Origin of the sequence: Streptomyces sp. NPDC001381, from assembly GCF_042895685.1 — a bacterium.
Classification (GTDB): Bacteria; Actinomycetota; Actinomycetes; order Streptomycetales; family Streptomycetaceae; genus Streptomyces.
This window is the reverse complement of sequence record NZ_JBIAWO010000003.1, coordinates 370,740-1,074,089: the sequence shown is the minus strand read 5'-3', so window position 1 is coordinate 1,074,089 and position 703,350 is coordinate 370,740. Positions and strand designations below refer to the sequence as shown.

The 703,350-nt window shown below is 71.7% G+C and carries 642 protein-coding genes, 5 tRNA genes, 10 pseudogenes and 3 riboswitches (1 of these 660 cut by a window edge); of the genes and pseudogenes, 418 read left to right on the top strand and 239 right to left on the bottom strand.

Features of this window, described 5'->3' with window-relative positions; all coding sequences use genetic code 11:
- The first annotated feature begins 108 nt into the window (after positions 1–108).
- The 9 genes from ACFY2L_RS18565 to ACFY2L_RS18525 all read left to right on the top strand — a co-directional run bounded on the left by ACFY2L_RS18565 (position 109) and on the right by ACFY2L_RS18525 (position 8,418).
- Positions 109–753: an HAD family hydrolase gene (locus ACFY2L_RS18565; protein WP_390822808.1), complete on the top strand. Its 645-nt coding sequence runs from the start codon at positions 109–111 to the stop codon at positions 751–753.
- Between the two features lie 78 nt (positions 754–831).
- Positions 832–1,605, top strand: a complete 774-nt coding sequence (locus ACFY2L_RS18560; protein ID WP_390822807.1) for a VC0807 family protein — start codon at positions 832–834, stop codon at positions 1,603–1,605.
- A gap of 60 nt (positions 1,606–1,665) precedes the next feature.
- A complete protein-coding gene (locus ACFY2L_RS18555) occupies positions 1,666–2,907 on the top strand; it encodes an MFS transporter (RefSeq protein WP_390657912.1) in 1,242 nt (413 codons plus the stop codon).
- The gene (locus ACFY2L_RS18550) at positions 2,858–4,030 is read left to right on the top strand and encodes an acetoin utilization protein AcuC (RefSeq protein WP_390822806.1); all 1,173 of its coding nucleotides are present in this window, start codon (positions 2,858–2,860) and stop codon (positions 4,028–4,030) included. The genes ACFY2L_RS18555 and ACFY2L_RS18550 overlap by 50 nt, the downstream gene beginning before the upstream one ends.
- 482 nt (positions 4,031–4,512) lie before the next feature.
- Entirely contained in the window at positions 4,513–5,346 is an 834-nt protein-coding gene (locus ACFY2L_RS18545) for a phosphatase (protein ID WP_390822805.1), read from the top strand.
- Between the two features lie 129 nt (positions 5,347–5,475).
- A complete protein-coding gene (locus ACFY2L_RS18540; protein WP_004984898.1) occupies positions 5,476–5,688 on the top strand; it encodes a helix-turn-helix domain-containing protein in 213 nt (70 codons plus the stop codon).
- Between the two features lie 167 nt (positions 5,689–5,855).
- Positions 5,856–5,954 (top strand): 30S ribosomal protein bS22, encoded by a 99-nt coding sequence (locus tag ACFY2L_RS18535; RefSeq protein ID WP_003948845.1) that lies wholly within the window; start codon positions 5,856–5,858, stop codon positions 5,952–5,954.
- A gap of 314 nt (positions 5,955–6,268) precedes the next feature.
- On the top strand, positions 6,269–7,342 hold the full coding sequence (locus ACFY2L_RS18530) for an NAD-dependent epimerase/dehydratase family protein (RefSeq protein WP_390657914.1): 1,074 nt from the start codon (positions 6,269–6,271) through the stop codon (positions 7,340–7,342).
- Between the two features lie 14 nt (positions 7,343–7,356).
- Entirely contained in the window at positions 7,357–8,418 is a 1,062-nt protein-coding gene (locus ACFY2L_RS18525; RefSeq protein ID WP_390822804.1) for a lysophospholipid acyltransferase family protein, read from the top strand.
- Between the two features lie 77 nt (positions 8,419–8,495).
- On the opposite strand, the gene ACFY2L_RS18520 is transcribed toward ACFY2L_RS18525, so the two are convergent.
- The 3 genes from ACFY2L_RS18520 to ACFY2L_RS18510 form a co-directional block, all read right to left on the bottom strand.
- The gene (locus tag ACFY2L_RS18520; RefSeq protein ID WP_390822803.1) at positions 8,496–9,722 is read right to left on the bottom strand and encodes a DUF5667 domain-containing protein; all 1,227 of its coding nucleotides are present in this window, start codon (positions 9,720–9,722) and stop codon (positions 8,496–8,498) included.
- 246 nt (positions 9,723–9,968) lie between these two features.
- On the bottom strand, positions 9,969–10,754 hold the full coding sequence (locus ACFY2L_RS18515) for an ECF subfamily RNA polymerase sigma factor, BldN family (protein WP_390657917.1): 786 nt from the start codon (positions 10,752–10,754) through the stop codon (positions 9,969–9,971).
- Between the two features lie 317 nt (positions 10,755–11,071).
- Positions 11,072–12,001, bottom strand: coding sequence for an HAD family hydrolase (locus ACFY2L_RS18510; protein ID WP_390657918.1), 930 nt, complete (start codon positions 11,999–12,001; stop codon positions 11,072–11,074).
- A gap of 103 nt (positions 12,002–12,104) precedes the next feature.
- Here ACFY2L_RS18510 and ACFY2L_RS18505 point away from each other — a divergent pair, with 103 nt between their 5' ends.
- From ACFY2L_RS18505 to ACFY2L_RS18485, 5 genes are all read left to right on the top strand, one after another.
- Positions 12,105–12,380 carry a glutaredoxin family protein gene (locus ACFY2L_RS18505; protein ID WP_390657919.1) on the top strand — a complete coding sequence of 92 codons (276 nt, stop codon included), beginning with the start codon at positions 12,105–12,107 and terminating at the stop codon, positions 12,378–12,380.
- Between the two features lie 246 nt (positions 12,381–12,626).
- The gene (locus ACFY2L_RS18500) at positions 12,627–13,397 is read left to right on the top strand and encodes a redox-sensing transcriptional repressor Rex (RefSeq protein ID WP_390657920.1); all 771 of its coding nucleotides are present in this window, start codon (positions 12,627–12,629) and stop codon (positions 13,395–13,397) included.
- Positions 13,394–15,091 carry a glutamyl-tRNA reductase gene (locus tag ACFY2L_RS18495; protein WP_390657921.1) on the top strand — a complete coding sequence of 566 codons (1,698 nt, stop codon included), beginning with the start codon at positions 13,394–13,396 and terminating at the stop codon, positions 15,089–15,091. The genes ACFY2L_RS18500 and ACFY2L_RS18495 overlap by 4 nt, the downstream gene beginning before the upstream one ends.
- 5 nt (positions 15,092–15,096) lie before the next feature.
- The gene (hemC, locus tag ACFY2L_RS18490; protein ID WP_390657922.1) at positions 15,097–16,068 is read left to right on the top strand and encodes a hydroxymethylbilane synthase; all 972 of its coding nucleotides are present in this window, start codon (positions 15,097–15,099) and stop codon (positions 16,066–16,068) included.
- Positions 16,065–17,771 (top strand): uroporphyrinogen-III synthase, encoded by a 1,707-nt coding sequence (locus tag ACFY2L_RS18485; RefSeq protein WP_390657923.1) that lies wholly within the window; start codon positions 16,065–16,067, stop codon positions 17,769–17,771. The genes hemC and ACFY2L_RS18485 overlap by 4 nt, the downstream gene beginning before the upstream one ends.
- Positions 17,772–17,853: 82 nt before the next feature.
- On the opposite strand, the gene ACFY2L_RS18480 is transcribed toward ACFY2L_RS18485, so the two are convergent.
- Positions 17,854–19,740, bottom strand: coding sequence for a DUF4157 domain-containing protein (locus tag ACFY2L_RS18480; RefSeq protein WP_390822802.1), 1,887 nt, complete (start codon positions 19,738–19,740; stop codon positions 17,854–17,856).
- 251 nt (positions 19,741–19,991) lie between these two features.
- Between ACFY2L_RS18480 and hemB the strand changes: the two genes are divergently transcribed.
- Positions 19,992–20,984 (top strand): porphobilinogen synthase, encoded by a 993-nt coding sequence (hemB, locus tag ACFY2L_RS18475; RefSeq protein ID WP_390657925.1) that lies wholly within the window; start codon positions 19,992–19,994, stop codon positions 20,982–20,984.
- Positions 20,985–21,359: 375 nt separating this feature from the next.
- A complete protein-coding gene (locus ACFY2L_RS18470; protein WP_390657926.1) occupies positions 21,360–22,592 on the top strand; it encodes a PLP-dependent aminotransferase family protein in 1,233 nt (410 codons plus the stop codon).
- 46 nt (positions 22,593–22,638) lie between these two features.
- On the opposite strand, the gene ACFY2L_RS18465 is transcribed toward ACFY2L_RS18470, so the two are convergent.
- On the bottom strand, positions 22,639–23,424 hold the full coding sequence (locus ACFY2L_RS18465) for a DUF4253 domain-containing protein (RefSeq protein WP_390822801.1): 786 nt from the start codon (positions 23,422–23,424) through the stop codon (positions 22,639–22,641).
- A 109-nt stretch (positions 23,425–23,533) separates the two neighbouring features.
- A complete protein-coding gene (gene argS, locus ACFY2L_RS18460) occupies positions 23,534–25,288 on the bottom strand; it encodes an arginine--tRNA ligase (RefSeq protein WP_390822800.1) in 1,755 nt (584 codons plus the stop codon).
- A 167-nt stretch (positions 25,289–25,455) separates the two neighbouring features.
- Here argS and lysS point away from each other — a divergent pair, with 167 nt between their 5' ends.
- Positions 25,456–27,204: a lysine--tRNA ligase gene (gene lysS / locus ACFY2L_RS18455; protein WP_390822799.1), complete on the top strand. Its 1,749-nt coding sequence runs from the start codon at positions 25,456–25,458 to the stop codon at positions 27,202–27,204.
- A gap of 76 nt (positions 27,205–27,280) precedes the next feature.
- Here the strand turns inward: lysS and ACFY2L_RS18450 are convergent, their stop codons facing one another.
- The 3 genes from ACFY2L_RS18450 to ACFY2L_RS18440 all read right to left on the bottom strand — a co-directional run bounded on the left by ACFY2L_RS18450 (position 27,281) and on the right by ACFY2L_RS18440 (position 30,598).
- Positions 27,281–28,618, bottom strand: coding sequence for a DUF2637 domain-containing protein (locus tag ACFY2L_RS18450; protein ID WP_390657930.1), 1,338 nt, complete (start codon positions 28,616–28,618; stop codon positions 27,281–27,283).
- Between the two features lie 74 nt (positions 28,619–28,692).
- Positions 28,693–29,637, bottom strand: coding sequence for a DUF3558 domain-containing protein (locus tag ACFY2L_RS18445; RefSeq protein WP_390657931.1), 945 nt, complete (start codon positions 29,635–29,637; stop codon positions 28,693–28,695).
- A gap of 121 nt (positions 29,638–29,758) precedes the next feature.
- Positions 29,759–30,598, bottom strand: a complete 840-nt coding sequence (locus tag ACFY2L_RS18440; RefSeq protein WP_390822798.1) for a DUF3558 domain-containing protein — start codon at positions 30,596–30,598, stop codon at positions 29,759–29,761.
- A 202-nt stretch (positions 30,599–30,800) separates the two neighbouring features.
- Here ACFY2L_RS18440 and ACFY2L_RS18435 point away from each other — a divergent pair, with 202 nt between their 5' ends.
- Positions 30,801–31,994 carry an RtcB family protein gene (locus ACFY2L_RS18435; RefSeq protein ID WP_390657933.1) on the top strand — a complete coding sequence of 398 codons (1,194 nt, stop codon included), beginning with the start codon at positions 30,801–30,803 and terminating at the stop codon, positions 31,992–31,994.
- A gap of 40 nt (positions 31,995–32,034) precedes the next feature.
- Here ACFY2L_RS18435 and ACFY2L_RS18430 read toward each other — a convergent pair whose 3' ends face one another.
- A complete protein-coding gene (locus tag ACFY2L_RS18430; RefSeq protein ID WP_390822797.1) occupies positions 32,035–33,291 on the bottom strand; it encodes a GNAT family N-acetyltransferase in 1,257 nt (418 codons plus the stop codon).
- Between the two features lie 92 nt (positions 33,292–33,383).
- Between ACFY2L_RS18430 and ACFY2L_RS18425 the strand changes: the two genes are divergently transcribed.
- Entirely contained in the window at positions 33,384–33,668 is a 285-nt protein-coding gene (locus tag ACFY2L_RS18425; RefSeq protein ID WP_390822796.1) for a hypothetical protein, read from the top strand.
- Positions 33,665–33,961: a hypothetical protein gene (locus ACFY2L_RS18420; protein ID WP_390822795.1), complete on the top strand. Its 297-nt coding sequence runs from the start codon at positions 33,665–33,667 to the stop codon at positions 33,959–33,961. Before ACFY2L_RS18425 ends, ACFY2L_RS18420 begins: the two co-directional genes overlap by 4 nt.
- A gap of 120 nt (positions 33,962–34,081) precedes the next feature.
- On the opposite strand, the gene ACFY2L_RS18415 is transcribed toward ACFY2L_RS18420, so the two are convergent.
- Positions 34,082–34,858 (bottom strand): SDR family NAD(P)-dependent oxidoreductase, encoded by a 777-nt coding sequence (locus ACFY2L_RS18415; RefSeq protein ID WP_390657937.1) that lies wholly within the window; start codon positions 34,856–34,858, stop codon positions 34,082–34,084.
- Positions 34,859–34,956: 98 nt separating this feature from the next.
- Between ACFY2L_RS18415 and ACFY2L_RS18410 the strand changes: the two genes are divergently transcribed.
- The gene (locus ACFY2L_RS18410; RefSeq protein ID WP_390657938.1) at positions 34,957–35,406 is read left to right on the top strand and encodes an ester cyclase; all 450 of its coding nucleotides are present in this window, start codon (positions 34,957–34,959) and stop codon (positions 35,404–35,406) included.
- 28 nt (positions 35,407–35,434) lie between these two features.
- Here ACFY2L_RS18410 and ACFY2L_RS18405 read toward each other — a convergent pair whose 3' ends face one another.
- Complete coding sequence (locus tag ACFY2L_RS18405; protein ID WP_390657939.1) at positions 35,435–35,770, bottom strand: YnfA family protein; 336 nt, start codon at positions 35,768–35,770, stop codon at positions 35,435–35,437.
- A 155-nt stretch (positions 35,771–35,925) separates the two neighbouring features.
- On the opposite strand from ACFY2L_RS18405, the gene ACFY2L_RS18400 reads away from it, so the two are divergent.
- From ACFY2L_RS18400 to argG, 13 genes are all read left to right on the top strand, one after another.
- Positions 35,926–36,396 carry a hypothetical protein gene (locus tag ACFY2L_RS18400; protein WP_390822794.1) on the top strand — a complete coding sequence of 157 codons (471 nt, stop codon included), beginning with the start codon at positions 35,926–35,928 and terminating at the stop codon, positions 36,394–36,396.
- 114 nt (positions 36,397–36,510) lie between these two features.
- Complete coding sequence (locus tag ACFY2L_RS18395; protein ID WP_390657941.1) at positions 36,511–36,984, top strand: MarR family winged helix-turn-helix transcriptional regulator; 474 nt, start codon at positions 36,511–36,513, stop codon at positions 36,982–36,984.
- A 7-nt stretch (positions 36,985–36,991) separates the two neighbouring features.
- Positions 36,992–37,999, top strand: a complete 1,008-nt coding sequence (locus tag ACFY2L_RS18390) for a permease (protein ID WP_390657942.1) — start codon at positions 36,992–36,994, stop codon at positions 37,997–37,999.
- Positions 37,996–38,793, top strand: a complete 798-nt coding sequence (locus tag ACFY2L_RS18385; RefSeq protein ID WP_390822793.1) for a TIGR03943 family putative permease subunit — start codon at positions 37,996–37,998, stop codon at positions 38,791–38,793. Before ACFY2L_RS18390 ends, ACFY2L_RS18385 begins: the two co-directional genes overlap by 4 nt.
- Before the next feature lie 102 nt (positions 38,794–38,895).
- The gene (locus tag ACFY2L_RS18380) at positions 38,896–39,984 is read left to right on the top strand and encodes an LLM class flavin-dependent oxidoreductase (RefSeq protein WP_390822792.1); all 1,089 of its coding nucleotides are present in this window, start codon (positions 38,896–38,898) and stop codon (positions 39,982–39,984) included.
- Complete coding sequence (locus tag ACFY2L_RS18375; RefSeq protein ID WP_390822791.1) at positions 39,981–40,577, top strand: FMN reductase; 597 nt, start codon at positions 39,981–39,983, stop codon at positions 40,575–40,577. Before ACFY2L_RS18380 ends, ACFY2L_RS18375 begins: the two co-directional genes overlap by 4 nt.
- 95 nt (positions 40,578–40,672) lie before the next feature.
- Positions 40,673–41,395: a response regulator transcription factor gene (locus tag ACFY2L_RS18370; RefSeq protein ID WP_390657946.1), complete on the top strand. Its 723-nt coding sequence runs from the start codon at positions 40,673–40,675 to the stop codon at positions 41,393–41,395.
- A complete protein-coding gene (locus ACFY2L_RS18365; protein WP_390822790.1) occupies positions 41,396–42,817 on the top strand; it encodes an ATP-binding protein in 1,422 nt (473 codons plus the stop codon). It begins immediately after the preceding gene.
- A gap of 225 nt (positions 42,818–43,042) precedes the next feature.
- Positions 43,043–43,762: a hypothetical protein gene (locus tag ACFY2L_RS18360; RefSeq protein WP_390657948.1), complete on the top strand. Its 720-nt coding sequence runs from the start codon at positions 43,043–43,045 to the stop codon at positions 43,760–43,762.
- A 122-nt stretch (positions 43,763–43,884) separates the two neighbouring features.
- The gene (locus tag ACFY2L_RS18355) at positions 43,885–44,529 is read left to right on the top strand and encodes a sigma-70 family RNA polymerase sigma factor (RefSeq protein WP_390822789.1); all 645 of its coding nucleotides are present in this window, start codon (positions 43,885–43,887) and stop codon (positions 44,527–44,529) included.
- Positions 44,530–44,606: 77 nt separating this feature from the next.
- The gene (locus ACFY2L_RS18350) at positions 44,607–46,988 is read left to right on the top strand and encodes a SpoIIE family protein phosphatase (RefSeq protein WP_390657950.1); all 2,382 of its coding nucleotides are present in this window, start codon (positions 44,607–44,609) and stop codon (positions 46,986–46,988) included.
- A 69-nt stretch (positions 46,989–47,057) separates the two neighbouring features.
- Positions 47,058–47,288 (top strand): hypothetical protein, encoded by a 231-nt coding sequence (locus ACFY2L_RS18345; RefSeq protein WP_390657951.1) that lies wholly within the window; start codon positions 47,058–47,060, stop codon positions 47,286–47,288.
- A 109-nt stretch (positions 47,289–47,397) separates the two neighbouring features.
- Positions 47,398–48,846 carry an argininosuccinate synthase gene (argG, locus tag ACFY2L_RS18340; RefSeq protein ID WP_390822788.1) on the top strand — a complete coding sequence of 483 codons (1,449 nt, stop codon included), beginning with the start codon at positions 47,398–47,400 and terminating at the stop codon, positions 48,844–48,846.
- A gap of 86 nt (positions 48,847–48,932) precedes the next feature.
- On the opposite strand, the gene ACFY2L_RS18335 is transcribed toward argG, so the two are convergent.
- Positions 48,933–49,754, bottom strand: a complete 822-nt coding sequence (locus ACFY2L_RS18335) for an SAM-dependent methyltransferase (RefSeq protein ID WP_390657953.1) — start codon at positions 49,752–49,754, stop codon at positions 48,933–48,935.
- A 324-nt stretch (positions 49,755–50,078) separates the two neighbouring features.
- On the opposite strand from ACFY2L_RS18335, the gene ACFY2L_RS18330 reads away from it, so the two are divergent.
- The gene (locus tag ACFY2L_RS18330) at positions 50,079–50,309 is read left to right on the top strand and encodes a hypothetical protein (protein WP_390657954.1); all 231 of its coding nucleotides are present in this window, start codon (positions 50,079–50,081) and stop codon (positions 50,307–50,309) included.
- A gap of 55 nt (positions 50,310–50,364) precedes the next feature.
- Here ACFY2L_RS18330 and ACFY2L_RS18325 read toward each other — a convergent pair whose 3' ends face one another.
- From ACFY2L_RS18325 to ACFY2L_RS18305, 5 genes are all read right to left on the bottom strand, one after another.
- Positions 50,365–50,760, bottom strand: a complete 396-nt coding sequence (locus tag ACFY2L_RS18325; protein WP_390822787.1) for a hypothetical protein — start codon at positions 50,758–50,760, stop codon at positions 50,365–50,367.
- Positions 50,761–51,021: 261 nt separating this feature from the next.
- Positions 51,022–51,975, bottom strand: a complete 954-nt coding sequence (locus tag ACFY2L_RS18320) for a DMT family transporter (RefSeq protein WP_390822786.1) — start codon at positions 51,973–51,975, stop codon at positions 51,022–51,024.
- 167 nt (positions 51,976–52,142) lie between these two features.
- On the bottom strand, positions 52,143–52,646 hold the full coding sequence (locus ACFY2L_RS18315) for a zinc-binding dehydrogenase (protein ID WP_390822785.1): 504 nt from the start codon (positions 52,644–52,646) through the stop codon (positions 52,143–52,145).
- A 54-nt stretch (positions 52,647–52,700) separates the two neighbouring features.
- Positions 52,701–54,293 (bottom strand): MFS transporter, encoded by a 1,593-nt coding sequence (locus ACFY2L_RS18310; RefSeq protein WP_390822784.1) that lies wholly within the window; start codon positions 54,291–54,293, stop codon positions 52,701–52,703.
- 72 nt (positions 54,294–54,365) lie between these two features.
- Positions 54,366–55,001, bottom strand: coding sequence for a class I SAM-dependent methyltransferase (locus tag ACFY2L_RS18305; protein WP_390822783.1), 636 nt, complete (start codon positions 54,999–55,001; stop codon positions 54,366–54,368).
- Between the two features lie 199 nt (positions 55,002–55,200).
- Here ACFY2L_RS18305 and ACFY2L_RS18300 point away from each other — a divergent pair, with 199 nt between their 5' ends.
- Positions 55,201–55,797, top strand: a complete 597-nt coding sequence (locus ACFY2L_RS18300) for a helix-turn-helix domain-containing protein (RefSeq protein WP_390822782.1) — start codon at positions 55,201–55,203, stop codon at positions 55,795–55,797.
- Positions 55,798–56,012: 215 nt separating this feature from the next.
- Here ACFY2L_RS18300 and ACFY2L_RS18295 read toward each other — a convergent pair whose 3' ends face one another.
- Positions 56,013–56,885, bottom strand: a complete 873-nt coding sequence (locus ACFY2L_RS18295) for an aldo/keto reductase family oxidoreductase (protein ID WP_390822781.1) — start codon at positions 56,883–56,885, stop codon at positions 56,013–56,015.
- A 132-nt stretch (positions 56,886–57,017) separates the two neighbouring features.
- On the opposite strand from ACFY2L_RS18295, the gene ACFY2L_RS18290 reads away from it, so the two are divergent.
- On the top strand, positions 57,018–57,464 hold the full coding sequence (locus ACFY2L_RS18290; RefSeq protein WP_390822780.1) for a winged helix-turn-helix transcriptional regulator: 447 nt from the start codon (positions 57,018–57,020) through the stop codon (positions 57,462–57,464).
- 4 nt (positions 57,465–57,468) lie between these two features.
- Here ACFY2L_RS18290 and ACFY2L_RS18285 read toward each other — a convergent pair whose 3' ends face one another.
- The gene (locus ACFY2L_RS18285; protein ID WP_390822779.1) at positions 57,469–57,663 is read right to left on the bottom strand and encodes a DUF5131 family protein; all 195 of its coding nucleotides are present in this window, start codon (positions 57,661–57,663) and stop codon (positions 57,469–57,471) included.
- A 411-nt stretch (positions 57,664–58,074) separates the two neighbouring features.
- Here ACFY2L_RS18285 and ACFY2L_RS18280 point away from each other — a divergent pair, with 411 nt between their 5' ends.
- Together ACFY2L_RS18280 and ACFY2L_RS18275 are read left to right on the top strand one after the other, a co-directional pair.
- Positions 58,075–58,770, top strand: a complete 696-nt coding sequence (locus ACFY2L_RS18280; RefSeq protein WP_390822778.1) for a response regulator — start codon at positions 58,075–58,077, stop codon at positions 58,768–58,770.
- A complete protein-coding gene (locus tag ACFY2L_RS18275) occupies positions 58,767–59,876 on the top strand; it encodes a sensor histidine kinase (protein ID WP_390657969.1) in 1,110 nt (369 codons plus the stop codon). Before ACFY2L_RS18280 ends, ACFY2L_RS18275 begins: the two co-directional genes overlap by 4 nt.
- Positions 59,877–59,906: 30 nt before the next feature.
- Here ACFY2L_RS18275 and ACFY2L_RS18270 read toward each other — a convergent pair whose 3' ends face one another.
- Entirely contained in the window at positions 59,907–61,706 is a 1,800-nt protein-coding gene (locus ACFY2L_RS18270) for an ABC transporter ATP-binding protein (protein ID WP_390822777.1), read from the bottom strand.
- Positions 61,707–62,163: 457 nt separating this feature from the next.
- Between ACFY2L_RS18270 and ACFY2L_RS18265 the strand changes: the two genes are divergently transcribed.
- Positions 62,164–63,429 (top strand): DUF418 domain-containing protein, encoded by a 1,266-nt coding sequence (locus ACFY2L_RS18265; RefSeq protein ID WP_390822776.1) that lies wholly within the window; start codon positions 62,164–62,166, stop codon positions 63,427–63,429.
- A gap of 82 nt (positions 63,430–63,511) precedes the next feature.
- Here the strand turns inward: ACFY2L_RS18265 and ACFY2L_RS18260 are convergent, their stop codons facing one another.
- Complete coding sequence (locus tag ACFY2L_RS18260) at positions 63,512–64,162, bottom strand: hypothetical protein (protein ID WP_390657971.1); 651 nt, start codon at positions 64,160–64,162, stop codon at positions 63,512–63,514.
- A 327-nt stretch (positions 64,163–64,489) separates the two neighbouring features.
- On the opposite strand from ACFY2L_RS18260, the gene hemL reads away from it, so the two are divergent.
- The 12 genes from hemL to ACFY2L_RS18200 all read left to right on the top strand — a co-directional run bounded on the left by hemL (position 64,490) and on the right by ACFY2L_RS18200 (position 75,413).
- A complete protein-coding gene (hemL, locus tag ACFY2L_RS18255; protein ID WP_390657972.1) occupies positions 64,490–65,809 on the top strand; it encodes a glutamate-1-semialdehyde 2,1-aminomutase in 1,320 nt (439 codons plus the stop codon).
- Entirely contained in the window at positions 65,806–66,516 is a 711-nt protein-coding gene (locus ACFY2L_RS18250) for a histidine phosphatase family protein (RefSeq protein WP_390822775.1), read from the top strand. The genes hemL and ACFY2L_RS18250 overlap by 4 nt, the downstream gene beginning before the upstream one ends.
- Positions 66,517–66,669: 153 nt before the next feature.
- On the top strand, positions 66,670–67,956 hold the full coding sequence (locus tag ACFY2L_RS18245; RefSeq protein ID WP_390822774.1) for a hypothetical protein: 1,287 nt from the start codon (positions 66,670–66,672) through the stop codon (positions 67,954–67,956).
- Positions 67,957–68,022: 66 nt separating this feature from the next.
- Positions 68,023–68,613, top strand: a complete 591-nt coding sequence (locus ACFY2L_RS18240) for a TlpA family protein disulfide reductase (protein ID WP_390657975.1) — start codon at positions 68,023–68,025, stop codon at positions 68,611–68,613.
- Position 68,614: 1 nt separating this feature from the next.
- The gene (locus tag ACFY2L_RS18235; RefSeq protein ID WP_390657976.1) at positions 68,615–69,388 is read left to right on the top strand and encodes a cytochrome c biogenesis CcdA family protein; all 774 of its coding nucleotides are present in this window, start codon (positions 68,615–68,617) and stop codon (positions 69,386–69,388) included.
- Between the two features lie 3 nt (positions 69,389–69,391).
- The gene (locus ACFY2L_RS18230; protein ID WP_390822773.1) at positions 69,392–71,101 is read left to right on the top strand and encodes a cytochrome c biogenesis protein ResB; all 1,710 of its coding nucleotides are present in this window, start codon (positions 69,392–69,394) and stop codon (positions 71,099–71,101) included.
- A complete protein-coding gene (ccsB, locus tag ACFY2L_RS18225) occupies positions 71,098–72,180 on the top strand; it encodes a c-type cytochrome biogenesis protein CcsB (RefSeq protein WP_390657978.1) in 1,083 nt (360 codons plus the stop codon). Before ACFY2L_RS18230 ends, ccsB begins: the two co-directional genes overlap by 4 nt.
- Before the next feature lie 78 nt (positions 72,181–72,258).
- Positions 72,259–72,864: an RNA polymerase sigma factor gene (locus tag ACFY2L_RS18220; RefSeq protein ID WP_390822772.1), complete on the top strand. Its 606-nt coding sequence runs from the start codon at positions 72,259–72,261 to the stop codon at positions 72,862–72,864.
- A complete protein-coding gene (locus tag ACFY2L_RS18215; protein ID WP_390822771.1) occupies positions 72,861–73,769 on the top strand; it encodes a CU044_5270 family protein in 909 nt (302 codons plus the stop codon). The genes ACFY2L_RS18220 and ACFY2L_RS18215 overlap by 4 nt, the downstream gene beginning before the upstream one ends.
- Before the next feature lie 37 nt (positions 73,770–73,806).
- Positions 73,807–74,187 (top strand): SRPBCC domain-containing protein, encoded by a 381-nt coding sequence (locus ACFY2L_RS18210; protein ID WP_390657981.1) that lies wholly within the window; start codon positions 73,807–73,809, stop codon positions 74,185–74,187.
- A 276-nt stretch (positions 74,188–74,463) separates the two neighbouring features.
- The gene (locus ACFY2L_RS18205; RefSeq protein ID WP_390657982.1) at positions 74,464–75,069 is read left to right on the top strand and encodes a DUF6232 family protein; all 606 of its coding nucleotides are present in this window, start codon (positions 74,464–74,466) and stop codon (positions 75,067–75,069) included.
- A complete protein-coding gene (locus ACFY2L_RS18200; RefSeq protein WP_390657983.1) occupies positions 75,066–75,413 on the top strand; it encodes a hypothetical protein in 348 nt (115 codons plus the stop codon). The genes ACFY2L_RS18205 and ACFY2L_RS18200 overlap by 4 nt, the downstream gene beginning before the upstream one ends.
- Before the next feature lie 19 nt (positions 75,414–75,432).
- On the opposite strand, the gene ACFY2L_RS18195 is transcribed toward ACFY2L_RS18200, so the two are convergent.
- Both ACFY2L_RS18195 and ACFY2L_RS18190 read right to left on the bottom strand, forming a co-directional pair.
- Entirely contained in the window at positions 75,433–76,218 is a 786-nt protein-coding gene (locus ACFY2L_RS18195) for a CDP-alcohol phosphatidyltransferase family protein (protein ID WP_390657984.1), read from the bottom strand.
- Positions 76,219–76,256: 38 nt separating this feature from the next.
- The gene (locus ACFY2L_RS18190; RefSeq protein ID WP_390657985.1) at positions 76,257–77,540 is read right to left on the bottom strand and encodes a PucR family transcriptional regulator; all 1,284 of its coding nucleotides are present in this window, start codon (positions 77,538–77,540) and stop codon (positions 76,257–76,259) included.
- Between the two features lie 123 nt (positions 77,541–77,663).
- Between ACFY2L_RS18190 and ACFY2L_RS18185 the strand changes: the two genes are divergently transcribed.
- Both ACFY2L_RS18185 and ACFY2L_RS18180 read left to right on the top strand, forming a co-directional pair.
- Complete coding sequence (locus ACFY2L_RS18185; RefSeq protein ID WP_390657986.1) at positions 77,664–78,122, top strand: nucleoside deaminase; 459 nt, start codon at positions 77,664–77,666, stop codon at positions 78,120–78,122.
- On the top strand, positions 78,115–79,080 hold the full coding sequence (locus ACFY2L_RS18180; protein WP_390822770.1) for an isopenicillin N synthase family dioxygenase: 966 nt from the start codon (positions 78,115–78,117) through the stop codon (positions 79,078–79,080). The genes ACFY2L_RS18185 and ACFY2L_RS18180 overlap by 8 nt, the downstream gene beginning before the upstream one ends.
- Here ACFY2L_RS18180 and ACFY2L_RS18175 read toward each other — a convergent pair.
- Positions 79,067–79,648, bottom strand: a complete 582-nt coding sequence (locus ACFY2L_RS18175) for a hypothetical protein (RefSeq protein WP_390822769.1) — start codon at positions 79,646–79,648, stop codon at positions 79,067–79,069. The genes ACFY2L_RS18180 and ACFY2L_RS18175 overlap by 14 nt on opposite strands.
- A 125-nt stretch (positions 79,649–79,773) precedes the next feature.
- Here ACFY2L_RS18175 and ACFY2L_RS18170 point away from each other — a divergent pair, with 125 nt between their 5' ends.
- Together ACFY2L_RS18170 and ACFY2L_RS18165 are read left to right on the top strand one after the other, a co-directional pair.
- Complete coding sequence (locus ACFY2L_RS18170) at positions 79,774–80,667, top strand: Scr1 family TA system antitoxin-like transcriptional regulator (protein ID WP_390657989.1); 894 nt, start codon at positions 79,774–79,776, stop codon at positions 80,665–80,667.
- Entirely contained in the window at positions 80,624–80,752 is a 129-nt protein-coding gene (locus ACFY2L_RS18165; protein ID WP_390822831.1) for a DUF397 domain-containing protein, read from the top strand. The genes ACFY2L_RS18170 and ACFY2L_RS18165 overlap by 44 nt, the downstream gene beginning before the upstream one ends.
- 4 nt (positions 80,753–80,756) lie before the next feature.
- Here ACFY2L_RS18165 and ACFY2L_RS18160 read toward each other — a convergent pair.
- Positions 80,757–80,924 (bottom strand): annotated as a pseudogene (locus ACFY2L_RS18160) (TetR/AcrR family transcriptional regulator); the annotation flags it as partial.
- On the opposite strand from ACFY2L_RS18160, the gene ACFY2L_RS18155 reads away from it, so the two are divergent.
- Positions 80,857–81,639: a ricin-type beta-trefoil lectin domain protein gene (locus ACFY2L_RS18155; protein WP_390822768.1), complete on the top strand. Its 783-nt coding sequence runs from the start codon at positions 80,857–80,859 to the stop codon at positions 81,637–81,639. The pseudogene ACFY2L_RS18160 and the gene ACFY2L_RS18155 overlap by 68 nt on opposite strands.
- 4 nt (positions 81,640–81,643) lie before the next feature.
- Here ACFY2L_RS18155 and ACFY2L_RS18150 read toward each other — a convergent pair whose 3' ends face one another.
- Positions 81,644–83,044: an MFS transporter gene (locus ACFY2L_RS18150; RefSeq protein WP_390822767.1), complete on the bottom strand. Its 1,401-nt coding sequence runs from the start codon at positions 83,042–83,044 to the stop codon at positions 81,644–81,646.
- 95 nt (positions 83,045–83,139) lie between these two features.
- Here ACFY2L_RS18150 and ACFY2L_RS18145 point away from each other — a divergent pair, with 95 nt between their 5' ends.
- Positions 83,140–83,712 carry a helix-turn-helix domain-containing protein gene (locus ACFY2L_RS18145; protein ID WP_390657992.1) on the top strand — a complete coding sequence of 191 codons (573 nt, stop codon included), beginning with the start codon at positions 83,140–83,142 and terminating at the stop codon, positions 83,710–83,712.
- A gap of 31 nt (positions 83,713–83,743) precedes the next feature.
- On the opposite strand, the gene ACFY2L_RS18140 is transcribed toward ACFY2L_RS18145, so the two are convergent.
- On the bottom strand, positions 83,744–84,712 hold the full coding sequence (locus tag ACFY2L_RS18140; protein ID WP_390822766.1) for a zinc-binding alcohol dehydrogenase family protein: 969 nt from the start codon (positions 84,710–84,712) through the stop codon (positions 83,744–83,746).
- 58 nt (positions 84,713–84,770) lie between these two features.
- Between ACFY2L_RS18140 and ACFY2L_RS18135 the strand changes: the two genes are divergently transcribed.
- A complete protein-coding gene (locus ACFY2L_RS18135) occupies positions 84,771–85,139 on the top strand; it encodes an ArsR/SmtB family transcription factor (protein ID WP_390822765.1) in 369 nt (122 codons plus the stop codon).
- On the opposite strand, the gene ACFY2L_RS18130 is transcribed toward ACFY2L_RS18135, so the two are convergent.
- Positions 85,129–86,532, bottom strand: a complete 1,404-nt coding sequence (locus tag ACFY2L_RS18130; protein WP_390822764.1) for a purine-cytosine permease family protein — start codon at positions 86,530–86,532, stop codon at positions 85,129–85,131. The two genes, ACFY2L_RS18135 and ACFY2L_RS18130, sit on opposite strands and share 11 nt — an antisense overlap.
- 120 nt (positions 86,533–86,652) lie before the next feature.
- The gene (locus ACFY2L_RS18125) at positions 86,653–87,066 is read right to left on the bottom strand and encodes a PLD nuclease N-terminal domain-containing protein (RefSeq protein ID WP_390657996.1); all 414 of its coding nucleotides are present in this window, start codon (positions 87,064–87,066) and stop codon (positions 86,653–86,655) included.
- An 88-nt stretch (positions 87,067–87,154) separates the two neighbouring features.
- Here ACFY2L_RS18125 and ACFY2L_RS18120 point away from each other — a divergent pair, with 88 nt between their 5' ends.
- From ACFY2L_RS18120 to ACFY2L_RS18075, 10 genes are all read left to right on the top strand, one after another.
- Positions 87,155–88,606, top strand: coding sequence for a menaquinone biosynthesis decarboxylase (locus tag ACFY2L_RS18120; RefSeq protein ID WP_390822763.1), 1,452 nt, complete (start codon positions 87,155–87,157; stop codon positions 88,604–88,606).
- Complete coding sequence (gene mqnP / locus ACFY2L_RS18115; RefSeq protein WP_390657998.1) at positions 88,603–89,505, top strand: menaquinone biosynthesis prenyltransferase MqnP; 903 nt, start codon at positions 88,603–88,605, stop codon at positions 89,503–89,505. The genes ACFY2L_RS18120 and mqnP overlap by 4 nt, the downstream gene beginning before the upstream one ends.
- 46 nt (positions 89,506–89,551) lie before the next feature.
- Entirely contained in the window at positions 89,552–90,124 is a 573-nt protein-coding gene (locus ACFY2L_RS18110; protein WP_390657999.1) for a Uma2 family endonuclease, read from the top strand.
- A 55-nt stretch (positions 90,125–90,179) separates the two neighbouring features.
- Positions 90,180–90,842 (top strand): UbiX family flavin prenyltransferase, encoded by a 663-nt coding sequence (locus ACFY2L_RS18105; protein WP_390658484.1) that lies wholly within the window; start codon positions 90,180–90,182, stop codon positions 90,840–90,842.
- Between the two features lie 68 nt (positions 90,843–90,910).
- On the top strand, positions 90,911–91,366 hold the full coding sequence (locus ACFY2L_RS18100; RefSeq protein WP_390658000.1) for an Lrp/AsnC family transcriptional regulator: 456 nt from the start codon (positions 90,911–90,913) through the stop codon (positions 91,364–91,366).
- A 104-nt stretch (positions 91,367–91,470) separates the two neighbouring features.
- Complete coding sequence (gene mqnE, locus ACFY2L_RS18095) at positions 91,471–92,634, top strand: aminofutalosine synthase MqnE (RefSeq protein WP_390822762.1); 1,164 nt, start codon at positions 91,471–91,473, stop codon at positions 92,632–92,634.
- A gap of 389 nt (positions 92,635–93,023) precedes the next feature.
- Positions 93,024–93,674, top strand: coding sequence for a UdgX family uracil-DNA binding protein (locus tag ACFY2L_RS18090; protein WP_390822761.1), 651 nt, complete (start codon positions 93,024–93,026; stop codon positions 93,672–93,674).
- Between the two features lie 53 nt (positions 93,675–93,727).
- On the top strand, positions 93,728–94,252 hold the full coding sequence (locus ACFY2L_RS18085; RefSeq protein ID WP_390822760.1) for a GNAT family N-acetyltransferase: 525 nt from the start codon (positions 93,728–93,730) through the stop codon (positions 94,250–94,252).
- Positions 94,253–94,340: 88 nt separating this feature from the next.
- Entirely contained in the window at positions 94,341–94,667 is a 327-nt protein-coding gene (locus tag ACFY2L_RS18080; RefSeq protein ID WP_390658004.1) for a DUF4229 domain-containing protein, read from the top strand.
- A gap of 38 nt (positions 94,668–94,705) precedes the next feature.
- Complete coding sequence (locus ACFY2L_RS18075) at positions 94,706–95,386, top strand: TetR/AcrR family transcriptional regulator (protein WP_390658005.1); 681 nt, start codon at positions 94,706–94,708, stop codon at positions 95,384–95,386.
- Between the two features lie 277 nt (positions 95,387–95,663).
- Here the strand turns inward: ACFY2L_RS18075 and ACFY2L_RS18070 are convergent, their stop codons facing one another.
- Together ACFY2L_RS18070 and ACFY2L_RS18065 are read right to left on the bottom strand one after the other, a co-directional pair.
- Positions 95,664–96,515, bottom strand: a complete 852-nt coding sequence (locus ACFY2L_RS18070; protein WP_390822759.1) for a MaoC family dehydratase — start codon at positions 96,513–96,515, stop codon at positions 95,664–95,666.
- The gene (locus ACFY2L_RS18065; protein WP_390822830.1) at positions 96,515–97,819 is read right to left on the bottom strand and encodes a 3-oxoacyl-ACP reductase; all 1,305 of its coding nucleotides are present in this window, start codon (positions 97,817–97,819) and stop codon (positions 96,515–96,517) included. Before ACFY2L_RS18065 ends, ACFY2L_RS18070 begins: the two co-directional genes overlap by 1 nt.
- 102 nt (positions 97,820–97,921) lie before the next feature.
- On the opposite strand from ACFY2L_RS18065, the gene ACFY2L_RS18060 reads away from it, so the two are divergent.
- Both ACFY2L_RS18060 and ACFY2L_RS18055 read left to right on the top strand, forming a co-directional pair.
- Positions 97,922–99,256: an acetyl-CoA C-acetyltransferase gene (locus ACFY2L_RS18060; RefSeq protein WP_390658007.1), complete on the top strand. Its 1,335-nt coding sequence runs from the start codon at positions 97,922–97,924 to the stop codon at positions 99,254–99,256.
- Between the two features lie 271 nt (positions 99,257–99,527).
- On the top strand, positions 99,528–101,441 hold the full coding sequence (locus tag ACFY2L_RS18055; protein ID WP_390822758.1) for an AMP-dependent synthetase/ligase: 1,914 nt from the start codon (positions 99,528–99,530) through the stop codon (positions 101,439–101,441).
- Positions 101,442–101,470: 29 nt separating this feature from the next.
- Here the strand turns inward: ACFY2L_RS18055 and ACFY2L_RS18050 are convergent, their stop codons facing one another.
- A complete protein-coding gene (locus ACFY2L_RS18050; RefSeq protein WP_390822757.1) occupies positions 101,471–103,150 on the bottom strand; it encodes a PE-PGRS family protein in 1,680 nt (559 codons plus the stop codon).
- Positions 103,151–103,441: 291 nt separating this feature from the next.
- Here ACFY2L_RS18050 and ACFY2L_RS18045 point away from each other — a divergent pair, with 291 nt between their 5' ends.
- Entirely contained in the window at positions 103,442–103,933 is a 492-nt protein-coding gene (locus tag ACFY2L_RS18045; RefSeq protein ID WP_390658010.1) for a peptidylprolyl isomerase, read from the top strand.
- 130 nt (positions 103,934–104,063) lie between these two features.
- Here the strand turns inward: ACFY2L_RS18045 and ACFY2L_RS18040 are convergent, their stop codons facing one another.
- Genes ACFY2L_RS18040 through ACFY2L_RS18030 form a run of 3 tightly spaced genes read right to left on the bottom strand, consistent with a single transcriptional unit; the run spans position 104,064 to position 105,770 of the window.
- On the bottom strand, positions 104,064–104,708 hold the full coding sequence (locus ACFY2L_RS18040) for a class I SAM-dependent DNA methyltransferase (RefSeq protein WP_390658011.1): 645 nt from the start codon (positions 104,706–104,708) through the stop codon (positions 104,064–104,066).
- A gap of 43 nt (positions 104,709–104,751) precedes the next feature.
- Complete coding sequence (locus ACFY2L_RS18035; RefSeq protein WP_390658012.1) at positions 104,752–105,066, bottom strand: AzlD domain-containing protein; 315 nt, start codon at positions 105,064–105,066, stop codon at positions 104,752–104,754.
- Positions 105,063–105,770, bottom strand: coding sequence for an AzlC family ABC transporter permease (locus tag ACFY2L_RS18030; protein WP_390658013.1), 708 nt, complete (start codon positions 105,768–105,770; stop codon positions 105,063–105,065). Before ACFY2L_RS18030 ends, ACFY2L_RS18035 begins: the two co-directional genes overlap by 4 nt.
- Positions 105,771–105,838: 68 nt before the next feature.
- Here ACFY2L_RS18030 and ACFY2L_RS18025 point away from each other — a divergent pair, with 68 nt between their 5' ends.
- The gene (locus ACFY2L_RS18025) at positions 105,839–106,411 is read left to right on the top strand and encodes a helix-turn-helix domain-containing protein (protein WP_390822756.1); all 573 of its coding nucleotides are present in this window, start codon (positions 105,839–105,841) and stop codon (positions 106,409–106,411) included.
- Positions 106,412–106,543: 132 nt separating this feature from the next.
- Here the strand turns inward: ACFY2L_RS18025 and ACFY2L_RS18020 are convergent, their stop codons facing one another.
- Complete coding sequence (locus ACFY2L_RS18020) at positions 106,544–106,747, bottom strand: cold-shock protein (protein ID WP_004984723.1); 204 nt, start codon at positions 106,745–106,747, stop codon at positions 106,544–106,546.
- Between the two features lie 285 nt (positions 106,748–107,032).
- On the opposite strand from ACFY2L_RS18020, the gene ACFY2L_RS18015 reads away from it, so the two are divergent.
- From ACFY2L_RS18015 to ACFY2L_RS17990, 6 genes are all read left to right on the top strand, one after another.
- The gene (locus ACFY2L_RS18015) at positions 107,033–107,881 is read left to right on the top strand and encodes a menaquinone biosynthetic enzyme MqnA/MqnD family protein (RefSeq protein ID WP_390658015.1); all 849 of its coding nucleotides are present in this window, start codon (positions 107,033–107,035) and stop codon (positions 107,879–107,881) included.
- Between the two features lie 428 nt (positions 107,882–108,309).
- A complete protein-coding gene (locus tag ACFY2L_RS18010; RefSeq protein ID WP_390822755.1) occupies positions 108,310–109,989 on the top strand; it encodes a serine/threonine-protein kinase in 1,680 nt (559 codons plus the stop codon).
- Positions 109,990–110,000: 11 nt separating this feature from the next.
- The gene (locus ACFY2L_RS18005) at positions 110,001–110,546 is read left to right on the top strand and encodes a hypothetical protein (protein ID WP_390658017.1); all 546 of its coding nucleotides are present in this window, start codon (positions 110,001–110,003) and stop codon (positions 110,544–110,546) included.
- A gap of 78 nt (positions 110,547–110,624) precedes the next feature.
- Complete coding sequence (locus ACFY2L_RS18000) at positions 110,625–111,485, top strand: prepilin peptidase (protein ID WP_390822754.1); 861 nt, start codon at positions 110,625–110,627, stop codon at positions 111,483–111,485.
- Between the two features lie 73 nt (positions 111,486–111,558).
- Complete coding sequence (gene mqnC / locus ACFY2L_RS17995) at positions 111,559–112,758, top strand: cyclic dehypoxanthinyl futalosine synthase (RefSeq protein ID WP_390658019.1); 1,200 nt, start codon at positions 111,559–111,561, stop codon at positions 112,756–112,758.
- Positions 112,759–112,765: 7 nt separating this feature from the next.
- Entirely contained in the window at positions 112,766–113,371 is a 606-nt protein-coding gene (locus ACFY2L_RS17990; RefSeq protein ID WP_390658021.1) for a hypothetical protein, read from the top strand.
- 28 nt (positions 113,372–113,399) lie between these two features.
- On the opposite strand, the gene ACFY2L_RS17985 is transcribed toward ACFY2L_RS17990, so the two are convergent.
- Positions 113,400–114,437 (bottom strand): chitinase, encoded by a 1,038-nt coding sequence (locus ACFY2L_RS17985; protein WP_390658022.1) that lies wholly within the window; start codon positions 114,435–114,437, stop codon positions 113,400–113,402.
- A 405-nt stretch (positions 114,438–114,842) separates the two neighbouring features.
- On the opposite strand from ACFY2L_RS17985, the gene ACFY2L_RS17980 reads away from it, so the two are divergent.
- Genes ACFY2L_RS17980 through ACFY2L_RS17965 form a run of 4 tightly spaced genes read left to right on the top strand, consistent with a single transcriptional unit; the run spans position 114,843 to position 119,596 of the window.
- On the top strand, positions 114,843–115,136 hold the full coding sequence (locus ACFY2L_RS17980; RefSeq protein ID WP_390658023.1) for a hypothetical protein: 294 nt from the start codon (positions 114,843–114,845) through the stop codon (positions 115,134–115,136).
- A 19-nt stretch (positions 115,137–115,155) separates the two neighbouring features.
- Positions 115,156–117,537, top strand: a complete 2,382-nt coding sequence (locus ACFY2L_RS17975) for a bifunctional polysaccharide deacetylase/glycosyltransferase family 2 protein (protein WP_390658024.1) — start codon at positions 115,156–115,158, stop codon at positions 117,535–117,537.
- Positions 117,534–118,856, top strand: a complete 1,323-nt coding sequence (locus ACFY2L_RS17970) for an acyltransferase (RefSeq protein WP_390822753.1) — start codon at positions 117,534–117,536, stop codon at positions 118,854–118,856. Before ACFY2L_RS17975 ends, ACFY2L_RS17970 begins: the two co-directional genes overlap by 4 nt.
- A gap of 44 nt (positions 118,857–118,900) precedes the next feature.
- Positions 118,901–119,596 (top strand): demethylmenaquinone methyltransferase, encoded by a 696-nt coding sequence (locus ACFY2L_RS17965; protein ID WP_390658026.1) that lies wholly within the window; start codon positions 118,901–118,903, stop codon positions 119,594–119,596.
- A gap of 84 nt (positions 119,597–119,680) precedes the next feature.
- Here the strand turns inward: ACFY2L_RS17965 and ACFY2L_RS17960 are convergent, their stop codons facing one another.
- The gene (locus tag ACFY2L_RS17960; protein WP_390658027.1) at positions 119,681–119,995 is read right to left on the bottom strand and encodes a PASTA domain-containing protein; all 315 of its coding nucleotides are present in this window, start codon (positions 119,993–119,995) and stop codon (positions 119,681–119,683) included.
- A 145-nt stretch (positions 119,996–120,140) separates the two neighbouring features.
- Entirely contained in the window at positions 120,141–120,656 is a 516-nt protein-coding gene (locus ACFY2L_RS17955; RefSeq protein WP_390658028.1) for a GNAT family N-acetyltransferase, read from the bottom strand.
- A 97-nt stretch (positions 120,657–120,753) separates the two neighbouring features.
- Here ACFY2L_RS17955 and ACFY2L_RS17950 point away from each other — a divergent pair, with 97 nt between their 5' ends.
- Positions 120,754–122,073 (top strand): geranylgeranyl reductase family protein, encoded by a 1,320-nt coding sequence (locus ACFY2L_RS17950; RefSeq protein ID WP_390658029.1) that lies wholly within the window; start codon positions 120,754–120,756, stop codon positions 122,071–122,073.
- A gap of 110 nt (positions 122,074–122,183) precedes the next feature.
- On the opposite strand, the gene ACFY2L_RS17945 is transcribed toward ACFY2L_RS17950, so the two are convergent.
- Positions 122,184–123,002, bottom strand: a complete 819-nt coding sequence (locus tag ACFY2L_RS17945; RefSeq protein ID WP_390658030.1) for a C40 family peptidase — start codon at positions 123,000–123,002, stop codon at positions 122,184–122,186.
- Between the two features lie 712 nt (positions 123,003–123,714).
- Here ACFY2L_RS17945 and ACFY2L_RS17940 point away from each other — a divergent pair.
- The 15 genes from ACFY2L_RS17940 (at position 123,715) to recQ (ending at position 141,943) form a co-directional block, all read left to right on the top strand.
- Positions 123,715–124,074, top strand: coding sequence for an NADH-quinone oxidoreductase subunit A (locus ACFY2L_RS17940; RefSeq protein WP_007383963.1), 360 nt, complete (start codon positions 123,715–123,717; stop codon positions 124,072–124,074).
- A 14-nt stretch (positions 124,075–124,088) separates the two neighbouring features.
- Positions 124,089–124,643 carry an NADH-quinone oxidoreductase subunit B family protein gene (locus ACFY2L_RS17935; protein WP_055635348.1) on the top strand — a complete coding sequence of 185 codons (555 nt, stop codon included), beginning with the start codon at positions 124,089–124,091 and terminating at the stop codon, positions 124,641–124,643.
- The gene (locus ACFY2L_RS17930) at positions 124,640–125,401 is read left to right on the top strand and encodes an NADH-quinone oxidoreductase subunit C (RefSeq protein ID WP_390658031.1); all 762 of its coding nucleotides are present in this window, start codon (positions 124,640–124,642) and stop codon (positions 125,399–125,401) included. The genes ACFY2L_RS17935 and ACFY2L_RS17930 overlap by 4 nt, the downstream gene beginning before the upstream one ends.
- Positions 125,398–126,720 carry an NADH-quinone oxidoreductase subunit D gene (locus ACFY2L_RS17925; protein WP_390822752.1) on the top strand — a complete coding sequence of 441 codons (1,323 nt, stop codon included), beginning with the start codon at positions 125,398–125,400 and terminating at the stop codon, positions 126,718–126,720. Before ACFY2L_RS17930 ends, ACFY2L_RS17925 begins: the two co-directional genes overlap by 4 nt.
- Positions 126,717–127,604 (top strand): NADH-quinone oxidoreductase subunit NuoE, encoded by an 888-nt coding sequence (gene nuoE, locus ACFY2L_RS17920; protein WP_390658033.1) that lies wholly within the window; start codon positions 126,717–126,719, stop codon positions 127,602–127,604. The genes ACFY2L_RS17925 and nuoE overlap by 4 nt, the downstream gene beginning before the upstream one ends.
- A complete protein-coding gene (gene nuoF, locus ACFY2L_RS17915; RefSeq protein ID WP_390658034.1) occupies positions 127,601–128,950 on the top strand; it encodes an NADH-quinone oxidoreductase subunit NuoF in 1,350 nt (449 codons plus the stop codon). The genes nuoE and nuoF overlap by 4 nt, the downstream gene beginning before the upstream one ends.
- Complete coding sequence (locus ACFY2L_RS17910) at positions 128,947–131,451, top strand: NADH-quinone oxidoreductase subunit G (RefSeq protein ID WP_390822751.1); 2,505 nt, start codon at positions 128,947–128,949, stop codon at positions 131,449–131,451. The genes nuoF and ACFY2L_RS17910 overlap by 4 nt, the downstream gene beginning before the upstream one ends.
- Positions 131,448–132,809 (top strand): NADH-quinone oxidoreductase subunit NuoH, encoded by a 1,362-nt coding sequence (gene nuoH / locus ACFY2L_RS17905; RefSeq protein WP_390658036.1) that lies wholly within the window; start codon positions 131,448–131,450, stop codon positions 132,807–132,809. The genes ACFY2L_RS17910 and nuoH overlap by 4 nt, the downstream gene beginning before the upstream one ends.
- The gene (gene nuoI / locus ACFY2L_RS17900) at positions 132,802–133,443 is read left to right on the top strand and encodes an NADH-quinone oxidoreductase subunit NuoI (RefSeq protein WP_390658037.1); all 642 of its coding nucleotides are present in this window, start codon (positions 132,802–132,804) and stop codon (positions 133,441–133,443) included. The genes nuoH and nuoI overlap by 8 nt, the downstream gene beginning before the upstream one ends.
- Positions 133,440–134,294, top strand: a complete 855-nt coding sequence (locus tag ACFY2L_RS17895; protein ID WP_390658038.1) for an NADH-quinone oxidoreductase subunit J — start codon at positions 133,440–133,442, stop codon at positions 134,292–134,294. Before nuoI ends, ACFY2L_RS17895 begins: the two co-directional genes overlap by 4 nt.
- On the top strand, positions 134,291–134,590 hold the full coding sequence (gene nuoK, locus ACFY2L_RS17890) for an NADH-quinone oxidoreductase subunit NuoK (RefSeq protein WP_003974374.1): 300 nt from the start codon (positions 134,291–134,293) through the stop codon (positions 134,588–134,590). Before ACFY2L_RS17895 ends, nuoK (ACFY2L_RS17890) begins: the two co-directional genes overlap by 4 nt.
- A 15-nt stretch (positions 134,591–134,605) precedes the next feature.
- Complete coding sequence (gene nuoL, locus ACFY2L_RS17885) at positions 134,606–136,519, top strand: NADH-quinone oxidoreductase subunit L (protein WP_390658039.1); 1,914 nt, start codon at positions 134,606–134,608, stop codon at positions 136,517–136,519.
- 5 nt (positions 136,520–136,524) lie between these two features.
- A complete protein-coding gene (locus ACFY2L_RS17880) occupies positions 136,525–138,096 on the top strand; it encodes an NADH-quinone oxidoreductase subunit M (RefSeq protein ID WP_390658040.1) in 1,572 nt (523 codons plus the stop codon).
- Positions 138,093–139,751 carry an NADH-quinone oxidoreductase subunit NuoN gene (nuoN, locus tag ACFY2L_RS17875; protein ID WP_390658041.1) on the top strand — a complete coding sequence of 553 codons (1,659 nt, stop codon included), beginning with the start codon at positions 138,093–138,095 and terminating at the stop codon, positions 139,749–139,751. Before ACFY2L_RS17880 ends, nuoN begins: the two co-directional genes overlap by 4 nt.
- Positions 139,752–139,933: 182 nt before the next feature.
- Entirely contained in the window at positions 139,934–141,943 is a 2,010-nt protein-coding gene (gene recQ, locus ACFY2L_RS17870; protein ID WP_390822829.1) for a DNA helicase RecQ, read from the top strand.
- Between the two features lie 39 nt (positions 141,944–141,982).
- On the opposite strand, the pseudogene ACFY2L_RS17865 reads toward recQ, so the two are convergent.
- The 3 genes and pseudogenes from ACFY2L_RS17865 to fahA form a co-directional block, all read right to left on the bottom strand.
- Positions 141,983–142,654: pseudogene (locus ACFY2L_RS17865) on the bottom strand (HEAT repeat domain-containing protein); the annotation flags it as partial.
- 21 nt (positions 142,655–142,675) lie between these two features.
- Entirely contained in the window at positions 142,676–143,614 is a 939-nt protein-coding gene (locus ACFY2L_RS17860) for a M56 family metallopeptidase (RefSeq protein ID WP_390822828.1), read from the bottom strand.
- 199 nt (positions 143,615–143,813) lie between these two features.
- On the bottom strand, positions 143,814–145,025 hold the full coding sequence (gene fahA / locus ACFY2L_RS17855; protein WP_390658488.1) for a fumarylacetoacetase: 1,212 nt from the start codon (positions 145,023–145,025) through the stop codon (positions 143,814–143,816).
- 274 nt (positions 145,026–145,299) lie between these two features.
- On the opposite strand from fahA, the gene ACFY2L_RS17850 reads away from it, so the two are divergent.
- Both ACFY2L_RS17850 and ACFY2L_RS17845 read left to right on the top strand, forming a co-directional pair.
- Complete coding sequence (locus tag ACFY2L_RS17850; RefSeq protein WP_390822750.1) at positions 145,300–146,538, top strand: DegT/DnrJ/EryC1/StrS family aminotransferase; 1,239 nt, start codon at positions 145,300–145,302, stop codon at positions 146,536–146,538.
- The gene (locus ACFY2L_RS17845; protein WP_390822749.1) at positions 146,531–148,789 is read left to right on the top strand and encodes a lipopolysaccharide biosynthesis protein; all 2,259 of its coding nucleotides are present in this window, start codon (positions 146,531–146,533) and stop codon (positions 148,787–148,789) included. Before ACFY2L_RS17850 ends, ACFY2L_RS17845 begins: the two co-directional genes overlap by 8 nt.
- A gap of 4 nt (positions 148,790–148,793) precedes the next feature.
- On the opposite strand, the gene ACFY2L_RS17840 is transcribed toward ACFY2L_RS17845, so the two are convergent.
- The 4 genes from ACFY2L_RS17840 to ACFY2L_RS17825 all read right to left on the bottom strand — a co-directional run bounded on the left by ACFY2L_RS17840 (position 148,794) and on the right by ACFY2L_RS17825 (position 153,273).
- Complete coding sequence (locus tag ACFY2L_RS17840) at positions 148,794–149,891, bottom strand: glycoside hydrolase family 26 protein (RefSeq protein ID WP_390658045.1); 1,098 nt, start codon at positions 149,889–149,891, stop codon at positions 148,794–148,796.
- A gap of 65 nt (positions 149,892–149,956) precedes the next feature.
- On the bottom strand, positions 149,957–150,502 hold the full coding sequence (locus ACFY2L_RS17835) for a hypothetical protein (protein ID WP_390822748.1): 546 nt from the start codon (positions 150,500–150,502) through the stop codon (positions 149,957–149,959).
- A 32-nt stretch (positions 150,503–150,534) separates the two neighbouring features.
- A complete protein-coding gene (locus ACFY2L_RS17830) occupies positions 150,535–152,421 on the bottom strand; it encodes a hypothetical protein (protein ID WP_390822747.1) in 1,887 nt (628 codons plus the stop codon).
- 96 nt (positions 152,422–152,517) lie between these two features.
- Positions 152,518–153,273 (bottom strand): polysaccharide deacetylase family protein, encoded by a 756-nt coding sequence (locus tag ACFY2L_RS17825; protein WP_390822746.1) that lies wholly within the window; start codon positions 153,271–153,273, stop codon positions 152,518–152,520.
- Between the two features lie 6 nt (positions 153,274–153,279).
- On the opposite strand from ACFY2L_RS17825, the gene ACFY2L_RS17820 reads away from it, so the two are divergent.
- Positions 153,280–153,708, top strand: coding sequence for a hypothetical protein (locus tag ACFY2L_RS17820; RefSeq protein ID WP_390822745.1), 429 nt, complete (start codon positions 153,280–153,282; stop codon positions 153,706–153,708).
- Here the strand turns inward: ACFY2L_RS17820 and ACFY2L_RS17815 are convergent.
- A complete protein-coding gene (locus ACFY2L_RS17815) occupies positions 153,666–154,940 on the bottom strand; it encodes a glycosyltransferase (protein ID WP_390822744.1) in 1,275 nt (424 codons plus the stop codon). The genes ACFY2L_RS17820 and ACFY2L_RS17815 overlap by 43 nt on opposite strands.
- A gap of 98 nt (positions 154,941–155,038) precedes the next feature.
- On the bottom strand, positions 155,039–156,103 hold the full coding sequence (locus ACFY2L_RS17810; protein WP_390658053.1) for a GNAT family N-acetyltransferase: 1,065 nt from the start codon (positions 156,101–156,103) through the stop codon (positions 155,039–155,041).
- A 357-nt stretch (positions 156,104–156,460) separates the two neighbouring features.
- Here ACFY2L_RS17810 and ACFY2L_RS17805 point away from each other — a divergent pair, with 357 nt between their 5' ends.
- Positions 156,461–157,285 carry an HAD family hydrolase gene (locus tag ACFY2L_RS17805; protein ID WP_390658054.1) on the top strand — a complete coding sequence of 275 codons (825 nt, stop codon included), beginning with the start codon at positions 156,461–156,463 and terminating at the stop codon, positions 157,283–157,285.
- Positions 157,286–157,301: 16 nt separating this feature from the next.
- Here the strand turns inward: ACFY2L_RS17805 and ACFY2L_RS17800 are convergent, their stop codons facing one another.
- Complete coding sequence (locus ACFY2L_RS17800) at positions 157,302–157,763, bottom strand: transglycosylase SLT domain-containing protein (RefSeq protein WP_390658055.1); 462 nt, start codon at positions 157,761–157,763, stop codon at positions 157,302–157,304.
- A 3-nt stretch (positions 157,764–157,766) separates the two neighbouring features.
- A riboswitch (cyclic di-AMP (ydaO/yuaA leader) is annotated at positions 157,767–157,993 on the bottom strand.
- A gap of 400 nt (positions 157,994–158,393) precedes the next feature.
- Between ACFY2L_RS17800 and ACFY2L_RS17795 the strand changes: the two genes are divergently transcribed.
- The 4 genes from ACFY2L_RS17795 (at position 158,394) to ACFY2L_RS17780 (ending at position 162,746) form a co-directional block, all read left to right on the top strand.
- Positions 158,394–159,404 (top strand): polyprenyl synthetase family protein, encoded by a 1,011-nt coding sequence (locus ACFY2L_RS17795; RefSeq protein ID WP_390658056.1) that lies wholly within the window; start codon positions 158,394–158,396, stop codon positions 159,402–159,404.
- A gap of 222 nt (positions 159,405–159,626) precedes the next feature.
- Positions 159,627–160,883, top strand: coding sequence for an outer membrane lipoprotein carrier protein LolA (locus tag ACFY2L_RS17790; RefSeq protein ID WP_390822743.1), 1,257 nt, complete (start codon positions 159,627–159,629; stop codon positions 160,881–160,883).
- A 50-nt stretch (positions 160,884–160,933) separates the two neighbouring features.
- Positions 160,934–161,872 carry an ABC transporter ATP-binding protein gene (locus ACFY2L_RS17785; protein WP_390822742.1) on the top strand — a complete coding sequence of 313 codons (939 nt, stop codon included), beginning with the start codon at positions 160,934–160,936 and terminating at the stop codon, positions 161,870–161,872.
- The gene (locus tag ACFY2L_RS17780) at positions 161,859–162,746 is read left to right on the top strand and encodes an ABC transporter permease (RefSeq protein ID WP_390658059.1); all 888 of its coding nucleotides are present in this window, start codon (positions 161,859–161,861) and stop codon (positions 162,744–162,746) included. Before ACFY2L_RS17785 ends, ACFY2L_RS17780 begins: the two co-directional genes overlap by 14 nt.
- A gap of 31 nt (positions 162,747–162,777) precedes the next feature.
- Here the strand turns inward: ACFY2L_RS17780 and ACFY2L_RS17775 are convergent, their stop codons facing one another.
- The 3 genes from ACFY2L_RS17775 to ACFY2L_RS17765 are packed head-to-tail and all read right to left on the bottom strand — an operon-like array spanning position 162,778 to position 165,149.
- Positions 162,778–163,362, bottom strand: coding sequence for a flavodoxin family protein (locus tag ACFY2L_RS17775; protein WP_390822741.1), 585 nt, complete (start codon positions 163,360–163,362; stop codon positions 162,778–162,780).
- A gap of 48 nt (positions 163,363–163,410) precedes the next feature.
- Positions 163,411–164,574: an amidase gene (locus tag ACFY2L_RS17770; RefSeq protein ID WP_390658061.1), complete on the bottom strand. Its 1,164-nt coding sequence runs from the start codon at positions 164,572–164,574 to the stop codon at positions 163,411–163,413.
- Between the two features lie 29 nt (positions 164,575–164,603).
- A complete protein-coding gene (locus tag ACFY2L_RS17765; RefSeq protein WP_390658062.1) occupies positions 164,604–165,149 on the bottom strand; it encodes a DUF6668 family protein in 546 nt (181 codons plus the stop codon).
- Positions 165,150–165,339: 190 nt separating this feature from the next.
- Between ACFY2L_RS17765 and ACFY2L_RS17760 the strand changes: the two genes are divergently transcribed.
- Positions 165,340–166,803 (top strand): tetratricopeptide repeat protein, encoded by a 1,464-nt coding sequence (locus tag ACFY2L_RS17760; protein WP_390822740.1) that lies wholly within the window; start codon positions 165,340–165,342, stop codon positions 166,801–166,803.
- 59 nt (positions 166,804–166,862) lie between these two features.
- Here ACFY2L_RS17760 and ACFY2L_RS17755 read toward each other — a convergent pair whose 3' ends face one another.
- Positions 166,863–167,822 (bottom strand): M28 family metallopeptidase, encoded by a 960-nt coding sequence (locus ACFY2L_RS17755; protein WP_390822739.1) that lies wholly within the window; start codon positions 167,820–167,822, stop codon positions 166,863–166,865.
- A 184-nt stretch (positions 167,823–168,006) separates the two neighbouring features.
- Between ACFY2L_RS17755 and ACFY2L_RS17750 the strand changes: the two genes are divergently transcribed.
- Positions 168,007–168,507 (top strand): GNAT family N-acetyltransferase, encoded by a 501-nt coding sequence (locus ACFY2L_RS17750; RefSeq protein ID WP_390822738.1) that lies wholly within the window; start codon positions 168,007–168,009, stop codon positions 168,505–168,507.
- A gap of 352 nt (positions 168,508–168,859) precedes the next feature.
- Here the strand turns inward: ACFY2L_RS17750 and ACFY2L_RS17745 are convergent, their stop codons facing one another.
- From ACFY2L_RS17745 to ACFY2L_RS17710, 8 genes are all read right to left on the bottom strand, one after another.
- The gene (locus ACFY2L_RS17745) at positions 168,860–169,324 is read right to left on the bottom strand and encodes a VOC family protein (RefSeq protein WP_390658066.1); all 465 of its coding nucleotides are present in this window, start codon (positions 169,322–169,324) and stop codon (positions 168,860–168,862) included.
- A gap of 142 nt (positions 169,325–169,466) precedes the next feature.
- Positions 169,467–170,417 (bottom strand): EamA family transporter RarD, encoded by a 951-nt coding sequence (gene rarD / locus ACFY2L_RS17740; protein ID WP_390822737.1) that lies wholly within the window; start codon positions 170,415–170,417, stop codon positions 169,467–169,469.
- 123 nt (positions 170,418–170,540) lie between these two features.
- Positions 170,541–171,395, bottom strand: a complete 855-nt coding sequence (locus ACFY2L_RS17735) for an SDR family oxidoreductase (protein ID WP_390822736.1) — start codon at positions 171,393–171,395, stop codon at positions 170,541–170,543.
- Between the two features lie 174 nt (positions 171,396–171,569).
- Positions 171,570–172,652: a 2-oxoacid:ferredoxin oxidoreductase subunit beta gene (locus ACFY2L_RS17730; RefSeq protein ID WP_390658069.1), complete on the bottom strand. Its 1,083-nt coding sequence runs from the start codon at positions 172,650–172,652 to the stop codon at positions 171,570–171,572.
- Positions 172,645–174,594: a 2-oxoacid:acceptor oxidoreductase subunit alpha gene (locus ACFY2L_RS17725; protein ID WP_390658070.1), complete on the bottom strand. Its 1,950-nt coding sequence runs from the start codon at positions 174,592–174,594 to the stop codon at positions 172,645–172,647. Before ACFY2L_RS17725 ends, ACFY2L_RS17730 begins: the two co-directional genes overlap by 8 nt.
- 356 nt (positions 174,595–174,950) lie before the next feature.
- The gene (locus ACFY2L_RS17720) at positions 174,951–175,610 is read right to left on the bottom strand and encodes a LuxR C-terminal-related transcriptional regulator (RefSeq protein WP_390658489.1); all 660 of its coding nucleotides are present in this window, start codon (positions 175,608–175,610) and stop codon (positions 174,951–174,953) included.
- A gap of 278 nt (positions 175,611–175,888) precedes the next feature.
- Positions 175,889–177,280, bottom strand: coding sequence for a sensor histidine kinase (locus tag ACFY2L_RS17715; protein WP_390822735.1), 1,392 nt, complete (start codon positions 177,278–177,280; stop codon positions 175,889–175,891).
- 135 nt (positions 177,281–177,415) lie between these two features.
- The gene (locus ACFY2L_RS17710) at positions 177,416–178,642 is read right to left on the bottom strand and encodes a sensor histidine kinase (protein WP_390822734.1); all 1,227 of its coding nucleotides are present in this window, start codon (positions 178,640–178,642) and stop codon (positions 177,416–177,418) included.
- Positions 178,643–178,852: 210 nt separating this feature from the next.
- Between ACFY2L_RS17710 and ACFY2L_RS17705 the strand changes: the two genes are divergently transcribed.
- The 12 genes from ACFY2L_RS17705 to ACFY2L_RS17650 all read left to right on the top strand — a co-directional run bounded on the left by ACFY2L_RS17705 (position 178,853) and on the right by ACFY2L_RS17650 (position 190,258).
- Positions 178,853–179,248 carry an NADH-quinone oxidoreductase subunit A gene (locus ACFY2L_RS17705; protein WP_133914811.1) on the top strand — a complete coding sequence of 132 codons (396 nt, stop codon included), beginning with the start codon at positions 178,853–178,855 and terminating at the stop codon, positions 179,246–179,248.
- Entirely contained in the window at positions 179,239–179,862 is a 624-nt protein-coding gene (locus ACFY2L_RS17700) for an NADH-quinone oxidoreductase subunit B (protein WP_390658073.1), read from the top strand. The genes ACFY2L_RS17705 and ACFY2L_RS17700 overlap by 10 nt, the downstream gene beginning before the upstream one ends.
- Positions 179,859–181,163, top strand: coding sequence for an NADH-quinone oxidoreductase subunit C (locus ACFY2L_RS17695; RefSeq protein WP_390822733.1), 1,305 nt, complete (start codon positions 179,859–179,861; stop codon positions 181,161–181,163). The genes ACFY2L_RS17700 and ACFY2L_RS17695 overlap by 4 nt, the downstream gene beginning before the upstream one ends.
- A complete protein-coding gene (locus ACFY2L_RS17690; RefSeq protein WP_390822732.1) occupies positions 181,160–182,128 on the top strand; it encodes an NADH-quinone oxidoreductase subunit H in 969 nt (322 codons plus the stop codon). The genes ACFY2L_RS17695 and ACFY2L_RS17690 overlap by 4 nt, the downstream gene beginning before the upstream one ends.
- Before the next feature lie 2 nt (positions 182,129–182,130).
- Positions 182,131–182,688 (top strand): NuoI/complex I 23 kDa subunit family protein, encoded by a 558-nt coding sequence (locus ACFY2L_RS17685; protein WP_390658076.1) that lies wholly within the window; start codon positions 182,131–182,133, stop codon positions 182,686–182,688.
- Positions 182,685–183,311, top strand: a complete 627-nt coding sequence (locus ACFY2L_RS17680) for an NADH-quinone oxidoreductase subunit J (protein WP_390658077.1) — start codon at positions 182,685–182,687, stop codon at positions 183,309–183,311. Before ACFY2L_RS17685 ends, ACFY2L_RS17680 begins: the two co-directional genes overlap by 4 nt.
- Complete coding sequence (gene nuoK, locus ACFY2L_RS17675; protein WP_390658078.1) at positions 183,311–183,688, top strand: NADH-quinone oxidoreductase subunit NuoK; 378 nt, start codon at positions 183,311–183,313, stop codon at positions 183,686–183,688. The genes ACFY2L_RS17680 and nuoK (ACFY2L_RS17675) overlap by 1 nt, the downstream gene beginning before the upstream one ends.
- Positions 183,685–185,679 carry an NADH-quinone oxidoreductase subunit L gene (locus tag ACFY2L_RS17670; RefSeq protein WP_390822731.1) on the top strand — a complete coding sequence of 665 codons (1,995 nt, stop codon included), beginning with the start codon at positions 183,685–183,687 and terminating at the stop codon, positions 185,677–185,679. Before nuoK (ACFY2L_RS17675) ends, ACFY2L_RS17670 begins: the two co-directional genes overlap by 4 nt.
- A gap of 6 nt (positions 185,680–185,685) precedes the next feature.
- Complete coding sequence (locus tag ACFY2L_RS17665) at positions 185,686–187,260, top strand: NuoM family protein (RefSeq protein WP_390822730.1); 1,575 nt, start codon at positions 185,686–185,688, stop codon at positions 187,258–187,260.
- Positions 187,257–188,780 carry an NADH-quinone oxidoreductase subunit N gene (locus ACFY2L_RS17660; RefSeq protein ID WP_390822729.1) on the top strand — a complete coding sequence of 508 codons (1,524 nt, stop codon included), beginning with the start codon at positions 187,257–187,259 and terminating at the stop codon, positions 188,778–188,780. The genes ACFY2L_RS17665 and ACFY2L_RS17660 overlap by 4 nt, the downstream gene beginning before the upstream one ends.
- 225 nt (positions 188,781–189,005) lie before the next feature.
- Positions 189,006–189,869 (top strand): zinc metalloprotease HtpX, encoded by an 864-nt coding sequence (htpX, locus tag ACFY2L_RS17655; protein ID WP_390658082.1) that lies wholly within the window; start codon positions 189,006–189,008, stop codon positions 189,867–189,869.
- Positions 189,866–190,258, top strand: coding sequence for a YccF domain-containing protein (locus ACFY2L_RS17650; protein WP_390822728.1), 393 nt, complete (start codon positions 189,866–189,868; stop codon positions 190,256–190,258). The genes htpX and ACFY2L_RS17650 overlap by 4 nt, the downstream gene beginning before the upstream one ends.
- A 187-nt stretch (positions 190,259–190,445) precedes the next feature.
- Here the strand turns inward: ACFY2L_RS17650 and ACFY2L_RS17645 are convergent, their stop codons facing one another.
- Positions 190,446–191,696 carry an APC family permease gene (locus tag ACFY2L_RS17645; RefSeq protein WP_390822727.1) on the bottom strand — a complete coding sequence of 417 codons (1,251 nt, stop codon included), beginning with the start codon at positions 191,694–191,696 and terminating at the stop codon, positions 190,446–190,448.
- A gap of 191 nt (positions 191,697–191,887) precedes the next feature.
- On the opposite strand from ACFY2L_RS17645, the gene ACFY2L_RS17640 reads away from it, so the two are divergent.
- Complete coding sequence (locus ACFY2L_RS17640; protein ID WP_390658086.1) at positions 191,888–192,154, top strand: GlsB/YeaQ/YmgE family stress response membrane protein; 267 nt, start codon at positions 191,888–191,890, stop codon at positions 192,152–192,154.
- 92 nt (positions 192,155–192,246) lie between these two features.
- On the opposite strand, the gene ACFY2L_RS17635 is transcribed toward ACFY2L_RS17640, so the two are convergent.
- A complete protein-coding gene (locus ACFY2L_RS17635; RefSeq protein ID WP_390658087.1) occupies positions 192,247–192,735 on the bottom strand; it encodes a YajQ family cyclic di-GMP-binding protein in 489 nt (162 codons plus the stop codon).
- 225 nt (positions 192,736–192,960) lie between these two features.
- Here ACFY2L_RS17635 and ACFY2L_RS17630 point away from each other — a divergent pair.
- Together ACFY2L_RS17630 and ACFY2L_RS17625 are read left to right on the top strand one after the other, a co-directional pair.
- Positions 192,961–193,042: transfer RNA gene (locus tag ACFY2L_RS17630), tRNA-Tyr, on the top strand.
- Positions 193,043–193,174: 132 nt separating this feature from the next.
- On the top strand, positions 193,175–193,558 hold the full coding sequence (locus ACFY2L_RS17625; RefSeq protein ID WP_390822726.1) for a peptidoglycan-binding protein: 384 nt from the start codon (positions 193,175–193,177) through the stop codon (positions 193,556–193,558).
- Positions 193,559–193,565: 7 nt separating this feature from the next.
- On the opposite strand, the gene ACFY2L_RS17620 is transcribed toward ACFY2L_RS17625, so the two are convergent.
- The gene (locus ACFY2L_RS17620) at positions 193,566–193,838 is read right to left on the bottom strand and encodes a hypothetical protein (RefSeq protein ID WP_390658089.1); all 273 of its coding nucleotides are present in this window, start codon (positions 193,836–193,838) and stop codon (positions 193,566–193,568) included.
- A gap of 97 nt (positions 193,839–193,935) precedes the next feature.
- Here ACFY2L_RS17620 and ACFY2L_RS17615 point away from each other — a divergent pair, with 97 nt between their 5' ends.
- Entirely contained in the window at positions 193,936–194,157 is a 222-nt protein-coding gene (locus ACFY2L_RS17615) for a hypothetical protein (RefSeq protein WP_390822725.1), read from the top strand.
- A 46-nt stretch (positions 194,158–194,203) separates the two neighbouring features.
- On the opposite strand, the gene ACFY2L_RS17610 is transcribed toward ACFY2L_RS17615, so the two are convergent.
- Both ACFY2L_RS17610 and ACFY2L_RS17605 read right to left on the bottom strand, forming a co-directional pair.
- Positions 194,204–194,860, bottom strand: a complete 657-nt coding sequence (locus ACFY2L_RS17610; RefSeq protein WP_390658091.1) for an SDR family oxidoreductase — start codon at positions 194,858–194,860, stop codon at positions 194,204–194,206.
- A 448-nt stretch (positions 194,861–195,308) separates the two neighbouring features.
- Positions 195,309–196,577, bottom strand: coding sequence for an amidohydrolase family protein (locus tag ACFY2L_RS17605; RefSeq protein WP_390822724.1), 1,269 nt, complete (start codon positions 196,575–196,577; stop codon positions 195,309–195,311).
- A gap of 344 nt (positions 196,578–196,921) precedes the next feature.
- Between ACFY2L_RS17605 and ACFY2L_RS17600 the strand changes: the two genes are divergently transcribed.
- The 9 genes from ACFY2L_RS17600 to ACFY2L_RS17560 all read left to right on the top strand — a co-directional run bounded on the left by ACFY2L_RS17600 (position 196,922) and on the right by ACFY2L_RS17560 (position 205,044).
- Positions 196,922–196,994: transfer RNA gene (locus tag ACFY2L_RS17600), tRNA-Thr, on the top strand.
- Between the two features lie 46 nt (positions 196,995–197,040).
- Positions 197,041–197,113 (top strand) — tRNA-Met (locus ACFY2L_RS17595).
- Between the two features lie 90 nt (positions 197,114–197,203).
- Positions 197,204–197,368, top strand: a complete 165-nt coding sequence (rpmG, locus tag ACFY2L_RS17590) for a 50S ribosomal protein L33 (RefSeq protein ID WP_003948671.1) — start codon at positions 197,204–197,206, stop codon at positions 197,366–197,368.
- 113 nt (positions 197,369–197,481) lie between these two features.
- The gene (locus ACFY2L_RS17585; protein WP_390658093.1) at positions 197,482–197,937 is read left to right on the top strand and encodes a MaoC family dehydratase N-terminal domain-containing protein; all 456 of its coding nucleotides are present in this window, start codon (positions 197,482–197,484) and stop codon (positions 197,935–197,937) included.
- A gap of 7 nt (positions 197,938–197,944) precedes the next feature.
- Positions 197,945–198,373 carry a MaoC family dehydratase gene (locus tag ACFY2L_RS17580; protein ID WP_390658094.1) on the top strand — a complete coding sequence of 143 codons (429 nt, stop codon included), beginning with the start codon at positions 197,945–197,947 and terminating at the stop codon, positions 198,371–198,373.
- 198 nt (positions 198,374–198,571) lie between these two features.
- On the top strand, positions 198,572–199,627 hold the full coding sequence (locus ACFY2L_RS17575) for a UDP-N-acetylmuramate dehydrogenase (protein ID WP_390822723.1): 1,056 nt from the start codon (positions 198,572–198,574) through the stop codon (positions 199,625–199,627).
- Positions 199,628–200,049: 422 nt separating this feature from the next.
- Positions 200,050–203,664 (top strand): CHAT domain-containing protein, encoded by a 3,615-nt coding sequence (locus ACFY2L_RS17570; RefSeq protein ID WP_390822722.1) that lies wholly within the window; start codon positions 200,050–200,052, stop codon positions 203,662–203,664.
- Positions 203,651–204,391: a hypothetical protein gene (locus tag ACFY2L_RS17565; RefSeq protein WP_390822721.1), complete on the top strand. Its 741-nt coding sequence runs from the start codon at positions 203,651–203,653 to the stop codon at positions 204,389–204,391. Before ACFY2L_RS17570 ends, ACFY2L_RS17565 begins: the two co-directional genes overlap by 14 nt.
- Positions 204,388–205,044 (top strand): RES family NAD+ phosphorylase, encoded by a 657-nt coding sequence (locus ACFY2L_RS17560; RefSeq protein WP_390658098.1) that lies wholly within the window; start codon positions 204,388–204,390, stop codon positions 205,042–205,044. Before ACFY2L_RS17565 ends, ACFY2L_RS17560 begins: the two co-directional genes overlap by 4 nt.
- Positions 205,045–205,056: 12 nt before the next feature.
- Here ACFY2L_RS17560 and ACFY2L_RS17555 read toward each other — a convergent pair whose 3' ends face one another.
- The 4 genes from ACFY2L_RS17555 to ACFY2L_RS17540 form a co-directional block, all read right to left on the bottom strand.
- Positions 205,057–205,728 (bottom strand): FHA domain-containing protein, encoded by a 672-nt coding sequence (locus ACFY2L_RS17555; RefSeq protein WP_390822720.1) that lies wholly within the window; start codon positions 205,726–205,728, stop codon positions 205,057–205,059.
- Complete coding sequence (locus ACFY2L_RS17550) at positions 205,725–207,800, bottom strand: AAA family ATPase (protein ID WP_390658100.1); 2,076 nt, start codon at positions 207,798–207,800, stop codon at positions 205,725–205,727. Before ACFY2L_RS17550 ends, ACFY2L_RS17555 begins: the two co-directional genes overlap by 4 nt.
- A 199-nt stretch (positions 207,801–207,999) precedes the next feature.
- On the bottom strand, positions 208,000–209,604 hold the full coding sequence (locus ACFY2L_RS17545) for a hypothetical protein (protein WP_390822719.1): 1,605 nt from the start codon (positions 209,602–209,604) through the stop codon (positions 208,000–208,002).
- On the bottom strand, positions 209,601–212,213 hold the full coding sequence (locus tag ACFY2L_RS17540; RefSeq protein ID WP_390822718.1) for a protein kinase: 2,613 nt from the start codon (positions 212,211–212,213) through the stop codon (positions 209,601–209,603). The genes ACFY2L_RS17545 and ACFY2L_RS17540 overlap by 4 nt, the downstream gene beginning before the upstream one ends.
- Before the next feature lie 362 nt (positions 212,214–212,575).
- Here ACFY2L_RS17540 and ACFY2L_RS17535 point away from each other — a divergent pair, with 362 nt between their 5' ends.
- Complete coding sequence (locus ACFY2L_RS17535; protein ID WP_390658103.1) at positions 212,576–213,688, top strand: macro domain-containing protein; 1,113 nt, start codon at positions 212,576–212,578, stop codon at positions 213,686–213,688.
- 137 nt (positions 213,689–213,825) lie between these two features.
- Here ACFY2L_RS17535 and ACFY2L_RS17530 read toward each other — a convergent pair whose 3' ends face one another.
- Positions 213,826–214,527: a 4Fe-4S cluster-binding domain-containing protein gene (locus ACFY2L_RS17530; protein ID WP_390658104.1), complete on the bottom strand. Its 702-nt coding sequence runs from the start codon at positions 214,525–214,527 to the stop codon at positions 213,826–213,828.
- A 339-nt stretch (positions 214,528–214,866) separates the two neighbouring features.
- Between ACFY2L_RS17530 and ACFY2L_RS17525 the strand changes: the two genes are divergently transcribed.
- The 3 genes from ACFY2L_RS17525 to ACFY2L_RS17515 are packed head-to-tail and all read left to right on the top strand — an operon-like array spanning position 214,867 to position 217,689.
- The gene (locus ACFY2L_RS17525; RefSeq protein ID WP_390658105.1) at positions 214,867–215,472 is read left to right on the top strand and encodes a hypothetical protein; all 606 of its coding nucleotides are present in this window, start codon (positions 214,867–214,869) and stop codon (positions 215,470–215,472) included.
- A complete protein-coding gene (locus tag ACFY2L_RS17520; RefSeq protein ID WP_390658106.1) occupies positions 215,469–216,224 on the top strand; it encodes a hypothetical protein in 756 nt (251 codons plus the stop codon). The genes ACFY2L_RS17525 and ACFY2L_RS17520 overlap by 4 nt, the downstream gene beginning before the upstream one ends.
- Positions 216,199–217,689, top strand: coding sequence for a hypothetical protein (locus tag ACFY2L_RS17515; RefSeq protein WP_390822717.1), 1,491 nt, complete (start codon positions 216,199–216,201; stop codon positions 217,687–217,689). The genes ACFY2L_RS17520 and ACFY2L_RS17515 overlap by 26 nt, the downstream gene beginning before the upstream one ends.
- Positions 217,690–217,996: 307 nt before the next feature.
- Here ACFY2L_RS17515 and ACFY2L_RS17510 read toward each other — a convergent pair whose 3' ends face one another.
- Entirely contained in the window at positions 217,997–219,028 is a 1,032-nt protein-coding gene (locus ACFY2L_RS17510) for an adenosine deaminase (RefSeq protein ID WP_390658108.1), read from the bottom strand.
- A gap of 131 nt (positions 219,029–219,159) precedes the next feature.
- The gene (locus tag ACFY2L_RS17505; RefSeq protein WP_390658109.1) at positions 219,160–220,386 is read right to left on the bottom strand and encodes a pyridoxal phosphate-dependent aminotransferase; all 1,227 of its coding nucleotides are present in this window, start codon (positions 220,384–220,386) and stop codon (positions 219,160–219,162) included.
- Between the two features lie 229 nt (positions 220,387–220,615).
- Between ACFY2L_RS17505 and ACFY2L_RS17500 the strand changes: the two genes are divergently transcribed.
- The 12 genes from ACFY2L_RS17500 to ACFY2L_RS17445 all read left to right on the top strand — a co-directional run bounded on the left by ACFY2L_RS17500 (position 220,616) and on the right by ACFY2L_RS17445 (position 235,603).
- A tRNA-Trp gene (locus ACFY2L_RS17500) sits at positions 220,616–220,688 on the top strand.
- Positions 220,689–220,796: 108 nt separating this feature from the next.
- Positions 220,797–221,084 carry a preprotein translocase subunit SecE gene (gene secE, locus ACFY2L_RS17495; protein ID WP_390658110.1) on the top strand — a complete coding sequence of 96 codons (288 nt, stop codon included), beginning with the start codon at positions 220,797–220,799 and terminating at the stop codon, positions 221,082–221,084.
- 80 nt (positions 221,085–221,164) lie between these two features.
- Positions 221,165–222,004, top strand: coding sequence for a transcription termination/antitermination protein NusG (gene nusG / locus ACFY2L_RS17490; protein ID WP_390822716.1), 840 nt, complete (start codon positions 221,165–221,167; stop codon positions 222,002–222,004).
- Between the two features lie 162 nt (positions 222,005–222,166).
- Positions 222,167–222,601, top strand: coding sequence for a 50S ribosomal protein L11 (gene rplK, locus ACFY2L_RS17485; protein ID WP_037858373.1), 435 nt, complete (start codon positions 222,167–222,169; stop codon positions 222,599–222,601).
- 83 nt (positions 222,602–222,684) lie between these two features.
- The gene (gene rplA / locus ACFY2L_RS17480; RefSeq protein ID WP_390658112.1) at positions 222,685–223,410 is read left to right on the top strand and encodes a 50S ribosomal protein L1; all 726 of its coding nucleotides are present in this window, start codon (positions 222,685–222,687) and stop codon (positions 223,408–223,410) included.
- A 148-nt stretch (positions 223,411–223,558) separates the two neighbouring features.
- Entirely contained in the window at positions 223,559–224,464 is a 906-nt protein-coding gene (locus ACFY2L_RS17475; protein ID WP_390822715.1) for a hypothetical protein, read from the top strand.
- Between the two features lie 49 nt (positions 224,465–224,513).
- Positions 224,514–225,491 (top strand): hypothetical protein, encoded by a 978-nt coding sequence (locus tag ACFY2L_RS17470; RefSeq protein ID WP_390822714.1) that lies wholly within the window; start codon positions 224,514–224,516, stop codon positions 225,489–225,491.
- A gap of 295 nt (positions 225,492–225,786) precedes the next feature.
- Complete coding sequence (rplJ, locus tag ACFY2L_RS17465) at positions 225,787–226,317, top strand: 50S ribosomal protein L10 (protein ID WP_390658115.1); 531 nt, start codon at positions 225,787–225,789, stop codon at positions 226,315–226,317.
- Between the two features lie 124 nt (positions 226,318–226,441).
- A complete protein-coding gene (gene rplL, locus ACFY2L_RS17460) occupies positions 226,442–226,825 on the top strand; it encodes a 50S ribosomal protein L7/L12 (protein WP_390658116.1) in 384 nt (127 codons plus the stop codon).
- A 557-nt stretch (positions 226,826–227,382) separates the two neighbouring features.
- Complete coding sequence (rpoB, locus tag ACFY2L_RS17455) at positions 227,383–230,868, top strand: DNA-directed RNA polymerase subunit beta (RefSeq protein ID WP_390658117.1); 3,486 nt, start codon at positions 227,383–227,385, stop codon at positions 230,866–230,868.
- 97 nt (positions 230,869–230,965) lie between these two features.
- Positions 230,966–234,865, top strand: a complete 3,900-nt coding sequence (locus tag ACFY2L_RS17450; protein ID WP_390822713.1) for a DNA-directed RNA polymerase subunit beta' — start codon at positions 230,966–230,968, stop codon at positions 234,863–234,865.
- A 249-nt stretch (positions 234,866–235,114) separates the two neighbouring features.
- Entirely contained in the window at positions 235,115–235,603 is a 489-nt protein-coding gene (locus tag ACFY2L_RS17445) for a DUF1707 and DUF4190 domain-containing protein (RefSeq protein WP_390658491.1), read from the top strand.
- Between the two features lie 41 nt (positions 235,604–235,644).
- Here the strand turns inward: ACFY2L_RS17445 and ACFY2L_RS17440 are convergent, their stop codons facing one another.
- Positions 235,645–236,919 (bottom strand): hypothetical protein, encoded by a 1,275-nt coding sequence (locus ACFY2L_RS17440; RefSeq protein WP_390658119.1) that lies wholly within the window; start codon positions 236,917–236,919, stop codon positions 235,645–235,647.
- A 181-nt stretch (positions 236,920–237,100) separates the two neighbouring features.
- Here ACFY2L_RS17440 and ACFY2L_RS17435 point away from each other — a divergent pair, with 181 nt between their 5' ends.
- The 37 genes from ACFY2L_RS17435 to truA all read left to right on the top strand — a co-directional run bounded on the left by ACFY2L_RS17435 (position 237,101) and on the right by truA (position 261,261).
- Entirely contained in the window at positions 237,101–238,090 is a 990-nt protein-coding gene (locus tag ACFY2L_RS17435; RefSeq protein WP_390822827.1) for a glycosyltransferase family 2 protein, read from the top strand.
- A gap of 254 nt (positions 238,091–238,344) precedes the next feature.
- Positions 238,345–238,716, top strand: a complete 372-nt coding sequence (rpsL, locus tag ACFY2L_RS17430) for a 30S ribosomal protein S12 (RefSeq protein ID WP_003948652.1) — start codon at positions 238,345–238,347, stop codon at positions 238,714–238,716.
- Positions 238,717–238,718: 2 nt separating this feature from the next.
- Positions 238,719–239,189: a 30S ribosomal protein S7 gene (gene rpsG / locus ACFY2L_RS17425; protein ID WP_168371942.1), complete on the top strand. Its 471-nt coding sequence runs from the start codon at positions 238,719–238,721 to the stop codon at positions 239,187–239,189.
- A 39-nt stretch (positions 239,190–239,228) separates the two neighbouring features.
- On the top strand, positions 239,229–241,355 hold the full coding sequence (fusA, locus tag ACFY2L_RS17420; RefSeq protein WP_390658121.1) for an elongation factor G: 2,127 nt from the start codon (positions 239,229–239,231) through the stop codon (positions 241,353–241,355).
- A gap of 165 nt (positions 241,356–241,520) precedes the next feature.
- Entirely contained in the window at positions 241,521–242,714 is a 1,194-nt protein-coding gene (gene tuf, locus ACFY2L_RS17415) for an elongation factor Tu (protein WP_390658122.1), read from the top strand.
- A gap of 549 nt (positions 242,715–243,263) precedes the next feature.
- Positions 243,264–243,452 (top strand): hypothetical protein, encoded by a 189-nt coding sequence (locus ACFY2L_RS17410; protein ID WP_390822712.1) that lies wholly within the window; start codon positions 243,264–243,266, stop codon positions 243,450–243,452.
- Positions 243,453–243,927: 475 nt separating this feature from the next.
- Complete coding sequence (gene rpsJ, locus ACFY2L_RS17405; RefSeq protein ID WP_003948644.1) at positions 243,928–244,236, top strand: 30S ribosomal protein S10; 309 nt, start codon at positions 243,928–243,930, stop codon at positions 244,234–244,236.
- A gap of 17 nt (positions 244,237–244,253) precedes the next feature.
- Positions 244,254–244,898, top strand: coding sequence for a 50S ribosomal protein L3 (gene rplC / locus ACFY2L_RS17400; protein ID WP_020135811.1), 645 nt, complete (start codon positions 244,254–244,256; stop codon positions 244,896–244,898).
- An 8-nt stretch (positions 244,899–244,906) separates the two neighbouring features.
- Positions 244,907–245,563, top strand: coding sequence for a 50S ribosomal protein L4 (gene rplD, locus ACFY2L_RS17395; protein ID WP_390658125.1), 657 nt, complete (start codon positions 244,907–244,909; stop codon positions 245,561–245,563).
- Positions 245,563–245,982, top strand: coding sequence for a 50S ribosomal protein L23 (rplW, locus tag ACFY2L_RS17390; RefSeq protein ID WP_390658127.1), 420 nt, complete (start codon positions 245,563–245,565; stop codon positions 245,980–245,982). Before rplD ends, rplW begins: the two co-directional genes overlap by 1 nt.
- Positions 245,983–246,020: 38 nt before the next feature.
- A complete protein-coding gene (rplB, locus tag ACFY2L_RS17385) occupies positions 246,021–246,857 on the top strand; it encodes a 50S ribosomal protein L2 (protein ID WP_030788280.1) in 837 nt (278 codons plus the stop codon).
- 12 nt (positions 246,858–246,869) lie between these two features.
- On the top strand, positions 246,870–247,151 hold the full coding sequence (gene rpsS / locus ACFY2L_RS17380; RefSeq protein WP_023547380.1) for a 30S ribosomal protein S19: 282 nt from the start codon (positions 246,870–246,872) through the stop codon (positions 247,149–247,151).
- 45 nt (positions 247,152–247,196) lie between these two features.
- Positions 247,197–247,544: a 50S ribosomal protein L22 gene (rplV, locus tag ACFY2L_RS17375; protein ID WP_003998827.1), complete on the top strand. Its 348-nt coding sequence runs from the start codon at positions 247,197–247,199 to the stop codon at positions 247,542–247,544.
- A complete protein-coding gene (rpsC, locus tag ACFY2L_RS17370; RefSeq protein ID WP_390658130.1) occupies positions 247,544–248,365 on the top strand; it encodes a 30S ribosomal protein S3 in 822 nt (273 codons plus the stop codon). Before rplV ends, rpsC begins: the two co-directional genes overlap by 1 nt.
- A 5-nt stretch (positions 248,366–248,370) precedes the next feature.
- Positions 248,371–248,790 carry a 50S ribosomal protein L16 gene (rplP, locus tag ACFY2L_RS17365; RefSeq protein WP_030788270.1) on the top strand — a complete coding sequence of 140 codons (420 nt, stop codon included), beginning with the start codon at positions 248,371–248,373 and terminating at the stop codon, positions 248,788–248,790.
- On the top strand, positions 248,790–249,014 hold the full coding sequence (gene rpmC, locus ACFY2L_RS17360; RefSeq protein ID WP_007494763.1) for a 50S ribosomal protein L29: 225 nt from the start codon (positions 248,790–248,792) through the stop codon (positions 249,012–249,014). The genes rplP and rpmC overlap by 1 nt, the downstream gene beginning before the upstream one ends.
- Complete coding sequence (gene rpsQ / locus ACFY2L_RS17355; RefSeq protein ID WP_067249205.1) at positions 249,014–249,298, top strand: 30S ribosomal protein S17; 285 nt, start codon at positions 249,014–249,016, stop codon at positions 249,296–249,298. Before rpmC ends, rpsQ begins: the two co-directional genes overlap by 1 nt.
- Positions 249,299–249,428: 130 nt before the next feature.
- On the top strand, positions 249,429–249,797 hold the full coding sequence (gene rplN, locus ACFY2L_RS17350; protein WP_003998823.1) for a 50S ribosomal protein L14: 369 nt from the start codon (positions 249,429–249,431) through the stop codon (positions 249,795–249,797).
- A 2-nt stretch (positions 249,798–249,799) separates the two neighbouring features.
- Complete coding sequence (gene rplX / locus ACFY2L_RS17345) at positions 249,800–250,123, top strand: 50S ribosomal protein L24 (RefSeq protein WP_133919849.1); 324 nt, start codon at positions 249,800–249,802, stop codon at positions 250,121–250,123.
- Positions 250,123–250,680: a 50S ribosomal protein L5 gene (gene rplE, locus ACFY2L_RS17340; RefSeq protein ID WP_360741260.1), complete on the top strand. Its 558-nt coding sequence runs from the start codon at positions 250,123–250,125 to the stop codon at positions 250,678–250,680. Before rplX ends, rplE begins: the two co-directional genes overlap by 1 nt.
- Before the next feature lie 5 nt (positions 250,681–250,685).
- Entirely contained in the window at positions 250,686–250,871 is a 186-nt protein-coding gene (locus tag ACFY2L_RS17335) for a type Z 30S ribosomal protein S14 (RefSeq protein ID WP_003956452.1), read from the top strand.
- Positions 250,872–251,082: 211 nt separating this feature from the next.
- Entirely contained in the window at positions 251,083–251,481 is a 399-nt protein-coding gene (rpsH, locus tag ACFY2L_RS17330; protein ID WP_116148541.1) for a 30S ribosomal protein S8, read from the top strand.
- Between the two features lie 24 nt (positions 251,482–251,505).
- The gene (gene rplF, locus ACFY2L_RS17325) at positions 251,506–252,045 is read left to right on the top strand and encodes a 50S ribosomal protein L6 (RefSeq protein ID WP_390658132.1); all 540 of its coding nucleotides are present in this window, start codon (positions 251,506–251,508) and stop codon (positions 252,043–252,045) included.
- Between the two features lie 3 nt (positions 252,046–252,048).
- Entirely contained in the window at positions 252,049–252,432 is a 384-nt protein-coding gene (rplR, locus tag ACFY2L_RS17320) for a 50S ribosomal protein L18 (RefSeq protein ID WP_019980869.1), read from the top strand.
- Positions 252,433–252,468: 36 nt separating this feature from the next.
- A complete protein-coding gene (rpsE, locus tag ACFY2L_RS17315; protein ID WP_058923758.1) occupies positions 252,469–253,074 on the top strand; it encodes a 30S ribosomal protein S5 in 606 nt (201 codons plus the stop codon).
- 2 nt (positions 253,075–253,076) lie between these two features.
- Positions 253,077–253,259 carry a 50S ribosomal protein L30 gene (gene rpmD / locus ACFY2L_RS17310; protein WP_009190145.1) on the top strand — a complete coding sequence of 61 codons (183 nt, stop codon included), beginning with the start codon at positions 253,077–253,079 and terminating at the stop codon, positions 253,257–253,259.
- Positions 253,260–253,261: 2 nt separating this feature from the next.
- Positions 253,262–253,717 (top strand): 50S ribosomal protein L15, encoded by a 456-nt coding sequence (rplO, locus tag ACFY2L_RS17305; protein WP_067018996.1) that lies wholly within the window; start codon positions 253,262–253,264, stop codon positions 253,715–253,717.
- A gap of 246 nt (positions 253,718–253,963) precedes the next feature.
- Positions 253,964–255,277, top strand: coding sequence for a preprotein translocase subunit SecY (gene secY, locus ACFY2L_RS17300; RefSeq protein WP_390658133.1), 1,314 nt, complete (start codon positions 253,964–253,966; stop codon positions 255,275–255,277).
- Positions 255,277–255,939, top strand: coding sequence for an adenylate kinase (locus tag ACFY2L_RS17295; protein ID WP_390658134.1), 663 nt, complete (start codon positions 255,277–255,279; stop codon positions 255,937–255,939). Before secY ends, ACFY2L_RS17295 begins: the two co-directional genes overlap by 1 nt.
- Before the next feature lie 98 nt (positions 255,940–256,037).
- Positions 256,038–256,874, top strand: a complete 837-nt coding sequence (gene map / locus ACFY2L_RS17290; protein ID WP_390658135.1) for a type I methionyl aminopeptidase — start codon at positions 256,038–256,040, stop codon at positions 256,872–256,874.
- A gap of 139 nt (positions 256,875–257,013) precedes the next feature.
- The gene (gene infA / locus ACFY2L_RS17285; protein ID WP_003948620.1) at positions 257,014–257,235 is read left to right on the top strand and encodes a translation initiation factor IF-1; all 222 of its coding nucleotides are present in this window, start codon (positions 257,014–257,016) and stop codon (positions 257,233–257,235) included.
- 72 nt (positions 257,236–257,307) lie between these two features.
- Complete coding sequence (rpmJ, locus tag ACFY2L_RS17280) at positions 257,308–257,421, top strand: 50S ribosomal protein L36 (RefSeq protein WP_004984509.1); 114 nt, start codon at positions 257,308–257,310, stop codon at positions 257,419–257,421.
- 203 nt (positions 257,422–257,624) lie between these two features.
- On the top strand, positions 257,625–258,005 hold the full coding sequence (gene rpsM, locus ACFY2L_RS17275) for a 30S ribosomal protein S13 (protein ID WP_030788235.1): 381 nt from the start codon (positions 257,625–257,627) through the stop codon (positions 258,003–258,005).
- A gap of 66 nt (positions 258,006–258,071) precedes the next feature.
- Complete coding sequence (gene rpsK / locus ACFY2L_RS17270; protein WP_010354218.1) at positions 258,072–258,476, top strand: 30S ribosomal protein S11; 405 nt, start codon at positions 258,072–258,074, stop codon at positions 258,474–258,476.
- A 153-nt stretch (positions 258,477–258,629) separates the two neighbouring features.
- On the top strand, positions 258,630–259,652 hold the full coding sequence (locus tag ACFY2L_RS17265) for a DNA-directed RNA polymerase subunit alpha (RefSeq protein WP_003966937.1): 1,023 nt from the start codon (positions 258,630–258,632) through the stop codon (positions 259,650–259,652).
- Positions 259,653–259,737: 85 nt separating this feature from the next.
- Positions 259,738–260,253 carry a 50S ribosomal protein L17 gene (rplQ, locus tag ACFY2L_RS17260; RefSeq protein ID WP_390822711.1) on the top strand — a complete coding sequence of 172 codons (516 nt, stop codon included), beginning with the start codon at positions 259,738–259,740 and terminating at the stop codon, positions 260,251–260,253.
- A 141-nt stretch (positions 260,254–260,394) separates the two neighbouring features.
- The gene (gene truA / locus ACFY2L_RS17255) at positions 260,395–261,261 is read left to right on the top strand and encodes a tRNA pseudouridine(38-40) synthase TruA (protein ID WP_390658137.1); all 867 of its coding nucleotides are present in this window, start codon (positions 260,395–260,397) and stop codon (positions 261,259–261,261) included.
- Positions 261,262–261,283: 22 nt separating this feature from the next.
- Here truA and ACFY2L_RS17250 read toward each other — a convergent pair whose 3' ends face one another.
- Positions 261,284–262,156 (bottom strand): hypothetical protein, encoded by an 873-nt coding sequence (locus tag ACFY2L_RS17250; RefSeq protein ID WP_390822710.1) that lies wholly within the window; start codon positions 262,154–262,156, stop codon positions 261,284–261,286.
- Between the two features lie 322 nt (positions 262,157–262,478).
- Here ACFY2L_RS17250 and rplM point away from each other — a divergent pair, with 322 nt between their 5' ends.
- The 3 genes from rplM (at position 262,479) to glmM (ending at position 265,092) form a co-directional block, all read left to right on the top strand.
- Positions 262,479–262,922: a 50S ribosomal protein L13 gene (rplM, locus tag ACFY2L_RS17245; RefSeq protein ID WP_137303147.1), complete on the top strand. Its 444-nt coding sequence runs from the start codon at positions 262,479–262,481 to the stop codon at positions 262,920–262,922.
- A gap of 44 nt (positions 262,923–262,966) precedes the next feature.
- Positions 262,967–263,479 (top strand): 30S ribosomal protein S9, encoded by a 513-nt coding sequence (gene rpsI, locus ACFY2L_RS17240; RefSeq protein ID WP_390658139.1) that lies wholly within the window; start codon positions 262,967–262,969, stop codon positions 263,477–263,479.
- A 254-nt stretch (positions 263,480–263,733) separates the two neighbouring features.
- Complete coding sequence (gene glmM, locus ACFY2L_RS17235) at positions 263,734–265,092, top strand: phosphoglucosamine mutase (protein ID WP_390658140.1); 1,359 nt, start codon at positions 263,734–263,736, stop codon at positions 265,090–265,092.
- 621 nt (positions 265,093–265,713) lie between these two features.
- On the opposite strand, the gene ACFY2L_RS17230 is transcribed toward glmM, so the two are convergent.
- Complete coding sequence (locus ACFY2L_RS17230; protein ID WP_390822709.1) at positions 265,714–267,093, bottom strand: MFS transporter; 1,380 nt, start codon at positions 267,091–267,093, stop codon at positions 265,714–265,716.
- Between the two features lie 360 nt (positions 267,094–267,453).
- Between ACFY2L_RS17230 and ACFY2L_RS17225 the strand changes: the two genes are divergently transcribed.
- Positions 267,454–269,235 carry a fatty acyl-AMP ligase gene (locus tag ACFY2L_RS17225; RefSeq protein ID WP_390822708.1) on the top strand — a complete coding sequence of 594 codons (1,782 nt, stop codon included), beginning with the start codon at positions 267,454–267,456 and terminating at the stop codon, positions 269,233–269,235.
- Positions 269,232–275,909 carry an SDR family NAD(P)-dependent oxidoreductase gene (locus ACFY2L_RS17220; RefSeq protein WP_390822707.1) on the top strand — a complete coding sequence of 2,226 codons (6,678 nt, stop codon included), beginning with the start codon at positions 269,232–269,234 and terminating at the stop codon, positions 275,907–275,909. The genes ACFY2L_RS17225 and ACFY2L_RS17220 overlap by 4 nt, the downstream gene beginning before the upstream one ends.
- Positions 275,910–275,937: 28 nt before the next feature.
- Here the strand turns inward: ACFY2L_RS17220 and ccrA are convergent, their stop codons facing one another.
- A complete protein-coding gene (gene ccrA / locus ACFY2L_RS17215; RefSeq protein WP_390658144.1) occupies positions 275,938–277,260 on the bottom strand; it encodes a crotonyl-CoA carboxylase/reductase in 1,323 nt (440 codons plus the stop codon).
- A 315-nt stretch (positions 277,261–277,575) separates the two neighbouring features.
- Between ccrA and ACFY2L_RS17210 the strand changes: the two genes are divergently transcribed.
- Both ACFY2L_RS17210 and ACFY2L_RS17205 read left to right on the top strand, forming a co-directional pair.
- Entirely contained in the window at positions 277,576–278,457 is an 882-nt protein-coding gene (locus ACFY2L_RS17210) for an alpha/beta hydrolase (protein WP_390658145.1), read from the top strand.
- A gap of 33 nt (positions 278,458–278,490) precedes the next feature.
- Positions 278,491–279,741 carry a glycosyltransferase gene (locus tag ACFY2L_RS17205; protein WP_390822706.1) on the top strand — a complete coding sequence of 417 codons (1,251 nt, stop codon included), beginning with the start codon at positions 278,491–278,493 and terminating at the stop codon, positions 279,739–279,741.
- Here the strand turns inward: ACFY2L_RS17205 and ACFY2L_RS17200 are convergent, their stop codons facing one another.
- The 7 genes from ACFY2L_RS17200 to ACFY2L_RS17170 form a co-directional block, all read right to left on the bottom strand.
- Positions 279,742–280,680, bottom strand: a complete 939-nt coding sequence (locus ACFY2L_RS17200) for a DUF389 domain-containing protein (protein WP_390822704.1) — start codon at positions 280,678–280,680, stop codon at positions 279,742–279,744.
- Positions 280,681–280,696: 16 nt separating this feature from the next.
- Positions 280,697–281,665: a type I pantothenate kinase gene (coaA, locus tag ACFY2L_RS17195; protein WP_390658492.1), complete on the bottom strand. Its 969-nt coding sequence runs from the start codon at positions 281,663–281,665 to the stop codon at positions 280,697–280,699.
- Positions 281,666–281,880: 215 nt separating this feature from the next.
- Complete coding sequence (locus ACFY2L_RS17190; RefSeq protein ID WP_390822703.1) at positions 281,881–282,288, bottom strand: hypothetical protein; 408 nt, start codon at positions 282,286–282,288, stop codon at positions 281,881–281,883.
- A 724-nt stretch (positions 282,289–283,012) separates the two neighbouring features.
- On the bottom strand, positions 283,013–283,723 hold the full coding sequence (locus ACFY2L_RS17185; protein WP_390822702.1) for a DUF6193 family natural product biosynthesis protein: 711 nt from the start codon (positions 283,721–283,723) through the stop codon (positions 283,013–283,015).
- A gap of 492 nt (positions 283,724–284,215) precedes the next feature.
- Positions 284,216–284,962, bottom strand: coding sequence for a class I SAM-dependent methyltransferase (locus ACFY2L_RS17180; protein ID WP_390822701.1), 747 nt, complete (start codon positions 284,960–284,962; stop codon positions 284,216–284,218).
- A complete protein-coding gene (locus tag ACFY2L_RS17175) occupies positions 284,959–286,431 on the bottom strand; it encodes an asparagine synthase-related protein (protein WP_390822700.1) in 1,473 nt (490 codons plus the stop codon). The genes ACFY2L_RS17180 and ACFY2L_RS17175 overlap by 4 nt, the downstream gene beginning before the upstream one ends.
- 473 nt (positions 286,432–286,904) lie before the next feature.
- A complete protein-coding gene (locus ACFY2L_RS17170) occupies positions 286,905–287,132 on the bottom strand; it encodes a hypothetical protein (protein WP_390658154.1) in 228 nt (75 codons plus the stop codon).
- Between the two features lie 149 nt (positions 287,133–287,281).
- Here ACFY2L_RS17170 and ACFY2L_RS17165 point away from each other — a divergent pair, with 149 nt between their 5' ends.
- Positions 287,282–288,622: a tetratricopeptide repeat protein gene (locus tag ACFY2L_RS17165; RefSeq protein WP_390822699.1), complete on the top strand. Its 1,341-nt coding sequence runs from the start codon at positions 287,282–287,284 to the stop codon at positions 288,620–288,622.
- Positions 288,623–289,032: 410 nt separating this feature from the next.
- Here ACFY2L_RS17165 and ACFY2L_RS17160 read toward each other — a convergent pair.
- Positions 289,033–289,113 (bottom strand): annotated as a pseudogene (locus tag ACFY2L_RS17160) (hypothetical protein); the annotation flags it as partial.
- 246 nt (positions 289,114–289,359) lie between these two features.
- On the opposite strand from ACFY2L_RS17160, the gene ACFY2L_RS17155 reads away from it, so the two are divergent.
- The 4 genes from ACFY2L_RS17155 (at position 289,360) to ACFY2L_RS17140 (ending at position 293,493) form a co-directional block, all read left to right on the top strand.
- Positions 289,360–290,163, top strand: a complete 804-nt coding sequence (locus ACFY2L_RS17155) for a polymorphic toxin-type HINT domain-containing protein (protein ID WP_390822826.1) — start codon at positions 289,360–289,362, stop codon at positions 290,161–290,163.
- A 2-nt stretch (positions 290,164–290,165) separates the two neighbouring features.
- Positions 290,166–290,804 (top strand): hypothetical protein, encoded by a 639-nt coding sequence (locus tag ACFY2L_RS17150; RefSeq protein WP_390822698.1) that lies wholly within the window; start codon positions 290,166–290,168, stop codon positions 290,802–290,804.
- A gap of 174 nt (positions 290,805–290,978) precedes the next feature.
- Positions 290,979–292,826, top strand: coding sequence for a glutamine--fructose-6-phosphate transaminase (isomerizing) (glmS, locus tag ACFY2L_RS17145; RefSeq protein ID WP_390658159.1), 1,848 nt, complete (start codon positions 290,979–290,981; stop codon positions 292,824–292,826).
- A gap of 103 nt (positions 292,827–292,929) precedes the next feature.
- Entirely contained in the window at positions 292,930–293,493 is a 564-nt protein-coding gene (locus ACFY2L_RS17140) for a MarR family winged helix-turn-helix transcriptional regulator (RefSeq protein ID WP_390822697.1), read from the top strand.
- On the opposite strand, the gene ACFY2L_RS17135 is transcribed toward ACFY2L_RS17140, so the two are convergent.
- Positions 293,477–293,986, bottom strand: a complete 510-nt coding sequence (locus ACFY2L_RS17135; protein ID WP_390658161.1) for a lamin tail domain-containing protein — start codon at positions 293,984–293,986, stop codon at positions 293,477–293,479. The genes ACFY2L_RS17140 and ACFY2L_RS17135 overlap by 17 nt on opposite strands.
- Before the next feature lie 93 nt (positions 293,987–294,079).
- Positions 294,080–294,796 (bottom strand): TioE family transcriptional regulator, encoded by a 717-nt coding sequence (locus ACFY2L_RS17130; RefSeq protein WP_390822696.1) that lies wholly within the window; start codon positions 294,794–294,796, stop codon positions 294,080–294,082.
- Positions 294,797–294,887: 91 nt separating this feature from the next.
- Between ACFY2L_RS17130 and ACFY2L_RS17125 the strand changes: the two genes are divergently transcribed.
- Positions 294,888–296,093: an erythromycin esterase family protein gene (locus ACFY2L_RS17125; protein ID WP_390822695.1), complete on the top strand. Its 1,206-nt coding sequence runs from the start codon at positions 294,888–294,890 to the stop codon at positions 296,091–296,093.
- Between the two features lie 106 nt (positions 296,094–296,199).
- Here ACFY2L_RS17125 and ACFY2L_RS17120 read toward each other — a convergent pair whose 3' ends face one another.
- Together ACFY2L_RS17120 and ACFY2L_RS17115 are read right to left on the bottom strand one after the other, a co-directional pair.
- Positions 296,200–297,930 (bottom strand): M16 family metallopeptidase, encoded by a 1,731-nt coding sequence (locus tag ACFY2L_RS17120; protein WP_390658164.1) that lies wholly within the window; start codon positions 297,928–297,930, stop codon positions 296,200–296,202.
- Between the two features lie 6 nt (positions 297,931–297,936).
- Positions 297,937–298,893 carry a hypothetical protein gene (locus tag ACFY2L_RS17115; RefSeq protein WP_390658165.1) on the bottom strand — a complete coding sequence of 319 codons (957 nt, stop codon included), beginning with the start codon at positions 298,891–298,893 and terminating at the stop codon, positions 297,937–297,939.
- A 93-nt stretch (positions 298,894–298,986) separates the two neighbouring features.
- On the opposite strand from ACFY2L_RS17115, the gene ACFY2L_RS17110 reads away from it, so the two are divergent.
- The 6 genes from ACFY2L_RS17110 to ACFY2L_RS17085 all read left to right on the top strand — a co-directional run bounded on the left by ACFY2L_RS17110 (position 298,987) and on the right by ACFY2L_RS17085 (position 304,533).
- On the top strand, positions 298,987–299,358 hold the full coding sequence (locus ACFY2L_RS17110; protein ID WP_390658166.1) for a holo-ACP synthase: 372 nt from the start codon (positions 298,987–298,989) through the stop codon (positions 299,356–299,358).
- Positions 299,359–299,382: 24 nt separating this feature from the next.
- On the top strand, positions 299,383–300,819 hold the full coding sequence (locus ACFY2L_RS17105; RefSeq protein ID WP_390658167.1) for an NAD(P)H-hydrate dehydratase: 1,437 nt from the start codon (positions 299,383–299,385) through the stop codon (positions 300,817–300,819).
- Positions 300,820–301,216: 397 nt separating this feature from the next.
- Positions 301,217–302,383, top strand: coding sequence for an alanine racemase (alr, locus tag ACFY2L_RS17100; RefSeq protein ID WP_390822694.1), 1,167 nt, complete (start codon positions 301,217–301,219; stop codon positions 302,381–302,383).
- Positions 302,384–302,476: 93 nt separating this feature from the next.
- Complete coding sequence (locus tag ACFY2L_RS17095) at positions 302,477–303,733, top strand: alpha/beta fold hydrolase (RefSeq protein WP_390658169.1); 1,257 nt, start codon at positions 302,477–302,479, stop codon at positions 303,731–303,733.
- Positions 303,699–304,211 (top strand): tRNA (adenosine(37)-N6)-threonylcarbamoyltransferase complex ATPase subunit type 1 TsaE, encoded by a 513-nt coding sequence (gene tsaE / locus ACFY2L_RS17090; protein WP_390658170.1) that lies wholly within the window; start codon positions 303,699–303,701, stop codon positions 304,209–304,211. The genes ACFY2L_RS17095 and tsaE overlap by 35 nt, the downstream gene beginning before the upstream one ends.
- Positions 304,212–304,353: 142 nt before the next feature.
- On the top strand, positions 304,354–304,533 hold the full coding sequence (locus tag ACFY2L_RS17085) for a hypothetical protein (protein ID WP_390658171.1): 180 nt from the start codon (positions 304,354–304,356) through the stop codon (positions 304,531–304,533).
- 83 nt (positions 304,534–304,616) lie between these two features.
- Here ACFY2L_RS17085 and ACFY2L_RS17080 read toward each other — a convergent pair whose 3' ends face one another.
- Positions 304,617–305,165, bottom strand: coding sequence for a hypothetical protein (locus ACFY2L_RS17080; protein WP_390658172.1), 549 nt, complete (start codon positions 305,163–305,165; stop codon positions 304,617–304,619).
- 165 nt (positions 305,166–305,330) lie between these two features.
- Here ACFY2L_RS17080 and tsaB point away from each other — a divergent pair, with 165 nt between their 5' ends.
- From tsaB to ACFY2L_RS17060, 4 genes and pseudogenes are all read left to right on the top strand, one after another.
- On the top strand, positions 305,331–305,984 hold the full coding sequence (tsaB, locus tag ACFY2L_RS17075; protein WP_390658173.1) for a tRNA (adenosine(37)-N6)-threonylcarbamoyltransferase complex dimerization subunit type 1 TsaB: 654 nt from the start codon (positions 305,331–305,333) through the stop codon (positions 305,982–305,984).
- Entirely contained in the window at positions 305,981–306,520 is a 540-nt protein-coding gene (rimI, locus tag ACFY2L_RS17070) for a ribosomal protein S18-alanine N-acetyltransferase (protein WP_390658174.1), read from the top strand. Before tsaB ends, rimI begins: the two co-directional genes overlap by 4 nt.
- Entirely contained in the window at positions 306,513–307,604 is a 1,092-nt protein-coding gene (gene tsaD / locus ACFY2L_RS17065; protein ID WP_390658175.1) for a tRNA (adenosine(37)-N6)-threonylcarbamoyltransferase complex transferase subunit TsaD, read from the top strand. Before rimI ends, tsaD begins: the two co-directional genes overlap by 8 nt.
- Positions 307,601–307,852 (top strand): annotated as a pseudogene (locus ACFY2L_RS17060) (hypothetical protein); the annotation flags it as partial. The gene tsaD and the pseudogene ACFY2L_RS17060, both read left to right, overlap by 4 nt.
- Positions 307,853–308,203: 351 nt before the next feature.
- Here the strand turns inward: ACFY2L_RS17060 and ACFY2L_RS17055 are convergent.
- The 3 genes from ACFY2L_RS17055 to ACFY2L_RS17045 all read right to left on the bottom strand — a co-directional run bounded on the left by ACFY2L_RS17055 (position 308,204) and on the right by ACFY2L_RS17045 (position 313,100).
- The gene (locus ACFY2L_RS17055; protein ID WP_390822693.1) at positions 308,204–309,163 is read right to left on the bottom strand and encodes a hypothetical protein; all 960 of its coding nucleotides are present in this window, start codon (positions 309,161–309,163) and stop codon (positions 308,204–308,206) included.
- A 100-nt stretch (positions 309,164–309,263) separates the two neighbouring features.
- Positions 309,264–310,718 carry a hypothetical protein gene (locus ACFY2L_RS17050; RefSeq protein WP_390822692.1) on the bottom strand — a complete coding sequence of 485 codons (1,455 nt, stop codon included), beginning with the start codon at positions 310,716–310,718 and terminating at the stop codon, positions 309,264–309,266.
- Between the two features lie 69 nt (positions 310,719–310,787).
- Positions 310,788–313,100, bottom strand: coding sequence for a glycoside hydrolase family 3 N-terminal domain-containing protein (locus ACFY2L_RS17045; protein ID WP_390658179.1), 2,313 nt, complete (start codon positions 313,098–313,100; stop codon positions 310,788–310,790).
- 161 nt (positions 313,101–313,261) lie between these two features.
- On the opposite strand from ACFY2L_RS17045, the gene ACFY2L_RS17040 reads away from it, so the two are divergent.
- From ACFY2L_RS17040 to ACFY2L_RS17015, 6 genes are all read left to right on the top strand, one after another.
- A complete protein-coding gene (locus ACFY2L_RS17040) occupies positions 313,262–314,320 on the top strand; it encodes a LacI family DNA-binding transcriptional regulator (RefSeq protein ID WP_390658180.1) in 1,059 nt (352 codons plus the stop codon).
- A 113-nt stretch (positions 314,321–314,433) separates the two neighbouring features.
- A complete protein-coding gene (locus ACFY2L_RS17035) occupies positions 314,434–315,807 on the top strand; it encodes an endo-1,4-beta-xylanase (RefSeq protein WP_390822691.1) in 1,374 nt (457 codons plus the stop codon).
- Positions 315,808–315,922: 115 nt separating this feature from the next.
- Positions 315,923–316,984, top strand: coding sequence for an LCP family protein (locus ACFY2L_RS17030; protein WP_390822690.1), 1,062 nt, complete (start codon positions 315,923–315,925; stop codon positions 316,982–316,984).
- A 216-nt stretch (positions 316,985–317,200) separates the two neighbouring features.
- Positions 317,201–317,557 (top strand): YciI family protein, encoded by a 357-nt coding sequence (locus ACFY2L_RS17025; RefSeq protein WP_390658184.1) that lies wholly within the window; start codon positions 317,201–317,203, stop codon positions 317,555–317,557.
- 46 nt (positions 317,558–317,603) lie between these two features.
- Positions 317,604–318,872 (top strand): RNA polymerase sigma factor, encoded by a 1,269-nt coding sequence (locus tag ACFY2L_RS17020; protein WP_390822689.1) that lies wholly within the window; start codon positions 317,604–317,606, stop codon positions 318,870–318,872.
- A 163-nt stretch (positions 318,873–319,035) separates the two neighbouring features.
- Positions 319,036–321,081, top strand: a complete 2,046-nt coding sequence (locus ACFY2L_RS17015; RefSeq protein WP_390822688.1) for a cell wall-binding repeat-containing protein — start codon at positions 319,036–319,038, stop codon at positions 321,079–321,081.
- On the opposite strand, the gene ACFY2L_RS17010 is transcribed toward ACFY2L_RS17015, so the two are convergent.
- Positions 321,059–322,255, bottom strand: a complete 1,197-nt coding sequence (locus ACFY2L_RS17010) for a methyltransferase domain-containing protein (protein WP_390822687.1) — start codon at positions 322,253–322,255, stop codon at positions 321,059–321,061. The genes ACFY2L_RS17015 and ACFY2L_RS17010 overlap by 23 nt on opposite strands.
- Before the next feature lie 395 nt (positions 322,256–322,650).
- Between ACFY2L_RS17010 and ACFY2L_RS17005 the strand changes: the two genes are divergently transcribed.
- From ACFY2L_RS17005 to groL, 4 genes are all read left to right on the top strand, one after another.
- Positions 322,651–323,619: a polysaccharide deacetylase family protein gene (locus ACFY2L_RS17005; RefSeq protein ID WP_390822686.1), complete on the top strand. Its 969-nt coding sequence runs from the start codon at positions 322,651–322,653 to the stop codon at positions 323,617–323,619.
- A complete protein-coding gene (locus ACFY2L_RS17000) occupies positions 323,616–324,527 on the top strand; it encodes a polysaccharide deacetylase family protein (protein WP_390658191.1) in 912 nt (303 codons plus the stop codon). Before ACFY2L_RS17005 ends, ACFY2L_RS17000 begins: the two co-directional genes overlap by 4 nt.
- Before the next feature lie 169 nt (positions 324,528–324,696).
- On the top strand, positions 324,697–325,005 hold the full coding sequence (groES, locus tag ACFY2L_RS16995; RefSeq protein ID WP_039652762.1) for a co-chaperone GroES: 309 nt from the start codon (positions 324,697–324,699) through the stop codon (positions 325,003–325,005).
- Between the two features lie 122 nt (positions 325,006–325,127).
- Positions 325,128–326,753, top strand: a complete 1,626-nt coding sequence (gene groL, locus ACFY2L_RS16990; RefSeq protein WP_390658192.1) for a chaperonin GroEL — start codon at positions 325,128–325,130, stop codon at positions 326,751–326,753.
- A 133-nt stretch (positions 326,754–326,886) separates the two neighbouring features.
- Here groL and ACFY2L_RS16985 read toward each other — a convergent pair whose 3' ends face one another.
- From ACFY2L_RS16985 to ACFY2L_RS16975, 3 genes are all read right to left on the bottom strand, one after another.
- Entirely contained in the window at positions 326,887–327,594 is a 708-nt protein-coding gene (locus ACFY2L_RS16985; protein WP_390658193.1) for an ester cyclase, read from the bottom strand.
- 196 nt (positions 327,595–327,790) lie between these two features.
- The gene (locus ACFY2L_RS16980; RefSeq protein WP_390658194.1) at positions 327,791–328,564 is read right to left on the bottom strand and encodes an SDR family NAD(P)-dependent oxidoreductase; all 774 of its coding nucleotides are present in this window, start codon (positions 328,562–328,564) and stop codon (positions 327,791–327,793) included.
- A 96-nt stretch (positions 328,565–328,660) separates the two neighbouring features.
- Positions 328,661–329,329, bottom strand: coding sequence for an MOSC domain-containing protein (locus ACFY2L_RS16975; RefSeq protein WP_390822685.1), 669 nt, complete (start codon positions 329,327–329,329; stop codon positions 328,661–328,663).
- Positions 329,330–329,409: 80 nt separating this feature from the next.
- On the opposite strand from ACFY2L_RS16975, the gene ACFY2L_RS16970 reads away from it, so the two are divergent.
- Positions 329,410–330,318, top strand: a complete 909-nt coding sequence (locus ACFY2L_RS16970; protein ID WP_390658196.1) for a LysR family transcriptional regulator — start codon at positions 329,410–329,412, stop codon at positions 330,316–330,318.
- A 66-nt stretch (positions 330,319–330,384) separates the two neighbouring features.
- Here ACFY2L_RS16970 and ACFY2L_RS16965 read toward each other — a convergent pair whose 3' ends face one another.
- Positions 330,385–330,714 (bottom strand): WhiB family transcriptional regulator, encoded by a 330-nt coding sequence (locus tag ACFY2L_RS16965; protein ID WP_355705315.1) that lies wholly within the window; start codon positions 330,712–330,714, stop codon positions 330,385–330,387.
- Positions 330,715–331,094: 380 nt separating this feature from the next.
- On the opposite strand from ACFY2L_RS16965, the gene ACFY2L_RS16960 reads away from it, so the two are divergent.
- The 4 genes from ACFY2L_RS16960 (at position 331,095) to ACFY2L_RS16945 (ending at position 336,051) form a co-directional block, all read left to right on the top strand.
- Positions 331,095–331,706: a response regulator transcription factor gene (locus ACFY2L_RS16960; RefSeq protein WP_003948568.1), complete on the top strand. Its 612-nt coding sequence runs from the start codon at positions 331,095–331,097 to the stop codon at positions 331,704–331,706.
- Positions 331,707–332,564: 858 nt separating this feature from the next.
- Positions 332,565–333,152, top strand: a complete 588-nt coding sequence (locus ACFY2L_RS16955; protein ID WP_390658197.1) for a sigma-70 family RNA polymerase sigma factor — start codon at positions 332,565–332,567, stop codon at positions 333,150–333,152.
- Between the two features lie 165 nt (positions 333,153–333,317).
- Positions 333,318–334,820: an IMP dehydrogenase gene (gene guaB, locus ACFY2L_RS16950; protein WP_390658198.1), complete on the top strand. Its 1,503-nt coding sequence runs from the start codon at positions 333,318–333,320 to the stop codon at positions 334,818–334,820.
- A 106-nt stretch (positions 334,821–334,926) separates the two neighbouring features.
- The gene (locus ACFY2L_RS16945) at positions 334,927–336,051 is read left to right on the top strand and encodes a GuaB3 family IMP dehydrogenase-related protein (RefSeq protein WP_390658199.1); all 1,125 of its coding nucleotides are present in this window, start codon (positions 334,927–334,929) and stop codon (positions 336,049–336,051) included.
- A gap of 382 nt (positions 336,052–336,433) precedes the next feature.
- Here ACFY2L_RS16945 and ACFY2L_RS16940 read toward each other — a convergent pair whose 3' ends face one another.
- Positions 336,434–337,642, bottom strand: a complete 1,209-nt coding sequence (locus tag ACFY2L_RS16940) for a nucleotide sugar dehydrogenase (protein ID WP_390658200.1) — start codon at positions 337,640–337,642, stop codon at positions 336,434–336,436.
- 350 nt (positions 337,643–337,992) lie between these two features.
- Between ACFY2L_RS16940 and ACFY2L_RS16935 the strand changes: the two genes are divergently transcribed.
- The 9 genes from ACFY2L_RS16935 (at position 337,993) to ACFY2L_RS16895 (ending at position 355,746) form a co-directional block, all read left to right on the top strand.
- The gene (locus ACFY2L_RS16935; RefSeq protein WP_390658201.1) at positions 337,993–339,699 is read left to right on the top strand and encodes a glycerol-3-phosphate dehydrogenase/oxidase; all 1,707 of its coding nucleotides are present in this window, start codon (positions 337,993–337,995) and stop codon (positions 339,697–339,699) included.
- Between the two features lie 336 nt (positions 339,700–340,035).
- Complete coding sequence (locus ACFY2L_RS16930) at positions 340,036–342,165, top strand: serine/threonine-protein kinase (RefSeq protein ID WP_390822825.1); 2,130 nt, start codon at positions 340,036–340,038, stop codon at positions 342,163–342,165.
- A 201-nt stretch (positions 342,166–342,366) separates the two neighbouring features.
- Positions 342,367–345,090, top strand: a complete 2,724-nt coding sequence (locus tag ACFY2L_RS16925; protein ID WP_390822684.1) for a protein kinase — start codon at positions 342,367–342,369, stop codon at positions 345,088–345,090.
- 168 nt (positions 345,091–345,258) lie between these two features.
- On the top strand, positions 345,259–346,977 hold the full coding sequence (locus ACFY2L_RS16920) for a protein kinase (protein WP_390822683.1): 1,719 nt from the start codon (positions 345,259–345,261) through the stop codon (positions 346,975–346,977).
- A gap of 59 nt (positions 346,978–347,036) precedes the next feature.
- The gene (locus tag ACFY2L_RS16915; protein ID WP_390658204.1) at positions 347,037–348,689 is read left to right on the top strand and encodes a protein kinase; all 1,653 of its coding nucleotides are present in this window, start codon (positions 347,037–347,039) and stop codon (positions 348,687–348,689) included.
- A 51-nt stretch (positions 348,690–348,740) separates the two neighbouring features.
- Positions 348,741–350,375 carry a serine/threonine-protein kinase gene (locus ACFY2L_RS16910; RefSeq protein WP_390822682.1) on the top strand — a complete coding sequence of 545 codons (1,635 nt, stop codon included), beginning with the start codon at positions 348,741–348,743 and terminating at the stop codon, positions 350,373–350,375.
- A gap of 19 nt (positions 350,376–350,394) precedes the next feature.
- The gene (locus tag ACFY2L_RS16905; RefSeq protein ID WP_390822681.1) at positions 350,395–352,128 is read left to right on the top strand and encodes a serine/threonine-protein kinase; all 1,734 of its coding nucleotides are present in this window, start codon (positions 350,395–350,397) and stop codon (positions 352,126–352,128) included.
- A gap of 142 nt (positions 352,129–352,270) precedes the next feature.
- Positions 352,271–353,902: a succinic semialdehyde dehydrogenase gene (locus tag ACFY2L_RS16900; protein WP_390822680.1), complete on the top strand. Its 1,632-nt coding sequence runs from the start codon at positions 352,271–352,273 to the stop codon at positions 353,900–353,902.
- Between the two features lie 65 nt (positions 353,903–353,967).
- Positions 353,968–355,746 carry a GMC family oxidoreductase N-terminal domain-containing protein gene (locus ACFY2L_RS16895; protein WP_390658208.1) on the top strand — a complete coding sequence of 593 codons (1,779 nt, stop codon included), beginning with the start codon at positions 353,968–353,970 and terminating at the stop codon, positions 355,744–355,746.
- An 81-nt stretch (positions 355,747–355,827) separates the two neighbouring features.
- Here the strand turns inward: ACFY2L_RS16895 and ACFY2L_RS16890 are convergent, their stop codons facing one another.
- Together ACFY2L_RS16890 and ACFY2L_RS16885 are read right to left on the bottom strand one after the other, a co-directional pair.
- Positions 355,828–356,889 carry an LPXTG cell wall anchor domain-containing protein gene (locus ACFY2L_RS16890; protein WP_390822679.1) on the bottom strand — a complete coding sequence of 354 codons (1,062 nt, stop codon included), beginning with the start codon at positions 356,887–356,889 and terminating at the stop codon, positions 355,828–355,830.
- Positions 356,890–357,600: 711 nt separating this feature from the next.
- Positions 357,601–357,882 (bottom strand): chorismate mutase, encoded by a 282-nt coding sequence (locus ACFY2L_RS16885; protein WP_390658210.1) that lies wholly within the window; start codon positions 357,880–357,882, stop codon positions 357,601–357,603.
- A 283-nt stretch (positions 357,883–358,165) separates the two neighbouring features.
- On the opposite strand from ACFY2L_RS16885, the gene guaA reads away from it, so the two are divergent.
- Complete coding sequence (guaA, locus tag ACFY2L_RS16880) at positions 358,166–359,740, top strand: glutamine-hydrolyzing GMP synthase (protein WP_390658211.1); 1,575 nt, start codon at positions 358,166–358,168, stop codon at positions 359,738–359,740.
- A gap of 3 nt (positions 359,741–359,743) precedes the next feature.
- Here the strand turns inward: guaA and ACFY2L_RS16875 are convergent, their stop codons facing one another.
- Entirely contained in the window at positions 359,744–360,217 is a 474-nt protein-coding gene (locus tag ACFY2L_RS16875; RefSeq protein ID WP_390658212.1) for a pyridoxamine 5'-phosphate oxidase family protein, read from the bottom strand.
- Between the two features lie 148 nt (positions 360,218–360,365).
- Here ACFY2L_RS16875 and ACFY2L_RS16870 point away from each other — a divergent pair, with 148 nt between their 5' ends.
- Complete coding sequence (locus tag ACFY2L_RS16870; RefSeq protein WP_390658213.1) at positions 360,366–361,160, top strand: class II aldolase/adducin family protein; 795 nt, start codon at positions 360,366–360,368, stop codon at positions 361,158–361,160.
- A gap of 24 nt (positions 361,161–361,184) precedes the next feature.
- Here ACFY2L_RS16870 and ACFY2L_RS16865 read toward each other — a convergent pair whose 3' ends face one another.
- Complete coding sequence (locus tag ACFY2L_RS16865; protein ID WP_390822678.1) at positions 361,185–362,066, bottom strand: DUF4429 domain-containing protein; 882 nt, start codon at positions 362,064–362,066, stop codon at positions 361,185–361,187.
- Between the two features lie 202 nt (positions 362,067–362,268).
- Here ACFY2L_RS16865 and ACFY2L_RS16860 point away from each other — a divergent pair, with 202 nt between their 5' ends.
- Together ACFY2L_RS16860 and ACFY2L_RS16855 are read left to right on the top strand one after the other, a co-directional pair.
- The gene (locus ACFY2L_RS16860) at positions 362,269–363,558 is read left to right on the top strand and encodes a hypothetical protein (RefSeq protein ID WP_390822677.1); all 1,290 of its coding nucleotides are present in this window, start codon (positions 362,269–362,271) and stop codon (positions 363,556–363,558) included.
- 123 nt (positions 363,559–363,681) lie between these two features.
- A complete protein-coding gene (locus tag ACFY2L_RS16855; protein WP_390822676.1) occupies positions 363,682–364,212 on the top strand; it encodes a DoxX family protein in 531 nt (176 codons plus the stop codon).
- A gap of 6 nt (positions 364,213–364,218) precedes the next feature.
- On the opposite strand, the gene ACFY2L_RS16850 is transcribed toward ACFY2L_RS16855, so the two are convergent.
- Both ACFY2L_RS16850 and ACFY2L_RS16845 read right to left on the bottom strand, forming a co-directional pair.
- Complete coding sequence (locus tag ACFY2L_RS16850; RefSeq protein ID WP_390822675.1) at positions 364,219–364,464, bottom strand: hypothetical protein; 246 nt, start codon at positions 364,462–364,464, stop codon at positions 364,219–364,221.
- Positions 364,451–366,070, bottom strand: a complete 1,620-nt coding sequence (locus tag ACFY2L_RS16845; RefSeq protein WP_390822674.1) for a PspC domain-containing protein — start codon at positions 366,068–366,070, stop codon at positions 364,451–364,453. The genes ACFY2L_RS16850 and ACFY2L_RS16845 overlap by 14 nt, the downstream gene beginning before the upstream one ends.
- Positions 366,071–366,213: 143 nt before the next feature.
- Between ACFY2L_RS16845 and ACFY2L_RS16840 the strand changes: the two genes are divergently transcribed.
- Positions 366,214–367,539 (top strand): PspC domain-containing protein, encoded by a 1,326-nt coding sequence (locus ACFY2L_RS16840; protein ID WP_390658219.1) that lies wholly within the window; start codon positions 366,214–366,216, stop codon positions 367,537–367,539.
- Positions 367,539–368,285, top strand: a complete 747-nt coding sequence (locus ACFY2L_RS16835) for a LuxR C-terminal-related transcriptional regulator (protein WP_390658220.1) — start codon at positions 367,539–367,541, stop codon at positions 368,283–368,285. Before ACFY2L_RS16840 ends, ACFY2L_RS16835 begins: the two co-directional genes overlap by 1 nt.
- Positions 368,286–368,310: 25 nt before the next feature.
- On the opposite strand, the gene ACFY2L_RS16830 is transcribed toward ACFY2L_RS16835, so the two are convergent.
- On the bottom strand, positions 368,311–369,384 hold the full coding sequence (locus ACFY2L_RS16830) for an NlpC/P60 family protein (RefSeq protein ID WP_390658221.1): 1,074 nt from the start codon (positions 369,382–369,384) through the stop codon (positions 368,311–368,313).
- A gap of 499 nt (positions 369,385–369,883) precedes the next feature.
- Here ACFY2L_RS16830 and ACFY2L_RS16825 point away from each other — a divergent pair, with 499 nt between their 5' ends.
- A complete protein-coding gene (locus ACFY2L_RS16825) occupies positions 369,884–370,237 on the top strand; it encodes a hypothetical protein (RefSeq protein WP_390658222.1) in 354 nt (117 codons plus the stop codon).
- Positions 370,238–370,265: 28 nt separating this feature from the next.
- Here ACFY2L_RS16825 and ACFY2L_RS16820 read toward each other — a convergent pair whose 3' ends face one another.
- Entirely contained in the window at positions 370,266–371,294 is a 1,029-nt protein-coding gene (locus tag ACFY2L_RS16820) for a tellurite resistance/C4-dicarboxylate transporter family protein (protein WP_390822673.1), read from the bottom strand.
- Between the two features lie 195 nt (positions 371,295–371,489).
- Positions 371,490–372,638, bottom strand: a complete 1,149-nt coding sequence (locus ACFY2L_RS16815) for an NlpC/P60 family protein (protein ID WP_390658224.1) — start codon at positions 372,636–372,638, stop codon at positions 371,490–371,492.
- Positions 372,639–372,645: 7 nt separating this feature from the next.
- A riboswitch (cyclic di-AMP (ydaO/yuaA leader) is annotated at positions 372,646–372,806 on the bottom strand.
- A 278-nt stretch (positions 372,807–373,084) separates the two neighbouring features.
- Here ACFY2L_RS16815 and pcrA point away from each other — a divergent pair.
- Positions 373,085–375,577 carry a DNA helicase PcrA gene (pcrA, locus tag ACFY2L_RS16810; protein ID WP_390658225.1) on the top strand — a complete coding sequence of 831 codons (2,493 nt, stop codon included), beginning with the start codon at positions 373,085–373,087 and terminating at the stop codon, positions 375,575–375,577.
- Between the two features lie 57 nt (positions 375,578–375,634).
- Here the strand turns inward: pcrA and ACFY2L_RS16805 are convergent, their stop codons facing one another.
- Entirely contained in the window at positions 375,635–377,170 is a 1,536-nt protein-coding gene (locus ACFY2L_RS16805; RefSeq protein ID WP_390822672.1) for a M23 family metallopeptidase, read from the bottom strand.
- A 255-nt stretch (positions 377,171–377,425) separates the two neighbouring features.
- Complete coding sequence (locus ACFY2L_RS16800; protein WP_390822671.1) at positions 377,426–378,334, bottom strand: lipase family alpha/beta hydrolase; 909 nt, start codon at positions 378,332–378,334, stop codon at positions 377,426–377,428.
- A gap of 345 nt (positions 378,335–378,679) precedes the next feature.
- Here ACFY2L_RS16800 and ACFY2L_RS16795 point away from each other — a divergent pair, with 345 nt between their 5' ends.
- Positions 378,680–379,096, top strand: a complete 417-nt coding sequence (locus tag ACFY2L_RS16795) for a cobalamin B12-binding domain-containing protein (RefSeq protein WP_390658228.1) — start codon at positions 378,680–378,682, stop codon at positions 379,094–379,096.
- Here the strand turns inward: ACFY2L_RS16795 and ACFY2L_RS16790 are convergent.
- Entirely contained in the window at positions 379,093–380,769 is a 1,677-nt protein-coding gene (locus tag ACFY2L_RS16790) for a DUF5691 domain-containing protein (protein ID WP_390822670.1), read from the bottom strand. The genes ACFY2L_RS16795 and ACFY2L_RS16790 overlap by 4 nt on opposite strands.
- A gap of 20 nt (positions 380,770–380,789) precedes the next feature.
- A complete protein-coding gene (locus ACFY2L_RS16785; protein ID WP_390822669.1) occupies positions 380,790–382,151 on the bottom strand; it encodes an SWIM zinc finger family protein in 1,362 nt (453 codons plus the stop codon).
- A 156-nt stretch (positions 382,152–382,307) separates the two neighbouring features.
- On the opposite strand from ACFY2L_RS16785, the gene ACFY2L_RS16780 reads away from it, so the two are divergent.
- The 3 genes from ACFY2L_RS16780 (at position 382,308) to ACFY2L_RS16770 (ending at position 387,286) form a co-directional block, all read left to right on the top strand.
- Positions 382,308–383,438 (top strand): AAA family ATPase, encoded by a 1,131-nt coding sequence (locus ACFY2L_RS16780; RefSeq protein WP_390658231.1) that lies wholly within the window; start codon positions 382,308–382,310, stop codon positions 383,436–383,438.
- 135 nt (positions 383,439–383,573) lie between these two features.
- On the top strand, positions 383,574–386,123 hold the full coding sequence (locus ACFY2L_RS16775; RefSeq protein WP_390822668.1) for a DUF5682 family protein: 2,550 nt from the start codon (positions 383,574–383,576) through the stop codon (positions 386,121–386,123).
- The gene (locus tag ACFY2L_RS16770) at positions 386,120–387,286 is read left to right on the top strand and encodes a VWA domain-containing protein (RefSeq protein WP_390822667.1); all 1,167 of its coding nucleotides are present in this window, start codon (positions 386,120–386,122) and stop codon (positions 387,284–387,286) included. Before ACFY2L_RS16775 ends, ACFY2L_RS16770 begins: the two co-directional genes overlap by 4 nt.
- A gap of 69 nt (positions 387,287–387,355) precedes the next feature.
- Here ACFY2L_RS16770 and ACFY2L_RS16765 read toward each other — a convergent pair whose 3' ends face one another.
- Positions 387,356–387,718 carry a hypothetical protein gene (locus tag ACFY2L_RS16765; protein ID WP_390822666.1) on the bottom strand — a complete coding sequence of 121 codons (363 nt, stop codon included), beginning with the start codon at positions 387,716–387,718 and terminating at the stop codon, positions 387,356–387,358.
- Positions 387,719–387,776: 58 nt separating this feature from the next.
- Between ACFY2L_RS16765 and ACFY2L_RS16760 the strand changes: the two genes are divergently transcribed.
- The 4 genes from ACFY2L_RS16760 to sucD all read left to right on the top strand — a co-directional run bounded on the left by ACFY2L_RS16760 (position 387,777) and on the right by sucD (position 393,223).
- Entirely contained in the window at positions 387,777–388,355 is a 579-nt protein-coding gene (locus ACFY2L_RS16760) for a hypothetical protein (RefSeq protein WP_390822665.1), read from the top strand.
- A gap of 145 nt (positions 388,356–388,500) precedes the next feature.
- Positions 388,501–390,621 carry a hypothetical protein gene (locus ACFY2L_RS16755; RefSeq protein ID WP_390822664.1) on the top strand — a complete coding sequence of 707 codons (2,121 nt, stop codon included), beginning with the start codon at positions 388,501–388,503 and terminating at the stop codon, positions 390,619–390,621.
- 517 nt (positions 390,622–391,138) lie between these two features.
- A complete protein-coding gene (sucC, locus tag ACFY2L_RS16750) occupies positions 391,139–392,317 on the top strand; it encodes an ADP-forming succinate--CoA ligase subunit beta (RefSeq protein WP_390658237.1) in 1,179 nt (392 codons plus the stop codon).
- A gap of 21 nt (positions 392,318–392,338) precedes the next feature.
- On the top strand, positions 392,339–393,223 hold the full coding sequence (sucD, locus tag ACFY2L_RS16745; protein ID WP_390658238.1) for a succinate--CoA ligase subunit alpha: 885 nt from the start codon (positions 392,339–392,341) through the stop codon (positions 393,221–393,223).
- 81 nt (positions 393,224–393,304) lie between these two features.
- Here the strand turns inward: sucD and ACFY2L_RS16740 are convergent, their stop codons facing one another.
- A complete protein-coding gene (locus ACFY2L_RS16740; RefSeq protein ID WP_390658239.1) occupies positions 393,305–394,108 on the bottom strand; it encodes an RNA polymerase sigma factor in 804 nt (267 codons plus the stop codon).
- A gap of 123 nt (positions 394,109–394,231) precedes the next feature.
- Here ACFY2L_RS16740 and ACFY2L_RS16735 point away from each other — a divergent pair, with 123 nt between their 5' ends.
- The gene (locus ACFY2L_RS16735) at positions 394,232–395,971 is read left to right on the top strand and encodes a DUF6350 family protein (protein ID WP_390822663.1); all 1,740 of its coding nucleotides are present in this window, start codon (positions 394,232–394,234) and stop codon (positions 395,969–395,971) included.
- A 129-nt stretch (positions 395,972–396,100) separates the two neighbouring features.
- Here the strand turns inward: ACFY2L_RS16735 and ACFY2L_RS16730 are convergent, their stop codons facing one another.
- A complete protein-coding gene (locus ACFY2L_RS16730; RefSeq protein ID WP_390658241.1) occupies positions 396,101–396,871 on the bottom strand; it encodes a hypothetical protein in 771 nt (256 codons plus the stop codon).
- Between the two features lie 293 nt (positions 396,872–397,164).
- On the opposite strand from ACFY2L_RS16730, the gene purN reads away from it, so the two are divergent.
- The gene (gene purN, locus ACFY2L_RS16725) at positions 397,165–397,797 is read left to right on the top strand and encodes a phosphoribosylglycinamide formyltransferase (protein WP_390822662.1); all 633 of its coding nucleotides are present in this window, start codon (positions 397,165–397,167) and stop codon (positions 397,795–397,797) included.
- Complete coding sequence (gene purH, locus ACFY2L_RS16720) at positions 397,794–399,362, top strand: bifunctional phosphoribosylaminoimidazolecarboxamide formyltransferase/IMP cyclohydrolase (protein ID WP_390658243.1); 1,569 nt, start codon at positions 397,794–397,796, stop codon at positions 399,360–399,362. The genes purN and purH overlap by 4 nt, the downstream gene beginning before the upstream one ends.
- A 60-nt stretch (positions 399,363–399,422) precedes the next feature.
- Here the strand turns inward: purH and ACFY2L_RS16715 are convergent, their stop codons facing one another.
- The 5 genes from ACFY2L_RS16715 to ACFY2L_RS16695 all read right to left on the bottom strand — a co-directional run bounded on the left by ACFY2L_RS16715 (position 399,423) and on the right by ACFY2L_RS16695 (position 403,995).
- Positions 399,423–399,893 carry a hypothetical protein gene (locus ACFY2L_RS16715; RefSeq protein WP_390658244.1) on the bottom strand — a complete coding sequence of 157 codons (471 nt, stop codon included), beginning with the start codon at positions 399,891–399,893 and terminating at the stop codon, positions 399,423–399,425.
- Positions 399,894–399,932: 39 nt separating this feature from the next.
- Positions 399,933–400,844: a hypothetical protein gene (locus ACFY2L_RS16710; protein ID WP_390822661.1), complete on the bottom strand. Its 912-nt coding sequence runs from the start codon at positions 400,842–400,844 to the stop codon at positions 399,933–399,935.
- A 108-nt stretch (positions 400,845–400,952) separates the two neighbouring features.
- Positions 400,953–402,512 carry a protein kinase gene (locus ACFY2L_RS16705; RefSeq protein ID WP_390822660.1) on the bottom strand — a complete coding sequence of 520 codons (1,560 nt, stop codon included), beginning with the start codon at positions 402,510–402,512 and terminating at the stop codon, positions 400,953–400,955.
- A complete protein-coding gene (locus tag ACFY2L_RS16700) occupies positions 402,509–403,276 on the bottom strand; it encodes an FHA domain-containing protein (RefSeq protein WP_390658247.1) in 768 nt (255 codons plus the stop codon). The genes ACFY2L_RS16705 and ACFY2L_RS16700 overlap by 4 nt, the downstream gene beginning before the upstream one ends.
- A gap of 125 nt (positions 403,277–403,401) precedes the next feature.
- Positions 403,402–403,995 carry a hypothetical protein gene (locus ACFY2L_RS16695; RefSeq protein WP_390658248.1) on the bottom strand — a complete coding sequence of 198 codons (594 nt, stop codon included), beginning with the start codon at positions 403,993–403,995 and terminating at the stop codon, positions 403,402–403,404.
- Positions 403,996–404,194: 199 nt separating this feature from the next.
- Here ACFY2L_RS16695 and ACFY2L_RS16690 point away from each other — a divergent pair, with 199 nt between their 5' ends.
- The 10 genes from ACFY2L_RS16690 (at position 404,195) to ACFY2L_RS16645 (ending at position 416,270) form a co-directional block, all read left to right on the top strand.
- Positions 404,195–405,049 carry a bifunctional methylenetetrahydrofolate dehydrogenase/methenyltetrahydrofolate cyclohydrolase gene (locus ACFY2L_RS16690; protein WP_390658249.1) on the top strand — a complete coding sequence of 285 codons (855 nt, stop codon included), beginning with the start codon at positions 404,195–404,197 and terminating at the stop codon, positions 405,047–405,049.
- A complete protein-coding gene (locus ACFY2L_RS16685) occupies positions 405,039–405,515 on the top strand; it encodes a DUF3017 domain-containing protein (RefSeq protein WP_390658251.1) in 477 nt (158 codons plus the stop codon). The genes ACFY2L_RS16690 and ACFY2L_RS16685 overlap by 11 nt, the downstream gene beginning before the upstream one ends.
- 223 nt (positions 405,516–405,738) lie before the next feature.
- Positions 405,739–406,188 carry a helix-turn-helix domain-containing protein gene (locus tag ACFY2L_RS16680; RefSeq protein ID WP_390658252.1) on the top strand — a complete coding sequence of 150 codons (450 nt, stop codon included), beginning with the start codon at positions 405,739–405,741 and terminating at the stop codon, positions 406,186–406,188.
- Between the two features lie 132 nt (positions 406,189–406,320).
- On the top strand, positions 406,321–407,214 hold the full coding sequence (locus ACFY2L_RS16675) for a helix-turn-helix domain-containing protein (protein WP_390822659.1): 894 nt from the start codon (positions 406,321–406,323) through the stop codon (positions 407,212–407,214).
- Between the two features lie 516 nt (positions 407,215–407,730).
- A complete protein-coding gene (locus ACFY2L_RS16670) occupies positions 407,731–408,720 on the top strand; it encodes a malate dehydrogenase (RefSeq protein ID WP_390658254.1) in 990 nt (329 codons plus the stop codon).
- Positions 408,721–409,152: 432 nt separating this feature from the next.
- Positions 409,153–410,673 (top strand): aldehyde dehydrogenase family protein, encoded by a 1,521-nt coding sequence (locus tag ACFY2L_RS16665; protein WP_390658255.1) that lies wholly within the window; start codon positions 409,153–409,155, stop codon positions 410,671–410,673.
- A 39-nt stretch (positions 410,674–410,712) separates the two neighbouring features.
- Positions 410,713–412,242 carry a GMC family oxidoreductase gene (locus ACFY2L_RS16660; RefSeq protein WP_390822658.1) on the top strand — a complete coding sequence of 510 codons (1,530 nt, stop codon included), beginning with the start codon at positions 410,713–410,715 and terminating at the stop codon, positions 412,240–412,242.
- A complete protein-coding gene (locus ACFY2L_RS16655) occupies positions 412,242–413,384 on the top strand; it encodes a glycine betaine/L-proline ABC transporter ATP-binding protein (protein ID WP_390658257.1) in 1,143 nt (380 codons plus the stop codon). The genes ACFY2L_RS16660 and ACFY2L_RS16655 overlap by 1 nt, the downstream gene beginning before the upstream one ends.
- Complete coding sequence (locus tag ACFY2L_RS16650) at positions 413,384–415,321, top strand: ABC transporter permease (protein WP_390822657.1); 1,938 nt, start codon at positions 413,384–413,386, stop codon at positions 415,319–415,321. Before ACFY2L_RS16655 ends, ACFY2L_RS16650 begins: the two co-directional genes overlap by 1 nt.
- A gap of 1 nt (position 415,322) precedes the next feature.
- Complete coding sequence (locus ACFY2L_RS16645; RefSeq protein ID WP_390822656.1) at positions 415,323–416,270, top strand: ABC transporter substrate-binding protein; 948 nt, start codon at positions 415,323–415,325, stop codon at positions 416,268–416,270.
- 171 nt (positions 416,271–416,441) lie between these two features.
- On the opposite strand, the gene ACFY2L_RS16640 is transcribed toward ACFY2L_RS16645, so the two are convergent.
- Entirely contained in the window at positions 416,442–416,951 is a 510-nt protein-coding gene (locus tag ACFY2L_RS16640) for a carboxymuconolactone decarboxylase family protein (protein WP_390658260.1), read from the bottom strand.
- Positions 416,952–416,998: 47 nt separating this feature from the next.
- On the opposite strand from ACFY2L_RS16640, the gene ACFY2L_RS16635 reads away from it, so the two are divergent.
- The 4 genes from ACFY2L_RS16635 to ACFY2L_RS16620 all read left to right on the top strand — a co-directional run bounded on the left by ACFY2L_RS16635 (position 416,999) and on the right by ACFY2L_RS16620 (position 421,457).
- Positions 416,999–418,408, top strand: coding sequence for a PLP-dependent aminotransferase family protein (locus ACFY2L_RS16635; RefSeq protein WP_390658261.1), 1,410 nt, complete (start codon positions 416,999–417,001; stop codon positions 418,406–418,408).
- 532 nt (positions 418,409–418,940) lie between these two features.
- A complete protein-coding gene (locus ACFY2L_RS16630) occupies positions 418,941–419,747 on the top strand; it encodes a DUF3050 domain-containing protein (RefSeq protein WP_390822655.1) in 807 nt (268 codons plus the stop codon).
- A gap of 143 nt (positions 419,748–419,890) precedes the next feature.
- Positions 419,891–420,250 (top strand): hypothetical protein, encoded by a 360-nt coding sequence (locus ACFY2L_RS16625; RefSeq protein ID WP_390822654.1) that lies wholly within the window; start codon positions 419,891–419,893, stop codon positions 420,248–420,250.
- A gap of 13 nt (positions 420,251–420,263) precedes the next feature.
- Positions 420,264–421,457 (top strand): glutathionylspermidine synthase family protein, encoded by a 1,194-nt coding sequence (locus tag ACFY2L_RS16620; protein ID WP_390658264.1) that lies wholly within the window; start codon positions 420,264–420,266, stop codon positions 421,455–421,457.
- 6 nt (positions 421,458–421,463) lie between these two features.
- Here ACFY2L_RS16620 and rocD read toward each other — a convergent pair whose 3' ends face one another.
- The gene (gene rocD, locus ACFY2L_RS16615; RefSeq protein ID WP_390658265.1) at positions 421,464–422,684 is read right to left on the bottom strand and encodes an ornithine--oxo-acid transaminase; all 1,221 of its coding nucleotides are present in this window, start codon (positions 422,682–422,684) and stop codon (positions 421,464–421,466) included.
- A gap of 90 nt (positions 422,685–422,774) precedes the next feature.
- Positions 422,775–422,864, top strand: a riboswitch (ZMP/ZTP riboswitch).
- A 49-nt stretch (positions 422,865–422,913) separates the two neighbouring features.
- Between rocD and ACFY2L_RS16610 the strand changes: the two genes are divergently transcribed.
- From ACFY2L_RS16610 to ACFY2L_RS16600, 3 genes are all read left to right on the top strand, one after another.
- On the top strand, positions 422,914–424,365 hold the full coding sequence (locus ACFY2L_RS16610) for a glycine hydroxymethyltransferase (protein WP_390658495.1): 1,452 nt from the start codon (positions 422,914–422,916) through the stop codon (positions 424,363–424,365).
- 99 nt (positions 424,366–424,464) lie between these two features.
- Positions 424,465–425,478 (top strand): tryptophan--tRNA ligase, encoded by a 1,014-nt coding sequence (gene trpS, locus ACFY2L_RS16605; RefSeq protein WP_390658266.1) that lies wholly within the window; start codon positions 424,465–424,467, stop codon positions 425,476–425,478.
- A gap of 188 nt (positions 425,479–425,666) precedes the next feature.
- On the top strand, positions 425,667–426,245 hold the full coding sequence (locus tag ACFY2L_RS16600) for a 2'-5' RNA ligase family protein (protein WP_390658267.1): 579 nt from the start codon (positions 425,667–425,669) through the stop codon (positions 426,243–426,245).
- Positions 426,246–426,285: 40 nt separating this feature from the next.
- On the opposite strand, the gene ACFY2L_RS16595 is transcribed toward ACFY2L_RS16600, so the two are convergent.
- Both ACFY2L_RS16595 and ACFY2L_RS16590 read right to left on the bottom strand, forming a co-directional pair.
- Positions 426,286–427,041, bottom strand: a complete 756-nt coding sequence (locus ACFY2L_RS16595) for a decaprenylphospho-beta-D-erythro-pentofuranosid-2-ulose 2-reductase (RefSeq protein ID WP_390822653.1) — start codon at positions 427,039–427,041, stop codon at positions 426,286–426,288.
- An 8-nt stretch (positions 427,042–427,049) separates the two neighbouring features.
- A complete protein-coding gene (locus ACFY2L_RS16590; protein ID WP_390822652.1) occupies positions 427,050–428,399 on the bottom strand; it encodes an FAD-binding protein in 1,350 nt (449 codons plus the stop codon).
- A 132-nt stretch (positions 428,400–428,531) separates the two neighbouring features.
- On the opposite strand from ACFY2L_RS16590, the gene ACFY2L_RS16585 reads away from it, so the two are divergent.
- From ACFY2L_RS16585 to ACFY2L_RS16570, 4 genes are read left to right on the top strand one after another with little or no spacing between them, the layout of a single operon-like run.
- Complete coding sequence (locus ACFY2L_RS16585) at positions 428,532–429,050, top strand: phosphatase PAP2 family protein (protein WP_390822651.1); 519 nt, start codon at positions 428,532–428,534, stop codon at positions 429,048–429,050.
- On the top strand, positions 429,043–429,996 hold the full coding sequence (locus ACFY2L_RS16580; protein ID WP_390822650.1) for a decaprenyl-phosphate phosphoribosyltransferase: 954 nt from the start codon (positions 429,043–429,045) through the stop codon (positions 429,994–429,996). The genes ACFY2L_RS16585 and ACFY2L_RS16580 overlap by 8 nt, the downstream gene beginning before the upstream one ends.
- Entirely contained in the window at positions 429,990–430,400 is a 411-nt protein-coding gene (locus tag ACFY2L_RS16575) for a GtrA family protein (protein ID WP_390658274.1), read from the top strand. Before ACFY2L_RS16580 ends, ACFY2L_RS16575 begins: the two co-directional genes overlap by 7 nt.
- 15 nt (positions 430,401–430,415) lie before the next feature.
- On the top strand, positions 430,416–431,333 hold the full coding sequence (locus ACFY2L_RS16570) for a YihY/virulence factor BrkB family protein (protein ID WP_390658275.1): 918 nt from the start codon (positions 430,416–430,418) through the stop codon (positions 431,331–431,333).
- Here the strand turns inward: ACFY2L_RS16570 and ACFY2L_RS16565 are convergent.
- Positions 431,287–432,600 carry a D-alanyl-D-alanine carboxypeptidase family protein gene (locus ACFY2L_RS16565; protein WP_390822649.1) on the bottom strand — a complete coding sequence of 438 codons (1,314 nt, stop codon included), beginning with the start codon at positions 432,598–432,600 and terminating at the stop codon, positions 431,287–431,289. The two genes, ACFY2L_RS16570 and ACFY2L_RS16565, sit on opposite strands and share 47 nt — an antisense overlap.
- Before the next feature lie 91 nt (positions 432,601–432,691).
- Between ACFY2L_RS16565 and ACFY2L_RS16560 the strand changes: the two genes are divergently transcribed.
- The 4 genes from ACFY2L_RS16560 to ACFY2L_RS16545 all read left to right on the top strand — a co-directional run bounded on the left by ACFY2L_RS16560 (position 432,692) and on the right by ACFY2L_RS16545 (position 436,481).
- Positions 432,692–432,931 carry an SCO4848 family membrane protein gene (locus tag ACFY2L_RS16560; protein ID WP_390658277.1) on the top strand — a complete coding sequence of 80 codons (240 nt, stop codon included), beginning with the start codon at positions 432,692–432,694 and terminating at the stop codon, positions 432,929–432,931.
- 3 nt (positions 432,932–432,934) lie between these two features.
- Entirely contained in the window at positions 432,935–434,188 is a 1,254-nt protein-coding gene (locus ACFY2L_RS16555) for a metallophosphoesterase (protein ID WP_390822648.1), read from the top strand.
- A gap of 189 nt (positions 434,189–434,377) precedes the next feature.
- The gene (locus tag ACFY2L_RS16550; RefSeq protein WP_390658279.1) at positions 434,378–435,931 is read left to right on the top strand and encodes an ABC transporter substrate-binding protein; all 1,554 of its coding nucleotides are present in this window, start codon (positions 434,378–434,380) and stop codon (positions 435,929–435,931) included.
- Between the two features lie 148 nt (positions 435,932–436,079).
- Positions 436,080–436,481: an ATP-binding protein gene (locus tag ACFY2L_RS16545; protein WP_390658280.1), complete on the top strand. Its 402-nt coding sequence runs from the start codon at positions 436,080–436,082 to the stop codon at positions 436,479–436,481.
- 10 nt (positions 436,482–436,491) lie between these two features.
- Here ACFY2L_RS16545 and ACFY2L_RS16540 read toward each other — a convergent pair whose 3' ends face one another.
- Both ACFY2L_RS16540 and ACFY2L_RS16535 read right to left on the bottom strand, forming a co-directional pair.
- On the bottom strand, positions 436,492–437,940 hold the full coding sequence (locus tag ACFY2L_RS16540; RefSeq protein WP_390658281.1) for a sensor histidine kinase: 1,449 nt from the start codon (positions 437,938–437,940) through the stop codon (positions 436,492–436,494).
- The gene (locus tag ACFY2L_RS16535) at positions 437,937–438,626 is read right to left on the bottom strand and encodes a response regulator transcription factor (RefSeq protein ID WP_390658282.1); all 690 of its coding nucleotides are present in this window, start codon (positions 438,624–438,626) and stop codon (positions 437,937–437,939) included. The genes ACFY2L_RS16540 and ACFY2L_RS16535 overlap by 4 nt, the downstream gene beginning before the upstream one ends.
- A gap of 165 nt (positions 438,627–438,791) precedes the next feature.
- On the opposite strand from ACFY2L_RS16535, the gene ACFY2L_RS16530 reads away from it, so the two are divergent.
- Positions 438,792–441,200 carry an MMPL family transporter gene (locus ACFY2L_RS16530; RefSeq protein WP_390658496.1) on the top strand — a complete coding sequence of 803 codons (2,409 nt, stop codon included), beginning with the start codon at positions 438,792–438,794 and terminating at the stop codon, positions 441,198–441,200.
- A 9-nt stretch (positions 441,201–441,209) separates the two neighbouring features.
- Here the strand turns inward: ACFY2L_RS16530 and ACFY2L_RS16525 are convergent, their stop codons facing one another.
- The 4 genes from ACFY2L_RS16525 to ACFY2L_RS16510 all read right to left on the bottom strand — a co-directional run bounded on the left by ACFY2L_RS16525 (position 441,210) and on the right by ACFY2L_RS16510 (position 443,427).
- Complete coding sequence (locus tag ACFY2L_RS16525; RefSeq protein ID WP_390658497.1) at positions 441,210–441,983, bottom strand: TetR family transcriptional regulator; 774 nt, start codon at positions 441,981–441,983, stop codon at positions 441,210–441,212.
- A gap of 20 nt (positions 441,984–442,003) precedes the next feature.
- Positions 442,004–442,513 (bottom strand): thiol-disulfide oxidoreductase DCC family protein, encoded by a 510-nt coding sequence (locus tag ACFY2L_RS16520; RefSeq protein ID WP_390658283.1) that lies wholly within the window; start codon positions 442,511–442,513, stop codon positions 442,004–442,006.
- A 5-nt stretch (positions 442,514–442,518) separates the two neighbouring features.
- A complete protein-coding gene (locus tag ACFY2L_RS16515) occupies positions 442,519–442,923 on the bottom strand; it encodes a hypothetical protein (protein WP_390658284.1) in 405 nt (134 codons plus the stop codon).
- A 93-nt stretch (positions 442,924–443,016) separates the two neighbouring features.
- Positions 443,017–443,427: a VOC family protein gene (locus ACFY2L_RS16510; protein ID WP_390822647.1), complete on the bottom strand. Its 411-nt coding sequence runs from the start codon at positions 443,425–443,427 to the stop codon at positions 443,017–443,019.
- Between the two features lie 177 nt (positions 443,428–443,604).
- On the opposite strand from ACFY2L_RS16510, the gene ACFY2L_RS16505 reads away from it, so the two are divergent.
- The 5 genes from ACFY2L_RS16505 (at position 443,605) to ACFY2L_RS16485 (ending at position 447,219) form a co-directional block, all read left to right on the top strand.
- Positions 443,605–444,081 (top strand): TM2 domain-containing protein, encoded by a 477-nt coding sequence (locus tag ACFY2L_RS16505; RefSeq protein WP_390822646.1) that lies wholly within the window; start codon positions 443,605–443,607, stop codon positions 444,079–444,081.
- Complete coding sequence (locus ACFY2L_RS16500) at positions 444,074–444,475, top strand: DUF2752 domain-containing protein (protein ID WP_390658287.1); 402 nt, start codon at positions 444,074–444,076, stop codon at positions 444,473–444,475. The genes ACFY2L_RS16505 and ACFY2L_RS16500 overlap by 8 nt, the downstream gene beginning before the upstream one ends.
- Before the next feature lie 284 nt (positions 444,476–444,759).
- The gene (locus ACFY2L_RS16495; protein ID WP_055632039.1) at positions 444,760–445,023 is read left to right on the top strand and encodes a TM2 domain-containing protein; all 264 of its coding nucleotides are present in this window, start codon (positions 444,760–444,762) and stop codon (positions 445,021–445,023) included.
- 162 nt (positions 445,024–445,185) lie between these two features.
- Entirely contained in the window at positions 445,186–446,670 is a 1,485-nt protein-coding gene (locus ACFY2L_RS16490; protein WP_390822645.1) for an FAD-binding protein, read from the top strand.
- A gap of 105 nt (positions 446,671–446,775) precedes the next feature.
- Positions 446,776–447,219 carry an SMI1/KNR4 family protein gene (locus ACFY2L_RS16485; protein ID WP_390822644.1) on the top strand — a complete coding sequence of 148 codons (444 nt, stop codon included), beginning with the start codon at positions 446,776–446,778 and terminating at the stop codon, positions 447,217–447,219.
- A 215-nt stretch (positions 447,220–447,434) separates the two neighbouring features.
- On the opposite strand, the gene ACFY2L_RS16480 is transcribed toward ACFY2L_RS16485, so the two are convergent.
- From ACFY2L_RS16480 to ACFY2L_RS16460, 5 genes are all read right to left on the bottom strand, one after another.
- A complete protein-coding gene (locus tag ACFY2L_RS16480; RefSeq protein WP_390658290.1) occupies positions 447,435–448,214 on the bottom strand; it encodes a succinate dehydrogenase iron-sulfur subunit in 780 nt (259 codons plus the stop codon).
- Positions 448,214–449,968 carry a succinate dehydrogenase flavoprotein subunit gene (gene sdhA / locus ACFY2L_RS16475; RefSeq protein WP_390658291.1) on the bottom strand — a complete coding sequence of 585 codons (1,755 nt, stop codon included), beginning with the start codon at positions 449,966–449,968 and terminating at the stop codon, positions 448,214–448,216. Before sdhA ends, ACFY2L_RS16480 begins: the two co-directional genes overlap by 1 nt.
- 19 nt (positions 449,969–449,987) lie before the next feature.
- Entirely contained in the window at positions 449,988–450,470 is a 483-nt protein-coding gene (locus tag ACFY2L_RS16470) for a succinate dehydrogenase hydrophobic membrane anchor subunit (RefSeq protein WP_390658292.1), read from the bottom strand.
- 5 nt (positions 450,471–450,475) lie between these two features.
- A complete protein-coding gene (gene sdhC / locus ACFY2L_RS16465) occupies positions 450,476–450,856 on the bottom strand; it encodes a succinate dehydrogenase, cytochrome b556 subunit (protein WP_310765524.1) in 381 nt (126 codons plus the stop codon).
- A 248-nt stretch (positions 450,857–451,104) separates the two neighbouring features.
- A complete protein-coding gene (locus ACFY2L_RS16460) occupies positions 451,105–451,671 on the bottom strand; it encodes a 2-oxo-4-hydroxy-4-carboxy-5-ureidoimidazoline decarboxylase (RefSeq protein WP_390822643.1) in 567 nt (188 codons plus the stop codon).
- A gap of 250 nt (positions 451,672–451,921) precedes the next feature.
- On the opposite strand from ACFY2L_RS16460, the gene ACFY2L_RS16455 reads away from it, so the two are divergent.
- The 3 genes from ACFY2L_RS16455 (at position 451,922) to ACFY2L_RS16445 (ending at position 455,050) form a co-directional block, all read left to right on the top strand.
- Entirely contained in the window at positions 451,922–453,526 is a 1,605-nt protein-coding gene (locus tag ACFY2L_RS16455; protein WP_390822824.1) for a glycoside hydrolase family 20 protein, read from the top strand.
- Positions 453,527–453,615: 89 nt separating this feature from the next.
- Complete coding sequence (locus ACFY2L_RS16450) at positions 453,616–454,416, top strand: DUF4328 domain-containing protein (protein WP_390822642.1); 801 nt, start codon at positions 453,616–453,618, stop codon at positions 454,414–454,416.
- A 91-nt stretch (positions 454,417–454,507) separates the two neighbouring features.
- Complete coding sequence (locus tag ACFY2L_RS16445) at positions 454,508–455,050, top strand: hypothetical protein (RefSeq protein ID WP_390658295.1); 543 nt, start codon at positions 454,508–454,510, stop codon at positions 455,048–455,050.
- A 24-nt stretch (positions 455,051–455,074) separates the two neighbouring features.
- Here ACFY2L_RS16445 and ACFY2L_RS16440 read toward each other — a convergent pair whose 3' ends face one another.
- Positions 455,075–455,545: a DUF1877 family protein gene (locus ACFY2L_RS16440; protein WP_390658296.1), complete on the bottom strand. Its 471-nt coding sequence runs from the start codon at positions 455,543–455,545 to the stop codon at positions 455,075–455,077.
- 116 nt (positions 455,546–455,661) lie between these two features.
- Between ACFY2L_RS16440 and ACFY2L_RS16435 the strand changes: the two genes are divergently transcribed.
- From ACFY2L_RS16435 to ACFY2L_RS16410, 6 genes are all read left to right on the top strand, one after another.
- A complete protein-coding gene (locus tag ACFY2L_RS16435) occupies positions 455,662–456,063 on the top strand; it encodes a hypothetical protein (RefSeq protein WP_390822641.1) in 402 nt (133 codons plus the stop codon).
- Between the two features lie 149 nt (positions 456,064–456,212).
- Positions 456,213–456,662, top strand: a complete 450-nt coding sequence (locus tag ACFY2L_RS16430) for a hypothetical protein (RefSeq protein WP_390658298.1) — start codon at positions 456,213–456,215, stop codon at positions 456,660–456,662.
- Positions 456,663–456,835: 173 nt separating this feature from the next.
- Entirely contained in the window at positions 456,836–457,471 is a 636-nt protein-coding gene (locus ACFY2L_RS16425; protein ID WP_390658300.1) for an RNA polymerase sigma factor, read from the top strand.
- 67 nt (positions 457,472–457,538) lie between these two features.
- On the top strand, positions 457,539–458,345 hold the full coding sequence (locus ACFY2L_RS16420; RefSeq protein WP_390658301.1) for a hypothetical protein: 807 nt from the start codon (positions 457,539–457,541) through the stop codon (positions 458,343–458,345).
- A 443-nt stretch (positions 458,346–458,788) separates the two neighbouring features.
- Positions 458,789–459,448, top strand: a complete 660-nt coding sequence (locus tag ACFY2L_RS16415) for an RNA polymerase sigma factor (RefSeq protein WP_390658302.1) — start codon at positions 458,789–458,791, stop codon at positions 459,446–459,448.
- Positions 459,448–460,485, top strand: coding sequence for a hypothetical protein (locus ACFY2L_RS16410; protein WP_390822640.1), 1,038 nt, complete (start codon positions 459,448–459,450; stop codon positions 460,483–460,485). Before ACFY2L_RS16415 ends, ACFY2L_RS16410 begins: the two co-directional genes overlap by 1 nt.
- Positions 460,486–460,834: 349 nt before the next feature.
- Here the strand turns inward: ACFY2L_RS16410 and ACFY2L_RS16405 are convergent, their stop codons facing one another.
- Complete coding sequence (locus tag ACFY2L_RS16405; protein WP_390822823.1) at positions 460,835–461,671, bottom strand: L,D-transpeptidase family protein; 837 nt, start codon at positions 461,669–461,671, stop codon at positions 460,835–460,837.
- A 125-nt stretch (positions 461,672–461,796) separates the two neighbouring features.
- On the opposite strand from ACFY2L_RS16405, the gene ACFY2L_RS16400 reads away from it, so the two are divergent.
- Complete coding sequence (locus tag ACFY2L_RS16400) at positions 461,797–463,377, top strand: methylmalonyl-CoA mutase (RefSeq protein ID WP_390822639.1); 1,581 nt, start codon at positions 461,797–461,799, stop codon at positions 463,375–463,377.
- Positions 463,378–463,485: 108 nt separating this feature from the next.
- Here the strand turns inward: ACFY2L_RS16400 and ACFY2L_RS16395 are convergent, their stop codons facing one another.
- Positions 463,486–464,595, bottom strand: a complete 1,110-nt coding sequence (locus tag ACFY2L_RS16395; RefSeq protein ID WP_390822822.1) for an acyltransferase family protein — start codon at positions 464,593–464,595, stop codon at positions 463,486–463,488.
- Positions 464,596–464,880: 285 nt separating this feature from the next.
- Here ACFY2L_RS16395 and ACFY2L_RS16390 point away from each other — a divergent pair, with 285 nt between their 5' ends.
- The 3 genes from ACFY2L_RS16390 to ACFY2L_RS16380 are packed head-to-tail and all read left to right on the top strand — an operon-like array spanning position 464,881 to position 470,301.
- Positions 464,881–466,290, top strand: coding sequence for a glycosyltransferase family 29 protein (locus tag ACFY2L_RS16390; protein WP_390822638.1), 1,410 nt, complete (start codon positions 464,881–464,883; stop codon positions 466,288–466,290).
- Positions 466,287–468,620 (top strand): glycosyltransferase, encoded by a 2,334-nt coding sequence (locus tag ACFY2L_RS16385; protein ID WP_390658306.1) that lies wholly within the window; start codon positions 466,287–466,289, stop codon positions 468,618–468,620. The genes ACFY2L_RS16390 and ACFY2L_RS16385 overlap by 4 nt, the downstream gene beginning before the upstream one ends.
- A 4-nt stretch (positions 468,621–468,624) precedes the next feature.
- The gene (locus ACFY2L_RS16380; RefSeq protein ID WP_390822637.1) at positions 468,625–470,301 is read left to right on the top strand and encodes a hypothetical protein; all 1,677 of its coding nucleotides are present in this window, start codon (positions 468,625–468,627) and stop codon (positions 470,299–470,301) included.
- Positions 470,302–470,354: 53 nt separating this feature from the next.
- Here ACFY2L_RS16380 and ACFY2L_RS16375 read toward each other — a convergent pair whose 3' ends face one another.
- The 5 genes from ACFY2L_RS16375 to ACFY2L_RS16355 all read right to left on the bottom strand — a co-directional run bounded on the left by ACFY2L_RS16375 (position 470,355) and on the right by ACFY2L_RS16355 (position 475,533).
- Positions 470,355–471,617, bottom strand: coding sequence for an NAD(P)/FAD-dependent oxidoreductase (locus ACFY2L_RS16375; RefSeq protein WP_390822636.1), 1,263 nt, complete (start codon positions 471,615–471,617; stop codon positions 470,355–470,357).
- Positions 471,614–472,030 (bottom strand): GtrA family protein, encoded by a 417-nt coding sequence (locus tag ACFY2L_RS16370; protein ID WP_390658309.1) that lies wholly within the window; start codon positions 472,028–472,030, stop codon positions 471,614–471,616. Before ACFY2L_RS16370 ends, ACFY2L_RS16375 begins: the two co-directional genes overlap by 4 nt.
- A complete protein-coding gene (locus ACFY2L_RS16365; RefSeq protein WP_390658310.1) occupies positions 472,023–473,054 on the bottom strand; it encodes a glycosyltransferase family 2 protein in 1,032 nt (343 codons plus the stop codon). The genes ACFY2L_RS16370 and ACFY2L_RS16365 overlap by 8 nt, the downstream gene beginning before the upstream one ends.
- A 164-nt stretch (positions 473,055–473,218) precedes the next feature.
- Positions 473,219–474,547, bottom strand: a complete 1,329-nt coding sequence (locus tag ACFY2L_RS16360; protein ID WP_390822635.1) for a polysialyltransferase family glycosyltransferase — start codon at positions 474,545–474,547, stop codon at positions 473,219–473,221.
- Positions 474,547–475,533 carry a glycosyltransferase family 2 protein gene (locus tag ACFY2L_RS16355; protein WP_390822634.1) on the bottom strand — a complete coding sequence of 329 codons (987 nt, stop codon included), beginning with the start codon at positions 475,531–475,533 and terminating at the stop codon, positions 474,547–474,549. The genes ACFY2L_RS16360 and ACFY2L_RS16355 overlap by 1 nt, the downstream gene beginning before the upstream one ends.
- Positions 475,534–475,730: 197 nt before the next feature.
- Between ACFY2L_RS16355 and ACFY2L_RS16350 the strand changes: the two genes are divergently transcribed.
- From ACFY2L_RS16350 to ACFY2L_RS16335, 4 genes are read left to right on the top strand one after another with little or no spacing between them, the layout of a single operon-like run.
- Positions 475,731–477,092, top strand: a complete 1,362-nt coding sequence (locus ACFY2L_RS16350; protein ID WP_390658313.1) for a DUF6716 putative glycosyltransferase — start codon at positions 475,731–475,733, stop codon at positions 477,090–477,092.
- Positions 477,093–477,112: 20 nt separating this feature from the next.
- Positions 477,113–478,330, top strand: coding sequence for a cytidylyltransferase domain-containing protein (locus ACFY2L_RS16345; RefSeq protein WP_390658314.1), 1,218 nt, complete (start codon positions 477,113–477,115; stop codon positions 478,328–478,330).
- Between the two features lie 13 nt (positions 478,331–478,343).
- Positions 478,344–479,282, top strand: a complete 939-nt coding sequence (locus ACFY2L_RS16340; protein ID WP_390658315.1) for an N-acetylneuraminate synthase family protein — start codon at positions 478,344–478,346, stop codon at positions 479,280–479,282.
- Between the two features lie 32 nt (positions 479,283–479,314).
- Positions 479,315–480,409 (top strand): hypothetical protein, encoded by a 1,095-nt coding sequence (locus tag ACFY2L_RS16335; RefSeq protein WP_390658316.1) that lies wholly within the window; start codon positions 479,315–479,317, stop codon positions 480,407–480,409.
- A 521-nt stretch (positions 480,410–480,930) separates the two neighbouring features.
- Here the strand turns inward: ACFY2L_RS16335 and ACFY2L_RS16330 are convergent.
- Entirely contained in the window at positions 480,931–481,647 is a 717-nt protein-coding gene (locus ACFY2L_RS16330) for a class I SAM-dependent DNA methyltransferase (RefSeq protein ID WP_390658317.1), read from the bottom strand.
- 356 nt (positions 481,648–482,003) lie between these two features.
- On the opposite strand from ACFY2L_RS16330, the gene ACFY2L_RS16325 reads away from it, so the two are divergent.
- From ACFY2L_RS16325 to ACFY2L_RS16280, 10 genes are all read left to right on the top strand, one after another.
- Positions 482,004–483,242 carry an amidohydrolase gene (locus ACFY2L_RS16325; RefSeq protein ID WP_390658318.1) on the top strand — a complete coding sequence of 413 codons (1,239 nt, stop codon included), beginning with the start codon at positions 482,004–482,006 and terminating at the stop codon, positions 483,240–483,242.
- Between the two features lie 318 nt (positions 483,243–483,560).
- The gene (locus ACFY2L_RS16320; protein WP_390658319.1) at positions 483,561–484,592 is read left to right on the top strand and encodes a BMP family protein; all 1,032 of its coding nucleotides are present in this window, start codon (positions 483,561–483,563) and stop codon (positions 484,590–484,592) included.
- A 243-nt stretch (positions 484,593–484,835) separates the two neighbouring features.
- Positions 484,836–485,888: a BMP family protein gene (locus ACFY2L_RS16315; RefSeq protein WP_390658320.1), complete on the top strand. Its 1,053-nt coding sequence runs from the start codon at positions 484,836–484,838 to the stop codon at positions 485,886–485,888.
- A gap of 417 nt (positions 485,889–486,305) precedes the next feature.
- A complete protein-coding gene (locus ACFY2L_RS16310; RefSeq protein WP_390658501.1) occupies positions 486,306–487,976 on the top strand; it encodes an ABC transporter ATP-binding protein in 1,671 nt (556 codons plus the stop codon).
- Positions 487,973–489,088, top strand: a complete 1,116-nt coding sequence (locus ACFY2L_RS16305) for an ABC transporter permease (protein WP_390658321.1) — start codon at positions 487,973–487,975, stop codon at positions 489,086–489,088. Before ACFY2L_RS16310 ends, ACFY2L_RS16305 begins: the two co-directional genes overlap by 4 nt.
- Positions 489,088–490,350: an ABC transporter permease gene (locus ACFY2L_RS16300; RefSeq protein WP_390822633.1), complete on the top strand. Its 1,263-nt coding sequence runs from the start codon at positions 489,088–489,090 to the stop codon at positions 490,348–490,350. The genes ACFY2L_RS16305 and ACFY2L_RS16300 overlap by 1 nt, the downstream gene beginning before the upstream one ends.
- Positions 490,347–490,760 (top strand): cytidine deaminase, encoded by a 414-nt coding sequence (locus ACFY2L_RS16295; RefSeq protein WP_390822632.1) that lies wholly within the window; start codon positions 490,347–490,349, stop codon positions 490,758–490,760. Before ACFY2L_RS16300 ends, ACFY2L_RS16295 begins: the two co-directional genes overlap by 4 nt.
- Before the next feature lie 89 nt (positions 490,761–490,849).
- The gene (locus ACFY2L_RS16290; RefSeq protein ID WP_390658324.1) at positions 490,850–492,133 is read left to right on the top strand and encodes a thymidine phosphorylase; all 1,284 of its coding nucleotides are present in this window, start codon (positions 490,850–490,852) and stop codon (positions 492,131–492,133) included.
- A 95-nt stretch (positions 492,134–492,228) separates the two neighbouring features.
- Entirely contained in the window at positions 492,229–492,813 is a 585-nt protein-coding gene (locus ACFY2L_RS16285) for a Uma2 family endonuclease (protein WP_390822631.1), read from the top strand.
- Positions 492,814–492,857: 44 nt separating this feature from the next.
- Positions 492,858–493,211 (top strand): STAS domain-containing protein, encoded by a 354-nt coding sequence (locus tag ACFY2L_RS16280; RefSeq protein ID WP_390822630.1) that lies wholly within the window; start codon positions 492,858–492,860, stop codon positions 493,209–493,211.
- Here the strand turns inward: ACFY2L_RS16280 and ACFY2L_RS16275 are convergent.
- Both ACFY2L_RS16275 and ACFY2L_RS16270 read right to left on the bottom strand, forming a co-directional pair.
- A complete protein-coding gene (locus ACFY2L_RS16275) occupies positions 493,095–494,120 on the bottom strand; it encodes a sigma-70 family RNA polymerase sigma factor (RefSeq protein ID WP_390658327.1) in 1,026 nt (341 codons plus the stop codon). The genes ACFY2L_RS16280 and ACFY2L_RS16275 overlap by 117 nt on opposite strands.
- Before the next feature lie 124 nt (positions 494,121–494,244).
- Positions 494,245–495,513, bottom strand: a complete 1,269-nt coding sequence (locus ACFY2L_RS16270) for an MFS transporter (RefSeq protein ID WP_390822629.1) — start codon at positions 495,511–495,513, stop codon at positions 494,245–494,247.
- Positions 495,514–495,576: 63 nt separating this feature from the next.
- On the opposite strand from ACFY2L_RS16270, the gene ACFY2L_RS16265 reads away from it, so the two are divergent.
- Positions 495,577–496,539, top strand: a complete 963-nt coding sequence (locus ACFY2L_RS16265; protein ID WP_390822628.1) for a LysR family transcriptional regulator — start codon at positions 495,577–495,579, stop codon at positions 496,537–496,539.
- Positions 496,540–496,649: 110 nt separating this feature from the next.
- On the opposite strand, the gene ACFY2L_RS16260 is transcribed toward ACFY2L_RS16265, so the two are convergent.
- Positions 496,650–497,411: an alpha/beta hydrolase gene (locus ACFY2L_RS16260; protein ID WP_390658330.1), complete on the bottom strand. Its 762-nt coding sequence runs from the start codon at positions 497,409–497,411 to the stop codon at positions 496,650–496,652.
- A gap of 113 nt (positions 497,412–497,524) precedes the next feature.
- Between ACFY2L_RS16260 and ACFY2L_RS16255 the strand changes: the two genes are divergently transcribed.
- Both ACFY2L_RS16255 and ACFY2L_RS16250 read left to right on the top strand, forming a co-directional pair.
- Positions 497,525–498,688 carry an adenosine deaminase gene (locus ACFY2L_RS16255; protein ID WP_390658331.1) on the top strand — a complete coding sequence of 388 codons (1,164 nt, stop codon included), beginning with the start codon at positions 497,525–497,527 and terminating at the stop codon, positions 498,686–498,688.
- 139 nt (positions 498,689–498,827) lie between these two features.
- Positions 498,828–499,199, top strand: a complete 372-nt coding sequence (locus ACFY2L_RS16250) for an ATP-binding protein (RefSeq protein ID WP_390658332.1) — start codon at positions 498,828–498,830, stop codon at positions 499,197–499,199.
- Between the two features lie 71 nt (positions 499,200–499,270).
- Here the strand turns inward: ACFY2L_RS16250 and ACFY2L_RS16245 are convergent, their stop codons facing one another.
- The 7 genes from ACFY2L_RS16245 to ACFY2L_RS16215 all read right to left on the bottom strand — a co-directional run bounded on the left by ACFY2L_RS16245 (position 499,271) and on the right by ACFY2L_RS16215 (position 505,393).
- Positions 499,271–499,471, bottom strand: a complete 201-nt coding sequence (locus tag ACFY2L_RS16245) for a PspC domain-containing protein (protein WP_390658333.1) — start codon at positions 499,469–499,471, stop codon at positions 499,271–499,273.
- Positions 499,472–499,598: 127 nt separating this feature from the next.
- The gene (locus tag ACFY2L_RS16240) at positions 499,599–500,150 is read right to left on the bottom strand and encodes a VanZ family protein (protein ID WP_390822627.1); all 552 of its coding nucleotides are present in this window, start codon (positions 500,148–500,150) and stop codon (positions 499,599–499,601) included.
- Between the two features lie 164 nt (positions 500,151–500,314).
- Positions 500,315–500,920, bottom strand: coding sequence for a hypothetical protein (locus ACFY2L_RS16235; protein ID WP_390658335.1), 606 nt, complete (start codon positions 500,918–500,920; stop codon positions 500,315–500,317).
- Positions 500,920–502,491: an ATP-binding protein gene (locus tag ACFY2L_RS16230; RefSeq protein WP_390658336.1), complete on the bottom strand. Its 1,572-nt coding sequence runs from the start codon at positions 502,489–502,491 to the stop codon at positions 500,920–500,922. The genes ACFY2L_RS16235 and ACFY2L_RS16230 overlap by 1 nt, the downstream gene beginning before the upstream one ends.
- Positions 502,488–503,165, bottom strand: a complete 678-nt coding sequence (gene afsQ1, locus ACFY2L_RS16225) for a two-component system response regulator AfsQ1 (protein ID WP_390658337.1) — start codon at positions 503,163–503,165, stop codon at positions 502,488–502,490. Before afsQ1 ends, ACFY2L_RS16230 begins: the two co-directional genes overlap by 4 nt.
- 372 nt (positions 503,166–503,537) lie before the next feature.
- Positions 503,538–504,176, bottom strand: coding sequence for a response regulator (locus tag ACFY2L_RS16220; protein ID WP_390658338.1), 639 nt, complete (start codon positions 504,174–504,176; stop codon positions 503,538–503,540).
- Positions 504,173–505,393 (bottom strand): sensor histidine kinase, encoded by a 1,221-nt coding sequence (locus tag ACFY2L_RS16215; protein ID WP_390822626.1) that lies wholly within the window; start codon positions 505,391–505,393, stop codon positions 504,173–504,175. Before ACFY2L_RS16215 ends, ACFY2L_RS16220 begins: the two co-directional genes overlap by 4 nt.
- A gap of 168 nt (positions 505,394–505,561) precedes the next feature.
- Between ACFY2L_RS16215 and ACFY2L_RS16210 the strand changes: the two genes are divergently transcribed.
- The 3 genes from ACFY2L_RS16210 (at position 505,562) to ACFY2L_RS16200 (ending at position 508,461) form a co-directional block, all read left to right on the top strand.
- A complete protein-coding gene (locus ACFY2L_RS16210; protein WP_390822821.1) occupies positions 505,562–506,650 on the top strand; it encodes an ABC transporter permease in 1,089 nt (362 codons plus the stop codon).
- Positions 506,647–507,330, top strand: a complete 684-nt coding sequence (locus ACFY2L_RS16205; protein WP_390822625.1) for an ABC transporter ATP-binding protein — start codon at positions 506,647–506,649, stop codon at positions 507,328–507,330. The genes ACFY2L_RS16210 and ACFY2L_RS16205 overlap by 4 nt, the downstream gene beginning before the upstream one ends.
- A 348-nt stretch (positions 507,331–507,678) precedes the next feature.
- Entirely contained in the window at positions 507,679–508,461 is a 783-nt protein-coding gene (locus ACFY2L_RS16200; protein WP_390822624.1) for a SigE family RNA polymerase sigma factor, read from the top strand.
- Positions 508,462–508,723: 262 nt separating this feature from the next.
- On the opposite strand, the gene ACFY2L_RS16195 is transcribed toward ACFY2L_RS16200, so the two are convergent.
- On the bottom strand, positions 508,724–509,431 hold the full coding sequence (locus tag ACFY2L_RS16195; protein ID WP_390658342.1) for a uridine kinase: 708 nt from the start codon (positions 509,429–509,431) through the stop codon (positions 508,724–508,726).
- 59 nt (positions 509,432–509,490) lie between these two features.
- Between ACFY2L_RS16195 and ACFY2L_RS16190 the strand changes: the two genes are divergently transcribed.
- Complete coding sequence (locus ACFY2L_RS16190; RefSeq protein WP_390822623.1) at positions 509,491–509,898, top strand: hypothetical protein; 408 nt, start codon at positions 509,491–509,493, stop codon at positions 509,896–509,898.
- 130 nt (positions 509,899–510,028) lie between these two features.
- Here ACFY2L_RS16190 and ACFY2L_RS16185 read toward each other — a convergent pair whose 3' ends face one another.
- The 3 genes from ACFY2L_RS16185 to deoC are packed head-to-tail and all read right to left on the bottom strand — an operon-like array spanning position 510,029 to position 513,331.
- Complete coding sequence (locus ACFY2L_RS16185) at positions 510,029–510,937, bottom strand: aldehyde dehydrogenase family protein (protein WP_390658344.1); 909 nt, start codon at positions 510,935–510,937, stop codon at positions 510,029–510,031.
- A complete protein-coding gene (locus tag ACFY2L_RS16180) occupies positions 510,930–512,366 on the bottom strand; it encodes an aldehyde dehydrogenase family protein (RefSeq protein WP_390658345.1) in 1,437 nt (478 codons plus the stop codon). Before ACFY2L_RS16180 ends, ACFY2L_RS16185 begins: the two co-directional genes overlap by 8 nt.
- Before the next feature lie 5 nt (positions 512,367–512,371).
- Complete coding sequence (gene deoC / locus ACFY2L_RS16175) at positions 512,372–513,331, bottom strand: deoxyribose-phosphate aldolase (RefSeq protein ID WP_390822820.1); 960 nt, start codon at positions 513,329–513,331, stop codon at positions 512,372–512,374.
- A gap of 134 nt (positions 513,332–513,465) precedes the next feature.
- Between deoC and ACFY2L_RS16170 the strand changes: the two genes are divergently transcribed.
- A complete protein-coding gene (locus ACFY2L_RS16170; protein WP_390658346.1) occupies positions 513,466–514,161 on the top strand; it encodes a PH domain-containing protein in 696 nt (231 codons plus the stop codon).
- 138 nt (positions 514,162–514,299) lie between these two features.
- Here the strand turns inward: ACFY2L_RS16170 and ACFY2L_RS16165 are convergent, their stop codons facing one another.
- From ACFY2L_RS16165 to ACFY2L_RS16150, 4 genes are all read right to left on the bottom strand, one after another.
- A complete protein-coding gene (locus ACFY2L_RS16165; RefSeq protein WP_390658347.1) occupies positions 514,300–515,931 on the bottom strand; it encodes a phospho-sugar mutase in 1,632 nt (543 codons plus the stop codon).
- 135 nt (positions 515,932–516,066) lie between these two features.
- Positions 516,067–516,891: a purine-nucleoside phosphorylase gene (locus tag ACFY2L_RS16160; protein ID WP_390658348.1), complete on the bottom strand. Its 825-nt coding sequence runs from the start codon at positions 516,889–516,891 to the stop codon at positions 516,067–516,069.
- Between the two features lie 132 nt (positions 516,892–517,023).
- On the bottom strand, positions 517,024–517,320 hold the full coding sequence (locus ACFY2L_RS16155) for a type II toxin-antitoxin system RelE/ParE family toxin (RefSeq protein WP_390658349.1): 297 nt from the start codon (positions 517,318–517,320) through the stop codon (positions 517,024–517,026).
- Between the two features lie 15 nt (positions 517,321–517,335).
- Entirely contained in the window at positions 517,336–517,782 is a 447-nt protein-coding gene (locus ACFY2L_RS16150) for a gamma-glutamylcyclotransferase (RefSeq protein WP_390658350.1), read from the bottom strand.
- 94 nt (positions 517,783–517,876) lie between these two features.
- Here ACFY2L_RS16150 and ACFY2L_RS16145 point away from each other — a divergent pair, with 94 nt between their 5' ends.
- Both ACFY2L_RS16145 and ACFY2L_RS16140 read left to right on the top strand, forming a co-directional pair.
- Positions 517,877–519,325 (top strand): NAD(P)H-quinone dehydrogenase, encoded by a 1,449-nt coding sequence (locus tag ACFY2L_RS16145; RefSeq protein WP_390658351.1) that lies wholly within the window; start codon positions 517,877–517,879, stop codon positions 519,323–519,325.
- Positions 519,326–519,503: 178 nt separating this feature from the next.
- Positions 519,504–520,469: a DeoR/GlpR family DNA-binding transcription regulator gene (locus ACFY2L_RS16140; RefSeq protein ID WP_390658352.1), complete on the top strand. Its 966-nt coding sequence runs from the start codon at positions 519,504–519,506 to the stop codon at positions 520,467–520,469.
- Positions 520,470–521,194: 725 nt separating this feature from the next.
- On the opposite strand, the gene ACFY2L_RS16135 is transcribed toward ACFY2L_RS16140, so the two are convergent.
- Positions 521,195–522,967, bottom strand: a complete 1,773-nt coding sequence (locus tag ACFY2L_RS16135; RefSeq protein WP_390658353.1) for an acetyl/propionyl/methylcrotonyl-CoA carboxylase subunit alpha — start codon at positions 522,965–522,967, stop codon at positions 521,195–521,197.
- Between the two features lie 384 nt (positions 522,968–523,351).
- On the opposite strand from ACFY2L_RS16135, the gene ACFY2L_RS16130 reads away from it, so the two are divergent.
- Positions 523,352–523,912 carry a hypothetical protein gene (locus ACFY2L_RS16130; protein ID WP_390822622.1) on the top strand — a complete coding sequence of 187 codons (561 nt, stop codon included), beginning with the start codon at positions 523,352–523,354 and terminating at the stop codon, positions 523,910–523,912.
- Here ACFY2L_RS16130 and ACFY2L_RS16125 read toward each other — a convergent pair.
- From ACFY2L_RS16125 to ACFY2L_RS16110, 4 genes are all read right to left on the bottom strand, one after another.
- On the bottom strand, positions 523,881–524,498 hold the full coding sequence (locus ACFY2L_RS16125) for a Maf family protein (protein WP_390658355.1): 618 nt from the start codon (positions 524,496–524,498) through the stop codon (positions 523,881–523,883). The two genes, ACFY2L_RS16130 and ACFY2L_RS16125, sit on opposite strands and share 32 nt — an antisense overlap.
- 4 nt (positions 524,499–524,502) lie before the next feature.
- Positions 524,503–524,646 (bottom strand): morphogenic membrane protein MmpB, encoded by a 144-nt coding sequence (gene mmpB / locus ACFY2L_RS16120; protein WP_390658356.1) that lies wholly within the window; start codon positions 524,644–524,646, stop codon positions 524,503–524,505.
- Positions 524,647–524,868: 222 nt separating this feature from the next.
- Positions 524,869–525,078: an acyl-CoA carboxylase epsilon subunit gene (locus tag ACFY2L_RS16115; RefSeq protein WP_390658357.1), complete on the bottom strand. Its 210-nt coding sequence runs from the start codon at positions 525,076–525,078 to the stop codon at positions 524,869–524,871.
- 17 nt (positions 525,079–525,095) lie between these two features.
- Positions 525,096–526,700, bottom strand: a complete 1,605-nt coding sequence (locus ACFY2L_RS16110; protein ID WP_390822621.1) for an acyl-CoA carboxylase subunit beta — start codon at positions 526,698–526,700, stop codon at positions 525,096–525,098.
- A gap of 110 nt (positions 526,701–526,810) precedes the next feature.
- Between ACFY2L_RS16110 and ACFY2L_RS16105 the strand changes: the two genes are divergently transcribed.
- Positions 526,811–527,677, top strand: coding sequence for a biotin--[acetyl-CoA-carboxylase] ligase (locus ACFY2L_RS16105; protein ID WP_390658359.1), 867 nt, complete (start codon positions 526,811–526,813; stop codon positions 527,675–527,677).
- Between the two features lie 167 nt (positions 527,678–527,844).
- The gene (locus ACFY2L_RS16100; RefSeq protein ID WP_390658360.1) at positions 527,845–528,975 is read left to right on the top strand and encodes an adenylate/guanylate cyclase domain-containing protein; all 1,131 of its coding nucleotides are present in this window, start codon (positions 527,845–527,847) and stop codon (positions 528,973–528,975) included.
- 312 nt (positions 528,976–529,287) lie between these two features.
- Here the strand turns inward: ACFY2L_RS16100 and ACFY2L_RS16095 are convergent, their stop codons facing one another.
- Entirely contained in the window at positions 529,288–529,863 is a 576-nt protein-coding gene (locus ACFY2L_RS16095) for a hypothetical protein (protein ID WP_390658361.1), read from the bottom strand.
- 239 nt (positions 529,864–530,102) lie between these two features.
- Between ACFY2L_RS16095 and ACFY2L_RS16090 the strand changes: the two genes are divergently transcribed.
- From ACFY2L_RS16090 to hutH, 3 genes are all read left to right on the top strand, one after another.
- Positions 530,103–530,906, top strand: coding sequence for an enoyl-CoA hydratase/isomerase family protein (locus ACFY2L_RS16090; RefSeq protein ID WP_390658504.1), 804 nt, complete (start codon positions 530,103–530,105; stop codon positions 530,904–530,906).
- A gap of 98 nt (positions 530,907–531,004) precedes the next feature.
- Positions 531,005–532,147 (top strand): diguanylate cyclase domain-containing protein, encoded by a 1,143-nt coding sequence (locus ACFY2L_RS16085; protein ID WP_390658362.1) that lies wholly within the window; start codon positions 531,005–531,007, stop codon positions 532,145–532,147.
- A gap of 101 nt (positions 532,148–532,248) precedes the next feature.
- Complete coding sequence (gene hutH, locus ACFY2L_RS16080) at positions 532,249–533,787, top strand: histidine ammonia-lyase (protein WP_390822818.1); 1,539 nt, start codon at positions 532,249–532,251, stop codon at positions 533,785–533,787.
- An 87-nt stretch (positions 533,788–533,874) separates the two neighbouring features.
- Here the strand turns inward: hutH and ACFY2L_RS16075 are convergent, their stop codons facing one another.
- Positions 533,875–534,663: a hypothetical protein gene (locus ACFY2L_RS16075; protein ID WP_390658363.1), complete on the bottom strand. Its 789-nt coding sequence runs from the start codon at positions 534,661–534,663 to the stop codon at positions 533,875–533,877.
- A 42-nt stretch (positions 534,664–534,705) separates the two neighbouring features.
- Positions 534,706–535,029 (bottom strand): LPXTG cell wall anchor domain-containing protein, encoded by a 324-nt coding sequence (locus ACFY2L_RS16070; protein WP_390658364.1) that lies wholly within the window; start codon positions 535,027–535,029, stop codon positions 534,706–534,708.
- Positions 535,030–535,138: 109 nt separating this feature from the next.
- On the opposite strand from ACFY2L_RS16070, the gene ACFY2L_RS16065 reads away from it, so the two are divergent.
- The 5 genes and pseudogenes from ACFY2L_RS16065 to ACFY2L_RS16045 all read left to right on the top strand — a co-directional run.
- Positions 535,139–535,483, top strand: a complete 345-nt coding sequence (locus tag ACFY2L_RS16065) for a hypothetical protein (protein ID WP_390658365.1) — start codon at positions 535,139–535,141, stop codon at positions 535,481–535,483.
- A gap of 234 nt (positions 535,484–535,717) precedes the next feature.
- Positions 535,718–536,968 carry an Ig-like domain-containing protein gene (locus tag ACFY2L_RS16060; protein WP_390658366.1) on the top strand — a complete coding sequence of 417 codons (1,251 nt, stop codon included), beginning with the start codon at positions 535,718–535,720 and terminating at the stop codon, positions 536,966–536,968.
- Positions 536,969–537,104: 136 nt separating this feature from the next.
- Positions 537,105–538,574, top strand: coding sequence for an ABC transporter permease (locus ACFY2L_RS16055; protein WP_390658367.1), 1,470 nt, complete (start codon positions 537,105–537,107; stop codon positions 538,572–538,574).
- Between the two features lie 38 nt (positions 538,575–538,612).
- A complete protein-coding gene (locus tag ACFY2L_RS16050; RefSeq protein ID WP_390658368.1) occupies positions 538,613–539,299 on the top strand; it encodes an ABC transporter ATP-binding protein in 687 nt (228 codons plus the stop codon).
- 183 nt (positions 539,300–539,482) lie between these two features.
- Positions 539,483–539,830: pseudogene (locus tag ACFY2L_RS16045) on the top strand (putative quinol monooxygenase); the annotation flags it as partial.
- A gap of 26 nt (positions 539,831–539,856) precedes the next feature.
- Here ACFY2L_RS16045 and ACFY2L_RS16040 read toward each other — a convergent pair.
- Complete coding sequence (locus ACFY2L_RS16040; protein WP_390658369.1) at positions 539,857–540,771, bottom strand: helix-turn-helix domain-containing protein; 915 nt, start codon at positions 540,769–540,771, stop codon at positions 539,857–539,859.
- Positions 540,772–540,942: 171 nt separating this feature from the next.
- Between ACFY2L_RS16040 and ACFY2L_RS16035 the strand changes: the two genes are divergently transcribed.
- From ACFY2L_RS16035 to ACFY2L_RS16025, 3 genes are all read left to right on the top strand, one after another.
- The gene (locus ACFY2L_RS16035) at positions 540,943–541,983 is read left to right on the top strand and encodes an NAD(P)-dependent alcohol dehydrogenase (protein WP_390658370.1); all 1,041 of its coding nucleotides are present in this window, start codon (positions 540,943–540,945) and stop codon (positions 541,981–541,983) included.
- A gap of 155 nt (positions 541,984–542,138) precedes the next feature.
- Positions 542,139–542,525 (top strand): VOC family protein, encoded by a 387-nt coding sequence (locus ACFY2L_RS16030; protein WP_390658371.1) that lies wholly within the window; start codon positions 542,139–542,141, stop codon positions 542,523–542,525.
- Positions 542,526–542,527: 2 nt separating this feature from the next.
- The gene (locus tag ACFY2L_RS16025; protein WP_390658372.1) at positions 542,528–543,376 is read left to right on the top strand and encodes an MBL fold metallo-hydrolase; all 849 of its coding nucleotides are present in this window, start codon (positions 542,528–542,530) and stop codon (positions 543,374–543,376) included.
- A gap of 50 nt (positions 543,377–543,426) precedes the next feature.
- Here ACFY2L_RS16025 and ACFY2L_RS16020 read toward each other — a convergent pair whose 3' ends face one another.
- Positions 543,427–544,539 (bottom strand): serine hydrolase domain-containing protein, encoded by a 1,113-nt coding sequence (locus tag ACFY2L_RS16020; RefSeq protein WP_390658373.1) that lies wholly within the window; start codon positions 544,537–544,539, stop codon positions 543,427–543,429.
- Positions 544,540–544,724: 185 nt separating this feature from the next.
- On the opposite strand from ACFY2L_RS16020, the gene ACFY2L_RS16015 reads away from it, so the two are divergent.
- Positions 544,725–545,501 (top strand): hypothetical protein, encoded by a 777-nt coding sequence (locus ACFY2L_RS16015; protein ID WP_390822620.1) that lies wholly within the window; start codon positions 544,725–544,727, stop codon positions 545,499–545,501.
- Positions 545,502–545,578: 77 nt separating this feature from the next.
- Here ACFY2L_RS16015 and ACFY2L_RS16010 read toward each other — a convergent pair whose 3' ends face one another.
- A complete protein-coding gene (locus tag ACFY2L_RS16010; protein WP_390822619.1) occupies positions 545,579–546,013 on the bottom strand; it encodes a hypothetical protein in 435 nt (144 codons plus the stop codon).
- 154 nt (positions 546,014–546,167) lie between these two features.
- Here ACFY2L_RS16010 and ACFY2L_RS16005 point away from each other — a divergent pair, with 154 nt between their 5' ends.
- A complete protein-coding gene (locus ACFY2L_RS16005) occupies positions 546,168–547,784 on the top strand; it encodes a phospholipase D family protein (protein ID WP_390822618.1) in 1,617 nt (538 codons plus the stop codon).
- A gap of 113 nt (positions 547,785–547,897) precedes the next feature.
- On the opposite strand, the gene ACFY2L_RS16000 is transcribed toward ACFY2L_RS16005, so the two are convergent.
- A complete protein-coding gene (locus ACFY2L_RS16000; RefSeq protein WP_390658377.1) occupies positions 547,898–548,506 on the bottom strand; it encodes a DUF4291 domain-containing protein in 609 nt (202 codons plus the stop codon).
- A 205-nt stretch (positions 548,507–548,711) separates the two neighbouring features.
- On the opposite strand from ACFY2L_RS16000, the gene msrA reads away from it, so the two are divergent.
- On the top strand, positions 548,712–549,224 hold the full coding sequence (gene msrA / locus ACFY2L_RS15995; RefSeq protein ID WP_390658378.1) for a peptide-methionine (S)-S-oxide reductase MsrA: 513 nt from the start codon (positions 548,712–548,714) through the stop codon (positions 549,222–549,224).
- A 161-nt stretch (positions 549,225–549,385) separates the two neighbouring features.
- On the opposite strand, the gene ACFY2L_RS15990 is transcribed toward msrA, so the two are convergent.
- Positions 549,386–550,504, bottom strand: coding sequence for a hypothetical protein (locus ACFY2L_RS15990; protein ID WP_390658379.1), 1,119 nt, complete (start codon positions 550,502–550,504; stop codon positions 549,386–549,388).
- A gap of 178 nt (positions 550,505–550,682) precedes the next feature.
- On the opposite strand from ACFY2L_RS15990, the gene ACFY2L_RS15985 reads away from it, so the two are divergent.
- Positions 550,683–551,837 (top strand): cystathionine gamma-synthase, encoded by a 1,155-nt coding sequence (locus ACFY2L_RS15985; RefSeq protein ID WP_390658380.1) that lies wholly within the window; start codon positions 550,683–550,685, stop codon positions 551,835–551,837.
- A 37-nt stretch (positions 551,838–551,874) separates the two neighbouring features.
- Here the strand turns inward: ACFY2L_RS15985 and ACFY2L_RS15980 are convergent, their stop codons facing one another.
- From ACFY2L_RS15980 to ACFY2L_RS15970, 3 genes are all read right to left on the bottom strand, one after another.
- Complete coding sequence (locus tag ACFY2L_RS15980; RefSeq protein ID WP_390658381.1) at positions 551,875–552,123, bottom strand: hypothetical protein; 249 nt, start codon at positions 552,121–552,123, stop codon at positions 551,875–551,877.
- The gene (locus ACFY2L_RS15975) at positions 552,120–552,623 is read right to left on the bottom strand and encodes a sigma factor-like helix-turn-helix DNA-binding protein (RefSeq protein ID WP_390822617.1); all 504 of its coding nucleotides are present in this window, start codon (positions 552,621–552,623) and stop codon (positions 552,120–552,122) included. Before ACFY2L_RS15975 ends, ACFY2L_RS15980 begins: the two co-directional genes overlap by 4 nt.
- 148 nt (positions 552,624–552,771) lie before the next feature.
- Complete coding sequence (locus ACFY2L_RS15970) at positions 552,772–553,281, bottom strand: MarR family winged helix-turn-helix transcriptional regulator (protein ID WP_390658383.1); 510 nt, start codon at positions 553,279–553,281, stop codon at positions 552,772–552,774.
- A gap of 166 nt (positions 553,282–553,447) precedes the next feature.
- On the opposite strand from ACFY2L_RS15970, the gene ilvA reads away from it, so the two are divergent.
- The 3 genes from ilvA (at position 553,448) to ACFY2L_RS15955 (ending at position 556,839) form a co-directional block, all read left to right on the top strand.
- Positions 553,448–554,677 (top strand): threonine ammonia-lyase, encoded by a 1,230-nt coding sequence (gene ilvA, locus ACFY2L_RS15965; protein ID WP_390822616.1) that lies wholly within the window; start codon positions 553,448–553,450, stop codon positions 554,675–554,677.
- 184 nt (positions 554,678–554,861) lie between these two features.
- Entirely contained in the window at positions 554,862–555,866 is a 1,005-nt protein-coding gene (locus ACFY2L_RS15960; protein WP_390822615.1) for an ATP-binding cassette domain-containing protein, read from the top strand.
- A 175-nt stretch (positions 555,867–556,041) separates the two neighbouring features.
- Positions 556,042–556,839: an ABC transporter permease gene (locus tag ACFY2L_RS15955; RefSeq protein WP_390658506.1), complete on the top strand. Its 798-nt coding sequence runs from the start codon at positions 556,042–556,044 to the stop codon at positions 556,837–556,839.
- A 106-nt stretch (positions 556,840–556,945) separates the two neighbouring features.
- Here ACFY2L_RS15955 and greA read toward each other — a convergent pair whose 3' ends face one another.
- Entirely contained in the window at positions 556,946–557,446 is a 501-nt protein-coding gene (gene greA, locus ACFY2L_RS15950) for a transcription elongation factor GreA (RefSeq protein WP_390658386.1), read from the bottom strand.
- A 212-nt stretch (positions 557,447–557,658) separates the two neighbouring features.
- Entirely contained in the window at positions 557,659–558,060 is a 402-nt protein-coding gene (locus ACFY2L_RS15945; RefSeq protein WP_390658387.1) for a DUF4307 domain-containing protein, read from the bottom strand.
- Between the two features lie 135 nt (positions 558,061–558,195).
- Between ACFY2L_RS15945 and mca the strand changes: the two genes are divergently transcribed.
- Both mca and ACFY2L_RS15935 read left to right on the top strand, forming a co-directional pair.
- Positions 558,196–559,056: a mycothiol conjugate amidase Mca gene (mca, locus tag ACFY2L_RS15940; RefSeq protein ID WP_390658507.1), complete on the top strand. Its 861-nt coding sequence runs from the start codon at positions 558,196–558,198 to the stop codon at positions 559,054–559,056.
- Positions 559,049–559,312, top strand: coding sequence for a hypothetical protein (locus ACFY2L_RS15935; protein ID WP_390658388.1), 264 nt, complete (start codon positions 559,049–559,051; stop codon positions 559,310–559,312). Before mca ends, ACFY2L_RS15935 begins: the two co-directional genes overlap by 8 nt.
- A gap of 258 nt (positions 559,313–559,570) precedes the next feature.
- Here the strand turns inward: ACFY2L_RS15935 and ACFY2L_RS15930 are convergent, their stop codons facing one another.
- On the bottom strand, positions 559,571–562,780 hold the full coding sequence (locus ACFY2L_RS15930; protein ID WP_390822614.1) for a tetratricopeptide repeat protein: 3,210 nt from the start codon (positions 562,778–562,780) through the stop codon (positions 559,571–559,573).
- Between the two features lie 243 nt (positions 562,781–563,023).
- Here ACFY2L_RS15930 and ACFY2L_RS15925 point away from each other — a divergent pair.
- Positions 563,024–563,182: pseudogene (locus ACFY2L_RS15925) on the top strand (DUF255 domain-containing protein); the annotation flags it as partial.
- Positions 563,183–563,559: 377 nt separating this feature from the next.
- On the opposite strand, the gene ACFY2L_RS15920 reads toward ACFY2L_RS15925, so the two are convergent.
- Complete coding sequence (locus tag ACFY2L_RS15920; protein WP_018847249.1) at positions 563,560–564,195, bottom strand: DUF4276 family protein; 636 nt, start codon at positions 564,193–564,195, stop codon at positions 563,560–563,562.
- A complete protein-coding gene (locus ACFY2L_RS15915; RefSeq protein ID WP_390822613.1) occupies positions 564,192–565,604 on the bottom strand; it encodes an AAA family ATPase in 1,413 nt (470 codons plus the stop codon). Before ACFY2L_RS15915 ends, ACFY2L_RS15920 begins: the two co-directional genes overlap by 4 nt.
- A gap of 292 nt (positions 565,605–565,896) precedes the next feature.
- Between ACFY2L_RS15915 and pglX the strand changes: the two genes are divergently transcribed.
- On the top strand, positions 565,897–569,463 hold the full coding sequence (gene pglX, locus ACFY2L_RS15910; RefSeq protein ID WP_390822612.1) for a BREX-2 system adenine-specific DNA-methyltransferase PglX: 3,567 nt from the start codon (positions 565,897–565,899) through the stop codon (positions 569,461–569,463).
- 97 nt (positions 569,464–569,560) lie between these two features.
- Here the strand turns inward: pglX and ACFY2L_RS15905 are convergent, their stop codons facing one another.
- The 5 genes from ACFY2L_RS15905 to ACFY2L_RS15885 form a co-directional block, all read right to left on the bottom strand.
- On the bottom strand, positions 569,561–569,983 hold the full coding sequence (locus ACFY2L_RS15905) for a hypothetical protein (RefSeq protein ID WP_390822611.1): 423 nt from the start codon (positions 569,981–569,983) through the stop codon (positions 569,561–569,563).
- 167 nt (positions 569,984–570,150) lie between these two features.
- Complete coding sequence (locus tag ACFY2L_RS15900; protein ID WP_390822610.1) at positions 570,151–570,684, bottom strand: hypothetical protein; 534 nt, start codon at positions 570,682–570,684, stop codon at positions 570,151–570,153.
- 26 nt (positions 570,685–570,710) lie between these two features.
- Complete coding sequence (locus tag ACFY2L_RS15895; RefSeq protein WP_390822609.1) at positions 570,711–572,753, bottom strand: hypothetical protein; 2,043 nt, start codon at positions 572,751–572,753, stop codon at positions 570,711–570,713.
- Complete coding sequence (locus ACFY2L_RS15890) at positions 572,750–573,925, bottom strand: purine phosphorylase (RefSeq protein WP_390822608.1); 1,176 nt, start codon at positions 573,923–573,925, stop codon at positions 572,750–572,752. Before ACFY2L_RS15890 ends, ACFY2L_RS15895 begins: the two co-directional genes overlap by 4 nt.
- Complete coding sequence (locus ACFY2L_RS15885) at positions 573,926–574,648, bottom strand: NUDIX domain-containing protein (protein ID WP_390822607.1); 723 nt, start codon at positions 574,646–574,648, stop codon at positions 573,926–573,928.
- 208 nt (positions 574,649–574,856) lie between these two features.
- Between ACFY2L_RS15885 and ACFY2L_RS15880 the strand changes: the two are divergent.
- From ACFY2L_RS15880 to ACFY2L_RS15860, 5 genes and pseudogenes are all read left to right on the top strand, one after another.
- A pseudogene (locus ACFY2L_RS15880) lies at positions 574,857–575,006 on the top strand (DUF255 domain-containing protein); the annotation flags it as partial.
- Between the two features lie 64 nt (positions 575,007–575,070).
- Complete coding sequence (locus tag ACFY2L_RS15875) at positions 575,071–575,220, top strand: hypothetical protein (protein ID WP_193554964.1); 150 nt, start codon at positions 575,071–575,073, stop codon at positions 575,218–575,220.
- Positions 575,221–575,419: 199 nt separating this feature from the next.
- Positions 575,420–575,680, top strand: coding sequence for a hypothetical protein (locus ACFY2L_RS15870; protein ID WP_390822606.1), 261 nt, complete (start codon positions 575,420–575,422; stop codon positions 575,678–575,680).
- A gap of 255 nt (positions 575,681–575,935) precedes the next feature.
- A complete protein-coding gene (locus ACFY2L_RS15865; RefSeq protein ID WP_390822605.1) occupies positions 575,936–577,138 on the top strand; it encodes an SAVED domain-containing protein in 1,203 nt (400 codons plus the stop codon).
- Positions 577,135–578,481 carry a cyclic GMP-AMP synthase DncV-like nucleotidyltransferase gene (locus ACFY2L_RS15860; RefSeq protein WP_390822604.1) on the top strand — a complete coding sequence of 449 codons (1,347 nt, stop codon included), beginning with the start codon at positions 577,135–577,137 and terminating at the stop codon, positions 578,479–578,481. Before ACFY2L_RS15865 ends, ACFY2L_RS15860 begins: the two co-directional genes overlap by 4 nt.
- A 233-nt stretch (positions 578,482–578,714) precedes the next feature.
- On the opposite strand, the gene ACFY2L_RS15855 is transcribed toward ACFY2L_RS15860, so the two are convergent.
- Positions 578,715–579,281, bottom strand: a complete 567-nt coding sequence (locus tag ACFY2L_RS15855) for a Uma2 family endonuclease (protein WP_390822603.1) — start codon at positions 579,279–579,281, stop codon at positions 578,715–578,717.
- Between the two features lie 197 nt (positions 579,282–579,478).
- Here ACFY2L_RS15855 and ACFY2L_RS15850 point away from each other — a divergent pair, with 197 nt between their 5' ends.
- Positions 579,479–581,509 (top strand): thioredoxin domain-containing protein, encoded by a 2,031-nt coding sequence (locus tag ACFY2L_RS15850; RefSeq protein ID WP_390822602.1) that lies wholly within the window; start codon positions 579,479–579,481, stop codon positions 581,507–581,509.
- A gap of 1 nt (position 581,510) precedes the next feature.
- On the opposite strand, the gene ACFY2L_RS15845 is transcribed toward ACFY2L_RS15850, so the two are convergent.
- From ACFY2L_RS15845 to ACFY2L_RS15825, 5 genes and pseudogenes are all read right to left on the bottom strand, one after another.
- A complete protein-coding gene (locus ACFY2L_RS15845) occupies positions 581,511–581,855 on the bottom strand; it encodes a hypothetical protein (RefSeq protein WP_390658391.1) in 345 nt (114 codons plus the stop codon).
- 47 nt (positions 581,856–581,902) lie between these two features.
- Positions 581,903–582,634 (bottom strand): Mut7-C RNAse domain-containing protein, encoded by a 732-nt coding sequence (locus ACFY2L_RS15840; protein WP_390822601.1) that lies wholly within the window; start codon positions 582,632–582,634, stop codon positions 581,903–581,905.
- 33 nt (positions 582,635–582,667) lie between these two features.
- On the bottom strand, positions 582,668–583,306 hold the full coding sequence (locus tag ACFY2L_RS15835; protein ID WP_390658393.1) for a TetR/AcrR family transcriptional regulator: 639 nt from the start codon (positions 583,304–583,306) through the stop codon (positions 582,668–582,670).
- Positions 583,303–584,899 (bottom strand): annotated as a pseudogene (locus ACFY2L_RS15830) (DHA2 family efflux MFS transporter permease subunit). The gene ACFY2L_RS15835 and the pseudogene ACFY2L_RS15830 overlap by 4 nt, the downstream one beginning before the upstream one ends.
- A gap of 114 nt (positions 584,900–585,013) precedes the next feature.
- On the bottom strand, positions 585,014–585,727 hold the full coding sequence (locus tag ACFY2L_RS15825) for a hemolysin III family protein (protein WP_390658394.1): 714 nt from the start codon (positions 585,725–585,727) through the stop codon (positions 585,014–585,016).
- A 340-nt stretch (positions 585,728–586,067) separates the two neighbouring features.
- Between ACFY2L_RS15825 and ACFY2L_RS15820 the strand changes: the two genes are divergently transcribed.
- A complete protein-coding gene (locus ACFY2L_RS15820; RefSeq protein WP_390658395.1) occupies positions 586,068–587,888 on the top strand; it encodes a phosphoenolpyruvate carboxykinase (GTP) in 1,821 nt (606 codons plus the stop codon).
- A 152-nt stretch (positions 587,889–588,040) separates the two neighbouring features.
- On the opposite strand, the gene ACFY2L_RS15815 is transcribed toward ACFY2L_RS15820, so the two are convergent.
- Positions 588,041–588,520: a GtrA family protein gene (locus ACFY2L_RS15815; protein WP_390822600.1), complete on the bottom strand. Its 480-nt coding sequence runs from the start codon at positions 588,518–588,520 to the stop codon at positions 588,041–588,043.
- Positions 588,521–588,616: 96 nt separating this feature from the next.
- Here ACFY2L_RS15815 and ACFY2L_RS15810 point away from each other — a divergent pair, with 96 nt between their 5' ends.
- Positions 588,617–589,609 carry a glycosyltransferase family 2 protein gene (locus tag ACFY2L_RS15810; protein WP_390658397.1) on the top strand — a complete coding sequence of 331 codons (993 nt, stop codon included), beginning with the start codon at positions 588,617–588,619 and terminating at the stop codon, positions 589,607–589,609.
- Here ACFY2L_RS15810 and ACFY2L_RS15805 read toward each other — a convergent pair.
- From ACFY2L_RS15805 to ACFY2L_RS15790, 4 genes are all read right to left on the bottom strand, one after another.
- Positions 589,575–590,825, bottom strand: coding sequence for a glycosyltransferase 87 family protein (locus ACFY2L_RS15805; protein WP_390658398.1), 1,251 nt, complete (start codon positions 590,823–590,825; stop codon positions 589,575–589,577). The genes ACFY2L_RS15810 and ACFY2L_RS15805 overlap by 35 nt on opposite strands.
- Positions 590,822–591,442 (bottom strand): tetratricopeptide repeat protein, encoded by a 621-nt coding sequence (locus ACFY2L_RS15800; protein WP_390658399.1) that lies wholly within the window; start codon positions 591,440–591,442, stop codon positions 590,822–590,824. Before ACFY2L_RS15800 ends, ACFY2L_RS15805 begins: the two co-directional genes overlap by 4 nt.
- A gap of 175 nt (positions 591,443–591,617) precedes the next feature.
- Positions 591,618–592,055 (bottom strand): hypothetical protein, encoded by a 438-nt coding sequence (locus ACFY2L_RS15795; protein ID WP_390658400.1) that lies wholly within the window; start codon positions 592,053–592,055, stop codon positions 591,618–591,620.
- Between the two features lie 109 nt (positions 592,056–592,164).
- Positions 592,165–593,376 carry a pyridoxal phosphate-dependent aminotransferase gene (locus ACFY2L_RS15790; RefSeq protein ID WP_390658401.1) on the bottom strand — a complete coding sequence of 404 codons (1,212 nt, stop codon included), beginning with the start codon at positions 593,374–593,376 and terminating at the stop codon, positions 592,165–592,167.
- A 173-nt stretch (positions 593,377–593,549) separates the two neighbouring features.
- On the opposite strand from ACFY2L_RS15790, the gene ACFY2L_RS15785 reads away from it, so the two are divergent.
- Together ACFY2L_RS15785 and ACFY2L_RS15780 are read left to right on the top strand one after the other, a co-directional pair.
- Positions 593,550–594,182: a hypothetical protein gene (locus ACFY2L_RS15785; protein ID WP_390658402.1), complete on the top strand. Its 633-nt coding sequence runs from the start codon at positions 593,550–593,552 to the stop codon at positions 594,180–594,182.
- A 211-nt stretch (positions 594,183–594,393) separates the two neighbouring features.
- Complete coding sequence (locus ACFY2L_RS15780) at positions 594,394–595,236, top strand: serine protease (RefSeq protein ID WP_390822599.1); 843 nt, start codon at positions 594,394–594,396, stop codon at positions 595,234–595,236.
- A 31-nt stretch (positions 595,237–595,267) separates the two neighbouring features.
- Here the strand turns inward: ACFY2L_RS15780 and ACFY2L_RS15775 are convergent, their stop codons facing one another.
- Complete coding sequence (locus ACFY2L_RS15775) at positions 595,268–596,878, bottom strand: amidohydrolase family protein (protein ID WP_390822598.1); 1,611 nt, start codon at positions 596,876–596,878, stop codon at positions 595,268–595,270.
- 13 nt (positions 596,879–596,891) lie between these two features.
- Positions 596,892–598,157, bottom strand: coding sequence for an amino acid deaminase (locus ACFY2L_RS15770; RefSeq protein WP_390822597.1), 1,266 nt, complete (start codon positions 598,155–598,157; stop codon positions 596,892–596,894).
- Positions 598,158–598,293: 136 nt separating this feature from the next.
- Between ACFY2L_RS15770 and ACFY2L_RS15765 the strand changes: the two genes are divergently transcribed.
- From ACFY2L_RS15765 to ACFY2L_RS15750, 4 genes are all read left to right on the top strand, one after another.
- Positions 598,294–599,334 (top strand): sugar kinase, encoded by a 1,041-nt coding sequence (locus ACFY2L_RS15765; protein ID WP_390822596.1) that lies wholly within the window; start codon positions 598,294–598,296, stop codon positions 599,332–599,334.
- The gene (locus tag ACFY2L_RS15760; RefSeq protein ID WP_390658407.1) at positions 599,331–600,095 is read left to right on the top strand and encodes an IclR family transcriptional regulator; all 765 of its coding nucleotides are present in this window, start codon (positions 599,331–599,333) and stop codon (positions 600,093–600,095) included. The genes ACFY2L_RS15765 and ACFY2L_RS15760 overlap by 4 nt, the downstream gene beginning before the upstream one ends.
- Positions 600,092–600,502: a RidA family protein gene (locus ACFY2L_RS15755; protein ID WP_390658408.1), complete on the top strand. Its 411-nt coding sequence runs from the start codon at positions 600,092–600,094 to the stop codon at positions 600,500–600,502. The genes ACFY2L_RS15760 and ACFY2L_RS15755 overlap by 4 nt, the downstream gene beginning before the upstream one ends.
- A 109-nt stretch (positions 600,503–600,611) precedes the next feature.
- Complete coding sequence (locus tag ACFY2L_RS15750; RefSeq protein WP_390822595.1) at positions 600,612–601,175, top strand: hypothetical protein; 564 nt, start codon at positions 600,612–600,614, stop codon at positions 601,173–601,175.
- 214 nt (positions 601,176–601,389) lie between these two features.
- Here the strand turns inward: ACFY2L_RS15750 and ACFY2L_RS15745 are convergent, their stop codons facing one another.
- A complete protein-coding gene (locus ACFY2L_RS15745; RefSeq protein ID WP_390822594.1) occupies positions 601,390–602,757 on the bottom strand; it encodes a M14 family metallopeptidase in 1,368 nt (455 codons plus the stop codon).
- A gap of 306 nt (positions 602,758–603,063) precedes the next feature.
- On the opposite strand from ACFY2L_RS15745, the gene ACFY2L_RS15740 reads away from it, so the two are divergent.
- Positions 603,064–604,389, top strand: a complete 1,326-nt coding sequence (locus tag ACFY2L_RS15740) for an Nramp family divalent metal transporter (RefSeq protein WP_390658411.1) — start codon at positions 603,064–603,066, stop codon at positions 604,387–604,389.
- 248 nt (positions 604,390–604,637) lie between these two features.
- Here the strand turns inward: ACFY2L_RS15740 and ACFY2L_RS15735 are convergent, their stop codons facing one another.
- Both ACFY2L_RS15735 and ACFY2L_RS15730 read right to left on the bottom strand, forming a co-directional pair.
- The gene (locus ACFY2L_RS15735; RefSeq protein WP_390822593.1) at positions 604,638–605,906 is read right to left on the bottom strand and encodes a hypothetical protein; all 1,269 of its coding nucleotides are present in this window, start codon (positions 605,904–605,906) and stop codon (positions 604,638–604,640) included.
- 55 nt (positions 605,907–605,961) lie between these two features.
- Positions 605,962–606,471 (bottom strand): SigE family RNA polymerase sigma factor, encoded by a 510-nt coding sequence (locus ACFY2L_RS15730; RefSeq protein WP_390658413.1) that lies wholly within the window; start codon positions 606,469–606,471, stop codon positions 605,962–605,964.
- 127 nt (positions 606,472–606,598) lie between these two features.
- Between ACFY2L_RS15730 and ACFY2L_RS15725 the strand changes: the two genes are divergently transcribed.
- Positions 606,599–607,075 (top strand): hypothetical protein, encoded by a 477-nt coding sequence (locus ACFY2L_RS15725; protein ID WP_390822592.1) that lies wholly within the window; start codon positions 606,599–606,601, stop codon positions 607,073–607,075.
- A 55-nt stretch (positions 607,076–607,130) separates the two neighbouring features.
- Here the strand turns inward: ACFY2L_RS15725 and ACFY2L_RS15720 are convergent, their stop codons facing one another.
- On the bottom strand, positions 607,131–607,583 hold the full coding sequence (locus ACFY2L_RS15720; RefSeq protein WP_390658415.1) for a DUF5707 domain-containing protein: 453 nt from the start codon (positions 607,581–607,583) through the stop codon (positions 607,131–607,133).
- A 216-nt stretch (positions 607,584–607,799) separates the two neighbouring features.
- Between ACFY2L_RS15720 and ACFY2L_RS15715 the strand changes: the two genes are divergently transcribed.
- From ACFY2L_RS15715 to ACFY2L_RS15705, 3 genes are read left to right on the top strand one after another with little or no spacing between them, the layout of a single operon-like run.
- A complete protein-coding gene (locus ACFY2L_RS15715) occupies positions 607,800–610,169 on the top strand; it encodes a histidine kinase (RefSeq protein WP_390822591.1) in 2,370 nt (789 codons plus the stop codon).
- Positions 610,166–610,849, top strand: a complete 684-nt coding sequence (locus ACFY2L_RS15710) for a response regulator (protein ID WP_390658417.1) — start codon at positions 610,166–610,168, stop codon at positions 610,847–610,849. Before ACFY2L_RS15715 ends, ACFY2L_RS15710 begins: the two co-directional genes overlap by 4 nt.
- A gap of 23 nt (positions 610,850–610,872) precedes the next feature.
- Complete coding sequence (locus ACFY2L_RS15705) at positions 610,873–611,169, top strand: SCO4225 family membrane protein (protein ID WP_390822590.1); 297 nt, start codon at positions 610,873–610,875, stop codon at positions 611,167–611,169.
- Positions 611,170–611,263: 94 nt separating this feature from the next.
- On the opposite strand, the gene ACFY2L_RS15700 is transcribed toward ACFY2L_RS15705, so the two are convergent.
- Both ACFY2L_RS15700 and ACFY2L_RS15695 read right to left on the bottom strand, forming a co-directional pair.
- Positions 611,264–611,578, bottom strand: coding sequence for a hypothetical protein (locus ACFY2L_RS15700; RefSeq protein WP_390822589.1), 315 nt, complete (start codon positions 611,576–611,578; stop codon positions 611,264–611,266).
- 95 nt (positions 611,579–611,673) lie between these two features.
- Positions 611,674–613,395 (bottom strand): chitinase, encoded by a 1,722-nt coding sequence (locus ACFY2L_RS15695; RefSeq protein ID WP_390658427.1) that lies wholly within the window; start codon positions 613,393–613,395, stop codon positions 611,674–611,676.
- Between the two features lie 261 nt (positions 613,396–613,656).
- Between ACFY2L_RS15695 and ACFY2L_RS15690 the strand changes: the two genes are divergently transcribed.
- The 13 genes and pseudogenes from ACFY2L_RS15690 (at position 613,657) to ACFY2L_RS15630 (ending at position 624,614) form a co-directional block, all read left to right on the top strand.
- Positions 613,657–614,526, top strand: coding sequence for a hypothetical protein (locus ACFY2L_RS15690; RefSeq protein ID WP_390822588.1), 870 nt, complete (start codon positions 613,657–613,659; stop codon positions 614,524–614,526).
- 56 nt (positions 614,527–614,582) lie between these two features.
- Positions 614,583–615,290 carry a Flp pilus assembly protein CpaB gene (gene cpaB / locus ACFY2L_RS15685; RefSeq protein ID WP_390658429.1) on the top strand — a complete coding sequence of 236 codons (708 nt, stop codon included), beginning with the start codon at positions 614,583–614,585 and terminating at the stop codon, positions 615,288–615,290.
- A gap of 13 nt (positions 615,291–615,303) precedes the next feature.
- Positions 615,304–616,557 carry a CpaE family protein gene (locus ACFY2L_RS15680; RefSeq protein WP_390822587.1) on the top strand — a complete coding sequence of 418 codons (1,254 nt, stop codon included), beginning with the start codon at positions 615,304–615,306 and terminating at the stop codon, positions 616,555–616,557.
- 5 nt (positions 616,558–616,562) lie between these two features.
- On the top strand, positions 616,563–616,946 hold the full coding sequence (locus tag ACFY2L_RS15675; RefSeq protein WP_390822586.1) for a TadE family protein: 384 nt from the start codon (positions 616,563–616,565) through the stop codon (positions 616,944–616,946).
- A 1-nt stretch (position 616,947) separates the two neighbouring features.
- Positions 616,948–617,313: a TadE/TadG family type IV pilus assembly protein gene (locus ACFY2L_RS15670; RefSeq protein WP_390822585.1), complete on the top strand. Its 366-nt coding sequence runs from the start codon at positions 616,948–616,950 to the stop codon at positions 617,311–617,313.
- Positions 617,314–617,329: 16 nt separating this feature from the next.
- The gene (locus tag ACFY2L_RS15665) at positions 617,330–618,667 is read left to right on the top strand and encodes a CpaF family protein (protein WP_390658433.1); all 1,338 of its coding nucleotides are present in this window, start codon (positions 617,330–617,332) and stop codon (positions 618,665–618,667) included.
- Between the two features lie 5 nt (positions 618,668–618,672).
- Entirely contained in the window at positions 618,673–619,617 is a 945-nt protein-coding gene (locus ACFY2L_RS15660; protein ID WP_390658434.1) for a type II secretion system F family protein, read from the top strand.
- A 16-nt stretch (positions 619,618–619,633) separates the two neighbouring features.
- Positions 619,634–620,521 carry a DUF5936 domain-containing protein gene (locus ACFY2L_RS15655; RefSeq protein ID WP_390658435.1) on the top strand — a complete coding sequence of 296 codons (888 nt, stop codon included), beginning with the start codon at positions 619,634–619,636 and terminating at the stop codon, positions 620,519–620,521.
- 9 nt (positions 620,522–620,530) lie between these two features.
- Positions 620,531–621,802: a sensor histidine kinase gene (locus tag ACFY2L_RS15650; RefSeq protein ID WP_390658436.1), complete on the top strand. Its 1,272-nt coding sequence runs from the start codon at positions 620,531–620,533 to the stop codon at positions 621,800–621,802.
- Positions 621,783–622,481: pseudogene (locus ACFY2L_RS15645) on the top strand (response regulator); the annotation flags it as partial. The gene ACFY2L_RS15650 and the pseudogene ACFY2L_RS15645, both read left to right, overlap by 20 nt.
- A gap of 294 nt (positions 622,482–622,775) precedes the next feature.
- A complete protein-coding gene (locus ACFY2L_RS15640) occupies positions 622,776–623,384 on the top strand; it encodes a pilus assembly protein TadG-related protein (RefSeq protein ID WP_390822817.1) in 609 nt (202 codons plus the stop codon).
- A 16-nt stretch (positions 623,385–623,400) separates the two neighbouring features.
- On the top strand, positions 623,401–623,982 hold the full coding sequence (locus ACFY2L_RS15635; protein WP_390822584.1) for a hypothetical protein: 582 nt from the start codon (positions 623,401–623,403) through the stop codon (positions 623,980–623,982).
- An 8-nt stretch (positions 623,983–623,990) separates the two neighbouring features.
- On the top strand, positions 623,991–624,614 hold the full coding sequence (locus ACFY2L_RS15630) for an OmpA family protein (RefSeq protein ID WP_390658438.1): 624 nt from the start codon (positions 623,991–623,993) through the stop codon (positions 624,612–624,614).
- Here ACFY2L_RS15630 and ACFY2L_RS15625 read toward each other — a convergent pair.
- A complete protein-coding gene (locus ACFY2L_RS15625) occupies positions 624,589–624,987 on the bottom strand; it encodes a DUF192 domain-containing protein (RefSeq protein WP_390658439.1) in 399 nt (132 codons plus the stop codon). The genes ACFY2L_RS15630 and ACFY2L_RS15625 overlap by 26 nt on opposite strands.
- Before the next feature lie 72 nt (positions 624,988–625,059).
- Between ACFY2L_RS15625 and ACFY2L_RS15620 the strand changes: the two genes are divergently transcribed.
- From ACFY2L_RS15620 to ACFY2L_RS15595, 6 genes are all read left to right on the top strand, one after another.
- The gene (locus ACFY2L_RS15620) at positions 625,060–625,629 is read left to right on the top strand and encodes a dihydrofolate reductase family protein (protein ID WP_390822583.1); all 570 of its coding nucleotides are present in this window, start codon (positions 625,060–625,062) and stop codon (positions 625,627–625,629) included.
- A gap of 660 nt (positions 625,630–626,289) precedes the next feature.
- Complete coding sequence (locus ACFY2L_RS15615; RefSeq protein ID WP_390658441.1) at positions 626,290–627,063, top strand: isoprenyl transferase; 774 nt, start codon at positions 626,290–626,292, stop codon at positions 627,061–627,063.
- Positions 627,064–627,415: 352 nt separating this feature from the next.
- Complete coding sequence (locus ACFY2L_RS15610) at positions 627,416–628,741, top strand: PhoH family protein (protein ID WP_390658442.1); 1,326 nt, start codon at positions 627,416–627,418, stop codon at positions 628,739–628,741.
- A gap of 419 nt (positions 628,742–629,160) precedes the next feature.
- Complete coding sequence (locus ACFY2L_RS15605) at positions 629,161–629,835, top strand: transglycosylase SLT domain-containing protein (RefSeq protein ID WP_390658443.1); 675 nt, start codon at positions 629,161–629,163, stop codon at positions 629,833–629,835.
- Between the two features lie 79 nt (positions 629,836–629,914).
- The gene (locus ACFY2L_RS15600) at positions 629,915–630,640 is read left to right on the top strand and encodes a transglycosylase SLT domain-containing protein (protein WP_390822582.1); all 726 of its coding nucleotides are present in this window, start codon (positions 629,915–629,917) and stop codon (positions 630,638–630,640) included.
- A 127-nt stretch (positions 630,641–630,767) separates the two neighbouring features.
- Positions 630,768–632,108, top strand: coding sequence for an AI-2E family transporter (locus tag ACFY2L_RS15595; protein WP_390822581.1), 1,341 nt, complete (start codon positions 630,768–630,770; stop codon positions 632,106–632,108).
- A 226-nt stretch (positions 632,109–632,334) separates the two neighbouring features.
- Here ACFY2L_RS15595 and ACFY2L_RS15590 read toward each other — a convergent pair whose 3' ends face one another.
- Together ACFY2L_RS15590 and ACFY2L_RS15585 are read right to left on the bottom strand one after the other, a co-directional pair.
- Entirely contained in the window at positions 632,335–632,868 is a 534-nt protein-coding gene (locus tag ACFY2L_RS15590) for an alkyl hydroperoxide reductase (RefSeq protein WP_390658446.1), read from the bottom strand.
- Between the two features lie 6 nt (positions 632,869–632,874).
- The gene (locus ACFY2L_RS15585) at positions 632,875–633,429 is read right to left on the bottom strand and encodes a peroxiredoxin (RefSeq protein WP_189934001.1); all 555 of its coding nucleotides are present in this window, start codon (positions 633,427–633,429) and stop codon (positions 632,875–632,877) included.
- Positions 633,430–633,562: 133 nt separating this feature from the next.
- Between ACFY2L_RS15585 and ACFY2L_RS15580 the strand changes: the two genes are divergently transcribed.
- The 4 genes from ACFY2L_RS15580 to ACFY2L_RS15565 all read left to right on the top strand — a co-directional run bounded on the left by ACFY2L_RS15580 (position 633,563) and on the right by ACFY2L_RS15565 (position 636,521).
- Positions 633,563–634,522 (top strand): LysR substrate-binding domain-containing protein, encoded by a 960-nt coding sequence (locus tag ACFY2L_RS15580; RefSeq protein WP_390658447.1) that lies wholly within the window; start codon positions 633,563–633,565, stop codon positions 634,520–634,522.
- Positions 634,523–634,697: 175 nt separating this feature from the next.
- Positions 634,698–635,609 carry a MarR family transcriptional regulator gene (locus tag ACFY2L_RS15575; RefSeq protein ID WP_390822580.1) on the top strand — a complete coding sequence of 304 codons (912 nt, stop codon included), beginning with the start codon at positions 634,698–634,700 and terminating at the stop codon, positions 635,607–635,609.
- 92 nt (positions 635,610–635,701) lie between these two features.
- Entirely contained in the window at positions 635,702–636,088 is a 387-nt protein-coding gene (locus tag ACFY2L_RS15570) for a roadblock/LC7 domain-containing protein (protein ID WP_055633839.1), read from the top strand.
- A gap of 4 nt (positions 636,089–636,092) precedes the next feature.
- A complete protein-coding gene (locus ACFY2L_RS15565) occupies positions 636,093–636,521 on the top strand; it encodes a hypothetical protein (RefSeq protein ID WP_390658449.1) in 429 nt (142 codons plus the stop codon).
- A 42-nt stretch (positions 636,522–636,563) separates the two neighbouring features.
- Here the strand turns inward: ACFY2L_RS15565 and ACFY2L_RS15560 are convergent, their stop codons facing one another.
- From ACFY2L_RS15560 to ACFY2L_RS15540, 5 genes are all read right to left on the bottom strand, one after another.
- Positions 636,564–638,942 (bottom strand): ABC transporter permease, encoded by a 2,379-nt coding sequence (locus tag ACFY2L_RS15560; protein ID WP_390658450.1) that lies wholly within the window; start codon positions 638,940–638,942, stop codon positions 636,564–636,566.
- Entirely contained in the window at positions 638,939–639,628 is a 690-nt protein-coding gene (locus ACFY2L_RS15555) for an ABC transporter ATP-binding protein (RefSeq protein ID WP_390658451.1), read from the bottom strand. The genes ACFY2L_RS15560 and ACFY2L_RS15555 overlap by 4 nt, the downstream gene beginning before the upstream one ends.
- Entirely contained in the window at positions 639,625–640,149 is a 525-nt protein-coding gene (locus tag ACFY2L_RS15550) for a PadR family transcriptional regulator (RefSeq protein ID WP_390658452.1), read from the bottom strand. The genes ACFY2L_RS15555 and ACFY2L_RS15550 overlap by 4 nt, the downstream gene beginning before the upstream one ends.
- 105 nt (positions 640,150–640,254) lie before the next feature.
- Complete coding sequence (locus tag ACFY2L_RS15545) at positions 640,255–640,500, bottom strand: hypothetical protein (protein ID WP_390658453.1); 246 nt, start codon at positions 640,498–640,500, stop codon at positions 640,255–640,257.
- On the bottom strand, positions 640,497–641,438 hold the full coding sequence (locus tag ACFY2L_RS15540) for an SPFH domain-containing protein (protein ID WP_390658454.1): 942 nt from the start codon (positions 641,436–641,438) through the stop codon (positions 640,497–640,499). The genes ACFY2L_RS15545 and ACFY2L_RS15540 overlap by 4 nt, the downstream gene beginning before the upstream one ends.
- A 290-nt stretch (positions 641,439–641,728) precedes the next feature.
- Between ACFY2L_RS15540 and ACFY2L_RS15535 the strand changes: the two genes are divergently transcribed.
- The gene (locus ACFY2L_RS15535; protein WP_390822579.1) at positions 641,729–644,209 is read left to right on the top strand and encodes a transglycosylase domain-containing protein; all 2,481 of its coding nucleotides are present in this window, start codon (positions 641,729–641,731) and stop codon (positions 644,207–644,209) included.
- Between the two features lie 128 nt (positions 644,210–644,337).
- Here the strand turns inward: ACFY2L_RS15535 and ACFY2L_RS15530 are convergent, their stop codons facing one another.
- The 4 genes from ACFY2L_RS15530 to ACFY2L_RS15515 all read right to left on the bottom strand — a co-directional run bounded on the left by ACFY2L_RS15530 (position 644,338) and on the right by ACFY2L_RS15515 (position 650,944).
- Positions 644,338–646,440: a SpoIIE family protein phosphatase gene (locus ACFY2L_RS15530; protein WP_390658456.1), complete on the bottom strand. Its 2,103-nt coding sequence runs from the start codon at positions 646,438–646,440 to the stop codon at positions 644,338–644,340.
- Between the two features lie 325 nt (positions 646,441–646,765).
- Entirely contained in the window at positions 646,766–647,458 is a 693-nt protein-coding gene (locus ACFY2L_RS15525) for a DUF402 domain-containing protein (RefSeq protein ID WP_390658457.1), read from the bottom strand.
- Between the two features lie 72 nt (positions 647,459–647,530).
- Positions 647,531–648,934 carry a class II fumarate hydratase gene (locus ACFY2L_RS15520; protein ID WP_390822578.1) on the bottom strand — a complete coding sequence of 468 codons (1,404 nt, stop codon included), beginning with the start codon at positions 648,932–648,934 and terminating at the stop codon, positions 647,531–647,533.
- A 342-nt stretch (positions 648,935–649,276) separates the two neighbouring features.
- Positions 649,277–650,944 (bottom strand): fumarate hydratase, encoded by a 1,668-nt coding sequence (locus ACFY2L_RS15515; protein WP_390658459.1) that lies wholly within the window; start codon positions 650,942–650,944, stop codon positions 649,277–649,279.
- Positions 650,945–651,113: 169 nt separating this feature from the next.
- Here ACFY2L_RS15515 and ACFY2L_RS15510 point away from each other — a divergent pair, with 169 nt between their 5' ends.
- Entirely contained in the window at positions 651,114–651,803 is a 690-nt protein-coding gene (locus ACFY2L_RS15510; protein ID WP_390822577.1) for a DUF1707 domain-containing protein, read from the top strand.
- Positions 651,804–651,967: 164 nt separating this feature from the next.
- Entirely contained in the window at positions 651,968–652,345 is a 378-nt protein-coding gene (locus ACFY2L_RS15505) for a WhiB family transcriptional regulator (RefSeq protein WP_390658461.1), read from the top strand.
- A gap of 120 nt (positions 652,346–652,465) precedes the next feature.
- Here the strand turns inward: ACFY2L_RS15505 and glpX are convergent, their stop codons facing one another.
- Positions 652,466–653,500 (bottom strand): class II fructose-bisphosphatase, encoded by a 1,035-nt coding sequence (glpX, locus tag ACFY2L_RS15500; protein WP_390658462.1) that lies wholly within the window; start codon positions 653,498–653,500, stop codon positions 652,466–652,468.
- 127 nt (positions 653,501–653,627) lie between these two features.
- On the opposite strand from glpX, the gene ACFY2L_RS15495 reads away from it, so the two are divergent.
- On the top strand, positions 653,628–654,152 hold the full coding sequence (locus ACFY2L_RS15495) for a DUF4245 domain-containing protein (protein ID WP_390658463.1): 525 nt from the start codon (positions 653,628–653,630) through the stop codon (positions 654,150–654,152).
- A gap of 67 nt (positions 654,153–654,219) precedes the next feature.
- On the opposite strand, the gene ACFY2L_RS15490 is transcribed toward ACFY2L_RS15495, so the two are convergent.
- The 3 genes from ACFY2L_RS15490 to xseA form a co-directional block, all read right to left on the bottom strand.
- Positions 654,220–654,810: a malonic semialdehyde reductase gene (locus ACFY2L_RS15490; RefSeq protein ID WP_390658464.1), complete on the bottom strand. Its 591-nt coding sequence runs from the start codon at positions 654,808–654,810 to the stop codon at positions 654,220–654,222.
- A 138-nt stretch (positions 654,811–654,948) separates the two neighbouring features.
- The gene (locus tag ACFY2L_RS15485) at positions 654,949–655,176 is read right to left on the bottom strand and encodes an exodeoxyribonuclease VII small subunit (protein WP_390822576.1); all 228 of its coding nucleotides are present in this window, start codon (positions 655,174–655,176) and stop codon (positions 654,949–654,951) included.
- Positions 655,160–656,395, bottom strand: coding sequence for an exodeoxyribonuclease VII large subunit (xseA, locus tag ACFY2L_RS15480; RefSeq protein ID WP_390658466.1), 1,236 nt, complete (start codon positions 656,393–656,395; stop codon positions 655,160–655,162). The genes ACFY2L_RS15485 and xseA overlap by 17 nt, the downstream gene beginning before the upstream one ends.
- A 150-nt stretch (positions 656,396–656,545) precedes the next feature.
- Here xseA and ACFY2L_RS15475 point away from each other — a divergent pair, with 150 nt between their 5' ends.
- Positions 656,546–657,592 (top strand): 4-hydroxy-3-methylbut-2-enyl diphosphate reductase, encoded by a 1,047-nt coding sequence (locus ACFY2L_RS15475; protein ID WP_390822575.1) that lies wholly within the window; start codon positions 656,546–656,548, stop codon positions 657,590–657,592.
- Between the two features lie 72 nt (positions 657,593–657,664).
- On the top strand, positions 657,665–658,420 hold the full coding sequence (gene ppgK, locus ACFY2L_RS15470; RefSeq protein ID WP_390658468.1) for a polyphosphate--glucose phosphotransferase: 756 nt from the start codon (positions 657,665–657,667) through the stop codon (positions 658,418–658,420).
- A 549-nt stretch (positions 658,421–658,969) separates the two neighbouring features.
- Here ppgK and ACFY2L_RS15465 read toward each other — a convergent pair.
- A complete protein-coding gene (locus ACFY2L_RS15465) occupies positions 658,970–659,377 on the bottom strand; it encodes a DUF6542 domain-containing protein (RefSeq protein ID WP_390658469.1) in 408 nt (135 codons plus the stop codon).
- A gap of 651 nt (positions 659,378–660,028) precedes the next feature.
- On the opposite strand from ACFY2L_RS15465, the gene ychF reads away from it, so the two are divergent.
- Positions 660,029–661,117, top strand: a complete 1,089-nt coding sequence (ychF, locus tag ACFY2L_RS15460) for a redox-regulated ATPase YchF (protein ID WP_390822574.1) — start codon at positions 660,029–660,031, stop codon at positions 661,115–661,117.
- Between the two features lie 1,237 nt (positions 661,118–662,354).
- On the opposite strand, the gene ACFY2L_RS15455 is transcribed toward ychF, so the two are convergent.
- A complete protein-coding gene (locus ACFY2L_RS15455; protein WP_390822573.1) occupies positions 662,355–662,789 on the bottom strand; it encodes a hypothetical protein in 435 nt (144 codons plus the stop codon).
- 142 nt (positions 662,790–662,931) lie between these two features.
- On the opposite strand from ACFY2L_RS15455, the pseudogene ACFY2L_RS15450 reads away from it, so the two are divergent.
- The 4 genes and pseudogenes from ACFY2L_RS15450 (at position 662,932) to ACFY2L_RS15435 (ending at position 666,341) form a co-directional block, all read left to right on the top strand.
- Positions 662,932–663,523: pseudogene (locus ACFY2L_RS15450) on the top strand (transposase).
- A 243-nt stretch (positions 663,524–663,766) separates the two neighbouring features.
- The gene (locus tag ACFY2L_RS15445; protein WP_390822572.1) at positions 663,767–664,516 is read left to right on the top strand and encodes a hypothetical protein; all 750 of its coding nucleotides are present in this window, start codon (positions 663,767–663,769) and stop codon (positions 664,514–664,516) included.
- Between the two features lie 404 nt (positions 664,517–664,920).
- Complete coding sequence (locus ACFY2L_RS15440) at positions 664,921–666,027, top strand: hypothetical protein (RefSeq protein ID WP_390822571.1); 1,107 nt, start codon at positions 664,921–664,923, stop codon at positions 666,025–666,027.
- A gap of 194 nt (positions 666,028–666,221) precedes the next feature.
- Positions 666,222–666,341 (top strand) — tRNA-Gly (locus tag ACFY2L_RS15435).
- Between the two features lie 139 nt (positions 666,342–666,480).
- Here ACFY2L_RS15435 and ACFY2L_RS15430 read toward each other — a convergent pair.
- Both ACFY2L_RS15430 and ACFY2L_RS15425 read right to left on the bottom strand, forming a co-directional pair.
- Positions 666,481–666,903: a hypothetical protein gene (locus ACFY2L_RS15430; protein WP_390822570.1), complete on the bottom strand. Its 423-nt coding sequence runs from the start codon at positions 666,901–666,903 to the stop codon at positions 666,481–666,483.
- Positions 666,904–667,106: 203 nt separating this feature from the next.
- Positions 667,107–668,033, bottom strand: coding sequence for a kinase (locus ACFY2L_RS15425; protein WP_390822569.1), 927 nt, complete (start codon positions 668,031–668,033; stop codon positions 667,107–667,109).
- Between the two features lie 113 nt (positions 668,034–668,146).
- On the opposite strand from ACFY2L_RS15425, the gene ACFY2L_RS15420 reads away from it, so the two are divergent.
- The 7 genes from ACFY2L_RS15420 to ACFY2L_RS15390 all read left to right on the top strand — a co-directional run bounded on the left by ACFY2L_RS15420 (position 668,147) and on the right by ACFY2L_RS15390 (position 677,486).
- Positions 668,147–670,474 carry a DEAD/DEAH box helicase gene (locus ACFY2L_RS15420; RefSeq protein ID WP_390822568.1) on the top strand — a complete coding sequence of 776 codons (2,328 nt, stop codon included), beginning with the start codon at positions 668,147–668,149 and terminating at the stop codon, positions 670,472–670,474.
- A 264-nt stretch (positions 670,475–670,738) separates the two neighbouring features.
- On the top strand, positions 670,739–671,956 hold the full coding sequence (locus tag ACFY2L_RS15415; protein WP_390822567.1) for a DUF4190 domain-containing protein: 1,218 nt from the start codon (positions 670,739–670,741) through the stop codon (positions 671,954–671,956).
- Positions 671,957–672,103: 147 nt separating this feature from the next.
- Positions 672,104–672,856: a GntR family transcriptional regulator gene (locus tag ACFY2L_RS15410; RefSeq protein ID WP_390658474.1), complete on the top strand. Its 753-nt coding sequence runs from the start codon at positions 672,104–672,106 to the stop codon at positions 672,854–672,856.
- A gap of 411 nt (positions 672,857–673,267) precedes the next feature.
- On the top strand, positions 673,268–673,471 hold the full coding sequence (locus tag ACFY2L_RS15405) for an SPOR domain-containing protein (protein ID WP_390658475.1): 204 nt from the start codon (positions 673,268–673,270) through the stop codon (positions 673,469–673,471).
- 30 nt (positions 673,472–673,501) lie between these two features.
- The gene (locus ACFY2L_RS15400; protein ID WP_390822566.1) at positions 673,502–673,912 is read left to right on the top strand and encodes a (deoxy)nucleoside triphosphate pyrophosphohydrolase; all 411 of its coding nucleotides are present in this window, start codon (positions 673,502–673,504) and stop codon (positions 673,910–673,912) included.
- A gap of 236 nt (positions 673,913–674,148) precedes the next feature.
- Positions 674,149–674,577 (top strand): ATP-binding protein, encoded by a 429-nt coding sequence (locus tag ACFY2L_RS15395; RefSeq protein ID WP_390822565.1) that lies wholly within the window; start codon positions 674,149–674,151, stop codon positions 674,575–674,577.
- Between the two features lie 248 nt (positions 674,578–674,825).
- The gene (locus ACFY2L_RS15390) at positions 674,826–677,486 is read left to right on the top strand and encodes a SpoIIE family protein phosphatase (protein ID WP_390658478.1); all 2,661 of its coding nucleotides are present in this window, start codon (positions 674,826–674,828) and stop codon (positions 677,484–677,486) included.
- Between the two features lie 174 nt (positions 677,487–677,660).
- Here the strand turns inward: ACFY2L_RS15390 and ACFY2L_RS15385 are convergent, their stop codons facing one another.
- From ACFY2L_RS15385 to ACFY2L_RS15365, 5 genes are all read right to left on the bottom strand, one after another.
- Positions 677,661–678,305 carry a dihydrofolate reductase family protein gene (locus ACFY2L_RS15385; RefSeq protein ID WP_390658479.1) on the bottom strand — a complete coding sequence of 215 codons (645 nt, stop codon included), beginning with the start codon at positions 678,303–678,305 and terminating at the stop codon, positions 677,661–677,663.
- 173 nt (positions 678,306–678,478) lie between these two features.
- A complete protein-coding gene (locus ACFY2L_RS15380; RefSeq protein ID WP_390822564.1) occupies positions 678,479–679,228 on the bottom strand; it encodes an immunity 49 family protein in 750 nt (249 codons plus the stop codon).
- A gap of 197 nt (positions 679,229–679,425) precedes the next feature.
- Positions 679,426–680,277: an immunity 49 family protein gene (locus tag ACFY2L_RS15375; protein WP_390658481.1), complete on the bottom strand. Its 852-nt coding sequence runs from the start codon at positions 680,275–680,277 to the stop codon at positions 679,426–679,428.
- Between the two features lie 11 nt (positions 680,278–680,288).
- Positions 680,289–683,243 carry a hypothetical protein gene (locus tag ACFY2L_RS15370; protein WP_390822563.1) on the bottom strand — a complete coding sequence of 985 codons (2,955 nt, stop codon included), beginning with the start codon at positions 683,241–683,243 and terminating at the stop codon, positions 680,289–680,291.
- Between the two features lie 144 nt (positions 683,244–683,387).
- Complete coding sequence (locus ACFY2L_RS15365) at positions 683,388–684,824, bottom strand: hypothetical protein (protein ID WP_390822816.1); 1,437 nt, start codon at positions 684,822–684,824, stop codon at positions 683,388–683,390.
- A 211-nt stretch (positions 684,825–685,035) separates the two neighbouring features.
- Between ACFY2L_RS15365 and ACFY2L_RS15360 the strand changes: the two genes are divergently transcribed.
- The 3 genes from ACFY2L_RS15360 to ACFY2L_RS15350 are packed head-to-tail and all read left to right on the top strand — an operon-like array spanning position 685,036 to position 687,662.
- Entirely contained in the window at positions 685,036–686,319 is a 1,284-nt protein-coding gene (locus tag ACFY2L_RS15360) for a hypothetical protein (RefSeq protein WP_390822562.1), read from the top strand.
- A gap of 25 nt (positions 686,320–686,344) precedes the next feature.
- Positions 686,345–687,331, top strand: coding sequence for a phosphotransferase family protein (locus tag ACFY2L_RS15355; protein WP_390822561.1), 987 nt, complete (start codon positions 686,345–686,347; stop codon positions 687,329–687,331).
- A 4-nt stretch (positions 687,332–687,335) separates the two neighbouring features.
- Complete coding sequence (locus ACFY2L_RS15350) at positions 687,336–687,662, top strand: hypothetical protein (RefSeq protein WP_390822560.1); 327 nt, start codon at positions 687,336–687,338, stop codon at positions 687,660–687,662.
- Here ACFY2L_RS15350 and ACFY2L_RS15345 read toward each other — a convergent pair.
- Genes ACFY2L_RS15345 through ACFY2L_RS15330 form a run of 4 tightly spaced genes read right to left on the bottom strand, consistent with a single transcriptional unit; the run spans position 687,643 to position 691,554 of the window.
- Positions 687,643–688,413: a succinate dehydrogenase/fumarate reductase iron-sulfur subunit gene (locus ACFY2L_RS15345; RefSeq protein ID WP_390662621.1), complete on the bottom strand. Its 771-nt coding sequence runs from the start codon at positions 688,411–688,413 to the stop codon at positions 687,643–687,645. The genes ACFY2L_RS15350 and ACFY2L_RS15345 overlap by 20 nt on opposite strands.
- Positions 688,410–690,377, bottom strand: coding sequence for a fumarate reductase/succinate dehydrogenase flavoprotein subunit (locus ACFY2L_RS15340; protein ID WP_390822559.1), 1,968 nt, complete (start codon positions 690,375–690,377; stop codon positions 688,410–688,412). The genes ACFY2L_RS15345 and ACFY2L_RS15340 overlap by 4 nt, the downstream gene beginning before the upstream one ends.
- Before the next feature lie 17 nt (positions 690,378–690,394).
- Positions 690,395–691,228, bottom strand: coding sequence for a hypothetical protein (locus ACFY2L_RS15335; RefSeq protein WP_390822558.1), 834 nt, complete (start codon positions 691,226–691,228; stop codon positions 690,395–690,397).
- Positions 691,229–691,263: 35 nt separating this feature from the next.
- Positions 691,264–691,554, bottom strand: coding sequence for a hypothetical protein (locus tag ACFY2L_RS15330; RefSeq protein ID WP_390662618.1), 291 nt, complete (start codon positions 691,552–691,554; stop codon positions 691,264–691,266).
- A gap of 253 nt (positions 691,555–691,807) precedes the next feature.
- On the opposite strand from ACFY2L_RS15330, the gene ACFY2L_RS15325 reads away from it, so the two are divergent.
- From ACFY2L_RS15325 to ACFY2L_RS15285, 9 genes are all read left to right on the top strand, one after another.
- On the top strand, positions 691,808–693,997 hold the full coding sequence (locus ACFY2L_RS15325; RefSeq protein ID WP_390822815.1) for an ABC transporter family substrate-binding protein: 2,190 nt from the start codon (positions 691,808–691,810) through the stop codon (positions 693,995–693,997).
- A 121-nt stretch (positions 693,998–694,118) separates the two neighbouring features.
- A complete protein-coding gene (locus tag ACFY2L_RS15320; protein WP_390822557.1) occupies positions 694,119–694,469 on the top strand; it encodes a type II toxin-antitoxin system RelE/ParE family toxin in 351 nt (116 codons plus the stop codon).
- A complete protein-coding gene (locus ACFY2L_RS15315) occupies positions 694,466–694,771 on the top strand; it encodes a helix-turn-helix domain-containing protein (RefSeq protein WP_390662616.1) in 306 nt (101 codons plus the stop codon). The genes ACFY2L_RS15320 and ACFY2L_RS15315 overlap by 4 nt, the downstream gene beginning before the upstream one ends.
- A 180-nt stretch (positions 694,772–694,951) precedes the next feature.
- The gene (gene typA, locus ACFY2L_RS15310; protein WP_390662615.1) at positions 694,952–696,859 is read left to right on the top strand and encodes a translational GTPase TypA; all 1,908 of its coding nucleotides are present in this window, start codon (positions 694,952–694,954) and stop codon (positions 696,857–696,859) included.
- A 647-nt stretch (positions 696,860–697,506) separates the two neighbouring features.
- Positions 697,507–699,132 carry an ABC transporter substrate-binding protein gene (locus tag ACFY2L_RS15305; protein WP_390662614.1) on the top strand — a complete coding sequence of 542 codons (1,626 nt, stop codon included), beginning with the start codon at positions 697,507–697,509 and terminating at the stop codon, positions 699,130–699,132.
- Between the two features lie 139 nt (positions 699,133–699,271).
- A complete protein-coding gene (locus tag ACFY2L_RS15300) occupies positions 699,272–700,204 on the top strand; it encodes an ABC transporter permease (protein ID WP_390662613.1) in 933 nt (310 codons plus the stop codon).
- Positions 700,197–701,150, top strand: a complete 954-nt coding sequence (locus ACFY2L_RS15295) for an ABC transporter permease (RefSeq protein ID WP_390662612.1) — start codon at positions 700,197–700,199, stop codon at positions 701,148–701,150. The genes ACFY2L_RS15300 and ACFY2L_RS15295 overlap by 8 nt, the downstream gene beginning before the upstream one ends.
- A gap of 11 nt (positions 701,151–701,161) precedes the next feature.
- Entirely contained in the window at positions 701,162–702,214 is a 1,053-nt protein-coding gene (locus tag ACFY2L_RS15290) for an ABC transporter ATP-binding protein (protein ID WP_390662611.1), read from the top strand.
- Positions 702,207–703,350, top strand: the 5' portion of a protein-coding gene (locus ACFY2L_RS15285; RefSeq protein WP_390662610.1) for an ABC transporter ATP-binding protein. Its footprint extends 5 nt past the window's final position; 1,144 of the gene's 1,149 nt are visible here — the first part of the coding sequence; its start codon is at positions 702,207–702,209; its stop codon lies off the right edge, out of view. Before ACFY2L_RS15290 ends, ACFY2L_RS15285 begins: the two co-directional genes overlap by 8 nt.

Below are 703,350 nucleotides of genomic sequence, written 5' to 3'. Positions count from 1 at the left end.
GGTACTGCAGGGGGGACCCTGTGGGAGAGTAGGACACCGCCGAACAATCATTCCGGGGAACCCCCGCACCGTATGGTGCGGGGGTTTTCTGCGTTTAGGGTTTATCGCATGCGCTACGACCTGGTGATCTTCGACAACGATGGAGTGCTCGTGGACAGCGAGCCCATCTCCAACCGGCTGCTGGCCGCCTATCTCACCGAGCTGGGTCATCCCACCTCCTACGAGGACTCCATACGGGACTACATGGGGTCGGCCATGCACCGCGTTCATGACCTGGTCGAGGCGAGGACGGGGAAGCGGCTGCCGGCCGAGTTCGACGACGTCTTTCACCGGCGGGTGTTCGCGGCCTTCGAGCAGGACCTGGAGGCCGTGGCCGGCGTCGTGGGCGTACTCGGGAAGCTGGCCGCGGACGACGTGCCGTACTGCGTGGCGTCCTCGGGAAGTCATGAGCGGATCCGGGTGGGGCATCGCACGACGGGGCTGGACCGGTGGTTCGACGAGGAGCGGATCTTCAGTTCGCAGGACGTGGGGAGGGGGAAGCCGGCGCCGGATCTGTTCCTGTACGCCGCCGAGCGGATGGGGGTCGCGCCGGGGCGGTGCGTGGTCGTGGAGGACTCCCCGCTGGGTGTGCGGGCCGCCGTCGCGGCCGGGATGGACGTGCTGGGGTTCACGGCCATGACGCCGGCGGACAGGCTCGGCGGTGCCACTCAACTGTTCTCCGACATGGGTGAGTTGGTGGACCTGCTGGCCTGACGGGCCTGACATTTGTCATGCGAGGCTGCTGACGATCGTTTCTACTGGCGGACCCTCCCCGGCGGCGAAGCTTGGGACATGACGACGAACCAGCACGAGACGCAGCAGAACAAGAAGAACGCCTTCGCCCCGCTCGTCGTGGACGTGGCGGTGCCGCTCGGGTCGTACTACGTCTTCAAGGACGCCTTCGGGATGAGCACCTTCGCGGCGCTCGCCTGGAGCAGCGTGGTGCCGGCCGCGCGGACCCTGTGGAGCCTGGTCAAGGAGCGCAGGACCAACGGGCTCGCCGGGCTCATCCTCGTGGTGAACGTCGTCGGACTGCTGCTGAGCTTCGTGTCCGGTGACCCGCGGCTGATGCTCGCCAAGGACGGCGGGGTCAGCAGCGCGGTCGCGATCGGGATCCTGGTCTCCGTGGCGCTGGGGAGGCCGATGATGACCGCGGGGCTCAAGCCGTTCCTCGTGAAGGGCGACGCGGCCAGGGAGGCCGCCTGGGAGCGGCTGATGTCCGGCCGGGCGAAGGATTCCACGGCCTTTCTGCGGGCCGAGCGGGCCTTCTCGGTCGTGTGGGGTGTGACGCTGCTCGCGGAGTGCGTCCTGCGGGTCGTGGGGGCGTACACGGTGCCGGTGGACACGATGGTGTGGCTGGGGTCCGTGGTGATGGTGGTGTCGATCGGGGCCGGGTTCGTCGTCAGCGGCGGGCTCGCCGCCGAGCCGATGGGGCGGATGATCTCGGCCGAGGTCGAGGCCGTGACTGTGGCCGAAGTTGCCCGGGGTGGGGCGCTGGACGGCGCGCGGGTGGGGGGCGAGGGGCGTCGCGCGGTCGCCCTGGCCGCCGCCGGACGACAAAGCTGAGGGAAATTCATCTTTGGCTGGATCTACCCACGAGTACGCCGGGGCCCTACGCTCGCCGCCATGACAGAAGTGCTGCGGCGCGGTAGGGCCTCGTTGGCGTTCAGCTTCTTCGCGCAGGGCGCCGCGTTCGCCCTGCTCGTGACCCGGATTCCGGCGATCCAGGACCGGTACGGCGTCTCGGACGCGCTGCTGCCCGCCTTCCTCGCCGCCGTGCCCGTCCTCGCCGGGCTCGGGAGCGTGACGACCGAGCAGCTGGTGAAGCGGATACCCGCCAGCGGGCTGCTGCGCTGGTCCCAGCCGGTGGTGCTGCTGGCGCTGCTCGGGGTGGGGGCGGGGGACTCGATGGCCCTGCTGGGACTCGCCCTGGCCGTCTTCGGGCTCGCCGTGGGGGCGCTGGACGCCTCGATGAACATGCTCGGGGTGAGTCTGCAGCGGACGTACGGGCGCAGCATCATGCTGAGCTTCCATGCCGCGTACAGCCTGGGTGGGATCGTGGGCGCCTCGCTGGCGTGGGCGGGGGCGCACTGGCATCTCGCGCTGTGGGTGTCGTATCTGCCCGTGGTGGCGGTGCTGCTGCCGGCGGCGCTCGTGGGGAGCCGGTGGTACGTCGACGGGCAGGGTGCGGGAGGCCGGGAGCGGGACGGCGGCGGACCCGAGGTGGCGCAGAAGCGAGGGGACGGCGGCGGGCTCGTCTTCAGGATGCTCCTGCCGCTGTGTCTCGTGATGTGCTTCGCCTACATCGGGGACTCGACCGTCTCCAACTGGAGCGCGAAGTATCTGCAGGACGTGCTGGGGAGTTCGGAGCAGCTGGCGACGGTGCCGTACAACGTGTACATGGTCACCACGCTGGTCGGGCGGACCATCGGGGACCACGGGGTGCGGCGGTTCGGTGCGGCGGCGGTGGTGCGGCTGGGGGCGCTGGTGGCCGCGGTGGGGTTCGCGGTGGTGGCGGCGGCGCCGGGCGCCTGGGCGGGGATGGGTGGGTTCACTCTGGTGGGGCTGGGGCTGTGCGTGCTGGTGCCGCAGACCTTCGCCGCGGCGGGGCGGTTGTTTCCGGGGGACTCGGACGCGGCCATCGCTCGGCTCAACGTCTTCAACTACGTCGGGTTCCTGGTGGGGTCGCCGTTGGTGGGGGCGTTGGGGGACGCGTGGAGCTATCGGGGGGCGATGGTGGTGCCGATGGTGTTGGTGCTGGTGACGTTGGTGTACGCCAGGTCGTTCGCCGCTCAACCGGACCGATACGGTGGCGGGCATGAGCGGCCGCGCACAGCTGATGTGGGACGAGGCAGTAACGGGCTATGACTTCGGTCCGGAGCATCCGATGGATCCGGTCCGGCTGGAGCTGACCCGGAGGTTGGTGGGTGCCCTGGGGCTCGACCGGGAGGTGGAGGTCGTAGGGGCCAAGCCGGCCGGGGAGTCGACGCTGCGGCTCGTGCACCGGGAGGACTACGTCGAGGCCGTGAAGGCGGCCTCGGCCGATCCGGCGGCGGCGGACGCGGGGTACGGGCTGGGGACCATGGACGATCCCGCGTTCGTGGGGATGCACGAGGTGTCGTCGGTCATCGCCGGGTTGTCCGTGGGGGCCGCGGAGGCGGTGTGGCGGGGGGACGCGCTGCACGCGGTGAACTTCGCGGGTGGGCTGCATCATGCGATGCCCGGGGGTGCGTCGGGGTTCTGCATCTACAACGACGCGTCGTTGGCGATCGCCCGGCTGCTGGAGCTGGGGGCCGAGCGGGTCGCCTATGTGGATGTGGACGTGCATCACGGGGACGGGGTGCAGGCCGCGTTCTGGGAGGACCCGCGGGTGCTGACGATCTCGTTGCACGAGCATCCTCGTACGTTGTTCCCGCAGACGGGGTGGCCGGAGGAGACCGGGGCGGGGGCGGGGGAGGGGGCGTCGGTGAACGTGGCGCTGCCGGCGGGGACCGGGGACGCGGGGTGGCTGCGGGCGTTCCACGCCGTGGTGCCGGAGCTGATCGCTGATTTCCGGCCGGATGTGCTGGTGACCCAGCACGGGGCCGATACGCATTTCGAGGATCCGCTGGCTCATCTCGCGGTGTCGCTGGATGCGCAGCGGGCGGTGCAGGTGGCGTGTCACGACCTGGCGCACGAGTACGCCGGGGGGAAGTGGGTCGCGTTGGGCGGGGGTGGTTACGCGGTGGTGGATGTGGTGCCGCGGTCCTGGGCGCATCTGGTGGGGATCGTGGCGGGGAAGGCGGTGGCGCCGGAGACGGTGATCCCGGAGAGCTGGCGGCAGGATGTGTTCGCTCGTACGCGGCAGTTGGCGCCGGTGCGGATGACGGATGGGCGGTGGCCGGTGGAGTGGGCCGGGTGGGAGGCGGGGTACGACCCCGCGGATCGGCTGGATCAGGCTGTGCTGGCTGCTCGGCGGGCGGTGTTTCCGTTGCGGGGGTTGTTGGCGTAGGTGGGGGTTTCGCCCACCCGCCCGCCCGACTCGGTGGGTTGAGGAGCAACCCTCGTCCGGGGCTCCGCCCCGGGCCCCGGCGGGGCTCCGCCCCTGCACCCCGGCGGGGACTGCGTCCCCTGCCGGGGTTTGCCCACCCGCCCGCCCGACTCGGTGGGTTGGGGAGTGGCCCTCGTTCGGGGCTTCGCCCCGGGCCCCAGCGGGGACTGCGTCCCCTGCACCCCGGCGCTCGGGGCTCCGCCCCGGGCCCCAGCGCGGCTCCGCCCCCGCCCCCCCGGCGGGGACTGCGTCCCCTGCACCCCTCGCGGGGCTCCGCCCCCGCACCCACCCCTGCCAGGCTGCCCGCCCCACCCCGCCCCTCACCCCGGCCGCGCCCCTCCCCCGTCCCTCCCTCACCCCGGCCAGGCCGCGCCCCTCCCCCCACCCGCCCCCTACGCCAACCGTGCGGACTTCCGTCGTTCCCGTGGCAGGGGGGTTCGGGGGTGGGTCAGCATCTGGGGGTGGTGAGTGATGGTGGGATCGGGGCCTATCTCGTGGGGGCGGGGTTGGCGGGGGTGGTGGGGACTTCTCGGGAGGTGAGTCTGCGGAGGTATCGGGCGTTCGCTGCTCGGGATCCTCGGGTTCTGATCGGGATTGATCCCGAAGGGGTCTGGGGGGAGCGGGAGTTGGTGGCGTTGATGGCCGATAGATGTGGGGTTTCGGCCGATCCTCGGTGTGTTTCCGGGCAGGATGTGATTGATCCCGGGCGGACCGTCGCCGCGCTCGATGCCTTCGCCGAGCGGGTGGGTGCGGTCGCCCAGCGTGGTGGGGCGGTGTTGTTCGGGACCGGCCATCCGCAGCGGCTCCTCGGGTTCTACGCCGGGCTTGCGGACGCTTTGTCGGCGGTGGGATGTACTGTCCTCACCCTTGCGCAGGGTCGCTGTGTCGACATAACGACCCGGTTCGGTCTACGTACGGCCCGCCTCGACTACGTACGGGGGGTCGGGGTCGTCCGGGAGGGGGCCGGTGAGCGCGCCGGTTGTGCGACCCCCCTGCACAGTCACTCGCCGCTGCCGGTTCGGGTGGCGCTGGGTGCGGCCGCCGAGGAGGGCCGGCCGCTGCCGGATCTTGTGATCGGCGATCATGGCTGGGTCTGCGGGGCAGGTCAGCTGGGGTTCGAGGCCATCGGGCTGGCCGACACCGACGACCCCGCGGTGTTCGTGGGCGAGGCCGAGGGGGCCGTGTCCGTCGCTGTTCCACTTGATGACGGCGTGCGGTCCGATTACTACCTGCCGCTGACCCGCTACGTACTCAATCGAGCGTGTCTGTCACAGTAGGCCTGCGATGGGTGCACCTCTTCCCCACTCGCATCACCCGCCCCTACATTGGGGAGTGAGCACGCAACGACGAAGAGTCACCGGAAGGGGAAGCCGGTGGCCGTCGAGTGCGGAAGGTTCAGGTGTGTCATGGCTGCAGCTGGCGAAAGGCCTCTGAACGAGGTTCAGTTCCTTACCGTGGCGGAAGTCGCCTCGGTGATGCGAGTGTCCAAGATGACCGTGTACCGCCTGGTGCACAGCGGTCATCTGCCCGCGATCCGGGTGGGGCGGTCCTTCCGCGTCCCCGAGCAAGCGGTGCACGAGTACCTCCGCGAGAGTTATGTGGGGGTGGAAACCGCCTGACACGGCGATGACGGAGGGGTTCGGCAACAGCGTCACAGGGCACCTCGGACCCCTCCGGAGCCCTCGATTACGACCTCGGCGCTCGGGGCGGGTAGGCTGGCCCCTCGTAGGTCGTATGGGCCCATGGCGCCCAAACACCGAGTGATGAGAAGTGAGCGAGGGTAGTCGTGGGCTCTGTTATCAAGAAGCGGCGCAAGCGGATGGCCAAGAAGAAGCACCGCAAGCTGCTCAAGCGCACGCGCGTTCAGCGTCGTAACAAGAAGTAAGGCCAGTCCTTACGGGAAGCGGGGACGCGTCCCCGCTTCGCTCGACGTGAGCCGCGGAAGCGTGGTGTGGCCCCCCAGCCGGTTCTGCCGGCGGGGGGCCACACGCATGTCCGGGCGGTGTGCGGTGGGCTGAATTCCGCGCGTATGTCTGGACGAGCACGCCGCTGATCTGGTCGTATGACCGATCTCCGTCGTCACGTCGGGCATCGGGTGGTCATCACGGCGCAACATCGACCCGATAGGTTGGCCCGCAGACGGGGAACGCGGCAGGGTACGAGCAGTGCATCAGTGCGGACGAGAGGAAGGCGCTGGTCTTGGGGAAGGTCGTGCTCGTGACCGGAGTGGCCCGTCAGCTGGGGGGCCGGTTCGTCCGACGGATTCTGCGTGACCCGGACGTCGAGCGCGTCGTCGGGGTGGACGCCGTACGGCCCGAGCACCATCTGGGCGGTGCCGAGTTCGTCCAGGCCGACATCCGCCAGCCCACCATCGCGCGCGTGCTGGCGGAGACCGGCGCCGACACGGTCGTACACCTGGACGTGACGGGTACCGCGCTGGCCAGCGGCAGCCGGACCATGGTCAAGGAGACCAACGTCATCGGGACCATGCAGCTGCTCGGCGCCTGCCAGAAGTCGCCCAGTGTGAAGCGGCTGGTCGTCAAGTCCTCCACCAACGTGTACGGGTCCGCGCCCCGGGATCCCGCCGTCTTCACCGAGACCACCGCCGCCAAGTCGCTGCCGAGCGGCGGCTTCGCCAAGGACACCGTCGAGGTCGAGGGATACGTGCGGGGGTTCGCCCGGCGGCGGCCCGACGTCGCCGTGTGCGTGCTGCGGTTCGCGAACATCCTCGGGCCCACCGCGGAGACCCCGCTCGCCTCGTACTTCGCGCTGCCCGTGCTGCCCACCGTGCTCGGGTACGACCCCCGGCTGCAGTTCGTGCACGAGGACGACGTGATCGAGGTGCTGCGGATCGCCTCGCACGAGCCGGAGCGGGGCACGCTCAACAGCGGCACCTTCAACATCGCCGGGGACGGTGTCCTGCTGCTGTCGCAGTGCTCGCGGCGGCTCGGACGGCCCACCGTGCCGCTGCTGCTGCCGGCCGTCACCTGGGCGGGGTCGCTGGTGCGGACGCTGGGGATGACGGACTTCTCGCCCGAGCAGATCCGGCTGCTGACCCATGGGCGGGTCGTGTCGACGACGCAGATGCGTGAGACGCTCGGGTTCACCCCGAAGTACACGACCGCCGAGGCGTTCGCGGACTTCGCGCGCAGCCAGCGGCCCGGGCTGCTGCCGCCCGAGGCCGTCGCGGGGGCCGTCGACCGGATCGCCGCGCTGCCCCTCGCCCGGAGCGGCCACTCCGCGGCCCACCCCCCGACGCCGAGCGCCAACTGAGGAGCGCATCAACGATGGCGGACGCCAAGGTCATTCCGTTCGACGACGACCGGACCCGCGGGAGCGCCGCAGCGCGGTCGCCGCGGCGACGGAGCGGGGGGAGCCGGCGCAACAACGGCGAGCCCGCGCCGGTCCGTGAGATCGGCGAGGCGGGTGAGATCGGCGAGGTCCAGCCCCTGCCCACCAGGGCGATCGGGCAGGATGATGTTCCTGTGACCACGGATGCGCGGGACGAGGGGGGCCTGGAGCGGCGTATCGCGGGCGGGCTGTCCTTCCTGCGCCGCCGGCTCACGGGTGACTACGAGGTCGACGACTTCGGCTACGACGAGGAGCTCACCGACCAGGTCCTGATGTCGCTGCTGCGGCCGGTGTACGAGAAGTACTTCCGGGTCGAGGTGAAGGGCGTCGAGAACATTCCGGCCGAGGGCGGGGCGCTGATCGTCGCGAACCACTCCGGGACGCTGCCGCTGGACGGCCTGATGATGCAGGTCGCCGTGCACGACCACCATCCCGCGGGCCGTCATCTGCGGTTGCTCGCCGCCGACCTGGTCTTCGTGCTGCCGGTCGTGAACGAGCTGGCGCGCAAGCTCGGGCACACCCTCGCCTGCGCGGAGGACGCCGAACGGCTGCTCGGGGCGGGGGAACTGGTCGGGGTGATGCCGGAGGGCTTCAAGGGCATCGGGAAGCCCTTCAGCGAGCGCTACAAGCTCCAGCGGTTCGGCCGGGGTGGCTTCGTCTCCACGGCGCTGCGCCGGGGCGCCCCGATCGTTCCCTGCTCGATCGTCGGGGCGGAGGAGATCTATCCGATGATCGGCAACGCGAAGACGCTCGCCCGGGTGCTCGGCTTCCCGTACTTCCCGTTGACGCCGACCTTTCCCTGGCTGGGGCCGCTGGGGGCGATCCCGCTGCCGACCAAGTGGACGATCCAGTTCGGTGAGCCGATCCCGACGGACAGCTATCCGCCGGAGGCGGCGGAGGACCCGATGCTGATGTTCAACCTCACGGACCAGGTCCGCGAGCAGATCCAGCACACCCTCTACAAGCTGCTGGTGCAGCGGCGCTCGGTGTTCTTCTGATCCGGAGGGCAGGGGTTCGGGTACGGCGATGGGGGCGCCCCTCCTGAGAGGGACGCCCCCATCGCCGTACCGCTGTGTCAGCCCGCTTCCTCGCTGTCGATGCCCAGGCCGGGCAGGAGGCCGGGGAGGAGGGGCGGGATGGTGACGTCGGGGTCGGTGGGCGGGGAGCTGGTGGAGGGGGACGTGGTGCCGGTGCCCTCCGGCTGGTCCAGGAGACCACCCGTGCTGCCGCCCAGGAGGCCGTCGTCCGTGCTGCCGGAGCCGGACGACCTGCTGGGGCTGCTGCCCGTGCCGCCGCTCTGGGAGGGGTCGCCGGCGCTGGGGGGCGTCGAGCGGCCCGGGCCCGTCGAGGCGTCCGGGGAGGACGGGCCGGAGCCCTGTCTGCCGCTGCCGCCCTGGGCGGGGGGCCGGGGGAGCAGGGACTGCAGCGGGGCGACCTCTTCGTCTATGGCGTCGAAGACCGAGGAGACCTGCCGGCTCACGTCGCCCAGCTGGACGGGGAGCTTCTCGCGCAGGGCGCCCCAGGCGTCGCGGTGCGAGCGGGAGAAGGCCTCCAGGGCCTGGATGGGGCCCAGCGAGTCCGGGTCGCGCTCGTACGCCTCGTGCAGCAGGCGGTGGCCCTCGGAGGCGTCGTGCTGCATGCCGCTCAGCGCGCGGCGGACCTCGCCCAGGGACTCGTGGTCGAGGTGGCCGCCGCGGCCGCGCTCCATGAGGCGGCGGGCCTCGCTGAGGCGGGTGGACGCCTGGTCGAGGTACGTCCGCCCGCGGTCGTCGTCGCCGTCGGCCAGGTAGTTGAGCTTGAAGTCCTCGATGCCGCGCTTGAGCCCGTAGAGCCCGTCACCGGGGAGGGCGTCGGAACTCGCGGCCGCTACTCCGCCGAAGGCTCCCGCTGCGACGCTCACGCTCAGGCCGCCCGCGGTGAGGCCCTTGGCGAGCCGGCCGCGGGGCCGGAGCTTTCCCAGGGGACCTGCCCGGTGTGCTCCTCTGGCCCGGTGGGATCGCTGCTCCGGTACCGGAGTGTCCGCTGCCTCGCCTCCCACGGTGCCCGCCTGCAGCATGGCCTCCATCGCGGCCACCAACTGGGCCCGCTGGACGACCTTGACCTCGGGATCGAGCTCCGGTCTGGGCAGCTCGGCGAGACTCGTCGCGAGGGCCAGGAGATGGCCCTGCTCGGTCTGGTCCGCAGCGGCCGGTGCCGGCGGCGATCCTTCGGTCTGCTCGGCCGCCGTGTCCTGGTCGGACTGCTCCTCCAGGGCCTGGGCGAAGGCGTTCGCCCGCCGGTGCGCCGATACGTTCGCGATCACTGGCGGCACCTCCTCTCGTCATGACGGTCGACTCCCCGGGGGTCTCGAGGGTTGCACGTCCCGTTCCGCTTTCCCCCGATCGAGTGATCGGGGTGAGCCGGGACGTGACCACAGGGAGCCTGTATCCCGCTCAACGACGGGCGCGGCACTTGGGTTACGGACGGAGGATGATCGGATCGGGAAGGCAACGGACTTTCACTGACCGTGAGTTGGGGATTGCCGACAGTCGTGCGGGGACCGGGTGGGTCAGCGGGCGTCGTCCGGGAGGAGGCGGGCCAGGGTGCGGACGGCGCGGTACTGGAGGGTCTTGATGGCACCCTCGTTCTTGCCCATCACCCGTGCGGTCTCGGCGACGGACAGGCCCTGGAGGAAGCGGAGGGTCACGCACTCCTGCTGCTGGGGGTTGAGCCGGCGTACGGCGTCCAGCAGCGCGGCGTTGGAGAGGGACTCCAGGACGGAGTCCTCGGGGGAGCGCTCGACCTCGTTGGCGTCGAGCATCTCGCCGGTGGTGACCTCAAGGCGGAAGCGGCTCGACTTGAAGTGGTCGGCGACCAGGTTGCGGGCGATGGTGACGAGCCAGGCGCCGAAGTCGCGGCCCTGCCAGGTGAAGGTGCCGATGCGCCGCAGGGCGCGCAGGAACGTCTCACTGGTGAGGTCCTCGGCGGTCGCCTTGCCGCCCACGCGGTAGTAGATGTAGCGGTAGACGGTGTCGCTGTACTGGTCGTACAGCCGCCCGAACGCGTCGGCCTCGCCGGCCTGGGCCCGCTCGACGAGGTCCATCATCCGGGCGCTGTCGCTGTCGGCGGCCGGCCGGCGGGCCGCGGTGGTGGCGCCGCCGGACGAGCGTCCTCTTCTGCCGACCGCGGCGCTGCCTTCCGCCAGTGCGTAGCACGGGCCCGCCGGAGCGGGGGTGGCGAAGGCGGGGACGGCGTACGCGGTGGGGACGAAGCCGCGCAACAGGTACTGGACCGTAGCGACCGTTGCGCGCAGCGTAGCCAGGCCCGAGGTGTCAACCCCGACGTGTGGGTACACGGGACTCCCAGAGGCAGAGCTTCCATCACGTGCAGTGCGGGACCTTTCACCCGTCGTAGCGACAGGGGGGGTACCGGATTGCGTCTGAGGAGAATAACGCTTCGTACAGGCGCTGCTACACCGAGTTGCTCAAAACTTCGATTACGTCGCGTCTGTGCCCGATTGACGCCCGATCAAGTGGCGCAGAGTGAGCGAGTGTTGATCGGAAAGGTTCGAGTTTCGGGTCGGTCCGGGGCGTGTTGTGGCTGTGCGCGGACAACGACGAATAAAGGACGGCCGTAAGGGGTACGACCGTCCTTTGTGCGTGGGTTGACAGGTCACCTGCGCCGGCGATGCAGGGCGATGGCCGCGGCCGTGCCGCCCGCCACCGCGCCGACCCCCGCCGCCGCCGGGATGCCTACCTTCGCCGCCTTGCGGCCCGTGCGGTAGTCGCGCAGACGCCAGTCGAGGCTCGCGGCGTGCTTGCGCAGCTTGCTGTCGGGGTTGATGGCGTAGGGGTGGCCGACGAGGGAGAGCATCGGGATGTCGTTGTGGGAGTCGCTGTAGGCGGCGCAGCGGGAGAGGTCCAGGCCCTCCGCGGCGGCCAGGGCGCGTACCGCCTCCGCCTTGGCGGGCCCGTGCAGCGGCTCGCCGACGAGCTTGCCCGTGTAGACGCCGTCGACGGACTCCGCGACCGTGCCGAGCGCGCCGGTCAGTCCGAGGCGGCGGGCGATCACCTGGGCGATCTCCACCGGGGCGGCTGTGACCAACCACACCTTCTGGCCCGCGTCCAGGTGGGCCTGGGCGAGGGCCCGGGTGCCCGGCCAGATGCGCTCGGCCATGTACTCGTCGTAGATCTCCTCGCCGATCGACTGCAGCTCGGCGACGCGATGGCCCTTCACGATGGACAGCGCCGAGTCGCGGGCGTCCTGCATGTGTTCGGGGTCCTCGAGGCCGGCCATCCGGAACCACGCCTGCTGCCAGGCGAACCGGACCAGGTCGCGGGTCTCGAAGAACTTGCGTTTGTACAGGCCACGGCCGAAGTGGAACAGGGAGGCGCCCTGCATCACGGTGTTGTCCAGGTCGAAGAAGGCGGCGGCCAGCGCGTCGCCGTGCACCGGGAACTGCGGTTCGGCTCCTATGTCCGCAGCCGTGTGCTGATCTTCCTGCGTGGACTTGCGGGCGGCCTCAGCCGAGGCTTCGCCAGCCAACACGCTCCGCGCCGTGGCGGAGCGCCTACGGGGGGTGAGCCATCCGAGAGCGGCCATGGCGTGAGCATAGCCATTTTGTTCGGTGGTTCCGGAGCTGTGAGGTTCGGACGGTGTGAACTCTCCACGACCTCACCGTTAAAGAGGCGCGAGAATGGCCCGTATGAGTCCCCTCTTTCGACGGAAGGGGCCGGCCCCGCAGGACCGGCTCGTCACGCTCATCGGGAAACCCGACTGCCATCTGTGCGAGGACGCCGAGGCGGTCGTCGCGAAGGTCTGCGGCGAACTCGGCGTGCCCTGGGAGCAGAAGGACATCACCCGGGACCGCGCGCTCCACGACGCGTACTGGGAGCAGATCCCCGTCGTCCTGGTGGACGGCAGGCAGCACACCTTCTGGCGGGTGGACGAGGAGCGCCTCCGCAAGGAACTGACCGGCTAGTACAAGACACGCCGGGTGTCGCTTAGGATCGATGGCGGTTTGGTCTCGGGGGCGGGATTCACGAGGAGTGTGTCGGTTTTGCCCCCAGGGACGACCCCCGGAACGACGCGCGTGACCCCGGTCACGTTGGCCGGGCAAATCGGACACCATCTTTGTGCACGCGTTCACAAAGACATAGCCTGCTGTCGACGGGGCGGTCCGGTTACGTGTGGCCGCCTTCAGCCCCGCTCTACCCGCAGGAGCACCGTGGCAACTGGCCGAACTCACCGACCGGCGACCCGTAGCCGAGGGATTCCCGAGGCCACCGTCGCCAGGCTTCCGCTGTACCTCCGCGCGCTGACCGCACTGTCGGAGCGCTCGGTACCCACGGTCTCCTCCGAGGAACTGGCCGCGGCGGCGGGGGTCAACTCCGCCAAGCTGCGCAAGGACTTCTCCTACCTGGGTTCCTACGGAACGCGCGGTGTCGGCTACGACGTCGAGTATCTCGTCTACCAGATCTCCCGTGAGCTGGGGCTCACCCAGGACTGGCCGGTCGTGATCGTCGGTATCGGAAACCTCGGCGCCGCCCTGGCCAACTACGGCGGGTTCGCCTCCCGTGGCTTCCGGGTCGCCGCGCTCATCGACGCCGATCCCGCGATGGCCGGAAAGCCCGTCGCCGGCATCCCCGTCCAGCACACCGACGACCTCGAGAAGATCATCACGGACAACGGCGTGTCGATCGGTGTCATCGCCACTCCCGCCGGTGCCGCCCAGCAGGTCTGCGACCGGCTCGTGGCCGCCGGGGTCACCTCCATCCTGAACTTCGCGCCGACCGTGCTGTCCGTCCCGGACGGCGTCGACGTGCGCAAGGTCGACCTCTCCATCGAGCTGCAGATCCTCGCCTTCCACGAGCAGCGCAAGGCCGGCGAGGAGGCCGCGCTGCCCGACGGCGCCGGGCCCGCCCCCGCGAGCCGCGAGGCCTCCCAGGAAACCGACCAGGGACCCGACGGGGACGTACCCGCCGTGATGCCGGCATGAGTCTCCTCGTCGTCGGGCTGAGCCACCGCAGCGCACCGGTCAGTGTCCTGGAGCGGGCCTCCCTCTCCGCGGACGCCCAGCTCAAGCTGCTCCAGGACACGGTCGCCGCCGAACCGGCCGCCGAGGCCGCCGTCCTCGCCACCTGCAACCGCATCGAGCTCTACGCCGACGTGGACAAGTTCCACGCGGGCGTCGCCGAGCTGTCCACGCTGCTGGCCCAGCACAGCGGCGTCGGCCTGGAGGAGCTCACCCCCTACCTCTACGTGCACTACGAGGACCGTGCCGTCCACCACCTGTTCTCGGTGGCCTGCGGCCTGGACTCGATGGTCGTCGGCGAGGGCCAGATCCTCGGCCAGCTCAAGGACTCCCTCGCCAGGGCGCAGGAGCTGCACACCGCCGGCCGGCTGATGAACGACCTGTTCCAGCAGGGCCTGCGGGTCGGCAAGCGCGCCCACTCCGAGACCGGCATCGACCGCGCCGGGCAGTCCCTGGTCACCTTCGGCCTGGAGCAGCTCGCCGCGGGCGGGGACGTGCAGGACTGGGCGCGGGGCAGGAAGGCGCTGGTCATCGGGGCGGGTTCGATGTCCTCGCTGGCCGCCGCGACCCTCGCGCGCGCCGGTGTCGCCGAGGTCGTCGTCGCCAACCGCACCTTCGACCGCGCCGAGCGGCTCGCCCGGATACTGACCGAGGACGAGGGCACGGACGTGGTGGCCCGCGCGGTCCCGATCGAATCGGTGCCGGCCGAGCTGACACGTGCCGACGTCGCCGTCTCCTGTACGGGGGCGACGGGACTCGTCCTCACCGCGGAGGCCGTCGCCGCGGCGGTCGAGGACCGCACGGGCGCGCCCGCCGCCGTCACCGGGTCCGGGGACGCCGTACGACCGCTGCCGCCGACCTCCGTCGGGACCGAGGACGGATGTCCGCTGGACCTGGCCGCCGTGCAGCAGCCCGGCTTCTCCGTCATGGGGGAGGCCGCCGTGGCCGGCATGGACGCGGCCACGCTGGAACAGCACGCCGCCTGGGTCGACAACGCCACGGTGGACCGCCGTACGGCCGGCCGGCGCAGCCCCGAGGCCGACGCCGAGCTGATCACCGCGCTCGCCGCGACCGCCGCCGCCGTCGGCCGCATCCCCGAGCGCCGCAGGCCCGAGCCGGTCGCCCCGCCCGTGCGCCCCGAGCCGGTGCTGTTCCTGCTGGACCTCGCGATGCCCCGGGACATCGACGCGGCCGCGCACCGGCTGGCCGGCGTGCGGCTGGTGGACATCGAGTCGCTGGCGGAGGCCTCGGCCGAGGCGCCCATGGCCGCCGACGTGGACCAGGTGCGGCGGATCGTCTCCGACGAGGTCGCCGCGTTCGGTGCCGCCCAGCGGGCCGCGCACATCACGCCGACCGTGGTCGCGCTGCGCACGATGGCCGCCGACGTGGTCGCCGGTGAGATCGCGCGCCTCGAAGGGCGGCTGCCCGGACTCGACGACAAGCACCGCGCCGAGATCACGCAGACCGTCAAGCGCGTCGTCGACAAGCTGCTGCACGCGCCGACCGTCAGGGTCAAGCAGCTCGCGGCCGAGCCCGGCGGCGCCGGATACGCGGACGCGTTGCGCACCCTGTTCGACCTCGACCAGGACGCGGTGGCCGCCGTGTCCCGGGCCGAGGACAGCACCGAGAAGAACGCAGAGAACCGAGGGCCGGCATGAGCGGCATGAGTACAAGGGCACTGAGACTGGGGACACGGCGGAGCAAGCTCGCCATGGCCCAGTCCGGGCAGGTCGCGGAAGCCGTCACCCGGGTGACCGGACGGCCCGTCGAACTCGTCGAGATCACCACCTACGGCGATGTCTCCCGCGAGCACCTCGCGCAGATCGGCGGCACCGGTGTGTTCGTCACGGCCCTGCGGGACGCGCTGCTCCGGGGTGAGGTCGACTTCGCGGTTCACTCGCTGAAGGACCTGCCGACCACGCAGCCCGAGGACCTGGTCCTGGCCGCCATACCGGTGCGCGAGGACCCGCGCGACGTGATCGTCGCCAGGGACGCGCTGAAGTTCACCGACCTCCCGCGCGGGGCGCGCATCGGCACCGGTTCGCCGCGCCGCATGGCCCAGCTCAACGCGTACGCGCGCAGCCACGGACTCGACATCGAGACGGTCCCGATACGGGGCAACGTCGACACCCGGATCGGGTTCGTGCGCGGCGGCGAGCTGGACGCGGTGGTGCTGGCCGCGGCCGGACTGAACCGCATCGGCCGCATCGACGAGGTCACCGACTTCCTGTCGGTGGACACGGTTTTGCCCGCTCCCGGCCAGGGAGCACTGGCGATCGAGTGCAGGGCGGGGCACACCGCCGAGGACGCAGCGCTCGTCGCCGGGCTCGGCGCGCTCGACGACCCGTTCACGCGGGTCGCCGTGACCGCCGAAAGGTCCCTGCTCGCCGCCCTGGAGGCCGGTTGCAGTGCCCCTGTGGGCGCGCTGGCCGACCTTCTGGCCGACGGGCAGATTGTCAAGGAAATGCGCCTGCGGGGCGTCGTCGGCACCACCGACGGCACCCGCATGGTGCAGCTGTCCACCACCGGTCCCGTGCCCGAGACGCACGACCGGGCAATGGCGCTCGGTCGCGAACTCGCCGCCGAGATGCTCGCCCAGGGCGCGGCCGGTCTGATGGGGGAGCGAGCACTGTGAGCCCCACCGCCCTTCCTGCCGTCGGTCCTGAGCACGGGCACGTCACCTTCCTGGGTGCCGGACCCGGGGATCCGGGACTGCTGACTCTGCGCGCCGTGGAGGCGCTGGCGAACGCGGACGTCCTCGTCGCCGAGCACGAGGTGCTCGACGTCGTACGGACGCACGCGCGGCCCGGCGTGTCCGTCGTGACCGCGGAAACAGGTCCTTCGTCGGACCCGCTTCCGGGCACGGGCACACCTCACCCGACGCTTGTCGACGGCACGTCAACAACCGTTGAGGTACCCGTTGTGCGGGATGCCTCACATCTTGTCATGGAGGCCGCGCGGGGCGGCAGGCGGGTCGTCCGTGCGGTGTCCGGGGACCCGGGACTTGATACGTACGCGGCGGAGGAAATGCTCGCGTGCGCTGCCGCCGGGGTGCCGTTCGAGGTGGTGCCGGGTGTCGCGGCCGCCGTCGGCGTCCCCGCGTACGCCGGTGTGCCGCTGCGGGACGCGCAGGGCGCGGACGTCCGGTTCGTGGACGCGCGCACGGCCTCGGACCGCTGCTGGACCGAGGTGGGCGCCTCCGACGGGACCGTGGTCGTGTCGACGACGCTCGACTCGGTCGCGGCGGCCGCCGGTGAGCTGGTGTCGGCGGGCCGCAAGCCCGATACGCCGATGACCGTCACGGTGGCCGGTACGACGACCCGTCAGCGGACCTGGACGGCGACGCTCGGCACGATCGCGCAGACGCTGAAGCAGGCGAAGGTGCTGCCCTCGCCGGAGGGCGGCCGCCCGGTGATAGCCGTGGTCGGCGAGCGCTCCGCACCGGCCCAGCGCGACCAGCTCGCGTGGTTCGAGTCCAAGCCGCTGTTCGGCTGGAAGGTCCTCGTACCGCGCACGAAGGAGCAGGCGGCGTCGCTCTCCGACCAGCTGCGGTCGTACGGGGCCGTGCCGCACGAGGTGCCGACGATCGCCGTGGAACCGCCGCGCACGCCCCAGCAGATGGAGCGGGCCGTCAAGGGGCTCGTGACGGGCCGTTACGAGTGGATCGCCTTCACCTCCGTCAACGCCGTCAAGGCCGTGCGGGAGAAGTTCGAGGAGTACGGGCTCGACGCCCGTGCCTTCGCGGGCATCAAGGTCGCCGCGGTGGGCGAGCAGACCGCCAAGGCGCTGATCGCGTTCGGTGTGAAGCCGGACCTGGTGCCGAGCGGTGAGCAGTCCGCGGCGGGTCTGCTGGAGGACTGGCCTCCCTACGACCCGGTGTTCGACCCGATCGACCGCGTCTTCCTGCCGCGCGCCGACATCGCCACGGAGACCCTGGTCGCCGGGCTGATCGAGCTGGGCTGGGAGGTCGACGACGTCACGGCCTACCGGACCGTGCGGGCCTCGCCGCCGCCGGCGGAGACCCGGGAGGCGATCAAGGGCGGTGGCTTCGACGCCGTGCTCTTCACGTCGTCCTCGACCGTGCGGAACCTGGTGGGCATCGCGGGCAAGCCGCACAACGTGACGGTCATCGCCTGCATCGGTCCGGCGACCGCCAAGACCGCCGAGGAGCACGGGCTCCGGGTGGACGTCATGGCGCCCGAGCCGTCCGTGCACAAGCTGGCGGAGGCGCTGGCCGACTTCGGGCTGCGGCGGCGCGCCTCGGCGCTGGAGGCCGGGGACCCGGTGACGCGGCCGAGCGAGCGGCGGCCCGGGTCGCGGCGGCGGCGCGCGACGTAGTCGCCGCTCCCGCGGGCCGTTCCGCGGACATCCTGTGCGTCCTGCCGTCTCCGTGCCGGAGACGGCAGGGCGTTTCCGTGGGTCAGACGCCCAGCGCCGTTCTGATCGCGGTCTTCACGGTCGCCCGCAGGACCACGAACTCGGACTCGGTGATCGTGCCGCGCGTGGCGTCCATGATCTGGCGGTGGACGGGGGTCTGCGGGCCGTTGATGTTCCCGACCGGGACCAGGGAGATCGCGTAACTGATCCAGTCGGCCTGGAGCCGGTCGGGGAGGCCGCGGGTGGCGGGCGGATGGACCTGTTCCATCGGGGCCTGCACCACGGAGGCGACGACGTCCAGCCTGATGTCGTAGCCCCGGGCCCTGACCTGGGGAATGAGTTCCCTGAGGCCGGTTTCCATGGCCAGCTGTTCGGTGTTCACGGCGTTGGTGCCGATGACGAGGTTGCGGAAGTCGCTCGGACCGCCGTCCCCGTCGCCGATCAGATGGCACCACTCGTACTTGGCGAGTTGCCCCACGCCTCCTCCGTTGCCCGGGCCCATCCACTCGTGGGCCTGGGTGTTGCCCATGGCGGCGGCGGTGCCGCGCTGGCCGTCACGGCGGTCCACCTGCGGCCGCGTGGACACCCCGGAGGCGGTCCTCGTGTCCTGGCCGAGCGCGTCGAAGCCCGGCCCGGACAGGAAGCGGCGGTTGTTGTTGAGGAACTTCGGGTCGTGCCGTCCGGCGGGGACGTAGTGCACCACGGGCTGGGTGGCCTCGAACGGCAGCAGAGTGAGGTTCTGGGCCCCGGCCTGCGCCGCGTCCACGAAACTGTCCGCGTCGAGCCCGAAGCGCTGCACCGCCTCGTCCGGGGTGAGCCCGGCGTGCGGATTGACGCCCCACCGGTCGCCGAAGGCGTAGGTGCGGCCACCGGACCGGCCGCCCGACCCGCGCAGCGTTCTGCGGGTGATGCGGAACGGGGCGTCGGTGTCGATCAGGATCTGGCTGGCGTGGCCGTCCGGATCGTTGATCAGTTCGATCGTGTAGAGGAAGAACGACGACTGGTACTGGGCGGTCCACTGGGTGTGCAGCGCCCCGCCCCGGCGTCCCGCGGCTCGCCGCGGAAGCGTGAACGCGCTCTGCACCCGCAGCAGGTCCACGTCGTCGGCGTTGGTCTGCTGCAGCCGGGCGTGCGTCGGCTCGGGCGGCAGTTCCCCGTTCTCGCCGAACGTCTCCGCGGGAACCCAGAACCCCGTCAGAAACTCGAGCTGGTCCACCTGGTCGTTCTGGGTCTGCGCGTCCGCCGGTCTGGTCAGCGTCCGCTGGATCACCCCGCCCCGGGATACCCGCGGAGGTTCCGGCGCCCCGTCGGACGACCGCTGCACGGGGGCGGCGCTCATCACGCGCGTGGCGTTGGCCTCCGCCTCGCGCTCGTACCGGTCGGAGGGGTCGGAGACCTTCAGGCCCGAGCCGTTGTCCGTGCCGGCGACGGGACCCTGGCGTTGCTGGATGACGTGGGTGAGTTCGTGGGCGAGGGTGTGCTTGTCGGCACCGCCGTCGCCGATGACGACGTGGCTGCCGCTGGTGTAGGCGCGGGCGCCGACCTCGGCGGCGGACGCCCTGGCGGCCGCGTCGGTGTGGAGGCGGACGTCGGAGAAGTCGGCGCCGAGCCGGGCCTCCATGTCGGTGCGGGTGGCGTCGTCCATGGGCCGTCCCGGCGAGCGCAGGACGTCGTGGACGGCGGACCGCTGCACGGAGGGGGCCGCCTGTCCGGTCTCCTCGTGACCGCAGCCCGCGCCGTGCTGGTGCTCCTCGGGCTGCGCCCTGGGCCGGGCGGCCTGGCGGAGCATCTGGACGACGGCGGCGTTCCCGGCCGTGGACTGCAGGGCGGTCAGGCCGTGCAACGGTGAGGCCGGGGCCGGCGCGGGCTTGCCGGCAGGACCGCGGTCGCTGCCGGATCCGTGGCTTCTGGCGTTCTCGCGATCGCGCAAGGGGATCTCTCTCGTGGTGGCGGGAGTCGTCGACGTCTTCTGCATACGCAGTGACCACCGCCGGTGCCAGGTACGGAGGGGCAGCATGGGCGGGCCGAACGGGCAGCCCGCGATGCGCTCCCCTGACAGCGGTTCGGGCGGGGCGCCTGCCCTGCCCGGGTGCCGACGGCCCGGACCGTCCGCCGTCGCGGGGCCGGCGGGCCGACTCGGCGTCGGCAAAGGCAGGTCCGGGACGGGCGTAGCGTGGACGCATGACGAAGTACGGATCCTTCCCCGGTACGCGTCCGCGGCGGCTGCGCACCACCCCCGTCATGCGGCGCATGGTCGCCGAGACCCGGTTGCATCCGGCCGACTTCATCCTGCCCGCCTTCGTGCGGGAGGGCGTGAGCGAGCCGGTGCCGATCCAGGCGATGCCCGGGGTCGTGCAGCACACCCGGGACAGTCTGAAGAAGGCCGCGCTGGAGGCCGTGGAGGCCGGGGTCTCCGGGATCATGCTCTTCGGGGTGCCGGAGGAGTCGAAGAAGGACGCGCTCGGGACGCCGGGCACGGACCCGGACGGGATTCTCCAGGTCGCCATCCGGGACGTGCGCGCCGAGGTCGGGGACGACCTGCTCGTCATGTCCGACCTGTGCCTGGACGAGACGACCGATCACGGGCACTGCGGGGTGCTGGACGAGCAGGGGCGCGTCGACAACGACGCGACCCTGGAGCGGTACGCCGAGATGGCCCAGGTGCAGGCCGACGCCGGGGCGCACGTGGTGGGGCCCAGCGGGATGATGGACGGTCAGATCGGGGTCGTCCGGGACGCCCTCGACCAGATCGGGCGGGAGGACGTCGCGATCCTCGCCTACACCGCCAAGTACTCGTCGGCGTTCTACGGGCCGTTCCGGGAGGCCGTCGGGTCCTCGCTGCAGGGCGACCGCAAGACGTACCAGCAGGACCCGGCCAACGTCCGTGAGTCGCTGCGTGAGTTGGCGCTCGACCTGGAGGAGGGCGCTGACATGGTGATGGTCAAGCCGGCCGGTCCCTACCTCGACATCCTGGCGCGGGTCGCGGACGCGGTGGACGTGCCGGTCGCCGCCTACCAGATCTCCGGTGAGTACTCGATGGTCGAGGCCGCCGCCGAGAAGGGCTGGGTGGACCGCGACCGGGCGATCTTCGAGACGCTGACGGGCATCAAGCGGGCCGGGGCGCGGAACATCCTCACCTACTGGGCGACCGAGGCGGCGCGGAAGCTCCGGTAGTTCCCGCGGCTCCGGCGGTCCCTGCGGTCCCGGTGGTCCTGGTGGTCCCCGACGGGCCCTCGTCGCGCAGGCCCTGGCCGTCCCGGCAGGCGGTGAGGGCGAGGGCGGCGGCGGCCGTGAGCGCGGTGGCCAGGAGACGGACGCGGGTGGAGCGGGCGGGAGTGGGGCGTGTGGACATGCGGCAAGCCTGGGCCGAACGGTCTCCGGGCTTCCACGCCCGCCGCCCAACTCGGGACGCCGGTCCGGTCCCATCCCGTCCGACCTGCGGAAAAGCCGCTTCCTTGGGACGGGATCCGGGACGCCGGCGCCCGGCCTCGGCGGTCCATATGCCGAAAAGGCGAGTGTAGGCGCCATCTAAATCCCTAGGGTGCGGTCATGACTCTCGCATCCGACACCGTTCCCGCGTCCGCGTCCGCGTCCGTGTCCGCTGCCGCGCCGCCCCCGCTCGCCGCCCGGGCCCGGGTGACCGGGGGCTCTCCCGTGCGGGACATCCTCGCCGTCACCGCCCGCCCGGAGATGATCAACTTCGCGGGCGGGCTGCCCGCGCCGGAACTGTTCGACCGGGAGGGCGTGGCGGAGGCCTTCCGGCACGTCCTGGAGGAGAACCCGGCACAGGCCCTGCAGTACGCCACGACGGAGGGCGAGCCGGCGCTGCGGGAGCGGCTCGCGGCGCGGACGTCGGTGCGCGGCCTGGCGACCACCGCCGACGACCTCCTCGTCACCACCGGCTCCCAGCAGGCCCTGTCCCTGCTGGCGACGGCCCTCCTCGACCCCGGCGACACCGTGCTCGTCGAGGCGCCCTGCTATCTCGCGGCCCTCCAGGTCTTCGGCCTGGCGGGAGCGCGGATCGTGGCCGTCCCGGGAGACGCCGACGGGCCCGACCCGGACGCCCTGGCGGAGCTGGTGGCGCGGGAGCGGCCCAAGCTGCTCTACACCGTCCCCACCTTCCAGAACCCCACCGGCCGCACCCTGCCCGCGAGCCGCCGCGCCGCGATCGCCTCCGTCGCCGCCCGCCACGGCCTGTGGATCGTCGAGGACGACCCCTACGGCGAACTCCGCTACGACGGTGAGCGCGTCCCCTGGATCGCCGCCCTCCCCGACGCCCTCGACCGTACGGTCCTGCTCGGCTCCTTCTCCAAGGTGATGGCCCCCGGCCTGCGGCTGGGCTGGCTGCGGGCTCCCGCCGAGCTGCTCCGCGCCTGTGTCGTCGCCAAGCAGGCGGCCGACCTGCACACCCCGACGGTCAACCAGCTCGCCGCGGCACGGTATCTGGCCGTGAACGACCTCGACGCGCATGTGGCGGGGGTGGCGGCCGTGTACCGCGAGCGGCGGGACGCCATGGTGGCGGGGCTGGGGGACGTCCTGCCGGACGGGTCGGTGTGGAACCGGCCGGAGGGCGGCATGTTCCTCTGGGTCCGGCTGCCGGAGTCGTACGACACCACGGCCCTGCTGCCCCAGGTGGTGCGGCAGGACGTGGCGTACGTCCCCGGCGCGCCCTTCTACGCCGGTGAGGCCGACCGCTCGACGCTGCGGCTGTGCTTCGTGACGCAGACGCCGGAGGAGATCGCGGAGGGGCTGCGGAGGCTGGGCCGGGGGCTGAGGGGCTAGCAGGGTCAGGCGGGGGCGGCTGGAGTCGGCCGGTGGCGGCGGGGGTTCAGTCCCACCAGAAGGACCAGAGGTGCTCCCCGAGGAGCTGCCGGGCGTAGGCCTCCGGTGAACCCGGCCCCTGCGTGATGTTGTCCGGGCAGAACGCGAAGTGTTCGGCGGCCACCGCCCCTGCCTCCTCCGCGGTGGCGGGCGGGGCCGCGACGGAGAGCACGAGGACGTCGAAGCCGAGTCCGACGACGCGTATGCCGAAGCGGTCCTCCCAGGAGCGGAGGACGGCGCACAGCCGGGCGGTGTCGCTCTCGTAGCCGGCGGGGCCCGTCCAGCCGATGGCGGCGGGCACGTCCGCGCTCCGCCGGGCCGGCACCAGGGCGAGATGGGGCGTCCGGAACCAGGAACGGCCCTCGGCCGCGAGGGAGTCGGCCACCTGGGCGGCGCGCGTGTCCGGATCGGACACCAGGGTGAGGCCCCGGGCCGGACCCGGCCACTCCTCGCCCTCCGCCGCGACCTCCTCCCAGTACTCCGCGAGGACCTCCTCGGGATCGTGGTCGCCAGGGTAGGAGGGCTCCCCGGGCAGCAGCTCCCACTCCTGCGGGCCGCCCTCGGCCCCGCCCAGGTCGACGAGCACCGGCAGAAGGCCCGCACGCGCCGAACGGGCGCCGAGCGCGGACCAGTTGCCCGGGGCCGCCGGCCGTTCGGCATGCCACAGCAACGGCTCGTGCCAGGGACCCTCTGCCGTCGCGTCGATCAGTCTCCCCGGCGGGAGTTGAAGCCCGAGGGAACGGCCGCTCGGGTCGGACGCCAGCTTGGGCAGCGGGTTGGGAAGAGTCGCCATGCCGGTGACTGTAAGGGCAGGCACTGACAGCGGGGCCGCGCTGAAGCGACGAAGAGAGGGGGGAGGAAGCCTGATGGCTTCCTCCCCCCTGTCGTCCGTCGTCCGCCGGTCAGAGCTTCTCGGGCGTCCTGATGCCCAGCAGGGCCATGCCCCGGTGCAGGGTGCGGGCCGTGACGTCGCACAGGAAGAGACGGTTCTCCACCTGCTCGGGCGTCTCGGCCTTCAGCACCGGGCACTTGTCGTAGAAGGCCGTGTAGAGGGAGGCCAACTGGTACAGGTACGCCGCCAGCTTGTGCGGGGCGTACTCCGCGGCCGCCTCGAAGACCGTGTCGCCGAAGGCGTCCAGGTGCAGGCCCAGCGCCCGCTCCGCCGCGTGCAGTTCCAGCTCCGGGTGCGCGGCCGGCCGTACGTCACCCGCCTTGCGCAGGATCGACTGGATACGGGCGTACGCGTACTGGAGGTAGACGGACGTGTCGCCGTTCAGCGAGACCATCTGGTCCAGGTCGAACTTGTAGTCCCGGTTCGGGGACGTCGACAGGTCCGCGTACTTCACGGCGCCGATGCCGACCTGGGCGGCCCGCTGCAGGATCTCGTCCTCCGTGAGGTCCTGCGCCTTCTCCCGGACGACCTCCGCGGCCCGCTGCACCGCCTCGTCCAGCAGGTCCTCCAGCCGTACGGTCTCGCCCTCACGCGTCTTGAACGGCTTGCCGTCCGCGCCCAGCACCGTGCCGTAGCCCATGTTGTGCGCGGTGACGTCGTCGGTGAGCCAGCCCGCCCGCCGTGCCGTCTCGAAGACCATCTTGAAGTGCAGCGACTGCCGCACGTCCACCACGTAGATCAGCGAGGTGGCGTGCAGGTCGGCGACCCGGTTGCGGATCGCGGTGAGGTCGGAGGCCGCGTAGCCGAAGCCGCCGTCGGCCTTCTGCACGATCAGCGGGACCGGCTGGTCGTCCTTGCCCCGGATGTCGTCGAAGAAGACGACGAGCGCGCCCTCCGAGCGGACCGCGACCCCCATCTCCTCCAGCAGGCGGGCCGTCTCGGGCATGCCGTCGTTGTACGCCGACTCGCCGACGATCTCCTCGTCGCGGATCTCCATGTCGAGCTTCTCGAAGACCGAGTAGAAGTAGACCTTCGACTCGTCCACGAACCGCTGCCAGAAGTCGAGGGTCTCCTTGTCGCCGGACTGGAGGGCCACGACCCTCTTGCGCGCCCGCTCCTTGAAGTCCGCGTCCGCGTCGAAGACCGCACGCGAGGCCTTGTAGACCCGGTTCAGGTTCGACATGGCCTGCTCGCCGTCGGTGTCGGTCTCCGCGGACAGCGCGTCCGGGTTCTCGATCAGGTACTGGATGAGCATGCCGAACTGGGTGCCCCAGTCGCCGATGTGGTGCCGGCCGATCGTCTTCTCGCCGGTGAAGTCGAGCATGCCGCGCAGCGCGTCGCCGATCACCGCCGAGCGCAGGTGGCCGACGTGCATCTCCTTGGCCACGTTCGGCTGGGCGTAGTCGATGACCGTGATGCCCGGGTCCGCCTTGGCCGGGACACCCAGGCGGTCCGGGTCCGCGTACCGCGCGGCCAGGTTCCGGGTGATCGCCGCGTCGGTGATCGTGATGTTCAGGAAGCCGGGACCCGAGACCTCGATCTCCTTGACCACGTCACCGGCCACCACGTTCGCCACGACCTGCGTCGCCAGCTCCCGCGGGTTCGACTTCGCCTTCTTGGCCAGGGCCAGGATGCCGTTGGCCTGGAAGTCGGCCCGGTCGCTTCGTCGCAGCAGCGGGTCCGCGGCGGTCTCCGGCAGGGTGGCCGAGATGGCGGACGTGAGGTGCTGTTCGACGGAGTGGCTGAGGGACGTGACCGGGGCCATAGGAGTGGGTGCCGTTCTCCTCGTGGGATGGATAGACAGGCCCAGTATCCCATGGGGGGTAAAGCCGTTTTCTCGCGCGCGTACCCGTCTGGGAGTATGGAGGGGCCCTTCCAGGGCTTCCAGCACCGACATCAACACATCGACAGCAACATCGAGATCAAGAGGACGTGCCGATCGTGGCTCAGAGCACCGAGACCACCGACTGGGTCTCCCGTTTCGCGGATGAGGTCATCGAGGAGTCGGAGCGTCGGGCCCCCGGCAAACCTGTCGTCGTCGCGTCCGGGCTCTCGCCCTCCGGCCCCATCCACCTGGGCAACCTGCGCGAGGTCATGACCCCCCACCTCGTCGCCGACGAGATCCGCCGCCGCGGGCACCAGGTCCGCCACCTGATCTCCTGGGACGACTACGACCGCTACCGCAAGGTCCCGGCCGGCATCACCGGGGTCGACGAGACCTGGGCCGAGCACATCGGCAAGCCGCTGACCTCCGTCCCGGCGCCCAAGGGCTCGGCGTACCCGAGCTGGGCCGAGCACTTCAAGGCCGCGATGACCGAGTCGCTGGCCGAGCTGGGCGTGGAGTTCGACGGCATCAGCCAGACCGCGCAGTACACCTCCGGCGTGTACCGCGACCAGATCCTGCACGCCGTGGCGCACCGCGCCGAGATCGACGCGATCCTCGACCAGTACCGGACCAAGAAGGCCCCGGCCAAGCCCAAGCAGCAGAAGCCCGTCGACGAGGCCGAGCTGGAGGCCGCCGAGGGCTCCGGGGCCGCGAGCGAGGACGACGGCAGCTCCGGCGCCGGGTCCGTCGGCTACTTCCCGTACAAGCCCTACTGCGGCAACTGCGAGAAGGACCTCACCACCGTCACCTCCTACGACGACGACACCACCGAGCTGACCTACGCCTGCACCGCGTGCGGCTTCTCGGAGACCGTCCGGCTGAACGAGTTCAACCGCGGCAAGCTCGTCTGGAAGGTCGACTGGCCGATGCGGTGGGCCTACGAGGGCGTCGTGTTCGAGCCCAGCGGCGTCGACCACTCGTCGCCGGGTTCCTCGTTCCAGGTCGGCGGGCAGATCGTCGGGATCTTCGGCGGGAAGCAGCCCATCGGGCCGATGTACGCGTTCGTGGGCATCAGCGGCATGGCCAAGATGTCCTCGTCGCGGGGCGGCGTGCCCACGCCGGCCGACGCGCTGAAGATCATGGAGCCGCAGCTGCTGCGCTGGCTCTACGCCCGCCGCCGGCCCAACCAGTCCTTCAAGATCGCCTTCGACCAGGAGATCCAGCGGCTCTACGACGAGTGGGACAAGCTGGACGCCAAGGTCGCCGACGGCTCGGCGCTGCCGGCCGACGCCGCGGCGCACTCGCGTGCGGTGCGCACGGCCACCGGTGAGCTGCCGCGGACCGGGCGCCCGCTGCCGTACCGGACGCTGGCCTCCGTCGCCGACATCACCGCCGGCCACCAGGACCAGGCACTGCGCATCCTGAGCGAGCTCGACCCCGAGAACCCGCTCGGCTCGCTGGACGAGGCCCGGCCGCGCTACGACAAGGCCGAAGCCTGGATCAACACGCACGTCCCCGCCGACCAGCGGACCATCGTGCGCCAGGAGCCGGACGCCGAGCTGCTGAAGTCCCTCGACGAGGCCTCCCGGCAGTCGCTGCGGCTGCTCCTCGACGGTCTCGCCGACCACTGGTCGCTGGACGGCCTGACCCACCTCGTGTACGGCGTCCCGAAGGTGCAGGCCGGGTTCTCCGCCGACGCCACGCCCAAGGAGCTGCCGCCGGAGATCAAGACCGCCCAGCGGACGTTCTTCGCGCTGCTCTACCACCTGCTCGTCGGGCGCGACACCGGTCCGCGTCTGCCCACGCTGCTGCTGGCGGTGGGGCAGGAGCGGGTCCGGGCCCTGCTCGGGGAGTAGGGCGCACCGGCGACACCGGCGCTCACCGCACAGGACAGGCCCCCTCGGAGACGAGGGGGCCTGTTCGTTTCCCGCGCTACGCGATGTGGTCCTCCTCCAGTTCCGCCGAGTGGCGGAGCTGGAAGCGTTCCGCGAGGGTCTTCAGCACGCTGGGGGTCAGCGTGGTGCCGAAGGTCGCCTCGATGTTGTCGCCCAGGACCCGGGGCGTCGGGTAGCTGCCGTCTATCGACCTGACGAAGACCTGGTAGTAGGCGTCCTCGTCCGGCTCGGGGGTGCCGCCGCCCTCACCGAGCTCGCGGGTGCGGTTCGGGCCCACCGGGATGGGGAAGGTGCCGGTCTCCTCCGGGGCGGGTTCCAGACCGGGGGGCGGGGGCTCCTCCTCGTACTGCTCCCGGTACGCGTCGGCCTGCTGCTGCTCCTCGTACCACTGGGCGTACTGCTCCGAGGGGTCGTAGGTGGGGTCGTAGCCGCCCTGGTACGCGATGTTGTTCGGGTCCGCCGCGTGGAACCAGGGGCTCTCGTCGGTGACCGGTTGGTCGGCCGGGTACCCGGGGTGCTGGGGGTCGCCGGGGTGCCGGCGCTGCTCGCCGCGGGGTGCCGCTGGGCCGGCGGCACGACTTCCCGCGGCCGCGGCGTCGAGCTCGGCTGCTGCCGCGGCCGTGTCGGCGGGAAGGGGTGCCGCGGTCAGTTCCTGGTGGTGGGGGGCCGGGGGGAGCAGGGCCGGCTCTATGCCCGCCGCCGCCAGGCCCGCGGGGGCCGTCTCCGCCAGGGGGACGCCGTAGCGGGCCAGGCGCAGGGGCATCAGGGACTCCACCGGGGCCTTGCGGCGCCAGGCGCGGCCGAAGCGGGAGCGGAGCCTCGCCTGGTAGACGAGACGTTCCTGCTCCAGCTTGATCACCTGGTCGTAGGAGCGGAGCTCCCAGAGCTTCATACGGCGCCAGAGGAGGAAGGTGGGGACGGGGGAGAGCAGCCAGCGGGTGATCCGGACGCCCTCCATGTGCTTGTCGGCCGTGATGTCCGCGATGCGGCCGATCGCGTGGCGGGCCGCTTCGACGGAGACGACGAACAGGACCGGGATCACCGCGTGCATGCCCGTGCCCAGCGGGTCCGGCCAGGCGGCCGCGCCGTTGAAGGCGATCGTGGCCGCCGTGAGCAGCCAGGCCGTCTGGCGGAGCAGCGGGAACGGGATCCGGATCCAGGTCAGGAGCAGATCCAGGGCGAGCAGGACGCAGATGCCCGCGTCGATGCCGATCGGGAACACGTAGGAGAAGTTCCCGAATCCTTTCTTCAGTGCCAACTCGCGCACGGCCGCGTACGAGCCGGCGAAGCCGATGCCGGCGATGATCACGGCGCCGGTCACGACCACGCCGATGAGAACGCGGTGCATCCGAGTCAGCTGGATTGGCGCGGCCACCTACTTCCCTCCCCTTGCGTGTTGTTGCGCGAGACAGGGTGGCACATGTGTGCGGCGCACGTGTGGCCGGATCGTCAGCGCTTCGAGGAGGAGGCCTTGGACGCGGGCGTGGTCGTCGTCTTCGAGGGGGTCTTGGAGGCGGTCGCCCGGGGGGATGCCGAAGCGGACTTCGACGCCGACCCGGTGGGGGACGGGCTGCTCGACGTCGTCCCCGAACTGCCGTTGCCGCCTTCGCCGTTGGCGGACTTCACCGCGGCCACGACCTCCTTGGCGGCCTTCTTCGCGGCCTCCGTCAGGGTGTCGGCGCTCGGGGTCTTCTCGCCGGCCAGACCGGCGCCGTTGTAGTCGAGGGTGACGACCACGTTCTCGACGCGGGCCACGACCGTCTGCTGCTTGAAGGCGCCTTCCTTCTTCTTCAGGTCGTAACGGACCACCGTCGCCTGGTCGCCGGTCCCGGTGACCGTCTCCGTGCTGGCGTTCTTCGCACCCGTCACGGCCTGGGCGGCTTTGACCTGCTTCGCGTAGTACGTCTCCGCCTGGGTCTCGGCGTCACCGCTCGCGGCGTCCGACTCGAAGCGCAGCAGGGAGACGTTGAGCCAGCGGAACTGGGAGCCCTTCACGCCGTTGTTGTCCAGGCTGGACCAGGAGCAGCTGGTGCGGGCGGCGACGTCGCTGGAGGCGCCCTCCTTGCCGGAGGACGTGCCCTTGGGGACCAGCTCGGTCAGCGTCTTCTTCGACAGCACCTTGCAGGCGCCGGGCAGCGTCGCGTAGGCGGCCGCCTGGACGGTGGGCGTGGAGCTCGCGGCGACCTCGCCGGTGCCACCGGCGGTGCCCTGCGCGTTGTCGGCGGAGCCGGCGCCCGAGTCCGAGCCGGAGTCCGAGGAGCAGGCCGCGGCGAACAGCATCACCGGCACCGCGAGCGCGGCGGCCAGGACGCGGTTGAGGCCTCCCACCCGGGTGGCGCGCTGGTCAAACTGGTCGTCTCGCTGGGCTCGTCGCTGCATGGTTCCTTCACTCATGACGCTCGTGGTTCCTGCGGTCGGATCGGGTCCGAGGGGCCACGGTACGCGGTGAGACAGCTGTGCGGTTCCGCTTCACCGGCTTTGCGCGCCTGCCGCACACGGACGCCGAAGGCCGCTGTCAGGCCAGGGAGTCGGCCAGCCGGGAGGCCAGTTTCCGGGCCTTGTCCTGCATTTCCTCGCTGTCCGGGACCGTTCCGACGGTGGTCGGCTGCTCTTCGTACTCGATGGTCACGATGACGTTGGACGTGCGGAACGCCACAGTCACCGTGCGCTGTTTCGCCGTCGAACCCGAGCTGCTGAGGGCGTCGTCGACGAACGCCTCGTCGCCGAGGTCGTCCAGGAGACGGGGCTGGAGGTCGGTCGGCGTGGCGGAGGGCGAGGAGGTGGCCGGGGCGGAGCCGGACGCGGTCGCGGAGGCCGTGGGGCTCGCGCCGGCGGAACCGGACGCGCTCGCGGATGCCGAGGCGCCCGAAGAGGCGGTCTCCGAGGCGGTGTCGGAGGGCGTGGGCTCCGGGAGGCCGGCCGCGGTGACCTTCCTGGCGAACAGCTCCTCCGCCTGGTTGTCGTCGCTGACGGCGTTGTCGTAGGAGACGACGCGTTCGAAGTCGACGAAGAGATGGTCGGTGGCGTCCGCCGACTGCACCTTCCAACGGCAGCCCACCTTGCGGTCGGTGTCGTACGTCAGGGTCGCCTCGCCCTCGTAGGCGGTCGCGCGCTGCTGCTCGTCGGCGATCTCCTTGACGCCGGGCAGGAGGGATTCGAGGGTGGACTCGCCGACGGCGCTGCAGGCCTCGGGCAGGGTCGTGTACTTGCCGGGCTGCGCGGTGGCCGTCACCGTGCCGGCCTCGCCGGGGTTGGAGTTGTCCGTCGAACCGCCGTCGTCCGAGCCGCCGGTGCAGCCGGCCAGCAGCGCCGCGAGAAGCGCGGCGACGCCGGTTACGTAGGCCTTCCGCTGCACGGTCGGCTCCTCTCGACGGTCGCGTGGTGATCGTGGTCCAGTGTCCCCGCTGGTTATTCGCTTGCCGGGCGGGGGCGGCACCGGCAGACAATGTGTATCGCACGCAACACCGTGAACGCCGGTCCGTCGTCCCATTCGTTGACCTTGGCGCCGGTTTTGCGACTTGAGACTTCTGTTGTGATACCGGGGGAATGAGAGCGATATGTCGTACGTGGAAATGCCGGGTGCGAAGGTGCCGATCCGGATGTGGACCGACCCGGCGACGGTGGAGGACGTGGCGCTGCAGCAGCTGCGCAACGTCGCCACCCTGCCGTGGATCAAGGGCCTGGCCGTGATGCCGGACGTCCACTACGGCAAGGGTGCGACGGTCGGTTCGGTCATCGCGATGCGGGGGGCCGTGTGTCCCGCGGCGGTCGGGGTCGACATCGGCTGCGGAATGTCCGCCGTCAAGACCTCTCTGACGGCCAACGACCTGCCGGGGGACCTGTCGCGGCTGCGCTCGAAGATCGAGCAGGCGATTCCGGTGGGGCGGGGGATGCATGAGGACCCCGTCGATCCTGGGCGGTTCCACGGATTCGCGGCGGGGGGCTGGGACGACTTCTGGGGACGGTTCGACGGGATCGCCGACGCGGTCAAGTTCCGTCAGGAGCGGGCGACCAAGCAGATGGGAACGCTGGGTTCCGGCAACCACTTCGTCGAGGTGTGCACGGATACGGCCGGTTCTGTCTGGCTGATGCTGCACTCCGGTTCCCGGAACATCGGCAAGGAACTCGCCGAGTTCCACATCGGCGTGGCGCAGAAGCTCCCGCACAACCAGGGCCTGGTCGACCGCGACCTCGCCGTCTTCATCGCGGACACCCCGCAGATGGCGGCGTACCGGAACGACCTGTTCTGGGCGCAGGAGTACGCGAAGTACAACCGCACGCTCATGATGGCGCTCCTGAAGGACGTCGTCGCCAAGGAGTTCCGGAAGGCGAAGCCGGCCTTCGAACCGGAGATCAGCGCGCACCACAACTACGTCGCGGAGGAGCGCTACGACGGGATGGACCTGCTGGTCACCCGCAAGGGCGCGATCCGCGCGGGATCCGGCGAGTACGGGATCATCCCCGGTTCCATGGGCACGGGTTCGTACATCGTGAAGGGACTCGGGAACGAGAAGGCCTTCAACTCGGCGTCCCACGGCGCCGGTCGGCGCATGAGCCGCAACGCGGCCAAGCGGCGCTTCTCGACGAAGGACCTGGAGGAGCAGACCCGGGGCGTGGAGTGCCGCAAGGACTCCGGCGTCGTGGACGAGATCCCGGGCGCCTACAAGCCGATCGAGCAGGTCATCGACCAGCAGCGGGACCTGGTGGAGGTCGTGGCGAAGCTGAAGCAGGTCGTGTGCGTGAAGGGCTGAGCCGGCGGGGGGGGAGGGCACGGGTCCTCCCCCCCCGCGCTCACCCCAGCCGTTTCTCCAGCAGGGTCACCGCGTACGGGCTGCCCGAGCCGCCGTCCTTCGCCCGCTGTTCGCCGGTGACCCGGTAGCCCGCGGACTCGTAGTACGCGCGCAGGCGGGGGTTGCTGGACAGGCAGTCGAGGCGGGCGTAGCGGCGGCCCTCGGCGGCGATGCGGGATTCGGCCCGGGCCAGCATCTCGCGGCCCGTGCCCGGGGGCGCCGTGTGCGGGGTCGTCATCAGACGGTGGACGTAGCCGGCGTCCGGCGGGCGGGGGCCCCACGCGGCCGGGTCGTCCCACCACAGTTCCCAGGCGCCGACCGGGGTGCCGTTCGCGTACGCGAGCCAGACCTCGCCGTCTCTCATGCGGTCGCGGAAGTGGGTCTCGTCCTTCTCGCCCGGCTGCCACTGCCTGATGCCCCGGGCCAGTTGCCAGAGCGCCGCCGAGTCGCGCAGACGGACCAGGAGGGGGGCGTCCCGGGCGGTCGCCCTGCGGTGGGTGAGCGGGGGCCAGGTGCCGGGGACCGGTTCCAGCAGGCGGTCGCGCAGGGCGTCGGACAGCGCGGTCGCGTTCAGGCCCAGGGCGTCCGTGACGTATCCCTCCACCGAGCCGTGGCGGTCGCGCAGGGCCCGCAGGAACAGGCGCATCACCGACTCGGGGGCGCGGGCGAAGGCCGGCCAGGCGGGGGAGCGGCCCTCGTGCCGCGCGCGCCACTCCGCGAGCAGGGCCGGGGCCGCCAGCTCCGTCAGGCTGAAGTCCTCGATGACCGTCTCGTCCGGGACGCCGAGGAGAGCCAGGATCAGGGCGGCCAGTTCACCGGTGCGGTCCTTGCCGGAGGCGCAGTGGAAGACCAGCGGCGCGTCCGCGTCCGCCACCAGCCGCAGTGCCGCCGCGATCTCCTTCGTACCGTCCTGCGCCACCTCCATGAAGCGGTCCGCGAGGTAGGGGCCCGGGTCGACGTCCGGGGTCAGCGCCGCCTGGTCGTAGGGGCGGTGTTCGATGCTCAGGTTGTGGTAGGCGAAGGACTCGTCCGCCGGGACGCGGCCTCTCCCCTCGATCTCCCAGGGGTGGCGGAGGTCGATCACCGTGCCCACGCCCAGGGACAGGAAGCGGGCCCAGTCGTCCGTGCCCTCGGTCAGCTTGCCCAGGGAGTCCGCGCGGAACAGCCGGCCGGGACGCACGCGGTGGCCGTCCCGGGTGCGGTAGCCGCCCAGATCGCGGAAGTTGTGCAGCCTGTCGAAAGGTATGTGTCTGTCCACGTCGTGACCTTACGCACCCGGACCGGAACCGCGGCGGGGCGGCGCGCTGTCTTCAGGTGAGCCGGATCGGCTCGTCGACACGGGGGTGTCTCATGAAGCGGATACGCAGGTCGGTGTGGGCGGCGGGGGTCGTGCTCCTCGTGGGTGGTCTGCTCGCCGGGTGTTCACAGGAGTACGACGACGAGCGGGGGAAGGGGGACGCCCCGGTGCAGGGGAAGGCGGGGGACGACACCCCGGCCGAGGTGTTCAACATGCCCGACGGGTTCGGCAATCTGGCCACGAAGTGTGTCGGGCACGGGTTCCGGGCGTATGTGACGACCAACGCGACCGGGCCGTCCAATGTGCAGATCGTCGAGGACAAGACGTGCGGCGGGTGAGCGCCGCCGGCCTGGTGGCCGTGCTCGTGCTGGCGCTCGGCGGGTGTGCGCAGCGGTACTACGAGGAGCGGGGCAAGGCCGACGCCCCGGTGGCGGGGCGGGCCGGGGAGGACTCGGCCGCCGAGGTGTACAACTTCCCGGACGGGTTCGGGAACCTCGCCACCAAGTGTGTGGGCAAGGGCGAGCGGGCGTACGCGACGACGAAGTTCGTGCGGCAGGAGGACGAGGACGACGTGATCGTCATTCCGGCCAACGCGGTGATCGTCGGCGACCCGGAGTGCCGGGCGCCCTGACCGGTCACTTCGCGTGTCGCACCGCGTAGATCATCACGAACGCCACGATGTGGATGCCGAACAGGAAGTAGCCGAGCCACCACCACATCTGGCGTTCGTCGTGCGGTTCTCTGGGTGTCATCACAGCTCCCGGTGGACCTTGGTGTTCGACGCCTGGGCACGGGGGCGCAGCACCAGGAGGTCGACGTTGACGTGGCTGGGGCGGGTCACCGCCCAGGTGATCGTGTCGGCCACGTCGTCGGCGGTGAGGGGTTCGGCGACGCCCTCGTAGACCTTGGCGGCCCTGTCCTGGTCGCCGCCGAAGCGGGTCAGCGCGAACTCGTCGGTCCTGACCATGCCGGGCGCGATCTCGATGACGCGGACCGGCTGCCCGACGATCTCCAGGCGGAGGGTCTCGGCGAGGACGTGGGCGCCGTGCTTGGCGGCGACATAGCCCGCGCCGCCCTCGTACGTGCCGTGGCCGGCCGTGGAGGAGACGACCACGATCGTGCCGTCGCCGCTCGCCACCAGCTTGGGCAGCAGGGCCTGGGTGACGTGCAGGGTGCCGAGGACGTTCGTCTCGTACATCGTGCGCCAGTCGTCCGGGTCGCCGGTGGCCACCGGGTCGGCACCGAGGGCGCCGCCCGCGTTGTTCACGAGCACGCCGATCGTCCGGAAGGCCGTGGCGAACTCGTCGACCGCGGCGCGGTCCGTGACGTCCAGCTGGTACGCCGTCGCCGAGCCGCCGGCCGCCGCGATCTCCTCGGCCAGGGCCTCGATGCGGTCCTTGCGGCGCGCGGTGAGGACGACGCGGTAGCCGGCCGCGGCGAGCTGCCGGGCCGTGGCGGCGCCGATTCCGCTGCTCGCACCGGTCACGACGGCGATGCGGGAGGCGGCGGACGGTGCGGCGGTGGCCATGGACTGCTCCTCGGGCGGGATGGAAGGCGTCGAGAGGTCGTCCGGCCAGGATAAGTGGGAAAATCCAAGTGGGTGATCCTCTGTCCGGGAGGTAGGTCATGGGACAGGCACGAGAGGTCATGGACCGGCTCACCGAGGCGCTGACCGGGAAGCCGGATCTGGAGGTCATCGGCGAGCTCTTCGCGGAGGACGCCGTCGCCGTCACTCCCGACGGCGGTGAGCTGCACGGCCGGGACAGCATCGTCGAGTACTGGCGTCATATGACGGACGCGGTGCCCGAGGGCTCGTTCGAGTCGCTGCACGCGTACGAGATCGGCAACACGGCCATCGACGAGGGTTTCTTCGGCGGCCGCAACTCGGGGCCGATCCACATGCCCGACGGGGAGTCGCTGCCCGCGACGCAGAAGGACGTCAGGATCCGCGGTGTGGACCTCGCCACCGTGGGCGAGGACGGCCGGATCGTCGACTACCGGCTCTACTTCGACGAGCTGGACTTCCTGGGGCAGCTGGGGCTGCTGCCCGAGGAGGAGTCCGGGGAACCGTCCTGAGGAACCGTTCGGGGAGCCGGACACACGGTCATTCGCCTCGCGGGGCCCACATGATCACCGCCATGCCCGCGAGGCAGATCAGCACGCCCGCGATGTCCCAGCGGTCGGGCCGGTAGCCGTCGGCGACCACGCCCCACAGGATCGAACCGGCGACGAAGATCCCGCCGTACGCGGCGAGGACGCGGCCGAAGTGGGCGTCGGGCTGGAAGGTGGCGACGAAGCCGTACGCGCCGAGGGCCAGGACTCCGCCGGTGGCCCAGAGCCAGCCGCGGTGTTCCCGCACGCCCTGCCAGACCAGCCAGGCGCCGCCGATCTCGAACAGGGCGGCGAGGACGAACAGGGCGGCGGAGCGCAGGACCGGCATGCCGACAGCTTCACACGCGGCCGCCCTGTCACCTGCCGGACGGTGCCTGTCACCTGTTGGACGGCGCCTCGCCGTCCGTTCCACGGGGGAGGCATCGACTGTGTGCGCGGGCGGCCGACGGTCCGCGCCCGGGACGCCGAGGAGCGGGTGGTGGCATGCGCAGGATGCGGGGGCTCGCCGTGTGGGGGGCCGTGGCGGTGCTGGGTGCGGCCTGGCCGGCCCGGGCGGCGGGGGGCGCGCCCGAGGCCGATCTCTCGTACCACGGCGTCGCGGTGCTGCACGACGGGCGGCTCGACGTACGGCTGGTCCCGCGCAACCACGGTCCGGCGGACGTCGCCGACGCGACCGTGGGGCTGCGCTGGTCGGCGCCGCCGGCGGCGCGGGCGCCGCGGCTGCCCGGCGGGTGTGCGCGGACGGGGGAGCGGTCGGTGGTGTGCCGTACGGGCGCGCTGCCGGCCGACGGGCCGGGGGAGCGGATGGAGGTGGGGGTGCGGCTGCGGGGGCGGCCGGCGGAGGTGACGCTGGAGATCGACACGGTGTGGGCGGACGGGGCGGTGGACCGCAACCGGGCCAACGACCGGCAGCAGGTGCTGGTCCTGGACACCGGGGACGCCTACTCCTTCTGAGGTGTGACGTCCGGAGGCGGCCGTCCGACGTGTGGCTTCCGAAGTGCGACTTCGGAGGTCCGTGACGTCCGTGAGTACGATCTCGGCACACGGCGCTGACGAAGGGGTTGGGCGATGTCCGGGAACGTGCGGTCGAGGCTGCTGGACGAACTGTCCGCCGTCTCCCGCCGGTACGTGGCCTCGTACGCCCTGTTCAACCAGGCGCTCGCCGACCGGCTCGGGCTGCATCCGACCGATCTGCAGTGTCTGAACCTGCTCGCGCTGGAGCGGGAGCCGGTGACGGCGGGCCGGGTGGCCGAGCTGACGGGGCTGACCACCGGGTCGGCGACGCGGCTGGTGGACCGGCTGGAGAAGGCGGGGTACGTCGTGCGGGAGCGGGACACGGGAGACCGGCGGCGGGTGCTGGTGGCGACGGTGCCGGAGCGGATCGCCGAGTTCGGACGGATGTGGGAGCGGCTGGGCGGGGACCGCTCGCCCCTGTTCGAGGACCTGGCGGACGCCGAGCTCGCCGTGATCGTGCGGCACATGCGGCGGACGGTGGAGTTCCACGGGGAGCGGATCGCGCGGCTGCGGGAAGGCCGGGTCTAGGGGGGACATGCAGGACGTCGACATACGGGTGGACACGGCGGAGCCGGCCGCGCCGCGCGGGCTGCCGAGCCGGTGGCCGCTGGTGCTGCTGGGCGCCGCCGTGCTGCCGGGGGCGCTGCTGGTGGTCGTCGGGCGGTCGCTGGACGAGCCGGCCGTGCAGGCCTGGCGGACGGTGTGGCTGGCGGTGACCGTGCAGGCGCTGCCGTTCCTGTTGCTGGGTACGGCGTTGTCGGGCGCGATCAACGCCTTCGTGCCGGCGCGGGTGTTCGAGCGGCTGCTGCCGAAGCGGGCGGCGCTCGCGGTGCCGGTCGCGGGGATGGCGGGGGTGGTGCTGCCGGGGTGCGAGTGCGCGTCGGTGCCGGTGGCGAACAGTCTGATCGGGCGGGGTGTCACTCCGGCCGCCGCGTTCGCCTTCCTGCTGTCCGCGCCCGCCGTGAACCCGGTCGTGCTGACGGCGACGGCCGTGGCGTTCCCGGGCAGCCCCGAGATGGTGCTGGCCCGGTTGCTGGCGTCGCTGGTGACGGCCGCGGTGATGGGCTGGCTGTGGCTCTGGCTGGGGCGCGAGGAGTGGCTGCGGCCGGTCGTACGGCACACCGGGCACCGGCCGGGGACCGCCCGCTGGACGGAGTTCCGGCGCGGCTTCCAGCACGACTTCCTGCACGCCGGGGGGTTCCTGGTGGTGGGGGCGATGGCGGCGGCGACGTTCAATGTGGCGGTGCCGCGGTCGGTGCTGGAGGCGTTCTCCGGTTCGCCGTGGCTGTCGGTGCTGTTCCTGGCGGCACTGGCGATCCTGCTGGCGGTGTGCAGCGAGGCGGACGCGTTCGTGGCGGCCTCGCTCAGCGGGTTCTCGCCGGTGGCGCGGCTGGCGTTCATGGTGGTGGGGCCGATGGTCGACCTGAAGCTGATCGCGTTGCAGGCGGGGACGTTCGGGCGGGCCTTCGCGGTCCGGTTCTCCTCGGCGACGGTCGTCGTCGCGGTGGTGTGCAGCGCGGTCGTGGGAGGGGTGCTGCTGTGAAGCGGTTCGCGCAGGTGGGGCTGCTCGTGCTCGCCGGGCTGGGGTTGTTGCACACCTCGCTGTTCACGGAGGAGTACCTGCGGTTCGTGAAGGAGGGGATGCGGCCGCTGCTGATCGCCTCCGGGGTGCTGCTGCTGGGGATGGGTCTGGCGGAGGCGTGGGCCGCACGGCGGCCGGACCTCGACGGGGAGCGGGAGCACGGAGACGGGGAGGGGCACGCGGACGGTGACGGGCACGAGCCTGCCGAAGGGCACGGGCACGCGGACGGGCACGGGCACGACCACTCCCGTGTGCCGCGCGTCGCCTGGCTGCTCTTCCTGCCCGTGCTGAGCCTGCTGTTCTACGCTCCGCCGGCCCTCGGTTCGTACACCGCCTCCCGTGAGCCCGTGAAGGCCGTCGCCGTGGAGGACGACGGCTTCGACCCGCTGCCCGCGACCTCGCCGCTGCCGATCACGCTCACCGAGTTCACCCAGCGGGTGCAGCAGGACCGCAGCCGGGCCATCGGGGAACGCCCGGTGCGGATGACCGGGTTCGTCACGCCCGCCGACGGGCACAGCTGGTACCTCACGCGGATCCTGGTCAGCTGCTGCGCCGCGGACGCCACGACGCTGAAGGTGCGGGTGTACGGGGCGGCCGCGCCGAAGGCCGACACCTGGGTGACGGTCACCGGCGTCTGGCACGCGGGCGGGACGCTGGGCACCTCGTCGGCGGCGGTGGCGCTGGACGTGCGGGGCGTCGAGAAGGTCGGCAAGCCGAGCAACAGCTACATGGACGCGCTGCCTCTCACCTCCTGACCTCACCTTCTGACCTCACCTTCTGACCACGGGAATAGCCACGGGCGGGCCACCGTTCTGCGGGTATAGTTGAACCGTAAACAACTTGGAGGGTGAGCGACCATGCAGTTCGGGATCTTCAGCGTCGGCGACGTCACACCGGACCCGACGACGGGCCGGACGCCGACCGAGCGCGAGCGCATCAAGGCCATGGTCGCCATCGCGCTGAAGGCCGAGGAGGTCGGCCTCGACGTCTTCGCGACCGGCGAGCACCACAACCCGCCGTTCGTGCCGTCGTCCCCGACCACCATGCTCGGCTACGTCGCCGCGCGGACGGAGAGGCTGATCCTCTCCACCTCCACCACGCTGATCACCACGAACGACCCGGTGAAGATCGCCGAGGACTTCGCGATGCTCCAGCACCTGGCCGACGGCCGCGTGGACCTGATGATGGGGCGCGGCAACACCGGTCCCGTCTATCCCTGGTTCGGGCAGGACATCCGGCAGGGCATCAACCTCGCCATCGAGAACTACGCCCTGCTGCGCCGGCTGTGGCGGGAGGACGTCGTCGACTGGGAGGGGAAGTTCCGGACCGCGCTCCAGGGCTTCACGTCCACGCCGAGGCCGCTGGACGGCGTCCCGCCGTTCGTGTGGCACGGCTCCATCCGGTCCCCGGAGATCGCCGAGCAGGCCGCCTTCTACGGCGACGGCTTCTTCCACAACAACATCTTCTGGCCGGCCGACCACACCAAGCGGATGGTCGAGCTGTACCGGGCGCGGTACGCGCACTACGGGCACGGCACCCCGGAGCAGGCGATCGTCGGACTCGGCGGCCAGGTGTTCATGCGGCGGAACTCGCAGGACGCGGTGCGTGAGTTCCGGCCGTACTTCGACAACGCGCCGGTCTACGGGCACGGGCCGTCGCTGGAGGACTTCACCGACCAGACCCCGCTGACCGTGGGCACGCCCGAGCAGGTCATCGAGAAGACGCTGTCCTTCCGCGAGTACGCCGGCGACTACCAGCGCCAGCTGTTCCTCGTGGACCACGCGGGGCTGCCGCTGAAGACCGTGCTGGAGCAGATCGACATGCTCGGCGAGGAGGTCGTGCCGGTGCTGCGCGAGGAGTTCGCGAAGGGCCGTCCGGCGGACGTGCCGGAGGCGCCTACCCACGCCTCCCTGCTCGCCGACGCGCAGAAGGAGGTCGTGGCATGAGGCTCGTCGTCGTCTCGGCGGGGCTGAGCGTTCCGTCGTCCACCCGGCTGCTGGCCGACCGGCTGGCCGGAGCGGTGGAGCGGCAGGCGTCCGTCGACGTCCAGGTCGTGGAGCTGCGCGACCTCGCCGTCGAGATCGCGCACCACTTCACCAACGGGTTCCCGGGGCGGAAGCTGGCGGAGGCCCTCGACGCGGTGAGCGCCGCCGACGGACTGATCGTCGTCACGCCGGTGTTCTCGGCGTCGTACAGCGGGCTGTTCAAGTCGTTCTTCGACGTGCTGGACCAGGAGGCGCTGGCGGGCAAGCCGGTGCTGGTCGCGGCGACCGGCGGCTCCGCCCGGCACTCGCTGGTGCTCGAACACGCGCTGCGGCCGCTCTTCGCGTACCTGCGGGCCGTCGTCGTCCCGACCGCCGTCTACGCCGCCTCGGAGGACTGGGGCGCCGAGGGCCTGCCCGAGCGGATCGAACGGGCGGCGGGGGAGCTGGCGGCCCTGATGACGGGACTGCCGGCGGCCCGTCCGGCGAAGCCGGTGAAGGACGCCTTCGAGGTCGTGCCGTTCGCCGAGCGGCTGGCGGCGATCTCCAGCCGGTGACCTCCTGAGCGCCGGACGGTGAGAGCCCAGTAAGAACGGTGATCGTAGGACCTTCCTCACGGCCGAACCGCCGGAGGCCTTGGCAGACTGGACCGGTGCCTCCCACCCTGCTGCTCGCCGAAGACGACCGCGCCATCCGCCACGCCCTGGAACGCGCCCTGGCCCTGGAGGGCTACCAGGTCACCGCGGTCGCCGACGGGGTGGAGGCGCTGGCGCACGCCCACAAGTCGCCGCCGGACGTGCTCGTCCTCGACGTGATGATGCCCGGGATCGACGGTCTGCAGGTCTGCCGGGTGCTGCGCGCCGAGGGCGACCGCACGCCGATCCTGATGCTGACCGCACTGGTGGAGACCGCCGACCGGATCGCCGGCCTCGACGCGGGCGCGGACGACTACGTCGTCAAGCCGTTCGACGTCGAGGAGGTCTTCGCCCGGCTGCGGGCGCTGCTGCGCCGGACCAACCCGGGCGTCGTCCCCGCCGTGGCGGAGGCGGCCGCCCCGAAGCAGGCGGGGTCCGAGCGGTACCTGGAGGCCGCCGGACTGCGGATGGACCCGCAGGCGCGGCGGGCCTGGCGCGGCGAGCGGGAGCTGGAACTGACCCGCACCGAGTTCGAGCTGCTGGAACTGCTGGTGCGCAACGCCGGGATCGTCCTCGACCACTCGACGATCTACGACCGCATCTGGGGCTACGACTTCGGGCCGGGCTCCAAGAACCTCGCCGTCTACGTCGGCTATCTGCGCCGCAAGCTCGACCAGCCCGGCGCCTCGCCGCTGATCCACACCGTGCGCGGCGTCGGTTACGTGCTCCGGGAGGACTGAGTGCCGTCCGGCCGGCTGCGGCGGCTGCTGGTCCGGCCGCGGCCCAAGCTGGTGTCGCTGCGGACCACGTTCGCGGTGTCCTTCGCCGCCGTCACCGCCGCCGTCACGGTGCTCGTGGGCGTGCTGTCGTACTCGGCGGCCGCGCGGCTGGTGCGGGTCGACCAGGAGTCGGTGTTCGACGAGGTCGTACAGGATCTGCGGGACGAGGTGCGCGGGCACGCGATGGCGCCGGAGGACTTCTTCTCGGCGGCGCCGGGCCATGACATCGTGCGGCCCGCGCGCACGAACGTGCAGGTGCTGGGCGCGGACGGCACGGTCGTGGACAGCGGGAGCCCCCGGCTGCCGGTGGTGACCGCGGACCGGACGGTCGCGGCGGCCGCGGCGGCCGGCGGGATGGCCGAGCACAAGGACGTGGACGTCGGCAGCGACGTCTACCGGGTGGCGACCGTCGCGCTCGGCGGCGGGCGGGGCGCGGTGCAGGTGGCGCAGGAGTTCAGCGACACCGAGGACCTGCTGCGGGCGCTCCAGCAGCGCACGCTGCTCCTGATGACCGCGGTCGTGCTGGCCGCGGGCCTGTTCGGCTGGTGGCTGGCCCGGCGCATCACCCACCGCCTGGTCATCCTCACCACGGCCGCCGAGGACGTCGCCCGCACCCGTCGCCTCGGGGTCCAGGTGCCGGTCACCGGGCACGACGAGGTGGGCCGGCTCGGCCGCGCCTTCGACCGCATGCTGGGCCGGCTCGCCCAGTCGGAGGAGGACCAGCGCCGCCTGGTGCAGGACGCCGGGCACGAGCTGCGGACGCCGCTGACGTCGTTGCGCACGAACATCTCCCTGCTGCGCCGCATCGACGAGCTGCCCCCGGCCATGCGGGACGAGCTGGTGGCGGACCTGACCCAGGAGGCCCGCGAGCTGACCGACCTGGTCAACGAGCTCGTCGACCTCGCGGCCGGCCAGTCCGACACCGAGCCCCCGCGGAGACTGGACCTCGCCGACCTCGCCGAGGAGGTCGCGGGCCTCGCCCGGCGCCGCACCGGACGACAGGTCCTGGTCCGGGCCAGCGGCGACACCACGACGCACGGGCGGCCGGGCATGCTGCAGCGGGCGGTGTCCAACCTCGTCGAGAACGCGACCAAGTTCGACCGCGAGGGCGCGGCGCCCGTCGAGATCGCCGTCACCGGACCCGCCCGGCCGGGCACGGTCCGCGTGGAGGTCCTCGACCGCGGGCCCGGTATCGCCGAGGCGGACCTGACGCGTGTCTTCGACCGCTTCTACCGCGCCGCCGACGCCCGCTCCCTGCCGGGCTCCGGCCTCGGCCTGTCGATCGTGCGGGAGGTGGCCCTCGCCCACGGCGGCGCGCCGTTCGCCCACCGGCGGGCGGGCGGCGGCTCGGTGATCGGGTTCACGGTCGGCGGGGTCTTGTGACGGAGGAGGCCGGCGTACGACGCTCCCCTCGTCGGGGACGGTGACCGAGGGGAGACCACGGGGTGCCGAGTGATCAGGAGGCGGCCGCGCTGGCGGCGGTGCCGGACCGGGAACCCTGGGGCCTGCGTTTCCCTCCTCTCGGGTGCCGGCGGGGGCTGAGCGCGCGTGCTCGGGTTTGCGTACCTCCCGGTGACGGTCCCTGTACGGATGCGAGGATGAGGCGCCATGACGGCCGGGTGGTGTTCTCGTACGCTGCGTGCCGCGATGTTCGCGGCCGTCTGCGTGCTGCTCGCCGCCCTGGGGCACGTCCTGATGTCCGGCGTGCACGTGCCCGCGTGGGCCCTGGCCGCCGGGACGGCCGCGACCGGCGCGGCGGGCTGGTGCCTGACGGGCCGTGAGCGGGGGCCGGTGACGGTCGTGACGCTCGTGGTGGCCGCGCAGACGGCACTGCACACGGCGTTCGAGTTCGCCCAGTCGGCGGCCCCGGGCGGGGGCCCGTCGGGCCGGGGGTCCGGCGACCCCATGGCTGCCATGAGCGGCATGCACGGCATGAGCGGCGGGGCCGGCATGGATGGCATGGGCGGCATGGGCGGCATGGACATGAGCCGGATGAGCCACCTCGGGCACGCGGGCCTTCCGGGCCCCACCGCTCCGGTGGACTTCCTGGGCGCCGGCTCCTCGTCGTCCGGGATGCTCGCCGCCCACCTGCTGGCCGCCCTGCTGTGCGGGCTGTGGCTGGCCCACGGCGAGAAGGCCGTGTTCCGCGTCCTGCGGGCGGCGGCCGGCCGGCTGGTGGCGCCGTTGCGGCTGCTGCTCGCCCTGCCCGCCCCGCCGCCTCGCCCGCGCGTGCGCCCCCGCCGCCGTCGTTCGGAACGGGTGCCGCGGCTTCTTCTCGTCCACGCGATCACTTCTCGGGGTCCGCCCCTGGGGACCGCTGCCGTCTGACGGCAGCCGGTGACCCGGGCCGCCCCTGTGCGCCCCGGGCCTCGGCCGTACGTGCGCGCAGGCGCCGTAGGGCCGTCTCCCCGTTCCCGGACCAGCCCGGGCCGCGAGCCCGCGCGAACCGGATGACCGAGAAGGACACCCAGGTGATCACCTCTGTTCCGAAGCCGTGCCCCGACGAGTCGATCACGGCGTGGGCGCTGGCCGCCCGCACCGGCGACGCGGCCGCCGTCGAGCGGTTCGTCCGCGCGCTGCACCGGGACGTGCGGCGGTACGTCGCCCACCTCTGCGCCGATCCCCAGGCCGTGGACGACCTCGCCCAGGACACGTTCCTGCGGGCGCTCGGCAGCCTGCACCGTTTCGAGGGCCGCTCCTCGGCACGCTCCTGGCTGCTGTCCATCGCCCGCCGGGCGGTGACCGACAGCTACCGGTACGCCTCCGCCCGGCCCCGCGTGGCCGACGTACCGGACTGGCAGCTCGCCGTCGAGTCGGCCCAGCCGCGCGGGCTGCCCGGCTTCGACGACGGGATCGTGCTGCTCGACCTGCTGGCCGCGCTGCCGGACGAGCGGCGGGAGGCGTTCGTCCTCACCCAGCTGCTGGGGCTGCCCTACGCGCAGGCTGCGGAGGTCGGCGACTGCCCCGTCGGCACGGTCCGCTCCCGGGTGTCCAGGGCCCGCGCGGCGCTGCTGGACCTGCTGGACGAGACGGAGGGGACCGACGAGACGAAGGAGACACGGGAGGCCGGACGGCTCGCACACGCCGCCGCCTGAACGGTGAACGGTGAACGGTGATACGAATGGGTAGGAGTGCGACATATCCGTCACGCAGGAGAGCGAGATGAGCGGCCATGGAGGCACTCACCGCGCGTGTCACCGTCGACGAGCACGGCACCGTGACCGGGTGGAACGACGGTGCCGAGCGGCTGCTCGGGTTCCCGCCGGAGCAGGTCGTGGGCAGGCCGGCGGCCGTACTGCTGGCCGGGGAACCGCCCGCCCACGACGTTCCGGCGCTCCCCGGACTGCCCCGATGGCACGGCACGCTCGCGCTCCGGCACCGGGCAGGACACCGCCTGGAGGCCCGGGTCCTGGCCCATCACCGCACGGCGGACGACGGTTCCCGGGACTGGCTCCTGGTCTCCGCCGTGCCCGGGACACGGCCGCGTCCCGAGGACGACGCGCTGATGCGGCGGGGCCTGGTGCAGTCCCCGTCCTGCGCGACCTCGGTGTACGACACGGACCTGCGCTGCCGCCGGTCCAGCCGGTCCGCGCAGCGCGCGCTGGGCCTGAGCGAGGAGGAACTGCGCGGGCTGCGGATGACGGACGTCCTTCCGATGCCGTTGTCGGAGGAGGTGGAACGGCGGATGCGGCTGGCCCTGGAGACCGGTGAGCCGCAGTACGTGGAGAACCATTCCAGGGCACCCGGCGAGGCCCGGGAGCACGCCTGGTCCGTCCACCTCTACCGGGTGGAGGACCCGGACGGCCGGGTGCTGGGCGTGGCCGCCACCGGGCACGACATGACGGAGCAGTACTGGGCCCGCAAGCGTCTCCAGCTGATCGCCGCGGCCAGCACCCGGATCGGCAGCACGCTCGACGTGACCCGGACGGCGCAGGAGCTGGCGGACGTGGCGGTGCCGGACCTGGCCGACTTCCTCAGCGTCGACCTGCTGACGTCCTTCGAGGAGGGCCACGAGGAACCCGCGGCCGGTGACCCGCTCATGCTGCGGCGCGTCGCCCACCAGTCCGTGCTGCCGGGTGTGCCCGAGGCGGTCCTCGCGCTGGGCGAGGTGGACCGGTATCCGGAGGGCTCCCCGCCGTACGAGAGCCTCCGCTCGGGACGGGCCGTGCGGCGGCAGGTGACCGAGTCCGCGATCGCCGACTGGGTCGCCGGCGACGAGCTGCGGACCGCGCGCATCAGGGACTTCGGCTTCCACTCCGTGATGGCCGTGCCGCTGTCGGCCCGGGGCACCACGCTCGGGGTCGTCGTCTTCGCCCGGCACCGGCATCCCGATCCGTTCCGGCAGGACGACCTGGTCCTCGCCGAGGAGCTGGCGGCCCGGGCCGCGGTCTGCATCGACAACGCCCGGCGCTACACCCGCGCCCGCGGCACGGCGGTCACCCTCCAGCGCAGCCTGCTGCCGCAGCGGCTGCCCGAGCACTCCGCGGTGGAGTTCGCCTCCCGCTATCTGCCGGCCGGCGCCCGGGCCGGGGTGGGCGGCGACTGGTTCGACGTGATCCCGCTGTCCGGGGCGCGGGTGGCGCTGGTCGTGGGGGACGTGGTGGGCCACGGCATCCACGCCTCGGCGACGATGGGACGGCTGCGGACGGCCGTACGGACCCTCGCCGACATCGATCTGCCGCCCGACGAACTCCTCACCCACCTCGACGACCTGGTGGCCCGGCCGGCCGACGACGCGGCGGCCCCCGGCGACGGGGAGACCGTCGGGGACGTGGGCGCGACCTGCCTCTACGCGGTGTACGACCCCGTCTCCCGCCGCTGCACGCTGGCCCGGGCCGGGCATCCGCTGCCCGTCCTGGTGAGTCCGCAGGGCGCGGTGGAGCTGCTGGACCTGCCGGCCGGACCCCCGCTGGGCCTGGGCGGACTCCCCTTCGAGGCGGTCGAGTTCGACCTGCCCGAGGGCAGCGTGCTCGCCCTCTACACGGACGGCCTGATCGACTCCCGCACCCCCGCCGACGACGCCGAGGACCGCGTCTCGCGCCTGTGCCGGAGCCTGGCCCGGCCCGCGGACTCGCTGGACGCCCTGTGCGACACGGTCCTCGCCGGGATGCTGCCGCAGCGGCCCGCCGACGACGTGGCGCTGCTCGTCGCCCGCACCCGGGCGCTCGACGCCTCCCAGGTCGCCGTCTGGGACGTGGAGCCCACTCCCGCCGCCGTCGCCGAGACCCGTAAGAACGTCCTCGCCCGCCTGGAGGCCTGGGGGCTGACCGGAGCGGCCTTCGTCACCGAGCTGGTCGTCAGCGAGCTGGTCACCAACGCCATCCGGCACGCCGCACCGCCCGTCCAGCTGCGCCTCATCCACGACCGTGTCCTCATCTGCGAGGTCTCCGACGCCGGCAGCACCGCCCCGCACATGCGCCGTGCCCGCACCTACGACGAGGGCGGCCGGGGCCTGCTCCTGGTGGCCCAGCTCACCCGGCGCTGGGGCACCCGCCCCGGTTCCGGGGGCGGGAAGACGATCTGGGCAGAGCAGAGCGTCGAGCCGGGCCGGTGAGTGAGGAAGGCGTGGAGGAGCCGGGGAAATCCCGTGGCGATCCTGGCATGAACCTGATCAACTGACCGCATGCTCGGACTTCTTCTCCGCCTCCTTCCGTTCTGGGTGCGCGAACCCCTGCTCATCGTCTTCGGCGCCGTCTTCGCCGGGTTCCTCTTCTGGGCCGCCGTCGTCCGGGACGGCGGGTGGGCCGCGGCCGGTATCGGTGCCGCGGCCCTGCTGTTCACCGCCGTCCGCGTCCATGCCGTGCGCGTGGCGTGGAGGGACCGCCGGCCCCTCGACGGGACGGGCGAGGCCTGATCGCGGCGCGCGCCGCGACCGGGGAGGGCTGTCGGCCCCCGGTGTGACCCGTACCACAGGGGTGAGGGTCGACTTTGCATGGTCATGCGTGGTCATGCATAATCTTCCTATGTCCAAGGTCCTCACCTCTCTTCCGGTCGGCGAGCGCGTCGGCATCGCCTTCTCGGGCGGACTCGACACCTCGGTCGCCGTCGCGTGGATGCGCGACAAGGGCGCCGTCCCGTGCACCTACACCGCTGACATCGGCCAGTACGACGAGCCCGACATCGCCTCGGTGCCCGGCCGCGCGAAGACCTACGGTGCCGAGGTCGCGCGCCTGGTCGACTGCCGCGCGGCGCTGGTCGAGGAGGGCCTGGCCGCACTCGCCTGCGGCGCGTTCCACATCCGCTCGGGCGGCCGGGCGTACTTCAACACCACCCCGCTGGGCCGTGCCGTCACCGGCACCCTGCTGGTGCGGGCGATGCTCGAGGACGACGTCCAGATCTGGGGCGACGGCTCGACCTTCAAGGGCAACGACATCGAGCGGTTCTACCGCTACGGTCTGCTCGCCAACCCGCACCTGCGGATCTACAAGCCCTGGCTGGACGCGGACTTCGTGACCGAGCTCGGCGGCCGCAAGGAGATGTCCGAGTGGCTCGTCGCCCACGGACTGCCCTACCGGGACAGCACCGAGAAGGCGTACTCCACGGACGCCAACATCTGGGGCGCCACGCACGAGGCGAAGACGCTGGAGCACCTGGACACCGGCGTCGAGACCGTCGAGCCCATCATGGGCGTGCGGTTCTGGGACCCCTCGGTCGAGATCGCCGCCGAGGACGTGACGATCGGCTTCGACCAGGGCCGCCCGGTCACCCTCAACGGCAAGGAGTTCGGCTCCGCCGTCGAGCTGGTGATGGAGGCCAACGCCATCGGCGGCCGCCACGGGCTCGGCATGTCCGACCAGATCGAGAACCGGATCATCGAGGCCAAGAGCCGCGGCATCTACGAGGCCCCCGGCATGGCCCTGCTGCACGCCGCCTACGAGCGCCTGGTCAACGCGATCCACAACGAGGACACCGTCGCCCAGTACCACAACGAGGGCCGTCGCCTCGGCCGGCTGATGTACGAGGGCCGCTGGCTGGACCCGCAGGCGCTGATGGTGCGCGAGTCCCTGCAGCGCTGGGTCGGCGCCGCCGTCACCGGTGAGGTCACCCTCCGCCTGCGGCGCGGCGAGGACTACTCGATCCTCGACACCACGGGCCCGGCCTTCAGCTACCACCCGGACAAGCTGTCCATGGAGCGCACCGAGGACTCGGCGTTCGGCCCGGTGGACCGGATCGGCCAGCTCACCATGCGCAACCTCGACATCGCCGACTCGCGCTCCAAGCTGGAGCAGTACGTCGGGCTCGGCCTGATCGGCAGCACGGCGGCCCCCGCCCTCGGTGCCGCCCAGGCGGTCGCCACCGGCCTGATCGGGGCCCTTCCGGAGGGCGGCGCCGAGGCCATCGCCTCCCGTGGTGAGGTCTCGGAGGAGGACGCGCTGCTGGACCGCGCGGCGATGGAGTCCGGCACGGACTGACGTCCCGGCTCCGGCACGACAGAGCACGAGAAGAGGCTGGTCCGGCGCCCAGGGCGCCGGACCGGCCTCTTCCGTCGTCCGGGGGGTCAGCCGTTCTTGCGGGCCACACCGCCGTAGATGCCGATCGGCGTCGCGCCGGGCTCGGGGGCCTCGTCGGGGCGCCAGTCCGGGACCAGGACCAGGCCCGGGTCGACCAGTTCGAGGTCGCCGAAGAAGTCCAGGACCCGGCCGCGGCCGCGGGGGTTCATGGTGGCGGTGGCGTTGTTGTAGACCTTCACGGCGTCCTCGCGCTCGGTGTCGTGGATGTCGACGGTCGCGTGGGACAGCACGAGGTAGGAGCCGGCCGGCAGCGCGTCGAGGAGGGTGGCGACGATGCCGTCCGGGTCCTCGGCCTCGGTGACGAAGTGCAGGATGGCCACCAGCAGCAGCGCCACCGGCTGGTCGAAGTCGATGACCTTGCGCACGTCGGGGTGGGCGAGGATGGCCCGCGGGTCGCGCAGGTCGGCCAGGACGACGGAGGTGTTGGTGTCGTCGTCGTCCAGCAGGGTCCGTGAATGGGCGCTGACGATCGGGTCGTTGTCGACGTAGGCGACCCGGGTCTCGGGGGCGACGGCCCGCGCTATCTGGTGCACGTTGGGCTCGGTCGGCAGACCCGTGCCGATGTCCAGGATCTGCCGGACCCCGCCCTCCGCGACGACGTGCCGGACGGCGCGGTGCATGAAGCGCCGGTTGGCCCGGACGGCCTCCCGCACCTCCGGCGCGGCCTTGATGAACTGCTCGGCGGCTTCCTGGTCGACCTCGTAGTTGTCCTTCCCGCCGAGGAAGTAGTCGTACATCCGGGCCGGGTGGGGCCTGCTCGTGTCGATCTTCAACACTGGGCCGCCGTCGCCGCCGTGGGGAGAGGTCATGCTGCCTGGCTCCGTCCTGGACTCGAGTCCCGCCCCCGAACGAACCATGGGGCGAACCATGGTGAGTGACTGTCAGATCGTCGCCATTTTGCCGGACGGCTGCTCTTGTGGGGAAACCACCCCGGGCCGTCCGACCAGGCGCGCGTACGTCTCGCCGCACCCCCTACCGACCTCGGCCACGCTGCTCAGGCCGAGCGGCAACAGGTACGCGGCCCCGGAGCGGCCGCGGAACGGGCCGGCACCGTACGGCGGGCGCCCGTCGGGCCGGGATGTCGCTCGCCCCGCGTCCCGACGGCCGGCGGGGGCCGGATACCGTCCCCCGACATGAAGATCGTGATGTGGTCCTTCCTCGCCCTGTCCCTCATCGTCTGCGCCATCGGCGGTCTGCTCAGTGCCGCGCATCGACACGACGCGCCGGACATCATCCGTGGCCTGGTCGCCAGTGCCCTGTTCTCGTGGGGCGCCTGGGGCAGCTGGAAGAGAGCATCTCGCCCCCGGACCCCGGGAATCCCCCGTATCGAAGGACCGCACCAGAGACCTTGGCGGCGACGATGACACCGCTACCCGCACCGCCCTGCGGCTTTGTTCATGACAGGCGGCCTGGACGTGCTCAGTGGTCGCCCGTGTGCGGGCGCACGGGGCGTGGCAGCGGCTGACGCCAGTCGCCCAGCCTCGTGCGGAGAAACCGGCGGGCGAGGGAACGTATCTCGTCCCACGCCGGATCCGTGGCCAGGGCGTTGCCCCAGAGGCCGACGCGGCACGCGGCATCGATCTCGCCGAGGCGACGGCCGACGGCCCGAAGACCGCGCAGATCCTCGGGCTCGAAGGCTCCGCGCTCCGCCAGTCCTTCGGAGACGCGGCAGAGGAGCTCCACCTCCTCGACGACGTCCTTCGTCCCCAGCTCGCGCTCGCCCAGCCAGGCAAGCTGATCCTGGGTGTCGGCTGCCAGGAGGGCCATGAAGCGCAGTGTCCAGGTGTGCACGTGCGCGTCGCCGAGATGGTTCATCCATGCAGGATCGCGCCCAGCTTCCGCGACCGCACGTGTGCCCTGGTCGGCAGGTGCCGGTGCGCTGCGCAGTCCCGGCGACGCCGCGTACGTCCCCCCAGAGGGCAAGCCCGTCGCCGCCGCCGGAATCGCCCCGTTGCGGACCTGCCGTCGAGGACCCGGCGGTCGCCGTCCTCGGCGAACTGGAAACCCCGGGCCCCGACCGCCACATCACCCTCGTCCACGACGACGCACGACCGCCGCCGGTCTGAGAACCGGCGGCTACCGCCCCCGCCGGCCGGGGACGGTCAGCAGGACCAGACCCAGCGCGAGGACGGCCAGCCCGCACCAGGAGACGGACGGCAGGCGTTCCCCTAGGACGGTCACGCCCAGGACCGCCGCCACGGCGGGCTCGGCCAGGGTGAGCGACGTGGCCACCGACGCAGGCGTACGGCGCAGTCCGTGTCCGAAGAGCCGGTAGGCCAGGTAGACGGTGAACAGGGCGAGGTACACCGTCACCGCGGCGCCGTCGGCGGTGGCGAGCCAGCGCATGTCGACGAACAGGAAGAGCGGCAGCACGAGCAGCCCCGCCGCACCGAACAGCACGCCCATCACCGCGTCGGAGGGGTGTTCCCGCAGGATGAGCCTGCCGCCGATCAACGAGTACACGGCGTACGACAGTCCGCCGCAGGCGGCGAGGACGACACCCGTCAGGTCCATGGGCGTGGCGGATCCGGTGAGTTCGGGACCGAGCACCAGGAGGGCACACCCCAGCACGGCGGCCGCGGTGGCAGCGGTCCAGCGTGCCGTCGGCCGGGTCCGGCCGGTGAGCCAGGCCAGCAGTCCGGCGAAGACCGGCGCGCTGCCCAGCGCGATCACGGTGGCCACCGCCACCCCGGTGCGGGCCACCGCCGGATAGAAGGTGACCGGATACCCGGCCACCGCCGGCGCGCCGAGGACGAGCAGCCACCGCTCGGCACGCGTGCAGGCCGCGGGCAGCGAGCGGGCGCCGCGGGAGGTGAGGAACAGCAGGAGGCCGCCGAGGGTGAGACCGGCACAGCCGATCGCCGCCGCCGGCGCGCCGGCCGGTGCCAGGCTGCCGGCGGTGCCGGTCGTGCCCCACAGGACGGCCGAGGCGAGGATCGGCGCGGGGCCGCCGAGGAGACCGGTACGGGAAGGGCGCGGGCCGGCGGCGGCCGGGCGCGCGGAGGTCACAGGAGTCGTGCGGTTCGGCACAGTCGGGTTTCTTTCGTGGTCGCTGACGTCCGGGACGGGATCCGGAACGGGCGCACGACAGACACCCCTGACCACCCCGCGGGGTCGGCCGGGGCCGGAGATCAGACCGTCGGTGTCAGCGCCCGTTCAGACGCAGAGCGGCGGCAGCACGACGTGCCAGTACGTACTCACCGGGCGATGGTAACCGGGCCGGCCAGCGGCGCACGCAGGGCTCGGGACACGGGCGTCACAGAAGGCACGGTGAGCGAACGCACCAGCCCGGTGGCAGGCTCCGTTGTCTTCCGGGTCCGTGGACGGCGGGCGGTGATCTTCCGCGGATTCCGGTTCGTTTCGCCGCTGGGTTCGATGAACCGTGCCCGGTGTTGTACGAGGGCGCGACCGCCCCTCGGATGACTGCGGCCTGGGCGATGAGGTGTGCGGTCACAGTGGCGTTGCCGGAAGGCCTGTTCCACCGATTCCAGGACCAGGTCGACACCGCCGGTCAGGCGGGTGATCTCCTCGGCCAGATCGGGGCGTGCGCTGTCCAGGACCGCGTCGGCGCCGAGCGCTCTGACGGTGTCGTGCTCGGCCGGTGACGCCGTGGCGATCACGCGTGCACCGTAGTGGATGTGCTGCGCGAAGGCGCCCGGGCCGACGCCCACGATCTCGCCGGCGGCTTCGAAGCCCGCCACGTAGGGCGCCTGCGGGCCTCGTCCCGACGGCTGGCGTTCGCTTCTCCGGGTGAGTCAGCGCAGGTCGGCCACTACATCGTTGGATTCATGGCTGTCACTACCGGAATCCTGGGCCCGTTGCCGCGGACCTCGCGCGAGAACGTAGACGAACAGGATCGCCATGATCACTGCGCCTGCCCACATGGCCTGCTGCCAGCCGTCGACGAAGGACTCTTGGGCGGCTTGAGTCATCGCCTGCGCCTGGGGGCCGACCCCGTCGGCAGCCGCGAGGGCGTTGGCGACGCCCTCGCGGGCGGTTTCGGCGGCGTCGTCCGGCACTCCGCCGAGCCGGGAGTCGATGGCCCCGCGATAGCCGGCGGTCAGGACCGCTCCGAGCAGCGCGACACCGAGCGCGGTGCCGAACTCCCGGGTGACGTCGTTGAGCGCGGACGCGACACCTTGACGCTCACGCGGCAAGGCGGTGGTGATGGCCTCGGTGGAGGGGGTCATCGTCAACCCCATCCCGATTCCCACGGCGAGCATGCCGGGGAGGATCGAGAGGTACCCGCCGTCGACGGAGACGAAGGTGGCCATGAGGACCAGTCCCGCGCCGCCCAGGAAGATCCCTGCGGCCATCGTCGCGCGGCTGCCGATGCGCGCGGCTGCCTGCGGGGCGAGGCCGGAGGCCAACATCATCAGCAGCGCCATCGGCATGAGCGCCAGAGTGGAGCGAAGGCCGGACCAGCCGAGCACTGCCTGGAAGTACGGGAAGAGGACCACGAAGATCCCTGCCTGCACGCCGAAGACCGTCAAGAGCGACACGGAACCGCTCGCGAGACCTCGTTCGCGGAACAGGCGGACGTCGAGGAGCGGAGCGTTCCGGCGCAGCTCCCAGGCCACGAATCCGACAGCGGCGGTGATGCCGACGAGGAGGCTCAGCAGCGTCGCGGGCGTGGTCCAGCCTCGCTCGGGACCCTCGTGGAGGAAGAAGACGAGCCCGACCACTGCGACCACGGACGACAGCGAACCGACTGCGTCGAACCCGTATCTTGACGCCTCGCGCGAGTTCGGGATGGATCGCAGCGCCATGACGATGGCGACGACGACGAGCACGACCGGCAGGACGAACAGCCACCGCCAGCTCGCCAGGTCGACCAGGACGGCCGACAGGTACATCCCCAAGATGCCTCCACCGCCGGCGACGCCGGTCCACACGCCGATCGCCTTGGAGCGCTCCTCGTCCGGGAAGGTCGAGGTGATGACGGCGAGGGTGACGGGCATGATCATCGCTGCGCCCACGCCGCTCAGGAAACGCGCAGCGAGCATGATCTCGGACGACGTGGCGAGGCCGGCCGCCGCACTCGCTGTTCCGAAGACGAGCAGGCCCGCGAGCAGCACCGGCCTGCGACCCCACCGGTCGCCCATCGCACCGAGCGGCAGAAGCAACGCGGCCAGAGTGATGGTGTAGACGTTGATGAACCACAGGACCTCGGTCTGCGAGGCGTCGAACGCGACGGTGAGCTCCGGCTGGGCGACGTTCAGCCCGGACACCGAAGCGATGACCGCCATGAGTGCGATGCAGACCCCGGCCAGGATCGTGCGTCGTCGTCGCGGGTCTTGGATGGTCGGGGCGGCGGCTTCCGCGTCCGGGGACCGGTTCGTACTCATGGGCTTCCTTATCGAGAAGGCAAGGGGAATCGGCGCCGGAACAGCAAGCCCTGGCGCTGTCGGATGGTGTGATCACCGGCGTCGGGTGGCGCGTACGACGACATCGTGGAGGGGGACCGCTCGGCCACCGGGGCCGGTGAGCGTGCGGAGGCACTCTTCAGCGGTGACGATCTCCCACTCCGTGCCGTCCATGCGCGCGGTGATGACCGCGGGGGTGGCCGACGCTTCGGCAGGAGGGTGGTGCCCGTGGCCGGTGGAGCCCGTGGTGTGCAGGTGCCCCACGACAAGCAGCGTGCCGCCGGGAGCCACCCATCCGGCGATGCGGTCGTAGAACTCCAGCTGGGGCATCGCCGGGTGGGCGTAGTGGGTCATGACCAGGTCGAACTGCGCGTCCGGGCTCCAGTGGCTCAGATCCGCCTCGACCCACTGCAAGCGCTCGGGGGCCCCGATCGTCGCCGCGCGCTCGGCCGCGCGGGCAAGGGCCTCGGACGAGATGTCGGCTGCGGTGACGTGCCAGCCGCGGGAGGCGAGCCAGATTGCCTCGGCACCGCTGCCGCACCCCGCATCCAGTGCCGTGCCCGGTGTCAGGCCGCCGGCCTCACGAGCGAGGTACGGGTTCGGCGGGTTGCCGCCCATGGAACCGGGGCGCCCAGCTCGCCCCTGTTGCCAGTGCCGCTCCCAGAAGTCCTTGTCGAATCCGTGCGTCACAGGTCGCCCTCCTCGTCCGCGACGATCTCTCCGCCATAGCCGGTGATGTCGTCGCGGCCACGTCCAACAGGTCCGCCGGGCTCACCCGCGTCGGCGGATCGCGCACCCCCTCTGCGGGTGCGTTCCTCGGTTCGTTCTTCACGGTGCCGAGAGAGAAGGAGGATGCGCAAACGTTGTTGCCGAATGGCAAAATGGGAGGGTGGATGAAGCCATCGACCGCACTCTTGACGCCGTCGGACCGAGGTTGAAACGCCTTCGGCTGCATCGAGACGTCACGCTCGCCGACCTCGCGGAGGAGACAGGCATCTCCACCAGCACCTTGTCCCGGCTCGAGGCGGGCCTGCGACGTCCCACGCTCGAGCAGCTGCTTCCGCTTGCTCGCGCCTACGGGGTCACACTCGACGAGCTCGTCGATGCGCCGCCGACCGGCGACCCCCGCATCAGTCTGCGTCCCATCACCTGCAGCGACGGCTCGGTCATCCTGCCGCTGACCCGTAGGCCCGGAGGAATCCAGGCCTACAAGTTCGTCCTCCCGACCGGAAGTGACGACGCCGAACCCGACCTGCGCACCCACGAGGGTTACGACTGGGTCTATGTCCTCAACGGAACGCTCCGCCTTGTACTCGCGGAACACGACCTCATCCTCAAGGCCGGGGAGGCCGCAGAGTTCGACACGCGCACTCCGCACTGGTTCGGGGCCACCAGCGCTGGTCCCGTCGAGTTCCTGAGTCTCATCGGCAGACAAGGCGAACGCGCGCACGTCCGGGCGGCACCGGGACATCGCCCGGCCGAGTAGGAAAGCTCAGGGTCTGCACGAGAGCGATCCTGGAAACTGTTCGAGCCGTCCGTTGACGGCCTCGGTCGGTCCGTTGGACGTGCCCGGGCGTTCGAAGTGGGCCAGCCAGCACGTCGGTGGCTCCTGCTTCGGCCCCGGTCGCGCGAAGGTGACCGGGGCCGAAACTCGAATGCCGGCTTCGGTCGCGGCTTGTGGGCCGTTCAGCTACGGGGGATTCAGCGGCCGATGTCGTCCAGCTCGGTCAAGTCCTCATGAGAGAGGGAGAGTCCCGCGCCGGCGATGTTCTCGCGCAGGTGCGCTGTCGATGAGGTGCCGGGGATGAGCAGGATGTTCGGTGATCGCTGCAGCAGCCAGGCCAGTGCGACGGACATCTGTGTCGCCTTCAATCGAGCGGCGACCGCCGAGAGCGCCGATGACTGAAGCGGGGTGAAGCCCCCGAGGGGGAAGAAGGGCACGTACGCGACGCCGTCGGCGGCGAGCCGGTCGATGAGCTTGTCGTCGTGGCGGTGGGCGAGGTTGTACATGTTCTGCACGCACACGATCGGCGCGATGCTCTGTGCCTCGGTGACCTGCTCCTCGGTGGCGTTGCTGACCCCGAGGTGGCGGATCAGGCCCTGCTGCTGGAGTTCCACGAGCGCCTCGAACGCCTCAGCGAGCGAGCCGGGCTGGGGACCTTCGGCGTTGCCGAGCCGGAGGTTGACCAGGTCGAGTTCGTCGAGCCGGAGGGACTTGAGGTTGTCGTGGACCTGGCGGCGCAGATCTTCGGGTCGCCGGGCCGTGGGCCAGCCACCCTGTTCGTCGCGGGTCGCGCCCACCTTGGTCACGATGTGCAGCGACTCGGGATAGGGGTGCAGTGCCTCGCGGATCAACTCATTGGTGACGCGCGGCCCGTAGGCGTCGCTGGTGTCGATGTGGGTGATACCGAGGCCGACCGCTTCACGCAGAACGGCCAGGGCACCCTCGCGATCGGTGGGCGGCCCCATGACCCACGGGCCGGCCAGTTGCATGGCGCCGTAGCCGAACCGGGTGACGGTCAGGTCACCCAGAGTCCAGGTGCCGCCGGGAAGAGAGAGGGAAGGTGTGCTCATCCTGTTGCCTTTCGTCGTGCACTTGGGGGGTGGCGCCTGCTGCCTCCCTGCACCAGCATTGGAGAGAAACTTCCTGTCGGGAAGTAGGCACTTCGGAGTGCGTAACCCACCCATCGGTGAGAGGTGCGATCAGTGACGACGACGAAGGCGGCCCAGAAGAGGGCTCAGGCCAAGGCGGAATACAACGCGTTCCTGGCAGGGTGCCCCAGCCGGCAGCTGCTGGACCGAATCTCGGACAAGTGGGTCGTCCTGATCCTGTGTGCGCTGGGCGGCGACAACAGCCCTGGCCAGCCCGGTGCAGCACCCGCAGACACTCCGAAAGCGATGCGTTACTCCGAGATCTCTCGTCTTCTGGCCGGGGTCAGCCAGAAGATGCTGACCCAGACGCTACGGTCGCTGGAGCACGATGGTCTGCTCACCCGTACCGTGAAGCCAACCGTCCCTGTCACCGTCTCCTACGAGCTGACCGACCTCGGCCTCTCGCTCCACCACGTGACGCGCGGGCTCAGAAACTGGGCGCAGACACACATGGCCGAGGTCCTCGCAAACCGCGAGAACTCCGACGCTCGCACCTCCTGACGACTCACATCCCACCGCCCGACAGCTCCGTCAGCCCACCGACCTGCTTGAAGAACGGAGCGGCCCGAAGGCCGACGCACCGGTCTCGAACGTCACGGACCCAGGCCAGGTCCAGCGGCCGGCGATCCGGGCCGCTCTCGCCGCCGACGATCACCCAGTCGATCCCCGACAGCTCCAGGGACGGCACCGGCCCCAGCAACGGCTCCGTGACAAGAACCGGACGGCAGCCGGGATTTCCCGCAGCCCACGAACACTTTGCGCGGCCGACGCCACCGCAGCGGCTCGAGCGAGGCGCCCTCAAAGTGCCCTGGCCGCCTGACGGCCCCTCTCCGGCGCGGAAATGGGCGAGGCCCGAAGACCCCGCTCGCGACCAATGAGGCCCTAGGTCAGGGCCCCACAAGGCAATGAGGCTGACGCCCCGCCTCATGCGGCCGATGGCTGAAGTCCTGCCATTCGTGCAGCGATGGGGAGGGGTGGGGCGCTGACCTGGGGTCTGTGATGTCCCTGCCGATCGGTGGGAGCTGCCCCGCCGTGTGGCTGGAGCCGGCGTCTGTCTGGCCGCCGGGCCTGTGCAGGGGCTTTAGGGTCGAGTCGGCATGGGCCGGACGGCATGGACGAAGGTGAGGCGGAGCGCGTGATCCGGGTAGTGGTGGTGGACGACGAGGCCCTGGTCCGTTCCGGCTTCGAACTCATCCTGGGTGCGGCCGAGGACATCGAGGTCGTTGCGACCGCCGGCGGGGGCGGTGCCGTGGAGACCATGCGCCGGGAGCGGCCCGACGTGGTCCTGCTGGACATCCGGATGCCGGACGTCGACGGGCTCACCGTCCTGCGCGAGCTGCGCGCGATACCGGATCCGCCGGTGGTGGCGATGCTGACGACGTTCGACGCCGACGAGTACATCCTGACCGCGCTGCTCTCCGGCGCTGCCGGTTTCCTCCTGAAGGACACCGAGCCGGAGCAGCTCGCCCACCTGGTGCGCACGCTTGCCGCGGGCGGCATCGTGCTGTCCCCCAAGGCGTCGCGGACACTGCTGCGCAACCACCCCGGCAGCGGGGCGGCCGTCGACGAGGAGGCGGCCCGCGTCCGGCTGCTCACCGCCCGGGAGCGCGATGTCCTCGTCCTGGTGGCGGACGGCCTGTCGAACGCGGACATCGGGGCGCGCATCCACTTGAGCGCCGGCACGGTCAAGGACCACGTCAGCGCGATCCTCACGAAGCTGCGGGTGACGAGCCGGGTGCAGGCCGCGCTGCTGGCGCAGCGGGCCGGGCTGCTCGACGAGCGCCCGCAGTCGCAGGCCGGACGATGAGCCGCGCCCCAGCTGCCTGGAAGCGGGTTCCCACTCCGGTCGTCGACGTCCTTCTGGTGGCGGTGGCGGCCGTGGACGTATGGCTGAACATGTGGGAGCACACGGGCCTCGGGGTCTCGCTGGCCGCGGTCGGTTGCGCCGCGTTGGCGTTCCGGCGCCGGTTCCCGCTCGCCGTGTTCCTGCTCACCCTGCCCATCGCGCTGATGCAGGATGTCGCCGTCGCTGTGCTCGTGGCGCTGTTCACCCTGGCCGAGTGCTCCCGCAACCGCCGTCTCCTCGCGGTGTGCGTCGCCCTGGCCGCCGTCGCGGGCAGTACCCCGTGGCCCTTGGCCGAGGCCGACCGGACCATGACGCTGGTCTTCTTCGTGTACGGCCTGGCGACCTCTGCCGCCCCGGTCCTCTTCGGCCAGCTTCTCCAGGCACAACGGGACCTGGCGCGGCGGCTGGACGAGATCGAGGAGGCCAGGGAACACGAGCGGGCCCTGCACGCCCAGGCCGTGCTCGCCCGTGAACGCGCCCAGCTGGCACGGGAGATGCACGACGTGGTCTCCCACCAGGTCAGCCTGATCGCCGTACGGGCCGGAGCCCTCCAGGTCGCCACCAAGGACGCGGACGCCAAGGAGGCCGCCCGCACGATCCGTTCGCTGAGCGTCACCACGCTCGACGAACTGCGCACCATGGTCACGCTGTTGCGCGCCTCCGGCGGTCGCGCCACCGACCTGACGCCTCAGCCCACTCTCGCCGACCTGCACAAACTGGTGGAATCAAGCGGCACTCACGCGGAGCTGACCGGTGAGCTCCCGCCCGCCGTGGGCACCCCCGCCCAACGAGCCGTCTACCGCACGGTCCAGGAGGCGCTGACCAACGTACGCAAGCACGCCCCGGGCGCCGCGGCCCGCGTCGAACTGTGGCAGGACGGCGACGACGTCGGAGTGACTGTCACCAACACCGCGCCCACCCGTCCCTCCCTGGCCCTGCCCGGTTCGCAGCAGGGCCTGATCGGTCTGCGGGAACGGGCCGACATCCTGCACGGGACCCTGGAGTCGGGCCCGACGGCCGAAGGCGGCTACCGGGTGCGGCTGCGGATCCCGCTCGGGGCGGACTGACCGACCGGAACGTCCTGCTGTTCTGGTGGGTCATCGCGCGGTGGCCAGGAGTTGGGTGGCTGCCAGCCGCGCGTACAGCGGGTCCTGGGTCGCCAGTTCCTCATGGGTGCCCACCGAGCGGACCCGTCCGGATTCCATGACGACGATCCGGTCGGCGCCGGTCACCGTCGACAGGCGGTGGGCCACCACCAGCACGGTGGTCTCACGGGCCACCTCCGTGACGACGTCCCGCAGCGCGAGCTCGTTGACGGCGTCGAGCTGCGAGGTCGCCTCGTCCAGGAGCAGCAGCCGGGGGCCCCGCAGCAGGGCGCGGGCGATGGCGATGCGCTGCCGCTCGCCGCCCGACAGCTTCGAGCCGCGGTGTCCGACCGGGGTGTCCAGGCCGTGGGGCAGGCGCCCGACGAGGGTGTCGAGCTTCGTCCGGGCCAGGACGTCGCGGATGTCGTCGTCCGTCGCGCCGGGCGCGGCGAAGACAAGGTTCTCCCTGAGTGTGCCGGCCAGCACCGGGGCGTCCTGTTCCACGTACCCGATGGCGGACCGCAGCTCGGCCAGGGACCAGTCCCGCACGTCTTTTCCGTCGACCAGGATTCGGCCGCCGGTGGCCTCGTAGAACCGCTCGATGAGCGCGAACACCGTCGACTTGCCCGCGCCCGAGGGGCCGACGAAGGCCGTCATCCCGGTGCGCGGCACCTCGAAGCTCACCTGCCGATGGGTGTACGGCAGGTCCGGACGGTAGCGGAAGGACACGTCCTCGAAGCGGACCGACACCGTTGCCACCTGCCTGGGCAGGGTGCCCGTCCGGCGGCCGGCCGGCTCTGCCGACAGGTGTTCCACCTGCGCGATCCGGGAGATCGCGGCGGCTCCCTCCTGATAGTGGGACACGGCGTCGACCAGCTTGGACACCGGCTCGATCAGGTAGAAGAGGTACAGCAGGAAGGCGATGAGGGTGGACACGGGGATCTCCCCGGACGCAACCCGCGCCCCGCCGACCCCGAGCACCGCCAGGAACGCCAGCTGGACGGCGAGTTCGTCCGCCGAGCCCGCCACGGCTTCCCACTTCGCGCTCTTCACGCCGTGCCGCCACGCCCGCCGCGCCGCCGCCTCCACCCGGGCGGTCTCCCGCTCCTCGGCACCGGACGCCTTCACAGTGCGGAACGCCCCGAGGGACCGCTCCAGCGCGACGGAGATCTCCCCGACCGCCTCCTGCGCCCGCTCGGTGGCGCGGGCGATGTGCGGCATCACCAGCGCGGCGGCCCCGCCGACCAGCACGACCACACCGAGCGTCACACCCAGCAGTACGACGTCCAGGAACGCCATCATCACGATCGCCGCCACGAAGGCCACCGCGCCGGTGGCCGCGGAGACGACCGCCTGGGTGCTGACCGCCCGCAGCAACGTCGTGTCCGAGGTGACCCGGGACATCAGATCACCCGGCGGGACCCGCTCCCACTCCGCGATCCGCAACCGCAGCAACCGCCCCACCAGGGTGCGCCGCGCGGCCAGGACCACCGACTCCGCCGTCCGCTCCAGCACGTACGCGCCGAACGCCTCGACCGCCGTGCCCAGGAGGACCAGGACGGTGAGTGCGATCAGTATTCCGGTGATGGTCTCACCGGAGGCGAGCCGGTCCACCAGTGTCTTCGTGGCCAGCGGCTGCAGCAGCCCCCCGGCGGCCCCGACGAGGGCGCACAGCAGGCCGAGGGCGACGGCCCACCGGTGCGGCCGGATGTACGCGTACAGCGCCTTGATCGTTTCTCGCGTGGACAGGCGCGTGGACAGGCGCGTGGACAGGGGAGTTCCATCCGTCGTCGGGGCGGATGCGGTGTTCACGACATTCCTTTCTTCTGAAGCGTGCCGGGCACCGCATCAGCGGTCCGGCGCACCAGGGCGTGAGCATGTGCCGGGTCAGTGGACGAGCCCGGCTGTGCTCCCGGCGAGGGTGTGCACCAAAGCTTCGGCTGCCTCGGGGCGGACGAGAACTCGCCTCTGCCAGGGGCGGCGTCACGGTCCGTCACGTCGGCCGGTGGTCCGAGGACGTCCTCGCGCTCGGTTGCGTCGCGCACGGTGTGCCATGCCTCCAGCCTGGAAGCCCGTCCGCCCCGCGCCCATCCGGCAACCGTCGGGTCCACCCCCGCCGAGTGGCGGAAGAAGACAGCCGTCCGGTCGCACCGGACCGGCCGGGGACCGGGACTCCGCCGGTCGGCAGGGCGGTACCCGCCGATCGGCGGGGGACTCACCGAAGACCGCCGGATGGTCCGCCCCCTGACGTCCACGCGAAGTTCTCCGTATGACACAGACACAGCCGCCGCAGGAGACATCAGCTCCGCAGGAGAACTCGCCTCCGCCGCCCCGAACCTCCCCCGAGTCCGCCGCGCCGGCCTCGCCCGGTGCCTCGATGGGGCGCCTCGTCGGGGTGGACCTGGCCCGCGCGCTGGCGGTGTTCGGCATGTACGTCGTGCACATCGGCCCCCCGCTGTCGGCCACGGACGGCGTCGCCGGCTGGATCCGGTACCTGGCGGACGGGCACTCGTCGGTCCTGTTCGCCACCCTCGCCGGGTTCTCACTGATGCTGCTCGCCGGCCGCCGCGAGCCCAAGACCGGCCTGGCCGGTCGGCAGGCGAAGGCCCGGATCGCGATCCGCGCCGTCGTCCTGCTGGCGCTGGGCACCGTGATGGCGACGGAATACGGGGGAGTGATCATCCTCGGCTTCTACGGGGTCTACTTCCTGCTGGCCCTGCCCCTGGTGCGACTGCGCGCCATGACCCTCGCGATCATCGCGGCCGCGTTCGCCCTCGTCGCACCGCAGCTGGCTTTCGCCCTGACCTCGCTGCTGAGCGAGTCGGTCCAGCAGAGCATCAACGCCCATGACCCGCTGCGCCGCCTCAGCGAGGTGGGAGTGCTCGATCTGCTGCTCACCGGCTTCTACCCGGCGCTCACGTGGATGTCGTTCGTGATCGCGGGCATGGCGCTGGGCCGCCTCGACCTGTCCTCCGGCACTGCCCAGCGCCGCCTGGCCGCGCTCGGTGCCGCTCTCACCGTTTCCGCATACGGCATGTCCTTGCTGCTCGCCGGAAAGGACGCGTTGCGGAGCATGGCCGAAGACGGGTCGTCCGGCAGCTCGGGTTCACTGCCCCTCGACAGTGGATCGGTATCCCTCGACAGCGGGTCGTTCCCCGAGCGGCCGGCGTCGATGCTCCTGACGGCCGGGCCGCACAGCGGCACCACGTTCGACATCATCGGCAGCGTCGGTGTCGCGATCCTCGTGATCGTCGGGGCGACGGTGGCGATGGACCGCCTGCCGCGACTGCGCCGCCTGGCCACACCGGTCATCGCCGTGGGCACCATGTCCCTGACCGCCTACGTCGGCCACTTCCTCGCACAGTCCGCGCTGTCCGTGCCCGCCGGGACCAGCACCCAGCAGTCCTGGGTGCCGCTGCTCATGTTCATCCTCGGAGCGATCGGGTTCGCCGCGATCTGGTCCCGCTTCTTCCGCCGCGGCCCCCTGGAGTACCTGGTCCACGCCGCCACCAAGCCGGTGAAGCACATGAGATGAGACCCGACCGGGGTGGCCCGCCCCCACGCTCCACCCCGGCCCGGACCGCCGAGACCCCGCCCGAACCCCACGAAACCCGAGGTCAGGGCCACACCAGGCAATAAGGCTGATGCCCCGCCTCATGCAGCCGATGCGAGAAGTCCTGCCATTCGTGCAGCAGCTGGTACACGTTGAACGCGTCGCGCGGCCCGCCCCGGTCCGGGACCGTGGACCAGATGAAGGCCGCCGCGCCCACCGCTTCCTCGCCGATGTCGCGGAGGGGGTCCACGACGGTCATGGGGAGCTTCACGACCGCGTAGTCGGGGTGCAGGACGACCAGCTCGAGCGGGGGCACCTTGTGCAGGGGGACGCCTTCGATGCCGGTCAGGACCATCGCGGCCATCGTCTCCGGCTTGATCTTGGTGAACATGCCGTTCATGCCGAGCTCGTCGCCGCCGAGTTCCTCGGGGCGCATCGAGATCGGGACGCGGGCCGCCGTCGCGCCGTCCGGCGCGCCGAAGTACTTGTACGTCACCCCCACCCGACCACCATTCCTGCTCTCCGCCCGGAGGCGATCGACCCTGCGGTCGACTCGCCGGTCGGCCCGCTCGGGCTCGTTCGGTACACCCTGGTTCATGCCCTGGCTCTGCCGTGCTTCGTTGGCTTCCTCCGCGTCGCGCCGGTGCCTTCCCCGCCGGGCACGTCGAGGACCCAGGTCGTCAGTCCCCTCGCCCAGTCCGCCACCGCGATGCATATCTCCACCCGACTGCTTTTCTAGGACGCGTGGCCCCGGCCGCGCAACCCGATCATCGTGTCAGTGACCTCCCCCACGGCCGCCCGCCGAAACGTGCGTTGAAACACCTGTCCGCAGGATCTTCGCAGCCACTGGACACCCGGTCGTTGTGAGCTACGTCTATCAGGCTCAGTCCGTCTCAGTTTCGCAGATGACGGACGGCGGGGGAGGCGCCGACGGGGAGGCGGCACCGGCCGTCCGGTGCCCGCCGTCCGCACTGGCCTACCCTGGGGAGTCACTGGCAACCGGAGTCCAGCAAGTCGGAGAAGGTCGGAGAAGCCGCAGGTCATGACCGAACTGCCCTATTCATACGATGCGCCTGTCTCGCAGGCGCTGTTCGACCGAGCGGCCGCCGTCACGCCGGGCGGTGTGAACTCGCCGGTCCGTGCCTTCCGTGCCGTGGGCGGGACGCCCCGCTTCATGGTGTCCGGTACGGGTCCGTACCTGACCGACGCCGACGGGCGGGAGTACGTCGACCTCGTCTGCTCCTGGGGTCCCATGATCCTCGGGCACTCCCACCCCGAGGTCATCGCGGCCGTCCAGGAAGCCGTCGCCCGCGGTACCTCCTTCGGTACGCCCGGTGAGGGCGAGGTGGCGCTCGCCGAGGAGATCGTGGCGCGCGTCGAGCCCGTGGAGCAGGTGCGGCTGGTCTCCAGCGGGACCGAGGCGACCATGTCGGCGATCCGGCTCGCCCGCGGTTTCACCCGGCGCACCAAGGTGATCAAGTTCGCCGGGTGCTACCACGGCCACGTCGACTCGCTGCTCGCGGCGGCCGGGTCCGGCGTCGCCACCTTCGCGCTGCCGGACACCCCGGGTGTCACCGGCGCGCAGGCCGGCGACACGATCGTCCTGCCGTACAACGACCTGGAGGCGGTGCACGAGGCCTTCCACCGGCACCCCGGTGAGATCGCCTGCGTGATCACCGAGGCCTCCCCGGGGAACATGGGCGTCGTACCGCCGCTGCCCGGCTTCAACCAGGGGCTGAAGGACGCGTGCGCGCAGAACGGCGCGCTGTACATCTCCGACGAGGTCATGACCGGTTTCCGGACCAGCCGCGCCGGGTGGTACGGGATCGACGGGGTCAGGCCCGACCTGATGACCTTCGGCAAGGTCATGGGCGGCGGCTTCCCCGCGGCCGCCTTCGGCGGGCGGGCCGACGTCATGGCGCACCTCGCCCCGGCCGGGCCCGTCTACCAGGCCGGCACCCTCTCCGGGAACCCGGTCGCCACCGCCGCCGGCCTCGCCCAGCTCCGCCTCCTCGACGACGCCGCGTACGCCAGGGTCGACGCGGTGTCCGAGCAGATCCAGGCGCTGGTCTCCGGGGCGCTGGCCAAGGAGGGCGTCGCGCACACCCTGCAGAGCGCCTCCAACATGTTCTCCGTCTTCTTCACGGACCGCCCGGTCCGCACCTACGAGGACGCCAAGGCACAGGAGTCCTTCCGCTTCACCGCCTTCTTCCACTCGCTGCTGGCGAACGGCGTCTATCTGCCGCCGTCGTCCTTCGAGTCCTGGTTCGTGTCCACGGCCCACGACGACCGGGCCATCCAGCGGATCGCCGACGCCCTTCCGGCGGCGGCCCGAGCGGCTGCGGAGGCCACAGCAGCATGACCACGCCCGAGAGCAACAGCAACGGCTCCCAGGACATCACCGTCGTCCACCTCATGCGGCACGGCGAGGTCGAGAACCCGGACGGGATCCTCTACGGCCGTCTCGGCGGCTACCACCTCTCCGAGCTCGGCCGGCAGATGGCCGACCGGGTCGCCGAGCACCTCGCCTCCCGCGACGTGACGCATGTCGTGGCCTCGCCGCTGGAGCGGGCGCAGGAGACGGCGACCCCGATCGCCAAGGCGCACGGCCTCGACCTCGCCACCGACTCGCGGCTCATCGAGGCCGGCAACGTCTTCCAGGGGAAGACCTTCGGGGTCGGGGACGGGGCGCTGCGCCGGCCCGAGAACTGGAAGCACCTCGTCAACCCGTTCCGGCCGTCCTGGGGCGAGCCGTACGTCGACCAGGTCGTCCGGATGAAGGGGGCCCTCGACGCCGCCAAGGACGCGGCCCGCGGGCACGAGGCCGTGCTCGTCAGCCACCAGCTGCCGATCTGGATCGTGCGGTCCTACGTCGAGCGGCGCCGGCTGTGGCACGACCCGCGCAAGCGGCAGTGCACGCTCGCCTCGCTGACGACCTTCACCTACCAGGGCGACAGGATCGTCTCGGTCGGCTACAGCGAGCCGGCCATCGACCTCGTGCCGGTCCACCTGCGCGCCGGTGCCAGGCCGGTGAAGGGGCAGGGACAGGGCAAGGCATTCGGGGCCTAAGTGCCTTATCGACCGGAACCTTTCGGGATGTAAGGCCTTTCTGGTTGCCTCTGCTCCGTTCTGTTACGGAATCCGGAAGTATCAGCGGAACCTCCTCGTTCGCCATGTGCTCTGAATGGGTGACCACCAGGGAACGTGACGAACGGGGTTGCCATGCGCGCCATCACCCGAAGGGGAGCACTCGGACTCGGTGCCGGGGCCGCCGCCGCTGCCGGACTCGCGGGGTGCGGCGGTCTCACCGACTCGGACGGGCCGGGCGCGCCCGGCGGTTCCGGCCGGTCCGGCAAGAAGGGCTCCGGCAGCCCCAAGCCCTCCGCGCGCCCCCTCGGCGACGGCTCCACGTCCTTCACCGGCAAGCAGCCCCACCAGCCCGCGAAGCCCGAGCCGCTGGAGCCGGGCCAGGAGCCGCCGCAGTTCGTCGTCTTCTCCTGGGACGGGGCCGGCGAGGTCGGCAACGGTCTCTTCCCGCGCTTCCTGGACCTCGCCAAGGAGCACGGCGCGTCCATGACCTTCTTCCTCTCTGGGCTCTATCTGCTGCCCGAGTCGAAGAAGCGGCTCTACGACCCCCCGAACAACCCGCGCGGCGCCTCCGACATCGGGTACCTCACCGACGAGCACGTGCGGATGACGCTCACCAACGTGCGCCGGGCCTGGCTGGAGGGGCACGAGATAGGCACCCACTTCAACGGGCACTTCTGCGGCGGGAGCGGCAGCGTCGGCAACTGGACGCCGCGGCAGTGGCGCAGCGAGATCGACCAGGCGAAGGGCTTCGTCAAGGAGTGGCGGACCAACACCGGCTGGACCGACCTGCCGGCCCTCCCCTTCGACTACGAGAAGGAACTCGTCGGCGGCCGTACGCCCTGCCTCCTCGGCCAGGACAACCTGCTGCCCACCGCCCGCGCCCTCGGCTGGCGCTACGACGCCTCCTCGCCGGGCGGCCGTCAGACCTGGCCGCAGAAGAAGCAGGGGCTCTGGGACCTGCCGTTGCAGCAGATACCTTTCCCCGGACGCTCGTTCGAGGTCCTCTCCATGGACTACAACATGCTCGCCAACCAGTCGATCAACTCGACCAACGCCCCGAGCCACAACTACCCGGGCTGGCGGCAGCAGTCCGCCCAGGCGTACATATCCGGATTCAAGCGGGCATACGAGACGAACCGCGCGCCCTTCTTCGTCGGCAACCACTTCGAGCAGTGGAACGGCGGCATCTACATGGACGCCGTCGAGGAGTCGTTCAAGCACATCGCGCGGGAGAAGGAGAAGGGCGCGGACGTGCGCCTGGTCTCCTTCCGGCAGTTCGTGGACTGGATGGACGTGCAGAAGCCGGAGGTGCTGGCCAAGCTGCGCACCCTGGAGGTCGGACAGCAGCCGGCCGGGGGCTGGAAGGAGTTCCTCAAGGACATCGCCGGCTCCCCCAGCCCCACCGGAACCGCCGCCTGAAATGCGGTTTTCCACCCGCGCGGGGGGTGCGCAAGATCCCCAGAACGGGCATGCGAAACTTTTCACATGAGTGCCAGCCGCACCCCCGTGTCCGTTGCCGTCGCCGCTGCCGCCGCGACGCTGCTGCTGTCCGCCTGCACCTCCGGAGGCACCTCCGGCGGAGGCGGTGACACGAACTTCGTGATGGGCAAGGACGGCATCTCCACCGCAGGGAAGGGGGAGCGGGACGCGGCGCCCGACCTGTCCGGCAAGACCATCGACGGCAAGCAGCTCGATGTCGCCGACTACAAGGGCAAGGTCGTCGTCCTCAACATCTGGGGCTCCTGGTGCGCCCCCTGCCGGGCCGAGGCGCCCAACTTCCAGAAGGTCTACGACGACCTCGGCGCCGACGGCGTGCAGTTCGTCGGCATCAACACCCGCGACACCAGCAGCAAGAACGCCGTCGCCTTCGACAAGCAGTACGGCATCACCTACCCCAGCCTGTACGACCCGACGGGCAAGCTGCTGCTCCGCTTCGACAAGGGCACCCTCAACCCGCAGGCCATCCCCTCCACCCTGGTCATCGACCGCGAGGGCAGGATCGCCGCCCGCTCGCTGGCCGCGCTCAGCGAGGAGAAGCTGCGCAAGATGATCACCCCGGTCCTCGCGGAGAAGTGACGTGAGCGCTGTCACCACGCTCGCCGCGGCGACCGACCCCAACCAGACGGTGATGAACGGGGCCCTGCTGCTGGCCCTGCCCATCGCCCTCCTCGGCGGACTGGTGTCCTTCTTCTCCCCGTGCGTCCTGCCGCTCGTCCCCGGCTACCTCTCGTACGTCACCGGAGTCGCGGGCACCGATCTGGCCGAGGCCCGGCGCGGGCGGATGGTCGCCGGCGCCTCCCTCTTCGTACTCGGCTTCACCGCGGTGTTCGTCTCCAGCGGTGCCCTGTTCGGCTACTTCGGCGACAACCTGCAGGAACACAAGGCCGTCCTGTCGAAGGTGCTCGGCGTCCTCATGATCGTCATGGGTGTCTTCTTCATGGGCCTGATGCCCTGGATGAGCCAGCGGGAGTTCCGCTTCCACCGCAAGCCCGTCGCCGGCCTGATCGGCGCCCCGCTGCTGGGCGCGCTGTTCGGCATCGGCTGGGCGCCGTGCATCGGCCCGACCCTGACCTCGGTGATCGCGCTCTCCTACAACGAGGCGAGTGCCGGCCGCGGTGCCATACTGACCGTCGCCTACTGCCTCGGTCTCGGCGTGCCCTTCGTGCTCGCCGCGGTCGCCTTCCGCAAGGCGCTCGGCGCCTTCGGCTGGGTCAAGCGCCACTACGCGTGGGTGATGCGGATCGGCGGCACGATGATGATCGTGACCGGTCTGCTGCTGCTGACCGGTGCGTGGGACCGAATCGTGCAGGACCTTCAGTCCTGGTCCGCCGGCTTCACCGTGGGGATCTGATCCATGAGCAAGAGCACAGTCAGCGAGACGCCCGCCGCTCCCGAGGAGCCGGACCTCGGCGCCGCGGGCTCCCAGCTGTCCACCGCGCCCGTGGAGACCCTGGCCAACGTCCCCGCCCTCGGTGTCGTCGGCTGGGCCCGCTGGTTCTGGCGCCAGCTCACCTCCATGCGCGTCGCCCTGCTGCTCCTGCTGCTGCTGGCGCTCGGCGCGATCCCCGGCTCGCTGATCCCGCAGACCGGCAACGACGCCACGAAGGTCGCCGACTTCCAGCAGCGGCACACCACTCTCGCGCCGGTCTACGACAAGCTCGGCCTCTTCAACGTCTACAGCTCGGTGTGGTTCTCCGCGATCTACATCCTGCTGTTCGTCTCCCTCATCGGCTGCATCGTGCCCCGCACCTGGCAGTTCGTGGGCCAGCTGCGCGGCCGCCCGCCGGGCGCCCCCAAGCGGCTGACCCGGCTGCCCGCCTACACGACCTGGCGCACCGGGGCCGAGCCGGAGCAGGTCCGCGAGGCCGCGCTCGCCCTGCTCAAGAAGCGCCGCTTCCGCGCACACCTCGCCGGGGACGCCGTCGCCGCCGAGAAGGGCTACCTCCGCGAGGTCGGCAACCTCGTCTTCCACATGGCCCTGATCGTGATGCTGGTCGCCTTCGCCTGGGGCCAGCTCTACAAGTCCGAGGGCAACAAACTGGTCGTCGAGGGCGACGGCTTCTCCAACGTGCTGCCCTCCTACGACGACTTCAAGTCCGGCAACCTCTTCGGCGTCGACGCCCTGACACCGTTCAGCTTCGACCTGAAGAAGTTCACCGGGACGTACGAGGAGAGCGGCCCCAACAAGGGCACTCCGCGCACCTACCAGGCCGCCCTCACCTACAGCGTCGGCGCCTACGGCAAGGAGAAGAAGACCGTCGTCAAGGTCAACCACCCGCTGGAGATCGACGACTCGAAGGTCTACCTCACCGCCCACGGCTACGCCCCCGTGATCACCGTCCGCGACGGCAAGGGCGACGTCGTCTTCCACGACGCCGTACCGCTGCTCCCGCTGGACGCCAACGTCACCTCCTCCGGCGTGATCAAGGTCTACGACGGTTACCGGGACGCCAAGGGCGTGAGCGAGCAGCTCGGCATCAAGGCCACGTTCCTGCCGACGTACACCGAGGGCAACGAGGTGGGCTCCACGTTCCCCGCGCTGCGCAACCCGGTGCTGAACCTGGAGCCCTACCACGGCGATCTCGGCGTCAACTCGGGCATCCCGCAGAGCGTGTACCAGCTCGACACGTCCCACATGAAGGGGTTCAAGGACTCCAAGGACCTCCAGCTGCGCGGGAACCTCAGGCCCGGCGAGACCCTCACGCTCCCGGACGGCGCCGGTTCGATCACCTACGAGAGCACCAGGCAGTGGGCCAACTTCCAGGTCACCCAGCAGCCCGCGAGCGGCTGGGCGCTGACCGGCGCACTCGCCGCGATCTTCGGTCTCGCCGGCTCCCTGTTCATCCAGCGCCGCCGGGTGTGGGTGCGCGCGGTGAAGGGCGCCGACGGGGTGACCGTCGTCGAGATGGCCGGGCTCGGCCGCAGCGAGTCCGCCAAGGTGCCCGAGGAGCTCGGCGACCTCGCCGGGATCCTGTACGACCAGGCTCCCGGGGCCCCCGGCCCCGAGAACGACCCCGATTCCCCCGACCCTCACGTCGTACCTGCCGAAGGGCCTGAGAAGTGACTCTCGCCGCCGCGACCAACGAACACCTCGCGAGTATCAGCAACACGCTGATCTACTCCGCGATGGCCGTCTACACCCTGGCCTTCTTCGCGTACATCGCGGAGTGGCTCTTCGGCAGCCGCAGCAAGGTCGGCCGTACCGCCGCCGCGCTGACCGCCGGCGCGAAGGCGAAGGCCGCGGGCCCGGCCGTCACCGTCAAGAAGAACGGCGGCACCGCCGTACTGGAGCGCCCGCAGGTCGTCGTCCGCTCCACGTCCGGCACCCGGGACGTGCCCGACGGGCCGGGCGCGCACGGCGGGGACGTGCAGGGCGACATGTACGGCCGGATCGCCGTGTCCCTCACGGTGCTCGCGTTCCTGGTCGAGCTGGGCGGCGTGATCGCCCGCGCGGCGTCGGTGGAGCGGGCGCCCTGGGGCAACATGTACGAGTTCAACATCACCTTCTCCACGGTGGCCGTCGGCGTGTACCTCGGCCTGCTGGCGCTGAAGAAGAACGTGCGCTGGCTCGGCCTGTTCCTGATCACCACGGTCCTGCTCGACCTGGGCCTCGCGGTCACGGTCCTCTACACGGCGAGCGACCAGCTGGTCCCGGCGCTGCACTCGTACTGGCTGTACATCCACGTCTCCACCGCGATCTTCTGCGGCGCGGTGTTCTACGTCGGCGCGGTCGCCACGATGCTGTACCTCTTCAAGGACAACTACGAGAACAAGCTCGCGACCGGCGGCAAGCCCGGGAAGTTCGCCAACTCGTTCCTGGACCGGCTGCCGTCCTCCGCCTCCCTCGACAAGTTCTCCTACCGCGTCAACGCGGCCGTCTTCCCGCTGTGGACGTTCACGATCATCGCGGGCGCGATCTGGGCGGGTGACGCCTGGGGCCGCTACTGGGGCTGGGACCCGAAGGAGACCTGGTCCTTCATCACCTGGGTCGCGTACGCCGGCTACCTGCACGCCCGCGCCACGGCCGGCTGGAAGGGCCGCAAGGCCGCCTACCTGGCCCTGATCGCCTTCGCCTGCTGGCTGTTCAACTACTACGGCGTCAACATCTTCGTGAGCGGCAAGCACTCGTACGCCGGGGTCTGACGCCCTGGCCCCGAAGGCCGGTTCCCTGTGACCTGAGTCACGGGAACCGGCCTTCGTCGTACGGACAGGAAGAGGGGCGTGGATACGAATCTGCGAAGACGCATCCGCGCGGGGGACCACGACGCCTTCGGTGAGCTCTTCGACGCCTACGCGCGCTCCGTCTACAACCACGCCTTCCGGCTCACCGGGGAGTGGGCGGTCGCCGAGGAGGTCGTCTCGCTGACCTTCCTGGACGCCTGGCGGCTGCGCGGCAAGCTCGACGAGGACGGCGGCTCCCTGCGCCCCTGGCTGCTGGGCATCGCCACCAACGTCACGCGCAACACCCGCCGCGCCGCCCGCCGGCACGCGGCGGCCCTGTCCCGGCTGCCCCGCGACGAGGCCGTACGGGACTTCGCCGACGAGGTCGCCGGGCGGCTGGACGACGCAGCCCGGCTGGACCTCGTACGCACCGCCCTGACGCGGCTGCGGCGGGCCGATCGCGAGGTGCTGGCGCTGTGCGTGTGGTCCGGGCTGGACTACCGGGCCGCCGCCGAGGCGCTGGGGGTGCCCGTGGGGACCGTACGGTCGCGGCTGTCGAGGGCGCGGACAAAGCTCGCGAAATATATGGAACTCTCGCACGGCGCCGGACAGATGAGAGGAGACCGCGCCACCGCGGTCGGGCCCCTGAGGGAGGGAAACCCATGAGCCAACTGCCTGACCAGGACCTTCCGCCGGGCCGTCACCGACTCCTCAAGGAGCATCTGATGACCGAGATCCGGCGGGAACCGACCGTAGCCCCCGTTCGCAGGCGCTTCCTGCGCACCGCGCTGGTCGCGGGCGCCGTCGCGGCCGTGACGGCCGTCGTCGTCCCCCTCACCGTGCCGTCCGGCGACCCCGCGCCGCCGGCCGCCTCGCGGCAGGCGGCGGCCCTGCTGGAGGACATCGCGCTCGCCGCCGAGCACGCGGACGTGCCGAGCGACATCCGCGACGACCAGTTCGTGTACATCAAGAGCAAGGTCGCCTGGACCACGCAGGACGGGGACGGGCCCGCGAAGCTCGATCCCGTCCACGAACGCGAGGTGTGGCTCTCGGCGGACGGCAAGAAGGAAGGCCTGCTGGAGGAGCCCTACAAGGGGTTCCGCAACGAATCCTTGGAGGCTCAGACCCCCGGCATCCCGTCCAACACGAACTACCGCCACCTCCAGACTCTGCCGACCGACCCCGACAAGATGTTCGAATGGATCAAGGATGTCAGCCAGGGCGGCAGCAGTAAGGACGAGGCCAACTTCGTCCTCGTGGGTGACCTCGCACGCGAGTCCCTGATGCCGCCCGCCCAGGCCGCCGCCCTCTACCGAGCCGCCGCCAGGATCTCCGGCGTGTTCGTGATCGACGACGCGGTGGACGCGGCGGGCCGGCACGGGGTCGCGGTGGCCCGGATCGACGACGGGGAGCGCCTCGAGCTGATCTTCGACAAGAAGACCAAGGAGTTCCTCGGCGAGCGCGAGGTGGCCGTCGAGGACCTGCCCTGGGGCTTCAAGAAGGGGGATGTGACCGCCCGCACCGCCGTCCTGGAGCGGACGGTCGTCGACGAGCGGGGCGAGCGGCCGTAACCGTGCGGAACCGGCTTCCAGGGGTCACGCTGGTGTCATGCACCTCCTGGTACGGCTCCCGGTCCCCATGGAGACGGTCTGGCCGGCGGTGAGCACGCCGGACGGGCTGGCGGCCTGGTGGGCCGAGGTGGATCTGCTCGAACCCCGGCTTGGCGGCGCGGTCGTGCTGCGGGGGCCGGGGGAGGGCCGGGTCACCGCCTGGGACGTGGACCGGGTCGCCGAGTACACCTTCCCGGCCATCGGCCGCGTCCGCTTCCATCTGGAGCGGGACGGGGACACCGCCTCGGTCCTGCGCTTCACGCACGAGTACGAGGGCGGGGAGCCGCCGGACTCCGGGGCGGAGCCGGCCTGGCAGACTCGATTCGAATATCTGAGCGAGCTGTTCGCGGTGTCGAAGGGGCCTCGGGACGTCTCGTAGTGCTTCGTCACGCTGGGTGATGCCGCCTGGTGGTGGGCATCGTCCTGCTGCACCGGCGGGCGCCCGGCGTCCCGGGAACGCCCGCCGGGTGCGGGGGTGGTCAGTTCGAGCAGCCGTTCACCGCCACCACGGGGGGCAGTTGGAGGGGGTGTTGCCGGAGAGGGTTCCGGGGCCCGCCCCGAGGTATCGGCTTGCCCTTCGGACGTCTCCCGTAGTTAATGGTGCTCGAAGAGTGACGGGTGTCACCCGCAACTCACTCAACTCATGGGGGACTTGATGACGACACCGGAACCGCCGGGACACTTCGACGTCCCGCCCCCGCCGCCCGGGCCGCCGACGCACTTACCGGGACTCGATCTGCGGGTCAGCAAGCGGCTGCTGTGGGTCGGCGGGGCCTGCTATCCGCTGCACAACGTCGCGCGGGTGTACACGCTCACGATCCATCCGCGGCGCAAGGAGGCCGTGGTGCGCTTCCTGAGGATCCTCCTGATCACCGGGGCCGTGGCCCTCACCCTCACCGTGCTCAGCGGTATCACCATGGTCGCGGACCGGGACACCGGCAGCGGTCTGATGACGTTCGTGTGGCTGGGCTCGGCCGGTGTGGTGGTCTACGCCCTGATCGAGATGCTCCAGGTCCTCGGCGCGCAGTCGCACCACGTACTGGCCGTCGAGACCTCCGGCCCCTCCCAGGCCGTGGTCACCAGCCGAGACCCGCACCACCTGAACCAGCTCGTCGGCCGGATCGCGCACGCGATCGAGAACCCCGAGACGGAGTTCCAGGTGCGGGTGGAGAGCATCACGATCAGCCCGAAGAACTACTACTTCGGCGACAACGTCAACATGTACGGCGGCAGCGGCAACGTGGGGATGGCGAGCGCGTGAGCACCAACAACTACTACGGCGACAACGTGAACATGCACGGCGGCAGCGGCAACGTCGGCATGATCAAGAACCAGGCGGCCGCCCCCGCCCCCGCCTCACCCGAGCTGGAGGCGGCGGTCTCCGAACTGCTGGCGCTGCTGCGGGAGTTGCGCCCGCAGATCCCGGCGGCCAGCGCCCAGGCCCTCGACGACTCCCTGCCCGCCCTCACCGCGGACGCCACGACACCGGTGCAGGAACGTCACCGCGCCCTGCTGGCCGTCGCCGGCATCGCGGCCACGATCGGTGCCGTGGGGCAGCCGGTCGTCGAGGCGGTGAACCGGATCCTGGCGCTGCTGGGCGCGTGACCGGCGGGCCCGCGGGCCGTCACCGCAGCCGGGACGACGACAGGATCGACAGCAGATGGGCCGGCACCATCAGCCAGGTGATCACGGCGATGGCGGCCAGCGCCCAGCGGGTCGGCTCGATGCCCCCGGTCGCCGCGTCGGCGAACGCGACGACCAGGAGGACCAGGGAGGCCTCGATGCCGTTGGTCACCCGGTGGATCTTGAAGGCGGCGGCGAGCCGGCGCACCGAGGCCACGCCCTGCGAGCGCGGCGCGGCGGCCTCGTCGTCGGCGACGGCCAGCCCGCGCCGGGCCCGGGCCACGTCCACCAGGTCGGTGGAGGCCTTCAGCAGGACGACCCCGAGGGCGGTCGCGAGGCCGAGGGACACCCAGCCGTTGAAACCGTGCCACTCCCCGAGCCCGGACTCCGCGGCCCGGAAGCCGAAGCCGATCATCAGCGCCGCGTCCGCGAGGTAGGCGCCGAGCCGGTCGACGTAGATGCCGGTCGCGCTGTTCTGCCCCTTCCAGCGGGCGACCTCGCCGTCCACGCAGTCGAACAGCAGGAACAGCTGCATGAAGAGGGCGGCGAGGACGGCACCGGCGAGCCCCGGTATCAGCAGGGCGGCCCCGGACAGCACTCCGCACACCACCATCGTCCAGGTGAGCTGGTCCGGCGTGACCGGGGTGCGCACCAGCTGACGGGTGAAGCGCAGCGAGACACGGCGCATGTACAGCCGCCCCGCCCAGTGTTCGCCGTTGCGGCTCGCCAGCTTGGCCCGCGGCTGGCAGACCTCCCGCAGCTCCTCCAGCACCGGAGCAGCAACCATGACCGTTCCTCCCACGAGCCCACGATGATCGGGCCAGGTTACAGAGCGCTCAAGACGCCGAAACGGCGGGGCTGTTGCGGCAGGCCCGCCCCCGCCGCGCCCGTCCCGCGCACCACCCGGTGCGCACAGGCCGCCGCCAGCAGCTCGCCCAGCAGGTCAGGGTCGCCGATCTCCAGGCCGAGCAGGGACTCGATGCGCTCCAGCCGCTGGTAGAGGGACTGCCGGCCGATGTGGAGGAGGGCGGCCGTGCGGGTGGGGGAGCAGCCGTTGCGGAGGTGGACCTCCAGGGTGCGGACCAGGTCGCTCGGATGCGCGGCCTCCCACTCCAGAAGGGGGCCCAGGGCGTGCTGGACCATCCGGGCGAGCCGCTCCCGGTTGGCGTCCACCCCGCCCCGGGTCAGCTCCCGCTCCAGGGCGAAGGCGCGGGAGGAGGTCACCAGCGGGCCGCCGGGCGCGGCCGGCTCGGCGGGCGGGACGGTCAGCGCCAGTTCCAGGGTCGTACGGGCCGCGCGCAGGGTCTCGCTCCAGCGCAGCCAGCCGCCGCCGGCCGCGACCGCGTGGCCCACGGCGACGGTGAGCCCCGGCTCGGCCGCCGTACGGAAGACTTCCTGGACGGCGCGCACGGGGTCCCCGGCGCGACCGCCGGGCAGCGCGAGCAGGGCGAGCACGTCCCCGGGGAACGCGGCCCGCAGCACGCCCCCGCCTCCCAGCAGGCGTACGGCCCGGTCGACCGCGCCCGTCTCGCGCGCGCCGTGCACGGAGACGCCGATCAGCCGCGCCCCCGGCCCCGGCTGGAACCCGGCGAGAGCCGCCCGCGCCTCCACCTCCGGCTGGTTCAGGGCGGCCCGGTCGGCGAGGTCCGCCAGCAGGGCCGCCGTGTGGTCGTCACCCCGGGGCCGGGCCACGGAACGCCCCGACAGCCCCCGGGCCACGATCGCCCGGTTGGCGGCCTCGGTGATCCGTACGAAGGGCACCACCCGGTGCAGGGCCAGCAGCGGCAGCCCGAGCCGGCGGGCCTCGTCGATCACCTCGTCCGGCATGCGCGGCAGGGACCGCCCCACCTCCACCGCGAGCCCGGCCGCACCCCGCGCGGCCAGCTCCCGCACGTACCGGCGCCGCACCTCGTCGCCGGCGTCCGTGAGCCCGAAACCGTTGGTCAGCAGCAGCTCCCCGCCGTCGAGGAAGTTGGCGCCCTCGTACACCTCGCTGGAGTGGACCCAGCGCACGGGGCGGTCGAGGCCGCCGGCCCCGGCGAGCAGCTCGGGCTCACCGGCCCGGACCGGGTCGAGGGCCAGGACTTCGCGGAGGGTGAGTGCGGGCACGGGGACCTCCAGGGCGCTGACGGTTCCACGGATGGTTCCGCTGACAGAACGTCCGGCTGCGGGCTGCCCGGAGAGTACTTTCCGCACGTTGCCCTGGTGTTTCCGGCACAGCAGAGTGAAGTCATGGACCCTATGGATCAGGCAACGGCCCACGCGTGGCTGGCCACCGCCGTGGCCGAGGCGCGCAGCGGTCTCGCCGAGGGCGGCATCCCGATCGGCGCCGCGCTGTACGGCCCGGACGGCACCCTGCTCGGTCGCGGCCACAACCGGCGCGTCCAGGACGACGACCCCTCCATGCACGCCGAGACGGCCGCCTTCCGCGCGGCGGGCCGGCAGCGCTCGTACCGCGGCACGACGATGGTGACGACCCTCTCCCCGTGCTGGTACTGCTCCGGCCTGGTCCGCCAGTTCGGCATCTCCCGGGTGATCGTCGGCGAGGCGGCCACCTTCCACGGCGGGCACGACTGGCTCGCCGAGCACGGTGTGGAGATCGTGCTGCTCGACGACCCCGAGTGCGCCGGGATGATGCGCGACTTCATCAAGAACCGTCCGGCACTGTGGAACGAGGACATCGGTGAGTGATCGACGCATTCCCACGATCGACCTGCGCCCCTGGCTGACCGGCGACGCCGCCGCCCGCGCGGCCGTCGCCCGTACCGTCGACGAGGCCCTCCAGACCGCCGGATTCCTGCTGGTCACCGGGCACGGCGTCGATCCCGCCCTCCGGTCCGCGATCCGGGAGGCCGCCCGCGCCTTCTTCGTCCTCCCCGACGAGGTCAAGCAGCCCTACGGCGCCAGGGTCGGCGGCCGCGGCTGGCTCGGCCCCGGCGCGGAGGCCAACGGCTACGCGGAGGGCACCGAGACCCCGCCCGACCTCAAGGAGTCGCTCACCTTCGCCACCCACGAGCCCTTCGACGACCCGGTGATCGACGCGGAGTGGTACGCGCCCAACGTCTGGCCGGCGGAGGTGCCGGAGCTGCGGGGCCTGTGCGAGGAGTACCTGGAGAGGATGGCCGCGCTGGAGAAGCAGCTCCTGTCGCTGCTGGGGGAGGCCCTCGGCCTCGAACGGGACTTCTTCTCCCGGCACATGGACCACCCGACCTACGGCTTCAACATCAACTGGTATCCGGGCACGGAGGTCGTGGGGCAGCCCGAGCCGGGCCAGTTCCGGATCGGCCCGCACACCGACTTCGGGACGGTGACGATCCTCGACCGGCAGGCCGGCAAGGGCGGGCTCCAGGTCTGGACGGACGAGGGCGGCTGGGAGGACGCGCCCTTCGAGCCCGACGCCTTCACCATCAACATCGGCGACCTGATGGCCCGTTGGACAGGGGACCGGTGGCGGTCCGGCCGGCACCGGGTGCTCCCGCCGCCGGCCGACGAGCCCGCCGAGGAGCTGATGTCGCTCGTCTACTTCGGCGAGTGCACCCCGGGGACGCTCGTGGAGTCCGTGCCCGCGCCGGTCGGACGCGTGGCGTACGAGCCGGTCGACTCGCACGTCTACCTGCGCGAGAAGCTGGACTCGATCACCGTGGGGTGAACACCGCGTAGTCCGCGACGGTACGGCGGTAGCGGGTGTGGCCCGTCTCCCGGGTGTGGCCGCGCTGCCACTCCTCCACCTCCGCGAGGTCACGCCGGGCGCCGGAGCCCGCCCGGCAGCCCGTGCACGACGTCTCGTACTCCGCCTCGGCCGAGGCGTCCGGGACGACCGTGTACTCCTTCAGGCCCAGGAAGGCCGCGTGGTAACGGCGTTGGTGGCGGCGGAGCAGCACGTTCGCGTCGGTCTCCGCGCTGCCGTCGCGGCGGGCGCGGGCCGCGTCGCGCAGGCCGGCCAGGTCGGTGCAGGCGGCGCAGTCGCGGACGGGCGAGGGGGGCTCCTGCGGCCACGGGCACGAGCGGGAGTTGGCGGCGCGGACGCTCGCGCTGAGGCGTTCCCCGGGGGTGGCCGGGCGGATCAGCTCCGGGCACGCCTCCCACTCCCGGCCGCCGCCGAGGGGGCGCAGCAGGGCGTACGGGCCGGCCTTGCCCTGGTACTCGCCCACCTTGTCCGAGCCGGGGTCGTAGACGACCGTTCCCGTTTCGAACTGGTTCTCGGTGTGTTCGGTCATGCCCCGTCCGTTCCCTCTCCGTACCGACTTGGTGACTCTGGGTGTGTCGAGCGTGGCGTACGGGCACTCTGCGTATCAATGCTCGACGTGTGCCAAGGGCGCTTGTCACGGAGGGGGGCGGACCGGTGACCACCAACGCCGTGCTGTTCGGTGAGCTGTTGCGGCACTTCCGCGAGGGGGCGCTGCTGACGCAGGAGGCGCTGGCGAAGGCGATCCCCTGCGACCGTTCGTTGGTGGCCAGGGTGGAGCTGGGGACCCGGGTGCCGCAGGAGTCGTTCGCGAAGAAGTGTGACGAAGTACTGGGTTCGGGTGGGGTGCTGGGGCGGTTGTGGGGGCGGGTGGACTGGTATCCGCAGGTGGAGCATCCGGACTGGTTCGAGCGCAGGGCGCAGATGGACGCGGAGGCGGTGGCCCTGCGGGCCTATCAGACGCAGGTGATTCCTGGCCTGTTGCAGACTCCCGGCTACGCCGCCGCGCTGTTCGGCCGTCGTCTGCCGCACACCCAGGACGTGGAGGAGCGCGTACGGGCCCGACTCAGCCGACAGCAGCGCTTCTACGCCGAGGACGGGCCGTATTACGTCGTTGTGTTGGACGAGAGTTGTCTGCGGCACATGGTGGGAGGTCCCGAGGTCATGCGGGAGCAGTGCGCGCACCTGCTGAGGGTCGGGAAGGTCCCCAACATCCGTATCCAAGTGGTCCCGTTGGACCGTCCCGACATCGACCGCCCCGACACTTCGATGTCGTTGATCAGGCTGCCCGACGGGCACGAGTGGGTCTATTCCGAGTCGCTGGACCGTGGGCACTTCAGTGACGATCCGGCCGTCTTCCTGGCCCACGCCCAGACCTATGATGTGCTCAGGGCCGACGCGCTGTCAGCCTCCGACTCCACTGCCCTGATCGGCGACGTGATGGAAGGGTACGGCCGTGACGACCTGGATCAAGAGCAGCTACAGCGGAGCCAACGGCGGCGATTGCATCGAAATAAGCCCCGATTTCCCCGCCGCCGTCCCCGTCCGTGACAGCAAGACCCCCGACGGCCCCGTCCTCCTCCTCACCCGTGAGGCCTGGGCCGCCTTCGTCGCCGGGGTGCGGCGCTCCGCCTAGCGTTTCAGGGGCTCAGGGACCGCCAGATGCGGTCCGGCAGGATGTCCGCCGCCTCGCCGAGGTCCACGTCGTCGATGCCGGACAGCCATCGGCGGGCGACCCCGATGACCGGTCCCAGGACCAGGGACTCGATCAACGGCAGGGGAAGCGGGGCCAGTTCGCCGGAGGCGACACCGTACGGCGCGGCACCGCGGGACGAGGCGGGGGCCACGCCGTCCGCCCCCGCCCTCGCCACGTCGGCGGGGGCTCCCGCGCCGTCCGGGGCGGGCGGGAGCCCGTCGGGCACGGCGTCGCCGTCCGCCTCGGGGAGCGAGGGCAGCGCGGAAGGGGACAAGGGGCGCTCCGCGGCGGGAGGCGGGGACACCGGTGACGGCGCGCGGGACACCGGCTCCGGCACGACCGGCTCCGGCGGTGCGGACGACTCCGGCGACTCCGGCGGCGGTTCAGGCGGATCGGGCGGTTCAGGCGGCTCCGCCGGGTCCGGTACCTCCACCGGCGGCGGGGCCACCACCACCCCCGCCGCCTCCACCGGCACCTACCGCTACCGCAACGGCGACAACGGCACGTGCGTCACCCAGGTCTTCGGCGCCGCGGACTACGGAAGCTGCTCGGACTCGACCACGTACTGGACGGTCAGGAGCGCGTCCGGCGGCAGCTTCAAACTGGTCAACCGGCAGACCGGCCAGTGCCTCTACTCCAACGGCCTCGGCCAGGCCGTCTTCGTCGGCGACTGCGCCCAGGACACCGGCCGCCTGTGGACCACGGGCTCCGGCGGCACGCTCCGCAGCGACTACGGCGGCGGCTGCCTGGACCTGGGCATGAACAGCGGTCTGGTGACGGCGACCTGCGCGGGGGAGGCGTCCCAGCGCTGGACGCGGCAGACCTGAGGCATCAGGGCGCGGCGGCGGCTCGGGGCCGCGAGGCGCGGGCGGCGACGAGGAGGAGCAGTCCGCAGGCCGTCACGAGCAGCCATCCCGGACGGGAGGCGACCGCGATGCCGGCGGGGCCGGCGCCCGCGACCAGGCCCCCGGCGGTGGCGATGCCGACCGCCGCGCCGACCTGGCGAGCGGTGGAGGTGACCGCGCCCGCCACGCCGGCCCGGGACGGCGGCAGACCGCTGACCGCCGTGTTGGTGAGGGGGGCGTTGGCGAAGCCGAAGCCGACGCCGATCAGCAGATGGGCCAGGAGGATCAGCGGCACACCCGTGTCCGGGCCCAGGTCCACCAGGCACAGACCGCCGGCCGCGGTGAAGCCGCCCGCGAGGATCAGCGGGAGCCGTGGCCCGCGCCGTCCCACCAGGGTGCCGGACCAGGGCGCGCACAGCGTGGCCCCGAACGCCATGGGCAGGGTCGTGAGGCCGGTCGCGAGCGGTGTCCAGCCGCGGGTGTGCTGGAAGTAGAGGGTGTTGAGCAGCAGGGCCACGTTCAGCGCGACGAACACCGCCATGGCGCCGAGCACCGCCGTCGCGAACGGGGGCCGGCGGAAGAGGCCGAGGTCCATCAGGGGCTGTTCGCCGCGCCGTTCGGCCAGGACGAACCCGGCCGTCGCCGTCGCGAGCAGGGCGTAGGCGGCGAGGGCCGCGGGCGAGGCCCAGCCGACGCGGGGTCCTTCGATGAGAACGCCCACGATCAGGAACAGAAGGACGGTGAGGAGCACCTGGCCCGGCAGATCGAGGCGCCGGGGGCGCGCCGCGCGGGACTCCGGCACGACCACGGCGACCAGGATCAGGGCGGCGGCGACCACCGGCGCGTTGATCCAGAAGACCGAACGCCAGCCGAACGCGGCGATGAGGGACCCGCCGGTGACCGGACCCGCCGCCATGCTGAGCCCGAAGACCGACGCCCACACGCCGATCGCCCGGGCCCGCTCCCCCGGGTCGGGCATCGCGTTCACCACGATGGCCAGGGCCACCGGACTCAGCATCGAGGCCCCGATCCCCTGGACGGCCCGGGCGGCGACGAGCACGCCGAGGGACGGGGCGAGGGCGCACGCGAGGGACGCCAGGCCGAAGACGAGCAGCCCGCACCGGAAGACCCGGCGGCGTCCGAACCGGTCCGCGAGAGCGCCGGAGACGATGAGGAGACTGGCCAGGACCACGGTGTAGGCGTCGACGACCCATTCCAGACCGCGGGTACCCACCCCCAGACCCCGGCCGATCTCGGGCAGGCCCACATTGACGATGGTGGTGTCCACCCCCACCAGGAACATGCTGAACGCGCAGACGGCCAGCACCGTCCAGCGCCGGCGCGCGCTCAGCGGGGCGGGCGGAGCGGCCAGGGATGTCGTGAGCACGGGAGGCCCCCTTCGGTACGGGATCGCTGCCGCCCAGGCTCGGGCCGGGGGAGAGCCCGGACCCAGGAAAATTGCGAAGACCGCAAAATGGCCGTATGGACGCCGAACTCGCGGAACTCCTCGACAGCATCGGGCCACGGCTGCGCGCCCTGCGGCGCGACCGCGGTCTCACGCTCGAAGCCCTCGCGGCGGACACCGGGATCTCGGTGAGCACGCTGTCGCGCCTGGAGTCGGGGCTGCGGCGTCCCACGCTCGACCTCCTGATCCCGCTCGCCCGGGCCCACCGGGTCGCGCTGGACCAGCTGGTGGCGGCTCCGGCCACCGGTGATCCGCGGGTCCATCTCCGGCCGCGGAGCCGGGAGCGCGGGAGCGTCCTGGTGCCGCTGACCCAGTACCCGGGCCGGGTCCAGGTCTTCAAGCAGGTGCTCGCGCATCGCGAACCGCGGCTGGTGACCCACGCCGGCTACGAATGGCTCTACGTGCTCGCCGGCGAACTCCGCCTCGTCCTCGGGGAGCGGGAGGTCACGCTCCGGCCGGGCGAGGTGGCCGAGTTCGACACCGCCGAACCGCACTGGTTCGGTCCCGCCGGCGCCGAAGCGGTGGAGATCCTGCACCTGTTCGGACCCCACGGCGACCAGGCGGTCCACCGGACGCCCGCCCGGCCCTGAAGGAGACCCGCCCGGTCCCGAAGGCCGGCCGCTACACCCTGAGCAGCAGCTTCCCCGTGCTGGTGCGGGCGCCCATCAGGCGGTGGGCCTCCGCCGCGTCCTCCAGCGGGAACTCCGCGGTGACGGGGACGGACACCGTCCCGTCGCCGACCTTCGCGAAGGCCCGCTCGGCCAGCGCCCGCAGCCGGGCCGGGGCGGTCTGCGACAGGGTGAGGATGGAGAAGGCGCCGACCGAGAGACCGTGCGGAGCCAGGTCCGGCTGCCCCACGCCCCACGGCTCGGCCCCGCTCGCGTTGCCGAAGGAGACCAGACGGCCGAAGACCGCGAGGGAGGCCAGGGAGCCCTTGAGGGTCTCGCCGCCGACCGGGTCCAGGGCCAGGTCCACCCCGCGCTCGCCGGTCGCCGCCCGCACCGCCTTCTCGAAGTCGCCGACGAACACGTCGTCGTAGCCGTACCCGCGGGCGTACTCGGCCTTGGCCGCCGACGACACCACGCCGTACACCGCGCCCGCACCCGCGGCCCTGGCCAGCTGCCCCACCACCGTGCCGACTCCGCCTGCCGCGCTCTGCACGAGGACGGTCTCGCCCGGCTGGAGCCGGCCCACCGCGTGGAGGAGGCCGTACGCCGTCGGCAGCACCGTGGGGAGGGCCGCCGCCGTGCGCAGGTCGACGCCGTCCGGCAGCGGGAAGACCGTCGCCGCCTCCGCCACCGCGACCTCCGCGTAGCCACCCGCGCCGGTGAGCGCGGCCACCTCCTGGCCGACGGCCAGACCGTCCACGCCGGCGCCGACCGCCCGGACCCGTCCGGAGACCTCCAGGCCGGGCCGGAAGGGCAGGGCCGGCACGCGGTAGCCGGAGCCGCGGGCCAGGAGGTCGGCGAAGTTCACCCCGGCGTAGGCCACGTCGATGCTCACCTGCCCGGGTCCGGGTTCGGGGAACGGCACCTCCGAGGGACGCAGGACCTCCGGACCGCCGTACTCCCGGATCTCGACCGCGCGCATGGCACACCTCACCCTTGGCTCGACAACTGTTCAATGAAAAGCGAACACTCGTGAGTGTATGGTTTTCGTCGAACAGTCGGCAAGCCGCACCCCCGAGGAGGACCGCGTGGCGAACACCGGTCATCGGGTCGCCCCCGAGCACACCCACCCCGACGACGTCCCGGTCCCCGCCGCGCTCGCCGCGCTCGCCGACCCGGTACGGATCACCCTGGTCCGTGAACTGGCCGGCTCGCCCGAGTGGACCCGCTCCTGCGGCAGCTTCGACGTCCCCGTCGGCAAGGCCGCGCTCAGCCACCACTTCGCCGTCCTGCGCGCCGCGGGCCTCGTCGAACAACGCGACGAGGGCCCCCGCCGCGTCAACCGCCTGCGCCGCCAGGAGTTCGACGCCCGCTTCCCGGGCCTGCTGGACCTGGTCCTCAGGGACTGACCGTCGCGCGGGCCCGTCCCCGCAGCGCCGCGTACACGCCCGCGGCCACCACGAACCCCACCGGCGGGGTGATGTCGCCGAACGACGGCCAGTGGGCGGGCACGTAGCCGACGTACTTCTCCTGGTTGGAGAAGAGGGGGACCGAGACGGCGACGCCGGCCAACAGGGCCGCGATGCCCGGCCGGTTGGTGAAGGAACGGTCGGACAGGCGGGCGGAGAGTTCCTGGTCCGAGACCGTGCGGCCCCGGAGCCAACGCTCCGTCAGGACGACCCCCAGCCACGGTGCCACCCAGTACGCGATGACCAGCAGGAACGCCTCGTAGGCCGCGCCGGCGTCCGACAAGGACGCCCAGGCCGCCGCCGTCCCCGCCGCACCCGACACCACGACCAGCACGCCGCGGCTCAGCCAGGAGGGGAGGTCCAGGCCGAGGGCGGTGAGGGAGATCGCCCCGGAGTACACGTTGAGGGCGTTCGCCGAGACCGCGCCGAGGATGATGGCGATCAGCACCAGGTCGCCGAGCCAACCGGGGAGATGGCCGGTGAAGGCGGCCGTCGGGGTGGCGTCCGGCGGGGCCGCGATCGTCGCCGAGGCCGCGCCGACGACGGCGACGAGGGAGACCGAGACGAACAGGCCGACCGCCGGGTGGAGCACCGTGCGGAACCTGTCCGCGGTGCGCGGGAGGTAGCGGGAGTAGTCGGCGGCGTACGGGTTCCAGCCCGCCGCGTAGCCCCAGGCCGCGCTGAACGCCAGCAGGAACCCGCCGATGCCGCCGCCCGCGCCGCCCCCGCCGAGGTCCGCGTGGTCGAAGGTGCTCAGGCCGGCCAGCAGGAAGATCACGGCGAGGGCCGGGAAGGCGTACTTCTCGAAGGTGTGGACGAAGTTGTGGCCGATGAAGCCGATGAGGATCTCGGCCACCACCACCAGGAGGAGGGAGGGGAGGGGACGCAGACCGGTCAGTGTGTTCAGGGCGAAGGCCGCGCTCACGCTGTTCACCGCGAACCAGCCGACACCCGCGACCAGGCCGTTGGCCGCGGAGGGCAGGATGTTCCCCCGGTGGCCGAAGGAGAGCCGGCCCACCACCATCTGCGGGACGCCGAACCGGGGCCCGTCCAGGGACAGCACGCCCTGGGTGACCGCGCCCAGCGCGGTGCCGAGGACGATCGCGGCCGTGGCCTGCCAGAAGCTCAGGCCGAAGAACAGGACCGGGATCACGCCGATGTAGACGGTCGCGAACTCGATGTTCGGGGAGGCCCAGGTCCACAGCAACTGGCGTGGGGAGCCGTGCCGTTCGGCGTCGGGGATGGGCTCCGAGCCCGCCGTCTCGACGGCGATGACCTTGTCGCCGTACTCGGGGGTGAGGGTGCCGGCAGAGTCGGCGGGTGCAGTCGTCATGCGAGGTAAGTGTCCGGTTCCCACCCCTTGCGGCCCAGAGGCGCATTGTCCGCTCCGGGCGCCTCGGCGGCGTACAACCTGTAGGGCGCCGGACCCTCCCCGGCTCCGCCATCCCCGGGCTCAGCCCTCCCTGGGGTCCTCGCCGGACTCACGGCGCTTGAGCTCCTCCTCGCGGCGGCGCAGGTCGGCCTCCCAGTCCCTGAGGAGCCGCTCGTCGTCCTTCGCCTTCTCGCCCTCGTCCTCCCTGTCGCCCTTCTCGTCCTTGAGGGACTTGAGGAACTCCGGGTTGTCGTCGGGCGCGACCCACGTGCCGCCCGGGGCGCCGGCCGCGGCCCCGCCCGCCGGGGCGCGCCGCACCTTGCCCGCCACCAGCCAGGCCACCGGACCGACCAGCACCTCGCCGAAGAGCAGGATGATGAGCACCCACACCACCTTCGGCAGCCCCCGCACCTCTTCCTCCGGGGTGTTCAGGCAGTCGATGAACGCATAGATCCACAGCGCCAGGACCAGCAGGAACGGCAGATACCTGAGCATGGTGGCGGGTTCTCCCAGAAGACGGCGACAGGGCGTGGGGCCGCCCCGGTGACGGGGTCAGGGTAGCCGGTGGCCGATACTGGGACACATGGCTTACGACGATCTTCGTTCCCTGCTCAGGGCACTGGAGCGTGAAGGCGACCTCAAGCGCGTCAAGGCGGAGGTCGATCCGTATCTGGAGGTCGGGGAGATCGTCGACCGGGTCCAGAAGTCCGGCGGTCCCGCGCTGCTCTTCGAGAACGTGAAGGGGTCGAGCATGCCCCTCGCGATGAACGTGTTCGGCACCGACCGGCGGCTCCTCAAGGCACTCGGCCTGAAGTCGTACGGCGAGATCAGCGAGAAGATCGGCGGACTGCTGCGGCCCGAACTGCCGCACGGGTTCGTGGGCGTGCGCGAGGCGTTCGGGAAACTCGGCGCGATGACGCACGTGCCGCCGAAGAAGGTGAAGGACGCGCCGGTGCAGGAAGTCGTCCTGCACGGCGACGAGGTGGACCTGGAGCAGCTGCCCGCCCTCTTCACCTGGCCGCAGGACGGCGGCTCCTTCTTCAACCTCGGTCTGACCCACACCAAGGACCCGGAGAGCGGGATCCGCAACCTCGGGCTGTACCGCCTCCAGCGCCACGACAAGCGCACGATCGGCATGCACTGGCAGATCCACAAGGACAGCCGCAACCACTACCAGGTGGCGGCCCGGCGCGGTGAGCGCCTCCCGGTGGCGATCGCCTTCGGCTGCCCGCCCGCGGTCACCTACGCCTCCACCGCACCGCTCCCCGGTGACATCGACGAGTACCTGTTCGCCGGGTTCCTCGCGGGCAGGCGGATCGAGATGGTCGACTGCAAGACCGTCCCGCTCCAGGTCCCGGCGCAGGCGGAGGTGGTCCTGGAGGGCTGGCTGGAACCCGGCGAGATGCTGCCGGAGGGCCCCTTCGGCGACCACACCGGCTTCTACACCCCGCAGGAGCCCTTCCCCGCCCTGAAGATCGACTGCGTGACGATGCGCCGTCGCCCCCTGCTCCAGTCGATCGTCGTGGGCCGCCCCCCGACGGAGGACGGACCGCTGGGCCGCGCGACGGAACGCTTCTTCCTGCCGCTGCTGAAGATCATCGTCCCGGACATCGTGGACTACCACCTCCCCGAGGCGGGCGGCTTCCACAACTGCGCGATCGTCTCGATCGACAAGAAGTACCCCAAGCACGCGCAGAAGGTCATGCACGCCGTCTGGGGCGCCCACATGATGTCCCTGACCAAGCTGATCGTGGTCGTCGACTCCGACTGCGACGTCCACGACCTGCACGAGGTCGCCTGGCGGGCCCTCGGCAACACGGACTACGCCCGTGACCTCACGGTCGTCGAAGGTCCCGTCGACCACCTCGACCACGCCTCCTACCAGCAGTTCTGGGGCGGCAAGGCGGGCATCGACGCGACGAAGAAGTGGCCCGAGGAGGGCTACACCCGCGACGGCGGCTGGCCGGACATGGTGCTGCCGGACCCGGAGACGGCGGCGAAGGTCGACCGCCGGTGGAAGGAGTACGGGCTGTGAGCTCCGCTTCCGCAGCGCTTCCGCAGCCGGGACGCACCAAGGCCTTCCTCCGCCTGGTGATGATCGAGCACTCGGTCTTCGCGCTGCCCTTCGCCTACATCGCGTCCCTCACGGCGATGTTCCAGATGGACAGGAACATCCACTGGGGGCGGCTGCTCCTGGTCACCGTCTGCATGGTGGGCCTGCGCACCTTCGCGATGGCGGTCAACCGGATCATCGACCGGGAGATCGACGCCCGCAACCCGCGCACGGCCCAGCGCGAGCTGGTCACGGGCGCGGTGTCCGTCCGCCACGCCTGGACGGGCGCGCTGATCGCGGTCGCGGTCTTCCTCGGCTCGGCGGCGCTGCTCAACCCCCTGTGCCTGGCGCTGGCGCCGGTGGCGGTCGTCCCCATGGTCGTCTACCCGTACGGCAAACGCTTCACGAACTTCCCCCAGGCCATCCTGGGCCTGGCCCAGGCGATGGGCCCGATCGGCGGCTGGCTGGCGATCACCGGGGAGTGGTCCTGGGACGCGGTCGTCCTCGGTCTCGCCGTCGGCATCTGGATCGGCGGCTTCGACCTGATCTACGCCTGCCAGGACGTCGAGACCGACCGCGCGACCGGCGTCATGTCGGTCCCGGCCCGCTTCGGCATCCCGGCGGCGATCCGGTCCGCCCGCGTCTGCCACGCCGTCACCACGGCCCTCTTCGTCTGGTACGCCCTGCTGACCGGCGCGGGCGCGTTCTTCTGGCTGGGCCTGCTGATCGTCGCGGGCGCGTTCGTCTACGAGCACTCGATCGTGCGCCCCCACGACCTGTCCCGCCTGAACAGGGCGTTCTTCTCCGTCAACGGCTTCATCGGGATTGCCCTGTTCGGGTGTGCTCTGCTCGACCTCCTGGTTCGAGGTCTCACCGTCTGAACAGCGTGCGGCCTACCATCGAGGGCAGGACCCCAGGGAGGCCACCGTGACCGTCTCGGACCTTGACCGCCTGCACTCGCAGCTCAGCCGGTTCGAGGACATGTTCCCCGGCTATCGCATGGAGATTGTCGAGGGCAACATCATGATGAGTCCGGTCAAGCCCCACCACGCCAAGACCATCCGCTTGGTGTGGAACGACCTCGAGGCCCTGCTGGGTCCCGAGTGGGACTTCGTCAGCGATGTGGCCTTTCCCTTCGACGACGACAACGAGTTCTGCCCCGACCTGGCGGTCATCCCTGCCCCTGAGGCTGCCAAGAACAAGGGCGCCTATCCGCCCGATCTCATCGAGCTGGTTGTCGAAGTCGTCTCCCAGGGCAGCGTCCGCCGTGACTACGAGGTCAAGCCCCGCTGGTACGCCTCCCGGGGAATCGCCAACTACCTGATCTTCGACCCGCTCCAGGGGCACGTCGTGACGATGTGGAACCCCGGCTCCGACGGCTACCTCGGCCGCGACACGATCGCCTACGGTCCCGAGCTGACCGTCGACTCCCCGCTCGGCAAGCTCGCGATCCCGACCGCTCACCTCCCCGTCGATCCGAAGGCTCCCGGCCGGTCCTGAAGACCTCTCCGCTCACCGGTACGCTCAAGGTGTGAACGCAGGAGAAACGCAGCGCGTGCCTTGGATCGTGGGGGTGTCCGGGGCGTCCGGTACGCCGTATGCCGCCGCTGTGCTGCGGGCGCTGCTCGCCGGGGGCGAGAGCGTCGACCTGGTGGTCAGCCGGGCCTCGCGGCTCACCCTGCTCGACGAGACCGGGATCTCCTTCCGGGACGCGCACTGGCGGGACGACCTGCGCGAATGGCTCGCGCGCGGAGCCGACGGGAAGCCGGACGCCTTCGACGCGGACGTCAGCGGCGACCGGGTGCGGTACTGGGGCGCCGGGGACCTGGCCGCGGGACCGTCCTCCGGGTCGTACCCCGTGAAGGGGATGCTGATCGTCCCGGCCTCCACCGCCTGCGTCGCCGGTGTCGCCCTCGGTCTGTCGAAGGACCTGCTCCAGCGGGCCGCGAGCGTGACGCTCAAGGAGCGGCGGCGGCTGGTCGTCGCCGTGCGCGAGACCCCGCTGAACGGACAGACGCTCCGGCATCTCGTCGCGCTCGACGACGCCGGCGCGAGCGTCGTGCCCGCCTCGCCGGCCTTCTACGCGGGCGCCACCCACATCCAGGACCTGGTCGACTTCGTCGCCGGACGGGTGCTCGACGCGGCGGGGGTCGCGCACGGGCTCTACCGCCGGTGGGAGGGCGAACTGGGCGGCGCGAACGGAACCAGGGCCACGTGAGCGTCATCTGAGCACGTCGCAGTACCTCTCATCTCTTCGGGAACTTTGATCGGAAGGCTTCGATTCGCATGGACGCGGTGGACAGGCAGCTCATCCAGGCCCTGAGGGAGAACGGCCGGGCCTCCTACGCGGAGCTGGGACGCCTCGTCGGCCTGTCGGGACCCAGCGTCACCGACCGCATCAACCGGCTGGAGGCCGCCGGAGTCATCACCGGCTACCGCGCCACGGTGAACGCCGCCTCGCTCGGCCTCGGCGTCACCGCCCTCATCGGCATCTCCCTCTCCGACGCCGCCGACCACGAGGACGTGGCGAACCGGATGAAGGACTTCAGCGAGATCGAGGACTGCTGGTTCATCGCCGGCGACGACTCGTTCATGCTCAAGGTGCGGGCGAACGACGTGGACGGCCTGGAGAGGATCATCCGGCGGCTCAGCGGGACCAAGGGCGTCTCCCGGACCCGTACCACCATCGTGCTCTCCACCAAGTGGGAGAACCGGGTGGGGGAGCTTCCCGAGGAGGTCTAGGGGGGACACGACCCGGGCCCGTTCCGGGGCTGTACGGGGGTGCCGCCCGGCCGAAGGGCGGGGGGTACGGTGGGGCGGAGTCGTCGGAGAAAGGTGTGACCCCCATGGACGTCGGGCTCAAGCGCGAGCTGGAGCAGAAGGTCAGGGCCGGAGAGCGGCTGACCCGCGAGGACGGCATCGCGCTGTACGAGTCGGACGACCTGGCGTGGCTGGGCGGCCTGGCGCACGAGGTGCGGACGCGGAAGAACGGTGACGTCGTCCACTTCAACGTCAACCGGCACCTCAACATGACCAACGTGTGCACGGCCTCCTGCGCGTACTGCTCCTTCCAGCGCAAGCCGGGGGAGAAGGACGCCTACACCATGCGCATCGAGGAGGCCGTCAAGCTCGCCAAGGCGATGGAGAGCGAGAACCTCACCGAGCTGCACATCGTCAACGGCCTGCACCCGAACCTGCCGTGGCGCTACTACCCGCGGTCGCTGCGCGAGCTGAAGGCGGCGCTCCCGAACGTGTCCCTGAAGGCCTTCACGGCGACGGAGATCCACCACTTCGAGACGATCTCCGGTCTGTCGGCCTCGGAGATCCTCGACGAGCTCATCGACGCCGGTCTGGAGTCGCTGACCGGCGGCGGCGCCGAGATCTTCGACTGGGAGGTCCGGCAGCACATCGTGGACCACCGCACCCACTGGGAGGACTGGTCCCGCATCCACCGGCTGGCGCACGAGAAGGGGCTCAGGACGCCCTGCACCATGCTCTACGGCCACATCGAGGAGCCCCGCCACCGCGTCGACCACGTCCTGCGGCTGCGTGAGCTCCAGGACGAGACGGGCGGCTTCCAGGTCTTCATCCCGCTGCGCTACCAGCACGACTTCGTGGACATGCAGGACGGCAAGGTCCGCAACCGTCTCCAGGCCCGGACCCAGATGGCCACCGGCGCGGAGGCCCTGAAGACCTTCGCGGTCTCCCGCCTGCTCTTCGACAACGTCCCGCACGTCAAGGTCTTCTGGGTCATGCACGGCGTCCAGACCGCCCAGCTCGCCCTCCAGCACGGCGCCGACGACATGGACGGCTCGGTCGTCGAGTACAAGATCACTCACGACGCCGACAACTACGGCACCCCCAACAAGCTGACCCGCGAGGACCTCCTCGACCTCATCCGCGACGCCGGCTTCCGCCCGGTGGAGCGCAACACGCGGTACGAGATCATCCGGGAGTACGACGGCCCGGACCCGGCGCGCAGGGAGTCGCCGCAGCCGATGCGGGTGTGACGAGGGGCCCCGGCGGGTTGTGACGGCGCGTGACGCCGGTGTGGCGGCGGGCCGGGGCGGGTTGTGTCGGCCGGGCGACGCGGGCCGTGAGTGGGCCGCAAGGGGGCCGGGGGGCGGGTCGCGCGGCCGGTGCCGCCTGGGTGCGCGCCCGTGAGCCCCGCGATGGCACGGCTGACAGCGTCGGCCGGCGGTGGCGTGGCCACTCACGTCGGCCGGCGGTGGCGTCGCTGACCGTGTCGGTTCGCGGTGGCATGGCTGCCCGCGTCGGCGGGCTGCGCCACCGCTGCTCACTTCGGCCCGCAGGGGCATGGCTGCCCGTGCCGGCCCGTTTCGGCTCGTGGTGAGTGGTGTGACGTGGGTCCGCGCCTCCGTGGGGGTACCCGGGCTCCATGGTGGCCACCCGGGCGCCTGAGGACGCCTGCACCGCGGAACCGTTCGTTCCCGACCACGGCGGACTGACCGCCCTGCGCAGGGCGGCGGCCGGCTGCCGGGGCTGTCCCCTGCACCGGGACGCCACGCGGACGGTGTTCGGCGCGGGGCCGGCCGACGCCCGCGTGATGCTCGTCGGCGAGCAGCCCGGCGACCAGGAGGACCGGCAGGGCAAGCCCTTCGTGGGCCCCGCCGGGAAGCTGCTCGACCGGGCGCTCGCGGAGGCCGGCATCGACGCCGGCGAGGCGTACGTCACCAACGCCGTCAAGCACTTCAAGTTCACGCGGGCCGAGCCGCGCAAGCGCCGGATCCACCAGGCGCCCACCCTGCGGGAGGCGGCGGCGTGCGGGCCGTGGCTCGCCGCCGAGCCGGCGGTCGTCGAGCCCGAGCTGGTCGTGGTGCTGGGGGCCACGGCCGGGAAGGCGCTGCTGGGGTCGTCGTTCCGGGTGACCGAGGTGCGCGGGACCGTCCTGGAGGAGGAGATCCACGGGCGCCGCGAGCGGCTCGTGCCGACCGTCCACCCGTCGTCCGTCCTGCGCGCCGACGACCGCGAGGCCGCCTACCGGGGGCTGGTCGCGGATCTGGAGGTGGCGGCGCGGGCCCTGGCGTAGGGCCGGGGGAAAAGCGGCGGCGCGGACCCGTCTGTAATGGCTACGATCCCTGCATGGTCCTTACCTTCACGCTCGACCCCGCCGTCACCCCCGCCCTCCGGGACGGCGTCCTCGACCTGTGGACCGACGTCTCCAACGCCGGGGGAGCCGTCGGCTTCGTCGCGCCCGTGACACGCGACGAGATCAGGCCCGAGCTGGTCAGGCACCTCGCGGCGATGGCCGAGGGCCGTCACCGGCTGCTCGTCGGACACGACGAGGCGGGCGGGGTCGCCGCGACCGCCTTCTTCTCCTTCAACACGCACCGGCTGCAGAAGCACTGGGTCTGGCTCTACACGGTGATGGTGCACCCCCGGTACCAGGGTCAGGGGTACGGCCGGGAGCTGCTGGCGGCGGCCGCCGACGCGGCCCGGGGCTTCACCGGCATCGACGCGATCCGGCTCTCCTGCCGGGGCGGACTCGGTCTGGAACGCTTCTACGGCTCCTGCGGCTACAAGGAGGTCGGCCGGATCCCCGGCGCCATCCGCGTCGCCCCGGGCGACGACCGCGACGACGTCGTCCTGCTGCTGCCGCTGACGTGAGGCGGGCCGCGGGGGCGGCTGCGAGATCGGGAGCCCGCCGTGCTTCACTGGACGACGGCCCCTTTTGGAAACGGAAGAGTGGATTGACATGCTCCGCTACACACTGATGCGCCTCGGCGTCTTCGCCGGCTGCCTCGTGGTCGTCTGGGGCCTGGTCTACTCGGGTGTGCTGCCGCGCGGCCTGGGCGACTCCAACGGCATGTGGGTCGTCCTGCTCGCGCTGGTGGTCTCCGCGCCGATCAGCTTCGTCGTCCTGCGCAAGGAGCGCGACCGCGCCTCGGCGAACGTCGTGCGGCGGGTGGACCGGATGAAGGCCAACCTGGACGCCAACCGCTCCCAGGAGGACGAGGCGGTCGACTCCGCCGAGGCGCAGGGACGGTCCGCCCAGGGTCAGGCCCAGAGCCAGGCCTCCTGACGGAGTTCACTCCCGCCCGGTCCAACTAGGCTTGCCCCATGGGTGCCGTGAAGACCAAGCGGATGCCGCGTGCGGTCCGTGAGCAGCAGATGCTGGACGCCGCCGTGGAGATCTTCGGGCGGCGGGGGTACATGGCCGCGTCCATGGACGAGATCGCCGAACTGGCGGGCGTGTCCAAGCCGTTGGTGTATCTGTACCTGAACTCCAAGGAAGACCTGTTCACCGCGTGCATCCGGCGCGAGGCGAGAGCGCTGGTGGACGCGGTGCGTTCCGGCGTCCGTACCGACCTGCCGGCCGACCGCCGGCTGTGGGACGGCCTGCTGGCGTTCTTCGCGCACACCGCGGCCCACCCGCACGCCTGGTCCGTCGTGCACCTCCAAGCCCGCACGCACGGCGAGACGTTCGCCGCCGAGGCCGCCGCGATGCGCGAGGAGATCGTCGCGTTCGTCACCCACCTGATCGCCGTCGCGGCGCGCGAGGCACCCTCCCACTCCCGGACCTGCGCGAGCGGCGGGACCCCGCTCGACCCCGACCTCCCCGAGCGCGAGGTCGCCGGCCTCGCCGAGGCCCTCGTCGGCGCCGCCGAGTCCCTCGCCGTCTGGGCCAACGCCACCGACGGCGTCACGGCCCGCCAGTCGGCGGCGACCTTGATGAACTTCGCCTGGGCAGGCCTGGGCAACCTGATGGAGGGCCACAACTGGACCCCACCGGAGCCCTGAGCCCGCCTGCCGACCCGCGCGGGGGGCCTGGCCGGCGGCCCGCACCTGGAGCTTGAGGCCCGGCCGCCGTGCCGGGGCCTGGACCCGGCCGGCGGCCCGCGCCGGGTCCCGGGCCCGCCCGCCGGGCCACGCCGGGAGCCTGAGACCAGACCGGCGGCCCGTGCCTGCTGCCTGCGGCGGCGTCGGTCGGCGGATCGCTTCGTGCGGTGGGATCCGGTGCTGCGGCTAGGGGGTGTTTCGAAAGTCCCGCACAGTACCCGGACTTTCGAAACACCCCCTAGAGCCGGGTCACCCGTCCGGTGACGTGGAGTCGGGAGGACGTCTCCCCGACGCTCCGCAGTTCGAACCGGGTGCCGTCCGAGGCGAAGGTCACCGTGCCCGGCAGCAGCACCGGTGCCCGGAACTCCGCCCGGGCCCGGACGGCCGGCGGGGTGCCGTGGGCGGCGAGGCAGCGGGCGGCCGTCCACATGCCGTGGGCGATGGCCCGGGGGAAGCCGAAGAGGCGGGCGGTGAGCGGGTGGAGGTGGATGGGGTTGCGGTCGCCGGAGGCGGCCCCGTAGCGGCGGCCGACGTCGGCGGCGAGCCGCCACTCGTCGAGGAGGGGGAGGGGGACGGGATCCTCCTCCGGCTCCCGCGGCGGGGGCGAGGCCGCGGAACCGGTGGGGTGCCGGGCCAGGTAGGTGCTCGTCGACTCCCATACGACGGTGCCGGACTCCCTCAGTTCCGTGACCACGAACGCCTCCGTGCCGCGCCGGTGCGGGGCCAGACGGCCGACGCGCACGGCGAGTTCGTACACCCCGGTGGCCGCGAGCGCCCGGTACCGGGTGATCTCGATCGAGGTGTGGACGAGGCCGAGCAGCGGGAGCGGGAAGTCCCGGCCGCTCATGATGCTCATGGCCAGCGGGAACCCCAGCACGTGCGGGTACGTCAGCGGCAGGGCGTCGTCGCCGGTGGGGAAGCCGCAGACCCTCTCGTAGGCCGCGAGCCGGGCCAGGTCGACCCGCAGCCCGGGCAGGACGAGCCGGTCGCCGGTGAAGCCCACGGCGGCCCGCGGCCGTTTGAAGGGGGAGCGCAGGGCCCCGCGGGCGAGCAGCGGGCCGAGGGCGGGCGCGGAGGCGAGAGTGGTCATCACGCCCCCAGCAGGCTCTGGCCGCACACCCGCACGACCTGCCCGTTGACCGCCCCGGACGCCGGATGCGCGAGCCAGGCGGTGGTCTCGGCGACGTCGGCCGGCAGCCCGCCCTGGGCGAGGGAGTTCATCCGGCGGCCCGCCTCCCGGATGAACAGCGGCACGGCGGCCGTCATCCGCGTCTCGATGAAGCCGGGCGCGACCGCGTTCACCGTGACCCCGTGCCCGGCGAGCGCGCGCGGGGCGAGGGCGCGGACCAGCCCGGCCACGCCCGCCTTGCTCGCGCCGTAGTTCGTCTGCCCCGCGTTGCCCGCGAGCCCGGCGATGGATGCGGTCGCCACGATCCGGCCGCCCGGCCGCAGGGTGCCCTTGGCGAGCAGCGCGTCGGTGGTGCGCAGCACACTCGCGAGGTTCACGTCGAGCACGGAACTCCAGCGGTCGGCGGGCATGTTGACCAGCCGCCGGTCCCGGGTGATCCCCGCGTTGTGGATCAGCACGTCCAGCCCGTCGGGGAGTTCGGCGGCGATCCGCTCGCCGGCGTCGGCGGCGGTGATGTCGAGCGCGAGGGCCCGCCCGCCCAGCCGTTCGGCGACCCGGCGGGCGTCCGCCTCGGCCTGCGGCACGTCCAGCACGACGACCTGGGCGCCGTCCCTGGCCAGGGTCTCGGCGACCGCCTCGCCGATGCCCCGCGCGCCGCCGGTGACGAGGGCGGTGCGGCCGGTGAGGGGGCGCTCCCGGTCGCCGGGTTCGCCGGGCTGTCCGGCGCCCACCTCGATCACCTGGCCGCTGACGTAGGCGGACTTGGGGGAGAGCAGGAAGCGCAGGGTCGACTCGGCGGCGGCCGCGTCGGTGAGCCGTACGAGATTCACGGTCCGCCCGCGCCCGATCTCCTTGCCGAGCGAGCGGGTGAACCCCTCCAGGGCCTGCTGCACGGCCGCCCGGTGGTGGTCGTCGTCGGCGTCCAGGGGCGAGCCCAGCAGCACGATCCGGCCGCTCGTCGCGACCGACCGCACGACGGGGTGCAGGGCGGCGTGCACCTCGGCGAGGGTGTCGACGTCACGGACGCCGGTCGCGTCGAGGACGACGGCGGCGGGGTCGGCGGTGCCGAGGGGGAGCCCCGCGCGGGCCAGGACCGGCGCGAGGCCGAGCGTGGACGTGCCGGCCGTAAGGTGAAGCAAGGTGCCTGTGAGAGAGGGCTGTTCGGGTGACCAGCGGCTGAGCGCCGCCGGTTGCGGAAGGCCGAGCCGTCGGGTGAGGAAGCGTCCGGGTGCGGTGGCGGTGAAACCCAGATAGCGGTCGGCCATGTTCGTCTCGTCTCCCACGGGCTCGGCGCCAATGAAAAATTGCTTACTCCGGAGTAAGGTTACCGGGGGTAAGTCTAGGTCAAGGGTGAGGAGCAGGTCGAGATGAGTACCTCGGAGCCGTCGAAGGTGACCTACCTGAGAGGCGCGCGCAAGCCCGCCCTGGAACCCCCGCGCGCCCGTCGCGTCGCGGTCGTCGGCGGCAGCCGGGTCCCCTTCGCCCGCTCCGACGGCCCGTACGCCACCGCCTCCAACCAGGACATGCTGACCGCGGCGGTGAACGGGCTCGCGACGCGCTACGGGCTCGACGTGCCCGGAGTCGTCGGCGAGGTCGTCGCGGGCGCCGTCCTCAAGCACAGCCGCGACTTCAACCTCACCCGCGAGACCGTCCTCGGCTCGAAACTCGACCCGCGGACCCCCGCCTACGACATCCAGCAGGCCTGCGGAACCGGGCTCCAGGCGATCATCGCCGCCGCCAACAAGATCGCCCTCGGCCAGACCGAGTCGGCGATCGCCGGCGGCGCCGACACCGCGAGCGACGCCCCGCTCGGCGTCAATGACCGGCTGCGCCGCATCCTGCTGGAGGCCCGCCGCGCCAAGTCGACCGGCGCCCGCCTCAAGGCCCTCGCGCAGATCCGCCCCGGCCATCTCCTCCCCGACGTCCCGCGCAACGCCGAGCCGCGCACCGGCCTGTCCATGGGCGAGCACGCGGCGGTCACCGCGCGCGCCTGGGGCATCGGGCGCGAGGCCCAGGACGAGCTGGCGGCGACCAGCCACCAGCGGCTGGCGGCCGCGTACGAGCGGGGCTTCTTCACGGACCTGGTCGTCCCCTTCCGCGACCTCGCCCGCGACCAGAACCTGCGCCCGGACTCGACGGTGGAGAAACTGGCCGCGCTGAAGCCGGTGTTCGGCACCGACGGCCCCGACCCCACGATGACGGCGGGTAATTCGACACCCCTGACGGACGGCGCCGCGGTCGTCCTCCTGGCCTCCGAGGAGTGGGCCGAGACCCGGGGCCTGGAACCGCTGGCGTACCTGACCGCGTACGAGACGGCCGCCGTCGACTTCGTCCACGGCGATGTCGCGAACGGCGAGGACGGGCTGCTGATGGCCCCCGCGTACGCCGTCCCGCGCATGCTGGAGCGCACCGGTCTCGGCATCGAGGACTTCGACCTGGTGGAGGTCCACGAGGCGTTCGCCTCCCAGGTGCTGGCCACGCTGGCGGCCTGGGAGAAGCAGGGGCTGGCGCCGGTCGACCGGGACAGGCTGAACGTGGCCGGGTCGTCCCTGGCGACCGGGCACCCGTTCGCCGCCACCGGCGCGCGGATCGTCGCCACGCTGGCGAAACTGCTCGCCGAACGCGGCGGATCCGGACGGGGCCTGATCTCGGTCTGCGCGGCGGGCGGCCAGGGGGTGACGGCCGTGCTGGAACGGGTCTGACGACCGGGCCGCAACGTGCGTGACGGGGGGCCGGATCCCCCTGCGACCAGGGGAAACTGAACGGCCCTCACATCATCCACGAGGTTGCACAGCCCCGACCCCGGATCATCCCCGAACGCGCACAAGCCCCCCACGCCAACGCCGTACGATCCCCTACCTAACCGGTGGTAACCCCTTTCTTCAGGGCCATCCCGGTGAACGCCTCCACCGTCGAGGCACGTACGTCATGCAGCAAGCAGTTCTGTCGCGCTGCACGCCCAGGGAGCCGCCCGTGTCCACGCCCCACCCCACCTCCGCCGACTTCGACGACACTCCCCCCGCCCTTGTGGAACCGGAGACCCGGCGGCTGGACGGCGTCGTACGGGAGGCGTCCGTACCGGCGTTCGCCCAGCCGGTCACCCACGGCTCGCTCGCCGACCTGCCCTACGACAACGCCTCCGCCGCGCCCCGGGCGGTGGCCCTCAGCCGCAAGGAACCGGACGGCACCTGGACGGACATCACGGCGGAACGCTTCGCCGCCCAGGTGCACGCCGTGGCCAAGGGGCTGATCGCGGAGGGGCTGATGCCGGGCGACCGGATCGCCATCATGGCCCGCACGACGTACGAGTGGACCCTGCTGGACTTCGCCGCCTGGGCGGCCGGCCTGGTCACCGTCCCCGTCTACCCCACCTCCTCCGTCTTCCAGACCCGCTGGATCCTCCAGGACTCCGGCGCCGTCGCCCTCGTCACCGAGTCGGTGGCCCAGGCCGCCGCCCTCGGCCCCGAACTGGACCGGCTGCCCGACCTGCGGCACCTGTGGGTGATGGAGAAGAGCCATGTGGAACGGCTCGCGGAGGCGGGCGGGCATGTGCCCGACGGGGAAGTGGCCGTCCGCCGCGGGGTGCTGGGGCCCGACACCCTCGCCACCCTCATCTACACCTCCGGCACCACCGGCCGCCCCAAGGGCTGTGCGCTCACCCACGGCAACTTCTTCGCCGAGGTCGACAACGCGATCGAACTCCTCTACCCCGTCTTCAAGTCGAAGGACGAGGAGCTCTCCGTCCTCCTCTTCCTGCCCATGTCCCACGTCTTCGGCCGGATGGTGGCCATCGCCTGCCTCCGCGCCCGGGTCCGCCTCGGGCACGCGCCCAGCCTGAAGGCCGAGGACCTGCTCCCGGACCTGGCCGCCTTCAGACCCACCTGCCTGCTGGCCATCCCCTACATGCTGGAGAAGATCTTCAACACGGCCCGCGCGAAGGCCGAGGCAGGCGGCCGCCTGTCGACCTTCGACCGGGCCGTGTCCGTGGCCCGCCGCTACGGCGACGGCATCGAGGCGCAGAAGACCGGCACCGGCTCCGGCCCCGGCGCCACCCTGCGCGCCGCCCGCACCTTCTACGACCCGCTCGTCTACCGCCGGCTCCGCAACGCGATGGGCGGCCGCGTCCGCCACGCCATCTGCGGCGGCTCCCCGCTGGGCCGCCGCCTGTCCTCCTTCTACCTCGGCGCGGGCATCGAGATCTACGAGGGCTACGGCCTGACCGAGACCACGGGAGCCTCCACGGTGACGCCCCCGCTCAGACCCCGCCTGGGCACGGTGGGCTGGCCGCTCCCCGGCACGAAGATCCGCATAGCCGCCGACGGCGAGATCCTGATCGCCGGCGACCATGTGCTGCGCGGCTACTGGGACCCGGCGGCGGGCGGAGTCGTCCCCGCCGCCCCCGACGGCTGGCTGCCGACCGGCGACATCGGCGAACTCGACGACGAGGGCTACCTCACGATCACCGGCCGCAAGAAGGAACTGATCATCACGGCGGGCGGCAAGAGCGTCGCCCCCGCACCCCTGGAGAACTGGCTGCGCTCCCACCCCCTGATCTCCCAGGCGATGGTCCTCGGCGACGGCCGCCCCTACGTCTCCGCCCTCCTCACCCTCGACCCCGACGGCCTCACCCACTGGCGCACCATGAACGGCAAACACCCCGTCCCGGCGGAGCTGCTGATCGGCGACGAGGAGCTGAACGCCGTACTCCAGCGCGCGGTCGACGAAGCCAACAAGCTGGTGTCGAGACCGGAGTCCATCCGGCGCTTCGCGGTCCTGCCGTCCGACTTCACCGAGACGGAAGGCCACCTGACACCGTCGATGAAACTCCGCAGAGAGGCCATCCTGCGCGACTTCGCGGCCCAGGTGGAGGAGCTCTACACCCGCTGACCCGCTCAGCCCGCCCGCCGCCACGGGGTTCACTTCCGCGGTCCGACCAACTCCCCGTACAGCTTGCGCTTTTCTGCTGTGTTCTTCGCTGATTCCAGTTCGGCCAGCCAGTCGTGCCGGAGCTGTTCGAGGAAGGTGTGCCAGTTCTCGCCGCCCGTCCTTCCCAGGTCCACCAGGCGCTGGTTGGCCTTCATCTTGCCGGTGCCGATCTTGTCCTGCTTGTGGCCGTGCAGGACGGACTCGGGATTGGCGGTCGCCTCCGTGGAGCGGATGCCGTGGTGGTAGCCGACAGGGCTGGCCGCGTGGGGGGCGATCGTCTCGATGCCGACCAGGAGAGAGCCGTCCTTGTCCGCCGTCGGGGCGGCGAAGACCAGGAGCATGTGGCCGTAGGAGCCGTTGGGGAGGACCACGTCGCCGTTCCAGTCCCTCGTTCCGAAGCCGCCGCCCGCGAGGTCGGCCGCCAGCATCAGCGGGGTCGCCACGCCGGGGAGGAACGTCGAGGCCATGTTCGTCAGCGACGCCCCGACGCCGCCCTTCTCCTCGAAACGGCCGGGCTCACCGTCCCTGTTCCTGCCGATGGAGGAGCGGTGGGTGGCGAAACCCCGGTGCACCGCCTGTTCGTGGGGGACGCCGTTCCGGGTCGCGCCGAGGAAGTCGAGCAGCTGGTGCGGGCTCTCCCCGTCGCGCAGGGCCGGTACGCGGATGTTGACGCGGCCGCCGTGCGCCAGCGCCCGGACGACGTCGCCCTCCCGGTAGTCGACGTGGCCGTCCTTCCGGGCGTACTGCAGACCGTGGCGCAGCACCAGCAGGACGTTGGTGAGGATGGTCCGCGCGAAGGCGTCCTTCGCCTTCATGTCCTCCGTCGCGTGGTCGGCGGCCGACTCGTGCCGCTGGTCGTCGCGCACCCCCTCCGGGAACAGCGTGTCGACGGCCGTCTCCCGGATCTGCTCGTCCCGTTCGGCCTCCAGCGCCAGCCGTTCGGGATGGTCGGGCGGCAGCCCCTGGGCCCGCATGAACCGGCCCAGGGTGTACGCCGGATTGTTCGGGACCGGGTCGCCCCGGCCCGGCCGCTGCGTCTGGAAGGCGATCGTCGCGGCGAGGACGCGCCGCCCCGGGCTGAGCCGCAGCCAGTCGGAGTAGTCGGCGTGCTCCTGCGAGCCCTTCGTGCCGGCGGCGATCCGCTCGCCCTCCGCCCTGGTGCCGATGCCCACACTGTTCAGCCAGGCCGGACGCCGCTCCGACAGGACCTCGATGTCCCGGAGTTCCTCCGGCCGGAAGATCTCCCCGAGGACCAGCCGCCGCTCCAGCACCCACCGCAACCGGTGCTTGTCCGGCAGCCAGTCCTCGGGCCACTTCTTGTGCGGCTCCCAGAAGTTGAACTTCCGCTTCTTCTGGATCGCGTGCTCTTCGAGCGACGCCGACAGCCGGACGATCACCGCGTCGGGATCGGTGGACACCCGCAGGGCCGCCTCGTCGGCGGGAGGCGTGCGCGCGCCCGCCGGAGCGCCCGCCTCCGTCTCCTCCCGCAGCATCCGCTGGACCGTCGCCGTCACGGCCCGGTTCCCGGCCGCGCGCTGGAGGGCCAGCAGGCCGGCCGGACCGTCCCCGTCCCTTCCGGCTCCCGCGGTGCCGCGCGCCACCGGCACGGTCCGCGCCGGAACCCCCGGCCGCCGCTGCTCGCCGTCGCCGTGCTGCCGCTGTGCGTGCATCCCACGAGGCTGTCCGCCACCCCGCCCCCGCCTGAAGAGCCGCGGGGACACCCGCCGGGGCAGAGCCGTTGCCCCGGCGTTCACCCACCGTTCTCGCGACGACCGGCCCGCACGAGCCCGACACCGCCGACCCGGGAGGACCGCCGGGAGGACTGCCGGGAGGACTGCCGGGAGGACTGCCGGGAGGAGGCCCGGCACAGTGCCCCCGCCCAGGGCTGGTCACGCCCCCCTGCGCGCGTACCGGCCGTGCCGATTACCGGAACCCGGCCGAAGCGAGGAATCATGGGGCCCATGAGCGAGAACGTTTACTTCGACATCACCATCAACGACGAGCCCGCGGGGCGCATCGTCTTCAAGCTGTTCGACGACGTCGTGCCCAAGACCGCCCGCAACTTCCGTGAGCTGGCCACCGGCGCGCACGGCTTCGGCTACAAGGGCTCCTCCTTCCACCGCGTCATCCCGGACTTCATGCTCCAGGGCGGCGACTTCACCCGGGGCGACGGCACCGGCGGCAAGAGCATCTACGGCGAGAAGTTCGAGGACGAGAACTTCCAGCTCAAGCACACCAAGCCGGGTCTGCTGAGCATGGCCAACGCCGGCCGGAACACCAACGGCTCCCAGTTCTTCATCACCACCATCGTGACCTCCTGGCTGGACGGCAAGCACGTGGTGTTCGGCGAGGTCGTCGAGGGCATGGACGTCGTCAAGACGATCGAGGGCCTCGGCAGCCAGTCCGGCCGCACCTCGGCCAAGGTCACCATCGCGGACAGCGGCACCGTCTGAGACGGCTGAGCCGTCCGGACGGCAGCGCGGCGGGCGGACGGCCCCTCCCGGGCCCCGCCGCCGCGCAGCCACCCCGCCGACACGGCTCGCGGTCAGCGCACGCAGCGCATCCGGCAACGGTCAGCTGCGGTCAGCGCTTCCGCATGATCAGGAACGCGTGCGGGGTCGACTCGCCGAGCGCGGGTTCCGCCTCCCGCACGGTGCGGGACAGCGGGGTGAAGCCGGCCGCCGTCAGCAGTTCGGTCATCCGCTCCGGGCGGCGGCGTTCGAAGTCGAGGGTGACCCGGTGGCCCCAGGGGCGGTCCAGCCGGCGGGGCTCGTCACCGACCTGGAAGCCCAGGAGGAGAGGGCCGCCGGGGGCCAGCACGCGGTGGAACTCCGCGAAGAGCGCCGGCAGCTCGTCCACAGGGGTGTGGATGGAGGAGTACCAGGAGACGACCCCCGACAGACCGCCGTCGGGAGAGCCGAGCTCCAGCATCGAGCCCTGCTCGAAGCGGATCCCCGGGTTCTCCCGCCGCGCGATCGCCAGGAACGACTCCGACAGGTCGAGGCCGGACATCTCCAGCCCGAGCGAGGCGAGGAACCCCGTGACCCGGCCGGGCCCGCACCCGAGGTCGGCCACCCGGCCCCCGGCGCCGACCAACTCGGCGTACGCGGTGAGGACCGCCCGCTCCAGCGGCTTCGCCGCGAGCTCGTCACGGTAGCGCTCGGCGTAGTCCTCGGCGATGGCGTCGTAGAAGGTGCGGGTGGCGGCGAGGACGTCGGAGGTGGTCATGGGCGCGGACCCTGACCGCCCCCACTGACACCCGGGGCCGTCGCTACGCCACGCCCACCGCCCGCAGCACCCCCGCCGTGGCCGCCGCCCCCAGCACCACCACCGCGAAGGGCGCCCGCCTCCACGCCAGTACCGCCCCCACCAGCACCCCGGCCGGACGCGCCCACCCGGCGAAGCCCCCGCCCTCGGTCAGCGCACCGGTGGCCAGCAGGGAGACGAGCAGGACGACCGCGCCCGCCGAGAGCAGCTCCTGGACACGGGCGGGGAGTTCGACCCGTCCGTGCAGCGCCGGGCCGACCAGCCGGAAGGCGTACGTGCCCACCGCCAGCGTCAGGATCAGCACGACCGTGGCACTCATCGGGCGGCCTCCGTACGGCCGTGCAGCAGGAGCCCGGCGAGGGCGAGCAGGACCGGGACCCCGGCCGGTGCGAACGGGGTGGCCGCCAGGGCGAGGAGCGCGCCGAGGGCGGCGGGACGGCGCAGCCGCGCGTCCTTGCGGAGGGCGGGCAGCACCAGGGCGACGAGTACGGCGGGGAAGGCGGCGTCGAGGCCGTACGCGGCCGGGTCGCCGAGGGCGGTTCCGGCGAGCGCGCCGGTGACCACACCCGCGTTCCACACGGCGAACAGGCCGAGGCCGAAGACCCAGAAGGCGGTACGACGGCGTGCCGGATCCGGCTGGGCCAGGGCGAAGGCGACCGTTTCGTCGGTCACCAGATGGGCGCCCAGCAGCCGGGCCGCGCGGCCGGGGCCGAGGAGGCCGGCGACCGCGAGGCTGAACGCGGCCGTACGGGTGTTGAGGAGCAGGCCGGTGGCCGCCGCGGCGAGCGGTCCGCCGCCGGCCAGCAGCACGCCGACGGCGCTGAACTGGGACGAGCCCGCGTAGACCGTCAGGGACATCACCACCGGCACCCAGACGGGCAGTCCGCCGGCCACGGAGATCGCGCCGAAGGAGACGCCGATCACCCCGCTTGCCACCCAGACGAGTGAGCTGTCGCGGACAAGTGGCCCAAGGGTGCCCGCCGGGGCAGGCGCCGGACGAGGTGTTCGGTGAAGCGAACGCATGTTTTCTACAATGAACAGAACGGCCCTTGTTCGTCAAGGCGAACGAACGTACCGATGGAGCGAACGACATGTCCGACGCCGCGCCCCCGCCCTCCCGTCTGCCCCTGGACTGGATCGCCGCCTCCCTGCGGCGTGAGCGCACCCGCGCCGGGCTGTCCCTCTCCGAGCTGGCCAAGCGGGCCGGCATCGCGAAGTCCACGCTCTCCCAGCTGGAGGCGGCGAGCGGCAATCCGAGCATGGAGACGATCTGGGCGCTGGGCGTGGCCCTGGGGGTGCCGTTCAGCGCGCTGGTCGAACCGCCGGTGCCCGCCGTGCGGGTGATCCGGGCGGGGGAGGGGCCCACCGTCGCCTCGGAGCAGGCGCCGTACGTGGCGACGCTGCTGTCGGCCAGTCCGCCGGGCGCCCGCCGGGACATCTACCACCTGCGGGCCGAGCCGGGCGCCGCCCGCGTGTCGGAGCCGCACATCCCGGGCACGGTCGAGCATCTGATCGTGAGCACGGGGCGGGTGAAGGCGGGGCCCGTGGGGGAGCCGGTCGAGCTGGAGCCGGGGGACTACCTGACCTACCGGGGCGACGTGCCGCACGCGTACGAGGCGCTGGAGGCCGGCACGAGCTTCGTGCTGGTGATGCAGCACGTCTGAGACGACGGCAATTCACGGAGAATTCACCGGGAAAGCGGGGGCCGGGTCCGGGGAAAGGCAGGAGCCCCGTGCCGGGACGGCGCGGGGCTCCTTGGGTACTGCTTTCAGACTGCGATCACAGGGGGGAGACCGTCACACGGGGGTGACGTTCTCCGCCTGCGGACCCTTCGGGCCCTGCGTCACATCGAAGGAGACCTGCTGGTTCTCCTCGAGGGAACGGAAACCCGTGGCGTTGATCGCGGAGTAGTGGACGAAGACGTCGGGGCCGCCGCCTTCCTGGGCGATGAAGCCAAAGCCCTTTTCGGCGTTGAACCACTTCACGGTTCCGGTAGCCATAAGCCCTCCTTGGGCCCAAAGGGTTGCCCTGCTCCAGAACCTGCAAGTGTGAAAGCAGTGCCGCACAATGCATACGTCTGAAAATGTCAAGAGCCCGCGGTTACATGCTCCGCAGGCTCTGTACTGCAAGGGAAACCAAACTGCAACTTGCGGCGAGCCTAGCACGCGGGCAGCCGAAAGCAATAGAGGTCAAGATCACGTCACCCGGATGTTTGAACATCCGGTGAAGGGGTTGACCCGGGGGTCGGAGTTCGAAGCGTACTCCACCGGGTCTAGTCTCGCGATGTGGACAATTCTCGCACCCGGCCGCGCGTCGGCCACATCCAGTTCCTGAACTGCCTGCCCCTGTACTGGGGGCTCGCGAGAACGGGCACGCTCCTCGACTTCGAGCTCACCAAGGACACCCCGGAGAAGCTCAGCGAGCAGCTGGTGCGGGGAGACCTCGACATCGGGCCCGTCACCCTGGTCGAGTTCCTCAGGAACGCCGACGACCTGGTGGCCTTCCCCGACATCGCGGTCGGCTGCGACGGCCCGGTCATGTCCTGCGTGATCGTCTCGAAGGTCCCGCTGGAGGAGCTGGACGGCGCCCGCGTCGCCCTCGGGTCCACCTCGCGCACCTCCGTACGCCTGGCCCAGCTGCTGCTGGCGGACCGTTTCGGCGTGCGGCCCGACTACTACACCTGCCCGCCCGACCTCAGCCTGATGATGCAGGAGGCGGAGGCGGCCGTGCTCATCGGCGACGCGGCGCTGCGGGCCAACCTGCTCGACGGACCGCGCTTCGGGCTTCAGGTGCACGACCTGGGCGCGCTCTGGAAGGAGTGGACCGGGCTGCCGTTCGTCTTCGCGGTCTGGGCGGCCCGCCGGGACTACCTGGAACGGCAGCCGGTCATCACCCGTGAGGTCCACCAGGCCTTCCTCGCCTCCCGCAACCTCTCCCTGGAGGAGGTCGCCAAGGTCGCCGAGCAGGCGGCCCGCTGGGAGGCGTTCGACGAGCGGGTGCTGGAGCGGTACTTCACCACCCTCGACTTCCGCTTCGGGGCACCTCAGCTCAGCGCGGTCGCGGAGTTCGCCCGCCGGGTCGGCCCGACGACCGGCTTCCCGGCCGACGTACGGGTGGAGCTCCTCCAGCCCTGAGCCACCCTCTCGGCCGGCCGGCCGGCGTCCGGCCCGCCCGGGGCCTTCCGGGGGCCTGCCCGCGGGCTTCTTCCCGGGGCGGCCCGCCGCGAAGGCGGCCCGCCGCGGAGGCGGCGCCCGCCGCGCGGCCCCGGCACGCATGCAGGGAGCACGCTCCCTCCCCCCCCCGCTGGGCTCCGCCCGCGCGGGAGGGCCCTCACGATGCGGCACGGCCGCCCCGCGGGGAGGGGTCCCACGACGCCGCGCGGCCGCCCCGCGCACGACGACGCCCCCTGCGCAACAGGCCCTGGACGTCCTCGCGTCCGCTCCGTCCACCCCGGCGGCGCCCGTTCGCCGGGATCGGTGCCAGCATTGCCTCGGGGGTCGTCGGAGTGCGGCGACGCTTCGCTCGTACGATCCCGTGCGGACGCGGGGGAGAGGGGAACGTCATGCAGCCGCTCGGAGCCGACGAACCCGGTGCCGTCGGGCCCTACCGGCTGCTCGGCCGGCTCGGCGCCGGCGGGATGGGCCGGGTCTACCTGGGCCGCAGTGCCGGAGGCCGCACGGTCGCCGTGAAGATCGTGCACCCGCACCTCGCGCTCGACGAGGAGTTCCGCGCCCGCTTCCGGCGCGAGGTCGAGGCCGCGCGCCGGGTCGGCGGGGCGTGGACCGCGCCGGTGCTGGACGCCGACTGCGAGGCCACGGTGCCCTGGGTGGCGACGGCGTACGCGGCCGGCCCGTCGCTCGCCGCGGCCGTCGCCTCCGCCGAGGGGCCGCTGCCCGAGCACACCGTGCGCGTGCTGGGGGCGGGGCTCGCGGAGGCCCTGGCGGCCGTGCACGAACTGGGCCTGGTGCACCGGGACGTGAAGCCCTCCAACGTGCTGCTCACGGTCGACGGCCCGCTGCTCATCGACTTCGGCATCGCCCGCGCCACGGACGGCACGGCCTCGCTCACCTCGACCGGTGTCTCCGTCGGCTCGCCCGGCTACATGGCCCCCGAGCAGATCCTCGGCAAGGGCGTGTCCGGCGCGGCCGACGTCTTCTCCCTCGGCGCGGTGCTGGCCTACGCGGCGACCGGACGGCCGCCCTTCCCCGGCGACTCGTCGGCCGCGCTGCTCTACAAGGTCGTGCACGAGGAGCCGGCGCTCGGCGCGTTGGGCACGGGAGAGCTGCGCGAGGTCGTCGAGGCCTGCCTGGCCAAGGACCCGTCGGCCCGGCCGGCCCCCGGCGAGGTGGCCCGGCGGCTCGCTCCGGAAGGGGCGGCGCGGCTGGTGGCGGGCGGCTGGCTGCCGGGCGCGCTGGTGGAACAGGTCGGGCGCAGCGCCGTACAGCTGCTGAACCTGGAGGCGGCGGGGGCCGGGGCGGAGGCCGTCGCGTCCGGCCCCGTCGGGTTCAGCAGCGCGTCGGTGGGGACGGGAGAGCCGTCGTCCGTGGGGGAGTTCGGGCCGCCGCCGGTGATGGACGCGGGCCCGGCGGCCCTGGCGGGCGTGCCCGCGCCGCGGGACGCCGTGCCGGACGCCACGGGCGCCGGACGTCCCGGGAAGATGGCCGTCACCGTGTCGGCCGCCGCCACGCGGGGGGAGGGCGGCCGCGGGCGGCGGCTGAGCTGCACCGTCGCGCTGGCGGTCGCGGGCGCGCTGGCCGCGGTGACGGTCGGGTCGGTCTTCGTGTTCGACCTCCTGCCGGGCGGCGGCGACGAGAACTCCGGCACCGCGAGCGGCGCCCGCCCCCCGACACCGACGGCCGCGTCGAGCGCCGTCGACGGCGACGCGTCCACCGCGCTCCCGGCGCGCTACGTCGGCACCTGGGAGGGCGAGGGCAGCGGCCTCGGCGGCACCCTCCCCATGGGCACCTTCCGGGTGACCCTCGAACAGGCCGCCGTGGGCGAGGCGCTGGGCGAACTGCGGCAGACCGATGTGCTCGGCGGGGTCTGTGTCGATGTGCTGACGCTGAAGAAGGTGACGGAGAAGGAGGTCGTCGCCGACTCGAAGGGCGCTCCCGGCAACCACGCCGGCTGCAACCCGCAGCCCCACACGATCCGGTTCACCCCGACCGGCGACGATCTGACGTACACCTCGGACAGCAGCGCGGAGGGGAACCCGACGGCGCGCCTGTCCAAGGTGCGGTAGGCGGGCGGCCGATGGGCGGCGGGGAACCCTTCACGGCACGGGACGGCCTGCGGATCGCGGCGGCCGTCCTCTTCGGCGCGGCGGTCCTCGCCGGCGTCGTGCTCGCGCTCGGAACGCTGAAACGCCTCGCACGGGCCGCCGCGCCCGCGCTGACGGACCTGCCCGGCGGCGGCTGGACGGCCGGCGCCGTCCTCGGGCTGCTGTCGGTGGCCGGGTGGGCCGGGGGCGGGTGGTGCGCCGCGCCGGACCGGTCCCGCGGCCGCCGGGCGTACGCGGTCGCCGGATCGGTCTGCCGGGCGCTGTCCTTCGGACCGGCGCTCCTCGTCCTCGGCGCGCTGCCCGGCCGCGGCTGCTCGTCGGGTTCCGCGCTCTGCGCGTACATCCCGGGCACGGGCGGCCTGTTCGTGATGTACGCGGTGACGGTCGGGGTGGCCGCCCGGCTCCGGTACCGGAGGCGCCGCGCGCGGACGGAGGCCCGCCGGGCCGAGCGGCAGGCCCGGCTGAGGAGGCTGCGCAAGAAGGGCAGGGGGAAGAGCCGTGCGGCCCGGACGCGGTAGGCCGGAGCCGGGAACGGGCCGCGGACGGCGGGCGGGTGGGCCGGTGGGCGGGCCTCCTGTCTCCTACCATCTCCGGTGATGAGCACACCGCCCAGTGACCTCACGCTGTCCGCCCTCGCCGCCGTGTGGGGCGTGCTGGCCGGGGCGCTGCTGCCCAGGGCCGCCTACCGGTTCTCCGTGCCCGCGGAGGAGGCCGACCGCGGCTGGCGGGACGCCTGTCCGGCCGGGCACCCGGTGCGCGGGTGGCTCGGGTGGGGGCGGTGCGGGCCGTGCGCCGGTGTCCCCGGTGCGGCGGCCGCCGGTCACCTGCCCGGGCCCGGAGCGGTGTCGTGCGCCGACCCCCTCCCCCCGCCCGTGGCCGCAGGCCCGCTCTCCCCGGCGCCGGCCACCTCGTCGTACTCCCCCGGCGCACTCCTCCTTCCCGTCGTCACCGCCCTCCTCTGCGCCGCCCTCGCCGCCGCCACCGGGCCCCGGCCCGAGCTGGCCGTCTGGCTGCTGCTGGCGCCCCTCGGAGTGCTGCTGGCCGTCGTCGACCTGCGCGTGCAGCGGCTGCCCGACCCGCTCACCCTTCCCCTCGCGGCCGCCGCCCTCGCTCTCCTCGGCCCGGTCGCGCTGCTGCCCGAGCACGCCGGGAGCTGGACGACGGCCCTGCTGGGTTCGCTCGTCCTCGGCGGCGGCCATCTGGTCCTGCACCTGGTCAACCCGGCCGGCCTCGCCTTCGGCGACGTGAAGCTGGCCCTCGGCACGGGCGCGGTCCTCGGCTGGTACGGCTGGCCCACCGTCATGCTGGGCACCCTGACCGCGTTCCTGCTCGGCGCGCTGTACGGCGGCGCACTGGTCGTCATGGGACGGGCCGGGCGCCGGACGGCGATCGCGTTCGGGCCGTTCATGCTCACGGGAGCCTTCACCGGGCTGCTGATCGGCGCGTACGCGGCCTGAGGTGAGCCCCGGGAAAACGCTGGCGTAGGCTGGCTTGGTCCGTCCACAACCCTTGACGAAAGGGACGCTCCCGGTGACCGAGAAGGCCGACCTTCAGTCCGTCCTCGACCGCGCCGCCGCCGGTGGGCGGATCACTCCGGAGGAGGCGCTCGACCTCTACCGCGACGCGCCCCTGCACGCGCTGGGCGCCGCCGCCGACGCCGTACGCCGCCGCAAGTACGCCGGCACCGAGCACATCGCGACGTACATCATCGAGCGGAACATCAACTACACGAACGTGTGCGTCACGGCGTGCAAGTTCTGCGCCTTCTACGCGGCCCCCAAGGACAAGGACAAGGGCTGGACCCGCGACCTGGACGACATCCTGCGCCGCTGCGCCGAGACCGTCGAACTGGGCGGCACCCAGATCATGTTCCAGGGCGGGCACCACCCGGACTACGGCGTCGAGTACTACGAGAAGCACTTCTCCGCCATCAAGGAGGCGTTCCCGCAGCTGGTGATCCACTCGCTGGGCGCGTCCGAGGTCGAGCACATGGCGCGGATCTCCGGCGTCTCCGTCGAGGAGGCCATCACCCGGATCCACGCGGCCGGCCTGGACTCCTTCGCCGGCGCGGGCGCCGAACTGCTCCCCGCCCGCCCGCGCAAGGCCATCGCGCCCCTCAAGGAGTCCGGTGAGCGCTGGCTGGAGATCATGGAGACCGCGCACCGGCTGGGCGTCGAGTCGACGTCGACCATGCTCATGGGCACCGGCGAGACCAACGCCGAGCGCATCGAGCACCTGCGGATGATCCGTGACGTACAGGACCGGACGGGCGGCTTCCGCGCCTTCATCCCGTACACCTACCAGCCCGAGAACAACCACCTGAAGGGCCGTACGCAGGCCACGCTCTTCGAGTACCTGCGGATGATCGCCATCGCGCGGCTCTTCATGGACAACATCCAGCACATCCAGGGCTCCTGGCTCACCACGGGCAAGGAGGTCGGCCAACTCTCCCTGCACTACGGCGCGGACGACCTCGGCTCGATCATGCTGGAGGAGAACGTCGTCTCCTCGGCCGGCGCCAGGCACCGCTCCAACCGGCTGGAGATCATCGACCTGATCCGCAAGGCGGGCCGTGTCCCCGCCCAGCGCTCGACCACGTACGAGCACCTCGTCGTCCACGACGACCCGGCGAACGACCCCGTCGACGAGCGGGTCATGTCCCACATCTCCTCCACCGCGATCGAGGGCGGCACCGCCCACCCCGAGCTGAAGCTGCTCGCTTCCAACTAGGGCCGCCTTGCTGACGATTCACGCCGACTCCCGTGGGCGGGCGCTCGTCGTCGACGGCGCCTGGATCGCCGCGGCGGGCCCGCTGGAGGAACTGGCCGCCGAACGGCCGCGGGCGCGGGTGCGCCGGTGGCCCGGCATCCTCACCCCCGGGCTGATCAACCTGCACGGCACCGAGCTGCTTCAGGAGGCGTACCACCCCGATCCGCGCGAGGCGGCGGAGCTCGGCACCGCACCGCTGACCGGGGAGGCGCTCGCCGCCCTCGCCATGGACGACGCCCGCTGGGGTGCCAGCGCCCGGCGCGGGGTGCAGCGCATGCTGGCCCACGGCACGGTCGCCGCCGCCTGCGAGGAACTGCGCAACCGGGCCGTGCGGGACGCCGTGCACCGCTCCGGCCTGGGGGTCGTGGGCCGGATCGGGCGCCCCGCCGGGGTGCCCTCGCTGGACCCGTACGCCTCCGGCCTGCCGGTGGAGTTCGCGTCCCCGAGGGAGCACGGCTCCGCCGCCCGGTTCGCCGTGTTCGACGTCGCGGACGAGGCGGACCTCCCGGCGGCGGGCGCGTCCAGCTGTGTGGCCACGGTGGTCGAGGGCAGGCTGGTGTACCGGCGGCGCTGAGCAGCGCCGTACCGGCGGCGCCCAGGCCCTAACCCGAGAACGCCTCCGCGAACTCCCCCGAACTCTGTTCCACCCCACTGCAGTTGGTGAGCGGGTCGTCCGTGTCCGTCCCGTCCTCGCACTGCTGGTCCCGGAACGTCGCCCACATCGACACCCACGCCACGCCCTTCTCCTCGGCGAACGCCCGCACCTGCGCCGCGTCGGCGAGGCCGAACGTCTCGTCGTCGACGTCGTTCGTCCCGATCATCGAGGTGAGCGCCATCGCCCCCCACGCGGTCGCGTCCGTCGTGCCGAACACCTCCTTCAACTGGGCCTGCGCGGCCTTCGCCGAGGTGATCGCGTACGCGCCCATGTCGCCGGTGTACGACTCGCCGTAGTTCATCGTCATCAGGTTGACCGTGGAGACCTGGACGTCGAACTTGTTCGCGGACGCCAGCAGGGCGAGGCCGTCCTCGTCCAGGCCGGACGGCATCACCGGGAGGGTGAAGGAGACCTCCAGGCCGGGCCGTTCCTCCTGGAGCAGCCCGATCGCCTCCGAGCGCAGGGCGACCGAGTCCGCGTCGGTCAGCTCGTCGCCCTCGATGTCGAAGTCGGCCTGGGTGGAGCCCGCCGCGTCGAGGGCCTCGCCGTACGCCTCCGCCAGCGCCGACGCGCTGTCACAGGTCGACGCCAGCTCCTTGCCGGAGGCTCCGCCGAAGGAGACGCGGACCGTGGCTCCCGACTCCGTCAGCGCCGAGATGCGCGACGTCACCGCCGAGTCGCCGACGGCCTCCGTCCCGTTCCACTCCGGCGTGCAGCCGCTGCCGTCGGAGATGACGAACGCCAGGTTGTACGCCGCCGGCGAGCCCGCGGAATCGTTGTCGGAGGCCTCCGTCGCGCTGACGTATGGCGCGTAGGAGGTGCCGGCGGACGCCGCCTGTGAGGCCGTCGCGGAGGGGGACGCCGAGCCCGGCCGGGGCGACTCGGGTGCTGCGGCCGTACTGCCGTCGGACCCTGCGGAGCACCCCGCCGTGGCCAGGGCAAACAGGCAACTGAGCCCGGCCATCGGCTTCAGGAAACTCCTCATCGCACATGCACCCGCTCTCGTGATTTCTGTCTCAGGGAAAATCTGAGTACGTATTCCAAGTGAAAATGTCTCACACGGCGACGTACAAATTTCGAACAGTGAACGCACAGGGCAGCCACGGACACGCCACGGCAAAAACGGACAATCACCCCTTCAATGGGGGCATTCAACCCTGGCCCGCGGGGCACGACCCGCGCAGGCTTTCCCGGACACTCTCAGGAAAGAGACAGGTTAAGAGCTTTCTCATGGGTCTCTCACATGAATTCCCGGGTTTCTGACACATAAAGACTCCCTAATATCCGGGGAATGCATTCCGAGTCTTCCGAGTCTGCCGTCGATCGCCGTGACGCCGTTCGCGGTCGCCGTCGCAAACGTGGCAGCAACGCCGCCGACGGGCCCGTGTTCGTGGACAACTCCGGACGCAGGTCCAAGCTGCTGCGCCGGGTCGGCATCCTCCTCGGCGTGGGCTGCCTCGCCTACGCGGCCGTTCTCGGCGCCGCCTTCATGGGCTGGGGCACGTCCCTCACGCCGTCCTCGCTGCTGCCGTTCGGCGGTGACGGCCAGAACGGTCAGGGACCCGGGGGCGGCATCCGCCCGAACGGGGGCATCGGCTACGAGGTCGGCGCGCCCGGCGGCACGGCCCCCTCGTCGCTGCCGACGGGCACCGCCTCCCCGTCCGCCTCCGCCTCCGCCAACTGACGGGACCGCCACCACCGCCATGACGACGACGACTCCCTCCCGCGGGCGCCGCCGCGCCCCCACCCGCATGAAGCGGGCGGCGGGCAAGGCCGCGGCACTGCAGAAACCGCGTGTCATCCTCGCCCTGCTGCTCCTGCTCGCGCTGACCAGCGTGATGCTGCTCGACGGCTATCTGCGCGCCGAGGTCGGCGGCGACCAGCGCGTGCGCACCGGCGCCAGCTCCAGCAAGGTCCCCGACGACGTCCTCGACGGCGGCCCGATCCTCACCTTCCGGGGCGGCCAGGCGACGACGGTCTCCGTCCCGGACAAGACGATCGCGCTCACCTTCGACGACGGCCCGAACCCGACCTGGACACCGCAGGTCCTCCAGATCCTCGAGGAGTACGACGTACCCGGCACGTTCTTCGTCGTGGGCTCGATGGTCTCCCGCTACCCGGACATCGTGAAGGACATGGTCGACCAGGGGAACGAGGTGGGCATCCACACGTTCACCCACGTCGACCTCTCCTACCAGAGCGACGCCCGCGTCAACCGTGAGATGCAGCAGACCCAGCTCGCCCTCGCCGGCGCGGCCGGCATCACGACCACGCTCTTCCGCGCCCCGTACTCCTCCGAGACGGACGCCATCGACAACTACAGCTGGCCCGTCTACAAGGCGCTCGGCGAGGACGGCTACACCAGCGTCTTCATCGACACCGACAGCGACGACTGGAAGAAGCCGGGCGTCTCGAAGATCATCAAGTGGGCCACGCCGGAGGACGGCGAGGGCGCCTCGGTGCTCTTCCACGACGCGGGCGGCGAGCGGTCGCAGACCATCGCGGCGCTGCCGACGTACATCAGGAAGATGAAGGCGAAGGGGTACTCCTTCACCACCATCAGCGGCGTGCTGCAGGAGCAGAACGGCGGCGGGCAGAACACGGCCGGCCGGCAGGCTTCCGGTGCGGGGGCCGTGGCGGGACAGCAGCAGGCGGCCGGTACCTCCGGTGCGGGCACCGCCGGGACCGGCGGGCAGTCCGGGGGCGTTCCGGACGGTGCGGGCTACGGCGCCGGCGGGAACACCGGCACGGGCGCCGACGCGGCGCGCAGCCCCCTCCAGGCGGCCCACCGCGAGGCCGGCGGCATGACCCTCTACGAGGGCAAGGCGCTCATCGCGGCGGTCGCGCTGGCCGAGTGGACGGTCCCGGCGCTGTCGGTGGGGCTCATGATCGTGGGCGTGGCGGTCATGGGCCGCTTCGGGATGATGCTCCTCCTCGCCCGCCGCCACTACCGGCAGCGCAACAAACGCCGCTTCAGCTGGGGGCCGACGGTCACCCGGCCGGTGAGCGTGATCGTCCCGGCGTACAACGAGAAGGAGTGCATCGCCAACACGCTGGAGTCGCTGGCGCAGAGCACCCACCCGATCGAGATCATCGTGGTCGACGACGGCTCGACGGACGGCACGTCCGAGATCGCGCGCGCCGCGGCCGACAAGCTCGGCATGCACAACGTCCGGGTCATCCGGCAGGAGAACGCGGGCAAGCCGGCCGCGCTCAACAACGGTGTCCGCAACGCCAGTTACGACATCGTCATCATGATGGACGGCGACACCGTCTTCGAGCCGGACGCCGTGCACCACCTGGTGCAGCCCTTCGCCGACCCGAAGGTCGGCGCGGTCGCCGGCAACGCCAAGGTCGGCAACCGCGACACGGTCATCGGCGCCTGGCAGCACATCGAGTACGTGATGGGCTTCAACCTCGACCGCCGCATGTACGACCTGCTGCGCTGCATGCCGACCATCCCCGGCGCGATCGGCGCGTTCCGCCGCGACGCCGTGCTGGAGGTCGGCGGGATGAGCGAGGACACCCTCGCCGAGGACACCGACATCACCATCGCCATGCACCGCGCGGGCCGGCAGGTCGTCTACCAGGAGCACGCCAAGGCCTGGACGGAGGCGCCGGGCTCGCTCAAGCAGCTGTGGTCCCAGCGCTACCGCTGGTCCTACGGCACCATGCAGGCGCTGTGGAAGCACCGCAAGTCCCTCACCGACAAGGGGCCCTCCGGCCGCTTCGGCCGGGTTGGCATGCCGCTGGTCGTCCTGTTCCAGATCGTCACGCCGGTCTTCGCCCCGCTGATCGACGTGTTCACGGTCTACTCGATGATCTTCATCGACTTCCAGGCGGCCCTGCTGGCCTGGCTCGCCGTCCTGGGCGTCCAGCTCGGCTGCGCGGCGTACGCGTTCCGGCTGGACCGTGAGAAGTACCGGTACCTGCTGATGATGCCGCTGCAGCAGCTGGCCTACCGCCAGATGATGTACCTCGTCCTCATCCACTCCTGCATCACCGCACTCACCGGCGGCCGCCTCCGCTGGCAGAAGCTGAAGCGCACCGGCGAGGTCGGCACCCCGGCGGGGGTGAGCGGATGAGCTGGGAGCAGCAGCAGGGGTACGGGTACGGGTACGGTCACCAGCCGCCCCACCCCCGGAGTCACGACCACGGGTACGGCCAGGAGTACGGGCAGCAGCAGTACGCGCAGCAGCCGTACCCGTATCCGCAGGAGTACGTGGGGTACGGCGAGTACGGAGAGTACGGGCAGCGTGTCGCCGTCGAGGAGACGGCGCCGCTGCCGGTGCTGGAGCCGGAACCGCAGCCGGAGGCCCCGGCCGGGGCGGCCGCCGAAGCGGAACCCCCGTCTCCGCCCCGGCCCCGCGGCCCCCGGCGGGACCGCTACTTCGACACCCTCAGAGCCCTGGCCCTCATCAGGGTCGTCACCTACCACACCTTCGGCTGGGCCTGGGCCGGCATGGTCTTCCCCTCCATGGGGATCATGTTCGGCCTGGCCGGCACCCTCATGGCGAAGTCCCTGGAGCGTCCGCCGCTGAAGGTGGTGAAGAGCCGGTTCCGCCGTCTCCTGCCCCCGTTCTGGTTCTGGGGCGTCTTCGTCGTCCTGGCGATGCTGATCCACGACTGGATGCCGAACTGGCAGATCGTCTACTGGATCGTCCCGCTGGGCGACCCCCCGGGCAATGCCTGGGGCGAGCAGGCCTGGGAGATCCTCTGGTACCTGCGTACCTACCTCTGGTTCGTCCTGCTCTCCCCGCTGCTGCTGCGCCTGTTCCGCCTCGCCCCGCTGCCGGTCCTCGCGCTGTCCCTCACACCGATCCTGGTGCTGAACTTCGTCTGGTCGGGCCCGGACAACCGGCTCGGCACCCTGCTGTGGGACCTGTCGACGTACCTGTTCTGCTGGATGGCCGGCTTCGCGCACCGCGACGGCGTCCTGGAGCGGATGAAGCCGGCCGCCGTCGTCGGGCTCTGTCTCGCGGCGATCGGCTTCGGCGGCTGGTACGCCTTCGCGCACCAGGCCGACTTCGGCACCTACGACCTGGACGAGAACCCGCTCGCGCAGGCCTACTGGTCGGCCGGCTGCGTGATGCTGCTGATGTGGGCGAAGGCGCACTTCCGGATCGACTTCGCCCGGCTCACCCGCTTCCCCCGGGCCGACCGCCTCGTCACCGTCTTCAACGCGCGCGCGGTCACGATCTATCTCTGGCACCAGATCGCGCTCGTGCTGGCCGTCCCCCTGATCGACCAGTTCTGGAACGTGCCCGCCTTCGAGACGTACCTGCCGCTGGAGAGCCAGTGGTTCATGTTCGGGGTGGCGTGGGTGCTGATCGCGGTCTTCGTCCTGCTGTGCGGGTGGGTGGAGGACGTGGCGGCGAAGAAGAAGCCGCGGCTGCTTCCCTGAGGGTGAGCCGCGGTCCCGTCCGGGCGGGCTGCAACAATGGCGGCGTGACCCGCGCTTCCCTGAACAAGCAGCCCCATGAAGTCGCCTCGATGTTCGACCGCGTGGCGGAACGGTACGACCTGACGAACGACGTGCTGTCGCTCGGCCAGGACCGGAGGTGGCGCAAGGAGGTCGCGAAGGCCGTCGACGCGCGCCCGGCGCAGAAGGTCCTGGACCTCGCGGCGGGCACGGCCACCTCCTCCCTCCCCTTCGCGCGGACCGGCGCGTACGTCGTCCCCTGCGACTTCTCCCTCGGGATGCTGCAGGTCGGCAAGAAGAAGCACACCTGGCTGCCGTTCACGGCCGGGGACGCGACGCGGCTGCCCTTCAAGGACGACACCTTCGACGCCGTCACGATCTCCTTCGGCCTGCGCAACGTCCAGGACACCGACGCGGCCCTGCGCGAGATGTACCGGGTGACCCGGCCCGGCGGCCGAGTGGTGATCTGCGAGTTCTCGCACCCGACCTGGGCGCCCTTCCGCACGGTCTACACCGAGTACCTGATGCGCGCCCTGCCCCCGGTGGCCCGCGCGGTCTCCTCGAACCCGGACGCGTACGTCTATCTCGCCGAGTCCATCCGCGCCTGGCCCGACCAGCCCGCGCTGGCCGAGCGGCTGCGCAAGGCCGGCTGGTCCAAGGTCGCCTGGCGCAACCTCACCGGCGGCGTGGTGACCCTGCACCGGGGCTTCAAGGAGAGCTGACGCCGCGGGCCCCAGGAGGAGGGCCGACGCCGGGGGCCCTGCGAGGAGGGCCGACGCCGCGGGCCGGGGCACTCGGTGCGGGGCTCATCGGCTGAGTGTCTCGAAGGGATCCCGGGCCTGGTCCAGCTCGCGCTGCAGCCCGCCTCCGCCCGGTTTCGGCACGCGCGGCTCCCGTACGCCGGCGCCTCCGCCGCCCTCGCCCTCGGCGAAGTCGAACCACACGGTGACGACGGCCCCGCGCGGCACCTCCACCCCGGGCGGCGGGTACTGCCGTACGACGTAGTCGACCACGGCTCGGTGGAAGTCGGGCCGGTCCGGAGCGGCCAGCAGCACACCGTGCGCCGCGGCCGCATCGCGCGCGTCCATGGCCATCAGACCGACGAACCGCGGCACGCGCACTTCGGGTGTTTTGGGTGGTACGAGCACAGATGTCACCCCCAGCGGTACTGGAAGGGTAACCGCACGGGTGTGCCATCCGGAAGCGCTGAGTGGCTTTCCGCGACTTTTCGCTACTCAGCGTCACCGGCTGCGGGGTGGTGGGGTGTCATCGTGGTTCGAGGCCGAGCCGGTAGCAGTGCCCCTGGCGCTTCGACTCCGGGGTCGTGAAGACCTCCGCGAGCCGCATGCCCAGGCGCCGGGTGACGGCGATGGACCGTGCGTTGCGCGCGTCGACCATGGCCACCACCTCGGGCACGCCGGCCGCCCGCACCCGCTCCAGCGTCATCTGCGCGGCCGCGGTGACGTACCCCTGCCCCCAGTACTCCCGCCCCAGCCGCCAGCCGATCTCGATCTCGCCCCTGGGCCCCCACTCCGCGGGCCACGGCTGCGCGCCCGTGAACCCGACGACCCTGTCGTCCTGGTCGAGCATCGTCCACAGACAGAAGCCGTGCTCGGCGTCGTGCCGGCGCTGGCGGGCGGTGAGCTCCTCGTAGGCGGAGAGTTCGGCGGACCTCCCGCCGTGGAACTCCATGACGTCCGGGTGGTCGAAGACCCGGTGCCAGGCGACCGCGTCCTCGTCCGTGGGGACGCGCAGCCGTACTACGGGGAGAGCTCGGTTCACGGGGCAGCCCTTCAGCCGGGTGATCAATTGTGCTGCATAGACTGCCCATGTCCAGTGCCGGTCGGCACGTAGATTCCGAACTTGGGGAGATCCCGCCGTGACCGTCGAGACCGAGCCCCACTCCGAGTCCGCCTCCGAGTCGTTCTCCGAGAACACCGCCGACGTCATCGTCGTCGGCGCGGGGCCGGCCGGCTCCACGACCGCGTACTACCTCGCGAAGGCCGGACTCGACGTACTCCTGCTGGAGAAGACCGAGTTCCCGCGCGAGAAGGTCTGCGGCGACGGCCTCACCCCGCGCGCCACCAAGCAGCTCGTGGCCATGGGCATCGACATCTCCGAGGAAGCCGGCTGGCTGCGCAACAAGGGGCTGCGGATCATCGGCGGCGGAGTGCGGCTCCAGCTGGACTGGCCGGATCTCGCCTCCTTCCCCGACTACGGCCTGGTCCGCAAGCGCGACGACTTCGACGAGCAACTCGCCCGCCAGGCCCAGAAGGCGGGCGCCCGCCTCTACGAGCGCTGCAACGTCGGCGCCCCGGTCGTCGACGACCGCACCGGCCGCATCACCGGCGTGCACGCCAAGCTGGGCGAGGAGAAGCGCGAAGTCACCTTCCGCGCCCCGCTGGTGGTGGCCGCCGACGGCAACTCCAGCCGGCTGTCGCTGGCGATGGGCCTGCACCGCCGCGAGGACCGTCCGATGGGCGTCGCGGTCCGCACCTACTTCACCTCCCCGCGCCACGAAGACGACTACCTGGAGTCCTGGCTGGAGCTGTGGGACCGCCGCGGCCCCGGTGAGGACCGTCTCCTGCCCGGCTACGGCTGGATCTTCGGCATGGGCGACGGGACGAGCAACGTGGGCCTGGGCGTGCTCAACACCTCCGACTCCTTCAAGGAGCTCGACTGGCGCGAGGTCCTCAAGGCATGGTGCGCGTCCATGCCGGAGGACTGGGGCTACACCCCCGAAAACATGACCGGCCCGATCCGCGGCGCGGCCCTCCCCATGGCCTTCAACCGCAAGCCCCACTACACCAAGGGCCTGTTGCTGGTCGGCGACGCCGGCGGTCTGGTCAACCCCTTCAACGGCGAGGGCATCGCCTACGCCATGGAGTCCGGGCAGATCGCCGCCGACGTCATCGTCCAGGCCCACGCCCGCGCCACCCCCGCCCAGCGCGAACTCGCCCTCCAGCGCTACCCGCGGATCCTCGCCGACACCTACGGCGGCTACTACACCCTGGGCCGTGCCTTCGTGAAGCTCATCGGCAACCCGAAGGTCATGAAGATCGCGACGCAGCGCGGCCTGACCCACCCGATGCTGATGAAGTTCACGCTGAAGATGCTGGCCAACCTCACCGACCCCACGGGCGGCGACGCGATGGACCGCATCATCAACGGCCTGAGCAAGGTGGCCCCGAAGGCCTGACCGAGGGACCTCCCTCCGGCCGCGGTCGCGGACGCGGGGGCAGCGCGAAGGGCCGCTGCCCCCGAGCGGCTGCGGCCCTTACGCGTGCGTGAGTGCTGTGGCGGCGTGTCTCAGAGGACGCGCACCGCACCCGACGCCGGGTATCCGGACAGGTCCTGGATGACGACGCCCTTGGAGGGGTTGGCCGCGTCCAGGTACTGGCCGTTCCCGATGTAGACGCCCACATGGTAGGCGGAACCCTTGGCACCCCAGTAGAGGATGTCGCCGACCTGGAGGTTGGACAGGGAGACGTCGGTGCCGACCGTCGACTGGTCCTGCGAGACGCGCGGCAGGTCGACGCCGACCTGCTTGAAGGCGGCCTGGACCAGGCCCGAGCAGTCCCACGCGTTGGGGCCGGTGCCGCCCATGACGTATGCGTCGCCCACCTGAGCCTTGAGGAAGGCGATGACCGTGGCCACGCTGCCGCTGGCGGGCGCGGAGACGGTCGTGGTGGACGTGGAGAGGGTGGAACGTCCCGCGGAACGGGAGGCGGCCTCCGCGGCGGCCTTGCGGGCCTCCTCCGCCTTCTTCTTCGCCTCGGCCTTCTTGGCGGCCGCGAGGTCCTTCTTGGCCTCCTTTGCGGCCGCCTCGGCGGCCGCGTCACGCTCGGCATCGAGCTGGTAGTTCGCGGCGGCCTGCTGCGTGGCCTGCGCGGACTGCGCCACCTGGGCGGCCAGGTCGCCCGTGAAGACGGGCAGTTCGAGCGTCTGGGTCACCGGCTCGGCGGCGTTGGCCGAACCGGCCGCCGTGGCGACGGCCAGCGTGCCGAGGACACCACTGGCGACTCCGGCCCGCATCGCGATCGTCGACGCGCTGCGGCGGGGTTTCCGGTGGCTGCGTATGTGAGCGGTGTGGGACATGAGTCCAACCGGTATCAGGGGCTCCTCCATACCTTCAAGAAACGTGTGCTGCGCCACATTTGTTCAATGGAGCCCCCGAACACCCTTCGCGCCACTCTTTATTGACGCCGTAACGGACATTGTGGACACGGGCGATCGGGCCTGTGATCATGGCCTTTCGCTGTTACGTCCGAATTGCCCTCCGCCTACCATCGGTTGGGATCGTTGGCCAAGCCCGGTTCTCAGAGGTCTCTCATCGATGTGGCGGAGGTCACGGAACGGTCACCGGTGGGGCCGCGTCACGCGCGTAGATCGACTTCGTTCCGCTCGTGAACGCGTGCACGCGTCCACATCCCGCCCCGGACTCCCCCCGATGTGTGAACGCGCTCCCCTATCAAGCCCCCGCGTCCATCGCCAATTTGCATGCAAGGGAAGCCTCTTGATATGGAGACGCCCCGTGCGGCCTGCGGTGACGAGCGCAAATGTCACTTCTTGTGATCACTCTGACGCTTCGAGTACGAAGATCACCGCTGATATGACTTCATGATCCTTCGTCAGGTGGTGGAGATCACAAAGCTTGTGCAATACCCCGTGTCGCAGATCACAGAGCGGCAGGCATAAGATGCGAGGCAGTTGGGCTTGTGACCTGCTTCACATGTTCGCGATCTTCGCCGGGACGAGCGGGGTTCGTGGGGCACATGAGGCGGATGTGAGTCCGATGCCATCGCCAGCAGTCAGTGCCGACTGAGAGGAGCGAGGAGCGGTGAACGCGTATGCGCCCATCCTCGTACTGGGAGCCCTCGGGGCAGGCTTTGCGATCTTCTCCGTGGTCATGGCCACGCTGATCGGGCCGAAGCGGTACAACCGCGCCAAGCTCGAGGCCTACGAGTGCGGTATCGAGCCGACCCCCACGCCGGCCGGCGGCGGGCGCTTCCCCATCAAGTACTACCTGACGGCGATGCTCTTCATCGTCTTCGACATCGAGATCGTCTTCCTCTACCCCTGGGCCGTCACCTTCGACGCCCTGGGTGTCTTCGGGCTCGTGGAGATGCTGCTCTTCGTGCTCACCGTCTTCGTCGCCTACGCGTACGTATGGCGGCGCGGCGGCCTGGAATGGGACTGAGGGGCCTTTAAGTCATGGGACTCGAAGAAAAGCTGCCGAGCGGCTTCCTGCTGACCACCGTCGAGCAGGCCGCGGGCTGGGTGCGCAAGGCGTCCGTCTTCCCCGCCACGTTCGGCCTCGCCTGCTGTGCCATCGAGATGATGACCACCGGCGCGGGCCGCTACGACCTGGCCCGCTTCGGCATGGAGGTCTTCCGCGGATCCCCGCGCCAGGCCGACCTCATGATCGTCGCCGGCCGGGTGAGCCAGAAGATGGCTCCGGTGCTGCGGCAGGTCTACGACCAGATGCCGAACCCGAAGTGGGTCATCTCCATGGGCGTGTGCGCGTCCTCGGGCGGCATGTTCAACAACTACGCGATCGTCCAGGGCGTCGACCACATCGTCCCCGTCGACATCTATCTCCCCGGCTGCCCGCCACGCCCCGAGATGCTGATGGACGCGATCCTCAAGCTCCATCACAAGATCCAGAACTCCAAGCTGGGCGTGAACGCCGAGGAAGCGGCCCGCGAGGCGGAGGAAGCCGCGCTCAAGGCCCTGCCCACGATCGAGATGAAGGGGCTGCTGCGGTGAGCGACGCGAACGGCACCCACGGCGCGAACGGGTCGAACGGGGTGAACCCCGAGAAAGACCTCTCCGCCTCCAACCTCCCCGGCCAGCGCGGCCAGGGTGGCGAGGAGGTCCGCGTCCAGCGCGGCATGTTCGGCGCCAACAACGGAGGCGACACCTCCGGCTACGGCGGCCTGGTCCGCTCCGTCCGCCTTCCCGGCCCGGCCGCCCGGCCCTACGGCGGTTGGTTCGACGAGGTCGCCGACGAACTGGAAGGCGCCCTGGAGGAACAGGGTCTCCTCCCCGAGAACGCGATCGAGAAGACGGTCGTCGACCGCGGCGAGCTGACCTTCCACATCGAGCGTGAGCACCTGCTCCGCGTCGCCCGCACCCTGCGCGACGACCCGGCCCTGCGCTTCGAGCTCTGCACCGGCGTGAGCGGCGTGCACTACCTCAACGACAAGGGCCGCGAGCTGCACGCCGTCTACCACCTGCGCTCGATCACCCACAACCGGCTGATCCGCCTGGAGGTCAGCACCCCGGACGCCGACCCGCACATCCCGTCCCTGGTCACCGTGTACCCGACCAACGACTGGCACGAGCGCGAGACGTACGACTTCTTCGGGATCGTCTTCGACGGTCACCCGGCCCTGACGCGGATCATGATGCCGGACGACTGGCAGGGCCACCCGCAGCGCAAGGACTATCCCCTCGGCGGCATCCCCGTCGAGTACAAGGGCGCCCAGATCCCGGCTCCGGACCAGCGGAGGTCGTACTCATGAGCACGTCACACGCTTCTCCCCGCGAGACCACCGAGGGCACCGTCTACACGGTCACCGGTGGCGACTGGGACGAGGTGGTCCAGTCCGCCGCCCGCGCCGACGACGAGCGCATCGTGGTCAACATGGGCCCCCAGCACCCCTCCACGCACGGCGTGCTCCGCCTCATCCTGGAGATCGAGGGCGAGACGGTCACCGAGGCCCGCTGCGGCATCGGCTACCTCCACACCGGCATCGAGAAGAACCTCGAGTTCCGCACGTGGACGCAGGGCACCACGTTCGTGACGCGCATGGACTACCTGACGTCCTTCTTCAACGAGACCGCATACTGTCTCGCCGTCGAGAAGCTCCTCGGCATCGAGGACCAGATTCCCGAGCGCGCCAAGATCATCCGAGTGCTCCTGATGGAGCTGAACCGGTTGTCCTCCCACCTGGTGTGCATCGCCACCGGCGGCATGGAACTCGGCGCCACCACGATCATGATCTACGGCTTCCGTGACCGCGAGATGATCCTCGACATCTACGAGCTCATCACGGGCCTCCGGATGAACCACGCGTACATCCGCCCCGGCGGACTCGCCCAGGACCTGCCGCCCGGCGCGGTCGACCAGATCCGCGAGTTCGTCAAGAAGATGCAGAAGAACCTCCCCGAGTACGACAAGCTCGCCACCGGGAACCCCATCTTCAAGGCGCGTATGCAGGACGTCGGCTACCTCGACCTGGCCGGCTGCATGGCCCTCGGCGCCACCGGCCCGATCCTGCGCTCCACCGGCCTGCCGCACGACCTGCGCAAGGCCCAGCCGTACTGCGACTACGAGACGTACGACTTCGACGTCCCGACCGCCGACTCCTGCGACTCCTACGGCCGCTTCCTGATCCGCCTGGAGGAGATGCGCCAGTCGCTGAGGATCGTCGAGCAGTGCCTGGACCGGCTGCAGCCCGGCCCGGTCATGGTCGGCGACAAGAAGATCGCCTGGCCCGCCCAGCTCGCCCTGGGACCGGACGGCCTGGGCAACTCCCTCGACCACATCAAGAAGATCATGGGCACCTCCATGGAGGCCCTGATCCACCACTTCAAGCTGGTCACCGAGGGTTTCCGCGTCCCGCCGGGACAGGCGTACGCGGCGGTCGAGTCGCCCAAGGGCGAACTCGGGGTGCACGCCGTCTCCGACGGAGGCACCCGCCCCTACCGGGTCCACTTCCGGGACCCGTCCTTCACCAACCTGCAGGCCATGGCGGCGATGTGCGAGGGCGGCCAGGTCGCCGACGTCATCGTCGCCGTCGCGTCCATCGACCCCGTGATGGGAGGCGTCGACCGGTGACCACCTCTTCTTCCGAGCGGGGCGTCAGCCTGGGCATGCCCGAACTGCCCGCGCCCGCCTACCCGGACGACGTCCGGGCCCGGCTGGAGACGGACGCGCGCGTGATCATCGCCCGCTACCCCGACTCCCGGTCCGCGCTCCTGCCGTTGCTGCATCTCGTGCAGTCGGAGGAGGGCCACGTCACGCGCACCGGGATGCAGTTCTGCGCGGACGTCCTCGGCCTGACCACGGCCGAGGTCACCGCGGTCGCCACCTTCTACACCATGTACCGCCGCCGGCCGAGCGGCGACTACCAGGTGGGGGTCTGCACCAACACCCTCTGCGCGGTGATGGGCGGCGACGCGATCTTCGAGTCGCTCCAGGAGTACCTCGGTGTCGGCAACGGCGAGACCACCGACGACGGAAAGATCACCCTGGAGCACATCGAGTGCAACGCGGCCTGCGACTTCGCGCCGGTCGTGATGGTCAACTGGGAGTTCTTCGACAACCAGACCGTGCAGAGCGCGAAGCGCCTGGTGGACGAGTTGCGGACCGGCCGCACGGTGTCGCCCACGCGCGGGGCGCCGCTGTGCACCTTCAAGGAGACCGCCCGCATCCTGGCGGGCTTCCCCGACGAGCGGGACGGCGCCGTCGAGGCGAGCGGCAGCGCGGGACCGGCCTCGCTGACGGGCCTCCGCCTGGCCAGGGGAGAGACCGCACCCGCGCGCGTGGTCCACCCGCGTGACGGCGGGCCGCACGACGAACCGCAGGACAGGGCGCCGAGCGGGGCGGCCGCGCGCGACGCGTCGCCGGCCGAGCACCTCAGTTCACATGACGCGCCGCAGGAGACATCGGCCTCCGACCCCGCCCACCCGGCAGGGCCCGCCGCCGAGGAGGGGGAGTGATGACCTTGGCACCCGAGCTGAAAGGCAGCAGCCCCGAGAAGCTGCTCGCACCCGTGCTGTCGGCCTTCTGGGACGAGGAGAGGTCCTGGTCGCTGGACGTCTACCGGAGGCACGAGGGGTACGAGGGGCTCCGCAAGGCGCTCGCCATGTCCCCGGACGAAGTGATCGCGTACGTCAAGGACTCCGGTCTGCGCGGGCGCGGCGGCGCGGGATTCCCGACGGGAATGAAATGGCAGTTCATTCCCCAGGGTGATGGAAAGCCGCACTATCTAGTTGTCAACGCCGACGAATCGGAGCCGGGCACCTGCAAGGACATCCCGCTCCTCTTCGCGAACCCGCATAGCCTCATCGAGGGCATTGTGATCGCGTGTTATGCCATCAGGTCTTCGCATGCCTTCATCTATCTGCGCGGTGAAGTCGTCCCGGTGCTGCGGCGGCTGCACGAGGCCGTGCGTGAGGCCTACGCGGCGGGCTACCTCGGCGAGAACATCCTGGGCAGCGGACTCGACCTCGAACTCACCGTGCACGCGGGCGCGGGTGCGTACATCTGCGGTGAGGAGACCGCGCTGCTGGACTCCCTCGAAGGCCGCCGCGGTCAACCGCGGCTTCGTCCCCCCTTTCCTGCGGTCGCGGGCCTCTACGCGTGCCCGACTGTGGTGAACAACGTCGAGTCCATCGCCTCGGTTCCCGCGATCCTGAAAAACGGGAAAGAATGGTTCAGGTCGATGGGCAGCGAGAAGTCCCCGGGCTTCACGCTCTACTCCCTCAGCGGCCATGTCGCGGGCCCCGGCCAGTACGAGGCCCCGCTCGGCATCACCCTCCGCCAGCTCCTCGAGATGAGCGGCGGCATGCGGCCGGGCCACCGCCTCAAGTTCTGGACACCGGGCGGCTCCTCGACCCCGATGTTCACCGACGAGCACCTCGACGTCCCTCTCGACTACGAAGGAGTGGGTGCCGCGGGTTCCATGCTCGGCACCAAGGCTCTGCAGTGCTTCGACGAGACGACCTGCGTGGTGCGGGCCGTCACCCGCTGGACCGAGTTCTACGCCCACGAGTCCTGCGGCAAGTGCACGCCCTGCCGCGAGGGCACCTACTGGCTCGTGCAGCTGCTGCGCGACATCGAGGCCGGCAAGGGCGTGATGTCCGACCTCGACAAGCTGAACGACATCGCCGACAACATCAACGGCAAGTCGTTCTGCGCCCTCGGCGACGGCGCAGCCTCGCCGATCTTCTCCTCGCTCAAGTACTTCCGTGCGGAGTACGAGGAGCACATCACGGGCCGGGGCTGCCCCTTCGACCCGGCGAAGTCGACGGCCTGGGCCGACCGCCCGGAGGTGAACGCATGACCGTGACCACCAGCGCTCCCTCGGGAGGGGGAGAAGCGGCGGTCCCGCCGGAGGACCTCGTGACGCTGACGATCGACGGCGCGGAGATCAGCGTGCCCAAGGGCACCCTGGTCATCCGGGCCGCCGAGCAGCTCGGCATCGAGATCCCCCGCTTCTGCGACCACCCCCTCCTCGACCCGGCCGGCGCCTGCCGCCAGTGCATCGTCGAGGTCGAGGGCCAGCGCAAGCCGATGGCGTCCTGCACGATCACGTGCACGGACGGAATGGTCGTGAAGACCCACCTCACCTCGCCCGTCGCCGAGAAGGCGCAGCACGGTGTGATGGAGCTGCTCCTCATCAACCACCCGCTGGACTGCCCGGTCTGCGACAAGGGCGGCGAGTGCCCCCTGCAGAACCAGGCGATGTCGCACGGCCAGGCGGAATCCCGCTTCGAGGGCCGCAAGCGGACGTACGAGAAGCCCGTGCCGATCTCCACGCAGGTGCTGCTCGACCGTGAGCGGTGCGTGCTGTGCGCCCGCTGCACCCGGTTCTCCAACCAGATCGCGGGCGACCCGATGATCGAGCTGATCGAGCGGGGCGCGCTGCAGCAGGTCGGCACCGGTGAGGGCGACCCGTTCGAGTCGTACTTCTCCGGCAACACCATCCAGATCTGCCCGGTCGGCGCCCTCACCTCGGCGGCGTACCGATTCCGCTCCCGCCCCTTCGACCTGGTCTCCTCGCCCTCGGTGTGCGAACACTGCTCCGGCGGCTGCGCCACCCGCACCGACCACCGGCGCGGCAAGGTCATGCGCCGCCTGGCGTCGAACGACCCCGAGGTCAACGAGGAGTGGATCTGCGACAAGGGGCGGTTCGCGTTCCGGTACGCGCAGCAGCGCGACCGGCTCGACACGCCCCTGGTGCGCAACGCCGAGGGCGACCTGGAACCGGCGTCCTGGCCCGAGGCGCTGCAGATCGCCGCACAGGGGCTGCTCGCCTCGCGCGGCAGGACCGGTGTCCTGACCGGCGGCCGCCTCACCATCGAGGACGCGTACGCGTACAGCAAGTTCGCGCGCGTGGCCCTCGGCACCAACGACATCGACTTCCGCGCCCGCGTGCACAGCACCGAGGAGGCCGACTTCCTCGCGGCCCGGGTCGCCGGCCGGGGCCGTGACCTCGACGGTACGGGCGTCACGTACACCTCCTTGGAGAAGGCGCCCGCCGTTCTGATGGTCGGGTTCGAGTCCGAGGAGGAGGCGCCCGGTGTCTTCCTGAGGCTGCGCAAGGCCTGGCGCAAGCACGGGCAGAAGGTGTTCTCGCTGGCCACGCACGTCACGCGCGGCCTGGAGAAGGCGGGCGGCACCCTGCTGCCGGCCGCTCCGGGCACCGAGACCGAGTGGCTGGACGCGCTCGCCGGCGGCGTCGGCCTGGACGAGGCGGGCAGCACGGCCGCCGCGGCGCTGCGCACCGAGGGCGCGGTGATCGTCGTAGGAGAGCGGCTGGCGGCCGTGGCCGGAGGCCTGACCGCCGCCGTACGGGCCGCCAACGCCACCGGGGCCGCGCTGGTGTGGATCCCGCGCCGGGCGGGGGAGCGGGGCGCGATCGAGGCGGGTGCGCTGCCGTCGCTGCTGCCGGGCGGCCGCCCGGCCACCGACCCGCGCGCGCGGGAGGAGGTCGCGGCCGTCTGGGGGCTCGCCGAACTCCCGCACCGCTACGGCCGTGACACGGGCCGGATCGTCGAGGCCGCCGCGACCGGCGAACTGCAGGCGCTGCTCGTCGCCGGTGTGGAGGTCACCGACCTGCCCGATCCGGCACGCGCGCGTGAGGCGCTCGCCGAGGCCGGCTTCGTGGTGTCGCTGGAGCTGCGGCCCAGTGAGATCACGCGGCAGGCGGACGTCGTCCTTCCGGTCGCCGCGGTCGCCGAGAAGGCGGGCACCTTCCTCAACTGGGAGGGCCGGGTCCGCTTCTTCGAGGCCGCGCTCAAGCCCGACCAGATGACCCGCCGCCCGGCACCGTCCGACGCGCGCGTGCTGCAGATGCTCGCCGACGCGATGGACGTCCACCTGGGCCTGCCGGACCTGCGCACCGCCCGTGCGGAGCTGGACCGGCTCGGCGCCTGGGACGGCCCGCGCGGCACCGAACCCCTGGAGACCGCGGGGGTGCTGCCGAGGCCCGCCGCGGGGGAGGCCGTACTGGCCGGGCACCGGCTCCTGCTCGACCAGGGCGTCCTCCAGCAGGGCGACGAGGCGCTCGCCGGGACACGGCACGCGGCCCACGCGCGCGTGTCGGCCGCCACGGCCGCGGAGGCGGGCGTCAAGGACGGCGACGTCCTCGCCGTCACCGGCGCCCACGGAGTGGTCGAACTCCCGCTGCGGGTCACCGAGATGCCCGACCGAGTGGTCTGGCTCCCGCTGAACTCCACCGGCGCGGGTGTCGCCTCCGACGCCGGGGCCACACCCGGCTCCCTCGTCCGCATCGGTCCGGCGACGCCGGCCGCCGAAGCCCCCAAGGAGGTGGAGGCATGAGCCCGTATCTCGCCGCTGAAGACCTCTCGATGTTCGGCCGCGACCCCTGGTGGCTGGTCGTCGTCAAGGCCGTGTTCTGCTTCGCCTTCCTGATGCTGACCGTGCTGTTCTCCATCGTGTGGGAGCGCAAGGTCGTCGCCTGGATGCAGCTGCGCATCGGCCCCAACCGGCACGGCCCCTGGGGCATGCTCCAGTCGCTCGCCGACGGCATCAAGCTGATGCTGAAGGAAGACCTCATCGTCAAGCGCGCCGACAAGGTGGTGTACGTCCTCGCGCCGATCGTCGCGGCCATCCCGGCCTTCATGGCGATCGCGGTGATCCCCTTCGGCCCGGCCGGCAACGAGATCTCGATCTTCGGCCAGCGCACCACGATGCAGCTCACCGACCTGCCGATCGCGGTGCTCTACATCCTCGCGGTCGCCTCGGTCGGCATCTACGGCATCGTCCTGGCGGGCTGGAGCTCCGGATCCACCTACCCCCTGCTGGGCGGTCTGCGCTCCTGCGCCCAGATGATCTCGTACGAGATCGCCATGGGCGCCGCGTTCGCCTCGGTGTTCCTCTACTCGGGGTCGATGTCGACGTCGACGATCGTCGAGCAGCAGCAGGACCGCTGGTACGTCATCCTGCTCCCGGTCTCCTTCGTCCTCTACATCATCACGATGGTCGGCGAGACCAACCGCGCCCCCTTCGACATGCCGGAGTCCGAGGGCGACCTGGTCGGCGGTTTCAACACCGAGTACTCGTCGATCAAGTTCGCGATGTTCATGCTCGCCGAGTACGTGAACATGGTGACGGTCTCGGCGGTGGCGACCACCCTGTTCCTCGGCGGCTGGCGGGCACCCTGGCCGGTCAGCGCCTTCTGGGAGGGCGCGAACCACGGCTGGTGGCCGATGCTCTGGTTCGTCGTCAAGGTCCAGCTGCTGCTGTTCTTCTTCATCTGGCTGCGCGGCACGCTCCCCCGCGTCCGCTACGACCAGCTGATGAAGCTCGGCTGGAAGGTCCTCATCCCGGTGTCGGTGACGTGGCTGATGCTCGTCGCGACCGTGCGGACCCTGCGCAACGAGAACTACGACTTCGCCGACATCGCCCTGTACGTCGGCGGCGGTGTCCTGCTCCTGCTGCTGCTCTCCTTCGTCGTGGACATGTTCCGCGGTGGCGGGAAGGAGGCGCAGGCCCCCGCCGAACCCGCCGGCTTCGACCCGATGGCGGGCGGATTCCCCGTCCCGCCGCTGCCCGGACAGGAGCTTCCGCCGGTGCCCAGGCGCCGTCCGCGCCGGGAGCGGGAGCTGATTGTCAGTGGTGGGTCGGACACTGTCAGTGACGGATCGCTGGATGGAAAGGAGGCGTCCGATGGCTGAGGAGCCCCAGGAGACCAAGCCCGGTTTCCAGAACCCCGTGGCCGGCTTCGGCGTGACCTTCAAGGCCATGTTCAAGAAGCGGCTGACCGAGCAGTACCCGGAGCAGAAGAAGACCACGGCTCCGCGGTTCCACGGACGGCACCAGCTCAACCGCCATCCGGACGGCCTGGAGAAATGCGTCGGCTGCGAGCTGTGCGCCTGGGCCTGCCCCGCCGACGCGATCTACGTCGAGGGCGCGGACAACACCGACGAGGAACGCTACTCGCCGGGCGAGCGGTACGGGCGGGTGTACCAGATCAACTACGCCCGCTGCATCCTGTGCGGTCTGTGCATCGAGGCCTGCCCCACCCGCGCGTTGACGATGACGAACGAGTTCGAGCTCGCCGACTCCAGCCGCGCCAACCTGATCTACACCAAGGAGCAGCTGCTGGCCGGCCTCGACGAGGGCATGGTCGACACGCCGCACGCGATCTACCCGGGGACGGACGAGCAGGACTACTACCGGGGGCTGGTCACCGAGGCCGCGCCCGGTACGGAGCGCCAGCCGGCCGTCTCCAAGGGAGAGGTGCCGCAGGAGGCCGCCGCCACCTCCGGTGAGGGCGAGCCCGCCTCGGAGGAGGTGATCCGCCGATGAGCGCGCAACTCGCCGCCTACTCCACCTCCACCGGCGAGGCCTTCCAGTTCTGGGTGCTCGGCACCGTCGCCGTCCTCGGCGCCCTGTGCACCGTCTTCATGAAGAAGGCCGTGCACAGCGCGCTCTGCCTGGCCGGCACCATGATCGTCCTGGCGGTCTTCTACCTCGCCAACGGCGCCTACTTCCTGGGCATCGTCCAGATCGTCGTCTACACGGGCGCGATCATGATGCTGTTCCTGTTCGTGGTGATGCTCGTCGGCGTCACCGCGGCGGACTCCCTGAAGGAGACCATCAAGGGACAGCGCTGGCTGGCCCTGGTGTGCGGCCTCGGCTTCGGCATCCTGCTGATCGCCGGAATCGGCAACGCCTCCCTGACGGAGTTCACCGGCCTCTCCCAGGCCAACGCGAACGGCAACGTGGAGGGCCTCGCCGCCCTGATCTTCACCAAGTACGTCTTCGCCTTCGAGATCACCGGCGCCCTGCTGATCACGGCCGCCGTCGGCGCCATGGTGCTCACCCACCGCGAGCGCACCGAGCGCGCCAGGACCCAGCGGGAGCTGGCCGAGCAGCGGGTCCGGGAGGGCAAGCACGTACCGCCGCTGCCCGCGCCCGGCGTGTACGCGCGGCACAACGCCGTGGACGTCGCGGGCCTGCTGCCCGACGGCACCCCGTCGGACCTCACGGTCAGCAGCACGCTGCGCGAACGCGGTCAGATCCGTGACGTGTCCACCGAGGCGCTGAACGACCTCAAGGCGCTGCAGCGGCGCGCCGAGGAGCGCCTGGAGCGCGGCGCGATCGAACCCCCGCAGCTCAAGGGGAACGCCCGGCGGACCGAGGAGGCGTCGAAGTGAACCCGGTCAACTACCTCTACCTCGCCGCCCTGTTGTTCACGATCGGCGCGACCGGCGTGCTGATCCGGCGCAACGCGATCGTCGTGTTCATGTGCATCGAGCTGATGCTCAACGCCTGCAACCTCGCGTTCGTCGCCTTCTCCCGGATGCACGGCAATCTCGACGGCCAGATCATCGCCTTCTTCACGATGGTCGTCGCCGCCGCGGAGGTCGTGGTGGGACTCGCGATCATCGTGTCGCTGTTCCGTTCCCGCCACTCGGCCTCGGTCGACGACGCCAGCCTGATGAAGCTGTAAGGGGTCGGAAGAATCGTGGAGAACCTGATTGCGCTGCTGATCGCGGCGCCCCTGCTCGGAGCGGCCGTCCTTCTGGTCGGCGGCCGCCGGCTCGACGCCGTCGGCCACTGGATCGGCACGCTCCTGTCGGCCGTCTCCTTCGTGTTCGGCCTCGTCCTCTTCGGCGACCTGCTCAGCAGGAGCGCCGAGGACCGGACGCTCACCCAGCACCTGTACTCCTGGATCCCGGTCGAGGGCTTCCAGGCGGACGTCGCCTTCCGCCTGGACCAGCTGTCGATGACGTTCGTGCTGCTGATCACGGGCGTCGGCTCGCTGATCCACCTGTACTCGGTCGGGTACATGGAGCACGACGAGCGGCGCCGCCGCTTCTTCGGCTACCTCAACCTGTTCCTCGCGGCGATGCTGCTGCTCGTCCTCGCCGACAACTACCTGCTGCTGTACGTCGGCTGGGAGGGCGTCGGTCTCGCCTCCTACCTGCTCATCGGCTTCTGGCAGCACAAGCCCAGCGCGGCCACCGCGGCGAAGAAGGCCTTCCTGGTCAACCGCGTCGGCGACATGGGCCTGTCGATCGCCATCATGCTGATGTTCACCACCTTCGGGACCTTCGCCTTCGGCCCGCTGCTCGGGACGGAAGGAGAACCCGGCATCGCCGGGGACGCGACCGAGGGCAGGCTCACCGCCATCGCCCTGATGCTGCTGCTCGCCGCCTGCGGCAAGTCCGCCCAGGTGCCGCTGCAGTCCTGGCTCGGGGACGCCATGGAGGGCCCGACGCCGGTCTCCGCCCTGATCCACGCGGCGACGATGGTGACCGCCGGTGTGTACCTGATCGTCCGCTCGGCGGCGATCTTCAACGGCGCCCCCGACGCCCAGCTCGTCGTCACCGTCGTCGGAGCCGTCACGCTCCTGTTCGGTGCGATCGTCGGTTGTGCCAAGGACGACATCAAGAAGGCGCTGGCCGGGTCGACCATGTCGCAGATCGGCTACATGGTGCTGGCCGCGGGTCTCGGCCCCATCGGCTACGTCTTCGCGATCATGCACCTGGTGACGCACGGCTTCTTCAAGGCCGGGCTGTTCCTCGGCGCCGGCTCGGTCATGCACGGCATGAACGACGAGGTCGACATGAGGAAGTACGGCGGCCTGCGCACGTACATGCCGATCACCTTCGTCACCTTCGGTCTCGGCTACCTCGCCATCATCGGTTTCCCGGGCCTGTCCGGCTTCTTCTCCAAGGACAAGATCATCGAGGCGGCCTTCGCCAAGGGCGGCACCGAGGGCTGGATCCTCGGCGCGTGCGCCCTGCTGGGCGCGGCCATCACCGCGTACTACATGACGCGCGTGATGCTGATGACGTTCTTCGGCGAGAAGCGCTGGCAGCCCGACGCCGACGGTCATGAGCCGCACCCGCACGAGTCGCCCAAGGTCATGACGATCCCCATGATCGTGCTGGCCTTCGGCTCGGTCTTCGCGGGCGGCTTCTTCAGCATCGGCGACCGCTTCCTGCACTGGCTCGAGCCGGTCACCGGCCACTCGCACGGCGACTCGCCGGTCAGCGCCCTCACCGTCACCCTCTCCACGATGGTGGTCCTGGTGATCGGCGTGGCCGTCGCCTACGCCCAGTACGGCCGCCGCCCGGTCCCGGTCGTCGCCCCGCGCGGGTCGCTGCTCACCCGGGCCGCCCGCCGCGACCTGCTGCAGGACGACTTCAACCACGTCGTCCTGGTCCGCGGCGGCGAGCACCTCACGCGCTCCCTGGTGTACGTCGACCACACCCTGGTCGACGGCGTCGTCAACGGCACGGCGGCCTCGGTCGGCGGCCTCTCCGGACGGCTGCGCCGACTGCAGAACGGCTTCGCGCGGTCGTACGCGGTCTCGATGTTCGGCGGTGCGGCGCTTCTCATCGCCGCGACCCTGCTGATGAGGGCGGTCTGATACCGATGTCCTTTCCCCTGCTGACAGCGACGGCGGCGCTCCCGGCGATCGGGGCGGTCGCCACGGCCGCCGTCCCGGCCGCCCGGCGCAACGCCGCCAAATCGCTGGCCCTGCTCGTCTCGCTCGGCACCCTCGCCCTGGCGGTCGCCGTCCTGGTCCGCTTCGACCCGGACGGCAGCCGGTACCAGCTCACCGAATCCCACTCCTGGATCAAGGACTTCGGGGTCCGCTACGAACTGGGCGTGGACGGCATCGCGGTGGCCCTCATCGCGCTCACCGCGCTGCTGATCCCGTTCATCATCCTGGCGGGGTGGCACGACGCCGACCCGCTGGAGACCGGCAGCCGCCGCTGGCGGCCCACCCAGGGCTTCTTCGCCCTGATCCTGGCCGTCGAGGCGATGGTGATCCTCTCCTTCGAGGCCACCGACGTCTTCCTCTTCTACATCTTCTTCGAAGCCATGCTGATCCCGATGTACTTCCTCATCGGCGGCTTCGGGGACCGGGCCCACGAGCACGGCGAGGAGACGGCGTCCACGCAACGGTCGTACGCGGCCGTGAAGTTCCTGCTCTACAACCTGGTCGGCGGCCTGATCATGCTGGCCGCGGTGATCGGGCTGTACGTGGTGGCCGGGAGCTTCTCGCTCACCGAGATCGCCGAGGCCCGCGCGAGCGGTTCGCTGGACATGGCGACGAACACCGAACGCTGGCTGTTCCTCGGCTTCTTCTTCGCCTTCGCGGTGAAGGCCCCGCTGTGGCCGCTGCACACCTGGCTGCCGAACGCCATGGGCGAGGCCACCGCCCCGGTCGCCGTCCTCATCACGGCGGTCGTCGACAAGGTGGGCACCTTCGCGATGCTCCGCTTCTGCCTCCAGCTCTTCCCGGAGGCCAGCAAGTGGGCGACACCCGCCATCCTCGTGCTGGCGGTGATCAGCATCATCTACGGCGCGCTGCTCGCCGTCGGCCAGCGCGACATCAAGCGGCTGGTGGCGTACGCGTCGATCTCGCACTTCGGCTTCATCATCATGGGCATCTTCGCGATGACGAGCCAGGGCCAGTCCGGCGCCACGCTCTACATGGTCAACCACGGCATCTCGACGGCCGCCCTGATGCTGGTCGCCGGGTTCCTGATCTCCCGGCGCGGCTCGCGGCTCATCGCCGACTACGGCGGTGTGCAGAAGGTGGCCCCGGTGCTCGCCGGCACCTTCCTGATCGGCGGTCTGGCGACGCTGTCGCTGCCCGGCCTCGCGCCGTTCGTGAGCGAGTTCCTGGTCCTGGTCGGCACGTTCGCGCGCTACCCGGCGATCGGCATCGTCGCCACCTTCGGCATCGTGCTCGCCGCGCTCTACACCCTCGTCCTCTACCAGCGGACGATGACGGGCCCGGTGAAGCCGGAGGTCTCCGCGATGCCCGACCTCCGCGCGCGTGAGCTGGCGGTCGTCGCCCCGCTGATCGTGCTGCTGATCTTCCTGGGCGTCTACCCGAAGCCCGTCACGGACATCGTCAACCCGGCGGTCAAACAGACCCTGTCCGACGTACACGAGAAGGACCCCCGGCCCGAGGTGGAGGCGGCCAAGTGAGCGCATCAGCCGTCCACAGCCTGTGGACAACAGCGGCCGGCGCGGCCGACCCGATCGCGAAGATCGACGCGCCCAAGATCGAATACGGGCAATTGTCGCCCACCTTGATCGTCGTGGGCGCGGCGATCGTCGGGGTGCTCGTCGAGGCGTTCGTGCCGCGCAAGCACCGCTACTACGCACAGCTGTTCGTGTCCGTCGTGGCGCTGGCCGCCGCGTTCGCCGCGGTCGTCGCCCTCGCCGCGGACGGGTACGGCACCACCAAGGCGCGCATCGCCGCGATGGGCGCGATCGCGGTCGACGGACCCGCCCTCTTCCTGCAGGGCACGATCCTGCTGGCCGCCCTGGTCGGCCTGTTCACCTTCGCCGAACGCCGCCTCGACCCCGAGGCGCACGGCAACCGGGTCGACTCCTTCGCCGCCCAGGCGGCCTCCGTGCCCGGCAGCGACAGCGAGAAAGCCGCGGTCAAGGCCGGTTTCACCACCACCGAGGTCTTCCCGCTGCTGCTGTTCGCGGTCGCCGGCATGCTGGTCTTCCCGTCGGCCAACGACCTGCTGACCCTCTTCATCGCGCTGGAAGTCTTCTCGCTCCCGCTGTACCTGCTGTGCGCCCTGGCCCGCCGCAAGCGGCTCATGTCGCAGGAGGCCGCGGTCAAGTACTTCCTGCTCGGCGCGTTCGCCTCCGCGTTCACCCTCTTCGGCATCGCCCTGCTGTACGGCTACGCGGGCTCCGTGTCGTACGCGACGATCTCGCAGGTCGTCGACGGCACCGTCAAGAACGTCAACCCGGCGCTCGCCGACACCATGGGCAACGACGCGCTGCTGCTCATCGGCACCGCGATGATCGTCATGGGCCTGCTGTTCAAGGTGGGCGCGGTGCCCTTCCACATGTGGACGCCCGACGTCTACCAGGGCGCGCCCACGCCGGTCACCGGCTTCATGGCCGCGGCGACCAAGGTGGCCGCGTTCGGCGCGCTGCTGCGCGTCCTCTACGTCGTCCTGCCCGGCCTGCGCTGGGACTGGCGGCCGGTGATGTGGGGCGTCGCCATCGTCACCATGCTGGGCGGCGCGATCGTCGCGATCACCCAGACCGACATCAAGAGGCTGCTGGCGTACTCGTCCATCGCGCACGCCGGATTCATCCTCGCGGGTGTCATCGCGACCACCCCCGACGGCGTCTCGTCCGTCCTGTTCTACCTGGCCGCGTACTCCTTCGTGACGATCGGCGCGTTCGCGGTGGTCACGCTCGTGCGCGACGCGGGCGGCGAGGCGACGCACCTGTCGAAGTGGGCCGGGCTCGGCCGGCGCTCCCCGCTGGTGGCGGCCGTGTTCGCGGTGTTCCTGCTGGCTTTCGCCGGTATCCCGCTGACCTCCGGGTTCGCCGGGAAGTTCGCCGTCTTCAAGGCGGCCGCGGAGGGCGGGGCCGCGCCGCTGGTCGTGGTCGGTGTGATCTCCTCGGCGATCGCCGCGTTCTTCTACATCCGCGTGATCGTGCTGATGTTCTTCAGCGAGCCGAGGCCCGAGGGCCCGACCGTCGCCGTTCCGTCGCCGCTGACGATGACGGCGATCGGCGTGGGCGTCGCGGTCACGCTGGTGCTGGGTGTGGCGCCGCAGTACTTCCTGGACCTGGCGAACCAGGCCGGGGTGTTCGTGCGCTGAGTCGCGCGGTGCCCGCGCGGTGGGCCCGGTCCTTGGGAGGGGACCGGGCCCACCGTCGTGTCCGGGTGACGAGAGTTTTACACAGGGTGAGCGGGCCGGGTCTGTGGATAACTCCGGCCCTGTCAGTCCGGGCCCCTATCGTGGAGGCAGTGGTCGAGGGACGACGTACGGGGGACGAGGCGATGGGCGGGACGGGTGGGATCAGCGAGATGACAGGGATCACCGGGGCACCGGGGCGGACGGAGAGCGAGGCCCTGGCCGCGCTGCACCGGGTCTTCGGGTACGAGGCCTTCCGGGGCGAGCAGGAAGCGGTCATCGAGCATGTGGTGGCCGGCGGGGACGCGGTCGTCCTCATGCCGACCGGCGGCGGCAAGTCGCTCTGTTACCAGATCCCCGCGCTGGTCAGACCGGGTACGGGAGTGGTCGTCTCCCCGCTGATCGCGCTCATGCAGGACCAGGTGGACGCGCTCCGTGCGCTCGGCGTGCGCGCCGGGTTCATGAACTCCACGCAGGACTTCGACGAGCGGCGCGTGGTCGAGGCCGAGTTCCTCGCGGGGGAGCTGGACCTGCTGTACCTGGCTCCGGAGCGGCTGCGCCTGGACTCCTCGCTGGATCTGCTCTCCCGCGGCAAGATCTCGGTGTTCGCGATCGACGAGGCGCACTGCGTGTCCCAGTGGGGCCACGACTTCCGGCCGGACTACCTGTCCCTCTCCCTGCTCGGGGAGCGCTGGCCGGACGTCCCCCGCATCGCGCTCACGGCGACGGCCACGCGGGCGACGCACGAGGAGCTCACCCAGCGGCTGAACATGCCGGCCGCCCGGCACTTCGTGGCGAGCTTCGACCGGCCCAACATCCAGTACCGGATCGTGCCCAAGGCCGACCCCAAGAAGCAGCTGCTGGCCTTCCTGCGCGAGGAGCACGCGGGCGACGCGGGCATCGTGTACTGCCTCTCGCGCAACTCGGTCGAGAAGACCGCCGAGTTCCTCACCCGCAACGGCGTCGAGGCGGTCCCGTACCACGCGGGCCTGGACGCGGGCACGCGTGCGGCGCACCAGTCCCGGTTCCTGCGGGAGGAGGGCCTGGTCGTCTGCGCGACCATCGCCTTCGGCATGGGCATCGACAAGCCGGACGTCCGCTTCGTCGCCCATCTCGACCTGCCCAAGTCGATCGAGGGCTACTACCAGGAGACGGGCCGGGCCGGCCGTGACGGCCTCCCGTCCACCGCGTGGATGGCCTACGGCCTCAACGACGTCATTCAGCAGCGCAAGCTGATCCAGTCCGGTGAGGGCGACGAGGCGTTCCGCAGGCGGGCCGCCGCCCATCTGGACTCGATGCTGGCGCTGTGCGAGACCGCCCAGTGTCGTCGCGGTCAGCTCCTCGCCTACTTCGGGCAGGAGCCGGACCCGGCGGGCTGCGGCAACTGCGACACCTGCCTCGCCCCGCCGGAGACCTGGGACGGCACGGTCGCCGCACAGAAGGTGCTGTCGACGGTGGTGCGGCTCCAGCGGGAGCGCGGGCAGAAGTTCGGCGCGGTGCAGATCGTCGACATCCTGCTCGGCAAGCGCACGGGCAAGGTCATCCAGTTCGACCACGACCAGCTGTCCGTGTTCGGCATCGGCGAGGAGCTCACCGAGGGCGAATGGCGCGGCGTCGTCCGCCAGTTGCTGGCGCAGGGGCTGCTCGCGGTCGAGGGGGAGTACGGCACCCTGGTGCTGACCGAGGCCAGTGGAGCGGTGCTGCGGCGCGAGCGCGAGGTGCCGCTGCGCAAGGAGCCGAAGAAGCCGGTCGCAGTCAAGGCGTCCGGCTCGTCCTCCCCCGGCAAGGGCAAGGCCAGGGCCGCCGCGGCCGAGCTGCCGGAGGACCTGCTCCCCGCCTTCGAGGCCCTGCGCGCATGGCGCGCCGAACAGGCCCGCGAGCAGGGCGTCCCGGCGTACGTCATCTTCCACGACGCGACGCTCAGGGAGATCGTCACGGCCTGGCCGACCTCGGTGCAGCAGCTCGGCGGCATCAGCGGCGTCGGCGAGAAGAAGCTGGCCACGTACGGCGAGGGCGTCGTCGCGGTCCTGGCGGAACTGAGCGGCGGGCCGGGCGCGGGCGGCGAGAAGGACGCCACCCGGGCACAGGCCGGCGCCGCAGACGACGACCACTGGCCCGAGATGGACGCGGAGCCCGAGCCGGACGACTGGATATAGACGCCGGGCGACCGGACGGGCGAGGAGGCCGAGGCACCCTCACAGCACCTGTGCCGCGTACGCCCTGACGTCCGCGTCCGAGTCCGCGGTGGCCGTGGCGAGCGCCGCGCGGGCGTCGTCGGTGCGGCGGTGGCGGGTGAGGGCCAGGACGGCGGCCTTGCGGGGCATCGGCGTTCGGGTCGGCGAGGGCCTTGGCGAGGGCCTCGGCGAGGGTGGCCACCGCGACATCGGGCGGGGCCGCGGACAGCTCCGTCGCGGCGCCGGCCCGCATCTGCCAGGCCGGTTCGGACAGGGCGGCCACGGCGCGGGCGGCGGGCGGGGCCGGGCTGCCGGTGCTGCCCAGCACGGCGTGGGCGGCACCCCGGACCAGGGCGTCGGCGTCCTCGGTGAGCCGGCCCAGCGTGGTGGTGACGGGGGCCTCCGGCGTCGCGTCGACCCCCGCCGGGCCCTTGGCCAGCGCTACACGGACCTCCCGGGAGGGATCGTCCGCGGCCCGGGACAGAGGGGCGGCCGCGTCCACCGACACCAGGGCGCGCACGGCCTCGATCCGGACGGCGACGTCCGGGTCGTCCAGGGCACCGCCGAACAGGTCCGGGCCGCCCAGACGCAGTGCCCGCAGCACGTCGAGGGCGGCGGCGCGGACGACGGGTCGGGCTCGGCGAGCGCGGCGACGAGGCCGTCGCGCAGGGCGGGCTCCGGCGGCAGGATCTGCCACCGTCGCGCCGGCCGGCCCTACGAGAGCGCGGTCAGTCCCGGCGCGAAGGCGATCAGCAGCGGGAGCAGCGGCACCAGGCCCGCCACGGCCGTCGTCAGCGCCCGGTGCCTGCGGCCCAGCCGGGGCGGCGGCTGGAGAAGACGCTCGACGCGTTCGCCGAGGAGGCGGTGGCTGGAGGCGCAGGACAGGACGCCCCGGTGCTGGTTCAGCTCGATCAGCGCCAGGGCGGTGGTCAGGTGGCCGCAGCGCCGGGAGGCGGTGTCGTCGGCGGCGAGTTCGACCAGCCGGTGGGTCTGGTCGCAGAAGTGGGAGAAGAGCGGAATGCGGGGGAATCCGGTGGCAAGGGCGGTCGAGAGGTGGAGCAGCCAGTCGTGGTGGGCGCGGGCGTGGCCCCGCTCGTGGGTGAGGACGGCGTCCAGCTGGTGGGAGGTCAGGCGGTGCAGGGCGCCGGTGGTGACGACCAGTTGGGGCGGGCTGCCCGGCATCCACCAGGCGTCGGGATACTCGTCCTCCAGCACGAGCAGCGGGCCGCGGGCGGACGGCAGGCCCGCGGGCAGGTCGGGGGCGCGTTCCCGCAGGTGGGCGCGGGCCTGGCCGCGGCGGCGGCGCGCGTCGAAGAGTTCGCGGGCCAGCATCGCGGTGGTCCAGGCGGCCCCGCAGGCCAGCAGCAGGGTCAGCGCGGCCGCCCAGGGCGGTGCGGCGGACAGGTCGTACGCCTCGGTGACCGCCGGCGGCGCCGGCGCGAAGACCTGGGCGCGGACGGTGTGGAAGACGGCGGCGGCGCCGAGCACCAGCGCCGTCAGGCAGCACAGCAGGACCGTGGCGACCAGGCACTGCCACACCCACAGCGCCACCACCGGCTCCCGCTCGGGCCACTCGGCCCGGGTCAGCGCGCGCGGGGCCGGCACGGCGGCGGTGAGCGCGACGGCGCTCAGCAGGAGCAGGCAGACGGTCATGCCATCGGTCATGCCATGGGCTCCGGATCCTGGTCGGCGAGGACGGACAGAGGGCGTGAGGGGCCGGGCGGGGCCGCACTCCGGGCACGGCGGTCCGGCCGGTGGTGCGACGGACGTGCGGCGGGCCCGGTACGAGGACCGTGCCCGCCGCCAGTATGACGGCGGTGACCGCCGGAGTCAGCCCGCCGGAAGCAGGCGGTCAGCCCGCGACGATCCGCCCGCTCACCTCGCCCAGGCCCACGCGCAGGCCGCCCGGCCCCGGGGCCCACGCCGTCAGGGTCACCTCGTCGCCGTCCTCCAGGAAGGTCCGCTTGCCGTCGGGGAGTTCGAGGGCGTCGCGGCCGTTCCACGTCAGCTCCAGCAGGGAGCCGCGCTGGTTCTCCGCCGGGCCGCTGACCGTGCCCGAGCCGTACAGGTCGCCGGTGCGCAGGGAGGCGCCGTTGACGGTCATGTGGGCGAGCTGCTGGGCGGCGGTCCAGTACATCGTCGAGAAGGGGGGCTCGGACACGACGTGGCCGTTGATCGCGATCGAGATGCGCAGGTCGTAGCCGCCGGGTTCGCGGTCCGCGTCGTCCAGGTAGGGCAGCAGGGGGTGCGTGCGCCGCGGCGGGGCCACGCGCGCCTCCTCCAGCGCCTCCAGCGGAGTGATCCAGGCCGACACCGAGGTGGCGAAGGACTTCCCGAGGAACGGCCCGAGGGGGACGTACTCCCAGGCCTGGAGGTCCCGCGCGGACCAGTCGTTGAGCAGGCAGAGGCCGAACACGTGGTCCCGGAAGGCGTCCGCGTCCACCGGCTCCCCCATCGCCGACGGCACGCCGACCACGAAGCCGACCTCGGCCTCGATGTCGAGGCGGACCGACGGGCCGAACACCGGCGCGGGATCGGCGGGGCCCTTGCGCTGCCCCGACGGGCGTACGACGTCCGTGCCGGAGACGACCACCGTGCCCGACCGGCCGTGGTAGCCGATGGGCAGGTGCTTCCAGTTCGGGGTGAGGGAGTCGGCCGCGTCGGGGCGGAAGATCTGTCCGACGTTCCGGGCGTGGTTCTCGGAGGCGTAGAAGTCGACGTAGTCCGCGACCTCGAAGGGGAGGTGCAGGGTCACCGAGGACAGGGGGTGGACGAGCGGTTCGAGTGCGGCGCGGTGCGCGGGACCGGTGACCGCCTCGGTCAGCGTGCGACGGACCTCCGACCAGGTGGTGCGGCCCGCAGCCAGCAGGGTGTTGAGGGTCGGCCGGGCGAGCAGGGGGGCGTGCGGCGAGCCGAGCGCGCGGGCCGCCGCGCCCGCGTCCAGGACGTGGTCGCCGAGCCGTACGCCGACGGTCCGCTCCGCCGCACCGGGGAGGGAGAAGACGCCGTACGGAAGGTTGTGCGGACCGAAGGGATCGTCCTCGGAAAGGTCGAAGGGGGGCATCGGGTACTGCCTCTCTTTCGTGCTCGCCATGTCGTGCTCGCGTGGGCTCCGCGGGTGCGGGGAGCCGCGCCACACGTTACGGCCGACCCCGTCCGGGAGACACGGGGTGCGGCCCGTGGGGCGCCCGGAAGGAACTCTCCGCTTCCGTTCGCTCACCGGAAGTCGCCCCCGGGGTGGTCCGCAATCTTGACGGAGCGGTGCGAAAGGGGACACTCTGAGCGGGTGCTGGAAGGCCTCGGGGAGGGGGCGTTCCCGCGGCACACCTGGGGGGCGGATGGCCATAGGGGAGGCCGGCCTCGGGTCGGCGCGGCGTGGTGCACGGCCCGAGCGGCTGGAAGAGACCATGCGCGGCAGACTCGGCCGGGAATGCGTGTACGTACCGTCGTGCAGATTCGGGCTGTTCGTGGCCTTGCGTCACTGGTGCCCGCCCGGCGGCAGAGTGCTGATGTCACCGGTCAACGACGACGTCATCTTCTTCGTGGTGCTCGCGGCCGGACTCCGGCCCGTGCAGGCGCCGTTGAACCCGCTGGACGCGTCGATCGACGTCGACGCCGTGCCCGACGAGGTGTGGGGCTCGCTGTCCGCCGTGCTCACGACGAACCTGTACGGCAACCCGGACGACGCGCCGAGCCTGCGGGACAAGTGCGACGCTCTGGGCATCCCGCTGTTCGAGGACGGCGCGCACGCGATCGGCAGCGAGGTGGGCGGGAGACCGGTCGGAGCCTGGGGGGACGCCTCCGTCTTCAGCCTTTCCAAACACGTCGGCGCCAAGGCCGGGGGCTTCCTGTCCTTCGCCGACCCGGGACTGCGCGACGCGCTGGAGAAGACCTGCGAGGACCTGCTGCTGCCGAGCAGGCTCACGGCGGAACTCGCCTACACGGTCCGGCCGTACGCGGAGGCCGCCGTGCGCGGGCTGCGGCTGCGGCGGGCGGCCTGGGCCACCATGCGGCTGCTCGGGCTGACGGAGCGCGAGGAGATCCGGATGCCGCTGCGCGCGCGGGAGCTGGCCCGGGCCGTGTCGGCGGCCCCGGACCTGGGCGCGCACGACTCCTGGGTGCGGGTCGACATGCACGACTACCGGCTGCGTTCCGGTCCGCTGCGGCTCGCGCGGATCGGGCGCCGGATGGACCGCCTGGACGGGGTGCTGGCCGCCTGCCGGTCCGGCACGGAGCTGCTGCTGTCCACGCCGTGGGCGAGACCGCACAGCAAGGCCGGCCCGGTCCCCGCCCACCCCCTCTTCCGGGTCCCCCTGTTCGTGGCCGACCGGGACGCCGCGCGAGCGGCGCTCGCGCGGCGGGGACTCGTCGTGGGCTACCTGTACGACCCGCCCCTGGACGACTACGCGGGGGAGCGGTTCACCGATCCGTCGCCCGACCCGGCCGGGGCCCGCTGGTTCGCGCGGCACGCGCTGCCCGTGGACCCGCTGCGGGCCCGGCAGGCCGTCGAGGCGCTGGACGACGCCAGGGTGCGGCCGGCCGAGGGACCGGGAGGGCCGGGACCCGCCCGTGGCTGAGACACAGGCCGGGATCCAGGTGCCCGGGCCTCCGGCGCCGGCCGCCGGGAGGGAGACGAACGGCCCGGCACCGGCCGACGCGCGCCACGGCAGCGACTCGCTGTTCAGGAACGCCTACTTCCTGATGCTCAGCACCGGCGTCTCCGCCGTGCTGGGCCTGGGGTTCTGGCTGGTGGCCGCCCGCTACTACGCGGAGGAGGCCGTCGGCCAGGGCTCGGCCGCGATCGCCGCGATGCGGCTGCTCGCCAGCATCACGGCGACCACGATGATCGGTGCCGTCGTCCGCTTCGTCCCGCGCGCCGGACGGGCGACCGGGTCGCTGGTGTGGCGGGCCTACGCGGCGAGTTCGGTGGTCGTGGCCGTCGCCGCCGCGGGCTTCCTGCTCACGCTCGACCTGTGGGGGGCGTCCTACGCGCCGCTGGGCACGCCGGCCGCGGGCGCCGCGTTCGTCGTGGCGTGCGTGGCGTGGGCGCTGCTCACCCTGCAGGACGGGGTGCTCACCGGGCTGCGCAGATCCGGCTGGGTGCCGGTCGGCAACGCGGTGTTCTCTCTCGGCAAGCTGGTCCTGCTGGTCGTCTTCGCGACCGCGCTGCCGGTGCTGGGCATCTTCGTGTCCTGGGCCGTGGCGATCGCGTTCTCGACGCTGCCGCTGGGCTGGCTGATCTTCCGCAGGCTCATCCCGCGTCAGGCCGCCGCCGACCGCGATCTGGAGCCGCCCCGGCTGCGGGAGATGGGCCGCTTCCTGGCCGGGGACTCGCTGGGCGCGCTGTTCAGCCTGGCGATGATCAACCTGCTGCCGGTGATGGTCGCGGTCCGCTTCAGCGCGGCGGAGAACGGCTACTTCTACGTGGCGTACACCGTCGGCGGCACGATGGAGTTCATGGCCATCAACATGGCCTCCTCGCTCACCGCCCATGCCTCGCACGACCCGCGCCAACTCGCCGAGGGCGTCCGCGGGGCGCTGCGCCGCATGACCCTGCTGCTGGTGCCGGTGGTGCTGGTCCTCGTGGTGTTCGCGCCGCAGATCCTCACGCCGTTCGACGAGGACTACGCCGAGCACGGCACCACCGTGCTGCGGCTGCTGGCCGCCGGGGCGCTGCCCCGGGTCGTGGTCGAGCTGTACATCGGGGTGCTGCGGGTTCAGGGCCGCACCGGAGTGCTCGCGGCGCTCCAGGGCGCCATGTGCGCCCTGGTACTGGGTGGTGCGGCCCTGCTGTTCGCGCCGGCCGGGATCGCGGGCGCGGGCTGGGCGGTGCTGCTCGGCATGACGCTGATCGCCGCGGTGTCCGTCGTCGGCCTGCGCACCGCGCTGCGCCGCACCGACCGCCTCCCCGCCGGCCCGCCCTCCGCCGCCCCGGCCCACGGCACCCGCTGGGCGAGGCTGAACGCCACCGCCGGGTACGGCACCACCTGGGCGCGCCGGGCGGCCTATGAGCGGGAGGGCATCGACGAGAACACGGTCGCCCTGTTCATCGGACGTCCCGGGTACGAACGCGAGGCGCTCCAGGCGGACACCCTGGCGCTGATCACCCGGCCGCACCCTTCCGGAGCGGGACGGGGCACCGACGGGGGCGGGGAGCCGACGGCGGCCCCGCGGGACGCGAGGGACCGGTCCGCGCCGGCCGACCTCCGGGAGCGGTGGACCGCGGGCGCCCTGTGGGCGCTGCTCGGCCTCGCCACCGCGGTCTTCTGGGCGGCGTTGCGCGGTCTGCCCTGGTCCGGCGGCCCCTACGACGACGTACGGACCGGACGGCACATGCTGGCGGCGCTGCCCCCCGCCGCGCTGGTCGCGGGCGGCCTGCTGCTCGTGGGGTTCGTCGGCTCGGTGACGCTGCGTGCCGCGCGCGATGTGCGGTTGCCGGGGGCGGCACTGGGGTCCGTGCTGCTCGCGCTGCACGCCGTACCTCCGGCCTTCGGCTGGGAACCGCGGCCGGTCGGCGGGGAGGTGGCCGCGCGGGCGGCCGGATTCCTCGCGGAGGGCGTGGGGCTGGACGGGCCCGAACCGCTGCTGCGGTGGGCGCCGGCGGTCGTGCATCTGCTGTGTCTCGTACCGCTGTGGCTGCTGCTCGCGCGGCTCGGCGGGCGGCTGACGTGGCCGGGGCGCTGGGGGGTGCTGTACCTCCTGGCGGTGGGCGGCTGGGTGTGGCGGCAGGAGCTCGCCCCGGTGGCCCTGCCCGTGCTGGGCGGCCTCGTCCTCGCCGTCCTGTTCCTGTCGTTCCACGGGCGAGCCGTGCGGGCCCGCCACCCCTGAACCGTCAGCGGGGCGGCACGGGCTGGTGGAAGTAGCCGTTCCGGCCGGCCTCGCGGTAACCCTCCAGGCCCGGACCGTCGTTGACGGTCAGATCGCAGGCGGCCTCCTCGGAGGTCGGCCGGTTCCAGTGGACCAGCGCCTTCACCTCGGGGAGCTTCTTCACGGCGGCGGGGATCCGGGTGTACCAGTCGCGCTGGCGCACCGGGTTGTCCGCGTCGGGCGCGGTGGCGTACTCCGCGAGCATCACCGGCTTGTCGTCGGTGACGTTCGCGCGCAGCCACTCGTAGCTGGGCCGCTGGCTGCGCAGGAAGTCCTTCCAGTCGCTGGTGCCGTGGCACTCGTAGTAGTTGTACTGGTCCATGGCGATCCAGTCGACGTACTCGTCCCCGGGGTACAGCGCCTTCATGTCCTCGGCGCTGCCGAGGTAGCCGGAGACGGTCCACACCCACACGACGTTGTCGGCGCCCAGTTCCCGGAAGCGGTCGCGCAGATGGCGGTACGCCGCGACGAACTCCTCCGGGGTGCCGGCGCCTTCCTCGATACGGGCGTCGGTCTCCTGGTCGAAGGAGAGGAAGACGCGTTTGCCGTAGGCCTTGATGCGCCGGATCTGCGGATCGAGGATCTCCTCGTCGTACTTCCCCGAGGCGATGTTCTTCCAGCCCAGCTGGGTCTCCGTCCAGTTCTCGTGGTGCGGCTCGGTCCAGACGGTGGACTCCCAGGCCAGCATGAGCAGCCTGTCCTTGCCGAGTTCCTGCTCGTCGGGGGTGAGGAGTTCCCCGTCGAGCCGGGTGCCCGACATGTCGTGGTAGTTGTAGACGAGGTCGAGCCTGCGGCCGATCCTCTTCTCGAAGCCGAGCACGGCGTCCTTGAGCGAACCGTTCCCGGCGTACGGAACGGCGGCTCCCCACCAGGCGCCGCAGGGCGGGACCAGCGTGTCGGTGGGAGCGCAGGCGCCGGTGGGCAGCTCGCCCGAGGCGGCGTCGGCCGGCAGGGGGTCCCCGGCCTGGTCCTCGGGGCGGCTCACCCAGAGGCCGAGCCCGGCGAGCAGCGCGGCCACCGCCACCAGGACGACGGCCGTGTAGCCGCGCCTCACGCCCCCCACGTCACCCTCCAGGCCCCTCGTCGTGGAGCTGCCCCTGCCGGCTCCCGTACCGCGCCCTCGTCCCGTCATGGCGCGCCACCGCCGGGCGGCCTGCGCCTTGCGGGCTCCACCGCGCCGCGCCGCGCGGCCGGCAGCGGCAGCCCCGGCAGGGCCGCGGTGACCGTGGTGAACGCGGCGAGCGGGACGAGGAAGGCGATCACCGAGAAGCCCTCCACCAGGAACAGCGAGGTGGCGGTGAGCACACCGAGCGACAGGCTGATGGGCGCGGCGAGCGCGACCGCCTCCAGCCGTGCCCCGGATGCCGGCGCTCCCGGCCGCGGATACAGCGCCGCGCAACCGGGGCCGAACAGGACGAAGAGCAGCACCGGGATCCAGCGCAGGGGAGAGGGGCCGGGGACGGCGGTGGCGGCCAGCGCGAGCCAGCCCGAGGCCCCGACGAGGACTCTGAGCCGTGTCGACGCGCCCCGGAGACCTCCCGCCTCCCGGGCGTCGCCGGTCCCCGTGCCGTCGGTCCCCGTGTCACCGGTCCTCGTGTCACCGGTCCCCGGGTTACCGGTCTTGCCGCGGCCGGTGTCCTCGTCGCCGAGGTCCGCGGAGTCTGTGGTCGTCACGTCGATCACCTCGGGTCCTGCGTCGTGGTCGGTCATCGGGCGGCCGGGCGGTACTCCAGGACCACGCCGTACGGATGGCTTTCGACGGTCCTGAAGAGCGGCGAGGCGGACAGCTTCGAGCGCAGGGCCGCGAAGCCGCCGGCCGGCAGCAGGCCCTCTCCGGCGGCGTAGACGTCCTGGGTGCGGGTGAGGACGACGTACGTCCTGGTCCCCCGCGGGATGCCGTCGACGAGATAGGAGACCGGGTCCTTCAGCATCTTCTCGTTCTCGGACAGCGCCTGTTCGGCGAAGAACCAGTGTTCGAGCCGGTCGTAGCGGTGGAGCGCCTGCGGGAAGGAGCCGCTGGTGGCGAGGATCAGCGAACCGTCGGGGGCGCGGTCCAGGGCCCTGGTGACCAGCGCGGTCTCCTCGGGCGGCGTGTAGAACATCTTCTCCTTGCCGTAGTACGACGGCAGGAAGCCGGCCAGCAGCATCAGCAGCACCGCCGGGAGGACGAACGCCGAGCCCTTGCGCCACAGCGCCCTCGCCCGGCTGCGACGGCTTCCCGCGACGGCGGGCACCAGCGCGGCGGCGGCGAAGAACGCCGCACCGGGCAGGGCGAACAGATACACCCGGAAGAGCATCTCGCCGCCGTAGTCGTTGACGGCGAACAGCGGCACCGGGGCGACGGACACCAGCAGCAGCGGCAGCGCACCCCGGGTCAGCCGGCGCCGCAGCACGACGGCGGTCCCCGCGAGGACGGCGACCAGGAGCACCATCACCACGTTGGCGGTGCCCGCGAGTTCGGGTCCGGGCCCGGTGAGCCGGCCGGCGTAGCCCGCGCGGGAGTTCTGTGTCAGCTCGCCGATCGACGAGCGGACGGTGGAGAGCGTCTCGACGAACAGCGGCCGCCCCATGGTCAGGTCCCAGGTGAGCATCAGCAGCACGGCGACGACCAGCAGCCCGTAGTTGCGGTAGCGGCGGGTGCAGCTGAGCGCGAGCAGACAGATGGTGAGCATCACCGGGGTGAGCTGGTGCGTGGCGTTGATCGCGGCGATCAGCGGGGCGAGGACCACCACGCAGACCGCGCGCTGTCTGCTGCCCGTCGGCGGCGGCACGGGGGCGGCGACCGGGTCGAGGAAGGTGCGGTCGCGCAGCCGTCCCGCGGAGCCGGGCCGTACGAAGTGCCGCAGCACCACCGCGAGGACCGTCAGATGCAGCAGGTAGGCGAGGGCCTGCGGGGCGAAGTAGTCCTGGCCCACCCAGTTGGCGAGCTGGAAGATCCACACGGCGGTCCAGATCAGCCGCCAGTCCTCGCAGAACGTGCGGTAGATCAGCACGAGCACCGGGATCGTCAGCAGACCGAAGACGACCGGCGCCCAGTTGGCGTACGCGGCGGCGCTCTCCACGCCGAAGGCGCGCACCAGACCCGCGTCGAGCGTGAAGAAGCCGGGCCACTGGTCGTACGCGGACATGTTGCCCGACAGCGCCGCGCCGGGCCGCAGCTCACCGTTGGCGAGCAGCGTGTCGACGACGGCGTCGTGCTTGGACGCCCACGGGTAGCGCACCGCGTCGTACAGGATCGCCGGGGGCGCCTTGAGCGCGAACAGCAGCGCGACGCAGTGCGCGGCGGGCCACCACGGCGCGGTGCCCGCCCGTCGCAGACTGAGGACGAAGCCCGCGGTGAGGACCAGCAACGACAGGTAGTAGGTGGCCGGGAGGCGGTCCAGCAGGCCGTAGTCGCCCATCTCCCGGAAGCCGGTGCGGGGCAGTGCGTACAGCCACAGCCCGGCGGCCGGGAGCAGCGTCAGCAGGCCGGTGCCGGGTGCGCGGCGCGCGATCCGCCAGGGGCGTCGGTCGCCGCCGGCGGCGGGGCGTGGGTCGCCGGGAGGGGGCGGCACGCTGCTCTCCGTGCTCGGTACGGACACATGGTGCTGCATGCCGAGGCTCCCTCCCCCAGGCCAACTATAGGAATTACCTCTGCTTTTCATGCCAAAACAGTCAGATCGATCTTCGGTGGGCCGGCCGCCGGCGGATCAGCCGGCGAAGACCGGGCCGCGTACGACGGCGCGGGCGCGGCGGTACCACCGCCAGCCGACCGTCTTCGGCCCGTCCCGGTACGGGGCGACCCGCGCCCCGCGTCCCGCCAGCCAGCCCTCGACGTCGGCGACGGTGTGGCTCCGCCGCACGATGAGCCGCGCGATGCGGTAGTGCTCGTCGCGGTCCGAACTGAGCGCGTGGCGCACGGCGGTGGCCGTCTCGTAGCCGGCGGCGGCCGCCATCCGCCGCACCCGGCCGCTGTTGTAGCCGTGCGGGTAGGCGAGATGGCGGACGGGGTGCCCGAGGGTGTCCTCCAGCGCCGCGCGCGACGCCCGCAGTTCCTGCGCGAGCGCCCGGGGCCCGAGGGTGTCCAGCTGGGCATGGGTGACGGTGTGACTGCCGACCTCCATGCCGTACTGCTCCAGCCGTGCCGCCTGCGCCAGCGTCATCATCGGCGCGGGCGGCAGCAGACTGCGCCCGCCCGCCGTGAGGGCGCCGGTGGTCAGGTAGGCGGTGGCGGGCAGTCCCCGCCCGGCCAGCGCCTCGGCCGTCGGACCGGGCAGGTCGGCGAACCCGTCGTCGAACGTGAGCAGCACCGGCCGGGGCGGCAGTGGCGCCCGCCCGGCGAGGTGGTCGGCGAGCGCGCTGATCGTGACGGGCGTACGGCCGCTGCCGACGACGGCGTCCAGGTGCGCGCCGAACTGCTTCGGGCTGACGGTGAACTCGGCGATCCACTCCGGCGGCTCCTCCATCACGGCGTGATACAGGAACACCGGGATCCCGCCGAGCCCCCCTCCACCACCCCGGCCACCCCCACCGAGGCCACCACCAGCCCCACCGCTCCGCCGGCCCCCGCCGGCCTCGCCGTTCCGGCTGCCGCCACCGAGGCTCCCGCCGGGGCCACCGTCAGCTCCGCCGCCCGGGCCACCGTCGGCTCCGCCGCTCCGGCTGCTGCCGCCGCCGGCTCCGCCGCTCCGGTGGCCGCCATCGACCCCGCCGCCCGGGCATCCACCGCCGACCTCGCCGCCCCGGCTGCCGCCGCCGGCTCCGCCGCTCCGATGGCCGTCATCGATCCCCTCGCCCCTGGTGCCGCCGCCGGCGCCGGCGGCGCCGTGCGTCTTCTCGTCTCTCTGCGCCCCCGCCGTCATCGTGTGACCCCCCGCAGTGCGCGTCGGGCCCGTAGATAGCCGAGTGGGCCGTACAGCATGCCCCGGCGCTGGAGACGGGACAGCCGGGCGGGCCAGGCGTGCGTGCGGTCGTCGTGGGCGCCGGGCGCGCCGTCCGCCGCCGGCCCGGCCTCCCGGCTCGCGGTCAGGGTCCGCGCGTACGCCAGCCCCCGGGGCAGCCGGGCCAGGAACGCCGGGAGCAGGCCGGGACGGTTGACCAGGAGGGCGGTGAGGCAGGCGGTGAGGCCGGCGCCGTAGCCGTACGCCTGGGTCTCCAGGTCGCGCCAGGTCTCCCGGTGGTGGTGCCAGACCAGGGCGTACGGGGTGTAGTGCAGCCGGTGGCCCTGGGCGAGGACGCGCACGAACCCGTAGAGGTCGTCGCCGCCCCGGGCGGGCGTGCCCGCGCCGGTCGCCGGGTCGAAGCCGCCGACCGCGCGCAGGACGTCCGTACGGAAGGCCATGCTGGCGCCGGAGCCGAAGCGGCCCGCGGTGAACGGGAACAGCGGCTCGTCGGCGGGCGGTTCGGCGGGGTCGTACGTGCGCGGCGCGAAGCCTTTCGCGAAGCCGCCGTGGCTCTCCAGGAGGACCTGGGCCGGCGTGCGCAGCCGGGCCGGAAGGATCAGGCCGGTGACGCAGCCGAGGCCCGGGTCGGCGGCGAAGGGCGCGGTGAGTTCGGTGAGCCAGCGCGGGTCGGTCACGACGTCGTCGTCGGTGAAGGCGACCACCCCGCCCCGCGCGGCCTCGACGCCCTTGTTGTGCGCGACGGCGAGACCGGGCACCGGCTCGGTCAGGTACCGCACGCGCTCGCCGTACTTGCGCGTCACCAGGTCCCGGGTCGCGTCCGTCACGGGCGCGTTGTCGACGACGACGATCTCGAAGTCCGGGTGGTCCTGGGCGAGGAGGGAGTCGAGGGCGCGGGCGAGCTGCTCGGGGCGCTCGCGGGTGGCGACGACGACGGTGGCCGGCACCACGGCCGAACCGCGGACCGCGGGAGCGGGCGCCGCCGCCAGTCGGGCGGCCGCCCCGGCGAGGACCGTCCTCGGGTCGGCGCCCTCCGGCACGTGGCCGAGCAGCGTCCCCACCGGCCGGCCGCCCCTGCGCACCAGCACGAACACCTCGCCGTGCGTGACGGGCGGGCTGCCCGGACCGGGTCTCACCCCACCGCCGTCCTCCAGCTCCAGCTCGGCGACCTGCACCGGTCTGATGCCGAGGAACCCCTGGATCTCCTGCTGTGCACGTGTCGCACGGAACATGACCCCCCCCTTGTTCCCCCTGTGTCACGGCCGTCGGAGCCGTCGGAGCCGTCGGAGCCGTCGGAGCCGTCAAGGCCGTCGGGCCACGGAAGCCGTCGTCAGGAACGGCGCAGCCTGCCCGCGCTCTTCAGGGCCCGTGCGGCCAGCGCGGCGAGCCTCGGCCGGCCGCGCACGAAGTGGTGCGCGCGACGGGACGGCTCACGGCTGAGCCAGTGGAGCGCGGCGCCCACCCCCGGACGCGTCCACGCTCCCTCGTACACGGGAAGCTCCCCGGTCCTCAGCGAGTCCTTGTACTCGGCCGCGCCCCGCCCCAGGTCGAGCAGGCCGATCCCCTCGGCGGCGGCCGCCTCGGCCATCCGCAGATGCAGCACGAGACCCGGCGAGTACTTCGAGAAGGCCGTCTCGTACGACGGGAACCAGCAGGCCAGGACGGTCGCCGAGCGCAGCCCGAAGTGGGCGGCGACCGGCCTGCCGCCGGCGTAGAGGACGGACAGCGTGCCGGAGCACTCCGGCGCGCGCGTCTCGTGCAGGATGTGCACGAGCCGGGTGATCCAGTCCTGTGCGAACCGGTCCCGGCGGCCGGTCCTGCGGTACTGCGCCGACTTCCAGGCCATGAGGGTGCGCAGCGCGGCCGGGTCGCGTTCGTCGAACACGAACCGCAGCGCGCCGACCTGGCGGCCGAGCCTGCGCTCCTTGGCGAGGGTGGTCTTCAGGAACTTCGGCGACTGGGCCCGCAGGACGGACTCGTACGTCTCGTAGCCCTTCTCCACGTCGATCACGTAGGACGTGTACTCCGCGGCCGCGTGCGGCAGGAGCAGCCCCTGTTCCGCCTCCAGGTTGTCGAAGGCGAAGCTGGACAGGGAAGCGGCCCGCATCAGTTCGTCGGCGTTCAGCCCGAGGCCCGGGGCCAGTACGGCACCCTGCGCGTCCGAGACGCCGTACGCGAGGGCCTGGCCCCGGCCGAGCCGGCCCCGCTCATGGGGCAGGAAGCCGACCGGCTCGCGCCCCTCGTACACCACCGCCACCCGTGCGTGTGGCCGCACGCGGCCCACGGCGTCGGTGAACTCCGGTTCCATGAACGGGTTGCGCGGCGCTGTCGACGCGGCGCGCAGTGCGCGCCACCGCTCCCGCTCCCCCTCGCCGAGATCAGCCGGCCTCAGCACACGGATACGCCCACTGCTCAACCTGACCCCCCGATCAAGTCCCCCCTGGACACATGGACGGTACCGTCCCAGACCGGGCGCGCGGTAGGGAGCGGAGCATGTTGTTGCCAACCGGTGCAGAGGCCCTCAACCGGTCGCTACCCGGCGATACGGCGGAAACCCGTTTCCCGTCGTTTCCCGCAGTTTCCGGCCGCTCCCGGCCCTTTCCCGTCGTTTCCCGCCGCTCCGATCCCCACCATCCCGGTCATCAACAGCGATCGGTCAACAAAAGAAGGGGAGTTGACACAAGAGGGCCGGACTCCGTCCTGGTCCGGTTCACGTCGAGTCCGGCGGGTGCGGGATCCGTATTCTCTGATCATGGCCGCACCCACCGCATATGCCGAGCGCATCGCGTATTCCCTCATCGCCACGGACCTGGACGGAACGCTGCTGCGCGGCGACGACACCTTCTCCGACCGGTCGCTCGACGCGCTCGCGCGGGTGGCGGCCGCCGGCGCGCGCCACCTGGTGGTGACCGGCCGCCCCGCGCCCCGTGTGAGCCCGTTGCTCGACCGCCTGCACAGCAGAGGGCTCGCGGTGTGCGGACAGGGCGCGCAGCTGTACGACGCCGCCGCGGACCGCCTGCTGTGGTCGGTCACCCTGGACCGGGAACTCGCCGAGACCGCCCTGGAGAAGATCGAGGCCGAGGTCGGGCCGGTGTACGCGGCCGTGGACCAGGACGGCGTCGACGGGCTGACGCTCATCGAGCCGGGCTACCGGATGCCGCACCCGACCCTGCCCGCCCTGCGCGTGGAGCGGCGCCGCGACCTGTGGTGCGAGCCGATCAGCAAGGTGCTGCTGCGCCACCCCACCCTGTCCGACGACGAGTTGGCGGCGACGGCCCGGGCGGTGGCCGGCTCGCTCGCCACCGTCACCATGTCGGGGCCGGGGACGGTGGAGCTGCAGCCGTGCGGGGTCACCAAGGCGACCGGGCTGGCCCTGGCCGCGGACCACCTGGGTCTGCGGCCCGAGGACACCCTGGCCTTCGGGGACATGCCCAACGACATCCCGATGTTCGACTGGGCCGCCCGGGGTGTCGCGATGGCCAACGCCCACCCGGAGCTCAAGGCGGTGGCCGACGAGGTGACGACGTCGAACGAGGACGACGGCGTCGCCGTCGTCCTCGAACGTCTCTGGGCCTAGGCCCGGTGGGCCCGGCTCAGTACGCGCCGAACACGTTGTCGATCGAGCCGTACCGCGCGGCCGCGTAGTTGCAGGAGGCGGTGATGTTCGCGACCGGGTCGTACGGGTCCCAGGAGGTGCCGGACACGTGGTACGCGTTGAAGGTCGGGTCGATGATCTGCAGCAGGCCCTTGGACGGGGTGCCGGCGGCCGCGTTGGAGTCCCACAGGTTGATGGCGGACGGGTTGCCCGAGGACTCGCGCAGCACGTTGCGGTAGATGCCGTTGTAGGTGCCCGGGATCCCGTGCTGCGCCATGACCTGGAGCGACGCGCGGATCCAGCCGTCGAGGTTGTTGGCGTAGCCGAGGCTGGTGGCGGTGGCCACGGTCGGGGTCGCCGCGGAGGCGGTGGTCGCGCCGAAGAGCGGGAGGGCGAGCACGGTGACGCCGGTGGCGGCGACGGCGAGCTTGCGGGCGAGGCGGCGGGGCTGAGCGGGCATGGCGAAGTTCCTCTCCGTCGCCTGCGAGGTGAGCTGTCGGGTTCGGGCGGGAGCTGCCCGGCCGGGTCCTCGCGGACTCGGCTTCACCCCGAGCCGTCCCGGTATGTCCTGAACATGCCCATAGGCATGTCCGGGTCCGCCCGGTGCGGCGACTTACCTGGTTCCCCCGCTCCTGCCCTGGTGTTCTCGGTGGGTGCCGGGGCGGTGGCAGGATTCGGCGTCCGCCCGACAGGCCGGGAACGTATGCGAGAGCACATGTCCGGAACAAGTGGCGGATTCACAGTTCGGCCCTATTGACCTTGGTCTGCGGTCTATGAGGTGCTTGATCCTTTGTGGCTGCAAACGTCAACTCGGTTGAGCGGGAAGAGGAATCGGAATGCGGCGGAGGGGAACCTGTTCCCCGGGGGAGTGAGCCAACTCACCGGCGTCCACAAGAGGGGCTAATCGGGCAATAGCCTCAACGGGTTATTAAGGGGCCGATGCCGAGGGGGGACCCTTATACGGCCAGGCTGTAACCGTGGGGGCTCGCGGTGATCGAAACATGACCGGATACGCTGACTTGAGTGAGCGCAGAGACCTATCGACAAACCGCGTAGTCGCCAGTAGACACCAGCAGACAGGAGACCCCTCGTGACCGTCGTCGAGCCGTTTGGGCTGAGCGTGCGGGACCAGGCTCTGGAAGCCGATGTCCAGGCCGGACTGGCGGCTGTCGAGGAAGGCTTGCTCGAGGCCACCAAGAGTGAGGTGCCGTTCATCACCGAGGCCGCCCAGCACCTGCTGCGGGCCGGCGGGAAGCGGTTCCGGCCGCTGCTCGTGATGCTCGCGGCGCGCTTCGGCGACCCCTACGCGCCGGGTATCGTCCCCTCGGCCGTCGTGGTGGAGCTCACCCATCTGGCCACCCTCTACCACGACGACGTCATGGACGAGGCCGCCGTGCGGCGCGGGGTGCCCAGCGCGAACGCCCGCTGGGGCAACTCGCTCGCCGTCCTCACCGGCGACTTCCTCTTCGCGCGCGCCTCGCACATCCTGGCCGACCTCGGCCCGGAGGCGGTGCGGGTGCAGGCGGAGGCGTTCGAGCGGCTGGTCACCGGCCAGATCCTGGAGACGGCCGGCCCGGTCGACGGCCGTGACCCGGTCGAGCACTACCTCGACGTCCTCGGCGGCAAGACCGGCTCCCTGGTGGCGGTCTCCTGCCGCTTCGGCGCGATGATGTCGGGCGCCGACGAGACCGTCGTGGACGTGCTGACCCAGTACGGGGAGCGGCTCGGCGTCGCCTTCCAGCTCGCCGACGACGTCCTCGACATCGCCTCCGACTCCCACGAGTCGGGCAAGACGCCGGGCACGGACCTGCGCGAGGGCGTCCCCACGCTTCCGGTGCTGCGGCTGCGCGAGCGCGCGGCCCAGCAGGCCCTGCCCGAGGACGTCGCGCTGTGCGAGCTGCTCGACTCCGACCTGAGCGACGACGCGAAGCTCGCCGAGGCGGTCGCCGCGCTGCGCGCCCACCCGGCGCTGGAACAGGCCCGCCGCGACACGGTGCGCTACGCCGAGGAGGCGCGGGCCGCGCTGGCGCCGCTCGTGGAGTGCGACGCGAAGGCGGCGCTCATGGGCCTGTGCGACGCGGTGGTCCACCGGGCCGGCTGACCCCCGACCCCTACGGGTCGGAGGACTCCGTCGTCGCTCCGTGTCATACCGCAGGTGTACACGGAGTTGAGTCCGTGGGGTGACGCCTCCTCACGCCGTATTTGGTCAGATGGACATCACGGAAAACACCACTCCTCACCGATTCGGGTGAGAATGGCGGCACGGGGTGGGACGTTCAACGTGAGATGACCAGCCGCCGCCGACGACGGAGGTAAGGCACACATGGCACCGAACGCAACCGACGACAGCACGACCGCCGGGGAGACGGACGACCTGCGCGTCGGGCGGCGCAAGGCCGTGCGGTACGTCGTCCCGGTCACCGTGATCGGCGTCGCCGCGGCGACGATCGGCCTGGTCCCGGCGCTCGCCGACTCCGGCGACCCGGACCTGCCGAAGATCACCGCACAGCAGCTCCTCGACAAGATCGCGGCTTCGGACGTGCAGCAGCTGTCCGGCACCGTGAAGATCAGCACCGACCTGGGCCTGCCCGACCTCGGCGGGCTGGAGAGCGGACTGCTCTCCGGGGCCGCGGGCGGCGGTGACGGGTCGTCCGCCGACCCCTCGGTCAAGCTCACCGAACTCGCCTCCGGCACCCACACCCTGCGCGTCGCCGCCGACGGCCCCGACCGGCAGAAGCTCTCCCTGCTGGAGAACGCCGCCGAGTACAGCATCGTCCACAACGGCAAGGACGTGTGGGGCTACGACAGCTCCTCCAACGAGGTCTACCACTCCACCACCGACGAGAGCGCGAAGGACGGGGCGGAGACCCCCGTGCCCGCCACGCCCAAGGACCTCACCGAGGACGCCCTCAAGGCGGTCGACGACACCACGTCCGTCACCGTCGACGGCACCGTGCACGTCGCGGGCCGCGACGCCTACAAGCTGCTGATCAAGCCGAAGCAGTCCGGTTCCACGGTCGGCGCGATCAGCGTGGCGGTGGACGCGAAGACCGGGATGCCGCTGAAGTTCACGCTGACCCCGGCGAGCGGCGGCGCCGCCGTCGTGGACGCGGGCTTCACCCAGGTCACCTTCGCCGCGCCGGCCGCCTCCACCTTCGACTTCACCCCGCCCAAGGGCGCGAAGGTCACCGAGGGCGACGACGCCGAGGCGACACCGGGGCACTCCGGCGCCTCCGGCGCCTCCGACGAAAAGCTCGAAGGCCTCGGCGGCCTCACCGGCGCCGAGGAGGCCGAGGGCTTCGACGTCCTCGGCAAGGGCTGGACCTCCGTCGCCGTCCTCGAGACCGGCGGCGAGGGCGTCCCCTCGGACGCCGAGCTCAACTCCGAACTCGGCTCCGACGCCGGCGGCGCCCTCAGCGGCTTCCTCGGCTCGTTCGGCGACAAGGTGAGCGGCAAGTTCGGCTCCGGCACCGTCTTCTCCACCCGCCTGATCAACGCCCTGGTCACGGACGACGGCACGGTCTACGTCGGCGCGGTGACCAAGGACGCCCTGGTGAAGGCGGCCGACTCGGCGAAGTAAGTACCCTACGGAGCCTGTCCGTTCCCAGCACGCGTGCGAAGGGGGAGCCCATGGATGACGAACCCGTCATCCACACCCATGCCCTCACCAAGCGCTTCCGCGGCGGCCAGCTCGCCGTGGACCGCCTGGACCTCACCGTCCCGGCGGGCAGCGTCTTCGGCTTCCTCGGTCCGAACGGCTCCGGCAAGACCACCACGATCCGCATGCTGATGGGCCTCATCGAGCCCTCCTCCGGCGCGGCGCGCGTCCTGGGGCAGCCCGTGCCCCGGGCCGCGCGCACCGTGCTCCCGCAGGTCGGCGCGCTGATCGAGGGACCCGCCCTGTACGGCTTCCTCTCCGGCCGCGACAACCTCCTCCGCTACGACGCCGCCGACCCGACCGCCGACCCGCGCACCCGGCGCAGCCGCGTCGCCGCGGCGCTGGAGCGGGTCGGGCTGACGGCCGCGGCCGGCAAGAAGGCGAGGGCGTACTCGCTCGGCATGAAGCAGCGGCTGGGGCTGGCCGCCGCTCTCCTCCAGCCCCGCCGGCTCCTCGTCCTCGACGAGCCGACCAACGGTCTCGACCCGCAGGGCATGCGGGAGATCCGGTCCCTGGTGCGGGAACTGGCCTCGGACGGCACCACCGTGTTCCTGTCCTCCCATCTCCTCGACGAGATCGAGCAGGTGTGCACGCACGCCGCGGTGATGGCGCAGGGCCGCCTGATCACCCAGGGCGCGGTGGCCGAGCTGGCGGCGGGCGCGCGCGGCCGGCTCGTGGTGACCACGCCCGACACCGCCGAGGCGGCCCGGGTGCTGAAGGAACAGGGCGCGGCGGACGTCGCCGTCGCCGAGGACCGGGTCACCGCCGAGCCCCCCGAGCGCGATCTCGCGGAGGTGAACGCCGCGTTGGTGACGGCCGGCGTCCGCGTCCGCGGCTTCGCCGTCGAGCGGGCCTCCCTGGAGGACGCGTTCGTGGCACTCACCGGGGAGGGGTTCGATGTCGCGGGCTGACGCGGTACGGGAGGCGCGGGCGCCCAGCCCCCTGTGGTCCCTCGGTCTCCTCCGCAGCGAACTCCTCATCACCTTCCGCCGCTGGCGCACGCTCGCGCTGCTGGGGGTCCTGGCGGCCGTGCCGGTCCTGGTCGGCATCGCCGTGAAGATCGAGACGGGGGACGGCTCGTCCGCCGGCCCGGGCGGCGGAGGGGGCGAGGGTGGCCCGGCCTTCATCGCGCAGGTCACCAACAACGGCCTGTTCCTGGTCTTCACCGCGCTGGCCGCCACGCTGCCGTTCTTCCTGCCGATGGCGATCGGTGTCGTCGCGGGCGACGCGATCGCCGGCGAGGCGAACGCCGGCACCCTGCGCTACCTGCTGGTCGCCCCCGCCGGCCGCACCCGCCTTCTCCTCGTCAAATACGCGACCGTGCTGGCCTTCTGCCTGGTGGCCACCCTCGTCGTGGCGGTGTCGGCGCTGACCGTGGGGGCACTGCTCTTCCCGCTGGGCGACCTCACCACCATCTCCGGCACGACCATCGGCTTCGCCGACGGTCTGGGCCGGGCCCTGCTGATCGCCCTGGTCGTCGCCGCGTCCCTGACCGGCCTGGCGGCGCTGGGTCTGTTCGTCTCCACGCTCACCGGCAGCGGCATCGCGGCGATGGCGACCACCGTGGGCCTGCTGATCACGGTGCAGATCCTCGACCAGATCCCCCAGCTCCACGCGATCCAGCCGTACCTCTTCTCCCACTACTGGCTGTCCTTCGCCGACCTGGTGCGCGACCCCGTCTACTGGGACGACCTGGTGAAGAACCTCGGTCTCCAGGCCCTGTACGCGGCGGTGTTCGGCTCGGCGGCCTGGGCGCGGTTCACGGCGAAGGACATCACGGCGTGAGCCGCGGTCAGGCGGCCTGGTGGGGGAGCGGTCAGGCGGCCTGGTGGGTGAAGCGGGCGAGCGGGGCCTCCCGCGCGAAGAACGACTTCGCGCGGGCCAGCGCCTCGGTGTCGCCGAGCACGTCACCGGGCTTGCTGCCGTTGCCGAGCAGCACCCCGCCGAAGCGCATCCCCAGGTAGGCGGCCGAGTTGTTGAGGGTGCCGACCAGCGGCTCGGCGACCGAGGCATCCGGGTCGGCGAGCACGGTCACGCCCCAGAGCGTGCGTCCGGCCATCGTCGCCTTGAAGTCGATGCCGGGGGTGCGCAGCCAGCCCGACCAGTGGTCCAGGTAGCGCTTGGCGTGGGTGGAGACCGAGTACCAGTACAGCGGTGAGGCGATGACGACGTCCGTCGCGGCGAGGGTCGCGTCGAGCAGCAGCCCGAGGTTCCCCTCCGTGGGCCGGACGTGGTCGCTGTCGTGCCGCAGGTCCTCGAACTCCGGCAGCGGATGCTCGGCCAGGCTGATCCACGTCTGCTCGACGCCGGGGTCCAGCTGTTCGGCGGCCCGGCGGGCGAGCGCCTCCGTGTTGCCGTCCGTACGGCTGCTGGCCAGCACGAAGAGAAAACGGCGGTCCATGGAAAGATCCCCCAGATAGTCGGCGTACGGTGATAATGCGCACCTGCATTATATGCGCACGCAATCAATTCTGGGAAGGGCGCTCCCGGCCGCCCGCGCCACCGCCAGCAGCAAGTCCTCCCGCCCGTGTGCCGCGACGACCTGCATCCCCACCGGACAACCGTCGGCGCCGAGGCCCGCCGGAAGGCTGACCGCCGGGTGCCCGCTCAGGTTGAACGCCCAGGTCAGCGCCGTCGAGTACCGCTCACCGGGGCCTTCGTGACCGTGCGCGGCGTTCGGCGTGGCCGGCGTCAGCAGGAGGTCGGCCCGGGCGAAGAAGCCCGCCAGCCGGGCGTCGTTCACCTCGCGGATCCGCCCGGCCGCCCCGCCGGGATCGTCCGCCGGCCGCCCCCGCAGCGCGAGCCACGCGGCGGCCGGATCCTCCAGCCGCGGCGGCGCCCCGCCCGGCAGCAGCCGTACGACACCGGTGTCGGCGAGCTTCACGGCGGCGGCCCGGGCGAGGGCCAGAGGCTCGGGATCGGGGACGGAGGAGGCGAAGCCGAGATCGGGGGCGAAGACGGCGGTGACCGGGAGCGCCGCCGGCCCGGCGGACGCCGAGGCGTACCGGCGGGACGTCGGCGCCATCACCCGCCAGTACGCCTCCGCGTCCGCCGCGGACCGCACGAGCACCCCGGGGGCGGCGAGGCCCGTACGGTCCGCGGACGGCAGCCGCCCGTTCGTCGTCTTCAGGCCGGTCACCCCGCACCAGGCCGCCGGGATGCGTACCGAGCCCGCGCCGTCGCTGCCGGTGGCCAGCGGCACCAGCCCGGCCGCCACCGCCGCCGCGGACCCGGCCGAGGAGCCGCCCGGGGTGCGGTCGGGCCGCCAGGGACTGACGGTGGGGCCGTGCGCGCCGAGGCCCCAGGTCTGCCAGGGCGTACCGGGCCCGGGCACCGCGGTCGCCCCGACGGGCACGCACCCCGCGGCGAGCAGCGGACCCGCCGCCCGCAGCCCGTACCGCCCCTTGACCCCGATCGGCACCCCGGCCAGCGGCAACCGCTCACCCGCCGCGGTCCGCGCGTCCACCGCCCGCGCCCGCTCGACCGCCTCCCCCGCCCACACCTCGGCGAAGGCGCTCAGGGAGGGATCGAACCGCGCGATCCGCTCCAGCGCCTCCTCCACGACGTCCACGGCCCGCAGCCGCCCACCCCGTACGGCCGAGGCGATCTCCACCGCGGAGAGCACCCCGCGCGGGACGCCGCTCAGCGCCTCACCCCGGTGAGCCGGGCCAGTGCCTCCGTCTCCCGGGGCGGCCGCCCGCCCAGCTCACCGAGGCGCCACTCGGTCACCCACGGGACGCGGTGGACGTCGGCGACCGACTCGATGACCCGCATCCGCTGCACCAGGGGCCGCGGCAGCCGCCCCGGCGCGTCCGCGACCAGGACCACCGCCTCCAGATCCAGCCCCGGCGGCGCCTCCCCGCGCCGGAAGACCTCCAGGGCCCGCAGGGCGGACTCCAGCCCGGCCGCGTGCGTACGCGCCACGAGGAAAACGGACGGCGGATCACCGGGGGCGGGCCAGTCGCGTCCGCAGTCGTGGCCGCCGAAGACCGCCGCGAGGGTGGAGGCGCCGGCCCCGCCGTGGGCGGCCAGCCAGGAGAAGCGGCGGGGAGCGGCGGCGGACGCGTACGGTCCGGGGCCCGCTTCCGGTTCCGGTACGGTGACCGGACCGCGGAGCCAGATCTCCGGGCCCCGCCGCCCCGGCGCCCGCTGTCCTTCCGGCGCCTGTGCCGTCCCCGTCGTCCGCATGGCCGTACTCCCTCCTCCTGATCGCCGTCCTCCGGAGCGCCACCGGGAGGCCGGGCGTGGGTTCCTGGAACGATGCTGTGACGTCGTGGTGACGCGCCGGCCGGGGGCGAACGGAGAAACTCAACAGTACGTGTACGCGTACGCGCACCTGGACGACCGGAGCGTGACGACGCATCCGAGTGAGGAACCGATGTCTCGACTCAGCCGTGAGAAGAAGCGGGAACAGAACCACGCCGGACGGCCGGCCGCCGCCGTGGTCGCTCCGCTCGACGTCCAAGTCCGCGCGGGCGGACCGGCGACGATAGGCGGTGTCCCGGTCACGGCGGCCGACGGCGAGGAGATCCAGCACGCCGTCCTGGGCCACCTCCACCGCATCGCCCTCGCCACCGGACACCCCGTCCTCGCCTCGGTCCACGACGAACGCATCGGCTATGTCGTCCCCCTCCGTATCGACCCCGACGGCTCCAGCCACTTCACGGCCGAGCCCCTGCGCACGCCGGCCTCACCGGCGGAGCGCCACCCTGAGCGTCCGGCCCAGGCACCCGAGCCCCCGGCACCCGCCCCGGCTGCCTCGGCCCCGACGGTCCTGCTGACCCCCGTGGGCCCGGCCCCGACAGCTGCGCCTTCGGTGTCTTCCGGCCAGTCAGCCGCCCCTCCGGCGCCTTCGGCTCCGGCGGCCCCGGCTTCGGTGACCCCGGTTCCGGCGGCCCCCGCGCCGGGCGCCCCCGCGCCCGTGCCTCCCGACGCCCCCGAGTCCCGGCGGGACAGGCCGACCCACCTCCTCCGCCAGGTGCACGCACCGGAGGCGGAGTACGACACCCCGCGGGACGACCCCTCGTTCCCGCCCCGGACCCCCGGGCAGGCCCCCGGCACCGTCGTGGCCCCCACCGGAGTCTTCGGCCCGCCCCCGGCGATGGACCCTCTCCCGGAAGCCGGCCCGACCGCCGCCCCGGACCCCGCGCCGTACCCGTCCCCGCGACCCACGCCCGCCTCCGAGCCGGGTCCCGCCTCCGCACCCGAGCCGGGTCCCGCGCCCGCCTCCGAGCCGGGCCCCAAGCCGCTCATCACCCCCGACCTCGAGGCGCAGGCGGAGGCCGACCCCGATCCCAAGCCCACCCCCGCCCGCGGTTTCGACGCCGTGGCGGAAGCGGTGCTCGGGGAGGACCCGCGCACCCTGCCCGGCGACGGCGGTGCCCCCGCGCTCCTCGGGGAACCGATGGCACAGATCAACGAGGCCGTGCGGGCCGGCCGGATCGAGGTGGCCGCCGGACTCGCCGAGCGGACCGTGCTGGAGGCCTCGGGAACGCTGGGGCCGGAGCACCCCGAGGTGCTCCGGCTCCGTGAACTCAGTGCGTACATCGCCTACTTGGCGGGCGACCCGCTCCGAGCCTTCCACGTCTCCCTCGACCTGGCCCGGATCCGCCGCCGCGCCCGGGACGGCGAGGCCGCGTACGGCAACGTCCAGAGCGCGGCAGCGGCCTGGCGTGCCGTGCGCGACCCGTTGCAGGGACTGAACCTGGGGACCGAACTCCTCGGCCTGTGGACGGAGCTGACCACCGAGGACGGACCGGCCGCCGACGACGTCGAGCAGCTGGAGTCGGCCCGCGCCCGCATGGTCCGGCTGGCCGAACGGGCCCGCAGGTCGGGCATGTAGAGGCGGCACCACCCCGGAAGCGGCCCCGGAAGCGACGCCGGGAGCGGCCCGGAGACGGGTCAGGAGGACAAGGTCCACACCGCGTACGCCGTGGCGTCCGCGTTGCGGTCCAGGGCCGTGTCGTTGATGTTGGCGGTGGTGTCGCAGGAGGAGTGGTAGCAGCGGTCGAAGGCCTGTCCGGCCGTGCCGCCCCACTTGGCCGCCTGCGCCGCCGTCTTGACGTAGTCGGCGCCGCTGAACAGGCCGCCCACCGGAACCCCCGCGTTCTTGAAGGGCGCGTGGTCGGAGCGGCCGTCGCCCTCGGTCTCGATCTCGGTCGGGACGCCGAGGCCGGCGAAGTAGTCCTTGAAGGTCTTCTCGATGGCCGGGTCGTCGTCGTAGACGAAGTAGCCGGGGTTCGGCGAGCCGATCATGTCGAAGTTGAGGTAGCCGCTGATGCGGGAGCGGTTCGCCGAGGAGAGGTTGTTGACGTAGTACCGCGATCCGACCATGCCCAGTTCCTCCGCGCCCCACCAGGCGAACCGCAGGTGCTTGGTGGGCTGGTAGCCGGCGCGGGCCACGGCGAGCGCGGTCTCCAGGACGGCCGCCGAACCGCTGCCGTTGTCGTTGATGCCCGCCCCGGCCGTGACGCTGTCGAGGTGGGACCCGGCCATGACGACCCGGTTGGTGTCGCCGCCGGGCCAGTCGGCGACCAGGTTGTAGCCCGTGCGGCCGGAGGAGGTGAACTGCTGGATGACGGTGGTGTATCCGGCGGCGTCCAGCTTGGCCTTCACGTAGTCGAGCGAGGCCTTGTAGCCGGCCCGGCCGTGGGCGCGGTTGCCGCCGTTGGCGGTGGCGATGGACTGCAGCTGGGCGAGGTGGGCCTTGACGTTCGCCACCGGGATGTCGGGAACGGCGGCGAGCGCGGCGGACCCGGGCGCGGGCGCCGCGCCCGCTATGGATCCTCCAGTCAGGAGCATGACAATCGAGGCGGCGCCGGTGGCGGCCGTACGCCGGGAAGCGGAGAGCGAGAGCTTCATGTGGGGGGCTCCGAATTCCGCGGGGAATCACAGGGATTCCACAGTGAATGGGGTCTCAGGATGGTGAAGGCGCAACTGACTCTGCGTCAAGGGCGATATCTGGACACGCGGTTCACATAGCGGACACCGGGATGCCTCGGCACCCTCCCGCACGGCCCGGACCGCCGCGTGTGATGCTGGCGTCATGACCGATCAACGCGAGGTTGCCGTCGTCCGCTGGCCGGGCCGGAGCCCTGCCGCCGAGAACGGGCCCGCCGCGCTGCTGGCGGCCTACCATCTGCGGACGGAGGCCGAGAAGGGTGAGGCCGTCGCCGGTGTGGACGGGCTGCCGGACCGCTACCGCGCGGAGATCGCGGACCCGCGGACCGCGTTCGCCGGCGATGCCGTGCTGGTGGCCCTCATCGGCGACGCCGCCGTGGGCTGTCTGGTGGTGACCGCTCCCGCCGACGGGCGGTCGGAGATCAAGAGGCTCTGGACGGACCCGGCCTTCCGGGGCCGGGGCATCGCGTCCGGCCTGCTCACCGCCGCACTCGCGCATGCCGCGGAAAGCGGCGTGCACACCGTGCGGCTGTCGGTGTGGGCCTGGCGGACCGGGGCCATCGCCCTGTACGAACGGTTCGGCTTCACGGTCACCGAGTCGTGGGACGAGCGGGAGCGACTGGTCTGCATGCAGCGCGCCGTGTGACCGCCCGGACCCCGGCCGGTCGGCTCCCGCACCCCACCTTGCGGCTCCCGCTCCCGATTCCCACCGGCCCGCTCCCGATCCCCGCCTGCCGGCTCACCGCCGATCCTGCGTGATCGCGAGCCCACCGGTCGGCTCCTGATTCCACTCTGCCGGCTCCGGCTCACCACCGGCCCGCTGCCGATCCCCGTCAGCCGGCTCGCGAGCCCCACTGGTCGGCTCCCGGTCCCCGCCCGCCGGCTCCGGCTCCCCCCGGTCGGCCTGCTCCTGATCCCCACCGACTCCTGATCCCCACCGACCCGCTCCCGAGGCCACCGACCCGCGCCCCGCCTGCCGACCCGTGCCCCGCCCGCGCCTAGTGCACGCAGAACTCGTTGCCCTCGGGGTCCGCCATCACCGCCCACTCACCGGAGGGCTCCTTCACCTCCCGCAGTAGGCTCGCCCCCAGTGCCCTCAGCCGCTCGACCTCGTCGGCCCGCCGACCCGCACCGGGGTGCAGATCGAGATGGAGGCGGTTCTTCACCGTCTTCGCCTCCGGCACCCGCTGGAACAGCAGCCGCCGCCCCAGCCCCGTGCCGCTGACCGGGTCGAACGGGTCGTCCGGATGCCGTACGGCGATCAGGTCCCGGAAGGCCGGACGGCCGTGGAACTCCACCGTCGCCGCCCCCGGCAGCGCCCCGGCTTCCAGCAGCCGCTCGATGAGCGCGCTGTTGTCCTCCACCTCGTAGTGCAGCGCGGCGGCCCAGAAGTCGGCCTGCGGATGCGGCTCGGCGGCGTCGATGACGAGCTTCCAGTGCAGCGGTGCAGGTGTCTCTGTCATACGGTCCACTTAAGCAGCCGGCACTGACATTCCGGCCGAGCCCGGCACCGACCGGCCCGTCCGGCGTCCGGGGCGAGGCTCTTGGAGGCCGAACGGGGGACGGGGCGGGGGGCAGGGGACGGTGGAGGGGCGGAGCCCCGGGTCAGACGTCCACCGCGGCGGACGGCGCCTCGGGAACCCGCGTCACCTCGACGGCCACCCTCGGCCGTCGCGCCGTACGCCACGCGTCGGCCGTCAGCAGCACCAGCGCCAGCCACACCAGCCCGAAGCCGGCCCACCGCTCGGGCGGCATCTCCTCGCCGAAGTACACGACGCCGAGCAGGAACTGGAAGACCGGCGCCAGGTACTGCAGCAGGCCCAGCGTGGACAGCGGCACCCGGATCGCCGCCGCGCCGAAGCACACCAGGGGCAGCGCGGTGACGATGCCGGTCGAGGCGAGCAGGGCCGCGTGGCCGGTGCCCTCGGTGGTGAAGGTGGAGCCGCCGTGCGCCGACAGCCACAGCAGATAGCCCAGCGCGGGCAGGAACTGGATCGCGGTCTCGGCGGCCAGCGACTCGACCCCGCCGAGGTCGACCTTCTTCTTCACCAGGCCGTAGGTGGCGAAGGAGAAGGCGAGGCAGAGGGAGATCCACGGCGGACGGCCGTATCCGACGGTCAGCACGAGCACCGCGGCGAGGCCGATGCCGACCGCCGTCCACTGCACCGGCCGCAGCCGCTCCTTCAGGAGCAGCACGCCCATCGCGATGGTCACCAGCGGGTTGATGAAGTACCCGAGCGAGGACTCCACGACGTGTCCGGAGTTCACGGCCCAGATGTAGACGCCCCAGTTCACCGTGATGACGGCCGCCGCGATCACCACCAGGCCGAGCCGGCGCGGCTGCCGCAGCAGCTCCCCGGCCCACGCCCAGCGCCGCACGACGACCAGGGCGACCGCGACGAAGGCGAGGGACCACACCATGCGGTGGGCGAGGATCTCCACCGACCCGGCGGGCTTGAGCAGGGGCCAGAACAGGGGGACCAGCCCCCACATCCCGTACGCCGCGAAGCCGTTCAGCAGACCTATCCGGCCCTCACTCCTCGACGCCCCGGCCACCGGCGTTCCTCCTTCGCACGTTCTCGCGTGCCTACACGCACGCGTGGACGAAGGTAACGCCGAGCGCCCCCGCCTGTCATGCCCGTATCGCCATACGGTCATGACAGGCCGGGGGCGGGGGTGTCAGCCCTTGAGTGCGGCCGTGATCGCCTCCGCCAGCGGAGTGGTCGGGCGGCCCGCCAGTCGGGACAGGTCGCCGCTGGAGACGACCAGCTCGCCCTTCTCGATCGACGCGTCCACGCCGGCCAGGATCGCGGCGAGCGGCCCGGGCAGCCCCGCGCCGGTCAGGATGCCGGTGAGCACCTCGGTGGGCACGGAGTTGTACACGATCTCCCTGCCGGTCTGCCGGCTCAGCTCGGCCGCGTACTCCGCGAAGCTCCACGCCTTGTCGCCGCCCAGTTCGTACGTCTTGTTCTCGTGGCCCTCGCCGGTCAGCACGGCGACGGCGGCGGCCGCGTAGTCCGCGCGGGCGGCGGAGGACACCCGGCCCTCACCGGCGGCCGCGACGACGGCATCGTGCTCCAGGACCGGGGCCAGGTTCTCGGTGTAGTTCTCGTGGTACCAGCCGTTGCGCAGCAGCGTGTAGGGCACGCCGGAGGAGGTCAGCGCCTGCTCGGTGGCGCGGTGGTCGTCGGCCAGCGCGGCGGTCAGGGAGCCCGGCGCGCTGGTGTACGCCAGCAGCGCGACCCCGGCGGCCTTGGCGGCGTCGATGACGACCTGGTGCTGGGCCGGGCGGCCCTTGTCGAACTCGTTGCCCGAGATGAGCAGCACCTTGTCGCCGGCCGCGAACAGGCCGTCGAAGGTCTCGGGGGTGTTGTAGTCGGCGGTCGCGATCTTCACACCGCGGGCGGCGAAGCCGGAGGCCTTGGCCTCGTCGCGCACGACCGCGGTGATCTGGTCCGCCGGGACCTTCTCCAGCAGCTGCTCCACGACGTGACGGCCGAGGTGTCCGGTGGCTCCGGTGACGACGATGCTCATGGCTCAGGAACTCCTAGGGGGGTAGCGGGTGTGCACTAACCCTAGGAGTGGCGCTAACTCCGCGAAAGTACCCACTTTGAAGTAAGGTACTGGTGTTGAGGTAAGTAACGAGGTGAGGCCCGGAACCTTGCGGTCCCGAGCCTCATGGCTCCCCCTCGGCCGGGGCCGGCCGGCTCAGCCGACGACCGTCCAGGTGTCCCCGCCCGCCAGCAGCGCGGCCAGATCGCCCTTGCCCTGCTGCTCGACCGCAGTGTCGAGCTGCTCGGCCAGCTGGGTGTCGTAGACCGGCCGCCGCACCGAGCGGAACACACCGATCGGGGTGTTGTGCAGGGTGTCCGGGTCCGCCAGCCGCGACAGCGCGAAGGCGGTGGTCGGGGACGCGGAGTGCGCGTCGTGGACCAGGATCTCCCCCTCGTTCTGCGGGGTCACGGCGACGACCCGCAGATCGCCGGTCGCCGCGTCCCGTACGACGCCCTTGGCCAGCCCGGCCCCGAACCGGATCGGCTGCCCGTGCTCCAGCCGGATCACCGCGTCCTCGGCCTGCTGCTTGTCCTTGAGGGCGTCGAAGGCGCCGTCGTTGAAGATGTTGCAGTTCTGGTAGATCTCGACCAGCGCCGTGCCCGGGTGGGCCGCGGCCTGCCGCAGCACCTCCGTCAGATGCTTGCGGTCGGAGTCGATGGTCCGCGCCACGAAGGACGCCTCCGCGCCCACCGCCAGCGACACCGGGTTGAACGGCGCGTCCAGCGAGCCCATCGGCGTCGACTTGGTGATCTTCCCCACCTCGGAGGTGGGCGAGTACTGACCCTTGGTCAGTCCGTAGATCCGGTTGTTGAACAGCAGGATCTTCAGATTGACGTTCCGCCGCAGGGCGTGGATGAGGTGGTTGCCGCCGATCGACAACGCGTCCCCGTCGCCGGTCACCACCCACACGCTCAGGTCCCGCCTGCTGGACGCCAGCCCCGTCGCGATGGCCGGGGCACGCCCGTGGATGGAGTGCATGCCGTACGTGTTCATGTAGTACGGGAACCGCGAGGAGCAGCCGATGCCCGAGACGAAGACGACGTTCTCCCTGGCCAGCCCCAGCTCCGGCATGAAGCCCTGGACGGCCGCCAGGATCGCGTAGTCACCGCAGCCCGGGCACCAGCGCACTTCCTGGTCGGACTTGAAGTCCTTCATGGACTGGCGGGCCTCGGCCTTGGGCACGAGGGAGAGCGCCTCGACCGTGCCGCCCTGGCGTTCCGTTGACGTCTCAGTCATCGATGGCCTCCTTGAGCGCCGCGGCGAGCTGCTCCGCCTTGAACGGCATGCCGTTGACCTGGTTGTACGAATGGGCGTCGACCAGGTACTTCGCCCGGACCAGGGTGGCGAGCTGGCCCAGGTTCATCTCCGGGATGACGACCTTGTCGTACGCCTTCAGCACCGTCCCGAGATTGCGCGGGAACGGGTTCAGATGGCGCAGATGGGCCTGCGCGATCGCCTCGCCGGCCGTCCGCAGCCGCCGTACGGCCGCCGTGATCGGCCCGTAGGTGGACCCCCAGCCCAGCACCAGGGTGCGCGCCCCGTGCGGGTCGTCGACCACCAGGTCCGGGACGTCGATGCCGTCGATCTTGGCCTGGCGGGTGCGGACCATGAAGTCGTGGTTGGCCGGGGCGTAGGAGATGTTCCCGGTCCCGTCCTCCTTCTCGATCCCGCCGATGCGGTGTTCGAGCCCCGGGGTGCCCGGGATCGCCCACGGCCGGGCGAGGGTCTGCGGATCCCGCTTGTACGGCCAGAAGACCTCGGTGCCGTCCTCCAGGGTGTGGTTCGGCCCCTGCGCGAACTGCACCCGCAGATCCGGCAGCTCGTCCAGCTCGGGGATCCGCCACGGCTCGGAACCGTTGGCCAGATAGCCGTCCGAGAGCAGCATCACCGGGGTGCGGTAGGTGAGGGCGATCCGCGCCGCCTCCAGGGCCGCGTCGAAGCAGTCGGCGGGCGTGCACGGGGCGACGACCGGCACCGGCGCCTCGCCGTTGCGCCCGTACATGGCCTGCAGCAGATCCGCCTGCTCGGTCTTGGTCGGCAGCCCGGTCGACGGTCCGCCGCGCTGGATGTCCACCACCAGCAGCGGCAGCTCCAGGGAGACGGCGAGCCCGATCGTCTCCGACTTCAGCGCCACACCGGGGCCGCTCGTCGTGGTGACGGCGAGCGACCCCCCGAAGGCGGCCCCCAGCGCCGCCCCGATGCCGGCGATCTCGTCCTCGGCCTGGAACGTGCGCACACCGAAGTTCTTGTGCCTGCTGAGCTCGTGCAGGATGTCGGAGGCCGGGGTGATCGGATACGAGCCGAGGAACAGCGGCAGATCGGCCTGCCGCGAGGCGGTGATCAGCCCGTACGCGAGCGCCAGGTTCCCGGAGATGTTCCGGTAGGTCCCCACGGGGAAGGCCTGGGCGGCCGGCGCGACCTCGTAGCTGACGGCGAAGTCCTCGGTCGTCTCCCCGAAGTTCCACCCGGCGCGGAAGGCGGCGATGTTGGCGGCCGCGATGTCGGGCTTCTTGGCGAACTTGGACCGCAGGAACTTCTCCGTGCCCTCGGTGGGCCGGTGGTACATCCACGACAGAAGGCCGAGCGCGAACATGTTCTTGCTGCGCTCGGCCTCCTTGCGGGTGAGGTCGAATTCCTTGAGAGCCTCGACGGTCAGGGTGGTCAGGGGGACCGGGTGGAGCTGGTAACCGTCGAGGGAACCGTCCTCCAGCGGCGAGGCCGCGTACCCCACCTTCTGCATCGCCCGCTTGGTGAACTCGTCCGTGTTGACGATGATCTCCGCACCGCGCGGCACGTCGCCGATGTTGGCCTTCAGGGCCGCCGGGTTCATCGCGACCAGCACATTGGGCGCATCACCCGGCGTGAGGATGTCGTGGTCGGCGAAGTGCAACTGGAACGAGGAGACACCGGGCAGGGTGCCGGCGGGCGCACGGATCTCGGCGGGGAAGTTCGGCAGGGTGGACAGGTCGTTGCCGAACGACGCCGTCTCCGAGGTGAAGCGGTCACCGGTGAGCTGCATACCGTCACCCGAGTCCCCGGCGAACCTGATGATCACCCGGTCGAGGCGGCGTACGTCCTTCGCCGTCCCGTCCGGTCTGCGCTGCTCTCCCACGACGGTACCGTCGGCCTGTTCGGCCTGCCCCGCCTGTCCCGTTGCGCTGCTGACCCGACTGGTCACTGAACTGGACCTCCCTCGAGGTGGCTGTCCCGGAGGGGCTCCCGAAGGCCCCCCTGGATCAACCCTACGTCTGTAAGGGTGCCCTTCCCTCGGTTAATCGGCAGGACGATCCACAAGACGGCCGATCGCCACGGTCACCGTGACGCTCACCGCCCCGGGAACGCGCCCAAGACGCTCCGAGACCCGGACACCCCGACTTGCCATGATTTCCCGCCCCCCGGCGTCACCCCGGAAGACGCACCGGCCGACCGCACCGGTTCACGAGGGGAACGATCCCCGGCGGCGCCCCGAGACCGCACGACGACCGGTCCACGACCGCACCAGGGCCGGTCGACGACTGGCACAGTGCCACTCCGTCACGAGTTCAGATAGGTGAGCACCGCAAGAACCCGACGGTGATCCCCGTCACTCGGCGACAGCCCGAGCTTCAGGAAGATGTTGCTCACATGCTTCTCGACGGCGCCGTCGCTGACCACCAGCTGCCTGGCGATGGCGGAGTTGGTCCGCCCCTCCGCCATAAGCCCCAGCACCTCCCGCTCACGCGGGGTGAGCCCGGCGAGCACATCCTGCTTCCGGCTGCGCCCGAGGAGCTGCGCGACGACCTCGGGGTCGAGCGCGGTCCCCCCGGAGGCCACCCGCACCACGGCGTCCACGAACTCCCGCACCTCGGCGACCCGGTCCTTGAGCAGGTACCCCACCCCGTGACTGGACCCGGCCAGCAGTTCGGTGGCGTACCTCTCCTCCACGTACTGCGACAGCACCAGGACCCCGAGCCCCGGATGCGCCTTGCGCAGCAGTACGGCGGCCCGCACGCCCTCGTCGGTGTGCGTGGGCGGCATCCGCACATCGGCGACGACGACGTCGGGCAGGGCCCCCTCGTCACTCAGCTCGGTGACGGTCTTGACGAGCGCCTCGGCGTCCCCGACGCCCGCGACGACCTCATGCCCCCGGTCGGTGAGCAACCGGGTCAGCCCCTCCCTCAGCAACACCGAATCCTCCGCGATGACCACCCGCACCCTGACCTCCACGCTCCCGTCCCCCCACGTCCACCCGCCCGACCGAACACCCCCAGCATCCCAGCAACACCCCCCTCCGCACCGCCCAACGCCCAAGCACCGGAGAAGGGGGCGCGACTTCTAGGGGGATTGGGACGGGGGCCGGGGGCAGGTGCGGGGGGACCGGGGGAGGGGGGAGGGGGGAGGGTTGCTGACCGAGGGAGCAGGGGTGCGGGCCGGGCCCGCAGGGGTGCGGCCCGAGGGAGGCGTGCGGCGGCCCGGGGGAGGTGCGCGGCCCCTCAGCTTCGCCAGGGCAGCTCCGCCGTGACCCTCGTAGGCCCGCCCACCGGCGAATCCACCACCAGAATCCCGTCCACCGCCTCCAGCCGCTCCGCCAGCCCCGCCAGCCCCGACCCGCCGGAGGCATCCGCACCGCCCACCCCGTCATCCACCACCTGCACCATCAACCGGTCCTCCACCCGCCACACATCCACCGAGGCCGACCGGGCCCCACTGTGCTTGCTGACGTTCTGCAGCAGCTCGGACACGGTGAAGTAGGCGATCCCCTCGATCGCCGGCGCCGGCCGCGACGACCCGAGATCCACCTCCACCCGCACCGGCACGGCACACCGCGACGCCACCGCCGACAGCGCCGCGTCCAGCCCCCGGTCCGTCAGCACCGCGGGATGGATCCCCCGCGCCAGATCCCGCAGCTCCTGCAGCGCCGTCTTCACCTCACCGTGCGCCTCGTCCACCATCCGCGCCGCCACCCGCGGATCCTCCCGCAGCTTCTCCTTCGCCAGCCCCAGATCCATCGCCAGCGCCACCAGCCGCGCCTGCGCCCCGTCGTGCAGATCCCGCTCGATCCGCCGCAGATCCGCGGCCGCCGTGTCCACCACGACCCCCCGGTCCGACTCCAGCTCCACCACCCGCGACGCCAGCCGCGACGGCCCGAGCAACCCGTGCACCAGCAGCCGGTCCACCGTCGTCAGCGCCCGCACGATCCACGGCGTGGCCAGCGTGACCAGCAGCCCCACCGACGCCGTGACGGTGATCTCGAACGGGTTGTCCAGATAGACCCGGTGCTGATCGTCCCCGTACAGCTGAAGCCCGCCCTGACCGCCGTACATCGGGAAGATCCAGAACCACAGCGGATACGTCAGCATCGTCCAGCCCACCACCCAGACGGTGAGCGTCACGCAGAACGAGAACACCGCCCACGGGAACTGCACCAGCACGAACAGCGCATGCCGCCACGACACCCCGCTCCGCAGCACCGCCCCCATCCACGCCATCACCCCGGCGCGGCCGTCCTTCCCCCGCACCCGCAGCGGCTCGGGATCACGCACCTCCAGCCCCAGCAGCCCCCGCGCCCGCGCCCGCTCCACCGCCCCGAAACCCCGGCACGCGGCCAGCCCCGCCGCCAGCACCGGGATGCCGAGGAAGGTCACCAGCAGCCCCGCCCCCACCGACAGCATGGTCACCGTGAAGACGAACAGCGCGACACTCAGCGGGAAGCCGAGCAGCACATAGGCGAGCTCACGCCAGTGCCGCCCGCTCAGCGGCTCGACCAGGGCGGCCGGCAGCCGCCGCCGCGCCCCGGAGCCGCCGTACCGCTGGTCGTCGTACTCCCCGTCGTACTCCCGGTCGTATCGCCCGTACTGTCCGGAGTGCCCGTACTGCGTGGCCATCGGCGCCGTCCCGTCCGTTCCGCTCGTCTCCACTCGCCCCGCTCGTCGCGCAGCTGCTGTGTCCTGCCTCCAGCCTCCTCCGCGCCGCCCCGCCGGACCATGGAGGCCGTCGGCCTGTCGGAAGGGGGGTTTTCCCTACCCCCGGTCCCGCCAGGGCAGCTCGGCCGTCACCGTCGTGGGACCCCCCGCCGGCGACTCCACGACGAACACCCCGTCGACGGCGTCCAGCCGCTCCGCGAGCCCCCGCATCCCCGTCCCCGCGTCCAGACGGGCCCCGCCCCGGCCGTCGTCCCACACCTGGATGAGCAGCCGGTCGTCCGTCCGCCACACATCCACCGAGGCCGACCGGGCCCCGCTGTGCTTGCTGACGTTCTGCAGCAGCTCGGACACGGTGAAATAGGCGATCCCCTCGATCGCCGGCGCCGGCCTGGACGCCAGATCGGCGGTCACCTTCACCGGCACCGTGCACCGCGACGCCACCGCCGACAGCGCCGCGTCCAGCCCCCGGTCCGTCAGCACCGCGGGATGAATGCCCCGCGCCAGATCCCGCAGCTCCTGCAGCGCGAGCTTCACCTCGCCGTGCGCCTCCTCCACCATCGCCGCGACGGCGTCGTCGGCCTGACCCTCCTGGAGCTTCTCCTTCGCCAGCCCCAGTCCCATCGCCAGATTGACCAGCCGCGCCTGCGCCCCGTCGTGCAGATCCCGCTCGATCCGCCGCAGATCCGCCGCCGCCGTGTCCACGACCACCCCGCGGTCCGACTCCAGCTCCGCGATCCGCCGCTCCAGCTCGTCGGACGGCGACAGCAGCGCCCGCACCATCGCCCGGTCCGCGTTGGTCAGGCCCCGCGTGAGGTAGGGGAGGAAGGGCCACAGCACGAACAGCGAGGGGAGAATGACGGCGAAGGTGAGGATGCCCCAGGGCAGCCGAATGAAGTCGTAGAGCACCGTGCGCCAGGCCACCGGGTCCTTCAGCGCGAGCCACATCCGCGCGACGGGCCCACCCGCACGGCGCAGCGGCAGCGGGCTCGGCTCGTCGATCCGCACCCCGAGCAGCAACCGCGCCCGCTCCCGCTCGAACCGGCCCACCAGCCGCGCCCCCGCCAGCCCGAGCGCGAGCAGCGGCAGCCCGATCACCGTGAGAGTCAGCGAGGCGCCGATGAACAGCACCGTCATCACGTACACGAAGCCGAACAGCGACATCGGCAGATTCGCCAGGAGATGCGCGATCTCCTTCCACGTCTGCGCGTCGAGAGCGGGCCGGACCGGCGGCGGCCCGCCGCCGGCCGAGCGGTCGTCGTCCGAGCGGTCGCCGGGCCGGACGTCGCCGGGCCGGACGTCGCCGGGCTGGTGGGAAGTGGTCATACGCGTTAGCCTGCCGCCCCGCGCGCCACCGCGCCATGAGGTTCGCCGCCCCCGCCTCCTGGGGAAAACCCCCGCCCCACGGTCCAAGGTGCGACGGCCTGCTTACCGTCCCTTTATCAGGGCCTAGACTCCGTGCGTACAGATCGTCGAAGAGGCCCGAGTGGCCGAAGAAGCCGAAGAGGCTGAGGTCAGGGAGCGAGGGGACGGACCGTGCGGGAACCGACCGTCGAGATCGCGGCGGACTACTTCCGGTCGTATTCGGTCGTCGGACTGCTCGCCGTCATCGGCGTGCTCTTCGTCGCCGTCGCCTTCGGCGCCGGACGCCTGCTGCGCCCGGTGGTGCCGACCCCCGAGAAACTCCTGACGTACGAGTGCGGCGTCGACCCCGTCGGCGAGGGCTGGGCCCACACCCAGGTCCGCTACTACGTCTACGCCTTCCTCTACGTCATCTTCGCCGTCGACTCGATCTTTCTGTTCCCCTGGGCGACGGTCTTCGCCGCCCCCGGCTACGGCGCCACGACCCTCGTGGAGATGTTCATCTTCCTCGGCTTCCTCGCCGTCGGCCTGCTGTACGCATACAAGAAGGGCGTCCTGACATGGACGTGACCCCCGAAGCGACCGCCTCCGACGACGTGACCGCTTCCCCACCCGTTCTCCTTCCGGAGCCGAAGCGCCTGGGCGCCCTCGCCCGCCTCGCCCCCGAGCCGATGAAGGTCGTCCTGAACTGGGGCCGCCGCTACTCGCTCTGGGTCTTCAACTTCGGCCTCGCCTGCTGCGCGATCGAGTTCATCGCCGCGTCGATGGCCCGCCACGACTTCATCCGCCTCGGCGTCATCCCCTTCGCCCCCGGGCCCCGCCAGGCCGACCTGATGGTCGTCTCCGGCACGGTCACGGACAAGATGGCCCCCGCCGTGAAGCGCCTCTACGAGCAGATGCCCGAGCCGAAGTACGTCATCTCCTTCGGCGCGTGCAGCAACTGCGGCGGCCCCTACTGGGACTCGTACTCCGTGACCAAGGGCGTCGACCAGATCATCCCCGTCGACGTCTACGTCCCCGGCTGCCCGCCCCGCCCCGAGGCCCTCCTCCAGGGCATCCTCAAGCTCCAGGAGAAGATCGCCCGCGAGTCCCTGCACGAGCGCTACGGCACGCCCCGCCCCTCGGCCGCCGCCCTGCAGAGCCCGCTGGTGAAGCCGCCCACCGCAGAGGGGGACGCGGGATGACCACGATCGGCTGGCTGCCGGCCCCCGTCGAGGACCTCTTCGGCACGGACGCCACAGCCGAGGAGTCCTACGCCGTCCTGACCGTCGACGTCCCGCCGGCGTCCTGGACCACCGCCCTCCGTGTCGCCCGCGACGAGCTGTCCTGCACCTACTTCGACTGGCTGAGCGCGGTCGACGAACCGGGCACCGGCTTCCGCGTCTCGGCGCACGTCGTGGCCCTCGGCCCGGTCCGCCGCCTGCTCCTGCGTACGACGGTCCCGCACGAGTCCCCGACGCTCGCCTCCGCCGTCGACGTCTACGCGGGCGCGGCCTGGCACGAACGCGAGACCCACGAGATGTTCGGCGTCGGCTTCGAGGGCCATCCCTCCCTGGACCACCTCCTCCTCCCCGAGAACTTCGAGGGCCACCCCCTCCGCAAGGACTTCGTCCTCGCCGCCCGGGTCGCCAAGGCCTGGCCCGGCGCCAAGGAACCGGGCGAGTCCGAGCACGGCGGCCCCAAGCGCCGCCAGATGCTTCCCCCCGGCGTCCCCGACCCGAACGAATGGGGCCCCCTCAAGGGGCAGCTCCCGCCCGCCCCGGCCCGCCCGGCCCGTGGAGCGGCGGCGGGCCGCGCCGCGGGAGAGCGCCCGGCCCGAGCGGCGGCCGGCGAACGCCCGGTCCGTCGCGCCCGTACGGCGGCCGAGGGCTCGGCCGGCCAGAGGCCCCCGGCGGCACCTGCGGCCCCGACCCCGAGCACGCCGGCCACGGAGACCGGCGGCCCCGCGGACACGGCAGCGACTCCCTCGGCCCCCCAGCCTCCGGCCGGCCCGCGCCGCTCGCGCAGCGCCTCCCAGGGCTCGGCCTCCCAGCGCACCCAGCCCCCGGCCCCGACTCCCGAGACCGGCCCCTCCCCGGCTCCCTGCAGCTCCGACGCCCCCTGGCATCACGCCCGCCCGGCCTTCGAAGAGCCGGCCCGCCGGCCGAAGCCGGACAGCGAGCCGGACCGGCGACCGACGCCGGAAGACGAGCCCGCCCCCCGGCCGAAGCCGGAACCGGAGGCCGCCGACCAGCGGAAGCCGGAACCGGAGGCCGCCGACCAGCGGAAGCCGGAACCGAAGACCGACCGGGAGTCGGAGCCGAAGACCGGCCGGGAGCCGGAGCCGGAGCGGACCCCCGCGCAGCCGGAACCGCGCCCGAAGCCGGACGCAAACCCGGACCCGAACCCGGACGCGCACCCCGACCCGAAGCCGGGGCAGGCTACCGCCCCCGACCCCGACGCCGAACCGCCCACCCCCGAAACCCCGTCAGGAGGCCCGCAGTGAACGACGCACTCGACGTCACCCTGCGCCTTCTGCTCGTGTTCGCCGTCTTCCTCACCTTCCCCCTGATCGTCGGTCAGACCGAGCACAAGGTCATGGCCCATATGCAGGGCCGCCTCGGCCCGATGTACGCCGGCGGCTTCCACGGCTGGGCCCAGCTCATCGCGGACGGCGTGAAGTTCGCGCAGAAGGAGGACGTGGTCCCCGCCGGCGCGGACCGCCGTATCTTCCAGCTCGCCCCCGCCGTCGCCCTCCTCCCTTACCTCCTCGTCCTCCTCGCCATCCCGATCGGCCCCGGCGAGGGCGCGGTCGGGCAGGCCCTGGACGCGGGCGTGTTCTTCGTCCTCGCCGTGATGGGCGTCGGCGTCCTCGGCTCCCTCATGGCCGGCTGGGCCAGCGCCAACAAGTTCTCCCTCCTCGGCGGCCTGCGCACCGCCGCCCAGCTGCTCGCCTACGAGCTCCCGATGCTGCTCACCGCCGCCTCGGTGGCGATGGCGGCCGGCACGGTCTCGCTGCCCGGCATCGTCGACGCCTTCGAGTGGTGGTGGCTGCCCTGGCAGATCGTCGGCGCGATCGTCTTCTTCGTCGCCGGCCTCGCCGAACTCCAGCGCCCGCCCTTCGACATGCCCGTCGCCGACTCGGAGATCATCTTCGGCGCCTACACCGAGTACACCGGTCTGCGTTTCGCTCTCTTCCTCCTCGCCGAGTACGCAGGGATCGTCGTCCTGTGCGGCCTGACCACCGTCCTCTTCCTGGGCGGCTGGCACGGCCCCTGGGGCGCCGACGGCCTCGGCTGGGTCTGGACCCTGCTGAAGACGGCCGTCCTCGCCTTCGTCGTCATCTGGCTGCGCGTGACCTACCCCCGGCTGCGCGAGGACCAGCTCCAGAAGCTCTCCTGGACCCTCCTCGTCCCCCTCTCCCTCGCCCAGATCGCCCTCACCGGCGTCGTGAAGGTGGTGATCCAGTAACCATGCCCATCCCCGGCTCCGGTCTGGCCAAGGGCCTGGCCGTCACCCTCCGCACGATGACCAAGAAGTCCGTCACCGAGCAGTACCCGGACGCCCAGCCGGAACTCCCGCCCCGCACCCGAGGCGTGATCGGCCTGTTCGAGGAGAACTGCACGGTCTGCATGCTCTGCGCTCGCGAGTGCCCCGACTGGTGCATCTACATCGACTCCCACAAGGAGACGGTCCCGCCCGCCGCCCCCGGCGGCCGCGAGCGCAGCCGCAACGTCCTCGACCGCTTCGCCATCGACTTCTCCCTGTGCATGTACTGCGGTATCTGCATCGAGGTCTGTCCTTTCGACGCCCTGTTCTGGTCCCCGGAGTTCGAGTACGCCGAGACCGACATCCGTGACCTCACCCACGAGCGGGACAAGCTCCGCGAGTGGATGTGGACCGTCCCGGCCCCGCCCGCCCTCGACCCCGCGGCCGAGGAACCCAAGGAGATCGCCGCCGCCCGCAAGACGGCGGACAAGCTCGCCGCGGCGCAGGCCGAGGCCACCGAGCCCCAGGGAGGAGAGTCGTGACCCTCGCCGCAGCGCCGCACGGCTTTCTCTCCCCGACCGGCGTCGAGATCGCCTTCGTCCTCGTCGGTCTGGCCACCTTCGGTGCCGCCCTGATCACCGTCACCACCCGGCAGCTCGTGCACGCCGCCCTGTGGCTGGTGGTCGCCCTCGGCGGCCTCGCCGTGGAGTACCTCCTGCTCACCGCCGAGTTCATCGCGTGGGTGCAGGTCCTCATCTACGTCGGTTCCGTCGTCGTGCTCCTCCTCTTCGGTCTGATGCTCACCAAGGCCCCCATCGGCCGCTCACCGGACGCGGACTCCGGCAACCGCTGGGCCGCCCTCACGGTCGCCGTCGCCGCGGCCGCCGCGCTCGTCTGGGTGGTCGTCGACGCCTTCCGCACCACCTGGATCGACCTGGACGGCCCCGCCGCCGGCTCCACCGAGGTCACCGGAGCGAGCCTCTTCCAGAACTGGGTCCTTCCCTTCGAGGCCCTCTCCGTCCTCCTCCTCGCGGCCCTGGTCGGCGCGATCGTCCTGTCCCGCAAGGCGAAGGCGGAGTCGAGCTCTCCCCCCGTGAACGCCCGAGGTGTCACCAGGAGTTCCCGGAACGTCACAGAGAGTTCCGAACAGGAAGGCGCCCGCTGATGCACCTCGCCTACCCCGCCGTCCTGGCCGCCCTCCTCTTCAGCACCGGCCTGTACGGCGTCCTCGCCCGCCGCAACGCGATCCTGGTCCTGATGTCGGTCGAGCTGATGCTCAACGCCGTCAACCTCAACCTGGTCGCCTTCGACGTCTGGCTCAGCCGCGCCGCCGAGGAGACCCTGCACTCCGGACAGGCCCTGACCCTGTTCACCATCGCCATCGCCGCAGCCGAGATCGGCATCGGCCTGGCGATCGTCCTCGCCGTGCACCGCAGCCGCGGCACCTCGGACATCGACAGGCTCCGCGAGACCGCCGAGGGCCACGAGACCGACACCCCCGAGACCGAGCCGGGCGCCGAGAAGGCTGAGGCCACCGCGTGACCACGACCACCCTCGCCGTACTCGTCCCCCTCCTCCCGTTCCTCGGCGCGGCCGCCGGACTGCTCCTCGGGCGCACCGCCCCCGGCTTCGTCCGCCCCCTCGCGGTCCTGCCGACCCTCACCGCCCTCGTCCTGGCCGCCGCCGTCGCCGTACGCCAGGGCGGCGACGCGGCCGTCGACGCGGCCACCGAACTCACCCCCACCGGCTCGATCCCGATCGAGCTCTCCCTGCACATCGACGGCTTCGCCGCCCTGGTCGCCGTCCTCGTCGGCACCGTCGCCACCTGTGTGCAGATCTACTCGACCGGCTACCTCCGCGAGGACCCGCGCTACCCCTCGTACGCCGCGCTCGTCTCCCTGTTCACCTCCGCGATGTTCCTGGTCGTCTACTCGGGCGACCTGATCGTGCTGCTGGTCGGCTGGGAAGTCATGGGCATCTGCTCCTACTTCCTCGTCGGCCACTACTGGGAGACCCCGGAAGCCCGCGCCGCCTCCATCAAGGCCTTCCTGGTCACCAAGCTCGGCGACGTCCCCTTCCTGATCGGCCTGTTCGCCCTCGCCACGGACGCGGGGTCCTTCGAGATCCAGAAGGTCCTCGACGCCGTCGCCCACGGCGGACTGGACCACCCGACCGTCGTCGCCCTGCTGCTCCTGGCGGGCGTGGCCGGCAAGTCGGCGCAGTTCCCGCTGCACACCTGGCTCCCCGACGCGATGGCGGGCCCCACCCCCGTCTCCGCGCTGATCCACGCCGCGACGATGGTCGCCGCCGGCGTCTACTTCATCGCCCGTCTCCTCCCCGTCTTCGAGGCCTCGGCGGCCGCGATGGTCGTCCTCGCCGTGATGGCCGCCGTCACGATGGTCGGCTCCGGCCTCGCGGCACTCGCGCAGGACGACATCAAACGCGTCCTCGCCTACTCGACGATCGGCCAGCTCGGTTACATGACCGGCGCCCTGGCCGTCGGCGACCGCTCGGCAGCCGTCTTCCACCTCCTCTCGCACGGCGCCTTCAAAGCCCTGCTGTTTCTCGCCGCCGGCGTGATCATCCACGCCGCCGGCACCAACTCGCTCGCCGCCATGTCCCGCATGAGCAACCTGCGCGACCGCATCCCCGACGCCTACTGGACGATGACCGTGGCGCTCCTCGCGCTCGCCGCGATCCCGCCGTTCAGCGGCTTCTTCTCCAAGGAGTCCGTCCTCGGCGCGGCCGAGCACGTCACCACCGGGCACACCGAGCACGCGCCCGGAGCCGCCGGCTGGCTCGTCCTCGTGGCCGGACTGGTCACCGCCCTCCTCACCGCCGCCTACGCGACCCGTCTGTGGCTGCTGGCCTTCCACGGCCGGGGCGCCGAGGCCCCCGACCACGGCCGCCAGCCCCTCACCATGACCGTCGTACTGTGGGTGCTGGCCGTCCCGTCCCTCGCCCTCGGCGCGCTCGCCTACCGCACGCTCCCCGACTGGTTCGACGGCGACGACCTCACCCCGGCCCTCACCACCTCCGTGATCGGCACCGGCGTGGCCGTGGCCGGCGCGCTCGTGGCCTACGCCGCCTGGCGCCACCTCGCCGCGCTGGCCGCGGTCGCCCCGATGGGCGCGGTCGCCGCCCATCCCGAGGGCGACGCGGCCCAGGTCGAGGCCGAGGCCATCGCCACGCACGCGCCCGCCTACGGAGACCTCTCCTCCGCGCCCGACCCGGCGGACCCCGGGCGGCTGCTGCTCGGCCCGCTGCACCGCCACGCGGCCGTCGGCTTCCACCTCGACGCCGTGTACCGGGCGCTGTTCGTCCGCCCCGTCCAGGGCGCCGCGAGCCTCGTCCGGTTCCTCGACCGCGAGGTCGTCGACACCTACGTACGCGGCGCGGGCACCCTGCCCCGCTGGCTCGGCGCCGCCGTACGGCGCGCCCAGACCGGCAACGTCCAGACCTATGTGAGCGCGCTGCTCGCCGGCACCGTCGTCCTGGCGGTCGCCGCCCTCCTCGTCGCCTCGGGAGCGTGAGCAGGCGTGATCGATATCAACGAGTCCGTGATGCAGTTCCTTCTCGCGTTCGTCGTCGTCGGCCCGCTCCTCGGCGCCGCCGCCGCTCTCCTGCCCGCCCCGCCCGGACTGAAGGGGAAGTCACCCGAGCAGGCCGTCCTCCGGCACGGCGTCACGGTCACCGGCGTGATCCTCGTCGCCGCGATCGTCCTCGCGCTCGGCTTCGACCACGACCACCCGTCGAAGATGCAGGCGAGCACGGACATCAGCTGGATCCCCGCACTCGACGTGCGCATCCACCTCGGCATCGACGGCATCTCCCTCCCCCTGCTGGTCCTGACCGCGCTGCTGACCTTCCTCTGCGCGCTCTACTCCTACTTCAAGCTGCCCGCGGGCCCGACCCCGAAGGCCTTCGTCGCGCTGCTGCTCGTCCTCGAGTCCGGCACCCTCGCCACCTTCGCCGTCCTCGACCTGCTGCTGTTCTTCCTCGCCTTCGAGACGGTCCTGATCCCGATGTACTTCCTCATCGCCCGCTGGGGCGGCGCGGGACGGACCCAGGCGGCCTGGAAGTTCATCCTCTTCACCCTGCTCGGATCCGTGGTCATGCTGCTCGGCCTGCTCCTGATCGGAATCAAGGCGGGCACCTTCGACATGGTGGCACTCGCCACTGACAACGGCCGGTCGCTGACCACATCCGTGCAGGTCATCGCCGTTCTGGCGATCGGGATCGGGCTCGCGGTCAAGACCCCGATGTGGCCCCTGCACAGCTGGCTGCCCGACGCCCACACCGCCGCCCCGACCGTCGGCTCGGTCCTGCTCGCCGGCGTCCTGCTGAAGATGGGCACGTACGGGTTCGTCCGGATCCTCCTCCCGGTCGCACCCGACGGCTTCCACACCTTCGCGCCCTACCTCGCCGCCTTCGCCGTCGTCGGGATCATCTACGGATCCCTGGCCTGCCTGGCCCTCGCCAAGCAGGGCGCGAAGGGCGACCTCAAGCGCCTCATCGCCTACTCCTCCGTCGGCCACATGGGCTTCGTCCTGCTCGGCATCGCATCGACGACCCCGACCGGAGTGAACGGCGCCCTGTTCGCCAACATCGCCCACGGCCTGATCACCGGCCTCCTCTTCTTCCTGGTCGGCGCGCTGAAGGACCGCACCGGCACCACCGACCTGGACGCCCTCGCCGAACAGACCGGCGCCGCCCTCTACGGCAAGGCCCCCCGCCTCGGCGGACTGCTCGCCTTCGCCGCCGTCGCCTCGCTCGGCCTGCCCGGCCTGGCCGGGTTCTGGGGCGAGATGCTCGCGCTGTTCGGCGCGTTCGACCCGGCCGACGACCTCAGCCGCCCGGCCTTCCTCACCTTCACGGCGATCGCCGCCTTCGGCACCCTGCTCACGGCCGCGTACCTGCTCGTCGTGGTCCGGCGCGTCTGCATGGGCGCCCTGCCCCAGGACGCGCCGAAGCTCGCCGACGTCGAGACCTACGAGTTCGCGGCCTGGACCCCGCTCGTCGCCCTCACCGTCATCGCCGGCCTGTGGCCGAAAACCCTCCTCGGCCTGACCGACCCGGCCGTGCAGCAGCTCCTCGCAGGAGGCACCCGATGAGCTCCCCGGCCCAGCCCCTCGCCGAGTCGCTGGTCCAGTCCGTCGACTGGCTCGCGATCGCCCCGCCCACCCTGGCCGCGGTGGTCGCCCTCGTCGTCCTGGTCGCCGACCTGTTCCTCCCGGACGATAGGAAGCCCCTCCTCGGCTGGCTGTCCGTCGCCGGACTCGCCGCCTCCACGGCCCTGCTGCTGCCCCTCCTCGACGGCGACCGCTCCACCTTCTGCCTGACCGGCGATCCGAGCGCGTGCAGCTACACGGCCGACGCCTTCACCCTCGTCATCCAGTTCCTGGTCCTCGGCGGAGCCCTGCTGGCCGCCCTCCTGTCGGTCACCGCGCTGAAGGACGCGCGCGGAAGACTCCCCGAAGGGGAGTTCTGGTTCCTGCTGCTGTCCTCCGCCGCCGGCGCCGCCCTGCTGCCCGCCTCCCGCGACCTCGCCACCCTCGTCGTCGCCCTGGAGGTCGCCTCCCTGCCCGCCTTCGCCCTCGTCGGCATCCGGCACGGCGACCGCAGGTCCGCCGAGGCGGCCCTGAAGTTCTTCCTGTCGTCCGTCACCGCGACCGCCGTCAGCCTGATGGGCATCAGCTTCGTCTACGCCACGACCGGCACCCTCTACCTCACCCAGGTCGCCGACCGCATCCAGCACGTCGACGGCCGGCTGGACACCCTCGCGCAGACGGGCGTGGTCCTCACCCTGGTCGGCTTCGCCTTCAAGACGGCCGCCGTCCCCTTCCACTTCTGGGTCCCCGACACCTACGTCGGCGCCCCCCTGCCGATCGCCGCCTACCTGTCGGTCGTCGGCAAGGCGGTCGGCTTCTCCGGCCTCATCCTCGTCACCGTCATCGCCTTCCCCTCCTACGCCGACGTCTGGGGCCCCGCCCTGGCCGCGCTGGCCGCCCTCACCATGACCGTCGGCAACGTCGGAGCCCTCCGCCAGCAGGCCACGCGCGCGTACAGCGCCGTACGCCTGCTCGCCTGGTCCTCCGTCGGCCAGGCCGGCTACCTCCTCGTACCGATCGCCGCCGCCGCGTACACCGACGACGCCGAACACGCCATCGGCTCCACCGTCGCCTACGCCCTCATGTACGCGGCGGTGAACCTCGGCGCCTTCGCGGTGGCCGCCCTGGTGGGCCGTACCAGCGCGCAGAACCGCCTCACCGACTACCGGGGCCTCTACGCCAGGAACCCCCTCTCGGCGCTCCTCCTGGCCTTCTTCCTGCTCTGCCTCGCCGGACTGCCACCGGGCATCATCGGTCTCTTCGCGAAGGTCACCGTCTTCTCGGCGGCCGTCGACGCCGGCCTCGGCTGGCTCGCGGTCGTCATGGCCCTCAACGTCGTGATCGCGCTGTACTACTACCTCCAGTGGACGGCGCTGCTGTTCCGAGCCCCCGAGGGCGAACCGGTCGAGCACCGCGTCCCCGCCCCCCTCACGGCCGCGATCGTCCTCACCGCCGCCCTCGGCATCGTCCTCTCCGGAGCACCCCAACTGGTCCTGCGCTTCACCGACACCGGCCTCTTCTAGCGCCCCACGCGCGCGTACGTGCCCGCCGCCGGGCGTACGCGCCCCGCCGCCACCCGGACGGCCCACACCCCTGCCCGTACGCACAAGGGAACTAGTGCCTCCCGCCTGGCGTTGACCAGTACGGAAGGTTCCACTGGAAGTGACACCACGGCGCCAGTGGGCACCGGGGAGAAGGAACGACCACAGGCAAAGGGTTCCCCCGCCGCACGATTTGGAGGGCGTACCGTGCACCGCCGGCACAACGGGCTCAGGACCGCAGTACTCCTCGGGGGACTGTCGGCGCTCATCATCGTCATCGGCAGCTTCTTCGGCCGTGCGGGGCTCGTCGTCGCCGTCGTGATCGCCCTCGGGACGAACGCGTACGCGTACTGGAACAGCGACAAACTCGCACTGCGCGCGATGCGTGCCCGCCCGGTCAGCGAGTTCGAGGCCCCCGCTCTCTACCGCATGGTCCGCGACCTCTCCACCCAGGCCCGCCAGCCCATGCCCCGCCTGTACATCTCCCCGACCGAGGCCCCCAACGCCTTCGCCACCGGACGCAACCCGCGCAACGCCGCCGTGTGCTGCACGGAGGGCATCCTGCGCCTCCTCGACGAGCGCGAACTGCGCGGAGTCATCGGCCACGAGCTCAGCCACGTCTACAACCGCGACATCCTCATCTCCTCGGTCGCCGGCGCCCTCGCCTCCGTGATCATGTTCCTGGTCAACTTCGCCTGGCTGATCCCGATCGGGCGCTCCGACGACGACGACGGTCCCGGCCTGCTGGGCCTGCTCCTGATCATGATCCTCGGCCCGCTCGCCGCCGGCCTCATCCAACTCGCCATCAGCCGCTCCCGGGAGTACGAGGCGGACGCCTCCGGAGCCCAGCTCACCGGCGACCCGCTCGCGCTCGCGGGCGCCCTGCGCAAACTGGAGAGGGGCGCCCAACAGCTCCCGCTGCCCCCGGAGCCCCGGATCGAGACCGCGAGCCACATGATGATCGCGAACCCCTTCCGTCCGGGCCAGGGGCTTTCCAAGATGTTCTCGACCCACCCGCCGATGGCGGAACGGATCGCCCGGCTCGAGAAAATGGCAGGTCGCCCCCAGTGAAGACCATCCTGAACGTCATCTGGCTCGTCCTGAGCGGCTTCTGGCTGTTCCTCGCCTACCTCCTGGCGGGCCTGCTGCTCTGCATCACGATCATCGGCATTCCGTTCGGCGTGGCCGCGTTCCGTATCGGCGTCTACGCCCTCTGGCCCTTCGGCTACACGACGGTCGAGCGGCGGGACGCGGGCGCCCCCTCCTGCGTGGGCAACGTGCTCTGGCTGGTCCTCGCCGGCTGGTGGCTGGCCCTCGGCCACATCGTGACCGGCCTCGCCCTGTGCGTGACCATCATCGGCATTCCGTTCGGCATCGCGAACTTCAAGCTGATCCCGGTCTCGCTGTTCCCGCTGGGCCGCGAGATCGTGCCCACGGACCAGCCGTTCGCCGCGCGCTGACGAGGCGTCCGCCCGGACCGTGTACGCGGCCCCGCGAGTGCCCGCCGGGGTGGGCTTGTTGTCCACAACCGGCCGGTCGTCCACAGGCCGGCCCGCTTGTCAGTGGCGGCCCGCACCATGGACGCATGACCGAGAACGAGCAGATGCCGGAAGCCGGGGACCCCGGCCGGACCCGCTCGCGCCCCCGTCAGCGTGAACGCGCCCACCGCCGTACCCCGTACGCGGCCGCGCCCACCGCCAGGACGCCCGCACCCGCCACCACGGACGTCACCGGCAGGGCGAACGCCAGGGTCACACAGCCCAGGAGACCCACCGCGGGCAGCGCCCTCGCCGCCGGGGAGGCGTCCAGAGTCCAGGCCGATGCGTTGGCCACCGCGTAGTACGCGAGCACACCGAAGGAGGAGAAGCCGATCGCGCCCCGTACGTCCACGGTGGCGGCCAGGACCGCCACCACCGCGCCCACGGCCAGTTCGGCCCGGTGGGGCACCTGGAAGCGCGGATGAACGGCCGCCAGCGCGCCGGGCAGATGGCGGTCGCGTGCCATGGCGAGTGTGGTGCGCGAGACGCCCAGGATGAGCGCGAGCAGCGAACCCAGAGCGGCCACGGCCGCCCCGACCCGTACCACCGGCACCAGCCCCGGCACGCCGGCCGCCCGCACCGCGTCGGCCAGCGGCGCGCTCGCCCGACCTAGCGCCCCCGCCCCCAACACGGAAAGGACCGCCACCGCCACGCACACGTAGACGGCCAGGGTGATGCCCAACGCCGTAGGGATCGCGCGAGGGATGGTGCGCGCCGGATCCCGCACCTCCTCGCCGAGGGTCGCGATGCGCGCGTACCCGGCGAACGCGAAGAACAGCAGGCCGGCGGCCTGCAGCACCCCACCCACGCCCCCCGAGGCCCCGACGTTCAGCCGCCCGGCGTCGGACACCCCGGAGCCCAGACACACCACGACCACGGAAGCGAGGACCGCCAGGACCACCGCCACGATCGCGCGCGTCAGCCAGGCCGACTTCTGGATGCCGCCGTAGTTCACCGCGGTCAGCGCCACCACGGCCGCGACCGCCACCGCGTGCGCCTGCCCCGGCCAGACGTACGCGCCGACCGTCAGCGCCATCGCCGCACAGGAGGCCGTCTTGCCGACCACGAACGACCAGCCGGCCAGGTATCCCCAGAACTCCCCGAGACGCTCACGTCCGTACACGTAGGTGCCGCCCGAGGCCGGATACAGGGCGGCGAGGCGGGCCGACGCCATGGCGTTGCAGTAGGCGACCAGGGCGGCGAGGGCGAGTCCGAGCAGCAGCCCGGAGCCCGCGGCGTGCGCGGCGGGGGCGAGGGCGGCGAAGACACCGGCCCCGATCATCGAGCCGAGCCCGATGACCACGGCGTCGCCGACGCCCAGGGTCCGCCGCAGTTCGGCGGGCGGTCCGGACTGAGTCATGGGCCGCACCCTACTGATCCACGGAACCGAGCGGTGTCGCCGTGACGTCGTCATCATCAACACGACACGAACCCGCGTGCGACGCAGGACGCGGGTGAGGGCGCTTGGGAGACGAGCACAGCCCGTCCGGAGCGAGCGAGATCACAGTGCCCGGACAGCGCGGGCACAGCACGGAAGGGCAGATTCAGGACATGGGCATCATCAGCTGGATCATCCTGGGACTGTTGGCCGGAGTCATCGCCAAGGTCCTGCTGCCGGGCCGTGACCCGGGCGGCTTCATCGGAACGACCTTCATCGGCATCGCGGGTGCGTTCGTCGGCGGCTGGATATCGGCCCGTTGGCTGGACCACCCCATCACCAAGGACTTCTACGACGGGGCCACCTGGGCGGCGGCGATCGGCGGATCGCTCGTGCTCCTGATCGTCTACCGCCTGCTGTTCGGCAACTCACGCGACTGAACGCGGCCCAGACCGGACGAGAGCGGCGGACACCGTGAGGCGGCCGCCCCTCTCGTCGCCCTCGTCACCGGAAGTGCGGGGCCGGCGGTCGACTACCGGTAGTTCACGAACTGCAGCGCGAAGTCGAAGTCCTGACCCTTCAGCAGGGCGATGACAGCCTGCAGGTCGTCACGGCTCTTGGAGCTGACGCGCAGTTCGTCGCCCTGCACCTGGGCCTTCACGCCCTTGGGGCCCTCGTCGCGGATGAGCTTCGCGACCTTCTTCGCGTTCTCCTGGGAGATGCCCTCCTTGATCTCCGCGAAGAGCTTGTACTCCTTGCCGGAGAGCTGGGGCTCGCCCGCGTCCAGCGCCTTCAGCGAGATCCCGCGCTTGATCAGCTTCGACTGGAAGACGTCGAGGACAGCGTTCACCCGGTCCTCGGAGTTCGCCTCCATGAGGATCTTCTCACCGGACCACGAGATCGAGGCGCCCACGCCCTTGAAGTCGTAGCGCTGCGAGATCTCCTTGGCGGCCTGGTTGAGGGCGTTGTCGACCTCCTGCCGCTCGACCTTCGAGACGATGTCGAAACTGGAGTCGGCCATGTCCTGTGGCTCCTTGTATCGGGGTGCGTGTGAGGTGCGTATCGGCGTACGTGGGGGCGGCCGCCGAGCCCGGTCCGATCCCGGGCCGCATCCGGACAAGCCTAGCCACCTGCGGTCCTCGCGGCGCAGATCAATCGGGTGGCGAAGCACCCCTCCCCATCGGGTATTGTTTACGTCGTTGCCAGGGAGCACCGCCGAAAAGCGGTTCGAAACGGCAGCAACCCCGGCGGTGTGCCCGAGCGGCCAAAGGGAGCAGACTGTAAATCTGCCGGCTCAGCCTTCCCAGGTTCGAATCCTGGCGCCGCCACACGGGAACGCAAGGGCCCGTGACCTGCTACTACAGCAGGTCACGGGCCCTTCGTCATGCCCGGCGGAGATGCGGCCCATGGGGCGGGAGCGCACGGTGGTACGAGGGGTGTCTCTTGTGGAGGTGATGGACATGCGACGCATGCTCACCAGTGGGACCCTGGTCGCCGCTCTTCTCCTCGCGGGAGGACCGGCCCTCGCGGCGCCTCAGGAGAGTGCCGCGGCGCGGCCCGGGAGAGCCGTGACCCATGGGCCCGTGGACGTCTGCGACTTCACCATCGGGCGGCCGACGCTGAAGGCCGGTTCGTCGGGGCGGGCCGTGCAGCAGGCCCAGTGTTATCTGAACCACTCCCTGTCGGGCCGCGACCTCGCCCTGGACGGCAAGTTCGGGCCCGTGACCCAGCGGGCGACGCTGCGGTTCCAGCGGTGCGCCGGCATCGTGGCGGACGGTGTCGTCGGGGCGCAGACCTGGTCGTTCCTCGTCTTCTGGGCCAACTCGACCGACGTCGTCTGCTGACCACCGGTCAGGCGCCGGGCGACTTCGCCGCCCGTTTCACCTCCGTCTCCACGTCGCTGCGCGGTCTGCCCTCGTCCTTGGCGTACGCCGTCACCGCGGCCTGTACGTCGCGGGCGAGGTCGCGCCAGGCCCGCCAGGCGGTCTCGTAGGTGCCGGTCTGGGTTTCCGACCACGGAGTGGCCGTCGGAGGGCCGTACGCGTCCCGTAGCTGCTCGACCCTTGCGTGGGTCTCGTCGGCCAGGCGCTGCATCGCCACGAGTTCCTCGAAGGTATGTGCCATATGTACGGATGCTAGGGAGATGTCGGCGGTTCCGCGCGGCGAGCGGGGCGGGTCCGCGGCCGGCTGCGCGCGGGGCGCACTGGGGCAGACTGGCCCCATGTCCAGCGTCTCCAGCCGTCGCAGAACCTGCCCCGAGTGCCGTCGCGAGATCGCCGTCGTCGCCGGCCGGTACGCCCGGCACGACCCGCCGGGGGCCCGGGAGAGCGGCGAGCTCGTCTCCTGCCCCGGGTCGCGCAGGACCGCCCAACTGGGGTCTTCCCAGCCTTCGTTGGACGGTTACGTCGTCCCCGAGTTCCCGGGCCAGCTCCCGCTGTTCTGAAGCCCGTACCCTGCGCGCTCCTGAGGGGTCTTCAGCTGAGCGCCTCTCAGTTCCCCGCCACCGACTTCACCGCCACCGACACCGGCGCCTTGCCGGCGATCAGCTCCAGGGTGAGGCCGGCGGTCGCCGGGGTGTCCAGGAGTTCGGCCAGGACGGCCGCCACGTCGTCGCGCGGGATCGGACCGCGGCCCGTGTGGGCCTCCAGGCGGACCAGCCCGGTGCCGGGGTCGTCCGTGAGCACCCCGGGGCGCAGGATCGTCCAGTCGAGGGAGGACAGGCGCTGCACATGCGCGTCCGCCTCGCCCTTGGCGCGCAGGTAGACGTCGAAGACCTCCCTGCCCTCGTGACGGGGGTCGGCGCCCATCGAGGACACGACCAGGAAGCGCCGTACGCCCGCCCGGACCGCCGCGTCCGCGAACAGCACCGCCGCACCCTTGTCCACGGTGTCCTTGCGGCCCGCGCCGCTGCCCGGGCCCGCGCCCGCCGCGAACACCGCCGCGTCCGCGCCCCGCAGCCGCTCGGCGACCGCCTCGACCGACGCCGACTCCAGGTCCAGGACGAGCGGTTCGGCGCCGGCCGCCCGCAGATCGTCGGCCTGCCCGGCTGTGCGGATGATCCCCGCGACCTCGTCCCCGCGCGCGGCGAGCAGCCGCTCCAGCCGCAGCGCGATCCGACCATGACCACCAGCGATGACAATGCGCATGCTTCCGACCGTACGCCCGGCCGCCCCCGTCCGCCGCACCGCACACGGGGCGGGCCACGCCGTGCCGTGCGCGGTACGGGGTTCCGCGCGCGCTACGGGGTGCTGCCGGGCGTCCGTGCGGCGTACGTCCGGGGCCGGGTGGCCGCGGCAAGGGCGCGCCGCACGCCCTTCTCCCACGCCGCACCGCACCCCTCTCGCGCGCCGCACCGGACCCCTCTCGCACGCCGTGCGGCACCCTTCTCGCGCGCCGTGCGGCTCCAGCCGTCTCGCAAGGCTGTCGGCGGCGCGTCCCGCACGCCGTACGACCCGGCCGTGCCGCGGCCCCGCGTCCCGTCCCGTGCCACCATCCCGCGTCCCGTGCCACCGCCCCGCGTCCCGTGCCGTGCCGCCGTGCGTGTCGCAGTGTCCCGCGCGCCCCCGTACCACCCCGTCCCGTCGCGCGCCGGGGCTATGACAGTTGGCCGCGGCCCTGTCGGGGCAGGCCCGGTTCTGTCGTTGCCGTCGAGGTGCAGTACTCCCGTACCGCGCTCGTCCGGGCCACCACGCGGCCGCGGTGGATGACGATGCGGCTGTACGCGAGGGAGAGCGCGGACGCCAGATGGTCGGCGCGGACGGCCAGCAGGTCGGCCGGGAAGCCCGCCTCGACCCGCACTTCCGGCAGGCCCAGGGCCGCCCGCGCGGAGGCGCTCACGGCGTCGTAGGCCTCCTCGGGGCGCAGGCCGTGGCGGGAGGCGAGGAGGTAGGCCGCCTCCAGGGGGTCGCCGCGGCCGACCGGGTTGGACACGTCACGCAACGCCCCGCTGCCCGCCGCCACCCGCACCCCGGCCGCGCGCAACAGCCGTACGGGCGCCGTGTCGTGGCTCTCCGCGGCGCCGCAGCCGCCCTGGGGCAGGCACACCACCGTCACGCCCGCGGCGGCCAGCCGGTCGGCGGTGCGGCCGGCCGTCTCGGCGGAGAGCCGGCCCAGGCCGCCGCAGGGCCCGAGGGTGACGCCGGGGCGCAGACCGCCCGCCATCGCGGCGAGGCGGGCCAGCCGGGCCGGGTCGGAGGCGTCGGTGTGCAGGTCGACCGGGCAGCCGTGCTCGGAGGCGACGTCGAGTACGGCCTCCACGTACCCCGTGGGATCGGGGTCCAGGTCCGGGCAGCCGCCCACGACGGAGGCGCCCGCCTTCAGCGCGTCCCGCAGCATCGCGAGCCCGTCCGCTCCGGCCACCCCGGTCAGGACCCGGGGCATCGCGACCGCCGTCAGTTCGGCGAGGCCCCGCAGTGAGCGCCGTGCCCGCAGTACGGCGGTCAGCGCGGCGAGGCCCTGGATGTCGCCCACGCGTACGTGTGCCCGCAGCGCGGTGGTGCCGTGCCCGAGCTGGAGCAGCGCGGCCTCGGTGGCGCGGCGCTGGACCTCGCGGCTGCCGTACGGCACGGGGCCGTCGAGGTCGGCCGTCAGGGCGGTGTCGGCGTGGGCGTGGGGCTCGGCGGGGGCCGGGAGCAGGAGGTAGCCGCCGAGGTCGACGCGCGCGGCGCCACGGGCCGGGCCGGGTGCCAGGCTGCCGGCCGTGCCGACCGCCTCGATGCGTCCGTGGCCCAGCCGTACGTCCACGGTCCGGCCGTCCGTCAGCCGTGCCCCGCACAGCAGGAGCGCGGCCGGGTCCGGCGTACCGCCCGGGGAACCGGACGGCGTCGGCGACGAGGGGGGTGGCTGGGGCCGGCTGTCGGGCATCGCGCTCCAGGGGGCTCGGGGCTGCGCGGCAAGGGCCGGGACCGCGCAGGGGGACGCCAGGTCACGCAGAGTGAGTCGAGCCTAGGGCGGAGCTCCGGTGCCGACGGGGAGGAGCGCAATAGTCGTACTTGCGTGGTGGCGGGTGTGGAGGGGGTGGCTTCGGGGGCTCCCGGGACCGCCGGGACCGGGGCGGACGGCCTTTCCGGCGACCGGGCGGGGCCGGTGCCGGCCCCGCCCGGGGGAGCCGTCCCCGCGCGCCGGCAGGCCCGTCCCCGCAGCCCCCGCTGGGCCCGCGAAACGGATTTGGGTGAACGGCTGCGGACCGTGTAATGTCTTCATCGCTCGCCCCAATAGCTCAGTCGGCAGAGCGTCTCCATGGTAAGGAGAAGGTCTACGGTTCGATTCCGTATTGGGGCTCTGGTGTGAGAGGTTCCCGCCGTGAGGCGGGGCCCGATCGCATCAAAGCGGTGTAGCTCAGTCGGTAGAGCAAGCGGCTCATAATCGCTGTGTCACCGGTTCAAGTCCGGTCACCGCTACTGACAGTAGCCGATTGCGGGGTCGGTCCTTCGATCGGCTACTCTTTCTTGCGTTGAATCAGTCCCATCCGTTCGTCAAGGAGCACTCACGTGGCTGCCACCGACGTCCGCCCGAAGATCACGCTGGCCTGCGTGGAGTGCAAGGAGCGGAACTACATCACCAAGAAGAACCGGCGTAACAACCCGGACCGTCTTGAGATGAAGAAGCACTGCCCGCGTTGCAACGCGCACACCGCGCACCGCGAAACGCGATAAATCAGGCTCGTACGCGAGGCCGTCCCCGAGTGATCGGGGGCGGCCTCGTGTCGTTGAGCGGCCTGTACCGGTCAGTAGAGCGACGCAGACCAAGAGCAGGAGGTGCCGAGCCGATGGCGCTCGACCAGTCCTTCGTGGGGCGGACCTACCCGCCCACCGATCCCTACGAGGTCGGCAGGGAGAAGATCCGCGAGTTCGCGGAGGCGGTGGGGGACACCAATCCGGTGTACACCGACCCGGAGGCCGCCAAGGCGCTCGGGTACGCCGATGTGATCGCCCCGCCGACCTTCGTGTTCTCGATCACCTTCAAGGCGGCGGGACAGGTCGTCCAGGACCCCCAGCTGGGCCTCGACTACAGCCGTGTGGTGCACGGCGACCAGAAGTTCGCCTACAAGCGGCCGGTGCGCGCCGGTGACCGGCTCACGGTGACGTCGACCATCGAGGCGATCAAGTCCATGGCCGGGAACGACATCCTGGACATCCGTGGGGAAGTTCACGACGAGGCCGGCGAGCACGTGGTGACCGCCTGGACGAAGCTCGTGGCGCGTGCCGCGGACGCGGGGGAGTGAGGAACCGATGACGGCGAAGATCGCTTACGACGACGTCGAGGTCGGCACCGAACTGCCCGCCCGCTCCTTCCCGGTGAACCGGGCCACCCTCGTGCAGTACGCGGGGGCCTCCGGGGACTTCAACCCCATCCACTGGAACGAGAAGTTCGCCAAGGAGGTGGGCCTGCCGGACGTCATCGCGCACGGGATGTTCACCATGGCCGAGGCGATCCGCGTCGTCACCGACTGGACCGGTGACCCGGGGGCGGTCGTCGAGTACGGGGTCCGCTTCACCAAGCCCGTCGTCGTCCCCAACGACGATCAGGGTGTGGTGATCGAGGTCAGTGGCAAGGTGGCGGCCAAGCTCGAGGACAACACCGTGCGGGTTGATCTGACGGTGGTCAGTGGGGGGCAGAAGGTGCTGGGGATGTCGCGGGCGGTTGTGCGGCTGGGCTGATCGGTTTCCGGTGCGGTGTGTGTACGGCTCTGTCCTGGACGGGGTCGTGCACGGGCCGCGGCCGGTGCCGTGGCTGGGCGGGGGGCGGGGTCGCCTGCCCGTGCGTGCGGGGTGCCGCTGCGCGCGCCCGTGCCGCCCCAGCCGCACGACTGCCCGCAGCTGCGTAGGGGGCGGGGTGCGTCTCGTAGGCTTGGGGCTGTGTTGGAGATCTACGATGCGCCGCTGGCCCCGCTGACCACCTTTCGGCTCGGGGGGTCCGCCGCTCGCTTGGTGACCGCGGCCACCGACGCCGAGGTGATCGACGCCGTGCGTGCCGCCGATGCCGAGGGCACGCCGCTGCTGGTGATCGGGGGCGGGTCCAACCTCGTCATCGGCGACAAGGGCTTCGAGGGCACCGCCCTGCGCATCGCCACGCGCGGCTTCGAGCTCACCGGGACACGGCTGGAGCTGGCCGCGGGCGAGGTGTGGACCGACGCCGTCGCCCGCACCGTCGAGGCCGGGCTGGCCGGGGTCGAGTGCCTCGCCGGCATCCCCGGTTCGGCCGGCGCCACCCCGATCCAGAACGTGGGGGCGTACGGGCAGGAGGTCTCCTCCACCGTCACCGAGGTCATCGCCTACGACCGCCGGGCCGGCGAGACGGTCACCCTGACCAACGAGGAGTGCGCCTTCGCCTACCGGCACAGCCGCTTCAAGGCCGACCCGGAGCGGTACGTCGTCCTGCGGGTCCGCTTCGAACTGGAGGACGCGGGCGGGCTGTCGGCGCCGCTCAAGTACGCCGAGACCGCGCGGGCGCTCGGAGTGGAGGCCGGGGACCGGGTACCGCTCGCCGAGGCCCGCGAGACCGTGCTGAAGCTGCGCGCCGGCAAGGGCATGGTGCTCGACCCCGAGGACCACGACACCTGGTCGGCCGGGTCGTTCTTCACCAACCCCATCCTCACCGACGCCGACTTCGCGGTGTTCCGCGCGCGCGTGCGGGAGCGGATGGGGGAGGGCGTCGAGCCGCCCGCCTACCCGGCGGGTCCGGGACACACCAAGACCTCCGCGGCCTGGCTGATCGACAAGGCCGGCTTCACCAAGGGATACGGCAGCGGACCCGCCCGTATCTCCACCAAGCACACCCTCGCCCTCACCAACCGGGGCGCCGCCACCACGGAGGATCTGCTGACGCTGGCCCGCGAGGTCGTGGCCGGGGTGCGGGAGGCGTTCGGGATCACCCTCGTCAACGAACCGGTGATGGTCGGCGTCGAGTTGTAGCGCGGCGGGTGGGAGCGCGGCGCGGTGGGGTGCGGCGCGTTGTAGTGCGCCGAGTGGTGGGTCCCGTCGGCTCGCTCCCGTACGGGAGGGGGCGTCCGCGGGTCCTGGGCCTCCCCCGATCCGTAGCCCGGGCTGCCGCGGGCGCCCCCTCCTCGATGGTGGCCGCTTCCCGTGGCGCAGCGGGCCCCCGCGTGCGGTTGATTCCCGGTCGGGTCGGCTGAAATACGGCCGAAAGCGCCTCGCGGGCGCCCCGGCGCCGCCAGTATGTGGGGCGACGGGGATCCGGGGAGGCGCGCGTGGCGGTCGGCGGGACGCAGGGAAGTGCCGGAGCGGGAGAGAGGCGGGGGCCGGTCGGCGCGGGTGCCGCCGGGGGCACTGGAGGCGCCGGGGGCGCCGGCGGCGCCGCTTCGGGACGCGGGGAGTTGTTCGACCGGGCCTCCGCGCTCAGCCGGGAGTGGGCCTTCGCGGACCAGGCCGCCAGGGACCAGGCCGCCGCCGAGCGAGCGGCCGAGGAGCGAGCGGCCGAGGAGCGGAACGGTCCCCGGACGGCGGGGGACGGTTCCGCTCCGCCGCCGCCCCCTTCCCATCCGTTACCCGACGAGGCCGTCACCGAGCGGATGCTGCGGGAGCTGGTGGAGACCGAGCGGACCGTGGGGGAGGTGGAGCGGCGGGCCCTGCGGATGGCCCGGGGGGCCCTGCTCGGGGTGCGCCATCTGGCCGGGGGCGGGACGGATCCCGAGCGGGAGCGGGCCGAGGCGATCACGCTGCTCAGGGAGGCGCGGACGGCGGTTCCCGTCACGGAGCGCGAAGTGCGGTCCCGGGAAGCCGTCCTCAGGTTGCTGATCCGGCTGCTGGTGCCGAAGCTTCCGGAGCTTCAGGGGCAGGGGGAGCAGAACTTCACCGAGATGATGAAGCTCGGCGCCGCCTACATGACGCCCGGCGGGCCGGGCTCGCTGGAGGACTTCGCCGAAGTGGCCTCGCTGCTGGAGGAACTGGCGGAGACGGCCGACCCGGCCGACCGCCCGGACCTGGACCGCTGGATCAGGGCCATGCGGATGATCGCCGGCATGAGGAACGACCGCGACTCCCTCCTCGACGTGATCGCCCAGGCCGACACCCTGGGGACCATGCCGCCCCACATCGCCCTCTTCATGAACGCGGCCGCGGAACTGCTCAAGGTGATGCCCGACACCCCGGCCGAGTCCGGCCCGGGGGCGCAGGACCCGGACGCGGACGGCCCGCCGACCCCCGAGGAGATGGTGCGCATCGCGCAGGAGTGGCTGCCCGCGATGGAGATGATGTCGCCCGGTCTGCTGAAGCCCGAGGAGTTCGAGCGGGCGGCCGAGGCGTTGCCGCTGGGCACCTGGCAGGAGCAGATGACCGCCGGTCTGGTCCGTATGACCCTGGCCATGCGCGACGGCCGGGCGGAGCGGCTGGTCGAGGCGGGCGAGCCGCTGCTGGAGGCATCCCGCAGCCAGGACGCCCCCGCCGGGCTGTCGCCCATCCTGCTGGCCGGGCTGCTGTCGAGCGCCGCCATGCAGGGCGGCAACCTCCTCGACGAGGCGACCGCGCACCGGCTGCTCACCGAGCGGTTCGGACGCGGGGACACGGAGGGGGACAGCCTGCAGGGGCCCGCCGGAAAGGAGCTGACGACCAGCGGCCGGGCCCTGCTGCTGCACCAGCGCATCAGCGCCGCGGCCGACGACGACCTCGACGAGCTGGACGACATCGCCGAGATCCTGCTGGACATGCGCCAGGGCCTGGCCGACGACGACAGCGCGGCGTCCCTCGTCCTGTTCAACCTCGGCACGCTGCAACTGCGCCGGGCCATGGCCATCGGGAACGCGGGCGGCATGGTGGGACCCCCGCTGCGGCGGGCGCTGATGTATCTGCGCGAGGCACAGGAGCATCCCGCGATGCCGGTGGCCCTGCGCGGGGTCATGGCCTCGATGGGGGCCCTCACCGGAGCGCTGGAACAGTACGTCGACCCGTCCTCCCGCAGGGTTCTCGAGGAGGTCGAGCGGGCCCGCGCCGCGCTCGGCGGCACCCCGGTCGTCGCCGACCAGGACATCCGGGCCCGGCACGGCATCGCCCTCGCCCTCAACGTCCAGCACGAGCGCCACGGCGACCCGGCCTCCCTCGACGGCGCGCTGCGGGAACTGGAGACGGCACGCGCCGGGATCGACGAGCACACCGGGTGCGGGACCGCCCAGGAGGTGTACCGGGAACTCGCCGTGCTGTACCGCCGCCGCGGCGCTCCGGGCGACACCGCGCGGGCGCTGGAGGCGACGGAGCGGCAGCTGGAGAAGGTCGCCGAGGACGTGCTGCTGCAGATCGGCGCCGAGCACGGGCTCGCCGCCGCCCGCGCCGCCGCCGACCGGGGTGTCACCGCGGCCGTCTGGGCCGCGGAGGCGGGCGACGCCGCCACCGCGCTGCGCGTCCTGGAGGCGGGCCGCGCGCTCGTGCTGAGGGCGGTCGCGGCCTCCGCCGGCGTGCCGGAGCAGCTGGAGGCGTACGGCGAGCACGAACTGGCCGCCCAGTGGCGGGACGCCGCCCGCGCGGGCGACGGCGCCGACGGCCCCCGTACACCGGCCGGCCTCCCCGACACCTCCGACACCCTCATCCCCAGCACTCTGCGCCGCCGCGCCCTGGCCGCGCTGCGGGACCGCGCCACCGGGGTGCCGGGCGGACCCGACGCAGCCACCGGGCCCGGCCGCGACGCCCAGATCCTGCGGGGCGGGCCCGCCTGGCAGGAAGTGGCCGACGCTGCCCAGCGGGCCGGCGTGGACGCCGTGGTGCACCTGCTGGTGGGGCAGGGGGACGGGCCCGGGTGGGCGCTGGTCGTGCGGCCGGGGGCGGCGCCGTCGCCGTGGGAGCTGCGGGGGCTGGGCCGGGCGGAGCGCGGGCCGCTGGAGCGGTATCTGGACGCGGCCCGCGACCGGTCGGCGTTCACCGAGCCCGGGACGCCGCTCGACGCACCCGGGCGCGCGCAGGCCGACGCGAAGTGGCAGGCGGCGCTGGAGGAGTTGTGCGACTGGGCGGGGCCGGCCGTGATGGGGCCGGTGCTGGACGCCGTACGGCCCGGGCGGCCCGCGCGGCCCGAGGACCCGGTGCGGCTGGTGCTGCTGCCCGCCGGGAACCTCGGCTCCGTGCCCTGGCACGCGGCCCGGATCGCGCCGGGGGCGGGGGAGCGGCCGGTGTACGCGGTCGATCTCGCCGTCATCAGCCATGCCGCGTCCCAGGCCGAGTTCCTGCGGTCCGTCGCCCGGGCCCGGCTGCCGGTGGCCGACGCGCCCGTGCTCGTCGCGGATCCGCGCTTCTCGCTGCCCAACGCGGAGCACGAGGTCGAGGGAGTGCGGGAGTCCTTCTACCCCCACGCCCGCTGCTACGGCTACCTCGCGCGCAACATGTGGAACGTCGACGGCACCCCCGAGGAGCTGCTGCCGCTGTTGCCGGGCGGGACGGCCGAGCGGCCCGCCACGCTGGTGCAGCTCAGTGTGCACGGCCGCGTCGGGGACCGGCCCACCGTGTCGAGGCTGCTGCTGCACCCCGCCCGTCCCGGCAGGGGCGAGGGGGACGACCCGGGGGCGCTGACGGTGCGCCAGCTCCTCGGGGCGCCCTCGGCGGCCGGACGGGACAGGGCCGGGCCGCTGGTGGTGCTCAGCGCCTGCGAGACCGACCTCAGCTCCCGTGACCACGACGAGGCGCTCACCCTCACCACCGCGTTCACCGCCCGCGGGGCCGCCGATGTGATCGGCTCCAAGTGGGGTGTGGACGACGCGAGTTCGGCCGTCCTCATGTACGTCGTCCACCACCACCTCGCCGAGGGCGCGGACCCGGCGCAGGCGCTGCGGCTCACCCAGCTGTGGGCGCTCGACCCGGCCCGCACCCTGTTCCCCGGCTTCCACGGGCCGCTGGCCGCCCGGATCAGGGGCAAGGCGGCGCTGCCGGTGGCGGCCTGGGCCCCCTTCATCCACCAAGGCAATCCCGCACCGGCCACCGGTCCGACCCGGAGGGAACACGTTGGACACCAATGAGCTGCTGGCCCTGCTCGTCCGCCACCGGGAGGAGCTCAGACAGTGGCTGGACGACGAGCAGTACCGGCACTTCCTGGCCATGCTGGAACGGCTCCGCGAGGCCGGCGCCGACGCCGACCGGGCCGCCATGGCGGTGATGGCGATCGTCCGCTCGCTGTGGCCCGTCCCGGACGAGGCCGGCGAACTCGCCCGGCTGCTGCACGTCTACGGCCGTGGAGCCGCCGCGACGGCGACCGTGCCCGCCGAGGACGCGCTGCTCGCGGCCCTGGAGGCGCTGTACGCGGCGCCGTCGGCGCGGGCGGCGGACCGCCCGGCGCCACCACCGGAACCGCCGGCGTCACCACCGGAACCGCCGGCTCCCTCGGTCGCCGACCTCGTCGCCGCCGCCCGGCGCAGGCTGCTGGCCGCGCCCTCACGGGAGGCCGCCGCGGGCGGGAGCCCGGCCGCCGGGGCCGGGCCCGCCGACGTCATCGTGCTGGCCGACCCGCAGGCGGGGCGACGCAGTCCCGACTTCCAGTTCGATCCGGACACCGGCCGTCCGCTGGACATCGTCGTACGGATCAACCGCATCCTGCTCGCCGACCGCGACCCCTGGGGTGCCGCCGACTGGTGGCTGGGCGGCAACTCCTGGCTGGGCGGGGCGCCCGCCGCGCTGCTCGGACGGGTGCCGGACGACCGGCTGGCCGACGCCGCGCTGGCCCTGGTGGAGGAGGACGGCGGTCGATGACACGGCAGATCCCTCCCTCGGTCACCATGGTGCCCCGCACCACCGTGCTCCCGGCCGGCACCCGGCTGTGGCGCTGCCACCGCTCCAACTACCCCGCGACCGGCTTCAAGGAGGCCGCGGCGCACACCCTGTTCGGCGGCAGCCGCTTCGACTGCACGGCCGAGGACCCGTACCCCTACCTGTACGCCACGCGTGAGCCCGCCACCGCGCTGGCCGAGGTGCTGCTGCGGTCCATGGACTTCGACCCGGTCCTCGGCAGCCGGCTGGTGCCGTGGGCGCAGGCCGCCCGGTACACGCTCGCCGAGATCGTCACGACGGCCGAGCTGACCCTGGTGTCGCTGCGGGTGGAGGAGGACCTGGCGGCGGTCTGCCAGGACAGCTGGCTGCTGGACTCCGAGCCCGACGACTATCCGCGCACCCGCTTCTGGGCGCAGGAACTGCGGCGGCAGGCCGACAAGGCGCAGGGGCTGGTGTGGCAGTCCCGGCGGCACCGGCCGCGGGAGGCCCTGGCGCTGTTCGGGGACCGCTGCGGCGCCACGCCGTTCGCACCCGAACCGCTGGTCAGCCACGACCTGGGCACCCTCGACGGCGCCCAGGTGGCGAACCGGCTGCTGGCACCGCTGCGCGCCGTGATCGTGCCCCCGGCGGGGTGAGGTCCTCGGGGGTCACGCGTCGGGCTCGACCAGCAGCACCGTGAAGGCGCAGTTCCGGCCGAGCCCGATGACGTCCCCGTCGCTCACGGCGACACGGGCGCCCCGGTCGATCCGCACGTCGTTGACGTAGGTGCCGTTCAGCGTGCCGTCGGCGTACTCGGTCAGCCACATCGCGCCGTCGGGCGTCAGCTGGAGCTCCGCGTGACGGCGCGACACGCCCTTGCCCTTGTCCCCGGCGAGCGCGGCCGCCACGGCGGTCGCCCACACCGGATGCCGGCCCAGCCGCAGCGGCGGGCCCTCGCCGTGCCGCAGGTCGACCGACGACCCGGGTCCGATCAGCCGCAGATGCCGGGTCGACTCCTGGCACTCCGGGCAGGCCGGGGAGCCGGGGGGCACGGCCGCACCGCAGGACCAGCAGGGGTGGGACGGGGGCGGCCCGGGGTACGGCGGCGGGTCGGGCCGGTTGTCGCTGTCGCTGTCGTCGTCGCTGTCGTCGGGGTCGTAGTCGGGGTGGTAGTCGGGTTCGTCCCGGTCGTCGTGGCCCCGGCCGTCGTGCGCCGGCCCGTCGTAGTACGGGCCGGCGTAGGGCGGGAGGACGGTGTCCTCGTCCATGTCGTCGATGACCGGCAGGTCGTCGAGGTCCGCGAGGCTCTTGTCCACATGGCGGCGCGGGCCCTCCGTCACCAGGGTGCCGCCTTCTGCATCGGCACCGCCCCGCCGGCCGACGCCTCCACCGTCAGGTCGACCCCGCCGTCCGGGAGGGGCGTGACCCGCGAGACGGTGACCACCGAGCCCGGCTCCAGCGTGCCGAGGTCGAACACCTCGCGGGCCAGCGGGTTGATGAGATGGGTCTCCAGTTTCATGCCGATGCCCCGGCCGCCGTTGCGCAGGTCCGCCGTGCACAGCGCGGCCAGCACCTCCTGCGCCTCCGGCAGCACCCGCAGGCGCAGGCCGCTCTGGCGTTCCATGTGGTCGACGATGTTGCCGAGCTGCCCGGTGAAGATGCGCCGCGCGGTCGCCGCGTCGATGTACTGGAAGACGACGATGTTCCCGCCGAGCCGGTTCAGCAGCTCCGGCCGCTTCAGGGTGTGCTCGAAGTGGTGGCGTACGTTGCCCAGGATCCGCTGCTCGAAATCCGCGCGCTCGACGGGTGTCTCGGGGATCTTCTCCTCGCCGGAGTAGGAGGCCAGGGGGCGGCCGTCCTCGCCCGACGGGCCGTGCACGCCCAGGTTGGACGTGAAGATGAGGACGCACTCGCTGAAGTACGTCGTCACGCCCTGGCCGTCCGTCAGCCGGCCGTCCTCCAGCACCTGCAGGAACTTGTCCAGAACGCCCTTGTCCGCCTTGTCGATCTCGTCGAACAGCACCACCCGGAACGGGTCCTCGCGCACCGCGCGGGTCAGCTCGCCGCCCGCCTCGTAGCCGACGTACCCGGGCGGCGCGCCCACCAGGCGGTCGGCCGAGTGCGGCGCCGAGAACTCGCTCATGTCGAAGCGCAGACAGGCGTCCTCCGTACCGAACAGGGTGGTGGCCACCGCCTTCGCCAGCTCCGTCTTGCCGGTGCCGGTCGGACCGGCGAAGAACAGCACACCCCGGGGCCGGTGCACGGCCGGCGAGGACGCCTGCGCGCCGGACAGCCCGAGCGCGGCCCGCTTCAGCACGTCCAGGGTCTGCGTCACCGCCTTCTCCTGGCCCTGCACCCGGCCGCTGATGTAGGCCTGGCCGTCCCGGATGCTGTCGGCCACCGCGCCCCCGGTCCACGGGTTGCGGCTGACGCCGAGCTCGTAGATCCGTACCGCCTCTTCCATCCGGTCGAAGGTGATCTTCGAGGCGCGGGCCAGCCGCATGCTCTCCCGCATGGCGCGCAGGGTGAGCCCGCTGGCCGCGCGGGCGAACCGCTCGACGTCCTCGTCCGTGGGCTCCTCCCGGACGTCCCGGTTCACCAGCGGGCCCACGTCCAGCCTGGCGGTGCCGGGGACGGCGGACTGCTGGGCACCGGGGACACCGGCCTGCTGGGCGAGCAGCGCGGCCATCCGGCGGCGTGTGCCGAGGTCCGGCGCCGGAACGCCGATGCTGCGCACCCGTACGCCGCTCGTCACCAGCCAGGCCGGCAGGTCCCGTTCGCCGTCCGCCAGCCAGATGACCGGGTTGAACAGGGCGCGGCCCGACTTGGCGCGGACGAAGGGCTGCGCCTCCTCGGCGATCTTCAGACAGCGCAGGAAGAACGTGCGTTCCTCGTCGCTGAGCTGGTTGACCTGGGTGGGGATCCGGGAGGCGTAGTCGACGATCAGGGCGGCGTGCAGGGGCTGCTGGTAGTCCTCGTAGCGGGGGTCCTTCTGCGGCGGGCCGGGCCGCTCGCCGACCCAGCCCCGCGAGAAGGACTCCAGGACCCGGGCCACCTCGTCGGTGTCGGAGTCGTCCGAACGGCCCGGCAGGCGGCGGGTGTTGCGCGCCAGCAGCGTGTTCATGTCCACCGAGCCGGAGCTGTGCGCGACCCGGAAGCCCGCCACCGGGTCGTAGCGCAGCAGGCTCTTGTAGCCGGCCCGCTGCAACGGCTCCCACAGCATGTCCTCCAGGGACACCGCCCGGTAGACCCGCCGCCCGTCGCTCAGGTCGTCGGCCACCACGTAGTCGTCGCGGATGTTGCCGTGCAGCACGTACTGGGAGTGGACGCTGAGGGTGTGGACGAGTTCGGCGGCGAACGGCGGATGAACCGTCCGGCTCACACGCAACGATTCGACAGGGGTGCTGGTCAAGGGGACTCCACGGGGCGGGTGGGCGGCGGGGCGGTGAGCCGCCGGCTGCGGTGGCGGGCGGTGGGGCGGTGGGCGGTGAGGGGTGGCGGGCGGAAGGTGGAGGCGGGCGGTTGTCGGTGGCCGGTGGCCGGTGGGCGTCGTGCCGGTGACCGGGCCGCGGCTCAGGCGCGCCGTCGGGCCGGTGGGACCCGGTGGCGGGTCAGCGGCGGTCGTCGCGGTGGCGGTGCTGTGGCTGTCGCCGCGGGCGGCGGGTGCGGGCGGGCCGGGCGGTGGATTCGCCGCGGAACGAGTCCGTGAGGCCCGGCGCCGGTTCCCCGGTGAGCACCTGGCTCTCCGTCCAGGTGAACTCCGCGCGCACCCCCTCCTCCTCGCTCAGCAGGCCCAGCTCGTCGACGTACGCGGCGCTCTCGGTGCAGCGCTCGGCGTCCAGCGCCTGCCAGCGGGCGACGGTCACCGGGTCGGCGGCCTCCCGCGCGGTGAGCGGTCTGCGCATGGTGAGGACACGGGCCTGGCCGGTGGCGGTGAGGCGGACCCGCAGCCAGTAGTGGCCGCCCCAGGCCGCCGGGGCGAAGTCCCAGTGCTCGGCGTCGGCCCGGGCGTGCACCGTACCGTCCCCCCACTGCTCGCTCGCCCGGCGCAGCGCCGCCACCAGGTACGCCCGGTGCAGGGCGGCCGAGCGGGCGGCGAGCGCCTGCTGGACGGTCCGCTCCTCCTCCTTCGACGCCGGGACGCCGTCGCGCAGCACGCGGTCGAGGATGCCGACCGCGGCGGGCGCCTCCGGCAGCGGGTCGACGCCCTCGGGCGCGCCGGCCCGGAGCACCTGCAGCCGCAGCGCGGCGTCGCGGCGGGCCGTCTCGGCGCGCTCGGCCCGCTCGGACTCCTTGTGCGCGATGAGCGCGGCCTCGTCGAGATAGCGCCGTACCGCCCTGGGCCGCCGCCCGACCGCCCGCCGGGCCTCCAGCAGGCAGTCGTCGATCAGCTCCCGGCTCTCGGAGGTGAACGCCAGCGGCAGCCGGGCGAGCAGCTCCGCGCCCTCGCGCAGGACGTCCTCCTCGGTGAGCGCGGGCTCCTGGTCCGTACGGGGCGGCCGTGCCGCCGCCGGCGCGGGCAGCTCGCCGCCGGCCGCGTACGTCTTGAGGGCGCGGCGGCGCTGCTCACGGAGCCGGTCGTACCAGTCGGCGCGCTCCGGGTCCTCACGGTGCTGGAAGGGCAGGCGCGCGGTGGCGCGGGCCGCGCGCTGGGCCTCCACCCGGCGCAGGGCCCGCTCGGTCTCGGCCAGCCGCTTCCACAGCAGGTCGAGGGGGACGCCGACGGGCTGCACCGGTGCGGGCAGCGGCGGGTCGCCCGGTCCGGCGGGGTCGAGGCCCAGCACCGTGACGCGGGCGTTGAGGCCGGCCGCGGTCTCCGCCGCGCGCCGCCAGCACTCGCTGCCGTCCTCCAGGGACATCTGCCGCCGGGCCATGGCCTCCTGCTCGACGGCGACCTTGTTGTTGAACGCCGCGAGCGCCATGGTGCCGCGCAGCGCCAGCCGGGTGACCAGCAGCGCGCCGCTGAGGTCGGCGAGTCCGATGAGCGCGGGCACGATCATGTCGTGCACCTGCTGGGCGGCCTCGTCCACCATGTGGTCGACGGCGTGCCCCACGGCGTCGACGTGGCCGGTCGCCGAGTGGGCCAGGTCGGAGACGCCGGTGTCCGGCATCTGCAGGCCGACCACGTCGGGCTGGGCCAGCGTGGGGTCCACCCCGGACGCCGAGACGTCCGGCATCACGGCGAACAGATCGGTGCCGGCGTACGCACTGCTCACGCCACTCCTCCAGTACGGGAACCGGGTAGGGGACCGGATGGGGAAGAACCGGCCGGGGAAGAACCGGACGGGGGACCGGACGGGGAAAGCGAGGGGGAGGCGGGCGCGGGGGACCCGGCGGGCCGGCGCGCTCCCGGCACCCCGCCGCGCGGATCGGCGTGCGGACCGGCGCCGGGACCGGCGGGCGGACCGGCCGGGGTTCCGGCCGGGGTCCCGCCGCGCGGACCGGCCGGCGGATCGCCCCGCCTGCCGCCCCGGGTGTCGCCCCGCGGATCGGCGGGCGGTGCCGACCGGCTGCCGCTGCGGGCGTCCGCCTGGTAGCGGTGCCAGGCCCGCACCCGCAGCACCGCCGAGACCAGCAGCACCAGCACGGTCCCCGCCGGCCAGATCCACACCGCGAGGAAGAACGTGCCCGCGACCGTGCCCGCCAGGGCCGCGGCGCCCACGGCCGCCCACAGGTACCGCTTCCACCCGCGCCGTCCGATCCGGCTGGTCAGCGGCAGCGCCCGCCGCGTCATGAGGCCCATCACGGAGAACCGGGGGTGGTACCAGGGGCCGATGTACCAGGCGGTCCAGCACTCGATCACGAGCAGCGCCGCCAGCGACGGCACGCTCAGCATCCAGGCGATCAGCACGGTGCTCTGCGGCGCCCACCCGTACACGTCGGCCAGGCCGACCAGGAAGGTGTGCGGGAAGAACAGCAGCAGCGCCCCGCCCGCGGCCCGGCCCAGCACCACCGGCAGCTCCAGCCGGCGCCGCACCAGCCGGGTGTGCTCGGCCCGCCGGCCGATGGCCGCCAGCTGCCGGCGTTCCTCCTGGGCCCGCCGGGTCTCCCGGGCCTGCGCCTCGGCCAGCGGCCGCAGCCGCAGGGTCAGCAGCAGCGGTACGGGGTCGTCGGCCGCCTCGGCCAGCCGGGTGAACCAGGGCACCCGCGCGGGCAGGGCGCGCAGCACGTCCCGCAGTTCGGCGCGGAGCCGCCGGGTGACCGGGGCGGGATCGGCGGCCAGGCGCAGCAGCTCGGCGGTGAGGGCCGGGCCGGTGGCGGTCGCGGCGCGCAGGTCGTCCCGGTGGTCGCGCAGCTCGGGTATCTGCGACAGCCGGGCGGTCGCCTCCGCCCACTGGCGGTGGTGGGTGTGCCAGCGCCGGGAGACGTACGTCAGTTCCTCGCCGCCGCGGCGCCGGGCCAGCCGGGTCAGCAGGCGCTGCCCGTACAGCTCGTTCATGACGGACGCGCACTGCCGGTCGCCGTCGGCGGCCCGCCCGGCGAAGGCCGGCAGGTCGCCCATGCCCAGCGGGATGCCGCGGTAGCCGGGCTCCTGCTGGGGCGCCATCCAGCCGATCAGGTCGATGAGGGTCGCCGCGTCCGGTCCGCGCCGCGCGCGCCGGAGCCGGTCCAGCAGCTCGTCGAGTTCACCGGCCCGGTCGGTGTCCGCCGTGGGACGGAACTCGGCGAGCCAGTCGGCGAGTTGATCCCGGCCGCGGCCCCGGGACAGCCGGCGGGTCATGGCGGGCCAGTCCGCGTCGAACACCTCGCCCAGTTCCGCCGGGTCGGTGAACCGCCGGCCCGCGTGTTCGAAGTGGGGTGCCTCGGGGTCGGCGGCCGGACGCCCGCCCGGCCGGGGCCGGGGCCCCTCGCGGACCACGTCGGGGGACTCGCGGTCGAGCCACCGCCGGACCTGCACGGCGCCCCAGCGGTGCTCGTGGTCCCAGGTCAGCAGCCCCTCGCAGAGGAGCCGGACCCGCGGATCGCGGATGCCGTCGAGGTCGATGTCGCCGCGCTGGACGGCGTCCATGACCGACGCCGTCTCGCGGTGCCGGACGGGATGCCGGCCGAGCGCGGCCTCCGCGACGACGATCCCGAGCGACCACCAGTCGTCCGCCGGCCGCACGATCGGCGTCATGAGCTGCGCCTGCGGCGACGCGTACCCGGGGGTGCCGGCCCAGCCGCGGCCCACCTGGCGCGGGAAGGGTCCGGTGGCGGAGATGCCGAAGTCGATCAGCACCATGGTCGCGGGGTCGTCGTAGTCGCCGAGGACCAGGTTGGACGGCTTGAGGTCCCGGTGCACCACACCCGCCGCGTGCAGGGCGGTCAGCGCGCCGTGCAGCCGTTCGACGATCCGCTCGACGTCGGTCGGGGGCAACGGGCCGGAGCGGTCGCGCAGATGGGTGGCGAGATCCGTGTTGCCGTGCGAGGGCAGCACATGGAACGGCGCCCCCCGGTCGACGCCCGCCTCCAGGACGTACGACAGTCCCGCGTGCAGCCGCCCCCGCGACAGCAGCGCGGTCACCGCCGGGTCGGGCGCGGCGTCCGGGTGGAACCACTTGACGATCCGTTCGGTGCCGTCGGCCGGGCAGCGCACCCGGAACACGGCCGCCCGCAGCTCGGCGGAGCGCCCCTCCTCGGCGGCCCGGTGCACGGTCTGCTCGCCGCGCCGGGGCAGCCGCTCACGCGGCTGGAAGCGGCCGGCCAGCGAGGGCGGCAGCTCGACCGGCTCGCCCCGCGGGTCGGGCGCGGCCATGCCACCGGTGCCGCCCGGCGGTTCGTACAGCGTCGGCGGGACCAGGCCGTCGTCGTCGCCATGAGGATCGGGACCGACTGGAAACGTCATGGAATTCACCTGCGCGCGGAATGGGCCCGGCGGGCGCCGGAGAGGGCGTACGGAAGGGCGTGGGAAGGACCGGCGTGAAGAGGTGGGGAACCGCGTGCGGAAAAGAGTGCGGAATGGTGTGCCGGAAAAGGGGCCGGGAGGAACACGGGATACGCATCCGCCGCGCCGCGCACCGAATTGCGGGACCCGACGGCAGGCAGCCCGGCACGGAAGGACGCCCGGGCCGGAAGAGTAGCGGGATCCCGGCGCCGCGCACCGGGAAACGGGGTAATTCGCGGAGGGTACCGGGCGGGTGCACCGATGCGGGGCGTACCGCGGGAAGGCGGGGCGGCCGCGGTACCGGCGTGGATATGTTGACCGCCATGAACCCTGATGGTCTGCCCGACCGCGCCGACCTGATACGGGAGCTGCGGCACCTGCGCCGCGGGGGCCTGCCCGCGCTGCAGGCCCTGGTGCCCGAGGCGCTGCGCGCGGCCACCCTGTACGCCGGGTACGCCGGGGGCGAGGAGGACCTCGCCGACGGCGCGGAACGCCTGATCCGCGCGGCCGCCGAGCGGCTCGGCACCGACGACCTGATAGGCCGCGCCGCCCAGTGCACCTACGGACTGCTGCCCGGCCGGCGCGGCGACCCGGCCGCGGACCGGCGCCGGGCCGCCGCCCTGGTGTACGGGGTGACCAGCGAGCGGTTCCGGCACAGCCAGGAGAAACAGGTGGTCGAGCAGCTGGCCGGGGCCGTGCTCGCCGAGGCCCGCGAGCCCGCCGGGCCCCCGTCGCGGCCGGCGCCGCGGGGCGCCGGGCCCGCCCGCACCCCGGCGGCCCGTCCGATGGTCGTACCGCGCACCGGGCTGGCCGGCCGGGCCGGGACCAGGCCGGTCACCGTCCATCTCTCGCCCATCGAACTGCTGCGGGACATCGACATCCTGGTCTCCTCCGAGAACGTCCACCTGGAGATGTCGAAGTCGTTCCGGCCCACCGTCTCCGGGGCGCTGCGCCGCTCGGCGGCCGTGGGCTGCGCGGCGGACGGGCCGGTGGCCGACGTCCTCGCGGACGAGCTCGCCGCCTGGGTGCGGGCCCGGCCCGGGGTGCTGCCGCTGCGGCCGGGCACGGTCGTGCCGACCGGCGCCGGCGCTCTCGCCGAGCGCGGGGTGCGGCGCGTCTACCACGCGGCCGTGGCGGTGCCGGACGGGCACGCCTACCGCGTCGACCCGCAGCACATCGCCACCGCCGTCGCCGCCTGCTTCGCCCGCGCGCGCCGGGAACGGGCGGACGGGCTGCCCGGCCTGCGCTCGATCTGCTTCCCGCTGCTGGGCGCCGGCCGCGGCGGCCTGGAGCGCGCAACCAGCGCGGAATGGCTGAGCTGGGCCATCGAGGACGCCCTCACCGCCGACCCCGGCTGGTCCGTGCACGTCGTGACGCGCCATCCGGACGCGGCCCGGATGTTCGGCGTGGAGGCGGCGGAGAAGCCGGAGCCATGAGCGGGACCGTAAGAGGTCGGACGCCCTGATTCGCGGGGCGCCGACGGGGGCGCACACGGTGCTTCCGGAGGTGCGCGAGGCTCGTTTAGGGGCGCGCGAGGCGCACGTCGGGGCAGGTGCCCCCGTGGGGCGCGCCATCACGGGCGCCAGCTGGGTCCGGTGAGGCGGATGCCGCCCGCCGCCAGCTCGCGCTCCAGCCGGCGCAGCTCGCCGCGGGCCGGGACGCCGTACACGCGGGCGCCCCCGCCGTCGGCGTCCGCCCGCAGGCTCACACGCGGTCCCGGCGGATGGAGGCGGGCGAGATGCGGGCCGTAGCGCAGGGCACCGAGGGCGGTCTGCGGGACGAGCCGCTGGTTGGCGGAGCCGCGCCAGACCAGGTCCGTCGGCTCGGCGACCCGGAACCGGCCCGTCACGACCGCGTCCGCGCCCGCCAGCGCCGACCACACCCCTTCCGGCACCTCGCCCGGCTCGTGACCGGTGTAGACGAGCAGGTCGGCGGCCCGCCCCGCCCGCTCGCGCAGCCGGCCGGCGCCGCGCAGCAGCGCCGCCAGCGCGGCGGGCTGGGCGAGGGGTTCCCCGCCGCTGACGGTCAGGCCCTCCGCGCCCCGCGCCAGCGCCGCCTCCCACAGGCGCAGCAGCTCACCGACGGTGGCCGCCCGGCCGCCCGCGGGATCCCAGGTGTGCCGGGACATACAGCCCGGGCAGGCCAGCGCGCAGCCCTGGAACCACAGGGCCAGCCGGCGCCCCGGGCCGAGCGTCTCGACCGGGAAGTACCCGTCGGCGACCCGCACCGGCAGCGCCGCGTCGGCGGCGACCGCCGCAGCGGTCTCTCCCGTCACTCCCGTCACGTTTCCCCCCGCTTCGGCATATGCCGCAGCCGTATGCCGAAAATCCCGCACGCGTATGCGAAGATCTTTTCTCCGTCTCCGGGCACACTCCCGCCCGAGCGGGAGGGAGCCTATTCCGAGTGCCGCCGGAACGGCCCGGGTTTTCGGAATCTTTCCAGGAACCCTCCGGTAACAAAGCCGGTGCTCCGGTCGTTCGCCGGTCGATCTCCGGCTGATTTCCGGATGCGGTAAATCCGCTGTCGTAAATCTCTCCCGCCCGCCTTCGTTTATCCCCTAGGCTGCGCGCGAATCCCCGTGGGTGGTCCGGGGAATCCGAACGAGGGGGATGGAATGAGCGAGGTGAAGTCCGTCCCGGCGGACTACGGCCGCGCCCGCCTCACCGCACGCACCCGCTGGCGGGCCACCCGCCGGGCGCGGCGGGACGGCAGGGCCGGCATAGGCACCGAGCACTACGCCCGGCAGCTGGAACGCGGGGCGCGCATGGCACTGGACGACCTGATGGCCCGGTTCCTGAAGGAACGCGCCGCCGCCGTCGGACGGGTGCACGAGGAGTCCGAGCGGATCGTGACGGAGTACGACGCCCCGCGCGAGGACGACCGCGGGCGCGAGGACGTACCGGCGGCCCTGGCCCGCTTCGGCGGCTGGGTGTCGCAGTGGCGCACGGAGGTGACGGCCTGCCAGCAGCGCGGCCTGGCCCTCGCCGCCTGCGCCGACCAGGAACTCGCCCACTACGAGGCCGCGTACGCGCGCGCCGCCCGGCTGGAGGAACTGCCGCCCGCCGGGGCACCGGGCACCGCGGCCCTCGACGACACCTGGACGGGCCCGCCGGACTGGCTGCTCGACGGGGTCGTGGTCCGCAGGGCGCTGCAGATTCTGGAGCAGAGGATCGGGTCGGCGGCCGCGGCGGCCGGCCGAAGAGAGCGGGGGAACCGATGACGACAACCACCACCGGCGCGATCCGCCCGGCAGGGGTGGCCGCCGCGCTGGGCGCGGCGGCCCTGCTGCTGACGGCGTGCGGCCCGCTGGACGGGCCCGAACGGCTCAAGGCCGACTGCGCGGTCGTCGTGGACGGCTCCGGCTCCGGCGCCGACAGCGACGACGGCTTCCGGGCGAAGGAGAAGCTGAAGGCGACGCTGCCCCGCTTCCTCGCCGACAAGAAGTGCAAGTACCTCTCCTACGCGCCCATCACCTCCGCGTCCGAGGCCTCCTCCTGCCAGGTGCCGCGCATCGACATCGACCCGGACTCCGACAAACGCTCGGAACGCGAGCCCCTGTGGACGCAGACCCGTGTCCTGGCCGAGGCCGGCGCCGAGAAGATGCTGGAGTGCGCCCGCGACCGCCAGCCCGGCTCCGACGTGCTGGGCGGCCTCACCCGCGTGGCCAAGGTGCCCCGCGACGGCGACGGCACCTTCCAGATCCTCGTGGTCAGCGACTTCGAGCAGGCCGACCCGGGCTTCAAACTGTCCAAGTACAAGATCGAGACGCAGGCGCAGCGGGACACCGCCGTCGACGCGATGGTCGCCGGCCGCAACCTGCCCGACCTGCCCGACACCACCGTCTACCGGGTCGGCTTCGCCATGCGCGGCGGCCAGACCAGCCCCGAACACGTCGAACAGCTCGGCGCGTTCTGGACGCAGCTGCTGGAGAAGGAGGTGAAGGTCGATGTCGACGACGGATACGGCGCCTGACGAGCCCCGCCGGCTCCGCAACCCCTTCCGCTTCCGCCGCTCCGAGGGCCGGGCCCCCGGCCTCGGCCGCACCGCCCCCGCCGCACCCCGCGGCCGGGTCCCGCTGTCCGAGACCCGCGAGGGCCGGAGCCTGCTGGAGCAGGCCGAGAACGCCGGCCGCCGCGCCGCGGCCGACGGCACGCTCAACCCGTACGTCCTCGGCTCCAGCCGCCGGCTGCCCTACTTCGGCCGGCTCCAGGGCATGCGCGACCACACCCGCAACCGGGTCGTCGCCGAGCACCACGAGCGCGAGGAACGCGAACTGCGGGCCTCCGCCCAGCTGTACGCCGACACGGCGGCCCGGACGGCCGAGGCCCGCCGGGCCCGGGACGCCCAGGAGGAGGAGACCCGCCGCCGGCACGCGGCGTCCGCCCGCCTGGACCGCGCGGCGACCCGGATGGCCGCCCGCGAGGACCGGCGCGACCGCCTGCTGCCCTGGATCGTCGCCCGCTCCGGGGGCGGCCGCCCGGACGGCACGGACCCCTCCACCGAACCCCCGGAGAAGGACCCGGAGTACGCCGAGGGCGAGGACGGCGGCCTGTACGCCCCCGACGAACGGGAAGGCGACTTCGCACCGCACCAGGCCCCCCGGCCCGCGACCGCGACGGAGGTGCCCTGGGAGGGCCTGACCGAGACCACGGCCATGGCCCGCTGGCCCCGCCGGGTCCTCACCCTGCTGCTGATCCTGGTCGAACTCCCCGTGTACCTGGGCGTGTTCCTGGCCATCCACGACGGCACCCCCGAAGGCCGGGTGAGCGCGTTCCTGCTGACCGCCGCCGTCGGCGTCGCCATGACCCTCGGCCCCTTCCAGGCCGGCCGCCAGTGGCGCCGCCGGGGTGCCACCGCCGCCCTGTGGCTGGTCCTGCCGGTCGCGGCCGCGCTCGTCACCCTGTGGGGCTGGGCCGCCTGGTACCTGGGCGACCTGCGCGCCCGCATCGTCTTCCGGGACGACGACACCTCCGGCCTCGCGGAGACCGCCCGGCAGCTGGGCGTCGACCTGCCGCCCGCGCCGACCCTGCTCGACCAGCTCCACCTGGACGAGCACACCGTCAGCGTCACCTTCATCGCCCTGCTCCTGCTCTCCGGCGGCATCGCCTTCCTGCTCGCCGTCTCCGAGGAGCACCCCTTCGTCGCCGCCTACCGGCTCCACGGCAAGCGGCTGGCGAAGGCCGAGGACGTGCTGGCGCGGGCGGAGGCGGCGGTCGCGGCGGCCCAGCGGGAGCAGGCCACCCAGGAGAGCCGGCGTACCGAGCGCGCCCAGGCCCTCGCCGCCGAACTCACGGCGGTGGACAACGTCTTCGAGGCGGCGGCGCACGCCTACCTCGACGGCGTCCAGGCGGCCTCGCGCGACCCCGCGGTCACCGAGGGCGCGATGCGCCTGTCGACCCGCTACCCGCTCCTGCCGGAACTCCCGGGCCGGCGATGACGAAAGCCGGGACGGCGGCCCGGCCCCAGGGCCCACCCCGCCGCCCCGGCTCTCCCGACCCGTGCCGCGCCGACCACACCGTCCCGGCCGCGCGACCGCCTCCGCCCCGGTCCTGCTGTCCCGGCCGTGCCGCCCCGCCTCTGCCGTCCCAGTCCGGCGGGTTCAGGACGCCAGTCAGTCGCCCCGGTCCTGTCGTCCCGGCCACGTCGTCCCGGCTCTGCACCCCGGTCCTGCCGTGCCGGTTCTGTCGTTCCGGTCCTACCTCCTGGCCGCGCCGACCCGGCCGCGCCGACCCGGGGCGGTGGGCTCAGGACGTCAGCCAGTCGTCCACGCCTGCCAGCAGCTTCGCCCGTACGCCCTCCGGCGCCGCCGAGCCCCGTACCGACTGCCGGGCCAGTTCCGCCAGTTCCTCGTCCGTGAAGCCGTGGTGGCGGCGGGCGAACTCGTACTGCGCGGCCAGCCGCGAGCCGAAGAGGAGGGGGTCGTCGGCGCCGAGCGCCAGGGGCACACCCGCCTCGAACAGCGTCCGCAGCGGCACGTCCTCGGGCTTCTCGTACACCCCCAGGGCCACGTTCGACGCCGGGCACACCTCGCAGGTCACGCCCCGCTCCGCCAGCCGCTTCAGCAGCCGAGGGTCCTCCGCCGCCCGTACCCCGTGCCCGAGCCGGGTCGCGTGCAGATCGTCCAGACAGTCCCGCACCGAGGACGGCCCCGACAGTTCGCCGCCGTGCGGCGCCGAGAGCAGGCCGCCCTCGCGCGCGATGTGGAAGGCCCGGTCGAAGTCCCGCGCCATGCCCCGCCGCTCGTCGTTCGACAGCCCGAAGCCGACCACACCCCGGTCCGCGTACCGCACCGCCAGCCGCGCCAGCGTCCGGGCGTCCAGCGGATGCTTCATCCGGTTCGCCGCGACCAGCACCCGCATTCCCAGCCCGGTCTCCCGCGAGGCCGTCTCCACCGCGTCCAGGATGATCTCCAGCGCCGGGATCAGCCCGCCCAGCCGGGGCGCGTACGACGTCGGGTCGACCTGGATCTCCAGCCAGCCGGAGCCGTCCCGGATGTCCTCCTCCGCCGCCTCCCGCACCAGCCGCTGTATGTCCTCCGGCTCCCTGAGGCAGGACCGCGCCGCGTCGTACAGCCGCTGGAAGCGGAACCAGCCCCGCTCGTCCGTGGCCCGCAGTCTCGGCGGCTCCCCGCTGGTCAGCGCGTCGGTCAGCGCGTCGGGCAGACGCACCCCGTACTTGTCGGCCAGTTCCAGCACGGTCCCGGGCCGCATCGACCCGGTGAAGTGCAGGTGCAGATGGGCTTTCGGCAGCTCAGAGACATCACGTACACGCTCCATTCAGCGATCCTGCCGTACGTCGAGGTCCTCCCGGTAGCCGTTTCCCCGAACGTGGTCTTGCTCGCACAAAGCAACGGGGGGCGCCGGTCCCGGATCCGGGACCGGCGCCCCCCGCACGCGGGAGCCGGACGTCAGTCCCTGGCCTCCGCCAGCAGCTTCTGGATCCTGCTCACGCCCTCGACGAGGTCCTCGTCGCCCAGCGCGTACGACAGCCGCAGATAGCCCGGCGTGCCGAAGGCCTCACCCGGGACGACCGCGACCTCGGCCTCCTCCAGGATCAGCTCGGCCAGCTCCACGCTGCTCTGCGGGCGCTTGCCGCGGATCTCCTTGCCGAGCAGCGCCTTCACCGACGGGTACGCGTAGAACGCGCCCTCGGGCTCCGGGCACAGGACGCCGTCGATCTCGTTGAGCATCCGCACGATGGTCTTGCGGCGCCGGTCGAAGGCCTCCTTCATCTTCGCCACCGCCGACAGGTCACCGGAGACGGCGGCGATGGCGGCGACCTGCGCCACGTTCGAGACGTTGGAGGTGGCGTGCGACTGCAGGTTCGTCGCGGCCTTGACGACGTCCTTCGGGCCGATGATCCACCCGACCCGCCAGCCGGTCATCGCGTACGTCTTGGCGACACCGTTGACCACGACGCACTTGTCGCGCAGCTCGGGCAGGATCGCCGGCAGCGAGGTGAAGGTCGCGTCGCCGTAGACCAGGTGCTCGTAGATCTCGTCCGTCAGCACCCACAGGCCGTGCTCGACGGCCCAGCGGCCGATCGCCTCGGCCTCGGCGGCGCTGTAGACCGCGCCGGTCGGGTTGGACGGCGAGACGAAGAGCACGACCTTCGTCTTCTCCGTGCGCGCCGCCTCCAGCTGCTCGACGGAGACCCGGTAGCCGGTCGTCTCGTCGGCCACGACCTCCACCGGGACACCGCCGGCGAGACGGATCGACTCCGGGTACGTCGTCCAGTAAGGCGCCGGGACGATGACCTCGTCGCCCGGGTCGAGGATCGCGGCGAAGGCGTTGTAGATCGCCTGCTTGCCGCCGTTGGTGACCAGGATCTGCGAGGCGTCGACCTCGTAGCCGGAGTCGCGCAGGGTCTTCGCGGCGATCGCGGCCTTCAGCTCGGGCAGACCACCGGCCGGCGTGTAGCGGTGGTACTTGGGGTTCTTGCAGGCCTCTACGGCCGCCTCGACGATGTAGTCCGGGGTCGGGAAGTCGGGTTCACCGGCGCCGAAGCCGATCACCGGACGCCCGGCGGCCTTCAGGGCCTTGGCCTTGGCGTCCACGGCGAGGGTGGCGGACTCGGAGATCGCGCCGACTCGGGCGGAGACCCGGCGCTCGGTGGGAGGGGTTGCAGCGCTCATACGGCCCATGGTTTCAGACCGGAAACCGGCCGGGCACACGGGTTTCACGGACTGGGCACCGGACGGGTCAGCCGACAGAACATCAGACTGAATCCGCTCAAGAGCACTTTCCGTTCGACGGCGCGCTCAGGACCACGTACACTCATCCGTCGTTGGCCTTCAACAGCCGTGCCCCACCCGGTGCACACACCGAGCACCCGGGCGGATGCGGTACGTTGGGGACACACAAAGGGTCGTAGCTCAATTGGTAGAGCACTGGTCTCCAAAACCAGCGGTTGGGGGTTCAAGTCCCTCCGGCCCTGCTACACACACCTTCGCCAGGATGTGTGCGCATGTACGTACAGCAATGCACCGCCGTGCGGCTCAGACCGGGCGCGGCACGGCCACGACCCGGGAACAGGTGAGGACGAATGGCGGATGCCGTGGGCTCCATCGACACGCCTGATGCCCAGGACGAGCTGCCTGAGGCGAAGAAGAAGGCCCGCAAGGGCGGCAAGAGGGCCAAGAAGGGCCCGCTGAAGCGCCTCGCGCTTTTCTACCGCCAGATCATCGCGGAGCTCCGCAAGGTCGTCTGGCCCACGCGAAGCCAGCTGACGACGTACACGACCGTAGTGATCGTCTTCGTCGTCCTCATGATCGGCCTTGTGACCGTGATTGACTATGGACTCAGCCACGCCGCCAAGTACGTCTTCGGCTGATCCGAGAGCGAAGGGCGCCGAGGTATCCGGCGCCCCTTTCGCATGTTCCACCCCTATGTATCCAGGAAGAAGCAGCCACCGTGTCTGACCAGAACCTGAACGACGCCATCGAGCCCGACGAGGTCGACGACGAGCTCGACATCGTCGAGGGCGCGGACGAGGTGGACGAGTTCGAGGCTGCCGACGCCGAGGCGGGCGAGGCCGCGGAGGAAGCCGCGCTCCACGTCGAGGACGAGGACGAGGCCTCCTCCGCGGAGGCCGAGGACGAAGGCGAGGCCGAGGAGGAAGAGCCGGCCGAGCCCGTCGACCCCGTCGCCGCCCTGCGTGAGGAACTGCGCACCCTCCCCGGCGAGTGGTACGTGATCCACACCTACGCCGGTTACGAGAACCGCGTGAAGACCAACCTGGAGCAGCGCGCCGTCTCGCTGAACGTCGAGGACTACATCTTCCAGGCCGAGGTGCCGCAGGAAGAGGTCGTCCAGATCAAGAACGGCGACCGCAAGACGATCCGCCAGAACAAGCTTCCCGGCTACGTCCTCGTCCGTATGGACCTGACGAACGAGTCCTGGGGCGTCGTCCGCAACACCCCCGGCGTCACCGGCTTCGTGGGCAACGCCTACGACCCGTACCCGCTGACCCTGGACGAGATCGTCAAGATGCTCGCCCCGGAGGCCGAGGAGAAGGCCGCCCGCGAGGCCGCCGAGGCCGAGGGCAAGCCCGCACCGCAGCGCAAGGTCGAGGTCCAGGTGCTGGACTTCGAGGTCGGCGACTCGGTCACCGTCACCGACGGCCCCTTCGCCACGCTGCAGGCCACGATCAACGAGATCAACGCCGACTCGAAGAAGGTCAAGGGTCTCGTCGAGATCTTCGGCCGCGAGACGCCGGTCGAGCTGAGCTTCGACCAGATCACCAAGAACTAGGTCTCACTGCTTCCGACCAGGTCAGGCGGGCTGTCAAAGCCTGTCTGACCTGCTCGGTTTTTGGCCGCGCATGGATACCCGTTATCGTTGTGCGGTATGCCTCCATCCGGATCATCCGGACCGGACGGCTGAAAAAACTCTCACTAGGACCCGGAGAGAGCAATGCCTCCCAAGAAGAAGAAGGTCACGGGGCTCATCAAGCTCCAGATCAACGCCGGTGCGGCGAACCCGGCTCCGCCGGTCGGCCCCGCGCTGGGCCAGCACGGCGTCAACATCATGGAGTTCTGCAAGGCCTACAACGCCGCGACCGAGTCGCAGCGTGGCTGGGTCATCCCGGTGGAGATCACGGTCTACGAGGACCGCTCGTTCACCTTCGTCACCAAGACCCCGCCGGCCGCCAAGATGATCCTCAAGGCCGCGGGTGTCGAGAAGGGCTCCGGCGAGCCGCACAAGACCAAGGTCGCCAAGATCACCGAGGCGCAGGTCCGCGAGATCGCCCAGACCAAGCTGCCCGACCTCAACGCCAACGACCTGGACGCCGCGTCGAAGATCATCGCCGGCACCGCCCGTTCCATGGGCATCACGGTCGAGGGCTGACCTCCACCCCCCGTACCACAGCAGAAGTGTGGCAGGGCCTGCTCGGCCCGTACCACGACTCCTCAGAATCACCAGGAGCAGTAGTGAGCAAGCGCAGCAAGTCCCTCCGCGCTGCGGACGCCAAGGTCGACCGGGAGAAGCTCTACGCCCCGCTCGAGGCCGTCCGTCTCGCCAAGGAGACCTCCACCAGCAAGTTCGACGGCACCGTCGAGGTCGCCTTCCGCCTGGGTGTCGACCCGCGCAAGGCCGACCAGATGGTCCGTGGCACCGTGAACCTGCCGCACGGCACCGGCAAGACCGCCCGGGTCCTGGTCTTCGCGACCGGTGACCGTGCTGCGGCCGCAGAGGCCGCGGGCGCCGACATCGTCGGCTCCGACGAACTGATCGACGAGGTCGCGAAGGGCCGTCTGGACTTCGACGCCGTCGTCGCCACCCCGGACCTCATGGGCAAGGTCGGCCGCCTCGGCCGCGTGCTCGGTCCCCGTGGTCTGATGCCGAACCCGAAGACCGGCACCGTCACCCCCGACGTGGCCAAGGCCGTCACCGACATCAAGGGCGGCAAGATCGAGTTCCGCGTCGACAAGCACGCGAACCTGCACTTCATCATCGGCAAGACGTCCTTCGACGACTCCAAGCTGGTGGAGAACTACGGCGCGGCCCTGGAGGAGATCCTCCGTCTGAAGCCGTCCGCCGCCAAGGGTCGCTACATCAAGAAGGCCGCGATCAGCACCACGATCGGCCCCGGCATCCAGGTCGACCCGAACCGCACCCGGAACCTCCTCGTCGAGGAGGACCCGGCCGCGGTCTGAACCTGACGGTTCCCTTTCGGTCGGCGACGAGCCCCGCAACCTTTCGAGGTGCGGGGCTCGTCCCATTGGTCGTACGCGATTAATTCCGTACGGCTGTCAGTGCCGTGCGTTAGCGTGCATGCACAGGATTCTCATGGGGGTGGGGCGAATGAAGCGCACATTCGTGCGGACGGCGGGCCTTTCCGTCGCGGCGATGAGCCTGCTGGCGGGGGTCACGGCCTGCAGCTCGGGAGGCTCCGGCGGATCAGGCGGCTCCGGTGGCTCCGACGGTTCCGGCGGGGACACGAGCCCCCGGTTCGACCCCATCGCCGCCCTGCGCAGCGCGGAGAAGTCCACGGACGGCGCCGACTCCGCGAAGGTCGAGTCCACCACGACCATGGGCTCGGTGATGTCGATGACCGCCGACGGCACCCTCGCCTGGGGCGACGGCCTCACCGGCAACCTCACCATCACGTACACCGGCGGCACCATGGCCGACACCATGCGCCAGATGGGCAGCGCCTCGATGGAGGCCCGCTATCTGCCGGACGCCTATTACGCCCGGATGGGCGACACCTTCGCCGAGCAGTCCGGCGGCAAGCACTGGATCAAGTACGCGTACGACGACCTGGAGACCCTCGGGGGCAGCAGTGGGGCGTATCTGAAGGACCAGATGCAGAACACCACCCCGAACCAGTCGGTGAAGCTCCTGCTGGCCTCCGGGGACGTGCGCAAGGTCGGCGAGGAGAAGGTGCGGGGACAGCGGACCACGCACTACTCGGGGACGGTCGACGTGGCCGACCTCGCGGAGAAGAACTCCAGCCTCAGCCAGAGCCAGCTCGACGACCTGAAGAAGCAGCTGGAGCAGGCCGGCGTCACCACCGAGACCGTCGACATCTGGGTCGACGACCAGGACCTGCTGGTCAAGAAGGTCGAGAAGGGCGAGACGACGGCGGGCGCGTACAGCCAGACGGCGTACTACAGCGACTACGGCACCGAGGTCGCGGTGGAGGAGCCTCCCGCGAGCGACACGGCCGACTTCACCGAGCTGGTGCAGCAGCAGTCGGCGGGCTGACCTTCCGACATCCACGGGGTCCGGGGGGACCTCCGTCCAAGGGGGACACATGAACAGACGTCGCAGGACCGCCGCGGCCGCCGCCACGGGGCTGCTGCTCACGGGTGCCGCGGCGTGCGGGAGCCAGGGCAGGGGCGCGTCGGACGGCGTGCAGCGGTCCGCCGCCCAGGTGCTCACGGCCGCCTACGAGAAGACGGCCGAGGCCAGGTCCGCCCGGGTCACCATGACGGTGTCCGCACCCGCCGCCCTGGAGGACGGCGGCGACATGAAGATGTCCGGGATCATGGGCTGGGAGCCCACCGTCATGGACGTCACGATGGAGGGGTCCGCCCTCGCCGCGGACCCCGGCGCCCCCGAGCGCGTCCGGATGATCGTCCGCGACAACGTGATGTACACGGACATGGGTGCCGAGGCGTCGGCCGAGATGGACGGCAAGCGCTGGATGAAGCTGGACATGGCCGCCATGGCGAAGGCCGCCGGCGGCGACGCCATGCGGAAGCAGATGACCTCCGGCCTGGAGAACATGAACCAGGACCCGGCCGAGCAGCTGGCCATGCTGCTCGACTCGCCCAACCTGAAGCAGTTGGGCAGCGAGAAGATCGGCGGCGTCGAGGCCAGGCACTACAAGGGCACGCTGACCGTGAAGGAGATGCTGGACTCGGGCGACTCGCTGGACGTCCTGGAGGCCGACGAGCGGGCCGAGGTCCTGAAGCAGATCGAGAAGGCCGGCGTCGAGGGCTACGACACCGACGTCTGGGTCGGCGACGACGATCTGCCGGTGCGCATGGACGTCGGCATGGCGACCCCCGAGGGGGACGTCGAGATCAGCATGAGCTTCTCCGACTACGGCACCGAGGCCGAGGTCGAGGTGCCGCCGGCCGACGAGACCTTCGACATGGCCGACATGTTCAAGGAACTGCAGAACGGCGGCTTCGCCGAGGACGGCACCGGCGACGCGCCGGCCGAGGACCTCGCCGACCTGGGCGATCTCGACCTGGAGGGGCTGGAGACCGCCCCCGCCCTCTGAGGGGCCGGGCGGCCCCTACGGGCGGATTTGCCTGACGGCGTCCGGGTCCCGTACTCTCCTACCGAAGCCAAAGACCGCTGGTCGTTGCTGTGCGCTCGCGAGAGGGTGCGGCGGCCGAAGGATCCGCTTGATGAGCGGACGACCCGCGCAGGTGACAGTGGAAGTGCTCCCGGACCGGAATCCGCCCACGGAATTCGTTCGGTCGAGCTACGCCCCGTGCGCCTGCGCCGGGGCGTTTCGTTTGTCCCGCCCCTTCCGAGCGGTCCTCTATCACCCGGAAGGAGGCCGACGCTCTATGGCAAGGCCCGACAAGGCTGCCGCGGTGGCCGAGCTCACGGAGCAGTTCCGTAGCTCGAACGCCGCCGTGCTGACCGAGTACCGGGGTCTCACCGTGGCGCAGCTCAAGACGCTGCGTCGTTCGCTCGGTGAGAACGCCCAGTACGCCGTGGTGAAGAACACGCTGACCAAGATTGCGGCCAACGAGGCCGGGATCTCCTCGCTCGACGACCTGTTCAACGGTCCGACGGCGGTCGCCTTCGTCACCGGTGACCCGGTGGAGTCGGCGAAGGGTCTTCGTGACTTCGCCAAGGACAACCCGAACCTCGTCATCAAGGGCGGTGTCCTTGACGGCAAGGCGCTGTCCGCCGACGAGATCAAGAAGCTTGCGGACCTCGAGTCCCGCGAGGTTCTGCTCGCCAAGCTGGCGGGCGCCTTCAAGGGCAAGCAGACTCAGGCTGCTCAGGTCTTCCAGGCGCTCCCGTCGAAGCTCGTCCGCACCGTGGACGCGCTTCGCGCCAAGCAGGACGAGCAGGGCGGTGCCGAGTAATTCGGCTCGCGAAATGACCGCCGCCTGAGGCAGTCCGCCTGAGGCGAGGTCGTAGCGGGCCGAACGTACGCCCGCCAGACATGTACATCCGGCACCAGCCGAATTAGTGGAAGGATCGCCCACCATGGCGAAGCTCAGCCAGGAAGACCTGCTCGCGCAGTTCGAGGAGATGACCCTCATCGAGCTCTCCGAGTTCGTGAAGGCGTTCGAGGAGAAGTTCGACGTCACCGCCGCCGCGGCCGTCGCCGTCGCCGGTCCGGCCGTCCCGGGCACCCCGGCCGAGGCTGTCGAGGAGAAGGACGAGTTCGACGTCATCCTCACCGGCGCCGGCGACAAGAAGATCCAGGTCATCAAGGTCGTGCGTGAGCTGACCTCCCTGGGTCTGAAGGAGGCCAAGGACCTCGTGGACGGCGCCCCGAAGCCCGTTCTCGAGAAGGTCGCCAAGGACGCCGCCGAGAAGGCCGCCGAGTCCCTCAAGGGCGCCGGCGCCTCCGTCGAGGTCAAGTAACACCTTCGCGGCCGCCCACGGCCGCAGCGTTGGCTGAAACAGTTCCCTCGGGGCTGTAACGCCCGCGCACCGAAGAGCGATCATCCATCCGGGTGGTCGCTCTTCGTCGTTCTCGGGGGTGCGGCCGCGGTTGCCTTGCACCTGCGCAAGCGGGGGGTATGGTGATCTTCGTCGTGTCTCCGGGCTCCGAGTTCGGGCATGGGGGGCCTTGACGAACCGCACGCAGCGCGCAATTCTCAGGACGCGTCGTCACAACGATCCGAGTTCCGAGGCATGGATCGACGACGAAGAGGGCAGTATCACCGTGCGTTGAGGGCTAGCAGACCGAGGGCGTTGAGAACAACGAGGGTCGCGAAAAACCCGCACTGGACATCAGTGTGCCAAGTGGCTACACTGACCCTTTGCGCTGCCTGTTAGCTGTCCCCTGCCCGTCACCAGGGGCATGCCCTCGCCCTAGCATCGACGACAGAACCTCCCCACCTGGGATTTCTGTCTCCGTGCGTGGAAGAGGGGCCGGTACGCGCGTAGTGAGTCCGAGCCCTCGGAAGGACCCCCTCTTGGCCGCCTCGCGCAACGCCTCGACCGCGAATACGAACAACGGCGCCAGCACCGCCCCGCTGCGCATCTCCTTTGCAAAGATCAAGGAGCCTCTCGAGGTTCCGAACCTGCTCGCGCTGCAGACCGAGAGCTTTGACTGGCTGCTCGGCAACACCGCCTGGCAGAGTCGGGTCGAGGAGGCTCTGGAGAACGGTCAGGACGTCCCCACCAAGTCCGGCCTCGAGGAGATCTTCGAGGAGATCTCCCCGATCGAGGACTTCTCCGGGTCGATGTCGCTGACCTTCCGCGACCACCGTTTCGAGCCGCCCAAGAACAGCATCGACGAGTGCAAGGAACGCGACTTCACGTACGCGGCTCCGCTGTTCGTGACGGCCGAGTTCACCAACAACGAGACCGGCGAGATCAAGTCCCAGACCGTCTTCATGGGCGACTTCCCGCTCATGACGAACAAGGGCACCTTCGTCATCAACGGCACCGAGCGTGTCGTGGTGTCGCAGCTGGTCCGTTCGCCGGGTGTCTACTTCGACTCCTCGATCGACAAGACGTCCGACAAGGACATCTTCTCCGCCAAGATCATCCCGTCCCGGGGTGCCTGGCTGGAGATGGAGATCGACAAGCGCGACATGGTCGGTGTCCGCATCGACCGCAAGCGCAAGCAGTCGGTGACCGTCCTCCTGAAGGCGCTCGGCTGGACGACCGAGCAGATCCTCGAGGAGTTCGGCGAGTACGAGTCCATGCGCGCCACCCTGGAGAAGGACCACACCCAGGGCCAGGACGACGCGCTGCTCGACATCTACCGCAAGCTCCGTCCGGGCGAGCCCCCGACGCGTGAGGCCGCGCAGACGCTGCTCGAGAACCTCTACTTCAACCCCAAGCGCTACGACCTCGCGAAGGTCGGCCGCTACAAGGTCAACAAGAAGCTGGGTGCGGACGCTCCGCTGGACGCGGGCATCCTGACCGTCGAGGACATCATCTCGACGATCAAGTACCTGGTGAAGCTGCACGCCGGCGAGACCGAGACCACCGGGGACAGCGGCGGCACGATCGTCGTCGAGACCGACGACATCGACCACTTCGGCAACCGTCGTCTGCGCAGCGTCGGCGAGCTCATCCAGAACCAGGTCCGCACCGGTCTGGCCCGTATGGAGCGCGTCGTCCGTGAGCGCATGACGACCCAGGACGTCGAGGCGATCACGCCGCAGACCCTGATCAACATCCGGCCGGTCGTCGCCTCCATCAAGGAGTTCTTCGGCACCAGCCAGCTGTCGCAGTTCATGGACCAGAACAACCCGCTGTCCGGGCTGACGCACAAGCGTCGTCTGTCCGCGCTCGGCCCGGGTGGTCTGTCCCGTGAGCGGGCCGGCTTCGAGGTCCGTGACGTGCACCCCTCGCACTACGGCCGTATGTGCCCGATCGAGACGCCCGAAGGCCCGAACATCGGTCTGATCGGCTCGCTCGCCTCCTACGGTCGCGTCAACGCGTTCGGTTTCGTCGAGACCCCGTACCGCAAGGTCGTCGACGGCCAGGTCACCGACGAGGTGGACTACCTGACCGCCGACGAGGAGGACCGCTTCGTCATCGCGCAGGCCAACGCCACGCTCAACGACGAACTGCGCTTCTCCGAGGCCCGCGTCCTGGTCCGCCGCCGTGGCGGTGAGGTCGACTACGTCAGCCCCGAGGACGTCGACTACATGGACGTCTCGCCGCGCCAGATGGTGTCGGTCGCGACCGCCATGATCCCGTTCCTCGAGCACGACGACGCCAACCGTGCCCTCATGGGCGCGAACATGATGCGTCAGGCCGTGCCGCTGATTAAGTCCGAGTCCCCGCTCGTCGGCACCGGCATGGAGTACCGCTCCGCCGTCGACGCCGGCGACGTGGTCAAGGCCGAGAAGGCGGGTGTGGTCCAGGAGGTCTCCGCGGACTACATCACCACGGCCAACGACGACGGCACCTACATCACCTACCGTCTGGCCAAGTTCGCCCGCTCCAACCAGGGCACCTCGGTCAACCAGAAGGTCATCGTCAACGAGGGCGACCGGATCATCGAGGGCCAGGTCCTCGCCGACGGTCCGGCCACCCAGAACGGCGAGATGGCCCTGGGCAAGAACCTGCTCGTGGCGTTCATGCCGTGGGAGGGTCACAACTACGAGGACGCGATCATCCTGTCGCAGCGCCTCGTGCAGGACGACGTCCTCTCCTCGATCCACATCGAGGAGCACGAGGTCGACGCCCGTGACACCAAGCTCGGCCCCGAGGAGATCACCCGGGACATCCCGAACGTCTCCGAGGAGGTCCTCGCCGACCTCGACGAGCGCGGCATCATCCGCATCGGTGCCGAGGTCATCGCCGGTGACATCCTCGTCGGCAAGGTCACCCCGAAGGGTGAGACCGAGCTGACGCCGGAGGAGCGCCTGCTGCGCGCCATCTTCGGTGAGAAGGCCCGTGAGGTCCGTGACACCTCGCTGAAGGTGCCGCACGGCGAGACCGGCAAGGTCATCGGTGTGCGCGTCTTCGACCGCGAGGAGGGCGACGAGCTGCCGCCCGGCGTCAACCAGCTGGTCCGTGTGTACGTTGCGCAGAAGCGCAAGATCACCGACGGTGACAAGCTCGCCGGCCGCCACGGCAACAAGGGTGTCATCTCCAAGATCCTGCCCATCGAGGACATGCCGTTCCTCGAGGACGGGACCCCGGTCGACATCATCCTCAACCCGCTCGGTGTGCCGTCCCGAATGAACCCGGGACAGGTCCTGGAGATCCACCTCGGCTGGCTCGCCAGCCGCGGCTGGGACGTCTCCGGTCTCGCCGACGAGTGGGCGCAGCGTCTCCAGGCCATCGGTGCCGACCAGGTCGCCCCGGGCACCAACGTCGCCACCCCGGTCTTCGACGGCGCCCGTGAGGACGAGCTCGCGGGTCTGCTGCAGCACACCATCCCGAACCGCGACGGCGAGCGCATGGTGCTCCCGTCCGGCAAGGCGCGGCTGTTCGACGGCCGTAGCGGTGAGCCGTTCCCGGACCCGATCTCGGTCGGCTACATGTACATCCTGAAGCTGCACCACCTGGTCGACGACAAGCTGCACGCCCGCTCGACCGGCCCGTACTCGATGATCACCCAGCAGCCGCTGGGTGGTAAGGCCCAGTTCGGTGGCCAGCGGTTCGGTGAGATGGAGGTGTGGGCCCTCGAGGCCTACGGCGCCGCGTACGCCCTCCAGGAGCTGCTGACCATCAAGTCCGACGACGTCACCGGCCGCGTGAAGGTCTACGAGGCCATCGTCAAGGGCGAGAACATCCCCGAGCCCGGCATCCCCGAGTCCTTCAAGGTGCTCATCAAGGAGATGCAGTCGCTCTGCCTGAACGTGGAGGTGCTGTCCAGCGACGGTATGTCCATCGAGATGCGTGACACCGACGAGGACGTCTTCCGCGCTGCGGAGGAGCTCGGCATCGACCTGTCCCGGCGCGAGCCGAGCAGCGTCGAAGAGGTCTGACGGGAGTCCGGCGGACCTTGAACCACCAAGGTCCGCCGGCCCCGGGACCCCCGTTTCAGACCCCAAGACTTACAACCCTGAGAGGGATTGACGCATAGTGCTCGACGTCAACTTCTTCGACGAGCTCCGGATCGGTCTGGCCACCGCTGACGACATCCGTCAGTGGAGCCACGGCGAGGTCAAGAAGCCCGAGACCATCAACTACCGCACCCTCAAGCCCGAAAAGGACGGACTCTTCTGCGAGAAGATCTTCGGTCCGACCCGGGACTGGGAGTGCTACTGCGGCAAGTACAAGCGCGTCCGCTTCAAGGGCATCATCTGCGAGCGCTGCGGCGTCGAGGTCACCCGTGCCAAGGTGCGCCGTGAGCGGATGGGCCACATCGAGCTCGCCGCCCCCGTCACGCACATCTGGTACTTCAAGGGTGTCCCGAGCCGGCTGGGCTACCTGCTCGACCTGGCTCCCAAGGACCTCGAGAAGGTCATCTACTTCGCGGCGTACATGATCACGTACGTCGACGAGGAGCGCCGTACGCGTGACCTGCCCTCCCTGGAGGCGCACGTCTCCGTCGAGCGGCAGCAGATCGAGAACCGCCGGGACGCCGACCTGGAGGCCCGCGCCAAGAAGCTCGAGGCCGACCTGGCCGAGCTCGAGGCCGAGGGTGCCAAGGCCGATGTGCGCCGCAAGGTGCGCGAAGGCGCCGAGCGCGAGATGAAGCAGCTGCGCGACCGCTCCCAGCGCGAGATCGACCGTCTCGACGAGGTGTGGACCCGCTTCAAGAACCTCAAGGTCCAGGACCTCGAGGGCGACGAGCTGCTCTACCGCGAGCTGCGCGACCGCTTCGGCACGTACTTCGACGGTTCGATGGGTGCCGCGGCGCTGCAGAAGCGCCTGGAGTCCTTCGACCTCGACGAGGAGGCCGAGAAGCTCCGCGAGATCATCCGCACCGGCAAGGGCCAGAAGAAGACCCGTGCGCTCAAGCGCCTGAAGGTCGTCTCCGCGTTCCTGCAGACCAGCAACAGCCCCAAGGGCATGGTGCTCGACTGCGTGCCGGTCATCCCGCCGGACCTGCGTCCGATGGTGCAGCTGGACGGTGGCCGCTTCGCGACCTCCGACCTGAACGACCTGTACCGCCGTGTGATCAACCGCAACAACCGTCTGAAGCGGCTTCTCGACCTCGGTGCGCCCGAGATCATCGTGAACAACGAGAAGCGCATGCTCCAGGAGGCCGTCGACGCGCTCTTCGACAACGGCCGTCGTGGTCGCCCGGTCACGGGCCCCGGCAACCGTCCGCTGAAGTCGCTGTCCGACATGCTCAAGGGCAAGCAGGGCCGCTTCCGTCAGAACCTGCTCGGCAAGCGTGTGGACTACTCCGCGCGTTCCGTGATCGTCGTCGGTCCGCAGCTGAAGCTGCACCAGTGCGGTCTGCCCAAGGCGATGGCGCTGGAGCTCTTCAAGCCGTTCGTGATGAAGCGCCTGGTCGACCTGAACCACGCGCAGAACATCAAGAGCGCCAAGCGCATGGTCGAGCGCGGCCGCACCGTGGTGTACGACGTCCTCGAAGAGGTCATCGCCGAGCACCCGGTGCTGCTGAACCGTGCGCCCACCCTGCACCGCCTCGGCATCCAGGCCTTCGAGCCGCAGCTGGTCGAGGGCAAGGCCATCCAGATCCACCCGCTCGTCTGCACCGCGTTCAACGCGGACTTCGACGGTGACCAGATGGCCGTGCACCTGCCGCTGTCCGCGGAGGCGCAGGCCGAGGCCCGCATCCTGATGCTGTCCTCGAACAACATCCTCAAGCCCGCCGACGGCCGTCCGGTGACGATGCCGACCCAGGACATGGTCCTCGGTCTGTTCTTCCTCACCACCGACGGCGAGCTGCGCGACACCAAGGGCGAGGGCCGTTCCTTCGGCTCCACGGCCGAGGCGATCATGGCGTTCGACGCCGGTGAGCTGGCGCTGCAGTCGACGATCGACATCCGCTTCCCGGTGGGCACCATCCCGCCGCGCGGCTGGACGCCGCCGGCGCAGGAGGAGGGCGACCCCGAGTGGCAGCAGGGGGACACGTTCCGCCTGCGCACCACCCTGGGCCGCGCGCTCTTCAACGAGCTGCTGCCCGAGGACTACCCGTTCGTCGACTACTCGGTGGGCAAGAAGCAGCTCTCCGAGATCGTCAACGACCTGGCCGAGCGCTACCCCAAGGTCATCGTGGCGGCGACGCTCGACAACCTGAAGGCGGCCGGCTTCTACTGGGCGACCCGTTCCGGTGTCACCGTGGCCATCTCCGACGTCGTCGTTCCCGAGGCGAAGAAGGAGATCGTCCGCGGCTACGAGGCGCAGGACGAGAAGGTCCAGAAGCAGTACGAGCGCGGTCTGATCACCAAGGAAGAGCGCACGCAGGAGCTCATCGCGATCTGGACCAAGGCGACCAACGAGGTCGCCGAGGCGATGAACGAGAACTTCCCCAAGACCAACCCCATCTTCATGATGGTTGACTCGGGTGCCCGAGGAAACATGATGCAGATGCGGCAGATCGCCGGTATGCGCGGTCTGGTGTCGAACGCGAAGAACGAGACCATCCCGCGTCCGATCAAGGCCTCGTTCCGTGAGGGCCTGTCCGTGCTGGAGTACTTCATCTCCACGCACGGTGCCCGTAAGGGTCTGGCGGACACCGCCCTGCGTACCGCCGACTCGGGTTACCTCACCCGTCGTCTGGTCGACGTCTCCCAGGACGTCATCATCCGCGAGGAGGACTGCGGCACCGAGCGCGGCCTCAAGCTGGCGATCGCCGAGCGCGGCGACGACGGCGTGCTGCGCAAGACGGGCAACGTCGAGACGTCCGTGTACGCGCGCTGCCTCGCCGAGGACATCGTGGTCGACGGCAAGGTGCTGGCCCCGGCCGGTACCGACCTCGGCGACGTGCTCATCGACGAGCTCGTCAAGCACGGCGTCGAGACGGTCAAGACCCGCTCGGTCCTGACCTGCGAGTCCGCCGTCGGCACCTGCGCCATGTGCTACGGCCGCTCGCTGGCCACCGGCAAGCTGGTCGACATCGGTGAGGCGGTCGGCATCATCGCCGCCCAGTCCATCGGTGAGCCCGGTACCCAGCTGACGATGCGTACCTTCCACACCGGTGGTGTGGCCGGTGACGACATCACCCAGGGTCTGCCGCGTGTCGTCGAGCTCTTCGAGGCCCGTACCCCGAAGGGTGTCGCCCCGATCTCCGAGGCCTCCGGCCGCGTGCGGATCGAGGAGACCGAGAAGACCAAGAAGATCGTCATCACGCCGGACGACGGCAGCGACGAGACGGCGTACCCGATCTCGAAGCGTGCCCGGCTCCTGGTCAGCGAGGGCGAGCACGTCGAGGTGGGCCAGAAGCTCACCGTGGGTGCCACCAACCCGCACGACGTGCTGCGCATCCTGGGCCAGCGTGCCGTCCAGGTCCACCTGGTCGGCGAGGTCCAGAAGGTCTACAACTCGCAGGGTGTGTCGATCCACGACAAGCACATCGAGATCATCATCCGGCAGATGCTGCGCCGTGTGACGATCATCGAGTCCGGCGACGCCGAGCTGCTGCCCGGCGAGCTGGTCGAGCGCTCGAAGTTCGAGACCGAGAACCGTCGTGTGGTCCAGGAGGGCGGTCACCCGGCCTCCGGTCGTCCGCAGCTCATGGGTATCACCAAGGCCTCGCTGGCCACGGAGTCCTGGCTGTCGGCGGCGTCCTTCCAGGAGACGACCAGGGTCCTCACGGACGCGGCGATCAACGCCAAGTCCGACTCCCTGATCGGCCTCAAGGAGAACGTCATCATCGGTAAGCTCATCCCGGCCGGTACGGGTCTGTCCCGCTACCGCAACATCCGGGTCGAGCCGACCGAGGAGGCGAAGGCCGCGATGTACTCGGCCGTCGGCTACGACGACATCGACTACTCGCCGTTCGGCACGGGCTCCGGCCAGGCCGTTCCGCTGGAGGACTACGACTACGGTCCGTACAACCAGTAGGTGACCGAAAGGGCGGTCACCCCGTTGCGCACGGGGTGGCCGCCCTTTTCGGCATGCCCGGCGGGCGTCCGCCCGTCTGACCGGTGACCTCGTCTCCGGCTGAGAACTGTGACCCGCGCCTGGCCTGGGAACCGTGGGCAGACACGGTGCGTTGATGGATGATGGAGACATTCAGCCGTCCGGGGGGAGGTGCCCGTGTCCTATCCGTCACCATGGCAGCCGCAGGGGCAGGTGCCGAGCGGATCCTCGATGCTCGCGTCCCACGCCGACCGCGAGCGCGCCGTGGACGTGCTCAGGGCCGGTTTCAGTGAAGGACGCCTGCAGCAGGACGAGTTCACCAAGCGCGTCGAGCGCGCTTACCAGGCCCGTACGGTCGGCGAGCTGCAACTCGTCGTGTCCGATCTGCCGCAGGGGCCCATGGCCGTCCAGCCGGCCCTCGTCCCGCCCCCGGGTTTCGGCCCGCCCGTCCCGCGGACGTTCCTGCCCGCCCCGCCGCCGCCCACGAACGGCAAGGCGGTCGGCTCCATGGTCTGCGGCGTGCTCACCACGATGACCGCCGGGCTCACCGGCCTGCCCGCCGTGATCCTCGGCCACAAGGCCCGCGCCGAGATCCGCCGCACCGGCGAGGGCGGTGACGGGTTCGCCATCGCGGGCCTCGTCCTGGGCTGGCTCTCCGTGGCGGGCTGGGCGTTCTTCGTGATGGTCCTCATCATGGCGGGGGTCTCCTCCTCCGGCTGAGCACCCCGCCCCCGGCCGCCCGGCCGCCCGGTCCCGCCTCGCTACGGAATGCCCAGTTCGAAGATCACGTAGTGCGCGTACCAGCCGGACGCGATCGACGCCGTGGCGAAGAACACCGCCAGGCTCGGCCACTTCAGCCGGCTCATCGCCGCCGCGGGGGCCAGCAGGAGCGGGAACACGGGAAGCAGGTACCGCCCCGTGTTGCCGAACATCTGCTGCGTCCCCAGCACGGTGACGATCGACGCCAGCGCGTACGCGACCAGCACCAGCGGCGGCTTCCTCCGCAGCATCAGCGCCACCAGGAAGGGCAGCGCCAGCACGATCTGGACACCCAGCAGATCGGGTACGGCGAAGGCGAACAGGTACTGGTTGTGGCCGACCGCCGTGTTGCCGAGGACGTCCAGCGTGTACGCGCCGAAGTCGAAGTAGTGCGCCCACCCCTCGCGCTGGAGCGTGAAGTAGGCGGTGAGGTCGCCCATGCTCAGCCCCACCCAGGCGATGTAGGTGAGCAGCCCCAGCGGTGCGGCGAGCATCGCGTACACCGGGCCCGCGACGCCGTGCTCGCGCCTGCTCTCCCGCCGCGCCAGCGTCACGATCGCGGCGAGCCCCACGGCCCCTATGAGCGCGGCGGACGTCGGCCGGTTCAGTCCGGCCAGGAAGGCGAGCATCCCGGCCGCCACCCACCGGCGCCGCATCACGCAGTAGCAGCACCAGGACGCGATCGCGACGAACACCGACTCCGAGTAGACCGCCCACTCCACGCCGGCGCCCGGCACCACGGCCCACAGCCCGGCCGCGATCGTGCCCGCCCGCACCCCCGCGAGCGTCGAGATCACGGCGTAGATCCCGGCCGCCGCCACGAACGAGGCCAGGACGGACACCAGGATCGCGGAGCCGTACAGGCCGAGACCGGTGATCTCGGAAACCCCTCTGATCAGCCCGGGGTAGAGGGGGAAGAACGCCACCGAGTTCTGCTTCACGGTGAAGAGACCGCCGGGCGCGAGCCGCTCCAGCGGCCGGGGGTCGTACCCCTTCTCCGCGACCTGGAGGTACCACCAGCCGTCCCAGGTGGCCAGGACGTCCCACCAGTGGGTGCCGCCGCCGAAGCGGGGGTTCTTCTTCTGGTAGTCGTCGGCCCACTCCAGCAGCCAGGCGAACACGGTCAGACCGACCAGCTTCGTCACGCCGTACAGGAGCAGCGGAGAGAGGTACGGTCGTAGACCGTCCGGCAGAGCGAGCCGGCGGCCCTGCTGCGGCCGGTCCCGGTCTTCGGGTATGGCGGAGTCCGTCGCCGCGTCGCTGCGGGCCGTGCTCATGACTGGGGTCCCCCCTGGTCGATCGCCGGAACGCCGGGCGCGGCCGTTGTCCGGTTGATCGTGAAGCGTGGTCATAAGATCGCACCAGCGTCGCACATGTGCGCCACAGGTGAGGGGAGGGCGCGTGACGGAGACGTCGAACACCGTGGCCGGGGCGGCCGTCCTGTCGGTCGTCATACCCATGTACAACGAGGAAGAGGTCCTTCCGGCGCTGGTCAGCAGACTGCGCCCGGTCCTCGCCGGTCTCGGCGCGGCGTACGAGGTCGTCGCCGTCGACGACGGGTCCACCGACCGCACGGCCGAGCTGCTCGCCGCCTTCCGTCTTGGCTGGCCGGAACTGCGGATCATCGGCCTGCGCCGCAACTCCGGCCACCAGGCCGCCCTCACCGCCGGCCTGGACCGCGCCCGCGGCGCCTACGTCGTCAGCATCGACGCCGACCTCCAGGACCCGCCCGAGAAGATCCCCGAGATGCTGGAGCTGGCCCGCGCCGAGCACCTCGACATCGTCTACGGCATCCGCGCCGACCGCGCCAGCGACACCGGCTTCAAGCGGTGGACGGCGGGGCTGTACTACCGGCTCGTGCGGCGGCTGGCCGGGCCGTCCGTGCCCGCCCAGGCCGGCGACTTCCGGCTGCTCAGCAGGGCCGCCGTGGACGCCCTCAAGGCGCTTCCCGACCAGCAGCGCGTCTACCGGCTCCTGGTGCCCTGGCTCGGCTTCCCCAGCGGGCAGGTGACCTACGAGCGCGCCCCGCGTCCGGCCGGGCAGAGCAAGTACCCGCTGGGCCGCATGATCCGCCTGGCCGTCGACAGCGTCACCGGGTTCTCCGCGGCCCCCCTGCGCATCGCCACCTGGCTCGGCGGTTTCGCCTTCCTGGTCTGTCTGGCGCTGATGGCGTACACCCTGAGCGCCCACGCCTTCGACCACACGGTCCCGGGCTGGACCTCCCTCTTCACCGGCGTGCTGTTCATCGGCGCGGTCCAGCTGATCTGCGTGGGCCTGCTCGGCGAGTACGTCGGCCGCATCTACACGGCCGTGCAGAACCGTCCGACGTACTTCGTCGGCCACGACACCGCGGCCGGGTCTCAGGAGGCGGCGGCCGGTCCGGGAACCCCGGAGGCGAAGGGCGCGGAAACCCCCGTACCACACCAGCGGTCGGGTTCGCGAACGTAACCGCCGCATGTCGGACGTACTGCTTCTGTTTTGACCGGAGTGATTGCGCTGGGTACGCTCAGACCTTGTGCCTGGGGTGTGCCCTGGCCCTCGTGCGTGCCATCACACCGCACCGGGGCAAAGAGCGGCCACCGTGATCCGTGCTTTCTTTCCGCCTCGCGGCGGAAGTCCGCGGGATCCGACACACCCGACCGCGTGGGTCGGCGATGTTCCAGGTTAGCTGTACCCATCGGCACACAGAAACCGGAGAAGTAGTGCCTACGATCCAGCAGCTGGTCCGTAAGGGCCGGCAGGACAAGGTCGAGAAGAACAAGACGCCCGCACTCGAGGGTTCCCCTCAGCGTCGTGGCGTCTGCACGCGTGTGTTCACGACCACCCCGAAGAAGCCGAACTCGGCCCTGCGTAAGGTCGCGCGTGTGCGTCTGACCAGCGGGATCGAGGTCACCGCTTACATTCCGGGTGAGGGACACAACCTGCAGGAGCACTCCATCGTGCTCGTGCGCGGCGGCCGTGTGAAGGACCTGCCGGGTGTTCGCTACAAGATCATCCGCGGCTCGCTCGACACCCAGGGTGTCAAGAACCGCAAGCAGGCTCGCAGCCGTTACGGCGCCAAGAAGGAGAAGTAAGAATGCCTCGTAAGGGCCCCGCCCCGAAGCGCCCGGTCATCATCGACCCGGTTTACGGCTCCCCTCTGGTGACCTCCCTGATCAACAAGGTGCTGCTGAACGGCAAGCGCTCGACTGCCGAGCGGATCGTTTACGGCGCCATGGAGGGCCTGCGCGACAAGACCGGCAACGACCCGGTCATCACGCTGAAGCGCGCTCTCGAGAACATCAAGCCGACCATCGAGGTCAAGTCCCGCCGTGTCGGTGGCGCCACCTACCAGGTCCCGGTCGAGGTCAAGCCCGGCCGTGCCAACACCCTGGCGCTGCGCTGGCTCGTCGGTTACTCCCGCGCCCGTCGCGAGAAGACCATGACCGAGCGTCTGCTGAACGAGCTCCTCGACGCGTCCAACGGCCTCGGCGCCGCTGTGAAGAAGCGCGAGGACACGCACAAGATGGCCGAGTCCAACAAGGCCTTCGCGCACTACCGCTGGTAGTCGCAGTCCACATCGAGACCGAGAGAAGACTGAAGCCTTATGGCTACCACTTCGCTTGACCTGGCCAAGGTGCGCAACATCGGCATCATGGCCCACATCGACGCGGGCAAGACGACCACCACCGAGCGGATCCTGTTCTACACCGGCGTTTCGTACAAGATCGGTGAGGTCCACGACGGCGCTGCCACCATGGACTGGATGGAGCAGGAGCAGGAGCGTGGCATCACGATCACCTCTGCTGCCACCACCTGTCACTGGCCGCTGGAAGACGTCGACCACACCATCAACATCATCGACACGCCGGGCCACGTCGACTTCACCGTCGAGGTGGAGCGTTCGCTGCGCGTGCTCGACGGTGCCGTGACGGTGTTCGACGGCGTCGCCGGCGTTGAGCCCCAGTCCGAGACGGTGTGGCGTCAGGCGGACCGCTACGGCGTTCCGCGCATCTGCTTCGTCAACAAGCTCGACCGCACCGGTGCCGAGTTCCACCGCTGCGTCGACATGATCGTCGACCGTCTGGGCGCTCAGCCGATCGTGATGCAGCTCCCGATCGGTGCCGAGGCCGACTTCCAGGGTGTCGTGGACCTGGTCCGCATGAAGGCCCTGGTCTGGTCCGCCGAGGCGACCAAGGGCGAGATGTACGACGTCGTCGACATCCCGGCCACCCACACCGAGGCGGCCGAGGAGTGGCGCGGCAAGCTGCTCGAGGCCGTGGCGGAGAACGACGAGGAGCTCATGGAGCTGTACCTCGAGGGCACCGAGCCCACCGAGGAGCAGCTCTACGCGGCGGTCCGTCGTATCACCATCGCGTCCGGCAAGGGCGGCGGCACCACCGTCACCCCCGTGTTCTGCGGTACCGCGTTCAAGAACAAGGGTGTTCAGCCCCTGCTCGACGCGGTCGTGCGCTACCTGCCGTCGCCGGTCGACATCGAGGCCATCGAGGGCCACGACGTCAAGGACCCGGAGACGGTCGTCAAGCGCAAGCCGTCCGACGACGAGCCGCTGTCGGCGCTGGCGTTCAAGATCATGAGCGACCCGCACCTCGGCAAGCTCACCTTCGTGCGTGTCTACTCCGGCCGCCTCGAGTCCGGCTCCGCCGTGCTCAACTCGGTCAAGGGCCGCAAGGAGCGCATCGGCAAGATCTACCGTATGCACGCCAACAAGCGTGAGGAGATCGAGTCGGTGGGCGCCGGCGACATCGTCGCCGTCATGGGCCTGAAGCAGACCACCACCGGTGAGACGCTCTGCGACGAGAAGAACCCGGTGATCCTGGAGTCCATGGACTTCCCGGCCCCGGTCATCCAGGTCGCCATCGAGCCCAAGTCGAAGGGCGACCAGGAGAAGCTGGGCATCGCGATCCAGCGCCTGGCCGAGGAGGACCCGTCCTTCCAGGTCCACTCGGACGAGGAGACCGGCCAGACCATCATCGGCGGCATGGGCGAGCTGCACCTCGAGGTGCTGGTCGACCGTATGCGCCGTGAGTTCAAGGTCGAGGCCAACGTCGGCAAGCCGCAGGTCGCGTACCGCGAGACGATCCGCAAGGCCGTCGAGAAGGTCGAGTACACCCACAAGAAGCAGACGGGTGGTACCGGCCAGTTCGCGCGCGTCATCATCGGCATCGAGCCGATCGAGGGCGGCGACACGTCGTACGAGTTCGTCAACAAGGTCACTGGTGGCCGTGTGCCGAAGGAGTACATCCCCTCGGTCGACGCCGGTGCGCAGGAGGCCATGCAGTTCGGCATCCTCGCCGGTTACGAGATGACCGGTGTGCGTGTGACGCTGATCGACGGCGCCTACCACGAGGTCGACTCCTCCGAGCTCGCCTTCAAGATCGCCGGCTCGCAGGCCTTCAAGGAGGCCGCGCGCAAGGCCAGCCCCGTGCTGCTCGAGCCGATGATGGCCGTCGAGGTCACCACGCCCGAGGACTACATGGGTGAGGTCATCGGCGACATCAACTCCCGCCGTGGCCAGATCCAGGCCATGGAGGAGCGGGCCGGTGCCCGCGTCGTCAAGGGTCTTGTGCCCCTGTCGGAGATGTTCGGTTACGTCGGCGACCTCCGCAGCAAGACCTCGGGTCGCGCAAGCTACTCGATGCAGTTCGACTCCTACGCCGAGGTTCCGCGGAACGTCGCCGAGGAGATCATCGCGAAGGCCAAGGGCGAGTAACGCACTCCGTTCACACGCCGTAGGCTTGACTCCGGAGCCTCCAGGGGCATTCATCCGCGTTCGTTCTCGTTCGCGGGGTTTGCCCCGGGGCCCGGGACTTAACAGCAAAGATCACCTGGCGCCGATGAAGTAAGGCGTACAGAACCACTCCACAGGAGGACCCCAGTGGCGAAGGCGAAGTTCGAGCGGACTAAGCCGCACGTCAACATCGGCACCATCGGTCACATCGACCACGGTAAGACGACCCTCACGGCCGCCATTACCAAGGTGCTGCACGACGCGTACCCGGACCTGAACGAGGCCACCCCGTTCGACAACATCGACAAGGCGCCCGAGGAGCGTCAGCGCGGTATCACCATCTCCATCGCGCACGTCGAGTACCAGACCGAGGCGCGTCACTACGCCCACGTCGACTGCCCGGGTCACGCGGACTACATCAAGAACATGATCACCGGTGCCGCGCAGATGGACGGCGCGATCCTGGTGGTCGCCGCCACCGACGGCCCGATGCCGCAGACCAAGGAGCACGTGCTCCTGGCCCGCCAGGTCGGCGTTCCGTACATCGTCGTCGCCCTGAACAAGGCCGACATGGTGGACGACGAGGAGATCCTGGAGCTCGTCGAGCTCGAGGTCCGTGAGCTCCTCTCCGAGTACGAGTTCCCGGGCGACGACCTGCCGGTCGTGCGTGTCTCGGCGCTGAAGGCGCTCGAGGGCGACGCCCAGTGGACCCAGTCGGTCCTGGACCTCATGAACGCTGTCGACACCTCCATCCCGGAGCCCGAGCGTGACGTCGACAAGCCGTTCCTGATGCCGATCGAGGACGTCTTCACCATCACCGGTCGCGGTACGGTCGTCACCGGCCGTATCGAGCGTGGTGTCCTCAAGGTCAACGAGACCGTCGACATCATCGGCATCAAGACCGAGAAGACCACCACCACGGTCACCGGCATCGAGATGTTCCGCAAGCTGCTCGACGAGGGCCAGGCCGGTGAGAACGTCGGTCTGCTGCTCCGCGGCATCAAGCGCGAGGACGTCGAGCGCGGCCAGGTCATCATCAAGCCGGGCTCGGTCACCCCGCACACCGAGTTCGAGGCCCAGGCCTACATCCTGTCGAAGGACGAGGGTGGTCGCCACACCCCGTTCTTCAACAACTACCGTCCGCAGTTCTACTTCCGTACGACGGACGTGACCGGCGTCGTGACCCTCCCCGAGGGCACCGAGATGGTCATGCCGGGTGACAACACCGAGATGAAGGTGGAGCTCATCCAGCCCGTCGCCATGGAAGAGGGCCTGAAGTTCGCCATCCGTGAGGGTGGCCGGACGGTCGGCGCCGGCCAGGTCACCAAGATCACGAAGTGATCTTGCGCCTGACTGGTGGCACAGCCTGAGCTGAGCACCTGAGAGAGGGCCCGTACGACTCCGGTCGTACGGGCCCTCTCGCCTGTCCGGGGCGCACGGGATGTGCGGCGCACAGCCGCTGCCCGCACCGCTCACGGTGCCGCCGCCGGCCCGCCGCGAGCGGCGCCCCCGCCTGTACGCCCTCGACGGCATCCGGCTCCTCGCCGCCCTCATGGTCGCGGACCACCACTACGCCGGCACCCGCCGAGTGAACCGGCCGGGCACCCGATCTGGGACCGCCCGACCTCGGACATCATCCCGACGGTCTTCCACGTCGCCGCCTACGGCTGGATCGGCGTCGAGATCGATCGACGAGGCCGAGCACGTGGGCAGCCGGCGGGGCGCGCTGGTCGGCTTCACCGTGTTCCTGCTGGCCGTGCTCGCCGTGGCGCTCGGCCTCGCGGACCGCGTCCGCCGGCGCCGGCCGGTGACGGCGGGAAGCCTGAGTACCCGCTCTACCCGCTGCACCACGCGGCGGGCACGGCCGTCATCAGCCGCCTGCACGCCGCCATGGACGCCCGGCTCCTCCTGGCCTCGCTCCTGGCCGGCTTCCTGGCCCTGAGCTGGGCGGTGCGCGGCTTCGTGGAGCGCCCGGCGGCGGGAGCGGTGAAGCGGGGGCTGGAGAGGTCGTTCGCCCGGGTCCGGGGTGCGGGACAGGCGGTGACCCGCGAGGCGCGGCCCCGCCCGGGCCGGATGTGAGGCAACGATGAGGTCTCACGTCCGCACGTCCGGGCGCGGAATGCGGGGGGTGTCACCCCGGGGCGTTTGACCTACGTCACGCTGCGGGTATTCTCTCCGGCTCGATTGGCGGAGGTGCTGCCCCGTATGGCAGACTAGCGGGGTTGCTCGGTCGAGTGTTGATGCTGCGCGCCTCCCGTCGGGAGGACCGGAAGCGAGTCCCACAGTACTCGTCGCCCTAACTGCCGCGAGGCAGCGCTGGGGCGGACGTACGGGAATCTTTCGGGAAGTGCGGTGCTGCACCGGCCAGGCACCCGGTGGACCTTCGTCCCCGGCTTGCGGTTCCGGAAGGGCCGTGTGCATTCCCTGCAGGGATGTTCGAACAAGGGGCATCTGTGTCAGCGGGAGCGCGACACGCCCGACCGCGTGGGTCGGAGAAACGAGACAGGAACACCGGGTTCCAGAGCGTTACGAGAGACAGGACTACTGAGTAGCCATGGCGGGACAGAAGATCCGCATCCGGCTCAAGGCCTACGACCACGAGGTCATCGACTCCTCGGCGAAGAAGATCGTCGAGACGGTGACGCGCACTGGTGCGTCGGTCGCGGGCCCGGTGCCGCTGCCCACTGAGAAGAACGTGTACTGCGTCATCAAGTCGCCGCACAAGTACAAGGACTCGCGCGAGCACTTCGAGATGCGCACGCACAAGCGCCTGATCGACATCCTCGACCCGACGCCCAAGACCGTTGACTCTCTGATGCGACTCGACCTCCCGGCCGGTGTCGACATCGAGATCAAGCTCTGAGGGTCGGTGATCTGAGAATGGCTAAGCAGATCAAGGGCATCCTGGGCGAGAAGCTCGGCATGACGCAGGTGTGGGACGAGAACAACCGCGTTGTTCCCGTCACCGTCGTCAAGGCCGGCCCCAACGTCGTGACCCAGGTCCGTACGAACGACGTCGACGGCTACGAGTCCGTCCAGATCGCGTTCGGCGAGATCGACCCGCGCAAGGTGAACAAGCCCCTCAAGGGCCACTTCGCCAAGGCCGACGTCACTCCCCGCCGCCACCTCGTCGAGATCCGTACCGCTGACGCCAGCGAGTACACCCTCGGCCAGGAGATCACCGCCGAGGTGTTCGAGGCCGGCATCAAGGTCGACGTGACCGGCAAGAGCAAGGGCAAGGGCTTCGCCGGTGTCATGAAGCGTCACAACTTCAAGGGCCTCGGCGCCGGTCACGGCACCCAGCGCAAGCACCGCTCGCCCGGTTCCATCGGTGGCTGCGCCACCCCGGGCCGCGTGTTCAAGGGCCTCCGCATGGCGGGTCGCATGGGCAACGAGCGTGTCACCACCCAGAACCTGACCGTCCACGCCGTTGACGCGGAGAAGGGTCTGCTGCTCATCAAGGGCGCGGTTCCCGGTCCGAACGGCGGCCTCGTCCTGGTCCGCACCGCGGCCAAGGGGGCCTGAGGTAACCGATGAGCACTGTTGACATCCTTTCGCCTGCCGGCGAGAAGACCGGTAGCGTCGAGCTCCCCGCGGAGATCTTCGGCGTGGAGAAGGTCAGCATCCCGCTGATCCACCAGGTCGTCGTCGCGCAGAACGCGGCTGCCCGTCAGGGCACGCACAAGACCAAGACCCGTGGCGAGGTCCGTGGTGGTGGCAAGAAGCCTTACCGCCAGAAGGGCACCGGCCGCGCCCGTCAGGGCTCGACCCGCGCGCCGCAGTTCGCCGGTGGTGGCGTCGTGCACGGTCCCGTGCCGCGCGACTACTCGCAGCGGACCCCGAAGAAGATGAAGGCTGCCGCCCTGCGTCACGCCCTCACCGACCGGGCCCGCCACAACCGCATCCACGTCGTCACCGGCGTGATCGAGGGCGAGACCCCCTCCACCAAGGCCGCTCGCACGCTGTTCGGCAAGATCTCGGAGCGCAAGAACCTGCTCCTGGTCGTCGAGCGCGCCGACGAGGCCGCGTGGCTGTCCGCCCGCAACCTGCCCCAGGTCCACATCCTGGAGCCGGGCCAGCTGAACACGTACGACGTGATCGTCTCGGACGACGTGGTCTTCACCCAGGCCGCTCTCGAGTCCTTCGTCGCCGGCCCGAAGGCCAACGACACCGAAGGGAGCGAGGCCTGATGGCTACGCGTCACCCGAGCATCGCCTCCAAGGCGGCCAAGGCCGCCAAGGCCGCGCGCGTCGCCAAGGCGAAGCGCCACGCCACCGAGGGCAAGAACACCGTCGAGACCCCGCTGAGCAAGGCGTACACGGACCCCCGTGACGTGCTGCTGAAGCCGGTCGTCTCGGAGAAGAGCTACGCGCTCCTCGACGAGAACAAGTACACGTTCATCGTCGACCCGAACGCCAACAAGACCCAGATCAAGCAGGCCGTCCAGGCGGTCTTCTCGGTCAAGGTCACCGGGGTCAACACGATCAACCGCCAGGGCAAGCGCAAGCGGACCCGCACGGGCTTCGGCCAGCGCGCCGCCACCAAGCGCGCGATCGTGACCCTCGCCGAGGGCGACCGTATCGACATCTTCGGCGGTCCGACCGCGTAAGCGGGTCGGATCGTCCGGTATCGGACGAGGACTGAGAAATGGGAATCCGCAAGTACAAGCCGACTACGCCGGGCCGCCGTGGCTCCAGCGTCGCCGACTTCGTCGAGGTCACGCGGTCCACGCCGGAGAAGTCGCTGGTCCGTCCCCTGCACAGCAAGGGCGGCCGTAACAATTCCGGTCGTGTGACCGTTCGCCACCAGGGTGGCGGACACAAGCGCGCCTACCGCGTGATCGACTTCCGTCGTCACGACAAGGACGGCGTGCCGGCGAAGGTCGCGCACATCGAGTACGACCCCAACCGCACCGCGCGCATCGCGCTGCTGCACTACGCCGACGGCGAGAAGCGCTACATCCTCGCCCCGCGCAACCTGCAGCAGGGTGACCGCGTCGAGAACGGTCCCGGGGCCGACATCAAGCCGGGCAACAACCTGGCCCTCCGCAACATCCCGGTCGGTACCACGATCCACGCGATCGAGCTCCGTCCCGGTGGCGGTGCCAAGTTCGCCCGCTCCGCCGGTGCCTCCGTGCAGCTGCTCGCGAAGGAGGGCTCGATGGCCCACCTCCGCATGCCCTCCGGTGAGATCCGCCTGGTCGACCAGCGCTGCCGCGCCACGGTCGGCGAGGTCGGCAACGCCGAGCAGAGCAACATCAACTGGGGCAAGGCCGGCCGCAAGCGCTGGCTGGGCGTTCGCCCGACCGTCCGTGGTGTCGCGATGAACCCGGTCGACCACCCGCACGGTGGTGGTGAGGGCAAGACCTCCGGTGGTCGCCACCCGGTCTCCCCGTGGGGTCAGAAGGAAGGTCGTACTCGTTCGCCGAAGAAGGCTTCGAACAAGTACATCGTCCGCCGCCGCAAGACGAACAAGAAGCGCTAGGAGCGGGTTTAGATGCCGCGCAGTCTCAAGAAGGGGCCCTTCGTCGACGACCACCTGATCAAGAAGGTGGACGCCCAGAACGAAGCCGGCACCAAGAACGTCATCAAGACCTGGTCCCGTCGCTCCATGATCGTGCCGGCCATGCTCGGCCACACGCTCGCGGTGCACAACGGCAAGACCCACATCCCGGTGTTCGTCACCGAGTCGATGGTCGGTCACAAGCTCGGCGAGTTCTCGCCGACGCGCACCTTCCGGGGTCACGTCAAGGAAGACCGGAAGTCGAAGCGCCGCTAGTAGCGGATCGCATTCAGACACGTAAGTAACTCTGAAGGGACAACCATGGAAGCCAGGGCCCAGGCGCGGTACATCCGCGTCACGCCCATGAAGGCCCGCCGTGTGGTGGACCTCATCCGTGGCATGGACGCCACGGAGGCCCAGGCTGTTCTGCGATTCGCTCCGCAGGCAGCCTCCGTGCCCGTCGGCAAGGTGCTCGACAGCGCCATCGCCAACGCCGCGCACAACTACGACCACACGGACGCCTCCTCGCTGTTCATCAGCGAGGCGTACGTCGACGAGGGCCCGACCCTGAAGCGGTTCCGTCCGCGTGCCCAGGGCCGTGCCTACCGGATCCGCAAGCGGACCAGCCACATCACCGTGGTCGTCGCCAGCAAGGAAGGAACCCGGTAATGGGCCAGAAGGTTAACCCGCATGGGTTCCGGCTCGGCATCACCACCGACTTCAAGTCGCGTTGGTACGCCGACAAGTCGTACAAGGACTACGTCAAGGAAGACGTCGCCATCCGTCGGATGATGACGTCCGGCATGGAGCGCGCCGGTATCTCCAAGGTGGAGATCGAGCGCACCCGTGACCGTGTCCGCGTGGACATCCACACCGCGCGTCCGGGCATCGTCATCGGCCGCCGCGGCGCCGAGGCCGACCGTATCCGCGGCGACCTGGAGAAGCTGACCAAGAAGCAGGTCCAGCTCAACATCCTCGAGGTCAAGAACCCGGAGACGGACGCTCAGCTGGTGGCCCAGGCCGTCGCCGAGCAGCTCTCCTCCCGCGTCTCCTTCCGTCGGGCCATGCGCAAGAGCATGCAGTCCGCCATGAAGGCCGGCGCCAAGGGCATCAAGATCCAGTGCGGTGGCCGCCTCGGCGGCGCCGAGATGTCCCGCTCGGAGTTCTACCGCGAGGGCCGCGTGCCCCTGCACACGCTCCGCGCGAACGTGGACTACGGCTTCTTCGAGGCCAAGACGACCTTCGGCCGCATCGGTGTGAAGGTCTGGATCTACAAGGGCGACGTCAAGAACATCGCCGAGGTCCGCGCCGAGAACGCCGCTGCCCGCGCCGGCAACCGCCCGGCCCGTGGTGGCGCCGACCGCCCGGCCCGTGGTGGCCGCGGTGGCGAGCGTGGCGGTCGCGGTCGTAAGCCGCAGCAGGCTGCTGCCGAGGCCCCCAAGGCCGAGGCTCCCGCCGCTCCGGCTGAGAGCACCGGAACGGAGGCCTGACCGACATGCTGATCCCCCGTAGGGTCAAGCACCGCAAGCAGCACCACCCGAAGCGCCGCGGTGAGGCCAAGGGCGGTACGACGGTCGCGTTCGGCGAGTACGGCATCCAGGCCCTCACGCCGGCGTACGTGACCAACCGCCAGATCGAGGCGGCCCGTATCGCGATGACCCGCCACATCAAGCGTGGCGGCAAGGTCTGGATCAACATCTACCCGGACCGCCCCCTCACCAAGAAGCCTGCCGAGACCCGCATGGGTTCCGGTAAGGGTTCGCCGGAGTGGTGGATCGCGAACGTGCACCCGGGCCGGGTCATGTTCGAGCTGTCCTACCCGAACGAGAAGATCGCCCGTGAGGCCCTCACTCGCGCCGCTCACAAGCTGCCGATGAAGTGCCGGATCGTCAAGCGCGAGGCAGGTGAAGCGTGATGTCGGCCGGTACCAAGGCGTCCGAGCTGCGCGAGCTGGGCAACGAGGAGCTTCTGGCGAAGCTCCGCGAGGCCAAGGAAGAGCTGTTCAACCTCCGCTTCCAGGCGGCGACCGGACAGCTTGAGAACCACGGCCGTCTGAAGGCGGTCCGCAAGGACATCGCGCGGATCTACACCCTGATGCGCGAGCGTGAGCTGGGCATCGAGACGGTGGAGAACGCCTGATGAGCGAGAACAACGTGACTGAGAACGCAGAAGCGCGCGGCTTCCGCAAGACCCGTGAGGGTCTCGTCGTCAGCGACAAGATGGACAAGACCGTCGTCGTCGCCGTCGAGGACCGCGTCAAGCACGCGCTGTACGGCAAGGTCATCCGCCGTACCAACAAGCTCAAGGCACACGACGAGCAGAACGCCGCGGGTGTCGGCGACCGCGTCCTCCTGATGGAGACCCGGCCGCTGTCCGCGACGAAGCGCTGGCGCGTCGTCGAGATCCTCGAGAAGGCCAAGTAGGTAGTTCCCGCAAGGGAATTCCAAAAAGTACGTTCCTGCGGGGCATTCCTCGCAGGACAGTTCCGCCAGGCTCCGGGAGCCGCTCCGCTGAGCGGCTCCCGGGGAACCGGCAGACAAACAGGAGATAGACGTGATCCAGCAGGAGTCGCGACTGCGTGTCGCCGACAACACTGGTGCGAAGGAGATCCTTTGCATCCGTGTGCTCGGTGGCTCCGGTCGCCGCTACGCGGGCATCGGTGACGTCATCGTCGCCACCGTCAAGGACGCGATCCCCGGTGGCAACGTGAAGAAGGGTGACGTCGTCAAGGCGGTCATCGTTCGCACCGTCAAGGAGCGCCGCCGTCCGGACGGCTCGTACATCCGCTTCGACGAGAACGCCGCCGTCATTCTGAAGAACGACGGCGACCCTCGCGGCACCCGCATCTTCGGCCCGGTCGGCCGTGAGCTGCGCGAGAAGAAGTTCATGAAGATCATCTCGCTCGCGCCGGAGGTGCTGTAAGCATGAAGATCAAGAAGGGCGACCTGGTCCAGGTCATCACCGGTAAGGACAAGGGCAAGCAGGGCAAGGTCATCGCGGCCTTCCCCCGTGAGGACCGTGTCCTGGTCGAGGGTGTCAACCGGGTCAAGAAGCACACCAAGGCCGGCCCGACCGCTCGCGGTTCCCAGGCCGGCGGCATCGTGACCACCGAGGCCCCGATCCACGTCTCCAACGTCCAGCTGGTCGTGGAGAAGGACGGTCAGAAGGTCGTCACGCGTGTCGGTTACCGCTTCGACGACGAGGGCAACAAGATCCGCGTTGCCAAGCGGACGGGTGAGGACATCTGATGGCTACCACCACCACTCCGCGTCTCAAGACGAAGTACCGCGAGGAGATCGCGGGCAAGCTGCGTGACGAGTTCAAGTACGAGAACGTCATGCAGATCCCCGGCCTCGTCAAGATCGTGGTCAACATGGGTGTCGGCGACGCCGCCCGTGACTCGAAGCTGATCGAGGGCGCCATCCGCGACCTCACCACGATCACCGGTCAGAAGCCGGCCGTCACCAAGGCCCGCAAGTCCATCGCGCAGTTCAAGCTGCGTGAGGGTCAGCCGATCGGTGCTCACGTCACGCTCCGTGGCGACCGCATGTGGGAGTTCCTGGACCGCACCCTGTCGCTCGCGCTGCCGCGCATCCGCGACTTCCGCGGCCTGTCCCCCAAGCAGTTCGACGGCCGTGGCAACTACACCTTCGGTCTCACGGAGCAGGTCATGTTCCACGAGATCGACCAGGACAAGATCGACCGCGTCCGGGGTATGGACATCACCGTGGTCACCACGGCGACCAACGACGAAGAGGGCCGTGCCCTTCTGCGTCACCTCGGCTTCCCGTTCAAGGAGGCGTGAGCGAGATGGCGAAGAAGGCTCTCATCGCGAAGGCTGCTCGCAAGCCCAAGTTCGGCGTGCGCGCGTACACCCGCTGCCAGCGCTGCGGTCGTCCGCACTCCGTGTACCGCAAGTTCGGCCTCTGCCGCGTGTGCCTTCGTGAGATGGCTCACCGTGGCGAGCTGCCGGGCGTGACCAAGAGCTCCTGGTAACCCCGCTAGTTCAGGGTTACCCAGGCTCTCGGTAAGCATCTGGGTGGACAGGGCCCATCTCCGCATGCCTTAGGCTTGTGGGGTTGGGCGCCTGTCGCGCCCGTACGACTTACTACGCCGTAGGTCCACCGCGCCGCACCCGTCCCGTCTCGGATCGGGGAGAGGGATGGCGCACCAGGAAACCCCGGCGAGAGAGGCCACAGGCCAATTCATGACCATGACTGATCCGATCGCAGACATGCTGACGCGTCTGCGGAACGCGAACTCGGCGTACCACGACTCCGTGACGATGCCGGCGTCCAAGATCAAGTCGCACATCGCGGAGATCCTCCAGCAGGAGGGCTTCATCACGGGCTGGCGAGTCGAGGACGCCGAGGTCGGCAAGAACCTCACCCTCGAGCTCAAGTTCGGCCCGAACCGTGAGCGCTCCATCGCGGGCATCAAGCGGATCTCCAAGCCCGGTCTCCGGGTGTACGCGAAGTCCACCAACCTGCCGAAGGTGCTCGGCGGCCTGGGCGTGGCGATCATCTCCACGTCCCACGGGCTCCTCACCGACAAGCAGGCCGGCAAGAAGGGCGTGGGTGGGGAAGTCCTCGCCTACGTCTGGTAGCAGAAGGGAACGGAGGAAACAGCTATGTCGCGCATCGGCAAGCTCCCCATCGCGGTTCCCGCCGGCGTGGACGTCACCATCGACGGCCGCACGGTCGAGGTCAAGGGCCCGAAGGGCACGCTGACCCACACCGTTGCTGCTCCGATCGACATCGCCAAGGGCGAGGACGGCACTCTCCAGGTGACCCGCCCCAACGACGAGCGTCAGAGCAAGGCCCTGCACGGCCTGTCCCGCACGCTGGTGGCGAACATGATCACCGGCGTGACCCAGGGTTACGTGAAGAAGCTCGAGATCAGCGGTGTCGGTTACCGCGTGACCGCCAAGGGTTCGAACCTCGAGTTCGCGCTCGGTTACAGCCACCCGATCCTGGTCGAGGCCCCGGAGGGCATCACCTTCAAGGTGGAGACCCCGACCCGGTTCCAGGTCGAGGGCATCGACAAGCAGAAGGTCGGCGAGGTTGCGGCCAACATCCGCAAGCTGCGCAAGCCTGACCCGTACAAGGCCAAGGGCGTCAAGTACGAGGGCGAAGTCATCCGCCGCAAGGTCGGAAAGGCGGGTAAGTAAGCCATGGCATACGGGCAGAAGATCCTGAAGGGCGACGCCTACAAGCGCGCCGCGATCAAGCGCCGTCACATCCGGATCCGCAAGCGGATCTCGGGTACGGCGGAGCGCCCCCGTCTCGTCGTGACCCGCTCGAACCGCCACATCGTGGCGCAGGTGATCGACGACCTCAAGGGCCACACCCTGGCTTCGGCGTCCACGCTGGACACGTCGATCCGCGGTGGCGAGGGCGACAAGTCCGCGCAGGCCAAGCAGGTCGGCGCCCTGGTCGCCGAGCGTGCCAAGGCCGCCGGTGTCGAGGCCGTCGTGTTCGACCGTGGTGGCAACCAGTACGCCGGGCGCATCGCCGCCCTGGCGGACGCCGCCCGCGAAGCCGGGCTCAAGTTCTGAGCCGCTTGTAGCTAGCGGAAAGAGAGAGGTAATCCAATGGCTGGACCCCAGCGCCGCGGAAGCGGTGCCGGTGGCGGCGAGCGGCGGGACCGGAAGGGCCGTGACGGCGGCGCTGCTGCCGCCGAGAAGACCGCGTACGTTGAGCGCGTCGTCGCGATCAACCGCGTCGCCAAGGTTGTGAAGGGTGGTCGTCGCTTCAGCTTCACCGCGCTGGTCGTGGTGGGCGACGGTGACGGCACCGTGGGTGTCGGTTACGGCAAGGCCAAGGAGGTGCCGGCCGCCATCGCCAAGGGCGTTGAGGAGGCCAAGAAGCACTTCTTCAAGGTCCCCCGCATCCAGGGCACCATCCCGCACCCCATCCAGGGTGAGAAGGCTGCCGGCGTCGTGCTGCTCAAGCCCGCGTCCCCGGGTACCGGCGTGATCGCCGGTGGTCCGGTGCGCGCCGTGCTCGAGTGCGCCGGTATCCACGACGTGCTGTCGAAGTCGCTCGGCTCCGACAACGCCATCAACATCGTGCACGCGACCGTGGAGGCCCTGAAGGGCCTGCAGCGTCCCGAGGAGATCGCGGCCCGCCGCGGTCTGCCGCTCGAGGACGTCGCCCCCGCGGCCCTGCTGCGTGCGCGTGCCGGGGCGGGTGTGTGATCATGGCGCAGCTCAAGATCACGCAGACGAAGTCCTACATCGGCAGCAAGCAGAACCACCGTGACACCCTTCGTTCCCTGGGCCTCAAGCGCCTGGGTGACGTGGTCGTCAAGGAGGACCGCCCCGAGTTCCGCGGCATGGTGCACACCGTCCGCCACCTCGTGACGGTCGAGGAGGTCGACTGATCATGGCGGAGAACAACCCGCTCAAGATCCACAACCTCCGTCCCGCCCCGGGCGCCAAGACCGCCAAGACCCGTGTCGGTCGTGGTGAGGCGTCGAAGGGTAAGACGGCCGGTCGTGGTACCAAGGGCACGAAGGCCCGCTACCAGGTTCCGGAGCGCTTCGAGGGTGGCCAGATGCCGCTCCACATGCGCCTTCCGAAGCTGAAGGGCTTCAAGAACCCGTTCAAGACCGAGTACCAGGTCGTGAACCTCGACAAGCTGGCCGCGCTGTACCCGGAGGGTGGCGAGGTCACCGTCGAGGGGCTCGTCGCCAAGGGTGCCGTTCGCAAGAACAGCCTCGTCAAGGTTCTCGGCCAGGGCGAGATCTCCGTGGCGCTGCAGGTGACGGTCGACGCCGTCTCCGGCTCCGCCAAGGAGAAGATCACCGCCGCCGGCGGTACCGTCACCGAGCTCGTCTGACCGCATCAGGCGTCTCGATGACTTGAGCGATCCCGACCGGGGATACCCCACAAATGGGGTATCCCCGGTTGGTCGTTCCTAGGGGAGCTGTGTCGCGGGTAAGGTGACCAGCACTGCCTACTTTTCACAAGGTTCTCCCCAGCGGGCACCTTGAGCGGCAGTCCGCCGTTACTCATGTCGTTGTTCTTATTGGACCTTCAAGACCGTCACCCTTGACGCAGATGCGCGGGGGTCGCAGGAGGCACCGTGCTCACCGCGTTCGCCCGGGCGTTCAGGACGCCCGACCTGCGCAAGAAGCTGCTCTTCACGCTCGGGATCATCGTGGTCTACCGGGTCGGTACGCACATTCCGATCCCCGGCGTCGACTACACGTCCGTTCAGCGCTGCGTCGACGAGGCGTCCGGCAACCAAGGCCTCTTCGGTCTGGTGAACATGTTCAGCGGCGGCGCGCTGCTGCAGATCACGGTCTTCGCGCTGGGCATCATGCCGTACATCACGGCGAGCATCATCCTTCAGCTGCTGACCGTGGTCATCCCGCGCCTGGAAGCCCTCAAGAAGGAGGGCTCGGCCGGTACGGCGAAGATCACGCAGTACACGCGCTACCTGACCGTGGCGCTGGCCATCCTCCAGGGCACCGGCCTGGTGGCCACCGCCCGCAGTGGCGCCCTGTTCTCCGGCTGCACCGTCGCCAGCCAGATCGTCCCGGACCGCGCGATCTTCACCACCATCGTGATGGTCATCTGCATGACCGCCGGTACGGCCGTCGTCATGTGGCTCGGTGAGCTCATCACCGACCGCGGCATCGGCAACGGCATGTCGATCCTGATGTTCATCTCGATCGCCGCGACCTTCCCGTCGGCGCTGTGGGCCATCAAGAAGTCGGGCACCCTGGCGGACGGCTGGATCGAGTTCGGCACGGTCATCGCGGTCGGTCTGGTCATGGTGGCCCTGGTGGTCTTCGTCGAGCAGGCCCAGCGCCGGATCCCCGTGCAGTACGCGAAGCGCATGATCGGCCGCCGTTCCTACGGCGGTACCTCGACGTACATCCCCCTCAAGGTGAACCAGGCCGGTGTGATCCCGGTCATCTTCGCCTCGTCGCTGCTCTACATCCCGGCTCTCGTGGCCCAGTTCTCCAGCGGGACCTCCAGCTGGAAGACCTGGATCGAGGCCAACCTGACCAAGGGTGACCACCCGATCTACATCAGCCTGTACTTCCTGCTGATCGTTTTCTTCGCCTTCTTCTACGTCGCCATCTCCTTCAACCCCGAGGAAGTGGCCGACAACATGAAGAAGTATGGTGGCTTCATCCCGGGCATCCGGGCTGGCCGACCGACCGCTGAGTACCTCTCCTACGTGCTCAACCGGATCACCTGGCCGGGTTCGCTGTACTTGGGTCTGATCGCTCTCGTCCCGACGATGGCGTTGGTTGGCTTCGGGGCAAGCCAGAACTTCCCGTTCGGCGGGACCAGCATCCTGATCATCGTGGGTGTGGGTCTCGAGACGGTGAAGCAGATCGAGAGCCAGCTCCAGCAGCGCAATTACGAAGGGTTCCTCCGCTGATGCGAATCGTCCTCGTCGGGCCGCCGGGTGCCGGAAAGGGTACGCAGGCCACTCGCCTGGCCGAGAAACTGCGCGTTCCGCACATCTCCACGGGCGACCTGTTCCGCGCCAACATCAGCCAGCAGACCGAGCTCGGGAAACTCGCGAAGTCCTACATGGACGCCGGCAACCTCGTCCCCGACGAGGTGACCATCGCCATGGCCAAGGACCGCATGGAGCAGCCGGACGCCGAGCGCGGCTTCCTGCTGGACGGCTTCCCGCGCAACGTCTCGCAGGCCGAGGCGCTGGACGAGCTCCTCACCACCGAGGGCATCAAGCTGGACGCGGTACTGGACCTGGAGGCCCCCGAGGAGGAGGTCGTCAAGCGGATCGCCGGACGGCGCATCTGCCGCAACGACTCGGCCCACGTCTTCCACGTGACGTACAAGAAGCCGGCCAAGGAGGGCGTCTGCGACGTCTGCGGCGGCGAGCTGTACCAGCGGGACGACGACTCCGAGGAGACCGTCCGGACGCGGCTCGAGGTCTACCACACGCAGACCGAGCCGATCATCGACTACTACAAGGCCCAGGGCCTCGTGGTGACCATCGAGGCCATGGGCCCGGTGGAGGAGGTCACCGGCCGCGCGCTGGCGGCGCTGAAGCGTGAGGGCGACGACCAGTAGTCGTCGGCCTGGTACGGCCGTGGAGTCCGCCCGGACACCACGGCCGTACTGTTGTGTACGTAACCCATAGACCTGAGTGACGGAGAGCGCAGGCCCCCATGGTGCAGATCAAGAGCCCCGAGCAGATCGCCAAGATGCGCGCGGCGGGGCTGGTCGTCGCCGCCATCCACGCGGCGACGCGGGAAGCGGCGGTGCCCGGGGCGACGACCAAGGACCTGGACGAGGTCGCGCGCAAGGTCCTCGCGGAGCACGGCGCCAAGTCGAACTTCCTGGGCTACGGCGGCTTCCCGGCGACGATCTGCACCTCGGTGAACGACGTGGTGGTCCACGGCATCCCGTCCGACGAGGTCGTCCTCAAGGACGGCGACATCATCTCCATCGACTGCGGCGCGATCGTGGACGGCTGGCACGGCGACGCGGCGTACACGGCGTTCGTGGGCTCCGGTCACGCCCCGGAGCTGATCGAGCTCTCGCGGGTGACGGAAGAGTCCATGTGGGCCGGCATCGCCGCGATGAAGCAGGGCAACCGCCTGGTGGACGTCTCCCGGGCCATCGAGACCTACATCCGCCGCCAGCCCAAGCCCGGCGGCGGCCGGTACGGCATCATCGAGGACTACGGCGGCCACGGCATCGGCACCGAGATGCACATGGACCCGCACCTGCTGAACTACGTCGACCGCAGGCGGGGCAAGGGCCCCAAGCTGGTCCCCGGCTTCTGCCTGGCGATCGAGCCGATGGTCTCCCTGGGCACCCCCCGCACCGAGGTCCTGGACGACGACTGGACGGTCATCACCACCGACGGCACCTGGTCCTCGCACTGGGAGCACTCCGTCGCCCTGATGGAGGACGGTCCGCTGGTGCTGACGGCGCCCGACGGCGGCAGGGCGAAGCTGGCCGAGCACGGCGTCACGGCCGCGCCGGATCCGCTGGCGTAATGATCTCCTCCTTGGGGCAGACTGCCTCGATTCGTGTTTCCGGGTGCGCTGACGTAGACTGACTCGTCGGCTCTTGTGCACCCGCATGCCTGCATGCTCGCGGAGAGTCGATCAAGGTAGTCGATTCGAAGGGCGAAGCGTGGCCAAGAAGCAAGGTGCCATCGAGATCGAGGGCACTGTCGTCGAGTCTCTTCCGAACGCCATGTTCAAGGTCGAGCTCCAGAACGGCCACCAGGTCCTGGCACACATCAGCGGCAAGATGCGCATGCACTACATCCGCATCCTCCCTGACGACCGGGTCGTGGTGGAGCTGTCTCCGTACGACCTGACGCGTGGCCGGATCGTCTACCGGTACAAGTAGATCTTGCCCCTGCCCCGTGCGCCGTTCGGCGTGCGGGGTTGCCGGCAACTGACCCGGAGAACCTCACATCCCATGAAGGTCAAGCCGAGCGTCAAGAAGATCTGCGACAAGTGCAGGGTGATCCGCCGTCACGGTCGGGTCATGATCATTTGCGAGAACCCGCGCCACAAGCAGCGCCAGGGCTGATCGCACACGGATCACACCCTCTGCATCGATATCGCAGAGACTTCGCGCGACGCGAGCTGAATATGTTCATACGCAGGACCCAGGCGGGGGTTTTTCCTTGCCTGACACCCCCGGTTCGGAGGCCGGGGACCCAGTTCGTACCTGGTACGGCGGCTGGGATCCGGTTCTGTGGAAGACCTCCGAAGATCACCAGGAGCCATTGAATGGCACGCGTTTCCGGTGTTGACATCCCGCGCGACAAGCGCGTGGAGGTCGCCCTCACCTACGTGTTCGGCATCGGCCGGACCCTCTCGCAGGAGACGCTGGCTGCGACCGGCGTCGACCCGAACACCCGCGTTCGCGACCTCTCCGAGGAGCAGCTCGTCGCGATCCGCGAGTACGTCGACAACAACATCAAGACCGAGGGTGACCTCCGTCGCGAGATCCAGGCCGACATCCGCCGCAAGGTCGAGATCGGCTGCTACCAGGGTCTCCGTCACCGTCGCGGTCTGCCCGTCCGCGGTCAGCGCACCAGCACCAACGCCCGCACCCGCAAGGGCCCGCGTCGCGCCATCGCCGGCAAGAAGAAGCCGGGCAAGAAGTAGTCCGCAGCGGACTCGCCGTCCAGCGGTCTTCGCTGTAGGACCGACCACCTCCCGTAGGAGTAATAGATGCCCCCCAAGGGTCGTCAGGGCGCTGCCAAGAAGGTGCGCCGCAAGGAAAAGAAGAACGTCGCGCACGGCCAGGCGCACATCAAGAGCACGTTCAACAACACGATCGTGTCCATCACGGACCCGGCCGGAAACGTGATCTCCTGGGCCTCCGCCGGCCACGTCGGCTTCAAGGGCTCGCGCAAGTCCACGCCGTTCGCCGCGCAGATGGCCGCCGAGTCGGCCGCCCGTCGCGCGCAGGAGCACGGCATGCGCAAGGTCGACGTCTTCGTCAAGGGCCCGGGCGCCGGTCGTGAGACCGCGATCCGTTCCCTGCAGGCCACGGGCCTCGAGGTCGGCTCCATCCAGGACGTCACCCCGACCCCGCACAACGGCTGCCGTCCGCCGAAGCGTCGTCGCGTCTGACGCACGGCCGACAGGTCTCGGGTTTCCGGGCGGTACGACCCCGTGAAAGGGCCGTATCGCCCGTACCCTTGCAGTACCCGCACTTTTCACCGGGTGCGGTTTCCGTCGGGCGTCAAATAGCGGGCGTCCACGAAAGAAGGATCTGATCACCTCATGCTGATCGCTCAGCGTCCCTCGTTGACCGAAGAGGTCGTCGACGAGTTCCGCTCCCGGTTCGTGATCGAGCCGCTGGAGCCGGGCTTCGGCTACACCCTCGGCAACTCCCTGCGCCGTACGCTCCTGTCGTCGATCCCGGGTGCGGCGGTCACGTCCATCCGCATCGACGGTGTCCTGCACGAGTTCACCACCGTGCCGGGCGTCAAGGAGGACGTCACCGACCTGATCCTGAACATCAAGCAGCTGGTCGTCTCCTCGGAGCACGACGAGCCGGTCGTGATGTACCTGCGCAAGCAGGGCCCGGGTCTGGTCACCGCCGCCGACATCGCGCCCCCGGCCGGTGTCGAGGTGCACAACCCCGACCTGGTCCTCGCCACGCTCAACGGCAAGGGCAAGCTGGAGATGGAGCTCACGGTCGAGCGCGGCCGCGGTTACGTCTCCGCCGTGCAGAACAAGCAGGTGGGCCAGGAGATCGGCCGTATCCCGGTCGACTCCATCTACAGCCCCGTGCTGAAGGTCACGTACAAGGTCGAGGCCACGCGTGTCGAGCAGCGCACCGACTTCGACAAGCTGATCGTCGACGTCGAGACCAAGCAGGCCATGCGTCCGCGTGACGCCATGGCGTCGGCCGGTAAGACCCTGGTCGAGCTGTTCGGTCTGGCGCGCGAGCTCAACATCGACGCCGAGGGCATCGACATGGGCCCGTCCCCGACGGACGCCGCCCTGGCCGCCGACCTGGCGCTGCCGATCGAGGAGCTCGAGCTCACCGTTCGGTCGTACAACTGCCTCAAGCGCGAGGGCATCCACTCCGTGGGTGAGCTCGTCGCCCGTTCCGAGGCCGACCTCCTGGACATCCGCAACTTCGGTGCGAAGTCCATCGACGAGGTCAAGGCGAAGCTGGCCGGCATGGGCCTGGCCCTGAAGGACAGCCCGCCCGGATTCGACCCCACGGCCGCCGCCGACGCCTTCGGCGCCGACGACGACGCGGACGCGGGTTTCGTGGAGACCGAGCAGTACTGATCGGTCGTTGCCGGTGAGCATCCGCTCATCGGGTTCCTGACCCCGGTACCTGATACGGCCGGGGCAGACACACAGGAGAAGAACCATGCCGAAGCCCACCAAGGGTGCCCGTCTGGGCGGCAGTGCCGCGCACGAGAAGCTGCTCCTCGCGAACCTCGCGAAGTCGCTGTTCGAGCACGGTCGCATCACCACCACCGAGGCGAAGGCCCGCCGTCTGCGGCCGTACGCCGAGCGTCTGGTCACCAAGGCGAAGAAGGGCGACCTTCACAACCGCCGTCAGGTGCTCCAGGTGATCACGGACAAGAGCGTCGTCCACACGCTCTTCACCGAGATCGGCCCGCGCTACGAGAACCGTCCGGGTGGCTACACCCGCATCACCAAGATCGGTAACCGCCGTGGCGACAACGCGCCCATGGCTGTCATCGAGCTGGTCGAGGCGCTGACGGTGGCGCAGCAGGCGACCGGTGAGGCCGAGGCCGCGACCAAGCGCGCGGTCAAGGAGGCCGAGGAGACCAAGGCCGAGGAGACCAAGGTCGAGGACGCGGCTCCGGCCGCGGACGAGGCCGCGGAGGCTCCCGCCGAGGAGTCGAAGGACGCGTAAGCGTTCTGCCGGGGGCTGTGCGTCGTCGGCCGCGGCGCCGTCGTGGCCGGTCGCGCGGTTCCCCGCGCCCCTTCAGGGCGTTGGCGGGCCCGTTCCTTATCAGGAGCGGGCCCGCCTTTGTGTTCTTGAGAGGATCTCTGTGTGAGTGACGAAGTACAGCCCGGTCATGTCCGTGTCCGCCTCGACCTGTCCTACGACGGGACCGACTTCTCCGGGTGGGCCAAGCAGGCCGGGGGCCGGCGGACGGTGCAGGGGGAGATCGAGGACGCCCTGCGGACCGTCACGCGGTCGGGGGAGACCACGTACGAGCTGACGGTGGCCGGGCGGACCGACGCGGGGGTGCACGCGCGGGGCCAGGTCGCCCATGTCGACCTGCCGGAACACGTCTGGCGCGAGCATCACGAGAAGCTGCTCAAGCGGCTCGCCGGGCGACTGCCCCGGGACGTCCGGGTGTGGGCCCTGCGGGAGGCCCCCAGCGGCTTCAACGCCCGTTTCTCGGCGGTCTGGCGGCGCTACGCCTACCGGGTCACCGACAACCCCGGCGGGGTCGATCCGCTGCTGCGCAACCACGTCCTGTGGCACGACTGGCCGCTCGACGTCGACGCCATGAACGAGGCCGCCCGGCGGCTCCTCGGGGAGCACGACTTCGCCGCCTACTGCAAGCGGCGGGAGGGCGCCACCACCATCCGTACGCTGCAGGAGCTGAGCCTGGTCAAGGGGGAGGACGGGATCATCACCGCGACCGTGCGCGCCGACGCCTTCTGCCACAACATGGTGCGCTCGCTGATCGGGGCGCTGCTGTTCGTGGGGGACGGGCACCGGGGGCCGGAGTGGCCGGGGAAGGTGCTGGCCGCCGGCGTACGGGACTCGGCCGTTCATGTCGTACGGCCGCACGGGCTGACGCTGGAGGAGGTCGGCTACCCCGCCGACGAGTTCCTGGCCGCCCGTAACAAGGAGGCCAGGAACAGGCGGACGCTGCCGGGCACGGCCGCGGGCTGCTGCGGGTAGGGCCCGCCCGGCCGCGCCGGGGTCAGCTGTTCGCGGCCGCCGACGCCTGGGCCTGGCCGCGGCGGTTGATCTGCTGGAAGGTGAACTCGGCGAGGTCGTCACCCATGGTGAAGGCCGCCGTGTCCTTCGTGGTGACGTCCTTGCCGCCGGTGAAGCCGGTGATCGTGAAGTAGGCGTAGCGGCCGTAGGAGTTGGTCGTCGAGCGGCAGATCGCGCCGTTGCAGAAGGCCTTCACGCCGCCGCCGGTGAGGGCCTTGACGATGCTCTTGCTGTCGGCCTGGCTCTTGACCTTCAGGGCCTGCGCCTCGGTGTCGAAGACGGCCACCCCGACCGTCACCGCCAGGTTGCCCTTGGTGTACGTGACGCGCATCAGGCGCGTGCAGCCGTTGGCGGTGAGGACCTTCGGCAGGGTGCCCTGGACCGCCGCGGTGCAGGTCTTCGAGTCGGCGGTGGGGCCCTTCTTGTAGACGTTCGACCCCATGGTCAGCTGGGTGCCGGGGAACATCAGGTCCGGGCTGTTGGCCGCCTTGTCCTTGGCCTTGCTGGAGACGAACTCCTTCGGGTCCAGCGGCGGCGGGGCGCTGGTCGGGGCGAAGGACGGGGTGCCGGACGCACTCGGCAGGTCGGCGGTCGGGGGCAGCGAGGACGTCGGGCGGTTGGCCTCGTCACCGCCGTCCGCGTTCACCACGCCCATGGCGACGGCGGCGCCTATGCCGATCGTGGCCAGCGCGCCCCCGCCGATGAAGAGCAGCCGGCGGCGCTTGTTCCGCGTCTCGGACGCCTCGGCCAGCGCGGCCCAGTCCGGGCTCGCTCCGTCGCTGCCGCTCCACGGCTGCTGGGAGTTCGGTTTCCACGGATCCCACTGGGACTGAGGTCCCCCCTGCCCATAGCTCATGGGGCGCATCTTAGACGGGAGGCGAGGGGTGCCGGTGTGTCCGCGGCCCGGCCGCCCCGGACCTTTCCGGCACGGGTGCACAACTCGGTCGTCCGGGCGGTGGGGCGGGCTCGTTTTGACCCGGTCGTGGAAACCCGGGTATCCTGCATCTTCGTTGTGTATTGGCTTGCTCATTCTCACGGGACGGGCCCTTACACCGGTCCACCGGGCCGATGACCAGCGACCAGCACGCGGTTTGCGTCACCGCAGTGCGGTCAGGGCTGTCGTGATCGTCTTCGGTGACCTTGTCAGGACCACTCACTCGAAGCGAAGGCTACGAACCGTGCGTACGTACAGCCCCAAGCCCGGCGATGTGACGCGCCAGTGGCACGTCATCGACGCTCAGGACGTTGTCCTGGGCCGTCTCGCCAGCACCGCCGCCTCCATTCTGCGCGGCAAGCACAAGCCGATCTACGCCCCCCACGTCGACACCGGTGACTTCGTCATCATCATCAACGCCGACAAGGTGCACCTGTCCGGCAACAAGCGGACCCAGAAGATGGCGTACCGCCACTCCGGCTACCCGGGTGGTCTGCGCTCCGTCCGCTACGACGAGCTGCTGGACAAGAACCCGGAGAAGGCCATCGAGAAGGCCGTCAAGGGCATGCTCCCGAAGAACTCGCTGGGCCGTCAGATGCTCTCGAAGCTGAAGGTCTACAAGGGTGACCAGCACCCGCACGGCGCGCAGCAGCCGCAGCCGTTCGAGATCACCCAGGTCGCGCAGTAACACCGGCCAGACCAAACCGAGCCAAGAGAATCTGAGGAATCACCGTGGCCGAGACCACTGCCGAGCAGCCGCTCGAAGAGCTTGACATCGACAGCTACACCACCGAGTCCGAGGTCCCCGTCGAGGGCGAGTACACCTCGGAGTCGCTGGCCTCCCGCTTCGGCGACCCGCAGCCGGCCGCCGGCCTGGGCCGTCGCAAGAACGCCATCGCCCGCGTCCGGATCGTTCCGGGCACCGGCAAGTGGAAGATCAACGGTCGCACCCTCGAGGACTACTTCCCGAACAAGGTGCACCAGCAGGAAGTCAACGAGCCGTTCAAGGTTCTCGAGCTCGAGGGCCGCTACGACGTCGTCGCCCGCATCGCCGGTGGCGGTGTCTCCGGTCAGGCCGGTGCGCTCCGTCTCGGTGTCGCCCGTGCGCTGAACGAGGCGGACGTCGACAACAACCGCGGCGCCCTGAAGAAGGCCGGCTTCCTCCGCCGCGACGACCGCGCGGTCGAGCGGAAGAAGGCCGGTCTGAAGAAGGCCCGCAAGGCTCCGCAGTACAGCAAGCGCTAAGCTTCGCTGCCTGCTCGTACGTGTACGGAGCGAGCACCGGCTCGCTCCCTGCGTACTCCGAACGCCCCGGCGGCACGCCACAGTGCCGTCGGGGCGTTCGTTTTCTCACAACCGTGGGCGTATAACGGCACAAGGTGCTCAAAGGCTTGTGTGATCGGATGTTCAGGGCATCAAATGCCTGAATGCGGGAGCCGCCGCAGATCATTCGACGCCCCCGCACGGCTTTTGAAACTGATGCTTCCTCAGGAGGACAAGTGGGACGACTCTTCGGCACGGACGGCGTGCGCGGTGTCGCCAACGCGGATCTGACGGCCGAGATGGCGCTCGGTCTGTCCGTCGCGGCCGCGCACGTGCTGGCCGAGGCGGGCACCTTCGAGGGTCACCGGCCGGTGGCCGTCGTGGGACGGGACCCGCGCGCGTCCGGGGAGTTCCTGGAGGCCGCCGTCGTGGCCGGTCTCGCCAGCGCCGGCGTGGACGTGCTGAAGGTCGGCGTGCTGCCGACGCCCGCCGTGGCCTATCTCACCGGGGTGCTCGGCGCCGACCTCGGCGTGATGCTCTCCGCCAGCCACAACGCCATGCCCGACAACGGCATCAAGTTCTTCGCGCGCGGTGGTCACAAGCTCGCCGACGAGCTCGAGGACAAGATCGAGAGCGTGTACGAGGAGCACCGGCGCGGTGAGCCGTGGGAGCGGCCGACCGGCGGCGGGGTCGGCCGGGTGCGGACGTACGACGAGGGGTTCGACCGGTACGTCGCCCACCTGGTCGCCGTACTGCCGAACCGGCTCGACGGCCTGAAGATCGTGCTCGACGAGGCGCACGGCGCCGCCGCCCGGGTGTCGCCCGAGGCGTTCACGCGGGCGGGCGCGGAGATCGTGACGATAGGTGCCGCGCCGGACGGGCTCAACATCAACGACGGGTGCGGATCGACGCATCTGGACAAGCTGAAGGCCGCCGTCGTCGAGCACGGCGCGGACTTCGGCGTCGCCCACGACGGGGACGCGGACCGGTGCCTCGCCGTGGACCACACCGGCGCGGAGATCGACGGCGACCAGATCCTCTCCGTGCTGGCGCTGGCCATGCGGGAGCGGGGGGCGCTGCGGTCGGACACCGTCGTCGCCACCGTCATGTCCAACCTCGGCTTCAAGCTCGCCATGGAGCGGGAGGGCATCCACCTCGTCCAGGCGGCGGTCGGGGACCGGTATGTGCTGGAGGAGATGAAGGAGCACGGGTACGCGCTGGGCGGCGAGCAGTCCGGACACGTGATCATCCTCGATCACGCGACCACCGGGGACGGCACGCTGACCGGGCTCATGCTCGCCGCGCGGGTCGCGGAGACCGGGCGGTCGCTGCGGGACCTGGCCTCCGTGATGGAGCGGCTGCCCCAGGTGCTGATCAACGTGCCCGACGTCGACAAGTCCCGGGTGTCCTCCTCCACGGAGCTCGCCGCGGCCGTCGCCGACGCGGAAGGGGAGCTGGGCTCCACCGGGCGGGTGCTGCTGCGGCCGTCGGGTACCGAGCCGCTCGTACGCGTCATGGTCGAGGCCGCGGACATCGACCAGGCCCGCTCGGTCGCCGCCCGACTGGCCGACGCGGTGAAGACCGCACTCGGCTAGAAACGACCCGGGGCGGGGTCCCGCGGACCGCGGTAACGCGGCGGCCCTGCGGGCGGCGGTCGTGTGACGTGCGGGGGCCCTACGGACCGCGGCCATGCGACGGTCCGCGGGCCCCGGTCACGCGACGGTCCGCGGGCCCCGGTCATGCGGCGGTCCACGGGCCCCGGTCATGCGGCGGTCCACGGGCCCCGGTCATGCGGCGGTCCACGGGCCCCGGTCATGCGGCGGTCCGCGGGCCCCGGTCATGCGGCGGTCCACGGGCCCCGGTCATGCGGCGGTCCGCGGGCCCCGGTCATGCGGCGGTCCGCGGGCCCCGGTCATGCGGCGGTCCGCGGGCCCCGGTCACGCGGCGGCCGCTCACGGCCACCCGCCCACCCGCCCACCCGAGCCTCGTCCAGCGGGGCCCCGCCCTTGCGCGTGCCGCGCCCTTCGGCCCTGCCTATGTCGCGCGCATGCTTCCTGGGCTCGTCTCGGGTAGGTGGGCTCCGGCCCCTGTCTGGGGTGCTCGCATGCTTCCTGGAGCCGTCTCGGGGCGGGTGGCTCCCTGCCCTGCGGGTGGCGCCCCGTATCCGCGAGGTCGTCCAGGCCCCGCCGCCCCAGCCCCCCCGCGCTCCCCGACCGTCACGGGCCCGGTTGTGAGGTGTTCATGTTGTAGGGGGTCGTGCCGTCGCGGCCTCGGAGGGCCCAGAGGGCGATGGGGGCCGCGGAGCCGACCAGGGCCGAGGCCAGGCACAGGCCGGCCTGGTAGCCGGAGAGGAAGGCGTCCGCGGGGCCGGAGCCCGCGGCGGTCGCGGCGTGCTCGACGAACGACACCATCGCGCCCACGAAGGCGATCCCGACGACTCCGGACGCCTCGCGGATGGCGCTGAACAATCCGGCCGCGATACCGGAAAGGTGATCGGGCGAGGATTCCAGCGCGCGGGTGGTCAGCGGAACGGCCAGCGCGGAACCGAGGCCGATGGTCGAAAGTCCCGGAAGAATAGGGATGAGACTTCCCTGCGAGCTGCCGAGGGCGACCATCAGCAGCCCGAGGCCCACCATGAGCAGGCCCACGGCGGAGATTCGTCCGTCTCCCCAGCGGCGTGCCGTCCTGGCAATGAAGGGGGCGGCGACGAGCAGGGAAAAGGCGACGGGGACAAACGCCAGTCCGGCCGACGTCGGGGCCAGACCGAGACCGTTCTGCAGGAATTGGGACGTGAAGAAATAGACGCCGCTCACGCTCAGCCCCCACAGCAACTGCGTGATGATTCCGCCGACGAAGGGACGTTGCCGAAAGAGAAGCCGCAGTGCGGTGTTCCGGCCCAGCGTCACCTCGTACGACAGGCCGACGGCCGAGGCGACGAAAATGACCCCCGACGTGGCCACGGGCACGCTGACGAAGCCGTTTTCGGGCCCTTCGATCAGACAGTGCGCGAGGGCCGCCAGCGCGCAACAGGCCAGGGCGACCACGCGAAGGGAAAGGGGCGCCGGCGGCGTGGGCGAGGAGCGGGCCGCGGGGCCGCGCCGGGGGACCACGAAGCCGACGAGCAGACTCACGCATCCGAGGGGCACGTTCATGACGAACACGGACTCCCAGCCCAGGTGCTGCGTCATGACACCGGAGACCACGGGTCCCAGGGCCAGCGCCGAGGCCAGCGTGGCGGTCATCGCGCTGAAGGCCGCGTTGCGCGCGCGGGGCGGAAGATCGTGCGACAGCACCGCCAGCGAGGCCGGCAGGATCAGTGCCGCGCCCGCTCCCTGGAGCCCTCGGCAGGCGATCAGGACCACCCCGGAGACCGCCGTGCCGCACCCGGCCGAGGCAAGGGTGAAGACGGCGACGCCGAGCAGCAGCGTCGCCCGCCGCCCGGCCGTGTCGGCCAGATGTCCGCCCAGCAGCAGAAAGCTGGCGAGGACGAGCTGATAAATGGCCGCCACCCACTTCAAGTCGGCTTCGCTCAATGCGAGTTCGGCTTGGATTTGAGGCAGTGCCACATTGACGATGGTGTTGTCCAGGGCCGTCATGAACGACGGCAAAAGGACTGCCGCAAAAAGGGCGATGACACGCGGTCGAGTCACGGAACCTGCCTCGGGCAGCGGGGGAGAGGTCGGAGGGGCAGTCACGTTCTTCGGGCCCCTCCTGCATACGCCGCACTCCGGTGATATCGAGCGCGACTCGCGGGGGTCCTGACGACGGACGGCGGCCGGACAGCCGCCTCGGCGTGTCACTGGAAGCCCGGCATATATCCGTGTTTGGCTGATCGCTCGCCACTATGACTATGAGCGGAAAGCGGTGATGGGTGGCGACGGCTGTCAGCAGTTCCGCCCCATAACCTGACGGCCGCGGAGTCCATTCCTTGCCCAGAACGAAGGTTCGGTGACTCAGTGCTGGAAACCGTGAGAGACACGATCAGCCACCATCTCGCTCGGGCCGCAGCACGAACACCCGACGAAACAGCGTTCACCTTCGTGGACTTCAGCAGCGACCGCGACGGCGTCCCGTCCCGTCTGACATGGCGCCAACTGGAGACGCGGGTACGCACCCTCGCGACGGCGCTGCGCCACCAGGGCGCGGCGGGCGAGCGCGTGGCCGTCGTGGGACCGCAGAACCTGGACTACGTCGTCGGCTTCCTCGCAGCCACGTGCGCCGGCGCGCTCGCCGTGCCCCTCTTCCCCCCGGACCTGCCCGGCCACGCGGAGAAGCTCGCCGCCGTCCTCGCCGACGCCGACCCGGTGCTCGCCCTCACCAGCCCCGGCGCGCAGCAGGCCGCGGAGAAGTTCTGCGCCAACCAGGACGGACTGCGTCTGCGCGTGGTCACCGAGCAGGACCTGCTCTCGGGGCCGGCGCCCGGGGACGCACCGGCCGGTGCGGAGACCTTTCATCCCCGACCCGAGGACCGCGCCTATCTGCAGTACACCTCGGGCTCCACCCGTGTGCCCTCCGGTGTGGAGATCACCCACGCCAACGTCTGCGCCAACGCGCGCCAGGCGCTGGAGGCCTACGACATCCGCGCCGGGCGCAACTGCACCGTCGGCTGGCTTCCCCTCTACCACGACATGGGGCTCGTCCTGGCGATCGTGCTGCCCGTGGTGGGCCATGTCCACTCCGTGCTGATGGATCCACTGGCCTTCGTCCAACAGCCCGTCAGATGGCTGCGGTTGCTGACCCGGCACCCGGGAGCGCTCACCGCCGCTCCCAACTTCGCCTACGACTACTGCGTGCGCCGCGTCACCGAGGAGGAGCGCGGCGAACTGGCGCTGGGGCCCGTCGCCGCCATGGTCAACGGCAGCGAACCCATCGCCGAGCAGACGCTCCGCCGGTTCCAGCAGGCGTTCGCCCCGGCCGGCGCGGTCCCCACCGCCATGCGCCCGTCCTACGGGCTGGCCGAGGCGACCGTCTTCGTCTCCGCCTCACCCGCGGGGGAGGAACCGACGGTCACCTGCTTCGACCGTGACGCGCTGGCGGCCGGCACCGCCCGGGTGGCCGACGCCCCCGGCGAGCGGGCGGTGACCCGCCTGGTCGGCTGCGGACGGCCCACCCGCCAGGAGGCCGCCATCGTCGACCCGGCCACCCACGTCCGTCTGGAGGACGGGCACGTCGGCGAGATCTGGCTGCACGGCCCCAACATCGGCCAGGGGTACTGGGGACGCCCCGAACAGAGCGACGCCACCTTCCGCGCCACCCTGCACGGCGACGACCCGGCCGACGCCGGCCGGCACTGGCTGCGCACCGGCGATCTGGGACTGCTCCACGACGGGCAGCTCTACATCACCGGCCGCATCAAGGACCTCGTGATCATCGACGGCACCAATCACTACCCGCAGGACATCGAGCAGACCGTCGAGAGCGCCCACCCGGCCGTCCGGCGCCATCACACCGCGGCGTTCTCCGTCCTCACCGACGACGGGGAACGCCTGGTCGTCGTCGCCGAGCACGCCCGTGATGTCGTGGCACCGCACAGCGTCCTTGAGGAGACGACCCGGGCCGTCCGCGCCGCGGTCTCCACCGCTCACGCCGTCGCCGTCCACGACTTCGTCCTGGCCGGGCCCGGCACCGTACCGCACACCACCAGTGGCAAGGTCGCCCGCGGCGCCTGCCGTGAGCGCTACCTCCAGGGCGCCTGGAGTTCCGACACGCGAGCACAGACGGAGGCCGGCACCGCATGAAGCGACCAGGCGGACACCAGGAGCCGGCCGAGGACGCCCGGACCACCGGCTCCACCAGGGACAGGGATTCCGGATCGGGCGTCACCGAACTGCGGAACGCGCTGGTGCGGCTGGTCTCGGACATCAGTGGCATCTCCCCGGAACAACTCGACGACGCCCGCCCTCTGGCGGAGTACGGCCTCACCTCCCGCGACGCCGTCGGACTGACCGGTGAGCTGGAGAAGATGCTCGACCGGTCGCTGTCCGCCACGTTGCTGTGGGAGCACCCCACCATCGGACAGCTGGTCAGCACCCTGGCGGCCGCCGACGACACCGGCGCCGCCGAAGCGGACGAGCAGCCCCGTACGGCCGGCGAAGCGGAGGCCGGCGCTCCCGACGAAGACGACGACGGCGCCGTCGCCATCGTCGGCATCGGATGCCGGCTGCCCGGCAACGTCCACGGGCCGGACGCGTTCTGGGAGCGGCTGCTGGCGGGAACGGACGTGGTCGGCCAGGTCCCCGAATCGCGCTGGACGAACTTCGCCGGCACGGCGCCCGACGTCACCGCGCTGATGGAGTCCACCACGCGGTGGGGCGCCTTCCTCGACGACATCGAGGGATTCGACGCGAGGTTCTTCGGCGTCACGCCCCACGAGGCCGAGGTCATGGATCCCCAGCAGCGGCTGGTGCTCGAAGTCGGCTGCGAGGCGCTGGACCACGCGGGAGTGCCCGCCCACGCCCTCCAGGCCACCTCCACGGGTGTCTTCGTGGGCCTGAGCGCCCTCGAGTACGGGCATCTGACCACCTCGGACCCCACCCGCCTGACCCCGTGGACGAGCACCGGCGCCGCCGGCAGCATCGTCGCCAACCGCGTGTCCTACCTGCTCGACCTCCGCGGCCCCAGCATCACCACCGACTCGGCCTGCTCGTCGTCCCTCGTGGCCGTGCACCTGGCCTGCCGCAGCCTGCGCAGCCGGGAGTGCGACACGGCGCTGGCCGCGGGGGTGAACGTGCTGCTGTCCCCGGCGGTCACCGCCTCGTTCGAACAGGCCGGGGCGCTGGCCGCGGACGGCAGGTGCAAGCCCTTCGACGCCGCCGCGGACGGCATCACCCGCGGTGAGGGCTGCGGCGTCGTCGTGCTCAAGCGGCTCGCCGACGCCCGGCGCGACGGCGACCGGGTCATCGCCGTCATCCGGGGCACCGCCGTGAACCAGGACGGCCGGTCGGCGGGGCTGATGGCTCCCAACCCGACGGCGCAGGAGGCGCTGCTGCGCGCGGCGCTGCGGGACGCGCGGATCGACGCCGCCGACGTCGACTACGTCGAGGCGCACGGCACGGGCACCCTGCTGGGCGACCCCATCGAGGCGTCGGCCCTCGGCGCGGTCGTCGGCCGTGACAGACAGCCCGACCGCCCGCTGCTGATCGGATCGGTCAAGAGCAACCTGGGCCACCTGGAGGGCGCGGCCGGCATCATCGGCCTGATCAAGACCGCGCTGGCCCTGCACCACGGCCGTATCCCGCCCAGCCTGCACTTCCACACCCCCAATCCGCACATCGACTTCACCGGGCTGGGCCTGCGCGTGGTCACCGAACCGACCGCGTGGCCCGCCCCCGACGACCGTCCCGGCCGCGCCGGTGTGTCCGCCTTCGGGTTCGGCGGTACGAACGCCCACGCCGTCCTGGAACAGGCGCCGCCCACCGGTCCCGGGTCCGCGCGCGACGCCCGGGACGACGACGAAGCGGGAGTGCCCCCGCACATCCTGGTGGTGTCCGCCCGTTCCCCGGACCGGCTGCCCGACGTGGCCGTGAGCCTGTCGCGGTGGCTGGCCGCCGACGGCGCGCCCGCCCTCACCGACGTCGCGCACACGCTCGCCGCGCACCGCCGCGGCCCGTCCTGCGCCGCGGTCGTCGCGCGGACCCGCCCCGAGGCGGCCGCCAAGCTCGCCGCGCTGGCCCGGGGCGAGACCGTGCCCGGCGTCGTCCCCCCGTCCGCCGACGCCCGGGCGGAACAGCCGTCCACGGCGCGCCGGCCGGTCTTCGTCTTCTCCGGGTACGGCTCGCAGTGGGAGGGCATGGGGCGGCGCCTGCTGACCGAGGACGCCCTCTTCGCCGCCCAGGTGTCCGCGCTCGACCCGGCCTTCCGCGCGGAGACCGGTTCCTCGCTGACCGACCTGCTCACCTCCGGTTCCGGCCGCACCGTGGACCGGGCCCAGCCGCTGCTCTTCGGACTCCAGCTGGCCCTGGCGCGGACCATGCAGGCGTACGGCGTGGAACCCGCCGCCGTCATCGGTCACTCGATGGGCGAGGTCACGGCCGCCGTGGTCGCCGGCGCTCTCGACGCCGACGACGGAGTCCGTGTCATCGTCCGCCGCTCGGCCCGCCTCGCCACCATCGACGCCGAACAGGCCGGGGCCATGGCCGCGATCGAGCTGCCCGCCGAGTCCCGCACGGACGTCCTCGGCCGCTATCCCGGCGTCGAGGTCGCCGTCCACTCCTCGCCCCAGCGCTGCACGGTGGCCGGGCCCGCCCAGGCGGTGCGCGACCTGGTGGACGAGCTGACCGAGCAGGGACACCTCGCCCGCCTCCTGGAGGTCGGCGGAGCCGGCCACTCGGCCGCCGTCGATCCCGTCCTCACGCCCCTGCGCGAGGACCTCGCCGGGCTGCGGCCGCGCACCCCCACCACGCCCTGGTACAGCACGGCCCTCGACGACGCCCGCACGGAACCGGGCGCGGACGCCGACTACTGGTGCGCCAACGTCCGCCGCCCGGTGCGCCTGCAGCACGCGGTGGCCGCGGCCGTCGAGGACGGGCACACCCTGTTCCTGGAGATCTCGCCCCACCCCATCGCCGTCGTCCCGCTCACCGAGACCCTCGACGCGACCCCGGGCGGCGACCAGGCCCTGGTCGTCCCCACCCTGCACAAGAACGCCGACGACACCGTCGACGTACGCGCCGCGCTGGCCAGGCTGCACTTCGCCGGTGTCACGATGAACGGCGACCTGTGGCCCGCCGGTGCGCGCATCGCGCTGCCCACCCCCGCCTGGCGGCACGAACGGTTCTGGTTCCCCCGGCCCGCCCCCTCGGCCGACGCCGCCGGCCACCCCCTGCTGGGCGTGCGCACCGACGACCCGAGGACCGGCGCCGCGCTGTGGCAGGGCGACGTCGGCACCCGCCGGCACGGCCCCCGGGGCACGGTCCACGACCGGGCGGTGCTGACCCTGGCCGAGGCCGCGGAACTGATGATCGAGGCCGGCCTGGACCTGTGGGCCCGCGAGGGCATCACCCACCTCGGCATCGAGGACCTGCGGATCCACCAGTGGCTGGCCCTCTCCAGCAGCACCCCCCTGACCGTGGTGTGGGAACCGGCCTCCCGCACCCACGGCTCCCTGTCCCTGCACGCCCGCGACACCGGCGCGACCTGGCGCTGCTACGCCTCGGCCCGTATCACCAGCGATCCCGGCCCCCTGGGCGAGCACCACCCCGACGCGGAGCCGGCACCGGCCCTCGTCCGGCACTTCGCGCCCGAGGAACTCCAGCGCCCGCACCGGCCGTCCTACGCACACCTGCTGACCGCCCTGCTGGAAGCACCCGGCGCCGCGGACACCCCGCCCGGCGGCGACCGCGCGGACCGGGCCACGGAGCACACCGTCCCGGTCGCCGTGCGTTCCCTGCACATCAAGGGGCCGGGCATCTTCGACACCGGCTACGACATCCACTGCGCGCCCGCCGACGGGGCCGACGCGGCGGACGCCGAAGGCGGGTGGTGGCATGTCGGCGCCCAGGGCGCCACGAGCGGCATCGTGGCCCGGTTCGTGCAGATGCGTCCCATCGAGCGGCACGAAGTGCCCCGGCCGCTGGAGTCGTGCACCTACGACATCCGGTGGGAGAAGTCCACCGCCCCGCTGCCGCCGGGCCGTCTGCACCGTGCCCTCCTCGTCAGCGACGAGCCGGACCCCGCCGACGGCACCACGGCCGCACTCGCGTCGGCACTGGAAGCCTGCGGTGTCGAGGTCACGCCGGCCGGTGCCGGGGAGGACGCCTGCGACGCCGCGCTCGACGCCTGGCTGGACACCCCGCAGGACGGCCCCAGCGCCGTCGTCCTGTTCCTCCCGCAGCAGGACCGCGACGACGACATGCGGCCCCTGCGCACGGCGGCACGGCTGGCCCGCCGCCTGGCCGGCGCCGCCGGCCGGCAGCCACCGCGCCTGTGGATGGCCACCGTGCTGGCGCAGGCCACGGCACCCGGCGAACCCGGGACGCCGCACCTGGCCTGTCTGCGGGGACTGGTCCGGGTCCTGGCCCTCGAACACCCCCAGCTGCGGGCCTCGCTGGTGGACGTCGACAAACAGCCCGGCGCGCTCGACGACCTCGTCCAGGAACTGCTCGCGAGCGGCGACGCCGACGAGATCGCCTGGCGGACCGGAACCCGGCTCACCGCCCGCCTCGCCCGCGCCGACCTCACCTCACAGCGCGACGAGCAGGTGGCGTTCGCCCGTCCCGACGGCGCCTACGTCATCACCGGTGGCCTGACCGGACTCGGCCTGGCGACAGCGGGCCGGCTCGCCGAACAGGGCGCCGGCCGCATCGTGCTCAACGGCCGCCGGGCCCCCGGAGCCGAAGCCCTGGCCGTGCTGGACGAGCTGCGGGCCCGGGGAACCTCCGTCCAGGTCGTCCAGGGGGACATCGCGGAACCGGAGGTGGCCCCGAGCCTGGTGCGGGCCGCCCTCGCCGAGGGCCACACCCTGCGCGGCATCGCGCACTGTGCCGGTGTCCTGCACGACCGCATGATCACGGACCTCGAACCGGCGGACGTCGACACGGTGCTGCGGCCGAAGACCGTCGGGGCCCGGCACCTGGAGGCGGCCATCGCCGGGCACGACCTGGACTGGTGGGTGATCTACAGCTCCGCCGCGGCCCTCCTCGGCTCACCGGGACAGTCCGCGTACGCGGCCGCCAACGCCTGGCTCGACGCCGTGGCCCACCACCGCAGAGCCGCGGGCCTGCCCGCCACCTCCCTCGCCTGGGGGCCGTGGGAGAACGTCGGGGCGGAGGCCGGGAACCCGGCGCTGGCCCTGGAGCCCATCCGGCTGGGCGAGGGAATGGACGCCCTCCAGGCTCTCGTCACCCTCAACCGCACCCACGTCGGCGTCGTCCACCTCGACACGGAGCGCGTGCTGGCGGCGTTCCCCGGCCTGTCGGCGATCCCCTTCTTCACCGACGTGCTGGAGGACGGCGCGGTCGGCGGCGACGACTGGGCCGGCCCCGCCGGCATCACGGCCCTCGGCGGCTCCGCCCCGGACGCGGTGTACGCCCGCCTGGTCAGGAGGACGGCCGCCATCATGGGGTTCGGCACCCACGAACTCAGCGACACGACCGCGCTGACCGAACTGGGACTGGACTCCCTGATGGCGGTGCGGATCCGCAACGCGGTCCGCCAGGACTTCGGCGTCGACCTCGCCGCCCCCCGCCTGCTGCGCGGTGCCAGTCTGCGCGAACTCGGCCGGGCGGTGCTGGAACAGCTCGGACTCGACTCCGCGGGACCCACGGCCGCCTCCGCGCCCGCGAGGGACGACACGCCGGCGGCCCAGCGGTCCGCCCCCGCGCTGCCCAGCTCCCTGGGGGCCAGGGACGCCGCGGAACGGCTGGTCGCGAGCGCCTGGGCGGAGGTCCTGCCCGAGGGGCCCAAGGACATCCGTGAGGACTTCACCACCGCCGGCGGGGACCGGCGCGCCGCCGCCGCCATGGCGGACGTCATCCACCGGCGCCTGGGCAACGACACCCAGCTGAGCCTGACGGCCGACGCCGTCCTCGCCCACCGCACCGTCGCGGCCATCGCCAAACTGATCCGGCCGGTGGTCAACCGGACCGGCCCGTCCTCCGTCACCACCCTGCGCCCCGCGGGCACCGGGTCACCGCGGGCCCCGCTGTTCACCTTCCACCCCGCCGGCGGCCCGACCTCGGTCTATCTGCCCCTGACGGGCCTGCTGCCGGACGGGCAGCCCGTGTACGGGATGGAGCGGATCGACGAGCTGAGCACGATGGAGGAGAAGGCGGCCCACTACCGCGCGCTCATCCGGGACATCCAGCCGGAAGGGCCCTACCACCTGCTCGGCTGGTCCTTCGGAGGATGTCTCGCCTACGAGGTGGCCCGTCAGCTGACCCAGGAAGGGCAGGGCATCGGATACCTCGGGCTGATCGACACCATCCTGCCGGCCGCCCTGCAGCAGAAGGAGTCCCCGGAGTTCCTGCTCGAACGCTTCGGCCGTTTCGCCGAGTACATCGAGAAGACGTACGGTCACCGCCTCGAGCTGCCCTACGAGGAGCTGGCGGCCACCCCGGACGACCAGCAGATCGACGTCATCATGCGGCTCGTCGCCGACGCCGGCCTCGACATGAGCCCGGGGATCATGGATCACCAGCGGACCTCGTACGTCGACGCCCGCGTCGGCGAACGGTACGCTCCGCGCCCCTACGACGGGCATGTGGTGCTCTACCGCGCCCAGCAGCCGCAGAAGCTCACCACCGCGCTGGACCCGCGCTACCTGCGCCAGGACGCCGACCTCGGCTGGGCGCCCCTGTGCCCGTCCCTGGAGATCGTCCCCGTCGGCGGCGACCATCTGTCGGTCATCGACCCGCCCCACGTCCAGACCATCGCGCGGCACCTCGTCCGCGCCCTGGGGTGGCCGGCCGAGTGAGCGGCGCGCCGCGCCTGTTCCGCGGGGCTCACCTGCGGAACAGGCGCAAGCGCTCCTCACCGATGCGGGCCCTGGCCTGCGGGTCGGTGACACCGAGGCCGGGGCGCGGAGCCAGACACAGCACTCCGACCTTCCCGATGTGCTCGTTGACCTGGACGGTCCGGGTGGCCGCCCCGACCTCCGCCAGCGGATACGTCGTCGACAGGGCGGGAACCACGCCGCCCAGCGCGATGAGCCGGTTGACCTCGCACTGCTCGTGCAGGTTCGCGCCGTGGCTGCCGATGATCCGCTTCAGCCGCATCCACAGGTAGCGGTTGTCGTAGGTGTGCTCGTAGCCGGTGCTGGAGCCGCAGGTGACGACCGTCCCGCCGCGCCTGGCCAGGAACACGGACGCCGCGAAGGTCTTCCTGCCGACGTGCTCGAACACGATGTGGGGGTCGTCGCCGACCGCCTCGCGGATCGCCCTGCCCATCCGCTTCCAGCCCTCGGGCCGCCCCAGCAGCGTGTCGTCCCCGCCCAGCACCTCCTGGCGGTTGATGACGGCCTCGCAGCCCAGCGACCTGAGCAGACGCGCCTTCTCGTCGGAGTTCACCACGCCGACCGGGATACCGCCGCCGTTGCGCACCAGTTGGACGGCGTAGGAGCCCAGCCCGCCGGTCGCGCCCCAGACGAGCACGATGTCGCCCTGCTTCATCCGCGCCCCGCGGTCGCTGACCAGCATGCGGTAGGCCGTACTGGCGCACAGCGGGTTGACGGCCGCTTCCTCCCAGGTCAGCGCGGGGGGCTTCGGCATCAGCTGACTCGCGCGGACGACGGCGTAGTGGGCCAGGCCGCCGAAGTTCGTCTCGAACCCCCAGGCCTTCTGCCCGAGGCCGAGCATGCCGTCGCGGTGGGTGTCGGGATCCTGCTCGTCGACGTAGGCCGGCGAGATCGAGACGTGGTCACCGACCTTCCATTTCCGCACGGACGATCCCGTGCGGACGATGACGCCCGCGGCGTCGGACCCCACGATGTGGTACGGCAGATCGTGCCGCGCCTCCCACCCCCCGGCCTGTCCCATGGCCTTGAGGAACTGGAAGGTGGGCAGCGGCTCGAACATGGCCGTCCACACCGTGTTGTAGTTGATCGCGCTCGCCATCACGGCGATCAGAGCCTCGTCCGGGGCGAGTTCCGGCATGGGAACGTCCCCGACGCTCAGGGACTTGCGTACGTCCTTGTCCTCGACGCCCTCGAACATGTTGACGTCGGCGGCGCGCACACAGGCCGCCGGGAAGTGGTCGGGGAGAGGGAGGGATTCGAGGGCCGCTGCGTCCGCACCCGCGATGACCGCTTCGGACAGGGGCGATGTCATTTCGGCTCCAATCTCGCTGACGTCTTGCGACTGTTCCACGAGAACCGCTGACCTGCCGCCCCGCAACCGTGGCTGTGCCGTATGGGCGATTGCCCTGCCGACGCCCGGTGAACGGTGTGTCCGCTGGTGATGACCAGCATATTTCCGACATGCTCTGGCGAGCTTATTCCCTCCTGAGGAGTTCCGCAGCCCATGAAATTCTTCGTGGTGTGCCTCGGGCTCGTCGCCGCATTGTTCTCCACCGAGGCGAATGCGGCTGAGCTGAGGCCGGACGGCACGCCTGGGCCTGCTGGTGCAGGCGCTCGTATCACTGCCGTGAAAAAGATCGACGACCGGGTGCGCGACCTCACGGTCAGTTCACCGGCCATGGGGAGGTCCATTCCCGTCCGCGTCATTCTCCCCGAGAGCTGGAGAAGGGAACCGCACGCCACCTACCCCGTTCTGTACATGCTCCACGGCGGTGACGACGACTACACGTCGTGGACGCGAGAGACGGACGTGGAAGAGCTGTCGCAGAACTCCGACGTGCTCATCGTCATGCCCGACGCCGGAAAAGCCGGTTACTACAGCGACTGGTTCGACGGTACGCACCGCTGGGAAACATTCCACACCGGCGAACTCGTACGGCTCATGGAGAAGAAATACCGGGCCGGCTCCTCACGAGCCGTCGTGGGACTTTCCATGGGCGGATTCGGCGCACTCAATTACTCGGCACACCACCGCGGACTGTTCCGGTACGCGGCGGCGATGAGTTCCTACGTGGATCTCAACGACCCCGGTGTGCGGCTGGCCATCGGACTCGGCTCGGGGCGGGACGGCGTCGACGTCAAGAAGGTCTGGGGCGACCCGGTGCGGAACTTCCGCGTCTGGCAGGCCCACAATCCCGCGGCCATGCCACGTGCCTTCCGCGGGACGCACGTCCATCTGTCCGTGGGCAACAGCGTGCCCGGACCGCTGGACCGGGGCCGCCCGATGGACGCGCTGCTGGCGAGCGTCCTCGGCGAAGCCGCCCTGCCGAAGCAGACCGTGAGGTTCGCGTCCTCGCTCCGTGCGGCGGGTGTGGACGTCTCGACGCATCTGTACGCGCCGGGGACGCATTCCTGGCCCTACTGGCAGAAGGAACTGCACCGCATCTGGCCCGTGGTCATGACGTCGCTGGGACAGCGCGCGCACACCGGTGCCGGGCACAGCGGCTGAGCGGAGACGAGCGCGGAGAGGAGAGGCGTCGGCATGGGGCGGACAGTGGTGATCTTCGCCGCCGGATCCCGGGGTGACGTCCAGCCCTGCCTGGCGCTGGGCCGGGCCCTGACCCGTGGAGGCGACACGGTCAGGGTCCTCGCCAGCGGGCGCTACCGGCCGCTGGTCGCCGGGGCGGGACTGGACTTCCACGCCCTCCCCGCCGACCCGGCGGAGATCATCGAGTCCGCCGAGGGCCAGGAACTCCTCGCCGGCCGCAGCAACCCGGTGGCCTTCGTCCGCCGGATCGACCGGGTCCTGCGTCCGCACATGATGCCGATCCTCGAGGAGACCAGGGCCGGCGCCCGGGGAGCCGACCTGGTGCTGGCCCCCACCTTCAGCTTCCTCGGCGTTCACCTGAGCGAGTACCTCCACGTCCCGCACGCCGTCGTCCACTTCCAGCCGAGCCAGCCCACGAGGGCCTTCCCGCACCCGTTCGCACCGGCCGCCCGGATGCTGGGCTCCCTGGGCAACCGGTTCAGTTTCGACGCGGTCGACCTCGGGTCCTGGCTCGTGTGCCGCAAGTACGTCAACGTGTGGCGCCGCAAGAGCCTCGGCCTCCCGGAGCTGCCCCTGGCGGCCCCCTTCCGGCAGGCCCGGCGCGCCCCCGTGCTCTGCGCGTTCAGCCCGGCGGTCGTGCCGAGGCCGCCCGACTGGGGGCCGAACGTCCATGTGACCGGCTTCTGGCACCACGACCAGCCCGAGTGGGAGCCCCCACGGCACCTGCTCGACTTCCTCGCCGACGGGCCCCCGCCCGTCTACGTCGGATTCGGCAGCATGCGGACCGGCGACCCCGAGGCGACCGACGCCCTCCTGCGGACGGCCCTGCGGCGCGCGAAACTGCGCGGGGTGCTGGCCGGGGATCCCGCCACCAGCGAGGACGACATCCTGGTGGTCGGCGACACGCCTCACGACTGGCTGTTCCCGAGGATGGCCGCCGTCGTGCACCACGGCGGGGCCGGCACGACGGCCTCGGCCCTGCGGGCCGGAAGGCCCTCGCTGGTCTGCCCGTTCTTCGGCGACCAGGCCTACTGGGCCGCACGGGTGCGTGGGCTCGGCGCCGGGCCCGCCCCGCTGCCGGCCCGTGATCTCGCCGTCCCCGAGCTCGTCCGGCGCCTGCGCGCCCTCACCCGGCACACGCCCTACGCCGACGCCGCGCGCCGGATCGGCCGGGTGCTGCGGGCCGAGAACGGCACGGCCCGCGCCTGCCAGGTCCTGAACCGGTACGGGGTCCGCACCGGTTGATCAGGAAGCCCTCGAACGGCCCCGCTGCCTCGACCAGAGCCATTTCTGGGTCAGCAGCGTCAGGGTGCCGGCCAGCATGATGCCCAGCAGGTTCAGGAGCAGTTGCTCCGAGGAGCGCAGGGTCTGGTTGGTGTCGCCGTAGATCAGGGCGACGGCCGCGTTGGCGGCGGCCGGGACCGTGGTCACCGAGATGGCCACGCCGACCAGGGCGCCCGACTTCGCGGACGTGAGGGAGAGCGTGCCGGCGGCCCCGGCCAGGAGGGCCACGACGAAGGAGAACCAGTCCGGGGCGTAGATGAACCCGGTGTTGGGTCGGTCGGCCTCCAGCTGCCCCTCGGTGAACAGGCCCACGGCGTCCATGAAGAGGCTGAACCCGGCCGTCGCCACCATCGCCACGGCGAAGCCCACCAGCAGCGCGACCAGGGAACGCAGCGCCAGCCGCGGGGCGCGCTGCACGATCGCCGTGCAGACACCGGCCAGCGGGCCGAACTCCGGGCCGACGGCCATCGCGCCCACGATCAGGATCGCGTTGTCGAGGACCACACCGCAGGCGGCGATCATCGTGGCCAGCGTGATGAAGGACAAGTAGGTGACGGAGAGCGTCGACTCCTCGTGGGTGGCGTCGGTGAGGTGCTCCCACAGGACCGCGTCCGCGCCCTCGCCCGGTGCCTCCGCCTCGGCGTGGTCGGCGCGCCGGGAGAGGGACAGGTCGATGTTCTCGACGGCGATCGAACCGCTCTCGTCCAGGCCCAGCTCCTGCAGCCCGGAGAGGAGTTCGTCGCCGGCCTCGCGGGCCACGTCGCACAGGACGACGTCTCCCACGGGGTTGCGGGCGGCGCCCTCCATCACCACCAGATGGGTGGTGCCGACGGTCTTGTCGATCAGGCGGACCACGTCGTCGGTCCTGTCCGACGGTGTGATCAGGCGCAGATGCAGCATGGGGGCAGGGTAGCCGTCAGAGTTTGCGCAGTCTCAGGCGCTGCACCTTGTGGTCGGGGCCCTTGCGCAGGACCAGCGCGGCCCGGCCGCGGGTGGGGGCGATGTTCTCGACGAGGTTGGGCTTGTTGATGGTGCGCCAGAGGGTGCGGGCGTAGTCGAGGGCCTCCTCCTCGGAGACCTGGGTGTACTTCCTGAAGTACGAGTCCGGGTTCTGGAAGGCGGTCTGGCGCAGCTTCCTGAAGCGGCTGAGGTACCAGCGCTCGATGTCCTCGGCGCTCGCGTCGACGTACACGCTGAAGTCGAAGTAGTCGGCGAGGCCGACGCGGGTGCGGCCGTCCTTGCCGGGGAGTGCCGGCTGGAGGACGTTCAGGCCCTCGACGATGAGGATGTCGGGGCGGCGGACGGTCAGCCGCCGGTCGGGGACGATGTCGTAGATCAGGTGCGAGTAGACGGGGGCGGTGACCTCGTCCTTGCCCGCCTTGATGTCGGCGACGAACCGGGTCAGGGCACGGCGGTCGTACGACTCCGGGAAGCCCTTGCGCGACATCAGGCCGCGGGCCTCCAGCTCCCGGGTGGGCAGGAGGAAGCCGTCGGTGGTCACCAGTTCCACGCGGGGGTGCTCGGGCCAGCGGGAGAGCAGCGCCTGGAGGAGCCGGGCGACGGTCGACTTGCCCACGGCCACGGAACCGGCGACACCTATGACGAACGGGGTGCCGGACTGGGAGCCCCGTTCGCCGAGGAAGGTGTTCAGGGCCCCTCTCAGCCCGTCCGTGGCGCCCACGTAGAGATTGAGCAGCCGGGACAGCGGGAGGTAGATGTCCCGCACCTCGTCCAGGTCGATGACGTCGCCGAGGCCGCGCAGCTTCTCGACCTCCTCGGCGGTGAGCGGCAGCGGCGTCTTGTCGCGCAGCGCGCTCCACTCGCGACGGGTGAGGTCGACGAAGGGAGTCGCCTCCGGCCTGGGCCGGTGGGCGCTCCGGGGCATCGGGGAGACCGGTGAGATCACAGTCCATTGTTAACGGAGTTTGAACGGGGTGGCGGGGTGGGGTGCGTCACGCCGGGCGGCGGCCCGGCACCCCGGCGAGGGCCTGACCAGCCTGGATGCCCTTTTTGTGATGCGGGCCGGGTTGTGCGGCCCCGGTCCCGAGGGCGCCCCCTGTGGCAGGGGGGCCCTCGGCGGGTCCTCCGCGCGTCTCCGCGTCAGCGGACGTTGCCGTACTCCATGGGGAAGTCCGGGGGCCAGGGCTGGGAGAAGTCGAACAGGGACGGGTCCTCGAACTTGCGGTCCGCCTCGCGCCACGAGGGGTTGCCGGAGACGACGAAGCTGTCCCCGTCCGGTTCGATCATCCAGGTGAAGCACGCATCGTCCGCGGGGAGGTCATGACGCTCCTTCAGCACCGCGAACTCCGCCTCCGACGCCCTGCGGACGTGGATCCCCTTCTCGTAGATGGGCTTGAGCAGCATGAGCTCCACATGCCCGAAGTACACCTCGACGCGGGTGTCCGTGTTGTCGACGGCAGTGGGTTCGCTGCACAACAGCAGCTGCCGGTGTGACGCCGAGAAGCTGACCACCCGGAACAGACGTCCCTCTCGTACGAAATCTGGCATTCTCCGTGCTCTTCCTGTCCTCGGGGTCTTCGGGTCACTGGGCCCGGTCCGGCTTTCGGCAAGTGAGACGCAACGACTTCCGATGCGGTGCCGTCCGGGGCTTCCGCTGCGGCGGCCGGCGGGGGTGAGGTCCTGTCCAGCGGTGCGCGCCGCGACGGTCCGCGCTGGGCCTCGGTCACCGTGACCGGAGTGGTCCGCCGGATACCGGGGAGCGACCATACGGCGTCGGGGGCAGCCTGCGATGACCGACGGCGTACTGCCAGACCTTGAAGTACCTTTCCGATCGGAACAGTTCGGAACCGGTGGACTCCGGCGTCACCTCACCCATTCAGTGCGTCCCAGTTCGGTTCGGGTATTTTGCTCCGCGGCATTACTCGGCGGCTCGCGGGTAAGCGAGTAGATCACCGGCCGGCACCTCGATTCAGGCGGCCTCTGGTACCGAGGCGCGGATGATCTCATAGCGCCCTCCGGCCGGCTCGTGCACCAGAATCTGGCGGCTCGATCCGTCCAGCAGATCCACCCGCAGATGAACCCCTGACGCACGCACGGCAACGGCGGCGAACACCCCCAGTGTCCGCCGCCGTTGCCGTCAACTACTGCCGTCAAGCCCCTCAGAAGCCTCGACGGGACGCACCTGATTGGGCTTCCGATTTGCTGGAGCGTTGGGAAAATCGCGGGCGGATGCCCATGCCCGCGAAAGATCGCTGCAACAAAGGATGCCACCTCATTTCAAATCTGGGCCTCTATCAAGAAATTCGGCGGCGGCTACGACCGCCTCCGTCAAGGTGCCAGCGTCGAAAGACGAACCAGATACTGAAGTATCTTCGACGCGATAGCGGCCGGCATCCAGAGGCTTGATGTGAAGCTCGCGCGATCCCTGCACTCCAAGATTCGTACTGAGCCGCAAAGTCCCATGACTCAGATTCGGGAACAGTCGACGGAAGCGATACTCGCCGTGAGCGGCCTCTACAAGAGGTCGCTCCTCTTCGAATATCTTCGAGTTCAGGAGCCAGTCCCACTGGGCCGGGACCGGATCACCCGCCTCCCGCGCCTTGGCGAGTCGCGTCAGCGTCATGAAAGGAAAGTTCTCTGCGAACTCGCCTACCGACATCCCATCACGCCACGCCATCGACGCGGCAACCAGATCAGCGAGATCATCGGTGGCACCTTCCGCCCAGACGAACCGGCCCTCTTGGATACCGACGAAGAATGTTCTCGTGGACTCGCCGAGCCACACCAAGACCTTTCCGCGACTTGAATCCACCTGCGCGGTGGAGATCACGCCCGACCCAGCCTCGGATTGACTGCGCACTCCGGCCAAATCGAGGCCGACCTTATCTGCCGCTTCGGCCATGGCCGAAGACAGCGAGCCAGCATCCTGAATCTCCGGATAGAGATCGAAGTTGATCATTCCTATCAGTGCTACACCGTCCACGAGCTCAATCTATGTAGAGGCGAATTCTGCCGAACGAACCCCAGTCGGGCTCCGGCACTGAGAATTCTCGACATCTGTGGCATATGGGCGCCCCGGGGTAAGCCCGTCCCTCGCAGCGTCAACGAAAGACCCAACTCCCTTCATGTTTACGTGAAGGATGTTTCTGGTATCCCTGATCGCCGCCTCTACCGGCCCTTGCCAGCCTTCCAGTTTCCCGAAGTGTTTGTAGCCCAGCTTTTCGGCCCACTCGTAGGTGCCTTCAGCCTTCTGACCCAGCGCAACGTTGCAATTGTGAACGAGTGCTGGAGTCTGTCCAGCCAGCACATGGTACGTGTGCTACGCGGTGCCCCTCTACCTGCTTCTTCGCTGGTCAGCGCGCGATTTGCGTTCCGCTGGTGTCCGTGGTTGTGCGGGGGAATCCGTGGGTGTTGCCGTCGCTACTGCCGTCAGGAGTCGAACGGCTGGCGCTGGTGCCATTCCTCGGCCCGGCGGTCACCGCGGCGTTTGTCGAGCCACCGTGTACGCCGTTGGGCCAGTAAGCCCTGTCCCTGTGCCGTCGAGCATGTCCAGGACCTCGAAGCCGACGCCCTCCGCGTAGCGTTCGAGCTCCTGGGGGAACAGGACGCGCCTGCGGATCTCGTCTCGGGCCTCGTCGCCCGAGGGGAGCAGCCAGTGCCGGTGCATGGTGTTGATCTGGGTCCGCAGGTCCCACGTGTGGCGGATGGTGACGGTCGCGGATCCCGTCGGGGTGTCGACCGTGGCGGTGGTCGGCTCGGTCCGGGTGATCGGGGCGACGGGGGAACACAGCACGAGTAGCGCTCCTGGCCGGGCGTGGGCGGCGAAGGTGGCGAAGACCTGGCTGATCGACTCGTTGTCGTGCACGTAAGCGAGGCTGTTGCCCATGCAGGTCACCACGTCCATGCGGCTGCCGAGTCGCACGGTGCGCATGTCGCCGGTGCGGATGTCCAGCCCGGGCCGGGCCTGGTGGGCGTAGTCGACCATGCGGGGCTGGAGGTCCACGCCGATGCACTCGAAGCGCTTGGCGAGGATCTCCAGGTCGCGGCCGGTACCGCATCCGAAGTCGACCAGGGTCCGGGCGTCCGGCCGGTGCAGCTCGATCAGGGTCTGGCACATTCCGGCGCTCGTGCTGTCGGACTGGACCACGTCGTAGAGTGCCGGATCGCGGTACAGGAGGTTGGTGGCTTCCACGTGCTCGGCTTCCGTCTCGGGGCTGGTCACATGAGGCTTCGCAGTCCGACCTCCAGGGCAAGCACATCGCACAGCAGATCGGGGACGACCGGCGCGGAGTCGGCGTTCCTCCCCGCCTTGGCGAGAACCTTGCCGTCAACGTAGCCGAGGTCCACCAGGATGGACTCCTTCAGCATGTCGTCCAAGACCGGCAAGCCGTAGGAACGTAAACCCTTCTCCAGGACGGCCAGGAAGTTCTCCGGTTCGGCCGGCGCGGCCACCCACTCGGGCAGCCCGGCCCGTCTGATCCGTTCGCGGAACAGCGCCTTGCCTCGCTTGTGCTCGTGCGGTAGCTGCTCCATGAACCGCACGATCCGCGGATGCGCGAGCGGGCTCACCGGCCAGATTCCGGCCCGGAGGAATCCAGGGTTGTGCATCCCGAACGCCATCAGGGTCGGTACGGGCAGCACTGGGATGGGGGCCAGGTGCTCATTGACTTCGGCGAGCGCTCGGACTGCTTTGTCGCCGAGCCACGGCACGGGTTCCGGCGTCGGCAGCTTGGCCTGAGTCCTGGAGTGGTGGGCGTTGATCTCGTCCCCGCCGCTGCCCGTGAACATGACCTCGCACCGCCGGGCGGCTGCCTGCTCGCGCACGACATCGAACGCCTCCTGGTAGAAGGCTCCCGCCGGATCGTGCGGCTTGCACAGATCGCGCACGCCCCCGGCGCAGAAGGGTGGGTGCTGCAGGGCGGGGGTGGCCGTGTCTCGGAAGCCGCAGTGCTCCACAAGAGCCCGACGCCGCTCGCGCTGCTGCCTGCCGGTGCTCCCTCCCACCAGCAGGCCGAAGCTGTACACCTCGGGGAAGCGCGCTGCTTTCACGGCCAGGGCGACGTTCCCGGAGTCCGCGCCGCCGGACAGCTCAACACCTACACATCCGGTTGCCGTCGGCGTCTGGCGGATCACGTCGGTCAGCAACTCGTCCAGAGTCATGAGTGGATCCACGCCGGGCCGCAGCGTACGCGGCTCAAGCACGTGTTCGGCGGGGTCGGGGTAGTGGATGCTGAGTCCCGAGGGAGTGAACGTGGCCGCTGCCCGTTCGGTGAGGCGGTAGACGCCTTTGAAGAGCGTCTCGGACGTGTAGCGGTGCTGCCTCGTCAGCGTGCGGGCGACAACGCGCGGCACCAGGCGGTCGGCCCGCAGATACGGTCGCAGTAGTGTCAGGTCCCACGAGGCGTGCAGTTCGCCGGCCTTCTCTGTCAGGTAGAGCGGGGCTGTGCCGAAGACACCCGCCGCCAGGCGGGCTTGTCCGGGCTCCATGGTGAGCGCGACGAAGTCGGCCTCGTCCCGCCTGCACTCCTTCACGCGGACCCGTACGCGCGGCGCCTGGTCATCGTTGACCTCCATGACCAGAGTGGACACGTTCGCGGGCTCGATCCAGCTCTCGCCGTTGATCCAACGGCCGCCCTGTGATCTCCACTTGGGCTCCTGGAGATCGGCCAGGCGCAGACGCATCGACAGCATGTCGTCCCTTTCCGATGCCGTGCGGCGGGGCGGGGCCACCTATGGCCCCGCCCCGCCTGGTGTCAGCCCTGCATCACTTGCTGCAGTGGTCGCCGTTGTTGTCGCCGCCGCCCGGCATCTTGTCGAGCAGCGCGGCCTCGACGGCCGGGACGCCGGTGATCAGGTCGCCGGTGAACAGCTCGTCCACGTTCATCGTTTTCTCCCTTACGGTTTTCAGTGGACTCCGCGGCCGATGCTGCGGAGTTGGACCCGTCCGGCTGCCGGACCCTTGCGAAGAAGGCAGCCGGGCGGGGTGCCCACCGCTTCCGGCGGCGGGCCCTCCCTCGTCACAGGTGGGGAGCCTGGATGCGTGACGGGGAGGAGTCAGGTGGGTGTGGATGCGGCGGCCACGCCCAGGACGAAGCCGACTGAACCCGAGATAGTGATGATCAGGAGCGGTCCGGCGTAGCGGCCGACGACTGCGGCCAACCGATTCATAGCCGCTCTCCACGGCTGCGCTCGTTGACCTCGCGTAGTGCGGCGCTCAGCCTCGCCGCTGCGTCCTCAGGCGTGGCACTGCGGTGCTGCGGGCAGCGACCCGGCGAGAATCGATTCGAACCCGGCGGCAGGTCCGTGCCCTCGTAGGTGTCGATCCTCAACACCCCGTCCACGCCCCGCTCCTCGGCCAGCCGGGCCAGACGGGCCCGCGCTTCACTTCTCATCCCTCAGCCCCTCAGACGACGGCTGCGGCGAGGTCTCGCCGTTCCCTGCTGTCTCTACGCAACCGCACGACCACGCTCAGCGGTACCGTTGCCGCAGCGTCAGGACTTGAAAGCCTTGAAAGTTCGCAAGGTCACGGGGAGTTGAGGGCATGGCCAAGCGTGAACCGAACGTGGCGCTCGGGCGCCTGCTCGCCGAGAGCCGTTGGACTCACCGTCAGTTCGCGCGGGCGGTGAACCGCGTCGGTACGGAGACCGGAATCCCTCTGCGTTACGACGAGTCGGCGGTGAGCCACTGGCTCGGAGGCACCGTCCCGCGCGGTGCGGTGCGCGCATGCATCCTCGAAGCCCTCTCCCGCCACCTCGGCCGCCCCGTCACCCATGCCGAGGCCGGGCTGCCCGTTCCACGCGATCGCTCCTCCGCGGCTGCGGATACCGTGGAAGGGGTGATCGTCCTGGGGAGGCTGGATATGGACCCGTCCCGCCGCAGTGTCCTGGGTGCCGGCCTGTTCTCCGTGGCCGTCACCATTCCCGGCTGGCCTGATGTGGTTGGGCGTGCCGACGCCGTCCAGTCCGGCCGCACGAGTCGCATCGGCATGAATGAAGTGGACATGGTCGTCGCCATGACCGAGCGTGTCTCGGAGCTGGACGACGAGTTCGGCGGCCGTCACGCACGCCCCATGGCGGCCTCGTTCATGGTCAACACTGTGGCCTCCTACCTGCGCGCCGACACGTCCGAGGACGTACGCAAGGCGATGCTGTCCGCCGCCTCGGACCTGCTCTACCTGACCGGCTACATGGCTGTGGACGAAGGGCTGCACGGTCTCGCGCAGCGCTACTACGTCAAGGCCCTGGAGCTGGCTGGCGCTGCCGAGGACCACCTGACGTACTGCACTACCCTGCGGGGCATGAGCGTCCAGGCAGTCGACCTCCGCCACGGGGCGAAGGCCATGGAGCTGGCCGACGCCGCTGCCGCCGCCTCCCCGAAAGCCGGGCCCCGGATGCTGGCCTTCCTCGTCGGCCAGCAGGCGCATGCCGCCGCGCAGACCGGCGACCGTGCGGGCGCGCTGCGCTACATCCGGGAGGCCGAGGCGGCCATGGACCGTGCCGAGTCACGCGGAAAGGCGTTCGGCTCGTATGACCCTTCTTCGCTCAACTACCACGTCAGCCAGGTGCGTTACGAACTCGGTGACAAGGCCGGAGCCGTCGAAGCCATGCAGCAAGCGGACCGGCTCCGCCCCAGCGTGTACCAGCGCACACGAGTACACCGTCGTGGCCTGTTGGCAGAGCGGCAGTTGGAACTCGGCCATCTGGAAGCGGCCTGCGTCACCTGGCACCAGGCCCTCGACGACTACCCCAAGGTGCAGTCCGGCCGCGCCGACGAGCGCGTGAAGGCGATGTTCGGTCTCTTGCGCCCTCATCTGAAGAACGCGACGGCCCGGGACCTGTACGACCGAGCACGGACGCTCGCACCACCGTCGCTGGTCACCTGATCCCCGTCGCACCTTCAAGCTCAGCCACAGAAAGTCAGCCACGACGGCGGGTGCGCCGAGAGATCACCCGCCACGTGTGCTTCCAGCAACCCCGCACCGGCCCCAACCACGCCTCTTCCTTCCGTCACGGCATCCGCCCTGCTCCGGCCTGGCCGCTCGGCAGCGGGATGGGCTGCTCGATCTGTGGCCTCGCCTGTGATGGCACGCCGACGACGATCGCGGCCTTTGGCTGCCGCGGCCTGACGTGATGCTGTGCGGCGTTCGGCGGAGCGGGCCGGCGGCGCCGCTGCGGGCCGATGCTGTTGCTTCCGGAATCGGGGTCGGCGCGCAGTGGCCCGCGCAAGCGGGACGCCCTTCTTGAATGTGTGACCCCACGTTTTAACGCTGTTGGAGGCCCAGTTCATACATCCGTTGCTGTTGTGAACGAGTACCGGCGTCTGCCCCGCCAGCACATAATACGTGTGCAGGTCGTCGACGGTGAGGTCGTAGACCGTACGCGGGGTCAGGCCCGAGCGGTCGTGCAGCGCGGTCACCGAGCGGACGGAGCCGTTTGAAGCTGCCGATGACCTGCCGGGTCCGCATCTGGCCGGTAGCCGGATCCGCGCCCTGGACGCCGCGCTGAAGACCGGTGTCGGCGTCGCTGACGCGTTCAAGGCCCTCAAGAAGCTGGACATCGACCCAAGCACGCTGGCGGCCATCGAGCAGAAGGTCAACATCGTCGAAGATGCGCTGACCAGCTGCCGCGTCAACAGCTTCCCGGCGGACACGCCGGTGCTGATGGCAGACGTACGCGTCGGCCGATCGGCTCGATCCGGGAAGGCGACCTGCTCCTGGCGACGGACGCCGAGACCGGTGCCCACGCTGCCCAGCCGGTCACGGACACCATCCGGCACGAGACGCGGCGGCTCGTCGACATCTCCTTCGCTGACGGGTACGGCCTGACCAGCACGGCTGGGCACCGGGTGTACGTCGCAGGACAGGGCTGGACCTTCATGGCCGACCTGCGGACCGGTGACCGGCTGCGTGGGCCGGACGGCACGTCCCGTGTCGTCAGTGCCCTGCACGACCGGTCGGGTCTGGCACCGCGCACTGTGTACGACCTGACGGTCGACGGGCTGCACACCTTCTACGTGGGTACGGAGGGCACGCCGGGCGCCCCGGCACGGGACGTCCTGGTCCACAACTGCCTCGACCTGACCCTGCACGACGGTGACCGCGGCGCCCACACGATCGACGACCATGTCGATACGACTCCGGAGCGAGCGCGCGCCAAAGCCCAGCGCGATTGGGAGAGGAACCCGAACCACCCTGGTGTGACCGGGGTCTGGAAGGATCTGGAAACTGCCCAGAACGCCGTGAACGAGGCGATGAAGAAGTGGCTCACCGGAGGGTCGCCGGCCCAGAACAAGAAGAACCAGGACCGGCTGGCGAAGTGGATGCGGGAGACCCCGAAGGACTCCGAGAGCCCGACGGACCTCCTCTCGTTCGACGGGCTACATGGTGTACACCTCGTACCCCAAGGGTGCGAGGCCGTGAGGTGAGGGTGCGACGACAGGACATCTGGATCGACTTCGGGCTCAGCGGGCTCACCAAGTGGTTCGCCGGGCCCTGGGCGGGTGAGGCCACGCCGGAGGAGATCGTCGCCGGTGCGGCGGACTGGGGTGACGGGGCGTATGCGGCGACGCTCCTGGACGACGCCCTGCGGCTGCTGGAGTCGTCGGTGCCCACCCGGGTGATCGACTTGCTCTGGCGTGCGGCGATCGGCCTGCCCTGCGACGGGGACGACGTGCGGAGGGACGGGCGGGCATGGCTGGGCGACATCGTCCGGATCTGTGCCGACCGGATACGCCTCGACCAGCCCTCCTTCACTCCCGTACCGCCGGACCCCCCGGCGGACGGGCCGCTGGAGGAGGCTGTCCTGGAGGAGATCCGCGCGGCCGCGCCGGACGTGCGGCACGCCGTCGGGGCCGGCGGGGCCGAGGTGGTGGGCGCGCTGGAGGAGGTGGTCGCCCGCGTCGATCCCGATCTCGGGTTCCGGCTCTTCCTGCGGGTGCTCAAGGCGTACCTGGTTCCGGTCGCGGAGTCGCGCTACCTCCGGTACCACGAGCTCGGCGAACGCTTCGGCTATCACGAGCTGGTCGTGGACGACGGAACACTCCAGTCCGTTCCGGATCCGGCCTGACGTCGAAAACACACGCTGAATCAAGGCCCGTACCTCTGGGGCGCCGGGGGTACGGGCCTCCCGAGGCCGTATCGGGCATCTGCCTGCGGTGCCCCATGGACCGGCTGTTGGAATTTCCGAATTCGGGCACGTGGAGGCGTGTTCGGGCGGCTTTTCGCGCCTAGGCTGCCGCGCATGTGCGGAATCGTGGGATACGTGGGGTCTCAGTCGGCGCTCGAGGTCGTGATGGCCGGGCTGAAGCGGCTGGAGTACCGGGGATACGACTCGGCCGGTGTCGCCGTGCTCGCCGACGGCGGGCTGGCCGCCGCCAAGAGGGCCGGCAAGCTCGTCAACCTGGAGAAGGAGCTCGGGGCGCGGCCGCTGCCGACCGGGACGACGGGGATCGGGCACACGCGGTGGGCCACGCACGGCGGGCCGACGGACGCCAATGCGCATCCGCATCTCGACAACGCGGGGCGGGTCGCCGTCGTGCACAACGGGATCATCGAGAACTTCGCCGCGCTGCGGGCCGAGTTGGAGGAGCGGGGCCATGAGCTGGCCTCCGAGACCGACACCGAGGTCGTGGCCCATCTGCTCGCCGAGGAGTTCTCCGCCACCGCCGACCTCGCCGAGGCCATGCGGCTGGTGTGCCGGCGGCTGGAGGGCGCGTTCACCCTCGTCGCGGTGCACGCCGACGAGCCGGATGTGGTGGTGGGGGCCCGGCGGAACTCACCGCTCGTGGTGGGCGTCGGGGAGGGCGAGGCCTTTCTCGCCTCGGACGTCGCCGCGTTCATCGCCCACACGCGGTCGGCGATCGAGCTGGGGCAGGACCAGGTCGTCGAGCTGCGGCGGGACGGGGTGACCGTCACCGGCTTCGACGGGCGTCCGGCGGACGTCCGCTCGTATCACGTCGACTGGGACGCGTCGGCGGCGGAGAAGGGCGGCTACGACTACTTCATGCTCAAGGAGATCGCCGAGCAGCCGAAGGCGGTCGCCGACACGCTCCTCGGGCGGATCGACGCCTCCGGCTCGCTGACCCTCGACGAGGTGCGGATCAGCGACTCCGAGCTGCGGGAGGTCGACAAGGTCGTCATCGTCGCGTGCGGTACGGCCTTCCACGCCGGCCTCATCGCCAAGTACGCCATCGAGCACTGGACGCGCATCCCGTGCGAGGTCGAGCTGGCCAGCGAGTTCCGGTACCGGGACCCGATCCTCGACGCGCGCTCGCTCGTCATCGCCATCTCCCAGTCGGGCGAGACCATGGACACGCTCATGGCGCTGCGGCACGCCCGTGAGCAGGGGTCCAGGGTGCTGGCCATCTGCAACACCAACGGGTCGACCATCCCCAGGGAGTCGGACGCGGTGCTGTACACGCATGCCGGGCCCGAGGTGGCCGTCGCCTCCACCAAGGCGTTCCTGACGCAGCTGGTCGCCTGCTATCTGGTGGCCCTGTACCTGGGGCAGGTGCGGGGCACCAAGTGGGCCGACGAGATCCGGGCCGTCATCCGCGACCTCGCGCGGATCTCCGGTGCGGTCGAGGAGGTGCTCGGGACCATGGAGCCGGTACGGGAGCTGGCGCGCTCCCTCGCCGGCAAGGACACCGTGCTGTTCCTCGGCCGGCACGTCGGGTATCCGGTCGCGCTGGAGGGAGCCCTGAAGCTGAAGGAGCTCGCCTACATGCACGCCGAGGGCTTCGCGGCCGGCGAGCTCAAGCACGGGCCGATCGCCCTGATCGAGGAGGATCTGCCGGTGGTCGTGGTCGTCCCCTCGCCCCGGGGCCGTTCCGTCCTCCACGACAAGATCGTCTCGAACATCCAGGAGATCAGGGCGCGCGGTGCGCGGACCATCGTGATCGCGGAGGAGGGCGACGAGGCGGTCGTCCCCTACGCCGACCACCTCGTACGGATCCCCGCGACGCCCACGCTGCTGCAGCCGCTGGTGGCGACCGTGCCGTTGCAGGTCTTCGCCTGCGAGCTGGCCACCGCGCGGGGCAACGAGGTGGACCAGCCGCGCAACCTGGCGAAGTCCGTCACCGTCGAGTAGGGCCTCAGGAAGGCGGCGGAAGCCTCGGCCGGGAAGGTGAGCGTCGCCCCGGCCGGGGCAAGAGGGCGCTGGGAAGGCCAACGATGCGGGTTAGCCTGCCGCCATGGAGCCCATCGAGCCCATGGAGCCCGTCGAGCCGCCGCGTGCCCTGTCGCACATCCAGTCCCTGCCCAGCTGGCTGGCCGGGCGGGTGGCGGAGCGCGGGCGGAGCCTGGTCGCCGAGGCGATCGCCGGGGAGGGGCTGAAACTGCCTCAGCACGCCGTGCTGGCGGCGGTGTCGGAGTACGGTCCGGTCGCCCAGGCCGATCTGGTGCGCCGGCTGGGCTTCGACGCGAAGGACGTGGTCCTCCTGCTCAACCACCTCGAAGAGGTCGGGCTGGCCGTACGGGGACCCGATCCGCACGACCGCCGGAAGAACGCCGTGCGGGTGACACCGGCGGGCGTACGGATCCTGGAGCGGTGCGCGGAGCGGGTCGAGCGGGCCAACGCCGAACTCCTCGCGCCGCTCGGCACGGAGGAACGCCGGCAGTTGACGGAGCTGCTGAGCCGGGTGCTCTCCCCGCGCCCGCGAACCCCCGCCCGTCGGGGACGGGGGCGTCGCGGTCGCGGCCGGCGGGACGTGCTGCTCCGCGGGCAGGGCCGGGCGGCGGTCAGCCGTGGTAGTTGATGTAGCCGTTGCCGTCGGCGTCGTTCGCGCGCTTGGTGTAGGAGTGGACGTCGGCGCGCGCCCCGGTCGGCTTGACCAGGTAGATGGTGTCCTTGTCGTTGTTCCAGATGAAGTTGCAGTTCTGGCGGTAGACGACGTTGCCGGCGTCGGAGTCGGTGCCGCGGCCGCCGCGCAGCTTGACGTAGTCGCCGGGCTCGAGCTTGTGGCTGGTGGGGAACGTGAACCTGTTGCCCGCGGCGTCCTTCACGACGTAGCCCTTGAGGTTCACCGTCGTGGTGCGGGAGTAGTTCTTGATCGTCAGGTACTCGTCCTTGGTGTTGCCGCCGGAACACCGGTTGGAGTCGCTGCCCGGGGCGTCGTACTGGACGCCCTTGACCTTCAGCGCGGACGAGTACTCGGTGGCCTGGGCCGGACCGGCGGCCGACACGGCGAGCACGCCGGCGGAGGCGGCAGCGGCGGCCGCGGACAGGGCGCGACGCATGGATATGCGCATGAGGAATCCCCCCTCAATGGTGCGATTGGAGCGCCTGGAGCATACCGAACGTGAGGACGGCGTGTTCTTCATGTGTCCATGTTGTGAAGAGGGTTATGGGCGGGATGGCCCGGGCGGGCCGCCGTTCAGGCAGGCGCTGAGGTGGGTCGCCGCGGTGAGCATGGCGAGGCCCCGCGCGGTCAGCCGTCGCCGCCACTCGTCCAGGGCCTCGGCCAGGGGCCCGGTGCCGCCGGCCGTGCGGATCCGCTGCACCACGGCGGCGATGTGGTCCAGCGGATAGCCCCCGCGCCGGAGCAGATGGGCGAGCTCGGCGTCGCGGAGGTCGGCTGAGCGGTACACCCGGTGACCGGTGGCCGGGTCCCGTGCCGGGGTGAGGATCCCGGCGGCTTCCCAGTTGCGCAGGGTCGCCGGGGTGACACCGAGCCGGTGCGCGAGTTCACCGATGGTCCGCGTGCCGTCGGCCGCCGGAGCCGGGGCGGCCCCGGACTCCGCCGTCAGATGATCCACCGCCCTGCGCACCGCGTCGAGGGTGGCCCGGTCGCGGAGCAACTGGTGGTGGCCGCGGTCGATGGCGGCCAGGGCGTCGTCGACGGCGTCACCGTGGACCGCGTTCATGATCTCGCCGGCGGCCGAATGGCCGTAGGCCGGGACCAGGGCGAGGAACGCGCGGAGCGCGGCCGCGTGCGCCTCGGTGTAGATCCGGTAGCCGCTGCGGGTCCGCTCGGCGGGCGGAAGGAACCCGTCCCGCTCGTAGTTGCGGACCGCCTGGGCCGAGATGCCGTGCTCGCGCGCGAGGTCGGCTGGTCGCATGGCTCTCTCCGGTTTGAGGGTTCACGGCAGGAACGGGCACGTCATGGCCTCACAAGTCTCCACCGGCTTTTCAAAGTTACGCTGGAGGCTCATGAGTCAGGACATCCGAGACTTCGTGACCCCGTCGTGCGAACTGCTGGCGCTGGGTGAACCGACCCACCAGGAACCGGCCTTCGCCGCCGTCCGCAACCGACTGTTCGCCCAACTCGTCGACCACGGCTTCCGGTCGATCGCCCTGGAGAGCGACCGGGTGGCCGCGCTCACCGTGAACGACTTCGTCCAGGAAGGGGTCGGCACCCTCGACGCGGCGATGGCCGAAGGCTTCTCGCACGGCTTCGGGGAACTGGACCCCAACCGCCGGCTGGTCGCCTGGATGCGCGCGTTCAACGAGGGCCGCCCCGCGGAGGAACGGCTGGCCTTCCACGGCTTCGACGCCCCGATGGAGACCATGAGCGCCCCCAGCCCCCGGCCCCGCCTCGAACACGCCCGTGCCTACCTGGGCCTCGACCTCGACCTCGACTTCGACCTCGACCTCGACCTCGACTTCGCGAGCCTCGTCGGCGACGACGAACGGTGGAGCCGTACCGAGGCGGTCATGGACCCGGCCATGTCGCCCGGCGCCACGCCCGAGGCCGACCGCCTGCGGGTGATCGCGGACGACATGCTCACCACGCTCCATGCGCGCGCACCGCAGCTGATCGCGGCGACCTCGCGCGCCGAGTGGCACCGGGCGAGGATCCACCTCACCGCCGGTCTCGGACTGCTGCGCTACCACCGGCAGTCGGCCCGGCGGATCGAGCAGGACGCCCGGATCACGCTCCTGGGCGCCACCCGGGACGCCCTCATGGCCCAGAACCTCCTCGACATCCGGAGCCTCGAAGCGCGGCGGGGCGCGACCCTGGTCTTCGCCCACAACCGTCACCTCCAGCGAAGCCTGAGCACCATCCCCGTGGGGGAGGCCGACCTCGACTGGTTCGGCGCCGGAGCCGTCCTGGGGGCGCTGGGCGTGCCGTACACCTTCGTCGCCGGCAGCCTGGGCCGCAGCGAGGCGCTGGGGCTGCGCGAGCCCGGGCCGGACACGTACGAGGGCGTCCTCCAACGCCGGATCACCACCTGGGGACTGACCGCGCCCGCCGCGCTCCCCTCCGCCCGCACCCGTACCGACACCACCCCGCGGCAGGGCTACTTCCCGCTCGACCCGGCCACCCTGGACGCCGCCGACGCGGTCCTGCACATCGCCGACGGCGCGCACGGGGACGGCACTCACGGGGACGGAACTCACGGGGACCGGCTGTAGCGTCCGTACGCCCCTGCCCAGACCGGAAAGCCCTGCGGGGCGGGCGAGTTCCGCTGAACAACGGGATCGTGCCGGACACGCCTCCGGCACGGCCCCCGGACAGGCCCTATCCGCGTCGGCGGCGGCGGGCCCGGGACAGGCCCGCCGTCATCGCCACCAGCGGCAGCCACATGATCCAGACGCCGGTCACGGCGTCCCACTCGGGGTTCTTCGCGCTCGCCTCGTCGGCCGTGATGACGGCGCACAGCAGACCCCAGCAGGCGGCCAGCAGGCCGACCGTCCACAGGGCGAGCGTCCAGGCCCAGGTGGACCGGCCGGTGCCGCCCCCGGTCCGGCCGCCGGAGGCCTCCCGCTTGCGCGGCTGCGGGATGCGGTCGGGCTCGCGGGCCGGCATGCGGACCACCGCCCGCGGCGGTACCGCCGCGTCGACGGCGGCCACGCGCTCCGGGGTGAGACCCCGGTAGAGGGTCGGTTCGACGCTCACCGAGAAGCCGTCGTGGCCGGTGAGGCAGCGGGCGCCGTCCGGGCGGGTGGTCATGGCGGCCGTCGCGTCGTAGCGCACGGTCACCGGTCCGCGCGGGGTCAGCAGGCTGACCCCTTCCGTGCCGATGACCAGGGTGACCTTGTCGTCCTCCAGCGACTGGTGACGCGTACCGCTGACCGACGTCTGGGAGAACTGCGGGGCCAGGGTGAAGCCCGCCCAGTCCACGCCCCGGCCCGGCACCTGCAGCAGCGCGCCGTTCCAGGCCTCCTGGGCGACCTCGCGCAGGTCCGCGAGGGTGACCGCGTTCAGCTCGGCCCGGTGCTGGCCGGGGCTCAGGATGCGGTGGCCGAGGAGCAGGCTCAGCGCGTACGAGGGGAGCGAGGCGGCGGCGAGGTCGGGGGCGTCGTACATCTTGAGGAGCTTGCCGCGCACGGAGTCCAGTTCGGACTGCTCGATGCGGCCCGCCCGCAGGCGTGCCAGCGTGTCGACGAAGCCTCCGACGACCGCGTCCTGCTTCTGCGGGAGCGCGTCGGCGTACGCGGTCAGCGTGGCGTACTCGGCGTCGCGCGGCGAGTAGTCGGCCTCCGCCGAGTAGGAGTAGCCGCCCTCCTGGCGCAGGTCCTGGAAGAGGGCCCGGCCGAGGACGTCCGCGAAGACGGAGGCGGCCGTGGACCGGCGGACGACGGAGGTCAGGACGACATGGCCGTCGTCGCCGTGGATGTAGGCGGGGGTGACCGGCAGGGCGCTCGTCGGGGCGGGCGCCGGGAGGCGGGAGCCCTGCGGGAGCGTCAGGTCCAGGCCGTCCGGGACGTGGTCGCTGGTGATCCACAGCACCGCGTTGTCGCGGGTGAAGCGGGTCGCCGCCCAGTCACGGACCTGGTCCGCCGTCAGGCTCCAGGTGCCCAGTTCGCTGTAGCTGGACAGACCGTAGCCCTGGGCGCCGTACCGCCACAGCGGCATCTGGTGGTTCGGGCCGCTGCCCCGGCCCGCCGCCTCCGTGCGGAGGATCTCCTTCTCCGTCTCCAGCCGGTCCATCGGCAGGTCGCGGAGCGCCGCGCACACGGTGTTGAGATACCTGACGACCTCCTCCTCGCTGCCGGTGACGTGGAAGAGCGTGTACGCGTTCGCCGTCGCGCCGTTGTAGTGCAGGTCGGACAGGCCGAGGCGGTGCAGGGCGAGGTGCTCGACGAGATGGGTGATCCCGGCGGTGGCCAGGGTCTCGTCGGCGCGTCCCACGCGGAAGAACAGGCCCGCCGTCACCTCGTTGGCGGAGGACGGCGCGTACAGGGTGGGGATGCCGCCGGTCGTCGTGTGGGAGACCAGGCCGTCGAGCACGTGCAGTTCGGTCGTCATCGGTGGTCAGGCCCCCAGTGCGGACTTGCGGTACTTCAGGAATGCGGCCTTCTGGTCGTTCGCGTACCACCACGGTGACTCGGTGGCGCGGTCGCCCAGGAAGGCGAAGTGCGGGGCCGCGTCGGCGAAGTGGCCCCCGAGGGAGAAGGCGAACGCGAACGCGTTGTGCGCGCCGATCGAGTTCCAGTCGGGGCGGTGGGCCGGGTGCAGCACGGAGACCTGGGCGGCGTTGCGGAGGTCGTCGCGGACCGGGACGCCCCGCATATAGGCGGTGGCCTCGGAGCCGTCCAGTTCGAGCCAGTGCTCGATGTGGGCGAGCGCCACCAGGGCAGCGGAGTTCGAGCCGTCGGGGGCGGCGGTCGCGCACTCCCGGGCGAAGCCGTGTGCCGCCTCCCAGGAGCCGCTCCACTTCGGGCACAGCTGCTGGAGGAGCTGGACCTGGGCGCGGTAGTGGTGCGGGTGGTGGGCGGAGAGGCGGTCGTAGCGGCGGCGGGCCTCCGCGTGGCCCAGTTGCAGACCGCGCGCGGTCATCAGACGGGCCGTCCAGGCGGGGGCGTATCCGGGCTGCTCGGCGCAGACCTCGATGAGGATCTGCTCGGCCTTGCGCAGCCAGCCGTGGAACCGGTCGAACTGGTCGCTGGAGACGTACTTCGCCCGGGCGCCGCTGCGGATGTCCCAGCCGATGTACACGTACCGCTCGGCGAGGGCGGCGCGGGGCAGCGGGTCGCCGGGGTGGTCGGCGACCGCCCGCTGCAGCAGCACCTCGGTGCCGTCGATGCCGGCGAGGGCGGCGACGGCGGAGGAGACCTGGTCGACCGAGTCCAGGCCCGCGAAGTAGGCCTGTACGGCAGCCCAGTCGTCGGACCGGGCGGCCGTGCGCAGGGGGATCAGCTCCGGTGTGTTGTCGAACAGGTCGAAGGTCGGCCCGTTCGTGGGTATGACGCCGCCGCCGCTACCGCTCATTTCTCCGCCCCCTGGTGCTGATCAAGTCGCCGCAGGCTAGCACCAGGCTGTGACGACGATGAGAGGGGCGGGGCCGCCTTTAAGGTGCTCGGCATGAGCATCATCGGGGTCGGTATCGACGTGGCCGAGATCGAACGGTTCGCGGCGTCGCTGGAGCGCACGCCCGCTCTGGCCCAACGGCTTTTCGTGGAGCGCGAGTTGCTGCTGCCCAGCGGGGAACGGCGCGGGGTCGCCTCCCTCGCGGTGCGGTTCGCCGCCAAGGAGGCCCTGGCCAAGGCGCTCGGCGCCCCGCCCGGGCTGCTCTGGACGGACGCCGAGGTCTACGTCGAGGACAGCGGACAGCCTCGGCTGCGGGTGCGGGGGAGTGTCGCGGCGCGGGCGGCCGAACTGGGCGTCAGGGCCTGGCACGTGTCGCTGAGTCATGACGCGGGCGTGGCTTCGGCCGTGGTGATCGCCGAAGGGTGAGGGGGTCGGTGTGAGACTGGCGGCATGCGTACTGCCTATTGCGTGGACACGGTCAGGGCTGCCGAGCGGGAGCTGATGGCCCGGCTTCCGGAAGGCGCACTCATGCAGCGGGCCGCGGCCGGGCTGGCCGCCGCCTGCGCCGAGCTGCTGGGGCGGGTGTACGGGCGGCGGGTCGTGCTGCTGGTGGGGAGCGGGGACAACGGGGGTGACGCCCTGTACGCCGGGGCGCGGCTGGCCCGGCGCGGGGCCGGGGTCACCGCCGTTCTGACGGCTCCCGGACGCGCTCACCCCGGCGGTCTCGCGGCCCTGCGGCGGGCCGGGGGAGCGGTCGCGGGAACCGGCGCCGGCGAGGACCTCGTCGGACGGGCGGACCTCGTGGTCGACGGCATCGTGGGGATCGGCGGCAAGGGCGGACTGCGGCCCGGGGCCGCGGCGCTGGCCGCCGCCGCCGAGCGGTCCCGGGCCGCCGTCGTCGCCGTGGACCTGCCGAGCGGGGTGGAGGCGGACAGCGGGGAGGTGCGCGGAGCCGCCGTACGGGCCGACCTGACGGTCACGTTCGGCGTGCACAAACCGGGGCTGCTGGTGGATCCCGCGCGGGAGCACGCGGGGGTGGTGCGGTTCGTCGACATCGGGCTGGGCGGCGTACTGCCGGACGAGCCCGAGCTGGAGGCGCTGCAGCACGCGGACGTCGCCGCGCTGCTGCCGGTGCCCGGGGGCGAGAGCGACAAGTACCGGCGGGGCGTGGTCGGGATCGCCGCCGGGTCCTCGCGGTACCCGGGGGCGGCCGTGCTGGCCGTCGCGGGAGCGCTGCGGGGCGGGGCGGGGGCCGTGCGGTACGTCGGGCCCGCCGGGGAGGCCGTGCTCGCCCGCTTCCCGGAGACCCTCGTGTCGCACGAGGGGCCGCACCGGGCGGGGCGGGTGCAGGCGTGGGTGGTGGGGCCGGGGGCCGGGGACGACGCCGCCACCGTCGCGGAGGTGCTGGCGACGGACGTGCCGGTGCTGCTGGACGCGGACGGGCTGCGGCTCGCCGAGCGGGAGACCGTACGGGGGCGCGGCGCGCCGACGCTGATGACCCCGCACGCCGGGGAGGCCGCCGCGCTGCTGGGAGTCGCCCGCGAGGAGGTCGAGAGCACGCGGCTGGCGAGCGTGCGGGAACTGGCGGCGCGGTACGGGGCGACCGTGCTGCTGAAGGGGTCGACGACCCTCGTCGCCGGGCCCGACGGCGGGCCGGTGCGGGTGAACGCGACCGGGACGCCCTGGCTCGCCACCGCCGGCAGCGGGGACGTGCTGTCCGGCCTCGCCGGGTCGCTGCTGGCCGCCGGGCTGAGCGCACGGGACGCGGGGAGCGTGGGCGCGTATCTGCACGGCCTGGCCGGACGGTTCGCGGCGCAGGGCGCTCCGGTGGGCGCGCACGACCTGGCCGAGGCGATCCCGGCGGCGTGGCGGGACGTACGGGACTGAGGGGCGTGGCCCCTGGCGGGGCCCAGGTCTGGTGGGGGCCGTGGTGGTTGGCGCGTGGCGTCGCGTCGGTGGGGTTGCGGTTGTTGGCGCGGGGTGGCACAGCGCCGGGGCGTGACTCCTGGCGCGGGGTTGGCAACGCGCCGGGGGCCTGGCACGGGGTGGCATTGCGCTGGTGGGGGCCCGTGGTCCCCGGCCGGGGTGGCATCGCGCGGGTGAGGGCCGTCCCCGCCCGGGGGGTCGCGGACCGGTGGGGGCCGTCGTTCCCGCCCGGGTTGGCAGCGGACCGGTGAGGGGCGTCGTTGCCCGCGGGAGGTGGCTTCCCCCAGAGGGGGGACCCCGGGTGGGCACCGGCCCGGTACTTGAGGGGCCGTCCGGCGGCTCTGAGACACTGGGCGCGATGAGTGAGACTGCCATGCCGCCCGCCGCCCCGTCGCGCGCCCGCGCCGAGATAGACCTGGCCGCGCTGCGCGCCAACGTGCGGACCCTGCGCGCCAAGGCGCCCGGGGCGGCGTTCATGGCCGTGGTCAAGGCCGACGGATACGGGCACGGTGCCCTGCCGTGCGCCCGGGCCGCCGTCGAGGCCGGAGCCACCTGGGTGGGGACCGCCACGCCCGAGGAGGCCCTCGCGCTGCGCGCCTCGGGCGGGCTGCCCGCGGACGTGCGGATCATGTGCTGGCTGTGGACGCCGGGCGGGCCCTGGCGGGAGGCCGTCGAGGCCGACCTCGACATGTCCGTCAGCGGGCTGTGGGCGCTGGAGGAGGTCGTCCTCGCGGCGCACGCGCTGGGCCGGCCCGCGCGCGTCCAGCTCAAGGCCGACACCGGGCTGGGCCGCAACGGCTGCCAGCCGGGCGACGACTGGGCCCGGCTCGTCGCCGGCGCGCTGGAGGCCGAGGAGGCCGGGCTCGTCCGGATCACCGGGCTGTGGTCGCACTTCGCCTGCGCCGACGAGCCCGGGCATCCCTCCATCGCCGCCCAGCTCGGCCTCTTCCGCGAGATGGTCGCGTACGCCGAGCAGCGGGGCGTACGTCCCGAGGTGCGGCACATCGCCAACTCGCCGGCCACGCTCACCCTCCCGGAGACCCACTTCGACCTCGTCCGCCCGGGCATCGCGATGTACGGCGTCTCGCCCGCCCCCGCCCTCGGCTCCTCCGCCGACCTCGGGCTGCGCCCGGTGATGACCCTGACGGCCTCGCTGGCCCTGGTGAAGCAGGTCCCGGGCGGGCACGGCGTGAGTTACGGCCATCACTACGTCACCCCCGGCGAGACCACCCTCGGTCTCGTCCCGCTGGGCTACGCGGACGGGATCCCCCGGCACGCCTCCGGGAACGGACCGGTCCTGGTGGCGGGCAAGTGGCGTACGGTCGCGGGCCGGATCGCGATGGACCAGTTCGTCGTCGACCTCGGCGGCGACGAACCGGGCCCCGGCGCGGAGGCCGTGCTCTTCGGGCCCGGCGACCGCGGCGAGCCCACCGCGCAGGACTGGGCGCAGGCGGCCGGAACCATCGGCTACGAGATCGTCACGCGCATCGGATCGCGGGTTCCCCGCGTCTATGTGAACGAGTGACGAAGCGGGTAACCCGCGGGTAGGACACATCGTCGTCAGCCGACGGGCCGTGACCGCGGTGTCGGTCACCCTGGTGGACAAGAGGAGCGGTACGTGAGCGAGAGCAGTGCGGAGGCAGTGGCGGACGCCGCCTCGGCGGCCGCCGCCGTCGCCTCCGCCACGGGGGCGGCCGGGGGCTGGCGCCGGGCGACCGGTATCGCCGGCGCCGCGATAGGCGTGATCGCCGCGGGTGCCGCGGCCGGTGTCGCCGTGGAGCGGATGACCGTGGGGCGCGCGATGCGGGCGAAGGCCCGGCTCGCGCTCGACGCGGCGGGGCCGTACGGCGCCCTGCGCGGCACACCCGGCAAGGCCGTCGCCGACGACGGCACCGAGCTGTACTACGAGGTCGACGACGTGGAGCCGCAGGGCGGGCCGGCCGGGCGGCGCCGACGGCTCTTCGGGCGCAAGGCGCCCCTCCCCGTCACCGTCGTCTTCAGCCACGGCTACTGCCTCACCCAGGACTCCTGGCACTTCCAGCGGGCGGCGCTGCGGGGCGTCGTACGGACCGTGCACTGGGACCAGCGCAGCCACGGGCGGTCCGCGCGCGGCGCGGCCCAGCTCGACGACGGGGTGCCGCTCACCATCGACCAGCTGGGACGCGACCTGAAGGCCGTGATCGACACGGCCGCGCCCGAGGGGCCGATCGTGCTCGTCGGGCACTCCATGGGCGGTATGACGGTCATGGCACTCGCCGCGCAGTACCCGGAGTTCATCCGGGAGCGGGTCGTCGCCACCGCCTTCGTGGGCACGTCCTCCGGCCGGCTCGGCGAGGTCAACTTCGGGCTGCCGGTCGCGGGCGTCAACGCGGTGCGGCGGGTGCTTCCCGGGGTGCTGAAGGCGCTCGGGCAGCAGGCGGCGCTGGTGGAGAAGGGGCGGCGGGCCACCGCCGATCTGTTCGCGGGGATCATCAAGCGGTACTCGTTCGCGTCCCGCGACGTGGATCCGGCCGTGGCGCGGTTCGCCGAGCGGATGATCGAGGGGACGCCCATCGACGTCGTCGCCGAGTTCTACCCGGCCTTCACGGATCACGACAAGACCGAGGCGCTCACCCACTTCGCCGACATGCCGGTGCTCGTGCTGGCGGGCATCGGCGACCTCGTCACCCCGAGCGAGCACAGCGAGGCCATCGCCGACCTGCTCCCGGACGCCGAACTGGTCCTCGTACCGGACGCCGGGCACCTGGTGATGCTGGAACACCCGGAAGTGGTCACCGACCGCCTCGCCGACCTGCTCACCCGCGCGGGTGCCGTCCCGGCAGGGGCTACCGTGGGGGGCTATGGAAGCACCAGCAGCACCGCACGACCCGGCTGAGACCGAGCTGACCGTCACCTCCCCGGAACAGATGCGTGAGCTGGGCCGCCGTCTGGCCAAACTGCTGCGCGCCGGCGACCTCGTGATGCTCAGCGGGGAGCTCGGCGCGGGCAAGACGACGCTGACGCGCGGGCTCGGCGAGGGGCTCGGGGTCCGGGGTGCCGTCACCTCGCCGACCTTCGTGATCGCCCGCGTGCATCCGTCCCTCGGGGACGGTCCGCCGCTCGTCCACGTCGACGCGTACCGCCTGGGCGGCGGGCTCGACGAGATGGAGGACCTCGACCTCGACGTGTCCCTGCCCGAGTCCGTGGTCGTCGTGGAGTGGGGCGAGGGGAAGGTCGAGGAGCTGACCGACGAGCGGCTCCAGGTCCTCATCCACCGGGCCGTCGGGGACACCACCGACGAGGTGCGGCAGGTGACCGTCACCGGGCTCGGCGAGCGGTGGGCGGCGGCGGACCTGAGCGTCCTGGCGGCGTAGGCGGGGTCCTTCCGCGGGGTGAATGTTTCCGACAGGACGTCGGCAAAATGTTGCATTCGGGGTCTTGTGCGTGGTCACATGGTATCCAGTCCGTGGTTAGGTCTGCCTAACTAGGTCCCGCCCCGCCCTCCGGGAGGCGCCCATGCCGGCCACCGAGCCCCAGGCCCCCAAGGCCCAGCCGCCGCGGCCCTTCACCCTCGCGGGGGCGTCCATGCGCGAGCTGCTGGAGTCGTGCGCCGCGGCCGATGCGGTGTCGAGACCGCCGCGGCTGCCCGACCCGGCGCCGGTACGGAAGCGGGTCGACCACCCCAGGGCGGCATAGGAGGACCGGCGGATCACCACGACCCCGCCGGCCGGGTGTCGGCCGCTTCGGCGGATCCTCGCCCGCTGCCCGGGTGAGGAGGTTCAGCGGATCACCACGATCCGCTGTCCGATCGTCGCGAAGTCCCACATCGCGTCGCCGTCCGCCCGCGACTGCCGGATGCCGCCCGTCGGCACCGTCGAGTCCGGTGCGGGCCGGGAGCCGTCCACCGCCGCGCTGAAGCCGATGGTCACGTCGTTGACGGTGGCGAAGCGGACGACGTGTTCCACGGGGGTGCCGTCGGTGCCGGTGGCCGTGCCCGAGCGGGAGGTGACGGCGTAGGTGCCGGGGGGCGGGTCCACCCGGCCGGGGGCGACCGGGAACGTGCGCTCGACGTTGCCCGCCATGCCGACCAGCCACACCCGGTTGTCGTCCAGCGAGTACACGACCCGCCGGCCGTGTCCGGAGCCCGTCGGCAGCGCCGTGGGGTGGGCCCGGTCGCGGGGTGCCTTCTTGGCGGCGGTGGAGGCGCCCGCGTGCGGCCGGGCCAGGCCGGGGGGCACGTTCGCCGACGCCTGGTAGGCGAGGACCCCGACCGTCGCGAGGGCCGCCGCCGTGAGCCCGGCGACACACGCCGAGCTGCTGACTGCCACCAGCGATCACCTCATCGTCATCGTCGTCGTCAGCGCGCCCACCGTCGCGCCCACCGTCGCAAACGGTGCAATCCGCGCATCTCGCGCTTGCCGGCGACGTTAGCAGCCGTCGCGGGCCCGACCTGGACATCCGACACAGGCGCCGGGGAGCCGTAGGCTGTTTGCGTGCTCTTGCTCGCTCTGGATACCGCCACTCCCGCCGTCACCGTCGCGCTGCACGACGGCACGGACGTCATCGCCTCCTCGAGCCAGGTGGACGCGCGCCGGCACGGCGAGCTGCTGCTGCCGGCCGTCGACCGGCTCCTCGCCGAGGCGGGCCGCAGGCTGGACGCCGTCACCGCGATCGTCGTCGGCATCGGCCCCGGCCCCTACACCGGACTGCGCGTCGGCCTGATGACCGCCGACACCTTCGGGCTCGCGCTCGGCGTCCCCGTGCACGGGCTGTGCACCCTCGACGGCCTCGCCTACGCCTCCGACATCGACGGCCCCTTCGTCGTGGCGACCGACGCCCGCCGCAAGGAGGTCTACTGGGCGCGCTACGCCGACTCCCGCACCCGCGTCACGGAGCCCGCCGTGGACCGGCCCGCCGACATCGCCGAGCAGGTGGCCGGACTGCCCGCCGTCGGCGCGGGCGCGCTGCTGTACCCGGACACCTTCCCGAGCGCGCACGAGCCGGAGCACGTGTCGGCGGCGGCGCTGGCCTCCCTGGCCGCCGAGCGGCTGGCGGCGGGCGGGGAACTCCCGGCCCCGCGCCCGCTGTACCTGCGCCGGCCCGACGCCCAGGTCCCCAAGAACTACAAGGTGGTCACCCCCAAGTGACCGAAGCCGTGACGCCGCGTCTGCGCGAGATGCGCTGGTGGGACATCGATCCCGTGCTGGAACTGGAGAAGGACCTCTTCCCCGAGGACGCCTGGTCCCGGGGCATGTTCTGGTCCGAACTGGCGCACTCCCGGGGGCCCGAGGCGACCCGCCGCTATGTCGTCGCCGAGCAGGGCGACGGGCGCGTCGTCGGCTACGCCGGCCTCGCCTCCTCCGGGGACCTCGCCGACGTCCAGACCATCGCCGTCGCCCGCGAACAGTGGGGCACCGGCCTCGGCAGCCGCCTGCTGACCGAACTGCTGCGGGCGGCGACCGCCTTCGAGTGCGCCGAGGTGATGCTCGAGTGCCGGGTGGACAACGTCCGGGCGCAGAAACTCTACGAACGCCACGGCTTCGAACCGATCGGCTTCCGGCGCGGCTACTACCAGCCCGGGAACGTGGACGCGCTGGTGATGCGCCTCACCGATCCCTCGGCATCCGCGGCCCAGGCAGGACCAGAAGCACAAGAAGACCAAGGAACCGACTCCCATGGCTGACGAACCCCTCGTCCTCGGCATCGAGACCTCCTGCGACGAGACCGGCGTCGGCATCGTCCGGGGCACCACCCTGCTGGCCGACGCCATCGCCTCCAGCGTCGACGAGCACGCCCGCTTCGGCGGGGTCGTCCCCGAGGTCGCGTCCCGCGCCCACCTCGAGGCGATGGTCCCCACCATCGACCGGGCGCTGAAGGAAGCCGGGGTGAGCGCGAAGGACCTCGACGGCATCGCCGTCACGGCGGGCCCCGGTCTGGCCGGTGCCCTGCTGGTGGGCGTCTCGGCGGCGAAGACGTACGCCTACGCCCTCGGCAAGCCCCTCTACGGCGTCAACCACCTCGCCTCGCACATCTGCGTGGACCAGCTGGAGCACGGCCCGCTGCCCGAGCCGACGATGGCGCTCCTGGTGAGCGGCGGGCACTCGTCCCTGCTGCTGTCCTCGGACATCACCTCGGACGTCCGCCCCATGGGCGCGACCATCGACGACGCGGCGGGCGAGGCCTTCGACAAGATCGCGCGCGTGCTGAACCTGGGCTTCCCCGGCGGGCCGGTCATCGACCGCTACGCCCGCGAGGGCGACCCGGCGGCCATCAGCTTCCCGCGCGGCCTGACCGGCCCGCGCGACCCGGCGTACGACTTCTCCTTCTCCGGCCTGAAGACGGCCGTCGCCCGCTGGATCGAGGCGAAGCGCGCGGCCGGCGAGGAGGTCCCGGTGCGGGACGTGGCGGCCTCGTTCCAGGAGGCGGTGGTGGACGTGCTGACCCGCAAGGCCGTCCGCGCCTGCAAGGACGAGGGCGTCGACCACCTGATGATCGGCGGTGGCGTCGCCGCCAACTCCCGGCTGCGCGCCCTGGCCCAGGAGCGCTGCGAGGCGGCGGGCATCCGGCTCCGGGTCCCCCGCCCCAAGCTGTGCACGGACAACGGCGCGATGGTGGCCGCCCTGGGCGCCGAGATGGTGGCGCGCAACCGGGCGGCGTCGGGCTGGGACCTCTCGGCGGACTCCTCCCTCCCGGTGACGGACCCGCACGTCCCCGGCCGGGACCACGACCATGTGCACGAGGTCGCCAAGGACAACCTCTACTCATGACGGTCGCACTGATGTGGGAGGCCCGGGCGGCGGAAGGCCGCGGCGGCGAACTCCTCGCCTGGGCCGAGGCCCAGCCCCTCCCGGAACGCCCCCTGCGCCGCGAGACCTTCCGCGCCCCCCAGGACCGCGTCCTGGTCATCACCTGGTGGGACGCGGACCCCGGTGACACCGGCGTGCCCGAACTCCCCGAACCGGCGGCGGATCTGGTGACCCGTCCGGTCCACCGCTGGCGCTTCGAGCCGGTCGAGCGCGCCTGGTACGCCGTCCGCTGCGTCTTCCGGCACGGCCCGCTGGACGTCTACGAGGAGCGCGTCACCCTGTGGACCGCCGACTCGCCCGACGAGGCGATCGCCCGCGCGGAGACGGAGGCCGCCGAGTACTGCGCGGCGCTCGACGAAGTCGAGTACGTCCGCTTCGCCGAGGTCTGCGCACTGGGCGGGCCGCCCGGACAGGGCGCCGAGGTCTTCTCCCTCATGCGCGAGAGCACCCTGCCGCCGGGGGAGTACGTGACGCGGTACTTCGCCACCGGCGCGGAGCGCACCGCCGAGCCGGGCCACGGGCCCGGTCCCCGCGTCCGCCGGCGGTGACGGCCGCGGCCGTCACGGCTGGGGTGCCGACAGGGTCCACACCGAGGTGACCAGGGCCGTGCAGGAGAGGGCGACGGCCACGGTCCCGGTCAGGGTCGCGTGGGTCATGACGAGGCCCACGACGGTGCCGAGGGCGGCGCCGGCGGCGGCGGTCCGCAGTCCCGCGTGCCAGGGAGGCACGGGGCGTACGGCGGTGCCGGGCGGGAGGACGAAGGCGTCCCGCAGGTCCGCGCGCACGGTCGTGTCGTCGTGGAAGAGCACGGCGGCCGGGGGACGGTCCCGCAGTCGCCCGAGGGGGACCAGACGGGTGCCGTCGGGCAGGACGGGCACGGCGGGGCGGCGGCTGCCCGGGGGCGCGCCGTGCACGGTCACCGGCAGTTCGGCCGGCGGCTCGTGCAGGGCGGGATGCCACATGACCCGCTGCCAGTGCCGGCCCTCGGGCGCGCTCAGCTCCAGCCAGGTCGCCGTCGGGGCACGCCAGGGCGCCCGGCGGGTGCCCACCCGGACCCGGGCCGTCATCGGGCGGCCGGGGCGGCGGGCGGTCAGCCGGAAGCGCAGACCACGCCAGAGCCAGACGAGGGTCAGGGGGAGGGCCACCGCGGCGCCCAGGAAGACCGGAACGACGAGGTCGTCCTCCTCCGCCGTCTCGTCCGGGTCGGCCGGGAAGCCCCGGGGACGGCCGGCCGCGGGGTCGTAGGCGACGCCGAATTCCTCGCCCTTGCCGTAACGGCCGGTGTCGTAGACGCCGAAACGCTGGACGTGGAGGTGCCCGCCGCCGTCCGTCCAGCGCACACGGACGTCCTCGTCGTCGCCGACGCCGTCCTCGACGACCACACCGGTCGTGCGGGCCGTGGCCCGGTCGCGGGCGTCCAGATAGCGTCCGGCGTGGACGCCCAGCCAGGCCGCGAACAGGGCGTAGCCGAGGACGGTGACGGCCACGCCGAGGAGACCCGTGCGCAGGGGGTGTCTCATGCGGGCGTCTCCTTGGGGCGGGCGTGGGTGCGGGCGGCGAGCGGGTGGTGGCCGAGGAGGAGGGTGGCCGTGTCGAGGAGGCCCGTGCGCGGGGGGTGGCTCATGCGGGCGTTTCCTCGGGGCGGGCTTTCGTGAGCAGGGCGCGGGGCCGGGACGGGTCGGCGGTGGACACGGCCTCGCCGAGCAGTTCACGCAGGTCGACCGTCCGGCCGTCCGGGGCGGTCAGGACCGTCGTCATCCAGCGGGTCGCCGGGGTCCACCCCGATGTCTCCAGCACCTCGGCCAGCGCCCCCGCCACCGCCGCGGCGTAGACCGTGCGGGCCAGTTGTCCGCGTACGGCGCGGGGTGCCCACCGCAGCCCGGGCTCCAGCCGGCGGGCCAGCCGCTGCCAGGTGCCGTCGGCGAGCGTGTCCAGGGCCGCCGCGACCGCGGCCGCCGGGGTGTCGTGGCCGGTGGCCCGGAACAGCAGCGCCGTGCCGGTGCCGTCGTCGAGTCCGCGCAGTTCCCCGGGGTCGAGTCCGAGCAGCCGTACCGGCTCCACGTCGTCCTCCTCCTCGCCGTCCTGCAGGGCGAGACGGTGGACGCACCAGCGGGCGGTCTCCGCCGCCTGCCGCAGCGGAACCGGCCCGCCGCCGTACGTCCCCGTGCCCGGGAGCGCGGGCAGGGCAGCCAGACGGGTCGCCACGGGCGGGTGGTCGGCCGTGTCGTACGGGTCGAGCGCGTCCTCGTCGGCGGCGGTACGGGCGGCGCGGCGGGCCACGTGCGGGTCGGCGAGAGCGGTGTCGAGGGCGTCGTAGAAGTCCGCGGGCCAGGCGTCCCGTTCGGCCAGCGCGGCCAGCCAGGTCTCGCCGAGACCCTCGAAGACGGCGTGCAGCGCCACGGTCCGGCGCAGCGCCGACCCCGTGGCCTCGGCGCCGGCGACGCGGGCCGCGTCGGCGTCGGCGGCCGTCTCCGCCCGCCAGAGCCCGGGCCGGGAGGCGCGCAGCAGCGGGGCCGCCGGCGCCGCGAGGGGGCGGACGCGGCCCTCCAGGCGGTGGGCGAGGCGGGAGCGGGCGTACCGCAGGAAGGCGTCGCCGCGGCCGGCGATATGGCGTTCGTGGGCCAGTTCGTGGGCGATCACGGAGGCGAGCTCGGCCTCCGTGAGGGTGCGCAGCAGGGGCAGACCGAGGAGCAGGACGTGGGAGCGCACCCCGGCGACCCGGACCCGTCCCAGGGACGCCTGGACGCCCGGCACGATCCGGACGAGCAGGGGTGCGCGGAAGCCGAGCCGCTCGGCCACGTCCCGGACGAGCGCGGCCAGTCCGGGTTCGTCGCCGGGGTTCACGGCGCGCCCGGGCAGCGGTCCGCGTTCCCGCGCGACGGCGCCGGTGATGCCGAACCAGAACAGCAGCACGGGGGCGAGGGGTGACCAGTCCGGGCCCCACAGCAGGGCGCCGGCGAGCAGGGCCGTGCCCACGACGGCGGCGGGGAGCCCGCTCAGGGCCAGCAGGGCGGCGCCCAGCAGCCAGGGCCGGGCGGTGTGCCGCGGGGGCGGCTCCGGTATGGGGATGTCCATGGGCGGTGGTTCCCGTCGCGCGGGTGGGTGTCGGCGGATTCTGCCACGCCGACACCCGCCTGCCGCACCTCAATTACGCGAAACCCGCACGTCGCACCGCAGCCGCCGCCCCGCCCCGGCCTCCCGCACCGCCCCCGTCAGCCGCACCCGGGCCACCTCCCGCACCTCGGCGCTGGACGTCCCGAGCCGCAGCTCCAGGTCCCCCGGCTCGATCACCCGGCGCCCCGAGCGGTCGGTGAAGGCGGACAGGTCGGCGTGGAAGCCGAAGGTCACACGGGCCGACGCGCCGGGCTCCAGCTCCAGCCGCTGGTAGCCGATCAGCCGTACGTCGGGACGCGTCACGCTCGCCACCGGGTCGTGCAGGTACAGCTGGACGACCTCCGCACCCGCCCGGTCCCCGGTGTTGCGGACGGTCACCGACACGTCGTACGAGCCGTCCGTACCGATCTCCTGGTCCGGGCCGCCGGTGAAGTCCTCCCAGGCGAAGGCCGTGTAGGAGCGGCCGTGGCCGAAGGGGTACAGCGGGGTCGGGTCCAGGCTGCTGACCTGGCCCGCCAGGCCCAGCGGCGGCTGGAGGTAGGTCCAGGGCTGGCCGCCCGGCACGCGCGGCACGCTCACCGGGAGGCGGCCGGAGGGGTTGACGCGGCCCGACAGCACGCCGGCCACTGCCGGGCCGCCCTCCTCCCCGGGGAAGAAGGCCTGGACGACCGCGCCCAGCCGACCGTGCCAGCGGCCGAGCGCGTACGGGCGGCCGGTGAGGAGGACCAGGACGACCGGGACGCCCGTCGCGATCAGCGCGTCCAGCAGGTCGCCCTGGACGCCCGGCAGGTTCAGGTCGGCCACGTCGCAGCCCTCGCCCGAGGTGCCCCGGCCGAACAGTCCGGCCCGGTCGCCGAGCACGGCCACGCACACGTCGGCCTCCGAGGCGCGGGTGATGGCCTCCGTGAATCCGGACGGGTCCGGGTCAGAGACCCCGCAGCCCTCGGTGAACGTCACCTTCGCGTCCGGGAGTTCGGTCCGCAGGGACTCCAGCAGGGTCGGGATGCCGATGCCCGTCTCGACCTCGGGGTGGTGGGTGAGGACGTGTGACGGGAAGGAGTAGCAGCCGAGCATGGCGAGCGCGTCCGCCGCCCTGGGGCCCACCACCGCGATCCTCGTGTCGGGGGCGAGGGGGAGCAGGCCGTCCGGGTTGTCCAGCAGGACCACCGACTCCTCCGCCAGCCGGCGGGCCAGCGCGCGGTTCGCCGGCGGGTCGAGGTCGACCGACTCGGGGGTCTCCGGCTGCCAGTCCTCGTCCAGCAGGCCCAGCTCGCACTTCTGGAGCAGCACGCGGCGGGCCGCCCGGTCGACCAGTTCCTCCGGGATCTCGCCCGCCCGGACGGCCGCGACCAGCGCCTCGCCGTAGTGCTTCACCGTCGGCAGCTCGACGTCGATGCCGGCCTCCAGCGCGAGGCGCGCGGTCTCGGCCGGGGTGCCGGCCACCCGGTGCAGGGTCTGCAGGAAGGCGATGCCGAAGTAGTCGGCGACGACGGTGCCCGTGAAGCCCCACTCGTCGCGCAGGAGCCGGGTCAGCAGTTCGGGGTCGGCGGAGGCGGGCACGCCGTCCCGTTCCGTGTAGGCGGCCATCACCGAGCGGGCGCCGCCCTCGCGCAGCGCCATCTCGAAGGGGGGAAGCGTCACGTCGGCGAACTCGCGGGTGCCCGCCCGGACCGGGGCCAGGTTGCGGGCGCCCGCGGAGGAGGCGTACCCGGCGAAGTGCTTGAGCGTGGCGACCACGCCCGCGGACTCCAGACCGCGGACGTAGGCCGTGCCGACCGTGCCGACCAGGTACGGGTCCTCGCCGATGGTCTCCTCGACCCGCCCCCACCGCGGGTCGCGGACGACGTCCAGGACGGGGGCCAGCCCCTGGTGCACGCCGACCGCGCGCAGGTCGCGGCCGATCGCCCGGCCCATCTCCTCCACCAGCGGCGGGTCGAAGGCGGCGCCCCAGGCGAGCGGCACCGGGTAGGCGGTGGCCCGCCAGGCGGTGAAGCCGGCCAGGCACTCCTCGTGGGCGACGGCCGGGATGCCGAAGCGGCCGGCCTCGGTGATGCGGCGCTGGGCGCGGGCCAGGGCGCGGGCGCCGAGCGCCGGGTCCACCGGGGCCGTGCCGAAGGAACGGGTCAGCTGGCCGAGCCCCCGGGTGATCAGCTCGGCGAAGTCGACGGCTACGTCGGCGGTCATGTCGTGCTGGTGCGGGGCGACTCCCTCGCCGTCCGTCGCGGCGCCGACCCACACGCCGTACAGCTGGGCGGTCCTCTCCTCCAGGGTCATCCGGGAGAGCAGGTCGTCGACACGGGTGGCGGCGGGCAGAGCGCGGTCACGCCAGGGGGCGGTGGTCATGAAACTCCTGTCAGGGCGCCGGTGATCCACCAGGTGGGCAGTGCGACAGAGCGTTCTGTGGACAAGATTACGAATGTTTCGAGCTGCATTCCGAATGTTCCGGGAACCTATGGCTTGGCAGTAGCTTCGTCAAGAGGTCGCGCGGGGATACGATCGCCGCCATGACACCCTCGGAGCCCGCAGAAACGCGGACGGAAACGCGGCCGACGCAGACCGCCACCCTCGCGGAGATCGCCCGTGAGGCCGGCGTCTCGGCGCCGACTGTTTCGAAGGTCCTCAACGGCCGTGCCGATGTCGCCCCCGCGACCCGCACCCGCGTCGAGGACCTGCTGCGCGCCCACGGCTACCGGCGCCGGCGTGCCGAGGCCACCCGCTCGCCCCTGATCGACCTCGTCTTCCACGAACTGGAGAGCGCCTGGGCGATGGAGGTCATCCGGGGCGTGGAGAACGTGGCGCGGGACGCCGGGCTGAGCGTGGTGCTGAGCGAGAGCGCCGGCCGGCTCACCCCCGGCCGGACCTGGGCCGACCAGGTCGCCGCCCGCCGCCCGCACGGGGTCGTGCTGGTGCTGTCCGGGCTGGACGAGTCCCAGCGGGCGCTGCTGACCAGCCGCTCCATCCCGTTCGTGGTGATGGACCCGGCCGGTGACCCGGGCGCCGACGTGCCGTCCATCGGGGCCACCAACTGGCAGGGCGGGCTGGCCGCCACCCGGCACCTGGTCGAGCTGGGGCACCGGCGGATCGGGGCGATCAGCGGGCCGTCGCAGATGATGTGCAGCCGGGCCCGGATCGACGGCTACCGGGCGGCGCTGGAGACGGCGGGGCTGCCGGTCGACGCCGGCCTGATCAAGACCGGGGACTTCCACCACGAGACGGGCTACCGGCTCGGCCGTGAGCTGCTCGACCGGCCCGACCGGCCCACCGCCGTCTTCGCCGGCAACGACCTGCAGGCCCTCGGCTGCTACGAGGCCGCCCGTGAGCTGGGGCTGCGCATCCCGGAGGACGTCAGCGTGGTCGGCTTCGACGATCTGCCGGTGGCGCGCTGGGTGGGGCCGCCGCTGACGACCGTACGGCAGCCGCTGACCGAGATGGCGGAGGCGGCGGCCCGGCTGGTGCTGGAGCTGGGGCGGTCCTCCGCGCGGGAGGCGCCGGCGGCGACGCGGGTCGAGCTGGCGACGAGTCTGGTGGTGCGGGCGAGCACGGGGGCGCCGCCGCTCCCGTAGGTCTCCTGGGGCGGGCGTGGCCGGAAGGTGATGTATTGACGAGTGTGGTGGACGCCTCCACACTCCTCCGAAGTCAATCGGTTGCACGACCGAAACTTTCGGAGGCACCCGCAATGAGATCCTCCAGCTCGTCGTACCGTTCCTTCCGTGCACGTCTCGCCGCCCTGCTCGCCGGAGCGGCCACCGTCGGTGCCCTGCTCACGGCGGTCGCGCCCGCCGCCCAGGCCGCCGACACCCCGCTGCGCGACCTCGGCGCCGCCAAGGGCAAGGTCATCGGTACGGCGGTCACCGGCTCCAAGCTGACCGGGACCTACGGCGACCTCGCCGGGACGCAGTTCGGCTCCCTGACCCCCGGCAACGCCATGAAGTGGGGCTCGGTGGAGCCGACCCAGGGGAGCTTCAACTGGGCCGAGGCCGACCAGATCGTGGCCTTCGCCCAGGCTCACGGCCAGCAGGTGCGCGGCCACACCCTGGTCTGGCACAGCCAGAACCCGAGCTGGCTGACCAACGGCAGCTGGACGTCCGCCCAGCTGAGCACCCTCCTGCAGAACCACATCACCACCGAGGCCGGCCGCTACCGGGGGAAGATCGCCGCCTGGGACGTGGTCAACGAACCCTTCAACGAGGACGGCACCTACCGTTCCACCCTCTGGTACGACGGCCTCGGCGCGGACTACATCGCCAACGCCCTGACCTGGGCGCGGGCCGCCGACCCGGCCGCCAAGCTGTACATCAACGACTACAACGTCGAGGGCGTCAACGCGAAGAGCACCGCCCTGTACAACCTGGTCAAGTCGCTGAAGGAGCGCGGGGTCCCGATCGACGGGGTCGGGCTCCAGGCCCATCTGATCCTCGGTCAGGTGCCCTCGACGCTCCAGCAGAACATCCAGCGTTTCGCCGACCTGGGCGTCGACGTGGCGATCACCGAGCTGGACATCCGGATGGCGCTGCCGGCCGACAGCACCAAGCTCGCCCAGCAGAAGGCCGACTACAAGGCGGTCACCGCCGCCTGCGTCGCGGTCGCGCGCTGCGTGAACCTCACCGTCTGGGGCTTCGCCGACTCGGACTCCTGGGTGGACAGCACCTTCCCGGGCTACGGGGCGGCGACCCCGTACGACGCGAACTACGCGCCGAAACCGGCGTACTACGGCATCGCCGAGGCCCTCGGGGGCACGACCACACCGCCGCCCACCGGGGCGTGCACGGCGGTGTACGGCGTGGGCAGCCAGTGGAACAACGGGTTCACCGGGAACGTCACGATCTCCTGCTCGGGGGCCTCGCTGTCCTCCTGGAAGGTGACCTGGACGTACGGCGCAGGCCAGCAGATCACGCAGGCGTGGAACGCGGCCTGCACCCAGTCCGGGGCGGCGGTGTCGTGCGTGAACGCCTCGTACAACGGGTCGGTGCCGGACGGGGGTTCGGTGAGCTTCGGGTTCAACGCGAGCTGGAGCGGCAGCAACCCGGTGCCCACGGTGACACTGGGCTGAGGCGCAAGGGGCCCGAGGTGACGGCGCGCTGAGAATCGTGAGATTTTCACGAGAAATGCCGCCGCCGTGGCCGGTCCTAACAGTCCGCTAATAATCCGGACCTACGTTCCTCCCCGTGACGCGACACGAGGAGCACGGCGAAGACGGCAGAAGAGCGGGCCGGCGGCCGAGAGTGCTGAAGGCCGCCGGCCTCACGCTGGCCGCCGCCCTGGTGCTGGGCACCGGGACGGCGGGCTGGGTCTACTGGCACCTCGACGACAACATCAAGAGCGTCGACATCGACAGCGCGCTCGGCGACAACCGCCCCGCGAAGTCGGTCACGACCCCCACCCCCTCGGGCTCGGCGTCCGCCTCGGCGTCCCCGCCGCCCACCGGGGCGGTCAACATCCTGGTCCTGGGCTCGGACTCGCGCAGCGGCGAGGAGAACCAGGAACTCGGCGGCGGCGACAGCTCCGGCGCCCGCTCCGACACGGCGATGGTCGTGCACATCGACGCGGGCCGGACCAGCGCCACCGTGGTCAGCATCCCGCGCGACACCCTGGTCACCCGCCCGTCCTGCCCGCTGTCCTCCGGCGGTACGTCGGCGGCGGCCTACGGCGTGATGTTCAACTCCGCCTACTCGCTGGGCGGGCCGGTGTGCGCGGTCAAGACCGTCGAGGCGATCACGGACGTCCGTATGGACCACTACATGGAGGTCGACTTCTCGGGCTTCGCGAAGCTGGTGAACGCGCTCGGCGGGGTCACCGTCACCACCGACGAGGACATCGACGACGACGACAGCCACCTCCACCTCGCGGCCGGCACCCATCATCTGAACGGCAAGCAGGCCCTCGCGCTCGCCCGCACCCGGCACGGCATAGGCGACGGCAGCGACCTCGGCCGGATCAAGCTCCAGCAGAAGCTGGTCAAGGCCCTGCTGGAGCAGATCGCCGCCACGAACCTGCTGACCAGCCCCGGCAAGCTCTACGAGGTCGCCGACGCGATCACCGGCAGCCTCACCACCGACACCGGCCTGAACTCCCTCGCCGAACTGACCGCACTCGGCCGGAGCCTGGAGGGCCTGACCGCCGACCAGGTCGAGACGGTCACCATGCCGGTGGTCACGGCCCCCTCCGACCCCAACCGGGTGGTGGCCCAGGAGCCGGCGGCGAGCAAGCTCTGGACGTCGCTGAAGTGAGTCACGGCCGGCCGCGGGAGGCCGGGTGATGTACCGAAAGGGTGCCCGGCCTGCGGAAACGCCGGACGGGAAGACTTTCTCGGAAAATCCTGGCGCGGGTGTCGATCCCGCCGTCTCCCGTTCGACGCAGGGGTGAGAGGCGGGGAGAGGCCCCGCCCGCGAGACTCGGCACCGTACGAGTGCACCGCACGAGTCTTCCGTCCCGAGGGAGTCACCATGCCCCGTTACCTGTCGCTCGTGAAGATCGACGAGGCCTCGGCCCCCGCCGAGGGTCCCAGCCCCGAGCTGATGCAGCGGATGGGCGAACTGATCGAGGAGGTCACCAAGGCGGGCGTCATGCTCGACACCGCCGGGCTCACGCCGTCCGCGCAGGGCACCCGGGTGCGCTGGGAGGGCGGGCGGATCTCCGTCACCGACGGACCCTTCACCGAGTCCAAGGAGGTCGTCGGCGGCTACGCGCTCATGCAGTGCAAGGACATGGCCGAGGCGATCGAGTGGACGAAGCGGTTCCTGAAGGTGCACGAGGACTTCTGGACCGTGACCTGCGAGGTGCGGGAGATCGCGGAGGGCTGAGCGTTCCGTTTGGCCGGGCGGCGCACGGGGTGTTCGATGGTGGGTTGTGGAACAGCAGCCCGCCGTCGCCCCCCGCGCCTCCGCCGCCATCGAGACCGTCTTCCGTCTGGAGTTCCCCCGCGTCGTCGCCGCCGTCACCCGGGTCGTCCGGGACGTCGGCATCGCCGAGGAGCTGGCGCAGGACGCCCTGGTCGCCGCCCTGGAGCAGTGGCCGGGCGACGGCGTGCCGGACAACCCGGGCGCCTGGCTCACCACCACCGCCCGCCGCCGCGCCGTGGACCTGGTCCGCCGCCGCGAGAACTACGCCCGCAAGCTCCAGGAGATAGGCCGCACCCTGGAGACGACGGCTCCCCCGCAGGAGCCCTCGGGCCCCGACGACATCGACGACGACCTGCTCAGGCTCGTCTTCACCACCTGCCACCCGGTGCTGTCCCCGGAAGCCCGCACCGCCCTGACCCTGCGCCTGCTCGGCGGCCTCACCACGGCCGAGATCGCCCGCGCCTTCCTCGTCCCCGAGCCCACGGTCGCGCAGCGCGTCGTGCGGGCGAAGCGGACCCTGGCCACGAAGAACGTCGCCTTCGAGGTGCCGTACGGCCCCGACCGCGAGGCCCGGCTCGGCTCGGTCCTCGACGTGATCTACCTGATCTTCAACGAGGGGTACGCGGCCACCGCGGGCGACGACCTGCTGCGCCCGGCGCTGTGCGAGGACGCGCTGCGGCTGGCCCGGCAGCTGGCCGCGCTGATGCCGAAGGAGCCCGAGGTGCACGGCCTCGTCTCCCTGCTGGAGTTCCAGGCCTCCCGCACGGCCGCCCGCACCGCCCCCGACGGCACCCCCGTCCTCCTGCGGGACCAGAACCGCCGCCGCTGGAACCGCATGCTCGTGGGCCGCGGCATCACCGCCCTCGACCGGGCCGGCGCCACCGCCGCCGGCGCCCCGGGCCCGTACGCCCTCCAGGCCGCCATCGCCGCCTGCCACGCGCACGCCCCCGCCTACGAGGACACCGACTGGGCCGCCATCGCCACCCTGTACGGCCTCCTGGCCGCCCGCGCCCCGTCCCCGGTCGTCGAACTCAACCGCGCGGTCGCCGTCTCGATGGCCGACGGCCCGGCCCCCGCCCTGGAGATCGTCGACACCCTGGCCGCCGCACCGGCCCTGCGCGACTATCACCTCCTGCCCAGCGTGCGCGGCGATCTGCTGCTGCGCCTGGGCCGTGCGGGGGAGGCGAGGGCCGAGTTCGAACGGGCCGCGGAGCTGACGGGCAACGCCCGGGAGCGGCAGCTGCTGCTGGCGCGGGCCGAGGCCTGTGACGCGTAACTCTGTTCCCCAGAAGCGCTGTTGAGCACTAAAGTGATCCAGTCGCTGTGGAACGGCTGTGCGGTCGACGGGGGAACCTCTCAGGGGAGAGACGCCGACCCGGCCTGCTCGCGGCACTTCTGACTATGTGATCCGTGATCCGTGATCCGTGGGGGTCGACAACTTGAGACTGTTCACGCGCCGCCGTGCCGCGGCGCTCGCCACCGCGGCGGCGCTCGCCGCCGTGGGCACCCTGGCCGTCGCACCCGGTGCCGCCGCCGACGACGCCGGGCCCTGGCCCGGCACCGAGGGCAGGATCCTCAACGACGGCGGACTGCTGATCGACCCGGCCACCGGCTCGGGCACCCAGATCCCGCACGTCGACACCTACGCCACCTGGGCGCCCGACGGCAGCCGGGTGATCTCCGCCTGGAGCCAGGTCTCCAGCGTCCGCCCCAACGGCACCGGGAAGATCACCCTGCCCTGGGCGGAGGGGGTGCGCTCCAGCGCCGCGTACGAGGACCTGGCCTTCTGGTGGGGCGGCCGCTACGTCGTCTTCTCCACCGGCGGCCAGATCGTCTACGGCCCCTCCGACGGCTCGTGGGCACCCCGTCCGCTGCTGACGGCGTCCCAGGAGCCGGCCACGGTCTGCGACAGCGAGCCGAGCGTGAGCTCCACGGGCCTGCTCGCGTTCGAGCGCCGCACCGGCGACTGCACCGGCACCCCCGCGGTCCACGTCTACGACGGCGCCGCGCGGACCGTCCGGCGCGTCCTCGCCGACGCCGAGCAGCCGGCCTACTCCCCGGACGGCACCAAGCTGGCGTTCGTCCGCAAGGACACCGACGGCATCCCGCAGGTGTTCACGGCGAACGCGGACGGCACCGACGCCAAGCAGCTCACCACCGGCCCGCGCTGGTACGCCAACCCGTCCTGGTCGCCGACCGGCACGCGGATCGTCTTCGACGCCCACACCTCGCCGTACAGCAACGACGTGCACACCATCGAGTACGCCGACACCGCCACCGGCGCGCTGACGGCCGTCACGGACGCCTCGCGCAGCAGTTCCGTCAACAACCCCAGCTGGCAGCCCCTGCGCAGGAACGGGGTCGGCCGGGTCTGGGGCACGGACGCCTACGCCACCAACATCGCCTCCTCCCGCTGGACCTGGAACACGCTCGGCGAGAGCGTGCCCGGCCTGATGAACGCCAAGTCCGCCGTGCTGGTCAACCGGGACGACGCGGCGTACGCCGTCACCGCGCCCGCCCTGGCCGGCAAGAAGCAGGGCCCGGTGCTGATGACCCCGAGGTCCGGGCTGTCGTCGGCGGTGAAGAAGGAGCTGAAGCGGGCGCTGAAGCCGGGGAGGACCGTGTACCTGGTCGGCGGCACGTCCGTCCTCAGCGGCACGGTCGCCACGCAGCTGAAGTCCCTCGGCTACGTCCCGAAGCGGGTGTCCGGCGCGGACCGTTACGCGACCTCGGTCGCCGTGGCGAAGGCCGTCAGCACCACCCCGAAGTACGTCTTCCTGGCCGGCGGCACCGAGTACCGGGCGGCCCTCTCCGCCGCGGCGGCGGCCGGCGCCGACGGCGGCAGCAGCGCGGGCGGTGTCGTCCTCACCAACGGCACGAAGCTCACCGCGTCGGTGAAGTCGTACCTCAACAGCCTGAACCCCGACAAGACCATGATCATCCCGGTCGGTTCGGCGGCGAAGTACGCGCTCACCCACACCGGCTTCTCCCGGTGGCCGTCGACGTACTCCTACTACCCGGTGCCGGGCGGCACGGACGCGGCGATCTCGGTTAACCTCGCCAGGTTCTGGTGGTCGGCACCGAGCCAGACCGCGCTCGCCTACACCGGCCAGTGGCGTGACGGGGTGTCCGCGGCCGGCGCCATGAACGTCTTCGGACCGGTCCTGTGGACCACCCGGCCCGCCCTCTCCGCCGAGGTCAAGAACTACCTGCTGCGGGAGTCCGCGAGCACCGGCTTCACGGCCGCCTTCGGCAACACCGGCGCGGTCACCCCGCAGGCGCTGGACACCGTGGGCGCCTCGATCAGCGCGGGCAGCAGCTACTTCGACTACCGCCCGTACTACAACGGCGTCATCCCCGCGAGCACGCGGGCCGCGACGTTCGCGCTGCGCACCAACGACGGCCAGGCCGCCACGGTGGAGCGGACGGGCCCGGTCGGGGCCGACCCGAACATGGAGCCGCTCAAGACGGCCCACCGGCAGTAGCGACCGTCCGTGCGGGGGCCCCGACGAGCATCGTCGGGGCCCCCGCCACGCGGGTCAGGAACACGGTCGCGGAGTTCGGCCCGTGCCCCTTGGGCAGCACCTTCCTGCGCAGCTCCTCCGGCTCCACGGCCGACCCCCGCTTCTTCACGGTCAGGATCCCGACCTCGCGCTCGCGCAGCAGCGCCTTCAGCTTCTTCACGTTGAAGGGGAGCTGGTCGGTGATCTCGTAGGCGGAGGCGTACGGGGTGGGGCGGAGGTCGTCGGCGGTGACGTACGCGATGGTCTCGTCGATCAGCCCGCCGTCCAGGTCCCGGGCCACCTCGGCGACGAGATGGGCGCGGATGACGGCGCCGTCGGGCTCGTAGAGAAAGCGGCCGAGCGGCCGGACGGCGGGGTCGGGCAGCCCGGTTCCGAGCAGGGTCCGCGGCCCCGGCAGCAGCGTCGCCCGCACGGCCCCCGGCTCGGTGCCGAACCACAGCACCGCCTCCTTCACGTCCCCGCCGTCCGAGATCCACTCGGCCTCGGCCTCGTCCGGGACCGCCTCGTGCGGCACACCGGGCGCGATCTTCAGGGCGGCGCGGGGAGCGGAGCGGGCGGCCGACACGGCCCAGGACAGGGGCGGGGAGTAGGCCTCGGGATCGAAGATCCGCCCACGCCCCCCACGCCGCGCCGGATCGACGAACACGGCGTCGTAGCCCCTCGTGTCCACCTCCGTCACGTCCGCCTCCCGTACGTCCACCAGGCCGGCGAGCCCGAGCGCGTCCGCGTTGGCCCGCGCGGCCGCGGCCGTCAGTGGATCTCTGTCGACGGCCAGGACCCGGATCCCCGCCCGGGCGAGGGCGATGGCGTCCCCGCCGATCCCGCAGCACAGGTCGGCGACGGAGGTCACCCCGAGCCTCCTCATCCGCTCGGCCCGGTACGCGGCCACGCTCGCCCGTGTCGACTGCTCGACGCCGTGGGGCGTGAAGAACATCCGCCCGGCGTCCTCGGCCCCGAACTTCGCCACCGCCCGCTGCCGCAGCCGGGCCTGTCCGAGCGCCGCCGACACCAGCTCGGCGGGGTGGTCGCGGCGCAGCCGCGTGGCGACGGCGAGCTCATCGGCGGGGGCGGTCCCCCGCACGGCGTCGAGGAGGGCGCGGCCCTCGGGGGTGAGGAGCGGGGCGAGGTCGTTCACGGGGTCATTGTCGGTCAGGGGAGCGCCGCGTGGTGCCGCGGCCGGCCCAGGCCCGCCGTCACCTGGGCCGCCGCTCGCCGCCGCGGCCCCGCACCCCGGCAGCCGGTCCTCCTGTGGTCCGGTCGGTGGACGGGGCGGCTCCGGCGGCGGTGTCGGGGCGGGTCCCGGGGCCGGGGCTGGGAAGATCCGGCGCCATGGGATCTGTCGTACAAAATGACAAAAATGACGCTGATGGGCAGGGGGCGGGCTCCGGGCGGGAGGAGGGGGCCGCTGTGGGTGGCGCGACCGGCGGGGCGACCGGTGGTGCGACCGGTGGTGCGACCGGCGGTGCCGGGTGGACCGGGGGCCCACGGGCCGGTGTGAGGGGGCCGGGTGACGGGGGGCGGGGGGCCGGGATGCGGGGGTGGGGAGACGGGCGCCGGCGGGCCGGAGTGCGCGGGCGGGGCGGTGGGCGCCGGCGGGCCGGGGTGCGGGGTGGCCTCGCGCTGCTGGCCGCGACCGCGATCGTGGCGGGCTGTGCGGAGGGCGGTGACCCGGCGGGCGCCGGGACCGACCCCGACCCCGCCCCCGGCCAGCAGGCCGGAGAGGCCGCGCCCCAGGTCCGCGCCCTCCACTCGTACGCCGACCGCCTGCGCGCCGAACAGACGGCCCGGGTCGCCGCCGCCCGGCGCTGGGGCCTGAGGAAGGTCCCGCTGACCCCGCCCGCCCCGCCCGCGAAGAAGCCCGGGATCACCACCCGGGACGGCTTCGAGGTGCGCGACCACGGGGAACTCGGACTCCCGCCCGTCTTCACCACCGTCCCCACCAGGGACAAGGTCGTCTTCCTCACCATCGACGACGGCGCCGAGAAGGACCCGGGGTTCCTGCGGATGATGCGCGAGCTGAGGATCCCGTACACGGCCTTCCTCAGCGACTACCTCATCCGCGACGACTACGCGTACTTCAAGAGGATGCAGGCCGCGGGGGTGACCCTGAACAACCACACCCTCCACCACCCCTACCTTCCCGGCCTGTCCTACCGGCGGCAGCGCGACGAGATCTGCGGCATGCAGAAGGTGATCCGCGAGCGGTACGGCAGGAGCCCCACCCTCTTCCGGCCGCCCTACGGCAACTACAACCGCGACACGCTGATCGCCGCGAAGTCCTGCGGGGTGAAGTACGCCCCACTCTGGGACGAGGAGGTCTTCGCGGACCACTGGGAGTACCGCGAGTGGGACCGGGACCTCCACCCCGGCGACATCGTCCTGAGCCACTTCCGCGGCCGGGGCGACTGGAAGGGCACCATGCCCGACATGGTCCGGCGGTTCCTGAACAAGGTCACGGAGAAGGGGTACGCGGTGGCACGCCTGGAGGACTACCTGTGAGGACGCGGGGGCTGGTGGCCGTACTGCTGGCGCTGACGGTGACGGCACTGGGCGGCTGCGCCCAGTCCGTCGACCCGATCGAACGGCTGGGCAGGAAGGCGGCGGAACGGGTGCGCCCGCAGGCCCCGGCCACCGGACGGGCCCACCACCGCCGGGCCCCGTCGGCGGCGGCCCCCGCACCCGCCCGGTCCTCGGGACCGCTGGCCGGCAGCCCCGCCCGGGCGGCCCTCCCGCCGGTCGTCGACCACATCCCCACCCGCGACAAGGTCGTCTTCCTCACCTACGACGACGGCGCCGAACGCGACCCCCGCTTCGTCGACATGGTCCGCGAACTCCGCCTGCCCGTCAGCGTGTTCCTCACCGACAGCGTGGTCGGCCCCGGCTACGGCCACTTCGCCCGCCTGCGCTCGGTCGGCGCCACGCTCCAGAACCACACCCTCGACCACGCGGCCCTGCGCGGCCTCCCCTACGCCGGACAGCGCGCCGAGATCTGCGGCCAGCAGGAGAAACTCCGCTCCCGCTTCGGCCTGCGCCCCCGGCTCTTCCGCCCGCCCTACGGCACCTACGACACCACCACGCTGCGCGCCGCGGCCGACTGCGGCATCGCGGCCGTCGTCCTGTGGCGCGCCGCCATGGGCCCGGCCGGCCTCACCTACACCCACGGCACGCCGGACCTCCGCCCCGGCGACATCATCGCCGTCGACCCGGACGAGACGGCCGGACCGGGCCTGCGGGAACGGACGGCACGCCTGCTGCGCCGGGTGCGGGAGCGGGGGCTGACGGTGGGCAGGCTGGAGGACCATCTCCCGGGACTCCTCAGCGCCGGCCGGCGGCCTCCAGCCCGTCCGGCGGTCGGGGAAGAGGGCCGTTCAGGGCCGAAAACCCCACCGACGCGCCGCGGGCATTAGCAGTCCGCTTGACCGAGTGCTAATCACGGTCATAGTCTCGGCTCTGGCACTCCCCACTGGAGAGTGCCAACAAAGCGACGGGCAGGTCCGGCACCCGCGACGACGGATCGACCTGGTCGCCACCTCAGACAGTTAACCCCGTGAGATCTCCGAAGGGGGAGGTCGGATCGTGACGACCGCCAGCTCCAAGGTTGCCATCAAGCCGCTCGAGGACCGCATCGTGGTCCAGCCGCTCGACGCCGAGCAGACCACGGCCTCTGGCCTGGTCATCCCGGACACCGCGAAGGAGAAGCCCCAGGAGGGCGCCGTCCTCGCCGTGGGCCCGGGCCGCTTCGAGAACGGCGAGCGTCTTCCGCTCGACGTCAAGGTCGGCGACGTCGTCCTGTACAGCAAGTACGGCGGCACCGAGGTGAAGTACAACGGCGAGGAGTACCTCGTCCTCTCGGCTCGCGACGTCCTCGCGATCATCGAGAAGTAGTTCACCCGAGCACATGTGATGCTTGACGCTGCGCCCCTGGCCCCCGCGACCACATAAGAAGCCGGGCGCCCGGGGCGCAGTGCCTTTTTCACCCACAGATTTCCGAGAGGGCTCCCGCTGTCATGGCGAAGATCCTGAAGTTCGACGAGGACGCCCGTCGCGCCCTCGAGCGCGGCGTCAACAAGCTGGCCGACACGGTCAAGGTGACGATCGGCCCCAAGGGTCGCAACGTCGTCATCGACAAGAAGTTCGGCGCCCCGACCATCACCAACGACGGCGTCACCATCGCCCGTGAGGTCGAGATCGAGGACCCGTACGAGAACCTCGGCGCGCAGCTGGTGAAGGAGGTGGCGACCAAGACCAACGACATCGCGGGTGACGGCACCACCACCGCCACCGTGCTCGCCCAGGCGCTGGTGCGCGAGGGCCTGAGGAACGTCGCCGCCGGCGCCTCCCCGGCCGCCCTGAAGAAGGGCATCGACGCCGCGGTCAAGGCCGTCTCCGACGACCTGCTCGCCTCGGCCCGCCCGATCGACGAGAAGTCCGACATCGCCGCCGTCGCCGCGCTGTCCGCCCAGGACCAGCAGGTCGGCGAGCTCATCGCCGAGGCGATGGACAAGGTCGGCAAGGACGGTGTCATCACCGTCGAGGAGTCCAACACCTTCGGTCTGGAGCTGGACTTCACCGAGGGCATGGCCTTCGACAAGGGCTACCTGTCGCCGTACTTCGTGACGGACCAGGAGCGCATGGAGGCCGTCCTGGAGGACCCCTACATCCTCATCAACCAGGGCAAGATCTCCTCGATCGCCGACCTGCTGCCGCTGCTGGAGAAGGTCATCCAGACCAACTCCTCCAAGCCGCTGCTGATCATCGCCGAGGACCTGGAGGGCGAGGCGCTCTCCACCCTCGTCGTCAACAAGATCCGCGGCACCTTCAACGCGGTCGCCGTCAAGGCCCCCGGCTTCGGTGACCGCCGCAAGGCGATGCTGCAGGACATGGCCACCCTCACCGGCGCCACCGTCATCTCCGAGGAGGTCGGCCTCAAGCTCGACCAGGTCGGCGTCGACGTGCTCGGCTCCGCCCGCCGCGTCACCGTCACCAAGGACGACACCACGATCGTCGACGGCGCCGGCAAGACCGAGGACGTCCACGGTCGCGTCGCCCAGATCAAGGCCGAGATCGAGAACACCGACTCCGACTGGGACCGCGAGAAGCTCCAGGAGCGCCTCGCCAAGCTGGCCGGCGGCGTGTGCGTGATCAAGGTCGGCGCCGCCACCGAGGTGGAGCTGAAGGAGAAGAAGCACCGTCTGGAGGACGCCATCTCCGCGACCCGTGCCGCGGTCGAGGAGGGCATCGTCTCCGGTGGTGGCTCCGCTCTGGTCCACGCCGCCAAGGTCCTCGAGGGCGACCTCGGCAAGACCGGCGACGAGGCGACCGGTGTCGCCGTCGTCCGCCGCGCCGTCGTCGAGCCGCTGCGCTGGATCGCCGAGAACGCCGGCCTGGAGGGCTACGTCATCACCTCCAAGGTCGCCGAGCTCGAGAAGGGCCAGGGCTTCAACGCCGCGACCGGCGAGTACGGCGACCTGGTCAAGGCCGGCGTCATCGACCCGGTCAAGGTCACCCGCTCCGCCCTGGAGAACGCCGCCTCCATCGCCTCCCTCCTCCTGACGACCGAGACCCTGGTCGTCGAGAAGAAGGAAGAGGAAGAGCCGGCCGCCGCGGGCCACGGCCACGGCCACGCCCACTGACCCGAGGCGCCCTCACCACCCGGCACCACCGATGCCCGGCCCTCCGCACACGCGGGGGGCCGGGCATCGGCGCGTCCGCGGACACCGCGGGTGATCCTCGGACGGGACACCGCCCGCCCCCACGGCTTCGCCGTCAGGTCTCCAGTGCGTCCAAGGCGCCCAGTTGCGCCATCAGGCCCAGGCGGTCGTACTGCCACCAGGCCTCGGCGATCTTGCCGCTCCGGTCGAAGCGGTGGACGGTCGTCCCGGTCATGGTGACCTGCCTGCCGGTCGCCGGGAGGCCCATGAACTCGCCCTTGTGGGCGCCGCGCCAGGTCCACCTGCTGCACACACGGTCGTCCTGGGCGAGCTGGTCCTCGATGTCGAAGGAGAAGTCGAAGCCGCCGCGCCACCTCTCCACCTCGCGGCGCATCGCGTCCATCCCGATGGTGTCCTGCTCGTTGGCCGGATCGTGGTCGTGGTAGTCCTGGGCGAGCAGACCGTCGAGCGGAGGCAGCTCCCCGTGCAGGGCCACCGTCTCGAAGAAGCGCCGCGAGGTCTCCGTGTACAACTTCTCGTCCCGGACGACGTCGAGATCCGTGAACGTGGGCATCTCGTCGCACAGGGCCACCAGATCCCGGAAGATCTTGTCGGTCTCGGGCAGGTTCGAGTTCCGCATCGCCTCCTCGTACGACGGGAACTCCACGATCTCGATGAAGTGCGACGCGTCCGAGCGGTCCTTGCCGACCACCGCGTGCGTCGCCGTCCGCTTCCCCTTGGTCTGTTCGACCCATGTGTCCATCAGCCGGTTCATCTCGTCGAACCGACTGGTCTTGCAGTCGATGAGCTGTACGAACGTCATGACACCGCCTCCGGCCCCCCTGGGTCCGGTCTTCCGACACGCCCATCTTCCCACCGGAGCGCCGACGTCACCCGCTTGCCGGCGAGGCCCGTTCCCCTACTGCCGAGCCCCGTCCGCCTCCTGCCGAGCCGTACGTCCCACACCTTCACAAAGCCGTACGTCCGTCAACTACCTGAGGGCCGTACGCCGATCGCCCCTACCGGGGGCCGTACTTCCGTCCCGTCCTGGAGCTGATCCCGCCCAGCAGCGAGCGCGGCGTCACCTTCACCAGGCCCATCAGCGCCTTGTAGCGCGGGTCGGGAATCGACAGTGACTTCCCGCGCGCCAGGTCGTGCAGCGCGGCCGCGACCAGCTTGTCCGCGTCCAGCCACATCCAGCCCGGGATGTTGTCCGTGCCCATCCCGGCCCGCTCGTGGAACTCGGTCCGCACGAAACCCGGGCACAGCGCCATCAGCCGCACCCCGCTGCCCGCCAGGTCCCTGGCCGCGCCCTGCGTGAACTGCACGACCCACGCCTTCGACGCCCCGTACGTCCCGCGCGGCACGAACGCCGCCACGGACGCGACGTTGACGACCCCGCCGCGGCCCCGCTCCCGCATGGTCGCCGTCGCCGCCGAGGTCAGCCGCAGCACCGCCTCGCAGTGCACCTTCAGCATCCGCAGCTCGTCGGCCATCGAGACGTCGAGATAGCGCCCCTTGTTGCCGAAGCCCGCGTTGTTGATCAGCAGGTCGACGGGGTTCTTGCGGTCGCCGAGCCGGGCGGCCACCGCCTCGATGCCGGTGTCCGTGGCGAGGTCGGCGGTCAGCACCTCCGCCTCGATGCCGTGCCGGTCGTGCAGTTCGGTCGCCTGCTCGCGCAGCCGTTTGGTGTCGCGTGCGACGAGGACGAGATCATGCCCGTCCGCCGCCAGTCTGCGGGCGAACGCGGCACCGATGCCCGCGGTCGAACCCGTGATGAGAGCCGTTGTCATGGCAGAAGCGTAGTGACCCGGAGTCCGGGGGTCCGTTCTCTGCACGGGGCCTCCCGAACGTGAAGGCGCCGTGCGCTCCCTTCCCGTGACAGCGGTTCAGCCGCCGTGCCGCTCCACGTACGCGCGGGCCGCCGCCAGAGCCTCCGGGTGCAGGGCCTCGCCCGCCGCGAGCAGCCGGGGCAGCAGCTCCCGGTGCGTGGTGCTCGCCTGGAACGCCATCCGTGCCGTCACCTCGTGCTCCGGGATGTGGACGATCTCGATCGCGTCCCCCGCGCGGACCTCACCCGGCTCGATCACCCGCAGATAGGCGCCGGTCGCCGCCTTCGCCGTGAACCGCTTGACCCACCGGCGCTCACCCACGTGGCCCTGGAAGGTGCGGCAGGGTATCCGGCCGGTGGTCACCTCCAGCACCACGTCGAGGCCGATCCGCCAGCGCTCGCCGATCCGCGCGTCCGAGACGTCGAGGCCGGTGGTGGTGAGATTCTCGCCGAACATGCCGTCGGCCAGCGGGCGCCCCAGCTCGCGCTCCCAGTCGTCGAGGTCCTCGCGCGCGACGGCGTACACCGCCTGGTCGTTCCCGCCGTGGTGGATCAGGGAGCACACCGTGTCCCCGGCCAGCCCGCTGCCTCCGACGCCCTTCGGTCCCGGCGCCGAGATCCGCACGGGCCCCTCCACCGGGCGCTTGTCGATGCCGGTCAGCCCCTGCGGGTGGTCGGAGTAGGGGACGGCCTTCGCACGGCCCGTATTGACGGAGAGAAGCCTCATGGACGCACGGTAGGGGACCCGGACTCAAAGTGTCGACGCATTTTTCGACTCCACGCCCAAGATGCGCTTATGCTCGGAGGGTGATCGAGGCTCGTCATCTCCGTGTGCTGCGCGCCGTCGCCGCCACCGGCTCCTTCTCGGCGGCCGGGCGCGAGCTCGGCTGCACCCAGCCGGCGGTCAGCCAGCAGATGAAGGCCCTGGAGGCGTCCGTGGGTACGCCCCTGCTGGTCCGCAGCGGCCGTGAGATGCGTCTGACGCAGGCGGGCGAGGCCCTGGTGCGGCACGCGGCCGGGATCCTCTCCGGCCTCACCGCCGCCGAGGAGGAGGTCGCCGCCATCGCGGGCCTGCGGGCCGGCCGGGTCCGCCTGGTCTCCTTCCCCAGCGGCAGCTCCGCGCTCGTCCCCACCGCCCTCGCCGCCCTGCGCGCCGACCACCCCGGCACCCGTGTCTCCCTGGAAGAGGCCGAACCGCCCGAGTCGGTCGAGGCGCTGCGCAACGGCGACTGCGACGTCGCGCTCGCGTTCCGCTATGCGCGCGTGCCGGGCGCGGATCAGACCGAGGAGTGGGGCGACCTGGTCGTACGGCCCCTGCTGACGGACCGGCTGGTCGCCCTCGTGCCGGAGCGGCACCGGCTCGCCCACGCGCCGGCCGTCGCCATCGGCGAACTCGCCGCCGAGCCGTGGATCGCGGGCTGTCCGCGCTGCCGGGGCCAGCTGGTGGAGGTGTGCGAGCGGGCGGGCTTCACGCCCCGTATCGACTTCGCGACCGACGACTACCCGGCGGTCGTCGGGCTGGTCGGCGCCGGTCTGGGTGTGGCCGTCCTGCCCCAGCTCGCGATCGAGTCCGTACGGCCCAGGGGGGCGCGCGCGGTGACGTTGGAGCCGGCGGTGCGGCGGGAGATCGTCGCGCTCACGCTGCCCGATCTGGCGCAGGTGCCGGCCGTGGCGGCCACGCTGGAGCAGCTGGGACGCGCGGCGCGGGCCAAGTGAGAACCCCGTTCACATGAGAGCGGCGGGCACGCATACGTGTCCGCCGTGATGTGCAAAAACGTTCCTTCATGTGTTCGACGACGCGTCTCTCGCGCCCGGCGACGCCGACACCAGGCGATTGCGCGCCCGGCCCATCAGTTCCTCGCGCTCGTCCTCGGTCAACCCGCCCCACACGCCGTACGGCTCGCGTACGGCCAGTGCGTGCGCCGCGCACTGCGCGCGGACCGGGCACCTCATGCAGACCTCCTTGGCCGAGTTCTCTCGAGCGCTCCGAGCCGCCCCGCGTTCGCCCTCCGGATGGAAGAAGAGCGAACTGTCCACCCCGCGGCAGGCGGCGAGCAGCTGCCAGTCCCACAGGTCCGCGTTCGGTCCGGGAAGGCGGGAGAAATCTGCCATTGCGTGACCCCTTGTAGCCGTTCTGAGCGGATACGGTGCCCACGACCGTACAACTACGATCTAAGGAGATGAAAATATGACCCATTGCGAATCTAGCCTCAGACACCAGCTAAAGGGAAGAAATAGGGCTGAATGGGGCATGGGTTGTGATGAAAGGTTGAGGGTCCGCGCGGCTCTCTCCACCGTGTCCGTCCCCTCACGTAGAGTGCCGAAGACTGCACACGGCCCCGTAACTCTTTCGAGTGACCATCGTTGAGAGTGCGGAGGCGGTTGAAAACACAAACGCTCGGGCAGGCGTCCGAGACGGTCGACCGCACAGGTGACGATTTCGTACCAGCCTGGAGGCACAAGGTGACGCGCATCAGCTGCGGAGGGCGGCCATGACATCCGTCCTCGTCTGCGACGACTCCCCGCTTGCCCGAGAGGCGCTCCGCCGCGCGGTCGCGACCGTGCCCGGCGTCGAGCGCGTGACGACGGCGGCCAACGGCGAGGAAGTCCTCCGCCGCTGGGGCGCCGACCGCTCGGACCTCATTCTGATGGACGTGCGCATGCCCGGACTGGGCGGCGTCGAGACCGTGCGGCGGCTGCTGTCCGCCGACCCGGGCGCCCGCATCATCATGCTCACCGTCGCCGAGGACCTGGACGGCGTCGCCCTCGCGGTCGCCGCCGGCGCCCGCGGCTATCTGCACAAGGACGCCTCGCGGGCCGAGCTGCGCGCGACCGTCACCCAGGCCCTCGCCGACCCGACCTGGCGGCTGGCCCCGCGCCGGCTGCGCTCCGCCGAGATGGGCGCAGCGCCCACGCTCACCGCGCGTGAGATCCAGGTGCTGGAAGGCATGAGCCACGGCCGCTCCAACGCGGAGATCGGGCGCGAGCTGTTCCTCTCCGAGGACACCGTCAAGACGCACGCCCGCCGTCTCTTCAAGAAGCTCGGAGCCTCGGACCGCGCCCACGCGGTGGCGCTCGGCTTCCGGTGGGGGCTGGTCCGTTAGGGCCTCTGCGGAGGGCCAACGCAGGACCAGCAGGGCCGGCAGGAGGGCCGCAGACGGAGGACCAGCAGGCGGTAGCCGGAGGATCAGCGGGCGGTAGCCGGAGGATCAGCGGGCGGATCAGCCCGGAGGGCCACCCGGCGGATCAGTTCGGTGGTTCGTCCCAGCGGGACGGTCCGGTGGTTCGGTCAGGCGCTTCGGTCAGGCGCTTCGGTCCGGTGGTTCGTCCGGTGGTTCGTCCGGTGGTTCGTCCGGTGGTTCGGTCCAGTGCGGCTGCGCCTGCGCGGCGCCGAAGAAGGAACGCCGGCCCTGTGGTCCGGGGCCCTTCATCCCGGCGGTCCGGCCTGGAGGGAAACGCCGGCATCGATGTGCCGGGCAGGCTCCGGGAAGCGGCCCCGGTTTCGGCGGGGCAGCCCGACAGGGGCAGCCCGTCGGAGTCGGTCCGTCGGGTCGGCCCGCGCCGGCCTCCGCCGGGTTCCGCGATCCGGGTCCGTCCGGGGTGCGGCTTCCGGTCCGGTCGGCGGACGCGGCCGGTTTCGCCGGGTGCCGGACGGCCGGCGCCCGGTCAGTGACGAGGAGCGGGCATGAGGGAACCTCCCTGCTCAGGCGGGGTCGAGCGGCCGGGCGCGCACCCCGTCCTCGGCGCGGTCGGCGGGGGTGGCGCGGGGCCCGGCCGGGCGCCCGCTGCTCGTTTCGCCGCGGATGCCGCATCCTTGAGATGTGGAGTCTCTCGGGGACGAGTCGGTCGAGCGGAAGGGGAGGGCGCAGGGGATGAGTTCCGGCGCACCTGCTCATAACGCTTCGGTGCACAACGACGGGCACGGTGCCGCGGACCCTTCGGCCGCAGTGCACCATGGACCGATGCGCGACGACGAGGCGGTCAGTGCCGTGGGGACGATCGGAGCACTCGTCCATCGCGCCGTCGACGGCGACGAGCAGGCCACGCACGACCTGCTCGCCCACGTCCACCCCCTGGCGCTGCGCTACTGCCGCACCCGGCTGTCCCGGCTGCCCGGCGACGCGCGCCACTTCGTGGAGGACCTCGCCCAGGAGGTCTGCGTGGCGGTCCTGCTCGCCCTGCCCCGCTACCGGGACACGGGCAGGCCCTTCGAGGCCTTCGTCTTCGCCATCGCCGCCCACAAGGTCGCCGACCTGCAGCGGGCCGCCATGCGCCACCCCGGCTCGACGGCGGTCCCGTCCGACGAGATGCCCGAGCGGCCGGACGACTCGCTCGGCCCCGAGGAGCGCGCGCTGCTCAGCAGCGATGCCGAGTGGGCCAAGAAACTGCTGGCCAACCTGCCCGAGAACCAGCGGGAGCTGCTCCTGCTGCGCATCGCGGTGGGCCTCACCGCGGAGGAGACCGGCCAGATGTTGGGAATGTCACCCGGGGCGGTCCGTGTGGCCCAGCACCGGGCGCTGAGCAGGCTGCGGGCCCTCGCCGAGCAGTGACTGCCCCCGGAGACCGGCCCCTTGGACGCCTTGGGTGAACAGGCCGGCCACCGATTCCGTACGAACATACGAAGCCCGGAGTGACGTCGGACCGTGGAATTCGGGAGCTCCGCTTCCCGTTAGCATGGACATCCGCACCGATCAAGGCCATTTGGGGAAGGTGTCATGACTGCCAACGTCGACGGAGTGCCCGCCAAATTCGCGACCCTCGGGCTCACCTACGACGACGTGCTGCTGCTGCCGGGCGCATCCGAGGTGCTCCCCAACGCGGTCGACACCTCGTCCCGCATCTCCCGGAACGTCCGGGTGAACATCCCGCTGCTCTCGGCGGCGATGGACAAGGTCACCGAGTCCCGCATGGCCATCGCGATGGCCCGCCAGGGCGGCGTGGGCGTGCTGCACCGCAACCTCTCCATCGAGGACCAGGTCAACCAGGTCGACCTGGTGAAGCGCTCGGAGTCGGGCATGGTCACCGACCCCATCACGGTGCACCCGGACGCCACGCTGGCCGAGGCCGACGCGCTGTGCGCCAAGTTCCGCATCAGCGGTGTCCCGGTCACCGACGGCGACAAGAAGCTGCTCGGCATCGTCACCAACCGCGACATGGCGTTCGAGAGCGACCGCTCCCGCCGGGTGCGCGAGGTCATGACCCCGATGCCGCTGGTCACCGGGCATGTCGGCATCTCCGGCACGGAAGCCATGGAGCTGCTGCGCCGCCACAAGATCGAGAAGCTTCCCCTGGTCGACGAGGCGGGCGTCCTCAAGGGCCTGATCACGGTCAAGGACTTCGTCAAGGCCGAGCAGTACCCCCGGGCCGCGAAGGACGCCGAGGGCCGGCTGCTCGTCGGTGCCGCCGTCGGTGCCAGCCCCGAGGCGCTGGAGCGCGCCCAGGCCCTGACCGAGGCCGGGGTCGACTTCCTGGTCGTCGACACCTCGCACGGCCACAACAGCAACGCCCTCAGCTGGATGTCGAAGATCAAGTCCAGCGTCGGCGTCGACGTCATCGGCGGCAACGTCGCCACCCGCGACGGCGCCCAGGCCCTGATCGACGCCGGTGTCGACGGCATCAAGGTCGGTGTCGGACCCGGCTCGATCTGCACCACCCGCGTCGTCGCCGGCATCGGCGTCCCGCAGGTCACCGCGATCTACGAAGCCTCCCTCGCCGCCCGCCCGGCCGGCATCCCGCTGATCGGCGACGGTGGTCTCCAGTACTCCGGCGACATCGGCAAGGCCCTCGCGGCCGGCGCCGACTCGGTGATGCTCGGCAGCCTCCTGGCGGGCTGCGAGGAGTCCCCGGGCGAGCTGCAGTTCATCAACGGCAAGCAGTTCAAGTCCTACCGCGGCATGGGCTCCCTCGGCGCGATGCAGTCCCGCGGCCAGGGCAAGTCGTACTCCAAGGACCGCTACTTCCAGGCCGAGGTCGCCGCCGACGACAAGCTCGTCCCGGAGGGCATCGAGGGCCAGGTGCCCTACCGCGGCCCCCTCGGCAACGTGCTGCACCAGCTCGTCGGCGGCCTCCGGCAGACGATGGGCTATGTCGGCGCCGCCACCATCGAGGAGATGGAGACCAAGGGCCGCTTCGTCCGGATCACCTCCGCGGGCCTCAAGGAGAGCCACCCGCACGACATCCAGATGACGGTCGAGGCGCCCAACTACAGCAGCAAGTAGGCGCACGGGCTTCCCGAGGGCGGTCCCGGTAACTCCGGGGCCGCCCTCGTCGTGCCCGTCGGCGATACTGGAAGACGCTGAAACGCATCAGGGAAAGGCCACAGACGTGACTGAGATCGAGATCGGGCGCGGCAAGCGCGGCCGCCGGGCGTATGCCTTCGACGACATCGCCGTCGTCCCCAGCCGCCGTACGCGGGACCCGAAGGAGGTCTCGATCGCCTGGCAGATCGACGCCTACCGCTTCGAGCTGCCCTTCCTGGCCGCTCCCATGGACTCGGTCGTCTCCCCGGCCACCGCCATCCGCATCGGCGAGCTCGGCGGCCTCGGCGTGCTGAACCTCGAGGGCCTGTGGACGCGGTACGAGGACCCGCAGCCGCTGCTCGACGAGATCGCCGAGCTGCCGGCCGAGGCCGCGACCCGCCGGCTGCAGGAGATCTACTCGGCCCCCATCAAGGAGGAGCTGATCGGCGCGCGCATCAAGGAGGTGCGCGACTCCGGCGTGGTCACGGCCGCCGCGCTCTCCCCGCAGCGCACCGCCCAGTTCTCCAAGGCCGTGGTGGACGCGGGCGTGGACATCTTCGTCATCCGCGGTACGACGGTCTCGGCGGAGCACGTCTCGGGCTCGCACGAGCCGCTGAACCTGAAGCAGTTCATCTACGAACTCGACGTCCCGGTGATCGTCGGCGGCTGCGCCACCTACACGGCCGCCCTGCACCTGATGCGCACCGGCGCGGCGGGCGTCCTGGTCGGCTTCGGCGGCGGCGCGGCGCACACCACGCGCAACGTGCTGGGCATCCAGGTGCCCATGGCGACCGCGGTGGCCGATGTCGCCGCCGCCCGCCGGGACTACATGGACGAGTCCGGCGGCCGGTACGTGCACGTCATCGCGGACGGCGGTGTCGGCTGGTCCGGCGACCTGCCCAAGGCGATCGCCTGCGGCGCCGACTCGGTGATGATGGGCTCCCCGCTCGCCCGCGCGACCGACGCGCCGGGCCGGGGCCACCACTGGGGCATGGAGGCGGTCAACGAGGAGCTGCCGCGCGGCAAGAAGGTCGACCTGGGCACGGTCGGCACCATCGAGGAGGTCCTCACGGGCCCGTCCCACACCCCGGACGGCTCGATGAACTTCTTCGGCGCCCTCCGCCGCGCCATGGCCACGACCGGCTACAGCGAGCTGAAGGAGTTCCAGCGCGTCGAGGTGACGGTGGCGGACTCGGTGCACCGGCGCTAGACCGAAGGACACGGGAAGGGGCCGGTCACTCACTCAGGTGAGTGACCGGCCCCTTCCGCATGCCCGGGCGGGCCTGGGGCGTGCGAGGTGGGGCGGGGGCGCGCGGTTGCGTTCGCGGCGGGGGCGCCCGTGGGACGCCATCGCAAGCCCAGCCGCTGGGACCGGATCCGTCTTCGGATGGTCCAGTTCAAGAGGAGGTGGATCTTGCGACTCTTCGGATGGTGCGCGGCCGCCCCCAAACACAGTAGGGGCGGACACTCCGTGATCCATCCAGGAGCCTGCCGCAGTGGCCCCTGCGGTGGGCTCCAGCTGGTTCCACCGTACTGGGGCAGAGGGGCCAGTGCCACCAACCGCCGAGGTCGGCGACCCCGCGCGCCCCCCTTCACAACCGATGCGCCGCCCCCGTGGGCGTGGCCCCCCGGGTGTCCAGCAGCAGCTGGGCCTTCACCGACAGGCCCTGCAGGTCGTACGTGCGGTGGTGCTGGAGGAGGATCGTGAGGTCGGCGTCGGCGGCGGCCTCGTAGAGGGAGTCGGCGCGGGGGACCGGGCGGTCCAGGACGCTCCAGGACGGGACGTGGGGGTCGTGGTAGCTGACGGCGGCGCCCAGCTCCATCAGGCGGATCGCGATCTCGCGTGCGGGGGTGTTCTGCAGGTCGGCGAGGTCGGGTTTGTAGGTGACGCCGAGGAGCAGGACGCGGGCGCCGCGGGCGGACTTGCCGTGCTCGTTGAGGAGGGCGGCGGCGCGCTGGACGACGTAACGCGGCATACGGCTGTTGACCTGCTGGGCGAGTTCCACCATGCGCAGGGGGCTGCCGGGCCGGCCCGCGCGGTCGAGGGGGACGGAGTGGCCGCCGACGCCGGGGCCGGGGCGGAAGGCCTGGAAGCCGAACGGCTTGGTCTCGGCGCAGCGGACGACGTCCCACAGGTCCACGCCCAGGTCGTGGCAGAGGACCGCCATCTCGTTGACCAGGGCCATGTTCACGTGCCGGAAGTTGGTCTCCAGGAGCTGCACGGTCTCGGCCTCCCGCAGGCCACGCGCGCGTACCACCTTGTCGGTGAGACGGCCGTAGAAGGCGGCGGCCGACTCCGTGCACGCGGGCGTGAGGCCGCCGATGACCTTCGGCGTGTCGGCCGGGGAGAAGGAGCGGCTGCCGGGGTCCACCCGGCTGGGGGAGTAGGCGAGGTGGAAGTCGCGGCCCGCGCGCAGACCGGACGTCTCCTCCAGGAGCGGCCGCAGGAATTCCTCCGTCGTGCCCGGATACACCGGCGACTCCAGGATGACGGTGGTGTGCGGGCGCAACTGCCCGGCCAGGGTGCGGGCCGCCGCCTCCACCTGGCCGAGGTCCAGGCCGCCGTCCGCGTCGCGCGGGGTCGGGGCGCAGATGACGGCGGTGCGCACCCGGCTCAGGGCGGCGGGGTCGGTGGCGGGCCGGAAGCCCCCCGAGAGCATCCGGCGCAGTTCGGCGGGGGTGAGGGACCCCGCCTCGGGGCCGGTCCGGTAGCCGAGGGTGGAGATGCCTGCGGCCACGGCGGCCTGGGCCAGGGGCAGGCCGAGCGGGCCGAGTCCGATGACGGCGAGATCTGCGGGCATGGCGTGGGCCGTCCTTCCCAATAACCGAAGCGGGACAGGTGCGCAAGCCCTGTGGACAGGACGGGCGAGCGCAATGTCAGACTAGGAGTAAATATGACCGTTATGTGGGATTGATCGGCTGTGTTGATCGGCTGTTTCGTGAGTCCGTGCCGGTCGTCGGGAATGCGGGCGGGCCGGGTGGGGCAGCCGTGTTTTCCGGGAAGCCCGCTCCGGTTCCGTGAGAGTTGTCCACAGGCTGGGGGTGAGTGGTGGCTGAAGTCGGGCGGGCCGGTCAGAATTTTGGGCAGGGGGACACCGAGCGGGCTCCGCCCTGAGGGCGCGGCCGGCGCGACGGACAGCGGGAGGCAGTGGTGAGGACAGCGACACTGGGGCCGGCGCAGCGAGCCGAGTCACTGGCGGCCATGGCCGAGCGCGAGCTGGACGTGCTGGTCGTGGGAGGCGGCGTGGTCGGCGCGGGCACCGCCCTCGACGCCGTGACCCGCGGCCTGTCCACGGGCCTGGTCGAGGCGCGTGACTGGGCGTCGGGCACGTCGAGCAGGTCCAGCAAACTGATCCACGGCGGTCTGCGCTATCTGGAGATGCTGGACTTCGCCCTCGTCCGTGAGGCGCTGAAGGAACGCGGACTGCTGCTGGAGCGGCTCGCCCCCCACCTGGTGAAGCCCGTTCCGTTCCTGTACCCGCTCCAGCACAAGGGCTGGGAGCGCCTGTACGCCGGTTCGGGCGTCGCGCTCTACGACTCGATGTCCATGGCCCGCGGACATGGACGCGGCCTGCCGATGCACCGTCACCTGAGCCGTCGTCACGCCCTGCGCGTCGCACCCGCCTTGAGGAAGGACGCGCTGGTCGGAGCGCTGCAGTACTACGACGCCCAGATGGACGACGCCCGCTTCGTCGCCACCCTCGTGCGCACGGCGGTGTCCTACGGCGCGAAGGCGGCCAACCGCGCCCGGGTGACCGCCTTCCTGCGCGAGGGCGAGCGGGTCGTCGGCGCCCGGGTGCAGGATGTCGAGGGCGGCGGCGAGTACGAGATCCACGCCCGGCAGATCGTCAACGCCACCGGGGTGTGGACCGACGACACCCAGGCGATGGTCGGCGAGCGCGGCCAGTTCCACGTCCGCGCCTCCAAGGGCGTCCACCTCGTCGTGCCCAGGGACCGCATCAGTTCCTCCAGCGGCCTGATCCTGCGCACGGAGAAGTCCGTGCTGTTCGTCATCCCCTGGGGCCGGCACTGGATCGTCGGCACCACCGACACCGACTGGGACCTCGACAAGGCCCACCCGGCCGCCTCCAGCGCGGACATCGACTACGTGCTGGAGCATGTGAACTCGGTCCTGCGGGTGCCGCTGACCCGCGACGACGTCGAGGGCGTGTACGCGGGACTGCGCCCCCTGCTGGCCGGCGAGTCGGACGCCACCAGCAAGCTGTCGCGGGAGCACACCGTCGCCCATCCCGTGCCCGGCCTGGTGGTCGTGGCGGGCGGCAAGTACACGACCTACCGGGTGATGGCCAAGGACGCGGTCGACGAGGCCGTGCACGGGCTCGACATGCGGGTCGCCGAGTGCGTCACCGAGGACGTGCCGCTGCTCGGCGCGGAGGGCTACCGGGCGTTGTGGAACGCGCGGGCGCGCATCGCCGCGCGCAGCGGGCTGCACGTGGTGCGGGTGGAGCATCTGCTGAACCGCTACGGGACGATGGCCGAGGAGGTCCTCGACCTCATCGCCTCGGACCCCTCGCTGGGCGAGCCGCTGCAGGCCGCCGACGACTATCTGCGGGCCGAGATCGTGTACGCCGCCTCCCACGAGGGAGCGCGCCACCTGGACGACGCGCTGACCCGGCGTACCCGCATCTCGATCGAGACCTTCGACCGCGGCACGCGCAGCGCCCGGGAGGCGGCCGGGCTGATGGCGCCGGTGCTGGGCTGGGACAAGGACCAGATCGAGCGCGAGGTCGAGCACTACGAGAAGCGGGTGGAGGCCGAGCGCGAGTCCCAACTGCAGCCTGACGACCTGACGGCTGACGCGGCGAGGCTGGGGGCACCGGACATCGTGCCGCTGTGAGGGCGGGCGGAACCCGGCCGTGCGCAAGGCCGTTCAGGAACCGGGATCCGCGCGTGCCGTCGTACCCACGCCCGCGTGTTTGCGCCGTTCTCCCCGCGCCGGCCGAGGGGCCCGGTGAAGGAAGGACGAAAGACGGATCCGGCCCGTCGCGCCCGCTGTTGAGGGGTTCCCGCGGCCGCGATTCCGGTTTCTGGCCGGACTTTGCTGCACCTTCTGGCCGGAAAGCTCCCGTCCCGGGGTGCATCGCGGAGGCGGGGAGGGGCACCCTGGGCGTCGGGCACTTGTCGGGTGAGGGACAATGGAGGCTCTGTCAGGGCGGGTTGCATGAGGGGACGCATGTCGGAGGCGGAGCGGGCGGGCACACCCCGTCAGGACAAGAGCGCACGTCTCCTCGCCGGGCGGTACCGGCTGGGGGGCGTACTCGGCCGCGGCGGCATGGGGACGGTGTGGCGCGCCGAGGACGAGACCCTCGGGCGCACGGTCGCCGTCAAGGAGCTGCGGTTCCCGTCGAACATCGACGAGGACGAGAAGCGCCGGCTGATCACACGGACGCTGCGCGAGGCCAAGGCCATCGCGCGGATCCGCAACAACAGCGCGGTGACGGTCTTCGACGTGGTCGAGGAGGACGACCGGCCGTGGATCGTGATGGAGCTCGTCGAGGGCAAGTCGCTCGCCGAGGTCATCCGTGAGGACGGCGTGCTGGAGCCGAGGCGTGCCGCCGAGGTCGGTCTCGCGATCCTCGACGTGCTGCGCTCGGCGCACCGCGAGGGCATCCTGCACCGTGACGTGAAGCCGTCCAACGTGCTGATCGCCGAGGACGGCCGGGTCGTGCTCACCGACTTCGGCATCGCCCAGGTCGAGGGCGACCCGTCCATCACCTCCACCGGCATGCTCGTCGGCGCTCCCTCCTACATCTCCCCGGAGCGGGCCCGCGGGCACAAGCCGGGGCCGGCGGCCGACCTGTGGTCGCTCGGCGGTCTGCTGTACGCGTCGGTCGAGGGCTCGCCCCCGTACGACAAGGGGTCCGCCATCGCCACGCTCACCGCGGTGATGACCGAGCCGCTGGAGGAGCCGAAGAACGCGGGGCCGCTGAGGGACGTCATCTACGGGCTCCTCACCAAGGATCCCGAGCGCCGGCTCGACGACACCGGTGCGCGGTCCATGCTCAACGCCGTGATCCACGCGCCCGACCCCAAGGAGACCGAGCCGGCGGACGCCACCAAGCTGGTGCCGCTGCCGGCCCAGCCCGACCGCCAGGGCGGGAAGGGGAGTTCGGCCGGGGAGGCGGGCGAGAAGCTGCGCGGGGCGCTGCGTTCCGTGCGCAAGAAGGCGGCCGTCGCGGCCGGGGCGGCCCCCACGGCGGCCGCGTCCCGCACCAGGCCGGGGAGCGGTGCGGCGGCCTCCGGGTCCACCGCGTCGTCCACCGCGGCTTCCGCGTCCGTGGGGACGGACGAGACACGCAGGACCTCGGCGACGACCGCGGCCGCGCAGGCCGGCCGGGCGACGACGGCCCCGGCGTCCGCCGGCACCACGTCCGTGTCGTCCTTCGGCTCCGTGGGCGGCGGCCGGGGCGGCCAGGGTGCGCAGGGCCCCGCCGGGGCCGGCACCAGGCCGAGCGGCGGGGCGAGCGGTGGTACGAACGGCGGTACGGGCGGCCGGAGTTCCGGGTGGCCCGTGATGACTCCGCCGGACCTGCCGCCGCGGCCGGTGCCCAGGGCGCCGCTGACCGACGTGGTGCCGAAGCGGACGCTGGTGATCATCGCCGTCGTCGTGGCGCTCGCGGTGCTCGGCACCGTGCTGGCCCTCACGCTCGGCGGCGGTGACGACGAGAAGGCCGGCGGCGCACAGAGCGGCGGCGCCGGGACCGTGGCGAGCGGGAGCGCGAGCGCCTCCACCAAGGAGGACAAGGACAGCGGGACCCGCACGGACGGGTCGGCCTCGCAGTCCCCGGGCTCCACCGCCTCCGGTGCCACCCCGGGCAACACCTCCACGGCCGGCGGCAGCGGGTCCGACGTCTCCGCCACCGAGGAGAGCCAGGCGGCGACGACGTACAAGGGCGGCCAGGGGTACTCGATCGGGCTGCCCACCGGGTGGAAGTTCCAGTCGGCGAGCTCCGCGGGCGACCGGTTCACCGGGCCCGACGGACAGCGGCTGCTGGTCGCCTGGACCAGCACGCCCAAGGACGACCCCGTCGCCGACTGGAAGAACCAGGAGCGCTACATGACGCGCTCTCAGTACAAGAAGATCCGCATAGCGGCGGTGAACTACCGCGGCTGGAACACGGCCGACTGGGAGTTCACCTACGCGGAGAGCGGCATCAAGTACCGCGTCATAGACCGCGGTTTCGTCGTGAGCGACAGCCAGGGATACGCGCTGATGTACACGGCGAAGGCCGCCAAGTGGTCCACCGAACTGCGCAAGAGCACCTGGCGGACACTGACGGACACCTTCACCCCCAAGAAGTAGCGACCTGGCGGACAGGGGGGTCACGCACCGTGTTCGGAGCGTGTTCGGGGCCCGAGATATGGGATCCCCTCTTTGCAGGTTGCCTCCGGCACGTATCGTGAGTGCCTGCGGACCGTACGCATCCAGCTCCATGGCCGGATACGGCGGGAACGGCCCGCGAGACGAACGGAATTGACCGACCGGGCGGCCGGGGGAGGCACCGTGGACGACTACGCGGGACGGGTACTCGCCGACCGCTACCGCCTGCCGCTGCCGCCCTCCGACGAGTACGAACTCACCGAGACCCGTGCCTTCGACACCTACAGCGGGCAGGAAGTCCTGGTCCGGCAGGTGCCGTTGCCCGAGGTCGTCGAGGCGGAGGTGCTCGACGCGGAGGGGCTGCCCGAGGGGTTCACTGCGCGTGAGCGCGGGAGCGCCGGACGGGCTCCCGGAGCGCGGGCGGCCGCGAGTACCCGGCGGCCCGCCGATCCCGTCGTACGGCGCGCGGTGGAGGCGGCGCAGGCGGCGGCGAGCATTCCCGACCATCCACGGCTCGACCAGGTCTTCGACGTGTTCGCCGAGGGCGGCTCGCTGTGGATAGTGAGTGAACTGGTGGCCGCGCGGCCGCTCGCCGCGCTGCTCGCCGAACAGCCGCTGACGCCCTACCGGGCGGCCGAGGTCGCCTCCGACGTGCTCATGGCCCTGCGGGTGCTGCACGCGCACGGCTGGGTGCACCGCAACATCACCGCGCGCACCGTCCTCGTCTGCGACGACGGGCGGGTCATGCTGACCGGGCTGGCCGTCGGAGCGGCGGAGGAGGCGCTGTGCGGCTACGACCCGGTGCCCCCGGAGGACACGGAACCCGGGACGCCGGGCGCGCCCCCCGCCCCTCACCGTCCGACGGCACCCGGCGCCGTCCCCGGCCCGGCCGCGGGCGGCGGGGCACTCGGCCAGGCGCCGGGCGCCGGTGGCCGCGTCCCGGGGACGGGTGCCGGTGGCCGCGTCCCGGCGCCGGGCGCCGGTGGTCGCGGATCGGATGCCGGAGTTCTCGGCTCGGGCTCCGGCGGTCTCGTGCCGGGTTCCGGAGGCAGCGGTCACGGGCCGGGTGCCGGTGGGAACGGCGCGGGGGGCGGTGGTGTCGGGGGCTCCGGGGGTGTCGATCCCGAGGCTGCTCGGCGGGCCGCCATCGAGGCGCGGGCGGCCGGTGGGCTGCCGGGCGAGCCGGTGAGCGGAGGCGGCGCGTCGGGCGCGGGGGCCGACGGGGCGGCCGTGGAGACCGGCGGGGACATCCGTGCCGCGCGCGCCGGGGCGATCGCCGCGTACCGTGCGGGCGCGCGGGCGGCGGCCCGGGTCCAGGAGGCCCAGCAGAACGGCCGGGCGGCGCTGCCGGGCGCCCGCACCCCGGCCGAGAACGCCAACGGAGCCGTGACGGCGTCGCCGTACGGCGCGCCCGGGAGCGGTGCGGCCGACCCGCCGTCCGGAGCGGCGGGCCGGATCGCCGACCCGTACGGAGTGCGGGGCGCCCCCGCGCCGAATCCGGCAGCGGGCTCCTTCCCCCTGCCGTCCGGCGGTGTCCCGCACCCGCCCGTGCCGCTGTCCGCCCAGGCGGGCGCGGATCCCGGCGACGGGCGCGCCCCGGCGCGTTGGGACGACCTCGTGGCCGCCGGGGTGCCCGGTGCCCCCGTCCGGCGGGGGCCCGCGACCGCGCTGGCCGCCGAGCGGGCACGGCAGGCGCGGATGGCGGTCGTCGGGCCCGTCACCGAGCGGTGGGCGCCCGAGCAGGCCGGACCGGTGCACGAGAACTGGCAGCTGGCCGCGCCGATCGGTCCCGCGACCGACCTGTGGGCGCTCGGCGCGCTGCTCTTCCGGGCCGTACAGGGACACGCGCCCTACCCGGAGGAGTCGACGGCGGAGCTGGTGCAGATGGTGTGCGCCGAGCCGCCCGCCTTCGCCGAGGAGTGCGGGCCGCTCAGGCCGGTCGTCGAGTCGCTGCTGCGTCAGGACCCCACCGAGCGCCTCGGCTTCGAGGAACTGCGCGGCTGGCTGCGCTCGCTGGTGCGGTCCGCGCCGGAGCCGGAGGCGGGCACGTACGTCGTCGCCGCGCCGCCCGTCGACCCGCACCGCCTGCCGATCGTGCGCCGCAAGGGCGAACTGGTGCGCAGACGGCGCGCCGGGCTGCCCGCGACCCACGGCCGGCACAAGCGGGCCCGGCAGGACACCGGCCGCTCCCCGCGCAGCCTGGGCCGCGTCCTGCTGGTGCTGATCCTGCTGTTGCTGGCCGGGGCCGTCGCGTACGCGATGCTGTTCATGCCCAAGGCAGGCGAGGAGGACGCGGCCGCCGGCACCGGCGGCAACCGGCAGCCCGGCGCCACCGCCTCCGCACCGGCCGGACAGGCGCCCGAGGCGAGCAGCGAGCCCCGGCCCGACCAGACCTCGCCGGGCACCACCACCGGAGCGGAGACCACCGGGACCCAGACCGGCTCCGGCCCGGACGCCGCCGACGGCTTCACCGTCCGCGAGGACGCCGCCGGTTTCCGGGTCGCCGTCGCCAACGGCTGGGACCGCGCCGGGAAGAACGGACGCGGTCAGGTCGTCTACTCCCACGGAGACTTCGAGCTGATCGTCGTACCGGGGCGGGACAGCGCGTCCGCCAACGGCAGCGACCCGATGGTCTACCAGCGGGAGAAGGAGGCCGAGCTCCAGCCGTACCGCGACTCCAGCTGGGCGACGGCCTCCGGGCTGCGCACGACGACGGTCGGCGCGCGGACCATGGCCGAGGGCCAGTTCACCTGGTCCGACGGCGGGCGCGAGCTGTACGTCCGCAACATGGCGGTCCTCATCGACGGCCGGTACCACGTCGTGCAGGTCCGGGGGCCGGAGGCGGAGCGGGACGAGGTCACGCGGCTGTACGAACAGGCGGCGGCCACCTACCAGTACACCGGTTAGTACGCACGCCGGCGCGCCGGTCGGTCCCAGCCGGCGCTCCGGTTCCCGTACGGCCCCAGAAGCGACAACCGTCACAGTGCTGTCTCCTTGCCGCCCCGCTGGTTCCCCGGACGCGGCCCGGTCTTTACGCTGACCCTGTCAAGACCATTGCGGGGCAACGTGAATCAGATGCAGGGCCTGCTCCTCGCGGGCCGCTACCGGCTTGCCGACTCCATCGGCAGCGGCGGCATGGGCCGGGTGTGGCGCGCCCACGACGAGCTGCTGCACCGGGCCGTCGCCATCAAGGAGCTGACCGCCGCGCTCTACGTCGCCGAGAGCGACCAGGCGGTCCTCCTCGCGCGCACCCGGGCGGAGGCGCGCGCGGCCGCGCGGATCAACCACTCCGCCGTCGTCACCGTGCACGACGTGCTCGAACACGACGGCCGGCCGTGGATCGTGATGGAGCTGGTCGAGGGCCGTTCGCTGGCCGACGCGGTCAAGGAGGACGGCCGGGTCGAGCCCGCCGAGGCGGCCCGGATCGGCCTGTGGGTGCTGCGCGCCCTGCGTGCCGCGCACTCCGCCGGTGTCCTGCACCGTGACGTCAAGCCCGGCAACGTGCTCCTCTCGCACGACGGCCGGGTCCTCCTCACCGACTTCGGCATCGCCCAGATCGACGGCGACACGACGATCACCCGCACCGGAGAGGTCGTCGGCTCCGTCGACTACCTCGCCCCTGAGCGGGTGCGCGGCCACGACCCCGGCCCGTCCTCCGACCTGTGGGCGCTCGGCGCGACGCTCTACACGGCGGTGGAGGGGCGCTCGCCGTTCCGGCGCACCTCGCCGCTGACCACCCTGCAGGCCGTCGTCGAGGAGGAGGCCGCCGAACCGCGGCACGCCGGCCCGCTCGGCCCCGTCATCACCGCCCTGCTCCGCAAGGATCCGGCCACCCGCCCCGGCACCGCCGAGGCCGAACAGCTCCTCGCCGAGGCGGCCGAGGGACGCCGCCCGAGCGGGGCGCAGGCGTTCGTGCCCACGCAGTACGGCGGGCCGGGCGGGTACGGCGCACCCGACCGGACGACGAGCGGCGCGGGCTCGCCGTTCGCGCCGACGGGCCCGGTCGGACCTGGTGTGCCGGCGGCCCCGGAGGCGTCGACGCCCGTCCCCGGCACCACCGGCCCGACCGCCGTCGGCGCCCCGCACCCCGGCGCCCCGCACTCCGGCCCCGTGCACCTCGGCACCGCCTCCGCCCCGCCCCCGCGCCGGCGCCGGCTGCGCACGCTCGCGCTCGTGGTCGTGCTCGCCGCGCTGGTCGGCGGGGGCACGGCGGTCGCCTTCCAGAAGTGGGACGAGGGCCGCCAGGAGACCGGCGGTTCCACGACCTCCGCCTCCGGCACGCCGAGCCCCACGGCCACCGGCGACCAGGACGCCGTACCCGAATCCTGGACGGAGGTCACCGACCCGCTGGGCTTCGCGCTCTCGCTGCCCGACAAGACCTGGGCCCGGACGGTGTACCAGGACGAGGGCGACCTCCAGCAGATCGACTACTCGCCCGACGGCGGCGAGCACCTGCTCCGCATCGCCCTCGACAAGTCGCCCGACTACGACGACCCGTACGCGCACCAGAAGGACCTCGAACAGCAGCTCCAGCGGCTGGTCGACTACGACACGGTCTCACTGGAGAAGAACGTCTACCGCGACCGCGACGGCTCCGCATGGGACTACACGTGGACCGCGCTGGCCAAGGACACGGAGTTCCCCGGGCCGCGCCGGGCGATCGAGGAGACGTACATCGCCCGTGACGGCACGGAGTACGCGATCTACATGTCCTCCCCGGCGAAGGACTGGGCGACGACGGCCGAGCAGTTCACATCGATCCTGCGGAGCTGGCGGGAACCCAGCGCCTCCTGACGGGGGGTTGGCCGGTCGGCCACCCGGAGCCGGGACGTCCGGTGGGGCATGATGGGCGCATGGGGACCGAGGGGGACGCCGTCCGGGTCATCGCGGGCCGCTACCGGCTGGAGGCGAGGCTCGGCCGGGGCGGCATGGGCGTCGTGTGGCGCGCCACGGACGAGCTGTTGGGACGGCGTGTCGCGGTCAAGGAGCTGGCGCAGGACGACACGCTCTCCACCGAGGAGGCGCGCGGCCGCCGCGACCGGACGCTGCGCGAGGCGCGCGCGGTCGCCCAGCTGAGCCACCCGCACATCATCGTCGTGCACGACGTGGTCGAGGACGGCGAACGCCCGTACATCGTCATGGAGCTGATCGACGGCGGCTCGCTCGCCGACCGGATCGCCGAGCACGGCCCGCTCGCCCCGGACGAGGCGGCGCGGATCGGCCTCGCCCTGCTCGGCGCCCTGCGCGCCGCGCACGCGGCCGGGGTGCTGCACCGCGACATCAAACCGGCGAACGTGCTGCTCGAACGCGACAGCGACCGGGTCGTCCTCACCGACTTCGGGATCGCGCAGGTCGCGGGCGCCACCACGCTCACCGAGACGGGTTCCTTCGTCGGCTCCCCCGAGTACACCGCGCCGGAACGGATGTCGGGCGCGCACACCGGACCCGAGTCCGACCTGTGGTCGCTGGGCGCGCTGCTGTGCACCGCGCTGAGCGGCGAGTCGCCCTTCCGGCGCGACTCGCTGGGCGGCATCCTGCACGCCGTCGTCTTCGCCGAGATCCGGACACCCCCGCAGGCCGCGCCGCTGCTGCCCGTCGTACGGGGCCTCCTCGAACGGGACCCCGGGCGGCGGCTCGGCGCGGCGGAGGCGGAACGGCTGCTGCGCGCCTTCCGCGACACCGGGCGTACGCCCCCGGCGGCGTCGTCCGGCTACACCCCGACCCGGGCCGACCTGCCCCAACAGGGCCTGGCTCAGCAGGGACTGTCCCCGTCGCGGCTCGGCCAGTCCGCCCAGGAACGCTCCACGCGCGGCGTGCTGATCGCCGCGCTGCTGGTCGCCGCGATGGCGGGCGCGGGCGTGTCGGCGGCGGCGCTGCTGGTGAACCGGGACGGCGAGGGAGGCGGTTCCCCCACGAGTTCGGCGCCCCGGGAGACGACGAGCGCGGCGCCGGGGCCGACCGCCAGTGGCTCGCCCGGCCCCACGGCCGCCTCGCCCACGCCGACCGGCCTCCCCTCCACCACGGCCTCGCACGCCGCGAGCCGCGCCTCCGACGACCGCCCGACGGCCCCCTCCGGCTACCGCGTGGCCGACGACCCCGCCGGGTTCTCGCTCGCCGTGCCGGACGGCTTCACGCGCGTGCCGCAGGGCGAGCGCGTCTTCTACATGTCCCCGGGGCGGACCTTCCGCCTCGGCATCAGGGTCGCCGACCCGGAGCCGGGCGGCCCGCTGGCCGTGCTGCGGCGCGCGCACGCCGGGGGGCCGGACGCCAACCCCGGTTACCACGACGGCAAGGTCACCGAGACCACCCACGGGGCGCATCCCGCCGCCCTCTGGGAGTTCACCTGGGACGGCTTCAGCGCGGCGGAGGGCCCCCGGCACACGTACGACCTGTGCTGGGAGGAGGACGGGCGGTTGTACGACGTGTGGGTGTCGGCGCCGGTCGGGAAGGTGCGGGAGGCCCGGGAGTACTTCGACGTCGCCGTTGACACCTTCGTGACAGGGTAGTTGCACTCCACCGATGGATACCGGCCTGTCCGGCGCGATATGGATGGACACATGAGTCACAACGGGGGCGTGGGCCACGAGTCCGACGAGACGACGAGTTTTGTTCTGCAACCGCCCGACCCGCAGTACGCCGCCGTACCCGCCCCGGCGCCGGCGCCCCCGCGGGCGGGAGTGCCGCAGGAACCGGGCGTCGGGCGGCTCATCGACGGGCGCTACCGGCTGCTCGCCAAGCTCGGGCACGGCGGCATGGGCACGGTGTGGCGGGCCAAGGACGAGACCGTGGACCGTGAGGTCGCCGTCAAGGAACCCCGCGTGCCGGACCACCTTCCCGAACGCGAACGAGCCAACGCGTTCGAGCGGATGCGGCGCGAGGCGCGGGCGGCGGCCCGGCTCGACCACCCCGCCGTGGTCAACGTGCACGATGTCGCCGTCGTCGACGGACAGCCGTGGATCGTGATGGAACTGGTCCACGGCCGCTCCCTCGGCAGCGCCCTCCAGGAGGGCACGCTCAGTGCCCGCGAGGCCGCCCGGATCGGACTGGAGGTGCTGGGCGCGCTGGAGGCCGCGCACGCGGCGGGCATCCTGCACCGGGACGTGAAGCCGGACAACATCCTGCTCGGCCGCCACGACCGGATCGTGCTCACGGACTTCGGCATCGCCCAGATCGAGGGCGAGACCAATCTGACCGACACCGGCGGTTTCGTCGGCTCGCCCGAGTACATCGCGCCCGAGCGGGTGCTCGGCCAGCGTCCCGGGCCGGCGTCCGACCTGTGGTCCCTCGGGGTGGTGCTCTACGCGGCGACGGAGGGCGTGTCGCCGTTCCGCCGCAGCAACACGCCGGCCACCCTCCAGTCCGTCCTCAACGCCGTGCCCGCCCCGCCCGCCGCCGCCCGCGGCCCGCTCGCCGAGGCCGTCAACGGGCTGCTGGACAAGGACCCGGCCCGCCGCCCCGGCCCCGCGCGGGTGCGGGCCCTGCTGGAGGCCGCCGCGCGTCCGCCCGCGCCGCAACCGCCGCCGCCCCCGCAGCCCACCCAGGTCGTGGGCGAGGCCGACGTGCCCGCCCGGCGGCGCCGGTTGCGCCGTGCGGCGTGGACCGGGCTCGGGGCCGCGGTCGTCGCGGCGGCGGTGACGGCGTACCTGGTGCTCGCCGATCCGTTCGCCGGACCGCTGCCGGACGGCTGGAAGACGTACCATGAGAAGGACGTCACCGCGACGCTGGCGGTGCCCGGCACCTATGTGCGCGGCGAGCCGGAGAAGGACGCCGACGAACACTGGGTCAGCTACACCGACCCCAGCGGAGCCGTCTCGGTCGTCCTGGAGGTGGCCCGCAGGGCGGAGGACACGGGCAAGGCGATCAAGGCCTCCGCGGCGGCCGAGATGTACGCCGACGACGGGGACTTCAAGGAGTCCGGCAGCTACGAGCTCGACATGCCGAAGGCCCCGCGCACCAGGACCGACGACAACGCGGAGTACCAGGGCCGCCCCGCCGCCGGGAACACCGTGGTCTACACCACCGACGACAGCCAGGACCCGCTCCCGCGCGAACTGAGGATCTTCTACTACAAGTCCCGCGCCGGGGACATGTACAAGCTGCTCATCGGGTACCCGGGCAAGGGTGACTTCACCGAACGGGGCCGCGAGGTGGCGCGGACGGCGATCGCGAACCTCGACGTCGACAAGCTGTAGGTCGTGGTAGGCATGGGGCATGAGCAACGACGGTGACCCCGTGGACGCCAACGACCGTACCGTGGGCGGGCGTTACCGGCTGATCGAACGGATCGGCTCCGGTGGCGCGGGCACCGTCTGGCGCGCCCACGACGTGCTCGGGGACCGCGAAGTCGCCGTCAAGCAGCCCCGGTTGCCCGGCACGCCCGAGGACGAGACCTACCGCCGGGCCGCCCACCGCCTCCACCGGGAGGCCCGCGCCGCCGCCCGCGTCGACCATCCGTCCGCCGTCTCCATCCTGGACGTGGTCGTGGAGGAGGGGCAGGCCGAGGGCGGGGACGGACTGCCCTGGATCGTCATGGAGCTGATCCGCGGCGAGTCCCTGCGCGAGGCGCTGGCCCGCGGCCCCCTCGACCCCGCCGAGGCCGCCCGGATCGGCCTCGCCGTCCTGGGCGCGCTGCGCGCGGCGCACGCCGTCGGCATCGTCCACCGCGACGTGAAGCCCGCCAACGTCCTGCTCGGCCCGCACGGCCGGGTCGTCCTCACCGACTTCGGCATCGCCCATGTCCACGGCGAGGAACCCCTCACCGGCACCGGCGAGTTCGCCGGCTCCCCGGAGTTCGTCGCCCCCGAGGGCCTGTCCGGCCGCGGCGCCGGCCCCGCCTCCGACCTGTGGTCGCTCGGCGTGCTCCTGTACGCCGCCGTCGAGGGCCGTTCCCCGTTCCGCCGTACGACCCCCGAGGCCACCCTCGCCGCCGTCCTCGCCGCGGCCCCGCCCGAGCCGGTCCACGCCGGTCCCCTCGGCCCCCTCCTCACCCGCCTGCTCGCCCGGGACCCGGAACAGCGGCCGGACGCGGCGGAGGCCGCGGCCGAACTGAAGGCGGCGGCGGGGGAGCGGGGCGCGGCGGCTGAGGAGGAGCGGGGCGCGGCGGCTGGGGGCGGGGAGACGCCGGCGGAGGGGGGTTTGGGCGTATCGGCCGGGGACCAGGAGGCCGAGGTGTCCGCACCCGTCGCTGCCGCTGCCGCTGCTCGTGCCGCCGCCGCTGTCGCCGGCGGAAGGCCGGGGCCGCACCCCGCGGCACCCCCCGATCCCGGGCTCCTCGACGAAGCACGCCGCACCACCACCCCCACCCGAACACGCCGCCCGCTGCGCTCCTTCGCGCTCCGCCCGCTCCCCATCGCCCTGCTCGCGCTGCTGCTCGCCGGTGGGGTCTGGCTGGCCGGGACGGGCTGGGGGCAGTCCGACGCCGGGGCGGTCACGGAGTGGACCGGGACCTACACCACGGCTCCGGCGCAGCCCACGGAGTACGCCTCGCCCTCGGCCTGGGTCGCCCACGACGTCCTCACCCTGGACGCCGTCCTGTCGGTCCCGTCCGGCTACGAGATGTCCGCGCGACGGGGCGGCGCCGACGCGCAGCCCCGGCTCGTGGTCTACTCGGCCGGCTCCGTCGACGTACGCCTCGCCCTGTGGGACCGGGCCCCCGCCGCCCCGATGGTCCGGGCGGCCGAGGCGCACGGGACATGGCTCGGCCGCGACGAGGACGCGCGCACCCGGACCACCCGCACCACCTTCCACGGCTACGAGGCGGCCCTCGCCGACACCACCTACGGCCTGGACGAGAACCCCACCCGGGTCATGGAACTGTTCGTCCGCACCGACGACGGCCGTATGTACGAGCTGCGCGTCGACATGCCGAAGGGGACGCCACAGGAGAAACAGGGCACGACGGTGTTCGAGGGCGCCCGCGACCGCCTGGAGCTCGACAGCCGCTGACCGGCCGGACACGCGAATCGGACCGGCACAACGGCCTGATCAGCGGGTTCGTTGCCAGTGGTCACTGGCGCCGTGTGAGCGGTCGGTGAATCCCGTTACCGGCGGGTACCCAAAGCGCTTCCCGCGGCATACCCTGCGCGTCATGACGGACTCGCAGGCCCCGGAAAAGACCGGCACGAAGACCACGGCCGCTACGAACCCCCTCGCCCCCGCCCCCGCCGGCGTCCGCACCGCCGCCGACGTGGTCACCCCCCAGCTCGTCGCCCAGCTGACCAAGGGCGTCGTCGGCTCCGGCCGTACCGCGAACCACACGCCGTTCACCGGCGAGAAGCTCGCCGACCTGCCCGAGTCCACCCCCGAGGACGTGCTCAAGGCCTTCGAGGCGGCCCGCGCCGCGCAGGCGGTGTGGGCGCGGACGCCGGTACGGGAGCGCGCCGCCGTCCTGCTGCGCTTCCACGACCTGGTCCTGGAGCGCCAGGCCGAGGTCCTCGACCTGATCCAGCTGGAGACCGGCAAGGCACGGCTGCACGCCCACGAGGAGGTGCAGGCCGTCGCCGTGGCGGCCCGTCACTACGGCCGCAGGGCGACGGCGTATCTGAAGCCGAAGCGGCACGCCGGCGCCATGCCGACCCTCACGAAGGTCACCGAACTGCGCCACCCGCGCGGTGTGGTCGGCCAGATCGCCCCCTGGAACTATCCCCTGGAGCTGTCCGTCGGCGACGCGCTCCCCGCGTTCGTCGCGGGCAACGCGGTCGTCATGAAGCCCGACACGGAGACCTGCCTGACCGCCCTCTGGGCACGGGACCTGCTGATCGAGGCCGGCCTGCCCGCCGACCTCTTCCAGGTCGTCCTCGGCGAGGGGCCCGTGATCGGCCCCGAGGTCGTCCGGCACGCCGACTACGTCTCCTTCACCGGCTCCACCCGCACCGGCCGCGAGGTCGCCCAGGGCGCCGCCGCCCGCCTGATAGGCGCGTCCCTCGAACTCGGCGGCAAGAACGCCATGCTGGTGCTGGACGACGCCGACGTCGAGAAGGCGGCCGCGGGCGCGGTCCGCGCCTGCTTCTCCTCCGCCGGCCAGCTCTGCGTCTCCATCGAGCGGCTCTACGTCCACGAGTCGGTCGCGGACGCCTTCATCGAGCGCTTCGCCACCCGCACCCGGGCCATGCGCCTCGGCAACTCCCTCGCCTACGGTGCCGACATGGGCTCCCTGGTCGGCGAGCGGCAGCTTGAGACCGTCACCCGCCATGTCGAGGAGGCGGTGGCCAAGGGCGCCACGGTGGTCGCCGGCGGTGTCGCCCGCCCGGACATCGGCCCCTACTTCTTCGAGCCGACCATCCTCGACGGCGTCACCGAGCCCATGGCGGTGTGCGCGGAGGAGACCTTCGGCCCGGTCGTCTCCCTCTACCGCTTCAGGACCGACGACGAGGCGATCGAGCTCGCCAACTCCACGCCGTACGGCCTGAACTCCTCGGTCTGGACGAAGGACGCCCGCCGCGGCCGCGAGGTCGCCGCCCGGCTGCGCACCGGCACGGTCAACGTCAACGACGGCTACGCCCCCGCCTACGGCAGCGTCCAGTCCCCGATGGGCGGCATGAAGGACTCCGGCCTCGGCCGCCGCCACGGCTCCGAGGGCATCCTCAAGTACACCGAGGCCCAGACGGTGGCCCAGCAGCGACTGCTGCCGATGGCGCCGGCGCTGGGCATGAACGACGAGAAGTACGCGGAGTTCATGAGCAGGAGCCTGCGGCTCATGAAGGCCTTCCGTTTCCGCTGACCGTTTCCGCAAGAGGGGGCCGCCCGACGGGTTCGGCCCGCACGAACGCTCGACGAGGAGAGAACGTGCCCCAGGACGCCTACGACTACGACGTCATCGTCGTCGGATCGGGCTTCGGCGGCTCGGTGACCGCACTGCGCCTGACCGAGAAGGGTTACAAGGTGGGCGTCCTGGAGGCCGGCCGCCGCTTCACCCGGGACACCCTGCCCAGGAACTCCTGGGACCTGAAGAACTACCTGTGGGCGCCGAAACTCGGCCTGTACGGCATCCAGCGCATCCATCTGCTGGGCAACGTCATGGTCCTCGCCGGCGCGGGCGTCGGCGGCGGTTCCCTCAACTACGCCAACACGCTCTACGTCCCGCCGAAGGCCTTCTTCGACGACCCCCAGTGGCGTGACATCACCGACTGGCAGGAGGAGCTGAAGCCGTACTACGACCAGGCGCGCCGCATGCTCGGCGTACGGCTCAATCCGACGATGACCCCCTCCGACGAGCACCTGAAGGCGGCGGCCGAGCGGATGGGCGTCGGCGACACCTTCCACATGGCGCCGGTCGGTGTGTTCTTCGGCGACGGCGAGGACGCCGACGGCCAGGCGCGGGCCAGGCCCGGGGAATCGGTGGCCGACCCCTACTTCGGCGGCGCGGGCCCGGACCGCAAGGCGTGCACCGAGTGCGGCGAGTGCATGACCGGCTGCCGTCACGGCGCGAAGAACACCCTCAACGAGAACTACCTCCACCTCGCCGAGAAGGCGGGCGCGGTCGTGCACCCCCTGACGACGGTCGTGTCGGTCACCGACGACTCGCAGGGCGGCTACGCGGTGGCGACCCTGCCGACCGACGACCGCCGCCCGTCGAAGGGACGGACCTACAAGGCCCGCCGGGTCGTCCTCGCCGCCGGCACCTACGGCACCCAGACCCTGCTGCACCGCATGAAGGCGAACGGCCTGCTGCCGTACCTGTCGGACCGGCTGGGCGAGCTGACCCGCACCAACTCCGAGGCCCTGGTCGGCGCCCAGACCGACGACCGCCGCTACCGCAGGGCGACCGGCCGGGCGAAGGCCGACTTCACCCGAGGCGTCGCCATCACCTCCTCGATCCACCCGGACGAGAACACCCACATCGAGCCCGTCCGCTACGGCAAGGGCTCCAACTCCATGGGCGGCCTGTCCATCCTCCAGGTCCCCTACGCGGAGGGCTCGTCGAGGGTGGCCGGCTGGCTGGCCAACGCGGCCCGGCACCCCCTCCTCGTGCTGCGCTCGCTCTCCAACCGGCGCTGGTCGGAGCGGACCATCATCGGCCTGGTGATGCAGTCGCTGGACAACTCGCTGACGACGTACCTGAAGCCGGCGGGCGTCGGCAAGGGCCTGCTGACGGCACGCCAGGGTCACGGCGCGCCCAACCCCAAGCAGATCAGGGCCGCCTCCGAGGCCGCCTCCGCGATCGCCGCCGACATCAACGGTTTCGCCGGCTCCAACGTGGGCGAGCTGATGGGCACCCCCCTCACCGCCCACTTCCTCGGCGGCTGTCCGATCGGCGACTCCCGCGAGACCGGCGTCATCGACCCCTACCACCGGCTCTACGGCCATCCCGGCATCTCCGTCGTCGACGGCGCCGCCGTCTCCGCGAACCTGGGCGTCAACCCGTCGCTGACGATCACGGCCCAGGCCGAGCGGGCGATGTCGTACTGGCCGAACAAGGGCGAGACGGACCCGCGTCCGGCACAGGGGGCGGCGTACGAGCGGCTGAAGCCGGTGGAGCCGCGGGAGCCGGCGGTCCCGGCGGACGCGTTCGGCGCGCTGCGGCTGCCGTTCCTCGGGATGCCGGCGGTGCCGCCCAGGAAGTGAGCGGCCGCGGGCCGGCGCGGGCAAGCGAAAGGGACCTGCACCCCCCTCCGAGCGCAGGTCCCTTCGCTGGTCCGTGGCGCGTTACGCGTGCGCGCCGGTCCTGCGCCGACGCACCGCGACGACCGCGCCGGCGCCGGCGACGACGGCGATGCCGCCGACGAGACCGATGACCGGGAGCGCGGAGTCGGCGCCGGTGGAGGCGAGGCTGCCGCTGATCTCCTTGGCCTCGCCCTGGGCGCGGGTGCCGTCGGTGGCGTCGGGCTTCTGGCCGTTCGGCTCGGCGTCGTCGACGTCGCCCGCGTCGCTGCCCGCGGCGAGGATCTCCACGTCGTAGAAGTCACCGTTGCCGTAGCAGGCGGAGTCCTTGCCGGCGTAGATGGCCTCGCTGAGCGCGAACGACGATCCGGCCGGGGCCGACGCCTTGACCTTCACCCGCAGGTCGAGGGTGGTGGAGCTGTTCTTCTCCAGGGAGTCGAGCAGCGCCACGAAGGAGCCCGTGACGTTGACCGTCTTGCCGTCCTCGTCCTCGTAGGAGTCCTGGAAGCCGTCGGTCCACTTCCCGTCCTCCTTGACCTGGATGACGGCGAGACCCTCGGACAGCCAGGCGTCCGTGTCGTCGCCGTACTCGAGGAACGCGTCGATGTAGACGTTCGTCAGGTCCTGGTCGGAGTCGTTGTCGACCTTGAACTCGAAGTCGTGCCAGCCGGAGCCGGCGACGATCTTGTTCGGCAGGCCGGTGATCCGGGCGGTGAGGTTCTCGTCCAGCGCGAAGGACTTGCAGTCCGTGAACGGGTCGAACGGCTCTTCGTCGTCGCTCGCCGAGGAGCTCGCGGAGACCGAGGAGGACGCGGTGGACGAGGAGGAGGAAGAGGCCGAAGAGGACTGCGAGGCGCCGTCGGACGGCGAGCCGGAGGCGCTGCCGGTCTGCGACTGGGACGCCGAGGCGGTCGTGGTGTCCGACGAGGAGACCGACGCCTCCGACGTCTGCGACTCGGAGGTCGAGGCGGACGCGCTTTCCGACGAGGACTCGCCGGCCGTCGGCGTGCTGCTCTCCTGCGCGAACACGGCGGGCGCGGAGAGCAGGGCGAGCGGCACCAGCGCGGCCGTCGCGGCCGCGGTGACGAGAGTCCGGCGAAGCTTCATGAAGACCTCGAAAGATCGTGTCGGGGGAGGTCTTCCGCGAATGTGGGGCGCGGGAGTGACCCATGTGTCGGTAGATGTGACCCGCGAATCCTGTGAACAGTTGTCCCCGCCTCACGGGAACTTTATGTGACCCGCATCACATCGGCGGCGTCCGTGGTCTCTGCCGCCCGTGTACGACGAGGGGCATGGCCTCTGCCGCCCGGGCATGACGAAGGGCCCCGCAGGGCGGAGCTGCGGGGCCCTTCTCATCGTCAGCACCGACGTCAGGGCGGCGCCGGTGCCGGGGGAGCGGCGCCGGGGGGTTGCGCCGCTTGTTGGTCTGGACCTCTGGCAATCACCCAGGACAATGCACGCAATACGGTTGTCCGGGACAGGACTTGGAGCTGTGGGGGCTTTCTACGCATCGTGCTGGATGAACACGGCGCCCGCAACCGTCTGACCCAGCCCTTGTGTGTTTTTGCCATGTCCGCCGGCCGGCCCCGGGCGTCCCCGAGGCCGACCGTTCTCTTGGGTGACCGGGCTGCTGTCCCCTGCCGTCCGGTCACTTCCCTGGAGCGAGGTCCCACGACGCACGGCACGATCCGTCCGTCTCATCGCTCCAGTGAGCCACGCGTGGTTCTTCCGGGCCCGCACCTGGCTGGAACGGACACCGGGACCAACGAGACGCGCCGAGGGCGGTCACGCGCCGTACGGGTGAGAGGGAGACCGAACTCAGATGCGACCCCGGCACAGCTCCAGCAGCGTCATCGCGAGCGCGGTGCCCGGCTTGCCCAGGGCGTCCCGGTAGTGACCGAGGACCTCCATCTCGCGCGAGAGGTTCACGCGCCGGCCGCCGGAGGTCATCCGGGCCTCCTGGATGACGGCGGACACGGCCATCCGCTCCTGGATCAGCCCGATGATCCGGTCGTCGAGGGCGTCGATGCGCTCACGGGCACCGCTGATCACGTCGGCGGCCTCGGGGGTACGGGCGCCGGTCACATCGAGGGCGGTCATGGGGGCTCCTCATCGGTAAGGGGGGTGCCCCGGAGCGGCAGGGTCCGGAAAAACGCCAGGCGCCCCGGACCTTGTCGGCCCGGGGCGCCTGGGGAAGTCGCTCGTCAGTTGCTCAAGCAGCACGACCATGGCAGCCGGTGGGCCGGGTGCCATAGGTAAAGAGGAAGGCCGAGTGCGTGAGCATGGGGCCAGTATGCCATCCCGGGACGACGGCGAGGTCACCCGCGGCCACCCCGTTAGACTCGGTACCACAGCCCCTCGCCCAACCGCCGGAAGGCACCCCGTGTCATCAGCGACCCCCGCCGCCCCCGACACCGTCCTGGTCGTCGACTTCGGCGCGCAGTACGCCCAGCTCATCGCCCGTCGGGTCCGCGAGGCCCGGGTCTACAGCGAGATCGTGCCGAGCACCATGCCGGTCGCGGAGATGCTCGCCAGGAACCCCGCGGCGATCATCCTCTCCGGCGGCCCCTCGTCCGTGTACGAGGAGGGCGCCCCGCGCCTGGACCGCGCGATCTTCGAGGCGGGCGTCCCCGTCTTCGGCATGTGCTACGGCTTCCAGCTGATGGCGCAGACCCTCGGCGGCACGGTCGACAACACCGGCGCCCGCGAGTACGGCCGCACCGACCTGCACGTCTCCCGGGCGTCCTCCACCCTCTTCGAGGGCACCCCCGCCGAGCAGCACGTGTGGATGTCGCACGGCGACGCCTGCTCCGCCGCCCCCGAGGGCTTCTCCGTCACCGCGTCCACGGACGTCGTCCCGGTCGCCGCCTTCGAGAACGACGAGAAGAAGCTCTACGGCGTCCAGTACCACCCCGAGGTCATGCACTCCACGCACGGCCAGCAGGTCCTGGAGCACTTCCTCTACCGCGGCGCGGGCCTGACCCCGTCCTGGACGACCGGCAACGTCATCGAGGAGCAGGTCACCGCGATCCGCGAGCTCGTCGGCGACAAGCGCGCCATCTGCGGTCTGTCCGGCGGCGTCGACTCCGCCGTGGCCGCCGCCCTCGTCCAGAAGGCCATCGGCTCCCAGCTCACCTGCGTCTACGTCGACCACGGCCTGATGCGCAAGGGCGAGACCGAGCAGGTCGAGAAGGACTTCGTGGCCGCGACCGGCGTGCAGCTGAAGGTCGTCGACGCCGAGGAGCGGTTCCTCAAGGCACTCGCCGGGGTCTCCGACCCCGAGGAGAAGCGGAAGATCATCGGCCGCGAGTTCATCCGCGTCTTCGAGCAGGCCCAGGCCGAGATCATCGCGGACGAGGGCCCGGCGGTGGAGTTCCTGGTCCAGGGCACGCTCTACCCGGACGTCGTCGAGTCCGGCGGCGGCACCGGCACGGCCAACATCAAGTCCCACCACAACGTGGGCGGCCTGCCCGAGGACCTCGAGTTCAAGCTGATCGAGCCGCTGCGCAAGCTCTTCAAGGACGAGGTCCGCATGGTCGGCCAGGAACTCGGCCTGCCGGAGGAGATCGTCCAGCGCCAGCCGTTCCCGGGACCGGGTCTGGGCATCCGTATCGTCGGCGAGGTCACCAAGGAGCGGCTCGACCTGCTCCGCGACGCCGACGCGATCGCCCGCGAGGAACTCACCGCCGCCGGTCTCGACCGCGAGATCTGGCAGTGCCCGGTGGTCCTGCTCGCCGACGTCCGCAGCGTCGGCGTCCAGGGCGACGGCCGCACCTACGGCCACCCGATCGTGCTGCGCCCGGTCTCCTCCGAGGACGCCATGACCGCCGACTGGTCGCGGCTGCCGTACGACGTCCTGGCGAAGATCTCCACCCGGATCACCAACGAGGTGCGCGACGTCAACCGCGTGGTCGTCGACGTCACCTCCAAGCCGCCGGGCACCATCGAGTGGGAGTAGGGACTACCGGCGCCTGACGACGCGCAGGGCCTCACCGGGCTTCCAGACCTGGACGACGAGATACGTGTCGTCCTCGACACGGGTCCTCACGACCTCCGTCAGCTCGGTGCGGAAGAGGTGGAACGGCTCCGGCGGTTCCACCTCTTTCACGTACCCGCCCTTGATCCGCGGGTCGTCGACCTCGACCGCCCGCCCGGCGACCCGTACGTCCCCGCCGCCCATCCCGGTGCCCTCGCCCGGGTTGGCCTGGAGGGCGAAGCGGGGGTCGCGGCGCAGATCGAGCGCCTTGACCGAGCCCGGCATCATGCCGAGCCACAGCTCGCCGTCCCAGAAGCGGACCTCGAGCCCGGTCGTCCGCGGGGAGCCGTCCTTGCGCAGGGTCGCCAGCACGTGATGGGTGAAGGCGGAGAAGCGCTCCTCGACGGTCTTCGCGAGGTCCGGCTCCGCCGCGGCGAACGCCGCCCAGTTCGATGTCATACCTGGAGTGTGACTCCGAAACAGGACATCCTCTGTCGTAGTTCTGTCGCGTCCTGACGCCGCACGTCATCTTTACATAACAAGCCTGTTCTCCTGCGCTGACCGACGGTAACTTCCGCCCGTACACCCACCCAGTGCTGGAGGACCGATGCACGGGCCCACGCCGCCTGCCCCGCTGCCCACCGACCGGCTGCAGTTCGCGATGCCGCCGATGCACGACTCGGTGGAGGACGAGCGACGGCACCGCAAGGAACGCCTGGCCGGCGCCGTGCGCCTCTTCGGACGGTTCGGCTTCGAGGACGGCGTCTCCGGCCACATCACGGCCCGCGACCCCGAGTTCAGCGACTGCTTCTGGGTCAACCCCTTCGGGATGTCGTTCAAGCACGTCACCGTCAGCGACCTGGTCCTCGCCAACTCCGACGGCCAGGTCGTCGAAGGCCGCTACCACGTCAACCAGGCCGCCTTCACCGTCCACGCCCAGGTCCACGCGGCCCGCCCGGACGTCGTCGCCGTCGCCCACTGCCACTCGGTGCACGGCCGCGCCCTTGCCGCCCTCGGCGAACTCCTCGACCCCCTCACCCAGGAGAGCTGCGCCTTCTACGAGGACCACGCCCTCTACGACGCCTACACCGGCGTCGCCGTCGACGCCGAGGAGGGACGGCGCATCGCGACCGCGCTCGGCTCCCGCAAGGCCCTCGTGCTGCGCAACCACGGGCTGCTGACCGTCGGGGACTCCGTCGACGCGGCGGCCTGGTGGTTCCTGTCCATGGAACGCTCCAGCCAGGTCCAGCTCACCGCCCGCGCCGCCGGCCGGCCCCTCCTGATCGACCACAGGGCGGCGGTGGCCACCCGGGAACAGCTCGGCGGCGACCTGGTCGCATGGATCAACTACCAGCCCCTGTGGCAGGACATCAGCCGCAGCGAACCGGACCTGCTGAGCTGAGCCGCCGGCCGGTCGGGCGGGCGCTCAGAAACCGCGCAGTATCACGGCCTTCGTCGAGGTGAACTCCTCGTCCGTGAGCACCCCGTCCCGGTGCAGCTCACCCAACTCGCGCAGCCGGCGCAACAGCACGTCGTGGTGGTCACCGCGGGCCGGGACCCGCGGCGGGACCGCGACCTCCGCGTTCCCGGCCTCCACCTGCGACGACGGGTGCGGCAGCCGGGCCGTGACCGCGGTCGCCACCAGTGCGGTCAGCAGATCCCGGCGCACACTGCCCCACAGATCCAGCGCATACGGATCCTTCTCCGCCGGCAGCTTCGAGAACACCGTCTCGCGGGTCACGAACCGCAGAAAGCCGTCCTCGTAGCCGGAGTTGGGCAGCCACTCGACCTGCACGAGATCCCCCACCGCGATGATCCGCGGCCCCGTCGCCCGCTTCACCCGGTCCGAGGTGTCCGCCCAGTCGATCCGCACATGGGTGCCGTCGAAGGAGACCGTGCCGTCGGACGAACGCACCGACACCGGCACCGGCGGCCCCGGCAGCAGATACGCGCGGGTGGGCTCCTTGGGAATCTGGTCGAGCAGCAGCGCGTGCCGGATCTCCTCCGCGACGTACTCGGCCACCCCCGAACGGTCCACGTCCACCGCCAGCCGGTACGGATCCGCCGCCTCGGGCAGCCGCCCGCCCGTCGCCTGCAGCAAGGGGTCCGCGCCCTCCCGCAACCGCATCCGCAGCCGCCCCCGCCGGCGCTCGGGCTCGTAGACGATCCCGGCGACGGCCTCCAGCGGCACGGCGATCTCCCCGTACGTCTGCCGGAACAGCGGCACGGAACGGTGCAGCCCCGGCGTGATCCGGACCGTCGTGCCGTCAAAGGCCCAGCTGCCGTCACGCTGGATGATCTCGGCCATACGCAAATTCTCGCAGCCAGGTCAACACGGCCACCGCCTTCTTCACCCGTATGGACCAGGCCTGCCGGGTGGACACGGTATGCCGTAGGGCACAATTCGCTGTCATCACGGGCGAGTTGTCAGCAGGGCGGCGGCCGGGAACCTCACCGGTTTCCCCAAGGGCCTCCGCCCGTACGGGTCACGGGGAAGGCGGGCGTAGGACGTGGCGGTGCAGGAGGCTAGACAGGGCGCGAACCCGGGCACGGGTACGGCCCCCCACGACGGCGGCTGCACCTGCGGGGACTGCCCGCACGGAGCCCGCGAGGGACACCGGCGCGCGGTCGCCGCGTTCCTGCTCAAACGCGACGAGTTCGCCGCCGGACAGGGCCTCCCGGCCGCCGTCGCCCACTCCGCCTCGGCCTCCCGCCAGTGGGTCTCCGAGGAACTCACCCAGTCCGCGAACCTCGTCGCCGAACGCGGCCGCGTCGAGGGAGAGGCCTGGCTGTCCCGCCTCTGGCTGCGCACCGCGCTCACCGTCTGGACGGCGGTCGTGCTGCTGTTGCTGGTCCAGGCCCTCACGGCGATCGGCGCCGGCTGGACCTCGGCCCGCACCGCCGGACTCCTCGCCGCCCTCGTCGTGGCCGGCGCCCTCACCGCCGCCTCCTGGTTCCACCGGGCCCGCGGCGGCGCCCTCGCCCCCGTCGTCGGCGAGGACAACCGCCTCTCCACCTCCCGCGCGGTCGCCGCCGCCTGGGTCCTCCTCGTCGCCTACGCCGTGCTCGTCCTGGTCGGCCGCCTCGCCGCCGCCTCCGGCCACACCGAACGCGACACCCTCATCGCCGGGCTCGGCCTCGCCCGAGGCGCCGGGGCGGTGACCGTCCTCGCCGTGGTCTGCGGCATCGCCGTGCTCGTCCGCCGCGTGGTCGGGCTGCGGGTGCTGGGACAGCGGCTCCAGAAGGTGCGCGCGCACCGGCCGAAGGCCGCCGACCTCCTCACCGACGACTCCGGCCGCGGCACCTTCGCCGACATCCAGTACGTCGTGATCAACGCCGTCGCCCTGGTCTTCGCCGCGGTCCGCCTCGCCCGCCGCCCCGACCAGCTCCCCGACCTGCCCTGGGGCCTCGCGGTCGTGGTCCTGGTCTCGGCCGCCACCTATCTCGCCGGCAAGTACGCCGAGGGCGGCCGCCCCGTGATCCTCTCCGTCGTCCGCTCCCGCGAGGCCGGCGACCTCGACGCCCCCATCCGCACCGGCGACGACATCGAGATCCGCGGCGCCGGCTTCGTCCCGCCCGGCGCCCAGACCGCCGACCGCCTCTCCCGCATGGTCGTCCGCATCGGCCCGGTCCACGTCCACGTCCCTCTCGTCCCCGTCACCGGCGGCTTCGACAACCCCACCGACGCCGTCCTCACCGTCCCGGTCCCGGCGGACGTCGAACCCGGCCGGGTGGAGGTCCAGGTGGTCACCGCGGCGGGAGTGGAGACCAACCGGTACGCGATCGACGTCACCGAGTGACGGGGCGGGCGGTGTGAACCCGCGGAGCGCACAGCCCTTGCCAACAGTTGAGCGCACCCCCTATGTCGTACGTATGGTCTGTTGAGGGGTCCTACCACTCGGCGCGAGAGGCGGCTGCGGACGATGACTCACGGCATGCGGACGGACACCCACCCCCCTTACCTCGGCGGCGGCCAGGGCTGGCGGGACACCGCCACCCGGTACGCCCTGCTTCCTCTCCGTGTCTTCCTCGGCGTCACCTTCATCTACGCCGGCCTCGACAAACTCACCGACAGCGCCTTCATGAAGGACGGCGGTGCGGGCTCGATCGGTGACACCATGCGCGCCGTCCGCGACTCCTCGGCCATCCCCGCCCTGGTCGACCTGGCCCTGAAGAACCCGGTCGGCTTCGGCTACGCCATCGCCCTCGGTGAACTCGCCGTCGGCATCGGCCTGCTGATCGGTCTCCTCGCCCGTCTCGCCGCCCTCGGCGGCGCGCTGATCTCCCTCTCCCTCTGGCTGACGGTGAGCTGGGCCTCCGACCCGTACTACTACGGCAACGACCTCGTCTACCTCATGGCCTGGCTCCCCTTCGTCCTCGCCGGCGCCCCCTACCTCTCCCTCGACGCGGCCTGGCGCAACAGGCGCCGGCACCGGGCGGGCGGTTTCGACTGACTCCGTTCAGATGACGCTGTCCGTGCCGGCGGCCCCGGCCCGGGCGCCCCTGCCCGCTCGGCGCCGTCTGCGGAGGGAGCGGGCCACCACGCCCGCCGCACCGGCCAGGCAGAGACCGGCCACGACCAGCGGAACGACCGCGAACCACGGCGTCTCCCACAACCCGCCCGCGTCCCCCGCGTACAGGACACCCGCCAGGGTGAAGAACGCGCCGACGACCAGCCTGCCGGGCTGGAACTCATGACGTAGCACGGGTCACCTCCGCCTGTCCGACCCCGACCCGGAGGTCGAGGTCGATCGTCCCGGCCTTCTCGGCGTCCGACACCGGCGACAGCGTCACCGTCCTGTGCTTGCCGGGCTCCACGTCCACGTCCTCCTTGTCCTCGCCGGGCAGTTGTACGTCGCCCAGTCCCACGTCGATGCTCACCCTCACCGTCACGTCCGGCGGCACGATCACCCGCAGCCGGCCCACCCCCACCTCCGCGTCGGTGCTCACCGTCTGCCCCGCGGCCACATCCAGCCGGGACAGGTCCAGCGTCCCGTCACCGGTGCCGAGGTCGTAGGCCTCCCGCACGTCCGCCGCCGTCGCGGGCCGCCAGGTCCTCTCGGCCCAGTGCGTGCTCACGTCCTGGGGCAGGACCGCCGAACCGGCCAGCAGGCCCGCGGTGACGATCGCCATGAACACCGATCCCGCGCCCGTGCGCCCCAGGAACGAGCTGACCGCGATGCCCGCGCCGAACACGATGAGCGCGGCGGCCAGACCAGCCTGGAGACTGGTGCCCAGCGGGTGGTCGTCCCAGGTGAGCCGGGTGACGAGGCCGCCCGCGAGCACGGCCAGCAGGAACACCCACCCGCCCGTCCAGCGGGGTCCGCGCGGAGCGGGGGAGCGGCCGGGCGGAACGCGTATGTCCTCGCGGTCGCCGGCGTGACCGGTGAGGCTGACGTTGATGGCCGCCGCGATGTCCCGGTCGCGCGGATCCCGGGGGCCCCACAGATAGCCGGTGCCGCCGTCGTGGGTGCCGTCCTTGACTATGGGGTCGCGCCACCAGGAGGGGTAGGCGGCGGGGACCGGCGGTGCCTGGGCCTCCGGCGGGGCGTCGGCGACGGCCTGTGCGGCCAGCGGATCGGGGTCGGAGGAGTCCCGGTGCCGCGACCAGTACCCGGCTCCCGCGAGAAGGAGGGAGAGGACGACGGCGAAGGTCAGGACGCTCCCGTTGTTCAGCATCGTCAGGAACACGCCGCAGCCGACCAGCGCGAACAGCACGGCCGCGAGGGCCTGGCCGTCGACCCGGCCCGTCAGCAGCCTGCGCACCTCGTTCTGGTCGTCGTCGGCGTACGGGACGAACAGCCAGGCGAAGCCGTAGAAGATGAGGCCGATGCCGCCGGTCGCGGAAAGCACGGCGAGCGTGATCCGGAAGATCACCGGGTCCATGTCGCACTGCCGGCCCAGCCCCGCGCACACCCCGGCGAGCATCTTGTGCCGCCGGTCCCGGCGGAACCCGGCGGGCTGCGCGGCCGCCTCGGCTCCTTCCTCCGCGCCCCGGGCCGCGGCCTCCGCTGCTGCCGCAGCCATCGCCGCGCCGACCGCCGCCTCGGCCGCTGTGAGGGTGTCGTCGCCCCGTCCGTCCCTCACCCCGCCCGCCGCGTCCGCCTCCTCGCTCGCGGTCCCCTTCCCGGCCCGGCCCGCCCCCTCGGTCATGCCGCGTGCTCCCTGTTCTCCGTGCGCGGGCGCGCCCGCCCGTCCGTGCGCGCGAGGCTTCTCACCCGCGGCGTCCCGGGCGCCGGTGGACGGGGCGGCCGCGTCGGGCGCGGTGCCCCCGTCGGGCACGGCGTCCGCGGCGTGCTGGTGATTTTCCATGACTCCATGGTGGCGGCCCGGCGGCCCCGGCGGCAGCCGGAACGACCCTGGTCGGACCCTGATATCGGCCCTGAGCCGGGGCCGGGGAGGCGTTCGAGCCGCGGGGGCGCCGAAGATCAGGGGCGTCTCGGGGACGAACCCTGATGCCCGGCCCCGCCCGACGTGTGACCATCGTTGGCATGCCGGAAGCCGCAGCAGCGCCACTCGTCGAACCGCGGCCGCCGCGCAAGCTCTACCGCAGCAGCGACGGTCGCTGGCTGGGTGGCGTGGCGCGGGGGCTCGCCGGGCATCTCGGGCTGCCCGTCGTCTGGGTACGGCTCGTCTTCGTCGGCCTGTTCCTGGCGGACGGCCTCGGCGCCCTGCTCTACGCGGCCTTCTGGTTCTTCGTCCCGCTCGGCGTCGGGGGCGTCGGCGACCAGAAGCCCCCGTCCCTCGTCAGCACCGAGACCGCGCCCGACGGCCGCCGCAGACTCGTCGCCCGCAGACCGGACCGGGGCCAGATCGTCGCCCTGCTCCTCATGGTCGTCGTCGCCCTCGTCTTCGTCGGCAACGTGAACCTGGGCAACGGCGCCAAGGCGTATCTCCTGCCCGCAGTCCTGGTCGGCGCGGGTGTCGCCCTCGTCTGGCGCCAGGCGGACAACGCCCGCCGGGCCCGCTGGGTCGAGGTCGGCCGCAGACGCCGCACGCTCACGCTGCTGCGCGCCGGCGCCGGCGTCCTCCTCGTGACCGCCGGTGTCTCCGGCATCTTCGTCCTGCAGGGCTCCGCCGCCCACCTCGACTCGGTGCTGCAGGCGGCGCTCGCCGTCCTCGTCGGCATCACGCTCCTCGCCGGGCCCTACCTGGTCCGGATGACCCAGGACCTCTCCGAGGAGCGTCTGATGCGCATCCGGGCCCAGGAGCGCGCCGAGGTCGCCGCCCACGTCCACGACTCCGTGCTGCACACCCTGACCCTGATCCAGCGCAACGCGGAGAACGCGAGCGAGGTGCGCCGTCTCGCCCGTGCCCAGGAGCGGGACCTGCGCACCTGGCTGTACAAGCCGGAGGGCACGGGCAAGGACGAGGCGGACGAGCCGGCCACGGTCGCCGACGCGGTCCGGCGCAACGCCGCCGAGGTCGAGGACAAGCACGGCGTCCCCCTCGAGGTCGTGGTCGTGGGCGACTGCCCGCTCGACGAGCGGGTCGGCGCACAGATGCAGGCCGCGCGCGAGGCGATGGTGAACGCCGCCAAGTACGGTGGCGACGGCGGAGCCGTGCAGGTCTACGCCGAAGTCGAGGGCAGGACGGTCTTCGTGTCCGTCCGGGACCGCGGCCCCGGCTTCGACCTGGACTCCATACCCGCCGACCGCATGGGCGTCAGAGAATCGATCATCGGCCGCATGGAGCGCCACGGCGGCACGGCGCGGCTGCGGGCCGTCCCGGGCGGCGGCACGGAGGTCGAGCTGGAGATGGAGAGGGCGGAGAACACGTGATGAGCGACCCGACCGAGACGAACACGACGGCGGGAGCGGGGGAGGCGGCCGAGCCGGCGCGGACCTCCGGCGAGAGCGCGGGAGGGCGCCGCGTGCGGGTGGTCCTCGTCGACGACCACCGTATGTTCCGCACCGGTGTACAGGCCGAGATCGGTCAGACCGAGCAGACCGGGGTCGAGGTCGTCGGTGAGGCCGCGGACGTCGACCAGGCGGTCACCGTCATCACCGCGACCCGGCCCGAGGTGGTTCTCCTCGACGTCCATCTGCCGGGCGGCGGCGGGGTCGAAGTGCTGCGGCGCTGTGCGCCGTTGATGGCCGACGCCGAGCAGCCGGTGCGCTTCCTCGCCCTGTCCGTCTCGGACGCGGCGGAGGACGTGATCGGGGTGATCCGCGGAGGCGCCCGCGGCTATGTCACCAAGACGATCACCGGTAAGGACCTGGTCGACTCCATCTTCCGGGTGCAGGAGGGCGACGCGGTCTTCTCGCCCCGCCTGGCCGGGTTCGTCCTGGACGCCTTCGCCTCCACCGACGCCCCGCCGGTCGACGAGGACCTCGACCGGCTCACCCAGCGCGAGCGCGAGGTGCTGCGCCTCATCGCCCGTGGCTATGCCTACAAGGAGATCGCCAAGCAGCTGTTCATCTCGGTGAAGACGGTCGAGTCCCATGTGTCCGCGGTGCTCCGCAAACTCCAGCTGTCCAACCGGCACGAGCTGACGCGGTGGGCGACGGCCCGACGGCTGGTGTGACGGCGCGACCGTCGGCGGCTGCGTCTCACACCACCCGTGTCGCCCCCGCGAACGGCATCTCGTCGATCGGGGCGATGCGGACCGGCGCCGACGGGTTCGGGGCGTGGATCATTCGGCCGTTGCCGATGTAGAGACCGACGTGGGTGATGCCGGAGTAGAAGAACACCAGGTCGCCGGGGAGGAGTTCGGAGCGGGAGACGCGCCGGCCGGCGCCGATCTGGGCGTATGTCGTGCGGGGCAGGGAGATTCCGGCCGAGCGGTAGGCGGCCAGGACGAGGCCCGAGCAGTCGAAGGCGTCGGGGCCGGTGGCGCCCCAGACGTAGGGGCTGCCGAGCTTGGAGTAGGCGAAGGAGACGGCGGCGGCCGCACGGGAGTTGGGGGCGGTGCTCGTGCCGGGTGCCTGGAGGCTGTCGCGTGCGCCGGAGGAGGCGCGGGAGGCCCGGTCGCTCACGCCGGTGCCGCCCCCGTCCGCGCCGATCCGGGCGCGTTCCGCCGCCGTCAGCCGGGAGAGCAGACCGCGGGCCGCGGCCAGCTTGTCGGTGATCGTCTTCTTGTGTTTCCTCAGCTCGGCCTGACGGGCCTTGAGGGAGGTCAGCTCGACGCGTGCGGAGCCGCGCAACTGCTCGATCTCGCGCAGCTGGTGGCGGACGCGGGCGACGGCGGCCGACTGCCGGTCGCCGGCCCGTTCGGCGAACGCGGCGCCGTCTAGGTACTGGTCGGGGTCGTCGGAGAGCGCCAGTTGCACGGCCGGGTCGAGACCGGCGCTGCGGTACTGCGCCGCCGCCATCGAACCCAGCGCCTCGCGGGCCGAGTTGAGCTTCTCCTCCTTGCGCGCGGCCTGGTCCTGCAAGCTCGCCAGGTGCTGCTCGGCGGCGGTGGCCTTCTCCCGCGCGCCGTTGTACTTCTCGGTGGCCGCCTCCGCCTCCTGGTACAGCTTCGCCACCCTGGCCTTGATCTGCGCGGCGGTCAGCTGCGGCTCGGCCTGTCCGGTCCCGTCGAAGGCCGTGGCCGTCGCCGCGCCGGCGAGGGCGAGGGTGAACGCCGTACGGGCCGTCCTGCCGCCGAGCGAGCGCTGTCGGGGCTTGCGGTGCGCTGCCACGTGGGACTGCACGTCCTTTCGTACGACCGCCTCGGCCGGGCGGTCGTCGGACGGTCGTCGGACGGACCCACGGCTGTCAGGCGACCCGTCGGCCGTCCGGGGGAGCGGACGGACGACCGAGGAGAGCGGCTGACCTGTCCGACGGCGGCCCGCACAGGGGGAGCGGGGCGCGCCGCCGGACCTTCTCGGCGGTGGTGGCCGACTGCCGCCCCTGGCCCGGGCGGCGGTGGGGAGCCGGTCACCTGGGGGAGGACGCTAGGCCCGACTGTGACGGGTCGGTGACGCGATGTACGGAAAAGGCGGGAGCGGACCGCGGGACGACGGTTTCTGCCCGGGGGACCGGACCGGAGGTGTCGGGTTCGCGCGGCGCGGTGACCGATGCGGCGATTCCGTCGCACCTCGGTACGGGAGGGTGCTATGGGGCGCACAGAGGCAAGCGGGGCCACCAGGGGAGGGCCGGTGTGAGCGGCACCCGCACGGCTGATTAGCATCCGGCTTCATGGACGTACTCATCCATCTTTTCGTCGGCCTGCACATCATCGGCATCGCCGCGCTCCTGGGCGGCTTCCTCACGCAGATGAAGGCGATGGGCCAGGGCACGGCCCGCTTCGTCCCCGCGATGCTGCACGGCGCGGCGACGATGCTGATCACCGGCGTGATCCTGGTCGGCCTGAACCAGGCGGACGACGAGCCCGTCAACAACGTCAAGATCGGTGTGAAGCTGGCGCTGCTGGTCGTGATCCTGGGCCTGGTCTACGTGAAGCGGGACGACGAGAAGGTGGACAAGCCCCTGTTCGGCCTGGTCGGCCTGCTGACCGTGGCGAACATCTTCATCGCGGTCCTCTGGACCTGAGGGACCCCCGCCGGCCTCCGCGGACTCGTCAGCCCCGCCCGGTCCCTCCGGACGGGCCGGACGGACCGGAGTCCGTGGATCCGGCGAAGGCACGGGTCGTGGCCAGGGCCGCCACCGCCACGGCCAGCCACGCCCCCACCGCGACCCACAGCAGCACCTCCCCGGGCCCCCTCAGACCGGGGACGCGGACGGCCCTGGCGACGGCCAGCATCGCCACGGCCGTCATCCCCATCGGGAACACCGTCGCCCACCGCCGCGTGTCGTAGCGCGGCCGGGGCCAGAGCACCTCGGCGGCGAGCAGGGCGCCGTACCAGCACAGCGAGAGCACGAGCAGTCCGACGGTCAGCACGCGCAGGACGCCCCGGTCGTCGGCGTTCCACAGGTACTCCGCGCGGTCGGCGGTGATGAGCCTCGCCCCCGCCAGCGCGGAGATCGCCAGCGCCCCGCCCGCCACCCACTGGTCCCCCGCGCCCTGGGCCACCTGCCGCCAGTCGAACAGGACCAGCATCGGCACATAGAGCACGAGCCCCAGCCAGAACAGCGCCAGCGCGGTGTACGCCGGCCAGGTCGTCGCCTCCGCCCTGCCGAGCGTGGCGGCCAGCACCGCGAGCCCCTGGGTGGCCACACAGCACAGGAACACGTCCCCGGGCATCCGCCGTTCCCGGTGTCCCGCGACACGCCGGAGGACCTGCCGTGCGACCCCGGCCAGCAGGAGCGGCCACAGCACCGCCGACAGGGCCAGCAGCGCCCAGGCGAGGGTCTGCCAGCCGAGCGCCGAGACGCGTGTGCCGAGGACGGTCGTGGCGGCCACGGCGGTCAGTCCGTCCGGCGTGCGGGCCTCCGCCCACCACCGCTCGCGCTGCCGCACCAGCCGTACGGCGAAGTCCGCGCCCAGGGCCACCCACGCGGCGCCGGCCAGCGCCAGCGCGACACGGGACAGCACCTCGTATCCCACCAGGTGCAGTCCGACCGACAGGACGCCGGTGGCCAGAACGGCGGCCCCGGCCGCCGGCGGACGCCGCGCCCACCAGGCGCGCGGGGAGGAGGAGCCGGACATGGGGCCGATGCTAGGGAGCGCGGAGCGGCTTGTGCGGGGGCACACGCGCGGCGGGCCGCAAACACGCGCGGGTGGCCGCACACGACACGTACGCGCGCGTGGCCGCGGAAAACGGTCCACGCGCGCGTGCCTCGGGCCGGGTGGCCCGTGGGCGTGCCTCAGGCGGGCGCACCACGCCAGGCGGGGCGCACCGCGCTAGGCCGGGCGCACCACGCTGTGGATGGCCGACTCGCCGTCGTAGTAGATCGACTCCTCGCGGACGTACGCGCCGGGCTTCGGGGCGTGGATCATCATGCCGTTGCCGATGTAGAGGCCGACGTGGCTGATGTCGTCGTAGAAGAAGACCAGGTCGCCGGGCTGGGCGTCGGCGAGGGAGACGGTGGTGCCGGCGTTCACCTGGTCGTAGGTGGTGCGGGGGAGGGTGACGCCCGCGGCCTTCCAGGCGGCCTGGGTGAGGCCGGAGCAGTCGTAGGAGTCGGGGCCGGTGGCGCCCCACACGTACGGCTTGCCTATCTGCGCACGGGCGAAGGCGAGCGCCTTCTCGGCCTTGGTGGCGTACGACGAGTCCGTGGTGGACGTCGAGGAGCCGGCCGTCCCGCTGGTGTCGGTGCTCTGCTGCTGGGCGGCCTGTTCGGCGGCCTGCTGCTGGGCGAGCTCGGCCGCCTTGCGCGCGGCCTCCTCCTGCTTCTGCTTCTCGATCGCCGCCAGCCGCGCCTTCTCCTGGGCCGTCAGCTGCGACAGCAGTTCGCGCGCGTCGCCGAGCTTCTTCTGGACCGTGGCCTTGGCGGTCTTCAGGTCGCCCTGTGTGTCGGTGAGCGTCGCGAGGCTCTCGGTGGCCTCCCGGCGCTTCTTCATCGTCGCCGACTGCTCGGTGAAGTAGTCGTCGACGGCGCCCTTCTGGCGGTCGGTCAGCCGGCTCATCAGCTGCGTCTGGTCGAAGTAGTCCTGCGGGGAGTCCGCGAGCAGGAAGGTCGCCGTGTCGGGCGCGGAGGCGCCGGTGCGGTACTGGGCCGCGGCGAAGGAACCCAGCTCCTCCCGCGCCTCGTTGAGCTTCTGGGTGCGCTGGGCGACGTCGTCGAGGAGGGTGTCGACCCGTTTGCGCTGCTTGGTCGTCTTCTCCTTGGCGGCGTTGTACTTCTCGGTCGCCGACTCCGCCTGGCGGTAGAGATCGTCGACCTTCTTCTCGACCTCCTCCAGGCTCGGCTTGCCGTCGTCGGACGGCGCGGCGTTCGCCGTCTGGGAGAGCAGGGCCACGGAGGTGAGGGCGGCGGTGGCGAGGGCGGGCGTGCGGATGCCCGCCACGCGCGAACCCGCGGAACGCGGCTTGCGGTGCTGCGACGCCAAGGGAGGCGACTCCTTCCAACGGTCCGCCTACCGGGTTAGCTGTCGGGTTCGGGCGGGTGGTTCGGAAGGGTTGCCCTACGGCCTGCTCCGATGGGGAGTCGGGCCGATTCACCCCAAGGTCTCGGTGGGTCCCCGGCTCCGGCTGCCGCGAGGGGGCGCGCCGGACTCGGCGGAGGCCGCGCGGCCCGGCGGGGTTCGCCGGTGGGGGTCGTGCGGCCTGCCCGGCACGGTAGCCAACTCGTGTGGTCCCTGTGAAGGTTGATGGGTGATATGCCCGATACATTTTCGTGACATCGGGCAAAGTCCGGGCGAGGGTCGCGGACCGTGCGTTTCCCGCTCCGGGGAGTGAGTGAAGGTCGCGTTCCGCTTCTCCCGGAGGCGGGCCGCCGGGCAGGTTTTCGGGACGGGTCCGCGTTGTCGGTGGGGCACCCTAGACTCGGAGAGCGATGAGCAGCCTCTTTGACGACAGCTTCCTGGCGGACCTCCAGGGCCCACGCGGCCCCGAGGAGGAACCCCCGCCGCCGCCCGAGGACGATCACACTCCGGAATCGGTTCCGGACGATCTGTTCGGCGGGAAGTTCGACGTGCCCCCGGACCGCGACGCCTACTACCGCGACGGCGCCCCGCGCCCGGCGCTCGACGCGGCGGCGCTCCTGGAGGGGCTCAACGACAACCAGCGCGCGGCCGTCGTCCACGCCGGCACCCCCCTGCTCATCGTCGCCGGCGCCGGCTCCGGCAAGACCCGTGTGCTCACCCACCGCATCGCCCACCTCCTCGCCGAGCGGGACGTCCACCCGGGCCAGATCCTCGCGATCACCTTCACCAACAAGGCCGCGGGCGAGATGAAGGAGCGGGTCGAGCAGCTCGTCGGCCCGCGCGCGAACGCGATGTGGGTGATGACCTTCCACAGCGCGTGCGTGCGCATCCTGCGCCGCGAGAGCAAGAAGCTCGGCTTCACGTCGTCGTTCTCGATCTACGACGCCGCCGACTCCAAGCGTCTGATGGCCCTGGTCTGCCGTGACCTGGACCTCGACCCCAAGCGCTTCCCCCCGAAGTCCTTCAGCGCCAAGATCAGCAACCTGAAGAACGAGCTGATCGACGAGGAGGACTTCGCCGCCCAGGCCGCCGACGGCTTCGAGAAGACCCTCGCCCAGGCCTACGCGATGTACCAGTCGCGTCTGCGCGAGGCGAACGCCCTCGACTTCGACGACCTGATCATGACGACGGTCAATCTGCTGCGTGCCTTCCCGGACGTCGCCGAGCACTACCGCCGCCGCTTCCGGCATGTTCTCGTCGACGAGTACCAGGACACCAACCACGCCCAGTACGCCCTGGTCAGAGAGCTGGTCGGCACCTTCGAGCACCCGGTGGACGTACCGCCCGGCGCGTACGACGTGCCGCCCGCCGAGCTGTGCGTCGTGGGTGACGCCGACCAGTCGATCTACGCCTTCCGGGGCGCGACGATCCGCAACATCCTCCAGTTCGAGGAGGACTACCCGGACGCGACGACGATCCTCCTGGAGCAGAACTACCGCTCCACGCAGACGATCCTCTCCGCGGCCAACGCCGTCATCGAACGCAACGAGTCCCGCCGCCCCAAGAACCTGTGGACCAACGCGGGCGCGGGCGCGCGCATCACCGGCTATGTCGCCGACACCGAGCACGACGAGGCGCAGTTCGTCGCCGACGAGATAGACCGGCTGACCGACGCGGGCGACGCGAAGGCCGGCGACGTCGCCGTCTTCTACCGCACCAACGCCCAGTCCCGTGTCTTCGAAGAGGTCTTCATCCGCGTCGGCCTGCCGTACAAGGTCGTCGGCGGGGTCCGCTTCTACGAGCGCAAGGAGGTCCGGGACGTCCTGGCCTACCTGCGGGTTCTCGCCAACCCGGAGGACACCGTCCCGCTGCGCCGCATCCTCAACGTCCCCAAGCGCGGCATCGGCGACCGCGCGGAGGCGATGATCGACGCCCTCTCCCAGCGGGAGAAGATCAGCTTCCCGCAGGCGCTGAAGCGCGTCGACGAGGCGTACGGCATGGCCGCGCGGTCGACGAACGCGGTGAAGCGGTTCAACGCCCTGATGGAGGAGCTCCGGACGATCGTCGAGTCCGGCGCGGGCCCCGCCACCGTCCTCGAGGCGGTGCTGGAACGCACCGGCTACCTCGCCGAGCTGCAGGCCTCCACCGACCCGCAGGACGAGACCCGCATCGAGAACCTCCAGGAACTCGCCGCCGTGGCACTGGAGTTCGAGCAGGAGTCCGGCGAGGGCGAGACCTCCGGCTCCCTCGCCGAATTCCTGGAGCGGGTCGCGCTCGTCGCCGACTCCGACCAGATCCCCGACGAGGACGAGGACGGCTCCGGCGTCATCACCCTGATGACCCTGCACACCGCCAAGGGCCTGGAGTTCCCGGTCGTCTTCCTCACCGGCATGGAGGACGGCGTCTTCCCGCACATGCGCGCCCTCGGGCAGAACAAGGAGCTGGAGGAGGAGCGCCGCCTGGCCTACGTCGGCATCACCCGCGCGCGGGAGCGGCTCTACCTCACGCGGTCCGCGATGCGCAGCGCCTGGGGGCAGCCGTCGTACAACCCGCCGTCCCGGTTCCTGGAGGAGATCCCGGCCACGCACGTGGACTGGAAGCGGACGGGAGCCACCGCGCCCGTGTCCTCCGGTCCGGTCTCCGGGGTGGCGTCGTCGCTGGCCTCGTCCTCCCGCTCGCGTTCCTCGGCCGCCGGCGCCTCCGGCTTCGCGACGCGCAGGGCGGGGGCGGAGAAGCCGGTGGTCGCGCTGGCCGTCGGCGACCGCGTCACCCACGACCAGTTCGGGCTGGGCACGGTCGTCGGCGTGAAGGGCACGGGAGCCAACGCGGAGGCGACGATCGACTTCGGCGACAGCAAGCCCAAGCGGCTGCTGCTGCGGTACGCCCCGGTGGAGAAGCTGTAGCCGTGTGAAGTGAGCCCCCGCTGTGGCGACGGGGGCTCGCAGCGGTGTGGGGGACGACTACGTCGGGTCGAGCCCGTGGCTGCGCAGCCACGGCAGGGGGTCTATCGCGGAACCGCCCGCCGGCCGGACCTCGAAGTGCAGGTGCGGGCCGGTGGAGTTGCCGGAGTTGCCGGAGTAGGCGATCGGGTCGCCGGCCTTCACCGTCGTACCGGAGGCGACGCGGTAGCTGGAGAGGTGGCAGTACCAGGTCTCCGTGCCGTCCTTCGCCGTCACTATCATCATGTTGCCGTAGGCGCTGTTCCACTGCGTCCGTACGGTGCCGTCGGTCGCCGCCATCACGGTCGTGCCGTAGGAGACCGGGAAGTCGATGCCGGTGTGCTGGGACATCCAGTTGACGCCGGCCTGGCCGAAGTAGGCGCTGAGCCCGCGCGCGGCGACGGGGAGGGCGTACTTCGGGCGCAGCCGCTCCTTGCGGGCCGCCTCGGCCGCCGCCTTCTTCAGCTCGGCCGCCTGCTGCGCCTTGAGGTCGATGCGCTCCTGGGTGCGGCTGGCCCGGTCGGCGAAGTCGTCGGCCTCGGCGGTGAGGGTCTCGAGCTGGGTGTCCAGCTTGTTGTTGGCGGCGGACGGCTTCACGGCCTGGGCGTCCGAGGCGGACGCCGTCGTGTTCGTGTCGTCGCCGCCGGTCAGGGTGCCGACGGAGGCGGCGGCGATCCCGGCGACGCCCATCACACAGGCCGAGGGCACGGCCACGGTCAGCAGCGCGGAGCGCTTCGCGGGCGTACGGCGGCGGGAGCGGCCCGCGTTGCGGGCGGCGGCGCGGGTGAGGGGCGCCGGGGCGGTCTCCTCCTGGTCGTCCAGGAGGGGGAGTTCGACGGCGGGGAGCTCACCGGTGGAGGCCGACTCGCCGCCGTCCGGGCCCTGTTCGTCGTAGCCGATTGTCTCGAAGGTGGCGGTGGCCTGCTGGTCGAAGGGGACCTCGGCCGGCTCCTCGTATGTGTCGGAGACCGGGGCGGCGGTGGTCTCGCCCCCGTCGGAGTTCCACTGCGTGGCGTCGTAGGCGCCGGTGTCGAAGGCCTGGGTGCCCCATTCCCAGTGCTGGGTCTGCTCGACCGGACTGCCGGCCGGCCCGGGCTGCAGCCAGGTGTTCGCGTCCCAGTGGCCGCTGGTGTCGGAGGTGGTGGCCTGCGCCGGGACGACCGGCTGCTGCTGGTGGTCGGTGGGCCAGCCGGTCGTGTCGTACGCGCCCGAGTCGTAGGCGGCGTGGTGCTGGGCCGCGTACGGGTCGTAGTTCAGGGTGTGGTGGGCGCCCGTGTCGTGGAGCTGGTGGCCGCCGGTGTCCACCATCGTCGGGTGGGCGCCGATGGTCCACTGCCCGTCGCCGTAGGTGGTGCCCGAGCCGTCGCCGGGAAGGCTGCCGAAGAGGGGGTCGGCCGTGAAGTGGCTGGTGCCGTGGGCGCCGGTGTCGTAGCCGTTGTACGAGGTGAAGCCGTCGTACTGGGCTTCCTGGGTGCCGTACGACGCGTAGGGCGTGGAGTCGGCGTCGGAAGCCGGAGCCGGGGTGGTCGTGATCCCCGACGGGTGACGGTCGTTCACCAACTTCTCTCTCGCCTCGACAACAGGGGCTGCCAGAGCAGTGCGGCGACTGTACCCGGCGGTACGCGGGCGCGACAATCTTCCGCAGGTTTCGTGCTCGCAGGAAACGGGCAATCGGCCGTGTTTCGGGGGACTGTGGGCGCGGGTTTGGCCCTATGTTCGAAGAGTGTTCGATGCCCGGGCGGGTGGCTGCCGGGGCGCTGTACGGGTGACGGGCCGCCGGCGGTCTCAGGCGCCGCCGATTCGCGGGCTGTGTCAGGCCACCGTCAGCCCGCCGGTGTGCGCGTCGGCCGCGGCCGACGGCTCGGGCGTGTCGAGGGCCTCCCGTATGCCGGTCGCGACCGCCGGGTGGACGGGCAGGGCGAGATGTCCGATCCCGGTCACGCGGACGTTCTGCACGCTCAGGTCGGGGTGGTCGATGCAGGCGGTCTCCAGCGGGACCATCAGATGGTCGAGATCGCTCCAGAAGCTGACGAAGTGCGTACGGCAGCCGGGAGCGGGCCGGGACAGTTCCTCGATGACCTGCGAGCCGGGGCGCATCTGGCGCACGATCGGGTGCGCGTTCGCCAGGGGCGCCACCCGCGTGCCGGAGTGCGGGGTGCCGAGCGTCACCAGCGTGCGGACCCGGACGTCACCGCCCAGCCGCTGGACGTAGTAGCGGGCTATCAGGCCGCCGAGGCTGTGCCCCACCACGTCGACCCGGACGCTGCCGGTGCGTGCGCAGATCTCCTCGATGTGGCGCCCGAGCAGCTCGGCAGCGGTGCGGATGTCGCAGGTCAGAGGGGAGTAGTTGAGCGACTCGACGCGGTGCCTGCCGTGCTGGGCGAGGCTGCGGCGCAGCAGGACGAAGACGGAGCGGTTGTCGATGAACCCGTGCAGCAGGACGACGGGGAGCGGGGCCGGGGTCCGCAGCTGTGCGGGGCACTCGGTGCCATTTTCGTCGGTCTCGCCGTTCGGTGCCGCCGGGAGCACGGGGCGGCAGCGCTCCTGGGCGATGCCGGAAGGGTAGAGCAGGAGGTGTCCCGCGAGGATCGCGAGGTCCAGGACGGTGGCCTTCAGCAGAGCCGTGGAGAGCCCCGCCAGCCTGCCCGTCAGGCTCGGCAGGTCGGGCAGCAGACGCTGGCACAACGGAAAAAGGGGCTGCAGCACCCTGCTGACCTGCATCGCCGACCTCCTGTCGGCACACCGAGGACATCCCTGTCCCCCGTGTGCCCTCGTGGAAGTCGCGGCGGAGGCGGTCGGCCGGGCGGCGGCGGGGTTCTCGGCCCCGGGCGCCCGTCGCGGCTACGCCGATGCGCCGTACCACCGCGCCGCGCGGCCTGCGGCGCGGTGGTACGGCGACCTCGTTGCGGCTCCCGTTTCTGTCCCATTGTGTGATTTCCCCCTCGGCTCGTGCCGCGAAACGGCCGGTTGCGGGATGCTGGCGATAACGGTCGTTCACTTCCCGGGTGGGTGGCACGGGGTGCCCGGACCCTCGAGGATGGACGCAGTCGCTTCAGGGAGGCAGTGATGGGTGTGGCAGGCGGTCCGATCCGCGTGGTGGTGGCCAAGCCGGGACTCGACGGCCACGATCGCGGCGCCAAGGTGATCGCCCGGGCGCTGCGCGACGCCGGCATGGAGGTCATCTACACCGGACTCCACCAGACCCCCGAGCAGATCGTCGGCACGGCGATCCAGGAGGACGCGGACGCCATCGGCCTGTCCATCCTGTCCGGGGCGCACAACACGCTCTTCGCCGCGGTGATCGAACTGCTGAAGGAGCGGGACGCGGCGGACATCCTCGTCTTCGGCGGCGGGATCATCCCCGAGGCGGACATCGCGCCGCTGAAGGAGAAGGGGGTCGCGGAGATCTTCACCCCCGGGGCGACCATGGCCTCGATCGTGCAGTGGGTGCGGGAGAACGTCAGGCAACCGGCCGGAGCCTAAGCCCCGTCGTCGTCTTCCCCTCTGCCGTGCGGCGTCCGGGCCCAGGGCCCGCTCGGGTCGGCAACTCCCCTCAGTTCCTGCGCCATCACCGCCCTCAGGCGCAGTGTCGTGCCCAGCCGCTGGAAGGCCTCCGCCCAGTAGCCCCCGGCCCCGGGTGAGGCGTCCTCCGGTTCGTCGGGCACGGCCAGCAGGGCGTCCAGGCGGGAGGCCTCCGACGGGTCCAGGCAGCGTTCGGCCAGGCCCATCACCCCGCTGAAGCTCCACGGGTAACTGCCCGCGTCCCGTGCGATGTTGAGAGCGTCGACCACCGCACGGCCGAGCGGGGCCGCCCAGGGCACCGCGCACACGCCGAGCAGCTGGAACGCCTCCGACAGACCGTGGGCCGCGATGAACCCGGCGACCCACTCGGCCCGTTCGCCCACCGGGAGGGTGCTCAGGAGCTTGGCCCGCTCCGCGAGGGAGACCGCGCCCGGTCCGCCCGCCCCGGGCGCCGACGGCGGTCCCAGCAGCGCCCGCGACCAGACCGCGTCCCGCTGGCGTACGGCGGCCCGGCACCAGGCCCCGTGCAGCTCGCTCAGCCAGTCGTCGGCCACCGGGAGCGCGACGATCTGCTCCGGAGTACGGCCGCCCAGTCGCGCCGGCCAGGCGGCCAGCGGGGCCGCCTCCACCAACTGGCCGAACCACCAGGACCGTTCGCCCCGGCCGGACGGCGCCTTGGAGGAGACGCCGTCGCGTTCCATGGCCGCGTCGCACTCGTGGGGTGCTTCCACGACGAGCGTCGGCCTGTCCCGCGTGTGGTCGACGGCCACGCACGCGCCGGCCCGCACCGCCATCCGTGCCGCGAGCGCCGAACCCGGCAGCGCCGACAGCAACTCGGCCGCCGTCGCCCGTACGTTGCGGCTGCGGTCGGCCAACGCCTCCTCCAGGAAGGGCTCGTCGCGTGCGCCGAGGCCGGTGCGCAGCGAGTCCAGGAACATCAGGCGGTCCTCGGCGCGCTCCGTCGGCCAGGTCGATTCCAGCAGCTCACGCGCGGTGTCGGGGACACGGGACCGCAGCGACGCGAGGAGGGCGACGCGCTCGGCGAACAGCCCCTCCTGCCAGAGCTTCTCGATGCGGCCGGTCTCCTCAGGGCGCGGCAGTGAGGCGTCGCCCCCCGGTGCCGCGCGGCGCGCGAACCGCCAGTCCGGGTTCAGCCCGGCCAGCCACAGGGCGCGCGGGCCCGCGAACCGCAGCGCCGCCGGGCGCAGATCCGTACGCCCGCGTGCCGCGTCGAGCAGCGCGGGCAGGGCCTCGGCGGGCGGGGCGTACCCGTGGGCGTTCGCCGCCGCCAGCCACTGGGGCAGCAGCTCCATCAGGTCCGGTGCGGTGCCTCTGCGGCCGGCTCCGCCGCCGGGGCGGTCGGCGAGCAGCAGCGCGAGCCGGCGGGCGGCCGGCGCGGGCAGTGCGGGGCGCGGGTCGGCGGGCGCCGGTTCGGGACGGGGCGCGGCACGGCCCGGACGCAGCCCGGCGCGGCGGCGTACGGTCTCGGCGGCCGCGGCGTCCAGCAGGGCGGCCGGCGCCGACCGGCCGGGGGCGGTTCCCGGCGGTGTACGGCGATCCGTGCCCAGGAGGGCCGCGGTGACCAGGTCGTCCCAGGTGGGGGCGGGAGCGGTGGACGCCGGGGCGGTGTTCATGCGTGTCCCCTCGGTCGTGGTCACAGGCGGACCGCCCCTCCCTCGCCGGCCGGCCAGGCGGTCAGGGGGGTGAAACCCCGGTGGCCGCACTCGCCGAACACCTTGACGGGGGCGCCGCCCGACAGGGCGACCAGGCGCCACAGGCCGGGACGGGCGGCAGCGGCGGGGGTGAGCGGCAGGGCCGTGTCCCCGTCGGCGTCGGCGAGTTGCCACGAGGTGCCGTCCGGCGTCGGTACGACGTCGTCCAGCGTCACCGGGACGGACTCCTGCCAGGGGTCCTCGCGCAGCGCCTCGCCGTAGCGGGCGGCCGCCTCGGCCGTCCTCATGCCCGGCGGGCGGGCCGTGGTCGGCACGGGGGACCCGAACTGCTCTCCCAGGGCGACCCGTTGGCGTCCGCCGCCCGGGTAGGCGGACAGTTCGGCGTCCAGCGCCAGGCCGACCGGCAGGGTGAGGCCGGGGGCGCGGCCGGCGGCACCGTAGGACAGGACGAGGGCCGTGCGGCCGGAGGCGGTGCCGTGGAGCCAGATACGGCGGGTGGTCAGTTTCGGGTCGTGCGTGTCGTGCTGGGCGAGGACCAGCCAGTGGTCGCGCAGGGGCGGGCCGGCCGGTGGGGCGGTCAGGCCGACGCGGGTGCGGACCGTGGCCGCGAGGGCCTGCGGGAGCCGGTCACGGTGCAGCCAGCCCTGGTCGAGGAGATGGAGCAGGGCGCACTCCTCCAGCAGCCGCACCGGCCAGTCGGGGCCGGAGCCCGGGATCGTCCCCAACTCCCTCACCCGCGCCGCCAGTCCGGGCGCCTGGGCGTCGACCATGCGGGCGGCCGTCTCCTCCCACAGCCCGTGACCCGCCTGCTCCGTCGTGGCGAGACCGGCGCGCAGGAGATCGGCCAGGCGCTGCTCCAGCTCCGTCGCCCCCGTGGTGATCCGCTCGGCGCGCCGCTCCGCTCTCCGGCGCGCCGCCTCCGGATCGGCGGAGCCGGAACCGGCACCCGCCGTGCCCGCCTCCCCTGTCTCCGGGGCGCGCCCACGCCGCCCCGCGCCCCACTCCTCGGCCCAGTCGGGCGCCCGCCCCACCGGAACGGCCGCCTCCCCGGCCGTCCAGAGCAGCAGCAGCCCGAGCGCGTGCTTGCACGGCGACTTGCGGCTGGGGCAGGTGCAGTCGTACGCCGGGCCGGAGGCGCCGAGAGGGGTCGCGGTGTCGACGACCGTCCGGTACGACGCGCCGCCGCTGCCCCCGCAGACTCCCCACACCGCCCCCTCCCGCGAACTGCCCGCGCCGGACCACGGACCGGCCACGCCGAGTTTGCTCCCCGCTTTGCGCGACGCGGCGTCAGGTGCCAGTGCCAGCACCTGGTCCGCGGTCCAGCGCACCCCCTGCTGAGTCATGCCACCGACGGTAGGCCCTCCCACTGACAATCGGTCCCGCGCGCATCGGACCAGCGCCCGCTGCGCAGTGTTTCCGCAGGTCAGATCGCGTTGTCAGTGGCGTGGTGCACGGTGGACACCAGATCCGAACCGGCCGAGCTGGAGGGGACCTCAGCCATGTCCGTGTCCGCAGACCCGACGTTCGCGCAACCCGGTCGGCAGCAGCCCGCGGAGGCGTTGCGGCCGCATGCCGAGCACGCCTTCGCCGGCGAACTCGCCGCCCTCGCCGCCCACGACGACCGCCCGCGCCCGGCCCGCTGGAAGCTGTCACCGTGGGCCGTCGCCACCTACCTCCTCGGCGGCACCCTGCCCGACGGCACGGAGATCACCCCGAAGTACGTGGGCCCGCGCCGCATCGTCGAGGTGGCCGTCTCCACGCTGGCCACCGACCGCGCCCTGCTGCTGCTCGGGGTGCCGGGCACCGCCAAGACCTGGGTCTCCGAGCACCTGGCCGCAGCGGTCAGCGGCGACTCGACCCTGCTGGTGCAGGGCACGGCGGGCACCCCGGAGGAGGCGATCCGCTACGGCTGGAACTACGCGCAGCTGCTGGCGCACGGACCGAGCCGGGACGCCCTCGTCCCCAGCCCGGTGATGCGGGCCATGGCGGAGGGGACGACGGTCCGCGTCGAGGAATTGACTCGCGTTCCGGCCGATGTCCAGGACACACTCATCACCATCCTGTCGGAGAAGACGCTGCCGATACCTGAGCTGGGGCAGGAGGTTCAGGCGGTTCGCGGCTTCAACCTGATCGCCACTGCCAACGATCGGGACCGCGGGGTCAATGAACTGTCCAGCGCCTTGCGCCGCCGCTTCAACACGGTGGTGCTGCCGCTGCCGGCGAGCGTCGACGCAGAGGTCGACATCGTCGCGCGGCGCGTCGACCAGATCGGCCGCTCCCTCGAGCTGCCGGCCGTGCCTCACGGGGTCGACGAGATCCGCCGCGTGGTGACCGTCTTCCGTGAACTGCGCGACGGGATCACCGCCGACGGCCGCACCAAGCTGAAGTCTCCGAGCGGCACGTTGTCCACGGCCGAAGCCATCTCCGTCGTCACCAGCGGCCTTGCCCTGGCCGCGCACTTCGGCGACGGCGTGCTCAGGCCTGGGGACGTCGCCGCCGGAATCCTCGGCGCCGTCGTCCGTGATCCGGCCGCCGACCGGGTCGTCTGGCAGGAGTACCTGGAGACGGTGCTCCGCGAACGCGACGGCTGGACCGATTTCTACCGCGCCTGCAGGGAGGTGAGTGCGTGAACGGGAACGAAGAGGACTCGAGGTGGCCCAGGCTCCGACCGGGACCGAAGGGGGGTGCGTACGTGAACGAGGACGAGGACTCGCGGTGGCCGCGCCGCTGAGGACGCACAAGTGAGGAGATGACGGGGGGATGCGATGACGGGGATCCAGCGGGCCGGCCAGCCCGCCGACGACTCCAGGTGGCCGCTGCTGCTCGGGGTCCGGCATCACGGGCCGGGGTCGGCGCGGGCGGTGCGGGCGGCCCTGGAGGCCGCCCGGCCGCGGACCGTGCTGATCGAGGGACCGCCCGAGGCCGACACGCTGCTTCCCCTGGCCGCCGACCGGGAGATGCGGCCGCCGGTCGCGCTGCTGGCCCACGCCGTCGACGAGCCCGGCCGCTCGGCGTTCTGGCCGATGGCCGAGTTCTCCCCCGAGTGGGTGGCCCTGCGCTGGGCCCTGGAGCACGGCGTGCCCGCCCGCTTCATCGACCTCCCGGCCGCCCACACCCTGGCATGGCACGGCGGGGCGGACGCCGAGCAGGACGAGGAGTACGAGGGAGGGGCGCCGGGCGACGGGCTGCGGGTCGATCCGCTCGGCGCCCTCGCCGAAGCCGCCGGGTACGACGACGCCGAACGCTGGTGGGAGGACGTCGTCGAACACCGGGGCGTGGGCGAGGGCGACCCGTACACGCCCTTCACCGCCGTCGAGGAGGCCATGACGGCGGTGCGGGAGACGCACGAGGGCGGAGGACGGGACCGCGACCTCGTGCGGGAGGCCCATATGCGGCTCCAACTGCGCGTCGCCCAGCGCGAGTTCGGTGCGGACGGGGTGGCCGTGGTGTGCGGCGCCTGGCATGTGCCCGCGCTGCGGCGCAAGGCCGCCGTCGCCGACGACCGGGCGCTGCTGAAAGGACTGGCCAAGGTCAGGACGGACCTGACCTGGGTGCCGTGGACGTACCGCAGGCTGGCGCGGGACGGGGGATACGGAGCGGGGGTCGACTCGCCCGGCTGGTACGCGCATCTGTTCCGGGTGCCGGACCGGCCGGTCGAGCGGTGGCTGACCAAGGTGGCCGGGCTGCTCCGCGAGGAGGACCGGATCGTGTCCCCGGCGCATGTCATCGAGGCGGTCCGGCTCGCGGGGACGCTCGCCGCGCTGCGCGGCCGTCCGCTGGCCGGCCTGAGCGAGACGACGGACGCGGTGCGGGCGGTGCTGTGCGAGGGGTCGGACGTACCGCTGGCCCTGGTGCGCGACCGCCTGGTGGTCGGGGACGTGCTGGGGGAGGTGCCGCCCGGCGCGCCGGCGGTGCCGTTGCAGCGCGACCTCGACCGGACGCAGCGCCGTCTGCGGCTCAGACCGGAGGCGGCGGACCGGGACATGGACCTCGACCTGCGCAAGGAGACCGACGCCGGGCGCAGCCGGCTGCTGCACCGGCTGAGGCTGCTGGGCGTGGAGTGGGGCGAACCGCTCGCCTCGCCTGGCAGCACGGGAACGTTCCGGGAGACATGGCGGCTGCGCTGGGAACCGGAACTGGCCGTGCGGGTCGCCGAAGCGGGGGTGTGGGGGACGACCGTCCGCGCCGCGGCCACGGCCAGGGCGGAGGCGGACGCCGTGTCCGCGCGGGGACTCGCCGAGGTGACGGCGCTCGCCGAGCGCTGTCTGCTGGCCGGTCTCCCGGACGCGCTGCCCACGGTGATGCGGGTCCTCGCCGACCGGGCGGCCCTCGACACGGACGTCGGCCACCTCGCGCAGGCGCTGCCCGCCCTGGTCCGCTCCCTGCGCTACGGCGATGTGCGCGGCACCGACACCGGCGCGCTGGCGGACGTCGCCGCGGGCCTCGCCGAACGGATCTTCGTCGGTCTGCCGCCGGCCTGCACCGGCCTGGACGCGGACGCGGCGGACGAGATGCGGCGCCATGTGGACGCGGTGCACGGGGCGGTGGGGCTGCTGGCGGAGACGGCGGCCCTGCGGGACGCCACCGCCGGCCCGGCCGACTCGGCGGGTGACGGGGCGGGGGTCGGCTGCGGGGAGAGGGGACGAGGTCTGGCCGGAGCGTTCGGTGCGGGGGACCGGGAGCTGCGCGCGCGCTGGCGGGGCGTGCTGCGGGGGCTGTCCGCGCGGGACCGGGTGGCGGGGGTCGTCCGGGGCCGGGTCGTACGGCTGCTGCTGGACGACGGGGAGATGGGGCGGGAGGAGGCGGCGCGGCTCATGGGGCTGGCGCTGTCGCCGGGGACGCCGCCGGGGGACGCGGCCGCGTGGATCGAGGGCTTCGTCGGCGGAGGTTCCGGAGGCGGACTGCTGCTGGTGCACGACGAGCGGCTGCTCGGGCTGGTCGACGGATGGCTCACCAGGGTGCCGGCGGAGGCGTTCACGGATGTGCTGCCGCTGCTGCGGCGGACCTTCTCGGCGTACGAGCCGGGGGTGCGCAGAACGCTCGGCGAGCTGGTCCGGCGCGGGCCGGGGGAGCGGGCGAGCGCGGCCGGGCCGGGGGCGGCAGTGCCCGGGTTCGCGCACGATCTCGACGCCGGCCGGGCCGACGCGGTGCTGCCGGTGGTGCGGCTGCTGCTGGGACTGGACGGCGACGAGGCGGGCGCGGGTGACACCGGTGGCGCCCATGGCACTGATGGCGTCCATGGCGCCGATGACGCCCATGGCACCGGTGACGCCAAGGGCACGGGCGACAAGGACTACGTGGGGATGAACAGGTGACGGGCGATCAGGGGGACCCGGCGGTCCAGGAGCGGCTGAGGCGCTGGCGGCTCGTGCTCGGCGGTGACGCCGCGGACGGTACCGGTCACGCGCTCTCGGGACGGGACGCGGCGATGGACGGGGCGCTCACCGCGCTCTACGGGAAAGGGGACGGACCGGCGACGGGACGGGACCGTTCGGCGGGTCTCGGGGCCTCGGCGCCGTCCGTGGCGCGATGGCTCGGGGACATCCGGACGTACTTCCCGACCTCCGTCGTCCAGGTGATGCAGCGTGACGCCATCGACCGGCTCGGGCTGTCCGCGCTGTTGCTGGAACCGGAGATGCTGGAGGCGGTCGAGGCCGACGTGCACCTCGTCGGCACACTGCTCTCCCTCAGCAAGGCGATGCCCGAGACGGTGAAGGAGACGGCCCGGGTCGTCGTGCGCAAGGTGGTCGAGGACCTGGAGAAGCGGCTCGCCACCCGCACCCGGACCACCCTCACCGGCGCTCTCGACCGCAGCGCCCGCGTCCACCGGCCGCGCCACCACGACATCGACTGGAACCGCACGATCGCCGCCAACCTCAGGCACTACCTGCCCGAGTACGGGACGGTCGTGCCGGAGCGGCTGCTCGGACACGGGCGGGCGGGGCGGTCCGTGAAGAAGGAGATCGTCCTCTGCGTCGACCAGTCGGGGTCGATGGCGGCGTCCGTCGTCCACGCGTCCGTCTTCGGGTCGGTGCTCGCCTCGATGCGGTCCGTCGACACCCGCCTCGTCGTCTTCGACACCGCGGTCGTCGACCTCACGGACCAGCTGGACGATCCCGTCGACGTCCTCTTCGGCACCCGGCTCGGCGGCGGCACGGACATCAACCGGGCGCTCGCGTACTGCCAGTCGCGGATCACGCGCCCCGCCGAGACCGTCGTCGTGCTCATCAGCGATCTGTACGAGGGCGGCATACGCGACGAGATGCTGAAGCGGGTCGCGGCGATGAAGGCGTCGGGGGTGCAGTTCGTGGCGCTGCTCGCGCTGTCGGACGAGGGGGCTCCGGCCTACGACCGTGAGCACGCGGCCGCGCTCGCGGCGCTGGGCGCACCGGCGTTCGCCTGCACACCGGAGCTGTTCCCCGAGGTGATGGCGGCGGCGATCGAGAGGCGCCCGCTTCCCGTGCCGGACACCGTGTGACGCGCCGTACCGCGAACGACAAAAGCGACATGGATGACATGACTACCCATCGGTAACAGGGGGGTTGCGCTACCTCGGGACTCGCGTGCAAGGATCGGCGGCACGTTTCGTCGCACGGGAGGATCCTCCCTTCTTGACCTCTCCCACCGCTCTGCCCGGTGCCGCTCCGCGCGTCCTGCGCGAGGCGGCCGGACGGCGTGCGCTGCAACTGGCGCTGCTGGTGGGTGGGTTGCTCGCGCTCGGGTTCCTCTGCGGAGGGCAGGCGCAGGCGGCGGACAGGTCGGAGAGCGCGCCGGCGGTGACTGCGGTGCCTGCGGCGGTCGCGGAGGTGACGGACCAGGTCTCGTCGTCGACCTCGGCCTCGGCCTCTTCCTCGACCTCGACTTCTTCCTCGAAGTCGGCCTCGTCCTCGGCGTCGGCTCCGACTTCCACTTCGCCTTCGCCTTCGGCCTCGGCGTCCGTGGTGCACAGCGAGCGTGTCGTGCGGCCCGTGCGTGAGGTCGTGGCGGCGGTGACGGACCGGTTGGCACAGGCCTCGGCGCCGGTGCCGCCCGTCTCACCGGTCGTCCAGGATCTGCGTGACCTGACGGACCTCACGGACCTGGCGGATCTGCGGGATCTCTCCGATCTCCCGTCGCTTCCCGTGCAGACCCTGCCGGTCGAGCCCCTTCCGGCCCCCGTCACCCAGGCGCCCCGGCCGGCCTCCCCGGTGACCGCGTCGCCCGACGGGAAGACGGCCGACGTCTCCACGGCGACGGCTTCGCTCACCGCGTCGTACGGACCCGTGGTCCCCGCGCTCGGCGACGCGGCCGTCGCGCGCGCCGCGTCGCACAGCCCGCTCCGCATCGGTGGCGGTCACGCCCCCGCGCACCGGGCGCCGGGCGGTGAGCCCTCCGGCCTGCTGGGCGGTGCGTCCGTTCTCGACGGCGGTGGGGCGCGGCACGGCGACGCGCACGCCGTGACGGCGTATCACCGGGTGCCGCTGCTGCTGGTGCCCGGCAGCGCCGTGCGGTCGGACGCGGCCGAGACCCGGGACAGGCACCGGGACATTCCGGTCTTCCCCGGCTAGGACAAGGCAGCCCTTCCCCCGCTGCAGACCTGCCGCGCGGGGGTGGAACAGGTCTGCCCACCCGCCCGGAGCCGCCCCCCGCTCCGGCGCCGGAACGTCCCAAGCCTTCCGAAGTCTCGGAACCCCCAAAGGATCTGACGCACGCATGAACAAGAACATCCGCCGTTCCATCGTCATAGCCGCCGGTGTCACCGGCGCGTGGGCGCTCGGTTCCGCCGCGGCCAGCGCCGACGAACTGCCCGCCTCCTCCGTCTCCACGCCGGACACCGACGTCACCGGCGCCCTCACCGGCACGGTGGACGGTGTCGTCTCCGGTGTGCGGGACACCGTCGACGGCGTCACCGAGGACGTGACCACGACGGTCTCGGACACCACCACCGACGCCACCGGCACCGCCGACACCACGGGCACGGCCGCCGACCCCACCCGCACCGCCGGGACCGTCACCACCACCGTCACCGGCACCGGCGGCGGGTCCGAGGCCGCGGCCAAGGTGAAGGGCGGCGCCGCCCAGGTCATCCGGGGCGCCAAGGCCGCACGCGCGGAGAAGGCGGCGCGGGCCGGCGCCGAGGCCGTCGGCGGGACCGGGTCCGCCGTGGTCACCGAGGCCGGTGCCGCCCAGGCACAGGCGCCGGCCGTCCCGGACCTCCCGGAGGACGACCGGAGCGCCGTCGACTACCTCTTCGGCCCCCTCTCCGCCTTCGCCCCCGAGCTGGAGCAGGCCCTCGCCGCCGCCCAGACGAAGCTCCAGGGCGCCCAGTCGGCCGCCCGTGCCCAGGCGCGGGGTGCCGACGGCGTCGTACGGACCACGGCGCGGCAGACGGCCGCGGGCGCGGGCCGTACCGGTGCCGGGGCGACCGGCGCCGCCCGGGACACGGTCGTCGGCGCCCAGGGCCGTACGGCTGCCGCGGCCGCCACCGCCGGGTGCGAGGCCGCCGCTGTCAGGTCCGCCGCCGAGGCCTCCGTCGCCGCCGTCCCGGGCCATGTCACGGGAACGGCCGGCGGGGTGCGGCAGCAGCTGGTCGGCACGGTCGCGAGCGTCCCCGGGACGGTCACCCCGGTCGTCGCGCGGGCGGCGGACGCGGTCGTCCCGCCGGTGGCCGCGACCGCCGTGGACGGTGTGCTGCCGGTCGCCGGCCGGGCGGTCGCGGACGCCGTTCCGCTCGCCGGGCAGACCGTGACCGGTGTCGCCCCGGTCGCCGCCCCCGCGCTGAACGGCATCACGCCCGCCGCCACCGACGCGGCGCAGGGTGTGACGGCCACGGCGGGAGGTGCCGTCGACGGTGTGCCGCCCGTCGCCACGGACACCGTCCACGGTGTCACTCCCGTGGCCACCGGAGCGGTCACCGGGGTCCGGCGGACCGCCGGTCACGCCGTCGACGCCGCGACCGCGTGGGCGCACCGCGTCGCCGGGGACGTTCCGCCGGTCGTGGACGGTGCCGTCCAGGGGGTGCGGCCCGTCGCGGGCGGCGCCGCGAGCGGGGCCGGGGCGGTCGCCGGTGGGGCGGGGTCGCACGCGCGGGCGGTCGCCGACGAGGCGCTCTGTGACGTGCGCGCGGTCGCCGGTGGCGTCGCGGGAGAGGTTCCCGGGTACGCCGCCGGTGTCGCCGCCGCCGTGCCCGCGTACGCGGCCGGTGTCGCCGGCCAGGCCGTCCCGTACGCCGGCGGGCTCGCGGGCCAGGTCGCCGCGGACGTGGCGGAGGCCGTGCTGCCGCCCGTGGTGAACACCGCCGTGCACGGCGTGGTGCCCGTCGCCGGGCAGGCCGCCGGGGACGCGGGTGCGCTCGCGTACGGGGTGGCCGGCGACGTACGGCCCTTCGCCGGCGGGGTCGTCGAGGACGTGCCGCCGCTCGCGCACGGCATGGCCGGGCAGGCGGGCGGTCTGGCGTACGGCGTCACCGGGCAGGTCCCGCCGTTCGCCGACGGGGTCGCCGGCGCCGTACGGCCCGTCGTGGACACCGTCACCGGGACCGTGGCCGAGACCGCCGGGCCGGTAGCCGGCGGTGCCACCGCGCTGGCGTACGGCGTCGGGGGCGAGGCCGCTCCCTTCGCGGGCGGGGTCGCCGGCGAGGCCGGTTCCTTCGCCGGCGGGGTCACCGGCCGGACCGCGCCCTTCGCGCAGGACGTGACCGGGACCGTCGGGGCCGGCGCGGGCCCGCTGGCCGGGCACGCCCTCACCGGGGTGCGGGGCGTGGCCGACGAGGCCGCCCCCGCCGGCCCGGCCGCCGCCCCTTCCGCCGCCCAGGCGAGCCCGTACCGAATCTGACCGCGAAGCGCTCCCGTCCCCTCGGTGAACCCGGGTGATCCACCGGTGGTCCGCGGGAAGCGCGACCGCTCCGGCCGCGGGCGAGGCCCGCGCCGGACAGACGCGGCCGATCGACTTCCTGAGGTGGCAGGCCCCGGACGGCCGAACGCCGTCGGTTTCGTCCGGCCGAACCCTCGGGGAGGAGGCCGGGGGGTCCCCATTGGGGTGGGGATCGCCCGGCCGGAGCCCCTCCAGGGGCTGGTCGAGGGACCTCACCGGGTCAACCCCAACCCGGTGAGGTCCCGCACCCGCGACACTCCGTGCCAGTGAGTGCGACATCATGTGACAGGTATCACCGCTCAGGTGTGACCCGCGATTTAGAGGCCCCCCGCAAGCAGCGATAACCTGCGAGACGGACATGCCGCGCGCTCGGACACCGTGTGCGCCTCCCTAGTGACACATGCGGACGTCACGTTGCCGATCGCGGCACGCCCACGCATCCAACGAACCGCGAGATCACTGATAGGGACGGAAGCGCGTGGACCTGTTCGAGTACCAGGCGAGGGACCTCTTCGCCAAGCACGATGTACCGGTGCTGGCCGGTGAAGTCATCGACACGCCTGAGGCGGCGCGCGCGATCACCGAGCGTCTGGGCGGCAAGTCCGTCGTCAAGGCGCAGGTGAAGGTCGGTGGTCGCGGCAAGGCCGGCGGCGTCAAGCTGGCCGCCACCCCGGACGAGGCCGTCGCCCGCGCGACGGACATCCTCGGCATGGACATCAAGGGCCACACGGTCCACAAGGTGATGATCGCCGAGACCGCTCCGGAGATCGTCGAGGAGTACTACGTCTCCTTCCTCCTCGACCGTGCCAACCGCACCTTCCTCTCCATCGCGTCCGTCGAGGGCGGCATGGAGATCGAGGAGGTGGCGGCCACCCGTCCGGAGGCCGTCGCCAAGACGCCGATCGACGCCAACGAGGGTGTCACCGAGGAGAAGGCCCGCGAGATCGTCGCGGCCGCCAAGTTCCCGGCCGAGGTCGCCGACAAGGTCGTGAACGTCCTCGTGACCCTGTGGAAGACCTTCGTCGAGGAGGACGCCCTCCTGGTCGAGGTCAACCCGCTGGCCAAGGTCGCCTCCGGTGAGGTCATCGCCCTCGACGGCAAGGTGACCCTGGACGACAACGCCGAGTTCCGTCACCCCGACTTCGAGGAGCTCCACGACAAGGCCGCGGCGAACCCGCTCGAGGCCGCCGCCAAGGAGAAGAACCTCAACTACGTCAAGCTCGACGGCGAGGTCGGCATCATCGGCAACGGCGCGGGTCTCGTCATGAGCACCCTGGACGTCGTCGCGTACGCCGGTGAGGCGCACGGCGGCGTCAAGCCCGCCAACTTCCTCGACATCGGCGGCGGTGCCTCCGCGGCCGTCATGGCGAACGGCCTGGAGATCATCCTCGGCGACCCGGACGTCAAGTCCGTCTTCGTCAACGTCTTCGGTGGCATCACGGCGTGCGACGAGGTCGCCAACGGCATCGTCCAGGCGCTGAAGCTCCTCGAGGACCGTGGTGAGGAAGTCACCAAGCCGCTGGTCGTCCGGCTGGACGGCAACAACGCCGAGCTGGGTCGCAAGATCCTCTCCGACGCCAACCACCCGCTGGTGCAGCGCGTGGACACCATGGACGGCGCGGCCGACAAGGCCGCCGAGCTCGCGGCTGCGAAGTAAGGAAGAGGGACTCAGACAGCCATGGCTATCTTCCTCAACAAGGACTCCAAGGTCATCGTCCAGGGCATGACCGGTGCCACGGGCATGAAGCACACCAAGCTCATGCTGGCCGACGGCACGAACATCGTCGGTGGCGTGAACCCCCGCAAGGCCGGCACGTCCGTCGACTTCGACGGCACCGAGATCCCGGTCTTCGGCACGGTCGCCGAGGCGATGGAGAAGACGGGCGCCAACGTCTCCGTCCTCTTCGTGCCGCCGGCCTTCGCCAAGGCCGCCGTCGTCGAGGCCATCGACGCCGAGATCCCGCTCGCGGTCGTCATCACCGAGGGCATCGCCGTCCACGACTCGGCCGCGTTCTACGCGTACGCCGGCTCCAAGGGCAACAAGACCCGGATCATCGGCCCGAACTGCCCCGGTCTCATCACGCCGGGCCAGTCGAACGCCGGCATCATCCCGGGCGACATCACCAAGCCGGGCCGCATCGGCCTGGTCTCGAAGTCCGGCACGCTGACGTACCAGATGATGTACGAGCTGCGTGACATCGGCTTCTCGTCGGCCGTGGGCATCGGTGGCGACCCCGTCATCGGCACGACCCACATCGACGCCCTGGCCGCCTTCGAGGCCGACCCCGACACCGACCTGATCGTGATGATCGGCGAGATCGGTGGCGACGCCGAGGAGCGTGCCGCGGCGTTCATCAAGGACAACGTGAAGAAGCCGGTCGTCGGCTACGTCGCGGGCTTCACCGCGCCCGAGGGCAAGACCATGGGCCACGCCGGCGCCATCGTCTCCGGCTCCTCCGGCACGGCCGCCGCGAAGAAGGAGGCCCTCGAGGCCGCCGGCGTCAAGGTCGGCAAGACGCCGACCGAGACGGCGAAGCTCGCCCGCGAGATCCTCGCCGGCTGATCCTCTCGGCTGAGCGCCGGTGGCCCGTTCCCCATGCGTGGGGGCGGGCCACCGGCGTTTTCGCCAGGGCGGGCCGGCGGGCTAGCGGGTCAGGGGGAGCAGGCGTTCCGGGCCGTTGGCCGGTTCTGATCGCAGCTTCTTGCGCAGGGTCGTCTGCTTGTTCGACAAGGTGCCCGGGGCCGCCTTCGGGGGGATTCCCTGGACGGTTGTGCCCGGGGGGACCGGGGGGTCGTACCGGGTGGGGGCCGTGCGCAGGGTGAGGGCCGTCGCGCCGACGAGCGCCGCCGTGAACGCGATCGCCGCCCGGGTCCAGTAGCGGGCACGGCGCTCGCCGCCCGCACGGACGGCCGGGGCCCGGGCCGCGCGCAGGCGCTCCGCCGAGGCCACCTCGGCGAGGCGCTGGTGCAGGACGGCGGGGTCGGCCAGTTGCGGCAGGGCCGCGGCGACGGCCTCACGCGCGTGCAGGAGGCGGTTCGCCGCCGCCCGCGTGCTCGCCTCGGTCTCCGCCGCCGTCTCCGGCAGGTCGAGGCCCACGCCGTCGTAGAGGAGGAGCGTGCGGCGGTACGCCGGCGGGAGGGTGAGGAGTACGGCGAGCAGGGCACGGTCCGCGGCGTCGGCGGGCGGTGGTTCGGGATGCCGGAAGCGGGGACGGAACCGGTGCCAGGGGGAGAGCGCGTACTCGTACGCCGCCGCCCGCACCCAGCTCGGCGGGTCGCGGTCGACGGCCACCTCGGGCCAGCGCTGCCAGGCGAGTTGGAAAGCCCGTTCGACCGACTCGCGGGCGAGTTCGCGGCGGCCGCAGAGGAGGTAGGTCTGCCGTACGAGGGCGGAGGAGCAGAAGGAGTAGAGGGCGTCGAAGGCCTGAGGGGGTGTCGGGTTCTTCACGCGTACGCCTCCCGCTGGCGGCGGCGCCGGGAGCATTTCCGTACGAAAAAGAACATAACCGTATATTGAGTGACACGGCGATGGTTCGCCCGTTACGCCGGGAAAGCGCGTGTCGTTGGGACCATGGCGGTCGTGACCCGGATGCCTGCTCGTCGAGCCTTCCCGTCCCTGCCGTCCTTCCTGGCTCCCCTGCCCGCGCTGTCCTCCCGGATGCGGGACCGCTCGCCCGGTCTCGTCGCCGCCGCGGTGGGCGGGGCGCTGGCCGCCGGGCTCGGGCTCGGGGCGTTCGCCGTGCTGGTGATGGTGCTGTGGATCAGTTCGCCGTATCCCGACAGCGGACCGAGCGGGGCACTGCATGTCGCCGCCGCGCTCTGGCTGCTGGCGCACGGGGCGGAACTGCTGCGCACCGAGACGCTGTCCGGGATGCCCGCGCCGGTCGGCGTCACACCGCTGCTGCTGCTCGTGCTGCCGGTGTGGCTGGTGCACCGGGCGGCACGGGACGCGGTGGACGACACGGGCGGGATGGCGGCGCCGGGGGCCGGCTCGATGGGGCCACCGGTGAGCGCGCGGACGGCCTGGGCGGGGGTCGTGCTGGGCTATCTCGCCGTGGCCGCGGGGGCGGCCTGCTATGCGGCCGGGGGTGCGCTGCGGCCCTCGTGGACGTGGACGGTGGTGTGTGTGCCGGCGGTGACCGTGGTGGCGGCGGGGGCGGGGGTGTGGTCGGCGTGCGGGCGCCCTCGTGAGCCGCTGGAGCGGGTGCTGCCGGGGTGGCTGGGGAGGGCCGTGTTCGGCGAGGGAGGGCCGGGTGGGGTGGCGGAGTCCGGTGGCCGGGAGCGGCGGGAACGGCGGGAGTGGGTCGGGGTGCGGGCCGCGGGGGCCGGTGCGGCGGTGCTCGTGGGGGGCGGGGCGCTGCTGGTGGCCGTCTCGTCGGTGTGGCACGCGGGCGCGGCCCGGGGTGCGTTTCTGCAGCTGACGGAGGGGTGGTCGGGGCGGTTCGCCGTGCTGTTGCTGTGTGTGGCGCTGGTGCCCAACGCGGCGGTGTGGGGGGCCGCGTACGCCCTCGGGCCCGGCTATGCGCTGGGGGTGGGGCATGCGGTGACGCCGCTGGGGTCGGATCCGGCGCCGCTGCTGCCGCCGTTTCCGTTGCTGGCGGCCGTGCCGGAGGCCGGGGCGGGGACCGTGTGGAACTGGGCGGCCGGGGTCGTGCCGGTCGCGGCCGGGGTGGTGGTGGGGGTGCTCGTGGGGGGTGCGGGGGCTGGTCGCAGTGGCGGGGTGGCGGAGGCGCGGGTGGACGCGTGGTCGCGGCGGCGGACCGTGGGGAGTGTGCTGGGTGCGGGCGTGGGATGCGCGGTGGTGGTGGGGGTGCTCGCGGGGCTGGCGGGCGGGCCGCTGGGGGTGGGGGCGATGGCCCGGTTCGGGCCGGTGTGGTGGCAGGTGGGGGGCGCGGCGGTGGTGTGGCTGGTGGGGGTGGGGGTGCCGGTGGGGTTGTGGGTGCGGAGGTGGCGGGGGCGGGGGGTGCGGGAGTTCTCCTGGACGGGGGTGGGGGCGGGAGCGGGGGGCGAGGGCCGGGAGGGGGGTTCTCCTCGGGAGGGGAAGGCCCGTGAGGAGTTCGGGAGTGAGCTGTACGACTTCGCGGCTGTGGCGGACGTCGAGGAGATCACGGCTGGCGTGGGAGGCGCGGACACCGTGGGTGGCGCTGGGGGCGCGGGTGCGGGGGAGGCGGGGTGGCATGGGGACGGGGCCCGTGAGGAGCGGTGGGCCGCGTTGCGGGAGGTGGCGGGTGAGGAGCGAGCGGGCGCGGAGCGAGCGGGTGAGGGGCGAGCGGGCGCGGAGCGAGCGGGTGAGGAGGGGGTGGGGCGGTGACCGTCGGGTGTGCTCGCCCCCGCCGCCCCTTCCCGTCCCGTCCCCGGGGGCTGTGCCCCGGACCCCCCTCGGCCCTGGACGGGCCTCGTCCTCAAACGCCGGACGGGCTGAATTCAGAGCCCGCCTCGCTCAGGTGTTCGCGCCCAGGATGCTCTTCAGTTCCTTCGGGAGGAGGTCGTCGCAGGACTGTCTGGCCTCAGTGGTGAGGGCGTCCTTGGTGCAGGTGTAGTAGTCGCGGTAGACCAGCTGGGCGGTGAAGGTGACGGCGACCAGGGCCAGGGCCAGGGACGCCGTGACGAGGCCGCTGATCGCGGCGGTCCGCTGGGGGCGGCCGGGAGGCTCGGTGGGGGCCGGGGCGTCCGGGTCGGGCGTGCGGGGCTTGGCGCGCAGGGCGCTGATGCCCCAGTTGAGGGCGAGGGCGCCCAGGAGCAGCGCCACGTACGGCCAGCCGAAGAGGACGAAGAAGAAGGCCCACATGCCGCACAGAAGGGCGTAGCGGGCGCGGCGCTGGGCCGGGTCCGTGGGGTCCCAGCGCGGGCCGGGGGTGGGGCCGGGGCCCTCGGGGCCCTCGCTGCCGGGGCGCTCGCCGAAGCCGCCGCCGGGGGAGCGGCCGGGCTGCTGGTCGCTCCACTGGTTGCCCCAGGGGGAGCGGCCTTCGGCGGGGGTGTCGCCGTCGCCGCCCGCCGGGCGCCGGGGCTGCCACGGGCGGTCGGGGGTGCCCTCGGGGGGAGGGGCGAACGGGTTGTCGTCCCGGCCGGAGGAGTCGGTCGAGGGGGTGTCCGAGGGGTCCCGGGGGGCGTCCGGGGGCGACGTCGGGCGCTCGCGCAGCAGGGCGCCGCGCTCCCCTCCCGGCACGGGCTGCGGGGGGAGCGTGTGGAGTCGCAGGCTGCGGTCCGGCATCAAGTGAGCGTCTTCCCCTAGGTGATACGGCTGTCTGAAGTGAGCTCTCGCACGGGGAACGCGCCGCACTGTCACCGCGTTCCCGGTCCCGCTCCTCGCAGACGCTACCTTCCGGCCACGCCCCCGTCCCGTGGGGGCCTCCTCGTGTGCCGGTATCGTTGCTGACGGTCGGCTGCTTCGTAGGCTTCCCCGTATCCGGGGGCCCGATGCATTCGTACGAAGGTACAAGTCGCAGGTGAGTCGCACGTGCTCGCCGACCGCGCGGAGCTGCTCCCCCGAGAAAGGGCCCCACCGTGGCCGCCAAGCCGTCCGTGGCCAAGCGCCTCGTCGTGCTCGTCTCCGGATCCGGTACGAACCTCCAGGCGCTCCTCGACGAGATCGCCGCCACCGGCGCCGAGGCCTACGGGGCCGAGATCGTCGCCGTCGGAGCCGACCGGTCCGGCATCGAAGGGCTCGCCCGTGCCGAGCGCGCCGGGATCCCCACCTTCGTCCGCAGCGTCAAGGACTTCGGGAGCCGGGAGGAGTGGGACGCCGCCCTCGCCGAGGCCGTCGCCGGCCACGAGCCCGATCTCGTGGTCTCCGCCGGGTTCATGAAGATCGTGGGCAAGGAGTTCCTCGCCCGGTTCGGGGGACGGTTCGTCAACACCCATCCCGCACTGCTGCCCAGTTTCCCCGGCGCCCACGGCGTGCGTGACGCGCTCGCGTACGGGGCCCGGGTCACCGGCTGCACCGTCCACTTCGTCGACGACGGTGTCGACACCGGTCCGATCATCGCCCAGGGCGTGGTCGAGGTCCGGGACGAGGACGACGAGAGCGCTCTGCACGAGCGCATCAAGGAAGTCGAGCGAAGGCTGCTCGTCGAGGTCGTGGGGCGCCTCGCCCGCAACGGCTATCGCATCGAGGGACGAAAGGTAGTTATCCAGTGACCGCCGAGAGCAACGCCAAGCGGGCGATCCGCCGTGCGCTTGTCAGCGTCTATGACAAGACCGGGCTCGAGGAGCTCGCCCGCGGGCTGCACGAGGCCGGCGTCGAGCTGGTGTCGACCGGCTCCACCGCCGCCCGCATCGCCGCCGCCGGCGTTCCCGTCACCAAGGTCGAGGAGCTCACCGGCTTCCCCGAGTGCCTGGACGGCCGCGTCAAGACCCTGCACCCCAAGGTGCACGCCGGCATCCTCGCCGACCTGCGGCTCGACAGCCACCGGCAGCAGCTGGACGAGCTGGGTGTGGAGCCCTTCGACCTCGTCGTCGTCAACCTCTACCCCTTCCGGGAGACCGTCGCCTCGGGCGCCTCCGACGACGAGTGCGTCGAGCAGATCGACATCGGCGGGCCGTCCATGGTGCGCGCCGCCGCCAAGAACCACCCGTCCGTGGCCGTCGTCACCAGCCCCGCCCGCTACGGCGACGTCCTCGCCGCCCTGAAGGACGGAGGCTTCGACCTCGCCGCCCGCAAGCGGCTCGCCGCCGAGGCCTTCCAGCACACCGCCGCCTACGACGTGGCGGTCGCCTCCTGGTTCGCCTCCTCCTACGCGCCGGTCGACGACTCGCGGTTCCCCGACTTCCTCGGCGCCACCTGGGAGCGGGAGAACACCCTGCGCTACGGCGAGAACCCGCACCAGCCCGCCGCCCTCTACGTCGACGGCAGCGGCGCCGGCCTCGCCAAGGCCGAGCAGCTGCACGGCAAGGAGATGTCGTACAACAACTACACGGACACGGACGCCGCCCGCCGTGCCGCGTACGACCACGACGAGCCGGCCGTCGCGATCATCAAGCACGCCAACCCCTGCGGTATCGCGGTCGGCGCCGATGTCGCCGAGGCGCACCGCAAGGCGCACGCCTGCGACCCGCTGTCGGCCTTCGGCGGGGTGATCGCCGTCAACCGCCCGGTCAGCAAGGAGATGGCCGAGCAGGTCGCGGAGATCTTCACCGAGGTCATCGTCGCGCCCGACTACGAGGAGGGGGCCCTGGAGGCCCTCGCCCGGAAGAAGAACATCCGGGTGCTGAAGGCCCCCGGCGCGCCCGCGAACCCCGTCGAGGTCAAGCCCGTCGACGGCGGTGTCCTGCTCCAGGTCACCGACCGGCTGCAGGCCGAGGGCGACGACCCGGCGAACTGGACGCTGGCGACCGGTGAGGCGCTGTCCGAGGCCGAGCTCGCCGAGCTGTCCTTCGCGTGGAAGGCGTGCCGGGCCGTGAAGTCCAACGCGATCCTGCTCGCCAAGGACGGTGCCTCGGTCGGCGTCGGCATGGGACAGGTCAACCGGGTCGACTCCGCGAAGCTCGCGGTCGAGCGGGCCGGCGCCGAGCGGGCGCGCGGCTCGTACGCCGCCTCGGACGCCTTCTTCCCCTTCCCCGACGGCCTGGAGATCCTTGTCGAGGCCGGTGTGAAGGCCGTGGTCCAGCCGGGCGGTTCGGTCCGCGACGAGCTGGTCGTGGAGGCCGCGAAGAAGGCGGGCGTCACGATGTACTTCACGGGCACGCGGCACTTCTTCCACTGATCCGCGTCCACCCGGAGGCGGGCGGCCCGGCACCTCGCCGGACCGCCCGCCTCCGTCCGCTCAGGTCAGCCAGACCCCGCACTGGCTCGCGGTGACCCACTCGTGGGAGCGGAACTGGTCGTTGGCGCCCACGCCGTTGCTGAGGGTGTTGTCGGTCAGGTTGTCCGCGAAGTACTCGTTCGGGGACAGACAGCCGTAGCCGCCCCGGTACCCGGTCAGCGACCAGAACTTGACCACGTCCCGGCCGCCGGTGAAGCCGGCGTTCATGACGGACGTCGCCGTGTCCCAGGCGCCCTGGAACCCGCCGCCCGCGGCGTTCCAGTCGTCGTCGTCGCCCGCGGTCGCCCCGAGCAGGGTGCCGGTGCAGTCGAGGTCCTGCCAGGCGTAGACGTTTCCGTTGCGGCCCGGCCACTTGCTGTTGCAGACGGTGGCCCGGGTGCCGGTCTCGGCCGCCTGGGCGGCCGTCGCGGGCACGCTCAGCCCGAGCGCGGTCAGTCCGAGGACCGCTGCCGTGATGGCGAACTTGCGCATGGTGTCTTCCCCTCGTTTCGTTGAATCTGTCGCACCACGTCAGGCGCGCTGCGGCACGATCCGTACCGCGCGGTCGTACGCCTGCCGCTGGAGGCGCCGGTAGGTGTCCAGCGCCTCGTCGTACCGGTCAGGAAGCCGGTCGACGTAGTGGGCCTCGCGGTCCGTGGCCACGGACCGCAGGGAGACGGAGCGGGCGCATCCGGCGTCGGCGACGGCGGTCGCGCGCTCGGCGGCGAACGCCTCGTCGGCGCGGGCCGGTCCGAGACGCGCGGTGTTCTGCCGCATCGCGTCCCGGGCCGCCTGCGGGTCCGCGTAGGCCGGACCCGACGTGCCCATGCACCGTGACCAGGCGGCCACCGCCGCGGTCAGCCGCCGGTCGCGCATCAGGTCGCCGGCGTACAGGGCGTTCAGACCGGTGGCGGTCTTGGAGACCCGGAACCACCGGCCGGGGTCCCCGTAGAGAGCCCGCTCGGCCTCTTCCGTGCAGCCGCCGAGGCGCTTGCGGACCTCGCGTCCGCTGCCCGGCAGCGTGGCCGACAGGATCCTGACCCGGGCGCCTCCGTCGAGCGCCTCGTCGAAGGCGGCCCGGCGGGCGGCGGACAGCCCCCGCCGGTACGCGGCGAGCGGGTGGTGCAGCCGCAGCCGTTCCTGGCGGGCGCCGATCCGGCCGCCGTACCCGTGGGCCCGTGCCCACGCCACGTCGTCCTGCACGTACCGCACCGGCATGTTCTCCCGCAGGGTGAGGGTGCGGTCCTCCCAGTACGTGAAGCCGTGGCGGGCCATGCACCGGGCCGTCAAGCGCTGCTGGGCGTCGGTGACGCGCAGCTCCTGCTGCCAGGTCAGCGGCTCGGGCCGGCCCCGCCCGGCGGGATCCGAGCCGTGCCCGCATCCGGTCGCGGCGGCCCCCGTCAGCGCCGCGACCGCGCACAGCGAGGCAAGTGCGCGCTTCATGGGACGTTCCCCCGTTCCCCCTGTGGTTCCCCGTCGCCGCCCGTCTCCGGTGCGGCACTCACACCATCGGGCAGTCCGGGGACGAGGGGTACCTCGGACCTCTGAGGGTCACTTCCGGCCCGGGGGCGTGTACTCCTGGAGCCAGTGGGCGACCTGCGCGGCGTAGGCGCGGTACGGCCCGGGCACGCCGCCGGCCTTGTTCACCACGCTCCAGGACGTCCGGTAGGCGGCGGCGACCAGGACCCGCCGGTCGCCGGGGAGGCCGGCGGACAGGCGCGGCGCGATCCAGCAGAGGTAGCGGCCCATCGCCGGGATCGACTCGGCCGGCGGGAAGGGAGGCGACGGGACGGTCTCCCCGGGGGTGCCGTCCTCGTTCATCCACCAGCGCAGCACGCGCGGGGTCCAGCGGGCGATGCCGTACTCGTCCAGGGCGGGATCGGAGAGGTCCGGGTCGAAGTCGCTCTCCACCTTCAGCATGGCCGCGATCAGCGGGGCGGTGACGGCCGGCTGGTCGCAGTCGTGCGCCGTCTCGACGATCAGCAGGCGGTACGCGGCGGGTACGCCCTTGTCTGTACGGAGGTCCTCGGCGCCGTACAGCGCGGCGCCGTTCACCGGCGCGCCCCGGCCCTTCGCGTCCCCGGCGGCGCCGTCACCGGCCCAGGTGGCGATGCCGTACCCGAGGGCCGCCACGGAGGCGGTGGCGAGGGCGGCGCCCAGGACGGTCGTACGGCGGGACGGGCGGCGGAACCGCGCACCGGTGGGGGACGTCGCGGTGACCGTCTCCACCCGGCGCAGCAGGGCCTCCGTGCCGATCCGGTCGGTGTGCGTGCGGGTCAGACAGGCCCCGACGATCTCCCGCCAGGCGGAGGGGAGTTCGGGGGACAGCCGCAGTACCTCGGTGCCACGGGCGTAGGCGACGGCCGCGTCGCGGCGGACGGTGGGGGTGCTGCCGGGCAGCGGGAAGGAGCCGGTGAGGACGAGGTGGGCGAGGACGCCGAACGCCCAGACGTCCGCCGAGGGCCGGATCCGGCGGCCGCGTTCGCCGATCTCGGCCCACAGCAGCTCGGGCGGGGTGTAGTCGGGGGTGGAGAAGGCGGGGGTGTAGCCGTGGGTGCCCTCCAGTTCGGCGGCCATGTTGAAGTCGGCGAGGCGGGCCGAACCGTCCGCCATCAGCAGCACGTTGGCGGGTTTGAGGTCGCCGTGCACCCAGCCCGCCCGGTGCAGCTGGGCCAGGCCCGCGCAGACCTGGGCGAGCAGCGCGGGACCGGCCGCGGGCACGGGCGTCCGCCCCAGCAGCGCCGACAGGGAGTCCTCGGCCTTCTCCAGCACCAGGACGGTGGCGCCGTCGAGTTCGGGGTGCGACGGGTCGTCCACGGTGAGGGCCTCGTAGAGGCGGACGAGCCGGGGACTGGTCAGGCGGCTCAGCAACTCCAGCTCCCGCTCGGCGAGTTCCCGCAGATGGGTGAGCTGGCGGGGGGTGCGGGTGCCGGTGGGCAGGAACTTGAGGGCGGCGCGTCCGGGCAGGTCGGGCGGTCCGGCATCGTTGTCGTCGGGGCGCCGCCGCGCCGCGTACACGCTGCCGAACGCCCCGGTCGCGATCGGCTCCCGCACCTCCCAGCGTCCGACCCGGTAGCCCCGGGGCACCCGGACGGCGTAGGCCTCGGTCACCGCACGGCCGCCGGCCCGGCCGACGGGGCCGGCGGCGCGGCCAGGACGCCGAGGTCGTCCTCCCGCACCAGGTCGAAGCGGAGTGCCAGGGAGACCAGCGCCTCCTTCTTGCCGTTGAGGCGGGGGCCCGGGTCCGCGGTCTCGGGGCCGGGTTTCAGGCGCAGTTTCACGGCCAGGTAGTCGATGTTCCACTGCACCGAGGTCCGGGAGGCGGCGGGCCAGCCGGGCCGCAGCCGGGCGACGACCTGGTCGACGGTGGGCAGCGGGGCGTGCGGTGCGCCGCGCAGCCGCGGCTCGCACAGGGCGGCGAGGACCGCGAAGTAGCGCTTGGTGCGGTCCAGGGAGAACGCGGGCGCCGTGGTGGCGCCGTCCAGACCCGACGTCGTCCCCAGGTAGTCGTGGCGCGGCGCCCACACCTCGACCGCCAGCAGGTCGCCCGCCGCGGGCAGCACCATCCGGGCGAACTCGAAGGGGACGGGCGCGTCCAGCCGGCCCGGCGCGACCTTGATGTGCTCGCCCGCGCCCTCCGGGTTCTCCACGACGTACGTCTGACCGCGGCTGAAGTTGCTCAGGGTCCAGAACGCGCCCCGCGCGGCGATCTCGCCCGCCCGCCGTGAGACGCCCTCGTGCGGGATCCGCAGGCCGTCGGCGCCGGCCGAGCGCCCGAAGCTCAGCCGTTCACCGGAGGCGAGCCGGAGTTGGCGCTCGAGGCCGCCCGGCCCGTGCCCGGGTTCCGGCGGAGGTACGACGATGATGCTGTACACGGTGTGTCTCCTGGTGGCCACCCGCGGTTACCGCCCCAGAGTGGGCGACGGGACGGGGCCGTGTCACGACACGACACGGCCCCGGCGAGGAATGGCGAGAAGACGCCCGTCGCGGTGCGGACGGGTCAGTGGCGGGGCCGGCTGAACCAGGCTCCGCCGCTGATCATCGCCGAGAGGATGGTGATGCCGAAGGCGAGCGAGATGACGCCGCCGAAGGCGCCCGCACCCGTTGCCATGGCGCCCCTGACGATGTTGACGACGCTGCCCAGGATCATCAGGGACGCGTAGACCATCGTCGTGACGCGGATGCCGCCGCGGCCGTTCCGCATCTTCACGCCGAGGAAGACCGACAGGCTGCCGAGCGCCAGCATCAGCAGCGCGACCAGGGCCACCACGCCGGCCGCCGCGTCGCCGCTGTCGTCCAGGGAGTCCGACGAGCCCGCGACCCCGATGAGGATGCCGAAGATCACCGCGGCCAGGAACTGGAAGCCCGCGAGGACGAACAGCAGCACCCGCGCGGTCTGCACGATGCCCGGCATCTGCATCGGCGCGCCGTAGCCGTAGCCGTAGCCCTGGGGGACCGGCGGCGCCTGCGGGTAGTGGTAGCCGGGCTGGCCCTGCGGAGCGGTGGGGTAGCCGTAGCCGGGCTGCTGCGGCGGCTGGCCGGGCTGGGGCTGCTGGGGCGGGCCGTAGGGGTTGTTCGGGTCGCCGAAACTCATGGCGTCACTTCCTCCGTCGGTGAACGAGTGCGGGGGACGACGGGCGGCCCACTGCGGAGGAAGATCAGAGTGCGGTGCGTCCCCCCGGTACTGCCCGCGGCACTGTGGCCCCAATCGTTCTGCAATGGCCGGTTTCTTGTCCAGCCGCATTCGGGTCCCGGATTGGTACCGGGGGCCCGTCATCCGGGAGGATGGGGTCATGACCGCCCAGATTCTCGATGGCAAGGCCACCGCAGCCGAGATCAAGTCCGAGCTGACCGCCCGCGTGGCGGCGCTGAAGGAGAAGGGCGTGACGCCCGGGCTCGGCACGATCCTGGTCGGGGACGACCCCGGCAGCCAGAAGTACGTCGCCGGCAAGCACCGCGACTGCGCCGAGGTCGGCATCGCCTCCATCCAGCGCGAACTGCCCGCCACGGCCACGCAGGAGGAGATCGAGGCGGTCGTACGGGAGCTCAACGAGGACCCGGCCTGCACCGGCTACATCGTCCAGCTGCCGCTGCCCAGGGGCATCGACGAGAACCGCATCCTGGAGCTGATGGACCCGGCCAAGGACGCCGACGGACTGCACCCGATGAACCTCGGCCGGCTCGTCCTCAACGAGCCCGCCCCGCTGCCCTGCACGCCCAACGGCGTGCTCACCCTGCTGCGCCGGTACGGCGTGGAGATCAAGGGCGCCGAGGTCGTGGTCGTCGGCCGCGGGGTCACCATCGGCCGGCCGATGCCGCTGCTGCTCACCCGCCGCAGCGAGAACGCCACGGTGACCCAGTGCCACACCGGCACCCGTGACCTGGCCGCCCACCTCAAGCGCGCGGACATCATCGTCGCCGCCGCCGGTTCCGCCCATCTGATCCGCGGCGAGGACGTCAAGCCGGGCGCCGCCGTCCTCGACGTCGGTGTCTCGCGCAACGCCGAGGGGAAGATCGTGGGCGACGTCCACCCCGACGTCCGCGAGGTCGCCGCCTGGATCTCCCCGAACCCGGGCGGCGTCGGCCCGATGACCCGTGCCCAGCTGCTCGTCAACGTGGTCGAGGCGGCGGAGCGCAGTGCGGACTGAGGACACCTCCGGCAAGGCCGAGGACGACATCGAGGTACGGGACCCCGTCAGCGCGGTGGACGCCGACGGGGTGGCGCGCCGCCACACCCGCCGCTTCCCCCTTTTCACCAAGGACACCGCGCGCCCCGAGGGCGCCGGAAGGGCCGCGTCGGGTGACGCCCTGGCCGCCCGCCAGTGGCCCATCATCGCGGTGTCGGGCCTGGTCGCGGTCGGTCTGCTGGTGACCGCGCTCGACCAGTTCCGGGCCGGCACGATACTGATCGGGGTCGCGCTGCTGGCCGGCGCGGTGCTGCGCTGGCTGCTGCCCGGCGTCGGCATGCTCGCCGTGCGCTCCCGCTTCACCGACATAGTGACCTACGCGGTGCTGGGCACCGTGATCGTCCTGCTGGCGATGATGGCCCAGCCGGACCCGTGGCTGCAGATACCGTTCCTGAAGGACACCCTGCACTTCACGGTCAGCAGCTGAGCGGCCGCGATCCGCGCGTACGGCGGCCCGTCCTCTCCCCCGAGAAGGACGGGCCGCCGTGCGCGTTCCACGCTGCCAAACGGTGAACCGCCTGTTCAACCGCTGTCCGGGCGCTGTGGCACGGAGGTGACCGTTCCGTGCCGGAGTCGCGCCCGCCCGCTCCGGGAACCGGGTGGCCGCCGGCTGTCGTCCCGTCCATCGGACCGACGAGGAGGTGGGCGGGATGGGCGCCTGGCAGCCGCTGCCGGACGGGCTGCCGCCGGAGGTACGGCACCTCGTGGAACGACTGCGGCAGCTCAAGGACGGCACGGGCCTCAGCCTGGCGGCGCTCGGCGCCCGCACCGCGTACAGCAAGTCGTCCTGGCAGCGCTACCTCAACGCCGTCCAGCCGCCGCCCCGGCAGGCCGTCGCCGCGCTGTGCCGGGTCGCGGGCCTGACCGACGCGGACACCGAACGGCACGTCGTGCGCTGGGAACTGGCCGTGGAGGCCTGGCCCCGCCCGGCCGCGGCGGACCCCGGCGACGAGTACGAGGACGACCCCACGGTCCCCTGGTGGGAACGACTGGAGGAGCCCGCGCCGGCCCGCCCCGCCGGACGGCTGCTCCTCTGCGCGGTCCTGCTGCTGCTCGCCCTGCTGCTCACCGTGGTCGGCGGAGCGGTCGCCTTCGGCTGACGGCCCGTTCCGGTGCCGCCCGTCCGCGTACCGGTCGTGCCGATACGTGGACAGTTTTCGCCTGTGTCCCGAATCGTCTGGACATCGGCGCTAGCGTGACCCGGGGGGGACTGGCGGAGTAAGGGGGGATCCATGCCTCGTCGGCGGAACCTGCCGGACGAACTCGACCCGAGGGTGCGGGAGTTCGTCGAGCAGTTGCGGAAGGTGGTGGACCGCGCCGGGCTGGGCCTCGGGGCGGTCGCGGACCGTACGGGGTACGGCAGGACGTCCTGGGAGCGGTATCTGGACGGGCGGCTGCTCGCCCCCAAGGGCGCGGTCATCGCCCTCGCCGAGATCACCGGTACCCCGCCCGCCCGTCTGACCGCGCTGTGGGAGCCGGCCGCACGCGCCTGGAACGGTACGGAGCCGCCGCGGGACCGGACCGTGGACGCCGGGGCCGGGCCCGCGGTCGGGGCCGCGCCGCCCGGCCGGGCGCGCGCCCCGCAGGGGGAGTTCGGGCCGCCGCCGTCCCAGGAGCCGCGGAGGGGGGCGGCCGGCGGCGGGCGGACGGCCCTGTTCCTCGCCGGCGTCCTCGGTGTGGTGACCGTCGTCGTGGGGGCGTTCCTGCTGACCGGCGGCGGGGAGCAGCGGCGGACCGCGGGCGCCTCCGGGACGCCCTCGCCATCGGCCCGCGCCGGCGCCGTTCTGCCCTCCGGGGTGCTGTGCCAGGGTTCCGGCTGTACCGGCAAGGACGCCGAGGCCATGGGGTGCGGCGGCGGCCTCGCGACCACGGCGAGGAGCGCGCCGGTCGGCCGGGCCCTGGTCGAGGTCCGCTACAGCCGGACCTGCGGCGCGGTGTGGGGCAGGGTCACGCAGGCCGTACCGGGGGACGTGGTCCGGGTGACCGTCGGCTCGCGCCGCGCGTCCGGGACCGTCGCCACGTCCGCCGAGACGATCGCGTACACCCCGATGATCGCGGCGGGGAGCGCGGACCGGGCGACGGCGTGCGCGGTGCTGGCCTCGGGGGAGGAGGGCTGCACCGGCTAGGGGGTGTTTCGAAAGTCCCGCACAGCACCCGCGGCGCCCGGCACGCACCCTCGCCGCACCGGACGAAGACCCAAGCAGCTCCGCTACGAGGGCCTTCGTCCGGCACGCCGAGGGCACGCACCGAACACCGCGGGCACCGCACAGGACTTTCGAAACACCCCCTAGGCCCGTCGGACCCCGGGCTCTTCCGTACGGGTAAAAATCCGCGTGCGGAGGAATACCCGCACCCGTGCCGGGAACGCGAACCGTACCCCCACGGGAGTCCGGCACGACCCGGTACCCCCACCCGGCGGCCGCCCGGTTCCACCTCTCCCGGACCGGCGGCCGCCGTTTCCGTGGTTCCCGCGCACGAGGTGACCACTCTGTGGGACGGGCCACACGGCCCCGGCCGTCCGGGATCCCGGATGCGCGATAGCCTGACCGCTGGTCGGATCTCTTGATGCCAAGAGATCGATCATTTGTACGTCCCACCCGGGGCAGGGACGCCCCACCGACAGCTGTCATACGGAGAACGCCATGACCCGCACTCCCGTGAACGTCACCGTCACCGGCGCGGCCGGCCAGATCGGTTACGCCCTGCTCTTCCGCATCGCCTCGGGCCAGCTGCTCGGCGCGGACGTGCCGGTCAGGCTGCGTCTCCTGGAGATCACCCCGGCGCTGAAGGCCGCCGAGGGCACCGCCATGGAGCTCGACGACTGCGCCTTCCCGCTCCTTCAGGGCATCGACATCACGGACGACCCCAACGTCGCCTTCGACGGCACCAACGTCGCCCTGCTCGTCGGCGCCCGCCCGCGCACCAAGGGCATGGAGCGCGGTGACCTCCTGGAGGCCAACGGTGGCATCTTCAAGCCGCAGGGCAAGGCCATCAACGACCACGCCGCGGACGACATCAAGGTGCTCGTCGTCGGCAACCCGGCCAACACCAACGCGCTGATCGCCCAGGCCGCCGCCCCGGACGTACCGGCGGAGCGCTTCACCGCCATGACCCGTCTGGACCACAACCGCGCGCTGACCCAGCTCGCGAAGAAGACGGGCTCCACGGTCGCCGACATCAAGCGCCTGACCATCTGGGGCAACCACTCCGCCACGCAGTACCCGGACATCTTCCACGCCACGGTCGCCGGCAAGAACGCCGCCGAGGTCGTGGGCGACGAGAAGTGGCTCGCCGAGGACTTCATCCCGACCGTCGCCAAGCGCGGCGCGGCCATCATCGAGGCCCGCGGCGCCTCCTCGGCCGCCTCCGCCGCCAACGCGGCCATCGACCACGTGTACACCTGGGTCAACGGCACGGCCGACGGCGACTGGACCTCCATGGGCATCCCGTCGGACGGCTCCTACGGCGTCCCGGAGGGCCTGATCTCCTCCTTCCCGGTCACCACCAAGGACGGCCGCTACGAGATCGTCCAGGGCCTGGACATCAACGAGTTCTCCCGCGCCCGCATCGACGCGTCGGTGAAGGAGCTGGAGGAGGAGCGCGACGCGGTCCGCTCCCTCGGCCTCATCTGAGTCTCGTCCGCCCCTGAGACACCGCCCGCGGGCCCCCTTCCGGTACGTACCGGAAGGGGGCCCGCGGCGTTTCCCGCCGGGCTCGTCCCGCCACCGGTTCCCCGGTCCGCCCGGCCGCCCCCGCTCTCGTACGGGAGGTCCGGTCCGGACACCCGTCGCTGAAGGGCGAGTTGACGCCCGAGCGGTCCGCGCGAGACCGGTCGCCCGATCGTGTCGCGACGCGGCAGGCCGCACGGGTTGGGGGCCGCCGCCGACGGAGGGCTTCCTTCCGTCCGTTGTATACGGATATGTCCGACTCCCCCGTGACGCACCGCACTTTCCGGCCGCGATTGCGCATGCAACCGAGAGTCGGGGGCAGGCGATCGCGGTCCCCGAGAGCGACCCGCGGGTGACAGAGGGGGACGGAACAGGAACGGAAGGCAACCACCGACCATGGTCGACAGAACGCAGCAGCAGGCACCCGACACCGTGCACACGGGAGGCGAGTGGCGCGCCGCCCTCTCCGGCGCCACCCGCGAGATCCTCGACCCCGCCGACGGACGCCCCTTCGCGGTGGTCGCCGAGGGCGACGAGAAGGACGCCGACCTGGCGGTGGCCGCCGCCCGGCACGCCTTCGACGAGGGCGACTGGCCCCGCACCCCGGCCGCCGGACGCGCCGCGCTGCTGCGTCGCGTCGCCGATCTTCTCGTACGCGACCGCGAACGGCTCGGTCTGCTGGAGAGCCGGGACGCGGGCAAGACCCTCGAAGAGGGCCGCGTCGACATCGACTGTGTCGCCGACGCGTTCCGCTACTTCGCCGACCTGGTCGCGGCCGAGGCGCCCGGCCGGGTCGTCGACGCGGGCTCGGCCGACGTGCACAGTGTCGTCGTCCATGAACCCGTCGGCGTCTGCGCGCTGATCACCCCCTGGAACTACCCGCTCCTCCAGGCCAGTTGGAAGATCGCCCCGGCGCTCGCCGCGGGCAACACCTTCGTCGTCAAGCCGAGCGAGATCACGCCGCTCACGACCGTCGCGCTCGTCGAACTGCTCGTCGAGGCGGGCCTGCCGGCCGGGGTCGCCAACGTCGTCACCGGCCCCGGGCACACCGTCGGCGCCCGGCTCGCCGAACACCCCGACGTGGACCTCGTGTCCTTCACCGGCGGCCTGGTCAGCGGCACCAGGGTCGCCCAGGCCGCCGCACCCACCGTCAAGAAGGTCGCCCTCGAACTCGGCGGCAAGAACCCCAACGTGGTCTTCGCCGACGCCTGCGCGACCGCCGAGGGCTTCGACACCGCCGTCGACCAGGCGCTCAACGCGGCCTTCATCCACAGCGGCCAGGTCTGCTCGGCGGGCTCCCGGCTGATCGTCGAGGAGTCCGTCCGGGACCGCTTCGTCGCCGAACTCGCCCGCCGCGCCGCCCTGATCCGCCTCGGCCGCGGCACCGAGGAGGGCGTCGAGTGCGGCCCCCTCGTCTCCGAGCAGCAGCGCGCCAAGGTCGAGGCGTACGTCGAGTCGGCGCTCTCCGAGGGCGCGGTCCTGCGCTCCGGCGGCAGGCGCCCCGACCCGGGCGAATCCCGCCCCGCCGGCGGCTACTTCTACGAGCCGACCGTCCTCGACCGCTGCCACCGCGAGATGCGGGTCGTCCGCGAAGAGGTCTTCGGCCCCGTCCTCACCGTCGAGACCTTCCGCACCGAGGACGAGGCGGTCGCGCTCGCCAACGACACCGAGTACGGCCTCGCCGGCGCCGTCTGGACCGCCGACCCGGGCCGGGCGCGGCGCGTCGCGGCACGGCTGCGGCACGGCACCGTCTGGATCAACGACTTCCACCCCTACCTCCCGCAGGCGGAGTGGGGCGGCTTCGGCAAGAGCGGCGTGGGCCGCGAACTCGGGCCCGCCGGGCTCGCCGAGTACCGCGAGACCAAGCACGTCTACCAGAACCTCGCGCCGAAGCCCGTCCGCTGGTTCGCCGGCTGACCCCGCCCCGCTCGCTCACGCCCCTCCAGGAGTACCGCCATGTCCCCGTGTCCGAACGAGTACGACTATGTCGTCGTCGGAGGCGGAACCGCCGGTTCCGTCATCGCCTCCCGGCTCACCGAGAACCCCGACGTCACCGTCGCCGTCATCGAGGGCGGCCCCAGTGACGTCGGCCGCGACGACGTCCTGACCCTGCGCCGCTGGACCGGCCTGCTCGGCGGCGAACTCGACTACGACTACCCGACCACCGAGCAGCCACGCGGCAACTCCCACATCCGGCACAGCCGCGCCCGCGTCCTCGGCGGCTGTTCCTCCCACAACACGCTCATCGCGTTCAAGCCCCTGCCGTCCGACTGGGACGAGTGGGAGGAGGCCGGCGCCAAGGGCTGGGGCGCGGTGCCCATGGAGGCCTACTACGCCCGGCTGCTGAACAACATCGTCCCGGTCGACGAGAAGGACCGGAACGCCGTCGCCCGCGACTTCGTCGACGCGGCGCGGACGGCGCTCGGCGTGCCGCGCGTGGAGGGCTTCAACAGAAAGCCGTTCACCGAGGGCGTGGGCTTCTTCGACCTCGCCTACCACCCGGAGGACAACAAGCGGTCCAGCGCGTCCGTGGCGTATCTGCACCCCGTGATGGACGAGCGGCCCAACCTCAGCATCCTCCTGGAGACCTGGGCGTACCGGCTGGAGCTGGACGGCACGCGCGCCGAGGGCGTGCACGTCCGCGCGAAGGACGGCGAGGAGTTCCTGGTCCGGGCCCGCCGCGAGGTCGTGCTGTGCGCGGGCGCCGTGGACTCCCCCCGGCTCCTGCTGCACTCCGGCATCGGCCCCAGGGCCGACCTGGAGGCGCTCGGCATACCGGTCGCGCACGATCTGCCGGGCGTCGGCGAGAACCTCCTCGACCACCCCGAGTCGGTCATCGTCTGGGAGACGCACGGCCCGATCCCGGAGAACTCCGCGATGGACTCCGACGCCGGCCTGTTCGTCCGCCGCGACCCCGGACAGCCGGGCCCCGACCTGATGTTCCACTTCTACCAGGTCCCCTTCACCGACAACCCGGAGCGTCTCGGCTACGAGCGGCCCGAGTCCGGTGTCTCGATGACCCCGAACATCCCCAAGCCGCGCAGCCGGGGCCGCCTGTACCTGACCAGCCCCGACCCGTCCGTCAAACCCGCCCTCGACTTCCGCTACTTCACCGACGAGGACGACTACGACGCCCGCACCCTCGTCGACGGGATCCGGCTCGCCCGGGAGATCGCCCGCACCGAGCCGCTCGCCGGCTGGCTCAAGCGCGAGGTGTGCCCCGGCCCGGAGATCACCGGCGACGAGGAACTGAGCGAGTACGCCCGCAAGGTCGCGCACACCGTCTACCACCCGGCGGGCACCTGCCGCATGGGCGCCGTCGACGACCCGCTGGCCGTGGTGGACCCGGAGTTGCGGATCCGCGGCCTCGACGGCATCCGCGTCGCCGACGCGTCCGTCTTCCCGACCATGACCGCCGTGAACCCGATGGTCGGGGTGCTCATGGTCGGGGAACGAGCCGTCGACCTGATCGGAGGCGGTGCGTGATGACCACGGCCACGCAGACTCCGGTCTTCTCCGTGAACAACCTGTGGAAGGTCTTCGGCCCGAAGGCGGACCTCGTCCCCGCCGACCCCGCACTGTCCGCCCTGCCCCCGGCCGAACTCCGCTCCCGCACCGGCTGCACCGCCGCCGTCCGGGACGTCTCCTTCGACGTGCGCAAGGGCGAGGTCTTCGTCGTCATGGGCCTGTCCGGATCCGGCAAGTCCACCCTCGTGCGCTGTCTGACCCGGCTGATCGAGCCGACGGCCGGCACCATCGCCATCGACGGCGAGGACGTGGGCGCCATGGACCGGACCCGGCTGCGCGAACTGCGCCGCCACCGCGCCGCGATGGTCTTCCAGCACTTCGGCCTCCTCCCGCACCGCACGGTCCTCGACAACGTGGCGTACGGCCTGGAGATCCAGGGCGTGAGCCGCGCCGAACGCCGGGCGCGGGCCCGGGAGACGGTCGCCAAGGTCGGCCTCGAAGGCATGGAACAGCGCAGGCCCGGACAGCTGTCCGGCGGCCAGCAGCAGCGGGTCGGGCTCGCGCGGGCACTGGCGGTCGATCCGGAGGTGCTCCTCTTCGACGAGCCGTTCAGCGCCCTCGACCCGCTGATCCGGCGGGACATGCAGGAGGAGGTGATCCGGCTGCACCGCGAGGAGGGCCGCACGATGGTCTTCATCACCCACGACCTCGCCGAGGCCCTGAAACTCGGCGACCGCATCGCCCTGATGCGCGACGGCCGGGTCGTCCAGCTGGGCACCCCCGAGGAGATCGTCGGCTCCCCGGCCGACGACTACGTCCGCGAGTTCGTCCGCGACGTCCCGCGCGAACACGTCATGACGGTCCGCCGCGCCATGCGCCCCCCGGCGGCCGGCGAATCCGCGAGCGGCCCGGCGGTCCCGCCGGACGCGACGGTCTCCGAAGCCATCGAGGCGGTGGCCCGCGCGGGCACACCGGCCCGGGTGGTGGACGCGGGCCGGTGCGTGGGGGTCGTGGACCACGAACAACTGCTCGGCGTGGTGGCGGGCACCGTGGCCGCGGGCGGCCGGCCCGCCCCGGCGGCGGCCCCGGTGGGCGCGGCGGCACCCCGTGAGGGCGCGCAAGCGACCCGACTCCCGAGCGCCGGCCCGGAGGTGGTCTGATGGCAACGGTCACCGCTCCCACCCCCCGGCTCGCCCTCCCCACGGCCCTGAAACACCAGGCCTTCCGCAAGCTCGCCCTGCTCGCCCTCGCCGCCGCCGTCCTCGTCCCCATCGCCAACGCCCGCTGGTCCAGCGGAAGCTGGCCCGACACGCTCACCGTCGACCTCACCCGGCCCCTCACCGCCGTCAGTGACTGGATCATCGACAACCGGGACAGCCACCCCCTGTTCCTCTACTTCTTCGGCTACCTCAGCAACGCGGTGGTGCTCTCCGTACGCGCCGTCTACCTCGTCCTGCTGGCCGCGGGCTGGGCCGGAGTCAGCGCGGCGGCGGCCCTCGTCGCCTGGCGGACCGCCGGGCTCAGGCTCGCCCTGGGCACGGCGGCCGCCTTCCTCGCCTGCGGTCTGCTCGGCATGTGGGTGCCGACCATGCAGACGCTGGCCCTGATGGTGGTCGCCGTGCTCGCCTCGGTCGTCACCGGCGCCCTCCTCGGTCTCGCCGCCGGTCTCTCCGACCGCATGGACCGCGCCCTGCGCCCGGTCCTGGACACCATGCAGGTGCTGCCCGCCTTCGCCTATCTGCTGCCGGTCGTGCTGGTGTTCGGCATCGGCGTCCCCGCGGCCGTCCTGGCCACCGTCGTGTACGCCGCCCCGCCCATGGCCCGCCTCACCGCGCTGGGCCTGCGCGGCGCCGACAAGGGGGTCCTGGAGGCGGTCGAGTCGCTGGGCGCGACCGCCCGCCAGCGTCTGCTCACCGCCCGGCTCCCGCTGGCCCGCCGGGAACTCCTCCTCGGCCTCAACCAGACGATCATGATGGCGCTGTCCATGGCCGTCATCGCGTCCGTCATCGGCGCGGGCGGCCTCGGTGACCGCGTCTACCAGGCGCTGGCCTCGGTCGACGTGGGCGCGGCCCTCGCCGCCGGCATCCCGATCGTGCTCCTGGCCGTCGTCCTGGACCGGGTGACCGGCGCCGCCGGCGACGGCATGCCGCGAACCGGACGCGCGGCCTGGGCGTACGCGCTCGCCGCCACCGTCGCCGCGGCCGTGGCCGGACGGCTGGCCGGCCGGCTCGACTGGCCGGACGCCTGGACGGTGAACATCGCCGAACCGGTCAACCGCGCCGTCGACTGGATGACCGCGCACCTCTACTCGGGCGTCCCGGTCGTCGGCGGAACCGCCGACTGGGCGGGCCACTTCACCACCTGGGTCCTGGACCCGGTCCGCGACGGTCTGCAGGGCCTGCCCTGGTGGGCGGTGCTGCTGCTGGTCGCGGCCGTCGCCTGGCCGATCGGCACCTGGCGCACCGCGCTCACCGCCGTCCTCGCCATGGCCGCGATCGGCGTGCTGGGTGTGTGGACGCCGGCCCTGGACACCCTCTCCCAGGTCCTCGCCGCCGTCGCCGTGACCCTCGTGCTGGGCTTCGCGACCGGCATCGCCGCCGCCCGCAGCGACCGCTTCGAGGCGCTGCTGCGCCCGGTCCTGGACGTCTTCCAGACCATGCCGCAGTTCGTGTACCTGATCCCGGTCGTCGCCCTGTTCGGCGTGGGCCGCGCGCCCGCCGTCGCGGCGGCCGTGGTCTACGCCCTGCCGGCCGTCGTCCGCATCACCGCGCAGGGTCTGCGCCAGGTGGACCCGGCCGCCCTGGAGTCCGCGCGCTCGCTCGGCGCCACCCCCGGCCAGCAGCTGCGCCAGGTCCAGCTCCCGCTCGCCCGGTCCGCGCTGCTGCTCGCCGTCAACCAGGGCGTGGTCCTCGTCCTCGCCGTCGTCATCATCGGCGGCCTGGTCGGCGGGGGCGCGCTCGGCTACGACGCCGTCTTCGGCCTCGCCCAGGGCGACCTGGCCACCGGTCTCGTCGCCGGGGCGGCCATCGTGTGCCTCGGCCTGATGCTCGACCGGGTGACCCAGCCGACGGAACGCCGCGCCAGGAAGGGAGCGTGACATGCGCGTTCGTACGATCCCGGTCCTCGGGGCCCTGGTGCTGCTGACCGGCTGCGGTGCCGCCGACATGACCAGGCAGGCCTCGCCGTTCGCCAACGCCCAGGGGGCGCGGACCGTGACCCTGTCCGTCCAGTCCTGGGTCGGCGCGCAGGCCAATGTCGCCGTCGCCCAGTACCTCCTCGAACACAAGCTGGGCTACCGCGTCGACACCGTCCAGGTCGACGAGATCCCCGCCTGGGACGCGCTCAGCCAGGGCCGGGTCGACGCGATCCTGGAGGACTGGGGCCACCCCGACCAGGAGCAGCGGTACGTCGACGACAAGAAGACGATCGTGCGCGGCGGCGACCTCGGCGTCACCGGGCACATCGGCTGGTACGTCCCGACGTACTTCGCGAAGCAGCACCCCGACGTCACGAACTGGAAGAACCTCGACAAGTACGCCGACCGGTTCCGCACCGCCGAGAGCGGCGGCAAGGGCCAGCTGATGGACGGCTCCCCGTCCTACGTCACCAACGACAAGGCCCTGGTGAACAACCTGGACCTGGACTACCAGGTGGTGTTCGCCGGCTCGGAGGCCGCGCAGATCACCCAGATCCGGCAGTTCGCCAAGGAGAAGAAGCCCTTCCTGACCTACTGGTACTCGCCCCAGTGGCTGTTCGAGAAGGTGCCGATGACGGAGGTGAAGCTCCCCGCCTACAAGGAGGGCTGCGACGCCGACCCCGAGAAGGTGGCCTGCGCCTACCCGCACACCCCCCTGCAGAAGTACCTCAACGCGGACTTCTCGAAGAAGGGCGGCGAGGCGGCGGCCCTCCTGAAGAAGTTCAGGTGGACGACCGAGGACCAGAACGAGGTCTCGCTGATGATCGCCGACCAGAAGCTGACCCCCGCGGAGGCGGCGAGGAAGTGGGTGGACAGCCACCCGTCGACGTGGAAGAAGTGGCTGTCCTAGGGGGTGTTTCGAAAGTCCCGCACAGCACCCGCGGCGCCCGGCACGCACCCTCGCCGCACCGGCCGAAGACCCAAGCAGCTCCGCTACGAGGGCCTTCGTCCGGCACGCCGAGGGCACGCACCGAACACCGCGGGCACCGCACAGGACTTTCGAACACCCCCTAGACATGCCTCACCCGTGCCGGCCCGGATGGTGGTGCCCCGGCGCCATCCGGGCGGTCACCCCGAAGCGGTTCCAGGCGTTGATCACCGTGATCGAGGCGATCAGACGGGCCAGTTCGGCCTCCTCGAAGTGCTCGGCCGCCTTCTCGTACACCGCGTCGGGCACGAAGCCGTCCGTCAGGACGGTCACCGCCTCGGTGAGCGCCAGCGCGGCGAGCTCCTTCCCGGTGTAGAAGTGCGCCGACTCCTCCCAGGCGCTGAGCTGGACGATCCGCTCGACGCTCTCACCCGCCGCCAGCGCGTCCTTGCTGTGCATGTCGACGCACAGGGCGCAGCGGTTGATCTGCGAGGCGCGGACCTTCACCAGCTCCAGCAGCCTGGGGTCGAGGCCCTGCCGGGCGGCCGCGTCGAGCCGCCGCATCGCCTGGTAGACCTCGGGGGCCAGCTCGGCCCAGCGCAGCCGGGGGGTGTGTTCGGGGGCGTAGCGGACCTGTTCGCCGGTCGTCGTCTCGGTGGTCATGCCCTCGACCCTAGGAGCGGGGCAGCCCACGGGTATGGTCCAGTTTCATGGCGAAATCGTGGGCCACTCTCGGTGTCGACCTGCATCTCGAACCGGCCGGCCCGGGGCTGCGCCGGGGTCTGACCGACGCCCTGCGCGAGGCGGTCCGCGGCGGCCGTCTGGCGCCCGGTACCCGGCTGCCCTCCTCCCGTTCCCTCTCCGCCGACCTCGGCGTCGCCCGCAACACGGTCGCCGAGGCCTACGCCGACCTCGTCGCCGAGGGCTGGCTCACCGCGCGCCAGGGCTCGGGCACGAGGGTCGCGGAGCGGAGCGTGGTCCCGCCGGCCGGCGCGGCGGCCCGCCGGCCCGCACACCGCCGCCCCGCCTACGACCTGCGCGGCGGCACCCCCGACCTGGCCGCCTTCCCGCGCGCCGAGTGGCTCAGGGCCGCCCGCCGCGCCCTCACCGCCGCCCCGTACGACGCCCTCGGCTACGGCGACCCCCGCGGCCGCGTCGAACTGCGCACCGCGCTCGCCGGCTACCTGGCCCGCGCCCGCGGCGTGCGCGCCGACCCCGAACGCGTCCTGATCTGCGCCGGGTTCGCCCACGGCCTGTCCCTCCTCGGCGGGGTCCTGCGGGCGCGCGGCGCACGGACGGTCGCCGTGGAGTCGTACGGACTGGACGAGCACTGGGCGCTGCTGGGCCGGACCGGTCTCGGCACGACCGTGCTGCCCTTCGACGAGCTCGGCACGGACCCCGGCGAGCCGGCCGGTGCGGGCGCGGTGCTGCTCACCCCCGCCCACCAGTTCCCGATGGGCGTGCCGCTGCACCACGACCGGCGGGCGGCCGTCGTGGCGTGGGCGCGGCGCACCGGCGGCCTGGTCCTGGAGGACGACTACGACGGCGAGTTCCGCTACGACCGCCGGCCCGTCGGCGCCCTCCAGGGACTGGACCCCGACCACGTCGTGTACCTGGGCACGGCCAGCAAGTCCCTCGCGCCCGGCCTGCGCCTGGCCTGGATGGTGCTGCCGCCGGGCCTGGTGGAGGAGGTGGCGTCGGCCAAGGGCGGCGTGGACACCTGCGGGGTCCTGGACCAGCTGACGCTCGCCGAGTTCATCACCTCCGGCGCGTACGACCGTCACGTCCGCGCGGCACGCACCCGTTACCGACGGCGCCGGGACGCGCTGGTCGCGGCGCTCGCCGAGCGGGCGCCCGCGATCCGGGTCACCGGGATCGCGGCGGGCCTGCACGCCGTCCTGCCCCTCCCGCCCGGCACCGAGCGGGAGGTGGTGCGGGCGGCGGCCGCGCGCGGCCTCGCCCTGGACGGCCTCGCCCCCCGCTTCCGCCGCCCCGACGCGATCGCCGCGCCCCTGGACGCCCTCGTCGTCGGGTACGGCACCCCGCCGGACCACGCGTGGTCGGGGGCGCTCGACGCGCTGTGCGCGGCATTGTCCTTCGGCAGCCGGGAATTCCCCTGACCACGCCACCGGAATCCGCATTCCTGACCGACGGCTGGTGGCAGAGTCCGGCGCCGCTCAGCGGGCCGGGCCGTCTTGTGGACGACGACCTGCTCCGAGGGCCGCACCCCGGCCGCCGACAGACGTGCGGACGGATCGTCGACCACGTCGGCCAGGGTCGCGCGATGCCCTGGTGGCGACGACATTGTCAAAACCGTCGAGCACTTCCAATCGCCGCTCGCCCACGCAGCGCCTGGAGCGGTGGATACAGTCATTTCTTGTTGAACAGAAGCGCCGGCGGGAAAACCGCGCCCATATTCACGCACCACGCTCCGGCGTCGAGTACGGAATGGCGACCCGCGGCGTTCAAGGTTCAATGAAGTTTTTCGATACTCTCACCACTGTCCGAAACGTAACTCTATACGGTTTTTTGGTTGCGCTTGGTGCCTTCTGTCGACCGATACCGTCGGTAATTCATCCGGGATTCCCGGAAGTGCTTGCCGCCCCTCCGGAGGAAGTGCACGATCGGCCTTCCGGATCGAAGGAGAGCGGCATGTCCAGGTACGGCTGGAATCTGTCCGAAGAGGGGCACGAGGGAATCGGGGGAGTCGAGGGAATCGAACGAGCTCGTTCCGTGCTCGGGTCGGCCCGGAAAGAAGTCGCCTCCCACCCCCTTTACCGGCGGATGTCCGGCCGGGAACACCTGAAGACGTTCATGGCCCACCACGTGTTCGCGGTGTGGGATTCCATGTCCCTCCTCAAGTCGCTCCAGCACGAGCTGACCTGCGTCGACGTGCCCCGGGTGCCGCGCGACCCGGCCGTGGCCCGCAGGCTCGTCAACGCCGTCGTGCTGGTCGAGGAGAGCGACGAGCTGAACGGCGGCTTCACCAGCCACTTCGAGCTGTACCGGGCCGCCATGGCCGAGGTGTCGGCCGACACCACCCGCATCGACACCTTCATCGCGCTGATCGAAGAGGGTCACGACGTGTCGGCGGCCCTGCGCGTCGCCCGGGTCCCGGCCCCGGCCGCCGCGTTCGTCACGACGACCTTCGACGTCGTCGCCCACCGTCCCCTGCACTGCCGGGCCGCCGCCTTCGCCTTCTCCCGGGAGGACCTGCTCCCGGACCTGTTCCGCCAGGTGATCGAGGAGCAGGGCACCGGCCGCTTCCCGCTCTTCCGCGACCACCTCGCCCGCCGCATCGAGGCCGACGGCGAGGAGCGCACCCCCCTGGCCCTCCAGATGGTCGCCGACCTGTGCGGCACCGACGACACCCGATGGCAGGAGGCGGTGGACACCGTGAAGCTGGCGCTGGAGGCGAGGTGCCGCCTGTGGGACGGGATCATGGAGGCCATGCCCTGAGCCCCGGCCCCCAGGCGCACCCCGGCCGACGGGGAACCCCGGCGTCGCACCCGCGCCCACCGACTCTCTAGGCTGACGGCCGGAAATCGCCTTCGAGGCGAAAGCCGGACACGGCGACGGCACGGCGACGGGGAGACGGGAACATGGCGGAAGCGCGCAGGCGCCTGCGGTCCAGCACGGTGGTACTCGGCGGCATGGGCGTCGTCGCCGCGGCCCTCACCTCCTGCGGCTCCGACCCGGACCGCCGCTGCGTGGACCGCGACACCTACGACTCCCTCTACGGCTACAAGGTCGTCGCCGACAAGAACTGCAAGTCCTCCGGCTCCTCGGCCAACGGCAAGGGCAGGAAGTCCGGCACGGGCACGGCCGGGAAGAGCGACGCCGCCTGGTACTACGACGCCGACGTCAGCAACGGCTGGGCGGACTCCGGCACCTTCAGCAGGAGCGAGGCCGTCGACCGGGGCGGCTTCGGCTGCTCCGGCTCCGGCAGCGGCGGCGGCTGAGCGGAGGTACGCCATGCAGCGCCACACCATCGCACCCCGCCCCGGCTGGCAGCGGACGGTGGAGGAGCAGGGCCTCGTCTACCCGCTCACCCGCCACCCCGACGGCAGCCTGCGCCCGTACTGGGACGAGAGCGCGTACTACGCCTTCACCCTCGACGAGGTGGAGGCCCTGGAGGAGACCGTCGAGGAACTCCACCGCATGTGCCTGGCCGCCGCCGGACACCTCGTCGCGCGAAACCGCCTCGCCGACCTCGGCATCACCGACCCGCGCGTCGCCGCCGCGGTCACCGAGGCCTGGCACCGGCGCGCCGAACTCCCCTCCGTGTACGGCCGCTTCGACCTGCGCTACGACGGCACCGGCCCGGCGAAGCTCCTCGAGTACAACGCCGACACCCCGACCTCGCTGGTGGAGGCGGCCTCCCCGCAGTGGTTCTGGATGGAGGAACGCTTCCCGGGCGCCGACCAGTGGAACTCCCTCCACGAACGCCTCGTCGCCGCCTGGAAGAAGCAGGGCCCGCTCCTCCCGCCCGGCAGCCCCCTGTACTTCGCGCACTCCACCGCCGACGAACTCGGCGAGGACCTGATGACCGTCGCCTACCTCAAGGAGACCGCCGAACAGGCGGGCCTCGACACGGCGTTCATCCCCGTGGAGGACATCGGCTTCGACCGCCTCTCCGGCCGCTTCGTCGACCACCGGCTCCGGTTCATCCGCAGCTGCTTCAAGCTCTATCCCTGGGAGTGGCTCACCACCGACCGCTTCGCCGGCCACGTCCTCGACACCCTCGACAACGGCGGCGGCACGGGCACGACGATGTGGATCGAGCCCGCCTGGAAGATGCTGCTGAGCAACAAGGCGCTGCTGGCGATCCTGTGGGAGCTCTACCCGGGCCACCCCAACCTCCTCCCCGCCTATCTGGACGGCCCGCGCGAGCTGGCGGCCACCACCGGTTACGTCGCCAAGCCCCTGCTCGGCCGCGAGGGCGCCGGCGTCACGATCCACGAGCGGGCCGACGCCTCCGCCGCACCGGTCCCGCGGGACGAACCCTGCTGCTACCAGCAGCTCGCCCCGCTCCCCGCCTTCGACGGCAACCACGTCGTCCTCGGCGCCTGGGTCGTGGAGGAGGAGGCGGCCGGCCTCGGCATCCGCGAGTCCTCCGGCCTGATCACCGACGAGTACGCCCGCTTCCTGCCCCACGTGATCCTCTAGGGCCCGTCAGCCGGACAGGCCCTGGATCCCCAGCACCGCCCTCAGCTGCTCCAGCCCCCAGTCCAGGTCCTCCCGCGAGATCACCAGCGGCGGCGCGATCCGCAGCGTCGGCCCGTGCGTGTCCTTCACCAGCACCCCCCGGTCCATCAGCCGCTCCGACACCTCACGGCCCGACCCCAGCGCCGGCGCCACGTCCACCCCCGCCCACAGCCCCCGCCCCCGTACCGCCGTCACCCGCCCGGTGCCGGTCAGCGCCCGCAGCTCGCGGAGCAGATGCTCCCCGAGCCGGGCGGCCCGCTCCTGGTACTCGCCCGACCGCAGCATCGCGATCACCTCCAGCGCCACCGCGCAGGCCAGCGGATTCCCGCCGAACGTCGACCCGTGCTCCCCGGGCCGGAACACGCCGAGGACCTCCGCGTCCGCCACCACCGCCGACACCGGCACGATCCCGCCCCCGAGCGCCTTCCCCAGCACGTACACGTCCGGTACGACCCCCTCGTGCTCGCACGCGAAGGTCCGCCCCGTCCGGCCGAGCCCCGACTGGATCTCGTCGGCGACGAACAGCACCCCCCGCTCCCGGGTCAGCTCCCGCACCGCCGCCAGATAGCCCTCCGGCGGCACCAGCACCCCCGCCTCGCCCTGGATCGGCTCCAGCAGCACCGCCACCGTGTTGTCGGTCACCGCCGCCCGCATCGCCGTCACGTCCCCGTACGGCACGATCTGGAAGCCGGGCGTGTACGGCCCGTAGTCCGCCCGGGCCCCGGGGTCGGTGGAGAAGCTGATCAGCGTCGTCGTACGGCCGTGGAAGTTGTTGCCGGCGACGACGATCTTCGCCGTCTCCGCCGGAACACCCTTGACCCGGTACCCCCACTTCCGGGCCGTCTTCACGGCCGTCTCCACCGCCTCCGCGCCCGTGTTCATCGGCAGCACCATCTCCATGCCGCACAGCTCGGCCAGCTCCGCGCAGAAGGCCCCGAACCGGTCGTGGTGGAACGCGCGGGACGTCAGCGTCACCCGCTCCAGCTGCGCCTTCGCCGCGTCGACCAGCCGCCGGTTGCCGTGCCCGAAGTTCAGCGCCGAGTAGCCCGCCAGCAGATCCAGATAGCGCCGCCCCTCCACATCCGTCATCCAGGCCCCGTCGGCCGTCGCGATCACCACCGGCAGGGGGTGGTAGATGTGCGCGGTGTGCGCGTCGGCGGCGGCGAGGAGCGCGTCGGTGGTGCTCACGGGACCTCCAGAGGTGCGGTCGGCCCCCTTCCTATCGTCGCTCGCATGGTGGACGCGGGACGTTCGCGCTCCGGCGTGCCCGGTAGGCTGGCGGCGGGCCGTGACTGGCGCGCTGGGATGGATCGGACCATCGGGGAGCGGCCTGTGAGCAACACAGTGCCGTGCGCCTGGGCCGAACCGTGAACCCGTGACCGCTTTCCAGCACCCACGCCACCCGGAGGCCGACGACATGTCAGAGCAGCAGCCCCTCTCCACCGAGTCCACCGCCTTCCGCGCCGCCCTCGACGTGGTCCGCGCCGTCGAGCCGCGCGTCGCCGACGCCATCGGCCAGGAGGTCGCCGACCAGCGCGAGATGCTCAAGCTGATCGCCTCCGAGAACTACGCCTCCCCGGCCACCCTCCTCGCGATGGGCAACTGGTTCAGCGACAAGTACGCCGAGGGCACCGTCGGCCGCCGCTTCTACGCCGGCTGCCGCAACGTCGACACCGTGGAGTCCCTCGCCGCCGAACACGCCCGCGAGCTGTTCGGCGCCCGGCACGCCTACGTCCAGCCGCACTCCGGCATCGACGCCAACCTCGTCGCCTTCTGGGCCGTCCTCGCCGACCGCGTCGAGGCCCCGTTCCTGGAGAAGACCGGCGCCCGCCAGGTCAACGACCTCTCCGAGGCCGACTGGGCCGAGCTGCGCCGGGCCTTCGGCAACCAGCGCATGCTCGGCATGTCCCTGGACGCTGGCGGTCACCTCACCCACGGCTTCCGCCCGAACATCTCCGGCAAGATGTTCGACCAGCGCTCCTACGGCACCGACCCGGCCACCGGCCTGATCGACTACGAGGCGCTGCGCACGAGCGCCCGCGAGTTCAAGCCGCTGATCATCGTCGCGGGCTACTCGGCCTACCCCCGTCTGGTGAACTTCCGGATCATGCGCGAGATCGCCGACGAGGTCGGCGCGACCCTCATGGTCGACATGGCGCACTTCGCGGGCCTGGTCGCCGGCAAGGTCCTGACCGGCGACTTCGACCCGGTCCCGCACGCCCAGATCGTCACCACGACCACCCACAAGTCCCTGCGCGGCCCGCGCGGCGGCATGGTCCTGTGCGACGACTCCCTCAAGGACCAGGTCGACCGCGGCTGCCCGATGGTCCTCGGCGGCCCCCTCCCGCACGTCATGGCCGCGAAGGCCGTCGCCCTGGCGGAGGCCCGCCGGCCCGCCTTCCAGGACTACGCCCAGCGCATCGTCGACAACTCCCGCGCCCTGGCCGAGGGCCTGATGCGCCGCGGCGCCACCCTCGTCACCGGCGGCACGGACAACCACCTCAACCTGATCGACGTGGCGACCTCCTACGGCCTCACCGGCCGCCAGGCCGAGGCGGCCCTGCTCGACTCGGGCATCGTCACCAACCGCAACGCCATCCCGGCCGACCCGAACGGCGCCTGGTACACCTCCGGCATCCGCGTCGGCACCCCGGCGCTCACCACGCGTGGCCTCGGCACGGCCGAGATGGACGAGGTCGCGGGCCTGATCGACCGCGTCCTGACCACCACCGAGCCGGGCACGACCAAGTCGGGCGCCCCGTCCAAGGCCTCGCACGTCCTGGACGCGAAGGTGGCGGAGGAGATCTCCCAGCGGGCGACGGACCTGGTCGCGGGCTTCCCGCTGTACCCGGAGATCGACCTCGGCTGAGGTCTTCCGGAGGCGCGGGGAACCGGGCGGCCGGCTTCACACCGTCCGCGGTTCCCCGCGCACCGCGACCACCCCCACGCCTCTGAGACAATGATGAACATGGCCTCAGACCGTCCCCGCGTGCTCTCCGGAATCCAGCCCACCTCAGGCTCGTTCCACCTCGGCAACTACCTCGGCGCCGTCCGCCAGTGGGTGGCCCTGCAGGAGACCCACGACGCCTTCTACATGGTCGTCGACCTGCACGCGATCACGCTTCCGCAGGATCCGGCCGACCTGCGCGCCAACACCCGCCTCGCCGCGGCGCAGCTCCTCGCGGCCGGTCTCGACCCCGAGCGCTGCACGCTCTTCGTCCAGAGCCACGTCCCCGAGCACGCCCAGCTCGCCTGGGTCATGAACTGCCTCACCGGCTTCGGCGAGGCGTCCCGCATGACCCAGTTCAAGGACAAGTCCGCCAAGCAGGGCGCCGACCGCGCGAGCGTCGGCCTGTTCACGTACCCGATCCTGCAGGTCGCCGACATCCTGCTGTACCAGGCCGACGAGGTCCCGGTCGGCGAGGACCAGCGCCAGCACATCGAGCTCACCCGCGACCTCGCCGAGCGTTTCAACGGCCGCTTCGGCGAGACCTTCACGATCCCGAAGCCCCACATCCTCAAGGAGACGGGCAAGATCTACGACCTTCAGGACCCGTCGATCAAGATGAGCAAGTCGGCGTCCACGCCGAAGGGCCTCATCAACCTGCTCGACGACCCGAAGGCCACCGCGAAGAAGGTCAGGAGCGCGGTCACGGACACCGACACGGTGGTCCGCTACGACGCCGAGAACAAGCCGGGCGTGAGCAACCTGCTCAGCATCTACTCGACCCTCACCGGCGTGAGCATCCCCGAGCTGGAGCAGCGCTACGAGGGCAAGCTCTACGGCGCGCTCAAGACGGACCTCGCGGAGGTCGTCGTCGACTTCGTCACCCCGTTCCGGGACCGCACCCAGCAGTACCTGGACGACCCGGAGACGCTGGACTCGATCCTGGCGAAGGGCGCGGAGAAGGCACGCGCCGTCGCCGCGGAGACGCTCTCCCAGGCGTACGACAAGGTCGGCTTCCTCCCCGCGAAGCACTGACGGCGCTCGGAAGCACCCGGGGCGCGCCGCACACTCGTTCCTCCGGGCGGAGCGCTGCACATCACTTCCCTTGCGCCTGCCCAGAGCACAGCCGTGGCCGTACAGTCGATAGCCGTACGACTGAGACGACTGAGTACGAACCCGGCACCACGAACGGCATCTCATCGGACATGACGACAGGAGACGACGTGGGGACCGTAACGATCGGCGTGTCGATCGCGGTCCCGGAGCCTCACGGCAGCCTGCTCCAGGAGCGGCGCGCGGGCTTCGGCGACGCCGCTGCTCACGGCATCCCCACGCATGTCACGCTGCTGCCGCCGACGGAGATCGAGGCGGGCGCGCTGCCGGCCGTCGAGGCGCACCTCACCGAGGTCGCCGCGGCCGGCCGCCCCTTCCCGATGCGGCTGTCCGGCACGGGCACCTTCCGGCCCCTGTCGCCGGTGGTGTACGTGAAGGTCGTCGAGGGCGCCGAGGCCTGCGCCCGGCTGCAGCAGCGGGTCCGTGACGCCTCCGGCCCCCTCGTGCGTGAGCTGCAGTTCCCCTACCACCCGCACGTCACCGTCGCGCACGGCATCGACGACGCGGCGATGGACCGCGCCTACGAGGAACTCGCCGGCTACCAGGCCGAGTGGTCCTGCACCGGCTTCGCCCTCCACGAGCAGGGCCCCGACGGCGTCTGGCGCAAGCTGCGCGAGTACCCGTTCGGCGGCGCGGTCGTCCCCCCGCAGGCCGCGCACGTCGACCGCGGCGGTCTGCCCACACGCTGACCGCCCGCCGGGAGCCCCGCCACGGTCACAGCAACACCCCCTAGACGGGCAGCCTCCGGAACAGCCCGCGCGGGACGTGCCGGAGCGCCGACATCACCGCCCGCAGTACCCCGGGCACCCACACCGTCTCCGACCTGCGACGCAGCCCCAGCTCGACGGCCGCTGCGACGGCCTCGGGGGTGGTGGCCAGCGGCGCCTCGGTGAGCCCGGCCGTCATCCTCGTACGGACGAAGCCGGGGCGTACGACCATGACGTGCACACCCGTGCCGTGCAGCGCGTCGCCCAGGCCCTGGGCGAAGGCGTCGAGGCCGGCCTTGCTGGAGCCGTAGATGAAGTTCGAGCGGCGGGCGCGCTCCCCGGCGACGGAGGAGAGCACGACCAGCGAGCCGTGGCCCTGGGCCTGGAGCGCGCGGGCGCACACCAGGCCCGCCGACACCGCGCCGGTGTAGTTGGTCTGGGCGACGCGCACCGCCGCCGCAGGGTCGCACTCGTCGTGCGCCTGGTCGCCGAGGACGCCGAAGGCGAGCAGCACCAGGTCGATGTCGCCCTCGGCGAAGACCTTGCCCAGAACCGTCTCGTGGGAGCCGGGGTCGAGCGCGTCGAAGGCGACGGTACGGACGTCGGCACCGAGCGCGCGCAGGCCGGCGGCCGCCGACTCCAGGGCGGGGGAGGGGCGCCCGGCCAGCCACACCGTGCGGGTGCGGCGGGCGACCAGCCGGCGGGCGGTGGCCAGCGCGATCTCGGACGTACCGCCGAGGACGAGGAGGGACTGGGGGAGGCCGAAGGCGTCCTTCACGACAGCTCCTAGAGGTTGAGGCGCCGGGACAGATCGGAGGTGAGGACCCCGCGCGGGTCAAGCTCCGCGCGCAGGGCACGGAAGTCGGCCAGGCGCGGGTACATCGCGGTGAGCAGTTCGGGGCGCAGCCGGGAGTCCTTGGCGAGGTAGACGCGTCCGCCGGCGGCGGCCACCTCCTCGTCCAGTTCGTCGAGGAAGGCGCCCAGGCCGGGCAGGGCGGCCGGGATGTCCAGGGCGAGGGTCCAGCCGGGGCGGGGGAAGGACAGCCAGCCCGGGTCCGCCTCACCGAACCGCTTGAGGACGGCGAGGAAGGACGGGCAGCGGTGCGCGTGGATACGGGCCACGATCCGGCGCAGGGCGTCCTCCTGGCCGTACCCCACGACGAACTGGTACTGCACGAAGCCGCTGCGGCCGTAGACGCGGTTCCAGTGCGGGACGCCGTCGAGGGGGTGGAAGAAGGCGGAGAGCCGCTGGAGTTCGCCGGTCCGCACACGGGGCGCCCTGCGGTACCAGAGCTCGTTGAACAGTCCGACGGTCGTGCGGGTCAGCAGACCGTTCGGCAGGAAGGCGGGGGCGGCCGGCAGCCGGGACGGACGGAAGGCCAGCGGTGCCCTGCGCGCGCGTGCGGGCAGCGCGTCCAGGGGCGCGTGGTCGCCGCGGGTGAGCACCGCGCGTCCGGTGGCCGCCCCGCGCGCGAGGAGGTCGATCCAGGCGACGGAGTAGCGGTAGCGGTGGTCGCCGGCCGTCAGCCGGGCCATCAGGTCGTCGAGGTCGGCGGCGCGTTCGGTGTCGACCGACATGAGGGACGTCTGGACGGGATGGAGCCGGACCGTGGCCGTGAGGACGACGCCGGTCAGGCCCATGCCGCCGGCGGTGGCGTCGAACAGGGGGGTGCCGTGGCTCACCGTGCGGATCGTGCCGTCGGCGGTGAGCAGTTCGAAGGACAGCACATGCCGCGCGAAGGATCCGGACACGTGATGGTTCTTGCCGTGGATGTCGGCGCCGATCGCGCCGCCCACGGTGACGTAGCGGGTGCCGGGGGTCACCGGGACGAACCAGCCGAGCGGCAGCAGGACCTCCATCAGCCGGTGCAGGGAGACACCGGCGTCGCACAGCACGGTCCCGCCCGCGGCGTCGACGACGTGGATCCGGTCCAGTCCGGTCATGTCCCACACGGCCCCGCCGGCGTTCTGGGCCGCGTCCCCGTACGCCCGCCCCAGCCCTCTCGGGATGCCCCCGCGGACTCCGCAGTCCCGGACGGCGACCACGGCCTCCTCGTACGTCCGGGGGCGGATCAGCCGGGCGGCGGAGGGGGCGGTGCGACCCCATCCCGTGACGGAAACGGTCTCGGCAGGCATGGGTGTGACCGTATCGCCCCTATATGAGCGAATACTTTTGAAACCTCCCACCACTCCCCGAAATGGGTGATTAATGGGATGTCGCTCAATATTGCCGGAGTTCCGGTGGGGTCGACGTGAACAGTGAGCCACATGGACCACCTCGACGACCTCGACGACATGGACCACCGGATCCTCACCGCGCTGCGCGCCCGGGGCGCGGATCCGCGCGTCGCCGGTGCCGCGCGCGCCCTGTCCCGGGCGGGCGAGCACGGCGCGCTGTGGCTCGCGGCGGGCCTCGTGGGAGCCGCCGTGGACGGCCCGCGGCGCGGCGCCTGGCTGCGCGCGACCGCGCTCACCGCGGGCGCGCACCTCGCCAGCATGGGCGTGAAACGGATCGTGCGCCGCCCGCGCCCCGCCCATGTCGAGCCCCTGGTGCGCACCCTCGGCCGGCACTCCTTCCCCAGCTCGCACGCGACCTCCGCGGCGGCCGCCGCCGTGGCCTTCGGCGCCCTCGGGGCCCACGCCGTCCCGCCGCTCGCCGCCGCGATGTGCCTCTCCCGTCTCGTCGTCGGCGTCCACTACCCCTCCGACGTGGCGGCGGGCGCGGCCCTGGGGGCGCTCACGGCCCGGCTGGGAGCGCGCTGGATGCGAGAGGGGCGCCGTGGCTGAGGCAGTCCTCCACCGGCAGCGCACCCACCGTCGCCGGTCGCCCCAGCCGCCGAGCCCCCGCACCGGCGGCCTCCTCGGCGGCCTGCTGCGGACCGCCCGCCCCAAGCAGTGGGTCAAGAACGTGCTCGTCGTCGCCGCCCCCGCCGCGGCCGGCCGGCTCTTCTCCCCGGGCGCGCTGCCCCGACTCGCCCTCGTCTTCGCGCTGTTCACCGCCTGCGCCGCCGCCGTCTATCTGGTCAACGACGCCCGGGACGCCGAGGCCGACCGCGCCCACCCCACCAAGCGGCACCGCCCGGTCGCCGCCGGCGTGGTCCCCGTACCCGTCGCGTACGCCGTCGGAGGCGCCCTCGCGGTCCTCGGACCGGCCCTCGCCGCCTGGCTGGCGAACCCGGCCGTCGCCGTCCTCCTCACCGGCTACCTCGGCATGCAACTGGCGTACTGCGTCAGCCTGAAGCACGTCCTCGTCGTCGACCTCGTCGTCGTCACGACCGGGTTCCTGATGCGGGCGACGGCCGGCGGGCTCGCGCTCGGCATCCCCCTCTCCCGCTGGTTCCTGATCACCACCGGCTTCGGCGCGCTGTTCATGGTCTCGGCCAAGCGCTACTCCGAGGCCGTCCAGATGGCCGGCAAGGCGGGCGCCACACGGGCGTTGCTCACCGAGTACACCACCGGCTACCTCCGGTTCGTCTGGCAGCTCGCGGCCGGTGTCGCCGTGCTCGGCTACTGCCTGTGGGCCCTGGAGGAGGGCGGTGTCCCGCACACCGGCCTGCTGCCCTGGCGCCAGCTCTCGGTGGTCGCGTTCATCCTGGCCGTCCTGCGCTACGCCGTCTTCGCCGACCGGGGCACCGCCGGCGAACCCGAGGAGGTGGTCCTCGGCGACCGCGCCCTCGCCCTGATCGGCCTGTCCTGGCTCGCCATGTACGGGCTGGCGGTGGCCCATTGGTAGGCGAACGGCGCGAACTCCTGGGCTTCGCCGCCGCCGGCCTCCTCGCCTACGCCGCCGACCTCGCCCTGTTCACCTGGCTGCGCGGCCCGGCCGGCCTCGACCCCCTCACCGCGAAGACGCTGTCCTTCCTCGCGGGCTGCACGGTCGCCTACCTCGGCAACGCGCTCGGCACCTACCGCCACGCGCGCGTGCGGGGCCCGCGTCCGTACGCCGTGTTCTTCGCGGTGAACGTCGCCGGCGCCCTCGTCCAGCTCCTCTGTCTCACCATCAGCCACTACGGCCTCGGGCTCACCTCGCAGCGCGCGGACACCCTCTCCGGAGCCGTCATCGGCATGGCGCTGGCGACTGTCCTGCGGTTCTGGGGTACTCGCACTCTGGTCTTCCGCGTCGTTTCCCGCGAATAGGGCAGAGTTCGGATCATGGACTGGCTGAAGAAGCTTCCCGGTGTCGGGCCGTGGGTCGCCCGCCTCATGGCCACCCACGCCTGGCGGTCGTACGAGCGCCTGGACCGGGTCAAGTGGACGCGGCTGGCGGCCGCCATGACGTTCATCAGCTTCGTCGCGCTGTTCCCGCTGCTCACCCTGGCCGCCGCGATCACGGCGGCCACCCTCAGCGAGTCCCGTCAGCGCGAGGTCCAGGACAAGATCGCCGATCAGGTCCCCGGCATCTCCGACCAGCTCGACATCGAAGGGCTGGTGCAGAACGCCGGCACCGTCGGCCTGATCGCCGGAGCCGTGCTGCTGCTCACCGGCATCGGCTGGGTCGGCCAGATGCGGGACTGTCTGCGCGCCGTGTGGGAGCTGCCCGACAGGGAGGAGAACCCGGTCCTGAACAAGGCCAAGGACGCGGGCATCCTGGTCGGTCTCGGCGGCGCGGTCCTCGCCACCCTCGCCCTCTCCACCGTCGCCTCGGCCCTGGTCGGCCGGATCACCGACACCCTCGGCATCGACAAGGAGGGCTGGGGCAGCGTCCTGCTGCACCTCGCCGCCTTCGCCATCGCGGTCCTCGCCGACTTCCTGCTCCTGCTGTACGTCCTGACCCTGCTGCCCGGCGTCGAGCCGACCCGCCACCGGCTCTTCGTCGCCGCGCTGATCGGCGCGGTCGGCTTCGAACTGCTGAAGCTGCTGCTGAGCGGCTACATGCAGGGCGTGGCCGGCAAGAGCATGTACGGCGCGTTCGGTGTGCCCATCGCCCTGCTGCTGTGGATCAACTTCACCTCGAAGCTGATCCTCTACTGCGCCGCGTGGACGGCGACGGGCAGCGCCCCCGACCACCGGCCGGACGACGACGTCATCGGCGACGGCGTACCAGATCCGGCAGCGGCCACCGGCGGTTGACCAGGAACGCCCCGGCGGCCAGCAGCACCAGCACCCCGCCGGCGATCGCCAGCGCCGTCCACATCCCGCGCGCGCCGTCGTCGGCGGCGGCGCCGGCCACCGGCTGCCCCGAGGTGCCGCCCTGCCCGGCCTTCGCGGACTCCCCGGAGGAGGGGTTCGCGCCCGGCTGCGCGCTGGCCCGGCCGCTCGCCCGAGCGCTGGGAGCGGTGCCCTGCGGCGCGACCAGCTCGCCCACCGGGGTCACCTTCCCGGCCGCCGCGAAGCCCCAGTCGAACAGCTTGGCGGTCTCCTTGTAGACCTCGTTGTGGTCGCTCTTCTCCGGGTTCATCACGGTGACCAGCAGCACCCGCCCGCCCCGCTCGGCGACGCCCGTGAAGGTGGCGCCCGCGTTGGTGGTGTTGCCGTTCTTGACCCCCGCGATGCCCGGGTACTGCGAGATGTCGTAGTCCCCGGCCAGCAGCCGGTTGGTGTTCTGGATCTCGAAGGACTGGCGGACCGTCCTGCCCTTCTTGTTCTTCTTCGTCTCGCCGGGGAACTTGGCCGTGACCGTCGAGCAGTACTCCCGGAAGTCCTTCTTCTGCAGCCCCGAGCGCGCGATCAGGGTCAGGTCGTACGCGGAGGAGACCTGGCCGGGCGCGTCGTAGCCGTCCGGGGAGACGACGTGCGTGTCGAGCGCCTGGAGTTCCTCGGCGTGCCGGTTCATCTCCCTGACCGTGTCGGCGACACCGCCGTTCATCGACGACAGCACGTGCACGGCGTCGTTGCCGGAGCGCAGGAAGACACCGAGCCACAGGTCGTGGACCGTGTACGTCTCGTTCTCCTTTATCCCGACCAGGCTGGAGCCCGACCCGATGCCCTCCAGGTCCTTCGGCACCACCTTGTGCGCGGTGGTCTTCGGGAACTTCGGCAGCACGGTGTCGGCGAACAGCATCTTCATCGTGCTCGCCGGGGGCAGCCGCCAGTGCGCGTTGTGCGCGGCCAGCACCTCGCCCGACTCGGCGTCCGCCACGATCCACGAGCGCGCGGTGAGGTCCTTCGGCACCACCGGCGCGTCCCCCGCGAGCGCCACCTGCGTACCGGCCTGCCCGAGACGGGCGCCGCCGACGGTGGACATGGTCGCCGGGGGAGTGGCCGACGGGGACGTGCTCGTGGAGGGCGACGGCTTGGGCGCCGCCAGGGAGACGGGGGTGGTCAGCGCGAGGGACGCGAAGGACGCTGCGGTGACCAGCAGGGATCGCCTGACGGTCTGCTTCATGGGTGCGGGCACGACGGAGAACGTACCGGGCAGGCGGCGGGAAGTCCCACCGCCCTCCCCACCCCGGTCAAAGAACCGGACACCCGACGGCGATACTGAACACATGAAGCTCAGCCGCCCCCTCTCCTGGTTCCTGCTCGCCTTCGGGGTGTGGAGCTGGGTCATCTGGGTCACTTTCGTCAAAAACCTGGTCAAGGACAGCAGCGGGCTCGCGTTCGACGACGGCGACCCCACGGCGTACTTCTGGGTCCACCTGACGCTCGCCGTCGTCTCCTTCGTATTGGGGACGGTCATCGGGGTCATCGGGTTGCGCGGTCTGCGCGCACTGCGCCGGACGTCATAGCCGATGGTGATCGTCTTCGTCCTGCTCGCCCTGGCGGTGCTGGTCGGCGCCAACTGGTACCTGTGGCGCCGTCTGTTCCGCGACACCACCCGCGGCCCCGGCTGGGCGCGCCGCGGCGGCGCCGTGCTGATCGTGGGCGGCTGGGCCCTGGCGATCGGCGCTCTCGTCGCGGAACGCGCGGGCGCCCCCTTCTGGCTCCAGCGCACCCTGGCCTGGCCCGGCTTCCTGTGGCTCGCGCTGTCGGTCTACCTGCTGCTCGGAGTCGTCGCGGGCGAAGCGGTACGACCGCTGCTGCGGCGGTTCCTGGAGCGACGCGCGCGGCGGGCGGCGCGGACACCCGTCGCGGAGCCCGCGCCGCAACGGGTCCCGGCCGGGGGGCCGCCCGCCCAGGACCCGCCGGAGCCCGCGGCGGACGTGGCCGAAAAGGCCGCCCCCTCCCGCCGTCTCTTCGTCTCCCGGGTGGTCGGCGGCGCGGCCGCCGCCGTCGCCGTGGGAACCGTGGGACAGGGCACCTACGGCGTGCTGCGCGGCCCGGGCGTCAAGCGGGTGACCGTCCCGCTGGCGAAGCTCCCGCGCGCCGCCCACGGCTACCGGATCGCCGTCGTCAGCGACATCCACCTGGGGCCCGTCCTCGGGCGGGGCTTCGCGCAGAAGGTCGTCGACACCATCAACGCGACCCAGCCCGACCTGATCGCGGTCGTCGGCGACCTGGTCGACGGCAGCGTGAAGGACCTCGGCCCGGCCGCGGCACCGCTGTCCCGGCTCCGGGCCCGGCACGGCGGCTTCTTCGTCACCGGCAACCACGAGTACTTCTCCGGCGCCGCCCAGTGGGTCGAGGAGGTGCGCCGGCTCGGCCTCGACCCGCTGGAGAACGCCCGCACCGAACTCCCGTGGTTCGACCTGGCCGGCGTCAACGACCTCGCGGGCGAGAGCGAGGGCCAGGGCCCCGACTTCGACCGGGCGCTCGGCGACCGGGACACCACGCGCGCGTGCGTGCTCCTCGCCCACCAGCCGGTCCAGATCCACGACGCCGTGCGCCACGGCGTCGACCTCCAGCTCTCCGGCCACACCCACGGCGGCCAGCTCTGGCCCGGCAGCCTGATCGCCGAGGCCGCGAACCCCACCCTGGCCGGTCTCGAACGCTACGGCGACACCCAGCTCTACGTCTCCCGGGGCGCCGGCGCCTGGGGCCCGCCCACGCGCGTGGGGGCACCCTCGGACATCACGGTGATCGAGCTGGCGTCGAAGCAGGCCTGACCCCTCCCCGGGCCTGTGCGGACGCTGTGAAACCCGCCCGAAACACGCGTCGGTAAGTTCTTTCCCATCTCGGCAGAATCCTCTTCCCCGCGCTGAAACACGTGTGATTAGGTGAGCCCGCCACCAAGGGGGGTGGCTTTCTGTGTAGTACTGGGCCTTTTCGTGGCCTGGGGAGGGCAGGACATCACCATGCGATCGATTCGCATGCGGATCCTCGTGACAGTGCTGGTTCTCGCGGTGGTCGGGGTGGGCGGCCGGCAGTTGCTGGCGTCGGAGGACGACAGCGGCGCCACCATCACGGTGGGGACGACGGACACCATCACGTCACTGGATCCGGCGGGCGCCTACGACGCCGGTTCCTGGGCGTTGTTCAGCAACGTCTTCCAGTCGCTCCTGACGTACGAGCCGGGCGGCGTCTCGCCCGTGCCGGACGCGGCCAGGAGCTGCTCCTTCGCGAAGGGCGGCCTGACGACGTACGGCTGCGAGCTGCGCGACGACCTCACGTTCCCGAGCGGCCGCACGATGACCGCCGAGGACGTGAAGTACTCCTTCGACCGGCTCAGGAAGATCGACTCGGACGTCGGCCCCGCCTCACTGCTGTCCACCCTGAAGTCGGTGGACGCCGACGGCCTGAAGGTCACCTTCCATCTGTCCTCGCCGGACGCCACCTTCCCGTTCAAGGTGGCCACCGGCGCCGGTTCGATCGTCGACCACACCCGTTATCCGGCGGACGGCCTGCGCACCGGCACCTCCGTCGACGGCACCGGACCGTACACACTGACGGCGTACCAGAAGGGCGAGCGGGCCGACCTGGAGCCCAACTCCCGTTACCGGGGCGCGGTGAAGACCGGCTCGCCGATCGCACTGCGCTACTACCCCGACCCGGACGCGCTGGAGAAGGCGTGGAAGGCCGGGGACGTCGACGCGGCCACCCGCCAGCTGCCGCCCGCGGTCCTCGCCGCCCTCAACGCCAGCGACCCGGACCAGCGCGTCAGCGAGGCCGACAGCTCCGAGACCCGCAACCTGTACTTCAACACCCGCGCCTCCTCGCCGCTGCACTCCACGGACGTCCGCAGGGCGATGGCCTGGCTGATCGACCGCGAGCAGCTCGCCGCGACCGTGTACGACGGCACCGTCGAGCCGCTGTACTCCCTGATCCCGGCCGGCCTCACCGGCCACACGACCTCCTTCTTCGACACCTACCCGGACCAGAACTCCGAGAAGGCCCGCAAGCTCCTGGAGGAGGCCGGCGCCGGAATCCCGGTGAAGTTCACCTACGGATACGGCCTGGGCAGCGGTGCCGCGGCGGCCGAGGCCAAGGAGCTCAAGCGGCAGCTGGAGGCCAGCGGACTGTTCGAGGTGAACGTCAAGGGGTACGAGTGGACCGACTTCCAGAAGCGCTGGGCGAGCGGCAAGCTCGACGCGTACGCCGTCGGCTGGGTCGCCGACTACCCCGACCCGGACACCTACGCGGGTCCGCTCGTCGCCACCGACTCCACCATGAACACCGGCTACAGCAACAAGACCGTCGACCGGTACATCAGCGACAGCCGGCAGTACGCCGACCGCGGCCAGGTCGCCGACGACTTCAAGAACCTCCAGCAGGTCATCGCCGACGACGTGCCGGTGATCCCGCTGTGGCAGCGCAAGGAGTACGTCGTCACCAGCGCGGACGTCGGCGGCGGCCAGTACCTGGCGGACGGCAACGGCGTGTTCCGGCTGTGGGCGCTGGACTGGATCTGACCCCTTGTCCCTCCGGCCCGTGCGGTGACCGCACGGGCCGGTCCGGCGTGGCGGATCCGGGGCGCCGGGGGCATGCGCCCCCGTGACACCGGGCAGTCACCCCAGGCGGCACCATGTGACGGAGGTGTGCACGGGGTGAGGAGCAGACGTGCTGAGACGCAACTCCTTCCGGCTGCCCCGGCATCCGGCGTCCGTCGGCCTGGCCCGGCACCGGGTGCGGGACCATCTGGCGGACTGGGGGCACGCCCCGGACGGCCGGGCGCTGGCCGACGCGCTCCTCGTGGTGTCCGAGCTCGCCACCAACGTCGTACGCCACGGGCCCCTGCTGGAGCGGGAGTTCGAGGTGGCGGTCACCGCGCTCGCGGACGGCTCCTGCCTCATCGAGGTCTCCGACGAGGACCGGCAGGAACCCCGGCTGCGGGTGGTCGGCGAGTGGGACGAACACGGCCGCGGCCTGCACCTCGTGGAACACCTCGCCACCGCCTGGGGCGTGTGGAGCAGGGGCCGCCACGGCAAGACGGTCTGGGCGCTGGTCGTGGCGACCGCCTGACCGCGGCCCGTCAGCCGCACACCGCCGGCCGCGCCGGCAGTTCCACCGTCACCCCCAGCCCCTCGCCCGGCGCCGTCCGTACGCTCACCTCGCCGCCGTGCGCCCGCACCACACCCTGCACGATCGCCAGCCCCAGACCGCTGCCCGCGCCGCCGCCCGCCCGGAAGAAGCGGTCGAAGACCCGTGCCGCGTCCTCCGCCGCCAGCCCCGGCCCCTCGTCCCGCACCGACAGCCGTACCACCCCGTCCGCGCGCTCCGCCCCGAGCCGCACCGGCACGTCGGCGGGCGTGTGCGTGCGCACGTTGGCCACCAGGTTGCCCAGCACCTGGCGCAGCCCCGACTCGTCGGCCCGCACCAGCAGCGCCCCGTCCGCGTCGACCGTGACGGGCCGCCCGGGCTGCTGCGCCCGCAGGTCCTCGGCGGCGTCCCGCACCAGCCGGCTCACGTCCACGTTGCGCAGGCGCAGTTCGGGCCGCTGATCGAGGCGGGCCAGGGTGAGCAGCTCGTCGACGAGCCGGCCCATCCGGTCCACCTCGCCGTTCATCCGGTCCCAGGCCCGTCGGCGCTCCTCCGGCTCGCGCAGCATCCCCTGGTCGTACAGCTGGAGATAGCCGCGGATCGCGGACAGCGGGGTGCGCAGCTCGTGCGAGGCGTCGGCGACGAACCGGCGCAGCTGGGCCGCGCTGCGCTCGCGCGTGCGGTACGCCGTCTCCACCTGGTGCAGCATGGAGTTCAGGGCCAGCCGCAGCTGTTCGACCTCGAGCGTGGTCTCCCGGCTGGAGGGCACCCGCCGGGTCAGGTCGCCCTCCGCTATCGCCGACGAGGTCTCCACCATGTCCTCCAGCGGCCGCATCCGCCGCCGCACGCTGAACAGCGTCAGGCACGCGAGCAGCATCAGCAGCAGCGTGCCGACCGCGAGATCCAGTCTGAGGGCCTTGGCGACGCCCTGGTGCAGGGCCTCCGTGGAGGTGGCCAGCAGGATGTAGGGCCCGTCGGCGAGCCGGGTCGCGGTCACCCGGTACGCGGCGCCGTGCACGCTGACGTCGCGCGGCTCGGACTCGGCGGCCAGGGCGCGCGGGTCGGCCACGGCGTCCGCGAGGGCGCGCTGGACGTCGGTGGGCGCGACGTCGAAGAGGGTGAGGGCCGTGCCCCTGGCGTCGACGGCGGTGAAGACCGAGTCCGGGGTCGGCCGGTCGTCCGAGCCGCCGGGCAGGATCCGGTCGCGGACCACGCCGAGCACGCTCAGCGAGTCGATCTGGCGCAGGGTGAGCCGCGAACTGCCCAGCGAGTTGCGCATCTTGGTCAGATCCGTGTCGATCTGGCCGAGCAGGTAGTGCCGCATCCCCATCAGGCTGACCGCGGTCGCCGCGACGACGCCGACGGCGAGCAGCGCGACGTTCGCCAGCGTCAGTTTCACCCGCAGGGAGCGCAGCCCCCGGCCACGGCGCGGGAACCTCATGCCAGCCCGTATCCCACGCCCCGCCGGGTGGTGATCACCGGCGCTCCCAGGACGTCCAGCTTGCGCCGCAGATAGCTGATGTAGGTCTCGACGACCGTCGACTCCGTCGGTGTGTGCTCGTACTGCCAGACATGGCGCAGGAGTTGCTCCTTGGGCACGATCCGGCCGCCGTTGCGCACCAGGAACCGCAGCAGCGCGTACTCGGTGGGGGTCAGCTCGACCGAGCGGCCCGCGCGGTGCACGCTGTACGTCGTCTCGTCCAGTTCCAGGTCGCCGTAGCGCAGCGGCGGGCGCTGCGGCAGGACGTCCGCCGGGCGGGTACGCCGCAGGACGGCCGTGATCCGGGCGACGACCACGTCGATGTCGAACGGTTTGGTGATGTAGTCGTCGCCGAAGCCGAGCGCTCCGACGATCTCGGCCGGCGCGTCCCGCGCGGTGAGGAACACCAGGGCCAGATCGGGCCGTTGCGCCCGCAGTTCCCGCCCCAGGGCCCGTCCGTCCCCGTCCGGGAGCATGACGTCCAGCAGCGCCACGTCGGGCCGGGTGCGCCCGGCGAGGGCGAGGGCCTCGCGGACCGTGGCCGCGGTCATGACCTCGAAGCGGTGGTAGCGCAGCGCGATGGCGAGGACGTCCGCGATGCTCGGCTCGTCCTCGACGACCAGCACGGTGCCCGGAGCCGTCGACATGCCCCCAGTATCGGCGGCCGCGCCGGCGACCGGGCCGGTTCCCGCTTTGGAGTTCCTTGAGAGTCGTGGCCGGTCGATGTCCACGCGGGCGTGCCGCCGACGATCCTGGTGCCAGGACCTGGGGGACCCGTCGACCGTGGTGAAGGAGTTGTGATCGTGGCGGCATTGGCACGCTGGTGCTACCGGCACAGACTGGTGGTCCTGTTGCTGTGGGTGGGGGCGCTGTTCGGCCTGGGATTCTCGGCCTCGGCGGCGGGAACGGACTACGCGAACGTCTTCTCCCTCCCCGACACGGACTCCAAGAAGGCGTACGACCTGATGGAGAAGGCGTTTCCCGCGCGCGCGGGCGACACCGACACGGTCGTCTGGAAGGTCGACGAGGGCACGGTCCGCGACCAGGACGTACGGTCCCGGATCCAGCCCGCGCTCGACGAGATGGCGGGGATGAAGGGCGTCGGCGGGGTCACCGGCCCGTACACGGCCGGAGGCGCGGCGCAGATCAGCGCCGACGGCAGGATCGCGTACGCGCAGATCACCTTCGCCGACCAGGCGAACGCCGTGCCCAAGGAACTCGTCCAGGACGTCGTCGACACCGCGCGGGACGCCGAACGCGACGGCCTGGAGGTCGAGCTGGGCGGCCAGGCGATCCAGCGGGTGCAGGAACCGCCCACCGGCCTGGCCGAGATGGTCGGTCTCGTGGCGGCCGCGATCGTGCTGTTCCTGGCCTTCGGCTCGCTCTTCGCGATGCTGCTGCCGCTCGCCGTGGCGGTCTTCGGGGTCGGCACCGGCCTGTTCTCGACGCAGCTGCTGAGCCATGTCACCGACATCCCCGACCTGGCCCCGCTCCTGTCGTCCCTGATCGGCCTGGGTGTCGGCATCGACTACGCCCTGTTCATCGTCACCCGGCACCGCAAGGGCCTCCTGCGCGGCACCGACCCGGAGGAGTCCGCGGTCACCGCCCTCAACACCTCCGGCCGGGCGGTGCTGTTCGCGGGCGGCACGGTCTGCATCGCCCTCGCGGGCATGCTGGTGACGAACCTGCGCTTCCTGGACGGGGTCGTCATCGGTACCTCGCTGACGGTCGTCCTGAGCGTCCTCGCGGCCACCACCCTGCTGCCCGCCCTGCTCGGCTTCCTCGGCCCGCGTGTCCTGAGCCGCAGGCAGCGCGGGCGGCTCGCCGCGCAGGGGCCCGAGGTGGAGCAGGCGAGCGGGCCCGCGGCGCGCTGGTCGGCGGGCGTGCAGCGCCGGCCCCGTACGGTCGCCGCGCTCGCGCTGGTCGTCATGGCCGTCCTCGCGCTGCCCGTGCTGTCGCTGCGCCTGGGCGCCACCGACCAGGGCAACGACGACGCCTCCACCACCACCCGCAAGGCCTACGACCTGCTCGCGGAGGGCTTCGGACCGGGCTTCAACGGCCCGCTCCAGGTGGTCGTGGACGGCACCGACACCACGGCCCTGGTGCAGGGCATCGAGGACACCGCCGGAGTCGCCCGGGTGGCCGCGCTGCCGCCCGCGCGGGGCGTCACCGTCATCCAGGTGGTGCCCACCACCTCGCCGCAGTCCGAGGAGACCGACACCCTCATCGACCGTCTGCGCGACGACGTCATCCCGCGGGCCGGTGCCGAGGCGCACGTCGGCGGGGTCACCGCGGTCTCCAAGGACTTCGCGACGGTCACCGGCGACCGCCTGCCCCTCTTCATCGCGACGATCATCGGTCTGGGCTTCCTGCTCCTGCTGATCGCCTTCCGCTCCCTGGTGGTGCCGCTGACGGCCGCCGTGATGAACCTGATCGCCGCCGCCGCCTCCTTCGGCGTCCTCGTCGCCGTCTTCCAGTGGGGCTGGGGCCTGGACCTGCTCGGCCTCGGCAAGGAGGGCCCGATCAACGCCTTCCTGCCGGTCATCATGCTGTCCCTGCTCTTCGGGCTGTCGATGGACTACCAGGTGTTCCTGGTGAGCCGGATGCACGAGGAGTGGGTGCACACCAAGGACAACGCGCGCGCGGTGCGGGTGGGGCTGGCCGAGACCAGCAGGGTGATCAACTCCGCCGCCCTCATCATGGTCTGCGTCTTCCTCGCGTTCGTCCTCAGCGGCGACTCCGGCGCGGCGATGGCGGGCGTGGGTCTGGCGGCGGCGGTCGCACTGGACGCGTTCATCCTGCGGACGGCGCTCGTCCCGGCCGCGATGCACCTCCTCGGCGCCGCCAACTGGTGGCTGCCGGCCGGGCTGGAGAAGCGGCTGCCCCATCTGGCGGTGGAGCCGAAGGAGGAGGGGGCGCCGGGCACCGGGCACGGTGAGGGTCCCGCCACGGTCCTGCACGGCTTCGTACGGGACACCGCCGGCGACCCCGTCGAGGGCGCCGCGCTCACCCTGAGGTCCACGGGCGGACGCCCTCTGGACACCGTCACCTCTCTCGCCGACGGCTCGTACATCCTCTCCGCCCCGGCGCCGGGGACGTATCTGCTGGCGACGACGGCACCGTCGTACCCCACCCGGGCGCGGCGGGTCACCGTCACGGAGGAGCCGCTGGTGTACGACGTGGAGCTGACGGACGTCCCGGAGGCGACCGAGGTCACCTGACGCCCGGGGTCACCTGTCCTTCTTCCCCGGGTCCGGCAGGGCGTTGGTCATGCCGGGCAGGAAGTCCGTGAACAGGTCGTGGATCTCCATCACGAGGGGGCGCAGCACCCGGAACCGGGCCAGTGCCACACCGCGCGCGGTGAGGCGTGCGCCGCGGTCGGCGAGCCGGTAGCTGCGCTCCCTGCCCTCCGTACGGTCGTAGATCCAGTACATGACGAGGCCCATCTGGGAGAGCCACATCAGCTCGGGCAGCACCTCGCGCAGTTCCTCCGGCACCTTCGCCTTCGAGCCCGCGAGCACCTCCTTGTGGACGGCGATCGCCTCCACGCGCGCGTGCTCCGACTCCGCCGAGAAGGGGCTGAGCGGGCTGTCGGGGTCGGCGGCGTTCTTGAAGAACTGCACCGCGAACTCGTGGTACGGCGTGGCCACGTCCAGCCAGGCCCGCAGCACGCCCGCCATCCGGGCCTCCAGGCTGGTCTCCCGCGCCAGGATGCCGCGGACCGCCTCGCGGTGCTCCGCCGCGAGACGGTCGTAGAAGCCCTGGATCAGCCACTCCTTGCCGGCGAAGTAGTAGTAGGCGTTGCCGACGGAGACCCCGGCCTCCTGGGCGATGGCCCGCATCGTCGTCTTGTCGTAGCCGCGCTCCTGGAACAGCCGCATCGCCGTCTCCAGGATCAGCGCGCGGGTCTGCTCGGACTTCGACGTGGGCGACGACGCGTGCGGCTCGGCCGGGGGAGCGGGAGTGGGCTCGGCGCGGCCTTCGCCGTCGGCGGGCTCGTTGATGGCGGACACGGAGAGAGAGCCTAGTCAGTGGAGCAGGAGCCGTCGGCACAGGAGGGCGGGGTGTAGGTCCACCCGTGACGCCGGTCGAAGGACCACCCGTCGGCCGAGTAGTACGCGCCCCCGCCCCAGCCGGTGTCCCGCCTCTGCGCCCCGCGCCACCGGGCGGCGGCCAGGACCGCGCCCTTGGCCAGCCGTGCCCCGGCGGGCGTGCTCAGCCGGTGCGCCAGGGGCCGGTGCTCGCGCAGCGCCCACAGGGTGACGATCCAGGCGGCGGCGCCCCGGTAGACCTGGCCGCCGTCGCCGACCACGGTGATCTCCTCGAGGGTGGCGCGGTGGTCGAGCCCGGGGAAGCGGGCGGCGGCCTCGGCGGATCCGGCCGCGACGAGGTCCAGCGGGACGAGCTGCCGCTGCCGGCTCAGCCAGTCGCGCACGAAGGTGCACAGGGTGCAGTCGGCGTCGTAGAGGACGGTGAGCCGGCGGACCGGGACGCGGGTGGCGTCCCGGTCGTCGGCGGCCTGTGCGGCTGCCATCGTGCTCACGCCCCGGCCGAGGCGGCCCAGTCCTGCGGGGGGACCGGCGGGATCTGCTCCCGCTCCATGACCCCGCGCCGCCGGATCCGGTTGAGCACGTAGACGTTGCCCAGGTGCATCACGCCGAGCACCAGCAGCACCACGCCGAGCTTGGTCGACAGGGCCTCGAAGATGCCGCGGGTGTCCTCGATGGTGTCGTCGCCGCTCAGGTAGAGGGCGACGAAGCCGAGGTTGACGAGGTAGAAGCCGACCACCAGGAGGTGGTTGACGGCGTCCGCGAGCTTCTCGTTGCCCTGCAGCACGTCGGCGAGGAAGACCCGTCCGTTGCGGCTGAGGGTCCGGGCGACCCAGACGGTCAGACCGATGCTGACGACCAGGTAGATGACGTAGGCGATGACCGTGCGGTCCATGCGTCCCCCTTGTTGAACGCGTTCAAAACGCTGACAGGGATGACTGTAGCTCAGTTTTGAACACGTTCAAGACGTGGCGGAGTGGGACCTGCGTCACGTCCTGCGCGCGAGCTCCGGCCGCTTGGTGTAGTCGGTGAACCCGAGGACGTTCCCCCAGGGGTCGGCGACCTCGACGGTCCATCCCGTCGCCACGGAGAACGGCGGATCGAGCGGCGCGATCCCGGCGTCGGCCAGCCGTCTGGCCGCCACGCGCGCGTCCGGCACCTCCAGCCACAGCCGGGGCGAGGCCCACGGGGGCGGCCGGTGCCCCAGCGCCTCCTCCTGCCGCAGCAGGATCCCCGGGGTCTCGCCCCCCACCTTCAGCAGCGCGATCCCGCCCTCGTCGAACCGGAACGCCACCGTGAAACCGGCCCCCTCGTAGAACCGCACGGCCTCGCCGAGGTCGCCGACGGGGAGCAGGACGTTGTCGAACCCGAGCAGTTCGTAGGACTCGTCATCTGACATACCGTCAGAATAGGTGGCGGCCCCGCAGGAACCGGTGATTGCCGGCGGAGGAAAGAGCAGCGGACGACCGGGCCAAGCCCACCCCGGCTTCTCCGGGGTCGGTTTTCTGCTGCAAGATGACGTGCACCCACTTTGCACGCAGATCATCCGCTCAGACGACTACGGGGAGAACTCGCCTTGTCCGAACAGCCGCAGCACCCGCAGCAGCCCCACCAGCCGCCCCAGCCCGGGTACGGCTACCCCAACGCCGGCGGCCCCGGCCCCTACGCCGGTCAGCCCGGCGGGCAGGCCGGCCCCTACGGATACCCGCAGCAGGGCCAGCCCCAGCCGGGCTACCAGCAGGGCTACCCGCAGGGTGGATACGCCGCCCCCGGTTACGTGCCGCCGGGCACCTTCACCGGCGACCCCCACGCCCCCTACGGCTACGACCCCTACGGGCGTCCCTACTCCGACAAGTCGAAGATCGTCGCGGGAGTCCTCCAGCTCGCCCTGGGCAGCCTCGGTGTCGGCCGGTTCTACATGGGTCACGTCGGCATCGCCCTCGCCCAGCTCTTCACCTGCGGCGGCCTCGGCATCTGGGCCCTGGTCGACGGGATCATGATCCTGACGAGCAACGACAAGACCGACTCCAACGGGCGGGTCCTGCGTGGCTGAAGCGGAGCGCCCGTCCGCGCTGCGGCACCCGGCTGCGGCACCCCTCGCGGTGCTCGCCGCCGGCGCGGCGGGCTCCGCCTATCTCTACGGCACCGACCCCCACCAGCCCGGCCATGTGCTCCCGCAGTGCCCGTTCCGCCTCGTCACCGGTCTGCTCTGCCCCGCCTGCGGCGGCACGCGCATGACCTACGACCTGATGCACGGTCACTTCGCCCAGGCCTGGCTGGACAACCGCGTCCTGCTGCTCGCCTCCCCCTTCGCCCTCGCGCTCCTGGCCCGCTGGATCTGGGAGGGCCTGCACGGCCGCAGCTGGCACCCGCGCCTCGGCGGCCGGGGCGTGGCCGTCGTCCTCGGTGCGGCCGTGGCCTGGACGGTGGTCCGCAACGCCTTCTAGGCGGCAGGTCACACTTCGTTTTCGCGGACGCCGTGAGCGAACGCGGAGTTGGCGAATTTTGATCACGGAACAGGAACGATCGGTCACAGCTACTCCCTTTTGCGCCACTGATCTCTCTAGGCTCACGTGACACAGGGGGGACGTCCGCGCGTGGTCAGCACCAGGCACGGGCGTGGTCGTCGACGACGGTCGGCGTAGGTGAACATCTCGTCGTATCCCTCCTGGACTCCCCGTCCGGAGCAAGCCGGCTCCGGTCATTCGAAGTCATCCCAGGAGCAGTTCTCATGACCGTCCCCACCCCCGAGGCCCCCTACGGCGTCGACCCGCTGGGTCGCCCGTACTCCGACAAGTCCAAGATCGTCGCCGGTATCCTCCAGCTGTTCCTGGGCACCCTCGGCATCGGACGCTTCTACGTCGGCTCCGTCGGCGTGGGCATCGCCCAGCTGCTCACCTGCGGCGGCCTCGGCTTCTGGGCCCTGATCGACGGCATCCTGTTCCTCACGAGCAACGACCGCACGGACAGCCAGGGCCGCGTCCTGCGCGGCTGAGCCCGGAGCACCGCCGACGGCGAGGGCCCCCTCCTCTCGAGGAGCGGGGCCCTCGCCGTACTCATGCGTAACTTCACCCGGGAAACGCGGTACCGGAGATCGAACTGCCCTAGGCTGTCGAGGATTTGAAGATTTCGTGCAGCTTGAGAGGTGGAAGTGCGCATGTCCCGCACACCGTCAAGACGTACCGTTCTCCGCGGGCTCACGGTCACCGGGGCCGCGGTGGCCGGTTTCGACCCGGCCGCCCGCAGCTGGGCCGCGGCCGCGCCCGAGTCCGGCACGGAGACGGCGGCACTCACCAGGATTCCCCGCCTGGACGGCACGCTCGTCACGGACGAGTCCTCACTCACCGCCGCGGCCGAGGACTACGGGCACATCGTGCACCGCCGTCCCTCGGCCGTCCTGCGCCCCGGCTCGGTCCGTGACATCGTCACCATGGTCCGGTTCTGCAACGACCACTGCCTGCCGGTCGCACCGCGCGGCCAGGGACACGCCCCGTACGGTCAGGCGCAGGTGGAGGGCGGGCTGGTCATCGAGACCGCGACCCTCGCGGACATCGGCCCCGTGGACCCGGACAGCACCACCGTCACCGTCGGCGCCGGCGCCCGCTGGAGCGAGGTGGCCAGGGCGACGCTCGCCCACGGCCTCACCCCGCCGGTCTTCACCGACTACCTCGAACTCTCCGTCGGCGGCACCCTGTCCGTGGGCGGCCTGGGCGGCCAGGCCCAGCGGCACGGCGCCCAGGTCGACAACGTCACCCAGCTGCGGGTCGTCACCGGAGCGGGCGAACTGGTCCGCTGCTCCCCGTCCCGCCGCCCCGACCTCTTCCACGCCGTCCTGGCGGGCCTCGGCCAGTGCGCCGTCATCGTCGAGGCCACCCTGCGCCTGGTGCCGGCGCCCGAGACCGTACGCCACTACCAGCTGACCTACGACGATCTCGCCACCTTCCTCGACGACCAGCGCACCCTCGTCCGGGAGGGCCGCTTCGACTACGTGGAGGGCCAGGTCCACACGGACGCCGCGGGAGCCTTCCGCGTCTACAGCCTGGAGGCCGTCGCCTACGGCCCGCCGGTCGGCCCCGCCCCGGACGACACCGCTCTCCTGCGCGGCCTGCGCCACGACCCGTCGACGGTCCAGTACACCGACCTGCCGTACTTCGACTTCCTCGACCGGCTGGCCCCCGTCATCGCGGCCATGAAGGAGGCGGGCATCTGGACGTACGCCCACCCCTGGCTCAACCTCATGCTCCCCGGCTCCTCCGCCGCGTCCCTCGCGGCCCCGCTCCTGGACGCCCTCACCCCCGCCGACCTGGGCGCCGGAGGCGTGATCCTCTTCTATCCCCTCCTCCGCGAACACCTCACCACGCCGCTGCTGCGGACCTCCGACGAGGACGTCTCGTACCTCTTCGACATCCTCAGCGCGGCCGCACCGGGCGACTCCGCGGGCATCGACCGCATCCTGTCGGCCAACCGCGCCGCCTACGACACCGTCGCCGCGGCCGGCGGCACCCACTACCCCGTCGGCAGCATCCCCTTCACCCCCGACGACTGGCGCACCCACTTCGGCCCCGCCTGGCCGGCCTTCGCATCGGCCAAGAGCACCTACGACCCGGCCGGCGTCCTGGTCCCGGGCCAGGGCATCTTCTGACGCCGCCGCCCCGGAGCCGGATCCCGTCTCCGGCTCCGCACCCGTCGTCGGCACCGGAGGCGGCGAGAGGGTTGTGCATCGGGCGGATCCATGAAGGATGACCGTATGTGGATCGAGCTCATCTCCTCGCTGTCGGCCGACGTGGAACTCGCGGCCGGACCCGGCTGCGAGGAGGAAATGCGGGTGGCGGAAGTGGTGCTGGGGCATCCTCTGCCCGCCGCGCTCAAGGACTTCTGGCGGGTGGCGGACGGCGCCCGGGACAAGCACGGGGCCGGGGTGGTGTGCTCGGTCGGTGAAGTCGTGGACCGGAACCTGGAGTTCAGGAGTTCGGCCGGCTTCCGGGGGCGCTACATGCCGTTCGACCCGCTGCTGCTCTTCGGGGAGAGCGGGGGCGGCGACCTGTTCGCCTTCGTCGTCAGGCCCGAGCGGCCCGACGTCTTCGTCTGGGAGCACGGGAGCGACAGCCGCCGCCGGGTGGCGGACGGACTGGAGGACTACCTACGCCGCCGCCTCGCCGGCGGAGACCCGGAGTGGTACGCCTCCTGGTGAGAGCGGCTCAGCCGCACGTCTTCCGCCGGCCTGTTCGCAGTGATCCCGGCCGCGTCGAGGGTGACCCCGGCGCCGACGGAGCCGGGGAGGACGGCGGACCCCGGTGCCCCTCTTGATCACGTTCACCCGATCGTGGCGTGTGACGCCCGAGGGCCCCGCCCCCGGTGGTGAGACCGGGAGACGGGGCCCTCGTGGACGTACCGCGGAAGGCGGGGTCAGAAGCGGCGGGTGATCAGGGCCTTCTTGACCTCGGCGATCGCCTTCGTGACCTCGATGCCGCGCGGGCAGGCGTCCGTGCAGTTGAACGTGGTGCGGCAGCGCCAGACACCGTCGCGGTCGTTCAGGATCTCCAGGCGCTGCTCGCCCGCCTCGTCACGGCTGTCGAAGATGAAGCGGTGGGCGTTCACGATCGCGGCCGGGCCGAAGTACTGCCCGTCGTTCCAGAACACCGGGCAGGAGGAGGTGCAGGCCGCGCAGAGGATGCACTTCGTCGTGTCGTCGAAGCGCTCGCGGTCCTCGGAGGACTGCAGACGCTCGCGCGTGGGCTCGTTCGTGTCCTTCGTGATCAGGAAGGGCATCACGTCCCGGTACGCCTGGAAGAACGGCTCCATGTCGACGACCAGGTCCTTCAGGACCGTCAGGCCCTTGATGGGCTCGACCGTGATCGGCTTCTCGGGGTTGATGTCCTTGATCAGCGTCTTGCACGCGAGGCGGTTCTTGCCGTTGATCCGCATCGCGTCGGAGCCGCAGATGCCGTGGGCGCAGGAGCGGCGGAAGGTCAGGGTGCCGTCGAGGTCCCACTTGATCTTGTGGAGGCCGTCGAGGACGCGCTCCTTCGGGTCGATCTCCAGCTGGAAGTCTTCCCAGGTCGCCTCCGCCGAGACCTCGGAGTTGAAGCGGCGGATGCGGAAGGTGACCGTGATGTACGGGGAGTCGGCGAAGCCGGGCTCGGGGGCGCCGGCCGCGTCCGCCTTGTCGAGGGTCGGGGTTGCCATCAGTACTTACGCTCCATCGGCTGGTAGCGGGTCTGGACGACCGGCTTGTAGTCGAGACGGACGGTCTCGGTGCCGTCGTCGCCCACCTCGCGGTACGCCATGGTGTGGCGCATGAAGTTGACGTCGTCGCGGTTGGGGTAGTCCTCGCGGTAGTGACCGCCGCGGGACTCCTTGCGGGCGAGCGCGGAGACCGCCATGACCTCGGCCAGGTCGAGCAGGTTGCCCAGCTCGATCGCCTCGAGGAGGTCCGTGTTGAACCGCTTGCCCTTGTCCTGGATCGAGACGTTCCGGTAGCGCTCGCGCAGCTCCGCGATCTTCTCGACCGCCGTCTTGATCGTCTGCTCGGTGCGGAACACCATGACGTTCGCGTCCATGGTCTCCTGCAGCTCGCGGCGGAGCACCGACACCCGCTCCGTGCCCGTCGACGTGCGGAGCCTCTCCACCTGGTCGATCACGAACTGCGCCGGGTTCTCCGGGAGTTCGACGAAGGCCGCCTTCTGGGAGTACTCGGCGGCGGCGATGCCCGCACGGCGGCCGAACACGTTGATGTCCAGGAGGCTGTTGGTGCCCAGGCGGTTCGCGCCGTGCACCGACACGCACGCGACCTCGCCGGCCGCGTACAGGCCGGGGACGACGGTGGTGTTGTCCGCCAGGACCTCACCCTCGACGTTCGTCGGGATGCCGCCCATGGCGTAGTGCGCGGTGGGCTGGATCGGGATCGGGTCCGTGTACGGCTCGATGCCCAGGTAGGTGCGCGCGAACTCGGTGATGTCCGGGAGCTTGGCGTCCAGCTGCTCCGGCGGGAGGTGGGTGAGGTCGAGGTAGACGTGGTCGCCCTCGGGACCGCAGCCGCGGCCCTCACGGATCTCCGTGTAGATGGAGCGGGACACGACGTCACGCGACGCCAGGTCCTTCATCACCGGCGCGTACTTCTCCATGAAGCGCTCGCCGTCCTTGTTGCGCAGGATGCCGCCCTCACCGCGGGCGCCCTCCGTCAGCAGGATGCCCATGCGCCAGATGCCGGTCGGGTGGAACTGGAAGAACTCCATGTCCTCCAGCGGCAGACCCCGGCGGTAGACCGCCGCCTGGCCGTCACCGGTCAGCGTGTGCGCGTTCGACGTCACCTTGAAGAACTTGCCGCAGCCGCCGGACGCGTAGATCACGGCCTTCGCCTGGAAGACGTGGATCTCACCGGTCGCCAGTTCGTAGGCGACGACGCCGGCCGACTTGCGGACGCCGTCCTCCTCGGTGATCAGCTGGTCGAGGACGTAGAACTCGTTGAAGAACTCCACGCCCTCCTTGACGCAGTTCTGGTACAGCGTCTGGAGGATCATGTGGCCCGTGCGGTCCGCGGCGTAGCAGGACCGGCGGACGGGAGCCTCGCCGTGGTTGCGGCTGTGACCGCCGAAGCGGCGCTGGTCGATCGTGCCGTCCGGGGTGCGGTTGAACGGCAGGCCCATCTTCTCCAGGTCGAGGACGGAGTCGATGGCCTCCTTCGCCAGGATCTCGGCGGCGTCCTGGTCGACCAGGTAGTCACCGCCCTTGACCGTGTCGAAGGTGTGCCACTCCCAGTTGTCCTCCTCCACGTTGGCCAGCGCGGCGGCCATGCCGCCCTGCGCGGCGCCCGTGTGGGAGCGGGTGGGGTAGAGCTTGGTCAGGACCGCGGTGCGGCTGCGCTTCGTCGACTCGATGGCCGCGCGCATGCCCGCGCCACCGGCGCCGACGATGACGGTGTCGTACTTGTGGATCTTCATGATTCTCGCAGCCCCGTGCCTAGCGGATGTTCGGGTCGAAGGTGAAGATCACCAGCGTGCCCAGCAGGATGGTGAACACCGTGGCGGTGTAGAGCAGGCCCTTGAGCCACAGCCGGGTGTTCGCGCGCTCCGCGTAGTCGTTGATGACCGTGCGCAGGCCGTTGGCTCCGTGCAGCATCGCGAGCCAGAGCATCAGGAGGTCCCAGACCTGCCAGAAGGGGGAGGCCCAGCGGCCGGCCACGAACGCGAAGCCGATCTTCGACACGCCGCCGTCCAGCACCAGCTGGATCAGCAGGTGGCCGATGACGAGGACGACCAGCACGACGCCGGACAGGCGCATGAAGAGCCACGCGGCCATCTCGAAGTTGCCCCGGGTGGACTTCGGGGACTTCTTGGTGCGCTTGCGCGGGGCCTCGATCAGGGGCGCCGGGTTGTCGACGTTGTAGACAGGGCCGCCCTCGACGGGGCCGATCCCGGACGCGGTGGTTTCAGTGGTGGCCATCGGTGTCAGCTCCCGAACAGTTCACGAGCGGCGTGGCCGAGCACGGGGTAGATCGCCCCGAGCATCAGCACGACCCAGACGCCTACGACGGTCCACAGCATCTGCTTCTGGTAGCGCGGACCCTTCGACCAGAAGTCGACGGCGATGACGCGCAGGCCGTTGAGCGCGTGGAAGAGGATGGCGGCGACGAGGCCGTACTCCAGCACGGCGACGATCGGGGTCTTGTACGTGGCTACGACCTTGTCGTAGTCCTCGGGGGAGACACGCACGAGAGCGGTGTCCAGGACGTGGACGAACAGGAAGAAGAAGATGAGGACGCCGGTGACTCGGTGAGCCACCCAGGACCACATTCCTTCCCGGCCGCGGTACAGCGTTCCAGCCGGCACGGAAGAACCCTCCGGGAGCGGGGATTGGGGCCTGCCGGCTTCGGTGTCGGACGGGCCCGGCCGGGTACGGTCCACCGGCCCCCAGCATCGTAGCGACGCGCTGGCGCTGGGCTTACGCCGGGCCTACCGGTGTGATCAAACTGGCACGCGTATGGGTGAGCCGCGCGGCATCTGCGGCGGTTGCTGCCGTTATGCGCCGCGTGCGGTGTCGGGGCTGGTCAGGCCCCCGCGGCGGAGCCGTGCCTCGGCTACGGAGCCGTGCCCCTGAGGAATCCGGCCAGCCGCTGTCTCGCGAGGCGGCGGAGTTCTTCCGCCGCCACCACCCGTTCGTCCTCCGGATCGTTTGTCAATCGTGACCGGATTCCCTCGAGCACGTGGTCCAGGGTCTCGGCCGGGGGGACGCCGTCCAGGCAGATGACGAACGTGTACCCGAAGCGGGCCGTGTAGGCCGCGTGAGCCGCTCCCAGGGCCATGTGCGCCGCTTCGTACGCGTCCTCCGGCAGGGCGGGGAGGGGCTCGCCGGCCAGGGCCTCCGTCAGATCCTCCGGCGTCAGGTCGTACGCCGCCTCGTCCGACGCGGCCAGCAGGGCGTCCAGCGTGGGGTACGGGCGGTGCTCCGCGACCCTGCGGGCCCAGCAGAGGCTGTGGAGGCAGCCGAGGAGGGCGCTGAGGGTCTCCTCGACGCCGGCGGTGTTGAACGCGTCCAGGGAAGGGCCCGGCAGTGGTGCCTGGGATGTCCGGGCCTGCGCCGGTATGGGAAGGCGGCCGGTGAGGTGGGGAAGACGGTGCGCAGGCAGCGTGGATCCTCGCGTCACGAGTGGTGTGGCAGGGGATGTGGTGAAAGGTGTGGCGCAACGTTATCGGGAGTGGTCATCACGTGTCCGACGGTTGCCCGAATTTCACTCGAACGGGAGAGTTTCGGAACGGGTGGTGGACTCCTTCGTCGCGCTTCGGTCACCCGGGCGCCGTACGGTTGGCGGGGTGAGCAGGCACAGGCATCGGCGCCCGGCGCCACGGAGGAAGCAGGAGCGGAGCCCGCGGCAGCGGGTCGTGCCGCGGGCCCTGATGGCAGGCGGGCTGGTGGCCGCCCTCGGGATAGGCATGGGGCTGTGGGCCTCCGACGGCGACGACAGCGCGCCCACCGGATCCGCGGCGGGCCGGCAGACCTCCCCGGGCGCCTCCGCGGGCGAACCGGGGATCGCCGCCGCCACGCCGTCCGCCAGCCCCAGCCCCACCCGCAGCTACCCCCTGTCCACCACCCCGCGCACCATCCCCGCCGTGCGCGCCCACGCCCCGGCCCGCGGCCCCGGCTGGCGGCCCGCCGCCAAGCACCGGGTGGTCGTCAGCGACCCGCGCCTCGCCGACGAGGGGCGGCTGATCGCCGGTGAGCTGGGGATGACGTACGCGGGGGAGAAGGGCGACTCCCGGGCCGGGGACCTGCGGCTCGCGCTCAACACCGGCGGGGGCGGCGATCCGGAGTCGTACACCCTGACCGTGCGGCAGGGGAAGGTCACCGTCAGCGGGCCCTCCGACGCCGGCGTCTTCTACGGCACCCGCACCCTCAAGCAGGAGGTGGCCAAGGGGACCACGGCACCGGAGGGCGTCGTACGGGACGCGCCCGCCAAGCCGCAGCGGGCCTTCTCGCTCGACATCGCCCGCAAGTACTTCTCGCCCGGCTGGATCGAGGACCGGATCCGTGAGCTGGGGGATCTGAAGTTCAACCAGCTCGGGCTGCACTTCTCCGACGACCAGGCGTTCCGGATCGAGTCCGACACCCATCCCGAGATCGTCGCCGCGCAGCACCTCACCAAGGCGCAGGTGAAGGAGATCGTCGATCTCGCGGCCGAGCGCCACATCACCGTCGTGCCCGAGATCGACTCGCCGGGGCATCTGGGTGCCGTCCTCGCCGCGCACCCCGAGCTGCAGCTGCGCAACGTCAACGGGGTCGCCACCCGCGGCGCGATCGACATCTCCAAGGACGCCTCCGGGAAGCTCCTCGACGACCTGCTGGGCGAGTACGCGGGCCTCTTCCCCGGCGCCCAGTGGCACCTCGGCGGCGACGAGTACCAGGCGCTGACCGTGTCCAGCCCGGCCGCCTCCTACCCGCAGCTCGCCACCGCCGCCCGGCAGCGCTACGGCTCCGGCGCGGGCGTCGCCGACCTCGCGACCGGCTGGCTCAACGACCGCGCCGACACCGTCCGCGCCCACGACCGGACCATGCGGGTGTGGAACGACGGCTTCTTCCGCGGTACGACCGTGAAGCCCGCCTCCGACCTGGTGGTCGCGTACTGGACCGGCAAGGAGATCGGGGCGCGGGTGCCGACGGAGTACCTGGACGCCGGGCGGAAGGTGCTCAACTACAACGACGAGTACCTCTACTACGTCCTCGGCGAGCCGCAGACCTTCGTGTACCCGACCGGTCGGCGGATCTACGAGCAGTGGACCCCGCGCGTGCTGCGCGGCACGACCGCCGTGCCCGCGAAGTACGACGCCCAGATCCTCGGCGGATCCTTCTCCGTCTGGTGCGACCTCGCGAACTCCCAGACCCAGGACCAGGTCGCCGCCGGGATCCGGATGCCGTTGCGGGCGACGGCGCAGAAGCTGTGGGACGCGCGGACACCGTCGCTGTCGTGGGCGCGGTTCACCGCGCTGGCGGGGCGCCTGGGCTGAGCCCGCGCCATATCAGGTGGACGCACCGGGCCGGTGCACCGTATGTTCCGCAGGCCGCGCGTTGCTGCTGATCATTCGGGGGGACCTTCATGCCGCGCTCACCTGTCCTGCTCGGGCGGGCCACCGCCGTCCTGCTCGGGCTGACCGCCGCCACCGACCTGTTCGCCCTCTGGGCGGGGTCCGTCCTGCTCGACGCCAACGACGAGGTCTACTTCGGGAGCGGGGCGGACCGGTTCGACGCCGCGGACCGCTTGTACCGCGCGGTCGGCCTCGCCCAGACCGTGGCCCTGATCGCCACCGTCGTGGTGTACCTGTGCTGGTTCCACCGGGTGCGGGTCAACGCCGAGTGGTTCCGGCCGGACGGGCACCGCATGTCCCGTGGCTGGGCGATCGGCGGCTGGTTCACCCCGATCGTGAACCTCTGGTATCCGCGCCGGATCACCGTGGACATCTGGGACGCCAGCGGCCCCGGCGCCCCCTGGGAGCGGCCGCGCTCGCACGCGCTGGTCAACGCCTGGTGGACGCTCTGGGTGCTGTCGCTGCTCGCCGACCGGGCCGGGTCCCGGATGTACGCCCGGGCGGAGACGTCCTCGGAGCTGCACGACGCCCTGTTCCAGGTGATGTGCGCCGACGGGCTCGACCTCGCGGCCGCCGTGCTCGCGATCCTCGTCGTGCTGCGGCTGACGGCGATGCAGAACGCGAAGGCCCTCCAGGGCCCGCCCGGCGACCCCGCCTTCCCCGCCGCCCCCGGCGGTCCCGCGGGTCCTGCCGCCCCCGCGGGTCCTGCCACCCCCGATGCCCCTGGCGTCCCCACCGGTCCTGCCAGTGCCGCTCCCGCGGGTCCCGCGGCCCCCGCGGGCCCCTCCGGACCCGTCCGTCCCGTTGGCTGAAAACCTCTCCCTGTGACACTCCTGGCCCGTTGCACGCAGTAAGGGAAAGTGTGGGCTCCGTAAGGTAGGCGCCCTGGCGAGGGAGGCGTGGATGAGCCTGGTGGAACTGATCGCTCAGGCCGACGAACGCGGACTGGCCGCCAGTGGGCTGGCTTGTTTGGATCGGTGTGTGCCCCTGCTCGGCGGTGACGACGACATCCTGCGGCCGCTCTGGGCCGGCCTCGCGGGCACGGCCGACTGGGGCGAGGGGCTGGAACTGGCCCGCGCCAAGCTGACCTCGGGCGAGGACGGCGGCGAGGCCGCGCTGCTCGCCCGCCGGATGCTCGACGCGGCCCCGGGCGACCGGTCCGCCGCCGAGGTGCGGGTGTGGGCCGACGCCTGCTCCGTCGCCTCGCTCCAGATCCACCGTCTGCTCGACCCGGCCGAGGACGCCGACTCGGTCGACTCCCGCCGCGAGGGCCGTACGGAGGGCATGCCGCCGCTCGTCGCCGCCGAGCTGCGCCGCCAGATCACCGTCCTGGAGCTCCTCGCGAGCCACGGCGTGGCCGGACTGCGGCCGGCGCTGGACGTGTCCACGGAGGGGCGGCGGGTGCTGCGGGCCGTGGTGTCGCGCCGGGCCCGCGGACGCTCCTGAGGCCCGCCGTCCCGATCCGCCGGCTCAGGGCGCGAGCCACTTCACCACCGCGTCCTGGTGGAGCGCGGTCGCGGTGTAGAACGCCGTCAGCTCGCGGTGCGCCGCGGCGAAGGCGGCCCGGGTGCGGGGCTCCTCGGCGGGTCCGCCGTGGCGCGACAGCAGCTCGGACCGGGCCGGACGCCACAGCTGGTCGAAGTCGGCGGCCTCCAGGAAGGCCGCGACCCGCGCCGTCTGGGCCGCGGTGAGCAGCAGGAACGGCGGTTCCTGCGCGTCGGCCGTGTACACCCGTCCGCCGCCGAGGACCGCGTACGCCCCGGGGCCGGCGTCCGCGTGCTCGGGTGGGGTGTCGCTGTAGAGGAACTGCTGGTCGCGGTCCACCCGGTTCCCGCCGTCGCGGGCGGTGTCGCGGTGGTCGTCGAACAGCCTTCGCAGCCAGACGGCGCTGTTGCGCAGCGCCGAGGGGGGTACGGCACGGAGGTCGAGGTACGCGCTCATCACTCAAGGAGCGCAGCAGGGCGCGGAACCATCACTCCTGTGGCGGTTCGGCGCCGGTTCCGGGAAGGGCCCCGGATCCGGGTGACGGATCATGGTCGCCCCACGCTCTCCCGTATATGACCAGTACGACTCGCCAGACCTCCGCCCGGCCCCAGGCCGCCCCGAAGCCCGCGCGCTGGGCGGCGGACGCGGTGTGCGCCCTGCGGGAGGGCGCCCGGCTGTATCTCGACCACTCGGCACAGAGCCTGTGGCGCGTCGACCGGCTGATCGAGGACCTGCGCGCCGAGGACACCCCGTACCCGGCCGTGGAGAGCGTGCTGCGCGGGCTCGGCGCGTACGCCGGTGAGGTGATCGTCCGCCAGACCGGCGCCGAGTGGTGGGCCACCGGCGGCGACCACTGGGTCCGCACCCCCGACGGCCGCCTCTGGGACCCCCTCGACGAGGCCCGCCGCTGCTTCGGCGGGCACGGGTCGCTGCGGTTGCTGTGCCGGGACGCGATGCGGGGCGGACAAGGGTGAGCGGACCGGCTCCGCCGCCCTCGCGGGTGCTTGTGTGACGGACGACACGTTTGTGGCCTGTGATGTTCGGGTGCCGCCGTCCGCTGGGACAGCGGGGAGCCGACGCGGTTCCCCCGGATCCAGTGGGCCGAGCGAAGGGGTGGGGACCCATGAGCACCAGGGCGGACGAGCACACGCCGGACACGGGGGAGATACGCGCGGCGGGCATGCGGGCGTGCGCCACGGCGTTCGTCACCCGCGTCACCGCCCGCCACCGCCTGCCCCTCGACTACTCGGTGGCCAGCCTGCGCGTCGTCGACTTCCTGGTCGACGGGCTGCGCAAGGGCGGCGCCGACCGGGAGCGCGCCCACGCCACCCTGGTGGACCTCGGCGCGTACGTCGGTGAGGTGCTGGTCCGCCGCGCGGGCGCGGTCTGGGTGGACCTCGACGAGCGGCAGCGCGGCTGGTTCGGCCAGCCGGTCGGGGTGCGGATGCCGGACGGCCGGGTCTGGAACCCCCTCGGCAAGGTCGTCAACCGCTTCGAGAGGGGCGGCCCCGAGGAGTCCCTGCAGACCTTCTACCTCACCCTGCACGGCCGCGCCCGCCGGGCGGCGGCGTGAGCGCCCCTTCGGCCGCCGGTCCGCGCGCCGGCCCGGGCCTGGTGGCGGGCCCGCGCTGTGACACTTCTGTGCGGCCCGGCGCTGATGACCGTGGGGGCGTGGTCCCGCCCGGACCCGGGGTCCGGCCGGACAGCGACCCGCCCGCAAGGAACTCCGTACGAACGAGGACAGTCTTGGGCCAGGGAGGGGAACCCCGGCGCGCACAGGCGTACGACGGGGAACTGGGCGCGGCCGTGGCACGGGCCCAGGGCGGTGACGAGACCGCGTTCGCCGTCGCGTACCGGATCGTGCAGCCGGGGCTGCTCGGCTACCTGCGCGGGATCGTCGGCGACGACGCCGAGGACGTGGCCTCCGACGCCTGGCTGGAGATCGCCAGGGACCTGGGGCGGTTCAAGGGCGACGGCGCCGGCTTCCGCGGCTGGACCGCGACCATCGCCCGGCACCGCGCCCTGGACCATCTGCGCAGGCTGCGGGTACGGCCCCGCGCGGCGGTGCTGGAGCAGGACCTCGTCATGGACCTGCCCGGCCCGCACACCACGCACGACCAGGCGCTGGAGTCCCTCTCCACCGAGCGGGCCCTGGAACTGGTCCGGCGCCTGCCGCAGGACCAGGCCGAGGCCGTGCTGCTGCGGGTGGTCGTGGGGCTGGACGGCCCCTCGGCGGCCCGCGTGCTCGGCAAGCGCCCCGGCGCGGTCCGCACGGCCGCGCACCGCGGCCTGAAACGGCTGGCCCGCCAGCTCGGCGTCGCGGACGGGAACGACGCAGGTGTGACGGATGGCGGACCTCGCACGCTGGGGGAGTCGAAATGAACGGCGACGGCCGCGGACCGTATGGATCAGCGACGGCCGAACGGACGGGACAGAGGCGGAAACGGACATGGGTGAACGGCTGAACGACGGCGGAGAGCCGGTCCGTCGGCGTGCGCACCCTGCCGAGACGACCCCGGCGGCGGACGCGGTCGACGTGGAGCTGGAGGCGCTGCTCGCCGAGGCCCTGCGCACGGCCGGCGGCCCCGGCGCGACGGCCGCGGGCAGCGAGGGCGAGCTCCGGGCCCTGGCCGCCTTCCGGGCCGCCCGGGACGCGGGCGAGCACCGGGCCGCCCGTACCCGGCGCCGCGACGACTGGCGGCACCGGACGCGCCGCCGGACGGCGCGCTCGCTGAAGGCCACGCTCTCCGTCGCGGTCGCGAGCCTCGCGCTGGGCGGCGTCGCGTTCGCCGCGATCGGGTCCGCCACGCGCGACGCCGACGGGGCCCAGCACCCGAAGCAGTCGGCGAGCGCGTCCGAGGGCCGCTCCGCCACCCCCTCGCTCACCCCGTCCCCGAGCGCCTCGGCGGACCGGGACCGCCCGGTCGGCGCCCAGGACACCGAGGCTCAGTGCCGCGCCTACGACCAGGTGAGCGGCCGGGGCAAGGCGCTGGACTCCACGGCCTGGCAGCGGCTGGTGACGGCGGCGGGCGGCGAGGAGCGGGTCGAGGCGTACTGCGCGGCGCAGACGGCGTCGGCGTCCGCCGCGGGCAGCGGCAAGGGCTACGGGAACAGCGGCGGCCGGAGCGGGGGCACCGGCGCCACGGAGAACGCCGGGAGCGCGGGGGCCGCCGGGAACACCGGCGGTGGTCAGCAGAAGGCCGGGAAGACCGCGACGCCCGAGAACTCGGCCAAGGGCAACGCGAAGAACCCGTAAGCCTGTTCTGATCGAGGAAGCCGTAAGCCTGTTCTGGTCGACGAACCTGGAAGCCTGTTCCGGTACGGCCGCGCCGGGCCGCGCGTCGCGCTGCGCGAGGACCGCGTCGTGGGGTGCGGGGCCCGTGCGGGGCCCGAGGCCGGCCACCGAGGCAACGGCCGGGGCCGCCACCCCCCACAGGAGAGGCCCCGGCCGTCGCGCGGCACGGACCGCGCGGCGGCCCGTACTCCCTACAGCGCCGGGCGTGCGTTTTCTGTCACACCCCGGGGCGCGTCCGGGGGCGTCCCGACCGGCATCACGAGTTAGTTGCATGTTGTACGGACATGGACGGGCGACGCTTTCAGGTCGTAACGTGCCTTTCGCGCCGGACGGCCAAGCGGCAGACCACCGCAACGACCTGCGGTCTCGAAACCGCGACCATCGACCGACCGAGGAACCACGACGTGGGGGACGACGCGGAGCTGACAGCCGCGGTGCTTGCGGCACAGAACGGGGACGAGACCGCTTTCCGGGCTGTGTACCGCGCGGTGCACCCGCGGCTCCTCGGGTACGTGCGCACGCTCGTCGGCGATCTCGACGCCGAGGACGTGGCCTCCGAGGCCTGGCTGCAGATCGCCCGGGACCTGGAGCGGTTCAGCGGCGACGCGGACCGTTTCCGCGGCTGGGCCGCCCGGATCGCCCGCAACCGCGCGCTCGACCACATACGGATGCGCGGACGCCGCCCCGCGATCGGCGGCGACGAGACGGAGCTGACCGGACGGCCCGCCGAGTCCGACACCGCCGGCGAGGCCATCGAGGCGCTGGCCACCGGCCGCACCCTCGACCTCATCGCCCGGCTGCCGCAGGACCAGGCGGAGGCCGTCGTGCTGCGGGTCGTGATGGGCCTGGACGCCAAGACCGCCGCCGACACCCTCGGCAAACGGCCCGGTGCCGTCCGCACGGCCGCGCACCGGGGCCTGAAGAAGCTCGCCGAACTGCTCGGCGGGGACCCGGAGACGGCCGGTGTCCTCGACGCCCTGCCTCCCCAGCGAGGGCCGCGTTCGCGCGCGGTGACGTCCGCGAGTGTGACGCCGGCGAGCGCGCGGACGCAGAAGGACATGTGATGGCCGACAAGCAGGACAGGTGGCTCGACCGCGAGACGGCGGAGCGTCTGCTGCGCGGTGAGTCACCCCACGACGCTGTCGCCCCCGAAGCCCGTGACCAGGCCGAACGCCTCGCCAGAACGCTTTCGGCACTCTCCGCGCCGGGCGCCGGACCGCTTGCGGCCGACGAGGAGCTCCCCGGCGAGGCCGCGGCCCTGAAGGCCTTCAGCGAGGCCCGCGCGGCGCGGGAGTCACGGGAGGCCGGGGGCGCCCTCGCCCGTGCCGGGACGACCGCCGACGCCGGACTGGTCCGCATCGGCGGCCACACCCGGGAACATGCCTCCGGCCGCTGGAGCCGGCCCCTCCGGTGGGGACTGGCCGCCGCGCTCGCCGCCGGCATGGTCGGCGGGGTCGCGATGGCGGCCGGCACCGGAGTGCTCCCGAGCCCGTTCGACGGGGCCGAACCGGCGCCCGGGGCCTCCGTCTCGGCCGCCGCGAGCCCCGACCGCCTGCCGCCCCCGCCTTCGCCGGGCGCCTCGGGCGGTACGGACGCGGCGACGCCCGACGGCGGCAGCGGTGCCGCCGGCCGTGACAGCGGCGGGGAAGCGAAGGGCGGCGACGGCTCCACCGCCGCGCCGGACGCCACCGGCACCTGGCCCAAGGGCGTGACCTCGTCCTGCCGTGACGTCCGGGACGGCAGAACGCTGGACGCCCGCCGGCGCCAGACCCTGGAAGGCCTCGCGGGCGGCTCGTCACGCGTGTGGCGGTACTGCGCGGGCGTCCTCGGCGGCACCTCCCGCACGGGCGAGGGGGACGACGACCGGGACTCCTGGTACGACGACGACGGCCCTGCCCGCGAGGACGGACACAGCGGCGGCGGCGCGTCCGGCCGGAACGGCGGCTCGACCGGCACAGGCCACGAAGCCGCGTCCGGCGGCACCGGCTCGGACGACGACTCCCGGTCCCACGGCAGGTCCCACACCGGCGGCACCAGGGGCAACACCGACGACGACCGGAACGACGACCACTCCACCACCGGCAAGAACCACCGCCACTAGCCGCGCCCCCCCGTCTCACCCGAGGGGGCCCTGCTGCCCCGCCGGGCGTCACCCGCGCGCCCTGCCCGCGCTCCGCGCCCCCCGCCGCGCCCCCGCCGGCCTCCGGCCGCCCGCCTCGTGCCGTCGTCGCCCTGGTGTGCCGCTCGTGGGCGACGCTCTGACCTGCGGGTTCATGATTCGGGGAAATTTTTTTCGCGTGGGGTGTGACGTTTTCCGGGGGCGCGGCGCAGTAAGTAGTGAGCCGACTGGTCATCGGCCCTCGCACTGAGCCGGGGTTCCCCCCGTACCTACGGCTCGTGCACCTGGCGCGGGCGGGACACGTTCCCCCGGTCCCGCCCGCGCCCCAAGCTCACCAGGACACCACCACCTTGTCGCCGTTGCGCACCTGCGCGAAGAGCGCCGCGATCGCCCTCTCGTCCCGGACGTTCACACAGCCGTGCGAGGCACCGGCGTACCCGCGGGCCGCGAAGTCGGCCGAGAAGTGCACGGCCTGGCCGCCACTGAAGAACATCGCGTACGGCATCGGCGTGTGGTAGAGCGTGGACACATGGTTGCGGGACTTCCAGTAGACGCGGAAGACACCCTCCCGGGTGGGCGTGTACTGCGAGCCGAACCGTACGGACATCGTCGACACGGTCCGCCCGTCGATCATCCAGCGCAGGGTGCGGCTCGTCTTGTCGATGCACAGCACCCGCCCGGTCAGGCAGCGTGAGTCGGGCGCGGCGGCCGGCTGACCGCCCATCGGATACAGCTCCCACTGCCCCGGTTCGTGCGTCATCCGCACCAGCCGCTGCCAGGTGACGGTGTCCGTCTTCCCGGTCGGCGGCAGTCCGCGCTTGCCCTGGAACCCCCGCACGGCCTTCTCGGTGGCCGGGCCGTAGGTCCCCGTGGGCGCCTCGAAGAGCCAGGCGAGCTGCCGCAGCCGGGCCTGCAGCTCGCGCACGTCCCGACCGGTGTGGCCGCGCTGCCACAGGACGGCCGGGGCGGGGGACGGTGGGGCCGGTGTGGGGACCACGCTCGGCTTGTCGTCGCGGGTGGTGCCGCTCGGGGACGGCGCCGTACCGGTGCCGTCGACGTGGACCGGCGGGCGCGCCCTGCCGTCCTGCGCGTCCGGGGACTGCACGGTACAGCCGCACAGCGTCGCCAGTGCCGCCGTGCCGGCCAGGGCGATGATCGATCTTCGCATCCGCATGCCTGAGATGTTCCCCCGCGACGACCGAGCGCGAACGGCCCGGCGAGTGGCCCGACCGGTGAGTGACCGGTGACACTCGGAGCCAAGGCGGCGACTGCTCGGCGGGAGGCATCACACCCATGACGCGTCACTCGGAGTCCGGACTGCCCATCGAGCCGGTGTACGGTCCCCAGGCCCTGGAGGGCTGGGACGCGGCGGAGAAGCTGGGCGAGCCGGGAGCGTATCCCTTCACCCGGGGCGTGTATCCGTCGATGTACACGGGCCGTCCGTGGACCATGCGCCAGTACGCGGGCTTCGGTACGGCGACGGAGTCCAACGCGCGGTACAAGCAGCTGATCGCCCATGGCACGACGGGCCTGTCGGTGGCCTTCGACCTGCCCACCCAGATGGGTCACGACTCCGACGCCCCGATCGCGCACGGCGAGGTCGGCAAGGTGGGCGTGGCCGTCGACTCGGTCGAGGACATGCGGGTGCTCTTCGACGGGATCCCGCTGGACCGGGTCTCCACGTCGATGACGATCAACGCCCCGGCGGCCCTGCTGCTGCTCATGTACCAGCTGGTGGCGGAGGAGCAGGGTGTCGCAGCGGAGCGGCTGACGGGCACGATCCAGAACGACGTGCTGAAGGAGTACATCGCGCGCGGGACGTACATCTTCCCGCCCAAGCCCTCGCTGAGGCTGGTCGCGGACACCTTCAGGTACTGCCGGGCGGAGATCCCGAAGTGGAACACGATCTCGATCTCGGGCTACCACATGGCGGAGGCGGGCGCGTCGCCCGCGCAGGAGATCGCGTTCACCCTGGCGGACGGTGTCGAGTACGTCCGAACGGCGGTGGCGGCGGGCATGGACGTGGACGACTTCGCCCCGCGGCTCTCCTTCTTCTTCGTCGCCCGTACGACGATCCTGGAGGAGGTCGCGAAGTTCCGTGCCGCCCGCCGGATCTGGGCGCGGGTGATGAGGGAGGAGTTCGGCGCGCGCAACCCGAAGTCGCTGATGCTGCGGTTCCACACGCAGACGGCCGGGGTGCAGCTGACGGCCCAGCAGCCGGAGGTCAACCTGGTACGGGTGGCGGTGCAGAGCCTCGCCGCGGTGCTGGGCGGCACGCAGTCGCTGCACACCAACTCCTTCGACGAGGCGATCGCGCTGCCGACGGACAAGAGCGCGCGGCTGGCGTTGCGCACCCAGCAGGTGCTCGCCCACGAGACGGACGTGACGGCGACGGTCGACCCGTTCGCGGGCTCGTACGTGATCGAGAGCATGACCGACGACGTGGAGGGGGCCGCGGTCGAGCTGATGAGGAAGGTCGAGGACCTCGGCGGCGCGGTGGCCGCGATCGAGCACGGCTTCCAGAAGGACGAGATCGAACGCAACGCCTACCGGATCGCGCGGGAGACGGACTCCGGCGAGCGGGTGGTGGTCGGCGTCAACCGCTTCCGGCTCGACGAGGAGGAGCCCTACGAGCCGCTGCGCGTCGACCCGGCCATCGAGGCCCGGCAGGCGGAACGCCTCGCCGGACTGCGCGCGCGGCGCGACCGGCAGGCGGTGGACACCGCCCTCGCCGCGCTGAGGACGGCGGCCGAGGGCGAGGACAACGTGCTCTACCCGATGAAGGAGGCCCTGCGGGCCCGGGCGACGGTGGGGGAGGTGTGCGATGCCCTCCGGGCGGTCTGGGGGACGTATGTGCCGGCGGACGCGTTCTGATCCTCACCGATCAGCCGCGCATTTCGAGGAAGGCCTGGAGACCGTCGTCGCGGGAATCGGCGCGCGGTACGGGGTTTCCTGAGAAGCGGCCCGGGCTTCACCGGGAATTCACCCGCGCGGTGCCGACAGCGCATTTCGCAGCCTCGGCGTCAGCTTTTCCTCCACCAGTCTGTTCATCGCGTAGGCCAGCAGCAGCATCGACGCGATCGTGAGGAGGAACGTGGCGTAGGAGGGGACGCCGAGGCGGCGGTGCAGGGTCTCCACGACCACCCAGCCCAGGTGCTCGTGCACCAGGTAGAAGGGGTAGGTGAGCGCCCCGGCCACCGTCAGCCAGCGCCAGTTCACCCGCTCCAGCCAGCCCAGGGCGATCGCCCCCACCGCCACGAAGCCGAAGGCCACGACCGCGATGATGCCGAAGGACGTGCGGTGCGCGAAGGCGTCCGGGTCCGCCGCGTTCCACAGGCTGCGGACCGCGTAGTGCTGGCCGATCAGGAAGCTCACGCCGGTGATCCCCCAGGCGTACGGGTCCCGGCGGTCGCGGTGGACCAGGTACAGGCCGACCCCGCCGACGAAGAACGGCGCGTACTCCGGCATCAGCACGAGGTCGAGCAGCGGCTGGTGCGCGCCCTGCGCGATCGCCGCCGCCAGGATCCAGCCCGCGCAGAACAGGATCACCCGGCGCCGGTTCGCGCCCGGCAGGACGACGCACAGCGCGAACAGGGCGTAGAAGCGGACCTCCGCCCACAGCGTCCAGTCCACCCCCAGCACCCGGTCCACGCCCAGCGGCTGCTGAAGCAGGGTCAGGTTCACCAGGACGTCGCTGGGCGAGACCGTCTCGTACACCACCACCGGCAGGGCGAAGACCGCCGTCACCAGCAGGACCGCCACCCAGTACGCGGGCAGCAGCCGGGCCGCGCGGGAGGCGAAGAACGAGCGCGGCGAACGGCCCCAGCCGCTCATGCAGATGACGAAACCGCTGATCACGAAGAAGATCTGGACGCCGAGGCAGCCGTAGGAGAACGGTGTGTGCAGGGTCGGGAAGACCCTCGCCGCCGAGGTGCCCCAGGCGTGGGTGATCTCGCCGCCCCGGCCGCCGTAGTGGTAGCAGGCCACCATCAGGGCCGCGAGCAGACGGAGGCCGTCCAGGGCGCGCAGCCGGCCGCCCGAGGGTGCCGCCTTCGGGGCGTCGGCGATGAGGCCGCCCTGTGCCGTCTTCACGACCGTCTGTGTCACGCCGGTGTCCCTCGGAATGCGAATGAGTGCCGTCTATGTGGACCCTATGGCGTCACCCGCAAAACTTCTGTTCGACCGCCTCAGCATTCGCTCCTCTGTTCCGAGGGGTTCACCTGGGCGTCGTTTTCCTTTCTTACGTTCTCCCAACCTCCCCAGGTTTCGATACGTCAATATGCTTTTCATACGCCCAGGAGAACCATGACGAGGGTCCGCAGCAGAGGGTCAGACACCAGGCCGCAAAGGCCCTCGTCAGCGCCATCCCCGGTCACAGTGGACGAGTGCCTGCGCGCCTGCTCCGTGCACAGCGGCAAGCTCGTCGGCAGCCTCGACCCCCGCCGCCTCGCGCTCGCTGAGGCACTGCGTCAACTCCTCGCCCTGTGGGCGACCCAGGAGACGGCCGCGCCCGCGCCCACCGCGGCCGGACTCCTGCGGCGCACCAAGGCGGCCGCCACCGGCAGCGGCGGCACCCTCGGCAACGACGTGCTCGACGCGCTGCTCAACGTGGGCAACAAGGCGGTCGTCTGCGCCTACGACGACGAACTGCAGCTGACCCTGCTCATCACCGACACCATCCTCCACCAGCGCCGCAACTCCCGTGCCGGCTGGCGGCTGCGCGGCCGGATCCTGGAGGCCCTGGGCCGGCCGGAGGCCGCCGCGGAGGCCTACGAGCGCTACCTCGACCTCACCAAGGAGGACGGCTTCGGCGTGCGCGCCCGCGTCGACGGCATCCACGCCGCCACCCGGGCCCGCACCGAGCTGCTCACCCTCCTTGGCCGCACGGTCCCCGAGTCCGCCCGCTTCAGCGACCGCCCCGCCACCGACGTGTGGGCCGAGGGCCTCGCCGCGCACGCCGTCGGCGACCAGAGCGGCGCCGAGGCCCGCCTGGTCGGCGCCCTGCTCGCGATGGACCGTCAGGGCACGCCCGAACAGGAGGTCCAGGAGGCGCTCGCGCACTACCTCGACCTGGCCACCTCCCGGCAGGCCCGGCCCACCGCCGAACTGACCCGGGCCCTCGCCCTGTACGCCGACACCCGCCGCAACCACATGCGCGGCCCGGTCCCGGACCCCCTCTTCGACGGCGTGCAGTGGCTCAGCCTCGGCGAGTTCCGCAACCGGATCGCCGGCAAGTCGATCTGCCTCATCGCCAACTCCGGCACCGTCGCCGAGAGTTCGCTCGGATCCGAGATCGACGGCTACGACCTCGTCGTGCGCTTCAACTCGTACCGCATCGACCCCGCGCACACGGGCCGCAAGACCGACATCCACGTCACCATCCACAAGCACAACTACAACTGGGACCAGCGGGTCGACACCCGGCTCGTCTTCAGCGGCAGCTCGCCCGACTGGAAGTACTCGGTGCGCAACAAGCTCGTCCCGGGCGCGCAGACCTGCGTCAACGACGAGTCGCTGCGCTGGCCGGTACGGAACATCGGCGGCTGGACCACCGAGCGGTTCGAGGCCATCCCCACCTCCGGCTTCAACATGCTCTGGCTGCTGGACTTCCTCGACGTCAGCCCCACCCTCGACCTGATCGGCTTCGACTTCTACGAGAGCGGCGCCTACCGCCTCCCCGAGGCGATGAAGCTGGCCATCACCAACGTGCACGCATACGGCAGCGAGAAGGCGTGGGTCATGGAACGGGCCCAGAGCGTCTCCGGCATGAGGATTTCCCTGCGATGACGACCACCACCCCCGCGCCCACCACCCCCGCCCCCGCCGCCGACGCGAGCGCCCTGACCGGCAAGCGCCGCATCGCCTTCGCGAGCTTCGTCGACGAGAACTACCTCCCCGGCTTCCTCGTCCTGCTGCGCTCCCTCGCCCTGTCCAACCCGGACGTCTGCGAGGACTTCCTCGTCCTCCACGACGATCTGCGCCCCGCCTCCGTCGCCGCGATCCGCGCCCTGCACCCGCGCGTGCGGTTCCGCCGCGTGGACGCCGGCCACTACGACTCCTACGTCAAGGGCGACCAGGACAACTACCTGGTCCGCAAGGCGTACTTCATCCTCGACGTCTTCCGCATCCGCGACTACGACACCGTGATCACCCTGGACACCGACATGGTGGTCCTCGGCCCGATCACCGAACTCCTCGCCCTGCGCCACGGCCTCGCCGCCGTCCCGCAGTTCTTCTACGGCGACAAGACCCGCATGCTCAACAGCGGACTCCTCGTCATCCAGAAGGAGTACCTGACCGACGAGTTCTGCGCGAAGATCGACGCGATCGGCCGCAGCGGGCGCTACGAGCTCGACAAGCACGACCAGGGCATCCTCAACGCCCTCCTGGACGGCGACTTCGTCGACCTCGACCCCCGGTACAACTACGTCAAGCGCCGCCTCTCCGGCGACCTCCCGGTCCCGGACGACACCGCCGTCCTGCACTTCACCGGCCGCCACAAGCCCTGGCAGGGCGGCGAGGCCGGCTACACGCAGGCCCAGGAGCGCTGGGCGGAGTTCGAGCTGACCGACGCCGAACTCCACGCCGCCTACCTGGAGGCCGGCGACACCCTCCACCACGACCTGCTCATCCACTACGGCACCCCGCACGTCGAGCGCACCGGCGACGTCGACACCGCCCGCAAGGTCGCCCTCGCCCACATAGGCGCCGGCGACTACCAGGCCGCCGTCGACATCCTGGAGCGCGTCCACCTGCCGGTGGACGAGGCCTGGCCGCACGAGGTGTACGGCAACGCCCTGATGAGCGTCTCCCGCTACGAGGAGGCCAGGGCGCAGCTCCATCTCGCCACCGCCGCCCCCAACCGGGCCGCCACCGCCTTCTCCCGGCTCGCCCAGATCGCCTGGGTCCACGGCGACGACACCCGGGCCCGCGAGTACGCCACCGCCGGCCTCACCGTCGACCCCACCCACCGCGCCAGCCGCATCTGGCACCAGCGCACCCTCGGCGTCCCCGCCCAGCAGCAGGGCAGCCCCGAGGACCAGCTCGCCCACGTCGCCTTCTACATGGACCGCCAGGGCAACGCCGGCGACAAACTGCTCCCCGAGAGCGTCCGGCTCGCCTTCGGCCCCGACACCACCGCCCGCCGCTGGCACTCCGTCCACGCCCACCGCCTCTTCGACGAGGCCGCCCTGGAACGGGTCAACGCCCGCCGCGGCCTGGTCATCGGCGGCGGCGGACTGTTCATCCCGGACACCATGCCCAACGGCAACAGCGCCTGGCAGTGGAACGTCCCGGACGAGCTGCTGAGCCGCGTCGACGTGCCGATCGCGGTCTACGCCGTCGGCTTCAACGCCTTCGACGGCCAGTCCTACCGGGCCAACCGGTTCCGGGAGTCGCTGCGCCTGCTCGTCGAACGCTCCTCCTTCTTCGGCCTGCGCAACCACGGATCCATCGAGAAGGTCCGGGCGATGCTCCCCGCCCACCTCCACGACAAGGTCCGCTTCCAGCCCTGCCCGACCACGGTCACCCGCCGGCTGGTCGACGGCTGGCAGGACCCGGCGACCCGCGACGACACGATCCTGGTCAACGCCGCCTACGACCGCGCGGGCCTGCGCTTCGGCCACGACTACGGCTACTTCCTCGCCCAGATGGCCAAGGCCGTCAAGGACCTGGGAGAGCTGGCCGAGGTGCGGTGCGTGGCGCACTCCCTCGACGACGAGAAGCTCGCCTTCGACCTGCGCCGCGAACACGGCGTCTCGCTGCCCGTCATCCCGATGTACGACTTCGGGAACGACGAGATCCGCGACCTGTACGCCCGCACCAAGCTGGTCATCGGCATGCGCGGCCACGCCGGCATGATCCCGTTCGGCTGCGGCACCCCGATCATCAGCCTCATCTCGCACCCCAAGATGGCGTACTTCCTGCGCGACATCGACCGTCCCGAGTGGGGTGTCTCGGTGCACGACCGCAACCTCGCCGCCCTCCTCGTGGAACGCTCCCGCGACCTGCTCGCCGACCACGACCGCACCGTCGCCGACGTCCACGGCCGCCAGCAGGAACTGTGGAAGGTCACCGAGGCGAACGCGGCCGATCTGCGCACCGTCCTGGGCGGCTGACCCCATGGCGACGACGACCGCTCAGGTCGACGCGCCCGCCGCCGCACGCGTCCGCCGGTCACCCCTGTGGTGGCCGGCGGTCGCCGTGCCGGCCGCGGCGGCCGTCGTGTACACCGTGCTGACCCGCCGGCTGACCGGTGATCTCCAGTACGTGCTGGGCGCCCTGCGCCTGGGCGGCGAGGCCGGCTACTCCCCGTCCGAGGTCTTCACCCACCGCCCCTTCTTCTACCGGTGGTTCATCGCGCTGCTGGACATGCCGACGGCCGGCGGCGTCGTCGTACGGGAGACGGTGATCGAGGCGGAGGGCGCGGTCCTCGTGGCCGCGGCGGCCCTCGCCCTCCACACGGCGCTCCTGCGCCGGGTCACCGCCCGGGAGGCGGCCCTCACCGCCGGCGCCACCGGGCTCGTCCTCGTCCTCGCCCCGCGGACCGACTTCCTCCAGCCGGAGTGGACGGCGGTGGTGCTGACCGTGTTCGGCGTCGCCGCCGCCCTCGGCGTCCGCCGCCCCTGGCCGGCCGCCCTGCTCGCCGCGCTCCCGCTGGGCCTCGCGGTGATGATGAAGTACTCCACCGCCTCCACGGCCGCCTTCGGCGTCCTGATCCTGTGGGCCGTCGACCGGGGCCGCGCGACCCGCGTCGCCCTGGCCGCCGTACCCGGCGCGCTCGCCCTGTTCGGCCTCAGCGTCCTCGCCGGCTCCCACGAACTGCAGTGGACCGAGGACATGCCGCAGATCAACCAGTCGGCCCTCAGCCGCACCGGCATCCGCCCCGGCTTCGTCCTCCACCGCTCCTTCGAGTTCCTCGCCGACCGGGCCCTCCTCACCCCGGTGCTGCTGCTCCTGCCCGGTGCGCTGCTGCTGCTCCTCACCCGGGTGCGGGGCCGCGCCCGTCGCCTGGAGCTGCTGACGATCGCCCTGCTCACCGGCTTCGGCTCGCTGGCCGTGGTGATCGTCCAGGGCAACTGGTTCCCGTACCACGCCGTCCAGCTGACCGTCTTCGCCGCCGCCGTGTGGGGCCTCGCGGTGGGCGGTTCGCGTACCCCGCCGTGGTGCTTCGGCACCGTGTCCCTGCTGTACGGCGCCCTGCCCGCGCTCTACACCCGGCTGCCGGAGGGGGTGCAGCGCCCGGCGACCCTGTGGGTGCTCGGCCTCGTCGCCCTGCTCGCCGCGGTGGCCGACACCCGGCTGAAGGGCCTGCCCGGACGGTCGGCGGCCCCGGTCGCGCTCGCCGGTGTCGTCCTGCTCGCCGGCCCGGTCTGGCCGAGTTCCCCGCACCTGGCCCAGTACGGCAGGGTGTCGTCGACCAACACCACGTTCCACCGGAACGCGGAGATCAAGCAGAGGGACGCCGACCGGCTCCGCGCGCAGCTCCCGGCCGGGGCGAAGGTGCTGTACCTGGCCTTCGGCGACACGGTCTACCACGTCGGCCACCCGGCCCAGTGCCGCTACCCGATCGCCACGTTCCTCCAGCGCACCCGCTTCGTCCCGGACGTGGCCGGCCTGAGGTCGTTCCAGGAGAACGCGGACTGCGTCGACCACGACCCGGCGCCCTACGCGATCCTGGACCGGGCCTGGTTCCGGCTCGCGTACGTCGACGCGGGGCTGCGGCGCCGCGTCCGGGCGACGTACGACTGCCCCCCGCTGGATCCGAAGACACCGTTGGTGGTGTGCACACGGAAGTGACCACGACGAAGGGCCCCGGTCGACCGACCGGGGCCCTTCCCGTGCGGAGGGCGTCAGCGCAGGCCGAGGGAGGCGGTCACCTTCCGCGCCATCTCCACCGAGTAGCTCTGCCCCCGGTCCTGCGGATAGATCTGGGCCATCGTCGCGAGGGTGACCCGGCTCATCGGGGTCTCGTGGCCGGGGATCAGCGCCCGGTACTCCGGCGTCACCACGGGCTGGGCGAAACCGGCTCTGGAGAAGTGCCAGTCCTTGATCCAGGACGCGTCGAACTCCGGGTTGATCCGCTTCAGGTACGGCACGAACGCGTCGAGCAGCTCACCGGGGTCGGTGGTGAACCGCCAGTCCTCGCGCTCGACGTAGTTGCCGACGTAGAGGACGTGCCGTCCGCCGTACACCGCGGGGTCGATCATCCGGGTGTGCTCGACGACCGCCAGGAACGGGAAGTCCGGCTCGTTGATGTTGAGCCAGTAGTAGGGGATCACGCTGCGGTCCGTCTCCAGGACGAAGCAGGTGGCGCCCAGGTACTGGTTCCTCCACACCGTGTCCTCGGCGGGCAGCCCGGCCGCCTTGGCGAAGGCGGGCTGCGGGGTGGTGACGATCAAGCGGTCGAAGCGGTACGTCGACCCGTCCGCGCAGGTCACGACGGGCGTCTCGCCCTCCTGGCGGATCGTCTCGACGGCCTTGCCGAACTCGACTTTCCCGCCGCGCTCCTCGATCCCGTCCCGCAGCGCCGCGTAGACCCGCTCGAAACCACCGTCCACATAACCGAGTTCGAAGGTCCGGCAGTGGATACGGGCCCACAGCCATGCCATCGACACCTGCTCGGCGCGGTCGCCGAACTTGCCCTTCAGCAGCGGCTCCCAGATGGCCGCCGTGGCCTTCTTCCCGGCCCGCCTGCGCAGCCAGGCGAGGGCGGTGAGGTCGTTGTAGCGCTCGCCGTTCCGGACGGCCTTCAGCACGGCCGACGAGCCCGCGAAACGCACCGCGTCCAGCGGCGAGAACCCCGGGAAGCGGAGCATGTCGAACGGGGTGGTGAAGTCGATCAGCTTCCCGTCCCGGTAGATACCGGTCGTCGGCTTGTGGAAGCGCAGCGCGTCACCCAGTCCCAGCTCCTCGATGAGCGCGATCATGGCCTTGTCGCTGCGGAAGATGTGGTGGTAGTAGCGCTCCAGCGGAACCCCGCCCACCTCCAGCGAGGCCGCCAGCCCGCCGAGTTCGCCGGCCGCCTCCAGGATGGTCACCTGGTGGCCGGCCCGTACGGCGTCCCAGGCGGCGGTCAGCCCGGTGGCACCGGCGCCGATGATGCCGAGGTTCATCCGAAACTCCACTTTCTGTTGAGCACGAACTGGAGCGCCAGAACCAGCGGCAGGGAACCCGCCTTGACGAGGTTGGCGTCGACCCCGAGTCCGTCGGTGAAGGCGAGGAAGAGCAGGTTCGTCAGGACGACGCCGGTCAGGCCGACGGCGTAGAAGCGCAGGAAGCGGACGACGATCCGGTCGCGGCGCTCGAAGGTGAACCGTGCGTTCAGCACGAAGTTGTTGGTGATGGCGAGCGTGGTGCTGAGCGCGTTCGCGAACTGCTCGTCCATTCCCGCCGTGTTGTGCAGCAGCAGGAAGACGACGAGGTCGAGGGTGACCCCGCTGCCGCCGATCAGGGTGTAGCGGACGAGCTGGCGCACGGTGCGGGACCGGTCGCCGGCGACCGCCACCGGGGCCGTGGTCTCAGTCATGGGCCTCGGGCCCGCCGATCACCTCGCGCACCAGATACAGCGGGCGCCCCTGGGCCTCGCTGTAGATGCGTCCGACGTAGGTGCCGATCACGCCCAGCGACAGCATCTGGACGCCGCCCAGGAACAGCACGACGACCATCAGCATCGTCCAGCCGGAGACGGTGATGTCGGGCCGGAGGAACTTCATCGCGAGGGCGTAGAGGATGCCGGTCATCGACAGGGCCAGGACGACGAAACCGAGCCGCGTGATCATCTTCAGCGGCACGGTGGAGAAGCTGGTCACGCCGTCGACGGCGAGCTTGGCCATCTTGCGCAGCGGGTACTTGGTCTCGCCGGCGAAGCGCTCGTCGCGGTCGAAGGCCACCTCCGTCTGCCGGTACCCCATCGAGGCGACGATGCCGCGCACGAACCGGCTCTTCTCGCGGTACTTGCGCAGCTCGTCGGCGACCCGCCGGTCCAGGAGACGGAAGTCGCCGGTGTCCAGCGGGATGTCGACCTCGGTGGAGGAGCGCAGGAGGCGGTAGTAGAGGTGCGCGGTGGTCCGCTTGAACACGGTGTCCTGACGGCTGCGCCGCCGCGCGTGCACGATCTCGGCGCCCTCGCGCCAGGCGTCCACCAGCTCCAGGCTGACCCGGGGCGGGTCCTGGAGATCGGTGTCCATGACGATCACCGCGTCGCCCCGCGCGACGTCCAGACCGGCCGTGATGGCGATCTGGTGGCCGAAGTTGCGGGCGAAGTCGACGATCCGGACCCGGTCGTCCTGCTCGGCCAGACCCCTGAGGACCGCGAGCGAGCCGTCGGCGGAACCGTCGTTGACGTACACCAGCTCGAAGTCGAGGTCCGGCCGGCCGGCGAGGGCGGCGGTCAGCTCGGCGTGGAAGGCGGCGATGCCGTCCCGCTCGTTGTAGACCGGCAGGACGTAGGAGATCAGGGGCCGCCGCCGCGGGGCCTTCGGGGCCGGCGGGAGAGGCGCGGGAGCGGGAACCGGGGCGGTTGCGGGCGGGCGTATGTCCTGCTGGGTCATGTCGGCCCGCCCGCATTCCTGAACGGGGCTTGGGGGAACGCTGTTTGCAGCATTCGGGGAAGCTATGGAGCGTGGGTTAACCCCGGCCCAACTCCTCACGTCCGGAAGCGGACGTCCCCATTGCTCTTCGTCTTTTCGGGTTTATTCGCGCATTCGGTGACGGATCATCGCCCGATCGACTTCCGCAACGCCTTCGCCCGCCGCACGACCCAGCGCGCCGTGGAGTTGTGCGGAAGGAACGAAAGCCGTTCCGGGATACCGCCGGGCAGCCCCAGTGAGGTCAGCCGCTTGCGCCGGAAGTATCGCCGGGTACGCGGATCCAGACGGGTGCGCAGGTAATCCTCGGCCGCCGGACGGAGACCGGAAAGGATCTGCGGCTGCATGACGAATCCGACGGCGGACAGCAGACCGGCCACGGTGTCGGCCGGAATGATCTCGTCCTTCTCCTCCAGATCCGGCAGCAGCGCGTCCGCCAGCACCACCGGCACCCGGTTGCTGTTCTGGAACGGCGTCAGCCGCTCCAGCAGCGCCTCCGTGCCGATCCGGGCGGCCGGCAGCCCGTAGAACGCCGCCGCGGTGAACAGCGCGGTGGAGAAACAGCCCACGACCAGCGCGGGCCGCGCCCTCTGGAACAGCACCTCGGCGAGCACCGGTGTGTCCAGGACGGTGAGTTCGACACCCAGTTGCTCCGCCTCCGCCTCCAGCAGACGGCTGTAGCGGGCCGGCGCGGTCGGATGCGGCTTGAACACGATCGAGCGGTGGCCCCGCGCCACCGCACCCCGCATCATCCGCACATGCAGGTCCTCCTCCTCCCGCACGGAGAGGATGTCCAGCGCGGACAGGTACTGGCCGAGCAGCAGCGCGAAGCCGTCGGGCAGCGGAGGCAGCCGCGGCACGGCGTCGGCGACCTGCCCGAGCACCTTCAGGAACGCACCCGCCGGGACCGTCCGCGCCGGCACCTCGAACTCGCCGAGCAGCAGCGGTACGAGACCGGGCACCAGGTCCAGATGGAGCAGCCCGCGCACCCGCGTACCGATCAGCGGGTCGAGCTTGTTGCGGGTGGGGCCGTAGCTCATCAGGCCGTCGGCGTAGACCTCGACCGGCGCGCCCGGGAACACCTGGGCGACGGCCTGGGCGGGGTTGACCTGGATGGACTCCAGGACGATCTCCACCCGGTCCTCGCCCAGCCCCCACAGCAGCCGCAGATACCGCTCCAGGAGCGGGACGTCGTCGGGGCGCGGCGACCAGGCGCCGGGGTGGAAGGGGCTGATCGCGTCGTTCCAGGACAGCACCGCGTCGAACCGGTCGCGCAGCGGCTCGAAGCCCGGCATCTCGTCGACGGCCGGGGTGGTCTCCGGGGTCGTCGCGTTGTTGCACACCAGCAGCAGCCGCCGGTCCGCCGCCGGGAAGCAGCCGGCGTCGAGGGCGGCGGCGAGCGTGGCCGCGCCGTACAGCGTGGAGGCGCAGAAGATCTGTGTCGTCGTGGGTGCCATCAGGCGGCCGCCTTCGCGCTGGTGATCTGCCGCCGCAGCCGCCGCAGCCGGGCGGAGCGGCGCAGGTCCATGGTGTCGAGAACGTCGGTGAGCAGCTCCTGCGGCATCCGCTTTATGGCCGCCGAGCTCATCGTGCGCAGCTGCCTGGCCACGGCCGGCTCGAACTTGTCGGTCTCCGCGAGGTGATGGGCGATGATCGCGCAGTACGTGCGCACCGCCTTGGGCAGCAGCCGCTCCGCCTCCCGGTCCCGGGCGGTCTCCTCGACGACCTGGTCGAAGGCGCGGATGAAGTCCAGCTGGCGGGCGTCGCCGATCTGGGTGAGGGAGGAGGCGACCCCCCGGCGGTAGAAAACGCCGTGCAGGTTCAGCACCGCGAACGACTCCGCCTCCCGGTGCAGTTTCCAGATCCAGGGCCGGTCCTCGGCGGTGCGCAGCCCGTCCGTGAAGTGCAGCAGACCGCGGTCGAGGAGGCGGCGGTGGTAGGCGCCGGCCCAGGCGTAGGGGTAGTCCACGGACGTGGAACGGTCGGCGGGCAGGATCGCCTCGCGGGGGCTGAGCACCTCGTCCCGCCGCCCGAGCGGATGCCGCACGATCGTGCGGGCGCGCCCGGTGGCCTGCACATGGTCCGTCCGCACGAAGTCGCAGCCCAGCGTCTCGATCGCGGTGACCAGTTCGGTCAGATGGCCGCGCGCGAGCCAGTCGTCCCCGTCCAGGAACGTCAGGTACTCGCCGCGCGCCGCGTCGAGCCCGGTGTTGCGCGCGGTGGCGAGGCCCCCGTTCTCCTCATGGCGGACATGACGCACCTGGGCGACCTCCGAAAGCTCCTCGACCGCCCGTTCGAGAATGGCCGGAGTTTCGTCCTTCGATTTGTCGTCCACCAGCACGAACTCGAAGTCCGGCCGGGCGTTCAGACGAAGGCTTCTGAGGGTGTCCGGTGCGTATTGCTGGACGTTGTAGAACGGCACGATCACGGAAAGCTTTGGCACGCCGAAATCCTAGGAGGGGCCCCGGCAGCGGAACTTTCCGTTGAGGGGACGGGGGGTGAACTCGATGTGTCGGAATGGTGCACCGCGTGTGCGTGATGGCCGTCCGCGGGCCAGTTCGGTGTCCGGTGGGCTGCTGTTAACTTTTCGTTGAGTCGCGGTTGGGCCAACCCTGGGTTTTGCTTTCTAGCGTCTTCGGCGTGCCAGCAAGTACTGCGAACCCCCCGCGGATTGCCGTCCTCGCGGACTCGGACACCCGGTGGAAATGGGGTGCGCTGACCGCCTCCAGGATCGTGCCCGGACCAGCGAGCGGGGTGCAAGCCGACCCCGTCCTCCCCGTCCTCGACGGGTTCCTCCTGCGCGGCCGGGCCACCCCCACCCCGCGTCAGCTCGCCGAGGTGGGCGTGCGCGCCGACTCCCTGCGCGAGGTCACGGCCGTCGAGTTCCTGCGCGCCATGACGCGGACCTCGTACGACGTCGTCGTCCTCGCGCTGGTCGGCGGCGGCGTCCAGGCGGTCCTGCACGGCCTCAAGCGCGTCTGGGAGGGCACCGCCGCACGGCCCGTGGTCGTCACCGGTTACGTCGGCGTCGTCTACGAGAAGCTCACCGACGGACTGCTGCTGCGGCACGGCGCCGACCTCGTCCTCGCCAACTCCCGCCAGGACGCGGAGCGGTTCCGCGCGGTGTACGAGGGCGTGGGCGCCGACGCCTCCTCCGTCACCGAGGTGGCCCTGCCCTTCCTGGGCGGCGCCCCCTACACCGGCGAGCACGACCCGTCGGCGGAGCAAGGGCGCAGGCCCTACACCGTCGTCTTCGCCGCCCAGCCCTCCGTGCCGGAGAGCCGCAAGGACCGTACGTACCTGCTGAACCGGCTGGTGCAGCACGCCCGGCTGCACCCCGAGCGCGAGGTGCTGCTGAAGCTGCGCTCCAAGCCCGGCGAGCACACCACGCACATCGAGGAACTGCCCTACCAGAAGCTGGCGCAGCGGCTCGACCTGCCGCCCAACTTCCGCCTGGTGTACGGCAACATGGGCGAGGTCCTCGACCGCACCGACCTCCTGGTGACGATCAGTTCCACGGCGGCCCTGGAGTCGCTCCACCGTCGTGTCCCGACCGTCGTGCTCAGCGACCTCGGGGTGCGCGAGGCCCTCGGCAACCACCACTTCGTCGGCTCCGGCTGCCTCGCCTCCTGGGACCAGCTCGACGCCGGCCACCGGCCCGCGCCCGACGAGGAGTGGGTGTCCCGGCAGGGCGTCGCCGCCGACGGTTCCTACGGCAGCGCCTTCGACGCGGCCCGCGAACGCATCGCGAAGCTGCTCGACCGGCCCGGCGGACTGCCGCCCCTCACGCCCTACTACACGCCCGCCACCGCCCCCGGCTATCTGCCCGGGATCCTCGCCCGCCACCACCTCGGCCCCGACGGCAGCCCGCTGCCCGGCGCGCCCGCCGCCGACAAGGAGCCCGGCCCGGTCCGGCAGATCGTGCGCCGGGCGGCGCGCGGCGCCTACCGGCACGGGGTCCAGCGGGTGGCGCCGGTCATCCGGCGGATGGGGGAGCTGTGACCCTTCAAGGAGAGAAGCCGATGTCCGACTCGTCAGCGGGGGTGCGCCGCGTCCTCGCCGTGATCCCCGCCCGCGGCGGCTCCAAGGGAGTGCCCGCGAAGAACCTGGCCCCGGTGGGCGGTGTCCCGCTGGTGGCGCGCGCGGTCCGCGAGTGCCGCGCCGGCCGGCTGGTCACCGACGTGGTCGTCTCCACCGACGACCAGGCCATCGCGGCCGCGGCGCGCGAGGCGGGCGCCGAGGTCGTGCTGCGGCCGGCCGCCATCGCCGGCGACACCGCCACCTCCGAGGCCGCCGTCCTGCACGCCATGGACGCCCACGAGGCCCTGCACGGCTCCCCGGTCGACGTCGTGCTGCTCGTGCAGTGCACCAGCCCCTTCCTCGTCCGCGAGGACGTCGACGGGGTCGCCGCGGCGGTCGCCGAGCAGGGCGCGGACACCGCCGTGACCGTCGCGCCGTTCCACGGCTTCGTCTGGCGGCACGCCGACGGGGCGGACGAGGACGGACTCGGCGTCAACCACGACAAGTCCTACCGCCCGCGCCGCCAGGACCGCCCCCAGGACTATCTGGAGACCGGCGCCGCCTACGCGATGGACGCCCGTGGCTTCCGCGAGCACGGGCACCGCTTCTTCGGCCGCACGGAACTCGTCCGCACCGACCCCGCGCGGGTCCTGGAGATCGACGACCCGCACGACCTCGCGCGGGCCCGCGCCCTGGCCCCGCTCCTCGACGCGGACCGCCCGGACGCCCTGCCGGCCCTCGACGACATCGACGCGGTCGTCCTCGACTTCGACGGCACCCAGACCGACGACCGGGTGCTGATCGACTCCGACGGACGGGAGTTCGTCTCCGTCCACCGCGGGGACGGGCTGGGCATCGCCGCCCTGCGCAGGAGCGGCCTGAAGCTGCTCATCCTCTCGACCGAACAGAACCCGGTGGTCGCCGCCCGCGCCCGGAAGCTGAGGCTCCCGGTCCTGCACGGCATCGACCGCAAGGACCTCGCACTCAAGCAGTGGTGCGAGGAACAGGGCATCGCGCCGGAGCGCGTGCTCTACGTCGGCAACGACGTCAACGACCTGCCCTGCTTCGCCCTCGTGGGCTGGCCGGTGGCGGTCGCGAGCGCCCACGACGTCGTACGCGGCGCCGCACGCGCGGTCACCTCCCTCCCCGGAGGTGACGGCGCGATCCGGGAGATCGCCGGCTGGATCCTCGGACCTTCTCTCGACCCCCTCACCACGTAAGGACATCTCCGCCATGAGCACCAACTCCCGTCTGCGCACGTTCGGTTCCCGCGAGGTCGGCCCCGGCCGCCCGGTCTACATCTGCGGCGAGATCGGCATCAACCACAACGGCGAGCTCGAGAACGCCTTCAAGCTGATCGACGTGGCCGCCGAGGCCGGCTGCGACGCCGTGAAGTTCCAGAAGCGCACCCCCGAGATCTGCACCCCGCGCGACCAGTGGGACATCGAGCGCGACACGCCCTGGGGCCGGATGACCTACATCGACTACCGCCACCGCGTGGAGTTCGGCGAGGACGAGTACCGCCAGATCGACGAGTACTGCAAGGAGAAGGGCATCGACTGGTTCGCGTCCCCGTGGGACACCGAGGCGGTCGCCTTCCTGGAGAAGTTCGACGTCCCGGCTCACAAGGTCGCCTCGGCCTCCCTCACGGACGACGAGCTGCTGCGCGCCCTGCGCTCCACGAACCGCGCGGTCATCCTCTCCACCGGCATGTCGACGCCCAGGCAGATCCGCCACGCGGTCGAGGTCCTCGGCTCCGACAACATCCTCATGTGCCACGCCACGTCGACGTACCCGGCGAAGGCCGAGGAGCTCAACCTGCGTGTGATCAACACGCTGGAGAAGGAGTACCCGAACGTCCCGATCGGCTACTCCGGCCACGAGACCGGCCTGCAGACCACCCTGGCCGCCGTCGCCCTCGGCGCCGTCTTCGTCGAGCGCCACATCACCCTCGACCGCGCGATGTGGGGCTCCGACCAGGCCGCCTCCGTCGAGCCGCAGGGCCTCACGCGCCTCGTCCGTGACATCCGCACCATCGAGGCCTCCCTCGGCGACGGCGTCAAGAAGGTCTACGACTCGGAGCTGGGCCCCATGAAGAAGCTGCGCCGGGTCTCCGGGGTCGTCGCGGAGGCGGAGATCGCCGCGGCGGCGGGCGAGCCGGTCACGGTCTGAGACACCCACCACTACGGGACGGTCGTACGAGGATGAGCCCCCGCGCCGGCACGCGCACCGGCACCACCCCCCACACCCTCGCGTTCGTCGAGAGCCCGGTGCAGCTCCTGAACGTGCTCGAGTGGGCGCACGCGCGGCACGCGCCGCCCGCCCGGGAGGAGCCCGGCGCGCAGCTCACCCTCGTCGTCCTGTCCCCGAACGACCCCATGACGCGCGGCCAGCTGCGGCGCATGGCGGAACTGGCCCGCGACGAGGGCCACGCGGTCCGCTGGGAGGAGGCGCGGGGCGGTACCACGGCCCCCTTCCGCACGATCGGCGGCCTGACGCCGATGCTGCGGCGGGCGAGGCGGGTGGTGATGGGGGACCCGTTCTCGCGCTACGTGCAGCTGCTGCTCACCATCACCAGGGCCGCCGACCTGGTCGTCGTCGACGACGGCACGGCCACCATGGAGTTCGTGGGCCAGCTGGCCCGGGGCGAACGGCTGGTCCGCTGGCACCGCAAGGGCGGCCGGCCCGGCCCCCGCGACGTCCTCTTCGCCCCGGTGTCGTCCTCGGCCAGACGCCGGCTGACGCCGGCCCAGGGCCGCCGGGTGGAGGTCTTCTCCTCGATGCCGATAGACGACAGCCCCGAGGGAGTCACCGTCACGGCCAACACCTTCGCCTGGACCCGGGCACGCTTCGGTCCGCCGCGTGTGACGAAGGGCGCGGACATGGTCGGTACGTCGCTGGTGGAGACGGGGGTGGTGGACGCCGACCGCTACCTGGAGGCGGTACGCGCGCTGGCGCGGGCCCATGGCGCGGCCCGCTACTTCGCCCATCGCCGCGAGAGCGCGGACAAACTCCACCGGCTGGCCGTGGAGACGGGCCTGGAGGTGGTCCGCCCCGACCTCCCCCTCGAACTGATCGCCCGGCGGGGCCCGATCGGCCGGACGGTGCTCAGCTTCCCGTCGACGGTGGTCCACACCCTGCCGCTGGCGCTGTCGGGCACGGACGTCCGCGTGGCCGTCTGCGACATCGACCCCGCCTGGCTGACCGACCGCGCCTCGCCGCGGGCCCAGGGCTTCCTCTCCGGCGTGACGGACACCGCCCGCGACGTCCACCGCCTGGCAGCCGTACTACCGGCCTAGCCCGCACCCCGGCGTGCCGCCACGGGTCGCCGGCCGACAGCGGGTCCGCGGTGGCCGGTCGCGCAGTTCCCCGCGCCCCTGGGGGGTTGCAGTCGCGTTGCCCGGTGGCTTCCGTGGCTGCGTGAGGCGTCGCGGGTTGTGGGCCGACAGCGGGTCCGTGGTGGCTGGTCGCGCAGTTCCCCGCGCCCCTGGGGGGTTGCAGTCGCGTTGCCCGGTGGCTCCCGGGGCTGCGTGAGGCGTCGCGGGTTGTGGGCCGGCTGCGGGTCCCCGCCGCGCAGTTCCCCGCGCCCCTTTGACCGCGTAGCTGCGGGCAGTCGTGCCGCTGGGGCGGCACGGGTGGGCGCAGCGGCACCCTGCGCGCGCCGGCAAGCGCACCGCACCCACCCCAGGCCCGCTCAGGCCGCCGGGGCGGTCAGGGCGGCCTTGGCCGCCAGCCGGAGGCGTCGACGCGCTCGTCGGACAGCGCCCCGACGTCGTGGCAGCTCGTCTCGTGACCGCCGGGATCAGCACGCGGTGGCGAACTACGCCCGCGGGTCCGTGGTGGCGCGAGCCGTACGCCCCGCCGCCGCTGACGTGACCGGGCCCGGCGCGCGCGCCAGGAGGAAGGCGCGGGGGCGCCGCGCCCCCTCGTCCGGCGCCAGGACGACACGCGCCCGCACCTCCAGCCCCGCGTCACCGAGCAGCGCGGCCACCGCCTCCGGATCCCGGAAGCAGTAGCGCAGCGAGACCTCCTGCCCGAACCGCTCCGTGATGTGCAGCTGCTCCCCCCGCCCGGTCTGGAAGGCGAGCAGCAGCCACCCACCGGGCACCAGGACCCGCCGGAACTCCCGGATCACCCCGGGCAGTTCCGCGTCGGGCACATGGACGACGGAGTACAGCGCGAGCAGCCCGCCCAGAGAGCGGTCGGGCAGATCGAGCCCGGTCATCGACCCGACATGGAACCGCAGATGCGGATGCGTCCGCGAGGCCAGCGCGACCATGCGCGGCGAGACGTCCACCCCGAACACCGGCAGCCCGAGGGCGTCGAGCCGCCGCGTCACGAACCCGGGCCCGCATCCGACGTCGGCGACCGGCTCCCCGCCCCCGCGCTCCTTGACCAGGTCGGCGAACCCGGAGACCAGCGAGTTGTCCATGACCCGGTGCCCCAGCCCGTCGGGAAACTCCTCGGCGTAGGCCTCGGCTATCGCGTCGTACGAGGTGCGGGTGGCGTGCAGGAAGTCGACGTCCAGGTCGGTCATGGGGGCGCACACTACCGGCGCGCCGGGCGGGCCGACGGGTGCTCCTCCCGATGGCCCAAGCCCGGGGAGCGGTTTTTCCCGCGGTGCTCGCGCGGTGTGAAGGGCGCGTCGCCCTGCGCCGAGGGATCCGTGGCCGATCCCGGAACGTGGACAGACGGGGCGTACCCCCCGCTGGTCGTGGTATGCGTGAGGGAAGGAAGAGGGACGGCGCCAAGGAAGAATTCGGCGAGTTTACCCACCCTCTGCAGCAGCCATGCGTCGCGCGGCCAACTTTTCTTCCTCCAACGGGTTGAAATTTTGTTGATCGGGTCAGTTGACCGCTTCGGCGTCCTACCCTTCAGAGGGTGAAGCAACTGATGTCCCGAGAGTCCGAGGCCGATCCTTCAGAGCGCGCCCTGCCCGGCACGCTGCCGGAAGCCCTGCGTGCGGAGCTCGTCGCCTTCCGGCGCGACATGCACATGCACCCCGAGCTCGGCAACCAGGAGTTCCGTACGACCGCCGCGATCAAGGCCCGCCTGGAGAAGGCAGGCCTCACGCCGCGCGTCCTCGCCGTAGGAACGGGCCTCATCTGCGACATCGGGATCGAGGAGGGCGAGCCGGTCTCCGGCGTGCCCATCCTCGCCATGCGCGCCGACATCGACGCCCTGCCCATCCCGGACACGAAGACCGAGTGCGCGTACCGCTCGACCGTCCCGGACCGCGCCCACGCCTGCGGTCACGACGTGCACACCACGGTCGTCCTCGGCGCCGGCCTCGTCCTGGCCGAGCTGCACCGGCAGGGGCGCCTCCCGCGTCCCGTGCGGCTGATCTTCCAGCCCGCCGAGGAGGTGCTGCCCGGGGGCGCCGCCGACGCCATCGCGTGCGGCGCCCTGGACGGGGTCGGGCGGATCATCGCGGTGCACTGCGACCCGCGAGTCGACGCCGGGTTCATCGGGCTGCGCGAGGGTGCCATCACCTCGGCCTGCGACCGGCTGGAGATCACCCTGGACGGCCCCGGCGGCCACACCGCCCGCCCCCACCTCACCACCGACCTCGTCACCGCGGCCGCCCGCGTGGTCACCGACGTGCCCGCGCTCGTCGGCCGGCGGGTCGACACCCGGGCCGGGCTGGCGGTCACCTGGGGACGCATCGAGAGCGGGCACGCCCCGAACGTGATCCCGCAGCACGCCGAGCTGTCCGGCACCGTGCGCTGCCTGGACATCGAGGCGTGGCGCCAGGCCCCGGACATCGTCGTGGCGGCGATCGACGAGGTCGCCAACCTGCACCGCGCCAAGTCCGAGATCAACTACGTGCGGGGTGTGCCGCCCGTCGTCAACGACGGCGACGTGACCGGGCTGCTGCGCGAGGCGATGTACGCCCGGCGCGGCGAGGGCTCGGTGGAGAACACCGAGCAGAGCCTCGGCGGGGAGGACTTCTCCTGGTACCTGGAGCGCGTGCCGGGGGCCATGGCCCGGCTCGGCGTCCGGCCGCCGGGTGAGCGCACGGTCCGTGATCTGCACCAGGGCGACTTCGACGCGGACGAGTCCGCGATCACCGTGGGCGTCGAGCTGTTCACGGCCGCGGCCCTGCTGGACGCCGCCACCCGCGACGTATGACACGGCGGTGACCGCCAGGGGGGCGACGGGATGACCGGAAGGCACCCCTTCGTCCCCCTGTGTCACCCACCCGTAACCCCCAGGACGCGCTTGTAACCCAAGGTCGGCACGAATCGATAACGGGACCGGGAAACCCCGTTCCCCTGCCCTTCTACGCGCGTTACTGTCGCCGGAATCGCCAGCCGGTACGGCTTCTCGGGGGAGCCCCCCGGACGGCGCCACCAAGGGGAAAGCGGGCCGGTCACGGCGCCGTGGGGATGCGAAGGGGTGCTTGCTGTGCGTCTGATATCTCGGAGGAGCAGATTCTCCCGGGCGGCGGTGACCGTCGCGGTCGTCGCTCTGGCTGCCGCCGGCTGCGGCGAGTCCAGCACCGGTTCCAAGACGAGCGACTCGGAGTCGTCCGGAAAGTACTCGGGCAAGGGCATCGGCCTGGCGTACGACATCGGCGGCAAGGGCGACCAGTCCTTCAACGACGCCGCCTACGCCGGCCTGCAGAAGGCCGAGAAGGAGTTCGGCATCAGCGGCCGGGACGTCGAGCCGCAGGACAACGAGACCGACGCGGACAAGATCCAGCGCCTGACCCAGCTCGCCCAGGCCGGCTACAACCCGGTGATCGGCGTCGGCTTCGTCTACGGGCCGGCCGTCAAGGCGGTCGCCGCCAAGTTCCCGAACACCACCTTCGGGATCATCGACGACGAGACCGTCCAGGCGAAGAACGTCGCCGACATGGTCTTCCACGAGGAGCAGGCCTCCTACCTGGCCGGCGTCGCCGCCGCCAAGGCGTCCAAGAAGGCCCACATCGGCTTCATCGGCGGGGTGGACATCCCGCTGATCCGCAAGTTCGAGGCCGGTTACGTCCAGGGCGCCAAGTCGGTCAACCCGAACATCAAGATCGAGTCGCAGTACCTCACCGAGACGGCCCAGGAGGGCGGCTTCTCCAGCCCCGACAAGGGCAAGGACGCCGCCGGCGGCCAGATCGAGGCCGGTGCCGACGTCCTCTACCACGCGGCCGGCCTCTCCGGTCAGGGCGTGATCACCGAGGCCGCCGCCAAGAAGGTGTGGGCCATCGGTGTCGACTCCGACCAGTACAGCCAGAGCGCGCTCGCCGCGTACAAGGACTACATCCTCGGCTCGGCGCTGAAGAACGTCGGCGGCGCGGTCTACGACCTCGTGAAGTCCGTCTACGAGGGCAAGCCCCTGTCCGGCGTGGTCCGCGGCAGCCTCTCCAACGACGGTGTCGGCTTCGCCGACTCCAACCCGAAGTACAAGGCCATGACGGACGTCGTGGACGCCGTCGACAAGGCCAAGCAGGACATCATCGACGGCAAGGTCACGGTCAACACCAAGTAACGCCCCGGCGGGGCCTTCGTAACACAGGTTCCGTCCCCTTCCTACGCCCTTACGGGCGTCCTTGCAGCCCATAGGCCCCTTGCCTCCCGCAAGGGGCCTTCCGCTGTCCGTAACCTGGGCTACAACTGCGGCCACAGCTCGATAACGGAGCGGACAGAAGGGTTTTTCCTGCCGGTCTACGCGCGTTACGCTGCGGCGGAACCAGCGCCTGGTTTGGGCGCTTGCACAAAGGAGTCTCGTTCCATGCGCCGGGTGTCCCGAATCGCAGCTGCGGGTGTTGCCACCGCAGCTCTCGCAGTGACCGTTTCCGCCTGTGGAAGCTCGTCCACCTCGTCCTCCTCGTCCGAGAGCAGCAGCAAGAACCTGGGCCTCGCTCTCGCGTACGACGTCGGCGGCAAGGGCGACCAGTCCTTCAACGATGCCGCCACCGCCGGCCTGGAGCAGGCCGACAAGGAGTTCGGCTACAAGTCCACCGCGGTCGAGCCGCAGGACGGCGAGTCCGACGCGGACAAGGTCCAGCGCCTGGAGAACCTTGCCAAGCAGGGTTACAACCCGGTGATCGGCGTCGGCTTCGCCTACGCTCCGGCCGTCAAGGAGGCCGCGGCCAAGTACCCGAAGACCACCTTCGGCATCGTCGACGACGAGCAGATCAAGGCCGACAACGTCGCCGACCTCGTCTTCCACGAGGAGCAGGCCTCCTACCTCGCCGGTGTCGCGGCCGCCAAGGCCACCAAGTCCGACGTGGTGGGCTTCATCGGCGGTGTGGACGTGCCGCTGATCCACAAGTTCGAGGCCGGCTTCAAGCAGGGCGTCGAGGACACCAAGAAGGGCGTCACGGTCAAGTCGCAGTACCTGACCGAGACCGCCGCCGAGGGTGGCTTCTCCAGCCCCGACAAGGGTGAGAGCGCCGCCGAGGGCCAGATCGACGCGGGCGCGGACGTCATCTACGCCGCCGCCGGCCTGTCCGGCCAGGGCGTCATCAAGGCCGCCAACGCCAACAAGATCTGGGCGATCGGCGTCGACTCCGACCAGTACAAGCAGGACGCGCTCAAGGCGTACAAGGCCTCGATCCTGACCTCCGCCATGAAGAACGTCCAGGGCGCGGTCTACAACCTGGCCAAGTCGGTCGAGGACGGCAAGCCGGCGACGGGCGTCGTCCGCGGCAGCCTGGAGAACGGCGGCGTGAGCGTGTCGAACTCCAACCCGACCTTCGCCGGCAACGCCGACATCCAGGCCGCGATCAAGAAGGCCGAAGAGGGCATCAAGGACGGCAGCATCACCGTCAAGACCTCCTGACCCCGGAACTGAACCGGTCAGAGGCATTGGCCAACAGGGCGCTGCAATGACAGCGTTACGGCCACGGAACGGGGCGCGGGCAGGATCGGCCCCGGCGCCGGTCTCGCGCCCGCCTGGCGACGCCTGGCACACCCGCTCGCGGCGGTGCCGGAAGACCCCCGTAGCCACGGCTACGAGGTCCTTCCGGCACCGTGCGGGCGCACACACCGGACGCCGCCCGGCCCGTCCTGACGGACGGACCACGCGAGATCGGCTCCGGGGCCGCTCGTGCCCCGTTCGCGCGGCAGAATGCTCGGAACGGATCCGGACTTGATCGAGATCGCTATCAAGATCATTCAAGGTCGATTCGATCCGGGCACTATTTAAAGCAGGGGCGCTACGCGCGTAGAGCGGCCCCTTTTTCAAGGAGAGTGCGCCATCGACGCGTCCAGCAGCCCTCCGCTCACCGCACAGTCGACGATCGCGGTAGAGCTGGCGGGGATCACCAAGCGCTTCCCCGGTGTCGTCGCCAACCACGACATCCACCTGACCGTCCGCAAGGGCACCGTGCACGCCCTCGTCGGCGAGAACGGCGCCGGCAAGTCGACCCTGATGAAGATCCTCTACGGCATGCAGAAGCCGGACGAGGGCACCATCGCCGTCGACGGCGAACAGGTCACCTTCTCCAGCCCCGCCGACGCCATCGCCCGCGGCATCGGCATGGTCCATCAGCACTTCATGCTGGCCGACAACCTCACCGTCCTGGAGAACGTGGTGCTGGGCAGCGAGAAGCTGCACGGCATCGGCGGCGCCGCCCGGAAGAAGATCAAGGAGATCTCCGACCGCTACGGCCTCGGCGTCCGCCCCGACGCCCTCGTCGAGGACCTCGGTGTCGCCGACCGCCAGCGCGTGGAGATCCTCAAGGTCCTCTTCCGGGGCGCCCGGACCCTGATCCTCGACGAGCCGACCGCCGTGCTCGTCCCGCAGGAGGTCGACGCGCTCTTCGCCAACCTGCGCGAGCTGAAGGCCGAGGGCCTCTCGGTCATCTTCATCTCCCACAAGCTGGGCGAGGTCCTCTCCGTCGCCGACGACATCACCGTCATCCGGCGCGGCACCACCGTCGGCACCGCGGTCCCCGCCGAGACCACCCCGCGCCAGCTCGCCGAGATGATGGTCGGCAGCGAGCTGCCCACCCCGGAGACCGCCGAGTCCACCGTCACCGACCAGCCCGTCCTCCAGGTCGAGAACCTCACCGTCTTCGCGAGCGGCGGCGCCTCCCTGGGCGTCGAGTCCGAGCCCGTGGGCCCCGGCTCCCTCGTCGAGGCCGGCGGCGAGGTCAAGCGCGTCCTGGACGACGTCAGCTTCACCATCCACGCCGGTGAGGTCATGGGCATCGCCGGCGTCGAGGGCAACGGCCAGACCGAGCTGATCGACGCGCTCATCGGCACCAAGAACGCCGACTCCGGGACCATCGCCTTCCTCGGCGAGGACATCACCCCCTGGCCCACCCGCAAGCGCCGCGAGTCCGGCGTCGGCTACATCCCCGAGGACCGCCACCGCCAGGGCCTGCTCCTGGAGGCCCCCCTCTGGGAGAACCGCATCCTCGGCCATGTCACCGAGACCCCCAACGCCAAGGGCTTCTGGCTGAACCCCAAGGGCGCCCAGGCCGACACCCGCCGGATCGTCGAGGAGTTCGACGTCCGCACCCCCGGCATCGACGTCACCGCCGCCTCCCTCTCCGGCGGCAACCAGCAGAAGCTGATCGTCGGCCGCGAGATGAGCCACAACCCGAAGTTCCTGATCGCCGCCCACCCCACCCGCGGTGTGGACGTCGGCGCGCAGGCCCAGATCTGGGACCGCATCCGCGAGGCCCGCCGCGAGGGCCTGGCCGTGCTGCTCATCTCCGCCGACCTCGACGAGCTCATCGGCCTGTCGGACACCCTGCGGGTGATCTACAACGGCAGGCTGGTCGCCGACGCCGACCCCGCCACCATCACCCCGGAGGAGCTCGGCTCCGCCATGACCGGCGCCGCGACCGGTCACCTGGAACACGTAGAGACGCCTGCGGAAGACGACGCAGCCGCCGGTCCGGAGGACGAGGCCCGATGAAGAAGTTCGACAAGGAGCGTCTGCTCCTCGCCGTGGCCGGCCCGGTCATGGCGCTCGTCGCGGCGATCCTGCTGACCTCGGTCGTGCTGATCGCCTCGGGCAAGAGCCCGATCGAGCCGTACACGCTCATGCTGGAGCAGATCGGCTACTCCGACGTCCAGGTGCTGATCATCAACCAGGCGTCGCTGTACTACGTCGCCGCCCTGGCGGTCGCCCTCGGCTTCCGCATGAACCTCTTCAACATCGGCGTCGACGGCCAGTACCGCCTGGCCGCGATGATGACCGCGGTGGTCGGCGCGCACGTCGACCTGCCGGCCTTCCTCCAGGTCCCGATGCTGCTGCTGGTCGCCGCCCTCACCGGTGGACTCTGGGCCGGCGTCGCGGGCGTCCTGAAGGTGACCCGCGGCGTCAGCGAGGTCGTCGCGACGATCATGCTCAACGCGATCGCCACCAGCCTCATCGCCTACCTCACCCTGCCCGAGGTGTTCGGCGAGCTGGTCGGTGACAACAAGACCACCGGCATCATGAAGGAGTCCGGCTGGGTCCCCGGCATCGACCTCGGCCCGGACGTCGGCGAGATCTACGGCCTGGTCTTCCTCGCCGTCGCCCTCGGCGTCGTGTACTGGCTCGTCCTCAACCGCACCCGCTTCGGCTTCGACCTGCGCGCCACCGGTGAGTCCGAGTCGGCCGCCGCCGCCTCCGGCGTCGACGCCAAGCGCATGATCCTCACCGTGATGATCGTCTCCGGTGCCGTCTCCGGCCTCGCCGGCCTGCCGCTGCTGCTCGGCAGCGCCCACACCTACAGCCTGAGCTTCCCGACGGGTGTCGGCTTCCTCGCCATCGGCATCGCCCTGCTCGGCCGCAACAACCCGGTCGGCATCGCGTTCGCCGCCCTCCTGTGGGCCTTCCTCGACAAGGCGTCTCCCGCCCTCGACTACGCGACTCCCGAGCCGTACGAGAAGGAGATCGCGATGATCATGCAGGGCCTGATCGTCTTCGCGGTCGTCATCTCCTACGAGGTCGTCCGCACCTGGGGTCTGCGCCGCCAGCAGAAGCGTGTCGGTGAGGAGCTCGCCGCCGCCGCGAACACCAAGAAGGAGGTGGCGGTCTGATGAGCACCGCGACCATCGCGAAGCCGAAGGCCCATCAGCCCCGCAAGGGCGGCCGCCGGATGTCGCTGCCCGTACTCCTGCTGGTCATCGCGGGCGTGCTGATCCTCACGTCGGTCGTCCGGCTGATCACCGGCGCGGACGGCATCACGTCCACCGGCCAGATGTCCACCGCGCTGCGCGCCGCCGTGCCGATCGGCCTCGCCGGCCTCGGCGGTCTGTGGGCCGAGCGGGCGGGCGTCGTCAACATCGGCCTCGAGGGCATGATGATCCTCGGCACCTGGTTCGGCGCCTGGGCCGGCTACCAGTGGGGCCCGTGGACCGGTGTCGTCTTCGGCATCGTCGGCGGCGCGCTCGGCGCCGTCCTGCACGCCATCGCCACCGTCACCTTCAACGTCAACCACATCGTCTCCGGTGTGGCCCTGAACATCCTGGCCCTGGGCACCACCCGCTACCTGTCGAAGTTCACCTTCGAGAACGCCCCGCAGGGCTCCTCCAAGCAGTCCCCGCCGATCGAATCGCTGGGCACCTTCGACGTCCCCGGCCTGTCCGGCTGGCTGGAGACCCTCAACGGCAAGCACTGGTTCCTGGTCTCCGACCTCGCCGGCCTGGTCGGCGGTCTGATCACCAACCTGTCGCCGCTCACCGTCGTGGCCGTCGCCCTCGTGCCCGGCACCTGGTACGTGCTGTGGCGCACGTCCTTCGGCCTGCGGCTGCGCTCCTGCGGCGAGAACCCGGTGGCGGCCGAGTCCCTCGGCGTCAACGTCTACAAGTACAAGTACATCGCCGTGATCATCTCCGGCGGCTTCGCCGGTCTCGGCGGCGCCTTCCTGTCCATCGTGGCGTCCAACGTCTACCTCGACGGCCAGACCGCCGGCCGCGGTTACATCGGTCTCGCCGCGATGATCTTCGGCAACTGGATGCCGGGCGGACTGGCCCTGGGCGCCGGCCTGTTCGGCTACACCGACAGCCTCAACCTGCGCGGCGGCACCACCAACGTGCACGCGCTGATCCTGCTGCTCGCGATCCTGCTGGTCGCCGGGGTGGCCTACCTGGTGTGGCGGAAGAAGTACGTCCCGGCCGCGATCACCGCCGCGGTCTCGGCCCTGATGTTCGTCTGGTACGTCAGCACGGACGACGTCCCGAACCAGGTCGTCACGGCCACCCCGTACGTCGTCACCCTGCTGGTCCTCTCCCTGTCCGCCCAGCGCCTGCGCATGCCGAAGGCGGACGGCCTGCCGTACCGGAAGGGACAGGGCAAGTGACGCCCGCCGCCACGCCGGCCGACCCGGTCGACTGGGAGAAGCTGCGGACGGTGGCCCGGGACGCCATGTCCCGGGCGTACGCCCCGTACTCCGGCTACCCCGTCGGCGTGGCGGCCCTCGTCGACGACGGCCGGATCGTGTCGGGCTGCAACGTCGAGAACGCCTCCTACGGGCTCGGCCTGTGTGCCGAGTGCGGGCTGGTCTCCCAGCTGCAGAACACCGGCGGCGGCCGGCTCACGCACTTCACCTGCGTGGACGGCAGGGGCGAGATCCTCGTCCCGTGCGGCCGCTGCCGCCAGCTGCTGTACGAGTTCGGCGGCGACGGCCTCCTGCTGGAGACGCCGGCGGGGATCGTGCCCCTCTCCGAGATGCTCCCGCAGGCCTTCGGGCCGGACCACCTCACCCAGTGACCCCCGCCCGGCCCCTCTGACTGGCGCAGAGGGGCCGCGCACTTTCCGCAACGACTTTCTGCACCACCCGCACCACCGGAAGGAAAGCCATGGCCATGGACGCCATCTCCGTCATCCGCACCAAGCGGGACCGCGGTGAGCTCAGCGACGAGCAGATCGACTGGGTCATCGACGCGTACACCCGTGGCGAGGTCGCCGACGAGCAGATGTCGTCGCTCGCGATGGCCATCCTGCTGAACGGCATGAACCGGCGTGAGATCGCCCGCTGGACGGCCGCGATGATCGCCTCCGGTGAGCGCATGGACTTCTCGTCCCTGTCCCGCCCCACCGCCGACAAGCACTCCACCGGCGGTGTCGGCGACAAGATCACGCTTCCCCTTGCCCCCCTGGTGGCGGCCTGCGGCGCCGCGGTCCCGCAGCTCTCCGGCCGCGGCCTCGGTCACACCGGCGGCACCCTGGACAAGCTGGAGTCCATCCCCGGCTGGCGCGCGCTGCTGTCGAACGAGGAGATGCTCTCCGTCCTCGACGGCACCGGCGCCGTGATCTGCGCAGCCGGCGACGGCCTCGCCCCCGCCGACAAGAAGCTGTACGCCCTGCGGGACGTGACCGGCACGGTCGAGGCGATCCCGCTCATCGCCTCCTCGATCATGTCGAAGAAGATCGCCGAGGGCACCGGCTCCCTGGTCCTGGACGTGAAGGTCGGCACCGGCGCCTTCATGAAGACCATCGAGGACGCGCGCGAACTGGCGTCCACGATGGTGGGCCTCGGCACGGACCACGGTGTGAAGACGGTCGCCCTGCTGACGGACATGTCCACCCCGCTCGGCCTCACCGCCGGCAACGCCCTGGAGGTCCGCGAGTCGGTCGAAGTCCTGGCCGGCGGCGGCCCCGCCGACGTCGTCGAACTGACGATCGCCCTCGCCCGCGAGATGCTCGACGCGGCCGGTGTGAAGGACGCGGACCCGGCGAAGGCGCTGGCCGACGGCTCGGCGATGGACGTCTGGCGCCGCATGATCGCGGCCCAGGGCGGCGACCCGGACGCCCCGCTGCCGGTGGCCCGCGAACAGCACGTCGTCACGGCCCCCTCCTCCGGCGTCCTCACCCGCCTCGACGCCTACGACATCGGCATCGCCGCCTGGCGCCTCGGCGCGGGCCGCGCCCGCAAGGAGGACCCGGTCCAGGCGGGCGCGGGCGTCGAACTCCACGCCCGCCCCGGCGACACGGTCACGGCGGGCCAGCCCCTCCTGACCTTGCACACCGACACCCCGGAGCGCTTCGACTACGCCCTCCAGGCGGTGACCGGCTCCTACGACATCGCCGCCCCCGGCACGCCGTTCACGGCATCGCCGGTGGTGCTGGAACGTATCGCCTGACCTGCGGTTTCCCCATTCGGGTGAACGGGATCGGTGGACCTGAACCGATCCCGTTCGGCATGCTGTGATCGGTGACGCACCGATTGGAGACCGCCATGAGCGCACTCACCGTGGGCCACGACCCCGAGCAGAGCTGGGACGACCTCGTCCGGTTCTGGGAGGAGATGGAAAGGCCCGAGGGCAGCAAGGTGGAGATCATCGAGGGGATCATCACCGTGTCACCTGCTCCCGCGTCCCGCCACAACGTGATCGCGTCCCGCATTCAGCGACGCCTGTACTCAGTGATCCCTGAGGATTGGGAGATCTTCCAGACGCAGGCCATCGCCGTTCCGTCCCGGCTGGGCATGTTCATCCCGGACCTGCTCGTCGCGCCGGTTCAGGAATGTGCCGAGTCGGAGACGTATCTTCCAGCCGCCCTGGCCGAACTGGTGGTCGAGGTCACTTCCAGGAAGAACGCCCGCCACGACCGCGTCAGCAAGCCGGCGGCCTACGCCTCGGCAGGCATCCCGTTCTCTCTCCTCGTCGACCGCTGGGCGCCCGACGGCCCCACCGCGACCCTCTATGGCGAGCCGCACGGCGATGTCTACCGCCCGCTGGCCGTCGCCAAGTTCGGCGAGCCCCTGGTGCTTCCCGCCCCCTTCGGCGTCACCATCGACACCAGCGAGTTTCCCACCGAGTAGGGCCAGGCCCGATGAGTTGACCCCCGCCCCGGGGTCTACCGCACGTGGACCCCAAGACACCGCCCGTGCTCGCACTGACCGGCCCGGTCACCCCCGCTCGGGTGGCAGGGACCGCCGACGCCGTACGCGCCCTGCTGGCGGCCGGCGGTGGTGGGGTCGTCGTCTGTGATGTGAGCGCCCTCGGGCCGCCCGGGCTCGCCGCCGTGGAGCTGCTGGCCCGCCTTCAGCTCGCCGCGCGGCGCGCCGGGGGGCGGCTGCGCCTGCGCGCCCCCGAGCCCGCCCTACGCGCCCTGCTCGACCTCGTCGGACTCCCCGTCGAGGTGGAGGGGGAGACCGAACAGCGGGAACCAGCGCCGGGTGTCGAGATAGAAGTGGAACCCGGTGAGGCGGCCGTCTGAGATCTCGAGGATCTGGATCGCCCAGGGAGCGAAACCGCCCGCCTCCGGGTCCGGCTTGTACTGGGCGAAGCCCGGCAGGCCGTTCACCCGCACCGGCAGCAGACGCGAGCCCTCGCACGCCGAGCCGAGCGTCGTCATGAAGCCCGTGATGTCCTCGTGGCCCGTCAGCCACAGGTCGAACGGCGGCATCGACATGACGGCGTCCTCGTGCAGCAGGGCCGTCAGCGCCTTCATGTCGTAGCCCTCGAAGGCCGCTACATAGCGCTCCAGCAGCTTCTGCTGCTCCTCGTCCAGCGGGTCGGACACGGCCGCGTCCGCCCCCGCCTCGGCCCGCTCGGCCAGGGTGGCCCGCGCCCGCTGCAGCGCGCTGTTGACCGAGGCGACCGAGGTGTCCAGCAGTTCGGCGACCTCACTCGCCCGCCACGCCAGCACCTCGCGCAGGATCAGCACCGCCCGCTGCTTCGGCGGCAGCCGCTGCAGCGCGGCCATGAAGGCCAGCCGCACCGACTCCTTGGCGACCGCCGCCTCCGCCGGGTCCTCCACCGCCGGCAGGACCCGGGCGTCGGGCATCGGCTCCAGCCAGGTGTGGTCGGGCCGGGGGGAGAGGGCCGCCCGGGCGAGGGGCGTCGGCGCGGAGAGGTCCATCGGGCGCGCCCGCTTGTTGCCCGCCGTCAGCATGTCCAGACAGACGTTCGTCGCGATCCGGTACAGCCACGAGCGCAGACTGGAACGGCCCTCGAACTTGTCGTAGCTGCGCCAGGCGCGCACCAGCGTGTCCTGCACCGCGTCCTCGGCCTCGAAGGAGGAGCCGAGCATGCGGTAGCAGTAGCCGGTCAGCTCGACCCGGTGCCGCTCCAGCCTGGCGTCGAGGTCCTCGACCGTCGCCGTGCCCGCCGTACCGTCGCTCATCGTCGTCCACCCACCCCTGTGGCCGTCCTGTCACGCGCCTTCGCGTCCAGCACTTCGGAAGCTACCGCAGGCCACTGACAACGGCCTGCCGAGCCGGCAGAACACCAGGTCCGGGCGGGAAGGGTCAGTGCGCGGCGGCGAAGGTCCGCCGGCGCGCCGCCCGCGTCCCGAGCACGGTGATCGTGACGACCCCGAGCACCGCCAGGAGGCCCACGCCGACCGTGCCGGCCCAGCCACCGGAGTGGAATGCCGTCGCGCCGACCGTCGAGCCGGTGCTGGAGCCGACGTAGTAGGCCGACTGGTAGAGGGCGGAGGCCTGCGCGCGACCGGTGGTCGCCGTCTTGCCGACCGCCGAGGACGCCACCGCGTGCCCCGCGAAGAAGCCCGCCGTGATCAGCACCAGGCCGAGCAGGACCGGCACCAGCGAGTCCGCCAGGGACAGCAGCAGGCCCGCCGCCGTCGTACCGCCCGCCAGGTACAGGGCCCCGCGTCGCCCGAGCCGGCCCACCAGGCGGCCGGCCGTCGACGCCGACACCGTACCGACCAGGTACACCAGGAAGATCGAGCCGACGATGCCCTGCGGGAGCGAGAACGGCGCCTCGGTCAGCCGGTAGCCGATGACCGTGTACACCCCGCCGAAGACGGTCATGAACAGCGCGCCGATCGCGTACAGCCGGCGCAGCAGCGGGTCGGACAGGTGATCACGGACCGTGCGGGCCAGGACGCGGGGCCGCAGCGAACCCGCCGTGAAGTGCCGGGGCGCCGGCAGCAGCAGCCGGAACGCGACGGCGCAGCCCACCGCGAGCGCGCCGATCACCCCCAGCGCGACCCGCCAGCCCCACTCCTGCGCGACCCAGCCGGTGATGACCCGGCCGCTCATCCCGCCGACACTGTTGCCCGCGACGAACAGCCCGATCGCCGTCACCAGCGCCTTGGGCCGGACCTCCTCCGCCAGATAGGCGGTCGCCGAGGCCGGCAGCCCGGCCAGGGCGGCGCCCTGCACCGCCCGCAGCACCACCAGCGCGCCCAGCGACGGCGCGAAGGGGACCAGCAGCCCGACGGTCACCGCGACGGCGAGCGAGGCGGTCATCACCGTACGGCGCCCGTAGCGCTCCGACAGGGCGCTCATCGGCAGTACGAACAGCGCCAGCCCACCGGTCGCCGCCGCCACCGTCCAGCTCGCCTCGCTCGCCGCCACCCCGAAGTCACCGGAGATCAGCGGCAGCAGGGCCTGCGTGGAGTACAGGAGGGCGAAGGTCGCCACACCGGCGAGGAAGAGCGCGAGGCTCATCCGGCGGTAGCCGGGACCACCGGGGGTCATACGGGAGTCGGCGGCGGGGACGAAGGACGCGGCGTCCACGATCGTGGACGCCCCGGTACTGGCGGGAGACATGCTTCGACCGTAGGGACACGCCCCTTCATCCGTCCAATGCACGGACTCGGCATAATCGTTCCCATGGTGCATCAGCAGAGGTCACAGCTTCACCTGTCACCGTCCAGTGACACAGAAGACATGACCGTCATGTCGCGGTCGCTGGCCCCGAGGCTCGCCTACTTCGCGGGCGTCGCCCGGACCGAGCACGTCACCCGCGCCGCGCAGGAGATGCAGGTGCCGCAGTCGACCCTTTCCCGGGCGATGGTCCGCCTCGAACAGGACCTGGGCGTCGACCTGTTCGCCCGCAGAGGCCGCACGGTCTCCCTCACCCCCGCCGGCCGCACCTTCCTCACCTCGGTCGAACGCGCCCTGGCGGAGATCGAGCGCGCCGTCGACGAGGTCCGCGCCGACGCCGACGCGGCCACCGGCAAGGTCGCCTTCGGCTTTCTGCACACCATGGGGGCCGAGACCGTCCCCGGCCTGATCCACGCCTTCCGCGCCGACCACCCCCGCGTCCGCTTCAGCCTCGTCCAGACCTACGGCGAGGCGATGATCGAGCGGCTGCGGGCGGGGGAACTCGACCTGTGCCTGACCTCGCCGGTCCCGGACGCCCCTGACCTGGTCGCCCGCCGGCTGGACGAGCAGAAGCTGCGCCTGGTCGTCCCGGCCGACCACCGTCTGGCGGGACGCAGGCGCGTCCGGCTGGCCGAGGCCGCCGACGAGACCTTCGTGACCCTCGAACCGGCCTACGGCATGCGCCGCATCACCGACGACCTGTGCAAGGAGGCCGGCTTCAAGCCCCGGATCGCCTTCGAGGGGGAGGAGGCGGAGACGCTGAGAGGTCTGGTGGCGGCAGGGCTGGGGGTGGCCCTGCTGCCGCCTCCCGCCGTGGCCCGCCCGGGCGTGGTGGAACTGACGGTCACGGCCCCGCGCGCGGTGCGGGAGATCGGCGTGGCCTGGCTGGACGGCCACCCGGACACACCCCCGGTGGCGGCCTTCAAGCGGTTCCTGCTGTCGAAAAGGGGCAACTTGCTGCCGACCTGAGGGCGGCGACCCCAGGGGCGCGGGGCCGTGCCGGTGTGCGGTTCCGCCGCGTGGGCGCGACCAGCCCCCGGCGAACCAGCGCCCCGCGACGATCCGCGGCCCCCCTCACCTCACCGGCGCCACGAGGAACCGAACCCCGCGGCGAGCGGCATCCGCAACCCCAGAGGAGGCGGAGCCGCCAGCGCGTCCTCGACCGGCCGCGAGAACCGCCTCCCGAACAACACCCCCATGACGAAGTCCTCGGCCAGCGCCAGCACCTCGTCCCGGTACTGGTGCAGCCCGTGGCCGTCGGCGTGCACTTCGAACCGGCACACCTCCCGGTTCGCCTTCTTGGCCCGCGCCGCGAGCCGGAACGACAACTCCGGATCGCTGCGGTCGTCATGGGTGCCGTGCACCACCATCACCCGCCGGCCCACCAACTGCTTCACCGGTTCGGGTGGCGCGGCCACGTCCTCCTGGGGCAGCCAAGGGGCGAGCGCGAGCACCGAGTTGACGGCCTCGTGGCCCCCCGCCCGCAGCGCCGCCCGTGCGCCCATGCCGACCCCGGCGAGGCACACGGGAACGTCTCCGTACCGGCGTACGACCTCGTCGGCGGCCCAGGCCGCGTCCGCGGCGAGATGGGCCTCGCCGCCGTTCCAGCCGCGGTAGCGGTAGTGCACGACATGCGTGGCCAGCCCCTCCTCGCGGCCCGCGCGCGCGAGTCTTCGCCCGAGGCCGCGCACGGAGGCGGCCGCCCACATCGGGGACGGTCTGCGCTCGGAGACCTCCTCGCCCCCGGGGAGCAGCAGCACCACCCCGCTCACCGTCGTCGGCTCCACGCCGAACGCCCTCCCCAGCCGGGCCGTTCTGACCGGCGTCGTTTGGTGTGCCATGACAGAACAGTGTCAGAAGCGGCGGTGTACTCCACCCGTCCGTGCGGTCACCGTTGCGTATCGACGGACGTGTGCGACGCGCGTTCTACGCGCGTAGGAGTTAGAGTGCGGAAATGACGAGCCAGAGCATCCAAGCGGGCATCACCCCGAGCTCGGACCAGATCCGGCGGGCGCCCAAGGTTCTGCTGCACGACCATCTCGACGGCGGGCTGCGCCCCGGCACGATCGTCGACCTCGCCCGGGAGACCGGGTATCCCCATCTCCCGGAGAGCGACCCCGACAAGCTCGGCGTCTGGTTCCGGGAGGCCGCCGACTCCGGTTCCCTGGAACGGTACTTGGAGACCTTCTCGCACACCGTCGGGGTGATGCAGACCCGGGACGCGCTCGTGCGGGTCGCCCGCGAGTGCGCCGAGGACCTCGCCGAGGACGGTGTCGTCTACGCCGAGGTGCGCTACGCCCCCGAGCAGCATCTCGAAGGCGGCCTGACCCTGGAGGAGGTCGTCGAGGCCGTCAACGAGGGCTTCCGGCAGGGAGAGCGGACGGCCCGTCAGAACGGGCACCGGATCCGCGTCGGCGCCCTGCTCACCGCGATGCGGCACGCCGCCCGCGCCCTGGAGATCGCCGAACTCGCCAACCGCTACCGCGACCTCGGCGTCGTCGGCTTCGACATCGCGGGCGCCGAGGCCGGCTACCCGCCCACCCGGCACCTCGACGCCTTCGAGTACCTGAAGCGGGAGAACAACCACTTCACCATCCACGCCGGTGAGGCCTTCGGACTGCCCTCCATCTGGCAGGCCCTGCAGTGGTGCGGCGCCGACCGCCTCGGGCACGGCGTGCGCATCATCGACGACATCGAGGTCGGCGAGGACGGCAGCGTGAAGCTCGGCCGGCTGGCCTCCTACGTCCGCGACAAGCGCATCCCGCTGGAGATGTGCCCCAGCTCCAACCTCCAGACCGGCGCGGCGGCCTCCTACGCGGAGCACCCGATCGGCCTGCTGCGGCGGCTGCACTTCCGCGCCACGGTCAACACCGACAACCGGCTGATGTCCGGCACCAGCATGAGCCGGGAATTCGAGCACCTTGTCGACGCATTCGGTTACACGCTCGACGATCTGCAATGGTTCTCGGTCAATGCTATGAAGTCAGCATTCATTCCTTTCGATGAACGACTCGCCATGATCAATGACGTGATCAAGCCCGGATATGCCGAGCTGAAGTCCGAATGGCTGTTCCAGCAGACGGCCTCCACCAGCGGTTCCACGGCCACGGAGAGCTGAACACAGGGTTGCGCGGAGCGCGGAATGCGGGCGGGCGTTCACAATCCGTCCGCATTTCGATGTTTGCGGCGCCCCCCGTTCCGTGTTTACGGTCGTGGACCGATCGGTTCCCCGTATCCCATTCGAGGACGCATTCATCATGAAGCAGTCTGCTGCCAAGACCCTCGGCGTCGCCGCCCTCGGCGCCGCCATCGCCGCCGTCGGTGCCGGCTCCGCCACCGCCGCCCCGGCCGTCCCGGACGCCACGCAGGCCCTGGACGGGGTCACCAAGACGCTGCCGCTGGAGAACGTCACCAAGATGCTGCCGGGAGCCTCCGAGGCGCTGGGCCGGGCCCAGCTGTCGCAGGCCCAGCCGGCCCTCGCCACGAGCCTGGCCGCCGCCCAGCCGGCCGCTGAGCAGGCGCTCGCCCACGGGCCGACCAAGCCGGTCGCCGGACTGCTCGGCGGTCTTCCGGTCGGCCAGGGCCTGCCCACGCACGGCCTGCCGGTGAACGGGCTGCCGATCGGCTGAACCCCGCAGCCACGCCGTCGGGGCGCACCCGGAGTTCCGGGCGCGCCCCGACGGCGTGTGCACGGGCCGGGTCACCAGGCCGCGCGCGCCTTGTCCTCCGAAGGCAGCAGGATCCACAGCGCTATGTAGAGCAGGAACTGCGGGCCGGGCAGCAGACAGGAGACCAGGAAGATCACGCGCATCGTCGTCGCGGAGGTGCCGAAGCGGCGGGCCAGCGCGGCGCACACTCCGCCGATCATGCGGCCGTTGGTGGGGCGGGCGAGGCTGGACATCGCGGCTCCTTCGTGAGCGTCGGAGAGAGGCGGCCCCTGCGGCTGCCCCGTCTGCCTTCCACGCTACGGAGACGAAGGGGACGAAGCATCACTCCCCGGGGCGATCCCGACCCCGAGAATCCTCGGCTTACGGGGCGACCCCCACCCTGGGAATCCTCGGGGCACGACCCTGAGCCGCTTCCTCCTGCGGCACGGCCGCCCGCACCCGGCGCTCGCCCCTGCGCCGCAGCCACACCCGGGCCGCCGGCACCACCGTGGCGTGCGCGAGGGCCACGCCCGCGGTGTTCAGCAGCAGCGAGTCGACGTCCGCGACCTGACCGGGCACCCCGGTCTGCAGCAGCTCGATCGCCAGCGACAGCAGGGCACCCGCCGTGACCGTACGGATCAGCGAGGCCAGCGGTGAGACCCGGAGCCGGCCGTGCACCAGCGGCAGCAGGACGCCCAGCGGGGCGAGCAGCGCCAGCCCCTCGCCGATCCGCCGGGCCGCCTCCTGCGGGCCCAGCCTCAGGTCGGCGCGGATGCCGTCGAACGGATGCAGATTCGTGGGCATCACCCAGGGGACGTCCCTGGGGCGCAGCGTGACCCAGGCCACGAACAGGAGGTGTGCGACCAGGAGGACAATCCCGGTCGCACGGAGACGGATCGCGGCGCTGCCGCCGATGGAGCCTTGACGCTGCACGACCCCCTAGACGCACCCCTCGGCACGATCGGTTCCGGCGTCCCGCCCGGCACTGGCACGAGCCACCGGCGACACCGGTCACCGCCGCCCCGCCGGCCGACGGTGACCTGCGCGGACGACGGCCCGGGGACGCCGGGTGAGGCGTCCGCCACATCCGGAGCCGGTCAGCCGCCCGTGACCTCCGACGACGGCGGCTCGGCGCTGCCCGGCCGGGTGCGGACCTCGTCGGTGCACTCGTAGCGGCGCAGCGGCTCGGAGCCGGGGCCGCCCAGCACGACCGAGCCGTCACCCTCGGCCGCCGCCGAGTCGGAGAAGGTGCACACCAGCTGGGCGAGCGCGTACGAGGTCAGGTCCCCCGGCGGCACGCTCAGCCGCAGCGCGTCGTCCGGGTCCTTCGGTCCCGGCCCGCTCACCGTCATCCCGCCGCGCACGTCGGTGGTGTACCCGGCCTCCTTCTCGGCGGCCGGCGGCGACGCGGCGAGCTGGTCGAGCAGGCCCTGCGCCACCACCACGCGCCGCTCCGAGTCCGCCGCCCCGTCCGCCACCCGCACCGAGCGGTCGACGGCCACCAGCGACGAGCCGCACAGCAGGAACACCTGCACCGGCACCCCCGCGCGCGCGGACTGCGCCGTCACGTCCGGCTCGGTGAGCGAGCAGCGCACCCGCGACGGTGCCGGCCCGAAGTCGGTCGGCACCTCGGTGGCCCGGATCCCGCACCCGGTGAGCAGTCCGGCGAGGAGAGGGAGCGCGAGCAACCGGCGTACGTTCATCAGGCGTCCCCCTTGCCCTGCACGGGCTTCTCGGCCTTCTCGCCCTGTTCCACCAGCTGTGACGCGTCCCGCGGCAGCCGCAGCGTGAACACCGCGCCGCCCTCGGGGGAGTTGGCGGCGGTGATCTCGCCGCCGTGGATGTGGGCGTTCTCCAGGGCGATGGACAGGCCGAGGCCACTGCCGTCGGAGCGCGGCCGGGACGCGCTCGCCTTGTAGAACCGGTCGAAGACGTGCGGCAGCACCTCCTCGGGGATGCCGGGCCCGTGGTCGCGCACGGCGATGACGACGTCCTCGGCCGACTCGCGCACCGACACCCGCACCGGGGAACCGCCGTGCTTGAGCGCGTTGCCGATGAGGTTGGCGAGGATCACGTCCAGGCGGCGCGGGTCGAGCCGGGCGTGGATGCCGCGCTCGGCGTCCAGATCGACCGCGTCCAGCCACGCGCGCGCGTCGATGCAGAAGGTGATCTGGTCGGCGACGTCGACGTTGTCCAGGACCAGCCGCGCCGTACCGGCGTCGAAGCGGGTGACCTCCATCAGGTTCTCGACGAGGTCGTTGAGCCGCCGGGTCTCGCTGACCACCAGCCGGACGGCGGGCTCGATCATCGGGTCGATGCTGCCCGACTCGGCGTCCAGCTCCTCCTCCAGCACCTCCGTGACGGCGGTGATCGCGGTCAGCGGCGTCCGCAGCTCGTGCGACATGTCGGCGACGAACCGCCGGGACGCCTCGTCCCGCGCGGCCATGTCCGCGACCCGCTTCTCCAGGGCCTCCGCCGTCCGGTTGAACGTCCGTGACAGATCGGCGAGTTCGTCGGTGCCCGACACCCGGAGCCGGGTGTCGAGCCGCCCCTCGCCGAGCCGCCGCGCGGCCACGCCCAGCCGGTGCACCGGCTTCAGCACGGTCGTGGCGGCGGCCTGCGCGAGCAGCGCGGCGCCGATCAGCGCGAGCCCGGTGGCGATCCCCAGCGACCAGGCCAGCGAGTTGAGGTCGTCCGCCTCCGGCTCCAGCGACTTGCGCATGTACCCGGTCGGACCGCCGCCGATCACCTTCGTCCCGGCCACGAGATACGGCGTCCCGTGGTCCACGACCCGCTGCCAGTAGAGGTGGTACGGCGACTCGTCGGCGCCGCCGGCGCCCTGCTTCTTGTTGACCGCCGTACGCAGCGACTCGGGCACGTCCTCCAGCGAGAAGCCGTTGAGCCCCCCGGAGTTGCCGTACACGGTCTTGCCGCTCGCGTCCTCGCCGACCAGCAGCACGCTGAAGCGCTGGCTGCTGTTGGCCATCTGCCCGGCGGTGTGCTGCAGTTCGTCCTGCGTCGGATGCTCGGGCAGCGAGCCCGCCCGGTTCTGCATCTCCTGCTCGAAGTCCCGCAGCACCGCGCCCTGGGTGCGGTCGAGCACGGCCTCGCGGTTGAGCCAGTACGCGATGCCGGACGCGGACACGGCGGCGGTCAGCGCCACCGCCCCGAAGACGACGACGAGACGCAGCCGCAGACTGGTGAAGCGCAGCCGTGACAGATGACCCTTGCGCACCGCGGACCAGCCGCGGAACCCCCCTTGCGACGGTGTCACTGAGGGGCGTCCAGGCGGTAGCCGACGCCGCGGACGGTACGGATCAGCGTCGGGGACGAGGGCACGTCCTCGACCTTGGCGCGCAGCCGCTGCACACACGCGTCGACGAGCCGCGAGTCACCGAGGTAGTCGTGCTCCCACACGAGGCGCAGCAGCTGCTGCCGGGACAGCGCCTGCCCCGGCCGCCGGCTCAGCTCCAGCAGCAGCCTGAGCTCGGTCGGGGTGAGCTGGAGATCCTCGCCGTTCTTCGTCACCGTCATCGCCGCGCGGTCGATGACCAGGCTGCCGAAGGTCGCCGCGTCGTTCGACTCGCGCTCCCCGCGCCGCAGCACGGCCCGGATCCGGGCGTCCAGCACCCGTCCCTGGACGGGTTTGACGACGTAGTCGTCGGCGCCGGACTCCAGCCCGACCACGACGTCGATGTCGTCGCTCCTCGCGGTGAGCAGGATGATCGGCAGCTGGTCGGTGCGCCGGATGCGCCGGCACACCTCGAAACCGTCGATGCCGGGCAGCATCACGTCCAGGACGATCAGATCCGGCCGCTGCTCGCGCAACAGCTTCAGACCGTCCTCACCGCTCGCAGCGGTCGCCACACGGTGCCCCTGGCGCGTCAGTGAGAGCTCCAGGGCCGTACGGATGGCGTCGTCGTCCTCGATCAGCAACAGGGAAGGCACGGGCTCATTCTGGCCCATGAGGGGGCTGTCGTTCGACCTGTGGGCCCGGGTGGGACGCCGCAGCGGGACGGTTTCGGCTGCGCGTGCGGCGCACGGAGGGCCCGCGGCCTGCCGCGCCCGCGGGTGCCACGGTGCACGCCGCGGCCCTCCGCACTCCGCGGACCTGCGGTTTCGGCCGGCCACGGCTGCGGCACGCCCCACCGGGCGGACCCCGGGGCGGGCGGCACCGGCGGCACGGCGACGGCCGGGAACCGGGCCGGCCGTCGTGGTCCCGAGGCCGCTGGACCGGCCTTGGGGAACAGAGGTCCAGCGGCCGGGCGTTGCGACCACCGTCACGCTCACGGCTGCCGGTGCGGCTCGCACGCGCGGGGATCAGCGGCGGATGAGGCCGAGGTCGGTGGCGGTGGCGACGGCGGCGGTGCGCGAGTCGACGCCGAGCTTGACGTAGACGCGGGCCAGGTGGGACTTGACGGTGCCTTCGGTCAGGTGGAGGCGGCCGCCGATGGCCTGGTTGGACAGCCCGGCGGCGACCAGGGTGAGGATCTCGGTCTCCCGCCGGGTCAGGGCGGTGCCCGGTGTGCGCAGCCGGTTCATCAGCCGGTCCGCGACGGTGGGCGCCAGCGTGGTGCGTCCGGCGGCGGCGGTGCGCACGGCGGCGGCCAGGTCCTCGGGCGGGGCGTCCTTGAGGAGGTAGCCGGTGGCACCGGCCTCGATGGCGGGCAGGGTGTCGGCGTCGGAGTCGTAGGTGGTGACGATCAGCACGCGGGGTGCGCCCGGTCGGGCGGTGATCCGAGCGGTGGCCTCGGCACCGCCCATGCCCTTGCCGAACTGCAGATCCATCAGCACGACGTCGACGTCGCCTTCCGCGGCGCGGGTGACGGCCTCCTCGGCGGTGGCGGCTTCGGCCATGACGACGAGGCCGGGTTCGGTTTCCAGTACGGCGCGCAGTCCGGCTCGTACGACGGGGTGGTCGTCGGCCAGAAGAAGGCGGATGGGTGCGTCGTGGGTCACGGGCGGGCCTCGGGCTCGGTCTTGGGGGGCGGGGTGAGCGGGAGTCGGACGGCCAGAGCGGTGCCGTGGCCGGGGGTGGATTCGATCACCAGGGTGCCGCCGAGGGCGTTCATGCGGGCGCGCATGGACGCCAGGCCGAAGCCGCCGCTTTCGGGGTCGGGGGCGGGCAGTTGCCCGGGGTCGAAGCCGTGCCCGTCGTCGACGACGCCGAGGGCGATGTGGTCGCCGAGGTAGCTGAGGGTGACCTCGGCGCTGGTGGCCTCCGCGTGGCGGACGGTGTTGGCGAGGGCGGACTGGGCGACGCGCAGGAGGGCGACCTCGTGCGCGGTCGGCAGTGGCATGGGCTCGCCGGTGAGGTGGAAGCGCGCGGCGAGGCGGTGGCGGGCGGACGTGGTGGTGCACAGTCGTTCCACGGCGTCGGCCAGGGTGGTGCCCTCCAGAGCGGGCGGGGTGAGCGCAGCGACGAAGCGGCGGGCTTCGGCGAGGTTGTCCACGGCGGCCTGGCGGGCCGCGTCGACATGGCGGGCGGCGGTGTCGGGCCGGTCGGGCAGGGCGCGTTCGGCGGCGCGCAGCAGCAGCTGGATGCTGGAAAGGCCCTGGGCGAGGGTGTCGTGGATCTCGTGGGCGAGCCGCTCGCGTTCGGCGAGCACGCCCGCGGTGTGCTGGGCCCGGGCGAGGTCGGCCCGGGTGGCGGTGAGCTCCTCGATCAGTCGCCTGCGCTGTTCGCTTTCGCGGTACAGGGCCTGGTAGCCCCACACCACCGCGACGGCGACGGCGGCACCGAGCGCGGGACCGATCGCCATGGCCGGGCTGAAGGAGCCGGTATGGGCGGCGAAGGCCGTGACGGCCGCCACGGCGGTCGCGATCACCGCGGCCAGGCCGGTGCGGCGGGGCAGCAGGTGGAGCTGGAGGAAGTACAGCGGGAACGCCACCCACACGGCGTCGGGTGTCAGGGCCAGCAGCACGAGCCATACGGCGCCCGTGGCGGCCAGCCACCAGGCCGCGGCGGGACGGGACCGGCGCGTGTGGGGCAGGAGCGGCCCGGCGGCGTACACCAGGCCGCATGCCGCGGCTGCGGCGACGACCTGTGCGGTGTGGGCCCTGCCGTCGGCCACGGCCCGGCCGGCAGCCAGGGCGAGCAGTCCGAGGACCAGCAGGTGCAGGCACCACGCCAGGGCCCGGGTGGTCGGGGTCAGAACAGGGGCAGCGGTGTTCACAGTGCGTCCCAGGTTACGGAGGCAGGCGTCCGGGGGCCTCCATCGAAAGGTGGAACCCGCGGACCGTCTTTCGGCCCGCGAAGTGCTCTCCTGCGCCAGACGCGCGGACGGGGGCAGGCAGCGACGGTGGAGTCGTACCGCTTCCCGATGAAAGGACAGGCCGAGGCCGTGTTCGTCGCCTGGAGAGATCTGAAGTTCGCCAAGGGGCGCTTCGCCCTGATGGGCACCGCCGTCGTGCTGATCACCCTGCTGGTCGGGCTGCTGTCCGGGCTGACAGCCGGACTGGGCCGGCAGAACACCTCCGCCATCACGGGACTGCCCGCCGACCGGGTTGCCTTCCAGACCCCCGGCGGCGGCGGGGACCTGTCGTACTCCGGCTCCACCGTCACCGGGCGGCAGTGGCGGCAGTGGTCCGAGGCGCCCGGGGTGGAAAGCGCCGAACCGCTGGGGATCACCACGACCAAGGCCACCGCCGGCGACAGGAGCACGGGGGTCTCGGCCTTCGGCGTCCAGCCCGGCTCCCGCCTCGCCCCGGACAGCGGCAAGATCAGTGACAGCGCGGTGGTGCTGTCCACCACGGCCGCCGACGACCTCGGCCTGCGCCCGGGCGACTTGCTCACCCTGGCCGGTCAGCGGCTCGAGGTGGCCGCCGTGCGGGGCGACGCGTACTTCAGCCACACCCCGGTCGTCTGGACCAGCCTCGAGGTCTGGCGGAAGACCGCCCCGCCCTCCGGCACCGGCGACGACCTCACCGCGACGGTCATCGTCCTGGACACCGCCTCCGGGGCCGACCTGGCCGTGACCGAACGGCAGACCGGCACGAGGACGGCCGCCATCGAGGACTCGCTGTCCGCGATCGGCTCCTACACCTCCGAGAACGCTTCCCTGCAACTGATGCGCGGCTTCCTGTTCGCCATCTCCGCCCTCGTCGTCGGGGCCTTCTTCACCGTGTGGACCATGCAGCGCAGCGGCGACGTCGCCGTCGTCAAGGCACTCGGCGCCTCCACCGCCCACCTTCTGAAGGACGCGCTCGGCCAGGCCGTCGTCCTGCTCGCCGGCGGCACCCTGATCGGCACCGCCATCGCCGCCGCCCTCGGCGCCCTGGTGGCCGGGTCCGCCGTGCCGTTCCTCCTCACGCCCGCCACCGTCCTCGTGCCGGCGGTCGTGATGGTCGCGCTCGGCATGCTCGGAGCCGCCCTGCCCATCCGCCGCATCGCCTCCGTCGACCCGTTGACCGCCCTGGGGAACGCCCGATGAGCCTGAGCCTGACCGACGTCACCCTCACCTACCCCGACGGCGAGGACCGCCTGACCGCTCTCGACCAGGTCTGCCTGGAAGTCCCCAAGGGCAGCCTGACCGCTGTGGTCGGCCCGTCCGGCTCCGGCAAGTCCAGCCTGCTCGCCGTCGCCGCCACCCTCGTCACCCCTGATGCCGGCACCGTCGTCGTCGACGGCACCCCCACCACCGGCCTGAGCCGCGGCGAGCTGTCCGAACTGCGCCGCCACAAGATCGGCATCGTCTTCCAGCAGCCCAACCTGCTGCCCTCCCTCACCGCCGCCGAACAACTCCAGGTCATGGCCAGGATCGACGGCCGCAAGCCCCGTACCGCCCGGGGCCGGGCGATGGAACTTCTCGACGCGGTCGGCCTCGCGGACCACGCCCACCGCCGCCCCCACCAGCTCTCCGGAGGCCAGCGCCAGCGCGTCAGCATCGCCCGCGCCCTGATGAACGACCCCACCGTGCTCCTGGTGGACGAACCCACCAGCGCCCTCGACCACGAACGCGGCGCCGCCGTCATCGGCCTGATCACCCGCCTCACCCACCAGCAGGCCACCGCCACCGTCCTGGTCACCCACGACCGTTCCCATCTCACCGCCGCCGACCAGATCGCCGAAGTCCACGACGGCCGCCTCCACCCGCCCCTGGCAGCCCGCTGATCCCGCCGCCCCACCGTCCGCGACGCGAGCGCCCCTCCGGACGGCGGCCGGGTTCTGCCGGCGCGTCCGGCTGTCCGGCCAGTGCCCGATCACCGACCGCGGCACCGCGAGGCGGCGCGACCAGATCGTGGCCGGCGGCGTCCGGGCTCAGCCTGACCGACCGCACCGACGACCGCTGTACCGGTAACCCTCAAAGCCGTGAACGGGCTGTGGTGTTGCCATGGCAGGCCCCTGTGACAGGTCTGTGACAGTCGACGGACACGGCGATGAAGTGGCCCAGGCAGTCTTTTCGGCACAGGCAAGAACGCAAAGACCGAAACACCGGAAGTCCACGACGGGGGGCGCGAGATGAACACGCTGCACGGTAAGAGCACCAGCGCAGTCGCAGTCGTCACGCGTCTCCACGACGTGAACGTCGGCCGGGGTTCCGAGAAGTCCGGTGTCGATGGGGGTCCCGCCCGCGCGAGCGGTTTCGAGCGTGGGGGAGCGCGGGGGTGCGCTCGCGGCACCGGGCGTCAGCACACCGGGTTCATGACGGTGGTTGACACGAAGGAAGGGGCTCACGGGGGAGCCGCGTACAGGGAGGACTCGGGGGAGCGCCGCTCGCTGACCGAGGCGGAGTTCACCGCCTACGTCCAGGAGCGCCGCGCCTCCCTGTACGCCACCGCCTACCACCTCACCGGTGACCGCTTCGAGGCCGAGGACCTGCTGCAGAGCGCGCTGTTCTCGACGTACAAGGCGTGGGACCGGATCAGTGACAAGGCCGCGGTCGGCGGATACCTCCGCCGGACGATGACCAACCTGCACATCAGCGCGTGGCGCCGCCGCAAGCTGAACGAGTACCCGACCGAGGAACTGCCGGAGACGCCCGGCGACACGGACGCGATGCGCGGCACCGAACTGCGCGCGGTCCTGTGGCAGGCGCTGGCCCGGCTGCCCGAACTCCAGCGGACGATGCTGGTCCTGCGCTACTACGAGGGCCGCACCGACCCGGAGATCGCGGAGATCCTCGACATCAGTGTCGGCACGGTGAAGTCGAGCATCTGGCGGTCGCTCCGCCGGCTGCGCGAGGACCAGGTCCTCAGCTTCGGCCGTGACGAGGAGGACGCCTTCGGGGAGCTTGTCGCCTGAGGGTCACGGGGGAACGACGGGCTCCGGCCCGGCAACGGGGGAAAGTAACGGGGGAAACGGGGGAGCGGTACCGGGGGGCCCGACGGGGGACGTCCGGGGAGCGGTACCGCACAGCACGGGGGAAGCACCACCGGGGGGTGGACACGGGGGAACGGGGGAAGCGGGACTGGAGGGCCGGGGGGTTCGTCCAGTCCCGCTTTCGTGTGTCCCCGGTCGGATGCCGGGATCCCGGCCGGACGCCGGGGGCCCGGTCGCCGGGCGCCTACGCCGTCGTACGCGCGGTCGTCGCGCAGCGGCCCGCCGCCGCGGCCGCCAGCCGGCCCATCGCCTCGGCCCGGTCGCAGGCGTACGCGCCGAGCGCGGTCTGCCGGGCCACGATGGAACGCTCCGCCCGCATCAGCCGCCAGCCCCGGCGCAGCAGGAACGGGACCGACTTGCGTCCCTCCTTGAGATCGCGCAGGAAGCGGCGGCGGAACGTCTTCACCGGGCCGCGGCTCAGGCACAGCGCGTCGGCCAGCACGCCCAGTTCACGGCAGCGCTCGACGATCTCGGCGGCGAAGATGCCCTCCGCGATGAACAGCGGGGTCCGCCCGACCTCGACCTCCGTCACGCCGGTGCGGGCGCTGAGCGAGATGTCGTAGACGGGCACGTCCGTACGGCCCGAACCGCACAGCTCCACGATGGCGGCGACGGCCGTGTCCGCATCCCACGAACCGGGGTGGTCCCAGTCGATGTCGGAGCTCCCGGCGACCAGCGGCAGCGTCGGGTCGTCGCCCTCCTTGTAGAAGTCGTCGAGCCGCAGCACCGGCAGACCGGAGTGGGCGGCGAGAAGGGACTTGCCGGAGCCGGAGGGGCCGCAGAGCAGCACGACTCGCGTGGGTATGGGCGGTTGGGAGCTCACGGGACACCAGTGTGAGGCATCCGTCGGGCCCCGTACGACCCCGCGGGTCGGCTTTGAAGCGCGCGTCACACGTCAAATACCCTTCGTGTCGACATGATTACCTTGCGCAGCAGAAGGTGGCATCACTGATGGCCCGACACGCATCCCCCCGCACCCCCACCGGCCGGCGCGCGCTCGCCGCCCTCGCGACCGCCGGAGTGGCGCTGGGCGTGGGCGCCGGCAGCGCCGCCGCGGCGACCGGAGAGCCGGTCGGCGACGTGCTGCGGCCGCACGCCGCCCCGGCGGGCGGCACCGACGCCCAGGCGGCCGCCCAGGGCGTCCTGGGCTCCCTGCCCCACGTCGTCGGCGCGATCTCGGGCCTCAAGCCCAACCCCCTCGCGGGCACCGGCGTCGACCCCCTCGACAACGGCGTCGGCACCCAGCTCGCCGACTTCAAGCCCCTGACCTCACAGATGCTCACCGGGCCGGTGGCGCAGGCGCCGTCGGTCGGGGCGATCCCGGTGCTGGGGGATGCCGCGAAGACGCTCGGCGGCTGACACCACCGCCGCGCGGAGCGAAGCCGCGCCGCCCCCAGGCAGGGGGCGGCGCGGCTTCGGTGTCTCGGCGGACCCGCGGCAGGCTTCCGCGGGCCCGGCGGCCCGGCGGGCCCGGCGGGCCCGGCAGGCCTCAGTAGGCGGAGCCGGAGGCGCCCAGTGAACCCGTCGGGTGCCAGACCGTCTTCGTCTCCAGGAAGGCCGTCATGCGGTCGATGCCCGGAGTCGCCGACCAGTCGTCCACAGGCTGTGGACGGAGAACGCGCTTCAGGTTGTCGGCCGCCGCGATCTCCAGCTCCTTCGCCAGGACCTCGTCGGCGCCCGCGAGGTCGATCGCGTTGACGTCCTGGTGGGCGGCGAGCGGCGCCGCGATCTCCGCCGTACGGCCGGACAGGACGTTGACGACACCGCCGGGGACGTCGGAGGTGGCGAGCACCTCGGCCAGGGAGAGCGCCGGGAGCGGGGACCGCTCACTGGCGATCAGCACCGCCGTGTTGCCGGTGGCGATCACCGGGGCCAGCACCGACACCAGGCCCAGGAAGGACGACTCCTGCGGCGCGAGGACCGCGACCACACCCGTCGGCTCGGGGGAGGAGAGGTTGAAGTACGGCCCCGCGACCGGGTTCCCGCCGCCCACCACCTGGGCGATCTTGTCGGTCCAGCCCGCGTACCAGACCCAGCGGTCGATCGTGGCGTCCACGACCGCCGCGGCCCGGGACTTGGACAGGCCCTCGGCGTCGCCGACCTCGCGGACGAACTGCTCCCGGCGCCCCTCCAGCATCTCCGCGACGCGGTAGAGGATCTGGCCCCGGTTGTACGCGGTCGCGCCCGACCAGCCGCCGAACGCCTTGCGCGCGGCGACCACGGCGTCACGGGCGTCCTTGCGGGAGGAGAGGGGCGCGTTGGCCAGCCACTTGCCCTTGGAGTCCGTCACCTCGTACACCCGGCCGCTCTCGGAACGCGGGAACTTCCCGCCGACGTACAGCTTGTAGGTCTTGAAGACCGACAGGCGCGGTTCGGTCTTTTCGGTCTTCTCAGACATCGAGGTACGCCTCCAGGCCGTGGCGACCGCCCTCGCGGCCGAAGCCCGACTCCTTGTAACCGCCGAACGGCGAGGTCGGGTCGAACTTGTTGAACGTGTTGGACCAGACGACACCGGCCCGGAGTTTGCCGGCCACCGCGAGGATCCGGGAACCCTTCTCCGTCCAGATGCCCGCCGACAGGCCGTACGGCGTGTTGTTGGCCTTGGCGACGGCCTCGTCCGGGGTGCGGAAGGTGAGGACCGACAGCACCGGGCCGAAGATCTCGTCGCGGGCGACGGCGTGGGCCTGGGTGACGTTCGTGAAGAGCGTCGGCGCGAACCAGTAGCCGCTCTCCGGCAGTTCGCAGGCGGGGGACCAGCGCTCGGCGCCCTCCGCCTCGCCCCGCTCGACGAGGGTGGTGATCCGCGCGAGCTGCTCCTCGGAGTTGATCGCGCCGATGTCCGTGTTCTTGTCCAGCGGGTCGCCCAGGCGGAGTGTGGACAGGCGGCGCTTCAGGGAGTCCAGCAGCTCGTCCTGGATCGACTCCTGGACCAGGAGGCGGGAGCCCGCGCAGCAGACCTGGCCCTGGTTGAAGAAGATGCCGTTCACGATGCCCTCGACGGCCTGGTCGATCGGGGCGTCGTCGAAGACGATGTTGGCGCCCTTGCCGCCCAGTTCGAGGGTGAGCTTCTTGCGGGTGCCCGCGACCGTCTTCGCGATCTCCTTGCCGACGGCCGTGGAGCCGGTGAAGGCGACCTTGTTCACGTCCGGGTGAGCGACGAGCGCGGCGCCCGTGTCGCCGTACCCGGGAAGGATGTTGACGACACCCTTGGGCAGGCCCGCCTGCCGGCAGATGTCCGCGAAGAAGAGGGCCGACAGGGGGGTGGTCTCGGCGGGCTTGAGCACCACCGTGTTGCCGGTCGCCAGGGCCGGGGCGATCTTCCACGCCAGCATCAGCAGCGGGAAGTTCCACGGGATGACCTGGCCGGCCACGCCCAGCGGCCTGGGGTCCGCGCCGAAGCCGGCGTGGCCGAGCTTGTCCGCCCAGCCCGCGTAGTAGAAGAAGTGCGCGGCGACCAGCGGGAGGTCGGCGTCGCGCGTCTCCTTGATCGGCTTGCCGTTGTCCAGCGTCTCCAGGACGGCCAGCTCACGGCTGCGCTCCTGGATGACGCGGGCGATGCGGAAGAGGTACTTGGCGCGCTCGGAGCCGGGCAGCGCCGACCACTTCTCGAACGCCTTCCGGGCGGCCTTCACGGCGCGGTCGACGTCCGCCTCGCCCGCCTGGGCGATCTCGGAGAGGACCTCCTCGGTGGACGGCGAGACGGTCTTGAAGACCTTGCCGTCGGCCGCGTCGACGAACTCGCCGTCGATGAAGAGGCCGTAGGAGGGGGCGATGTCGACGACCGAGCGGGACTCGGGTGCCGGTGCGTATTCGAACACGGAAGCCATGGTGATCAGTCCACCGTCACGTAGTCGGGGCCGGAGTAACGGCCGGTGGCCAGCTTCTGCCGCTGCATCAGCAGGTCGTTCAGGAGCGAGGAGGCGCCGAAGCGGAACCAGTGGTTGTCCAGCCAGTCCGCGCCCGCCGTCTCGTTGACCAGCACGAGGAACTTGATGGCGTCCTTGCTGGTGCGGATGCCGCCGGCGGGCTTCACACCCACCTGGACGCCGGTCTGGGCGCGGAAGTCGCGGACGGCCTCCAGCATGAGGAGGGTGTTGGCGGGGGTGGCGTTGACCGCGACCTTGCCGGTGGACGTCTTGATGAAGTCGGCGCCCGCCAGCATGCCGAGCCAGCTCGCCCGCCGGATGTTGTCGTACGTCGACAGCTCGCCCGTCTCGAAGATGACCTTGAGGCGGGCCGCCCCGCAGGTCTCCCGCACGGCGAAGATCTCGTCGTACACCTTCAGGTAGTTGCCCGCGAGGAACGCCCCGCGGTCGATGACCATGTCGATCTCGTCGGCACCCGCGGCGACCGCGTCGCGCACGTCCGCCAGCTTCACCGGGAGGGCGGCGCGGCCGGCCGGGAAGGCGGTGGCGACGGAGGCGACCTTCACGCCCGAGCCGGCGACGGCCTCCTTGGCGACGGCCACCATGTCGGGATAGACGCAGACCGCGGCCGTGGTGGGCGTGGTGCGGTCGGTCGGGTCGGGGCGGACCGCCTTGGCGCCGAGCGCCCGGACCTTGCCCGGGGTGTCCGCGCCTTCCAGCGTCGTCAGGTCGACCATCGAGATGGCCAGATCGATGGCGTACGCCTTCGCGGTCGTCTTGATGGAACGGGTGCCGAGCGAGGCGGCGCGTGCCTCCAGGCCGACCGCGTCGACGCCGGGCAGCCCGTGGAGGAAGCGGCGCAGCGTGCTGTCGGACGAGGTGACGTCCGAGAGGGGGTGCGCTGCGGAGGGTGCATTGGTGGGCATGGTCACCAGACGAGCATATCTACGCGCGTAGCGGATGTATACCCCGGCGGACGTATCCGGCTCGCCCCCGTGCGCGTCGCGCCGGCCGGGGCCGCGGATGAGCGGGGAGTGGGGCTTCGGGCAGAATCGGGGCCATGACGACCCCGGAAGACCAGCCCTCCGCACCGCAGCCCCCGGCCTCCGAGCCCGCCGACCGCGTCCACCGGTCGTCCGCCGGCATCGCCGGCGGCGTGCTGCTGCTGGGCCTCGCCGGCTGGCTCGGCATCGACGCGATCGTGGCGGGCGAGGGGCGTACGCCGTGGCTGGCGCTCGCGGTGCTCATCCTCGTCGTGCCGCTGACCGTCGCCTTCACCCTGCGGCCCGCCGTGTACGTCGGCCAGGACCGGCTGCGGGTGCGCAACCCGTTCCGGGTGATCGTGCTGCCCTGGGGGCAGGTCGCGGCGCTGCGGTCGGGGTACTCCAACGAGGTCGTCGCCCGGTCGGGGAAGAAGTACCAGCTGTGGGCCGTCCCGGTGTCGCTGCGGGCCCGCAAGTCGGCGGCCCGCCGGGAGGCCAGGGCGGCGGCGGAACGGACCACGCCGCGCGACCCGCGCGAAGGCCGGGGAGGCAGGGGAGGCCGGGGCGGCTTCGGCGGCTCGTCCGGGCCGGTCCCCGAGGGCCCTGTCCGGTCCGCGACCGACCGGGCCATGGACGAGATGCGGGCCCTGTGGGAGTCGCGCGAGAAGGAGGAGAGCGCGCAGGGGGAGGTGACCGTGCGCTGGGCCTGGGAGATCCTCGGACCGGCGGTCGCCGGGGCGGTCGTGCTGGGAATTCTGCTGGCCGTGGGGTGAGCCGGGCGGGGTGACGGGGGGCCGGCCGTGCGGGGCGTCGCCGCGGGGCGTGGGGCGGTCTTCGGGGCGGTGGGGTGGTGGCCTGCCCCGGCGTGGTGGGCCGGGGCAGGCGGGTGGTGCGGGGGACTGGGCGTACGGTCAGATGCCCGCCGCTGCCGACAGGTCCCGCTTGATCGACGCGAGGAGGTCGGTCGCCCGGGCGCGGGCGGCCGGGAGGGCGGTGAGGCCGGTCACCGGGATCACCACCTCCAGGTAGCACTTCAGCTTGGGCTCGGTGCCGCTGGGGCGGACGATGACACGGGCGCCCTCGAGGGTGTAGCGCAGTCCGTCGGTCGGCGGCAGCCGGTCCGTGCCCCGGGTGAGGTCCTCGGCGCGGGTGACGGCCAGCCCGGCGAGCGAGACCGGAGGCCGTTCCCGGAGCCGGCGCATGGCGTCGGCGATGACGGACAGGTCCTGCACCCGGACCGAGAGCTGGTCGGTGGCGTGCAGACCGTGTTCCACGGCGAGGTCGTCCAGGAGGTCGAGGAGGGTGCGGCCCTCCTCCTTGAGCTGCGAGGCGAGCTCGGTGATCAGCAGGGCGGCCGTGATGCCGTCCTTGTCGCGCACGCCCTCCGGGTCCACGCAGTAGCCGAGGGCCTCCTCGTAGCCGTAGCGCAGGCCCTCGACGCGGGCGATCCACTTGAAGCCGGTGAGGGTCTCCTCGTAGGGCAGTCCGGCCTTCTCGGCGATCCGGCCGAGCAGCGAGGACGAGACGATCGACTCGGCGAAGGTGCCGCGGGCGCCCCTGCGGACCAGGTGGGCCGCGAGCAGCGCGCCGACCTCGTCGCCCCGCAGCATCCGCCAGTCGCCGCCGTCGGGCACGGCCACCGCACAGCGGTCGGCGTCCGGGTCGTTGGCGATGATCAGATCGGGGCCGTTCGCCCGGGCCGCGGCGAAGGCCAGGTCCATGGCGCCCGGCTCCTCCGGGTTGGGGAAGGCGACGGTCGGGAAGTCGGGGTCGGGCTCGGCCTGCTCGGCGACGAGGACCGGCTCCGGGAACCCGGCGCGGGCGAAGGCGGCGAGCAGGACGTCCTTGCCGACGCCGTGCATCGCCGTGTAGACGGTGCGGGCGGTCCGGGGCGAGCCCGTGGCGAGGACGGCGTCGGTGCGGGCCAGATAGGCGTCGAGGACGGCGTCGTCGAGGATCTCCCAGCCGGACTCCGGGCGGGGCACGTCGTCCAGCGAGCGGACGGCGTCGATCTCGGCGGCGATCTCCGCGTCGGCGGGCGGGACGATCTGCGAACCGTCGCCCAGGTACACCTTGTAGCCGTTGTCGCGGGGCGGGTTGTGGCTGGCCGTGACCTCGACCCCGGCGACCGCGCCGAGGTGCCTTATGGCGTACGCCAGGACGGGCGTCGGCAGGGGCCGGGGCAGCACGGCCGCCCGCAGCCCGGCGCCGGTCATCACCGCGGCGGTGTCACGGGCGAAGTCGGCGGACTTGTGGCGGGCGTCGTAGCCGATGACCACCAGTCCGCCGGTCCCGCCGTTCTTCCTGAGGTAGCCGGCGAGACCGGCGGCGGCGCGGATGACGACCGAGCGGTTCATCCGCATCGGGCCGGCGCCGAGCTCCCCGCGCAGACCGGCGGTGCCGAACTGGAGGGTGCCGCGGAAACGGGCGGCCAGTTCGGCGACGTCCCCCGCCTCGATGAGCTTGCCCAGCTCGGCGCGGGTCTCGGGGTCGGGATCCTCCGCGAGCCAGGTCTGGGCGCGGGCGAGGAGATCGTCGTGCACGGGGATGAACCTCCGGTTGCTTGTCGGCGCCGGTTGCTCTTCCAGCTCGGTCCGGCATCACCCGGCCCGCCCGGCGTTTGAGGACGAGGCCCGCTCAGGGCCCGAGGGGGTGGGGGCACGGCCCCGGAGACGTGCCTACAGCCGTCCGAGCACCTGGGCCAGCAGCGACCCCATGCGCGTCGCCGAGTCACGCCCGGCCTGGAGGACCTCCTCGTGGTTCAGCGGCTCACCCGTCATCCCCGCGGCGAGGTTCGTCACCAGGGAGATGCCCAGCACCTCGGCGCCCGCCTCGCGGGCCGCGATGGCCTCGAGCACGGTGGACATGCCGACCAGGTCCGCGCCGATGACCCGGGCCATCCGGATCTCGGCCGGCGTCTCGTAGTGCGGGCCGGGGAACTGGGCGTAGACGCCCTCCTCCAGCGTGGGGTCGATCTCCTTGCACAGGGCGCGCAGCCGCGGCGAGTACAGGTCGGTGAGGTCGACGAAGTTCGCGCCGATGATCGGGGAGGTCGCCGTGAGGTTGATGTGGTCGCTGATCAGGACCGGCTGACCGGGCCGCATGCCCTCGCGCAGACCGCCGCAGCCGTTGGTCAGGACGACGGTCTTGCAGCCCGCCGACACGGCCGTGCGGACACCGTGCGCGACGGCGGCGACCCCGCGGCCCTCGTAGTAGTGGGTGCGGCCCAGGAACACCAGGGCGCGCTTCTCGCCGATGCGGTACGAGCGGATCTTGCCGCCGTGGCCCTCGACCGCCGGCGGCGGGAAGCCGGGCAGCTCGGTGACCGGGAACTCGGCGTCGGGGGCGCCCAGGGCGTCCACCGCGGGTGCCCAGCCGGAGCCCATCACGAGGGCGACGTCGTGGGTCTCGGCGCCGGTCAGTTCGCGCAGGCGCGCGGCGGCGGCGTCGGCGGCGGCGTGGGGGTCGCCCTGGATGTCGTCCGGGAGAAGAGATGCGTTCACGCGGATGAGGGTAGCCGGTTCTTGCCTACGCGCGTAGATGACAGAGCCCACGGGATGGCGATCGTTGTCTTGTCGTTTCCATCCCGCGCGGCATGATCAGGCGTCGGGCCGGGTGTCCGGTCATGTGTCCGGTCATGTGTCCGGTCCCTCGTCCGGTACGAGTACGTCCTCGTCGCTGAAGACCTCGACGACGAAGATCAGCAGCCGTCCGCGGCTGACGATGTACTCAGCGAAGACGTGCCGGGTGAGCCTGACCGTGCGGTCGTCGCCCGAGGCGCTCACCGCGCGGGACGCCGGCAGGTAGGGGTCGCGCGCCAGCACGTCGACGCCCCTGTCGAACCTGGCGCGCTCCTTGGCGTCCAGGCGGTCGCGCTCCGCCGCGGCCTGCTCGGTGTAGTGCACTTCGTAGCCGTGCCGTGCCCCGCTCATGCACACCAGGATCGGTCAGCAGGGTCGCTTCCGCAGCTCCATCACGTAGTCGTGCGGCGCCCCCGCCGACTCCGCCGCGTCGGCGATCTCGCCCAGGTAGCGGGCCGACGGCAGCCCGCCCTCGTACCCGTTGAGCACGTACGCCCACGCCCCGGTCTCGCCGTCCAGGGTGTGCACCCGTACCCGCACCCTGCGGTAGATCCCCAGACCGACGCCCTCCCAGCGGTCCAGGGACTCCTCGTCCATGGGGGCGATGTCGTACAGGGCGACGAAGACCTGCGCCTCCGGGTCCGCGGTGTCCTCCACGACCGTCGCCAGCGCGCCCTCCCAGCCGAGCTGCTCGCCGCCGAAGGTCAGCCGCCAGCCGTTGAGCCAGCCCGTCGCGCGCAGGGGCGAGTGCGGGGCGCGGCGGGTCATCAGCCGCGCGTCGAGGTTGCCGGCGTACGCGGCGTAGAGCGACATGCGACGAGGGTACGGCAGTCGGAACAGCGGCCACTCCCGTCACTGAAGGCCCCCGCCGCACCCCGGGGAGTACCACCGCGGCCGGTGCGGGACAATGGAGTACGTGACTCGGATCGTGATCATCGGTGGCGGACCCGGCGGCTATGAGGCGGCCCTGGTGGCCGCGCAGCTCGGCGCGGAGGTGACCGTCGTCGACTGCGACGGTCTGGGCGGAGCGTCGGTGCTGACCGACTGCGTGCCGTCGAAGACCCTTATCGCTACGGCCGAGGTCATGACGACCTTCGACTCGTCGTACGAGGAACTCGGCATCATCGTCGCCGACGACACCCCACCGCTGGAACAGGCGGCCCGGGTCGTCGGCGTGGACCTCGGCAAGGTCAACCGGCGGGTGAAGCGGCTCGCGCTCGCCCAGTCGCACGACATCACCGCCTCCGTCACCCGGGCCGGCGCCCGCGTGCTGCGCGGCCGTGGCCGGCTGGACGGCATGCAGGCCCTGGACGGCTCCCGCAAGGTCGTCGTCACCGCGGCCGACGGCACCGAGGAGACCCTCACCGCCGACGCCGTCCTGATAGCGACCGGCGGCCACCCCCGCGAGCTGCCGGACGCCCAGCCCGACGGCGAGCGCATCCTGAACTGGACCCAGGTCTACGACCTCGGCGAGCTGCCCGAGGAGCTCATCGTGGTCGGCTCGGGTGTCACCGGTGCCGAGTTCGCCGGCGCCTACCAGGCCCTCGGGTCGAAGGTGACGCTCGTGTCCTCGCGCGACCGGGTGCTGCCGGGCGAGGACCCGGACGCCGCCGCCGTCCTGGAGGACGTCTTCCGGCGCCGCGGCATGAACGTCATGGCCCGCTCCCGGGCGGAGTCCGCCAAACGGGTCGGCGACCGCGTCGAGGTCACCCTCTCCGACGGGCGGGTCATCACCGGCTCGCACTGTCTGATGGCCGTCGGCGCCATCCCCAACAGCGCGGGCCTGGGGCTGGAGGAGGCGGGCGTCAGGCTCCGCGACTCCGGGCACATCTGGACCGACAAGGTCTCCCGCACCACCGCGCCGGGCGTGTACGCCGCCGGGGACGTGACCGGGGTGTTCGCGCTCGCGTCCGTCGCCGCCATGCAGGGACGTATCGCCATGTACCACTTCCTCGGCGACGCGGTGGCCCCGCTCAACCTCAAGACGGTCTCCTCGAACGTCTTCACCGACCCCGAGATCGCCACCGTCGGCTACACCCAGGCCGACATCGACGCGGGCAAGATCGAGGCCCGCGCCGTCAAGCTGCCGCTGCTGCGCAACCCGCGCGCCAAGATGCAGGGCATCCGCGACGGCTTCGTCAAGATCTTCTGCCGGCCCGGTACGGGGATCGTCGTCGGCGGTGTGGTCGTCGCGCCGCGCGCCTCGGAACTGATTCACCCCATCTCGATCGCCGTCGACAACAATCTGACGGTCGAACAGATCGCGAACGCGTTCACCGTGTACCCGTCCCTTTCGGGGTCGATCGCCGAGGTGGCCCGGCAGCTGCACACGCGCAAGGTGGCGGGGGAGGCCTGACGGCCGGTTCCGACTTCCCGCCGGACACGGCGAGTTGACGGACGCACAGGAGGGTTTACGGACGGCATGGGCGCCGGAACTGCGCCCTATACCACTTCACGTCCTCCTGTGCGAACAACTTCGACTATTCGGTGTAAAGAGCTGAAAGCAGACGGTCGCCCGCGTTACTGTCAGTTTCGTGTTCGCTGCAGAACGTCGCCAATTGATCCTCGAAATGGTGCGAGCGAACGGGGCCGTGTCGCTCCGTGAGCTCGCCCGCGTCGTCCAGACCTCCGAAGTGACCGTACGGCGGGACGTGCGCGCACTGGAGGCAGAAGGACTCCTCGACCGCCGGCACGGCGGTGCGGTATTGCCGGGCGGGTTCACGCGGGAGTCCGGCTTTCCGCAGAAATCCCATCTCGCGACCGCCGAAAAGACCGCCATCGCGGACCTCGCCGCCAACTTCGTCGAAGAGGGCGAGGCCATCGTCGTCGGGGCCGGTACGACCACCCAGGAGCTCGCGCGCCGTCTCGCGCGCGTGCCGGGACTGACGGTCGTCACCAACTCCCTCCTGGTGGCCCAGGCGCTGGCCCATGCCAACAGAGTCGAAGTCGTGATGACGGGGGGCACCCTGCGCGGCTCCAACTACGCCCTCGTGGGCAGCGGAGCCGAACAGTCCCTCCAGGGGCTGCGCGTCTCCAGGGCCTTCCTCTCCGGGAGCGGGCTGACCGCCGAGCGCGGACTGTCCACGTCCAACATGCTGTCGGCGTCGGTCGACCGGGCCCTCGTCCAGGCGGCCGCCGAGGTCGTCGTCCTCGCGGACCACACCAAGCTCGGCACCGACACCATGTTCCAGACGGTGCCCACGGACCTCATCACCCGCCTGGTGACCGACGAGCCGCCCGCGCACGACGACCGCGCCGCCACCGAGCTGCAGGCTCTCGCGGACCAGGGGGTGCAGATCGCCGTGGCCGGGGCGTCCGGAAGCCCGGGGGGTGACACGGTCCCGGCGCGCCCCCAGCAGCAGCGCCGGGACGTTCCCCTTCCGGCACCGCGCCGGGGCCAGGTCCCGGGCGCCGCGGCGGGACTGCGCGCGGCCGCCGTCCTCGGCGAACAGCCCCCCGGCGCCGAACGCGCCCGGGTCGCCGACCTCCGCCGCCGCTGAACCCCGCCCCACCTGAAGCACCGCCCACACACACCGGCACCGGCGTGGAGAGCCGCTGCCGCGAGGGGGCGCGGTGAGCCGCGGCCACCGGAGCCGGAACGCCGAGAGCCCCTGCAGATCGCCCTCAAGGGGCAGGCGGCCGCGGTTGCCGTCGGCATCGGAGGGGGTCGGTGAGAGCCCCTGCCGGTCGCCCGCAGGGGGCGGGCGGCTGCGGTTCGCCGTAGGCATCCGAGCTGGGACGGTGAGAGTCCCTGTCGGTCGCCGTGCACGGGTGGGTTGCTTTCCGCTGGGTGCGAGCGCGCGATGTCGGGGCAGCGCCCCGGACGGTTCACGGGCGGGCGTGCGGTGGGGCCCCGGGGCCCGGAAGTGGGGCAGAGGTCCTGACGGTCGTCGTGGCTGCGGTTGGCGTCGGCATCGGAGAGGGGCGGTGAGAGCCCCTGCCGGTCGCCCGCAGGGGGCGGGCGGCTGCGGTTCGCCGTAGGCATCGGAGCCGGGACGGTGAGCGTCCCTGTCGGTCGCCGTGCAGGGGTGGGTTGCTTTCCGCTGGGTGCCAGCGTGCGATGTCGGGGCAGCGCCCCGGACGGTTCACGGGCGGGTGTGCGGTGGGTCGTCGGTGCTGGAGTGTCGGGTGGTGAGCCCCGGACGGTTGTCAGGGAAAAGCGAGGCGCCCGGTGGGCCGCTGTCGCGGTTCACCGGGCGCCCTTGACGCTCGTGCTGCGGGGGTGTCAGTCCTTGATCTCGCAGATCGCCGCACCCGAGGTGATGGACGCGCCGACCTCGGCCGCGAGGCCCTTGATGGTGCCGGAGCGGTGCGCGTTCAGCGGCTGCTCCATCTTCATCGCCTCCAGGACGACGATCAGGTCGCCCTCCTTGACCTCCTGGCCCTCCTCGACCGCGACCTTGACGATCGTGCCCTGCATCGGGGAGGCGAGGGTGTCGCCGGAGGCGACGGGGCCGGACTTCTTGGCCGCCCGGCGCTTGGGCTTGGCGCCGGCGGCGAGGCCGGTGCGGGCCAGGGTCATGCCGAGCGAGGCCGGGAGGGAGACCTCCAGGCGCTTGCCGCCGACCTCGACGACGACCGTCTCACGGCCCGTCTCCTCGTCCGCCTCGGTGTCGGCCGGGGAGGTGAAGGGCTTGATGTCGTTGACGAACTCGGTCTCGATCCAGCGGGTGTGGACCGTGAACGGCTGGTCCGAGCCGGTGAGCTCGGGGGCGAACGCCGGGTCCTTGACGACCGCGCGGTGGAACGGGATGGCCGTGGCCATGCCCTCGACCTGGAACTCCTCCAAGGCGCGGGAGGCTCGCTGCAGCGCCTGCTCGCGGGTGGCGCCGGTGACGATCAGCTTGGCCAGCAGGGAGTCCCAGGCCGGACCGATGACCGAGCCGGACTCGACGCCCGCGTCCAGACGCACGCCCGGGCCCGACGGCGGGGCGAACGAGGTGACCGTGCCGGGAGCCGGGAGGAAGTTGCGGCCCGGGTCCTCGCCGTTGATGCGGAACTCGAAGGAGTGCCCGCGCAGCGGCGGGTCGTCGTAGCCGAGCGCCTCGCCGTCGGCGATGCGGAACATCTCGCGCACCAGGTCGATGCCGGCGACCTCCTCGGTCACCGGGTGCTCCACCTGGAGACGGGTGTTGACCTCCAGGAAGGAGATCGTCCCGTCGTTGCCGACGAGGAACTCCACCGTGCCGGCGCCGACGTAGCCGGCCTCCTTCAGGATCGCCTTGGAGGACGAGTACAGCTCGGCGACCTGCTCGTCGGACAGGAACGGCGCCGGGGCCTCCTCGACGAGCTTCTGGTGACGGCGCTGCAGGGAGCAGTCACGGGTGGAGACCACCACGACGTTGCCGTGCTGGTCGGCCAGGCACTGCGTCTCCACGTGGCGGGGCTTGTCGAGGTAGCGCTCGACGAAGCACTCGCCGCGCCCGAAGGCGGCGACCGCCTCACGGACGGCCGACTCGTACAGCTCCGGGACTTCTTCCAGCGTCCGGGCGACCTTCAGACCGCGGCCGCCGCCGCCGAAGGCGGCCTTGATCGCGATCGGCAGCCCGTGCTCCTGCGCGAAGGCGACGACTTCTTCCGCGCCGGACACCGGGTCCGGCGTACCGGCCACGAGGGGCGCGCCGGCCCGCTGCGCGATGTGGCGGGCGGCCACCTTGTCGCCGAGGTCGCGGATGGCCTGCGGCGGCGGGCCGATCCAGATCAGACCGGCGTCCAGGACCGCCTGGGCGAACTCGGCGTTCTCCGAGAGGAAGCCGTAGCCCGGATGGATGGCGTCCGCGCCGGACTCGCGCGCGGCGTTCAGCACCTTGTCGATGTCCAGGTAACTGGTCGCCGGAGTGTCACCGCCCAGGGCGAACGCCTCGTCCGCTGCCCGGACATGCAGAGCATCCCGGTCCGGCTCGGCGTACACGGCCACGCTCGCGATACCGGCATCCCGGCACGCCCGGGCCACGCGGACTGCGATTTCGCCACGGTTGGCGATGAGCACCTTGCGCACGATTGAGGCTCCCTCCTTGAAACAAGCCGAGTTTAGGGACTGCCGACACGACACATCGACCCGTCCCCAGAGGTGAGCTTGCCCACACGGAGCGTGATGCGAGGCTCACTCGACCGTGAAATCCCTTGTAGTACCGCCGTACGCAGCACTCCTCCGGGCAACCCTAGCCTTCCCGTGTGGTCAAGGTCTCTGTGAGAGCGTGCTGCGGCCCACTCTGTTTCTTTGTGGAGTCCCTACGAATGGCCCAACGATTCTTTGCCCTGCGCAGAACCCTTGTCCCCGGGTTTACCCGTTAGTAGCGTTCGCGATGTCTCGAACGTACTTGGGGTAACTGCAACCCCGCTCGAGCCGTGCTCGGGCGGAGGCGAAAGTGGGTGGGGACCGGTGGTACGCAGACCGGTGGCGTTGATCGTGGCGCTCGTGCTGTTCGCGGAGGCGCTCGGCATCGCCGTGCTGAACTGGTCCCTGGGGACCCTGGCCGAGCGGCAGAACATGTCCCTGGCCGGCATCGACCCGGACGTCATGGCGACGTCCTCGAAGGCCGGCGGGATCGGCTTCGGCCTCTACTTCGCCTTCTGCGGCCTGGTCGCCCTGCTGGTGGGCCTGCGCAACCGTCCGCCGGCCGGTTTCGGGCGGATCCTGCTGATCAGCGCGGCCGTCGTGCACGCCCTGCTCGGCGCGTTCGCCTGGGGGCTGCTGGGCAGGCAGCAGTTCGCGTTCATGATGGTGGTGCTCGCGCTGATCGTCCTGCTCCTGATGACCTACGACGTCCAGCCGGGGCCCGCCGCCGAGGCGCCCCGGGACGGCGACGGGGGCGGCGGGGAGCCCGAGGGCGACGCGACGGCCGGGGAGCGGCCCGAGGACGGCGGTGAGGGCACCAAGGGCGAGGACATCAAGGGCGAGGGCTCGCCGCTCACGCCTCCCGCGGCGCCCACAACTCCGTGATGCCGACCCCCAGCTGGGCCAGCAGCCTGCGCACCAGGGGCAGGCTGATGCCGATGACGTTGCCGTGGTCGCCGTCGATGCCGTCGATGAAGGGCGCCGAACGGCCGTCGAGGGTGAACGCCCCCGCGACGTAGAGCGGCTCGCCCGAGGCGACGTACGCGGCGATCTCCTCGTCGCTCGGCTCGCCGAAGCGGACCACCGTGGAGGCGGTGGCGGAGGCGTAGCGCCCGCTGACGGTGTCGTAGACGCAGTGGCCCGTCTGGAGCGTGCCCGCCCGGCCGCGCATCGCCTTCCAGCGGGCCGTGGCCTCCTCGGCGTCCGCGGGCTTGCCCAGCGCCTCGCCGTCCAGGTCGAGCACCGAGTCGCAGCCGATCACCAGCGCGCCCTTGACCTCGGGCCGCGCGGCGACCACGGAGGCCTTCGCCTCGGCGAGGGCGAGCGCCAGCTCGGCGGGGGTGGGGGCGGTGACGGCGTCCTCGTCCACCCCGCTCACGACGACCTCGGGGGCGAGGCCGGCCTGGCGCAGGAGATTCAGCCGGGCGGGAGACTGGGAGGCGAGGACGAGGCGGCGGGGGGCTGCGGTCATGCGGTCAGCGTATCGCCGCCGCCTGGAGACCGAGCACGATCAGCGCGATCACCATGGCCAGGGCCAGGAAGAGGCCGAGCCGCCTCAGGGTCTCCTGCATGTCGCGGAGTTCCTCGGGCGGCTCGTTCTTCGGGTCGGACCACAGCATGCCACCAGCGTGGGCCCCGGCCGGGGCGGAGCGCCTGAGTACGCGTACTCAACTTGCCCGGCGCGCCGGTTTGCCCGGCCCCGTCGTGGTGCCCGGCCCGCGGGCACGGTGAACGGCCCGCGGCCGTGTCCTCCGGGCCGCGGGCCGGTGGGGGCGCAGGTCCCCCGCGCCCCCTGGGGTGTGTCCGGAGGGCGCAGGTCCCCGCGCCCTCCGGGATGTGTCTCAGCCCGGCCAGTAGGTGCGGGACCAGGACGCCTGGCCCGGCTGGGGCAGGTGCCGGCCCGCGATCCTCGCCGGGTCGGACCACGCGTCGCGAGGGGTCTCCGCGCCGGACGGCGCGGCTGCCGCCGCCGCGGCGCGGGCTCTGACCACCGCCAGGGCGGCGGCCAGCTCCTCCGCTGTCGGGTTGCCCCGTACGACCTTGATGTTCATGACGGCTCCCAGCAGGCCTAGAGGGGGATGTTGCCGTGCTTCTTCGGAGGCAGGGATTCCCGCTTGGTGCGCAGCTGACGCAGGCCGCGCACGATGTGCCGGCGGGTGTCCGACGGCATGATCACGGAGTCGACGTAGCCGCGCTCGGCCGCGACGTACGGGTTGAGGAGGGCGTCCTCGTACTCCTGGATCAGCCGGGCGCGCACCGCCTCCAGGTCCTCGCCGTTCGCTTCCGCCTCCGCGATCGTGCGGCGGTGCAGGATGTTGACCGCGCCCTGGGCGCCCATGACGGCGATCTGGGCGGTCGGCCAGGCCAGGTTGAGGTCGGCGCCCAGGTGCTTGGAGCCCATGACGTCGTAGGCGCCGCCGAAGGCCTTGCGGGTGATCACGGTGATCAGCGGGACGGTGGCCTCGGCGTAGGCGTAGATCAGCTTGGCGCCGCGGCGGATGATGCCGTCGTGCTCCTGGTCGACGCCGGGCAGGAAGCCGGGGACGTCGACGAAGGTGATGACCGGGACGTTGAAGGCGTCGCAGGTGCGCACGAAGCGGGCCGCCTTCTCGGAGGCCGTGATGTCGAGGCAGCCCGCGAACTGCATCGGCTGGTTGGCGACGATCCCGACGGGGTGGCCCTCGACCCGGCCGAAGCCGGTGAGGATGTTCGGCGCGAACAGCGGCTGCGTCTCGAAGAACTCGGCGTCGTCCAGGACGTGTTCGATCACCGTGTGCATGTCGTACGGCTGGTTGGCGCTGTCCGGGACGAGGGAGTCCAGCTCCAGGTCCTCGTCGGTGACGGCGAGGTCCGCCTCCTCCGGGAAGACCGGGGCCTCGGAGAGGTTGTTGGACGGCAGGTACGACAGCAGCTGCTTGACGTACTCGATGGCGTCCTTCTCGTCGCCCGCCATGTGATGCGCCACGCCCGACACCGAGTTGTGGGTGCGCGCGCCGCCCAGCTCCTCGAAGCCGACGTCCTCACCGGTGACCGTCTTGATGACGTCCGGGCCGGTGATGAACATGTGCGAGGTCTGGTCGACCATCACCGTGAAGTCGGTGATCGCGGGGGAGTAGACCGCGCCGCCCGCGCAGGGCCCCACGACCAGCGAGATCTGCGGGATGACACCGGAGGCGTGGGTGTTGCGGCGGAAGATCTCGCCGTACGCCCCCAGGGACGCGACGCCCTCCTGGATGCGCGCGCCGCCGGAGTCGTTGATGCCGATGACCGGGCAGCCGGTCTTCAGCGCGAAGTCCATCACCTTGACGATCTTCTGGCCGTAGACCTCGCCCAGCGCACCGCCGAAGACGGTGAAGTCCTGGGAGAACACCGCCACCGGACGGCCGTCGACCGTGCCGTACCCGGTCACGACACCGTCGCCGTAGGGGCGGTTCTTGTCGAGGCCGAAGTTGGTGGAGCGATGGCGGGCGAACTCGTCCAGCTCGACGAAGGAGTCCTCGTCGAGGAGGAGTTCGATGCGCTCACGGGCCGTCAGCTTGCCCTTGGAATGCTGCTTCTCGACGGCGCGTGCGGAGCCGGCGTGCGTCGCTTCCTCGATACGGCGCTGGAGATCCGCGAGCTTGCCCGCGGTGGTGTGGATGTCGATCTCTTGACGCTCTTCCGGCTCGGACATCGGGATGCGGCTCCCTGCCTGCTCAAAAGGGGGGACGGTTACTCATCCGTAGAGTAGTGGTGCGCCTACCAATCAGCAGTGCGGCGTTTCACACACCTAGGGTGGCTTGCATGACGCCCCGAGATGCATCAGACGCCGACGGCAGCCGCTGGTCCGATCTGGACCGGCCGCCCCTCAACGCCACCGCCCTGCGCCGGGCCCTGGTGCGGGAGGGCGGCCTGTGGTCCGAGGTGGAGGTGGTGCAGCGGATCGGGTCCACCAACTCCGAGCTCGTGACGCGGGCGACCCAGGGCGGGGCGGGGGAGGGGGCCGTGCTCGTCGCCGAGGAGCAGACCTCGGGACGGGGCCGGCTGGACCGCCGCTGGACGGCACCCCCGCGCTCCGGGCTCTTCTTCTCCGTCCTGCTCCGGCCGGGCGAGGTCCCCGTCGCCCGCTGGGGCTGGCTGCCGCTGCTCACCGGTGTCGCCGTCGCGACGGGCCTCGCCCGGGCGGCCGGCGTCGACACGGCACTCAAGTGGCCGAACGACCTGCTGGTGACTGTGGCGGGAGAGGAACGCAAGGCCGGAGGCATCCTCGCCGAGCGGGCCGGCGAGGACGGTGTCGTCATCGGCGTCGGCGTCAACGTCACCCTGCGCGCCGACGAGCTGCCCGTCCCGCAGGCGGGGTCGCTGGCGCTGGCCGGCGCGGCCGGCACCGACCGGGACCCCCTGCTGCGGGCCGTGCTGCGGTCGCTGGAGGAGTGGTACGGGCGCTGGCGGTCGGCAGGCGGCGACCCGGCGGCCGCCGGGCTGCAGGAGGCGTACGCGGCGGGCTGCGCGACCCTCGGGCGCACGGTGCGGGCCGATCTGCCCGGTGAGCGGTCCGTCGTGGGGGAGGCGGTGGCGGTCGACGGGGACGGGAGGCTCGTGATCGCGACGAAGGAAGGGGTACAGGAGCCGGTGGGGGCGGGAGACATCGTGCACCTGCGACCGGCGTGAGGGGTGGCGGCCCGTCCGGTGAACGGGGGCCGGGTCCGCACCGGCGCCGGGTGCCGTGCGGCCGCGCGGGACTTAACGTCGGCTCCACAGGCGTGAGCTACCGCACACTGCCGTAGAGTTGAGGACCGGTCGATACCTGACCGCGGAAGATCGGAAGGGCAGCAGGCGTGACCGTCGACGACACGGGCTCCGGCGCGGGCGCGGAACGCCGGGTGGACCCCCATGCCGCCGATCCCGGCGAGGGCAACCCGCTCGCGCTGCGCCTCGAACAGCTCATTCTCGGCGCCGAGCGGCGCTACACCCCGTTCCAGGCGGCCCGCAGCGCCGGGGTCTCCATGGAACTGGCCTCCCGTTTCTGGCGGGCCATGGGCTTCGCCGACATCGGCCAGGCCAAGGCGCTCACCGAGGCCGACGTCCTCGCCCTGCGCCGGCTCGCCGGTCTGGTCGAGGCGGGGCTGCTGAGCGAGGCGATGGCGGTGCAGGTGGCGCGGTCCACCGGGCAGACCACCGCCCGGTTGGCGGAGTGGCAGATCGACTCCTTCCTGGAGGGCCTGACCGAGCCGCCCGAGCCCGGCATGACCCGCACCGAGGTCACGTACCCCATCGTCGAACTGCTCCTGCCCGAGCTGGAGGAGTTCCTCGTCTACGTCTGGCGCCGCCAGCTGGCCGCCTCGGCCGGGCGGGTGGTGCAGGCCGCGGACGACGAGGAGATGGTCGACCGGCGGCTCGCCGTCTGCTTCGCCGACCTGGTCGGCTTCACCCGGCTGACCCGCCGGATGGAGGAGGAGGAGCTCGGCGAGCTGGTCGAGGCCTTCGAGACCACCTCGGCCGACCTGGTGGCCGCCCGCGGCGGGCGGCTGATCAAGACCCTGGGCGACGAGGTGCTGTACGCGGCGGACGACGCGGGCACCGCCGCCGACATCGCGCTGCTGCTCGTCGAGACGATGAGCAACGACGAGACGATGCCCGAGCTGCGCGTCGGCATGGCCTTCGGCACGGTGACGACCCGGATGGGCGACGTCTTCGGTACGACGGTCAACCTGGCCTCGCGGCTGACGTCGATAGCGCCCCGGGACGCCGTGCTCGTCGACAGCGCCTTCGCTGAGGAGCTGATCCGCACCGGGGACGCGCCGGCCTCGGAGGCGGAGGCCGCCGAGGAGGCTGCCGCGGCGGAGAAGGAGGGCGAGGAGCCGCCGAAGTACCGCTTCGCGCTCCAGCCGATGTGGCAGCGCCCCGTACGAGGCCTGGGCGTGGTCGAACCCTGGCTGCTGACCCGCCGCCACGACCCCACGACCTGACCCCGCTCCCGCCGACCGCCGCCCCACAACCCCGGCGCCGCCCCACCGTCACGAGCACCCCCGCACCCACGCCCGGGCCAGACACCACCCGCCCGACCATCCACCCCGCCGGACTGCCCGCTCCCGCCCGCGCCCTTCCGCTGGACTGCACGCCTCCGCCCGCGACCTTCCGCCGGACCGCACGCCCCCGCCCGCGCCCGCGCCCCTGCCGTCTGGCGCCCCTGCCGTCTGGCGCCCCTGCCGTCTGGCGCCCCGGGCCGTGCGACCTGCGGTCGCGTAGCTCCGCCTGTGCCGTGGGGACCCTCGGCGGTCTCACACTCCAGGTGTCGTGTCGAGGGCGTCCACGCACAGGCCCACGACGGGGACGCAGACCGCCGGCTGAGAGGGGTGGTTCGGCTGGTGGGGGGTGGGGGGTGAGGTCGGGGTGGGAGTCGAGGGGCGGGGTGTCGTGGGGTGGGGGACGGCGGTGCGGGTCGGGGCGGGTGCGGTCGGGGTGGCCGTGGGACGGGGAGTGGGTGGGGTGGGGGTGGTGGCCGGGGGGAGGGCGACGGACGTGGGAGTGGGGCTCGTCCTGGGGGTCGCGCCGCCCATGGGGGAGGGCGCGGTCGGGGTGGCCGCGACGGTGGCGCCGGCGTTGGCCGCCCGGTCCGTGGCGCCGCCCGGGCCGGTGACGGGCTCCGGGTGGGGCTCCGCCTCCGCGGCGCCGATGCCGGCCACGCCGCCCGGGTCGGAGGACATGCGGACGAGGGCCAGCATCCCGGCGGCCAGCGCCAGGCCGCCCGCCGCGAACAGTGCCCTGCGGGGGCGCGGACGGCGGTGCCGCCCGCGCGGCGCCGCCCAGAGCCGGGAGGGCTCTGTGTACGTGTCGTCCACCGGTGTGCTCGTCATCGGGTCCCTCCCCGGTGCGGTCGCGCCCCCGATGCTCCGGGGCGGACGCACGTTATGCGCTCCGGTGAGCGGTCGGGGTGGAGTTGGGCGGGATGTCACTCGAACGGGTGGGCGGTCCCTTGCGGGGAAGGGGCCGGCCGCCACCGCCCTTTCCCCCGCGCGCCCGGCCTGGGATGATCGGGCCGTCGGTGGGTGTTAACCGGCGTTAACTCGAATGCATGGATGACACGGAGGACGTCATGAGCGAGGAGCGGTTCGGGGAGTTCGTCCTGGTGCGGCGGCACGGGGACGGCGGCCATGTCGCGGAGCTGGCCCTCGACCGGCCCAAGGCCATGAACGCCGTGTCCACGGACATGGCCCGGGCCGTCACCGGGGCCTGCGCGGCACTGGGCGAGGACCGGGACGTACGGGTCGTCGTGGTGACCTCGACGCACGAGCGGGCGTTCTGCGTCGGCGCCGACCTGAAGGAGCGCAACTCCTTCACCGACGCGGACCTGCGGCGGCAGCGGCCCACCACGCGCGGGGCGTACACCGGCGTGCTGGAACTGCCGGTGCCGACGGTCGCGGCGGTGCACGGGTTCGCGCTGGGCGGGGGGTACGAGCTGGCGCTCGCGTGCGACGTGATCGTGGCCGACCGTACGGCCGTGGTGGGGCTGCCGGAGGTGTCGGTCGGCGTGATCCCGGGCGGCGGCGGCACACAGTTGCTGCCGCGCCGGGTGGGAGCGGCCCGCGCGGCCGAGCTGATCTTCACCGCGCGCCGGGTGGAGGCGGCCGAGGCGCGGGAGCTGGGGCTGGTGGACGTGCTGGTGGACGAGGGGCGGGACCGGGAGGAGGCGCTGGCCCTGGCGTCCCGGATCGCGGGCAACTCCCCGGTGGGGCTGCGGGCGGCCAAGCGGGCCCTGCGGCTGGGGCAGGGGCTGGACCTGCGCGCGGGCCTGGAGGTGGAGGACGCGGCCTGGCGCACGACGGCGTTCTCGGGGGACCGGGCGGAGGGCGTGGCGGCGTTCAACGAGAAGCGCAAGCCGCAGTGGCCGGGTGAGTGAGGCGCCGCAGGACCGGGGCGCCGGGAGCCTGCGGCCTCCGTCACTCCATGTGCCCCCTCGGTGTCCCCTTTCGCAGTAGATGTCCCTAACCTGGGGTAATGGGTGAGGACAGACGCCTCGCGGCCGTCGTGGCGCTCGCGCAGGGGATGGCCGCCGCGCACACGCCCCGGGAGTCCTGGCGGGCCGCCGCCCTCGGGGCCTGCCGGGCGCTGGCCGGGGCCTTCGCCGCGCTCTCGGTGTGGGAGCGGGACCTGGGGCGGCTGCGGGTCCTCGTGAACGTGGGGGACCGGGCCGCCGACGAGGACGAGTTCCCGGAGGCCGAGGCCTATCCGGTGCACCAGTTCCCCGAGATCACCGAGTTCCTGCACGAGCGCTGGGTGTCCGGAGGCGAGCCCAACGCCTGGGTCGAGACGGCCGAGGGCGCCGCCGAGGGCCGGCCCGGGTACTGCCATCAACGGGTCGCCGCCCTGCGCCGGCGCGGCCGCGGCTCCTGCGTGGTCGCGCCGATCGTGCTGCACGGCCGCGCCTGGGGCGAGCTCTACGTCGCCCGCTCCTCCGGCACCCCCGTCTTCGACCGCGCCGACGCCGACTTCGCGACCGTCCTGGCCGCCGTCGTCGCCGCCGGGCTCGCGCAGACCGAGCGGCTGGAGGAAGCCAGGCGTCTCGCCTTCAGCGACTCCCTCACCGGCCTCGCCAACCGCCGTGCCGTCGATGTGCGGCTGGAGGAGGCCGTCGAGCAGCATCGCGCCCGCGGCGTGGTCGTCAGCCTCGTGGTGTGCGACCTGAACGGGCTCAAGCGGGTCAACGACACGTGCGGACACGCGGTGGGCGACCGGCTGCTGGAACGGTTCGGGTCCGTTCTCTCCCTGTGCGGGGCCATGCTGCCGGGGGCGCTCGCCGCGCGGCTCGGCGGGGACGAGTTCTGTCTGCTCGCGGCCGGTCCGTCCGCCGACGAGGTGGTGAAGGTGGCCGACGAGCTGTGCCGGCGGGCCGGGGAGCTGGAGCTCGGGGAGGGCGTGGCCTGCGGGGTGGCGTCCACCGGCGATCCCATCGGGCCCGTCCGCAGCGCCCGCAGGCTCTTCCGGCTGGCCGACGCCGCCCAGTACCGTGCCAAGGCCGTACGGGCCGCCCGGCCGGTCGTCGCGGGCCGTGAGGGCCCGGACGATCCCGTCGTACGCCTGGCCGACGAGCCGCCGCAGGAACGGCCGGCCGAGCGGCGCAGTTTCCGCGGCCGGCCCTGAGGCGCCGCGGCCGCCGGACGTGTGACGCAATCGGTAAGGAGTGAACCGGGAACCCACTGGTGACATCTTCGTCTTCACTGCGTACGCTCCTGAATATGGATATGCACACTGTGGTGGTGGGGACGTCCGGGGTGACCGCGTCCGACGTGCTCGCCGTGGCGCGCGGGGGTGCCCGCGTCGAACTCTCCGGGGAGGCGGTGGCCGCCCTCGCCGCGGCCCGCGGCATCGTGGACGCGCTCGCGGCCAAGCCCGACCCGGTCTACGGCGTCTCCACCGGGTTCGGCGCCCTCGCCACCCGGCACATCAGCCAGGAACTGCGCACTCAGCTCCAGCGCAACATCGTCCGCTCGCACGCCGCCGGCATGGGCCCGCGCGTCGAGCGCGAGGTGGTCCGCGCGCTGATGTTCCTGCGGCTGAAGACCGTCTGCTCCGGACACACCGGCGTACGGCCCGAGGTCGCGCAGACCATGGCCGACCTCCTCAACGCGGGGATCACCCCGGTCGTCCACGAGTACGGCTCCCTCGGCTGTTCCGGCGACCTCGCCCCGCTCTCGCACTGCGCCCTGACACTGATGGGCGAGGGCGACGCGGAGGGCCCGGACGGCGTCGTACGGCCCGCCGCCGAGCTGCTGGCCGAGGCCGGCATCGACCCCGTCGAACTGCGCGAGAAGGAGGGCCTGGCGCTCCTCAACGGCACCGACGGCATGCTCGGCATGCTGATCATGGCCCTCGCCGACCTGGACACCCTGTACAAGTCCGCCGACATCACGGCCGCCCTCAGCCTGGAGGCCCTGCTCGGCACCGACAAGGTCCTCGCGCCCGAGCTGCACGCCATCCGCCCGCACCCGGGCCAGGGCGACTCCGCCGCCAACATGCTCGCGGTCCTCGCCGGCTCGGAACTCACCGGGCACCACCAGGACGACGCCCCCCGCGTCCAGGACGCCTACTCGGTGCGCTGCGCCCCGCAGGTCGCCGGCGCCGGACGCGACACGATGGCCCACGCCCGCCTGGTCGCCGAGCGCGAACTGGCCTCGGCGGTCGACAACCCGGTCGTGCTGCCCGACGGCCGCGTGGAGTCCAACGGCAACTTCCACGGCGCCCCCGTGGCCTACGTCCTCGACTTCCTCGCCATCGCCGTCGCCGACCTCGCCTCCATCGCCGAGCGGCGCACCGACCGGCTGCTGGACAAGAACCGCAGCCACGGTCTGCCGCCGTTCCTCGCGGACGACGCTGGCGTCGACTCCGGCCTGATGATCGCCCAGTACACCCAGGCCGCGCTGGTGAGCGAACTGAAGCGGCTGGCCGTGCCGGCGTCGGCGGACTCGATCCCGTCCTCCGCGATGCAGGAGGACCACGTGTCGATGGGCTGGTCGGCGGCGCGCAAGCTGCGCACGGCCGTCGACAACCTCACGCGGGTGATCGCCGTCGAGCTGTACGCCGCCACCCGCGGCATCGAACTGCGCGAGGGACTCACCCCGGCGCCCGCGACCCGGGCGGTCATCGAGGCCGTCCGCGAGGCCGGGGTCGAAGGGCCGGGCCCCGACCGGTTCGTGGCGCCCGATCTCGCGGCGGCGGACGCGTTCGTGCGCGCCGGACGGCTCGTCGCGGCGGCGGAGACGGTCACCGGGCCGCTGCGGTAGAACGCCGCTGCGGTAGAACGCCGCCCCGGTGGAACGAAGGGGCCCTGCCGTACGGATGTGACGGCAGGGCCCCTGTGCGTGCCTGGGTTACTTGAGCTTGGCGACCTGCGCCTCGACCACGGCCGCGGGGACCGGGGTTCCCTTGCCCGTCGCGAAGGCGGCGAAGTTCACCGTGTAGAACGTGGCGATGGTGTTGCCCTTGCGGATCACCTCGGCGTGGAAGGTCGCGGTGCCCTCGCCGTCCATGTCGACGTTCTCCGAGAACGCCACCGCCTCGTCGCCGCCCCCGGTGCCCTTCTCCGAGGCGACCTTGGTGACCTTCGACTCCTCGCCCTCGGCCTTGAGGGCGTAGCCGCCGGAGCAGGCCGTCACGCCGTCGGACACGGCCTTCATGGTCTTCTCGGCGCCGTCACCCTCGTAGGAGGAGAGGCCCACGAAGGTCATGTCGACGTTGAAGGCGTCCTCGATGTCGGCCTCGTCGAGGTCGCCCAGCGAGGTGGGCGCGTCCGACGCCTTGTCCGCCGAGACGGTGTTGCCGGCGCCGGCGTCCGTGTCACCCGGCGCGAGAGCGGCCGTGGCCCAGGCCAGCGGGTCGCACGCCGCCTTGTCGGTCTTCACGGCCGACTTGGACTTGGGGAGGGTGTCGTCCCCGGAGGCCACCTTGTAGCCCTTGACCTCGCCCTGCGCGAGCAGCAGCTTCTCCAGCTCGGCGGCGGTCCGCGCCTTCGCGTCCGAGGCGGCGGAGGAGGAGGCGGACCCCTTGGAGTCCCCGGAGTCCTTCGACCCCTCGTCCGACGAACACCCCGTGAGGAGGGCGAGTGACAGTGCGCCGATCGCGGCGGTGGAGCACAGCCGCGCCCCCGATGATCTCTTCATGAGCGGACTATGAAGGCGTCGTCAAAGGAGAGTCAAGTCAATTCAAAAACCCAGGCGTTCCCGGCGAACCGAATAGACGACGAAGCCCGCGCCCAGGGCGAGCAGGGTGGTTCCGCCGACCACGTAGGGGGTGGTGTCGAAGCTTCCGGTGTCGGCGAGGCGGGTGCCGTCGTCGGCCGTGGTCTCCGCGCCGGCGGTCGATTCCGTGGTGCTGGACACCGCGCGCGCCTGGGTCGTGACCTGCGTCGTCGTCTCCGTTCTCGCCGTGGCTTCCTGGGACGCGTTGGCGGACGGGACGAACCACAGGGCGCCCAGCAGGGTCCCCGCGGCGGTGGCGGTCAGCAACGGACGGCGAGCGGATGACACGGAATATCGATCCCCTTGTGGCGCTGGCGAATTGGCCGTGTGGCCCGATGCTAGTGAAAGGCGCGGGTCGCGGGAAAGTTGCGGGAGCTGTGAGCCGTACTCTCCGGGCATGGCCACTGAAGAGACATCACGGTTTGTACGGCTTCGGGTGGACCTCGTGGTGGAGGTGCACGACGAGGACGAGCTGAGACGGGCGGCGGTGGAGCGGATCGCCGGCGATCCGGAGGCGTCGGACGCCGAGAGCGCCCAGGCGGTGAGCGTTGTGACGGAAGACACCGCGGAGGCCCTCGCCGGCCTGGTGGACCCGTTGGACCTGGTCAGCGGGGTGCCCGGGGTCGAGCTCCAGCAGGCGTCCTGGTCCTGCGAGCGGATCGATCACGATCCGGACTCGCCGGAGTGGGACCTCGACGAGGATGATGGCGGGGACGACGGCGAAGAAGCCGGCATCGGCTGAGCGTTCCGGGGAAATCGTGCCCGGACGGCAACCGCCGTCGGGGTTTCGTCGTCTCATCAGGCGCACGGACCGACAACCGCACCACCGGTCCCGGCCGGGCCCGACGCCCCCGTGGACGTGGCGTGCCCCACACATTCGGAAAATGTGGAACGGGACGAACCGGTCGTAGCGTTGATGTTCGTTAACGGGGACTCTCGGGGTTCTGGGAAATCGGCAACGATGGAGAAGCGTGTGATGACGGACAGTAGGCGGCGCCGAGGTCTGATGACCGCGTCCGCACTGCTCGGCGGTGTTCTGGTGCTCACTGCGTGTTCCAGCGGCGACAGCAACGCCTCGGACGACGGTGGCAACAGCTCTTCGCAGGCCAAGGCCGACGAGGCGGCGGCGAAGAAGTCCTCCGAGGCGCAGATCAAGATCACGCCCGCGGACGGCTCGAACAACGCCTCCATCAACAACTCGGCGGCCGTCACGGTGAGCAAGGGCACGCTCACCGAGGTGACGATGACCACCGCCGACGGCACCGCGGTGCAGGGCACCCTCTCCGCCGACAAGACCAGCTGGAAGCCCAGTGTCCAGCTGGAGCGCTCGACCACCTACAAGCTGTCGGCCAGCGCGAAGGACTCCAAGGGCCTGGAGGCCCACGAGAACGCGTCCTTCACCACGGTCTCCCCGGACAACAGCTTCATAGGCAACTTCACGCCGGAGGACGGCTCGACCGTCGGCGTCGGCATGCCCGTGTCGATCAACTTCAACAAGGAGATCACCAACAAGGCGGCCGTCCAGAAGGGCGTCACCGTCACCAGCAGCAGCGGCCAGGAGGTCGTCTGCCACTGGTTCTCCACCGTCCGCATGGACTGCCGTCCCGAGGACTACTGGAAGGAGAACTCCACCGTCACGCTGAAGCTGGCGCTCGACGGTGTCGAGGGCGCCAACGGTGTCTACGGCGTGCAGCAGAAGACGGTCACCTTCAAGATCGGCCGCAACCAGGTCACCACCGTCGACGCGCAGACCAAGCAGATGAAGGTCACGCAGGACGGCAAGACCGTCAAGACCATCCCGATCTCCGCCGGTTCGCCCGACAACAAGACGTACGAGGGCCAGATGGTGATCTCCGAGAAGTTCAAGGAGACCCGGATGAACGGCGCGACGGTCGGCTTCACCGACGACGACGGCAAGGGCGAGTACGACATCAAGGACGTGCCGCACGCCATGCGCCTGACCACGTCCGGCACCTTCGTGCACGGCAACTACTGGGGCGCGAAGTCCATCTTCGGCGCGGTGAACACCAGCCACGGCTGTGTGGGTCTGTCCGACACCAAGGGCGCCAACGACCCGAACACCCCGGCCGCCTGGTTCTACAACAACTCGATCATCGGTGACGTGGTGGTCGTCCAGAACACCGGCGACAAGACGGTGGCCCCGGACAACGGCCTCAACGGCTGGAACATGGACTGGGCCCAGTGGAAGGCGGGTTCGGCGGTCTGACCCCGGGTCCACCCACAGCTTTCCGGTGCCGCCCCCAGGGGCGGCACCGGTGTTTCCGGGGTCGGCCACAGTCTTCTCATGCTTCTCTTATTTCTGCCTTATCCAGTCATCACGCGCCGTACCTAGCTTGCGGCGCATGTTCTTCACCTACCTGAGGCGCGAGCTGCGCCGCCGCAGAAAGGCGGCCCTCGTCGTCGCCTCCGGCCTCGCGCTGGGCATCGCGCTGGTCATCGTCGTCTCCTCCGTGTCGTCCGGCATGGGGAAGGCCCAGGACAAGGTCCTGCAGTCCCTGTACGGCCTGGGTACGGACATGACGGTCACCAAGGCGGCCTCGCCGACCGCGAACGCCTCGGACCGTCCGCGCTTCCAGTTCGACGCGCAGGACGACGACTCCGACGAGGAGCAGAGCAGCGACCGGGTCATGGTCCAGGGCTTCCAGACCCTGTCGACCGCGACCGTCGGCAAGGTCGGCAAGCAGAAGGGCGTCTCGGACGCGGTCGGCGGCCTGAGCCTCCAGGTCATCAAGGTCAGCGGCCAGTTCACCCGCGGCCAGTTCCAGCAGGACGGCAACGGCGGCGGCCAGCAGGGCGGCCCCGGCGGCAACGCCGGCGGCAACGGCCAGCCGCAGGGCGAGGTGCAGGGCGGCGGCGCCAACTTCGACGTCAACAACTACTCCGTCTACGGCACCGACGTCACCCGGCCCGCCCTCGGCCCGCTGACCTCCTCCAAGATCACCAGCGGTCGTACCTTCAAGACCTCCGAGACCGACGCCAAGGTCGCCGTCGTCGACTCGGCGTACGCCAAGGAGAAGAAGCTCAAGGTCGGTTCGACCGTCACCATCAAGAGCGTCAAGTTCAAGGTGATCGGCGTCGCCACGGCCGACAGCGGGGACTCCGCCGCCAACGTCTACATCCCGCTGACCCGGGCGCAGACCCTCAGCGACTCGAAGAACAAGGTCACCACGATCTACGTCAAGGCGACCGACTCGCAGCAGATCGACAGCGTCAAGTCGACGATCCAGAAGAACGTCTCCGGTACGACGGTGACGACCTCCGCCGACCTCGCGGACACCGTCTCCGGCTCCCTCTCCACGGCCTCCTCCCTCGCCACCAACGTCGGCAAGTGGCTGTCCATCGCGGTCCTCGTCGCGGCCTTCCTGGTCGCCGGCCTGCTGACCTCCTCCGCCGTGTCCCGCCGCGTCCGTGAGTTCGGCACGCTGAAGGCACTCGGCTGGAAGTCCCGCCGGGTCACCGGGCAGGTCGTCGGCGAGGCCATGGTCAACGGTCTGCTCGGCGGTGCCCTGGGCATCGCCCTGGGCCTCGCCGGCGCGTACGCCGTGACGGCCGTCAGCCCCACCCTGGAAGCCTCCCTGGGCGGCGGCGGTGGTGGCGGCGCCGGCCAGGGAGGCCCCGGCGGTGGCTTCGGCGGCCCCGGCCGTCAGGCGGCGGCCAAGACGCTCGACGTCGCGCTGACGGCGCCGGTGAGCGTCACGACGGTGGCGACGGCGGTCGCCCTCGCCGTCGCCGGCGGTCTGATCGCGGGGGCGTTCGGTGGCTGGCGGGCGTCCCGGCTGCGGCCGGCGGACGCGCTGCGCCGCGTCGAGTAGCACCGCCAAGCCCCCAACGAAATCCAGGAGTTGACCCCATGTACGAACTCAGAGGCGTCACCAAGCGCTACACCCGGGGCAAGGAGACGGTCCACGCCCTCGACGGCGTCGACCTGACCATCCCGGACGGCGACCGGCTCGTCATCCAGGGCCCCACCGGCGGCGGCAAGTCCACCCTGCTGCAGATGCTCGGCGGCCTCGACCGGCCCACCGAGGGCGAGGTCGTCCTCGACGGCACCGACCTCGCCCAGTTGTCCGAGGCCAAGCTGACCAAGGTGCGCAGCGAGAACATCGGCTTCGTCTTCCAGTCCTTCAACCTCATCCCGACGCTCACCGCGCAGGAGAACGTCGAGACCGCCCTCGTCCCGCTCGGCGTCAAGGCCGGGGAGCGGCGCGAGCGGGCCGCCGAGGCGCTGAAGTCCGTGGGCCTCGGCGAGCGGCTCGGGCACCTGCCGTCCGAGATGTCCGGCGGCCAGCAGCAGCGCGTCGCCATCGCCCGGGCACTGGTGAAGCAGCCCAAGGTGCTGCTCGCCGACGAGCCCACCGGCAACCTCGACGAGGGCATGCGCGACGAGATCATGGAGGTGCTGGAGCGCCTGTGGAAGGAGCACGGGCTGACCTTCATCATGGTCACCCACGACTCCGCGATCGCCCGGAAGGCGCCGAGGCTGGCGACGATCCGCAAGGGCAGGATCACCGTGAAGGAGAACGCGGCCTCGTCCTGACCTGGTGACCGTCGGGCCGGGCGTACGTACGGCGGCTCGAGGCGCCCCCGACCCCCCGGCGCACCGCGGTGTGTTCGGGGGGTTCGCGCGGGGGCGGGCCGAGCAGCGCGACCCGAGGACGCGCTGAGCGAACACGCCCCGGAAGTGCGGCCTCCGCCCGTCCCTTCGTGCTTGCGTACCTCCATGACGGCACCCGAGGCGGGCACACCCCGCACCACGGTCGAGTACATCCGCTACCGCATCCCCGAGGAGCGATCGGCGGAGTTCCTCTCCGCCTACCACCGCGCCGCGGTCCACCTCGCGGCCTCCCCGCACTGCGTCGACTACGAACTGGCCCGCTGCGAGGAGGACTTCGAGCACTTCATCCTGCGGATCACCTGGACGTCGACCGAGGACCACCTCCAGAAGTTCCGGACGTCCGACCTGTTCCCCGCCTTCCTCGCCGAGATCCGGCCGTACGTCGCCGCCATAGAGGAGATGCGGCACTACAAGGTCACCTCGGTGCGCGGCACGGGCTCCGCCGCACCCACGCGGTAGCGCGGGCGGGCGGCGCCGAGTCAGGCGGACGGAGACGGGGACCCCGCACCCGCCCGGGTCGCGTCCGTGCCCCAGCTGGCCAGCAGACGCAGGGCGTCCGCCGAGGCCGAACCCGGTTCCGCGTGGTACGTCACCATCGTCTGCTCGCCGTCGCCCAGCAGCCGGAAGCCCTCGAAGTTGAGGGAGAGCGCGCCGACCAGCGGGTGACGCAGGTGCTTAACCCCGTGGCTCTTCTCCTTCACGTCGTGCGTCGCCCACAGCCGGCGGAAGTCCTCGCTCTTGACGGAGAGTTCGCCGACCAGGGCGGACAGACGCGGGTCGTCGGGGTAGCAGCCGGCGTCCATGCGCAGGGCGCACACGATGTCGATCGCCTTCTGCTCCCAGTCCACGAACAGATCGCGGTACCCGGGGTTCAGGAACACCAGCCGCGCCCAGTTCCGCTCCGCGGCCGGCAGCTGCGCCCAGTCGCCGAAGAGCGCGGCCGCCATCGGGTTCCAGGCGAGGATCTCCGCGCGCCGCCCGACGACGTACGCGGGCACGCCGTCCATCGTGGCGAGGAGCTGCCGCAGCGACGCCCGCACCTGCTGCGGGCGGGCGGTCTGCTTCTTCTTGTGCTTCGGCTTGGCCAGATGGGTGAGGTGCGCGTGCTCGGCGTCGGTCAGCCGCAGGGCCCTCGCGATCGAGTCCAGGACCTCCGCCGAGACGTTCCGTCCGTTGCCCTGTTCCAGGCGGGTGTAGTACGCCACCGACACCCCGGCCAGCTGCGCCAGCTCCTCGCGCCGCAGCCCCGGCACCCTGCGGTGCCGGCCGAAGTCGGGCAGCCCCACGTCCTCCGGCTTGAGCCGGGCCCGGCGGGTGCGCAGGAACTCGCTCAGCTCGGCGCGCCGGTCCAGGGGCGGGCCGGAGGGCTCGGGGGGCTCGGTCGTGGAGGCCATGACTCCAGTATTCCTGGTCCCACGACCACGATCCTGACCCCGCCAGTGGTAGGCACGCCAGACGTACGCAGAGCCGTGACCTGGGTCGATCCCGTCCGGTGCGGCACGCTGGACGCCGTGCCCGGCCGAAAGACAGGCCGGGACGACGACCCCCGCTAGGAGATCCCCGGCATGACCACCGTTGCCGCGTACGCCGCACCCGCCGCCAAGGCTCCGCTGGAGCGCACGACGATCGAGCGCCGTCCGGTCGGAGAGTCCGACGTCCTGATCGACATCAAGTTCGCCGGAATCTGCCACTCCGACATCCACCAGGCCCGCGAAGGCTGGGGCGAGGCGATCTTCCCCATGGTCCCGGGCCACGAGATCGCCGGCATAGTGTCCGAGGTCGGCGCCGGCGTCACCAAGTACGCCGTCGGCGACCGGGTCGGCGTCGGCTGCCTCGTCGACTCCTGCCGCGAGTGCGACAACTGCAAGGCCGGCCAGGAGCAGTACTGCACCGGCGGCAGCGTCGGCACCTACAACGCCGTCGGCAAGGACGGCGAGCCGACCTACGGCGGCTACTCGCAGAAGATCGTGGTCGACGAGAACTTCGTCGTCCGCATCCCCGACGGCCTCGCCCTGGACGTGGCCGCGCCCCTGCTCTGCGCCGGCATCACCACGTACTCCCCGCTCAAGCGCTTCGACGCCGGGCCCGGCAAGAAGGTCGCCGTCCTCGGCTTCGGCGGCCTGGGCCACATGGGCGTCAAGATCGCGCACGCGCTGGGCGCCGAGGTGACCGTCCTGTCGCAGTCGCTGCGCAAGCAGGAGGACGGCCTGAAGCTGGGCGCCGACCACTACTACGCCACCAGCGACCCGAAGACCTTCCAGGAGCTGAAGGGCACCTTCGACGTCATCCTGTCCACGGTCTCGGCCCCGCTGAACCTGGACGCGTTCCTGTCCCTGCTGAAGTCGGAGGGCGCCTTCGTGAACGTCGGCGCCCCCGAGGAGCCCGTCGCGCTCAACCTCTTCTCCGTGATCGGCGGCGGCAAGACCCTCGCCGGCTCCATGATCGGCGGCATCGCCGAGACCCAGGAGATGCTGGACTTCTGCGCCGCGCACGGCCTCGGCGCCGAGATCGAGCTGATCGGCGCGGAGGAGATCAACGACGCGTACGAGCGGGTGCTCGCGAGCGACGTGCGGTACCGCTTCGTGATCGACACGGCGACCATCTGACGGCCGCCGTCCCCGTGGCCGAGGCCCCCGGCGTACGACCGCCGGGGGCCTCGCCGTCTCCCGGTCCCCGTCCCGGGCGGCACAAGGGCCCCTCCGGCGCCGTCCGGCGTCGGCGTACGGTGGTGGAGAGGAGGGCGTGAAGGGAGGGCCGCACGATGACCGTGCAGCTGAACCACACCATCGTCGCCGCGCACGACAAACGGGCCTCGGCCCGGTTCCTCGCGGACATCCTCGGTCTGGAGGTGGGCGAGCCGTACGGGCCCTTCGTCCCGGTCGCCGTCCCCAACGGGGTGACCCTCGACTACCAGGAGACGGACGAGGACATCACCCCGCAGCACTACGCCTTCCTGGTCTCCGAGAACGACTTCGACACGATCTTCGGCCGTGTCCGGCAGGCCGGACTGACCTACTGGGCCGACCCCTTCCACCGACGGCCCGGCGAGATCAACCACCACGACGGAGGCCGGGGAGCGTACTTCGACGATCCGAACGGCCACCGTCTGGAAATCCTCACGCGGCCCTACGGAAGCGGAGGCGACTGACCATGCCTGTGCACCACGTCCGCCCGGACCTGCGGGTCCTCAACGACAGCATCGAAGTGCCCGGGATCGGGCATCTTCCCGTGAACGCCTTCGTCCTGCTCGCCGCCCAGCCCGTGGTCGTCGACACCGGACTCGGGCTGCCCGACCGCGACTTCCTGGAGACGGTCGGCTCCGTGCTGGACCCCGCCGACGTGCGCTGGATCCTGCTCACCCACCCCGACCGGGACCACACGGGCGGCCTCTACGACCTGCTCGCCGCCGCCCCCGAGGCACGGGTGGTGACCACGTTCCTGTCCGTGGGCCTCCTGTCCTGCGAACGGCCGCTGCCGCTCGACCGCGTCCATCTGATCAACCCCGGCCAGACCCTGGACGTCGGCGACCGCACCCTCACGGCCTTCCGGCCCCCGCTGTACGACAACCCCGGCACCGTCGCGTTCTTCGACGACCTGACCGGCGTCTGCTTCAGCGCCGACTGCTTCGGCGGACCGATGCCCAGCGCCGAACTGGCCCGGACCGACGACGTCCGCACGGTCGACGCGGAGGAGCTGCGCGCCGCGCAACTGCTGTGGGCGACGGTCGACAGCCCCTGGGTGGAGAACGTCGACGAGGACAAGTTCCTGGCCGGCTTCGCGCCGCTGCGGGAGCGGGAGCCGGAACTCATCCTCTCCACCCATCTGCCGCCCGCCCCGGGCCTGTCCGGCACGCTCATCGACCGACTGGGGTCGGCGGCCGGCGCCCCCGCGTTCGTGGGACCCGACCAGGCGGCACTGGAGCAGATGCTGGCGGGGTTCGAGCCCACCGGGGCCCCGAGCGGCGGCGGACGGCCCCACGTGCCCGGCACTCCGGGCTGACGTCACGGCGTCGCGCAGGCCCCCGGGGCGGGGCCCGCGCGGCCGGAGGGTCAGGCGCGCAGGCCCTTGAGCCCGTCGTAGGCGGACATCACGATCTCCATCCCCCGGGTGTCCTCCGCGGGTTCGCGCATCTGGTTCGTCACGTACGCCACCACCATGCGGGACTCGGGCTCGATCATGACCGTCGAGCCGCCCCAACCGCCCCACCCGTAGGTGCCGCCGAACCGTCCGTAGCCCAGACCCCAGCTGATCGGCATGCCCAGGATCCGGTCCTCGCCGCCGAACTGCTCCTCCCAGGCCCGTTCACAGCCCGCACGCGACAGCAGCCGCACGCCGCCGACCGACCCCCCGCAGGCCATCACCGACTGCACGAGGGCGACCGAGCGGGCGTTGCCGAAGCCGCTCGCCGCCGGGATCTGCGCCCGGCGCCACGCCACGCTGTTGCCGTCGCGGAGCCGGATCGCGGTCGCGGTGGCCGAGGTCCCGGCCCCGTCGCTGCGGGCCGCGCCCGCCGTGTAGTCCTCGTCCCGGGACGGCGGCGGGACCGCCGGCGCCACCCGGTGATCGTGTTCGGCCGGCAGCCCCATCCGGAAGTCCGCGCCCAGCGGCCCGGCGATCTCGTCGGCGAAGAACTCACCCGGGCTCCGGCCGGTGATCCGGCGCACGACCTCGCCCACGAGAAATCCCTGGGTGAGCGAGTGGTACCCGGCCGCGCTGCCCGGCTCCCACTGCGGAGCCCGCGCGGCCAGCCGTGCCGTCGCGGCCGGCCAGTCGTAGATCTCCGCCACCGGCCCCTCCCAGTCGGGCAGACCGGCGGTGTGCGACAGCAGATGCCGTACCAGCACCCCCTCCTTGCCCGCCGCGGCGAACTCCGGCCAGTACCGGGCGACCGGCGCGTCCAGGTCGAGCTCGCCACGGTCGGCCAGGACCAGCGCGCACAGCGCCGTCATCGTCTTGGTCACGGACCAGACGTTGACGATCGTGTCCCGCTGCCAGGGCACGGTCCGCTCCGCGTCGGCGAACCCGCCCCAGACGTCCACCACCGGTTCGCCGTCCACGAAGACCGCCACCGAGCCGCCCACGTCACCGCCGTCCAGCAACGCGGCCAGCGCGCTGGGCACCGCGGTGAACAGACCGTCGTACGAGCCCTGAACTTCAGCCATGCACGTATTAGCCCGCACCGGCCCACGCGCGGCAACCGAATTCCGGCGCACGGGAGGAAACGTGAAGAGGCGCCTCCGGCCGACCCCGGAGCGCGGCGGCCGGGGACGTGAAACCACGGACGCCGCGTGCCTCCCCACCGGATACTGACCCCGGAAGAGAACGCCCGTGGCGCGAAGGGGAGGCCGTGGTCGGCTGCCTGGCTGTCCTGCTGTTCGTCGCCGTCGTCGGCGAGTTCCTCATCATGCCGGTCTGGATGTACGACCTGATGGCGGCTCAGACACCGCCACAGCGGCTCGACTCCGGCGAGACGGCGGTGCTGGTCCTCGCCTCCCTCCTGACCGCCCTGGTGATCGTCTGGTCGTCGGGCCGGCGCAGGCCCGGACGGTCGGCGGAGCTCCTCGCGTACGCGGTGCTGCTGGTCGGGCTGTGTGTCGTGGTGGCACTGTGGCTGCGGCAGCGGATGGACACGGGCAACTGGAGCCTCGAGGCCGCCGTCGAGAGCCTGGCGGCGGGGGCCACGGCCCTCGTCTTCCGGCGCCTGCTGCGCCGCTCGGAGCGCGGCCGGCCGCTGCCGGGCGAGATCTGGCTCGCGCTGGTGCCGTTCCGCGAGCGGGACGAGGAGGCCCGGCACTACTGCGTGGTGGTCGGACGCGGGCTGCGGCACGCGAAGGTCCTGCAGATCACCTCGCAGAACAAGGACGACCGCCGCGACCACGTCCGCATCCCCCGCGACGGCTGGGCCGTCAACTCCCGCAAGGACGCCCACTGGATGGAGATCGGCCTCCCGCCGCGCAGGGTCCCGTACCGCAACTTCCTCAAGGACAGGCCGCAGGGCCCCTGCCCGAAGGCCACCTGGCGACAGATCCGCGCCCGCCGGTACCCCCCTGTCCGGCGCGCGGTCCTGGAGGGCACGCGGCGCGTACGGAGCCGGATCACCGGGCCGGGGGTGGAGCGCACCTAGGGTTCACTGGCCGTCACGCTCACCGACGGGGCGTCCCGGTGGACTCCGCCGGTCCCCGGCGGCCACCGGCGAGGCGCTCAGGCGGCCAGCGGCAGTGCGGCCGCCACCTCGTTCCGCTCCTTGCGGCCGACCAGCGGGAAGATGATCCTGAGGCCCTGCTCGCTGTCCGCCGAGGAGACGACGAAGGACGAGTTGAGCACCCGCTCCTTGATCTCCGAGCGGACGAGACCCGCGCGCGGGATCGTCATCAGGTGTTCCTCGGGCCGCGCGAACGTCGGGTTCGCCCGGAAGACGAAGATGCGGCGGTCGGTCATCGCCGGATGCATGGGGACCGGCGCCGGGATCACGGCCGCCGCACCGCCGCTCAGCACGGCCGAGGCCGCCGCGAACGCCGCCGTGCGGCGCACGGTGACGGAACGCAGGTTCACGATCGTCGTCACCTCGACCCGCTCCCCGGGCTCCAGCAGGGGGTCGACGGCGGCCAGGAGAGGCCGGCGGCGCCTTCCGTTCACCGGTGCACCGGGTCCGGCCGGCATGAGTCGCCGGCCCACCTTGTCATATGCGGGTCAGGCCCTCGGCGCGCCCTCCGCCGGCAGACCGGCCCCCGCCTCGGGATGAGGGAGCGGGAACTGGGTACACAGGTGTGTCATCTGGAGGTTCTGGATCGTGGAACTCACCGACTGGCTGCTGACCTCGGGCGAACGCGGCAACGGCGCGACCCGTCTGGACAGCCGCCGGGCGGATCGAGCGGCTTGGTCGTACGGGAACCTGGTACGGCCCCTCGTCCACGGCGCGACGTACTTCCCGGAACTCCTCCGCGCGATCCGCGCGCAGCGCGCCGGAGACCTGCTGCTGTTCACCGACTGGCGGGGCGACCCCGACGAGCGCCTCGACGGCCCCGGCAGCGAGATCGGCACCGTCCTGTGCCAGGCGGCCGAGCGCGGCGTGATCGTCAAGGGGCTGGTCTGGCGCTCCCACCTGGACCGCTTCCAGTTCAGCGAGAGCGAGAACCGGCATCTCGGCGAGGAGATCGAAGCGGCGGGCGGCGAGTGCCTGCTCGACATGCGGGTGCGCCCCGGCGGCTCGCACCACCAGAAGCTCGTCCTGTGCCGGTATTCCGGTCGTCCCGACCTCGACGTCGCGTTCGTCGGCGGTATCGACCTGTGCCACAACCGCCGCGACGACGCGACGCACCACGGCGACCCGCAGTCGCTGCCCATCGCCGCCGCGTACGGCCCGCACCCCCCGTGGCACGACATCCAGCTCGCGATACGCGGACCGGCCGTCGGCGACATCGAGGCCGGCTTCCGCGAGCGCTGGGAGGACCCGGCGCCGCTCAGCCGCAGCCCGGTCGTCCGCCTGCGGGAGCTCGCCCACCGCGAGGACACGGAGGCCGACCCGCTGCCGCCCCAGGCACCCGACCCCTCGCCCTGCGGCACCCACACCGTCCAGGTCCTGCGGACCTACCCCAACCGCCTGCTCCAGGGCTACGACTTCGCCCCCGACGGAGAGCGCAGCATCGCGCGCGGCTACCGCAAGGCGCTGCGGCGGGCCCGGGCACTGATCTACCTGGAGGACCAGTACCTGTGGTCCCCGCAGGTGGTGCGCTCCTTCGCCGAGGCACTGAGCGCCCACCCCGGCCTGCGCCTGATCGCGGTCATCCCCTCCGTCCCCGAACAGGACGGCCGGCTCACCCTGCCGATGAACCTGATCGGCCGGATCACGGCCATGGACGCGCTGCGCCGAGCCGGAGGCGGGCGCGTCGCGGTGTACGGGCTGGAGAACCACGCCGGGACACCGGTGTACGTGCACGCCAAGGCGTGTGTGATCGACGACGTCTGGGCCTCGGTCGGGTCCGACAACGTCAACCTCCGCTCCTGGACCCACGACTCCGAACTGAGCTGTGCCGTCCTGGACGAGCGGACCGACCCGCGCGAGCCACGCGACCCCGGCGGTCTCGGGGACGGCGCGCGCGGCTACGCCAGGAACCTGCGCCTGGAGCTCTCGCGCGAGCACCTGGACATCGAGGCACCCCGGACCCCGGACGCGCCCGACCCGCTCTGCGACCCCCGGAGCGCCTTCGACGCCTTCGCGGCGAGCGCCGCCGCCCTCGACTCCTGGCACGACCACGGTCGCCGCGGCCCGAGGCCACCGGGGCGCCTGCGCACCTACCGCCCGCCGAGCCTCGCTCCCGCGGTCCGGACCCTCTGCACCCCCCTGCACCGCCTGCTCGTCGACCCCGACGGCCGCCCCTTCGGCATGCGCCGCCGCAACACCTACTGAGAACGCCCCGCCCCGTGGAGCGTGGGGCTGACACCTGTGGGGCTGACCCACCTGTGGGGCTGACACCTGCGGGGCTGACAACGCCCCGCCCCGTCCGGCCGCAGCCGCGCTGCTCAGCCCTCGGCCTCCACCCCGCCGATCGGGACGAGCAGCCCGTCCCCCGCGGGGTACGGACGTTCCTGAGGCAGCAGCCGGGCGGCGGACTCCAGGTCCCCACCGCTCACCAGGGCGTGGATCTCGTGGGCGAGCGGGGTCACGTCACGGATGGAGACCGTCCACTCGTCCGCGTAGCGTCGCGCGGCCTCACCGGAGAGGCCGAGTTGCAGGGACCGGTACGGCAGGGGCCGCAGGTGCAGGTCCCGCTCCGGATCCCACTGCACACGGGCGGGCGCGCGCTTCAACTGACGCTGCCAGGCTGCGCGATCGGGGTACACCCCGTGGGCGTAGCTCGACAGACAGGCGTGGCGCAGCGCCCAATCGAAGCCGTCCCGGGTGATCTCGACCGCGAGAACGGTCTCCTGCCCCTCCTTGGCGCCCCAGCCGCAGCGGTACATCATCCACAGGAACGAAGGCTTGATCCACGTCATCCTGTCCCGCTTCCACGCGGCCGGGAACCGGCCGTCGCGGACGGCGGGCAGGCCGATCTGCGGGGAGTACGCCTGGTAGACGGTGATCGTGGATTCCGAGTGGGCCGCACGGATCCTGCGTTGCGGTTCTTCCATGGGGTACAGCGTGGAGTCGGCCGGTGCGGTCGGCCACTGATTTTCGACCGCCATCGCCGCGACGGGGAGCGCCGGCCGCGGGCGGGCCGGACGGGCGCGGAATCGGTGGGGACCCTCGCGCGTTGAGGACAGCGGGCAGGGGACGCCGGTCGTGGGCGGACCGACTGGCCCGAGTGACCGAGCAGACAGATATTGGAGGGCCGTGATGGCTGCGCAGACGCAGAGGGCCGTGCTGGCCGGCGGATGCTTCTGGGGGATGGAGGAGCTGATCCGCCGACTCCCGGGCGTGACGGCGACCCGGGTGGGATACACCGGGGGTGACGTACCGAACGCGACGTACCGCAACCACGGGACGCACGCGGAGGCCATCGAGATCCTCTTCGACCCCGCGAAGACCGACTTCCGCACGATCCTGGAGTTCTTCTTCCAGATCCACGACCCGAGCACCAAGAACCGCCAGGGCAACGACATCGGCCTCAGCTACCGCTCGGCGATCTACTACGTGGACGACGAGCAGAAGCGGATCGCCGAGGACACGATCGCGGACGTGGACGCCTCCGGACTGTGGCCCGGCAAGGTCGTCACCGAGGTGGAGCCGGTCGGCCCCTTCTGGGAGGCCGAGCCCGAGCACCAGGACTACCTGCAGCGTTACCCGGACGGCTACACCTGCCACTTCCCGCGCCCGGGATGGCGGCTGCCCGCCCGCTCGGAGGGCTGACCGCGAGCCGGCCCGGCCCGGTCGTGGCGACGTCCCGACCGGGCCGCCCGCTCACGGTGGCGGCCCCCGCGTAGCCGCCCGCGTCGGCCGCCTCCGTCGGAGTCTGTGACGTCCCCGCGTTCGCCGGGGTCGGCGGTGTCCCCGCGTCCGCCGGGCCGGCGTCAGTGGGGCAGTGTCGCCGGGCTGCCGCCGTTCGCCTCGTAGCCCGCCACCGCCAGCGCCCGGTACACCGCGAACTCGCCGGCCGGGTCCTGGGACAGCGTCCAGGGGAGGGCGCCGACGTGGCCGTCGACGTGTATCAGCTGGTTCATGGCCTCGGCCCAGCGCTCCCCCCGTACCAGGAAGAAGACCAGCAGGTGGCGGACGTGCGCCAGCATCGGGTCGTCGGGGCGGGCCGCGTGCACGGCGAAGAGGGCGCCGTGGATCGCCTTCGTCACGACCTCGCTCTGGTAGAAGCCGCTGACCAGGTTCACCTCGGGCAGGTGCTCGAAGACCGCGAACAGCGGCATCGCGGCGAGCAGCGAGCCCTGGGGGGCGCGGGCCGCGGCCGCCTCCGCGAACGAGGTGGCCAGCTCGCGCGAGCCGTGCCACTTCTCGCACCAGTAGTGCAGGGCCGCGAGATGCGCCCCCATGTGCGCCGGGGCGCGGTCGAGGATCCTCAGCCAGAGCTGCTCGAACTCCGCCTGCGAGTAGTTCAGGCCGCGCGCCACCGACAGCTCGATGATGTACGGCACCGGGTCACCGGGGGAGAGCAGCGCAGCCTGGCCACAGGCGTCCCTCGCCTCCTCCATGATGATCCGGAAGTCGTCCGTGCCCCGCGTGGACGTCCGCCAGGCCTGCTGGACCAGGAACTCTGCGTGCACCGCCGCCCCGCCGGCGTCCTTGGGCGCCTCCGCCCGCCACACCCGCAGCCACTGCCCGCCCGGCGCCTCGCTGACGCCGCCCGGCCGCTGCTGCAGCTCCAGCGCGGCCGCGCCCGCGAAGGCCTGCACGCGCTGCCAGCGCAGCTCGCCCTCGGTCTCCGTACCGGCCAGGAGCTGCTGGGCCGCCCGGTAGTCCTGGGTGCGCTGCACCACGTCCAGGACGTCCAGCAGGTCCTGGTCGGGGCCGGGCATGCGGATGTCCAGCTCCTCCGTGCGCACGAAGCCGTAGTTCGCCGGGTCCGCCGCGTCCGGGTGGCCCGCCGGGACCTGCTCGATCATGCCGCGCCTGCGCCGCAGGAACGGCAGCACCACGAAGCTGAGCATGACCAGCGCCATCAGGACCCAGAGAATTTCCATGTCTCAAGCGAACCAGACGCCGCCGACAATTGGCCAACCCCGCCCCCCGAGCCTGTGGAAAAACGTCCCTCCCGACCCGACGCCCCTCACGGGCTCCTCGCCCCCAGGCCCGGCGAGAGCGGCCTCGGCCCGGCGGCCGTCCGGCAGCAGCCCCGCGAGCGCACTACGCTCGGTGCCCATGAGCGACAGGCACATCAGTCAGCACTTCGAGACCCTGGCGATCCACGCGGGCAACACCGCCGATCCCCTGACCGGCGCGGTCGTCCCGCCGATCTACCAGGTCTCGACCTACAAGCAGGACGGCGTCGGCGGTCTGCGCGGCGGCTACGAGTACAGCCGCAGCGCCAACCCGACCCGCACCGCCCTGGAGGAGAACCTCGCAGCCCTCGAGGGCGGCCGCCGGGGCCTCGCGTTCGCTTCGGGACTGGCGGCCGAGGACTGCCTGTTGCGTACGCTGCTCAGCCCCGGCGACCACGTGGTCATCCCCAACGACGCGTACGGCGGCACGTTCCGTCTCTTCGCGAAGGTCGTCGCCCGCTGGGGCGTGGAGTGGTCGGTCGCCGACACCAGCGACCCCGCAGCCGTACGGGCCGCGATCACCCCGAAGACCAAGGCCGTGTGGGTGGAGACCCCCTCCAACCCGCTGCTCGGCATCACCGACATCGCCGCCGTCGCCCAGATCGCCCGGGACGCGGGCGCCAGGCTCGTCGTCGACAACACCTTCGCCACGCCGTACCTGCAGCAGCCGCTGTCGCTCGGCGCGGACATCGTGGTGCACTCCCTCACCAAGTACATGGGCGGCCACTCCGACGTCGTCGGCGGCGCGCTGATCGTCGGCGACCCGGAGCTGGGCGAGGAACTGGCGTACCACCAGAACGCGATGGGCGCGGTCGCCGGGCCCTTCGACTCCTGGCTGGTGCTGCGCGGCACCAAGACGCTGTCGGTGCGCATGGACCGGCACAGCGAGAACGCCGTGAAGGTGGCCGACATGCTGACCCGCCACGCGCGCGTGACGAACGTGCTCTACCCGGGCCTGCCCGAGCACCCCGGTCACGAGGTCGCGGCCAAGCAGATGCGGGCGTTCGGCGGCATGATCTCCTTCCAGGTCGCCGGCGGCGAGGAGGCGGCCGTGGAGGTCTGCAACCGCGCCAGGGTGTTCACGCTCGGCGAGTCCCTGGGCGGCGTCGAGTCGCTCATCGAGCACCCCGGCCGTATGACGCACGCCTCCGCGGCGGGCTCGGCCCTGGAGGTGCCGGCCGACCTGGTCCGTCTCTCCGTGGGCATCGAGAACGTCGACGACCTGCTGGAGGACCTGCAGCAGGCGCTGGGCTAGGCCCCCACGGGGGTTCCCCGGCCGGTGGGCGGGGCGGTCACCAACCGGTGAGCGGTGGAGTCGTGTCCGACGGCGGCTCCACCCAGGGCCGTGCCATGGACGCCCAGACGACGAACGCCACCGTCGCGGCGAACAGCAGCAGCCACAGCAGCCGCCGGGCGACCGTCCGGCGCCGCAGGATACGGCTGCCCCGGCGTACGACGTCCGCGTGCAGGTCCACCGGCAGACGTGGTGTGGTCCGCTCCATCATCTGCCGTACGGCGGCCTCCCGTTCGGGCCGGTTCACGACGCCGCCGCCTTCGCGCCCACGCGCGCGGGAGCCGGTCCGCGCGGCGGATGCAGCAGGGCCGTGGTCGCCCGGTCGCAGATCAGGTGGATCCGTTCGCCGGGCAGCCCGAGCAGCGCCGCGACCTGCTCCTCGGCGACGCCCTCGTAGAGCCTGAGGACCAGGACGAGCCGGTGCTGCGGGGAGAGCGCGGCCAGCGGGCCGGCGGGACGGGCCCGCCCGAACGGCAGACCGCCGTAACGGTGCCACGTCCCGCGGGCGAAGCGGACGGCCAGACACTCACGGGCGTGGTTGTACGGGTCCTCCCCGCGCAGCCGGTCCCAGCACGCGTACGTGTGCGCGAGGGCGCGGGTCAGCAGGCGCCGCGCGCGGGGGTTGTCCTCGGGAGCCTCCGCCGTGAGCAGGGTGGCGGTCTGCAGCAGCCGTCCGCCCGCCCCGGCCACGAACGCCTCGAACTCCCTGGCCCGGCGGGCTTCCTGGACCGAACGCCTCTCTCGCACCCCGAGCCTCCCGCCTGACGGCGCCCCCTGGACGGGTCCCGGTGGAACACCGGTGCGGCACCACGTACGACGAAGGGGACCCGGTCTCATCTGAGGCCAGGGGTGGGCTTTCGGTCAAGAGCCACGCACGCGCGGGTGCCCCGACGGTTCAGGAAGCAGCCGGTGACGGCTCCGTGCCCGGGACGCCCTGGGCGGCCATCCGGGCCGACAGCCCGATGTTGAAGCGGGTCAGGAGCGTGCAGAACGCCTCCCGCTCCTCCGGGGACCAGTCCTCGGTCAGCTCGGCCATCAGCTGACGCCTGGAGGAACGCACCTCCTCCAGCCGCGACTGCCCGCGCGGGGACAGCTGCAGTACGACGGCCCGCCCGTCCTCGGGGTGCGAGGTCCGCTTGACCAGGCCGGTGTCGACGAGCGGAGCCACCTGCCGGGTGACGGTCGACGAATCGATCCCCATGCTCGCGGCGAGCGCCTTCACGCCCATCGGGCCTTCCTTGTCGAGGCGGTTGAGCAGCAGGTACGCGGCACGGTCCATGGAGTTGCGCACCTGCCCGACGCCGCCGAGCCGGGTCTGTTCGGCTCGGCGTGCGAAGACCGCGACCTCGTGCTGCAGCGTGTCGAGAAGACCGGTGTCACCGACGGTCGTCATGTCCATCGACATTTCAGGTGTTGTGGGCATGGCCGGGGGCTCACTTCATGAAGGGGGTCTGGCTGGAATGGGGGACAGAGTACGCGGCTGGAAGCCGGGCCGTACCGGCGCTGGCGAAACCAGTCTCGGAGGTTGGTCACAGCGGCCGTTCCCGCCTGTGAACTGCGATGCTGATGTCATGAGCTATGCCACGGCTGACTCCTTGCGGCCCGTCACCCTCGACGACGTGCGCGGCGCCCAGAAGATGCTCTCGGGTGTCGCGCGCATGACCGCGATGGAGGGGAGCAGGCATCTGTCCCAGCTCGTGGGCGCGCCGGTGCACCTCAAGTGCGAGAACCTCCAGCGGACCGGCTCGTTCAAGCTGCGCGGCGCGTACGTCCGGATCTCCGGGCTGCTGCCGGAGGAGCGGGCCGCCGGGGTGGTCGCGGCGAGCGCGGGCAATCACGCGCAGGGCGTGGCACTGGCGTCGTCGCTGCTGGGCGTGCGTTCCACGGTGTTCATGCCGAAGGGCGCCCCCCTGCCGAAGATCAGCGCCACCCGGGAGTACGGCGCGGAGGTGCGCCTGCACGGCCAGGTGGTCGACGAGACGCTGGCCGCCGCGCAGGAGTACGCGGCCGGGACGGGCGCGGTGTTCATCCACCCCTTCGACCACGCCGACGTGATCGCGGGGCAGGGCACGGTGGGCCTGGAGATCCTGGAGCAGTGCCCGGACGTGCGCACGATCGTCGTCGGGATCGGCGGCGGAGGTCTCGCGGCGGGCATCGCCGTCGCGGTGAAGGCGCTGCGGCCGGATGTGCGGATCATCGGCGTGCAGGCCGAGGGGGCCGCGGCGTATCCGCCCTCGCTGGCCGCCGGGCGGCCGGTGTCGATCCCGTCCCCCGCCACGATGGCCGACGGGATCAAGGTCGGCCGGCCCGGTGACGTGCCGTTCGGGATCGTCGGCGAGCTGGTGGACGAGGTGCGCACGGTGACGGAGGGCGAACTGTCCGCGGCGCTGCTGCTGTGCCTGGAGCGGGCCAAGCTGGTCGTCGAACCGGCCGGGGCGAGTCCGGTCGCCGCGCTGCTGAGCGAGCCCGGCGTGTTCGAGGGCCCGGTCGTCGCGGTGCTGTCCGGCGGCAACGTCGACCCGGTGCTGATGCAGCGCGTGCTGCGGCACGGCATGGCGGCGCAGGGCCGCTACCTGGCGGTCAGCGTGCGGCTGACGGACCGGCCGGGTGCGCTCGCCACGCTGCTGGGGGTGTTGTCAGTGGTCGACGCTAACGTCTTGGACGTGAGCCATGTGCGGACCGACCCGCGTCTCGGACTGACCGAGGCGGAGGTCGAGCTGCATCTGGAGACGAAGGGGCCGGCGCACTGCGCCGAGGTCGGTCAGGCCCTGCGTGACGCGGGGTACACGATCGTCGGCTGAGACGCAGCGCCGTCGGAAGACCTGTGAACCAGCAGGTCACAGCCCATTCGCTCACTCGAAGGAGCGAACTCCGTTGTGAGTCGCGATACATCGCGTTACGGTGGAAGCGTGGTCGCCCGTGGGGCGGCACGAACAGCGCATACCTAGGCTTTTCGAAGGATCCCCGAAGACGTGGAGAACTTTTATGCCAGGCGCCATCTATGCCGAAGGCCTGGTGAAGACCTTCGGTGACGTAAAGGCTCTGGACGGCGTCGACCTGGACGTCCCGGAGGGCACCGTGCTCGGCCTGCTCGGGCCGAACGGCGCGGGCAAGACCACCGCGGTCCGCTGCCTGACCACCCTCCTGCGCCCCGACCGCGGCCGGGCGCGGGTCGCAGGCTTCGACGTGCTCAAGCACCCCAACGAGGTGCGCCGCTCGATCGGCCTGTCCGGCCAGTTCGCGGCGGTCGACGAATACCTGACCGGCCGCGAGAACCTCCAGATGGTCGGGCAGCTCTACCAGATGAAGGCGAGAGCCGCGAAGGCCCGGGCCGAGGAACTGCTGGAGCAGTTCGACCTCGCCGACGCCGCCGACCGCACGGCCAAGACCTACTCCGGAGGCATGCGCCGCCGCCTCGACCTGGCCGCCGCGCTCGTGGTCTCGCCCCCCGTGATGTTCATGGACGAGCCGACGACCGGCCTCGACCCGCGCAACCGCCAGTTGCTGTGGGACGTGATCAAGCGCCTCGTCTCCGGCGGTACGACCCTGCTGCTCACCACCCAGTACCTCGAAGAGGCCGACCACCTCGCGCACGACATCGCGGTCGTCGACCACGGCAGGGTCATCGCCCGCGGCACCTCCGACCAGCTCAAGGCCCGCACCGGCGGCGAGCGCATCGAGGTCGTGGTCCACGAACGCGAGCAGATCCCCACGGCCCGCGAGGTGCTCGCCGGCTTCGGCAAGGGCGAGACCACCGTCGAGGAGCACACCCGCAAGCTCACCGTGCCCGTCACCGGCGGCGCGAAGCTCCTCGCCGAGGTCATCCGCGAGCTGGACGCACGCGGCATCGAGATGGACGACATAGGCCTGCGCCGCCCCACCCTCGACGACGTCTTCCTCTCCCTGACGGGACACGTGGCCGAGGAGAACGGCCGACGGGGCGAACGGGACGAACGGGACATGCAGAAGAGCAAGGAGGCCGCGGCATGACCGCCGTCACCGACACCCTCCGCCCAGCGGCCCCGGGCCACTCCGTGAGCCAGTCCGTGCGCGACCCACTGGGCGTTGCAAAACGCAACTTGATCCGCATGTCGCGGATCCCGAATCCTGTTCGCCCGTGTTGGCCAGGTTTCACCTCGGGGAAGGAGCCGGTGCAGTGAGCGCCATGAACGACTCCCTGGTCATGGCCCGCAGGAACCTGATTCGCATGAGCCGGATTCCTGAAATGGTCATTTTCGGGCTGATCCAGCCGATCATGTTCGTGGTCCTCTTCACGTACGTCTTCGGCGGCTCGATGAACATCGGCGGCTCGACGGACCCGGACGTCTACAAGAACTTCCTGATGGCCGGCATCTTCGCGCAGACCGTCACCTTCGCCACCGCCGGTGCGGGCGCGGGCATAGCCGACGACATGCACAAGGGCCTGATAGACCGCTTCCGCTCCCTGCCGATGGCGCGCGGCGCGGTGCTCACCGGCCGGACCATGGCCGACCTCGTCCAGACCGCGCTCACCCTGCTCGTCCTGGCCGTCGTCGCACTCCTGGTCGGCTGGCGCCCCGGCTTCGCGGAGCCCACCAACTTCGGCAGGGTCATGGCCGGCTTCGGCCTGCTGCTGCTCCTCGGCTACGCGTTCACCTGGATCGGCGCCCTGATCGGCCTGACCGTCCGCACTCCCGAGGCGGCCACCTCCGGCGGACTGATCTGGCTCTTCCCGGTGACCTTCATATCCAACGCGTTCGTGGACTCCTCCCAGATGGCGTCCTGGCTGCAACCCATCGCCGAGTGGAACCCGTTCAGCGCCACCGTCCAGGCCTGCCGCAAGCTCTTCGGCGACCCGGGCGTCTCCCCGTCCGACGCATGGCCGATGGCCCACCCCGTCTGGGCCTCGATCATCTACTCGATCGTGATCGTCGCGATCTTCCGCACCCTCGCGGTCCGTAAATACCGCTCGGCGACGGCGTGACAGGCGGGCACGGCGAGGGGCGGGCATGACGAAGCCCCCGGCGTCACGGGGCGCCGGGGGCTCGTCCGGAAACGTCCGGGAGCCGCGGAGGCCGGGAAGGGGCCCGTCAGCCGCTGTAGGGCTCGGCCTTGAGGATGCGCACGGAGGCCTTCTTTCCGTTCGGCAGCTCGTACTCCGCGTCCTCGCCGACCTTGTGGCCGATCACGCCGGTGCCCAGCGGGGACTGCGGCGAGTAGGTCTCGATGTCGGCGCTCGCGTACTCGCGCGAGGCGAGCAGGAACGTCATGGTGTCGTCCTCGTCACCGTCGAAGGCGATCGTCACGACCATGCCGGGCGCGACCGCACCGTCCGCGGAGGCCGGCGCCTCGCCGACCTTGGCGTTCTCGAGGAGCTGGGTCAGCTGGCGCACGCGGAGCTCCTGCTTGCCCTGCTCCTCCTTGGCCGCGTGGTACCCGCCGTTCTCGCGCAGGTCGCCCTCCTCGCGCGCGGCCGCGATCTTGGCGGCGATCTCCGTGCGCGCAGGACCAGTAAGGTACTCAAGCTCGTCCTTGAGCTTGTTGTACGCCTCCTGGGTAAGCCAGGTGACGGACTCGCTGGTCTGGGTCACAGGTGCTCCTCGTCGGTACTGGGAATACAAAGCATCGCCCTACCCACAAGCATGTTCCCCAGGGGATGGGCGAAACCACGAGCCTAACAATTCAGCGGGCAAAGGGGGAGGACATAAGCCACCAGAATTGCGTCAGTGCAGGTCAGCGCCTACGCATTGCAGAGCGTGGAGCGGGCCGCGGGGCGGCGGGCAGGGCTCCCGGCCGGGCGGCGTCAGTCCGCATGGCAGCCCAGCAGCTCGGCCGTCGTGCCCTTCGCCGTCGTACGGAGCGTGACCACCTTGTCGATCCGGGTGTCCGACCCGGAGAAGCGGAAGTCCGCCCGGCCCACCTCGGAGCCGTCGGCCGCCTGTGAGCGCACCGTGCAGTAACCGCTCGCACCCGCGTCCTTGCGGACCTCCAGGTGGACCTGCACCGTCTTGTCCGAGGTCGCCTCGAAGGTGATCACCTCGGCGCTGATCTTGTTCTCGCCGACGTAGTGATAGGCGAAGTAGCCCACCACCACGAGCAGGATCGCGCCGAACACGACGCCGGCGATCTTCAGGGTGCGGTCGGCACGCGCGTCCGAGGCGCGGCCGTAGCGGCCCTCGGGCACTCGGGTGCTCGCCGTACTCATGATCGTCCTCTCGGCAGGCCAGGGCCCTGGAATTTTTCGCCCCCCGATTCGGTCACTATAGAAGCCTGCGATCGCGCCGGTTCACACGGGCGCCGACTTACCGAGGATTGAGTCTTGACTGACCAGCTGCGACTGATGGCCGTGCACGCGCACCCCGACGACGAGTCGAGCAAGGGCGCGGCCACCATGGCGAAGTACGTGTCCGAGGGGGTGGACGTGCTGGTGGTGACCTGCACGGGCGGGGAGCGCGGCTCCATCCTCAATCCCAAGCTTCAGGGCGACAAGTACATCGAGGAGCACATCCACGAGGTACGCAAGAAGGAGATGGACGAGGCCCGGGAGATCCTGGGCGTCAAGCAGGAGTGGCTCGGCTTCGTCGACTCCGGCCTGCCCGAGGGCGACCCGCTGCCGCCGCTGCCCGAGGGCTGCTTCGCCCTGGAGGACGTCGACAAGGCGGCCGGCGAGCTGGTGAAGCAGATCCGCTCCTTCCGTCCCCAGGTGATCACCACCTACGACGAGAACGGCGGTTACCCGCACCCCGACCACATCATGACCCACAAGATCTCGATGGTGGCCTTCGAGGGCGCGGACGACACCGAGAAGTACCCCGAGGACGAGTTCGGGCCCGCGTACCGGCCGCAGAAGCTGTACTACAACCAGGGCTTCAACCGCCCCCGCACCGAGGCGCTGCACCGGGCCATGCTCGACCGCGGTCTGGAGTCCCCCTACGGGGAGTGGCTCAAGCGCTGGGACGAGTTCGGTCAGAAGGAGCGCACGCTCACCACGCACATCCCGTGCGCCGACTTCTTCGAGATCCGTGACAAGGCGCTGATCGCGCACGCCACGCAGATCGACCCCGACGGCGGGTGGTTCCGGGTGCCGATGGAGGTCCAGAAGGAGGTCTGGCCGACCGAGGAGTACGAGCTCGCGAAGGCTCTCGTCGATACCTCCATCCCCGAGGACGACCTCTTTGCGGGCATCCGCGACAATGCCTGACATGAGCGCAAGCGTGAGCCTGGCAATGACGCACCTCGTCCCCCTCGCCAAGGAGGTCGACGAGAACAAGGTCACCCCCGGCGTCCTCGGCTTCATCGTGTTCGCGGCGATGGCGCTGGCGGTGTGGGCCCTGATGAAGTCGATGAACAAGCACATGGGCAAGGTCGACTTCCAGGAGGCACCGGACGGCGAGGAGTCCCCCTCCTCGTCCCCCGCCTCCGGCACCACGGGGAAGGCCTCCCCGGCGAAGGGCTGAGCGGACCACCGAGGCAGGGGTGGGGCCCGTCCCCCGGCATGCTCCGGGACACCCCCACCCCGTGCCCGGCACACCCCACCCGGCGCCCACCCGCGCCTGCCGCACCGCGTGCCCGGCACATCCCCCCGGCGCCCGCGGCGCCTGCCGCCCGCCCGCACCCGGCACCCGTCCGCGTCCGGGCACCTCACCGCGCCCGGCACCCACCCACGCCGTGCGGCTTGCCCGCGCCCGCCGCCCGCCCGCGGCTGCCGTCCGCCCCTACCCCTGGTCCACCGCCACCCCCATCACCTCCCGTTCGTGCCGGCCCGGTACCAGGCCCAGGCGCCAGGCCTGCCAGCCCGCCTCCAGGCGTACGCCCCGCTCCAGCAGCACGGCGTACGCCTCGATGCACTCGGAGAGCTTGGTGTCCCGCAGGGGGTGGGTGGAGCGGCTCAGCCGGGCCAGTTCCTCCTGGGCGACGGCCGTGCCGGCCTCCACCCCGCCCGGCGTGGCGTACGGCAGGAGGGTGCAGCGCAGGAAGCGGGCCCAGTCCTCGCCGCGGCGGTCGCCGTAGGAGGAGAACAGGCCCGCCGCCTCGTCGCACAGGGCCAGGGCCTGCTGGGGGCGGGCGTTGCCCGCCTCGACGATCGCCAGTTCCAGGCAGGTCCACGCCTCGCCGTGAGCGACACCGATGCGCTGGAAGTCGGCACGGGCGTCGACGAGGAGCTGCCGGGCGAACCCGGAGTTGCGCAGGGAGCCGGTCTGGGCCGCTCGCTGGTCCCTGGTGACCCGGGCCGAGTGGTGGCGGGCGCAGGCCAGGCCGTAGACGTCGCGCATGCGGGAGAAGAGGGAGCGGGACCGTTCCAGTTCGCGGACGGACGTGTCCAGGTCACCGGTCTCCTCCAGGGCGAGACCCAGGTAGTACACGCTCCAGGCCTCGCCGCGCGCGTCCTCGTTGCCGCGGTGCCGGGCCGCCGCCGCGCGCAGTCCCTCCACCGCCGGGGCCGGATCACCGGCGATCATGCGGGCGCGGGCCAGCTGGGTCAGGGCCCAGGCCTCGCCGCGGGCGTCGCGGGTACGGCCGTAGAGCTCCAGTGCGCGGCGCAGGTCGGTCTCCGCGGCGGGGACGTCGCCGCGGCGCAGGTTGAGCTGGCCGAGCTGGAAGTGGGCCCACGCCTCGCCGTGCACGGAACCCCCCTCGCGGTGCAGCACGAGGGAACGGTTCAGCAGGTCCAGGGCCTCGCCGAGACGGGCCCGGTCCCGCTCCACCGCCGCCAGCGCGTGCATCGTCCAGGCGCGGTCCGTCGCCAGCTCGGGCGCGGACTGCAGGTCCATCGCCTCCCGCAGCTTCGCCGCCGCCTCCGTGAGATGGCCCTGGTGGTGCAGGGTGATGCCCAGCGAGCACAGGGCACGGGCCGCGCCCGCGTCGTGATGGGCCCGGAGGTAGAGGTCGACCACCGAGCTCAGCGTCGTCCGGGCCCTGTCCAGCTCGCCCAGCTGGCGGGCCGCGATGCCGGTACGCCACTGCACGGACCGCACCAGCAGGTCCTCACCGACCGACTGGGCCAGCTCGCTGATCTCACCGAGGCGGTAGAGGTCACCGCGCAGCAGGCAGTAGTCGCACAGCGCACCCAGCAGACTGAGTACGGCCGTCTCGTGCACACCCTCCGCCTGGCGCAGGGTCGCGGTGATGAAGCTCGACTCGTCGTCCAGCCAGCGCAGCGCCTCGTCCAGGGACGTGAAGCCGTGCGGGGTGAAGCGGTCCGAGCGGGTCGACATGTTGCCGTCGACCAGCCGCAGCACCGAGTCGGCAAGTTCGGCGTAGCTGACGATCAGCCGTTCCTGGGCCGCCGTGAGTTCCGTCTGATCCTCCTCGTCCAGCAGCCGGGCCTGGGCGAAGGCGCGGACCAGGTTGTGCAGGCGGTAGCGGTCGCCACGGACCCGGTCGACCAGACCCGCGTCAGCGAGCGCCGCGAGATGGCGGGCCGCCTCCCCGCGGTCGGTGGCCAGGAGCGCGGCGGCCGCGGCGGCGCCCAGCGAGGCCCGCCCGGCCAGCGCGAGGCGCCGCAGCAGCCGGCGGGTGCCCTCGGGCTGGTCGGTGTAGCGCAGCCACAGCGCGCGCTCGACGGGCTCAACGGGGCCGTACGCCTCCAGGGCCGTCGCCAGTCCGCGGGGAGAGCGCGGGCCCAGCGCGGAGCCGGCGACGCGCAGCGCCAGGGGCAGGCCGCCGCACAGCTCCCGTATGCGGTCGGCGGATTCGGCGTCGTACGGGCCCGACGCGTCCTGCGCGGCCGCGGTCAGCAGTTCCTCCGCGCCCGCCGCCTCCAGGGGGCCGACCGGGAGCCGGTGCACCCACGCGGACAGCTCAGTCGGCAGTTCCAGCGGGGCCCGGGAGGTGACCAGGACCAGGCTGTCGGAGCGTTCCGGGACGAGCACGCGCACCTGTTCCGGGTCAGCGGCGTCGTCCAGGATCACCGTGACCGGCAGCCCGGCGAGATGCTGGTAGTAGAGGTCGGCGAGGCGTTTGACCTGCTGGTCGGGGGAGGAGCGCTCACGGAAGAGGAGCTGTTCACGGGGGGCGCCGAGCCGGTTCAGCAGGTGCAGCAGGGCGTCCCGGGTGGGCAGCGGGGCCCCCTCCGCGCTGTCGCCGCGCAGATCGACGACGCACGCGCCGCGGAACTGGTCCCGCAGGTCGTGCGCGGCCCGCACCGCGAGGGTGCTGCGGCCGCTGCCGGGCGGGCCGTGCAGCACGACGACCGTGGGCCTGGTCTGCGTGCTCGCCCGGGCCGCCTGCACCCACTGCCGGATCTGCGCCAGCTCCGCCCGGCGGCCGGCGAACGGGCCCGCCGGTTCCGGAAGTTGGCCGAACGACTGGTCCAGTACGGTCCGCCCGCGCGCCGCCGCGCTCTTGTCCGCGCCCTTCAACTGCGGGCCCGGCGCCTTCTTCGGCCGAGGCCCGGTCGTCGCGCTCAGCACCCGTTGCTGGTCGAGGAACGGGCGGATCCCCCGTACCTCCAGTGCCGTCAGCCACTGCAGCCGCAACTGCTCGGCGCCGCCGGGCTGTCCGGCCTCACCGGCGTGGTGATGCGCGGCCGGCAGATGCGAGCCCGCCACCTTCACCACGGTGGCCGCGGCCCCGACCACGCCGACGGTGACGCCGGCCCCGAGGGCCGTGCCGGGGCCGGTGCCGAGCGCGAGATCGGCGACGGCGGTCGTCACGGCGGCAACACCCGCCACCAGTAACGGAGTCCGCCCGCCGGCCTCGCGCGCGTACCGCTGCGCGAAGCTGACCCGTCCGGCCTCCCGGGCGTCCAGGGCCCGCGCATAGGCCTCGTACTCCTCGGCGGCGGTCTGCGCCATCGCGTCCAGCGCCCCACGCGCCCGCGTCATCAGCACCTGCCGGTCGGCCCGCCCGCCGGACCGCCGCACCTCCTCCTCCACGGCCCGCGCCAACAACCGCTCGGCTTCCGCTCTATGGCTGTCCCGCATGTGCGTCCCCCTCGAGCGGTCTCAGCTTTCGTCGGTCAAGTGTGCGGCGGGCGGCTCCGGGGCGCGAGGGGGCGTACGGGCACCGACCGGCCTAGGTGTCACGGTGCTTCGCGGGGCGGGGATCCTCCTCGGGGTGCCGGCCGGCCGCCGGGACCCGGTGCGCGGGCCACCGCGAAGTCCGAGGTCGCCGTCCGGGCGACGTCTGCCTCGTGACGGGCGGGGTACTGCGGCAGGATGGACTCCATGGCGAACCGACTGGCCCATGAGACATCCCCCTACCTCCTCCAGCACGCCGACAACCCCGTCGACTGGTGGCCCTGGTCGGATGAGGCCTTCGAGGAGGCGCGCCGCAGGGGTGTGCCGGTGCTGCTCAGCGTGGGGTACAGCAGCTGTCACTGGTGCCAGTGAACTTACACAACCAGGTAGTCCGTACCTGGGGTGTTTCCAGAGGGTAGCCACGTGGGCGCGTACGATGAGCGGCTAGGTGGAGACATAGACGCCTGGGGCGAAGGCCAGCTGGCAGCCTCTCCCGAGTGGACGCCCGAGCAGTAGTCGTTGCCGCTGTTGCTTGGCTAGAGGGCGTAAGCGCACGACGATGGCCCGCACTCGAGACCGAGGGTGGGATCAGTCAGCCGTGATCAAGCCATGGGCTGAAACGGAGCCGACCACAGTGCGGCGGCAACCGGGGTCCAGTCGCAATCGGTCCGGGCATCGCCGAGAGCGGCTGCCGCCACCACGTTCTCGTTCTTCACCACGCCTCAACCTGAGGTTGGAAAGGCTCAGAGGCTGCTCAGCACCTCGCTCAGGTCGTGGGTGAACGACTGCCATGATGCGAGCTGCTTGACGGGACCCTCGCGATCTAGCATCTGGAGGAGCCGCGCGCGGTTCTCTGAGAAGCGCGCCTGGACTTTCTTGAGGCCGCGGCCCTTCTCCTCGCTGGCCGTGGCGATGGCTTGCTTGAGCAGTGCTTTCGGGTCCGCCACGGACTCCGCCCGGTTCGGTTTCGGAAGGTTGAGTGAAACTCTGCCGTTGGGGTTCCCCGCCACCTCCCGGATCGCCCTAGGGTCGAGGATCAGCCAGGCCTCCAGCATGCGCACGGGGATCACGGGCACGTGGGCCAAACCGGGGCTCACCGAGGCCACCGCGTCGGCGATCTCATCGCGACGTGTCTGCTGGGGATTGCCGTCGGAGTCGCGGTGGATCACTACCAGGTCGTACTCGTCTGCGTCGTGGCTGAGCTGCCGCGCGGCTCGCAGCTTGTCCCCGACCGAGTGCCCAGGCTTGTTCGGCAGGCGGTGCAGGTCCGGCACGGTTACGTGGATCTCCCGGCCAGTCTCGACCGCGATCGCCTCAATGTGAAAGCGCAGGCCGGTGTCGCTGGATCCCTCGCAGAGGTAGAGGGCGCGAAGGGTCACGAGGCGCTCTCCTCAAGAGTCAGCCGGGCCTGTGGGGGAGAAGTGAGGTACGCAAGGATGTCGGCCACTGTGCCGTAGCCCTTCTCCACACCGCCTGCACGCCAAGTGCCGGCCAGCGGCCGGAGCCGCAAGGCGCGCGCGGTCTTGCTTCCCTCCCTGGGAACGGTGGCCGTGTCAGCGATGAGCAGGTCCGCGGGATCGACGAGTTGCACGACCCCCGGTGAATGCGTGTTGATCAGGACCTGCCGGAAGGGGTTGTCCTCGTCTACCGGTTCGGAGGGGTCCACCGCCAGATCCCGTACAAGGTTCACCATGGCGAGGAGATTGGCCGGGTGAATACCGTTCTCCGGCTCCTCCATGCAGAGCAGGCCCTGCGCGCTGGGGTCCTCCAACAGCACGCAGAGGGCCAGGAAGCGCAGGGTCCCCTCAGACAGGCTACGAGCTGGCAGTTCCATGCCGTTGATCTCATGGAGCTTGATCGTGAGCAGCTCACGTGTGTCGTCGGCCTCGACGTGCAGCGTGCGTACGTGCAGGCCTGACAGGTCCGACAGGCGTCCCGCGACCCGCGAGTAGACCCGCGCGGGATCGTCCGGGGACTTCTCCCGCGCGATCCGGTCCAGGCTCCGTGGCAGGTGCAGGCCATCGGGCTGCATTGTGCTGGGGTCCTGATAGCGGTCCGAGGTGCGCAGGGCCGAGGGCTCAAGGGCCAGCCGTCGCCAGGATTGCATCTCCCGTCTGGCCGCCAGAATGGTGGGGTCGTCGTTCCGGTTGATCGTGGAGAGCATGGTCCCAGGTGCCCGGCTCGCAGGCGCGGGACGCGGCTGGCCCCTGCGGCCGTCGGCGTGGATCTGGACGACGGCATCGCCTGTGTCGAGAGACGTGGAGATGTAGGGGGCAGTTGACGGGCGGCCGCGGACCACGGTGTTCCGAAAGCCCTTGGCGCTGTGCGGAAACCGCAGTTGCGACGCGGCATCACGGGGCCTGATCTTGCTGAGATCCTCGTACAGCAGCGTCAGTCTGCCGCCGCGCTCCCCACCTCGCGGTGGTTGGTAGCCGAGCCTGAGCTCGTAACGCAGAAACGTGGACGTCGGCTCGGCGAGTCGGCCGAAGTCGTCCTCTACTTCCCCGGGGATGATCATCTCCGCGGCGAACGTCATCAGGTGCTCGCCCTCCGCGTAGCCGTTCCAGAACAGGTCGCGCGCGTCACCGTGCAGCGAGCCATGGGTCCCGCGCACAGCCTGGGCAGCCTCGATCATGGAACGGTCGGCGAGCAGGCTCAGAAACTGGATCGCGTCGAAGACGTTCGATTTTCCCGTGCCGTTCTCCCCCGCGATACAGGTGAAGGGACCGAACTCGACCCTGAGATCCAACAGGTTCTTGAAGCCATCGACTTCGAGTCGCGTCAGCATGTATCCCCTCGATGGTCTACCCCGGCCTGACCCAGGTACCCGCGGTTGCCGACTGGGTCCTGTGCCGGTGCGCACAGAATGATAGGGGTCGGGGATGTGCCTGGTGGTGTCTATCCGGCTGGTCACCGGCGACGGACGCGGCCAGCCAGCCGGGGAGCTGGCAGGATGTATCCGACAGGACAGTGGATCGTGGACGTCGACGACGTACGGAGGAGAGGTCGCCGCTGTGCCTCCGACTGGCGGAGCCGAGACGGGGACGTCCTCGCTGGACCGTGCCGCACTCGTCTCAGACGTGCGGAAACAGGTTCTGGCACTGCGGACGGACCTCCGCGAGCGCAGCGACAATGTCGACCGTTACCGCAGCCGCCTGCGGAACGCATACGAGCAGGCGAGGGCGGCTCGGCGCACGGCCGACACGTATGGTGTCTGGCGGGACGAGCGCATCACGCAGGCGGCGGTGGCATGGGTGCTCGGCACAGTGTTCGTGCGCTTCTGCGAGGACAACGGACTCATCCGCTGGCCGTTCATCGCGGGGCCGGGACGGAGGCTGGCACAGGCGGAGGAACGGCAGGACGCCTATCGTGCGGAGCACCCCGGGAACGGCGACCGGGAATGGCTGCTGGAGTCGTTCACACACCTGGCCCGGTCCCACCGAGCGATGGCCCGCGTCTTCGACAGACGGCACAGCCCACTGTGGCAGTTGTCGCCCTCTCCGCAGGCCGCGGCCGAGCTGGTCTCGTTCTGGCGCCGGCGCAACAGGGACGGCTCGATCCGATTCGACTTCACCGACCCGGAACTCGACACCCGGTTCCTCGGAGATCTCTATCAGGACATCAGTGACACGGCGTCCAGGTCCTACGCCCTGGTCCGGACACCTGAATACATCGAGGCTTTCATCCTGGACCTCACCGTGGATCCGGCTGTCGCGGAGTTCGGCCCTCGAGGCTTCCGCGGTATCGACCCGGCCTGTGGGTCGGGAACCTTTCTGCTCGGGCTCTTCGAACGCCTTCTCGGTGCCTGGCGCGCGCGAGAGCCTGGAACCGCGGATCGCGAGCTGGTTTGCCGGGCCCTGGAATCAGTCCACGGCTGTGACCTGAATCCGTTCGCCGTGAGTATCACGCGGTTCAGGCTGCTGATGGCCGCCACACGGGCGAGTGGTGAGCGCGTGCTGGGGGAGGTTCCCCAGCACATGGTCAATGTGGCTGTCGGAGATGCTCTGTTGGGAGGGCGAGGCGCCCCGGGGCAGTCGCCAGCGAAGCTTCCAGGGGACTGGGAGGACGAGGGCGTTGGGACTGCTGAGGATATTGATGAGTTCTCCGAGCGATGCGACCTGCTGGGGGCCGGTTCCTACCATGTCGTGCTGGGTGAGCCCCCCTTCACGGTCGTGCGTGACAAGTTCAAGAGGGCTGCGTACAGGGAGGCGTATGCCACGGCCGTCGGCGCGTTCCCGCTCTCGGTTCCCTTCGTGGAGCGCATGTTCCAGCTTGCGGTGAGGGGAACCGGCGGAGAATCCGGTGGCTACGTCGGGCAATGGATGCCCAGTTCGTTCACGAGGCGTGGTTTCGGCGAGAAGCTGATCGAGGAGTTCCTTCCGCGTGTCGGGTTGACGCACGTGATCGACACGTCTGGAGTCTTCGTACCGAGCCATCGGAACCCGACCCTGATCCTGATCGGGCGGAATGATCCGAGCCCACGTGACGCCCCGGTGAGGTCGGTGCTCGGCGTGCGCGGGGAGCCGGCGATGCCGCAGGATCCGGCCGAGGGAATTGTGTGGCAGGCGATCGTCGACCAGATCGACCGGCCCGGCACCACCTCGGAGTGGGTGAGCGTCCAGGACGAGCCGCGGCAGCGTTACTCGCGCTTCCCGTGGACGATGACGGGAGGCGGTGGAGCGGACCTCATGGATGCGCTCTCGGAGGCCCCGCGACGGTTGTCGGACTTCCTCTCTGGTCCGCCCCGAGTCGTCGCCGACCCGGGGCAGCGAGATGTCTTCACCCTCGGGCGGGCGTGGTTCACCCGGCACCCGGACTCGGCCAGTGCGGGCCGCGGCATGGTCACGGGCGAGACGGTACGGGACTGGCGCGTGAGAGCGTCGACCGAGGTACTTGCTCCCTACGACGAGCACGGCTCTCCGCTCGCGCTGGACCTCGACACCGCGTGGGGACGCCATCTCTGGGCGATGCGCCAGGTTCTGCGGACAGCGCCGGGCGCAAGGGATGCATCCCGGTCCCGCCCTTGGTGGACCTGGAGGGTCTGGTTGCTGGGCGACGATCGCGAGCCGACGATCACGTTCGCGTATGCGGCGACGCACAACCACTTCGCGCTGGAGCCCGGTCGGAAGGCGTTCAGCCGGACCGCCCCTGTGCTCCGGCTGCCCTCAGCCACAGACGAGAACGACCTCTTCGCAATTCTGGGGGTTCTCAACTCCTCGGCAGTCTGTTTCTGGCTGAAGCAGGCCAACGCCACCACAGGGGCCGACGGGCTCGATTCCCCCCTGCCTGGTCAGGAATGGGCCCGGCCCTACCTCTTCACGGCGGCTTCCTTCTCACGCCTTCCCTTGCCGGGCAGCACTCCACCGGACCACGCGCGGGAGCTGTATGACCTGGGGCTGGTTCTCGACGCCCACGAGCCGGGCGACGTGTGCGCGGGTGAACACCCGCCCAGTCGAAGCACACTGAACGCGGCGAGAGTCGTCCAGGAGAGGGCACGTCACCGGATGACCGCGCTTCAGGAGGAACTGGACTGGGACGTCTACGCCGCCTACGGGCTGCTGTCCGCTGATGAGCGGACTCGTCTGACCACCGTCCCCAGCACCGACTTGCCGCCGCTCCGGCCGGGCGAGCGTGCCTTCGAAATCGTGCTGGCACGCAAGGTCGCCGACGGTACTGCCTCGTCGTCCTGGTTCCAGAGGTTGTCCTGGTTCGAAGAGCAGGGAGTCACGCCGGTCACCGACGTCCCGAACCACTGGCCGGCCGCCTACCGGGACGTTGTGCAGGCCAGGGTCGATGCCATCGAGTCGGGGCATACGATCGCCCTCGTGGAACGTCCGGAGTACAAGCGGCGCTGGCTGTCGGACCCATGGGCGAAGCGTGAGGAACGAGCGCTGCGTTCCTGGTTGCTCGATCGCTGTGAGGACGAACGCCTGTGGTTCGAGCTCCGGGGTGATGCCAAGCACGCTCGCCCCCGGACGATCGATCAGCTCGCACGGGACCTCGGAGACGACGCCGACGTGACTGCCGTGGCCACGCTCTATGCGGCCGACCACCTCGGGAGGCGGGAAGCAACGCTTGGTGAAGTGCTGACGTCGGTGCTGGCCGAAGAGCATGTGCCGTACGCGTCAGCGAAGCGATACAAGGAGTCGGGTCTGCGTAAGCGTGCCCAGTGGGAGCAGGTCTGGGAGCTTCAGCGTCGCGAGGACGAGACAGGCGAAGCACTGGGGATTCCCGTTCCCCCCAAGTTCGTGAGCGCTGATTTCCAGCACGCGTCCTATTGGTCGATCCGAGGCAGCCTCGACATCCCCCGGGAACGCTTCATCTCCTATCCCGACGCTGTTGTCGCTGGCCAGGGCCTGCTGCTCGGCTGGTCCGGCTGGAACGAGGCAGACCGCGTGCGCGTCCTGCTGGAGTTGGCCCGCGCGCACCACCAGCAGCCTCATCCGAGCGCATACCGGATCACCCCCCTCCTGATCGGCATCCAGGAACTGATGCCCTGGATCCACCAGTGGGAGGCTCACCCCGGATCCGGGATGAGGCCCGGCCAAGCGGACGAATTCCAATACGAGTTCGAGCAACTGCGCAGCGCGTACCAGCTCACCACGCACGACTTGACCTCTTGGCGGGCGCGGAACAATGCCCCCTGAGCGGGGTGGACGTCGCTAGAAAGGGGGAGAGCCGCGCCGTGCTTGCCCTCCGGCAGACTCGGCCTTGAGCACGCAGTCAGGGCTGAACCAGAATCGCTCAGACGGTGATCCGAGGAGTGCCATCAGGGGAGTAGTCGGCCGCAATGGTGTTCGATGGGCCGACCCATTCCTCCAGCGTCTTCAAGGCTTCCTCGGAGAGCTCGGTGGCGAAGAGCATCACGAGGTTCTCTTGAGCGCGCGAGCAAGCGACGTGGAAAAGGTTCCGTGACCGCTCTAACCTCTTGCGATCCTCATCGCTGAGGGACTGGCTACGAGGGAAATCAGCGAGCATCTTCGGGAAGTTATACCGGGTCCAGCCGCCGAATACGGCCAGTACGGATGGGTATTCCTCGTCCTTGACGCCATGTTGCGTGGAGAATGGCGTTTTTTCGTTCACGTAGTCACGGAGGGCTATGATCTGGCGGTGCGGGACGTCCCTCAGCTTGCCGTATTCAACGATCTTTCGTGGCTCGGACAGCACCTCCCCGGGCCGGAGAGAACTCAGCGCTTCTGTCCACTTACGCTGACGGTCGTGAACGGCACGAGAAGGCGAGAAGTATTTCTGCTCGCCTGCTGACTCTACGGCGGAGTTCGACTCGCGCCCCGCGGCCGGGGGTGCCGTACGCGTTCCTGTCGAGGCCTGTGGTACTACCGCTCCGTACGGCGCAGGAACTGCAAGCCCAGTACGGCCAGGGCGAGCGTCTGTCCGAGAGACGCGAGCAGGAGCAGGGGCTGAACGACGGGAGAGCACCAGAACGCGGTCGTGCAGACCATGGGCAGGACCAGGTATGTGAACAGGTCCACTGCGCTCTGAAGCCGCTTGCGCACGGTGTGGCCCGCGACGTTGCGGTGGTAGACCTCCCAGCCGAACACCGCGCCGTCGGCGGAGGTGAGCTCCCCCAGGCGGGGTCCCAGCCGGTCGCGGACATAGTCGCCGATCGCCGAGATCTTCTCGTCGTTGGCCAGGTAGGTCCAGCCCAGGATCAGACAGATCGCCGGAACGAAGAGCAGCAGCCGGGACTGTCCGCTCTGGGCGGTGATCGCCACGACCGCGGTGGCTGCGGCGAGCGTGAAGTAGAGCAGGTTGTCGCGAAACCCTATGCGGGTCTTCTGTTCCTCCTTGAGACGGTCGTACTCGGCAAGCAGGACCTTGCTCTCGGTGACGTCGTCCGTGCAGGTCACAGGTGCTCCTCGGCTCGAGTTCAGGATCAACCGGCGATCTGGAAGGGCGCCAGGCTGTCGGGGCCGTGCCGTTCGATCCAGCTCTTCCCGTCCGCCGCTATCCCCTCCAGGAGGCGGAAGGTGTGGGTGGAGCCGGCCGCGCTGAGGCTGATCTCGGAGACTTCCTGGGGATTCTCGGTCGGCGCCAGCTGACGGGCTTCGGCGTCCTTGACGCGGATCTTCCTGGCTGGTCCGTTGGCGAGGAGAAGCTCCAGGTCGTAGCCGACGTCGGCGTTCTCCGTCACTTGCACGGAGGTCAGGGCGTCGAACCGGTAGTTGTTCCGCTGCTCGTTCCTGCGCGTCGCGTCGGAGAAGTCGAACTCGGAGCTGATCTCGCGGATGCCGTCCTGGGTGAACAGGAACAGTCGGAAGACGTAGTGCGAGTACCGCCATGGGCCGCCGCGGACCCGGCCCCGTTTGTAGGAGGGAGCCGGGGCCACCAGGATGGTGTGAGTGATTAGGTCGCGCCAGGTGAGCCGGTGGTGTTGGAGCGCCTCGTCGACGAACGACGTCTTGTCGCAGGCGAGCCAAGTCTCCATCTCCTGTTCGCTGGGCCGCTTGTCGTCCAGGAAGGACTGCCAGCGCTGGTAGGCGCTCTGCCGTGCGGCCAGTTGTTCCAGGTACTCCCGATTCTCCTGGTCCAGTCGGTGCTCCTCACGCCGGACCTCCAGCCAACGGGAAGCGGCTGCGTGCCCGGACCAGGCCGCACCGAGCACGGCCAGGAACGCCCACAGAACCTGCTGCTGGGTGGCATCGGTGACCGCCGTGGCGAACGTGGCCAGAGCCGCCGTGCCGAGAACAGCGAGGGCTGCCACGGTCAGGGCCTTCGTCCTGCCCGGAGTCCGGTCCTGGTGGTGCTGATCGAACAGGGTGCCGCTGTTGTAGCGATTCCGGGCATCCTCGGCGAGGTACCGGATCAGCCATTCGACCCGCTCCACACCGATCCGGCTCTCCCGGTAGAGATCCGCGATCTCGGCGGCGAGGCCGCTGCGGATTTGATCCGTGTGGGCGAGCCAGGCGTCCGAGGTGAGCCCGTGGGGCCTGCGCCTGCTGAAGTAGTGATCGAACGAATGGCGGACGCGCTTGGTGAACCTACCCTCGGCGGAGTCCGGGCCGGAGTCGGGTCCGGAGTCCGGGCCGGGTGCGGAGTCGGAGGCAGGATCGCGTGGGTGGGGGACGCGCGCCCCGGCCGCGAGGCCCGGCCCGGGCCACCGGCCCCACCACCGGACGCCGAAACGGGCCGTGGTCAGGCCCGCGCCGAGTGCCACCGGTAATTCGACGATTGCCTGGGCCGGATCCGTGATCAGTGCCAGGGCCCAGAGGAGCGCACTGCTGACGACGAACAGGATCGCGCGGAGGGGGAGGGCCGCCTTGGCGGCGGCAGCGGTGCTCGGGCGGGGCGGAACGGCCCTTGCCCCGATGGGGGTGGGCGCGAAGTAGGTCCAGACCCGCTGGCCCCGGTCGTTGGCGAAGCGTTCTGCCTTGGCGCGTTCAAGGGTTTCCGCCCACAGGTAGTCCTTCAGGCCTCCGGTGAGCATGAGGTCGAGGTGGCGGAGGATCGCGTCGTGCTGGCGGTGCGGCAGGTCCTGCAACTGCTTTAGCACGGGTCCGGTCTCGCTGCCGGCGGTGCTGAGCGCCGCCAACAGGTCGAAGGTGACGCGTAGGGCTTCCGTCCACTCGTCCTCGGCGTAGTCCCGCACGCGCCCGGCGGTGTAGCGCAGCCGCTGAACCTCTTCGTCGCTCAGGTCGTGGTGGGTACGTGCGCTGAGCATGGCCAGCACCCAATGGAAGCGCACCTCCGTGCCGTCGTGGCCGTGGGCGATCGCATCAGTGATCATTTCCCGGGCGCGACTGGGGACGCCGTCCTCCAGGAGTCGCACGCCGACCCGGTACTTCTCCTGCGGCGAGGCGTCCGGGTGGACGATGTAGACGTGGGAGTCGTGGACGGTCTCGGCCTGAATCCCGACGGTGGAGTACGCGGCCGAGTTGTACGAATCCGAGCTGTACGCGGCACTGTCGTCGCGGCTCATGCCAGGCCACCGGCCGCAGCGACCAGGGGTGCCAACGCGGCTACCAGCGCGGGGCATTCCGCGACCAGTCCACGCAGCCTCTTGAGCGCAAGGACGGTCTGCTTCGACGACCCAGGGGCACGCTCTCCGGCCGACCGGAGGGAGGATTCCAGATCGGTCAGGGCCGCCTGGTAACTGTCCTCGTCGAGCACGCCCTCGGCGCGGTGCCACCTCAGCTGGTCGCGGAACCCGCTCAGCTCCGTGACCAGGTCCGTCGGACCGGATGCCTTCGGGGCCGTGCCCATGTGGACACTGCTGCCCGTGACCGAGCTGGCCATGATGCCGACGGTGCTGTTGTGAGCGGTGTTGATGACCCCCCGGTCTAATCGCTCGACCGAACGGTCCCTGCCGTCCTGGGCCATTGCGGACTGCATGGTGGACTCCCCCTGCTCGTTCACCAGTTCCACTGCTAGGCGGACGGCGAAAGCCGCCGCGTTCGCCGCGGCCCGAGGCTGCCAGTTGCGGTCGTCCGAACTGTTCTTCGTGCCGTCCGCCCGGTCGCTTATTCCCCGGACGATGGCCACGGGAGCTCCGCTGAGATGGCCGGCCTGGGCCACACCGGCGGCCTCCATTTCGATGGCGAGCGCATCGTTGTAGTGCTGCCGGATCCACTTCGCCTCGGCCGAGATCCTCGAGTTCTGGACGATCTCGCCGGCGGCGACAGCCCCGAAACGCACCTGCGGTCGGTCCTCGTGACCAGGCGGGGGATCCGCCCACTCGTCCAGACGGGCCAGGTGTGAGGCGAGCTGGCTGATGCCGTGAGGCGCTTCCCACACCCGAGGGCGGGCTTTGAGCCCATCGTCCTCGCTGGTGCCGCCGTGGTAGGCGTACACATGCGACGCCACCACCACGTCACCCAGCCTCGTGGCATCCCACAGGGCGCCGGCGACCCCGACGAACAGCACAGCCACGGGCGAGAACTCCTGGATCGCGCGTTCCGCGATCACCGCGGAGGACTGGTTTCCCTTGCTCGTCAGCCCGAGCGCGACACGGCACGACGTGCCCTTCACGACGCCCACTTCGAACCGGGTACCACTCTTGTGGAGATGTAATCGAAGATCCACCAGCCTCTCGCGCACGGACTGATACTCAAGATTGAGGGCGGTGAGAATCACCACCAGGTCTTTCGACATCTACTCCTCTTCCCCTGGCGTGTGGGGTCGGATCAGCGGTGGGAACAGCACGGTGTTCGGCCCGGCCCGGTACAGCCGCGCGGGCCGCCCCCCTGTGGCCTTGCGGTCCGCGCCGGTGGGAACGATGAATCCCTTCGCGGCCTGGACCTTCCGGTAGAAGTTGCGGGTGTCGAGCGGAGTGCCCCAGACGGCCTCGTACACCTGCTGGAGCTCCGCGATGGTGAAGCTCTCCCCGCAGAAAGCGGTGGCCAGCGCCGAGAACTCGATCTTGGCGCGCGCGCGTTCGATCCCGTCTTCGGCGATGCGACGGTGGTCGAACGCGAGAGCGGTCTCGCCGGACAGGACGGCGTCCGCGGGAATCCACGCGGCCTCGGTGGCATCCGTCCCCGCGACGGGATCGGGCAGCCCCGGTGCGATCGCCAGGTGAGCTACGGAGACGACTCGTCCCCGCGGGTCGCGGCCCGGACTTCCGTACACGGCCAGTTGCTCAAGGTGCACCCAGCCGGAGGTCAGTGCCGTTTCCTCGCTCAGCTCGCGGTGGGCGGCGTCGAGGATCTCCTCGTCATCGTGGTTCAGAAATCCTCCCGGCAGCGCGAGGGCGCCCTGGAAGGGTTCTTCGCCCCGTTCCACCAAGAGCACGTGCAGACGACTCTCCCGCAGCGTCAGGATCACGAGATCGACTGTCAGTAGGACGGGAGGTGGTGACCATGCGTCATCTGGCATGTTTTGCAAGGTACTTCAGATACTGTCACTTGCACAAGAAGTCGGACGGCGCGATCGAAGCACCACTCGTCCCCAAGGGCCCTGGCGTGGCTGAATGGCCCGCGGTCCAGCTGGCGGTTCCGGGGCAGTGGGACCCCGACCCGGCCGAGCGTGGCGGGCTCGGGCGGGTTTCGGTGCTCGCGTCAGACCCTGTGGGAGGCTGACCCGCATGAACCGGTTGGCTGGTGCGACCTCGCCATATCGGCTTCAGCACGCTGACAACCCGGTCGACTGGTGGCCGTGGGGACCCGAGGCGTTCGAGGAAGCGAAACGGCACGATGTCCCCGTCCTGCTGCCAGTTGGATACTCTGCGTGTCACTAGCGGCAGGGCGTGTGAGTGGCCAGGCAGTCATGGCCTGGGGTGTGTCAGGGGCGGGAGTCGCGTGGATACGTACGATGAGGACCTGAACGCAAGTATCGACGCCTGGGTGGAGGCCGAACTGGCCGCTTCGCCCGAGTGGGGGCCCGAGAAGATCGCCAGTATCCGCCAGTACTTGGAGGGCAGCGCACCCGCTGTCGCCGCTGAGGAGTAGGGGGGCGCGGAGCCGCAGTCTGCGGCCCACGCCACGGTCAGGATTACGTGGCGGAGTGGCAGGGGGTGGGCCGCCACGGGGCTGCGACAGGTCTCCCGATCCGGCCGCAGCCCCGTGGGGTCAGAGTGGCGGTGACGGGAGCGGTCAGCACCCGCCGCCCGTGGTCGAGTGTGAGGACTACAGGGCGGGTGCGCCGAGGGTGATCAGCTACGGCGCGGTCGGGGTAGACCCAGGCGCCGGGGCGGCCGACCGTATCTGGGTGCACTGCGGCTTCATCGGCACTGCCATGTGCATCCCGCCCAAACTCGAGACCTGGGCCCTCTTGCTGACCAACAAGCTCTACTGCACCCGCGACTGCGAGTCGCTGACCAGCATCCGCAACGGCTTCTGCGCACTCGTCTTCAACTGGCCACGCACGCAGAGGGAATGGGTGCGGACTTGGGCGAGCCACGCGTGTTGATCTGCGGAAGCCGCAGCTGGCCGTAGAGGCCGTCCCGACCGCCTGGTGGCCACCGGCGGCGTCTCGGCGGTCTCATCCGGCTGGCCCGCTACTGGTCCGGTCCACAACGTAGCCCCGACCCCAGCAGCACGAGGCGGGCGTGCCTGGAGTTGCGGCATGCGAGGTCGCGCGAAGTGTCAGACCAGGGGCGTACCGTTCTCTCACGGCGCAGGATTCCCTGCCCCTGCAAGCGACTTGGCGTCCTGCGAGGTTCAGTTGGCGACGAAGAAGAGCGGCTATAAGCGGAAGGCCCTGCCCCAGCCGGTCAGGTTCGAGGTCTGGGTCCGCAGCGGGGGCCGATGCGCGATCTGCAACCGCTACCTTCTGGATGGGGCTCTGGCCAACAAGACCATCCGTCTCGGCGAGCTCGCCCACATCGTCGGCCAGCAGAACACAGCGGGCTCTCCCCGGGGGAAAAATGATCTTGTCGAGCGCGACACCGCGGACAACGTGATGCTGGTCTGCGCCGACGAGCACGACGAGATCGACGCGCCGGAGAACCTCGACGTCTTCACCGTCGAGAAGCTGCTCGCGCTCAAGCACGCCCACGAAGACCGGATCAAGCACGTCACCGGCATCGCACCAGACCGTACGACCACTGTGCTGCGGATGATCGGTCAGGTCCGGGGGCAGCAAGTCGAACTGACCCGACAGACAGCCTCGTCCGCCGTCCTCATCTCGGGCGACCGCGTCCCTCTCTTCCTGGAGTCCTACTCCCGCCATGGAATTGAGATCGAGCTCCGCCATGTACTGGGCGAAGCCACGATCGACCTCCGCGACGTCCCCGGGGAGGACGGGACCAACGGCGAGTACTACAGCCAGGCGAAGGCCGTGATCGACAACGTGGTCGACAACAAGCTCAACGAGGGCATCTCCCGCGACCAGGTGGCCCATCTCAGCGTTTTCGGATTCGCCCGCATCCCGCTCCTCGTCTACCTGGGATCGCGTCTGGATGACACGGTGCCCACCGATATCTACCAGCGCCACCGCCACGATGAGACCTGGACATGGAGCGAGGACGGACCGCTCGTCGCCTTCGCGACACACCTAGACCTGGACGTGCCGCCCGCTGAAGAAGCCGTCCTGGTGCTCAACATCTCCGGCACCATCCAGCCTGGGGAACTGCCCCCTCGGCTGGCAGGGCTGCGGCGCTACCGGATCAGTCCGGCGGACGCGGCGGCTGCCCCGGACATCATGCGCCACCGCGACAGCCTCGCCCGCTTTCAAGAGAACCTTCGTGCCCTGTTCGCCGACATCGAGGCGAACGCGAAGGCCATCCGCCGCCTGCACATCCTGCCCGCTGTACCGCTGTCCGCCGCAGTGAGTCTGGGCCGTGTCCACGACCGCCAGGTCCACCCCAGTCTGACGATCTACGACCGCACCGACGGCGGCTACCGCCCCGCGCTGGAGATCAAGTGAAACTGAACGGGCACTTCAACACCTTGCTCAAGGGGACGGTCAACCTCAACCAGACCAGGCTGGATCAGCTGGACACCCGGGTGACGGCCATCTTGAGCTTCCTGACCAGCGACTCGGTTATCGGCCCGTTGATCCTCGGCACCACCAGACAGGGCTCCTGGGCCCATCGCACCATCATCAAGCCAGTGGCCGGCAAGAACGACGAGTTCGACGCCGACTTCCTGCTCAACCTGACCGTTGTCGAGGCATGGGAAACGACGCCGTCGGAGTACCTGAACGCCCTGTTCGCTGCGCTCAAGCGCAGCAACACTTACAAGTCGATGGTGGTGAAGAAGAACCGCTGTGTGCGGATCAACTACGCGGGCGATTGCCACGTCGACATCGTCCCCCACCTCGTCCTGCCCGACGGTCGGCAGGTGATCGTCAACTCGGAGGTAGAGGAGTTCGAGGAGACCAACCCCGAGGGCTACACCGCGTGGATGAAGGAGAAGGACTCACTGACCGGCGGCAACCTGCGGAAGGTGATTCGCCTGGTGAAGTACCTGCGGGACTCCAAGGACACCTTCAGCATCCCCTCGGTGATTCTGACCGCCTTGCTCGGCGAACGGGTCCAGGTCTACGACACGGGAAACCGCTACAGCGGGGTGCCCACCACTCTGGTCCACCTCATCGAGGACCTCGCCGCGTGGCTGGCCCTCAACCCGCTAATGCCCGTGATTGCCGACCCGAGTTGCCCACAGACCAGCTTCAACCACCGCTGGAACCAGGACCGGTACGCCAACTTCGCCAAGCACATTCAGTCGTATGCGACCCGGATGCGTACGGCCCTGGACGAGCAGGACAAGGACAAGAGCGTCAAACTCTGGCAGCAACTCTTCGGTGACGGGTTCAAGGCACCGGCCACGACGGCAGCGGCCTCCCTCGCCAAGGCCGGGCAGCCGGCCTCGGCGGAAGGGGGCACCCGGGCGCCGTCGGAGAGGTTCATCGAGGAGATGGGTGTGCAGTGGGCGGGTGGACGCTGGGCCCGGATCGAAGCCCGTGTCGCGAACCCCATCGGCACCGGGTCGGTGGACCTGCGCCGGAGCCGCTTTGCCCCCGTGGGCCGGGACCTCTACTTCACGGTGACTACCGATGCCCCGCAGCCGTACGAGATCTGGTGGAAGGTCCGCAACCACGGACCGGACGCCGAGAACGCCCACGGCCTGCGTGGTCAGATCACGCCAGGGCGCGGACCACGGATCCATGAGCGCACCATGTATCGGGGTCGGCATTACGTGGAGGTATGGATCGTAAAGGACGGCAAGGTCGTCGCCAGCGATCACCACGACGTTGTGATCCGCTGACGACGCCACGCCATCAGGGTGACGGGCATGAAGCGGGGGCAGCTTCCCACGCGGCTCGTCCCCGGCGAGAAAGTGCAGGTCGGCGCCTGGTTGAAGCTCTACATCTTCCCTCCGGACCGCCTACGACGGGTCCGGGCCGAGCCGGGGGTCGCTGCCCAGAGGCCCCCGGTTGCGGACATGTCTTAGCCCACAGGACGTCGGAGGCGCCGAGGGCACGGGCGATTCCTCGTTGCTCACAGGGCCCCAAGGTCGACCGTGACAGGGAATGGCGCGGTGGCCTTCACGGTGCCGGTGAACACCTCGCCGTCCCGGTAGGCCCTGTTGGCTGGGTCGAGGACGTAGGTGTAGACGATCGGAACGCCGGTGGCGGACTGCTCGATGCGCCAGTAGAAGGGGATGCCGGCCTTGGCGTACTGGTCCACCTTCACGATCCGGTCGGTGGTCTCCGAGCCGGGCGATACGACCTCGACGACCAGGAGTACGTGCTCGGGGCGGGTAGGCGTGAGGTCGATGGTCTCCGCGCGGTAGACGGTGACGTCCGGGCGGCGGTTGGTGAGCGGAACGTCCTGCAGGCGGACGTCGAAGTCCGTGTCGGCGTTCCAGTCCGGGCCCGCCGCGGCGTCCAGGGCATTGGCCAGGATCCGAGCCAGCCGGTTGTGCCGCTTCGAGGCGCTCGGGCTCACGACGACCATCCCGTCCACGATCTCGATGCCGGCGCACTGCTCCTCGGACCAGGAGTCGTACTGCTCCGCGCTGATCTGCGAATGCATCCACTCGGGCGCCACCATCTCGGCGGTCATGGTGTACCTCCTTCGAGGAGCCTCGGCAGATTCAGCGCCATTGCGCCCAGCCTACTGTTCCGAGGTGCCGGGCCGCCCGACTCGGCAGGGGGAAACGTCGCCCACCACGTGATGGCTCACAAGTGCAATTCGGCCAAGCGGGGCGGGCTCGTCAGGGTTTCACCGGCCGCGCCAGGCGCTGTGAGAGGCTGGGTCGTATGAACCGGTTGGCTGGTATGACCTCGCCTTATCTGCTTCAGCACGCCGACAATCCGGTCGACTGGTGGCCGTGGGGACCTGAGGCGTTCGAGGAAGCGAAACGGCGCGATGTACCCGTTCTGTTGTCAGTCGGTTACTCTGCGTGTCACTGGTGCCATGTCATGGCCCGGGAGTCCTTCGAGGACCGGGCCACCGCCGACGATCTCAACGCGCACTTCGTGAGCGTCAAGGTCGACCGCGAAGAACGCCCCGACGTGGACGCCGTGTACATGGAGGCCGTGCAGGCCGCCACCGGGCAGGGGGGCTGGCCCATGACCGTGTTCCTGACGCCCGACGCCGAGCCCTTCTACTTCGGTACGTACTTCCCGCCCGCCCCCCGCCACGGCATGCCCTCCTTCCGGCAGGTGCTGGAGGGGGTCCGGCAGGCCTGGGCCGACCGGCGGGAGGAGGTCGCCGAGGTCGCCGGGAAGATCGTGCGGGACCTGGCGGAGCGGGAGCTCTCCTTCGGGGACGGCCGGGCGCCGGGGGAGCAGGAGCTGTCGCAGGCGCTGCTCGGGCTGACGCGGGAGTACGACCCGCAGCGGGGCGGGTTCGGCGGGGCGCCGAAGTTCCCGCCGTCGATGGTGGTCGAGTTCCTGCTGCGGCATCACGCGCGGACCGGGGCCGAGGGTGCCCTGCAGATGGCCCAGGACACCTGCGAGCGGATGGCGCGGGGCGGGATCTACGACCAGCTCGGCGGCGGCTTCGCCCGGTACTCCGTCGACCGGGACTGGACGGTGCCGCACTTCGAGAAGATGCTGTACGACAATGCCCTGCTCTGCCGGGTGTACGCCCATCTCTGGCGCGCCACCGGCTCCGAGCTCGCCCGGCGGGTCGCTCTGGAGACCGCCGACTTCATGGTGCGGGAACTGCGCACCGGTGAGGGCGGGTTCGCCTCCGCGCTCGACGCCGACAGCGACGACGGGACCGGCAAGCACGTCGAGGGCGCGTACTACGTGTGGACGCCCGAGCAGCTGGCCGAGGTGCTGGGCGAGGAGGACGCCCGGCTCGCGGCGCACTACTTCGGGGTGACCGACGAGGGCACCTTCGAGGAGGGCGCCTCCGTCCTCCAGTTGCCGCAGCGGGACAGCGTCTTCGACGCGGAGAAGATCGCCGGCATCAGGCGGCGGCTCCTCGACGCCCGCGCCCGGCGCCCCGCCCCCGGCCGGGACGACAAGGTCGTCGCCGCCTGGAACGGTCTTGCCGTGGCCGCGCTCGCCGAGACCGGCGCCTACTTCGACCGCCCCGACCTGGTGGAGGCGGCCGTCGGCGCCGCCGATCTCCTCGTACGTCTGCATCTCGACGAGCAGGCCCGGCTCACCCGTACCAGCAGGGACGGACGGGCGGGGGCCAACGCCGGGGTGCTGGAGGACTACGCCGACGTGGCCGAGGGGTTCCTCGCGCTGGCCTCGGTCACGGGGGAGGGGGTGTGGCTGGAGTTCGCCGGTTTCCTGCTGGACCACGTTCTCGCGCGGTTCGCCGACCCGGGGTCCGGGGTGCTGTACGACACGGCCGCCGATGCCGAGCGGCTGATCCGCAGGCCGCAGGACCCGACCGACAACGCCGTTCCCTCCGGGTGGACCGCCGCCGCCGGCGCACTGCTCGGGTACGCCGCCCACACCGGTTCCGAGCCGCACCGCGCCGCCGCCGAGAAGGCCCTCGGTGTCGTCAAGGCCCTGGGGCCGCGGGTGCCCCGCTTCATCGGCTGGGGGCTCGCCGTCGCCGAGGCGCTGCTGGACGGGCCGCGTGAAGTCGCCGTCGTGGCGGCGGAGTTCGACGAGCCCGCCGCGAGGACCTTGCTGCGTACGGCGCTGCTCGGCACCGCGCCCGGCGCGGTCGTCGCCTTCGGCACCGCCGGGAGCGACGAGTTCCCGTTGCTCGCGGACCGTCCGCTGAGCGACGGGGAGCCGACGGCCTATGTCTGCCGCAACTTCACCTGTGACGCCCCGACGACCGATCCCGAACGGCTTCGCACCGCGTTGAACGGCTGACTCAGGCGCCGCTGAGGATCATCGCGCCCAGCGTGAGCTGAGCACCCCACTGCACCAGCACGGCCCCGAGCCTCGCGTACGTCCAGCGGGCCCGGGGCCACGCCAGTGCCGCCGCGCCGGCCAGCGCCGACAGCCAGAACACGCCGTACAGGACGGTGCCGGGGACCGACGAGCACTGTTCGCCGTAGGTCAGGCAGCGGCTGCCGCGCTCGGTGGCCAGCACGGCCAGCCAGGCGAGGACGACCGTCGGCAGGAGGGAGCAGAGTCCGGCCACGGCCCAGCCGGTGAGGTACCGGTCCTTCTGCTGCGGTGTGAGGGTGACCTGCTGCGGAGCGGTGGTGTTCATGGCCCCATCCCACCGCGCGGCGGGCTGCGGGTGATGCGCCGTCGTACTCAGTTTCCCTGCGCGCGCATGCTCAGGGCGTCCTCGACGATGGCCTCCAGCTGTTCGTGGTGCGCGCCCTTCCAGTACGCGCGGCCGCAGGACTCGCACCGGGCGAAGACGTCGTAGGAGCGGTGGGTGCCGTGTTCCAGCTGGTCGGCGACCTCGTCCTTGGTGGCCGCGTGCAGCAGGCCGTTGCAGGCGGTGCAGCGGGTCCAGGGGCGCAGGTCGGGACGGAAGCGGTCGAGGACGTCCCGGAGCTGGTCCTCGGGGCGGGTGCTGTAGACGAAGGCGCCGGCCCACAGCTCGCGGCGGCGCAGCAGGCCCCGGTCGCGGCTGAGCATGACCCGCTGCTCGGCGGCCGAGCGGGCGGCCAGGGCCGGATCGCCGATGTCCGTCGACTCGTAGGCCGTGTCCACGCCGAGCAGGCGCAGCCGGCGGGCGAGGGTGCCGAGGTGGACGTCGAGGAGGAAGCGGAGGGGAGCGCCGGGGACCTGCTGGGGGCGGGTGACCGGGCGGACGGCCACCGACTCGCCGTGCGCGGGGATGTGGGAGACCGGGACCTCGTGGCCGTCCACGAGGAGGGCGCCGACCTCCGTCAGCGGGACGCCGAGGGATTCGACGACATGGCCGAGGGTGGAGACGCCGTCGACGGCGAGGGGGTGGGTCCCGGTACGCCGGGCGTGCGGGACGAACACCGCCAGCTCGGGGGCGACTTCGACGAGGATCTCGGGTGCGTTCACCTGGTCAGGATGGCATGGCGGAGGGGGCCGGGCTCAGGGGTTTTTGCTGGGCAGGCCGTGTTCCAGGACGTCGAGCGTGCGATCGAGGAGGGTCTCGAAGTCGTCCCGGTGGCCGTTCTCGGCCCAGTAGATGGACGCCTGCATCAGGCCGCCCATGAGGGACATCATGTACACCCTGACCTCCAGGCTCTCGGGGTCCAGGCCGGTGCGCTCGCCGATCACCTCACTGAACATACGGCCGGTGACCGACATGCTCTCCATCATCCGCGAGCGCACCGCGGGGACCTGGACCATCACATGGGTGCGCAGCCGCGCCACCTCCGGATCGTCCTCGATGCCCAGGCGGACCGCCCTCAGCATCACGTGGCGGACGCTGTCGGGCCACGGCTCGTCGGCCGGCCGGGCCCGTAGCTCCGCCACGAGGACCGGGTCCCACTCGTCGGTGAGGACGATGTCCTCCTTGGTCGGGAAGTACCGGAAGACGGTCGACGGCGACACCTCGGCGCGCTCGGCGATCTGGTCGATCGTCGTGGCGTCGTACCCCTGCTCCCTGATCAGCGCGTAGGTCGCGGTGCGGATCGCCTCGCGGGTCTTGATCTTCTTGCGCTCACGCAGACCCGGCTGGGGGCGGTCGGCGGGGGAGGCGGGGCGTGCGGCCGTCATACGGTTCATTGTCGGGCATCCGCCGCGGCCGGGGCCATGTCGGGGTCGGTGCTCCGGGTGCGGCGCGCCGTCGGCGTCCCCGGCAGGAAGGCCGCCGCGAGCAGCGCCGACACCAGGGCGGCGACCGCGCAGACCAGCAGGACCAGGGCCATGCCGTGCACGTAGGCGTCGTTCGCGGAGGCGGCGAGGTGCGCCGAGCCCGCCCGGTCGGCGACCAGATGGGCGGCGACCACCGAGTCCCCGGCGGTGCCGGCGGCTCGGGCGGGCAGCCCGGTGACGTCGAGACGGTCGCGGAAGGTGCTCGCGAGCAGACTGCCGAGCAGGGCGATGCCGATGGCGCCGCCGACCTGACGCAGGGTCATCAGCAGGCCGGAGCCGCTGCCGGCCCGGTCGGCGGGGAGGGTGGCGAGCGCCCCGGTCATGGACGGGACGAGGGCGAGTCCGGAGCCGAGGCCGGCCACGGCGAGCCACAGCGCGGTGAAGCCGTAGCCGGAGCCGGTTGTCGTCCGGGTGCCGAGCAGGGCGGCGAAGGAGACGATCACCAGGCCGGCGGCGACCGTGGCCCGCGCACCGAGGCGGAGGGAGGCGGCCGGGGCGAGCCGGGCGGCGACCGACAGACCGAGCACCAGCGGCAGCAGCCGTACACCGGTGCCGAGGGTGTCGTTGCCGAGGACGGCCTGGAGGTAGGGCGGCCGCACGAACAGCAGCCCGGACAGCACGAACATCACCAGCGTCGCGGCGCTCGCGTTGAACAGGAAGCCGCGGTGGGCGAGCAGCGTCGTGTCGAGCATCGGGCGCTCGACCCGGCGCGAGCGCAGCACCAGGCCGGTCAGCAGGACCGCGGATCCGGCGAGCATGCCGAGGATCAGGGGTCGGCCCAGCCGCGCTCGGGCGCCTCGATGATCGCGTAGACGAGGGTGCCGAGGCCGGCGGTGGTGAACGCGGTGGACAGGGTGTCGATCCGGGGGGGGAGGCCGGGTCGCTGGTCTCCGGCAGGAGCAGGAGGCAGGCGAGGATGCCGATCGCGACCATCGGGACGTTCAGCACGAACACCGAGCCCCACCTGAAGTGTTCGAGGAGCCAGCCGCCGATGATCGGGCCCAGCGGCAGGCCCAGCGCGGAGCCGGTGGAGACGAGGCCGATCGCCCTGCCCCGCTCGTCGGGTGCGAACAGCGACGGCAGCACCGACATCGCGAGCGGGGTGATCAGGGCCGCGCCGACGCCCATGAGCGCGCGGGCCGCGATCACCCAGTTCACGTCGTCGGCCAGCGCCCCGGCCACGGAGCCGGCGAGGAAGACGCCGAGCCCGGCGATCAGCATCCGGCGCCGGCCGAACCGGTCGCCGAGCAGCCCGGCGGGGAGCATCAGGGCGGCGAAGACGACGACGTAGGCGTCCGCCATCCTCCCCCAGCTCTAAACGCCTGGGGGGACCCCCAGCTGCTGACCAGTGGTGGCGCCGAGCTGTCCGGCCATCGTCGGCAGCGCCACGTTGAGGATCGTCATGTCGAAGCCGAGCGTGAGCATGCTCGCGACCAGGGCCCCGAGGGCCCACCAGCGGCGGGGATCGCGCCCCGCCCCGGAAGCGTTCGTGACAGTAGCCATGAAATGAGAGTAACTACCAAAATCCAGAGACTGTCAATCGTTCGCCTTTCCGGGGACACGAAAAAGGCCACGGCTGGAGAGCCGTGGCCGGGGAGGAGTGCCGGGAGGCCGGCGCTACGCGTGCTGGTACGCCACCAGCGAGATGCCGACGTAATGGACGACGAACGCGGCGAGCGTGAGGAGGTGGAAGACCTCGTGGAAGCCGAACCAGCGCGGTGAGGGGTTCGGCCGCTTGATGCCGTAGATCACGCCGCCCGCGCTGTAGAGGACCCCGCCGACGATCACCAGGACCAGGACCGCGATGCCGCCGGTGCGCATGAAGTCCGGCAGGAAGAAGACCGCCGCCCAGCCCATCGCGATGTAGCAGGGGGTGTAGAGCCAGCGCGGGGCACCGACCCAGAAGACCCGGAAGGCGATGCCCGCGAGCGCCGCGCCCCAGATGCCCCACAGCAGCCACCGGCCCTTGGCGTCCGGCAGGAGCAGCAGGGTCAGCGGGGTGTAGGTGCCCGCGATGATCAGGAAGATGTTGGCGTGGTCGAGGCGGCGCAGGATGCCGTCCATGCGCGCGTTCCAGTTGCCGCGGTGGTAGAGCGCGCTCACGCCGAACAGCAGGCAGGCGGTGAGAGCGTAGATGCCGCAGGCGATGCGGCCCCGGGGGGAGTCCGCGAGGGCGGTGAGCACCAGGCCGGCGATGAGCGCGGCCGGGAACATGCCGAGATGCAGCCAGCCCCGGAGCTTGGGCTTGACGGGGTGGGGCAGGGGGAGCGCGACGGGGCCTCGGCCGGCGGCCGGCGTGTCCGTGGGCGCGTCGGGGACGGGCGTAGTCATGACCTGCATGGTACCTACGGAACCGTAAGTTACGGATCAGTCCCGCGGCTTCCGGAGTCAGGAGTGGCCATCGTCTCACGGTGGCGCACGGGTGCCCGCTCCGGGTTCATGTCAAAAGATCTTCTGCTGAACGCCAAGTGGACGCAAAGAAGCGCGGTTATGCGTGGCGATCCTCACTCTGCTCACCTGTGACGCCGTCTGGACAGATGGGCACGGGCGTCGGATGATCAGATGAGTGCGGTCGGCACCGGATGAGCGCCAAGGGCGAACCCGTGATGCAGCATCCGGGCCGCAGCCCCCACGGGGCCTCCAACAAAAAACCCCTCATTTAGGAGCGATCGTGGCGCGCGACATCGCGGCTCCCACCGTCCCGACCAACCATCAGGAACTGATCTCGTGGGTCAACGAGATCGCCGAACTGACGCAGCCGGACAGTGTGGTCTGGTGTGACGGGTCCGAGGCCGAGTACGAGCGACTGTGCGGGGAGCTCGTCGAGAAGGGCACCTTCAAGCGCCTCGACCCGATCAAGCGCCCCAACTCCTACTACGCCGCCTCCGACCCGACCGATGTCGCGCGGGTCGAGGACCGGACGTTCATCTGCTCCGAGAAGGAGGAGGACGCCGGCCCCACCAACCACTGGAAGGCCCCCGCCGAGATGCGGGAGATCTTCGCCGGTGAGAAGGGCGTCTTCCGCGGCTCGATGCGCGGCCGCACCATGTACGTCGTCCCGTTCTGCATGGGCCCGCTCGGCTCGGACCTCTCCGCGATCGGCGTCGAGATCACCGACTCCGCCTACGTCGCGGTCTCCATGCGCACCATGACCCGTATGGGCCGGCCGGTCCTGGACGAGCTCGGCTCCGACGGGTTCTTCGTCAAGGCCGTCCACACCCTCGGCGCCCCCCTGGAGGAGGGCCAGGCCGACGTGCCGTGGCCGTGCAACTCCACCAAGTACATCTCGCACTTCCCCGAGAGCCGCGAGATCTGGTCCTACGGCTCCGGCTACGGCGGCAACGCCCTGCTCGGCAAGAAGTGCTACGCCCTGCGCATCGCCTCCGTCATGGCCCGCGACGAGGGCTGGCTGGCCGAGCACATGCTGATCCTCAAGCTCACCCCGCCGCAGGGCGAGTCCAAGTACGTCGCCGCCGCCTTCCCCTCCGCCTGCGGCAAGACCAACCTCGCCATGCTGGAACCCACCGTCTCGGGCTGGACGGTGGAGACGATCGGCGACGACATCGCCTGGATGCGCTTCGGCGAGGACGGCCGGCTCTACGCCATCAACCCCGAGGCCGGCTTCTTCGGCGTCGCGCCCGGCACCGGTGAGCACACCAACGCCAACGCGATGAAGACGCTGTGGGGCAACTCGGTCTTCACCAACGTCGCCCTCACCGACGACAACGACATCTGGTGGGAGGGCATGACGGAGGAGACCCCGGCCCACCTCACCGACTGGAAGGGCAACGACTGGACGCCGGCCTCCGAGACCCCGGCGGCCCACCCCAACGCCCGCTTCACCGTCCCGGCCTCGCAGTGCCCGATCATCGCGCCCGAGTGGGAGGACCCGAGGGGTGTGCCGATCTCGGCGATCCTCTTCGGCGGCCGGCGCGCCAGCGCGGTCCCGCTGGTGACGGAGTCCTTCGACTGGAACCACGGCGTGTTCCTCGGCGCCAACGTGGCCAGCGAGAAGACCGCGGCCGCCGAGGGCAAGGTCGGCGAGCTGCGCCGCGACCCCTTCGCCATGCTGCCGTTCTGCGGCTACAACATGGGCGACTACATGGGCCACTGGATCGACGTCGCCAAGGGCAAGGACCAGACCAAGCTGCCGAAGATCTACTACGTCAACTGGTTCCGCAAGAACGACGAGGGCAAGTTCGTCTGGCCCGGCTTCGGTGAGAACAGCCGCGTCCTGAAGTGGATCGTGGAGCGCCTGGACGGCAAGGCCGAGGGTGTCGAGACCCCGATCGGCATCCTGCCGACGAAGGAGGCCCTCGACACGGCCGGTCTGGAACTGGCCGACTCCGACCTGGACTTCCTGCTCACGGTCGACAAGGAGGTCTGGCGCGAGGAGGCCGCCCTGGTCCCCGAGCACCTCAACACCTTCGGCGACCACACCCCGAAGGAGCTGTGGGACGAGTACCGCGCTCTGGTGCAGCGCCTGGGCTGAGCCCGCCGGGTCCGAAGGACCCTCCCAAGACGCCGCGGCCGGCTGCCGACCCTGACCAGCGACATCGTCACGGCCGGCCGCGGTGACAGCACCAACCGCACCACAGACCGGCGAGGTTTCGCACAACGGCGTGCGGAATCATGGGCCTGTCGTCACGTCCTGTCCGCCCCGACAGGAGGTGACGACAGGCCTTCGCCCGTTCTCGGGCCGCCCCCGCGGAACACCCACATCCGCAGCAGTGTGAAGCGCAGGACCGTCGCCGCGCCGTTGGCCACGATCAGCGCGCCGATCTCCACGTGCGCCGAGTCCGACAGCGTCCGGTGCGCCAGCGCCAGGGCGCCGCTGCTGAGCGCGAGCCCGGCGGCGAAGGCCACCAGCCCCTGCAGCTGATGCCGGGCGGCCCCCTCCGTGCCGCGCACCCCGAAGGTGAACCGGCGGTTGGCGGCGGTGTTCGCCACCGCGGTGACCAGCAGGGCGACCAGGTTGGCGAGCTGCGCGTCGAGGAGCGGCCGGAGCGCCGTGAACAGACCCAGATGGGCGACGGTGGACAGCGCCCCGATGACGGCGAAGACCGGCAGTTGCCGGGTGACCCCGGGGGAGCGGGGTGCGTGTGTCTGGGCGCGCTGAACCATTCCAGCATTGTACGGTAAGTGAGCAAATATGACCGTAGGTGAGCAAATCGGGCGCACTGTCGTGCCCGTCCGCTCCGGATGGGCTGGGATCACCGCATGATCGAGTCGTCGGTTGAGCTGTCGGTCGTGATTCCGATGTTCAACGAGGAAGAGGCCCTGCCCGCTCTGGCGGAGCGGCTGCGGCCGGTGCTGGACGGGACCGGGGAGACGTACGAGGTCGTCGCCGTGGACGACGGTTCCACTGACGGGACGGTCGGTCAACTCGAACACCTGCGGGCCGGCTGGCCGCAGCTGCGGGTGGTACGGCTGCGCCGCAACAGCGGGCACCAGGCCGCGCTGACCGCCGGACTGCACCACGCCCGGGGTCACTACGCGGCGAGCCTCGACGCCGACCTCCAGGACCCGCCGGAGAAGATCCCCGAGATGCTCGCCCTGGCCCGCTCCCGGCACCTGGACGTCGTCTACGGCGTACGCGCCAACCGCTCCAGCGACACCGGCTTCAAACGCCGTACCGCCGCCGCCTACTACTGGCTGATGCGCCGTCTGGTCGGCAACCACGTCTCCGCCCAGGCCGGCGACTTCCGGCTGCTGTCGCGCAACGCCCTCGACGCCCTGAAGGCCCTGCCCGACCAGCCGCAGGTGTACCGGCTCCTCATGCCGTGGTTCGGTTTCCCCAGCGGCGAGGTCGCCTACCGCCGCGACCCGCGCGTCGCCGGCCGCACCAAGTACCCCCTGCGCAAGATGGTCCTGCTGGCGGTCGACAGCGTGATCGGCTTCTCCGTCGCCCCGCTGCGGCTGGCCATCTGGCTCGGCGTGCTCGCCTTCTGCGTCTGCCTCGGCATGCTCACGTACACCCTGTCCGCGTACGCCGCGGGCGAGACCACCCGCGGCTGGACCTCCCTGATCATCGCGGTGCTCTTCGTCGGCTCCGTCCAGCTCATCTGCCTGGGTGTGGTCGGCGAGTACATCGGCCGCATCTACACCGCGGCCCAGCGGCGCCCCACCTACTACGTCGCCGACGACACCGGCGCGTCCGCCGCCTCCGCGACCGCCCTCAGGTCCGGGCCGGCGCGGCCGCGGTCGGGCTGACCGCCGGCCGGCCGGCTCCGGCCGGCGCCTGCGGGCCCCGGGACAGCTCGCGGACGGCCGTCCGGAGCACGGCCACCAACGCCAGCAGCATCAGCGCGCTGTGCGCGGGCATCGACAGATACGGGGCCAGCTCCGTGGAGTTGCACTTCAGATAGCTGCCGAACGAGGCGAGCTGCACCAGCACCGGCACGTACCAGAGCCGCCGGGGCAGGGCGAACGCGGCCACCACGCTGAGCACGTCCGCGACGTAGAAGTACCGCTCGTGCATCGAGGGCAGCAGGAACGGCACCACGATCGCGGAGCAGGCGGCCAGCAGCACGACGTGGGTGTCCGTCAGCCCCGGCGCCCCGGGGGCGGCGTCCGGCGCGCCGGACCGGCCGCGCCGCAGGGACCACACCGCCAGCCCGGTCAGAAGGGTCACGAGCACGCCCGCGGCCAGCACCCCCGCGGTGCGCACCGGGCCGGTGTCCCCAGGCACCGAAACGAACTCGTATACGGACGGCGCCTGGAGGGACAGGAGCTGGTAGGTGTCCGTCTGCCGGGCGTAGACCGTCAGCAGCCGCCAGGGGTCGGCGCCGAGCAGCAGGGCCGGCACGTCGAGGGCGAGGTACGCGCCCGGAACCGCGAGCAGGCTCCGCCACGGCACCCGTCCCACCAGGACCAGGACGAGCAGGAAGGGGAAGAGGAAGACGGCCTGGAACTTGAACGCCAGGGCGACCCCGAAGAACGCGCACGCCCACCACGGCCGGCGGCCCAGCACATGATGGACGCCGCCGACCAGGAAGGCCGCGTAGACGGCGTCGCACTGGCCCCACCATCCGCTGTTGGTGACGACGGTGGGCAGGAACAGCACCACCGCCGCCGCGCCGAAGCCGGCCCAGGACGGGACGGGACGCAGCCGGGTCACGATCCGGAAGGTGTAGTACGCGAGCGCCAGGTCGAACAGGACCGAGATCCACTTGATGCCGGCCAGCGCCGGAAGCGGCAGGTAGGTGAGCGCGGCCAGCAGGTACAGGTAGGGGACGTTGTAGTCCGAGAAGCCGGGGTCGGCGAGGGCCTGGAAACCGCCGTGGGCCGACAGATGCCGGTACCAGGGATCGAGAAAGGTGACGTAGTCGCCCGATGTGCCGGGCATCAGGAAGATGCGGGCCGAGAGGGCCGCCGCCACCGTGGTGTACACGGTCAGCGCCCGCACCGTCGGATCGGTCGTCGTCATCCGGCACTCCCTGCGGGGCTCGGTTCGGGTGCGGGGCGCAGTGAATCCCGGAAGGACTCCGGCACCTGGGAAAGGAGCGCGGGATCGGCCGCGACGGCACTGCGGAACTCGTCGGCCGCTTCCCGGTCGCGATGCTTGCGCGCCCAGAGGTCCCCGAGGTGCAGATGTGCCGTGGCCGCCCGCGGATCGGCTCCGACGGCGCGTTCCAGGAGTCCCATGGCGCGGTCGGGGTCGCTCGACTTCAGCAGCAGCGCCTCGTTGAAGAGGGCCGCCTGGAACGACGGATCGATCTTCAGGGTCTTCTCGTAGGCGGCGCGGGCGTCGGCGGTCCGGCCGTCCTCGTGCGCGATGACGCCCAGGTTGTACCAGGCGACCGCGTTGTCCGGGTCCAGCGCGAGGACCTTGCGGTAGAGACGGGAGGCCCCTTGGGGATCCTCGCTCTGCTGCAGCGCGAGTCCTGTGCGCAGCAGGGTGTCGGCCGTCGGGGGCTGTTCCACCGGGGGCCGTGCCGCCGATTCCGGGAACGCCGCCGAACAGGCGACCACCGACCACGCCATCACTCCGGTGGCAACGGCAGCCGCACCGGAGAGCACCACCAACAATCGCCCGCGTTTCACGCCATGACGTTACGAGGCCGTTCTCACGCCGCGGACGAGCGGCGGGCGGGGGAGGGGTGCGGTCCACCCGAATGCAGGCAGCGGGGCGCCGCCTGGCGGACGGAAAGGTGGCGCCCGGTCCGCGCGTCGCTGCGGGTGCACGCGGACCGGGGCCGTAGAGGGACCCCGAAGGGGGTCAGCCGGCGGTGCTCAGCTCCTGCTGCTCCGCCAGTGCGGCGGCGTGCGCGTCCATGCGCTGCGCCGCCAGGATCGCCGCCGCCGTGTCCGCGCGGGACGCGGCGACGACCAGGGCCCGTCCCGCGAGGGAGTGCGCCCGCTGGTGCAGGGCGGCGACCCGGGACTCGTGGCCGGCGGAGGCCGCCGCCCGGGCCGGTGCCCGGCCTCCCCGCAGCCGGGCCACCTGCTGTGCGAGCCGTGCGGCCGCGGCGTCGAGGTCGTCGGACGGCGCCGGCCCGCGCAGCTCGTCGGTGACGGCGAGCAGGGCGGCGAGGTGACCGGCGAGCTGGATGTCCAGCTCCTCCTCGCGGCTGCGGTGGGGGAAGTCGGAGGTGCCGGCCATCGTGCTGTGGACGGAGCCCTTGCGTGCGGAGGGGGTGCGGATCGGCTCGTACATGAGGATGGCCTCCTGTGCTCTGACAGGAAGCCATCCTAGCTTGGATTTCGTCTAAAGTTGAGCCGTTCACAGAACAGGACGACAGCTCCACGCACCGTGAGGGACGGGGTCAGGGCTGGCCGTAGCCGTCCAGGAAGCGCGCGATCCGGCCCATGGCGTCCCGCAGGTCCGTCGCCGTCGGCAGGGTGACCACCCGGAAGTGGTCCGGCTCCGGCCAGTTGAAGCCGGTGCCCTGGACGACCATGATCTTCTCCTGGCGCAGCAGGTCCAGGACCATCTGCCGGTCGTCCTTGATCTTGAAGACGGTCGGGTCGAGGCGCGGGAAGAGATACAGCGCCCCCTTCGGCCGGACGCAGGTCACCCCCGGGATCTGCGTCAGCAGCTCGTACGCCGTGTCCATCTGCTCCTTCAGCCGCCCGCCCGGCAGCACCAGGTCGTCGATGGACTGCCGCCCGCTGAGCGCGGCCACCACTCCGTGCTGGCCCGGCATGTTCGCGCACAGCCGCATGTTCGCCAGGATCGTCAGACCCTCGATGTAGGAGTCGGCGTGGGCGCGCGGGCCGGAGATCGACATCCAGCCCACCCGGTAGCCGGCGACGCGGTAGGCCTTCGACATCCCGTTGAAGGTGAGCGTCAGCAGGTCCGGGGCCACGGCGGCGGTGGGCGTGTGCGTGGCACCGTCGTACAGGATCTTGTCGTAGATCTCGTCGGAGCAGACGAGCAGGTTGTGCCGCCGCGCGATGTCGGTGAGTCCGCGGACCATCGCCTCGTCGTACACCGCCCCCGTCGGGTTGTTGGGGTTGATGATGACGATCGCCTTGGTGCGGTCGGTGACCTTGCGCTCGACGTCCGCGAGGTCGGGCATCCAGTCCGACTGCTCGTCGCAGCGGTAGTGGACGGCCGTGCCGCCGGACAGCGACACGGCGGCCGTCCACAGCGGGTAGTCGGGCGACGGTACGAGCACCTCGTCGCCGTCGTCCAGGAGCCCCTGCATCGCCATCACGATCAGCTCGGAGACGCCGTTGCCGATGAAGACGTGCTCGACGTCCGTCTCGATGCCGAGGGTCTGGTTGTGCATGACGACCGCGCGGCGCGCCGCCAGCAGGCCCTTGGCGTCGCCGTAGCCGTGCGCCGTGGAGACGTTGCGGAGGACGTCCTCCAGGATCTCCGGCGGGGCCTCGAAGCCGAAGGCGGCCGGGTTGCCGGTGTTCAGCTTGAGGATGCGGTGCCCTGCCGCTTCCAGGCGCATCGCCTCCTCGAGAACCGGGCCCCGGATCTCGTAACAGACGTTGGCGAGCTTGGTCGACTGGATCACCTGCATGTCTGGGAGCTTACGGCCCGGTAACGCTCCGCGGGGCGTGTTTTCCACCACGCGAGACGGGTGTTTTGGTCGGTTATCGCCGGTAGCTGTCCCCTGAGGGGTGCCCGTCCCTACAATGCGCGCCCATGTCCAGGCCGGGCGAGTACGAAAACGGGACGAACGGAGTGAATTCCATGAAGGGCGACGCGCCCGAGGTTCAGCCGGTCGTGTACCAGCCGTACGCCGAGACCGATGTGCCCTCCTATGAGCAGTACGCCGACCCGGCGGCCGCGCACGGCTGGCAGAACGCGTACGACGAGACCCAGCAGCTGCCCCGGATCGGCCTCGACCGGGGCGACGGCCTGCCCGGCGGCCGCGCGGACCGCCGTCGTGCCGCCCGCCGCGGGGACGGCCGGCGTCGGGTGATGATCGCCGCGGGTGCGGTGGGGGCCGCTTCCCTGGCCGCCGTGATCGCCGGCTTCTCGCTCTCCGGGTCCGCGTCGAGCGGGTCGGGCGGCGAGAAGGGCGGCACCCGGTCGGACCTGCCCAGCGTCACGGACCTGGTGTCCTCGGGCGGGTCGGCCGTGCCCGGGACGGCCGAGTCCTCCGGTTCGTCGACCGCCACCGCGTCGCCCGGCGAGAGCGCCTCGGCGGACGCCTCCGCCGGCCCGACGGTGAGCGGCGAGCCCTCGACGGCCCCCTCCTCCGCCTCCTCCGCCTCCGTCGCCCCCTCGCCCGCCGTCACGTCCTCCACCTCGGACGACTCCACCCCGGCCGACACCGCCCCGGGCAACTCCAACGGCAAGGGCCGCGGGCGGGGGCACTGACACCGCGGCAGGTGGCACCTTCGCCGCGGTCCCGGGCCCGCCGGTGAACGGCCGCCGCCCGGGGGTCCCACCGGGAGACGGACCGGATCGCGCCAACTCCCGGCCGGAATCAACTGCTTGCCCCTCCGTGCATCCGTACCAAGAATGCACATGACAAAAAAGTGGCGGCCGGAAGATCTCCGGTCGCCTCGTCGTCAGAGGGGACCCCCACATGAGAAAGCCTCTCGTTGCCGCCGTCTTCGCCCTGGCCGTCGCCGGGGCCGGTGCGGCACCCGCGGTCGCGGCGCCCGACGCGAAGGACGCGGCCGCGCCCACGCTCCAGGCCGTCAACCTCGCCGGGACCGTGGCGCTCAGCAACTGTTCCGGATCGGTCATCCGCTTCCCGAACTCCCTGGACACCGACCCGGCGCTGGTGCTCAGCAACGGCCACTGCCTGACCTCCGGCTTCCCGGAGCCGGGTGAGGTCCTCACCAACCAGGCCTCCTCCCGGACGTTCGGCCTGCTCAACTCCTCCGGCACCCGCGTCGCGACGCTGCGCGCCAGCAAGCTCGCCTACGCGACGATGACCGACACGGACGTGTCGATCTACCAGCTCACCAGCACGTACGCGACGATCAAGAACTCGTACGGGATCTCCGCGCTGACCGTGCAGGACACCCATCCGACCGCCGGCACCGCCATCACCGTGGCGTCCGGCTACTGGAAGAGGCTCTACAGCTGCAACGTCGACGGGTTCGTCTACCGCCTGAAGGAGGGCGACTGGACCTGGAAGGACTCGGTCCGCTACACCTCCGCCTGCCAGACGATCGGCGGCACCTCCGGCTCGCCGGTGATCGACCAGTCCACCGGCAAGGTGGTCGCCGTCAACAACACCGGCAACGAGGACGGCGAATCCTGCACGGTGAACAACCCCTGCGAGGTCGACGCGAGCGGCAACGTCACCGTCCGCCAGGGCATCAACTACGCCCAGGAGACCTACCAGATCCCCGCCTGCTTCACGACCGGCAACCAGCTCAACCTGAGCGCGAGCGCGTGCACCCTGCCCAAGCCGTGAGGCGCAGGCCGTAAGGCGCGCGGGCGTTCCGTCACACGGGACTGCGACGGACCGCCCGGCCCGCCAGCACATCCGTCCGCCGGCCGTCCTCGATGACGAAACGGCCGTCGACGAGGACGTACGGGATGCCGGTGGGAAGCGTGCGGGGGGCGTCGTACGTCGAACCGGCCGCCACCGTCCGCGGATCGAACAGGACCAGGTCGGCGCGGTGGCCCTCGCGGACCAGGCCCCGGTCGGGCAGGCGCAGCCGGGCCGCCGGACGGCCGGTCAGATGCGCCACGCACTCCTCCAGGGACAGGATCCCCAGCTCCCTCACGTACCGGCCGAGGTAGTGCGGGAACGTGCCGTACGCCCGCGGGTGCGGCCTGGCGCCCTGCAGGACACCGTCCGAGCCGCCCGTGTGCACGCGGTGGCGCATGATGGCCCGCACGTTCTCCTCGTGGCCCACGTGCTGGAGGATCGTCGGGCCGAGGGCGTCCTCGAGCAGCAGCCGGCGGGCCGTCGCCCACGGTGTCTCGCCGCGCAGCGACGCCGACTGCCGGACCGTACGGCCGACGAAGTCCCCGAGGGCCGGGTTCGTCACGCCCGAGATCTCGATCGTGTCCCAGTCCACCGGCACCCCGTGGCAGCCGTCCGCCCCGGTCACCTCCAGGTCGTGGCGGATGCGTTCGGCGGTCCCGTCGTGCGCGAGGCGGCGCAGGACCTCCCGGGGGCCGCCCTCGCCCGCCCAGCTCGGCAGCAGGGCCGCGAGCGTGGTGCAGCCGGGCGTGTAGGGGTAGGTGTCGAGCGTGATGTCGGCGCCCGCGTCGAGCGCCTCGTCCAGGAGGGCGAGCAGCTCGGGCGCCCTGCCCTCGTTCACGCCGAAGTTCATCGTGGCGTGGGCCAGGTGGAGCGGGCAGTCCGCCTGCCGGGTCAGCTCCACCATCTCGGCGTACGCCTCCAGCGCGCCCGCCCCGTAGGAGCGGTGGTGCGGGCAGTAGTAGCCGCCGTAGCGGGCCACCACCCGGCACAGTCCGGTCAGTTCGGCGTCCCCGGCGTACATGCCGGGCGTGTACGTCAGGCCGGACGACAGGCCGACCGCCCCCTGTTCCAGGCCCTCCGCCACCAACTGCCGCATCCGGTCCGTCTCCTGGGGCGTGGCCGGGCGGTCCTCCCAGCCCACGGCCAGGGCGCGGACCGTGCCCTGCGGGACGAGGTAGGCGGCGTTCACCGCGATGCCCCGGTCCAGGCGGTCCAGGTACTCGCCCACCGACCGCCAGTCGAAGTCGACGTCGTCGCCGGGGCCGTTCCAGCCGGCGACGGCCTGGCGGACCGCCGCGAGGGTGCGGTCGTCGACCGGGGCGTACGACAGCCCGTCCTGGCCCAGGACCTCGAGCGTCACTCCCTGCGCGGCCTTCGCGCTGTGGTCCGGGTCGCGCAGCAGGGCGAGGTCGCTGTGCGCGTGCATGTCGATGAAGCCGGGGGAGAGGACCAGTCCCTCCGCGTCCAGCTCCCGCACGGCCCGGGGCCGCTGACAGCCCGCCGCCGCGGCCTCCTTGACGATCGACACGATCCGTCCGCCGTCGATCACCACGTCCGCGCGGTAGGAGTCCGCGCCGGTGCCGTCGACGACGTCCGCGTCCCTGACGACGAGGTCCTCCATGCCGGCCCTCCGCTCAGAAGAACGTACGGATGTACTCGACGACCGTGCCGTCCGCCTCCGCGACCGGGATCAGCGGCCACTTGTCGAAGGACGTGCACGGGTGGGACAGGCCCAGGCCGACCCAGTCGCCCACCCGGACGTCCGCCTCGTCGGTGGTGCGCAGCCAGGCGTGCTGGTCGGACAGGGCGGTGACCGAGACGCCGGTGGCCGGGCGCTCCGTGCCGTCGCGGCGCACCACCTGGGCGAACGGCAGGTCCAGGTCGTAGGCGGCGTCCCGCTTGCCCGCGTTCACGAACGCCTGGGAGGGGGAGGGGCGGGAGACGACCTGGGTCCACAGGCGGAAGGCCGGTTCCAGGGCGCCTTCCCCCGGCACCCGGTTGAACGGGGTCAGCCGGCGGTAGTGGCCGTCGTCGTGCGAGACGTACGCGCCCGAGCGCAGCAGCTTCAGGACGGGGGAGGACAGGCCGGGGATCTCGGCGAAGACCTCGGCGACCGCGTCGAACCAGGCGCTGCCGCCCGCGCTGACGACGATCTCCTCCACGCCGGCGAACCGGCCCGCCTTGTCGAAGTCGACGGCGAGCGCCACCAGCCGGCGCAGCCAGGCCCGCACCCGCTCCTGGTCCGCCCGCGGGACCTCGCCCTCGTACCCCGCGACCCCCACCAGCCGCAGGGTCGCGGTGGCGGCCACCGCGTCCGCGACGGCCGCGCACTCCGCCTCCGTGCGGACACCGGTACGGGCGTCCTCGCCGGCGGCCAGTTCGACGACCACGTCCAGCGGGCGGGCCGCCCCGGTCAGGGCCGCGTCCATCAGCTCGACCCCGCGCACGGAGTCGACGTAGCAGACGAGCCGGAAGGCCGGATCGGCCGACAACTGGCCGGAGAACCAGCGCAGGGCCGCGGCGTCCACGACCTCGTTCGCGAGGAACACCCGCCGCACGCCGTACGCCCGCGCCACCCTGACCTGGTGCGGGACGGCCAGGGTGATGCCCCAGGCGCCGTAGTCGATCTGGCGCTGGAAGAGCTGCGGCGCCATGGTCGTCTTGCCGTGCGGGGCGAACGCGAGGCCGTGGCGGGTCGCGTACGTCTCCATCAGGCGCAGGTTGTGCTCCAGGCGCTCGGCGGACAGGGCCAGGACCGGGGTCGCGAAGCCGTCGGCGAAGAGGTTGCGGCGCTGGGCGGTCAGCTCGGCGACGGTGAGGCCGTCGGCGTCCGGCGGGAGGCCCTTGAAGCGGTGGTCGACGCGTTCCTCGGCGAGTCGGGCGAGCGCCTCGGTGCTCATGGAACCTCCCTGGTCAGGATCGTTGCAGTATGTGCAACATCCATTGCGTATGTCGCTTGACGCTGTCTAACATCTCGGCCGACGCGGGGTCAACGGACCCGCCTCCCCTTCCCCGACACCGGGAGCCACGACGATCGTGACCGAGACCGGAGCCCGCCACGACCCCGACGGCGTGGACGTCGTCGCGCTCGGCGAGTCCATGGTCACCTTCCTTCCCTCCCGTCCCGGCCGCCTCGCCGACGTTCCCTCCTTCGACCGGGCCGTCGGCGGCGCGGAGTCCAACGTGGCGTGCGCGCTGGCGGCGGCCGGGCACGCGGTGCGCTGGGTCAGCCGGGTGGGCGCGGACGGCTTCGGCGACCACCTCGTCGAGACCATCGGCTCCTACGGGGTGGACGTGACGTCCGTGCGGCGGGACCCGGAGCGCCCGACCGGCGTCTACTTCCGCACCGCCGGGGACCGGGCCACCGCCGCCCACGAGGTGGCGTACTACCGCGCCGGCTCGGCGGCCTCCGCGATGGCCGTGGGGAACGTGGACCTGGCGGCGGTGCGGGCGGGGCGGGTGCTGCATCTGTCGGGCATCACGGCCGCCCTGTCCGGGGACTGCCTCGGGCTGCTGCGCGCCCTCACCGCCCCGCGGCCCGGCCGCCCGCTCGTCTCCTTCGACGTCAACCACCGGCCCGGGCTGTGGACGGACGGTGACGGCCCACGGGTCCTGCGGGACCTCGCGCGCGGCGCCGACCTCGTCTTCGTCGGCGCGGACGAGGCCGAGGAGGTGTGGGGCCTGAAGGACGCCGACGCCGTCCGCACCGCGCTCCCCGGCCCCGCGGTGCTCGTCGTCAAACAGGGGGAGCGCGGGGCGACCGTCCTCGGCAGGGAGAGCGCCCTCCACGTGCCCGCCCCGCACGTCGACGTCGTCGCCGCCGTCGGCGCGGGCGACGCCTTCGCCGCCGGGTTCCTCTCCGCCACCCTGCGCGGGCTGCCCGCCCGCGACCGGCTGCGGCACGGGCACCTCATGGCCGCCGCCGCCCTGACCGTCCCCGGAGACCTCGCCGTGCCCCCGTCCCGGGGCCACGCCGACCGTCTGGCCGCCCTCGACGACCGGACGTGGGGGACACTTCGACTCGGCCCCGGCTGGACCCGAGCCGCAGCGGCCCCCGAGGAGGTACGCACCCCATGAGCCAGACCGTCGACCGCGCCCTGAGCATCCTGCCGCTGCTCGCCGAGGGCCCCGCCGACCTCGGACAGGTCGCCGGCCGCCTCGGCGTCCACAAGTCGACGGCCCTCAGGCTGCTGCGCACCCTCCACGAACACGGCCTCGTCTACCGCCAGTCCGACCAGCGCTACCGGCTCGGCGCCCGCCTCTTCGCCCTCGCCCAGGAGGCCATGGAGAACCTCGACGTCCGCGAGATCGCCCACCCCCACCTCGTACGGCTGAACGAACAGTGCGGGCACACCGTGCACCTCGCCGTGTACGAGGAGGGCGAGGTCCTCTACATCGACAAGGTGGAGAGCCGCTACCCGGTGCGGATGTACTCGCGGATCGGCAGGCCGGTGGCCATCACGGTCGCCGCCGTCGCCAAGCTGCTCCTGGCCGACCTGCCCGAGGCCGAGCGGCGCGCGGTCGCCGAGAAGCTCGACTATCCCCACTACACGGCCCGCTCCACCCCCGACGCCGCCGCCTTCCTGCGGGAGTTGGAGAAGGTGCGCGCGCAGGGCTGGGCCACCGACCTCGGCGGCCACGAGGAGTCCGTCAACTGCGTCGCCGCACCGATCCGCGGCGCCGACGGCCGGGTGGTCGCCGCGATGTCGGTCTCCGCGCCGAACGTCGTCGTCACCGCCGACGAACTCCTCGCCCTCCGCCCGCTGGTGCGCCGTACGGCGGACGCGATCAGCGGCGAGTACTCCGGCAGGACACCGATCAAGGAAGCGACCCGATGACCGAGAAGACCGCGCTCACCCCGAAGACCCACACCGCCCCGCCCGCGACGTTCTCGCACGGGGTGAAGAAGGGGAACATCCTCCAGGTCGCCGGCCAGGTCGGCTTCCTCCCCGCCGAGGAGGGCAGGCCGCCCACGCCCGCCGGCCCCACCCTGCGCGAGCAGACATTGCAGACCCTCGCCAACGTCGAGGCGGTCCTCCGGGAGGGCGGCGCGAGCTGGGACGACGTGATGATGATCCGGGTCTATCTGACGGACGTGGACCACTTCGCCGAGATGAACGCGATCTACGACGCGTACTTCGAGGAGCAGGCCCTCACCGCCCCGCCCGCCGCCCGTACGACGGTCTACGTCGGCCTCCCCGCCGGACTGCTCGTCGAGATCGACGCGCTGGCCGTGCTCGGCTGACGCACCGCCACCCCGTCGGCGAGCGGGACACCCCGGTTCGTGTAGGTCTCTGGTAACGAAGTAGGGGCTGGCTGTGTCCGGCACAGGATCTTCGACCATACTGCCCGCTGTGGAGCAGCGCATAGGTTCGAGCAGCCAGCCCCTGGAGGGCGCCGGATTCGACCCGGCATTCATCCCCGGGCTCACGTCGCCCGTGACCGCGGAGCCTGAGGAGACGAAGGCGGCCGCGGACGTCGACGACAGCGACGACAGCGACGACAGCGACGACAGCGACGACAGCGACGACGTCCAGGACGCGGTCGTCGAGGCCGGGGCGGCGGAGACTCCCGCCGAGGAGGAGCCGGACGAGCCCTCCGACGGCCCCGTCTTCGAGGCCTCCGACCGCCGGGCGCGGATCACCGCCGACGCCAGGGGTGTCCGGCTCCGCCTCGACGAGGAGGAGTGCGAGTTCCGCTGGGACGAGATCGGCGCGATCGAGACGGAGGCGCCGCGCTTCGGCAAGCGGTTCACCATCACGGTGCACACCCCTGACCGCCGCTGGTACCCGATAGAGGTCGAGGCGACGGCCAGGGCGCGCTTCAAGGAGTGGGAGTCGGCGCTGGACGAGGTCCTCGACGCCTACTTCGAAGAGGGCGACGAGGAGGCCGAGGCCGGCCAGGCGCGCGAGGCGTGACCCTCGGCGCCTTCGCCACGGGGCGCACCTAGGGCCTGTCGTTTGGCTCACGCCGCAGACGCGGGGTCCGGCACGCACGTCTGCGGCGTTGTCGTCGGTTGCCGACGCTTCGCGTCGACGCCCTCCTCCGCCTTGCAGCCGCACGCACCGGACCCCGCTCGGGCCGGCCCGAAGGCACCGTCACTTTCCTGCGGCCTGATCCAAACGACAGGCCCTAACCGCAGTACTGGGTCGCCTTGCCGATCGACCGGTACATGCAGTCGGCGTTCTCCAGCAGTTGCAGCACCGCGTCCCGGTTCCGGGAGGTCTCCCGCTCGATCACCTCGTCGGGCGGGTAGAACCCACCCCCGGAACTGGACGTCGGATACATCTCGAAGGTGTACGAGAAGATCTTGTGCACGCCCCAGAGATAGTCGTCGATCGACCCGTCCGTGATGTACAGGTCGCTGGACTGCTCCGCGGTGTACCCGTTGCTCGCGGCCATCTTCTGCCCGACCGCCTTGAACGCGGCGTTGTCGTCGGCCGTCATGCCGGTCGCCGTGTCGGAGTACGTGTACCCGAACGGCCACAGCACCAGCTCGCTGTAGGTGTGGAAGTCGATCCCGGCGGTGATCTGCTGCTTGCCGCCCACCACCCGGCTGCGGACGAAGTCGGCGACGACCTTCACCTCGGGCGCCGACTCGGCCGCGGTGCCCCGGTACGTCTCGGACGACGTGGAGCCCGAGGAGCCGCCGCAGCAGCCCCACTTGTAGTTCCAGTTCCGGTTGAGGTCCGTGCCGACGTACGAGGAACCGGAGTTGGGCTGCCGGTTCTTGCGCCACGAGCGGTAGGAGCCGGTGGCGATGTCGTACTCGCCGCCGTCCGGGTTGAGGTCGGGGACGATCCAGATCTCGCGCCCGTTGACCATGCTGGTGACCCGGGAGTCGGAGCCGTAGCCCGCCCCCAGTTCGCGCAGCAGGTACAGGGCCATCTCGACGGTGAGGTGCTCGCGGGCGTGCTGGTGGTGGGTGAACAGCACCTCCGGCTCGGCCTCGTCGGTGCCCACGTTGTCGCTGATCTTGATGGCGACGATGTCCCGGCCGCCGTATGACCTGCCGATGACCCGCTTGCTCATGATGTTCGGGTAGGCGGCGATGCGCTGGTCGATCTCCGCCGTCATCTCTGCGTAGTTGTGGTACCTGGAGTCGGCCGACGGGAAGTCGAAGAGCCGCACCTCGCTCTCGGCGAGGCGGTCGGGCGCGGAGCCCACTTCGGTGACCTCGTAGCCCTGGGCGCGCAGCTTCCGGATCTGGTCCGCCCGGCCGGAGACGACCACGGTCTCCTCGTCGGCCTCGTCGACGCTCACCCCGGCCTGGGCGATCGCGGTGCGCGTGAGGGGGGTGCTGTGGTCGACGTGGATCTCGTACTGGCGGATGTCGTCGGACGAGCGGGCCGCCTTCGGGGCGCTGTCGGCCGAGGCGTCGGTGGCCGTCGCCGAGAGGGGGGCCGCCGCGAGGGCCAGCAGGGCGACGAGGGCGGCGGTCCGTCTGCCGCCGCGGGCGCTGGTGGCGCCGGCGCCTGAGCCGCGGATGCGAAGTCGCATGACGCTCCTTTGTGGGGAGGTGGTGTGGGGGGTCGTGCTGTGCGCTTGCTGTGTGCGGCAGTGCGAGTGCCGCTCATGGTCCGGCGTTGGCATGGTCAGGTCAAGAGGGGATTTGGGAGTCACTGGCCTGAATCATGCGGAAAGCGGCGTCCGATCGGCGGCGCGGCGCACGGACGGCGTGTCGCGGCACACGGTCCCCGGGCGCACCCGCGGGAGTGAGGGCCGGCGGACCCCGCGCCGCCGGATCGGGTGGAGATCGCGCACGCCCTCTTGCCCACCCGGCCCCTTTGGGCTTTCTTGACCGTCATGGCGGACACCACGGGAAACCCCACGGACACCGAGGCACCATCCGGCATCGACAAGAACTCCCCCCGCACGAGCAGTTGGAAGCACATCGGCCCCGGCATCGTCGTGGCCGCGACCGGAGTGGGCGCCGGCGACCTGGTCGCGACCCTCATCGCCGGCAGCAACTTCGGCTACACCCTCCTCTGGGCGGCGATCGTCGGCTGCCTCGTCAAGATCTCCCTCGCCGAGGCGGCCGGCCGCTGGCACCTGTCCACCGGCCGCACCCTGTTCGACGGCTGGGCGAGCCTCGGCCGCTGGACGACGTACTTCTTCGTCGTCTACGCGGTCGTCTGGGGCTTCGTCTACGGCGCGGCCGCGATGTCGTCGAGCGCGCTGCCGCTGCAGGCGCTGTTCCCGGACGTGATGGACCTCCAGTGGTGGGGCATCGCGTGCGGGCTCGTCGGTCTGGTCTTCGTCTGGTTCAACAAGTACGCGGTCTTCGAGAAGGTCATGACGGTGCTGGTCGGCGTCATGTTCGTGGTGACGGTGTACCTGGCGGTCCGGGTGACCCCGAACCTCCCGGACGCGCTGGCCGGCCTGCTCCCCGTCCTGCCCGACGAGAAGGACTCCGTGCTCAACACCCTGGGCCTGATCGGCGGCGTCGGCGGCACCATCACCCTGGCCGCGTACGGCTACTGGGTCAACGCCAAGGGCTGGACCGACACGGGCTGGATGAAGGTGATGCGGCTCGACAACCGCGTCGCCTACGCCACGACCGGCATCTTCGTGGTCGCGATGCTCTTCGTCGGCGCGGAACTGCTGCACTCCGCGAACGTCGCGATCGCGACCGGCGACAAGGGGCTCGTCCAGCTGAGCGACATCCTGGAGGCCGAGTACGGCGGGGCGACGGCCAAGTTCTTTCTGATCGGCTTCTTCGCCACCTCCTTCACGTCCCTGATCGGCGTCTGGCACGGCGTCAGCCTGATGTTCGCCGACTTCGTGGCGCGGTACCGTTCCCGCTCCGGGGCGCGGGGCGCGGAGGTCGCCTCCGGTGAGCGCGAGCGCTCCTGGCCGTTCAGGGCGTACCTGCTGTGGCTGACCTTCCCGCCGATCGTCCTGCTCTTCCAGGGCCAGCCCTTCCGTCTGGTCATCCTGTACGGCGTCCTGGGCGCGGCCTTCCTGCCGTTCCTGGCCGGCACGCTGCTGTGGCTGCTCAACTCGTCCCGCACGCCCGGCCAGTGGCGCAACGGACCGCTGAGCAACGGCATGCTGGCGCTGGCCGGGCTGCTGTTCCTGGTGCTGTGCGTGAAGCAGATCTGGGACCAGCCGTGGTCGGAGTTCTTCTGAGCCGAGTTGGTTGACTTTCGCAAACTTGAGTCTGGCAGTACCTCTCCTGGAGTGCTGCTCCCCGAGGAGAGGTGCTGTCCCGTGCCGGTGACCGGGCTGGACGACAGGACCGCGCTCGTGCTCGGGGCGCCTCCCACGGCACCGACCCGGACGTCCAGCTGCGCCGGCGGGGCGTCAACCGGACCGTCCTCGGCGGGATCGCCGCCAGCCTCGGCGAGATCCTGGCGCTGCTCCGGGGGTGGCCCCGGTCACGGGACCGTGGTGTCGCTCAGCCACTCCGGGCTGAGGGCGATGCGCCGCAGGTCGGACAGCGTGAGAGCGGGTGTCTTCCGGGTCGCGGCCTTGTTCTGGTCACCGGTGTTGAAGGCACTGACGACGACCCGCAGGCCGTTCGTCCGCAGGGCGTCGGCGGTCCACCTCACGACCCCCGCCCCGCCCTTCTCGCCGGGCTCCTCGCGCAGGACGACCCGCGTACCGTCGGCGAGCGTCTCCGCGTCGGAGCCGTAGATGCCCGCGACGTCGGACATACCGGGCTGGACGTTGATCTGCACAAGACTCGCGCCCCTGCCGTCGTCGACGACGACATGGCCGTACTCGGTCTCCTGGCTGCCGCCGGAGCGGATGACGACCTCCTTCGGCAGCAGCAGCTTGAGCTTGCGCAGGATCGTGGCGCCGCTGAGGGAACCGGGACGGGCCGCGGGGGCCGCCGGGGCCGTCGGCGGTGTCTGTTCGGGGATGGCCTCGATGATCGCGCGCCACTGCTTGGCGGAAGCCAGCGCCTTCAACTGCCCCGGGCTCAGGGGCGGGTCGGTCCGGGTGATCGGCTTGCCCTTCTCCGCCGGGGAGTTCCACTCGATGACGCTGACGTGGTGTCCGTCCGGGGTGACCAGGTCGGCACTCCACGCCTTGGTGTCGACGCGACGGTCGGGATACTCGTACCCCTGGTGGACGGTGATCGCGGAGCCGTCGGACAGGGTTTCGGTCACACAGCCGTCGACATCCGACTGCGAGTCCTCGGGGCAGGGGAGCACCTCGGCGGACGGGACGATGCCCTTCCCGTTCGAGGTGATCCGGTCCAGGCCCACGGAGACGGACCCCTCGCCCTGTCCGTCGTCGAACACGCCCACCGCGAGCGGCGGCAGGTCCTCGTCCGTGCCGCGCGCCTCCGTCTTCATGAACTTCCCCTGGGGGAGGAGCTTCTGGAGCGTACGGACCACGTCCTCGGCGGAGTAGGTCTTCCCCGGCACGGAGGTGGGGGTGCGGCTCGCGGCCACGGAGGTCGGCTGCGGGGCGGGCGCGCCGTCCCGCGGCACGAACAGTGCCCCGCCCACCCCCACCAGGGCGAGGCCCGCCACGCTCCCCACGACCGCGGTCCGGCGCTGCAACTGCAACCGCCGACCGCGCCGCGCACCGGCGGCGGCGAGCTCGGTGCGGGGGGAGTCGAAGGCGCCGCCCACCTGGTGCAGGGCGGATGAGAGCCGGTCCTCGAAGGGATCCGTCTGCTGGTCTGCGGGCATGGTGAACCACCGTTTCCACGGGCTCGGGATGAAGTCGAAGCAAGGGGATGTGCGGTCAGGGGCGGGCGTACTCGCCGATGTCCTCGCCGAGCAGTTCCCGCAGCCGCCCCAGCGCTCTCGAGCACCGGGTCCGTACGGCCGCGGGGCTCGCGTTCATGGCACCCGCCGTCTCCTCGACGGACCGGTCCTCCCAGTACCGCAGCACCACGACGGCCCGGTCCTTGGCGGGCAGCCGTCCGAGGGCCTGGAGCAGGGTGAGCCGCAACGGGGTGTCGGTGCGGCTCCCGTCGGGCACGTCGGGGAACGCGTCCACGGCCCGTTCACGGCTGCTGCGGCGCCGCTGGTGGGCGAGGAAGGTGCGGGTCAGGACGGTCTGCGCGTACCCCGCCGGGTTGTCCACCCGGGACATCCGGCCCCAGCGGACGTACAGCCTGCCGAGGGTCTCCTGGACCAGGTCCTCGGCGAGGTGCGTGTCCCCCGCGGTGAGCAGACACGCGGAGCGGTACAGATGCCCGGTGCGTGCCGCCGCGAACTCGGCGTACTCGTCCGCGCGGACCTTCCTCATGCGCGTCCCCCTGTTCGGTTGCCGTGCCGTCCTGGCCGTCCTCACCTCATTGATGCGGTGGGGTGGGGGAAATGTTTCAAGGGGACCGGTAAGCAGGATCACAGGGGGTGCCGGGTAGGTTGCCCGGGTGACAGACCAGCCGCCGCCCCCGGCCGTCCCGCCGGGCTTCGGACCGCCGCCGCCCCCGTACGCGCCGGGACCGCCCCCACCCCCGCCGGGTCCGCCCTCGTACGCGCCGGGACCGGCCCCGTACGCGCCGGGACCGCAGAACCCCTCCCCGGGGCAGCCCCCGTACGCGTCCGGTCCACCCCAACCCGCCGGGCCCGGACCGGAGTTCCTCGCCGTCGACAAACACAACTCGGTCGTCGTCGACGTGTCCGGCGTCGCCTTCGAGATGTACGACATCACGGTGGAGTTCCCCTGGCCCGAGATCCGCAGCGTCCACTACAAGGCGAGCCCCAACGGCAAGGCGCTGATGGTCGCCGTGGTCCATCTCGACGGCAGGGTCTACGAATGCGTCGTGAACGCCAGGCCCCGGGAGGTGCTGCAGGGATGGTTCGCGCAACTGGCCTGGGTGCTGGGGTATTACCGGCCGATGGGATGACGACGCGGCCGGGCCCTCGGGGAAGGGGCCGGCCGCGACGGGGGCGGGAGACGGGTCAGCGGGCGGCGACCTCGAAGGCGGCCGCGCGGGGCACGAACGTCGTGCCGCCGTCCCTGGCCGTCGCCAGGGCGGAGACGTACCAGGTGCCCTCGGCCGGGCCGGCGGCCTCCGCCTTCGTGACCCGCAGGGTGTAGGTGCAGCGGGACGTCCCGCCCGAGGTGCTCTCGCACGTGGCGCCGTCCACGTGCCGCATCTCCTCCTCGGTCGGGTCCAGCTCCGAACTCGCGGGCCAGGCCACGACCTTGAGGCTCTTCACGCCGGAGTCGTCGCTGACGTCCGCGGAGAAGGTGAGCGAGCCGGCGCCGGCGTCCGAGGGCGCGGCATAGCGCGCCGAGCCGTTCCGCACGGACGGTTCCGTGGCGTCGGAGGCCATCGCGAGACCTCCGGCCGCCACCCCGCCGAGGGCGAGGGCTCCGGCCAGGGACGAGAGGAGAACGCGCTTGGACATGGGAGATCCCCCTGGGTCGATGTGAGAGCGGAGGCGGTGGTCGGCCGCTTCCCCGATGTGATCGAGCCTAGGTCCGGGGCCCCGGCGAAGTCCTCGCTCCGCGGGACGATCGACGGCTCTGACCGCGGGTGGAGGATCTGCAACCCAGGTAAGAGAACGGGATCCGACTCCAGCGGGAGTCGGCCCGCTCACCTGCGGCCATAGCCTGGGCCGGTCATGAGACGAACCGACGACCGGCTGCTCCCGGTCCTGCTGATCTGCGCCCAGGCCGCGGTGTGGCCCGGGGCCCCGCTGCTGCGGGGGTCCCTGCCGCCCGCGACCGCCCTGCTGGTGGCGGTCCTGGTCGCCGGCCCGGTGACGGCCGCGCTCGCGCTCCGCCGCGCCCGTCCGGTCACCACCCTCGTCCTGGTCGCCGCGGCCTGCGCGCTCGGGGCCGGGCCGCTGCCCACCGGGGCGATGGCGGTCCTCGGCACCGCGGGCGTGGCCCTGGCGCTGTACACCGTGGCGACCGAACGCGACACCTTCACCGCCCTGCTGTGCGTGGGGGCGCTCGCCCTGTGGCAGTTGCTGCAGGGCCTCAGCCTGCACGGACTCAGCGACCGCGACGGACTCGACCTCGTCCTCACCGCCCTGCTGTACGCCGCCGCGTGCGGTGCCGGTCTGCTGGTGCGGCGGACCCGGCACGCCCGCCGGGCGGCCGAACACCGCCTGCGGCGGGCCGAGGCCGAGCGCCACCGCCTCCCGGCCGTCGAACGGCGGCGTATGGAAAGGGAGTTGCACGACGTCAGCGCCCACCATCTGACGGCTGTGGTGGTCACCGTGGGCGCGGCGCTCGGGCTGCGCGAGCGGCGCCCCGAACTGGCCGCCGAAGCACTGGAGTTCGCGGCCGAGACCGGTCGCGAGGTCACCCGTGCGCTCGGCTCGGTGCGGGCGCCCGCCCCCTCGCGGGAGGACCAGCCCTCGCCACGGGAGCGGCTGCTCGACCTGGTCGCCGGATTCCGCCGCCTCGGCCCGCGCGTGGACTGCGAGATCGACCCGCTGCCCGACGGCGTGGTCGCGGACGCGGCGTACGGCATCGTGCGCGAGGCGCTGACCAACGTGGCACGGCACGCCCCCGGCGCGGACACCACGGTGCTGCTGCGGTACACGGACACCCGCACGGACGTCGTGGTCACCAGCGCGGCACCGCCGGCCGGGGCGGCGGCGCACGGCGCGGGCCTCGGCGGTGGCCGCGGCCAGGGCTTCCTGCGGTCCCGGGCACGGGAGGCGGGCGGCACCCTGACCAGCGGCCCCACGGCCGACGGCGGCTGGGAGGTGCGCGCGACCCTGCCGGGCGGGACCGCCGCCCCGGTGGAGCGCGCCGCGCCCCGGGGCTACCGCCCGGCGCAGGTGGTCGCCGCCGTCGGCCTGGTCCTGCAGCCGCTGCTCCCGGTGCTGGTGATCCGGTCGGAGACCACGCCGGCCGGGTCACGGGTGTCCGCGGGCGTGCTCTTCGCACTGCTGGCGGCGGCCCAGGCGGTCGCGTTGCTGTGGCTGCGCCGGGCACCCCGCGCCGCCCTCGGCGCGCTGTTCGCGCTGGCCGCGCTCTGGCCGGTGGCGATGGCCGCGGGCGAGTACGCCGGTCCGGTCGTCCTGCCGCCCGCGCTGAGCATGCTCGCCACCTGCGCGGCGCTCGCCGCGCACACGGCCCGGCGTACGGCCGCCGGTGCCTGCCCGGCCGGGGACCGCCCGCCGGGGATGATGGCGGCGGTGGCCGGCGCGATGGCGGGACACGCGGGGACGGTGGCCCCCGGCGCGGTGGCGGTGGCGGTGCACGCGGGAGCGGTGACGGCCGCCGTCCTGGACCGGGGCTCGGCGGTCCCCGGCTGGGCGGTCGCCGGGTGCGCCACGGCCGGGGCGGCCCTGGCGGTCGGCGCGGCCTGGTGGGGCGGGGTCCTGCGCGGGCGGCGCGAGCGGGCCGTCCGGGGCTCACGGGAGGAACGGCTCGCCGCCTGGACCGAGGAGGCCGTCCGGGACGCGTGGGCCGAGCGCCGCCGGATCGCCGCCGGACTGGAGACCACCGTCCTGGCGCGGACCGCCGACATGGTCGCTCAGGCGGAGGCGGGCCGGCTCGACGGGACCGCCGAACGCGCCCGCGAGGCGCTGGCCGCCATGCGGGCCCTGCTCGACGCGGTCCGGGAGAACGAGACGGGGCCCGCGTTGCGCCCGCAGCCCACCCTCCAGGCCCTCGACCTGCTCGCCGCGCAGTGCCGGGCCACCGGCCGCGACGTGGAGATACGGCTGACCGAGCGGGTGCCCGAGCGGCTGCCCACGGCGGTCGACCTGGCCGCCTACCATGCCGCCGAGACCGTGCTCGCGGCCGGCGGCGAGGAACCCGCGGTGCTCGAACTCGACTCGGACGGCGCTACGTTGACGTTGACCGCCACCGGGGTGCCGCCCGCCGCCCGTCCCGCCGTACGGGAACGGCTGGCGGCGCGCATCGCGGCGCTCGGCGGCACCCTGACCACGGGTGCACCGGGCCCGGTCGGTCTCCGGCTGCCCCTCGCACCGGGTCCGGAGCAGGGTGACGAGGAGAGGGAACGATGAGTCTCAAGGTGCTGGTCGTCGACGACCAGGGCATCGTACGGGCGGGATTCGCCGCCGTGATCGACGCCGAGGAGGACCTGACGGTCGTCGGCGAGGCCGGCGACGGCGCGGCGGCGGTGCGGCTGGCCGAGGAACTGTCCCCCGACGTGGTCGTCATGGACGTACGGATGCCCGTGCTGGACGGCATCGCCGCCACCCGCATCATCACGGGGCGGGAGAACGCGCCCCGGGTGCTCGTCCTGACCACCTTCGACCTCGACGCGTACGTGTTCGACGCCCTGCGTGCCGGTGCCTCCGGCTTCCTCCTCAAGGACGTCCACCCCGCCGAACTCCTCCAGGGCATCCGGGTGGTGGCGGCGGGCGAGAGCGTGCTGGCCCCGTCGGCGACGCGCCGCCTGATCGGCCACTACGCGGCCGGGACGCACGGTGGTACGCCGGCCGGGAACGCCTCCCGCGAACTGGACAGCCTGACCGGCAGCCAGCGCAACGTCCTCGCCCTGGTGGCGTCCGGTCTCAACAACGCCGAGATCGCCGAGCGGTTGGGCATCACGGTCGGCACCGTCAAGTCCCATGTCAACGCGCTGCTGCGCAAACTGGGCCTGCGCGACCGCGTCCAGGCCACCATCCTCGCCTACGACCTGGGCCTCGCCCGCCCGAACCGGCCCGGCACCCCCCTCTGACCCACCGACCCAGGAGCCACCCCGTGACGGGTACCGCCCTTTCCCACCGCCTGCGCCACGCCCTGACCGACGTCTTCGCCCTCGTCTACCTCGCGCTCTGTGCGGTGCTGCTGACCTGGGCCCTCGTGGTCACGGCCCTGGACGACTCCGGCGAGTCCATGGCGGCGGTGATCCCCTTCCTCGCCACGGCCCCCGCCAGCCTGGTCCTGCTCCTCCTCCCCGACCACCTCACGATGTCCCTGCTCGCCATCGCCTTCGGCGCCCTGGTCAACGCGACGGTCATCGGCTGGTGCGCACGGGCGCTGCGCGGACGCCGCTGACGACCCGGGGAAAACAAATCCCCACCGGAATCCGGCGGCGGACGGGGAACACGAAATCCCCCGTCCCCCACCGGCCGGCCCACTCCCCCACGGACTACTCGTAGAGATAGTCCACCTTGGTGGGACCGCCACCGTTCTGCTCGATGCCCCACATGTAGGTCTGGTTCGACTTGATGTCCAGGTTGAAGCCGTCGCACCCGGCGTCGCCGCCGTCGTCCGCCGACGCCAGCAGGTACCAGTCGTTGACCTGGTTGGCGAGCCAGATCCAGACCTTGCCCGTCACTCCGTGCCCGTTGGCGTACGTGTCACAGACCACGAACGAGTCCGGGTCGGCGTCGTCATGCTTGATGTACCCGACTCTGTGCCCGTTCTGGTAGATGCTCAGCGAGGCGTCCGCGGCCTGTCCCACCACAGCGTGCCACGCGGTGACGCACCAGCTTCCCGGCCCCGGCGAGGCGCCTCGTGAACCGGCGGTCCGGGTGGGAGGGCCGGACCGCCGGAGGGTTACGGCAGGGCGTGTACGTGGGGGCCCACCGTGGACGACCAGGTGCTTCCCGCCGCCGCGTCCCAGTTCGTGGACCAGGTCATCGCGCCGCGCAGGTCGGGATAGGTGCGGGAGGGCTTGAAGGAGCCGCAGGACGTGCCTCTGGTCAGGCAGTCCAGGGCGTTGTTCACCACGGACGGCGAGACGTAGCCGCTGCCCGCGCCGCTCGTCGAGGCCGGCAGGCCCAGGCCCACCTGGGACGGGGCCAGGCCGCCCTCCAGCTGGATGCACGCCAGTGCCGTCAGGAAGTCCACGGAACCCTGGCTGTACACCTTGCCGTCGCAGCCCAGCATCGAACCGCTGTTGTAGTACTGCATGTTGACGACCGTGAGGATGTCCTTCACGTTCAGCGCGGTCCGGAAGTAGGCGTTGGACGTGGACTGCATGTCGATGGTCTGCGGGGCCATCGTCAGGATCAGGCCGGTTCCGGCCTTCGACGACAGGGACCGCAGCGCCTGTGTCATGTACGTCGCGTCGAGGCCGTTCTCCAGGTCGATGTCGACGCCGTCGAAGCCGTACGTCTGCATCAGCGTGTACACCGAGTTCGCGAAGTTCGCCGCCGACGTGGCGTCGTTCACCGCCACCGTGCCGTTCTGGCCGCCGACCGAGACGATCACCTTCTTCCCGGCCGCCTGCTTCGCCCTGATGTCGGCCTTGAACTGGTCCACCGTGTAGCCGCCCAGGCCGGCCGAGTCGAGGTTGAAGGTCACCGCGCCCGGTGTCGTCGTCGCGTCGGCGAAGGCCACCGCGATGATGTCGTACTGGGAGGGGACGTCCGAGATCCTCTGGACGGTCGCGCCGTTGTTGAAGTTCTGCCAGTAGCCCGTCACCGCGTGCCGGGGGAGGGTGCCGCCCGAGCCGCCGGTGGCGGCGGTCGTCCCCGTCACCGCCGTCGACTTCGGCGACTCGCCCGCCGCGTTCGTCGCCGTCACCTGGAAGCTGTACGCCGTGGACGCCGCGAGTCCGGTCACGGTCGTCGAGGTGCCGGTCACCGAACCGACCTGCGTGCCGCCTCGGTAGACGTTGTAGCCCGTCGCGTTCGACACCCCGGACCAGGCCAGGGACACCGACGACGAGGTCGTACCGGACACGGTCAGGCCGGCCGGTGCGGACGGGACCGTCGGGGCCGGGTCGCCGCCCCCGCCGCCGTCGGGGCCGTGAACCGAGACGTCGTCCGCGTAGTAGGGCTGCTGGCCGTACCAGCCGTGCGTGTAGACCGTCACCGAGGTGGTGGAGGAGCCCGTGGTGAAGGTGGTCTGCAGCTGTTTCCAGGACGAGGAGTCCGGCGTCCAGGTCGACACGTCCGTCGTGCCGGTGCCCGTCACGCCCAGGTAGCTGTAGCCGCCCTGGACCCAGGCGCTCAGCGTGTACGTGGAGTTGGGTTTGACCGCGACCGTCTGGGTGCATCTGGCGTTGTCCTGCCCGGCCGGGGTCGCCTTCAGCGCGGCCGCGCCGCCGTGCACGGGGGAGGAGACCGTCGTACCGCTGCCCGCCGAGCAGGTCCAGTTCGTCAGACCGGACTCGAAGCCGGCGTTCTTCGCGTTGTTGACGTCCGCGGCGGACGCCTGAGCCGCGCCCGCCAGGGACAGGGCGAGGGCGGCGGTCACCGCTCCCGACCAGAACCGTGCCGCCGATCTCGTCGCCGGCCGTGTCGATCTCTTCGATCTTTTAAGTGGGGACATGACAACAAGTTGGTCCAGACCAATTCGCTTGTCAAGGGGTCCGCTTGTGGAGGCCCGGTGGAGGGACACGGGAGCTCAGGGGTGCGTAACCTGCCCCGGTTTGCCGCTACTTGCGCGAAGAACAGTTCCTTACCAGCTGCGGAAAGCTGTTCTCCGGCCACAACGGCGTGGTTACAGTGCTGAGGTAGTCACGCAATGAAGTCACCCCGGTGCACCGGAGTAACGCCGGTGGGCCGGACCGCGGGAATCGGGGAGCTGCGCGTGCCAACTGCCATTGCCGTGACCGGCGCCGACCTGGCGCTGCCACCGCAGGACGAGCGGACCCTGCCCGCCGCCGTGCTCGCCGACCTCGACCGCATGCCGCTCGACCGCGCCCTGACCACCGTACAGATGCTCGTCGAGCAGTACGGACATGTCGTCGTCGTGTACTCGCGGGCGACCCCGCCGGCCGTGGAGCAGAGGCTGTACACCATCCGCTCCCTGCTGGAGAGCGACCGCATCGCCCTCTTCCGGCCCGATCTGCCCCCGCTCGCGGTCGCCGTCCTCGCCCGCCAGCTGCGCCAGCTCGCCTCCTGCGACCTGGGGCCCGGCGTCCTCGCCTCGGCGGGCCGGCTGCTCACCCACTACATCCACGCCGGCGCGCTGCTCGGATCCGTCGCCCGGCTCGACCGCGTTCCGGTGGTCGGCCTGAGGTCGCATGCCAGGTCATGGGTTCCGGGTAGTCAGTTCGGCGTGCTCGCCCATCCGCAGGCGGAGTTGGTCAAGGCCGCTCCCGACGTCACCCTTCCCGGGCCGGAGTTCGGGACCTGGATGCTCGTCGGCCGCGGCCAGCTCCAGTCCGACTGGGTCACCGGCACCCTCGCCCCCGCCTGGCGGGTCCAGGGACTGCGGGAGACCGAGACCCCCGCCGAGTCCGCCGGCTGGTGGGGGACCCCGAAGCTGATCGAGTTCTGCGCCTATCTGCCCGACCTGTCGGTCCTCTACCAGCTCGTCGCCTCGGTCCGGCAGGGCGTCTGCCACTGGTGCGGGATCGACGTCATCGGGGACCGCTGCGTGTTCTGCTCCGCCACCCCGCCGCCCGCCTCCGAGCTCACCGCCCGCTCCGTCCGCGCCCTCACGGCGGGCGGCTGAGGAAACGCCCGTTCCGTTCCCCGCTCGACCCGACCCCCAACGAGGTTGCACGGTTCATGAACTCCCGTCAGCGCCGCGGCGTGATTCTCCTGCTCCTGTCGGTGTTGTGCGCCCTCGGTGCCTTCGCCGGCGTCCTCTCCGTCATCGACGACGTGAACTCCAAGGTCGGCCCCGAGGTCACCGCCTACGAGCTGCGGTCCGACGTGGCGCCGTACACGGCCCTCAGGGAGGGCCAGTTCAAGAAGATCGAGATGCCCGAGCGGTGGCTGTCGGAGAACGCCGTCACCGATCTCGCCGCGATCCGCGGCAAGATCGCCGTGACGACCCTGAAGAAGGGCTCGCTCCTGCAGAGCGACATGATCGTCGACCAGCCCGCCCTCCGCCCGGGCCAGCAGGAGGTCGCCATCATGATCGACTCGGCCACGGGCGTGGCGGGCAAGATCACCCCGGGCTCCTCCGTCAACGTCTACGCCACCTTCGAGGGCGCCCGGGACACCGACCCCGACCAGTCGAAGATCATCGTCACCAACGCGCGCGTCCTCGACGTCGGCGAACTGACCGCCCTGGAACCCGACCAGAACAACCGCGACCGCTCCGCCACCGAGGCGGTCCCCATCACCTTCGCGCTGTCCACGCTCGACGCCCAGCGCATCACCTACGCCGAGTCCTTCGCCAAGCGGGTCCGCCTCGCCCTCGTGGCCCCCGGCGGCGACGTCACGGTCCCCGACCAGGACCGTACGTACGAACTCGCCACGGACAAGTGAGAGGCCGCCGCCCATGCCCACGAGGATCCTCCCGGCCGTCGGCGACGCGGACGCGGTCCGCTCCCTCACCACCCTGCTGAGCCAGCTCCCGGACGCCGAACCGGTCACCCCGGTCGCCGACTCCACCCAGCTCGTCGACACCCTCGCCCGGCTCGCCGCCGAGTCGGTCGACGAACTCCCCGAGGTCGTCGTCGTCCACGAACGCATCGGCCCGGTACCGGCCCTGGAACTGGTCCGCGAGGTCGCCCTGCGCTTCCCGGCAGTCGGCGTCATCCTCGTCACCACGGACGCCGGCCCCGGACTCTTCCAGGCCGCCATGGACTCCGGCGCGCGCGGCCTGGTCACCCTGCCCCTGAGCTACGAGGAGCTGGCGAACCGCGTCCAGGCCGTCGCCCAGTGGTCCGTCGGCGTACGGCGTCATCTCGGCCACGGGGCGGACGTGTTCACCGGCGCGGGGGGCACGGTCGTCACCGTCAGCGGCGCCAAGGGAGGCGTCGGCACGACGCTCACCGCCGTCCAGCTCGCCCTCGCCGCCCAGGCGTCCGGCCGCCAGACCGCCCTCGTCGACCTCGACCTGCAGACCGGCGACATCGCCTCCTACCTGGACGTCCAGTTCCGCCGCTCGGTGGTCGACCTCGCCGCCATCGCCGACATCTCGCCCCGCATCCTCGCCGAGGCCGTCTTCCGCCACGAGACCGGCCTGGCCCTCCTCCTCGCCCCCGGCGAGGGCGAACGCGGCGAGGAGGTCACCGACCGCGCCGTACGCCAGATCATCAGCGCCCTGCGCTCGCGGTACGAGGTCGTCGTCGTCGACTGCGGCGCCCAGCTCAGCGGAGCCGGCGCGGCAGCCGTCGAGACGGCCGACCGGGCGCTGCTCGTCACCACCCCGGACGTGGTGGCCGTCCGGGGCGCCAAACGCACCGTCCGCATGTGGGACCGGCTCCAGGTCCGCAAGGCCGAGGAGACGACCGTCGTCGTCAACCGCCACACCCGCGGTACGGAGATCCAGCCCCCGCTCGTCCAGAAGATCACCGGCACGGCCGTCGCCGCCACCACGATCCCCGCCAACTTCAAGGAGCTCCAGGTCGCGGTCGACGCCGGCCGCGTCCACGTCCTCGACGCCAAGGGGACCGTGCGGCAGGCCCTGTGGGCGCTCGCGGGGGAGCTGGGGCTGGTCAAGGCGCCCGAGACGGCCCTCGTGCGCCGGGGCGGGCGCGGGCGGGGCGGGGACCGCGGGGCGGTCGGGTTCCGGCGGCGGAAGGAGTGAGGCCGATGAGGAGCCCGGGGAAGGGCGACCGGGGGCAGGTCACGATCGAGTTCCTCGGCATGACACCGCTGATCCTCGTGACCCTGGTCCTGGTGTGGCAGTTCGTACTGGTGGGGTACACGTTCACGCTCGCGGGGAACGCCGCCGACGAGGCGGTACGGGCGGGCACGGCGGCACCCCCGGGGGCGCGGAACGCGGCCTGCCGACAGGCGGGCCTGGACAAGCTGGGGGACGCGTGGAGGGGGAACGCCGTGGTGAACTGCGGCGGCAGCGGCTATGTGACCGCCGAGGTCTCCCTGCGCGTGCCCGTCCTGTTCCCGGGCGCGATCGACTTCCCGTTCACGGTGCGCGGCCACGCGGGCGCCGTCGAGGAAGAGGACGGCGACTGAGATGCCGTACGGACTGCGCAGACGCGGCGACCGCGGCCAGGTCGCCCTGGAGTACCTGGGGTTCCTGCCCCTCCTGCTGCTGGTCGCGCTGGGTGCCGTACAGCTCGGCCTGATCGCCTACGCCGCCCAGCAGGCGGGCACGGCGGCCCGGACCGGGGCCCGCAGCGCCTCCCTCGACGGCGACGCCCAGGGGGACTGCGCCCGGGCGGTGAGCAGCTGGCTGTCCGTGAGCTGCCCGCCCGCCTTCCTGGGCGACGAGGTCCAGGTCACCGCCGAGGTCAGGATCCCGTCCGTCATCCCCGGCATCGGGAACTTCGGCACCGCCCGCAAGACGGCCACGATGCCGGTGGACCACACCGGGAACTGAGGGAAAGGCACCCGACATGAGTCTGCGGGCACGCATCACCTCCCCCGAGGAGCAGGGCGGCCGGGGCGAGGAAGGCCATTTGGTCTCCTCCTACCGTGCCAAGCTGCTGGAGGAGATCGACCTCGCCGAGATGAGCTCGCTGGCGGCCGCCGAGCGGCGGGCTCGCCTGGAGCGGGTGCTCGGGCACATCATCAGCCGCGAAGGCCCCGTGCTGTCGACGGTGGAACGGTCGCAGCTGATCCGGCGGGTGGTCGACGAGGCGCTCGGGCTGGGCATCCTGGAGCCGCTCCTGGAGGACGCCTCCATCACCGAGATCATGGTGAACGGCCCGGACGCGATCTTCGTCGAGCGGGCCGGCCGGGTCGAGCAGCTCCCCCTCCGCTTCGCCTCGAACGACCAGCTGATGCAGACCATCGAACGGATCGTCTCGACGGTCAACCGCCGGGTCGACGAGACCAATCCGATGGTGGACGCGCGGCTGCCGTCCGGCGAACGCGTCAACGTGATCATCCCGCCGCTGTCCCTGACCGGCCCGATCCTCACCATCCGCCGCTTCCCGCGGTCCTTCACCCTGCACGAACTGATCGGCTTCGGCTCGCTCGACGAGCCCATGCTGTACCTGCTGGCGGGCCTGGTGCAGGCGAAGTTCAACGTGATCGTGTCCGGCGCCACCGGCACCGGGAAGACCACCCTGCTGAACGCCCTGTCCGGTCTCATCCCGGAGGGCGAACGCATCATCACCATCGAGGACTCGGCGGAACTCCAGCTCCAGCAGCCGCATGTGGTCCGTCTGGAGTCCCGCCCGCCGAACGTCGAGGGCAACGGCCGGATCACCATCCGCGACCTGGTGCGCAACTCGCTGCGGATGCGCCCCGACCGGATCGTGGTCGGTGAGGTCCGCGGCGGCGAGTCGCTCGACATGCTCCAGGCGATGTCGACGGGCCACGACGGCTCCCTGGCCACCGTCCACGCCAACAGCGCGGAGGACGCGCTGATGCGGCTGCAGACCCTGGCGTCCATGTCCGACGTGGAGATCCCGTTCGTCGCGCTCCACGACCAGATCAACAGCGCGGTCGACGTGATCGTCCAGCTCACCCGCTTCGCCGACGGCGCCCGGCGCATCACCGAGATCGCGGTGCTCGACAGCCACGGCTCGGAAGCCTTCCGGCTGGCGACCGCCGCCCGCTTCCACGCCCAGCCGATGACCGCCGACGGCCGTGTCCCCGGCGCCTTCGAGTACTTCCCCCTCCCCCGCCGTACCGCCGACCGCCTGTACATGGCGAGCCAGCCGATCCCGCAGGCGTTCGGGGTCGCCCGTGACGCACTCGAACTGACGACCAGGGAAGCCCGGTAGCAGCAATGGACCTCGACACCCTCATCGCCCTCACCACCGGCGTGACCCTGCTCGCCCTCGCCCTCGCCGTCGCGGGCGTGCACGTCTACGCCAGGGGCCGCGCCCAGCGCGCCGCCCTCGTGGAGCGCCTGTCGTACACCGGCCAGGCCCCTCCGAGCGGACGCCGGCGCCGGTTCCGCGACCTGGACCGGCGCCTGCGCCGCACGAAGGCGGGCCGCACGCTGGAACGGAGACTGGCGGCCACCGGTCTGGACGTCACCCCCGGCGAGTTCCTCGTCGCCATGCTGGCCGCGGTGGCGGGGCTGTGGCTCATCGGACAGGCCACCCTGGCCCCCTTCTTCGGACCGCTGGCCGGGCTGCTCGGTGCGTGGGCGGCCCTGCAGTTCCTCAACTGGCAGCGCCAGAAACGCATCGAGAAGTTCATCAACCAACTCCCCGAGCTGGCCCGCATCCTGGCCAACGCCACCCACGCCGGCCTCGCCCTGCGCACCGCGATCGGCATGGCGGCGGAGGAGCTGGAGGCCCCGGCCGGCGAGGAACTGGGCAAGGTGGCCAACCAGTTGGCGGTCGGCCACTCCATGGACGACGCCCTCGGCGAACTCGCCGACCGCCTCCCCTCCCGTGAACTCGTCGTCCTGGTCACCACCCTGGTCCTCTCCAACCGCGCCGGCGGTCAGGTCGTCGGCGCGCTGCGCAACCTCACCGAGACACTGGAGGAGCGGAAGGAGACCCGGCGCGAGGTACGGACACAGCTGTCCCAGGTCAACATGACGTCCTACGCGGTGCCGGTCCTCGGCATCGGCGCCCTGTTCCTCATGGACAGCGTCAACGACGGCACGCTGGACCGGATGACGGGGTCGGCCGTCGGCCAGGCCTGCGTGATCATCGCCTTCGGCCTCTACGCCGTCGGCTTCGTCCTCATCCGCCGCATGTCCCGCATCGACGTCTGAGGAGGGGACGCACACCGTGGAACTCCTGCTCGCACTCCTCATGGGCCTCGCCGTCTGGGGCGTCTTCGCCGGGATCCGCATGTACCGGGCCGAGGTGAAGCTGCCCAGCGACCTGGTGCTCGCCCTGGAGGTCGGCTCGACCCGCACCAGCGCGGTCGGCTCGCTCGTCGACCGCATGGGCATGCGCTACGCCCCCGCCGTCCTGCGTCTGATGGGCCCCAAGCAGGTCGCCCGCTACCGCCGCCGGATCGACCTCGCGGGCAACCCGGGCGGCCTGACCCTCGACCGCTACGCCGCCCGCCGCGCGGTCTACGGCGCGATCGGCGGCGTCGGCGCCCTGGCCGCGCTCCTCCAGGGCAGCTTCTTCGTCGCGCTGCTCATGCTCGCCTTCGCGGCCTTCTGGTCCGAGGTCGGCATCTGGTCGGCGATCCGGGTCCGCAAGGACGCCATCGAACGCACCCTGCCCGACTTCCTCGACGTCCTGGCGGTCGTCGTGAGCGCCGGCCTCGGCTTCCGCCAGGCCCTCGACCGGGTGGCGTCGAAGTACGAGGGTCCCTGGGCGGACGAGATCCGCATCACGCTCCGCCAGATGGACCTGGGCGTGAGCCGCCGCGAGGCCTTCGAGGAACTGCGCCGCCGCAACGACTCCGAGCAGGTCGCGATGTTCGTCACCGCGCTCCAGCAGGGCGAGGAACTCGGCGCGCCGATCGTCGACACGCTCGTCGCCATCGCCAAGGACATGCGCCGCACCGACGCCCAGAACGCCCGCCGCAAGGCGGCCCGCGCGGTCCCCAAGGCCACGCTGATGATCACGACGTTCATGGTCCCGGCGACGATGCTGCTCCTCGGCGCGGGGATGCTGCTCGGCTCCGGCACGGACTTCAGCTCGATCACGGGGGAGTAGGCGGGCGCGATGAGGTTCACGAAGCGCAAGGGCGAGGCACCGCTCCCCCTCCAGGTGAACGCCCTCCAGGCGATGTGCCGCCAGGTCTTCGGCTTCCGCCTCGCCATGATCGCCGTAGCCGCGCCGGCCGCCCTCCTCAACGCCTCACCGGGCCTGGGCGTCCGCCTGGTCGGCGCGGCCGTGGTCGTCACCTTCATGGGCTCGTACGTCCTCTTCCGCGACTGGGAACGCTTCGGCCCCCTCCTCCTGCGCCACCCCAGCCTCCTGGCGGTGGACACCGTCTTCGGCACCCTCCTGCTGATCTCCGCCGGCCCCGACACCACCCTCGCCTACGTCAGCGTCTGCACCCCCCTCCTGGCCGGCATCGTCTACGGCTGGCGGGGCGCCGCCTGCTTCGCCTCGCTCCAGTCGCTGATCCTGCTGCTGGTGCACGCGACCGTCGCCCGGGGGACGGAGGCGGACCTCGCCGAGCGGCTGCTGCTGCCGGGCTTCTGCGTCATCACCGGCGCGGCCGGTTCGGCGCTGCGCGGCCTGATGCTCCGCTTCGGCGAGGCCACCCAGGCCCTGGCCGCCGTCCGGGCCCGGCTCGCCGCCGCCGAGGCGGTGGCCGCCGAACGCGCCCGCCTCGCACGCGAGATGCACGACTCCGTGGCCAAGACCCTGCACGGAGTGGCCCTCGCGGCGGACGCCCTGGCCCGCTCGGCGGACCCCGATCCCGAGACGGTCAGACGGCACGCCGAACTCGTCGCCCGCTCGGCCCGCCGCGCCGCCGCCGAGTCCCGGGAACTCCTCACCGACCTGCGCCGCGAGCCGGACCCCGCCGAGGGCGTGGACGTCCTGCCCGAACTGAGGGCCCACGCCGGCGACTTCGCGCGGCGCACCGGACTGCCGGTCACCTACCGCCCCACCGGCGACCGCACGACGCTCCCCGTCCCGCCCGCGGTGGCCCGCCAGCTCCTCACCATCACCGCCGAGGCCATGGAGAACGCCCACCGCCACGCGGACCCCACGGCGGTGGAGGTGCGCGCCGGAGTCCAGGGCGACCTCCTCACCCTCACCGTCCACGACGACGGCCGGGGCCTGCCCCCCGGCACCACCCTCGAACACCTGCGCAACAGCGGCCACTTCGGCCTGGTCGGCATGGCGGAACGGGCCGCCTGCGTCGGTGCCCGCCTCCGCATCGCCAGCGGCGCCGACGGCCCGGGCACGGAGGTGCGCCTGGAGCTGCCGCTGACCGCGCTGACCCCGCAGAGGAGGCCGTATGCCGCACCGACCCCCTGACGAGGCCGTACGTGTCGTGGTGGCCGACGACAACCCCGTGGTCCGCGCGGGCCTGACCGCGCTCCTGTCCGGCCGCGGGGACATCACCGTGGTGGCGGAGGCGGCCGACGGCGGCGAGGCCTACGAGGCGGCCGTCCGCCACCGCCCCGACGTCGTCCTCCTCGACGTCCGCATGCCCGGCGTGGACGGTCTCACGGCCCTCCCGCACCTGGCCCGCGTCACCTCGGTCCTCATGCTGACGTACAGCCACGACCCCTCGACCGTCCAGGAGGCGTTGCGCCGCGGGGCGAGCGGCTACCTGGTCCACGGCCAGTTCACGGTGGAGGAACTGACGGCGGCGGTACGGGACGTCACCCGGGGCGGCGTGCGCGATGCGACTGCACACGTCATCCAGGCCGCAACCACCTTATTTCCAGGGAATCAACCAAAAGAGCTTTCGCAACTGCAACCATTTGTGGGACAGTCGTCGGGGTCGGGGTCAGGGACGGGGCACAGGGCGGGGTTCGGGCTCAGCGCGAGGGAGGCGGAGATCATGGACCTCATCGCGTCGGGCCTGAACAACCAGCAGATCGCCGCCGCGTGCTTCATCAGCGAGAAGACCGTCAAGAACCACATCAACCGCATCTTCGCCAAGCTGCACAGCAGCAGCCGCGCCGAGGCGGCGGCGAAGTGGCTCGGAAATTGGGCCCTGGGACCCTCGTCCGGAGCGACACCCCCGTCGTACGTTCCTCACGCCACTGCCTCAAACCGAGAGGAACGCCATGAGCGACCTGCTGCTGAGGACCGCCGTCGCGGCCAAGGTCCGGGTGACGGAGGCGATACGGCGCCGCGCCGCCGGCGACCGTGGGCAGACCGCGGTCGAGTATCTGGGGATCATCGCGGTGGTGGTGGCGATCGTGGTGTTGATCGCGAACACGAATCTGGGGCAGACGATCGTGGACAAGCTCAGGACGCAGATCTCCAAGGTGGCGCCCTGACAGGACGTCGCAGACGCCGACACGGCGACGCGGGGCAGGCTTTCCCCATCTACATCACGGTGGTGGCAGGCCTGCTCTTTCTCGCGTTCGCGTACTTCGCGGTGGGCCAGGCGGCGGTGAACCGCAACGGTGCCCAGACCGCGGCGGACGCGGCGGCCCTGGCGGCGGCGCAGGAAACCAGGGATCAACTGGCCGGGCAGTGGGCTCTGGAGGTCCGTGACCCGGCCAAGTGGCAGGACATCTTCGACGGAGTGGGAGCGACCGACTCCTGCTGGCGCGCCGACCAGTTGGCGTTGATGAACGACGCGACCGTCTACTGCGTGCCTGACGGCCCTCTGGCCTACAGCGTCACGGCCCAGACGAACAAGACCGTCGGAGACTCGGTGGTGCCCGGCACGGCGGACAGACGGGCCCATGCCACTGCCACCGCCGTGATCGAGCCGCTGTGCAGGTTCGAACTGCCGGGCGGGGACGCCGAGGACGCCGAGGACGACGTACTGCCGACGCTCACGTGCGATGACGGGGACTGGGTGCTGGACCCGGAGGACCTGACTGATCTGCCCGGGCCTCAGGACCTCTTCGACGTCCACTTGGCCACTGGCTGAAGAAGGAAGCAGAGTGATGAACATGCGATTCACGGCGAAGGCCCGCAGGGGGATGGTCGCGCTGGCCGTGGTGGCCGGGCTGGCTCTCGGCTCGGCCGCGTGCGGGGGCGGGGGCGGCGACGACAAGAAGCCGCAGAACTCGTCGTCTGCGTCCAAGGCGGGGGGATCGCAACCCGACACCCAGGAAGGGCAGTCTCAGGATCCCCTCGCCGAACTGAAGGGGCCGAGCGGGCTGCTCCTCCAGATCACGTCGGCAGTGCGTGACTCGGGAGGCTTCATCACCGTCAGCGGTTCCCTGAAGAACGACAGCGGCACGGAAGCCGTGATCCCCTCCGCGTTGAGCGGCAACGAGACGGAGATCATCAACAACGGACTGTCCCTCGGCGGAGCCACCCTCGTCGACTCCAAGAGCAAGAAGCGCTACTACGTCCTCCGCGACACGGAAGGCCGCCCCCTGACCACGACGGGCTTCTCGACGCTCAAGGCGGGTGAAACCATCGACGTCTTCCTGCAGTTCCCCGCACCCCCCGCCGACTCCACCGAGGTCACCTTCCAGCTCCCGCTGTTCCCCAGCGCGGTCATCAAGATCTCCGGGTGAGGCCGGCCATGACCCCACGTCTCAGTCTGGCGGTGGCGACGGCCACGGCCACCCTCGTGATCATCGGCATGGCCCCCGCCGCCCGGGCCGACGACTCCACGCCGAGCGTCCCCCCGGGCACCGAACCCACGGCCACCGCCCCCGTCGAGGTGGACCCCAACGACCCGGACCTCAAGCTCCCCGAGGGCGGCACCCTGGCCGAGCCCAAGGTGCTGGACATCAAGCAGGTCGTGGAGGACCAGTCGGGTGACGAGCGCCGTGAGGACACCAACGCGGACGTGACGTTCGCCCTCCAGGCGGAGGTCCTCTTCGGCAAGGACAGCGCGAAGCTCGGCGCGGACGCGAAGGCCCGTATCGCCGTGATCGCCGACGAGATCAAGAAGCAGAACACCCAGCTGGTCCGGGTCTTCGGCTTCACGGACAACCTCGGTTCCTCCGCCCACGGGGACGTGCTGTCGAAACAGCGCGCGGACGCCGTCCAGGCCGAACTCGCCGGCGACCTGAACGACCCGGGCATCACCTTCGAGGTGCGCGGCTACGGCGAGCAGTACCCCATCGCGGACAACTCGACGGAGGAGGGCCGCAAGAAGAACCGCCGGGTGGAGATCACCTTCCCGCGCACGGCGGGCTGAGAGGTGGGTGAGGGCGGTCGCCGGTGATCACCTCCACCCGGACCCCCCTGCGCACCCCCCACTCCCGCATCGCCCCGGCCGCCGCCTCCAGTACGTGGCGGGAGCGGAGCCGGGGCAGGCCCAGGCGGCCCGGGGGCATGGTGCGCACGGCGATGACGGTGAGCCGTCGGTCGAGGTAGGCGACATCGATCGGCATCCGCATGCCGAAGGTGTGCACGCTGCCGGCCGGCGACAGCAGCATCGCCCCGTCGACGTCGTCCCGCCCGAGCAGCCCCTTGGTGCGGGCCCGGTAGGAGGCCGCGATCTCCAGCGGGAGGCGCGGGCCGCCGTCCCCCACCACGAGCTCGCCCCGTCCGTCCCTCCAGCGCGCCATCCCGCTCTCCCCTCCGTCGCGTCGCTACCCTCGGCACGGTAGCGAGCCGGGACACGAAGAGGTGGCCGTCGTATGCGGAAGATCGTATTGATGATGTCGGTGTCCCTGGACGGATTCATCGAGGGCCCGGACCGCGACATCTCCTGGCACCGGGTGGACGACGAACTGCACCAGCACTTCAACGACACCGTCGGACAGCTGGACGGACTGCTCCACGGCCGGGTCACCTACGACCTCATGGCCGAGTACTGGCCCACGGCCGACGCCGACCCCGAGACCCCGGCGGTGGCCGCCGAGTTCGCCCGCATCTGGCGGGACATCCCGAAGTACGTCTACTCCCGCACGCTCCAGCACGCCGGCTGGAACACCACGGTCGTCCGGGAGGTCGTCCCCGAGGAGGTGCGGGCTCTCAAGGACCAGCCGGGTTCAGGCGGCCTCGGCCTCAGCGGCTCCGACCTCGCCGCCGCCTTCCTCCGCCACCACCTCGTCGACGAGATCCGGCTCTACGTCCATCCGGTGCTCGTCGGCGGCGGCAAACCCCTCTTCCCGCACTCCGACACGGTCACCGCCCTCCACCTCGCCGGATCCCACGCCTTCGGCAACGGCGTCGTCCTGCTGCACTACGACGTGGCCCACGACTGACTCGCCACCTGATGCGGGCCGCCCCGCATCCGAGTCGTCCCCGAACAGCCCTGCCGCACAGCCGAAAAGGGCATTCCGGTTCACTCCGCCGCAGAACGCCTCAGGTTCTCCACGAGGTTTCCACATCGTTATCGCGAACGGTTCTCATTCGGTCGCGACCTCACGTAAGTTCGAGCGCGGGTAATTCGCTTGAGCAAAGCTGCGCGGGCGGCACCGCGCAGTGGAGGGGGCTGGGCGGCACCGCCCGCGTCAAGCGGACGCCCATCTCGGGGGTAGCCCGTCGGGGGGATGCGCGGACGACCGCCCGATCGGCGCCCAGGCTCCCGTCAAACCCCAACTTCCCTCGGTGGGTACGGTCATTCTCCTGGGATTCCGCCGCGTTCCGGCCATGAATCACTTGCAAATCATGCCTCCGGTTGTCACCGGGGTGTCGCCGGACGACTCCGGAGAGTAATTTTCCCGCGCCGATGCACACAGCATCACTTACGAAGGGTTATGGTGGAGACCCCCCCTCGGGCCGGTCCGTCTCCCCCCCACGGACCGGCCCGTTTTTTTGTGCCCCGTTCCGCCCGCCTCGCCGCACCCTCGCCACGCGCCCAGGCCCCGCGGGGGTAGGCTTCGGCCCGCGGGGACCGCCATTACGGAGGGGCTGACAATCACGTGAACCTGCGCGACAAGCTGCGCGGCCTTCTGGTCAGGCTGTACGCACGCCGGGTGGAAGGTCACCTGGACCACGCTCAGGTGCCCAAGCACATCGGCGTCATCATGGACGGCAACCGCCGCTGGGCGAAGGCCGCGGGTTCCACCACCGAGCACGGCCACCGCGCGGGCGCCGACAAGATCGAGGAGTTCCTCGGCTGGTGCAGCGAGACGGACGTCGAGGTCGTCACCCTCTGGCTGCTGTCGACGGACAACCTCGACCGCCCGCAGGAGGAACTCGTCCCGCTCCTCGGCATCATCGAGGACGTCGTCCGCACCCTCGCCGCCGACGGCCGCTGGCGCGTCCACCACGTGGGCACCCCCGACATCCTCCCCTCCCATGTGCAGACCGCGCTGAAGGAGGCCGAGGAGACCACCGCCGGCGTCGACGGGATACTGGTCAACGTCGCCATCGGCTACGGCGGACGGCAGGAGATCGCCGACGCCGTGCGCTCGATGATCGTCGACGCCGCCGACAAGGGCACCTCGATGGAGCAGCTGGCGGAGTCCGTCAGCGTCGACCTGATCGGCCGCCACCTCTACACCGGTGATCAGCCCGACCCCGACCTGGTGATCCGCACCAGCGGCGAACAGCGGCTGTCCGGATTCATGCTGTGGCAGACGGCCCACTCGGAGTACTACTTCTGCGAGGTCTTCTGGCCGGCCTTCCGCAAGGTCGACTTCCTGCGCGCCCTGCGCGACTACGCGGCGCGTCACCGCCGTTACGGCGGCTGACCCACGCCGGGCCCGAAAGGGCAGGTGAGTACCCCCCTTGGGGCGGAAGTAACAAGGAGTTCACCGGTGCGCCGTCATATGCCGTGGCATGGCGGCGCACGTTCAAGGGCATAAGCCAAGCAGGTCGACACCCGAACCACGGGTGTCGGATCCTCAGCGGACGGCACGGGGCCGTCCGCCCGGGAGGCCCTTTGCACCAGCCCGACCGTGCGGTCACTGCACGGAAGAAGCAGTGGAGGGCCGGTCCCCGGCCCGTGCATCGGGGCCGTCGACCGGTCTGGTTCTTCTCGCCCTCCCGGCCCTGCTTCCACTCCGTCGCTCCCCGACCTCATCCGAGGGGGTACGTCCTTCCGTGGTGACCAGCACAAAGCGCCGTATGCCTGACCGGCGCACCTATGTTCTCGACACCAGCGTCCTGCTGGCCGACCCGAACGCCCTGAGCCGCTTCGACGAGCACGAGGTCGTGCTCCCCATCGTCGTGGTCACGGAACTGGAGGCCAAGCGGCACCATCCCGAACTCGGCTACTTCGCCCGGCAGGCCCTGCGCCTGCTCGACGACTACCGGGTGCGGTACGGACGCCTCGACGCCCCCATTCCGATCGGCGAACTGGGCGGCACCATCCGTGTCGAGCTCAACCACTCGGACCCCAGCGTGCTGCCCACCGGCTACCGCCTGGGGGACAACGACTCCCGCATCCTCGCGGTCGCCCGCAATCTGCAGGCGGAGGGGTTCGACGTCACCGTCGTCTCGAAGGACCTGCCGCTCCGGATCAAGGCGTCGTCGGTCGGGCTCCTGGCGGAGGAGTACCGCGCCGAGCTCGCCATCACGGACGCCTCCGGCTGGACCGGAATGTCCGAACTGACCCTGCCCGGCGAGCAGGTGGACGTCCTCTTCGAGGAAGGACACGTGTACGTCCCGGAGGCCGCCGACCTGCCCGTGCACACCGGCCTGACCATCCAGTCCGAGCGCGGCAAGGCGCTCGGCCGGGTCAGCCCGGAGGGCAACGTCCGGCTGGTGCGCGGCGACCGGGAGGCGTTCGGCATCAAGGGCCGCAGCGCCGAGCAGCGCATCGCGCTCGACCTGCTGCTCGACCCGGACGTCGGGATCGTGTCGATGGGCGGCCGGGCCGGCACCGGCAAGTCGGCGCTGGCGCTGTGCGCGGGCCTGGAGGCGGTCCTGGAGCGCCGTCAGCACCAGAAGGTGATGGTCTTCCGTCCGCTGTACGCGGTCGGCGGGCAGGAGCTCGGTTATCTGCCGGGCAGCGAGGCCGAGAAGATGAGCCCCTGGGCGCAGGCGGTCTTCGACACCCTGTCGGCCGTCACCTCCCGCGAGGTCATCGAGGAGGTCACCGCGCGCGGCATGCTGGAGGTGCTCCCGCTGACCCACATCCGCGGGCGGTCCCTCCACGACGCCTTCGTGATCGTGGACGAGGCCCAGTCCCTGGAACGGAACGTCCTGCTGACCGTTCTGTCCCGGATCGGCGCCAATTCGCGGGTGGTTCTCACTCATGACGTGGCGCAGCGCGACAACCTCAGGGTCGGGCGCTACGACGGAGTCGTCGCCGTCGTCGAGAAGCTGAAGGGGCACCCGCTCTTCGCGCACGTGACGCTGAACCGGTCCGAGAGGTCCCAGATCGCGGCGCTTGTGACCGAAATGCTGGAGGACGGGCAGATCTGACCCTAACCGTACAAGTTCATAAGCTTTGAGCGTCAGTTGGCGCCGTCCGGCAAAGACCGAGAGCCTAGCCGGGCGGCGTCGGCGTGTGTGGGGGTTTCGCGGAATTCCCAGGGTTCCCAGGGGTGTGAGCTTTCACACGCAACTCGGAATTGCCTTGCGGCGTCGGGTTGCGGCAGAGTCTCGTTCCTGTCAGGCCCCGCATACGGCACACCTGTACCTTCAGAGGTACGGAAACGCGGTAGCACCACCTTCAACTCCATAGCGTCGCCGTATGCCGCCCGAGCACCACGCGGCGCTCCCCGCCGGGGAGTTGCCCACCGGGCCCGTGTCTCCCGTGACCCACCGTGGGGAGGCCAGCGTCAGGGGCACGATTGCGTCCGCCAGGGTCACCGAAGCGGGCGATGCTGGAAGGAAACCGTGTGAGCCGGATCTCGGTCCGGGGATTCGCAGTGGCCTCGGCCACGGCGGTCACCGCTGTCGGAAGCGTCGTCGGCGTTGCCTCGGGCAGCACCGCGCAGACGAACGACGCAGAAGCGACGGCGAGCGACGCGACGCTCCTCGCTGACATACCTGCGGGCCAGCAGGCCCAGGTGCAGACCGCCTCGCTGGCGCAGCAGGCCAACTTCCAGGCCATCGCCGCCGACGAGGGTGCCAAGAAGGAAGCCGAGGAAGCGGCTCGCAAGGCCGCCGCCGAGACCGCCGTCGCGAAGAAGGAGGCCGCCGAGAAGGCGGCCAAGGAGCGCGAAGAGGCCAAGACCAAGGCCAGCCGCAGCTCGTCCGACTTCCCGATCCAGAGCTCCTACACGGTCGCGCAGATCCAGGCCATGGCCGCGCAGATGGTGCCCAGCGGTCAGTTCCAGTGCTTCAGCAACATCGTGGACCACGAGTCCAGCTGGAACTACCACGCGGTCAACGCCTCCTCCGGCGCCTACGGCCTGTTCCAGGCGCTGCCCGCGTCCAAGTACTCCTCCGCGGGGTCCGACTGGCAGACCAACCCGGCCACCCAGATCAAGTGGGGCCTGAACTACATGAACAGCCGGTACGGCAGTCCCTGTGACGCCTGGTCGTTCTGGCAGGCCAACCACTGGTACTGAGCACACACGGCCCCGATGCCGCCCTGCGGCGCCGGGGCCGTTCTCTGTTTCATCTGACGACCCAGCAGAAGGAATCAGTGTGAGCCGAACAGCGGTCCGGGGATTCGCCGTGGCCTCGGCCACCGCGGTCACCACTGTCGGGGCTGTCATGGGAGTGGCGCAGGCCGGCTCCGGACAGGCCGCCCATGACGCGGAGGCGGCGGCGGGCGACTCCACCCTCCTCGCCGACTTACCCGCGGGGCAGCAGGCCCAGGTGCAGACGGCCTCGCTGACCCGGCAGGCCGCCGGCCAGGCCATCGCGGCCGACGCCACCGCCAAGAGGACGGCGGAGGAAGCGGCCCGCAAACAGGCCGCCGAGGAGGCGATCGCCAAGCAGAAGGCAGCCGAGGAGAAGGCCGCCGAGGCGAAGGCGAAGGCGGCCGAGGAAGCCGAACGGGCCGAGGAGCGCCAGAAGGCGGAGACCACGGCCACCACGGCCTCGGGCACCGGCAGCTTCCCCCAGCAGGCGTCCTACACCGTCGCCGAGGTCCAGGCCATCGCCCGCCAGATCGTGCCCGCCGGCCAGTTCCAGTGCTTCAGCAACATCGTGGACCACGAGTCCACCTGGAACTACCAGGCCGTCAACCCCTCCTCCGGCGCCTACGGTCTCGTCCAGGCCTACCCCGGTTCGAAGATGTCGTCCGCCGGTGCCGACTGGCGCACCAACCCGGCCACCCAGATCAAGTGGGGCCTGAACTACATGAACGAACGGTACGGCAGCCCCTGCGACGCCTGGGCCTACTGGCAGGCCAACGGGTCCTACTGAGCCGGTACCGCCGCTCAACCCCGCGCAGCCCCTCCCCGTCCTTAGGTGAGGGGCTTTCGCCCTGTACGGTCGTAAGCCGACGGCTCCAGGGGGAGTGGTGGGGAGAGACGGGGGAAGAGGACGGATCATGTCGCGAGTGCCAGGATGGCTCGGCCGGCTCGGAGCCGGTCTGACCGAGATGGGTGAGCGGCTCGACGAGCGTCGCGCCGAGGCCGAACGGGGGAGCGACACCGACGAGCCGGAGCCGGGAGCGTCCGGGGCCGCCGTCACGCCCCCCGAGGAGCTGCCCCCTCCTGTCCCGCGCCCCGATCCGGTGGAGGCCGTGCCGTGGGGCGTCCGGGTCGCCGCCGAGGCGGGCTGGCGGCTGCTGGTGCTCGCGGGGACCGTCTGGGTGCTGATGAAGGTCATCAGCGCCGTCCAGCTGGTCGTCCTCGCCTTCGTGGTCGCGCTGCTGCTGACCGCCCTGCTCGAACCCACCGTCGCCCGCCTCAGGCGCCGGGGTGTTCCCCAGGGGTTCGCGACCGCGCTCACCGCGATCCTAGGGTTCGTCGTCATCGGCCTGATGGGCTGGTTCGTGACCTGGCAGGTCATGGAGAACATCGACAATCTCTCCGACCAGGTCCAGGACGGCATCGACGACCTGCGCCGCTGGCTGCTCAACAGCCCCTTCCACGTCACCGACAAGCAGATCAACGGCATCGCCGAGAACCTGCGCGACGCGATCGGGGCCAACACCGACTCCATCACCTCGGCGGGCCTGGAGGGCGTCACCGTCGTCGTCGAGGCCCTCACCGGCATCCTGCTGGCGTTCTTCTCGACCCTCTTCCTGCTCTACGACGGCAGGCGCATCTGGGAGTGGACGCTGAAGCTGGTTCCCGCGGTCGCCCGGCCCGGGGTGGCCGGCGCGGGCCCGCGGGCGTGGGCGACGCTCACCGCGTATGTGCGCGGCACCGTGGTGGTGGCGCTCATCGACGCCATCTTCATCGGCCTGGGCATCTACTTCCTCGACGTGCCGATGGCCGTCCCGCTCGCCGTCTTCATCTTCCTGTTCTCCTTCATCCCGCTGGTCGGCGCGGTGGCCTCCGGCGCGCTGGCGGTCGTGGTGGCGCTGGTGACGCAGGGCGTGTTCACCGCGGTGATGACCCTGGCGGTCGTGCTGGCGGTGCAGCAGATCGAGGGGCACATCCTGCAGCCGTTCATCCTCGGCCGCGCGGTACGCGTCCACCCGCTCGCCGTGGTCCTGGCCGTGGCCTCCGGCGGCATGGTCGCGGGCATCGGCGGGGCGGTGGTCGCCGTACCGCTGGTGGCGGTGACGAACACGGTGGTGGGCTATCTGCGGGCGTACTCGCAGGAACCGGCTCTGCGGACGTCGCCGAAGCCGCGGGGGGCGACGGCGCTGGACGTGGCACCCGTCGGCGTGGCCGAGGAGAAGACGGCCCGTCCGGCGGTCGAGGACGAGACCCCTTGAAACGCCGAAGCGGGCGGGCCCGGGGCAGCAGCCCCCGGACCCACCCGCACCGGCACCCCGCCTAGGGGGTGTTCCGAAAGTCCCGCACAGCACCCGCGGCGCCCGGCACGCACCCTCGCCGCACCGGCCGAAGACCCAAGTAGCTCCGCTACGAGGGCCTTCGTCCGGCACGCCGAGGGCACGCACCGAACACCGCGGGCACCGCACAGGACTTACGAAACACCCCCTAGTCGGCGAGCACCGCCTCGGCCTCCAGCGTCACACCGACCGCCTGGATCACCGAGGCGATCTTGAACGCCTCCTGGATGACCTCGCGGTCGACGCCCGCCTTGCGCAGCACCTGCTCGTGGGAGTCGAGGCACAGCCCGCAGCCGTTGATGGCGGAGACGGCGAACGACCACAGCTCGAAGTCGACCTTGTCGACACCGGGGTTGCCGATGACGTTCATCCGCAGGCCCGCCCGCAGGTTGCCGTACTCGTGGTCCGACAGCAGATGGCGGGTGCGGTAGAAGACGTTGTTCATCGCCATCACCGCGGCGGCGGACTTCGCGGCCGTGTACGCCTCAGGCGAGAGGTTGGCCTTGGCCTCCGGCGCCAGCTCGCGCAGGACGAGGGGGGAGCGGGAGGCGATCGCGGTCGCCAGGACCGTGCCCCACAGCTGCTGCGCCGGCAGGTCGGAGTTGCCGATGACCGAACCCAGGTTGAGCCTCAGGTCCTTGGCGTAGTCCGGTATGGCTGACTTGAGGGTGTCGAGGGGCATCTCGGCTCACTCCCCGGCCAGCAGCTTGACCGGGTCGAGGGTGTCCTCGCCCTTGGTCCAGTTGCAGGGGCACAGCTCGTCGGTCTGCAGGGCGTCCAGCACCCGCAGGACCTCCTTGGGGTTGCGGCCGACCGAGCCCGCGGTGACCATCGTGAACTGGATCTCGCGGTTCGGGTCGACGACGAACACGGCGCGCTGGGCGAAGCCGTCCTCGCCCTCGATGCCGAGGTCGCGCATCAGCTCGTGCTTGGAGTCGGCCATCATCGGGAACGGCAGGTCGGTCAGGTCCGGGTGGTCCTTGCGCCAGGCGTGGTGGACGAACTCGGAGTCGCCGGAGAAGCCGAGGATCTGCGCGTCACGGTCGGCGAACTCGTCGTTCAGCTTGCCGAACGCGGCGATCTCGGTCGGGCACACGAAGGTGAAATCCTTGGGCCATGCGAAGACCACGAGCCACTTGCCCTCGTAGGACTTGTGGTGGATCTGCTCGAACTCCTTGCCCTTCTCCAGCGAGACACAGGCGGTCAGTTCGAAGTCGGGGAACTTGTCACCAACAGTGAGCACACGCTCTCCTTGCAGCGAGGAAGTGTCCGGATCGCGGACGCTTCCCTTGGGTCGGACGGCGTCGATCGTGGCACAGGGTGCATTGATTAAAGAAATGGCTACACTCGATTGAGTTGATCGGAGGTGGCTATCAGTGACCGTGGGTAGTGCGGGGGCCAAGAGGCGGCAGCCCAGCCTGGCCCAGCTGAGGGCGTTCGCAGCGGTCGCCGACCATCTGCACTTCCGGGACGCGGCCGCCGCCATCGGCATGAGCCAGCCCGCCCTGTCCGGCGCCGTGTCGGCCCTGGAGGAGACACTCGGCGTCACCCTTCTGGAGCGTACGACCCGCAAGGTACTGCTCTCCCCGGCCGGTGAGCGCCTCGCCGTACGGGCAAGGGCGGTGCTGGAGGAGGTCGGCGCGCTGCTGGAGGAGGCCGAGGCGGTGCGGGCGCCCTTCACCGGCGTGCTGCGCCTGGGGGTCATCCCGACCGTCGCTCCGTATCTGCTGCCGGCCGTGCTGCGCCTGGTCCACGACCGGTATCCGCACCTCGACCTCCAGGTCCACGAGGAACAGACCGCCACCCTCCTCGAGGGTCTCACCACCGGTCGCCTCGACCTGCTGCTGCTCGCCGTGCCCCTCGGCGTGCCCGGCGTGCTCGAACTCCCGCTCTTCGACGAGGACTTCGTGCTCGTCACCCCCCTCGGCCACGAGCTCGGCGGCCGCACGGGCATCCCGCGCGAGGCCCTCAAGGAGCTCCATCTGCTGCTTCTGGACGAGGGGCACTGCCTGCGCGACCAGGCCCTCGACATCTGCCGGGAGGCCGGGCGGGAGGACGCCCCGGTGAGCACCACCGCCGCGGGGCTGTCGACCCTCGTCCAGCTCGTCGCCGGAGGCCTCGGCTGCACCCTGCTGCCGCGCACCGCCGTCACCGTCGAGACCAGCCGCAGCACCCAGCTGCGCACCGGCTCCTTCGCCGAACCCGCCCCCACCCGCCGGATCGCCTTCGCCATGCGCGCGGGCGCGGCGCGGGGCGCGGAGTACGAGGAGCTGGCGGGCGCCCTGCGGGAGGCGCTCAGAACGCTGCCGGTGCGGGTGTGGGACGGGGAGACATGAGGTTTCCGATCGGTCAAATGAGCGCCGAACAAAAAGATTTGAATTCCGCGGGAGAACAACTTCCGTCAGGTCGGGGCAGGTAGCAAATCCCCGACGGGACCCCGCGTCCGGACTGATAGACATTCCCCCCTCAGCGCTACGCGTCAGGCGTATGTGCGAAAGGGCAAGGGGAGTGATGTCGGGCTACGAGCTGCTGGCACGCGCTCTTGCCGCGTGCGTGCGCGAGGGGTTCACGGGCGAGCTGCGGGTGGCGGGCGCACCCGGCGGCACCTTCCATCTGAGCGGCGGACTGATCGCGGCGATCGAGTCGCCGGGTGCCCCCGGCGCGGAGGCGCTGCTGCTGCGCTCCGGGCGGGTCGGCGGTGAGGAGTGGGCCGCGCTGGTGCGCGAGTCCGGCGGCGCCCGCTGGCCGCACGCCGGGCTGATCGCGCACGGCTACGCGGGGGCTGCCCAGCTCCGCGTGGTCTGCGCGATGGCCCTCCAGGACGCCGCGTTCGCGATCGTCGCGGGCAGCGTCGACGGCTGCGAACGCGGCCCGGCGACCGGGCCGCCGCCCGCCCCGGTCGCCATCGGCGAAGCACCCACCCGGCTGCTGCAGGAGGCCTCCCGCAAGCTCTCCGCCCTCCTGGCCATGCCCTGCCCGGTACGCCCGGAGCGGGAGCGCCCCGTGCCCGGTTCCCTCTCGGCCGCCGACCGCCTCGGGCCGCTCCAGCGCGAGCTGCTCACCCACGCCGACGGCCGGCGCACCGCCCGCGACCTCGCCTTCCGCACCGGTCGCGGGGTCTACACCGTCACCGTCGCGGTGGCCCGGATGCTGGGCGAGGGACTGCTGGAGTGCGCGGACGCGCCCGCGCCGATCCCGGTGCGGCTGCCGCCCGGTGGCCAGGGCGTCCACCCCCGGGAACCGGCCCCGCCCCCGCCGCCCTTCCCGGTCCCGGTCCCCCCGGCCGAGCCGCCCCCCGAGCCGGCCGCCCTGCCCCGCCGCCGCCCCGGCGCCAGTGGCATCAACGAGGCACTCGCGCCGGAGCGCCCGACCGGAAACGGCTGGAAGGAGTTCTTCCGCCTGCGGAATCCGACGGCGAAATAGCGGCCCCGCGCCGAATCATCCGAAAGCCCCACGCCGAAACCCCCACAGAGAACAGACGGTCACATGCGATCAGAATCAGGGGAGTTGCACTCATGGACCACAAAGCCCTCGCACAGGAGATGCGTGGCCTGCGCGAGCAGGTGACCGGTATCACCGACACCGCCGTCGCCGCGGCCGACGGGCTGCTCATCGCCGCCGACACGGCCGACTCGATCGACCCGGAGGGCCTCGCCGCCCTCGCCGCGGCCGGTCTCGGCCTCGCCCGCCGCACCTCCGAGGCGACCGCCCGCGGCGCCCTGCACCGCACGGTGACCTACGGCAGCCACGGCTGCGCCGCGTTCTACGCCGTCGGCGACACCGCGCTGATGGTCGTACTGGGAGACGAGGGGATGGACGTGGAGCGCCTGCACCGGGCGACTCAGCCGGCGCTGCGCCGCATCGACCTGATCCTCACCGAGAAAACCGCCGAAGGAGTCTGAAGGGATGGCGACGAAGCGTATGACCCCAGGTTTCTCCGACCAGGTGATGGGCCTGGTCAAGTCACTGCGTACGGATGCCCCCGACTGCGTCGCCTCCGGCGTCGTCGACATGTCCACGGGCATGCTGCTCTCGTACGAGACGGTCGACAACCACCCGCCGGAGGTCCTCGACCTGCTGGCGGGCGCGACGCTCGACCTGTTCCAGGGCCGCACGGTCGTGATGATCGAGGACGTCTTCAAGGAGCGGCGCGGGATCCAGAGCGACAACCACTTCTTCCAGGAGATCCTCGTCAACAGCGACAACCTCACCCACCTGTTCGTGAGGATGAACGAGCAGCAGGACGTCGTCGCGGTCGTCGTCTGCCGCAAGTCCGTCAACGTGGGCATGCTGTTCGCACAGGTGCGGAGGGTGGTGCGGGAGTACCGGCTGTGAACGCGCGGACGGTCCCTCCCCGGGCGGGGAGGGACCGTTTCCTCATTCCGTGCGCAGGCCCTCGGGCCGCATCAGCCGCAGCAGCGGCGGCAGGCTCAGCAGGGTCACCAGCAGCACGACCGCCGCGGCGCAGCCCGTCATCGCCAGCACGCTGCTCCAGTCGACGCCGACCGCCGCGTCCGCCATCTTCAGCAGGATCGCGCCCAGTGTGAGCCCCACCGCCATGGCCAGCAGCAGACCCAGCGCGATCGGGATCGCCGTCTGCCACAGCACCGACAGGCTCAGCGTGCGCCGCCGGGTACCGAAGGCGACCAGCGACGACAGCAGCTTCTTGCGTTCGCGCAACTGCTCCAGCTGCGACACCAGCAGGCTCGCCCCGATCAGCAGCAGCACACAGGCCGAGCCGACGAGCAGGCCGGTGCGGATGGAGGCGAACTTGGTGTCCTGCCGGGTGGGCGCCCAGTTCATCGGTTCGGCCAGCGGGTCCACGCGGGCCGCCGTGTTGCGGGCGTGGTCGTAGGCGTCGGGCACCGACTCGTCCAGCGCCAGGTACAGCTCACCGCTGAGCAGGCTCTCGATCTCCTTGGGCAGCGCGCTCGGCGTCATCAGGAAGCCGCCCCGCCGCTGACCGGTCATGTCGTCGATCGAGTGCGCCGGGATCACACCCTCGGGGACCGTCCAGACGGCCTCCACGCTCTTGCCGGAGGCGGAGTAGGGCCCCTCGGCGTACAGCTTCTTGCCGGGCTTGTTCAGCTTCGGCCCGTCGGCCGTGTACTCGCCGCCGTCGAGGACGAACAGGTCGCCGTCCTTGCACGAGGGCAGCTTCGCCACCTCGCGCAGCGCCGCGCAGTCGCCGACGGTCAGTTCGGTGGACAGCTCCGGGCCGTTCTCGCTCTTCCAGGAGGCGTCGCCCAGGTACTCCTCCCACAGGGCGGTGACCTTGCGGACGCCCCGGGTGTCGGCGAACTTCTGCGCGGTCGCGGCCATCGAGGCGCCGCTCGGGACGCTCACCTGCATCTGCGCCAGGTTCACGTCCTGGCCGGTGGACTTGGTGTACTCGCTCTCCACCCCGGCGAACAGCATCTGCAGGGCGATCGCCCCGGCCACCGCCACCGCGATGCCGTTGACCATCCGGGCCGCCGTACCGCTGCTCAACTGAAGCCGTCGCACGGCGAGTTGCCAGGAGATGCCGCCCGGGCCCAGCCGGCCGACGACCTTCTCGACCAGCCACGGCAGCAGCGCGGTGACCCCGACCAGGAGCAGCAGGACGCCGCCGACCACCAGGTACTCGTTGAACTCGCCGTTGGCGTGGCCCTGTCCCATCATCGGGTAGAGCATCGCGAGGCCCGCCAGCGGCAGCAGCAGCCGCCACCACAGCCGGCGCCGGGACGGCCTGGCCGCGCGGACCACGCCGAGCGGCTCGATGATCACACCGCGCAGGGCGAAGAGGGTGACCAGGACGGCGGCCGTGGGCACCGCCAGCGTGACCAGCGCGGCCAGCAGGGGAGAGGGGTTGAGGTAGCTGGGCCACACGCTCATGCCCATCACCTCCACGGAACCCGCCACCTCGCGGCCGATCAGGAAGAACACCGTGCCGAGGACCAGCCCGAGCAGCGCCCCGGCCAGTGCCTCGCCCGCCGCGATGCGCCGGGTCATCCGGCCGTCCGAGCCGATCAGCCGGAGGGCCGCGAGCCTGCGGTCGCGCCGCTCGCCGCCGAACCGCACGGCCGCGGCGATGAACACGGCGACCGGCATCAGCAGCACCACGATGACCACGAGGATCAGCAGGAGCAGTACCGGGTCGGTCTTCTCGGTCGTCGGATTCGGGTCGCCGAACTTGGTCAGCCGGGCCACCCCGCCGCTGTCGACGTGCGCGTCCAGCCCCGCGGCGCCCGCGTAGTAGGCGAGCTCACGCGAGCCGATCAGCCCTTCCTCGCCGATCGTCCCGACGATCCGGTACGGCAGCCGCTCGCGCAGCAGCGCCGAACCGTCGGCGGCGAGCAGCTTCTTCAGCGCGGGCGACACCACCATCTCGCCCTTGGCCGGGTACGCGTCCACCCCGGGCGGCAGCGGGGCCCGCGGCCCCTCCGGCTCCACCAGCCGGCCGCGCACGTCCTGGTCGCGGAAGGTGGTGTCGACATGGCCGACCACCACGGTGTCGTCGGCCTTCGCCGGGGACGCCTCGGTCCACGAGTAGTCCATCCGGGCCTGTTCGCGCTCGTGCCGGACCGCGAGCGCGTTCGGCACCGCCGTCGTCAGCAGCAGCACCGCCACGCCCAGCCCGACGCCCACCGCCGTCAGGACGGCCCGGATCCACCCCTCCCGTCCGCCGCTGAAGGCGAACCGGAGCCCCAGCCCCAGATCCCTGACCCGTCCCCACGCCCGGCTGTGCTCACGGGCGGGCCCCCCTCCCTTGTTCATACGGCCCGCTCCATGTCCCGGGACTTCCCGTCCCGTACGACGATCTCGCGGTCGGAGTAGGCGGCCACCCGTGCCTCGTGCGTCACCAGCACCACGGCCGCGTTGGCCGACCGGGCCGCCTCGGTGAGCAGCTCCATCACCCGCTCGCCGTTGAGCGAGTCCAGCGCGCCGGTCGGCTCGTCGGCGAAGACGACCCGCGGGCTGGTGACCAGCGAGCGCGCCACCGCCACCCGCTGGCCCTGGCCGCCCGAGACCTCCCCGGGCCGCTTCTTCGCGAGGTCGTCGACCTCCAGCCGCTCCATCCAGCCCAGCGCGGTGCGTTCGGCCTGCTTGCGCGAGGTGCCGTTCAGCCGCAGCGGCAGGGCCACGTTCTCCACACAGGTCAGCTCCGGCACCAGCTGGCCGAACTGGAACACGAACCCGAACTCCGAGCGCCGCAGCAGGCTGCGCCGGGCGTCGTTCATCGTCGCGAGCTCCTGGCCGTCGTAGCGGATCGAGCCGGAGTCGGGCGTCACGATGCCGGCGAGGCAGTGCAGCAGGGTCGACTTGCCGGACCCGGACGGGCCCATCACGGCGACGACCTCGCCGGGGTGGATGGAGAACTCGGCGCCGTCCAGCGCCATGGTCGGGCCGTACGCCTTGCGCAGGTTCTCGGCGACGAGCAGGGATCCCCCGGGAGCGTTCATGCCGTCACCGTGGCCTTCAGTTTGTCGAGGCGCGCGGCGGTGAGCTCCAGCCAGCGCAGGTCGGCCTCGAGGTGGAACAGGGCGTGGTCGCAGATCAGCTGGTCGGCGAGGTCGCCGCCGCGCTTGCGGTCGGTCAGGATGCGCATGCTGCGCAGGTGCTCCGCCCGCTGGGTGTCGAGGATGTCGGCCGCGTCGCGCTCGGTGAGCAGGGCCAGGACGACCTTCGTGTACAGGGTCGACTGCAGATAGGGCTCGGGCTTCTCGGGCGTGGCGAGCCAGCGCTCCACGTCGGTGATCCCGGCGTCGGTGATCGCGTACCGCTTGCGCTCGGGGCCGCCGCCGGCCTCGATGCCGTCGACCTCGACGAGGCCGTGCTTCAGCAGACGCGACATCGTCGAGTAGACCTGGCCGTAGTGCAGCGGCCGGTCGTGACCGAACTTCTCGTCGAAGGCCCGCTTCAGGTCGTAACCGTGTCGGGGCCCGGACTCCAGGAGTCCCAGGAGGGTGTGACCGATGGACATGGGCAGGACTGTACACGCGGTGTATACCCCGGGTGTATACGCGGAGTGGGGGGTGCGTGGCAGCGCGTGGGGGTGCGCTGGTGAGGGCCGATTGTCACCGTTCTGCTACAGGCGCGGGTCCGTGCCCGGCGGCCGTCCCCGGCGCGGGATGGGTCCGGCGTCCCCCGGCAGCCGCCCCGCCTCCTTGAGTGCTTTCCGCAGCAGGAACTCGATCTGCGCGTTCGCCGACCGCAGCTCGTCGGAGGCCCAGCGGGCCAGCGCGTCGTGGACCAGCGGGTCGAGCCGCAGCAGCACCTGCTTGCGCTGCTGCGGCCGGCGCCGAGGGGCCGAACCCTCTTCGGGGGAGGTCACTGGTAGAGCGTCCCCGTGTTGAGGACGGGCTGCGGCGCCCGGTCCCCGCAGAGCACCACCATCAGGTTGGACACCATCGCCGCCTTCCGCTCCTCGTCCAGTTCCACGATGTCCTGCTCGGCGATCCGGCTGAGCGCGGCCTCGACCATCCCGACGGCCCCGTCCACGATCTCCCGCCGTGCCGCGACCACCGCGCCCGCCTGCTGCCGCTGGAGCATCGCCGAGGCGATCTCGGGAGCGTACGCGAGGTGGGTGAAGCGGGACTCGATGATCCGCACCCCGGCCGCCTCCACACGCGCGTGCAGTTCGGCCGCGAGCTTCTCGGTGATCTCCTCGGCGTTGCCGCGCAGGGAGAGGCCGTCCTCGTCGTGGGAGTCGTAGGGGTACTCGATGGCGATGTGCCGGACGGCCGCCTCGGTCTGGGTGGCGACGAACTCCAGGAAGTCGTCCACCTCGAAGGTGGCCTGCGCGGTGTCCTGCACCTTCCACACCACGACGGCGGCGAGCTCGATGGGGTTGCCGTAGGCGTCGTTGACCTTCAGGACGGCCGTCTCGTGGTTGCGGACCCGGGTGGAGATCTTCTCGCGGGAGGTGAAGGGGTTCACCCAGCGCAGTCCGTCCTCGCGGATCGTGCCCCGGTAGCGGCCGAAGAGCTGCACCACGCGCGCCTCGCCCGGCGCCACCGTGTTCAGCCCGCACATCGACAGGAACGCGGCGAGTCCTATGACGATGCCGCAGACGATCAGCGCGGCCTTGGCGCCGGTCGCGGTCACCGTCGTGGCCAGGGCGATCAGCCCGGCGCCGGCCAGCAGCCCGACCAGTCCGGACAGCAGCGCGAGCCCGCCGCCCACGCTGTGCGCCGGGAACTCCCGGACGCGCGGCGCGGGCATCTCGGGAACGTCGGCGGTGGGGCCGGCTGCGGTGTGGGCAGTGGGCATGGGTGGATCCCCCGTTTCGTACACGTATGAACCGTCTTTGCACGGTCCACGGCTAGCTCTGGTCTAGCTAAGTGATATCACTTTACACCCGGATGGCAACCCTGAACCCCTATCGTTCGTCGGATCTGGTGGAGTGGTATGCCGGTCCCGCCGGTCAGGGTGCTGATTCTCACCCCCTCCGAAGACCGGATCGAGAGCCCTTCGTCACAGCGGGCGGTGTTAGTTTTCTGAGCTGACCTGCCTCCGGGCACTGGTGTGACTGCCGAGTAGGAAGCGGAGCGAGCGGACTCATGGGACGAGCGGACGAGAGACGAGCGCGACAGCGTGGTGGCCGCCGCGCTGCGCCCAGGAACCGTTCGTCGCGGACGGACGCACCCCCGTCGCGGCGCGAGCCGGCGTCGGACTCCTCCGCGCCGGCCGCCACCGCCACCACGACCGCCGACAGCCGCGAGGACGCGGCCCCCGGAGGGCGCGCGGCAGCACGCAGAGCGGCCGCCGGCAAGAAGGGCGGCCGGGGCGGCAAGGGCGGCAAGGGCGGCAAGGGCGGCAAGAAGGAGAAGAGCCTCATACGCCGGATCTTCACCTGGAAGAAGATCCTCGGCGCGTTCCTCATCATGACCACGGCCGTCATCGGCGCCCTGGTCTGGCTGTACATCAGCACGCCGATACCCGCGGGCAACCCCGACGCCAAGCTGCAGAGCAACGTCTACGAATACGAGGACGGCTCGATCGCCACCCGCGACGGCGACGTCAACCGTGAGAACGTCGACCTCTCCAGGGTCCCCAAGGCCGTCCGGTACACCTTCGTCGCCGCCGAGAACAAGACCTTCTACACGGACGCGGGCGTCGACCTCAAGGGCACCACCCGGGGCATCCTCAACACCCTCATGGGCAAGGGCGCGCAGGGCGGTTCGACGATCACCCAGCAGTACGTCAAGAACTACTACCTGAGCCAGGAACAGACCGTCACGCGCAAGCTGAAGGAACTGGTCATCTCCCTGAAGCTGGACCGGGAGAAGGACAAGAACTACATCCTGGCCGGCTACATCAACACCAGCTACTACGGCCGCGGCGCCTACGGCATCCAGGCCGCCGCCCAGGCCTACTACCGCGTCGACGCCGACGAGCTCACCGTCGAGCAGGGCGCCTACCTCGCCGCCCTGCTCCAGGCCCCCAGCCAGTACGACTGGGCCGTCGCCACCGACACCGGCAAGCGCCTGGTCAAGGCCCGCTGGAACTACGTCCTCGACAACATGGTCGAGCAGGACTGGCTCGACAAGTCCGAGCGCGAGGAGATGACGTTCCCGGAGCCCAAGGCGCCGAAGGCCGCACCGGGCCAGGAGGGCCAGACCGGCTACCTGGTGTACGCGGCCAACGTCGAGCTGGCCAGGCAACTCGTCGCCACGGGCATCGCCGACGACTTCGAGTCCGCCGCCGCCCTGGTCAAGAAGGGCGGCTGGAACATCCAGCTCAACATCGACAAGGGCAAGCAGAAGGCGCTGGAGAAGGCGGTCAAGGAGCAGCTGACCAGCAAGCTCGACGCGAAGAAGCGCCCCGTCGACGGCGACGTCCAGGCGGGCGCGGTCTCGGTGGACCCGAAGACGGGCGCCGTGGTGGCGATGTACGGCGGCAAGGGCTACACCGACCACTACGTCAACAACGCCACCCGCACCGACTACCAGCCCGCCTCCACCTTCAAGCCGGTGATCCTCGCCGCGGCCTTCGACGAGAACGCCAAGACCCAGGACGGCGAAGAGATCACGGCCAACACGCTCTACGACGGCACCAGCAAGCGCCCGGTCGTCGGCAGCGACATCGGCTTCGCGCCGGAGAACGAGGACGACCAGGACTACGGCGACGTCACCGTCCAGACGGCGCTGAACAAGTCCATCAACTCCGTCTTCGCGCAGATGGGTGTCGACGTCGGGATGGACAAGGTGCTGAAGGTCGCCAACGACCTCGGCATGGACACCGCGGACCTCAAGGCGGTGCCGGCCCAGACCCTCGGCACCATGGGCGCCAGCCCCCTGCAGATGGCCGGCGTCTACGCCACCCTCGACAACCACGGCAAGAAGGTCACCCCGGCGCTGATCAAGTCGGCGACGAACAGCGCCTACCCGACGTTCAAGCACACCGACCCCATCGGCGAGCAGGTGATCGACCGGGAGGCCGCCGACTCGGTCACCTCGGTGCTCACCGGCGTGGTCGACGACGGTACGGCCAAGAAGTCCGTACGGGACAACCCGCTGCGCAAGGGCCAGAAGGTGGCCGGCAAGACGGGTACCTCCGACAACAACAAGTCGGCCTGGTTCACCGGCTACACCCCCGACCTGGTGACCTCGGTCGGCCTGTTCGGCGAGGACGCCAAGACCCACGCCCAGGTCCCCCTGACCGGCGCGACGACGGGCCTGACCACGGTCGCGGGCCGGATCAACGGTGGTGGCTTCCCGGCGCAGATCTGGGCGGCGTACACCTTCGGCGTCTCCACCAAGGTCACCAAGTTCGACCTGGAGACCGACCAGGGCGCGGCGGTCCAGACGGCGTCCCCGTCCCCGACGGCCGCTCCGTCACCGAGCGAGACCCCGTCCGAGACGCCGACGACGGACAACACCCCGACGAACACGCCGACGACCAGCGCGCCGACGACCAGCGCGCCGACGACCAGCGCGCCGACGACGAGTGAGCCGACGGGCGGCACGACGACGCCACCGAGCACACAGGACCCGACGACGGACCCGCCCAACCCGACGGATCCGCTGGCCGGTCAGTAGAGCGACAGGGAAGGGCGCCCGGTGATCACCGGGCGCCCTTCCCCGCTTCACGGGCGCGGGGAACCGCGCGATCTCACTTCACGGGGCGCGGGAACCGCGCGAGCGACCCCCGCGGCCCCGCAGCCGCCCTACGACCGGTTCAGCTCGAACCACACGACTTTCCCGGTACTGAGCCGAGTGGCCCCCCACCGGCGGGCCAGCCGATTGACCAGATACAGCCCGCGCCCACCCTCATCGGTGGCCCGGGCCTGCCGCAGCCGGGGCAGCTGCGGCACATCGTCCCCGACCTCGCACCGCAGCACATCGGTCCGCAGCAGCCGCAGGGTCACCGGCCGCGAGGCATACCGCACCGCGTTGGTGACGACTTCGCTCACCAGCAGCTCGACGGAGTCGGTCAGGTCCTCCATCCCCCACCGGGACAGCGCCCGCCGGGCCAGCCGCCGGGCACGGCCCGGCGCCGCGTCCTCCGGCTCCAGGAACCAGTACGCCACATCGCTCGGCGCGATCCCGTCGAAGCGGGCGGCGAGCAGCGCGATGTCGTCGTCCCGGTCGCCCGGCCCGAGCATGTCGAGCACCTCGTCGCACAGCGCCTCCAGCGGCGGCGGATGGTCGGGCCCCGTGAGCTGGGCCGTCGCGGCCAGCTTCTCCCGCAACTGCTCTATCCCGGTCGCCACGTCCCGCAGCCGTGACTCCACCAGTCCGTCGGTGTACAGCAGCAGCGTCGCACCGGCCGGCGCGTCCAGCTCCACCGCCTCGAAGTCGACCCCGCCCACGCCGATCGGCGCCCCCGGCGGCACCCTGAGCACCTCGGCCCGGCCGCCCAGATGCAGCAGGACCGGCGGGGGATGGCCGGCGTTGGCGATGGTGATGCGGTGCGAGACGGGGTCGTAGACCGCGTAGAGGCAGGTCGCCATGCGGTCGGAGCCCAGCCGCTGGGCCTGCTCGTCGAGGTGGTGCAGCACCTCCTGCGGAGGCAGGTCGAGCCCGGCGAGCGTCTGGGCGGTCGTCCGCAGCTGCCCCATGATCGCGGCCGAGGTCATCGAGTGCCCCATGACGTCGCCCACGACCAGCGCGACCCGGCTGCCGGGCAGCGGGATCGCGTCGTACCAGTCGCCGCCCACCCGCGCGGTCTCCGCGGCCGGCAGATAGCGCGACGCCAGCCGTACGCCGGTGGGCCGCGGCAGGTGCTCCGGCAGCATGGTGCGCTGCAACTCGTCGGCGATGTACGCCTCCCGGTCGTACAGCACCGCCTTGTCGATGCCGAGCGCGCTGTGCGTGGCGAGCTGGGCCGCCACCAGCAGGTCGTCGTTCTCGAACGGGAGGCGTTCCGGACGGCGCAGGAAGACCGCCGCGCCGATCACCCGGCGGCGGCCCCGCAGCGGGGCCAGGACGGCCCGCTGGCCGTCCGGGACGACCAAGGAGCTGTCCTCGCCCAGGAGCTCGGGCAGCGCGGCCCGGGCGGCCGGACTGTCGGCGAACACCGGGCGCACCCCGCGCAGCACCTCCGCGAGCGCCCCGCCGGGCCGCACCTCGCACAGTTCCGCGATCGCGGAGGACAACTCGGCGGTCAGCTCACCCGGTTCCGGGGGCGGCAGGGCGAGCGCGGCGAAGCCGGTCTCGGTGTCGCGCTCCTCCGGGATGCGGTCGGTGCGCCGCAGCCGCAGCATGACGCGATCGGCCACCGGCCGCTCGTCGCCGACCGGCAGCGGGTCGCGCAGATAGACGAGGATCGCGTCGGAGAAGGTCGGCACGGTGGCCCGGCACAGCCCCATCACGATCTCGTCGAGGTCCAGGCCGCGGGCGATCCGCCGGGTCGCGGCACCCACGAAACGCAGCCGGTCCCCGTCCCGCCGCATCGGTGTCGGCCGCCCCGGCGTCACCCCTTGCCCCGTACGACGCTCGGAGCGCACGTCACCTCCCGGCTGGGGCGGGATGGACTCGGGCGCCGGACGCGGCCGGTGGCTGTCGGGTTCGGTGCCGGCCGCCGGCTGGGAGTGCTCGGCCTGGGGACCGGCGTGATCCTTTCCCTTGGCACTCTGGTTTCCCTTGCTGCCCTTCCCGCTGGTGGCATGCGACGCGGTGGTGCCAGGGCCGTCCTCCGTGCGGCCCTGGCCGGCGGCGGGAGGTAAGACGCCCGAGCCGTCCGGCGCCGGGGTACGCAGGAGCGCCCCGCGGGGGTCCGTGGGGTCGGCGCCCTGGGGGCGTTCGTAGCTGGTGGGCTGCTCCGTCACGCGTGTCGAATCCGTCCGTCCGGGGCTGCGTGCCGCGCACGCAGTTGGTCCCGCAGAAAACCCGATACCCGGAATGCGTGTCCCCGGAACGGAATTCCCGCGTGGTCAGAGGCTGTTCCTGTGTCACCGGAGGACCGGGCGCGGCCCTGGCGGCCGACGCCGAAAGTCCCTTCGGCCCCGCCGGTGTTGCCCTCGTACCCCTCGCTCACGTCCTGCCGCCCCTCGGTGACGTTCGGTCAGACCCGGTGTCGGCCCCGGGAGTTGCTGTTCGGTGGTGTTGCGGAGGACGATCCTACGTTTCCTGCCCCGGGGCGCATCAAGGGTCTCATGTGGACATGCGCGCCGGGATGCGGTGCCAGTCCTCCGGGAGCAACGGTACGGCCCACGAGGCGTCCGGGCGCCAGTGCTGCCAGCCCTCGTTGAACGGAGCGTCCCAGGAGCGGATCAGCTCCACCGCCCCGTGGCCCGCCTCCCGCACCAGCTCGGCGACGGACGCGTCCATCAGGCCGTCCTGCTGGGCCTGCGCGAACTCGTCCTCGTCGCGCCAGCCCCAACTGCGGTCGGGGTACACGCAGATGTCCAGAAAGTGGTCCTCGGAGTCCACACCGCCGTCCCAGCGGGCCAGCGGCGCCTCCAGGTTGACGTACCAGTTCTTGAACTGCCAGCCCGGCTCCCAGAACAGCCACACCGACCAGGGTTCGCCGGGGCGGGCCAGCTTCAGCACACCCGTGCCGAACCAGCGGTCGAGCTGGACGGTCCGGGGCTTGGTGTAGCGCGTCCCCAGCGGTTCCTGGTGCAGCGGGGTGCCGTCCGCCAGCACCGGCTTGACGACCTGGGTGCCGGGCGCCAGCCAGACCGCCAGCATGTCCTCGTCGTCACGGACGACGGTGACCGGACGGGCGATGTGGAAGCCCGCGCCGCCGTTCTCACGGTAGCGCCACAGGATCTGGTCCCCGGGCGCCCAGAACGCCGCCGCACCGCCTCTTCCCATGCGCCTCACCGCTCCACCGTCTGCCATGCACAGATATTAGGTGCCATGGCCATACGACGCTGCGGCACGCGTCACGGTTCTGCGCGTGGGAGTGAAAGGTTACGGGTGTGTCATCCGCAGGACATCCAGCGCCTCGTCGAGTTGTTCGAGTGTCAGGTCGCCGCGCTCCACGTACCCGCTCTCCAGTACCACCTGGCGGATCGTCCTGCGCTCCGCCAGCGCCTTCTTGGCGACCTTGGCGGCCTCCTCGTAGCCGATGTACTTGTTGAGCGGGGTGACCACGGACGGGGAGGACTCGGCGTACTCGCGGGCGCGCTCGCGGTGCGCGACGATCCCGTCGACGGTCCGGTCGGCGAGCAGCCGCGACACGTTGGCGAGCAGCCGGACGGATTCGAGCACGTTCTTGGCGATGACCGGCAGCATGACGTTGAGCTCGAAGTTGCCGGCGGCTCCGGCGGTGGCGACGGTGGCGTCGTTCCCCACGACCTGGGCCGCGACCATCAGCACCGCCTCCGGGATCACCGGGTTGACCTTGCCGGGCATGATCGAGGACCCCGGCTGGAGGTCGGGCAGCGAGATCTCCGCGAGACCGGTGCGCGGCCCGGAGGCCATCCACCGCAGATCGTTGGCGATCTTCGTCAGGGACACCGCGATCGTCCTGAGCTGCCCGCTCGTCTCGACGATCCCGTCCCGGGCGCCCTGCGCCTCGAAGTGGTCGCGCGCCTCGGTCAGCGGCAGTCCGGTGACCCGGGCGACCTCCTCGATGACGGCGGCGGAGAAGCCGGGCGGGGTGTTGATCCCGGTCCCGACGGCGGTGCCGCCGAGGGGCAGCTCGGCGAGCCGGGGGAGGGAGGCGCGCAGCCGCTCCACGCCGTGGCGCACCTGGGCGGCGTACCCGCCGAACTCCTGTCCCAGGGTGACGGGGGTGGCGTCCATCAGATGGGTCCGCCCGGACTTCACGACATCGGCGAACTCCTCCGCCTTCCGGCCGAGGGAGCCGGCGAGGTGCTCCAGCGCCGGGACGAGATCACGGGTCACGGCGGCGGTGGCCGCGATGTGGATGGACGAGGGGAAGACGTCGTTGGACGACTGCGAGGCGTTGACGTGGTCGTTGGGATGGACGTCCCGGCCCAGCCGCTCGCCGGCCAGCGTGGCGATGACCTCGTTGGCGTTCATGTTGGAGGAGGTGCCGGAGCCGGTCTGGAACACGTCGACGGGGAAGTGCTCGTCCCAGTCCCCGCGGGCGACCTCTGCCGCCGCCTCCTGGATCGCCCCGGCGATCTCCTTGTCGAGCACCCCCAGCTCCGCGTTGACCTTGGCGGCCGCGCCCTTGATCCGCGCCAGCGCCTCGATGTGCGCCCGCTCGATCCGCTGGCCGGAGACGGGGAAGTTCTCGACGGCCCGCTGTGTCTGCGCCCGCCACTTGGCCTCTGCCGGCACCCGCACCTCGCCCATGGAGTCGTGCTCGATGCGGTAGCCGCCCTTGTCCTGCTCGTCGGTCATCGACGATCACCTCCACTGAGGGACAGCATCGCGGACGCACCCGCTGTTCCCGTGGACGCCACCCGCCGCGCCGCCGTCCCGGCCCGGGGCCCCGGCCCGGGATCGCGGTGAACGCCGGGCGGTGGCCGGGTCCTTGAGGACTCCTTCGACCGCTCCGCCGGACGGCACCGGCCACAGCCCACCCGACACCGGACGAGGGCCGACGGGGTCCGCCGGCGGGAATCCGGGGTGCGGGCTCCCCGGCGGGGGGCCGAAGGGGGCCGGCGGAGACGGGACGGGCCGGGCAGGGGCCGGACGGGCAGGGGCGGCGGGGCGGGATCCGCCCCGCCGCCCCGGGCGGCACTAAGCCAGCCCCGGTCCCCGGACCGGGATGGACGTGAACGTCGGCGCCGGCGCCGGGTCCTTGAAGAAGTCGTTGCCCTTGTCGTCGACCACGATGAACGCCGGGAAGTCCTCGACCTCGATCTTCCAGACGGCCTCCATGCCGAGCTCCTCGTACTCGACGACCTCGACCTTCTTGATGCAGTCCTGCGCGAGACGGGCGGCCGGGCCGCCGATGGAGCCCAGGTAGAAGCCGCCGTGGGTGCCGCACGCGTCCGTGACCTGCTGCGAGCGGTTGCCCTTGGCGAGCATCACCTTCGAACCGCCCGCCGCCTGGAACTGCTCGACGTAGGAGTCCATCCGGCCGGCCGTCGTCGGGCCGAAGGAGCCGGACGCGTAGCCCTCGGGGGTCTTCGCCGGGCCCGCGTAGTACACCGGGTGGTCCTTCAGGTACTGCGGCATCTCCTCGCCCGCGTCCAGACGCTCCTTGATCTTGGCGTGCGCGATGTCACGGGCCACGACGAGCGGGCCGGAGAGCGACAGACGGGTCTTCACCGGGTACTTCGTCAGCTCGGCGAGGATGTCGTCCATCGGCTGGTTGAGGTCGATCCTGACGACGTCCGACGCCTCGTCGAGGTGCTCGTCCGTGGTGTCCGGCAGGAAGCGCGCCGGGTCCGTCTCCAGCTGCTCCAGGAAGACGCCCTCCGCCGTGATCTTCGCGACGGCCTGGCGGTCGGCGGAGCAGGAGACGGCGATGGCGACCGGGCAGGAGGCGCCGTGCCGGGGGAGGCGCACCACGCGCACGTCGTGGCAGAAGTACTTGCCGCCGAACTGCGCCCCGATGCCGATCTTCTGGGTCAGCTCGAAGACCTTCTCCTCCAGCTCCTTGTCCCGGAAGCCGTGCCCGAGCGGCGAGCCCTCGGCCGGGATCTCGTCCAGGTAGTGGGCGGAGGCGTACTTCGCGGTCTTCAGCGCGTACTCGGCGGACGTGCCGCCGACGACGATCGCCAGGTGGTACGGCGGGCAGGCGGCGGTACCCAGCGAACGGATCTTCTCCTCCAGGAACTTCATCATGGAGGCCTCGTTCAGGACGGCCTTGGTCTCCTGGTAGAGGAACGACTTGTTGGCCGAGCCGCCGCCCTTCGCCATGAACAGGAACTTGTACGCGCCGCCGTCGGTGGCGTACAGCTCGATCTGCGCCGGGAGGTTGGAGCCGGTGTTCTTCTCCTCCCACATGGTGAGCGGAGCCATCTGCGAGTACCGCAGGTTGAGCCTGGTGTAGGCGTCGTAGATGCCCCGGGACAGGGCCTCCTCGTCGCCGCCCTCGGTGAGCACGTTCTGCCCGCGCTTGCCCATCACGATCGCCGTACCGGTGTCCTGGCACATGGGCAGCACGCCCGCCGCCGCGATGTTGGCGTTCTTCAGCAGGTCCAGCGCGACGAACTTGTCGTTGCTCGAGGCCTCGGGGTCGTCGATGATCCGGCGCAGCTGCGCGAGGTGGGCCGGGCGCAGGTAGTGCTGGATGTCGTGGACGGCCTCCTCGGCCAGCTTGCGCAGCGCCTCCGGCTCCACCTTGAGGAACGTCCGCCCGTCGGCCTCGAAGGTGGAGACACCCTCGGAGGTCACCAGCCGGTAGGGGGTGGTGTCCTCTCCCATGGGGAGCAGATCGGTGTACGCGAACTCAGGCATCGCAGCCCATTCCTCACTCTGCAGACGGCGACCCGTCGACGCCGACGGGCCTCACCAGCGTAGAACCTGGCCGCGACGGCGAGCTTGTGAGGTAAGGCTCAGTTGGAGCCGCGGCGGATCCCCCGGACGGGGGCTATCGCGATCTATCGTGTGTGGGTACGCTGCTGCCGTGGACCTTCAGAAGCAGACCGCTGCCGCCCCCACACCGACCGCCGAACTGCGCGCCTCGGACGCCGACCGCGACCGCATCGCCGACATCCTGCGCGAGGCCCTCGCGGAGGGCAGGCTCACGGCCGACGAGCATGCCGAGCGCGTGGAGGGCGTGCTGGCCGCCAAGACGGTGGGTGAGCTGGAGGTCTTCATACGGGACCTGCCCGCCGCCCACGGCCGCCGCCCCGCTCCCGGAGCCGCCCCGCACCACCCCGCCGCCGGCGCGATCCCCGCCGACCCCGACGACAGCGTTGTCGCGGTGTTCAGCAGCGCCAGCCGCCGGGGCCGCTGGCGCGCGGGCCGCCGGGTCCACGCGTACGCGGTCTTCGGCAGCGTGGAGCTCGACCTGAGCGAGGCGCTCTTCGAGTACCAGCAGGTCATGATCAAGGCGTGGGCCGTCTTCGGCAGCGTGGAGATCCGCGTCCCGGAGAACGTGTCGCTGCGCGGCACCGGCGGCGGCGTCCTCGGCAGCTTCGAGGTGGACGCGCTCGACTCGCCCGAGCCGGACGCCCCGGTGGTCTACGTCGACGGCTGGGCCGTCCTGGGCAGCATCGAGGGCAGACCCAAGCGCGGCAGGCTCGTCGCGGACATCCTCGACCGTGTGCAGCGCAAGGTCGACAGGGGTTTGCGCAAACACCTGGACCGTTGACGGTCGTGAATCCCGCCGGGCACCGGGCGACCCTCCCACCCCACGCGACCGCGCAGGACTCCCCGGAAACCAGCGGTTCGGAACGGAGTGCATAGGCGCGCGCACAGCGGGTAGGGCTTGCTGCATCGTCTCTCGCTCGCGAAGCCGTCGTCAGGAGTAGACCCGTGCTGCAAACGCCGCATTCGTCCCTGCAGGTCGCCGCCGTTCCGGCTCAGCGGGTGCCAGCGCGCGACAGGGACCAAGACGCTCCCTGGCACACCGAGGCGGTGTGCCGGCGCGACGAGGCAGGCCTGTTCTTCGCACCGTCGAAGGAGCCCACCGCCGCCCGCCTGTCCCGCGAGGAGGCCGCGAAGCGGGTGTGCGCCCGCTGTCCCGTGATGGTGGAGTGCCGCGAGCACGCCCTGCTGCAGCCGGAGCCCTACGGCGTCTGGGGCGGCCTCACCGCCGCCGAACGCCGGGTCGTCCTCGCCCGGCGCCGCCGCCGCGACATGGAACTGAAGAAGGCGGCCAGGTCGGCGGGGCGCATAGCGCAGGCAGGCTGACGGTCCCATACGAAAGGGGCGCCCCCCTCCGCACCGGGGGGCGCCCACTTTTCGGCAAACGGCCGGCCGGCCGGTCTCAGGGCGCGGGGCCAGGTGGACCCGCGGCCCCGCCCCCGGGTGCTACTTCGCCCGGTCGAAGTCGATCGCGCTGTACGCCCGCAGCTTGCTCAGCCGGTGCTCGGAGTCGATCCGCCGCACCGTGCCCGACCGCGACCGCATCACGATCGAGTCGGTGGTCGCGGTCTCCGACCGGTACCGCACCCCGCGCAGCAGCTCACCGTCGGTGATCCCGGTCGCGACGAAGAACACGTTCTCGCCCTTGACCAGGTCCTCGGTCGTCAGGACGCGGTCCAGATCGTGCCCCGCGTCGATCGCCCGCTGCCGCTCCTCGTCGTCCTTGGGCCACAGCTTGCCCTGGATGGTGCCGCCGAGGCACTTCACGGCGCAGGCCGAGATGATCCCCTCGGGGGTGCCGCCGATGCCGAGCAGCAGGTCGATGCCGGTGCCCTCGCGCAGCGCCAGGATGGAGCCGGCCACATCGCCGTCCGAGATCAGCTTGATGCGCGCGCCGGTGTCCCGGATCTCCTTGATCATGCCCTCGTGCCGCGGCCGGTCGAGGATGACGACGGTGACGTCCTCGGGGGTGGCGCGCTTGGCCTTGGCGACCCGGCGGATGTTGACCTCGATGGGCGCGTTGATGTCGACGAACTCGGCGGCCTCGGGGCCGGTGACCAGTTTGTCCATGTAGAACACGGCGGACGGGTCGAACATCGCGCCCCGCTCGGTGGCGGCGAGGACGGCGATCGCGTTCGGCATGCCCTTGGCCGTCAGCGTGGTGCCGTCGATCGGGTCGACGGCGATGTCGACCTCGGGGCCGGTCCCGTCGCCGACGCGCTCGCCGTTGAAGAGCATCGGCGCCTCGTCCTTCTCCCCCTCGCCGATGACGACCACGCCGTTCATCGAGACGGTCGAGACGAGGGTCCGCATCGCGCGCACCGCGGCACCGTCGGCGCCGTTCTTGTCACCGCGTCCCACCCAGCGGCCCGCGGCCATCGCGGCGGCTTCGGTCACGCGGACCAGTTCCAGGGCGAGGTTGCGGTCGGGGGCCTCGGAGGGGACATCGAGCTCGGACGGCAGGTGATGATGCTCGGTCATCGGAGCGCACCTTTCTGATACGACGACGGCCGGATGAGGGTTCGATCCTCGACTCTATCGTCAGTCCGACAAAATGAGCAGGGGCCCCCACGGATGAGCGCACCGGGCACCTGCGACGATGGGGGACGTGGCAGGTTCGAACGGCAAGCAGAAGACGGCCCGGGACATGATCCTTTCCCTGGGCCTCATCGTGGTCGCGGCGTGGGTCATCTATCTCTTCGTCCCGCACGACGATCACGCTCCCGACATCAAGCGGGTCGACTACCGCGTCGAGCTGCTCACGGCACGCCGCGCGGCGTCGTACCCGGTGGCCGCCCCCGAGGGCCTGTCCGACAGCTGGAAGGCGACCTCGGTGCGCTTCCAGGGCGCCGACTTCGATTCCTGGCATCTCGGTTTCCACGCTCCCGACGGGGAGTACGTCGCCGTCGAGCAGTCCACTCAGAAGCGCTCGCAGTTCATCGACGAGGCCAGCCAGGGCGCTCAGGCCACCAAGGTGACAGAAAAGATCGACGGCCGCACCTGGACCCGCTACACCGGCGGCCGCTACGACGCGCTCGTCCTGCAGGACACCGACGGCTCGACGACGGTCGTCGCGGGCACGGCGTCCTTCGACCGTCTGAGCGAGATGGCCGGGGCGCTCAAGATGGCGTGAGCCGCCGTCGTACGGCATGCAGGAGGCCCCCGGAACGCCGGGGGCCTCCTGCGTGTCACGCGGTCGCTCAGACCGTGGTGACGACCTGGTCGTACGCGAGGCGCGGGGAGCGCGGGTAGGACGCGTCCGGGCCCGGCCGGCCGATGTTGACCACCATCAGCGGGGTGTGGTCGTCGTCGAGGAACTCCTTGCGGACACCCTCGAAGTCCAGGCCGGTCATCGGGCCCGCGGCCAGGCCGGCCGCGCGGATGCCGATGATGAAGTAGGCGGCCTGCAGGGCGGCGTTCATCCCGGCGGCGTTCTCGCGGGCCGCGCGCTCGGCGAAGAACAGGTCCTTGGCCTGGGGGAAGGCCGGGAACAGGGTCGGCAGCTCCTCGTGGAACTCGTTGTCCGCGGAGAGGATCGCGACCAGCGGGGCGGTGGCCGTCTTGGCCTGGTTGCCCTCGGCCATGTGCTGGACCAGCCGCTCACGGGCCTCGGGCGAGCGGACCAGGGTGATGCGCAGCGGGGTCTGGTTGAACGCGGTCGGGCCGAACTTGACCAGGTCGTAGATCGCCTGGACCTGCTCGTCGGTCACCGGCTCGTCGGTGAAGGTGTTCGCGGTGTGGGCCTCGCGGAACAGCAGGTCCTGGGCGGCGGGGTCAAGAACGAGAGACATGGATGAACTTCCTCGGGTGCGCGTCCGGATCCGGGACGCCGGGCCGGCTGACACGCACGAAGGTACGGCAAAGGAAGTTCAAGGTTCAACAAATCTGGGGGTGTGGTGACCGTCCTCACAGTCACCACGGGCCCGCGCCTACGCGTCGCTCTCCCCCGCGCCCTCCTCCTCGGCCAGCGCCGCGTCCAGCCGCGCCCGCGCGCCCTCCAGCCAGCGCCGGCACACCTTGGCCAGCTCCTCCCCGCGCTCCCACAGCGCCAGGGACTCCTCCAGCGTCGTACCCCCCGCCTCCAGCCGCCGTACGACCTCGATCAGCTCGTCGCGCGCCTGCTCGTACCCGAGGGCTTCCTCAGCCTTGCTCGTCATGCACCCCGTCCTGGTTGTCGACTCGAACAGTGAACTCACCCTGGGCGACCCGCGCCCGCAGCGCCTCGTCCGCCGTCACCTCGCCCGGATCCCGCACCACGTGCCCGTCGGCCCTCTGCAGCACCGCGTACCCCCGCTTCAGCGTCGCGGCCGGCGAGAGCGCCACCACGCGCGCGTGCGTGTGCGTCAGCTCGGAGTCCGCGCGGTCGAGCAGATGCCCCAGACACCGCCGGGAACGGTCGGTGAGCGAGGAGACGAGATCGGCCCGCTCGTCGATCATCCGGTGCGGGTCCTGGAGCGCGGGCCGCGCCAGCGCGTGGGCGAGGCCGCGCTCCTCACGCTCCACGAACGCCTCCGCGCACCGCCGCGCCCGCCCGCGCAGCATCCGCACCCGCTCCAGCTCCTCCCCGACGTCCGGCACCACCTTCTTGGCGGCGTCGGTGGGAGTGGAGGCGCGCAGGTCGGCCACATGGTCCAGCAGCGGATTGTCGGGCTCGTGCCCGATCGCCGAGACGACCGGTGTACGACAGGCGGCGACCGCCCGCACCAGCTGCTCGTCGGAGAACGGCAGCAGATCCTCCACGCTGCCGCCGCCGCGCGCGACGATGATCACGTCGACCTCGCGGAGTTCGTCCAGCTCCTTCACGGCCTGGACGACCTGCGACACCGCGTGCACCCCCTGCACCGCGACATTGCGCACCTCGAAACGGACCGCGGGCCACCGGTGCCGGGCGTTCTCCAGCACGTCCCGCTCGGCGGCCGACGCCCGCCCGCACACGAGCCCGATGAGCTGCGGCAGAAAGGGCAACGCCTTCTTCCGCTCGGCCGCGAACAGCCCCTCCGCCGCCAGCGACTTCTTCAGCTGCTCCAGCCGGGCCAGCAGCTCGCCGACCCCCACGGGCCGTATCTCGACGGCCCGCAGCGACAACTGCCCCCGCGGCGCGTACCACTCCGGCTTCGCGTGGACGACGACCCGCGCGCCCTCCCCGACGACGTCCGCGACGGCGTCGAACACCTGCCGGTAACAGGTCACGCTCACCGAGATGTCGTACGACGGATCGCGCAGCGTCAGAAACACGACACCCGCACCCGGGCGCCGCGACAACTGGGTGATCTGCCCCTCGACCCACACCGCGCCGAGCCGGTCGATCCACCCCCCGATGAGCCGCGACACCTCACCGACGGGCAGCGGGGCGTCCGCGGACGTGTTCACAGCCATGCGCCCGAGGGTATAGGCCCGGACTGACAACGCAGGGTCGGCGAATTCAGCCCGTCCGGCGTTCGAGGACGAGGTCCGTTCACGGCCGGAGCGTGGGGCGGGGGGCGGCAGCCCCCAGGCACGCCGACGGTGGCCGGACCCGGCCTTACGATGGGACACATGACTGCTTCGCCTGCCCGCCGCCGTGTCCTGCTCGCCGCTCCCCGGGGCTACTGCGCGGGCGTGGACCGCGCCGTGATCGCCGTCGAGAAGGCCCTGGAGCAGTACGGCGCCCCGGTCTACGTCCGGCACGAGATCGTCCACAACAAGTACGTCGTGCAGACCCTGGAGAAGAAGGGCGCCATCTTCGTCGAGCGGACGGAGGAGGTCCCGCCGGGCAACATCGTGATGTTCTCGGCGCACGGTGTCGCCCCGGTCGTCCACGAGGAGGCCGCGCGCGGACAGCTCGCCACCATCGACGCGACCTGCCCCCTGGTCACCAAGGTCCACAAGGAAGCGGTCCGCTTCGCGGGCGAGGACTACGACATCCTCCTGATCGGGCACGAGGGCCACGAGGAGGTCATCGGCACCTCCGGCGAGGCCCCCGACCACATCCAGCTCGTCGACGGCCCGGGCGACGTCGCCAAGGTGGAGGTGCGCGACCCCTCCAAGGTCGTCTGGCTGTCGCAGACCACCCTCTCCGTCGACGAGACGATGGAGACGGTCGACGCGCTGAAGGAGAAGTTCCCGCAGCTGATCTCCCCGCCCAGCGACGACATCTGCTACGCCACGCAGAACCGTCAGCTCGCCGTGAAGCAGATGGGCGCCGAGGCGGAACTGGTGATCGTCGTCGGCTCCCGCAACTCCTCCAACTCCAAGCGGCTCGTCGAGGTCGCCAAGATCGCCGGCTCCCGCGCCGCGTACCTGGTGGACTTCGCGAGCGAGATCGACGAGGCCTGGCTGGAGGGCGTGAGCACGGTCGGCGTGACCTCCGGCGCCTCCGTCCCCGAGGTCCTCGTCGAGGAGGTCCTCGCCTGGCTCGCCGAGCGCGGCTACGAGGACGTCGAGCTGGTCAAGGCCGCCGACGAGCACATCACCTTCTCGCTGCCCAAGGAACTGCGCAGGGACCTGCGCGAGGAGGCGGCGGCCCTGGTGCAGGCGCGCGGCGGCAGCGGTGCCGAGGGCTCCGAGGGCTCCGAGGGCTCCGGGGGCGCCTGAGCGCCCCGGGCGGCTCCCGCCCGCCGACGCCTCGGGTGAGTGACCGTCAGTCCGCCGTCGTAACGTGGAGCCATGCAGATCTTCGGCGTGGACATCGGCGGATCCGGGATCAAGGGCGCCCCTGTGGACCTGGACAAGGGCGACCTGGCTCAGGAGCGCCTGAAAGTGCTCACCCCGCAGCCGGCGACGCCGGACGCGGTGGCCGACGGCGTCAAGGAGGTCGTCGAGCACTTCGGGTGGACGGGCCCGGTCGGCCTCACCTTCCCCGGTGTGGTGACCGGCGGGTCCACCATCCGGACGGCGGCCAACGTCGACAAGGGATGGATCGACACGGACGCGCGCGCGTTGTTCAGCGAGCGGCTGGGCGGGCTGCCGGTGACGGTGGTCAACGACGCGGATGCGGCGGGCGTCGCGGAGGCGGCCTTCGGCGCCGGGCGCGACCGCAGGGGCACGGTCATCCTGCTCACCTTCGGTACGGGCATCGGCAGTGCCGTCTTCGTCGACGGCGCCCTCGTCCCCAACACCGAGCTCGGCCACCTGGAGCTGAACGGGCACGACGCCGAGAAGCGCGCCTCCAGCAAGGCCAAGGAGGACCACGAGCTGACCTGGGAGCACTGGGCACGCCGTGTCCAGAAGTACCTCGCGCACGTGGAGATGCTGTTCTCGCCCGAGCTGTTCATCATCGGCGGCGGCGTCAGCCGTAAGTCCGAGAAGTTCCTGCCCTACATCGAGGGCATCAAGGCGGAGATCGTCCCGGCGCAGCTGCAGAACAACGCGGGGATCGTGGGGGCGGCGATGCGAGCGGCGGAGAAGGGCCCGGGCAGCTAGGGGGTGTTTCGAAAGTCCCGCACAGCACCCGCGGCGCCCGGCACGCACCCTCGCCGCACCGGCCGAAGACCCAAGCAGCTCCGCTACGAGGGCCTTCGTCCGGCACGCCGAGGGCACGCACCGAACACCGCGGGCACCGCACGGGACTTTCGAAACACCCCCTAGGCCGGCTGTGAGAGGGGCGCGTGCCGCGCGACGCCGGGCGCGCTCCCCGCTGCCGTGAAGATCCTCACGGCCGCAAAGACGTGGGAGACACCCAGGTACCCCACTCGCCGCACCGCCCGCCGGAAGCCCGAGTACGCCCGTTACGAGGACTTCCGGGCGGCACACCGAGCGCACGCTCCCTCACAACCACCCGGCCCCGCTCGCGCGGAAGGGGCCCTACGACGTCGCGCGGCCGTCCCGCGGGCGACGACGCCACGTCCGCGGCAGGCCCTGGAGCACCTCGCCGCCCGCGCAGCCCTCGCCGTGGCCGGTCTCGGCCTCGGCCTCGCCCGCCGCACCTCCGAGGCGACCCCGGCCCGCCCGCGGCGCCCCGCACGGGCGGTCTCAGGACGCCCCCCGGAGACGCGCCCGGCGGCTCGCGGCCCGGCGGCGGGCGGCCCGCCGTACGGCGCGCGCGAAGACGGTCGCGGTCGCGGCGAGCGTCCCGCCGTAGAGCCAGCCGGCCTGGGTTGCCAGTGCCGTGACCAGGCCCATCAGCCGCGCTCCCACCCCGCCCTCGCCGCCGGTCACGGGCAGCAGCCCCAGGGCGAAGGCGATCGGCACGACCACGGGCGCCGACAGCAGATCGCCCCGGCGCACCCACAGGGCGGTCAGCACGCACACCGGCAGGAACAGCACGCTGTAGACCGTCAGCGAGCCGGCGAACAGCAGCTCGTCCACGCTCCCGAGCGCGCACATCAGCACCCCGCTGAACAACCCGCTCCCGAGCCCCGTCAGCCGGGGGTTCGGCATCCGCCGCAGAGCCCGCACCAGAGCGATGGGGGACAGGAGCCCGCCGGGGGAGGGGCGCCGCGCCTCACGGGGCCGCGCACCGCCGGCCACCGACCGCGCGGATCCCGAGGGCCGTCGATCGCCCGGGACCCGGGGCGTCCCCGAGCCCCGGGCCGGCCCGGAGGCCCGCTGAGCCTCCGAGCCCCGGGCCGCCCCCGGCATCCTGGGCGAGCGGGAGGGCCGGGGCGGCACCGATGGCCGGCCGGGGCCGGTTCCGGTACGGCCGGAGCCGACCGCGCCCTGCGCGGGACGGGCGGTGCCGGCGGGACGGGTGGGACGAGCGGGGCGCGCCGGACCCGCGCCGACACGCGGCTCCTTGCGCACCCGCCCCCGTTCCTGGGGTGGCAGGGGCGGCGGTGAAGGCGGGTCCCGGCGGGTCGTGTTCTGTGGGGGGCGCGTCCTGTGTTGCTCCACTGGACCAACTTAGGTCGGTTTATGTGCCGAATCGGGTGTCGGACACGCCGAGGGGCGAGCCTCGGCCAAGCGTTCGACAGGCCCGCCGGGCCGGCGTCCGGCACGCCGTAAACTGGTGGATCGGCCGGCCCTCCGGCCCCCAGGCCCCCTCACCGCGGGAACCGGCCCCCTGGCCCTCTGACTACGGGAAGTCGCAACGTGTCGCTCACGATCGGAATCGTCGGTCTGCCGAATGTCGGCAAGTCGACCCTGTTCAACGCCCTGACCAAGAACGACGTGCTGGCGGCCAACTACCCGTTCGCCACGATCGAGCCGAACGTCGGCGTGGTCGGCGTCCCCGACGCCCGCCTCACCAAGCTGGCCGACATCTTCGGCTCCCAGCGGATCCTCCCGGCGACCGTCGACTTCGTCGACATCGCGGGCATCGTGCGCGGCGCCTCCGAGGGCGAGGGCCTCGGCAACAAGTTCCTGGCGAACATCCGTGAGTCCGACGCGATCTGCCAGGTCATCCGCGCCTTCAAGGACGAGAACGTCGTCCACGTCGACGGCAAGGTCTCGCCCAAGGACGACATCGAGACGATCAACACCGAGCTGATCCTGGCGGACCTCCAGACGATCGAGAAGGTCCTCCCCCGGCTCCAGAAGGAGTCGCGGATCAAGAAGGACGTCGCGCCGAAGGTCAAGGCCGTCGAGGAGGCCAAGGAGATCCTGGAGAGGGGCGACACCCTCTTCTCGCAGGGCATCCTCCAGGGCAGCGAGCGCGCCGAGCTCCTCCACGACCTGCACCTCCTCACCACCAAGCCCTTCCTCTACGTCTTCAACGTCGACGAGGACGAGCTGACCGACGACTCCTTCAAGGACGAGCAGCGCGCCCTGGTCGCCCCCGCCGAGGCGATCTTCCTCAACGCCAAGCTGGAGGCGGACCTCGCCGAGCTCGACGAGGAGGACGCGATGGAGCTCCTGGAGTCGGTCGGCGCCGAGGAGCCCGGCCTCGCCACCCTGGCCCGCGTCGGCTTCGACACCCTCGGCCTGCAGACCTACCTCACGGCCGGCCCCAAGGAAACCCGCGCCTGGACCATCAAGAAGGGCGCCACCGCCCCCGAGGCCGCGGGCGTCATCCACACCGACTTCCAGAAGGGCTTCATCAAGGCGGAGGTCATCTCCTTCGCCGACCTGGTGGAGACCGGCTCGGTCGCCGAGGCCCGCGCCAAGGGCAAGGCCCGCATGGAGGGCAAGGACTACGTCATGCAGGACGGCGACGTCGTGGAGTTCCGCTTCAACGTGTAGTGCCTGATTCCTTGATCTCCTGAAGTGGCAGGTCAGGATAGGAAATCCCAGGTCAGGGGCGGGATCTTCGGATCTGGCCCCTTCCTGTTCTCTCCGGCTGGATCAGCCTGTTTCCTGGCCCTGTGCTGACTCGGTGCTGACTCTCGGGTCGGGTCTGTACGTGCTCTGAGCCGGGGCTTCCGGGGGTGCCGTGTGAGGCCGGACAGAACGAGGGGCGCACCTGGGAGGGGCACGGGAAACCCGGTACGCAGATGGGAGCACCAGTACTCCGAAGGAGAGTGTCCGCAGTTGAGGGTCTGGCCGACCGCCGATGTGCTGGTGATCTTCCGCTTCTATTCGCCGGACGAATCGAATTTGATGTCGACCTGCGGGAACTCCAAGGGCAGGAGCGACTCGACTACGGAGCCGCTTGTTCCCTGACTGCTACCGATTGAGCCCCGAACGTCCTATGGCGTGAGCCATCGGCGCCCCTGTGCCCGCCTCTGTCGGCCTCCTCCGCAGGTCGGTAAGCAGGTATGGCTGGCTCGGTAGGCTGTCGGTCGTGGTGGGGATCGTTGAACGGCTGGTGCCGGATTGAGTTGTGGGAGCTGTTCCAGCGGGTGGTGCCGGGGGCGCCGACGCGTCCCCAGGGCGGCGAGGGCGGCGTCCCACTCCTCGTAGGTGGGCCGGCCGTGGGAAGCCCACGCACGGACCTCCTCACTCTTCCAGGCAAGCACCGTTCAACGGTGTCGAAGATGGCAGCGAAATATACGGCCACCGTCAAAACACCGAACGGACCCCGAATCGCGTTCGGGGTCCGCATCGAACGGAAGAACAGGAGACCACTGGTAGCACGGGCGGTGGGATTCCACACCAGCGGCAAAAGACGGCGGAACTCTCCGACCGTCAGCCGGTGCGAGTGGACTATCCACAGAAGGAGCTTATTTCAAGACTCCTGGCGGATACCTGTGAGATCTGTGGAGCGATACCTGCCACGATCGAATCCACTCGGAACGGCCTGTCAGACCACTCACGCCGTTGTCCGGTTCGGCGGGAGGCCGCGCGGAAAAGGACTCTCCTCAGTGAGAACCTCGCTGCGCGGCCCACCCATCGTCGTGGCTGTCGGGCTACTCTCGGACTCTCCGCCGCTCTGTGCTGCTACAAGAGGCTCGTCCGTCGAGGGTGGAGGCGACGGCCACCCGAGGTGATTCGGGCGACCCTCACCTCAAGCTCCAGCTGCGAGAGATGCGGTCAGCAGCTATTCCCCAGAGCCATATATTTCGAAGCTCTCGACTTTAGAGTTGCCATTCCGGGTGATTGTCACCCAGTATCGCTGGTTGTTTAGAATGTCATAACTGTTGGTTTCGCAGGTGCCGGAGCCGCCCTTGTCCCACTCCCTCTCCTTGTGCCATTCATTAAGGCCGGCGTAGTACATGTAGACACGGCCCTGGACGCCCTTGCCGTCGGCGTAGAGGTCGCAGAGAGTGAACTTGTCGCCGTTGTCCTTGTAGGCGATGCTTCCGACGATGTGACCGTCAATGGTGAGGTTGACCTTGTCGTCACCGGTTGCATGCGCAGGGTTGGAGAGGCCGACCACGAGGGCTACTGGCGCACAGACTGTCACTGCTCGCGAAATCCATTTTCCGGAAAACATGGCTATTCCTTTTCCTGGGTTCGTCGGATTGATGCCCAATACTCAACCATGAATACGCTGCCCCGCCCAGTGATTTCGGAGAAATGCCGATGAAGAGTTCTTATCGAGGGCCACGTGGGAACTTATGACCGTTGTCCATAAGACGTCGCTTCTGATGGCGTGATCACTCGTTGAGCCGTGCATGACGGATCTGGTGGAGCGGTTGGTGTCGGACGAGTTGTGGGCGCTGTTCCGACGGGTGGTCCCGCCGACGGAGGTCATACGCCCGCCCGCAGGGCGGCGGCCGACGTCGGGCCGGTGACCGCGAATGCCCGGCGGCGATCGTCTTCGTGGCCACCTCGGGCTGCACCTGGCGGCAGCTGCCACCGGTGTTCGGGCCGGCCTGGCCCACCGTCTACCGTCGCTTCGCCCGGTGGAGCCGGAATCGGGTGTGGGCCAGACTGCACCGGGTCATCCTCGACGAACTCGGCGCTCGAGGAGAGCTGCGCTGGTCGCGGTGCGCAATCGATTCCGTCAGCGTCCGGGCGGCAAGTAGGGCGCAATGCGCCGAGTGCGACGATGTCTTCAGCGTCACATCCGCCACCGCATCGCCCGTAAGGGCATCGGGGCGTCCACGCGGCTCGGCCGACACCGCTGGGTCGTCGAGAGAACGGTCTCCTGGCTCGCCGGATGCCGAAGACTGCACCGCCGCTACGAGCGCAAGGCCGAGCACTTCCTCGCCTTCGTCGGCATCGCCGGCAGCCCTCATCGCCTACCGCCGACTCACCAGCTGAAACGGCGTCTAAAGACCCCGCCACCAGCGAGAACGCTGAGGACGGGGTCTTCGCGTATGTGCAGGCGGATGCAGCCTGGAGCGGGCCTATGTCGGGGTCCGTGGAGGAGGCGTGGATGGGATCTTGGGGCGTCGTCGCAGGTCGCCGACTACTTTCCGACCCAGGCTTGGCTTGCACTCGAGGCAGGGCGACTGATGCGCCCCCCGTGTGAAGGGTGCGCACCCGGCTGCTTGGATCGCTGGCATGACGGACTGGTCGCAGCTCCACCACGCCTACGGCAGGGCAGAAGACATTCCCGGTCTGCTCGACGCAGTGAGCCAGGACCCGAGCGATTCAGGCTGGAGCGAGCTCTGGTCCCGGCTGTGCCATCAGGGCACCGTCTACTCGGCGAGCCACGCGGCCTTGCCGGCCCTACGAGACATGGCGCGCCGGTGGTCGCCCGCGGACAGACATGGGCCGCTGTTGCTGGCGGGCGCCATCGCGGCCAGCACCGACCAGCCATACGGCGAGCGAGATCCACACGTTGCCTATGCCGCGGAGATGTCCGACCTGTTGCAACTGACCGAGGAAGCCCTTCGGGATCCGGGCCTCAGCGATGACCCCGGAACTTACGTCTACTTGCTCGCCGCACTCCTCAGCTTCGAAGGCGTCGAGGTGTGGGGCGAACAGCTCGACGGTCTGAACGACGACGAGTACGAAGTTCCCTGTCCCTCGTGTAGCGCCGAGAACTTCATGGCCTTCGGTGAGTACGGCTTCTTCTCGACCACGGACAGCATGTACATGAACGAGACCGCGGCACAGAAGATCCCTCTTCAGCCCGCAGACTCTTCGGCGCTGGAGGGGCTTGCCCAAAGACTGCACAGTCGCGCGCTCACCGACAACCAGGCCGATGTCGCGGCCAAGTTGACTTATCTTTTCGGTAAGGCGCAATGCGCCGAGTGCGACGATGTCTTCAGCGTCGCGAATGTCATTGCAACCCGCTGGAACGGGTGAACCACTTCCGGCGGGGATGACTGACCCCTCGCTGAGACGGGCTGGCTCAGGCCTGGCTCCAAGCCTGCCGATGGCGAGCGACGCTGTACACCTGCTCGACCTGCTCGGCCGTCAGTACTCCGGAGGGGTGTCAGAGCCGCCACTTGGCGCTCCTGGTACACCCGGACCACGAGCGCAAAGCCGATCACTTCCTGGCCTTCACCAGCATCGCCCGCACCCTCATGTGCTACCGCAGACTCGCCAAATGAGATGTCGTCTTAGTCAGAGGCGGCGGCTGGTACTTGCCCGCGCTGCTTCGGCGCTCCATGACGGTGGCATGTGCCGTTCCCGCAACGGATGAGGAAACATGTTGGCTGGCTGTCGGCGAGCTGCGACAGTGCGTCTGTTTCCCAGGCGGAGGACATTTGTTTGTTTTCGTGTGTGCGGGATGCGGAGCCGAGTTGACCACCCCGCTGTCCCAGGTCGCACTGCCAGTTCACGCCCGTCAGAAGTACGGGAACGGGGCCCAGCTTCCGGTGCTCATGGAGTCCGGGACGTTTGCCGTGGACCCGGACCCCTGGGGAGGGCCGTGGCGGATGTGGGACGAGATCGATCCGGGCGAGGCGGAGGCACGCGGCATCTACGCGCCGGTCTACGCCCTGTCCGACAGCACGCCCGGGGCGAGTGTCATCGCGCCCGGTGATATCCGTGGAACCCGGCTGATTCCTGAGAAACGCGGCGGTGCCTGCTGCGGCCTCGACGGAGCCGACGGGCCCAACATGGCCTGCGAGACATGCGACCGCCCCGTGGCGACCAGAGTCGATGACTGCTCGCTCTGGCAGGCAGTGCGGCTCAGCCCGGATGCCGCGCACCGCGTCCCCGTTGACGGTACCCACGCTGCGCCCCTCTCCTGGTCGGAGCTGACAGGGAAGGGGGAGAAGACGCCCCCGTTCGAGCCGATTGCCACGTGGGGAGGCCGGTTGGGGCCGAACCACTACTGGTCGTGGAGCCCGCAGTGGGAGGCGGCAGCCGGCCAGGCTCTCGCCCACCTGCTGGTTGCCTCCCACGGGCAGCCGGTGACGGTCCCGGGCGGTCTGACCGCGGACGTGTTCCAACGCGCGCTCGATGCCCTGCTGCCCGCAGGCCCCCCGAAGCGGCGCGCCGTCCTGGCTGGACCAGGACAGCCCTCCCCGGACGCGGGCGTCGACATCCTGCTCGTACCGGTCCATCCCCAGACAGGTCAGAGCTGGATCCCCGCCAGCCCCACTGCGTTGGCAGACCTGGTGCCCCTGCCGCTGGGGGTGTGGCTGTGGCTGGTCTCTTCCCAGCCCTACTTGCCGGTTCCCGCGTCAGGCCGCATACCCCGAGACGTACTCCGCGACGACCCCCTCCCGCTGCTCCCCAACTCCCTGTTCCGGGCCGACCGGGAAACGTTCCTGCACACCTTGGTCCGGCTGCCAGCCGTGCGCCGCCCGTGGCTGCGCACGATCGTCGAGAACCTTACGCAGAGCACCTCGGCCGACCCCTTCTAGCCGTCCGGCAACCGAACAGCGCCAGACTCTCGTGCCTCCCGAAGTGGTCGACATCTGCTGTTCGATCTCGGGCTCTGGCACAACCTCTGTGGACCCGCGGCAGCGGTTGCCTGCGACCAGATAAAGATTCGTCCGCAGAGAACGGTGTCTCTACGCTTGTTCGGAGCGGGAGTGCGCGCATTTCCGCAGGTTGCGGTGCCGTGGCAGAGCGGTCCATTGCGATCGCCGTGGGCGAGGTCCCTCCCACGGCGACTGACGGAGACGGGGCGGACCTGCTCCCCTCTGTCTCGCGGGTTCAAATCCCGTCGGCACCGCAGCCGACCAGGACGTAGTCCGGCGCACGGACCTGCCGCCTCGCGCCAGGTCCACAGAAGGTGTGCCAGAACCCGATCTCGTGGACAAAGCCACCGCGTAGGTAAGCCCCGGGGGAACTGGGGCCGAAAGGGGTGGGAGTCAGGTGACTGGCGACGCGCACGCCAGGAACGGCCCGGCCGCCTGGCTCCAAGACTCGCCCGGTGCGAGTGCGGCTGCTCCCTCCGTACGTAGCGACTCGACGACGGGCGAGAGGAAGTCTGTACGCCAGTGTCGTACGGCTTGCTCCTGCATCCCGCTCGCGTCGACGACTGCACCCACCTTCGCTTCGAGCACGGCCACGCCCTCTGCGATGTCTTCACCGGTCCACTCGTCCATGCGGTCGGCCACCAGGGCCCAGGTCAGCTTGATCATGCGCCGGATCGTAGAGGCGACGGCGACGCAGAGGCGCTCATCCGCATTGTTGAAGACGCTGGCACAGCGCGGGCATTCTGCATGGCCGAAGAGATGGGCGATACCGTCGGCGAGCACGGCTTCGCCATCACGGACGGCAGTCTTATGCATCCATCGACCGCTGCCGGAGCTCCCGGCTGCTCATGCAGGAACAGCCACATGCGGGCCGGCTTCTGCGACTCCTTGGCCGCGGGCCGCTTGCGGGGAATGGAGGTGCTCCACTTGTCCGGGGTCTCCATCGACCACCAGCTTGGGCAGCCCTTCGCCGGCCCCGTGCCGGGAGACGAACCGGGCCAAGTCCGACGGCGATGAGGTCATGGCCGGCCGGTCGTGAACTCCCACTGTTCCTCGAATCCCCAGTGGCGCAGGCGGCGGCGGGCCTCGGGCGGGGGCGGGACGGCGGGGGTGAACAGGAGGCCGGCGATGTCGCCGCTGTGGGCCACCTGGACGCCGAGCGCCGCGCAGTCGTGGGCGACGGCGAGCAGGCGGTCGAGGGCCGGGACGGGCAGGTGGCGCTGGTTGAGCAGCGCGCTCCGGGTGGCCACCGTGCCCAGCAGGGCCGCGTCGCCGGTGCGTACGGCACACCGGAGCAGCTCGCGCAGGTGGTCGAAGCGGGCGATCTCCGTGTCGTCGTAGCGGGGCGGCGGGAGGGAGAGGGTGTCCACGCCCCGGCCGTCGCCGCCCGGGCGGGTGCCGAAGCCGAGCACCCGCAGCGGAGGCAGCCGCCGGCCGAAGTCCTCCAGGGCCCGACCCTCGCGCTGCGCGAACAGCACCGTCGTCTCCTCGAACATCAGGGCGTCGGCGGCGGTCTCCGCGCGGACCGCGAGGCGGGCGGCCTCCCGTGCCGTCAGAGGGGCGTCGTAGGCGTCCCGTACCGCGCGGACGGCTGCCAGGACGTCGCTGGTGGAGGAGCCGAAGCCCCGGCCGAGCGGTACCTCCCCCGACAGCTCCAGACGGCCGCCCGCCGGCCGGTCCCCCAGCGCCAGTTCGGCCGCGCGGCGGGCCTTGGTCTTCCAGGGCGGGGAGACCGTCACCGCGCCGCCCGGGGCCGGCGTGAAGGCCGCGCGGGTGGTGTACGACGGGCAGGGGAGGGTGACCAGGGCGCGGACGGGCGTGTCACGGTCGGGGACGGTGAACGCGCCCTGCAGGAGCTCCCCGTGGTGGGCGGGGGCGGTGCCCCGGCCGACGCGCGCGACCGTGCGCACCGACGTGGATGCGACGGCTGTGGATGCGACGGTCACGGCCCTCCCTCTCGTTGCCGCCGACATCGTGCCAGCCCGGCCGCTGTCGGTGCCGGGTGGGAGCATGGAACGCGGCGGGTGGGACGCGCACCGGCACAGCGGGGGAGGGGACCATGGGGCGGACCGAGGACGCGGAAGGCATCGGCGGCAGCCGTGTCCCGCCGCCGTACGATCCCGCCCCCGTCGTCGGCCGACGGGCGCGCGAGCTGTACGAGGCCGGGGCGCGGCTGTACGACACCGCCCGCACCCTGCGCGCCGACCACACCCGTGCCCTGGAGGCGGTGCGTGCCGCCCACGCGCCGCTGCGCGACGCCCTCGTCGCCGAGGAGCTCCGCTCCCTCCCGCCGGCCCGGCTGAAGGACGTCACCGAGGGCCGGCTGAGGCTCGCGGCACTGGAGGCCGCCGGATTCGACTCGGTGGGCGCCGTGCACGAGGCGAGCCGGCACGCGCTCCAGCAGATACCCGGCGTCGGACGGCAGACCGCCGACCAGGCCCTCGCCGCCGCCCGGCAGCTCGCCCGCGCGCTCGAGGAGACCGTCTCCGTACGGATCGACGTCGACGCCCCCGAGCCCCGTACCACCGCCCTGGTCACCGCGCTGTACCGGCTCGTCGAGGCCGGCCCCGACCTGCCCCGGGCCGTCGCCGCCGCCGAGCGTCACGAGACCCGGCTCGCCGAGCTGCTCCCCGCCCTGCGCCCGGCGACGAGCCGGCTCAGGCTGGCGGTGGCGGGCAGACACCGCCGGGAGGCGGCCCGGGCGGCCGCACGGGAGCTGCGGGAGCTGACGGCCGAGGCGGCGGACACCGACCTGGCGCTGCGGCTGGCGCAGGCCACCGCGGACCTGCTCCGTGAACCGGCGTCCGAGCTGGAGCCGTGGGTCGACTTCGAGGTGCGCTCCGCCGAGTACTACAGCCTGCTCGCGGAGATCTGCGCGCTCCCCGCGGACGTGGCGGCGGCCGAGGGGTTCGTACCGTCGGAGGTCGCCGAGCGGGTGCGCGCGCAGCCGCTGGACGACACCCACCGCCGGGTCTCCCTGCGCGGCTACCAGGCCTTCGGCGCGCGGTTCGCGCTCGCCCAGCGCCGGGTGGTGATCGGCGACGAGATGGGCCTGGGCAAGACCGTCCAGGCCGTCGCGGTGCTCGCCCATCTCGCGGCGGAGGGACAGGCTCACTTCCTGGTGGTCTGCCCGGCCGGCGTCCTCATCAACTGGACGCGGGAGATCCGCGCCCGCAGCGCCCTCAGGGCGATCCCGGTCCACGGTCCGGACCGGCGGGACGCCCACGCGGAGTGGCGAGAGCGCGGCGGCGTCGCCGTCACGACGTTCGACGTGCTGCACACCCTGCCCGCACCGGAGCCGGCCACGGCCCCGGGCCTGCTGGTCGTCGACGAGGCGCACTACGTCAAGAACCCGGCCACCCGCCGCGCCCGCTCGGTCGCCGCGTGGGCCGGGTCGTGCGACCGCGTCCTGTTCCTCACGGGTACGCCGATGGAGAACCGCGTCGAGGAGTTCCGCACCCTCGTCCGTCATCTCCGCCCCGAACTGCTCCCGGAGATACGCGACAGCGACGCGGCCGCCGGACCGCACGTCTTCCGCAAGGCGGTCGCGCCCGCCTATCTGCGCCGCAACCAGGAGGACGTCCTCGCCGAGCTTCCCGCGCTGATCCAGGTCGACGAATGGGAGGAGTTCAGCGCCGCCGACCAGGAGGCCTACCGGGCCGCCGTCGCCGAGGGGAACTTCATGGCGATGCGCCGGGCCGCCTACGCCGACCCGGAGAAGTCCGCGAAGCTCCAGCGGCTGCGCGAGCTGGTCGCGGAGGCGGCGGCCAACGGCCTGAAGGTGGTCGTGTTCTCGTACTTCCGGAGCGTCCTGGAGACCGTCCGGCAGGCGCTCGGGGACGGGGTGTCCGGCCCGATATCGGGGTCCGTGCCCGCCGCGCGCCGCCAGCGGCTCGTCGACGAGTTCACCGCCGCCGACGGGCACGCGGTGCTGCTCTGCCAGATCGAGGCCGGCGGTGTCGGGCTCAACCTTCAGGCCGCCTCCGTGGTCGTCCTGTGCGAGCCGCAGGTCAAGCCGACGCTGGAGCACCAGGCCGTGGCCCGCGCGCACCGCATGGGCCAGGTCCGTCCGGTCCAGGTGCACCGCCTCCTGGTCACCGACAGTGTGGACGACCGCCTGCTGCGGATCCTGGCCGACAAGGCCCGTCTGTTCGACGCCTACGCCCGGCGCAGCGACACCGCCGAGGCGACCCCGGACGCGGTCGACGTCTCCGACACCGGCCTGGCCCGCCGCATCGTCGAGGAGGAGCGGCGCAGGCTGACGGCGGGGGAGCGGCCGGGGGCGGCGGACGAGGCGGGCGAGGCGGCCGGGACCGCTGGGACCGCCGGGGCCGGGATGGAACAGGAGACCACCGGCGACGGTGTGTCCTCCGCCGTCAGGCCGTAGTCCCCCTCGGAAGCGGGCGGTGGCGGAAAACCGCCGTCCGAAGGCCCGCGCGCGCGGCTCTCGGGACGCCCGTCGGCCCCCGTGCGGCAAGCGCGTTCACCGCCCGGATCGTCGTATTGGTGATCGCCGTTCCGCCTCCGCGTGCTGCCCGCTTACGATGCGCGCAGCCGATCAGTCGCACGACTGTTCCACGCCACTGCCGGACCCCGCTGCCACACCGCCCGCACCCCTGCCTGAACCGTCTGAACCAGGAGCACGGTACTCGTGTCCATACCCCCGCCCCCAGGGCCCCAGCAGCCCCAGGACCCGTACCAGCCTCCGCAGCCGCAGGGCGCGTATCCGCCCCCGCCGTACCCGCACCCCCAGGGGCCGTACTCCCAGCCCCCCTACGGCGGCGCGCCCTACCAGGTCTGGGGCCAGGACCACACCCCGTTCGCCCGGCCCGCGCCCGTCAACGGCGTGGCCATCGCCGCCCTCGTCCTGGGCCTGCTGTGCTTCCTGCCGGCCGTGGGTCTGGTCCTCGGGATCATCGCGCTGGTGCAGATCAAGAAGCGGGGTGAGCGCGGGAAGGGGCTGGCCGTCGCGGGGGCGGCCGTGTCGTCCCTGGGTCTCGCCCTGTGGGTGGTGGCGCTGTCCACGAACGCCGCCTCCGACTTCTGGGAGGGCGTCAAGGAGGGCGCCAGGGGCAGCAGTTACTCGCTCGTCAAGGGCGACTGCTTCGACGTGCCGGGCGCGGGCTTCGACCAGGACGTCTACGACGTCGACAAGGTGCCCTGCTCCGGCGCGCACGAGGGCGAGGTGTTCGGCACCGTCCCGCTGTCCGGCGAGGACTACCCCGGTGACGACTACGTCACCGACAAGGCCGAGGACGAGTGCTGGACGCTGCAGGACAGTTATGCCATGGACCCCTGGGCGCTGACCGAGGAGGTCGAGGTCTTCCACCTCACGCCCACCGCCGACAGCTGGGCGTGGGGCGACCGGATGATCACCTGCGTCTTCGCGCACACCGACGAGTCCGGCACCCTGACCGGCTCGCTGCGCGCCGACGCGTCGACGCTCGACGCCGACCAGGTGGCCTTCCTCGAGGCGATGGACGCCGTCGACGAGGTCCTCTACGAGGAGCCGGAGGACTACGCCGAGGAGGACCTGGACGCCAACAAGGACTGGGCGGCGGACGTCCGGGACGTGCTCGGCGAGCAGGCCGAGGCGCTGCGCGGCCACACCTGGTCCGGCGACGCGGAGAAGTCCGTCGCGGCGCTGGCGAAGGACATGGAGGCCGCCCGCGCGGACTGGGCGAAGGCGGCGACCGCGCGCGACGTCGACACGTTCTACCTGCACTACGACAGCGGTTACGGGTACGTCGACGGCGACACCACCGTCGCCGCCCGTGAGGCGCTGGATCTGGTCACCACCCCGCCCTCGTACGACGAGGACGACTACGACACCGGGAGTGACAGCGGCAGCGGGAGCGAGGATGTGTGATCACTCCCATAGCGGGGAGAAAGTCCCTGCGTAAAGCCCTGCCGGGGCACATGTCATCACATCGAGTGATTCTCTGGCCTTCGCTTGCATGGTCGAACCCACGGTTGCCACGCTGTTGCTGTCTGTACAACCTGATGGGAGCGGCCAGTGACATTCGGTGAGCAGCCGGCGTACCTGCGTGTCGCGGGTGATCTCCGCAAGAAGATCGTCGACGGCTCCCTGCCCCCGCACACCCGGCTCCCCTCCCAGGCCAGAATCCGCGAGGAGTACGGGGTCTCCGACACCGTCGCCCTGGAGGCCCGCAAGGTGCTGATGGCCGAGGGGCTGGTCGAGGGCCGCTCCGGTTCGGGCACGTATGTGCGGGAGCGGCCGGTGCCGCGCCGGATCGCACGCTCCGGCTACCGGCCCGCGAGCGGGGCCACGCCGTTCCGGCAGGAGCAGGCCGAGGCGCACGCGCGCGGGACCTGGGAGTCCAGCAGTGAGCAGACCGAGGCGAGCGGCGCCGTCGCCGAGCGGCTGGGCATCAAGACCGGCGACCGCGTGATGTGCACCAAGTACGTCTTCCGGGAGGCCGGCGAGGCGATGATGCTCTCCACCTCCTGGGAGCCCCTCGCCGTCACCGGCCGTACGCCCGTGATGCTGCCGGAGGAGGGGCCGCTCGGCGGCATGGGCGTGGTCGAGCGCATGCGGGCCATCGACGTCATCGTGGACAACGTGGCGGAGGAGGTCGGCGCCCGCCCGGGCCTCGCCGAGGAACTCCTCGCCCTGGGCGGCGTCCCCGGGCATGTCGTCCTGGTCGTCCAGCGCACGTACTACGCCTCGGGCCGTCCCGTCGAGACGGCCGACGTGGTCATCCCGGCGGACCGTTACCGGGTGGCGTACCACCTGCCCGTCAGATAGCCGCACGATGCCCGCCCGGCGTCCTGCCCGCCGAATGGTTGCCGGCCTCGCGGCGGCCTGCGGCGCCCTTCCGGTAGCGCATCGCGGCGGGCGGCGCACACCCCTCCGGCAGTTGCCCCCGGAAAACGCCCGCCGGGAGCCCCTCACGGCGCCGTCAAAAACCGGCCGTTTCCGGCCGTTCTCGCAGGTCGTCCCATATATGCCCGACACCCCGCCGACCGGACGCGTCAGGGCGCGCGCACGGCGCGTTCGGCCCCGTGCGCCCCCTGCGTCCTGGCTGGTTGCGTACCTCTTTGTGCAAAGCCGTATTCGCTGTGTAAAGGTTAGGCGTACGCTCGGGCATATGCGGATTGCGGTTTCCTTAGAGAGCGGGGCGCGCGGCGGGCCGCGACGGGCAGGCGGAGGGGTGCGATGAACGAGGGCACCATCTCCTTGCCCTGGCTCGTCATACGGCAGGACGACAACGGCAATCGCTACCGCGTGGGCCGGTACGCCACCCGTGCCGAGGCCCAGAAGATCGCGGACAGCCTCGACAGCCGTGGCCACAAACAGCTCTACTGGGTCGAGCGCATCGGCCAGGGCCGGCCCCAGAGCGGAGACGGCACCCGGAACTGACGTGCGCCGGCGTCCCGTAGGCTCCGCCGCATGACCGAACGGATCGTGGTGGTCGGAGCCGCCCTCCTCGACGGCGGCCGCCTGCTCGCCGCGCGCCGCAGCGCACCGCCCGACCTGGCCGGCCGCTGGGAGCTGCCCGGCGGCAAGGTCGAACCCGGCGAGTGCCCGGAGACGGCCCTCGTCCGTGAACTGCGCGAGGAACTCGGCGTCGACGCCGAGGCCGTCGAGCGCGTCCCGGGGGAATGGCCACTGAGGACGCCGTACGTCCTTCAGGTGTGGACCGCCCGGCTGCGCCCCGGCTCCGCCGCTCCCTCACCCCTGGAGGACCACGACGAGCTGCGCTGGCTGGCCCCCGATGAGATCTGGGACGTGAACTGGCTCGACCAGGACGTCCCCGCCGTACGCGAGACGCTCGCCCGGCTCGACGCAGGGGCACGCTGACACGACGCCGGGCGTACGGCACGGAGGGGGAAGGCTCCGGGCGTCCGTGTCGCACGGAGGGGAAAGGCTCCTGCGTCCGTCCCGCACGGAGGGGAAACGCTCCCGCATCCCTGCCGCACGGAGCCGGAAGGCCCCTGCGCACCGCCGCGCCGCGGTGCGGCCCCCTGCGCCCGGTGCGCGGTACTGCCCGCCAGATATCGGGTATGGGCCCATTAACCCCACGAAACCGGACATGGGTGGACTCGCTGTCCTGGGAAGTGATCGGTGTGATCGACACCGAAGGCGACCGCGCCGAGTGGACGTTCCCGGCAGATCCCGGTGCGGTGCGCACCGCCCGCCGTGTCGTCCGGACCCAGCTGAACAGCTGGGACCTCGACAGCCTGGGAGACATAGCCGCCCTGCTGGTCAGCGAACTGGTGACCAACGCGCTGCGGCACGCCACCGGCCCCATCGGTGTCCGGCTGATACGTCCGGCCGGCCTGGAGGACGTCCTCCTGGTCGAGGTCTCCGACCCGTTGCCGGTGCCGCCCCGCGAGCGCGCCGCCCGACTTGAGGACGAGAGCGGCCGCGGACTGCAGCTCGTGGCTTCCTCCTCCCGTCGCTGGGGCACCCGGCCCGGGGAGAGCGGGAAGACGGTCTGGTTCGAACTCACCGTGCCGGGCTGACCCGTGTACGGCGGGCGTCGCCGTGTCACCCGTCCGGTTGCGGTCGCCGAGCGGTCTCGGATGAGGTGGTTCGACCGCGTGCCCGCTGGTTAGAAGACTGGAAGTGTTGTCGCGGAACGGGCCAAAAAACGCCTGGACCGTGCTGTGATCGTGAACACCGTGTCGTGCGGCGCCGTAGTGCTGGATACTGCGGGCAGCCGCCGCCGGTGACCGGTGCCGGACGCGGTGAGCTGGAGGGGACGGTTCGCGTGAGCGAGATACCAGCGAAGGCCACGGAGTCCGAGGACCCGTCGGACGGCGCGAGGGCCAGGGCCACAGGTGCACTCGCGTCGCACACGGCCGATGCCTCGGATCCCGTGCACGACGGTCTCGCGGAGGGCGAGGCGGCTCCCGGGGACGCCATCTGGCAGAGCAGCCCGCCCGGATCCATCTACGACTACATCAAGGTCGCCTCCTTCTCGATCGGTCCCGACGGGCTCGTCGACCAGTGGAGCCTGCGCGCCGAACAGATCTTCGGCATCCCCGCAGACCGGGCGGTCGGCATGGATCCCATCGAGGCGTTCATCGACCCGGACCTGCGCGAGCGCGGCCAGCGCAAGATGGCCGAGATCCTCGACGGGCGGGAGTGGACCGGCGTGGTCCCCTTCCGGACGCCGGACCCGGTGCCCGGCGGCGGGCGCGGCGAGAGGGGACTCGCCGAGGTGTACGTCATGCCGACGCGCAGCCTCGACGGCGAGAAGGCCGCCGTGTGCATCGTCGTCGACGTCCGCACCCTGCGCAGCATCGAGACCGACCTCGCCGCCTCACAGGCAATTTTCGGTCAATCCCCGTTCGGCTTCCTGCTGATCGACCCCGACCTGCGGATCCGCCGCGCCAACCAGCGGTTCTCCTCCATCTTCGGCGGCACCCCCGACGACCATCGCGGCAAGGGCGTCCACGACTATCTGCCCCGGCCCGAGGCCGACCGGGTCAGCGCCACCCTGCGCCGGGTCCTGGAGACCGGCGACTCCATCACGGACATGCACGTCACCGGGTTCGTGCCGGGCTCCGAGGAACGCCGCCACTGGTCGATCAACCTCTACCGCGTGCACAGCGGGACCGGCCGCCCCATCGGTGTCGCCTGGCTCGGCACCGACATCACCGCCCGCCGCGCCGCCGCCCGCGAGGCCGCCGCCGCCCGGCGCAATCTCGCCCTGCTGAACGAGGCGGGCGCCCGCATAGGCAACTCCCTCGACCTGGAGACCACCGCGCGCGAACTCCTCGACGTCGTGGTGCCCGGCTTCTGCGACCTGGCCACCGTCGACCTCTACCAGGGCCTCCTGGCCGGCGACGAGACCCCGCCCGGACTCGCCGACGGCAGCGCCGAACTGCGCCGCGTCGCCTTCTCGTCCGCCGTCTCCGACACCCCCTACGCGGTCGACGGCGCGCCCGTCCCCGTCGGAGCCGTCCACCACTTCGCGTTCAACTCGCCCTGCGCGGACGTGCTGCGCACCGCGCGGCCGCAGGCCATCCCCGGCGAGGAGGGCGGCCTCGTGCAGTCCACGCTCGCCATCCCGATGGTCGCCCACGACACCGTCGTAGGCCTCGCGCAGTTCTCGCGGACCAAGGGCAGCGAGCCGTTCGGGGACCGGGACCGGGACCTCGCCGTGGAGCTGGCGGCGCGTGCCGCCGTCTGTATCGACAACGCGCGGCTCTACCGGCGGGAGCACGAGCGGGCGTTGATACTGCAACGCTCGCTGCTGCCGCCGGGCGACCCGGTCGCCTCAGGTCTGGACATCGCCTGCCGCTACCTGCCCGGCAACGCCTCCACGGGCCGCCCCAGCGAGGTCGGCGGCGACTGGTTCGACGTCATCGAACTGCCCGGCCACCGCACCGCGTTGGTGGTCGGCGACGTGATGGGACGAGGGCTGCGCGCCGCGGTGGCGATGGGTGAACTCCGCACGGCGGTGCGCACCCTGGCCCTCCTCGACCTCGAACCGGCCGAAGTCCTCTCCGCGCTGGACGAGATCGCGCGCGGACTCGGCACCCCCGGCGGCGTCCAGCAGGCCACCCGCGCCGCCCGCCGCCCCCGCGAGGCCGACCTGTCCGAGGTCTATCTCGCGACCTGCGTGTACGCCGTCTACGACTCGGTGACGCGCCGCTGCACCTTCGCCAACGCCGGCCATCTGCCTCCCGTCCTGGTGGAACCCGGCGAACCGGCGCTGATGCTGGACGTGCCGCCCGGCATGCCGCTGGGCGTCGGCGGGGAGCCCTTCGAGGAGGTGGAGGTCGACCTCCCCGAGGGCGCGCTGCTCGCCCTGTACACGGACGGCCTGGTCGAGTCCCGCGACCATCCCCTGGACGAGGGTCTGCAGGCCTTCGTCGGGGCGCTGACGGATCCCTCCAGCCCCCTGGAGGACGTCTGCGACCACGTCCTCAACACCCTCGACACGCACCACGGGGAGGACGACCTCGCGTTGCTGATGGCACGTGTACAGGGCCTGCCCGCCGAGTCGGTCGGCGACTGGACGCTGCCGCGCGAGCCGCGCAGCGTGGGCCGGGCCCGGGAGTACGCGCGCGGCCGGCTCCAGTCCTGGGACCTCGAACCCCTCGTCGACACGACGGAACTGCTGGTCAGCGAGCTGGTGACGAACGCACTGCGGTACGGGGAGGGCGAGATCAGGCTCCGTCTGCTGCTCGACCGCACCCTGGTCTGCGAGGTCTGGGACGCCGGCCTGGTCCAGCCCCGCCGCCGCCGCGCCCGCGACACGGACGAGGGCGGCCGGGGCCTGCAACTGGTCGGCCTCCTGAGCGCCGCCTGGGGCTCCCGCCGGACACCGCGCGGCAAGACGGTCTGGTTCGAACTCCCCCTACCGGACGGCGAAACAGGCCTCACGGACCCGGCGGAGGCGCTGCTGAGCCTGTTCTAGTGCTCTGACCGCACAGGTTCCGCTCGCCCGCCGCGGTGTCACCTTCCAGCGCACCAGGACGTGGAGGGAATCCCCGACCCGGACCGCGAGGCGGAGCGGGACCGGACCGAGGAGAGCCTTGACCGCTTCCCCGACCGGGTCTTCGCGCCGCCTGAAGTCGAGCGGGAGCTCGCGTCACCTTCGCCAGAAGAGGTGGTGCACCACACCACTCGGGCTGGGCACGACCTCCAGGTGGAACCGGTCGAGCAGCTCATCGGGGGACTCCCAGAGCCGCAGTCCGGACCCCAGCTCCACCGGCGAGACCGCCACATGCATGGTGTCGACGAGGCCGGCGTCAAGGAACTGCCGGACGGTGGTGACCCCGCCGCCGAGCCGGACGTCCTTGCCCTGCGCCGCTTCCCGCGCCCGTTCGAGGACCGTGGCCGGGTCGCCGTCGACGAAGTGGAAGGTGGTGTCGGAGAGTGTGAACGACGGACGCGTGTGGTGGGTCATGACGAACACCGGGGTGCGGAACGGGGGCTCCTGACCCCACCAGCCTTGCCACTCATGGTCCTGCCAGGGCCCGCGCTGGGGCCCGAACTTGTTGCGGCCCATGATCTCGGCGCCGATGTTGCGCGCGAAGTCCCGAGTGAAGCAGTCGTCGAGGCCCCGGCTTCCCCCGGGATCCGTGCGCATCGGCCAGCTCGCCGTGGCTCCGGCCCATGCGAACAGCCTCTCGGGATGATCGTGGCCGAACGGCCGCTCGAGACTCTGGTGCTCACCCGCACCGATTCCGTCACTCGAGACGTTGAAGTTCATGACTCTCAGCAGTTGATCCACGTGTGTCCTCGTCCGTCCTGTCGCGCCATCTTGCGGCGAGGCGCCGCACATCATGACGTCGAACGGGACGCGGCCGGATCGACAACGGCCCACAACTTCTTTCCCGTTCTCCTGCAGCACAGCGAGGCGTTCTTCCGCGTTCCCCGTGGGCATGGGAGGGGCGGAGACGGTCGTCACGTGCGGAACTCGCCCACCCAGGTTCCCTTGAGAAGGTGCCTGGGAAGGTATTCGGACTCGACCTCGATGGGGATGCCCGCGTCGTGCGCCAGACAGGCCATGGCCAACACGCCCACGGGCACGAGTCCCCTCGGGTCGTTGGCGCGGTCGTCGCCCGTGGTCCAGTACTGCTTGTGCAAGGTGAGGGCGTTGGCCAGCGACTGGTTGAATCGTTCGTGGTCGGCCGCGCCGAACCGGTGGAACAGGTCGACGACGGGCCAGAGGAGCTTCGTGGTGGCCTCGGGCCCGGCGATCGGAGCTGCTTCGGGCGCAAGGCCTTGGGCGGCCTCAAGGAGTTTGTCGCCGAGTTCCGGTCGGCTCAGCCAATATGCCTGCAGGGCTTCCACCCATGGGTAGACGTAGGCGTCGTACTCGGCACCGGACTGACGCAGCAAGGAGACCGGGACCTGGCACAACGCGTCCAGCCGTTCCTTGTCGCGGCAGATCACCGAGAGCAGGAACACGGTGAGCCAGTTCCCGGCATCCACCCATGGCTGCGGTCCCGTGGCAGGCACGGACCGCACTTCGTGGTGGATGAGGCACTCCACGCTCTCCTCGGTCGTGGTCGCTGCGGCGAACATTGCCGAGCCTGCCTGCATGGCGGTCACCCACACCTCCCACGACTCCAGCCACTCCGCCGTGGGATCAGCCGCCGCACGCTCCTGCGCGAGGAGCAGCGGGTCGGACAGGGCGTCCCTGATCGCCATCGGGGACTCCTGCAGGTCCTCCAGAGCCCAGACGATGCCGCGGCTGAGTACGGGCTCGCGGCCCGGGACGTCACTTCTGCCGAAAACATGGCGAGGAACGTCGAGCACCATTGGCGTCCTCCCGGTAGGTCGAAGCAGCTGACTTCCCCACCATGGGCAGCGTGGTGTTTGCTGGCCGGCTTAGGTCAGCTGATGCCTCAGGTGGGGAACTCGCCCAACCAGTTGCGTCCCAGGAGGGTTGCGGGCAGGTACTCGGATTCGACCTCGATGGGGACGCCCGCGTCGTGGGCGAAGCACGCCATGGCGAGCGGGGCGAGGGCGACGAGACCGGAGGCCTGGAGAGAGCGGCTCTCCTCGGTCCAGTACTCCTTGTGCCACTGGAGGGCGTTGGTGAGAGCCCGGTTGAAGCCCGCGTTGTCCTTGCGGACGAAGCGGTGGAACATCTCCATCGGCGGGTAGAACAACTTGCCCGCGGTCTCGGGGTCGGTCGCGGCCGCGGGGTCGGTGCCGTCGACCGCGGCGACCAGTTTCGGGCCGAGGTCGGGGCCGCCGCGCCAGTAGGTCTGGAGGGTGTCGATCCAGGCGTAGTGGTAGGAGTCGAAGCGCTCGCCGTTCTCCCTCAGCAGGTCGAGGGGGACGTCGCACAGGGCGGTGATCCGGTCCCGTTCTCGGCACACCACCGCCAGGTAGAAGGCCGAGAGCCAGGAAGCCGGGGTCACGTACCACTGCGGGCCGGTGGCCTGCAGGGTGCGGTCCTTGTGCGCGATACGGCACTGCACATGGTCCTCGGCCGTGGTCGCGGCGGCGAACACGGCGGAGCCGACCTGCATCGCGGTCACCCAGGCGTCCCACGTCGGGTAGATCGACCCGCGCGGGTCGAGGAGGCAGCGCGACTGGGCCAGAATGAGGGTGGTGCTCTGGGCGTCGCCCAGATCAGTGGAGTCCGCCTCCAGCCCTTCGATCAGTTCCTCTGCGTTCTCCTGGAGCACGGCGAGGCCTTCTTCCGCGTTCCCCGTGGGCAGGGGAGGGCGGGTGATGTTCGCGACCAACGCGTCACTCCTTAGAAGAGCTTGAAATGCTTGAGCTCGGCCCCAGCATACTTACCAGCGTTCTCGGTGGCCTGGACGAGGACGTACTTGAGGGTCTTGTTCTTGAGGGCTTTCCCGATCTCCTGGGCGTACTTGGCGTCGTTCGGCGAGAAGGCGGCGCGCTCCTTCATGTCTGCCAGGATCGTGCGGACGTACTCGACGGTTCCCTGCTTCACCATCGTGCCGCTGTCCCGTGCACCGTTGCCCTGACGCCACTCCAGCCGCGCGTTCGGCCCCTTGGCCTCCACAATGACGAGATTGCCGTCCTTGTCACGCCAGAGCTGGTCGAACCTCTTGGACCCGTTGGGCGTCTCGGGAAGGTCGGTGATCTCCTTGGCGCCCGCGAACTCCGGCTGCTGGAGCATATGCCGACGTGCGGCCTCCTCTCCGAGGGCCTCGCCGAGCTTGCTGTTGTTGTTGACGCCTTCACCGACCGTGTTGTCGAAGTGTTCCTGTGCCTCTGCGAGGGCCTTCGCGGCCTCGTCGGTCTGGAGATCGTCGAAGGCCTTCTGGGCAGCGGTCAGCTCCATGCCCGCCACACGCTTGGCGGATACGTCGTCGAGGTGCGCCAGGTTCTCCGGTGGGACCGTGTCCCGGCCTCTCTCGAGGGGGTTGAGGTCGAACTTCTCCGGGCTCGCGTACGGCAGGTCGTCGGCGGCCATCCAGCCGCCGCCCGGCTTCTCGACAAGCTTCGGGAGCAGTTGCCCGTCCACCAGTTCATCGGCGCTGTTGCGCTTGCCGGGTCCCCACTTGTCGTAGTGCTCCGCGCGCCAGGCCGGGTCCTCGTTGGCCAGCCGGACGTGCTCGCGGGTGATGGCCGCCCGCTCCGCCGGCGTCCTCTCGTCGGCCGGTTTGTCGCGGGCCGCCTCGTACTCCTCGCGGTGCCGTGCCGCGTCGTCGGCGCCGGAGGCCGCGTCGTCCGCACCCCGGGCCGCGTCGTCCGCGCCCCGGGCCGCGTCGTCCGCTCCGGAGGCCGCGTCGTCGCCGAGTCCGCCCAGGTCGTCCAGGCCGCCCCCGTGAGGAGTTCCGGGGCCGTGGCCCGGGAGGTCGTGGCCGCCGCTTCCCGGGAGGTCGTGGCCCGGGGTGCCGGTGTCGGTGGCGTGGCCGCCCGGCACGTGATCGCCCGTCGACGTGCCCGGCACCGCGTTGTCCCCGGTGCCGGCCGGGGCGTGGGTGTCCACGCTGTTCGTCGGCAGGTTGTCGCCGGCGTGGCCGCCGGGGAGGTGGTCCGCGGTGCCGCCGGGGAGGTTGTCGCCCAGGTGGGTGCCCGGCAGGTGGCCGCCGGCGTGGACCGTGGGCAGGTCGCCGCCCGCGTGGACGACCGGTGTGGTGGTCGCGTCGTCGCCCGCGCGGCCGACGTCGCCGAGGCCGTCGTCGAGGCTGTTGCCCAGGCTGATGTGCTGTCCCGCGTTGCCGGCGGTGTGGGTTCCCGCGCCGGCCAGGGCCGGTTCCCGCGCCGGGGAGTCCACTCGGGGGACGTCCGAGCCGGAGCCGGGGGGACGGGTGCCGGGCTGGTCGACGATGTCGCCGGGGCCGTCCTCGGCCTGCTTGAGGACGGTTCCGTTCTCGTCCAGGAGGTTGCCCTGCGGGTCGTAGTAACGCGCCGGTGCGCCCTCGTCCGTGGGCAGCTTGACCGAGCCCTCCGGGATCGCCGGGGTGTTGTCGGGCAGCTTGACAGTGCCGTCGGGGAGTTTCGTCGCGCCCTCGGGGATCGCCGCGCCCTCCGGCAGGTGCACCGTGCCGTCGGGGAGCTTGACCGAGCCCTCCGGGAGTTCGATCACCGTCTCCGGGAGCTTGGGGATGTCGATGTTCCCCACGCCCTTCAGCGCCTTCGTGATGTCACCGATCTTCGACAGGCCCGCGCCGGCACCCTTGGCGATGTAGGTCATCGGGTCGATCACACGACCCGCCTTGCCCGCCACCGACAGGACCTTGGCGACCGCGCCCGCCTTGCCCGCACCGGCGGCCGCACCGCCCGCGCCGCCGGTGAAGACGGTCGTCAGGACGTTGAAGGTGACCGCTCCGGCCGCGCGGCCGGGGTTCTTGCCCCACTCGTCCCACGCCACCAGCGCCTTGCCCGTCTCCTTCATCGCCGTGCGCGAATCACGCAGCCAGGAGGGAAGCTTGTCGTCGGGCAGCAGCCAGAACGCCGTACCGATACCCGGCATCGACGTGATCACCAGACCCGTCGCCAGCTGCGCCAGGCCCTTCCACGCCTGGCCCATCGCGTCCCAGCCGCCGAAGCCCACCAGCGTGCCCAGACCCTTGATCGTGCCCCAGACCCCGTCCACGATCAGGCCGTCCCACACGAACGACTTCACCCAGTGGCCGACCTCGTACCAGTGGTGCCGCTCCTCCACCGGGTCACCCCAGGGAAGCTTCGCGTTCTTCATGTCCTCGGCGTTGAACCCGTACTGGTCCTTGCGCTCGGACCCGTCGCCCGCGACCATCTGGGTCCCGCCCCAGATCGCGGTGATCTTGTTGTGGCAGGTCCGCTCCGCCGCCCAGAACGCCGCCACCGTCGCGGTGATGTCGTCGCGCAGCTGGTTGTGCTCGTCGACCTTGTCCTCGTCGTACTCCCACTCGTCGTCGTCCTTGACCGACGCCACGAACGTCGACGCCTTCGTCTTCAGCTCCAGCAGCTTCGACACCAGCGGACGGATCTCCGTCGCATACGACGACAACGCCGTCGACACCGTCTCCAGATCCGTCGCGAAATCGTCCGCACGGTCCTTCACCGGCTTCGTCGTCGCGAAGAGCTGCTCCGCCTCCGGCGCGTGGTAGAAGGCGGACAGCCCCTGGAACTGCGAGTGCACATCACTGCCCGTGGACCGGACATTGCCCGCGTCCTTCTTCAACGCGGCATGATCCAGCTCCAGTTGGAACAGATTGCCGGTGAACTGAGGAATCTCCTCCGGCTTGATCATGGCCAGCACACCCCCGTGTGTCCGTCTCTCGCCCCGCCGGAATTACTCACGACAAGATCGGATCATCATACAAAAGGGTACTGACGGTGCCTCGGAATCGTCACCGATCCGCCACAACTGGAGTCGATTTCAGCCCACTTGACCTCAGACGCCGTCGAATCCCAGCGGCTGCGACCCACCGTCGGCCGCGTCGCCCGGGAGGATTCCGCCGAGGACCGCACCCGCCGTCCCGGTCGCGTCGGAGCCGCCCGCCACACCTTCCGGTGCGCCGGCCACCGGGTTCCCGCGCAGGCGTACGTCCTGCTCGGCCAGTTCCCGTGCTTCCAGGGCGAGTTCGTCGGCGCGTTCGGCGTCGGCCCACGTCCCGGACGCCAGAAGCCGCCGCGCCTCCGCGAGCCGGGTGCGGGCCGTGGCGCCCACCGCGCCCCGGTGCGTCGTGACGAAGTCGTCGGCGGCGGCGGTCGCGGCACGGGCGACGGACAGCGCGGCGGCCGGCAGCACTCCGGACCGGCCCGAGGTCAGCGGCGCGGTCGCCCGTACGATCCGGCGCAGGACGTCCAGCGGGTCGTACGCCTGTCTCGACGTCAACTCCAGTCGCACGGACGCCAGGACGGTGTCGGCGTGGAGCAGCCGGGGGTGCGGCTCGTCCTCCTTGAGCGGGTGCCGCCGTACGGTCGCGAGTTCCGCCTCCGCGCCGGTGAGCGCCGCCGGCACGGTCGCCTCGGCGTCGCGCAGCTCGGCGGCCGAGCGGTCGACACCCTCGATGAACACCGCCGCCTGGGCGACGGCGGCCTCGGCGGCGCGCAGATACCGGGCCGCGTTCTCCGGCCGGCCGGAATCGCTGGCCTGACGCGCCATGTTGAGCCGGGCGGTGGCGAACAGCAGCCGGTCCTTGGCCTGTTCGACGTTGCCGGTGAGGAAGGCGGTCGCGGTGGGCGCGTAACGCCGCGCCAGGTCGGCGAGGAGGGTCTGCGCCGGGCCGGTACGGCCGGTCAGCTCCCGGAAGCGCGCCTCGGCGTGCGGCAGGGCCGCCTCCAGGTCGCGCAGGTCCGCGAAGTCACCGGCCACGGCGTCCAGCCGCCGCCCGGCCTCCTCGCACCGCCCGACGATCCCCGCGAGCGCGTGCCGCCGGGCCGCCTCCTCCACCGGTATGCCCTCGTCGTACCGCTGCCGCATCCGGAAGGCGGCGGCCAGTTCGCCCTCGGCGTTCCGCAGCGCACCCTCGAACGGGGCGACCGTCCCCGCGTCCAGAAGACCCTCCGCGAAGCCGAGTTCGGCCCGCGCCGTCCGGAGCCGGTCGTCGGCGTGGACCAGTGCCGCCCCGGCCTCCGCGTCCGGTCCGGCCAGGGGCGGCGCCGCACTCACGGGCGGCGGACCGCTCGCCCCTCCGGGCGTCGTCCGCTCCCGAGCGCGCCGCACCCGGCGTACGTACCCGTACCCCGCGACCGCGCCCACCGCGCCGCCCACCACGAGCGGCAGCACCAGATCCGCCGTGGACGTCTCGCCCTCCTCCGCTGCGGCGGCGCTCGCGGCGGGCACCGGCGCCTTGATCGCAACCGGTGCGTCCCTCACGGACGTCATCGCAGGCAACACCAGCCACACCACCCCGGCCGCACCGCCCACCAGGGCATGCGTCACCCGCACGGATATGTGCGCCTTGGCACGCCGTGGCCGGCCCCGATGCATGGATGACGTCACATTTCGGAGCGTATGGCCGCGAATGCGGCCACGCGAGCGGGATACGCCCGAGACGGGGGTGCTGGGACCGGTGACCACTGAAGGGGGAACGGGGATGGCGAACGACAGGGCTACGGACGCGGACCTCACTGCGGACGCGGACGACAGTGACGTGAACGCGGACACGGACCACACGGACACGGATGTGAATGCGGACACCGGCGCGGGCGCAGATGCAGATGCAGACGCAGACGCAGACGCGAAAGGGGACGCGCGCGGGAAGACGGAGCCCGACCCGGGCGCCCAGCAAGAAACCCGGCAAGACACCGACCCGCAAGCCGACCCGCAAGCTCCGCAGACCCCCCGGCCCCCAGGGCCACGCCCCCGGCCCCGGCCCGGGCGCCGCCGCCTGCGCCGCCTCGCGCTCGCCGCCGTCCTGCTGCTCCTCACGCCGGTCCTCGCCTCCCAGATCGCCCTCGGCGTCAACTACCTGGGCGACCCGGCCGACGGCACCCGCACCCGGAACAAGGACGCCATCTGGCTGGGCCACGCCTGGGTCGACGGGCGGAAGGACGACGCCGACGTCAAGGCCCTCGCCGGCCGGCTGCGGGACACCGGGATGCGCGATCTGTACGTCCACGCCGGTCCCCTCGAACACGACGGGACGCTGCCCGCGACGGCCTACGCCAGGGCGGCCTGGTTCATCGCCGCCGTCCACCGGGAGGCGCCCGGTGTCCGGGTCCAGGCCTGGCTGGGGGACAGGCTCGCCAGTGAGAGCCCGAACGGCATGCGGCTGGAGCGGGCGCGCACCCGTGCCGCCGTCGTCCGGTCCACCCGCGAGATCCTCGACGTCGGCTTCGAGGGCGCCCACTTCGACCTGGAGCCCCTCCACTCCGGCGACCGGAACTACCTCGCCCTGCTCGACACCCTGCACGAGGTCACCCGCGCGCGCGGCGCCCAACTCTCCGTCGCCGCACACCAGATCGATCCCGTCCCCGGCTTCCACTCCTTCTGGGGGACGACCACCGGGCACCCCAAGTGGTGGTCGCAGCGGTTCTTCGGCCAGGTGGCCCGCCGCGTCGACCAGATCGCCGTGATGTCGTACGACACCATGCAGCCGCTGGAGAGCACCTACGGCGGCTACGTCGCCCAGCAGACCTCCCTCGCGCTGGAGGTCACCCCGTCCTCCACGGACCTGCTGATGGGACTGCCCTTCTACCGGGAGAACCGTTTCGGCCACTGGGCGCACGCCGAGACGGTGGCCGCCGCCGTCCGGGGCGTCCGCCTGGGCCTGTCCCGCACCGACGCCGACCGCGAGAACTTCGGCGTCGCGGCGTACGTGGACTTCACGGCGACGGAGACCGACTGGACGTCGTACGAAAAGGGATGGGTGCGCTGACGGCGTCGGCGCGACACTGCGTCCCATGACCCGACAGCACCTCACCACCGCCGGCCTCGCGCCCCTCGCCCGCGCCGCCGCGGGCAGCCGCCGCACGCTCGCCGGTGTCACCCGGCTGACCGGTGGCAGCAAGAAGGGCGTCTACCGGCTCACGTACGACGACGACACGACGGCGATCGCCTACGTCTGGTCGCCGGAGGAGGACTACTGGGACCGCGCGGCGGCCCCCGACCCCCGCCGTCCCCTGTCGCCCGCCACCGGCCTCGGCCTCTTCACCGCCGCACACGACCGCCTCGTCGCGGCCGGTGTCCGCACGCCCCGGCTGCTGTTCGCCGACCCCGCGGGCGGCTGCCTCCCGGCGGACGCGGCCGTCGTCGAGGACGTGCGGGGCGGGAGTCTGGAGGAGGCGCTGGAGCGGGACCCGGCGTCGGCCGCCGTGACCCTCGGCCGGCTCGCGGGTGAGCTGAGCGCCCTGCACGCCTGCGCGGGGCCCCAGCCCGGGAAGGTCGCCGTCGTCGACGCCGGCGGGAGCTCGCTCGGCACCTCGGCCGCCGGCATCGTCCTCGAGGGCGCCCTGCGCGATGTCGAGGAGGCCGCCCGACGGGACGGCCGTGTCGCCGTCGTGCGCGAGGAGATCGCCGGGCGCCTGCGCGCGCTCGCCGCCGCCGTCGCGCCCCGCGACCGGCACACCCTCGTCCACGGCGAACTGGGGCCCGACCACGTCCTGGTGACCCCGGACGGCGAACCGGTCCTCATCGACATCGAGGGCCTGATGTACTTCGACGCCGAGCACGAACACGTCTTCCTCGCCCTGCGCTTCGGCGAGTGGTACGACCGGCTCCACGCGCCCGGCCTGGACGAGGACCGCCTCCGCCTCTACCGCCTCGCCATGCATCTCTCCCTCGTCGCGGGGCCCCTGCGCCTGCTGGACGGCGACTTCCCACATCCCGGCCCCATGCGGGACATCTCCGAGTCAAATCTCTTGCAGGTACTGGAGATCGCGGGACCATGAGCACATGCACTGGATTCTGGTGGCCGTCTCAGTGGTGTGTGTGACGGTGATGGGGGCGGCCGGCGTCGCGGCGCTGTGGACGGGGTGGACACCGAGGTCCGGCCGGGGCCTCGTGCTGCGGCCGAAGCTGTGGGGGACCGGCGTCCTGCTGAGTGCCTTCGGCCTGACCGGCTTCATGTTCCTCGGCCCGCTGGGCGCCATGCCGCCTCCCTTCCCCTGCCTTCCGCTCGCCGGCATGGCCCTGAACCTCGTGGGCCTCGCCCTCCAGAGCCTGGCCCGGCGCCCGGGGCGCGCCGCCCACCCGCCCTCGGCTACGAGGACCGTCTCCTGATCTTCGACCCCAGCCACACCAGCGGGTCGTACTTGCGGTCGACGGCCCGCTCCTTCAGCGGGATCAGCGCGTTGTCGGTGATCTTGATGCCCTCGGGGCACACCTCCGTGCAGCACTTGGTGATGTTGCAGTAGCCGAGGCCGTGCTCGTCCTGGGCCGCGCGCTTGCGGTCCAGGCCGGAGTCCTCGGCCGCGTCCAGCGGATGCATGTCCAGCTCGGCCACCCGCATCAGGAAGCGCGGACCGGCGAACGCCGTCTTGTTCTCCTCGTGGTCGCGCACCACATGGCAGGTGTCCTGGCACAGGAAGCACTCGATGCACTTGCGGAACTCCTGCGGCCGGTCCACGTCCTCCTGGAACATCCGGTACTCGCCCGGACCGAGGCCCTCGGGCGGCACGAACGCCGGAACCTCGCGCGCCTTCTCGTAGTTGAAGCCCACGTCCGTCACCAGGTCCCGTACGACCGGGAAGGCGCGCAACGGGGTGACGGTGATCGTCTCGGACCGGTCGAACACCGACATCCGCGTCATGCACATCAGCCGGGGACGCCCGTTGATCTCCGCCGAGCACGAACCGCACTTGCCCGCCTTGCAGTTCCAGCGGACGGCCAGATCGGGCGCCTGGGTGGCCTGGAGGCGGTGGACGATGTCGAGGACGACCTCGCCGTCGTTCACCTCGACCTCGAAGTCCTCCAGGCCGCCGCCCTCGGCGTCACCCCGCCACACCTTGAAGCGGGCCTCGTAGCTGCTCACTCGTACAGCTCCTCTTCGGCGAGGTACTTGACCAGCTCCTCCTTCTCGAAGAGGGCGAGCAGGTCCGGGCGGATGGGGTCGGTGGTCTCCCGTACGAGGTGGATCTGGCCGCGCTCGGGGTCGGTGGCGGCGAGGCCGCCGGTGGGGTCGGCGAGCCGGCACAGCAGGTTCACGTTGCGCCACGCGCGGTCCATCGTCGGGTGGTCCTCGCGGGTGTGGCCGCCGCGGGACTCGGTGCGCTCCAGCGCGGCCCGCGCCACGCACTCGCTGACCAGCAGCATGTTCCGCAGGTCCAGCGCGAGATGCCAGCCGGGGTTGAACTGCCGGTGGCCCTCCACCCCGGCCCGCCGGGCCCGCACCCTGAGCTGCGCCAGCTTGCGCAGGGCCTGCTCCATCTCGCCCTCGCGGCGGATGATGCCGACCAGGTCGTTCATGGTCTGCTGGAGCTCCTGGTGGAGGGTGTACGGGTTCTCGGCGGGGCCGGCCGGCTCCTCGCCCCCGGGCTCCGCCTCGGCCGAGAAGGGGCGCAGGGCCTCCGCCGCCGCCGAGTCGATCTGGACGTCGTCCACGGGCGGGCGCTCGTACGCCAGGCCCGCCGCGTACTCGGCCGCGTGCAGCCCGGCGCGGCGGCCGAAGACCAGCAGGTCGGACAGCGAGTTCCCGCCGAGGCGGTTCGAGCCGTGCATGCCGCCGGCCACCTCACCGGCCGCGAACAGCCCCGGCACCCCGCGCGCCGCGGCCGTGTCGGAGTCGACCGCGATGCCGCCCATCACGTAGTGGCAGGTCGGCCCCACCTCCATCGCCTCCGCCGTGATGTCGACGTCGGCGAGCTCCTTGAACTGGTGGTACATGGACGGCAGCCGCCGCTTGATGACCTCGGCGGGCATCCGCGTCGACACGTCCAGGAAGACCCCGCCGTGCGGGGAGCCCCGGCCGGCCTTCACCTCGGCGTTGATCGCGCGGGCCACCTCGTCGCGCGGGAGCAGTTCCGGGGGCCGCCGGTTGGTGTCCGGGTCCTCGTACCAGCGGTCGCCCTCCTCCTCCGACTCGGCGTACTTCTCCTTGAAGACGTCGGGGACGTAGTCGAACATGAACCGCTTGCCGTCGGAGTTGCGCAGCACCCCGCCGTCCCCGCGGACGGACTCGGTGACGAGGATGCCCTTCACCGACGGCGGCCAGACCATGCCCGTCGGGTGGAACTGCACGAACTCCATGTTGAGCAGGGGCGCGCCGGCGAGCAGCGCCAGCGCGTGGCCGTCGCCCGTGTACTCCCACGAGTTCGAGGTGACCTTGAAGGACTTGCCGATGCCCCCGGTCGCGATGACGACGGCGGGCGCCTCGAGGACGAAGAAGCGGCCGGTCTCGCGCTCGTACGCGAAGACGCCGGAGACCCTGCCGCCCGCGGCGGAGCCGCCGTCGGGCGCCGTCTTCAGCACGCGGGTGACCGTGCACTCCTGGAAGACCTTCAGCCGGGACTCGTAGTCGCCGGTCTCGCGGTGGTCCTCCTGCTGTAGTGCGACGATCTTCTGCTGGAGGGTGCGGATCAGCTCCAGGCCGGTGCGGTCGCCCACGTGCGCCAGCCGCGGGTACTCGTGGCCGCCGAAGTTGCGCTGGGAGATCCGGCCGTCCTTCGTACGGTCGAACAGCGCGCCCCAGGTCTCCAGCTCCCACACCCGGTCCGGGGCCTCCTGGGCGTGCAGTTCGGCCATCCGCCACTGGTTGAGGAACTTGCCGCCGCGCATGGTGTCGCGGAAGTGGACCTGCCAGTTGTCGTGCTCGTTGGCGTTGGCCATCGCCGCCGCGATGCCGCCCTCGGCCATCACCGTGTGCGCCTTGCCGAACAGCGACTTGCAGATCACGGCCGTACGGGCACCGCGCTCACGGGCCTCGATGGCGGCGCGAAGGCCCGCGCCGCCCGCGCCCACGACCACGACGTCCCACTCCTGCCGGTCGACCACGGACATCAGAAGGCCCCACTCCTCTAGAAAAACCTCGGATCGTCGAAGACACCGGACGCGACCAGGTACACGTAGAAGTCGGCGAGCGCCACGCTCACCAGCGACGCCCAGGCGAGCAGCATGTGCCGGGCGTTGAGCTTCCCGACGAACTGCCACGCCCGGTAGCGCACGGGGTGTCTGGAGAAGTGCTTCAGCTTGCCGCCGACGATGTGCCGGCAGGAGTGGCAGGAGATCGTGTACGCCCAGATCAGCACGATGTTGGCCAGGAAGACCAGGGTGCCCAGGCCCATGTGGCCCCAGGCGTAGTGCTCGTCGCGGAAGGCGAGCACGGTGTCGTAGGTCAGGATCCCGGCGACGACGACCGCGGCGTAGAAGAAGTAGCGGTGGATGTTCTGCAGGATCAGCGGGAAGCGGGTCTCACCCGTGTAGGTCCGGTGCGGTTCGGCCACCGCGCAGGCCGGGGGCGAGGCCCAGAAGCCCCGGTAGTAGGCCTTGCGGTAGTAGTAGCAGGTCAGGCGGAAGCCGAGCGGGAAGATCAGGATGATGATGGCGGGGGAGATGCCCCACCAGCCTCCGAAGATCTCCGCGTTGGGGCCGGCGTGCATGGGCCGGCAGTTCTCCGCCAGGCAGGGCGAGTAGAACGGCGAGACGTAGGGGGCCGCGTAGTAGTCGGCGTTCGCGAAGGCCCGCCAGGTCGAGTAGACGATGAACGCCAGCAGACCGGCGGCGGTGGCGGCGGGGGCCAGCCACCAGCGGTCGGTCCGCAGATGGGGGGCGGCGATCGCGGCACGGCCCGCGCCGCGTACGCCGCCCGGGGGATGGGGGTCGGTCGATGGGGGTTCCGTACCAGTGGCCAATGCAGGACTCCGGTCGGTATGGGGTCTTGGGGTGGTCAGGGGGCGTGACGGTCCCGGGCGCCGAGTCCTTCGTCGTCCGTGTCGATCCACAGGGAGTCGTCGTACGGCGTGTCGGGGATGGTGACCAGCTCGGGCTTGCGCGGTGCGGCGGGGTGGGAGGCCGCCTCGCGCAGCAGCGCGACGCTCTCCCTCAGATGGTCGGCGTCGGTGCGGACGCGGCGCATCTCCAGACCGCCGCTGCCGAGCTGGTGCTCCAGGCGGCCGACGGACCGTGAGAGGTCGTCGAGGCAGCGCTGGACCGCAGTCAGGTCGTCGTGCACGGACATGACGTGACCTCGCTTCCGTGGGCGGCTGTGCCCTGGACGGCAACGTTCATGCGCCTGCGAGTGTTGCGCGTCACACCGGTCGATGTGAAGGCGTGTGCAGCGATTGGCGGATGCGTTGCTCTCTCCGAGTGGGGTTGAGCGCTCCGGCCGCCGTGTCGCCCTCGGCAGGCGAACCCTTTCCTCTTCAGTGGGCTGTAGATCTGATCAAAGTCCAAAATACCCCTAAATGTGATCAGAGGTGCCAAAGATGTCGATGCCCTACGACGGCGTCGGGCTGCGCTCGGTCATGCGCTCGGTCGCCTTCCTCGCCGCGGGTGCGCTCACGGTGACCCTGCTGAGCGGCTGCGGCTCCTCGGACGAGGCCGGCAAGCCGCTGGCCCACCAGGACATCGCCCCGGCCGCCCGCGCCCTGGTCGCCGACGGGGGCACGCTGCACTGGGCGGTCGACGCCGTGCCGGAGACCTTCAACACCTTCCAGTCGGACGCCGACGCCACGACGACGCGCGTCTCCCAGGCCGTGCTGCCCTCGATGTACCGGCTCGACGTCAACGGGCGCGCCCGGCGCAATCCCGACTACCTGGAGTCCGCGAAGGTCGTCGACACCGAACCCCGACAGGTCGTGCTGTACAAGCTGAACCAGCAGGCCGTCTGGAGCGACGGCCGGGAGATCGGCGCCGCCGACTTCGCCGCCCAGTGGCGCGCGCTGTCCGGCAAGGACAGCGCCTACTGGACCGCGCGCAACGCGGGCTACGACCGGATCGAGAAGATCGAGCGCGGCGACAACGACCTGGAGGTCCGGGTCACGTTCAGCCGTCCGTACGCCGACTGGCAGTCGCTGTTCTCGCCGCTGTACCCGAAAGAGGTCATGGGGACGCCCACCTCGTTCAACGACGGGGCGCGGCGCACGCTGAAGGTGACCGCGGGCCCGTTCCTGGTGAAGAAGGTCGACCGCAAGAACGGGCAGGTACGGCTCACCCGCAACCCCCGCTGGTGGGGGGAGCCGGCGAAGCTCTCCGAGATCGTGCTGACGGCCGTGCCCCGCGAGGACCGGGCCGCCGCCCTGGCCGCCGGGAAGATCGAACTGGCCGAGATCGACCCCGCCGACGCGCAGCGCATCGACGGCGCCGCGAAGGGATCGGCGGCCGGACCGCTGTCCGGACCCGGCGCCGGGCGCACCGCCGCGAAGGCCCTGCGCTCCTGGGCCCTCGCGCACGGCTCCGACGAGGAGGCGGCGGATCACGAGACCCACGCCCGCAAGAAGCTGAGCAAGGCGATCGCCACGTGGGAGAAACAGCAGAAGGCGCTGCGGGACTACGAGGTACGGCGTTCCCTGGAGCCGGCCTACACCCAGCTGGCGCTCAACGGCGCGGACGGACCGCTGGCCGACGAGCGGGTACGGCGGGCCGTGGCCCGGGCGCTGGACCGCGGGGAGCTGGCCGAGCTGGTGCTCAAGCCGCTGGGCCTGCCCGCGGTGCCGGTCGGCAGCCATCTCGCCCTGTCCGGTCAGGAGGCGTACGCCGACAACAGCGGCGCGCTCGGCGGCCAGGACACGGCCGAGGCGCAGGCGCTGCTCGCGGACGCCGGATGGGTGGCCGGGGGGCCGGTCAAGGAGGAGAAGAAGGGCGAGAAGGCGGCCGGCCCGAAGGGGAAGGCGTCCAAGGACGAGGGGGAGAAGTCGCCCGGGGGTTCCGACGGGGCGTACGTCGTGGGGGAGGACGACAAGGCGGGGCGGGAGCCGGACGGGAAGGAGGGCGAGGAGTCGGCGCGGCAGCTCGCCCAGGAGGGCAGGCAGTACCAGCACCGCCGTCAGGGCGGCGCCCCCGGCGCCTACGCCCCGAAGGGCACCCGGGCTCCGGCCGGTGCCGCGGCCGGGGCGCTGGCCAAGGACGGCAAGGCGCTGTCGCTGCGGTTCGTGCTGCCGTCCGGGCCGGGCTCGGAGCCGCTGCGCACGGTCGCCGCGCGGATCACGAGGATGCTGGAGAAGGTCGGCATCCGCACGGAGACCGTCAAGGTCTCGGACGAGAGCTACTTCAAGGACCACATCGCCTCCGGCCAGTACGACCTCGCCCTGTACTCCTGGCCCGCGACCGCGTTCCCCGCCACCGACGCCCGCCCGATCTACGCCAAGCCGGTACCGGCCGCCGACGGCTCGCTCAGCGTCGAGCAGAACTACACCCGCGTCGGCACCGACCAGGTCGACCAGCTCTTCGACCGGGCCCTCACCACCCTGGACGCGGAAGAGGAACGCTCCCTGATCCGCAAGGCCGACTCCCGCATCTGGGCGGCGGCCGCCTCGATCCCCCTCTACCAGCGCCCCCAGCTCACGGCCGCCAGAAAGAACGTCGCCAACGCCGGCTCCTTCGGCTTCCAGACCCCCGTCTACGAGGACATGGGCTTCCTGAAGAAGGGCGCCCAGGCACCCCCGAGGCCGTCGGCGTCGTAAGGACGGGCCCCTTTGCAGGCCGCTGCCCCGCACCGACGCGGCGCGGCGGCCACCCGCACGTCCGGGTGAACCCGGCGCTGACCGGACCAAGAGCCTCACCTGCTGCCATAGCGTCCATGCTATGACGTGGGGTACCGTCGAACTGGAGCCGGAGGTCGCCGCATGGCTGGCCGGGCTCGACGACAAACGCTGGGCCCAGGCCCTCATGCATCTCGACCTGCTGGAGCAGCGGGGAGTTCATCTCGGTGAGCCGTACACGCGCCAGCTCGACGGCAAACTCAGAGAGCTGCGCTTCTATTGCGGCACCGAACGCATCCGGGTCACGTACTGGATCGCCTCGGGGCGCCGCATCATCATGCTCACCGTCTTCCCCAAGACGAGGATGCGGGAGTTCACCGAAGTGGAGCGGGCGCGTCAGGCCATGAAGCAGTGCCAGGCAGAAGGGCACACCGTGGACGAGGAGGAACAGTGACGGAGACCAGGCGCACCGGCCTCGCCGAGGCCCGCCGGGCCCGGGCCATGACTCCGGAGATCGAGGAGGAGTACGCGGCCGCACAGCTGCGTTTCGCCCTGGGCGAGGCCGTGCGTACGAAGCGGCAGGACCTCGGGCTGTCGCAGCACGAGCTCGGTCGGCGGGCCGGCATGACGCAGTCGGCCGTGGCACGCTTCGAAGGCGGCGGCACCGTTCCGACGATTCCCGTGCTCGACCGTCTCGCAAGGGCTCTGGGGCTCGAGCTGAGGGTCGAACTGGCGCCCGCGGCCAAGAGCGCCTGACCTGGTCCGGAAGCCTTGCGGGGGCCGCTTCCCGGGCTGTCCCGGGCGCCCCGCGGAGGCCGTCCCCCGGCGAGCCCCGTACCATGGGGTGAGGCCGTGGCGTGTCAAGCCCGGCAGGGCCCGCGTAACACAGACGTACGCAGCAGGGCCGGTCCTCACACTCCGGGAGAACGCCGCTTTATGGCCACGCGCCACGACATTCGAAACGTAGCCATCGTCGCTCACGTCGACCACGGCAAGACGACCATCGTCGACGGCATGCTGAAGCAGGCCGGTGCCTTCGCCGCCCACCAGCTCGAAGGCGTCGACGATCGCATGATGGACTCGAACGACCTGGAGCGTGAGAAGGGCATCACGATCCTCGCCAAGAACACGGCGGTGAAGTACCACCCGAAGGACGGGGGGGACGTCATCACCATCAACATCATCGACACCCCCGGCCACGCCGACTTCGGCGGTGAGGTCGAGCGCGGTCTGTCGATGGTGGACGGCGTGGTGCTGCTGGTCGACGCCTCCGAGGGGCCGCTGCCGCAGACCCGGTTCGTGCTGCGCAAGGCGCTGCAGGCCCGTCTGCCGATCATCCTGTGCATCAACAAGACGGACCGGCCCGACGCCCGGATCGACGAGGTCGTCAACGAGACGTACGACCTCTTCCTCGACCTGGACGCCGACGAGGAGCAGATCGAGTTCCCGATCGTCTACGCCTGCGGCCGTGACGGCATCGCCTCGCTGACCAAGCCGGCCGACGGCACCGTGCCGGAGGACTCCACCAGCCTGGAGCCGTTCTTCTCCACGATCCTGCAGCACATCCCGGCCCCGACCTACGACGAGGACGCCCCGCTCCAGGCCCACGTCACCAACCTGGACGCCGACAACTTCCTCGGCCGTATCGCGCTGCTGCGCGTCCACCAGGGCGAGCTGAAGAAGGGCCAGACCGTCGCCTGGATGAAGCGCGACGGCTCGGTCGCCAACGTGCGCATCAGCGAGCTGATGATGACCGAGGCCCTCACCCGCAAGCCCGCCGAGAAGGCCGGCCCGGGTGACATCTGCGCCGTCGCCGGTATCCCGGACATCATGATCGGTGAGACCCTCGCCGACCCCGAGAACCCGGTCCCGCTGCCCCTGATCACGGTCGACGAGCCCGCGATCTCCATGGTCATCGGCACCAACACCTCCCCGCTGGTCGGCCGCGGCGGCACCGGCAAGGGCGCCGACGCCAAGGCGGCCGTCAAGGACCGCAAGGTCACCGCCCGCCAGGTGAAGGACCGCCTCGACCGCGAGCTGATCGGTAACGTCAGCCTCCGTGTCCTGGACACCGAGCGCCCGGACGCCTGGGAGGTGCAGGGCCGTGGTGAGCTGGCGCTGGCCATCCTGGTCGAGCAGATGCGCCGCGAGGGCTTCGAGCTGACCATCGGCAAGCCCCAGGTCGTCACCAAGGACGTCGACGGCAAGGTCTACGAGCCCGTCGAGCGCATGACCATCGACGTGCCCGAGGAGCACATGGGCGCCGTCACGCAGCTCATGGGCGTCCGCAAGGGCCGGATGGACAACATGTCCAACCACGGCTCCGGCTGGGTGCGCATGGAGTTCGTCGTGCCGTCCCGCGGACTCATCGGCTTCCGGACCGAGTTCCTGACCCAGACCCGCGGCACCGGCATCGGCCACTCCATCCACGAGGGCCACGAGCCCTGGTTCGGCACCCTCCAGACCCGTAACAACGGTTCCCTGGTCGCCGACCGCGCCGGTGCCGTCACCGCCTTCGCGATGACGAACCTGCAGGAGCGCGGTGTGCTGTTCGTCGAGCCCGGCACCGAGGTGTACGAGGGCATGATCGTCGGTGAGAACTCCCGTGCCGACGACATGGACGTCAACATCACCAAGGAGAAGAAGCTCACCAACATGCGGTCCTCGACCGCCGACGTGGCCGAGTCGATCGTGCCGCCGCGCAAGCTCTCCCTGGAGCAGTCGCTGGAGTTCTGCCGTGACGACGAGTGCGTCGAGGTGACCCCGGAGGCGGTCCGCATCCGCAAGGTGAACCTGGACGCACGTGAGCGCGCCCGCGCCGCGAGCCGCGCCAAGCACGGCTGACGGGTCCCGGCGAAGCCGTAGAGCCGTACAGCGAACGACCGAGGAGCCGGTACCCGCGCCGCGGGTGCCGGCTCCTCGTGCTGAGGCCTGGTGAACACAGTTCTTACTCGGCCTGGACATAGGGATAACCCTTTGATCTGCCCCGGGGGCGCCCGGTAGGGGCCGATCGGTACTAGCCTCCTGTTGGTGCGTTTTACGTACAGCCGGGACGAGTGTCGACGAACGGACGTGTGGGCGGGGCCCGCTCGGCCGGCCGCGTCGGACGGCGGCGGGCAGGCCGACTCGACCCCGCACAGCGGCGGCGGTGGCCGCAACTGGTTTTTCTTCTTCCGGTGTCCGGAATGCGGACAGTCATCGTCGATAGATGTGTAACAAGTCCGTTTCGCAGGGATCTTCCCTCTATCCCTTTGTCCGGATTTTGGAAGAAGTAGCCGCAAGGTGTGATCGAACCGAGACCTTGGCAGTGTGGTTCGACCTTCGCTCATGGCAGATAGTTAGGCGCGTAGAGCTCGGATGGACGGGTCAGGCGCCGACAGGCGGCGCAGGCTCGCGAGCGCTGGGGGCACCGACCATTTTCAGGCGCCGGCAACGGTGTTGTGTCGTGTGCTGCCCATGCGCTGAACCTATGGATTCTTGAGGAGGAACCCATGCGCGGTGCGAGGAGTGCCAAGTGGGTCGCGATAGCCGCGGTGGTGGCACTGGGAGCGACCGCCTGTGGTGGTGGCGACGACGACAGCAAGGGCGACAGCAAGGCCGCCGTCGACCCGAACGGTACGTTCACGGTCGAGTCCGGTGAGCCGCAGAACCCCCTGCAGCCCGCCAACACGATGGAGTCCTACGGCAGCATCGTGATCAACTCGCTGTTCACCGGTCTGGTCGACTACGACGACAGCGGCAAGATCGTCTACATGAACGCCGAGTCGATCGACACCAAGGACAGCAAGACCTACACGGTCAAGCTGAAGGCCGGGTGGAAGTTCCACGACGGCACCCCGGTCACCGCCGAGTCCTACGTCAAGGCCTGGAACTGGGCCGCCAACCCGGACAACAAGCAGACCAACAGCTTCTGGTTCTCCGACATCAAGGGCTACGACAAGGTCGCCCCGGAGAAGGGCAAGCCCACGGCCACCGAGCTCTCCGGCCTGAAGGTCGTCGACGACAACACCTTCACCATCGAGCTGACCGCGGCGATTCCGTACTACGAGTACAAGCTCGGCTACCAGGCCTTCTCGCCGCTTCCCGAGTCCTTCTTCAAGGACCCGAAGGCCGGCGGCGAGAAGCCGGTCGGCAACGGTCCCTACCAGTTCGTCAGCTGGGACCACAAGAAGGCCATCACGGTCAAGAAGTTCGCCGGCTACAAGGGCTCGAACGCGGCGAAGAACGGCGGCGTGGTCTTCAAGAACTACTCCACCCCGGAGACCGCGTACGAGGACCTGAAGTCCGGCAACCTCGACGTCATCACCCAGATCGCCCCGAAGGACCTGCCGGTCTACAAGCAGGACCTCGGCGACCGCGCGATCGACCAGGCGTACTCCGCCATCCAGTCGATCACCCCGGCCTTCTACACCAAGCAGTGGAAGGACATCGACCCGAAGGTCCTCCAGGGCCTGTCGATGGCGATCGACCGCGACACCATCACCAAGACCGTGCTCCAGGGCACCCGTGAGCCGGCCACCGGCTGGGTCGCCAAGGGTGTTCTCGGCTACCAGCCGGACGTCGCGGGTGACGTCACCAAGTACAACCCGACCAAGGCCAAGCAGCTCATCAAGGAGGGTGGCGGCGTTCCCGGCAACGCGATCACCATCCAGTTCAACACCGACGGCGGTCACAAGGAGTGGGTGGAGGCGGTCTGCAACTCCATCACCAACGCCACCGGTGTGAAGTGCGCCACCGACCCGAAGGCCGACTTCCAGGCCGACCTCGACGCGCGTGACGCGCAGGAGGTCAAGTCCATGTACCGCTCGGGCTGGGTGCTGGACTACCCGGTGAACGCCAACTTCCTCCGTGACCTGTACGGCTCCAAGTCGTCCGGCAACCAGAGCGGCTTCTCCAACAAGACGATCGACGAGGAGATCGCCGCCGCCGACAGCGCCACCTCGCTGGACGAGTCGGTGAAGAAGTACCAGGAGGTCGAGAAGCAGCTCGTCAACTACATGCCGAGCATTCCGCTCTGGTACTACAAGGTCAACGCGGGCTACTCGGAGAAGGTCTCGGGCGTCAAGTTCGCCCAGGACGGCGACCCGATCCTGACCGGCGTCCAGGTCAAGAAGTAACCGCAGACAGCTCGTCGCCCGGGGCGCTCGCCGCGCCCCGGGCGACGGAAGCGGCCGGGGGGCCCTTTCCGCATGCATCGCCGGACGGTGCGCGAGGAAAGGGCCCGCCTGCTGCCGCTGTGACTTACATGGAGGCACGATGGGGCGCTATGTCGCACGACGACTGCTCCAGATGATCCCGGTCTTCTTCGGGACCACCCTGCTTATCTTCCTCATGGTCTACGCCCTGCCCGGTGACCCCGTCCGCGGGCTGTTCGGCGACAAGGGCGGCAGCCCACAGGTGATCGCCGCGCTGAGGCACGAATACGGCCTGGATCAGAACATCTTCATGCAGTACTTCAACTACATGAAGGGCATTCTGCTGCACGCCGACTTCGGCACGCAGATCGCCAGTGGCCGGCCCGTGACCGACGTCCTCGGCGACGCCTTCCCGGTCACCCTGCGACTGGGCGGCTTCGCCTTCGTCATCGAGATCATCCTCGGCATCGGCCTCGGCGTCTTCGCCGGCCTGCGCGCCGGACGAGCCGCCGACACCTCGGTTCTGCTGGTCACCCTGCTGCTGATCTCGGTCCCGGTGTTCGTCCTCGGCTTCATCCTCAAGTGGATCTTCGCCGACGAACTCCAGTGGCTGGAACCCAACGTCAACGACCCGACGAACTACGGCCAGTTGCTGATGCCGGCGATCGTGCTGGCCACGGCGTCACTCGCCTATGTGTCCCGGCTGACCCGTACGTCGATCGCGGAGAACATGCGCGCCGACTACGTCCGCACGGCCATCGCCAAGGGCCTGCCCCGCCGCCGGGTGGTCGGTGTCCACCTCATGCGCAACTCGCTGATCCCGGTCGTCACGTACCTGGGCACCGACATCGGCGCCCTGCTCGGCGGTGCCGTCGTCACCGAGGGCATCTTCAACATCCAGGGCATCGGCGGCACGATCTACCAGTCGATCGTCCGCCGGGAAGGCACCACCCTCGTGGGCCTGGTGACCATCCTCGTCCTCGTGTATCTCGTCGCCAGCCTCCTTGTCGACCTGCTCTACGCGGTCCTTGACCCGAGGATTCGCTATGCCTGACATGACCAAATCCGACACCGCCACCGCCACCGCGGCCCCGGACGCCGTGACCACCGCAGCCCCGGCCGGAGTTCCGGTCAAGGCCGAGAAGGTCCGCAGCCTGTGGGGCGACGCCTGGCAGGACCTGCGCCGCAACAAGATCTTCCTCGTCTCGGCGGTGCTGATCCTGCTGCTGCTGACGATCACCTTCTTCCCCGGCTGGTTCACCAGCGCCAACCCGGCCTACGGCGACCTGGCCAACCACTACCTGCAGAAGCCGCAGCTCGGGAAGGTCTTCTCGCCCGAGTGGCTGGGCTACGACGCCCAGGGCCGCAGCGTCTACGCCCGGCTCATCTACGGCGCCCGGGCCTCCATAGCCGTCGGCTTCGGCACCACGATCGTGGTGACCGTCGTGGGCGGTCTGGTCGGCATGATCGCCGGCTACTTCGGCGGGCTCGTCGACTCCATCCTGTCCCGGCTCGTGGACGTCTTCTTCGGCATCCCGTTCCTGCTGGGCACCATGGTCGTCCTCAACTCCTTCCCGGAGCGCACGGCCTGGGTCGTCGTCGGTGCCCTGGGCTTCTTCGGCTGGACCCAGCTGGCGCGCGTGATGCGCGGCGCGGTGATCACCACCAAGCAGTCCGACTACGTCCAGGCGGCCAAGGCGCTCGGCGCGAGCACCACCCGCATCCTGTTCCGCCACATCCTGCCGAACACGCTGGCCCCGGTGATCGTCGTCGCGACCATCTCGCTCGGCGTCTACATCGGCTCCGAGGCCACGCTGTCCTTCCTGGGCCTCGGCCTGAACGGCGTCTCGTGGGGCAACGACATCTCCGACGGCGGCAACTCGATCCGAGTGGCGCAGTGGATCATGCTGTACCCCTCGATCATGCTCACCATCACGGTGCTGGCGTTCATCATGCTCGGTGAAGCGGTCCGCAACGCCCTTGACCCGAAGACGCGCTGAGGGAGGCGTACGTGACCATCATCGAAGAAACCGCACCGGTGCCGGCGCCCCGCGAAGGCGACGACGCCCCCCTGCTCGAAGTGCGTGACCTGCACGTCGAGTTCCACACCCGGGAGGGTGTGGTCCAGGCCGTCAACGGCGTCAACTACAGCGTGAAGGCCGGCGAGACGCTCGCGGTGCTCGGCGAGTCGGGCTCCGGCAAGTCGGTGACCGCGCAGGCGGTCATGGGCATCCTCGACATGCCGCCGGCGAAGATCCCGCAGGGCGAGATCCTCTTCCGCGGCCAGGACATGCTCAAGATGTCCGCCGAGGAGCGCCGGCGCATCCGCGGACAGCGGATCGCCATGATCTTCCAGGACGCGCTCAGCTCGCTCAACCCCGTTCTGTCGGTGGGCTACCAGCTCGGCGAGATGTTCCGGGTGCACCAGGGCCTCTCCAAGAAGGAGGCCAAGACCAAGGCGGTCGAGCTGATGGACCGGGTGAAGATCCCGGCCGCCTCGGCCCGCGTCGACGACTACCCCCACCAGTTCTCGGGCGGTATGCGCCAGCGCATCATGATCGCCATGGCGCTGGCCCTGGAGCCCGACCTGATCATCGCCGACGAGCCCACCACGGCTCTCGACGTGACGGTCCAGGCCCAGGTCATGGACCTGCTCGCGGACCTGCAGCGCGAGTACAACATGGGTCTGATCCTCATCACCCACGACCTCGGCGTCGTCGCCGACGTCGCGGACAAGATCGCGGTGATGTACGCGGGCCGGATCGTGGAGCGCGCCCCGGTGCACGAGCTCTACAAGCGCCCGGCGCACCCCTACACCCGGGGTCTGCTGGACTCGATCCCGCGCCTGGACCAGAAGGGCCAGGAGCTGTTCGCGATCAAGGGTCTGCCGCCCAACCTGCTGCGCATCCCCTCCGGTTGCGCCTTCAACCCGCGCTGCACCAAGGCGCAGGACATCTGCCGTACGGACATTCCGGCCCTGCAGCCGGTGACCGAGCAGGACGGCACCGAGCTGGTCGGCCGCGCCTCGGCGTGCCATTTCTGGAAGGAGACGATCGATGGCTGAGCTCAGCAAGACCGACGAGCCGCAGGAAGCCACGCCGAACGTCTCCGAGGTGGAGACCGCGGACGTCCACTCCGAGACGGAGGCGGTCGCCGCGATCGAGGCACCGGTGGACCGCGGTGAGCCGATCCTCCAGGTGCGCAACCTGGTCAAGCACTTCCCGCTCACCCAGGGCATCCTGTTCAAGAAGCAGATCGGCGCGGTCAAGGCCGTCGACGGCGTCTCCTTCGACCTGTACCAGGGCGAGACGCTCGGCATCGTGGGCGAGTCCGGCTGCGGCAAGTCCACGGTCGCCAAGCTCCTGATGAACCTGGAGCGGGCCACCGCGGGCGAGATCTTCTACAAGGGCCAGGACATCACCAAGCTGTCCGGCCGCGCCCTGAAGGCCGTCCGCCGCAACATCCAGATGGTGTTCCAGGACCCGTACACCTCGCTGAACCCCCGTATGACGGTGGGTGACATCATCGGGGAGCCGTTCGACATCCACCCGGAGGTGGCCCCCAAGGGCGACCGGCGCCGCAAGGTGCAGGAACTCCTGGACGTCGTGGGTCTCAACCCGGAGTACATCAACCGCTACCCGCACCAGTTCTCGGGCGGTCAGCGCCAGCGCATCGGCATCGCGCGCGGTCTGGCCCTCAACCCCGAGGTCATCATCTGCGACGAGCCGGTCTCCGCGCTGGACGTGTCCGTCCAGGCCCAGGTCATCAACCTGATGGAGCGACTGCAGGACGAGTTCAACCTCTCCTACATCTTCATCGCGCACGACCTGTCCATCGTGCGGCACATCTCGGACCGGGTCGGTGTGATGTACCTCGGCCGGATCGCCGAGATCGGCACCGACGAGCAGATCTACGACCACCCGACGCACCCCTACACCCAGGCGCTGCTGTCGGCGGTCCCCGTGCCGGACCCGGACGCCCGTGAGGGCCGCGAGCGCATCATCCTCACCGGTGACGTGCCGTCCCCGGCCAACCCGCCGTCGGGCTGCCGGTTCCGTACCCGGTGCTGGAAGGCGCAGGACAAGTGCGCGACCGAGGTGCCCCTGCTGGCCGTGCCCGAGCGCTTCCGCGGCGGGGACACGCCGGCGTCCCACGAGTCGGCGTGCCACTTCGCCGAGGAGAAGGACGTCGTGCACGCGG

What these genes read in the sequence shown, in the direction of transcription:
- ACFY2L_RS18565 (WP_390822808.1), top strand. Translation starts at nt 109, where the DNA reads ATGCGCTACGACCTGGTGATCTTCGACAACGATGGAGTGCTCGTGGAC.
- ACFY2L_RS18560 (WP_390822807.1), top strand. Translation starts at nt 832, where the DNA reads ATGACGACGAACCAGCACGAGACGCAGCAGAACAAGAAGAACGCCTTC.
- ACFY2L_RS18555 (WP_390657912.1), top strand. Translation starts at nt 1,666, where the DNA reads ATGACAGAAGTGCTGCGGCGCGGTAGGGCCTCGTTGGCGTTCAGCTTC.
- ACFY2L_RS18550 (WP_390822806.1), top strand. Translation starts at nt 2,858, where the DNA reads ATGAGCGGCCGCGCACAGCTGATGTGGGACGAGGCAGTAACGGGCTAT.
- ACFY2L_RS18540 (WP_004984898.1), top strand. Translation starts at nt 5,476, where the DNA reads ATGGCTGCAGCTGGCGAAAGGCCTCTGAACGAGGTTCAGTTCCTTACC.
- ACFY2L_RS18525 (WP_390822804.1), top strand. Translation starts at nt 7,357, where the DNA reads ATGGCGGACGCCAAGGTCATTCCGTTCGACGACGACCGGACCCGCGGG.
- ACFY2L_RS18510 (WP_390657918.1), bottom strand. Translation starts at nt 12,001, where the DNA reads ATGGCCGCTCTCGGATGGCTCACCCCCCGTAGGCGCTCCGCCACGGCG.
- ACFY2L_RS18505 (WP_390657919.1), top strand. Translation starts at nt 12,105, where the DNA reads ATGAGTCCCCTCTTTCGACGGAAGGGGCCGGCCCCGCAGGACCGGCTC.
- ACFY2L_RS18495 (WP_390657921.1), top strand. Translation starts at nt 13,394, where the DNA reads ATGAGTCTCCTCGTCGTCGGGCTGAGCCACCGCAGCGCACCGGTCAGT.
- hemC (WP_390657922.1), top strand. Translation starts at nt 15,097, where the DNA reads ATGAGTACAAGGGCACTGAGACTGGGGACACGGCGGAGCAAGCTCGCC.
- hemB (WP_390657925.1), top strand. Translation starts at nt 19,992, where the DNA reads ATGACGAAGTACGGATCCTTCCCCGGTACGCGTCCGCGGCGGCTGCGC.
- ACFY2L_RS18470 (WP_390657926.1), top strand. Translation starts at nt 21,360, where the DNA reads ATGACTCTCGCATCCGACACCGTTCCCGCGTCCGCGTCCGCGTCCGTG.
- ACFY2L_RS18465 (WP_390822801.1), bottom strand. Translation starts at nt 23,424, where the DNA reads ATGGCGACTCTTCCCAACCCGCTGCCCAAGCTGGCGTCCGACCCGAGC.
- argS (WP_390822800.1), bottom strand. Translation starts at nt 25,288, where the DNA reads ATGGCCCCGGTCACGTCCCTCAGCCACTCCGTCGAACAGCACCTCACG.
- ACFY2L_RS18445 (WP_390657931.1), bottom strand. Translation starts at nt 29,637, where the DNA reads ATGAGTGAAGGAACCATGCAGCGACGAGCCCAGCGAGACGACCAGTTT.
- ACFY2L_RS18435 (WP_390657933.1), top strand. Translation starts at nt 30,801, where the DNA reads ATGTCGTACGTGGAAATGCCGGGTGCGAAGGTGCCGATCCGGATGTGG.
- ACFY2L_RS18425 (WP_390822796.1), top strand. Translation starts at nt 33,384, where the DNA reads ATGAAGCGGATACGCAGGTCGGTGTGGGCGGCGGGGGTCGTGCTCCTC.
- ACFY2L_RS18415 (WP_390657937.1), bottom strand. Translation starts at nt 34,858, where the DNA reads ATGGCCACCGCCGCACCGTCCGCCGCCTCCCGCATCGCCGTCGTGACC.
- ACFY2L_RS18410 (WP_390657938.1), top strand. Translation starts at nt 34,957, where the DNA reads ATGGGACAGGCACGAGAGGTCATGGACCGGCTCACCGAGGCGCTGACC.
- ACFY2L_RS18405 (WP_390657939.1), bottom strand. Translation starts at nt 35,770, where the DNA reads ATGCCGGTCCTGCGCTCCGCCGCCCTGTTCGTCCTCGCCGCCCTGTTC.
- ACFY2L_RS18400 (WP_390822794.1), top strand. Translation starts at nt 35,926, where the DNA reads ATGCGCAGGATGCGGGGGCTCGCCGTGTGGGGGGCCGTGGCGGTGCTG.
- ACFY2L_RS18395 (WP_390657941.1), top strand. Translation starts at nt 36,511, where the DNA reads ATGTCCGGGAACGTGCGGTCGAGGCTGCTGGACGAACTGTCCGCCGTC.
- ACFY2L_RS18390 (WP_390657942.1), top strand. Translation starts at nt 36,992, where the DNA reads ATGCAGGACGTCGACATACGGGTGGACACGGCGGAGCCGGCCGCGCCG.
- ACFY2L_RS18380 (WP_390822792.1), top strand. Translation starts at nt 38,896, where the DNA reads ATGCAGTTCGGGATCTTCAGCGTCGGCGACGTCACACCGGACCCGACG.
- ACFY2L_RS18375 (WP_390822791.1), top strand. Translation starts at nt 39,981, where the DNA reads ATGAGGCTCGTCGTCGTCTCGGCGGGGCTGAGCGTTCCGTCGTCCACC.
- ACFY2L_RS18360 (WP_390657948.1), top strand. Translation starts at nt 43,043, where the DNA reads ATGACGGCCGGGTGGTGTTCTCGTACGCTGCGTGCCGCGATGTTCGCG.
- ACFY2L_RS18355 (WP_390822789.1), top strand. Translation starts at nt 43,885, where the DNA reads ATGACCGAGAAGGACACCCAGGTGATCACCTCTGTTCCGAAGCCGTGC.
- ACFY2L_RS18350 (WP_390657950.1), top strand. Translation starts at nt 44,607, where the DNA reads ATGGAGGCACTCACCGCGCGTGTCACCGTCGACGAGCACGGCACCGTG.
- ACFY2L_RS18345 (WP_390657951.1), top strand. Translation starts at nt 47,058, where the DNA reads ATGCTCGGACTTCTTCTCCGCCTCCTTCCGTTCTGGGTGCGCGAACCC.
- argG (WP_390822788.1), top strand. Translation starts at nt 47,398, where the DNA reads ATGTCCAAGGTCCTCACCTCTCTTCCGGTCGGCGAGCGCGTCGGCATC.
- ACFY2L_RS18335 (WP_390657953.1), bottom strand. Translation starts at nt 49,754, where the DNA reads ATGACCTCTCCCCACGGCGGCGACGGCGGCCCAGTGTTGAAGATCGAC.
- ACFY2L_RS18330 (WP_390657954.1), top strand. Translation starts at nt 50,079, where the DNA reads ATGAAGATCGTGATGTGGTCCTTCCTCGCCCTGTCCCTCATCGTCTGC.
- ACFY2L_RS18325 (WP_390822787.1), bottom strand. Translation starts at nt 50,760, where the DNA reads ATGAACCATCTCGGCGACGCGCACGTGCACACCTGGACACTGCGCTTC.
- ACFY2L_RS18310 (WP_390822784.1), bottom strand. Translation starts at nt 54,293, where the DNA reads ATGAGTACGAACCGGTCCCCGGACGCGGAAGCCGCCGCCCCGACCATC.
- ACFY2L_RS18295 (WP_390822781.1), bottom strand. Translation starts at nt 56,885, where the DNA reads ATGAGCACACCTTCCCTCTCTCTTCCCGGCGGCACCTGGACTCTGGGT.
- ACFY2L_RS18280 (WP_390822778.1), top strand. Translation starts at nt 58,075, where the DNA reads ATGGACGAAGGTGAGGCGGAGCGCGTGATCCGGGTAGTGGTGGTGGAC.
- ACFY2L_RS18275 (WP_390657969.1), top strand. Translation starts at nt 58,767, where the DNA reads ATGAGCCGCGCCCCAGCTGCCTGGAAGCGGGTTCCCACTCCGGTCGTC.
- ACFY2L_RS18265 (WP_390822776.1), top strand. Translation starts at nt 62,164, where the DNA reads ATGACACAGACACAGCCGCCGCAGGAGACATCAGCTCCGCAGGAGAAC.
- ACFY2L_RS18260 (WP_390657971.1), bottom strand. Translation starts at nt 64,162, where the DNA reads ATGCATCGCGGTGGCGGACTGGGCGAGGGGACTGACGACCTGGGTCCT.
- hemL (WP_390657972.1), top strand. Translation starts at nt 64,490, where the DNA reads ATGACCGAACTGCCCTATTCATACGATGCGCCTGTCTCGCAGGCGCTG.
- ACFY2L_RS18250 (WP_390822775.1), top strand. Translation starts at nt 65,806, where the DNA reads ATGACCACGCCCGAGAGCAACAGCAACGGCTCCCAGGACATCACCGTC.
- ACFY2L_RS18245 (WP_390822774.1), top strand. Translation starts at nt 66,670, where the DNA reads ATGCGCGCCATCACCCGAAGGGGAGCACTCGGACTCGGTGCCGGGGCC.
- ACFY2L_RS18240 (WP_390657975.1), top strand. Translation starts at nt 68,023, where the DNA reads ATGAGTGCCAGCCGCACCCCCGTGTCCGTTGCCGTCGCCGCTGCCGCC.
- ACFY2L_RS18230 (WP_390822773.1), top strand. Translation starts at nt 69,392, where the DNA reads ATGAGCAAGAGCACAGTCAGCGAGACGCCCGCCGCTCCCGAGGAGCCG.
- ACFY2L_RS18215 (WP_390822771.1), top strand. Translation starts at nt 72,861, where the DNA reads ATGAGCCAACTGCCTGACCAGGACCTTCCGCCGGGCCGTCACCGACTC.
- ACFY2L_RS18210 (WP_390657981.1), top strand. Translation starts at nt 73,807, where the DNA reads ATGCACCTCCTGGTACGGCTCCCGGTCCCCATGGAGACGGTCTGGCCG.
- ACFY2L_RS18205 (WP_390657982.1), top strand. Translation starts at nt 74,464, where the DNA reads ATGACGACACCGGAACCGCCGGGACACTTCGACGTCCCGCCCCCGCCG.
- ACFY2L_RS18195 (WP_390657984.1), bottom strand. Translation starts at nt 76,218, where the DNA reads ATGGTTGCTGCTCCGGTGCTGGAGGAGCTGCGGGAGGTCTGCCAGCCG.
- ACFY2L_RS18185 (WP_390657986.1), top strand. Translation starts at nt 77,664, where the DNA reads ATGGACCCTATGGATCAGGCAACGGCCCACGCGTGGCTGGCCACCGCC.
- ACFY2L_RS18175 (WP_390822769.1), bottom strand. Translation starts at nt 79,648, where the DNA reads ATGACCGAACACACCGAGAACCAGTTCGAAACGGGAACGGTCGTCTAC.
- ACFY2L_RS18155 (WP_390822768.1), top strand. Translation starts at nt 80,857, where the DNA reads ATGACCGGTCCCAGGACCAGGGACTCGATCAACGGCAGGGGAAGCGGG.
- ACFY2L_RS18145 (WP_390657992.1), top strand. Translation starts at nt 83,140, where the DNA reads ATGGACGCCGAACTCGCGGAACTCCTCGACAGCATCGGGCCACGGCTG.
- ACFY2L_RS18140 (WP_390822766.1), bottom strand. Translation starts at nt 84,712, where the DNA reads ATGCGCGCGGTCGAGATCCGGGAGTACGGCGGTCCGGAGGTCCTGCGT.
- ACFY2L_RS18135 (WP_390822765.1), top strand. Translation starts at nt 84,771, where the DNA reads ATGGTTTTCGTCGAACAGTCGGCAAGCCGCACCCCCGAGGAGGACCGC.
- ACFY2L_RS18130 (WP_390822764.1), bottom strand. Translation starts at nt 86,532, where the DNA reads ATGACGACTGCACCCGCCGACTCTGCCGGCACCCTCACCCCCGAGTAC.
- ACFY2L_RS18125 (WP_390657996.1), bottom strand. Translation starts at nt 87,066, where the DNA reads ATGCTCAGGTATCTGCCGTTCCTGCTGGTCCTGGCGCTGTGGATCTAT.
- ACFY2L_RS18120 (WP_390822763.1), top strand. Translation starts at nt 87,155, where the DNA reads ATGGCTTACGACGATCTTCGTTCCCTGCTCAGGGCACTGGAGCGTGAA.
- ACFY2L_RS18100 (WP_390658000.1), top strand. Translation starts at nt 90,911, where the DNA reads ATGGACGCGGTGGACAGGCAGCTCATCCAGGCCCTGAGGGAGAACGGC.
- mqnE (WP_390822762.1), top strand. Translation starts at nt 91,471, where the DNA reads ATGGACGTCGGGCTCAAGCGCGAGCTGGAGCAGAAGGTCAGGGCCGGA.
- ACFY2L_RS18090 (WP_390822761.1), top strand. Translation starts at nt 93,024, where the DNA reads ATGGTGGCCACCCGGGCGCCTGAGGACGCCTGCACCGCGGAACCGTTC.
- ACFY2L_RS18085 (WP_390822760.1), top strand. Translation starts at nt 93,728, where the DNA reads ATGGTCCTTACCTTCACGCTCGACCCCGCCGTCACCCCCGCCCTCCGG.
- ACFY2L_RS18080 (WP_390658004.1), top strand. Translation starts at nt 94,341, where the DNA reads ATGCTCCGCTACACACTGATGCGCCTCGGCGTCTTCGCCGGCTGCCTC.
- ACFY2L_RS18075 (WP_390658005.1), top strand. Translation starts at nt 94,706, where the DNA reads ATGGGTGCCGTGAAGACCAAGCGGATGCCGCGTGCGGTCCGTGAGCAG.
- ACFY2L_RS18070 (WP_390822759.1), bottom strand. Translation starts at nt 96,515, where the DNA reads ATGACCACTCTCGCCTCCGCGCCCGCCCTCGGCCCGCTGCTCGCCCGC.
- ACFY2L_RS18065 (WP_390822830.1), bottom strand. Translation starts at nt 97,819, where the DNA reads ATGGCCGACCGCTATCTGGGTTTCACCGCCACCGCACCCGGACGCTTC.
- ACFY2L_RS18060 (WP_390658007.1), top strand. Translation starts at nt 97,922, where the DNA reads ATGAGTACCTCGGAGCCGTCGAAGGTGACCTACCTGAGAGGCGCGCGC.
- ACFY2L_RS18050 (WP_390822757.1), bottom strand. Translation starts at nt 103,150, where the DNA reads ATGCACGCACAGCGGCAGCACGGCGACGGCGAGCAGCGGCGGCCGGGG.
- ACFY2L_RS18045 (WP_390658010.1), top strand. Translation starts at nt 103,442, where the DNA reads ATGAGCGAGAACGTTTACTTCGACATCACCATCAACGACGAGCCCGCG.
- ACFY2L_RS18040 (WP_390658011.1), bottom strand. Translation starts at nt 104,708, where the DNA reads ATGACCACCTCCGACGTCCTCGCCGCCACCCGCACCTTCTACGACGCC.
- ACFY2L_RS18035 (WP_390658012.1), bottom strand. Translation starts at nt 105,066, where the DNA reads ATGAGTGCCACGGTCGTGCTGATCCTGACGCTGGCGGTGGGCACGTAC.
- ACFY2L_RS18030 (WP_390658013.1), bottom strand. Translation starts at nt 105,770, where the DNA reads ATGCGTTCGCTTCACCGAACACCTCGTCCGGCGCCTGCCCCGGCGGGC.
- ACFY2L_RS18025 (WP_390822756.1), top strand. Translation starts at nt 105,839, where the DNA reads ATGTCCGACGCCGCGCCCCCGCCCTCCCGTCTGCCCCTGGACTGGATC.
- ACFY2L_RS18020 (WP_004984723.1), bottom strand. Translation starts at nt 106,747, where the DNA reads ATGGCTACCGGAACCGTGAAGTGGTTCAACGCCGAAAAGGGCTTTGGC.
- ACFY2L_RS18010 (WP_390822755.1), top strand. Translation starts at nt 108,310, where the DNA reads ATGCAGCCGCTCGGAGCCGACGAACCCGGTGCCGTCGGGCCCTACCGG.
- ACFY2L_RS18005 (WP_390658017.1), top strand. Translation starts at nt 110,001, where the DNA reads ATGGGCGGCGGGGAACCCTTCACGGCACGGGACGGCCTGCGGATCGCG.
- ACFY2L_RS18000 (WP_390822754.1), top strand. Translation starts at nt 110,625, where the DNA reads ATGAGCACACCGCCCAGTGACCTCACGCTGTCCGCCCTCGCCGCCGTG.
- ACFY2L_RS17985 (WP_390658022.1), bottom strand. Translation starts at nt 114,437, where the DNA reads ATGAGGAGTTTCCTGAAGCCGATGGCCGGGCTCAGTTGCCTGTTTGCC.
- ACFY2L_RS17975 (WP_390658024.1), top strand. Translation starts at nt 115,156, where the DNA reads ATGACGACGACGACTCCCTCCCGCGGGCGCCGCCGCGCCCCCACCCGC.
- ACFY2L_RS17970 (WP_390822753.1), top strand. Translation starts at nt 117,534, where the DNA reads ATGAGCTGGGAGCAGCAGCAGGGGTACGGGTACGGGTACGGTCACCAG.
- ACFY2L_RS17945 (WP_390658030.1), bottom strand. Translation starts at nt 123,002, where the DNA reads ATGGAGGAGCCCCTGATACCGGTTGGACTCATGTCCCACACCGCTCAC.
- ACFY2L_RS17935 (WP_055635348.1), top strand. Translation starts at nt 124,089, where the DNA reads ATGGGACTCGAAGAAAAGCTGCCGAGCGGCTTCCTGCTGACCACCGTC.
- ACFY2L_RS17925 (WP_390822752.1), top strand. Translation starts at nt 125,398, where the DNA reads ATGAGCACGTCACACGCTTCTCCCCGCGAGACCACCGAGGGCACCGTC.
- ACFY2L_RS17910 (WP_390822751.1), top strand. Translation starts at nt 128,947, where the DNA reads ATGACCGTGACCACCAGCGCTCCCTCGGGAGGGGGAGAAGCGGCGGTC.
- nuoH (WP_390658036.1), top strand. Translation starts at nt 131,448, where the DNA reads ATGAGCCCGTATCTCGCCGCTGAAGACCTCTCGATGTTCGGCCGCGAC.
- nuoI (WP_390658037.1), top strand. Translation starts at nt 132,802, where the DNA reads ATGGCTGAGGAGCCCCAGGAGACCAAGCCCGGTTTCCAGAACCCCGTG.
- ACFY2L_RS17895 (WP_390658038.1), top strand. Translation starts at nt 133,440, where the DNA reads ATGAGCGCGCAACTCGCCGCCTACTCCACCTCCACCGGCGAGGCCTTC.
- ACFY2L_RS17880 (WP_390658040.1), top strand. Translation starts at nt 136,525, where the DNA reads ATGTCCTTTCCCCTGCTGACAGCGACGGCGGCGCTCCCGGCGATCGGG.
- recQ (WP_390822829.1), top strand. Translation starts at nt 139,934, where the DNA reads ATGGGCGGGACGGGTGGGATCAGCGAGATGACAGGGATCACCGGGGCA.
- ACFY2L_RS17860 (WP_390822828.1), bottom strand. Translation starts at nt 143,614, where the DNA reads ATGACCGTCTGCCTGCTCCTGCTGAGCGCCGTCGCGCTCACCGCCGCC.
- fahA (WP_390658488.1), bottom strand. Translation starts at nt 145,025, where the DNA reads ATGCCCCCCTTCGACCTTTCCGAGGACGATCCCTTCGGTCCGCACAAC.
- ACFY2L_RS17850 (WP_390822750.1), top strand. Translation starts at nt 145,300, where the DNA reads ATGGCCATAGGGGAGGCCGGCCTCGGGTCGGCGCGGCGTGGTGCACGG.
- ACFY2L_RS17830 (WP_390822747.1), bottom strand. Translation starts at nt 152,421, where the DNA reads ATGCAGCACCATGTGTCCGTACCGAGCACGGAGAGCAGCGTGCCGCCC.
- ACFY2L_RS17825 (WP_390822746.1), bottom strand. Translation starts at nt 153,273, where the DNA reads ATGGAGGAGCCGCCGGAGTGGATCGCCGAGTTCACCGTCAGCCCGAAG.
- ACFY2L_RS17815 (WP_390822744.1), bottom strand. Translation starts at nt 154,940, where the DNA reads ATGTTCCGTGCGACACGTGCACAGCAGGAGATCCAGGGGTTCCTCGGC.
- ACFY2L_RS17805 (WP_390658054.1), top strand. Translation starts at nt 156,461, where the DNA reads ATGGCCGCACCCACCGCATATGCCGAGCGCATCGCGTATTCCCTCATC.
- ACFY2L_RS17800 (WP_390658055.1), bottom strand. Translation starts at nt 157,763, where the DNA reads ATGCCCGCTCAGCCCCGCCGCCTCGCCCGCAAGCTCGCCGTCGCCGCC.
- ACFY2L_RS17790 (WP_390822743.1), top strand. Translation starts at nt 159,627, where the DNA reads ATGGCACCGAACGCAACCGACGACAGCACGACCGCCGGGGAGACGGAC.
- ACFY2L_RS17785 (WP_390822742.1), top strand. Translation starts at nt 160,934, where the DNA reads ATGGATGACGAACCCGTCATCCACACCCATGCCCTCACCAAGCGCTTC.
- ACFY2L_RS17780 (WP_390658059.1), top strand. Translation starts at nt 161,859, where the DNA reads ATGTCGCGGGCTGACGCGGTACGGGAGGCGCGGGCGCCCAGCCCCCTG.
- ACFY2L_RS17775 (WP_390822741.1), bottom strand. Translation starts at nt 163,362, where the DNA reads ATGGACCGCCGTTTTCTCTTCGTGCTGGCCAGCAGCCGTACGGACGGC.
- ACFY2L_RS17765 (WP_390658062.1), bottom strand. Translation starts at nt 165,149, where the DNA reads ATGCGGACGACGGGGACGGCACAGGCGCCGGAAGGACAGCGGGCGCCG.
- ACFY2L_RS17760 (WP_390822740.1), top strand. Translation starts at nt 165,340, where the DNA reads ATGTCTCGACTCAGCCGTGAGAAGAAGCGGGAACAGAACCACGCCGGA.
- ACFY2L_RS17755 (WP_390822739.1), bottom strand. Translation starts at nt 167,822, where the DNA reads ATGAAGCTCTCGCTCTCCGCTTCCCGGCGTACGGCCGCCACCGGCGCC.
- ACFY2L_RS17750 (WP_390822738.1), top strand. Translation starts at nt 168,007, where the DNA reads ATGACCGATCAACGCGAGGTTGCCGTCGTCCGCTGGCCGGGCCGGAGC.
- ACFY2L_RS17745 (WP_390658066.1), bottom strand. Translation starts at nt 169,324, where the DNA reads ATGACAGAGACACCTGCACCGCTGCACTGGAAGCTCGTCATCGACGCC.
- ACFY2L_RS17735 (WP_390822736.1), bottom strand. Translation starts at nt 171,395, where the DNA reads ATGAGCATCGTCGTCACCGGAGCCACCGGACACCTCGGCCGTCACGTC.
- ACFY2L_RS17730 (WP_390658069.1), bottom strand. Translation starts at nt 172,652, where the DNA reads ATGACTGAGACGTCAACGGAACGCCAGGGCGGCACGGTCGAGGCGCTC.
- ACFY2L_RS17715 (WP_390822735.1), bottom strand. Translation starts at nt 177,280, where the DNA reads ATGGCCACGCAGTACGGGCACTCCGGACAGTACGGGCGATACGACCGG.
- ACFY2L_RS17710 (WP_390822734.1), bottom strand. Translation starts at nt 178,642, where the DNA reads ATGACCACTTCCCACCAGCCCGGCGACGTCCGGCCCGGCGACGTCCGG.
- ACFY2L_RS17700 (WP_390658073.1), top strand. Translation starts at nt 179,239, where the DNA reads ATGGACGTGACCCCCGAAGCGACCGCCTCCGACGACGTGACCGCTTCC.
- ACFY2L_RS17695 (WP_390822733.1), top strand. Translation starts at nt 179,859, where the DNA reads ATGACCACGATCGGCTGGCTGCCGGCCCCCGTCGAGGACCTCTTCGGC.
- ACFY2L_RS17685 (WP_390658076.1), top strand. Translation starts at nt 182,131, where the DNA reads ATGCCCATCCCCGGCTCCGGTCTGGCCAAGGGCCTGGCCGTCACCCTC.
- nuoK (WP_390658078.1), top strand. Translation starts at nt 183,311, where the DNA reads ATGCACCTCGCCTACCCCGCCGTCCTGGCCGCCCTCCTCTTCAGCACC.
- ACFY2L_RS17660 (WP_390822729.1), top strand. Translation starts at nt 187,257, where the DNA reads ATGAGCTCCCCGGCCCAGCCCCTCGCCGAGTCGCTGGTCCAGTCCGTC.
- ACFY2L_RS17645 (WP_390822727.1), bottom strand. Translation starts at nt 191,696, where the DNA reads ATGACTCAGTCCGGACCGCCCGCCGAACTGCGGCGGACCCTGGGCGTC.
- ACFY2L_RS17640 (WP_390658086.1), top strand. Translation starts at nt 191,888, where the DNA reads ATGGGCATCATCAGCTGGATCATCCTGGGACTGTTGGCCGGAGTCATC.
- ACFY2L_RS17635 (WP_390658087.1), bottom strand. Translation starts at nt 192,735, where the DNA reads ATGGCCGACTCCAGTTTCGACATCGTCTCGAAGGTCGAGCGGCAGGAG.
- ACFY2L_RS17625 (WP_390822726.1), top strand. Translation starts at nt 193,175, where the DNA reads ATGCGACGCATGCTCACCAGTGGGACCCTGGTCGCCGCTCTTCTCCTC.
- ACFY2L_RS17620 (WP_390658089.1), bottom strand. Translation starts at nt 193,838, where the DNA reads ATGGCACATACCTTCGAGGAACTCGTGGCGATGCAGCGCCTGGCCGAC.
- ACFY2L_RS17615 (WP_390822725.1), top strand. Translation starts at nt 193,936, where the DNA reads ATGTCCAGCGTCTCCAGCCGTCGCAGAACCTGCCCCGAGTGCCGTCGC.
- ACFY2L_RS17610 (WP_390658091.1), bottom strand. Translation starts at nt 194,860, where the DNA reads ATGCGCATTGTCATCGCTGGTGGTCATGGTCGGATCGCGCTGCGGCTG.
- ACFY2L_RS17605 (WP_390822724.1), bottom strand. Translation starts at nt 196,577, where the DNA reads ATGCCCGACAGCCGGCCCCAGCCACCCCCCTCGTCGCCGACGCCGTCC.
- ACFY2L_RS17585 (WP_390658093.1), top strand. Translation starts at nt 197,482, where the DNA reads ATGGCGCTCGACCAGTCCTTCGTGGGGCGGACCTACCCGCCCACCGAT.
- ACFY2L_RS17580 (WP_390658094.1), top strand. Translation starts at nt 197,945, where the DNA reads ATGACGGCGAAGATCGCTTACGACGACGTCGAGGTCGGCACCGAACTG.
- ACFY2L_RS17560 (WP_390658098.1), top strand. Translation starts at nt 204,388, where the DNA reads ATGACACGGCAGATCCCTCCCTCGGTCACCATGGTGCCCCGCACCACC.
- ACFY2L_RS17540 (WP_390822718.1), bottom strand. Translation starts at nt 212,213, where the DNA reads ATGACGTTTCCAGTCGGTCCCGATCCTCATGGCGACGACGACGGCCTG.
- ACFY2L_RS17535 (WP_390658103.1), top strand. Translation starts at nt 212,576, where the DNA reads ATGAACCCTGATGGTCTGCCCGACCGCGCCGACCTGATACGGGAGCTG.
- ACFY2L_RS17525 (WP_390658105.1), top strand. Translation starts at nt 214,867, where the DNA reads ATGAGCGAGGTGAAGTCCGTCCCGGCGGACTACGGCCGCGCCCGCCTC.
- ACFY2L_RS17520 (WP_390658106.1), top strand. Translation starts at nt 215,469, where the DNA reads ATGACGACAACCACCACCGGCGCGATCCGCCCGGCAGGGGTGGCCGCC.
- ACFY2L_RS17515 (WP_390822717.1), top strand. Translation starts at nt 216,199, where the DNA reads ATGTCGACGACGGATACGGCGCCTGACGAGCCCCGCCGGCTCCGCAAC.
- ACFY2L_RS17510 (WP_390658108.1), bottom strand. Translation starts at nt 219,028, where the DNA reads ATGGAGCGTGTACGTGATGTCTCTGAGCTGCCGAAAGCCCATCTGCAC.
- ACFY2L_RS17505 (WP_390658109.1), bottom strand. Translation starts at nt 220,386, where the DNA reads ATGAGCGCTGCAACCCCTCCCACCGAGCGCCGGGTCTCCGCCCGAGTC.
- secE (WP_390658110.1), top strand. Translation starts at nt 220,797, where the DNA reads ATGGCGGATGCCGTGGGCTCCATCGACACGCCTGATGCCCAGGACGAG.
- rplK (WP_037858373.1), top strand. Translation starts at nt 222,167, where the DNA reads ATGCCTCCCAAGAAGAAGAAGGTCACGGGGCTCATCAAGCTCCAGATC.
- ACFY2L_RS17475 (WP_390822715.1), top strand. Translation starts at nt 223,559, where the DNA reads ATGAAGCGCACATTCGTGCGGACGGCGGGCCTTTCCGTCGCGGCGATG.
- ACFY2L_RS17470 (WP_390822714.1), top strand. Translation starts at nt 224,514, where the DNA reads ATGAACAGACGTCGCAGGACCGCCGCGGCCGCCGCCACGGGGCTGCTG.
- rplJ (WP_390658115.1), top strand. Translation starts at nt 225,787, where the DNA reads ATGGCAAGGCCCGACAAGGCTGCCGCGGTGGCCGAGCTCACGGAGCAG.
- rplL (WP_390658116.1), top strand. Translation starts at nt 226,442, where the DNA reads ATGGCGAAGCTCAGCCAGGAAGACCTGCTCGCGCAGTTCGAGGAGATG.
- ACFY2L_RS17445 (WP_390658491.1), top strand. Translation starts at nt 235,115, where the DNA reads ATGCTCGCGTCCCACGCCGACCGCGAGCGCGCCGTGGACGTGCTCAGG.
- ACFY2L_RS17440 (WP_390658119.1), bottom strand. Translation starts at nt 236,919, where the DNA reads ATGAGCACGGCCCGCAGCGACGCGGCGACGGACTCCGCCATACCCGAA.
- ACFY2L_RS17435 (WP_390822827.1), top strand. Translation starts at nt 237,101, where the DNA reads ATGTACAACGAGGAAGAGGTCCTTCCGGCGCTGGTCAGCAGACTGCGC.
- rpsG (WP_168371942.1), top strand. Translation starts at nt 238,719, where the DNA reads ATGCCTCGTAAGGGCCCCGCCCCGAAGCGCCCGGTCATCATCGACCCG.
- fusA (WP_390658121.1), top strand. Translation starts at nt 239,229, where the DNA reads ATGGCTACCACTTCGCTTGACCTGGCCAAGGTGCGCAACATCGGCATC.
- ACFY2L_RS17410 (WP_390822712.1), top strand. Translation starts at nt 243,264, where the DNA reads ATGGACGCCCGGCTCCTCCTGGCCTCGCTCCTGGCCGGCTTCCTGGCC.
- rpsJ (WP_003948644.1), top strand. Translation starts at nt 243,928, where the DNA reads ATGGCGGGACAGAAGATCCGCATCCGGCTCAAGGCCTACGACCACGAG.
- rplC (WP_020135811.1), top strand. Translation starts at nt 244,254, where the DNA reads ATGGCTAAGCAGATCAAGGGCATCCTGGGCGAGAAGCTCGGCATGACG.
- rplD (WP_390658125.1), top strand. Translation starts at nt 244,907, where the DNA reads ATGAGCACTGTTGACATCCTTTCGCCTGCCGGCGAGAAGACCGGTAGC.
- rplW (WP_390658127.1), top strand. Translation starts at nt 245,563, where the DNA reads ATGGCTACGCGTCACCCGAGCATCGCCTCCAAGGCGGCCAAGGCCGCC.
- rplB (WP_030788280.1), top strand. Translation starts at nt 246,021, where the DNA reads ATGGGAATCCGCAAGTACAAGCCGACTACGCCGGGCCGCCGTGGCTCC.
- rpsS (WP_023547380.1), top strand. Translation starts at nt 246,870, where the DNA reads ATGCCGCGCAGTCTCAAGAAGGGGCCCTTCGTCGACGACCACCTGATC.
- rplV (WP_003998827.1), top strand. Translation starts at nt 247,197, where the DNA reads ATGGAAGCCAGGGCCCAGGCGCGGTACATCCGCGTCACGCCCATGAAG.
- rpsC (WP_390658130.1), top strand. Translation starts at nt 247,544, where the DNA reads ATGGGCCAGAAGGTTAACCCGCATGGGTTCCGGCTCGGCATCACCACC.
- rplP (WP_030788270.1), top strand. Translation starts at nt 248,371, where the DNA reads ATGCTGATCCCCCGTAGGGTCAAGCACCGCAAGCAGCACCACCCGAAG.
- rpmC (WP_007494763.1), top strand. Translation starts at nt 248,790, where the DNA reads ATGTCGGCCGGTACCAAGGCGTCCGAGCTGCGCGAGCTGGGCAACGAG.
- rpsQ (WP_067249205.1), top strand. Translation starts at nt 249,014, where the DNA reads ATGAGCGAGAACAACGTGACTGAGAACGCAGAAGCGCGCGGCTTCCGC.
- rplX (WP_133919849.1), top strand. Translation starts at nt 249,800, where the DNA reads ATGAAGATCAAGAAGGGCGACCTGGTCCAGGTCATCACCGGTAAGGAC.
- rplE (WP_360741260.1), top strand. Translation starts at nt 250,123, where the DNA reads ATGGCTACCACCACCACTCCGCGTCTCAAGACGAAGTACCGCGAGGAG.
- ACFY2L_RS17335 (WP_003956452.1), top strand. Translation starts at nt 250,686, where the DNA reads ATGGCGAAGAAGGCTCTCATCGCGAAGGCTGCTCGCAAGCCCAAGTTC.
- rpsH (WP_116148541.1), top strand. Translation starts at nt 251,083, where the DNA reads ATGACCATGACTGATCCGATCGCAGACATGCTGACGCGTCTGCGGAAC.
- rplF (WP_390658132.1), top strand. Translation starts at nt 251,506, where the DNA reads ATGTCGCGCATCGGCAAGCTCCCCATCGCGGTTCCCGCCGGCGTGGAC.
- rplR (WP_019980869.1), top strand. Translation starts at nt 252,049, where the DNA reads ATGGCATACGGGCAGAAGATCCTGAAGGGCGACGCCTACAAGCGCGCC.
- rpsE (WP_058923758.1), top strand. Translation starts at nt 252,469, where the DNA reads ATGGCTGGACCCCAGCGCCGCGGAAGCGGTGCCGGTGGCGGCGAGCGG.
- rpmD (WP_009190145.1), top strand. Translation starts at nt 253,077, where the DNA reads ATGGCGCAGCTCAAGATCACGCAGACGAAGTCCTACATCGGCAGCAAG.
- rplO (WP_067018996.1), top strand. Translation starts at nt 253,262, where the DNA reads ATGGCGGAGAACAACCCGCTCAAGATCCACAACCTCCGTCCCGCCCCG.
- ACFY2L_RS17295 (WP_390658134.1), top strand. Translation starts at nt 255,277, where the DNA reads ATGCGAATCGTCCTCGTCGGGCCGCCGGGTGCCGGAAAGGGTACGCAG.
- map (WP_390658135.1), top strand. Translation starts at nt 256,038, where the DNA reads ATGGTGCAGATCAAGAGCCCCGAGCAGATCGCCAAGATGCGCGCGGCG.
- rpmJ (WP_004984509.1), top strand. Translation starts at nt 257,308, where the DNA reads ATGAAGGTCAAGCCGAGCGTCAAGAAGATCTGCGACAAGTGCAGGGTG.
- rpsM (WP_030788235.1), top strand. Translation starts at nt 257,625, where the DNA reads ATGGCACGCGTTTCCGGTGTTGACATCCCGCGCGACAAGCGCGTGGAG.
- rpsK (WP_010354218.1), top strand. Translation starts at nt 258,072, where the DNA reads ATGCCCCCCAAGGGTCGTCAGGGCGCTGCCAAGAAGGTGCGCCGCAAG.
- ACFY2L_RS17265 (WP_003966937.1), top strand. Translation starts at nt 258,630, where the DNA reads ATGCTGATCGCTCAGCGTCCCTCGTTGACCGAAGAGGTCGTCGACGAG.
- rplQ (WP_390822711.1), top strand. Translation starts at nt 259,738, where the DNA reads ATGCCGAAGCCCACCAAGGGTGCCCGTCTGGGCGGCAGTGCCGCGCAC.
- ACFY2L_RS17250 (WP_390822710.1), bottom strand. Translation starts at nt 262,156, where the DNA reads ATGAGCTATGGGCAGGGGGGACCTCAGTCCCAGTGGGATCCGTGGAAA.
- ACFY2L_RS17230 (WP_390822709.1), bottom strand. Translation starts at nt 267,093, where the DNA reads ATGACGGCCCTGGACAACACCATCGTCAATGTGGCACTGCCTCAAATC.
- ACFY2L_RS17220 (WP_390822707.1), top strand. Translation starts at nt 269,232, where the DNA reads ATGAAGCGACCAGGCGGACACCAGGAGCCGGCCGAGGACGCCCGGACC.
- ccrA (WP_390658144.1), bottom strand. Translation starts at nt 277,260, where the DNA reads ATGACATCGCCCCTGTCCGAAGCGGTCATCGCGGGTGCGGACGCAGCG.
- ACFY2L_RS17205 (WP_390822706.1), top strand. Translation starts at nt 278,491, where the DNA reads ATGGGGCGGACAGTGGTGATCTTCGCCGCCGGATCCCGGGGTGACGTC.
- ACFY2L_RS17200 (WP_390822704.1), bottom strand. Translation starts at nt 280,680, where the DNA reads ATGCTGCATCTGCGCCTGATCACACCGTCGGACAGGACCGACGACGTG.
- coaA (WP_390658492.1), bottom strand. Translation starts at nt 281,665, where the DNA reads ATGCCCCGGAGCGCCCACCGGCCCAGGCCGGAGGCGACTCCCTTCGTC.
- ACFY2L_RS17190 (WP_390822703.1), bottom strand. Translation starts at nt 282,288, where the DNA reads ATGCCAGATTTCGTACGAGAGGGACGTCTGTTCCGGGTGGTCAGCTTC.
- ACFY2L_RS17175 (WP_390822700.1), bottom strand. Translation starts at nt 286,431, where the DNA reads ATGCTGTCGATGCGTCTGCGCCTGGCCGATCTCCAGGAGCCCAAGTGG.
- ACFY2L_RS17170 (WP_390658154.1), bottom strand. Translation starts at nt 287,132, where the DNA reads ATGAGAAGTGAAGCGCGGGCCCGTCTGGCCCGGCTGGCCGAGGAGCGG.
- ACFY2L_RS17165 (WP_390822699.1), top strand. Translation starts at nt 287,282, where the DNA reads ATGGCCAAGCGTGAACCGAACGTGGCGCTCGGGCGCCTGCTCGCCGAG.
- glmS (WP_390658159.1), top strand. Translation starts at nt 290,979, where the DNA reads ATGTGCGGAATCGTGGGATACGTGGGGTCTCAGTCGGCGCTCGAGGTC.
- ACFY2L_RS17140 (WP_390822697.1), top strand. Translation starts at nt 292,930, where the DNA reads ATGGAGCCCATCGAGCCCATGGAGCCCGTCGAGCCGCCGCGTGCCCTG.
- ACFY2L_RS17135 (WP_390658161.1), bottom strand. Translation starts at nt 293,986, where the DNA reads ATGCGCATATCCATGCGTCGCGCCCTGTCCGCGGCCGCCGCTGCCGCC.
- ACFY2L_RS17130 (WP_390822696.1), bottom strand. Translation starts at nt 294,796, where the DNA reads ATGCGACCAGCCGACCTCGCGCGCGAGCACGGCATCTCGGCCCAGGCG.
- ACFY2L_RS17125 (WP_390822695.1), top strand. Translation starts at nt 294,888, where the DNA reads ATGAGTCAGGACATCCGAGACTTCGTGACCCCGTCGTGCGAACTGCTG.
- ACFY2L_RS17120 (WP_390658164.1), bottom strand. Translation starts at nt 297,930, where the DNA reads ATGACGACCGAACTGCACGTGCTCGACGGCCTGGTCTCCCACACGACG.
- ACFY2L_RS17115 (WP_390658165.1), bottom strand. Translation starts at nt 298,893, where the DNA reads ATGAGCGGTAGCGGCGGCGGCGTCATACCCACGAACGGGCCGACCTTC.
- ACFY2L_RS17110 (WP_390658166.1), top strand. Translation starts at nt 298,987, where the DNA reads ATGAGCATCATCGGGGTCGGTATCGACGTGGCCGAGATCGAACGGTTC.
- ACFY2L_RS17105 (WP_390658167.1), top strand. Translation starts at nt 299,383, where the DNA reads ATGCGTACTGCCTATTGCGTGGACACGGTCAGGGCTGCCGAGCGGGAG.
- alr (WP_390822694.1), top strand. Translation starts at nt 301,217, where the DNA reads ATGAGTGAGACTGCCATGCCGCCCGCCGCCCCGTCGCGCGCCCGCGCC.
- tsaE (WP_390658170.1), top strand. Translation starts at nt 303,699, where the DNA reads ATGGAAGCACCAGCAGCACCGCACGACCCGGCTGAGACCGAGCTGACC.
- ACFY2L_RS17085 (WP_390658171.1), top strand. Translation starts at nt 304,354, where the DNA reads ATGCCGGCCACCGAGCCCCAGGCCCCCAAGGCCCAGCCGCCGCGGCCC.
- tsaD (WP_390658175.1), top strand. Translation starts at nt 306,513, where the DNA reads ATGGCTGACGAACCCCTCGTCCTCGGCATCGAGACCTCCTGCGACGAG.
- ACFY2L_RS17055 (WP_390822693.1), bottom strand. Translation starts at nt 309,163, where the DNA reads ATGAGACACCCCCTGCGCACGGGTCTCCTCGGCGTGGCCGTCACCGTC.
- ACFY2L_RS17050 (WP_390822692.1), bottom strand. Translation starts at nt 310,718, where the DNA reads ATGGACATCCCCATACCGGAGCCGCCCCCGCGGCACACCGCCCGGCCC.
- ACFY2L_RS17045 (WP_390658179.1), bottom strand. Translation starts at nt 313,100, where the DNA reads ATGACCACCGCCCCCTGGCGTGACCGCGCTCTGCCCGCCGCCACCCGT.
- ACFY2L_RS17040 (WP_390658180.1), top strand. Translation starts at nt 313,262, where the DNA reads ATGACACCCTCGGAGCCCGCAGAAACGCGGACGGAAACGCGGCCGACG.
- ACFY2L_RS17035 (WP_390822691.1), top strand. Translation starts at nt 314,434, where the DNA reads ATGAGATCCTCCAGCTCGTCGTACCGTTCCTTCCGTGCACGTCTCGCC.
- ACFY2L_RS17025 (WP_390658184.1), top strand. Translation starts at nt 317,201, where the DNA reads ATGCCCCGTTACCTGTCGCTCGTGAAGATCGACGAGGCCTCGGCCCCC.
- ACFY2L_RS17005 (WP_390822686.1), top strand. Translation starts at nt 322,651, where the DNA reads ATGCGGGGGTGGGGAGACGGGCGCCGGCGGGCCGGAGTGCGCGGGCGG.
- groL (WP_390658192.1), top strand. Translation starts at nt 325,128, where the DNA reads ATGGCGAAGATCCTGAAGTTCGACGAGGACGCCCGTCGCGCCCTCGAG.
- ACFY2L_RS16985 (WP_390658193.1), bottom strand. Translation starts at nt 327,594, where the DNA reads ATGACGTTCGTACAGCTCATCGACTGCAAGACCAGTCGGTTCGACGAG.
- ACFY2L_RS16980 (WP_390658194.1), bottom strand. Translation starts at nt 328,564, where the DNA reads ATGACAACGGCTCTCATCACGGGTTCGACCGCGGGCATCGGTGCCGCG.
- ACFY2L_RS16975 (WP_390822685.1), bottom strand. Translation starts at nt 329,329, where the DNA reads ATGAGGCTTCTCTCCGTCAATACGGGCCGTGCGAAGGCCGTCCCCTAC.
- ACFY2L_RS16965 (WP_355705315.1), bottom strand. Translation starts at nt 330,714, where the DNA reads ATGGCAGATTTCTCCCGCCTTCCCGGACCGAACGCGGACCTGTGGGAC.
- ACFY2L_RS16960 (WP_003948568.1), top strand. Translation starts at nt 331,095, where the DNA reads ATGACATCCGTCCTCGTCTGCGACGACTCCCCGCTTGCCCGAGAGGCG.
- ACFY2L_RS16955 (WP_390658197.1), top strand. Translation starts at nt 332,565, where the DNA reads ATGCGCGACGACGAGGCGGTCAGTGCCGTGGGGACGATCGGAGCACTC.
- guaB (WP_390658198.1), top strand. Translation starts at nt 333,318, where the DNA reads ATGACTGCCAACGTCGACGGAGTGCCCGCCAAATTCGCGACCCTCGGG.
- ACFY2L_RS16940 (WP_390658200.1), bottom strand. Translation starts at nt 337,642, where the DNA reads ATGCCCGCAGATCTCGCCGTCATCGGACTCGGCCCGCTCGGCCTGCCC.
- ACFY2L_RS16930 (WP_390822825.1), top strand. Translation starts at nt 340,036, where the DNA reads ATGTCGGAGGCGGAGCGGGCGGGCACACCCCGTCAGGACAAGAGCGCA.
- ACFY2L_RS16920 (WP_390822683.1), top strand. Translation starts at nt 345,259, where the DNA reads ATGCAGGGCCTGCTCCTCGCGGGCCGCTACCGGCTTGCCGACTCCATC.
- ACFY2L_RS16915 (WP_390658204.1), top strand. Translation starts at nt 347,037, where the DNA reads ATGGGGACCGAGGGGGACGCCGTCCGGGTCATCGCGGGCCGCTACCGG.
- ACFY2L_RS16910 (WP_390822682.1), top strand. Translation starts at nt 348,741, where the DNA reads ATGAGTCACAACGGGGGCGTGGGCCACGAGTCCGACGAGACGACGAGT.
- ACFY2L_RS16905 (WP_390822681.1), top strand. Translation starts at nt 350,395, where the DNA reads ATGAGCAACGACGGTGACCCCGTGGACGCCAACGACCGTACCGTGGGC.
- ACFY2L_RS16900 (WP_390822680.1), top strand. Translation starts at nt 352,271, where the DNA reads ATGACGGACTCGCAGGCCCCGGAAAAGACCGGCACGAAGACCACGGCC.
- ACFY2L_RS16890 (WP_390822679.1), bottom strand. Translation starts at nt 356,889, where the DNA reads ATGAAGCTTCGCCGGACTCTCGTCACCGCGGCCGCGACGGCCGCGCTG.
- ACFY2L_RS16885 (WP_390658210.1), bottom strand. Translation starts at nt 357,882, where the DNA reads ATGACCGCCCTCGATGTGACCGGCGCCCGTACCCCCGAGGCCGCCGAC.
- ACFY2L_RS16875 (WP_390658212.1), bottom strand. Translation starts at nt 360,217, where the DNA reads ATGACATCGAACTGGGCGGCGTTCGCCGCGGCGGAGCCGGACCTCGCG.
- ACFY2L_RS16870 (WP_390658213.1), top strand. Translation starts at nt 360,366, where the DNA reads ATGCACGGGCCCACGCCGCCTGCCCCGCTGCCCACCGACCGGCTGCAG.
- ACFY2L_RS16865 (WP_390822678.1), bottom strand. Translation starts at nt 362,066, where the DNA reads ATGGCCGAGATCATCCAGCGTGACGGCAGCTGGGCCTTTGACGGCACG.
- ACFY2L_RS16855 (WP_390822676.1), top strand. Translation starts at nt 363,682, where the DNA reads ATGACTCACGGCATGCGGACGGACACCCACCCCCCTTACCTCGGCGGC.
- ACFY2L_RS16845 (WP_390822674.1), bottom strand. Translation starts at nt 366,070, where the DNA reads ATGGAAAATCACCAGCACGCCGCGGACGCCGTGCCCGACGGGGGCACC.
- ACFY2L_RS16840 (WP_390658219.1), top strand. Translation starts at nt 366,214, where the DNA reads ATGCCCGGCCCCGCCCGACGTGTGACCATCGTTGGCATGCCGGAAGCC.
- ACFY2L_RS16835 (WP_390658220.1), top strand. Translation starts at nt 367,539, where the DNA reads ATGAGCGACCCGACCGAGACGAACACGACGGCGGGAGCGGGGGAGGCG.
- ACFY2L_RS16825 (WP_390658222.1), top strand. Translation starts at nt 369,884, where the DNA reads ATGGACGTACTCATCCATCTTTTCGTCGGCCTGCACATCATCGGCATC.
- ACFY2L_RS16820 (WP_390822673.1), bottom strand. Translation starts at nt 371,294, where the DNA reads ATGTCCGGCTCCTCCTCCCCGCGCGCCTGGTGGGCGCGGCGTCCGCCG.
- pcrA (WP_390658225.1), top strand. Translation starts at nt 373,085, where the DNA reads ATGAGCAGCCTCTTTGACGACAGCTTCCTGGCGGACCTCCAGGGCCCA.
- ACFY2L_RS16800 (WP_390822671.1), bottom strand. Translation starts at nt 378,334, where the DNA reads ATGCAGGTCAGCAGGGTGCTGCAGCCCCTTTTTCCGTTGTGCCAGCGT.
- ACFY2L_RS16795 (WP_390658228.1), top strand. Translation starts at nt 378,680, where the DNA reads ATGGGTGTGGCAGGCGGTCCGATCCGCGTGGTGGTGGCCAAGCCGGGA.
- ACFY2L_RS16790 (WP_390822670.1), bottom strand. Translation starts at nt 380,769, where the DNA reads ATGAACACCGCCCCGGCGTCCACCGCTCCCGCCCCCACCTGGGACGAC.
- ACFY2L_RS16785 (WP_390822669.1), bottom strand. Translation starts at nt 382,151, where the DNA reads ATGACTCAGCAGGGGGTGCGCTGGACCGCGGACCAGGTGCTGGCACTG.
- ACFY2L_RS16780 (WP_390658231.1), top strand. Translation starts at nt 382,308, where the DNA reads ATGTCCGTGTCCGCAGACCCGACGTTCGCGCAACCCGGTCGGCAGCAG.
- ACFY2L_RS16775 (WP_390822668.1), top strand. Translation starts at nt 383,574, where the DNA reads ATGACGGGGATCCAGCGGGCCGGCCAGCCCGCCGACGACTCCAGGTGG.
- ACFY2L_RS16755 (WP_390822664.1), top strand. Translation starts at nt 388,501, where the DNA reads ATGAACAAGAACATCCGCCGTTCCATCGTCATAGCCGCCGGTGTCACC.
- sucD (WP_390658238.1), top strand. Translation starts at nt 392,339, where the DNA reads ATGGCTATCTTCCTCAACAAGGACTCCAAGGTCATCGTCCAGGGCATG.
- ACFY2L_RS16735 (WP_390822663.1), top strand. Translation starts at nt 394,232, where the DNA reads ATGGCGGTCGTGACCCGGATGCCTGCTCGTCGAGCCTTCCCGTCCCTG.
- ACFY2L_RS16730 (WP_390658241.1), bottom strand. Translation starts at nt 396,871, where the DNA reads ATGCCGGACCGCAGCCTGCGACTCCACACGCTCCCCCCGCAGCCCGTG.
- ACFY2L_RS16715 (WP_390658244.1), bottom strand. Translation starts at nt 399,893, where the DNA reads ATGCGCAAGTTCGCCATCACGGCAGCGGTCCTCGGACTGACCGCGCTC.
- ACFY2L_RS16710 (WP_390822661.1), bottom strand. Translation starts at nt 400,844, where the DNA reads ATGAAGCGCGCACTTGCCTCGCTGTGCGCGGTCGCGGCGCTGACGGGG.
- ACFY2L_RS16695 (WP_390658248.1), bottom strand. Translation starts at nt 403,995, where the DNA reads ATGAGTTTCGGCGACCCGAACAACCCCTACGGCCCGCCCCAGCAGCCC.
- ACFY2L_RS16690 (WP_390658249.1), top strand. Translation starts at nt 404,195, where the DNA reads ATGACCGCCCAGATTCTCGATGGCAAGGCCACCGCAGCCGAGATCAAG.
- ACFY2L_RS16680 (WP_390658252.1), top strand. Translation starts at nt 405,739, where the DNA reads ATGGGCGCCTGGCAGCCGCTGCCGGACGGGCTGCCGCCGGAGGTACGG.
- ACFY2L_RS16675 (WP_390822659.1), top strand. Translation starts at nt 406,321, where the DNA reads ATGCCTCGTCGGCGGAACCTGCCGGACGAACTCGACCCGAGGGTGCGG.
- ACFY2L_RS16670 (WP_390658254.1), top strand. Translation starts at nt 407,731, where the DNA reads ATGACCCGCACTCCCGTGAACGTCACCGTCACCGGCGCGGCCGGCCAG.
- ACFY2L_RS16665 (WP_390658255.1), top strand. Translation starts at nt 409,153, where the DNA reads ATGGTCGACAGAACGCAGCAGCAGGCACCCGACACCGTGCACACGGGA.
- ACFY2L_RS16660 (WP_390822658.1), top strand. Translation starts at nt 410,713, where the DNA reads ATGTCCCCGTGTCCGAACGAGTACGACTATGTCGTCGTCGGAGGCGGA.
- ACFY2L_RS16655 (WP_390658257.1), top strand. Translation starts at nt 412,242, where the DNA reads ATGACCACGGCCACGCAGACTCCGGTCTTCTCCGTGAACAACCTGTGG.
- ACFY2L_RS16650 (WP_390822657.1), top strand. Translation starts at nt 413,384, where the DNA reads ATGGCAACGGTCACCGCTCCCACCCCCCGGCTCGCCCTCCCCACGGCC.
- ACFY2L_RS16645 (WP_390822656.1), top strand. Translation starts at nt 415,323, where the DNA reads ATGCGCGTTCGTACGATCCCGGTCCTCGGGGCCCTGGTGCTGCTGACC.
- ACFY2L_RS16640 (WP_390658260.1), bottom strand. Translation starts at nt 416,951, where the DNA reads ATGACCACCGAGACGACGACCGGCGAACAGGTCCGCTACGCCCCCGAA.
- ACFY2L_RS16635 (WP_390658261.1), top strand. Translation starts at nt 416,999, where the DNA reads ATGGCGAAATCGTGGGCCACTCTCGGTGTCGACCTGCATCTCGAACCG.
- ACFY2L_RS16630 (WP_390822655.1), top strand. Translation starts at nt 418,941, where the DNA reads ATGTCCAGGTACGGCTGGAATCTGTCCGAAGAGGGGCACGAGGGAATC.
- ACFY2L_RS16625 (WP_390822654.1), top strand. Translation starts at nt 419,891, where the DNA reads ATGGCGGAAGCGCGCAGGCGCCTGCGGTCCAGCACGGTGGTACTCGGC.
- ACFY2L_RS16620 (WP_390658264.1), top strand. Translation starts at nt 420,264, where the DNA reads ATGCAGCGCCACACCATCGCACCCCGCCCCGGCTGGCAGCGGACGGTG.
- ACFY2L_RS16610 (WP_390658495.1), top strand. Translation starts at nt 422,914, where the DNA reads ATGTCAGAGCAGCAGCCCCTCTCCACCGAGTCCACCGCCTTCCGCGCC.
- trpS (WP_390658266.1), top strand. Translation starts at nt 424,465, where the DNA reads ATGGCCTCAGACCGTCCCCGCGTGCTCTCCGGAATCCAGCCCACCTCA.
- ACFY2L_RS16590 (WP_390822652.1), bottom strand. Translation starts at nt 428,399, where the DNA reads ATGCCTGCCGAGACCGTTTCCGTCACGGGATGGGGTCGCACCGCCCCC.
- ACFY2L_RS16585 (WP_390822651.1), top strand. Translation starts at nt 428,532, where the DNA reads ATGGACCACCTCGACGACCTCGACGACATGGACCACCGGATCCTCACC.
- ACFY2L_RS16570 (WP_390658275.1), top strand. Translation starts at nt 430,416, where the DNA reads ATGGACTGGCTGAAGAAGCTTCCCGGTGTCGGGCCGTGGGTCGCCCGC.
- ACFY2L_RS16560 (WP_390658277.1), top strand. Translation starts at nt 432,692, where the DNA reads ATGAAGCTCAGCCGCCCCCTCTCCTGGTTCCTGCTCGCCTTCGGGGTG.
- ACFY2L_RS16555 (WP_390822648.1), top strand. Translation starts at nt 432,935, where the DNA reads ATGGTGATCGTCTTCGTCCTGCTCGCCCTGGCGGTGCTGGTCGGCGCC.
- ACFY2L_RS16550 (WP_390658279.1), top strand. Translation starts at nt 434,378, where the DNA reads ATGCGATCGATTCGCATGCGGATCCTCGTGACAGTGCTGGTTCTCGCG.
- ACFY2L_RS16540 (WP_390658281.1), bottom strand. Translation starts at nt 437,940, where the DNA reads ATGAGGTTCCCGCGCCGTGGCCGGGGGCTGCGCTCCCTGCGGGTGAAA.
- ACFY2L_RS16535 (WP_390658282.1), bottom strand. Translation starts at nt 438,626, where the DNA reads ATGTCGACGGCTCCGGGCACCGTGCTGGTCGTCGAGGACGAGCCGAGC.
- ACFY2L_RS16520 (WP_390658283.1), bottom strand. Translation starts at nt 442,513, where the DNA reads ATGGCAGCCGCACAGGCCGCCGACGACCGGGACGCCACCCGCGTCCCG.
- ACFY2L_RS16515 (WP_390658284.1), bottom strand. Translation starts at nt 442,923, where the DNA reads ATGGACCGCACGGTCATCGCCTACGTCATCTACCTGGTCGTCAGCATC.
- ACFY2L_RS16510 (WP_390822647.1), bottom strand. Translation starts at nt 443,427, where the DNA reads ATGTCAGATGACGAGTCCTACGAACTGCTCGGGTTCGACAACGTCCTG.
- ACFY2L_RS16495 (WP_055632039.1), top strand. Translation starts at nt 444,760, where the DNA reads ATGACCGTCCCCACCCCCGAGGCCCCCTACGGCGTCGACCCGCTGGGT.
- ACFY2L_RS16490 (WP_390822645.1), top strand. Translation starts at nt 445,186, where the DNA reads ATGTCCCGCACACCGTCAAGACGTACCGTTCTCCGCGGGCTCACGGTC.
- ACFY2L_RS16485 (WP_390822644.1), top strand. Translation starts at nt 446,776, where the DNA reads ATGTGGATCGAGCTCATCTCCTCGCTGTCGGCCGACGTGGAACTCGCG.
- ACFY2L_RS16480 (WP_390658290.1), bottom strand. Translation starts at nt 448,214, where the DNA reads ATGGCAACCCCGACCCTCGACAAGGCGGACGCGGCCGGCGCCCCCGAG.
- sdhA (WP_390658291.1), bottom strand. Translation starts at nt 449,968, where the DNA reads ATGAAGATCCACAAGTACGACACCGTCATCGTCGGCGCCGGTGGCGCG.
- ACFY2L_RS16470 (WP_390658292.1), bottom strand. Translation starts at nt 450,470, where the DNA reads ATGGCCACCACTGAAACCACCGCGTCCGGGATCGGCCCCGTCGAGGGC.
- ACFY2L_RS16455 (WP_390822824.1), top strand. Translation starts at nt 451,922, where the DNA reads ATGGCAGGCGGGCTGGTGGCCGCCCTCGGGATAGGCATGGGGCTGTGG.
- ACFY2L_RS16450 (WP_390822642.1), top strand. Translation starts at nt 453,616, where the DNA reads ATGCCGCGCTCACCTGTCCTGCTCGGGCGGGCCACCGCCGTCCTGCTC.
- ACFY2L_RS16445 (WP_390658295.1), top strand. Translation starts at nt 454,508, where the DNA reads ATGAGCCTGGTGGAACTGATCGCTCAGGCCGACGAACGCGGACTGGCC.
- ACFY2L_RS16440 (WP_390658296.1), bottom strand. Translation starts at nt 455,545, where the DNA reads ATGAGCGCGTACCTCGACCTCCGTGCCGTACCCCCCTCGGCGCTGCGC.
- ACFY2L_RS16435 (WP_390822641.1), top strand. Translation starts at nt 455,662, where the DNA reads ATGACCAGTACGACTCGCCAGACCTCCGCCCGGCCCCAGGCCGCCCCG.
- ACFY2L_RS16430 (WP_390658298.1), top strand. Translation starts at nt 456,213, where the DNA reads ATGAGCACCAGGGCGGACGAGCACACGCCGGACACGGGGGAGATACGC.
- ACFY2L_RS16420 (WP_390658301.1), top strand. Translation starts at nt 457,539, where the DNA reads ATGGGTGAACGGCTGAACGACGGCGGAGAGCCGGTCCGTCGGCGTGCG.
- ACFY2L_RS16410 (WP_390822640.1), top strand. Translation starts at nt 459,448, where the DNA reads ATGGCCGACAAGCAGGACAGGTGGCTCGACCGCGAGACGGCGGAGCGT.
- ACFY2L_RS16405 (WP_390822823.1), bottom strand. Translation starts at nt 461,671, where the DNA reads ATGCGAAGATCGATCATCGCCCTGGCCGGCACGGCGGCACTGGCGACG.
- ACFY2L_RS16400 (WP_390822639.1), top strand. Translation starts at nt 461,797, where the DNA reads ATGACGCGTCACTCGGAGTCCGGACTGCCCATCGAGCCGGTGTACGGT.
- ACFY2L_RS16385 (WP_390658306.1), top strand. Translation starts at nt 466,287, where the DNA reads ATGACGACCACCACCCCCGCGCCCACCACCCCCGCCCCCGCCGCCGAC.
- ACFY2L_RS16380 (WP_390822637.1), top strand. Translation starts at nt 468,625, where the DNA reads ATGGCGACGACGACCGCTCAGGTCGACGCGCCCGCCGCCGCACGCGTC.
- ACFY2L_RS16375 (WP_390822636.1), bottom strand. Translation starts at nt 471,617, where the DNA reads ATGAACCTCGGCATCATCGGCGCCGGTGCCACCGGGCTGACCGCCGCC.
- ACFY2L_RS16370 (WP_390658309.1), bottom strand. Translation starts at nt 472,030, where the DNA reads ATGACTGAGACCACGGCCCCGGTGGCGGTCGCCGGCGACCGGTCCCGC.
- ACFY2L_RS16365 (WP_390658310.1), bottom strand. Translation starts at nt 473,054, where the DNA reads ATGACCCAGCAGGACATACGCCCGCCCGCAACCGCCCCGGTTCCCGCT.
- ACFY2L_RS16360 (WP_390822635.1), bottom strand. Translation starts at nt 474,547, where the DNA reads ATGGCACCCACGACGACACAGATCTTCTGCGCCTCCACGCTGTACGGC.
- ACFY2L_RS16345 (WP_390658314.1), top strand. Translation starts at nt 477,113, where the DNA reads ATGTCCGACTCGTCAGCGGGGGTGCGCCGCGTCCTCGCCGTGATCCCC.
- ACFY2L_RS16340 (WP_390658315.1), top strand. Translation starts at nt 478,344, where the DNA reads ATGAGCACCAACTCCCGTCTGCGCACGTTCGGTTCCCGCGAGGTCGGC.
- ACFY2L_RS16335 (WP_390658316.1), top strand. Translation starts at nt 479,315, where the DNA reads ATGAGCCCCCGCGCCGGCACGCGCACCGGCACCACCCCCCACACCCTC.
- ACFY2L_RS16330 (WP_390658317.1), bottom strand. Translation starts at nt 481,647, where the DNA reads ATGACCGACCTGGACGTCGACTTCCTGCACGCCACCCGCACCTCGTAC.
- ACFY2L_RS16325 (WP_390658318.1), top strand. Translation starts at nt 482,004, where the DNA reads ATGTCCCGAGAGTCCGAGGCCGATCCTTCAGAGCGCGCCCTGCCCGGC.
- ACFY2L_RS16315 (WP_390658320.1), top strand. Translation starts at nt 484,836, where the DNA reads ATGCGCCGGGTGTCCCGAATCGCAGCTGCGGGTGTTGCCACCGCAGCT.
- ACFY2L_RS16305 (WP_390658321.1), top strand. Translation starts at nt 487,973, where the DNA reads ATGAAGAAGTTCGACAAGGAGCGTCTGCTCCTCGCCGTGGCCGGCCCG.
- ACFY2L_RS16300 (WP_390822633.1), top strand. Translation starts at nt 489,088, where the DNA reads ATGAGCACCGCGACCATCGCGAAGCCGAAGGCCCATCAGCCCCGCAAG.
- ACFY2L_RS16290 (WP_390658324.1), top strand. Translation starts at nt 490,850, where the DNA reads ATGGCCATGGACGCCATCTCCGTCATCCGCACCAAGCGGGACCGCGGT.
- ACFY2L_RS16285 (WP_390822631.1), top strand. Translation starts at nt 492,229, where the DNA reads ATGAGCGCACTCACCGTGGGCCACGACCCCGAGCAGAGCTGGGACGAC.
- ACFY2L_RS16275 (WP_390658327.1), bottom strand. Translation starts at nt 494,120, where the DNA reads ATGAGCGACGGTACGGCGGGCACGGCGACGGTCGAGGACCTCGACGCC.
- ACFY2L_RS16270 (WP_390822629.1), bottom strand. Translation starts at nt 495,513, where the DNA reads ATGTCTCCCGCCAGTACCGGGGCGTCCACGATCGTGGACGCCGCGTCC.
- ACFY2L_RS16265 (WP_390822628.1), top strand. Translation starts at nt 495,577, where the DNA reads ATGGTGCATCAGCAGAGGTCACAGCTTCACCTGTCACCGTCCAGTGAC.
- ACFY2L_RS16260 (WP_390658330.1), bottom strand. Translation starts at nt 497,411, where the DNA reads ATGGCACACCAAACGACGCCGGTCAGAACGGCCCGGCTGGGGAGGGCG.
- ACFY2L_RS16255 (WP_390658331.1), top strand. Translation starts at nt 497,525, where the DNA reads ATGACGAGCCAGAGCATCCAAGCGGGCATCACCCCGAGCTCGGACCAG.
- ACFY2L_RS16250 (WP_390658332.1), top strand. Translation starts at nt 498,828, where the DNA reads ATGAAGCAGTCTGCTGCCAAGACCCTCGGCGTCGCCGCCCTCGGCGCC.
- ACFY2L_RS16245 (WP_390658333.1), bottom strand. Translation starts at nt 499,471, where the DNA reads ATGTCCAGCCTCGCCCGCCCCACCAACGGCCGCATGATCGGCGGAGTG.
- ACFY2L_RS16235 (WP_390658335.1), bottom strand. Translation starts at nt 500,920, where the DNA reads ATGAACGTACGCCGGTTGCTCGCGCTCCCTCTCCTCGCCGGACTGCTC.
- ACFY2L_RS16205 (WP_390822625.1), top strand. Translation starts at nt 506,647, where the DNA reads ATGAGCCTGAGCCTGACCGACGTCACCCTCACCTACCCCGACGGCGAG.
- ACFY2L_RS16200 (WP_390822624.1), top strand. Translation starts at nt 507,679, where the DNA reads ATGAACACGCTGCACGGTAAGAGCACCAGCGCAGTCGCAGTCGTCACG.
- ACFY2L_RS16190 (WP_390822623.1), top strand. Translation starts at nt 509,491, where the DNA reads ATGGCCCGACACGCATCCCCCCGCACCCCCACCGGCCGGCGCGCGCTC.
- ACFY2L_RS16185 (WP_390658344.1), bottom strand. Translation starts at nt 510,937, where the DNA reads ATGTCTGAGAAGACCGAAAAGACCGAACCGCGCCTGTCGGTCTTCAAG.
- ACFY2L_RS16180 (WP_390658345.1), bottom strand. Translation starts at nt 512,366, where the DNA reads ATGGCTTCCGTGTTCGAATACGCACCGGCACCCGAGTCCCGCTCGGTC.
- deoC (WP_390822820.1), bottom strand. Translation starts at nt 513,331, where the DNA reads ATGCCCACCAATGCACCCTCCGCAGCGCACCCCCTCTCGGACGTCACC.
- ACFY2L_RS16170 (WP_390658346.1), top strand. Translation starts at nt 513,466, where the DNA reads ATGACGACCCCGGAAGACCAGCCCTCCGCACCGCAGCCCCCGGCCTCC.
- ACFY2L_RS16155 (WP_390658349.1), bottom strand. Translation starts at nt 517,320, where the DNA reads ATGAGCGGGGCACGGCACGGCTACGAAGTGCACTACACCGAGCAGGCC.
- ACFY2L_RS16150 (WP_390658350.1), bottom strand. Translation starts at nt 517,782, where the DNA reads ATGTCGCTCTACGCCGCGTACGCCGGCAACCTCGACGCGCGGCTGATG.
- ACFY2L_RS16145 (WP_390658351.1), top strand. Translation starts at nt 517,877, where the DNA reads ATGGAGTACGTGACTCGGATCGTGATCATCGGTGGCGGACCCGGCGGC.
- ACFY2L_RS16125 (WP_390658355.1), bottom strand. Translation starts at nt 524,498, where the DNA reads ATGACCGCAGCCCCCCGCCGCCTCGTCCTCGCCTCCCAGTCTCCCGCC.
- mmpB (WP_390658356.1), bottom strand. Translation starts at nt 524,646, where the DNA reads ATGCTGTGGTCCGACCCGAAGAACGAGCCGCCCGAGGAACTCCGCGAC.
- ACFY2L_RS16115 (WP_390658357.1), bottom strand. Translation starts at nt 525,078, where the DNA reads ATGAACATCAAGGTCGTACGGGGCAACCCGACAGCGGAGGAGCTGGCC.
- ACFY2L_RS16110 (WP_390822621.1), bottom strand. Translation starts at nt 526,700, where the DNA reads ATGTCCGAGCCGGAAGAGCGTCAAGAGATCGACATCCACACCACCGCG.
- ACFY2L_RS16105 (WP_390658359.1), top strand. Translation starts at nt 526,811, where the DNA reads ATGACGCCCCGAGATGCATCAGACGCCGACGGCAGCCGCTGGTCCGAT.
- ACFY2L_RS16095 (WP_390658361.1), bottom strand. Translation starts at nt 529,863, where the DNA reads ATGACGAGCACACCGGTGGACGACACGTACACAGAGCCCTCCCGGCTC.
- ACFY2L_RS16090 (WP_390658504.1), top strand. Translation starts at nt 530,103, where the DNA reads ATGAGCGAGGAGCGGTTCGGGGAGTTCGTCCTGGTGCGGCGGCACGGG.
- ACFY2L_RS16085 (WP_390658362.1), top strand. Translation starts at nt 531,005, where the DNA reads ATGGGTGAGGACAGACGCCTCGCGGCCGTCGTGGCGCTCGCGCAGGGG.
- hutH (WP_390822818.1), top strand. Translation starts at nt 532,249, where the DNA reads ATGCACACTGTGGTGGTGGGGACGTCCGGGGTGACCGCGTCCGACGTG.
- ACFY2L_RS16075 (WP_390658363.1), bottom strand. Translation starts at nt 534,663, where the DNA reads ATGAAGAGATCATCGGGGGCGCGGCTGTGCTCCACCGCCGCGATCGGC.
- ACFY2L_RS16065 (WP_390658365.1), top strand. Translation starts at nt 535,139, where the DNA reads ATGGCCACTGAAGAGACATCACGGTTTGTACGGCTTCGGGTGGACCTC.
- ACFY2L_RS16060 (WP_390658366.1), top strand. Translation starts at nt 535,718, where the DNA reads ATGACGGACAGTAGGCGGCGCCGAGGTCTGATGACCGCGTCCGCACTG.
- ACFY2L_RS16055 (WP_390658367.1), top strand. Translation starts at nt 537,105, where the DNA reads ATGTTCTTCACCTACCTGAGGCGCGAGCTGCGCCGCCGCAGAAAGGCG.
- ACFY2L_RS16050 (WP_390658368.1), top strand. Translation starts at nt 538,613, where the DNA reads ATGTACGAACTCAGAGGCGTCACCAAGCGCTACACCCGGGGCAAGGAG.
- ACFY2L_RS16040 (WP_390658369.1), bottom strand. Translation starts at nt 540,771, where the DNA reads ATGGCCTCCACGACCGAGCCCCCCGAGCCCTCCGGCCCGCCCCTGGAC.
- ACFY2L_RS16035 (WP_390658370.1), top strand. Translation starts at nt 540,943, where the DNA reads ATGACCACCGTTGCCGCGTACGCCGCACCCGCCGCCAAGGCTCCGCTG.
- ACFY2L_RS16030 (WP_390658371.1), top strand. Translation starts at nt 542,139, where the DNA reads ATGACCGTGCAGCTGAACCACACCATCGTCGCCGCGCACGACAAACGG.
- ACFY2L_RS16025 (WP_390658372.1), top strand. Translation starts at nt 542,528, where the DNA reads ATGCCTGTGCACCACGTCCGCCCGGACCTGCGGGTCCTCAACGACAGC.
- ACFY2L_RS16020 (WP_390658373.1), bottom strand. Translation starts at nt 544,539, where the DNA reads ATGGCTGAAGTTCAGGGCTCGTACGACGGTCTGTTCACCGCGGTGCCC.
- ACFY2L_RS16000 (WP_390658377.1), bottom strand. Translation starts at nt 548,506, where the DNA reads ATGGAAGAACCGCAACGCAGGATCCGTGCGGCCCACTCGGAATCCACG.
- msrA (WP_390658378.1), top strand. Translation starts at nt 548,712, where the DNA reads ATGGCTGCGCAGACGCAGAGGGCCGTGCTGGCCGGCGGATGCTTCTGG.
- ACFY2L_RS15990 (WP_390658379.1), bottom strand. Translation starts at nt 550,504, where the DNA reads ATGGAAATTCTCTGGGTCCTGATGGCGCTGGTCATGCTCAGCTTCGTG.
- ACFY2L_RS15985 (WP_390658380.1), top strand. Translation starts at nt 550,683, where the DNA reads ATGAGCGACAGGCACATCAGTCAGCACTTCGAGACCCTGGCGATCCAC.
- ACFY2L_RS15970 (WP_390658383.1), bottom strand. Translation starts at nt 553,281, where the DNA reads ATGTCGATGGACATGACGACCGTCGGTGACACCGGTCTTCTCGACACG.
- ilvA (WP_390822616.1), top strand. Translation starts at nt 553,448, where the DNA reads ATGAGCTATGCCACGGCTGACTCCTTGCGGCCCGTCACCCTCGACGAC.
- ACFY2L_RS15960 (WP_390822615.1), top strand. Translation starts at nt 554,862, where the DNA reads ATGCCAGGCGCCATCTATGCCGAAGGCCTGGTGAAGACCTTCGGTGAC.
- ACFY2L_RS15955 (WP_390658506.1), top strand. Translation starts at nt 556,042, where the DNA reads ATGAACGACTCCCTGGTCATGGCCCGCAGGAACCTGATTCGCATGAGC.
- ACFY2L_RS15945 (WP_390658387.1), bottom strand. Translation starts at nt 558,060, where the DNA reads ATGAGTACGGCGAGCACCCGAGTGCCCGAGGGCCGCTACGGCCGCGCC.
- mca (WP_390658507.1), top strand. Translation starts at nt 558,196, where the DNA reads ATGGCCGTGCACGCGCACCCCGACGACGAGTCGAGCAAGGGCGCGGCC.
- ACFY2L_RS15935 (WP_390658388.1), top strand. Translation starts at nt 559,049, where the DNA reads ATGCCTGACATGAGCGCAAGCGTGAGCCTGGCAATGACGCACCTCGTC.
- ACFY2L_RS15930 (WP_390822614.1), bottom strand. Translation starts at nt 562,780, where the DNA reads ATGCGGGACAGCCATAGAGCGGAAGCCGAGCGGTTGTTGGCGCGGGCC.
- ACFY2L_RS15915 (WP_390822613.1), bottom strand. Translation starts at nt 565,604, where the DNA reads ATGCTGACGCGACTCGAAGTCGATGGCTTCAAGAACCTGTTGGATCTC.
- ACFY2L_RS15895 (WP_390822609.1), bottom strand. Translation starts at nt 572,753, where the DNA reads ATGAGCCGCGACGACAGTGCCGCGTACAGCTCGGATTCGTACAACTCG.
- ACFY2L_RS15890 (WP_390822608.1), bottom strand. Translation starts at nt 573,925, where the DNA reads ATGTCGAAAGACCTGGTGGTGATTCTCACCGCCCTCAATCTTGAGTAT.
- ACFY2L_RS15885 (WP_390822607.1), bottom strand. Translation starts at nt 574,648, where the DNA reads ATGCCAGATGACGCATGGTCACCACCTCCCGTCCTACTGACAGTCGAT.
- ACFY2L_RS15855 (WP_390822603.1), bottom strand. Translation starts at nt 579,281, where the DNA reads ATGACCGCCGAGATGGTGGCGCCCGAGTGGATGCATTCGCAGATCAGC.
- ACFY2L_RS15850 (WP_390822602.1), top strand. Translation starts at nt 579,479, where the DNA reads ATGAACCGGTTGGCTGGTATGACCTCGCCTTATCTGCTTCAGCACGCC.
- ACFY2L_RS15845 (WP_390658391.1), bottom strand. Translation starts at nt 581,855, where the DNA reads ATGAACACCACCGCTCCGCAGCAGGTCACCCTCACACCGCAGCAGAAG.
- ACFY2L_RS15835 (WP_390658393.1), bottom strand. Translation starts at nt 583,306, where the DNA reads ATGAACCGTATGACGGCCGCACGCCCCGCCTCCCCCGCCGACCGCCCC.
- ACFY2L_RS15825 (WP_390658394.1), bottom strand. Translation starts at nt 585,727, where the DNA reads ATGACTACGCCCGTCCCCGACGCGCCCACGGACACGCCGGCCGCCGGC.
- ACFY2L_RS15815 (WP_390822600.1), bottom strand. Translation starts at nt 588,520, where the DNA reads ATGGTTCAGCGCGCCCAGACACACGCACCCCGCTCCCCCGGGGTCACC.
- ACFY2L_RS15810 (WP_390658397.1), top strand. Translation starts at nt 588,617, where the DNA reads ATGATCGAGTCGTCGGTTGAGCTGTCGGTCGTGATTCCGATGTTCAAC.
- ACFY2L_RS15805 (WP_390658398.1), bottom strand. Translation starts at nt 590,825, where the DNA reads ATGACGACGACCGATCCGACGGTGCGGGCGCTGACCGTGTACACCACG.
- ACFY2L_RS15795 (WP_390658400.1), bottom strand. Translation starts at nt 592,055, where the DNA reads ATGTACGAGCCGATCCGCACCCCCTCCGCACGCAAGGGCTCCGTCCAC.
- ACFY2L_RS15790 (WP_390658401.1), bottom strand. Translation starts at nt 593,376, where the DNA reads ATGCAGGTGATCCAGTCGACCAAGCTCGCCAACGTCTGTTACGAGATC.
- ACFY2L_RS15785 (WP_390658402.1), top strand. Translation starts at nt 593,550, where the DNA reads ATGAAGGGCGACGCGCCCGAGGTTCAGCCGGTCGTGTACCAGCCGTAC.
- ACFY2L_RS15780 (WP_390822599.1), top strand. Translation starts at nt 594,394, where the DNA reads ATGAGAAAGCCTCTCGTTGCCGCCGTCTTCGCCCTGGCCGTCGCCGGG.
- ACFY2L_RS15775 (WP_390822598.1), bottom strand. Translation starts at nt 596,878, where the DNA reads ATGGAGGACCTCGTCGTCAGGGACGCGGACGTCGTCGACGGCACCGGC.
- ACFY2L_RS15770 (WP_390822597.1), bottom strand. Translation starts at nt 598,157, where the DNA reads ATGAGCACCGAGGCGCTCGCCCGACTCGCCGAGGAACGCGTCGACCAC.
- ACFY2L_RS15760 (WP_390658407.1), top strand. Translation starts at nt 599,331, where the DNA reads ATGAGCCAGACCGTCGACCGCGCCCTGAGCATCCTGCCGCTGCTCGCC.
- ACFY2L_RS15755 (WP_390658408.1), top strand. Translation starts at nt 600,092, where the DNA reads ATGACCGAGAAGACCGCGCTCACCCCGAAGACCCACACCGCCCCGCCC.
- ACFY2L_RS15745 (WP_390822594.1), bottom strand. Translation starts at nt 602,757, where the DNA reads ATGCGACTTCGCATCCGCGGCTCAGGCGCCGGCGCCACCAGCGCCCGC.
- ACFY2L_RS15740 (WP_390658411.1), top strand. Translation starts at nt 603,064, where the DNA reads ATGGCGGACACCACGGGAAACCCCACGGACACCGAGGCACCATCCGGC.
- ACFY2L_RS15735 (WP_390822593.1), bottom strand. Translation starts at nt 605,906, where the DNA reads ATGCCCGCAGACCAGCAGACGGATCCCTTCGAGGACCGGCTCTCATCC.
- ACFY2L_RS15730 (WP_390658413.1), bottom strand. Translation starts at nt 606,471, where the DNA reads ATGAGGAAGGTCCGCGCGGACGAGTACGCCGAGTTCGCGGCGGCACGC.
- ACFY2L_RS15720 (WP_390658415.1), bottom strand. Translation starts at nt 607,583, where the DNA reads ATGTCCAAGCGCGTTCTCCTCTCGTCCCTGGCCGGAGCCCTCGCCCTC.
- ACFY2L_RS15715 (WP_390822591.1), top strand. Translation starts at nt 607,800, where the DNA reads ATGAGACGAACCGACGACCGGCTGCTCCCGGTCCTGCTGATCTGCGCC.
- ACFY2L_RS15710 (WP_390658417.1), top strand. Translation starts at nt 610,166, where the DNA reads ATGAGTCTCAAGGTGCTGGTCGTCGACGACCAGGGCATCGTACGGGCG.
- ACFY2L_RS15695 (WP_390658427.1), bottom strand. Translation starts at nt 613,395, where the DNA reads ATGTCCCCACTTAAAAGATCGAAGAGATCGACACGGCCGGCGACGAGA.
- cpaB (WP_390658429.1), top strand. Translation starts at nt 614,583, where the DNA reads ATGAACTCCCGTCAGCGCCGCGGCGTGATTCTCCTGCTCCTGTCGGTG.
- ACFY2L_RS15680 (WP_390822587.1), top strand. Translation starts at nt 615,304, where the DNA reads ATGCCCACGAGGATCCTCCCGGCCGTCGGCGACGCGGACGCGGTCCGC.
- ACFY2L_RS15675 (WP_390822586.1), top strand. Translation starts at nt 616,563, where the DNA reads ATGAGGAGCCCGGGGAAGGGCGACCGGGGGCAGGTCACGATCGAGTTC.
- ACFY2L_RS15670 (WP_390822585.1), top strand. Translation starts at nt 616,948, where the DNA reads ATGCCGTACGGACTGCGCAGACGCGGCGACCGCGGCCAGGTCGCCCTG.
- ACFY2L_RS15665 (WP_390658433.1), top strand. Translation starts at nt 617,330, where the DNA reads ATGAGTCTGCGGGCACGCATCACCTCCCCCGAGGAGCAGGGCGGCCGG.
- ACFY2L_RS15660 (WP_390658434.1), top strand. Translation starts at nt 618,673, where the DNA reads ATGGACCTCGACACCCTCATCGCCCTCACCACCGGCGTGACCCTGCTC.
- ACFY2L_RS15650 (WP_390658436.1), top strand. Translation starts at nt 620,531, where the DNA reads ATGAGGTTCACGAAGCGCAAGGGCGAGGCACCGCTCCCCCTCCAGGTG.
- ACFY2L_RS15635 (WP_390822584.1), top strand. Translation starts at nt 623,401, where the DNA reads ATGAACATGCGATTCACGGCGAAGGCCCGCAGGGGGATGGTCGCGCTG.
- ACFY2L_RS15630 (WP_390658438.1), top strand. Translation starts at nt 623,991, where the DNA reads ATGACCCCACGTCTCAGTCTGGCGGTGGCGACGGCCACGGCCACCCTC.
- ACFY2L_RS15625 (WP_390658439.1), bottom strand. Translation starts at nt 624,987, where the DNA reads ATGGCGCGCTGGAGGGACGGACGGGGCGAGCTCGTGGTGGGGGACGGC.
- ACFY2L_RS15620 (WP_390822583.1), top strand. Translation starts at nt 625,060, where the DNA reads ATGCGGAAGATCGTATTGATGATGTCGGTGTCCCTGGACGGATTCATC.
- ACFY2L_RS15595 (WP_390822581.1), top strand. Translation starts at nt 630,768, where the DNA reads ATGTCGCGAGTGCCAGGATGGCTCGGCCGGCTCGGAGCCGGTCTGACC.
- ACFY2L_RS15590 (WP_390658446.1), bottom strand. Translation starts at nt 632,868, where the DNA reads ATGCCCCTCGACACCCTCAAGTCAGCCATACCGGACTACGCCAAGGAC.
- ACFY2L_RS15575 (WP_390822580.1), top strand. Translation starts at nt 634,698, where the DNA reads ATGTCGGGCTACGAGCTGCTGGCACGCGCTCTTGCCGCGTGCGTGCGC.
- ACFY2L_RS15570 (WP_055633839.1), top strand. Translation starts at nt 635,702, where the DNA reads ATGGACCACAAAGCCCTCGCACAGGAGATGCGTGGCCTGCGCGAGCAG.
- ACFY2L_RS15565 (WP_390658449.1), top strand. Translation starts at nt 636,093, where the DNA reads ATGGCGACGAAGCGTATGACCCCAGGTTTCTCCGACCAGGTGATGGGC.
- ACFY2L_RS15560 (WP_390658450.1), bottom strand. Translation starts at nt 638,942, where the DNA reads ATGAACAAGGGAGGGGGGCCCGCCCGTGAGCACAGCCGGGCGTGGGGA.
- ACFY2L_RS15555 (WP_390658451.1), bottom strand. Translation starts at nt 639,628, where the DNA reads ATGAACGCTCCCGGGGGATCCCTGCTCGTCGCCGAGAACCTGCGCAAG.
- ACFY2L_RS15550 (WP_390658452.1), bottom strand. Translation starts at nt 640,149, where the DNA reads ATGTCCATCGGTCACACCCTCCTGGGACTCCTGGAGTCCGGGCCCCGA.
- ACFY2L_RS15540 (WP_390658454.1), bottom strand. Translation starts at nt 641,438, where the DNA reads ATGCCCACTGCCCACACCGCAGCCGGCCCCACCGCCGACGTTCCCGAG.
- ACFY2L_RS15535 (WP_390822579.1), top strand. Translation starts at nt 641,729, where the DNA reads ATGGGACGAGCGGACGAGAGACGAGCGCGACAGCGTGGTGGCCGCCGC.
- ACFY2L_RS15525 (WP_390658457.1), bottom strand. Translation starts at nt 647,458, where the DNA reads ATGGCAGACGGTGGAGCGGTGAGGCGCATGGGAAGAGGCGGTGCGGCG.
- ACFY2L_RS15520 (WP_390822578.1), bottom strand. Translation starts at nt 648,934, where the DNA reads ATGACCGACGAGCAGGACAAGGGCGGCTACCGCATCGAGCACGACTCC.
- ACFY2L_RS15515 (WP_390658459.1), bottom strand. Translation starts at nt 650,944, where the DNA reads ATGCCTGAGTTCGCGTACACCGATCTGCTCCCCATGGGAGAGGACACC.
- glpX (WP_390658462.1), bottom strand. Translation starts at nt 653,500, where the DNA reads ATGACCGAGCATCATCACCTGCCGTCCGAGCTCGATGTCCCCTCCGAG.
- ACFY2L_RS15490 (WP_390658464.1), bottom strand. Translation starts at nt 654,810, where the DNA reads ATGTCTCTCGTTCTTGACCCCGCCGCCCAGGACCTGCTGTTCCGCGAG.
- ACFY2L_RS15485 (WP_390822576.1), bottom strand. Translation starts at nt 655,176, where the DNA reads ATGACGAGCAAGGCTGAGGAAGCCCTCGGGTACGAGCAGGCGCGCGAC.
- xseA (WP_390658466.1), bottom strand. Translation starts at nt 656,395, where the DNA reads ATGGCTGTGAACACGTCCGCGGACGCCCCGCTGCCCGTCGGTGAGGTG.
- ACFY2L_RS15475 (WP_390822575.1), top strand. Translation starts at nt 656,546, where the DNA reads ATGGGACACATGACTGCTTCGCCTGCCCGCCGCCGTGTCCTGCTCGCC.
- ppgK (WP_390658468.1), top strand. Translation starts at nt 657,665, where the DNA reads ATGCAGATCTTCGGCGTGGACATCGGCGGATCCGGGATCAAGGGCGCC.
- ACFY2L_RS15465 (WP_390658469.1), bottom strand. Translation starts at nt 659,377, where the DNA reads ATGCCGAACCCCCGGCTGACGGGGCTCGGGAGCGGGTTGTTCAGCGGG.
- ACFY2L_RS15445 (WP_390822572.1), top strand. Translation starts at nt 663,767, where the DNA reads ATGACGGACTGGTCGCAGCTCCACCACGCCTACGGCAGGGCAGAAGAC.
- ACFY2L_RS15430 (WP_390822570.1), bottom strand. Translation starts at nt 666,903, where the DNA reads ATGCATAAGACTGCCGTCCGTGATGGCGAAGCCGTGCTCGCCGACGGT.
- ACFY2L_RS15420 (WP_390822568.1), top strand. Translation starts at nt 668,147, where the DNA reads ATGGGGCGGACCGAGGACGCGGAAGGCATCGGCGGCAGCCGTGTCCCG.
- ACFY2L_RS15405 (WP_390658475.1), top strand. Translation starts at nt 673,268, where the DNA reads ATGAACGAGGGCACCATCTCCTTGCCCTGGCTCGTCATACGGCAGGAC.
- ACFY2L_RS15400 (WP_390822566.1), top strand. Translation starts at nt 673,502, where the DNA reads ATGACCGAACGGATCGTGGTGGTCGGAGCCGCCCTCCTCGACGGCGGC.
- ACFY2L_RS15380 (WP_390822564.1), bottom strand. Translation starts at nt 679,228, where the DNA reads ATGGCGATCAGGGACGCCCTGTCCGACCCGCTGCTCCTCGCGCAGGAG.
- ACFY2L_RS15370 (WP_390822563.1), bottom strand. Translation starts at nt 683,243, where the DNA reads ATGATCAAGCCGGAGGAGATTCCTCAGTTCACCGGCAATCTGTTCCAA.
- ACFY2L_RS15365 (WP_390822816.1), bottom strand. Translation starts at nt 684,824, where the DNA reads ATGACGTCCGTGAGGGACGCACCGGTTGCGATCAAGGCGCCGGTGCCC.
- ACFY2L_RS15360 (WP_390822562.1), top strand. Translation starts at nt 685,036, where the DNA reads ATGGCGAACGACAGGGCTACGGACGCGGACCTCACTGCGGACGCGGAC.
- ACFY2L_RS15355 (WP_390822561.1), top strand. Translation starts at nt 686,345, where the DNA reads ATGACCCGACAGCACCTCACCACCGCCGGCCTCGCGCCCCTCGCCCGC.
- ACFY2L_RS15350 (WP_390822560.1), top strand. Translation starts at nt 687,336, where the DNA reads ATGCACTGGATTCTGGTGGCCGTCTCAGTGGTGTGTGTGACGGTGATG.
- ACFY2L_RS15340 (WP_390822559.1), bottom strand. Translation starts at nt 690,377, where the DNA reads ATGTCCGTGGTCGACCGGCAGGAGTGGGACGTCGTGGTCGTGGGCGCG.
- ACFY2L_RS15330 (WP_390662618.1), bottom strand. Translation starts at nt 691,554, where the DNA reads ATGTCCGTGCACGACGACCTGACTGCGGTCCAGCGCTGCCTCGACGAC.
- ACFY2L_RS15325 (WP_390822815.1), top strand. Translation starts at nt 691,808, where the DNA reads ATGCCCTACGACGGCGTCGGGCTGCGCTCGGTCATGCGCTCGGTCGCC.
- ACFY2L_RS15320 (WP_390822557.1), top strand. Translation starts at nt 694,119, where the DNA reads ATGACGTGGGGTACCGTCGAACTGGAGCCGGAGGTCGCCGCATGGCTG.
- typA (WP_390662615.1), top strand. Translation starts at nt 694,952, where the DNA reads ATGGCCACGCGCCACGACATTCGAAACGTAGCCATCGTCGCTCACGTC.
- ACFY2L_RS15305 (WP_390662614.1), top strand. Translation starts at nt 697,507, where the DNA reads ATGCGCGGTGCGAGGAGTGCCAAGTGGGTCGCGATAGCCGCGGTGGTG.
- ACFY2L_RS15300 (WP_390662613.1), top strand. Translation starts at nt 699,272, where the DNA reads ATGGGGCGCTATGTCGCACGACGACTGCTCCAGATGATCCCGGTCTTC.
- ACFY2L_RS15295 (WP_390662612.1), top strand. Translation starts at nt 700,197, where the DNA reads ATGCCTGACATGACCAAATCCGACACCGCCACCGCCACCGCGGCCCCG.